Here is a 918,388-nt window from a genome sequence, read left to right as displayed (position 1 = left end):
AAGCGCCTGGCCGTGCGCGACGGCGCCCTGGTGGCCGAGCCCGACGAGGACACCCGCGACAGCGCCGCCCAGTGGATCATGTCGTCGACCGGGGACGGCACCTGGACCCTCGTCAACGCCGCCACCGGCCGCCTCGCGGACGTCTCCGGCCAGTCCACGAGCGACGGCGCCTCCGTCGGCGTATGGCTCGCGAACTCAGGCGCCAACCAGCGCTGGACGGTGACCGACGTGACGGGTGACGACGCCACGCGAACCGAGTAGCGCGTCAGCCCCCGGCTCCTTCCCGCATACAGCGGGGAGGGGCCGGGGGCTTCTTCACAGGCTCTTACTGGTCCGAATAGCCGATGTCCCCGATGGTCCAGGCGCTCACGTCCTCCAGCGCGACGCGGTACATGCCACCCGTGTCGGGGATGCCGAAGCTGCCCTGGAGAATCCGGGCGACGTGGAAGTGCAGGTGGGTGGGCCGGCTGTCGTGCTCCGGCGGGCGGTCGCCGCCTGCCTGGTGCGAGGTGAACGCGGCGGCGAACTGCCCCAGGTGCGCTGAGTCCCGCAGGACTTCGGCCACCCGCTCCTTCCACAGAGCTTCCGGGGCCAGCCGTCCCGTGATGACGGCTCCCGGGATCACCACGGTCAGGGACATCTGGCTGCTGTGCCGCGACTCCACCATCGCGGCGATCGAGACGAGCAGGTCGTCAGGGTGCGTCATGTCTCAGGAGCCTAGCCCGACCACGGGTCCCGCGGCGGGTCGGGACCCCAGACGTCACCAGCCGAGCGCACCTTCGTCAGCCTGCGCGGCCTGGGCCGGCCTGGCGGGAGCCGCGTCGTGGCAGGTGAAGCCGAGGCGGGTCAGTGCGCGGCGCATCTCACCCGTGGTGAAGTCGCGGCGGTTCTGCCTGGTGATCACTTCGCCGACCTGCATCACGGGGTAGACGCGCTGCTCGATGGTCACGGCCACGCCGGTGACGGGTTCGGGCGTCACGCCGCTCATCGAGTGCTCGACCTCGCTCTTGGTCAGGTCGAAGGGGAAACGGGCGATGACACAACGCATGGTTGCCTCCACAGAGTTGGGCGAGAAACGCCGTAGGGGTCGACCGCGCGAAGGCGGTCAGCAGATCCGAGCGAGGACGCCCAGGGCGTAGCCGTGCTCGTCGATCACGGGTGACACATCCAGGGTCCGCACCCGCATGGCGGCGTCCGCCTCGCTGAGTACGGCCACGGACGAGGTGAACGGTCCGCGGTCGAGCGGGATGTCCCGCAGCCGCGTCCGGTCGCTGTACCACGAGCCACCACCGCGGTGCGCGGCGAGCTGGGCCCGGGTGACCAGGCCCGTGCACCGCCCGTCCTCGTCCTGGAGGAGCAGGTGCGGGACGCGGGCGCTGATCAGCATGGACAGGGCCACGTCGACGGTCATGTGGTCGTCTACGTGGGGTCCGGGCGCGTGCATGGCGTCACTGGCGGTCAGGCCGGTGCCGTCGGCGGTGCGGGCCCGCCGTGTGTGCGCAGCGGTCGGCGTCAAGGGCTTCTCCTCTTCGTCGGGGCGGGCAGGACGGGCGAGGGCTCGCCCCGACCGCCGGGAGTTGAGTCCCGGTGCCTTGGCTATGGGTTGTTCCTCGGCGCGGAGCGACGGGGCCGGCCGGCGCCCCGCCCGCTACCGCCACGGCCGGCGCCCCGCCCGCCTTCACCGCGGCCGGCGCCCCGCCCGCCTTCACCGCGGCCGGCGGCCTGTCCCCTGCGCCCGCGGCCGGCGGACTTCGGGCGCTCGCTCTGCTCCGGGACCGGTGCGGGGAGGGTGACGGGCACACCGGAGGGGGTACGGGCGCCGGTGATGCGCTGCAGTTCGGCCTCGCCGGGGCGGACCCGGGCGGAACGCGGCGTGATGCCGGCGTCGGCCATCAGACGGTCCATCGCGCGCCGCTGGTGCGGCAGGACGAGGGTGACGACGGTGCCGGACTCGCCGGCACGTGCGGTACGGCCGCCGCGGTGCAGGTAGTCCTTGTGGTCGCCGGGAGGGTCGACGTTCACGACGAGGTCGAGGTCGTCGACGTGGATCCCGCGGGCGGCGACGTTGGTGGCCACCAGGACCGTGACGTGGCCGTCCTTGAACCGGGCGAGCGTCCGGTTGCGCTGCGGCTGGGACTTGCCGCCGTGCAGGGCCGAGGCGCGCACGCCGACGGACAGCAGGTGCTTGGCCAGCCGGTCGGCCGCGTGCTTGGTGTCCAGGAACATGATCACCCGTCCGTCACGGGCGGCGATCTCGGTCGCGGTGGCGTGCTTGTCGTCGTCGTGCACGTGCAGCAGATGGTGCTCCATGGTGCTGACGGCGCCGGCGGACGGGTCGACCGAGTGGACCACGGGGTCGTGGAGGTAGCGGCGTACCAGGAGGTCGATGTTGCGGTCCAGGGTGGCCGAGAACAGCAACCGCTGGCCGTCGGGACCGACTTGGTCGAGCAGCGCGGTGACCTGCGGCATGAAGCCCATGTCGGCCATCTGGTCGGCCTCGTCCAGGACGGTGACGACAACCTGGTCCAGCCGGCAGTCGCCCCGTTCGATGAGGTCCTTGAGGCGGCCGGGCGTCGCCACGACGACCTCGGCGCCGCCGCGCAGCGCACTCGCCTGGCGGCCGATCGCCATGCCGCCCACCACGGTGGCGAGGCGCAGGCGCAGGGCGCGGGCGTAGGGGGTGAGCGCGTCGGTGACCTGCTGGGCCAGTTCCCGGGTGGGTACGAGGACGAGGGCGAGCGGCTGTCGGGGCTGGGCCCGCTGTCCCTCGAGCCGGGCCAGCACGGGCAGGCCGAAGGCGAGCGTCTTGCCCGAACCGGTGCGCCCTCGGCCGAGCACGTCCCGCCCAGCGAGCGCGTTCGGCAGCGTGGCCGCCTGGATCGGGAAGGGCACGGTCACGCCCTCGGCGCCGAGCGCGGCCAGCAGACGGTCGGGCAGCGCCAGTTCGGCGAACGTCTCGACCGCCGGGAGCGGCTCGGTGAGGGTGACCGGCAGGGTGAACTCCTGCGGCCGTGCGGCGGAGCGCGCGCGAGGGCTCTGCCGACCGGTCTCCTGCGCGCGCGAACGGCTGCCGCGAGCGCTGCCTGCCGAGCGGGTGGAGTTTCTACCGGTACGGAAGCGACCTGAGCTGCTGCCGGTACTACGGGTGCGGTTCATTGAGGAACCTTCCTCGATACGGCGTATCGAGGAAGTCCGACCGAGCGATGACGAGCCGCGCGCGGATTCACAAGAATGAGCCGAGGGAATGCGAAAGGCCGCTCGGCGCTGAAGCCGGGGCGTCAATAATCCGGGAACTCCGGGTACTCCGGGAACAACGGGTACTCCGGGAACGCGGGGATAGCAATGAGCTGGGACCCGCACCCCAAGAGCGCGGGCCCCAGCCACATTGGAACGCGTCAGCGTCAGGCGGGAACGATGTTCTCGGCCTGCGGGCCCTTCTGGCCCTGCGTGACGTCGAAGGTAACCTTCTGGCCTTCCTGAAGCTCGCGGAAGCCGGAGGTGGCGATGTTCGAGTAGTGGGCGAACACGTCAGCGCCGCCGCCGTCCTGCTCGATGAAGCCGAAGCCCTTTTCCGCGTTGAACCACTTCACGGTGCCAGATGCCATATTGAATCTCCCTTGGGGGGCAGTGCCGGATTCCGCACTTTACGGATCCGAGTCGCCGCGATGATCACCCCTCCGGAAAGATCCGGAAAGCTCTGCAAAGAAACAAGTCTCTGGCAACCAAAACTGCAACTGCTATCACGCTAACACAGGTCGGGTGCCGGGCGCCCGTACGTTTTCGGGCCCGTTCGGGAATTCTCATCCGGCCGGGGCCCCTAATTCTGTATCGGCGGGACTAGGTATTCGCGCCGTGCTCGTCCAGCTTCCGGCGCATCTCGCGGTTGCGGCGGAGGGCGTCGTCGAGCTGGTCCTCGAGCGAGACGATGCGGCAGGCGGCCTCGACGGGGGTGCCCTGGTCGACGAGCTCCCGGGCGCGGGCGGCGATCCGCAACTGGCGGCGGGAGTACCGGCGGTGGCCGCCCTCCGAACGCAGGGGGGTGATCAGCTCGGCTTCCCCGAGGGCCCGGAGGAAGGCGGGGGTGGCGCCGAGGAGGTCGGCGGCTCGTCCCATGGTGTAGGCGGGGTAGTCGTCGTCGTCGAGGTTTCCGGCGGCGGAGGCGGTCTCAGCGGGCATGGCACCTTCGTTTCGCGGACGCGGGACAACCCTATCTCCGGCAGGCGGAGAATGTGGTCCTGCCGCGACAGACTTTCTCCCGCCGTGCGGGTCGGAACGCTCGCGGGTCAGCGCACGGGGCGTCGGCGGGCGCGCCGGAATCCCACCACTGCGAAGAACGCCACATCGGCCACGAAGAGCACGACCCCGATGGCCAGCAGATAGCCCAGCCCGTCCGCCGCCGCACCGATGATGCCCAGGGCCACGGCCACCAGCAGGAGCAGCAGAAACGTCACCATCGACCGATCACCTCCTGGCGGTCAGCGGCGCGCGAGTTGACGTTCGCCATGGACACCCGGCCGGTAGGCGAGGTCGTAGTAGCGGAAGATCGTCTCCTCCTGCTCGGCGGGCAGGACGTCGTCCGTCCCGATCGAAGGCGCCTTCCGTACCGTCCCCTTGGCATGGGGCACCTCGACGTAGCCGGGCCCCAGCACCGCCTCGTCGAGCGGGACGAAGACCAGACGCTGACGGGTGGGCAGCCCCGTACGGACGGTGGCCATGGCCGGTTCGTCCGTGGCCGTGTCGACGTAGACGGCTTCGAGTGTGCCGATCTTGTGCCCCTCGGGGTCGACCACGTCTTGTTCGCGCCACTCCCGGACATCGGCCGCGTGGATCATGGCTGCCCCGTGTCCGCGCTGCCGAAGGGGGCCGAGAAGCGCTCGGCACCGGTGTCGACGAGGATCTGCCGGGCCCCTTTGAGGTTGTCGGCGCGCACCGCCTGGGCCATCGCCGCCCGCGCCGCGTCGGGCGCGCTGTCCGGCGGTACGACGAGCAGGGAGAAGAGGTCCTGGTCGCCCCGGGTGACCAGGACGGTGTCGTCGCCCACGGACGAGGCGTCGATGTGCACGACCCGGCCGTCGACGACCAGGCGCGTCGTCAGTCCGTCCCAGGCGGCGGAGTCCAGGCCGATCCGGGCGATCGGCCCGAGGTGTTCGGTCAGCGCGCCGACCAGACCGGGCAGTTCGACCGCGATGTCACGGGAGCGCGGCCACCACGCGCCGTCGAGGACGCCCTGGCGGTCGCGTGTCGTCTCCAACCGGAGAAGTGCCGTCCCGGGACGTATGGACTCGTGGACGCCGTCCGCGAGCAGTCCCGTGGCGGGTGGGGGATCGGTACCGGGCACTGTGCTCACCTTGTCCTGGTCTTCCCGTCCCACGCTACTCCTGCGCCCGGCCCCCGGCCCGGCTCGCGGATGCGCCTGCGCGGACGCTCCTGGCCGGACCTGGGCGGGAGTACGGTGAAAGTGCCGAGGGCTCTTCGCGCGCCCGCTGCCACGCGGTGCCGTTCTCGGCGAGCCACGACGCCGGGCCGGCCCTGTCCGGGCCCGGGGCAGGATCCGCCTCATGGCCGTGAACACGCCCGACCACAGGGGCCGGCAAGCGCCGTCGCCCCTGGAAGGGGAACGAATCCGCCCGCTGTCCCGAGGGCAGATCGAGGACCGGCACAAGGAACTCGGCGACCTGTACGCGCAGACCTCCGGGGGCGATCCGCAGGCGTGGAACCTGGAGCGCGAGCTGTTCCTGCGGCGGCTCACCGTCGAGGTGCAGCGGCCGGGTTTCGCCCTGCTGGTGGCGGAGCGGGAAGGCGTCGTACTGACGGGGTGCGCCTACGGCTTTCCGGTGACCGCGCACGGGCCCTGGTGGCGAGGCCTGGACGGGTATCTCCCCCGGGATCTGCTCGGGATCGCCGCCTCGGGGCGGCTCTTCGCGGTCTCCGGGCTCCTGGTCGACTCCCTGGTGCGCACCCAGAACCCGGGCCGCGACTGGAACCTCGCCCGGCGCCTGCAGCGGCGGTTGCTCACCGACCGCGCCGCCGGTCTCGCCGGCCATCCCGCCGTGTTCGGCGTCACGCTGGTCGACCGTGGCGATACCGCGACCCTCGGGGCCCTGCGGTCCTGGGGCTGGCGCTCGGTGTGGGCCGATGCCCGGGACGCGCCTCTGACGGCGCCGTGCCGGGCCCTGGTCGTCGGTCCGTGACGGCGTTCGCGGCGTCGGTGTCACCAGACAGCCCGAGGAGGGCCTCGGGCGCCGCAGGGCGAACTCGGCGATCAGCAGGCGGTGATGGCGGGTGCCGGCATCGCGTCATCGGCGGCCGCGACCCGTACCGCGTTCAGCAGTTCCGGAAAGGCGGCGGCACCGGCTCCCCGGCGGCCGCCCGCTGCCCGGTCACCTCCTGGCCCGTCATGTCCCGGGCGGCTTCGTCCTCGCGGTCGTGGCGCTCGTGGTGAGCGCGGTCGCGGTGGCCGTGTCGCTCGTCGCTGGTTCCGTCTCGCCCCGCCCGGCTCCGCGAACGCCGTGTGCGCGGCCCGAGGCACCTCAGGCGGTGGCGTGGATGAGGAGCAGGGCGATGTCGTCGCTGCGGTGCGCGTACTCCCGGGCGGTGTGGACGAGGGTGTCGGCGAGGGCTTCCATCTCCCTGGCGTCGGCCCCTGCCAGCCGGGTGGCGAGCGCGTCGGTGACCTCGTCGAGGTCGACGCCGGGGACCTCGACCAGGCCGTCGGTGTAGAGCAGGAGGACGGCGCCCGGCCCCGGCAGTACGGGGCGGCCGCTGTCGGCGGCGGCCCGCAGCAGCAGGCCCAGACGGTGGCAGACGTCGCCGATCGCGTCACGTTCCTCCGGGCGCAGCTCCGGGGGGGGGTGCCCCTATGGGTTTCGTCAAGCTGATGGGGCGGGTTGGGGGTCGTAGAAGGTGCCGTCGCGGAGCATCGCGAAGAGCACGTCGGCTCGTCGTCTCGCGAGGCAGAGGAGGGCTTGGGTGTGGTGTTTTCCCTGGCTGATCTTCTTGTCGTAGTAGGTCCGGGAGGCCGGGTCGGCCAGAGCCGCGAACGCGGACAGGAAGAAGGCCCGTTTGAGCTGCTTGTTTCCGCGGCGGGATGGTTGTTCGCCGCGGATCGAGGAGCCAGAACTGCGGGTTGTGGGGGCGAGGCCGGCGTAGGCGGCGAGGTGGGCGGCGGTCGGGAACGAACGGCCGTCGCCGACGTCGATGAGGATGCGGGCTCCGGTCCTGACGCCGATCCCCGGCATGGACGTCAGGACCTTGGAAAGAGGGTGGTTCTCCAGCAGTTCCTCGATCCGGGTGGCCAAGAGTTTCCGCTGGTCAAGCACCGCTCGGAGCGAGTTGGCGAGGCTGGGGACGATCAGAGCGGCCGCGTCGGTGCCCGGGACGACGACGGTCTGTTCGTCCAGTGCGGTGAAGATGTCCTCGACGAGCCGCTCGGCCATCCGCGGTGCCTTCGGGCGTATCAACGCAATGAGCCGTCGGCGTCCGGCTTTGCGGATCTGGGCCGGGGAGCCGAACTGGTCGAGGAGCTTGAGCACGGCCGGGTGTTGGACGCGTGGGCCCAGGATCCGTTCCAGCGACGGGTGGATCTGGGTGAGCAGGCCCCGCAGGCGGTTGCTGATGCGGGTTGCTTCGCCGGCCAGGTCGTCGTCGAAGCCGACGATCATCTCCAGCTCGGCGATGGTCTCGTCCTGGAGGTCGACCGAGCGGAGCGTGTGAGGCATGACGCGGGCCGCGTCTGCGATGACGAACGCGTCGCGGGCATCTGTCTTGGCCTCGCCGGGATAGAGGTCGGCGATCCGCCGCATCGTCAGGCCGGGCAGATAGGCGACCGGGCAGCCCATGTCCCGGGCCACCGCCAGCGGCAGAGCCCCGATCGAGGCCGGCTGGTCGACCACCACGAGCACGGTCCCGTGCTTGGCCTGCAGTTTGCCGAACACTTCGCGGAGCTTCGGCTCGCTGTTGGGCAGCCGCTTGTCGAAGGCCTTCTTCCCGGCCGGGGTGACGGCGGTGGCGTGGTGTTCGCCCTTGCCGACGTCCAGGCCGAGGAAAGCGCCGATGTCACTGACGTCGATCACGTGCGTCCTTCGGTCGTCCTCGCCCGGCCGTCCCACGGCACCGATCGCCACATCCACATTACGAAGAGCCTCCCGACCTGCGAAGAAGCCGGTGGTCATGCCCCTAATCAGCGGTCTGTCGATGCCTCCGGAGCCGGTGACACCACCCCCCAAGACATGCGATCGACAGGGGGAGAAAGTCATGCCAACTCCGAAGGCCGGGCGCCCCATTGCGGGGCTACCAAAAAGGTAATGGGGGGGCGAGCCGGGCCACTGGAGCACGAGTCCGCCCCACTGTGTGCCGCCGGTGGTGATCGCGGCGGCGGCCAGCGTGAAGGGGTACGGCAGTACGAGGGCCATCTGCGGGTAGCGGCGGGCCAGCTCCTCCTGACCGCCGAGCCACACCGGGCGACGCTCCCGCAGGGCGTCCGTCACCGGCGTCGGAACTCCCAGGCCGGCCCTCGCCCACGGCGCGGCGATCTCCCACGGGACTCCGCTCAGCAGGGCCGGCGTCAGCACCCGCTCGTCCGGCCGCAGCAGATACACCGCGCCCACACAGGCACCCGTGTCCCGCATGGCCTCCACCAGGACGGGCGCCAGCACCTGCGGCCCGGAGCCCGGGTCGGCCAGGGCGCGGGCGGCGCCCCCCATGCCCTCGCCCCTGGCCGTCGGCGACATCCGGGGAGCCATAAGCGGACAATACGCCCGCATGAGTGAGGTGACATCCCACCCACCGCCGGGTCCGTTCGGCCCCGGGCCAAGGCCTGCCGCCGCCGGACCGGCCTTCGCCCGCTCAACAAGGTCGGTTACTGTGCAGGGCGAAGTGGCATGAAGGGGGCAGAGCAAGGCGGAGGACAGGGCTGTGGCGGACGAGGGGCGGCTGGTCGCCGGGCGTTACCGGCTCGTCGAGCCCGTCGGCAGTGGCGGTATGGGCACCGTCTGGCTGGCCGAGGACGAGGTGCTCGCACGCAGGGTCGCGCTCAAGCGACTGCACACGCAGCCGCATCTGTCCGACGCCGAGGTCGACACGCTGTACGAGCGCACCCGCCGCGAGGCACGCAGTGCCGCCCGGGTGGTCCACCCCAACGTGGTCGTCGTGCACGACGTCGTCGAGGACGACGGCCGGCCCTGCATCGTCATGGAGTACGTCCCCGCGCCCACCCTCGGCGACGTCCTCAAGGGCGGACACACCCTGCCGCCCGAGGAGGCCGCCCGCATCGGCCTCGGCATGATCGCCGCCGTGCGGGCCGCGCACGCCGCCGGCGTCCTGCACCGCGACATCAAGCCCGGCAACGTCCTGCTCGGCGCCGGCGGCCGGGTCGTCCTGACCGACTTCGGCATCGCGCAGACCGTCGGCACCTCGACGCTCACGCAGACCGGGGAGATGGTCGGCTCCATCGACTTCATGGCCCCGGAGCGGATCCGCGGCCACAAGCCCGGCCCCTCCTCCGACCTGTGGTCGCTGGGCGCGACGCTGTACCAGGCGGTCGAGGGGAGGCCGCCGTACCGCCGGGACACCGCCATGGAGACGGCGTACGCCATCGCCGTGGACCCGCTGCAGCCGATGCGGCAGGCCGGCCCGCTGGAACCGCTCATCGAGGTCCTGCTGTCGAAGGAGCCCGAGGACCGGCCCACGGCGGAGCAGACGGAACGGGCCCTGCGGGCCACCTGGTCCGGCGGCGCGACGACCACGCTGTCGACCGGGGCCGCCCACGACGCCCACGACGACGGCGCCGCGGACGCGGCATCGATGTCCTCGACGCGGACCTCTCCGCCGCAGCCGACCCCGCCCGTGCCGCCGCGGAAGGCCGGCCGGGGCGGCCGGAAGCGAGGACGGCGCACCCTCGGGGTCGTCGCCGTCGCCCTGGCCGCGCTCGCCGCCGCCGGCACGCTCTACGTGTCCTCGCAGGGCGGCGACGGTGACGCGGCCGACACGCGCAGGACCAGCAGCGCCCCCACCCCGTCGACCTCCCTCTCGCCCGTCCCCGACGGCTACCACCTGGTCCGCGACAAGCAGCTCGGCGTCTCCTTCCCCGTGCCGGACGGCTGGAAGCGGAAGAAGGGCGCGGCCGACGAGGTCACCTACACCGATCCGACCGGCCTGGCCGGCATCACCATCGGCATGGTGGACCCGGCCGGCTCGCACCCCATCGAGCACTTCAAGGACATCGAGGCGAACACCAAGGTCAACTACCCCACGACCTACCGCAGGCTGCGGATGCAGAAGACCACCTTCAAGGACAAGCCGGCCGCGGTGTGGGAGTTCACCTTCCACGGCCGGGCCCGCGTCTTCCGCGCCATCGACCTCGGATACGGCGAGGCGGGCGGCCGGGAGTACGACATCTACCTGTCGGCCCCGGACGCCGAATGGGACACCTACCGCCCCGTCTTCGACAACGTGCGCGACGGGTTCGCCGACTAGGCCTACGACAGGGCCCGGCTCTGGAGAACAGCAGGCGCCAGGTCAGCGGTCCGGGGCTGCCGTCGGCGTCGCCGCGCGGTTCCTTGCGGGATTTCTGGAAGTCGCGCACGTTGAGGCGGTCCGCCTCGCCCCAGCTCCTGCTCGGGCCGACCTTGCAGTGGTCACCGAAGCGCGCGCGACCAGCTGCTTGCCCGGCTGCTGATCGAGGACGTCCGCCCCCGCCGAGCGGGCCCGCGCTGTCGCCGCCCGGCCGCAGCCGGCGCCCGGATGGTTTCCGCCGCTTCAGGGGGTGCTCTTCGCGGGATTCACGATCGGGATCTTCGGTTTCTCGGGGCCGGATGACCCGGCCGGCGGCCTGTGGGGGAGCGTCGGTGGCTGCGTAGCCACCGACGCCTACCTCCTCCTGCACCTGCTCGTGGTGCGGCGCTCCGGCGTCGTGCTGCGGCCGGAGCAGGACCGCGGGGCCCTGCTCGCCGTCTTCGCCGCCGGATGGCCGGCCGCCCTCCCCGCCGGCCGGACCGTGGGCGCTGTGGTCTCCGGGCTGCTGGGCGGAGCCGCGCCGGCCGTGATGACGGCGCGGTACGGTCGTGGAGAAGGTGCGTCCGGTGAGTGACAGAGGACTGCCGGCGCTCGACGAGGTGATCCACCACCCCACCCGGCTGGCGCTGATGGCGTTTCCGTCGGGGTGCGCCGAGGCCGAGTTCGGGGCCGTACGCGACTACTGCCAGGTCTCCGACGCCAGCGTCAGCCGGATCACCTCCGCACTGGAGGCGGCTGGATATGTATCGGTGCGCAAAGGCGACGTCGGCAAACGTCCACGGACCTGGCTCGCTCTCACGCCAGGCCGGAATGCGCAACTCCGCGCCCCGGACAGGGACTGAGCCGGCACGGACCGTGATGTGCGCGTACGGGAATCGCGCTCGGCGTGCGCTCGGTCATCGGCGTCGGCGTGGTGCAGTCGGCGGTGACCGCGCTGGGGTCCGTGCTCCGGTCCGGCAGGGTCTCGGTCTCAGTAGAGGATCGAGGGCAGATACGCCCCGGTGGGCTCGTTGTAGAGCCCGACCGTCATCAAGCTCAGCAGTTGCACCACCCTGAGGCCGTTGGCGAGGCACCATCCCAGCAGCAGGCTGTTGCGCGCGGGGACGAGGATGCCGGGGCCGCCGAAGGCGGAAGCCGAGCCGATCAGGGCCTGGAGGTCGCTGTTGGTCTCGCCCACCGCGTGCGCGAAGAACGCCAGATCCGTGGCATAACCCGTGACGCGCCCCTGGTGCTCGACGACCCGGGCCGTACCTTGCTTGAGCGCGTCGACGACCTCGCCGCCCCGGTCGACGCCGTGGACCATCCGGCACAGTTCGTTGCACGCTCCGAGGTCCGAGTCCGTGGCCTCGCGGACGGTGTGTCCGGGCACCGCACGCGAAAACGCGGGCCCCTGCATGCACGCCACCGTCTCCCGGAGCGCGAACCCCAGGCTCGCGTACAGCGAGAACGATCTGTTGTGGTACCCGCTCTGCAACAGCCGGATCCCCGGCACTCTGCGCTCGGCGGCCCGGCCCATCACGTCCAGCATCAGCCGGCGGCCCACACCCCGGTTCTGCACGGCGGGATCGATGGTGACGGGCCCGACCCCGACGACGGCCGAGCGCTCGTCGAGGAAGTTGCTCCCCACGATCCGCCCGTCGAGTTCGGCGACGACGCTGTAGAACCCCGGGTGGCTCAGGCCCGCCTCGATCAGGGCGACACCTACCTCGAGGTTGGGAACATCGGGCGGAAAAGCATGCTCACGGGCGATGTCGGCGAAAGCCTCGAAGCAGATCCTGCCGCACTCGGCGGCGTCGTCCGTGGTGCCTGGGCGCAGTACGAGATCCACGACCGCCATCCCCTTCCTCGCATCACCCCGACCGGCATTCCTCAGCTTTCTCCCATTTTCCTCCCTAGGGTGCGGCCCTGCGCGTTGCCGTCGGGGAGGCCACGGTGGCCTCAGAAGGCGACTTCCTTCGCCGTGAGGATGCGGGCGCCCATGTTGCGCTCCATCATCTCCAGGGCGGCGGACGCCAGATGGGGATGGATGGAGGCGACGGCGTCCTTGGGCACCGTGACCTCCAGATGGCGGATGTGCGCGTCCAGCGCGGAGTACAGGACGCACTGCTCGGTGACCTGACCGGTCAGCACCACTTGCCCGACGCCCAGTCGCCACAGGAGGTAGCCCAGGGGCGTCTCGTAGAAGACGGAATGGCGGGCCTTCACCACGAACAGCGACTCGTCGTCGGGCCGTATCGGCTCGATCAGGTCGGCGTGCGGCCGGGCCAGCGCGGTCCGAACGAGTTCCCCGTGGTGGGAGCGCCACGAGCCGAAGTTGTCGTTCGCGTAGATCACCGGTACGTCCGCCTCGCGGGCCCGGTCGATCAGCTCCGCCAGGACGGGAACGACCCGCCGGACGGACGGCACGAGCAGCTCGGCGTCCTCGTGGTCGTAGGTGTTGATCATGTCGACCACGATGAGAGCGAGCCCCGTCGGGTCCGTCCGCCGCTCCACGACCTGAGCCGTCCGTCCCGTGCCGTCAGCCACGCAGCCGCGGGAGGATCTTCGTGCGGTAGAAGTCGAAGAAGCCGCGCTGCTCCTTGCCGATCTGGCTGACGTACACCGTGTCGAAGCCCGCGTCGATGAACGCGGTCAGGGCCTCGATGTGCGTATCCGGATCGTCACCGCACGGTACGGCCGACGCCACCTGCTCCTCCGTGACCAGCTCGGACGCCTGCTCGAAGTGGCGCGGGGTGGGGAGGAGCTGGGCGAGTTCACCGGGGAGCTGCTCGTTCGCCCACAGGCGGTGCGCGGTGCGCAGCGCCTCCTGCCGGTCCGTGCCCCAGCACACCTTGAGACCGCCGTACACCGGCCTGGTGCCGCCGCCGGCGCGGCGGAAGCGCTCGATCAGGGCGGTGTCGGGGGTGGTCGTGATCAGCCCGCCGCCGATGCGTGCCGCCGTCTCCGCGGCCAGGGGGCCGAAGGCGGAGACGTCGATGGGTACCGGCTCGTCGGGGAGGGTGTAGAGGCGGGCGTTCTCCACGGTGTAGTGCTTGCCGTAGTGGCTCGTCTCCTCGCCGGTGAACAACTGCCGCATGATCTGCACCGCCTCGGCCAGCATCTCCAGGCGTACCGCTGCCTCGGGCCAGTGGGTGCCCAGGATGTGCTCGTTGAGGGCCTCGCCGGTGCCGACTCCCAGCCGGAAACGGCCGCCCAGCTGGACGGCGCAGGTGGCGGCCGCCTGGGCGATCACCGCGGGGTGGGTGCGCACCATGGGGCAGGTCACGGCCGTCTCCACGGGCAGCGAGACGGCCTGGGACAGCGCGCCGATCACCGTCCACACGAACGGACTCTGGCCCTGGTTGTCGTTCCACGGGTGGTAGTGGTCCGAGATCCACAGGGAGTCGAAGCCCGCCTGCTCGGCCATCCGCGCCTGATCGACGAGCTCTGCCGGACTGTGTTCCTCGCACGACAGGAAGTATCCGAAGTCAGGCATCGCCTCTCCCGGGTGGAACGTGTGGTGCGGTACTGCGAGCGCGCTGGCGAGTACCCGGCGGCCCGACGGGCGTAACAAACGGTGGGCGGGTGTTCCGGTCGTGCGGGAGGGGACTGGGAGGCGGGCTCGACGGGTCGAAGATCCGGACCGTTCACAGGAGGTGTCATGGGAGCGGCGCAATGACCGAGGCCGGCGTACCGGTCGTCATCGGGTTGCTCGCCCGCGTCAATCCCCTGGTGCTCACCACGATGGGCGCGTCCGCCGTGGCGCACGGTGCCACCGCGCTGTACGACGTGTCGCTGGCCACCGGCCGACGCGAGATCCACCCCGTCGAGCAGGACATCCGCCAGGCCCATGGCACGGACAAGGGCGACAAGGGCGACAAGGGCGGCGGCGGAGGCGGGGAAGTCCCCCCGGATCAGCGGTCCGAGCACCCGGGATGAGGAGTTGACCGCCGGTCGCTTCGGGGTTTCGTGGTGAGGTCCGCCGACGCGGCAGCTCACCACTGTCCGTGCCGACGGCACCTCACCACTGTCCGTTCAGGGCGCACAGTCCGTTCAGGGCGCCGCCCCAGGTCGTCGTGCCGCACCACGTCGGCCCACCACCCAGTCGGCCCCGTTCTCCAGATGGCGCAGAAGGACCCCCTCACGCAGGGCCCACGGGCAGATCATCACGATCTTCACGTCGCTGAGTTTCATCGCGGCGTGCCCGGCGACCGCTCCCGCCAGGCTCTGCCCGGCCCGCGGAGTGCAGCTGCCGGGCAGCCCCGCCCGCTCGGCGGCGGACAGCGCGGACAGCCGGTCGACCGGCCGGCGCAGGTCACGTCGGCACAGGACCCGCTCGACGAACGGGCCGCGACGTCCCGGAGCGGCGCCGCACAACCGGGCCGGTCGCTGGAACGTGCGAGAGGTCGCGACGGCCGTCTGTGGATGCTCCCAGCGGATGCGGGCGGAGACGTCACGCCACTGATGGCGCACCTTGCGGCGCAGGGCGACCACGTCGGACGGCGGGCGAGGGTCCGCCGAGCCGAGGAACTCGCGGGTCGGACGGTTGGCGCCGAGCGGCAGCAAGGCCGCGAAGTCCGGTGCCCTGCCCCGGCCGAAGGCCACCTCAAGGGAACAGCCGCCGATGTCGAAGACAGCCAGCGGGCCCGAGCGCCTTGCCCGTCCAGCGCCGGGCCCCCAGGAACGTCAGCCGGGCCTCCGCCTCACCCGGCAGTACGCGCAGCCGCAGGCCGGTCCGGCTGTGCACGGCCCGCAGCACGTCCGCCCGGTCGGGCGCGTCGCGCACCACGGCGGTCGCGAACGCCAGGGGCTCCGGCGCGTCCCACTGCCGGGCCGGCGCGGAGGCTGCGCTCAACGCCTTCACCAGTGTGGGAGCCGACGTCCAGCGCGCTGACTCTCATGGCCCCGGGGTAACCCCGGCGGGGCACGTGAAGCGTCGGGTTTCCCGGGTACCCGGCGCTTCGCACACGCACAGCGAGGTCGGCCCGCCCGCCGCAGGTCGGCCTCGGTGAAGAGCGGACAAGGAGGCATCAATGAGCACGGTCAAGGAAACAGTCGACGTGGACGTCTCGCTCCGCAGGGCATACGACCAGTGGACGCAGTTCGAGGACTTCCCGAACTTCATGGAGGGGGTCGACGAGGTCAGGCAGCTCGACGACCGGCACAACCACTGGACCACCAGCATCGGTGGCATCCGGCGCGAGTTCGACACGGAGATCGTCGACCAGATGGCGGACGACCGGATCACCTGGCGGTCTATCGGCGGTGACACCGAGCAGCGCGGCTCGGTCCGCTTCGAGCGCCTCGACGACACGCACACCCGGGTGGAGCTCACGATGGACGTCGAGCCCACCGGCGTCGCCGAGAAGGGCGCGGACGCCCTGGGCATGATCGACCGGCGGGTGAAGGGCGACCTACGTCGGTTCAAGGACTACGTCGAGAGCGGCGGCGGCCCGAGCGGCGGCTGGCGCGGACGCATCCGCCCGGGGGACCCGGGCACCACCCTCTGACCCAGCCGGCCGGTCCCGCGCTCCAGCGGGGCCGGCCGGGAAGCGTGCCCGGCGAGGGCAGGCGTACACGGTCCGGCCGGTGCGGCCGGTGGGTGAACTCCCTGGACTGGGAGATGCTCGCTCAGGCGGCGCGGGCCACCGGCGACGACGGCCTGCTCGACCTCGCCACGGCTGCCACCCCCCCCAGACCCTGCGCCAGAGCATCCCCCCGTCACTCGATGAGCCCGGCCCTCTCGCAAGCGGACGCGAACCTCGGGGTGCAGATCTGGTCGGTCGTGTACACGCCGTCCTTGACCACGGTGTCCTCGATGTCGTCGACGGTCACGGGGATGGGGTCGAGCAGGACGGCGGGGATGTCCTTGGTGGTGGCCGTGTCGACCGTGGTCTCGGCGATGTCGTCGAGGTTCTCGCCGCGGCCCAGGGCGACGGCCATCTCGGCGGCCGCGTCGGCCTCGGCCTTGAAGGGCTTGTAGACGCTCATGTACTGCTCGCCGCTGATGATGTGCCGCACGGCCGGGAGGTCGGCGTCCTGGCCGGTGACAGGGGGCAGCGGCTCGATATCGGAGGCCTTGAGGGCGGAGATGACGCCGGAGGCGAGACCGTCGTTGGCGGCGTAGACGCCGTCGATGCCGTCGGCGCCCAGGGCGGCGACGGCGCGGACCATGTTGGCGTGGGCGCTCTCCTGCTTCCAGCCCTGGATGTCGTACGTCTTGCCGATCTCGACCTTGCCCTGGAGGGCGGACAGCGCGCCCTTCTTGAAGGCGATGTTGGTCGGGCTGGTCTGGGGACCGTTCATCATGACGATCCGGCCGCCGTCCGCGCGGTCGCCCATGGCCTTGAGGAGCGCCTCGCCCTGGAGCTTGCCGACCCGTTCGTTGTCGAAGGAGACGTAGCCCGAGATCGGGCCCTCGACGAGGCCGTCGTAGGCGACGACCGGGATGCCCGCGTCGTGTGCCCGCTCGACCGCGGAACGCAGGGACCTGAAGTTCACGGCGCTGAGGATCAGGACCTCGACGTCCTTGTTGATCAGGGTGTCCACCAGCTGCTGCTGGGTGGCCACGTCGCCCTCGGCGTTGCCGTACTCCACCCTGCAGTCCTCGCACAGCTCCTTGAGCTTCCGCTCGATCAGGGGCTTGTCGAACTTCTCCCAGCGGGTCTGGACGATCTGGCTGAACAACAGTCCGACCGTGAAGCCGCCCTCGCCGGAGTCAGCCCCGCCCGACCCGGCGGACTCCCCGGCCGTACCGCAGGCCGTCAGGGACACGGCCAGTGACAGTGCGGCCGCGGCGATGGCCGTACGACCCCGATACACACTCACACGGGGACCTCCTGGCGCGTCCGAGAACCCCCTGACCGTCCGCGTCGGCCACTCACTGCCAGGATAGGCCGGGCGGTACGTCCATGTGTGGCGGGACGGGGCGGCGCCCGGGTAGGCCGCATCCCCGACGCGCTGACGCCCTCCCCGCCGCATACGGCGGCCGGAGGGCGAAGGCCCGCTGTCGTTATGGCAGGCGGAGCGTGGTCGTCGCCGCGTCGGTCCTTGGGATGTACTGCGGCTTCCAGGTCCACGCGGCGCTGCCGCGCTGGTAGTGGAGCTCCACGGAGGAGCGACTTCGCTTCCCCGCCCTGCGCGACGTGACCGCTCCCGTCGCCGGTGAAGGCGAGCACCTGACCGGCCGCCGTCGGGCCCTGCTCCCGCGTGGGCAGCCGCCACAGCCGCGAGCCGTCGGTTCCGGTCAGGGCGACGGTCCGGCCGTCCGGGCTCACCGCGGCGGCGGGGTTGTCCGGGAGCCGTCCGGAGCCGGTACGGCGGTGGGTGGCGACGTCCCAGGACGACCATGCGCCGCCGCCCACACTGAGGAGGGTGCGCCCGGAGCCGGTGAGGAAGTCCGGGGTGTCGTAGCGCTGTTCGAGGTTGGTGAAGACGTCCCGCTCGGGTCCGGCCTGGGCGTCGAGCAGGGCCTGGCGGCTCTCCGGCAGCGGGGCGAGCCGCCGGGCGGCGACGCTGAGCAGCATCCCGGCGCGGGGGTCGGTGGCCTGGTCCCGGTCGGCGAGGGCGGCGGCCTGGCGGGCGGCGGCCGGCACGCGCTCCTGGTCCGCCGCCCAGCGCGGCGATCAGCGTCCGCCGCGCCTCATATGTGCTCCTGTGCCACAGAAGACAGTTTCCGGGGTTCACGGCGTCGCTTTCGCAAGGAGCAACGAACCCGATGGCGAAACACGGGCCACGCGCACGAGCCGGGCCACGCGCGCGGGTGAGTATGTCATGACAGCTTGAGAGTAAAAGGCAGACCGGCGGTAAGGTGACGAACGACTCCACCGCCACGGCGCGGACGTCCAAGCGCCTCTACGGCCCGGATCTTCACTGGAGCGAACACTCCACCGGCCCGCTGCTACACACAGGCCCACTGCGTCGCGACCCGTCTCACGCCCGCGTGGTCAGCCCGAACCGGTACCGGAACGGTCGGACCCCGCGTTCGCGGCACGGCGGTACTCGGCGTTGATGCGCTGAGCTTCCTCGAGCTGGTCCTCGAGGATGACGATGCGGCAAGCAGCCTCGATCGGGGTTCCCCTGTCGACGAGCTCGCGGGCGCGAGCGGCGACCCGCAGTTGGTAGCGGGAGTACCGGCGATGTCCGCCCTCCGAGCGCAGCGGAGTGATCAGACGAGCCTCACCGATGGCTCGGAGGAAGGCGGGGGTGGTGCCGAGCATTTCGGCGGCCCGGCCCATGGTGTACGCGGGGTAGTCGTCGTCGTCCAGACGATCGCTGAGCGGATTATCTGCTGCCATGTCACCTCGTTGTGCAACGCGTCGAGGGGCCCCGATGCCGTACGGCACCAGGGCCCCGAAGGGAATTCAACACCATCGGTCGGCCCTCATGCTGTGCCGACCTTCTGTTTCCGCTACCCGGCCCGACAAGGGGAGGGGTGCGGGGATCGCGGCTGCGTGACCGGGGACCACCATCCATTCCGGGGTCTTGCGGTACCCGGACCGAGCGCTTGCCTGGGCCGGGCGATCCTGATGGCGTCTGCTCCTCCGTTTCTTCCTCTGAACCAACCACTTTGGTGAAGGGGTACTGCTCGGTACTGCTTTGGCAGCCCCTCGATCTGCGGGCTGCCCAGTGCGGCTCCCAGCCCCGTCACCGTGCTGCGAAAACCGTGGCTTCGGGACTCCGGAGCCGCACTGACCTGCGAACTTCAGGTACTGCTACCCGCCAGTTCGTCTCTGCCGGGTCTCACTTGACCGTGTCAACGAGAAAAAGCGTAACCACGTCAGGGGCCAATGTCTACTCTGGCAAGAGTAGATTTTGGCGTTCAGGTGACACAGGCATCCTGGGCCTGTGACGGCGGTTGGAAGAAGCCCTCGTGGGCGGGAGGCGGCTGCCGGCTGATCCGCATGTGGGGGTGCGTGTGCCCGCGCTCCTGAAGGACCGCGTCCGTCTCGGCCACTGCGGGCGGTGAGGACGCTGCTTCGCCCTTCTCCGCTGGGTCAGGAGACTTCGCCCGGACAGCGAGGTGGCGAGGGCGGCGATACGGCTGGGCGGCGAGGGCGGCGACACAGTTAGGCGGCCATACGACGGTGAGGGCCTTGCCGACGCGCGTCGGCAAGGCCCTCACCGGGTCTCTGGTGGCGGTTCTCCGCCGGTCCTTCACCTCTCCGCAGAGGCGGTGCCTCCGAGCAGCGCCGACGCGGTCAGGAACGGAGTGGGGGCGCTCACCGGCGCGGTCCCGGGCTGCTCGTGGCAGGTGAAGCCGAGGCGGATCATGGCCCGGACGACCTCGCCGCTGGTGAAGTCGCGGCGGTCCTGTCGGGTGATGATCTGGCCCACCTGCTTGACCGGGTAGCGGCGGCGGCCGACGGTCACGGACTCACCCGTGACGAGCTCGGGCGTGACGCCCTTCATCGAGGCCAGCACCCCGTTCTTGGTCAGCTCGAACGGGTACCGGGCGATGACACAGCGCATGATGCCTCACAGGGGAGAGGGAGGACGGGCTGATCGGCGAGGGGGTCAGCGGGCCAGGGCGATCAGTGCCAGGGGGATCAGTGAGCGAGGGTGAGGGCGCCCGGGGTCCGGAGACGCTCGCCGACGGCGCCGGACCGGGCGCCGGGCGAGGTGAACGGAGCGTCGAGGACGTCCCGTAGCCGGAGCCGGTCCGTGTAGGTGGGGCTGCCGCGGAGGACGGCGAGCCCGGCCAGGGTGATCAGGCCCGTGCTCTGCTCGTCCTCGTCGCACAGGACGAGGTGATCGACACGGGCACCGGCCATGAGGGACAGAGCCACCTCGACCGTCATGTCGTCACAGACCCGAGGTCCGGAGACGTCCCTGTCGTCGGCCACGAACTGGGAGGAGGAATCCACTCGGTGGTGCTGCATCTGAGCCGGCGTCATAGGTGCCTCCTACTGGAAAGCGATGGGCCTGTGCTGGGCCTGTGATGGGCAGGGAGGGGCGGGCTGGTGAACGCCGGCTCTAGGCAGCCGAGCCGAAGCCGGTCCGCCGCGGTGCCCTGCGGCGCGCCGCTTCCCCGACGGGCCGGCCCTGCCCGGCCTGGCCCCGGCGCCCCCGACGGCCCCGGGAGGGGGACGAGGAAGACGCGCCGCGGGGACGTTCCACGGCCGGCGCGGTGATGACGACCGGGACACCGGAAGGGGCCTGGGCCCCTGTGATGCGGCTCAACTCCGCCTCGCCCGACCGCACCTGGGCGATCTGGGGGGTGATGCCCGCCGAAGCCATCAGCCGGCTCACCTCGCGACGCTGGTCACGGGTCACCAGGGTGACGACGCTGCCGGACTCACCGGCGCGGGCCGTACGTCCGCCACGGTGCAGGTAGTCCTTGTGGTCAGTGGGCGGATCGACATTGACGACCAGGTCGAGATTGTCGACGTGGATCCCGCGCGCCGCGACGTTGGTCGCCACCAGCACCGTCACATGCCCGCTCTTGAACTGGGCCAGGGTCCGCGTGCGCTGCGGCTGGGACTTGCCACCGTGCAGGGCCGCGGCGCGGACACCGCTGCTCAGCAGGTGCTTGGTCAGCCGGTCCACGGCGTGCTTGGTGTCGAGGAACATGATCACTCGGCCGTCTCGTGCCGCGATCTCGGTCGTCGTCCGGTGCTTGTCCGTGTCGTGCACATGGAGCACGTGGTGCTCCATCGTGGTGACCGCGCCGGCGGAGGGGTCGACCGAGTGGACGACGGGGTCGTGCAGGTAGTTCCGGACCAGCCGGTCGACGTTGCGGTCCAGGGTGGCCGAGAAGAGCATCCGCTGGCCGTCGGGACGCACCTGGTCGAGCAGGGCGGTGACCTGGGGCATGAAGCCCATGTCGGCCATCTGGTCGGCCTCGTCGAGGACCGTGATGCCGACATCGTCCAGTCGGCAGTCGCCCCGGTCGATGAGGTCCTTGAGCCGCCCGGGCGTCGCGACGACCACCTCGGCCCCGGCGCGCAGCGCACCGGCCTGCCTGCCGATGGACATCCCCCCGACGACGGTGGCCAGTCGCAGGCTCACGGAGCGGGCGTACGGAGTGAGCGCGTCGGTGACCTGCTGGGCGAGCTCGCGGGTGGGGACGAGGACGAGGACGAGCGGCTGCCGCGGCTCGGCACGCCGCCCCGCCGTACGGGCCAGTGCGGCGAGTCCGAAAGCGAGGGTCTTGCCCGAGCCGGTGCGGCCACGGCCGAGTACGTCACGGCCGGCCAGGGAGTTCGGCAGGGTCGCCGCCTGGATCGGGAAGGGCACGGTCACGCCTTCGTGGCCGAGCGTGGCCAACAGCCGTGCGGGCATGGCGAGTTCGGCGAACGACTCGACGGCGGGCAGCGCGGGCGTGATGGTCTTCGGCGGTGCGAACTCGCCCTGTACGGCCGGTCGATTTCCGTAGCTCTTGGAACGGCGCGGAACGCCGGAGCGGTTGGCGGCAGATCCTCCGCCGGAGCGGCCACGGGCGGTGCCGGTGGTACGGGTGGTGCTGGTTGTGCGCGTGCGATTCATGCGGAACCTTCCTTGATGTGGCGCGTATCAAGGAATTCCCGCAGCAGATGAGCGGCGCAGAGAATTGCGAGAACGAGCCAGATGTGATGTGTGATGCGCCCTGAAATGCAGCGAGCTGGGGCCCGCACCCCAAGGTGCGGGCCCCAGCTGTGAAGTATGCGCGTCGGCGTCAGTGCCGACGTCAGCGTCAGGCGGGAACGATGTTCTCGGCCGTCGGGCCCTTCTGGCCCTGCGCGATGTCGAACGACACCTTCTGGCCTTCCAGCAGCTCGCGGAAGCCCTGGGCGGCGATGTTCGAGTAGTGGGCGAAGACGTCGGGGCCGCCGCCGTCCTGCTCGATGAAGCCGAAGCCCTTTTCCGCGTTGAACCACTTCACGGTGCCAGTAGCCATGTCATTTCTCCTTCGGAGGCGGATTCAGGAATTCACCCTGTGCGAATTCCGTGTCGCCGTGCTGATTAACCCGTCGGAAATGAACCTTCTGGCAACCACACCTGCAACTGAGATCGACAGTAGCACGGTGCGATCGGCCCTGCACGGCCGATAATTCCGATCCGGTCGACGGCCGAGGAATACTTGCCGTGCCCCGCATCAATTTCTCATTCCGCGGGAACAGATATTGCTCTCCGCGGGCGCGGCCTTCCCGCCGCGCGCTTCCGTCCACAGCCCTGTGACCTCCGTCTATGGGAGATGGGCCGCTGCCACAGTCGTCGGCGGATGACACAGCGGCGACGCCCTGAAACCGCACTACCGCGATGAAGGTCACATCCTTCGCGAAGGGCGCGCCGGGGCTCAGCGCACCGGGAAGCCGAAGGAGTAGCCCTGCTCCTTCAGCCGGGGGAGGACCCGGCGCAGGGCCTCGACGGTCTGGGAGCGGTCGCCTCCCGCATCGTGGAAGAGGAGCGTCGGCCCGTTGGGCAGTTCCCGCTCGACGGTGGCGACGATGGCGTCCGTGCCCGGCTGCTCGAAGTCCTTGGTGTCCACGTTCCAGCCCAGCGGGCGCATGCCCCGGGAGGCGGCGAGCTTGCGGCTGTAGGGGGTGAAGGCTCCGCCGGGCGCCCGGTAGTACATCGGCCGTACGCCCCCGGACGCCTCGGTGATCATGCGTTCGGCGTCGAGTATCTGCTGCGACTGGTAGGCCTGGGACTTCTTGTCCATGGTGGTGTCGTGCGACACGGAGTGGTCGCACAGCCGGTGCCCGGCCGCGACCACCTTCTTCACGAGGTCCGGGTGGGCCTGGGCCTGCGTCCCCACGATGCAGAACGTGGCCTTCACCCCGTACTCCCGCAGCACGTCGAGGACTTGAGGGGTCCACACGGGGTCGGGACCGTCATCGATGGTGATGTTGACGCCGCGCGCCCCCTTGTCCGAGGCGTGCACGATGGTCACCGCGACCGGCTTGACGTCACTGCCCGGCTTGGCCGACGCGGTCGCCTTCGGTGCCGAGCCGCCCACGGCACCGGCCTGCGCGGTCCACACCGCGGCACCGGCGGCCAGCACCGTCACCCCGAGCGCCGCCCCGACCACCTTGCCGTACCAGCCCCGCCCACCGCCGTGCCGTGCCATGTCCGCCCCGCTCTCCCGCAGTTCCTCGCCGAATCCCCGGTCACCTCGCGACCACCTGGCAGGACGAGGGGCGGCGGCCACGGGATGCGTCCGTTACCGATCACGGACAATTCCGGGGGAGTTCACGGACAACAAGGCGATCAGCGTCCGGAACCGGGCCGGTCCCTCAGCTGAGCGGAGTGCCATTCACGTCGATGAGACCGGCGAGGCGAGCCGGAGCGCGCTCGCGCCGGGGCCGTCCCGGACGGTTCCTGGACGGTTCCTGGACGGTTCCTACGGCGTTGGCCGCTCGGGCGCCGGTTACGCCCTCCTCGGCTTGGGAAGCGACGCTGCCTACGCGGCTGCGCGGGAGCTGACCTGCGTCTCGGCCGGTGACCGGGCCGGTGACCGGGCCTTGGCCGAACCGCCGATCTCGATCGTCGTCGTCCCTGCCCGAGCGCTCCTCCCCGCAGCCGGTGGGCCCGCGCCGCCCGCCACCCGGGGACCCTGCTCGGCGCCCCCGTGCCCGGGACCCGCCTCCTCGCCCCGTCCTTCACCACCGACCACCGCGTCGACCCCGTCCGCGCCTCGACCCCGTCCGCGCCTCAACGGCGTCGCACTCGTCTACTTCGCCGCATACTTCGCCATCGTCGACGCCGTCCTCGCGTACTGGCGCCACCTCGGCCGCACCGACGCGGCTTTCCTACGACGTCGCGTAACCGACCAACGGCTCCGCCGCTTCGGCAACGTCGACACCAGCCCGCCCTCCCGCCCGCGGGCCACCACCGCCCTGCGGCATCAGCCGGACGGTTCCGGCCTGGGTTGCCACAGGTGAAGTGAGCCACCCGCGGCTCGTTCGGGCGGGACGCGACATGCTACGAGCGAAGAGAGACGTAACCCTTGATGCCGGCCTGTCTCGCCTTCGCGATGCGGTCCGCCGGGGCGTTTGCTCGCTGTTCGGACGTCAGTGGCCAGTCGTGAGGCTGCATGAACAGCAGTTCGCCGGTGATCGGGACGAGGGCGGCGCCTCCGAAGAGATCGTCGCCGGCGAACCAGACGCCTGCGGAGCCGCTCGCCGGCCACCCCTTGCCCGACAGGTTTGTGCCCGCCATCGTGGGAGAGCCCGAGCCTTCCCTTCCGATCCTGACGGTGAAGCAGTTGTTCCTCTCCACGCTTGTCTGCTGGACCGGGCCGCGGAAAACAACCGGGTAGGTACGGAAGAGTCGGGAGCACCTCCGGGTCCAGGAAAGGGAACTCGCGAGGCGGATCATCGAGATGAGGAGGCCGAGGAACCCCACTATCGCGATGGGGAGCAGATAGTCGGTGCGTGTCACGAAGATCTGCAACCACATGGGCCCGAGGATTGCCGCCCGTTTCGCGAAACGCTTCAGTGCCATGGTGCGGTGATGCTTCAAAGCGCCCTGGAAGTCGGTTCCGTCGGTCGCGTAGGGTGCGCGAGTCTCCTCCTGCACGGCGATCCTTCCCGCCTTTTCCGTGATCACCCGAAGTCGGACTGCATGGCTTGCGCCGCGGAACCGGGAACCACCGGCCCGGGCCCTTGCTCCGCTTCCGCCGTCGGATTCGTGAACGTCAGCGTCCGGGCAGTGCCGAGCAGCACCGAGCGGTAGTCGTCGGCGAGTTCGACCGCCGAGGTCACCAGTTGCACGGTGATGATCGACGACGTACGGGGCTCCGGCACCGCCACTGTTCCCTGCCAGACCGAACCCTCCAAGGGCCCCTCCTGACCTTCGGGAGGGACGCCGGGCGCCACCGTCTTACGCACCTGCTCCATCAGGAACCCGATACCCACGGGCAGTTCGATGGGCTGCATGCCGTTGTTCGTGTTCCCACCCGCATTGCCGCCCACCATGCCGGCGAGGACGCGCATGGGGCTCGCACCACCGGACGGGAAGGCTGAAATAGTCAGGACCGACAGCGAAGCCTCTCCGTCGCCGTCGGGGTGCATGCCGAGCGCGCAGACAGCCACCGGCTGCTTCTGCAGGAGCATCGCGGTCATGGCGTACAGGCGGAATGCCTGGTCGGCCCGGTCGCGGGCTTCCTCGGGAAGTCCGTTGATCTGTCGGGCCAGTTCCGCGACTCCCTCCTCCGTCGGGTTGAAATCCAATTCCAGATACCCGTGGGGGAGCCCGTACCAGAAATTCGGCTTCGGCGTGGTGTCCGTTGCCGCCGTGACGCCGAGTTGATTGTTCACAGCCGGATACTCCCCGCCAGTTCAACGATGTCCGTGCCGAAGGTCCCGAGCGTGCCCGCCGCGCCGGACAGGGCCACGCCCGCCTTGGTGGCCTCAGTGGAGTCATGACCGATGCCGTCTTCCGGCAGCAGTCCGGCTGTCTCCGCCGAGGAGACCACGTTCGCGGTCGCGTTGACACCGTTGAGGGCCCAGTCGCGCAGCTTGCTGGGGGCGGTGGCGACATCCACGGCCCTGTCCCAGTTGACGGCCTTCACTTCGCTGGCGAAGGAAGTGACCTTCGAACCCAGCGACATGGCTTCACCGCCCTCCCTGGCAACCGCTGCCGCCAGGCCCACCTCGCTTCCCGCCCGGGCCAGGATGCCGACTCCAGGTACGACGCCCAAGGTGTCGCCGACGACGGAACCCCATGCGGTCAGACCCGCTTTCCATCCGTGCTCACCCATGAGCGAGTCCCTGAAGTCCTCGCTCGCGAGATTCTTGCTCAGCGCAGCCGCGCTGGCCACGATGGCGATGGCGGCGAAGGCGGGAGCGAGGGGGGTCGGGAAGAGCGCGAGGAGGCCGGCGATGGCGCCGATGGTTCCGGCGTGGTCCAGCAGGAACTGTCCCACCGCCTTGAGGCCCTCCCCGATGGCCTCAAGGGTCTTGCCGAACCACCCCGGCTCCTTGGGCGCCAGCTTGTCGTCCGCCTCGTCGAGCTTCTTGGCGACGGCTTCGGCCTTTTCCTTGTTCTCGCCTTCCAAGGTGCGGGCCTTGGTGAGGACGTCCTCGTACGCCTGGTTGGCGTTGTTGAGCTGGGTGGTCGCCTCGTTCAGCGAGCGCTCGGCCGCGCGCAGGCGCGCTGTCGCGGCGTCGGCCTCCTGCTGACTGGGGTATTCCCTCCCGGCCAGTTGGAGGTCGGGGTGCTTGGCGGCCTCGTCATGGTGCTGCTTCGCCTTCTCGGCGGCGGACTTCTTCTCGCCGGCTTCCTCGTCGTACTTCTTCGCGAGGTCGCGGTGAGAGGAGAGGTCGCCGTTCCAGCCGTCCAGCGACGCCGCTGCCTTGTCGAGCGAACGCGCCGCGTTCTTCATGTACTTCGGCAGTTCGCCGTCGAGCGCGTCCCGGAAGGCGTCCGCCGCGTCACCCTCCCAGTGCGCGCTTTCCCCGAGCAGCCTCTCGATCTGGCGGTGGGAGCTGTCCAGCGCGTTCGCCGCGGCCTTCACCTTCTGCTGCAGCGCGGCAACCTCAGCGGGGATGCCGGGGACGGGATTCCAGCCGAGATTCGGATACGGGTTCGTAGCCATCAGTTCTTCCCCCCGCCACCCGAAGTAGCCGAATCCGCCATCTGCTTCAGGGTTTTTTCGAGATTCTCCTCGAACTCCTCATAGCTCAGCTTGTTGGCCTTCACGCCCTTGCTGATGGCACCGATCATCTCGCTCAACTGCTCGGACCCGTACTTCCATCGCTCCTGGAACGTGTCACAGGCCTCGTCCAGTCGCGCAGTGCCAATCTCGGCGCTGCGGACATGTGAAAGCGCCTTACGAGCCTCGTCGAGGTCCTTTGTCGCCTGCTGAAGCGACTTGACGAATCGGTCCAACTGGTCGATGTCGACTTTGAAGTGGTCCCCCACCTAGCACCCCCATAGTGGCGGAAGAAGGGAATTTGGGACAATACGGGCAGACGGGCTTCCCTTGTGCTGCCCGGCTGGATGGCAGCTTATATATCAGTAGAGTGGTGCGTCGATCGCGATCTCGTGAGCTTTCGAATCCACATACGAGGAGAACTTGTGAAAGAGAGCGGTGCGGGTCTTCCCTTCGACAAGCCCGGCACGCAGGCCGATCGGGGCCAAGCCGATGCGCACGCCCCTCTGCATAAATGTGCTTTCGACCACCCTGAAACTCGGGCGGCATGGGAGAAGGCTCGAAGTAAAGCGAAGAGAGGGCGCTGGATCTGGCACTCCTTGTATGCCCTCTCCTGGGTGGCGTACTTCGTGCTCTTTGGGAATCTCTCCAGCGAAAACGCCAAGGAGCGGGCTGCTGGAGGCATTGTCCTGGTGTCATTTGGCTATCTGACTCTTCTCTACCTGCGCCGCGATGTAATGGGGTCCCTGAAGCGCATCCGGCGTGTGCTCGAGCAGCATCCGTGGCAGCCCATCCCCGCGGCGCACAGGCCCGACGGTGTCAAGGACGTCATGGGTGTGCCCGTCCAACTGCGGTACCGCGAAGGCGAAGAGCTGACCGGTCTCGATGTCCGCCCGGAATCCGCTTCGCCGGCGTCACTGGCCCGAGGAACTAGAGCACGGTGCCTGGTACGCCGGTGAGGTCTGGCAGGCAGGAGGCGCCAGGACGCGTGGATTCGGTGTCCTCGCCGTCCCCGGGGGTGGCGGCGAGCTCATGGAGGTGTCGCGAGAGACGGCGGTGCGGCGGTAAGCGGTAAGCGGTACTGAGGAGCGCGGCACCGCCGGTGACCATGGGCGTCCGCTCCTACGGTGACGACGCTCGGCTCACTTGCCTGGCCTCGGGCCTGCCCGTACCGCCCCCGAAGTTCCGGTCGCGGTGAGGCCGTGCCGGAGATCACGGAGGACCACGTGGGCGCAGCCCAGTCCTTCGCGTCCGCTACGACGACACGGACGCGATTGGCATCGTCGGCGGCAACCCCGCCCGTCTCATCCGCTGCCGCTACAGCGACCGCCTCCTGGCCATGGCCTGGTGGGCCTGGCCGCTCCAGCACATCACCGAACACCTCCGCACGATCATGTCCGGCAGCATCGACGACCTGGAGAACGCGGCGCCCGACCCCTCGTAGAGGCACCTCAGGAGCCGGCCACCGCCTGGCAGCGCAACGGGCCGTTGAACGAACCCGGCACAGGGACGACGGGCCGGCGGGGGCCGATCTGCGCCAAGCGACAATCCTCGCGGCTCACCGGCTCTCCCCCCAACCGCTCCACCGCTCCACTTCCTTCGGGAGACGCCGCGCGCAGTGCACGCAAGGCTGTTCTCGGGGGCGTGCGGTGCTGCACGGTCAGCTGCCCGGAGGGACCATGTTCTGAGGGACGTCGCGGCCGACTCGCCGAGCGGGTGGATCGGCGGGTGAGAGAGGACGTACCGATGCCTGAGCTGCCGGACGTCGAGGGATTCCGGAAGGTGCTCAAGTCCTGCGCGAAGGGCAGGATCATCCAACGCGTCGACGTACGCGACACCGGCGTACTGCACGGCGTGAGCACGAGACAGCTGCGTGACGCGGTGGAGGGCCGGCGTTTCACCGAGCCGGAGCGGCACGGGAAGTGGCTGCTCGCCCGCACCGGCGGCCCCACCCTCATGCTGCACTTCGGCATGACCGGCGAACTGCTCTGCGGTCACCCCGACGACACGGTCGAGGCGCACGACCGCGTCCTGTTCACCGTGGCCCGTGACCGTCAGCTCCGCTACCGCGACCAGCGCAAGCTGCAGGGCCTCTGGCTGGCCTACGACGAGTCGGAGGTCGCACGGCGCCTGGAGCGCCAGGGGCCCGACGCGATGGCGGTGAGCCGCAAGGAGTTCGAGGACGCGCTCGCTGCACGTCGCGGCAGCGTCAAAACGGCCCTCACCGACCAGTCCGTCCTCGCCGGACTCGGCAACCTACTGGCCGACGAGATCCTGTGGCGGGCGAGACTGCGCCCCACGAGCCGGGCGAACGACCTCACCGAGGCCGACTGCCGTCGCCTGTACACGCACATGCGCCGTACCCTGCGCTCCGCGGTCACCGCCGGCTGGCGTCCCGCCGCGCGACTCCTGGCTCACCGGCCACCGCGACGACCCCGCTCCGGCCTGCCCCCGCTGTGGCAACTCCCTACGCCGGTCCCGTATGGCAGGCCGCGGCACGGTGTGGTGTCCGCAATGCCAGTAGCCCGGACCCACGCAGCTCCGGGCAGCACCCGCATCGCCGCCTACCCGCCGGGGCCGTCGGCGCCGCATTGGACCAGTGCCCTTCGACGTGGCCACCCGGCACACCCAGCACAGCCGCGACGCCCAGACGACTGCCCGGCGCGAGGGTCTGATCGACGTCGGACCCGACCGCGCATGGATCCGTTCCGTGAGTTGTTCATCGGACACAACCCGGCAACTGATCAAAGGTTGGTCGATTTGACCTTCCCCTTCGAGACGAAGAAGGCTCTGTCGTCGCCGGCATGACGGCAGTGCACACGGCATGGATGCCTTCGGCGGTACCGACCGCTTGGCCGGCTCCGACGGCCTGGCCAGGCTTCGACGAGAGCTCCCGGGTAGCCGGCAGTAGCTGCCCACTGAGCCAGGGTCATAGGGAATGCCGGGGACGGGCCGAGCCTGCGTCCGCGATCGGCGGCGTGGCGCGTGGGCGTCTGAACCGTGTCCCCGTTCCTCATGGGCGTCTCACTTGGGTGGCAGGCTCGCGGCGAATGCGCGTCCCTCGTCGAGCCATGCGCCGAGTGTGTCGTCCTCCGCGACCGCCGCGCCGTCGACGACGACCCAGCCGCGCATCGGCCGGCCGGTCATGTCGAAGACGCGCGTCCCCGGCCGGGCGAGCGCCGCGTCGGCCGCCTCCGGACCGACCCTGACCATGAGGTCGTCGCCGGTGACGCCGACGGCCGTGTTGCCCCGGTACAGGAACGCCACCCCGCCGAACATGTGCTTCTCGCCGACCTCCGGGTCAGCCGCCCAGCGCTCCCGGATCCGGTGCGCGAGCCCTTCGTCGTACGCCATCGCGGTCTCACCCCTGTTCCAGGAGTCTCGCCTCGAGGTCGCGCAGGTCCTTGGCGAGGTCGGCGCGGACCTGGCGGGCCAGCAGCGGTGCCGCCAGCCGGTAGAACCCTCCCTCACCGCCCCGGACGCGGATGCGGGCGAGGGTGCCGTCCTGGTGGGGCTCGAAGGTGTACGTGACGTGCATCGGCATCGGGCCCGCCACGGAGACCATGTCCAGCAGCCTGGGCGGGTCGTACGCGGCCACCCGCAGGACGTAGTCGATGCGCCGGCCCAGGAAATACGCCGTACGGGTCACCTCAGCCCCGGTTCCGAAGCCGCCCCCGTCGGCCTCCGAGGTGAGTTCCGCCGTGCGGATGCCCTGGGTCCAGTCGGCGTCGTGACGCCAGTCCATGGCATACCCGGCCACGCGTTCGGTCGGCAGCGGGATGACGCGCTCGGCCGTCACGTCGATCGTCACATCCCCAAGCATCCGCCTCCCCGGGAGCGGTCACCACCCGATGAGAAGCAGACGGGCATCAGCAGCAGCGCGGACACCGCCTGGGCGGCGAGCCAGGTGCGGGGGCGCGTGCGGAGAGCGCAGGCGGGGAGGAGTCCCGGCGCGAACGGCAGCCGGACGCGTTCCGTCTCCGCCTTGCTCATGCCGGACAGCTCGGCGACCAGCAGGGCGAGAAGGGCGCCGCTGTCGCCAGGCCCCTGACGATCGCCGCGGGCCAGGCCGGTCCACACCCGGTAGCCGTAGGGACGGATGCCGCCCACGCCTGTGCGTCATGACTCCGTAAGGCACCCGTGGGTGCGTCGGACCGGGACAAACCGGGATCCGCGCGAGACGCTGCCCCCATGGCAGCCCCACCTTCCACCGATGCCCGATACCGCTTCGACGACCTTACGGCCCTCTACATCAACTGCACCCTCAAGCCGTCCCCGCAGCTCAGCCACACCCAGGGCCTGATCGACAAGAGCGCGGAGATCATGATGTCGCGCGGGGTCACCACATCCGAGGTCCGCGCCGTCGACCACGACATCGCGCCCGGCGTCTACCCGGACATGACCGAGCACGGCTTCGCGACAGACGAGTGGCCCGACCTGTACGAGCAGGTGATGGCCGCGGACATCCTGGTCATTGCCGGGCCGATCTGGCTCGGCGACAACGGCTCGGTGACGAAGAAGGTGATCGAGCGCCTCTACGCCTGCTCCTCGCTGCTCAACTCCCAGGGCCAGTACGCCTACTACGGCCGCGTCGGCGGCTGTCTGATCACCGGCAACGAGGACGGGGTGAAGCACTGCGCGATGAACGTCCTCTACAGCCTCCAGCACCTCGGCTACACGATCCCGCCCCAAGCGGACGCGGGCTGGATCGGCGCGGCCGGCCCCGGGCCGTCGTACCTGGACCAGGGTTCGGGTGGCCCGGAGAACGACTTCACCAACCGCAACACCTCCTTCATGACCTGGAACCTGATGCACCTCGCCGCCCTGCTGAAGCGGGCCGGCGGCGTCCCCGCATACGGCAACCAGCGCTCGGAGTGGGACGCCGGCTGCCGCCCGGGTGCGGACAACCCCGAGCACCGTTGACCCGGTCCGCGGCGGGACGTAAGGATTTCGTCATCCGCCGGGCAGCCCAGAACGGCCGTTCAGTCCGTTGAATGGGAGCGAGAACGGGTGACTCCCAGGAGGTGGGCGCTATGGGGCGGGGACGACGCGCGATGGTCAGGCCGTGGATGGTCGGCGTGCTGGTGGTGGTGCTCGCCGGGGTCGGCTTCGGGCTGTACTGGTTCCAGCCGTGGAAGCTGTGGCAGGACGAGACGGTCCAGGAGGCGCTGCCCGTGACCGTGGACGTCTCGAAGACGCCCGCCGAGGCGCCGCCGTCCGGGGAAACCTCCGCGGCGCCTGCCCCGGCCGGACCGGTGACGCTGGCGAGCGGCGAGCTGATCAGTCACGAGCACACGACGTCCGGCACGGTGAGGCTCGTACGGCTGGCCGACGGCTCCCACGTCGTCCGGCTGGAGAACCTCGACACCAGCAACGGCCCCGACCTGCGCGTCTGGCTGACCGACGCACCGGTCAAGGAAGGCCGGGCCGGCTGGGGCGTGTTCGACGACGGCGCCTACGTCAGCCTCGGCAAGCTCAAGGGCAACAAAGGCAGCCAGAACTACACCGTGCCCGAGGACATCGACCCGGCCCGGTACAGCAGCGTCAGCATCTGGTGCGACCGCTTCGACGTCTCCTTCGGCGCGGCGGAACTCGCCCGCGGCTGACGCGGAGGCGTGAGTCCCTGTGCGGGCCGTCAGGACAGTACGTCGGGACGCACTACGAGAACCCCACGAGGACAGACGGTCGCCGTCGACTTCCGGCTGCTGGACGGCATCTGGATCCCAAGTACGGCACGGTCTGCCGAGTCAACGGCGAAGGCGTGCTCGGCGGCGTCAAGAGGTCGCCGGTTCCGTAGCGGCCGATCTCCGGCGCTGACCTGCGAGGATGCCCGCTTCTTACGGAGGCCGTGTGTCGGTGGATCTCCTCCCTGGCACACACCCCTCTACGACGCGCTCAGCAGCTGGTTCGTCGTGATGCCCTCGGTGTACCTGGCCGAGCACGCTCACCGGGCCGGCGCCCGCGTGCGGCAGTACACCTTCGACTACGCAGGAGCCGGTCCCAACGGGGCCTGACACGGTACCGACGTCCCGTTCACCTTCGGCAACTTCGGCCCTGGGAAGCTGCCCGGCCGCGGTCGGCTCAGCTCGTCTTCCGCTCCTGCGGCCCCTCCGTGCCGTACACCTTTGCCGAGGCGTCCACATGGGCCAGCCTCCGCAGCGCGTTGAACACCGCCTCACCCAGTACGGTCCCGACCACCACGGCCTCCACCATGTCCTCGACCGCCACCCGCCGGTCCACGTAACGGAGGTCGGCGCGGGCGACCTGCTCGGCTGCGTCGGCGTAGTCGTCGAGCACTTCGACGAACGCCCCGTGGCCCAACCGGCCCATGGCGGCAAGGACCTTGGACAGGTCGGTGGCGGCGGGGTTCGACTCGTGCGTCCGCCAGCCGCGCCGGGAGATGAGGTCGGCGACGACGGCCCGGGCGGCCGTCGACTCGGCGTCGTCATGCTCGATGTCCCCGCTGCCGAGGCGGTCCGCGGCAGCGCCGAGCACTTTGTGCAGAGGACGCTCCGGGTCGTCGAGGGCCGCCAGTACGTCCGCGATCTCGGCGACCTTCATGCCGCCCACATCGAGCAGGGCTCGGATCAGCTGCAGCCGGCGCTCGTGCGCCTCGCCGTAGGTCGCCTGGTTCGGGCTGGTCAGCTCGCCCGGAGGCAGCAGGCCCTCACGGACGTAGTACTTGATCGTCGGCACCGGCACCCCGGTCTTGCGGCTCAACTCCCCAATACGCACTGCCGGTTCACTCCTTGACCTTCGCCCTGAGGCTCGGCCGGCCCTTGCCGACCCGTCTCCCATCATAGATAGTTGGGATATCGGATAGCGGATAGTGCCGCTATCCGCTTCTAGGGGGTAGCCATGTCTTCTTCACGTCCGCCTTCCCGGCCTGCGCCGTTGTGGTCGCCGTCGGCGCCATGGCGGTCATGGCATCGGCCGCTGGTGCTGTTCGCGGCGGCGATGGCGCTGATGGCGGTCATGTCCGCGGTGGGACTCGCCGTCGACGACCGCGTCCTGGCGGGTGCGCCGATCTGGTTCAAGCCGTTCAAGTTCTCGGTCTCGTTCGTGGCGTACTGCCTCTCCCTGGCCTGGATGCTGTCGCTCCTCCCCAGCGGACGACGCGCGGGCTGGTGGGCGGGGACGGTCGTCGCGCTGGCGAGCCTCGTCGAGATGGTGATCATCGCCGGGCAGGCGGCGCGCGGGAAGCGCAGCCACTTCAACCACGAAACACCCTTCGACGAGGCGCTGTTCAATGCGATGGCCGTCACGGTCGTGATCCTGTGGCTCGGCACACTCGCCGTCGCCGTGCTGCTGCTCCGCGCCCGAATCGCCGACCGTGCGTCCGCCTGGGCGATGCGCTCCGGCATCGTCCTGGCGCTGGCGGGGGCCGGTGTCGGCTTCCTGATGACCCAACCCGCGCCGGGGCAGCGGCGTGGTGTCTCCAAGGTGGTCGGTGCGCACAGCGTGGGCGTGCCGGACGGCGGTCCGTCGATGGCGCTGACCGGCTGGTCGACGACCGGAGGCGATCTGCGGATCCCGCACTTCGTCGGCATGCACGCGCTGCAACTCCTGCCACTGCTGGTCATGGTGCTGACCGCCCTCGGGCCACGCTTCGCTCGACTTACCGACGACCGGGTACGGCTGCGCCTGGTGCTGCTCGCCTCGGGAACGTACGCCGCCGCCTTCGCGCTGGTTCTCTGGCAGGCGTTGCGGGGCCAGCCGCTGATCCACCCGGACGGCGCGACGCTGGGGGTGGCCGGACTGATCCTGGCGGCCGGTGCTCTCGGGACGTACGCATCCCTGAGGGCTCCGACTCCCTCTCCACTCAAGGCAAATGGCGCGGAAGACGCCCCCACCCCGAAGGATCTCGTGGCATGACCGGATTCCTCTTCGAGCTCTCCTTCTGGCTCGCCGCACCCGTATGGCTGCTCATGATCTTCGCGCCGGGGTGGGGGCCGACCGCCCGCATCGCCGTGTCACCGTGGACCGTGGTGCCCGTACTGCTCGTCTATCTCGCCCTGGCGGTCCCGGTATTCCCCGAGCTCTGGGCCGCGGTCCGCAGCCCGGATCTGGACACCTTCCGCGATCTGACGGCCCTCGCGGACGGAGCGGGGGCCATCTGGGCACAGGTCATCGCCTGGGATCTGCTGATCGGCCAGTGGATGTACCGGGAGGCCAGGCGACTGGGGATCTCCGCCCTGCTGATGGGGCCGCTGCTGGTCCTCACGATCTTGCTGTCACCGTTCGGCCTACTGGTGTTCCTGGGGCTGCGCGCGGCAAGGTCATGGCGTGCGCCCCGCGAAGACCTCGCGGCTACCGTGACCGACGGCGCCACGTAATCGGCGCTCGGGATCCGTGGGTGCCAATCGGCGCTCGGGAGGCGTGGGTTCCGACCGCAACAAGTCGCAGCGTTGTGGTGCGGATCTGGAGCGCGCGCCACCTGCCGGTCTGGACGGCGACTTTCCCCATCCAAGGTGACCTGATGGCGATCGGCACGGAGGGCGAGGCCACCCTGTGGGACCTCTCCCGGGCCGGTCGCCCCCGGCAGCTGAGCGTCGTCAAGACGAAGGGGGAGAGCACCCCAGACGTCCTGTTCGCGCATTCGCCCCCGACGGCAGGACTCTCCTGGCGACGGACTACGGCGAGGAGGGAGGTCTCCTCTTCGATGTGTCCGACCCCGGACGGCCCCGCTTCCCGAGCCGGCTCCCGAACGGCAGTGACTCGGGGCCCTACTCGTTCAGCGAGGACGGCAGACTGCCGACCGGCAGCGGCTCCGGCACCCAGGTGCTCGTCTGGGACGTGTGGGATCCGCTGCTCCGCACCTCGTCACGCCGCTCACACTGGACGCAGCGGCGTCGGCGCTCGGGGTTTCCTCCGACGGCGCCAACCTGACCACGTACAACTACCCGGGCGCCGTCATCCGCTGGAACATCGCGCGACTCAGTGCGACGCTCCGCGATCCCGTCGCCCGTGCATGCCGTCTCGCCGCGGCGAACCCCACCGCCGCGGAATGGGCGGAGATCGCCCCGGGCGTGCCCTTCCAGCGTGTCTGCCCCGACCTCGCCGCCGCGCCCTCCCCGCCCCCGCCGGACGGGTTCCCCAGCTCCCCCTCTTCTCGACGCCGGTCCCTGCCGGAAACTGATCCAAAGGCTTGCAGTGAGCCTCGGCCGGCGCATGTGGCCGGCCTCCCCAGACAAGGACCGCGAGCGCGCGATGACGTTGCCGACGCAACGGCACCGCTGAGGCGCGGGTACGCCATGGCATGGCGGAGGGCTGCCGTCACAGCCACCGGAACGTCCGCGCGGCCCGTGTCACGACCGCCGCGTAACCGACGCCGACCGCGAGGGAGGCGAACAGGGCGGTGAGCGGGAAGTCCTCCTGGAGGTACGGATAGACCTGGTAGTGCGTCAGGTATATGTACAGGGAACCGCTCGCCAGGACGCCCGCGAGCGCGCTGATCGGGCCGATGCTGGGCAGGGTCGGCACCCAGATCAGCAGGCCCAACCCGGCGATGACGAGGGCCGTGCGCAGGGGCTGGTCCTGGAACAGGCCGGGCACGGTGAGCAGCAGCACGGCCGTGAGCAGGGCCCGTTGCCGCACGGTGCCCGCCCGCGCGGCGGCCCACCCCAGCGCGAACAGCCAGAACACCACTGAGGGGCTCAGCTGGGGACGTTCGGATGCCAGACCCGGCAGGGCGTAGCGGCCGACCAGGCCGACGGCCATGAGCGCCAGCGGCACCCCGAACACATACCGCCGCTCCAGCCGGTCCAGCAGCGGTACGGCCATGAGGGCGGCGAGGACGACGAGGTAGTAGACCAGGGCCTCCACGAACCAGTAGGCCCAGTCGAAGCGGTCGTTGCCCTGGGAGAGCAGGCTGTTGAGCAGCAGGGCGTTGGCGGGGTCGTAGAAGTCGGTCAGGACCACTGCTCCGGTGATCCACACCATGCTCGGTATCGCGATGCGGGCGATGCTGCGCCACAGGCGCCGTACGCGCTCGCGGCGTGCGGCGTCGGTCAGTTGGAAGCGGGCGAAGTTGTAGCCCGCGACGCCGATGAGGATGTGGGCGAAGCCCTTGATGCTGAAGATCTGGACGTGTGAGCCGACGATGAGGACGATCCCGACCGCGCGCAGGGCGATGCCGGTCTCCAGAGTGCGGCGGGTCCTCCAGGACTGTGGAGTCGTCCAGGAGCGCAGCGCTGTGCGCACTCCCGGTGTCGGCCGGGCCCGCCGCGGCTGCGGCCCGCCCTGCCCGTGCGGCCCTTCCGCCACGGGTGCGGCCGGCGTGCGCAGTTCGCGGATCGTCCTCGTGTGCCAGTCGGTGGGCAGGTGGCCCAGCGCCTCCTCCAGGCGCAGGGACATCTCGACGTAGCAGAGGGAGTCGCCGCCCAGGCTGACGAAGCTGCTGTCCTCGGTGACGTCGGTGTGGCCGAGGATCTCCGTGTAGAGGAGGAGGAGATCCTCACCGGTGCCGGGCGCCTCCTCCTGTTCCGGGCGCGTCAGCCGTCGTACGGCCTCGTAGTCGGGCTTTCCCGAGGTCAGGCGGGGGAGTTCGGCGAGCACCCGGACCCGTATCGCGCGGGCCGGGAGCCCGCACTGCTCCGCGACCAGCCGCCGGATCCGCGCCTCGTCATCGGCGCCTTCGGGGCCGGCGCCTTCGGGGCCGGCGCCTTCGAGTGCGGCCACCGCCAGCGCCTCGCCGTCCCCCGCGCAGTACGCGGTGACCCCATGAGCAGCCAGCAAGCTCTCCACCTGCTGTGGATCGATCCGCAGTCCGAGGATCTTCGCGAAGCGGCTGCGGCGGCCCACGATCTCGTACAGCCCGTCGGACGCGCGCCGGGCGAGGTCGCCGGTGTGCAGTTCCTCCACCGTCCGGCCCAGGGTGAGGTCGGTCGGGCTCTCGGCGTAACCGAGCATCACGTTCGGGCCCGAGTAGACCAGTTCGCCCACGTCCGGGCCATGGCCGTCGACCGGTTTCAGCCGGAAGGAGCCGCCGGGTATCGGCACACCGACGGCCTCGGGCCGCTCGGCGGCGAGGTGCGGAGGGAGGTAGGCCATGCGGGCCGTGGCCTCGGTCTGGCCGTACATCACGAAGAACTGCCACCCGGAGCGGCGCCCCAACTCGGCGTAGCGCGCCGCCCGTTCCGGTGCCAGCCGACCCCCGGCCTGGGTGACGCGGCGCAGGTGCGGCAGCTCCATCCGCTCGAAGCCGATCCGGTCGAGCAGGTCGAACGTGTACGGCACCCCGGCGAGCGAGGTGCCGCGCGTGGCGCGGAACTCCTCCCAGAAGGCGGCGTCGGACACCGACCGCTCGGTGAGGATCAGGCCGGCGCCGCGCAGCAGGTGGCTGTGGATGACGGAGAGGCCGTAGCAGTAGTGCATGGGCAGCGTGGTGGCCGCGCGGTCGGTGTCGTCGATGCCGAGATACAGGGCGATGGACTCGGCGTTCGCCTGAAGGTTCTCGTGGGAGAGCCGCACCAGCTTGGGCGAGCCGGTCGAGCCGGATGTGCTCAGCAGCAGGGCGAGGTCCGGGTGGAGGGTGTGGGCGCTGCCGGGGTGACGTTCGTCGAGGCTCCAGGTTCCGTCGGTGTGCGGGCGGGCCACGACGTCGGGGGCGTACGCCTCGGTCAGTGAGCGGATGGTGTTCTCGCTGTCGCCGGGGACGAGCAGGACGGGGTGCCCGGCGGAGAGGGCGGCCAGGTGCGTGACGAGCGCGTCGGCGCGGTTGGCGCCGGCCAGCAGCACCAGCCGCCGTGTCGGCCCGAGGCGCGCGGCGGTGGCGGTCACCCGTTCGGCCAGTTCGCGATACGACAGGTCTCCGTCCGGCGTGATGAGCGCGACGCGGTCCCCGTACGCCGCGAGTCCGCGCGTGAACGGCACGGTTTTCGGCCACGGCCTCGGGGGCGAGTTCGGGACGGCGGGTGCCGGGACGGATCCGGAGAGGTGGATCACGGGGCGCGCCCTTTCCGCGGCAACGTCCGCTGCTAGCACAGAACCCTTGACGGTTAGGTGAGCTTTACCTTATTCATAGCATGGTCATAATCAAGCCACAGGAAAGTCACAGATCGCATCGCCCCTCGCTCCGCACCGACATGCCCGGCTGCGTGAAGGCGAGCCCCGTAGGAAGGCACACACCATGCGACGCCCCTCGGTTCGCCGGATCACTGCGCTGGTTGCGGCCGGCCTGTTGCTCCCCGCCCTCGCGGCGTGCGGCTCCGACGACAAGGACAGCGGGGGCGAGGGCGGCGACTCCGCCCTCGTCATCTACTCCGGCCGCAACGAGAAGCTGGTCAAGCCGCTGCTGGACAAGCTGGAGCAGGCCGTGGGCGCCAAGGTCGAGGTGCGCTACGGCGACAGTGCGGAACTGGCCGCGCAGATCCTGGAGGAGGGCGACCGCACGAAGGCTGGGCTGTTCTTCTCGCAGGACGCGGGCGCGCTGGGTGCCCTGTCCAAGGAAGGCATGCTGCAGAAGCTGCCTTCGGCCACCCTCGACGAGGTCGACGAGGCGTACCGCGGCTCCGGCGGCGACTGGGTCGGTCTCTCGGGGCGCGTCCGCGTGATCGCCTACAACCCGGACAAGGTCGCCGAGGGCAAGGTCCCGGACAGCGTCTTCGACGTCGTCGAGCCGGAGTGGAAGGGCAAGGTCGGCTTCGCGCCCACCAACGCCTCCTTCCAGGCGTTCGTCACCGGCATGCGCGTGCTGAAGGGCGACGACGTCACCCGCAAGTGGCTTCAGGACCTGAAGGCGAACGGCGCCAAGACCTACGCCCACAACCTCGCCACCCTGGACGCCGTCGAGGCCGGGGAGGTCTCCCTCGGCCTGGTCAACCACTACTACTGGTACGAGCGCGTCGCCGAGAAGGGCGAGGACAAGATCGACTCCGAGCTGCACTTCCTGCCCGGCAAGGACCCCGGCGCGCTGATCAACGTCGCCGGCGCCGGCATCCTCAAGGACAGCGGGCAGAGCGCGACCGCCCAGAAGGCCGTGGACTATCTGCTGTCGAAGGAGGCACAGACCTACTTCGCGGACACCACGAAGGAGTACCCGCTGGCCGCGGGCGTCACCAGCACCGTCGAGGGCCTGCCGGCGTTCGACTCGCTCGAATCGCCCGACATCGACCTCGGCGAGCTGGAGTCCCTCCGGGAGACGCTGGCCATGCTCCAGGACGTCGGACTGGTCTGACCCGTCGTGCCCACATCGCCGTCCGCCTCGCGCCCGACCGGAGCCCCGGCACCGGCCGGGGACGAGCACGTGCGCGAGGCAACCGGGGGCCGTACGTCTCGCTCGTTCCGTACGCCGGTCAGGGCACCGCGTACGCCGGTCAAGGCCCGCACGCCCGACCGCAGACCGCCCCTGATCCTGCTGATTCCCGCCTGCGTCGCCGCCCTGTTCGCCCTGCTGCCCCTCGGCTACCTCGCCGTCCGCGCCCTGGAACGCGGCCCGGCCTTCGCCTGGGACGTCGTCGCCGACGAGCGGACGCTCGACCTCCTCGGCCGCAGCCTCGGCCTGACCGCGGTGGTCGTGGCGGCGTGCCTGGTCCTGGGAGTCTCCCTGGCCTGGCTGACCGTGCGCACCGCGCTGCCCGGCGCCCGCGCCTGGTCGGTGCTGGCCACGCTGCCGCTCGCGGTGCCGAGTTACGTGGCCGCGTTCGCCTGGCTGTCGGCCGAGCCGGGGCTGGCCGGCTTCGGCGGGGCCGCCCTCGCCCTGACGCTGGTCAGCTTCCCGTACGTCCATCTGCCGGTCGCCGCCGCGCTGCGGGGCATCGACCCGGCGCAGGAGGAGGCCGCGCGTTCCCTCGGCCACGGCCCGCTGGGGACGTTCGTCCGCGTCACGCTCCCGCAGCTGCGACCGGCGGCCGCGGGCGGGGCACTGCTCGTCGCGCTGTACGTGCTCTCCGACTTCGGCGCGGTCTCGCTGATGCGCTACGACACCTTCACCCGGGCCATCCACACCTCCTACCGCGCCTCCTTCGACCGCACCCCGGCTGCCGCGCTCAGCGTCGTCCTGGTGGTCATGACGGTCGCCCTGGTCGCCGCCGAGGCCCGCACCCGGGGCCGCGCCGGGCACGCCAGAACCGGAACGGGGACCGCCCGCCCGGCGGTTCCGATCGGCCTCGGCCGGTGGCGGCCACTCGCCCTGCTGTGGTGCGCCGCGGTCACGGCCGTCGCCGTGGCCTTCCCGCTGGGCACCCTCGGCTACTGGCTCGCCGTCGGCACCTCGGCCACCTGGGACCTGGGCGGGCTCGCGGAGACCGCTTGGGGCACCTTCGGGGTCGCGGCGGCGGGCGCGGGCCTCACCACGGTCCTCGCCCTGCCGGTCGGGGTGATCGCCGCCCGGCACCGGGGCCGTGGCGCCCGCCTGCTGGAGCAGGCGGCGTACGCGGGGCACGCGCTGCCCGGCATCACGGTCGCCCTCGCGCTGGTGTTCTTCGCCGTGCGCTACGCCTACCCGCTCTACCAGCAACTCCCGCTGCTGGTCTGCGCGTACGCGGTCCTCTTCCTGCCGGTCGCGGTGGCCGCCACCCGTGCGGCCGTGCTCCAGGCACCGCCCGTCCTGGAGGACGTGGCCCGCTCGCTCGGGCGACGGCCCTGGCAGGTATTGCGCGAGGTGACCGTCCCGCTGGCCGCACCCGGAGTGGCCGCCGGGGCCGCGCTCACCTTCGTGGTCTGCATGAAGGAACTCCCCGCGACCCTGCTGCTGCGCCCCACCGGCATGGACACCCTCGCCACCCGGCTGTGGACCGAGACCGGCGCCGGATCCTTCGCGGCGGCCGCCCCCTACGCCGCCGCGCTGATCCTGCTGGCCGCCGTCCCCTCGTACCTCCTAGGCAGGCACCGGACATGAACGAACTGCACGTGGAAGGACTCACCAAGTCCTACGGAGCCGGAGCGGGGGCCGGAGAGCCGGTCCTGCGGGAACTGCAACTCACCGTCCCGGCAGGCGCGTTGGCCGCCGTACTCGGCCCCTCCGGCTGCGGCAAGACCACCATGCTGCGGATCGTCGCCGGGTTCCTGCGCGCCGACGCGGGCACGGTCCGGCTCGGCGACCGGGTGCTTGCCGGGCCGGGCGTCCATCTGCCGCCGGAGCGCCGCCGTATCGGCATCGTGCCCCAGGAGGGCGCCCTCTTCCCGCATCTGAGCGTGGCCCGCAACGTCGCCTTCGGGCTGAAGGGCCTCGACCGGGCCGAACGGCGGCGCCGCACAGAGGAGTTGCTGGAACTGGTCGGCCTCGCCGGATACGGCGACCGCATGCCGCACGAACTGTCCGGCGGTCAGCAACAGCGCGTCGCGCTGGCCCGCGCGCTCGCCCCGCGCCCCCGACTCGTGCTTCTGGACGAGCCGTTCAACGCCCTCGACAGCGCGCTGCGGACGGGAGTGCGGTCCGACGTACGGGCCGCGCTGCGGACGACCGGCGCCACGGCGGTCCTCGTCACCCACGACCAGCAGGAGGCCCTGTCCACCGCTGACCTCGTCGCCGTCGTACGGGACGGCCGGGTCGCCCAGTGCGCCACCCCACAGGACCTCTACCGCCGCCCCGCCGACCCCTGGATCGCCGACTTCGTCGGCGACGCCGTCCTGCTCCCCGGCACCATCGACAACGACAGCGACGGCACGGCCCGGACCGTCCTGGGCCCCGTGCCCCTCGCCACCCCGCCGGGCGGCGTGCGCGCCGGCACGGTCCTGCTCCGTCCGGAACAGCTCCGGCTGACCGACGTGGACAGCGAGGGCGCGGTCAGGGGCACGGTGACCGACGTCTGCTACTACGGCCACGACGCCATGGTCACCGTGGCGGTCGAGGGCCACGGCATCCCGGTCGCCATCCGCGTCGCGGGCCCGCTCGCGGTCCGTCCCGGGGAGGAGACGGGCATCCGTGTGGTGGGAGAGGCGGGCCTTCACGCATAGCGGCGTTCTCTGACGTCCTTGCTCTACGGCATCGGAGAATTGCGGATCTCGGACACCTTCGAGCCGAACGGTGTCGCCCCGGGAGGCTTCGCGGGCACACGCCCGAATTGCAGAGATACCGCCGTGATGGCGGGTCGCAAGGCTTGGCTGTACCGCTGTTGACCGTAGTTGTCCGCTCTTATGGGCACGCGGAGGGCACGGCGCAGCGGGGAGTGGCAAGGCGGAGTGCACGCCGCCCACATTGAGTTCGGACTGCGTCGACTCGAAGGTCTGCTCAGGTGCGCAATCGCGGATGCGCACGCGGGGGCAGTGCGTGCCACCTCGGCCTGTCGGCCCGCTTGGCCGGTCTCGTCGGCAGCCATGAACTTGTCGAATATCGATATGCTCCGCTAGCCTTGAGCATATCGAAAATCGATGGGGTGGATGAGATGGACACGCGACTCACGAGGGCCCTGGCCTCGGTGACCTCTGCGCTGGCGGTGCTCTGCGGACTCGCCTTCATAGGCACGGGGGCCACGCACATGCTCGACGACGGGGCGGTCTGCGTGCAGACGGACTTCTGGCGCAACGCCTCGCTGGCGGACTCACTGCCGGTGGGCGCGGGCGTGGAGGTGTCCAGCAGCGCCACGCGCCTGTGCCAGGACAGTCCCTCTGTGGGGCAGCGCGCCGCCGATCTCGGGGGCGAACTGCCCTGGCTGCTGTTCGGTGCGCTCGCGCTGCTGCTCTTCTCCCGACTGCTGAAGGCCGTCCTGCTGCAGGGGCCGTTCACCGAGGCGGTGGCGCAACGGCTCTCCGTTCTCGGCTGGTTCGTCGCCGTGGGTACGCCGCTGGCCGGCCTCACCGCCGGCTGGTCGCGATCCTGGCTCGTCGGGAGCATGGCGCCGATCGTCGGTTCTGGCCCTGCGGTCTCCGGGCCGCTGGTGCTCGTCCTCGCCGGCCTCGCCGCGGTGATCATGGGGAAGATCATGCGCGAGGGCGTGCGCATGCGAGAGGACCTCGAAGGGACCATCTGATGTCCGAAGAGGAACCTCACGCGATCCGGATCCACCTCGACCGCCTTCTCGCCGAGCGCGGCATGACCCTTACCGAGCTGGCCGCGCAAGTGGGTATCACCGTCGTCAACCTGTCCGTACTGAAAAACGGACGGGCCAAGGCCATCCGCTTCTCGACCCTGTCGAGGATCTGCGATGTCCTCCGGTGCCAGCCGGGAGACCTGATCACCCACGACCCCGCCGAGCCGGGGCCATAGCCGACCTCTCTCACAGCCGATCTCCTCCGCAGACTCCTGCCCACGACCAGCGTGAGCACTCAAGTGGGCGGAGGCTCATCGCTGATCTCGCTGCCGCTATCCGCCGCTTCCGCTCGCCGACAACGCGCTTCGGGCCGAGGTGGCCGACGGCGGCAACCACAGCGCCACAGGTCTCGGGTAGTTCGAGCGCGTCGAGGACTCCGTACTCGGAGAGGCAGCCGACGAGCGACGCGTGACGGGCCAGGCCGCCGTTGTCCACAGCGTCGACCGCTGCGAACGGCCTTGGAGTGACCTGCTGTTGTACTTCCGTCGCACTTCCCGCCACGCGCGCTTTCGTCGAGCACCTCGGTGGCGCGCCGCGCACCGTCGCCGAGTGGGAGAGCCGTCGAAGGCCCCTTCGGCCGCCTCTTCGAGGTCACGCCGGACGGCGACGTCGTCTGGGAGTACGTCGTGCCCCACTTCGGTGCCTTCGGCGCGGGGTCGGCATGGAGCCCGCCCGCGACGCCCGGAACTCGGTCTTCCGCCTGCCGCTATGGGCCGGAGCACGTGTCCTGGCTCCGGCGTGAACGGGACTGACGAGCTCGGCCGCGGAGGCGTCACCGGTCGAGGTCCTCGTACTCCGTCTCGGGTACGCCGACGTCCGAGAAGATGTCCCGTGCCTGCCGCTTCATCAGTTCGGCGGCAGCGGGGTCGGTCTTCCGGTGGGCGCGGGCGAGGGCCATGAGGGTGCGGGCTTCGCCGAGGCGGTGTCCGGTTTCGCGGTGTACGGCCAGGGCCTCTCGACCGAGGGCGACGGCTGCGGCGTCCGCGGACCCGGCCTCCGCCGTGCGACACAGGACGGTCAGGGCCTGGCCCTCCACCACACCGAACCCGTACTCACGGGCCAGGCACAGTGCTTGCTCGGCATGACTGCGGGCCTCTTCGTGGTGGCCCAGCTGCTGGTGGGTGAGGGACAGCCCCAGGACGCTGTCCGCCTCGGCTCGTTTGAATCTTGCCTTCTGGGCCAGCGCGAGGGCTTGCGTGTCGGCATCGAGGGAGCGGTCGAAGTGGGCCAGACGTCGGTGGGCAGCGGCGACCGTGTTGAGGATGCCGGCCTGAATCCAGGGCCGTCCCAGGTCCCTCACCATGGCGAGGGCGCGGTCGGTCTGTGCCAACGCCTTGTCGTGGTGCCCGAGTTCGACGTTGATCTTTGCGACGGCATCGAGCATCATCGCGCGGCCGTTGCGGTATCCGCCCCGGTCGTCAGTGGCCACCTTGGGGCCGAGGACGCGCAGCCCGTCACTGAGACGGCCGAGTTCCCAGTAGACCCAGCCCAGAATCTGCAACGCCAGGCTGTCGTCCCACCAGCTGATTCCCGCATTGCGGCGGACGACCAGTTCGAGGTGGTCCGCGGCCTCCCGCAGTCGGCCCAGGTCCCGGGAGACCATACCGAGGCCGTTCAGCCCGAACGCTTCGAGGTAACGGTTCCCGGTTTCACGGGTGATCAGCAGACCGGCGGTGAGACCCTCGTGCGCTCTGTCGAGACGCGCCATGCTCCATTCCAAGAAGCCTCCGACGCCCAGAGCACCGGCCTTTCCTGTCCGCCAGTCGAGCTCCCGGCTGATCGCCAGTTCGCGCGTGTTGTGATCCGCCGCCTCCCTGACATGACCCCAGTCCCACTGGATCACCGCGAGGCTGTGGTGCATGGCTGCCTGGCCGAACAGGTCGCCCTCGGCCACGGCCGCGTCCAGCGCAGTCCGTGCAAGGGCCTGCCACGTCGCCCGCGGCAGATGAAGCCAGAAGTAGCCGAACAGTGCGGAGACCAGGTGCCAGGCGACGGGGCGGGGACCGTAGTGGGCGGCATGGTTGATGACGGCGAGCAGATTCGCCCGCTCGGCCTCCAGCCACCGTCCGGCTTCGGTAGCCGACAACGAGCCCGCTTGATCACCGGATGCGAGGTCGTCGGGCAGTTCCGGGAAGTGCCAGGTGCCGGCGACGGCACGAGTGGTGTGCAGGTACCGGAGCAGGACGCGTTTCAACGCGGCTTCGCGATCCGCCACCGCCTCTTCCACCTGCGCACGCTCCTGCGCGTACTCACGAAGCAGATCATGGAACCGGTACCGGCCCGCCGTCGGGGCTTCGATCAGATGCGCCGCGGCCAGCGCACCGAGCAGCCGCCGGGCCCGCGACAGCGATACGTCAAGAAGAGCCGCCGCGGCCTCGACCGTGAACTCCGCCCCCGGGAACAGGCCGAGCAGCCGGAACAGTCGGCGCGCACCGGGTGACAGGACGCGATACGACACCGAAAAGGCCGTACGCAAAGGAGAGCCGGCGTCACCGTCCGGCTCCAGTGCCTCCAGCCTGTTGCCCTCGGTCATCTCGGCGACGAGGTCAGCCGTCCGCAGGGCCGGATCGCCCGCGAGCCTGGCAGCGGCCACGCGCAGGGCCAGCGGAAGACTGCCGCACAACCGGATCAGCTCGTCTACGGCCATGTCGTCGGCGTCGACCCGGTCCGCACCGAGGGCCCGGCTCAGCAGTGCGCGGGCCTCGTCCGGCTGAAGAAGGTCCAGACGCAGGGCGTGGGCCCCGTCGCGGGCGATGAGGTCGCCGAGGCGGTTGCGGCTGGTGACGACGACGCAGCAGGTCGCGCTGCCCGGGAGCAGCGGACGTACCTGCTCGGCGGAGGCCGCGTTGTCCAGCAGGACGAACATGCGCCGGCCTGCCAGCAGGGTCCGGAACACACGGCCCTGGGCCTCGTGGTTCGCGGGGATCTCCGACGCCGCGAGCCCCAGGCTGCGCAGCAGCAGTTCAAGGGCCTCGCCGGGTTCGAGGGGGCTGCGGTCGTAGTCGAAGCCGTGCAGGTTGATGTAGAGCTGGCCGTCAGGGAAACGGTCGCGTACCTGATGTGCCCAGTGCACGGCCAGCGCGGTCTTGCCGATGCCGGCGGCGCCGCCGATGGCGGAGATGACCACGGTGCCCGCCCGTCCCGGCTCCCGCTCGGATGGAAGCAGCCGGTGGAGTCTGACGAGTTCGTCGGTTCGGCCGGCGAACCCCGCCGCGTCATGGGGCAGTTCGGCGGGTGCGCTCGAAGTGCTCTCGCGTGGCTTGGGGGGAGGAGGCGGGGGAGGGAGGAGGTAGGTGTCGTCCTGGCGCAGCACCGCTTCGTGCACCCGGCGAAGTTCCTCACGGGGACTGGTTCCGAGTTCGTCGCGCAGTCGTCGGCGCATGCCCTCATAGGCCTTGAGCGCTTCCGCCTGACGTCCGACGCCGTACAGGGCCCGCATGCGCAGGGCCACCAGGGACTCGTCGTAGAGGTCGGACGCGGACAGGCCGTCGAAGTCGTCGAGGGCGTCGCCGAACCGCCGTAGCAGAAGAAGGCACTTGAGCCGCTCCTGTCGGAGCACCCGCCGACGCTCCAGCAACCGCCGCCGCTCGCCCTGCGCGAAGGGTCCCGGCAGGTTGGCCAGGGGCTCTCCCCGGAACAGCTCGACGGCAGCGGCGAACTGGTCGGTCGCGGTGGCCAGGTCGCCGGACGCCAGGGTGTGCAGCGCCTCGTCGGCCCGCTCGGCCAGGTCCGCCGTGTCGAGCCGGACGCCCTCGGCCACGAAGCGGTACCAGCCCTTGCCGCTGCGGATCACCGACTCCGTGGGCCGGGTGCCTTCCGGATCGAGCGCCCTGCGCAGCGAGTTGACGTGAGTCGGCAACACCTTGCGACCACCCGCGGGCGGCTCCGAACCCCACACCGAGTCGAGCAGTTGGTCATGGCCGACCACGGCCCCTTGGCGGAGCAGCAGCGCGGCCAGCACGGTCTGGCGCTTGACGGGTCCCAGATCCACTGGAGTTCCGCCCCGCCATGCCCGTAACGGTCCGAGCACCTCGAACCGCAGCAGCTCTGGAGATCCGCCGTCCACCTGAAGCCTCCGCCTCCGCACACCATCGGAAATTCATCGTCATTGCAGCACCCCCGGCCATGGTGAGGGCCATGACATCGCACAACCCGCACAACTGAAGGGGGTCCCGTGACCGAAGTGGAGTTGGTGGCCGTCGCGCTGGCCACAGGGGCGGCGCCCGGACTCACGGATTCCGTACGCGGAGCCGTCCACGACCTGTACACCACGCTCAGGGTGGCGGTCCGCCGACGGCTGGGCGGGACCGGCGGCGGCAACGGTGTGGGTGGCTACGCCGTACGCGTACTGGACGCGTACGAGGCGGATCCCGATGTGTGGCACACCCGGCTGATCCACGTCCTGACGGGCTCCGGCGTGGAAACGGACGAGGAAATTCTCGCGGCGGCCCGCGCCGTACTCCGCGCCGAGCGCCGGAGGGGGCAGGTCGTCATCGCCGGCCGATGAACCACGAACTGTTTCTGAAGTCACGGGCCCGGTGTTGCCGTCAGTTGAAGCGACTCGTCGAATCGGTAGGGCGTCACCATGGTCGGAAGCGCCCTGGAGCGGGCGTAGTTGAGGGTGAACGGTCGCACCCGAAACCTCCGGGATTCATCACCTCCGCCGCGTCCGGGGAAGGACGTCACATCTCCGCCATCTCTCATGCTTCCTGTGCATGACCGACAGATCGAAATGGACGCCGCAAGCGTCACAGGAACATGCTTCGTACCGGCTCACGTGAGGTACGCGGGCACCACGACGGGCGAACGAGACCGTCACGCCGCGAACGGCGAGCGGTCCGGCCGATGGGCGCGGGCGCTACTCGCCCTTCCTGCCGCTTGCTTGGCCGTTGCGGGCCGTATTGCCGGCGCTCCCGGGGCCGTTGCCGGGATTCCCGTTGCCCGACGTGCCGGCGTTCGCCGCCGTGCCGGTGCCGGCGTCTGTAGTCCCTTGCCGGGGTTGCCCGTGTCTCCGGACCTGCTGGGCACCGCTGTCGCCCGCGCGAGCTGCTCGGAGCAGTACGCGGTGACCATGGTCACCGCGGGCGCGGAAGGACGCGCCGCACGCCAGGTGGCGTATGCCACCGCAAGGTTCAGCGCTGCGATTCTGGCCCAGCGCGAGCTCGATGATCCCTCGCGCCTGGTTCGCCACGGCTCTGGAGACTGAGCGCCTCCACCTCCCGCCGGAACTCCGCCGGTGTCGTCCTGCTCGTCAGAACCGATGGTGATGCGGACCAAGCCTCCCCCCCACTTTGTGCGCGCCGAGTGCAATGACGCGCACCACGTCCGGACGGACGCTACAGAGAACGCACAAGTCGCTGATCGAATACGCCACCCCCGAGGCGCTACCCCGAGTACGCGCCGGTCCTGCGGTACGACTTCGTCGACAGCGCAGGGAGCTCGTCCGCCGGCTGGTGAAGGGCGACGAGCAGGTGATCCGCCCTACCTCCGCCCCTGATCAGAAAGGTGTGCTCCTCGGCCCCGTCAACCGGCGATCGCCGAGTTCGCGCGCACGGGCTACCACGGCACCTCCACCGCGGCGATCGCCAAGCGGGTGGGCGTCACGCAGCCGTATCTCTTCCGGCTCTTCCCGGACTAGAAGGCGATCTTCGTCGCCGCTCTGGTGCGGAGCATGGACGACACCCGCCTGGCTTTCGAGAGGGCGGCCGCCGAGGCGCAGGGCGATGACCTGATCGGTGAGGTCGTCCGGGCCGGCTGGATGAGGATCTGGGAAACCGTGCACCTGTCGCTGGGCGCCGATGCCGACGAGACCGCAAGCTTCTTCGCTTGCGGCATGCTCGGCAACACGCTTACGGCCATCGGGCTTCCCTCGGGTGCCGGGAGGTGAGGGAGTTTTCTGGACGGGCGATGCGTCAGCGCACGCCTGCCGCGTCGAGCAGGGTGGTTACCGTGGGTGCGATGAGCCCGGTCAGGTTGTCGGCCTGGATTCCCGCGCGGGCGCTGGCGCCGTCGAAGACCAGGCTGAGCTGCCGGGCCAGCAGATCGGGATCGCCCGCCCCGCCCTGCTCGGCCTCGGCGCGGAAGAAGGCGGTCAGGTTCGCCTTGACCTGATGGGCGACCCGGCTCGCGGGGTGACTCTGGTCCTTGAGTTCGATCTGCACGGCCAGGTACCGGCAGCCGCGGAACTCGGGGGCGCCGGCCTGTGATTCCACCTGCTCGAAGACGTGCAGGATCCGCTCGCGGGGTGACCGGCCGCCGTCGTCCGCCGCGGGCAGGAGAGTCGCCACGTAGGCGGAGGCGCGCTCCTTCAGGCTTGCTGCCAGGAGTTCGTCCTTGCTCTCGAACAGCTGGTACATGGAGCGCTTCGACACCCCCGCCGCCTTGCACAGCGCCTCGACGCCGATGCTGACGCCGTCTCGGTAGGTGAGCGTGGCCGCCGCTTCCAGCAACCGCTCCCTGGGGCTCAGCTTCACTTCGGTGGTCATGCGGCGAGGTTAACCCGAAGGGGACGAAATGAAAACCGATCGGTTTTCAGGGGCTCCGGGCAGAGGCTTGGCGACGGCCTGGGGGAAAGACCGTCGCCAAGCCATGATGGTGTGCGCGTCTGTCGTCCTCGGCAGGCGACACACACCGGGGCCACTCCGAGTAATGGCCCCGTTCTGGGTGGCTGCGTTCCGCTACGCGGGGACGGTGGCCTTCTCGGGTGTCGTCTCCACTGGAATGCGGTGCAGCCCCTTGCGGTCGTACCACCCGAGTACGCCGAAGCCGAACAGCGCGGCCAGCGCGAGGGCGGCGGTCATCATGACCCAGCCGCGGGTGAGACCCGCGTCGCCCTGGGCGTCGTAGTAGAGGATCGAGCGGATGCCGCCGGTGATCTGCCGCAGCGGCTCGAACTCCGAGAGGAAGCGGTAGAAGCCGGGCAGCGCCTCGATGGGGGTGGTGGCCCCGGCCGTGGGTACCGCCATCCCGATGAAGACCAGCGTGACCACCAGCATGCCGGGCGTGCCGAAGACGGCGAGGAGAGTGAGCGCGCCGATCCCGGTGACGGCGATGGCGCACACCGAGTACAGCCACAGCAGGGGCAGGTGGGCGGCGTCCATGCCCATGATGCCGACCGCGCCGACCATGACCAGGGTGCCCGTCAGCAGGGACAGGCCGGTCATGAGGGTGCTGCTGATGGCGAAGGTCTGGACCCGGGTCGCCCGTATCAGCGGGCGGTGCAGGCGCAGCGGGCCCATGTCGTTGTGGGTGTAGCCGAGGGCGTGGTCGACCTGGCCGCTGATGACGTTGGCGGAGAGCATGCCGACGACCACGAGGGTGAGTGCGTAGTAGAACGCCGTCAGGCCCAGGCCGCTGCGTGAGTCGAGGGGGTGGCCGTCCTCGACCGTGACGGCGGCCGGGTCGGCGAGCAGGACGCGTGCCGCTGCGGGCAGCTTCGCCTGCGCAGTCCCGATCTGGGCGGTCAGCTCCTTGCCCACCTGGAGCGAGGCGTTCTCGGCCGCCTGGGTCGTCGCCGTCCGGGCCAGGCCGGAGCCCAGGCTGCCGGCGGACTGGTTGGTCAGCACCGTCAGTGTCGGGCGGGCCGGGGTCCCGGCGGGCGCGGTGCCGGTCAGTGCGGTGGCGGAGGAGGTGAAGTCGGCGGGGACGACGAGCGCGCCGAACAGCTTGCCCTTGCCGAGCTGCTCCTTCATCTCCCCGCGCGTACTTCGGCGGCGAGTCGGCGGTCTACGACGACACCCTGGACGCACTGGGCGAGACCCTGCCGTGGATGCTGCTCTACATCGCGGTGATGACGTACCTCCTGCTGTTCCTCGCGTTCGGCTCGGTGCTGCTGCCGCTGAAGGCCATCGCGATGAACATGCTGTCGCTGACCGCGACCTTCGGCGTCCTGGTCTGGATCTTCCAGGACGGCCATCCGCACAACCCGCTCGGCTTCGATCCGACGGGCAACATCGAGCCCAACCTGCCGATCATGCTGTTCGCGCTGATCTTCGGACTCTCCCTGGACTACGAGGTGTTCCTGGTGTCCCGGATGCGGGAGCAGTACGACAAGCAGGGCGACAGCACGGAAGCCGTGGCGACCGGGCTGCAGGTCATCGGCCGCCTGGTCGTGAGCGCGGCGCTGCTGATGTGCGTGCCGCTCGCGGCGATCGGGATGAGCGATGTGCTGACCATCAAGCTCTTCGGTGTCGGCATGGTGTTCGCGGTCCTGGTGGATGTGCTGGTGGTGCGCATCCTGCTGGGAACGGCCGTCATGAGGCTGCTGGGCAGAGCGGCCTGGTGGGCTCCGGGCCCACTCGCTCGCTTCTGCGACCGGTTCGGCATCAAGGAGGCCGACCTGCCGGCCGACGACACCGCCGACAAGCCGGTACCCGTCGCCGTGCGCTGAACCCTGCGAGCGGGGTGCCGGTGACACGTCGGCACCCCGCAGGGGACTCACTCCGCCGGCTGCTCCCCCGCCCGCACGCACGCCCGCACGCCCGGCGACCGTGGCGACGATGGTTCGCGTCCTCCTGGGCCAGGCGCCGCAGCAGCCTGACGACCGGTGCGAACAGCACTCCGCGGCGACACCGGGCAGCAGAGTCCGGCACCCGACACGAGTCCCTCGCTGAGCCTGGCCGCTCCGACGCCGACGCCGACGACCGCGGAACCATCCGACGCGCCACCGGCCGCACCTCACACGTCACCCACCCCCGGCCGTCGGCCCACGGCGCCGTCGTCCCAACCGGCGCCCACCACAGGGGCCGCCCGCACCTGTGACATCAGCGATCTCAAGGCTCCCGAGGACACGAGCGCCGGTCGATTCGCCGCCGAGTCCTGGAACATGAAGGGAAGCCGCCTCGAACTGCGCGACCTCGTCTTCGGTGGAGTGGTGACCGGGGACACGGCCGGCGGGCCCAAGGGGTCCTCAAGTGTTCCGCAGCGGCCGTCACGATCCGCGACCTGAAGACGGCCGTACCCGTCGGCCCGCAGATCCAGCACATCGACGGAGCGCCCGGCTCGACGTCCACGCTGCGAGGCGACCACATCACCATGTACGTCGAGAGCCTGACGGGCACCCTCTCCGGCGTCGAAGGCCTCCCCCTGCCCCCAGCCCTCCGCCTCCACCTCACGCCCGACACCGTCCCGGACTGGCTCTGCGACACGGTCGGGAAACCAGGCCGGACAGACAGGTGGAGAGCTCGTCACCCCGGGGATCCACGAGGTGACGGAACGCCCCGGTGAAGCCGGGGACCCTGTTGGGCTTGCGCCTGGAAACCGATCGGTTTATCTTAGTGGAAACCGATCGGTTTCTCATTTTGTGGAGGCAGTCATGACCGCACTCAAGGGCGCCAACGTCTTCGTCACCGGCGGCAGCCGAGGCATAGGCAAGGCGCTGGTGGAGGAGCTGTACGCGCGCGGTGCCGGCAAGGTCTACGCCACGGCCCGCGACCCGCGCACGGTGACGCACCCCGACGCGGTCCCGGTGGCGCTGGAGGTCACCGACCCGGCCTCCGTGGCGGCCGCCGCCGCGCAGGCGCAAGACGTGACCGTGCTGATCAACAACGCCGGTGCCTCGGTCGGCGCGTCCTTCCTCGACTCCCCGGTCGACGACGTCCGCCGGGAGTTCGAGACCAACTTCTACGGCCCGCTGCTTCTCACCCGCGCCTTCGTGCCCCTCATCGAGCGCAACGGCGGCGGCCACCTCCTCAACGTGCACTCCGTGCTCTCCTGGCTGGCCCTCGGCGGCTCCTACAGCGCCTCCAAGGCCGCCCTGTGGTCGCAGACCAACTCCCTGCGCCTGGAGCTGCAGCCGCGCGGCATCGCCGTCACCGGACTTCACGTCGGCTACGTCGACACGGACCTCGCGGCGGGCGTCGACGCACCCAAGTCCGACCCCCGTGACGTCGCCGCACTCGCCCTCGACGGCGTCGAGACGGGCGCGTACGAGGTGCTCGCCGACGACATCTCGCGGCAGGTCAAGGCCGGCCTGGCCGGCGACCTGGGCGGCCTGTACGCCCAGCTGGCGAAGTAACCCCCTTCACACACGAGGAGTCGGCGAGATGCCCGACCACGAGTCACGTCCCACGATCCACATTCCGGGGACCACCAGCCACACCCTCGCCCCGCGCGTGGGACTCGACGGCCGCGAGGGAACCCTGCGTTACCTCAAGGCGGGCACCGGCGCCCCCCTGGTCCTGCTGCACACCGTGCGCACGCAGGCCGAGCACTTCCGCCACCTCATCCCGCTGATCGCGGACCACTACACCGTGTACGCCCTCGACCTGCCGGGGATGGGCTACTCCGAGATCGTGCCCGGGGCGTCGTACGACGAGCCGGCCATGCGCGCGGGCGTCGAGCGGCTCCTGACCGAACTCGACCTCCACGACGTGACGTTGGTCGGGGAGTCCATGGGGGCGGTGCTCGCCCTGACCACAGCGGCCGATCTCCCGGAGCGGGTCCGGCGCGTCGTGGCGGTCAACACCTACGACTTCCGCGGCGGAATCGCCCGGTCCAGCCTCCTCGCCCGTGTGGTGATCAGCGGTGTTCTCGCCCCGGGGGTGGGCCCGGTGATTGCCGGGGTGGAGCCCAGGCCCGCCCTCCGCAAGATCCTGCAGGGCGGCCTCGGCGACGAGAGCGCGCTGCGGGAGGACTACGTGGACGAGCTCCTCCAGGTGGGCAGCCGCCCCGGCTACCCGACCGTCGCCCGGGCCGTGTACCAAAACCTGCCCAGCCTCATCGCCGCCCGCTCGCGCTATCCCGAGGTCAAGGCCCCCATCCACCTCGTCTACGGCGAGAAGGACTGGTCCCGTCCCTCGGACCGGCAAGCCAACAAGGAGTTGCTGCCGGCCGCCGACTTCACGCAGGTCCCCAAGGCCGGCCACTTCATCGCCCTGGAACGGCCCGACGTGCTGGCCGACCTGTTGAACGCCGTGGCCTGACCCCCGGGACCACTGACCTGAGGAGCAGTGCGCGGCGGGGATCCAGATCGAGGTCGACGTTCCGGCGCAGATGCGTGATGGCACGGTGCTGCGCGCGGATGTGTACCGTCCCGGCGGCACGGGCCGTGGCCGGTGCTGCTGAGTCGGCTGCCGTACGGCAAGCAGACCCCCATGATGACCGTCATGCTCGATCCGCCGGCGGCTGCCCGGCGCGGGTTCATGGTGGTCGTCCAGGACACCCGCGGCCGGTTCGCCTCCGAGGGGGAGTGGGAGCCGTTCACGTACGAGGAGAGCGACGGCTACGACACCGTACGGTGGGCCGCCGCCCTCCCCGGCTCCAACGGTTCGGTCGGCATGGTCGGGGGGCAGCTACTTCGGCAACACCCAGTGGATGGCGGCGCTGTCGAAGCCGCCGGAGCTGAAGGCCATCGCGCCGGTGATCACGTGGTCCGACCCGGACGACGGGCTGTGGACGCGCGGCGGCGCGATCGAACTCGGCCTCACCGTCCCCTGGTCCCTCCTGCAGGGCGCCGACACCCTGATGCGCCGTCCCAGCACCGACCTCGACGGGCTCGTGAGCGGCATCACCGGGCTCGTGCAGGATTTTGACGGCCTGGCGAACGGCGGTTACGGGGAGCTGCCCATCGGGCGGTTTCCCGCGTTCGCCCGGCACGACCTGCCCGAGCTCGGCTACGAACGCTCCCGCCGCGAGCCCGAGTGGGCGGCGTCCTGCCGCGTCGCGGGTCGGCACGACGAGGTCGATCTGCCCACCTTCCAGTTCCAGGTCGGTGGCTGGTTCGACATCTTCAGTCAGGGCACGCTCGACAACTTCACCGCCATGCGGCGGGCCGGCCGGTCCGCCACGCTGATCACGGGCCCCTGGACCCACACCAACTGGCGGCACGTGGTCGGGGACGTCAACTTCGGGTTCGGCGCGGACTCCGATTTCATGGCCATGCGCGGGCGCCTGGCGGACATGCAGTTCGACTGGTTCCGGCGCACGATCGGCGACGGCGAGGCTGAGGCGCCGGACGCGGGCAAGGTGCTGCTGTTCGTCATGGGCGTCAACCAGTGGCGCGAGGAGACGGAATGGCCCCTGTCGCGGGCCGTGGACACGGACTTCCACCTGCGCGCGGACGGACGCCTGACCCCTGAACCGCCGTCCACCGCCGAGCAGGCCGAGGAGTTCTCCTACGACCCCATGGACCCGGTACCCACCACCGGCGGCGCGCTCCGACGCGGCGGTCCGGGACAGCATGGCAGAGCGCTTCGCCGCCCTCGGTGCCGAGCCCACCCTGGAGGACGTCGTCGAGCTGAACCGCGCCGCCCACAGGTGACCACGCTGCCGCCGCCCCGCGGCGCACACCCCGTACGAGAAGTCCCCGACAACTCCTCTCGTGCGGAGCGCCGCGGCCGGGCTCTCCACGGCACCCCTGCTCTCCACTGATGCGCATGGGCCCTCTCCTAAGCGCCCTGGCATACGCCATGCACCATTCCGCCTCGTTGGAGGAGCGACCATGACAAGCCAACAGATGCTCCTGTGCATGCAGTTCACCAGCGGCTACGGAGCCGAACCCGGTGCATGGCGCCTGCCGGGCGCGAACCTGTCCACTACACGGACATGGACCAGTTCGTGCGCTACGCGCAGGCGGCCGAGCGCGGCAAGATCCAGCTGCTGTTCTTCGCGGACACCCGGTCCTGGACGTGGACCTCGAAGCTCAGGCCCCGCACTTCCCGATCGACCCGCTGCTGGTCATGACGGCCATCGCACGCGAGACCGAACGGATCGGCCTTGTCGCCACCGCCTCCACCACCTTCAACGAGCCCTACACCCGTGCCCGGCAGTTCAAGGCGCTCGACGTGATCAGCCACGGCCGGGCCGGCTGGAACGCGGTCACCACCTCGGACCCTGCCGCCGCGGCGAACTTCGGCCGTCCCATACATCGACGGCTCCTTCCCGCTGCGGGCGCAGTGGGAAGGAGCCGTCGGTCGGCCGCCGGGACCGCTCGCGTCAGCGGGTGCCGAGCAGGGCGCGCCAGGTCTCCGGGCCGATGACGCCGTCGGCCTGCAAGTGGTGGTTCTTCTGGAAGGCGACCGTCGCAGACTTCGTCTTCGAGCCGAACCTGCCGTCGGTCGCGAGGCCGTAGCCGTAGACGTTCAGCTGCGTCTGTGCTGCCGTCACCGCTTGGCCGGACGAGCCGTACTGCACCGCCGTGATCAGCTTTGACCAGGTGTCCGGGCCGATGACGCCGTCAGCGGCCAGGGAGCGGGACTTCTGGAACTGGATCACCGCGGAGCGGGTATTCGGGCCGAAGAGGCCGTCGGCCTCGACCGTGTAGCCCCGCGCGGTCAGCAGCTGCTGGGCGGACCGCACGTCCGCGCCCTTGGAACCGCTCTGGAGGATCGGCCAGGAGACACCCGGGGAGGGGAGCTGTCCGCCGCCACCGCCGTCACCCAGGTTGACCGGGCGGAAGGGGTCGTAGTTGTCACTGCCGATCCCGTACTTGAGCTGCCGGTGGGTCGTGCCGTACGTACCGCGCTGTTCGTACGCCCAGTAGGCGCTGTGCGACGTGTCGGCCCACTTCTCGAAGATCACTACGTGACGGAAATCGCCGTCAGTGGTGCTGTAGTCGATCAGCAGGTCACCCTTCTTGAGCTGACTCATGCTGCTGAGCCGTGTGGTGACGCCGTTTCGCGAGTCGGCCAGCCCGACGGTGTTCAGGCCGGGCTTCCCCAGCCCGAGCGCCATGGAGACATAGCCGGAGCAGTCCTGGCGGTAGCCGTCCTTCCAAGTGCGCTCCATGCTGTAGGGGACCGGGGCTCCATTGTTGGCCGTGAGCCAGGTACGGGCCCGGTTGATCATCGTGTCGCGCGAGAGCGTGGCCGTGGCCATGGTCGACAGCTCGCCGGCCTGGGTGACGAGCTTGCTGTCGGCCTCGGGCTCGGGCCCGTAGTCGGTCTCCTTCTGGGCGGCGACCGTCGCCGGCTCCGAGGAGTCGCTGTCGGCGAACGACGGTACGACGGCGATTGCGGCCGCGACACCTCCGGCGGCGACGCCTATGAGAGTGACCTGCGCGCGGCGCGTGAGTCGGCTGCGAAGAGACATGATTCCCCGTATTTCCCTTTGTTGTGGCACGCCGAGCCGAGTGGGCCGACCAGGACTTGGAGTGCTTGTCATTCATCGAGTGCCGCCTGCGGCCCTTGACGGGCCCGGCGTTGTTGCGAAGGACGGGACTGGACAGGCGGTTTCGTCCGGATCACTGGGTGGACCGGAGGGGACGCACGCGGCCTGTCTCCTCCTGCCCGAGGGAACGGGCCGCGTGTGTCAGGGGCGCCGGCCAGCCGTCCTTGATGCGGCCCTGCTGTGCCTTCCAGGTGCCGCTGCGCTTGCCGGCATCGGGGTCGCGCCAGATCTTGATGGCGTCGGCGTCGTTCGCCCAGCTGCCGACCGACGGTCCCCGGTAGGACGTGTGGTCAGCTGCAGCTGCGGTAGTTGTAGCCCGCGAGACGCCAGACACCCTCCTGGTAGAACCTGTACTGGTTGCTGTCGGAGCGCGTCATGGTGAAGTCGTGGGAAATGCCGTCGTACGTGAGGGTGAGCGTCCCGGAGGACGTGCTGCCCGAGCTGTACCGCAGCTTGTTGTCCGCTGCGCTGAGCGTCTGGGGGCCGACCAGTCCGTCGTCGTCCAGGCCCCAGCGCGTCTGAAGCCGCTTGGTGGCGTAGGTGGTGTTGGAGCCGAAGATGCCGTCGATGTCCGCGGAGTCGTAGGCGGTGCCGTTGCTCTCCGTCGCGCCCTCGGCCCAGAGGATCTTCTGCCACAGGCAGGTGGCGTTGGACCTGGCGTAGCTGCTGGACGACAGTGTTCCCTCGTTGCTCCAGTCGTCCGTCCATGTGGTGCCGTAACCGGTGAAGTACCCCTGGGAGGAGGTGGCCGAGGCGGGCGAGGCGCTCACGGCCAGCGCGCCCGTCGCGACGGCGGCTGCGACGGCAGCTGCGAGGCGGGTCCGAGTCGTACCGAAGTTCATTGTGTTCCTTCCCCAATTGGCGTGCGTTTGCCGGAGCCGACCGCACCGGCCGGCTCCGCGACGAGACTGCGGGTTCGGCGTGATGTTCGGCCACAGCTGGCGCGGAAGTGACCTCATCCCGAGACGTCCCGCGCGCTGACCTGCGGAGACGCCGCCCGCCGAGTCCCTGCGGCGGGACTGCGACGAGGGGATGGCTGACTCCGCGCCAGGGCGGGGTCGCACCGGGGCGGGGTGGCCGCTCTGTGATCCCCGTGACAGCTGATGCAGAATGAGACGGGGACACGGGGGGCGGGCCTGCGGTCCCGAACGCGAGTGGGGGAAGCGTGTCGCGCTGGAAGGCACTGCCTGTAGAACTGCATCCACACGCCCATCAGTTGATCGTGCGACTGCGCAGGCTGAAGGACCACAGCGAACTGAGCACGCGGCAACTGGCCGCCAGGACCGGGTACAGCGCGAAGTCGTGGCAGCGATATCTGAACGGCAGGTCTCTGCCGCCCCGGGAGGCCGTCGAGGCGATGGCCCGCGTCGGCGGTGACGATCCGCACCGGCTGCTGGCGATGCACGAGATCGCCGCCCAACGCTGGGCGGAGGGACGGGCGGTCACCACCGACACCCCCGAGGACTTCTCCGCGACACCGGAACGCACCCCCACGGAGCAGCAGCCGTACGGGCGACACCTGCGCGTCGCGCTCACGGCGGGAGCCGTGGTCACGGCGCTGTCCGTCTCCGCCGCGCTCCTGCTGGCCGTGCGGCTCACCGAGGCCCGTGCCCAGCTCGCGCACGACCGCGGCGATGCTGTCGCGACGGCCCCGGCCACCGTGTCGGAGTCCCTGGTGCCGGTCATCTACACCTGCCGGCTGGAGCAGCGTGACGGCCGCTGGTACGCGGGCCTGAGCCGGACCACGGACATCCTCCTGTCCAACACCCACGTGGGGCTCGAAGTGGCCGAGGCGCAGTGCCTGCTGCACCGGGCGGGCACCGCGCCAGGGGACATCGACGGCGTCTTCGGCCCCAAGACGCGGCGAGCGGTCGAGCGCATGCAGAAGCAGAACGGGCTGATCGTGAACGGAGTCATCGACCCGCCCACCTGGCAGGCCCTGCGGGAGGCGGATCCGAAGTGACCGCGGAACACACCCGGCTGGCCGCGGCGCTGCGGGAGCTGCGGGCCGGTGCGGGGCTGAGCCTGGCGGCGCTGGCTGAGCGGACGGCGTACAGCAAGTCCTCGTGGGAGCGTTACCTCAACGGCAAGAGCCTGCCTCCTCGCCAGGCCGTACGGGAACTGTGCCGGCTCGCGAACGAACCGGACGGGCGGCTGCTGGCCCTGTGGGAGATCGCCGAGTCACACTGGAGCGGACGCGCGGTGGCCCCCGCACCCGCCCCTCCCACGGACGAGTCGCCGCGGCCACAACCTCAGGAGGCGCCACCACCCGCCGGGACCGGGCGGCGGCGACGTGGCGGGAGCAGGCTCCTGGTGGTGCTGGCGTCGGCGTACACAGTGATCGTCGGTGGTGCTGCGGCCCTGCTGTTCCTCCTGCTGCCGGACTCGGAGGCTCAGGAGGACGAACCACTACAGGCCTCCGTCCCGTTCTCCCTCGCTCCCCAATGCCACGGAGCCGCCTGCGAGGGCCGGGACCCGATGCGCCTGATCTGCGGCATCGGCCCCGACACCCTCGCCTCGTACCCCACTGCCACCGGCGCCCACGTCGAGCTGCGCCACAGCAAGAAGTGCGGTGCGAGCTGGGCCCGGACCTGGGGGACCGAGATCGGCGACCGGGTGGACGTCACGGCAGGCGGCCCGACCCACAGCGTGCGCATCAGGAACAAGGACGACGCGGCAACCTTCATCTATACGGAGATGACCGAAGTCCGTCCCGGCAGCACCGTCCGGGCCTGCTTCCGGCCCGCGTCGGCCGACGGCGAACGGGAGTGCTTCGAGGCCCGCGTGGGCGGGGCCGCCACCACGACCCGGCTGCCCTCACCTCCAGTGGCGTCAGGCTCTCGCGAGTAGCGTCCGGCCCTCGGACGTGTCGATGCCGAAGTCGGGAATTCCTAGTGGGGGGGTAGGCGGGTGGGGAGGCCGTCGGTGGTGGTCGGAAGAGCTCGGCGTCGGGGCCCGGGGGTTGCGCGTGAGTCGCTGACTTCTTGTGGTTCGAGGGAGTCGATGCGAGGGAGCCAAGTGGCACGGCGCAGCGTGACCAGAGAGGCATGCGACCACCAGCTGAACCGCGCGGCGGCCAGGGTGCGGACGAGCACGAGTTCGACGCCTTTTACGCCGCGGGCGTCGGCCGACTCATCGGTCGGCTGTATGCGATGACAGGCGACCTCGCCGAGGCGCAGGATGTGGTCCAGGAGGGTTTCGTCCGGACCTGGGAACGCCGGGCCGAACGGGACTTGAACGGCGCCGGAGGCTGTCGCCCTGTACGTCCGGAGGAACGGTTCCAGCCTGGCCGGCCCTCCGACCGGCGGTCTGGAGATGTGCTGGACGCCTGCGGAGCAGGCCGGGGACGCGACCCCGTACGGCCTGCAGCACCTGCTGTCGAGGGCCAGGTGGGATGCCGACGCGGTACGTGACGACATCCGCGGCTTTGTCGTCGAGCGTCTGCGCCACGAGGACGGCCGGACGCACACCTTTGCCTTCGGCCGTCAGCTCGACGTCCGCACGATCCGCTCGGCCGGCTTCGAGGGCGGCCAGGAGCTCACTGAGCGGGCGGTGGCCGCGTACATCGCGAAGTACGCCACCAAGGGCGCCGAGACAGCGACCGGCACCCTGGACCGGCCGATCAAGTTCCTCGCCGAGCCGGCCGGGGCCCGGATCACCGACCATGCCCATCGCATGATCCGCACCGCCTGGGACCTCGGCGCACGCCCCGAGCCGGCAGACCTCCGGCTCCGCGCCTGGGCCCACATGCTCGGATTCCGCGGCCACTTCTCCACCAAGTCCCGCCGCTACTCCACCACCCTCGGCGCCCTCCGCGACGCCCGCGCCGACTGGCGCCGCGCCCAAGTCGCCCCGGCCGTCCCGCAGGACGACGAAACCACGCTCGTCCTCGCCCACCGGGTCTTCGCCGGAACTGGTCTCAGCAGTGGTGAGCAGTGGCTGGGCCGCATCCCTCGAACCCGCCGCCGGAACGGAAGGAGAGCCGACCACATGAACGACCGCTACCTGTCCGTCGACCAGGTTGCCGAGCTGCTCGGTACGACCACCCGCTTCCCCCGGCGGCTCATCAAGGAGCGGCGCATCCGGTACGTGAAGGTCGGTCGGCACGTCCGCATCCCCGAGAGCGCGGTCGCGGAGTTCATCTCGTCTCGCACCGTCGAGCCGCTCAGGCGACCCCGTGCGCGTTACAGGAGGGTTCCCTGATGGCCAACAGCAAAGGCAGGCGGCGCCGTTTCGGGGCGATCAGACGGCTTCCGTCCGGCCGGTACCAGGCGCGCCATCCGGGGCCTGACGGCGTGATGCGCCCGGCGCCCGTCACCTTCGAGACGACGGCTGACGCGGACGACTGGCTTGCTGAAAAGCGGACAGAGGTCCGCCGTGGCGAGTGGCGTGCCCCGGATGCCGGGGCTGTGAGCTTCCGTGCCTACGCCGACAAGTGGGTGGAGGAACGAGAGCTCGCTGCACTGACCCAGGACCTGTACCGCTACCTCCTCGACAAACACCTGTTCGCCTTCGCCGAGTTGGACTTGGACGAGATCACCGCCCCGCGCGTCCGCGAGTGGCGGGCCGAACGCCTGCGCATCACAGGGGCCAAGACGATCACGGCCAAGGCGTACCGGCTCCTCAAGGCAATCATGGAGACGGCCGTGGATGACGAACTGATCCAGCGCAACCCGTGCCGGATCAACGTTGAACTCTCCTTGGGCCAAGGCCCCCTCAGCACTCAGCCGCAGCCGGCCGGATTCCGCTCCATGTGTGCTGTTGCCAGGAGGGCGAAGCGGCTGGTGTCCGACCCGTCGGCCCGTGCCAAGTTGTTTGCCCTGGTGAAAGGGGGTGCCAAACAACACTCGGGTGGCCAGTCTTGGTGATGGCATCGGGCTGACGCCCCGCGACCGCGGGATGTCGATCACCGTCGCGGCGCCTATGGAGACGACCGCACAGCGCGCCCGGATTCCGGTAACCGAGCGACTGAACGACCGCTTCATGCCCGCTGCCGGCAAGGCGGCTCGGTTGCGGCAGTGGCGCGCACCGCTGCGCGCACTGTTCCCTCAGACCCGCTGGTCCGGGGTGGAACGGCCGCGACAAAAACCACCTGATCAACGGTCATCAAAGAAAGCTGTCCATGAAGAGCAACAGAAAACTGCAGGGCACTCTGTCCCTGATCGCCGCGGGCCTGCTCGTCGGCGCGTCGGCCGCCACCGCGAACGCGGCACCAGCGCGGAGCGGTGCTCCGGCACAGGCCGCGGCAGCGCATGCCAAGGTGTCCTTCCCGAAGCAGGATCCGGCGCAGTGCACGGCTTTCGGCAAGAAGGCGGACGCGCGGAAGGCGCTCGCCGCCGGCCAGGAGGTGATCGGCCTGTGGACCGATATCTTCGACATGCCCGAAGCCCAGAAGCTGTACGACACCTATCTCACTCCTGGCCCGGTGACGCACCAGCGGACCAAGGTCGGCGGCAAGCAGGTCAGCGCCGACTTCCGTAACGCCGCCGAGACGAAGAAGGCCGTCAGCGGGATCGTCGACAGCCTCAAGGACAAGCTCCCCACCGCCTCCCCCGCGTTCGGGAAGAACTACAGCCTCAAGAAGGCGGGCCTGGGAACGGACCTGCGCATCGCCTGGAGCGACCTGGGAACCACCCCGGGATTCGTCGCGGGCGGTCTCAGCGGCGTGGAACTCGCCGACGGGACCTTCGTACCGGACCAGCGGAAGATCACCGGGAGGTACTCACTGGCCCGGACGACCTCGAACGGCAAGACGAAGGTCACCCTCAACGTGCGCGGACTGACCCTCGACGTGCGCGACGCGGTCGACTTCTGCCCCGGCAACCTCGGCAGCGGCATGATCCGCGACGTGGCGCTGGGTATGAGCCGCCTCGAACGGACTCCGTACCAGGATGGGAAGGAGTGCGACGCCAAGGCGGAGTGCTTCTACGCGCGGCCGGTGCTCTTCAACGTCACCGTGCCGTTGAACGACGTCTCCGTCGACGTGACGGACGTGTTTTCCCGAAAGGCCGGTACCACCCGGTGACCTGGTCCCCATGAAGTACGGGGCCCGGACGGCGGTGGTCGCTTTCGCGAGTTCTGGTGCGTGACCCTGGACAAGCGAAAGGTGAGTACACCGCTGGAGGAGCACTGAGGGCCGGAGATCCGGAAAGGCCCTTCCCCGCTCACAGCGCCGGCCGAGAAGCCGGGGTTGCACACGGTGGCGGGGCCGGGATCCGGTGCTGTCCACCGGACGGCGCCTGCCGCGATGAGCAGCCTGCGGTGTCTTTCGTCGTCCGGGCCCTCGGCCGCTGGATTTCCGGTGCCCTCAGTCCGAGCAGAGCTTGCGGTACGGCACGTCCGGGATGTGAGTGCGCCACTGGTCCCTGGTGAGGTCCGCGCCGCCTGCGCGCTCACAGACCCGTGTGACGGCGCGCTCGGCGTCCACGGTGTACCGCTGGAGCGGGATGTGGGCGCTGCCGGCATAGAGGGTGCCGCTGTCACTGCTGAACGCGAGGGTGTCGATGCTGTCGCCGGCTGTGGTCAGCGGTCCGCCGAGGGGCTGCTGGGTGGCGGTGTCCCAGAGCTGGAGGCTGCCCCCTGCGCCGCCCACGGCCAGGGTGTGGCCGTCGGGGCTGAACGCGAGGGCGCTGACCGATTCCGGCAAGTCGCCGAGCGGGGCGGGGAAGACGTTCCGCAGGATGCCCGCGCGGTGGCGGAGCGTGCCGTCCCACAGCGCCACACGGCCCGTCAGATCGCCGGCCGCCAGACGGGAGCCGTCGGCGGCGAAGGCGAGGGCGCCGATCAGGTCGCCCTGGACCAGGTCGTGGGCGACGGCCTTGCCCGCACGCACGATTCGGTCGTCGGTGACGAGGAGGCGGCCGTCGGGGTGCACGGCCAGGTGGGAGCCGGCCCGGCCGGGGAGGACCGCGGTTCTGCGGTGACGGGCCATGTCCCACGTCTCGTTGCGCAGTTCGCCGATGCCCGGTGCGCGGGCGGTGTAGAGGGTGCGGCCGTCGGAGCCCAGGGCGAGTGCGACCGTGCCCGCGGCGGATGCCGGGGTCGCCAGGTCCAGGGTGGTGCGGGCGCGGTCGTGCGGCACGTCCCAGACCGTGAAGCGTTGCGATACCGCCTCCACGACGGGAGTGGAGACGCCGTAGACGAGCGTGGTGCTGTCGGGGCTGAACGCCATCAGGGCCTCTTTGTCCTGCGCGACGAGCGGCCGCGTACGGTCGCGGGGGACCGGTGGCGGCGGGGTCGGCAGCGTCCGCAGGACGCGGCCGTCGCGGCCGTCGCGGAGCTGGAAGCGGTAGTGGCCGCCGGAGAGTTCGGCGGTGGCGAGCGTACGGCCGTCCGGGCTGAGCACCTCTGCGGCGAGGGGGTGGGCGCGCCAGGCGGAGGTGACGGCCGCGGTGAGGTCGAGGGAGTGGACGGTGCCGCCTTCGAGGTAGCGCAGGACGGGGCGGGTGGGGTCCCAAGCGAGGCCGTACAGCAGCAGTTGGTTGTTCAGGGCGTGCCGGAACACCGGGGCGTCGGGTGCCGACAGGCGCCACACCTTGATTTCCTGGCCGTCGACGGTGGCGAGGAAGTCGCTGCCCTTGCTGAAGACGGCGAACTGCACGCCCGGGACGTCGAGATCGGCGACCCGGCGTCCGGAAGCGGTGTCCCAGACGCGCACCCCCTTCGCGGACACGGCCGCGAGCCGGGCGCTGTCGAACACGATGGAGTCGTGGGTGTCGTCACAGGCGCCGCGGGCTTCTTCCCAGGCACCGGGCAGGGGGCGGTGCCTGCCGGTGTCCCAGACCTGCGGGGTCTTCCCGGTGGGGCAGACGGCCACCAGCCGGGCGTCGGCACCGGGGACCACTCTTCCCTGAGAGGCCCCCCGGGTCTCGAAGAGCACCCTGCCGTCCGCGACGGAGAGCAGCTGTACGCGGTCGTCATCGATGCCGATCGTCACGTAGCCGCGGCCGCTGGCCCCGAGGTCCACGATGGCGGACGTCACCTTCGGGGCGCCGGTCCAGCGGCCGGCGGCCGTGTCCCAGAGGCGTACGCCGTCGCCCGTGTCGATGGCGAGCAGGCGGGCGTCCGGACCGGCCCCCAGCACGCTGCTGCCCTCCGGCAGCCGGCCCGAGGCGGCAAGGCGGCCGGTGGTGACGTCCCATCTGCGCCAGGTACGGCCGTCGACGCCGAGCAGCGTGCGGCCGGAGTCGGCGAGAAAACGCGTGGAGCCCTCGCTCGGTGAGGGGTCGGTGAAAATGCCCAGTTCGGGCTGGGCGAGGGAGCCGAGCAGGGCACGGCGGGACTCGGGCAGCGGGGATATGCGCCAGGCGGCGACGCCGAGGAGCATCGCGGTCCGTGGGTCGGTGGTCCGCAGGGCGTCGGCGACGGCGGCGACGCGGCGTGCCGCGGTGTCGGTGCGCTGCCGCTCGTTGTCACGATGCTGCTGCCAGGCGGCCAGGCCGGCGAGGAGCGCCACCGCCAGCACGGCGGACAGCGTGGTGAGCAGCAGCCGGGAGCGCCGAGCGGTGCGGACGGCGGCCCGTCGCTCCGCCTCGCGGGCCTCCAGCGCAGCCAGCAGGAACGACCGCTCGGAGACGGTCAGCGAGTCGTCGTCCGCGAAGAGCTCCTGCGCGCGGGCCAGGCGCGTGCCTTGGTACAGGGTGCCGGGGTCGCGGTCCTGCTCCAGCCAGGTGCGGGCGGCTTCGGTCAGGTGCCGGTGCTGCCGCAGCCGTTCCCGGTCCTCGTCGAGCCAGCCCTGCAACCGGGGCCAGCTGGTGATCAGCGCCTCGTGAGCGAGCTGGACGCCGTCCTCGTCCACGGTCAGCAGCCGGGCACCGGCCAGCCGCTCCACCACCGGCGGCACCTCGGGATCCGCCCACTCGTCCAGCTCGGCCCGGGGCAGCGGGCGCCGGGTGTCCGGGGTGCCCCGGCCGGGCTCGATCAGCCGCAGCAGCAGCTGCCGGGCGGTGCGTCTGCGGCCGGGGGACAGCTGGGCGTACGCCTCCTCGGCGGTGGCCGCGATCGCGCCGCGCATCCCGCCGGCCGCCTCGTACGCGGCGAGGCTGAGCAGTCGGCCTCTGCGGCGCCGCCAGGTCTCCAGCAGGGCGTGCGAGAGCATCGGCAGGGCGCCGGGCTGGTCGAGGACGTCCTCGACGATCCGCGCGGTCAGTTCCCGTTCCACCTGGAGCCCGACCGCCTGCGCCGGTCTGACGACCGCCTCGCGCAGTTCGTCCGCGGTCATCGGTCCGACCGGAAGTCCGGCACCGCGCAGGGAGTCCGCCAGGCCCCGGTGCTCGGTGCACCGGGGGTAGAAGTCGGCGCGTACGGCGATGAGCACCCGCAGCCGGGTGTCCGGGTCACGGGAGGCGAGCAGCAGGTCGAGGAACCGGGCCCGCTCGGCACGGTCCCGGCACAGGGTGAAGACCTCTTCGAACTGGTCCACCACCACCCAGCTCTCCGGCTCGCCCTCCGCCGGTGCCAGCAGGTGCCCGTACGTCGCAGCGGGCCTGGCCCCGGGAGTGAGGACCCGCAGCACCGCCGGGCGGTCGCGGCGCGCGATCTCCTCCCGGATACGGGGGATCAACCCTGCGCGCAGCAGCGACGACTTCCCGCTGCCGGATGCCCCGAACAACACCGCGAACCGGTGCCCGGACACCAGCTCGCACAGCTCGTCGACCAGCCGGTCCCGGCCGAAGAACAGCTCACGGTCGGCCGGCTCGAACCGTGCCAGCCCCCGGTACGGCGGCGACGCGTCCCCCTCGCCGCGCACCGGCACCTGTGCCGCCTCGGCCTCCGCCGCCTTCCAGCGCAGTTCCCACTCCGCCGGATCGCCACCGCACGCCCGCACATACCCCTGGAGGACGGCCGGCGACGGCAGCCGCTCCCCACCCGCCGCCTGGGACAGGGTCGTCACCGAAAAGCCCGCCACCCGGGCCATGCTCCGGTACGGCGGGCTGCCGGCGGCCCGGCGCAACTCGCGCAGCTCATGGGCGAGCCGCTGCACAGGACCGCCATCGGGATCCACCGGTCTTTCGGGACGCCCCACAGATCAGCCCATTCCCCGCAGAGGACAACGCTCGGCAGCCAGCGTACGACCCGGCGGCCGGCATGGAGTTGTCCGGGCTGTCGTCTTCTCCGCCGGCCCCTACGACACGGCCCGCCTACTCGCCCTGTGCTCCGGCTCGATCGACGGCGGCCCGGTCACCGACCGCAAGAACGCCGCCCAGTGGAAGGCCGTACCCGGCGCGACGGTCCACGCCTCTGTGTCCCTGGCCCATGACCTCCTGGCCGATGCGGGTGGCGATCAGCACGCCGGGGCGCGGGTCTGCGCACGGGCCGGCGGAGCGGATCTCACCAGGGACCAGTGGCGTACGTACGTCCCGGACGCGCCGTACCGCAAGGTCTGCGGGGGCTGAGGGACCGGCGGAGAGCGACGCGTTTACGTCGGGGTGACGCCAGGCAGACGAAGCGCGGGGACATGACACACTCTTGTGGAGTGTCATGTCCCCGCAGGGCAGAGCCAGTGTTCAGGCGACGACCGATGGCGCACCGGCCGTGCCTCGCCCGCTAGTTGGGCATGTGCGCCAGATCCTTCGCCCAGGTGGACACCTTGGTGTAGACGCCGGGGCCGTCCGCCCGAGCGCATCCGTCGGCCCAGGAGACGATGCCCGCCAGGCGCTCTTCCTTCCCGTCCGAGATGAGCAGCGGCCCGCCCCTGTCGTGCTTGCACGCGTCGACGCCGCCGTCCGGCTTTCCGGCGCAGACCATCTTCCCGGACTTGTAGTCGTCCTTGTAGACGCTCTGGCAGTCGGAGTTGGGCAGGACCTCGATGTTCGCTTCCCGCAGCTCGCCCGTTGTCTCCTCCTGCTCTTCGGACGTGGTGCCCCAGCCGAGGATACGGGCCGGGGTACCGGCCTTGTACTTGAAGCCGGACGGGACCCAGTCGACCGTCTTGTAGTCGCTGGGCAGGGGCTCGGAGAGGTGGATAGCGGCGATGTCGTTGGTGGGCACGTCGCTGAACTTGCCCTTGTTGTCGCTCCAGCTGTAGTCGCTGTACTTCGCGGGGAGCCACCAACCGTCGGGCGTCCGCTTTATGCCCTGCTTCTCGTCAAGTGCGTTGTCGCGGCCGGCGATCACCGTAATGTTCGACAACTCTTCCGAACCAAGGAGGCACGCGCCACTGGTGACGATCACCGTGTGCGATATGGCCGAACCGGTGCAGAAGTAGCCGTCGCTGTACTGGATCATCACCAGGGCCGAATTCTTCTCGACCTCGGTGGTCTCGCCACCGACGATGGCCTGCGAGGACGTTGCGGCGACGACCGCGGCGACCGCGACTCCGGTCGCCGCAAGACCGAATATCGTCGCCTTCTTCTTACCGGACGCTCTGCGCTTGTGCTTGAACACGGACTGAAACTCCTCGGGGAGTTGTGGAGGGATTTGGATGTGCGGACCCACAGAAGTTCAGAGAACTTCAACGAGGGGGGAATTTGGTTAACGTGACGGACCGTCAACTGCTCCGGGCAACATAGCAACTTTCAATATCGCCGCGCATTACGCGAATTCAGCGACGAAGTAAAGGTGAATCCTTTTCGGGAGCATGAAAAGGTACCCGGCGCCTATGGTCGGCGGCGCGGGGTGCGGGAGTGACCGCGGAGCGGCGTACGCCTCGCCGGGACGGTCGTTCCGGGCGGGCCAGTGCCCATCTGGGCTACGGGACCAGCGTCAGCATCGTGCGGCCCCGCGGTCGTGGAGCCGTCGCCGTACGCCACGGCTCCCAGGCACCGCTCACAGGACGTACCGGAGCCAGGTCGTAACCGCCCGGCCGTGTACGGGTGTCCGGCACGATGGCCGCGAGCGGCGATGAGGACGGCGTCGGGGCGCGGCTTCGGCGGCGGCGCGGACATCGGGTGGTGCGGGTCGAAGCCGCTGTCGGGCAGCGGGGCGGTCGGGGATGCCTTGCCCGTGGCGGCGGAGCCCTGTCGTCGCGGTGCTCGCGCCCCGACGGCAGCCCCAGGCGGTTGCACCGAAGCCGCCGGCCGGGCATCGGAGGGTACAGCGCCGGTCCCGGCGCTTGCGGCCCAGTACAGCCTCTTGATCCCTGGAACGGGACCGAGCACCGCGTCCCGGCGCGGTTCCAGGTACTGCGGATACGACTTGGCCGTGGCGGTCGGAGCCAAAGCGCGTGAGACGAAAGGCCCGGAGGAGTCCGAGGCTCCGGGCGCTTCCTCGATGATGTATCAACAAGGCCTCATGTGATGGTCGATGGTGTCAGGCCGTCCCCCGGCAGCTCATCTCACCCGCTACCGTGCGGTAAGAGAATCTCGAAGCCTCGAGTTCCATCCGGTTTCACGGGACTTCTACACTGGGCACGCCGGGCCTGGGCGTTGTGCGCTTTGGGTGGCGACCGCCGGGTCGACCACTGAGATCCCTTCACTGTTCGAACACCTCGGAGTGCCGCCTCCCTGTCGCATACGGGTTCTCCTCGCCCTCCGCCAGAATGCCGACGAACGGCTCACCCTCCCCCGCGGACGTGTACGCCCCCCACGGACGCGCTCGATGAGACCCCGGGTCCAAGGGCGCTCGGCGCCGGTGTCGGCCGCCGTCGATGACGACCTCATCAGTCGCAACCGGTGCCGGATCAAGGGTGCGGGCAAGGAGTCCGCTGCTGAGCGCCGGATCGCCACCGTCGTCCAGGTCGACGCCATCGCCGAAGCGATCGGTATCCGCTGGCGCCTCATGGTCTACCTCGGGGCGTACGGGCCGATGCGACCCGAAGAACTGGCCGGCCTCCGGCGCCGAGACGTCGACCTCGGCAACCTTGTGATCCGTGTCCGCGTCGCCGAGGAGTCGAGCGGACGAACGGGAAACGCGCTCCCGGAGCCACCAAGTCCGATGCGGGCGCCCGTCTCGTCGTCCTGCCGGCCTTCCTGGACAAGGACCGTGAAGTGCCACCTCGCCTGGTACGCGGAGAAGGGGCCCGATGGACTTCTCTTCGTCGGGGAGAAGGGCGCTGCCTTCCGCCGCACACCCTTCGGCCGGAAGTGGCGTCGTGCCCGTGCCGCCGCGGGGCTGCCGGACGGCTTCCGCTTCTACGACCTACGCCACACCGGGCACACGCTGTCCACGCGCTCCGGTGCCACGCTCAAAGACACCATGGTTCGGGCGGGACAGTCCTCAGAGAAGGCCGCGCTGATCTAACCAGCACTCCGACGACGAGCGGCAGCGCGACTTGGCGGCGGGCCTTGACGAGATGGTGCGCGCCGAGCGTGCGAAGAACCACACGGGCGACTCGGCGCACCACAAGGAGGAGGCCACCGGTACCTAGCCGAGTCCTTATGGTGCGGTTGTGGTGCGCCACCCGCGCACCGATCTAGACAACAAAGAACCCCCGGGCTGCTGGCCTGGGGGTTTTACGTGGAGCGGGTGACGAGAATCGAACTCGCGCTCTCAGCTTGGGAAGCTGATGTTCTACCATTAAACTACACCCGCGTAAGACGCCTGCCCCGAGATTATCCGGAGGCGGTGTCCGATCGCCTGGTCACTGTACCTCATCACCGGCCCCCGGCGCTGACGCCGTGGGGCCTGAGTGCGTTTCAGGGGGCGGGATGTGGCTGCGGGGTACCGGAGTTGGGGCGTACGGTGGAGGGGTCGGAGAGGGTCCGGGCGGGGGCGGAGTGCCGCCTGGAGGGCCGTCCCTTTGATCCCGTAATGTGGCCTCTCGTCGTCAGGCAGGTAGCAGCCGACGCGGCTCTTGGGGAAGGGACTCTAGGACTTGATGGAGCGCACCGTCGTCCGTTGTGCCGATGGGCACGTGTTCAGCACCGCTTCGTTCCCGATGCAGCAGGCCGAGCGACTCGGCCCAGGCCGGCTCCTTCGGTGTCCCCGGTGTGCCCGGCTCCGCAGTGTGGTGCCGGTGGCGTTGGAGAAGCGGTAGCCGTAAGGGATAGCGGTAAGGGGTAGCGGGAGCAGGTGCCGCAGTAGCAGTACCAGCAGGTGCAGTGCCGGGCGCGCGGGTGGTCGCGATTGTGGCCGTTCCGCGCGCCTTGCGTATCCTCGGGGCGTGCTTCTCTCAGACAAGGACATCCGGGCCGAGATCGACGCCGGGCGGGTACGGATCGATCCCTATGACCAGACCATGGTGCAGCCGTCCAGCATCGACGTGCGGCTGGACCGTTACTTCCGGGTGTTCGAGAACCACCGGTACCCGCACATCGACCCCTCCATCGAGCAGGCGGACCTGACCCGGCTCGTGGAGCCCGAGGGCGACGAGCCGTTCATCCTGCACCCCGGGGAGTTCGTGCTGGCCTCTACGTACGAGGTCATCACGCTGCCCGATGATCTCGCCTCCCGGCTTGAGGGCAAGTCCTCGCTCGGGCGGCTCGGGCTGGTCACCCACTCCACCGCCGGGTTCATCGACCCGGGCTTCAGCGGGCACGTCACCCTTGAGCTGTCCAACCTCGCCACGCTCCCGATCAAACTCTGGCCCGGCATGAAGATCGGGCAGCTGTGCATGTTCCGGCTCAGCTCGCCCGCCGAGTTCCCGTACGGGAGCGAGCGGTACGGGTCCCGGTACCAGGGGCAGCGCGGGCCCACCGCCTCCCGGTCCTTCCAGAACTTCCATCGGACCCAGGTGTGAGCAGCGGCATGAGTGACACAGCGGCAGCGGGCGTGCGGGAAAACCTGACCTACGAGCGGTTCGGTGTCGCCGTTCGTGAGCTCGCGCAGACCATCGCCGACGACGGGTACGAGCCGGACATCGTGCTCAGCATCGCCCGCGGTGGCGTGTTCGTCGCCGGGGGGCTCGCCTACGCGCTCGACTGCAAGAACCTCCACCTCGTGAATATCGAGTTCTATACCGGTGTGGGGACCACCCTCGACATGCCCGTCATGCTCGCTCCCGTCCCCAACGCGATCGACTTCACCGACAAGAAGGTCCTGATCGCCGACGACGTCGCCGACACCGGCAAGACGCTGAAGCTCGTGCACGACTTCTGCCTCGACCATGTCGCCGAGGTGCGGTCCGCCGTGATCTATGAGAAGTCCCACTCCCTGGTGAAGTGCGAGTACGTGTGGAAGCGCACCGATGACTCGATCTGGATTAATTTCCCGTGGAGCGTTGAGCCCCCAGTGGTCCAGCACCACACCACCGTCTTGGACGCGTGAGACCAGGTCACAGCCCCTGGCCTCCATCCTCGGGGAACCTAGGGGCCCGTCACGCGACGCCGCCTAGCACCGCCCGCCCCTCGGGCACGTCCGCGTACTCGGCGAGTCGTGCCAGCACCCCGAGCGGGGGCCTGGCTCGTCTCAACGGCCCCCTGACCCCCTCACGGAGCCCCCGGTACTCGCTGGGGCTCCACCGTTACCCATGACCTCGACGCCCACCGCACGGGCCTGGTGGGCTAGCGGTACCTCGGCGTACCCGACAACGCAAATATTGGCGGTGCCGCATAGACGACCACGTACAACCCTCGTACCGTCTCGTTCAAGGGCCCCAACAGGGGCCAGACGCAAAGGGGTTCGGCATGGCGCGCGAGGAACTGACCCGCCTTACCGGCAACGGGAACGGGGAGTGCGGACAGGGGGACTGCCCGAACGTGTACCGCACCGGAAAGGGAACGTTCGTCGTGCAGGGCGACGTGTCCGACGCCTTCCAGCCGCCCACGGGTGAAGGGCTGGTTGAGATCCCGGAAAGCGTGCTGAGGGAGGCATTCAATGCTCTTGGCTGGTGAAGCCTGGCAAGCCAAGTTCCGGGACTTCCAGAGCGAGGCGTGGCGACTGGAAACCCTGCCCGCTTACCGCGTACAGCAAGAGGCCGAAGAGTTCTCGCGCTTCCTGGCAGGCGAACGGTTCCCGGGACCGTACGAGGATTCATGGACGGCCATGATTTGGAACCGTAAGGAATCCGGGGGAAGTGTCGGGAGAGTGCATATCCTGACTCGGCCTCTCTCCGACTATCTACGCTTCGAGTTCGAGCGGTACTACCGCCATCAGGCCCCCATCGGGGAAGACATCCGCATCATGGACGTGACCGACAGGGACAACCCCCTGGCGGGCGTTCAAGACTTCTGGATGTTCGGAAAAACAGAAGTCGTCCTCATGAACTATGAGGCGGACGGAACACAGATCAACCGCGAACTGTACGAGGGCGATGTGAAGCCGTTCCTCGAATATCAGCGCATTGCGCTGGCTGAGTCTGTGCCCTTCGAGGAGTACGTGAAGGGCATTGACCTTTGAGCCGGAAGAGCTAGGCCAGTCGAGAGCGGACCTAGCTGAGACCCTGAAGACGCTCCGCAAGCGGGCCGGGATCACACAAACCCGGCTCGCTCAGCGGTGCGCCATGAGCCAAACAAAGATCAGCAACATTGAAGGGGCCAAGCTAACTCCGACCCTTGTTGACGTTGAGCTGATTCTCAGAGCATTGGATGCGCCCCCGGACCTCGTTTCCCGAGTGGCGGCCCTTGCGCGTAACGCTAACAGCGAGTGGCAAGACGCTTGGTCGCAACGCCGTACCGGGTTGGAGAAGAAACAGAATGAGCTAGCGGGGTTCGAGAAGTCATCCACAGAGTTCCGGTATTTCCTGTTGTCCATGATTACCGGGCTACTCGCGACGCCCGAATACGTGAGAGCGAGCCTTGCTCAAATTCCCGGCGACCACAGTAAGGCCATTGCGAAGAAGCTAGAACGACAGTCGGTCCTCTACGACACATCGAAACGCTTTACGTTCATCCTCACCGAGCAGGCCGTTCGATGGCCATTCTTGCCCCCGGCAGCCATGGCCATGCAGATCGACCGACTGATTTCGATTAGCCTGCTGCCGAATATCCAGCTCGGAGTCATCCCCTTGGATGGTCATATGGCGACCGCGCCCCTGAACACCTTCACCATCTATGACACGCGGATAGCCACAGTGGAGACACAGACGGGAGTAATGGTCTTCCGGGATCACCGGGACGTGTCGGCTTACCTCAATGAGTTCGGAACCTACGAAGGTTACGCCCTGTTCGGAGAAGAAGGCAGGGAACGTCTGTCCGATTGGGCCACCCGCTTCCGATCATGATCTTCTACCCGATCACGCAAATAAACGGCCTAATCGCGAACCCCCCTTGGCATCATGACGTGACAGACATGGAGCCGAGGGGCGATCGATGCTGGAGCATAAGCCGCACGCTGAATCCCGTTCCGGACCCGTAGCGAGGAACATTCCTGGACTTGAACCGGTCGGGGTCGAGGGGTGCATGACGTGCGCCGCGCTTTCTCACTCCCGCGAAGACGCCCGTGAAGCGGGCGTAACTGAAGCCGTGGCGAGTGCCAATCGGGAAATCAGCAACCATCCGCATAGCGCCGTGGGCAAAGGCCGAAGGCTCCCCGCCGTGACCGTGTGGGGGGTGGCCGTGTGAGTCCGCAGAGGGTTCCCCTCGGGGCGCTGGATGACTGGCTGTACGAAGCCAAGCCGAAGGCTGATTGCCCTCGGTGCGCCTCGGAGAAAGTAAAGCTCGACGATGCCGCGAAGTCCGGCGATGCGAACGCGCGGTTCGACGCGGCCCGCAACATTCGGCAGTGCAAGCACGGGGCCAGGGCGTGACCGTCGCCCCAGAGCGGCCCCCGAGGCGCGGAGGCCTGCCGAGGATTCGACCTCGGAAAGCCTTCGCTGTTGGAGTTCCTGAACGAGATCTCAACCATTTGCGGGATGTGCTTCGGGCACCGGGAATTTTGGTGCCCCCTCTGCGGGGGCCTGGATGGCTGCGAGACGTGCAATGAACGGCTGAAGGTTCCTTGCCCCGAGTGCGCGGGCGGGAACTGGTCCTACTGGCTCTGACGGCTTCCCTATCCTGCGAATGGGCTTCAAGTGCTGCAACCGACTTACAACCCGACAGACCCGCAGAGCGGCCCCACCGTGGTCACACATGACTTGGATAAGCTCGGGATCGGCCAGCATTGGGCGCGAGTAGGCGGGCAGGCGGGATTGCCAATCTTTAGCCGCCAAATTCCACCCGGGCACGGCTGGTGTCGCGCTCTCTACGTAGCCGAGGCTCATTGGCCGGACGGTGCGGAACTCTGCGTCGAAGTGGAATGGCACCCCGACCAGAAGATCAGAGAAGGGTCCAAGGCTGAAAACGAAGACCACTGGCGCACTCGGCTGAGTGCCGTAGCTGAAGCATTGGAGTCTGTCGGCTACGTCGTCCAGATGCCTGGCCCTCGGCTCTCTCCCGTGCGCGATACGCGGGCTTCCCTTCTCGTCTACCGTATTCGGGATGGGGTGCAGCCGGCCGCATGCCCAAAAGACGGTTGGGACCATTTGGAAGAACGATATCCGGAGCGCCCCCACTGGCCAGATAGAAGCCCCGAAGCTGAGCTTCGGCACCTACTTCGGGAAGCCGGTCTTACGAACTGGTCGGAACGAAGTGGATACTTCGTCGGGAACATTGACCGGTTTTTCTGGCCTCCTTACTCCTCCGTCTGCTGCTTTGTGGGATGGCATCCACCCAAGCACGCTACCGGCGAAGATCAGGGAAAGGCTCTGTCGGATCTAAAGCGGTTCCTTGCGGGGGCCGGTTACAGCCTCAAGAGGCGTACCGGGTTTTGGCGCTCGACCGATTGGCCAGGCGTCTATGCCTATCTGCCCATGACCTCAGAGAATCCCGTAGCTCGGTAAGCCACTAAGCCTTGGCACCCGATCCCTGAAACCTCTAGACCTGAAACGCGGAAATCCCCCCGCACCCGGAATGGGTGCGAGGGGATGAGGCACAGCTAATCTCAGCTAGCGGCAGCCTTGACGATCTGAGCCGAGGAAGCCTCGGCCAGAGAGACACCAGCAAGACGCATAGTCAGCTTGAAGCCCACCTGATCCTTGTCGAAGCGGGCATCTTCGCTCACGCGCACCGTGGCGTTTCGACGAACGCCAACAACGATCCGTGAAGCGTCGGCGACCACAATCGTCTTGCTGGGCAGGAACGCGCTAGCGAGAATCGGAAGTTCCCAGGCCGTAGAAGCCGGGGAATCCGTGGGGGAGCCAGCCTGATAGGTGCCCGACCCGGCGGCCTTCTCCTTACGGAGAGCCGCAGCCATATCGACGGAAGCCCACACGACCGACGGAGTGCCGTTCATGGCCTCAATGCGGGCTACAGCGTCGGCCAGGTCGTCATAGGTGACGGTGACCTTTCCAGTGCCGAGAGTCGTAGAGACACCCTGGGAGACAATACCCTTGATCGGGTTGGCACCGGAGCCGACAAAGGCGTCGGCATCGAACTTCAGGGAAGCGTCACGCAGAAGGTTATTCGCAATCGAGTTACGCAGATCGATAGCGGAGTCTTCCAAAATCTCAGTGCTTGCCCACTGAATCCGGCCGATCTTCTTCGGCTCGAACTTGACCTCACCCCAGACCATGTCTCCCTCGGGGAGAGACTGGCCTTCCTCGACGTAATCCATGCCGTCCGAGGACACAAGCTGCGGGACAGAGAAAGTCGCCGAGGTGAAGGGAACGATGCTCTCGGCCGGAAGGCCGCGCAGGAACGTCGACTTGGCCTTGAGAGCGTCGATGTACTTCGTAGCCGTCTGCTGGGAGACGGTGTAACCGCCGTCGCCCGGAACGCCCTCGGCCACCAGGGCGCGGTACTCGCTGAGCGACGGCATCAGAGCCCGCCAGGAGCCCTCGTCACTGGCCGGGGGAGCCGCAGGCGTGAGCACGCCCAGCCCGCCCGCCAGAGAGCGAACCTCGGCTTCCCGCTCACCGCGCTCGACAGCGTCTCGGGCCTCGGCCTCCAGACGCATGATGTCCCGGTCGAGCCGCTCGACGCGCGTTCGCTTCGCAGCGTCACTCAGGGACGAGTCACCCTCGACGGAGCGAAGCTCGGTTACCAGCTTCTTCCGATCTTCAAGGGCGCTCATTGCCTGGCGCTTGAATATGTCGACGCAGTCAGTCATTGGTATTCCTTCATTGTTCGGGGCCGGAAGCGGCCAGGAATGCAAAAACCGCCCAACACCCGGAAATGGGTGGGGCGGCTTGAGGGCGGCTGTAATACGCTAGTTAGCGGAGTTGTTCTCTATGCTCGACGTCTCAGCGCGTGTCGCGCGCTGTTGCTTAATGCGTTCCACGTAGCGGACTCGGCGCGCAATGGCGCGGGCTAGGTTCTTACAGGGAGGGCCGCAATACCGGGGCGGCCTACCAGGACCGTACTGAATATTGAATGGCTTCTCACAAGCCCAGCACTTCAGCTCGACTGTGTTGTTCATGTCCCATGTCTCTTCGAGATCGTTCGAGGGGAGCGCAGCGTTCGGCGACCGAACGGAAGACAGCCCGACCCCACGGCCACATTTGGAAACATGCCGTGAAGCCGGGCCGTCGTCTTCGCACCGCCCCGTGCGCTTCCTCCCCCGACCCCCGAAGGGTCGAAGTCGCTGTTGCATGAGTAGAAGACCTGTTAAAGCGCGCGAAACCCCACGCGTCACCCCGCGCGATACATGGTGCGATTCGAAGCCCTGGCCGGATAGCGGGCCGGGTTCCGGTCCCACGACTTCTAGCTAACCCCCGCGCGTTCAAAGAGAGGGAAGGCTGCGGGTGTGGGGAAGGATTCGCTAGAAGTTTTGGACCTCCCCTCCCTCTGCGTCTCGATCGCCTGGGCCCTTGAAGGGGCCTGAGTGGCCGTGAGGGCTACGTAGAAAGCCCGCGAGTCACCTCGGCCGTGGTGGGCCGAGTTGGTTCGGCCTAGGCCGTTCTGTTGCCTCGACTGAAGTTGCACGGCCCGCAGGCCGGGCGAAGGTTCTCTATGCCATTCGTTCCGCCTCGACTGAGCGGAATAATGTGATCGGCCGTCTCAGCCGGCCGGGAATAGCAGATAGAGCAGACTGGATTATCCGCGAGGATCGCGGCTCTGGCTTTCCGATATTGAGTGTTGTATCCACGCGCCCAGGCCGAAGGGCGCGTGTGCTTTCTCTTCTGTTCCCGTCGCTTCGCTCCGGCCGAGGTGCACGGCTCACAGCGGGAGCCGAGCGGATAGAGCCACTTACAGCGGCTGCACATAGACATAGGCATAGCTACTCCAAGAGAGCGCCCCTATAGGGGGCGCTTCTAGATAGAAAGAGTTAGGGCACCCTCGGCGGGGTGCCCGTAGTGAGGTTGTCTTGCCTGGCCTCCGTTACTCGGCCAGGGCGAGAAGCGAGCGGCAGTGAGCTTCTATAGAGCAGCGCCCTTCGAGGGGCGCTGCCTCTCTAAGGCCATAACTTCTCCTGGCCTTGATCGGCCAGGGCATAGCTGCGTAGCGGAGCGCAGCAGCTAACGGCGGCCCCCGAGGGGGCCTTACTAAGGCCATAAGTCGCCGAGGGCCGTTCAGGCTGCCTCGGCGAACCACTCCGCATCATCGATCCATCCCAGGCATTCCGAGGAACGCTCACCGGGAAGGAGTCGGAACGTCGTCTTCGCTCCACGCTTGCTCCCGACCGTTTCAACTTCCAGCCATCCGGCATCGGTTAGAGCTTTTGCCCCGCGTTCGGTGTAGCGGCGCAGGTTCCCGGCCCGGTCGCGCACGCCAACGGCATCGGCGAGCGAACGCCACGGAATGGTGACCTCGGATTCGTCGCCGCACAGTCGGGCTATCTGCCTGGCCACGGCCTGACCGCTGCGCGGGACGCACTGAACCGCGTCGGCGTACCACAGGGCGGCTTGCCCGGTCGGTAGTGCCGTCTCAGCCGCGAGGGCAACTCCGCGCTTCCGTAGCTTCACTCTGCTGATCTCGATAGCGTCCGCGTACCGTTCGAGAAACGTCATTCACGTAGCTCCCTTTCAGGTGGGGCATAAGGAAGTCCCCCGACTTAAGTGCTGGGCTGTGATCTGGTTGTACGTCAGGGAGGGTGGCGGAATCAAAGGTGGTTGCGACATAACATCAAAAGACCGGCGGTTTCAAGGCAGGGCGTTTAAACGGGCAGGGGCCGAGTGCGGACATGGAAAAGCCCCGGTCGAAGACCGGGGCCAATGTAGGGGGCAGCGTTCCCCCCTCTGCCTATTCCTTGTCGGTCGCTACCAGTTTGCCGAGGTGCACTATCGTTTTGATCGCGTGCTGGTGAATGCTTTGGTTGTATTCCTTTGAGGTGTATTCGGCTTTCTCGTCACCGGCGTCCTCGGGGGCCATCAGCATGAAGATCGGTTCGTGGCCACCGCCATCCATGGGAATCATTCGGAAACCGGACCGGTGCAAGAACGGGCCGCGTTCCTCCCAGGTTTCCATAGCTTGCCACTTCTGTCGGTAGGTCGTTCCGGTGCCGTGGTATTCCCAGTGGCCAGGCTTGTATGGCTCGGCCTCCAGCTTCGTCAGGAGCGATGCATTCTCTTCCTGTGATTCAACGAGGGAAGTTACGACTATGGGATTCTTGGCCGCCTTGATGGCCGTAAGTAGATTGTGATTGGCTGCCTTAAGTTCTTCGATCTGCTTCCGGTGATCAATGCCCGGAATCCATGCGCGAGTTGTTACTTCCTTATCCCCGATCCGATGCAGGAACCCTGATTCGAGTTCTGAGAGGAGCAGTTCCCGAGGCCATGACGCCCGATATTCGCAAGCTTTGCCGTTAAGGATTCGAGAGCCGCACCGATAGTAGTGGCTTATCCGGGTGCCGACCGCAACCCCCTTACGGGTCTGCTTGTTTACCCTCTTGTCTGGGTACAGCTTGATTCCGCAGGGGCAGAGAAACAGGCCGGAAGTCGGATCGGAGTTCCGCCTAGTCCCATTCTTGGCTTCCTTATATTCGTCCAGGATCTTTTGGAGGCTTGCGTATTCCTCGTCTGTGAGAATCGGCTCAGCCCACTGGACGGGCCTCCCCTTCTTTAGCAGAGGCTCGCCTTTGTGCATTGCGAGTCCCTTGAGGGCCGGCTTTCGGAGGATGGCACCCAGAGCCGAGGATGCCCAGACACTTCCCTTGAGTTTGGTTTGAGCGCCCGCCTTCTGCTCGGTGGCGTTTACGGACCGCTGATAGTCCTTCGAGGTGAGTACGCCCCGGTCATTCCAGTCGCGGCAGATCTTGCCCATAGAATCGCCTTGAACGACGATCCGGTCGTATGCCTCTCGAACCAGCTTGGAAGTAACCGGGTCAAGGAAGAGCTTGTATCTGATCTTCCCGTCTTCCATCGGCACTGGGAATGGCCGGTACCCGAAGGGCCAAATTCCCCCGCCCCAGAGTTCAGCCTGCCGGAAAGACTCGGCCTGTCCCTTTCGTTTCCGGGAAACTGCCTGCCTGTACTCGGCGGCCTGGGATGCCTTGACGTAGGCAATCAGGCGTCCGGTAGTCGTGTGGATGTCCAAGGCTGGGTCATCAAGGCAGATGATCTCTTTGCCGCCCTGGTGGCACTTCTCCGCGAACTGTTCCCAGTGCCACTGTTCCCGAGTGATTCGGTCCAGTGCCGTCACGACAATGGCGTCCCACTCATGCCAGAGGGGTTCTCTCATCCACTGACCCAGCTTCGGCCGTGCATCGAGGTTCACGGCCCCGGAGACGGTGGTGTCGACCACATCGGCCACGGTCACGGTCCCAGTCCCGGCGAGTGCTTCGTCTATCTCGGTTCCCTGTCTATCGAGGGCCGAGCTTGTCTCTGTGTCGCGGCTGATCCGTCGAGCCTTGAGAACCCTCATGCCAGTCTGTAGACGCGGGTACATCCTTGCCATGCCTGACCCCCCTGCGGCGTCCGCTCCCTGGTGGTGCGGACTGGTCGAGGGGTCATGGTAAGTCATTCAGACCGACGAGTGGATCAACTTCCCGTGGAGTGTGCTGCCTCCCGTGCAGAAGCCGGGAGAGGCGCCCAGGGAGAACAAGGAAGCCCTCTGACCTGCGTACGGGCCGTCGTCAGTGGGGGCGCCGGGCGTTGAGCCGGGCGGCCTGGCGGGTCAGGTGTTCGCGTTCGGCGAGGTTGGGTGCCTTGTGGGCCGCCTCGGCGTACAGGCGTGCCGCCGTCGGAAGGTCGCCGTCGCGCTCGTGGAGGTACGCCGCCACCGCGGCATAGCGGGGCAGTGAGGCGTCCAGCGTCGACAGTGCCGCCAGGCCGGCACGGGGGCCGTCTGCCTCGCCGACGGCCACCGCGCGGTTGAGCCGGACGACAGGGCTGTCCGTCAGGCGCGTGAGCTCGTCGTACCACTCGACGATCTGCACCCAGTCGGTCTCCTCGGCGGTGGGCGCGTCGGCGTGGAGGGCCGCGATGGCGGCCTGCGCCTGGAACTCGCCCAGCCGGTCGCGGGCGAGGGCGGACTGGAGGATCTCGATGCCCTCGGCGATCGACTCCGTGTCCCAGCGGCTCCGGTCCTGCTCGGCGAGCGGCACCAGGCTGCCGTCGGGCGCGGTCCGGGCGGCGCGCCGGGCGTGGTGGAGCAGCATGAGGGCGAGCAGCCCCGCCACCTCGGGGTGGTCGATCGCGGCCGCGAGCTGCCGGGTGAGCCGGATGGCCTCGGCGGCGAGGTCGACGTCCCCGGAGTAGCCCTCGTTGAAGACCAGGTAGAGGACGCGCAGCACGGTGGCGACGTCGCCGGGCTGGTCGAACCGCACGCCGGAGACGGTGCGCTTGGCCCTGCTGATGCGTTGCGCCATGGTCGCCTCCGGCACCAGGTAGGCCTGGGCGATCTGGCGGGTGGTGAGCCCGCCGACCGCGCGCAGCGTGAGCGCGACGGCGGACGACGGGGTCAGCGACGGGTGGGCGCACAGGAAGTAGAGCTGGAGGGTGTCGTCGACGTCGGGGGCGGGTCCGGGCGCCGGTTCCTCGTCGACGAGGTCCTCACGTCGGCGGCGGGCCTTCTCCGCCCGGGCCTGGTCGAGGAACTTGTGCCAGGCGACCGTGACCAGCCAGCCCTTCGGGTCGCGTGGCGGGTCGGCGGGCCAGACACGGACCGCCTCGACCAGCGCGTCCTGTACGGCGTCCTCGGCCGCCGCGAAGTCGGCTCCGCGGCGGACGAGGACGGCGAGCACGCTCGGCGTGAGGCTCCTCAGCAGGGCCTCGTTCATCAATGGCACTCGGTGATGTTGGGCGTCGCGGTCAGGAACGGGCGCAGCTCCAGCCACTCGTGGATCGGCTTCCCGCCCGCTCCTGGGGCCGCCGACAGCTCCCCGGCCAGCTCGACGGCGCGCTCGTAGCTGTCGACGTCGATGACCATCCAGCCGGCGATGAGGTCCTTGGTCTCGGCGAACGGGCCGTCGGTGACCGGCGGGCGCCCCTCACCGTCGTACCGGACCCACGCTCCCTCGGGGGCGAGCGCCTGACCGTCGACGAACTCGCCGGTCTTCTCCAGCCGGGCCGCGAAGTCGTTCATGTACTGCACGTGCGCCGAGATCTCCTGCGGCGTCCACTGGTCCATCGGCACGTCGTTGACCGCCGCCGGAGCGCCACGGTAGTGCTTGAGCAGCAAGTACTTGGCCATCGTGTTTCTCCTCGGTACTGGTGCGACCCATCTTGGCCGCGTTCACCCCGGGGACGGAGCCAGGCACGGGTTCTCGACATCGCCGCCCGAGATTTTTTGAGGAATCCGGGATTTTTTGAGAAAAGGGCCCCCGGCGTCCGCGCCGGGGGCCCTTACGTACCTCGGTGGGCCCTAGAACGTGCCCAGCTTCACGATCGACAGCAGCGCGACCAGCTGGATCGCGCTCGCGCCCAGGGCCTTCGGCCAGGGCAGGTCGTGGGACTTGGAGACCATCACGGTCAGCAGCGCGCCCGCCGCCACCCAGGTCACCCAGCCCAGGATCTGGACGAACGTCGCGTCGCCGCCGGCGAACATCGCGAAGACCAGGCGGGGCGCGTCGGTCAGGGACATGACCAGCATGGAGAGGCCGACCGTGGGCTGCCAGGCGCCGTCGCCGCCCAGCTGGCGGGCCAGGGTGTGGGTGACCACGCCCAGGACGAAGGACGACAGGACCATCGCCACGGCCGTCGTCAGGACGATCGGGACCGCGTTCGACAGGGTCGCGTTGATCGCGTCGTTGCGTGCGCCGTCGAAGCCGAAGACCGCCAGCAGGCCGTACAGGAAGGTCACGACGAGGGCGGGGCCCCACATCGTGTAGTCCCGCATCTGGAGGAACGTCTGGGCGGGGGACAGGACGATCCCGCGCAGCAGCTGCTTCCAGTGCAGGCGCGGGCCGATCGGGGCGGCCGGGGCCGCGCCCGCCTGGTAGGTCTCGCCCTGGCTGTAGGGGTCGTCGCCGACCGAGAACGCCTGGGTGTGGCCCGGGTTGTTCGCCGCGTACGGGTCCGGGGCGCCGCCCGGGCCGTGCGGGTAGCCGCCGTCGCCGAAGTACTCCGGCTCGTCGGGGCCTCCCTGACCACCCTGACCACCCTGACCACCCTGACCGCCGTGGCCACCGGGGCCGTAACCGCCATGGCCTCCGCCGCCGTTCGCCTGCGGCCAGCCGCCTGCGCCGCCGCCCGAGCCGCCGTACGGCTGCTGCGGCGGCGGGGGATAGCCGTACGACGGTCCCTGGGGCGCCTGCTGCCCGTACGGAGGTTGTTGGGGGCGCGTTTGCGGGGTGCCGTCGTTCCGGCTGCCCCGTCCGATCCTGAATCCAGCCACGTCTTCGAACGTACCTGGTCCCGGAGAGTCGCGTGCCGGACCCTGCGGTTCGGGCCCGGCTTTGCGGCCGAGCTGTGACATCCCCTAAGGGGCCAATCAGGGATGGCCAAGGGTCGGTTCAGGGAGCCGGTCAGGGTGCAGGTCAGGGAGCCCGGTCAGGGATGCCGTCAGGGAGCCGCTAGCGCAGCATCACCTGGCCCAGCCTCAGGTAGCCGGACGTCGGCAGGCCCGTCGAGCCCGGGCCGAAGCTGATCGCCTTGTTGGTGGTCACGCCCGAGGCCGAGCCGCGCAGGCTGTAGAGGGAGCCCGCGGGGTGGTTCTCGCCGTCGGCGCCGACGGACAGGTCCGCCTTGCGGTCGCCGTTGAGGTCGGACAGCCGTACCGACGCGCCGAAGCGGTCGGCGGACTCGGCGGTGCCGGGGACGCCGGCCGTGTTCTGGGTGAAGGACTGGGCGCCGGTGGTGGTCAGGCCGGTGGCCGAGCCGCGCAGGACGGTGACGCTGCCGGCGATCTTGGCGGCGCCGATGGTCTCGTGGATCGTGCCGACGGCCAGGTCTCCGTAGCCGTCGCCGTTGATGTCGGCGATGGACAGGGCGTTGCCGAACCAGTCGCCTTCCTCGTCCGAGCCGGGGACGCCGGGGGTGTTCTGGGTGATCGTAGTCTGCGGTCGGGTGCGGACGCCGTCCGCGCTGCCGAGGTAGGCGTTGACGGAGCCGCCGACGCTGGTCACGCCGTCGTCGCCGAACGTCGACGTGACCACGTCGGCGTAGCCGTCGCCGTTCAGGTCGCCGACGGCCGCCAGCTCGTAGGCGCCGTTCTTGAGGAACGTCTGGCGGGTGAGGCCGGCGGTGGAGCCCAGGTAGACGAAGGCGCCGTCGTCGTACGTCTCCGCCTGGGTGCCGCTGACGACCAGATCGGCGATGCCGTCGCCGTTCACGTCACCGGCGGCGAGGCTCTGGGCGCCGTAGATGATGCCGGAGTACAGGTCGGTGGCGAGCTCGTAGCGGGACGCGGCGCCGGAGGCCTTGGTGAAGCCGCCCCTGTGGATCCAGACGTCGCTGCCGGTGCTGCCGACGGCGAGGTCGGCCCGGCCGTCCCCGCTGAAGTCGCCGACGGCCAGGGACATGCCGTACTCGTCGTGGGCCGAGGGGGCGGGGTCGGGGACGACCTGGCCGCCGGAGAGGCCGCTCCGGCCGCCCCAGACGATCACCACGGCGCCGGCCTCGGCGTTCTCGCCGTTGCTGCCGATCACGAGGTCGGCGTACCCGTCCCGGTTCAGGTCGCCGGACGTGAGGGAGGTGCCGAACTCGTCGCCCTGCTCGGCGGCGCCCGGGATGCCGGCCGTGTTCTGGGTGAGCACGGTGCGGCGCGAGGCGCTGATGCCGTTCGCCGAGCCGTAGTTGACGACGACGGCGCCCGCGTCGGTCTTGCCGCCGACCGGGGTGTAGGGCGCGGCGGTGGCGAGGTCGCGGTAGCCGTCGCCGTTGAAGTCGTCGGCGTACTTGGCGGGGGCCGCGGCGGCCGGTACGGCGGTGAGCAGCGGGCCCGCCGTCAGCGCGGCGGCGACGGTGGCCGTGGCGAGGGCGAGGGCGGGGAGGCGTTCGCGGCGGTGGTGCCGGAGCATGTGGGGTTCTCCTGCGGTCGGGTCAGGTGGTCCAGGGCGTGGGCCGGGGGTGGAGGCGGTCAGCCCGCCAGTACGTCGCCGAAGTAGGCGTCGCCCGTCGGGCCGCCCACCGTGGTGGCGCCGAAGGACCTGGCGCCGGTGGCGGTGATGCCGGAGGTGGTGGACTTGAAGAGCCAGACGGCGCCGTCGCCGGTGTTCTCGTGCGCGGCGCTCACGACGAGTTCCGCGCGGCCGTTGCCGTCGACGTCCGTGAGGTGGACCGCGCCGCCGAAGTTGTCCAGCCGCTCGGCGGTGCCGGGCACACCCGAGCTGTCCTGGCTGAAGACCTTGGCGCCGCTGCCCGTCAGGCCGGACGCCGAGCCGCGCAGGACCGCGAACGAGCCCGCCTTGTACACCGAGCCGACGGCCTCGTTCTCGATGCCGACCGCGATGTCCGGGTAGCCGTCGCCGTTGGTGTCGCCCGCCGCGAGGCTCCAGCCGAAGCCGTCGCCCTTCTCGGCGGTCCCGGGCACGCCCGTGGTGTCCTGGGTGATGCGGACCGGGGTGCGCGAGCTCAGGCCGGTGGACGCGCCGTAGGTCACCGTCACCGCGCCGCCGAGGCCACCGGTGGGCTCTGTGGTCGACTTCTCCATGAAGTTGCCGGTGACGATGTCGCCGTAGCCGTCCTTGTCGACGTCGGCGATGACCGCGTCGTAGCCGCCCGCGACCTTGCTGCCGGCCGTCAGGCCGGAGGCCGTGCCCTTGTAGAGGACGCTGCGGGTGCGGTAGCCGCCTTCGGGGATCGCCTCCCCGCCCATGACCAGCAGGTCGGTCTTTCCGTCGCCCGTGACGTCGCCGGCGATGAGCTTGTCGGCGTTGATGCCGGTCTGCTCCTGCGTGTCGATGCCGACGAGCTCCGTGGCCGCGCCGGCGCGGGTGAACGGGCCCTTGAAGATGTTCAGTTCGGGGAAGGCGATGTTCGCCGCCGCGAGGTCGGTGTCGCCGTCGCCGTCGAAGTCGCCGGTGGCGACGGACCAGCCGAGCTCGTTGCGGTTCTCGGGGAGGGGCGAGGAGATGTCGGTGGCGGTCTTCAGGCCGGTCGAGCCGCCCCAGATCACCGTCAGCACGCCGGAGTCGCCGGTCGAGCCGATCTGCTCGCCGTGCACGCCCACGATCAGGTCCGTGTAGCCGTCGGCGTCCAGGTCGCCGGTGGTCAGGCGGTCGCCGAAGTAGTCGTACGACTCCGGGACGCCCGGGATGCCGTCGGTGGCCTGGCTGATGATCTGCCGCTTGCCGGTGTCGAGGCCGCTCGCGGTGCCGTAGACGACGGCGACGTATCCGGCGCCCGTCCTGCCGCCGGCCTGGCCGATGGGCGCGGCGATGGCGACGTCGCGGTAGCCGTCGCCGTTGAAGTCGCCGGACAGGCCCGAGGGGGCGGCGGAGGCGCCGGTGGCGGGCAGGGCGCACAGCAGGCCCGTGGTGAGGGTGGCCGCCAGCAGCAGGGTGCGCTTGCGCATCGTGAAGTCCCTTTCGAAGCTCAGGAGTTGAGAGCCGTGCCGTAGCCCGGGCCGCCGGCCGTGGACACGCCTGTCGTCGCCGGGCCGAAGCTCGCCGCCCCGCTGGTCGTCACGCCGCCCGTCGCGCCGCGCAGGGACCAGATCGCGCCGTCGCCGTTCTCGCCGGTCGCGGAGACGGTGAGCTCGGCGCGGCCGTCACCGGAGTGGTCGGCGAGCAGGACACGGGCGCCGAAGCGGTCGTTCGACTCGGAGGTGCCGGGCACCCCGGCGGTGTTCTGCGTGAAGGACTGGACGCCGGTCGTCCTCAGGCCGGAGGCCGAGCCGTACAGGACGGTCACCGCGCCGGCCCCGGAGTTCTCGCCGGACGCGCCGACGGCCAGGTCGGCGTAGCCGTCGCCGTTGATGTCGCCCAGGGAGACATGGCTGCCGAAACGGTCGCCGGACTCGGCGGCGCCGGGGACACCGGCGGTGTCCTGGGTGAGGACGAGCGGGGCGCGGTCGGAGTCCAGGCCCGCCGGGCCGCCGTAGCGGACCGTGACCTTGCCGCCCTTGGCGCCGGCCGGGTCGGCGGAGGTCTCGCGTTCGTTGCCGATCGCGATGTCCCCGTGCCCGTCCTTGTCGATGTCGCCGATCGCGGAGACGTAGCCGGCGGGCAGATCCTGCATCCAGTCACCGAAGTTGCCGACGTACGGCTCGGTCACCAGGTGGGTGATCGCGTCGTCGGTGCCCGCCCTGCGGCCGTGCAGGACCAGGTTGGTCTCCGAGGCGGCCGTGACGTGCCCGACGGTCACGGACGTGATGCCGTACGAGGCGGAGTACTGGCCGGCGAAGCTCTGGCCGGAGCCGCCCTGGAAGGAACTGGTCCTGGTGAACGGTCCGTTGATGAAGGCCAGCTTCACCGGGCCGTTGGAGCCGATCACGAGGTCCGGGTCGCCGTCGGCCTCGACGTCGCCCGCCGCGAGGGACTGCCCGTAGCGGTCCACGTCCGTGGCGAAGGGGTTGGGCACCGCACGGGCCCCGGACAGCCCGGACGCGGAGCCCCAGATGACGACGACCGTGCCGTCGTTGGTGTCCCCGTTGACGTCCTCGCCGGGCGCCCCGATGAGGAGGTCGGCATGGCCGTCGGTGTCGAGGTCGGCGGAGGCGACGGCGGACCCGAAGGCGTCCTCGGCCTCGGCGGCGCCGGGGACGCCGGCCGTGTTCTGGGTGATCAGCGTCCGCGTCGAGGTCTTCAGCCCGCCGGAGCTGCCGTAGACCACGGACACGGCGCCCGCCTCGGCCTTGCCTCCGACCGTGGCGCCGGGTGCGCCGATCGCGAGGTCGACGCGGCCGTCGCCGTTGAAGTCGTACGGCTTGGCGGCCGTGGCGGCGTGGGCGGCCGGGGCGGCGTGGGCGGCCGGGGCGCTGAGGCTGAGCGCGAGCGGGGTCAGGGCCGCCGCGAGGACGGTGGCGGTGATACGGGTGCGCACGGAGGCTCCGCCCCTGAGCTGACGATGTGTCACTGAGCGATCACCGAGCCGAAGTTGGCGGCGTACTTGAGGGAGACGTCGGCGGCGGTCAGTCCCTTGGCGCCCGTGGTGGTCGGGCCGGTGGAGGTGCCGCGCAGGGTCCAGACGCCGCCGACGGAGTTCTCGCCGTCGACGCCGATGACGAGTTCGGCCTTGCCGTCCTTGGTCAGGTCGGTCAGGTCGACGGCGGAGCCGAAGCGGTCCCAGGCCTCGGCGGTGCCGGGCACGCCGGAGGTGTTCTGGGTGTACGACTTGGCGCCGCTGGTCCTCAGGCCGGAGGCCGAGCCGAACAGCACGGTCACCGAGCCCGCCTCGTTCGCCGAGCCGAGGTCCTCGCCGGGGGCGCCGACCGCGACGTCGGCGTATCCGTCGCCGTTGATGTCGCCGGTGCCGACGGTCGCGCCGAAGGCGTCGTCGGCCTCGCCCGAGCCGGGCACACCGGTGGTGTCCTGGTGGACGACGGTCGGCGTCTGCGCGGGGTCGGGGCCGTTCGGGCCGCCGTACCAGACGGTGATCCGGCCGCCCTTGTGGCCGCCGGGCTTGTAGCTGGAGGGGTCCGTGTAGTCGCCGAGGACGAGGTCGCCGTATCCGTCGCCGTCGATGTCGGCGATCGAGCCGGGGAAGCCGTCGGCGTTCGGCAGCTCGGTCAGGGTGGAGTTGCCCGTGCCGCTCGTGCGGTAGTAGAGGATCTGGCCGCCGGTGTCGCCGTCCACGGCGTGCGGGTAGACGCGTTCGGCCGCGCCGTCGCCGTTCATGTCGCCCGCGATCGCCTCGTAGCTGGTGCCGAGTTCGCCGACGCGGTAGTGGCTCAGCGGGCCGCCGGTGCGGGTGAAGGGGCCCAGGTACAGGCGGGTGTGGCTCTGGCCGGTGAGCGTGACGTCCGTGTCGCCGTCGCCGTCGAAGTCGCCGGCCGCGATGCCCCGGGAGAAGCCGCCCCACTCGGCGAGCGTGGACGGCTGCGGCAGCCCCTTCCCACCGGACAGACCGGACGGGCCGCCCCACAGGACGGTGCCGGAGCCGACGCCGTCCCGGTCGCCGATGCTCTCGCCCGTGGCGCCGACCACGAGATCGGAGTAGCCGTCGCGGTCCAGGTCGGCCGCGGCGAGGGCGGCGCCGAACACGTCTCCCGACTCGGCGGTGCCCGGCACCCCGGCGGAGTTCTGGGTGATCACGGCCTTGCGGGTGGCCGAGACACCGGACGACGAGCCGTAGAGCACGACGACGGCGCCGGCGCAGGACGCGGAGCCGACATTGGTGCAGGGGGCGCCGACCGCGACGTCACGGTAGCCGTCGCCGTTGAAGTCGCCGGCCAGCCTGGAGGGGGCGGCGGAGGCGGTGGCCGCCGGGAGGGCGGTGAGCAGGCCGGTGGTGAGGGCGGCGGCGAGGAGGAGGGGGCGCTTGCGCAAGGTGGGTGCTCCTGGGAAAGGGTGCCGGGCCCGTGGGGATGAACGGGCCCGGCATGTCGAGTGCTACGGCTGCTCAGTCCGCGAAGTTGGCGCCGAAGTACGGCGTGCCCGTCGTCGAGACGCCCGAGGTGCTCGGGGCGATGGAACGGGAGCCGGTGGTGATGATCTTCGAGCCGCTGGAGGGCAGGTAGGTGACCCCGCCGTTGCCGGCGTTCTCCATGGAGCCCACGACCAGGTCGGCCTTGCCGTCGCCGGTGACGTCGTCGAGCTTGACGTCCAGGCCGAAGGAGTCGTCGTCCTCGTCGTCGCCGGGGACGCCCGCGGTGCTCTGGGCGAAGCCCTGGGTGCCGGAGGTGGTGTTCAGGCCGTCGGCGGTGCCGTAGAGGATCGTGACCGCGCCGGTGTTGGCGGCGCTGCCGATGTTCTCGCCGGCGACGCCGATCGCGAGGTCGAGGAAGCCGTCGCCGTTGATGTCGCCGAGGTCGAGCTCGTGGCCGAAGTTGTCGTTGGTCTCGGCGGCGCCGGGGACGTTGCCGGTGTCCTGGGTGATGCCGGTGGCGTACGAGGTGAGGGGGCCGTCGTCCGAGCCGTAGGTGACCCAGACCTTGCCGCCCTTGCCGGAGTCCGGGATCGAGGTGCCGTCGCTGGTGGTGGTGTTCCAGTAGGCACCGCTGACGACGTCGCCGTATGCGTCGCCGTCGATGTCGCCGATCGCGGTGATCACGCCGGGCTTGAGGGTCTTGGCGCCCGCGGTGCTCAGGCCGGTGGGGCCGCCGGGGATGAAGTAGTTGCGGTTCCAGCCGTTGTCGGTCTCGGTCTCGTAGCCGTCGACGACCAGGTCGGTCTCGCCGCCGTTGATGTCGCCGGCGGTCAGGTTGACCGGGCCGCCGGCGTCACTGCCCACGATCGAGGGCTTGATGGTGTAGCGGCCGCCCGCTACGCCGGAGAGGTTGAAGCCTCCCTTGAAGACGTGGATGGTGGCGGTGCTGTTGCCGACGGCCAGGTCGGCCTTGCCGTCCCCGTCGAAGTCGCCGGCGGCGAGGTTCTTGCCCCACCAGTCGTGCGAGGACGGTGCCGGGTCGGCGACCGTCACGCCCTTGCCGGTGATGCCGGAGGCCGAGCCCCACAGGATGGCCAGCCCGCCGCCGTCGACGTCGCTGCCGACGTCCTCACCCCAGGCGCTGACGGCGATGTCGTCGTAGCCGTCGCCGTTGAAGTCGGCGTACGCGGTCTCCGCGCCGAAGTTGTCCCCGGCCTCGGCGGTGCCCGGGCTGCCCGTGGTGTTCTGGCTGATCGTGTGGCGCTTGGCGGACGAGACGCCGCTCGCGGTGCCGTAGAGGACGACGAGCTGGCCGGCCGCCTTCTTGCCGCTCACGTAGGCGCCCTGGGCGGAGAAGGCGACGTCACCGATGCCGTCGCCGTTGAAGTCGGCGTGCGGGACGTCGGTGGAGTCGGCGGCGGTCGCCGTGGACGCCGCGAAGGTGAGCAGACCGCCGGTCAGCGCGGCCGCGGTGGCCGTCGCGAGGGCGACTCTTGCCGTGCGGCGCGGGTGGTGCTTGTGCATGCGGGTTCTCCTGCTGCATGCGGGGATGCCTGGCGGACATCCGCAGCCAATGGGGTGCGACTGTGCGCGTTTGCCCGGAGTTGTCCTCGGGTTCATGGCACGGTCAGCGATCAGGAGACCGGCGAGGAGGCGTAAGGGTTGTACGTGAGTTCGGTAATTGTTTGAGGCGGTTGTGGTCGGGGGGACCGGTGGTGGTCGGCCGGACCCGGATTCCTGAGGTCCGTCCACCCCTGCGCGCTGTGGGCGCCGATGCCCCGCCCGAAACTGCCAACGGCTACCGGCTACCGGCTACCGGCTACCGGCTACCGGCTACCGGCTACCGGCTCCCGGCCCGGGCTCATCAACGCCGTGGTCTGGTACGCCTGGTGATGCGGACGCGCGTCGCCGCCGCTGCCGGACAGGGCGCCACGGCGGGCGTGCCGGCCGCGGCGCCGGAGGGGCAGGCCCTGTACGAGACTCGGGCGAGGCCCTCAGGCGAGGCCCTCAAGGAACACCGAGAGCGCGGTGTGCAAGGTTTCCGGCTGTTCCAGGTGCAGGTAGTGGCCGGTGCCGGGGATGCTCAGTGACACGGTCTCGGGTCGCTGCCGGAGCATCTCGTCGGCTTCCCGCGCAGGGATGAAGCCGGACTGGGCCAGGACGGCGAGGGTGGGGCACACGACCTGTTCCCACTCGTGCCAGAAGGAACGCCGGGCGTTCTCCGCCAGCGAGCGGACCATCACGTCCCGGTCGAAGCGAGGCCACCACCCGCCCTCGCCGCCCTTACCGCCCGCGCGTTCCTCCAGCCCGGCCGCCCAGCCCGCGCCGACCCGTCCGCCGCCGAGGAACGCGGCTGCCGCTTCGCGCGAGGGAAACGGCGTCGGCCACGAGTCGAGCCATCCGCCGATGTCCACCGGCCCGTCGGGGTTCGGTCCGCCGGGGCCGGCCTCGATGAGCACGAGCGCGCGGACCAGTCCGGGATGCGCGGCGGCGGTGAGCATCGCCGTGTGCCCGCCCAACGACTGGCCGACCAGGGCAGGTCGCCGCAGCGCCGGTTGCTCGACCACCGCGACGACGTCGGCGACGCAGGCGGCGCGCGAGACGTCCCGCGGGTGCCGCTCACTGGCGCCGTGCCCGCGCTGGTCGACCGCGACGACCCGGTAGCGGGAACTCAAACGCCGTGCCGGCCCGTCCCATTCACCCGCGTGACCGGCGAGGCCGTGCGGCAACACGAGGGGCTGCCCCGGCCCGCCCCAGTCCCGGCAGACACGCCGGACACCGTCTCGCACCACCACGCGTTCGGACCATGCCACGTCGGGCCTCCGGGAGACGCTGATACGAAGGTTCAGTCGAGGCCGGTCTCCACGGGGTGGGCCATCGGCCCTGAGCCACATGGCGAACGTGGCCGCCGGACCAGCTGTGCGGTCCATGACGGCCACGCCCTCGTGCGTCAGGCCCCAGCTCTGCGCTGCGCCTCTGTGGCGCGGCGTCACGTCCTACTCCTCCGGCTCCCAGGCCTGGAGCAGGTCGAAGAGATGCCGGTCGCCGTCGAGCTTCAGGGAGTCCACCGGAATACGGCCGTACAGGGCGAGGACCAGGTCACTGGCCGCGCCCCGGGCGGAGGCGGCGGCCGTGTCCGGGTCCTCGCCGGCAGCGGTGGCGGGCATGGTGCCGGACGTGGGGAGACGGGTGGCCCGTGCGCCGTCGGCGGAGAGCGAGAGGCGCCAGGAGTGGCCCTCGGTGGCGTGGAAGTCGACGGCGGCGGGCTTGTGCGGCCAGGCACTCGTCGTCGCGCAGCAGGTGGACAGGAACTCGTCGACACCGTCCAGTGCCACCTCGTCCGGCACCTGCGGCGGCTGCGGGGCGCCCACGGTGACCTGGGCGTCGTAGGTGTGCAGCGCGATCTCCTGGAGCTGGTGCCGGGCAACGGCACCGCAGGTCTGCGGCGACTGCGACGTACCCCACCACGTCCAGCAACCGCGATCCGGGCCGGCCTCGCGCAGTGCGTCCGGTAGCTGCTGCGTCGATGCCGCGAACCAGGCCGGCAGGGCCTCGCGCTCCCGAGGCGCTGCCGGGCCCTCCGACGCGGACTTGGCCGCGGCGGCAGGCCCTGCGGCGATGGTGGCGGCCCAGGAGCGGCGCCCGTCGCCCAGGTGCTGCGCCAGATCGAACAACGTCCACTCGGGGCAGGTCGGCACCCGCACATCGAGGCAGCGGGCCCGATTGTCGTGCGCGGAGGCGAGCCATAGTGAAACTTTGTGTGCTGATGTGTTGACCTCTGTTCGGATCGTCTTCTAGTTTGCGGGAGCTATCCAACCGCCGCCCACGTCTGCGGCTTTTCCCGAACGCAACCGCTCAGAAGGAGACGCCGTGACACGAAAGAACCATCGCCGGACAGCCTGCCTCGGTGCATTGCTGGCCTGCGCCACGGCGTTCGGGGGAGCACTCGCCTCCCCCGCATCCGCCTCCCCCGAATCCGGCTCCTCCCCATCCGGCAAGGCGGCTGTGATCCCCGTCAGCGACTTCCGTGGGGTCAACTGGGCCGACCCGCGGGACAACTACGCCGACGACGCGGTCGTGCCTTCGGGGCTGTCGACCTCCGACAGTTACGCCACCACCTACGCCAAGTCCCAGGCGATAGTCGGCGGGTTCGCCAAGCTGGGGGCCAACACCGTACGGCTGCCGGTAAATCCGACCTCCGTCACCGGCCCGTTCTGGAAGTCGTACAAGGGAGCGATCGACGCCGCCACCGCCAAGGGGTTCAAGGTCATCCTGGGCTACTGGGAGGCCGACAACGCCAAGGACGGCAAGATCGACAACCAGGCCGCCTACGACCAGATGTGGGCGCGGATCACCTCCGCCTACGTGGGCAACTCCCGGGTGTACTTCGAGCCGATGAACGAGCCGTTCGGCTACACCTCCCAGGAGTGGCGCGACATCGCCGCCCGCTGGGTGACGACCCACCGCTCCGTGCCCCGCGACCGGGTCCTCATCGGAGGGGTCAAGTACAGCGAGGACGTCAAGCCCGTGTGCGCCGACAGCCGGCTGGACGGCACCCGGCTGGCCCTGCACAACTACGGCTTCTGGCACACCGACTGGACCAGCGCCGACCAGTGGAAGCAGGACTTCAAGGCGCGCATCGGCGACTGCGCCTCGCGCACCGTCCTGGACGAGTTCGGCGCCACCATGACCTCCGGACTGAACTACAACGGGCCGATCAACGGCTCCAACGAGATCGCCTACATCCAGGCGGCGACCGACACCATCCGTGAACTGGGCCTCGGCTCGGTCTACTGGCCCGGCCTGCGCAACGGAGACACCTACTCCCTCACCACCCTCCAGGGCACGGGCACCGACCTCAGCCTGCGGGTGAACAACCAGAGCGGGCTCGACCGCCTGCACTGGGCCTGGCGCCAGTAACCGGCGGACCCGCAGGAGCGCCCTCGTGTTTGAGCCATGAGGGCGCTCCGGCGCGTGTGCGACGGACGGACAAGCCCTAGGCGTCGTCGGCTTCCGGCTCGTGGAGGGTGATCGTCCCGGAGGGGCAGACCCCGGCGGCCATCCGTGCGGCCGCGCGATGGGCGGTGGGCGGCTCGGCGTGCAGCAGGAGCACGCGGCCGTCGTCGGGATCCTGGTCGAAGACCTCGGGGGCGGTCAGGGCGCACATCCCGGCGCCGATGCAGCGCTCACGGTCGATGTGCAGGCGGGTCGGTGTCATGACCCTTCCTTGTCCCAGGTGACCGGGAGGCTTCGCACCCCGTAGATGTCCGCGGCCTCCGGGCGCAGACCGACCTCCTCGGCCGGTACGGCCAGACGCAGCGTGGGGAAGCGGTCGAGCAGCGCGCGGAACGCGACCCGCATCTCGATACGGGCCAGTTGCTGGCCCAGGCACTGGTGGATGCCGTGGCTGAAGGCCAGGTGCCCGTCGTACGGCCTGCGCACGTCGAGCACATGAGGGTCGGTGAAGCGCTCCGGGTCGCGGTTGGCGGTGTTGTACGACAGGACGACCGTGGTGCCGGCCTCGATGGTCTGGCCGCCCACCTCCACGTCCTCAAGGGCCGTCCGCATGAACGTCTTGGCGACGCTCAGATACCGCAGCAGCTCCTCCACGGCCCCGTCGGTCAGCGCGGGGTCGGCGCGCAGCGCGGCCAGTTGCTCCGGGTGCTGCAGCAACGCGAAGGTGCCGAGGGACAGCATGTTCGCGGTGGTGTCGAACCCGGCCGCCAGCAGGATCAGGCTGATCCCCCGCAGCTCCTCGTCGGTCAGATCGCTGTCGGTGAGTTCGCTGAGCACGTCGTCGGTGGGGTTCGCACGCTTGGCGGCCACCAGCTTCGCGAGGTACTCCTGGGTCGCGGTGTAGGCCGCTATCAGCGCCTCTTCGTCCGTCTCCCCGCCCATGAAGGTGTCGATCTGCTCCTGGAAGGAGCCCCGGTCCTCGTACGGCACCCCCAGCAGCTCGCAGATGACGACGGTGGGGATGGGCTTGGCGAACGCCGTCACCAGGTCCGTCGGCGGCCCGGCCTTCTCCATGGCGTCCAGGCGGTCGGCGGTGATCTGCTCGATGCGCTCGGTGAGCAGTCGCATGCGCCGTACGGTGAACTTGCCCACCAGCGGCTTCCGGTAGCGCCCGTGCTGCGGCTCGTCCATGAGGAGGAACTCGCCGGGCGGCGCCGGAGGAAGCTCGAAGTCGACGACGTTCATGAGCTCCTTGCGCGAGCTGAACCGCGCGTCGGCGAGGACCGACCTGACCAGGTCGTACCCGGTGATCAGCCAGCCGGGTTTGCCGCCGGGGTGCGTTAAACGGCTGATGGGACCGTGCCGAAGGGCGTATGACCACGTCCAGGCCCGGAAATTGATGCAATGACGCTGAAGGTGAAGGCAATATCGCGTTGCAATGAATGACAGCGAAGGCGCAACGGCATGCGGTGCCTGCGGCGCCCACGACGGCTACCGCGTCAGAAACCCCGAGCTGGAGAACTCGACCGACGGCTCCGCCGCGACCAGTCCCTGCTTCCTCCCCGGATACACGGCCACCGTGTCCTTCGTCTCGCCGGCGGACGTCCGCACCACCAGGTCCGCTCGCCCGTCCTCGTCGAAGTCGCCGACCGTCACGACGCGCGTGGTGCCCTGCGCGGGCGGCTCCACGGTCACCATGCCCGCCGCCGCGATTCCTGTCGTACGGCCGCGGAAGACGCGCAACTGCGAGCCGCTGGAGACGAGTTCGCTCCGCCCGTCGCCGTCGAAGTCGGCGGCGTCGAGCACGGAGCCGGGGACGTCGAGGGTTCCGCGTACGGTCGCGGCCGGGAGGTCGTAGCGCAGGAAGGTTCCGTCCATCGTGCCGACCGCCGCGTCCAGGTCGGCCTTGTCCTTGCCGAAGGCGCCGAGAGCCACGTCGATGCCGGCGGGCAGGACGACTCCGGTGCGGGTGGGTCCGCTCGGGCCGCCGAGGACCACCGCTGATGTGCCCGCGCCCTGTGCCGTACGGACCACCAGGTCGTCGTATCCGTCGTGGTCGACGTCGGCTGCGGGGCCCGTGGGGGCGTTGCCGGGGGCCGGGATGGGGGCGGCCGCGGCCTTGGGCTTGCCCTTGCGGCTGAACGGGCCCCGGAGAAAGGTCAGTTGGACGTCCGAGGCGTGGACGACCAGGTCCTGCGCGCCGTCGCCGTCGAAGTCGCCGCACACCGGCTGGTCGGGCCAGTCGTTGCCGGCGCGGGCGGAGGCGGGGATGGTGAGTGTGACCGCCTTGCCGGTGAGGCCGTTCGGGGAGCCGAAGAGGAGTTGGAGGGGGACCGGGGGCCGGCCCTGGCCGTCGTAGGGCGGGTCGGTGGAGACGACCAGGTCGGTGAAGCCGTCGCCGTTCAGGTCGCAGGTCTCCTCCGCGTCGAAGACCGCGGGGAGTTGGCCCTTCGTCGGGGCCGCCTGGCGTTGCGGGCTGAGCAACTGCCGTGCGCCCGCGGCGAGTCCGCGGTCACCGCCGTAGACGATGCCGATGCCCGGGTCGTCGGCGTGGGCCTGGGACTTGACCAGGTCGTTGAGGACGAGGTCGCGGTGGCCGTCGCCGTTGAAGTCGTCGGAGGTCTTGCTGCCCTTGCCGTGCGGGACGGGAAGTCGGGCGGGGGCGTCGGCTATCTGGACGGGGGTGTGCGGGGCCGGTCCGGCGTTGTCGCTGTGCCGGTCGGGACCGCAGGCGGCCAGGGCGAGGACGCCGAGGACGCCGAGGGTGCCGGTCCTGGCCGCCGTACACTTCCCGCTTCTTCGCGCGCGCACCGCTCACCTCGTCAGCACCAGGGGCAACAACTGGGTAATCATGCACGCGTTCGAGGGGGGGGCGACAGTCCCTTTGCCGGGATGGGTGCGGTCGCGGCGCGGCGTCGAACGGCCCCTCGAAATCGATCTCCGCTGTCGTCACGCGCGTGACCTGCCGATCTTTACGAGCGCGACCGTTTTCATCTCCAACCCACGAGGTGTCCGCCAGGTGCGCCCGCCGGACGACTGCCGGTCCGTTTCGGGGAAAGCCTCCGCCTGTCCGGAGCTAGCGGAACTGGTCCCACTTCGGGCTGAGTGCGATTTCCCGCAGCTGCTCGATCGTCAGAGCCGGGGTCGAGCGGATCCCCTCGACGCCCTTGTCGTCCGGTTCCTGGCGGGTGGCGACCTTGGTTCCGTCGGGCAGGGTCTCGGCGTCGGCGCCGTACAGCTCGTCGGCGGCGTCGGACATGTCGCGCTGGACGTCGATCCGGACCGTGCTGTCGAACTGGGCCACATCGTCGTTCTTGGCGTCGCGGACGTCGACGTACGGGTAGTCGTGGCCCTGGTTGGACACCGCGAGGTTCTTGGGGAGGAGCGGAACGAGGGTGCCCAGGACAGCGGCAACGGTCGGCCCCTCGCCCTCGCTCGGCGTGGGTGTCTGCGCCCACCGCTTCCCCTGGTCCTCGACGACGGCGTCGACGACCCGCCGCCACACCCCGGCCGTGACCAGCCTTTTCAACTGGGCACCGGACAGCGGGGGTTCGGCCCTGCTGATCGGAGCGCCGTGCCGGGCGGAGGAGTTCCATTCCCACGCGGAGATGTAATGCCGCTCGGGGTGAGCAGGGCGGCTGACCAGACCTTGGTGTCCGTGCGGCGGTCGTCGGGATACACGTACGTCTTGAGCAGCGTCAGGCGCGACCGGTCGGGCAGTCGAGTGGTGACGCAGTTGTTGAACTCCGACTGGGCCATGGTCGGACAGCCGATGGTCAGCTCGGACTGGGCGCCCGGCTCGAAGTGCTGAAGCCGATGCCGATGGCCGCCGGGCCCTTGCCGTCGTCGTAGACGACCTCCGCCTCGAAGGGACTGGCCGCGGCGTCCAGTCCGTTCGGTTCGGTGACCCTGCCCTTGGGCAGCAGACCTTTGAGCGTGGAGACGAGGTCGGCCCTGGAGGTGGGGTCGGGAGCCGACGTCGCGGAGGAGTGCTGCGGGTCGTCGCCCCAGGGCCCGAGCAGCGCCCCGCCCACCCCGACGAGCGCGATGCCGACAGCGCCGGCCACTACTGCGGCCTGCCGCCGCAGCCGCCGCCCGCGCGCCGTCCCCGCGGTGACGAGCGCGGTCCGGTCGTTGTCGGAACCGGCGCCGACGTCCTGCGGGGCAGGACTGAGCCGCCCTTCGAACTGGTTCTTGTCGTGCTCTTCGGACATGGAGGAACCACCGTTTCTCGAAGCGCAGGCATGTACGTCGCGGCCGTCCACACCAGTCCGACCCACGGCACATGGCACAGGTGGCGTGCTCCTGGCGAGACGCCGGGTCACATCCGTGTGCCGGGACGGGTGGTGGCGTACGGGTGTGATGACCGGGAACATTCCGGCAGACCGCCTCGTTGACCTCAGGTCCGCAGCCACCGCCACCGCCACCGCCACCGCCACCGCGAACCGCGAACCGAGGAGTCCTGTGCCCGACAGTGCGTCCAACGCCACCGTGACCTCGCTCCCGCCGCTCACCACCCAGGCGGAACACCTGATCGAGCTCGGGGTGCACGAGCTCGCGGGGATATCCGCCGACGAGATCCGCACCTTCGCGCGGGACGCCGGCAGCGCAGGCAGCGACGCGCTGCTCGCCGTCCACCCGGACCGCGCCCCCGCGTCCGCCCTCGCCCCGCTGCTCCGGCACGACGGCAAGCCCGGCTTCGTGGTCGTCGACATGCCCGACGTCGACCGTTTCGCGCCCGACGCCGTCGAACTGCCCGACGCCCCCCTCTACGTCGTCACCGGCATCGACCGCGGCGACCGCATGGCCAACTGGAGCCCGGAAGAGGCGCTGCCGGCCCTCACGAAGGAGGACCGCACCCCGCTGCTGCTCACCGAAGGCATCCACTGGGTGCTCCAGCAGCCGCCGATCCTCGAGCGCAACCGCTGCTTCATGACCATCGGCTCCCGGCTGCGCAAGCCGAACGGCGACCTGGACGCCCGTACCCCGGCGATCTGGATCAGCAACGGCACGGGCCGCGACGGCCGCGAGCGGCGCAACGCCCCCAAGGTCGGCTGGTGCTGGTGGGGCAACCGCCACACATGGCTGGGCTTCGCCTCCGCTACGGGTCGCAGGGGCTAGCCAGTAGCTACAGGCGCCGGCGAAACGGCCGCGCTCTCAGCCCTGCGACGGCCGCGCTCTCAGCCCTGCGACGACGTGGTCAGCCACGCGCCGACGCGGGTCAGCGCGGCGGGGCCGGACGTGGCGCCGACGTCCTGGACGAGATCGGCGATCGAGACGGCCCGTAGCGCTTCTCGCCAGGCCGTGTCCGCCCCGGCCATCGCGCGGGCGATCGGGCAGGGTGTGGTGCACGCCTCGGCCGGGGTGGCCAGGGGGCCCCGCTGCCGGATCTCCGTGCAGGTGAAAGCCGGGCCGGGGCCGTCGACCGCTTCGACCACGTCGAGCACCGTGATCGAGGCGGCGTCCCGGGTGAGTACGTAGCCGCCCGCCTTGCCCTGGACCGAGCGCACGAGCCCGGCCCGGGAGAGAGCCTGCAGCTGTTTGGCCAGGTAGCTCGGCGACACGTCGTGCAGCTCCGCCAGCTTGGTCGCCGGGACGGGCTCGTCGACCGACGTGAGCACGACGCAGCAGTGCAGGGCCCACTCGACACCGCCGGACATCTTCACTCGACCACTCTAATCAGGCGCACTCTTCAGGCTTTCCCGGTCCCGCCGCTTGACTCGGACAGGAGGTGTCCGAGTATTGTCTCGGACATAAAGTATCCGAGTTTGGTGGATGTCACGTCCACGCGGTGGTTCATATGCCACATTGCGGATATCCCACCGACGAAAGGCATGTCATGAAGTTCGCGGTCATCGGCGGCACCGGACTCATCGGGTCGCAGGTCGTCAGGGACCTGAACGCCGCCGGGCACGAGGCGGTCCCGCACTCGCAGTCCACCGGAGTCGACGTCATCACCGGCCAAGGGCTGGACGAGGCCGTGGCGGGAGCGGACGTCGTCGTCAACCTGACGAACTCCCCGACGTTCGACGGAACTTCCCCGGCCTTCTTCCAGACCTCGATGGACAACCTCCTGGCCGCGGCCCACAAGGGCGGCGTCGGCCACTTCGTCATCCTTTCGATCGTCGGCGTGGACCAGGTGCCGGAGCTGGACTACTACCGCGCCAAGACGCTCCAGGAGACCGTCCTCGCGGCCGGGCCGATCCCTTACTCCATCGTCCGGGCGACGCAGTTCATGGAGTTCATGGACGCCGTCCTGTCCTGGACCGCCGACGGCGACACCGTCCGCCTGCCCGCCACCCCGATCCAGCCGATCGCCGCCAAGGACGTGGCCCGGGCCGTGACGGAGGCCGCCGTCGGCGCCCCGCTGAACGGCATCCGCGACATCGGCGGCCCCGAGATCTTCCCCCTGGACGAGCTGGGCCGGATCACCCTGTCCCACAAGGGGGACAGCCGTACGGTCGTCACCGACCCCACCGCCGGCATGTTCGCCGCCGTCAAGGGCGACGTCCTCACCGACAAGAACGCTCACCTCGCCCCCACGCGCTACACCGACTGGCTCTCCTGACATGGGCTCAGGGATGGCCGCGCCGGATCCCGACAGCGCGTTCGACGGCGGCTGGATCGTCGATGTCAATCTGCGGCCGTTGTGTGAATCGGTCGCCAGGTTCGCGGGATACGAGTTCGACGACTCGGACTGGCAGGCCATCGAAACCGCCCTGCCGGGGACGGATGTCGAGCGGTCCGACTGGTACGACTACCCGCTGCTGGGCCGGGTGCCGTTGACCCTGTTCGTCGCGGCCGATCCCGGGTCCGGCGTGGTCTTCGTCAGGTTCGCGGGGGAGGTCGACGACCGTACGAAGGCACAGATCGAGGCGGCGCTGTACATCTTCGTGATGTGGGAGGTGGCCTGACGGCGCCGCAGCCGGTCCCCGCTGACCGCCGTCAGCACAGCTCGCGCACCATGAACACGTCCACCGCGTCCTCGGTCTCGACGGTGAACCCGTGCCGCTCGTACAGCCGTTGCGCCGCACTGCCCCGCAGGACGTTCAACCGGACGAGGACACCGCGGCGGTCGCACCGCTCCAGCAGCTCGCGCAGCACTCCCGAGCCGATACCGCTGCCCTGAAGGTGCGGGGCCAGATAGAAGTGCTCCAGCCAGTGGGCGTCCTCGGCCGGCCGCAGCGCCACACAGCCGGCGAACGCCGCGCCCACCTCGATCACCCAGGTGTGGGCCGGATCGAAGCCGTCCCGCAGCCGCTGCCGCACCCGCTGCTCGTCGTACCGCCCGAGCCGTTCCAGATCCGCCCGCAGCACCACGGCACGCAACTCGGCCACCGCCTCGACGTCCGACACCGAGGCCTGCCGAATCCCATAGTCCGCCATGATCACCACGCTAGCGCGCACGACGGTTCCTGCCCGGCCGTACCCCTCCCCTGGGGGATGGAACGGTTGCTACGTTCCGCTGTGTGACCAGGAACGCCGGAGGCCGTGGCGGACGGCGAGCGGCTCAAGGGCTGCCCGGGCAACCCGCCCCAGCCCATGCCGCCACCCCCGCCCCCCAGATGTGGCCCCTCTACGCCGCCGGCTTCACCACCGCCTTCGGTGCGCACGGCATCGCCGCCAACCTCGGCGGGTACTCCGACGACGCCGTGACCTCCCTGCTGGTCCTCGGCGGCCTGCTCGCGCTGTACGACGGTGCCGAGGTCGTGCTCAAGCCGCTCTTCGGCACGCTCGCCGACCGGATCGGGGCGCGTCCGGTGCTGCTCGGCGGCCTCGTCGCGTTCGCGCTGGCCTCCGCCGCGTACGTCGTCGCCGACAGCCCCGGCTGGCTCTGGGCCGCCCGGCTCGGTCAGGGCGCCGCGGCCTCGGCGTTCTCACCGTCCGCGTCCGCGCTGGTCGCCCGGCTGAACCCGGCGGCCAAGCACGGGCGGGCGTTCGGCAGTTACGGCTTCTACAAGTCCATCGGCTACACCCTGGGCCCGCTGCTCGGCGGCGTCCTGGTGTGGGCCGGCGGCCTACGACTGCTGTTCACCGTGCTCGCGGTACTCGGCGCGGCGGTCGCGCTCTGGGCCGCGCTCGCCGTCCCGCACGTCCCCCCGCTGCCCAAGCAGCGGCAGACGGTACTGGACCTGGCCCGGCGCCTGGCCGACCCGGCCTTCGTCCGTCCCACGGCCGCCCTGGCCGGTGCGACCGCCGCCCTCTCCGTCGGCGTCGGTTTCCTGCCGGTCTCCGGCGCCGCCGCCGGGCTCGGCACGGTCGCGACCGGCGCCGCGGTGTCGGTACTGGCGGCCTGCGCGGCCGTCGTACAGCCGAAGGCCGGGCGGGCCCTGGACGACGGCCGCCTCACCGCACGCACCGGCCTCACCGCCGGGCTGCTGATCACGGCGGCGGGACTGGCCTCGGCGATGCTGCCCGGCCTGGCCGGCGTCCTCCTCGCCGCCACGCTGATCGGCGTCGGCACCGGCCTGATCACCCCGCTCGGGTTCGCCGCCCTGGCCGCCTCCACGCCCGCCGAACGGCTCGGCCAGACCATGGGCTCCGCCGAGCTGGGCCGCGAACTCGGCGACGCGGGCGGCCCGCTGCTGGTCGCCGCCGTCGCCTCCCTGGCCACCCTCACCCACGGCTACGCCGCCCTCGCCCTCCTCCTCGCCACCGGCCCCGCCCTCGCCGTGATCTTCCGGAACCGGACTGCCGGATATCAATAACACCGCATCACACATATTCTTAATTTCACCGTCCGGGCCCTGCCGCGGATATTCCAGATAATCACCGTTGACGGATATTCCCCCGAATGCCAGATGTCCTGCACGGCGTGGCGCTCGTTGAGTGGGCGTGACTTGGCGGGAAACACATGCAGATGATGATCATCCGTTCCGCTTGCGGCAGGCGGTTGATCAGACCGCTGCGGAAGGCATCACGCACTGCTCCGATCTGCTCGACGACTTTCTCAGAACCATCAGCCGTATGGAGAGTGAATATCTTCGGGCCGCGATGGAGGGGGAGGGGTTCTAGAAATGCGCACCGACTACGAGGCGGTCGACGAACAGCCTCATTACACGCAACAGCTCGACATGCAGAACCTGTGGCACGTCCCTGATTCGGCGATCTCGTCGTCGGGCGGCTGGGATCTGGATGAAGAGCTCGCCCAGATGCTGAACACGACGCAGGGCCTGACGGTGCCGGGTCTGACGGGGCTGACGGGGCAGGGCCTGGATCCTGCTTCCGCCCCGGCTCCCGCTCCGCCCGCGCCGGACAGCGACAGGCCGCTGCCCCGCCCGGTCCACCGACGGCGGCCTCAGCCCAGCGCTCACGTCCTTCCCAAAAACCCGAAGATCATCACCGTCGCGGTCCTGGTCACACTCATCACCCTGTGTGCGGGCACGATGCTCACCTGGTCCATTTCGTATTCGTACGATCAGCTGCGCTCCATCGCGCTGCTCGTGGTCTCGCCGAAGCTGGCCCATTGGTGGCCCTTGACGGTGTACGGGCCGTGGCTGCTGGCAGGGCTGTCCATTCTGCGGGCAGCCGTTCAGCGCCGAACCGCCCGCCGGTCCTGGGCCGTCATGCTCGTCTCCTCCGGCACGGCGGTGGCATTGTGCATCGGCCAGTCACCGCATTCTCTGCTCGCGATGGTGGTCGTCGGAATTCCGCCGATCACCGCCCTGATCTGCTTTCGCGAGCTCGTCGGCCAGTTCTCGTCGCGGCCCGGCCCCCGGCACGCCGCTGACGCGGTGAACGGTTCCAAGCAGCCGAGGTCGTAACGGCGCAGGGGGTCAGGACTGGTACGGCTGCTGCGACTGCCCGTACTGCTGCTGACCGCCGTGCCCGCCACCGGCGGCGGCCTGCGTCTGGAGCTGCTCCGCCTGCTCCTGGGGCACCTTCTGGTCGGCGCCGCAGAAGGTGCACTGCGTCGCGTACTTCGTCGAGATCGGGAACAGCGGCACGAAGAACAGCGTGAACTTCGTGACGCGCTTCCTGAGCGTGTGCGCGGCGGGGTTCCCGCACTGGCCGCACACCAGCGTGAGTATCGCCAGCTGGTAGAGGTAGCCCTTGGTACCGAAAATGATCACGCTTGGGTCCTTTCCGATTGGTTCCTGCCGTACAGTGCCCGCGGCGGGCGAGGGGGACGCCCCTCGGGGGAGGGCACATGGGTACTGCGCTGGTGTGGATCGTACGGCTGTGCGCGTCGGCGGGGTGGATCGCGACGGCCGTCGCGTGTACGTGGCTGCTGGGGGCGACCGCCATGTCGCGGCCCTGGCACGGGCCCCTCGTCTGGGGCGCCGTCGCCGCGGGATGTGCGGTGGTGCGTGCGATCGCGCTGTGGGTGCTGCGCGACGAGCCCGACGACGACACGTTCACGGGCGACGTCTGGGTCAAGCTCCGCACGGGGGCGGTCTGGCTGCTCGTGACGTTCTCCTCCGCCGTGTTCTTCGTCGCCCTGCTCACCTCCGCCAACGCGGGGGAGAAGCTCGACGCCCTGCGCGACGCGGGTGCCGAGGTCAGCAGCGCGAGGGTCATGGAGCGGCAGTCGACCCGCGAGGAGTCCGACGGCGAAGGCGGCGTGAAGGGGTACGCGTCACGGCTGGTGGTCTCCGTGCCCGGCGGTGCCGAGCGGCTCACCGTGCGCGGTGCCTACACGTACGAGAAGCCGCGCCAGGGAACCGAGATCGACGTCCTGTGGGCCCGGTCCGCGCCGGAGCTCGGCGGTTACGCCAACGAGAGCAAGGACCTGCACGCGCTCGCCGGGAATCGCTGGAGTGCCTTCCAGGACGACGAGTTGGGCACCGGGTCGGTGATCGCCTTCGTCGTCATCGGGCTCATCGGCGCCGTCCTGGGCCTTGTGTTCACCCTCGTGCCCGACGCCGACGACCTCCAGGAACTGGCCTGGTCGGCCCCGCTCCAGACCGTGCGCGCGGTGCTGGCAGGGGCGCTGCTCTGGGGATGGCTTCCCCTGCTGCTGGGGCAGACCCCGAGCGTCCCCCAGATGCTCTGCGTCCTCGGCGCGTTCCTCCTCGTTCTGCTGGGCCACGTCTTCACCTCGGTCCGCAGCATCGGCTGACGTACGACGGCGCCCCCTGCCCGATGTGGACAGGGGGCGCCGGGGCGGCCGTAGCGGCTACTTCACCGGCTCGGGCTCCGGCTCGCTCTCCGTCTCCGCCGTGTCCTCGGGGTCCACCGGCGTCTTGACCGACTCCAGCAGCAGCTGGGCGACGTCCACGACCTGGATGGACTCCTTGGCCTTGCCGTCGTTCTTCTTGCCGTTGACCGAGTCGGTCAGCATGACGAGGCAGAACGGGCAGGCCGTCGAGACGATGTCCGGGTTGACCGAGAGAGCTTCATCGACGCGCTCGTTGTTGATGCGCTTGCCGATCCGCTCCTCCATCCACATCCGCGCACCACCGGCGCCACAGCAGAAGCCGCGCTCCTTGTGGCGGTGCATCTCCTCGTTGCGGATGCCCGGGACGCTGGCGATGATCTCGCGCGGGGGCGTGTAGATCTTGTTGTGGCGGCCCAGGTAGCAGGGGTCGTGGTAGGTGATGATGCCCTCGACCGGGGTCACCGGGACCAGCTTGCCCTCGTCCACCAGGTGCTGGAGCAGCTGGGTGTGGTGGATGACCTCGTAGTCGCCGCCGATCTGCGGGTACTCGTTGCCGATCGTGTTGAGGCAGTGCGGGCAGGTGGCGACGATCTTCTTCGCCGACTTCGGCTTCTTCGACTCGGGCGTGACGTTGCCCTCGTCGTCCATCTCCTCGCCGAACGCCATGTTCAGGGCCATGACGTTCTCCATGCCGAGCTCCTGGAACAGGGGCTCGTTGCCGAGGCGGCGGGCGGAGTCACCGGTGCACTTCTCGTCGCCGCCCATGATCGCGAACTTCACGCCCGCCATGTGCAGCAGCTCGGCGAAGGCCTTGGTGGTCTTCTTCGCCCGGTCCTCCAGGGCGCCGGCACAGCCGACCCAGTACAGGTACTCGACCTCGGTGAGGTCCTCGATGTCCTTGCCGACGACCGGCACCTCGAAGTCGACTTCCTTCAGCCACTCCAGGCGCTGCTTCTTCGCCAGGCCCCAGGGGTTGCCCTTCTTCTCCAGGTTCTTGAGCATCGTGCCCGCCTCGGACGGGAACGCGGACTCGATCATCACCTGGTAGCGGCGCATGTCGACGATGTGGTCGATGTGCTCGATGTCCACCGGGCACTGCTCGACGCAGGCGCCGCAGGTGGTGCAGGACCACAGGACGTCCGGGTCGATGACGCCGTTCTCCTCGACGGTGCCGATCAGGGGGCGCTCGGCCTCCGCGAGGGCGGCCGCGGGGACGTCCTTGAGCTGCTCCTCGGAGGCCTTCTCCTCGCCCTCCATGGTCTTGCCGCCGCCGGCCAGCAGGTACGGCGCCTTGGCGTGCGCGTGGTCGCGCAGCGACATGATCAGGAGCTTGGGGGAGAGCGGCTTGCCGGTGTTCCAGGCGGGGCACTGCGACTGGCAGCGACCGCACTCGGTGCAGGTGGAGAAGTCCAGCAGGCCCTTCCAGGAGAACTGCTCGACCTGGGAGACACCGAAGACGTCGTCCTCGCCGGGGTCGGTGAAGTCGATCGGCTTGCCGCCGGAGGTCATCGGCTGGAGGGCGCCGAGGGCGGTCTCACCCGTCGCGTTGCGCTTGAACCAGATGTTCGGGAAGCCCAGGAAGCGGTGCCAGGCCACACCCATGTTGGTGTTGAGCGAGACCACGATCATCCAGATGAACGAGGTGCTGATCTTCACCATCGCGGTGAAGTAGATCAGGGTCTGGAGGGTGGAGACGCTCAGGCCCTTGAAGGCCAGGACCAGCGGATACGAGGCGAAGTACGCGGCCTCGTAGTGCTCCACGTGGTGGATCGCACCCTCCAGGCCGCGCAGCACGTAGATCGCGAGGCCGATGGTGAGGATGACGTACTCGACGAAGTACGCCTGGCCGGCCTTGGAGCCCGCGAAGCGCGACTTGCGGCCCGCCCGGGACGGCAGGCTCAGCAGGCGGATGACCATCAGGACGGCGATGCCCAGGATGGTCATCACGCCGATGAACTCGATGTACAGCTCGAACGGCAGGAACCCGCCGATGATCGGCAGCGTCCAGTCGGCCTGGAAGAGCTGGCCGAAGGCCTGGGCCAGGGTGGGCGGCAGCGTCAGGAAGCCGACGGCCACGAACCAGTGGGCGAAGCCGACGATGCCCCACCGGTTCATCCGGGTGTGGCCGAGGAACTCCCGCACCAGGGTCACACTGCGCTGGTAGGGGTTGTCGGTCCGGGTGCCGGCGGGCACGGGCTGGCCGAGCTTGAAGTACCGGACGAACTGGCCGATGGCGCGTGCGAGCAGCGCAACGCCGACCACGGTCAGCACCAGCGACACGATGATCGCGGCGAGTTGCATTTCGGGGCTCCTCGGGCCTGCGAGGGGTGGTTCGAGGGGGTGCCTCGACATTACTGAGAGGACATTACTGAGCGGTAACTTATTCAGTCTGTCTGAGACTACCCGCATCCTCTGCCGCACTGTAGCCAGGTGCGGAGTGATGTGAGTCGCTGAGGGTTGCCTTAAGAACCGATCGTGTTATTCATCCCGAAATGGTATATACGGCACTAACCTAGCCCCGTGCTTTACGGGATCGCAGCCGCCACCACCTCGCTACTCCTCGCCGCCTTCCTCGCGGCGCTGCTCCGGCTGCCCGCCCTGCGCCTCGGCATCGTCGACCGTCGGCGCCAGCGGCCGCTGCCGTTGCTCGGCGGTGCCGGGGTCGTGCTCGTGACCTGCCTGGTCGTCGCCGCGGGCGAGTGGACGGGCTTCGCCCCGCTGGGGCCGGAGATCGAGCGGCTGCTGATGGCCGCGGGCGCCGTCGCCGTGCTCGGGCTGGTCGCCGACGTGCGGCGGGTGAAGGCGCGGTTCCTGGTCGGCGGTACGGCCGTGGCGGCGGCCTGCGTGGTGCCGTACGGCGAGACGGGCTTCCTGCTGGGGGTGCCGGCCGTCGGCTGGATCGTCCTCGTCGCCCTCGGTTTCAAGGCGCTCGACCATGCGGACGGGCTGGCCGGCACCGTCGGGGTCGTCACCGCGTTCGGCGTCGGACTGCTGGCGGCGGCCGAGGTGATGGACGAACTGGCCGTGCTGCTGAGCGTGCTGGCCGCCGCCCTGACCGGTTTCCTCATGCACAACTGGCATCCCGCGCGGGTCGGGCTCGGGGCGTGCGGATCCCTGTTCGTCGGGTTCGTGCTGGCGTCGACGGCCGTCATGACCCGTACCGGCCACGATCCGGTGTCGAGCATGGGCGTGCTCTACGCACTCACCGCGCTCGCCACCGCCGACGTCCTCCTGGTGGCGCTGTCCCGTCGGCTGGCCGGGCGGCCGCTGCCGCGGGGCGGCCCCGACCACCTCGCCCATCGCCTGCGCCGGCTCGGCCTCACGCCGCCGGCCGCGACCGTCGTCCTGGGGGTGGCGGCCTTCTCCGGGGTACTCGTCGCCGTTCTCGTGCACATGGGATGGCTTGCCGAGTCGGGGGCGTTCTGGGTGGGGGCGGGCGCCCTCATCGCCGTATTCGGACTCCTGCTCGTCAAGCCCTACGCACCCCGCCGTCACCCCTCTTTCCCCGTGGGGGGTGCCGTTCGGCCGCCCGCTCAGGCCACGTCTACGCAGGTCAGAGCCCAGTTGCGTGTAAGGAACGGATAAGAGTTGAGTGGGGTCGACTCAGCTCTGTTGACCGGGCGGGGGCCGTCATGCACACTTGAGTCCGTTCCACTCAAGTCAGCTGGAGGAATCAACCATGGCACGTGCGGTCGGCATCGACCTGGGCACGACTAACTCCGTCGTCAGCGTTCTGGAGGGCGGCGAGCCCACCGTCATCACCAACGCCGAGGGTGCCAGGACCACGCCGTCCGTCGTCGCCTTCGCGAAGAACGGCGAAGTGCTGGTCGGCGAGGTCGCCAAGCGTCAGGCGGTCACCAACGTGGACCGGACCATCAGGTCCGTGAAGCGCCACATGGGCACCGACTGGAAGACGGAGCTCGACGGGAAGCCCTTCAACCCGCAGCAGATGTCCGCCTTCATCCTGCAGAAGCTGAAGCGGGACGCCGAGTCCTACCTGGGCGAGAAGGTGACCGACGCGGTCATCACCGTCCCGGCGTACTTCAACGACTCCGAGCGCCAGGCGACGAAGGAGGCCGGCGAGATCGCCGGTCTGAACGTCCTGCGTATCGTCAACGAGCCCACCGCGGCCGCGCTCGCCTACGGCCTCGACAAGGACGACCAGACGATCCTCGTCTTCGACCTCGGTGGCGGCACCTTCGACGTGTCCCTGCTGGAGATCGGCGACGGCGTCGTCGAGGTGAAGGCCACCAACGGTGACAACCACCTCGGTGGTGACGACTGGGACCAGCGCGTCGTCGACTACCTGGTGCAGCAGTTCAAGTCCGGTCACGGCGTGGACCTCGCCAAGGACAAGATGGCCCTCCAGCGTCTGCGTGAGGCTGCCGAGAAGGCCAAGATCGAGCTGTCCTCCTCCACCGAGACCTCGATCAACCTGCCCTACATCACCGCCTCCGCCGAGGGCCCGCTGCACCTGGACGAGAAGCTCACCCGGGCTCAGTTCCAGCAGCTGACGGCCGATCTGCTGGAGCGCTGCAAGACCCCGTTCTTCAACGTTATGAAGGACGCCGGCGTCTCCATCAACGAGATCGACCACGTCGTCCTCGTCGGTGGCTCCACCCGTATGCCCGCCGTCGCCGAGCTCGTGCGCGAGCTGACCGGCGGCAAGGATGCCAACAAGGGCGTCAACCCGGACGAGGTCGTCGCCATCGGCGCCGCCCTCCAGGCCGGTGTCCTCAAGGGTGAGGTCAAGGACGTCCTGCTCCTCGACGTGACCCCGCTGTCCCTCGGTATCGAGACCAAGGGCGGCATCATGACCAAGCTCATCGAGCGCAACACCACGATCCCGACCAAGCGGTCCGAGATCTTCACCACGGCCGAGGACAACCAGCCGTCCGTGCAGATCCAGGTCTACCAGGGCGAGCGCGAGATCGCGGCGTACAACAAGAAGCTCGGGATGTTCGAGCTGACCGGTCTGCCGCCGGCCCCGCGCGGTGTCCCGCAGATCGAGGTCGCCTTCGACATCGACGCCAACGGCATCATGCACGTGACCGCCAAGGACCTGGGCACGGGCAAGGAGCAGAAGATGACCGTCACCGGCGGCTCCTCGCTGCCGAAGGACGAGGTCGACCGCATGCGCCAGGAGGCCGAGCAGTACGCGGAGGAGGACCACCGCCGCCGCGAGGCCGCCGAGACCCGCAACCAGGGCGAGCAGCTCGTCTACCAGACGGAGAAGTTCCTCAAGGACAACGAGGACAAGGTCCCCGGCGAGGTCAAGACCGAGGTCGAGGCCGCCGTCGAGGAGCTGAAGACCGCGCTCAAGGGCGAGGACACCGCCGAGATCCGCACCGCCACCGAGAAGGTCGCCGCGGTCTCGCAGAAGGTCGGCCAGGCCATGTACGCCGACGCAGGCGCGCAGGCCGCCGGCGGTCCCGAGGGCGCCACGGCGGGCGGCAAGGCCGCCGACGACGACGTCGTGGACGCCGAGATCGTGGACGACGAGCGCAAGGACGGTGCCGCGTAATGACGGAGGAGACCCCGGGCTTCGAGGAGAAGCCCGACGTCCCCTCCGGCGCGACCCCTGACGACGCCGAGTCGAAGGCCGCCCCTCAGGAGGGGGCGGCCCCGGCCGGGGACGGAGCAGCAGACGTGGGCCTGGTGGCCCAGCTGGACCAGGTGCGTACGGCGCTCGGTGAGCGCACGGCGGACCTCCAGCGGCTCCAGGCCGAGTACCAGAACTACCGCCGCCGCGTCGAGCGTGACCGGATCACGGTCAAGGAGATCGCCATCGCGAACCTCCTGACCGAGCTCCTGCCCGTGCTCGACGACATCGGGCGCGCGCGGGAGCACGGCGAACTCGTCGGCGGATTCAAGTCCGTCGGGGAGTCGCTGGAGACCGTCGCGGCGAAGCTGGGCCTGCAGCAGTTCGGCAAGGAGGGCGAGCCCTTCGACCCGACGATCCACGAGGCCCTGATGCACAGTTACGCGCCGGACGTCACCGAGACGACCTGCGTCGCGATCCTCCAGCCGGGGTATCGCATCGGCGAGCGCACCATCCGCCCCGCGCGGGTGGCCGTCGCCGAGCCCCAGCCGGGCGCGCAGACGGTCAAGGCCGACGAGGCGACCGAGGCGGGCGACGACAAGGAGAGCGGTGGCCCGGACGAGGGCTGACGTTGAATTGACGAGGGACTACGGGAAGGGGGTACGTCGAGGATGAGCACCAAGGACTTCATCGAGAAGGACTTCTACAAGGTCCTCGGCGTCCCCAAGGACGCCACCGAAGCCGAGATCAAGAAGGCGTACCGCAAGCTCGCTCGCGAGTACCACCCGGACGCCAACAAGGGCAACACCAAGGCGGAGGAGCGCTTCAAGGAGATCTCCGAGGCGAACGACATCCTCGGTGACCCCAAGAAGCGCAAGGAGTACGACGAGGCACGCGCCCTCTTCGGCAACGGCGGCTTCCGCCCGGGGCCGGGCGGCGCGGGCGGCTCCTTCAACTTCGACCTGGGCGACCTCTTCGGAGGCGGCGCCCAGGGCGGGCAAGGGGGAGCCGGCGGCTTCGGCGGCGGACTCGGTGACGTCTTCGGGGGCCTGTTCAACCGCGGTGGCACGGGTACGACCCGTACCCAGCCCCGGCGCGGCCAGGACATCGACACCGAGGTCAGCCTCAGTTTCACCGAGGCGATCGAGGGCGCGACGGTCCCGCTGCGGATGTCCTCGCAGTCTCCCTGCAAGGCCTGCGCCGGCACCGGCGACAAGAACGGCACACCGCGGGTGTGCCCGACCTGCGTCGGCACCGGCCAGGTGGCGCGGGGTTCCGGTGGCGGCTTCTCCCTCACCGACCCCTGCCCGGACTGCAAGGGGCGCGGCCTGATGGCCGAGCACCCCTGCCTGGAGTGCAAGGGCAGCGGCCGGGCGAAGTCGTCCCGGACCATGCAGGTCCGCATCCCGGCCGGGGTCTTTGACGGCCAGCGCATCCGTCTGCGCGGCAAGGGCGCACCCGGTGAGCGCGGCGGGCCGTCCGGCGACCTGTACGTCACCGTGCACGTCGCCGCGCACCCGGTGTTCGGCCGCAAGGACGACAACCTCACGGTGACCGTCCCCGTGACCTTCACGGAGGCGGCCCTCGGCGGCGAGGTCAGGGTCCCCACCCTGGGCGGACCGCCGGTCACCCTGAAACTGCCGCCCGGCACGCCCAACGGCCGCACCATGCGGGCGCGGGGCAAGGGCGCGGTCCGCAAGGACGGCACCCGTGGCGACCTCCTGGTCACCGTCGAGGTGAGTGTCCCGAAGGACCTTTCGGGGAAGGCTCGTGACGCGCTTGAGGCGTATCGCGAGGCGACCGCGGGCGAGGACCCGCGGGCGGAGCTGTTCGAGGCCGCGAAGGGAGCATGAGTTCAGATGGACGGTCGTCGACGCAACCCGTATGAACTGACCGAGGAGACCCCGGTCTACGTCATCTCGGTGGCGGCCCAGCTCTCCGGCCTGCACCCGCAGACGCTGCGCCAGTACGACCGTCTGGGACTGGTGTCTCCGGACCGCACGGCAGGACGGGGCCGGCGCTACTCGGCCCGCGACATCGAACTGCTGCGCACTGTCCAGCAGTTGTCGCAGGACGAGGGCATCAACCTGGCCGGTATCAAGCGGATCATCGAACTGGAGAACCAGGTCGCCGCGCTCCAGTCCCGGGTCGCCGAACTGCAGTCGGCCCTGGACGGCGCGGCGGCGGCGATGCAGCAGCGCGAGGCGGCGGTGCACGCGTCGTACCGCCGGGACCTGGTGCCGTACCAGGAAGTGCAGCAGACCAGCGCGTTGGTGGTGTGGCGGCCCAAGCGGCAGCAGACCTCTGACTGATGGGGACGTCAAAGGCCCTGGGCCCGCAGGTTCCTCTTGGAACCTGCGGGCCCAGGGCCTTTTGGCTCCGCCGACCTTTGACCTCAAGGTTGGTTGAGGTCCTAATGTCACTCGCATGATTCTCGTGACCGGGGCCACCGGAAACATAGGCAGCGCCCTCGTGAAGGAACTCCGGGGGATCGACGCCGGACCGCTGGGAGGGCTCACCCGGGATGCCGCGCGGGCCGTGTTCCCGGAAGGAGTCGAGGCGGTCGAGGGTGACCTCGTCCGGCCGTCCTCACTGAAGCCTGCGCTGGAGGGGGTGCGCTCCCTGTTCCTCGTGTCGCGACTCGGCCCGGACGCCGAGATCCTCGAAGCCGCCCGGGCGGCGGGCGTGGAGCATGTGGTGCTGGTCTCGTCCATCACCGTACAGACGCATCCGCACCTGGGCCCGGCCGCGGAGAACCTGGCCGTCGAGCGTCTGCTCAAGGGCAGCGGCATGGCGTGGACGATCCTGCGGCCGACGCAGTTCGCCTCGAACGCCCTGTGGTGGGCCGAGGCGATCCGTGACCACGGAGCGGTCCGTACGCCCTATGCGGACATCGGGTTGCCCACGATCCACCCCGCGGACATCGCGGCGGTGGCACGGGTGGCGCTGACCGAGTCCGGCCATCGAGGGCGGACGTACGCGCTGACCGGCCCGCAGCGGATCACCGCCCGGCAGCAGGTGGAAGCCCTCGCGGACGTGCTGGGCCGGGACGTGGCGCTCGCCGAGATCAGCCGGGAGGAGGCCCACCGTGACCTGGCCGCCCTCCTGGGCGACGAGACCGCCGACGCGATGCTCGATGTGACGGGCGGTGCCGTCAACGCCGAACTGCTCATGGTGCGCGACACCGTTTCCCGAATCGCCGGTGCCCCGGCCAGGACGTTCCGCCAATGGGTGTCGGAGCACGCCACCGCCTTCAGCTGAGCCGGTCGAGGAGATCTCTCAGGAGTACCCTCTCAGCTGTGCGGGTTTGCGTGTGATGTCGGGTCACCAGGACGTGTACCTGGAGAAGACGGCCGGTTGCCTGCCAGTCCTCGGCGAGAGCACCCTCATTGCGCATCATCGCGTGAGCGAAGGTAGCGCCAGCCGAAATAGAGCACTCCCAGTGCTCCACCGACTGCACCAGCCCCGCACAGGACGATTGCCCATGAGGCCATGTCCTGTGTGATCCACAGCAGGCTCACTACGACCAGCGCTATGGAGAATGAGAGTCGCTCTCCATAGCCCAGGCCGCGGCGACCGGTCAGTCCCCGGTGGCTGTGCATGTGTACGTCACGCCCTTCATTTTGATGTCCGTCCACCCTGCCCTCGTGTTCAGGGGGGCGACATCAGTGCCACCACCGCCACCACTGTCCTTCTTCCGGCAGTAGTAACCGAGCGCATCAAGCTTCTTGAGATCGCTCATTGCCTGATATTTCTTGTAGGACTTGATCATGGCGGCTCGTTTTTCCGCAGGCGTGGCGTTCTTCGCCTTCGTGTACAGATAGCACCCGACGCTGGCGCCGATTCCTACCCACGACGCCCCCTTGGCCAGCGCCTTGGAGAGGGCTGCCGCGCCACTGCCGATCCCCAGGACTGCGCAGATCTCGTCAGCTCCGGCGCGAACTTGCCCTGCTGTTGCGGCCTGCGCGACGGTTGCGGTCCTGGCGTCCTCCGTCGAATCCGCATACGCGGCGTCGGCGCCGATGCCGCACATTGCGCCGGTCATGGCGAAGGCGATCGCGGCAGAAATTCCCTTGCTTCGTATACTCACGAAGTCAATCCCCCATGCATTCTGCAATTGCTGGTCAGGCAATTGCTTGATCATTGTGCCGGGGACGCTACCAGCGGTAACATGCCTACGCAATGGCGAACTTTGCTCGCGGGAGGTCTCCTTAACGTTTTCTTGCCGAGGCCTCACTTTGCATACTGAACTTCCCCTCGTCATCGGCGAGTTGCTCACGCGACACCGGTCAGAGGCGGGAGTTGTCGACGGGGCCGGCCTTGAGGGTGTCCAGGAGTGCGGCGAGGCCTTCGGGGGCCGTGGCCAGGATGACGTCCGGGGTGTCGCTCTCGCGGAGGCGGATCGTTCCGTCGGGGGCGGTGGCCACGTGGAGGCACTCGCCCTGCGGGCCGCCGCTGAACGATGACTTCTGCCAGGTGAGCTGTTCAGGCATCCGGGGCTCCTCAAAGGGTGTAGAGCAGATGCTGGATGAGGGCCAGCGAGTCCTTCACGGAGTGTGCTTCCGGGGCCAACGATACGTCGACGGGGGCGAGGGCGTACTTGGTGAGACTGGCGAACACCGCCCCGTACTGGTCCAGGCTTTCGCGGTCGCCCAAGTAGTCGAAGCTGCCGAAATGTTCGAGCACGACAGTGCCCAGTTCGGCGACAGTGGGGATGACATGTACGAAGTTGCCGGAGAGGGCCGGGTGAGCCCGCGAGGTGAACGGGTAGATCTGCACAGTGACGTTGGGCATTCGGGCCAGCTCGATGAGGCGCAGCAGCTGACCGCGAAGGACCTCGGTGCCGCCGAACCGCATGTGCAGCGCCGACTCGTGGATCACGGCATGTACGGCGGGCGGGTTCTCACGGGTGAGCACCTGCTGTCGTTCCATGCGGAACTTCAGGGCGTCCTCGATCTGTTCGAAGCCCAAGCCGGGGCTGGTGAAAATCGATCGCGCGTAGTCCTCGGTCTGGAACAGGCCAGGGATCAGCAGGGACTGGTGCATCCGTAGCTGCGCGGCGCCGGCCTCCAACTCCGCCATGTTCAGAGGCCCCTGTTCCATGGGCTTCCGGTAGGCGGTCCACCAGCCCTTGCCAGTGGCCTCGGACATGGAGACCAGGGCCTCGACGTACGTCTCATCTTTGCATGCGTAGAGGCGGCAGAGCTCGCGGAGCCGTTCCGTCAGGATCGTTGTCTTCGCCGTCTCGATCTGGCTCAGTTGGGCCCTGCCCATACCGATCCGCTCGGCGGCCTCACCTGCACTCAAACCTGCCCTTTCGCGCAGTTGTTTGAGCTCGTAGCCCAGTCGGCGATGGCGTTCGGTGATGGTGGTGCGCAGTCCCACGGGTATCTCCTCCTCCGGTCGCTCAAAGTCTCCCCGGGTCGGGGTAGTTCGTCCATCGATCTGAGCAATCGGCTTGAATATTTTAAACCTCTGTCGCTACCTTGAGTGAGGCGCCGATAACGCATCGGGGTCGCTCAACTCCCCCTGCCCGCAAGCGAAAGTGCACCCGAACCGGCAGCCGGCCGGGACCGGGCGGAGCCATCGCGGGGCGCCCCCTCATCCGGACCTGACAGGAGCCACCACCTATGGACGCCTCCCGCCATGCCCCGCACCGCCCCGCCCAACACGCGTACGACTACAGCCTGTTCGCCCCGGCCGACGTCACCGCGCCGCGCCTCTGCCGCGACTTCGTACGCGCCGTCCTGTTCACCCACGACCGCGAGGACCTCGTCATGCCCGCCGCCCTGTGCACCTCGGAACTCGTCACCAACGTCCACCTGCACACCAAGGGCACCGCCATGCTCCGCATCCGACTGACCCCGGCCCGCTTCAGGGTCAGCGTGTTCGACGAGAGCCCCGACCCGCCGGTCGTCGCTCACCCGGCCCCGGCAGGCAGGGTCGTGGCCTGTTGGGGGAGGGGACTCGCGCTCGTGCAGGAGATGGCGGACCTGTGGGGTGTCGCGGACGAGCGGGCGGGGCGGTTCGCGAAGGGGGTGTGGTTCGAGCTGGGCGGCGGGAGCGGCGGATCGTTCCGGCTTCACTCGAACGGGTGAACCAGGGATATCTGTCCTGGTCAGCAGCAATGCCGTACCTACCGTGATCGCGTTGCTTGTGCCGCGAGCACGCCCAGCCCACACTTGAGGAGGAGGTGCCACCTTGACCGCTCTCGCACATGAGAGGCCCGAGACCATGTCCGAGGCTACGGCTGAATCCTTGAACGTCCCCAACCTGGACGAGGTCCTGTGGCAGGCATGGAAGGCCATGGAACTCCCCGAGGGCTACCACGCTGAGATCATCGAGGGAGCCATCGAGGTGTCGCCCACCGGTCGCTTTGCACACTCTGAGGTCGTCAATCGTCTGAGGGACGCTCTGGCGATTTATCTGAAGGACAGCGAGTACGGCGCCCGGAACGACACGAACGTGATACACCAACGCAAGGCGTGGATCCCGGACGGGCTCGTGGCTCCTCGGGACGCGGAGCTGATCGAGGATGAGGATGGCCTTGGAATCAAGGCTTCCGCAGTGTCAGTGGTGATTGAAGTCGTCTCACCCGGCAAGACCAACCAGGACCGCGACCGCATCCGCAAGCGCCGCGCGTACGCCTGCGCCGGCATCCCCCTGTACGTCCTCATCGACGACTACGACGGCCAGGGCGCCGTCACCCTCTTCACTGGGCCTCGCCCCGACAAGGCCGACTGGGAGGACATCCACCGTGTCCCCTACGGCACCGACGTCACCATCCCCGAAGGCCCCGCCAAGGGCTTCGTGATCGGCGAGGCGATCACGGGTCCGAAGCGGGGCTGACCGGGCTGACCGGCCTTCGGGATCAGAGCAGGTCCGGCCGGATCTTCCAGGGATGCGCGGCCGCCGTCTCCGTGCCGTCGGCGAGGAGTCCGACGACGCGGTAGTAGGAGACGGAGCCCAGCGGCTGGGTGACGTCGCCGTAGGACTGGTAGTAGTCGGTGGTCGGCGAGGCCGTGCCCAGCAGGTCGTAGCTCTGCGTCTCGGGGTTCCAGCGGCTGACCCGGTACTCGGTGATCTGGGCGCAGATGTCGCCGGAGCAGTGCCACTGGATCGGCTTGGCCGACTCGGAGACCGTCCAGCCACCGGCGCCGTACAGCGGGCCGCCCGCCTCGAAGTCCTGGCCGATCGGCTCGCCCGGGACGATGTTCAGCTCCGTGGCGGTGACGGTGGGGACGGACGGGTCGCTCGCGGACAGCTCGTTGCCCCAGACGTCCTCGGCGAGCACGGTGTAGACGTACGTCTCGCCGTCCGGGATGTCGATGCAGAGCATGGCCAGCGGGTCCTCGGCGTCGTCCGCGCAGTGCGCCAGTTCCCCGATCCACTTCACCGAGCCGTCGTCCTGCCGTACCCCGCGCAGGGCCCGGTAGGAGGCGATGTCGTCGTCGGCCGGGGCGTTCCAGCGCAGCTCCGTGCCGTCGGCGCGGGGCGTGGCCGTCAGGCCGGTGAGGGGGAGCGGGGCGACGCGGTCGGCCGTGGTGACGGTGACCGGGTTGGAGGGGGCGGAGCGGTTGCCCTGCCAGTCGGTGAGGGTGACCTCGTAGGTGTAGGTGGTGTCGAGCTCGAAGTCCTCGTCGGCGCACGCGAACGAGTACTCGTGCGCCTGGGTGTTGAGTGACTCGTTCACGGCGCAGTTCACGATCTCGGTATCCACGTCCGGGGTGGTGCCCGAGCGCAGCACGGTGAAGCGGGCGTCGTTGGCGAGCTCGACCGAGGTGGGGTCCTCCGGCGCGTTCCAGTACAGGTACACCGTGGACGACGTCACCTTCGCCCGCAGGTTCTGCGGCGCGTCCGGGGGCGTTCGGTCGATGCCGTCGGACGTGACGGGCACCGAGTACCCGCTCGCGTTCCCGGCCGCGTCCAGGGCCCGGACCACGTACGTGTGCTGCGTCTTGTTGTGGCCCACGTAGTGGATGAAGGACGTGTCGGTGAGCTGCTTGACCAGGGTGTGGGTGCCGGTGGCCGGGTCCTTCTCGAACAGCTCGTAGGAGACCGCGTCCGGCGCGGCGTCCCAGTCGATCATCATGCCCCACAGGTCGCCGTGTGCGCTGAGCCCCGTGGGCGCGGCCGGGCCCGTGCGGTCGACCGTGGTGACGGGCTGGTCCGCCGTGCCGGCCGACTCGTTGCCCGCGTTGTCGTAGGCGCGGACCTCGTAGTAGTACGTCTCACCGGTCGGCGGCGGAGTGTCCGTGTACGACGTCGAGGTGGTCGTCGCGAGCGGCTTGCCCGGATACGCGCTGCCCTTGAGGCGGCGGAAGACCCGATACCCCGCGAGGTCCATCTCCTTGTTCTTCGCCCAGGTGAGCTTGGCCTTGCCGGTGGCGGCGTCGTACGACAGCGAAGTCCCGGTCGGGGTGAGGGGCTTGACCGTGTCGACGGTCGCGGACGTACGGGGGGTGTAGCCGAACTTGACCTTCGCGCTTCCGGTCCAGTTGACGTAGTCGACGCGCAGGGTGTGCTTGCCGGACGGGATGGTGACGTTGACCGTCTTGGACACGGTCGTGGAGACGTTCTTCCACATGTCGATCTTGCGGACACCGTCCAGGTACACCCGGATGCCGTCCAGCCCGGAAGCGGCGAAGGAGAACGGTCCGCCGGAGCCGAAGTCCCGCGTCAGCGTCCACCGCACGCCGAAGTTGTCCTTCGGCAGACCGGTGGCGGGAGCCCCGCTCCAGCTCTGGTCGATCGCGCTGTCGCAGTCGGTCTTCTTCGGCGTACCGGAGAAGGTGGTGTTCGCGAAGAACTGCCGCTTGAAGACGGGCGAGGCGCAGGTCACGGCGGCGGACGCGGGGGTCGTCGCGAGCAGGGTGCCGCGGTGGCGAGCACGACCGTCGTCGCGGCTGCGGCGGTCGTGTGTCTGGCTGGGTTCATTCGATCCTCTGGTCGAGTGCAGGACAGCGGTCGAGGAGCTGTCCAGATCAGGACCCGTGAGGAATGGCATTGGTTGTACGGATCTTGGTCGACTCTTCGAGCGAGGTTCGATGGAGGGTGTGTAATGGGTGTTTGGGGGCGTTCCGTGTTGTCTTCACATGGGCAGCGGAGCGTGGTGTTGCGCACTCGTTAAGTAGTTCCGCTTGACGCTGGGGGCCGTCGGCGCGTTGTCTTTTCAGACATCTGGGCGCAATGGCGCGTCCGAGTCCCGAAGGCATTAGAAGTGAGCTCCTGTATGCGTCCCATGCGCCCCCTGCGCCGTACCGCCACAGCCGTGGCCGCCGCGTCGACGATGACCCTCTCGCTGGCCGCGTGCGGGGCACTGGGCGTCACCGGGAGCAGCAGTGAGGCGAGCCCGACCAAGGGCAACGACATCACGGTGGGGCTGCTGCTGCCGGAGACGGCGAACACGCGCTACGACAAGTTCGACTACCCCATCATCAGGAGCAAGGTCCAGGAGCTCACGGACAAGCAGGGCAAGGTCGTCTACCTGAACGCCGACGCGGACGCGAAGAAGCAGGCGAGCCAGCTGCAGAAGATGATCGACGACCAGGTCGACGTGATCCTGCTGGACGCCGTCGACGCACACGCCATCGCCGGCGGAGTGCGGAAGGCCAAGGACGCCGGGATCCCGGTCATCGCCTACGACCGCCTGGCCGAGGGGCCGATCGACGCCTACGTCTCCTTCGACAACGAACTGGTCGGTGAGGTGCAGGGGCGCAGCCTGCTGGAGGCCATGGGCCCGAACGTCGACTCGTCCGACAAGATCGTCATGATGAACGGCTCGCTCACGGACCCGAACGCCAAGCAGTTCAAGGCGGGCGCCCTCTCCGAGCTCAACGGCTCGGTGGACATCGCCAAGTCCTACGACACCAAGGACTGGAAGCCGGAGAACGCCCAGGCCAACATGGCTCAGGCGATCAAGTCCATCGGCGTGAACAACATCAAGGGCGTCTACTCCGCCAACGACGGCATGGCCGGCGGCGTCATCAAGGCCCTGAACGCCGCGGGCGTGACCGAACTGCCCCCGATCACCGGCCAGGACGCCGAACTGGACGGCGTCCAGCGGATCGTGAGCGGCGAGCAGTACATGAGCGTGTACAAGTCGTACCCGCAGGAGGCGGAGAGCGCCGCGGAGATGGCCGTGGCCAAGGTCCAGGGCAAGGACATCCAGTTCGACTCCCTCACCCAGGACCAGGTCGACAGCCCGACCGACAAGGCCATCCGCGCCCTGCTGGTCCCCGTGGTCGCCCTGACCCAGGACAACATCAAGGAGACCGTCATCGCCGACGGGATCTACCAGCTGTCCGACATCTGCACCGCCAAGTACAAGGCGGACTGCCTGTCCATCGGCCTGAAGTAGCGCTCGTGGCCTCCTGGTCCCGCCGGCCGGCCTGACCGGCGCCCCGGAGCCGGCTGACGTACAACCAACCCCGCTCCTCGCGAGTCGTGATCAGGACAGCCCACTGGCGGGCTGTCCTGATCACGACCTGAGGACTGAATGAACCCAGCCAGACGTACGACCGCAGCGGCCGCGACCGCCGTCGTACTCGCCACCGCGGGCGGCCTGCTCACCGCCGTCGCCACGCCCGCCTCCGCCGCCGTGACCTGCGCCTCGCCCGTCTTCAAGCGGCAGTTCTTCGCGAACACCACCTTCTCCGGTACGCCGAAGAAGACCGACTGCGACAGCGCGATCGACCAGAGCTGGAGCGGGGCTCCCGCCACCGGTCTGCCGAAGGACAACTTCGGCGTGCGGTGGACGCTGACGCGGGACTTCGGCTCCGGCGGACCGTTCTCCTTCGCCGCCTCCGGGCTGGACGGCATCCGGGTGTACCTGGACGGTGTCCGCAAGATCGACATGTGGAAGAACGTCTCCACGACCGTGTCCAAGACGGTCAACGTCACCATCCCGTCCGGCAAGCACACCCTGCGCGTCGACTACGTCAACTGGACCGGAAGCGCGAAGGTCAAGTTCGGCTACACCCCCCGTACGTCCGCGACCGTCGACACGGTCAAGCCCCTCACCCCGACCGGGACTTCGCTGTCGTACGACGCCGCCACCGGCAAGGCCAAGCTCACCTGGGCGAAGAACAAGGAGATGGACCTCGCGGGGTATCGGGTCTTCCGCCGCCTCAAGGGCGCCGCCTTCCCCGGCACACCCCTCGCGACGACCACCACCTCCACCACCACCTACACCGACGCCACCCTCCCGGTCACCGGTGACATCTACTACTACGAGGTCCGCGCCTACGACAGAGCCGGCAACGTCTCGACCGGTACCGCGGACCAGGCCGTCACCACCGTCGACCGGACCGCGCCGGACAAGGTCACGGGGCTGTCGGCACTGGGGACCACCGCCGGGAACTCGCTGACGTGGCAGGCCTCTTCGTCGAAGGACGTCGACCACTACGAGGTGTGGGGCGCGCCCGTGGGTGAGGCGGATCCGGACGGTCCGCAGCCGGTCTGGGGTACGTCGTGGACGGACACCACGGCCGACCCGGGGAAGGCGTACACCTACACGGTGCAGGCCGTCGACGCCGCCCGGAATTTCGCTCCCCTCTCCGATCCGGCGACGGTCACCCGACCCGTGGCGTCCGGCGTCCCCGCCCCGGCCTCCCTCCAGGCCACGCCCGCCGACGCGCACACCCGCCTCACCTGGACCCCGTCCGAGGGCGACGTCACCGGCTACCGCGTCTACCGGCGCATCGAGGCCATCGGCGGCTGGGCGCTCCTCGGGAGTGCCGGCGCGTCGGAGACGTCGTACGACGACACCTCCGCCCCGCAGGGCAAGGCGTATTACTACGTCGCCGCCGTCGACAGCGCGGGCGTGGAGTCGGTGCCGAGTGGCGAAGTCACCGTCGACCGGCTCACCCCGGCCACCGCGAGCGGGCCGGCGGCGCCCCGGCTGACCTTGGTCTCTTCGGGCGGCACACGGTCGCCCATCCAGGTCACGGCCAAGCCCGGGGCCGGGGACGAGGGGCGCCTGCTGAAGGGCTACTCCTGGGAGATCGACGGTGCCTGCGGGTTCAGCGGTACCCGGCTGAGCACGACGGGCAGCATCGAGTGGATCCCGCCGTACAACGGCCCGTGCATGGTCACCGTGTACGCCGTGGACGCCTACGGGCGGGTCGGTGGGCAGAGCTCCTCGCTGGAGTTCATGGTCGCCCGCTGACGCATGAACGGCCGGGAGGGAGGCCGCACCACCTCCAGTTCTCTCCCGGCGGCCACCTGCCCCTCCCGGGTCCGTTCACGCCACCCGCGTGAACTCCACGGTCACCTCCGGCGGCCCGCCGGGCACACCGCGGTAGATGCCCTTGTGCGGGGTGACGTCGTCGTAGTCGCGGCCGCGGCCGACGACGACGTGGGACTCGTCGGCCCGCGTCCGGTTGGTGGGGTCGTAGCCGCACCAGTCGCCCGCCCAGTACTCGATCCAGGCGTGGCTCTGCCCGGCGACCGGCCGGTGCAGCTCCGCCTCCCGCTCGGGGTGGAGGTAGCCGGAGACGTAGCGGGCGGGCAGGCCCACGCCCCGCAGCAGGGCGATCGTGAGATGGGTGAGGTCCTGGCAGACGCCCGCGCCCTGCTCCCAGGCCTCGGTGGCGGACGTGTTCACGCTCGTGGTGCCGGGCAGGTACGCCACCCGGTCGGCGACCAGCGTCGACACCGCGAGCGCCGTCTCGTGCGGGTCGAGCCCGGCCGCCGCTTCCCGCGCCTTGTCGAGGAGCGGGTCGGGGACGGTCGTACGGGAGGTCGGGCCCGCGAACTCCAGCAGACGGGAGGACGCCACCTCCTCGGCCAGTTCCCGCCAGGTGGGCGCCTCGGGCAGCGGGCCCGGCGGGTGGGTCTCCACCAGGCTGGACGCCGTGATGGTGAGGTCGGCGTGCGGGTCCATCAGGTCGAAGCCGGTGACCTGGGTGCCCCAGTAGTCCCAGTACGCCCAGGTGGTGGCCGTCGGACTGACGGTGACCCGGGCGTCCAGGGTGGTCTGGCCGGGCAGCGTCAGCGGGGTCATGCGGACCTCGTTGTGCGAGGACGCGGCGGGCTGGGCGTACGAGACGCGGGTGATGTGCTTGATGCGGAGACGGTGAGTGCCCTGGGCGGTGGTCATCTCACGCTCCTTCCTGGGCCCACTCGACGGGCCCCTGGTACGGGAAGAACCGGTCGGCCACCGCGTCCGCCGAGGCGATGCAGGCCTGCTGCAAGTCCTGCAGCAGCAGGGGCAGTTGGTCCTCCAGCGCGTGGGTGTCCAGGTATTCGAGGCGGGTGCGCATCCGGCCGATCGGGCGGCGCGCCGGGTCCTGGCGGGGGCGGCCCAGCGCCGTGAGGCACTCCTCCGCCGTGGTCAGCGCGTGCAGCGCCGAGCGCGGGAAGTCCCGGTCGAGGAGGAGGAATTCGGCCACCCTCGGCGTGTCGCCGAAGCCGCTGTACACGCGCGCGTACGCCTCGTCCGCGCCGGACGCGCTCAGCAGGGTCGGCCAGTCGGGCGCGTGCGCGGCGTCCAGCACCCGCACCGACAGCAGCCGTACGGTCATGTCCACCCGCTCCAGGCTGCGGCCCAGGACGACGAAACGCCAGCTGTCGTCCCGGCTCATGGTGGAGTCGGCGAGGCCGAAGAACAGCGCCGCTCGTCTGCGCACCAGCTCCAGATAGGCGTACGGGCCGGTGCGGCGGGCGGCGAGCCGCTGGTCCGCGAGCGCGTGCCACGTCGAGTTCAGGCACTCCCACATCTCCGACGACACCGCCTCACGGGCGCTGCGCGCGTTCAGCCGGGCGGCGCCCAGCGCGCCCTCGATCGAGCCCGTCGAGCGGGCGTCGAAGGCCAGCTGGTCGAGGACCTGCTGCATGTCGACGGGCCGGCCGCCGGCGTCCATGCCGAGGATCGCGTACAAGGACCGGCAGGCCACGTCCTCGTCACGCCAGGGGTCCTCCAGCATGCGGTGGAGGTAGGCGTCGAGGATGCGGCCCGTGGCGTCGGCGCGTTCGACATACCGCCCGGTCCACGTCAGGGCCTCGGCGATACGGGAGAGGATCACGTCGTTCACTGCTGCTGCGCCCCTTCCTGTACGACGGTGGGGGTGCCGTCGGGTCCGAGCTGACGCGGCGCGACGGCGAGCGGATCGCCGGCGCTGAGGGGCGCGGGCGACTCCGTGGGTCCCTCGGCCAGCACCCAGGTGTCCTTGGAGCCGCCGCCCTGGCTGGAGTTGACGATCAGGTTGCCCTCCTGGAGGGCGACCCGGGTGAGGCCACCGGGCAGCACCCAGACATCGTTGCCGTCGTTGACGGCGAAGGGCCGCAGATCGATGTGGCGCGGTGCCATGTGCTCGCCCGCGAGGGTGGGCGAGGTGGACAGGGCGACGGGTCGCTGGGCGATGAATCCGCGCGGGTCGGCGATCACGGCTTTGCGGGTGCGTTCGATCGTGTCGCGGTCGGCCTTGGGCCCGATGACGATGCCCTGGCCGCCGGCGCCGTCGACGGGCTTGATGACGAGCTGCTCGATCTGGTCGAGAACCGCTTCCAACTGTCCTGGCTCGTCGGGCCGGTAGGACTCCACATTCGGGAGGATCGGCTCCTCGCCGAGGTAGTACCGGATGAGGTCCGGGACGTACGTGTAGAGGAGCTTGTCGTCGGCGATCCCGTTCCCCACCGCGTTCGCGAGTGTGACGGTGCCCGCCATGGCGGCGCCCATGATGCCCGGACAGCCGATCACCGAGTCGGGGCGGAAGTGGAGGGGGTCGAGGAAGTCGTCGTCGAGCCGTCGGTATACGACGTGGACGGGCACCTCACCGCGTGTCGTCCGCATCCACACGCGGTTGTTGCGGCACACGAGGTCGTGCCCCTCGACGAGCTGCACACCCATCAGCCGGGCCAGCAGAGCGTGTTCGAAGTAGGCGGCGTTGTTGGGACCCGGGGTGAGGACGACGACACGCGGATCGTCGGTCCCGTCGGGCGCGGCGGCGCGCAGGGCCGCGAGGAGCCGCTGGGCGTACCCGTCGACGGGCAGCACATGCTGCTCGGCGAAGAGGGAGGGGAAGATCCGGGTCATGGCACGCCGGTTCTCGATGACGTACGAGACGCCACTGGGCACGCGCACATTGTCTTCCAGCACCCTGAAGTCCCCGGCCTCGTCCCGTACGAGGTCGATCCCGGCGACATGGATCCGCACCCCGCCCGGTGGCTCGACCCCATGGGCCGCTCTGTGGAAGTGCGGGGAGTTGAGCAGCAGCCGCCAGGGCACGACGCCGTCCTCGAAGGCGCGGGCGGGCCCGTAGGCGTCGGCGAGGTACGCCTCAAGGGCGCGCACCCTCTGCCCCACCCCGCGTTGTATGAGATCCCACTCGAGCGCGTCGAGGATCCTGGGCACGAGGTCCAGCGGCCAGGGCCGCTCCTCGCCCGCGAAGGCGTACGTCACGCCCCTGTCGGTGAACGCCCGGGCCATCTGGTCGGCCCGGAAGCGCAGTTCACTCGGCTCGATCGGCTGAAGCGCAGCCAGCACCGGCTCATAGGCGGTCCTGACCTCACCCGGCCGCTCAAACATCTCGTCCCACGCGTCGGCCAACGCGTACGCGTCAAATATGTCCGCCATGGCCTGACGTTAAGTGCGGTGTGTAACGCGGTGATCTCTGGGGGATTTCCGGGAGGTGCACGCGGAAGCGGGGCCTCCGGGGGCCTTTCCAGGTGAATCCCTGGCCGGCCAACCGGCAGGACTACGACGAGAGGGCTGCCCCCGGCAATTCCTGCGTTGGGGGCAGCCCGTGCCTTTGCTGTAGTCAGAGAGGTGTGCTGCCGACCATGAGGATTTTGATCGACACCGTGGAGCCGTCGATCTCGTACGTGGCCCGGTATACACCGACGCGTAACCGCCGAAGGCTGGTGCCGCCGAGCTTGCTGCTCGCGGCGGGCTCCGGATCGTCGGCGAGCGTGTTGATTGCTTTGAGGAGTGGCTTCACGGCGTCCCCGTCACGGGTCCTGAGCCGCTTGAGGCCGTCGGAAGCGGGCCTTTCCCAGATGATGGTGTAGCTCAAGAGGCTTCCGCTCCCGTGACGAGGGCTTCGATCTCGGCCTGGGTGCACGTGGGGTCGCCCGTGGCTCGTGCGTACAGGGCCACGGCCACGTCGGCGAAGTCGATCGCTTGCTCACGTGCGTCCTCGTCCACCGCCGAGTCGGCGAGTGCCTGGGTCCACCAGTGGTTGAGGAACGCGTCGAAGCCGCCGGAGTCGGCCAGGGCGCCCAGCTCCGTGTAGAAGCCGGCGCGATGGTCAAGACGCAGGGCAGCCCCGATGCCGTCGACGGTGCGCTGGACGACCTCGCCCGTGAAGCCGGTGGCGTCCCGAGCCTCGGCCACCGCTTCCTGCCACTCGATCGCCATGTGCGTCTCCTTTCGCCGTGCGGTCAAGGTACCGCTGCGGCACCTTCTCAGACGGCCGAGCAGACTACGCATACTCCGCTCCCTGAACGTCCAGTTCCACCCAAACCGTCTTGCCCACGGTGAGCTTCTCTACGGACCAGCGGTCGGCGAGCGTACGGACGATGAGCAGGCCCCGGCCGAACTGGTCATCGGTGGTGGAGAGGCGGGAGTACGGGAGTCGCTCGCCTCGCGGGTCGGTCACGGCGACGCGCAGGGTAGTGCCCGTGAGGGACGTCTCCACCCGGAACAGGCGGTCCCGCAGACACCCGTGCAGCAGGGCGTTCGTGCACAACTCGCTCGCCAGCAGCGCCGCGTCGCCGGCGGCGTGGGGGTGGCCCCAGTCCATGGCAAGTCGGGCGACGTGTCTGCGGGCGAGGGGGATGTTGCGGGGGAAGGGGGTGTAGCTGACGGCGTCGTAACGGTCGTACGTCTTGGGGCCTTTGGGGTTGGAGGGAGGACAGGAATCGGTCACGGGAGCGCACCTCCTTGTGCGAGGCCGGAGGGCCCGGGGCGGACGTCAGGTGGGTGGGGGGAGGTGGCTCTGCCGTACGGCCCTGGTTTGGGCAGCACGGTGCACTTCCGCCAACTGGTTCCGCTGAGTGGGCGATTGAGTACTGACGGTAGCGTCGCGATGCGTGTGGCAGCAACAAGTTCGCGGCAGAAATATCGCTGCCTAAGTTGTAGGTTGCTTGCCGAGGGCTCCAAACTGGGGCGACTCATCGGGAGGGATCGCTGTATGGGCAACAACCCTGACCGGGGGCGGACCATCACAACCGTTCTGGGGCGCAGGCTCGGCGGAGAGCTGTTGCGGATGCGCGAGGCGTGCTCGCTGCGTCAGACGCACGCTGCCGAGGCGCTGACGGCTTCCGTCACCAAGGTGGCGAAGATCGAGCGGGGGCAGGTGCCGATGCGTGATCCGGACGTCAGAGCGCTGTGTCATCTCTACGGCGAGACGGACGAGTCCGTGGTCGGCAAGCTGCTGGCACTGGCGAAAGCGGACCGTGAGCGGCGCAAGGCGCGCGGCTGGTGGAATCAGTACCCGCAACTGCAGGCCATGGCCGAGTACGTTGCGCTCGAAGACATCGCGACCAACATCCGCACATGGCAACTGGCCATTGTTCCCGGTTTGTTGCAGACGCCGGACTACGCGCGGGCGCTCGCCATCGGTAACGGTCACTGGGAGGACCCCGACGAGATCGAACCGTTCGTCGAGTCCCGCATGGCACGACAGGCGCGCCTGGACGGAGAGAACTCTCTGGAACTGTGGGCGGTCGTGCACGAGAGCGCCCTGCGCCAACTCGTCGGTGGTCAACAGGTCATGCGGGAGCAACTGGGGCATGTGCTGGACATGGCCCGGCGGTCGAACGTGAAGCTGCAAGTACTGCCGTACCTTGCTGGTGCCCATCCGGGCATGACCAGCGCCTTCACCATCGTGTCGTTCGCGGAGCCGGGCGCGCTGGACGTGGTCCACGTGGATACCACCTCGTCGAGCCTCTGGCTGGAGAGCGATACTGATGCCGCCCACCACAACGGGCTCTTCGAACGCATCACGCGGTTGAGCCTTGCGCAGCGGAACTCGGTCAGACTGATCGACGGGATCCTGAAGGAGATGTAGTCCGCGTGCCCGCATTCGAGTTCGTCAAGTCCAGTTACAGCGGCGGCAACGCGGGCCAGGAGTGCGTCGAAGTCGCCCGCAACATCCCCGGCACCGTCGCCGTCCGGGACTCCAAGGACGTCGACGGCCCGATACTCCGGCTCGCTGCGGAGACGTGGGTGGAGTTCGCCGCGTGCGTAGGAAGGCGATAGCCCGACGGCAAGCCCCAATCGCGCCATCGACACGTGATGACCGTAGGTCGAGTCTCGCGGGATGTGGGCGTGTCGTCAGGCTCACTACCCGATGCGCCCACGGCTTCGTCAATGCGCCAAGCAGCGCCCACGCACACGCTGCGTCACACGGTGAGGCTGCAGATGCCTGGATTCCGCTCAAGATCGATGAGTCTTCGGTCCAAAAGGCCTTCCGTAGGCAGGCAGCCACTGCGTCAGTCGGCCTTCACCGGCGCATCGGTGCCGTCATAGACCTGTCCGTCCACCGCATCGACCCGCCACATCTCGGCCTCCCCCTGCTCCAGCGGATCGGCTCCCGGTTTCGCTGGGCGCATCGACACGTTTACGAGCCACTCAGGCCGCCATGTTCCATCCCTCTCAACAGCCTTCAGGGTGAACGCCTCGACCTGGTACTTGGCCTGAATCTCCTGCTTACTCAGGTCGTTGCCTCCGTTGGCCCGGTACTGCGCAACCAGCCCCTCTCGCACCGCCTCCTTGGCTTGAGCGGCGTCCAGGTTCGCCTTCCGGAGCTTCGCGCGCGTCGGACCGAGGGTGACGTCCACCTGCGATATGCGTCCTGCTCTGTTGACCTGGACGTCCAGCATCCGGGGCATCAGCACGTCGTCATGAAGCCAGCGCCAACTGGTCATCCACCCCAGTTCCGCCTTCTCCCCGATCGGATATGTCTTGTGCTCGACCGAGTTTTTCGCCCAGGGGTAGTGCTCCCGCATGTACTGCTGGGCAATCTTGTAAGCCTCCTGCTCCGTGGACGGTGTCTTGGCCCTTCCCACGGGATACCCCATGACGCTGGGACGGGCGCTGTCTTCCAGCAGCACGTTCAGGTGCTTCTTGTCCGGCCAGGACAGGCTGCCATTGCTGAGCGCTTCCGAATGTCCCTTGTCCCGGCTGAGCAGGGTGAAGAGGACATTCGTGCAGGACGCTCCTACACACGGCTGCTCATACACCTGTCCCAGCTCATAGCGATCACCGAACGCCTCCGTCACCGCTCGCTCGACGGCTTGGCGCTGCGGGGAGCCTGCGGCCGACAGACCGCTGCCGTCCACGTGCGTGAAGGTCAGCATCGGGCTTGCCGCACCGGCGCTCAGGGTCAGGATGACCGCTGAAGCGATGAGCGATGCCTTGAGGCCGGCCTGCCAGTTGAGAGCCCCGCGTCGGGCCAGCACCACCGCAGCGACGCCGAGCCCAACGAGGCCGCCGAGGATGTTCATCTCGGCGTCCGCGCTGTCGCACACCCGCCCCAGGCCGTTCACCGTGGCCTGGGTGAACTCGATGGCCAAGGGCAGCGCGATGACGCCGACCAGCGCGGGCAGCGCGCGGCGCACTGCAAGGAGCGCGAAGAGCCCGAGTGGCACCGTCATGGCCAGATTCCACAGACCCTGTGTCGTATGGAAGGGCTCGGTGAGGCTGTGGTTGATGACGCACTGATCATTGGCCGGGCCGCTGCCCATGAAGGTGACACCGAGCACGCCGGTGATCGTTGCGGCCAGCCCGCCCCACCACACGCCGAACGGGTTGCCAATGCGACGGGAGAGCAGCCATGCCACGCCGCCCAGAACGAGGGCGGCCAGCACGCATGTGGCCAGGTAGCCGAAGTGGCTTTGGAAGATCGCGGTAAACACGTGGTCCTTGCCTTGGTCAGGGGCACGGTGACAGAAATGGGGCCCCGCCGTGGCAGGCGGGGCCCGAGACGCTGCTCGTCTTAGCAGTGCGCAGCCGGCGTCTGGTAGGTGCCGCCGCTGTAGCTCAGAAGGCCGACGCTGTTGTAGCACATGTAACTGCCGGACTTGGTCCAGGTTCTCCGCTTGGTCTCGCCGTCGCTGATGGAGAAGGACGAGGAGTAGGTGGTGGAACCGGACATGCTGTAGCCGAGTTTGATAGTGACGCTGGATCCACCGGTCTTGGAGTAGGTCGTCCACAGGCCGGTAGGGGAGTTGCCGTCCTTCTTGTGGTAGAGGATTCCGTTCTCCAGGCTGGTGCACCGCTCGATGGGCAGGCCCGTGGCGGTGTAGCCGGAGGAGCTACAGCTGGCTGCCGCCGAGGCGGTGGGCGCGCTGAACATGACGGAACCAGCCGCGATGGCGACGGCTATGAGTGCAGCACTGGTCTTGGTGCGCATAGAAAACCCCCTTTGGTCGGAACTGCAAAGGAAAGTGGCCTGCTCGTGGAGCTTGTATTTGCTGCCGCTTGATCAACCCTGCATGGGCATGCACACGTGTAGGTAGCCTCATGATGCTGCTCCTGCCTAAAGCGGAGGGGGATGAAAAGGTGCACAACCTTATGTTTGTGGTCTCTCTTGGCTCATGAAGCTGGCAAGACCGCGCGGAGGCGGGGCCCGGGCCGTGTTGCGGTGACAGGTCCCTCTGCGCATAGTTGCGCTGCGGAAGTCATGGGCTCTTGCCCGTTGATGCTGTGAGCATGCTGCGCGGGCGTGACCGGACGTGTGCGGCAGGACGGTAGCCGGGGGTGGAAGATGACCGAGCGCGGAGGGGGCGAGCATCCACACGGTGCCGACCGACTGTGCGAGGGCGGGGATCGCGTGTACTCCCGGGCCGTACGGCGGGGCAGAGTGCCGCGCCGGGATGCCGATGCGGTGCCCTGCCTGTTGGAACTTGCGCTGCTCCATCCGGATCCCGACGACATGGACTGGCTGGTGCCGACGTCCCCGCAGGAGGTCATGACCCGGCTGCTGCGCGGGGTGTACGACGAGGTCAGCGCGAGCCAGCGGCGGATGGGCTCGGCGGTGGCGGCGTTCGAGTGGTACACCCGGCTCGGGCTGCAGCCCAAGGCGCCCGGCGCGGAGGGCTCGGCGATTCGAGTCCTGGACGGTGACCACCGCATCCAGGCAGCGCTGGACGAGGCGACTCAGGCGTGCACGACGGAGGTGCTGACCGTCCAGCCCGGCGGCATCCGTCCCGAGCACGAGCTGACAGAGGGCCTGCACCGGTCGCTGGCGCTACGGGGCCGAGGCGTGCGGATGCGCGACCTGTACACACACGTGGCCAGACACGGTCATGGATTGCTCAACTACCTGGAGTTGATGGGTGAGTCGGTGGAGGCGCGCACGCTGGACGAGGTAATCGACCGGCTGATCGTCTTCGACCGTACGGTCGCCTTCATCCCCGCGAACACGGACCGCACGATGGCGCTGGAACTCCGCCACCCGGCCCTGGTCCAGTACTTGGTAACGGTCTTCGAACGCTTCTGGCGCCTGGCGATCCCCCTCACGGCTCCTCTGCCCGACACTGGCATCAAGGGCATCTCTCACCGTGAACAGTCCATCGCCGCGCTGCTGGCGGAAGGCCACCAGGATGCGGTGATCGCGGAACGGCTCGGCATAAGCGTCCGCACGTGCCGGGCACACATCGCGCGCCTCTCGGAGACGCTGGGCGCGGCCAGCCGTACGCAACTGGGCGTCCGTATCGCCCAGGTCGGCCTGGACGGCCCTCCCCGATCGAGAAACGCCGAGTCATCGTTACCGCCGCTCAGCCTGCCTGATCAAGAATCGCGGACTGCCCGATGAGGTAGCCGAGTTGGGCTCGGCTTTCGCTTCCGAGAGTTGCGGCGAGTTTGGCGATATGGGCGCGGGCGGTGCGGACGTTCAAGCCGAGGCGGTCGGCGATTACGGCGTCGGTGTGGCCTTCGATGAGCAGCGTGGCGATGGCACGTTGGCGGGGGGTGATGCCGTTCAAAGAAGGTTGCTGGACAGCCTCCGGGTACAGGGGAGTGGCCAGGTGCCAGAGGCGGTCGAAGGTAGTGACGAAGTAGTCGACGATGGCCGGGTGGCGGATCTCGACGGCGAGGGTGCGGTCCCTGTTCGCGGGGATGAACGCGACGGTGCGGTCGATTATGAGGAGGCGTTCGGTGACCTCGTCGAGAGTGCGGGCTTCTACGTCGCCTTCGAGGAGTTCATAGCGGGCCATCAGCTCGGGCAAATGACGGAAGGTGTGCTGGTAGAGGGTGCGAATGCAGCCGCCACGGTCGAGTAGAGCCTGGTCGCGCACCACGGAGGCGTCTCGGAGGGCGATGACCGCCTTGGGTTTATGAGGCTGGATAGCGAGGACTTCCGTAGTGGCGTCCGCCATCGACTCGCTGATGGCACGGTTGATTCGGTCGAGACCACTGTGGACGCTGATCGATGGATGACTCGCCGAAGCCGTCGGCTGGCGGTGTATGCGTCTCAGCGGCTCGAACACCGCCGCCAGCCGTTCCTCACGTCGGCGCTCGTCTGCGATGCGTTCCTCGGCAGTGCGGAGCAAACGGTGGAGAGCGTAGGCCGGGGCGACCGGTTCCAGCCAGCGCAGGTCGCTGAGGTCAGGCTGGAGTAGCCCGAGCCTGACGAGACACGATGCGTCGTCGGCGTTGCGCGCATCCACGCGCCCTTCGCGCAGCGCCTGCTCGTACAGCTTGGTGCCCGCCGGGCATAGGTCTTCCGCGTCGTGGCCCGGGTGCGATGGCGGGGTCACGTAGTCACTCCGTCCTGTCTGAGGATTCCTGATTCTGCGATGAGGTAGCCGAGTTGGGCGCGGCTTTCGCTGCCGAGGGTGGCGGCGAGTTTGGCGATGTGGACGCGGGCGGTGCGGACGTTCAAGCCGAGGCGGTCGGCGATGACGGCGTCGGTGTGGCCTTCGATGAGGAGGCCGGCGATGGCGCGTTGGCGGTGGGTGATGCCGTTGAGGGATTGCTGCCGGACGGCTTCTGGACGCATGGGGGTGGCCAGGCGCCAGAGGCGCTCGAAGGTGGTGGCGAGGAACGTGACGATGGCTGGCTGGCGGATTTCCAGGGCCAGCTTCCGGTCCTTGCTGGCGGGGAGGAAGGCGACGGTGCGGTCGATGACGAGGAGGCGTTCGGGAACCTCGTCGAGGGTGCGAGCCTCGGCTTCGCCGCGGAGTTGCTCGTAGCGGGCGATGACGGAGGGTGCGTGGCGGAGAGTGTGCTGGTAGAGGGTGCGAATGGAGCCGCCGCGGTCGAGCAGGGCCTGGTCGCGGGCTAGGGCCTCGACGTGGACCTCGGGAGCCGTATACGTGGTGTGAGTGATGTGTGGCTGGATGGCGAGGAGCTCGCCCGAACTGTCCGCCATGGCCTGGTCGATGGCCTGGCTGATGCGGTCGAGACCACTGAGAACGGTGACCGTGGTAGTGCTCTCGGCTCCCGTGCTCTGGCCGTCGATCCGCATGAGCGGTTCGAACGTCTCGGTCAGCTTCGTCTCCCGCTGCCTCTCATCGGCGATCCGCTGCTCGGACGCTTTCAGCAGGCGGTGCAGGGCGACCGCCGCGGCGACGGGCTCCAACCGGCTCAGGTCCGCGACGGCGGGATGCAGGAGGCCGAAATCGACCAGACAAGGCGCCGCTGCGGAGTCGGCAGAGCGCACGTGCCCCTCGCGCAGGGCGCGCTCGTACAGCGCCGTTCCCGTCGCACATAGGTCTTCGGGGCCGTGCTCATGGTGCGGCGGTGCGCTCATGGGGCTGCTCCTTCCTGCCTGAGGATTCCGGATTGGGCTATGAGATAGCCGAGCTGGGCACGGCTGCCGCTGCCCAGCGCCTGGGCCAGCTTGGCTATGTGGGCGCGGCAAGTACGGACGTTCATGCCCAGGCGGCGCGCGATGGCCTCGTCGACGTGGCCCTCGACGAGGAGCTTGGCGATGGAGTGCTGGATATCCGTGATGCCGTCGGGGGCGGTCTCGTACGGGGCGCCCGCGCTCAGCGGAACTGCTCGGTCCCACATGAACTCGAAGACCTTGATCAGGTAGCGGATGAGTCCCCGGTGGCGGAGTTCCAGGGCGACCTTCTGGTCGTCTCGGATGGGAATGAAGGCCACGGTCTCGTCGCAGATGATGAGTCTCTCGACCACTCCATCGATGGTCCGGTGCTCGGCCTTGCCATCGGAGAGCTGATCCACGTAGGCCAGTCGCTCGGGGCTGTACCGGGCAGTGTGCGGATAGAGAGTCCTTATCCGTACCCCGCGTTCGATCAGGGGCCTGTCGCGCTCCAGCCCTTGGATCAGGCTGCGCTCGGGCCGGTAGCCGCTCGGCTGGACCGTGAGCATCTCGGTTTGGCATTGGGCCGTGGCCAGGTTGAGCGCCGCGTTGATCCGCTCGCTTCCTTCCAGCACCGTGATCGAGTCGTTGGTCGTCGCGTGAGTACTGAGTGCCATGAACGGCGCGAAAACGTCGGACAGTTCGATCGACAGCCGCCTGCGCTCGGTGATCTCGTGCTCTATCGGGCTGAGTCGCTGGGCGAGGGCGACCGCCGGCGGCACCGGGCGCAGCCAGTTCGGGTCGTCGGGATCGGAGTGAAGGAGGGCGAGTTCCTCCAGGCAAGGGGCCGGTTCCGCATCCGCCCGGGAGATGCGTCCCGCGCGGATGGCGTTTGCGTAAAGTCGGCCACCTTCCTCACACAACTCGGTCAGCGCATGGGGATGTGTCGCTTTAGTCTGATTCGTTGCCAAATCTCCACCCCCCAGGGTCCTGAACATGCAGGAACATGATGCATCGATTGTGTGGCCATGACGTGCCTGAATGAGCCATCGTCTTACTCGACGGGGGAAGAGGAGACCTTCAAGTGAGGACGAAGCCGACTATGCGGAACAGAATGCTTCGCTCGGCGCTTGTCGCCATCTTCTCCACCGTCGTGGCCGTCGGGACTCTGAGTGGCCTCACTGGTGCGGAGGGTGATGGCCGGGCGCAGGACAGTGTCTGGCCGGCGAGTGCCAAGACCCATGTCCTCGTGGCGGACAGCGTGTGGCCGACTGTGGCCGAGTCCACCGAGTCGAAGGCAGAAGGGGCTGGGAGCTGACGTGACCACCCCACCCGACGACCGCTCCTTCCGCAGAGAAATGGCCACCGCCTACCGCTCCGGCTGGCACTTCATCGACTTGGTCACCGCGATCCCCCACCCCGGTGACTCGTTGATGGTGACCGTCTTCGGTGAGCCGGTCGTCGTCACCCGGGACGAGGACGAGGACGTACGGGCTTACCGGTGTCTGCGGCGGCCTCGGGGGGCGCCGCAGCCCGTGCGGTGTGCCATCCGGTACGGAATGATCTTCGTCAACCTTGATCAGCGCGACCACCGACTGGTGGAGCCGGAAGCCCCGGCCCATACGACCATCTCAGCCACCCCCCGCAGTGCCTGACGCGATTCCCCCGTCGTAACAGATCGCTCAGGTGCTTCCCCCCGCAGCGGCGTCACCGTGACCTGAACACGGTGACGCCGCTGCAGTTTTCGGGGACATTTCCCCCTATCCATCTTTTCCTGCGGTGGCTGAAACCGGTCGCCCGGTATCCGGCCAACCCGGCGCCCCGGTCACCCGCGCCCCATCGCCCGCCGCAGCTCGATCTCGATCACCACCCGGTCGGGATTCGGCGCCGGCGTCCGCCCGTACCGCTGCGCGTACCGCCGCTCCGCCTCCGCGACCCGCTCGTGCTCGGTCCGGACGTACGCCAGCCCCTCCAGCGTCGCCCACCGTCCCCCGTCCACCTGGCACACCGCCACCCGCGCCCCCTCCGGGCCGGCGGCGAGCACATGGCCCACCTTCGCGCTCGACTTGTTCGTGATCACCCGAGCAAGTCGCGCCTCGGGGTCGTATGTGACTCCGACGGGTACTACATGGGGGGTGCCGTCCGGGCGCAGGGTCGTCAGAGTGCACAGGTGCCTCTCCTGCCAGAAGGTGAGGTACGGCGCGTCCGGCGCGCCCGGATCCTGGGGGTATGCGGCCATGGCCCGGAAACCTAGCCGCCGCAAGCCTCCCTCGACCACCTTGAGTGGAATAGACTCAACTTTGTGTACGCTGACGCAGTCAGTACGCAGTCGGTACTCAGTCGGTACTACGAGCCGCTGACGCCAGGAGGAGAACCCCAACGTGGACGCCGAGCTGACCAACAGGAGCCGGGACGCGATCAACGCGGCCAGCAACCGGGCCCTTACCGAGGGCCACGCGGACCTCACCCCTGCCCACCTGCTCCTCGCTCTGCTCCAGGGGCAGGACAACGAGAACATCGTCGATCTTCTCGCCGCCGTCGACGCCGATCAGGCCGCCGTGCGCGCCGGTACGGAGAAGGTGCTCGCCTCGCTGCCCAGCGTGACCGGATCCACCGTCGCGCCCCCGCAGCCCAACCGTGAGCTGCTCGCCGTGATCGCGGACGCCCAGGCACGGGCCAAGGAGCTCGGGGACGAGTACCTCTCCACCGAGCACCTGCTCATCGGCATCGCCGCCAAGGGCGGCCAGGCCGGTGACGTGCTCAGCCGGCAGGGGGCCGGTGCGAAGAAGCTGCTGGACGCCTTCCAGAAGGCGCGCGGCGGGCGCCGGGTGACCAGCGCCGACCCCGAGGGGCAGTACAAGGCGCTGGAGAAGTTCGGCACCGACTTCACCGCCGCCGCCCGGGAGGGCAAGCTCGACCCCGTCATCGGGCGGGACCAGGAGATCCGGCGGGTCGTGCAGGTGCTGTCCCGCCGTACCAAGAACAACCCCGTCCTCATCGGTGAGCCCGGTGTCGGCAAGACCGCCGTCGTCGAAGGGCTCGCCCAGCGGATCGTCAAGGGGGACGTGCCCGAGTCTCTCAAGGACAAGCGGCTCGTCGCGCTCGACCTGGGCGCCATGGTGGCCGGGGCCAAGTACCGGGGTGAGTTCGAGGAGCGGCTGAAGACCGTGCTCGCGGAGATCAAGGGCTCCGACGGGCAGATCATCACCTTCATCGACGAGTTGCACACCGTCGTGGGCGCCGGTGCCGGCGGGGACACCGCCATGGACGCCGGGAACATGCTCAAGCCCATGCTCGCCCGCGGTGAGCTGCGCATGGTGGGTGCCACCACGCTGGACGAGTACCGCGAGCGGATCGAGAAGGACCCCGCGCTGGAGCGGCGCTTCCAGCAGGTGCTGGTCGCCGAGCCCACGGTGGAGGACACCATCGCCATTCTCCGCGGGCTCAAGGGGCGTTACGAGGCCCACCACAAGGTGCAGATCGCGGACAGCGCGCTGGTGGCGGCGGCGACGCTCTCCGACCGTTACATCACCTCCCGGTTCCTGCCCGACAAGGCCATCGACCTCGTCGACGAGGCGGCCTCCCGGCTGCGGATGGAGATCGACTCCTCCCCGGTCGAGATCGACGAACTCCAGCGGGCCGTCGACCGGTTGAAGATGGAGGAGCTCGCGCTGGAGAAGGAGACCGACCCGGCCTCCCGCGAGCGCCTGGAGCGGCTGCGCCGCGATCTCGCCGACAAGGAGGAGGAGCTCAGGGGGCTGACCGCCCGCTGGGAGAAGGAGAAGCAGTCCCTCAACCGCGTCGGCGAGCTGAAGGAGAGGCTCGACGAGGCGCGCGGTCAGGCCGAACGCGCCCAGCGCGACGGCGACTTCGACACCGCCAGCAAGCTGCTCTACGGCGAGATCCCCGCCCTGGAGCGGGACTTGGAGGAAGCCTCGCAAGCCGAGGAGGAAGCCGCCAAGAGCACGATGGTCAAGGAGGAGGTCGGCTCGGACGACATCGCCGACACCGTCGCCGCCTGGACCGGCATTCCGGCCGGGCGCCTCCTGGAGGGCGAGACGCAGAAACTCCTGCGCATGGAGGAGGAGTTGGGCAAGCGGCTGATCGGGCAGGGCGAGGCCGTGCAGGCCGTGTCCGACGCCGTACGGCGCACCCGCGCCGGCATCGCCGACCCCGACCGGCCGACCGGCTCCTTCCTCTTCCTGGGCCCGACCGGCGTCGGCAAGACCGAACTCGCCAAGGCCCTCGCCGACTTCCTCTTCGACGACGAGCGGGCGATGGTCCGCATCGACATGTCGGAGTACAGCGAGAAGCACAGCGTGGCCCGGCTGGTCGGCGCGCCCCCCGGATACGTCGGCTACGAGGAGGGCGGCCAGCTGACGGAGGCGGTACGCAGGCGGCCGTACAGCGTCGTGCTCCTCGACGAGGTGGAGAAGGCGCACCCGGAGGTCTTCGACATCCTGCTCCAGGTGCTGGACGACGGTCGGCTGACGGACGGTCAGGGCAGGACGGTCGACTTCCGCAACGCGATCCTGGTGCTGACGTCGAACCTGGGCAGCCAGTTCCTCGTCGACCCGATCACCAGCGAGGCGGAGAAGAAGGAGCAGGTGCTGGAGGTGGTCCGGGCCTCCTTCAAGCCGGAGTTCCTCAACCGGCTCGACGAACTGGTGGTCTTCTCCGCCCTGGCCAAGGACGAGCTGCGGCGGATCGCGCAGCTCCAGATCGGCCGGCTCGCGGGGCGGCTGGCCGAGCGGCGGCTGTCCCTGGAGGTCACCCCGGGGGCCCTGACCTGGCTCGCCGACGAGGGCAACGACCCGGCCTACGGCGCCCGCCCCCTGCGCCGCCTCATCCAGACCGCGATCGGCGACCGTCTGGCCAAGAAGATCCTCTCCGGCGAGGTCAAGGACGGCGACACGGTCCGGGTGGACTCGTTCGGTGACGGGCTGATCGTGGGTCCAGCGACGGGCAAGGCGCTGTAGTCCGCGGAGACCTTTCCGGCCGCGGCCCTGAGACACGTGTTTCAGGGCCGTGCAGTCGTCCGTCCAGCGCATCAGCCGTGATGGACGAGCACGCGAAGACGATCGCGAGGCCGGAGGCCGAGCCAGTGGTCCATGCCCGGTGGATCGAGGAGCCGACCGGTGCGGTCTACCGCAAACGGTGGTCCGCGGCTGAGAACTGGGAAGGCCGGGCAGCGATCCTCCGCAAGGCCGGCGTCCGCTTCTTCTGCGAGGGAACGCACAAGTCGGGCACCGTGCACATGTATCTCCCTCCGGCCTTGCAGCGGCAGGCGGGAGGCCGGAGCCTACGTGGAGGGTCCGGGGCTGTCGACGGGATTGACTGGCGCGAGGAGGGGGCGCGCCGGTATTTCCTGGAGCTTCGACGGGCCAAGGGGCTGGGGCCGGGATTCTGGTACTCACCCAGCTGATCCGGCACACAGCGGAAGCCCGTCAGCCAGGCAGGTTGCCGTGCATGGGCCAAGAGAGAGAGGGTGGACTATACGTCTGGTCTCAGCGATGGCCGGACGAGCCAGACGACCGCAGGAGTGCCTTGTATGTCCATCGACCCGTCCTCGATTCCGAACTTCGGGGGCAAGCCCGAGCCGCAGCCCGGCCCGCCGCCCGGCCCCGTAGTCCCGGATCAGGACCTCGTGAAGCAGCTCCTGGACCAGATGGAGCTGAAGTACGTCGTCGACGACGAGGGTGACCTCGCGGCGCCGTGGGAGCAGTTCCGTACGTACTTCATGTTCCGCGGCGAGGGCGACCAGCAGGTCTTCTCGGTGCGGACGTTCTACGACCGGCCCCACCAGATCGACGAGAAGCCGCAGCTCCTCGAGTCGATCGACGACTGGAACCGCCGGACCCTGTGGCCGAAGGTCTACAGCCACACGCACGACGACGGCACCGTCCGCCTGATCGGCGAGGCGCAGATGCTGATCGGCACCGGCGTGGCCCTGGAACACTTCGTCTCGTCGACGGTCAGCTGGGTGCGGGCCGCCATCGAGTTCGACAAGTGGCTCGTCGAGCAGCTCGGCCTGGAGCAGGAGATCAACGAGGCGGAGAAGCCCGAGGAAGAAGACGGCGAGTAAGCCGCGACAGCAGGCGTGGCCTACGGCGGCGTATCGGCCATCACGACCGGATACGCGCCGTGGGCGAGGGAGAGCCCGGCCCAGGGCACCGGCAACTACGGCCGCGTGCCGGGCCGGGCTCTCGCCGTGCGTACCAGTGCTTGCGCGAGCGGAAGGAGGAGGGGAAGGCGGGGAACAGGAAGCGGGGCTTCGGCTCGTAGAACCCGGACCCGCCGAGGGTGATCAGCAGCCGTACGCTGCTGTGGACCAGCAGTGGCAGCTGGGCGCGGTCGGCCGGTCCACAGCTTGTGGATAAGCTTCCGGAACCGTTCACGGTTCCGCCGGCCTGCGTAGGCCGGCGTCCTCGCCTACAGCCGGCGCCCGTCGAGCACGTACAGCGACCAGGCGGCGAAGGCAGGCTCGGTTACGCCATCGACAGCACGACCGAGTGGGACACGAGCCCCCACAGCAGCACCGGCGCGGTGCCGACGGCCGCTCGTGCAGCCGGGCGTCGACGGCGTAGATCCCCCACGCAGCGGCGGCCTTCAGCGCCGTAGGCTCCCAGGGGTGATTGAGACCATTGTGTTGGACGTCGGCGAGACGATCACCCGGGACGATCGTTACTGGGCATCCTGGGCCGACTGGCTCGGCGTCCCGCGCCACACCCTCTCCGCGCTCGTGGGGGCGGTTGTCGCTCAGGGGCACGACAACGCCGAGGCCCTCCGACTCGTGCGCCCCGGCATCGACGTCGTTGCCGAGTACCACGCCCGCGAGGCCGCCGGCCGCGGTGAGCACCTCGACGAGAGCGACCTCTACGACGACGTCCGCCCGGCCTTGTCCGCGCTGCTCACGCTAGGCGTCCGCGTGATCATCGCGGGCAACCAGACCCTCCGTGCGGGCGAACTGCTGCGTGCCCTGGAGCTCCCGGCGGATCTGATCGTCACCTCGGGGGAGTGGAGGGTGGCGAAACCCCACCCGGAGTTCTTCCGGCGGGTGATGGAGGTGGCGCGGGCCGCTCCGAGCGAGACCCTCTATGTCGGTGACCACCCGGCCAACGACGTCTTCCCGGCGAGGGCGGCGGGCCTGCGTACCGCGCACCTCCGCCGTGGCCCGTGGGGCTGCTTGTGGGCCGAAGACCCGCAAGTCGTCGCGGCGGCGGACTGGCGTATCGACAGCCTTACCCAGCTCACCGAGATCGTGAAGAGCTGAGGGGAACGATTGCTGCCCCGCAGTCAGAGCTGGCGGGCCGTCTCATGCACACGGAGTGTCTCGGCGCGGGTACGGTTCGGAGTCGGCGTACCGAACTGGAGTCAGTATGTCCGCACACAGCAAACGCGGAGTGGGCGCGCGAATTGCCTACTACCGCAGCGTCATGCGCCCGAAGCTGACGCAGCAGCAGCTCGCCGACGCGGCCAGGGTGTCTCTCGGAACCATCCGTAAGATCGAGCGCGGGGAGCGCGGCGTCAGCGACTCCACGCTCGAAGCCATCGCAGATGCCGTCGGCGTCGACCCCATGCGTCTGCGGACCGACCGCGGCCCGGTTCACACTCGCGTCCACGAGGCGCTCCCCGTGCTCTCCGCCGTGCTCGCCACGTACGACTCCCCCGAGGACGGCCCGATCCGTCCCCACCAGGAAATGCGCGCGGCTGTCGCTGACGCCGCCCGCTGGCGCCTGGCAGCCCAGTACACCCGGATCGTCCGGGAACTGCCGTCACGGCCCCAGTGCCGCTGCCCGCGCTGCCGGGCCGGGCACGGACCTCCATGCCGACCCGCACGCCAAGGTCTCCATCTGCAAGATCGGCCGGGATGACCAGATCGACCTCATGGCCGAGGGCATCGACGGCCTCCGACGGCTCGGGGAGATCTCCGACCGCCTCATGCTTCGCACCGGTGGCTGTACGGGTTGCTCGCTCTCCGGCTCCTGCCGGGTGTGCAGGCCGCTCGCCAAGGTCTACCAGGAGGCGAAGGCGCCACTGAATCTGTACTGCCAGCACGGAGACACCAAGGAGATGGTGAACTCATGACCGCTGTACCCGTCACGATCTCGACCGGCCGACCGCCGGTCACCCGCCCGGCACTGCCCACGAGCGTCGTCGCCACGCCCACGCTCGTCATCGAGCCCAACGCCGACACCCTGAGCGAGGGCGCCGCCTGCTCCTGCGCCGCGGGCGACGACAACCCCAACTGATCAACGCGCATCCGGTCACATCCGCTCGGGCCCCGGCGTATCTGCGTCAGGGCCCGAGCCCCACGTGAGAGATGAGTACGCTGCCCGCATGCGATTCCGTTGGGACTGGCTTCGTCCAGTGGTGACGGTGCCCTACGTACCGACCCTTGGTCCCGTACACCCGTCCGTCCTCACCGAGGACCTCTTCACCGACACCCTGATCGCCGCCCCTACCGAACGCTTCCTGCGGTACGACAAGGACATCCGCTGGCTGGATGCCAAAGACGAGTATGTGCTGGTCGAGAACGTGGTGCACAGCCCCAGCGAGACACTCATCCCCACCTTCTCGCGCCGAGGCTCCGGCACGGTCAAGGTGCACGTCTACGGCATCGGCCCCGACGTCCACTCCAGTGCCTCTTTGCTGGCCCGGAAGCTCGCCGCCGACACCAGCGCCGCAAAGGCGCGCGTCGTCCGTTTCCTGGGGCCGGAGGCGCACCCGGGGCGAGGAGTCCGTGTGCAGCTCAAGGACTTCACAACCGGCCCGTGCCCGGCCCCGGAGGGGCCTGTGCGCCCTTTCGGGGAGTGGCCCGAAGACGTACGGCACACCTTCCGCCCCTTCGCCGAGCAGATGGCCGCAGACGGCTTCGCCTTCCTCCAACAGCAGATGCAAGAGGGGACGGTTGGCCCCGTCCTGGTGGCCGTACTCAACCAAAGGGTCGCCGGCGCCATCGGGCCCATGGAAGTGCGCCCCGATGCCGTGGGGGCGGCCCAGCTCATGCCGCAATACTTCGGCGTCCTGCCCGAGCAGCGAGGGAACGGCCTCGGGCGCCTCTTGTGGCGGGCTGCGATGTACTGGGGGCAATCGCACGGTGCGGCGTACCAGCTCCTTCAGACTGAGGTAGGGGGAGCCTCTGACCGCCTCTGCCGGGCAGAGGGGCTGACCTCCCTGGGGTTCACCCACCGGCAGAACGTCTGAGCGAAGGCGGCGACAGCCCGCGACGCCGCCCCGGGCGTCAGCCCGCCAGGGCCTTGAGCCGCCGCACCGCCTCCTCCAGCACCCCCGTCTGCTTGCAGAACGCGAACCGCACGAACGGCGCCCCCGCCTCCCGGTGGTCGTAGAAGACCGCGTTGGGAATGGCGACCACCCCGGCCCGCTCCGGCAGCGCGCGGCAGAAGGCGAAGCCGTCGCTCTCGCCGAGGGGCCGGATGTCGGTGGTGATGAAGTAGGTGCCGGCGGGCTTGAAGACCTCGAACCCCGCCTCCGTCAGCCCCGTCGCCAGCAGGTTCCGCTTGGCCAGCATGTCCTCGCGGAAGGCCGCGAAGTAGCTGTCGGGCAGGGCGAGGGCCTCGGCGACCGCGTACTGGAACGGCCCCGACGAGACGTAGGTCAGGAACTGCTTCGCTGACCGCACGGCCGTGACCAGGCCGGACGCCGCGGTCACCCAGCCGACCTTCCAGCCGGTGAAGGAGAACGTCTTGCCCGCCGACCCGATGGTCACCGTCCGCTCCCGCATCCCCGGGAAGGCGGCCAGCGGCAGGTGCTCGGCGTCGTCGAAGACCAGGTGCTCGTACACCTCGTCGGTCACCACGAGCAGGTCCCGCTCGACGGCCAGCTCGGCGATCGCGGCCAGCTCCTCGCGGGTGAGGACCGTGCCGGTGGGGTTGTGCGGGGTGTTGATCAGCAGCAGCCGGGTGCGGTCGGTGACGGCGGCGCGCAGCTCGTCCAGGTCGAGCCGGAAGCTTCCCTCGCTCGGACGCAGGGTGACCGGCACCCGCGTGCCGCCCGCCATGGCGATGCAGGCCGCGTAGGAGTCGTAGTACGGCTCGAAGGCGACCACCTCGTCGCCGGGCTCCAGCAGCGCGAGCAGCGTGGCCGCGATGGCCTCGGTGGCGCCCGCGGTGACCAGGACCTCCGTGTCGGGGTCGTACGACAGCCCGTAGCGCCGCTCCTGGTGCGCGGCGATCGCGGTGCGCAGCTCGGGGACGCCCGGGCCCGGCGGGTACTGGTTGCCGCGCCCGTCCCGCAGGGCCCGTACGGCCGCCTCGCGGACCTCCTCGGGGCCGTCGGTGTCGGGGAAGCCCTGGCCCAGGTTGATGGACCCGGTGCGCAGGGCCAGTGCGGACATCTCGGCGAAGATCGTCGTCCCGAACTCGGCGAGACGGCGGTTGAGCAGGGGGCGGTAGGTGGAGGTCATGCCGGTCATCCTGCGCCCAAGCTCTGGACTTGCTCAACTCTGCTTTGGGCCGTGAGACGGCCGGGCATCTGACTTCCACGCACCGAGCGGGAGGCGCCCACGGGGGGACGCCTCGGTCCGCTTCGGGGGAACGGAAGGAGGCTGACGCCGTGATCACAGTTTTCATCGGGGCGCTGGTCGCATTGCTGTTCGTGGTGATCGTCGTGGCCATGGCACGCGCCGGCGGAGGTTCGGCGCACCGCACGCACAGCCGTCGGAGCGGCTCGCACGGCAGCGGAAGCGGCGGCTGGTGGGCCGGCGGGGGAAGCAGCGGTGGCTCGTCCTGCGGGGGCGGCTCGTCCTGCGGAGGCGGGTCGTCCTGCGGCGGAGGAGGGGGTGGGGGCGGATGTGGTGGCGGAGGCAGCTGACACGGGGCAGCTGAGCTCTCCGAGGGAACCGCATCCGGAAGGAGCGGGGCCGGTGCCTGGACCGGCCCCGCTTTGCTGTTTTTCGTACGGCTTTCGGCGGCGGACAGGTGCGCCCGGCGTACGCCGGAGTTGAACAGTTGAGCTGATAAGCCCTCTGAGGGATGGAAACCCTACGAACTTGGGTAAAAACGCTGTGACGGCGCCACCGTTCATGATTCAGTGAAATTCACCAACGCAGCCCCTCGGACGTCCCGCGGACACCCCTTCTGACCGGCCGACTGGGCTGACCCGGCCGACCTCCCGGTGTCGGCCGGGGGTGCGCCGGAGACCGATACCTCCCTTTCTTTGCGTGCTAGCGGAGCCCATCCATGCTCACGACCCTGAACACCGCCTATACCGACACGCGCGCGGCCGACCTCGCCTGGGCCCTGGGGCGGGAGCCGCTGCCCGCACTGGCCACACTCGACCTCGAACTGACCGGCGCGAAGCTTGAGTTGAGACTGCTCGGGGCGTCCCACCAGGTACTCCTGCAGGAGGAGCGGGGCATCTGCTCGGAGACCGTGGCATGCATGCCGGGCAGCAGCACGCCGCTTCCGCTCGGGGTGGCCAAGCGGGTGGGCGACTGGGAGTACGAGTTCGCGGCCCGGGTGGAAGTGCTGTCACCCGGTCAGTTCGCGGGCCGCGCACAGGAGTTGCTGGCCCTGGTGGCCGACCACCCGCACGGCCTCGCCGGCGTGTTCCCCGGCAGTCCGCACGCCTTCACGGCGATGCTGGCCCAGCGTCAGGAGGGACAGATGCACTGGCGGACATGGCACGCGTATCCGCAGGACGGGCAGTTGGTGGCCACCCGGACGCGGGTGGGGGTGCGGGTGGTGCCGGGCACTTCCCGGCGCCGGGGAGGCGATCTCAGCCCGTCCGGCGTGTGAGGCGACGCAAACGTCCCCCGCGTCAACAACACACGTGTGGGTGACCCAGCGTGCCGCAGGCGTAACGTACCGTCGGCAACGTGATCGAGCCGCACGCACCCGCCCCACCCGGCACAGCGCCGCCCCGGGGCGGCCGCGCGCGGCTCCCGGTCCGGCCGGGCACGGGCCGGTTCCTGGTCCTCGCGGGCGTCTTCGTCTGCGCCGCCTGCGGACTCGTATACGAACTGGAACTCGTCGCCCTCGCCTCGTACTTGATCGGCGACTCGGTCACCCAGGCCTCCGTCGTGCTGTCCGTCATGGTCTTCGCGATGGGCATCGGCTCCCTCGTCGCCAAACGCCTGCGCCCGCTCGCCGCGGCCGGGTTCGGGGCCGTCGAGGCCGTGCTCGCCCTCGTCGGCGGCTGCAGCGCGCTCGCCCTGTACGCCGTCTTCGCCTGGACCGGCGACTGGGGCGGCATGTGGGCCAACGGTCCCCGCTGCCTCCTCGTCGCCTTCTCCCTCACCATCGGCCTGCTGATCGGCGCCGAAGTGCCGCTGCTGATGGAGCTGATCCAGCGCATCCGGCGCCAGGACGCCGGCGGCGCGGTGGCCGACCTGTTCGCCGCGGACTACGTCGGCGCCCTCGTCGGCGGCCTCGCCTTCCCCTTCCTTCTCCTGCCCCTGCTGGGCCAGTTGACCGCGACCCTCATCACCGGCGCCGTCAACGCCGTCGCGGGCGGCGCGCTGGTACTCGGCCTGTTCCGGGAGGACCTGAGCCGCCGCGCCCGCTGGCTGCTGGTGATCGCCAACGTCACGGTGCTCGGCGTCCTCGCCTCGGCCGCTGTCCTCGTCGACGACTTCGAACGGGCGGCCCGGCACGCGGTGTACGGGCGGGACGTACGCGTCGCGCTCCAGACGGACGTCCAGGAGGTCGTCATCACCGGCGGCACCCACGGCCGCCCCCTCGACCTCTTCCTCGACGGCCGCCTGAGGGTCAGCGGCCGCGACGAACGCCGCTACCACGAGGCGCTGGTCCACCCCGCGATGAGCGGCGACCACACGCGCGTACTGATCCTCGGCGGCGGCGACGGGCTGGCGGCGCGCGAGGTGCTGCGCCACCCCGGCGTGCGGCGGGTCGACGTGGTCGAGGCCGACGCCGCGGTGGTGCGGCTGGCGCGCCGGGACCCGCCCCTGTCGAAGCTGAACAGCCATGCCTACGACGACCCCCGCGTCCACGTCATGACGGGCGACGCCTTCCGCCGGCTGCGGGCGGTGCCGCCGGCGACGTACGACGTCGTCATCTCGGACCTGCCCGACCCCGGCATCACCGCCAGCACCAAGCTGTACTCACAGGAGTTCTACGGCCTCGCCCGCCGCGCCCTGACCCCGCGCGGACGCCTCGCCGTCCACGCCGGCCCGGTCTCCTCCCGCCCCCGCAGCTTCTGGACCGTCGACACCACACTCCGCGCGGCGGGCCTGCGCACGGCCCCGTACTGCGTCCGGGGCCGCGACTCCCGTTTCGCCCCGGGCCCCGACCGCTCGGCAGGCCCTACGGGGGCACCGCACGACTGGGGGTTCATCCTCGCGGGGCGGGGAGAGCGGCCGGCGCTGCGGCTCCGGGAGGGGAAGGGGGCGCCGCGGTTGGGGACGTTGACGCAGGAGGGGCTGGTGGCGGACGCGGGGGTGGCGGAGGGGACTCGGGTCGGGGGGCTGGGGGTGTCGACGTTGGTGCATCCGCGGTACTGAGGGGGCCGGGGGGGCTGGGGCGGGGGCGGAGGATACGCCCGGCGGGTCCGTGTCCGGTGAGAATCCTCGGATGTGCGGGTGCGCTTCGCGCCATGCTGGGTAGGCTCGCTCACCATGGAGCATGAGGTGTTCGTTCCGGTTGCGGCCGAGCGGCTCAGGGAGGTGCTGGCCGATCCCGTACGGGTTGCCCGGGCGGTCCCCGGGCTCCAACAGGACGCCGGTGCCGAGCCGGTCGCCGGGCGGCTGAAAGTGCGCGTCGGCGGTCACACCATCACGTACCGGGGTGCTGTGCGGGTGTCCGAGCGCGAGGACGGTTCGTACGCCGTGGAGGGCGACGCGACCGAGGCGCGGGGCAGTGGTTCCGTGAAGCTCTCGTTGACGGTGCGGGTCCGGGAGGCCGACGGGGGCTCCGCCGTGACGTTCGAGGGGGCCGCTTCGGCGGACGGGCGGGTCGCGGAGTTCTCGGCGGAGGCGGTCGGGTCGGCCGTGGCTCGGTTGCTGAGCCGGTTCGGGGAGCAGCTCGGGGTGGTGGCGGGGGAGACGTCGTCGGCGGTGGGGGAGGACGAGGCGGGGGACGCCGGGGACACCGGGGAGAGTGGGGAGACCCTGGAGACCTTGGCTCCTGGGGAGTTCGAAACGCGGGTCACCAGTGACTTCGAGACGACGCCGGATGCGGATGACGCTGCGGCGCCTGAGCCTGCGGCGCCTGAACCGGGGGCTGAAGTGAGCGAACCCGCGGACGCCGGTGCCGGTGCCGATGCCGATGCTGGTGAGCCTGCCGTCGCTGAGGCGGCTCATGCTCGGCGGACGATGATCGGGCGTAGTGCGGAGGAAGTGGACCATGCTCCGCCGCGGGGGCGTTATGCGCCGGTTCCGGCGCCGCAGACCGTTGCGCCGAGTTCTGCGTTGCGGTGGGCGGCTCCGGCGGCGGCCGTGGTGGTGGCGTCGGCGATCGTGGTGGGGCGGATGCTGCGGCGACGGCGCTGAGGGTTTTCGCCCCCGCCGCCCCTACCCGTCCCATCCCCAGGGGCTCCGCCCCTTCGACCCCGCTGGGGCTGCCGCCCCAGACCCCGCTTCGGCCCTGAACGGGCCTCGTCCTCAAACGCCGGACGGGCTGAAATGCCTGGGCCGGCGCTGAGAGGTCAAGGCCTCTACGGGTGGGTGGGGGCTAGGGATGGCGCGGCCTCGTGCTCGAACGCCGGACGGGCTGAAATGCCTGGGCCGGCGCTGAGAGGTCAAGGCCTCTACGGGTGGGTGGGGGCTAGGGATGGCGCGGCCTCGTGCTCGAACGCCGGACGGGCTGCAATGCCTGGGCCGGCGCTGAGAGGTCAAGGCCTCTACGGGTGGGTGGGGGCTAGGGATGGCGCGGCCTCGTGCTCGAACGCCGGACGGGCTGCAATGCCTGGGCCGGCATTGAGGGGCGCAGCCCCCTACGGGTGGGTGGGGGCTGGGGGCGGAGCGGCCTCGTGCTTGAACGTTGGATGGGCTGGGTGATGCGGGCCGGCCTCAAGAGGGGAGGCCCGCTGCGGACGGGCTGAGATGCACGGTCGGCGTCGAGAGGCGGACGTGGACTCTTCATGCCGCCTTGATCACCCCAGTAGGGTCGTCCCGTGAGTAACGAACACATCACGCTGACCGCGGGTGACGCGGAGGTGGACGTGCTGCCGGGGAACGGCGGGCGGGTCGGGGGGCTGCGGGTCGGGGGGAGTGAGGTGTTGCGGCAGGGGGAGCGGTTCGGGTGTTTCCCGATGGTTCCCTGGTGCGGGCGGATCCGGGACGGGCGGTTCCTGGACGGGGCCGTGGTGCGGCAGATGCCGCTCAACGCCCCGCCGAACGCCATCCACGGCACCGTACGGGACGGCGCCTGGCGCGTCGCCCGGGTCGCCGACGGCGAGGCGGTCATCACGTACGACCTGGTCGAGCCGTGGCCGTACGCCGGCCGCGTCACGCAGGTCGTCGCGCTCACCCCGGACAGCCTCAGCCTCACCATGTCCGTCGAGACGTACGAGACGTCCTTCCCGGCGCAGATCGGCTGGCATCCCTGGTTCAACCGGAACCTCGGCGGGGAGGGGGCGCAGGATGTGCGGCTCGACTTCAGCCCGGCCTGGCAGGAGGAGCGCGGGGACGATCACCTTCCCACCGGGAACCGGATCGAGCCGAAGCCCGGGCCCTGGGACGACTGCTTCGGGATGCCGGACGGTGTCGACGTCACGCTCACCTGGCCGGGGCAGTTGGAGCTGAAGGTGAGCAGTCGGGAGGAGTGGGTCGTCGTCTACGACGAGCAGGAGGCCGCTGTGTGTGTCGAGCCGCAGACCGGGCCGCCCAACGGGCTCAACAGCATGCCTCGTCTGGTCACGCCTCTGGAGCCGCTCGAAGCCACGACCGTCTGGAGCTGGCGGCGCCTCTAAGCTGGGCGGCATGACTGACGTACGTGGCGAGCTGCTGCAGCAGATCAAGGACAAGGCCGTGGTGCACGGCAAGGTGACCCTGTCGTCGGGGCTGGAGGCTGATTACTACGTCGATCTTCGGCGTATCACCCTCGACGGGGAGGCGGCCCCGCTCGTCGGGCAGGTGCTGCTCGATCTGACCGCGGAGCTGGAGTTCGACGCGGTCGGCGGGCTCACCATGGGCGCCGACCCCGTCGCCGCCGCGATGCTGCACGCCGCCGCCGCGCGCGGGAAGCGGCTGGACGCATTCGTCGTACGGAAGGCCGCCAAGGCGCACGGGCTGCAGCGGCGGGTCGAGGGGCCCGACATCGCGGGGCGGCGGGTTCTCGTCGTCGAGGACACCTCCACCACGGGCGGTTCGCCGCTCACCGCCGTCGAGGCCGTGCGTGAGGCGGGCGCCGAGGTCGCCGGCGTCGCGACCATCGTCGACCGGGCCACCGGCGCCGCCGAGAAGATCCAGGAGGGTGCCGGGGTGCCGTACCTCTTCGCCTACTCCAAGGACGAACTCGGGCTCGACTGACCGAGGTCCGACGGGCGTCCGTGTCGGCTGATGACAGACGCTCGGACCATCCCGGTTCGTCTGGAAAGATGGGGCCGACGACGACGTCGCAACCCCCCAAGGTCTAGGTCAGGGCCGTAAGAAGAAACGCCGTACGCAGTTACGTACGCAGTACGTCAACCCGCACACTCCAAGGAGCGGACAGATGCCCATCGCAACCCCCGAGGTCTACAACGAGATGCTCGACCGGGCGAAGGCAGGCAAGTTCGCCTACCCGGCCATCAACGTGACGTCGACCCAGACCCTGCACGCGGCCCTGCGCGGCTTCGCGGAGGCGGAGAGCGACGGCATCATCCAGATCTCGACGGGTGGCGCCGAGTTCCTGGGCGGTCAGCACAACAAGGACATGGTCACCGGCGCCGTCGCCCTGGCCGAGTTCGCGCACATCGTCGCCAAGAAGTACGACATCACCGTCGCCCTGCACACGGACCACTGCCCGAAGGACAAGCTCGACGGGTACGTACGGCCGCTGCTCGCGGTGTCGGAGGAGCGGGTCGCGCGCGGTGAGAACCCGCTGTTCCAGTCGCACATGTGGGACGGCTCGGCCGAGACCCTCGCCGACAACCTGTCCATCGCGCAGGAGCTGCTGGAGCGCGCCCGCGCCGCCAAGATCATCCTTGAGGTCGAGATCACCCCGACCGGTGGCGAGGAGGACGGCGTCTCGCACGAGATCAACGACTCCCTCTACACGACGGTCGACGACGCCGTTCGTACGGTCGAGGCCCTCGGTCTCGGTGAGAAGGGGCGCTACCTGCTCGCCGCTTCCTTCGGCAACGTCCACGGCGTGTACAAGCCGGGCAACGTCGTGCTCCGCCCCGAGCTGCTCAAGGAGCTGAACGAGGGCGTCGCCGCCAAGTACGGCAAGGCGTCCCCGTTCGACTTCGTCTTCCACGGCGGCTCCGGCTCCTCCGCCGAGGAGATCGCGACCGCGCTGGACAACGGCGTCGTCAAGATGAACATCGACACCGACACGCAGTACGCCTTCACGCGTCCGGTCGCCGACCACATGTTCAAGAACTACGACGGTGTCCTCAAGGTCGACGGCGAGGTCGGTTCGAAGAAGACCTACGACCCGCGCACCTGGGGCAAGCTCGCCGAGGCGAGCATGGCCGCGCGCGTGACGGAGGCCTGCTCGAACCTGCGCTCCACGGGTACGAAGATCAAGTAGTTCTCCGGGTATCTCTCAGGGAGCTTCCGAGCCCGGCGCCTGCCCACGGCGCCGGGCTCGCTGTATACCTGGGGGCATGCCCGATGTCCGGCTGGCCTCTCCGCAGGGCAAGTGGATCCTGCTCACCACGGTCCTCGGCTCCAGCATGGCCATGCTGGACTCGACCGTCGTCAACGTCGCCCTCCCGCGCATCGGCCGCGACCTCGACGCCGACCTCGCGGCACTCCAGTGGACCGTCAACGCGTACATGCTCACGCTGGCCGGGCTGATCCTGCTCGGCGGTTCCCTGGGGGACCGGTACGGGCGCCGCAAGATCTTCGTCGTCGGGGTCGTGTGGTTCGCGGTGGCCTCGCTGCTGTGCGGGATCGCCCCGAACGCCGGGGTGCTCATCGCCGCCAGGGCGTTGCAGGGCGTCGGCGGGGCGCTCCTCACGCCGGGTTCGCTCGCGCTCATCCAGGCGTCCTTCCATCCCGACGACCGGGGGCGGGCGGTGGGCCTGTGGTCGGGGTTCGGGGGCGTCGGCGCGGCGGTCGGGCCGTTCCTGGGCGGGTGGCTGGTGGACGGGCCGGGGTGGCGGTGGGTGTTCCTGCTCAACGTTCCGCTGGCCCTGCTGTGTGTGCCGGTGGCGCTGCGGCATGTGCCCGAGTCGGGGGACGGCCGCAAGCACGGGCGCTTCGACGTGCTCGGCGCGGCGCTCGGTGCGCTGTCCCTCGCCCTGGTGACGTACGCGCTGATCGAGGCCCGTGGGGGTTCGGTCGTCGTCGCCGTGTGCGCGGTCGCCGGGGTGGCCGCCGGCATCGCCTTCGTGGTCGTCGAGAAGCGGCGCCGCGACCCGATGATGCCGCTCGACATCTTCGCGTCCCGCCAGTTCAGCGCGGTCAACCTCGTCACCCTGTGCGTGTACGCGGCCCTCGGCGGCTTCTTCTTCCTCGCCGTGATCCAGCTCCAGGTCGTCGCCGGTTACTCGGCCCTCGGCGCCGGTACGGCACTGCTGCCGACGACCGTGCTGATGCTGCTGCTCTCCGCCCGCTCCGGCGCCCTGGCCGACCGGATCGGGCCGCGCATTCCGCTCACCGTCGGGCCCCTGCTGTGTGCGGCCGGCATGCTGCTGATGCTGCGCGTCGGGCCGGACGCCTCGTACGTCGCCGACGTACTGCCGGCCGTGCTCGTCCTCGGCTTCGGCCTGGTCACGCTGGTCGCCCCGCTGACCGCCACCGTCCTCGCCTCCGTGGACGTCGCACGGGCGGGCCTGGCCAGCGGCATCAACAACGCGGCGGCCCGCGCGGCCGGTCTCGTCGCCGTGGCCGCGCTGCCTCTGCTGACCGGGATGGGCCAGGAGGCGTACCGCTCGCCCGCGGCCTTCGACGACGCCTTCGGGCGGGCGATGTCCCTGTGCGCGGGCGTGCTGGCGGCGGGAGCGGTCCTCGGCTTCGCGACCGTACGCCGTCTGCCCCCGGACTGCACCCGCCCCGAGTGCCGCACCCACGGCGGGGTTGTGGCGCCGCCGTTGGAGGGGCGGCCGGTGCGGGGGAGGGCGCCTGGGGGCGGGGATTCCTAGAGCTGGGTTTCGCCCCCGCCGCCCCTACCTGTCCCATCCTCAAGGGGCGCTGCCCCTTCGACCCCGGTCCCTGGGGGCCTGCGGCCCCCAGACCCCCGCTTCGGCCCTGAACGGGCCTCGTCCTCAAACGCCGGACGGGCTGAATGACGCGGGCCGGCCTCGAGAGGTGAAGGCCCCTGCGGGTGGGTGCGGCCTCGTCCTCGAACGCCGGACGGGCTGGGGTCGCCTGGGCCGGCGTCGAGAGGGGATGGCCGTGGTCGGCGCCCCCAATGCCTCAGACTGGAACCCATGACGATTCACGAGAACCTCCTCGGGGGACCGCCCCCGACCCACCTCCCCGATGACCCCGAGCCGCGTGAGCTGCTCGCCGGTGGCACCGCGCCCGCGGACGTCGCCGCGAAGTACCCGATGTCCTCGCTGGCCTGGGCACAGCTGGCCGACGACGCGTTCGAGCGGGGCAGCGTCGTGGAGTCGTACGCCTATGCCCGTACGGGCTACCACCGCGGCCTGGACTCCCTGCGCCGTAACGGATGGAAGGGCCACGGCCCCGTCCCCTGGGAGCACGAGCCGAACCGCGGCTTCCTGCGTGCCCTGCACGCCCTCGCCCGCGCCGCCGGATCGATCGGCGAGCAGGAGGAGCACGAGCGCTGCACGCAGTTCCTGAAGGACTCCTCGCCGACGGCGGCCCAGACCCTGGGTTAGTCGCCGGACGCCGAAGCGTTCTGTCGGGCCCGCCTGTGTGATCAGGCGGGCCTTGCCTTTTCGGCGGACCATCGAAGAAGATGCCCGGCGGGGACCGGGGCCCCCGTGTCGATAACGGCAGGGGCGGACCGCTACCCGGAGTTACCACAGGAGACAGCGATGTCCCACGAGGCTCACGAGGCTGAAGAGCCCTCGACTCCGCATCTCGACTTCGCAGGCACCACGCCGTACGAGGACTACGTACAGGCGGACGTTCTCACCCACCTCCAGCACACCCTCTCCGACGACCCCGGAGAGATGGTCTTCCTGGTCACGACCCAGGTGATGGAGCTGTGGTTCACGGTCATCGTCCACGAGTGGGAGACGGCGGCGAACGCCCTCCGCGAGGACCGCGTGCCGGTGGCGATCGACGCGCTGAAGCGTTCCGTACGGGAACTGGAGGCCCTGAACGCCTCCTGGAAGCCGCTCGGCCAGCTCACGCCGGCCCAGTTCAACGCGTACCGCAGCGCCCTCGGCGAGGGCTCCGGCTTCCAGTCGGCGATGTACCGGCGCATGGAGTTCCTGCTCGCCGAGAAGTCCGCGTCCATGCTGGTCCCGCACCGCGGCGCCCCGCGCGTCCACGCGGAACTGGAGAAGGCGCTGCACGAGCCGAGCCTGTACGACGAGGTGCTGCGCTTCCTCGCCCGGCGCGGCTGCGCGATCCCCGAGAGCGTGCTGAAGCGCGACGTGTCGCGGCGGTACGAGCCGTCGGACGCGGTGGAGGCCGTCTGGACCGAGATCTACTCCGGTGACCAGAACGCCGAACTCGCCCGCCTCGGCGAGGCGTTGACCGATGTCGCCGAACTGGTGTGGCGCTGGCGCAACGACCACCTCGTCGCCACCCGGCGCGCGATGGGCGCCAAGACCGGCACGGGCGGTTCGGCCGGGGTGGCCTGGCTGGAGAAGCGGGCGCAGAAGAACGTGTTCCCGGAGCTGTGGACGGCGAGGTCTCATGTCTGAGCTCGCGGAACTCGCCGCCAGGGCGGGGGTGCTGGACGCGGCCGACGAACTGGCCGCCGCCCGCAAGCAGTTCGTACTGGATACCGTGTCCGATCATGCGGCTGACGCCGCGGGCGTCTACCTCGACGGCAACTCCCTGGGCGCCCTCCCGGCGAACGTCCCGGGGCGGGTCGAGGACGTCGTACGGCGGCAGTGGGGCGAGCTGCGTATCCGCTCCTGGGACGAGAGCGGCTGGTGGACCGCTCCCGAGCGGATCGGCGACCGGATCGCTCCCCTGGTCGGCGCGGCGCCCGGCCAGATCGTGGTCGGCGACTCGACAAGTGTCAATGTTTTCAAGGCGGTTGTCGCCGCCGTGCGGATGGCGAACTCCGCTGTCGGCGGGGCGGGCCGGGACGAGATCCTGGTCGACGCGACGACCTTCCCCACGGACGGGTACATCGCCGAGTCGGCGGCGCGGATGACGGGGTGTGCGCTGCGGCCCGTGACGCCCGCGGAGGTGCCGGGTGCGCTGGGCGACCGTACGGCCGCCGTCCTGCTGAACCACGTCGACTACCGCACCGGCCGCCTGCACGACCTTCCCGCACTCACGGCCGCCGTGCACGCGGCGGGGGCGTACGTCGTCTGGGACCTCTGCCACAGCGCGGGCGCGCTGCCCGTGGGGCTGGACGAGCACGGGGTCGACCTGGCGGTCGGCTGCACGTACAAGTACCTGAACGGCGGGCCGGGTTCGCCGGCGTACCTGTACGTGCGCAGTGACCTGCAGGACCGCTTCGACTCCCCGCTCCCCGGCTGGAACTCGCACGCCGAGCCCTTCGGCATGCGCGTCGACTTCGCACCGGCGGCGGGCGCACTGCGCGGTCGCGTCGGCACGCCGGACATCCTCTCCATGCTGGCCCTGGAGGCCGCGCTGGAGGTTTGGGAGGGCGTGTCGATCGAGGCGGTGCGCGCCAAGTCCCTCGCGTTGACCGACTTCTTCCTGGAGTGCGTCGGGGCGTATGCGGGGGAGGGGCGCGTGGAGTCGGTGACTCCGGTGGCGCACGCGGAGCGCGGCAGCCAGGTGGCGCTGCGCTGCGAGGGCGCCGGGGAGGTCATGAAAGCGCTCATCGAACGGGGCGTGGTCGGCGACTTCCGCCACCCGGACGTGCTGCGCTTCGGTTTCACGCCGCTGTACGTCGGGTTCGCGGACGTGGAGCGGGCGGCACGGGTGCTGGGGAAGGTGCTGGCGGAGGTGCCGGGGCAGGCGCTGGGGGAAGGGTCGCCGGAGGGGGCGGCCGAGGGTCCGCCGCGCTAACCGACGTACACCCCCGCCACGGCAGCCGCATGCGCGGCCCGCGCGGCGCGCTCCGCGGCGGGGGCGTCGGGGACCACCCCGGTCGTCAGCAACTCGTAGTACAAGGGCGCCGACACCGCCCGTACGACCGCCTCGGCGTCGGTCCCGGCGGGCAACTCCCCTCTGGCGACGCCCTGTTCCACGCACGGCGCCCACTCCGCGACCCGCACCTCGTAGAACCGCCGCAGCGCCTGCGCCGTACGTTCGTCGCAGGTCGCCGCGGCGATGACGGCGCGGAACAGGGCGCCCTGCCGGGCGTCCGCCAACGTCCGCCGCACCAGCTCGGCGTTGGCCCGCAGGTCCCCGAGCACGGACCCGGTCTCCTCGCGCGGCAGCGACTGTTCGGCCATGTCGGCGAGCAGGTCGGCCACCAGGCCCGTCACCGAACCCCACCGGCGGTACACCGTCGTCTTGCCCACCTCGGCGCGCCGGGCGACGTCCGCGAGGTCGAGGCCGTCGAAACCCTGCTCCGCGAGCACCTCTCCGGCCGCCCGCAGGACGGCCGCACGGACACGCGCGGTACGCCCTCCGGGACGTACGGTGCCGGGTTCGGCGGACATATCGGCCTCCTTGGTCACGTACGGGCTGCGGTGCGAGCTGCGCCGCGGTTCGCGAGGTCAGCGTAACGAAACGACAGAACCGTTTAATCCTCACCGAGCGTGACATCCCTGTGTTGGCGCACGTCACCAGCCTGATACCGTCCCCGCCAGCGCGCCGAATTCCCACCTGGTCCGCCACCCCCTTTCGTTCAAATCCGTTCCGTCGCTGAGAGGTTGGAGCATGCCGGACGACGTCGCAGCAGCCCGGGCCGCTGCCGAAGAGGAGTCGGCCTTCTCGCACCCGCCCGTCGACCCCGACGCCATCGCCTCGTACGGCGACCACCCCGACCAGGTGATCGACTTCTACGCGCCGCGCGGCGAGGCCGGTCCGGGCGGCCTTGCCCCGCTGGTCGTCCTGCTGCACGGCGGGGCGTGGCGGGCTCCGTACGACCGGCGGCATGTCACGCCGTTCGCGGACTTCATGGCTCGGCGGGGGTTCGCCGTGGCCAATGTGGAGTACCGGCGGGGCGCGGAGGGAGCGGAGGGTTTGGAGAGCGCGGAGGGTGCGGGCGGCGCGGCGGATGCGCGTGCGGGCGGCGGGCCGGTCGCCGGGCGGTGGCCGGACACCTTCGACGACGTGGCCGCCGCGCTGGACGCGCTGCCCGCGCTCGTACGGGAGTTGCTCCCGCAGGCCGACCCGCGCCGCATGGTGCTCACCGGCCACTCGGCCGGCGGCCACCTGGCCCTCTGGGCGGCGGCCCGCCATGTTCTCCCCGCGGACGCCTCCTGGCGCACGGACCGCCCCGCTCCCCTGCGGGGGGTGGTCGCCCTGGCCCCGATCGCCGACTTCACGGTCGCCGACAAGCTGGACGTCTGCGGGGGTGCCGCGCGGCAACTCCTGGGCGGCGCGGTGGAGTTCGCCGAGCGCCGGCCCTACGCCGACCCCGCGCTCCTGCTCCCGACCGGCATCGCCACGACGCTCGTCCAGGGCCGCACGGACATCGTCGTCCCGCAGGCGGTCGCCGAGTCGTACGCGGACGCGGCGGCGAAGGCGGGGGAGGTGGTCGGTCTCACGCTGCTGGAGGACGTCGGACACTTTCCGCTGATCGATCCGGCGGCGGACGCGTGTGCGGTGGTGGTGGAGGAGATCGCGCAGTTGGCGTGGTGACTCGGCGACTCCTGTCCCGTACTGGGTGAGCCCCTTCCTACCCGTAATACCTGAGAGCTACGTCGCAGGTGAGCTCCCTGGCGGGACGCGGGCGACGAGGCCGGATCCGTAACTTCCCCTCCAGACAAGCCCGATGGCCGGGCGGACTGGAAGGGAAGACGACCATGGGGCGTATCACCGGGCGTACCGCGGGGCGTACCACGGGGGTCGGCGCAGCCGGGACGAGTGAGCCGAAGAAGAAGGCCCACCGCACCCACAGATGGCGCCGAGCTCTCCTCGCCACCCTGATCACCGGTGCCGTGGTCGTCCCGCTGTCCGGCGCCGCCCGTCCCGAGATCCCCGCCCCGGCCCCGGCCGCCCTCGCGCCGGTGACGGCGGCGACCCTGGACGAGACATACGCGGCCAACCGTGCCAACGCCGCCGAGGCGTCCCGCATGGCCGCGGCCCACGGCAACCGCGAACGGGCCGCAGCGGACCGCGCGATGGCCGACCCGTCCCGCCACTTCCTCTCCTTCGACGGCCGCGGCCCCGGCCTCGCGACGGAGGTCTTCGGCGACCTGGCCCACGCCGACCGCATCGCGGTCCTGGTGCCCGGCTCCGACACGTCCATCGACACATACGACCGCTTCCGCGACGCCGCCCGCGCCCTGCACGAGCGGCTCACCCGGGAGGCTCCGCACGGCACCCGCACCGCCGTCATGGCCTGGCTCGGCTACGAAACCCCGGCCACGGTCAGCACCACGGTCACGACGGCGGGCCGAGCCGAGGAGGCGGCCCCGAAGCTGCGGGAGTTCATACGGCACCTGCCCGCCCTCACGGCCGACAGGAAGCCGCGCATATCCCTCCTCTGCCACTCCTACGGCTCGGTGGTCTGCGGCCGTGCGGCCTCCCACCTGGACGTGGACGACATCGCCCTGGTCGGCAGCCCCGGCACCGGCGCGGACACCGCGGCGGCCCTGCGCACCCCGGCCCGCGTCTGGGCGGCCCGCGGCAGCGACGACTGGGTGGCGGAGGTGCCGCACGTCAGGCTCGACCTGTTCGGCACGGTCGTCGGCTTCGGCACCGACCCGATGTCCCCGTCCTTCGGCGCCCGTGTCTTCGCGGCGGGCGACGGCGGCCACAGCGACTACTTCCGGCCGGGCTCGACGTCCCTGGTGAACCTGGCCCGCGTCGTCCTGGGCGAGACCTCGGAGGTGAGGCATGGCTGAGTCCTCGGCCGAGTCCTTCGTCGAGCCCTTGGCCGAGCCCATGGCCGGCCCCCGCGCCGAAGGGCGTCTGCGGGGCGTGTGGCAGGGCATGCGCCGGGGCGCCGCCCGCGTCGACGCCGTCACCCCCGCCGACCGGGACCGGGCCGTCGACGCCCTGCGGGCCTTCGCCATCCTCGGTGTCGTCCTCGGCCACTGGCTGGTGACGGCCCTGGTGGCGGACGGCGGGACCGGTCTGCGCACCGCGAGCCCGCTCCACTACATGCCCTGGCTGGCCCCGATCTCCTGGGCCTTCCAGACCCTCGCCGTGTTCTTCCTGGTCGGCGGCCATGCGGCAACCCGCGGCTACATCGCGGCCCGAGCGCGCGGCGCGACATACGGACAGTGGCTGACGTCCCGGCTGTCCCGCCTGTTCAAACCGGTGGCGGCGGTCCTCACCCTGTGGACGGTGGCGGCGGTCCTGCTGCTCGTCTCCGGCACGGACCCCGACACCATCCACACCCTGGTCAAACTGGCCCTGTCCCCCCTGTGGTTCCTCCTGGTCTTCGCCGCGCTGACGGCGGCGACGCCCCTGCTCCTCCGGCTCAGCCCGCTCTGGCCCCTCGCGGTCGTCCTCCATGTGGACCTCCTCCGCTTCGGCCTGGGCGGCCCGGCCTGGCTCGGCTGGGCGAACGTGGCGGCCGGCTGGCTGGTGCCGTACACCCTGGGCGCGGCCTGGCCCCGGGGCGAGCTGGAGCGCCGGCGTGCGGGCTGGATCCTGCTGGCGGGCGGCGCGACGGCGACGGCCGCACTGGTCGCCTGGGCGGGCTACCCGGCGTCCATGGTCGGCGTCCCCGGCGCCGGGATCTCCAACCTCAACCCGCCCACGCTGGCCGTCGTCACGTTCGGCCTGGCCCAGTGCGGCCTGGCCCTGCTCCTGCGCGGGCCGTTGCGCCGCGCGATGCGCCGCCCCCTGGCCTGGGCGGCGGTGGCCCTGCTCAACCTCTCGGCGATGACGATCTTCCTCTGGCACCAGACGGCCCTGATGGCGACCACGGCCACGGGCCTGACGGCGGGCCACCTCCCCGGCCTGCACACCGTTCCCGACCACCTGGGCTGGGTGGCGGCCCGTCTGGCTTGGCTCCCGCTGTTCACCCTGGTCCTGGCGCTGTGCTGGACGACGTTCCGCGCCTACGAACAGGGCCCGCGGCGTCCGACCGGCCGCCCGTCCCGCGTGGTCCGATCCCAGCCGGCCGCTCAGGGCACCGAAGCGGAGGCACAGCACCATGCCTAGGGTTGACCCTGTGACGGAGGCGGGGAGCCGGCGGGGCTCGACGAGTCGAGTCCGGCGCTGGCTGGGAATACTGCGCGACGACCTGTGGACCGCCCAGCCGGATCCGCTGCCACCCTCCACGTGGCTGCGCTGGCTGCCGCACGGCCTGCTGTGCCTCGTCGCGTTCGGCGTGACCATCGGCGCGGTGGCACAACTGACGGACAACGGCGGGGTGGGCCGCCAGGTCGCCTTCCTGATCGGGCTCGCGCAGGGCGGTGCGGTGGTCCTCGCGTTGTGGCGGCCCATTCCCGGGTGGTGGCTGTCGATGGCGGCGACCGTGGTCGGTGCCGTGGTGGTGCACGGGGGTTACGACGACGAGCACACGTTCCCCTGGCCGTGGACAGCGGCCGGAATCATCGCCCATCTGTTCGTGATGCTCCTGCTCTCGCTGCGGGTGCCCACTCGGGTATCCGCCGAAGCACTGGTCGTGACCGGGCTGGTCACCTACGTCCTGGAGGGGCTGTGGGGCGCGGCGAACTACTCGCCGACGGGGGTGGTCGCCGTCTGCCTGTCCGCGGTTGTCGTGCTCCTCGGCACCGCCGTGCGCGGCCGTCGCGAGGCGCGCGCGGAGCTGATGCAGCAGACCACGATCACCGCCGAGGAGCGGGCCCGGCGCACCGTGCTGGAGGAGCGCAGCCGTATCGCACGCGAGCTGCACGACGTGGTCGCCCACCACATGTCGGTGATCTCCATCCAGGCCCAGGTCGCCCCCCACCTCGTCGAGAACCCGCCCGACGAGCTGAAGGAGAACCTCGCCGGCATCCGGCAGAACGCCCTGGACGCGCTCACCGAACTGCGCCGCGTGCTGGGCGTCCTGCGCTCCGAGAACCCCGAGGACGGGGAAGACCCCTACGGTCTCGGCGAATCCGGCGGCGGAGCCGCCCCCGACGCCCCCCAGCCCATGCTCGACCGGCTCGACGCCCTGATAGACAACACCCGCGCCGCCGGACTGGACGTCGTCACCGACATCAGGGGCGAGGCCCTCTCGTATCCCACGGGCGTGGAGCTGTCCGCGTACCGGATCATCCAGGAGGCGCTCAGCAACGCCCTGCGGCACGCACCGGGTTCGGAAGTGCGTGTCGAGATCTCGCACGACTTCCAGGGCCTGCATCTGGGGGTCGTCAACTCCCGTCCGCAGCGGCCCGTTCCGCGCTCCCCGGGTGCGGGGCACGGCCTGCTCGGCATGCGTGAGCGTGCGGCTATGCTCGGCGGCCATCTCACCGCGGCCCCCACCCAGCACGGCGGTTTCGCGGTCTCGGCCTTCCTCCCGCGGGGCGACACCCCGCCGACCGCCCACCCCTGACAGGAGAACCATGACGAGCAGCCCCATCCGTGTAGTCATCGCCGACGACCAGCAGATGGTCCGGCAGGGATTCACCGTGCTGCTCAACACCAAGCCCGACATCGACGTGATCGGCCAGGCGGTCGACGGGCTGGACGCGGTCGCGAAGGTCGCCGAACTCGCCCCCGACGTCGTCCTGATGGACATCCGCATGCCCGAACTCGGCGGCATCGAGGCCACCCGCCGCATCACCGCCGAGTCACCGCACATCAAGGTGCTGGTGCTGACCACCTTCGACCTCGACGAGTACGTGTACGAGGCGCTGCGTGCGGGAGCCTCGGGCTTCCTCCTCAAGGACGCCTCCGCCGACCAGCTGGCCGAGGCGGTACGTGTCGTGGCGGCCGGCGACGCGCTGCTCGCGCCCGGCATCACCCGCCGGCTGATCACCGAGTTCTCCCGCCTGGACAACCGGCCCCGCGCCCCGCTCAAGGAACGCGTCGGCGACCTGACCGAGCGCGAGACGGAGGTCCTCGCGCTGATCGCCCAGGGCCTGTCGAACGCGGAGATCGCCGAACGCCTCGTCGTGGCCGAGCAGACCGTGAAGACCCACGTGGGCCGGATCCTGGTGAAGCTGGGGCTGCGGGACCGGACGCAGGCGGCGGTGTTCGCCTACGAGTCGGGACTGGTGCGGCCCTCCGGGTATTGAGCGGGGCTCCTGGTGGGGTCCGCACCGGGCGCGACCAGCGGGGATACCCGTAGTACCTGAGATGGACCCGCCGGAACCCCTCTCCATGGGGACGACCGCGACAGGGCCCTGCGCCTACCGTTCTGTACGTGACCGAGACGACTCGCCCGCAGACCCAGCCGCCGGGGGACGGGGCCAAGCCGCGCAGTCCGGAGTTCCGGATGGCCGCCGAGGCCCTGCGCGGGCTGCGCCAGGACCTGATCCACGACGCCTTCGCCTACCGCCCGATGCCCCGCATGCGGGTCGACGGCCCGCTGACCAGGCGGCTGCCGACGCGTATGCGGGAGTACGCCTCCTGGACGCCGCACGCGCTGATCGGGGTGGCCGCCCTGTTCACGCTGATGCTCGCCACGGTCGACACCAGTGCCTCGGCCCTGCTGCTCGGTCCGCTCTGCGTGATCCCCGTGCTGCTGACCATGGTGCGGCCCGTCGGAGCGTTCTGGCTGTCCATGGCCGCCACCCCGTTCACCGGCGTGCTCGGCCACAGCGCGGGCGACTGGCCGTGGGTGCCCGGCGCCTTCGCCTGCCATCTGACAGTGCTGACGGTCGTGGCCGTACGCACCCGGCCGCGTACGGCCCTGTGGATGTGGCTGGTGACGGGGGCGTACGGCCTGGCCGCGGGCGCCGGCATCGGTCCGGGCTACTACGGCGCGAACACCGGACCCATGATGGTCGTCTCCGCGATGGTCCTGCTCTGCGTCGCCCTCTGGCACATACGCCGGGAAGCGAGACAGGAGGTCACCGCCCAGCAGACCGTGACCGCGCAGGAGCGTTCCAAGCGGACCCTGCTGGAGGAGCGCACGACGATCGCGCGCGAACTGCACGACGTGGTCGCCCACCACATGTCGGTCGTCGCCATCCAGGCGGAGGCCGCCCCCTACCGGGTGGAGAACCCGCCGCCGGAGCTGGAGCGGGCCTTCGCCACCATCCGGGAGAACGCGGTGGCGGCGCTCACCGAACTCCGCCGCATCCTGGGCGTCGTCCGCGCCGAGGACTACGAGGCCCCGGACGCCCCGCAACCCACCCTTGCCGACCTGGACGCGCTGCTGGCCAATGTGCGGGACGCGGGCCTGGACGTCGAGAAGACGGTGACCGGAGCGGTGCGCGCACTCCCGCAGGGCGTCGAGCTGTCGGCGTACCGCATCGTGCAGGAGGCACTCAGCAACAGCCTGCGCCACGCGCCCGGCGCGAGCGCCCGCGTCGAGATCGGTTACGTCCTCGGCGGTCTGGGCCTGCGCATAGTCAACGGCCCGCCGCCCGCGTCCGCCCTGCTGAAGCCCTCGCCGGGCGCGGGGCACGGCATCACCGGGATGCGGGAGCGGGTCAGCATGCTGGGCGGCGAGATGACGGCGGGCCGGACGGAGGACGGCGGCTATGAGGTGGCCGTGTTCCTGCCGGTCACCACGACGGCAGAGGACGGCTCATGACCATCCGCGTACTGATCGCGGACGATCAGATGATGGTGCGCGAGGGCTTCTCGGTCCTGCTGAACGCGATGCCGGACATCGAGGTCGTCGGCGAGGCGGTCAACGGACGCGAGGCGGTGGACCGGGTCCGTGAACTCTCCCCCGACGTCGTGCTGATGGACATCCGCATGCCGGAGCTGAACGGCATCGAGGCCACCCGGGAGATCGTCGCGGCGAACGGCGCGGCCAAGGTGCTGGTGCTGACCACCTTCGACCTCGACGAGTACGTGTACCAGGCGCTGCGCGCGGGAGCCTCGGGCTTCCTGCTGAAGGACGCCTCGGCACGCCAACTCGCCGACGGCGTCAGGGTGGTGGCGGCCGGCGAGGCTCTCCTCGCCCCCTCCGTCACCCGGCGGCTGATCACCGAGTTCTCCAAGCTGTCCGACTCCCCGCGCCTGATGTCCTCCGCACACGCGGCGTACGGGGACCTGACCGAGCGGGAGACGGAGGTGCTGGTCCTGATCGCGCAGGGCCTGTCGAACGCGGAGATCGCCGAGCGGCTGGTGGTCGCCGAGTCGACGATCAAGACCCACGTCAGCCGGATCCTGGTGAAGCTGGGCCTGCGGGACCGTACACAGGCGGCGGTGTTCGCGTACGAGGCGCGGCTGGTCACGCCGGGCTGAGGCGCCGGGGCTACGGTGAGGGGATGGAACAGCGCATCACTCTGATCACGCTGGGAGTCTCCGACCTGGCCCGGTCCAAGGCCTTCTACGAGGCCCTGGGCTGGCGCGGGCAGGAGGTCGAGGAGACCGTCTTCTTCCAGGCGGGCGGCCTGGGGCTGGTGCTGTGGGGCCGGGACAAGCTGGCCCGGGACTGCGGTCTGGAGCCCGGGCAGGCGGGTCGTTTCGGCGGAATCGTCCTCGCACACAACGTCCGGTCCGAGGCCGAGGTCGACGCGCTCCTCGCGGCGGTGCAACGGGCCGGCGGGACGGTCACCAAGCCCGCCGCCGTCAACGCGATCGGCTTCTACTCCAGCGCCTTCGTCGACCCCGACGGCCACGCCTGGGAGGTCGCCCACAACCCCGGCTTCCCGCTCGCCGAGGACGGCTCGATCACGCTTCCCGACTTCGGCGCGGTTCAGGACAGGCCCTAGCCCCCTGGTCAGGGAGGGGGACGGCGTTCTAACGTCCGTGCATGGCAGCTCCTTCCGACCTCGCTTTCGACCCCTGGGACCCGGCGTTCCTGGCCGACCCGTACCCCGCCTACGCCGAACTGCGTGCCCGGGGCCGGGTGCACTGGTTCGAGCCCACGAACCAGTGGCTGGTCCCGCACCACGCGGACGTCTCGGCGCTGCTGCGGGACCGCAGGCTGGGCCGGACGTACCAGCACCGGTTCAGCCACGAGGACTTCGGACGCGACGCGCCGCCCGCCGAACACGAGCCGTTCCACACCCTCAACGACCACGGCATGCTCGACCTGGAGCCGCCGGACCACACCCGGATCCGCCGGCTGGTGTCGAAGGCGTTCACGCCGCGCACGGTGGAGCGGTTGAAGCCGTACGTGGCGAACCTCGCCGGGGAGCTGGTGGAACGGCTCGTCGAGGCGGGCGGCGGTGATCTGCTGGCGGATGTCGCCGAGCCGCTCCCCGTGGCCGTCATCGCGGAAATGCTGGGTATCCCCGAGTCCGACCGGGCCCCGCTGCGGCCCTGGTCGGCGGACATCTGCGGGATGTACGAGCTGAGCCCGTCCGAGGAGACGGCGGCGAAGGCGGTGCGGGCGTCGGTGGAGTTCACCGAGTACCTGCGGGAGCTGATCGCCGAGCGCCGCAAGGAGCCCGGCGACGACCTGATCTCCGGCCTGATCGCGGCCCACGACGAGGGCGACCGCCTCACCGAGCAGGAGATGATCTCGACCTGCGTCCTGCTCCTCAACGCGGGCCACGAGGCCACGGTCAACGCCACCGTCAACGGCTGGTACGCCCTGTTCCGCAACCCCGACCAGCTCGCCGCCCTGCGGGCCGACCACTGCCTGGTCCCGTCCGCCGTAGAGGAGCTCATGCGCTACGACACCCCGCTCCAGCTCTTCGAGCGGTGGGTGCTGGACGACATCGAGATCGACGGTACGACGATTCCGCGCGGGTCGGAGATCGCGATGCTGTTCGGCTCCGCGAACCATGACCCGGCGGTGTTCGCCGACCCGGAACGGCTGGACCTCACCCGCAAGGACAACCCGCACATCTCCTTCAGCGCCGGCATCCACTACTGCATCGGGGCGCCGTTGGCCCGGATCGAGCTGGCGGCGTCGATGACGGCGTTGCTGGAGCGGACACCGACGCTGCGCCTGACGGCAGAGCCGGAGAGGAAGCCGAACTTTGTGATCCGGGGGTTGGAGGGGCTTCAGGTGGAGGTGGCCTGAGAGGGGTCCTGGGGGAAGCCCGGCACCGTCAACTGAGCTCGCCGAAACAGGCAGTTGCGCAAACGTCAGGCCCTGGACGTCACCCCTTGGAAGGAACGACGGCGGTGACTGGGTTGTCGCATCTGCAGGTCGGGCAGCCTGCGGGCGCACACGGAACCCGGAGGGAAGCCCATGTCCTTCAAGAACATCTTCGAAAGCGGCGAAAGTGAAGCCAAGTCCGCCGAAGAGTCCGCTCAGGAGGTCCATGAAAAAATTCCTGGCGCTTGGCACGAACGAAAAGGGGTCGATCCGGAGCTCTACGAGGACATCACTGAACCTGAGCGTGACCCGAAAATCATGCGCGAGACGTCGCCTGAGGCGCTCAGCATCATGAACAACTTCATCGCCCCCCTGTTCAAGAACACCCAGACAGCGGCCGCCAAGCAGCGGGAGGCCAGCGAAAACCCCGAATCTACATCCGGTATGGCGTCTTCGACCAAGGATGAGGCATTCAAGAAGGTGGAGGTGGAGATCAGGGACGAAGACCGGCCAAAGATCAGCGATGAAGAGCGAGAAGGATTGGCAAAGGATAACGCCGAATCGGCCAAAAATGCGAAAAGAAGGGCTGACGATGGGGCGGTTAAAGGCAAGTGATCGCTGACAAATCGTTGAGTTCTGCTACGCAAGGAGGCTGAAGGTCATGGGCGGCGCCACCAAAAACAACGTGAGTACGGCTCATCTTGGCGAGCGATTTGTGCGTCATCCACTGACAGGGCGAAACCTGGAGGAGCTCAGAATCAAGCAAAGGGCCGCTGTCATCCTGGAGCGGGACAAGGAAAAACTGAAGAGGAAGGCCGAGAGGAAAACGCCGGATGGTAAGGACCGGTACGTCGCCCCTACCGGGTTCTCTCTGAACAAGGGGCGATTCGGCGACTTTCCCGGTGGGAAGGACGGGAAGGATGGGGAGAGCACGGCGCACCAGCGCGGGTGGCGCGCCTACATGACGGTGGGTGTACCGCTTATTGAAGAGCGAGGTGACATTGCACAGCCGCCTCCTGACGTGATCGCCAAGCAAACGTACGTCAATCGAACCGACCCCGTCCCCACCAAATGGTCTCACAGTGTCGAATTCTCGATTTCGAACACAATCAGCTGGTCGCTCCAAGGGCAGGTGCAGCTCACTTTCGGGGCAAAAGTCATCGCATCGCTGCAGCAACAACTGCAGCAGAGCATGGCGGCGAACCAATCCGAGAAGACCACCCTGAAGAACAGCAAAGACAATCAGGGCGCTGACGCGGAGTCCCAGTCGCAATCCACAAGTACGGCCACAGCCACGGGTACCGCCACGGGCACCGGGGAACTGTCGGCGCAGCTGATGCTTGGGATCACTGCTTCGGTCAGTGGTTCCTTGACCACTGCCTTCAAGACATCGTCCACGCTGAGCGGGGAAGTCGCCAGCCGAGTGGACGTCCTGGCCACGCAGCGACGTCAGGTGAGGAGGTTCGACTACGAATTCCCTATCTCCTTCGGTGGATGGGTCGCTTTGTATTACCCCGAGCCGGTAGAGGTCAAGGAGACCCGCCCGGACGGCCCACAGGCCAAGGAGCCCAAATACGCCAAGGTCATTGCATGGAAGCTCGGCGAGACCGGGGCGGCTGCGGAAACCTTCGACTTGACCGATGAAGGCAAGCCGTTCATGCAAAAAGGGGAAGCCGAGGTCGTTTCCACCCTCGCCGGGGTGCACGAGATCTTCGAGCTTGAAACACTCAATTTCGACAAGAGGTATCACCCTCTCTACAAGGGTGGCGGCGAAGAACAAAAGGAGTCGAAAGAGCCTCCCGTCGAGCGCGCCACCGGGTTGGGGAAGGCCGAGGGCCTCGCGCTGGACCTGGAGAAGAAAAAGGCGTACGTCACCGACCGCAACGGCGGCAAGCTGTACAAGGTGGATCTCGAAAGCGGCAACACGGACTGGGTCCTGGAGAAGCTGGGCGACGTCAACGATGTGGCGCTGGACCTGCGGGGCGACAAGGCCTACGTCACCGACTACAACGGCCGGCGCCTGTTCACGGTGAACCTGTCCGACCGCTCCGTCTCCCCGGTCGCCCAGGGCATGTACGCGTACGGCGTCGCGCTGGACCTGCCGAGCCACAAGGCCTATGTCACCGACTTCGCCAACGGGAAGCTGATCGAGTTCAACCTGAACAGCGAACCGGCGGAGCAGCTACGCACCTGGGACGTGCCGCGAGCCGCCGGCGTAGCGCTGGAAGGCGGCAAGGCGTACGTCGGCCAGTATGACGCCGGCGGGCTGTACGAGGTCGACCTGGCGGCGGATGGAGGCGCCCCGCAGGCCGTGGCCACCAATCTCGGGAGCAGCGTTCGCGTAGCGCTGGATGGCGCAGTCAACGCATACGTCTCCCATCCGGGCGGCGGCACGCTGCATGAGGTCGTCATGGCTGCCGGCGAGGCCAAGGGCCGTCAGCGTGTGGTGGCCGACGGTCTCGGCGAGGTCTGCGGCGTCGGACTGGACCGCGCCAACGGCTGGATCTACGTCAGCACGCGGGGCGGCAAGCTGTCGCGGATCTCCGGCGTGCTGCCCGGTTCCTCGGCAAAGTCGTAGCGCAGGGCGTCTTTTCGCGGGTGGGCGGGTGTGGATGACGTGATCGCGTGGGTTGTTGAGGCTCACGCGGTCGAAGAGTCGTCCACACCCGCCTGTGCCATATCGCCGCAGGGGTCGTCTCCTTCACGCGTGCTCGCAGGTGAGGGCGGGGCGAGCCAGTCACGGCAGGTGGCCGTGACCGGGGCGTCCGGCTGAGGGCCGCAGGTGGGGAAGTCCGCGGCCCTCCGGCATGGCTCGCATCACCGTCAGGTCGTGACGTCCCGCCGCCGCAGCCCCACCAGGCCGACAGCCGTGAGCACTACGGCCACCCCCAGCAGGACCCCGACCGGCCCCCACTCCATCCCCCCACCCGGCAACTTCGGCAGATGCCCGAACGGGGACAGATCCAGCACCGCCCGCGGAACATCCAGCGCGGGCCCCACCCAGCCGAGCAGCAGCACGGCCCCGGCAACACCCCACGCCGCCATCGCCGCCCGCGGCAGCACTCCGTACAGCAGCACCGCCAGCCCGCCGACGACCCACACCGCGGGGAGCTGCGCCAGGCAGGCGCCCAGGATCGGGCCGACATCCTTGCCGTAGCCGACGGCGAAGCCCAGACCCGCGAGCAGCATGATCAGCGCGGAGCCGGTGAAGGCGACCATGAGGTGACCGGCGGCCCAGCGGAGGCGTCCCACGGCGTTCGCCAGGATCGGTTCCGCCCGCATCGAGGTCTCCTCGCCGTGCAGCCGCAGCACCGACCCCACGACGTACAGCGCGGCGATCAGGCCGAGCATGCCGATCATCGCGGCCAGGAAGGCGTCGGTGATGCCGGACTGCCCGCCCATCCGCTGGAAGATCTCGCGGGCGTTGTCGTTGTCGCCGACCAGGTCGGCCACCCCGTCGGTCAGCCCGCCGTAGATGACCCCGGCCAGGAAGAAGCCGATCGACCAGCCGAGCACGCTGCCGCGCTGCAGCCGCCACGCCAGTGCGCCCGCCGTGCCGAGGCGGCCGTCGGCAGGGCCCGGCCGGGCGGGCAGGAAGCTCATGCCCACGTCACGGCGCCCGGCGAGTCCGTACGCCACCACGCCCTGCACCGCAGCCGCCGCCGCGAACAGCAGCAGCACCCACCACCGTTCGCCCGCGAAGGCCCGCAGGTTCTCCAGCCAGCCCAGCGGCGACACCCATGTCAGCACCGACGAACCGTCGTCCGCAGCAGAGTCGCCCGCCGCGCGCAGCACGAACGCGGCGCCCACCAGCCCGGCCGTCAGCCCCCGTGCCAGCCGGGCGCTCTCCGTGAACTGGGCGACGATCGCCGCCAGTGTGGCGAAGACCATGCCGACCCCCGCGAGACCGAGCCCGAGGGCCAGTGCCCCCGAGGCGCCCTGGGCGGACAGCCCGACCGTGACCAGGAGGGCCAGTACGGCGTTGGCGACCGCCGCCGTCAGCAGGGCCGCCGTCAGGGAGGCCCGGCGCCCCACCATTCCGGACGCCACCAGCTCCTGGCGGCCGCTCTCCTCCTCGTCCCGGGTGTGCCGTACGACGAGGAGCAGGCTCAGTACGGCCGCGAGCGCGCCCGCGTAGACGCCGACGCGCCAGGCCGTCAGGGCGCCGATCGAGTCGTCGAAGACCGGGCCGATCAGCGCGCGGAAGGAGGCGTTGGTGGCGGTGTTCTGTACGAGGTCGGCGCGTTCGGCGGGGGTGGCGTACAGGTTCTCCAGCGTGTTCGGCATGGAGAGGATCATCAGCGCGTTCACCGCCACCCAGACCGGGATCATCAGCCGGTCGCGGCGCAGGGCGAAGCGCAACAGCGTTCCGGTGCCTGCCAGTTGGCGTGAGGCTGACGGCCGTACCCCGAGAGCCGTGGCGGTCATCGGGGCACCTCGCTCACGTCGGCCTGGTCAGGCTGGTCGGCCTGGTAGTGCCGCAGGAACAGTTCCTCCAGTGTCGGCGGCGTCGACGTCAGCGACCGCACGCCCGACTCGCTGAGCGAGCGCAGTACGGCGTCGAGTTTGTCGGTGTCGACCTGGAGCCGGACACGGCGGCCCTGACCCCTCTCGATCGACTGAATGGCGAGGTCGTGGACGCCCGGCAGACGGGACAACCCGTTGGGCGGACCGGCGAGTTCGGCCGTGACGCTCGTGCGCGTCAGATGGCGCAGGTCGGCGAGCGAACCGCTCTCGACCGTACGGCCCTTGCGGATGATGCTGACCCGGTCGCAGAGCTCCTCGACCTCGCTGAGGATGTGGGAGGAAAGGAGGATCGTGCGGCCCCGGTCGCGCTCCTCCTCGACACAGCGCCGGAAGACCTCCTCCATCAGCGGGTCCAGGCCCGAGGTCGGCTCGTCGAGGATCAGCAGGTCCACGTCCGAGGCGAACGCGGCGACGAGGGCGACCTTCTGCCGGTTGCCCTTGGAGTACGTGCGGCCCTTCTTCGTCGGGTCCAGCTCGAACCGCTCGATCAGTTCGGCCCGGCGTCGGGTGTCGAGGTTGCCGCGGAGACGGCCGTAGAGGTCGATGACCTCGCCGCCGGACAGATTCCGCCACAGGGCCACGTCGCCCGGCACGTAGGCGATGCGGCGGTGCACCTCCACCGCGTCCGCCCAGGGGTCGCGGCCCAGCACCCGCGCGGCGCCCGCGTCGGCGCGCAGCAGGCCGAGCAGGACGCGGATGGCGGTGGACTTGCCGGCGCCGTTGGGGCCGAGGAAGCCGTGGACCTCGCCGGTCTCGACGTCCAGGTCGAGGCCGGCGAGCGCGTGCGTCTTGCCGAACGACTTGTGCAGTCCGGATACCTCAAGGGCGAGGTTGGCCTTCGTCATGGTTCAGAACGTACGCTTCGTTCAGAAATTTGTGAAGTTAAGGAAGCGTATAAAGTCCCGATAGGATGGCCGCATGACGGAATCAGTCGGGGCCGGCCGCGACGCGGAGTCCGTGTCGCAGTTCGTGGAGTCCTTCGCGGCGCAGCTCGTCGAGGCCGGGATGCAGCGCATGGCCGCCCGGGTCTTCGCCGCGCTCCTCGCCTCCGACAAGGGCGTGCTGACCTCCGCCGAACTGAGCGAACAGTTGCGGATCAGCCCCGCGGCGGTCTCCGGCGCGGTGCGCTACCTGGCCCAGACGCACATGGTGTCGCGCGAGCGGGAGCCCGGTTCGCGCCGGGAGCGCTACCGGGTCCACGGCGACCAGTGGTACGAGGCCCTGACCAACCGCGAGGCCGTCCTCAAGCGGTGGGAGAGCGCCCTGCGCGAGGGCGTCAGCAGCCTCGGCGCCGACACCCCGGCAGGCCGCCGGCTGGCCGAGACGCTCGCCTTCTTCGAGTTCATCGAGGGCGAGCTCGCGGCCATGATGGAGCGCTGGCGGGTGCACCGCGAGAAGACTTTCGGCCAGTAGCGTCCGTCCCTGATTCCGCCGAGTTCGGCCGCCGGGCCGTACGCGAGTCGCTACTCTGAGTTGCGGCTGGTCCGGATCAAGGGGAGGGCGCATCATGACACTCATGGCAGAGCGACCGGTGATAAGCGGCAGCGACTTCGAGGAGCTTCTGGACCTCCTTGATGAGCTGCACGTGCCCGACGGCTACGAGGCCGAGATCATCAGGGGGAGAATCGTCGTGTCGCCGTGGTCCAAGGCCTATTACGCGGATGTGATGGACCTGGTCTGCGATCAGCTGCGCCCTCATCTCCCCGAGGAGCACCGCATCACTTGGGGCCCCCTGCTGTACGTGTTCCCGGGCTTTGAAAGCGCCTGCGGCCCTGACATCCACGCTGCTCACCGACGTGCCCGCCGCACCACCAGCAACCGCCTCGATGGGCAAGCCCTCTCGTTCGTCGCTGAGCTGACCTCTCCTTCCACCCGAAACGACGACCTGACTGACAAGGTCGACGTCTACGGCAAGGCAGGCGTCCCCATCTACCTCCTTCTCGACATGCAGGAAGACCAGGCCACCGTCTACTGGTCGCCGTCGCCGCAGGGATACCGGGGACACCTCACCAAACCGTTCGGCGAGAAGCTCTACATCCCGGAGCCATTCGAGTGCACGCTCGACACCGAGGGCTTCCAGGCCCCGGAGGAGGACGAAGAAGAACCCGAAGCCCAGCAAGAGGCCTGACGGCTTACGCCGACGCCGGCAGCACCAGCCGCAGCCCGCCCTCCCCCACGGTCCACGTCTTCCTGAGCACCGGCCCCGACACCACCGCGTCCGCCCGGTACCGGAAGTGCGCTCCCGACACGGTCACCGTCCGCCCCTCGGCCCGCAGCGGCGAGGCCTCCGCCCCCACCGAGGCCGGCCGCACCTCCACCTCGGCCACACCGGCGAACCCCGGGGCCACCGACACCGCCTCCACCGGCTGGTCGAGGTCCACCAGCGTCGTTCCGTCGACCTCGACCCGCAGCCGCGACGGCCCGGACGGGACCTCGGGTGCGCCCCGCGCCGGCACCAGCGTCCGGACGAGCGACTGACACGTCCGCAACCAGGGCCGCGCCGCGACCGGCCCCACCGCGGTCGCCCCGTTCGGCCCGTTCACCTCGTTCATCCCGGTCGGCTCGGCAGGGTCCCGTATCGGCGGGATCCGCAGGGCGCCCAGCACCACTCCGTCACTGTCGTCGACGAGCAGATCCAGCCGCCGCTCCATCCCGTCCAGCACCGCCCGGGCCGCCGCCACCGCCCCCGTCGGCACCCCCAGGGATCCGGCCAGCGACAGCGCGGCCCCGACCGGCACCACCGCCAGCAGGCATTCGGCCAGCTGGCGCTGCCGGTGCAGCAGCGACACGGCCCGCGTCAGCGCCCGGTCGTCGCCGATGACCACGGGCCGCCGCGACCCGCGCCGAGCCAGTGCCCGGGCGAATTCCTCCGGCCCCTCCGGCAAGCACACTTTCGTCGCCGCACCCGCGCTGAGCACGTCTTTCGCGATCCTGACGGACTCCCCGTCCGTCCGCCGGGCAGCCGCATCGATCACCACCAGCAGCTGATCGGACATCGCGAAAGTCGCCACCTCGGCCATGCCTCGCTTCCTCGGGTAGCATCTTTGTGCAAGAGCCCCTTGCGCTATTGCGCCAGGGGCTTCGTCTATTCCGGGGCCATCCGGTCCGACGGTTCACGGCCAACGACGGCCGCGACCTGTCGTGGTCTACACGGCGGAGACCCTCCGTGTACACCCCTGACCTTGGACATGCCCCGCCCGGAAGGGGTGTACGCGCGTGCCCGCACTTGTGCTGCTCGGTGCTCAGTGGGGTGACGAAGGCAAGGGAAAGGCGACGGACCTGCTAGGCGGCTCCGTCGACTATGTGGTGCGCTACCAAGGCGGCAACAACGCCGGCCACACGGTAGTCGTGGGTGATCAGAAGTACGCCCTCCACCTGCTCCCTTCCGGAATCCTCTCCCCGGGGTGTACCCCGGTCATCGGCAACGGCGTCGTCGTCGACCCGTCGGTCCTGCTCTCCGAGCTGAGCGGTCTGAACGAGCGCGGCGTCGACACGTCGAAGCTCCTCATCAGCGGAAACGCGCACATCATCACGCCGTACAACGTGACGGTCGACAAGGTGACGGAACGCTTCCTCGGCAAGCGGAAGATCGGCACGACCGGTCGCGGCATCGGCCCGACCTACGCCGACAAGATCAACCGCGTCGGTATCCGTGTGCAGGACCTGTACGACGAGTCGATTCTGACCCAGAAGGTCGAGGCGGCCCTCGACGCCAAGAACCAGATCCTCACCAAGCTCTACAACCGGCGCGCGATCGCCGCCGAGCAGGTCGTCGAGGAGCTGCTGGGCTACGCCGAGAAGATCAAGCCGTACGTCGCCGACACGGTCCTGGTCCTCAACCAGGCGCTGGAGGACGACAAGGTGGTCCTCTTCGAGGGCGGCCAGGGCACCCTCCTCGACATCGACCACGGCACGTACCCCTTCGTCACCTCGTCGAACCCGACCGCGGGCGGCGCCTGCACGGGCGCGGGCGTGGGCCCGACGAAGATCAGCCGCGTGATCGGCATCCTCAAGGCGTACACGACCCGCGTCGGCGCCGGCCCGTTCCCGACGGAGCTCTTCGACGAGGACGGCGAGGCGCTGCGCCGCATCGGCGGCGAGCGGGGTGTCACCACCGGCCGTGACCGGCGCTGCGGCTGGTTCGACGCGGTGATCGCCCGGTACGCGACCCGCGTGAACGGCCTGACCGACTTCTTCCTCACCAAGCTGGACGTCCTGACCGGCTGGGAGGAGATCCCGGTCTGCGTGGCGTACGAGATCGACGGCAAGCGCGTCGAGGAACTCCCCTACTCCCAGAGCGACTTCCACCACGCGAAGCCGGTCTACGAGATGCTCCCGGGCTGGAGCGAGGACATCAGCAAGGCCAAGTCCTTCTCCGACCTGCCGAAGAACGCCCAGGCGTACGTCAAGGCGCTGGAGGAGATGTCGGGCGCGCCGATCTCCGCGATCGGGGTGGGTCCGGGCCGGGACGAGACGATCGAGATCAACTCGTTCCTTTAGGACAGGACTCGTTCCTTCTGGAGCAGGACTCGTTCCCGTGGAGCAGGGAGCGCGATCGCCCGGCCGGTTCTCCGGCCGGGCGTTTCTGTGCGCATCCATCGGACGTTTATGGGCGTGACCTCATGCGTACTCAGTCATTCAGGGGGAGACCGGCGGGCGCCGCCGGGGCGACGGAGTCAGCGCACCCGGCCATCCGCGAGGACGGGACGGTCCGGGGCGTCACGGCATGGGCGGAGGCGCTGAGCGGGCTGTACGGGCCGGTCAACGCCTCCGCCGACCAGGGGTTCCGCGCGACCGTGCGATCGCGGGAGCTGGGCCTCGTACGGGTGTCCGCGGTGGACTGTCCGGCCGCGGAGGTACGGGGGACGGCCGGGCCCTGCGGGACACGCGCGGCCCGGTATCACCTCGTCCTTGTGACGGGCGGCGAGGCAGTGCTCGAACAGGCAGGGCGGACCGTGCGGGTCGGGGCCTGCGGCCCGGTACTGCTCGACACGGACCGGCCGTTCCGCCTGCACCTGACCCGACCGCGGAACACGGTGGTCACCGCGCACCTGCCGTGGACGGAGCGGGACGGCCTGGGGGGATCGGTCGCGCGGGAGTTACCGGGACGTGAGCAACTCGCGGTACTGGTAGCGGAGTTCCTGGCCGGCCTCGCGCGGGACGCGACGCCGTACGGGCCGGTCGGCGAGCTGCGCATGGGCGCGGTGGTGACCGAGCTGGTGCGGGCCCTGCTCGACCACCGGCCCGGCGACGGGGAGGGCCCGGCGACCCCGGTACTGCTGCGCCGTATCCAGCTGTACATCCTGGACCACCTCGACGACCGGCGGCTGACGCCGGACCAGGTCGCCGCCGCGCACCACATCTCCACCCGCTATCTGCACCGGCTCTTCCAGGGGCAGGAGCTGACCGTCGCCGCCTGGATCAAGGCCCAGCGGCTGGAGCGGTGCCGACGCGACCTGGCCGACCCGGCGCTGCGCCATCTGCCCGTCCACACCATCGGGGCGCGTTGGGGTTTCGCCCAGCCGGCCGACTTCAGCCGGGCGTTCCGCGCCGCGTACGGCGTCACGCCGACGGGTCTGCGCGCGGGTGCGCTCCCTGCACACAAACAGTGCGCGCCACGCCAACGACAGCTGTCCGCCGTCCCAGCAGACTCAACTTCCTGAGGGAAAGCGGCAGTTGCCGTGGCCCTCGCATCTTTCGGCAGGACTCATGGGGGAACAACATGACCGAACCCGAAAAGCAGGTGACAGCGACCGCGGCGGCGGCCGCACCGAGGGCCGTGGAGCCGCGTGGCGGCGCCGGGATCTTCGATGTCGACCCGGACCAGAGCAAGGTGAGCCAGGACCCGAAGGTAGTCGTCAAGGGCGACATCGCCGCCTTCCCCGAGAACGGGCAGGTGTGACATGGGGTCCGTGGAGGGGATGCTCGCGCAGATGCGCAAGCTGATCGGCACCGGTGAGAACCCGCCCGGGTCGAACAACAACTTCATCACCGACTGGTACGGCTTCGACGACGCGTGGTGCAACATGACCGTCAGCTACGCCGCCGCCAAGTCGGACAACCTCGACGCGATCTTCGGCAAGCACGCGTGGACGGTCGGACACGCCCGGAGGTTCCAGTCCAAGGGGCGCTGGCACTACGGGGTCGGCGGCATCCGCGCGGGCGACGTCGTGTTCTTCGACTGGAGCGGCACCCGGTCCATCGACAACATCGACCACGTCGGCGTGGTCGAGGCCGTCCACTCCAGCGGCAAGATCACCACCATCGAGGGGAACACCAGCGACAAGGTCCTGCGCCGGGACCGCTACTCCTCCGAGATCGTGGGTTACGGCCGCCCCGCCTACGGCAACGCCGCGCCGCTCCCGCCCACCGACGGCATCCTGCGCCGGGGCTCCAAGGGCGCGGCGGTGAAGACCCTCCAGGGCAACCTGAACAAGGTCATGGGCTCGAAGCTGGTCGTCGACGGGGACTTCGGCCCCGCCACCGAGTCGGCGGTGAAGGCCTTCCAGAAGAAGTACGGCCTCACGGTCGACGGTGAGTACGGGCCCGCCTCGGACAAGATGATGAAGTCCGCCCTCAAGGGCGGCACCAAGCCGCAGAAGCCGACTCCGCGCCCGCCGGGTGCCGGGAAGCTCGTCGTCGACGGCCAGTTCGGCCCCGCGACCTGCGCCGCGCTCCAGCGTTCGCTGAACTCGCACGGCGCCAAGCTGTCCGTCGACGGTTCCTTCGGGCCGCTCACGAAGAAGGCCCTCCAGACCTACCTGAAGGTGACCGCGGACGGCGCCATCGGCCCGAACACGGTCAAGGCCCTGCAGAAGAAGGTGGGCGCGGGCGTCGACGGCCAGTGGGGCCCCGACACCACCCGCCATCTCCAGCAGGACCTCAACGCGAACACGTTCTGACCCTGCAGGAACGCCTCCATCCGTAGTCCGTAATTCCGGTTAGTTCGAAGAACTGCGCCGCGTCCGATTTCCGGACGCGGCGCAGTTCTGTGTGTACGGACAGGAAGCCGACAGCAAGCTGAAAGGTTTCAAAAAGATCGCCTTTCGAAGCAACCTGGCATGAACGCGCGCCCTCATTCAGGTCGAGAAGAAAAACGGGGAGGACCGCAGCGAATTGCGGTCCCGGCTCATGGGGGAAGTCTTGTTGCAGAACAGACTTGTTCGTGCCCTGGTCGCCACGGCGACCGCGGGAGTCATGATGGGAATGGCGGCGGGGGAGGCCAGCGCGGCTCCGTCCCGTACCGCGGGTGTGAAGAACGCCGTGTATTTCATTCACGGCCTCGACGGGAAGCATCTCGAAGTCGCCAACGCCAAGCAGGACTGCAAGGCGGTCTGGGGCAAGGCCATGTCCGACCTTCGCACGAAGGGCTGGAAGGGCAAGTTCGTCACCTGGGGGTACTACAAGAAAAACACCAACTGCACCCGCAAGGTGAACGGAAACCTGGACACCCGAATCCAGGAACTCGGCCGTCTCCTCGCCTGGGACATCTACAAGAATTACTCCCGGCACGGCAAGAAGGTCGACGTGGTCGGCCATTCCATGGGCGGCCAGGTAATTCGCGCCGCCATCACCGGCGTGAACAAGTACGGCTCATCGAGCAAGTGGCCGAACTACCTCTACGTCGAGGACGTGGTCACCCTCGGCAGTCCGTTCAAGGGCGCCGGCATGGCGCGGTCATGCGCCGCCCAGGGGCACAAGCAGTGCAGTGACCTGAAGCCGCGTAGCAACTTCCTCTCGTGGGCCGGGCAGAACCCGCAGTCCAGGATGAAGACGGACTGGACCCTCATCGGCTCCAGCGACGACGACGCCGTTCACAGCGGCTCCGCCATCGGCATGAAGGCCGCGCACAAAGTCGTCTACTACGTCAACCAGGGGCTTGAGCACAGCAGCATCAAGAGCGCCGGCGGCAACAAGAAGTACAAGTTCAAGTGGTCCGACGACAACGGCGCACACTGGGGGGAGAGGAACGAGCGGCGCGCCCCGCTCCGCTACACGTACGAGGCGCTGAGGCATCCCGCGGTCTGGTAGGCCGGTGACGAGATGAACGCGGCCCAGGCCTTGCCGGAGACGGTGAGGTTTGGGCCGTCGGGGTTTTTGGAGTCGCGGATGTGGATGGCGGTGGAAACGGCTTGGGGGCAGGGGGCGACTTCGACGCAGGCCCCGCCGCCGCTGTCGCTGTACGACGACTTGCGCCAGGCGTAGGCGACTTCGAGGCATTCGCCGCCGCTGGCGCTGCTGTAGCTGGACTTGAACCACCGCAGGGTGCCAGTCACTGGAGTTCTCCTGCCAACTGCTTGATGAGGCCCAGCGATTCCCGTGGGCCCATGGCCTGTGAACGGATCTTCGCATAGCGATGCGCGTATGTCGTCACCTTGGTCGGGGTGCTCACGAGGAGGCTTTCATCCTGCGCTTCCAGGTAGACGAGGTGCTCGTGCTCCGGGGTTTCCACCAAGGTCATCTCGCCGTGGGCGCCGAAGTGCTCACCACCCAGCCCGCAGTCTAGGGGTAGCACCTGGAAGGTGACGTTGCGGCGCTGCGCGCACTCGGCGAGGTACAGCAGTTGTTCGCGCATAACCTCCCGGCCGCCGATCGTGCGCCGCAGCGCGGACTCCTCTACGACCAGCTCGATCAGTGCCGTCGGATCCCGATCGAAGAGCGCCCGTCGTGCCAACCGTGCCTCGACCAGCTCCTCCACACGCTCGTCCTTGAGAGGTGGATAGCCGCCGCCGATCAGTGCACGGGCGTACTCCTCTGTCTGGAAGAGGCCGTGCACCACGAAGGTGACGTACGTGGAGAGTGTCAACGCCCGCTGCTCCAGGAGTACGTAGTTCTTGAACTGCGCCGGGTACTTGTCCAGCCGCATCAACTCACGCGCCTTCTCGAAGACACCCAGCCCGCCCCCGATCTCCTGCTCCAACCCCACCAGCATCTGATCGCTCGCGGGCTGCGCACACGTCTCCATCGCGCTGATCGCCGCTGCCGTGTACCCGAGCCTGTCGCCCAACTGTGGCTGCGTAAGCCCGTGTTGCTCCCGCAACGCCTTCGCCAGGGCGGCGACCAAATGGGCCGTACCGCCTGCCTCCGTCTTGTTCTCCGCCCGCGCCATTGCGGTCACCTCCGAACTCAACCGAACTCAACCGGTCACAACTCGCGGACGCCGGTCCTCAACCGTGTTCAACCGGCAACGCAGAGTCATGGATCACGCTAGCCCCGCACCCGCAAACTGGCCCCGTGAATACGCAAAGTGACCTGACCTGGATCCCGGCAACCGGCGTTCAACTCCACAAGGCCGGCGTCCAGTTCGACGCGATCCGAGTCGACGGCGAGGAGGGCCGGGACGTCGCCGACTGGCTCGCGCGGATGACCGGAGGTGATCCGGGGCCGATCGTCGAGACGGCGACGGGTCGGCGCGGGGTCTACTTCCTCGTGCCGGTGGGCAGTACGTCCCACCGCGCGTGGCCCGACGGCGTCACCCGCTTCACCGCCGCTCCGGGCCATGTCTCGTACGTCCCGGTGCCCGCGCTCGACGGCCTGACCTGGCCCTTGAGTTGGCGCTACCGCCCGACGACCCCCGACCGCCTCGTGCATACGCGGCTGCTGTGCACCGCCCTTCACTCCCAGGAGTGAAGAACGCGAACTTCCGCCAGGGAAAAGGCGGTTTCGACTTGCAATCGTCGCTCTGCGTGGCCTTAGAGTCACGCCAACAGAAATGCCCCCGCGGTGCGCCAACACCCGGGGGCTCGACACCAGGAGCGTTCCCTCCGGATGCGTACGTATCGTACGACGCCTGCGCGCGTCTTTTCAGGCTTCTCTGCCGCCCTTCTCCGCGACCGGAGTATCTCCTGGCGCGCGGTGAGCGTACTGACGTACCTGCTGGCCCTCCCGCACCACACCCGCGTCACCCTCCGCGCGCTTGCCTCGCCGAGCGCCGAGGGGCGGGCGGGGGTCGTCGCCGCCCTGCGTGAGCTGGAGGAACGGCGGTATCTGCGGCGGGTTGTGCGCGAGGCGGGCGAGGGTGCGGCGGCGGGACAAGTCTCCGTCGCGTACGAGGTGTTCGACGCCCCGTACGAAGCCGCGCCACGAACGGGTGAAACCAAAAAAGTCCCGGGTCGGCGGGCGTCTCCGGGCGCACGTACCGCCGAAGCCGTGCGTCTGCTGCTCCTGCTCGGGGAGTACGACCGGCGCCTCACGCTCGACGCCGCCGAGGCGCGGCGGCTCGCGCCGCTCGTGGACGAGTGGTGGCGGCGGGGTGCCAGTAACGCCCAGGTGCGGGCGGCGGTGACGGGTGGGTGGCCCCGGTCGGTGGGGTCGGCGTACGGCCATGTCGAGGCCCGGCTGCGGGGTGGGATGCGCCGCACCGTGGCACCAACAGCCCTGCGTGTCACGGCTGTTGAGGTTGATTTCCGAAAGCCGGGCGGATTCGCCCGGCGGTTCCTTCAAGAGAAATGGAGCGTTTTCGATGGCCGTCGTACTAGAGCGGCCTGAGGTGGTATACCGTGGGTATACTGCCCTCATGGCTGACACCACCGTCAAGGTCGACCCTGCTGTCCGTGACCGCCTCATGGTCCTCGCCCGCGAGCGAGGGATGACCATGCGTGACCTGATCGCCGAGCTGGCGGGGGCCACGCCGACCCAGGAGGAGCTGCGGAAGCGGTACGAGGCGACCAAGGCGTACTGCGAGACGCACTTCGGTGTGACGCTCACGGACGAGGACCACGACAGGGTGGAGCAGGTCTGGGAGGACCTTGAGGCCGGCCGGCCCGTGGACAGCCTGTGAGCGCGACGAGGGCCGGGTCGACCGGCGTCGTCTTCGACGAGTCCGCCCTGCTGGCGCTCGGTTCGGGGAACTCGCTGGCCTCTCAGTTCGTCGCGAACGCCGAGCACGGGCCCACGCGACACGTCTATGTACCCGCGCTCTGCCTGGCTGCCGCCGACGGTATGCGCAAGGGGCTCGCGGAGCACGTCGGTGCCTTGCCTGCCGTCGACATCGTCGAGCTGGACTTCGCGGGTGCGTCCACAGTGGGTGCGCTGCTGCGTGATGGGGTCGAGTGGCGGCTCGGCCACGCGGTCCATCTGTCCCGGCCCACGGTCGACTGGCCGGACGGGAGGCACGTATTGACCGTCGATCCCGACCTGTATGCGGACATGCCTCTCGTACGCACCATCAGGCTGCCGCACCAGCGCTGAGCCCGACGGGGGGCGCTCGCTCGTCGGGCGCCCCTCCCTCTGCTCCCCGAGGAGTTGCCAGGGGGAAACCTGGCGAATAGGGGCATATCCTGAAGAGGAGGTGATGGAGATGCGCGTGCTACTCAAGGCCCACTTCGACACGGAGAAGGGGAACCAGCTCATCAGCAGCGGAAAGATGGGCGGACTGATCCAGGACATCGTTGACCGGGTCCACCCTGAAGCCGCCTACTTCCTGCCGGACGAAGGTGAGCGCACGGCCTTCCTGGTCTTCGACCTGGAGGACACGTCGCAGATACCGGTGATCACCGAGCCCCTCTTCCGGGAAGGGAACGCCACCGTGTCCTACACGCCGGTGATGAACCTCGACGACGTGCAGAAGGGGCTGTCCCAGTTGAAGTAGGTCAGCTGAAGACGATCATCGAACCCTGCGCCAGGCTCCGTGTCGCCGCCGCGTGCAGCCCCAGCCACACATGCCGTTCGCGGGCGAAGGGGCTCGGGTCGTACGGGGCGGGGACCGCCGGTTCCTCCAGGGCCGTGGGCGCGAGCGGGGGTTGGGGCGCCGCCGGAGGGTTGGCCGGGTCGATGCCGATCACCGGGGCCACGAACTCCAGCTCGCGCAGCAGGGCCTGGGAGGAGCCGAGCGGGCCGCCGCCAGCCAGGAGCTCCTCGTTGGAGAGCGGGCTGGGGAAGTCGACGGGGACGTAGGCGCCCGCATGGTCGTAGTGCCAGACCAGGTGCGACTGCTGGGCCGTGGTCTCGAACATCTCCAGGAGCTGTTCGTAGTCGCCGCCCAGTTCGTCGACCGGGGTCACCGGCAGGCCGCACACCTGGAGCAGGTACGCGCGGCGCAGGAAGTGCAGCGCGTCGTAGTCGAACCCGGCGACCGGGGCGACGTCGCCGGACAGACCCGGCATGTACTGGTACACCGGCACCGGCGGCAGCCCGGCCTCGGCGAGCACCTTGTTGTATTGCGCGAGTTCCTCGGCGAAGGGGTTGTCGGGGGTGTGGCACAACACGTCGACAAGCGGTACCAGCCACAGGTCACAGGCCAAAAGAGGGCTCCTCGCATAGCGCGTCGGTCAGGGAAGGGTAATCGGTGCGGCTCCGGGGCGGAGCCCCTCATACGGGACTTCATGCGGGTCTTCAGGGGACTCCTCAGGCAAGTCCCCGCTCGTGCAGGTCCCATACCCACACTCCGTCCGCCCACTTACCCGGACCGCCCACCAGCTTCCCGGCAACCAAGGGCCGTGCGGTAACCCGGGGGACTCCCGCAGCTCCCGCTCGTGGGTCATCCGGACGCCAGTCGCTCGATCAGCGCGAGGGAGTCCGCGTCGTGGGCGGCGATGATCGAGCGGGCCGTCGGCAGGTCGCGGCGCATCAGGGCGTCGACGAGGTCGGTGTGCCGGGACCACAGACGGCCGCGCAGATCGTCGACGCGGCGCAGATGCTGGACCGCGCAGACCCAGGACTGCACGCGCAGCCGGTGCAGGAAGTCGGCGAGGTAGGGGTTGCCGAAGAGGGCGCCGAGCTCGCGCCAGAAGCGCAGGTCGTAGCCGATGAGCACGGTGAGGTCGCCGGCGGTGGCGGCGCGCTGCGCCTCCTCGGCGCGGCGGCGTACCCCGACCACTGCGGCGTGGACGCGGGGGTCGTCGGGGTCCCGGTGGCGGGCGGTGTCGGTGGCCAGGACCTGGAACATGCCGGTGATGACCAGGCCGCGGGCCTCGATGATGCCGCGGTAGTCCTCGACGGAGTACTCGTGGACGCGGAAGCCGCGGTGCTGGTCGGCCTCGAGGAGACCCTGCGCGGAGAGGTCGACGAGTGCCTCGCGTACCGGGGTCGCGGACACTCCGTACTGCTCGGCGATCTCCTTGACGGTGAACTCCCGCCCCGCCTGCAAACGCCCGGCCAGCACTTCGTCCCGCAGCGCGTCCGCGATCTGCTGCCGCAGGGTGCTCCGGGTCACGGAGCCGTTGCTGCCGTTGCCGGGCATGGTCAGGGCGTCTCCCGTCGTCGCGATGAGGTGGCGGGCACGTACATGTCTACGAGCACGCCACCCTACGCGTTCGGGTGCCGGGGGATGTTCCCGCGGGGACGGGCGGTTTTCTCGCCCCGCCGCCCCTACCCGTCCCATCCCTGGGGGCTGCGCCCCCAGACCCCCGCTTCGGCCCTGAACGGGCCTCGTCCTCGAACGCCGGACGGGCTGAATGGCGCGGGCCGGCGCTGAGAAGCCCGGCCCCGAAGCGTCACCCCGTGTACTCGTCCGCCACAGCCAGCGCAGCGTCCAGGGCTGCCAGTCCCTCCTTCAGCTCGGCCTCGCTCGCGTTGCACGGCGGTACGACATGGGTGCGGTTCATGTTCACGAACGGCCAGAGGCCCCCGGCCTTCGCGGCGGAGCCGAACGCCGCCATCGGGGCGTTCGCCTCGCCGGCCGCGTTGTACGGCACCAGCGGCTCACGGGTCTCCCGGTTCCGCACCAGCTCGACCGCCCAGAACATGCCGACACCGCGCACCTCGCCGACGCAGGGGTGCCGCTCGGCCAGCTCGCGCAGCGCCGGCCCGACCAGCTCGGCGCCCAGCCGGGCGGCGTTCTCGACGACGCCCTCCTCGGCCATGACGTTGATCGTCGCGACGGCTGCCGCGCAGGCCAGCGGGTGACCGGAGTACGTGAGACCGCCGGGGTAGGGCCGCTTCGCGAAGGTCTCGGCGACGGCCCCGGAGATGGCCACCCCGCCCAGCGGCACGTAACCGGAGTTCACGCCCTTCGCGAAGGTCATCAGGTCGGGGATGACGTCGTACAGATCCGCCGCGAACCACTCACCGGTCCGCCCGAACCCCGCCATGACCTCGTCCAGGATGAAGACGATCCCGTACTTGTCGCAGATCTCGCGGACCCCGGCCAGGTAGCCGGCCGGTGGCAGCATGATTCCCGCCGTGCCCGGAATCGTCTCCAGGATGATCGCGGCGACGGTCGACGGTCCCTCGAAGGCGATCGTCGTCTCCAGGTGCTCCAGCGCCCGCGCGCACTCCTGCTCCTCGGTCTCCGCGTAGAAGCGGGAGCGGTAGAGGAAGGGCGCCCAGAAGTGCACGACACCGGCGGCGGCGGTGTCGGAGGCCCAGCGGCGCGGGTCGCCGGTGATGTTCACGGCCTGCTGTGTGCCCCCGTGGTACGACCGGTACGCCGACAGCACCTTCGGCCGCCCGGTGTGCAGCCGCGCCATCCGTACGGCGTGCTCCACGGCGTCCGCGCCGCCGTTGGTGAAGAAGATCTTGTCCAGGTCGCCGGGAGTCCGCTCGGCGATCAGCCGCGCCGCCTCGGACCGGGCCTCGACGGCGAAGGCGGGCGCGAAGGTCGTCATCCTCGCGGCCTGCTCCTGTATCGCGGCGACGACCTTCGGGTGCTGGTAGCCGATGTTCGTGTAGACGAGACCGCTGGTGAAGTCGAGGTAGCGCCTGCCGTCGTAGTCCCAGAAGTACGACCCCTCCGCGCCGGCGACGGCGAGCGGGTCGAGGAGCTCCTGCGCGGACCAGGAGTGGAACACATGCGCACGGTCCGCGGCCTTCACTGCGGCGCCGACCTTGGGATCTGGCTGAGGGGTCATGCGGGCGAGCGTAGGAGTGCGCGGTGTGGGCGAGGTATCGGCGTCATGTCTGTGGTCGGGGGGTTTCCGCGACAAGTTGTCGACAGGAGGGGCGTGCCGGGGGGGGGTGTCACCGGGCGGGCGCCGGGGGCGGCTGCGGGGGGCGGTGGCCCGTCCATTGAAACAGTCATTGACAGCAAGCTGTCTAGCTGACAGCATATTGTCATATTCGAGGCCCCAGGAGGAGCCATGAGCGGCAGCACCGGCACCACCCGCAAGCCCGTGTACCTCGCCGTCTACGACACCCTGGCCGACTGGGAGCCGGGCCACGCCACCGCGCAGCTCGCTCGCGCCGGATACGAGATCCGCACCGTCGGCCCCACCCGCGAGCCCGTCACCACCGTCGGCGGCCTCCGCATCCAGCCCGACCTGGCCCTGGACGACGTACGGCCGTCCGACGCGGCCCTGCTGATCCTCCCGGGCGCCGACCTCTGGGACACAAGCGACGACCTCGCTCCCTTCGCCCGCAAGGCGCGGGAGTTCCTCGACGCCGGTGTGCCCGTCGCCGCGATCTGCGGTGCCACCGCCGGGCTGGCCCGCGAAGGCCTGCTCGACGACCGGGACCACACCAGCGCCGTCTCCTTCTACCTGGCCGCGACCGGTTACGGCGGCGGCGAGCGGTACGTCGAGGCCGACGCCGTCACCGACAGGGGGCTCGTCACCGCCGGCCCCACCGAACCCGTCGCCTTCGCCCGGGAGATCCTGCGCCTGCTGAAGGTGTACGACGACGAGGCCGTCGACGCCTGGTACCGCCTGTTCCACGACTCCGACGCGACGGCGTACGCCGTACTCGAGAAGGCCGGGGTCCTGTGAGCCGGGAACGTCAGGACCTGCTCAGCCGCAGCGCGCTCGGTGTCTTCCGGCTCAACGGCCAGTTCCTCGCGGTCGCCGAGGAGCTGGCCCGGCCGGCCGGGCTGACGGCGGCCTGGTGGCAGGTGCTGGGCGCGGTGCTCGGCGAACCCCTCCCCGTCGCCGGTATCGCCCGCGCCATGGGCATCACCCGGCAGAGCGTGCAGCGCATCGCCGACCTGCTGGTGGATAAGGGCCTCGCCGAGTACCGGCCCAACCCCGCCCACCGCCGCGCCAAGCTCCTCGCGCCGACGGACGAGGGGCGGGCGGCGATCTCCCGGATCAACCCCGGGCACGCGGCCCTCGCGGACCGGCTGGCGGAGGCCTTCGGGGAGGCGGAACTCGCTGATGCCGTACGGGTTCTGGAACGGTTGTCGAAGGTGCTCGACCAGATCGCCGTTCCTGTTACGGAACCGTAGACGCGGCCCCCCCTCACCTCCTCATATGCCGCACTATCGTGGGGCCGTCGCGTAGGCGGGGGCTTGCGTGGGCGGGGGTGGGGGCGTGTGATGGAGAAGCTCGGGCCGGGCGATCCGCGGCAGATCGGGGCGTATCGGCTGCTGGCGCGGCTGGGGGCGGGCGGCATGGGGGACGTCTATCTCGCCCGCTCCGATCGTGGCCGTACCGTCGCCGTGAAACTCGTACGGCGGGAGCTCGCCGCGCAGGAGGAGTTCCGGGCCCGGTTCCGGCAGGAGGTGCAGGCCGCGCGGCAGGTCGGCGGGTTCTGGACCGCGCCGGTGCTCGACGCGGACACGGAGGCCGAGGTGCCGTGGGTCGCCACCGGGTATGTGGCCGGGCCCAGCCTCCAGCAGGTCGTGGGGCGCGACCACGGGGCGTTGGCCGAGCGTTCGGTACGGATCCTGGCGGCTGGCCTCGCGCATGCGCTCAAGGACATCCATGCCGCGGGGATAGTGCACCGGGATCTGAAACCGTCCAACATCCTGGTCACCATCGACGGACCGCGCGTCATCGACTTCGGGATCGCCCGCGCGCTGGAGACGGTGGGCGAGAGCGGGCTCACCCGCACCGGCGCGCTCATAGGGTCGCCGGGGTTCATGGCGCCCGAGCAGGTCCGCGGCGACCGGATCACCCCTGCCTGCGACGTGTTCTGCCTGGGCTCGGTGCTCGCGTACGCCGCGACCGGCACGCTGCCCTTCGGCTCCGTCGACAGCGGCGCGCACGCCGTGATGTTCCGGATCGCCCAGGAGGAACCCGACCTGGAGGGGGTGCCCGAGGGGATCGCCGAGCTGGTGCGCGACTGCTTGCGCAAGGACCCCGGCACCCGGCCGACGCTGGACCGGATCCTGGAGCGTACGGGGGCCGAGGACACCGTCTCCGGCGGCCGGTCCCGGGATCCGTGGTTGCCGGGTGCGCTGGTGGCGCAACTGGGGCGGCATGCCGTGCGGTTGCTGGACGCGGAGGATCCGGTGGGGCCGGACGGGGTGCGTTCGCCGGAGGCGGGCACCGGGGCGCTGCCGGGCTCCGTGGAGCCGACTCCCGCGGCCTCACCCGAGCACGCCCCGGCCGCCGCGGCGACACCGCCGGACCAACTCCCCACCGTGTCCGCGACGCGAGGCGGTCCGCACCCCCAGCCCTCGCCGCAACCGGGGTACGTCTACCCGCCGCACGGCCCGACCCCGCCGTACGCCCCACCCCTGCCCTACCTCCCCGCCACCCCACCCGAAGAACCCCGCCGAAGCGGCCGTTCCACGGCGGCGCTCATCGCCGTCGCGCTGGTCGTGGCGCTCGCCGCCGGCGGCTCGGTGTACGCCCTCATGAACGGCGGCACCGAAGACAGGACCGGAGGCAACCCGACCACCCCTTCCGCTTCCCCGCCCCCTACCCCCTCCCCCTCCTCCTCGTCCCCGACGGACGGCGTCATCCCGGCGGACTACCTGGGCACCTGGACGGCCTCGATCGACAACGGCGACGGCGAGAACACCCGTCGGCTGACCATCCGGCAGGGCGAAGTGGGCGACACGGTCCTGACCCTGGTCGCCGACGGCCCCGCCGGCACCGGCACCTACCACTGCGAGTTCGAGGCGCGACTGTCCGAAGCGCCCGGCGAGACGGGCCCGTTGGAGATGGGCCCGTCCAAGGTGACAGCCGGCGAGCCGCCCACCGCCTGCTCACCGGGCGACGCCACCGAGGTCACGGTGCTGTCGGACGGCAGGCTGGAGCGGGTGAACGCGAACAGCGGGGAAAAGCTGACGTACACCAGGCGGTGACAACGCGGTGGCTTCGCCCGCAGAGGGCTTGACCTCTCGGCGCCGGTCCAGGCATTCCAGCCCGTCCGGCGTTTGAGGACGAGGCCCGTTCAGGGCCTCGGCTCCGCCGCGGGCCCCTACCGAGGCTCAGGCGGCCGCTGCCGAGGCATGTTCGGCCGAGCCCCATTCCCCGGCGGCACAGAAAGCCGCCCCTGCCCCACCCCCACATCCTGCCGAGCCCCACCGGCCACAGCCGACTGAATCCCCAAAGGCGCCGACCCCGTCCGGAACTCCACCATCCAGTCCGCAGTCTCCGCCCGCACCAGCTCGCTCACGTCCTCCGAGAACCGCCGCAGCACCCCCAGACACCGCTCCGCCGCCTCGCTCGCCGTCCCCTCGGCCGGCCCCAGAACCTCCCGCACACTCTCCGTCGCCCAGTCGAACTGCAACACCTGAAGCCGCCGCTGCACCGCCTGAGCCGTGGCGACGTCCCTTATCCACCCGGACGTCACCCCGAAGAACCGATCGACCGCCACACACGCCACCGCCAGCAGCAACGCCAGATACCCCCACGGCGCCACCCCGCTCGCGACCCCCGTCAGATCCAGCAGAGGCAGCGCGGCCCCCACGACCGCCCCCGACGCCGCCCCACCCCGCAACGCCCAGGCCCCCCGCCGCTTCCACACCCGATCCGCTAGATACCACGCGGCCGTGTCCAGCGCCCCCCGCTCCACCCACCGGTACAACTCGTGCAACCGCACGGCCGGCTCACCCCAGTCCCCGAGCGGAAACGCCCGCCCCCTCAGATCGCCCGGCCGGATCCCGGCCGCCCCATCGCCGCCCCCGACGCTCCGCCCGTGCTGAGACGACCTCTCGGGCTGCATCTCCGGCTGACCCACTCGGCACTCCCTACTGTCACGGTGCGTGACATCACGTACGGCCTGCGACGTGGAAAGGACCCCCCGCAGTGCACGGAACGTCACGCAGCACCTGAGGCTGACGCGCCGAATCCTTCCTAGCGCCCCATGAGTGTCGAAGAGATGCCTTTCGCCTCTTTTCCGCCCGGAAGAGGGTCTTGATCAGGTATCGGACTCCAGTTCCTCTCACTCGAAAGAGTGCTGGGGCGACGGCTGCGCCGACCACGTAGGCTCGTGCTGAACGCGAAAGCCGAGCGGGGAACCCCGTACGGGGAACCCCGTACAGAGCCCCGTAGAGACGCAAGGAGCTGATCGTGATCCCCGGTGGTGGCCAGCCCAACATGCAGCAGCTGCTCCAGCAGGCCCAGAAGATGCAGCAGGACCTGGCGAGGGCGCAGGAGGAACTGGCGCAGACGGAGGTCGAGGGTCAGGCGGGCGGCGGCCTGGTGAAGGCCACCGTGACGGGCTCCGGCGAACTCAGGGCGCTCAGGATCGACCCGAAGGCGGTGGACCCGGAAGACACCGAGACCCTCGCCGACCTGGTCGTAGCGGCCGTACAGGCGGCCAACGAGAACGCGCAGAACCTCCAGCAGCAGAAGCTGGGCCCGCTGGCCCAGGGCCTGGGCGGCGGCAGCGGTATCCCCGGCCTGCCCTTCTGACGTTGCCGTCGTTCTACGGCTTGCCTTTCTAAGACGGGCCGCGGCCAACTACGGTACGTACCGTAAGGAACCCCAGGAAGGACGGCAGTCCGTTGTACGAAGGCGTGGTCCAGGACCTCATCGACGAGTTGGGGCGGTTGCCCGGCGTCGGTCCCAAGAGCGCGCAGCGGATCGCCTTCCACATCCTGCAGGCGGAGCCGACGGACGTACGGCGCCTGGCCCAGGCCCTGCTGGAGGTCAAGGCGAAGGTCCGCTTCTGCGCGACATGCGGGAACGTCGCGCAGGAGGAGCTGTGCAACATCTGCCGGGACACGCGCCGTGACCCGGCGGTGATCTGCGTGGTCGAGGAGCCGAAGGACGTCGTGGCGATCGAGCGGACCCGAGAGTTCCGCGGCCGCTACCACGTCCTCGGCGGCGCGATCAGCCCGATCGAGGGTGTCGGACCGGACGACCTGCGTATACGGGAACTTCTCGCGAGGTTGGCCGACGGGACGGTCACGGAACTGATCCTGGCCACGGATCCGAATCTCGAGGGCGAGGCCACGGCCACGTACCTCGCGCGCATGATCAAGCCCATGGGCCTGAAGGTCACCCGCCTGGCCAGCGGCCTCCCGGTGGGTGGCGACCTGGAATACGCGGACGAGGTCACCCTCGGCCGCGCCTTCGAGGGGAGACGACTCCTAGATGTCTGACGCCACGCTGCACGCGACCGAGCACGACCCGGACGACTTCGCGGTCCAGATCTCGGACCAGATCGAGAGCTTCCTCGTCGCCGTCACGGAGGTCGCGAAGGGCGACGAGCCGGGTTCGACCGTGCCCTTCCTCCTCCTGGAGGTCTCCCAACTCCTCCTGGCCGGCGGCCGTTTGGGCGCCCACGAGGACATCGTCCCCGAGGAGCGCTACGAGCCCGACCTGGGCCCCGAGCCGGACGTCGACGAACTCCGCGAGAACCTCGCCCGCCTGCTGGACCCGATCGACGTCTACTCGGAGGTCTTCGACCCCTACGAGCCCCGCAAGGCCCCGGTCCCGGCCCGCATCTCCGACGACCTGGCCGACGTCATCACCGACCTGCGCCACGGCATGGCCCACTACCGCGCGGGCCGCACCGCGGAGGCCCTGTGGTGGTGGCAGTTCTCCTACTTCTCCAACTGGGGCACGACGGCGTCGGCGACCCTGCGCGCCCTGCACTCGGTCCTGGCCCACGTCCGCCTGAACCAGCCCCTGGAGGAGCTGGACGGCCTGGACACGGACCAGGGCATGATGGGCGACGAGACGCTGGAGTTCGAGGCCGGCAGGGTCATGGAGCAGGAGATCGGCGAGCCGCTGGGGCTGCGGCCCGCACAGTAGCGGCCGAGGGCTGGTGTGACGCACGTTACGAAAAAGGGCTTCTGAAGCGGCGTAATGCATGGGGCCCTCGGGCGGTCTCTCAGGCACAACGGTCACCCCCGGCCGGTTGCCCCGCCTGAATCGGAGCCCCACCATGCACGTCACCCTTGAGCAGCCGACCGGCGCCCGTCTGATCACGGCCGCGGACCAGGAGATCGCGATACCCGCGACCCTCCGCTACACCTCCGCCGACCCGCTGGCGGTGCACATCGACTTCCCGCCGCATGTCACGCTCGACGGCGAGGTCACGACGTGGACGTTCGCCCGCGTACTGCTGAGCGAGGGCCTGCGCGCCCGGGCTGGGGTCGGCCGCGTCCGTGTCCGGCCGTGCGGGTCGTCCCACACGTATGTGGAGTTCCACGTGCCGGAGGGCACGGCGGTGCTCCGCTTCGGCTCGGCGGACCTGTTTCGCTTCCTGGCCCGCACCTTCACCGTGATCGCGCCGGGCGAGGAGACCGTGGGGGCCGAGCTGGACCAGGGTCTGGTGGCGCTGTTCCGGGGGCGGGTGTGATACGCGGTTTCCGGGGCGCCCTGTCCGCCCCGCAGGCGTACGCGCTGGGGCGCCGGCTGCGGGAGGTCCGTGAGGAACAGGGCCTCACACGGGGGCAGGCGGCCGACGCCGCGGCCCTCTTCCCGACGTGGATATCGCAGATGGAGGGAGGCGAGATCCACGACCTGGAGACCATGCGCGCATACGCGCGTGCGCTCGGAACCCGCCTCCCGGGGCCGCGTGCCGCACGCGTACGGCGTCGGTGACCCGGTTCCCGGCCCCGGTCACCGGACTCCTCCATGACGAACGTATGGCGAGTCGGTCAAAGGCATTGGCGTGGACGGGAGTCGGGCTCTGCGTGGCGGGTGCCCTGGGGTTGGCCGTCGACGCCGCGGATGCCTGGGCGGGCGCGGCCGGGGGAGCGGCGGGGCTGACGGCGGTGACGCTCCACGCCCTCCTCGGGCCGGTGCCGACGCCCACGGCCGCCGTGACCGCGAGCGGTACGCGTTCGGTTGCCGGGGGCGGCAGCATCGGTGCGGTTTCACGGGAGTCGGGCTCTGCGTGGCGGGTGCCCTGGGGTTGGCCGTCGACGCCGCGGATGCCTGGGCGGGCGCGGCCGGGGGAGCGGCGGGGCTGACGGCGGTGACGCTCCACGGCCTCCTCGGGCCGGTGCCGACGTCCACGGCCGCCGTGACCGCGAGCGGTACGCGTTCGGTTGCCGGGGGCGGCAGCATCGGTGCGGTTTCACGGGAGTCGGGCTCTGCGTGGCGGGTGCCCTGGGGTTGGCCGTCGACGCCGCGGATGCCTGGGCGGGCGCGGCCGGGGGAGCGGCGGGGCTGACGGCGGTGACGCTCCACGGCCTCCTCGGGCCGGTGCCGACGTCCACGGCCGCCGTGACCGCGAGCGGTACGCGTTCGGTTGCCGGGGGCGGCAGCATCGGTGCGGTTTCGACGGGGGACGGGGTGTCGACCGCGCCGCCGCCCACGCTGCCCGCCGCCCCCACGCGGCCGGCGAACGGGCCCGTCACCGCCTCCGGGGACCGTTCGATCGCCGCCGTAGGCTCCGCCGCCGAGCATGGTCAACCTGCCTGAGAGGACAGGTCTGTTCATCGGCCGGCAACTACGAACTCGTGCGTGCCGACGGCGTGCTCGCACCGGCTCAGCACTTCGTCGGGCACGACGGTTGGACTGATCACAGCCCCCACAGCCCCCACAGCCCCTTCCCCACGGCCGTCACCCCACCCGTCAGGGCGAGCAACAGCACGAGCGGCCGGGCTCGCTTCTCAGGTGTCCGGGAGGCGAGCCGCCTGCCGATCAGCCCGCCCGCCCCCCATCGCCAGGACCATGAGAACCCACTGCGTCCCGGCTCAGCCCCGGCCCCCCCGTTCGACGCCACGGAGAACGCGTTCACGACCATCGCCGCCGAGTTCATGAAGCCGCCCGCCGCCCCGGCCGCGATCGCTCCCCGGGTGCCGTGCAGGGCCGATATCCGAACGCCCCGCATGACCAGCAGCACGGCTGCCGTGACCAGGCCGCCCATGGCCAACAGCAGCCAGGGCTCGGGGAGTTGACGAGCCACCAGGTGCCGCGGGCACCGTGCACGCCGCCACCACGCGCAGCGGGACCATCGCGGCCGGGCGTACGCGTCGCCAACCGCCCGCCATCCCCACCAGACAGATCGCCCCGGCGGCGCAGTTGGCGACGCGTACGCCCTCGGCCGGTGCCGGTGAGCCACTGCACGGACGAACCGAGCAGTACGATCCCCGCCAGCAGTACGTCGCCCGTCCATCCGCCCGTCACGGGCCGGTATCCTCCTCTGGCCGACGGCACGTGATCAATGGCCGAGTCCCGCTGTGCACGGGTGATCGCGCCGATACGGGAAGTGAATTGGAAACGCCTTGTCCCGGGGCTGTACGTCCGCTGCACGGCCCCTAACCGGCGGCAAGCGAGTCTGGAGTCACTTCCACCGCAGAGAACGCGGAGGGAAACACCCCCCTGACTCGCCTTGGAGTTGAGATGACCCGTAAGGCTCGCATACGCGCCGCCCTTGTCACCGCCACCGCCCTCGTCGCCGCAGGCACCTTCGCCGCCGGCGTCGCAGTAGCCGGGCCGAAGGCGGACGCCAAGCCCGCCAAGGCGCAGGTCGTCTCGCTGTTCGACGACTGGAACGCCGCGCTGCAGACCGGCGACTCGGAGAAGGTCGCGGACCTCTACGCGAGCGACGCGGTGCTGCTGCCCACCGTGTCCAACAACGTCCGCACCGACCGCGCCGAGATCGTCGACTACTTCGACAAGTTCCTGCAGAGCAAGCCGGTTGGCAAGAAGGTCAAGACGGTCGTCAACGTCCTCGACAGCAACTCCGCGATCGACACCGGCGTCTACGAGTTCACGCTCACCGACAAGGCCACGGGCGAGAAGAGCGTCGTCGAGGCGCGCTACACGTACACGTACGAGAAGATCGGCGGCAAGTGGCTGATCGTCAACCACCACTCCTCGGCGATGCCCGAGAAGTGACCGTCAGCCGCCGGTGCGCTGTGCGGCCGCCCGTAGGCGGATCTCCACGCACAGCCCGCCGCCGGGGGCGTCCCGCAGGGCCACGGTCCCGCCGTCGTCCGTCACCAGCTGCTTGACGACGGCGAGGCCGAGGCCGGAACCGGCCTTCCCGGTCAGGCCCTTGCCGCGCCAGAACCGGTCGAAGGCCCGGGACTTGTCGGTGTCCGACATGCCGGGGCCCTCGTCGAGAACCGAAAGCACCACCTCGTCGCCCCTCGACTCCACCCGGACCGTGATCGTGCCGCCGTCCGGTGACACCTCCAGGGCGTTCGAGAGCACGTTGTCCAGCACCTGGTCCAGATGACCGGGGCTGGTCAGCACAAGCAGCCGGCCGTCGGCACTCCCCCCGAGCGTGATGGTGACTCCGCGCTCGTCGGCGGCCGGCCTCCACACGTCCAGCCTCTCCCGCACGATGTCCCCCAGGTCCAGCGGCTCGGCCGCCGACACCTTCGCCTCGGCCCGGGCCAGCACCAGCAGGCCGTTCACCAGCCGGCTCATCCGGACGACCTCGGCCGTGGCCTGCTCCACGTCCTCCCTGACGAAGTCGTCGTCCACGCCGTCCGCGATGTTGTCCAGCGACAGCCGCAACGCGGTGAGAGGGGTGCGGAGTTGATGCGAGGCGTCGGCCACGAAGATGCGCTGGGCGGCGACCAGCGTGTCCAGGCGTTCCGCGCCCTGGTTGAGGGTGCGCGCCAGTGTCTGGGTCTCCGGGGGGCCCGTCACGGGGGAGCGGGCGGTCAGATCGCCGTCGCTGAACTTGCTCGCCATGTCGTTGAGCTGGCGCAGCGGCCGGGTGATACGCCGGGCTGCCGCGGCGCCGATCACGGCGGCGACGGCCAGGACGGCAACCGCGAGGCCCGCGCGGAAGCCCCAGATGGTCCAGAGGCGCTCGGTGAGCCCGCCGGTGTCGTACACGATCCGTACGGCACCGACGACCGGGCCCCTGTTGCGGCCGTCGAGGTCCTCCTTGCTCTCGCGAGCGGCAACGGTGATCTTCAGCTCCGGCCCCCAGATGAAGGAGGAGCCCCAGTCGGTCGTCGGGTTGCCCGTCTCCAGGGCCTTGGCCAGGGCCGCGTCCTGGTCCGGGAGCGGCAGGACGGTGTCGCAGCGGGCGGTCGCCTCGACCTTGCCGGGTGTCTGCCGGGTGTAGGCCGTGGCCATCTCCTCCAAGGCCGCGCACGACGGGGGGTTCCCGTTGCCGAGCAGCAGGGCCATGGTGTCGGCCTCACGCTTGACGGAGTCCGCGGTGTCGTCCCGCAGCTGGTCCGTGAGGGTGAAGGCGACCGGCACGGTGAACAGCGCGATCGCGACGGCGACGAGCCCGACGTAACTGCGGATGAGCTGACGGATCATGACGCGCCGCTACCGCCGTCGCTCTTGTCGCTCTTGTCGATCTCCAGCCGGAACCCGACCCCCCGCACCGCCTCGATCGTGATTGCCCCGGCGAGCTTGCGCCGCAGCGCCGCCACATGGACGTCCAGGGTCTTCGTCGGGCCGAACCAGTTCGCGTCCCAGACCGCCTCCATGATCTGCTCGCGCGACATGAGCGCCCCGGGCTCCTCGGTGAGGAAGGCCAGCAGGTCGTACTCCTTGGGCGCGAGGGCGACCTCCTCGCCGTCCAGGCGGACCCGGGCCGCCTTGCGGTCGATGGTCAGGCGGGGGCCGTAACGGTCCGGGCCGGCCTCGGCGGCAGCGGCGGGGGTGCGCGGCTGCATCCGGCGCATGACCGCTCGTATCCGCGCGATGACCTCGCGGACCCCGAACGGCTTGGACACATAGTCGTCCGCGCCGAGCTCCAGCCCGACCACCCGGTCCGTCTCGTCGCTGCGCGCGCTGATCACGATGATCGGCACGTCACCGCGCTCGCGCAGCACCTTGCAGACGTCGAGACCGTCGGTGTCGGGCAGGCCGAGATCGAGGAGTACGACGTCGTAGGGCTCGGCGTGGCCGAGCGCCGCGGCACCCGTGGTGACCCAGGCCACGTCGAAGCCGTAACGCAGCAGTCCTCGCCGGAGCGACTCGGCGACCGGCTCGTCGTCTTCCACCAGCAGTACGCGCACAGGCGAACCATAGTGGTTGAACTTTAAAGACGGCCGGTCGCCGAGCCTGTGGGCAGGCGATAAGCAGGTAAATCGGCTGCTGTCAGGCTGCTACCACAGGACCGGCAGTCGCTCCGGGATCCGTTTCATGAACCCGGTCCGCCACACCAGCTGCTCGATCGGCACCGCGAGCCGCAGCCCGGGCATTCGCTCCAGCAGGGTCTCCAGGGCGATCTCCGCGTGTTTGCGGCCGAGGGCGGTCGCGGGGCAGTAGTGGCGGCCGCCGCCGAAGGAGAGGTGGGCGGTGCTGTTCTCGCGGGTGAGGTCGACGGTGTACGGGTCGGGGAAGGCGGCCGCGTCGAAGTTCGCGCCCTCGACCAGGACGAGGACCAGCTCGCCCGCCTTGACCTGTACATCTCCCAGGAGTACGTCCTCGGTCGCCAGCCTCGGCAGCCCGTCGCCGATGGACAGGTTGATGCGCAGCAGCTCGTCGACGGCGGCCGGGACCAGGGTGCGGTCGGCGAGGAGGCGGGCGTGCAGCTCGGGGTGCTGGATCAGCGACACCAGCGCCATGGTCAGGAAGCCGGCGGTGGAGATGACACCGGCGCCGAACATCGTCACCCCCACCGTGGCGAGCATCTCGTCGGTGAGGTGCCGGTAGTCGGGGTCGGCGCGCAGGGCGGCCAGCTCGGCCATCAGGGCGGTGGTCGCCGGCTCGTCGAGCCGCTCCGTCATGTACGCGATGTCCCGGTCCCAGTTCAGCCGCGCCCCGGCGACCGGGCAGGCCGAGTTCATGAACGCGATGTCCAGGCTCCGCATCAGCCTGGGCGCGTCCGCCTGCGGGATGCCGAGGATGCGGCAGTGCATGCCCGCCGAGTACGGGTCGGCGAAGCCGCCGCGCAGGTCCGCCGGGGCGCCCTCGCGGATCAGCGCGTCGACGAGTTCGGCGGCGTAGGAGCCCATCCACTCCGCGAGACCCGGGCTCTTCGGGTTCAGCGCCTTCAACACCGCCTTCCGCAGTCCCGCGCCGGTGATGTTCCCCATGTTGTTGACGACCTCGGGCGGGATCGTCAGCGCGTACTGGCGGGGCACGCCCGGGGCCGAGGTGTCCTTCAGGCTGAAGCGCGGGTCTTCGAGAACCTGCTTGCACAGGTCGTACGACGACACGAGCCAGGCCTCGTCACCGGCGATGGTGCGGACGCGACGCACGGGAGTGGCGGCGCGCAACTCCGCCACCTCGGCGGGTATCTGGTCGCCGCGCCAGGAGAAGGGGAAGTCGAGGGGGGCTTCAGTGAGCATCGGTGGTCCTGTCTGCCGGCGTCACGATGGCGTGCCCCTGGTTGCGCGAGGCACGCAGGCCCGCGCCCCGGGAGTAGAGGAGCTCGGCCATCGGCAGGAGCTGGTGGTAGCAGTTGAGGGAGGAGGGGACGCCGAGGATGGCGGGCGTGTCCAGGAAGAGGGGCGCCTCGGCACAGACGTAGGCCAGGCAGACCTCGCGCTGCGCCTCGGTCACTTGCCCGGCCTTGCCGGCCAGGAAGGTGTCGACGAGCTTCTCGCAGGTCGTGCGGAACTCGTCGTCGGTGGCCAGGCGGGCCTGCAGGCGATCGTGGATCTCGCGGTACGCCGAGTTGCCGCGGAAGTCCGACATGGCGTGGGCGTGCAGGCGCGTGCCGCCGGGGTCGACGGCTTCGACGGCGCCGAGAACCTTGGCGCGCACGCCGCGCAGGTTCTTCACCGTCTTGCGGCGCGCGTCGTCGGGCGGATAGCCGGACGCCGCGTACATCTCCGCCACGTACAGGTCCGTGTAGACGAAGTCCACGCGCTCGAAGAGGGCGAGTCCCCAGCGGGCGAGGTCGTGGACGCGGCGGGCGGAGAAGTAGCTGTTGCCCGGGGAGACGCCGATGACGGCGTGGTCGCCCGCGACGCGGATGACCTCGCAGTGCGGCGTGAAGGGCTGGATCTTGAAGAGGCCGGCCGGGGAATCCGTATCGGCTCGGGTGACGTGCTGGATCTCTGGATCGGTCACAGTCGTCAAAGGAAGAGATTCCTTCGCGTCGCGAGTCCCGATGGAGCCTTGTGCTCCTGGTGTGGCGACGACGACGCGAAGTTAGCGTTCGACTACGGAGAGCGTCAATGGCAAAGATCGCGACCGGCGGTCCTCGCGTCGGCGTCGGGCAGGTGGGTGTCCGCGGCGACCCGAGTGACCTGCACCACTAACCCGGTTGCCCCACCCCCGACGGGGCAGAGACCATCCCGGAGCGCCGAATCTCACCATCTGGGAACCCCAAGGTCGTTTTCGGACGCTCGTTAAACTGAGCCGACACACACGGACTGAGCGAGGAGCGCACGTGGGCCTTGTCGTGCAGAAGTACGGAGGCTCCTCCGTAGCCGATGCCGAGGGCATCAAGCGCGTCGCCAAGCGGATCGTGGAAGCCAAGAAGAACGGCCACCAGGTGGTCGCCGTGGTTTCCGCGATGGGCGACACGACGGACGAGCTGATCGATCTCGCCGAGCAGGTATCCCCGATGCCTGCCGGGCGCGAGCTCGACATGCTGCTGACCGCCGGAGAGCGGATCTCCATGGCATTGCTGGCCATGGCGATCAAAAACCTGGGCCACAGCGCCCAGTCGTTCACTGGCAGCCAGGCAGGTGTCATCACCGACTCGGTCCACAACAAAGCGCGGATCATCGATGTCACGCCTGGCCGGATCCGCACCTCGGTGGACGAGGGCAACATCGCCATCGTGGCCGGGTTCCAGGGCGTCAGCCAGGACTCGAAGGACATCACCACCCTGGGGCGCGGCGGGTCGGACACGACCGCCGTGGCGCTGGCCGCCGCCCTCGACGCCGAGGTGTGCGAGATCTACACCGACGTCGACGGCGTGTTCACCGCCGACCCGCGTGTGGTGAAGAAGGCGAAGAAGATCGACTGGATCTCCTTCGAGGACATGCTGGAGCTGGCCGCGTCCGGCTCGAAGGTGCTGCTCCACCGCTGTGTGGAGTACGCCCGCCGGTACAACATCCCGATCCACGTCCGGTCCAGCTTCAGCGGACTGCAGGGCACGTGGGTCAGCAGCGAGCCGATCGATCAAGGGGACAAGCAGGTGGAGCAGGCCATCATCTCCGGTGTCGCGCACGACACCTCCGAGGCCAAGGTCACCGTCGTCGGTGTGCCGGACAAGCCGGGCGAGGCGGCCGCGATCTTCCGGACGATCTCCAACGCCGAGATCAACATCGACATGATCGTGCAGAACGTGTCCGCGGCCTCCACGGGCCTGACGGACATCTCCTTCACGCTCCCCAAGGCCGAGGGCCGCAAGGCCATCGACGCCCTGGAGAAGAACAAGAGCGGCATCGGCTTCGACTCGCTGCGCTACGACGACCAGATCGGCAAGATCTCCCTGGTCGGCGCGGGCATGAAGACGAACCCCGGTGTCACCGCCGACTTCTTCACCGCCCTGTCCGACGCCGGCGTGAACATCGAGCTGATCTCGACCTCCGAGATCCGCATCTCGGTCGTCACCCGCGCCGACGACGTCAACGAGGCCGTCCGCGCCGTGCACAGCGCCTTCGGCCTCGACTCCGACAGCGACGAGGCTGTCGTGTACGGAGGCACCGGACGCTGATGGCGGGAATGGAGTCCCGCCGCCCGACGCTCGCGGTCGTGGGAGCGACCGGAGCCGTCGGCACGGTCATGCTCCAGATCCTCTCCCAGCGCGCCGACGTCTGGGGTGAGATCCGTCTCGTCGCCTCGCCGCGCTCGGCCGGCCGCAAGCTGGCCGTGCGCGGCGAGGAGGTCGAGGTGGTGGCGCTCACCGAGGAGGCCTTCGACGGGGTGGACGTCGCGATGTTCGACGTACCCGACGAGGTGGCCGCCCGATGGGCGCCGATCGCCGCCGCCAAGGGCACGGTGGTGGTGGACAATTCGGGCGCCTTCCGGATGGACCCGGATGTGCCCCTGGCCGTTCCCGAGGTCAACCCGCATGCCGTACGGATGCGGCCGCGCGGCATCGTCGCCAACCCCAACTGCACCACCCTCTCCATGATCGTGGCGCTGGGCGCGCTGCACGCGGAGTTCGGGCTGCGCTCCCTGGTGGTCTCCTCGTACCAGGCGGTGAGCGGGGCCGGGCGCGCCGGCGTCGAGACCCTGCGCCAGCAGCTGTCCCTGGTCGCCGGTACGGATCTGGGCACCAGCCCCGGTGACGTACGGAGGGCCATCGGCGAGAACACCGGGCCGTTCCCGGAGCCGGTCGCGCTGAACGTCGTGCCGTGGGCCGGGTCGCTGCGCGAGGACGGCTGGTCGTCGGAGGAGATGAAGGTGCGGGACGAGTCCCGCAAGATCCTCGGGCTGCCGAAGCTGCCGGTCGCGGTGACCTGTGTGCGGGTGCCGGTGCTGACCGGGCACTCGCTGACCGTGCACGCCCGCTTCGAGGGCGAGGTCACCGTCGCCAAGGCGCGCGAGATACTGGCCACCGCGCCGGGGGTCGTGCTCTACGACGACCCGGAGGCCGGGGAGTTCCCGACGCCCGCCGACGTGGTGGGCACCGATCCGACCTGGGTCGGCCGGGTGCGGCGCGCGCTCGACGATCCGACGGCGCTCGAACTCTTCGTCTGCGGCGACAATCTGCGCAAGGGCGCGGCCCTCAACACCGCGCAGATCGCCGAGCTCGTGGCGGCGGAGTTTTCGTGAGACCTCCCGTGGACCTCCCGTAGTGCCGGAAAACTCCTGGGCCTTGGTTGAATCGTTTGTAGGATCTATATGAAAAGTGTGAGCCGATCGATGGTCCGGACCACTTGAACCGGACCCCGGCGGCAGCCGAAGATTTTCCTCCCCGCTCTGCAACCGCTTGCAGAGCGGGGAGCGTCTTTGCGGTCGCCCTTATGGGGCGTGAATGACGCGTTTTTCTGGCGTGGGGACGCCATGAGCCGGGCGTGGGGACGTCCGCTCATTTTTGACATAAGGGAAGAGCGGGTAGGCATGTGGGCGTTTGACGCACGGTCAGCTGTGCTGCCTGGCGCAAGAGGGTCGGCTGCGGGGATTGACGCAAAATTGACGTCCGGCACGTACAACCCTCACGGGGGGACGCGTGTCCAACAGGCGTGGCAGAGGTACTCGACTTCAGTGCGGCGACCCGCGGTACGGCCCTACGGCCGCCCCGCCGGCCCGTCCGATCCCGCATGCCCGGTGCGCCCGGCGGCATGCCGGTGATCGCGCCCATGCCCGCAGCGCGGCCCGCCCGCATTCCCAGTCAGCGCGACGGCTCCGAACACGCCGAGAACACCGCGGCGGCCGGTACGACCGTCGACCACCTCACCGAGACCTACCGGGCGCACTACCGCTCGCTGCTGGGTCTCGCCGCCCTTCTCCTCGACGACACGGCCTCCTGCGAGGACGTCGTCCAGGAGGCGTTCATCCGCGTCCACTCCGCGCGCAAGCGCGTGCGTGACCCGGAGAAGACACTGGCCTATCTGCGCCAGACCGTCGTCAACCTGTCCCGCTCCGCCCTGCGCCGCCGGATACTGGGCCTGAAGCTGCTGTCCAAGCCGATGCCCGACATGGCGAGCGCGGAGGAGGGGGCGTACGACCAGCTTGAGCGCGACTCCCTCATCAAGGCGATGAAGGGCCTGCAGCGCCGGCAGCGCGAGGTGCTGGTCCTGCGTTACTTCGCGGACATGACCGAGGCGCAGGTCGCCGAGACGCTCGGCATCTCGCTGGGCTCGGTGAAGGCGTACGGCTCGCGCGGCATCGCGGCGCTGCGGGTGGCCATGGAGGCGCCGGCATGAGCGAGGACCATGACGGGCGGCGTCATCTGCACGTGCCCCACGAGCCGTCCGGGGATCCCCCCACGCCCTTCGGGCAGTGGGGGAGGCGTGAGCCGACCGGGCGGCCGGACAGGCAACAGCCGAAGCAATCGCACGCTGGGAACGGAACTGTGAACCACGGCCCCGACGACCAGAGCCCCGAGGGGCTCGACTCGGACGAGCTGGCACTGCGCCGCATGCTGCACGACGCGGTCGAGGAGATCGAACCGCGCGACGGCACGCTGGACCATCTGCGGCGGGCGGTGCCCGCGCGACGGGCGCGCAAGCGGCAGGCCCTCGTCGGCGTGGCGGCCGCGGCCCTCTTCGTCGGCACCGCCGTCCCGGCCCTGGTGCACGTCTCCAACTCCACCGGCTCCGACGTCAACCCGTCCGTGGCCGGGCACGGCCAGGACGCGCAGGGCGGGGTCGGCGAGGGCAAGGAGACGGACGGCGGCGCGAGCATGTCCGGCGGCTCCTCGGGCAAGACCGAGGACAAGGGCAAGGGGAGCGAGAAGGACGAGGACAAGGGCACCGGCACCGGTGCGGGTACCGGCTCCGGGAGCCCCACCGACCCCCTGGCGACCAGCCCGGCCGGCATAGCCGCGTGCACCGCCGACCAGCTCGGCACGTCCGGCGGGACCACGGACGCCCCCGACCCGTCCGGCACGGTCTACGGCACCTTCACCTTCAGCAACATCTCCACCGTCGACTGCACGGTGAGCAGCCCGGGCACAGTGAGCCTGGCCGCGGGGGGAGCGGCGGACGGCTCGAAGATCACCGATGCCCGGCATGTCGCCGGTGACGCGGCGGCCGGCCTGCCCGATCCAGCCCAGGAGCTGACCTCTCTCGTCCTCAAGCCGGGCGGCTCGTACCAGGTGAAGTTCGCCTGGGTCGCCTCGGAGACCTGCCCCACCACGAGTGACCCCACCACCGGCGGCACGGGCGGCAACGACCCCTCACCCACGCCCACCCCGACCGAGAACAACACCGGCACGACCGACGGCACCTCCACCGGCGGCGACACCGGCACCTCCACCCAGCTGGTGACGGAGGACACCACGGTCGACGGGAGCGTCACGATCACCAACACACCGGAGGCGGGAGCACCGGCGGCCACGGTGACGGTGTCCAACGCGTGCGCGGGGATCGTGTACTGGACGGGCGTGCTGGCAGGGGCGTAGCTCGCGGTCGGCACCCGCGGACGAGCGGGCGCTCGCCGCCGCCCCGGGCGGGGTTCCCCTCGGGTTTCCCCCTAGGCCTTCGCCTTCTCGTGCGTCGTCGGGTGCCCGCTCGACTCCTCGGCCCGGCCCCCCTCATTCCCGCCGGGCCCGTCTGCGGCCTCGCCGTCCGGCACCAACCCCAGTTCCGCGTCCCGCACGAACTCCACCTCGCGGCGGAGCAGGCGGAACCACATGAAGACCACGAAGCCCGCGAAGACGAACCACTCGCCGGTGTAGCCGAGGTTCTGGAACGCCTTCAGGTCGAGGCCGGTGTCGTTGGCGGCGGCCACCGGCACGGGCTTCATGCCGGAGTCGGCCTTGTCGAGGGTGACCCAGGCGTCGTAGACGTCGTACGGCACCAGGTTCACCAGGGACGCCGCGCTGATCGCCGCCGTCTGGCCGGACGGCAGGCCACCCTGCGCGGCCACGCCGTTCTCGCCCGGCACCTCGGACGCCTGGAGCGCGCCGGTGACCGTGACCTCGCCGGTGGGTGCGGCGGGGGCCTCGGCCCGGTCGGCGTCGCCGGGCCGCCAGCCCCGCACGACCGGCAGGGCCTTGCCCCCGTCGGTGTGCAGCAGCGTCAGCACGTAGTACCCCTGCTTGCCGTCCAGGTCCCGGTCGGGGACGAGCAACTGCTTGCCGTACCGCCCGCTCGCGGTGACCTGCTTGCCCACGGTCGCCTTGTTCACGGGCAGCAGCTCGGTGAGCGGACGGGGCGCCTCCCGCTTGTTCTCCGCGGCCTGCTCACCGGCGCTGCGATGGTCCGCCACACGCGCCTCGAACCGGCTCAGCTGCCACGACCCCATGAACACGCAGAAGGGGATGGCGAGCAGCACGAAGACGTTGATTCCCCACCAACGGGGCGTCAGCAGAAACCGGTACACGCCCTCAACGGTACGGGGCTCCTGCGGAGGGCCTGGCCGGGGGGTCGGTACGGCTCCGTGAGGTGGTCGCGGTCGGCGGCGAGCGAGCGGGGGTGTGGAGGCCCAGGTGGCACTGCTGGTGCGGCAGCGACCGGCACGTGGATGACGGAGTGCATGACGGAGTACATGACGGAGTACATGACGGAGCGCATGACGAAGTGCATGACGAAGTGCATGGCGGAGTGCGTGGCCGCGAAGTTATCCACAGGCTGGGGACCTCGTCAACGAATTGTCGGCGGGGCCAGGCACTATGGGGCAATGACTGAGAGCCACGGGTCCGATTCGCGGGATCACCACAAGCACGACAAGGCCATGCCGGACTGGGAGAAGCGCTTCCGGGCGCCTCGGGTGTCGCTGCCCGACTGGGCGGAGGACGCCCCGGACCGTTCCTTGTTCGTGTCGAACGCCACAGGGACGTACGAGCTGTACGCCTGGGACCGGTCGACGGGCGAGCAGCGCCAGGTGACCGACCGGCCGAACGGCACGACGGACGGCGTGCTCACCCCGGACGGCGCGTGGATCTGGTGGTTCGACGACAAGGACGGCGACGAGTTCGGCGTCTGGCGCCGCCAGCGGTTCGGCGGCGGTGAGGACGAGCTCGCGGCGCCGGGCCTGGACCCGTCGTACCCGGCGGGCCTCGCCCTGGGCCGCGACGGCCGTACGGCGATCGTGGGCCGCTCGACGGACGAGGACGGCACGACGATCCATCTGGCCCGCACCGGCAAGCCCCCGCTGGAGATCTACCGCCACCGCGAGTCCGCGGGCGTCGGCGACCTCTCGCACGACGGCACGCTGATCGCCATCGAGCACACCGAGCACGGCGACGCGATGCACTCGGCGCTGCGCGTCCTGCGCCCCGACGGCACGGCGGTCGCCGAACTCGACGACACCAAGGGCGGCTCGAAGGAGCTGGGCCTGGAGGTCCTGGGCTTCGCCCCGGTGGAGGGCGACGCGCGCCTGCTCATCGGCCACCAGAGGCGCGGCCGCTGGGAGCCGCTGGTGTGGGACGTGGCGACGGGGGAGGAGACGGACCTGGCCCTGGAGCTGCCCGGTGACGTGAGCGCCGAGTGGTATCCCGACGGCACCGGTCTGCTGGTCGTGCACAGCTTCGAGGCCCGCAGCGAGCTGTTCCGCTACGACCTGGCCCGGCGCGAGCTGGTGCGGATCCCGACCCCGGCGGGCTCGGTGTCGGGGGCGACGGCCCGTCCGGACGGCAGCGTGGAGTACCTGTGGTCGTCCGCGGCGCAGCCGTCGGCGGTGCGGTCGACGACGGGGCACGTGGTCCTCGACCCGCCCGGCATGAAGTCCCCCGGCTCGGTCCCGGTGCGGGACGTGTGGGTGGAGGGCCCCGGCGGCCGCATCCACGCCCTCGTGCAGCGCCCCGAGGGCGCCGAGGGCCCACTCCCGACGGTCTTCGACATCCACGGCGGGCCGACCTGGCACGACAGCGACGCGTTCGCGGCAGGTCCCGCGGCCTGGGTGGACCACGGTTACGCGGTGGTCCGGGTCAACTACCGCGGCTCCACCGGCTACGGGCGCGCCTGGACGGACGCGCTCAAGCACCGGGTCGGGCTGATCGAGCTGGAGGACATCGCGGCGGTCCGGGAATGGGCGGTGACGTCCGGCCTCGCCGACCCGGCCCGCCTGATCCTGACCGGCGGTTCGTGGGGCGGCTACCTCACCCTCCTCGGCCTCGGCACCCAGCCGGACGCGTGGACCCTGGGCATCGCGGCGGTCCCGGTCGCCGACTACGTCACGGCGTACCACGACGAGATGGAGTCGCTGAAGGCCCTGGACCGCACGCTGCTGGGCGGCACACCGGAGGAGGTGCCGGAGCGCTTCGAGGCGTCGTCACCGCTGACGTACGTCGACCAGGTGAAGGCCCCGGTCTACATCTCGGCAGGCGTGAACGACCCGCGCTGCCCGATCCGGCAGATCGACAACTATGTGAAGCGCCTGGAGGCCCGCGAGGCGGTGCACGAGGTGTACCGCTACGACGCGGGCCACGGTTCGCTGGTGGTGGACGAGCGGATCAAGCAGGTGAGACTGGAACTGGACTTCGCGGAACGCCACTTGGGGGCTCCGCAGCAGCTGTAGCCCTCACCGGCCTGGAGGGAGCCGGCGTTCGTCCCGCCGAGGTGAAGGGGCGCCGCCCCTTCGCCCCCGCCAGGGGGCTCCGCCCCCTGGACCCCGGGCCTTTGCCCACCCCACTGCCCGACTCGGTCGACCAAGAGGCCGAACTCGAAAAGCTTCCAGGCTCCGCTTCTCAAACACCGGCCGCGTCATTCAGCTCCGTCCGGCGTTCGAGGACGAGGCTGCTCCGTCCCTGGCCCCCACCCGCCCGCTGGGGGCTTGGCCTTGCGGCGCCGGCTGTCGTTTCTCAGTGCCGACGGCATCATCCAGCCCGTCCGGCGTTCGAGGACGAGGCCCGTTCAGGGCCGAAGCGGGGGTCTGGGGGCCGCAGGCCCCCAGGGGGCGGGGTCGAAGGGGCGGCAGCCCCTGGGGATGGGACGGGTAGGGGCGGCGGGGGCGAAAACCCCCGGCCTAAGCCCCCGCCCGCTCCCGAGACCGCCTCCCCAACAGTTCCGCCAACCCCCGCCGCGTGGCGGCCAGTACCACCCGGTCCTCCTTCTGGAGGACGTAATCGTCGGGCAACTCCCACACCCACCCCGAAGCAGACGCACCCCCCGCCCGACCGTCCTCGTCCGCCTCCTCCACCGCCGGCTCGTCGCGCCGCTCGTCCCGCCCGGTCCGATCCAGCGCCAGCACCCGCCAGGCACCCGCCCGAAAGGCCTGCCCGACGGTCTTGTCCTCCAGCTGCGGATGACCGGCCACGTCCATCGCCGCGAACAGCAGCACCCGCCGCTCGACCGGAATGGCACCCAGGATCTGACGCCCCATCATCGCCCCGGCGAACGCGGGCGCGGCCAGATGCGTCACGCTCCGGCTGCGGGTGGACGCGTAGGGGTGAGCGGCACGCAGGGTGCGGTAGACGGCGGTGGCGAAGTCGTCGTCGTACAGACGCAGGACCACACGGAGGTCGGGGCGCACGGAGCGCGCGTACAGGGCGGCTTCGAGGTTGGTGGTATCCGCACTGGTCACGGCCAGCAGCGCATGCGCCCGGTGGATCTTCGCCGCCTCCAGGACCCCCTCCTGAGTGACGTCCCCGAGCACCACAGGCACCCGCAGCCGCCGCGCCGTCGCCAGCCCGCGCGCCTCGGGATCGGCCTCGACGCACACCACGGGGATGTGCAGTTCCCGCAGCCGCGTCAGCACCCGGGTGCCGATCTTGCCCAGCCCGAGCAGCACCACGTGCCCGCCCAGCCCGCGCGGCGGTTTGCGCAGTGCGGACGCGGAACGGAACGTGCCGAGGGCCTCCAGCACAGCCGCCAGCAGCACCGGAAGCAGCAGCAGACCCATCAGCCCGGACAGGAGCTGGAGGATCTGGCGGGCCAGACCCTGGTGGAGCGCGGGTTCGTTGATGGCGAAGAGGTCGAGGAGGGTCATGTAAGTGGCGTACAGCGGGTGTTCCCCGGTCACCACCGTCAGCGCAATGGCGAGCGCCGCCACACACCCCACCAGTCCGGCCAGCGACCACCGCAACCGCCGCGAGAACAGCGACGCGAACGCCGGTACGACGCCCCGCCCTCCACGGCTCGACGGCAGGGACGGGCCGGCGTACGACACCTGCTCCAGGACGACCGTCCCACGCCCCCTGGCCCCCTGCACCGCCGCAGCGTCCGGCAGCAGCAGCGGCCCCTGCTCACCATTGCCGTCCGAACCGCCCGAACCGTCCGAACCGCTCGCTCCGGCCGAGCCGTTGCCGGTCGTGGACAGCAGGGCCAGCGTGGCCAGCCCGGAAGGGGGCGCCTGACCGGGCCGCAGCGGCGGGCGTTCCACCGCACGCAGCAGCAGGCCGTCCGTCTGCACGACCTTGGTGGTGCCGGCCACGGCGGAGGCGGCCAGCGCGGGGGCGGCCGTATCGGCGTCGGACAGGACGGTCGTGGAGGCGTCCAGGGCGGCGTCGCCCGTACCCGTCGCCAAGGTGGCCGCCTGGTCGAGGAGTTCCTCGATGTGCTGGCCCAACCGCCGGTTGTACAGGCGCAGGACGAGGCGGAGGCGGGGGTTGAGGCGGCGGGCGGTGAGGGCGGCGCGGATGTTGGTCTCGTCGTCGTCGTAGACGAGGGCGAGCGCGGCGGCCCGTTCCACGCCCGCGTCGGTGAACGCCTCCTCGGTGGCCTCCGGGGTCTCCAGCACCCGTACGCTCCCGGCCGGTTCGCTGCCGCCGCCGGGCCCGCCGCCCGTTCCGCCACCGGCCCCGCCGGCCGCCCGGTTGACGGCCGCGTTCACCACCCGGTCGAGCAGTGCCGCCGACACCGCCCGGGCCCGGCCCACGACGGGCGGCCGTACCGTGCGTTCGGAGGGCGGCACGACGAGCGTGACCTGTTCGCCGTACACCCCGCGCAACTCGTCGGCCAGCCGGTGCGCGAGCCCGTCGTCGCCGCACACCACCATGTGCGGGGCCGTGTCACTCCCTAAGCCCTGATTCGGAACGCTCGCCACGAGAGGAAAGACTGCCTCACTGGGACGGGTGGTTCCACAGACGCCCCCTCGGAACCTGAACGCCCGCGCCCGGCCGACCGTATGAGAGGGGAGGGAAACCAGCGCCCTTCCGCACCACCGGAGGTACCTCGCCCGTGGCGATCACCAAGACCGTCCCGCAGCGGACCGACGACCGCAGGGACCCGGAGCGGGTCGAGGACCCGGAACAGCCCGGGGACCCGAAGCGGCCGCCGGACCCGAAGCCGACGGATGAGGGCCGCCACCTCAACTCCCCCCTCCTCCTCACCATGCTCATGCTCGTGCTGGTGCTCCTCCAGAGCCCGATCCGCCGCGCCCTCGCCGCACCGGTGATGCAGAGCTGGACGACGGTGTTCGTGGCGGTGATGGTCCAGGCGCTGCCGTTCCTGGTGCTGGGTGTGCTGCTCTCGGCGGCGATCGCGGTGTTCGTGCCGCCGTCCTTCTTCGCCCGCGCCCTGCCCCGCCGCCCCGCACTCGCCGTCCCGGTCGCCGGAGCGGCGGGCGCGGTGCTGCCCGGCTGCGAGTGCGCGTCCGTGCCGGTGGCCGGAGCGCTGGTCCGGCGCGGAGTGACCCCGGCCGCGGCGCTGGCGTTCCTGCTGTCCGCCCCCGCGATCAACCCGATCGTGCTGACCGCGACCGCCGTCGCCTTCCCCGGCAACCCGGAGATGGTCCTCGCCCGCCTGGTCGCGAGCCTGCTGGTGGCCTGCGCGATGGGCTGGCTGTGGCTGCGCCTCGGCCGTACGGACTGGCTGCGGCTGCCGTCCCGTACGTCCCACGACGGCCAGAGCAAGGGCGAGGCCTTCTGGGGCTCCGTCCGGCACGACGTGATGCACGCGGGCGGCTTCCTGGTGGTCGGCGCGATGGCGGCGGCGACCCTCAAGGCGGTGGCCCCGGAGAGCTGGCTGCGCGCGGCGGCCGACAACCCGGTGCTGGCGGTCCTCGCCCTCGCGGTCCTCGCCGTGGTGCTGTCGATCTGCTCGGAGGCGGACGCGTTCGTGGCGGCGTCGCTGTCGCAGTTCTCGCTCACGGCCCGCCTCACCTTCCTGGTCGTGGGCCCGATGATCGACCTGAAGCTGTTCGCGATGCAGGCGGGCACCTTCGGCCGTGCCTTCGCCCTGCGCTTCGCACCGGCCACCTTCGCGCTGGCCGTGGTCGTGTCGGTGCTGACCGGATGGGTGCTCCTGTGAACCGTCAGGCCCAGGCCGCAGTCCTGTTCCTGCTGGGCGCATCCCTCCTGCACGCGGCCACGACCGACCTCTATCTGCGGTACGTCAAACAGGGACTGCGCCCGCTGGTGCTGGTGTCCGGCGCGGTGCTGATCGCGGCGGCGGTGGCGACGGTCTGGTACGAGCACAAGCGCGCCCGGCAGAAGCGGCGCGAAGCCGATCAGGACACGGGCAAGGACCCCCACACCCACCGCGAACCCCGAGTCTCCTGGCTCCTCGTCCTCCCCCTCTTCGCCCTGATCCTGGTGGCCCCGCCCGCCCTCGGCTCCTACAGCGCGACCCGCACCGGCACCGCCCTCCAGGAACCCCTCGCCTATCCGTCCCTCCCCGCCGCCGACCCCCTGCGCCTCAGCGTGGTCGACTACGCGGGCCGCGCCGTCTACGACCACGGCCGCACCCTCCACGACCGCCGCGTCCAGCTCACCGGCTTCCTGGCCCTGGACCGCGACGGCACCCCCTACCTCGTCCGCATGGCCCTCAACTGCTGTGCCGCCGACGCCCAGCCGGTCAAGGTCGCCCTCGCCGGCCGGATCCCCCCGGTGCTCCAGCCGGACACCTGGCTCCAGATCACCGGCACCTACACCCCGCGCCGCGTCCAGGACCCGGTCAACGGCGGCCCGATCCCGTTCATCGAGGTCACGGAGGCGAAACCGGTGACGGAGCCGACGGACCCGTACGACGAGAGCTGGAACAACTGACTCCGTCGGGGCCAACGATGTCCGCTCCGCGTACCCCTGACACCCGAGGGGTAAGGGGCCGCTGTGGGGGAACGGGCGCAGGGACTGCAAGCGGCGCGGGTCGCCGAGATACTGGTGCGGCGGCCGGGCGGACTGGCCGGTCGCCGCGGTTCCGGATACCGGGTGGGCGAGGCGTGCGTGTTGACGGCCGCTCATGTCGTCGCCGGGCCGGTGGCCTCGGTCCGGGTGCGCTTCGACGCGGACCGGCCGGGGGAGTGGAGCGCCGAGGCCCGTATCGTGCTGCCGGCCGAGTCCGCGGACCTCGCGCTGCTGGAGCTCACCGGCCTCCCGCCCGGCCTGCCACCGGTCGGCCCGCCCCGCTACGCGGCGGTACCGGACGCCGATGTGACCCTGCCCTTCAGCGCGATGGGCTTCCCCCGCTTCAAGCTCCGCGAGGACACCGCGCACCGCCTCGACGACGGATCCCCCAGCCAGTACCGGGACTCGTGCCATGTCGCGGGAACCGTCTCCGTTCTGTCCAACCGGCGTGCGGGCACGCTGGAGCTGGCCGTCGTCACCCCGCCCGCCGAGGTCGAACCGGAGCGTTCGCCCTGGGAGGGGATGTCGGGTGCCGTGGTGTGGTGCGGCGACAGCGTGATCGGCCTGGTGAGCGCCCATCACCGCTCGGACGGCCTGGGCAGACTCGCGGCCGGCCGGGTGGAACGCTGGTACGACGCCCTGGCCCCCGCCGAGCTGGAGCTGCTCCAGCGGTACACCGGCCTGCCCCCACGGGGCGCGCTCGCCCTCGCCGACGGCGCTCCCGACGCCCGCCCCGTCCCCGCCCTGGCCGGTCTGCCCGCGGATCTGCCGCTGCGGGAACTGGCGGAGCTCGTCGACGCCCTGACGGCGCTTCCGATGCTGCGCGGCGGGAGCGGGACGGAGCTCCTCCTGGAGAGCATCGACGGCCGGATCGCGGCCCACACTCCCCGCGACCCCAGACTGCGGATGGCGATCTACGGCATCGTGCGCACCTGCCTGCGCTACCCGGGCACGCTCGACCAGCTCCTGGAAGCCGTGCGTCTGCTGGAGGGGCCGTCCCCGGAAGTGGAACGCGTGGACCGTGCTGCGGCCGGACTCGCGCGGCGCAACGGGTGACGCCGGCGTGCTCGCGGCAGATACCCGAGGGGCCCGACAGTGTGGGCCATTGGCTGACTTGATGTAGTGGCGCGGCCGGGATACGGGGTTTCGACATGTGCCCTGCTGGGTCATCATGGTTGAGGCACCGACAGCGCTGACTGGTAGGTACGGGAGGGGACTTGGCAGCCGTGGAGGAAACGATGCCTGCCGTCGAGTCCGGTCTCGTCGATCTCTCGGGGGTCCCTCTTGAAGCGCTGCGCTCCATGGACGGCACGGTCTTCACGGAGTCGCTGGAACAGCTGCTGCACCACATCGACGGCCCACAGTCCATCACGGTGTCGTTCAACCCGTCCCGCTTCGACTGACGTTGCCGAGGCGACCGGTGTGACGTGGGGGACCCGTGGCCGTTGACGCCACGACGACGGGGGACCGGCTGCCGTTCCACCGGCTCTCGACAGAGGGCCTTGGCGCGCTCGCCCGCGGCGACGGTGACGACGCGGTGGTGGAGGAACTGCTGGGCGCCGAGCGCAGCCGCCGTCTTCTGCTGCTGCGGGCGCTGGACGGCGGACTGCCGCCGCACGAGGAACTCCCGGTGGCCTATACGGAGGCATGGGCCCTGCTGGCGCGTGTCCAGCGGCACGCGCCCGACGCCTTCGAACACGTCCTGATGTCCCCGGGCACCGGCATGTGGGTGTCCCTGGCGGTGCGCCGGCTCCGGGGCCAGGTCTACGAGGACGCGCCGTTGCGGGTGATCGTGGGGCACCTGGCGGCGCTCGCCGCCGCTGCCGGAGCGCGGGCCGGACTGGACTTCTCGATCACCGTTCCGGTGCGCAGCGGGCTGGTGCCGCTGCCGACCCTGGGGTGTGCCGTGCTGCCGGAGACGGAGCAGCCGGAGAAGGAGCAGTGGAGCACGGCCCGGGTCGCGGGACACGGGGGCCGGCTGCGGATCACGGCCGGCCACGGTGAGGTCGAGGTCGCGCCCGGCTGGGACCGGCGCGGGCCGGGCTGGTTACCGGTCCGCCGGGTGGAACTCGGCTGCGGGGACCATGCGAAGTCCCTCGTACTGGAGGAACTGGACCCCTATCGGACGTTCCCCCGCCCGAGCGACCCCCGTCCGCTGTCCCCGGCGGAGGCGGAGCGCTGGGAGTCGCTGCTCGCCCGAGCGTGGGAGGTGCTGAGGCGTGACGAGCCGGAGAGCGCCCGGGGGATGCGTCGGGGGCTGATGTCGGTTGCTCCCACCCCGGCAAGAGAAAGGTTTCGGCCGCACAGCAGCACGGCCGGAGACGCGTTCGGCGCGGTCACGGCGTCCCGTCCGGACGACGTCGCGCAGCTCGCCGCCACGTTGGTGCACGAGTTCCAGCACACCAAGCTGGGCGGCCTGATGCACCTGGGCCCCCTGCTCGTGCCGTCGTCCGAGGATCAGCCGGAAGAGCTGTTCTACGCCCCGTGGCGCGACGACCCCCGTCCGCTGGGCGGCTTGCTGCAGGGCATCTACGCCTTCTTCGGAGTCACCCGGTTCTGGCGCACCCACCGGCACACCGCCGACGCGGCATACGCCCCGCTGGCCCATTTCGAGTTCGCCCTGTGGCGCACCCAGGTGTGGTCCACGCTGAACGAGGTCGGCGGGCACCAGCGGCTGACACCTGTGGGGCGCCGTGTCCTGGAGTGCCTGAGCGAGCGGTGCGCGTCGTGGATGACCGACGAGGTGCCCGCGGCCGAGCTGCGGCTCGCCGAGGACGTCGCCCAGGACCACCTGGCCCGCTGGCGGGCCCACCACCTGCGACCGCCCGCCGCGGCCGTCGAGGACGCCGTACAGGCCTGGCAGCGCGGCGACGCACGGCCGCCGGCCACCCTCGCCGCAGAGCCCGAACTGGCCCCCGACACGGAGGTCCGGTTCCTGGACAGCGCGGCCGTCCTCGCCCGGCACCGGCTCAGCGAGCCCGGGGGACCCTGGCGGCACACCGCCGCCCGGTACGGCGCGGACGCCGGGGGCGTCGATGGCGCCGAGGCGGCCGACGTCCTGCTGGCCTGCGGTGACCTCGCCGGAGCGCGGGCCGCCTGCGCCGCCCGGCTGACCGGCAAGGGGGCGCCGGTGGCCGCCTGGGTCGGCCTCGGGCGGGCCCTGTCCGGCGACCCGGCGCAAGCGGCCGCGTCCCGCCTGCTGCTCGGCTTCCCGGAGCGGGCCCGAGCCGTGCAGGACGCCTTGGAGACGGCGACCGGACGGGGCGCGGACCCTGTCGGCCTGGCGAGCTGGCTGGCGCGCCACCCGACCTGACCGGGCCGTTCTCGCGTCGCCCACTGGCTCACATCCGCGCGCTGTTCACAGCGGCAGCGGGTCGATGTCGCAGTTGGCCCGCTCGCGGTCCCTGAACTGAACCGTGGCCGGGTGCGGGCTCCCCTGCTCCGCGCGCAGCCGGGGTGCGTCGAGGACGCGCTCGATGCGCTCCATGGTGTCCTCACGCAGGGCGTTGCCCTGGGCCTCCGCGCCGACGGCGACGAGGTCCATCGCCAGGTTGCCCGCGCACGCCAGCGTCGTCGGGTGGTCGTCCCCGAAGGTGACCCGGCACAGGGCCAGGGAGTCCTCGCCCCGGCGCCGCGCTTCCTCCTGGAGGCCGAGCGCGGCCAGGTCGCTGGCCAGGTTGATGGCGCAGATGAGGGCGAGCGGGTGATCCGCGCCGAGCCGGTCGGTGAGCGAGGCGAGTGCCGTCTCGTCCAGGCGGCGTGCCTCCTCGGGCCTGCCGAGCAGGCGCAGGGTGACGGCCAGGTCGACGTCGGCGGAGAGCACGTGCGGGTGGTGCGGGTCGTAGATCTGCCGGTACCCCTCGCTGGCCTTGACGCCCCGGGTCCTGGCCGCCTGCAGGTCGCCGTTCTGGCGCAGCGCCACCGACAGGGTCAGTGCGGAGGCCAGCGAATCGGGGTGGGTCTCGCCGTAGCGGCGGATGAACATCGCGTGCGCCTCGGTGGCCAGCTCCAGCGAGCGCGCATGGTCGCCTTCCTTGCGGCAGGACTCGCTCAGCTGGCGCATCGCCTCGATCGTGGCGGGGTTCTCCTGGCCGAACACGTCCCGGTAGGCCCCCAGCACGGTCTCGTGCAGGGCGCGCGCACCGACGTAGTCGCCCGTCTCGCGTACGTCGGTGGCGACGTTGCGCTCGGTGAGCAGGGTCCGGCGGTCGTCCCGGCCGTACAGCCGCAGTTTGAGGTCGAGGGTGCGCCGGTCGAGTTCGAGCGCCTGGCGGAAGTCACCGATCAGCCGCAGACTCACGCTGAGGTTGTGCGCGATGTTGAGCGTGGTCGGATCGTCCTCGCCGAAGGCCCTGCGGGCTCGTTCGTACGCGATCCTGTCCAGCTCGGCGCCGGTGGTGAACCTGCCCTCGACCCGGCGTACGGCGGCTTCGAGCTGGAGGGCGTCGAGTGCGTCCTCGCGGGTGTCCTCGCCCTCCGCGGGGGCGGTGCGCTCGTAGACCTCCCGGAGGTGGGTGACCAGCCGGCCGGCGTCGTCGAACCGGCCCACCACCCAGTACGTGAAGCACAGCCACTGCCCCATCAGCAGCGTCTGCTGGTCCTCCTCGCCGAAGATGGTGAGCCAGGACTCCCACGCCTGCTCGGAGAAGTCGAGCGACACCTCGTGGTCGCCCCAGTAGTAGAGGTACTCGGCGATGTTCCTGACCAGCTGGCGCACCCACGGCTGGTCGGACTTGATCGCCTCCGCGGCGATGACATGGCTGTAGAGCTCCGCGTAGCGGGGCCAACTCGCCGGGTCGTTCGGGGACTTCGGGTCGGCGGCGGCCATCAGGGTGTGGGCGCCATGGCGCATGCGGGACTGCTCCTCGGAGGTCATGCGGTTGTTCAGGACGAGCTGCACCAGGCGGTGCATTTCGATGGAGTTCGTACGGTGGTCGATGCGGGCGAGGGAGTAGCGGTTCACCTCCCTTATCGCGCGCGCGAGTTTCATCGGGTCGTTCAGGGCGGCGTCCAGCTCCGGGAAGATGCTGCTGTTGCCGAGGCCCGAGAAGATGGAACGGGAGATCGGGTCGGGAGCGAAGTAGGAGCACAGCTGCAACAGGCGCAGCGCGGCCGGGCTGCGGGTCTCCAGGTGGTCCAGGGAGACGTTCCAGGCCGCGGCGACCGGCAGTTGGTAGTCCGGCGGCGGGGCCACTTCCAGCAGTTCCATGCGCTTGTTCTCGAACAGCCGCAGATACTCGGAGGCGGGCATGCCCGTCTCGGCGCGCCAGGCGGCGGCCTGTTCCAGGGCCAGCGGCAGATCGCCCAGCGCCTCGGCCAGCGCGTCGGCCTCGTCGTCGTGGAGGGGCGGCCCGGAGCGGCGCAGCAGCTCCGTGCTCTCCTCCCGGGTGAACACGTCCACTTCCAGGGACCCGCCCACCTGCCCCCACCGCCGGTTGCGGGAGGTGACGAGGATGGTGCCGTTGCCGCCCTGCGGGAAGTAGTGGCGGACCTGCTCGGGGTTGTCGGCGTTGTCGAAGATGAGCAGCCAGCGGGAGTACGGCCGGCCCTCGCGCAGCGCCTCCCGGACCGCGGGACCGGCGATGTTGGCCTCGGTCGTGGTCACCAGACCCAGCCGCTGGGCCAGTTCCACCAGCGCCTGGCCGATCTGCCCCGGCCGCTCCGCGGGGATCCACCACACGATGTCGTACTCCGACTGGTGTCGGTAGGCGTACTCGATCGCGAGCTGTGTCTTGCCGACGCCGCCCATGCCGTGGATCGCTTCCGGCAGCACCGTGGTCGTGCCTTCCCGCAGGCGCTGGTCGAGCAGCTCCAGCAGGGTGGCGCGACCCGTGAAGTTCGGGTTCCGTGGCGGCAGGTTCCCCCAGACACGCGGCCGTGTCGCCCGGTCCTCCTCCACGGTGCGCTGGGGTGTTGTCGACATCTGAGAGGCTCCTTCAGAAGCGGGCCGGGACTGAGGACGCTGTTCGACCGCCGCCGGGGCCGAACCGGGGGGTGCGGTTCCCGGTGACGTACGGGGGGGTTTTTCCAGGCTGACGGCGTATCGCCGATCGTGCCAGCTCAGCACCCTCGTCAACATGGCGGCACGCTGGCCATAACGCCCGGACAAAGCACGCAAAGCGGTCAGCTCCACCCGGAGGAGCGCGATGTTGCGGCGGTTGACGCGCGGCATCGCCAGGGTGTCGAGCGGCTCGGTGGGGTCGGGCAGCAGGGAGCGGGTCGCGGGGTCCGCGGCCAATAACGCGCGTACGTCGTGCAGGACCCGGGCGGTCGCGCTGCGGCGGCCCAGCGCCAGCAGTTCCTCGCGGGTGTTGGGGGCGAAGGTGAACGCCGCGTCCGCCGGGCCCTCGTTCTCCGTCCGGGTGGGCCGGACCAGGCCGCTCAGCAGCAGTTCGGAGACATGCACCGGGCCCGCGTTCGGGGCGCTCTCCATGACGGTGCGGATGGCGGGCAGGCTCAGGGACGCTGCGGCCAGCCGGGTCGCGAGCATGAACGCGGTGGGGCTGGCCGCGGCTCTGAAGTCGGAGACCCGTTCCGCGGCGGGCACGGTGCTGTGCGGGTCGGGCACGTCCTCCGCCCAGGGCAGGCCACGGGCCGCGTCGGGCCTGCGCTTCCACTCCCGTGCCTGGATGGCGGACAGATCCCGCCATTCGGGCGCCGGCCCGGCCACCAGCCGGACCAGGGACTCCGCCGAACGGTGGGTCAGGGCGAGAACGGGTACGACCACGGCGTCGCCCTCGGATCCGGACTCCTCGGCGTCCGGTAATCCGGCCGGGACCTCGCGCCCCTCCCAGTCCCATTCCCGGTTGGCCGCCCAGGCGTGCGGCGCGCGGATGCGTACCCGGTGCACGTCCAGCCCGGTACGGAACCACAGCCGCTGCGGAAGCAGCTGCACCACGGCGACGGGGCACCTGCGCCCCGCCTCGCGCAGCAGCGGCTGTACGGCGCCCAGCCGCCAGCCGACCGCCAGGGCGTCGGTCAGGACCAGCACCACTTGGCGCAGGTCCGCGGAGGCGGGGGCGAGTGGCTCCTCGGTGCTCACCCGCGCCGCGTCCGTCTCGTCGGTCCCGAGCAGGCGCACCACCCGCACCCGGGTGAACCGCCCCGACTGCCGCAGCTCGTCGACCAGTTCGTCGACCGAACGGTCCCACACCCGCATCGTCGGGTGCGTGTCGATGAGGAGTACCGCCTCCGTGAGCCGCGGCCCGTCCGGCCGCCCGAGCCGTCCGAGGGCCCTCGCGGCCTCACGACGTGCCCGCGCAGCCCGTGCCGGTCGCTGACCATCGTCGTCACGCATAGGTGCTCTCAAGGCGTCGAAGTGACGGTGAGAGTGCTGGGGAGCCGCGCAGACCCCGGGCATGCGTGACATCCACGGTCAAAGCCTTGCAGTGCGTGCACTGCTGAAGCAAGTGCGTACGGGGGCTCGCGCCGGGTGTGCGCATGGGCACGTCAGGGGCAGGGAAGCCGGTGCGAAACAGACGCGGACCAGCGGATGCACGCTGCTGCATATCGGGGCAGCCCCTCTCGCCGCGTGTGGATGGACCCTGGGTCCGTGCGGTCCGTGCGGTCCGTGCCACCTGTGCCACCCGTGCTCCGCCTCCGCCCCCGGTCACGGCTTCACCGGCCGGTGTTCGGGCCCGGGAGGGCCGGGTCTGCGTTCCGGATCGTCGAGCAGGATCGCAAGATGGCGTCCCACGTGGTTGTCCCAGCCCTCCGGCCCCATGGCCAGAGCCTCCTTGCGCCATTTTCCGGTCCGCTCCAGCAGACCGGCCAGCCCCCGGTCCTGCACGATGTCGGCCACCGCCTCCTTGAAGGAGGGGTCGGAACAGTCGCCGCGGTGCCAGAGCATGGCCGGTATGCCCGACCGCAGTCCGGCGAGGTACTCCTGACGGCCGGTCAGGGAGTCGGTGCCCGGCGGTTCGCTGAGTACCAGACAGACCGCCTGCTCGTCCTCCTTCAGCTCCCGCTCCAGATGGAAGTGGGAGCGGCCCGGACGGTTCCAGTGCGAGTGGGTGTCGGCCGGCCGCTCCTTGAACTGGCGCCACTTGTTGTGCCAGGGCCGGTGCCAGGCGGCCTTGCGCAGGCGCTCGAACGAACGCACGAGCACCGCGTAGTCCATCACCAGCGGTGTCGGCGAGGCCGAGTCCGACTCCTTGTGCCACCACTCGACCGGCTCGCCGAGCAGTTCCCAAGGAAGGATGAACTCGAGCACGACCGGCTGACGCAGGTCCGACCAGCGTTCCTCGGTCTGCTCGATGAGGAGCTCGACCTCCGAGGGAAGCTGGTCGCGGTGCAGGTGCAGCGTCTCGCCGGGCACCGGATGCCAGCCCTCCGCATCCGACTGCCGCCAGTGGGAGAGGTAGTACCGCTCGGGATCCACACCGTCGGGTTCGAACTGGATCATCAGATACGCCGGTACCAGTGAAGGGGGCGGCTGGGCGACGCCGCTGCGCTGCCACTCCGCCAGCTTGTCCTCCAGCTCCCAGGCGCGGGCCTGCCGGCGGAGCCAGCGGCGCAGCTCCTCGGCCGCCGTCGCCTGTCCGTCCTCCATCAGGTGGTCGGCGGCCAGGGACAGGAACGCCATGCTCACCGGCAGGTCCTTCGCCCCGGAGTTGTCGCCGGCCAGCCGCAGGAACACCGTCCAGCCCGTGTCGCACCACGGGGGAAGCTCCTGGGTGCGTGAGCGGCTCGCCCGCCGCGCCAGGGTCGCGAGGGTGGACGACGACCGCATCTCCCGGAGTATGTGCCGCAGGGGAAGCAGATCGGCGCCGTCGAAGAAGTCCACGGCCTCCCACTCGTCCACCAGGGGCCGCAGCGTCGTCACGGCGACGGACTGCTGCTCGACATAGCCCAGGCAGCGCACCAGACACGGCAGCCCGTCCGGTATCTGGGTGCACTGCTCGACGAGGTGCAGCAGCCACGGCCGCAGCGACTCGTTGCGCAGGGGGTCCACGGGCGAGCCCAGTTCCTGGCTCAGCATGGTCACCAGCAGGTCGGCGCTGGTCGGCTGCCGCATGGTGGTCGATTCCTGGAGTACGTCGACGACCTCGGCCATCAACTCGTTGCGAACCCGTGCAGGGCTGCGCCCTTCCACCCCCGTGACCTCCCGATCGCCACCAGTCGTCATCGAGTTCCTACCGACAGTCGTCGACCCAGCGTACGGCCACAACTCCAGCCACGTCAGGGGCGCGAAGCGGCGCGGATCAGCGTTCCGCGTCGGCCTCGTCCCCGGCGATCAGCACAGTGCGCCGCGTTCCGTCCGGCGCGACCAGTTTGGGCTCCAGGGTGAGGCTGATCCGGTGCGTCCGAGACGCCTCCGACTGTGCGTCACCGCCCGCCTCGACGACCCAGAACCGCACCTTCCCGGCCGCTCCGCCTCTGCGTCCCACCATGACGGTCGCCTCGATCTCCACCGGCCCGAGCTCGAAGCGCACCGGTGCGGCCGACCCGTCCGCCAGCGCCGCGTTCAGCTCGTGACGCAACTCCCGGATCATTTCTGCGAGTTCGATCACTTGGGGATCGTAGCGGCGCACACGGGACCCGGCAGCCCCCCGCGTCGGACGTTCGCGAACTCGCCTCGTCTCACCGCTGACCGGATGGCCCCTTGCCGTCTCCGGGGCGGCCCCCTACTGTGAACCACAAATCTGATGGACCGTCAGATTCGGATCGGGATTCGGCTTGGGATTCGGATTCCGGCGGTCCGCCGGCAGGCACGAGGCAGGCACTAGGGGGCCAGACGTGGCGACCGCCAACCGCAGTACCACCGACAGCAGCACCAAGGATCTGCCCAAGGTCATCAGCGTGGACGATCACGTGATCGAGCCCGCGCACCTCTTCGAGACCTGGCTCCCGGCCAAGTACCGGGACCGGGGCCCGAAGCCCCTCACCGCCGGGATCGGCGACCTTGAGTACATCGGCGGGAAGTACCGGTTCACCACGGACCCGGACGGCCAGATCACCGACTGGTGGGAGTACGAGGGCGACCTCTTCCCGTACAAGCGCATCATCGCGGCCGTCGGCTTCTCCCGGGACGAGATGACGTTGGACGGCATCACCCGCGAACAGATGCGGCGCGGCTGCTGGGACCCCAGGGCGCGGCTGGCGGACATGGACATCAACCACGTCGAGGCCTCGCTCTGCTTCCCCACCTTCCCCCGCTTCTGCGGCCAGACCTTCGCCGAGGCCAAGGACAAGGAGGTCGGGCTGGCCTGCGTGCGCGCCTACAACGACTGGATGGTCGAGGAGTGGTGCGGCGACAGCGGCGGCCGGCTGATCCCGCTGTGCCTCATCCCGCTGTGGGACATCGACCTCGCGGTCGCGGAGATCCACCGCAACGCGGCGCGCGGGGTGCGCGCGGTGACGTTCAGCGAGATCCCGACCTACCTGGGCCTGCCCTCCATCCACTCCGGCTACTGGGACCCGTTCTTCGCGGCCTGCGAGGAGACCGGCACGGTCGTCAACATGCACATCGGCTCCTCCTCCCAGATGCCGGCCGCGTCCCCCGACGCCCCGCCCGCCGTCCAGGCGTCCCTGTCCTTCAACAACGCCATGGCGTCGATGATGGACTTCCTCTTCTCCGGGGTCCTGGTGAAGTTCCCCCGGCTGAAACTCGCCTACAGCGAGGGCCAGATGGGCTGGATCCCGTACGCCCTCGAACGCGCCGACGACGTTTGGGAGGAGCACCGGGCCTGGGGCGGCGTGAAGGACCTGATCCCGGAGCCCCCGTCGACGTACTACTACCGCCAGATCTTCTGCTGCTTCTTCCGCGACAAGCACGGCATCGAAGCCATCGAGACGGTCGGCGTCGACAACGCGACCTTCGAGACGGACTACCCACACGTCGACTCGACCTGGCCGGACACGAAGCGGGTGGCCGCGGAGCACGTGGGCGGACTCTCCGACGAGGTGGCCTACAAACTGCTGCGGGGCAACGCGATCCGGATGCTCGACCTGTCCTTCGACCAGTGACGAAGAGGGTTCGGTAGGCGGACAGCCCAGTCGCGCAACCCCGACCACGGTCCACGAGGGGAGCGCGGATGAACATCTGGATCGCCGCCGGCCTCTGCCGCGGCTCCGCCGAGTGGACCGGGCCGGGAGGACAGCGCCGACCACCGGCAGGCACGGGAGGCCGCCGAGAAGTGCCCGTCCCAGGCCATCGCCGTCACCGGGCAGCGGCGGTCCTCTCCGTCACCGGGCGGCGGCGGTCACCGGCCCGGCGGATACCCCCAGCCGAAGGAGCCCAGCGCCCGTGCCCTGGCCTCCGCCACTGCCATGCGTGCCGCTCGTTCCGCGGGGTCCAGGTGGGCCGACGGGCTGGTCGCCTGGCCCTTCCGTTTGCGGTGGAAGAGTCCGGCCTCCGCGTCCCAGCCCTTGCTGCGGGTCCGCCGAGCGCGTGCGCAGGGTTCCGTCGGTTTTCGGTCCGCTCCGTCACCGGGTGGCGGTGGTCACCGGCCCGGCGGATACCCCCAGCCGAAGGAGCCCAGCGCCCGTGCCCTGGCCTCCGCCACTGCCATGCGTGCCGCTCGTTCCGCGGGGTCCGGGTGGGCCGGCGGGCTGGTCGCCTGGTCCTTCCGTTTGCGGTGGGAGAGTCCGGCCTCCGCGTCCCAGTCCTTGCTGCGGGTCCGCCGAGCGCGTGCGCAGGGTTCCGTCGGTTTTCGGTCCGCTCCGTCACCGGGTGGCGGTGGTCACCGGCCCGGCGGATACCCCCAGCCGAAGGAGCCCAGCGCCCGTGCCCTGGCCTCCGCCACTGCCATGCGTGCCGCTCGTTCCGCGGGGTCCAGGTGGGCCGACGGGCTGGTCGCCTGGCCCTTCCGTTTGCGGTGGGAGAGTCCGGCCTCCGCGTCCCAGTCCTTGCTGCGGGTCCGCCGAGCGCGTGCGCAGGGTTCCGTCGGTTTTCGGTCCGCTCCGTCACCGGGTGGCGGTGGTCACCGGCCCGGCGGATACCCCCAGCCGAAGGAGCCCAGCGCCCGTGCCCTGGCCTCCGCCACTGCCATGCGTGCCGCTCGTTCCGCGGGGTCCGGGTGGGCCGGCGGGCTGGTCGCCTGGTCCTTCCGTTTGCGGTGGGAGAGTCCGGCCTCCGCGTCCCAGTCCTTGCTGCGGGTCCGCCGAGCGCGTGCGCAGGGTTCCGTCGGTTTTCGGTCCGCTCCGTCACCGGGTGGCGGTGGTCACCGGCCCGGCGGATACCCCCAGCCGAAGGAGCCCAGCGCCCGTGCCCTGGCCTCCGCCACTGCCATGCGTGCCGCTCGTTCCGCGGGGTCCGGGTGGGCCGGCGGGCTGGTCGCCTGGTCCTTCCGTTTGCGGTGGGAGAGTCCGGCCTCCGCGTCCCAGTCCTTGCTGCGGGTCCGCCGAGCGCGTGCGCAGGGTTCCGTCGGTTTTCGGTCCGCTCCGTCACCGGGTGGCGGTGGTCACCGGCCCGGCGGATACCCCCAGCCGAAGGAGCCCAGCGCCCGTGCCCTGGCCTCCGCCACTGCCATGCGTGCCGCTCGTTCCGCGGGGTCCAGGTGGGCCGACTGGCCGGTGGCCTGGCCCTCCCACTTGCGGTAGAGGAGGCCCACCTCCGCCGAGAACCAGCCCCGGCTCACGGAGTTGAGGGCGAGCAGCAGGCCCGTGTCCTCGGAGGCGGGGAGTGCCATCCAGCCGCCGAGGGCGAGCAGGAGGTCCCGGCGTACGCAGAGGGTCGCGGGGTGGACCGGGGCGCGGAAGTCGTGCGCCTTCCAGAAGTCGAGTACGGTGCCTCGCTCGACGGGCCCGTCGTCGGGGTCGCCGGGGAAGCCGGCCGTCGTGCCGTCCGGCAGGAGGTCCAGGACCCGGGAGGTCGTCCAGCCGATGGTGCGGTCGGCTTCGAGGACCGCCAGGTCACGGGCGAGGGCACCCGGCGTGAGCTGGTCGTCGGCGTCCAGGATCTTCACGTACTCGCCCTCGGCGTGCGCGAGCGCGATGGTGCGTGCCACGCCGGGCCCCCCGGGCCGGCCCTGGCGGAACGTCACGCGCGCGTCATCGGGGACGTACGGGCGGACCTGGTCCGTCTTCCCGTCCTCCTGGATCACCCACCGCCATTCCCACCCCGCCGGCAACTCCTGTGCGCGCAGCGACTTGTGGGCGTCCGGCAGGAACGCCGCAGAGGGACCATGGACAGCCGTGACGATGATGACGCGCCGACCCACCGCGGCACTCACCACCTTTCCAGGGAAGTGGTGAAAAGCAATTCCGCGCGGTCCCCGGGCAGCGTGACCTCGGAGATCTCCACGACGCGGTCGGTGATGTCGTACGACGTCTTGCGCAGCAGGATCACCGGCGCCCCCGGCGGCAGGCCCAGCTCCCAAGCCTGCCGAGGCGTCGGCGGCCGCGCGCTGACCCGCTCCTCGACCCGGCCCACCTCGATGCCGACCGTGTGGAGCTGGTTCTGGGTGCCGCCCGGCCAGGGCTCGTGGGAGTCGTCCAGAAGAGCGGGGTTCGCGGCGATCATGGCGCGGACGAGGTAGGAGGTCACGAGGCTGAACGGGGCGCTCTCGGCCGAGCACCGCGTCCGGTAGACGCGCTCCAGGAGCGGAGTCCCCTCCGGCACGCCGAACGCGTCCGCCAGTTCCGGGGGTGCGGCGACCTCCCGGTACCGCGCGTGGAAGACGAGGTCCCGCATCTGAAGCCCGGTGTCGCGCTCCGTGGCCCCGGTCCCGGCCCGCGTGGCGAGCGGGCGGCGCGCCCGGTCCTTCTCCCACTGGTGCCGGTGGTTGTCGCGGAGCATCGGGGTGCGGGGGCGTCGCAGGTCGTCCACGATCACTTCGTACGCCTTTGGCACAGGATCAGCGTACGACTCCGCGAAAGCTCCCGCCGGGCCGGGCAGGCCCCGGGCCGTCGGAACCACGACATGAGAAGGCCCGACCGCTGGCGACGGGGGATGCACCAGCGATCGGGCTGAGCCCACAGTAACAAGGCTGTCTGCCTCGCGGGAGCCGCCCGATCGGCTGCGGCCCGGGGTTGTGATCGGGATCACGGAAACCGCTGTCGGTCGAACCCCCGTCATGCCACTTGCGTTTCCGCCCCGTCACTGAGCGCATGGAGCAGGCCGTACACGTCCTTACCGGGGGGTTACGGCCTGCTCGGGTTTACGGCCTGCTCGGGTCTACCGCATGCTCGGGTCTACCGCGTGCACGGCGGCTCGTACGACAGCCGGGGCAGATACTCGTTCCACTTCTCCCGCGTCAGCACTCCTTGCGTGGTCGAGCAGACGCGGCGGATCGCCTGGTCGACGTCCAGGTTCCACAGCCGGATGGTGTCGGTGCCGCTGGAGACGCCGAGCATGTGGCTCGTCGGGCTGAACGACAGGAAGTTGCCCGTCTTGGCGTTGGGGCTCATCGCCTGGCCCATGGCGGACGCGTCGGACGGGGAGGTGACGTTCCACAGCCGGACCGTGTTGTCGTTGCCCCCGGTGGCCAGATAGCGCCCGCCCTCGCTGAACGTCAGTGAGACGACCGCTTCGGTGTGGCCGGTGAGGGGGTCGCCGTGCGGAGTCGCCTCGCCCGGGTCGGTGACGTCCCAGAGCCGCACGGTGTCGTCGTCGCTGCCGCTGGCCAGCGTATGGCTGTCGGGGCTGTAGGCGAGCGCGTTGACCGGCCCGGTGTGACCGGTGAGCGGGGCGCCGAGCAGGGTCGGACGGCGGGGGTCGGTCACCTTCCACAGCCGGATGGTGGCGTCCGCGCTGCCGCTGGCGAGGGTGCGGCCGTCCGGGCTGAAGGCGAGGGAGTTGATGTAGCCGGTGTGCCCGGTGATGGGCGGGCCGAGCGGCACGACATGGGCGGGGTCGCTGACGTTCCACAGCCGCAGGGTGCGGTCGTCGTAGGCGGTGGCCAGCGTGCGCCCGTCCGGGCTGTAGGCCAGCGCGTCGGGGCCCATGAACCGGGTGCGCAGCATGATGGGGGAGTCGTAGGCGACCGGTCGTGCCGGGTCGCTGACATTCCACAGCCGCACACTCTGCTCGCCCGTCGTCACCGCGAGCGTGCGGCCGTCGGGTGAGAACACCTGGGAGCGCTGGCCGGTGTCCCCGGGCAGGAACGGCTTGCTCAGCGCCACCGGCCGGGCGGGATCCCGTACGTCCCACAGCCGGATCCGTCCGTCCCGCGCGGCCGTGGCGAGCACCTTGCCGTCCGGGCGGAACGCCCCGTTGCCGCCGATCATGTCCGCCGTCGGAATCGACCACAGCCGGACCTTGCTGTCGCCGCTGCCGGTGGCGAGCGTACGGCCGTCGGGACTGAACCCGAGCGCGTACATCTCCCCGCTGGCGCCCGCGAGGGGTTCGCCGACCTGCGAGGGATACTCCCGGTCACTGACGTTCCACAGGCTCGCGGTGCTGTCCGCGCTGGCGGCGGCGAGCATGGTGCCGGCGGGGTTGAAGGCCACCGACCAGACGGGGCCGGTGTGCCCGGTGAGCGGGGAGCCGAGCTGGCTGCCGTGACGGGGATCGGAGACGTCCCACAGCCGGATCGTGTCGTCCGAGCTGCCGCTGGCGAGGGTGCGGCCGTCCGGGCTGAAAGCGACGGAGTGCACCAGGGCGGTGTGCCCGGTCAGCGTGGAAAGCGCCTTCGGCCGGTCCGGTTCGGACACGTCCCACAGCCGGATCGTCTTGTCGTCGCCCCCGGCCGCCAGTGTGTCGCCGTCCGGGCTGAACGCCACGGACCGCACGGCGGCGCCGGCCCCGGTCAGCGTGGCCAGGGCCTCGGGCCGCTCCGGATCCGCCACGTTCCACAACCGCACGGTCCGGTCCTCGCTGACCGAGGCGAGCGTACGGCCGTCCGGGCTGAAGGCGATCAGGTAGATCGTGCCCTTGTGGCCGGTCAGGGGCGCGCCCAGCGGACGTGGCCGGTTCGGATCCCGTACGTCCCACAGCCGGACCGTGCCGTCGTCGCCGGCGCTGGCGAGGGTGTGGCCGTCCGGGCTGAAGACCGCGCTGCTCACCCAGCTCTTGTGGCCGGTCAGGGGCTTGCCCAGCGGTTTGGGCCGCTCCCGGTCGGCCACGTCCCACAGCCGTACCGTCCGGTCGTAGCTGGCGGTGGCCAGGAGCTTTCCGTTCGGGCTGAACGTGGTGAGGTAGACGGCGCCGGTGTGGCCGAGCAGGGGCGTGGCCAGCGGGGCGTTCACGATCGAGATCAGCCGGCTGGTGGTGTCCTCGTCGTCCGGGCGCAGCCGGTGGGCGACCAGGTCGAGCTGGGCGGACAGCGACGGGTCCGAGTACTGGAAGCGGTCGGCCTCGGCGAGCACCTGCGCGAACAGGGCGTCGTCCCGCTGCTGCCAGGCGACCACCGCCGAGCCGACGGCCACCATCGCGAGCGCGACCAGCGCCGCCACCGCACCCCGGCTGATCCAGACCGTGCGCCGGCGCAGCCGGACCGCGGCGGCCAGGAACTCCATCGCGCTCCGGGTCAGAAAGGTGTCACCGGCCGACCGCGCCCAGCTGTGGGCCTGCCCCAGCCGGGAGCCCCGGTAGAGCAGCGACGAGTCACGCCCGGACTCCTCCCAGGCCCGGCCGTCCTCCTCCAGCCGCTGGCGCAGCAGATTGCCCTGCCGGTCCTCGTCGATCCAGTCCCGCAGCCGGGGCCAGGCATGGAGCAGCGCCTCGTGCGTGATCTCCACGGTCTCCGCGTCCAGCGTCACGAGCCGGGCCCGCACCAGCGCCTCGAGCGACTCCTCCGTCTTGCCCGGATCCGTCGACTCCGCCGCCAACTGCCGCCGCGTCCCGCGCCGCCGCGTCGCCTGTGTGTCCTCGCCCAGCCGCACCAGCCTGAGCAGCAGCAGCCGCGCGGCCGTGCGCGCCGCCGGATCGAGCCCGGACCAGGCACGCTCGGCGGTGGCGGCGACGGCTCCCTGGATCCCACCGGCCGCCCGATACCCGGCCAGCGTCAGCCGCCCCGCCTTGCGCCGCTGCCAGGTCGCGAGCAGCGCGTGCGACAGCAACGGCAACACCCCCGCGTGATGTGTCCCCCGCGGCCCGTCCGCACTCACCTCCCGCACGATCAGCTCCGCCAGCCCCGGCTCCAACTCCAGCCCCACGGCCTTGGCCGGTCCGGTCACCGCCTCCCGCAACTCCGCGGTGGTGAGCGGCCCGAGCACCATGTGCCGGTGCTGCAACGCGTCGGCGAGCTCCGGGTGCCCGAGGCACTGCTCGTAGAAGTCGGCGCGTATACCGAGGACGACGAGCGCGGGAGCCGGACCACCGGGTTCGACGGGCGTGCAGGCGGCGTGGAGGAGCTGGATGAAGGTACGGCGGTCCGCTTCGTCGGGGCAGAGGGTGAAGGTCTCTTCGAACTGGTCGACGATGAGGACGGGAGGGGTGGGGGTGCCGGAAGGGCCGGGGACGGCAGTGGGGCTTGCGCGCCGGGCCCAGGTGAGGACGGCGTCACGTGTGGCCTGTACGAAGTCCGTGTAAGACGCTTGGCCGCCGGGTCCCCCGGCCTCCGCCAACTCGCTGTTTCCTTCTTCGGCCCCGGCCACGGACCTGTCTGCCAACCCGTCTTCGTCCCCTAAGGACCCGTCTTCGTCCCCTGAGGACCGGCCTTCATCCCCCGCGGAAGTGACAACGTCCGCGAGTTCCGGAATACGACGGGTCAGCTCGGCGAGCGGATCGGCGCCCGGTACGAGCTGGGCCACCACGCTCGACCGGCTACTCTCACCGCTCAGCGCCCCGCTCTGCAGGGCCGGCACCAGGCCGGCGTTCAGCAGCGAGGACTTACCGGCGCCCGAGGCACCGACGAGCATGACGAGGCCGCCGTTCTTCCCCGCCGCGCGGAGCTGGGCGACCAGGGAAGCCGTACTCCGCTCCCGGCCGAAGAACCAGCCGGCGTCCTGCTGCCGGTACGAGGCCAGCCCCCGATACGGACACACCCCGCCGGCAACCGCGCGGACCTCGACCGGAGCCTGCTCCTCCTCTTCCCCTGCGGTCGCACGCTCCCACAGCCGCTGCCACTGACCCAGGTCGTACAGCCCGGCGGACACGGGCACAGGACGCGCGCGCCGGGCCTGGGGGATGAGGACATGCAGTACGGCTTGGAGGGCGGCGAACTGGGCAGGCACGTTCTTGGCCCGGCGCCAGTCACTGATCCGCTGGGCGGAGACCCGTACGGGCCGCCCGCGCTCATCGACCCGCTGAAGCCGGACGACCGCCTCGGCCACGCTCTTCAGCGGAGGATTGCCGGCCTCCTTGTAGAGCAGCGCGAGCCGTTCCGCGAAGGTTGTGCGTGCCCCCGCATCGGGACTCAAGGCCTCCACTCCCTTACCTCCGCCGCACTGGACATCCGGACCGGAAAACTCACTTTATACGGCTGACCTGCGGCAAAGGCGGGTTCCGGAGACCGGACGCTCCTCCCCGGCACCCTCGACTGGCAGGATCACGACGCAAGTGCGCACCCCCCGCGCGTCGCTCAGGCAGGCCACCAGCCCAGAGCTCGGAGAGACCACTCATGGCGCCGCAAGTTCTCGGTCACCCTCGGCAGGATCCGCTTCCGCCGGATCCCCTCCCGCAGGACCCGCGAACACTTCGCGCCTCCCCCCTCCTGCTCGATCCACACTGACCCGCCCCACACCTACACGGCAGGTCCTGCGGATCGACACCACCCCGTCGTCCGGCACCGGTCCCCACGAGGGGAGGGACCGGTGCCGGACGACGGGTATGTCACCGCGCTTCGTCACACCGTCGAGTCTGCGCCGCTCCCCGCGGGGATTGTCATCTGGCACTGGGGAGCTTCGGCCATGCCTCACCCTTGGCCGCGGCATCGAGGACATCACCGAGCCGCAGCCGGCCGGTCGGCCCCGCGTAGGAGACAGGGCTCGCGGCGAAGCGGGACCATGCCTCGTCGTCACTGCCGAGTGTGGTCAGCACCACGGAGGCGACCGCTTCGTGGGCGGTGCCGTAAGAGGTGCCCCCGACGGTGAGCGCGGTCCACGCCGGCAGGGCACGGGTGAGCTCCGGTGTGCGGCCCGGCAGGGCGAGCACTCGCCGAGTCCAGGCCTCCCTAAGGTGGGGCCGCCGCACAGACGCTTTCGCAGATCCCGGGTGACCCGAAGCAGCGCGGCCTGCGGGGAGGAGTGGCGCGCCAGGACATCCGTGAAGGAGACCGGGGAGCGGTGCGAGGCGGAGGCGAAGGACGGCAGCAGCTTCTCCATGGGGTCGTCCCTGCCGGATGACGGTCCAGCGGGGCCGTTCGGACCGCCCGCCGTGGCGGGTATCGCCCAGGATGCGCACGACGGCGGTTGCGGTGCGGATCTCTTCCAGCCGACGGTCGTCCTGCTGGGTCGAGTGACCGACGCGCTCTCAGGAACCGCGGGAGCGCGACGGCGGCGGAGCTGCTGGACAGAACAGCGTCGGAGGACCTCCGCGCGCAGCGTGTCCGGACACGAGGGGTGGGCGAGCGCGATCGTGGCCAGACGCATGGAGGAGCCCATGGAGGAGCCCAGGGAGGAGCCCATGGAGGAGCCCATGGAGGGCTGGTCGTCCCTCCGCAGGTCGCTGTCCGTCGCGGGAGTTGCTTCCGGGGGTAGCGCCCGCGCCTTGTCCACAGCCATGCGGACCGGCGGAGAGTCCGAAACGGTACGGAGAAACTCGATGGGCAGGCCGGAGCGCGGCTCGTCAGCGGTCAATGCAATCCCCTCACGAATTGGTCATCATGCGTAACCCATAGTGACCCATGCCTCTGACAACGCAGGTGGAAAGGCTGAACAGTGGTCGAACAGGCATCCGCGAACGGACCCATTCCCCCGCGCGGAACGGCTCCCTCCTGCCAAGCTCGGGTACGTGACGTACGTAGTGACCGTGGACACCTGCATCCCGGAGGGCACTCCGGAGATGGACCCACTTCAACGAGCGGGCGCCGTGGCGCTCATCGAGGACGGATTCGTCTCCGTCAAGTCCGTTGAAGGGCCTGACGGAGTCGAAGTCGATCTCCTCGACAGCATCGTGGCCGTCTACCCGGGCGGCGCTCTGCTCAAGGTCATCGTGGACGCTCCGGCACTGGAATTCGCCGAGGACGCGGTGCAGGCGCTGGTCGACGAGTTGCTGGAGCGCTCCGAGCTGCTGGCGGACTGGAAGATCGAACGGTGCGAGGTCGAACTCCACCCGGGCCTGGCCAAAGAGAGCCTCGACGCAGCCGACGGCCCCGATGCCCCACCCGATGACCCGGCCGCTCGCAAGGCCCGGCACACCGAGAGCGCGCGCACCGAGAGCGCTGACGACAGCGACGACACCGAGACGAAAGCCACGGCCGTGCGAGGCCGGATGCTGGGGTTGGCGGACGAACTGCGTGCGTTTTCCCCGGCAATGTTCGGTGTGCTCGATACCGAGGGCGAGGGCGAGGGCGAGGGTGAGGGCGAGGACGACGAAGACGGGAACGGGAACGGGAACGGAAACGGGAACGGGAACGGGAACGGGAACGGGAACGGGAACAGGGACAAGGAGTTCGCCGTCCCGCCGGAGAGCGCCCGACTCGCCGCCGGCGCCTTGGTCTACGCGACCGGCATCCTGGTGGACGAGCTGTTCGAAGACGTACAGGTCCTGACGCAGGAGGACACCAACGTCGCGGAATGCGAGGGCCCCTTGTGGCACTTGGAGCGACTGCCCGACCGGTACGCCCTCCGATACGACGCCCGGTTCGCCCGCCGCTTCCTGACGACCGTGATCGCCATGACCACCCGCTTCACCGACGGCAGCTTCCAGCAACTCAGCTGCGTGGCCGAGGAACTCGCCCTGAGGTTTCTGCTGAGCGGGGCGACGACGACTCTGGAACTGCACGGGCTTCTCGACGACAACGTATCGTCCGCTCTCGAAGCGTTCGCCGACAATGTGTACGAGGACATGGATCACGAGTGGCTCTACGACGACTCGTCGGACGGGGTCGACGAAGGAGCTACTGGTACGGCTCTCGGGATCGTGCCCATGGCGTTCGGCTCGTGGTTCACCCCGTTCGATGAGAGCAGGTACGTTCACCCATCAGCAACGGACGAACCCGACGGGGCGCCACAATGAGGAACTCTTCGTCCTCGCCCCGCAGTCGGCTGATCGCGGCCGTCACGCATATGGCCCACTTCGGCATGCCGAAGTGGTCGTCGTGCGTTCCGATCTGAGGAGCGGCGAAGAGCAGCAGGAAGTCGTACGGGGGCAGGAGTTTCTCGAAGTGCCTCAGTGTGCCGATGCGCTGCTTGACGTGTTTCTTGATCTCCCCGAGGAACCCCCAGCCGAAGTCCGTCAGCGAGCCGTCGCACCCCGGCCAGACCGCCTAGCGGTCCAGGACCACGTCGTCGAGGCGTTAGAGATGGGGCCGTTGCGCCACACGAACAGGACAAGCCCGTGGGCGGTTGCCCAACGGAGCCCTTCAGGCAGTTCGAGAACGCCCATCCCGGGGGCCTGCTCACGTGCCCAGGCAAGCCGCTCCTGCAACTCTTCGTCCGTCACGGCCTCATGCCCTTCGCCCCACAGCAACCAGCTCGATCGTCGCTGCCTTCCCAGCCCGACCGTACTTCGTGTGCCACACCCGTAAGAGCGTTTTCCAGGGCCTTCCCCAGCGCATCGAAGACAAGGCCGAGGGACGCCGCGTCGCCAAGCACGTACAGCTCCGGCCCGCTGTGCTTTCCACCACGCACCTGCGGCCCCACCTCGGCGTCCTGGACGGCGGGATCAACTCCGCACGTCCGCGACGGCGATCGCACGGCGTCGGTTGCGGGCCGGCCGGACAGCAGCGCGAGTCCACACGTCCACCAGAAGGCGGCGCCCTGCGCCCGCGCTCGCCGGTCGCTGTACTCGATCGGCTGCTACGCGCTCGTGCCACGACGGCCGTGCGAGCGGAAGAGCCGCGGATTGACCGACGCTCATGAGGGCGCGTTCTCAGAGGTGGACCGGCGACACGTCGTCGCCGAGCCGGGGGTGGACCCGCGTCAGCAGCCGCTCCTCCAGAACGGTCGCGTAGATGGCGGCTTGCGTGGTGGCGGGGTGGCTCGGAGGCCAGATGCCCCGGCGGAAGACGTAGCGACGGCCCCGGAAGAGCACCACCGCGGTGGCAGCGACGCCCACGTTGTCCGCCGCGTCGGACACTGCTTCGCCGGTGAGTGACTCGAACTCGCCGCCCCGTCGGTCACAAAGATCCAGGACGGCCTGGTGGGCGGACCGCAGGAACACGTCCGTGTATTCCTGCGGCTCGCCCCAACCGGCGTGGTCGTCAGTCACCGCAGTTGTGCATCGCGCTGTCGGTCGAGGCCAGCACGACCTCACCGCCTCCGGCAGGAAGGGCGAGGTGGACCCCGTTTACCTCGAGGCCGGCATCGTCGCCGGTCGAGGGCAACTGTCCGTTCACGATGGGCCGACCACCTCCGACGAGCGGGATCTCCGTATCCGGATCGCCGACACCGTAACCGGAACTCCCGCGATCTTCAGGGGGTGAGCGCGTCCTTGGGAGAACCTGACCAAGATCCCTCCCCGGTTTCTCTCAAACGATCTCCAGAAACCTGCCAGGGCCCTGATCCACTAATTGGATCAGGGCCCTGAACTGCTACTTCACTGTCGGGGTGGCGGGATTTGAACCCACGACCTCTTCGTCCCGAAGAGGTTCCGCGAAGATCGACACCGGGTGGTTTGGTGTTTTGCCTGGTCGGGGCGTTGGGGTGGGGCGGTCTCGGGTGGTGTGGAAGGGGCTTGGGGAGCGGGTCGGCTCCCAGGTGGCTCCCAGAACCCGACACGGAGGCGTCGGCGTCCCTACGCCCGGCGTGACAGGTCGTCCACCAGGAGGTCGAGGGTCGCCTCCTCATGGAGCGCGACGCCGAGGGCGGTCATGGCGGGGGCGAGATCCGGGTCCCAGTCCGCGTCGACCGGCTGGCCGTCGAGGGCCAGTTGAGGGATGCCCTCGGCCTGACTGCGAGCGGCCAGGTGCTCGTAATCCGCGGCGCCCATGCGCCACGGCCGGGCTTCGTAGCGGCGGATGACCCGGTTGGCCAGAGCGATCCCCGGCCAGTCGAAGTCGCCGTGGTACGCGAAGCGGCAACCCGTGGCGGCGAGGGCGTCGAGAAGAGTGAAGACCACGGTGGCCGCGCTGCCGGAGGTGCACACCAGGGGCTGGACGCAGGCCGCGTCCGCCGCGGCTTCCACCACGCGCGGATTCTCACAGATGTGGATGAGCGTTCCGGCGGGGAGCTGCAGCCGGAGGCCATGCAGGTCGCGTGGTGTGACGTGTACTTCGGCGTGATGGTTGGCTCGCTCCCGCAGAGCACGCTCCCGCCAGCCCTCGCCGTCGGGTCGCAGTCCGTACGTCAGCACCGTGCTGGAGACCTCGTCCGGAGTGACGGACACCAGCCGCCACAGAGCGCGTCGACCGGCCGCGTTGTCGGGGAACTCGGTGCCGTGGGCGAGGGCGAGGCCGCGTTGGACGAGGCGGGCGAGCCAGGTGCCGTCGTCCAGGCCGTGCGCGGAGCCGGTCGTCATGGCGGCGAGTTCTCCTCGACCGCGTGTGCCGTTGCGTTCAGGTCCGTCGGGTCCGAGGAGAGCGGTGAGGACTTGGACCGCCTGCTGGAGTGTCCATATCGCCGCTTCGGGCGTCACTCCTCTCGGAACACCGGAACGGCGCAGCAGGTCGTACCACTGCCGGGGCCATTCCTGGTCGGCGAGTGGGGAGGCGTCCAGTGACGAAGTAAGAGACGACCACACCTGTTCCCGCCGTGCCGCCACGTCCGCGCGGGCGGCACGGCGGTCGGTGAGTGGCGGGCCGAGTTCCTCCAGGGTCTGTCTGAGGCCGAGTCCGGCGGCCGAAGCGCGTAGCCGTGCGTCGAGCATGTCGAGCCGTACGGTCACGGCTGCACCTGTGAGGGGCTTGCCCAGCAGGAGAGACAGGTCGTTGCGTTCCTGGGCGTTCATCGCGGTCAGCCGGAGCGAACCCGTGGCCTGTACGCCGTTGCTTTCCAGGCGTTTACGTGCCCCCTGCCAGAGCCGGGTGAGTCCAGGTCCCGTCAGCCAGTCGCGCGTTGCGGCGGGCAGCTCGCTCATACGGACACCAGACGCCGGTGCCGACCGTTCCAGGTGTAGTGCAGGGTGGCCACCCCGCGCGCATGGGGATCACGGAGGCACTCGTAGATGTGCAGGGACGGAACCTCGGGCCAGTTGCCCATGAGCCGCTCGCTGGTGAGGACGAAGTCGAGATCGAGGTCGACGAGGATACGGCCCAGCCGGCCATGGGTGGGTTCGTCGACCTTCGCGAAGGCGTCGTCCAGGAGGATCAGCCGCGGCGCGTGCGGTGCCGACTCGGCGAGGCTGGTGAAATGGGCGGCAGCCGCGGCGAAGAGCACGAGGTAGGAGAGCACGCGTTGTTCGCCCTGGCTGAGACCGGTCCGGCCGGTCAGTTTCCTACGGCGGCTCGGAGCCGCGTCCTCGACCACGAAGGTGTGGAAACGGAACCAGTCGCGGTAGTCCAGCGCGGTCCGCAGATGGGCGGCGTATCCGGCTGAAGGATCGGCGCGTCGGGCGTCCTCGATCCGGCGTTGCAGCACCTCGCGCAGTTGCTCGGTCTGGTCGCGAGTCCTGAGGCTCGACGGACTGCGCAGCAGCTCGACGGCCGCGCGCACATCCGCGTCCACGTCCTCGTCGAGCTTCCACAGCAGCTCGACACCGAGGCCGTGGGAGGTGCGCACCGTCCGCAGGGTGTCGTTGAGAGCCGCGACCAGGTTCGCCGCCGCGATGACCTGTGCCGAGAGGTGGTCGCCGAGCTCACCGGTCAGGAACCGCTGGAAGACCTCACGTTCGCGCTCGGTGAGCCGCCCCCGGGCCTCCGCGGCCTGAACCGCGATCCGCTCGCCCACGGCCGCAACGTCATGGGACCCGTGGTCGTCGACCAGGCGGCACACCTTGATCCCGTCGCGCTCCTCCAGCTGCGCATCGAACCCGCCGGCCAGTTGGTCGCGCAGATCGGTGTGACGGTTGAGCAGGGTGCTGTCCGACACCTCGCCCTTCGGGCGGCCGAGGGCCTGCTCCACGGCTTCGGCGAGGGCCCGCAGCGCGCGCAGACGGCTGCGGACGTCCGCGCCGGGATCATCCGATACGTACTCGGGCAGCGAGGACCGGTCAAGGCCGGCGCCGAGCACCACCTCCGGTCGGCCGAGAGCACCGCGAAGAGCGCTGCCGGTGTCGATGACCACCGTCTCCTGGTCCGCCAGGCCCCCGCGCAGGCGCTTCTCGTCCTCTTCCGCGCGCACGCGCTGGTCGTGGAAATCGTCGCGAGCTCGTTGTGCCGCGGGGAGCGCTTGGACGGCGTTCGCGATGCGCTGCTTGGACTCCTGCTTGCGGGAGAGGATTTCCTCCTCGGACGACCCGATGGCCTCCTCGCGGGTGCGCAGGTCCTGCTCAGCGGTGCGCAGCCCGGCGAGGTGGAGCCGGTAGCTCTCGTCCGCGGCCAGGCGATCCTCTCGGGCGCGTCCGTACCGGTCGGCATCGGCCTGGTTCGTACCGAGCCGCTCGCCCGTGCCGCTGACGGCCCTGCGCAAATGTCCGATACCGCTGAGCAGACCAGCCAGTGCGGTGCGCACACGGTCCAGGGAGGCGGGGTCGCCGGGCAGGTCGTGGGCGGTCGCAGTGGAATCCGCCTCGGTCCGCGCCGATACCGCGAGAGCGCGTGTCTCCTCGGCCAGCCGCGCCGCCCGGGTCGCCTTGGCGGTCAGTTCGCGCAGGGTCCGCTCTGCTGATTCGGTCCTGCTCCATGCGTCCGCGAGATTCCGTGCCCTGGGGAAATCCCGTTCTGCGAGCGTGAGAGCCCGACGCGTGGCATCGGCTACGGTGAGCTCTTCGCGGACATCGGCCAGCCGCTGTTCCGTCTGCGCGATCCGCTCCTCCAACTCTGCGAGGATGCGTCGCCGAGTCTCGGCGCGTACGGCGGCCCCCACGTACTCGGTGTCGCCCTTGTCGTGACGACCGTTGAGTACGCCCAAACGCCAACTGCCGTCGTAAAACACCGCATTGTGCGCGGAGGTCTCCTGTGCCGATGCGAGTGCAATGGTGGCCAGCAGCCCCTCCACCTGCTCGGCCGTGACGCCGCAACCCGGTGCAGGGGCTGGGCGCAAGGCCAAGGCGAGAGTCGGCCCGTCGGACAGCGCGGGACCCGGCTGGAGAAGGGTGTCCCGGGTGCGCGGGTCGAGAAGGACGCCGCCCGCGCTCACCCACGCGTCCAGGATTCCACTCGCCTCCAGCGCCCCTTCCAGACCAGCTCGGTCGGCCGGAGCCAGGTCTTCCGCGAAGTCCACGAGCCGGTAGAAAGGTGCTCCACTGCCCGGCGTCCTTGCGGCGGCGCGATGGTGCGGGGCGGGCGGCTCGGGGTCGGTACGTTGCTCCCAGTCCCGCTTCTGCTTCGCCAGGTGGTCGAGTTCCTCGCCGAGCCGGTTAACGCTGAGTGCCAGGGCGTCCCGGCGTCCGGTGAGTTCCTCGCCGTACGGCTCCAACGCGGCCTGAGCTGTCCGCCACGCCTGGTTGTCGATGTCGGGCGGCAGTGTGCGGTCCGCGAACGGCGCGTCGGTGGAGGTCTCGTGGCCGACGGTGGCGTGGACGGCGTCGAGTGACGGGCAGTCGATACCCAGCGCGGTCCGCGTGCGCGCCGCCCAGTCGGCGACTTGGCGGGCGTAGGCGCCGCTCTCCTCGGCGACCTTCTGACGGCTGCCCTCCAGATGACCGGCGGCCTCTTCCGCCTCGCCCTCCAGCCGTTCCCGCTCGGCATCGGACTGAGCCGCCGCGGCGCGGGCCTCGTCCGCCCGTGAGATGAGGCGGGTCACCTCCTGAACCATCCGGGCCCGGTTTCTCGCGACCGCCTCGGCGTCCTCCAACTGGTTCTGCCAGGACCGCAGCCCTTCCTGCGCCGTGACCGTGTCCACACGGGCCACCGACCGGCGCCGTACGGTACGCGTCTCCCCGTCCGGAGTCGTCAGTTCGGTCTCGGTGGCCTGGGCGAGAACCGTGCGCGGCAGAGCCACCGCCTCGCCGAGATGGCCGGTAGGAAGCCCGGCCTTTTCCGCCTGTGTCAGCAACTCCCGATGTTCGGTTCCCAGCTCGGCCAGTCGGCTTCCGAGGTGTTCGACACCTTCGGCCAGCCGCTCCGCCGAGCCCTCCTCCGCGTCATGGGCGTTGCGCAAGGTGGTGAACGCGGCCACGGCGGCGGTGTGCAGCGCCTCCACCGTGCCGCGGCGCTCCGACAGTTCGCGCAGGCTGCGGTAGGCGTGACTGGCGTGTAGGGCGGCCAGGTCGGTCCGGGCGTTCTGTTCCTCGTCGCGCAGGGTCTCCAGTCGGCCCTCCGACTCCTCCTCCTGCGTCCTCAGGTCGCTCGTCCGCTGTGCGGCGTCTCCGGCCGCCCGGCGCCGCTGAGCGAGGACGCCCAGTTCGTGGCTCACTCTCTGGGCGGAGGCGCGCAGGACCCCGGCCAGGTAGCCGCGGTAACTGGTGAGGAACGTGCGCAAGGCCGCGTCGGTGCGTTCCAGGCGGCCGAGTTCGTCGCGTACGGCGTCGAGGTCGTGGAGGTTGCGGGCCACCTTCTCGACCACGTCCTCGTCGAGCCCCGGCAGGGTCTCGCTCAGCAGGGAGACCAAGCCCCCGTGTTCGATACGGTCACCGACCGTCGGGCGCCGCAGCCGGTGAAGGAGCTGGGTGAGGTTGCGATAGCGCGTCGCGTCGGTGATGCCGAACAGTTCCCGGGCCACACGCGCACGGTGCTGGACCGCACGGTCGGTCGTGTTGTCGGAGCCGACGATCTCCTTGAGCCGGTCGACCGGTAGCGGCTTTCCGCCCTCGACCAGGTGCAGATCCTCGCCGATCCGCAGCGGGGTGACGAAGAACGTCGGCAGCGCCTTCTGCGTCGACTTCGAGGCGCGGATGGCGGCACCGAGCGTCAGGTGGCGGTGACCGCCGTCGTCGGCCGTGCCCCGGAACTCCACCCACAGATACCCGAGACGGTTGGTCTGCTCGAATCCGTCCAGCATCAGCCAGGCAAGCGTGGTGCGGCCGGTGCCTGTCGAGTCCAGTGCCCGGGAGTCGCCGTCCAGAAGATACGGGAGCAGCATCTCCAGGGCCTTGGACTTGCCCGCGCCGTTCTTGCCGCGCAGCAGCAGCCGTCCGTCGCCGAAGGAGAACTCCTGCTCGTCGTACTGCCAGACGTTCTGGATGCCCGCCCGGTGCAGCCGGAAGCGGGTGCCGGCGGTCGTCGCAGGGCCGGCGGGTGTCGCAGCGCCGGAACGCGGCAGCGGAACGAGGCCACGCGCGTCGGTGGTCATAGCGGCAACTCCTCTTGAACGTCAGTGCCTTTGCCTGCTGCGGTGGCCGGGCGCACCGTGACGTGGGTGGCGTAGCGGGCCGCTGCGGCCAGCAGCACCCAGCCGTCGCCGCCGGGCCGTGCGCCATGGACATCGGTCACCGTGCGTCCTTCCGGCGCCTCTTCGACGTACCCCTCCGGCAGTCCTTCGCCCTCGGCGCGCAGCCGGCCCGCGCGGGCCATCAGCCGCATGCGGACCAGGAGGTCCAATACGGCCTCTCGCAGGGAGGGAAGGTCCTCCAGGTAGCCGCGCTGCCAGTTGCTGCGCTGCCCGTACTCAGCGATCAGCCCGGCCAGCACCTCATCCACCAGGCCGTCCGGGACGGCCACCCCGATGACGAGCGTCCCGCCGGTCGCCGGATGCCCCGGCTCCTGCGGCCGAAGCCGCTCCACGAGCCGTTCCGCCAGCAGCAGCGCGGCCTGTGCGACGGTCCCGGTGCCCGGCAGGTGCAGATCCGTCAGCTCCTCCTCGGGATCCACCAGCGCCACGCCCTCGGCACGGATCTCCATCTCCAGACCCAGGAGTTCGGAGAAAGCCTGGGCCTCCCGGCGCTGCCGGGTGCGCAGCCAGTCACGCTCGGCGTCCGTCAGCTCGTCGAGGTGAACGACGGGCGTCTCGACGAGCGTCCGGCGCACGTAGGTGCGCGGCCCGCCGAAGCCCGGGTCCGCTGCCCGCCGGACCAGGTCGGCGCCGTCCCGTGCCTGGGAGAGCGGGCCGGCGACGACCACGCGTGCCAACTCCCGATCTATCGTGATCAGGGCTTCTCCGCCCGCCTCCTGCGCAAGCGCGGCCACATGGCCCTCGGTCTCGATGAGCACGCCCCAGTCGACGAGCTGGCGCAGAGCCGCGACCAGGGTCCGCTTCCCGGCCGCTCGGCCCATTTCCTCCAGCTCGATCCCGGCGTCGGCCGCTGCAGCCCTGATATCGGCGACCAGGTGTGACAGCAGCATCTGCTCGGGCGCGGTCACCAGCACGGACAGGGCCAGCGCGAGGCAGGCGTACGTGTGTGGGGTGAACGGGGTGCCGGTGGAGCGCTCCAGCCGATGACCCGAACCCGCCCCCAGCCCCGCCTTGAACAGCCTGGCATAGGAGCTGTCGACCAGCAGGCGGTAGCCGAGCACCTGCTGGAACCGTTTGCCCAGCCAGTCGGCGTGCCTGCGGATCAGCGGGAAGAGGTCGGCGTGCGGGCCGTCCGACGCGATCAGCGGGTGGGCGAGCAGCAGCCGGGCGGCGGTGCGGCGCTCGGCTGCCAGGGCTACGTCGTGAGTCGAGGGGAGGGTCATGACACGCTCGCCTCCGCTTCGCCGTCGACCGCGGCGGAGGTGCGACCGATGTCCAGCTCCAGGTCGTCCAGCAGCAGGTCGCCGTCGGCCGAGTACAGCACCGTTCGCGTGCCCGCCGTCCGGCGCACGGTGAGGCGGATACGCAGTTCGGCGTCTTCACTGCTGGCCGAGTCGAGGTCGAACCCCGCCGTCCTCTCCCCGTCCGTGCTGACGGGCCTGCTGAGCTGTGCGTTCCCGAGCGCTGTGGCCAGCAGCTCCAGGAGCAGGCCGAGCGCCGCTGACGTGAGGTGTACCTCGGCGAACCGGCCGGACGCGCTGCGCAGTTCGTCGGCTGCCGCTGCTCTGGCCGCTGCCCGCTGACGGGCTGCCTCCCTCAGCAGCTGCTTCTGCGCGGAGTGGTCCTCCACCGCGGAGGCCCGGCCCCGCTGGGCGCGGCTGCCTCTCTCCCGCAGGGCCACCGGTACCTCGACCACCGGGCCGGTCCACCAGCTCGTGTAGGCGGGCACCACCTCGTCGGTGGCCGGAGGTATGCCCAGATGGCGGGCGCCGTACAGCCCGAATGCGGCGACGGCGATGTCGTGTGCGTCCCGCGGCGCCGCTTCGTCGAACCAGCGGGCCAGCCGCAGCAGATCCTTGCGCCGGGACATCTCCCCGGTGGCTGACCGCAGCATCCGCTTGGCGTTGGCGAGCAGCGACTGCAACGCGCGCAGGGTGGCATCGCGTAGCTGGTCGACCTGGCTGCCTTGGCCGTCGGTGTTGCTGAACCAGCCGCGCAGGCCCTCCCAGTCCGCGAATTCGCGGCCGCGGCTGCGCTGGATCCGGACGTCTGGGCGGCTTTCGCCCTGCGCCTGCGCCGAGAGCCCGGTGAGCCCCTGGGCATGAGAGTCCAGCCGGTCCAGCAGAGCCGGGATGTGCGTCCACAGGGTGTCCAACGCCGCCGAGATCCGGGGCGCGCGGAACGCCACGTCCTCCGTGATTGCCTCGACGTAGTCCAGGAGCAGCTCCTTGAAGCCCTGGTACTCGGCGCTGTCCAGGTCGTAGCGGGACAGCACCTGGCCGAGATAGGCATAGAAGTCGCGTATGGAGTCCGCGAACTCGGTGAACTGCACGAACAGCGTGCTGATCCGCTCCAGTCCGTCCTGCGGCTCGACGCCGCCCGGCGCGGTCACGAGGTCGGCCAGCTCCCGTAGTCCGCGCTCGACCAGTGCCAGCAGTTCGTTGCTCACCTCGCGGGCGGCGTCGGCCTCGGCCAGGACTCCGTCGGCGTCCCGCTGGATACGTTCGCCCAGTTTCGACAGCTGGTAGCGCGAGCGGGATCGCTGGTACTCACTGATGCTGGACGCGTTCACCGTGTGGCTGCTGCGGAGCAGGTTTCCCCACTGGACCAGCTGTTCCAGTCGGACCGTGAGGGTGTCGGCGTCGAGTCCTGCGGCGGAAGCGCCGGTCTGGCGCAATTTCGCCATGATGTCCGGGACGGCGAGATCCGCCAGCAGCGTTCCGCAGAAGACCCGCATGATCGCGACGTGCTCCAGCCGTTCGGGCGCGCTGAGGTACGTGTACGCGTTCAGCCGCCGCCGCGCCTCCTCGTCGGCGTCCTGACCTGCACCGGATGCTGATGCCCCCATGCCTGTGAGGTTACGCGGCGCATACGGGCGCCGCCGGTGGGTGGCCGAAAATGCCACGGACGTGTGCCGGCCTGTGGCGAATCCCGCGGGAGCGGCATGTGCGGCATGTAGGCGTCCGGCGTCCCGGCTCACCCTGAATGGGCCCTTCGGTTTCTGTGCTGAGTGGCCTCCAGGAGAATGGGGTACGTTCAGGCCGATATCGATGGGGGCGGAAGACGGAAGGAGGCACGCGGTGTCGTACGAACCCAAACTCGCCGCGGCTCTTTCCGGCGCGACGCTGCGCCAGCTGTCCCACTGGCGCCGAGCCTCTGGGCCCAAGGGCGCCGTGCTCGTGCCCGAGATCTCCAGCGAGAGGCCGATCCTCTACTCGTTCCGCGACGTTGTCGCACTCCGCATCTGTGTGCAGCTGCGCGAAGAGGCTTCGTTGCAGAAGATCCGCCGTGCGCTGAACACGCTCCGGGAGGACCTCGGCGAGTGGGAGCACCTCTCCTCGTACAAACTCGTCGCGGGCCCGGACACGATCTATCTGGCTGAACCCGACCATGCCGTAGACCTGATCAAGGGAGGCAACGTGGTCATCCACCAGATGGTGGATGTTCTCGCGCCCTTCTATAAGGACGGCCGCAGCATTCCCGCTCTGCTCACCCCCCGTGAGCACGTCGCGGTCGACGAGTCGGTCCGAGGTGGCGAACCGGTCATCCAAGGCACCAGGATCCCGGCGTCAGATGTCGCCGCCCTCGTAAGAGACGGCATCCCGCCGGATCAGATCGGTGAGTTCTACCCAGGCGTGACGGCCGAGGCCGCCCGGGACGCCGCCGACTTCAGTGAGTACGTCGACAGCTATGGCAGCAGCGAGCCCCGGCAGGTCGTCGCTTGAAACTGCTGCTTGACGAGAACGTGCCCCGTCCCATGGCCGAGATCGTGCGCATCTTGCTGAAGGCGCATGAAGTCGTCCACGTCCACGAGCTCAAGGGCTGGACGGGCACGAAGGACATCGAGCTGTACGCCAAGGCCAAGACCGACGGCTTCGAGGTCGTCATCACCAACGACACCAAGCAGCTCAGCCGGCCACTCGAAGTGGCGGCCATCGCACAGTCGGGCCTGCATCGCATCGAGTACCGCCAGAACAACAAGCACGGTGGCCTGGTGGGCCTGGGCACGGCGATCGCCACTGTCTGCGCGGCCCTTCCTCACGCCCTGTCCGAACTCGAAGCAGCTGACGGCCAGCGTCTCGTCTCTCTGACGTCGATCGACCCGACCCGGCAGAAGCGCCTCCAGATCACGGACCCGGCCGTCGCCCCGCCGAAGCACTGGCCGGGGCGCGATTCGACCGCTGAGTCCTGACACCTCGATACACGAGGGCTCCCGGCCAGTAACCCATCGGAATCGATGCGGGGAATGACCTGGCATCGCTGCCTGCGCTTCGTCTCATCAAGACTCACTGCCGAGCTCTTCCTGGAGCTCGGCGATGCGTTGTTGGGTTGCCGCCGCGTTCTTCTGCTGACGGGTCAGCTTCGCCTCGACGGCTGCCAGTTCCCGGGCGAGCCGCTCCCGATCAGCTGCCGCCCGCTCACGGATGGTCCCGTCATCGCGGTACGCGGGCCCTACTCGCTCACTGCTCACTACGCCGCGACGCTCTCCGCACTCTGGACAGTCGACGACGCGGGCGGAGACGCGGGTGTTCTCGCGATGCTGAATGTAAGGCACCACGTGGTCGCAACGAAGAGTGAGATCCCAACTATCGAGGTCCTTCTTGCGTTCCTCCCGTGAGGGCCAGGAAGCGAACAGCTTGGCGAGCTTATCCACCTGCTTCGGTCCCATCGGCGGTGGCGGGCAGCAGAAACAGCAGTGGGTTACCCGAGAACCGCTGACGGTCCACCGGGCGTCCCGGCAGTCGACGTGCCGCTCCCGGAACTTCTGGTTGGCTTCCTCGTATTCGAGCTTCTCCGCCTCGGACAACTTCAGGAGGGGTGGCCAGCTCCCCAGCTCATCCGTCATGGGCAGTCCGCAACCGCGGCAGGGCTCACCAGCCACGTACTCCGCCCAGCTGAGGCGTGTACCTTCTCGCTCCCACTGCTCATCCCGCTCGTGGCGTCGCCGGTCATCCGCTTCGGCTTCGAGGGCCGAGCGCAGAGCACGCTTGGCGGCTCGTTGCCGCTTCTGCTCCTCCGTGAGCTTGGCCATGGCTTCACCCTTCGCTGCACCGTGTTCTCGTGCACGACTGTGGAATCCATGCTGGCGTGGCCGCCCCGTGTGCCGGCTGCCCGTGTGCCGGATGACGACTTGTGACCGGACCTGGACCGCAAGCGGCCTTCAGACGACTGGTGTCGTCTGGAGCGGACAGCCGGAGGTTCCCGATTTGATACGTGGTCAGGAGCCGCACGGTAGAGAGCACGGACAACAGGGCACACGACGCAAGGGCCAATCTCGCCAGCCCGCGACCTGCCCCGAACCCGTACATGCGGCGCGTCTGTGAAAGTCCCCAGCACTCTGTCCCGTCCCCTTGAGGCGTAGCACCGTGAGTCGTACACCGCTCCTGAGTGCAGGGAACTCTCGTGGAGCGGGGCGCCGGTGAAGGATTTCGGTAGCTTCGAGACCCTCGGTTTACCCGTCCGCTCCCCGGTCCTCTCGTGCTGACCTAGGATCGTTAGCGACCATGCACCCACCGTGATGGTTCGAGGCGGACCGGGTGCGTACACACCTTGGGGAGGCCCCGTATGGCTCGGCCTCTCCGCGACCACCGGCAACCCGGGGCGACAAAAGGGCGCGGGGAAGACGATGAGGGACCAGCACCTGACGAGGGGCGAACTGATCGACGGCCGCTACGAGCTGGCGGAGCTGCTCGGCAGAGGTGGCATGGGCGAGGTGTGGGCGGCGTACGATCAGCGGCTGGACCGGTCTGTGGCGGTGAAACTGCTGACGCCACGGACGGCTGTCTCCAGGATGCCGCGCAGGCTCGATCCGCAGGACCCCGCCGTCGTCCGCTTCACCAGAGAAGCACGACTGATGGCCAAGCTGGAGCATCCGTACGTACCGGTCATCCATGATGCAGGCACCCATCGAGCGAGTCGGCTCTATCTGGTCATGCAGCGCGTGTACGGACACACGCTGGACCGGTTGGTGGCCCAGCGCGGACCCTTTCCCGTGGAGTGGGCCGCCGCGGTGGGCGCCCAGGTGTGCTCCGTGCTGGTCCAGGCTCACGGACGCGGCTTCGTCCACCGGGATCTGACGCCCCGCAACGTGATGCTCACGACAGACGGCACGGTACGCGTCCTCGACTTCGGTATCGCCACCGCCCTGCAACCACCGGACAGGCCACGGTTGACCGACGCGGGCATGGTGGCCGGAACTCCGGGCTTCATCTCTCCAGAGCAAGGCAAGGGGCAGGCGGCCACTCCCCTCAGTGATCTGTACGCACTGGGGTGCGTGCTGTACGAGATACTGGGCGGACGACCGCCGTTCACGGCCGACGAGCCGCTGGCCCTGGTGGTCCAGCACATCGCCGATACTCCAGTACCACTGGAACGGCTGCGTGACGACGCACCAGCCGAACTGTGCGACCTGGTCTCCCGCTTACTTGCGAAGCGCCCGGAGGACCGGCCGGCGGACGCAGCCGAAGTCCGGGAGGCCCTCGCGCCCTGGGCCGAGCAGGCGGTGCCGAAGGCCGCCCGCGCCGGAACGCCGAGGCCCGGCAAGGCCACCGCGCGCCCGCCGCACGATGGCAGCGACCTTCCGAACGATCCTCCTTCGGACAAAGCGCACGCATCCGTTCCGGAGCACGCCCCGGCCCCGCTCGCAACTGCACAACCTTCCGTTCGGCCAGCGCAACCGCCGTCCACCTCCGGGGCCGGGTCACCCGCGGAATCGGCGGACCTACGCGAGCGCGCGCAACGCCTTGCGGCAGAGGGACGGTTGTCACAGGCACTGGAGCTGCTGGGCAGGGATCTCAACGAGGTGCTGCCCCGTTTCGACTCCTCCCATCCGGAGGTCGTCTCCCGCCGACTGGCCATCCTCCGGTTGCAGTTCGAAGGGCAGGAACTGCAAGCGGCACGCGAGGGCTGCCTGGAGCTCGCGGAAACCCTCGTGTCGACCCGTTCCGCGCCGGACGCGGACCTCGCGGCTTGCCGGGTGATGGCGGCCCGCTGCCTTGGCCGGCTCGGGCACAACTCCGCCGCCCTCCTGGAGCTTCGCGAGGCACTCGATCTCCAGAAGGAGGTGCTTCCCCCGCTGGATCCGGAGGTGTTGGAGACCCGCCGGGACATCGCCACCCTCCTGGCGGGCTCAGGCTCGGCTGGTGAAGCCCTGGAGGCTCTGCGCCACCTCGCCGACGACCAACGGACCGCGCTGCCTCCCGACCATCAGGCCCACGCCGAGGTGGAGCGTCTGGTCAGCCGCCTGGGCAGACTGACCCGCGCGCTCCGCCTCCCGCAGTGACCCGCCGACGCCCCGTCCACAACCAGGAGAGAAAGTATGTGATCTAGGTCAACGAACGAATCGCTCGTCAATATGAGGCACTCCGGTAGGCACCGCCGTCTCGCCGGTAGTGATAGTGGAGGATGTCCGCATGCCCGGAACCACCCGTACTTCCGAAGCCTCCGCAATCGTCGCGCCGCCGAAGGAGAATGCTCTCGTCCAGGTACGCGGCCAGAACTGGGTGGTGTCCGGAGTCGAAGCCGCCCCGGCCGGCGATGCCACCGTGGTGCATCTACAGTCCGTTGCCGATGGCCGCTACGGCGACACCCTCTCCGTGATATGGGAGGTCGAGCCGGGACGCCGCGTCCTCCCCGCCGGCTCCCTTCCGGACGCCTCCACCGGAGCGTTCGACCCGCCGGAGCAGCTCGCGGCCTTCCTCGACGCCGTCCGCTGGTCCGCCGTCGCTTCCGCTGACGTGAAGACGCTCCAGGCCCCCTTCCGGTCAGGGGTGGCCATCGAGCCGTACCAGCTGGAACCGGTCGCTCGCGCCGTCGGCGCCCCCCGCGTCAATCTGCTGCTCGCCGACGATGTCGGTCTCGGCAAGACCGTGGAGGCCGGACTGGTCGCCGAGGAGCTGCGGCTGCGCGGCCGGGCCCATCGCGTCATGGTTGTCTGCCCAGCGGGGCTCACCCTCAAGTGGCGCGACGAGATGGCCGACAAGTTCGGCCTCGACTTCACCGTGGTCGACTCTGCCTGCTGCGCCGAACTGCGCCGCACGCACAGCAGCGCCGCCAACCCGTTCCGAGTGTTCCCCTTGACCATCGTCAGCCTCCCCTGGTTGCGCACGCCCAAGGCGCAGCGGCTTGTCGACGAGGTGCTACCCCCGGGAGGGGCGACGGAGCTGCCGGGCCGCCCCGGGCGCCGTACCTTCGATCTGCTGATCCTGGACGAGGCACACCATGTCGCCCCGAGCGCGCCCAAGCAGATCTACGCCGTCGACTCCCAGCAGACCAAGCTGATCCGGCGTCTCGCCCCCCACTTCGAGCACCGGCTCTTCCTCTCCGCCACCCCGCACAACGGCTACCAGGAGTCGTACACCGCCCTGCTGGAACTCATCGACAACCAGCGCTTCTTCCGCGGCGGCGAGCCGGACAAGGCCGCCCTCGACGACACCGTCGTACGACGTCTGAAGACCTCCGTGACCGACGAGGAGGGCAACCCCCGCTTCCACGTCCGCGAGTCGAAGGCGCTGCCTGTCGAGTACCCCGACACCGAGCGCGAGATCCACGCCCTCCTCACCCGCTACGCAGAACTGCGCAGGAAGCGGGTCACGCCCGACCGGCGCGGCGGCCGGAAGGCCGTCGACCTGGTCACCCTGCTGCTGAAGAAGCGGCTGTTCTCCTCTCCCGCCGCCTTCGCGCACACCGTCGGCGTCCACCTCGAATCGGTACGCGCCAAGGCGAAGTCAGGCGGAAAAAAGGAGGTTCCGGCCCCGGTCGAGACCCCGCTGTGGATCACGCAGTACGAGGACTACGCCGCCGAGCTCGACGACGAGGAGCTGGCCGAGGCCGAGCACGACGCGATCACCCGCGCAGCCACGGTCACCCCGGGATCTTCCGAGGAAGAGGCCGAGCTGCTGGAGCGGATGGCCCGCTGGGGCCAGGCCCACCAGGCGTCCCCTGACGCCAAGGCCAAGGAGCTCGTCAAGACCCTCAAGGCCATCTGCCTCACCGGCGGGACCTGGGGAAACGAGCGGGTCGTCGTGTTCACCGAGTACCGCGACACCCAGGACTGGCTGCTAAACCTGCTCCAGCAGGAGGGGCTGGCCCAGGAGGGCCGCGTCCTCACCCTCCACGGCGGGAAGAATGCCGAAGAGCGCGAGCAGATCCGGCTCGCCTTCCAGGAACAGCCCACCAGCCCCGAGGGCACGGTCCGCATCCTCATCGCGACTGACGCCGCCAGCGAAGGAATTGACCTCCAAGATCATTGCCGACACCTGATCAACTACGACATCCCGTTCAACCCCAACAAGCTCGAACAGCGCATCGGCCGCATCGACCGCTACGGCCAGCGCCACAACCCGCAGATCATGCACTTCGTCGGCGCCGCCTGGGACAAAGCCAGGACGGACGTGTACGAGGCCGACCTGGAGTTCCTCGCCCGTATCGCGAGGAAAGTCGCGCAGATGGAGGAGGACCTCGGCGAGGTCAACGCCGTACTCGCGGAGAAGGTCCAGCTGCGGATGACGGGCCAGCTCAGCGACTTCGACATCGAGCACGCCCGCGCGAAGAAGATCAAGGGGCGCCCCACGGGCGGCAAGGTGGACGCCGAACAGAACGTCACCGACCAGGTGCGGCGGCTCAGCGCCCAGCTGAAGCAGACGACCGTGGAGCTCGGCATCACCCCGGACCGGGTCGCCCGCGTGGTGAACACCGCGCTGAACCTGGCCCGCCAGCAGCCGCTCGTACCGTGCCTCGACGAGAACGCGCCGTCCGAGGACGACTTCCGGCAGGGCCTGTACACCGTGCCCCCGCTGACCGGCTCGTGGGAGCGCGCCACCCGCGGCCTGCCCGACAAGCTTCGCCCCGACGTCCTTCGCCCGGTCACCTTCGATGCGCGGGCAGCTTCGGGGCGCCCCGACATCGTGCTGGCCCATCTGAACCATCCGCTGGTAGCCATGTCGACGCGGCTGCTGCGCGCGGCCGTCTGGAACGCGGACAACGTCGACCTGCGCCGGATCACGGCCGTCGTCAGCGACGACCCCGCCCTGGAGACCACGTTCGTCGGCGCGTACGCCCGCTTCGTGCTGGTCGGCACGGACGGGCAGCGCCTCCATGAGGAGATCCTGCACGCGGGTGGCTGGCTCGGCGACAACGGCTGGCAGCGTCGGCTGCGCGGAGTAGAGGCGGTCGCCTCGATCCTGGACCGAGCGCTCACCGAGGGCCGTCCCGCCAAGGAGCGCCTGCTCCACCGGCTCCAGCAGAGCTGGCCGAAGACGTACGAGGGCCTCACCCAGTCTGTCGACGCGCGCGGCAAGGAACGCAAGGTGTCCCTGATGGACCGGCTGGCCGAGCGCCAGGCCGATGAGGAGCAGCGCATCAACGCCACCCTCAACCGTCTCCAGCGCACTCTGCGGAACCGGCTCGGGGAGACCTCCTCCGCCACGGCGGCCTCCCCGACGGGCGGGATGGACACGCTCTTCGGCCTGGACGAGCTGAAGGATCCCGACGAACGCCGCCAGCTCGCCGACGACCGCAAACGTTGGCGGGCCCGGCTCGACGGTGTGGAGGACGAACGCCAGCGCGAACTCGCCGCGATCGCCGCCCGCTACCGCGAGCCGCAGGACCATCTCTTCCCTGTCGCCGTCGTCTTCGTCATCCCCGCCAAGGAGGCATACTGATGAGCTCCGCGCCGCGCTCCGGAAGCCGCCGTCCCTCCGCCGCCGCAATCCGTGCCGCGAAGGCGTCCGACGGCAAGCAGCAGCATCTGGACTGGCTGAACCTCGTCGAGGTGTCCGGCCCGTTCCTCACCTTGCCGGTCCTGCTGCGCAGCTGGCCACAGCTGGAAGGCGTGCCCAGCGGGCGCCGCGCCGACATCCGCCTCCACCACGGCATCTGGCAGGACGACCGCAAGGGCGCCGGCCGCCTCGGCTGGATCGGCTTCCAGCTGCGCACCCTGCTGGAATGGGACGACGCCCTGCATCTGCGGGAGGGCGCCGGACAGTTCGGCGACAACGGCGAAAGCCTGGCCGAGGACGACACGCTGCTGGACCGGTTCGCCGTCAGCCCGCCCGGGTCCGACACCACCGTCCGCCCCGACTTCGCCCTCGTCCGTCCCGGAACCGACCCCACCGCCGAACCGGATACTGCTGGCACCGCCCAGCACGTACCGATCCTCGGCCTGGTCCTCCCGCCCGACACCGTGCCGACCCGCCGTATCAGGGACGACTCCTGGGCGGCGAGCGGAGTCGACCGGCTCGCCCACGTCCTGCGCCACCATGGCGTCGAGCTGGGCCTGGTCACCGACGGCCGTTGGTGGTCCCTGGTCTGGGCACCGCCCGGCGGCGTCACGACGAGCGCCACCTTCGACACCATCGCCTGGAACGAGGCGGCCGACCTGGTGGCGGTCCGCGCCTGGGTGTCCCTCCTCCGCCGCGGCCGGTTCTTCGGACGCCCGGTGGACGAACTGCTCCCTGCGCTGCTGCGCGAGAGCCTGGACGGTCAGGAAGACGTCACCGAGGCGCTCGGCATCCAGGTCCGTCAAGCCGTCGAACTCCTGGTGGACTCTATCGGCCGCGCCGAGGCCCGGATGGTCAAACGCGGCGGCAAGGGATTGTCAGGCGTACCGGCGAGCGAGGTCTACCGGGGCGCCGTTGCGGTCATGATGCGCGTCGTCTTCCTCCTCTTCGCCGAGGAACGGGGCCTGCTGCCCGCTGACAACGAGCTTTACGCGGAGGCGTACTCGGCCGGCCGGCTGTACGAGACGCTGGACAAACGCCGCCGCGCGGACGGCGAGGACTCCCTGGACCACACCACCGCCGCCTGGCACCGGCTGATCGCCCTCTTCCACGCCGTCCACGGCGGAGTGGACCACCCGCTGCTCACATTGCCCGCGTATGACGGCTCGATCTTCGACCCGAAGCGCTTCCCCTGGTTGGAGGCAGTCCCGGAGGGCGCGGACGCCACGGGCGACGACGCCACGCGGGCTGCTGACGGCCACACCTCCCTCCTCCCGATCGACGACCGCACCGTCTTGCACGTCCTCGACTCGGTGCAGTTCGTCGTCGTCAACAGGGAGCGGCGCCGGCTGACCTTCCGCGCCCTCGACGTCGAGCAGATCGGCTACGTCTACGAGGGCCTCCTCTCGTACGACGGCAAGCGCGCCCAGGACACCGTGCTCGGGCTCATCGGCAAGCCCGGCCTGGAACACGAGGTGAGCCTGACCGAACTGGAGGAACTGGCCGCCCCGTTCGGAGTGGGCGCACGCGCCGTCTCCGGTCAGAAGCCCAACCTCCCTGGCCTGTCGAAGAAGCTGTACGAGCACTTGAAGGACCCCAGGCCGCCGGCCGCGGCGTCGAAGATGGAGAAGCTGCTCGCCCCTGGCGACGATCAGGCGCGGGGCAAGGCCGTCCACCGCCTGCTCGCGGTCACCGAGAACGACCGCGACCTGGCCGAGCGCATCCTCCCTTTCCACGGCCTCCTCCGCGACGACCTTCGCGGTCTGCCGGTGGTGATCCCGGAGGATGGCTTGTACGTCACGGAGTCCCGCCTCCGCAAGAACACCGGCACCCACTACACGCCGCGTGTCCTGGCCCAGCAGGTCGCCGTGGGAGCACTGGAGCCACTCGTCTACCGTCCGGGCCCGCTCCAGACGGGGGACGACAAGCAGTGGAAGCTCATCGGCGCGGACGACATCCTGAAGCTCAAGGTCGCCGACATCGCGATGGGTTCGGCCGCCTTCCTAGTCGCCGCCTGCCGCTACCTCGCGGACCGTCTGGTCGACGCCTGGGTCGAGGCAGAGGACGAGGAGGCCCTTGCGTTCCGCGGCAGCCACCGCGACCAAGCGGGCGCGATGACGGCGGCGGACGCGGAGAGCGACCCGGTGATGGTCCGCGCCCGGCGCCTGATCATCGAGCACTGCCTGTACGGGGTGGACATCAATCCCATGGCGGTGGAGATGGCCAAGCTGTCGCTGTGGCTGATCTCCATGGACCCGGAACGGCCGTTCACGTTCCTGGATGACCGCTTGGTGGCGGGGGACTCGCTGCTGGGTATCGCTAATCTGGAGCAGATCGAGAGTGTGCATCTGGATCCGAAGGCGGGCCGCAAACTCCACCGAGGAGCCTTCGACGAGGGGTGGACCGCGCGAGCGCGCGCTCGCGTCCAAGGCGCCGCAGACACCCGGCAGGCCATCGCCGGAATCCACAGCGACACGATCGCCGACCTCAATGAGAAGCGACGTCTGCTCGCGGCCACCAACGAACACCTGCAACGCCTGAGGCTGATCGGCGACCTCACGACCGGGGCTGGCCTGGCTTCTGCCAGCGGCGGGGACTCGCTGCAAAACGCTACCTACATCCAGGCTGCGGAACTGGCCGGAATGGTTGCCTCGGAGTCGGTCCGCGACTCCGATCCCGTGATTCACGATGCGCGAAGGCGCGCCCTGGACTGGCTGAGCAAGGATCTCCCCGCAGACGGCTTCGTTCGCCTCCCCGTGCACTGGCCTCTCGTCTTCCCCGAGGTCTTCGAGCCGGAGCAGAGCGGCTTCGATGCGATCATCGGCAATCCTCCTTTCCTCGGCGGCCAGAAGCTGACGGGGGCGCTGGGGCAGGCGTACCGCGAGTACCTCGTGCTGGGGCTGGGGCGGGGGCAGCGGGGTAGCGCGGACCTCGTCGCGTACTTCGAGCTCCGGGCCCACCAGTTGCTCAGCGAGCGCGGCCAGACGGGCCTGATCGCTACCAACACCCTTGCCCAGGGCGACACTCGGGAGGTCGGGCTGGACCAGCTACTCGACGACGGCATCGAGGTACGCCGAGCAGTAAAGAGCGCTCGCTGGCCTTCGCGGTCTGCGGCGCTGGAGTACTGCGCTGTGTGGACCACCAAGCCGGGTTTGGGTGCGGAAGCCACTCGGGTACTGGACGATGTCGCGGTCCGGGGTATCACTTCGTCGCTTGATCCGCGGTCTCGGGTTTCCGGGCGGCCATACCGTCTGGTAGCGAACAAGGGCAAGTCGTTCCAGGGATCCAATGTGCTGGGGAAGGGCTTCATCCTCGCCCCCGAACAGGCCCACGACCTCATCCAGCGCGACCCCCGCAACAAGGACGTCCTCTTCCCCTACCTCAACGGCGAGGACCTCAACTCCCGCCCAGACTGCTCAGCCAGCCGCTGGGTGATCAACTTCCATGACTGGAGCGAGGAACGGGCCCGGGGATACCCCGAAGTATTCGCCATCGTCGAAAGAGACGTGAAGCCCGAACGACTCAAGAACGCCAACCGTCAACGTCGCGAGATCTGGTGGCGCTTCACCCGTCCTGCAATGGATCTTTACCGTGCCATCTCCAACTTGGACCGTGTTCTGGTGGTAGCGCTTGTCAGCCGAACGGTCATGCCAGCTCGTGTGCCTAGCCGCCAAGTCCTCTCTCACAAGTTGGGAGTCTTCGCTACGGCCGAGGATAACGACCTCGCCCTGCTTTCGAGTTCATTCCACTCGATTTGGGCATGGCGCAATTCATCAACGATGAAGGCGGATCTTAATTACTCCCCGTCTGATGTTTACGAAACATTCCCTCGACCTGTCACCACTGCCGAAGTCCGAAGGAATGGAGAAACTCTCGACAGGCTGAGGTTTGATGTAATGATTGACAGAAGCGTAGGGCTCACAAAGCTATATAACATGACCCATGACCCTACAGTGAAGGATAGCGACATCGAGTCTCTGCGTGAAAATCACCGGAAGATCGACCAGTCTGTACTTGAGTCCTACAATTGGCAAGACGTCGACCTCGCTCACGATTTCTATCCAAATCGACAGGGTACGCGATTCGCGGTCGCGCCCTCGGCTCAGATTGAAATCCTAGACAGACTCCTTGAGCTTAACCATGCTCAGCATAGAAATAACTCACCAAAAAACTCCCCCCAAGTAATGGATCGGCATACCATTGCTACCGGATCGGCAGTTCATGATCAGGAACATCTCACTCCGGAATGCGGCGGGGATACCCTGTTCTGAGGGGTATCTCAGAACAGGGTATCCCCACGGGGTGCGGCGACTCCTTCATTGTCGCGCACGGGTGATCGCTCCAGTCCTTCATGGCTTGCCGCGTCTGCTACTCGATTGAATCGTGCGTGATTGAGCTCAAGAAGCCTGTCCAGGATCTCATTTTGTGTAACTGGAGGGACAGTGAAGCGGACCCCATTTCGGGTTTCATGGAATCCGTGACTGAGGTCAAGGTCGCCCCATTCGTAAGCTTCAGCCACCTTCTCATCGAGAACTTTATGGCATTCACGGAGCTTGCTTATATCACTATCAGAAACCTGTGGATTATTGACTAGATTGTAAAGTTTCGTAAGACCGCATTCTCGGCTCCGCATGGCTGCGGTGCGGGTTTCACTCAGGCTCTTCCCGGGGGTCTCCAAGAGGGGGAGGTGTTGCGGCATGGGAAATGTTTCAAAGCAATCGGATGGAGTGTACTGCAGGTCAGATTTCAGTGTCGCCGAATATTTCCATGCCCATAGCACGTGAATGCTTGAGTTCAGCAGGGCCATTACATCAACACCGTCACAGGCAAAGAGAACGATCTTTTCGTTCAGTACCTGACTTGTGGGCACGATGGTCGCCATGGCCGTCCGGCTTACCCTTGCTACCACCAAGACGCGATCAAGCCCCTTGATGGCGTTAATCATTGCTGGCCGCTTTTCTGCGTATTGCCACCAATAGTCCCGATATACTTTGCGGTTGTTCTTGAGTCGTTCGGGCTTCACGTCTCTTTCGACGATGGCGAATACTTCGGGGTATCCCCGGGCCCGTTCCTCGCTCCAGTCATGGAAGTTGATCACCCAGCGGCTGGCTGAGCAGTCTGGGCGGGAGTTGAGGTCCTCGCCGTTGAGGTAGGGGAAGAGGACGTCCTTGTTGCGGGGGTCGCGCTGGATGAGGTCGTGGGCCTGTTCGGGGGCGAGGATGAAGCCCTTCCCCAGCACGTAAGACCCGATGAACGCCGGTGGCCTCGCAACTGCCTTGTCATCAGGCACGTCAGACCCCCACACCGCTACCAGACGATTGCCGATTGCCAAGAGTGCAGGTCAGGACGATTTAGGGGCGGATCCCGCCAAACTCATCGCGCCACGGTAAGGGCTCCACGGCCAGGCACATGACGTTCCTCATGACACTCGACAAGTTCACTGAGGCTCAGCGAGCGGACGGCTACTCGACCAACACCATCGGAGCCCGAGTACGTTGCATCAAGGCCATAGCCCGCTCTGCCGGCGTAACCGCAGGCCAGCTCAAGGTCGATCATGTCATCGCGTACTTCGCCGCACGCCCCTTACGCCCATGGTCACGCAGAACCTACCTAAACCATCTCCAGGCGTTTGGAAAGTGGCTGGGAGTGGACCTCATAGAGGGCATACGCAAGCCCGCAGCACCCCGGTCAACACCTCATCCGCTCCCAGAAGATGAACTCAAGCGGCTTACCGCAGTCACACGTGGAGCGCACAAGACCTGGGTCCTGCTAGGGGCCTTCTGTGGCCTCCGCGCGCACGAAACGGCCAAACTTGCCAGGGAAGACCTATCAACTCTCGATGACGGCACAGCGATACTCCGCGTGACAGGCAAGGGTGGACGCACGGACACCATCCCGGTGCCACCGGTCGTCATGAAGACACTCGACCTGACGGGAAGCGGCAGATTCTGGGAAGGAACGCGTGCCGAATCCGTCTCCCGAACTGTCGCCGGGATCGCTGCAAAGATCGGCATCCGCATGCGCTACCACCAGCTGAGACACCGATACGGAACGATGGTCTACCGCTCTTCCGGCAGAGACCTGCTCATGACGCAACGCCTGATGCGCCACGCGTCTCCAGCGACCACAGCTGGGTACGCAGCCGTCGCGGACGACCGTGTTCACGTGGTCGTGCTTGATCTTCCAGGAGCTGACCCGGGCGCATCACGGCCAAAGGGGCGGAGAACAAGCTCGCACCAATGCCTGTCGTGCCGCCATGAAGCCCGAGTCTGAAGTGGTGTCCCACCGCGGGGCTTGCGGTAGCTCGGCGAGTCCACGAAACCAGCTGGGCCCTCGAGGCGGCTTTGAGTCGTTGCCGAACCGGCACGGCCCTGTGCGGCTCACCGGGACCCCACCAATGTCAGTGGGTCCCCCTATCGTTGTTCGCGGGTGCTGGTTCGCGCCCAGGGAGGGATACGCGCATGCCGTCGTCACCACAGAACGCCCCCGTTCCGGAGCCGGGCGTTCCCCACCCCGTGGACGAGGTCCCGCAGACCTTTCGGTCCGGGACGTCGTACGACGTCAGGGAGGAGCTCGGCGATCTGATCTCACGGGATCTGCTGGGGCCGTGGGCGGACGAGACCGAGGCGCTGGCGCCGCACAGTGCGGGGCCCCGTGACCGCTACCTCGTTGGGCTACTTGGGCCCCGGCCCGCACCGACCGACGCGCCCGTGAACGTCGCGGCGGGCCAGGCGGAGACCGAGGTCAGCGCTGAGGGGGACGGGCGGGACCCTGAGCTCGCAGAGCGACTCACCCCACAGGCCGCCGGACGGCTGTGGGCGTCGTCCATGGGGCTGAGCTTCCTGGTGCCGGCCGATGTGGGCATTCTCAGCGTTGTCGCGTCCTGGGGCCGGTACCGGCAGAGCGACAATAAGACCGACGACGGCCGGGCTGTGCGGGCGTGGTCGCGCGAGCCCGTCCGGTACGCGGTGGACATTCACGTCGACTCGCCGGGCACCGTCCGCAAGGTTCTGGAGGGCGTCGACGACACCGACCCGGACCTCCCCTGCATCCGGCTCGACGTGCACGTGCGGGAGCGCCCCGGCACGGTCGACGGCGCGAACAACCTGCGCTTCGTCGACGTGTCGCTGATCAACGCGCTGGAGGAGTCCCGTGAACTGCGGGACGGGCAGTGGCTGTTCCAGACGAAGTTGGAAGTCACCTCCTTCGACGGGCAGTCCAGCGTCTTCCTGCCGATCGACGACCCGTTGTCCGACGACGAGCCCGGCCACATCCTGGAGAACCCCGAGGAACAGCATCTGCGGCTGCTGTACCGGCAGGAGTTGAAGCACGCGCATGGACGGAACGTCGCCGTGCACGCGAGTGTCCTGCCGAAGGGGCGGCGCGCGGTCAGGTTGGAGACGACCTGGCTGCCGGTGAAGGACGTACCGGCCACGGTCGCTCCGAACACGGCTCGGCAGCCGCTGCTCGCCGGTCTTGAGGTGAGCATGGACAAGCTCGCCGAACTGGCTGTCTGGGAGCGGCGCGACGAGCTACTGAAGGCCCTGCAGCCGCTGGCCGACGGCTACGACGGCTGGTTGCAACAGCAGGCCGCCAAGGCGGAGTCGCTGTCGGGCGAACTGCGGACCACCGCGCTACGGGCGGTCGACGAGGCCCGCGACGCGTGCGGCCGGATCGCCCTCGGTATCGAGCTGCTGCACACCGACCGTGACGCGCTGCGGGCGTTCCGGTTCGCCAACCGGGCCATGGCCATGCAGCGCCGGGCCACGGCGACTGCCGCTCTGCGGGCCGAGGGCGGTGAGAAGCCGCCCACGTACGCGGCGGCCTACGCCGAGGTCGATGCACGCGGTCCCTTGGCCGCGAGCTGGTACCCCTTCCAGCTGGCGTTCGTGCTGCTCAACCTGTGCTCCCTCAGCGACCCCGCACACAAGGAGCGCAGGGCGGACAGCACCGCCACGGTTGACCTCCTGTTCTTCCCGACTGGTGGCGGTAAGACAGAGGCGTATCTCGGTCTCACGGCCTACACGTTCGCCATCCGGCGGCTGCAGAAGGTTGTCGGGGAGGGCGAGGACGCCCGCGAGGGGCGGGACGGCGTCGCCGTACTGATGCGGTACACGCTGCGGCTGCTGACGGCCCAGCAGTTCCAGCGAGCCTCCGCCCTGGTGTGCGCGACGGAGGTGCTGCGCAGGGAGGACGAGGCGGTCTGGGGCAGCAGGCCGTTCCGTATCGGGCTGTGGGTCGGTGCCGGTGTCTCGCCGAACTGGTACGGGGACGCGGCGCAGCAGATCGCCGAGGCCAACGAGTCCGCCTCCGGGCGTCATGCGAACGTCCTACAGGTGCTGTCCTGCCCGTGGTGCGGCGAGGAACTGCGCGCGTGGCGTGACGTGGCACCGGACGACGTACGGCGGAGCGTCGTCGTGTACTGCCCGCGTGGGGAGGACGCGGAGCCCTGTCCGTTCTCCCGGATGCAGGCGCGGGGTGAGGGGCTGCCGATCCTCACAGTCGACGAGGAGATCTACCGGCTGGTGCCGAGCCTGCTGATCGCGACCGTGGACAAGCTCGCCCAGTTGCCGTGGCGCGGCTATGCGGGAATGTTGTTCGGGCGCGTGAGTGCCTACTGCGATCGGCATGGCTACCGCCACGACGACCTCGACGAGGAGATCGGCTGCGGGTCCCGACACAACGCCAAGGACCGGCACAAGGCCGTGACCAGCCGGCCGATGCCACGGCGGCTGCGGCCTCCGGACCTCATCATCCAAGACGAGCTACACCTGATCTCCGGGGCGCTGGGCACCACAGTGGGGCTGTTCGAGTCGGCCGTCGACCAGCTGTGCACCTGGCGGGCGAAGGACTCCCACGGGCAGCTCCGGGACACCGGGCCGAAGATCGTCGCGTCGACGGCCACCACCCGCAACGCCCGTGCGCAGGTGCTTGGCGTGTTCGCCCGGGACCTGGCGATCTTCCCGCCACAGGTGGTCGACGTCAGCGACACCTTCTTCTCCCAGCAGGTCGACGTCACCCGGGACAACCCTGGGCGGCGCTACTACGGCGTCTGCGCGCACGGGGTGCGCATGAAGGCCGCCGAGATCCGTGTCGCGGAGATCCTGTTGCTCGCCGGGCAGCACATGTTCGACCTCTACGGTGCTCCCGCCGATCCGTACATGACGGTGGTCGGGTACTTCAACGCGACCAAGGAACTCGCCGGTATGCGGCGCGTCCTGGACGACGACGTGCCTAGCCGACTCCGGGCCAACGGACGCCGCCGGGGAATCGCCAACCGGCTGCTGCGCGACACCGACATGCTCAACCTCCAGGAGCTGACCTCCCGTATCTCGTCGGCGGAGATCAGCGCCACCCTCAAGCGGCTGGAGATCGGGTTCAACCCGGAGCACGACACATCGGAGCGCAAGAAGGCGATCGTCGACGAGCTCCGGGACGCCGGAAGGGCCCGTCAGCCCCGGGTCCTGCCCGCCCCACTGCACCGCAGGCCGGTCGACCACGTACTGGCCACGTCGATGCTCCAGGTGGGCGTGGACGTCTCCCGCTTCGGCCTGATGGTCGTCACCGGGCAGCCGAAGAACACCGCCGAATACATTCAGGCATCCTCCCGTGTCGGACGTCAGGCCAAGCGGCCCGGCATCGTGATCACGCTCTACAACTGGGCGCGGCCCCGGGACCTTGCCCATTTCGAGGACTTCGAGCACTACCACGCGACGTTCTACCGGCAAGTCGAGGCGCTGTCGGTGACTCCGTTCACGCGGCGGGCGCTCGACCGGGGCACCACCGCCACATATGTCTCCGCCGTGCGGCAGGCGTGCGACGAGTTCTCCGACAACGTGGACGCGGAGGGGGTGGACCTCGACGACCCTCGGGTGCAGGACGTCGAGCGACGGCTGCTGGCGCGCGCGGAGGCCGTGGACGGGGACCGGGCGCGCGGCTACCTTGCCGAGCGCATCGACGCCCTGCGTGACGCCTGGACGGCCAAGAAGGGTGAACAGGGCAGGCTCGGCTACCGGGGCCAGACCCGGCAGAAGCAGACGGTGCTGGGCCTGCTGCGCAACGCGGACGGCAGCGGATGGGACGTGCTCACCGTCCCGCAGTCGATGCGCGAGACGGAGAACGAGATCAACATGCTGTTGTCCGCCGACACCGTGCTGTCGGCCCCGGCTGGCAACGCCTGGGAGTTCGGACCACCCGCCGAGAACGGCGACGGCCTGGATACGACGAGCGGCGACGAACTCGGCGAGGTGCGGGACCCGGACGGGAACGGCGACGACAACGGCACGGCCAGGGGGCAGCGGTCATGAGCGGCGGCGGATACTTCAGGCGGGTGGGGGCGGTACGGCCGAGCCACCTCATGTTCACCGGCGGCGTCGGCGCCCTCGTCGACCTGCCCAACTTCTCCGTCATGGTCAAGGGCCTCGACCACTGGAGTTACGCCGGTGTGCCCGATCCGGTAATCGAGGAGCCCCGCCTCCGTGGGGCCGTCAACCGGGCCCTGCGGCGCTACGGCCCGAACCAGGTGGGCGAACTGCGCGCCGCCCCATGGATCCCCGGTACCGACACCGACCCGAAGGGGAACGCGGCACGGATCGGCGTGCCCGTGACCCCTTTCCCGCAGTGGCTGCGCTGCACAGCGTGCAATGAGCTGGCCTCCCTGGGCTCGGGCAAGTGGGGGTTCGAGAACAACAACGCTCGCCGCCCTGACGAGGCGCGGTTCTACCACGAGAACTGCTACCGGAAGAAGAAGGGCCGCAAGCCCCTCGCCGTGGCCGCCCGCTTCGCGCTCGCCTGCACCAAGGGTCACCTCGACGAGTTCCCGTACACGGAGTTCGTGCACGAGGGCCGCTCCTGCCCCGACACGACGTACCCGACGCTGCGGATGCGCGACAACGGGGGCAACCTTGCGGCCAACGTCTCCCTCGAATGCCTGGTGTGCAAGAAGGCGAAGCGCAACATCCGGGACGCGATGGGCGACAAGGGCCGCGAGAACCTGCCCCGTTGCCGTGGCCGACACCCGCAGTTCGACGGCGTCTACGACACCTGCGACGAGACGCCGTATCTGCTGGTCGTGGGCGCGTCCAACCAGTGGTTCCCCGTGACGCTCAGCGCACTGGCACTGCCCGACACCGGGACCGACTCGCTGCGTAAGCTCGTCGAGGAACGCTGGCCGGACCTGGAGGACTTCGAGGACGAGGCGGAGATCGCCATGTTCGCCAAGAAGTCGAAGCACCACCGCTACCTGCGCGACTACGAACCCGGACAGGTCTGGCAGGCCATATCCGCCTACCGCGCGGCCCTGTCGGGCGATGCGGGCGAGACCGAGCAGCCTCCAGGCCCTCCGGACCTACTGACCCCCGAATGGCAGGTGCTGTCCGCGGCAAAGACCGCCGACCCGACTGAGGACTTCGCGCTGGTGGACGCTTCGCTCAGCGGGCCCTTGTCCACTGTCTTCTCCCAGGTGCGGCAGGCGGAACGACTGCGCGAGGTGCGGGCCCTCATCGGCTTCACCCGGCTCGACGCCCCCGATCCGGAGGACCCCGGCCTGGTCACCCGCGTGGACCTGGGGCGGCGCGAGCGCGGCTGGGTGCCGGCCAGCGAGGTGCGCGGCGAGGGGCTGTTCCTGCGGGTGGACGATCACCTGATCGAGCAGTGGGAGCAGCGAGTCGCGTCGAGCGACGCCCTCGCCGCACACGCCGCGGCTTTCGGCCGGTTCCGTGAGCACCGCAGGTCGGAACGGATCCAGGACGGTTCCGACCTGATGCAAGGCTGGCCGGGCAGTCGCTACATCGCCCTTCACACGCTCTCCCATCTACTCATCCGCACCATCGCGATGGAGTGCGGCTACAACTCGGCGAGTCTGGCCGAGCGGATCTATAGCGGCGACGCCGAGGAACGGCGGACCGGCATCCTCATCTACACGGCCGTCCCGGACTCGGAGGGCACGCTTGGCGGGCTGGTCTCCCTCGCCGATCAGGATCCGAGCACTGGGGAGAACCGGCTGGCCAGGATCGTACGGACGGCGCTGTACAAGGCAGGGCGGTGCTCCTCGGACCCGCTGTGCGGCGAGCGTCTTCCCAAGGCGCCGGAGGACTTCCTGCACGGTGCCGCCTGCCACTCCTGTCTGTTCGTGTCCGAGACGACGTGCGAGCGCGGCAACCGGTTCCTGGACCGGCGGTTCATCACCCACCTGGCAGGCGACCCGAAAACGCTGGCCCTCATCCCGGACTTCGGGTGAGCGGATCGACCCGGTGAGCCGCAGACGATTCGAGGCGGCGGCAGCGACGGCCGCCGCCTCGCTCGGGCCCACACGGACCAAGGCGCTGGCCACGCTCCTCTCCCAGGGCCGCTCGCCCGCGTACATCCTCGGTAGGCTCCAGACGCCGGCCGCGCTGGAAGCCGTATCGGCGTTGCTGGCGTCGATGACGGAGGACGGCGTTCCCTCGGCGGAGGCGGCGGCGTATCTGCGGGGTTACGCGGCGGCCTGGACCCGGCGGCGCGAGGACACCGAGGCCCGTGCGGTGTGGAGCGGCCCTTCCACGCCTGGGACACCCGGCCGCGCCACCGCCCAGGTGCTGACGGAGGTGGTCGGCGCCGCGGAACACCGGCTCGTCGCCGTGACCTACTCGGCCCGCTCGTACGCACCGCTGACCGCAGCGCTGTCCGAGGCCGTGGCCCGAGGCGTCACGGTGGATATCGTCGTGGAGACGCTGAAAGGCGCGGGCGGGCTGCTCTCCGGGAGCGAACCGGCCGACGCTTTCTCCCGTATACCGGGCTTGCGGCTCTGGCACTGGCCGACGGGCCAACGCCCCACTCCCGGCAGCCGGTTGCACGCGAAACTGGCGGTGGCCGACGACCGGATCCTCTTCCTCTCCAGCGCCAACCTCACGGCGGCCGGCGCCGAGCGCAACATCGAGGCGGGCGTCCTGCTGAATGGCGGTCCCATGCCGGGGCGAATGGCGGACCACATACGGGAGTTGCAGCGTCGGGGGGTTCTCGCGCGGTGGCCAGGAGCTTCATGAGGTACCGCCACCGTCGAATGATCGCCATTCACATGACCGATTGACAGCCACTGTGCCCGGACAGCCGGAAACTGACCAACAATTGAGCCTCCAAGTTTCGCGAAATGCAGGAGGTCGCTGATGGTCGCCGTCGCTCTAGTACACAGCACCGCGCTGATGACGGAGCGGCTCCCTGAGAAACCTCCGGCATGGCTGACCCGGGGTGAGCGGACCTTCGCGTACCCGTACAAGGACTGGAGGAAGCCGCGTGTGTGGTGTCTCGCCTTCTTCACGGACCGTCACGCCCGCTATGAGCAGCGCAGGGTCATCGGGGTGGGCGGCGTCTTCCCGGGCAGGCGGTCGGGTACATACGAACGTGCTCTGCTCGCCCGTGACTTCACCGCACTCCAGGTTCCGCTGCCGCTCGTCGACCTTGAGGGCGCTATGGGGGCCAGCCGCCGGTTCCTCAAGGACGACGGTCGTTTGTCTCCCGCGGCCGGCGACAACCTGCTCGCCGCCATCCGGCATCTGCGGCCGGAACTGAACGAGACGCTGGATGGCCTGGAGAACAGCCTGGGGGCCAATCCTCCGACAGGTCGGGAGGGAGAACAGCGGAGCTTTGAGAAGGACGCGGTGGGCACCGTCATGGAGACATTCGGCGCGGACCGCGATCAGCTCGAAGCGTGGCAGCAGCCGCTCGGCGGCGACGATCCCCGCTCCCGGTCCGTCCCCTTCATCGAAGGGATGCCCGCCCTCCGGCAGATCGAGGACCAGCAGATCGTCCACGACTACCTGCGCTTCCCTGGCATGGAGGGCGAGGACGCCGTGCAGGTCGGCTGGCGGATCTACCGTCGTAACTCTGAATCCCGCCATCGGTTGTTCGTGTACAACGCCAACCGCACGAACGCCGAGACCGTCATGGGCGTCGACATGATCTACGTAAACGAGCACGCCCGAAGCGTGGCCATGCTCCAGTACAAGCGGATGCGTCAGAGCGGGCCCGGCTGGGTGTACTGGCACGATGCCACCGGCGAGCGGGAGCTGAAGCGGATGGAGACCGTCGACGACCAGTGCAAGGCCGAGAACGAGTGGACTCGGACCAGCCAGGAGAGGCCGACGACGCTGGGGGATCCACGTCTGGTCCCCACGCCCAGCATGGTCAAACTGTGCCGAACCACTCCCTTCATGATGAACTCCGCCGCCCTCATCCCCGGCATGTACCTGACGCGGGAGCACTTTCAGGAACTGCTCCAACGCCCCGAGGCCGACGGGCCGTCCGGCGGGACACGCATCGTCGAGGAGTCGGTTCCCCGGTACCTCAACAACACCACCTTCACCACGCTGCTTAGGGACGGATGGATCGGCACGCGCGGCACAGGCTGGGACTACGTCATCGACCTGATACGCGAGAGCCTGTCCGCCAGCGGGCCGGGCTCCGTCGTCGTGGGGATGCACCGGAGCGAGGTTCCGCCCGGCAACCGCCGAGTCGACTGACCCGCGCCGCAGGCGGAGGCGATCGAGGCGATCCGGCTGCCCTGGCATGTACGGACCGGTCTCGCGAATCGGAGCCGGTCAGTAAGGTGATCGTAGTCTTCTGGAGGGGCGCGGATGGCGACGCTGGGGATGCACCGGGACTTCCTGCTGGAGTTCGCGGCGTTGGAGAAACCAGTGCAGAAGCGGGTCTTCGAGGTGTTCGAGAAGTTCGCGGCAGCCACGCACACTGGGCTGCACCTGGAGAAGCTGACTCACCAGAAAGATCCGCGGCTGCGGACCATCCGCATCACCGGCTTCTGGCGCGGCGTCGTCCTCAAGGGCGAGTCGGGCGACAGCTACCTGCTGCTCAAGGTGCTCCCCCATGACAAGGCCAACGACTGGGCCGCCAAGCACCGCGCGTCGGTGAACGAGGCGACGCAAGGCATCGAGATACGCAACGACGTGGCCCTGGAACGGGCCACGGCGGGGCTGCGTGCGCTGGCCGCCGAGGAACCGACCCGCCTGTTCCCCGCCTCCGACTACCCGGACAAGGTGCTGCGCAGCCTCGGTGTGGACGAGGAGATCCTTCCGATCATCCGGCTGATCCCGGACGAGGATCATCTGGAGGCACTGCACAAGGTGCTGCCGGAGCATCAGTACGACGTACTGCTGGGGCTCGCGACCGGCATGAAGCCCGAGGCGATCGACCGGGAACTGGTGCAGGCGTACGCCCGGACCGCCGCGCGGACCCCCGCGGCCGACGACGGTGACGAGCTGGGCACCGCGATGGCCCGCTCCCGCGGCCGGGTCGCGCTCGTGTCGGGCCCCGTCGAACTGCAGGGAATCCTGGAGCGGCCGTTCGACGCCTGGCGGGTCTTCCTGCACCCGAGCCAGTACCGGGTGGCATACCACGAGGGCTACGCCGGGCCGGCCCGCGTCACAGGCGGGCCCGGCACGGGGAAGACGGTGGTCGCCCTGCACCGGGCGTACCACCTGGCGCGGCAACTGCCCGAGGGCGCCCCCGACGGGTGCGTCCTGCTCACCACTTTCACCAGGGATCTCGCGGCCGAACTGGAGCGCTGCCTGACGCTGCTGGTCGAGGAAGAGGAGGTCCGGGCGAGGATCCGGGTGGTCAACGTCGACGCCCTGGCCAACGAGATCGTACGGGCGGAGCGCGGCGGCGCCCCGCTGAAACTGGTCGTCGACCAGAAGGAGATCACCGCCCGCTGGACGCGCATCGCGCGGCGGCTGGGGATCGACTTCACGGACGTCTTCCTCGACCAGGAGTGGCGTCAGATCGTCCTCGCGCAGGCCCTGACCGAACCGGAGGAGTACTTGAAGGCGCCGCGCACCGGCCGCGGCACCGCGCTCCCACCGCTGAAACGCCTTCAGGTATGGCGGGCCGTCTCCGCTTTCCAGGAACAGTTGCGCCAGGCCGGCGAGTGGACGTTCCTTCAGGTGTGTGCTGAGGCGGCACGTGTCCTGGACGGCCGGGAGCAGCGGCCGTACCACCATGTCGTGATCGACGAGGCACAAGACCTGCACCCTGCGCAGTGGCGGTTCCTGCGAGCCCTGGTCGCTCCCGGTCAGGACGATCTGTTCCTCGCCGGGGACACCTACCAGCGGATCTACGGGAACCGGGTGTCGCTGCGCTCGCTCGGCGTCCAGGTCGTCGGCCGCTCGCACCGACTGCGGATCAACTACCGCACCACACAGGAGATCCTGGCCTGGTCGGCCTCGCTGCTGACCGGTGAGGAGCCGGACGACATGGACGGCGGGAACGAGACGCTGGCTGGATACCGCTCCACCATGCACGGAGAGAGGCCGGAGACAGCCGGGTATGCCACCAAACCAGAGGAGATCGAGGCACTGGTGGCCCAGGTGCGGGACTGGACCGGCGCAGGGGTGCGGGCGGAGGACATCGGGGTGGCGGTGCGCTTCGTCCAACTGGGGCGGGACATCGCCCAGGCCCTGGAGCAGGCTGGCCTTGCCGCGTGCGTGCTCGGCGTCGGGCACGGCGGCCCCGGTGTCCGGATCGGCACCATGCACCGGATGAAGGGGCTGGAGTTCCGCTGCGTCGCCGTGGCCGGAGTGAACGACGGCACCGTACCGATGAAGTCGGCCGTCACCGCGGTCGACGTCGACGCCCAGCAGCACCAGGAGGACTTGAACGGCGAGCTGAACCTGCTCTTCGTGGCCTGCACGCGGGCGCGCGAGGCGCTGCGGGTGTCCTGGCACGGAGCGCCGAGTCCATTCCTGGCGCCGGTCGTCAACCCGCGCCCGTGATGTCCATGGGCTCCGCACGCCGTTGCTACAGGCCCCATGCGTGACGTGGCGTGGGGCCGCAGGATGCCGTCGCCCCACGCTCCACCGGAGGGGTCAGGGAGTGCCGGGGTCCTTGTCCACCATACGGCGGGCCTCCGCGAGAGCCACCGTATGCGCGAACCACTCCAACACCGCGCAGATCTCCTCGCTGTGCGCGGCGAAGACCTCCACCGCGAAGGACGGGCGCAGGTCCAGTTTTGCCTCGGCCAGGTCGACGCCCTCGATCTTGTTCAGGCGGTTCATCAGCTCGCGCCGCAGAGGCTCGTCGTCGAACGGTGGGCGCCGTTTCAGATACTGGAAGACGACCTCGACGGTGCCGGAGACCGGGTAGAGGGCCAGGGGCCACAGCTCTCGGGAGGCGGGGGCGTTGCCGAAACGCACTGTGGGGAAGCAACTGGTCTCGCTCGCTCGGCCGTAGGCGAGATGACCGCCCTGCTGCTCCCAGAAGCGCAGGGCTTCCAGGACGCCGTCGACGGTCTCCTCGGTCTGGTTGTCGCGTAGCTGCGTTTCGAACCGGCTGGCCGCCGACTGCTGGTCATCGCCGTCGGCCCGCGGTGACGGCTCGGTCTCATCGGCGACATCCTTGCCCAGCAGGGCCGCCAGGTCGGAGGTGGTCAGCCGGTGGGATCGGCGGGCCCGGCCCGCGTCATCGAAGGAAACTCCCTCGGCCTCCAGACGGGTTCGCACATCACCGAGGTCCTGGCCGTCCGGCCACCTGAAGCCCGCCGAGACGCGGCCGTCCGCCGTCAGCACCCGGTAGGCGCCGTGCAGGCCCACCTTGGACGCCAGATGCTGGCCGACGGGAACGGCGTGGGTGCCGATGAGCGCGGCGACATCGCCGTACGTCGTCCACGTCCCGGCTGGCATGGCGAGAAGCGCGGCCCGCAGCTCCTTCCATCCGGACCACTCGTCGTCCACCGGGACCGTGCCCGCGACGGGTCCGGGCCACAGCCGTACCACCCGGTCGGCGAGGGCGGCGCCGCGGTCGAGGATCTCCGCCTTCCCCCAACGTTCCCGCCCTGCGATCTCCTGGTTCATCCGCAGGGAGCTGAAGTCCAGGATCTCCTGCTTGCGGCGGAACGGATGGTTCGAGAGCTTCGCGTTGTCAGCCGAAAGAGTCAGATTGCCAAGCGTGTGGACGAGTAGGGCGTGGAGTTCCTCGGCGCCCTGTCCGTCCTCGGTCTCCTCGGCCAGCAGGTCCAGCCACTGGTGCGCGGGGCTCTGCGGCAGCACGTGCTCAACGGTCAGGCGTGCCTTAGCGTAGTCGACCGGTTCGCTCGCTCCGTAGCTCTCCTCCAGCCTCCGCAGCACCTGGAACCGCTGGTTGCTGCGGCCCGCCTTGTAGAACGGCCGGGTGCGGATCGCCTCGCGGACGGCGTCGTCGTCGGGCCAGACACGGGCACCCGTCTTGCTCTTCGACAGGAAGCGGCTTACGGCCTCGGCCGGGTCGTCGTCCTTCTCCATCTCCATGAACACTCGGTTGCTGCCCGTGGTGGAGTGTCCGGTGAACAGGCGCCGCACCATGTAACTCTCGGCGTACGCCAGTGCCCGGGCGGCCTGGTGGGGTGTGGCCTGCCCGTCGTCCACGCGGTCGAGCAGATGAAGTGCCAGCGGGTAGTGGGTCTGACCGCCCCACCGGGAGAGCCTCTCCAGCACTTCGCGCAGCTCCGAGTCGGCCTCCCTCTCGGGTTCCAGGATCCGCATCAGACGTTCCGCCCGGCGGGCGAGGGAGGCGATCTCGGCCTCCAGGGCCGCTTCGTCGGAGCTCAGAGGCTCCAGGCGTTTCTTCTGGTCCCGGTAGATCTCGCTCTGCTTCGCCCGGCTGTTGCCGGCCACCACCAGGTCGAGCCAGACGAGGAGTTCGAGGTTGGCGGGGCCCAGCCGTTCCTGCATGGGCAGCCAGAGACTCTGGTAGACGGACTCACCTCGGGTCGGCAGGCACATGAAGAGGTAGTTGCGCAGCAGGTCGCTCTGGCTGAGTCCGACCCCAGTGTTGTTGATCGACTCGAAGATCCGGTAGACGTTGTCACCCTCCGACGCGGTGATCTCCACGATCGACAGCAGACCGCTCAGCACGGTCTCCACCGCGTCCGTCCACGTCTCACCAGCATTTTCCTCGCCCTCTGCGAGGGCGCCCAGGAAGAACCGGTAGGCGGCGCCCACGTTGCCGGGGCCGCCAGCCCTTGGCGAACTCTCAACACAGGCGGTGAAGGCGTCGCGGTCCGCCTGCGTGGGCAGAAGCCGGTAGTGGTCGTCGCCGCTTCGGTACTTGTTGACGAGCACAAGGTCGTGGATGCGCTCGGCCTTCTGCTCCGCGCCGCGTTCCCGGTGGCGGTCGCGCAAAGCCGTGAAGGCGAGCATGAGAGTGGTGAGCCGCTGCTGGCCGTCGACAACGAGCCAGCGCTGCATGCCGCCGGCGGTGATCCGGCCCGGGGCCAGCACCACGGAGCCGAGGAAGTGCGCCGCGGGGGGCCGCCCTTCCAACTGCTCCTCGACCAACTCTTGAACATCGTCCCAGAGTTGCCGCAGTTCATCCCGCTGCCAGCTATAGGTGCGCTGATAGAGCGGCACTTGGTACTGCTTCTCGCCCTGGACGAGCTCGTTGAACGTGGTCTCCTGAGCGTGCACGCGCGTCTTTCCCCCCGCCGAGTCCCGGACGACCTATATTCCACCATCGGGGTGGGGGTGTCCTCGTCCTCGACTGGATCAGTAGCGGTGACGCGTCTTTCGGGAGCCGGGCCTCCCGGCTGCACGAGGGCGCACAAGGGCGCGCTGCCACACATTTTCGGTTCCAGCATCGTGACGGTGCTCCAGAAGGACACCGGCGGTGAGTTGCCGACGCCCCACTTTCGGTAGCCCGAGGCGAAGGTACGGGCCATCGCGTGGTCACTGATGGCGCAGAGGCCGGTACTCAGTCCGAGGGTCCGGAAGTCGCCGATCGCCTTTGAGTCGTCGGAGAGATGGGCCCCGCTGCCGGTAGGGCGGCACTCGAAACTGCCGGCGTGTATCTGCTCTCACTCGCGGACCATCCCGATCAGGACGGCCTCCGTCTTACGGCCGTCCTTGAGCCGTCTCTGCTCAGCGGGCGCCTTGGGCAAGGATGCGGCTGATCGTGTCTTCGGCCTTCTCGGTGTTCTGCGAACCGGAGCCTGCCCTCGGGTGCGATGAAACCAAGCAACACACCTCTCACAACGGCGCACGCAATGCCGGGCAACCGAGGTCATTGTCTCGCCCCTCGCTGCCGGGAAACCACGCGCCGACGCAGAAGGCTCATTTCAAGTCCATGTGGAAACAGGGGAATTCGCGTGGTTACGGGCCGAGGAGCATCTGGTCAAGCCCGTGTTTCTGGTGACACCCCATGTTCCAGATAGGCGGTCAGGCCGTCTGCGCGCGCCTGGATGCCAGCGGTGATTCGTCGTACGAGGCGGGGGATCGTGAGCTCTGGCAGTCGCTCGGCGTGATGGAAGTCGTAGGTGCGGAGCTCGTCGGCTTGCAGCGCGATCTGCTGGCGCTGGTCCGCGCTGAGACGGCCGCCATCGAAAAGGTAGAGGACCTTGTCTCCCTCTCCCGGATTCGGTGCCCAGTCCACGACGAGCAGGCGGCCGATGTCCGGCTTGATGCCCAGTTCCTCCTGGACTTCGCGCACACACGCTTGTCGGGGAGACTCCCCGTGCTCGACGTATCCGCCAGGGATGTCGCGGTAGTCCTTGTACGAGGGTTCGACGAGCAGGACCCGGTCGGCGTCGTCGAAGAAGAGCGCGCCGGCTGCCATGCGCGGGTGGGCCATCTTCGCTTCGTGCTCGTTCTCGCTCACGGGACGGACTCTAACCGCCGACGACGCCGAGCCTGCGTGCCAGGTCTGCCACTGGCTGGGACGGCCGGCCGCGAGTACCGCGGATCCAGCCGATGACCAGTTCCCGGCTCAGGTAGTGGTGGCGCACCTGCTCGGGGGCAGCCTGCTCGGCGTCCAGCAGGGTGGCCAGGGCTTCGTCGGTCCGGTTCCAGGCGCTGAGTGCTCGGGCGACTTCCAGGCTGTGCCTCACACGTCGTTCCACAGGCAGGTCGCTGGTGTCGATGCGTTGCCCGAGGTCCGCGGCTATCTGGATGTCTCCGAGCTCTCCGGCGGTGGCTACGCAGTGGATGGCCACGTTGGTCGGGCCGAAGGCCGTCCACAGGTGATTGGCGTCGGCGCCCAGTCGCTGCGCGGCTGCGTCGGCTTCCCGGAGGAAGGTCTGAGTCGTCGCCCGGTCCTCCGCTCTGGCAGACGCCATGGCGCCAGCGAGGAAGAGCGTGCCGTAGACCGAGAGGTACTCGTCGTTCGCGGTGCCCAGGCCGGGCTCCATGACGGCCGCCGCATCGTTCACCAGCTGAATCGCCGCAGTGAAGCGGCCGGTGGCCAGCAGGCAGTGTGTGACCGCCCGGAAGAGCGAGCCTGTCACCGCGCTCTGGCCGCTGTGCTGCGCGGCCGCCAGGCCGCGGTCGGCGGCGATCCATGCCAGCTCCGGCTCCCCGACCTTGCCCAGCACCATGGCCGCGCCTTGGTAGGTCAGGGCGAGCAGGGCATGAGCATCCTCCCTCTCACGCCCCGAGTACGCGCGGGATGCGGCGAGGGCATCGGCCAGTACGAGAGGAAGGCGTCGCGTGGCGAAGCCGTAGCGGGACGCCTGATAGGCGTCGAGGATCTCCTTAACGTTGGCCCGAAGGTCCTTCGGGGCGGGCGGTTCGTCATCGGGCGGAGGTCCCAGCAGCGGCGTGAGCTGCTTGTAATCCATGAGGGCTTCGCGCAGGGCGGGGACCGTGCGGCGGCCGCTGTCGTTGGACCACTCCATGAGGGTCGGTTCGGCGAGCAGGTCTCCGAGGGAGACATCGAGGGCCTCGGCGAGTGAGGTGATCACCGAGAGCCGGTCGAGCTCGATCCGATTGTTCTCCGCTTTGCTCAGCCAGTCCGTGGTCCGCCCGACAAGGCCGGCCAGGACTTCTTGGGAGAGGCCGCGTCGGCGCCGGTACCAGGCGACGCGCTCGCCGATGGTCAGGTTCTCTGTCATCCCTCGCATGTCCTGAGCATCACCTCGTGGCCGGAATAGACCCCGGAAGGATTTTCCGGGGTGTTGCGGGGTGCCGTACCTACTGTCGCAGCAGATCGAAAAAGCCGCGGGGCAAGTGGTCAACTCCCTTGGCCTCGACTGGCTTTGGCGATCGGTCCTGCTTCTCGGATAGGAGCAGGGCACGGCTCGCTGATACGGACCGGAGGTGTGGAGGGTGCGCAGCACGAAGACGGCGGAGTCGTGGATCGAGCAGGGTCTCGGCCCGTTCGGCCCGGCGGTCCTCAAGCCGTACTCCAGAACGCGGTTCGCCACAGACGGCAGTTCCTTGCTGAAGATCTACGTGGGCATCGATCCCGAGGGTCGGCGCCTGCGTGAGGTCGAGACGGTCGAGCGCGCTGCCCTGTGGGGTATCTCGGTCCCGGCCGTCCTAGCCACGGGAAACGATGAGACCGAGTCTTGGACGGCATTCCGGACGGTGGATGGGTCGCCGTGCTCGGTAAGCACGCACTCAGCGATTGAGGAGTACATCGGTCACGTCGTGGCTGTGAGCGGCAGGCTGCACCGGCCTATCGCTGGCGCCACTCCCGGCTCCGGCTGGGAAGCACGGCAAGCAAGTGTCGCTTCCGCGCACCAGTTCCTGCTCGATCAGTTCTCTCCTCGCTGCCGGTCGCTGCCCTGGTGGGCGGTGCTGAGTGAGGCCCTCCAACCGATCGATTCCCATCCGGTGGTTCGCCTGCATGGTGATCTCAAGCCCGAGCACCTCCTCGTCGACGGCGAGTGCCTGCACGTCGTCGACTGGGAGGCGAGCGCCTGCGGACCGGCCGTCCTCGACTACACCGATGTGGTCTTCCACCTCGTACGCGACCTGCTGTACGGGGGCGTGCCGCCCGGACGCATCCCGGTCGATCTCCTGACCCGGTTGCCGTTCAGTGGCCCGGTCCTGGCCTGGCGCCTGCTCCTCTGGCTCGATCGCCGTCGGACGCAAGACATCGACCTCATCACCGCCCACGACGTCTATCGACTCGCTGCCGAGGAACAGGCTGCCTCCGCGTACCGGTCGCTTGCTCAGTCGGTCGCGCTCCTACGCGCTGCCGACGTCCCTCGCTGAATCCTCCGCTCCACCGCTCGTCCAGGCGTGCTGACGCCTGCGCTCATCCCCTTCTACCCACCCCTGAACGGGAGTTCGTGATGCCTCGTACGAGCACGACCATCGACAACAGCCACATCGTCATAGACACCGGCATGGCCCAGCCGGACGCGACAACCATCGTGGAACGCAAGGGCCTCGGCCATCCGGACACCCTGGCCGACCATCTCGCCGAGCGGTTGTCCCGCGCCTACAGCCGGTACACCGTTCAGCACTTCGGCGCCGTACTGCACCACAACTTCGACAAGCTCGCCCTCCTCGGTGGAGCCAGCGAGGTGCGGTACGGCGCCGGTCAGATGACGTCGCCGGTGCGGGTCCTGGTCAATGGAAGGGCCGCGCCGTTGTGCGGCGGCGAGCGGATCCCAGTCGAGGAGATAGTGGAGGCAGAGGTCCGGGCGTTCTTCGACGAGCGACTGCCCGAGGTCTCGGCCCACCTCGACATCGTCTTCAACATCACCAGCAATTCGAGCCCGGGTGCTGTCCTCACCGGCGACGGGGTGCCCGACCGCACCCGTTGGTTCAACCCGCGCTCCGTCGGGGATCTCCGCGAGCGGCGGGTACGGCTCTCCAACGACACGTCTCTCGGCACCGGCTGGGCGCCGGAGAACCCCTTCGAGTCGTTCGTCCGGGAACTGGTGGACCACTTCTCCGGGAAGAGCGAGTTCACGCTCGCCCACGCCTGGTGCGGCTCGGACGTCAAACTCATGGGCTACTGGGACGGAGCCCAGGCCGACATCGTGTTGTGCGTCCCCCAGAAGTCGCGTCACGTCGCCAGCCGGGCGGAGTACGTCCGCAACGCGGAGATGGTCCTCGCCGAGTGCCACCGCCTCGCCGCCCTCCGGCTGCCCGGAGCGGAGGCCCGCTTCCGACTGAACGCCCGCGACGTCCCGGAGAAGGACGAGCTGTACCTGACGTACACCGGCAGCTCGATCGAGTCGGGTGACGAAGGCGTCGTGGGGCGAGGCAACAGGGTCAACGGGCTGATCACACCGCTGCGGCCGATGAATCTTGAAGGCGCCAACGGCAAGAACCCGGTCTACCACGTCGGCAAGCTGTACAACGTCGCCGCGCAGCGCCTCGCCAACCGGCTCCACGAGGCGACCGAGGGGCACGCCGAGGTTCACCTGGTGAGCACGACCGGGCAGCGGCTCGATCAGCCCTGGCGCATCCTCGTCCGCCTGTCCTCTCCCGACGCGGAGGTGGACAAGGTGCAGGCCCTGGTCGCCGAGGCGCTCGGCGAGTTCCCGGCCCTGACGGACGAGCTGGTTTCCGACGGGATCGTGCTGAGCTGATGGTGACGCGGATGCTCGGAGAGGTTCCCGCAGGGTGCCGACAGCGGCTACTCGCGCACTACGGGCCGGAAGCCCAGGCGTGGCTGGACGCAGCACCGACCCTGCTGGAACAGGCCGCCGAACGCTGGCAGTTGTCCCTCGGCGACTACCACGACGCCGGACACGCCTCGGTGATCGCGACAGCGACCGCCCTCGACGGGCGTCCGCTACTCCTCAAAGCATGGACCGACCCCACCCGGTATCGCCACGAAGTGAGTGCACTGCGGCTGTGGGCCGGCGGACCGACGGCGGACGTCATCGAGTTCGCTGACGACCTGACGGTGGCCGCCCTGGAGCTGGTGGGAGGGCGCCCTGGTGGCGCCCAGCGGCCAGAGCGCGAGGTTCAGATGGTGGCGGCTGCCCTTCAGGGGCTGCACATACTCGGCCAGCGCCGAAGGCGACCGAACAGCTTCCCGCTGCTCACCGACTACCTCGGCACGGAGATGCTGCCGCGGATCCGGCGACGGATGGAGACGCTCGAGCTCGACGCATGGCGTCTGCTCGTCGACACCGCGCTCCCTGCGCTCGCCGGACTGAGGGAAGACGCAGGCAGGACGACTGTCCTGCACGCGGACTTGTATCGGGAGAACGTGCCGTTCGACTGGCTGGGGCACCCTCGCCTGCTCGATCCGCTGCCCATGCTGGGCGACGCGGCATTCGACTGGGCCTTCTGGTCCGTCTACTACGACCTTGGGCACGGGACCGACGGGCGGCTGGCTGCTGCCGCCCGGATCTCGCGGATCCCCGTTCCCGTACTCGCGCTGTGGTGCAGAGCGCTGGCCCTCGACGGACTCCTCTACTACCTGGAGGCCGGGGACCCGAGAGCACCGCAGATGGCGGAAGTGCTCGTCGGCCTTTCCGCGTCGACCCCGAGGAGGGGCTCGTGACCACCTACGTCCTCCGCCACGGCCAGACGAACTACAGCAAGCGGTACCTCGTCAACGGCGACCCGTCCCAACCCATCCACCTGACCGAGGAGGGTCGGCAATCGCTGAGCCTGGGCTGGTCCACCCTCCCCCTCCACACCGTGAGGACGTGGCTGACCAGCGAGTTCCCGCGTGCCCAGCAGACGGCTTCTCTGCTGATGGGAGTGCCGGCGGCGAAGCTGGTCATCGATCCTCGCCTGAATGAACTCGACTACGGAGAGTTCGAGGGCCGCCCGTTCCTGGAGTACGCGGTCTGGCTTGACGGCCAGGGTCCGAACGAGCGGCCTGCGGGTGGCACCGAGTCCCAGCGCGCCGGCATCCGGAGGATGCTCACCGGATTGCTCGCCACCCTGGAGCGACCCGGACCCCGCGTTCTCGTAGGCCACGGCCTTTTGGCCTCCGTGCTCCTCTGGCATCAGAACCGATCTCCGAAGGAGGCCATGCCGCTCTTCTTCCCCGAGGCGCCGTACGTCGAGCCGATCGCCATACCCGACGACGAGCTGCCGGACTGGATCACGGCGCTGATGAGTGATCTCGACAGGGACGTTCCCGGAGGTCGCGCCGACCGCGGTGGCGCGGACATATTCCGGGTCGGTGAGGGCTCGGCGGTTGCTACCGTCGATTCCGTATCCCACCAGCCGGATCAAAAGGATCTTCCTCATGCATGATGCCCGCGCCCTAATCGAAATGGGTGCCGAAGCAGTTCGTCGGCTCGCTCGTCGCGGTTACTCTCTGGACCTGTCCGAGCTGGAGTCCCTCCAGTCTCGGCGTAACCAGAACATCCGCTCGGCCGACGAGCTGCGGGCTGAGTCCAAGCGGGTGGCGAGTGAGGTCCAGCAGACGGCCAAGCAGGGCGGCGACATCTCCAAGCTGAAGGAGCGCGCCCGCGAGCTCAAGGACCAGATCCGGGACATCGAGGCCGGGCAGGTGCAGGTCGAGGAACAGCTCCGCGACCTCCTCCTGAGCATCCCGAACCTGCCGGACGACGCGGCCCCGGACGGCGACTCCGAAGACTTCGCGGTCGAGATCCGGCGGGTCGGCACTCCGCCGGCCTTCCCGTTCGAGCCGAAGGACCACGTCGATCTCGGTGAGGCCATCGGCATCCTCGACTTCGCTCGGGCGACGAAGCTGTCCGGACCGCGCTTTGCGGTCTCGCGCGGCGCCGGAGCGGCGCTGGAGCGTGCCCTGGCCACGCTCTTCCTCGACCTGCACACCCGTCGGCACGGATACGTCGAGCACGCGGTCCCGTACCTGGTCACCCGCAAGACGATGACCGGCACGGGGCAGCTGCCGAAGTTCGAGGAGGACCTGTTCAAGACCGGCGTCGCCGACCGCGAGCTGTTCCTGATCCCGACGGCCGAGGTGCCGCTGACCAACCTCTACGCGGACGAGATCATCCCTCCGGCCGAGCTGCCGCTGGCGCTCACCGCGCACACGCCGTGCTTCCGGTCCGAAGCGGGCTCGTACGGTCGCGACACCAGGGGGCTGATCCGTCAGCATCAGTTCGCCAAGGTCGAGATCGTCCAGATGGTTGACCCGGCGGACGCGGACGCAACGCTGGAGACGATGGTCGGCCACGCCGAGGCATGCCTGAAGGAACTCGGCCTCGCCTACCGCGTCGTCAAGCTGGCCGCCGGTGACACGGGCTTCTCCGCCCAGCTCACCTACGACATCGAGGTCTGGATCCCGAGCCAGAACACGTACCGCGAGATCTCCTCGGTCTCCAACTTCGGCACCTTCCAGGCCCGCCGGGCCAACATCCGGACCCGCGGCGAGGGCGGCAAGCCCAAGCTCGTCGCCACGCTCAACGGCTCCGGCCTTCCCGTCGGCCGCACCCTGGCCGCTCTTCTTGAGCAGTGCCAGCAGCAGGACGGTTCCATCCTCCTGCCCGAATCGCTCGTCCCGTACCTTGGCTTCCGCCGGATCTCGGCGGACGGAACACCGGAGGCATAACGTGCTCGTCGGCGTCTGCGACTTCCCTGGTAGCTACGCCTTCCCACCCGCCGGCTACGGCGGGATCGAACGATGGCTGTGGGCGGTCGCCGTAGGCGCCCGAGCCGCAGGCGCCGACGTACACCTTCTTGGGCCGGGCTGGCTCACGGACCTGGAGAACGACTGGGTTCGTCGGCCGGTCCGCCTGGAGGACCTCACCACGGGATCCCTCGCCGAGCGCGATCTCCGCAGCACCGGATACGACCTCCTGGTCGTCGGGCACGAGTACCCGTCGTTGCCAGCCTGGACGCGTACCTGGAACGAGCTGGACTGCGACGTCGCCACGTTCCAGCACTCGCCCGTCTTCCAGCACGCCGACACAGCCTTCGACGGCAAACAGTCACGGCTCTACTGCTATTCGCCCGAGATGATCGAGCGGTACGCAGACCATCAGCCGATTCCTGAACTCGCTGTACACCTTGGCCTGGACGAGGAGGAGCCGCCTGCCGCCGCGGGGCACGACCTCGTGTGGCTCGGCCGCATAGACGAGGAAAAGGCGCCCCACATCGCCGTCCGAGCCGCCCAGATCCTCGGCCGCCGGATACAGATCGTCGGCCCCGTCTTCGACGAGGCATACGTGCGAAGCCAAGAACGCCTCTTCAGCGCAGGTCACGTGAAGTGGGTCGGTGAACTCGGCGGCCCCGCCAAGACCGCCGCTATCCGCGACGCCTCCGTCTTCGTCTACACCTACGCCCGTACGTACGTGGAGGCCGGCGCCGCCGTCTTCGGTGAGTCCCTCCGCGCCGGCACCCCCTTGGCCGCGCTCACCTGGCGTGGGGGAACCTGCGCCGAGGCGGCCCTGTGCGATCAGACGGGCGTGATCACGGTGGCCGACCCCGACGAGGACGACGAGACAGCAGCGGAGCTTCTCGCCCTTGCGATCGAGCAGGCCGAGGGCCTCAAGCACACGGAGGTCCAAGAGGTCGGGATGCATCGCTTCGATCCGGCCCGCCACTTCACCGCGATGTCGACTCGGTCATGCTGACGAGCGGTACCAGAGAGCTCGTACTCGGGCCGTCGGCCCGTTCGGAGGTCCGCTTGCCTGCGGTCCTCCGTCAAGTCCTCGGAGCGCAATGGGAGTTCACCGTCTCCGACGGACGGATCGCGATTGAGCATGCGCACAGAGGATCGTCGTACTGTCCCCCTCGTCAGGCCCCGTCGTGGGAAGAGCTACTGGCAGGGCTCAAGGCGGGCTTCGCGGCCGAGGGCGTCTCGCAGGACGCCTGCCTGCCAATTCGGTGGGGCCGCGAGACCGAGCTGACGATCTCGGCCGTCCAAGCCCTTGACCCCTTCCTCAAGGACGGGCGTCCGGTGACCTACCGCAGTGGCTTCCTGCCCCAGCCTGTTGTCCGTTTCACCGGGCAACGTGACGCAACGGGCGATCTCCGGGAAGGGTTTCTGACCTCGTTCGTCAACGTCTCCCGCGTCCAGCCGATTCAGTGCATCGACGAGTACGGGAGGATCCTGGACGGCTGGCTCAGCGTGCTGTCGCGACTGGGTTTCCACGCGCGCCACATCAGCATCAACGGCAAGCTGGCAGCATGGCGGCGCCGCCAAGTCGAAGGCATCACTCTTCGCTTCAACCACCTCGATCTGCCTCTCGGCGACATCGTCCTTCTTTGGAATGCCGACAACCCCGCACGCATGGCCGTAGACCTCGGCACCGGGCTGGAACGGCTGGCCTGGGCGAGGACGAGGCTGAGGTGGAGGGAGCTCGTCTTCGGCCAGTTCGCGTCCCTGGCGCCCCCGCCGACCCTGGACGCCGTCCGCACGGCCACTCTCCTCCTTGCACACGGTGTCCGTCCCGCAGCGCGCGGAGCCGGCGGGATCACCCGCCGGGTGATCGGAACGATCGACCCGGGTGCGGCGAGGCTGGGCGTCAGCTCCCTGGTTCGCGCGTCGTACCGCTATTGGCGACTGTTCGGTGAACCGAAGGTCCCATGGCCAGCCGTGACCATGGCGATCGAGGAAGAGCTGGGCATCTGAAGGAAGACCTCCAGTGAGTCGAGTCCGCTTACCGGGGCAAATCTGTCCTTCGCCAGTTGTTCCAATCGAACCGAGTCGTGCCGCATCCGGCGTGCCCAGAACCACGAAATGAACGAGGGCCGACGGCAAGCCGTCGGTCCTCTGGTCAGCTATCCCACAGCACAGCACGCCCTGCAGCTCATCAGCCGCCGAGAGTCCCCATGCACGTCATGCACCGGCTCGTCGCCCGCAGCTGCGCGTTCCCCTCAGTGGCGATGGCTGGGCTGCTCTCGCTGATACGGCCCCAATCTCCGGGGGACGGATCGAGAATCCAACCCCACTTCGGAGGCCGCACCTCGTCTTCTGTCATGTGATCGCAGGCGCCTGCAACGTGCGCCTTACCATTCTGTTTGATCAAGATGGCGTTGCCGGGGAACCGCCGCCACTCCTGTCGAACACACCTTTCCTCCGGGTGCGCCTTGGGCACGCTGCCATCAGGAGGGCAGGCGCACCCCATGCCGATGATGTTGTCGCATCGCTCGCAGCGCACCTCTTTCATGTGACCAAGTGTCCCATCCGAGAGCGTGCAGCTCACGCGTAACGGCATGGCGGCGGTGTCCAGTGCGGCGACACCGAGAGATCACCGTGAGTCGACTGGGTTGGATGACAAAGCGGCTGGCTCCGTTGACAACAGACACCAGTTCGCCGGGGGCAGACAGGAAAGATCCTGAAAGGACTGGTGCGCTGCGGCACGGCATGTCAACGTACAACGCCTGCCGGAAGAACTGACGTCCGAGCCCAAGGAGGCGCCCCTGCACCCGCACCACCCCGGTGACCCTACTCGTTCCGACTTGCCAGACCCGATGTACTGGGTCACTCCGCGCCACCTGGCCGGTGACGACGGCGCGCTCGCCGAGCGGATCGGCGACACCCTGACCGGCCTCGGCTGGCGCATGTGGCCCACCTCCCGCCACACCCTGCTGTATGTGAGCCCGGACGGGCTGCGCGGCGCCGAGTGGATCCTCGCGGCCTACCCGTTCGAGCTGGGCGGACTGCCCGTTGCTTGGCAACTGAGTGCCCGCCCGCATGCTGCCTCCGCGATGACGGAGTGGAACGCGTACTTCACTGCCGGCGTCCCGTACGAGGCGCTCGCTGATCTCATTGTCGCGCTCGAAGCCCGTGAGGTGCCGGACGCTGGCTTCGAAGGGCCCGAGACGGTCCTCAACGCAGTCGGTGCCCAAGGCTGGATCCGTGACGTGGACTGCCCCCACACCACCGCCATGGACCCCGGGTTCTCCGCCACCGTCTCCCTGGGACTGCAGCCGCCGCTTGTCCAGGACGCGGATCCGCACCCTGACTTGATGGGGTGGCAGGCGTGGGCGGAACCCGTTCTCGGCGCTCCATATCTGTGGTGCGCCAGCTTCAGTGCCAGCGTCCCCCATGACCTGGTCGCGGCATTCGCCTTCTCGCTCTCCTCACCGGTCCCGGTGCCCCGCCGCACCGTGCCCAAGAGCGCAGAGGGCCGGCTCAACGTCGTCCGCCGCAGCTGACGATCCGCGCCCTGCAGCGCTTGTTGTGGTGTTCGTCGCCAATTGCCTTGAGCTGCAGGTTCGTTCCCCTGTGCCCGTCAGATGACAGAGATGGAGACCGTATGTTCCGACGACGTGCTCGCGCAGACCGCGAGTTCCGTGAGACCCAACGTGAGGCGTTCGCGCTGCTGAAGATACACGCACAAGAGCTTCTGCCGTTCGACTCTGTCCGGGCCGACGCGTCAACGCCGACCAGATCGGCCTCGGAGACCATCGGGCCGGACTTCCCGCCAGCCGATCTGCGGGCACTGTCCCGGCAGGACGTCGAGGGAATGATGATGCGCTGGCTGCATCCGCTCGTCATCGACGACGCGGTCCCCCCGCAAGGCGAAGGCGTCCTTCACCTATACGGGCGGCAGCGACTCGGAGGTGGCCGAGGAGCTGTACGGTGACACCGCCGCGAAGCTCTCCAGGGGCGTGAGCCGGATCTTCGACGCGATGATCTCCTGCCCCACGTACCAGATCCTCGTCGGCAGCGCCTCCGTCGACATGGGCACGGAGCGGATGGCCGCGCCGCCTCTCGGCGACGAGCAGTGGAGCCAGCTGCTCACCTACTCCGTCGGCCCGCAGCGCAGCGTTGTCCAGCAGACGGCGATCCGCATCGCCAACGTGCTGGTGATCGTTTCCGGCTCGCCGGGCCTTGTTGACGCGCACCTGGCGCAGGCCGTTGACAAAGTACAGCGCACACGGTGACTCCGGGAGACGCGAAGGGGGCCGCCGTTTGTCAGAAGGTGTACGGGGTGAACGGACGGACGGGTTCGGCCGCCGCGTTGACCAGCCGCTGGAGCTTCAACCGCTCGTTCTCGTTCATGATGTCGATGGCGTTGCCAAAGGACTTCTCGTCGAGCTGGTCCAGGAAGGAGGTGAGGAAGCGGTCCAGGACCTCGGGGGCTTCGAGCCAGGTCTGCAGGTACTCGTGGTACCGGCCTATCTGCTCCTTCGCCTCTTTGACCTCGTCGATGGTGGGCGCGAGGGCGGCGGCCTGTTCCGCCTTGGTGAAGGGGCCTCCATCGTGGTGGGACCAGGTCTTGGTGCCGAAGTAGTACTTGAAGTACGCGCCGCACAGCTGGGCGACGACGTGTCGGCGGGGTTCGATGAGGGGGATGCGGGTGCTCCTTGTTGAGGGGTGGGGCGGTTGGGCAACACATAGGGTCCGGAGAATCCCCGGTTTCGGTAACCGGGGATGGACAGCGACGATCCGTCGCTGCGTATCGGTCCGTGGCTGCGCGTGGTGTCGTGCCTCGTCGCCTCCGCTCCAGGGGGTCCTGCTCAGCGGGACTGTCCGGGGCGGGATGTGGGCGGCGTGTAGGCGCCCGGGAGACCAGAATCGGTCTGAGTGCGAAGGCGGCGGGCCTGCGCGGTTCGTGCGCCGGGGCCGGGTGCGCGCCGGTCGCCGAGGCGTTGGATGCGCCACACGAGGACTTCGGATGCTGACTTGGCGTCGTCCAAGGGGCGGTGCTGGGCTGCCTGCTGGAGGACGGTGGCCGGGTTGTGGCCAGCGGCTTCGGCGGCGGCGAGGGTGGCGGTGAGGGCGGGCCAAGCGTTTTCGGTGAGGATCTGTTCGGCGTGGCGGGGCAGGACCTCGTGCAGGGTGCGGACGTACCGGTGCACCGTGTTGTCGGAGGGACTGTGCCTGGCGAGTGCGGCGAGGCTGGCGGGGGCTATCTGGTCGTAGGCGGCTTGCAGGTGCGTGAGCGTCTGACGGGCGGCGGCCACCTGCCGGTCGTGGTGGTGCAGTGCGCTGTGGCGCTGGACTGCGAGGACGACGAGGATCGCGGCGTCCAAGAGCATGGCCAGCCCGGTGTGGTCCGCGGGCTGGTAGCGCATGGCCTTCAGCGCGCCCCGCAGTGCGCGGGCGTGCTGGTGGTCGGCGCGGGCGCGGGTGTGGGCGGCGTGTTCGAAGGCGGCAGCCGCACGGTGGAGTTCGGCCTGGAGCCGGACAGGAGCATGGGCGGGCAGCGCGTAGAGGACTTCGCCGAAGACGGTCAGGTGGGCTTGGACGGCGCCGTCGTCGGCGCGGGCGAGGTGGTGGGGGATACGTTCGGCGGCAGCGGTGGCCACGTGCCACGGGCTGGGGCGGTGAGGGCGAGCTGATGAGGCTGCGGTGGGCTGTGCCTCGGAGGCGGCAAGGCGCTGTCGGACCTGGGGGAGGGACAGGTCGGTGGCGAGGCTGGAGCCGGAGAACCAGATGGGCGTGCCGGCGTCGGGCAGGGCGACCTTGTAGCCCTGAAGGTCACCTGAGGGCAGGGTGCGGGTCTCGACCTGAAGGCCGGCATCGGCGAGCAGGTTGAAGAACTCATCCAGATCCTTCGCGTGGGACAGCGCGGTACGCACGGCGTGCCGCAGCCGCTCACGCGCGGTCTTGTCGTGGCCCTGCCGCTTGGCTTTCTCCTCCTCGGCCCGGGTGGAGCGCTTTGCCGCCGAGGTGCCAGCAGCAGCTTCGGGACCACGTGCAACCCGGGTGAGGCCGAAGTCTTCCTCGACGGCTCTGAGTTCGTTCATGGCGCGGTGGTAGTCGTTCCAGTTCCGCGGCGGGCGCAGATCACCGCGCACCTTGGTGGCGACGATGTGGATGTGGTCCTCCGCGTGACGCACAGCAACCCACCGGCAGCCGTCCGGATCGCCATCGGGTGCGATGCCGGTCGCGTGCAGCACGCGCCGGGCGATGGTGGCCCACTCGGCGTCGGTGAGGGTGCGGTCCTCGGGCGCGGCGCGGATCGAGCAGTGCCACACGTGTCCCTCAGGTGCCTTGTCGCCGGCTTGCTTGACCCGTAGATCTAGGGCCTGGGTGAGCTGGCCGAGCCGTTGTTTGTGGCCAGGGCTATCCCAGGGTCCGGGGTCGGGGACGAAGTCGTCCCAGGAGGCGACGATGTGCTGGTCGGTGTGTTCGTTGGCGCGGCCTTTGTCGAAGAGGTAGGCCAGCACGCCGTACGTGTTGTTGCCCGGCTTGACGATGTTCGCGATCACCTCAGACCGCCCACTTCTGCCCGGCTGCCCGGAAGGCGGCGTCGTCGATCGCCCGGACTGTGTCGTGGGCGGTGGTGAGCAGACGATCCGCCCGGTGAAGGATCGCGGCGTCCACAGGGTGTGGATCGCCGTCCGCATTGAGGCGGCGGGCGATCTGGTTGACGTTGTTGCCGATCCGGGCGATCTGCGTCCGCATAGCGGCGAGCTCGTCGACCGCATCGTCGTAGACCGTGCGCTCGGCAGCGACGGTGATCTCACCGCGGACGCGGGCCATGGTGGCGTCGGCAATATAGCGGGCCATGGTCACGTGAACAGTCTTCGCCGACGACTGGATGTCGTGCTTCTCGTGCGGTGCGAAGCGCGCGGTGACGTGCTCGGAACGCTGCGCATCGAGGTTCGCGCGGCGGTACGGCGCACGCTGCGTGGCCCCAACGGAGGGATCGCGCGGCTGCTCGCCGGCACCCACCCGCTCCTGCTCCGGCACGCCCTCGTGCCGGAGCTGCTCCTCCGCCACCCCCGGGGCGGAGGAGTCCGCGATGGACCGGCCTATGGACGGTCCATCGCCATTGCTTGCTGCGCTGTCGAGGCCGGTGATCATCTCCTCCTGGGGAGTGGGGAGTTCGTTGTGCGAGTCGTGCATTGAGTGGTTTCCCTTGGGCGTTGGGGGTGGTCTCAGTGCGGGTGGCCGACGGGCGCCGTCGGCAGCTCGGCCTTGACGGTGCGGACCACCTCGCCGGCGGTGTCGCTGGCCACGCTGTAGCCGTCCTTGCGCACGGCTTCCTCCAGCAGGTCACGGGAGAGACGGCCGTGCTCGCGGTAGAGGTCACGGGCGTACTTGTTGAGGAGGTCCTGTGTCGCGCGGGGTTTGGAGGCTGGGCGCTTCGACTCCGCCCGCCAGGCTGGGCTTTGGTCGCTGCCCGGCAGTTCATCGCCCGGTTCTCGTTCCGGGCCGACGGTGGTGTGGACGGGCTGTCGCGGGCGGTTTTCGGGCTGGGGACGGGCTGCCCGGTCGGCGACGTCATCGCCCGCGACCTTGGAGGGCGGGCGGCCCGAAATTTCTGTCCGCTCTCTTGCCGTGGCCCGCGGGCGGGCCGTCGCGGAGCCGCCCCTCGTACGCGCGGCGGGTTCGGGCCACCGCGCGGGCAATGGCTTGGAGGCCAGGGCAGAGACCTGTTGGCGGGTGGCGAGCTTGCGCAGCAGCAGCTCGTCCTGGCGTTCATCGCGGTCGACATCGGCCTGCTCCAGCGCCTGGTGCAGGCGACGAGTGAGGCGCCGGCCTCGCCACTTGGTGCGCTTGTCGGGCGGCATGATCTCTGCCCGGAGGATCAGGGTGACGGCCCGGTCGAGGGCGCGGTCGCGGATAATCCGGGCGGCATCCGCGTCCCGGTCGGTAATCCCCAGACGAGCCAGCAGCCGTTCGCGTGCCTGTCGGGTGAGGACGGCGGTCAGGCTGTGGGAGTCGGCGTGCGGGCTGCGGTGGCGCAGTTCGATGCCCATGGCGAGGTGCCAGAGCACGGCCGCCAGGACCGGGCCGACGACGGCCCGCACAGTCCCGCCGACCAGGCCGGACTCGGCGTAGGCAGGCACGATCTGCACGCCGGTGATTACCCAGGTGAGGGTGCCGGGCGCGCCGGGCGCCTGCTTCGGGCCGTTGAGGTTCTGCCGGGCCATGAGCGCGGTGGCGAACAGAGCGAGTTCGGCGGCGGCGAACATCGCGGCGCGCTCGATGGTGCTGCCCATGTCGAGGTAGTCGGCGGCGAAGCGCCAGCTTGTGTCCGCGCTGTAGGCGGTGCAGCCGATCGCGGCGATGGCGGCGACCGGGATCGCGGCGGTGCTACGGCGCTGTTCAGCGCTCCGCTTCCGTAGGTACCGCTGCAGGGACCATGCGGCGGACAGCGCGACGACGAACAGGGCGGCCATGGCTGCAGGCGCTGGGAGCCAGTGCGGCAAGGCGGGCATGCCGAGGCCGTTGGCGTTGATGAGTGTGGTGGTGCCAGGTGTCATGCAGAGGTTCTCCAAGGGGTCCGCGTGTTCGAGGGCATGCGGAAGCGCGGACGGGCTGGGCGGTGAGGAGGAAGCGCGCGCCGTTCAGGCAGTGGGCGCGGTGCGGCGTCGGTCGGGGCCGGTGAGGATGACGCGTTCGGTCATTTCGGCGAGGCGGGAGGCGACGCGGTCGCCGAGGGCGGTGCGGAGCTCGGCGGTGGGGAGGTTGGTGGTGATGAGGGTGGGGAGCATGTGCTCGTACCGGTGGTTGATGAGCCGATAGGTGAGCTCCTCGGTCCATTCGCTGGTCTTGGCCGCGCCGAGGTCGTCCAGGAGCAGCAGTGGGCAGCGGGCCAGCGTCTGCAGCTCCCGTTCGCCGTCGTGGCCGACGCGGGGGCGGAGGCGCGCGTGGAGGTCGGCGGAGGTGGTGGCTTCCCAGCGCAGGCGGACGCCTCGGGTGAGGAGGGCGCGGACGGCGCCGTATGCCTGGTGGGTCTTGCCGGTGCCGGTGGGGCCGGCGATCAGCAGCGATGGGCCTTCGGCGATGCCGGGTCCGGTCGGGCCGGGGCGTCCGGCGCGGGCGATCTGGTCGGCCCAGGCGGTGATCTGGGGGTGGTCGGCCAGGGCGCGGCGGTAGCGGGCGGGGATGCGGGCGTCGGCGAGTTCCAGGGCGGTGATCGTCTCGGGCGCCGGCTCGTGTGCAGCAGCGGTGGTGAGGTCGATGCCGCGGTTGGCGAGGATCGTGTTGAGCCGGTCGGTGATCGCGCCGACGGGCTGGGGTGCGCGGGTGAGGGCGGCGGTCAGAGCTCATCTCCGTAGGCGGCGACGACGTCGGTGGGGTTCGTCCACGCCCGGTGGGCGGCGGGCGGGGCAGAGGATGCGGCGTTCATGACCTCGTGGACCAGGCTGGGCAGGACGCCCGGGGACAGGCCCTTGACCCGGTGGCGTTCGAGGGCGGCCCGGAGGTGGGCGGGAGCGATGCCCTCGTCGAGCAGCTTGCGCACCTGACCGCCGAGATGGTTCAGGAAGGCACCCGGCGGGCGGTGATTGCAAGCGGCGACGTACTCGCCAAGGAGCTGCTTGGCTGAGACGGTGTCGGGCGCGTGGGCGCTTGCGCCCCCCGAAGGGATATCTCCTAGATCCACGGTCCTAGGTCCTAGATCCGGACGGTGAGACGTCACTGCTGCTTCATAGAGCGCTCCCTGATCCGTCATGGAGGACTCCGTGACGCGCTCCTCACCTGCGGTTTCGCTATCACGCCTCGGATTCAGTGCGGACTCACGGGCCTCGCCGGAGCCCTCACCGAAGACTTCGTGAGACGGCAGTGAGGACTCCGCGACACCGGCGCTCATGGCGGGAGCGGTAGCGACCGAAGCGTCGTGAATCGGGCAGCCAGGGAGGCGGCTCTTGCTGGGCCGGTTGATCTTCTGATGCTGGTGCCAGGTCACGAGGTGCAGGTACCGCTTGTGATCCGGCCCCTTGTAGCGGCAGAGCAGTCCGGCGTCGGCGAGCTGGGCGAGGTCCGTCTCGACATCGGACGGGGCGTGCTCGGGGCGCAGCACCCACAACTGCCCGGCGATGATCGCGGCGTGGTCGCGGTGGCGGCCCTGGTCGTCGGCCTGTGTGAGTAGGCCGAGGAAGGTGCGCTCGGCAGTCAGGGAGACCGCGGCCAGGGACTCGGAGACGAAGGCTTCGGGCTTGATGGTGCGGATTCGTGCCAAGTGCGGGGCGGTCCTCACTCGGTGGCCTGTGCGTGGACATCACGGCTCACCGTCGGTCGGGGCGGGATTCGAGGGGGTGTTGGCGCGGACGCGCGCCGGGAAGCGATTGCGTTTCCGGGGGTGTCGTCAACATAGCCACACCCCAGTCGCGCAAGTCCAGCCCTATCCGGCGCAATCTCTCACGGCAGAAAGGCCGCGAGAAATGGGGCTCGGTGGCGGGCGGGAGCAAAACCGTAAGGCACGATCCGCTGTTGACCAAATAGTTGCCCGGACTGCAGAGCCAGAAGCATCACATCGGCAGGCCGTTGACGAGCCGCAGGCGAGGAAGCTACAACACAACACCCCACGTCAAAGCCATGATCGGCACACTGTTCCGCGCCCCTTCCCGATCCTCCGGGAACCGCATCTCGGCGAACGACGCGAGCGCAACATAGACCACGATCGCCGGTTACCCAAACCGGCGAATGCACCTTTCAATTGGAGCCATGCCCCCACGCTCACTGGAAGTCGGGCCCGCAGGAATTCAGGCGGCCCGCACCATCGAAATCCTCCGAACCGAACGCGGCCTGTCACAAAGCCAGTTGGCTCGCCACGTGACCGCCCTCGGCCACCCGATGTCCAACACCATGCTGTCCCGCATCGAACGCGCCCAACGACGATGTGATGCCGACGACCTCGTCGCGATCTCCGAAGCCCTCCTCGTCTCGCCTCTCGTGCTGCTGCATGGGCCGACCGCCACGTGACGAGGGACGCTCAGTACCGCTGACCGAGCGTGCCCCCACCCAGTAAGGACCCGCCCTTCTTGCACCACTCCGACATACCCCCTGCCCCCGTGCGACGCCTTCCTGGCGGCGAGGGCGGAGCCCCCTTGCCCCGCCTCTATCGTCCTGAAGAAATCGCCGAAGCCCTCGGCTGTTCCGCCTGGTGGGTCAAGGACCGGGCCCGACGCGGACTCATCCCGCACACCCGCGTCGGCCGCGCCTACCGCTTCACCGCCGCGCACCTCGCGGAGATCGTTCGCCTCCACGAGGAGCGCCCGCAGCGATCCGTCACTGGCACATCGCCGAGTCGGGCAGTGACAAGTCCTCCCGCTGCACGAACTCGTGCCACCCGGTCTCCTGGGCCGACTACGGCCTCGACGCCAGGGCGTCTGCGGGCTCGACCGCCCCGCCGTACCCAGTACGAGACCGTCGCGTAGCTCGCCCGCGCGCAGTCACAAGCCAAGAGCAGGGGAGGAAAAGGGAAGTTGGGTTTCGCGGAGAAGCGCGGAAACTACTGGCGCGGCCGGTACAAGACCGAGCCCGGCAAGCACCTCACGGTGGTCGATGGCAACGGCAAGGCGATCCGGTTCGCCACCAAGGGAGAGGCCCAGCGCGCCGCGAGCGAGGCAGAGAACAAGTACCGGCGCGGCGACTGGCGCGACCCAGCACTCGGCCAGGAGACCTTCGGCGAGTACGCGAACCGCTGGTACGAAACCCAGGATCTGGCCGCCTCGACCATGCAGAACTACAAGCGCCACATCGAGGAGCACCTGCTCCCCGACTTCGAGGACAAGGCGCTAGCCGGCATCCTGCGCACGGACGTCGACCTGTGGGAGAAGAAGGAGAAGGCCGTTTATGCGGCCTCCAGCGTCAAGACCTGGCGCTCGACGCTCCACCTGATCTTCGAGGACGCGATCGACGAGGGCCTGATCACCTCGAACCCGGCCGCCAGGCGGCGCGGACGCGGCAAGCGCGCCGGACGCTCCCGTGACCGTGGCCCGGAGAAGGTCGTCACCGACCCGCTCGGCATCCTGCTGACCGCGGAGCGCGCCGCGCTGCTCTCCGGCCGTGACGACGAGTTCGTTGCCGTCGTCCTCAAGGGTTACACCGGCATGCGCTGGGGTGAAATCGTCGGCTTGGAGACAGAGTTCGCCCGCCCCGGGGTTGTCCGCGTCGAATGGCAGCTGTACGAACTCGACACCGGCGAGCTCGTGCGCTGCCCGCCCAAGGACGACAGCTACCGCACCATCGACACGATGGACTGGCTGTCGGCCCTGGTCGCCAACCACGTCACCCGCACGAAGCCGAAACCCTGCCCGTGCCACGGCAAGACCTACGTCTTCCGTGGTCAGGGCGCGGCCCGCACAGGCGGCCACCAAGGCGCGAAGCTCGTCGACGTCGCACGCCGTGCCGAAGTCTCCACGGGCACGGTGTCCAACGTCCTCAACCACCCCGACCGTGTCACCGAAGCCAAGCGGATGAGGGTGGAGCAGGCCATCGTGGACCTTGGGTTCGTGCGGGGCGGCGCGGTGGCTCAGAACGCAGCCCATTGGCGCCGAAACGGCTTCGCGACCTGGCTGTTCACCCCGGCGGTCTCCGGCTGGTACCCGAAGAAGGCACCCCAGGAAACCCGCCCCGTACCATTGCTTGGCGAACCATGGCCCGGAGTCCCGGCCCGAGGACGCGGAGCCAGCGACCGGGCCGACGCCTGTTGGCTCCCGATCGCCAAGGGCCTCACACCCCACGGCCTCCGCCACACCCACCGAACCGTGATGGAGGATCTCGGCACCGAGAAGGTCCTCATGGACGACCGCATGGGCCACATCGACGGCTCCGTCTCGGCGCGCTACGCCCATGTCACCCCCGGCATGCGCCAGCGCCTCATGCTCGGATTGACAGAGCAGTGGGAGACGGCACTCGACACCCGCCTGGTGATGAGCCCTACGTCACCAGTGCGCGTACTCGGCGATCTCCTACGTGCGCGCAGGGAATCACGTAAGCCTGTGGAGTCCTTGCGGTGAATGCTGCTGTGCCATCTTGCGGGGGCAGCGTCAACCTCGTGGAGGTCACCTCGCTCCGGAGGTTATGGCAAACGCCCGGTGAAAGGACCAACAGACCTGGCTCAATAGGCACATGGAGATTGGCGAGCACTGGGCGTACCGCGCGAGGCCGAAGGATCTGGGTAGCGAGGTCCGCCAGGTGGAGGTCGTACGCGTGGGCAGCTCCGGCAGGTCTGGCTGGGTCCACGTGCGGTTCCTCGAAGGCGATGCTGCTGGCCTGCAGGAGTGGGTCAGTTCCGGCTCTCTCGTAGCACCGTGGGCGGATGTTGATACGTTCCGCGCGGATGACGCGGCGGAGCTGGCGCTGGCCGAGTCCTCCCGTCACGTCCGGGGCAGCACGGATTTCGAGGCCGCCCGCATGATCCTGGGCTTCGTCCGTCCGAAGAACAGGCTCCGCCTGCGCCGAACGGTGGCCGACGCCGGGGCCCTGGAGCTGAGCCGCCTCGACGAGACGGCACCGCTCATCGGCATGGATGCAGCAGAGCTCCGCAGCGAAGCCATGGTGTACGAGAACCGCCACGGCATGTGCCTGGCCGGGTGGCCGGTCACTGAGCGCGTCACCCGCCAGGTCGCCAGCCGCCTCGCCGACGAGATCCTTCCGGAGGTGGACCGCAAGCAGCAGGGCATCGAGCAGGAGCGTGCCCAGTCCTCCTGGTACTCCTACAGCCGGAGGGACGACCGGAAGCTGGACGCGGAGGCAGCTGTCCTGCGAACCGTCCGGGCCTGGTGCGGCGAAGACAAAGCCGACCGCTACGACGAGTTGGTCGCACTGCGCGCCGAGGTCATCAGGCTGGGGGAACTCGTCGAGAAGGCGGTCAAGGCCCTACGCGACCGAGGTCATGGCGTCATCGCCTCCACCATTGAGCGCGACCTGGGCGTCCATATCGCCACCCTTGATCCTGATGTGCGTCGATGACGCCGCGCCATGGGTCCGGCTCCGGCTTGGGAGGCGCTGGCTGAGCCTGGGGCTTCTCCTTCTCCGGCCGGTCCGGGTGCCACCCGTCGAGGAAGGGCCGCAGTTGCTTCTTCGTCGGCTTCGCGCGGAAGTCACGGGCGGCCAGGCCCTGGCCGTTCGTCGTGGGGTCGAGCTGATCGGCCTCTGCGTTCCCCCAGGCTGACCACTCACGCAGCCTCTCAGCTTCGAGGGCGTCCTCTGATGTCGCGGCGACCTCATCCAGCGCGGCACAGAACGCCCGGATCTCACCCGCGGCCCGCCACTGTTCCAGGGCCGTGCCGAAGCGCTCGGTCCGTACCGCATGAACCGCCTTGCCCGAAGCCGCATTTACCGCGGCTTCCCACTCCCGCCGCGCGCGCTCCTCCCGCTCCGCCTCCAGCCGCCGGCGCTCGTCCTCCTTACCCTCCCGCTCCTCTCGCAGGCGCCGCTGCTCTGCCTCCCGTTCCAGCCGGACCCGCTCCTGCTCCTCCGCGCGTGCCTTCAACGCCCGGAAGATTGAGGTGATCTGCTCCTCCAACGGCTTTTTGGTCGTGTCGGCCCATTCCTTCTTCCAGCCGTAGTTGTAGCTGTAGCCCGAGTTCTCGCTGACCAGTAGCTCCAGTTCGCCGGACGGTTCGAACTTGTGGGCTGGGGCGACCCGTTGCCAGTCGTACGTGCGCCGGCCCGGCTGCTTGGGGACGTACTTGACCTGCTTCTGCCGCTCTCGGAAGCTGATCTCGTACGTCCTGCCGTGGACGGTGAGCAGCGGCCTCGGTTGCTTGCGCTTCTTGGACACCGCGATCTCGCCGTACCGCGCGAGAGCCTGCTCGGCGAGCAGCCGGAGCAGCGCGAGGACTCTCGGCAGGATCTCCTCGGAGATCTCGAAGGCGCTGTGGTCCTTGGTGACCGCAGCGAGCACGTCCTCGACGTCGGTGATCACGCGGCTCCGCGCCAGGCGGATGCGGTTCCACTCGGTGTCGTCCTCACCAGTCACCCGGAGCAGGCCGAGGAAGAAGTCGCCCTTCGCCCGCCCGCTGTACTTCAGGTGATACCCCTCCGGAGCGCACTGCCGCGCCGCGTCGAAAGCCCTGCGATACCGAGCCCGTTCCGCGTCGCTGGGATCCGGGATCCGAAGGAATCGTCCGGCTTCCTGCACCTGGGTGATGAGTGCCGGTCCGACCGTCACTGGTGACGGGCGCGGAGGTTTCACAGCACGCTTCGGGGAGGGCTTCGTCTCGGTCGGGGGATCGGCATCCTGCTGAGGGCGAGAGGCAACCGGCACCTCGGCTTCAGATACCGCCGCGCGAGGCTTGCGTGGAGCCAGCTCCGGACGGTCGGGATGATGACCGTGCTCCAGGTAGAAGCGTCCAGCGTCAGTGATCTCCGCCTGCCACCTCCCCTTCTTCCTGGGCATGGTCACCAAGCCCCGGTCCCTGAGCGCGCGAGCCGTGACGGCGAGCTCGGGACTGTCAGAAGCGACGGGGTCGGTTCCGCCCCCGATGCGGGTGAGGAGTGCGAGCTGCCGGTCATTTAATGGAGACCAAGGGTGCATGGCGATCGTCGTACCGTCTGTGGTCTCCCCGGCACAAGCCCACGACTCGCTGGAACCGGTGCACACCGAAGCGGTGTGCTGGTGGTCTGGAGCTACGCGGCGTTCTCCTCCTGAACCACGTCAGCGATCTGCTGCGCGATCTCCTCGATGGAGTAGTCGCTGGTGCTCATCGCCACTTTGTCTGCGAGGGAGGGGCTGTAGCGCCGGACGTCTTCTGCACTCAGGTTGTGCCAGATTGGCAGGAGTGATTGCTCCCCGGCCACGTTACGGGTGACGAGTCCGTCGAGTTCGTGGTTGGTCCAACCCTTGGCGAAGAAGGGGGCCGAGAGTACGACGATGCCGAAGCGGCTCGCCCTGATCCCTTCATCGATCTTGCGGCGGAGGCTGTGGCCGATCCGCATCTGGGCTTCGTCGAGCCAGACAGTCACACCAAGCTTGGTAAGCGCGTTTCGAAGGGGGCGCGCAACAGCTCCTTTGTCCTCGGACGCGTGGGAGATGAAGACGTCCCAGGTCTGGCCACCAAGTACGTCGCCAGTAGGCTCCTCCGGTTCATGGACCGCGACGGAGCGGGCCGGACTGCCCTGCGGGTCGCGGGCCGGGGGCAGGAAGCCCCGCGCAGGTGGCTGGACTTGGACAGACGCAGAGATGCGACCGGAATAGCCGCCAAGGTCGATGGCCACGACCCACTGTCCGTTACTGGGGATGGTGATCTGGTGAGGCGAGCGAGTGACGCGACCGCCCAGGTACCTGTATCTCTTCCCCGACTTGTATTTGCTGTACTCGCTGCGCGTCATCACCTGGACGTTGGCTTGGTTGCGCAGGGTGACGATGACCGTGGAACCTCTCTTGAGGTTGCCGAGGTCTTTGTAGAAGTAGTCCACGGGTGCTCCTGGAGATGTGCGGCCGAGCACGTCTCAGAGTAAGGACTGCCACTGACAATCGGAGGCGACGATGTCTGAAGCGGGGTGGAAGCCCACGTCGGCTGGACGCTCGTCTCTCCCCTGGCGCTAGGACTCGGGGGAGCCATTTGGGAGCCGCTCACTGAGGTCGGCTCCCAAATGGCTCCCAAACTGGGCCCGCAAAGCAAATCAGGCCCGGTGCTGATCTCTCAGCACCGGGCCTGACCTGGTGTTTCAGCTGTCGGGGTGGCGGGATTTGAACCCACGACCTCTTCGTCCCGAACGAAGCGCGCTGCCAAGCTGCGCTACACCCCGATGTCACTGCTTGTCGCGGCGACGACGTTTACTCTAGCCCACCGGTGGCTGGAGACGAAATCCGGTTTTCGCGCGGTGACGGAGGCGGTGGCGGAGGGGGTTGGGGCGGGTGTGGTCGAGGGCCACTAGGAGGATGGCCAGGGCGTAGATGGCGAGGCCGATGAGGAGGGCGTTGGCCAGGACGCTCCGGTAGCCGTGCCGTCCCACGTCGAGGAACGGGTAGAGGTAACCGGCCGGCGTGCCGGGGACGAGGAGCTCGCCTCGGATGAGGGTGAACGCCAGGTAGGTGAGGGGGTAGACCAGCCAGGTCGTTGCCTGGCGCAGGTGCAGGTTGCCGGGGGCCGTCAGAAGCAGCCAGTCCAGCAGGGCCGCGAGGGGCGTCACCGTGTGCAGGACCTGGGTCGTGAACGCGTGCCAGCCCGTCGGGTCGGTGGCCTCGCCCGTCAGGACGCCGGGCAGCGTGAAAGAGCTCGACGGGTTCGCCAGGAGCAGGTGGTAGACCAGGCCCGTGACCAGGGCGTAGAGCAGCGTGGCGCCCGTCAGTGCGGACGGGAGCGGGCGGCGGGCACTCCAGGCGCGGCGGGCCGCCAGGGCGAAGACCAGGGCCAGCAGGACGTTGGCCTGGATCGCGAAGTGGCTCAGGGTGCGCAGGGGGCTGCCGAGGGTAAGTTCCACGGTGACCGCCGCGGCCGCGGCCAGGGCGATCAGCAGGCGGTACGCGGCGGCCACGGGGCGGCGTACGGGGGGCATCACCGCCGTGGCGGGGACGTGGGAGGGCAGCAGCGCGGGCATGCCCGGTATCGCGGGGAGGTCCGGCATGTCCCTGGGTATCGGGGCGGTCATGCCCTCACGCTAAGCAGGGCGGACAAAAGGGGCGATGCGGGTGGGCTGTGCGGGTTACGCCGAGCCGTCCCTACTTCGGCCGCTCCCCGATTCCCGCCCCCCAGCTACGCGCCCTGTCGGCTACTCCCGCCCCCAGCTACGCGCCCTGCCGGCTACTCCCGCCCCACCAACGTCAACAACGTCGCCTCCGGCGGACAAGCGAAGCGGAACGGCGTATAGCGGTTCGCACCGCACCCCGCCGAGACGTGCAGATACGCCGTACGACCCTCCGCCGTATGCGTCGACAGCCCCTTCACGCGGTCCGTGTCCAGGTCGCAGTTGGTGACCAGGGCGCCGTAGAAGGGGATGCAGACCTGGCCGCCGTGGGTGTGGCCGGCCAGGATCAGGGGGTAGTCGTCGGCCGTGTACGCGTCCAGCACCCGCAGGTACGGCGCGTGCACCACGCCCATCGCGAAGTCGGCCGCGCCCGACGGGCCACCGGCCACCTGCTCGTAGCGGTCCCTCTTGATGTGCGGGTCGTCCAGGCCGGTGAGCTCCACGGACACGCCCTCGACCTTGAGCGTCCCCCGCGTGTTCGTCAGGTTGAGCCAGCCCGCGGCGTCGAAGCCGTCGCGCAGGTCCTCCCACGGGTTGTGGATCGCGCCGACGACGGGCGGGTTGCCGTTCAGGCCGTGGCGGCCCTGGACCTTCTCCAGCAGATAGCGGGCGGGGTTGCGCGGCTTCGGGCCGTAGTAGTCGTTCGAGCCGAAGATGTACGCGCCCGGGAACTCCATCAGCGGGCCCAGCGCGTCCAGGACCTCCGGCACGCCCTCCGGGTCGGAGAGGTTGTCGCCCGTGTTGATCACGAAGTCGGGGCGCAGGCCTGCCAGCGAGCGCAGCCAGCGCTGCTTCTTGCGCTGGCCGCCGACCATGTGGATGTCGGAGACCTGGAGCACCCGCAGTGGACGCATGCCGGCGGGCAGGACGGGGATCGTCACCCGTCGCAGGCGGAAGGAACGGGCCTCGAAACCCGCCGAGTACAGCAGACCGGCGGCGCCAACCGCCGTGATTCCCAGGGGTACTCCGTATCGCGCGCGCATACGACCATCGTGTCAGACCGCGGGAGCGCCCCGTGCCCGGCCGTCCTCCGCCGTTTCCGGTACGACCCTCCGCGCAGGCCCCTTGAAATCAACGGGCGTTCCGCACCCCACACCTGCGACAATCAACGTCATGACCACGCTCAAGTCGAAGCTGCAGGAAGACCTCAACGCCGCGATCAAGGAGCGCGACGAGCTCCGCTCCTCGACGCTCCGGCTGACGCTCGCCGCGATCACCAAGGAGGAGGTCGCGGGCAAGGAGAAGCGCGAGCTCTCCGACGACGAGGTGCAGAAGGTGATCACCCGCGAGGCGAAGAAGCGTCGCGAGGCGGCCGACGCCTTCGCGCAGGGTGGTCGTGCCGAGTCCGCCGAGCGGGAGAAGGCGGAGGGAGAGGTCCTCGCCGCGTACCTGCCGAAGCAGCTCAGCGACGACGAGCTGAACCAGATCGTCACCCAGGCCGTGGAAGAGGCCAAGGCGGCCGGGGCCGAGGGCCCGCGCGCCATGGGCGCCGTCATGAAGATCGTGAACCCGAAGGTCGCGGGCCAGGCGGAGGGCGGCCGCGTGGCGGCGGCGGTCAAGAAGCTGCTGGCCGGCTGACGCCCACAGGCACGCGGCCCGGACCGCAGGCCCCGGCCTCGGCCCCGGCCCCAGGGCCCGTACGACTTACGGCCCCTGTCCCTCCGTACGACATGAACACCTCGTACGGAGGGACAGGGGCCGTCTCTGTCTCAAGGACCTCGGTGTCTCAAGGGCCCCGGCGTCTCAAGGACCCCGGCGTCTCAAGGACCCTCGTTCGGTCCGGCCGGCCGCGTCAGTCGCGGCCCCCGTTGCCGTTGCCGTTGCTCTGGCCCTGCCACCAGCCCTCCGGGATCGAGAAGGTCGGTGTCGGGAAGGCGCCGCCGTCCGTGCCGCCGGTGTTGCCGCCGTTGACCAGGCCGCCGATGACGTTGTCGCCGTTGTCCCCGTCGTTGTCGCCGTTCCCGTTCCCGTTGCCGTCCTCGTCGCCGTCTCCGTCACCGCGGTCCCGGGGGTCACCCCGCGGGATGTCGACGATGTTGAAGCTGTCCACGGGCTTGCCCTCCAGGGCGCCGGCCATGGCGTCCCGCCAGATCGGGCCGGGGACCCGGCCACCGAAGACCAGGTCGTGGTACTGGCCGCCGATGTAGATGTTGCGCATCTTGACCTTCTGGGTGGCGCTGCCGACCCAGACGGCGCCGGAGAGGTTCGGCGTGTAGCCGACGAACCAGGCGTTGCGGCGCTCGTCCGTCGTACCCGTCTTACCGGCGCTCTGGCGGTCGGTGAGACCGGCCTCCTGGCCCGTACCGGAGTCGACGACACCGCGCAGCAGGGTGTTGATGGTGTCCGCGGTCTTCTCGGACATCGCGCGCGAGCAGGTCGACTTGGGCACCTCCAGGGACTTCTGCTGGCCGCCGACCTTCTGCGTGATCGACTCGATGGCGATCGGGGTGCAGTACATACCGCGGGAGGCGAAGGCCGCGTACGCGCTCGCCATGGTGAGCGGCGAGATACCGGTCGAGCCGAGCGTCATCGACGACGGCACCTCGGGGATCTTGTCGCCGTTGCCCTGCCGGACGTGCAGCTTGTCGGTGATGTTGACCACCGGGCACATGCCGATGTCCTCGATCATCTGCACGAAGTACGTGTTGACCGACTTGGCCATGGCGTCCTCGAGCCGGTAGGGGCCGACCTCGGACTCGTTCTCGTTCTCCAGCTTGTAGCCGCCGTCGTTGACCCAGGGCTTCTCGCAGCCCCGCACCGTCTTCGGGTACGGCATCTCGTACGGGGCGGGGTACTCCTGCGTCGGGGGCCGCCCCTCCTCCAGCGCGGCCGCCGCCACGAACGGCTTGAACGTCGAACCGGTCGGGAAGCCGAAGTTGGAGCCGCCGTACGCCGAGTCGACCGAGTAGTTGAGCTCGGTCTCGTTCTTGCCGTAGCCGAACGGCTTCGACTGGCCCATGCCGAGGATCTTGCCGGTGCCGGGCTCGACCAGGGTGGCCGCGGCCGCGACCTTGTCCGTCTGGTTGACGTGGTCCTTGAGCGAGGCCTGGACCGACTCCTGGGCCTGGGGGTCGAGGGTGGTCGTGATGGTCAGGCCGCCCTGGTTCCAGACCTTGGCGCGGGCCTCGCGGTTCTTGCCGAAGACCGGGTCGCTGAGGAAGACCTTCTCGACGTACCTGCAGAAGAAGCTGGCGCCCTTGACCGCGGTGATGCAGCCGTTCTTGGGCTTGCTGACCTTCAGGCCGAGCGGGGTCTCCTTGGCCTTGTCGGCCTCCGCCTGGGAGACGTCGCCGAGCTCGGCCATGCGCTGCAGCACGGTGTTGCGCCGCTTGGTGGCCTCGGCCTCGTCGTTGACCGGGTCGTAGCGGCTGGGCGACTGGACGATGCCGGCGAGCAGCGCCGCTTCCTGGAGCTTGAGGTCCTTGGCGGACTTGGAGAAGTAGCGCTGGGCGGCGGCCTCGACGCCGTACGCCTGCTGGCCGAAGAACGTGATGTTCAGGTAGTTCTCGAGGATCTTCTTCTTGCCGAGCTCCTCCTCGACCTGGATCGCGTACTTCAGCTCCTTGATCTTGCGGCCGATGGTCTGCTGGGTGGCCTGCGCGACCTTCGTCGCGTCGTCGCCGGCCTCCTCGACGAAGACGTTCTTCACGTACTGCTGGGTGAGGGTGGACGCGCCCTCGCTGACGCCGCCGCTCTGGGCGTTGCGGTTGAGGGCACGCAGGACGCCCTTCAGGTCGACCGCGCCGTGCTGGTAGAAGCGGGCGTCCTCGATGGCGACGATCGCCTTCTGCATGTACGGCGAGATGTCCTTGAGGTCGACCACCGTACGGTCGCGCGAGTAGACCGTGGCGATCGTGCCGCCCTTGGCGTCCAGGATCGTGGTGCGCTGACTCAGCGGCGGCGTCTTGAGGTTGGCCGGGAGTTCGTCGAAACTCTCGACCGATCCCTTGGCGGCAAGCCCCAGCGCGCCGACGGCGGGCAGTGCGATGCCGGCCAGCACGGCTCCCGCGAGCACACTGACACCGAGGAACTTGGCCGCCTGCTGCGTGGGCGACAGACCACCGCCTGAGCGCTTCTTTGGCATGGGGGCAGCCTAAACCGTAGAGATGAGCGAACCAAGGGCCGACGGCCCCTGAACGGGGCACGGTGAGGTGATGTTGGCCATGGCCTTGTGAAGGGGGCGTGCGCTGACGCAGGCCATGGCACGGCAAAGTCGGCCGTCCACCTTCGCATTTCCCGGACAGGCGTGCAGGCCTTGGCCTAAGCTGCTCTCAACTGTCACAGCAGTGCGGCCACGTATCAATACGTCCGGCGACCCCGAATCGTTGCGGAGGTTCCCCACTTTTTTGGTGGGCGCGTGTCCGAATCCGCCTTGTGTGTCATCCGGCGTCCGTTGTGACTCAACTGAACTGTCCCGGTTTGCCAGGAAAGTCACGCATGTCGCCAGCTCACTCCCCCGGGTGATCTGCCGCTTACGCATAGTCCGTTCGGGCCATTCAAGATTGGGCCCGAAGGGGGTGTTGCGCTGTGCCCACCTTCCGTAACGTCCTCAACTGGCGGCGGTGAATATGCCGCTGCCGCCGTGGGGGAGCCTCGATTCGGGAGAGGACGGCGCCGGTATGGGCTGGGTAGTCGACTGGAGTGCGCAGGCGGCCTGCCGCACTACCGATCCGGATGAACTGTTCGTTCAGGGAGCAGCGCAGAACAGGGCCAAGGCGGTGTGCACCGGATGCCCGGTGCGCACGGAGTGCCTGGCGGACGCGCTGGACAATCGCGTCGAGTTCGGCGTGTGGGGAGGCATGACGGAGCGGGAGCGCCGCGCACTGCTGCGCAGGCGACCAACGGTGACCTCCTGGCGCCGACTGCTGGAGACGGCGCGCACGGAGTACGAGCGAGGGGCAGGCATCCTGCCGCTCGACGACGACGAGGTGTACGAGAACTACGCGGCGGTGAGCTGAGGGGCCCACGAGGTCTCCTCGCACACTGCGGACCTCCTCGCACACTGCGGACAGGGTCTGCCCTCGGGCGGGCCCAACAGGTCTCCCTCAGGCGCCGACCGCGGGATCAGGCAGCTCCGGCCGATTGGCCGCGAGCCGGTGTCCGATGTCCCGCAGGCCGGCGAGGTCATGCACATCGCCGGGCAGCGCGGCCACTTCGGCCACCGCCACCTCGGGGTGGAGCGCGGTGAAGCGGTCACGCGTGCGCTGCTCGCGTGAGAGCAGTTGCATCCGCTCGGCGTGCAGCCTCAACAGGCCTGCCGTGAGCTGGTCGACGGACCGCTCCAGATGCGGGGTGGCGGCCTGTGGCTCGTCCGTGGCCGCGGTTCGCTCCATGTCCGTGACGGCGGGGGAGCCTTCGTCAGGAGCCGGTGCCTCGGAAGCGGCCGATTCTGAACTGTCGTACGTGTCGGGGGAGTTACGAAGTCCAGCTTTCCCGCCCTCCTGATCCACAATGCGGGGCTCTTCAAGATTTTCCGCGGCGGCGAGCGCCCGCTCGGCGGACAGCCGGTCGGCGCCGCTGCCGTGGACCCGGTTGAGCACCAGACCGGCGAGCGGCATGTCCTCGGCGGCCAGCCGCTCCACGAAGTACGCGGCCTCACGCAGCGCGTCCCGCTCCGGGGCCGCCACGACGAGGAACGCCGTCCCGGGTGCCTGAAGCAGCTTGTACGTCGCGTCCGCGCGCGTACGAAAGCCCCCGAACATCGAGTCCATCGCGGCCACGAACGTCTGGACGTCCTTCAGCAGCTGCCCGCCCAGCAGCTTGCCCAGCGCCCCCGTCATCATCGACATGCCGACGTTCAGGAACTTCATCCCCGCGCGCCCGCCGACCTTCGCCGGGGCCAGCAGCACGCGGATCAGCTTGCCGTCCAGGAACGAGCCGAGCCGCTTGGGCGCGTCCAGGAAGTCCAGCGCCGAGCGGGACGGCGGCGTGTCGACGACGATGAGGTCCCACTCGTCCCTGGCCCGCAGCTGGCCCAGCTTCTCCATCGCCATGTACTCCTGCGTGCCCGCGAAGCCCGCCGAGAGCGACTGGTAGAAGGGGTTGCCCAGGATCGCGGACGCCCGCTCCGGGTCCGCGTGCGCCTCGACGATCTCGTCGAAGGTGCGCTTCATGTCGAGCATCATCGCGTGCAGCTCGCCGTCGCCCTCGACGCCCTTCACCCGGCGCGGGGTGTTGTCCAGCGAGTCGATGCCCATGGACTGGGCGAGCCGGCGGGCCGGGTCGATGGTCAGCACGACCACTTTCCGCCCCCGCTCGGCGGCCCGCAGCCCCAGCGCCGCCGCGGTCGTGGTCTTGCCGACGCCGCCCGAGCCGCAGCACACCACGATGCGGGTCTTCGGGTCGTCGAGCAGCGGGTCGAGGTCGAGCACGCGCGCGGGGGAGAGGTGAGCGGGGTGGTGCGGCCGGCGGGCGGCGTCGTGCGCGTGGGCGGGTTCCGGACTCATGACATCCCCTGCTTCCGACGTACCGCGTACGGCTCCCGATAGGTGAACGAACTCATGACAGGCCCTGTTCCCGAAGCTCACCCGCGAGTTCGTACAGGCCCGCCAGATCCATGCCCTCGGCCAGCAGGGGCAGTTCGTGCACCGGCAGCCCCAACTCCTCCAGGACCGCCCGCTGCTCGTGCTCCAGCGCGTGCCGCTCGGCGTACTCGCCGGCCTGCGCCAGCAGCGGGTCCACCAGTCGCTCGGCGTTCCCGCCGCGCCGCGCCCCGCCCAGCCCGGCCGAGGACAGCGACTTGGCCATGGCGGCGCGCGGCACACTGCGTACGAGTTCCAGGTCGGTCGCGTCCAACACCTCGGGCCGCACCATGTTCACGATGATCCGCCCCACCGGCAGCCGCGCCGCCCGCAGCTCGGCGATCCCGTCCGCGGTCTCCTGGACGGGCATCTCCTCCAGCAACGTCACCAGGTGCACGGCCGTCTCCGCCGACTTCAGCACCCGCATCACGGCCTGCGCCTGATTGTGTATCGGCCCGATCTTCGCGAGCCCGGCGACCTCGTCATTGACGTTGAGGAAGCGAGTGATGCGCCCGGTGGGGGGCGCGTCCATGACCACGTAGTCGTAGACGAACCGCCCGCTCTTCTCCTTGCGCCGCACCGCCTCACACGCCTTGCCGGTCAGAAGGACGTCCCTCAGCCCCGGCGCGATGGTGGTGGCGAAGTCGATGGCGCCGAGCTTCTTCAGGGCCCGGCCGGCGCCGCCCATCTTGTAGAACATCTGGAGGTAGTCCAGAAGGGCCAGTTCGGGGTCGATGGCGAGGGCGTACACCTCCCCGCCCCCTGGAGCGACGGCGATCTTCCGCTCCTCATATGGCAGCGCCTCTGTCTCGAAGAGCTGCGCGATGCCCTGCCTGCCCTCCACCTCGACGAGAAGCGTCCGCTTCCCCTCGGTGGCGAGGGCGAGCGCGAGCGCGGCGGCGACCGTGGTCTTTCCGGTCCCGCCCTTGCCGCTGACGACCTGGAGCCTGCTCACGCCTTCGAGCCTAACCAGTCGCCGCGCGAGTCACGCGGCAGCCTGTGGACAACCTGACAGCGGTCGGCCGCGTGGACCCCTGCGGGCAACGGATAAAGTCGGCCACATGACCAAGTGGGAATACGCAAACCTTACGTCACAAACGATGGCATGACCAGCGCGCTACCTGACCAGCGGAAGCGAGCAGCACAAAGCCCCCGCCCATGCGCCACGGGGGAGGGCACACAGACGGGGGCAGCCGACGCGCTGAGTCCGGGGTCAGAGAGTTACGTTGCGGCTGTCGCGCGGGTGCCCTTGCCGCATGTGCACGTACATAGCGCGGATGACGTGGGATGCCTGACTGGGACGGTGGGCGTCAAGCGCACATGCAAGACGACCCTTGAGCGTGGCGCATGTGGGGCAGGTTTCCGGGTCTACGGGACCGGCACGGGGCGTCCGTAGGTCCGGGATCATCAAATCCTCTACGGGCGGCTCAGGCAGCATCACGCCTTACCTTCTCTCGCACGGCGCGACCGGTCGCAGAGACGGCAGGGAAACGGACTCGGCGGCCGGTTCGAACCGGGCGGGAAATAGACGACCCCTGAACGCGTGTCCAGCGCTCCGCCGTGTTCCGTCCACCAGCCTTCCGGTGAATCCGCGTACGGCGACTCATCTATGAGGCTCACTAGCTCCGGGTCCGGTAAGGCGCTCACTCGGACGTAGCGGCGTTTTGCGGGAGCGGTCATGCCGGGCACTCGCGGTGTTCGTACCGGTCGGCATTCGACCCACCGTTGGCCACGCGGCGGCACGTCTCCAGCGTCTTGAACGGCTTAAGGCACTTCCGGCACTTCTCGCCGGGCGGGCTGTACGTCGTGTACTCATGCCGTCGCGCGTCCGTATCCGCCGTGGTTTGGCTCGCCATGGTCGCTGTCCCCTCGTCGGCTCCCGTCATACGTCCATGCTTCGACCTGCAAGCGCTACGCGGGAGTTGACCAGGGTTGACTACCATGGGAGTAACACCAGTCAACCCGCCGAGGTTCACGATGCGTGACAACTTTGCTGATCTTGCCCGCCGGGCGCTACGGGACAGCGGATATTCGATGAAGGCTGCCGCTCGCGCCATGAATTACGACGTGGCCTACCTATCCCGAGTGTTCAACGGAAAACAGAAGCCGTCGGCAAAATTGGCATCCTCGCTGGATTCCCTTGTAGGGGCAGACGGCGCGCTTGCTGCAACAGTGCTTGATGACGACGACAGCGAGCGCGTGAAGCGAAGTGCCGCGAATCCGTCGCGTTTGGACGCCGGGACCGTTGACGCGCTGGCTGGTGTGCTCGCCGCCTACCGCCGACTCGATGACACGGCGCAGCCTCGCAGCGTTATTCCAGCGACGACAGCGCAAATGAACGAAGTACTCCGGCTACTGAAAGGCGCCAGGGGACCGCAGCGTGACAGGCTCGCGGAAGTTGCATCGGAATACGTTCAGTTCGGCGGATGGCTGTTGGCGCAGGATCGGCAAGACACCGAAGCCGTGCGACTGCTGAACGAAGCTGTGGAGTTGGCCGACGAAATCGGGAATGGCACGCTGGCAGCGCAAGCACTGAACTTCCGGGGATACCTCGCGCGACAGCAGGCAAGGCCGGACGGAGTAGCACGCTGGTACGCGGCAGCAGCATTCACGCCAGGGGCTCATCCCGCGCAACGACTCGGCGACATGTTGCAGGCTGCCGCAGGCATGGCCGAACTGGGGGCGCATGACGATGCGCTGCGCATGGTTGAAAACGCGGAGCGACTGACCGACAAAGCGGCGGCGATTCCTCCCCCGGAAACGGCGTACTGGCTTACGCCTGAGTTCAACCGGCTGAATATGGGTCTCGCGAACCTTGGACTCGGACGGCATGCGGATGCCGCCGACCACATCACGGCGGGACTTGCCGGGCTTCCTGCGGAGCTACGTGACGCTCCTTGGACATGGGAACACCGTGACGCGCTGAAACGGGCACAGGCGGCACGTTGAATACGAAAGCCCCCGACTCCGCGTCTCCCTGAGTGATCCAGGGTCGGCGAAGCCAGGGGCCATGTGCTAGGCGCTCTCGTCGCTGTCGTACTCCTCAGCGTGCTGGCGGAGCGCATCGCGCATTACGTCATTGAAGGTCCGGCCGGATTCCTCGGCGAGGCGGGCAAGGGTCTCGAACTCGGATTCCCAGAGTCGGACTCGGATACGGCGGATGGTCACGGGTTCTCCTTAGTGGGTTGGTCAACCGGCCAGCGTCAAATAGCGGCGGCCAGTACGCGGACTCACGCCGTAGTGGTCGGCCAGCATCTGACCGGTTGCACGGCCATGCGTGGACTTCAACTCAGCGATGACCGCCCGGACTTCATCAGGCTTCGGCGGGGTGGCCGTCTCGCTGACCGCTTCAAAGTCCGCCCACAGGTCATCGTCCGGCCAGCTGTCCGGCAGGCTCTCGGCGGGCACAGGAAGCGCTAGCGCGGGCTCGGGCAAGGGAATGGCCAGCGGCTCGCCTTCAGGGGCCTCAGCGGGCGTACGCGGCTTCGCTGGTCGGTGCATTCGCCAGACGGTCAGTGGGAATACGGCGTGCAGCGCTGCGGACACCCAAGTGCCTACGGCGTGCAGGCTTTCGCTGGAAAGGACACCAGCCACGTTCGCGGACACGGCTACGGACACGGCCAGCGCAATGTCACGGCGTGACCGGACAGCCCAGACTAGGAACAGGTCGATGGCCACGGGCACGGCGTATGACGGCCACTCAGGCACTCCGTGCGAAACGGCTAGCTGCTGCTGCGTGCTGAAGCTGATGAACATGGCAGCGAGCAAGGCGGCATAGCGGGCGAGGTTGGCAACGGTCATCTGACGCTCTTTCAGGTACGAGAAAGCCCCCGACTCCAGCGAGAGAATCGAGGGCGACTTGGTATGTGGTCGCGCTACACGCTCAGCCGACAGCGCAGGCAGGAAGTACCGGGCTGTATGCCGAAGTTGCGGCGCTCGCAAATGGTCCACCCGGAACTATCGCGGTCGTTCCAGGGGCCTGCGGCAGGGCGATTATCCGCGCTAGGCGGCTCGGCGTTTCGCGCTGCGATTGCTCGGCGACGCGCGCTCATGTCGGCCACCCTGGCAGCGCATAGCCAGCGGCAGACAGTGAGCCGGGAGTGAGTAGGAGCGTTTCGGATATCCGGCGCACTTCGGTGAGTTGCGCTGCATTCACGTTCGTCCCGAGTGCCTCAAGCTCGACCAGCAGGGCGACCATTCCGCGCGCTGATTCGTCCCATAGATTGGCGCTCGGGCCATGCCACAACTCGACCCATCGGGCTATCTGGTCATCGGACCAGGACTCAGCGCGGGCAGGTGGAACCGGGGTTGGCAGGTCGCATTCGGCGGGCAGTACCGTACGCTGAAGACCAGGGCGGGAACGACCCCGGCGCAGATTCTCGTTATTCACGGTGAGTTACCTCTGATTGGTTACGGATTGATTGCGAACGGCGGTTTTTGAACACGCTCCGTATTTCCGCCCGAGCCGACCTGACAGCGCGCTCCCCCGCGCTCAACGTCCCCAGGGGGTCAAGGGGTCATCCCCCAGGGGGTGGGGTAGGGATGGTCACTCAGCGCGTGCATTCGCGTAATGCAGAGCGAGAGTCTCAGTCGTAGTCATGAGTTGCTCACCCTGACCACTCTCCCTCCGCAGAGGGCCCCTAGCGCAGCAGCCAGGGGCCCCCACATGCGACTTTCCGTAGGTGATCAGCGCTGAAGAACGTGCCGAGTGTAGGAATCGGCAGCAATTCGAGCCTTACGCAGCTCTATCAGCGCCAGATTCGTGCGAGCAGCAGCAGAACGCCTCGGATCGCCGCTCTTCGCAGCAGCCTGAACTACCTCAGCGCTCACCATCGTCAGAATCGCCGCACGCATCTGCGGGTCAATCCCATGCGCGTCGATGAAATCCGCAAGGAAACCCTGATCGGCAACCAGCGCGCCGACCCCGTCATTCCGCTGGGCAAGCCGCTTCATGGTGTTGACCAGGGCTCCGGTGTCGTTGGCGTTGCGCTGCGTCAGCATGACCAAATCAGCGCGAGCGGGCATGGCATCGTCCGGCGCAATTCGCGGGCGAGCAGCCTCATAGCTCAGTGCCGTGGCGACCTCAATTTGAGTATCAGCCTGCTCGAACGACTGCGTGACCTTATCGGCAGCCGTCTTGATGGCTTCCCCCGCGAGCATTTCGCGCCCCTGGGGGTACAGCGTGAGGTCATTTCGGAAGCTGTGCGCCTTGCGCTGTGCCTCCATGGCGGTGTTCAGCGTGCCAGTGATCGCCATAGACGCATCCCGCACGATGTCCCGTAGGTCAGCGGGAAGGTTGCTGCTCATGTCGGCTGTGTCGCTGAATGCAGCCGCGTGAGCCCTGGCGGTACGGGCCAGACCAGCGACAGCGACGTCAACCTGATCGGGGGCGGGCTGGCGAGTAGAAACCGTAATCGGATCGGTCTCGGAACCAGTGCCGGTGTACTGAATGGGGTCCTCAGACATGAGTTTGATCCTTTTCGTTGTTTTTGTTACTTAGCGGAGCGGCGGCGCAGGTTGCGCAGCTTCTTTTCGAGGTCGCGGACAGTCACGCCAGAGGCCAGCGCAACGTCACGGGCGCAGTGCTCGGGCCCGTAATTGGCCACAAGCACGCCAGCGCCCCGAAGGACGTTCTTGATGTCCTTGTAGGAAGCGCCGTTGCGCACACCCAGGTGGGCAAGCACAGCGCTATGGACGGCGGGGATTTGCAGCCACTTTCCGGGCGCCGGTACGAGTACAGCGCTCAGTGCACGGGCTATGTCGTCAGCGGGAATGGTGCTGGGAACAGGGTCGGTCATCGTGATTTCCCTTCGAAAATGGCCACCCTCAGCCGGCTCGGGGATAGCCGCAGGTCAGCGGCATGGGTGATGGCAGGCGAGTGATTCGCGGCAGCACAGCGAGGCAGGGCCCGCAATCGGATGGGTGACAAGATTTTGTGCACCTGAGTACTCCTCTCATACGCGTATAAGAGGTCTCTACAGATGCCAACTTTTTGAACACCCATCCGCTTACGCGACCCTGTCCGCTGTGGAATCAGGCGGAATCTGCGCGGTCGAAGATGCCCGGGGCGGAACCCTGGGGGTCACTCATCAGGCGAATCCCCCGGTACTTCCAGCCCTCGGTTTTGTTCCGGTACTCCTCGACCTTCCCGCTGTCGATTAGATGCCGCTTCACGCTACTCGGGCTGTACTTCGCCGACTTGTCGCCGTTCGTCTCGCGCCATTCCTTCAACTCACGGTTGAACGTGGAGCGCTGGACAGAGCCGTTCTCGTCATAGTCGAAGAGTTCGCCCACAAGGTCCTTCAGCGGGTCTACAGAGTCCTTGTGGTGTTCGGTCGCAGCAATGACGCTCAGCGGGTCGTGTAGCCCTTCGGCGTAGTACCGGACGGCGCCAGCCACGATCCACGCTGCCACGCCCTCAGCCTCCGGCCCCTGAATGGTGGGTTCTAGCTCCGGGTCGCGCCGATCAGCGAAGCTCTGTCCGAACAGAATTGCCTTCGTACGGGCCCACAGCGCTGCTCCGCCGGACGAGAACTCAGGCAGATGGTTAGTGGCCAGCACGATGGTGAATGTCGGCTCATACGAGAACGTACGGCCCATCAGATGGCGCGTGCTGACTCGGTCTCCTCCGCTGAGGTTCTTGAGTAGCGCCGTGTTCATCGGGGTGCCCTGGTTACCTTCCTGCGCGACAACCATTCGGGCGCCTCTCATTCCGGCGATGTGCTCAGTGTGAGGTGCCTGCCCGCGCACATTCTCGAAGATGCTGAACTCGACTTCCCGCACGATGTCATGGCCGAATACGGCTTGCATGGTGCGCACCGTGGTGCCCTTGCCATTGCGCCCATGTGCGCCGTACCAAACCCCTAGGGCGTGCTCGCGCACTTCGCCGGTAATCGCGTAGCCGAGGAACGTTTGGTAGTACCGCTGTAGTTCGCTGTCGCCCGGGAAGACTTCGTCAACGAATTGCAGCCAGCGAGGTGCGGAAGCCTCCGGGCGATACGCCACTCGGGCGCACTGGGTCAGCATGTCCGCTGGATTGTGCTCGCGCATTTCGCCCGTGCGCAGGTCTACCGTGCCGTTGCGGAAGCTCAGCAGATGGCGGGCTGCGTCGATTTCATCCACGTTCACACGGAACTCGCGCAGCACGCTCATTTCAGCGACGATCGCGCGCCGTTGGAAGTTGACTAGCATCTTGGACATGGCAGCGGAGGCCCACGAAGTGTCGCCCGGAGCATCGACTATGCGCTGAGCCAGTACAGCAACCGCGTCTGTAATGGCCTGCATTGCGGCGCCATCGTTGCCGGTCGCTTCCCAGACAACACCATTCCAGCGGTACCAGCCGACGTTTTCCACGTGCTTCAGTCGGTCGGCGCAATGGTCGGCAACGAACTTGGCGAAGTGCACGTGCCTTACTTCGTCGCTGACGTCCAGTCGGGCACGCTGCTTGGTCCAGTAGTCGTCATCGAAAGTCATCGGGGTCCCTTAGTCGAGGAAAGCAGCGGCGGCAGCAGCGTCACGGGCAGTCTTGGATTCGGCCCGCGTTACTGCCGGAAGCTCCTCGCCGTTGGACCGGTAAAGCTCCCTCTTGAATGCCGTTGCGTCAGCCTGAGCGGCAGCGAGAGCCAGCGTGGCGTGCGCCTGGGCGAGCGTTGCCGTAGCCATTGGGTCGAATGCGCTCATTGCCCCGCTGGCGAGTTCTTCAGCGCGCTTGTAGTGGTCAATTCCGTTCATGGGCTATGCCCTTCCTTCCTTGGCGGGTGCGCTCAGCGAGCGGTGTAGGTACGAATGGTCGGGATAGCGAGGCCTGTTGCGGTGCGAATCTCTTCCTGTGTCATGCGTGCCGTTGCGCTGGGCATCAGTTTGCGCAGTTCGGCGTCAGCGCTTGTCAGTTCGTCGCGCAGCCTCTTTCGCCGGGCGCCGATTTCCTTTACGCGCTGTATGACGTCGTCCATGGGGTGTACCTCCTACCGGGACGTGGTTCAGGCGAGAGGCCATAGCAAACGCCCCAGTCGCGATGACTGAGGCGTTTACTGACCACCCGCCAAGGATGGAAGCTGTGTGAGGCGCTGTGCGCTGCTGCCTACATATAGGTTCTGTCGTGCGAAGTGCCTGCGCTGTGCGCTGCCCCACATAAGGGTTCTGCCGAGTCGATTACCTGTGCAGCACAGCGCGCTGTGCGTTGCCCTCTGATGTGTATCTGTCGAGTCGGTTAGCTGGGGCGCCACGCAGCCGTCAGAGCACACAGCAGAACCCCGCCCGACCACAGGGGCCAGACGGGGCTCAGAGGTTCTTAGCGGGGCGCGTAGCGGCGTCTATGCGGCCAGCGCCGACGGGTTACCCAGCAGCGCCTGTTGGAGGCACTCAAGTCTCGTTATGCGGCTCGCCAGATATGCCGATCTGTCCCCAGCGCGCTGAGCGGCATACAGCTTGTCGAGCTTCCGGGCTATGGTCCGCCACTGAAGCGTGAGTTCAAGCTCGGCATCGCCCATGTGCCGAACAGCGCCGCCGGACCAGGTGCCGCCCGTGGCGTCGATGTGGTCGCCCTGGTGACCGGCCGCCAGCGTGCAGGGGGTATGCGTCGGGCCGATCGGTGGGCGCCGGGAAAAGACCAGCTGACGTGCGCCGCAGACGTTCTCAGACATACAATTACCTCTCTCCTCAGGAGAGCGCAGGCCCTGTCTATCCACCAAGATCCGGCAGGGCCTGTGCTATCGGTCCCTACGGGTGAGTCCCGTAGTGGTCTAGGTGGGCGCTCAGACCCATTCGATGGTCACTCGGCCGTCAAGGACTGCACGCGCCTTGTTGCCCCGACTCTTCTCGCTGGGAAGCGCCTTGCGCACAGTGATCCGCTTGCAGAACAGTGCGACGAACTCTCGGCGTTCAGCGAGGGATGCCGACTCCCACCAGGACCCAGGGCCGAGCGGATCACCGTTATCGGACTCGGTCCATGCGAAGATCGGGAGTTCCAGCGAACCAGCCTGGCCGAGTTCCTCAAGCCGGGCGTTGGCACCACGCAAACGGTCCTGCTGAGTTCTCAGGTCGTCGCCCCAGCGTGCATGGCTGATCGGGTCACCTGCGTACAGCTCTTTGTCGTCGTGCAGTTGGTTAATGGCGCGCATGGCATCGGCGCGGTCATGCAGCACGGTTTGCCGCTCTTGCGCTGTCTCGGGTGTCTCGTTCACCTCAGCGTAGTGCGCTGCTACTCGCGCGAGGATCTCCCGCGATTCCTCATCCCATTCCGCAGCAGCGATCAGCGCGAAAATGCTTCGCACCACGTGGTCGTCCAGCGCCGTGCGGGAGACGTAACTGCGCCCCTCATGGTCGCCGGGCTTGTTCGGGTCAACTGGCTTGCCCGCTGGACGATTGCAGAAGTAGCTAGGGCGCTCCGCGTTGTTCGCGCTCTTGGAACAGCCGCAAGCGCAGACCAGAATCCCCTGAGACGACAGCAGCGCCGTAGTGCGGTGTTCGTTCATGCGGACCGGTCGGGCGTCTAGCCATTCCTGAACGGCGAACCAGTCAGCTTCGCCGAGGATCGGTTCCCATACACGCGCTGGCTTGCCTTCAGCGTCACGGCGGATACGGTGGCCGGTGACTCGTCCGTTGGCGTTGTAGACCGGCTCAGAGTCGAATCCAGAGAGGTGCGGGTGTCGCAGCATGCTGATGAGCGTCTTGGGGTGCCATGAGCTACCCGCTGTCTTCTTGCCACGCGATGCGCCCAGGGTCGGCACCCCTTCTGTGTTCAGCGTCGCGCACATCGAGTGAACAGAGTCCGTGCCGTCGAGCAGAGCCTTAACAATGCGCTGGATAACTTCCGCTTCATCGGGCTGAGTTACGAGCGTCTGAATGGCAACCGGCTTGCCGTTCGGCGCTGTCCTGGTCTCCGGCTTCAGGCGACGGCCGTAGGGGGCTTTACCGCCCACATACCCACCCAGCGAACGGGCCAGAGCGGCAGTGTCGCGGACGGCAGTGCTCTTGTTCTTGGACTCCTGGTATGCGGCGTCGAGCCGGAAAAACAGATGGATCAAGTCCATCATTTCACCGGGTCTGAACACGCCTTCGGCCACGCTGACGATGGTTACGCCCAGCTTCATAAGCTCTTGGACGATGGGCAGCGCATCGAGCGGCTCAAGGCGAGAAAACCGCGCAACGTTGTAGACGATGACGACATTGATCCGGCCCATGCGGCAGTCACGCAACAGGCGCTCAAAGTCGGGTCGCTCGGTCCCGCTGTAGGCACTGATGCCGACGTCCTCGTAGTGACCACACCAGACAGCCTCGCGACCCTGGCGCGCAGCCTCAGCGGCGAACGTGTTGAACCTTGCCTGGTTGGCGTCTCGCTGGGTCGTTGGGCTGGCCTCACTGCCGTTGACCCGCCCGTACGACTGCCTCCCGTACCCTGCGCAGTGAAGTTTCATACCGCTGACCACCTGGGGTGATTGCATGTCCGATTCTCGCCATCGTTCTTGGGAATACGCAACCGTGCCACTGCTCGTCCACGCCACGAAGCAGATTCTGGACACCTGGGGCGAGGACGGCTGGGAGCTCGTCCAGGTCGTGCCCGGGCCGAACAACCCCGAGCAGCTCGTGGCCTACCTGAAGCGGGAGAAGCAGGCGTGAGCGCGGTCGAGGCAAAGCTCGCCGAGCTGGGCCTGACGCTTCCGGAGGTGGTGCCTCCGCTGGCCGCGTACCAGCCGGCCGTGCAGTCGGGCGTGTACGTCTACACCGCCGGCCAGCTCCCCATGGTGGAGGGCAAGCTTCCGGTCACCGGCAAGGTGGGCGCGGAGGTGACGCCGGAGGAGGCCAAGGAACTGGCGCGTACGTGCGCGCTGAACGCTCTGGCCGCCGTCAAGTCCGTCGCGGGCGACCTGGACCGCATCGCGCGCGTGGTGAAGGTGGTCGGCTTCGTGGCCTCGGCCTCGGACTTCACCGGCCAGCCGGGCGTCATCAACGGCGCGAGCGAACTTTTGGCCGAGGTCCTCGGCGACAAGGGCGTCCACGCGCGCAGCGCGGTGGGTGTGGCCGTGCTTCCGTTGGACGCGCCGGTGGAGGTCGAGGTCCAGGTGGAGCTGACGCAGGCGTAGGACTTCGGTGGTGGGGGCGGCGTATCCCAGCCGGGAAAAATGGGCCGCCCCCCGAGCTCCCGGCAGGGCACAGTGGCCCCATGGCCGAAATCGCTCTCCGCAGAGGGCTCGACGCTCAGGGGTACATCGCGCGCGAAGGCTCCCTCGCGCGCGTTCCCCACGCCTTCCGGCCGGTCGTCGCCACCGCGCGCGACCGCCTGCTGGAGGTGTTCGGGGCGCGGATGCACAGCGCCTACCTCTACGGGTCGATTCCGCGCGGCACCGCGCGCGTGGGGCGCAGCGACCTGGATCTGCTGGTCGCCCTGCACACGGAGCCGACCGAGGCGGACCGGGCGGACGCGCGCGTGCTCGACGAGGCGCTGGACAACGAGTTCACTCAGATCGACGGGGCCGGGACGCTGCTGGACAGCCGCGGGCGGCTGCTGAGCGACCTGGAGACGTACGACCTCGGATGGTTCGTCGCCTGCCTCTGTACGCCCCTGCTCGGGGAGGATCTCGCCGAGTATCTGCCGCGCTACCGGCCCGACTCGCTGCTCGCGCGCGAGACCAACGGCGATCTCGGCCTCCTGCTGCCCCGCTGGCGCGAGCGGATCGCCGACGCCGACGACAGCGAGGACGCACGCAGGCCGCTCGTGCGGTTCATGTCGCGGCGTCTGGTGCGGACCGGGTTCACCCTCGTCATGCCCCGCTGGGGCGGGTGGACCAGCGATCTGCGGGAGATGGCGGAGGCCTTCGCGTCGTACTACCCCGCACAGGCCGAGCGGATGCGGGTGGCGGCCGTGCTCGGGTACGAGCCGACGGGCGACGCGGGCATCCTCCGGTCGTACGTCGAGGACCTCGGGCCGTGGCTCGTGGACGAGTACGCGCGTGTGCACGGGGTCAAAGCGCCGCGGCCCCAGGAGGCTTAGTCAAGGGGCTAGATGAGCCCGTGCTCCTCCAGGTAGTCCAGCTGCGCCCGCACCGACAGTTCGGCCGCCGGCCACAAGGAGCGGTCCACGTCCGCGTACACGTGGGCGACGACCTCGGCCGGTGTGCCGTAGCCGTCCTCGACGGCCGTCTCGACCTGGGCGAGGCGGTGGGCGCGGTGGGCGAGGTAGAACTCGACGGCGCCCTGGGCGTCCTCCAGGACAGGCCCGTGGCCGGGGAGGACGGTGTGCACGCCGTCGTCGACCGTGAGGGACCTGAGCCGCCGCAGCGAGTCCAGGTAGTCGCCCAGGCGGCCGTCGGGATGCGCCACCACCGTCGTACCGCGACCCAGGATCGTGTCGCCGGTCACCACGGCGCGGTCGGCCGGGAGGTGGAAGGAGAGGGAGTCGGCGGTGTGGCCCGGCGTCGGAACGACGCGCAGCTCCAGTCCGCCCACGCGGACCACGTCCCCGGCTCCCAGCCCCTCGTCGCCGAGCCGCAGCGCCGGGTCGAGGGCACGCACGCGCGTGCCGGTCAGCTCGGCGAAGCGGACGGCGCCCTCGGCGTGGTCCGGGTGGCCGTGGGTGAGCAGGGTCAGGGCGATGCGTTTGCCGGCCTTCTCGGCCGTGGCGACGACGTTGCGCAGGTGTCCCTCGTCCAGCGGGCCCGGGTCGACGACGACGGCCAGGTCGGAGTCCGGCTCGGAGAGGATCCAGGTGTTGGTGCCGTCCAGGGTCATCGCGGAGGGGTTGGGCGCGAGGACGTTGACGGCGCGGGGGGTGGCGGGGCCGGAGAAGACCCCGCCTCGCGGCCGGCCGGGGAGGGCTGCTGCGTCCGTCATGCGAGGGGGCCTTCCAGAGCTGTGGGCAGTGCGGGTGCTGCCGGCGCTGCGGGCACGGTCATGCGGGAGCTCCGCCGGTCGGGATGTGCTTGGTGAACTCGTCGTGGCCCGGCCAGGAGAGCACGATCTCGCCGTCATCGAGGCGGGCCTGTGCCAGTACGGCGGTCAGATCCCGGTCGGGGGCGGCGGCGAGGGCGTCGGCGGCGCTGTCGTACGGGGTCAGCTGGCGCAGTGTCGCGATGGTGGGCGGCATCATCAGCAGCTGGCCCTTGTCGTACGAGGCGGCGGCGTCCGCGGGGCGGATCCACACCGTACGGTCGGCCTCCGTGGAGGCGTTGCGGGTGCGCTGGCCTTGAGGGAGGGCGGCGACGAAGAACCAGGTGTCGTAGCGGCGGGGCTCGAACTCCGGGGTGATCCAGCGGGTCCAGGCGCCCAGGAGGTCCGAGCGCAGGGCCAGTCCACGGCGGTCCAGGAACTCGGCGAACGACAGGTCCCGGGCGACCAGTGCGGCACGGTCGGCCTCCCAGCCCTCGCCGGTGGTGTCGCCGACGACGGAATCGTCGGTGGGCCCGGCGAGCAGGACACCCGCCTCCTCGTACGTCTCCCGTACGGCCGCGCAGACGATCGCCTGGGCCGCCGCCTCATCGACGCCGAGCCTTCGCGCCCACCGCGCGCGCGTGGGGCCCGCCCAGCGGATCCGATGCTCGTCGCGGGGATCGACACCGCCGCCCGGGTAGGCGTACGCCCCGCCGGCGAAGGCCATGGAGGCGCGGCGGCGCAGCATGTGCACGACCGGCCCGGCGTCGGTGTCCCTGAGCAGCATGACGGTGGCCGCGCGCTTCGGAACGACAGGGGTCAGGCTTCCTTCCGCGAGCGCACGGATGCGGTCCGGCCACTCCGGTGGGTACCACTGCCCGTTTGCCATGGGCGGAGGCTATCTCCTGGTGCGCGGATGTTCGAGGGGTGGCCGAACGCAGCGAGGTCCCGCCTCGCGGTGAGACGGGACCTCGATGTCGTAGGACCTGGACGCTGACTCAACGCCTGGCGGGAGGGCCTAGCGCGACCGCTTGGCCAGCCGCTCCACGTCGAGCAGGATCACCGCACGCGCCTCCAGGCGGAGCCACCCACGCTGCGCGAAGTCGGCCAGCGCCTTGTTGACCGTCTCGCGGGAGGCGCCGACCAGCTGGGCCAGCTCTTCCTGGGTGAGGTCGTGGACGACGTGGATGCCCTCTTCGGACTGCACGCCGAAGCGGCGGGAGAGGTCGAGGAGCGCGCGGGCCACACGACCGGGGACGTCCGAGAAGACCAGGTCGGACATCGCGTCGTTGGTGCGGCGCAGACGGCGCGCGACGGCGCGCAGGAGCGCGGTGGCCACCTCGGGGCGGGCGTTCAGCCAGGGCTGGAGGTCGCCGTGGCCCAGACCCAGCAGCTTGACCTCGGTCAGCGCGGTCGCCGTAGCCGTACGCGGACCCGGGTCGAAGAGGGACAGCTCACCGATGAGCTCGCCAGGACCGACGACGGCCAGCATGTTCTCGCGGCCGTCGGGTGAGGTGCGGTGGAGCTTCACCTTGCCCTCGGTGACGACGTAGAGCCGGTCACCGGGGTCGCCCTCGTGAAACAGGGAGTCACCGCGTGCGAGGGTCACCTCACTCATGGAGGCGCGGAGCTCCGCGGACTGCTCGTCATCGAGCGCCGCGAAGAGCGGGTTGCGCCGCAGAACGTCGTCCACGAGTTCTCTCCTTGTCGACCTGCTCAGGGGATCTTGCTCCCCCGCGTACCAGGGGACCGTGGTGCCCATTTTGCCGGACAGTCCAAACAGTGTGATCTGTCACAAGGATGCCGCACAGGTGTCCCGGGGTACGCGGCAGGGGTCCAATTGGGGGCCGATCTTCAGGGTCCGGGGCGGATGTCGGTGCCGGGCTTTAGGCTGGCCGGGTGTCCAAATCGCCGGTGAGAGCACAGGCCAAGGGGGCTGGGCGGGTGGTTGTACGTCGTGATTCCGCTGTGGGCGAACAGGACCCCGGTGGCGGAAGGGAAACGGCAAAAGCGGCGAAAGGGGCGCCGGGTGCGGCGTCGGCGGGTGGCGAGAAAACGACTGTGAAGAAGACGGCGACCGCGAAGAAGGCCGCGCCTGCGAAGAGGACGGCGGCCGTCAAGAAAACGGCGACCGCCAAGAAGGCGACGGCGATTGCGAGAAAGGTTGCCGCGAAGAAGGTGACCGCGAAGAAGGTGACCACGAAGAAAGCGATCACCAAGAAGCCCACCATCGCCCCCATAAAGGCCACCGCCGCGGTAAAGGGCGCCTCCCCCGTCAGAACCGTCACCCCGAAGCCCCCCACGGCCGAGTCCCGCACCGCGCTCGTGCGCCGAGCCCGCCGTATCAACCGCGAGCTCGCCGAGGTCTTCCCGTACGCCCATCCCGAGCTGGACTTCGACAACCCCTTCCAGCTCCTGGTCGCCACGGTTCTGTCCGCCCAGACCACCGACCTGCGCGTCAACCAGACGACTCCCGCGCTCTTCACCAAGTACCCCACCCCCGAGGACCTGGCCGCCGCCAACCCCGAGGAGGTCGAGGAGATCCTCCGTCCGTGCGGTTTCTTCCGGGCCAAGACCAAGTCGGTGATGGGCCTGTCGAAGTCGCTGGTGGAGAACCACGGCGGTGAGGTCCCGGGCCGGCTCGAGGACCTGGTCAAGCTGCCCGGCGTCGGCCGCAAGACGGCCTTCGTGGTCCTCGGCAACGCCTTCGGCCACCCCGGCATCACCGTGGACACGCACTTCCAGCGGCTGGTGCGGCGCTGGCAGTGGACCGAGCAGACCGACCCGGACAAGATCGAGGCCGAGATCGGCGCGCTGTTCCCCAAGAGCGACTGGACGGACCTCTCGCACCACGTGATCTGGCACGGCCGCCGTATCTGCCACGCCCGCAAGCCCGCGTGCGGCGCCTGCCCCATCGCGCCGCTCTGCCCGGCGTACGGCGAGGGCGAGACGGACCCGGAGAAGGCGAAGAAGCTCCTCAAGTACGAGAAGGGCGGCTTCCCCGGCCAACGTCTCAAGCCCCCGCAGTCCTACCTGGACGCGGGCGGCAGGCCCGCCCCGCCGCTGGGGGCCGGATGACTGTGGGGACCGAAGCGGTCGGGGCGCCGCGACGCGGGCGTCCGGCCGGGGCGGAACGGTCCGGGTGCCGGCGAGCGTGTGGTCGTACGGCCCGGGCGGAACGATCTCGGTGCCCTCGGGCGTTGGAATCGGCAGGACGACGGGGGTGGCGATGACGCGCGCGAGCGGTACGCAGGACGGGCCGGTGGTGCTGAGCAAGGACGGGCTGCCGGCCTGGCTGGATCCGGTGGTGCGGGTCGTGGAGACGGTCGAGCCGTTGCAGCTGAGCCGGTTCCTGCCACCGAAGAGCGGCGCGGGACGCCAGTCCGCCGTACTGATCCTCTTCGGCGAGGGCGAGCACGGGCCCGAGCTGCTGCTCATGGAGCGGGCCAGCTCGCTGCGTTCGCACGCCGGCCAGCCCTCCTTCCCGGGCGGCGCCCTCGACCCCGAGGACGGTGACCCGAAGGCCGACGGGCCGCTGCGCGCCGCTCTGCGCGAGGCCGAGGAGGAGACCGGGCTCGATCCCGGCGGCGTCCAGCTCTTCGGCGTGCTGCCCAAGCTGTACATCCCGGTCAGCGGCTTCGTCGTCACGCCCGTGCTGGGCTGGTGGCGCGAGCCGAGCCCGGTCGACGTCGTCGATCCGAACGAGACGGCACGCGTCTTCACCGTTCCCGTGGCGGATCTCACGAATCCGGACAACCGCGCCACGACCGTCCATCCCAGCGGCCACCGAGGTCCGGCATTTCTGGTCGAATCGGCCCTGGTCTGGGGTTTCACGGCCGGAATCATCGACCGTCTGCTCCATTTCTCGGGCTGGGAGCGACCCTGGGACCGGGAGAAGCAGGTCCCGCTCGATTGGCGGTCATGACAGGGTGTCTGCCGTGCTGTGTTGCCCGGGGCGCCCCTGCCCTCGGTCCCCCGGCCGTCCTGTGGTGATCGGAAAGTGACGAGGCGAGGCCTGAAGCAGTGAACGTGGTGGACATCCTGTTGCTGGTCGCCGCCGTGTGGTTCGCGATCGTGGGCTATCGCCAGGGTTTCGTCGTCGGCATCCTCTCGGTGATCGGTTTCCTCGGCGGCGGCCTCGTGGCCGTGTACCTCCTTCCGGTCATCTGGAACACGCTGACCGACAACGCGGAGGTGAGCACGACCGCCGCCGTCGTCGCGGTCGTCGTCATCATCATCTGCGCCTCCGTCGGCCAGGCCCTGACCACCCACCTGGGCAACAAGCTGCGCCGGTACATCACCTGGTCCCCGGCCCGCGCCCTGGACGCCACCGGCGGCGCCCTCGTCAACGTCGTCGCCATGCTCCTGGTGGCCTGGCTGATCGGCTCCGCCCTCGGGCAGACCACACTGCCGGGGATGGGCAAGGAGGTCCGCAGCTCCAAGGTGCTGCTGGGCGTCGCCGAGGCGCTGCCCGACCAGGCCGACACCTGGTTCAAGGACTACACCTCGGTCCTCGCGCAGAACGGCTTCCCGCAGGTCTTCAGCCCGTTCGCCAACGAGCCGATCAAGGAGGTCGCACCGCCCGACCCGGCTCTGGCGGGCAGCCCGGTGGCCACCCGCGCCCAGCGCTCCATCGTCAAGGTGATGGGCACGGCGACGAGTTGCGGCAAGGTCCTGGAGGGCACCGGCTTCGTCTTCGCGGACCGCCGCGTCATGACCAACGCGCATGTGGTCGGCGGCGTCGACGAACCCACCGTCCAGATAGGCGGTGAGGGCAAGCGGTACGACGCGACGGTCGTCCTCTACGACTGGGAGCGCGACATCGCCGTACTCGACGTGCCGGACATGAAGGCGCCCGCTCTGCAGTTCACGGCCACCGACGCCGAGAGCGGCGACAGCGCGATCATCGCGGGCTTCCCGGAGAACGGGGCGTACGACGTGCGTTCCGCGCGCGTGCGCGGGCGCCTGCCGGCCAACGGTCCGGACATCTATCACCGCGGCACCGTGCACCGTGATGTCTACTCGCTGTACGCGACCGTCCGCCAGGGCAACTCCGGCGGCCCGCTGCTCACGCCCGAGGGCAAGGTGTACGGCGTGGTCTTCGCCAAGTCCCTCGACGACGCCGAGACCGGCTACGCGCTCACGGCGGACGAGATCCAGGAGGACATCGTCAAGGGCCGTACCGCCAACCAGCAGGTGTACAGCGACAGCTGCGCGCTCTGACGGTCGGTCGAGGTCAGCCGCGCGGTTGGCGCAGGCGCACCGAGACCCAGCGGGCCCGGCGGCGCAGAATGCGCGGAATGCCCACCCGGGGGTCTGCGCCCGGCATCTGCTGGGCGCTCCCTCGCTGGTGGGGGCTCAGCCCATTGGCCGAGCGGCGATTGCGTGCTGCGTCACTGTAGTCGTGCGTCCAGCCCATACCCCGACGTCTGCCCCTGCCCCAAGGTCCATAACCGCCTCCAGGGCCCCCAATTGGCCTATGCGCCGGGCAATTGGCTGTTCGTAGGACACGTGTTCAGTTCCGGATACCGGGCGCATCGGCGCGGTCACCGATCGGGTTCGGGGTCTTTCAGCCAATTGATCAGTTCGGTCGAGAATGCGACCGGGTCTTCCTCGTGAGGGAAGTGCCCCAGCCCGTCGAACAGCCGCCAGCGGTACGGCGCTTCGACGTACTCGCCCGAACCGGCCGCGCTGCGCGTGCGCATGACGGGGTCGAGGGAGCCGTGCAGATGCAGCGTCGGCACGCGCACCGGTCGCTTCATGCGCCGGTTGAACTGGATGCCGTCGGGGCGGGCCAGCGAGCGCACCATCCAGCGGTACGGCTCGATGGAGCAGTGCGCCGTCGACGGGATGCAGATCGCGCGGCGGTACGTCTCCACCGCCTCGTCGTCCGGCAGGCGCGGGCCCGACCAGTCCCGGATCAGCCGGGCGACGAGCGCCCCGTCGTCGGCCGTCAGCTGCCGCTCGGGAATCCAGGGCCGCTGAAACCCCCAGATGTAGGAACTCGCACTTGTCTGCTTGACGTCCGAGAGCATCGCCGAGCGCCAGCGCCGGGGGTGCGGCATGGACGCGACCGCGAGCCGCCGCACGAGCTTGGGGCGCATCACGGCCGCCGTCCACGCCAGGTATCCGCCCAGGTCGTGCCCGACCAGCGCGGCGTCGGGCTCGCCGAGCGAGCGGATCACGCCGGTGATGTCGAGGGCGAGGTTGGCCGGGTCGTAACCGCGCGGCGTACGGTCGCTGCCGCCGACGCCCCTGAGGTCCATGGCGACGGCCCGGAAGCCGGCGTCGGCGAGGTCGACGAGCTGGTGCCGCCAGGTCCACCAGAACTGCGGGAAGCCGTGCAGCAGCAGCACCAGCGGGCCGTCGCCCATCTCGGCGATGTGGAAGCGCGCACCGTTGGCGGCTACGTCCCGGTGTGTCACCTCTTTCCCGCCGGGGAGGTCCAGTCGTACGACTGAGGCAGGTTGCGCCGAAGGGGTGGCGGGATCGGTCATGACGACGAGCGTGCCACAGCCTCGATGGCCGCGGGCGCCCGGTCCTCCAGCTCCGGCGTCGTCGCCGGGCCCGGACGCGGGTGCGGCTTGGCCTTCTGCAGGACGCCCGCCGTCTCCTTCATCGAGGCGGCGACCTTCTGCGGCCCCTTGCTCTTCTTGGCCTTCTTCGCGAAGACGACGCCGATCAGCGCGAGGACCGCGGCGACCAGGACGTTCGCGGCGAAGGACAGCAGGAAGCAGATCGCGAGGTTCCAGTCGCTCCAGGTCCGAATGCCGTACGCCAGGGCGAAGTTCAGCATCGGCAGGGAGAACACCAGCACCGCACCGGCCAGCGTGAACGCGCCGCCGCTCGTCGCGCCGCGCTTGACGTCCTGCTTGAGCTGCGCTTTCGCCAGTGCGATCTCGTCGTGCACCAGCGCCGACATCTCGGTCGTCGCCGAGGCGAACAGCTGGCCGATGCTGCGTTCGGCGCCGACCGGGCTGCCGTCGGGTGCGCTCATCGCGGTCTCCCTCGTAGTTACGGTTCCGTCTTCTGCCTGACTGCGTACGGTTCCGTCTTTTGTACCGTCCCGTCAGATCATGCCCGACGGTGCTCCTCCTCGCTTGCCCCGCCCGCCACTTCGGCAAGCGCGTGGCGTGCGGCGGCCTGTTCCTCGGCGATACGGCGGTGCTCGGCGGCCTTACGGTCGTGGATGGCGGCCATCCGCAGGTGGTACTCCGGCGTGTCCTGCTCGTAGATGTCCGGAATGCCGTCCGCGTCCTCGTCGCGCTCCTCGGCCTCGACCATCCTGCGGTACTTGGCGTTCCGTATCTTCAGCAGCACCGTCGCCAGGAGCGCCGCGGTGAGGGACCCGAGCAGTACGGCGACCTTGATCTCGTCGGTCATCGCGGCGTCGCCCTCGAAGGCGAGTTCGCCGATGAGCAGCGAGACGGTGAAGCCGATGCCGGCGAGGGCCGCGACGGCGAACACGTCCGCCCACTCCAGGTCGTCGCTGAGCGAGGCCCTGGTGAAACGTGCCGTCAGCCACGTACCGCCGAAGATGCCGAGCGTCTTGCCGACGACCAGCCCGAGGACGACCCCGAGCGTCTCCGGCTGGGTGAACACATCGCCGAGCGCGCCGCCGGAGATGGTCACACCGGCGCTGAACAGCGCGAACAGCGGCACGGCCAAGCCCGCCGACAGGGGGCGTACGAGGTGCTCGATGTGCTCACCGGGGGAGTGCGGCTCGTCCTCGTGCCGGGTGCAGCGCAGCATCAGACCCATCGCCACGCCGGCGATGGTGGCGTGGACGCCGCTGTTGTACATCAGCCCCCAGATCACGAGGGCGAGCGGGACGTACACGTACCACCCGCGTACGCCCTTGCGCAGCAGCAGCCAGAAGACGGCCAGGCCGACGACGGCGCCGCCGAGCGCGGCGAAGTTGATCCGGTCGGTGAAGAAGACCGCGATGATCAGGATCGCGAACAGGTCGTCGACGACGGCGAGCGTGAGCAGGAAGGCGCGCAGCGCGCTGGGGAGGGAGGTGCCGATGACGGCCAGGACGGCGAGCGCGAACGCGATGTCGGTGGCGGTCGGGACGGCCCAGCCCGCCGACGAGCCGCCCCCGGCGACATTGGTCAGCATGTAGACGAGCGCGGGCACCGCCATCCCGCACAGCGCGGCCACGACCGGCAGTACGGCCGCCCTGGGGTCCTTGAGATCGCCGGCGACCAGCTCACGCTTGAGCTCGATCCCCGCGACGAAGAAGAAGATCGCGAGGAGCCCGTCGGCGGCCCAGTGCTCGATGGACAGGTTCAGGCCGAGGGCCTCGGGTCCGAGGTGGAAGTGGCCGACGCTCTCGTAGCTGTCGTGCAGTACCGGGATGTTCGCCCAGAGCAGCGCGGTGATCGCGGCGACGAGCAGCAGCACACCACCGACGGTCTCGGTACGCAGCGCCTCCGCGACGAAGTTCCGCTCGGGGAGGGACAGCCGTCCGAAGACCTTGCGGACGGGGGCGGGGGCGGGGGTGCGGGGCGCGGGCACGGGGGAGACCTCCGGTCGGTGGGCATGACGGATCACATGCCGACCAGACTTCCCGGCGCACCTGAGGTTGAGATTGTTTTGCTTAGCTTACCTAAGGGTGCGCCGGAGTGCATCCGTCGAGCTCCACCGTACGTAGACGAAGGCACCCGGCGCGCTTGTCGCCGAGTGCCCTCGATGGCCGAACTCAGTCTTGGCCGTGGTGAGTGTCGGCCGGGTGGTCAGTGTCGGCCGGGCTCAGTCCTCGCTGGGTGCGGCGGGGAGCTTGGCCTGGATGAGGTCCATGACCGTCGAGTCGGTCAGCGTCGTCACATCACCGAGCTGGCGATTCTCGGCGACGTCCCGCAGCAGACGGCGCATGATCTTGCCGGAGCGGGTCTTGGGCAGCTCGGCCACCGGCAGGATCCGCTTGGGCTTGGCGATCGGGCCGAGGGTGGCGCCGACGTGGTCGCGCAGTGCGTTGACGAGGCCCTCGTCCTCGGCGTTCGCCGTGCCGCGCAGGATGACGAAGGCGACGATGGCCTGCCCGGTGGTCTCGTCGGCGGCGCCGACGACGGCCGCCTCCGCGACGGACGGGTGGGAGACCAGGGCGGACTCGACCTCCGTGGTGGAGATGTTGTGCCCCGACACGAGCATGACGTCGTCGACGCGGCCCAGCAGCCAGATGTCGCCGTCGTCGTCCTTCTTCGCCCCGTCACCGGCGAAGTACTTGCCCTCGAAGCGCGACCAGTACGTGTCGAGGAACCGCTGGTCGTCGCCCCAGATGGTGCGCAGCATCGACGGCCACGGCTCGGTCAGCACCAGATAGCCACCACCGCCGTTGGGCACCTCGTTCGCCTCGTCGTCGACGACGGTCGCGGCGATGCCGGGCAGCGGTGTCTGCGCGGAACCCGGCTTGGTGGCGGTGACGCCCGGCAGCGGGGAGATCATCATCGCGCCGGTCTCGGTCTGCCACCAGGTGTCCACGATCGGCGTCCGGTCGGCGCCGATGTGCTTGCGGTACCAGATCCACGCCTCGGGGTTGATCGGCTCACCCACGGAACCCAGCACGCGCAGGCTGCTGAGGTCGAACTTCGCGGGGATGTCGTCGCCCCACTTCATGAACGTACGGATGGCGGTCGGCGCCGTGTACAGGATCGTCACCCCGTACTTCTGCACGATCTCCCAGAACCGGCCCTGGTGCGGGGTGTCCGGCGTGCCCTCGTACATGACCTGCGTCGCGCCGTTCGCCAGCGGCCCGTACACGATGTACGAGTGCCCGGTGACCCAGCCGACGTCGGCGGTGCACCAGTACACGTCCGTCTCCGGCTTGAGGTCGAAGACGGCGTGGTGGGTGTAGGCCGCCTGGGTGAGGTAACCGCCGGAGGTGTGCAGGATGCCCTTCGGCTTACCCGTCGTACCGGACGTGTAGAGGATGAACAGCGGCTGCTCGGCGTTGAAGGCCTCGGGGGTGTGCTCGGCGGACTGCCGCTCGACGATCTCGTGCCACCAGACGTCACGGCTGTCGTCCCAGGCGACGTCCTGGCCGGTGCGCCGTACGACGAGCACGTGCTCGACGTTGTCCACCTTGCCGATCGCCTCGTCCACGGCCGGCTTGAGCGCGGACGGCTTGCCGCGCCGGTAGCCGCCGTCGGACGTGATGACGACCTTGGCGTCCGCGTCCTGGATACGGGTGGCGAGCGCGTCCGCCGAGAACCCGCCGAAGACGACGGAGTGCGCGGCCCCGATGCGGGCGCACGCCAGCATCGCGACCGCCGTCTCGGGAATCATCGGCATGTAGACGGCGACCCGGTCGCCCTTCTGAACGCCCAACTCCAGCAGGGCGTTGGCGGCCTTGGAGACCTCGTCCTTGAGCTCGGCGTAGGTGAGGGCGCGGCTGTCGCCGGGCTCGCCCTCGAAGTGGATGGCGACCCGGTCGCCGAGCCCGGCCTCCACATGCCGGTCCACGCAGTTGTACGCGACGTTCAGCTCGCCGTCCTTGAACCACTTCGCGAACGGCGGGTTCGACCAGTCCAGCGTCTCCGTCGGCTCCTTGGCCCAGGTCAGCCGACGGGCCTGCTCGGCCCAGAAGCCGAGCCTGTCAGCCTTGGCCTGTTCATACGCCTCCGCGGTGACATTGGCGTTCGCTGCCAGGTCGGCGGGGGGTGCGAACCTGCGCTCTTCCTTGAGCAGGTTGGAGAGGGAAGGATTCTCGGTCACTGTCCCATCTCCTCCCTCAGCAGGTTGGCCAGGCTTTCGTTGCTCACGACATCTCCCTTTCCCAGGGTGTCCGTTGTGTCCCAGGCCACAGCTCATCAGACCCGGGGGTCCGATGACAAGGGTCGACGGAAAAATTGGTTTAGACCTATCGGCAAGGTGGGCCAGGGCGGCCCGGAGGTTCTTTCGGCGCCGGGGGTCATCCGTTCCCACGGACGCCGCACGGACGCGGTTCAGCTCTGTAATCCCTTTCACATTCCGGATCACACTCCGGGGCCGTCGGCCCCTTCACATGAAGCGCGGCCCCGCGTCGAGCGGGGCCGCGCGCACCTCTCCGCCTCAAGCCGACAGATCCGCCACGCCCACGTCGTCGAACACCTCGTCCTCGTTCCCCTCGGCGAGCAGATACGCCTGCGCCTCGCCCACGTGGAAGTACATCCCGTGCAGCTCCAGCACCCCCGCCCGCAGGGCTTGGGCCACCGACTCGTGGGCGCGCAGGTGCTCCAACTGCTGGACCACGTTGGTCAGGCAGAGCTGCTCGACCGCGTCGGCCGGTGCCCGCCCGGCGAGTCTGGGCCACGGCCGGCTCTCGTCGGACATCCGCTCCAGGCTCGGCAGCCCGTGCCGCAGCCACCGCCGCAGCGGGGTCTGCGGACCACCGGGCTCGGAGTTGAGCAGCGCCTGCATGGCCCCGCACCCCGAGTGCCCGCACACCGTGATGGACCGCACCTGCAGCACGTCCACGGCGTACTCGATCGCCGCCGCCACCGAGTCGTCCCCGCTCTCCTGGCCGGGCTGGGGGCACCTCTCGGCGTTGGCTGGGGGAGGAACGAGGTTGCCGACGTTGCGCACCACGAACAGGTCGCCTGGACCACTGGAGGTGATCATCGACGTGACCAGCCGTGAGTCCGCGCAGGTCAGGAACAGCTGGGAGGGCTGCTGCCCCTCACGCGCCAGCCGCGCCAGCTCGCTCCGCACCAGGGGTGCGGTGTTGCGCTGGAACGCGCTGATGCCGCGTGCCAGTTGACGTGCGCTCGGTCGACTCCCTTCGGCTCCGCCGGACCCGTCGGCTCTGCTCTCACCGGGTCGGCCGGGCCGGGCGGGCCCGTCGGCACCGCCGGCCTCGCCGACCGCGTCGAGCTCGCCCGCGGTACTGGGGGCGTCGCTGTCGCAGGGCACGTCGCCGGCCCTGTCGCTCTCGCCATCGCCGGTCCCGGTCGCCCGCGCCTCCCCGGGGTGTCCGTCCTGGGACGTGACGGACTCCGGGATCTCGCACTGGTGGTTGCGCCAGGCCGTCCAGGGGTGACACCGGCAGTCGGCCGACTCGGCGGCGTTCCTCCCGGCGTCGAGATGGAGGCCGACCGGTCCCGTCGGCTCGCCGATCCGGACCCCGGCCCTGCGGCCGATCAGCTCGACGGAGCCGCCGTGCGCGGTGTGCGTGTTCTGCCAGTCCTGCAGTGACTCGTACGCCGCGTGGTCCATGAACGAACCGTCCAACTCCACGACGACGTCAGCGCCTTGGGGTACGAGATGCAGGGCCCGGCTGAGCCGTGGCACCGCGAGGAACGTCAGCTGCCCTCGTACATGTACGTGATGGACTCCTTCCTTCTCGTCATGCGTGATCCGGGTGCGGGTGAGGCGGTGCAGGGCGACGGCGACGGCCATGGCGATGCCTACCGCCACGCCCTCCAGGACGCCGAAGAACACCACGCCGAGGGTGGTGACGGCGTACACCAGCACCTCTCGGTGGCGGGTCACCGTGCGGATGTGGTGCAGGGACACCATCTGGATGCCGACGGCCATCACCAGGGCGGCGAGCGAGGCGAGCGGGATGAGCTCCAGGATCGGGACCATCAGCAGCGCGGCGACTACTACGAAAACGCCGTGCAGCATCGTGGAGTTCCGGCTCACGGCACCGGCTTGCACATTCGCCGAACTTCGCACCGCCACCCCGGCCACGGGCAGGCCGCCGAGGGTGCCGGAGACGATGTTCGCGGCGCCCTGTCCGAGCAGTTCGCAGTCCAGATTGGAGCGGCCGACGCGAGCGGACTGGCCGGGGCGGGCGGCGACCAGATCGGGACGGGAGGCGACCAGCTTGTCCACCGCGACCGCCCCGAGCAGCGACTGCACGCTGCACACCAACGTGATGGTGAGCACGGCGGCGGCGAGCCCGAGCACCGAGCCCTCGGGGAGCCCGGCCAAGGCGTGGCTGCTCCAGGACGGCAGGTCGACCTTGGGCAGGGTGAGCCCGGCGAGCGAGGCGGTGGCGGTGGCACCGGTGACGGCGACGAGCGGGGCGGGGACCTTGCGCAGGAGGCGTCCGACGCGCCCGGGGATGCGAGGCCAGAGCAGCAGCAGGGCCAGTGTCAGCGCGCTCACCGACACGGCGGCCGGGTGCACGTTCGCCAACTGGGCGGGCAGCGCCCGGAGGTTGTCGAGGACGGCGCTCTGCGGGGTGCTGCCCAGGACGATGTGCAGCTGCGCCACGGCGATGGTGACACCGATGCCGGCGAGCATGCCGTGCACGATGGCGGGGCTGACGGCGAGGGCGCTGCGGGCCACGCGCAGGCAGCCCAGGCCCAGTTGGGCGAGGCCGGCCAGCACGGTGATGGCGCAGGTCGTCCGCCAGCCGTAGCGCTGGATGAGGTCGGCGGTGACGACGGTGAGCCCGGCGGCGGGACCGCTGACCTGGAGGGGCGAGCCGCCGAGCCATCCGACGACGATGCCTCCGACGGCGGCGGCGACGAGGCCGGCCTGGAGGGGCGCGCCGGTGGCCAGGGCGATGCCGAGGGACAGGGGCAGTGCGATCAGGAAGACCGCGATCGAGGCCGACACATCGGCGCCCGCGATGCGGAAGCGGCGGGGCCGGGTCGGGGGCGGACTGTGGGGCTCGTGGATGCGCTTCTCTCGACGTGGGTCGTCGGCGCGGGTGGGGACGCAGGCAGACATGTTTCCCGTCTCCTCCGGGGCAGCGCGGTCGCGGATCTGGTGGTCCCTCGCTCCTGGGCGAGGGGTCGGGTCGCGGCCGTGTGGTCACGGCATGCAGCGGCGGGATGCATCAACACTCGGTAAACGGATCGTAATGCAGAGTAAAGGCCCGGAATAGATTTTCCGAGCAAATGGACTAATAAATCCTCCTAAGGAGTGAAGTGGCTCATTAGTCGGCTTGTCGTACTAATTCCTTCTCGGTCCCGTGCGACCTTGGCGGCGCTGCCGGCACCCGAGAGAAGGAAGAAGGTGGACGGAACATGGCCGCCACCCGCAGGTTCGCCGCCCCCCGCAGGATTTCCGCGACGCACGGGGTCGTCGTGACGCACAGGATCGCCGCGGGTACCGCGATCGCCGCGGTCTGCGCCGTATCACTCGCCGGTTGCTCGACCGGCACCGAGCCGATCCGGCAGGGGGCGCCCGGACCGCAGAAGCCGCAGCCGGCGGCGCCCGCGCCCCACAGCGCGGTCCGCCTGATCGGCGACGGGTCCACCGCGTACACCGGAGCGCAGCCACACCTGCCCAGACCCGAACGCCTGAGGTCAGGTCAGAAGCCCCCGCAGTTCGTGGTGTTCTCCTGGGACGGCGCCGGCGAGGACGGCCAGAGGCTGTTCTCCCACTTCCGCGGGGTCGCCAAGGCGAACAACGCGACGATGACGTACTTTCTCAGCGGCGTGTACATGCTGCCGGACCACAAGCGTGACCTGTACCGCCCGCCGCAGCACTCCCCGGGTCGCTCGGACATCGGCTTCAACGACGCGGAGGGCATCGCCGACACCGTGAAGCAGCTGCGTCTGGCATGGCTCGAGGGCAACGAGATCGGCACCCACTTCAACGGCCACTTCTGCGGCAGCGGCGGCGGAGTCGGCGAATGGTCGGTCGAGGAGTGGAAGGACGAGATCACCCAGGCGAAGAGGTTCGTGAAGTCCTGGAAGACCAACACCGGCATGGCGAACGCGGCCCCCCTGCCCTTCGACTACGACAAGGAACTCATCGGCGCCCGCACGCCCTGTCTGGAAGGCCGGAAGAACTTCGTCAAGGCCGCCCGCGAGATGGGCTTCCGCTATGACTCGAGCGGCGTCAACAATCAGGTCTGGCCCGCGAAGAAGGGGGGCCTGTGGGACCTGTCGATGCAGCTCGTGCCCTTCCCCGGGCACTCCTACGAGCAGCTCACCATGGACTACAACTTCATGGTCAACCAGTCGGGCACCACGAGCCAGGGCGACCCCGCCAAGTACGCCTTCTGGGGCGACCAGATGCGGGACGGCCTGCTCATGGGCTTCGGCCGGGCCTACGACGGCAACCGAGCGCCCCTGATCATCGGCAACCACTTCGAGTCCTGGAACGGCGGCACCTACATGCGCGCCGTCGAGGACGTCGTCGAGGCCGTCTGCAACAAGCCCGACGTGCGCTGCGTCTCCTTCCGGCAGCTCGCCGACTGGCTGGACGCCCAGGACCCGACGGTCCTGAAGAAGCTGCGCACGCTCGGGGTCGGCGAGGCCCCGAAGCAGGGCTGGGCGTCCTTCCTCTCGGGGCGCCCCGCCCCGGCCCCGAAGGGGGCGCCCGGGGCGCCGGCGGTCAAGCAGTAGCAGTCAGAGCGGTCAAGCAGGAGCAGCCGGAGCGGTCAAGCAGGAGCAGTCAGAGGCGAGTTGCCCTTACGCAGGCCGGTCATGCTCTCACCGCGTGCCTCACCGAGCACGAACCCGGGGTCGATCTGCGCCGTCAGGTCGGCCCCGGCGCGCTCGTTTCCCCAGGACTGGGCGTTCTTCAGATGGAAGTGCACCATCTGGCGCGTATAGCGCTCCCAGTCCCGCAGCTCGTACGTCGCGTCCACGGTCGTGCGCAGCCGGCGCAGGGCGAGGTGGTTGGCGTCCTCCAGGAGCTCGAACCGGGGCGGGCGGCCCTTCTCCATGGCGCGCACCCAGTCCGAGTGCCCGACGGTCACCAGCAGGTCGTCCCCGACCTCGGCGCGGAGGAAGTCGAGGTCGTCCTGCCCCTGCACCTTGTTGCCGACGACCTTCAGGACGACACCGAAGTCGCGGGCGTAGTCCTTGTACTGGCGATAGACGCATACCCCCTTCCGGGTCGGCTCGGCGACGAGGAACGTGATGTCGAAACGGGTGAACATGCCGGAGGCGAAGGAGTCCGAGCCCGCCGTCATGTCGACCACGACGTACTCGTCGGGGCCGTCCACGAGGTGGTTCAGGAACAGCTCCACCGCACCCGTCTTGGAGTGGTAGCAGGCGACCCCCAGGTCGGAGTCCGTGAAGGGGCCGGTGACCATCAAACGGACGGCGCCGCCGTCGAGTTCCACCGGCCGGGCGCAGGCGTCGTACACCGGATTGTTCTCGCACACCCGCAGCAGCCGCGATCCCTCGCCGGGCGGCGTCGTCTTGATCATCGTCTGGGCGGAGGCGATCCGCGGATTGGAGCCGCGCAGGTAGTCCTTGATCAGCGGCAGCCGCTCGCCCATCGCGGGCAGCGCGGCGGCCTCCCTCTCGTCGAGGCCGAGCGCGGCTCCCAGGTGCTGGTTGATATCGGCGTCAACGGCGACGACCGGCGCGCCTGTGGCGGCGAGGTGGCGGACGAACAGGGAGGACAGGGTGGTCTTGCCGCTGCCGCCCTTCCCGACGAAAGCAATTTTCATGTTCACGAAGGGTAGTGGGACGATAGCTGTATGTGGCAGGCGTGCGTGAAGAAGGCCACTCGATCGTGGGGTGCGGGCCCGGGGTGCGTAATGTCGTACTCATGAGTACGACAGGTGCGACCGCCGATCCGCTCGCGGCCCTCGGTTCACTGCCCGGTGTGCCCGAGTCCGTGGAGTCCGTGCGCAAGGCCGTGGACCGGGTCTACGGGCACCGGATCATGCGGCGTCGCAGCAACGAGATCACCTCCGAGGCGGCCCTGCGTGGCGCCCGTGGTTCCGGGGCGCTGTCGGGTGCCGACTGGGCGCTCGAAGAGGTGCGTCGGCGTACCGACTTCAGCGGTGACGACGAGGCGCGCGTCATGGGTGCGGCCCTGCGGCTCACGGCCGAGGCGGGCCAACTGCTGTCCATCTGGCGGCAGTCACCGCTTCGGGTGCTGGCGCGGCTGCACCTGGTGGCGGCGGCGAGCAAGGACGACAAGGTCGGGCGACCGCGCCAGGAGGGCGAGTCGGTCGAAGAGCCGCTGGTCGAGCTGCCGCTGCCGAGCGCGGCGGAGGTGCACGGCCGCCTGGAAGGCCTGTCCGAGCTGATCATCGCCGGTGGATCGGCGCCCGCCCTGGTGACGGCCGCTGTCGTGCACGGCGAGATCCTCGCGCTGCGCCCCTTCACTTCCCGCAACGGCCTCGTCGCGCGCGCGGCCGAGCGCATCGTCCTGGTCGGCAGCGGCCTCGACCCGAAGTCCGTCTGCCCGGCGGAGGCCGGCCACGCCGAACTGGGCCGCGCGGCCTATCTGGCGGCGCTGGACGGCTATGTCTCCGGCACCCCCGAGGGCATGGCCGCCTGGATCGCCCACTGCGGCAAGGCCATCCAGCTCGGCGCACGCGAGTCGACGGCGGTGTGCGAGGCGCTGCAGCGCGGGGCGGCGTAACGCGCGTGAGCGAGTGTGGGTCGTGGTGACGCACGCGCGTGTGGGGCGACGTGACGCAAGAGGTGTGGGTCCGTCGTAGCGCACGCGCGCGTGAGGCGTCGTACGGCGGTCCGAGAGTCGTAGGGCACGATAAAAGCCCCCGTACGGGGGCTTTTATAAGTTGCGGCGGTACGAGGATTCGTACCGCCGCTGGCATGTCCACCGGGTTACCAAGCGTCCTCGATATGTTGCCCATCAGGTGGGGAACTTTGCCCGTCACCTGGTGTGGCTGGCCCGTAATCGACGGGTCGACGTCGCGTGGGTGCCCGGTGTTCATGCTCGGTCCGTGGGGCCAAATGCGTATTAAAGGTGATCCTCGCGGATGTCCTTGGTCTCGCGGGCCGTTGAGTCCTTTGTACTCCAGGACCCAACCAAGCGGAAGGCCTGGTTGCCGTTCTTTACTTTTGCTCTCAAAACTGCGTCAAACGGGCGCCGATACCTCGAACTGGGCACACGGAAACCGGGAGACGCAGGTCAGGTGAGAGCCGTACGGCGTCGACTCGCGTACCAGACCAGCCCTGCGGTGGCCGCGGCGGCTCCTACGGCTGCCGCCGCGACAAGAGCGGGTCGCGGCGGCACGGAGAAGGAGGGAATCCGCTGCTTGAGCCGGACCGGGCGGTGGAAGTCGAGAATCGGCCACCCGCGCGTGAGTGCCTCGCGGCGCAGCGCGCGGTCGGGGTTCACGGCGTGCGGGTTGCCCACGGACTGAAGCATCGGCAGGTCGGTGGCTGAATCGCTGTAGGCGTAGCAGCGGGAGAGGTCGTAGCCCTCGGACTCGGCCAGCTCCTTGATCGCCTCGGCCTTCGTCGGGCCGTAGGCGTAGTACTCCACCTCGCCGGTGAAGCAGCCGTCGTCGCCCACGACCATGCGCGTGGCCACCACGCGGTCGGCGCCGAGCAACTCGCCGATCGGCTCGACCACCTCGGCACCCGACGTGGAAACGATCACGACGTCGCGGCCGGCGGTGTGGTGCTCCTCGATGAGGGAGGCGGCCTCGTCGTAGATGATCGGGTCGATCAGGTCGTGCAGCGTCTCGGCGACGATCTCCTTGACCTGCTGGACGTTCCAGCCGCGGACGAGCGCGGAGAGGTACTCGCGCGTGCGCTCCATCTGGCCATGGTCCATACCGCCCAGGCGGAAGACGAACTGGGCATATGCGGTCCGCAAGGCGGCCCTGCGGTTGATCAGACCGCCTTGGTAGAAGGACTTGCTGAACGTGAGCGTGCTCGACTTCGCAATGACCGTCTTGTCCAGGTCAAAGAAGGCCGCTGTGCGGGGCAAGGAGTGGTTTTCCACAACCGAGAGCATAGGGGCAGCCCATTCGGCGTAAGGTGGGCGCGTGGGTTTGCCTGAGAGGGCTCTCGGGTACACCATGGAAGTCACGGATCGTTCGCGACCGTGCTAACCCGGTCCGACTCCTCCCCCCGAGTCGGCCGTGGAGACGACCCCCGCTCTCCCCGGCGGGGGTCGTCGCATGTCCGGGTGGGTTTTCCTCTTCTGAACGCGGCCGCGAGGCCGAGGCGAGGCGGCTGCGGCCGCCTCTTCGGCATGCCCATGATCCGTGACTGTGTGTAGCTGTCGCGCTGCTCTGCGGAAGTCGCACAGGGGTCGGTGCAGGGGTCACCGGTATGGGTGACGGCCATATTCACAACCGCCGAGTTGTCCACAGTTATCGACCAAGATCCACACGATTTTCGGGATCGCTGCACCGTGATTCCAGCGCGTCCCGCTCAGGCCGACTTCATGGCCGGTTCTGGTTAGTCGGGCGAGTTTGGCCGGTTCGTATCGGCCGTTCATATGGAGGCCGGTTGCCGGTTCTTCACACGTTTGGGAATCGCGGGGCCGCAGGGCCACGCGAGTGATGCAGCGAAGGGGGATGGAAACCGTGACCGCAGCCGTCACACACGATCAGCCGCCCGCCGCCTCCGGGCAGCCGGGCAAACCGTTGATCGTCACGGAGGACGCCGACCTGCTCGACGACCTGCTGCGCCTGTGCGCGGCGGCCGGCGCCACACCGGAGGTCCACCACGGGGTGCCCGAGCCCCGAGGCAGTTGGGAGGCCGCGCCGCTCGTCCTGGTCGGTGACGACGCCGCACGCCGCGTGCGCGGAGCCGGCCGCAGACGGGGAGTGGTGCTGGTCGGCCGGGACCAGGACGACTCGGGCGTCTGGCGCAGGGCCGTCGAGATCGGCGCCGACCACGTCCTGATGCTGCCCGACGGCGAACAGTGGCTCGTCGACCGCATCGCCGATGTCGCGGAGGGCGTCGGCCGGCCCGCCCTCACCGTCGGGGTCATCGGCGGCCGCGGCGGGGCCGGAGCATCCACGCTCGCCTGTGCCCTCGCCGTCACCGCCGCGCGTGAAGGGCTACGCACGCTGCTTGTGGACGCCGATCCCCTGGGCGGTGGACTCGACGTCCTCCTCGGCGGCGAGGCCGTCGACGGCCTGCGCTGGCCCGCCTTCGCCGGCTCGCGCGGGCGGCTCGGCAGCGGCGCCCTGGAGGAGTCCCTGCCGAAGCTGCACTCCCTACGGGTCCTGAGCTGGGATCGCGGCGACTGCCTCGCCGTCCCGCCGCAGGCGATGCGAGCGGTACTCGCCGCGGCCCGGCGCCGGGGAGGCGCCGTCGTCGTCGACCTGCCCCGCCGTATCGACGACGGCGTCGCGGAGGCCCTCGCCCAGCTCGACATGGGGATCCTCGTGGTCCCCGCCGAACTGCGCGCCCTCACCGCCGCCCGGCAGGTGGCCTCCGCGGTCCGGATGGTCCTGCGGGATCTGCGGGTGGCGGTACGCGGGCCGTACGCGCCCGGGCTGGACGACCGCGAGGTGGCCCGGTTGCTGGAGCTGCCGCTGGTGGGGGAGGTGCCGGTCGAGGCGGGACTGCTGCGACCGCATGAGACCAAGGCTCCGCCGGGGACGGTGGGGCGGGGGCCGCTGGCGCGGTTCTGCGGGGAGTTCTGGGAGCGCGCGTTGCTTGAGGCGAGGGCGGCATGAGGGGCGGCGTGAGCAGCGGCACGAGTGACGGCGTGAGTACGGCTGCGGGGCTCGGGCTCGAGTGGGTGAGCGGTGGCGCGGGTGGTTCGGTGCGGGCGTCCCCCGAGCGGTGGCGGTCGTGCGGGACGGCGGCCGGGAGGGTGCGTAGGGCCACGCCGCGATGGGCGTTGGACGGTTCCGCGAGTGACGCTGTCGCGCGGGCTCGGGTGTCGGACGGTTCGGTGAGTGACGCTGTCGCGCGGGCTCGGGTGTCGGACGGTTCGGTGAGTGCTGGTGTGGTGCGGGCCCGGGTGTCGGACGGTTCGGTGAGTGCTGGTGTGGTGCGGGCCCGGGTGTCGGACGGTTCGGTGAGTGCTGGTGTGGTGCGGGCCCGGGTGTCGGACGGTTCGGTGAGTGCTGGTGTGGTGCGGGCCCGGGTGCCGGACGGCTCGACGAGCGCCGCTGTGGTGTCGCGCGTGGCGGAGGGCGCTGCGAGTACGTCCACTGGGCGGTGGGAGCCGGTCGACCGGGCCGGTCCGTCGGCTGGGCGGTGGGCGTCGGCCGGGGCCGCGGCCGGGGTGGGCATGCCGACGGGGCTGCTCGACGGGGTGCGGCAGTGGCTGGTCGAGAGCGGGGCCGAGCCCACGCCCGCGCGCGTGGCGCAGGCCCTGCGGGAGCAGGGCAGGGTGCTGGGGGATGCCGAAGTCCTCGGGGCGGCCGAGCAGCTGCGGTCCGAGCTGGTCGGGAGCGGCCCGCTGGAGCCACTGCTCGCCGATCCGTCGGTGACGGATGTGCTGGTGTCGGCGCCGGAGCGGGTCTGGGTGGACCGGGGCGGGGGCCTGGAGCTGACCTCCGTGTCCTTCCCGGACGCGGCGGCCGTACGACGCCTTGCCCAGCGCCTGGCCGCGGTGGCCGGGCGGCGGCTGGACGACGCGCGCCCCTGGGTGGACGCCCGGCTGCCCGACGGGACCCGGTTGCACGCGGTGCTGCCACCGGTCGCCGTCGGCTGTACCTGTCTGTCGCTGCGGGTCGTACGGCCGCGGGCGTTCACGCTCGACGAACTGGTCGCGGCGGGCACGGTGCCGCCGGGCGGCGACCGGGTGCTGCGGGCTCTGGTCGACGCGCGGCTGTCCTTCCTCATCAGCGGCGGGACCGGCAGTGGCAAGACGACGTTGCTGAGCGCGTTGCTCGGGCTGGCCGGGTCAGGCGAGCGGATCGTGCTCGCGGAGGACTCGGCGGAGCTCAGGCCGGACCATCCACATGTCGTACGGCTGGAGAGCCGACCCGCCAACCAGGAGGGCGCCGGGCTCGTCAGCCTCGAGGACCTGGTGCGGCAGGCGCTGCGGATGCGGCCGGACCGGCTGGTCGTGGGCGAGGTGCGCGGACCGGAAGTGGTCCATCTGCTGGCCGCCCTGAACACCGGTCACGAAGGAGGCTGCGGGACCGTCCACGCGAACGCGGCGGCCGACGTGCCGGCCCGGCTGGAGGCGCTCGGTACGGCGGCCGGGCTCGACCGGGCCGCGCTGCACAGCCAGTTGGCGGCCGCGCTGTCGGTCGTACTCCATCTCGTGCGCGACCGGGCCGGGCGGCGGCGGATCTCGGAGGTGCATGTGCTGGAGCGGGACCCGTCGGGGTTGGTGCGGACGGTGCCGGCGCTGCGCTGGGGCACGGAGGCGTTCGCGTACGAGCGGGGGTGGGAGCGGCTGCGGGGTCTTCTTCGGGGCGCAAGTGATGAGGCGTGTGTGCCGTGATCGTGATCGCGAGGGTGCGGGGCCGCGGAGATGGGGCGTGGTGACCGTGAGGGGTTCCGAAGCGGTGAGGAGTCGGTGGCGTGAGGGGGTCGGTGGTCTGAATGGGTGAGATGTCGTTGGGCGCGGCAGCGGCGTGTCTCGGGGCGGCGGTCTGGTTGCTGGGCGGGCGGAACTCCGGGACGCGGCGGGCCGAGTTGCTGCTTGCGGGCGGTGGGGTGGTGGGAGCCGGGCCGCCCGACTGGCGGCGGATGGCCGGGGAGCTGCGGCGGCTGCGGGGGCGGTTGCGGGCCGAATGGTGGGCGCCGGCCGTCGGGCTGGTGCTGGGTGTGCTGGGGGCGTCGTTGCTGCCGGTCGTCGCGGGGGCGGCCGGGGTGCCGTTGCTGCGGAGGGTGCGGTTGGCCCGGGAGGCGCGCCGGACGCGGGAGCGTTGCGGGGACGCGGTGATCTCGCTGTGCGGGGCGCTTGCCGGGGAGGTACGGGCCGGGCGGCAGCCGGGTGAGGCGTTGCTGCGGGTGGCACGGGACTGCGGTGGGCTCGGTGAAGCGCAGGCCGCGGTGCTGGCGGCGGCGCGGTTCGGCGGGGACGTGCCGGGCGCGCTCACCTCCGCGGCACGGCAGCCGGGCGCCGAGGGCCTGTCGGGCTTGGCGGCGTGCTGGCGGGTGGCCGTCGACCAGGGCGCGGGGCTTGCGGCCGGACTCGACCGGCTGGAAGGGGCGCTGCGGGCGGAGCGGGACCAACGTGCCGATCTGCGCGCCCAGTTGGCGGGGGCTCGGTCGACCGTGGCGATGCTCGCCGGGTTGCCGGTCCTGGGGCTGCTGCTGGGTGCCGTGATGGGCGCCGACCCGCTGCATGTGCTGCTGCATACCGGGGCGGGGCTCGGGTGCGTGGTGGTCGGCGGAGTGCTGGAGGGGCTGGGGATGTGGTGGGCGATGTGGATCGTGAGGGGAGCGGAGGCGGCGTGAGGACTGGGGTGAGTCGGGGCGTGCGAAGGAGACGGCGGCATGAGGACGTGGGCGGGCCGGGGCGTGCGAGGGAGGCGGCGGCGTGAGTGCGGAGGTTGTCCACAGGCTGGGGGCAGCCCTGGGGGCGGCGTTGGTCGTCGGGTGGCTGTTGCGGTGGCCCGTGGCGGCGCGGCGCGAACGGAGGGTGCGACGACGCCTGGCCGAGTTGATGACGACTGCCGACGTGACGTCGATACGTCGACGGTTCGACGTCCGGCAGGGGATGAGGCGAGGGCTGCCCATGGCGGCGGTCGTGGGCGCAGGCTGGGCGCTGGTCGGCGGCGTCGCGGGCCTGGCAGTGGGACTGATCGTCGCGGGCGGGCTGTGGACGTGGCGGCGTCGGCAGGGGGCCGGTGGCGTCGAGGAGGAGCCCGACGCCGGTGAGGTGGCTCGCCAGCTGCCGCTCGCCGCCGATCTGTTGGCGGCCTGTATCGCGGCGGGAGCCGGTCCGGTGATCGCGGCGCAGGCCGTGGGCGAGGCCTTGGGCGGTCCCGTCGGGGACGGGCTGGCGCGAGGGGCGGCGGAGGTGCGGCTCGGCGGTGAACCGGGCGAGGCGTGGCGACGGCTGGCCTCGATGCCGGGGGCCGGCGCGCTGGCGCGGTTGCTCGAAAGAGCCGGTGTGTCGGGGCTTCCGGCGGCCGGACCGGTCGCTCGGCTCGCCGCGGAGGCCCGCGCCGACTGGGCGCGCTCCGCGACCGAGCGGGCCCGGCGGGCGGCCGTCATGGTCACCGCGCCGGTGGGGCTGTGCTTCCTGCCCGCGTTCATCGCGGTGGGCGTGGCGCCGGTGGTGATCGGGCTTGCGGGCGGGGTGCTGGGAGGGGGTGGTGGATGAGGAGGTGAGGGGCGGCGACGGCCGTCGGTCAGTAGACGGGTTCGGAGTTCGGCAGTAGGCGAGTTCGGGCTTCGGCAGCAGACGTTCAACAGCTGGTTTCAACAGGACTGAGCCTTACGGGGGTTGAGATGTACAAGGTGGTACGGGCACGGATGCGTGCGCTGGTGTGCAGGATGCGGGCGGCGCGGCGGGACACGGGGATGGTCACCTCCGAGTACGCGATGGGGATCGTGGCGGCGGTGGCGTTCGCCGTGGTGCTCTACAAGGTCGTGACGAGCGGGCAGGTCAGCGCGGAGTTGCAGGCCATCGTGAAGCAGGCACTCGATGCGCGGATGTGAGCGGGACATTGCGCGGGGAACGGACCGGGGTGCCGGTCGGGGGCCCGGTCGGGGATCGGATCAGGGGTTCGTGACGGCGGAGTCGGCTGTCGTGCTGCCCGTGCTGGTGATGTTCGCGATGGCGCTCGTGTGGGGGCTGCTCGTGGTGGCCGCGCAGATCCAGTGCGTGGACGCCGCCCGTACGGGCGCCCGCGCGGCGGCCCGGCAGGACCCGGCCGACGCGGTCATCGAGGTGACCCGTGAGGCGGCACCGCGCGGCGCGACGGTCACGGTCGGCCGGGAGGGGGACGAAGTCCGCGTGGTCGTCGTGGCAAAGCCGCCGGTGCTGCGTGGGCTCCCCTTCGAGGTACGGGAGGAAGCCGTGGCGTCCGCGGAGGAGTTGGTGGGGGCGGGGACATGAGAGGGGGGTTCACAGTGGGGATCGGGCCTGTCGCCGGACGACGATCTGCGCGCGGGACGTCGGGCGGTCGTTCTTCGGCCCGCGCCTCTGTCGTCGGCTGGGGCTGTAGCTCCCTCAGGGGCTGGAGCACTGGCCGTAGGCCGATCGCCGGTCGGGGAGCTGATCCCCAGCCCGTCGCCGGCCGGGGAGCTGCCGCCGAACCCGTCGCCGACCGGCGATCTGCCGCCGAACCCGTCGCCGACCGGCGATCTGCCGCCGAACCCGTCGTCGACCGGGGACCCGGCCGCAGGCCCGCCACTGGCCGAGAACCTGAACGCACGCCCCTGACCGGTCCGAGCTCCGGGCACAGCGCCGGGATCGAGCGGCATGCGGCCCGCAGGACCCTCGCCGCCCGGCATGTTGCCCAGCGACTTGCTGTCGGCACCCGCTCCGATCTCGGTTCCGCCACCGTCTGGAGCCTGGGCGCCATCGCCGTGCTGTGTGTCGTCTTCGGGGTCGTACTCGCCCTGGGCCAAGCTGTCGTGACCCGGCACCGTGCGGCCGGCGGTGCGGATCTGGCGGCGCTCGCGGCGGCCGATCACTGGGCGGAGGGCGGTACGGCCGCCTGCGCCCGTGCGGAGCGGGTGGCCCGGGCGCAGGGCGTGCGGCTCGTGCGGTGCGTGGTGGTGGGCGAGGTCTCGGACGTTACGGCGGCGTCTGGCCGGGGGCCGTTCGCGGCGGAGGTCAGGGCACGGGCGGGGCCTGCGGGTCCGGAGGGCGCGACCCTGCCGACGGGGCCTCCGCCGGGCAGCGCTGCGGGGACGGGCCGGCCGACGTCGGCTCCTTGACCGGTTGCGTGGCCGACGTCGGCTCCATGACCCGTTGCACGGCCGACGTCGGCTCCTCTTCGCCTTTCCCAGCCGGGGCAGCTTCGCCTTTCCCAGCCAGGGCACGCTTCCCGTTCCTGCTGGCAGCACCCTGCCCGCAGGCGGCACCCGGCGCCCCCCATTACCTTTTTGGTAGCCCCGCAATGGGGCGCCCGGCCTTCGGAGTTGGCATGACTTTCTCCCCCTGTCGATCGCATGTCTTGGGGGGTGGTGTCACCGGCTCCGGAGGCATCGACAGACCGCTGATTAGGGGCATGACCACCGGCTTCTTCGCAGGTCGGGAGGCTCTTCGTAATGTGGATGTGGCGATCGGTGCCGTGGGACGGCCGGGCGAGGACGACCGAAGGACGCACGTGATCGACGTCAGTGACATCGGCGCTTTCCTCGGCCTGGACGTCGGCAAGGGCGAACACCACGCCACCGCCGTCACCCCGGCCGGGAAGAAGGCCTTCGACAAGCGGCTGCCCAACAGCGAGCCGAAGCTCCGCGAAGTGTTCGGCAAACTGCAGGCCAAGCACGGGACCGTGCTCGTGGTGGTCGACCAGCCGGCCTCGATCGGGGCTCTGCCGCTGGCGGTGGCCCGGGACATGGGCTGCCCGGTCGCCTATCTGCCCGGCCTGACGATGCGGCGGATCGCCGACCTCTATCCCGGCGAGGCCAAGACAGATGCCCGCGACGCGTTCGTCATCGCAGACGCGGCCCGCGTCATGCCTCACACGCTCCGCTCGGTCGACCTCGAGGACGAGACCATCGCCGAGCTGGAGATGATCGTCGGCTTCGACGACGACCTGGCCGGCGAAGCAACCCGCATCAGCAACCGCCTGCGGGGCCTGCTCACCCAGATCCACCCGTCGCTGGAACGGATCCTGGGCCCACGCGTCCAACACCCGGCCGTGCTCAAGCTCCTCGACCAGTTCGGCTCCCCGGCCCAGATCCGCAAAGCCGGACGCCGACGGCTCATTGCGTTGATACGCCCGAAGGCACCGCGGATGGCCGAGCGGCTCGTCGAGGACATCTTCACCGCACTGGACGAACAGACCGTCGTCGTCCCGGGCACCGACGCGGCCGCTCTGATCGTCCCCAGCCTCGCCAACTCGCTCCGAGCGGTGCTTGACCAGCGGAAACTCTTGGCCACCCGGATCGAGGAACTGCTGGAGAACCACCCTCTTTCCAAGGTCCTGACGTCCATGCCGGGGATCGGCGTCAGGACCGGAGCCCGCATCCTCATCGACGTCGGCGACGGCCGTTCGTTCCCGACCGCCGCCCACCTCGCCGCCTACGCCGGCCTCGCCCCCACAACCCGCAGTTCTGGCTCCTCGATCCGCGGCGAACAACCATCCCGCCGCGGAAACAAGCAGCTCAAACGGGCCTTCTTCCTGTCCGCGTTCGCGGCTCTGGCCGACCCGGCCTCCCGGACCTACTACGACAAGAAGATCAGCCAGGGAAAACACCACACCCAAGCCCTCCTCTGCCTCGCGAGACGACGAGCCGACGTGCTCTTCGCGATGCTCCGCGACGGCACCTTCTACGACCCCCAACCCGCCCCATCAGCTTGACGAAACCCATAGGGGCACCCCCCCCGCGGGAGGCACCCTGCCCGCAGGCGGCACTGGGCACGCTCCCCGCTGGAGGCACCCTCTCCCTCCCCAGCCAGGGCATGCTCCCCCTCCGCGCCCGGAAAGCCGTCCGTCCCGGTCGGGGCAGCTTCCCCTCCCCAGCCAGGGCAGCAGGCCATCCGCCCCCCGTCCCGCCACGCGAGCCGTCCCCAGCCGCTTCAGGACCCGCCGTCGTTCGCCGGGGTGCCGTCCCCAGCTGGGCCAGACCCCCCACCCCTCGCCGGGACAGGCTCCCCCTCCCCAGCCGTGGCAAGCTCCCCCTCCCCGCTCACGGCAGCCTCTCCCTCCGCCGCCCCCCGCAACAGCACCGTCAGCAACCGCACAGCCCCCCTCTTGTGCAGCGGATCGTTCCCGTTGCCGCACTTGGGGGACTGGATGCAGGACGGGCAGCCGGCGTCGCACTCGCAGGACGCGATGGCCTGGCGCGTGGCGGTGAGCCAGGCGCGGGCGGTGTGGAAGGCGCGCTCCGCGAAGCCCGCGCCGCCGGGGTGGCCGTCGTAGACGAAGACCGTCGGGAGCAGCGTGTCGGGGTGCAGCGGGATCGAGACGCCGCCGATGTCCCAGCGGTCGCAGGTCGCGAAAAGGGGCAGCAGGCCGATAGAGGCGTGCTCGGCGGCGTGCAGGGCGCCGCCGAGGATCTCGGGGTTGATGCGGGCCTCGTCCAGCTGGTCCTCGGTGACCGTCCACCACACCGCGCGCGTGCGCAGCGTACGGGGAGGGAGGTCGAGTTTCGTCTCGCCCAGTACCTCACCCGTGATGAGCCGACGACGCAGGAAGGAGACGACCTGGTTGGTGACCTCGACGGAGCCGTAGCACAGGCGGCCGTCACCCCACGGGACCTCGATGTCCGTCTCCAGGACGGAGATGGCCGTCGTGTCCCGGGCGACCGTCGAATACGGCGGTGCGGCCTCCTCGACCAGGGCGACCGAGTCCTCCAGGTCGAGGGAGCGGACGAGGTAAGTGCGGCCCTGGTGCAGGTGGACCGCGCCCTCGTGCACCGTGCCGTGCGCGGCGCCCGCGTCGACCGTGCCGAGCAGCCGTCCCGTCCCGGCCTCGACGATCTGGACCGGGCGGCCGCCCCCGCCGCGGATGTCGGTGAGGTCGGCGGCCCGTTCGCGGCGCGTCCAGTGCCAGGCCTTCGTGCGGCGGCGCAGCAGCTTCGCGGCCTCCAGTTGCGGCAACAGGTCCTCGGCCTCGGGACCGAAAAGCGCCAAGTCCTCGTCCGTCAGCGGGATTTCCGCGGCCGCCGCGCACAGGTGCGGAGCCAGGACGTACGGGTTGTCGGGGTCGAGGACCGTCGACTCCACCGGCCGGTCGAAGAGGGCCTCCGGGTGGTGGACGAGGTACGTGTCCAGTGGGTCGTCCCGGGCGACCAGGACCGCCAGGGCGCCCTGTCCCGCGCGGCCCGCCCGGCCCGCCTGCTGCCACAGGGACGCGCGCGTGCCCGGGTAGCCGGCGATCAGTACGGCGTCCAGGCCGGAGACGTCGATGCCGAGTTCCAGGGCGGTGGTGGCGGCGAGGCCGAGGAGTTCGCCGGAGTGGAGGGCCTGTTCCAGGGCGCGGCGCTCCTCGGGGAGGTAGCCGCCTCGGTAGGCCGCGACACGCCGGGCGAGGGAGCGGTCCACCTCGGCAAGCCGTTCCTGGGCGATGACCGAGATCAGCTCGGCGCCGCGCCGGGAGCGTACGAAGGCGACCGACCGCACCCCCTGCACGGCCAGATCCGTCAGAAGGTCCGCCGTCTCGGCGGTTGCCGTACGGCGGACGGGGGCGCCCTTCTCGCCCTGGAGCTCGGTGAGCGGCGGCTCCCAGAGGGCGAAGACCAGCTCGCCGCGTGGGGAGGCGTCGTCGGCGACCTCGACCACCGGCAGGCCCGTGAGGCGGCCGGCGGCCACCGCGGGCTCGGCGGAGGTCGCGGAGGCCAGCAGGAAGACGGGAGAGGCGCCGTAGCGGGCGCACAGGCGGCGCAGGCGGCGCAGGACCTGGGCGACGTGGGAGCCGAAGACGCCGCGGTAGGTGTGGCACTCGTCGATGACGACGTACTTCAGCGCCTTCAGGAAGGAGGACCAGCGGGGGTGGGACGGGAGTATGCCCCGGTGCAGCATGTCGGGGTTGGTGAGGACGTAGTTGGCGTACTGGCGGATCCACTCGCGTTCCTCGAACGGAGTATCGCCGTCGTACACAGCCGGCCTCACGGAATTGCCCAGCGGATGTGAAAGTTCCTTCACCGAACGGCACTGATCCGCCGCAAGGGCCTTGGTGGGGGCCAGGTAGAGGGCGGTGGCGCCACGGCCGTTCGGGGCCTCGGAGCCGTCCAGGAGCGTCGACAGGACCGGCACGAGGTAGGCCAGGGACTTGCCGGACGCCGTACCCGTGGCAACGACCACGGAGTCGCCGTCCAGGGCGTGCTCGGCGGCGCGTGCCTGGTGGGCCCAGGGATGTTCGATTCCCGCCGTTTGGACGGCGGAGATGACCTCTGCGCGGATCCGGTCAGGCCAGACGGCATGGCGACCCTCACGCGGGGGCACATGCTCCGTATGAGTGATGCGCGAAGCCCGGCTCGGCCCGGAGGCGAGCCGGCCCAGCACCGTACCCGGGTCCACCCGGGAAACGGGGCCCGTCGGGGATCGATCGGATCGGTGATTCTTGGCCATCGGCACCGAGTGTGTCACTGGCGTGACGGACAATGGGACCAAGGCGTCGTGCACGCCTGCCGGTAAGTGATTGAATGCCATCGCGGCTGGCGAACCGTCCTGGGGGCTGTAAGCCGAGGTGTCCCGAGGGACGACCGCTCGATAGCAAGGTGCTGGAGGATCCGTGGACCTGTCCCTGTCGACACGTACCGTCGGCGATCGTACGGTCGTCGAGGTCGGTGGCGAAATCGACGTATATACCGCGCCCAAGTTGCGCGAGCAGCTGGTCGAGCTGGTGAACGACGGGAGTTTCCACCTCGTCGTCGACATGGAGGGCGTGGACTTCCTCGACTCCACCGGGCTCGGCGTGCTGGTCGGCGGCCTGAAGCGTGTGCGTGCCCATGAGGGCTCACTGCGCCTGGTCTGCAACCAGGAGCGCATTCTGAAGATCTTCCGCATCACCGGTCTCACCAAGGTGTTCCCGATCCACACCTCGGTCGAGGAAGCGGTTGCGGCGACCGACTGATCACCGGACCCGGGCCCGCCGCTGAGCGTGCCCGGGGCGGCGGAAGTTGAAAGAGAAAGGGGACCGGGCGTTCGGCAGCCCGGCCCTCCGGACAGCACGCCCGTAGTTCCGAGGGGGATGCATGGCCACCGTTGAACTCCGCTTCAGCGCGCTGCCCGAGCACGTCAGGACCGCCCGGTTGGTGGCGGCAGCGGTGGCGCGCAGGGCCGGAGTGGACGAGGCCGTACTCGACGAGGTGCGACTCGCCGTCGGCGAAGCATGCAGCCGTGCCGTCGGACTGCACCAGAGCGTCGGCATCACGGCGCCGGTGAAGGTCGCGCTGATCGAGGAGGAGAAACAGTTCTCCATCGAGGTCGGCGACGAGGCTCCGCACGCCGTCCCCGGCGAGCGGGGACCTGGCGCCGCGGGCGACGACGGCGAGATCGAGGCCGAAGAGGACGAAATGGGCCTCGCGGTCATCAGCGGTCTCGTCGACGACGTGGAGGTCTCCGCAGGGGAGCACGGTGGACTGATCCGTATGACCTGGCCGACCACGCCGCCGGCCGTGGTGCTTCCCTGAACGACCCCCGGCAAGCCGAACCTCAACGCGAAAGGGCCCTGCTCAGCAGGGCCCTTTCGCGTTTCCTGCGTCAGTACCGGGCAATTCGTGAAGGAATTCACGATCAATCTCCCGATAATTCGATCAAGAGCCAATGCTCACGTCAATGGTTTTGAGGCATTAGCGCTTTCGGGTTAGGTGGGGTGACGTCGATCATTTGCTGAACGGCACGTGAAGGCCAATTCCGTTTACCGCGCTCTGTTTTGATCAGGTTCCGGTACCTAGAATCCGTCCACATCTTGAGCTCAGCCCAAGCGTCAAGGAGGACGAATGGCGGGGCTTTCTACCCCTCATCAGCTGGACCATCCCACAACCCTCGCAGCCGCAGTGCTGACCGACGAGAACCGGATCATCATCACGGTCATCGGCGTCGTGGCACTGGCAGCGCTCGTGGTCGCCGGCGTCCTGGTGCGCCAGGTGCTCGCGGCGGGCGAGGGCACCGACAGCATGAAGAAGATCGCGGCAGCCGTCCAGGAAGGCGCGAACGCCTATCTCTCCCGGCAACTGCGCACGCTCGGCGTATTCGCTGTCGTCGTGTTCTTCCTGCTCATGCTGCTGCCCGCGGACGACTGGAATCAGCGCATCGGCCGATCGGTGTTCTTCTTGATCGGCGCCGCGTTCTCGGCGGCCACCGGTTATATCGGCATGTGGCTGGCCGTACGCAGCAATGTGCGCGTCGCCGCGGCCGCACGGGAAGCGACCCCGGCGCCGGGAGAGCCGGAAAAGGATCTCACCGCCGTCTCGCACAAAGCCATGAAGATCGCTTTCCGCACGGGCGGCGTCGTCGGCATGTTCACGGTGGGGCTCGGTCTGCTGGGCGCCTCCTGTGTGGTGCTGGTGTACGCGGCCGACGCGCCGAAGGTGCTCGAAGGATTCGGTCTCGGTGCCGCACTGATCGCGATGTTCATGCGTGTCGGCGGCGGCATCTTCACCAAGGCCGCCGACGTCGGCGCCGACCTGGTCGGCAAGGTCGAGCAGGGCATTCCGGAGGACGACCCGCGCAATGCCGCGACCATCGCCGACAACGTGGGCGACAACGTCGGCGACTGCGCGGGCATGGCGGCCGACCTGTTCGAGTCGTACGCCGTGACTCTGGTCGCCGCGCTGATCCTCGGGACGGCGGCGTTCGGCGACTCCGGGCTCGCCTTCCCGCTGATCGTGCCCGCGATCGGCGTGATCACGGCCATGATCGGTATCTTCGCGGTGGCCCCGCGCCGCTCCGACCGCAGCGGCATGACGGCCATCAACCGCGGGTTCTTCATCTCCGCGGTGATCTCGATCGTGCTGGTCGCGGCCGCCGTGTTCATCTACCTGCCGTCGTCCTACGCCGACCTCGACGGCGTCACCGACGCCGCGATCGCGGGCAAGGACGGCGACCCGCGGGTCCTCGCGCTCGTCGCGGTGGCGATCGGCATCGTGATGGCCGCTGTCATCCAGCAGCTGACCGGCTACTTCACCGAGACCAACCGCCGCCCGGTCATGGACATCGGCAAGACCTCGCTGACCGGCCCGGCCACCGTCGTCCTCGCCGGTATCTCGGTCGGTCTCGAATCGGCCGTCTACACGGCCCTGTTGATCGGCCTCGGTGTCTACGGGGCGTTCCTGCTCGGCGGCACGTCGATCATGCTGGCGCTGTTCGCGGTGGCGCTGGCCGGCACCGGCCTGCTCACCACGGTCGGCGTGATCGTCGCCATGGACACCTTCGGGCCCGTCTCCGACAACGCGCAGGGCATCGCCGAGATGTCCGGTGACGTCGAGGGCGCGGGCGCCCAGGTGCTCACCAACCTGGACGCGGTCGGCAACACCACCAAGGCCATCACCAAGGGCATCGCCATCGCCACCGCCGTCCTGGCGGCAGCGGCGCTCTTCGGGTCGTACCGCGACGCCATCACCACCGGCGCCCGGGACGTCGGCGAGAAACTCAGCGGCGAAGGCGCGCCGATGAACCTGATGATGGACATCTCGCAGCCCAACAACCTCGTCGGCCTCATCGCGGGCGCGGCGGTCGTCTTCCTCTTCTCGGGGCTTGCGATCAACGCCGTGTCGCGGTCGGCGGGTGCCGTGGTCTACGAGGTGCGGCGGCAGTTCCGCGAGCACCCCGGGATCATGGACTACAGCGAGAAGCCGGAGTACGGCAGGGTCGTCGACATCTGCACCAAGGACGCGCTCCGGGAGCTCGCGACGCCCGGTCTGCTCGCCGTGCTGGCGCCGATCTTCATCGGGTTCACGCTCGGCGTCGGCGCCCTCGGCGCGTTCCTCGCGGGCGCGATCGGCTCCGGCACGCTGATGGCGGTGTTCCTCGCCAACTCCGGCGGCGCCTGGGACAACGCCAAGAAGCTCGTCGAGGACGGCCACCACGGCGGCAAGGGCAGCGAGGCCCACGCCGCCACGGTGATCGGCGACACGGTCGGCGACCCCTTCAAGGACACCGCCGGTCCCGCGATCAACCCGCTGCTGAAGGTGATGAACCTGGTGGCGCTGCTCATCGCGCCCGCGGTCATCCAGTTCAGCTACGGCGAGGACAAGAACGTCGGCGTGCGGGTCACGATCGCCGTACTGTCGCTCCTCGTGATCGTCGCCGCGGTGTACGTCTCCAAGCGGCGCGGCATCGCCATGGGTGACGAAGACAACGCCGAAAGGGTGGCCAAGCCGGTCGATCCCGCGGTGGTTTCGTAGGCGGTCTTACGACGGCCCAGTTCAAGGGGCGGGCGGGCGGCGCGTATTGACGTGCCGTCCGCCCGCCTCGTGCTTGTTCACGCCCTTGCCGTGACCCTTCTCTCACATGGTGTAAATCGTAATAAGAGCCGCAGATGCGCCATTGGGGGCAGGGCCGTCCACCGCCCGACGTGTAAGGTCCGTTGGCCGAGAGCCACGGAAGGGACCGAACCGGTGAACAAGAAGCTCGCGGCCGCACTGTCCGGCGGTGCGGTACTGGTACTGGCGCTGACGGGATGCACGAGCGACGAGGGCAACCCGGAGCTGGACGCCTGGGCCAAGCAGGTGTGCGACGCCGTGCCCGCGCAGAACGCGAAGATCTCGGCGGCCTACGTCGCGATCACGAAGGCGGCCAAGGACACCACCAGCACGCCCAAGGAGCTCCAGCAGGCCGACGCCAAGGCCTTCCAGGACCTGGCCGAGGGCTACAAGGCGCGCGCGGACCTCATCAGCAACGCCGGGGCGCCTCCGGGGGTCGAGAACGGCGCGAAGATCCAGCAGGACGTCGTCAAGAAGCTCACCGCCCTCTCCGCGGCATACGCCGACCTGAAGAAGCAGGTCGACGGGCTGAACACCAAGGACCAGGCGAAGTTCGCGTCCGGCCTGAAGGACGTGTCGGCCGAGATGAAGCAGGTGGAGACCCAGCGCAAGAGCGCGATCCAGGCGCTGAAGAAGCTGGAGTCGGGCGACATCAAGAAGGCGCTGACATCGCAGGAGGGCTGCAAGGCGGCAGCTTCGGCGTCCGCGTCGGCCGCGGCGACCGACAGCTGAGCCACCCTCAGGGGCGGGCGCGGGTCACAATGAGGGCGTGAGTGACTCCAGCCTGTCTGCCCTGCCTGCCTCCGACCGCCCCGATGTCGCCGCCCGGCTGAGGGACGCCCTGCTCGGGGCCTCCTTCACCGCCGACGGGCTGCTAGAGCTGCTCGGCGTGCCCGCGTACACGGCGCTCGCGCGGAGCGAGACCGTGCCCGCGCTCCGGGCGACCCGGGGCGACACGCCGCTCGAGGCGCTCGTACGGCTGTTCCTGTTGCAGCAACCCGTGCCGCACGCGCGCGTGGCGGGCGTTCTGCCCGTCGACGCGTGCTTGGAGAGCGGGTGGCTGGTCCGAGTCGGTGACGACCTCGCGGCGACCGTGGACGTACGGCCGTACGGCGGGCCCGAGGGCGAGGACTGGTTCATCGTGTCCGACCTGGGGTGCGCGGTCGGCGGGGCCGGGGGCATCGGCAGCAAGGAAGAGGGCGTCGTCCTCGGCGTCGGCGGCGCCTCCACGACCCTCGCCGGCATCACCGTCCGCACGCCCGTCGCCTCCGCCCTCGACCTCGGCACCGGTTCCGGCATCCAGGCGCTGCACGCCGCGCAGCACGCCACGCGCGTGACGGCGACCGACGTCAACCCGCGCGCGCTGCACATCACCGCCTTGACGCTCGCGCTGTCCGGCGCGCCCGCCGTGGACCTGCGGGAGGGCTCGCTGTTCGAACCGCTCAAGAACGGCGAGACGTACGACCTGATCGTGTCGAACCCGCCCTTCGTGATCTCGCCGGGCGCGCGGCTGACGTACCGCGACGGTGGGATGGGCGGGGACGATCTGTGCCGGTCGATCGTTCAGGGGGCGGGGGAGCGGCTGAACGAGGGCGGGTTCGCGCAGTTCCTCGCCAACTGGCAGCACGTGGAAGGGGAGGACTGGCAGGACCGGCTGCGCTCGTGGGTGCCGCGCGGGTGCGACGCGTGGATTGTGCAGCGCGAGGTCCAGGACGTCACGCAGTACGCCGAGCTGTGGCTCAGGGACGCCGGGGACCACCGGGGCGATACGGCCGAGTACCAGGCGCGCTACGACGCGTGGCTGGACGAGTTCGAGGCGCGCAAGGTGAAGGCCGTCGGGTTCGGTTGGATCACCCTGCGCAAGGCGTCGGCCGCCGTGCCCTCGATCACGGTGGAGGAGTGGCCGCATCCGGTCGAGCAGCCGCTCGGCCACACGGTACGGGCGCACTTCGGCCGGCTCGACTACCTGCGTGCCCGCGACGACGCGGCCCTGCTGGAGGACCACTTCAAGCTCGTCGGCGAGGTCGTGCAGGAGCAGGTCGGGCTGCCCGGCGCCGAGGACCCGGAGCACGTGGTGCTGCGCCAGCACCGCGGAATGCGCCGGGCCACTCAGGTGGACACGGTCGGCGCGGGCTTCGCGGGCGTGTGCGACGGTTCGCTGAGCGCGGGCCGCATTCTGGACGCGATCGCCCAACTGATGGGCGAGGACCCGGTGTTGCTGCGCGACCGTTCGCCCGCGCAGATCAGGCTGCTGGTGGAGCAGGGGTTCCTCGAACCGGGGCGGTGAACCCGCTGGGGCCCACTGTTCAGGCGCCCGGTGAAATGAGCCACAAGAAGGACCAGGAAGGGCTTCGACAACCACACCAAGCTGTGGGCGACAAAATTCGAGTGGATCCGTGCGCCGGGACCGGAGCGGACCCGGCGATGGTGGGTGCGGCTGGTTCGCGGACAAACAGGACCGGGAACTGGACTTCAACGAGGTCGTCCGCATGATCAGCAGGACCGACGACAGAAGGCGACCGGAAAGAAGACGGCCGGAAAGATACCCGTCCCCGGCGAGACTGAGGTCGCTGAGGCAAGCGAGGCCTGCGAGGGCGACGGGCTCGATGGGGCGGACGTGGTGGTCGGGTCGTACGGTCCGGGGAGTCCACAGCCGCCGCGTCGGCCCCGCGTTCGCCTGAGGTTCGCCTGTGCGCCGTCCGCGCGTGTCAGCCTCGCCGGGCTGGGCACTCACGGACAGGAGAAAAGGGGCAAGCGGAACCATGGAAAGGGGACCGGCGATCTTCGCCGGAGCGGTGTTCGCCCTGTTCGGAGGTGGGCTGCTGGTGTGGACCGCGGTCCGGGTTCGGCAGCGCCGACCCGTCGCCCACAGTGTGAGCCCGGTCGCATCTGCGACGCTTGCGGGCCTTGTCTCAGTGATCGCGTTGATCACCGGAACATGGTGCTTCTCCCGCCTCTGAGAACGGCCCACGAGCTGCGCGGCCGATAATTGGGAGGGCCTCTTCCGGAAAGGCTCGAAAAGGCCGGTGGGCACTCCGGGCGGCAGGAATGGCGGAAGTCGGGTTACCGTTCGAGTGGCCGTTGCGGGCTTTTCCCGTTTGACAACGGGGCGGGATGTACCGTCACACTCCGCAGCGTCACCACCACCCGACCCCGGGCGCAATCGACCCTGGGGAGGCCCCAGCGTCGACCGGAGAGAAGAGCGAAGTTGTCCCCGACAAGCGAGACCGCACAGGGCGGCCGCCGACTCGTCATCGTCGAGTCGCCTGCCAAGGCGAAGACGATCAAGGGCTACCTGGGCCCCGGCTACGTAGTCGAAGCGAGCGTCGGGCACATCCGCGACCTCCCCAACGGTGCCGCGGAGGTGCCGGAGAAGTACACCGGCGAGGTCCGCCGGCTCGGCGTGGACGTCGAGCACGACTTCGAGCCGATCTATGTCGTCAATGCCGACAAGAAGGCCCAGGTCAAGAAGCTCAAGGACCTGCTGAAGGACTCCGACGAGCTCTACCTCGCCACCGATGAGGACCGCGAGGGCGAGGCCATCGCCTGGCACCTCCAGGAGGTGCTCAAGCCCAAGGTCCCGGTCAAGCGGATGGTCTTCCACGAGATCACCAAGGCCGCGATCCAGGCCGCCGTGGCCAACCCGCGCCAGCTCAACCAGAAGCTGGTCGACGCCCAGGAGACCCGCCGCATCCTCGACCGCCTCTACGGCTACGAGGTCTCGCCGGTCCTGTGGAAGAAGGTCATGCCGCGCCTGTCGGCCGGCCGTGTCCAGTCGGTCGCCACCCGGCTCGTCGTGGAGCGGGAACGCGAGCGCATCGCGTTTCGTTCTGCTGAGTACTGGGACCTGACGGGCACCTTCGCGACCGGCCGCGCGGGGGACTCGTCGGACCCGTCGTCGCTGGTCGCCCGCCTGCAGACCGTCGACGGCAGGCGGGTCGCGCAGGGCCGCGACTTCGACTCCCTGGGACAACTCAAGAGCGCGAACACCCTCCACCTCGACGAGGCGAACGCCCGCGCCCTGGCCGCCGCCCTGGAGCAGACGCAGTTCGCCGTCCGGTCCGTCGAGTCCAAGCCGTACCGCCGCTCGCCGTACGCCCCGTTCCGTACGACGACGCTGCAGCAGGAGGCGAGCCGCAAGCTCGGCTTCGGCGCGAAGGCCACCATGCAGGTCGCGCAGAAGCTGTACGAGAACGGCTACATCACCTACATGCGTACGGACTCCACGACGCTGAGCGACACCGCCGTGGCCGCCGCCCGCGCCCAGGTCACGCAGCTGTACGGCGCCGACTACCTGCCCTCGTCCCCGCGGACGTACGCCGGCAAGGTCAAGAACGCGCAGGAGGCGCACGAGGCGATCCGCCCCTCCGGCGACCGCTTCCGCACGCCTGCCGAGACCGGGCTGACCGGCGACCAGTTCAAGCTCTACGAGCTGATCTGGAAGCGGACCGTCGCCTCCCAGATGAAGGACGCGACCGGTAACTCGGTCACGGTCAAGATCGGCGGCACGGCGGCCGACGGGCGCGATGTCGAGTTCAGCGCGTCCGGCAAGACGATCACCTTCCACGGCTTCCTGAAGGCCTACGTCGAGGGCGCCGACGACCCGAACGCCGAGCTCGACGACCGCGAGCGCCGGCTGCCGCAGGTCACCGAGGGCGATGCCCTGAGCGCCGAGGAGATCACGGTCGACGGGCACGCCACCAAGCCCCCGGCCCGCTACACCGAGGCGTCGCTGGTCAAGGAGCTGGAAGAGCGCGAGATCGGCCGCCCGTCGACGTACGCGTCGATCATCGGCACGATCCTCGACCGCGGCTATGTGTTCAAGAAGGGCACGGCCCTCGTCCCGTCCTTCCTGTCCTTCGCCGTGGTCAACCTCCTGGAGAAGCACTTCGGGCGGCTCGTCGACTACGACTTCACCGCCAAGATGGAGGACGACCTCGACCGCATCGCCCGCGGCGAGGCCCAGTCCGTGCCGTGGCTGAAGCGCTTCTACTTCGGCGAGGGCACGCACAACGGCGGCGCGGCCGAGGCGGGCAACGGCGACGGGGACCACCTCGGTGGCCTCAAGGAGCTGGTGACCGACCTGGGCGCGATCGACGCGCGCGAGGTGTCGTCCTTCCCCGTCGGCAACGACATCGTGCTGCGGGTCGGGCGCTACGGCCCGTACATCGAGCGCGGCGAGAAGGACTCCGAGCAGCACCAGCGGGCGGACGTGCCCGAGGAACTGGCCCCGGACGAGCTGTCCGTCGAGCTCGCGGAGGAACTGCTCGCCAAGCCGAGCGGCGACTTCGAGCTCGGCGCCGACCCGCAGACCGGCCACCAGATCATCGCCCGCGACGGCCGCTACGGCCCGTATGTCACCGAGGTGCTCCCCGAGGGCACCCCGAAGACCGGCAAGAACGCCGTCAAGCCGCGTACGGCCTCGCTGTTCAAGTCGATGTCGCTGGACACGGTGACGCTCGAGGACGCGCTCAAGCTGATGTCGCTGCCGCGCGTCGTCGGCACCGACGCGGACGGCGTTGAGATCACCGCGCAGAACGGCCGCTACGGCCCGTACCTGAAGAAGGGCACGGACTCGCGCTCGCTGCAGTCCGAGGAGCAGCTCTTCACGATCACGCTGGAGGAGGCCCAGGCGATCTACGCCCAGCCCAAGCAGCGTGGGCGCGCGGCCGCCAAGCCGCCGCTGAAGGAGCTGGGCGAGGACCCGGTGAGCGGCAAGCCGGTCGTGGTGAAGGACGGTCGCTTCGGGCCGTATGTCACCGACGGGGAGACCAACGCGACCCTGCGCTCCGGCGACAGCGTCGAGACGATCACCCCGGAGCGCGGCTTCGAGCTGCTCGCCGAGAAGCGTGCGAAGGGGCCCGCCAAGAAGACGGCGAAGAAGGCCCCCGCGAAGAAGACGACCGCCAAGAAGGCCGCCCCGGCCAAGAAGACGGCCGCCAAGAAGACCGCGGCGAAGAAGACGACGGCCGCGAAGAAGACGACGGCCGCGAAGAAGACGACGGCGAAGAAGACGGTCGCGAAGAAGGCGACGGCTTCGAAGTCGGCGAGCGAGGACTGAGCCGGGAGGACCGGACTCGCAACAGGGCTCTCCCTGCGCCCCGTTGAGGGTCCGGTTCTTCACTTCCGGTTCGCAAAACGAACGCCTCGGCATCAGTTTGGTGTCGGGGCGCGCGTACGTCCGGGCGCGCGCGCCGGTCTGTCAGTGGGTCCCGATAGGCTGAAAGCATGACGCGAGCCGAGCAGCCAACGGCCCCCCACCCCGCCTCCGACGACGCCCTTGCCGCGGACTCCCGCGAGCGTGCCGTGCGCGCCCTGCTGCGCCGACCGCAGCTCAAGCGCTTGTGGAGCGCGCAGTTGGTGGGCGGTGTCGGCGACATGCTCGCCCTCCTTGTGCTGGTCCTGCTGGCCCTTCAGGCGGCGATCGCGGAGGGGTCGTTCGGCGGGGGGTACCGGGGCGTGGCGTTCGCAGTGGCGACCGTCTTCGGCGTGCGCATCCTGGCGACGCTGCTCTTCGGCGCCGTACTCCTGGGCCCCTTGTCGTCGCTGACCTCCCAGGAGGGCCCGCTCGACCGGCGCTGGACCATGGTCGGCGCGGACGGCCTGCGGGTCGCCCTGCTGATCGTCGCGCCCCTGTGGATCGACTGGACGCCGGACAACGCGCTGGCCGTCCTGCTGGTCACCGCCTTCGTCACCGGCATCGCCGAGCGTTTCTGGACGGTGTGCCGGGAGAGCGCGGCGCCCGCGCTGCTGCCGCCCCCGCCGCCGGAGGGCGCGACGGTACGACCGCTGCCGGACCACATGGACGCCCTGCGCCGCCTGTCGCTGCGTACGGGCTTCGTGGCGATCCCCCTGGCCGCCGCCGCGCTTGTCGTCGCCGCTCTGCTCAACAACCTGCTCGGCGCCGGACTCGACTGGTTCGACCAGCACCAGGCGGCCCTCGCGTCGTATGTCGCGGCCGGTCTGTTCGCCGCGTCCCTGTCCGTGCTGACCTTCCTGGAGCTGCCCGGCACGCGCACCCCGCGCGCGCGGTCGCCGCTGGAGGGCCTGCGCCGCCCCAAGGCGGGCTCGGGCGTCGACAAGGGCCGTACCGGCGCCATCCCGCTGCTGGTGACGGCCTGCGCGGCGGTCGCCGGGGCGGTGTCCGCCGCGGTCGCCGTGGCCGTGCTGCACGCCAAGGACCTGGGCGGCGGACCGGTGACGTACGGCCTGCTGGTGCTCGCGCTGAGCGGCGGTGCGGTCGTCGGCATCCGTACGGCGCCCTCCGTGGTGCCCGCCCTGTCGCGGCGCCGGCTGCTGGCGCTGGCCATCGCCTTCACCGGTATCGCGCTGCTGGCCGCGGGACTCGTCCCGGACGTCACCACCGTGCTGCTGATCGTCGCGCTGGCCGGGATCGGCGCGGGCGTGGCCGCAAACACCGGGCACACCCTGCTCGACCAGGAGGCCGAGGAATTCCGGCGCCCGCGCACGACGGAGCACCTCCACGCGGTGGTACGCGTGTGCGTGGCGCTCGGGGCGGTGATCGCGCCGCTGGTGGCCGCGCTCATCGGGCCGCACCGGCTGGAGAGCGGCAAGTTCACCTTCGCGCACGGCGGCGCGGCGTTCACGCTGATGCTGGTCGGCGCGCTGCTGCTGCCGGTGGCCGTGCTGGTGCTGGCCAAGGTCGACGACCGTTCCGGTGTGCCGCTGCGACAGGACCTGCGGGACGCGCTGCTCGGCGGGGACGACCCGGAGCAGGTGCCCGCGACGTCCGGCTTCTTCATCGCCCTGGAGGGCGGCGACGGCGCCGGGAAGTCCACCCAGGCCGAAGCGCTCGCCGAGTGGATCCGGGGCAAGGGCCACGAGGTCGTCGTCACGCGCGAGCCGGGGGCGACGCCGGTCGGCAAGCGGCTGCGGTCGATCCTGCTGGACGTGTCGAGCGCGGGGCTGTCGCACCGGGCGGAGGCGCTGCTGTACGCGGCGGACCGCGCCGAGCACGTCGACACCGTGGTCCGGCCCGCCCTGGAGCGCGGCGCGGTCGTGATCTCGGACCGGTACGTCGACTCCTCGGTCGCCTACCAGGGGGCGGGCCGAGACCTGTCCCCGACGGAGATCGCCCGCATCAACCGCTGGGCGACGAACGGCCTCGCGCCGCATCTGACCGTGCTGCTGGACGTCTCGCCGGAGATCGCCCGCGAGCGGTTCACGGAGGCGCCGGACCGGCTGGAGTCGGAGCCGGCGGAGTTCCACGCGCGCGTGCGCTCCGGGTTCCTGACGCTGGCCGCGGCCGACCCCGGGCGCTACCTGGTGGTGGACGCCGGCCAGGAGCCGGAAGCCGTGACGACCGTCGTCCGGCACCGGCTCGACCAGATGCTGCCGCTGTCCGAGGCCGAGATCCAGGCCCAGGAGGAGGCTCGGCGCAAGGCCGAGGAGGAGGCCCGCCGCAAGGCCGAGGAAGAGGCTGCCCGCAAGGCCGAGGAGGAGCGCCTGGAGCGCGAGCGCCAGGAGCAGCTCGCCCGGCTGCGTGCCGAGGAGGAGGAGCGCAAGCGGCGCGAGCTGGAGGAGGCGCAGCGGCGCGAGGCCGAACGGCAGGCGGAGGAGGCCCGGCAGCGGGCTGAGGAAGCGCGTCGGCGTGCCGAGGAGGAGCGGCAGCGGCTCCTCGCGGAGGAGAAGGCACGCGCCGAGGAGGAAGCGCGCCGCAAGGCCGACGAGGAACGGCGCCGCAAGCAGGCGGAGGAAGAGGCCCGGCTGCGCGCGGAGGCGGAGGCGCTCCGCCTGGAGAAGCAGCGCAAGGCGGAGGAGGCTCTGCTGCGGGCCGAGGAGGCACGGCGACTGGCGGAGCAGGCGGCGGCCGCGGCTGAGGCGGGTCCGAGGCCGGCGGGGCCCGGGGCCGGGGCTGCCTTCAGGGACGCGACGACGGTTCCTACGCCGGTGGTGACGCCGGGGAAGGCGCCGGGCGGGGCGTCGGACGAGACGACTGTGTTGCGGCCGGTGCGGGGTGAGGAGCGGGGCGGTGATCGTCCTTCGGATGACCGTCCTGGCGGTGGCCGTCCTTCCGGTGACCGTCCTGGCGGTGGCCGTGCTTCCGGTGAGTCCGACTCCGAGGTGACGGCGAAGCTGCCGCAGCCGCCGGTGCCTTCGGGGGCCGCGGACGAGACGGCTGTTCTTCCGCCGGTGACGCCTGGTGCGGCGGACGAGACCGCTGTGCTCCCGCCGGTGACGCCTGGTGCGGCCGATGAGACGGCTGTGCTTCCGCCGGTGGTGCCGGGGGCCGCGGACGAGACGGCTGTGCTGCCTCCCGTGTCGGGGGCGGGGGCGGAGTCTGCGGATCGGGTCCCGCCGGGGTACTTCCGGGACGACGAACGTACGCGCGAGATGCCTCAGGTCGACGAGTCGGGGGCGCCTCGGCGCAGGGCGCGGTCCGACTGGGCCGAGGAGACGCCGCTGGATGATCTGCCCACGCTGGCGGATGAGCTGTTGGGACCGCGTGAGGACGAGTACGACGAGGACGGGGGCCGCGGGCGGCGACGCTGACGTCGTCGGCGGTGAGGCTGGGCGGCACCGAGGTCGGTTGGTCCGCCGGGCCGGGTCGCTGCTCGGCGTGGGGCTGGGGCGCTCGTCGGCGTCGGCCGGGTGCCGGTTCTGCCCGCCCCGGCACCCGTTGTCAGTGCCGGCCCGCACAATGGATCCCGCACCGCGAAATGTGAGCGAAGGGCGGCGGGACCCATGAGCGTGTGGGACGACCTGGTGGGGCAGGAGAGGGTGAGTGAGCAGCTGGGTGCTGCCGCTCGGGACGCCGATGCCCTCGTCACCGCCGCCGCTGCCGACGCGCCACCCCCCGAGGCCTCCAAGATGACGCATGCCTGGTTGTTCACGGGGCCGCCCGGGGCGGGGCGGAATCAGGCGGCGCGGGCGTTCGCCGCCGCTCTGCAGTGCGTCAGTCCTGATCGGGCGCTCGGCGGCGCTCCCGGATGCGGGTTCTGCGACGGGTGTCATACGGCGCTCGTGGGCACGCACGCCGACGTCAGCACCGTCGCCGCCGTCGGCACCCAGATCCTCGCCGACGACATGCGGGACACCGTCCGCAAGTCGTTCACCTCACCGGCGAACGGCCGCTGGCAGGTCATCCTCGTCGAGGACGCCGAGCGGCTGAACGAGAAGTCGGCCAATGCCGTCCTGAAGGCCGTTGAGGAGCCGGCCCCCCGTACGGTCTGGCTGCTCTGCGCCCCCTCCATCGAGGACGTCCTGCCCACCATCCGCTCCCGCTGCCGCCACCTGAACCTGAGCACGCCCTCGGTCGACGCCGTCGCCGACATGCTCGTACGGCGGGAGGGCATCGAACCCGAGGTCGCCGCCGCCGCGGCCCGCGCCACGCAGGGGCACGTCGACCGGGCCCGCCGCCTGGCCACCGACCCGGCCGCCCGTGAGCGCCGGGCCGCCGTGCTCAAGCTGCCCCTCCGGCTCGGCGATGTCGGCGGTTGCCTCAAGGCCGCCCAGGAGCTCGTCGACGCCGCCGCCGAGGACGCCAAGCAACTCGCCGAGGAGATGGACGGCAAGGAGACCGAGGAGCTGAAGGCGGCGCTGGGCGCGGTCCAGGGCGGCAGGATGCCGCGCGGCACGGCGGGCGTGATGAAGGAGTTGGAGGACAAGCAGAAGCGGCGCCGGACGCGGACGCAGCGCGACAGCCTCGACCTGGCGCTGACCGACCTCACCGCCTTCTACCGCGATGTCCTCGCCCTCCAGCTCGGCTCCCGCGTGGCCCTCGCCAACACCGATGCCGAGGACGCTCTGGAGCGCCTCGCCCGCGACAGCGCCCCGGAGTCCACGCTGCGCCGGATCGAGGCGATCGCCGCCTGCCGCGACGCCCTCGACCGCAATGTGGCACCGCTGCTCGCGGTGGAGGCGATGACCATGGCACTCAGAGCGGGCTGAAGCAGCCGCCGCCCGCGTCCACTCGTCCCGCCCCTCTCACCCGCGAGTGATCAACAGGAGGCCGACCATGTAACCCGTACGAGCCGTGGTGTGCACGCACGGCATTCGAGCCGCTGCACAGAGTTACGCTCGCCTGATGCACATCAGGCGCACTCCAGTCAGCACAGACCCGAGCCCGACCGGCCCCGGCCACGGCCCACGCACCCGCCGCCAGAACCCCCGGCGAGCCCACGCGGCCGGCACCCTCGTCGCCGTTGCCGCGCTGCTCGTCTCCGCCTGCTCCTCCGGGGGGTCGACACACTCGGGGAACCCGGCGGCCTCCGGGAAACCGGCGGCCGAGGCGGCGCTGGCCGCACTGCCGCGGTCGACGCCGGCCGCGCTCACGCCGTACTACCGGCAGAAGCTGACCTGGCGCAGCTGCGGGACGCCCGGCTTCCAGTGCGCCACGATGAAAGCGCCGCTGGACTACGCGGAGCCGGGCGCCGGCAACATCAAGCTCGCCGTGGCCCGCAAGAAGGCGACGGGGCCGGGCGGGCGGCTCGGGTCGCTGCTCGTGAACCCGGGCGGCCCGGGCGGCTCGGCGGTCGCCTACCTCCAGCAGTACGCGGGGATCGGCTACCCGGCCGACGTGCGCGCCCGGTACGACATGGTCGCGGTCGACCCGCGCGGAGTCGCCCGCAGCGAGCCCGTCGAATGCCTGGACGGCCGCCAGATGGACAGGTACACGCAGACGGACTTCACGCCCGACGACGCGAAGGAGGCCGACGAACTCGTCGCCACCTACAAGAGGTTCGCGGAAGGATGCGGAGCCGACGCGCCCGGCCTCCTGCGCCACGTTTCCACCGCCGAGGCGGCCCGGGACATGGACCTCCTGCGGGCGACGCTGGGCGACGAGAGGCTGACGTACGTGGGGGCGTCGTACGGCACCTTCCTCGGGGCGACGTACGCCGGGCTCTTCCCGGACCGGGTGGGCAGGCTGGTCCTGGACGGGGCGATGGACCCCTCTCTGCCGGCCCGCCGGCTGAACCTCGACCAGACGGCGGGGTTCGAGACGGCGTTCCAGGCGTTCGCGCGGGACTGCGTGCGGCATCGGGACTGCCCGCTGGGCAGGAAGGCCGGTGACGTCGGCAAGAACCTCAAGGCCTTCTTCAGGAAGCTCGACGCGCGGCCCATCCCGACCGGCGATCCGGACGGCCGCGTACTCGGCGAGTCCCTCGCCACCACCGGCGTGATCGCGGCGATGTACGACGAGGGGGCCTGGGCGCAACTGCGGGACGCGCTGTCCTCGGCGATGCGGGAGAAGGACGGCGCGGGTCTCCTCGCCCTGTCCGACAGCTACTACGAGCGCGACGCCGACGGCCGCTACACGAACCTGATGTTCGCCAACGCGGCCGTGAACTGTCTGGACCTCCCGGCGGCCTTCGCCACCCCCGACGACGTCCGCGAATCCCTCCCCGCCTTCGAAAAGGCATCCCCCGTCTTCGGTGAGGGTCTCGCCTGGGCCACCCTGAACTGCGCGTACTGGCCGGTGGCGCCCACCGGTGAGCCGCGCCGCATCGAGGCGAGGGGCGCGGCCCCCATCGTCGTGGTCGGCACCACGCGCGACCCGGCGACCCCGTACCGCTGGGCCCGCGCCCTCTCCGGCCAGCTCTCCTCGGCCCGGCTGCTCACCTATGACGGCGACGGTCACACGGCGTACGGGCGGGGCAGCAAGTGCATCGACAAGGCGATCAACGCGTATCTCCTCCGGGGGACGCCGCCCACCCGCGACAAGCGCTGCTCGTAGGCTCTCAGCCGGCCCTGTTCCGGCCTTGTTCCGGCCCGCTTCCGGCCTTGTTCCGGCCCGCTTCCTGCCCTGGTCCGGCGCGCTTCCGGCCCTGTTCCGGCGCCGGAAGCCCTCGCTCCGGGGACGGGAGGGGCCTGGGACAGGGCCGGAGCAGGGGCTGGACGGGGGTGGTACGGAGCACCCTCGGAAACTGTGTAGACTTACCGACGTTGCTGATCGCACCATAGTGCGGACGGCGCGCCGCCTTAGCTCAGATGGCCAGAGCAACGCACTCGTAATGCGTAGGTCTCGGGTTCGAATCCCGAAGGCGGCTCTTGTGAAAGTCCGGGTCAGACGCCGCTGACCTGGGCTTTCTCTTGTTCTGGGGCACTGCGTCGGCCTCAGATGTTCCGTCGGTCCGTGCCGCGAAATCCAAGGGGTGCGCGAGGGGAGCGCATCAGTGCAGAGCGTGTGCACGGGGGTGCGCGAGGGGAGGGGCGGCTGCGCCGTCGGAGGGTCCGACGAGGTTTCCTGGCGAGCAAGCCGGTTTTGTGGAAACGCTCCAACTCGCGCTTCTAGGCTGGGACCGTGGCTGATCCATTGGGCATTCTCCCGTTCAAGACTCTGGTGGCACAGGCGGGCGCAGTGCTGCTGACTTATGGCGTCGAGGTCGAGGCGACATCGGTACGGGGTGTTGCGGCGCACCTCGTCGAGGTCATGGCTCAGCGGATCGGCATGGACCAGGAAGAAGCCGTGCATCTGGTGACCCCAGAAGCAGTCGCGGAGATCATCATGAAGGCGGCGAGGGAAGAGGACCAGGGCGTCTCCAGCCCGCACGCCAAGCGGCCGGTCCGCATCGACGACCGCCCCGTCAGCGCTCCCGTCGAGTTGCTTGGTCACTTGGTCATGGCCGCCGCGCAAGCCGGCAAGTACGCCGGCCTCAACGACGACGGAGCAGCTGAGGCTCACCTCCTGGATCTTGCTACCGAGCTCGGTGCGGCCCTCGTGCAGAACCACGCCGATGGCGCGGCGGAGATCTCCGTGGGCGTGCTGGACGAACTGGCCGAGCTGGTGGACACCGTGGCTGACCAAGTCGAGACGGGTGGATGGAGCATCTGCCCGTGTGACGAGGACCATGGTCAGCACGTGGTGGATGTCGGCACGGTCCCGGTTATGCGCCGCCATGCCGCAATGGCCCGGGGGCTCCGCGAGCAGGCTGCTGGATAGCCGCCCCATCGGTGGGCTACGCGACAGGAATTGCTTTCAGCAGGATTGCCGCCTCGTTGAGGACCAGCAGTCCGGTGGATGTGTCGTACGGCTCGTAGACAGCGCCTGGAATCCGGGCGGGTGATCGCGTCAGCATGGCCGCCACGTGACAGGCATCGCTTCGCTCTCTTTCGGCCTTCCATGCAAGGTGCGGCAATGTCCGGTTCTGGCCGACGGTCGATTCGGCCCAGGCCGGCCTGATGCCGAGCTTGTACCAGAGCAGCATTGCGCGGGTCATCAGCGCACTGCGTAGGGGAGTGCACGGTTGGCCTCGCCAGTGCTCGGCGAGGGCTGCTTCTTCGAGGACGAGATCGGAGCGTCTCCAAAGAGCCGCTGTCACCTCTGGGTCGCTATGCCACCGCGTTTCGATCGTGAGCCATCGCCGGAAGTCGCGGCGCGTATCCCCCCTGGAAGCACGGGAGTCGATGAGGTCGAGACGGCCGCCCGTGGGGATGTGCACCAAGCGCAGTCGGCGCTTGTTCAGGCCTTCCAGCCGGAGCCCCGGAATCCCGGCGACCTTCCCACCGTGGAGCAGCGGCATCAATCGTGAAGCGACGCGGCACGCAGTGCTCGTGTGGATGTCCAGCTGGGCGGGACGCGAGATGATCGCATTCGCGTAGAGGGATACGTCCGACAGGAGGACCCTGCGAGGGACTCGATGGGATGTCGCGCCTCATGGGTGCTCATCAGACACGTGGCCAGCATGGCTTGGAAGACCTGCTGCGCCGGCCCGGCGCTGTCCAAGACGGGACGGCCGGCGGCATCCCGTTCGATTGCCCGCTGGTGCACGTAGAGGTGGTCCCGAAGGGCCTGACGTAGGGCACGGTCGTTTTTGTGCGGTGACACGGGAACCCCGTTCCGCGGCCGATTACCCGGGATGAACTCGACCGCTGGGCACAGGGCTGTGCAGGACACGGCGACTGAAGCGCATAAGCGCGGGACTGGGCATCACACCCTGGAGGCCTACCTGCAAGTCTGCCCGGGCAGACCGCCAGCCTATGGGCTGTCCCAGCCCTCGGAGAGGACTCTAACCGGGCTCAGGCCACAGAGGGGGTCTGCCGCGCGCAAGACGACCCTTTCGGGCTACGGCTCATCGGTCGTCGTCAGCGGGGCGGTGTCCATGCTCAGCTGACGATTCGCCTTCGGTGGTGGTGCTGTGGCATCACCCGGCGCAGCCATGCCGGATTGGCACCCGCACGCTTCAGGTCCCGGTAGGTGTCGTAGGCGTTGCACCACGTGCCCATCGCTCGGAAACGTACCTGGAGCACACCGGGCCGGCTTGTGGGGCTGCTGAGCTCGACCGTGCACTGTCGGTCGTAGTGAGGGTCCGCCCACTGCACATCGCACTGGCAGTGCAGTTTGTCAACGGCTAGGTTCATGCCCCATTTCGGGTCCGTCAAGTGATTGATGAACGCGTTGTGGGGAGGCTTGACTCCCGGATCGTGCTTGAGCTCGATCCGCCACTGGTCCCACGTCACCCAGTAGCGCGTGCAGTACGCGGCGCTCACCTCGTGGAGCAGTGCGCTCCGGCGTAGCAGCCCGCTCGGTAGCCAGGATGCTTCCTCAACGGCCCGGGCCATCTCCGCGTGGTCCTGGTGGAACGCCCTTTCCGCCGGAGTCATCTTCGGTTCGCTCCAACACGGCCGATACCGCGCTGCTTCCAGCTGTGCTCGGTGATCGGCAAGCAGGTCAGCCCAGTTGGTGCTGGCGTCGCATGTGAGGAACACGCTTGCCTTGGTCCCGGCGAGCGAGACTCGTAGCCCCTTTCGGCTGGCTCGTGTGATCCGGATTCCGGGTACGCCGATGACTCGGACGTCGTCCTCGCTCTGCTCCGACTTGGGAAGTTCGGCTGGCAGCAACCCGTCCAGCGCGTGTGCCACCAGCGGGTAACCGCGCCGGGTTGAAGACGCGTCGAGCGAGACGACCAGGCTGTCGTGTTGCGGAAAGACGGACCTGATCCCGATGGGGTGCGCGAAGTAGTCGACATCGCCACGCAGGTGTTCGAAGATCAGGGCTTCGAGGAGGCGTTGAGGTCCAGTGGCCGCTGGGATGCGAGGGACTTTGCCTGCCCGATCCTTCAGTAGCTGCTTGGCCTGGGCGTGCGTGAGTCCTGTGTAGCGGCGTAGACGCTTGGCGTTGCGGTCGCTGTATCCATGCGGCACATCTGTCCCTCTCGCGCGCTGCCGACCCAGCACGGCAGGTACGAGAGCGGACTGCTTCGACTTGGTGCTGTGGGTACTGCGACGGGTGGAGCAGACCTCGACTTCTTTCTCCTGGGACGACACCGCGGTCGGGCGGTGTCAGGAAGGGGCCTCCCGTAAGGCCGTCTCCTATGGTGCCGTCACGGTCAGTCAATGTCATGCGATACGCCGGTGCACTCACCCGTGCGCAGTAGTGTCTGTCGACTTCGATCATGGAAGGAGCCCCCTGTTCCCGGAACGGGAGGCGACCATGGAGTACGCGGCGGGCTGGGGTGTCCAAGCGTCCAAGATCTCTCTACGGTTGGTGTCCGACTGCCTTGAGGGACTGGATAGGCGAAGGGGGCTGTGTGGAAGCCGAGTTGGCGGCTCTTGCTGCGTCGGGGGCGACGGCGTTGGCCGGGTTGATGGTTTCGGATGCGTATGAGCGGGCGAAGAGCGGGCTGACCCGGCTGTTTGGGCGACGTGCTTCGGACGAGGTCGCCGAGGAGGAACTGCAAGCCGTGCACGAGGAGTTGGGGCGGGCCGGGACAGTGGGTGACGCAGAGGCGCAGGCGGTTGTCCAAGCGCGCCTGCGGCAGCGGCTGGAATGCCTGTTCCAGGAGGATCCGGGCGCAGCTGAGGAACTGGCGCGGCTGTTGTCCGAGCTGGCGCCGGACGAGTCGCGCACTTTCGTCAATTTGGTCAGCGGCGGGGTGTACCACGGCCCGGTCTTCCAGGGCTCACCCATCCACGGCGGCATCCACTACCACGTCCCCCCGGCGCCCTCGGCTGCAGTGGGCGGGTACACCAGGCCGGATCAAGTGCCGGTCGCGCGCGAACCGTTCAGTAATCGGACGGCCGAACTCGGGAATCTGGAGGCGAGGCTCGGCGCGCTGGCGGGCGGCTCCGGATCCGTGGGCGTCGATGTGCTGTTCGGACCTCCGGGGGTCGGTAAGTCGGCCATGGCGTGGCGGTGCGCGGAGAGGGTCAAGGGGCGTTTCCCGGACGGGCAGTTGTACGTGGATTTTGCGGCCCTGCGTAATGAGGCCACGGCGCTGACCGGTCCTGGCGGGGATGTCTCCGAAGCCTTGGCCATGTGCCTGAGGTCGCTGCCGGGAGCCGAGCTCGGCATTCCGGACTCGCTCCCCGACCGGACCAATCTGTTCCGGTCGCGCACGGCCGAGCTGCGCATCCTTCTCGTCCTCGACGACGTGAACCAGCCTGCACAGGTTCGCGCGTTGATTCCCAAGGGGGCGGGTAGCGCCGTACTCGCCACAAGTCACACCAGGATCAGTGAACTGGCGGTCCAGGGCGGCCGTGCCCGGTTCGTCCGCGTCAAGCCGCTGGATATACATGGCGGGCTGGAACTGCTGAAGGACCACTGCGGGCCTGAGGCGGTCGAGGCCGAGCCGGAGGCCGCGCGGCGGCTAGTGGAGCTGTGTGACGGGCTGCCCGTGGCCTTGCTGGTGGTGGCGGCGCGGCTGGACGAGGAGAGTCTCAGCATGGCGGAACTGGCCGCCGAACTCGACGACGAGGCCGGCCGACTGGCTGGGCTCGCGCTGGACGGGGAGGAGTCCTCGGTGTCCGCAGTTCTGGGTCCCTCCTACCGGCTGCTGCCGCCCGACGCAGCCCGGTTCTACCGGCTGCTCGGATGGCTGCCGTTCGGTCTCTTCGACGCCGGCGTGGCCGCGGTCACTGTCGGTGTCGACCCGGGGAGCGCGAAGCGTCTGCTGGGCGTGCTGGCGAAGGCCAGCCTGGTGGAGAAGATGCGCGACGACCGGTACCGCATGCACGATCTGGTTCGTCTGCATGCCCGCGAGTGCGCGGCCGAGGAGGAGCCGCAGACCGAGCAGGTGGCACTGACAGAGCGCGTAGGCACGCACTATCTCGTGCTGAGCGCGTTCGCCGACCGGGCGCTGAGGAAGGAGCGGCTGCGGATCGCCGAGCTCGACGACCTGCTGGGGAACGCCCGCGACCCCTTCGCCGCAGTCGGCGGTCCAGCGCCGCTGGAGTGGCTGAACACCGAGCGCTCCTCCATTCTCGCGGTACTGCGTGAGGCTGTCGGACACGGGCTGTACACCCTGGCCTGGCGGCTGGCCGAGACGTTCTCGGTGCTGTTCCTCTACCACCGCTACCTCAGGGCATGGACGGAAACACTGGACCTGGGCATCGAGGCGGCCGAGGCAGCGATCGCCGCGGCAGACATGGCAGGGGAGACCGACGAGGAGGCCACGGCGGGCTGTGCCCGGCTGCGCAGCCTACTGTCACGTCCACTGCTGGACCTCGGGGAGAACGACCGCGCGGGAGAGCAACTGGAGCGGGCCGTCGACCTGGCGGCGGCGACCGATCGCCTCGCCTTGCAGGCCTCCGTCCAGGAATTCCTCGGCCGGTACCTGGACGTCGTCGCACCGACCGAAGCGGCCGGGGCGTACCGGCGCTCCCTCCGACTCAACGAACAGGCCGGGGAAACCCGCGGTGTCGCCCTCGCCACCTTCTTCCTCGGATGCGCGCTGGATGCCCAGGGAGATCACGCGGAGGCCATGGACCTGCTGCGCCGGGCACAGCGGGAACTGGAGAACCGTAGGGAGCCCGACCGGCGGATGGCGGCACGAGTGAAGGCCGCCATTGGCGTCGCACACGGTCGTCTCGGCGACACCGGGCAGGCGATCCACGACCTACGGGAGGCGATCGGGGAACTGGCCGAGGTGGCGGACGGGATGCAGTACGAGGCCCAGGCCTGGGTACAGCTCGCCGACGTGGCCAAGGGGGCTGGTGGTCACGAGGAGTTGGTGCGCGAGTGCATGGGCCGGGCCGCCGACATCTACGAGGCGCTAGGCAACCAGCGCGAGGTGGAGGAGCTGCGGCGACGGCTGGACGATCTCGACCGCTGAGTCCGGTTCCCGGTGAGGTGAGCAGGGGCTATCCGCTCGGCGGCGCGGGACGAAGGCGCAGTACGACGTCCTCGTCCCGCAGGTCACCGATCCGCAGTGCCACTTGGGCACCGTCCAACGGAAGTCCCGCGCGCAGGCAGGCGTAGACGATCGCGGCCAGCAGGCCCGGATCCGGCGCCGGACCGGTCACCGCCGCCTCCACGACCGGGCCGTCCCGAAGGCCGACCAGGCAGGTGCCCCCGCGCACCGCCGACGCCGCGAGCAGGCTTCCGGGCAACTGGGCGAGGGCGTCCTCGATCCAGCACAGTGCTCCGACCGACGTGGGCGTGGGCTGGCGTCGGACGAGAACCGAGGCGCTCTCGGTTAGCCGACGGTCGCGTTCGTCGTCTACGCAGGCCAGGTGCGTGAACAGGGCGGCGGACTCCGGGCTGGTCTTGCCGTACGAGGTGACGGTTGCCGGAAAGCGGTGCACGGTGACGCTCGGCGCCACGCTGTTCCCGGTGACGGTGGTGGTTACCTGCCACGAGGTGACCGGCGAGGCGGGCGGATCCGGAACCGGCAGAATCAGGGGACCGGGCGGGCGGGAGGACGGCTCAGGGAGCTTGAGTAGGCGGTAGAGGGCGGTGCGGAGCCTGGCCAGGGCATGCCCGGGTTCGGCGAAGGCCTGCGCGGCGACGGCGGCGTACCGCTCGGGCATGTGCCCGCGTATGACGTCCTCCACCTGCTGGCGCAGGTTTCCGCGCGGTTCGAGCCGGGGCGCGATGGCCGCCAGTTCGTGGACGGCGGTCCCGGGCACCGCGTCGCTGCCGTATGCCGCGAGCAGCAGAGGGGTGCCGGCCGCCGCGCCGTACAGCGTCACGGAGCCGTGATCGCCCACGACGAGGTCGGCGGCGACGAGCGCGGGCCGCCAGGCGTGGACGGTCGGCATCAGCAGCAGACCCGCGTCCAGGGCCGCGGCCTGCAGGGTGCGGATCTGCCAGGCCCCGTGGGCCGACCACACATTGGGGTGGACGATCGCGCCGACCCGGTACTCGTCACAGGGCAGTTGGGCGATCAGACGCGGGAGAAGATCCGGGAGACTCCCCAGGAGTGAGGTGCGGCCCCAGGTCGAACTGACCACAACCAGACGCTGATGCTCCGCGACGCCCAACGCCTCTCGGTACGCCCCCCTGCGCGACCGGCTGCCCACCAACTCGTCGAAACATGGATCACCGACCAGCAGCGTGCGACCGGCCGCCTTGGGATGGGTGGCGAGCAACTGCTCCTCCTGCGCCGGATGCGAGACCGCAAGCCAGGCACGTCCCGACTCCAGCAGGGAATCCGGCACAACTCCGGAAAGCCGCTCGTGGTGACTCCGGGAATCCGGCACGAACTTCTGGAAGCCGACGCCGTGCGGCAGCACCAGCACCGGGCAGTCGCCCTCCGGCACGTCGATGTTCTCGCTGGCGGACAGGATTAGGTCGGGGGCGATCTGCCCCAGCTGCTCCCAGGGAGCGACCCGACAGCCGGCGGAGTGGAGGAGGCCGAGGACGCCGTCGTTGAAAGCGGAAGTGGGGTCGTAGGCGAAGACGACGGTCACGCGGGCGTCGTCGCGCAGGAGCGACGGCAGTGTTTCGAGGGCGCGTACGGTCGAGGTGACCGTGCGGGCGGCGACGACAAGAGTGCGTTCACCGTGGAAGGTGCTCCACCGATGGGCGTCTTGTCCCACGGGAACGCGAAGCGGCTGGCTACCGAACAAGCCGACCGCCTCTAACAAACCCACGCCTCCAGTCGGTCAGCGGCTCGCGGCTCGCGGCTCGCGGCTCGCGGCTCGCGGCTCGCGGCTCGCGGCTCGCGGCTCGCGGCTCGCGGCTCGCGGCTCGCGGCTCGCGGCTCGCGGCTCGCGGCTCGCGGCTCGCGGCTCGCGGCTCGCGGCTCGCGGCTATGGTGCCTTTATCGCATTTCAAGCCGGTTAGCAATCCTTTGGGTGACCTTGTGGTCAGTGGGGCAGTGTCTGAACTCGTACACGGTAACGAACCATGCCGACTGCAATGTAAGCCTCGGTCGCGTGATCGGCGGTTGGCGCTGAGGCACGAAACGCGGGTTCGTAGACGGGGCATGGACGATAGGTCCGCTGGAATGTCGACCACCTCGGCAGCATGGCGGAGGTGAGAGCGAAAGACCCCGGGCACAGGAACCGACGGTCCTGCGCCCGGGGCCAACGACAGGCGAACTGACTATGCCGTGAGTGCTTCACCTTGAGTAGCACCGCACGTGCACTTGCACGTACAGCGGGGCGACGCACCGACGGAGAGGGCGGGTCGGGTCGCTCGCTGTTCGATCACCGAGCGGATCGCTTGCGGCGCGCGTGGTACGAGCTTTACGACGGCCTCTGCCGCCGCTCGCGCGAGGTCATCGAGTACCGACTGATAGATGTCGCGCGTGATGCGGCTGTCGCTGTGACCCAGCGTGTCCGAGACGACCTTGATGTCGACGCCAGCGGCGAGCATGAGAGTCGCGGCGCCGTGACGCAGGTCGTGCAGGCGGATGGGCGGGAGTCCAGCTTCGGCGACGAGTCGCTCGAAGAGGTCGGAGATCTTGCCCGGGTGGAGGAGGGAGCCGTCCTCCTCGGTGAAGATGCGACCCGTGTCTTTCCAGGCGTCGCCCCACTTGCGCTTCTCCTCCTGTTGGAGAAGCTTGCGTCGCTCCAGTGCGTCCACCGTCTCCTCGTCGAGGGCGACGGACCGGATGCCGCTGTTGGTCTTCGGGAGGCCTTCGAGGACCTCCCAGCCGTCCTGGACGAGCTGGGTGGAGATTTCCAGGGAGCGCGTCCTCTTGGAGAAGTCCATCCAGCGAGGGCTGCATCCTTCGCCTCGACGCAGGCCGCGGAAGGCGATCAGACGCCACATGGCATCCAGACGGTCACCCTCGACGTGGTCCAGGAACTGGCCGGTCTGCTCCGGAGTCCAGACCATCACCGGACTGGGCTTCTCGCCGGTAGCCAGCCAGTGGGCCACCCGCTCCTCGGTCCAGACGAGAGCCTTGGGCTTGGTCCCGGGCTTCATCTCGACGTGCTCGGCCGCGTTGTAGTTCGGGATGATCCGCTGCGCGATGGCGGTGTTGAGTGCGGCGCGGAGCGTGGCCCTGATGTGGTGCTGGGTGTTGACGCTGGTCACCCGACGGAAGGGCGGCATCTGATCGATGGCGGCCTTGAGCCACTTACGGCGGGCGCGGTTCTCGGCGCCCTTCCAGGGGATGGCCTTGAGCTCGTCGAGAGCCGCCCGCCTCTGGGCGTTCTGTTCCTGGATCTCGATGTTCGCCTCGTTGATGGCGTCGAACATACGGTCCAGGTGCGGGACGTTGAGCTTGTCGAGCCGTACTTCCCCGACATGGGGCTTCAGGTGGACCCGGATGTCGCTCTCGTACCGCTTGTGGCCGCCCACGCGGAGGCGCTTCTTGCCGCCCAACCAGAGGTCGAGCCATTCAGACACCGACATCCTGGGGTTGAGGGCCTGCCCGGCGGCGAGCCGCCGACGCGTCTCGTCGTAGTCCGGCAGCGGCTCCTTGCTCTTGGAGCAGGTTTCCAGCATGTCGCTGATCGCGAGATGACCAGCCGGATCGTCCTCTTCGGGTATGGCGAGCAGCGCACGGACCTTGTTCAGTTCCTTGGTCGCGTCAGCCGAGGATTCGAAACCGCTGCGACGGAACTCCCGGCGGGTGCCATCGGACCGGTTGGTCAACTCGTGGCGTATCGCCCAGGTGCCGTGACGTCGGTTGGCGAGTTTGGGGCACGACTTGCCGTAGTTCTTGCCGGTTTCCGGGTTGCGGCACGAACAGCGGCGGGTGGTTGCGCCTCCGGAGGAGGTGGTGCTGGTCACGCTAGTCCTGGGGGTCGGGTTCGTCGACGAACGAGAGATCGGCGGGGAGGGCGGGCGGAACCAGCCCGCGTCCCCGCATCGCCTGGCGGAACTCCCGTAGCTCTCTGCAGTCGTCAAAGGCGAGCTGCTCGTACGAGGCAGCGGCTTCCAGGAGAGTCTCGCGCCGACCGGAGTCGAGCGTGATGCTGGCCTTCCGCCGCCGATCCTTCGCAAGGCGGGTGGATGCGGCAGCCGTGGCCACGGCGTCGCTGTGGGCGCGGAATGTGTCCAGCACTTCCCGGGCGGAGCCTTGCGGTGCGGGCTCGGTCAACGGTGTCTCGCCGGTGAACCAGGCGACGGCCTCCCAGGTCGGGACCTCTCGGTCGGGAAGCACGGCGACGGAGGTGTCCGTCTCCAAGGGGAACAGCAGGCTGATCGGCGGCACCTTGTAGACCTCGGCGAGCACGAGGAATTCCGCCAGATCGATCGAGTTGCGGCGCCCGGTCTCAAGATTCGTGATCGTCGTCTTGGGGACCGCCAGGCCCAGCTCGGCACACGCCTGTGCGGCCTCCGCCACGGTGAGGCCGGCGGTCTTGCGGGCCTGGCGCATCTGCTCGGCTACGCGGGCGGTGAAGCTCGGCGACCAATCTCGATTCATCATAGCTACAACTTACGTCGCAAAAATGAGTGGCTGCAACATCAGTGGTACACGTTCTGCTGTCACTGCACGCATCGACGATCGGAATGCATCATGGCGACATCGAAGCCTGCCCGGGGGATGACCCGCGACGAACTGCTCGCTCTGCCTGTTGCCGTCGACCTCGATACGGCCAACAAGGCGCTGACCATCGGCCGCAGCACGGGATACGCCTTGGCGAAGAGGGGCGAGTACCCGGTCTCCGTCCTCAAGCTGGGCAACGCGTATCGCGTGGTCACGGCGGAGCTGCATCGGATTCTCGGCGTAGGTCAGGAGCAGGAGGCCGAGCGCGGGCAGCTGTGCGCCTAGCTGAGCGCGCTCTAACGGGGAGTCGACGGACGGGGCGGCAGCGGAGCCGGATGCCGTCGCTGGCCCCACTGCCGTATGGAACGTCAACTGGGTGAAGTCACGGGAGCACCCGGGGCTTTGGGCGGCTCGCCGGCAAGAGGGGAGTCAGGCCACAGGCGGCGGGTGAGAGCGTTCGCCGCAGCGATCATCTGGGCGTGCGTGGGCTGATCGGTCTGTGGGTCCAGGACGGTGGGCGGGTGCGGGCTAAGCCCGGGGCCGTGAGCGATTGGCTGGTTGGCGGGGAAGCGCCCGAGAACAGGTGTCCCGTAGCGGGCGAGCTCGTTCTCGACGGCCACGTCGAAGTCGTCGGGCTGTACGTCGTGGGAGGCGGAGTTGACGAGCAGCATCCCGGTCAGGGGGCGTTTCGAGGTCCAGCGGCCCAGTTCCTGCTGTCGCCACTGCATCGCCGATTCTGCGGGTGTCAGCATCACGGCGTCGGTGTCCTGTCCGGATTCGGCGGGGAGCGGGATACGCCGTTCGTAGGGCTCTGCCCGGTGCACGAGGATGCGTACGTCGGTGAGCCGACTAAGAGAGTGTTCTTCCCAGGGCCAGTCGTCGTTCCTTTTGATCAGGAAGACGCGGTCGAAGCGACGTCGGGCTTCCGCAAGCGCACCGACGACTGCTTCGTCATCGTCGGAGACTTTCAGCGCCCAGAGTTCTCCAGGTGGCGGGGCGATACGAAGTCGCCGCCACCCCTCGGCTGTACCCGGGACCGGGGCCGTGGCCCATGTCGGCTGCCCACGGTCACGGAAGCCGATCCAGCCGTCCCGGTCCCGGGCCAGGATGATGGCGGTGACCAGGCCCTGCGTCGTCCATACGGCCGCGATCTGCTCCGCCACCCAGGACAGATCGTCCCGGTGCATGCCGCCGGTGTGTGGCACCCCTGTGAGCTGGATGGTGACACCGTCGTGGTCCTGGACGCCGCGATCTGGACCGTCGAGGCCGGTGACTGGACGGCTAACGCTTAGCCGATCACCGATCGCGGTCAGGGGCCGCGGACCGGGCACCTGAACGTGTGGCAGGGACGTGGCCTTATGGCTGCGCACGGTGAGCACACCCCTCCAGTCCCACGTCCCGGGCCGCGGGGCCAGTCGTACCGTGCACTCTTCGGTGCCGCAGGCGTGGTCCAGGAGTCGTAGGCCGCAGCCCACGATGCGGTCGGTCAGCACTTCGATGAGTCGAGCGTCGTCGAACTGTGGTCCGGCCACATGGCGTTCCAGGATCCAGTCGAGTCCGTAGTCGGTCATCTGGGTGGCCATCCGCACCCCGGCGTAGCCGGCCAAGCTGTCCCACAGGCGTGGACGCCGCAGAAGGGCACTGCCCATCGCGGAGGAGGCGCTGAGCTGGCGCACCAGACTGCGCGCTGCCGGTTCTCTCCGCCGAGGCCCAGGTTCCGGACGCTGAGGATCCCACTGTGTGCTGTGCCCAGCCGTCCGGATCCGCTCTTCGTGGGCGGCCATCAGCGCGGGCAGGTCCACCCCATGTGGTCCGGTCACCCACACCGTTGGCTCGGCAGCCCGCCACGACCGCTCGTACACCCAGGTACGAAATCCGAACCGCAGTCGCTTGGCGTCGGTCTGGACGACCAGTCCGCGCACCCCGCGCCACGGCCCCCTCTTCGGCTGGTATGGCAGCAGCTCGAACAGGGCTTGCACATCCTCGGGTCGTTCCACGCGGAGCACCAGCCCCTCGTTCACGGGCTTGGCCTCCCGCACACCGAACGGCCGGCTCTGCCCAGTCACGGAGCCCAGTGCGGAGACGAGCACGGACTCCAACAGGGCCTGTCCCGCCCAAGCGACAGGGATCAACTTGTCGAAACGTTGAAGTGCGTCGAGGCGCTGCCGCGCGCCTTCCAGAGATTCACCGGTGAGCTGGGCGGCGGCGTTACTGATTTGGTCGAGGTTGTACATGACGCGCTCCCTCCGCAGAAGCCGCCCCCCGACCTGGGCAGCGAAGGCGCGTGTCAACACAGCGACAGCAGACAGAAAGCGAGATGAGGGGCAAACGACGTAGGTTCTCCGGGCAATGCCCTCTGAGGTCGGGGCAGGCATCCAGAACTGGCCGCGTCCGAGGCCAGGCGAGAGCAAACTAGCCCATCCGCCCGTCGGGCTCCAGCTGCATGACGCGCTGATCACTCGATTGGCGGACGGGGTTTGGGTGCTGTCGGTCTCCAACACCTGCCGGACCGCGTCGTACAGGCATCGAAGGCCCGTCAGGGAAACTGAGTGAAGGCCATCAGCACGTCGCTCGGCATGGCGGCCCTGATCTCGGAGAACCACCGACTGTTCACCACGCACGAAATTCAACGTGCTCGAAGATCCCAGCGCTGGCAGGGTGCACACCGCGTGCTTCTACCGTGAGAAGGGCCCCCTCCGTGCACTGTCGGCGGACGGAGGGCGACGCTGAAATTGCAGTCGTGATTCGAGAGGATGGCGCCTGATGCAAGGGCTCGCAGGGTATGGGTACCGTGAAGGACTCGCGAGTACCGGTACTGCACTGGCCTGTGGGTAGCGGCTCAGCCGCTGATTCGTGCAGCAACTAACCAATACGTCAAGTACCTTGCCGGGCTTTGCCTACGGACAGACTGTCCTCACACGGCACTTGTCGGATGGAAGGCTTCCGTTCACTGAGGTCGCTACCAAGGTGAGGTGTCGTCATGGAGCGTTGCGATCCCGAACATCCGATGCACGAATTCACGGTCGCGGCTGCTGTCGAGGCCGTCCCGTCCGCACGTCGCCAAGTCGCCGTACTGGTCGGGAAATTGGGCTTTTCCGTCTCGGACGAGATGCTGGAGACGGTTGAGTTGTTGGCGAGCGAGGTGATCGCCAACGCCGTCCTGTACTCAGATGCTCCGTGCGACATCGCTGTGACGCGGATCGACGAACGGCTCCGTGTCGAAGTCACGGACGTAGACCCGTCGCTGCCGAGCGCTGGTGAGGCTGGGCCGAACGACGAGTGCGGCCGGGGCCTACTGCTCGTTGACGCTTTGGCGGACGCCTGGGGAGTGCGGCCGGACTTCCCGGGCAAGACGACGTGGTTCGAGATCGCGCCAGAGCCTTCGACCGAGAGCCTGGGTTACGACTCCACGCGTGCTCAGTCCTCGGGCGCGGCTGTCGCGCGGCGGACTGATCGAGAGGACGGTATAGAACCGCAGGCCAAGTCGCGGGCACCGTCCATCCCTGCAGGTGCTGGGGCACGGCAGCTAGCTGCCTGAGGCTGTGAGCCCCAACGACCGACCCCGCTACGGCTTGGAAGCAGCGTCGGCAAACGCGCCACCGCGAGCGGGGTGGCAGACCGTGGGTAGGACACGGACGTGGGCGCACATCTGATCGCGGCGAGGACGGCGCGCCGTACATTGCTTTCCACGGTGATGTTGTTGCGGCCCGAGGTCGGCCTGCCCGGCTCAGGTGCTGAGAGTGGAGAGGTCTGCGTGTCGTCACGTGCTTCGGAAACGCCTTCCAACGATCCAGTACGAGAGCACCGTGGCGGCCGAAGGGTGCTCACGGCGGAACTGGTGCGTGACGCCCGGCGGCAGGTGGGAAACGGGGCCTCGATAGATCACCTTGCACGTGTGATCGGCGTGAGCAGCAGGGCTCTCTCCAAGGCGGTCTACGGGGCCACCTGGCGTCGGGTGGACGATCCACCACCGATCAGTCGGCCCCAGCCAGCTGATCCGGATCAGCCCAGCCCCACCGTTCTGAACGAAGAGCATGTGTGCAGGCTGAGGCGTGAGCACGCCGGTGGTGCTTCCGTGCGCTATCTCGCGACGAGGAACGGCCTCCCCTACAACACCGTTCATGATGCCGTTCGTGGAGTTACCTGGGTGCATGTCGATGATCAGACGCCCGAGGAGTGTTCCAGGGAGCTTCGTCGGCCAGGCGTGCTCCTGGCCGCCGCGACCGTCGGAGAGATGCGGCGTGCGCATGCCCACGGTGCTTCCTTGCGATCACTCGCCGACAAGTTCCATCTGGAGTACGCGACGGTTCGGGCCGCCGTACAGGGGGCGACCTGGCGTCATCTCACCGATCCAGCTCCTGTGCCGGCCACCGGACGAGGCGGACGGAATGCGCTCACCAACGAACAGGAAGACGATCTTGTGCGGATGCGGGAGCAGAGTGGAGCCACGTACGCCCGACTCGGTGCCGAGTTCGGGGTCAGCGAGGCCACGGCCTGGCACGTCTGCAATCGTCGCCGCTCAGCCCGGGCTGACGAGCACCGCTCTGGAGAGATCTTGTGACGCGATGGATCCCAGAGCCCGAGCGGCGGGACGCTCCGGCAGGTGCGGTCGAGCAGCCCTCCGCAATCGGTAGGCTTGCGCGCATGTCTACAGCCTCCACACGCGTGCGTTTCGCCCCGTCCCCGACTGGAATGTTCCATGTCGGCGGGGCCCGGTCGGCTCTTTACAACTGGGCCGTCGCACGACAGTCGGGGGGCAAGTTCGTCCTGCGTATCGAGGACACCGACGCGGCCCGCAACAAGCCGGAGTGGATCGACGGGATCATCAGCGCGCTCGCGTCGATCGGGATCTCCAAGGACGATCCCGCCTTCGAGGGGCCGTACTTCCAGTCGCAGAACGCCGACCGTCACACCGAGGCAGCACAGCAGCTCTACGCGCAGGGCCGCGCGTACTACTGCGACTGCACCCGTGAGCAGCTCCAGGAGCGGACCGGCTCGCAGCACCTCGGCTACGACGGCTTCTGCCGGGACCGTGGGCTGGAGTACGTCGAGGGCCGCGCGCTGCGGTTCCGTACGCCCACCGAGGGCGAGACGGTCGTCGTGGACCTCATTCGGGGTGAGCCGGCCTTCCCGAACTCGGCGATCGAGGACTTCGTCATCGCCCGGGGTGACGGCTCCCCGGTCTTCCTGATCGCCAACGTGGTCGACGACCTCGACGAGGGCATCACTCTGGTCATCCGTGGCGACGAGCACCTGTCGAACACGCCCAAGCAGCAGCTGCTGTGGGAGGCGCTCGGCGCGAAGGCCCCGGTGTGGGCGCACCTGCCGGTGATCGTGAACGAGAAGCGGCAGAAGCTGTCCAAGCGTCGGGACAAAGTTGCTCTTGAGGACTACCTCGCCGAGGGCTTCCTCCCAGAGGCGATGACCAACTACCTGATGCTGCTCGGTTGGGGCCCCGGGGACGATGTCGAGCTTCGCCCGTACGAGGAACTGGAGGAGAAGTTCCGCGTCGAGGACGTGAACACCTCGCCGGCCTTCTTCGACATCAAGAAGCTGACCGCGTTCAACGGCGAGTACATCCGCGCCCTGCCGCTGGAGAAGTTCATCGAGGCCTGCGAGCCGTGGCTGCGCGCCCCGTACGCCAACTGGGCGCCGGAGGACTTCGACCGGGCCGCCTGGGAAGCGATCGCGCCGCATGCCCAGACCCGCCTGGCCGTCCTGTCGGACATCACGGCCAACGTCGACTTCCTGTTCCTGAAGGAGCCGGTGGAGGACGAGGCCTCCTGGACCAAGGCGATGAAGGGTGACCCGTCGGCCCTCCTGACCACGGCTCGCGCCAAGCTGGAGGCGGCCGACTGGGCCAGCCCCGAGTCTCTCAAGGAGGCGGTCCTGGCCGCCGGCGAGGAGCACAGCCTGAAGCTGGGCAAGGCCCAGGCCCCGGTGCGCGTCGCCGTCACGGGGCGTACGGTCGGCCTGCCCCTCTTCGAGTCCCTGGAGGTCCTCGGCAAGGACCGTACGCTGGCCCGGATCGACGCGGCTCTGGCGAAGCTCGCCGGCTGACCACTTCGTGATCAAGGTCCCGTCGCCTGCAGGAGGAGGCGGGACCAGGCGTCGCGGAAGTACGTCGTGTCGAAGCGGGCCAGCGTCTCATACACGGTCTTCGACTCAGCGGGCGCGGCGCCTGCCCGCTCCCGTATCTGCTGGGCCAGCCGACGCGGATCCGGGGGTGGTTGCTCGGTCATACGCGCGAGGTCACCCAGTCCGGCGACCGGCTGGATGAGGCAGGGCATGCCCAGGAGCAGCGCCTCCGCGGCGCAGCGGCTCCATCCTTCCCGCATGCGTGGAGTGAAGACTCCGACGTCGCAGGCCCGCAGTAGTTCGAGGTACCGGGAACGGGGCAGGTCGAAGTGGTGCCCCGGGGAGCCGATGGTGTTGCTTCCAGTGGTCACGAGACGAAGCCCGGGTTCACCCTTGACGGCCGTGGCGACCGTCTCGACGCCTTTCCAGTGCACTGCTTTGCCCGCGTACACGGTGATCTCGTCCTGGGGGAGACCGAGGCGGGCCTTGCATTCGGCCGGGTCCATGCCGCGGACTCTGTCGATCTCTGCGAGGTCGAAGGCGTTGTAGATCACCTGGACGTTGTCCACCCCGCGCTCTCGCAGGAACGCCGCCCAGTACGGGGCGACGCACACGACCGCCTGGCACTGGGGCAGAACCGTGAAGAGCCTGCGCCACAGCGGCGGTTCGAGGGGCCAGGAGTCGAATTGCAGCGGCTCGTAGTGGTGGAAGACGAAGACCGTCCGGGCCCGCATCTCCGGGGTGAAGAACAGGATGCTGAGGTCGTCCCAGAGGAACGAGCCCGGCTCGTCTCTGAGTTCGCGGATGCGGGGCACGAGGCGGGCGAGGTGGCGCACCTTCCGTCCTCGGCGGACGGTGTAGGCCCGTTTGTAGTCCGGTACCGTGCGCCATTCGATCGAGTCGGCTGTGACCTCGTGGATCATGCGGAGGTAGACGCGACCTCCGGTGCGGCCCTGCGGCGACATGGAGTGGAGGACCGGGGTCACCCGCCCGCCTCCGCCTGCTGCCGGTACTCGGTGTGGAGTACCTCGTACGCGGCTCGTAGTGGTGCGCTCACGTCGCGGGACTCTTCGGCGAGCGGCAGGTAGGTGCTGGTCAGGCTGTCGAGGAAGCGGGTGCGGCGGTCTGGGGCCGGCGAGTGGCGCAGGTCGCGCAGGTTGTCGATGCGGTCGGCGAGACGGATGAGCAGTTCCTCCGGGCCGAGGCACCTGATCTTGTTGTGCCAGATGTCCGAGTCCCACGGCTGCTTGGGGCGCTGCTCCAGCCGGTGGTCGGGGGTCATGGAGCGCAGCCGCCGCGTGAGGACTGGGCCCAGGTGGGACGCTATGAGGCGTTCGGCCGACGGCGCCACCTCCAGCGCGTCGTGCAGCAGGCCGAGGATGAGTAGTTCGGGATCGGTGACGCCGAGTTCGTCCTTCAGGACGGTCACGACGCGCACTGGGTGGTTGATGTAGGGCGTGCCTTGGTCACGGACGTGACCGGCGTAGATCGTCGTGGCGAGGGTCGCGGCGAGTCGGCCTCGCGCTCGTTCCGGCTCCGGCCAGTCCTTGAAGCCGAGTTCGTTCGTCGTGGCGGAGGTGCTGGTCATGTGCGGTCCGTTCCGTCGAGGGCCGTCAGGGCCGTGTCGAGCCGCACGTGGGGGGCGAGGACCAACGTGTCCTCGACGGCCAGGGCGTCGAGACCGAGCTCGACCGCGGCGGTGACGGACTGTTCGGCGGTGCGGAGGATGGGCGTTCCTTTGAAGTTCAGGGAGGTGTTCAGGAGGACGGGCACACCGGTGAGCCGGTGGAACTCCTCCAGGAGCGGGCGGACGCCGGAGTGCCCTCGACTCACGGTCTGTAGACGGGCGGTTCCGTCGTGGTGGACAACCGCGGGCATCCGGTCGGACTTGCAGTGCCGGGCGTGTACGACGCGATTCATGAACGGGTCGCCGTCGCCGAGGAACCACGCGGCGGCTTCCTCGGCGAGTGCCAGGGGCGCCAACGGGCGGAAGTCGGCCCGCTGTTTGAGGGCGTTCAGGCGGGCCTTGGTGGCCGCCTTGCCGGGGTGGGCGAGGATCGAGCGGTGACCGAGGGCCCTCGGTCCGAACTCCATGCCGCCCCGTACCCAGCCGACGACGTGGTGGTCCGCGAGGAGCGCGGCGACGGTGGGGATCAGCCGCTCACCGAGGCCGGAGACGCTGCGGTAGCCGCCCGCGAGGGCCCTGTCGGGCAGGGGGCCGGGTAGCGGGCCCCAGTCGGCGTCCTCGGGTGTCGGAAGGAGGGGTTGCCCGAGGACGTAGTTCCAGGCGTAGAGGGCGGCGCCGACGGCGGTGCCGGCGTCGTGCGGCGCCGGGGCGACGAAGAGTTTCTCGAAGCCGGACTCTTCGGCGAGTGTGCCGTTGAGATGGGAGTTCAGGGCGCAGCCGCCGGAGAAGACCAGTGTGCGGGCGGCCGTGAGACGGCGCAGGTGACGGGCCACGTGGATGACGGACTCGGCGAAGACCCGCTGTGCCGCCGCGGCCAGGTCGGCGCGGGCGTCAAGCGGCTTCGAGTCGGCGGACCGCGCGGTCCAGACGGCGTCTTCGATCCCGAGCGGGGTGTCGGCGTCGTACGAGCCCCATGGCGCCGCGATGTGCACGTGTCCGTTCTCGCCGAGATGGACGAGGTCGCGGAGTTCCTTGTAGTAGCGGTCCGGGTCACCGAACGCGGCGAGGGCCATCATGCTGCCCTCCACTTCGTTGCCCGGCGGAATCACTCGCAGCGCGAGGTTGCGGTAGAAGTGGCCGAGGGACGGGTGGGTGCGCACGGGTCCGGATGGGCCGGGGGCGATGGCCGGTGTGATCTGGTGGACGCGGTCGATGCTTTCCGGCCTCAGGTCGTAGCCGGTGATCCGTTCGCGTCCCGACGCGATGTCCGTGCCGAGGACGGACCCGCCCGCGTCGATGACCAGTCCGGCGGCGTGTTCCTCGCCGGAGAGCAGATAGCCGGCCAGGACGTGCGCGGTGTGGTGGGAGATGAGCTTCAGCCGCTGCCCGAGCGCGTCGGGGAGCAGGGCGGCGAGTTCGGCCTGTTCCGTGGACGCCCACGATCCGTGCCGGGGGGCGGGTCGCATGGAGGGGGTCCACACGTGGTCGATTTCGTCGACGGTGATGCCGGCGGACCGCAGGCACCAGTCGAGGGCATCGGTGGGGACGGTGAGGATGCCCTTGCGTGTGGTGCGGTTGTGTTTGATGCCGCTCCATCGCTCCTCCTCGGCCGCGTAGATGCGGCCGTCGACGACGAGGCAGGCGGAGGTGTCGTGGTGGAAGTTCAGGCCAAGCACTGCGGGCATGGGGACCTCCGGGCAGAGGGTGGTCAGACGGATGCCGTGCGGCGGGCGAGGGCGGGGACGACCTGAAGACCCGAGTCCCTGTACTCGTGGCACTTCAGGCAGAAGTCGTAGTGCTTACGGCGCGGCGCGAAGACCTTGGCGGCGAAGTCGTCGTCCCAGACCGTGAACTCGCTGTCGTTCTTGGCCATGGCGTTGAAGCATCGGTAGCAGTCGCCGTCGACCTCGATCATGAGGTGCTGGTCGACGTTACGGTCGCAGAGTCCCCCGAGATCGTTGGCCGGCTGACCGACGTCGATGTGATGGACGTGGTTGGTGACGTGGATGGCTCCATGCTCGTCGCACAAGGCGGCCAGTTGCCCGAGGCGGTCCGGGGCGATGGCCTCCAGCACGCTGTTGATGACGACGGTCTTTCCGGCTTCCCGGAGTACGGGGATGACGGCGCGGACCTCGTCGTAGTTGTCGTGCTCCTCGTCGCAGCCGATGAGGACCTGGTCGTAGTGCGTGAGAGTCGCCTCAAGGAGGCGCTCGTTGCGGGCTAGGGTGATCGCGTTGGAGCCGAGCACCATGACCTGGTCCGGGAAACGGCCACGAGCCAGGCCGCTGAGCTCGCCGAAGTCGCGGTGGACGGTGGGTTCTCCGCCGTTGATGTGCAACTGGCGGAACGGGATCTGTCCAAGGCGGTCGAGGACCTGCTTGAACGTGTCCAGCGGCATGTTCTCGCCCTGGCCGCCTTCGGCGAAGATGCAGAAGTCGCAGTGGCGGTTGCACTTGGTCGTGATCTTGATCTTCGCGGTCTTGAGGGTCCTTCGGGTACCAGAAAGCACGAAGGAGGAGGTCATGAGGGGCCCCTTTGGTCACGCGGGGTGGGCGGAGAGGAAGTCTTCGACGACGGAGCGGTGACGACCCCATAGGGCGAGGAGGTCGCGAAGGGTCCTTGCCGTGGTCGGGCCTCGTCGCAGCAGTGCCGTCATGGCCTTCACGAGCAGCGCGTCATCACCGGAGGTTCGGTCGGCGAGGCGGGTCAAGGTGTTCCGGGCGGAACGGAGTTCCTTCTCCTCGCGAGCGATCAAGTAATCGGTCGCGGTCCCCGGCGGCGGGTTCAGGTAGTAGATCCAGCGTGCGACGCGCACGCGGAGCATGCCGGCGGCCGTGATCCAGGCCGCCAATGCCGCCTCCGACCCCTCCGGCAGCGGCCTGGGGGGCGGTGTGTGGCGCAGTACCGCGTCCACGGTGATGTGGGCCGTGCGCAGTACCTGCGTGGGAGAAGGGCCCGGATCCGAGGTGGTGGCGGACAGGTGAAGGAACTCCTCGGCATGGGATTCGAGCTCGCCCGGGTGCCACTGGTTGAGTGCCGCGGTCTTCCCGGGGTAGCGGGTGCGCATGGCGAGGGCCGCCGACGCGAACCAGCACGGCGCCACGTAGTGCCAGATGATGCAGTGCTTTCTGTAGCCGTCGAGGTCGTGGTGGACGTTGTCGGTGCTGTCCCTGTCGAGTTGGTAGCGGCCCTCAACCCGTGCGTCGAGGATCCCGCGGTAGAACCTCTCGTCCGCGCGGCTCCACGGCATCATCTGCGCCCGGGACTTCCACCGCCGGAGAGTGGCCGCGTTGCCCGTTATCAGGCTCCAGGTGGAGATCTCGGCCGGGGACACGTGGTTCCGGTCGAGGTCGCCGACGGTGAACGCGAACCCGGGCGGGTGTTCGAGTAGTCGGCTGTGCGCCGGGTCCAGGAGTACCGCCCGGTGATGGGCGGTGGCCAGCCGCTCGTTCCACCCCCACCACGAGTCAGGGGTCTGGTCGAGGATGACGCGGATGTCCATGTCCGAGTGCGGTTCGATGAGGTCGTTGGCCTGCCACTTGTGCGTGAGCATGCTTGCTGCGACACCCTCGGCGGCCAACTGCTCGGCGTAGGTGACGCCGAGCTGCGCGTACGACGAGACGGGACGGGCCGTGGTCACTCGGCCTCCTCTGCGGGTCGGCGAAGCGAGCAGCCCCCGCCCGTACTACCGGCCACAGGCAACAGGGGAAGCACGGGCACGCCCTGCGGCCGCTCCAGGCGGTCCCAGCGCAGGTCATAGTCGACGTAGTGGAAGCCCTGCCACGCATCGTTGCTGTCGCGCTCGAGTATGGCGCGGAAGAGGTGGGCGTAGGCGTCGGTCATGGTGCCGTCCGCAAGATGCGGCTTCAGGGGGATGTCCCGGTTGTGGAGGATGCAGGGCCTCGCGATGCCGGTCGGTGTGATCTTGATGCGGTTGGCATCGGAGCAGGTGGCGCAGGAGGAGTTGGAGATGAATCCGATGGAGCCGGCCCAACCGGGCGGCTGGAGATAGCGGCCAGGACTTCGCACGCCCAACTCGGTGCGGGAGACCTCGCCGGCCTTCTCGAACCACGCGTGGAGGCGTTCGCGGACTTCCGCTTCAGGCACGAACTCGGTGGGAAACAGCGCCTCCGCCGGCCCGATGCGCTGCAACTCGATCAGCCGTACGGCGACGGGAAGTTGCTTGGCGAGTTCCGCGACACCGAAGGCGTCATCCAGATACGACCGCTGAAGTACACAGTTGATCTTGACCTTGAGGCCGAGTTCGAGCGCTCGGTCGATCGTGGCACGGGTAATTCGTGAATCGCCGCCACCCATGATCTCGGAGGACCGCGAGGGATCGAGGCTGTGGAGGCTGACGTTCAGGTACGTGAGCCCGGCATCGTGCAGCGCGTCCACGGTCAGGCCGCGGCGCAGGTTGCCGTGGCTGGTCATACCGACGGTCGCCTGGTCGCCGAGACCGGTGGAGAGCGCCCCGATGATGTCGAGGATGTCGGCACGCAGCGTCGGCTCCCCTCCCGAGCAGTGTGCTTTGCGGATGCCCCAGAGGCCGGCCTCGTTCGCGATGTCCGCGTAGTCGGAGACGGTGAGCGTCTCGTCCTTGTGCCCGTAGTCGGGCATGCACCGCGGCTTGCAGAAGACGCAGTCGCGATTGCAGAGCGAGTTCAGCGTGAGTGCCATGTACGGGTGGTTCCGACCAGTCATGGCGAACAGTCGCAACAGGTCGATCCTGGACAACGTCTGATCAGTGGAAGTCATACGGCCCTCCGTGAGTTGGGGTAACAGCGCCGTTGAGGGGCTGGCCGGTGAGGAAACGCCGAAGGTTGTCGCGGAAGAAGGCGACTGCCCGGTCCATGTAGGCGTGGCTGAAGACCGCGCTCTTGGGTGTGAGCACGATCCGCGGATGGTGGCGGAGCGGGTCGTCGAGCGCTGGCGGCTTGCTCGGCTGCACGTCGAGGGCGGCGCCGGCCAGCGGGCCGGTGTCCAGTGCGTCGAGGAGCGCGTCGTGGTCGACGGTGCTGGCCCGCCCGAGGTTTATGAAAACGGTCCCGGGGCGGCACGCCTTGAAGGTGCTCTCGTCGAAGAAACCGTGAGTCTCGCAGGTCGCGGGAAGCAGGTTGACGACGGCGCGCGAGCGCGGGAGTGCTTCACGAACACGGTGTGTCGGCACCCATTCGATCCCGCCGGGTTCGGAGCGAGGAGGGCTGCGCCGTACGCCTATGACATGCATCCCGAGGGCCTGCGCCACCTCGGCGAGGCGGATGCCGACGGAGCCGCAGCCGACGATCGTGAGTGTCTCGCCGTGCAGGTCGAAGAAGCTGGCGGCGAGGTCGTCCTTCCACCAGACGGACCGGGTCTGAAGCCGTGCACTCGTGAACAGGCCCCGCGAGAAGCCGAGAAGCAGGCCGATCGCGTGCTCGGCCATCGGCCTCCCGTGGTAGCCGTACCCGCGGGTGAGCGTGACGCCCGCGGCATCGAGCGCGGCGACCGGCCAGTGATCGACGCCTGCGGACGGGGTGGCCGTCCAGCGGAGCCGTGGGGAGGCATCGAGCCACTCCCGGTCGAAGGACCAGCCGAAATAGACGTCAGCGGTACGGATCTCGACAGGGACGCCGTGTTCGTGGGCGACCAGGAAGCGGACGTCAGGAAAGGCGGACCGTAACTGCTCGGCGTGCCGATCGGATAACTGCCAGAAGGAATAAGGGGAGTTGAGGGCGACCAGTGCGGTGGTTGTCACGCTCCACTCCTCGAGGAGGCGCTGAGCGCCATTGCCCAAGGGGCGTACTGGCGGAGGTAGGAGCGGACCGCGGCCTCGTAGTCGTGCCGGGCCGTGAGCAGCGCCCTGCCGCGCGCACGCATCTGCTCACGCTCTCGGGCGCTGATATGGAGCGCCCGCCTGATCGCATGGGCGAGGCCCATGGGGTCACGAGCTTCCGCCGTGAACCCGGTCACCCTGTCGACGACGGTCTCCGTGAGCCCGCCCGCCCGAGTTGCGATCACCGGCGCGGCTCCCGAGGCGAACGCTTCGAGGGGGATCCGCCCGAACGGTTCGGCTCGCGAAGGCACCACCACTCCCTGGAGGGCAGGGCTCCGCAGCCACGAGCGGTACCGAGGGGAGAACCGCGGGAGAAACGTCGCGTCGATTGCGTAGTCGCGGACCATCGCCTGGAGTCGCCGTTGGTAGCGGGTCAGGGTCTCCGCGTGCGTTGTGGGCGCGAGCAGGAGGTGCGGCACACTTTCGCCCTCCGTACCGAGGATGCGGACAGCTTCCAGCAAATCCTCGAAGCCCTTGCTCTCCACCGCCCGGCCCATGGCCAGCAGGAACCCCGCTTCGGCTTGCGGCGGCAGCGGAGCCGGGGCCACGTTCTCGTGGTCGCTCAGGAGCAGGCCGTTGGGGAGATCGACCACCGCGTGTCGCGGGATGCCGTAGACCTGCTCAAGATGGCCGCGCATGTGGTGCGAGATGGCGGCGACGCGTGCACCGCCACGGACCGCCGCCGTCAGCCCGTTGTGCTCCCAGCGGATGCGTCGCCGGTCTTCCGGTGAGGCGAGTTCGCTCGTCGACCGGGGCAGGAGAAGGAGGCTGAACGGATCGTCGGCGCGTTGGTGAGGTCCGAGCCCGAGGAAGGGGATGTCCAGGCCGATCAGTTGGGCCATGGACGCATCGGCAAGGCGCGCCCGGGCGGTTTCCGTGACCCGCTCGCACAGTGCTTCGCAGCCTGCGAGGGCGGCTGTCGCCGCTCGGCCACCCGGAACAGGAACGACCTCGGCCTCGGCCTGCCGCAGCATTGCCTCCGTCTTGGCCACCCACGTGGGGTCGTAACTGGGGTCGGAGCGTGAGATGTGAACGGGCATGACCAGGAGGCGTCCTCGGGGCACTGTCCGCGTGAGCACCTCAAGGAAGGCCCTGTTGCTGAAGCCTGTGCCCGATGTGCACCCGTAGTAGCCGTCGTGCAGTGCGACGGCGATCTTCAGCGAGACCGTGGCTGTGGCTGGCCCGACGGACCCCTTGGCGCCGCTCTGACGCTGAGGGGGGATCGCTTCGCTGGTCGGAACGGGGGCCACGCCCTGGGAACTGCGTGTACGGGCTGCCATGGGAACACTCCTCCAGTGCGGGATAGGCGGGGGAGAACGGGGGCTCGGGCAGAGAGGCACCTGGGTCGCGCATGGGTGGTGCGGTCCGTCGGAGATTCGTGCAACGGAGCGTGAAGAGACGATTCCACTACGCGAGCGCGGCGAGCGGACAAAGTGTCCGCAGGAATTCGCTGACAACCCCTTGACGGCAACAGGCTTTATTTGCAGGAGCGTTGAGGGATCCCGAGTGTCGACGGCGGCTGATTCACACGTCGCCGACAGGGAACCGCCAGCAAACCTGTTCTGTTGATCTCCGCACCCTTCGTGTGACCTTGTTCGGTCTCTTCGCGTGATCTTCTCTGGTGTGTCGAGTTGGCCTTCGAGTGTCGTGGAGAGCCTGGATGAGCCATGAGTTCGCGCGGGAGGAGGACGTAGATGCCCACGCTCCGCATCGCCGGGGAGGGGAGGCGCAACGGGCGGCGGCCGAGGCCGATGACAAGGGCGGGCGCGGCGACGGGCGCGACCCGGCGCTCGGCCAGGGGACCTTCGGCGAGTACGCGAACCGCTGGTACGAGGCCCAGGACCTGGCCGCCTCGACCATGCAGAACTACAAGCGCCACATCGAGGAGCACCTGCTTCCCGAGTTTGAGGACAAGGCGCTCGCCGACATCCGGCGCACAGACGTCGGCCTCTGGGAGAAGAAGGAGAGGGCCGTGTACGCGGCCTCCAGCGTCAAGACCTGGCGCTCGACGCTCCACGTGATCTTCGAGGACGCGATCGACGAGGGCCTCATCACGACCAACCCGGCCGCCAGACGGCGCGGACGCGGAAAACGAGCCGGCCACTCCCGCTACCGCGGTCCGGAGAAGGTCGTCACCGACGCGCTCGGCATCCTGCTGACCGCAGAGCGGGCCGCCCTGCTCTCCGGTCGTGACGACGAGTTCGTCGCTGTCGTCCTCAAGGGGTACACCGGCATGCGCTGGGGCGAAATCGTCGGCTTGGAAACCGAGTTCGCGCGCCCCGGCTCCGTTCGCGTCGAGTGGCAACTGTACGAACTCGACACCGGCGAGCTGGTGCGCTGCCCACCCAAGGACGACAGCTACCGCAGCATCGACGCGATGGACTGGCTGTCGGCCCTGGTCGCCAACCACGTCGCCCGCACGAAGCCGAAACCCTGCCCGTGTCACGGCAAGACCTACGTCTTCCGCGGGCAGGGCACGACTCGCATCGACGGCCACCGGGGCGCCAAGCTCGTCGACGTCGCACTGCGTGCCGAAGTCTCCACGGGCACGGTGTCCAACGTCCTCAACCACCCCGACCGCGTCACCGAAGCCAAGCGGGTGAGGGTGGAGCAGGCCATCGCGGACCTGGGGTTCGTGCGGGGCGGAGCGGTCTCGGATCACTCAGCCCACTGGCGCCGAAACGGCTTCGCGACGTGGCTGTTCACCCCGGCGGTCTCCGGCTGGTACCCGAAGAAGGCGCCGCAGGAAGCCCGCCCCGTACCGCTGCTCGGCGAGCCGTGGCCCGGGGTGCCGACCCGTGGACGCGGCGCCGGCGACCGGGCCGAAGCCTGCTGGCTCCCGATCGCCAAGGGCCTCACGCCCCACGGCCTCCGCCACACCCACCGGACCGTGATGGAGGACATGGGCACCGAGAAGGTCCTCATGGACCAACGCATGGGCCACATCGACGGCTCGGTCTCGGCGCGCTACGCCCACGTCACCCCCGGGATGCGCAAACGCCTCATGCTCGGACTGACCGAGCAGTGGGAGACGGCGCTCGACGCCCGGCTGGCCCTGTGCCCGACGTCTCCGGTGCGGGTGCTCAACGATCTCCTGCGCGAACGCGCGTCCATGGCGCGATCTCCTCGCCATCGATCCGTATCCTGCGGGCGATCGCGATGGCGGGGTTCGGCCCGCAGGTGTTGCTGGGGATCCCAGTGAGGTGTTGACCGGACAACCGAAGGACACGCTGAGTCGGAGCACACCCCAAACCGGCCTAGGTGATCAATTCCAAGGGGTGCCTGCGGAGGGTGTGGGGGGTGGGCGGTCAGGCCTCGGGGTCGACTTCGGGGTGCGTGAACCGCACGGGCTTGCCCAGCGACCGGGCGTAGGCGATTTCGGCTCGGGTGCTGTCTCCGATGTAGTCGCCGACTACGAGCACCTCGTCAGCGAGCCGGATCTTCGCCCGGTGCAGATCGTCGAGTCGAACCTTCAGCGCCTCGGCCTCGACAGGATCGGACCAAAGTTCGTGCGGCGACTTCATGTCGCAACCCGGCTTGACGACAATCTTTCCGGCCTTGGTCTCCCGCAGATCGGCCTCGGTCATCTCGGTCATGAAACGGGTGGAGCCGCAGATCACGACGATACGCGGGAGGCTCAGCTGCTTCTTCGCGTCGGCGAGCCTTTCCTCGGGGGTGAGCGGTTGCGGGTATGACAGTCGGGTAGCCGGGGCGCATTGCTGCGCCCCGGCCCCCTCAGAACCGTGCGTGCGACTCATCACCGCACACGGCTCAAGCGGGCCTACGGCCGCTCGGACTTGGTGTTCTTCTTGCGGTCCACTGCGTGGAGTTGTTGATGACATAGCGTGTGTACGACCTCCAGGTTGCTGAGGCGGTGTGAGCCGCCCGCGCTGCGGTAAGTCAGGTGGTGCACGTGGATGCCCCGATATCGGGCTGTGAACCACCTTGCCCAATCGTTAACATCGTCGGGGTCGTACCCCGCGCCTTCGATCAGGTCCTGTCCACATCTGGTACACAGTCCCTTCTGGCGGGCCGCCAGAGTTAGAATCCGCTTCGATTCAATCTCGGGTAGCCGCTTCCGGGATCGACTTCTCCAGTAGCTCTCCAGCTCCGGATCATCTCGGGAGGCGTCTCCCTTGACGATGACGTGCCGGACAATTTTGGTCCAGGCGAACTTTGGCAGACGCTTAGCCCGAGAGCCAAACACCCACCTGTCACCTCGACCTTCCTCGAACTGACCCCAGTATCTTTCCCGAATCCATCGGCTGGTCTTATTGGGATGGCAATAGTGCGCCCATCGCCGCAAAGCCTTATACATGAAGTCGTCAAGCCGTTTGAAGATCTTTGTCGAGACAACATGTCGGTAGTAAGTCGACCAACCTCGCACCAAAGGAGCGAGGGCACCAACCAGCCGTTCCGCTGGTAATCCGCGATAGGCGCGGATGGTGTCCTTGATCTTCTCCTTGACACGTCGAACTGCGTCCTCACTCGGCTTAATGAGCATCTTGCCCTTGTATCGACGAATATTGAATCCGAGAAAGTCGAAACCTTCTTCGAGGTGGACGGCGCGCGTCTTCTCGATATTGAAGGCGAGTCCTCTCGGTTCCAGCCAATCCGTCAATTTGGTCTTAAGATCCCATGCCTCCTCTTCCGTGGCGCAGAGCGCCACGAAATCGTCAGCGTACCGAATGAGAGCCGGGGAATGCTTCTTCTTCATGCCGCCCTGTGGCAGGTTGGCACCAATAGCATTTCCCATCCCATGCAGGGCAATGTTCAGCAACAGCGGACTCACGACACCACCTTGGGGCGTGCCTTCAGTCGTATGTGCATAGACACCCTGCTCCATGACCCCAGCCCGGAGCCAACCCTGGATCTGCCGCCGGCCTGGGAACAGGCCGATCGAGTCCATGAGGTGGTCGTGACTGATGCGGTCGAAGGCTGCCGACAGATCTGCGTCGAGGACCCAGAGCCGCTTGGAGCGCTTCTTGGCAGCCACCGTGAAGATCGCCTGAATCGCGTCTTGGCAACCGCGGCCGGGACGGAATCCGTAGCTCCGCCCTTCGAAACGCGCTTCCCACTCCGGCTCCAGGGCATTCTTCACCCTTGCCTGGTTGACGCGATCCTGAATGACGGGGATTCCGAGCGGCCGGGTCTTTCCGGTGGCCTTCGGGATGTACACGCGCTTAACGGGCTTCGCGGCGGAAGTTGGCGAGGTGAGAGTTCTCCTTGCCATTTGCCCGCGCTTCTCCGGGGTCAGTGCCACAATCCCATCGATGCCCGCTGCCTTCTTGCCAGTACTCTGCTGAGTCACCCGACGAACGCTTGTCAAGGCATTCGCCCTGGATCGCAGCATGAGCTTTTGCAGATTGCGGACTTGCTTCAGATTACCCTTCCTCGCAGCCCTGTAGATCCGCTGGCGCAGTCGCTTTACAGACTCTTCCTCTGATCGCCAGTCGATGCTGGCCCAGAATTCAGCGTCGCCCGAAGGTCCGTTCATCGAGAGGACTGGCGTCGTACGGGACAACTTCCTCCTCCTCTCTCTGTCCAACTTGCCCTTCGGTGCAAGTCTCTGCCCCTTGGTACCTACATGGCCTACCTGGTCCACGTGGGCCCCCTTTCGGGTCCAGTCACCAGACTGGTATCCGCCGAGTTATAGCCAGAAGGAGAGAGCTCCTTAATTCTGGCCTTTCCTCCGAGCTTTCGCTCTGACGGCCTTCGCTTCTTGGACCATCCTGTTCCCGCACGGGATTTCTGTCTTCGTTGCCTCCGACTTACCGGTTGACTTCCGGACCCATACGGGGTTTCCACGTTCCACTGAAACTAGATACTTCCGGATTGGGTGCCCTCTTTAAGCCGACTCCCACGGTGACCTACGCACGGAGACCAGATCCCCACGTCCCTTGCTCAAGGGACTACGCCGTGTGACGCCTTGCAGCGCCGGGAGCTGTCACCGCCGATTTCCGACCATTGACGCGGTGTCAGGATCACGACCCGTAAATACAAGGGTTTACTCTCGTTCGCCCGCCCGGAATTCCCCTTCGCTTGTGGCTCGGTGATGGCCCACCGGACCCTTGAGCTTGACCACCTCGGCTCAGCACCTCCGCGTTACCGCAGACGCACCCGAGGCTGGGGACCGACCATTGGTCACGGGCCGGGGGAGGCGCGTACTCTCATTGCAACTCCCTCTAGTTTTCAGCGACTTCGTGTCGCACCTGGTTCCTCCTGGCGGTGTGGTCCAAGGGGTTCCTGCGGAGACGAGAACGCGATGGCGAAGCACGACCTGACTGGGCGCGGGTGCTCGCCCGCAAGTGGGGACCCGCAAAGGCTGCATCGCGGACCCACCGGCCATCACCTACGTGGCGTCGGTCTGAGGGTCGTCGTCCGGGTCGGTCGCCAGTGCGGCCGGCAGCGGCAGCCCGTACTTGTCACACAGGAATCGAGTCTGGCAGTACCGCTGGGCGTCGGCAGCCACCCTGCCGAGGACGGCGGAATTCATGCCGGCACCGATGAGGACGCCCACGAACGGCACGACTTTTGCGACGTTTTGAACTGGCACTCTGGAGCCGGCCGGGCCCAGCTGCTGCATCAACTTCTCAAGGGCGGCCAGGAGGCGGTGGTCCTGGCGGAGCTTCTGTGACCACCGTATGCGTCCCTTGACCGCGTCGGCCGCCCGTGCGGCATCACGCAAAGGCTTGGCTTTGGCCGCCTGTGCCATGAAGGACCGCTGTACCAGGCGTTGGATGAAGTCCTGCTCCTTGGGGTCTTTGGCGTCGTAGCCGTAGGAGTACGCGATGCGCGCTGCTATCGACGCGCTCAGGACTTGGACGACGAGGATGTCCGCTGTCATCGCGACGGGTATGCCGGCAACGGGGACCATGGCCAGCAGGCCCATGGCGCCGCCTTCGAGGGCGCCGGTGGTCCGCCACTTGAGGGTGTTGCGGGTCAGCAGCCGGTCGCAGACCTTGAGGTCCTGCTGCTGTAGTTCGGTGAAACTGTCGATTTCGAAGCCTCGCTTGCGGGCGAGCTTCTCGACGTTCTTCGGGTCGTTGAGTTCCATGGCCCAGTCGTTGACCAGTTCGAGCAACGCTGCCGCGCCTGCGAGCGCCGGTTGCATGGCCTTGTCGGCGACCGCGTCTCCTGCGCGACGGATCGGTTCCTTGACCGCTTCTGGAACAGCGTCCGTGACCCGTCTCGCGGCGTTTCCCGCAACCTCACCGGTGCGACCGAGCGCGGCGCTCGCCCAGTTCGGCAGGCCACGGCGGTTGTTGCGGCGCTGCCAGTGCTCGTTGAGCGTGTCCCATACCTGCCCCTCGTATGCGCTCATCGAGGTTGGACCGTCGACGAGTGGGCCGGCGTAAGTGCTCACCGAGGTTCTCCGTTTCGCTGTGATCGCTGGGGACGCGATGCCCTACCAGCTGACACGTGGGTGAAGCCGCTGCGCAGGTGTCGATGTCCAAAGTCGACTGCACCGGCCACCTGCGGGGTTAGTAACTCACCTCTGCCGCAAAGTAGCAGTCAGGTTTCGTGATTCTGGTCTTGTTCCTCTTTTTTGGTGGGGGCAGGCCCTTGGCCTCGTTGAGGCGTCCGTACACCGTCGGCTAGGTCGGATGGAGGGCTCTTGTCGACGAGCCCTCACTCTTGATCATTTCCATAGTCTGGAAGAGTGGCTCCCCCGGCGCTTCCCGTACCGGTCACCTTGCGGCTCATTTCGATACCCCGTAGCGGCGCACCTGGAGATGCGGAAGGCGCGCACTGCGCATGTCGACTTACCATGCCCCGATGCGGCCAGAACCTGGACAGGTACTGCACTTCTCCGAGGACCCCACCATCACCCGCTTCGTCCCGCGCGTCTCCCCGACGTCGAAGGACCAGGGGGCCTTCGTCTGGGCCGTCGATGCGGTCCGTGCCCCCGACTACTGGTTCCCCAAGCAGTGCCCTCGGGCAATGGCTTGGGTGACGCCCAACACGTCCCCGTCGGACCGCGAGCGGATCATCGGCCCGGGCGGGGGCGATCGAGTGCACGCGATCGAGTACGACTGGTTGGAGGAGATCCGCAATGTTCGCCTCTATGCCTACCGGTTCGACTCCAAGCCCTTCCGCCCCATCGGAGAGCCCGTCCCGCGCGCCCACGTCGCGGAGGAACCCATCGAGCCGCTGGGGCCACCCGAGCCCGTTGGTGACCTCCTCGCCCTGCACGCCGAGTCCGGCATCCAGTTGAGGGTTCTGGACATCCTGTGGCCGTACTGGGAGACCGTCATCTCCAGTACCTGCGGGTTCAACGGCATCCGGCTGCGTAACTCCCTCGGGCATCCCGCACACCGGCCCGAGGCCCGACCGCGAATGCTTCTCGGCCAAGCGCGTTCCGGCGGAGGTGCTGTGGAAAGGCGGCGAGAGGAGAGCGCAGCACAACGCGGGGAGTTGTAGTCCTCATTGATCGGCTGTCACCTCTTGGGGGAAGTACGCAGCACTGTCGTGATCTCCTCCAAGAGCTGCGGAACGTCCTCAAGACCGTCGAGTACGGCGTCGGCTCCCGCTGAGGCCAGTTCGCGGGCGGTGGTCTTGCCGGACGCGATGCCGATCACCGAAGCGCCGCCTTCGACTCCGGTGCGGACATCTTCGAGTGAGTCTCCGATGATGACGGTGTTGGAGCGGGCGAAGACTGCCCCGAGCTTGGCCTGAGCTCGCCTTTGCGCGATGGCAACGAGGGCCGGACGGTGCTCGTCGTCGGAGGAGTACCCGCCGATTTCGGTGTCCAGGAAGGCGTCGAGGCCAAACGCTTCGAGCTTCAACAGCGCGTTGGGCTTGAGGTTCCCCGTGACGACGGCCGGCACGAAGTGCGTCTGCTCGAGCACCGCCTTCAGGGCTGACACGGCGCCGGGCATGAGGACGCCCTGCTCGCGCAGGTCTTCCTGATGCGCGGCGAGACGCTCCGGCAGGAGTTTGACCATGCACGGCAGCAGTCGGGGGACATCCGATTCCGGCACGCCGTTGTCCAGGAGCAGGGACCGGATCGCGAGGGGCATGGTGACGCCGGTTCCCCGGGCCGGAAGTCGCTCCGCGGGGCGCCCGACGATCTCGGCGAAGGTCTCGCGGTAGACCTGCCGATCGATCTCTCCGACGTACAGCAGCGTGCGGTCGATGTCCCATAACACGAGGGACCGTTCGGCTTCAGCCACTCCCGACTCCTTGCCTTCGACCGGGCGGGACCACCCTGTGGCTGCGAGCGTACGCGGGTTCACACGTCCATCATGTCGACGTGAGCGCCTGGCTACTGTCCGCAGCCGGATAGCGAAGGCAGGTTTCCGGCATGCGCGGGAATCGCGCGGACAATCTGTCCGTAGGTAATTCGACGCCCACCTCTTGACTGAAGGGTGAAAAGCTTACTCATCCCGCGCCTGCTTCATTGCGATATGCCCAGTTTCGGGACATGCAGTCGGAGGCCCAGGAGGGAACGGCGAACTGCTTCGGGCCCGTGCCGCGGGTCCACGTCGTGGGCGCGGGGCCATCGGCTCTGTTAACAGTTGGCGACCAAGGGCGCAGGCTTGGACATTATCCGTACTCTGATCGAAGTGCTTCATCGCGAAGGGACAGGTCCACCGATGAGTGAAAACCTAACGCTGGGAGACCGTCTCCGTATCGCTCGTAGGACACGGAAACTGTCTGCCGCCCAACTGGCACAGAAGGTCGCGGTCTCCCCGAGCTACGTGCAGAAGTTGGAGTCGGGCGCGCGTAAGGCTTCCCCGTCGCTGGTGCTGGCCCTCGCCAAGGCGCTGCGCTTCGGCCCCGAGGTCCTGACCGGTCAGCCGTACTACGGTGAGCCGGAGGCGGAGGACGGCGTCCACGCCGTCATACCCGAACTCCGCCGTCTCCTGCTCTGCTACGACAGCCCCGACGACTTGGAGATCTCTCCGCGGGCGCTTCCCGTGCTCGCCTCGGAAGTGGACCAGGTGGCGGCCCTACGCCGCGACGCCCGTTACGCCCCGATGGGCCCCCTGCTGCCGCCGATCATCACCGAGCTGACGCACGTGGCCCTCGGCGGCGACAACGGCGACCGCGCCAAGGCGTTCTGGCACCTGGCACGCGCCTACCGCGCCGTGAACTCCCTGGCCCACAAGATGGGCCACCACGACCTGTCGAACACGGCGCTGGAACGCGTCCGTTGGGCGGCCGACCGCTCCGGCGACCCGCTGATGCAGTTCACGGCTGGCTACCTCGTCGCGGGAGCGATGCTGCGCCAGGGAGCGTACTCGCCGGCACGCCGCAAGCTCCTCGGGCTGCGGACCGAGTTGGAGCGGTTCCAGCCGGAACGCTCCTTCACGGAGGACGCGCTTGCCGTCGACGGCGCGCTGTTGCTGAAGCTGGCCGTTCTCGAAGCCCGCGAGAACAACGCCGAACGCGCCGACGACTACCTGAGGGAGGCGGAGCAGGTCGCGGCCATGGCCGGCAATCGCGACTCCCTGGCGTACGAGATGTCGTTCGGCCCGACGAACATTCGCATTCATGAGGTGCACGCGATGATCGACACGGGCGACACTGAGCAGGCCCTCGCTCGCCTCGTCGAATGGTCTCCGGTCTCCGGCAGTGAGTGGGCGCCGCCCAGTACGACCGTCGGTGAGCGATCGAGCCACCACTTCATCGACGTGGCCTCTGCCAAGCTCGCGGAGAATGACCGGGATGGTGCCTTCGCGGACCTCAAGCGCGCACGGAAGGTTGCGCCCAACCACACGCGCTTCCACCCGTCCGTTCGCGAGACCACTGCCGCGCTGCTCAGGATGGACTCCCACCCCTCCAACGAGCTTTCCACATTCGGTAGTTGGACGGGCATTAGCACAACTTGAGCTTCTGTCAAGGGCTTTGGTGAGCGGAGCCCACGGACAGACTGTCCGCGCAGGACAGCTTGCTGAATGGAATGGTCTCTTCACACGCAGTGGTGAGGAGGCCTTTTCCATGTCCGAGTCCGACGACAATCCCGCAGCTCGCGCGAACCCGCCGCGCTGGATGCCCATCGGCGAGGAGCCCGAGTTGTGCTCGGCGGGGGAGTGGTGGGACGCCGTACGTGCCGTGGAGGCCGTGGGCCGACGCGCGATCGAGATCCTCGGCGAGGGCGACGAACCGGTCGGCCCGGTGATCCTTGACCACGGGGGTCCGGAGCCCCGGCTGTACTTCCTCGTTCCCGTGGGTACCGCAGCCCGCTGGGAGGAGCCGGGGACCGTTGCGCTGGGGCAGAAGTGCCACGTCGTCGTGCCGTCCGCGGAGAGCACGACACCTCCGGGGATGCACTGGCACGTCTTTCCCCGAGGCCCGCGATCGCTGACGCGACCCGATGCTCTCCGCCGCGCGCTGAGCCAGGCTCGCCGGGAGCGGCGAGGGCCCGCAGAGGAAGCAGCCTCCTGATGGCTCTGAGCATCTCCTTTGTGCTGGTCCTCGGCATCGTCGTGGTGCTTCTGATCCGGAGCAAATCCGTGAAGCCCGGACCAGCGATCGTCTGCGTGCTTTTCGGGTTCTTCCTGGCGAGCACTTCCATCGCCCCGAACATCAACCGGCTCGTGACCGGCGTCGCCGACATGATCGGACAGATTCGCTTCTAGGGAGCGCGACGCGGCTTCCGAATCCCCTTTCGCTGCCAGGCCGGCGGTCCGCCCCGATCACTTCGCGGCCCCGTCCCCCCCCAACTTGCCTAAGGCCCCCGATGACATTCACGTTCAGCTCGGAGAGCGCGTCCCCCCGCACGATGGGCGTGCGTCGGACGAACGGCCCCCATCCCGCTCGCCAGCGGCGCCTGGCCCACGCCGAGGGACTCTGATGCGTCTCGTCTACCACCCGGCCGGCCATGACGACGACCTACGCACGGCCCTGGTCGAACTGGAGGCTGGGCGTTGGAAGCCGGCGCGGGAGCTGCTGTACAAGACGGGCACGCACTGGCCATTGCGCACGTCGCGCACTCAGTTGCTGGCCGTGGCAGCCGCCCGATCGGACGTGGTCGACGTCTGGCTCGCCGAGGAGCCGGACAGCTACGACGCGCAGTTGATGGCTGTCCGTGTCGTCGTCGAGAGGGCGCTGCGCGCACACCGTCAACAGCACCCTCGGACCTTGGAGTTCGAGACGAGGGCGCGACGTGTGGCTCTCCTGGCATCTCGTCGTGCGCCGCATGACCCCGTGCCGTGGGTGTGCCTCGCGGCGCTGGCCCAGATCGACACGCGGCAACTGCGTCAGGAACACCGAATGAGGCCCAACGAGCCGATGCTGCCCAGCGGTCCGTGGGGGTTGTTGTACGAGGTCAACCAGCGTGATCCGTACAACCGCGAGGCCTACCATCGCGTGCTGCAGTTCATGCTCGCCCTTGAGGGGCCGCGTGGCGCTTCCTTGGCCGCGGTCTTCGACTTCGGCCGATCCGTCGCCTCGCAGCGTCCCGTCGGATCGCCGCTGCTGCTTCTGCCGGCGTACGCACAGATCGAGCAGCGTCGGCAATCGCGCGCCGATCCGCTGTGGCGGCGGCAGTGGGCGCAGGAGTCGACACTCGACTACACACTGGCCGCCTTTCACGACTGGTTCCACAAGGTGCCCGTCGGGCAGCACTCGGTGGCCGATCTGAACCTCCTGGCCTACGCGTTGTGGGCGGGACACCAGTACGTGGAGGCCGCCGAGGTGTTCGAGGCGATGGGCCCGTATGCCGCCCGCGAGCCGTGGGCGTCGGTGCACGACGGTGCGGCGGGGCCGGACCCTGGCGAGGCGCTGCTCCTTCGAGCGCGCGCCGAGTCCCTCTCGTACGCCCGCAACCATAGGCCGCGCGCCGGGCCGCACCCGTGATCGGCATCCGCTGCCAGCCAAGCCTCTATTGGCATGAACCTGCCTAGAGATCCCCGAGTTTGGAGACTGACCTGTGTCTCGCTTGAGTTCGAACCACCGTGCGACGTCCCGAAAGCCCGATGACGCATACCTGCGGGAGCTGGGCTACGAGCCCGTGCTGACCCGGCGCATGGGGCCGTTCGGGAACTTCGCGATCTCCTTCAGCGTCATCAGCGTCTTGTCCGGCTGCATGACCTTGTACGGCTTCGGCCTGAACACCGGCGGCCCGTCGGTGATGCTGTGGGGCTGGCTGATCGTCGGCGCCATGGTGATGTTCATCGGCGCCGCACTCGCCGAGGTGACCTCCGCCTATCCGACCTCCGGGGCCCTGTACTACCAGGCAGAGCAACTGGGCGGACGGAAATGGGGCTGGTACACAGGCTGGTTGAACCTGCTGGGCCTGCTCGGCGCCATCGCCGGCATCGACTACGGGGCCGCGCTGTTCACGGGCGCCCTGTTAAACCTGCAGTGGGGTTTCGAGCCTACGCCCGGCGCGATCATGGTGATCTTCCTGTGCATCCTTGCTCTGCACCTCGCCCTGAACCTGTTCGGGGTCCGGCTGGTCAGCATCCTCAACAGCATCAGCGTCTGGTGGCACCTCGCCGGCGTCACGGTGATCGTTGGAGCACTGGCGATCGTGCCCTCCCACCACCAGTCCGCCGACTTCGTCTTCGGCGAGTTCGTCAACAACACCGGCTGGTCCAGCCCTCTGTACGTGGCAGTGCTCGGTCTGCTGCTGGCCCAGTACACGTTCTGCGGTTACGACGCCTCCGCGCACCTGTCGGAGGAGACCACCGACGCCCAGGTGTCCGCATCCCGCGGGATCATCCACGCGATCGGGTGGTCGTGGCTAGCCGGGTTCGTCCTGCTGGCCGGGCTCACGTTCGCGATCCAGGACTACGCGGGCACCGTGGGCACGGCGACGGGGGTGCCGCCGGCGCAGATCTTCCTGGACGCGCTGGGCGTGGCGGGGGCGAAGGCGCTGCTCCTGGTGGTGATCATCGCGCAGTTGTGCTGTGGCAATGCCGAGACCGCCGCGGCCAGCCGGATGGTGTTCGCGTTCTCGCGCGACGGGGCGCTGCCGGGCTCGCACCTGTGGCGGCAGGTCGACCGCCGCACTGGAACCCCACGCATGGCCGTGCTGCTGGCGGTCGTGTGCGCCGCCGTGCTGGCCCTGCCGAGCCTGTACAGCCCGGTCGCGTACGCGGCGATCACCAGTATCAACGTGGTCGGGATCACCCCGGCGTACGCGATCCCGATCTACTTGCGCATCAAGAACCGCGATCGCTTCCGGCCCGGCCCTTGGAACCTCGGCAACTGGGGTGTGGCCGTCGGCACGATCGCCGTTGTCTGGGTGGTGTTCGTGACGGTGCTGTTCTGTCTGCCGCAGACGCGCCCCGCAGACGGCGGCCTGGTCTCCGTAGAGACCTTCAACTACGCGCCTATCGCTTTGTTCGTCGTCCTGGCCCTCGCCTGGGGGTGGTGGCGGAAGCAGGGCAACTCCTATGAAGTGCCGGCCCAGAACTTCGACCGCTCGGCGACTACCTACGAAGACGAGGTCGTCTGATGACGAGAAACACGAGCGGCAACGGCACCGTGGCCCGACTGGCCCCCGCACCTGTCCCCGAGCAGGGCGGGCGCTCCGGGAAGGGCCTCTCCCTGTCCGACCTGCGGAACCTCGTCAAGGCGGGTGCGATCGACACGGTGTTGCTCGCCGTCCCTGATCTGCAGGGGAGGCTGAAGGGGAAGCGTTACGACGCGAACCACTTCCTGAAGCGCGTCGCGCATGACGGCGCTGAGGTGTGCGCCTACGTCCTGGCCACCGACGTCTACATGAACCCGGCGGACGGCTTCGCCCTGACCTCGTGGGAGACCGGCTACCAGGACCTGTCCGTGCAACCGGCTCTGTCGACCCTCTGCGCGGTGCCGTGGCTGCCTCGCACCGTTGCCGTGCTCGGCGATGCGGTGCACCACGACGGGACGCTGATCGACATCGCGCCCCGCCAGATCCTCCACCAACAGTTGACCCGACTGTCGCGGCACGGGCTGCATCCCAAGGTGGGGATCGAGACCGAGTTCGTCCTCTACAAGGGCACGTACGGGGACGCGGAACAGGCTGGCTATCAGGGGCTACAGCCGTTGACGACGGAGAACCTGGACTACGCCCTCGACCACGACCCTGTATCCGACCGGTACTTGCGCCGTCTCCAGCGGGCGCTCGCCGGGGCGGGGATGCCCGTGGAAGCGATCAAGACCGAAGCAGGCCCCGGCCAGGTCGAGGTGACCTTCCCGTACGGCGGCGCGCTCACCGCCTGCGACCGGCACCCGCTCTTCAAGCACGCCGTGCGCACTCTGGGCTCGCGCGCCGGCCTGGCACCCACGTTCATGGCAGCCCCGGAAACCGGCCGAGCCAACGGCCTGCACCTGCACGTGTCGCTGTGGTCCAAGGCCATCAGCCAACTCCACGAGCCCGGCACCGAGCACGAACTGTCCCAGATCGGTCAGCACGCCATCGCGGGTCTGCTCGCCGGCCTGCCCGAGCTGGGCCCGTTCTACGCACCCAGCGTCAACTCCTACAAGCGGTTCACGCCCGGCTCTTTCGCGCCGACCACGTTCACCTGGGGCCGCGACAACCGCACCTGCGCGGTCCGCGTCGTCGGCCGCGGCGAAGGGCTGCACCTGGAGATCCGTGTGCCGGGTGCGGACGCCAATCCGTATCTGGCGCTGTCGGCGGTGCTGGCCGCCATGGACCACGGTCTGGAACGGAAGCTCGCCCTTGGTCCCGAAGCGACCGGCAACGCCTACCGCGCGAGTGGAACAGAAGCCCCAGTGCCATCCACCCTCGGCTTGGCCCTGACCGCATTCCAGGACAGCGCGCTCGCGCGGCAGGCCTTCGGCACCGAGGTGGTCGAGCACTACGCCCGCCTCGCCGGGCTCGAACTCGCCCACGACGAGCGCCTCGTCACCGATGCCGAGCGTCAGCGGTGGCTGGCCCGTGCCTGACCAGCCCGCTTCCCAGGAGGGACATACAGCCGTGAGCGTCCGCAGATGACCAGCTCAGGCCGCATTGTCAGTGGCCCTTGGCAAGCTACCCACCCACGACAGGACACTGAGCGCGTCCCATCCGTCACCCATCGTGGCGCGGTCGGGCGGCCAAGCGAGCGGAAGGGCGCACCGTGATCGACATGCCCAGCGCGCTCCACCAACTGGTGGAGTCGGTGACCGACACGTACACGGTGGTCGCCGAACATCCCAGGCCCGGCGACATCAGACCTTCCGTCTGGGAGGTCAAAGCACCTGGTGGAGACCGGTGGTTCGGCAAGCTCCACGCGGGCCCGAAACTCCACCGTCGCGAAGTGACCGCGTACCAGAAGTGGACCGTCGCCCTGGGTGCCGACCGTGCACCCGAGCTCGTCGCCGCGGACACGCAGACGTGCACCATCCTGATCACCGCCGTGCCTGGACGCAGCCTCGACACACTGCGCCTGCCGGCCGAGCAGGAGCGTGCGGCCTACGAGCAGGCCGGCGAACTGCTCGCCCGGCACCACACCGCGGCAGCCGACGAGCCCACGCTGGAAGAGACAGAGGAGATGTGGGACGAGACAGTCGCCCAGCTCCTGGAGCGCACGGCGACGAACGTGCCGGAACACGACCTCGCGATGGTGCGCATGCTCGCTGGGGAAGCTCCGCCGAGCCTGCCTCGCGTATCCCAGCACGGCGACTACATGCCCAAGAACTGGATGTGGGACGAGGCCGAGCAGCGGCTCCGGGTCATCGACTACGAACGGGCCGAGCTTCGGCCCGCCGCTTACCGGGACCTGAGCCGACTGCGCTACCGGATCCTGCGCCACCGCCCCGACATCCACGCCGCGTTCCACAGCGGATACGGCCGCCCCCTCACCGCGGAGGAACAGATCGCGTGCCAGGCGTACGGGGCACTGGATGCCTTGGACTCTCTGGACTGGGGGATCAAGCACCGTGACATCGGCCTGGTTGACGAGGCGCACACCATGCTGGAGAACCTGCGCCTGGAGACCGGCAAGCGGGTGTGGGGCGGGTGGCGCGCGTGAACGCCTTCACCGTCCTCACGGCCCGCCGTCCGTCCGTACACGGAGACCGGTGATCCGTATGGGCGAAGCAGGCTGGGGCGAGACGCTGACCGCCGAGGTACTGGAAGGCCGGTACGGGCTGGTTGCCGACGTTGTGGAACCGGTGCACATGGGCACGGAGACCATCAACCGGCGAGTCCTGACAGCCGACGGGCTGAGGCTGTTCGTCAAGCAGTACCGCTCGATGGCCGGCCTGGGCCCGGCACGCAGCGCGTGGGACATGTCGGAGTACTGCCGGGCCGCGAGGCTTCCCGTTCCACGGGTGTGGCCCGACGCTGACGACAACCTGGTCACCATCGCCGGAGGCAGCGCATGGGCCGTGGTCGACGAGGCTCCCGGCCGGGTGACGACATCCGCGATGACGGTCCCCCTCGCAGAGCACATCGGCGTCGTCATGGGGCGCATGCACCGTGCGCTCGCCGCGTACCCGCTCCCCAAGCGCGTGCAGCACACCCGCTGGCGGACCGAGCCCGTCGAGGACGCCGTGGCGAAGTGCGACACCGTGATGGCCAGGGCCACGCGCCAAGGCCACGACCGGCTGGATCAACTGCGAGTCGACCTCGACCAGCGGCGTTCGGACCTGCGGGCCCACACCCTCCAGTTGCGGGAGCATGTCCCCGAGACCTTGGTGGAACAGGCGCTGCACGCGGACCTCACCCGCACCAACCTGATCACCCTCGCTGACGCCGTCACCGGTGTCATCGACTTCCGCTGCGCCAGCGCGACGCCGGCCTGGGAGCTGGGGCGCGCGGCGTTCGACCCTCGCACCGTCGCCACCAGCACCGAGTGGGCCACTTGCGCCCTGGCCATGGTCAGGGCCTACCGCTCGGAGCACCCCAGCTTCCCGATGCGGGAAGTGCGGGCCTGCGCGCGGATTGCGCTGCTGTACATGCTGTTCAGCTTCTACGGCGCCACCACCCCGAGTACGACCTGCCGCGGGAGGCGGAGGCGGATCTACAGCAGCACTGGGGCGAGCGCCAGATCGCCATCCGACGCTTGCTCGATGACCTGGAGGGCCTCGAGGACGAGCTCTCCGCCCTCGGAGCGAGCGGAGGTACGGCGTGACCATCCAGCGGCTTTCGACCCCACTGAACGAACCGACTGACGAACGACAGCCTCAACCACACACGGCATACAGGGGGACGTCTTGGCGTATCAAACCGTGATCGGTCCGCACGCGGTACTCATCCGCGCGCAGCGCGCGCTGTCGGGGTTTCACGCGGCCTCCCTGGCAGAGCACCGGGTGCCGCCGGAGGGCTGGAGTCGATGACAACCATCCCGAAGCCCACCGAGTCGACCGAGCCGACCGACGAATCGGAGGTCTCGGACGAGGAACTGAAGTTCGTCATCCCTGGCGATCGCCGCATCGAGGCCGCCAACGCGATCACGACCCGCTCGATGGCCAAGCGTCTGCCCCAACTGATCCGCCGCTCCCTCGCGTTGGGCTGGCAGGTCGACCGCGCTGCAGTCTTCGCGCTGCTCGGCGTCCAGCTCCTCTCGGGAGTCCTGGAGGCGTTCGGACTGATGGCCACCACCGGGGTGATCAAGCCGTTGATCGCCTCGCAGCACATCACCGGTGACCAGCTCCGCTCCGCCGTACCTTCCCTTGTCGTCCTGTCCGGCGCCATCGGTCTCCGTGCCCTGCTGGGTATCGCCTCCACCGCGCTGTCGGCCCGGTTGGCCCCGCGTATCGCCCGGGAGGCCGAACTCAAGCTCCTCGACGCGGCGACCAAGGCGGAACTGGCCGCGTACGACAACCCCGGATACAACGACCGCTGGGACGCGGCCGACCGTGGAGTGGAGGTCTCCAGGGACCTTCTCACCCAAGCCCAGTACATCCTCGCCGCGTCGGCATCGCTGATCGCCTCGGCGTGCGTCCTGACCGCCGTGCACCCGATCCTTCTGCCTCTGCTTGTCCTGGCGGCTCTGCCGAAGGGCCTGGCCAGCGTCCGCGCAGCGCGCATCAGCTACATCGCCTCGCTCGCCACGTCGAAGGACCGGCGACTACTGGGCATGCTGCGCTGGTACATGGTCGACAAGCAGACCGCCGACCAGGTCCGCTCCGGCACCATGGCACCGTTCCTCCTCGACAAGTACCGCACGGCCGGGGCGCGGATCGACAGAACCACCGACCAGGCCACCTGGCGCTCCGCCAGGATCTCCCTGGTGGGCGGGGCTGCGGGAGGCCTTGCCCACGCGGTGGTGTGGGTGGCCCTCGCGCTGCTGGTGTCTGCCGGGCAGATCTCCGTCGCCGCCCTCGGCACCGCGTTCCTCGCGCTGGGGCGCGTCAGCGCGGGACTGGACGGGATCGTCGGCTACGGAGCCCAACTCTTCCGTACCGGCATGTTCTTGGACGACTGGGCGGACTTCATCGACGAGGCCGGCGGACACCGCATCGACCGGGGCTCCCAGGCGCCGGCCGCCCCCGCCGTCGTACGCGCGGAGAACATCACCTTCCAGTACCCGAGCGCCGACCGTCCCGCCCTTAACGACGTCTCCTTGGAGGTCCGGCGCGGCGAAGTCGTCGCACTCGTGGGCGAGAACGGTTCCGGCAAGACCACTCTCAGCAAGATCCTCTCGGCCCTGTACCTACCCGACCAAGGAGCCGTCTCCTGGGACGGCACCGACACCAGGCAACTGGACGCGCACGCCACTTGGGCGCGTGTCGCTGTCGTGCCGCAGTCCTACGCGGCCTGGCCTCTTTCAGCGCGGGAGAACATCACCCTCGGACAGGCCACCGAGGAGGGAGACGCTGCCGTGCTCGCCGCGGCGCAGGCCGCGGGTGCCGACGAGGTCGTCGACGGGCTGCGCAGCGGGCTGAACACCCTGCTGGCCAAGGAATGGTGGGGCGGCCAGGAACTGTCCGGGGGACAGTGGCAGAGGATCGCGCTCGCCCGAGCGTTCCACCGGCCGGCCGGACTGCTCGTCCTGGACGAACCGACCGCCGCCCTGGACCCGAGGGCCGAGCACCGCATCTTCACCGGACTACGCCGCCTCGCCGCCGACCGCGCAGTCGTCCTGGTCACCCATCGGCTCACGAATGTGACCGTCGCAGACCGCATCGTTGTTCTGGACAAGGGGCGCGTCATCCAGCACGGCACCCCCGAGGAACTGCTGGCCCAACGGGACGGCTTGTTCCGCGAACTGTGGGATCTGCAGAACGAGCGCACGGGGTGTGTACCGCTCAACTAGGATCCGCGGCTTCGTGGTCGTGCCGGGAGGCCTCCAGGAAGGCGGCCTTGGCCTCCACGCAGGCGTCGTGCGCGGCCCTGGTGACCGTGTGGCGGCACGGACTGCTGTGGGAACGAGAGGTTCCATCTTGCCGTTCTACAGCCCCTGTTGTACCGCGGCCCGATCCGCTGGTCTTGCTCCCCGCTGGCCGGACCGAAGATCGCAGATCGTCTGCCCGGGTCAGCGGGCGGCCGGTAGCGTCGTGTTACCGAGGGCGAGTTCCTTACACCACCTCGGTAGGAGTAGAGGGAGCAACGATGGCCGAGCGGATCTGGCTGGATGTTCCGTATGCGGAGAAAGACCAGGCGAAGACGGCCGGGGCCCGGTGGGATCCAGTTGCCAAGCGCTGGTACGCACCCCGTAGGGGCATGACGGCCTTGGAGCCGTGGGCTGCGGCCCCGGACGTGCCAGACCTGCTTCCCGGCGAGGACCGGACCCTGGGCGAGGGACTGTTCGTCGACTTGGTGCCCTCCAGTTGCTGGTTCACCAACGTACGCTCCTGCGTGACGCCGCGGGACTGGGAACGGCTTCGCCGGATGATCACCCGACGGGCCGGGATGCGGTGCGAGGCTTGCGGTGCCGCGGAGAACCGTGATGCCAAGCGGTGGCTGGAGGCCCACGAGCGGTGGGTGTACGACGACGCCGCCTGCACCCAGCGCCTGAAGCGGCTGATCTGCTTGTGCACGGACTGCCACACCGTCACTCACTACGGATACGCCCAGCTCCGAGGCCTGGAGTCGAAGGCGTTCGCGCATCTGGTCAAGGTCACGGGGATGAGCCGTGTCGAGGCCCGCAGCCACATCCGCTACGCGTTCAACATGTGGGAGGCGCGGTCGGCGACGGCCTGGACGCTGGATCTGAGCATCCTCACCGATGCCGGGGTCACCGTCCAGCGCCCGCCTCGCGCGGGCGAGCGACGAGGGGTCGCGGCAGCGACGCTCGCCGCTGAACGCGGAATCCCGCGGCCTGCCCCCGCTGCGGCCGATGCAGGGGAGATCGTGGCGCGGATCGCCGTCGAACGCGGCATTGCCCTGCCCTCCTCCCACCGCACTCCGGAAGCTCAGTCCCGGCCCGGGGATCGCGCGGTGCCTGGGCCGCGCGGGGAGAAGGCGCCTTCGGTGTTGCGGCGGCTCTTCCGCCGTGGCTGACCTCTTGGAGGCGCCTACTGCCCGGGGACCACAGGGATACCCGGGCAGGCCGTGTCACCACGCCGGTCGGCATGGACCGGGTCGATGTTTAGGGCCTTGACTTCGGCCTCGTCCCCGACGAGACGAACCGGCTGGGCGGTGCCGATGAGTCGCCACCGCAGTCCGGACCGAACAGGCACAGTCCAGCCAGCGCTGGGGCTTCCGACCGCCCTCGCTGTGCTCTTCGACAACAGCACAGCGAGGGAGTGTGGTCGAAGCGGCCGTCTACCGCGTGGTGAAGACGAGTTGCGGACAGTACATGCGGCCGCTGACGAGGTAGGCGGGGGAGACGATGAAGCTGACGGGCGCACGGGCGTCGCAGGCGGCCCAGACGTCCTGGCGTGTGGGGTCGGCAGGGGTACCGCTGGAGGCGGTGAAGTCCCAGGCATGGTCCAGGCCAGCGTGGCGGATGCGGGTGGCGAGATCGGCGCAGTGTTCGCGCAGAGCGGTGATGGCGGCCTCGATGTGCCCGTCGTGTTCCGGCAGATGTAGAAGGCGGATGGTGTCCTGGACCGTGGGGAGGGGCTGGGCCTCGGTGAAGAGCTGTCGGCTGAGCAGGCTGATCAGCCGGGCGGTCTGTTCCGTGGCGGGCCGGTCCAGGACACGGTCGCACCGGCTGGCGTAGCGGCGGGCGAAGGTGAGGAAGTTCTGTTCGATGAGGGTGCGGAAGCGGCGGGCGAGGACTTGGTGGTCGCCATGCGGCGCTGCGGCCAGGTCGTCTCGCCCTTCCAGCCGGGCGGCTAGGAGGATTCCCACCTGGCGTTCCAGGCGCTCGATGGACCGACGCATCTGGGCGTGCTGCTGTTCTCCGGCTTTGACGGTCTGTTCCAGCTGGCCGATCCGCCTGAGGGCCTGCTTCAGCGGGTCCTCAGGCAAGGCGTCGTAGGTGGCGGGTCGGGCTGAGGGAGGCGCTGGGCGGCTCCGCTCCTGCGTGTGGTGGCTGAAGATGCCGATGATGTCCATGGATCCTCTGTTAGTCAGTAGTTGGAGTGGAAGCGGACCTCGGTGGCCACGCTCTGCCCGCCGTGGACGAGCTCGGCCCGGACCTTGATCTCGGTCTCGCCGAACTTCATGAAGACCCGCACCGACCGTTCCCGGCGCGGGAACCGCATGACGGAAGCGAGATCCACCCGTACCGTGCCGATGAGGTCGCAGCCCGGGTCGGTGACGTAGCGAGGGTCGGTGTCGTTGGTGGCGAAGATGTCGAACTCCATGGCGTCGACGTCGTCCTCCAACGGGACGTAGCCGTGCATCACCTCGGCATCGGTGGCGATGGACTCTCCGGCGCGGGCGAACACGGAGAACCGCTCACGGCAGGTGACCAGGCCGTAGGTGGTCACGTACCGCTTGTCCTCGGGGTCGACTCCTTCCTTGAACGGCTTGTTCACCTCGGTGCCGTAGGTGAACCGGCTGCGTCGGGCGCGTGTCTGTGGGTCGTAGCAGAAGTGGGTGGCGCCGAACAGCACGGCGATATCGGGGTTGGGGGGCACCATCACGAGGGCGCGGTCGCCGAAGCGTTCCTTGACGGCTTGCTGAAGGTAGGGGGAACTGCTGAAGCCGCCGACGAGGAGGATGACGTCGGGCCTGGTGTTGTCGCCGCGCGTGGCGGCCATCGCCTGCAGCTGGGTGTCGATCAGGTCCAGGGTGCCGGGCACGACGGTGTCGAACAGGGCGTGGATGTCTGCGGGGGTCAGCACGATGGAGTCGTTGACCTTGTTCTGGCGCCGGGCCAGGCGCTTGCGTACGGCCGCGCCGATGCGGCGGTCGATGGCGGAGGGGATCAGCAGGTTGATGCTGTCCTCCTGGTCGAGGGTGACGTGCAGCTTGGCGCGCTCCCACTGGTCGATGAGGTTGAGCAGGGCTTCGGGGCAGCTGTCCCTGATCTCGTCCAGGATGTCCGTGTCGCCGAGGCACTCGGCCAAGTGGCTGTTCTCGAAGGCCCGGTTGAGGAAGTCGGAGCCGAACCGGTCTCCGATCGAGCGGCCGATCTCGACCATCTTTCCGTCCGCGTCGTTCTCGTAGGCGGTGATGTCGACGGTGCCGCCGCCGCAGTCCACCACCATGAAGCGAGCCCCGGGCGCCATTAGGTCCTCGCCCGCCTCGTCGTCCTCGCCGATGACGCGCACGCCGCTGACGCGGGCATAGTGCGCCGCCGATTCCGGCTCCAGGGACAGCAGCACCCGGCCGTCCTCGCCGGGGAGGCCGGCGTTCTTGGCGACGTCCCGCATCACCGCCTTCTGGTAGTCGCTCCAACAGGCAGGGACGGTCAGACACCAGCGCAGATCGTCCTCGTCGTAGCCGGCGGCAGTGATCTGCCCAAGCGTCGTCGTCACCACCTGACGCAGCAACGTCGACAGCAGGTCTGGCGTCACCTCGTCGACGCTCAAGCCGGCGGAACCCGCCGCTGGCTGGGCACTCTCCTCCTCGGCCGGGTCGTTCCCGGCCAGGATCGCGTTCTCCGGATCTGACACCGGATGCGTGCCGAGATCCATTTTGAAGCCCTGGTGATAGCGAGCGCCCTTCTCACGGAGTTCGGCTCCCTGAGTCAGCCATAGGCGACGGGCTTCGTACCCCCAGGCGATCAGATTTCCGTCGGCGTCCAGCAGGAGGGCGGACAGGTTCTTGGCGGTCGGTGCAGGCTGGGACTCCCATTGATTGGAGAAGTGGATTTTCCGGCTGACCGGGTCGGCGTTGGAGTCTGAAATGACGCACCAGGACGAACCGATGGCGTGCGTGCCGACGTCAATGGCCACGACAAGGCGAGCTGAGAACACGAGGCTCATTTCGATGAGAGATGGGACAGGCGGGCCTCCGCTGACGATCAGACAACTCGGGGTGCGCTGTGCAGAACTGCACAGGAAGCCCGGTTGAGAGCGCAGCGGCAGTCCCAGATCTGGCAGAAACACTCGCTTCGCTCAAGGACGTGTGCCCACGGTGGGCACACGGCCACCCGAACGGCGCAACAGTCGTGTGCAAGCCTGAACACGGGTGCGCAGAACTGCGCATTCGCAGGCTGTTACGGGTTAGCGTGCCCGCATGCACAGCGACAGCACGAGACGCTCGCACCTGATCGGCATCTACGAAACCAGCGGTCCCGGTGCACACCGGCCGCAGGGTGAGGATGCCTCAGAAGATGACCTGCGTGAGCGACTCGCTGAATACGGTCGTATTCGCGCCTCGCGGGATCCCCTGGTAACTGGCGCGAAGAAAGCAGGGCTGAGTGAAGTGGAAATCGCGCAGCTCACCGGGCACTCGCGGAATACCGTTCGCAGCATTCTCAAGCGGAACGGAGCGGATTGAAGACATGCGATCGCTGGGGTCGGAGTAACTGGCTCTAACAAAAGCGGGTTGATCATGTGACTGTCCGCTTGATCGCTCGTTGATGTGGGCATGGGGAAGCGTCAGTCGCGGCCGTGGATGGTGTCGGATGAACTGTGGTCGCTCATCGAGCCGTTGCTGCCCGAGCCGCCACCGAAGCAGGTCGAGGGACGGCCGCGAGTGCCCGACCGTCAGGCCTTGTGCGGGATCTTGTTCGTCCTGCACACCGGCATCCAGTGGGAGTACCTGCCCCAGGAGCTCGGCTTCGGCTCGGGCATGACCTGCTGGCGGCGCCTGGCGGCCTGGAACGAGGCCGGCGTCTGGGACCAGCTGCACCAACTGCTGCTGAACAAGCTGCGCTCGAAGAACCAGCTGGACTGGTCGCGGGCGGTGATCGACTCCTCCCACGTCCGGGCCGCACGCAGGGGCCCAAAAGCGGGCCCAGCCCGGTCGACCGCGCACGCCCGGGCAGCAAACACCACATCATCACCGACGGCCAGGGCATCCCGCTCGCGGTGTCGCTGACCGGCGGCAACCGCAACGACGTCACCCAACTGCTGCCGCTGCTGGACAAGATCCCGGCGGTCGCCGGTGTCGTCGGCCGCCCACGACGCCGTCCCGACATGCTCTTCGCCGACCGCGGCTACGATCACGACAAGTACCGCCAGCTCCTGCGGAGACGCGGGATCCGGCCCGCGATCGCCCAACGGGGGCAGCCGCACGGCACCGGCCTGGGCACCTTCCGCTGGGTCGTCGAGCGGACGATCTCCTGGCTGCACGGCTTCCGCCGCCTGCGGATCCGCTGGGAACGACGCGACGACATCCATGAGGCCTTCCTCGGACTCGCGGTCTGCCTGATTACCCACCGCCACGTCCAGAGGCTTTGTTAGGGCCAGTAAGTGAGGGCGTCGGAGGCGCGGTTGCTACTTGCGAGGCGCACACGTGCATCGTGTGTCCGCCTGAGTATGCGAGGAGTTCAGGACTGGTCTTGATCAGCCGCGCGTGGTGGCACGACTCCGGGCACTCCAAGATCCGGCAACGCCGACCCGGTCCGTGGTGGGCTGTCGAGCGCCGTCTCATACCGGGCGTCAATGATCTGGTTGAAGTGCTTCATCCGCCGCGTGGACGCGGTCAAGATACGTGCTTCACGGGTCCGTGCCCAGAACGAGCGGCCGATCTCGCCGGCGAAAATCTCGTCGCACATGGACGCCAGCCACTGCTCCGTGAGGTCCCCGAGCTCGAACCACATCTCCCAGTGCGACACCACCAGGTTGACGTACATGTGCTGCCGCCGGAGCAGAACCGTCCGGGAGGCGTCGGGTCCACCCCAGCAGTCGAGGTACTCCGGGTTCTCCATGGCCTGCTTGGTGAACTCCATATGCATCAAGCGGGTGTTCTGCACTCGGGCAGCCTTCGCTTCCCGTGCTTGGAGGACCAGCGAGGCCGCCACGCCGACGACGGCCAGACCGGACAGGAGCGCGGACACGGCACCGTAGGCCTGGGCGATGTCGCCGATCCGCTCCCAGTCCTCTCCGTTGCCGTCCAGCGCGGGAAGCGCGAGGGGAGAAATGACGACGAGACCCATCGCGCACACAACGGCGAGCACGGACAACGCCAGCGTCGCCGCACGCGACCGGTACCAGGGGCGTCCGTGCAGGCCGCGTGCCGCGCGGGTGGCAGTCCCGGGAACGGGTTCCGGAAGCGGTGTCATGCCGACGCCTCCGTGCAACGGGCGTGCAGCAGAGGGCCGGTGATCCGGTCGTGGAACGACGAGAAGTCCTCACCCGTGTCGTAGAGCTGCTCGAAGTCGGTGCGGCAGGCCTCGATCAACTGGGCGTCGTCGTACTGGTACGCGCCGGCCAGCACGCCGTCCGGTCCGTACCTCAGCTCATAGAGGCGGATGGACCCGAGAATGACAAGTTCGGAAAACCATCGGGGGGGGGGTGCCTGGAAGCCGGGTTGGCCCTGGCCGGCTACGACCCGGATGTGCTCGCCCCGGCTGACCCGCTCGCGGAGCACGGCCATCTCCCAGACAAGGTAGTCCGACGGAGGGAGCTCGATGTAGCGGGCCCGGCGCAGTACCAGACCGCGGGACTCAGCGTCCTCGAACTGCCGCTTGATCGCGGGCTGCACCTCCTTGATCAGGTCGACGGACTCGCGCCAAGCCCCTCGGTTGAACGCCTCCCACGACGAGAAACCCGGTTCCTGGAAGTGCTGCCCGCACTCCAACTTGTCGAAGGCCGTCACCTCGGGACGGGCGTAGTCCTCCCGAAACGCCTGAAGGTATTCCCTGACGGGCAGGAAAGGACCTCGGGCTTCGGGCGGCGACGCGACAAGCGCGCTGATGCTCGGCGCGTCGACGCCCGGTGGCTCGGCCGCGCTCACATCAGGCATCGGGCATGTCCGGCTTCGCAGCAGCGAGGAGGCTCCTCGGAACGATCACAAGGCGCTCGTCGGGCCCGACGGAGACTCCCTCGGGCAGACGCTCGGCCACGAGAGCGGTCACGTCACGACCGATCACCGCGACGTCGCCGTTGTCCATCTCCCAGATGTCCGGGCAACTCTCCGAGCCGCTCGTCAATCCCAACTCCTGTGGTGAACGGCCCAGACGACGCACGAATCCAGCGTCGGCATCCGCTTCCCACGGGCGACCTATCGCCATCTCCCCAACCTCAAGCCGTAGTTGAAGGCCTACACCACGTGAAGATCGATCTGAGGCTAACAACCGGGCAGGGCACCCGCAATGACACCGTTGGCGTCACCACTGAACTCACCGGCGACATCGGCGTAGATGTCAGGTTCTGCCCTTCCCGGGGCTCTCGCGCGGTCAGGTCGCAGCGCTCGCCGTCTTCGGTCGGGCGGCGTTCAGCTGGCCCATGGCCCGGTCGATCGTGATCTCGATGACCACACGCTCCGGGTCCGGAGCCGGAGTCCGGCCGTACCGGTCCGCGTAGCGGGCCACGGCGTCGTCGACCGCCGCCGCGTCGGTCAGCACTTCGGCCGTGCCCTCCAGGGTGGCCCAGCGGCCTCCGTCGACCTGGCAGACAACCGCGCGAGCTTCGCCGGGGCGGGATGCCTGAATATTGGCGACCTTCTTGCTTGGTTTGCGTGTGATAACTCGGGCGACTCCTGTGTCGACGTCTAGCGTCACGCCGACAGGCACTACGTGGGGAGTGCCGTCGGCGCGAAGCGTGGTCAGTGTGCACAGGTGGTATTCGCCCCAGAACGCTGAGTGCTCAGGTGTCTGGCTGAATATGTCGCTAGGCATGCTCGGGAGCGTAACGCGGATGACTGCACAGATTGGCGCAGAAGTGACCCCTTACACACATCTTTCCGTGCCCCTGGAACAGCAGGGTCACTCCTTTAGTAACTAAATGCACGGCTTATGATCCCGTTAAATGTCTCAAAGAGATAACGGATGTACCCGTCGGTGATGCGGTAGTGGTCAATATGAACGCAAGTGAATCAGCAGTTCAGGGCCATGATCGAAATCGGGATTGGTTGGTTTGTCAGGTTTTGCCGCGACAGGTGATCTCTGGTCGTTGGATCTTCAGGGGTGACTTTCCGGCCTTGATCTCATGTGGGCCTCGCGTAAGGTCCGAAGCTGTTCCCGTAGAGGCTTCAACGGGTCGCTTAGCTGTTCGCGTTAGCGATCTAACAGGCTTGGAGGGGCTCTCTCACGCCTCGTGGCTCGATCGCTGAGGTAGGCATGCGCCCTTTGGTCGGTGCTGGTCTCGGCGCCCGTGACCGCCTCCGTGCGCTGGCCGGGGACCCGAACATCGTTGACCCGCGGTGGCTGGTGCCCGGCTCCGAGCAAGAGCCCGATCGGCCGGTACGAAGGGATAGCTCAAATGTCTCTGGGAGAGAGTCGTCGCGACGCTTCGCAACCTCCGGTGCCTGCGCGGGGGAGGGGGAGCCGCTGGAGGCTGGGGCGCTGGCGGACTGCTGAGCGGACCGTGGAACGCGATCTTCACCGCCGACTGCGGCAGGAGCTGCGCGAGCTCGGCATCCACCCGCCTCTGGACGTGGACGAGCTGGTCAAGGCGCTCAGTGAGAGGCGCGGACGTCCGATCGTCCTGCGGCCCTTCCCGCTGGAGAAGCCCGGGCCCTCAGGGCTGTGGGTCGATACGCCGCAGATGGACGTGATCCTCTACCAGCAGGAGACGACCCGGCTGCACCAGCGGCAGATCATCCTCCACGAGATCCTTCACATCCTCGTTGCCGAATGGGAAGAGGACCAGACCGATGATTCGCCGGAGGAATCCCCGGACGACTTCGTCGAGGGTTGGGCGACCCTCATTCCCGTACTCGATCCCAAGCTGATCCGGCGGGTCGCCCGCCGCTGCTCGTACGAGGACAAGGAGGAGTGCTCGGTCGAGCTCGCGGCCACGATCATCCTGGAGTGGTCCTCGGTGCTCGACGAACTCCCCCCTCTGTCGGAGGACCCGGAGGTACGTCGGGTCCAGTCGGCCCTGGGCGACCGGCGAGGGTGGCTGTAACCAGTGAGCGGGATACTCCTGCTGATCATCGCGGCTGCCGTCGTGTGGAGGCTTTACCTGTGGTCCAGAGCCCCGCATGACGCTCCCACGAGGTCGGTCGCCCTCTGCCTGCTGAGTGCGGGCCTGTCGTACCCCGTGGCCATGCCGGGCGGCACCACCGGTATCGACACCGTGGCCGGGCACGGCACGGCGAAGCTGATCCAGAACGTCCTGTTGCTGCTGACGGTCTACTTCCTGATGTGCTTCTACCTGTACTCGGCCGACGGGCGGGCGGCGCGACGTCGCGCGCGGTGGGAAGCCGTCGTCGTGTCCGTGGTCACTGTGGCGATCATCCTGGCGGCAGCGACCGTGCCGCACGAGGACTTCGCCGGCTCGTTCAGCACAGCAGACATGACGATCCCGCAGATCGCCTTCTTCTACGCCGGCGCGGGCCTGTACCTGATGTACGCGCTCGGTGCCGCCGGACGGTGGACCGCACGCTATGCCCGCATGTCGAGCCGACCGCATGCCACAGGGCTGTGGATGACGGCGATCGGCCTCGGCGCCATGGCGGTGGCCTGCGCCGTCCGCGCGGTCTTTGTCGTCGTCCGCTGGAGCGGCGGAACCATTCCGAACCGGCTCACGGCCGGCGTGGCGTTCTGGCTTGTCGTGTCGATCCTGCTCTTCGTCGCGGGCATCACCTATTCGGCGAGTCGCTCCAGGATCACGGCCATCCGGCTGTGGCTGCGGCGGCGCCGCGATCACCGTCGGCTGAGCCCCTTGTGGCAGCTGCTGACCGACGTCTACCCGGAGAACGAACTTCGCCCTGCCTCCCGCCGCCTGTGGGATCGGTGGCGGGCGCGTGGCGTGCACCGTCGCTACCACCGGCGGATAGTGGAATGCCGGGACGGCCTGGTCGACATCAGCCCCTACCTGGTCGACGAGGACTGTGACGCCGACCTGCTCAGCCTGGATCCTGCGGAACTCGCGAGCCGACTACGGCGTGCCGCCGACACGATCCGACAGGGGGCTCCGGCACCGGGACAGGCGGTGCCGCTCGCGGTGCCGAAGGAGGACGACCGGGACGCGGACGTCCGTCAGTTGATCGCGGTGTCGGAAGCGCTCCGGCTGACCGCGTGACCGTGGAAGTGAGAGGGAGACCTAACGAAATGCTGATCACCGCCAGCCGGGTCCTGACCGGCTCCGGGAAGTACCTGGAGGACGGCGCCGTCCTCGTTGAGGGTGACTCGATCGCCGCGGTCGGACCGCGCACCCAGCTAGCCGACCGGGTCGGCGCGGACGGGAAGCACCTGGCGTTCCCCGACGCGACGCTGCTGCCCGGACTGATCGACGCCCACGTACACCTCGCGTTCGACGGCGGCGGCGACCCAGTGGCCACCCTCGCCGAGTCGAGTGACGAGAAGCTGCTGGAGGACATGCGTCGGCGTGCGGAACAGCTCCTGTCCAGCGGGGTTACGACGGTCCGGGACCTGGGAGACCGCAACGGCCTGGCACTCCGCCTGGACGAGGAGATCAGCCGAGGCAGCACGCCTGGCCCGCGAATCGTGTCCGCGGGCACACCGGCCACCCCTCCTGGCGGGCACTGCCACTTCCTGGGCGGCGAGGTCTCCGGCGTGGACCAGGTCCGCGATCTCGTACGGCGCAACCTCGCGGCGGGCGCGGGCGTGATCAAGGCCATGGTGACCGGAGGCGGCCTGACCAAGGATGGGCCAAAGAGCTGGCAGAGCCAGTTCACCCCGGAGGAGTTGCAGGCCCTGGTGGACGAGGCGCACAAGGCCGGCGTGCCGGTAGCTGCCCACGCACACGGCGCGGACGGCATCGCCGCCGCTGTGGAAGCGGGCGTGGACACGATCGAGCACTGCACCTGGATGACAGCTGACGGCTTCGACCTCCGGCAGGACGTCCTGAAGCGGATCGTCGAAGAAGGCATCGCCGTCTGCCCGGCCGTGAGCCCCCACTGGCAGATGCTCCCGCGCTTCTTCGGCGAGGAACGGGCCGCAGCCATGTTCGACCTCGTCCGTCAGATGGCGGAGGCCGGCGCAAAGCTCGTCGCCGGAACCGACGCGGGAGTCCAGCGCGCGGGGTTCGACGGACTGGTGCCTGCCCTGTCGTTCTATGCGCACCTGGGCCTGCCAAACAGCAAGATCCTCGACATGGCCACGGCCGACGCGGCCGACGCGCTTGGACTGGGCAAGACGACGGGCCGGATCGCTCCGGGATTCCGCGCAGACCTGCTGGTGATCGAGGGGGACCCCCTCGAAGACCTCGACGCGCTGCACGCGATCCGGGCCGTGATCGCCGCTGGCCGACACCACGACCGGTAGAGAGCGGCCCGAGAGCAGGAGCGGCCCCGCATGCTGTCCGAAGCCTCCGGTCGGGCTTCGGGCAGGTGCTACTCCCTGTCGTCCGGCTCTCTCTCTTCCAACTCCGTGACCAGGTCGTTGACGAACTCCATGACGTTCGTCGGCAGGCCCTGCGAGCCCATCCCTCGCCCCTTGACCCGTCCCACGGCCCCCTTCCGTGAGGCCGATAGGAGTTGGAGACCCTCGTAGACCTGGCGGGCCACGGCGTCATCCGGCTGGAAGTACATCGGTGAGACACCGAGGAACGCCGCCAGGCCCTCAAGGACGACAGGCGATGCCGTATCCACGGCGCCGGTACGCAGATCCAGAACGCCTGCTTTGGAGATGACCCGCGCCCCGGCATGCGAGTTGATCGCGTCAGCGATCTCCTCGTCCGTTGGCGGACCCTGCTCGCCGGGATACGAACGCTCCAGGATCAGGGTGATTCTCTCCGCCAACGTGCCGGGCGGTCCCCCGGTCGTGGGTGCGGTCCCGGTGGCCTCCGATTCGGCTTCACCACCCTGCGCCTTGGCGATGGATCGGTCCTCCGCGCGCCGCAACTCCTCCTCGCTCACCCCGTAGGCCGCTGCCAAGGCGGGGACGTACTTGTCCTTGAGCCGCCGCTCACCACGTTCAGCTCCCGCCACGGGACCCGCGCTCTTCGTCCCGATCAGCCTCGCCGTCTCGTACTGGTAGTAGCCGGCGTCGCAACGCAGATCGGTCAGGTCCGGGAGACCTGTGCGAGGGAAGAGATCGTCCAGTTCCCGCCGGAGTGCCTTCGCCAGGGCGGGCAGCTTCTCCGGATCGGGCGTTGCCAACCCTGTCTCCCAGCCAGCGACCGTCGAGTCCGCTACGCCGACGGCCGTCGCCACGTCGGTCTGGGCGACCTCGGCGGCGCGTCGCACAGCGCGTACTCGGCCTCTGTCGAAGTGGCGGGCGGGCATCGAACCTCGTTTTTCTGCAAACCGAAGTAACTTCGGCGCGTTGATTTTTTGTGGGAGTGGATGTAGCTTCAGCTTAGCGAAAAACGGGGAGCGTCGCACGCTCGCTCGATCTTCGCTGTCGATCTTCAGCGGTGCAGTGGCCGAGGAGATCGATCCGGGAGAGCTCTGTGCGGTCCCGCGTGTGGAGCGCTCTCAAGGTGTAATCGGCGAAGGGGTCTTATTCCTCGATCGTCGGGCGTGCTCCTGCCTTTCGGTAGGGCGCCGAGATCACATCACGGCTGCTTCGCGTTCGCGCGCGGTACTTACAAGGTGGCCGATACGCAAGGAGTTTCGCATGTCTCTGCTTCAAACGGCGACTGGCTGTATGGCTGTTCGGGCAGGGCTCGCGATCAATGGAGAAGCTCCGGTCCGTATCGCCGTGCTGTTAGTCGCATCGGATCGCGCGTTCCTGAGTCGCACGTCTACCGCGAATTAACTCATCCATGCTGGGGGGCTCGGGAGCAGTCGGAAGCGTAGTTCGGTAACGCGGCCGGTACGGCAGCTGCCAGGAGTGTGCGCCCCAAGGCCCCGCAGCGGCTTCGCGGCCTGCAGGTAGAACGCTCCCTGGGAGCGGGCAGAGACGCATCACCTCAGCAATATATGTCGAGTTGGCGTCGGATCAGCCCACAGACCGCAATCCACTGGAGTGTTGGAAGCGGTGTGCATATGTTGCTGGTCCCTCGGCGAAATCGCCGAATCAGGATGTCCTCAAGGGAGGAAACGAGAGCCACACCAGGCGCCAAGTACGCGGATTTCAGCGGGAGATGAGACCGGCGCCCAGAAGTTAGCAGCTTCCGGGCGCCAGGCCCGCCACCCCTGAGGGCGCGGATTCATAACCGGGGCGAGTCGGCTGACCTTTTCGACGAGAACGGCCGTCCCACCCCACCTACGAGTAAGGAATTGTCGCATGCCCGAGTCCTGGACCGGAAGGGCGCTCGCCGCCCAGCCCGCCAAGACCGACGACCCCACCGCCAGCACCCGCCAGCACCGCCTGGCCGTTCTCCTCGCGGACATGGTGCCCGGTGCCCGTACCGTCCGCGTCTCGCGGCATCAGCCCAGCCAGACCTGGCCGAGCCCCTACACCCGCGCGTACGACGAGCGGGGGCAGCCCATACCTCTCAACCGGACCCAGCGCGTGGCCGCCGCCCGCTGGGTGATCCGAGCCTTCCCCGAGGTGAATTGGGACGAGGCGCACGACCTCGATCTCGCCACTGGGACCCTGCGTCCCACGGCCGGGGCCCGTGCCCATTCGGACGGGGGCTGCTGACCGTGGCCCGGATCCGAACGATCAAGCCCGAGGCCTTCGCGTCCGAGTCGCTCGCCGCGGTCTCCCTCGCCGCGGAGCGGACCTTCTTCGGCCTCCTCACCCAGGCCGACGACCACGGTCGCTTCCGCGACCAGCCCGCCGTGATCACCGGACTGCTGTGGTCGCTGCGCCCGGAGCACGGCCCCGTGGACGTCGAGGACGACCTGACCCAGCTCGCCGCCGCCCACCTGATCTGCCGCTACGCAGGCGATGACGGCAAGAGGTACCTGCACATCGTCACCTGGCGCCAGCATCAGAAGGTCAACCGGCCCAGCGGCGTCCGCTTCCCCGCCTGCCCGCACCACGACGTCGAGCAGCCCGCATCGGACGCACCGCGAACTCACGGAGACGGCACTGAGTCCTCCGTGAAGACGCACGGAGGACTCAGTGAGGGCTCACGCACCCAGCACGAGCTCCCCGACCCTTACAAAACCGCAGCCCAGAACGCATCCCAGGACCCCTCACGGAGCACTCATGGAGGACTCAGTGAGCCCTCGATGAGCCCTCACGGTCCGGATCTAGGATCTAGGAACTTGGATCTAGGAACTACTTCTCCTTCGGGGAGCGCAGGCGCCCCCGCACCGGAGACCGTCTCGACCCAGCAGCTCATGGCCGAGTACGCGGCTGCATGTGCCCACCGCCCGCCCAGCGGCGTGCTCGGTCACCTCGGACGGGAGACCGCCAAGCTCCTCGCGGAGGGCATCGATCCGGACCACATCCGAGCCGGGCTGGCCCGTCACCGGGCGAAGGGGCTGCACCCGAGCACCCTGCCGAGCCTGGTCCACGAGGCCATGAACGCCACCCCCGCCGGTTTGGTGCGGACGGAATCCCGGCCTAACGTGCCCGGTCACCGGGCCTGGGCCAACCCCAGCGACCCTGCCGCCGCCTACGCCGAGGAGCTGTGATGCGCGACCGTGACGCCCAGCCCATCGGCGGCATCGCCCGCCGCTTGGCGGGCATCCTCACCGCCCGGGGCATCGACCCAGCCGTCCAACTCACCGACCCCGTCGAGCCGATCCCCGCCCTCCAGGCGGCCCAGGCCCGCATCCCGGCCCGCTACCAGGCCGCCGTCGCCGACCACCCGGCGGTCGCCGCCTGGGTCCGCGCGATCGCCGAGGCCGGCCGTCCTGGACCCGAGGGAGCGCCGGGCATCGCGCAGGGCCGCTCGCTGCTGATCGTCGGCACCACCGGCACCGGCAAGACCTACCAGGCGTACGGCGCGATCCGCTCGCTGCTCATCGCCGGAGTCCGGCTGCGCTGGAAGGCGACCACCGCAGCCGACCTGTACGCCGAGCTGCGACCCCGCCCCGGCCACGACGGCGAGCGGGAGCTGATGGACCTCGCCCGCTGCCCGCTGCTGATCATCGACGACCTCGGGGCGGCCAAGAACAGCGAGTGGACCGAGGAGATCACGATGCGGCTGATCAACCGCCGCTACAACGAGATGCTCCCGACGCTCATCACCACCAACCTCGGCATGGCCGACCTGCGTCAGCACATCGGCGACCGGGTCGCCTCACGGCTGACCGAGATGAGCGACAAGGTCATCCTCGACGGCCCCGACCGCAGACGAGCCCTCGCAGCCGAGCGGCGCCGCATCGCCGCCGCCTGATCCCCGCCGCGACCGGCTGCCGCCGCCTCCGCCTCCTTCACGCACCAACCCCTGGGACGCGCCTGCCCAAAAACGCGCCCGGGGCGACCGGAGACACCCACATGCACAGCACCGAGAACCAGACCCCGCGCACCCTCGGCAACCTCACCTGGCACGACAGCGCCGCCTGCCGCTCGACAACCCACCACCAGGTCGATCCGGAGATCTTCTTCCCCGAGCCGGACGAGATGGACCGCATCCGCGCCGCCAAGGCCCTGTGCGCGCAGTGCCCCGTCCGCGCAACCTGCCTCGACGCGGCCCTCGAAAACGGCGACCGCGACGGCATCCGGGGCGGCATGACCGAAGAGGAACGCGCCCCCCTGCACCGCAAGCTCCATCGCCGCTTCGACTACGCCCGCGTGAACGAGGTGTTGGCCGGCCGCGACATCCACCTCACCCAGGCCGAGCGTGACGCCGTCGTCATAGCCGCCTACCACGCCAACGTGCCGGCCGAGCGGCTCGCCTGGCTGCTCAAGATCACCGAGGAGCACGCCGAGAAGCTCTACCGCAACATCCGCCGGGAGATCCGCAACCGCGCCGTCGACCAGAAGAAGAAGGCGAACAAGGGGAAGAAGAAGCCCAAGAGCCCCACCAAGGAGCTCAAGACACCCGCAGCCGAGACCCCCGAACGCGACGACCTCGGGACGGCCGCGTGAGCCACAGCGCGCCGACACCGGCTCACATCACCGGCTGGGACCGAGCCGCGATCGTCGCCCTCGGCGGCGCAGGGTGCGCGCTCTCGTACGACGCCCTGCAGCAGATGGCCACCGCCATCCACGTCCGCGGACCCCTCACGTTCCTCTTCCCCCTGGTGATTGACGGCTTCATCGCCTACGGGGTACGCGCCCTCCTGGTCCTGCGCACCGCCTCGTTCGCGGCCCGCCTGTACGTGTGGACACTCTTCGGCACCGCGACGGCCGCCAGCATCTGGGCCAATGCCCTGCACGCCGTACGCCTCAACCAGCAGCACCCCGGAGGTGGCGGACTGCGGCTCGGCGACGTCACCGTCGGCGCCCTGTCCACCCTCGCCCCGCTCGCCCTGGCCGGAGCCGTCCACCTGTACATCCTCATCGCCCGCCGGGTCACCGAGGCCGGTCACCACGGACACTCGGACACCTTCACCGTCCGCACTGACCGGATCGCCGCTGACCGGCCGGAGACCCCGCTCGCGACGGACGGACACCGGCCGGTCCCGGCCACCTCCGGACACTCGGCCACGCTCACCCGGCCGGAGAGCGGCCGTCCGGCGGTCACCCCCGGCCCGAGCGTGCCGCGAACGGCTGACCGGGAGGAGCCGTCCGGACACCCGGCGAGCGCTCCGGAGACGGAGCTGGCGCACAGCGGTGACGCCGCTGACCTGGGCGGACAGCCGGTCAGTAGACCTGCCCCGGTCACCCGCCTGCGGCTGGCCGCCCCGTCGGTCACCGAGCCGGAGACCCGTCCGGACAACGCCTCGGAGACCTCGGACAACGGCCGTCCGGACACCGCCCCGTCGGCGGACACCCTCCTGCCGATCGCCCGCCAGGCGGTCGCCGACGCGGGCAAGGTCACCCGCGCGGTCGTCGCCGACGCCATCCGCGGGCAGGGCAAAACGCTGGCCAGTGACCGGCTGACCACCCTGATGCAGCAACTGCGCGCCGAGACCGGCCAAAAGTCGGCCACCAAGACCGGCTGACCGACCGGCCCGGATAAGCGGGCGGCCAACGGCCACGGCCGGGCCGCCCGCACCCCACCGACTCCCCTCCATGCACCGGAGACACCACGATGCGCACCACCCCGGCAACTCCCGCCGAAGCCGACGCCTGGATCACCGTGCTTCTGCGATACGGCCACCTGCACCGAGCCGAACACGGCCCGGACGGCACCTGGACCGTCCAGCGAACCTCGGCCAGCACACCCCGCACCCTGCACCACCCGGTCCTCGCGCTCGACTTCGTCGCCGAGGTCCTCCGCGACATGCGCCGTACGAAGGCCCAGACGCCCCGATGACACGCCCCGAGACGCCCGAAACAACCTCTGACCTGCAGCGAGACGACTGCCCGGCACGAAGCCGAGCAAGCTGTACCTTCCGAAACTCCTCCGCAGCCACGGGCTGCGGAGGAGTTTCGGAAGGGCTTACCCCCGCCCCGGGAGCGACGGGGGAGGCCCGGCACCAGGGGGTGCCGGGCTCGGAGGCTGCGACCGAGGGCGGATCGCAGCCAGGAGGGGAACCGAAGCTGCCCGCCGCACCGCGTACGCGACCTCGCCTGCGCCAGCGTGTGCACCGTGACCAAGTCCGCAGCGTCCGGCTGACCTCCGACGAACTCGCGTTGGTGAAGCGTGCGGCGGAAGCCGTCGGTCTGAAGACCGCCGGGTTTCTTGCCGACGCGGCGGTCGCGGTCGCCCAGGCTCAAGGAGGTCCCCAGCCTTGGCTGTTGGACCAGCGTGGCCGGGTCGAAGAACTGATGGCCGCCAGCGCACAGCTCGCCCGTGTCGGCGGCAACCTCAATCAGGTGGCCCGCATCCTGAACTCCGGCGGTCAGGTGGAGTACGTGGACGCCGCGATCGCCCGTGTCCTGCGGGTTGCGGACCGGGTCGAGGCCGCCGCGATCGAGATTGCGCGGCGCTGACGGTGGTCCCCGACATCTCCACCGGCAGCCGGACGTACGGGCTCCTCAACTACCTCTACGGCCCCGGCCGCCGTGAAGAACACGCCGATCCGCATCTCGTTGCAGCCTGGATGCCCGAACTCGCCCCCGACCCCGGACGCGACCCGTCCGCCACGCTCAAGCAACTCACCGACCGACTCGACCTTCCCGTCCTCGCCCTTCCGAAGGGCCAGCGACCGGCCCGGCACGTGTGGCACTGCCCCGTCCGCACCGCCCCCGGCGACCGCCACCTCACCGACGCCGAGTGGGCCGAGGTTGCCCGTCGCATCGTCCACGCCACCGGCATCGCCGAATACGGCGACGACAAGGCCTGCCGGTGGATCGCCGTACGCCACGCCGACGACCACATCCATCTCGTCGCCACCCTCAAGCGCGAAGACGGGCGCAGCCCCCGCCGCCACGAAGACGGCATCCGCGCCCAGGCCGAATGCCGCAAGATCGAGAAGGAGTTCGGCCTGCAGATCCTCAACGGCGGCGACCGCACCGCCGCCCAGCGCCCCACCAGCGCCGAACGCTCCAAGGCCGAACGAACCGGACGGACCGAGACACCCCGCGAGACCCTGCGGGAGAGCGTCCGCCACGCCCTGGCCGGAGCAGCCAGCGAGGAAGAGTTCTTCCACCGCCTCGCCGAGGCCGGCCTTCGGGTCGAACAGCGCATCGCCCCGTCCGGCGACGCCCTCGGATACAAGGTCGCCCTCCCCGGCGACCGGAACCGCGACGGCGAACCCATCTGGTTCTCCGGCTCCAAACTCGCCCCGGACCTCTCCCTCCCCAAAATCCGCCAGCGCCTTCATGCCGGACGCCCCGACGGCAAACCCGTCACCGACCATGGTGATGAACGAGTACTTCCCCCGGCCCGCGCCCGGCGCCAGGCAGTCCCGGCCGCCGAACGAGCGGCATCGATCCTCCACGAGGACGACGACGAAGACTCTGCCGCCCAACTCGTCGGCGCTGGCGAACTCCTCGACGCCATCGCCCAGACTGCCCCGGCCTCCACCCGTAAGGAACTCGTCGAGGCCGCCCGCGCCTTCGAACGCGCCACCCGTTCCCACGTCCGCGCCGAGCGCGCCGACAACCGCGCTGTTCGCGCCGCCGCTCGCGGCATCATCCGCGCTGGCAACGCCCTCGGCAAAGGCGAAGACGGCGGCGCCACCGCGATGGTCCTGTCCACGATGGTCCTCGTCACCATCGCCGCCGTGCGCTGGCACTCCGCCCGCGGCCACGCCCAGCAGGCAGCCGCCGCCCAGCGAGCCGCACAACACCTGCGCAGCGCCTACCGATCAGCCGCCACTGCCCCGATGAACACTATGCGCGAACACGGCCGACGCCTCCCCGAACCCGTACGAGAGCGGTACGCCGGCACTCTCGAAACCGCCCTGCCCGACCAGGCTGACGTGATACGCCACGAACCCGGCTGGGACGCCCTCGCCGCCACCCTGGACCAGGCCGAGCGCGCAGGACACGACCCCGATGCTCTGCTCCAGCAGGCTGTCGAATGGCGCGAACTGGAAACCGCCGACAGCGTCACCGACGTCCTCGTCTGGCGACTACGACGCATCGCCAACTTGCCCGCCACCATGGCACCACCGCGCGCACGCACGGACACTCGGGCGGCGCAATCGCGCTCTCATCCATCTCCGCTACCGGTACCCGAGGCGCCGGCCGTGACCCACCGTGTGGACCCTCATCCCCGAGGACCAAGGCGCTGAGCAGCGCAAAGAGCTGGACATCGACGGCCGGCGCCTGTTAGGGCTGGTTGATATGGAGAAGGAGACAATGCAGATACTCGACGAAGGCCTCCACCCTCAGAGAACCGTTCTGCCGGAGACGGCCCTCGGCGACGACCCCCTGCGGCGCCTCCAGGAGGAGATGCAACTCGGCGACGGCAGCATCGGCCTCCGCGCCACCACCCACCCCGAGGAAATCGTCATCACCGGGATCCCGGTGATGTGCCCGCGGTGCGGCGCCCGGCGCGACTGGATGGTCATCTGCGACCGCAACGAGATCAGCATCCGCTGCCGCTGCGCACACCAGTGGGTCGAGCGCGAACTGACCCGAGCGGACTACGAGGCGATAATCGACGTCGGCGGCCAGGACTACCCGAGCTTGGAGGCCGCGGCCCAGGCCACGGGCTACGACGGCACGCTCGCCGGCATCTATCTGACCGAGTCCAGGCCCGAATAGGTCCCGTGGGCAGCACCAGGGCTCATGAGGCTCCCTGTGAACGACCAGATCTCGCTCCGGGGGCGCACTTCAAGTGCGCCTGGGCGTAGGGAGAATGGGTCGGTGGACGCTGGACTCGCCGCTCTGCTCGGTGCCGCCGTAGGCTCACTCGCCACCCTTGGCTCCGCGATGGTCACCGGGCGCGCGGCGGCGCGCTCGCAGTTCGTCCAGTGGCGTCGGCAGCACCGCCGGGACGCCTACGCGAACTACCTGGGCGCGGTGTACGACCGTGATGTCGCCCTGGACGCAGTGCGTGACGCGCTGCGGGCGGACCGGCCGGACTTGAGGGACGTCGACGAGAAGATGGAGCGCTTCATCGCCCAGGCCCGGGGCGTCCACCGGGCTGCCGAGCTTGTCCTCCTGGAGGGGCCGCCTTCCGTGGTGGAGGCGCTTTACGGGGTGGTCCGCGCGGCTGCCGACCTCGCCGAGGTCGTGCGGCGGATGGTGCGTGACGCTCACGCGGAAGACACCTCCCGCAAGGCCGAGGACACCGCGCTCGCCGCCGAGCGGGAGCACTTGCTCTACCAGGCCGTGAAGGCACTTCGCGCGGCAGCCGCCGACGTCCTCGGCGACAGCGGGATACGTCTCTAATAGCCGCGCTCGTGGGCACACCAGCGGTCTGCAGTAAGAAGGCACTCAGCCGTCCGAGACAGCACAGCGATGTCCCAACGCCACGAGGGCTGCCCCCAATCTTTGGGGCAGCCCTCGGAAGTTCGCGGCGAACGGGTCGTCAGCGGGTGGCCAGGTGGTTGGCGAGGTGCAGCGCGTCGGTGGCGACGGACAGAGCGGTGTGAAGCCCAATGACCTCGTGAAGGGTGGGGTGCACGACCGTGGTCCAGTCGCCGTGGAGGTCCGGCCATCTGGCGAGGAGGACCTCCGCTGAGGCCAGACGGAGGCGAGCGGTCACATCCATTCCGCCTCCGAGCCCGGGCTCCCAGCTGAGCAGGATGGAGCCGGGATGGAGACGCTCGGGCTTCACGTTGCTTATCCACACCGTGTGGATCGGCTGGGCGCAATGAGGCGGCACGCAGCGGAGGAGAGCGCCGCGCACCGACCGTGGCATGGGGTGATGGACCAGGTCACTGAGGAGCAGGTGGTGCGAGGAGTCGGAGGATTTGATCGGCGGCGCAGTGGGACGTGTCCGCGGGTGGCACGTCATACGTCGGCCCAGTCCAGCTGATTGCGGACGGCGGGCGGCAGCACGCCCTCCTGGCCGTTTTCAGCGATGTAGACGGCTCCGGTCGCCCCAGTGATCTCCATGGTGCGGCCGATGCGGTGGGCGTAGGGCCAGTCGGGATTGATGGCGAGGTACACGGGCAGGCCGGGGTCGAAGGTCTGGAGCTGGTGAACCAGTTGGCCAACGGTGATCTCGGAGGGCAAGACGGTCTCCTGGGCGATGAGAGTGCGGAGCAGGTGTCACACGCAGGTGCAGTAGCGGGTGGGGAAGTTGATCAGAGCGGCGAGGAACCCGGCCACGGCCTGTGCCGGGGTATCCGGTCCGAAGGTCTGGCGCCAGGCCTTGATGCCGCTGTTGTCCGTGACGTGGATGTGCCACAGCTCGCCGCGTGCTGCCTCCTGGGTCTCGGGGAGAAAGCCCACGTACACGCGTCGGTCGGGGCTGGCGCAGTGGACGTTGCAGTCCAGGTCGGCGACGACGTCCCATCCCTGGGCCTTGAGAAGGTCGGTCACGGGTCGGGCGCAGTGGCATTCGAGGAGCCACTCACGCTCGCCGAGGGCGGGCGGAGGAAGCTCTGCGAGAGGCCGGAACATGGTTGTGGTGGTGAGCGTCACGAACAGAGAACCCTTCGTTGACCTGGGGTTTTTCCGGGCTCCCGTACGTTGACATGGTCTTGGGCGGTGTCTCCAGTCGTTGCCCGCGGTGTGCGTCTGCCGTGGGCGAACTGGGCACGGATGCGGCGCCTGATGTCCGTCCAACGCGGAATGAAACGGTCGTCTGCTCAGCTGGTGCGGGAGCGGCCGCTTGCGTGGCCGGATGGAGAGAAGGGGAGGAGCGGGCTTGAGCAGCGAGGAGAGTCGCGAGCACGATGAGGCTGTCGACGACGTCGAGGCGGCGTCGTTGGGCCGGTCCCGGATGGCTGATGGGCGGCGGATCGAGCTGAGCGTAGGGGAGCTGGCGCGGCTGGTGACGCCGGGGCTGACGGGTCCCTATGAGTGAGTCGGTGTCAGCGTGCCTCTCTCAGCGGAAAACCACGGGCGCACGCCGACAGCGCGCGGGATCATGAGGCATGAGTCCGGATGGCTGGCACTTCGCCGAAGACGTCGACGACTTTCTCGCTCGTGCCGGAGACTTCCTGCGCTCGCGTCCCGTCCTTCACACCGTCCCGCTGACGGTGACCGAGGCACTGAGTACGCGCGGGGCGGACGCGTACGGCGACGACGCCCCCATCTTCGGCCTGCTGGAGCGGGCGGGCGAGGTCCGCGCGACCTTCTTCCGTACCCCGCCCCGCCGGCTGACCCTCACCCCGCTCACCCCCGAAGAGGCCGACAGCCTCGCCGCCCACCTAGCTGACCTCGGCCATCCCCTCCCCGGCGTCAACGCGGACCACGACACCGCCACCTCCTTCGCCGAGGCTTGGCAGCGGCACACGGGGGCGATACCCGCGCTGCACGAGCGGGAGCGTCTGTACCGCCTGGGCACGCTCACGCCACCGGAGCCGTTCCCTGAGGGCCGCGGGCGAATCGCGGGTGAGGAAGACCGTGAGCGACTCATGCTCTGGCACCGAGAGTTCGTCACCGACATCGGGGGAACTCCCGCTGCAGACAACGGCTCATGGGCGGACACGCGCATCGCCGACGAACGCGTCACGCTGTGGGAAACCTCGGACGGCACCCCCGTCTCCATGGCGGGCAGGACGCCCATGGTCGCGGGCCAGATCCGGGTGGCCCCCGTCTATACCCCAGCCCACCTGCGAGGTCGCGGTTACGCGGGCGCCGCGACAGTCGAGGCGAGCCGGGCCGCACTCGCCGCGGGCGCAGCGGAGGTGCTGCTGTTCGCGGACCTGGCCAACCCCACCAGTAACGGCTTGTATCAGAGGATTGGGTACCGCCCCGTCGCCGACTTCGCGGTGTACGACTTCTAGCACGTCGCTCCGGAGAGCTGGCGAAGTGTGGGGTACGTCGGTTATCGACGGCGGAAGGCGCGGGCCGGAAGAACGGCGCTGGGACCGGATGCGGTCGCCATCGTGGGGGCACGGACGACGGCCCGGGGAATGGTGGTGCGAGCGCGGGCGGCAGCGGCTCGGCGGACATCGAGTGGAGTCGGTACCGGCGGTGTGACTGGAGTGATGTGGGCCGCTCCGCGGTTTCGGGAGGGAACCTCGGGCGCGTACCGGAGCACGGGTGTGGGGTCGGCAAGGCGTGCGGTGGTCGCCGCGATCAGGTGGATGGGCGTGCGGGAGGTGAAAGTGGCGTACCAGCGTGAGTGGTAACCGTCCTTGCCGCCCCACAGCAGCCATCGGTGCGTGTCGGAGTGCAGCTCGGCCTGCGCGTCGGGGAGTCGGCGCGAGTAGGTGAGGCCGGCCAGTTGGTCGGGGGCGGTGCATGTGGTCGCAGCCCACGTGTCCGTGCGCTGCCACCCTGCTCGTGTCAGGGGCCGCAAGGCCTCGTCGATCCGATGGTCCACACCGGACAGGAAGGCGTCCGGCCCCTTCGTGTAACTGCTGGCGAGGGTGGTGGTGAAGGCGGTCACCAGCTCGGTGGGGGTGGGCGTGTCGAAGGTGGCCATCCAGTGCGGAGGGCCGAAGGGATCAGCGTGGACGGCGACTTTCCACAGCGTGTTGTCCTCCCCCTCGGGCAGATAGCCCAGGCGTATGTGCCGTTGCGGGGAGGAGACGTACACGTTCGCCAGCTCGTCGTCGTGGAGGGCGAAGCCGTGATCGAGGAGGGGTGCGAGGGCGGGGTCGCCGGTGACGGTGCAGCCGGCGAGGTAGAGCGGGGAGACGTACACGTCCCCGTCGGGGGCGATGATCGGCACGGTGGGACTCCGGGGCTGAGAGTGAGGGTCAGCGCTGCCGTCGGGAGCCGACGTGCGTGGCGAGGGCGGTCGGCGCGGCCTGAGGCGGAGGTACGTGCGTCGCCTGGGCTTGGGTGCTGCGGGCGAGCGCCGCTGCGGCCCGCGGGCCGGGCCCGGCCGCGTCCGCGCGGGCGACCGAGACCAGTGAGCGGTGCCGGTCGGGGATCTGGTCCAGGGCGCGCGGCACGGGGGTGGGGTCCGTGAACACGGCGGTCGAGGCCGTGATGAGGTGCTGCGGGGTGTACCGGCTGAAGAAGGCCTGCCAGCTCGGTGTGTACACGGGGTCGGGGCCGGCGGACATGCGCCACGTCGACTTCTCGGGCGTGAGCAGCTCGTCGTACTCGTGCAGCCAGCCGACGCTCATCTGATTGGTAGCGTGGCCGTCGGGGGAGACCGTACGGAACGGTCGGGTGCCGTGTACCGGCTCCCACCGGTGGTGCGCGGTGAGGGAGGCGGGGCTGGTGCCCGTGTAGTGCTGGCCACCGCTTAGGTAGTCGGCGAAGTTGTTGTGCACTCCCTCGACGAGGGTCTCGGTGAAGGCGGCCACGATCTCGTGGGGTGTGTTCCGGTCGAACGTGGTGATCCAGTCGGGGACGCCGAGCGGGTCCTCGGCGTAGGAGATGGTCCATCCGCCGTAGAAGCTCTCCAGGGCGTTGGCGACACGTACGCGCTGGCACGGGCTCGTGTAGTACGTGTCGGTGCCGAAGGCGACGGCCTTGATCCAACCGGGAGCGAGATCAAGGGAGTTGAAGATGCTGTGGTTGTCGCCAGGACCGGCGAGGTAGCCGGGGCTGACCAGGACATCCGCGTTGAGGTCGAGGGCGAGGGGATCCAGGCTGGGCATGAGAGGGCCTTCGGGCGGTGGGGCACGGGTGGCTGAGTGGCTCGTGCGGGGGCACGTGGACGCGGTCGCGCGGCGGCATCTGGCTGTCGGCACTGGAGTCACCTGGTCCGGGACGGGTGCGAGAGTGCGGTGACGTACGCCGGGACGCGCGGCTGCGAGTCGGGGACGTGCGAGAACAGCTCGGAAGAGGCCACCGGACTGCGGTGCACTGCCGCGCTCGCGCGTATGGCGTGCTGCGCTGTCGCACCGTTCTGGTCCGGGCGAGCCGCTGCTGGGAGTGCCTTGCGGCCGAACTCGGCGAGTTCGGCGTACACGGGCGTGAGCCCGCGGGCCACGGACGTCAAGGTGTACTCGGAGCCTCGGCCGGAGAAGGGGCCGTACTGCGCGAGGGCATGGAGGAGGGGGATCGTGCCTTTCCCACGGAGTCGGCCGAGTGCGTCTTCTACGCGTTCCGCCTCCGCGAGCGACGCCGCGTCGTCAGCGAGGTGGGTACGGTGCCAGGCCGAGAGCGCATGGTGGACGCTCCGTGCGTCGCGGCCGAGCGGTGTGAGGTCGTACACCCCGAACTGAGGCCGGTCCAGGAGACCGCTCGTCTGCATGCGGCGCACGATCTGGGCCATGGCATGGACACCTATCCACGGAAGCGCGGAGTTGATGTCGGCAAGGCGCATGGGGCCGTGGTGCTGGATGGTCTGCAGGGTCCAGGTGGTCCAACGGGGTGAGAGGCGGGCGACGGCCTGGTCGACGAGTTCGGTGTGACGGGTGGGTGAGTGAGAGGGGCTGGGCACGGTGGGGTTCTCCGAAGGGTGGTTGAGCGCCGTCAGCGGGACCGCGCGGCGCGTTCCGACGTGGGGCGGTTCGCGGCGCTGCTCCTTGCTGCAGGCTGCTGGGTACCGGTGATCGGTCGCCCGCTGCGGTGGCGAGGAGAGCGGGCCGTAGCGGCTTGGGCGCGCCGGTCGTGCGGGGACGCGGTGGTGGCCGCCCGCTCGCGCTCCAGCCGAAGGGCTGCGGCGCGGTAGGCGGCGTGGTCCTGGCGCTCACCGACCGCGAGCAGGTAGATCTCCCGTTTGTGCTGGGAGGAGGCGGGAGCGTCCCGGTACTGGATGACCAGGCGCCAGCGGGTTTCCGGGTCGACGTAGACCTTGTGGCAGCCGGCCAGTTCCCGCTGGAGGGCGGCGCCGCGTTCGTTGCCGTGGACCAGGTGCTGCAGTTCGAGCAGGGCCAGGTCGCGGATGTTTTCTGGTACGGCGCGCAGGTCGGCCAGTGCCTCGGGGTGGGCGGCGAAGGCGTACCGTGCCCGGCTCATCGCGTGCTCCTACGGGAGCGCGTCGGAGCAGGTTCCGCTGATCGTGGTGGGGAGACGGGCGCGGGAGCCACGGCGAGGCCGTTGCCGCCGATCGTGGAGCGAGCGCGGGCGGCTGCCGCCCGGCGGTCGAAGGCGCCCGGTGAGGCGGGTGCCAGGGGGAGCGGCGAGTCCCGCTCCACAACCCACGTGTCCGCTTCCTCGGCGCTGGCGAAGACACCCTCCCGCACGGTGTAGGTGTGCATGTCTTTGGTCGTCTCTTCGAGGAAGAGCCGATACGGCGCATCCGCCGAGTCGGGGTGGCTGTCGTAGACGAGGGTGCGGACCTCGACGCCGACGTCGAAGGAGCACGGGTTGTCGGTGTAGTGGTCGAGGACCTCGTACCGGTTGCCGGGGTTGGTCCGGAGCAGGTCCTCAAGCCGGGCCGTGACTGCGTCGGCCGGGCGGGGCCCGTGGTGGTGGGATCCCTCGGCGGCTTCCTGCGGGCAGCCCCGGCCGATCAGCCAGTGCTGCGCCAGCGGAACGACGGGATGGCGCTCGGACGCGAAGTCGAATGTGCGCTGCTCGATGTCGCGGGTGATGTGCAGCGTGACGTACTCCGCCGTCCCGGGGATGTCCCAGATCGCGGACCGGTCGTACAGCAGCAGGTAGCTGTCGCGGCCGTCGGCGCTGTGGTGTTCGGAGAAGGGGACGAACAGGTCGTCCGAGAGCGTGACGGAGGAGAAGTCGTCCTCGATCTGTGTGGTTGCGGCTTGGAAGCCGTCGAGCCGGTAGTCCGGCGTAGGGGGTTCGTACGCGGGGGTCATCTCAGACTCCGGCGGGCTCGGGCGAGGCCAGCAGTCGGTGGTGGGGGCGGGCCGCACTGGTGGTACAGGCGCCGAACGGGCCGTCTGGGGTGCGCAGTTGGAGCAGGGCCGGGTCGAGGTGGTCGCGGTGCCAGGTGGAGGGACCGGTGAGGCCGGCCTGGACGTCGGTGAGTTGCTGCCAGGCGAGCCAGAGGGCGTGCAGCCGGGCCACGGCCTCGGGGTGCTCCTGCCACTGCCGGCACCACGGGCGGCCGGTGGTGATCTCCCGTCCGTAGACGGGCAGGAGCAGGTTGTGCACCCAGTTGGTCAGCGCGGCCAGTTCTTCGGCGTACGCCTTGGCGCCGAGCGCCAGGATGAAGACGGAGGCAGGGCCGTCGTTGGCATTGCCTTTGGCCGGTGCGGAGGCCGATGCCGGGCTTTCAGGGTGCGCGGGATCGGCCGGTTCGCTGTCGTCCTGGGACGGCTGGTCGTCGGTGAGTCGGGCGAGCGTCTCGCCCTGCTTGCGGCTCTCGGCGACGAGCCGGGTGACCGTGGCGACGAGGTCGTCCAGGTCGTGGTCCGGTATGCGCACCGGCTCGGTCTCGTGGGCGGGTTCGGACATGGCTACCCCTGGTGCAGGTTCTGGTGGGTGGGGTGTCGAGGTTCCGGAAAAACGGGGGTTTGGCCCGGCCGGGAAACGGGTGTAGAAGGCGCAGGTCAGCGCGGCGCCCTATGGCGGCATACGGTCCTGGGTGGAGCCAGGATCTGCAGGGCGCGGGCAGCCTGCTGGGGGACGACTCCGTTGCCCAGAGCGGTCAGTTGGGCGGGGCGCCCCAGTCCGGGTGTGCTGGTCACCCAGCCGGGAGGGAGGCCTTGCATCCACTCCACGAACCGCGCACTGAGACGGCCGGCGTCGTCGGTTGGCCGCGGTGCGGGACGGGTGGCGCGTTCCCAGCGGGTGATCGCGGCGGCGTACGGCCCCCAGATCTCGGCCCGTCCTGCTGGTGCGCTGGCTCCCCGAACAGCGGCGTTGCGTGCGTGCGCGGGATCCTGCTCGCGGCGCCCTTCCGTTGCCCTGTCGTTCGTGTGGGCGTGGCATCCGGGGTGGGACGCAGGCGTGCTGCCGCCGAGGGCAGGGTCAAGTCCCCGTTGCCGTGGCGCTGGTTGGGCGACCCCTTGGTGCCATCCGAGGCTTTCGGGGTGGGCAGGAGCCACTCGATCTCGTCCGCCAGGTTCGGGCCGTGGCCGCCCTGCTTGCGTTTCGCCGGGTGCTGGCTGCCCCCGTTGGCCCCCAGGTTGCTGGTCGGGGTCTTGAGCAGCGGTGATCCGTCCGGATGGCCAGGCGGCGAGGAAGATCCGCTCTCGGCGGTGCGGGGCTCCGACGTCGGAGGCGCGAAGCACACACCAGCGCGCATCGAACCTGATGTCGGCCAGGGAGCCGAGTACGGCACCGAGTGCGCGCACAGGAGGCCGGCCTGTGGTGTCTCCCAGACACCACGGGCAGAGTTCCACGTCGCCAGGGGAACCGGCGGGCGAGGTGAGGAGCCCTCGGACATTCTCGATCACCACCAGGCAGGGGTTGAGGGCTTCGATGGCACGGACGACGTGGTGCCACAGACCGGACCGGGTGCCATCAGCCAGTCCGGCGCGGCGGCCGGCGACGGAGACGTCTTTGGCAGGGGAAGCCGGCCGTCACGACGCACACCTCCGGGACACCGGCCCAGTTCACGGCGGTGATGTCGCCGAGATTGGGCACGGTGGGCCAGTGGCGGGCCAGGATCCGGGCGGCACCCGGATCGATCTCGGCGTGCCAGGCGAGCGTGCCTCCGAGGGCGGCCTGGACGCCGAGGTCCAGGCCGCCGTAGCCGGAGCACAGGCTCCCGATCAGTGGCGGCACAGCCACTGAGGCCAGGTCAGCGGCCATGGTGGGGCGCCGGAGTGTAGGCGAGCCGGACGGGACCAGGGGCGGGCGGCTCCGTGGGCAGGCGGTAGATCGAGTTCGTCGGCCGTGCCGATCGGCTCAGCGCTGCAAGCACGCGCGGTGGCGTGCCGTCCAGCCGGTCCGCCGCGCCCCGCAAGGTGTCGCTCACCTCTTGGAGATCGTCGTGTACGAGCTCCATGCGCTCCTGGACGACACGGAACGCTGCCGCACGCGCGTCGTGCAGATCCGCCGAGTCGGGGGCCTCGGCGAAGCGGCGCAGGAAGCCGAACTGGGCATAGGCCTGGGTGTAGTTCTCCATCGCGCGTCCCGCGGGCACCGCCGCCGAGGTGTACGCGTCGATGACCGGCCCGAAGTCGAGCCCGTGGTCCTCGTCGACGGCCCGGAACAGGACCTCGTCCGTCAGGTCCTTGATCAGCCCTGTCAGCGTGGTCAGTTGCCGGGACGCGGTGGCGAGATCGAGGAGATCGCTCGAGGTGTGGGGGATGGTGATCTGAACGCGCAGCTGGTCGAACTCCCGGGCAATGGCGTACAGCTCGTCCTTCTCCATGCCGGCGCGGCCAGTGTGGTCTGTCATGACTGGCTCCGGCGGGTGGCACGGTCGGGAGCAGGGGTATGCGGGGCCGCGGTGGCCGTCGGAGCCGAGGCGGCGGTGGCGCGGGGGCGGCTACGGGAACGGGCCGCGTCGATGCGGGCCTCAGGCGGCGCAACGGCCGGCACACTGCCCGCGCGCGGTGGTGCGGGCTCGGTGGCGGACGCGGCCCGGAGGCGGCGCCGGACCTCGTCGAGCGGGCCCAGGGCGTGCAGGGCGTACCCGATCAGCCGTCCGGGAGCCAGGGACTCGTCGTCGGCCAGCGCCCGCACCTGCCGGGCGGAGGCCGCGGCCGTGCGGACGAGCGAGGCCTGGACGACCTGCTCGCCGAAGTACTCGGCCACCCCGGAGAGGGACAGCGGATCGCAGATCCGCAGAACGCGTTCGGCGTCGAGCGTTCCGTCGGACAGAGCCCCCCGCCGCTGTGTTTCCCACAGCACGGTCAGCTGATCGATGGGCTCGCCGCGGTGATGCAGGGCGCCCAGAGCGCGGTAGATCTGCTGGTGGCCGATGCCCACGAAGTCGCCGGGATGCAACCAGCCGACAACGTCGAGTAGTTGCTCGGGCCGGGCGCTGATACAGCCGAGAAGAAGCTCCTCATCGGCGAGAACCTGTTCGTCGACGGGCTGTGCCTGCGGGGAGGGTGACGTGTTCGGCGACGGGGGCTGCACCGGCCGTGGCTCGGTGCCCCACCGGTGGGCGAGATCGGCGAGAACGTCGGCCAGGACCTGGGCGTGGTGGACCGTCTCCTCGACTCCGCCGCGGACGGCGTCGGCACGCGCGGCCTGGTGGAGGCGGATGGCGTGCTGGGTGACGCTGCGATGGATGGCGCCCTCCAGGACCATCCGCCCGTAGACAGGGGCATGGGTGGCGCGCGGGCATGCAGAGATCAGGGAATGGGCGTACGACGCGGTGAGTCCACGGGTGCGGGTGCTGGCCTCCTGCACGGTGTCCGTCACCCAGGACAGCGGGATCGGGTCTCCGCTCTTCCCCGTTGCGGCCGGGTGACCGTCGGCTCGGAGCTTGACCATCGCGGCGTAGAGGGCGGCGTGCACCGGACGGTAGAAGTGTTCGGGCCGCAGCCAGGACGAGAGATGGTCGAGCTGGCCGGGGTCGAGGAAGACCGAGCCCAGGACGGCCTGCTCGGCTTGGATGAGCGGCGTCACCGCTGGTCCTCACCTGCGGCCGTGCGCTCGGTGCGCAGGTTCGCGACGGCGCGGTCGGCGGCGGCCATGTCGACGGCGAAGCGGTCCAGTTCGCCGGTGAAGGCCGGGTCCGAGGCGGGCATGGTGCCCGTCGGCGTGACCAGCCACCAGTGGCCGTCGTGGTGTACGGCGGGAGTGCCGGCAAGCCGCTCGGTCGGGCGGATGGAAGCCCAGGTTGGTACGGGGTGGGACACAGGAGCACCTCAAGAAGAACAAGGGGAGGGCGAGCCGCGGCTCAGGGACGCGATGGGCCGTATGTCCGCGTCTCGTGCGCGCGTCGCGTCGGGCCGGGGCGGTCATGCCGCCGGGCCGAAGTCGTCGCGGTGCGGCTGCTTGGCCAGCGCGCGCTCGGTGATGGCCGCGGTCGCCTGGGCGGAGGCGGCGCCGAGCCGGTCGGCGTCTGGCTCGCGGTACCAGGGTTTGAGGTCGAGGAGGGCGGGGCGGACCCCGGTGGCCAGCAGTAGTGCGGAGCCTTTGGGCAGGGCCCGGATCGCGTCGGCCGGCAGCACGCGCTCCTGGCGCATCGACACCGACGTGGACTTGCCCGACTCGCTGGTGGACACGGAGACGGTGCGTACGTCGTGGTCGCCGACGAGGCGGGAGAGTTTGTCCGCGAAGTCGGCGTCGTCGATGCCGGAGCCGACCAGCTTGATCGTCGCGGCGGACCACAGGGCATCCATACCGGCCTCGCCCCAGACCCGTACGCCCTGGCGGTAGGACTGCAGGATCGTGATCGGGATGACGCCACGGGACCCGAGGTGGGAGTAGAGGTCCGGGAGGTCGGAGATCTTGCAGACGTTGGCGGCCTCGTCGAGGATCGCGAGCAGCGGGGCGTCGAGGCGTCCACCGTCGCGTTCGGCCTGGATGACGGCCGCGCGCATCACCGCGTCGGCGGCTGCGGCGATGATCGCCGAGGCGGATCCGCCGCCGTCCTTGGACAGCAGGAACAGGGTGTCCTTGCTGGTCGCGAAAGCCTCCGGCTTGAACTCCCGTACCTTCTCCAGGCCGTTGGGTGGGGTGACCCAGGCGGCGATGCCCGGGTCGAGGAGGCAGCTGGCGTACTGCCGGGCGGTCTCGAAGATGCCGTCGCGGGTCTCGACGGCTCCGGCCACGGTGCCCTGGAGCTGGGCGGCGACGGCGTCGAGGCCGGCGTCCTGCAGGAGGTCGATGGGGGTGCGGTCGGCGGGGGAGGCGAGCCAGGCCAGCACGTCGGTGATGGGCCGGCGGTCGCGGGCCGCGGCGAGGAACAGGGCGGTGAGGGTGTTGGCGGCGGCGGTGGACCAGAAGTCGCCCGCGCTGGACTCGTCCACCGAGGCGGTCACGAAGTGCCCGGCCAGCCGCCGGGCCCCAGCGAGATCGTGGGCGTCGGCGAGGATGTCCCACCACATGGTCTGCGGGGCGTGGGCGATCTGCTGCGGGTCCAGCGTCCACACCGTGCCCACCCGGGCGCGCTCGTCGAGCGTCGCCGTGAAGGCATCGCGGGCCGCCTTGTTCGAGGTCAACAACACCGGGCCGGGGGCGCGCAGGATCGCGGGGATCGCCAGACCCGAGGTCTTCCCGGAGCGGGGCGCCATGATCGCGAGGAGCACGTCCTCCCAGGAGGAACGGACCTCGGTGGCACCCGGCTTCAGCGTGCCTAGCAGTACGCCGCGGTCATCCGGGGCGACGGCCTGGGGCTTGGTGCCCTTCAGGCTGGGCCGCAGGTCGATGGCCTTCGCGGCGGTCTTCTTGGGCAGCAGGTCGGCCAGGTCCCGCTGATCGGCCAGCCCGTTGGGGTTCCGGCGGAAGCGCAGCCACAGCCGGCCGCCGAGGACAGCTGCCGTGATGAGCGTGGCGGCGGGCAGCAGGTAGCAGCCGGTGAGGACGGCGGGCTGTGTGAGATGCGGCCATACGCGTTCGGGGTGCAGGAGCGCGTCGGTCGGTCGGAAGGCGGCCCACGGATCGGAGCCGACCGTGGCGTTGGCGAGATTGCCGAACAGCCAGGCCAGCGAGCCTCCCGCCATGCCGAGACCGGCGATGCCGATCAGGAGGTAGAGGAGGAAGTCGGTGCCGGTGGTGGTCGAGGGCGTGGTGGTACGCGGAGATGGCAAGGCGGGATCCAGAGGGGTGCGGACCTACGGGTGGCGGCGGGGCGGCGAGTTGCTCTGGCGATCACGAGCGGGCTCCTGGCGGTTGTGGCGGTGAGCAGGGGAGTTGGACGGAACGGCGGGGAGCGGTCAGCGGCCCCGGCCCGGCCGGGGCGTGGTGGGTGGCGGGGCGGAGGGCTCTTCGGCGGCGGGTGTGGCTCCGGTGTGTGGGCTGGGGGCCGTCGCGTAGTAGCTGGCGACGCCTTCCTGCCAGCTCCTCTTCCGGGGCGGTTCGAGCCTCTGCATCTGGTGGCCGGCGTCGCGCACGTCCTCGGCGAGGGAGGTGAGCGTGGCAGCGGCGTCCTCGCAGAGGTGGGACAGGACCCAGGCGTCATCGGTGTCGGCGACGTTGGCGTGCACGGCCGCGGCCTCGAAGAACTGACCGAGGCGGACGAGGATGCCGTCGTCCGGGTCTACGACGTGTTCGATGAGGTCGGCCGCTCCCGCGTAGGTCTCGGTTCCGTTGAGCTGGTCGGTCAGGGACAGGATCTGCTGTCCGTAGACGCGCGTGCCGAGGGGATCGGTGGGCGTGGTGATCCGGGTGACGTCCAGGACGGGATCGAGTTCGACCTCGTAGCCGACCGCAGTGAGCATCCGGGCGGCATGGCTGGCCATCTGGTTTTCGCGCTCCTCGCCCATGTCCCAGGGCAGGCGGTACCAGAAGGAGCGTGGCGTGGTCTCGATGACGAAGCCGGCACGCTTGAGAAGGGTGACGGCCAGCTCGTCCCCGCCTTCAGCGATGACGTTGCCGGTCGGCTCACGGGTGATGACGACCTTGGGTGTGGTGGACATGGAGGCCTCCGCGTGCGGGTCAGAAGTGAGGGTTCTCGGTGGGCCGGTCGCCCGCGGTGGCGGCTGCCAGCAGCTCGGGCAGGTCGGCGGGGTCGGCGTCGCGCTGGTCCAGCCACCACCCGGCACGCGTCAGGGGCCGGGCGGCGTCCTCGATGGCGGCCCACTCCTCCTCGCTGGTGGTGCCTTCGGCGACGAGGGCGGTGTACGCGGCGGCCATGAGCTGGTGGCGGCAGCGGGTGCCCCAGGCGATGGCGCGATCGGTGCCCTCCAGTGGGGGCATCCGGTACCGCGTCGACCATTCCTCGGCCTCGGCCTGCTCGGAGGCTCGCTTCTTCGCCAGCCAGTCGGCCTTGGACTCGGTGTCCTCGCCTTGGGTGGCGCGCCAGCAGTCGGTGCAGTCGCGCTCGGCGAGCCAGCGGGCGTAGCCGGCACGCCGGTCGGCCGGACGGTCGGAGAGATCGACCTGAGTGGTGTCTCCGCAGGCGTGGTTGATGGTCCAGATCTTCTTGACGGCCATGAGCCGGACTCCTTCGTGGGATCGAGAGGAAGGTCAGCGCGTACGACGGGGGCTCGACGGGGCAGTCGGCGTGCGGGCTGCTTCGTCAGGCGAAGTGGACTGTGCGGTCGGGCGGTTCGGGGAGGACGCGATAGCGGCGCGGGCGCGGGCGGTGTGCGTGACCGACGGGAGCTCGTACCGGGGCAGCAGCGGTACGTCGGCCAGGGCCGGGGCGCCTTCCGGGGTCACGTCCGGCATGACGGCCAGGTCGAGCTGGGCGGTGACGAGCTGATCACCGAGGAACGCGACGTGGTGGGCGATGGTGCGCAGGTGCTGGCCCAGCTCGCGGCCGTTGGCGGTGCCCAGCCGGTCGCACCAGGCGGCGGCCGTGTCGATGAACTCCTCCAAGTCCCCGACAGCGCCGTGGTGTTCGTCGAGGATCTGTTCCAGGACATCGGCGACATCGGCCGAGCGGCGCAGCTCGTGCAGTTCCCCGGTCAGGGCGGTCAGCGACTGCCCTGGCAGCGCCTGACGTGCGGGCACCCCGTCCGAAGTCGGGATCGGCGGCGGCAGCATGATGCGCGGATCGGCGGCGACCGAGAGGCCGACGTCCTGGAACTCGCGGCTGGCACGAGCCACGGCCCGCACCGCCGTGTTGTGCGGGGTGTCGTCGGCCAGCGTGTAGAGATCGAGGGTGCTGTTGTGGCGGAAGTGGTGCTTGCGCAGTACCTCGTCGAGGAACGGGTGATCGTCCGATACCGCGGCGACCACACCGAACTCCGGGTGGACACCGAAGGCGACGTCGGGCTCGAGTTGTAGTTTCATGCTGAAGGATTCCTAAGGGTTCGGATGACCTAGTGGGCGCGGGCTGGCTGCCGGGGAGCCTGGGCCGGGCGGGAGGCGACCGTGACGTCGGGCCGCTGCGGCACCGAAGTGTTCGCGCGGGCCGGGGAGATGGCGGTGGCGGCCTGGATCCGGCGCTGCGAGGTCGCGGGAGTCGGATCGGGACGTCCGTTGCCGCGGACGTAGGAGAACGCGTCGAACGCGAGGGCTGTGCTGTCCAGCAGCGTCTCGACGTACCGGAGATCACCCTCGCCGTGCAGGAGTACGCCTTCGCCGGTGCGGATGTCGGTGGCGACCGCGCGCAACGTGCCGTCGGGATCGCGGACCTGGTCGTGCACGACGATCCGGGCGGCCCGGATGTCGGCGTCGAGTGCGCGGGCGGAGGCGGAGACTGCCTCCCCAGTGCCGAGGGACTCCGGGACGGGGGTGTTCGCCTGGCCGTCGAAGAGACCTCGGCCAGGGTTGGGACGGGTGACGGGCTTGAGGTCGTACACGGCGTCGGAGGTGACGCTGTACTGCGCGGCACGCAATGACTGAACGGCCTGCTGTCCGCGCCGCGTCAGATCACGGTCCGGCTCGGTCAGGGCGTACAGGCGGCTGCCGGGCAGTCGCTCGAAGCCGACTCGCCGCAGCATGTGATCGGCGACGTGGTTGTCGTGCGACAGCGCGGCCACGACGCCGTACTGGGCGTGGTGGGCGACGGTGATGTGAGGGCGTATTTCCGCCACGAGAGGTGCACCTCGCAGAGGTCGGGGCCATGCGGAGGTCGAGGATGTGGCCCGAAGACGGATTTGGCGGGGCCGGGGAATGTGCGCTAGCGCGATCGGCGCACCTGGTCGTGCGCGAGGAGGCCGGGCGGCGCCGCAGTGACGGACACCGCTGTCGTCGCGAGGCTCTGGTGGGCCGTACGAGGCGACCGGGCGCGGGCGGCCTGGACCTGTGCGGACTGCTGCGACCTGACCGGTCGGCCGCGCTCGGCTTGGGCCATCTCGACGAGCACGTCGCCGCTCTCCATCCAGGTCAGGGAGTAATGCCAGCCTTCGGCATTGCGCTGGACGACAGCCTTCGCGAACGCGGCCCCGGCGCGAGTGCGATCTGAAAGGAGCGCACCGGTGACGAACTCGAAGTCGGCCTGAACACGCGCGCCGCCCTCCAAGGCCTCGCGCAGCACCCGAAGCCGGTATGGCCACCGCCCCTCCGCACGATCCTGCGGATCCAGGAACGGGAGCATCTCCTCGGCGTGGGCGACCAGAGCAGGGCCGTGGTCGAGGAAGGGAGCGAACAGAGCCCACATTTCCGCGTCCCGTTGCTGCTGGCGCAGGTCGTAGCGCTCGTCGAGGGGCCAGTGGTCGGCGTCGCACAGGCTGTCGGAGATCGCGTCCCACTCGGCAAGAACTCGCTCGCCGGCGGATACCGCGACGGCGACCTGTTCAACGCGTGCCGCACGTACGGCCTGCTCGTAGCGGGGAAGCAGTCGGTTGGCCACCGCCGATGCGGCGCGCGCCGGGTCTGCGTCGACGACGATGCCGTCGGGTGCCTTGACCCGGTCCGCGACGTCGCTGCCGCTTGGTTGCAAGGCGGCGACCAGGAACTCCCGTGTGCGCCGCGGACGGTCGACGACGACCAGCTCGCAATCGGGGACGCTGGTCAGCACGGCGTGGCGGGACAGCACGAACTGCTCGAGAGCCCACTGCACATGACCGTCGTCCCAGAGCCGATCCGCGAGCGGGGACTGATCGGCGTACGCGGCATGCTCCTGGGCGACGACGGTCCAGGAACCGGGCAGTCGGGCGGCGAGATCCTGGGCGAACGTCGCAAGGTCCGCACGCTCGTTGGCCTTGCGGGCAGCGAGGGAGGCCGGGTGGTCTGCGGAGGGAGATGCAGGAGAGCCGGCGGCGGGCGTCGGTATTCGTTCAGACATGACGGAAGCCCGATTCCTGCCGGGCGCCGAGCCGCCGGGATTCATCGAAGGCGCCGAACGGGCCCGTGGCCAGGGGGATGTAGCCGTGAGAAGCGTCGGTCGCGGTGGCGCAGAGGTAGCGCTGGACGAGCCGGTGCACCACACGGCAGATCTTGTACTGCTGAGACATGAAGGGGGGACTTCCTAGGAACGCTCGGGGCGGGAAGACACGGGCGCCGGGACGTGGGGCCGGCCCCCGAAGGGTGGGATTGATCAAGGACGAGTGATCGCGCCCATTCGTGCATCCGTGTCGAACAACTCGCGTTCCCGTGGATGCAGAAGATGTTGAGTGATGAACGATCGGCCCGCCACTTTCCACAGGCCGCGCCCCTTGGTGAGTGCGGAGACGGCCTGGGTCACGACGCCGGTGAGTCCCAACAAGGAGGCGGCAGAGGTGAGTTGGTCGGCTTCTTGGCGGTAGATGATCCGGGTGGAGCAGTCGGTGAGCAGGCCCTCGGCCAGGGCCCGGCCGCGGGAGCCGGCGTCGCCCGCGGCCAGCAGGTCGCTGAGGCGGTGGATGACCATCAGGTTCGCGATGCCCAGGCCGCGGGAGAGCTTCCATTGGCTTTGCATCCGCTCCAGCAGCGCGACGTGCCGCATGACGCGCCAGGCCTCGTCGTAGATCACCCAGCGCCGTCCTCCGGCGGGGTCGGCGAGTGCGGACTCCATCCAGGCGGAGGCGCAGGTCATCGCCAGGACGAGCGCGGTGTCGTCACCCGCGCCGCCCAGGCGCGACAGGTCGATGGACAGCATCGGCGCACTCGGATCGAAGGCCACGGTGCTCGGCGCGTCGAACATCCCGGCCAGATCGCCGTGCACGAGCCGGCGCAAGGCGTGGGCGAGGTCCTCGGCGGCATGACCGAGACGGCCGGACAACTCGCCGAGCGCGGCATCGAGCCGCTCGGGGGAGCCGAGGACATAGGCGACCTCACCCAGCAGTGGCGTGGTGCCGTTGGCCTCGGCGTAGGCGACAACCTGGTCGAGCGCGACGTCAAGGGCGGTGTGCTCCATGGGGTGCAGCTCGCGTCCTAGGACGGTCTTCGCGAGCGAGCCGAGCAGCAGGAGGCGCCGCTTGCGGACCTCGCTCGTCCAGTCCTCCTCGGCGACGCCGTACGGCCGGGCGGGCGCGTCCAGGGGGTTCAGGCGCCCTGGCAGGCCAGGGCCGAGCGCGATGGTCTGCCCGCCCAACTCCTGTGCAACTACGTTCCACTCGCCCTTCGGGTCGCACGGCACGTAGATGCGGTAGCCGAAGGCCACGGCCCGCACGGCGAGGGACTTGGCCAGGGCGGACTTGCCCATGCCGATGATCCCGGCCAGCAGGATGTTGGGATTGGTGAAGCCATCGAGGCGCCCGTACAGGGCGAACGGGTCGTACGTGAAGGCCGCTTCCGCGTGCACGTCGCGGCCGATGTAGATGCCCTGCGCGCCGAGGCCGCCCTCCGCAAGAAACGGGTAGGCCCCGGAGGCGGTGGCCGTGGTCATCCGGTGGGCGGGCAACTTGAGACGGCCGCCACGGGCGGATGCCGGACCGGGTCGGCCGGCGGCCGGGTAGGTGGCCCGCAAGCCGGGGTCGAGACCGGGTGCCGTCGGGCGGGCTTCGGGACGGGTGGCGTGCCGGGCCTGGTCGCGGGCGGCGGCGAACTGGTGACGGGCGGCGCGCGCCGTGCGGCGGTCGCTCTTGCGGGGGACGAACAGCGGGCTGGCACTGGCACGGGTACGAGAAGGCATGGGGGTGGTGCTCCTGGCGGTCAGTGGCGGGTGAGGCCGGTGAAGGGGTCGCGCAGATCGGCCGGGGTGTGGTCACGGCGGACCCGGGCGGCGGTGGCCAGGTGGCGCTGGCACACGGTGAGATCGGGCGCTCCCTCGGGCAGCCGGGCCCGGCACGCCTCCCGGGTGGGGAGGCGGCCGGAGCCGGTGTGCGGGGCGGCGTGGAAGGCTGCGTGGAGGTGCTCGGCTGCCTGCCACAGCCGGATCCGGCACGCCCGCAGATGGTCGCCCTCCGCCCTGGCCACCGGGGTGGTGCGGGCGGTGTGGGCGTCGAGCAGCCCGTACAACGCGACGACGTGGGCGTGCAGGGAGTCGAGTTCGGCACGGCCGGCGGCGACCGGGGCGACCGGCATGTTGATCGCCTGGTGGAAGTCGAGCGCCGCGGTGGCGAACGGAACGAAGTCCGGAGCCAGTTCGGGCAGGGGCTCGGTCGGCATGGGGGTGCCCTTCGGTAGAGCGCGAGATGGTGGTGCGGGTGCGTGCGCTACGGGCGGGCGAGGGGCAGGGCGGCGTTGGTGAAGGCCTCGGCCTGCTGCCAGGTCAGAAGGCGCAGGTCGACGAGCGCGGCGACGGCGGCCGTCTCGATCGCGGCGCAGGCGGCGTTGAGCTGCTCGTCGGTGTCCGCGCTCACGGTGAGCAGGCCGGTGAGGGCGACGTCGGCGTGCCCGGCGATCAGCTGCCGCTCGCGCTGCTTGATGTCGGCGTACTCGACCGAGTCCTCCTCGGAGTCGACCTGGCCCTTGCGCTGCCGCTCGGTGGCGTCGGCGATCACGGTGGCCTTGCGGCGCTGTACGTCCTTGAGCGCGGAGTCCAGCCCCTTGGGCTCGTAGGTCAGCGAGAGCGTGCGGCGCACACCGGAGGTGAACAGGAGCTGGTGCAGGAAGCCGGGTGAGGTCTCGATGCGGGGCCAGTTCTCGATCCAGAACGTGGCGTGGTGGGCCGAGTCGGTCTGGATCCGGTCGGCCTTCTCGACCAGGACGACGGGGCCGGCGGCAGCGGGCTCGGCCTGCGGGCGGCCCGAGGCCGACCACTGGTCCAAGGCGGCCGACGCCTTCGGGTCATACGCGGTACGAGTCACGGCGGCGATCTCGGACGCGTCCAACCATCCACTGGGCGAGAGACCGGAGTTGCGGGCGGCCTGGTCGAAGGTGGCCGTGAGCTGCGCCAGGACGGCGAAGCCGCCGGTGAGCCCGCCTCCGGCCTGATTGATCAGGCGGCGGGCGGCCTTGAGGTCGAGGGCGAGCGCGACGTACGCCTCATGCGGGGCCGCGGCGGGGCCGGCGGCGGCCAGCAGATCGCTGTAGATGGGACCGGCGAGGTGAGTCGCCTCGTTGCCGTGCTCGAGCCAGTAGCGGTTGAGCGCGTCGCCGGAGTCGGGCACCGTGCGCTCCAGGACCTGGACCCGCGCGATGTGTCCGGTGCGCGCCAGAGCCGCCAGCGTGCGTCCCCAGCCTGCGACGTTGCTGGCCTGGGTGGCGGGGTCAAGTAGGGCGAAGGCACGGGAGGAGACCTTCACGACGGCGGTGAGGGTGCCGTGATGCGGATCGTGCACGGCGCCGAAGCTGCCGCGAGGGGCGGAGACCACACGCAGTGAAGCCGCGGTGCCGGGCAGGTGGAGCAGGCCCTCGCGCCGTGGCCGGGTGGACGGCCGGGCGAGCCAGATGAGCTGGCCCCGGAAGCGGCGCAGGGTGAACCGCGCGGCGATGGGCGCCCAGTCGGCGAGGGACCGTCCGCGATGGCGAACGAATACCGCCGCCAGGATCACCGCCCACAGGGGTATGAGCTTGAGCGCCCCGGCGACGCCGGAGGTGAGCAACACCGCGAGCAGCAGCAGGCCGGTGACGGTGACGACGATCAGCTGAGGGGCCGACAGGCCAAGCAGGACACCGCGCCGCGAGCGATGCGGGAACTTCACGGTGGCCGGGCCGTCAGGCTGAGAGGTGTCGGAAAGCATGGCGAAGCCGTCCTTGGAACGTGGCGAGCAAGAAAGAAGAGAGGGGAGACGGGCGGGCGGCGCCGGAGGCGACCGTTGCCGCCCGCCCCGTCAGGCGAGGGCTACGAGCCCGATCCAGCTGGCGGCTCGGGATAGACCCACCGCTGCGGTGTGGCACCGCCCTGCGCAGACGGCCCGCCCACCGGCCCGGGACGCTGGGGTGCCGGCGGATCCAGGTGCGTGACCCGCGGCTGGGCCACCGCCGCGCCCTGGGGCGTCGGCCCGGAGGAGACCGGTGCCGCGTCGGCCGCCGTGCCTTGGCCGGGACGCTGGATCAGCGGCTGCCCGCGGTCACCGTCGGTGGGAGGCCGACGGATCAGTGCCCGGCCCTTGTCGCCGGTGGCGTTCGGGTCCTCGCCGAAGCGGAAGTGGGTCTGCTTCGGCTTGTCGCCGTCGGCGGATCCGCCGGTCGGGTCGATGCCGGAGGCGACACCGCCCCAGCCCTGGCCGGGAACCTTCGACGGGCCCTGCGGAGCACGCATGCTGGTGCCGGCCTGCATCGCGAGCTGGCCCGCGGTCTTGGCCGCACCGGCTGCCACCGCCACCCCCGCGACGCCCGTACGGTGCAGGTCGTCATGGCCAGAGCCGTCGGCCGCCCAGTGCACGAACTTGTACGTCGCGTACGGGCACAGCATCACCAGAACCATGACGACGACGCCCGCCAGAACGTCCGACAGTGCGCTGATCCCGTCCGAGGCGTCACTCTTGCCCATGGCCGAGACGCCCAGCAGGAACACGATCGTCATCAGCAGTTTCGAGACGATCAGAGTCGCGGTGGCCTCGATCCAGCCGCGCCGCCAGCGCCGGGCCACTTCCCAGCCGCCCCCGGCCCCGGCGAACACGGCGAGCGTGACCAGGACCAGGATGCCGACCTTCCGGGCGACCATCACGGCCCAGTACAAGAAGGCACCCACCGCGCTGCCGAGCGCGGCGATGGCTGGGAGAGTCCAGCCCAGGGCGTACATGGGCCCCAGGTTGTTGACGGCGATGATGCGGCGAACGGCGTCGTCGATGGAGGTGTTGGCCGCCTTGAACAGGCCGGCGCTGAGGGCGTCGACGACGGTGATCGCCACGGTGGTGCAGGCGATGGCAGCGAACGCGAACAGGACACCGGCCACCGTGCCGCTGACCGCTTGGGCCAGGGCACGTTCGTCCCGGCGCCAGGCGGCGCGGGCGAGCTGCAGGCAGAACGTGCCGACGGTCAGAATGAGGCCGATCGGCAGCAGCAACTCGTAGTTGCTCCTGAACCACTCGGCATTCAGGTCGATAGCCGTCGTCCTGTCGACCGCCTTCGACGCCAACTCGGCGGCGGCCTGGGCCATCTCGCCCATCGACTTGGCGATCCAGGCGCCGATGCCATCGGTGACGGCCTCGCCCGTCGAACCGACGACGCCGCCGATGGTGTTACACATCGTCTGCATCAGAGGCAGGTCACAAGCCCCCATGAGGGCACCTCCTTTCGGGAGCGGCGGCGATCACGGCGCGACGCTCGGCAGCACTCCGACGAGGGCGCAGTCGTGGTGGGGACGGCACTGGACGGCGAGCGTCGTGGAGCGCGACTCGGCTCCGGCGCCCGAGCCCTTCCAGGCGATGGCCTGCTTGCCGGTGACCGTGACGGCGTAGACGTACGCCTCGGTGATCGCGCCGGGGTCCTGGGCCAGGGCGGTCTTGAACGCCTGTGGGTAGTGGCCCTCGCCGATCGTGGCGCTGGCGTGCTGGCGGTTGTCGTGCATCCGAGACCACAGCACCGGGCTGGGGATCTGGTTGGTGACGGACGCCCAGTCGGCGTACTTCTTCTCGTCGGTCATCCACCGCTTGAGCCCGGCCACATGCTCGGCCCGGGAGATGGAGCGGGTGTCGTACGACCAAAGCACCTTGGTGGCCGCCTTGGCGAAGACGATCGGATCGCTCGTCCGGGGCGGCGCCGCGACGGCCTCACGCTTGCCGTTGGCCGTCTCCGGCGAGGCCGACTCCGGGGCGGACGTCCTCGCCGGAGTGGGGGCCGCGGAGGCTGCGGGCTCCGGGCGAGTCACGTACGCGAGCAGTCCGGAGATCGCCAGCAGCACCGCGAGCACGATGCTGCCGAGAGCGATACGCTGAAGGACCGAGGAGGGCGCCCCGTAGGTGCGCTCCTGAGCAGTGCGGGAACGTTTCCTCGACATCAGTGGACCTGCGTTCCCATCGCCGAGAAGAACGCGACGATGCCGTTGGCCGCCCCGAGCAGCAGGGCGCAGCCGGCGGCGACGACGGTGCCCTTCTTGCCGTTCGCCTCCGCCTGGTGGCCGCCGCTGTGGTGGCCCCAGGCCCAGACGAGGGCGGATATGGCCAGCGCGCCGACCACCGCGATGATGCTGTAGAGGTTGATCGAGGAGACGACGTTCTTCAGCACGCTGAGGCCGGGAAGCCCGCCCTCCTTCGGTGTGATGCCGGGGTTGTACGCCAGATACTGGGCGTGCTGCATGAGCTTCACTTGGAACTCCAGTGCGATTTTGGGCGCGCGAGGGCCCGAGGGGAGATGGAGCGAGGGGAGGGGGAGAAGAAGCCGGTCAGACGACCCGGCGGGCGGCGACGATGTCCGCACGCCATTCGGCGAGGGTCGAGATCTTGACCACGTCGCCGGTCTTTGGGGCCTGCAGGATCAAGCCCTGACCAATGAACATCCCGACGTGTTCGGGCGCTGCGGTCGTGCCGCGGGTGAACAGGAGGTCACCCGGCTTGAGGGCATCGACGCTGACCGCCTTGCCCTCGTTGACCTGCGTGTACGTGGTCCGGGAGATCGAGACACCGCCGGCCTTGTACGAAGCCTGCATCAGGGACGAACAGTCGCACCGGCCCATCGGGTCCTGACCGTGCGGAGCGGAACACGAACCGCCCCACTGGTACGGCGTACCGAGTTGGCCAAGGCCCCAACGGATCGCCGTACGCACCGACTTGGGCGCGCTGGCCGGGATCTCGTAGCCCTCGGGTATCGACCCCTCGGGAATCGGGCCGAAGGAGGACCCGTCCTCGCTGCTGCCGCATCCGGCAGTCGTTGAGGTGGCCGTCTGCTCGGCCTCACTGCCGGTGTCGCTGTCCTTGCTGAAACTTCCGCTCTGGCTCAGCGACTTAGTGATGGCCTTCTGCAGGGCCGTGGCCAGCGGCTCCCACTTCGCGTACGCGTCGGGATAGCCGCTCTTCTGGACCGCCTGCGCGGCTTGGGCGATGGTCATCGACTGCCAGCCCGAGACCTTGAGCAGGCCCTCGTAGAACTTGGTCGAGGCGTGCACCGGATCGCGAACCTCGGCAGCCGTACCCCAACCCTGGCTGGGGCGTTGCTGGAAGAGACCGAGCGAATCTCGATCCCCGTAATCCAGGTTCCGTAGCCCCGACTCCTGCAGCGCCGTAGCCAGGGCAACGATCTGCCCCCGGGCCGGCACCTTCATCGCGATGCCGGTGGCCTGGATCGTCTCGGCGTTCGGGATCTGCTCCTCGGGGTCATCCAGGCCCGAAACGGATACGGATCCCTTACTGCCGTCCTTGAGGATCGACTTCACCAGCTTCGCGACAGCCGCGCTGTCCACAGCCTGTGCACCGCCTGCGGAACAGGCGGCCTGAGCACTGCTGGAACCAGCGAGAGCGACAGCGACCGGCGCTATCAACAACGTGGGGCCGAGCGCCACGGCCCCTGCTATGGCGATGGCCTTCTTCATGAAGGCGTGCCGAACACCGAGCGGCAGGACAGGGAATCTGGCACTGGGGAGGGGCGCGCCTGGGCATGCTGCATCGGCAGCTCCTAACTCGTAGGCGGCGCGGCGCAGGCGTTCTCGTCGAAAAGGCCACCGGCACCACGCCGGTTATAAATTCGCAATCCCTGAGAGAGTCAGGGAAACCAGGGCCGGGAGCTGCTAACTCCCGGCCGCTGGCCCATTACTGGAAAGCGGCAGCCAGCCGCGCTCGTAATCTCACTCGCCACATGGGGAGTCCCCTTCGCCGATTAGGAAGCCATTCGGTGGGGTGCCAGGCACGCTGTCCTTCGGACGGAACGGCACGCATCGGCACAGCTCAGCAGGGGCGGAACCAGGTCCCGTCCTGTGAACACGGCGAGACTGTAGGGACGAAATCCGGCCGCACCAAACGGCCCGTGCCTCGGGGGGTTTCGGGGCGCTCGGCCGAGATTCGACCTCATTGGGTGCGGCCGGAATTCGGGGTTAACCTCCAGCGCATTGATCGCCACGGCGACTGCTCTCGCAGTTCCACGGAGCGACCCATGCCGACGTGCGCATCCCTCCGCGAGCGGAGAAATACGCGCACGACCGCCTCCCCGAAAGAGAGAACCGCGCAATGCCGTACACCCTCCATCGAGGCGACGCGCTGACCGCCCTCGCAGGCATCCCCGACAACAGCGTCGATGCCGTCATCACCGACCCGCCCTACAACAGCGGCGGCCGAACGAGCAGCGAGCGCACCGGCCGCTCCGCGCGCGCGAAGTACACCTCGGCGGACGCCGAGCACGACCTCGCCAACTTCCCCGGCGAGAACCGAGACCAGCGCTCGTACGGCTTCTGGCTCACCCTCCTGCTCACCGAGTCCTATCGCGCGACCGTCGAGTCCGGCACCGCGCTCGTCTTCACCGACTGGCGGCAGCTGCCGACGACGACGGACGCGCTCCAGGCCGCCGGGTGGACCTGGCGGGGAATCGCCTCGTGGCACAAGCCGGTCTCACGACCGCAGAAGGGCCGACTCAAGCAGTCGTGCGAGTACATCGTGTGGGGAACCAAGGGGCCGGTCGATGCCAACCGGAATCCCGTCTACCTCCCGGGTCTCTACACCGCGAGTCAGCCCCGGAAGGACCGCGTACACATCACGCAGAAGCCTGTGGAAGTGATGCAGGAATTGGTGAAGATCTGCCCTCCCGGCGGAACGGTCCTCGACCCCTTCACTGGCTCCGGCACGACCGGCGTTGCTGCCTTGCGTGAAGGCCGCCAGTTCATAGGCGTCGAACTCTCCGATCACTACGCCGACATCGCAGAAGCTCGGCTGTTGCAGACACTGCAACAGACCGCACAGCGCGAGGACTTCGTCTTGGCGGGACCAGAGGAATGAGAGTAGGAACGCAGCACTGCTGTCCCGGAGATACAGAGCAGACGGCTGGTGGCATGTGAAGAGCTCGTAACAGGATCTTGCTGAGGTGCCCTGGTCGGGTGGGACTGGTGTGAGGAAGCCTCCGATCTCGGAGGAGCCGACCTGATCCGGTCCGCGCGTCGGCCACTTCGTTTGGTCAACCCCCGGGTGCCTCCTGCAAGAGCCACACTGAGTGGATGAGTTCCGGAATAGCATCTGACTTGGTCGTCGGCCTTGTGCCCCTCCTCGGCGTGAGTGTTGGTGCAGCAGCGACATTGCTCGTGCAGCGCAGCGCGGCCCGGGAGTCTCGAGCACGAATCGCCGAGGAGGGGCGCGCCGCACACCGTGCCGAAGTCAAGGCTGCGATCTCCAGCTATCTGGAGGCAGCACACAAACTGCAAGGTGAGCTGGATGCCCGGGAGCGCGGGGAAGCCGCACCAGCTATCAAGGGCCTTGTTGAACGACTTTGGCTGGCCGAGAAGCAGGTCGAGATCATTAGTTCGGACGATCTTCAGCGACCCCTCATCGCACACAACAAGGCACTGCATGATGTGTCCCGCGACCCGACGCAGTACCCAGACTGGTGGGTACACCTGGAACCGCTCCAGGCGGACCTGCTCCGTGCGGTAAAGAGGGAACTGCGCTAAGAGCTCGTGACACGATCATGATCCGGCCTTCTTGAGGCGCCGCCAGCAGATGAGGCTGCAGCCCAATGAGACGAAAGCATCGTGGAGTTCAAGGCGTCGTTCCCAGCGCACAGCCAGGCGTGAGCTGGTGGAGCAGGGCGAAGGTCTGCTCGACGACGAAGCGGAGCTTGCTGCAGGCACAGCCGGTCGTCCACCGGTTTTGGCCCCAGTGCCCGCTCGGGCCAGGGCGGGAGCAGCGGTTCGATCCGTGCCCACAAGCCGTCGTCCACGATCGAAGGCCGAGTCGTCACACGACGCGAACGATCGAATCATCACATCGGTAACACCCGACCCGGGCACCTCAACAAGAACCTGTTACGAGCTCGAAGCACGAGTCACCAGCCGTCCATGCTCGGTGGAGGACTGCCAGGAACCCGGCGCACTGGGGGGCGCGCCACCGTGCTGTGCGGTTGTCGGTGCGGCTCCGTAAGCTGCCGACATGAACACCGTGCGCGCCAGGGTCTGGCAGTTCGAGATCGTTCCGGGGGCGGGTGGCGATCCCAGCGTTCACGCGAAGAAGCTTGGAGGGATGGACCTACCCGTCCATCTCGCTCGTCTGGTTCACATCAACGCGTTGGCCTGCGACTTCCGGCGAGTCGTGGACTACCGCATCCGTCTGCACGAGGCCCGGCTGCTGACCAGCTACCTCGCCGCCCCAAGCGGCTTGGCCCTTCAGGTCGACTACTCGTCTCTGCTGGCTACATCACTGCACGTCCGACGGTTCATCAGTGAGTGCGCAGGGCTCGGGGTGATGACAGCCGGGAGCGAGTCGTTGTTCTCCTGGAAGCCTGGGCGTAACACTCTGCATAGCTTCGATGTCCTCCCGCCCGGCCCGTTGCAGACCAAGTACGGGACGTTCGGCGTTAGGCCGGACCTTCTGTTCCACCTGCCGAACGGGCCCGTCGCCGGAGAGGCGCGTGGACGTCATCGCGAGGCGAAAACGCTGTTCCCGAAGAACCCGGATTCGAACCAGAAGAAGCGGCTTCTTCAACTCGCCTCCTGGTCAGCCGACTTGCAGGATCACCCGTACTTCATGAGCTGGGTATGGATCGGCGCGACCGGCGTGGGAGTTGACATCTTCATCCCTAAAGCCGGTTGGTGGGGTGGTGACGGCGTGCAGCTCGGGGCGATCCAGGAGGAGTACGAGCCAGATTGGTGGATTGAGCCGCCGCGCCGGGTGCGGGGATCCGAGCTGGACGACGGTATGGACGGGCGACCCTCGGTCCTACGGCGCGGAAGGAGGCGTACCAACGTGGTAGCCATCCGCGACCGCACGGACGAGAGAGTGGGGGACGTCCTCGACACGCTCTACCGGACAGCCGGTCCGACAGTCGGAAGCTTCGCAGGCGTACCTGTACGAGGTTCTTGGGCATCAGCCGACGAACTGGGCACTGCCCGTCATGACGTCCTGATCGGCGTCCTGGCCGAGTACCCATCAGGGCAGCGCCGAGCCCGCCGACACCCCGAGGGCATCGAATTGGCGGGGAAACGGGCGGACGTCCACTTGGAAGGGCGGCTCCTCACCGTCGTCCGCGAGACCGGTGGCACCTGGCCGAGTTGGGCGCAGCTTGAGGACGAGCTCCTTGAGGTGTGAAATACCGATGTCCCGCTCCAACGGCCATCACGGTTCCCGCCTCGAAAGTCAGGCTGCCTCGAACGCCCGCCGGATCAGCGGGCCTGCCTTCTCAAGGCATGCAGCCGAGGAGATCCGGACCTCCAGGTCGCCTGTTCCGAGATGGCCAATGCCACGCATGTCGCGCGAGAAGCCCTCCTCCAACACCACGGTGTCCGGGTCAACCCTCAGGTAGACCAGGATTGCCTCGTGTTTGCGTCGGAAGATGACGGAGGCGATGTTCACCATCCGTCTGTAGGCGATGTAGTGCTGCTTTGTGTCGACCTCCACTTCGCCCGAGGCGGTTAGCACCTCGTCCAGCTCGGCGTAAAGCGCACGCAAGTCATCGGAAACCGCGTCGAGAGTCGCCTGAACAGACTTGGTGCCATCGTCGACATCAACCGTCACTTCCCGTCCCGGAGAACGTCGCCGAGCCGACGCTGGGCTGGTGGTCCCGGGGGCCGACTCGACCAGCATCAGGCTCAGCAGCCCGCCGTCGAAGACGCGGTAGCGCACGAGGTCAATCCGCTTGTTCAGGTCGTGCACGGCAACCCGGTCGTGATGCGAGAAGCCGGCGGCGATGCAGACCATCCGCGGATTGCGCCAGTCGATCGCCTCTGCTGCCTCTGTGCCCAGCTTCTCCTTGACCAGCGCCTCGAACTCGTGACGCGCGGAGCGTAGCCACGACAGGTACGAGACCGCCTGCGACACGACTCCGCTATCGGAGCCCTTCTTGTACTCGATCACCACGGGGTTATTGCTTTCGTCCAGCCCGAGCGAGTCGATCCGGCCCCGGTGCCACGGGCCCGTCGGATACTCCGAAGCCAGGAAACGGATGCCGAGCATCTGCCCCATGCCGGCCTCGACCCGACGCTGAAGCTCGACCTCCAGCGCCACCGTCGAGCCCCGTAGTTCGACGTCCCGGCCATTGGAATCCAGCCGGAACAGCTTCAGGTCGGTCACCAGCGTCCCCCTCTGCGCGATCTCTACAGGAGAGGCAATGGAAACCGGGCCCGTGACTATTCCGATCGGGCTTTGAGCCGGCTTCGTCTGCAGGACCTACTTCCCGCGCTGACACGCGCAGGTCTGTTGGTCCTGCTGCGGAATATGAACGGAGCGGGGCGACGATCCCTGCATCCATAGCCAGCTTCCGGCCACGAGCCCGGTACCTGGTCTCGGTCTGATGTGATCACTTCCTCCTATGCGATGCCGATCAGTAGGCTGTAGCGGTGATTCGTCGGTGTCCATGCCCCTCGTGCCTTGCTTCTTCTACGGCGGAGCAGGGGCATGCGCCGAGCGAGGGTGCGCTTTCGCAGCGGGAGTCAGGGGGTGTGCGGTGAGTGGCGCGTCTATGCCGTCGCGTATCGGGCCGTACCTCGTCGAGCGGCGGCTCGGCGCGGGCGGGATGGGGGAGGTATACCTCGCCTACTCGGTCGCGGGTGAACCGGTCGCCGTGAAGGTGATCCGGCCCGACCGCACGGATCCGCACACGCGCGCCCGATTCGAACGCGAGGCGACGATGGCGCGCACGATCTCTGGTACGGGTCGTGTGGCCCGTTTCATTGAGGCAGATCCGTTCGCCGAGCAGCCCTGGCTGGCCATGGACTACGTTCCCGGCCGCCCGCTCTCCGATGTCGTGAAGGACCAAGGTCTGCTGTCCGCGCCACTAGTGGCGAGTCTTGGCGCGCTGCTGGCCGAGGGGCTTGCCGCCGTACACGCCGCGGGCCTGGTACACCGCGACCTGAAGGCGCAGAACGTCATTCTCGGAGATTTCGGTCCGGTGATCATCGACTTCGGCCTCGGTGCCTTCGTCGGTGCGTCCAAGGGATCGCTTACGCAGGCCGGCGTGGTCATCGGCACAGTTCGCTGCATGCCGCCTGAGCAGGCCCTGGGTGAGCTGGAGGTGACGCAGGCCGCTGATGTGTACGGCCTGGGCACCGTGCTCTTGTACGCGGCGACTGGGCACTATCCGTACGACGGTGCCCGGTGGGAGGCGGTGGCCGCGCAGGTGGTCAACGCCGAGATCGGCCCCGACCTGTCCGGGCTGCCCGCCGAACTGACCCCCGTCGTATCGGCCATGCTGGCGCACAAGGCGGAGGACCGCCCCTCCCTGGAGGAGGTGACCCGGCAGTGTGCCGACTTGATGCGTCTGTTGGGTACGAGTCCGGCCCGGGCACGGCGCGCTCTGATCCAGGAGACGACGCCGAAGGACCATCCCACGATGGTGCTGCCTCAGCCTGACACGCCCATGCTGGATCGGCTCGACTCACTGGAGAGGCAGCTGCGCGAGGAGTCGGCGTCCCCGGCGGAGAACGTCCCCGCCTCGCCGTCCGACGGTGAATCCAGCCCGGACGCTCCGGCTGAGAGCGATGTCCAGAGCGACGTCGAAAGCTCGCTCGTGTCCGTGCAGGAGCGCCCCAGCGGACGCCCGGCCGAACCCGCGCCGAAGAAGGGCCGTCCCCCCGCTTCCCGGCGGGTCGCCGACGAGCTGCGCAAGCGCTACGCGATGGGGCCGGCGCTCGCCTGGTCGAAGCGCTGAACCGCTCTTCCTCACCTTTCGCCGACGGGGCCGGTCCAGGGCGATACAAAGGATGGGCGGCAGCACACCGCACATCACGAGCACACAGTCCACAGAGGAGCACCACGTGACCACGGCGATGCAGCCCGAGGTTCCTGAGGCGCGCGACGCCGAGGAGGCGCGGTCGGCGTACCCGGCTGGTACGAAGCCGACCTTCGCGCCCGGCGCCCAGGTGCGCATCCGCCACGAGCAGTGGCTCGTGAAATCCGTCGACGAGTCCCGCGACGGAATGATGGTCGAGGTCAGCGGGGTGTCCTCGTTCGTCCGGGGCACGGACGCGGTGTTCTACTCCGGCCTTGACCAGATCGACGTACTCGATCCGCGCAAGACTCGGCTCGTGCCCGACGACACCTCCAGGCACGCCAAGGCCCGCCTGTACCTGGAGGCGGTGATCCGCAAGACCGCGCTGCCGCAGACCGAGCACGGCATCGCGCTCGCCGACTCCTTCCTCATGGATCGGCAAGAGCACCAGCTGCGCCCCGCCGAGCTTGCGCTGTCCATGCGCAACCCGCAGCCCCGGCTGCTGATCGCCGACGTCGTCGGGCTGGGCAAGACGCTGGAGATCGGCATCACACTCGCGGAGCTGATCCGGCGCGGGCGCGGCGAGCGCATCCTCGTGGTCACGCCCGCCCATGTGCTGGAGCAGTTCCAGCGTGAGCTGTGGACCCGCTTCGCCCTGCCGCTAGTGCGCCTGGACTCCACCGGCATCCAGCGCATCCAGCAGGAGATCCCGGCGGGCCGGAACCCGTTCGCCCACTTCAAGCGCGTCATCGTCTCTGTCGACACCCTCAAGTCGGCGACATACGCCCACCACCTGGAGAACATCACCTGGGACGCGGTGGTCATCGACGAGTCGCACAACCTCGTGAACAAGGGCACCCGCAACAACCGCCTCGCACGCCGTCTCGCCGAGCAGACCGACGCGCTGATCCTGGCCTCCGCCACCCCGCACAACGGCGACGCCGAATCCTTCGCCGAACTGATCAGGATGCTTGACCCGGCGGCGATCGCCGACCCCAAGAACTACAAGGTCGCCGACCTCGACCACCTTTACATCAGGCGCACCAAGACCGACCGTGAGGTGCGCGACGGCCTCAAGAACAAGCCCTGGGCCGAACGCGGCGACTCCCTGCCGGAGCCGGCTCCGGCGACACGGAAGGAGGTCGCCGTTCTGGAGAAGCTCGCGAGCGAATGGACGCCGGGCGACCCGAACCGTTCGTCGGCCTGCGCCGATCCCCTGGTCGGCTACAACTTCCTGAAGGCGTTCCTCTCCTCCCACGTTGCCCTGCGTGAATCGCTGGCCAAGCGCCGTGCCTACCTGGACAACCCGAAGAGCGTCACGGCGAAGGGCAAGGCCAAGACCGCTCCGGACACCCCCGAGCGTCGCGCCGCTCGCGCCGCCGAGAGCAAGGCCCTGGCGGAGCTGGAGGCGCTGGTCGCGGACTTCACCGACCAGGACTCCGCCAAGCTCGACGCACTCGTACGCATCCTCAAAGACCTCAAGGTTGGCCCTGGAGCCGAGCGGCGCGTCGTGATCTTCTCCGAGCGCGTCGACACCCTGGACTGGCTGGCCGATGAGGTCCCGGCCCGGCTCGGCTTCAAAAAGAAGAACCTGGCCAAGCCCGACAAGACGCGTCCGTGGAAGGCGTACGACGGCGCCGTCGAGGTCATGCACGGCGACACCACCAACGAGCAGCAACAGCGGGAGATCGTCGACCGCTTCGGGCGGCGCGAGGAGCCGGTGCGGCTGCTGTTCACCGGTGACATCGCCTCCGAGGGCGTCAACCTGCACCACCAGTGCCACGACCTCATTCACTACGACCTGCCCTGGTCCCTCATCCGCATTGAGCAGCGCAACGGACGTATTGACCGTTACGGACAGGCGGTCAGCCCCGAGTTCCGTGCGCTCATCCTCACCGCCGACGTGCCCTGGCGGCGCGACGAGGAGAGCGGCGAGATGCTCACGCTCGACGACCGACTCGTCGGCGCTCGTCTACTGCGCCGCGAGGAGCAGGCGCACGAGATCGAGACCGGCGAGGGTAGCGCCGAGGCTGTCACCGGTCTCTACGACCACAAGAAGGAAGAGGACCGCCTCACCCGAGACCTCGTCAAGGGCGGCACCGTCGAGCGCTCTATCAAGCAGTCCCAGCAGGAGTCCGGCGGGGTCCTCGCTGGGCTCCTCGCCGGTGCCAACGCCCGGCTCGCCGACCCGACGGCTGCTCCGGCCACCCTCGGCACATCCGCGGTGCCCGAGGCCGACGTACCCCACGTCTTCGCCGACACTAAGGCGTACTTCCACACCGCCGTGGACCTCATCTACCCGCAGGCCGAGCGCGAAGCCCTCGACTGGAAGCCCGAGACGGCGGGCGGCCGTATCGAGTTCACGCCGCCCGACGACCTGCAGTACCGCTTCCGGGAGCTGCCGAAGTCGTACCTGGATCAGGAGAAGATCCTCACGACGTCCAAGTACGACGGCACGCTGCGTCTCACCTTCGACAAGCAGTACGCCGCCGACCGGCTGGAGGCCGCCCGCAACGCCAAGCAGGGCAAGACGGACGAGCCCACGTCCCAGTGGCCCAATGTCTCCTACGTTTCCGACATCCACCCGGTGCTCGACTGGGTGACGGACAAGGTCCTCGCCAAGCTCAAGTACGACGAGGCGTTCGTCCTCGCCTACCAGCCGGACGTCGGCAAGGCCAAACGGATCGACGCGGCGCTGCCGGCGGCCCTCACCGGCCCGGTCTACCTCCTCCAGGGCGTCTACTCCAACGCGGCGGGCAAGCCGACGGTCGTGGAGTGGATGGCCGTCACCGGCCTCGCCGAGTCCAGGCCTCGCGTATGGCGCATGGACTCGGCGTTCCTCGCCGCCTGCGGCGTAGGCCCCGACATGCCCGGTCGTGCCCAGCCCGTCGACCCCGACCTCCTCAAGGAACTCGTTCCCGCGGCCGTCGACGCGGCCGAGACCCACCTGCGTGAGCGTCGCGCCGACTATGACAAGCAGGTCGACTCCTACCTGGCCCCGTATGAGGACCGGGTGCAGGTCTGGGAACAGGGCGCCCTGATCGCCGTCGGCAACCAGGAGCGTCGCCGCAAGCAGGTGTACGACACGGCAGCCCGCCGGCGCGCCCTCGTACGCCGTCTGCGGACCGACGGCGACCCGATGCTGCGGGTCCTCGGCGTCCTCGAACCCCTCCACCCCATCACCGTCTCCGCCGCACACGCCGAGGAGTCCGCACGATGAGCTACACCTACGACTCCTTCGCCAACCGCGGCGAATACTTCTCCGCCCACTACTTCAGCGAGGAGCTGGAGAACACCCTCAAGAAGAGCAAGGCGGGCGACGAGGGCCTGTTCACCCTGTGGACCAGCCGCGAGACCGACCCCCACGACCCGCAGCCCACTCCGCGCGAACTCCTCCCCCGGCTCCGCGGTGAGTATCTGGCCACCGTGCGCCCCTTCCTGGCCTCCCGCGCCCAGCAGGAAGAACCCGGCAGCACCTACGACGACCCCACGGGCGAGTGGGCAGAACGCCTCGCCACCTGGCACACAGCCGTCCTCAAGGCCCTCGGTTACGGCGGCGACCGGCCTGAGCCGATCACCGTGCACAACGCGGGCAAGGAGTACGAACTCCAGGTCGCCTGGCACGGAGACGGCATTCTCGCCGTCGACTGCGGCTGGACCGCCAAACTGGACGACGCCCTCGACCCCGAGAAGGCCGGGCAGCTCCTCCACTCCCTCAAGACCGCCGACGGCCTCCTCGAAGTCGGCGAGAAGCTGGCGGGCTGGCTCTTCCAGAGCGAACTGCACGAGCCCGGCGGCGACGGACCTCGCTTCATCCTGCTGCTTTGCGGCGGCGTACTCGTCCTCGCCGACCGCAACTCTTGGGCCGAAGGCCGCTATCTCGCCGCCAACCTGGACGCGGCCCTTGCCCGCAACGACACGGCGAAGGCCGGCGAACTCTCCCTCCTCGCCGCCCTCTTCTCCCATGACATGCTCGCGCCCCGCCTCGACGGCAAGGGCCGCCGCATCGACGATCTGCTGAAGGCGTCCCGTGACAACGCCGTCGGCGTTAACTCCGAGCTGCGTAAGGGACTCCAGCACTCGGTCGAGATCATCGCGAACGAGGTACTTGCCCGCCTGCGCGATGCAGAGGTCGAGCCGCGGGAGATCGAGGACCTCAAGAAGGGCCCGTTCGCCAAGCAGCTCACCCGCGAATCGCTGCGCTACCTCTACCGCATCCTCTTCCTCCTCTACGCGGAGGCCCGCCCCGAGCTGGGCATCCTGCCCGCCGACGACTCGACGTACCAGACCGGGTACTCGATCGGCCGCCTGCGCGAACTTGTGGCGCGCGAGCGAAAGCTGGTCGAGGAAGACAGCCGCAGAGGTTTCCACCTCTACGCCTCCCTCGATGTCCTCTTCAACAAGGTCAACTACGGCCATCGCCCGTACGGTACCGAGACTGACGACGACAAGCCCGCTGAGGAACGCAGCGAACTACGCGGCCTGCGCTTCGAGCCGCTCCGCAGCGAACTGTTCGACCCCAAGGCGATCACCCTCATCGGCCGCCGCATCCTCCACCCCCACTGGGACGAGGATGGCGACGAGCAGCCGCGATGGCTGGACCTGCGGCTGCGCAACGCTGCGTTGCATCAGGTACTGCGCCTGCTGACCATGAAGGAGGCCGGCCAGAAGGGCAGACAGGGCGGCTTCATCTCCTACCGCAACCTCGGCATCAACCAGCTCGGCGCCGTCTACGAGGGCCTGATGTCCTACACCGGCATCATCGCCAAGGACGAGCTGGCCGAGGTCGCCAAGCCCGGCGCGAAGAAGGGCGACAAGCAGTACGGCGATCCCGAAAAGGGGTCCTGGCTCATCCCCGCTGACCAGCTGACCAAGTACAGGGAGAACACGTACGTTGTGTACTCCGCCCAGGACGCCGAACAGTACGGTCTGCGTGGCCCCAAGAAGTACGACAAGGGCACCTTCGTCTACCGACTGGCCGGCCGTGACCGCGAGACGTCCGCCTCGTACTACACCCCCGAGTCTCTAACGAAGGTCACCGTCGAGCTGGCACTCAAGCACCGCCTCGACCAGGAGAAGGACGCCGACGGCAACACGGTCAAGACCCGCGCGAGCGAGCTCTTGCGCTACACGATCTGCGAACCGGCTCTGGGGTCCGGCGCGTTCCTCAACGAGGCGATCAACCAGGTCGCCAAGGAGTATCTGAAGCGCCGTCAGGATGAGTTGGGTGTCAGCCTGGACACGTCGAAGACGCTCGATGCCGAGCAGAAGGTGAAGGCGTACATCGCCCTTCACAACGCGTACGGGATCGACCTGAACTCGACGGGTGTGGAGCTGGCGGAGGTGTCGCTATGGCTCAACACCATGCACCCCGGCATGCGTGCACCCTGGTTCGGACTGCATCTGCGGCGAGGCAACTCGCTTATCGGAGCTCGGCGTTGGGTGTACGAGGCCGAGCGCATCAAGAAGGAGCGGACGATCGGTGCACACACGCCGATCAAGCTGCCGTTCCGGGCGGCTGGGGATGGCTCCGAGCAGTTGCTGCCGGATGGGGCTGTGCATCAGTTCCTTCTGCCGACGCCTGGGTGGGGTGCGGTCGCGGGGGCGAGCGGGGAGGCGAAGAAGCTGGTGGAGCAGCTCGCCGGGCCGCAGTTGGAGCAGCTGAAGGCGTGGAAGAACAGCATCAAGGCGAAGCCCAAGACAACGGGCGGCAAGGGCAGCCAGCTCGCCCGGTTGCAGGCTGCGGCCCTTCGCGTCGAGTTCCTCTGGAAGCTGGTCGCCAAGCGCATGGAGCTGAGCGAGCAGGAGATCGCCCGCACCATCGATATGTGGGGGACGGATCGCGAGGAGGATGCGGAGGAGTACGCCTTCCTCCGCCGCGACAAGCAGAACCCGGACCAGAGCCTGCCACTGACCAAGGAGCAGGTCTTCAAAGACCTCTTCGCGGCGGAGGGCTCCCCGTACTGGCGGCTCAAGCAGGTCATGGACGCGTGGTGCGCGCTGTGGTTCTGGCCGCTGGAGAAGGTAGGGCTGCTGGACGGGGCGGACGCCGAGTACGCGACGGCTCCGGTAGTGACGGCGCAGGCCGGGGCCGACCTGGATGCGTTGCTGTCGTCGGTGGCCGGTCCGACGGCGGAGGCCGAGGAGCGCGCGCCCGAGCCAACACCTGTGCCTCAATTCCTTGAGCCCGGCCTGCTGTTCACCATGAACGGCGACCAGATTTCCCTGGGCGAGGCTGAGAGCGACGACGAGGCCGGGAAGAAGAAGGAGGCCAAGAAGAAGCGCGGCTCCTCCGCTCCCAAGAAGCCCAGTGGACCGGCACGCCGCCGCGACGTCATTCCGCTGGCGGACATGGACGACTGGATCGCCTTCCTGGAGTCCATGCTCGGCACGGGATCGGTGCCGGAGGACACCCTTGCCACGACGGTCGACTCCCTGAAGGAGTTGAAGAGGCTCGAAGACCTGATCCAGGCCGAGATGGGCATGGACGACGCCCGTAAGGCGGTTGAGACGCGGTACCCGTGGATGCGGGTCGTTCGCGATATCGCTGAGGAACAGGGTTTTCTGCACTGGGAGTTGGACTTCACAGGTGTCTTCGCCGGTGAGGCGGGGGGCTTCGACCTTCAGGTGGGTAACCCGCCGTGGGTGCGGCCGGAGTGGAAAGAGGATCCGGTCCTAGCGGAGTACGAGCCTTGGTTCATGCTCACGGAGAAGCCGAAGGCGGAGGACAAGAACCGGCGGCGGGATGTCGAACTTGCACGCGAGGAGGTGCAGGAGTACCTACTCGGCGAGGTGACTAACACGGTGACCATGGCGAGCTACCTCTCGTCGGCGCCCGTGTACCCGCTGATTTCGGGAAGCCAGCCGGATCTGTATCGGGCGTTCATGTGTGAGGTGTGGGATCACGCGGGGAGCGGCGGGGCCGCTGGGATGGTGCACCCGGACACTCACTTCGCGGGGGACAAGGAGGCCGCGCTGCGGGCGGCGGCGTACCGGCGGCTGCGGGTGCACGGTGACTTCGTCAATGCGGGCAACCGGTTCTTCCCGCCGCCGGTGGGGCGGTCGAGCCACTTCGGTGTGCACATCTATGGGGCCGAAGGTGAAATCTCCTTCGACTCGTTGTCGTGGCTCTTTACTGTCGACTCACTTCGCTTGTCCGCCTCCGCTGAGAACACGGGCACCGATCCCGGCGTCAAGTACGACGGCGACTGGGACGAACGTCCGCACCCGAAGCGGGTCGTCCGCGTGACGCCGGACACCCTCAAGCGGTGGCGTCGGCTGGCGGGTGATGAAGGGCCTTTGGAGCACACGCGTCTGGTCACGCCGGTGAGTACGGCGGAGGACCCGGCGATCGACGCGCTGGGGACCTATGCCTTGCGCCTCGGCGCGCTGCGTCCGGACATTTCACCTGGGTACCACGAAAGTGGCGCCAAGAAGACGAAGTTCGGTCCGAAGAAGGACCAGCGGCTCATCGACTACAACACTGGTATCGACGGCCAGGACGACTACCACGCGAAGGCGTGGAGCGACGTCATCCTCAAGGGACCGCAGATCGGCGTTGCCAACCCGATGTTCAAGCAGCCCAGCCAGGGCGGCGGTGAGGTACGTGGCCTTGACCCGAAGGGGCTCGCGGACGACGCGGTGCCGGAGTCGGAGTACCGGTGCGTGGCTCCCCACGAAGTGTTCCTGGGCGAGCAGGATAGGTGGCCCGACTGGGAGAGGTACGAGGCGCTGCTTGCGTCCGACGAAGAGAGTGCGCAGGCCCGGCTCCAGATTGCGGAGCAGCGCAACGTTCAGCCGGAGGAAGTCGCGGACGAGCAAGTCGAGAAGTTCCTGCTTGCCAAAGCGAGTTATCCGTACAGCGAAGACTTTCGGGTTGCGTGGCGGGAGAGGGTCGCGCCTGATACGGAGCGCGCCCTCTATGGAGCGTTGCTTCCGCCAGGGACAACGCACGTCCACGCAGTGCGTTCCGCGCGACTGGCGACAAGGAGCCTCACTGCTCTCACCGCAGGCTTCCTGGCCGCGTTGCCTATCGACTACCTGCTTCGGACCGCTGGAGTCGGACACCTCGACGTTGCTCAGGCCAAGCGGCTTCCGGCACCACAGAGCGAACACCCCCTCGCCTCCGCCCTCCTCCTCCGTACCCTCCGCCTCAACGCCCTGACTGCCGCCTACGCCGATCTCTGGGCAGAGCTCTACGACCCCAAGTGGCTCGGCTACGAGCCCTGGGCGATCAACTGGCCCAATCTCAAGACCGAGCTGCACAACGTGACCCCCACCTGGCAGCGGGACACCCCCCTCCGCACTGAGTACGCCCGCCGTGCCGCCCTCGTCGAGATCGACGCGCTCGTCGCTGTCTGGCTCGGGATCGACGCGGACACACTCATCGTCATGTACCGGGCCCGTTATCCGATTACGCAGGACTTCGACCCGGTGACCTGGTTCGATGCCAACGAGAGGAAGATCGCTGGGGACCGGTACACATACGGCTTCGACCAGACCAAGGACCACTGGACCCGGTTCGAGGAATATCGCGAGGCCTACGAGAAGGATCCGAACACCGACACCCCCGTCCCCGACGGCTACACCGCCCCCTTCTACAAGGCGAACCGCGAGCGCGAAATGCGTGAAGCCCACGCCTACTTCAAGAAGCGCCTCGACGAAGCCGTAGCCAAGGGTCTGTGGGACCCGGAGAAGATGGAGGTCCCGACCCCGTGAGGCCGACCCTCGAAGCACAGGGACTCAAGGAGAGCCTGCTCCAGTACCTGTCCACGACGTACGGCCTCGCGGACGAGGGCGCCCGTAAGGCGCTGAACGCCTTCCTCGGGGACGAGACGACGGGCATGTTCCGCGGACCGTACCTCCGCCTGCGTACCCCCTTCACCCCGGCCGACGACGGCTGGCAGCAGCACCTGGACTGGGTCCGTACCGACGACTGGACGCCGTACGCGCACCAGGCCCGCGCCTTTGCCCGGCTCACCTCCAAGGACGGCCACACACCTCAGCCCACGCTCGTCACGACAGGCACAGGTTCCGGCAAGACCGAGTCGTTCCTGTACCCGGTTCTCGATCACTGTGCCCGCGAGCGCGCGGCCGGGAACAACGGGGTCAAGGCGGTCTTCCTGTACCCGATGAACGCCCTGGCTACGGACCAGGCGGCCCGTATCAACGATCTGCTCACCGATTACGACGAGTTGAGCGGTGTCCGCGCCGGCCTGTACATCGGGGAGAAGGCAGCGACGCACTACGACCGGGTCTACACCCGCCGCCAGGACATGCAGCTGTCCCCGCCGGACATCCTGATCACCAACTACAAGATGCTCGACCTGCTCCTGCAGCGCGCGGCCGACGCCCCGCTGTGGGACGGCAGCGACATCCGCTACGTCGTCGTCGACGAGTTCCACACCTACGACGGCGCGCAGGGCACCGACGTCGCCATGCTGCTCCGCCGTCTCGCTATCGCCGTCGATGCCAACCGCCCTGGCATGCCGCTGGGCTCGATCACCCCCATCGCCACCTCCGCGACCCTCGCCTCCGGTACCGATGAGGACGGGGTACAGCAACTCCTCTCCGTGGCCACCAACGTCTTCGGCACGGAGTTCACCGAGGACGCGATTGTCGGCGAGGACCGGCTGACGGTCGACGAGTTCATCCTGGGCGAGGACGAGTCGATCCCGGACGCGAGATTCCTCCCTGGTCAGGCCACGCCCCCCGAGACCCTCACCGCCCTTCCGGATCCGGCATCCGGCCCCGAAGAGCTCGCGGACCTCGCCGAGGCCGTCACGGGAAGCCGGATCACTGACCCGGTCGCCCTCGGTACCGCGCTCAAGCGCAACCGGCTCACGTACGCCGTCCTGAACGCCTTCGACGGCACGGTGCGCACCTACGACGAGGTGCTCGACGTGATGCGCCGCAGTGGGGCGAAGAGCTGGGACGAGGCGATCACGACACGACCACAGATCGCCGCGCTGGCACTTGCCCGCTTCGTCGCGCTGCTGTCCGTGGCGCGTGACCCTGACGCGCCGGCCGCGATCAGCCGCCCCTTTGTCCAGGTCGAGGTGCACCAGTGGGCGCGGTCCGTCACCCGCATGCTGCGGGGCGTACTGCCATGGCCGAAGGCCGAGTTCGCGTGGGACACGGCCGGGGCGCAGAGTCAGTCGCGTACGACGCCGGACACCACCACCTCCCGCGACACCAAGGTCTTCCTGCCCGCGGTGTACTGCCGCGAGTGCGGGCGTTCTGGATGGTCGGTCCTCGCCCCCGAGTCGGACTTCGAGGAGCTGAACTTCGAGGCCCACAAGATCCGCCGGGCCACCGTCACCGCCGAGAAGGCCAAGGTGCGCACCCTGGTGGCGGCCACCGACAACGAGGCCCGCGAGGGCAATGGCCGTACCGCCATGGACCCGGCGGCGCAGAGGTCGCTGACCACCGGCGGCGCGGGCGTGCTCATGGTGCTCGATGGTCTGTCCCAGCGTCTGCGTCTTCCCGATCCCCAGGGCGACTATGACGACGAGGGCAATCCGGCTCCCGCCGGCCCCGACTCTGCCTTCGTCCTCGTCCAGCTCGGCGACACGGCGGAGCGCGCTGCCAAGGACGACTGGTGCCCGGCCTGCGGCACGCACAACGCGATCCGCTTCGTCGGTACGGGTGCTGCTGCCCTCGCCGCCGCGTCCGTCACCCAGTTGTTCACCGGCGGGGAGATGGACAAGGAGCAGCGTGAGACGAAGACGCTGATGTTCAACGACTCGGTGCAGGACGCCGCGCACCGGGCGGGTTTCGTCGCCTCCCGCTCGTACACCTTCTCCTTGCGGGCCCTGTTCACCAAGCACCTGAGCGAGCAGCGGCCCAGCGCGCTCAACGACCTTGTCGCCGATGTCGTCGCGGCCACCACTGACCGTGAGACACTCGCCGCCGTCGTCCCGCCGGACCTCCACGACGACACGGGCGTGGCGCGTCTGCTGTCAGGTAAGGGGCGCGGCGGGGACAATAAGACCTGGGACCTAATTGGTGAACGGTTCGCGTTCGAGGCCGTGATGGAGTTTGGCCACCGCTCCCGCAATGGCCGTACCCTCGAACTGACCCGTACCGCAGCCGCCTGGGTGGACATTCCCGACGAGCAGGCGGCCGTGGCGCTTGTACGCGCCGCTCATGAGGAGGCCGCGCACCGCGGGTTGACGCTCACCGAACACGACGCCGCCCGCTATCTGGCCTTCCTGCGCGGCCTGTTGGAGCGGCTGCGTACGCGTGGAGCGGTTGGGCACCGGTGGCTGGAGAAGTTCCTCGACGAGGCGGGCACCAGCCGTTACTTCATCTGGGGCGGTCGCCCGAGGGGCATGAAGGCCTTCCCCAAGGGGGTTTCCGCGCCGAGCTTCCTGCTCGCGCGGCCCAAGCCGAGCAGCGAGTTCGACTTCGCCGCCGGACGTCTGTCCTGGTACCAGACCTGGGCCCAGCGCTGCCTCGACATGACCCGCGAGCAGGCCGACGAGTTCTGGGTGCGGCTTCTGCCCCGGCTCACCGACGCCGGGCTGCTCGCTGCGCGCACCCCGAGCGACACGGCTGCCCGTCTGTACGGCCTTCAACCGGGCGCCATCCGGCTGCAGTTGCTGACCGACGCCCAGGTCAACGAGGCGTATGTGCGCTGCCCGAAGTGCTTCTGGGAGCAGACCGTCCATCCCTCGCTGCTGGCGCAGTACCACGGGCAGCCCTGTCAGGCGTATCGCTGCACGACCGGGCGGCTGGTCGCGGGGGATCGGTGGCTGGAGACCGTGGACCGGCACGACCGGGACCGCGACTACCGCGACGACTACTACCGCAGCCTGTACCGGCGAGCGGGTACTTACCAGGTCATTACCGCCGAGCACACCGGTTTGCTTTCCCGCGGCAAGCGCGAACGCGTCGAGGACGCCTTCCGCAACGGCGAAGGATTCAACGACCCCAACGTGCTGTCCTGCACGCCCACCCTGGAGATGGGCATCGACATCGGCGATCTGTCCGCCGTCGTCCTGGGCGCCCTACCGCGCCGTCCGGCCAACTATGCCCAGCAGGCGGGTCGGGCCGGACGCCGTACCGGAAATGCCTTCCTGCTGACCATTCCCGACCGCAAGCGCCGCGACCTGTACTTCCTCGACCGGCCACGGGACATGATCGACGGACGGATCGTGCCGCCGGGCTCGTATCTGTCGGCCATCGAGATCCTGCGCCGTCAGTACACCGCCCACCTCCTCGATCTCGCGGCGCGGGGACGGCTGCTGCGCGAGGACGGTAGGCCGCTGGCCGCGCTGTCACGCCGGGGCGACGAGCTCTTTGGCCCCTCCGGCTACCTCGCCGACTTCACCGACGCCGCCCTCGCCCATGGAGAGGAACTCGTCGCCGACTTCCTCGCCCTGTTCCCGACCGGCGTGAGCGACACCGCCAAGGCGGAGCTGGAGAAGTACGCGGTCCGCGGCATCCGCAGCGCGATCGAGAAGGCCGAGCGGGAGTGGGAGCGCGAGAACCAGAAGCTGCGCACCCGCATCCGTACGATCCGTTCCGCGATCGACGAGCTCAAGGACGGCGACGACGAACAGGCGGATACGAAGGCGGAGTTGGAGGCCGAACTCGGAGCCATCTCCAAGCAGGGCGCCACGCGCCAGCGTCAGCCGGCCCAGACCGTGTTGTGCGACCTCGGCTTGCTGCCCAACTACGCCCTCATCGACGCCACGACCACCCTCGACGCCACCGTCTTCTGGCCCGAGGGCACCACACCGGAAGGCCGGCCCCGCTACAAGTCGAAGTCGTTCTCATACGGGCGACCGCGCGGCTTCGCTCTGTCCGAACTCGCCCCTGGCAACACCTTCTACGCCGAGGGCTACAAGCACCGGATCACCGGTATCGACATCGTCACCGGCCGGGACCAGGACTGGCGTCACTGGCGCTTCTGCCCCTCGTGCGGCTACGTCCGCACCGAGAACGCCGAGAACGACATCACGCCCTGCCCGCGCTGCGGGGAGACGGGCATCGCCGACTCCGGCAGCCTGTGGCAGATCGTCCAGCCCAGCGTCGTGACGGCCCGCGACAAGCGGGAGGACGCCAGGATCGGCGACGAGAGCGACGACCGCGACCGCCGCTTCTACACCGTCGTCGACATGGTCGACATCCACCCCGACCACTTCGCCAAGGGCAAGTCCTGGCGGCACACCAAAGAGATCTTCGGCGTCGACTACACCCGCCGTGCCGTCATCCGCCGTATCAACACCGGACCGCTCAGCATCGGCGCCCAGGAGAACGACCAGCTCGCCGGGAAGCCGGTGCGCATCGCGCCCTTCCACGTGTGCACCGCCTGCGGAGCCGCGAGCGCCGACGGCCGGCCGGTGTTCGACGACGACCGGGATGCCGTCGACAACTCCGCCAACCGCCAGCGCGAACTCAAGCACCACACTCCCTGGTGCCCGTTGCGGCGCGGCAAGAAGGGCGTTCCCCAGGAACCGGTCTTGCTCGCCCACGAGCTGGAGACCGAAGCGCTGCGCATCCTGCTGCCGGCCGCAACCGTCCTCGTCGAGGAGAAGGTCCACTCCTTCCAGGCGGCCCTGCGCCTGGGCGTGGACGGCGCCTTCGGCGGTGACCCGCAGCACCTCGCCACCACCCTCGCGACCATGCCGGACCGTGACACCGCGGAGAAACGGCACTTCCTCGTCCTGTACGACCGTCTCCCGCACGGCACCGGCTACCTGGACCGGCTCACCGACCCCGCCGCCTTCCGGCAGGTGCTGGAGGGCGCGCGCCGGCTGCTCGTGGAGTGCCCCTGCAACGAGGAGGGCGGGCCGGCCTGCCACCGTTGTCTGTACCTCTACGCCGACGAGCAGTACATCGAGCGCGTCTCCCGCCAGGCCGCCCTGGAGATCCTCGACGAACTCTTGGGCACCGACACCGACGCCTGGGACACCAAGAAGGTCGGCAACACCGATCAGATCGGTCTCGACGGACAGGTCGAGTCCGATCTGGAGGCACGCTTCCTCAAGGCCCTGCGCGGGTGGGCAGGACAGCGCGGCGACGCCGTGTTGGAGGAGAGCGGCGACAACAGCGCCTATCTGCGTCTGGACGAGGTCGGCACCGTGCACGGCTGGCGTCTGACAGCGCAACGCAACGAGGGTTACACCCGTACCGACTTCACCTTCGAACGCGTCGACGGCCCCAAGCAGAAGATCACTGTCTACCTCGACGGGCACCGCTTCCACGCCTCTCGCCGACACAACCGGCTCGCTGGCGACGCCGACAAACGCAACCGGCTCCGGGCCGAGGGGAGAATCGTCTTCCAGCTCACCTGGGACGACCTCGACGCCTTCGAGCGGCAGACGAACACGGCGGAGTCCGGCGCGGGGCGCGAGGCGGCCGAGCCGGTATGGCCGCCGTACCCGCGCAGTGCCCAGGACCTCGCCAAGCAGCTCCACGCCGACCGTGGCGGCGACGACCTCGCGACCACCGCCTTCACCGACCCGATGACCATGCTCCTCGCCTACCTGCGCAGCTCGGACGACGCGGCCTGGGGCAAGCGGGCATCAGCCATGGTCGGCGGGCTCCTCGGAACCGGCCAGGAGATCCTCGTCGGCAACGGCACGCCCGACCAGACGCGTCAGACGCTCAGCGGGCTCCTCGACGCCTGGGGCCGAACCGACGGCATCGACCCGGCGCCCATCCAGGGCACCGGCACGCTCAACCTGTTCCAGACCTGCGACCAGTCCGGTCTCCCCGTCGCCTTCCTCGTGGATGCGGCCACCGGCCACTGGTCCGCCCTGGCCTGCCTCGACGACACCGCGCTCGACCAGCTCGGCACGCCCGAACACAAGGCGCGCTGGCGCGCCTGGCTCCAGTGGTCCAACATCCTGCAGTTCCTCGCCCACGACGGCGGCGATGGTATTCAACTCACCACAGCCACCGCGGCGCGCTTCGACATCTCGGTCCTCAAGGCCTTCGGCGGCCTTGGTGAGCTCGAGTCCCTCGTCGTGCGGTACGGCACCGGCACACCCGCGCCGCAGCCCGTACCCGCAGAGGCCTCCAACGAGACTCCTCTCGAAGCAGCGGTGCGGGATCTGCTGTGGGACCAGGAGATCCTCGAATACCTCGACGAGGACGAACCCGACGCCCCCCTCACCCGCCTCGCCCACGTCTTGGCCGACGGCGGCAAGAAGGCCCCCGCTTACGGGTACGAGCTCGGCGAACGCGGCTGGCTCGCCGACTTCGTCTGGGACCACGGCACCCCGCAGATCGCCGTCATGGCCGAGCCGTACGACCAGGAGGACGAGGAAAGCGACAAGACCTGGAGCGCTTATCGCGACGCCGGGTTCACCATCCGCTCGGCCGACGACTGGCTCGCCGATCTCGATGCTCTGTTGAGCGTGCTCCCCGACGCCACCGCCCGTCCCGACTCCGAAGAACAGAGTGCCGCCCGATGACCGCACGCCTGAGCCTCTACCAGAAGGCCGAGAATGAGCTCTACAAGATGGACTCGTCGGTCAAGACGAAGTTCTACGACTTCTGCCACCAGTTCCGTCTTGACCCCGATCACCCCAGCCTCGACCTCAAGCCCCTCAAGGGCGACGGCCGGATCTTCCGCGCCAAGATCGACCGTTCGTACCGGGCGCTGCTGGCCCGGGCGGGGGTCGGCGCCGACGGTGTCCAGCAGTGGCTGATCGTCGCCGTCCGCCACCGCAAGGACGTCTACGAAGAACTCACCGTCGCCATCAACCGGATCACGGGCGAGATCGAGTTCGTCGACCTCGGCGTCGTCGGTCAGAGCGTCCTCCAGCGCGCAGGACTCCAACTCACGCCGGCCCAGGACGAGCACACCGCACCGGCCGAGCCCACGCCCGCCCCCGTCGTGACGCCACAACCGGCCGCCCCCGCCGAACCGCTCCTCGTCGGCTGCACCCCCGAGGACCTGCGCCGGCTTGGTGTCGCCGACGCCCTCATCGGCCCGGCCCTCGCCGTCACGACCGACGAGGAATTCGACCAGCTCATCGCCGGCGCCCCCCGCCTGACCGCTGAGGTCCTCACGGGCCTCGGCTCCGGCATGTCCGTCGACGAGGTCGAGCGTGAGATCACCGAGCCTGCCTCCGCCGAGCTCGAACCGGGCTTCGAGAACGACATGGCGGCGGCCCTCACCCGCACCGCGGTCACCACGGTCGACGACGACATCCGCAACGTGCTGGCCGAGGGCGACTTCCGAGCCTGGAAGGTCTACCTCCACCCCACCCAACGCAAGATCGTCGAACGGAACTACAGCGGCCCCGGCCGGGTCAGCGGCGGCCCCGGCACCGGCAAGACCATCGTCGCCCTGCACCGGGTCGCCCGCCTCGCCGCGGCTCTGCCGCCCGGCCACGGCAAGCCGATCCTGCTGACCACGTACACCAAGAACCTCACCGCCGATCTGCGCTCCCGACTCACCTCGCTCATGGACCCGGCGCTGCTCGGCCGCGTCGACATCAAGCACATCGACCAGCTCGCCCAGAGTGTCCTCAACGAGAACACCGCGCCCGGCGCACAGCGCAGCCTGATCACCGACGACCGGGCGCTGGACGTGCTGCGCGAGGTCCTCTTCGAGCACGACGAGCAGCGCTGGGACGCCGAGTTCCTCTTCGACGAATGGGAGCAGATCGTCCTCGGCCAGTCCCTCGGTACCCGTCAGGACTACTTCAAGGCCCGTCGCGCCGGTATGGGCCGCGCCCTCAACCGCCCCGAACGCGCCGTCGTCTGGAAACTGCTCGACCAGTTCGCCCTGCGCCTCAACGGCATGGGCCGGGAGACCTGGGCCCAGGCCGCCGAGCGCGCGGCGCGGTACGAGATGGAACGCGCCCGCAAGATCCAGACGCGGGCCGAGCGCAAGGCCGACATCGGCGGCGGCGACCTGGCCCACCTCGACGACAACAGCTCCGCGATGCGCTACCTGCGTCACCGCTACCGTCACATCGTCGTCGACGAGGCCCAGGACCTCAGCCCCGCCCACTGGAAGATGCTGCGCGCCATGGTCGCCTCCGGCCCTGACGACCTGTTCATCGCCAGCGACACCCACCAGCGGATCTACGACCGGCAAGTCACCCTTTCCACCGTCGGCATCAACATCCGCGGTGGCCGCTCTTCGAAACTGACGCTGAGCTACCGCACCACCCAGGAGATCCTCGACCAGGCTGCCAAGGTCGTCCGCGGGGGCATCTATGACGACCTCGACGACGGTACCGACACCCTCGACGGCTACCACTCCCTGCTGCACGGGCCGGCCCCCGAGTACGTCGCCTGCACCGACTGGACCGACGAGATCACACAGCTTGCCGAGGCCCTCAAGCAGTGGCGCGCGGATATCACCCAGCCCGGCGAGGACGGCACCGTACGCGACCCGAGCGGCACGATGGCCGTCTGCGTCGCCGACGGTGACATGGCCGGCCGGGTCGCCGCCGACTTGGAGACGAAGCACGGCATCACCACGGCGACCCTCACCAAGGACGGCCCGCAGGGGGGCGGCGAGGTCCACATCGGAACGATGCACCGTTTCAAGGGACTTGAGTACCAGAAGCTCGCGGTCATCGGCGCAAGCGACGGCATCCTGCCGCGCACTGCTGTCGTCGAGAAGTACGAGACGACCGACCCCAAGCGGTACGAACGCGAACTCAAGAAGGGCCGCAACCAGCTGTTCGTCGCCACTACCCGAGCCCGCGACGCGTTGCGCATCTCGTGGCACGGCAGGCCGAGTCCGTTCCTGCCGCTGTAGGCCTCTGTTTGGACTCTGTGCCGCTGCGACCACCGCCATGGGTTGTGGCACTCTCGATTTCAGCGGGACCTGTCGCTCTCCCCGTGGTGGTAGCCCAGCCCTCAGATGGCGCGCAATACCTGCTGGACTGTGGACGTTGTACCCGCGTCGAGATCGAGAGTGTGCCTGTGTTTGGCCCTAGTTCCGGCAGTCGCACCTGAGGGGACGACGAGGATTGTCGCGTGCCTGATCCCCCTGCGGGCCCCGATCTGCGGTTATGACGCTGCGGGGTCAGATTCTGGATGTCAGTGGCGCTGTGTAGTCTCCCGCGGTGATGATTGACCGTACCGCCGCCGTCGCCCCACTCCGCTACGCCGACAAGACGTTGCGCAAGGAGATGGGCGACCTGATAGGCAAGGCCGACCGCGATGACATGCTCGCGATTCTCCTGTGGGCCGGAGAGTGCCGGATCGCCGACCACGTGGCGACTGGCTGGAAGAAGCACGTCTCCAGGCTGGAGCGTGAAGCCGACGAAGCAGAGGAGCGGAAACGCCGTACGGACCGCTGGGCTATGTACATCGACTACGGTCGGCGTGACCAGGTAGTGATCGGCTGCCATGACGCGGCGGCCGAACTGCATGTCCAGCTGGAAGCAGAGCTTGGCGAAGCGCGCGAGGCCCTGGCGGAATGCGAGCGGGGACGGTTCGAGATCAGCTGCCACATGGGGCGATCTCTTCGTCGGCGCGACGCCAGGCAGAAGGCTCAGGGATTCGACCTCGACGCTTTGGCGCCACTCCGCTACCAGCTTCAGGATGCACGCGAGCGGCTGACTGAACTGATTGATCAGGATCGCGCGGTTCTCCATGAACTTGCCCTGGCAGAGGCCAGCCGACTTCAGAGCGCCAAAACGGGCGGAGGCACCGGCCTCGGTGCCATAGACGAGATGGATCTCGGAGCTTTCACCCAGCTCATCAGGGAACTGCTGACGCGCGATGGCTGGACCTTCCCTGAGGGAGCGATCAGTAGCCCCAATGCTTTCCTGACCTGCACACCTGCGGGTCGTACCGCGGTCATTAGCTGCCTGCACCTGGGCAAGGCGGGCTTTCGCGGAGAACCGGACGGTGCCGCTCCCACCTCCCAGCTGCAGCGGGCGCACCATGCTGCCTCTCAGGCCGGTGCTGATACGGCAGTCGTGGTAGCCAACGGCCGCTTCTCGCACCCCGCTCAGCGCTACGCCCGTGCCCACCAAGTCATGCTGGTGGACCGGAACCATCTGAAACGCTGGTCGGAGTGGCAGCAACCGATGGATCTCGATGGAGACTTTGCACGAGGCAGTGCGGCCTGATGCACATCAATTGGAACAGTCGGGTCAGCGTGCCGAAGTTCGAACATGACGGGCTTAACCGAGCCCTACGCAAGCTGATCAACGAGGCGACCGACGACCATCTCCTATCCGCCTTCCTCCACTTCGCGGAAGGGCGTGTGGCGGAAGGGATCTACGGCGAGCTGCATGACCATCACGCCGTTGTAGAAGCCGAGTTGGAACATGCGAACAAGCTTCGTGGTGGCCTTGACACTCCCACGTCGGATGAATGCGCGCTGGCGCACCATCGGCTGCGCGAGGTACTCAGGGCGGAACTCGCGGACGCCAAGGCCGCGATGGACGAAGCCGCCGGCATCTGGCACACGCTCCGCCAATCGTCTGGGACCGACTTGCGAGCGCGCTTCGGGCGCGGTGCTGACACCACGGAGTCCGGACTTGAGCGGGCCGGATGGTTGAGACAGCAACTCGCTGCAGCGGGTCAGCGGGTTGAGAACGCCTTGGATGAGCACTGTGAAGAGCTACATCGGCTCGCCTTGCTTGAAGCCGAGTATCGCGCTTTTACGGAGACGCCAGACAGCATCAGTGCCGATGACTTCGACGCGATGACACCCGTTGAGTTCGAAGAGGCCACCGCGGCCCTGGTGCACCGAGACGGTCTCACACTCGTACGACGCAATGGCGGCGCTCGGGATCTAGGGGCTGACGTCATCGCAGTCGCACCGGATGGTCGGAAGATCGTGATTCAGTGCAAGTACCGCAGCCCCGGCGGACGCCCCATCGGGTCGCCGGTGATCCAGACGCTCAATGGCACCGCCCGCCCCGTCCATGCGGCCGACATTGTCATTGCACTCACGAATCGATCGTTCACTGAACCCGCTCGCGAGCTTGCTGCCGCTCAGAACATCCACCTCCTGTTCGGCCGTAGGCTCCGTCGATGGGCCACCTGGGGCGTGCCGCTCTTGGAAGTGTTGGGTGAGGATCGCCAGGACAGCGACAACCGCGCTGCTGCTTAGCTTTGCAGGTCAGCGACTGGAACGCGGGTTCGTTTCGGCAGCGTACTTCCCGCCGTGGCGAGCAAGACGGTTGAGGACAGCATCTCCGTCGCCGAGCACGCTCCGCACCGCGCCCACCGATAGGGTTGGCGGCGTCGGAGCGAGGAGGACGACCATGGCGCTGACCACGTCGCTGGCTGGCCGGGTCCGGAACACGAGTCTGCCGAAGAGCCATGCCCTCTTGCCGCTTCTTGAGGCCGTCGTTAACGGCATTCAGGCGATCGACGCTCGATTCGGCGACGACGTCGGGCGTGGCCGTCTGAGCGTCAGGATCCAGCGTAGCCCGCAGGAGGAACTCGACCTTGGTCCCGCTGGCCCTGGGCGCGTGGCGCTGAAGCCCATCGTCGGCTTCAGCGTCGAGGACAACGGGGTGGGCTTCACCCCGGAGAACATGACCTCGTTCGAGACGCTGGACAGCGACCACAAGGCCGCCATCGGCTGCCGTGGCGTGGGACGCCTGCTCTGGCTGAAGGCGTTCGACAGAGTCTCGATCCGCAGCTCCTATGAGGACGAGTCTGGAGGCCTCCACGGACGGCAGTTCCGGTTCTCCGTCGAGGGGGAGGTCGAGCCGGACCGGGAAGCGAACGGCCTCGGCACGGTCGGAACGATCGTGAGCCTCGACGGGTTCAAGAAGCCCTTCCAGCAGAGCGCGGCGAAGTCCGTCGACGCCATCGCTCGCGAGACGTTCGAGCACTGCATCTGGTACTTCCTCCGCCCAGGCGGCGCGCCTGACATTACGGTGACCGACGACGACGAGACCGTCTCGCTCAACGACCTCATGGACGACTTTGTGTTCTCCGAGATGCCGACGACCTCGATCGACGTCAAGGGCGAGAAGTTCGAGATGGTCAACCTCTGCCTCAAGTCCTCGACGCGCAATCTGGCGCCGCGGCTGTACTGGTGCGCGGCGAGCCGCGTGGTCATGGAGGAGAACCTCACGAGCAAGGTGCCAGGGCTCTACGGGAGACTCAAGGACGCAGCGTCCTCCCCGTTCACGTATGTCTGCTACCTGTCTTCCGGCTTCCTGGACAACCACGTCCGCGCGGACCGCACGGCCTTCGACATCGCCGAGCGCGTGCCGGGTGCGGCGCTGATCGATGACGTGTCGTTGGACGACATCCGCGAGGGCGTGCTGAAGGAAGTCGAGAGGATCCTCGCCGGCCCGCTCAGCGCAGCGCGCGAGGAGGGCAAGGCTCGGGTCAACGAGTTCGTGAGCAACCGTGCGCCGAGGTACCGGCCCGTTCTGTCGCGGCTCGAGTCGCTCGGCGTGAGCGTGGATCCGTCCATCAAGGACCACGACCTTGAGTTGTTGCTGCACGGCAACCTCCAGAAGCTCGAAGCCACCGCGATCGCCGAGGGCCAGGCCGTCTTCACCGAAGTCGGCTCCGCTCGGCCGGAGGACTACGACGAACGGCTGGCTCGGTATGTGGACATGGTGACGGACATCAACCAGTCCGACCTGGCCGCGTACGTCTCACGCCGGCGAGTGATGCTCGACGTACTCGCCAGACGGATCAGGTCCGACGACCAGGGCAGGTACAGCAAGGAGGACGCCATCCACTCGCTGCTCTTCCCGATGCGGACCGACTCGAACGAGATCGGCACCGACGCCTCGAACCTGTGGATCATCGACGAGCGGCTTGCGTTCCACGACTACCTCGCCTCCGACAAGACGCTCAAGAGCATGCCGATAACAGGATCCGAATCGACGAGGGAGCCCGACGTGCTCGCGACTCGGCTCGTCGGCTCCCCGGTGCTGGCCGCGGAGGGCGAGACGCTCCCGTTGCCGTCCATCGTCGTGATCGAGATCAAACGGCCGATGCGTAACGACGCCTCGGAGGATAAAGATCCGATCCAGCAGTGCCTGGAGTATGTGAAGCGGGTGCGTGCGGGTGGCGTGAAGACCGCATCGGGGCGGCAGATCCCTGAGACGCACGAGGCGCCCGCCTTCTGCTACGTCGTCGCCGATCTCACGCCGACGATGGTGGATAGGTGCAAATATGCGAGCCTGCGTCCCACCCACGACGGAATGGGTTACTTCGGTTTCAACGAGCCGTACAAGGCATACATCGAAGTGGTGAGCTTCGACCGTCTCGTCAACGCGGCCACCGAGCGGAACCGAGCGTTCTTCGACAAATTGGGACTTCCGTCCAGTTGATCAAGATCGATGATGGGCTGCAAGGGGCTCATCGCTGCTGCCTGAGGTGTCGGGTGAGGTGCTGGAAGGTGGTCCAGGCCTCCGGGTCCGTTCCGTCACCGAGGGTGTAGTGGAGGGCGCGGCCGAGCCGCATTGGCATGGGGCCCTGCGGAGGGTGTCCGGCATGGGTGCGGCCGATGGACGCAGCCTTGTCGCTGCCGAGTGTGAACGCGACAGGAATGGGCGGGTATTCGAGGTGTGCGGGAGTGGTGAGATCGCGGCGGGCAGTGCGGAGGGCCGTGAGTAGGGTGGCCAGGCTGTCTTGCGCCTCGAGTTCGGTTGCAAGTTCTTCGATAGCGTCCAGGGGTGGTGTCTCGCCCTTGCCGTAGCCAAGCGCGAAGGTGATGTCCTCCTCGACGCCCGCTGGTGTGCGGAGCACGCGGATGGTGGCGAGGGCGGGGCGATCGGGGTGGCCGATGGCGATCAGCCAGGTGGGGCGGGGTGCGCGGGAGCGGGCTAGGTCGGTCAGCTGGCGTGTGGACCAGGGGAGGTTGACCGGTTCGGCGGTGCTCCATCCTGCCGGCGGGGCGCCGGTCAGGTGCTGGAAGGTGGTTTCCAGGGCGCGGCCGAGGACGAGGTCCGCATCGGCGGGGTGGCGGGTGCGGAGGGTGAGGATCAGCTGGCGGTCGCCTGGGTCGTCGGTAGCGGTGAAGGCCTCGGCGATCCGTGCGGTGCCACTCTCGTCGTGTACGGGGGTGAAGGTGCCGTTCTTCCAATGGAGTACGGCGCCGGACAGGCCGTCGTAGTAGCCGTGCTCGGGATCCTGGACCACCCAGCGGTTGGGCAGGCCGTGCAGGGCGGTGCGGGTGGGCAGGGTGAGGCGTGCCGTCGGCGGCGTGACGATCTGGAGGGCGCGGTCGGTGGCGGTCGTGGTGCGCAGGGCGTCGGAGAGCCAGCTGGTCATGGCGACCAGGGGGCGGTCCTGGATGACCACGGCTGTCGAGTCGGTGAGGACGTCCACGGCGGGGGTGGAGGTGGCCGGCACCGGGATCGCCGAGACATGGGTGGTGACGGGGACGACGTCCGTGGTGGCGGCTTCCGAGGGCCAGACCGTGCCGCCGAGGACGGTGGCCAGGCGCCCGGCGAAGGAGCCGGCGAGGCGTCCGGCCTCGGCGACAGCGGTGGAGGCGCGGGCCTCGGTCCACCACACCGGGCCTTCCCCGACGGGGTGCCCCAGCAGGCGGGTGGCCTCGCCGGGGACCTGGACGAGGATGGGGGCTTCTACGGAGACGAGGGGGCGGCCGTCGGGGGCGCAGAGCTGGACGACGGCGCCGTCGGCCGTCGTGTTCACGCCGAGGTCGGGGCCGCCGGCGTAGAGGCCTGCGAGCAGGGTGGGCAGGTCCGGCATTTTCGGGGTGAGGGCGATGACGTCCTTCGTCACTCTTCGTTGGCCTCTTCAGCGGTCAGGGCGGTCTGGATCAGCTGGTGGGGGCGCCCGCGGCGGACGAGCGTGCCGCGTCCCGGCGGCTGCGCTGAGGCGTACAGGCCGGGGAAGAGCTGGCCCTCGGTGCGGTCGCCAGTCATGACGAGTGCGGTGGTGCCGGTTTCGCGCAGGGCGGTCAGCAGGGGTTCGTACAGGGCGCGGGAGGCGCCGGCGGTGCGGCGGGCGAGGACGAAGTGCAGGCCGATGTCCTGCGCGGAGGACAGGTACGGCAGGAAGGGGGCCAGGGGTTGCTGTCCGGCGGCGGTGAGGATGTCGTAGTCGTCGATGAGGATGACGATCCGCGGTCCGGTGAAGGTGGGTTCGGCGGTGATCGGCGCATCGGGGTCGGCTGTCTCGGGCAGGCGTTTTTCCAGTTCGGTGGCGATGCCGGTGGACAGGGCGGCGGCGAGTTTGGCGTTGTGGGCGTAGCCGCCGCGGTAGGGCTCGGGGATCGTGCCGCGCAGGCCGCGGCGCGGGTCGAAGATGCCGAAGACGAGTTCCTTGTCCCCGTACCGCTCGACGAGCTGGGTGGCGATCAGCTTCAGCAGGTTGGTCTTGCCGCACTCGTTGTCGCCGAGGATCAGTAGGTGCTGGTCGGTGGCGAATAGGTCGAGGAGGGCCGGTGCGAGGGTGTCCTGGTCGACGCCGAGGGGAATCTTCACCGGTTCGGTGGCCGGGGTGGGCAGTTTGGCGGCGGGCAGGCGAGTGGGCAGCACCCGGACAGGTGGGGCGAGGTCGCCGTGCCAGGAGGCGCGGATGGTGCGGGCGGTGCCCTCCAGGGACGGGCCCAGGTCGCCGGTGGCGGGCCGGTTGTCGATACGGGGCAGGGCTACCTGCGCGAACAGCTTGCCGTCGGTCAGCGCGCGGCCGGGGTTGTCGGGGGACAGGGTCTCGGAGAGCTTGCGGTCGATGGTGGAGTCGGCCGGGTCGTTCAGGCGCAGCTCGATGCGGGTGCCGAACATGGACTGGGTGGCGATGCGGACGTCGTTCCAGCGCAGCATGCCGGCGACGACGTGGATGCCGTATCCGCTGCCGCGTTTGAGCAGGTCGGCCACGGCGTCGTCGAGGTCGGCGAACTCCTCCCGCAGTGCGCCGAACCCATCGATGAGCAGCACGACGTCGGTGGCGCCGAGTTCCGGCAGCCGTCCCTCGGCGCGCAGATGGCGCAACTGGTCGATGGAGTCGATACCGCGCTCGCGGAACACTTCCTCGCGCTGGGCGAGCATGGTGCGCACCTCGGCGACGGTGCGGGCGGCGCGTTCGTGGTCGGCGCGGGAGGCGAGGCCGCCGACGTGGGGCAGGTCGGCCAGGGCGGACAGGCCGCCGCCGACAAGGTCGAGGCCGTAGATGGCGACGTCGTACGGGGTGTGGGTGAGGGCCAGTGACAGGGCGAGGGTGCGCAGCAGGGTGGTCTTGCCGGACTGCGGGCCGCCGATGACCGCCCCATGGCCGCCGGCGAGGGTCAGGTCCAGCAGCCAGGGCCGCTGCCACTGGCGGGCCGGGTCGTCGAGGATGCCGAGCGGGATGCGGAGTGGTCCGTCGCCGTGGGCGAGGCGCAGACCGTCCGGGCCGGCGTGGAGGGGTCCTGCGGCGGCGTCCAGGGCGGTGGCGTCGGGCAGCGGGGGTAGCCAGATGCGCCGTACCGGTGGGGCGGCGGTGGCGAGTTGGCCGACCATCACGGACAGGACGGTCGGTCCGGTCTCGCGCTTGGTGGCGACGGGCCCCTCCGTGGCCACGGCCTCTTGCGGTGTGTTGTACGTCGGGTAGGGCCGGGCGAGCGGCTCGTCGTCGCGTTCCTTGTGCAGGGCCGGGCCGTTGTAGGCACCCGAAACGTACCCGGCTTTGAAGCGTTCGTAGGTGGAGGTGTCGACCTTGAGGTAGCCGAAGCCGGGCAGTGGGGGCAGGTGGAAGGCGTCGGTGGTGTCCAGGACGGTGCGCGACTCGTCGGCGGAGAAAGTGCGCAGGCCGAGCCGGTACGACAGGTAGGTGTCCAGGCCCTTGAGCTTGCCGCCCTCGATGCGCTGGCTGGACAGCAGCAGATGGACGCCGATGGAGCGGCCGATGCGGCCGATGGACAGGAACAGGTCGATGAAGTCCGGCTTGGCGGTGATGAGTTCGCCGAACTCGTCGATGACGACGAACAGATGCGGGAGGGGCTCCAGGTCAGGGCGGGTCGTGGCACGCAGAGTGGCGTAGTGGCCGATGTCGGCGACGTTCCCGGCGTCCTTCAGCACCTGCTGGCGGCGTTTGACCTCGCCGGCCAGGCTGGCGTGGACGCGTTCGACGAGGCCGGCCTGGTTCTCCAGGTTGGTGATCACCCCGGCGACGTGCGGGAGTTCGGCGAACGGGGCGAAGGTGGCGCCGCCCTTGTAGTCGACCAGGACCAGCGCCAGGTTCTCCGGGGAGTGGGTGACCGCGAGCGCGAGGACCAGGGTGCGCAGCAGCTCGCTCTTGCCGGAGCCGGTGGCACCCACGCACAGCCCGTGCGGACCCATGCCCAGCTGGGAGGACTCCTTCAGATCCAGCAGTACCGGCTCGTGGCGGTCGGTCAGGCCGATGGGAACCCGCAGGAAGTCCCGCTCACCGCGCGGCGCCCACAGCGTCTCGAGGTCCAGCGCGGCCGGGTCGTCGATGCCCAGCAGAGCCGGGAAGTCCACCGGCCCGGAGACCGGCGTGCCCTCGTCCACCGATTCGGCCGACAGACGCAGCGGCGCCAGCATGCGGGCGATGCCCTCGGCACCGGGGGTGGTCACCGCGTCGGACGTGCCGTGGGCGGCAGGGGTGTCGGGCGTACGCAGGTCCTCCACAGCGACCCGGTCACCGTCGACGGTGATACGCACACTGACCTGGTCGGGCTCGTGCACCTGCCGCTCCAGCAGATGCAGCACGGTGACGCCCATGTCGGGCAGGCCGATCGCCGAATCCGGGCGGGGAAGCTCGGCGGCCGTGTCGCCGTAGGTGTCGGCGACCACGAGCATGCGCGAGGTCAGTCGCAGCGCCTCCCTGCCGGACAGGCCACGGCGCACCTCGGCCGCGTACGCGGCACGCCGCCGCAGATCGGGCGCACACAGCCGGGCCAGCTCGGCCAGGTCGGGGGCGATCCGACGGGCGGCGACAGGACCGTCGTAGACCTGCGTGTCGAGGACGTGCGGCAGCCACTTGGCCCACGCCCACTCGGACTCGTCGGCCGTGGCTAGGGCGAGCGCCACGTCGTCGGGCGCATGCGTGACCGCCGTCTGGAGCACCAAGGCGCGGGCGACCCTGAGCACACCTTCCCGGTCGCCGACGATGCTGACGTTGCCGGCTCGGTCCAGCGGCACGGTGAGCGGGAAGTCCGTGATCGTGCCGAAGCGGTTCTGCAATGCGCGGGCCTCGTTCAGCATGAACGGGTCGGGCGGGGTGAGCACCCCGCCGGCGCTGTTCTGCCCGATCGCAAGTTCCTGAGCGGGTACGTCACCCGTGCCCGCCCGCACCCGCAGGAAGTCGGCGTCCTGGCGGCGGCGCTCCCACAGCCGCGCCGGGGCGCGTACGAGGTCGTACAGCGCCTCGGGCGGCGGATTGAGCTCGCGTGCGGTATGTCGCCGCTCCCGCTCGGCTCTGCCCAATTCCTCGCGCAGCACCTCCAGATACTCCAGATATCGCTCACGCTGGGTGCGCCGGGTGCGCTGTCCCTTGCCCCGCTGGGACAGGAACAGGGCCACCGCCCCAAGCAGGGCCACGACCAGCACGATCGCACCGATCGCGGCGAACTGGCTGTTGCGGACGACGGTCATCAGCACGACGGAGCTGAGGACACCGGCCATGGGCAGCAGCGCCGTTGCCGCGTTGCCGATCTTGCCCTCGGGCAGGTTTGGAGGCGCCTCGATGGTGCGTGGCTCGGCAGGGGCGAGCGGGCGGGTGGACCGCGCGGGCCGGTGGACGATCTGCTGGGTCACCGGACGCGCACCGCCCGCTGCATCACCTCGGCCGCCAGGCGGACGGCCGCGTCGCGGGTGGCTTGGCCCAGCATGGCGGTGTGGATGGGGCCTCCTTGGGCGAGATGCCGGTCGTAGGGCAGCGGGATCACCGGGACACCAGGCTCGCGCAGGTGCGCGGCGGCCGATTTCACGTCGAGCGTGGTGTCGGGGGAGGCGGCGCTGAGGGCGACGACGGTGGTGTCCAGGGCGGAGTGCGGCAACTGGCCGAGCCAGTCCAGGACCTGTCGGGTGCCGTGCACGCCCTCGGCGGTCATCGGCGCGACGACCACCCGGGCGTGGGCGGTGTCCATCGCGGCGCGCGCCACCTCACCGGGCAGGGTCTCGCAGTCGACCACGGTCACCGCGAAGTAGCGGCGCAGGGCCATCGTCACCGTCATGTAGGTGCGCAGGTCCAGCGGGGCGCCAACCCGGCCCTGGCCCGCAGGCAGCAGCCAGCCGCCGTCGGCCACTGGCACCAGGTAGCCGGTGACGTCGGTCAGGCGCATGGAGGGAGTGAGAATCCGGGCCAGGTCCGCACAGCACCAGCGCACCGTGTCCGCGCCCAGCCGCACCGGGAGCGTGCCGAGCGCCGCGTCGGCCTCCAAGGCGAGCACTGGGTCGTGCCGGTAGTGGTTGAAGGTGCGGCCCAGCAGCGCGGACACCGTCGACTTGCCGACGCCACCACGGATCGAGGTCACCGCGATGACCCGGCCGGTCGTCACCGGCTGCTGCAACTCGCGGGCGAACCGGGTCTGTTCGGCGACCTCCTGCCCGGCGGAGGCGGTGAGTTGCCGCAGGGAGCGCCCGGCGCGACGTGCGACCGAGTCGCCGTGCTGAGGGCGGCCGAGGGCGATGGCGAGACGGGGATCGACGGTGGGGAGGGATTGCGGAGTTGGGGCAGGGGCCTGCGGGTCGTGGGTCTGGCGAGGGACGGGAGGAGCAGCGGGGGAGGGCTCGGAAACCGCTACCGGCGCCGTCTCCGGCTGCGCGGGGGAGCCCGGGACCGCGTCGGGTTCGGCGGGAGAGGTCTGGATGGTTGCCTCCTCAGAGGTACCGCCGGCCAGCTTCCGCAGCAGATCGTGCTGCCAGTCTCCTCCCCCGGTCATGCCCATCTCCGTGTCCTCACGCGAAGGTGCCGAGCAGCCGCCCGTACACCCCGAACACGCCGATGACCAGCGGAAGCGTGGCGATCACGGCGACCGACTCCAGGGCGTCGCCGATGCGCCGCAGCCGCACGCGCACATGCTCGGCGGGCTCCACGCTCAGCACCAGGAGGGGCATTACCGCGAGCAGGACCAGTACGGCGACCGGCCCGCCTGCGCCGGTGTGCTCCAGCCACAGCACAACGAGCCGCACCGCGACAACGCTCGCAGCCACCAGCAGCACTACGACCTCGGCGGTAAGCGGAAACGCACGCGCCCGTAGCCCGAGCGCCACCATGACCATGACACCAAGCAGCACCGTCCACACCGACACCGTGCGCAGCACCATGACGCCGGCCACGGCAGCCGAGGCGGCCAGCACGACGGTCGCGATCACCAGCCCGCGATGAGTGGCCGCCAGCGCGGTGGCCACCTGGTACCGGCTCACCGACGCCCCACCCGTACGCCGGTCATCCAGCCCGGTCAGACCCGATGCCATCAGCGCCAGCCGCGGCAGCACACCCAGGACAACGATAGAGAAAGCCGCCAGCAACGCGCCGGCCCGGGCCTGCCCGGCCGCCGACCCCGCCCCGTCCTGAAGCCCGATGGCCACTTCCCACAGCACGAGACACCCGCCGACCGCCCCGGCCCCGAACAGCGCCCCGCGCCCCAACGGCGTGAACCATCCGGCGAGCAACAGCGCAGTCGCCACGGACACAGCGAGACCCGCGAGCCGCTGCGGACCAGACCAGCCATACGCGTCAGCACAGGTCCAGACGCTGAGAAGGCCAAGGGCGCCAGCAGTGACGATCAAAGTCGTGGCGAGGCCCTGTCGCCGCACACGCCCGCACAGCACCCCGGCGAGCGCAGCCACACCTGCGACGGCGAGCAACCCAGCGCCGACCGCCGCCAGATCGAGCTCTCTGCGGGCCAGCACGCCTGCGGCCACCGCCCAGAACACGGTTGCGGCTCCGGCGACAACCCTGCGCACCGCAGGACGCCACCGCCACGCCCGTACGTCGAGATCGTCGGCGACTTCGTCGTTCACGTCGTGCACGACAGGAGCCGACGGCGCGTCCTGCATGCGGACCAGCCGCAACACGGCCCCGTCCGGCACACCGGCCGACGCCAACGAAGAGTCGGGCTCCAGTGCGGAGCCGTCAGCAGTGACCAGATGCCGCGATTCGGGCCGTGCGCCCACGCGGTCGTCCAGCAACCGCATGATCTCCGGCAGGAGAACCCCGATCGGCTCCAGCGAGGGCAGCACGAGGTCGACCCGGCGCCGCTCGCCGACCAGGGTGACCCGGCTGAGCGCCGCACGCTGGCCGGCCGCTGAACGGCTCAATGTCCCCGTGGATATCACGCGTTCGAACCTATCACCGGGTAGATGAGGCCATTGAGGGCGAAGGCGGTGGTGGGGTGGAGGGCTGGGACGGTACTGACGTCCCGTACGGGCTCTTCCCGATGACTCGGTGCGACACGAACGACCAGCCCACGCACCCCGCGCACACCACGGCCGCGATTACCACCCCGGCGAAGACCTTTCCGACCCGCTCGTCCAGCGATCGCCGCTGCCGCTGCGCACCAAACAGCAGGGCGTCGCGAAGACGACGCCGGCGGACGGACACCGACTCAAGGAGCTGGTTGTCGTAGTCATGGGCAGTCACGGTCGCACGTCACCTCTCCGCGGTCACATAGTTCAGGTGGGGCCTCGCCCCGTCTCCCCATGACCTGATCGATGTTCCGGAGCCGACGCCAGCGTAGCGACGGTTGATCTCAGGTCTCGAACTCCCCTACCCAGGAACGGTGCAGCAAGGCGCGGGGGAGGTAGTCGGACTCGACGTCAATGGGGAACCCTGAGTCATAGGCGAGGCAGGCAATGGCCAACGGTCCGAGGGCAACGAACCCTTCGGGGCTGTCAGCCCGTTGCGCGTTGGCGGTCCAGTACTGCCGGTGGTGTTCAAGAGCTTCCACGAGGGCTTCGTTGAACCCATCGTGATCCTGGCGAAGGAAGCGGTGGAACAGGTTGATCGGCTGATAGAGGACCTTCTCCAGGAGTTCCCGGTCCGTGTTCCTGGCGACATCGGGGTAGGAGGAGTCGATGGTGGCGACCAGCTTGTCGACGAGCCCCGGAGCCTCTTGCCAGTAGGTCTGCAGGGAGTCAACCCAGTGGTAGACGTACTCGTCGTACTCGGCCCCCGAGGCTCGCAGGAGGCTGATGGGGACCCGACTCAGCTGGTCCATGCGGCTGGACTCACGGCAGACCGCGGCCAGCCAGAACGCGTTGATCCAGTTGCCCGCGTCCGCGTAGTACTGCGGGCCCACAGCGGGGATTACGCGCATCTTGTCGGCGATGCGGCAATCGACTGTCCCCTCGCTGATGACCGCAGCACTGAAGAGAGCACTTCCGACCTGCATGGCGGAGACGAAAGCCTCCCAGGACTGAAGCTGACTCGCAGTTGCGTCCGTGGCGCACAAGGATCGTGCGAACGTCAGGGACGAGTTGAAAGTCCGATTGAAGCCATTCGGTGAGTTTTCAAGCTTGTCGATGGAGCGAATGAGGCTGTTGTGAAGGATTTCCAGCGCTTCCGGCGATGAGGCGGTGGGAATTTCATGGCGCGGCAGTTGTGTCGGCACCAGTCGCCCCCTTCGGTAGGCTGATATTGAACTTCTTCATGACGTAGCCGGCGTAAGTGTGGCCGTCCGGCCTGCCCTTGACGAGTACGTATTCTACCTTCCCCTCGTCCAGAGCGTCGGCTAGGTCAGAATACACCTGCGCTTCCTGCGGGTTGGTACGGCCCCGCTCTTCCATTTTCTTGAGGATGTCCTCGAAGTACTCTCTGGTTCCTTGGCTTACTTTTTTGCCGGTTTCGAGCGTGCGATGCCCGAGCCTGGTAGTGATATTGCTCTTGGCTTCGACTACTACGAATCTCCCGTCGTTGAGGCGCCACACCTGATCGAATCGGTCGGCGTGGGTGGGTGTATCGGCGAGATCCACCCAATGGGCCCCTTGGTAATTATCCGGAATCGCCTGCAGTTCGGCGACGCGCTCGCCGAATGCTTCGCTTTCCTTGCCCATGCTTTCGTGAAGGGGTGCATGGTCCGCCATGACCTGGCGGAGGAGCTCCTTGTTCTCAGGTGTTGGATCCTTTGCGTATGCCTTCTCGGCGGCCTCGACCTTGGGGTGGAACGCTTGGTCAGCATCAATCGCCGTGCGCCTGCTGTGAGCGTGTTTATCGAGCGATTCGAGGTTCTCGGGCGTGGCGTCTGCCCTGCGTCTCTCGACGGTCTCACCCAAGTGATACTTCGGAGGCTCGGCCTGCTTCTCTATCTTCGGGAGCCACTTCCCAGGATGGTCAGGATCCGGCTTGAGTTTCGTGAGGCGATCGCCGTATTCGTCGACGCCGTCTTCGCGGAGGCGTCGGCCATCGGATCCGTAGTGCGCGTTGAGCCACTTCTTGTCAGGCTGGTTCGCCTTCTCGACTTGGCGTCGCACGTGCTCGGGCCAATCCGCCGTGTCGCCGTGGGGACTGGCGCCGCCATTTCCACTGGAGCCAGTGTTGCTGTGTTCACCGCCGCCTGCCGATCGTGAGCCCCCGCCGCCACCAGTGCCCGCGCGGCCTGTGCTGCTGGACGCGCCTTCTGTCCGGCCGTCGGAGCCGTTCACGTCTCTGTGGCTGGCCGATGCCTCATGGCTGCCGCGGGGCGAGAGGTCGTCCCCTGCGTGGGCGGTGACGTGCGGGGTGCGTGAGGTGGCACCGGCCCCGGCGAGCTCCCGCTCCCGCGACGGTACGGTCCCATCGGTAAGGGAGCGTTCCTGCTTCGGTGCCTCGCCGACGAGGTCGCCGTGTTTGTCGTAGGCGATGAACTTGCCGTCCTCGATGACGAGTTTGGAACCGTCGGAGAGTTCCAGGACGCTGTGCGGGGCGGAAAGGTCGGGGATGTCGTCCACGCCCCGCAGGCTCGCCGCGACCTCGGCGATTTTCGGCACGGCATGGCCCGTCACCTTCACCGCCGCGTTGATCGGGTCGATCGCGTCGCCGACCTTGGCGACCGTCGTGGCGACTTTCGCGGCGGTGCCGGCTTTGCCCGCGGCGGCGACCTTGAGAGGGCCGGCGCCCAGGGTGAGGGCGTTGAAGACGACGGTGGCCGCGGCGCGGGCCGGGTTTTCCTTCCACTTGTCCCAGGCGACGAAGGACTTGCCGAACTCCTTGGCGTACTTCTTGCTGTCCTGGGCGAAGTCGGTCGCGAAGACACCGGTCGGTTTCTGGCCGCCGGACTCCATGAGATAGGTCTCAGCCCCGACGATCGCCCGCACCACGCCTTCCCATGCCTGGCCCGCTTTGTCTGAGCCGTGGACGCCGACCAGGGTCGCGAGGCCGTCGACGGCGCCCCAGATGTTGTCGACGATGAGCCCGTCCCAGAAGAAGCTCTTGGCGTAGTAGCCGAGGTCGTCCGGGTCCCACCAATCGTGCGACTGGGTCACCGGTGTGCCCCAGGGGAGCTCCTTGGCCTGATCGAGTACCTCGGCGCTGTAGCCGTAGAGTTCCGCGCCGAGCGGCATGAACTGCTTGTCGCCAGTATTCATCACGTACTGGGTGCCGCCCACCAGCGCCGTGATCTTGTTGTTGCAGGCGATCTCCGCTGCCGTGAACGCCGCCTGCGCGACGTTCACGTCGTGCATCAGCGCTTGGTGCTGCTCGACCTTGTCCGCGTCATCGGTCCAGTTCTCGTCGAACTCCCCGCTGGGCGTCTTGAGTCCCGCCACGAACGCGGTCGCCTTGCTCTGCAGGCGCTCCAACCGCTTGATGATCGGCGCGACTTCGGCCGCGTACGTCGACAGGGCGTCGGCCACCGTGGCGACCTTGTCCGCGAAGGCGTCCGCGCGATCACGTGCCGGCGCGGTGGACGCGAACAGATGCTCCGCCTCCGGCGCCTCGTAGAAGGCCGACAGCCCCTGGAACTGGCGGTGGGCCTCCGCGCCGGCCTGACGGATGCCGTCCGCGTCGACCCGCAGGGCGTCGGTGTGCTGCTCCAACTGGCCGAGATTGCCGGTGAACAGCGGAATGGACTCCGGCTCGATCACAGACGGCCTGCCTTCCAACCGGCCGGCATGTCAGGCATGACCAGCCCGGACGCCCGCCGCTGCACCTCGGCGGCCATCTCCAGGTCGCCGTCCCGGTACGCCACGGTGGCCTCCACCGCGCCGTTGACCGACTTCCCTACGCGCACGCCGATGAACTGCAGCTCTTCCGCCGTGCCCTCGATGAACTCCGCAATGGCGGCGGCCACCAGCCCAGTCTGCCCCTTGTGCTCCCCGCTCGCCCCGCCCGGTGCGAGCGTCCCGGCCGCGGTGGCCGCGCCCTCCAAGTCCTTCGCGTACGCCTGGACGATGTCGTCCAGGACCTTCATGGCCTCTCCGACATTCGAGACCACACTTCCGACCCCGGACGGAGATACGTCCCACCTCGGCATGCGTCAGCCCCCGCTTCTCTCTCCCTGTTCCCGCACCGCTGCGCGCAAGGTGTCAGCCGATGTTGTCGACGGCCGCCTTCGCCTTGGCCAGGGTCGACTGCGCGGTCCCGTCGTTCTGCTCCATCGTCGTGCGCACGAGCCGGATGATCTCGCGGACCTCGCCGGCGGCGCGGTGCCAGCGCATCTCCTTGCCGTGGTACTCGTCGGCGACGCCGTCCGCGGTGAAGTCGGCCATCGCGGCCTTCACCGCACGCTCACGGTCGGTCAGTACGCGCTCCAACTGGCCGATGATGCCCTGCAGGCTGATCTGCACTTCGCTGGAGGCACCGGTGTCGTACGAACGGCGGTCCTGGTTCTGAGGCATCGTCAAGTTCCCCCTTGAAGTCGGTGACGGTGAAGGTGATGTCGGCGGACGAGTGCGTGCGCGCTTGCGTGGTTACCGTGCGCCGAAGCGAGCCGCGTCGAAGTTGGCGGCACCCATGTTCTGATGAGCGTTGTCCCCCAACTCGACGTCACCGGTACCGAACGCGGTGTCCATGCCGGACTGCCCACCCAGGATCGCGCTTAGCGAGCTGTTGAGCGCATCCGTGATCTCGTCGGCATGAATCTTGAAGGTGTCGAAGGCCGCCTTGCCGGCCCCGTTGAACTTCCCCTCCAACGGCTCCGCCGCCTGGATCAACTGCTGGATCAGCGTGCCCAGGTCCTCACTGGAACCGACGGTGCTCTTCCCGAGATCCGACAGGGTCGTCGACCCCATGTCGAACTTCATCAACCCACCCCCGTAAGCGTGTTACATATCGGCGCTGCGTGATCACCTGCAGCGTACTCATGCGTCATGAATGACTTACAGCCCGTCGAACATCCTCTCGCACCTCACGTTGCAGACGCAATGTGAAACAGGCCGAACTGGCCTGATCCAGGGGGTGAGCAGCGGCACCGCTCCAGGCCAGGCGGGCTCGCCCAACAACCCGCTCCGCGTGCGCTGATGGAGGTCAAGCGGGCCTGTGTTGGCCGTCCGAGCATGTCGCGGGGAGGCTGCGCGGCCAGTTCCCCGGTGGTACGTGTCTCGCGCGAGGTGGTCTTGGCTCACCCGCCGTTGATCCCGGTTCCACATCTGCACGGGTCCCGGCATCCAACAGCAGGCGTTCGCTGAGGCGTCACGCTTTCGCGGGTGCCGTTGACCGTCTGCGGACTGGGCTGGAAATGGCCTGCTGGTCTCTTCGCCTGGCGAGGCTGCTGGGTGTCATCCGCCAAGAACGCGAAGGTTGTGGAGCACGCGGCGGTCCTCCTCTGCCTGCTCCGAGGTTCGGACACCGGGATGCTCGGCATCGAACCGTGTCACTGCCTGCACGGCCTCCTGCATCTCCCTGGTGGCAGCTGCCATCTCATCAGTGCCGCACTTGCCCTCATCAAGGTAGAAGCGCGTGTTGTCCCACTTCTGAATGGCACTGTCCCGCTCCCGGACGAGCGCTCTGCGCAGCCCCTCCGGGGTCGCCCGGTCCGCGGCGCGCTCGGCAGCCTCGATCGCGGCGAGTCGTACCGCCTCGTCGGCGGTCAGGCCGACCGTACGACCGCCGCCGCCAATCACGTGCGTCGAGCCGTCTGGCTGTTCCCGCGGGGTGAGGAGCCCGATCGTGTAGTGCGTCCCGTCCACCTCGACGAGCCAGCACCGGCCGTTCCAGGTAATGACGGCCTCGCGACCGTCGTTGAGGATCTTGGTCAGGGCGAGTTCAGGAGAGGGCATGGAAGGAGACTGCCACCGTCGTCGCTTGCTGCAAACGTCCCTTGCTCCGTCGTGACTGGCACCAGCGCTCAACTGCCGTGTGGCGGAGGGGACCTGCGACACAGGGGCAGTGGGAGCGTGGACCCACCCGGCTCCACGCTCCGGAACACAGACCCGTAGCACGTCGCGTCCGCCGCCCCCGGGACGGCCGAGCGTGCGACTGTAGGCCTCTTTTTCGCAGGCGCGTTGTCAGACCCGTGTGCTTTGATCCCTGTCGACCCGGCGTGAACACGCCAACGCAAGGGCTGTGTTCGTGCTGTTTGACCGACAACAGGGGGCACAACTTGAGATCGAGGAAGCTGCTTTCTGCAAGCGTCGTCACACTCGGGCTGCTTGTCAGCTGCCTGGGCACGGCGCAGGCAGCCGAGGGGCCCGCATCGAGGCCGAACATTGTCGCTGAGGTGCCGGAGAGTCCTGCGCCCATCTCGGATGATGAGGCATCGTCCGTGGAGGATGCCGCGCAGAGCGTGGACGAGGAGATATCCGAGTCACCGTCGGAGGAGGGGGACCCCGCGCCGGCGTCCGAGCCGCTGGAGGAAGATCCCGGACTGGACGAACTAGACGCCGCGGCGGCGCCAGACGCCGTGCTGCCGTACGCCAAGCCCCAGCAGTCGGCCCAGTCCTCCCGAGTGGAAACATGCTCGGAGCCCGACGAGGAGGGCCGGGCGGCCTGCGTGCAGCAGGTTTCGGCCGACTCGATTCCCCAGAGCGCGACGGCTATGACGGCGGACACGGCCCGGGCGGGGGTGGCTCCTCCGCAGTGGTGTGAGGACAGCAAGGGCAAGGTCGTCGGAATCCGCAAGGCCGTCTGCCTGGTCGGCGGCATTGATTACACCACCAAGCAGAGAGTCAACGGTGTGTGGCGTGAGACCGGCCGGGCGAAGCTGCTGTACATCAGCTACAGCTACGGCGACTCGGGGCTGGGGACCATCGGCCACCAGATCGAGGTCGCGGCATATGACGGCTGGGGCGATGCTCTCAACAGGGGCTCGGTGAAGGGCTCGGCCTCGAAGGGCGGCGCCTGCAAGGTCAGCGAATCCAAGTTCCCGAAGAAGCCGCTGATGCCCAAGAACTCCTGGCGGCTTGGCGAATCGTTTTTCGACACAACCATCCACACCGCCGGCACGAAGGGCAAGTGCAAGAGCACCTGGACACTGACCTTCCAGGCTCCTGGCTACAGCGACGCGCTCCTGCCGGTCAGCTTCAACGAGTTCCGCTGCGACAACGCCACAGCGGGCCGGCCTGAGGTCGGCTGCGTGGTTCCCTGGTACCCGTCGATCCTGTGGTACAGCCAGTCCAGCTACCCGGACCTGGCCTCGCACGTCAAGCGCGCACAGGCCTCCGGGCTGCCGGGCGGCTCCTTCAAGCGTCCTCTGACGCGCACCACCGATGCTCAGATCATCCGGGACAACCGCCAAAAGGCGTGCGGAGACGCCCCCAGCATCCAGGGCAAATCCTGCGACGAATACCCCATCGCTACCTCCAAGCAGGGACTGAGCGCCGGGGGAACTCGTCGCACCTTCTCCGGCTGCGACCTGCCGAACATCCCCACAGGCAGCGGCCCCAAGGGAGCCAGCGCGTGCATGATCAACGCGTCTGACAACAATGCCCAGGGCGGCCTGAACACCCAGTTCTTCCGCAGCGAGCGCATGCTGGAAGGCGACCCCTTCCAAATCCGCATCTCCTAAACCGCTCACCGCGGCCGGCCGACGGCACCGTATCCCAGGCGATGCCCGTCGGCCGGCCGCTCACCGCAGTACCATCGGCCCCGGGCAGCCCCGGCCTGTCACAGCGATCCCAGTAAGGAAAGGCTCACAGATGAGCTCCGCCCAACTGTTCGTCGCCGAGGGAACCTTCGGAGTCCTGGACGGCGGGGACATCCCGGTAGACACAGCCGACTGGTCCAACGGGCTGGCCGCACCCATGTCGCACGGCGCCGTCATCATCACCGGCATCCGCACCGGCGACGTCGAGGTCACCGCCGACGCAAGGGATACGCCGCCCCCCGCGGACGACGACACCACCTGGGAGGAGATCGTCGAGGTCAGCCTCCAGTGCCAATCCGGTCAGCTGCTCGTCGAATCCCTCGACCTCGGTCCCGCTGAAGAGCTGCCCAACCTGGCCATCACAGGCCCCGGCTGGTATCGCATCCGCGTCCACGCACAAGGCCGCGGTACCAATCCCGACGGCACCGACTCCGACCCCATCGAGCGTTACCTGCTGACCATCTGGCCTTCAGCCGAAGCGAAAACGGCAATCTTGAAGAGCAGCGATCGCATCGCAGCAGAACTCGCCCGTCACACCGGCCAACCGGAGCGCGCCGCTGCGCCAGCTCCCCCTGCTGAACCTCCCATGATCAGACCCGAGTGAACCAACCGCAACCCTGCCTGTGGACGCTTCAGGGCGCCTAGCGTCGTCGCTGGGATGCGCCGTCCAGAAGGGCAGTAACCAGGTCAAACTGCTGGTTGGCGTGTAGCAGAGCCACTGTCTCCGAAACCGTCCTGTCCGGACGTGCCCTGCCGACCCACCGGAGAAAGGCTGTTGCCTCATCTGCTCCGTGCGGCGAAGGGTTCTTCGCCAAGGTGGCCGCCAACTCAACGATGGCCTCTGGCGGCAACTGCTCGGCCGCCTCGCTCATCACCACGGCATTCGTGGAGGACTCCTCTTCCTCCATCGCGATCAGGAGATGGGCGAGCCTCTCGGCCGGCCAAGTGAAGACCACATGCTCCAGGAGCGGGTCCAGCGCGTTGTAGCGCGTGAACTCCTCCAGCTTCCTGATCGCTGCGGGGACGTCCGAAGGATCCAACGTGGTGTTCGACGCGTCTCGACCCCGGGCCTGTTCGGCCGCCTCGTACAGGTCGAGCAGGGTTGCGTTGAGCCCCTGGGAAAGGATGAGGTAGCCGATCATCTCGATCCCGGGCATCGCCTGGCCGTAGAAAGTTCGAGCCCATCCCACCATTGAGCTCCCGGCCTCCTCCTTGAGCTGAGACAAGGACCATCCATACTCAACTCTCAGGCGGTTCAGCTCCGTGAAGAAGGCCAGTTCTTCGGGCAGCAGACCTTCCGGATACTCGAACTCATCCACCAGCCGCGGGCCGTCGTCCCGGGACCTGCTCGCGCGGTCCTCCCGCGTATTGAGGTCTGGCGCCCCAGGGCCCGCCGCGGTGGCAGCAGAGGGCAGGATCCCCCGCTCGGGCGGGACTGCCGTTGCCGAGGAGGATGTGCTGCGCCCCAAGGCCGGTTCTTCTGGTGCGGCCCTCGCGGTGAGCACCCCTGCCTGCAACTGCCTCTGCAGGTCGGCGATCTGACGCCTCAGCTCGGCGTAGTCGTCGGAAACGACGGGCGTCGGCGCCTCCGCGGCCTTCTTCAGCTTCTCCTCGATCACGTCATAGCGGCTCTGAAGCAATTCCTGATCACCGTCCGGAGTGCAGATCCGGGCGATGGCCTCGCACAGGTCCCGGGACAACCTGCGGCCCCGCAGTTGGGCGAGGAAGGCTTCCCTGCCCGGCACAACACCATTCGCGAAGTCCTCGGGGACGAGGAGCTTCTGCTCCCAGATTCCCCTAGCGGTTACACCCGAGCCGTCGATCCACTCCCGGAGCAGTTCGACCAACTCGTTGATCTCCTCGCAATTGCCCCGAGGGGCCGACCAACGCGCGCCTGGTCGTCGTCGTGGGCTGACTGACATGGGCGTCTCCACTCCCCCTGATTGTCCCGGGACAACTCTTGCAGATACCGGGACATCCTCCGCCTAGCCGCAGGCAGGCGCTGTTGTCCTGGGAAACCCCTGGGTTGTCCCAGGGGGCACAGCCGAGCGCTTCTACAAGCGTCTCCAGGCGTGCAGGGTCATATCGCTGCCCGAGAAGCGGCAGCCTAGCGGGCCCGCCAGCAGGCCGCGAAACCGTCGGGCGGGCCCCTGACCCTTTAGGAGGATCAGTGTTCAACCGTAAGCGCAAGAAGGAGCGAGAAGGCTCCAAGAAGGGGTGGCTCGTCGTGGTGGGGGCCGGTGTCGGCGGCATCGTCAGGGCCGTGACGGCATGGGTGCTCAGTCAGATCACTGACTCTGCCTGACCCGCTGCCACGGGGTGTGCCACATCGGAGGGTGGCACACCCCTCGTCGTCGAGACTGCCCGTCGGCGCCGCTACCGCAGCGTGTCCCGGCCGCGCCGAGAAGGCGCTCAACGTCGGCGAGACCGTCCATCTGCAGACCACCAGCAAGCGGGCGCCTGACCGCTACTTTGCACCGTGGGTCACCTGGGAAAGTCACACCCGCTTGCGCGAACTCGCGCAGAGCGGCGACTACGCCTGCTACGTCGAAATCGTGCACTTCATCGCCGGCCTTCCGCTCCCTGAGCACATCGCGCGAGCACGGTGGATCGACGGAGAACAACAGACCCGCGAACGACGGCGAAACCTGGTTGAGACGCGTCGCAACCGCCTCGGCGCGGCTCGTTAGGCTGCAACGGGCAGCATCCGGGCGCAGCAAGAGGGCGCCGAGACCCCCGGCTCGCATTGTCCAATGCCGACAATTCGGCCCCAGGGCAGCGGGTTAGGGTCGCTGTCCGGGACTGGAGCGTCACCGGCGGCGACCAGGGGAGCGCAAGGGGAGCGCGGACGCCTTTGGACGGTGCAACACGGGGTACGAACAACGGGACCGCGACATGTGCTCTGATCTGGGAAAACGGGATCTGGTACGACCCCGCAGCACGGTCCGGCACGATCCCTATCGGTCTCGTAATGCGTAGGTCTCGGGTTCGAATCCCGAAGGCGGCTCCATGGGAAACCGCAAGTCAGGCCTCTGACCTGCGGTTTCTTCATTTTCTTGACCTTGGAATGTGTGCCTGTAGCGCTTCGGGCGCCTGTGCATGGAATGCGTAGGTCAAAGGTTTCACTCTTCGGAATCGGTGATGCGCCTGTGTGGCCGGACAAGGTGGCTGACCTGGTGTTTCTTGAGATCCTGCTGACGCTCCGGTCAGTATCTGCAGGGGTGGTGGTGGCCAAGTGGTGGCCATTCGTGCAGCGTTAGTGTCCGGAACGAGCCTGAGGCGCCGTGCGTGAGGTCCGGTGAGGGCGCTGATTTTTGTAGCCAGTGGACAACGTGACGCTCGCGCACGGCTTGCGGTGCGCGGCGGGCTTCTGGTGCTTCATGCTGCAGCTATGGGCGGCGGGCGTGTAGAGGCGAAGCCGTGTGATCGCGGGGATCGTTGAGGGCGGGTTCCCGTCGCCGCTTTGGGACACAGAGGTTCGACGCTCCTGGGCTCCACACGCAAATGCCCCCTGGAGGCGGGGGAGGCCTTGATCCTCAAGGGGTTTGCTGGATCTTGCCTCCCCCGTGGACCCCCTGGGGCCTGCGGAGCGAGGGAGTGTCGGAGGGGACTTCGGCGAACGGCCTGCTTGCATGTAGACGTGCCGTATGCATGCTTCATGTCCGATGCCATGATCCGAGTGCCGGCTGAGGTGCGGGACCGTCTGGCGGTCATCGCGGAGTCGCGGGGTACGTCGATCCGCTCGCTGGTGCAGGAGTTCGCGGAGACGACGCTCACGGATGAGGAGCGGCGTGAGCGTGCCGAGCGGACGCGTGCCTACCTGGCGGAGCATTTCGGTGTCGAGGTGAGTGACGGGGAGAGCGCGGCGATGGGCCGCAAGCTGCGCGATGCCTTTGCGGGGCAGCAGGGTGCCGCCGTGTGATCCAGCACCACCTTGTCCTGGATGCACCCACGCTGCTTGCGCTGTCGGGGAACCGGCAGGTGTCCGCGCTGGTGCACCGGGCTCACTTCGAGCCGGAGATGCGGCTGTGGGCTCCGGTGCTGTCGATTCTCGAGGCGGACGCGGAGCATCTGGGCATCGCGGAGCGTGTTGGTCAGCTTGATGTCATCCACACGGTCGACCTTGACTATCCGGGCATGCTCACCGTCGCGCAGCTGCGCAGGGACGGCGTTCCGTTCGGGATCGCGGCTGCCGTTCACGCTGTGCGCCATCTTCCCGAGTGGGGTGCGGACGCGCTGGTCGCCACGGTGGTGCCGAAGGCGTATGAGGGGCGGGGTGTGCCCTTCCTCGACCTCAACCGCTGACGTCCGACGGTCTCGTCACAGCGGCCTGTCGGACACCCCAACCACCTTGGCTGCACCGCGTTCTTCGGCGGAACCGAGGGAAGCCCGTCGCGAACTCCTGCGACCCATGGGCCCGCTGGAAGACATGCCCGTCCAGCGGGCTCGGGCAACCTTTGCCCTCGGCTCGTGGGGCCGAACTGCCGCCAGCCCCGTCGTGCGCCGATGCAGGTACTGCCGCGAGCCGCTGGAGGCGATCGCCTGCCGTGACGCCACGTTCTGCTCGCAAGCGTGCCCCGCCCTGCGGCCCAGCCCGGCGCGGACGGTCTTGATCAGGAGGCGGCCGGTCGACGGCCCGAGCCGGTACGTTCCGCTCTTGAGGGTCACACCGCCGGGCGTGTGGGGCGGATGCGGGCCGGGGCATCGAGGCAGCCCGGTCGGCATGCTCCCTGTCCGCCCACCGGGATGGCGGGTGACGAGCCGCGCGCGGGCCTGCCGTCCCACAGGGACCAGGCCATTGTGGCCAGTCGGGAGTGCGCCTGCGCCACCCGCTACAGGGCCCGTTGGCATCCTCTCCTCAAGGATTAGGACAAAACCCGTAAAGCGCGTAGCGCCGCATCACGGTTCCGCTGCCGACGCCCGCCGCATTTCGTCTCCGCACACATCACAAGATCTCCTCTGCTCGATGGCAGGAGAGCCGGGCCTGTGCCGGGTCAGGCTGTCGCGCGGGCTTTGGAGGAATGTGCGTCGGCGAGTGCGCGCAAGTGGCGGCGTGCGACCGAGGTGGGGCCGAGGAGAAGGGCGGGGGGTGTGAAGTGGGGTGCGGACAGGTGGCGTTCGAGTGCTGGCAGGTAGTTCCACCGTACGGCGGGGTGGGCGGAGTGGGCGTAGTGGTGGAGGTCGCCGTAGGGGAGCCAGGTCGTCGCGGCGAGTGCGGCCAGGGCGCGGTTTCGGGGGTACAGGCGCAGGCAGCGGCCGGCCTCGACCCATGCTCGGGTGCCGGTACGGGGGTCGGGGTCGAACCAGGTGTGTTCCACGAACAGGCTGAGCCAGGCGAGCTGCGGGTACAGCAGCAGGCGTGGGAGCAGGACGCCGCAAAGCACGGCGGACCATCCGCCGGCGAGGTATGCGGCGGCGAGTACGGCGGCGACGGCTGCCGCACGGAGCCAGGAACCGGGGGCGGGGCGCAGGTTCGCTGTGATGCCGACGGCGGTGGCCCGTAGGCCGCGTGTGGTGAGCGGATGCATCAGGGCGACGATGAACTGGCGGCGCGTGGTGCCGGGTTGCAGCCCGGCCTGGCGGAGTTCGTCGAGGTTGGGGTCGACGTCGGCCTGAGTGGCGTTGGGGTGGTGGTCACGTACGTGTCGTTGATGTCGTACCGGTGCGGGCACAAGCGCGAGGGGATGGTGCGCGAAGGCTTCGGCGAGCACGAGGTTGGCGCGGTGGGTCCGGGCCAGAACGCCGTGGATGGCGAAGTGGGAGATCTCCTGCAGATGGCGGAAGTGCACGGCGACGCCGACCGCGGCCGCAATGGCGCTCAGTGGGCCGAGACCGGCGAGCATCCACCAGCCGGTGATCTGGATCCACTGTCCGGTCAGCAGCAGCGTGGGTGTCCAGTTGTTGGCCCGGGCGCGCTGAAGGCTTGTCAACTGGGAGGCGCCAGCGGTGGCAGGGCGTCTGCGGGCGAAGTGCAGCCGGTCGATCTGCCGCATGGCGGCGCCGACGGCCATGACGGCTATGCAGAGCAGCATGGACAGTCCCCGGGCAGACGGAAGACGGGCGACCACCCACCCGCGCATGACTGTCACACACCGTATATCTAGTGAACTAGCTTTTCCCTCTTTTTATCAACTGGGACGATCATCCTTGGCTTTCGCGGCCTGTTGGCCCTACAGGTTGTCGACGCCTTGTAGGGCGCGGTCGCTGTCCCAGGTGCTGCCGTCCAGCATCGGGCGGGCGAAGCGTTCGTACGCCTGGAGTACCAGCGGGGCGGAGTCGGAGCCGTGCCCCCATACCGATTCGAAGCGGCCGATCCAGCGCTCGACGCCCTTGAAGTAGACGCTGCTGCGTCCCCTTTTGTAGTCGGCGTCGCCTTGTTCCTCTTCGACCAGTGCGGCGGCGGCCGAGATGATCACGACGTCCACGGCTTGGTCGGCCCGCAGGCGGTCGCGTACCGCCAGGCCGCAGGTAACACCCAATTGGCGGTGGTGGTCGATGAGTTCGAGCAGTGGGCGGGCGTAGTCCGCACGGCTCAGGTCGTCCCGGAAGCAGATGAACAGCCGGTCGATGGTGCCGCCGACTTCGATCAGGCGGCGGTTCGCGGTCAGATACTCGCGACGCTGGGTGAGAAGCGACGGGTTGGTGGTCAGGTCGGCGGCGAGGATCCGCTTGGGCTGCGACGGGGAGTCGATGAGCGTCTTGACCAGGAGTACGGACAGTCGTGCGACCTCGCTGGCGTAGACGCGAAGGTGTCCGTCGGCGATCTCGCCGTAGTCCGAGATGAGTTCCTGCTCCAGCTGGGCGCGGACTCGGTCGTAGTACTGCGCGTCGTCCATCGCGCGGAGGTTGGTGGCACGCCGGAGGGTGATGAAGGCCTTGCGGAGCCACAGGTGGTTCGCCGTCAGGATGACGACGAGGACCGTCTCCGCGACGAGGAGCCCGTTCGTGAGGCTGGTGCGATCGCTGGCCCAGGCGATGACCGGAATCACGATGCCGGCAAGGCCGATGAGTCCGTTCAGTACGGGTGACGCCAGTATGTCGGCGGCTCGGCTCATCGGATCGCGGCGCTGTGCCGGCATGGTGTTCCTCCCCCTCGTGCCGCCGAGCGGCATGTGGTCTTGTCTTCTGCTGTGCGTCGCTCGCCCGCCGGTACGGCTACGGGGCGAGTCGGATGTCGTAGGCGATGTCCCACAGGCTCGCGGGGACCAGGAAGTCCGCCGTTTCCACGGGGCGCCCGGCGTCGTCGTAGTGAGTGCGTTCGATCAGGGTCGCCCGGGATCCGCTGGCGACGCCCAGCATCTGCGCATCCTCGCGGCCCATCAGGACGGGGTGCGGGAGCTCCACCACGCGGTCGACGGTGATGCCGAGATGCGCCATGCGCGCGACGACCCCCTGTCCCGCCAGCGGGCCTCCCTCGGGCAGGACCACCAGGGTGCCTCCGGTGACCGCCATCGGTTCCCAACTGGTGGACAGCAGGACGGGGCGGTGGTCGGTCAGAAATTCGTAGACGGTTCGCACGCAGAGACTGCCCGCTTCAATGGAGAGGCGGGCGGCGATGGCCGACGGGGCGGGCACCTTGGCGGTGCTGTCGGCCTCCCAGGTGCCCTCGAAGCCGGCCGGGGCGATTCCGGAACCGCCCCGCTGTCCGTCCGAGGGGATACGCGGCAGGGGGCGGCGCTTTTGCGGAGAGCGGATGTACGTGCCAGAACCCGCACGGCCTTCCAACTGGCCCTGGGAGATCAGGAGTTCTTGGGCCCGGCGGATCACGTTCTCGCCGACACCGAACTCTCGGCCGAGGTCGGTCCGCGACGGCATGCGATCGCCCGGAGCCCATGTGCCGTCGGCGATACGGGCACGCATCATGGCGGCCACGCGCAGGTACGGGGCCGTTTTCCCCGAGGTGCCGTCGGCCATGCTCCTCCTCGCCAACGCACGGCTGTACAGATTGACAAAGTTAGTCCACTAGCTAGAAGCTAGTTGACTGGAATTACCGTGAGTGATATTGGCTGAATGGGCGGGGGGAAATGGGGCACGACCGCCGGATCACCTCCATCCAGTCAGCCGTCGCACGGCTCACCGCCCTTGCCGGAGCCGAGCCTCGTGTCACCGAGGAGACCGGCGAGGTCCGTATCGAGATCGACGTGACCCTCAATGCCACCGAGCAGTGGGGGAGCATCCTCGAAGTCCTTCGGCAGGGCACCGCCTTCGGCCTGACGGCCACAGCCACCGGGCAGGTCGCCTGGTTGCGCCTGGAGTCGGAGGAGCACACCGACTCATGAACGCCCCTCAGGCCCATCTCGTCGGCGTGGTCTTTGCCAAGGGACACGGTGCCGAGAACGACTTCATCGTCCTGCCCGACCCCGCAGGCCACCTGCTTCTGTCCCGGGAGGACGTCATCCGGCTGTGCGACCGGCGGACCGGCATCGGGGCCGACGGACTGCTGCGTGCGGTGCCTTGTGCCGCCGACCCCGAGGCCGCAGCCATGGCGGACGAGGCCGAGTGGTTCATGGACTACCGCAACGCAGACGGCTCCCGGGGAGCGATGTGCGGCAACGGAATCCGGGTGATGGCTCGTTGCCTTGTCGACGCCGGCCTGTGTACACCCGGGACCTTCGCCGTCGCGACACGGGCGGGAGTCCGCCAGGTCCACGTGCCTTTCGGACGAGGCCCGGCCGACGCGGTGAGCGTCCAGATGGGCCGCCCCCGGCTCCCCGGGTCCCAGGGCATCGAGGTGTCCGTGGAGCGGCGTCGCTGGCCCGCTCTGCACGTCGACATGGGCAACCCGCACGCCGTCGTCCTCATCGACGACCTCGCTCACGTGGGCGACCTCCGCGAAGCTCCCGCCGTGACCCCGCCGACGGAATACCCCGCAGGCGTGACCGTCGAGTTCGTCACCGTCCGCGGCCCTCGCCATCTCGCCCTGCGCGTCCACGAGCGCGGCGTCGGCGAGACACGCGCCTGCGGCACCGGAGCCTGCGCCGCGGTCGCCGCCCTGCGACACCGCCGACGACAGACCGGAGCCGCCGTCTACACCATCGACGTCCCCGGCGGCCGGCTGCACGTAGCGGTACGGGCGGACGGGAGCATGGAACTCAACGGCCCGGCTGTGATCGTGGCAAGGGGAACCGTCGACCTCGTCCACGCGGTCCGGTAGCGCACAGAAGCAGTCGGCAAACGCGCCGTCCCCGACCTGCCCGTGCCTTCCTTCCCATCTCAAGGGGCACTGCACCCTGGCCGTGGCGTTGCCCTCGTCGCGGGGATACCTGCCGGTCTGAGGCTTCGAGAAGACAGGGTCTTGTTCGGGCTGCACAGTCGCGCACCGCAGCATCTGAGCGAAGAGGCGCTACGGGATGTCCGCCGTCGGCTCGGACGGGTGCAGCGGAAGGCCGCGTTCGAGAACGTGGCGGGCCCGCTGCCGCAGCCCCGTGCGAGTTGGTCTTCCCGTCAGTTTGCCGATTGCATGAGTCATGTGGCCGCCCTGCGGAAGTCGGGACCGAAGTCCGCGATCGCCGGGACACGCATGATCTCCCTGTGTCACGGTGATGTCGCCCTCTGGAGCCGAACCCACCCTTTGGGGAGCACGATGCCCGCACCAACCCCTGAGCAGAGCACGGCCGTCGATGCTTTCCGGCGCGGGGACCATGTGGTGCTCCAGGCCGGCGCCGGAACCGGCAAGACCACGACGTTGACCATGCTCGCTGCGAGTACTGGCAGTCGCGGACGGTACATAGCCTTCAACAAGTCCATCGCTACCGACGCGGCCCACAAGTTCCCCGGCAACGTGCTGTGCAAGACCGCGCACTCGCTGGCCTTCGGCGCCGTGGGCCACAGGTACGCATCCCGCATGAATGCTCCCCGGGTCCCCGGCTGGAAACCGGCGCTTCTCTCGGTATCGCCGTCAACATGCGCATCCGCATCGGCGAACGGAACGTCACCAACAAGGCCCTCTCCTACACCGTGCTGCGGACGGTCACCCGCTTCTGCCAGTCCGCGGACAGCACCATCAAGCGCCACCACGTCCCACGGATGCGCGGTATCGAGGCGGAGGACCTGCACGCCCAACTCGTCGACGTCGTTCTGCCGTACGCGACCAAGGCATGGGGTGACCTGCAGAACCCCCAGGAAGGTGTCGTCCGCTTCGACCACGACCACTATCTGAAGATCTGGGCACTGACCGAACCCACGATCCGAGCGGATTTTCTGCTGCTCGACGAGGCCCAGGACACCAACCCCGTCGTCGAGAAGGTCTTCAACGCCCAGCGGCGTCATACCCAGCTGGTGATGGTCGGCGACTCGGCCCAGGCCATCTACGGCTGGCGCGGCGCCCGGGACGTCATGACCGACTTCGACGGCACGCAACTGGCCCTGTCCCAGTCCTTCCGCTTCGGCTCCGCGCTGGCGCAGGAGGCCAACCGGTGGCTCCATATCGTCGACTCCCCGATCCGGCTCACCGGCACCCCTGCAATCAGCACGCGCCTCGAACGCGTCGAGGAACCGGACGCCATCCTGTGCCGGTCCAACGTCGGGGCCATGCTCGAAGTCATGCGTCTGCTGGAGGCAGGTCGCCGCGTCGCGCTGGTCGGTGGCGGAGAATCCCTGCGTGCGCTGGCCCGGGCCGCACGCGACCTCAAGGCCGGCAAGCGCTGTACCCACCCGGAGCTGATCCTCTTCGACTCCTGGGGTGAACTGCAGGAGTACGCCGAATACGACCCCTCCGGCCGTGACCTCCTGCCGCTTGTCGACCTCGTCGACGAACACGGTGTCGACGTCATCCTCGCCGCGGTGGACAAACTCTCCGTCGAGCAGGGCGCTGAGATCGTGGTCTCCACCGCCCACAAGGCCAAGGGCCGAGAATGGGCCTCTGTCCGCATCGGTGAGGACTTCACCGAGCCGATGGACCAGGAAGAGACGGACGAGAACGGTGACCCGCTGCCCGGCGACATCGACGACGCCGAAGCCCGCCTCGCCTACGTCGCCGTCACCCGCGCCCGCCACCAACTCGACATCGGCGGCCTGGGCTGGATCAATCAGCACCCCCAGGGCAACCCGGGCGGCCCGCGTCCACGTAAGGACCCCGAACCTCCCTCCCCATGGGACAACCTGGGTCCGTCTCCCCACTGAACCGTCCCACCCGCCTCCATCGCCCACCGTCCGTAACTCCCGTCGATGCCGAAGGCCCCGGCCCGGCGGGCGGCGGGGCCACCCGCCCGAAGGTGTCAGCCCGGGCCCTTAGAGTGAGTGACGTGAGCGATCTTCCCAACGCGCAGTCGGCTCTCGATGACCTCTCCAAGCTCATACCCGAGGTGGTCCCGGACGGCGAAGCAGACCCGGAACTCGTCACCATCGGCGAGCGTTACTGGGCCCTGGCCGGCTTCGCCCCGGAGCTCGGCACACCGGTTTGGTGCGAGAAAGCCAAAGACATCGACACCGCCGGCTGGGGCCACCAGATCTACGCCGTCGCGGCAGCCGGTGTGCGGGCCGTCGTTCCTGGACGTTCGTGCTCCCAATGCGCGGGGCCGCTCAGTCTGACGTCCCGGACAGCGTTCCAACAGCTCTGCGACGGGCAGGACCCCGCCTGCGTGGAGTGCACCGAGTCACTGATGTCTGCGGTGCGCATCATCGTTGACCCGGCACGCAAGGCCAAGCGCGAGGCCGCCAAGGCCAAGGCGCAGGAGCGGCAGGCATTGGACGGGACACACGCCACATGGCGGCAAGCCCAACAGGAGACCGTCGCACAGCATTACGCAACTGTCTTCCCCTCCGACCGCAGCGAACTGCCCGTCGCCCCGGTCCGGGACATGATCGGCGCCCTGGCCGTACTTCGGTATGCCCCCTCCACCTCACCCATCGCCGAGATCGGTGGCTGGCCCGACCCGCTGTATCCGGACAGCGGCAAGACCAGCACGCTTCTTGGGTCGCTGGTGCGAGCGAGCCTGTTGAAGATCCACCCCACCAGCCCCGTCGATGCCTTCGTCTGGGCTCCCGAGAGCTTTGAAGACGCTCTGCGTGACGCCGAGGGCGATCTGGACGCTGTCGCCGTACCCCAGCTCACCGGCAGCTTCTACCCGATGATGGCCCGGTACTACGCCCCCTTCGGTACGAGCCCGGGCAAGGCGGCCGAACAGCTCGACGCCCACCTCTCCACCGTCTTGGCTCCCGCCGGTATGACCGCGGGACAGCACGATGACCTGTTGACAGTCGCGCAGGAACTCATCGCAGAAGAAGCACTGCGCTACTTCACCAACCGACTGGACGAGCTCTATCTGCCCGCTGTTCCGGACAACCACAGCGCCCGTCTGTCCGAGGCTGCCTACAAGGTTGCCGAGCACAGGCCGCTCGGCGAGATCTACAACCTCGTCTGGCGCGCGACACGGGCTGCGGCGGAAGCCGCCCAGAAGAATCCGCGTGCCCCTCGCGCACACATGAGTACCCATGCCATCAACCGGTTCGAGACCGATGCTCAGCGAGCGGTAGCCGATCCGCACTGGGAGCTCAAGCCGTTCACCGCGATCCAGGGGCAAGGACCGGCGGCTATGACGCGGGCACTGTTCTACAACGTCCTGGACACCAATCCGATCGATGCGAGCGTTCCCCGGGTCAAGAACGCATTGCCGGAACCCGTTGCGGAGTCCCGTGCGGAAGATCCCGCCCCCATCGAGCACGGCGACGGGCTGGCGGTCACCATCACCTGGCTCCACACCCACCCGGAAGCCTGGGACCCACACCTGCTCCCCGCTGCCCTCAGCGTCCTTGAGGAGCGGCGAGAGGACACCCCTGAGTGGCACTTCGAGGGCAAGATCCTCGCGCGTGACGCGGGAAAGCTGCACCGTCTTTTTGAACGGCTCACCCCGGCATTGGGCGTGAGAGAGGCGGCTCTGGCCGTACTGGGCGCCACTGGCATGCTCGTGCACCCGGTGACGAGAGACCAGGCATCGGTCACCAGTGGCGAATGGATCCTCGACGAACTCAGCATCCTCCTTTTCGGCGCCCTGGATGAACACGCCGAGGACGAGAGCGACGGCGGCGGAGAAGGGTGAGGATGCCGTTGCCGTCGCCCCTGGCTGCCTGGGCGGGCAACAGTGCTTGCCCGATCACCCGCCCGAGTCCCGCTTTCATTTATGAAAGTATCCTTGAGGAAAGTTTCTGAGGGCCGGTGAGTGTGGAGATGATGCGTCGTGAACGGGTTCATCGGGCGCCGTCGTGAGCTGAGCCTTCTGGAGGATCTGCTCGCCCCAGTGAGGACCGGCGGGCGTCCGGGACGTGCGGTGCTGATCCGGGGGCGTCGGCGCGTCGGCAAGTCCCGACTGGTGGAGGAGTTCGTGGAGCGTACCGGGCTTCCGCATGTCTTCTTCACCGCCATCGGAGGTTCCCGGGAGGAGGATCTGGCGGGATTCGCCGCCGAGGTGGCGTCTTCGAGTCTTCCCGACTCGGGCCGTTTCGCGGACTTCGCGTCCCCGCGGACCTGGGACGCGGCGCTGAGCCTGCTCGCGTCGGCACTGCCCACCGATACGCCCAGCATCGTCATCCTTGACGAGATGCCCTACCTCGTACGCGAGGACCCCACCTTCGAAGGCGCTCTGCAGAAGGCATTCGACCGGACCCTGTCCAAGCTGCCCGTTCTCCTCGTCCTCATCGGCTCCGACATCGCCATGATGGAACAGCTCAACACCTACGGACGGCCCTTCTACCAGCGCGGCACCGAGATGGTCGTCCCCCCGCTCACCCCGGCCGATGTCGCAGCCATGCTCGACCTGGCACCGGCCGACGCCTTCGATGCCTACCTCGTCTCGGGCGGACTACCCCTGATCCTGGAGGAATGGCCGCACGGCGCCGGCGTCTGGGACTACCTCGGGCAGGCCCTGAGCAGACCGACCTCGGCCCTGCTGGTCAGCGGCGAGCGGACCCTGGCCGCCGAATTCCCCACGGAGGCGCAGGCCCGCACCGTGCTGGGTGCCATCGGGCACGGCGAGCGCACGTTCACCCTGATCGGCCGGGCCGCCGGCGGCCTTAACCCCGGCTCTGTGACCCGTTCCCTGGAGGTCCTCACCAGTCGCCGTATGGTGGCCGCAGACCTGCCGCTGTCCGTCAAGCCCAGCCGCGAGACCCGCTACCGCATCGCCGATCCCTACCTGCGCTTCTGGCTCTCTTTCATCAGCTCGGGCATCCCGGCCGTCGAACGAGGCCGTGGCGACCGCGTCCTCGCCTCCATCCGTACCAGCTGGACGTCCTGGCGCGGCCGGGCCATCGAACCCGTGATCCGTGATGCCCTCTGGCGCATGAGCGCCGACGATGAACCACTCCCCGCGGGTACCGATGTCGTCGGCGGCTACTGGACCCGCACCAACGACCCAGAAATCGACATCGTCGGAGCCGACCGCTCTCCCATCGCCAAGAAGATCACACTCGTCGGATCGGTCAAGTGGCTGGAGAACAAGCCCTTCGACCACCGCGACCTCGCCCGCCTCATCACCCATCGCTGTCAACTCCCCGGAGCCGACGGGGACACCCCTCTGCTCGCCGTCGCACGCAGCGGCTGCACGGCCGAAGGCGTCCTCCACCTCACGCCCGAAGACCTCCTCACGGCCTGGGCCCCAAGCTGATGAACCGTGATGTCCTGGCCCGCGGAGCGATGCGCTCACGCGTGACTGAACACGATGTGCCGTGGGCCCTTGTGCCTTTGTGCGCCCTGTCGTAACGGCTCGGGTCGATCGGCCAGGTCCAGCGGTCGGACGGGGACGAGGCCACGGGAACTGACTCGATCACCGCGCAACCTCCCCCGCCGCACTGTCGCCGGCGAGGGCCTGGATGCGCCAGGCAGGAGGCTCTGTGGGGAGTCCACAACCTGGGTGACTTTGCCTCTTGGCGCCAGCGGTGTCCCTGCTGGTGGCCAGCCGGTGGCCGGACGCCTTTGGACGGCGTAATACGAGGTGGCACAGATCAGCCAGCCGCATGTGGTCTGATCACGAAGAACGTCACTCAGCAGCATGACCAGGCACCGCGCGGCACGAACGCTCACGGTCTCGTAATGCGTAGGTCTCGGGTTCGAATCCCGAAGGCGGCTCCATGGTCAACCCCAGGTCAGGCCTCTGACCTGGGGCTTGTTGTCTTCGTTGACCTTGGAATTCGGGCCAATCGGGCACGTGCGGTCTGTGCATCGCAATGCGTAGGTCTGAGGTTTGCAGTCAGTGGCGGTTCTGCTCTGCAGGGCTTTGAGCTGGTCTTTTGTATCTTGTGGTCGCTCTTCTTCGGGCTGTTCGGATGGGCGTGGTGGCCGTGTGGTGGCCGGGCGTGCAGACCGGCTCCCGGTCAACCGCGAAATTGGTGGTTCATAGGGGAACGATAGTTGTGGTATCCCGACAATGGCTGCGTGCTCTTTGGACACTCCCAGGGGATGAGCCCTGATCCGCAGCAGCCCGGGCCGCCTCGGCGATCCTGGCCGGGCCGATCGCTGAGAGCGCGTGGCAGCAGGGCGTACTGCTCACGCCTGTCCGTGCGCTCCAACGCGTCAACGAGATCGAGCAGTATGTCGGACAGTGTCACCCGCATCAGGCACCCGGTGTTGGAACTGTCCGATCAGGCCGCTGGCGGCGCTCTCGGCATGTAGCGCGTCCGGCAAGTCCACGAAGATCCCGCCGCCTTGTTCCGCCATCGCGGCCAGCGTGGCAGCCAGGGCCGGTAAGCGTGGCACGGACCGCGTACGGAGGCTCTGCGTGGAACTCACCCGGACAGCGTGTGTGCCCTGGCCCGGACGCGACGCCATGGCGGCCTGGGCCACCGCGACCACCGCTCGCCACCAGGAGTTCGCACTCGACCCAGATCCCCTTGCCTGGAGCACCGATCGGCTGGATCCAGCACGGATCCAGCAATCGTCACAATCCTGGTCAGAGGTCAGAGGTCAGAGGTCAGAGGTCAGAGGTCAGAGGTCAGAGGTCAGAGGTCAGAGGTCAGAGGTCAGAGGTCAGAGGTCAGAGGTCAGAGGTCAGAGGTCAGAGGTCAGAGGTCAGGGGAAGGAGCCCACTGATGAGCGGTCACCTGCAGGGCGTCGGCGCTGTGGTCGCAGTCCCTCGCATGAGTGGTGCACGAGCAGCAGGCCGGAGCCGAGGGTGGTCGACTTGGATCGGATGGATGGGCTATTCCGCAGGGCGCCGATAGGTGGTCTGCCGTCCTCTGCCTCCGAGTTGCTCCACCAGGCCCCGGCTGCGCAGGCTGCGGAGAACCTTGCGGACGTTGGGGGCGGACAGCTCCAGTGACTTCTGCAGCTCGGTCGCGTTCTGGGGTCCTGCCGCGAGCGCGTCGTAGACGCGCAGTGCGGTTTCGTTCAGCTCGGGTTGTGTCGCGGCTGCCGCTGCGCGCTGCAGGACGACGGTGAACCGGATGCCCGCGTCCACGTAGTGGGCGGGAGGGATCCCGGCTTCGGTGAGGGAGGCTGTGACGATCGGGATTCCCGTGGCCAGGGCTTCGATGACCCGTGCTCCCGTTTCGGGGGAGCGGGCGTGCTGGCAGATCGCGACGAGCCTGGCGTTGCGTGCCGAGGTCACGGCATCCCGGCCGAGACGTTCCACGGTGATCCCGTACAGTCCGCCGGGGTTGGAGACCACCAGCCGGTCGCGGCGGAGCCTGACCTCGATTGCCAGGCCGGCGGACCAGTGGTCGAGGTCGCGGTGCACCAGGGCGTTGGCGATCAGCTCCCTGAAGGCGATGTAGGGGTAGGTGGGTCGGTCGTGGACGGTTCCGTCGGGTTCGGACACGATCGTGGTGTCGAAGGTGCGCCGGGCCCAGGCCAGGGCCTCGTCGAGCATCCGTGGAATCGGCCCCGTGATCGTCGTCTGGTTGCGCGCGCGGGAGCCCACGGGATCTTCCGGCAGTGGCTCTGCTGATGCCTGGATCACGAATCGGGGGAACCACTGCTGAGGGTGGGCGCCGAGGGCCAGCAGGCCGGCGACGGTGGGGGTCCCGTCGGCGGCGGTGACGCCGGCGCGGCGCAGCAGTTCGGCATCATCGGTGAAGCGCCCCAGGCCGCGGGGGTCCCGTTCCCGGACCGACCGGAGGAACTCGGTGAGGAGCTCGTCGTCGAAATCCGCCCGGGTGGCGTCGGCGACTGGTGCCCGGTCGAAGAGCGGGGGGTGGCGTGCGGCGAGGAATGCCTGTTCCTCAAGGGCCGACAGTTCGAAGTCGCCGTCGTATCCACGCGAGTAGGAAGTGCCCGAGGCGGTGACCCTGCACGGCTTCGCCGAACGGTCGCACTCATGGACCGTGGCCACCACGACGGGGCAGCCGTCGACCGTTCCGTCGCTGATGGTGAGGCGAATCGGGGGCGTGAACGAACGGGCCTTCAGCGCGAGGCCCTGCTTCAGCCCCTGCGGGTCCGCCAGGGGAACTGGCCGGAATCCGGTCCGCTCGTCGAGCCCTAGGATGATGGTGCCGCCACCCGGCAGGTTCGCCAGCGCGCTGAGCGTCGAGGTCAGCGACTGGGGGAGCCCCCCGGCGGCCGACTTCACCTCGATGTCGGCACAGTCGCCTCCCGCCGAGCGCAGCTCGGCGATCATTTCACTCAGGTCCGTGGCCATAGGGTAAATGTAACTCAAGTGTGGTTACATTTTACGGGATTCTGGTTACATTTTGGGGGCTCCAGCGGCCGAGCGTCGGCGTACGGAGGTCTCGTGCCAGGACCCGCGCTCCGCGTGTTGGGTAGGCTGGCCCGCGAAGGTGACGGAGCGTGCCTGCTGCTATTCGTTCCGCTGCTCTCGAGCCCGTGCGCAGCACCTCGGCCATCAGACACTGGTCCTGGCGGACCTGCTCGGCGACCTGGGTGTCGGAGCCGTCGCAAGTGTCGGCCACTGGGCTGAAGTCGGTGGCCCGGTCCCCAGCCACCGCGTACCTGTCTCCACGTGTGCCGCTGCCTGGCATCTCAGCCAGGGCGAGCCGTCCGCCGGCGATGGAAGCGAGTAGGCAATAGCGGCCCTGCCGGAGGCTCGTCGCAGCCACGATCTGCTCTGCGGAGATCCTGCGTCAGAGTCGGTGCCACGCCGCCGGTCTGCCGGTTGCGTTTGCGCCCCGGTGTCGAGCGCTCCGTCGTCGCCCGCACCCGCCGCACTGTACGCGACGGCCGAGCCACCGGCACCCACCGCGTACGCCACTGCACCCGCCCGCAGGTCGCCCGGATCGCCTGCCTCGTCCGCACCGTCACGGCGGTGCAGGCAGCGCAGCGCCTCTGGGAGAGCTACCGCCCACGACGCTCAAGATCTTCGAAAGTGCGCATTTTACGCGTGACCTACCAGACGGTAACCGATCTTGGGGCGGCGCCCACCTGAACGGAGAGGGGGCACCCCCACCCGATCCGCCAAGGCCACTAAGACAAGAGGCAAGCGGCCTCGGATCCGATGTTCACGGGGATTGGGTCCGAGGCCTGACGAGAACCTGAACCAACCAGGAGTGATCGTGAACCACACCGCACAGTCCGCTGCCGCCCTCGCCACCCCGTCACAGTTCAACACCGACGCCCGCCCCACCGAGCCCACCGTCCACGACTGCGCCGCCCTCACCCTCGTCCCGTTCGAGCCAGTGTGCGTCGTCTGGTCGTGGTGCACCGTCACCGGCAACCACGAGATGCACACCTCCCACGGCGTCACCATCGACCAGCCCGGCGGCAGGACCGTCCTGGACGCCCGTGTCATGGCCGAGGACGGCCGTGACGGCGACCCCGGCCTCGCCCCGTTCATCGGGTATTGCGAGACCGACCTCACCGCCGATGGGCTGCGCACCGAGGTCGCCAACATCCTCGCCACCCTGCCCCGCCTGGAGGCGCTGGCGGACATAGTCGACGGCGCCCAGCCAAAGCTGTCGGCCGCCCAGGTTCTCGACAACCCGGACCGATTCCTCACCACCCACGGCGAGCCGAAGGCCACCGCCTTCGTCGACTACGTCAAGGAACAGGTCGGCGAGTCCGACGACCCCGCCGCAACGGTGGAGGACATCGCCTTCGCCACCGCCCACCACCGGGCCGGCGAAGCCGCCGAGGCCCGCCAAGCCCTCACCGAGTTCCTCGCCGAGCACGACATCACCCAGATTCCGGCCGACGGCCCGAACGGTGACTTGCTGACCGAGCCCCTCTACTTCCGCGAGCGCGACGGCCGCCGCTTCCTGGTGACGCCGGTCGGCGCGGCCCCGGCCGAAACGCTGGAGTACCTGCGCGGCGCGTTCACGGCCCAGGAGTCGGCCGCGCCAAAGGCACGCACCTGGTCCATCAGCACCGAGAGCGGGACGACCGTGAGCGGCCACCTCCCGGCGTGGGCCGAGGACGACCCGAGCAAGACCGATCTGCCCGACGGCAAGCTGCACTTCCACCTCTCCGATGTGACGCACTACCAGGCCTTCCTTGGCCAGCCGATGGTGATCAACACTCCGTTCGGCATCGATGGGGGGCGCGAAATCTACGAAGAGAACGTGTTCTGCGCGACGATCACGTGCTCCCCGCATTCCTCCGTCCCCGACCACCGTGTCCCGACCGCGACCATCACGGTCGTCGAGGACTGCGTCATGGAGGACTTGGACCCCCAGGGCGTCACGGACGTCGGGGCCAAGCTGCGGGCGCAGGCCGACCGCCTCGACCAGGTTGCCGCCGACCTAGCCGACGCTCGCGCCGACTGGGCCGAGAACGCCCAGGTGACGGCGTGACGACCATCACCCGCGCCCACCTCAACGGCGTCACCGTCCGGATCCGCCGCGGCACCACCGCGCAGGACAGTCCCATGATGCTCGCCCGCAATGGCGACCACTTCACCGTCGCCTACGACCCCGACGTGGCGCCCCTCGACGCCACCTCCATGCTCACCCGCGTGCGCCTGCGCAGGGAGGGCTGCACCGTGACCGAGATCATCCTCGACTCGTACGGCGAGGTCCCCACCCCAGTCGATCGCTCCGACGCCCGCCGCCGCGACCCAGAGCGGCCCGCAGCTCCCGATGACCGGCTCCACCAGCGCACTACGGCCGACACCAAGGCCACCAGTTGGTATCTCGCCCAGAAGTCACGCACCTACGACGGTTTCGGCCAGACCGGTGTCAACGGCAGCACATGCACCCGCTTCACCATCCCCGAAGAGCTTCAAAAGGCTCCACTCCGCAAGGACTGGCACAGCTTCACCGCGACCCAGATCACCGTGCCCCGTCGGACAGCCACCAAGCACAGGACCTGGCTGCGCTAGCCGCCGCACTCTGCCACCAGTCCCTTGCCTGGGACGCCCGTACCCGCCATCCGGTCCCCCTCCGCGTCGCGGGCGCGGTCGACCGCAACCATCCGGAGTACCGAGGCGTCCGCTTCGAGACCGAGACAACAGAGGAGAGCGACGAGGACGCATCCTGACCGGTACGACGCCGAGGCCGTCAGCCGGCTGCGGTTGCAGAGGAGCCCAAGCCCGGAGGCTGCCGCGTCGTCTGGGGGCTGGATGACACGGTCCGTACCAATAGGTGGGTTGTACGAGCAAGGCCGCCTCGCGCAGAGGGGCGGCCCTCGCTGAGACGGGGTCCTGTTCTGTGTCCCGCCGCTCTGCGGGACCTACCCGTGTCGGCGGAAGGAGAGGCCCGCACGGGCTTCCGTGATCCGTCCGGCAGCATCCAGCTCCAGCGCCCACTCACATTTTGTTCCCCGGCCCAACTCGCCTCGTAGGACACGGCCTTAATCGAGGCGATGCGCGCGCCATGCATGGTCCCCCGGTTACGGTTGGTTTCCAGGCCGGGGCGTGTGGTCGCCCGGTGGGCGGCGCGTGGGAACGGGGAAGCGCAGGATGCTGGAACTCATATCGCTGGCGACGGTTACGGCAATGCTGGGGACCGTGGGTGCGGGGATGGGCAACGAGGCGGGTAAGAACGCGTACCTGATGATCGGCGGGTTGGCACGTCGGATCGCGGGGCGGGAGGTTCCGGCCCCCGAGCGGCCCGCCGAATGGGAGGGACTGGCCCGGCTGTTGTACGAGGGAGCGTTGCGCAGTCCGGAGCACGCACGGGGGCTGGCCGAGGTGGAAGCGGTGGTCAGCAGGGCGTTGGCCCAGGTGCGCATCCGCACTTCTCCGCAACTGCCCGACGGCCTCCGGGGCTTCGTTGATCGCGACAAGCAGATGCGGCGGCTTACGCGCGAGGCGTCCCGCAAATTCGACGGACGTGCTCGAAGGGTTCATCTGTACGGGCCTGAGGGGATGGGCGGCACATCCCTCGCTCTGCGATGGGGATGGCGCGAGCTGCAGCGGTATCCGGACGGGCAACTGTACGTAGACCTGGCCCGGGTGCCGGACCCTGCCATGGCTCTCCGACAAGCCCTGCGCAGCCTCGGACTGGACTCGGAGGACATCCCGCCGGGTCTGGAGGAGCGGATGGATCTCTTCCGTCGGCTTGTCGCGGACCGGCGGCTGCTCATTGTTCTCGACCACGTCCAGACAGCCGCGCAGGTGACGCCTCTGCTCACCTCGGCGCCAGAAGTCTTCACCATCATCGTCGCCCACCGCCGTCTTCCTCAGGCGGACGCCGAACCGATCGAGGTGGTGCCACTGCCCGAGAGGTACGCCGTCGAGTTGCTCACCGAAGTCGCGGGCAAGCGGACCGTTCAGGAAGCCCGCGCCCGCGCCATACTGCCGCAGGTGCTCGACCAATGCGGCGGATCTCCGTACGCGTTGAGGACGTTCGCGTCGCTGCTCGAAGCGCGACTGGGAGAGGAAGGCATCCCCACCATGCCCGGGAACGAGCCCGCCTACGCCGCCGCGCAGGAGCAGTACCGCACGCTCGGGCCGACCGCCGCCCGGCTGTACCGGCTTTCGGCACTGTGGCCGTGGCCGGCGCTCAGCCCGACCGTGGCAGGGACCATGGCCGAGGTCGAGGAAGCCGAGGCCGCCCGTCTGCTCACTGAATTCGCAGAAAAGGGGCTGGTTGAGGAGACCGGCACCGGCCGCTACCGCTTCCGTCCCGCAGTACGTCGGCACGCCGAGCAGGCCGCCGTACGCGAGGACGGCATCCCCGCCTGCTCCAGGGCCGTGGCGCGCGCGGTCGAGTCGCTGTTGCCGTTCGCTGTGCAGGCCGACCGCGCCGCCCTGCCGGAACGCTGGCACGTGGGCCCCCTGTTCACAGTGCTGCCTCCTGGCCCTTACGCGTCCAAGGGCGATGCTATCGCCGCCCTCGGCAACGAGCTGGGCAATCTCGTTCAGGCGGTGTTCGCTGCTGAGGAGTACCGTCTCGGCGACACCGCGTGTCAGCTGTGCGAGGCCCTGTGGGCCTTGCAGCTCAAGGACGGCCGCCACGAAGAGATCCTTCCGGCGCTTCGGGTGGGCACGAAGGTCGCTGACGACATCTGTCCCGGCACCCGGATGGCGGGACGCATGCACACCCTGCAGGCAATGGCCCTGATCGAGTCGCGACAGTTCGACGAGGCCAAGATCCAGGCGGAGGCGGCTGCGGCGGCCGAGCGGCAGGCGGGGCACCAGCGCGGTCTGGCCACCGCCATCGAGACGCTGGGCCTTGTACGGCTGGGGCAGTGGGGATTCCCGGATGCCCACGACCTGTTCGTCGAGGCGGACGGCATCTGGCAACGTGTCGGTCCCGAAGACGACGGCTACAGTGACAAGCCCCGTGCCCGTGCCCTTCTGAAGCGTCACCGAGGGCGCGCGCTGAACGGTCTCCATCTCCTGGACGAGGCCGAGGAGTTGCTGGTGGAGGCTCTCGGGTTCTTCCGCGAGAAGGAGCCCTACAACACCGCCCGTACGCTCACCGATCTGGCGGACACGTACAGGCGCGCCGGGCGGCAGTCAGAGGCGCTGCCGCTGATCGACGAGGCGATCGACGCGCTCGCGGGCGAGAACGCCCACTACCACGTCAATCACCTTCGGGCCTTGCGTGATCGCTGTGTGTCAGCGGGCCGGGGCCTGCCTGAGTGACCGACACCTGATGTGCGGTCTGCCCGGTCCACACCGTCAGACCGCCTGCCAGGTCTGCGGGGTCCTTGCCGAGGGCCAGCCAGGCATGCAACGCCGAGGCGTATGAGGCCGGGTCGGCCGCCTGCGGGTCGGCGTCGAGACGCAAAAGCGCTCCGTCCCTGGTCCGCACCACGCAACCGCCGGCCGTCACGTACGCGGCGAGTGCGCAGCCCGGGTGGCGTTCCAGCACCTCGGCGGTCCAGTACTCGGGCGGGCCGAGCCTCGGGTCGTCGGGTGAGCCGTACCTGAAGATCACATCGGCGATGGCAAGGAGACCGGGGTCCAGGGTGTCCTCGTGCACCGCCGTGTGAGCTTCGCCCGGGCCCTGCGGTTCATAGCGCGGATCGGCGTAGCGGGTGACCGACACCTCGGTCGCACCCACGACACTCGTCAGCACCCGCAGCGGAGAAGTGCGCACCGGCGGGTCGTACGAGGGCAGCGGCAGTGGGTCGAGCAGCGCCGGCGCCGTGGGCTCGGGTATCCCCATGACGTCGTAGAAGATGCGGCGCAGACGGGCGGCTGCCTCACCCGGGGCGGAGGTCGTGAACTCGGCAGGGCCGCTCATGGGTTGGTGCGTGGCCAGCAGAGCATCCAACTGTGGTCCCAACGGCGCGTACGGGTCCAGTCGTGGTGCCTTCCGCACGAAGTCGGCTACCGGCGAATCGGCGGCCAGACCTGCGAGCGCTGCGGCTCCGAGCATGACGGGGATGCCGAGGGCGGCGGCATAGTACGAGACTGATCCAAAGTCCCCCAAAACGGCGTCCGCTGCCAGCAATGCCTGCTGCCACCCTTCCAGCGGATCCACCAGCGTAAGGCCGCCGCGTTGCGCTCTGTCCATCCATGATCTGATTTGTCCGGGTCCATGGCCATGCCAAATATTGGGATGCAGTACGGCTGCGATCCGGTGCTCGTCCGCAGCGAGTTCGGCGGTCAGCTTCGGCAGCAGAAGCGGCAGTACGTCCTCGTCGCCGCTGTCCCCGAACAGTGACTCGGGGTTCCATGTCGAATTCAGCAACACGAGCCGTTGCCCGCGTTTCACGCCCAACGCTCTACGGAAGCGCTCCCGATACGGGCGCGCTGCCAGCATCCGGTCGAAGCAGGGATCTCCCGCGAGTACCGCTGTCGGGGCCGCTTCCGGGCAGGCGTTGCGCAACCGATCGACCTGTTCGGGGTGCGACAGCACTAGCACGTCCGCGACCGGGGTGCCATCCGCCAACAGCCACTCCGAGGAAAGCCCGAAGACGGGTCCGGTCTCCGGTCTCCGGTCTCCGGTCTCCGGTCTCCGGTCTCCGGTCTCCGGTCTCCGGTCTCCGGTCTCCGGTCTCCGGTCTCCGGTCTCCGGAGTATCTTATTATAGCCCACCCCGTGGGAAATTATGATCAATTCACCTTGAATGTCATGGATTTCGCCGCCGAAACTGGCTGCCAGAGCCAGATCCACCGGAGTGCACAATGCCTGATCCCAGGGCAGCACTGGCACACCCACGCGCGTAAGCAACTCGCTTACTCCTGCCTGGAACGGCGAGGAGCCAGTGCAGGTCGCGAGGAGTTGCACCCGCAGGTCATCACGGAACAACGGCAGCACATCCAGCAAGCGGGTGGCCGAGGTGACGTTGTGGACGATCAACAGCACCTTCCGCCAGTGCCCGCGTGTTGCCCAGCCAACTGATCGACGTCCGACCGGCACGCGGAGCCATCCTGTCCGTCCCTCGGTCACTCTGCCCCCTTGTACTCCGCATGGCGGCGCCACCAGCCGTGTGAGCAGCCTAACCAAGCCGGTGAAACCGCACGTAGGGCACCGTGATTGGTTGACGATCCTGGTCCTCCGGACGAGCAGCCGATAACCCCGGTAGGCGATGTAGTGCATCAGTGGAGCCACATCGACCTCGCCCCACGCGGTCAGGGCCTCGTCCAGTTCGGCGTACAGGCCCCGCAGGCAACCGGGGGCGCGCCAGGCATTGCCAGGATCGACGGCTCCCGCTCCCGATTCTGCCTCCGAGCCGGAGCCTGGCTCGCAGAGCCGGGGGTTTCCCCAGTCGTCTGGGCGTTGTTGATCCGCTGACACAGATGCGGGAGGCAACCCGTTGCCCTGTCTGCAACTGGCAGAATGTCGAAGGGATTTGATGGGCAGCGTGATGAACGGGGGTTCGCGTGGGATCGGTGGACAACACGTTCAGCGGGGGGAACGCGCATGTTGTCGTGCAGGCGCAGAACGTGAGCATGTCGCAGCCGGTGCTATCGCCGCCTGCGCCCGCCATGCTCCTGACTGCGCCGGACGACTTCGTCGACCGAGACGAAGGGCGTGCGTGGTTCGATGCGATCACCGCTGATCTCCCCAGCCGCAGATCGCCGCTCTATATCGCTGTGACGGGGGTGGCGGGAGTCGGTAAGACCGCGCTGGTGCTCCACTCACTGGCCGGAAGGCTGGGCGAGTTCCCCGGCGGGCACTTGTTTGCCGACATGAGTCGGCGCGGCCTCGGGGACGCGCGTGATGTGTCGGACGTGCTGGCGGACTTCCTGTCGGAACTCCGTATCCCCCGCGATGAGATGCCGTCCAGTCTCGAAGCGCGTGCGGCGCGTTTCCGATCACTCACGAGCGCTGAACCATGTGTGGTATTGCTGGAGAACGTGGTCAATCCGGGGCAGGTTTTGCCGCTGATCCCGGGGCACCCGGCCAGCCTGGTAGTGGTGACCAGCCGGTTCGGCCTGAGCGGGTTGCGCGCCGGGCCCCACAAGGTGAATTTCCTGCGGCTCGATGTTCTTGACGACGCCGCTTGCGCCGACCTGTTCCAGCAGGTCGCCGAAGAGGCAGGAGAGTTCGACGACGAACTGCTCCGCGCGGTGATCGGTGCTTGTGCGGGCCTGCCCGGAGCGGTACGCATCGCAGGTGCACGTGCGGCCGATCCGCTGGACGGTGGCATCCGCTCTCTCGCCCGTCGGCTGGCGGCCGGCCGGTCCGCTCTGGAGGTACTGACGATGTCCGACGGCGACATCTCCATGCGCCTGGTCTTCGAAGACTCCTACCGGAGCCTGGACGCGGCTACGGCTCGCGGGCTGCGGGCGCTCGGCCTGCAGCCGACCGAGGACTTCTCGGACGAGCTGGTGGCGACCCTCGGCGGGACCGGTGAAACCGGTGACCAGGTGCGGCGTCGGCTGCTTGAGGCGAACCTGCTGGAGCGTGCCGCAGTGGGGCGTTGCCGAATGATCAGTCTGGTGCACCAGTACGCGAAGGAGCGGGCGTACGCGGAAGATTCCCCTGCCGAGCATGCGGCCGTCCTGAGCGCGACGGCCGATTGGTACCTGTGGAGGGCTGGTGCTGTCGCGTACCAGGTTTCCAAGCGCTGGCGGTGGGGGGCGCTGTTCGCTGACCCCGCACGGTTGCGGGGGGTTTTCGACGACGAACAGCAGGCACTCGACGCCTTCGCGGCCGACGAGGCCGGAGCCGCTTCGGTCGTTGAGCTCGCTTTCAAGGCGGGATGGTTCGAGAAGGTCTGTCAGTTGGTGGAGGCGCTGCGCGATTTCCACTTCCGTCGCAAGCACCACGTGAAGTGGATCGCCCTGTGTGAAATGGCGGTCGAAGCCGCCAAGCTCCTGGGAGATGACCTGGTCCTGGCGCGGATGCACTATGAGTTGGCGTTCGCCTTCCTCGACCGCGGCACGGAGGCTGATCTCGATGCCGCTCGCCGCCATTACGAGCTGGCCCGGGAGGCGGCGAAGCACGCGGGTCACGCGCGGACCCATTCTTCCGCACTGGAAGGGCTGGGCCAGGTCGCACTGGAGCAGGGGGCGGCGACCACGGCCATCAGCCTCTTCAAGCAGGCCCTCGCCGCGATCAAGAACATCGACCACCCGCGAGGGCGAGCACTGCTCACCTATCACCTCGGACAGGCCTACAGTACCGCCGGCCTTCACCAGGAGGCGGCGGAGGCACTGCTGCGGGCCCGAGAGCTGTTCGCCACGCTCCCCGACGCCGAGTCGCCCGGCCGGATTGCCCCGGACAGCTATAACGAAGCACGCTCCCTGACCCGCTACGGCCAGGCACGTATCGCGGCGGACCGGGCTGACGAAGCCGTGGAGCAACTGGAGTCGATTCTCGACCTGTTCGAGAAGTGCGATGCCCCGAAGGAGGAAGCCGACGCGCTGCTCGTTCGTGGCGACGCCTTGGCAGCGTGCGGACAGGACGACCGGGCACGCCAAGACTGGCAGGCCGCACTGGCGATGTACGTACGGATCAGGAGCGACCGGGCAGCGGAGGCCCGGAAGCGACTCGCCGACGCGGACGGGTCAGCAACGACGGAGGGACAGTAGTGCGGTCGGCAGGTCCTCACCGGCCTCCACCTGGACCTCGCCTTCCCAACCGGGTCCGAAGTGCGACAGACAGGCGTACAACGCGGTGGCGGCGAGGGCCGGACTGGACCACCAGACGGATGACGTCCAGCGCGCGGTGTACGTGCCGCCGCTGCGATGGTGCAGGCGGCATACGCTGGGAGGATCTGCCTGGGCCACTACAGTGCAACCGGGGTGGCGGGCGAGGAGCTGCTGCGGGGTCGACATGCGTGCTACCAGAATGTCGGCGATATGGGCCCACCGGACATCCGGCTCCTGTTCCTCAGCCACGACGTGGACGTCAGGCAGGTGAGCGTTGAGGCTGCCCTGCAGGCCGGCAGGGTACCGGCGTACCGACACGGCGGGCTGTACCTCGGCAGTGCGGCCTTCGAGTACCTGAGCATGGACGGAGAGTGCGGGCTCTCCGGGGACGGACTGCGCCGCTGATACCGCCCGGGGGATGCCCACAGGCTGTGCGACAGCGGGATAAGGGGGCTCCTCCAGCCCGAGGAAGCTGTAACACAGGCGGCGCAGTCTCGCCAAGGCTTCCATGGGCCGGGAAGTCACCATTCCGCGCACCTTGGCCAGCCGAGTATCTCCTTGCTGTTCACGCGCGGCGCGTCCGAGCTGCTCGGAGAGAGGGAGGAAAGCTGATACACGAGGCAGCAGTTGACCGAGGAGGTCCATGGGCGAGCCGGCCGCCACGGATTCCTCGTCAAAAGAGGCCAGAAGTCCAGGAATTCCCTGAGCCGATGCATATATGGAAACCGACCCGTGGTCTCCGAGGAAAAGATCTGCCGCGCAGAGTGCGGCCTTCCAGGTATGGGTTTCGGGTGCGGGAACCATCAACCCGGATCTGATGAACGGGGCGAGCCATGATTTTATCTGCCAGCCGCCATGCCCATGATAGGCATTGGGGTGAATTGCGGCGACGATCCGGTATTCATCTCTCGGCAGCTCGGCCAGCGCCCGGCGAACCACATCGGGTGCGCCACCCATAAGAGAGTTCCTGCCCCAAGTCGATGTCAGCAGTAGAAGTTTCTGTCCAGGTCTTATGCCGAAAGCGACCCGATATTCTTCCCGGAACGCGGTCGAGACACACAGCTGATCCATGCACGGATCGCCTATGACCTGAGCTATGGGAAGGGCTTCCGGACAGCCCTGACGCAGCCGCTCACGCTGCTCGTCATGAGACAGGACAAGAGCGGAGGGAATCAACTCGCCTTCATGCAACAACCATTCGGCAGTCAGGCCGAAGGCTCCCGGCTCCCGGCTCCCGGCTCCCGGCTCCCGGCTCCCGGCTCCCGGCTCCCGGCTCCCGGCTCCCGGCTCCCGGCTCCCGGCTCCCGGCTCCCGGCTCAGTTTCTTATTGTATCCGGCTCCGTGTGGTGTGCCAATGAGTGGCGCGGAGATATCTTGCAGCTCCCCGCCGCGGCTCGTGCTGACTGCTAGGTCGAATTCGAGTCTCCGAGCTTCGTCCCAGGAAATGAAGGGAAGCTCGCGCGTGGTGATGAATTCCTCAATTCCTGCTGCAAAGGGTGAGGAACCGGTACAGGTGAAGACGGTCTGGATGCGTGTGTCGCCGTCGAATACCGTCAGCAGGTCCAGCAGCCGGGTCGCTGACGTGACGTTGTGGATGATGCCCAGGACGGTGCGGGATGGTGCGATCGTGCACCAGCGCCCGGAGCCGCCCGGTGCGGCGAGATGCGTCTGGCCGGACATCACTCTGCTACCCCTCCTGGTCCTGGGCGGAGACGATACCCGGCGTGATGGCCACCTCTGCCTGCTGGGACAGTAGCCTTTGCGGCAGGTCTCGGTGTACGGATCGGAGCGGAACGCTGAGGGGGCGGCAGCGGTAACCCGTGATCGCGGGCCGGTGCGTGGGGTGGATCTGTTCAGCTGCCTGAGCGGTCGGTTGTCCCTTGCCGTTGCCGATGCGCGCTGGGAATGAACGATGCGCAGCCCCTTGTCGGCCACGCCCGGGCGCTGACTACCCAAGTCTCCGTGATCTCTCTACGGTGGCATCAGCGACTTCACGAAGGCACGCGAGACGTAGGGGGCTCTGTGGAAGCTGAGTTGGCGACAGCGGTTTCGACATTGGTCGGACTCATGGTTTCGGACGCTTGGATCCAGGCGAAGGGGCGGGTGGCACGATTCTTCGCGCGCGGTGGCGATGCGACGTCCGTGGATGAGGAACTCCAGCTCTCCCAGGAGGAACTGGTGGCGGCCCGTGCCACTGAGAACGAGGGCGCTGCGGCTGACATCGTGGCCGGGCTGCGGGCGCGCCTGCGCCGGGTACTGCAAGCGGACCCCGGTGCCGGTGAGGAGCTGCGACTTCTGTTCGAGGAACTGGGCGTTGGCGGGGCGAACGCACCGGTTGTCACTGTGCAGAACACCGTCAGCGGCGGTGCGCAGCACATGGTCTTCCAGGGGCAGAACTTCACCGGGCTGACCTTTCACGGCTCTGATGGATCGTCGCCCGTCCCTCACGATCCCGTGCGGGACGCCTCACAGGCGTGAAAGTGGGCCAAGTGGCCGCCTGTCGACATCGCTCCCTCGTTGGGGCAGTGGGCCTCGAACAGAGTCTGGCGCCGGAGCCGGCCGGAGGGGCCGTGTGAGGCGGGGATATGGATGCAGGAGTCCGAGGCGGTCGAGCAGACAGCGGAACCAGTGGAGCGAGTCGTCGCGATCGACGTGAGCAAGGCATCCGGGATGCTGTGTACGTTTGCCGCACGAAAGGATCGAGGGACGTCGCCGACATCGGCGAGGTCTGTGTCGATTACGGCGGAATCGTTGCCTCGAGGGTGACTTCGGAAATGGGATCTGCTGTAGAACGTGCTGTAGGAGTCCCATAATCCGGGTAGCCTCGCCTCTTGTCATCAGCGGTGCCCTCTCCGGTGGCCAGCCGGTGGCCGGACGCCTTTGGACGACGTAATAAGAGGGAGCACAGGTCAAGCAGCCGCACATGCTCTGATCAGGCAGAACATCATTGGGCAGCACGACCAGGCACCACGTAACACGAACGCTCACGGTCTCGTAATGCGTAGGTCTCGGGTTCGAATCCCGAAGGCGGCTCCATCAAACCCCGGGTCAGGTAATCGCTGACCTGGGGTTTTCTGTTGCTCGGCGTATGGCGGGGCACGCGGCCGGGTGTTGCGTGAGCGGAGAGGCTCCGGGCCCTACTCGGCGGGCTTCTTCCGCTTGGCCGTGGTCTACGATTTCGGCTTGGTTCACTACACAGCGTCGCCTGCCGTTGCTGTGAAACCTCATTTACGACAAGAAGAATTGAGACTGGCGTGTCGGGCCGCCAGCACTGAAATAATTCGTGTATGCCCAGTTCGCAATGGACCGGAGCCGCATGGCGGGATAGTAGTGGCCCCGCAGGCGGCAGCGACGCTGCCCTCAACCGGTTGAAGGCCGTTCTGCGTGACTGGCGTAGCTCCCTGCTCGACCTCGGCGGGCGTAACCGTCTGCTGAACTTCCGGCATACGAGGACCGCCACTCTTGAGATCACCGCGCCCGATACCTCCACTGTGCTGGCCGGGCTCCCCCGTGGTTGGTTCTTCGCTCCCATCGCAGATGGTGAACCCGTCGGAAGAAGCGTGGGCGGAGAGGGGGAGGCTCCGGGCGACGGCCGGACGCTCTACGAGTACGACGCTGCCTCCGCGGATGGCGGCCCCGGCCGTGCTTCCGGCCTGGTCACACAGAAGAACACGCAGGCGGGACTGGACGCGTCGCTCTACCAACTGCGCCAGAAGTCAGGCCAGATGTACAACGACTACGGCCTGTGGGTGCTCTGGCTCGGCGTCGGCATGCTGGACTGGCGGGAGGAGGGCGCCGAGGAGACGAGCTCCGCTCCGCTGCTACTCGTACCTGTAGAGCTTCGCCAGGACGGCCGACGCCAGATGCGTCTGCACATGGCGGAGGACCAGGACCGGATCCTCAACCCCGCGCTCGCGGTCAAGCTGGATCGGTTGGGCGTCGACTGGAGGTCGGTCGCCGGCTGTGACGTGGCTGATCCGGGTGCGGTTTTTACTGCCGCTCGGGAGGTCGCGGGAGCACAGGATGGCTGGTCGGTTGACGAGCGCGTGGTGCTTGGCCTCTTCGCCTCGCACAAGGAGGCCATGTACCAGGACCTCCAGCAGAACGAGGAGCGCATCCTCGCTCATCCGCTGGTCCGGGCCGTCGGCCTCGGACCCGACGCGGGGCTGCCAGACGATCTGATCGCTTTCGAGCCGCCTGAGCTCGACCGGATCGACGAGATCCAGCTGCCCGAGCGGACCCCGCTCGTGCTGGACGCGGACTCCTCGCAGCGGCAGTGCATCGCGGCCGCGCTGGAGGGCCGTTCCTTCGTGATGAGCGGTCCGCCCGGTACGGGCAAGAGCCAGACGATCACCAACATGATTGCCGCACTCATGCACGCCGGCCGTTCCATCCTCTTCGTCAGTGAGAAGGCCGCGGCGCTCGATGTGGTCCGCAACAGGCTGCGAGGCGTCGGCCTGGCGGAGTTCGTGATGGCCCTGCACAGCGGAGACACCAGCAAGAAGGCCGTGGCGACGGAGCTCGAACGCGTACTGACCACCGAGGTGCGGATTACCGGTGCGGCTGAGCACGAACTCGATCGGGCCCGTCGGCTGCGCGAGGAACTGTCCGCCTACGCGGCGGCTATGAACCAGACCCGTGACCCGCTCGGCTGTTCCCTCCACGACGTTCTGGGCCGCCTGGTCCTCCTGGAGCAGGCGGACACTCCGCCGCTCACTCTCGGCGCCAGGAGCACGGCCACGGTCCGGCGGCTTAGCGCCGGGGAGTTCCAGGCGCTCATGGAAGCCGCTGGCGCCGTCAGCCGGGCCTGGCGCCCGGCAGCGGAGGGCGAGGCGTTCGTCTGGCGCGGGCTGAAGGGGACCTCCGCCCCTACCACGGCCCTCTCCGAGGCCGCCGACGCGCTTGCGGACCTGCTCACGGCTGCCGAGCGCCGCCCGTTTGCGGCCACGACTTCAGAACCGCGTACCGTGCACGACATACGGCAGACCGTACGGATGCTGGAAGCGGGCTTGCCCGGCCGGGACCATGCCACGGTTGGCTCGGTTGGCGACCTGCCCGGAAGCCTCGCCCAGTTGGCCGAGCTGTTCGGACTACCCAAGCCGGACACATCTCAAGCCGCGTTCGGCCTGCTGGAACTCGCCGATCTGGCCTCCGCAGCGAAGCGGCCGCCTGCGCGATGGTTCGACGAGGAAGGGCTGCGTGAGGCACACCGAGCGGCTCAGGAGCTACGGGACGCGCTTGCCGCCCGCGCCGCCGCCCGTGCGGCAGCGGGGGATGTCTTCGGTGAACAGGTACTGGAGGCCGAGCAGTTGCCCGCGCTGGCAGGGAGGTTCACCGAACAGCATCGAGGCGTGTTCGCGCGTCTGTCCGGCCAGTACCGGGAGGATCGCGCGGCGGTGGCCGCGCTCACGCGCGACGGCGCCTGGGACAAGACGCTGCCCCAGCGCCTCAACGACGCACTGGCCTGGCAGAACACTGCGGCCGAGGTGGCTGGGCTGGTGGCACACCACGAGGCGGCGCTGGGCGGCTACGTCCCCCGCGACGAGGATGAATTGCCCGCCCTGAATGCGGTGCTGGCTGCGGCGGACCGCATCGCTGAACTCACCCACGGGATGGCTCGCCGGGACCTTCTGACCGTCCGCCTGGCCGACGGCACCGAGCCTGACCAGCTTCCGGGGCTGCTGGCCCGTGGCATTCGCGGCGCGCTGGCCGGCTGGTGCGATGAGGCGACGCGACGCGCCGCTCGCTGGTCGGAGTCTTCGACCGCGCTGCACGACCTCTTCGAGGGGTCCCGCCAGGTCCAATTGTCCTTCGCTCTGTTCGGTACCTTCGATCAGGCCCAGCAGGCCGTCGACGAACTCCGGGCCGACCCGCGCGGCCCGGAGGAATGGCAGGCGTATCGCTCCGGACTGGACGTCCTGGCCCATCAGGGTGTCGACGAACTCGTCCCGCGTGCCGTTGAACGAGGCGTCCTGCCCGAGCGGCTGCCTGCGGTCGTAGAGCAGGCGGTGCTGAGGTGCTGGGCCGACGACCTCTTGGCCACGGACACCAGACTCGCCACCACCCGCTCCACGGACCTGGACGCCCGGGTGGCAGACTTCCAGGAGGCCGACCGCCGGCTTGTCGCTGCCGCGAGCGGAGCCGTGATCGAGGCGTGCAACAAGCGCCGACCGCGCCGGTTCAGCGGCGGGGCGGCCGCGGTGATCAAGCGGCAGGCGGAGCTGAAGCGACGCCACATGCCGGTGCGGGAATTGCTCGGCCGGACCCGTGAAGTTGTCCGACTGATCAAGCCGTGCTTCATGATGAGCCCGCTGACGGTGAGCCAGTTCCTGCCCGCGGATTACCATTTCGACGTCGTCATCTTCGACGAGGCATCACAGGTCCGCCCAGCCGACGCCATCAACTGCGTATACCGGGCAGACTCTCTGATCGTGGCCGGCGACGAGAAGCAGCTGCCGCCCACTTCCTTTTTCGACGCGGCGGTCGAGGATGACTCCGACGAGTACGACGAGGACGTCCCCGACACCTTCGAGTCGCTGCTGCATGCCTGCAAGGCGGGCGCTCTGCGAGAACTTCCCCTGCGTTGGCACTACCGCAGCCGTCACGAGGACCTGATCACGTTCAGTAACAGGTCCTTCTACGGCAACTCGATGGTGACGTTCCCGGGAGCAATGGACCACGGCAACGACATCGGCGTCGAGTTCTTCCCCGCACAGGGCGTATATGACCGGGGCGGTCGACGCGACAACCGTGTGGAGGCGGAGTTCATCGCCCGGCGGGTCATCCATCACTTCGACACCCGCCCCGGCCGTACCCTGGGCGTCGTCGCGCTCTCTCAGGCTCAGGCAGCGGCCATCGACCAGGCTGTCCAGCAGGCCCGGCTGCTTCGCCCCGACCTGGACCATTGCTTCACCGAGGACCGGCTCGACGGGTTCTTCGTCAAGAACCTCGAATCCGTCCAGGGCGACGAGCGCGACGTCATGATCATGTCGATCGGATACGGTCCCGATGAGCACGGCAAGTTCGGCACGAACTTCGGGCCGATCAACAAGGGGGGCGGCTGGCGGCGCCTCAACGTCGCTGTCACCCGGGCGCGCTTCCGCATGGAGGTCGTCGCGTCCTTCTGGGGCAGTGGCCTGGCAGACAGTTCGAACGAGAGCGTTCAGCACCTCAAGCGGTATCTCGAGTACGCCGAGAACGGCCACGCCGTTCTCGCGCGGGACGTGACACAGACCGACGCCGAGCCGGACAGCCCCTTCGAGGAGTCGGTCCTGCAGGTGCTGCGCGAGTGGGGCTACCGGGTACAGCCGCAGGTCGGTGTCGCCGGATACCGCATCGATATCGGCGTGCGCCATCCGGAGTTCCCCGGCGCCTACGCGCTCGGCATCGAGTGCGACGGCGCGATGTACCACTCGTCCAGGACGGCTCGGGACCGCGACCGGCTGCGGGAGGAGGTGCTCGCCGGGCTGGGCTGGCGGCTGCACCGTATCTGGGGCACCGACTGGTATCGCGGACGGAATGCCGCCGAGCTGAGACTGCGTGAGGCTGTCGAGTTGGCGGTCGAGCGGGGACCGATGTCGGATCCCGCGTCGGCGGATCCGAGGACAGGCCCGGTCGTGGCCGTCGAGGACGACGAGGCGGAGGACACCTCGGGTACCAGGGCGGTTGCCTTGTCCTCCGAAGTGTCGGCCTCGCCAGGTGCACCGGGACCGGGAAACGGGACCCCGCCGACGGCCCTGGCCCCCGTGGACCATGAACGCGTTACGGTCGACACCGAGCACGACCGGCCGTGGAGCTCCCCGTACGAGACGTGTGAGATGACGGTGTCCTCACCGTACGAACTGCACACCCCGGAGGCCCGGCCCGCGCTGCGCAAGCTCCTGACCAAGCTCATCGGGATCGAGGGCCCCATCCACGAGGAGTTGTTGGTGCAGCGCGCCCGGGAGGCGTGGGGCGTGGCCCGGGCCGGCAACAGGATCCGCGACAACATAAGGGAAGTCGTGCGCGGGCTCATCCGTGCCGGGCAGGTCACGGCCGACGGCCACTTCCTGGACGTGGCAGGCCGGGGGAGCTGGATGCCCGCGCTCCGTTGGAGGGCGACACCCCTCGCAAGGCCGCTCACATCGCTCCGGCCGAGCGGCAGCTGGCGTTGTACGAACTTGCCGCAGAGTGCCCGGGCATGTCGCGGGACGAACTGGTCCGGCACGCAGGCGAGTTCTTCGGCTGGCGCCGCATGGGCCGGGACATTCGCAGCTTCCTGGACTCCGACATCGACGAACTGCACCGGCGGGGCAGGCTGAGGGAGGTGAACGGGCACATTACGGCGGCCGGGTGACAGAAACCGAAGCGACCGCCCGGGCCACGTTGCGGCCCGGGCGGCAGTTGAAGGACCAGCCGACGCGCTCGTAAGACGATGTTCGATAGCACCGCTCAGCACCATCTGGAATGATCTTGCAGGCCCTCGTATGCGCAGGTCTCTGGTTCGAATCCCAAAGGCACAGTCGCTGACCTGGGATTTTCTGTTGCTCCGGGCATGACGCATTCACCCGGTCGGGGCGCTGTGGGATTGCTTGCGTGAGAAGAGGGGGCCTCGGCCCTACTTTCTTAGGCTTCTTCCGCTTGGCCTTCTTCTTGCCCTCGGCCTGGGCCTTCTTGGCGCGCTGGGCCTTCTTCCGGGCCTTCTCCGCCTTGCGTGCGGCCTCTTCAGCTTTCGCCCTGCGCTGGAGCGGGACCAGCTTGGCCGTGGCCTCGGCGGCGCTCTTTCCGACGTGGGGGAGGACGCTCTGATAGATGTCCCGGGTGATCCGGGTGTCGCTGTGCCCGAGGGTGTCCGACACGATCTTGATGTCGATGTCGGCGGCCAGCATGAGGGTGGCAGCACCGTGGCGCAGGTCGTGGAGCCGGATCGGCGGGAGGCCGGAGGCGGCGACGAGGCGCTCGAAGAGGTCGGTGACCTTGCCGGGGTGCAGCCAGGAGCCGTCCTCCTGGGTGAAGACGTGCCCGGTGTCCACCCAAGCCGATCCCCACTCCTTGCGGTCCGCGTCCTGTCGTTCGCGGTGTCGCTTCAGGACGTTGACGGTGTCGTCGTCGAGCGCGACGACGCGGTATCCGCTGTCGGTCTTGGGGTCGGATGCCTCGATCTCCCAGCCGTCCTGTACGAGCTGGGAGGAGACGGTAAGGGAGTGGGTGTCGAGGTGCGTCTCGGACCATGGCTGCCCGCACGCCTCACCACGGCGCAGGCCACGGAAGGCGATCAGGTGCCACATCGTGTACAGCCGGTCGTCGGCGACGAAGTCGAGGAAGGCGCCGGTCTGTTGGGGCGTCCAGACCATCACGGGCGACGGCTTCTCGCCCGGCTGCTCCCACTTGGCGACCCGCTCGTCCGTCCACACCAGCGCCTTCGGCTTGCGTACGGGATCGATCTCGACGTGAGCGGCTGGGTTGAAGGTGATGATCTGCTGCCCGATCGCGTCGTTCAGGGCCGCGCGGAGCGTGGCTTTGACGTGCAGGCGCGTGGCGGGGCCGGTAACGCGAGGGAAGGGCGGCATCTCGTCGATCGCGGCCTTCATCGCCTTGCGCCGGGCTCGGTTCTCCGCGCCCTTCCACGGCACGGTCGCCAGTTCGTCGATCGCGGCTCGCCGTTGAGCGTTCTGCTCCAGGATCTGGGCGTTGGCGTCGCGGATCTCCGTGAACATCTCGCTGAGGTGGCTGACGCGCAGCCGGTCGAGGCGCCGGTGCCCGATGTGCGGCTTGAGGTGTACGCGGATATCGGTCTCGTAGCGGCTCAGGCCGGACTTGCGTATGCGCTTGCCCGCCAGCCACCGGTCGAGCCACTCGCTCACGGTCAGGCTGCCGATGAGGTCCTGGCCGGCGTTGAGGCGCCGCCGGGTCTCCTCGACGTCGGGCAGGGGAGTCTTCTCGCTGCTGACTTCCGTCAGCATGGCGGCGATCAGTTCCGTGCCCTCGGGATCGTCCGACTCGGCCAGGCCGAGGAGGGCGCGGACGTGGTCGAGGTCGGCCTGGGCGGCCTTGCGGCTGTCGTAGCCGCCACGAGCGAAGGACCGCCTGGTGCCGTCTTCGCGGGGCGGCAGCTCCTGGCGTATGGAGTAGGTGCAGTGGTTCCTGCTGTTGCGCTTGGGGCAGGCCGTGCCGAGTTCCTTGCCGGTCTTGGGGTCGCGGCAGGAACAGCGGCGGTAGGTGGAGCCCTTCAAAGATCGTTCTCCTCGGTGGTGTCCGTATCAGGCGGGTCGACGTCGGCGAGCGGTGAAGGCAGGTGGGGTGGGATGCCGCCGCCTTCGCGGATGGCGTCGCGGTGATGGAGCAGCTCGCTCTTGGCTTTGACTGCCTGGTCGGCGTATCGGGCCAAGGCGCGCTCGGCAGCTTCCCGTTGGACGCGATTGGCGGCGGTCTTGACCTTCCAGCGTTCGTAGTCCTCGCTCTCCACGGCGGCCAGGGCCGAGCGGAGTTCGAGGTCGTGGGCCAGGAAGTGGTCGAGCATGTAGTCGGTGGCGCCCTCGGCGGGTGAGTTGCCGGTGAACCACTGCAAGGCGTCCCAGGTCGGTCGCGGGTCCTCGTAGGGGAGTTGGCGGACCTCGGCGACGTAACCGACGGGGTAATCAGCCCCCTGGTGCGCTGTCGCTCCTGGGCCAAGGGTTCCCCGACACCGCGCGCCGGGCGGAGATCATTGGCCTGTGGGGAGCGGTGACCGCGCTCGCCGTCGTCGCAGGCCCCCTGCTGGGCGGCGCCCTCACCGACGGCTTCGGCTGGCCCGCGATCTTCCTGATCAATCTGCCCCTGGGTGTCATCGCGCTGGTCACCGGGCTCCAAGGGGATCCAGGAGTCGGCCGACCCGGAGTGCGCGGCGGCCGACCCGTACGGACAGGTGCTCGGTGTTTGTCTGGCTGAGTGCCTACCTGCGCCGTCATCGAGGCCGGTCGCCGTGGTTGAACGGAGCCCCAGGTACTGGTCCTGTTCGCGGTCGCGGCTGTCGAGTTCCCCGCTTTCGTACTGGTCGAAGGTGATCCGAGCGCACCATGCTGCCCGTCTCGCTGTTCAAGGACCGGCGGTTCACCATCGTCAACACCGCCTCCCTCATCCTGGGATTCGGCGCCCGTACGGCACCTTCTACCTGCTGTGCCTCTACCTGCAGCAGGTCCAGGGGACGTCGGCGGTTGTGACCGGCGTGAAATTTCTGCCCGACTCCAGCGCCATCGGTCTGGCGTCCACTCAGGCCGGCCAGCTGACGGCGCGCTTCGGCTCGTGCGGCTCCTGCTCGCCGGTACGGCCTCATCAGTATCGGCCTGCTCGCGCCGCTCGGCCTGTCACCCGACACCGGGTACGGCCGGATCGCCGCCGTCTTCGCGGTCCTGGGAGCGGGCATCGGCCCTGCTATCACGCTCACGAACGCCGCAGCGCTCTCGACAGTGCCGCGCCAGCCGTCCGGGGCGGCCGCCGCCATGGTCAACGCGACGCGACAAGCCGGAACAGCCATCGGTAGCGCCGTCCTCGGATCCCTGCTGACCACCCACGCCACGAACTCGCTCGCCGACGATCTGGCGGGCACAGCACAAGGCGGCGACGCGCTCGACGCGGCGGCCACCGTGATGGCCCGGCACTGCACGGCCCGAGGGGCTCTCCGTCTCAGCCAATCGCGTGCACGGACTGTTCGCCGACGCGTTCGCGGGCGGACCGCATCTCAGCCTCCTGGTCGCGAGCATCGCGACCCTGCTGGCCACCGCCGCGGTGGCGCTCTTCCTGCCACGACAGCAATCACAGCCCAGGCCCACTGCGCCGTAGCATCCGTCCGGGCAGCGCTCCACCACGTGAGCCGGAGCCCCCAAGCTGCCCCGGTCAGGATTCCCCCGCTTGGCCGGAGTCTGTTCTTGCCCGCAGGGGCCATCCTGCCTCGCACCGTGTCAGATCTTGATGACGTGGACCCCCGGGCCGCACAACATGTGGAGATCCTCGGGGTCGGACGTCACGACGGTCACGGGGGCGGGTGAGGCGAGTGCGGTGGCCGCGACGATCGCGTCGATGGCGTACTTGTGGCCGTGCAGGCCGGCTGCGGCGAGGAGTTTGCTGGCGTGGCGGGCGATGGCTTCGGTGGGCGGGATGATGTTGACGCGGGAGACGGCGTAGTCGAAGCGGGCTTGGTTGGTTTTGGGGTCGCGGGCTTCGACGAGGGTGACGGAGCTGGTGATGACGCGGATGTCCTCGGCCTCGGCGGCAGCCAGCCATTCGGTGAGCTCGGGGGTGCGTCGTACGAGTTTGGACAGGCCTTCGTAGTCCAGGACGAGGGTGCCGCTCATGCCGCGTCAGCCGAGCCGGCTGCGTCGCTGCGCAGGAGCGCCCGCTTGGCCTCGACCGCTGCCTGATCCACCGGCCCGTGCTCGGTCTCCGCGTCTTCGATGAGTTCGCGCAGCCGGTCGCGTTCGAGTTGGCGCTGGATGAGGGCTTCGACGTAGGCGGACATGCCGCGTTTGCCGGTGCGTGCCTTGAGTGCCGTGATGGTGCCTTCGTGGAGGGAGACGGAGACCGGGCGGACGGGGCCTTCGCCGGGAGCGGGGTCGGGGGTGGTGGCCATGGAGCCATATTAACAAAACTCTTGTTATTGGGTGGGGTGTTCTGCGGCGTTGACGGCTTGACCGGAGGCAGGTGGCGGATTGCCTCGCGGGGTACAGATCCTCCGTGATCACCAAGCGCGACGATGCGACCCGTGGGCTGACGCGCGAGGAACTGCTCGCGCCGCCCGCGGCCGTGGACCTGGAGACGGCGAACCGCGCGCTGTCCCCCAGCCGTACCACGGGATACGACCTTGCCAAGCGCGGCTGGTACCCGTGCACGGTCCTGCGTCTGGGCAACGCCTACCGGGTCGTCACCGCCGACTTGCTCAAGCTGCTCCACATCGACGTACCCGAGCGCGCAGGCATCGGAGAGGAGGCGGCTGCGACACTCGGGGCGGAAGTGGGCGGCTTCTCGTTGAGCTGCTGTTGTTGCTGTGTGCGCCGCTGTGATCGTCGGCGTGAGAGGTGTGAGCGAGGAGCCTGCGAGTGATGGCCATCGTCTCGTATGTGTGATCTCGACAAGCCGTGCCACCATGGTGTCGCCAAGGAGCTGTGCGGGCCGGTTCATCGGATTGCCAGGGGGCGGGGGCGCAAGGGGAGCGCGGACGCCTGTGGACGGTGCGACACGGCATACGAGCAGCGGGACCGTGATCGGCACGCTGATCTGCAAAAACACGATCTGATGCGACCACGAGGAACACTCCATCACGATCTCTGTCGCCCCCGTAATGCGTAGGTCTCGGGTTCGAATCCCGAAGGCGGCTCCACTGAGGTAAGGGACGCGACTGCACCGATCACCGTCAGCCCTGGACCCGTCGCCTCGTGCGGAGGCCCGGGGCTTTCGGGTCTTCGGCTGCACCGGACGTCGGGCGGTGAAAGTCTCTAGAGTGCATGATCGTCAGGCAGTGCATGGAGTGCGCTGTGGATGGTCGAAGGGGCTGTTGTGAGGGTTGAACTTCCGCCGGAGCCGGTGTACTTCGTCAACCGTGACGAGGAGCTGGAGCGTGCCCTGCGTGCGGTGGCGGAATGGCGGAGCCGTTCGCGTCCGCTGGTTCTCGCGCTGAGTGGACCGGGCGGTCTGGGGAAGACGGAGCTGGCCGGCCTGATCGCCCGCTCTCTGCTCGACCGCTACCCCTTTACCGATGGTGTGCTGTCCGTCGACCTCGACGACTTCCGGGACGGCGACGTGCTGGACCCCGGTGATGTGCTCACCCAGTTGCTGAGCTCGCTCGACGTGGAGCCGGACCAGGTGCAGGCCTCGTACGCGGCCCGGTGCAGGCAGTACTGGAACAGGACCGCCGAGGCGAAGATGGTCCTTCTGCTGGACAACGCGCGTTACGCCTCGGAGGTCGTGCCCCTGCTTCCGGCGTCGGGGGGCAGCGTGGTGATCGTCACGAGCCACGGTCCGCTCCGCGAATTCGAGGCGGGTGCCGCGGTGGAGTTGGCGCTGCCGCCACTGGAGGAGCGGGCCGCGACGGAACTGCTGGAGCTGATCGTCCGTGACCATCGGCTGGCCGCGGACCCGGAGGCGGCGCGGGCGGTGATCCGGTTGTGCGAGGGCCTTCCCGCGGCGCTGCACGTGGCGGGCCGGTGGGTGCGCACGCACCGCCTGCGTCCGCTCTCTCGTCTCATCGCCGATCTCCGGGCCCAGTTGGACGAGAAGGGCGTGGCCGGCGTGGAGTACATGTGGGACACGGCGTACGCCGATCTGTCCCGCCCGGCGGCCCTGCTCTACCGGTTGCTGCCGCACCATCCCGGCGAGACGTTCACGCACCACTCCGCCACCGCTCTGTCGGGGCTGGGGCCGGAGGCATGCCAGGACGCCCTGGAGGAGCTGGACCGGGCCGGATTACTGGACCTGCGTCTGTTGTCGCTGACGGAGGCCGGTCAGATGAGGCTGCCGGGGCCGCTGCGGGCGCACGCGCTGCGGCGGTCCCGCCGGGAGACGGCCGACGGGGAGGTGGCCGAGGCGCAGGTGCGGCTGGTGCGCTGGTTCGTCCGGCAGGCTCAGCTGGCCGACCGGTTCGCCGCCGGCCGTCGGCTGACCGTCGTGGATCTTCTCGATCCTGTTCCTGGGGTGCCGGATGTTTCGCTGGAGGATCCGCAAGCGGCCGCGAGCCGCGAAGTCCGGGCTCAGCGTGCCGAACGCGCCGCCCGCTGGCTGGACGAGGAACGCCATGTGCTGTTCGCGTGCGCGCGCCTGGCCCACGGCCGTGCGATGGACACCGAGGTCGTGGCCCTGTCCGAGCCGGTGTGGACGCATGCCCTGGACCATCCCCACCAGTCCGAGGTCATCGAGGTCTTCCGGCTCGCCGTCGACTCGGCGGTCCGGCACGGGGGAAACGCCGGGTGGTTGATGCGCACGCGCTGCCAGTTGGCCCGGCCGCTGTGGGAGGCGGGAGAGTTCGGCGAGGCCGAGGCTCAGCTCGACAGCGCGATGTCCGCTCGTGAACTGCTGGGAGACTCCGAACGGGACCGCAAGCTCGCCGCGTCGGCCGTGGAGCACTGCGGCATGCTCAAGGGCGCACGGGGCGAGTGGAGCGCGGCTCTGGCCGATTTCGCCGACTCCCGCGATATGCACCGGGCGATCCCCAACCCTTACGGCGTCCTTCTCCAGACGTATCGGATGGGAGAGGCGAGTGCCAAGGTGGGAGACCTTGAGGCAGCGCAGCGTCTGTTGTCCGAGGCGCACAGCGGGTTCGTGGCACAGCAGCGCGAGAGGCTGATCGGACGCTCGGCGCTCGGCCTCGCCGGTGTCCTGCACCAGCTCGGTCGCACGGTCGAGGCCAGGGAGCTGTACGAGCAGGCGCTGGCGCGGGCCGACCGGCGCCGGGCCGGCATCGACCGCGCGCGCGTCCACGAGGCTCTCGCCGAACTGGACACGGCCGAAGGGAACTTGGCGGAGGCCGAGGAACACCGCACGGCGGCTCTGGCCCTTCGGCGGCGCAACGGACTGGTTTAGTCAGATCACCTGGCTTGCTTCGGTGTCCGTGGCCGGTCGGAGAGTGATGCGGAAACTCCGGTCTGCGATCAGGCAGTTCAGCTCGGTGCGGGGGCCGGGGGCGGGCTGAGGGGAGACCAGCCGGGCGTACACGGCCGACAGCGCGATGGCCGGGTCGATCCGTGCGACGCGGCCGGTCTCGGACCGAGGGTCGATCTGGACGGCGTACGGCTGCTCATGGCCGCGGATTCTGATCAGGCATCCGCCGGACGGCAGCAGCGCTGCGGCCGAACGGCAGCCGGGGTAGGCGGAGAGCGCGTGCCTTGTCCATCCGTCGGAGGTCCAAGCGAGGTCCACGGGGGCAAGGGGGGTCATGGGGGCTGTGTGGCTTACGGGGGCATTGGGCGGCGGCAGCGGGCGGCGGTACAACAGGCCCGCGGAACGGGTGAGTCGTTCGTCCGCGGCGCCGTGCTCCACCGCCAAGTGGTGGCCGGGCAGGCCCGTGCCGGCCGGGTGCCGGGTGATTCGGACACCGGCCCCAGTGGTCTCGACATGGACGTCGAACGCCGCGGGCACACGCTTGGCGGGCGCAGGCTCGGGCAGCAGCCGGGGGGTGAGGCCGTGAGTGGGTGGTGCGAGAGCGAGCAGGGCGTAGGCCTCGGTTCGCAGGCGGTCAACGGCATCACCGGGGGTCGAGAACGCGGCCTGAGCGGCGGTGTGCGCGGGACCCGGGCGGTACGCCCGCAGCGCGTCGATGATGTCCGCTCCGCGTTCCAACTGCGGTACGTCGGTGAGGAGTACGTCCATGGGGCTGCCGGGGATCAGCTCGCCGCCACCCGGGTGGACGCTCACGATGGGGCGGTCCTGGGCGGCGCAGTAGTACAGGGCGGCTGATCCGTGGTCGGTGACCAGGGCGTCGGCGGCGATCAGGACGGAGGCCCACTCCTCGTGCGGATCCGGGAGGACCATTCCCGCGTCGAGGGCGGGCGCCAGGCGTTCGGTGAGCTCGTACGTGCCGAGCAGGCTGCGTTCGTTGGGGTGGACCACCAGCGCCAACTGGTATTCGTCGTAGGGCAGTTGGGCCGCCAGTCGGGCGGGCAGGCCGGGGCGTTGCCGGATGAGGGAGTCGGGTCCCCATGTGGAGACCAGGACCAGCAGCTTGCGGGCTCCGGTGCCCAACGCCGACCGGTAGCGGTCGCGGAGGGGCGCCGAGGCGAGGACGCGTTCGAGAGTGAGGTCGCCGATCACCTTCGCGTTGCGGGCGGCCTGTGGATTCGTGGCGGCAAGTCTGGCGACCTGATCGGGGTGGGCCAAGGCGTGCAGTGCTATCGGGGCGTCGTGGTCGGTTCGTCGCAGATAGGCCGGGTCCAGCCCGGAGGCCGAGTCGGCCGAACCTTCGTCGGGGAGCGACTTGTTGAAGCCCGCGCCGTGCGGCAGGAGGACGTGAGGGCCGCGCAACAGCCTCAGGTCGCCCTTGGGGCTCGCGGCGACGACCAGGTCGTGGGTGCGCTCGCAGGCTTCGCTCCACGGCACCGTACGGCCTCCGACGGCGTCGATCGCGGTGAGCGCGTCGGCTCCGAAGTCCGAGCCGGGGACGAGGGTGAACAGGCGGGTGATCCGGTCGTCACCGGAGAATATGGGGAGGACATCCAGCAGGCGATAGAGGGCTACCGCCGATCGAGCCGCGAACAGGACCGTTCGCCCGTCGCCCGTCGCCCGTCGCCCGTCGCCCGTCGCCCGTCGCCCGTCGCCCGTCGCCCGTCGCCCGTAAGTGTCCAGCCTACCGGTAGTCGGCGGGCGGAAACGGCTGTTTTCGCAGGTTGGGGCGGGTTTGTTCGCGTCGTCGGGCGACATGATCCGATCCTATCGCGCGCCGTTCGGAGGTCGCCGAGAGTGATCCACGCCGCACATCGGGCAAGGGTGGTGTGGCATGTCGTGGCTGGTCGCGAGGATGGCGGCATGAGTGACTGGGGAATCGCGCTGATCGCCGCGGGATCGGCGATCGCGGGCAGTGTTGTGACCGGCTGGTACACCCGCAGTGCCGGCATCCGGCAGGCCGCTGCGGCACGCCACGCGGGCGACCGTCAGGCGGACGCGCTGCTCGAGTCGGTTCGCATGACGCTCCGCGCCGAGGCCGGCCACCGCGAGTTCGCCCTCCGCCGCCAGACCTACGCGGAGTTCCTCGGGGCCGCAGAGGCCAGGATCCTCGCCGAACGCAACGGGCGGGGGCGGGGCGACGACGACGTCCTGCTGCAACGTGCCTTGGGCGGGGTGCTCCTGGAAGGCCCGTCCGACGCTGCCGCGGCGGCACAGCACCTCGTCGACTGTCTGCGACGCCATGAGAGGCCGGACGAACTGAAACAGGCGAAGCTGGCCTTCGTCTCGGTGGCCCAGGAGTGCTGCCGGTCCCGGTGACTCTTTCTGGCGGCACGTGCGGGGAACGGCGGGGGGATGTGGCAGGGGTGACCCGTGGGGGGGAAAACGGGCGGGGTGGGCGAGTAAGAGAAGAGGACGACACCTCACAGGCGCCCCTAATGGTCCAGGTGCCTGCGTCGGCCTTGTTGCCCGTCGTCGGTGTGTGGCGCTGTGCGGCGCTGGTCGCCAGCCTTCGGAGCGGGTGTCCTGTCGGTGGGCGGATGCTGTAACGCAGTCCTCGAGGGTCGCGGTCGGGCCGTGGGCCGAGGGTGGTGGGATGTTCGTTCTGTGATGCGTCCGGAGGTCGCCGTGGCGGTCTTGCCGAGGTGGGCGCGCTCCTCTCGTGTGGAGCCGGTGGCCGACCGCGTCAGGACAGCCCCTAGTCCCGTGGCGGATCCGCACACGGCCGCGAGCGCGCCGACGGAGCTGTACGTTCCGTCCCCGTGCGGCTGATCGAGCAGCGTGAGGCCGACGTGATCGCCACCGTGGCTCGTCGGCTCGGAATCCCAGGGGCCCGTCAACTCGCCGCCCCCGGACAGCCCGTTAGGCTGCCATGCGCACACGGGAAACCAACCTCGAGGCGGGCAGTGGCAGTGACGGGGGAGAGTCGTGCGAAGGGTGACGGCAGGCTGATCGCCGGCCGGTACCGGACAGTGGAGCGGCTGGGACGCGGTGGCATGGGCACCGTATGGCGGGCCGTCGACGAGACCCTCGGCCGGCAGGTCGCGGTGAAGGAGCTCCGCGACTTCGCCGACGAGCACGACGGGCACGACGCGGACAGGCTGGCCGGGCTGCGGCTGCGCATGCAGCGCGAGGCCCGTGCGGCGGCCCGGATACAACATCCCGGCGTGGTGGCCGTGCACGACGTCACCGATCACGAGGGCCACCCCGTCATCGTCATGGAGCTGATCGAGGGCGCTTCGCTGGACGACGTGATGCGTCGGCAGGGCGCCCTCGATCCCCGGCACGCGGCCGAGATCGGCGCCAAGGTCCTCGACGCCCTGGCCGCCGCCCACCGGGCCGGCGTACTCCACCGCGATGTGAAGCCCGCCAACATCCTGCTCGAACATGGCGGACGGGTGGTGCTGACCGACTTCGGCATCGCGGCCATCGACGATCCCGGCGACGACGCCGACACCCACCTCACGCGCAGCGGTGAACTCGTCGGCTCCCTCGACTACCTCGCGCCCGAGCGGGCCCGCGGGGAGCAGCCGGGCCCGCCTTCGGACGTCTGGTCACTGGGCGCCACCCTGTACGCCGCCGTCGAGGGCGGTACCCCCTTCCGCCGCACCTCCACCTGGTCGACCATCACCGCGATCGTCACCGAACCGCTGCCCGAGCCGCGCCGGGCCGGCCCGCTCACCCCCGTCCTGCACGGGCTGCTGGCCAAGGACCCCGCGTCCCGCCCGGACGCGGCGCAGGCGGCACAGCTCCTCAGCGCGATTGCCACGGGCCGGCCCCTGCCGCCCGCGTCCCCCGACGCACCCGGCACCGGCGCCGCGCAGCCCGACCCAGCAGTCACGATGCGCCTCGGCCGCTCCGTCCCGTCGGCGCAAACGCCCGAGACGCCCGAGAAACCCCAGACGCCCGAGGCACCATCAGCGGGACCGTTCGGCCCGTTCGGCCCGCCGCCCGTCCTGAGCCGCGATGCCGGTCCGTTCCGGACGCAGCCCCACACAGCGGACGCCGACGAAGGAGCCCCCGCCGGTCCTCGGTCGCGCCGCGGCCGTTCACTGACGATCGCCGCGGCCGCGCTCGCGGTGCTCCTCATCGGCGGCGGCGTCACCTACCTGGCCGTCGGCGCCGGCTCCGACGACAACGACGGCAAGGACGCGGCCGCCGCCTCCGCGGCCGAACGCGCATCGGCCGAGGGGGATGACAACACCCCGTCGCAGCAGCCCGGCAGCGCTCGTGCGAGCAAGTCCGGTGGCAAGGACGGCAGGGACGGCAAGGGTGACAAGGAGGGGAACGAGGCGGGAGATCAAGGCAAGGCCGTGGCAGATCCCGCGCAGAGCCCGGCGCCTTCGGCCAACTCCCCTGATTCCTCCGCCTCCTCCGACGAGACGGAGGCGGCCCCGAGCGCCTCGGCCTCCGAAGCGACGGGGAGTGGGCCGACGTACCGGCTCGTCAACGCGAAGAGCGGGAAGTGTCTGTCCCTCGACAACGGCGGCAGCGCGGCAAACGGCACCAGCGCCATCCAGTGGGCCTGCAACGGGGGCGACGAGCAGCGGTGGTACTGGGCCGGCCCCTCGTCCAACATGCTCAAGAACGTCAAGACCGGTAAGTGCCTGTCCATCGCGGACCACGGCAGCACCGCCAACGGCGCCCGTGACCTTCCCCTCGTAGCGTAGAGATCGTGACTGCAGGGGAAGTTGGGAGTCATGGCGGAGAAGAGGCGGAAGTTCGACGCAGAGTTCCGTGAGGGGGCTGTACGGATCGTGACCGAGACCGGGAAGTCGGTCGCGCAGGTTGCGAGGGACCTGGGGATCAACGAGACGACGCTGGCGAGCTGGGTGTCGCGGGCTCGGAGGTCCGCCGGGGCCGGGGCGGTGGGCGAGAGCGAGGAGCTCGCGCGGCTGCGGCGGGAGAACGCCCAGTTGAAGAAGGACGTCAAGGAGCTGGGGATGGAGCGCGATGTCCTCAAACGCTGCATGGTCTTGTGGGTGAAGTAGCTGAGGCGGACCCGGCGGTGCTCGTCGGGGTGATCAGTGACCAGAAGACCGTGCACAACATTTCGCACCGCATCTCCTGCCGGGCACTGGGTGTGTCGGAGGCGTGGTTCTACAAGTGGCGCCGTCGGCCCGATGAGCCGACGAAACGCGAGATCAGACGGGGTGAACTGGCCGAGCGGGTCCGCTACTTCTTCGACCGCTCGGGCAAGACGTACGGTTCGCCGCGGATCACGCTGGATCTGTGGGAGGAGGGCTGGCAAGTATCGCAGAACACCGTCGCCGAGATCATGGCCGAACTCGGTCTGCAGGGCCGCAAACCGCCACGCCGACGCCGTTCGCTGACCCGTCCCGGCAAGCGGAAAACCGCTGGTGACCTGGTACGGCGCAAGTTCGACGCGATCGCGCCCGACGTTTTGTGGTGGGGCGACATGACGGAGATCGACACCGGTGAGGGCAAGCTCTACCTCGCCTCTGTCCACGACGCCTTCTCCCGCCGGGCCCTGGGCTACGCGATGGGTCGGCGGCATGATGCCGCGCTGGTCAGCGCAGCCCTGCAGATGGCGATCGCAACGAGAGGCGGCCAGGTCGACGGCGTCATTTTTCACACGGACCGCGGCAGCGAGTACACGTCCGAGGCGTTCCAGCAGTTGTGCGGCCGGTGGGGCGTGGTGCAGTCGATGGGACGCGTCGGGTCGGCCCTGGACAACGCCGCCGCGGAGTCGTTCCACTCGGTCCTCAAGGTCGAGTACGTCCACCGGCACACCTTCGCCACCCGAACCGAGGCGAGGCTGAAGACCGCCACCTGGATCGCGGACTTCTACAACACGAAACGGCGACACAGCGCGGCCGGCGGGAAACCGCCCGTCGAGTTCGAACGGATCATCCAGCAAGCGCGGACCCGGACCGATCAGGAGAGCCGGACCGCATAACCAACGTCTCTACGAAACCCGGGGATTGACACCCGGGCCGTCCAGTCGACCTGCATCACCGACTGGGACGCTCCCGAGCAGCGATGGGCCCGGGCCACGGGCGGCCAGCTCAAGAACGGCAAGAGCGCCAGGTGCCTGTCGATCGAAGGCGGCGGCAGCACCGACAACGGCGCGCAGGCCATCCAGTCGACCTGCATCACCGAGTGGAACGCCCCCGAGCAGCAGTGGAGGCTGACCAGTTGAGGACGGCGCCGGCGTCGGGCGGCCCCGGCCACGGCTGACGACGCCAACCGTTCCGCACCGCAAGGCCGTTGACCCGCCCCACCCGCACCAGCAGAATGACCCCGCACTCAATGAGAGCGCTCTCAAGGCCCGGCAAGGGAGACCCATGGACGGCATGGACGGCGTGGTCGGCAGGTACGGCATGAACGGCATGAACGGCATGAACGGCGTGAACGCCATGACCGGCAGTCGAGGCCCGGCGTTCAGCCGTCGCGCCCTCATCGGGGCCGCCCTCGGTGCCGCAGTGCTCACCTCGGCCGGGGCGGGCACCGCCCACGCCGACGCGCCCTCCGCCCAGCGCCGCGCCCACGCCTTCCTCGCCGCCGCCATGGACGCCTACCCCGACCACGGCAGCACCCGGCTCGCCCAGAGCTACACCGACCAGGCGGGGTTGTTCAGTACCGCTTTCACCTACGACAACGCCCTCGCGATCCTCGCCCTCCTCGCCACCCGCTCCACCGACGGACGTGCCCGGGCCGTCGTACTCGGGGACGCGCTGCTGTACGCCCAGGAGCATGACCCGGTCCATGACGACGGTCGGCTGCGGCAGGCCTACAACGTGGGGCCGTACACCTTCTACGACGGCTCCCGGCAGCCGGACGGGTTCGTACGGGCGGACGGGACCGTCAACGTCGGGACGCAGTTCGGGTTCACGGGGACGGCCGTGGGTGACATGGCCTGGGCCGGGATCGCGCTCAGCGCGCTCGCGCGGCGGACCGGGGAGCGGCGGTTCCTCGACGGGGCCGTGCGGATCGGGGAGTGGATCGAGCGGAACGGGCGTACCGAGGAACCGCTCGGGGGGTACAAGTTCGGGGTCAACGGGGCCAACGAGAAGCTTCCGTTCACCTCCACCGAGCACAACACCGACCTCGTCTGCCTCTTCGGGCGGCTCGCCCGGCTCACGGGGGACCGGGTGTGGAGGGCGCGGCGGGCGCGTGCCGAGGCCTTTGTCATGAAGATGTGGGAGCCCTCAGGCGGGTTCTTCTACACCGGGACCAATGACGGGACGACGATCAACACCTCGCCCGTCCCCGAGGACACCCAGACCTGGACCCACCTGGCCCTCGACTCCCGTGTCCACGCCCGGTCGTTGGACTGGGCCGCGCGTGAGCTGGCCGTTCTCGACCATGCCGAGCGGCGCAACAGCACGGTGCCGGCGGGGCAGTCGTACGAAGGTGTCACCTTCAGCTCGGCCAGTCTCCTCGCGAACGAGGACGCGCCGATCGCCGACACCCAGCCCAAGCCCGACCGCAACGGCGTGTGGTTCGAGGGGACCGCTCATCTCGCGCTCGCCCTGCGGGAGCGGAGCGGGCGGGGTGACGAGGCCCGGGCCCGGCGGCTGATCGACTCCATCGAGCGGGCTCAGGATCTGCTCGGGGGCGGGCAGACCGTCGGAGGGCGGGCGCTTCCCGGGCGCTGCGGGATCGTCGCGGCGAGCAGCCCGCTCGACACCGGCTTCGGGTTCGGCTACTACCCGTACCGGCATACGGGGGCGACCGCCTGGTATCTGATGGCGGCGACGCGCTCCAATCCGCTCGGGGTCTGACCTCTCGTTTCTCCGAGCGGCTCACCCGGCTCACCCTCGGACGCTGCCTGCGGTCAGTCCGCCGACGATGAAGCGCTGGAACAGGGCGAACACGCAGACCACCGGCACGCTGATGAGGGTGGCCGTCGCCATCAGGGGGCCCCACGCCGTGCCGTGCTGGCCGACGAAGGCGTTCAGCAGGACGGTGACGGGCTGGACGTCCGGGCCCTCGGCCAGCGTGAGGCCGAACAGGAACTCCCCCCAGCCGATCAGGAAGCACAGCCCCGCCGTGGCGACCAGGCTCGGCGCCATGAGCGGCAGGACGACCCGCAGCAGTACGCCGGGCAGTCCGCAGCCGTCGACCAGCGCGGCCTCCTCCAGCTCCGGCGGGAAGGACCGCAGCACCGGGCGCAGCACGATCACCGCGAAGGGAAGGGTGAGGGTCGTGTCGGCGGCGATCAGACCGAGGTAGGTGTCGTCGAGACCGGCCCGGCGTTCGAGGATGAACAGCGGTGCCGCCAGCACGATGGCGGGCGGGAGTTGGGCGACCAGCAGGGCGAGCACCATCGTGCCCGAGCCGCGCATCCGGACGCGGGCGAGCGCGTAGGCGAGCGGGACGCCGAGCAGGAGCGTGAGGGCCACGACTCCGCTGGAGATCACCACGCTGTTGAGGAGGGCCCGGGGCAGGCCTTCGTAGTCCAGGGCCGTCCGGTAGTTCTCGCCGGTGAGCGGGGCGGGCAGCCACTGCGGGGTCGGGGCCAGGATCCGGTCCGGGCGGGTGAGGCTGGTCTTGGCCATCCAGTACACCGGCAGCAGGAAGGCCGCGGTGATCAGCGTGGCGAACGCCGTGAGCAGCCAAGGGCGTTGGGGATGTTTCACGTGGAACCTCCCACCGCGTCCTCGCGCCGCAGCCGTCGTACGTAGAACACGCCTGTGAGCAGCGGTACGACGAGCAGCAGCAGGCCGGCGGCGGCGCCCTCGCCGAACCGGAAGAACCGGAAGAAGACCTCGTAGACATAGAGCGAGAGCACCCGGGTGGCGTCGACCGGGCCGCCGCCCGTCATGACGAAGACCAGGTCGAAGACCTTGAAGGTGTAGATGAGGCCGAGCAGGAGGACGGTCACGGAGACCGGGAGCATGAGCGGCAGGGTGATACGGCGAAAGCGCTGCCAGGCGCCGGCTCCGTCGATGGCGGCGGCCTCGTGCAGTTCGGGGTCGATGGTGTGCAGTCCGACCAGGAGCAGCAGCATGTTGAAGGGCACGCCGACCCAGATGTTGGCGAGGACCACCCCGGCCAGGGAGGTGGAGGGGTCGGTGAGCCAGTCGTGGGAGAGGGCATCCAGGCCGACCGCCCGCAGCAGGGCGTTGTAGGCGCCGGACTCCGCGTCCAGCAGCCAGCGGAAGAGGGTGCCGCTGACCACGGGAGGCAGCAGCCAGGCCACCAGGAGCAAGGAGCGCAGGAGGCCGTTCAGCGGGAACGGGCGGGCGAAGAGCAGGGCCAGGGCGAAGCCAAGCGTGAACTGGCACGCCAGGGAGGCCAGCGTGAACAGCAGCGACAGGCGTACGGAGTGCCAGAACGCCGGGTCGTCGAGCACCGCCCGGTAGTTGGCGAGGCCGTGGAAACGTTGGCCCCCGCCGAGCAGGCCGCTCAGCCGCACGTCGTGGACGGAGGTCCAGACGTTGTAGAAGAGCGGGTAGGCCAGGAAGAGGGCGAGGAAGGCCAGCCCGGGGAGGCAGAAGAGGTAGCCGGCGCGGCGGCGGCGCGCGGAGGGGGAGAGGCGGGTCGGCGGGCGGCGGTCCCTTCTTCGGTGGACCTCCCGTTGCCGTCGGCTCTCCAGTCTCCGGTGGACCTCCCGTTGCCGTCGGCTCTCCAGTCTCCGGTGGAGCTCCTGCGCGAGGCCCTGGCGCCCTCGCATCACCCGCCCAGCGCCTTGTCGATCTTGCCGGCCGCTGTCCTCGCCGCCGCCGAGGGGGACGCGGAGCCGGTCAGTACGGCCTGTTCCGCCTCCGCGACGGCCTGGGAGGCGTCGGCGTAGTGCGCGCCGTACTGGCGTGGACGGGCCAGGGGCAGCTGGTTCAGGAAGAGCCGCAGGGCCGGGTCGGAGGCCCAGGTGCCCCGGTCGGCCAGGTCCTTGCGGGCGGGCAGGTTGCCGAAGGCGACGAGGTACGGCGTCAGCACTGACGGACGCTGGGTGTACTCCAGCACCTCCCACGCCTGGTCCAGATGGTCGCTGCTCGCCATCAGCACCCAGTTCTCCCCGCCCAGACAGGTGGCCGCCTCCTTGTCGCGGGGCAGGGCGACGACGGCCCAGTCGAAGTCGGCCTCCTTCAGCGTGGGGATCTGCCAGGGGCCGTTGATCTGCATGGCCGCGCGCTGGTTGAGGAACCGGGTGTTGACGTCCTGCTGCGTCCAGCCCACGCACTGCTCGGACAGGGAGCCCTTGGCGATCAGGTCGTCCAGGAACGACAGGGCGGTGGCGCCGTCGGTGGCGAAGGTGTCCAGGTCGCCGCCCGCCTGCCACAGGAACGGCAGGAACTGGAAGACGCCCTCCTCGGTCCTGATCGCGCTCAGCGCCAGGCCGTACCGGTCGCCGCTGGTCAGCCGCTCGGCGGCGGAGGCCAGCTCGTCCCAGGTGGTGGGGGGCCGCACACCGGCGTCCTGAAGCATCCGGGTGTTGTAGTAGAGGGCCAGGCAGTTGCTCTGGTTGGGGAGGCCGAGCGTCTTGCCGTCGACCTGGCAGCCGTCCCAGGGGCCCTTGTAGTACTGGTCGGCCTGGCCCCACTTCTCGACCCGGTCGGTGAGGTCGGCGAGCAGATCGCTGCCGCCGAGCGTGTTCATGGAGACGTTGTCGACGATCGCGATGTCGGGCAGGTCGCCGGAGATCGCGCCCAGGGTGATCTGCCGTTCGAGCTCCGCGAACGGGAACGTCCGCCGCTCGATCCGCACATCCGGCACCCCGGCCTCGATGTCCTTGATGAGACGGGTCATCCCGGGCTGGAAGTTGTCCAGCGTGAAGTAGTCCCACCAGGTGAGGGTGGTCGTGCTCGGCTCGTCGGAGCCACAGGAGGCCAGGGCCCCGCCGAGGCCGAGCGCAGCGGCTCCCGTGCCGGCGGTACGCAGAAAGCCGCGGCGGTCGAGCGGGTACGGCATGCTCCCCTCCCGGGGGTTGTGATCAGCGGGCGTGGGTTCGGAGGGCGTGGAATCAGCGGGCGTGGATCAGAGGGCGTGGATCACCGGACGTGACGGAAACCGGCGTATCAGAAATTCACGTCGAAATCAGGGAATTCCGGCTCGGGTTCCGAACCGGGCACCGGATGGCACCGTCCCGTGCTGGAGCGCAGGGTGATCAGGGGTTTCAGCAGGACGTGCCGGGGTGTCGAGCCGGGTGAGCGCAGACGTTCCACCATCAGCTCGACGGCGACCCGGCTCATCTCCTTGGCGGGGATCTCGGCCGCGGTGAGCTGCGGCGTCACCTGCTCGGCCCACGGGCTCGCCGCCACGCCGACGACCGAGAAGTCGCGTGGCACGCTGCGGCCGTGCCGGGTCAGCCCGCGGTAGACGCCCTCCAGGGCCGCCTCGTTCATGGTGACCAGCGAGGTGGTGGCCGGCTCGTCCGCCAGGATCCGGCCCACGACCTCCTCGCCCGAGGCGAGGTCGTCGCCGCACAGGTAGGCGTGCGGCTCGTGGCCCAGGTCGGTCATCGTGGTGACGTATCCCTCCTGGCCGAGCCGGGCGAACCCGTAACCGCTGTTGTAGAGCTGCTCCGACCGGTTGACGAAGGCGATCCTGCGATGCCCCAGGTCGGCGAGGTGCCGTACGCAGCCGATCGCCAGCCCGGCGAAGTCCAGATCGACCCAGCCCACCTCGTCGGCGCGGTGGTTGCGGCCGATGGCGACGAACGGGAAGCCCGCCTCGGCCAGATACTCCACCCGGTCGTCCTCGCGGCGGATCTCCATCACGATCACGCCGTCCACCCGCGGCCGGACGCCCCCAAGCCCCTCGCCCTCCGCACGCCGCCGGCCGTCCCCGTGCCACTCACCGCCCGCCCTGTGCCCCGCCCCACCCCCGCCCCTGCCTCCACCCCCGCCCTCGTTCACCGGCCGCTGCCCGAGCATCCGCCGGAACGAGGCGTCGGCGTTCGTGCCGGCGGGGGAGAGCAGCACGTCGTAGCCGTACTGCGTCGCGGCCTCGGCGACGCCGCCGATGAACGCGAGCTGCATGGTGGTGTACTCCCGGTCCCGGCCGGCCGGGGGGTAGAGCAGCCCGATCGTGTGCGTGGCGTCCCCGTCCCCGGCCCGCGGTGCCGTCGCCTCGCCCGTGCGCGCGGTCATGGTCAGCCGACGGGGAGGGGCTGTTCGGCCCAGATCGTCTTGCCGGTGGGGGTCTGGCGGGTGCCCCAGCCCTGGGTGAGCTGGGCGACCATGTGCAGCCCGCGGCCACCCTCGTCGAAGGTCCGGGCCCGGCGCAGATGGGGGGCCGTGCTGCTCGCGTCGGACACCTCGCAGATCAGGGTGCGGTCGCGGATCAGGCGCAGCCCGATCGGTACGTCGCCGTAGCGGATGGCGTTCGTGACCAGCTCGCTCACCACCAGCTCGGTGACGAACGCCGCCTCCTGAAGGCCCCAGGCGGCGAGCTGCCGGGAGGCCTGCGCGCGGGCGTCGGCCACGATCGCGGGGTCGGACGGCAGAGCCCATGCGGCGACCTGGTCGGCGTGCAGGGCGCGGGTGCGGGCGAGCAGGAGGGCCACGTCGTCGGCGGGACTCTCGGGGAGCAGCGCCTTGAGGATGGCGTCGCAGGTCACCTCCAGCGACGGCACCGGGGAGGCCAGGGCCGAGCAGAGCCGTTCCAGGCCGACGCCGACGTCGCGCTCCCGGGCGAGCAGGCCGTCGGTGTAGAAGGCGAGCAGGCTGCCCTCGGGCAGCTCCAGCTCGGTCGCCTCGAAGGGCAGCCCGCCGACGCCGAGCAGCGGACCGGGCGTGAGGTGGACGACGCTGACCGACCCGTCGGGCAGCAGCACGGCGGGCGGGACGTGGCCGGCGCTGGCGAGGGTGCAGATCCGGGAGACCGGGTCGTACACGGCGTACAGGCAGGTCGCCCCGACCCCACCGGTGTACGGCAGCTCCCGCAGGGTGCTGTCGTCGTCCGAGGTGAGGTGGGTGACCAGGTCGTCGAGGTGGGTGAGCAGCTCGTCCGGGGGGAGGTCCACGTCGGCGAGGGTGCGCACGGCGGTACGCAGCCGCCCCATGGTGGCGGAGGCGTGGATGCCGTGCCCGACGACATCGCCGACCACCAGGGCGACCCGGGTGCCCGACAGCGGTACGACGTCGAACCAGTCGCCGCCCACCCCGGCACCCGTGCCGGCGGGCAGATAGCGGTACGCCACCTCGACGGCCGCCTGCTTCGGCAGTTCGCTGGGCAGCAGGCTGCGCTGGAGGGTGAGCGCGTTGGTGCGCTCGCGGGTGTAGCGGCGGGCGTTGTCCACGCCGACGGCCGCCCGGCCCGCGAGTTCCTCGGCGAGGATCAGGTCGTCCTGCTCGAAGGGCGGGGAGTTCTTGCTGCGGACGAAGACCGCGACTCCGAGGGTGATGCCCCGGGCCCGCAGCGGGGTGGCCATGACCGAGTGGAACCCGTGCTCCCGGACGATGGCGGCCCGTCCCTCGTGCTCGTCGACCCACCGCTGGAAGTCGGGGTCCTCCTTGCCGCTGAGGACCGGCCGGCCGCTGGTCAGGGAGCGGGCGGGCGGCGAGAACGGGGATAGGTGTCGATCCCGCCGAGCTCGACCGCGGCCTCCGGCACCCCTCCGCCCTCGGCGGCCGACTGGTGGGCGATCCGGCGCAGCATCACGGCCGCGTCGACCGGCCCCGGCACCGGCTCCTCCCCGCGGATCACCGAGTCGAGCAGGTCCACGCTGGCGAAGTCGGCGAGCCTCGGCACGGCCAGATCGGCGAGCTCCTGGGCGGTGCGGCCGACGTTCAGCGTGGTGCCGATGCGGGTGCCCGCCTCGTTCAGCAGGGCCAGCCGCTGCCGGGCGGCGTACTGCTCGCTGCTGTCGAAGGCGGCGGTGCCGACCCCGGCCACCTCGCCGGACTCGGGGTCCCGCACGGGCCACAGCTCGACGATCCAGGAGCGCTGCCGGGCAGCCGCGGCCGGGGCCGGGGCGAACCCCTCGTACCGCATCGGCATGGCCTCCTCGGCGACCCGCCGGACACACCTGAGGAACCCCGCGTCGGAGCGGGCCTGACCGAGCGGGTCGGCCTCCGCGCCCGCGTTCAGCCGCCACGATCCCGACGCGGCGCTGTAAGTGGACAGGGCGATCGAGGACTGGGCGAAGGCCCACTCCACCATCCACCGGTCGCGCTTGGAGGCGGGGGTTCCGGTGGTGGCGGTGACGACGAACGCCTGGGTCGCGCCGTCGCCGTCCAGGGAGGGCTGGGCGTGCAGGGTCAGTTCGACGCGGTGGCCGTCGCGGTGCCGCAGCGCCGCCGTGCCGCTCCACTCCTGGGAGTCGACGGGCGAGAAGCCGGTCGCCTCCCGATCCACCAGGAGGTCGGCCGCGGCCCGCCCCACGACCTCGGAGGCGCGGTACCCCAGCAGCCGACGGGCACCCTCGCTCCACCCCGTGACGATGCCCTCCAGGCTGATGGTGGCTGTCGCGGCATCCGGTGACCACCCGTAGTGACCGAGGCTCTGATCAAAAGTGGTCATTATGGCTCACTTCGCGGTGGTGATGTTACTCACGGTTCCAGCGTGCGCGTTGCGCGAGAATCGGACAAGTCGGATGCCCGTGCATGAATTCCCGTGCCCGAGGGCGGTGCGGAGACGGCGGGAAGGCGGCGCGGAGAGGGGTGGAAGACGGCGCGGAGAGGGGAGGAGAAGGGGGTGGAGGGGTTCGCCATGGGTTACTCCGGTACGCCGCTCGCCAGGAAGATCGGCATCAAGCCGGGCCACCGGGTCCGCCTTCGTCACGCGCCCCCACGCTGGGACATTCCCGGGCTGCCGGAGGGCTGCGAGGTGGCCGAGGGAGGCCCGCGGGGCGCGGACGTCGCCGTCGCGTTCTATCGGTCGTACGGCGATGTCGTCGCCGAAGGCCCGGGGCTGGTCGACGACATCGCCGACGACGCCATGCTCTGGATCGCCTGGCCCCGCCGGGCGGCCGGCCACGTCAGCGACATCACCGAGAACGCGCTGCGGGACCTCTTCCTCCCGCTCGGCGTGGTCGACGTGAAGGTCGCGGCGCTGGGGGAGGGCTGGTCGGGCCTGAAGTTCGTACGGCGCAGGGAGAACCGCGGCGCATGACCTGCCGAGGGGGAGCGGGGGGGGGTGAGGAGCGCGAGGAGGGAAGGGACGCGGGCCCCGGTCGCTCACCTCCGGCGACCGGGACCCGCCTGCGCCCCCGGATCCGGCCGCGGCGGCGACACTCCCCCGAGTTGCGCGTCGTACGCGCGCGCCGTCGGGCCAGATCCGATGAAGTGATCACATCAGGTCGCGCCAACGGATCGCTAACATATGGCCAACGGCGTTCCGTTTCGAGGCCGTTCGGTTGGCGTGAAGTCGACGGACGGTAACGGGAAAGGCCCGGAGGGGGGAACGGTTTTCCCGCCGAGGGCGTCGAAAAGGGTGGCAGGAAACCGTCGTACGGGGGCGGATCTCCGCCAAGCTCGGCATTTTCGTCGTGCTGTGTGGATGTTCGTCGTGGAGCGTGAGCGCGGGTGCGAGTGCGGGCCCGCCGCAGGGGAAGGCAGTGGGCGGCGTGAAGCGGTGCGGGCTGCGGTTCGGACTGCTGGGGCCGCCGGTGCTGTACGAGGTGGACAGCGGCTCCGGCGATGGCCGGGATGCTGACGGCCGGGGCTTCGGCGGTCGGGATCCTGACGGTCGGGACCGCGGTGGTCGGGGCCCGCACGGCCTGGGCTTCGGCGGTCGCGACGCTGACGGCCCGGACATCGGTGGTCGGGCCCCTGGGGGCCAGAACCTCGACGGTCAGGATGCGGACGACGTCCAGGGCCGCGACGGTGACTCGCCGGCCGTGACCGATCGCGCTGTCCGGACCATCCGCAGCCCCAAGGTGCGTGCCCTGCTCGCCGCGCTGCTGCTCGAAGGCGGCCGGGTCGTCTCCGTGGAATCGCTGACGGACGTGCTGTGGGGCGGGGCGCCGCCCGCGTCCGCGCGTGCCTCGCTGCACAACCATGTGGCCCGCCTGCGGCGGCTGCTCGACGACCCCGAACGGCTGCGGGCGGTGCCGCCCGGCTATGTGCTGCGCGTCGACGAGGGCGAGCTGGACGTCGACGTCTTCGTGAGCCGCGTCGCCGTGGCCCGCGCCGCGCATGCCGCGCGGGACTGGGAGCGGACGGTGCGCGAGTGCACGGCAGCGCTCGCGCTGTGGCGGGGCACGCCCCTGTCCGGCCTGCCCGCCGAGGTGGGCGGCTACGCGCTCGTACAGCGCCTGAGGGAGGCGCGGCTCCTGCTCCTGGAGTGGCGCTACGACGCCGAGCTGACCGTCGCCGGCCCACGACTCGACGGCCTCGTGCCCGAACTGGCGGCCCTCGCCGCCGAACACCCCCTACGGGAGTCCTTCCACCGCCACCTGATGCTCGCCCTGCACCGCACGGGCCGGCGCGCCGAGGCCCTGGCCGTCCACCGCGATCTGCGCGCGCGCCTGATCGAGGAGCTCGGCGTGGAACCGGGGGCGGGGGTGCGAGAGGCGCATATGGAAGTGCTGCGGGGGACCGGGGACGTCGGTGGCGCGGGGCGTGCGGTGGAGCCGGGCGCGGAGGGCAGCGGCACCGGTCGTGGGGTGCGTGGCGTGGCCGCGGGGGCCGGTGGGCGCGAGGTGAGAAGGGCTGCGGAGGGTGCGGTCGATCGCGGGCCGCGACGGGCTGCGGGCAGCTCGGTCGGGCCTGAGCTGCCAGAGTCCGCAGGGGGTTCAGTTGGCCGTGGGCGGCCAGGGTCCGCGGTGGGCTCAGCCGGCCGTGACGATGACGCCGTTCGTGGCGCCGCCGACGTCGCCACCTCCCAAGCCGGCGACGCGCCCCACGGCGCCGCGCTCGCTGAAGCTACGCGCGATGACGACGCCGTCCGGCACCCCACGCCCGCCGCCGGTTTCCACGAGACGGCAGCGCCGGCCGCTCCGGCCCGTCGCGAGGCGGAGGCCTTGGCTGCCCAGCCGGTCCCGGAAACGGACATACCCGCGAGCTCGGCTTTCGGTGAGACGGGGGCCCTGGCTGCCCGGCCGCTCTGGGGTCCGGACATGCCCGCGAACTCGGCCTACCGAGAGACGGACCACCCGGCTGTCCGGCCCCTCCAGGATGCGAACCCGTCCGCCGCCTCGACCGTCCGCACGAGGGATGCATCGGCCGCCCCGGCCCCCCGGGAATCCGACGCGCCCGCCACCCCAGCCCCTCCCCAGCCGGAGAACACACCCCCCACCCCACCCCAGCAACAAGGCCCCCCTCCGCCACCCCGCCCCGCCCAACTCCCCCCACCCCCCGCCTACTTCACCGGCCGTACCGCCGTACTCGGCGACCTGCGCCGCACCCTCGCCTCCGCCCTCACGCGTCAGCCCACCGTCGCGGTAGCCGTGATCAGCGGTATGGCCGGCGTCGGCAAGAGCGCGCTCGCGCTGCAGGCCGCGCACGGGCTGGCGAACCGTTTCCCCGACGGTCAGCTCTATGTCAACCTGCACGGCGCCACCCCCGGCATGCCCCCGCTCACCCCCGGCCAGGCGCTCACCGCACTGCTCCGCGACCTCGGCGCCGACCCCCGCTCCATCCCCGAACACCCGGACGCGGCCGCCGCCTTGCTGCGCTCGCTGCTCGCCCCGACCCGCACGCTCATGGTCCTGGACGACGCCGCGAGCGCCGCGCAGGTACGCCCGCTGCTCCCGGCCGGCCCCGGCTGCGCCGTGATCGTCACCAGCCGCTCCCCGCTGACGGCCCTGGACGGCGTCCGCCGCTTCCCGCTCACGCCCCTGACGGCGGAGGACAGCGCGGCCCTGCTGAGGGCTGCGTCGGGGCGCGACGCGCAAGCTGGGCGGAACGAACGCGACCGGCACGCCGGACCAGGCGCCCCCACCGATCACCAAGCCCCCACCGATCACCAAGCCCCCGCCGATCACCAAGCCCCCGCCGATCACCAAGCCCCCGCCGATCACCAAGCCCCCGCCGATCACCAAGCCCCCGCCGATCACCAAGCGCCCACCGATCACCAAGCGCCCACCGATCACCAAGCGCCCACCGATCACCAAGCGCCCACCGATCACCAAGCGCCCACCGATCACCACGCCCCCGCCCATCACCACGCCCTCGACGCCACCCATCCCCTCATCGAGCTCACCGGCCGCCTCCCCCTCGCCCTGCGCGTCGTCGCGGCCCGCCTCGCCGCCCGCCGTGCCCTCACGCTCGACGTGCTCGCCGATCAACTGGCCGCCGCCGAGAGCCGGTTGCACCACCTGGAGTACGACGACCTCAGTGTCCGCCGCTCCCTCGCCGTCGCCCACGACGCCCTCGCCGCCTCCGACCACGAGGCCGACCGGGACGCGGCCCTCGCCCTGCGTCGCATCGGCGCCGTCGACCTGCCCGCGTACGGCGCACCCCTGCTGGCCCGCCTGACCGGCACCGACGAGCGCCGTGCCGAGGCCGCCCTCGACCGCCTCGTCGACGTGGCCCTCCTGGAGGAGATCGCGTACGGCCGCTACGCCCCGCACGACCTGGTGCGCGACTTCGCCCGTGAGCTCGCGGGAGCGGGAGCGGAAGCGGACGGCGAGACGGACACCGCGGAAACCGCCCTGCGCTGGTACGCCGCCGTCGCCGAACGCACCCTCACCGCCATCGTCGAACCCGGCCTCGACCAGGACGACCGCTGCAGGCCGACGTCCGCACAGCCGCCGGAGCACACGGACCATGTACTCACGACCGCTCCCTTCAACAGTCCCGAAGAGGCCTTCGCCTGGGGTGACCTGGAGCTGGAGAACATCGTCGTGCTGGTCGAGCGGTATGCGCATGCCGACGACGCCGGCGACGGCACCGCCGCCCACATCTCCACCCTCATCCGCCTCCTCTTCCCGTGCGTCCAGCGCGCCGGCCGCGTCGCCGAGATGGAGGTGCTCGGCCGGGCCGCCCTGCGGGTGGCGCGACGGCTCGGAGACGAGGCCGCCGAGGCGTACGCGCTGGGCGACCTCGCCGGCCTGCACTTCCTGACCGGCCGCAACAACGAGGCCCTCGCCCTCAACGACCAGTCCCTGGCGATCTGGCGGAGTCTCGACGTGGCCTCCCGGATCTGGCGCTGTCTCAACAACCGGGGACTGCTGCTGGAGAATCTCGGCCGGTACGCCGAGTCCGGGCAGGCGCTGCACCAGAGCCTGGAGTACTCACGGCAGTTGGACGACCCCTACGGCGAGGCCGTGACCTACCAGCACCTCGGCAACCTCTACGAGCACACCGCCCCCCGGGCCGCCATCGAGCAGCACCGGCGCTCCCTCGCGATCGGTGACCGCATCGGCAACGTCGTCGTGCGGCACTCCGCCCACTGCAACATCGGCTACGCCTACGTCACCCTCGGCGAACCGGCCGCCGCCGTACCCCACTTCGACGAGAGCCTGCGCATCCTCGGCGGCCACAGCGACTGGCACGGCGAGTCGCAGACCCGCCTCGGTCTGGTCCGCGCCCTGCGCCTCCTCGGCCGCGGCGAACGGGCCGACCGCGAGTGCGCCGAGTTGCTCCACCGCGCCGACGCCCGCGCCGACCGCTACACGGCCGGCCTCGCCCGTCACCAGCACGGCCTCCTGCTGCGCGGACGCGGACGTATCCAGGAGGCGTACGACGCCTGGCGCACGGCCCTGGAGGCCCTGGACGGCACGGACGAGAAGACGGTCCTCGCGGAACTCAGGGAGCTGCTCGCCGACGAGGGACCCGCCGAAACCAAGTCCGCCGACACCGAACACCACTGATCACTTGGCGTCCGCATAGCACTCCACCACCGCCGCGGTGAACGGAAACCGCACCGGCGTCTCCCCGAACGTCAGCCGCCCCGCCAGCTCCGCCGCCTCGCGTATCGCCGTCACGACCGCCTCGGCCTCCTCCTCGGGACAGTGCACGATCACCTCGTCGTGCTGGAAGAAGACCAGTTCCGCCGCCATGCCCGCGCAGGCCTGCCGCAGTGCGGCGAGCAGCAGCAGGGCCCAGTCGGCGGCGCTGCCCTGCACGACGAAGTTGCGGGCGAAGCGGCCCCGGGCGCGGGCGTCGGAGGAGGCATGGCCCGGCACCCACTCCTGCGGACCGCCACCCCCGGCCGACTCGTCCTCCGTGTCCGCGGTCGGGATGCCCGCCTCCTCGGCCGCGTCGTCCGCCGCCCCGACCGCCGGCGGACACGTCCGCCCCAGCCACGTCCGCACGAGCCGCCCCTCCTCCCCGGCGCGGGCGGCATCGTCGACGTATGCCACCGCCTTGGGAAAGCGGCGTCTGAGTGCGGCGAGGTTCTTCAAGCCGTCGCCGGAGGTCTGGCCGTAGACGGCACCCAGCACGGCGAGCTTGGCCTGCGCACGGTCGCCGGAGAAGGCGCGGTCGGAGACGGACTGGTAGAGGTCGCTCTCCCGCCCGGCCACCTCCATCAGCCCGGGGTCACGGGAGATCGCGGCGAGCACTCGCGGCTCCATCTGGTCGGCGTCGGCCACCACGAGCCGCCAGCCGGGGTCGGCGACCACGGCACGCCGGATCACCTTCGGGATCTGCAGCCCGCCCCCGCCGTTGGTCACCCACCGCCCCGTGACCGTCCCGCCCGCGAGGAACTCCGGCCGGAACCGCCCGTCCCGCACCCAGTCCTGCAGCCAGGACCAGCCGTGGGCCACCCAGATCCGGTACAGCTTCTTGTACTCGACGAGCGGCTTCACGGCCGGATGGTCGAGGGACTCGATCTCCCAGCGGCGGGTCGACCTGATCTTGATCCCGGCCTGCGCGAAGGCCTTGATCACATCGGCCGGCAGATCGGGCCGCACCCGGCGCCCGAACGCGGCCGACACCTCGTCCGCCAGCTCGGCCAGCCGCCGTGGCTCACCGCCCCCGGCATACCGCTCGCCCAGCAGTTCGTGCAGCACCCGGCGGTGCACCTCGGCGCTCCACGGCAGCCCGGCCCGGTTCATCTCGGCGGCCACGAGCATGCCCGCCGACTCGGCCGCCGTCAGCAGCCGCATCCGCTCCGGGTGCGCGGCCCGGTCGTGCCGGCGCTGCTGGTCGGCGTACACCTCGACGAGGTCGGCCAGCGGCACATGGACCGCCTGCGGCTCGAAGAGCGAGGACTGCGAGCCCGGTTCGGCCGCCCGCTGGGGCGGATCGGGCGGTACGGGACCGCCCCGGAGCCGGGCGAGGGCGGCGGCGGCCGACCTCGGTTCGCCGTACCGCCCGGCATGGCCGAGCAGGAGGGTCTCGGCGTCCTCGATGTCGTAGCACCGCTCCACTCGCACCCCCGTGGCGAGCAGCCGCGGATAGACCTCGGCGGTGGACCGCCACACCCACCGCGCCACATCGGGCCGCCCCCGCACGGCCTCACCCAGATCCGCCTCCCACCGCACCGGCCCCGCGGGCAGCCCGTCCGGACCGAGGGGGGCGATCTCCACGCCACCGTCCTCGGCCGGAGCGAGCGCCCACCGGTCGGTCATGCAGCGAGTGTGGCACCCGGGTCTGACAATGCCCCAAGGGCCTGTCTGACAGTTCCCGCCTGCCCCGCGACGCCTGGCACGCACTCCCCCACTCTCGACTTCGCTCGCGCGGGGGGACCCCCATGACGCCGCGGGGCCCGACCTCCGGGCGGACGACGGGAATTGTCAGACAGGCCCTAGCTCTGCGCCTCACCCTCCTCGCCGGCCTCCTTGACCGTCTGCACACCGCTGTTCAGGAACTGGGAGAGCATCTCGACGAGGTACTCCTCCACCGCCTGCTTGGTGAGCTCGAGTCCGTACAGGACACCGGAGCCGTTCTCGAACTCCAGCAGGGCCAGCAGGATGTGCTCGGTGCCGATGTAGTTGTGGCCGAGGCGCAGGGCCTCGCGGAAGGTCAGCTCCAGCACCTTCTTGGCGTCGGAGCCGTAGGGGACGAGGTCGGGGACCGCGTCGGCGGCGGGCGGCAGTGCGGCGGTGGCGGCCTGGCGCACGGAGTCCAGCAGGACGCCCTGCGCCGTGATCGCCTTCGCGGCCAGGCCGTCCGGCTCGGCCAGCAGGCCGAGGACCAGGTGCTCGGGTCGGCCCTCGGCGTTGCGGGCCGCGATGGCCTCGTTGTGGGCGGCCATCACCGTGTTGCGGGCACGCGGCGTGTAGCGGCCGAAGCCCTGCTGGGGGTCGAGGTCGGCCGACTCCTTCGGCACGAACCGCTTCTGCGCGGCCTGCCGGGTGACGCCCATGCTCTTGCCGATGTCGGTCCAGGAGGCGCCCGATCGCCGGGCCTGGTCCACGAAGTGGCCGATCAGGTGGTCGGCCACTTCACCGAGGTGATCGGCTGCGATCACCGCGTCCTGGAGCTGGTCGAGGGGCTCTTCGTGGACCTTCTTGATGGCCGCGATGAGTTCGTCGAGACGTACGGATGACGTGATGGTCGGGTTCGTCGACATGTGTCAACCGTAGGTTGACACCCTCGGGGTGTCAACCCGTGGTTGACATCGGGCTTCGGGGGCGCGGTCAGAGCGGCTTGGCGAAGCAGCGGCTGTCGGAATAGCCCCTGTAGGGACCGAAGTTGGCCGTCGGGGCGTATCCGCAGGCGACGTACAGCCCCATGGCCTCGTGCAGCGGCGTCCCCGTCTCCAGCACCATGCGGCCGCGTCCGGCGTCCCGGGCGCTGCCCTCCAGTGCGCCGAGAATGCCGCGGGCGAGCCCCCGCCCCCGGGCCTCGGGCACCACGAACATCCGCTTGATCTCGGCGTCCCCGTCCGCGTACCCCTCGTCGCCCGCCTCCTGGGCACGCCAGCCGCCGCAGGCCACGGGCTTGTCGTCGCGGTACGCGATGAGGAAGAGGCCGTCCGGCGGGTCGAAGTGGTCCGGGTGCAGCGGGGTCATGTCGTCGTAGCCGTAGCGCCGCAGGTACTCGGCCTGCGCGAGGTCGGAGAGCTTCACGGCGTCGGGGTGGTCGAAACGTACGGGGTGAATCTCATCCATGGCCCGGAAGCTAGGCGTGGCCCACCCCGCGCCTCAACGGGATTTCGCCGGCCGCCCAGCCGGGCCGCGCCCGCCCCGTGGCACCATCGCCGGGTGAGCAGCACGAACAGTTCGAGCGGTACGCCCGGCCCCGTCGACCGGGCCTTCGAGCACGCCCTCTACGCCGACACCGACACGGCCCTCGACACCGGCGCCTCCCTCCTCGCCGCGGACCCCGCCGCGGACGCCGAACTCACCCGGCGCGGCGTCGAGTTCGTCGCGGCGGCCTGGCGGCGCGGCTGGCAGCCCGCCGACGTCGTACGGCTGGTACGCCGCGACCTGGACGACGTACACGTACGACTGCTCTCGGCGCTGATCCGCTCCCAGACGCCGTACGACCGTCCCCGCGGCCCTCGCTGGACGGCGCAGCTCGACGACCTGCCCACCGAAGCCCCGCCCCGAACCGACCGCTTCTCGCACGCGACCGCCGTCCTGGAGCTGTACCGCCTCCTGCTGCGCCTGCCCGCGCTGGAACCGCTGGACGAGCAGGCCGAGCAGCCCACCAGGCACCCAAGGCATCCCAGGCCCGAGTCCCGCATGCTCACCCGCATCCGCGCCCTGCTGGCGAAGGCGGAGGCGACCGGCTTCCCGCAGGAGGCGGAGGCGCTCAGCGCCAAGGCGCAGGAGCTGATGGCCCGGCACAGCATCGACGAGGCACTGCTGGACGCGCAGGCACCCTCCCATGACGCGCCCGGAGCCTGCCGGATCGGCGTGGAACCGCCGTACGAGCAGGCGAAGGCCGTACTGCTGGACGCGGTGGCGACCGTCAACCACTGCCGTGCCGTGTGGAACGAACTGTTCGGCTTCTCCACGGTCGTCGGTTTCGAGGCCGACCTGGAGGTGGTCGAACTCCTCTACACCTCACTCCTCGTGCAGGCCCAGGCGGCGATGGCGAAGGCGGAGGCCGCCCAGCGCGCGGGCGGCCGCAAGCGGACCAAGACCTTCCGGCAGTCGTTCCTGGCGGCCTACGCCCACCGCGTCGGCACCCGACTGCGGGCCGCCGCCGAGACACCGGTGAGCGACGACCTGCTCCCGGTCCTCGCCTCCCGCGAGGTGGCGGTCACCGACCGCCTGGACCGCATGTTCCCGGAGACGACCACGACCCGCCTGCGCGGCGTCAGCGACGAGGCGGGCTGGGTGGAGGGCGCGGAGGCGGCCGACCGGGCGCAGATGGCCCACCGCCGGCCGCTCGGCTGAACCCGCGCGCCGAACCCCGTCAGTCGCCGGAGCGCTGGAAGCCGCTCACCGAGGCGTCCGGCGCCTGCCCGTCGCTCTTCAGCGCGACATCGCCGTACGACCACTTGAAGCTGTGCGTCTCGGCGGACCCGGGCAGATGGATCTTCACCTGCCGCACGGCGAGGCTGGTGCTGCCGCCCTTCTCGCCCCGGACGTAGGTGAGGGTGAAGGAGGTGACCGCCTCTTTCGCGAGGACCGTCTTCTTCGTCCCGGCGGCCTTGTCGGTCGGGACGTCGGTCACGGTGTTGCCCGCGGAGAGCTCGACGGCGGGCAGCCCGTCCAGGGTGCACGCGGCGCCGCTGCGGTTGGTGATCGTGACGGGCACGTTGCCGGTGTCACCGGCGGCGGGGGCGGCGTTGGCGGGCCCGAACTGCACGGCCACCTCGTCGGCGCAGGCGGAACCGGCCGCACTGTCCTTGCTGTCGTCCCCGCCCCCGCCGTCGTCGCAGGCGGTCAGGAGGAGAGCCGCGGCGAGGGCGGCGACGGTGAGGGGAGTGGCGCGCATGGGTCCTTCTTGGAGTTACGCCGGTGATCGGATGGCGATCACCGAACTGATCGGGCTTCACTGATCGGACATCACGATCCCAGACCGGCCGTGGGCAGGCTCGTGGGCAGCTTCCCGCCCTGCGCCTTCTGGTAGGACTCCGCGCCGAGACCGCCCTCGCCCTGCCAGGTCACCTTCAGCCGCGTCTTGCCGACGGAGTCGACCATCCCGACCGCCCGGTCCTTGCTGCCGTCGGGGCACTTGAGGCGGATCATCCGCATCCCGTCCTGCTCACCGGCGGTCCCGCTGCACACGGTCCCGCCGGTCGCGAAGAGCGCGACCTCCGTGCCGTTGACGACCAGCACGACCGCCTTGCCGTCGGTCGTGGCCAGCCAGCTGCCCTCCAGACCACCGGATGCCGACGCCGAGGCTCCCGTGCCGCCGCCGGTGTCGGCACTGGCGGACGCGGAAGCGCTGGGACCGGAGTCGTCCTTGGCGTCGGAGCCGCCGTCACCGCCGCACGCGGTCAGCGCGACCGCACCCGCCAGGGACGCGACCACGGCCGCGGCCCGCATCCGCCGGCCCGACATCGTGCGCGCACGCGAGAAATTCGCCGAGGTCACTGGAGACTCCCAAGCTGTAGCGGTCGGCATACGGCCGAGCCGGCCCGCCGGGCCGAAACGACCGCAGCAAGTTACCAGGGAGTCGTAGGCGGATCTTCAGGACCTACCAGACCTACCAGGAGGCCTTGCGCACCCCCGGCAGATACCCCGCGTGCGCCTGCTCCCGCATCGACACCCGGGACAGCCCGAACGCACGGAAGTACCCGCGCGGCCGCCCGTCCACCTGGTCCCGGTTGCGCACCCGCGTCGCGCTGGCGTCCCGCGGCTGCCTGCTCAGCTCCCGCCGCGCGGCCAGCCGTTCGGCATCGGTGGACGACGGCCGACGGATGATCTCCTTGAGCTCGGCCCGCCGCTCGGCGTACCGCGCGACGACCTCCTGCCGCTGCTCGTTCTTCGCGATCTTGCTCTTCTTCGCCATCAGACCTTCACTCCCCGGGCGCGGATACGGGCGACGGCCGCCTCGACGCCGATGACGTCGACCGTCTTGATCCCCTTGGTGCTCAGCCGCAGCCGTACATGCCGGCCCTCGCTCGGCAGCCAGTAGCGCTTGGTCTGGATGTTGGGGTCGAAGCGGCGGGAGGTCCGCCGGTGGGAGTGGGAAATGGTGTTGCCGAAACCGGGCTGGGCGCCGGTCAGCATGCAGTGGGCGGACACGGTGACGAACCTCTCCTCAGACGCAGCTGTTAATGGAATTCATTTTCAGTAAGATAGCAGCATGGCACGCAACGAACTCCGCCCGGTCATCAAGCTCCGGTCCACCGCCGGCACCGGCTACACCTACGTGACCCGCAAGAACCGCCGCAACGACCCGGACCGCATGACCCTGCGCAAGTACGACCCGGTCGCCGGCCGCCACGTCGACTTCCGAGAGGAGCGCTGACCCCCATGCGCAAGGGAATCCACCCCTCCTACGGCCCCGTCGTCTTCCGCGACCGCGCCGCGAACCACGCCTTCCTGACCCGCTCCACCCTCGCCGGTGTGCCCACCGGCAAGACGATCGAGTGGGAGGACGGCAACACCTACCCGGTCGTCGACGTCGAGATCTCCAACGTCAGCCACCCCTTCTACACCGGCACGGCCCGCGTCCTGGACACCGCTGGCCGCGTGGAGCGCTTCGAGCGCCGGTACGGGAAGCAGGGCTGACGACGTGGCTGTGATGCCCGGGCTCTCCGTCGTGATCGTCGGCGGGCTGCACACCGACGCCCGCAAGGCGGCCGTGGCGCACCTGCTCGCCGACGTCCCCGACAGCGTCGTACTCCACCACGACCTGGCGACGGCCACCGTCGGCACGGTCGTGCGCACGATCCGCGACGCCACCGGAATCGTGACCGCCGGCGAGACACCCCTCGTCAACGACTGCGCCTGCTGCGCCCTGCGCGAGGACCTGGTCCCGGAGCTGATCCGGCTCCGGGACGCCGGCACCACCCGTATGGCGATCGTCGAACTGTGGGACTCGGTCGAACCCAAGGCCATGGCCGAGGTGGTCACGGCCGGCGGGCTGACGCTCACCGGCGTGATCACCGCGGTCGACCCGGCGCTGGTCCTGCCCTACCTGGGCAACGGCGACGACCTGGCCGACCGGGGCCTGGCGGCCGCGCCGACCGACCAGCGCACGGTCGCCGACACCTTCGCACGCCAGCTGGAGTACGCCCCCGTCCTCGCCGTCACCGATTCCCCGGAGGCCGACGAGGAGGACCGCGAACTGCTCGCCCAACTCCACCCGACGGCCCGCCAGGTCCCGATCGGCGCCGGCGACGACCTGACGGTGCCGCCTCCACGCCGCCGCTCCCCTCTCTCCCAAGCGGCTCTGGCCGGCTTCGACGTCGAGTCGGCCGCGGCCGCCCAGCACCCGGCGTGCGCCCTGCTCCCCGCGGAGGCCGACGCGCACGGCGTCTCCACCCTCGTCTGGCACCGCCGCCGCCCCTTCCACCCGGAGCGGCTGTACGAGGCCCTGGAGGACATCACCTGCGCGGCAGCCCGCAGCAGGGGCCGCTTCTGGCTCGCCGACCGGCCCGACGTCCTGCTCCACTGGGACGCGGCGGGCGGCGCCCTGTGCGTGGAGAGCGCGGGCCCCTGGCTCGCCTCGCTCCCCGACGCGGCCTGGGAGATGGTCCCGCCGGTCCGCCGGGCCGCCGCCGCGCTGGACTGGCACCCCGAGCACGGCGACTGCTGCCAGCACCTGGTCTTCACGTCCCCCGCCCTGGACCGGGACGGCTTGGAGCAACTCCTCGAGTCCTGCCTCCTGACCGACGCCGAGTACGCCGCCGGCCGCGACGCCTGGAAACAGCTCCCGCCCGCCTTCGACACCCTCCTGGAGGTCTGACCCCCCATGCCCCGCAAGCCCGAGCGCAAGCCCGCCAAGAACCGCCCCAACCCCCTGGACCAGGCCAAAATCACCTACATCGACTACAAGGACACCGACCTCCTGCGGAAGTTCATCTCCGACCGAGGCAAGATCCGCAGCCGCCGGGTCACCCGAGTCACGGCCCAGCAGCAGAAGCAGCTGGCCAAGGCCATCAAGAACGCGAGGGAAATGGCCCTCCTGCCATACGTGAGCCGCTGACCCTGAAGGGGTCTCATCCTCAAACGCCGGACGGGCTGAATGCCCGGACCGGCGTTGAGAGTTTTCGGGGCATGACGCGCACCCCACCCCTCAGCAACGGGCCGCCGCAGGCATGGAACAGAAAGGCCGCGAAACGCGTCTGTTCCTAGTACGCGAGGGATTTCGACCCGCACGCCCCACTCAGCTGACGCTGGAACGAATACAGGGCCGCGTACGTCACAGGAGTAACCGCAGCAACACCCCGCGTGCACGTGCATCTGCTCACGCAGCTGCACGTGAACAGAGCTATGATCCGGGAGCAGTTGACAACTGCACCACCACTGCAATCACTGCACCACCTCTCGCATCAATGGCATCAGCCACCGCACCACCGGGGAGCGACCTGTGGACCACGACGTGTACAACGGCATGGCAGCCACGGATCTGAACGGGGTGGCCTGGCAGAAGAGCAGGCACAGCAACTCGCAGGGCTCCTGCGTGGAGTTCGCCCGCCTGCCCGGCGGAGACGTGGCCGTACGCAACTCGCGCTTCCCGGACGGCCCGGCCCTCGTCTACACCCGCGCCGAGATCGAGGCGATGCTCCTAGGCGTCAAGGGCGGCGAATTCGACCACCTGGTCGCGGGCTGACGCAGACCCGACCGACATGCGCCGGCCGAAACCGGCGGCACAACTCAGGGCATTCGGCACCAAGCGCCCCAGTAACGCGCGTAGAACCGCGGCAATCGAGCACCGCGGTTCATCAGTGCCCGGACCCCGACCCCGATCCGGACCCCGCTCCCGCTCCCGGCCCGGCCGCACCCGCGATCTGCCCCGCCTGCAGCCGGAACAGCGCCCAGACCACCTTCCCGCTCAACGCCCCCGCGAGCGGATGCCACCCCCAGCTGTCACTGAAGGAGTCGACAAGGAACAACCCGCGCCCCGACTCCGCCGAGAAGTCGTCGGAATCGCGCGCGACCGGACTGTCGTGGCTGGGATCGCGCACCGCGCACACCAGCCGCTCGGTCCACCGCATCAGATGCAGCCGCACGGGCGGTGTCTGCTCGGGTATTCGCTGCGCACCCGCCGGCAGTGCGTGCCGCAGCGCGTTGGTCACCAGCTCGGAGACCACGAGGCACACGTCGTCGAAGCGATGGCCCAGTTCCCACTGGTCAAGGGTGCGGCGCGTGAACTGCCGTGCCGCGCGCACCGCTTCGTAGCGGGCGGGCAGAGCGCAGGAGGCGGCGTTGGAGACGGCTGCGGGATCCAGCGGCGGAAGGCCCTGCCGTAACGGCTCGAGCATGGTCGATCCATTCGTCCCCATGCGAGGCACTCCCGGGAGTTCGCGGTCGATGCGATGCAGCGGTTGCGCGGGACCATGGTTTCCGATGCGCAGAGCAGATGCAAGGGCAGATGCACGTGCACGTGACCGAATTGGACGCTCCCGTACCGCTTGTTGGCCATTTTTTCCGCCAACTTCACTCCCTCTCCTTGCCTTCCGCTCACTGTTTCCTGACAGGAATCATTGGCTTCTTTCCATCTCTGTAATCGGACGAGTACTGCTCGAAGTGATTTAGTGGCAGACTGCGGGCCCTGAAGACGGTTGGGGAGGCTGGCGAACGTGAGCGCGGGAGAGCCCGGATCGGTGGTGCGGCGCATGCTGCTCGGCTCGCAACTGAGGCGACTGCGGGAAGCGCGCGGGATCACGCGCGAGGCGGCGGGTTACTCGATCCGCGCTTCCGAGTCGAAGATCAGCCGGATGGAGCTGGGCCGGGTGAGCTTCAAGACGCGAGACGTCGAAGACCTGTTGACGCTGTACGGCATCACGGACGAGCAGGAGCGCGCCTCGCTCCTCTCCCTGGCCCGCGAGGCCAACGTCGCGGGCTGGTGGCACAGTTACTCGGACGTCCTGCCCAGCTGGTTCCCCACCTACGTCGGCCTGGAGGGCGCGGCCAGCCTCATCCGTGCGTACGAAGTGCAGTTCGTGCACGGCCTGTTGCAGACCGAGGCGTACGCCCGCGCGGTCGTGCGGCGCGGTATGCAGGGCGCGAGCCAGGCCGACGTCGAGAAGCGGGTCGCGCTGCGCCTGGAGCGGCAGAAGTACCTCGTCGCCGAGAGCGCTCCCGAGTTCCACATCGTCCTGGACGAGGCCGCCCTGCGCCGCCCCTACGGCGACCGCGAGGTGATGCGCGGCCAGCTCCAGCACCTGATCGAGGTGTCCGAGCACCCGAAGGTGCGCCTGCAGATCATGCCGTTCAGCTTCGGCGGTCACTCCGGCGAGTCCGGCGCCTTCACCATCCTCAGCTTCCCCGAGTCCGACCTCTCGGACGTCGTCTACCTGGAACAGCTCACCAGCGCGCTCTACCTCGACAAGCACGAGGACGTCGCCCAGTACGAGAAGGCGCTGAAGGAGCTTCAGCAGGACAGTCCGGGTCCGGACGAGAGCCGGGATCTTCTCCGGGGACTCCTTCAACTCTCTTGAAACGCAAGTACGATGACGTGTGATCAGACCGTGAAGACGATCAAAGCCGATCAAGCCCGATCAAGGCGATCCAGGCGTCCGTGATCAGTCGATCGGGTGTCCGCTAGGGATTGAGGGATCACATGTCGTCCTACTTCACCGACCTGGCTCAGCAGTACATCGACGGTGAGTGGCGCCCGGGCACAGGCTCCTGGGACATCATCGACTTCAACCCGTACGACGGCGAGAAGCTGGCGTCGATCACCATAGCCACGGTCGACGAGGTGGATCAGGCCTACCAGGCGGCCGCCCGCGCCCAGAGGCAGTGGGCCGCGACCAACCCCTACGCCCGTCGCGCCGTCTTCGAGAAGGCGCTGCGCCTGATAGAGGACCGCGAGCAGGAGATCACCGAGGTGATCATCGCCGAGCTCGGCGGCACCCGCCTGAAGGCGGCCTTCGAACTCCACCTCGCCAAGGAGTTCCTGCGCGAGGCGATCCACCTGGCGCTGCGCCCCGAGGGCAAGATCATCCCGTCGCCCACGGACGGCAAGGAGAACCGCGTCTACCGCGTTCCGGTCGGCGTCGTGGGCGTCATCAGCCCCTTCAACTTCCCGTTCCTCCTCTCCATCAAGTCGGTCGCCCCGGCCCTCGCGCTCGGCAACGGCGTGGTCCTCAAGCCGCACCAGAACACCCCGATCTGCGGCGGCTCCCTGATCGCGAAGATCTTCGAGGACGCGGGCCTGCCCGCCGGTCTCCTCAACGTCGTCATCACGGACATCGCGGAGATCGGCGACGCCTTCATCGAGCACCCGATCCCGAGGGTCATCTCCTTCACCGGCTCCGACAAGGTCGGCCGCCACGTCGCCACCGTCTGCGCCTCGCTCTTCAAGCGCTCGGTCCTCGAACTCGGCGGCAACAGCGCGCTGGTGGTCCTCGACGACGCCGACGTCGACTACGCGGTCGACGCGGCGGTCTTCAGCCGGTACGTCCACCAGGGCCAGGTCTGCATGGCCGCCAACCGGGTCCTCGTGGACCGCTCGGTCGCGGACGAGTTCACCGAGAAGTTCGTGGCCAAGGTGAAGACCCTCAAGGCCGGCGATCCGCGCGACCCCGAGACGGTCATCGGCCCGGTCATCAACTCCTCCCAGGCGGAGTCGATTTCCGCCACCGTCGAGCAGGCGATCGCCGAGGGCGCGACGGCCCTGGTGCACGGCACGACGACGGACAACCTGGTCGAGCCCTCGGTGCTCACCGGCGTCCCCGCCGACTCGGCCCTGCTCCAGCAGGAGGTCTTCGGCCCGGTCGCCTTCCTCGTCCCGTTCGACGGCGAGGAGGAGGCCGTACGCCTCGTCAACGACACCCCGTACGGCCTGAGCGGCGCCGTCCACACCGGGAACATCGAGCGGGGCGTCGCCTTCGCCAAGCGGATCGACACCGGCATGTTCCACGTGAACGACGGCACCGTCCACGACGAGCCGATCGTCCCCTTCGGCGGCGAGAAGCACTCCGGCCTCGGCCGCCTGAACGGCGAGACGATGCTGGACGCGTTCACGACGATCAAGTGGATCTCGGTGCAGCACGGGCGGAGCGGGTTCCCGTTCTGAGTCGGTCGACTTCCATACGCCCGGCAGGCGTGCATCCAGGTGTTCACCGGGTGCCCGCCTGCCACGGCGAGTGACCTGACCCCCGCCCCGACCCGCCCCCCGCCCTAATCTGGACCGCATGTCAGCGATCCGTCTCCTCGTGCTCGGCGCGGTCCGCCAGCACGGGCGGGCTCACGGCTACCAGGTGCGCAACGACCTGGAGTACTGGGGCGCGCACGAGTGGTCCAACGCCAAGCCCGGCTCGATCTACCACGCCCTGAAGCAGATGGCGAAGCAGGGACTGCTGCACGCCCACGAGATCGCCCCGTCCACGGCCGGCGGGCCACCGCGCACGGAGTACGAGGTCACCGAGAAGGGCACCGAGGAATACCTCGGGCTGGTGCGCCAGTACCTCACGGCCTACGACCAGAGACCGGACGTCCTGACCGCCGCGCTCGGCTGCATGGTCGACCTGGACCGTGAGGAGGTCCTCGCCCTCCTCGAGGAGCGGGTGCGCAGCATCGAGGAGTGGCGCAAGTCCGTCACCGAGTACTACACGCCCGAGGACGGCCCCGGTCAGCTCGGCCATATCGGCGAGATCATGAACTTCTGGGTCCACTCCGCCGACACCGGCGCCGAGTGGACCCGCGGCCTCATCGAACGCATCCGGGGCGGCGCCTACACCTTCGCGGGGGAGGGCGAACCGTTCGTCGGGATCCTCGCCGAGGACCAGGAGAACCCGTACGCGGTGTGAAGGAGACCGTGTGACCGCGGGGCAGAACGGGCGCGCCCCTCTGAGGGGAAAACGGGCTTGCACCTCACGTCGCGTGAGGACTCACCGTGGAGTGCGTACCGAGAAGGGAGCGGAAGTGAGCTACTCCGTGGGACAGGTCGCCGGCTTCGCCGGAGTGACGGTGCGCACCCTGCACCACTACGACGACATCGGCCTGCTCGTACCCGGCGAGCGCAGCCACGCGGGCCACCGGCGCTACAACGGCGCCGACCTCGACCGGCTGCAGCAGATCCTGTTCTACCGCGAGCTCGGCTTCCCGCTCGAGGAGGTCGCCGCCCTGCTCGACGACCCGGACGCGGACCCGCGCGCACACCTGCGCCGGCAGCACGAGCTGCTGACCGCCCGGATCGAGAAGCTGCGGAAGATGGCGGCGGCCGTGGAGCACGCCATGGAGGCACGCAAGATGGGAATCAATCTCACGCCGGAGGAGCGGTTCGAGGTCTTCGGGGACAAGGACCCCGAGCAGTACGCCGAGGAGACGGAGCAGCGCTGGGGCGGCACGGAGGCGTATGCCGAGTCACAGCGCCGCGCCGCGACCTACACCAAGGAGGACTGGAAGCGCATCCAGGCCGAGGTCGACGACTGGCAGGAACGGTACGCCGCCCTGGTGGCCGCCGGCGAGCAGCCGTCCGGCGAGGCGGCCATGGACCTGGCCGAGGAACACCGGCAGCACGTCAGCAGGTCGTACTTCGAGGTGTCGTACGAGATGCACCGGTGCTTCGCGGAGATGTACGTCTCCGACGAGCGCTTCAAGGCGTACTACGACTCCATGCGGCCGGGCCTCGCCGAGCACCTCAGGGCGGCGATCCTCGCCAACGCCGCCCGGCACTCCTCGTGACCCCTGGCCCGGGACCCCGTACGGGTCACTCCCGGGCCAGGACCACCGCCGTCCCGTAGGCACACACCTCGGTGCCCACGTCGGCCGCCTCGGTGACGTCGAACCGGAACGCGAGCACGGCATTCGCGCCACGCGCGCGTGCCTGCTCGACGAGCCGCTCCATGGCCTGGTTGCGGGTCTCCACCAGCGTCTTGGTGAGCCCCCTGAGCTCACCGCCGACCAGCGACTTCAGCCCGGCGCCGATCTGGCTGCCGAGGTGCCGCGACCGCACCGTCAACCCGAAGACCTCGCCGAGAACCTCTGTGACCCGGTGGCCGGGAATGTCGTTCGTGGTCACCACCAGAACGTCGGGTCGGGGCCCCTGACCGCCGCCGTACTCTTCGATGCCCATGAATCACAGCTTTGACCCAGCAGAGGCACAGTGCATCCTGAGGGGGTCCATGGAACCTGGGCGGCCAGTGCAGCGTTGATAATTTGAGCAGCCAGCCTCAGCCCGCCCGCCCCCCATCCAGCAGGAGCCACAATCCCGTGACCACGCTTGCGCTCGGCCCCGAGTGGCTCAGCCCGGACTATCTGATCGAGACCTTCAGCCTCCCCGGCATCCTGCTGATCGTCTTCGCCGAATCCGGCCTCTTCGCGTTCCTGCCCGGTGACTCGCTGCTGTTCACGGCGGGCCTCTTCGTGGCCCAAGGGCAGTACATCAGCCAGCCCCTGTGGCTGGTCTGCACCCTCATCGTCCTGGCCGCCGTCATCGGTGACCAAGTCGGGTACATGATCGGCAAGTTCTTCGGCCCGAAGCTCTTCAACCGCCCCAACTCCAAGCTCTTCAAACAGGAGAACCTGGAGAAGGCGCACGAGTTCATGGAGAAGTACGGCCCCAAGGCGATCGTCCTCGCCCGCTTCGTCCCGATCGTGCGCACCTTCGCCCCCATCGTGGCGGGCGCCGGCCGTATGCGGTACCGCACGTTCCTCACGTACAACATCATCGGCGGCATCGCCTGGGGCACCGGCGTCACCCTCGCGGGCTACTGGCTCGGCCAGATCGACTTCATCAACAAGAACGTCGAGGCGATCCTCGTCCTGATCGTCTTCGTCTCCGTGGTCCCGATCATCATCGAGTACCTGCGAGAGCGCGCCAAGAACAAGCGCGCGGCGACGGAGGCCCCGGCCCCCGCCCAGCAGCAGCACATGATGATGGACGACGCCACGACCCAACTCCGCCGCATCCCGTCCGACGACCAGCCCCAGCCCCAGCAGCAGTACGGCAACCAGGGCCACCAGCAGTACGGCTACGACCAGCAGTACTACGACCAGCAGCCCCAGCAGCAGCCGTACGCCCAGCAGTACCCCCAGGGCTACGGCCGGCAGAACCAGCAGTACCCGCCCGACCAGGGGTACTGACACGCCCTCAAGGGGCGCGGGGCCGTATCAATATGCGGCTCCGCCGCGTGGGCGCGACAAGCCACGAACAACCCGCAGCCGCCGTCGGACAGAACCACCAGAGCCATACGCGTCCGGCGCTCAGAATCCCCGCGTCCGCTTGGCAGCCCGCCGCTTCTCAGGCGAGCCGATCCGCAGGAACAACCGGGAGATCTCCGACCCGAGATTGACCCCAATCGCAATGGCCATGGCCAAAGAAGCCGCCGTGGCCAGCGAAACAAGCCCCGCATCCACCTTGTTCTGCGCGATCGACAACAGCCCGAAATACGTGGCCGACCCCGGCAACAGGGGCCCGATCGCCGCCGTCGTGTACGGCAACGCCGACGCGAACCGATACCGCGCCATCAGCTGCCCGAACAACCCCACCAACCCGGCCGCGACAGCCGTAGAGGCAACCGGCGACAGCTCACCGGCGTAGTGCAGCGCGCCGTAGACCACCCACGCGACGCCCCCGTTGAGGGTCACGGCGAGCACAGTGGACCGTTCCTGCTGGAGCAGCACCGCGAAGGTCAGCGACAGCAGCATCGACGCGCCGATCTGCCAGTACGGCCGCTCGGAGATGTTCAGCAGCGCGTCGGGGTCGGGGCCGGCGCCCAGGTTCACGCCGAGGTACAGGATCACCAGCACACCGACGACGATGCCGACGAAGAAGTACATGACCTCCAGCAGACGCGCGGCCGCGGTGATGTAGAAGCCGGTCAGCCCGTCCTGCACGCCCGCCACCAGCGCCCGCCCGGGCAGCAGCGCGAACAGTCCACCGGTGATCACCGCGGACCCCTTCACGTCGACGTGCGCCAGCGTCAGCGCGACCCCGATCGCGGCCGGCGGCATCGCGGCCACCGTGAACTGGTAGAACTCCGGCAGCCCGCGCCCCGCGCACAGCCACGCCAGCCGGTCGCCGAGCATCGCCCCCAGCATGGCCGCGATGAAGACGATCACGTCACCGCCGACCAGCACGGAGGCCGCGCCCGCGAGCAGCCCGCTCGCCCCGGTCAGCACCCAGGTCGGGTACGGGTGCCGGTTGCGGCGGATCTCCGCGAGCCGCCCGTAGGACTCCTCCAGGGAGATATGGCTCTCCGGGTCGCTGAGGTCGTCGACGAGCTGGTACACGGCGGCCAGACGCGTGTAGTCGGTGCCGCGCCGCCGTACCGTGCGCGACGCCGTCACCGGATCGTCCACCAGCGACGGCTGGTACGAGATCGACAGCAGGGTGAAGGTGACGTTCGGCTCGCAGCGGTCCAGGCCGTAGGACCGGCAGACCGCGAACATCGCCGCCTCGACGTCCTCCGCGCCCTCACCGCCCGCCAACAGCAGCTCGCCGATACGCAGGGTCAGGTCGAGCACGCGCGGGACGGCCGGACCCTCCTCCTCCACCTTCGGCATCCGCTCCGGAGCGGGCCGCTCGGCCACCGGCATGCGCAGCATCGTCCGCATCCGGTCCTGCCAGGGCAGATCCTTGGTCAGGCTGATCTTCGGTATGCCGGTCGCGGGGGTGAAGGCGGGTGAGGCGTCCTCGACGCTGTAGCCGCTCGGCGCGCGGAACGCCGAGCCCTCGGGTTCCTGGACCGGCGGCTGCGGTACACCCAGCCCCTTGGGGAGGGCGAACTCGGACGTGGTCTCCGACTCGTTGTCCCCGACCTCGACGCCTACGGGAGGCGTGAAGGCCATCCTTGCCTCGTCCGACTGCGGCTTGCGGTCCTCCGCGTCCGTCACGTGCGTAGCACTCCCTATACGACACCTCCTGCCGCACTCAGTATGCGCACACACACGCGAACGGGCTGCACGCGCACGCGTGCAGCCCGTTCACATGGCTGAGAGCAGCCGGTGCCTCAGCCCGATGGCTCAGTGGCCGCCCTGGTCCTTGAAGCGCTTGTAGGACCGCTCGATCTCGGCCTCGGCCTCGGTGCGGCCCACCCAGTCGGCGCCCTCGACGGACTTGCCGGGCTCCAGGTCCTTGTAGACCTCGAAGAAGTGCTGGATCTCCAGGCGGTCGAACTCCGAGACGTGGTGGATGTCACGCAGGTGCTCCACCCGCGGGTCCGTCGCCGGCACGCACAGCAGCTTGTCGTCGCCGCCGGCCTCGTCCGTCATCCGGAACATGCCGATCGCGCGGCACTTGATGAGGCAGCCCGGGAAGGTCGGCTCGTCCAGGATGACCAGCGCGTCCAGCGGGTCGCCGTCCTCGCCGAGGGTGTTCTCGACGAAGCCGTAGTCGGTCGGGTAGGCGGTCGAGGTGAAGAGTCGACGGTCCAGGCGGATCCGACCGGTCTCGTGGTCCACCTCGTACTTGTTCCGCGAACCCTTCGGAATCTCGATCGTGACGTCGAACTCCACCGGTGGCTCCTCCATGATCAGCACATAGTTCTGGTGGTTAAGTGTCCCTCACGCAGGTGTGTGATCGCGAAAGGGGCTGGTGGTCGTGCCAGAGCTGAGGCCTTGGCGAGCCGCGAGACCGCATGTGACGCGGGTCGCGAGCGCCGTACGACCGCGTCTGGCACGGGCCGCGGACGCCGTGGGCCCCCGTCTCGCACGCGCCGCGACGGCCGCGAAACCACGGGTCGTACGGCTCGCGCGAGCCGTCTCCCCGCAGGCCGTGCGGACACGCAAGCCGAAGACCTGGCAGTTCACCGCGGGCGCCGCCACCGCCGGACTGGCACTGGCCGCCGGAGTGGTGTCCGCCGCCGGCCCCTGGGACTCCACCGGTCAGCGTACGGCCGAGCGGGACTGGGCGGCCGCCCAGGAGCGCACGGGTGGCACAGATCACGGCCGTAATGCCGATACGTCCGATTCCGCGGATACGGCGGCCGAAGGACCCCGCCCCGCCCCCAGCGCGGCCTCCGTCCTCACCGGCCTCGGCGGCGGCATCAGCACCGTGAAGTCGGCCCCGAACGGCAAGGCTCTCGCCGGCCTCCTGGGCCCGCTCCTGGACGTCCCGGAACTCGGCACCCGCAGCACCGCGGCGATCGTGGACGTGGCCACCGGCAAGCGCCTCTACGGCGACGGAGCCTCCGAGCCCCTCATCCCCGCCTCCACGACGAAACTCGCCACCGCCACGGCCGCCCTCGCCGCGCTGGGCCCCGACCACCGCCTCACCACCCGCACCGCCCTCGAACCCGACACGAAGGAACTGGTCCTGGTCGGCGGCGGCGACCCCACGCTGACGGCACGCAAGGAGGCCGACGGCTGGGCGAGCCTGCGCGAGCTGGCCGACGAGACGGCAGCTGCGCTGAAGAAGCGAAACGTGCGCCAGGTCACCCTCTCGTACGACAAGACCCTTTACGCCGGCCCCGAACTGCACCCCATCGGGGTCAACGACAACCTTGCCCCGGTCAGCGCCCTCATGGCCGACGAGGCCCGCACGGACGATTCCACCAGCGGCCCGGCACCCCGGGTGGCGGACCCGGCGAAGGACGCGGCGGCCGAGTTCGCGTCCTTCCTCGCGGACCACGGCATCAAGACGACCTCCCCCGGCCCGTCCAAGGCGACGAACCGGGCCGAGCCCCTCGCCGAGGTCTCCTCGCCCCCGCTCTCCTCGCTGGTCGAGCGCATGCTCACCAACAGCGACAACGACATCGCCGAGGCCCTGGCCCGCCAGACGGCCGTGGCGAGCGGACAGCGCCCGGACTTCGACGGTGCCGGCGACGCGATCGGGGCGCAGCTGAAGAAGCTCGGACTCCCGGTCTCCGGCGCCGCCTTCAAGGACGGCAGCGGCCTCAACCGCGACGACAGACTGACGGCGGACCTGCTCACGTCCCTCCTCGCCAAGGCAGCCGACCCGACCCACCCGCAACTGCGCGCGACCCTGACCGGTCTCCCGGTGGCAGGCTTCACCGGCACCCTGACCAGCCGCTACACGGACGGCGCGGCAGGCGTCGTCCGAGCCAAGACAGGCACCCTGACCGGCGTGAACGCCCTGGCCGGCACGGTGGTCGACCAGGACGGCCGCCTACTGGCCTTCGCCTTCCTGGCCACGAACACGACGGACCCGGCGGCAGCCCAGTCGGCCCTGGACAGAACGGCAACGGCCCTGTCAGCGTGCGGCTGCGGCTGACCCCGCCCCCGCCGTGGGCAGTCGTTCCGCTGGGGCGGAACGGGTGGGCACGGCCCGCAACGCCGGGCGCCGCCCGAACACGCGCCGCCCCTGCCGACCCAAGTACGCCACCACCACGCCGAGCAACCCCCAAAGGCACCGCGGCCCCGCCAGCCCCCACGGCCTGCCCCAAGTGGGAACGCTCACGTACGGTTGACACATGACGAGCATCGGTGGTGCCGAGATGGTCGACTGGAATCTCGCGGTGGCGACCGCGACCCGGCTCGTACGGCCGGGCCCCGAGGTGAGCCGCGACGAGGCCCGGGCCGTCGTCGCCGAGCTGCGCCGACATGCCAAGGCCTCGGAGGAACACGTCCGGGGCTTCACTCGTATGGGCACGGAGGACACCCACGACACCCCCGTCCTCGTCGTGGACCGCCCCGGCTGGGTGCGGGCGAACGTCGCAGGGTTCCGCGAGATCCTCAAGCCCCTGCTCGAAAAGATGCAGGAGCGCCGCAGCGGCAGCACCGGCGGCGCGGTCCTCGGCGCGGTCGGCGGCAAGGTCACCGGCGTCGAACTCGGGATGCTGCTGTCCTTCCTGGCCTCCCGCGTCCTCGGCCAGTACGAGACCTTCGCCCCGGCCACCCGCGAACTCCCGGCGGGCCAGAACGGCGGCGGCCGACTCCTGCTCGTCGCCCCGAACATCGTGCACGTGGAGCGCGAACTCGACGTACAGCCCCACGACTTCCGCCTGTGGGTGACCCTGCACGAGGAGACGCACCGCACGCAGTTCACCGCCGTGCCCTGGCTGCGGGACCACCTGGAGGGCGAAATCCAGTCGTTCTTGGGGGAGACGGACGTCGACCCCATGACCGTCCTGGAGCGCATCCGCGAGGCCGCGCAGTCGCTCGCGGGCGGCCGCCCCGAGGCCGAGGAGGACGACGGCGGACGGTCCTTCGTCGAACTGGTGCAGACCCCGGCCCAGCGGGAGATCCTCGGCCGGCTCACCGCCGTGATGTCGCTCCTGGAGGGCCACGCCGACTTCGTGATGGACGGGGTCGGCCCCCAGGTCGTCCCGACCGTCGCCGAGATCCGCGAGAAGTTCCAGCAGCGACGCGCCAAGGGTGCGTCGAGGCTCGACATGGCCCTGCGCAAGCTGCTGGGTCTGGATGCCAAACTCAGGCAGTACCGCGACGGCGAACGCTTCGTACGGGCGGTCGTGGACCAGGTCGGCATGGACGGCTTCAACCGCGTGTGGACCTCCCCGAACACCCTCCCGACCAAGACGGAGATCGCCAAACCGGCGGATTGGATCGCGCGGGTGCACCGCAAGGCGGAGTCGTGAATCACGCGCCGAGTCGTGCATCTCATACGAACGTCGTGAACCGAATCCGGCCGACGGCAGGCGAACGCCCCTTCAATCACCCGTCCGAGGGACCGTGAGCGATGGGTAGGCGTGCAATGCTCGGGGAACGGCCCGGTTCTGTCACCATCTACACACTCTGAGTGACCGAACTCGGGCTCACCCCCCGACAATTTCATGAAGGGAACCGGACAATGGGTCCCCATCCTGCGGTCGCGGCGATACGCCTGGCGGTCCGCCGCGTCCTCCACGACATCCTCAACGAACACAGCCACCCCACCGACGCCCCCGCGCCCGCCACCGCGCGCGCGACCTCGTACGAGATCCCGCACATGGCGCTGCCCATGGCGCCGTCCGTGACATCGACCGGCGTCATGTCCGCCGTGTACGACACGGCGCGCGAGCCGTCGTACGAACTCCCCGGCCAGGCCCCGCAGGAGCCCCCGAGCACCGCCCCGCACGAGCGACCCCCCTCCCCGCTCGTGCTCGTGGCATGCTCCGGCGGCGCCGACTCCATGGCCCTCGCCTCCGCGCTCGCCTTCGAAGCCCCCAAACTCGGCATCCGTGCCGGCGCCGTCACCGTCGACCACGGTCTGCAGCCCGGCTCCGACCTGCGCGCCGAGGAAGTCGTCCTGCGCATGCGCGAACTCGGCCTCGACCCGGTCGAGTCCATCGCCGTGACCGTCGGCCGCCAAGGCGGACCCGAGGCCGCCGCCCGTGACGCCCGCTACGCCGCCCTCGACACCGCGGCCGTCCGCCACGGCGCCGTCGCCGTCCTGCTCGGCCACACCCGCGACGACCAGGCCGAAACCGTCCTGCTCGGCCTCGCCCGCGGCTCCGGCATCCGCTCCCTGTCCGGAATGGCCGCGGTCTCGGGGGCCGGCGGCCGTTACCGGCGCCCCTTCCTCCAGCTCGACCGGCAGACCGCCCGCAAGGCCTGCATGGTCCAGTCCCTCCCGGTCTGGGACGACCCCCACAACTCCGATCCCGCCTACACCAGGTCGCGGCTGCGCCAGGAAGGCCTGCCCGCCCTGGAGAAGGCGCTGGGCAAGGGCGTCGTGGAGGCCCTCGCCCGCACCGCCCAGCTCTCCCGCGACGACGCCGACGCCCTCGACGCCTGGGCCGGCCAGGCCGAGGCCGCCGTACGCGACTCGGCCGGCCTCCTGGAGTGCGCCAAGCTGTACGCCCTGCCGCCCGCCGTACGCCGTCGGATCCTGCGCCGCGCCGCCATCGAGGCCGGGGCGCCCGCCGGTGCGCTGTTCGCCCGCCACATCGAGGAAGTCGACCGGCTGATCACCGGCTGGCGCGGTCAGGGAGCCATCAATCTCCCCGGCAAAGTCGTCGCGCAGCGCCAGGGTGGCAGACTGGTGATTCGGCAAGGCTGAAACCGGACCCTCCCACCGGCCCTCGAGCGGGTCGTGAGAGCGGCAGGGACCAGCCGGTGGGACGACCGAAAGTGATGCGGGTGGACGCGAAAGACATGGGTGCCGAGCTCCAGCAGGTGCTCATCACCAAAGAAGAGATCGACGCGAAGCTGGCCGAGCTGGCCGCGAAGATCGACGCGGAGTACGCGGGCAAGGACCTGCTCATCGTCGGCGTCCTCAAGGGCGCGGTGATGGTCATGGCCGACCTCGCCCGGGCGCTGTCCACCCCCGTCACCATGGACTGGATGGCCGTGTCGTCGTACGGCGCCGGCACCCAGTCCTCCGGTGTCGTGCGGATCCTCAAGGACCTCGACACCGACATCAAGGGCAAGCACGTCCTGATCGTCGAGGACATCATCGACTCCGGCCTGACCCTGTCCTGGCTGATCTCCAACCTCGGCTCGCGCGAGCCCGCCTCCCTCAAGGTGTGCACCCTGCTGCGCAAGCCCGAGGCCGCGAAGGTCGCCATCGACGTGGAGTGGGTCGGCTTCGACATCCCCAACGAGTTCGTCGTCGGCTACGGCCTCGACTACGCCGAGAAGTACCGCAACCTCCCGTTCGTCGGTACGCTCGCGCCCCACGTCTACGGCGGCTGAGTCCGACGGTCCGGGGTACCGGACCCGAAGGGCCCAAGCGCTGTACGAAGATCGGGAACCCCGGCGGGCCTCGCGCCGTTGGAGCATGCAGACGGGCTTGCCAGCCGTCCCGTGCGGCTACGGTCGTCAAAGCTGGGGTACCGTCAGAAGAACTGTCTTATCAAACTCACTATGGCAGGAGGGACGGGGCGGCACCGCTCCGTATGGATGGACGTGAAGCGATACTTCCGTGGGCCGGTCATGTGGATCGTGCTGGCCGTCCTTGCCGTGGTCGTGTTGATGCAGGTCGTCGGCTCGTCCGGCGGCTACAAGACGGTGGACACCGGCCAGGTCGTCCAGGCGATCAATGACAACAAGGTCGAGTCGGCCAAACTGACCACCGGCGACGAGCAGATCATCAAGGTCCAGCTCAAGGACGGCGAAAAGGTCGAGGGCGCCACCAAGATCCAGGCGAGCTACATCGGCGATCAGGGCGTGACCATCGCCAGCACGCTGCAGAACAAGTACCAGGACAAGCAGATCCCGGACGGCTACACGGTTTCGCCGTCCAAGCAGAACCCGTTCGTCGGCATCCTGCTCTCCCTGCTTCCCTTCGTCCTCATCGTGGTCGTCTTCCTGTTCCTGATGAATCAGATGCAGGGCGGCGGCTCCCGGGTCATGAACTTCGGCAAGTCCAAGGCGAAGCTCATCACCAAGGACACCCCGAAGACGACGTTCTCGGACGTCGCCGGCTCGGACGAGGCCGTCGAGGAGCTCCAGGAGATCAAGGAGTTCCTCCAGGAACCGGCGAAGTTCCAGGCCGTGGGCGCCAAGATCCCCAAGGGCGTGCTGCTCTACGGGCCTCCCGGTACCGGTAAGACGCTCCTCGCGCGCGCCGTCGCCGGCGAGGCGGGCGTCCCCTTCTACTCGATCTCCGGTTCCGACTTCGTCGAGATGTTCGTCGGTGTCGGTGCCTCCCGAGTCCGTGACCTGTTCGAGCAGGCCAAGGCGAACGCCCCGGCGATCGTCTTCGTCGACGAGATCGACGCGGTCGGCCGTCACCGCGGCGCCGGCCTCGGCGGCGGTCACGACGAGCGCGAGCAGACCCTGAACCAGCTGCTCGTCGAGATGGACGGCTTCGACGTCAAGGGCGGCGTGATCCTCATCGCCGCGACGAACCGGCCCGACATCCTCGACCCGGCCCTTCTGCGCCCCGGCCGCTTCGACCGCCAGATCGCGGTCGACCGCCCGGACATGCAGGGCCGTCTGGAGATCCTCAAGGTTCACCAGAAGGGCAAGCCGGTCGCCCCGGACGTCGACCTGTCGGCGGTCGCCCGCCGCACGCCCGGCTTCACGGGCGCGGACCTGAGCAACGTCCTCAACGAGGCAGCGCTGCTCACGGCCCGCAGCGACAAGAAGCTGATCGACAACCACATGCTGGACGAGGCCATCGACCGCGTTGTGGCGGGCCCGCAGAAGCGGACCCGGATCATGTCGGACAAGGAAAAGAAGATCACCGCGTACCACGAGGGCGGCCACGCCCTGGTCGCGGCGGCTTCCCCCAACTCCGACCCGGTCCACAAGATCACGATCCTGTCGCGAGGCCGTGCGCTGGGCTACACGATGGTGCTCCCGGACGAGGACAAGTACTCGACCACGCGCAACGAAATGCTGGACCAGCTGGCCTACATGCTGGGCGGCCGCGCGGCCGAGGAACTGGTCTTCCACGACCCGACGACGGGTGCCGCGAACGACATCGAGAAGGCCACGGCCACCGCCCGCGCGATGGTCACGCAGTACGGCATGACCGAGCGTCTCGGCGCGATCAAGTTCGGCGGCGACAACACCGAGCCGTTCCTCGGACGTGAGATGGCTCACCAGCGCGACTACTCGGAAGAGGTCGCCGCGCTGGTGGACGAGGAAGTCAAGAAGCTCATCGAGAACGCGCACAACGAGGCCTGGGAGATCCTGGTCGAGAACCGCGACGTCCTCGACAACCTCGTCCTGCAGCTGCTGGAGAAGGAGACGCTGGGCAAGGAGGAGATCGCCGAGATCTTCGCCCCCATCGTCAAGCGTCCGCCCCGGCCCGCCTGGACCGGCTCCTCGCGGCGTACGCCGTCCACCCGTCCGCCGGTGCTCTCCCCGAAGGAGCTCGCACTGACGAACGGCGCCAACGGCGCGACTCCGGCGATCAGCACCGCCAAGTCGACGGTGACGGAGCCCGCCCCGGCGGCCGAGCCGGCTCCGGAGGATCGTCCCGAGAGCTGACGCCCCGGCTCCGGTGACCCCACCGGTCCGGAATGGATGCCGCGCCCCCCTGGTTCTAGCCTGGGGGGCGCGGCATTTTTGTATGCACGCAGTTCAGACGCGCACGTGGCCCACACGCGCGCGACCCGCAGAGGAACGAGGCACCACATGACCGACCCCGTGACGCTGGATGGCGAGGGCTTCATCGGCGAGTTCGACGAGAAGCGCGCCGAGAACGCCGTGCGTGAGCTGCTGATCGCGGTCGGCGAGGATCCGGACCGTGAAGGGCTGAAGGAGACGCCGGCGCGGGTGGCGCGGGCTTATCGGGAGCTTTTGGCGGGGCTGTGGCAGGAGCCTGAGGAAGTTCTGACGACGACTTTCGATATCGGACATGACGAGATGGTCTTGGTCAAAGATATAGAAATCGTTTCAAACTGTGAACATCATCTCCTCCCATTCCATGGCGTAGCCCACATTGGGTACATTCCTGCTGAAAGCGGCAAGATCACCGGCCTCTCGAAGCTTGCACGGCTGGTTGACGTGTTTGCCCGTCGTCTGCAGGTGCAGGAACGGCTCACCACCCAGATCGCCGACTCCCTCATGAAGATCCTTGAGGCCCGGGGGGTGATCGTCGTCATTGAGGCTGAACACATGTGCATGTCGATGCGCGGCATCCGCAAGCCCGGCGCCAAGACCACGACGTCGGCGGTGCGTGGGCAGCTTCGGGACGCTACGACCCGCGCCGAGGCAATGAGCCTGATACTGGCGCGCTGACCTGATTGTCAGTGGCGCCCGATATCGTCCTTGATCAGTGGAGTCGCTGATCAAGGGGGGTTGCGGTGGGGTATGGGCTGCCCAGCAAGCAGACAGTGAATGGGGTTGGGCGGGCGCTTGCAGGCGCGGATCAGATGCTGGGAACGCCTGATGGTGGGTCCACGCGAGAGACACGGAAGGAACCGTTCTCGCCTGGACGTACGCGCGGAAGTTGTGTCGCGAGCGGTTGACCATCAAACCGGGCTACGAGGGTTTCGCCTCACGCTTAGCGGCGTGCCTAACCGCAGCAACCGGGTTGCCCGCTCGCCTGGAAGCAGTCACGCGTCCCTCCGGCTACCTTCAGCGGGACGCGCCTGGCTTCCGCGTGCGTGTCGTCTCGTCGTACTTGGCTGACCTGATGAGGCAGTACGTGGGTGGGGACGCGCATCATGTGCGGCAACGGTTTCCTCGCGTTGTTCTCCGGGACAGCGAGACGTTCGAAGGCTTTCTCGACGGCTACACGGACGGGGACGAATTCCGTCCGAAGACCTGGGCCGCTCGCTTGCTCGTCAGCTCCAATGCAGCGTTTCTGTCCGAGTTGGCACAGGTGGTTGGCGCAAAGTTCACGCCCCGGGGCAACGGGCCGGCCTCGCACCTGGTCGTAGCCGACAGTTGGCCGTCACGAGGAACGTTCAAACCCGAGCAGCATCCGCTGGGACTCGCCGAGTCGACGTGGGTCGAGGTGCGGGATGTACGGCTACGCAGGGCCGAAAGCCCGAAACCGTTCACCCTCTACAGCTACCGTCTGGATCCCTACCCGGGTTTCCTGGTCAATGGCCACCTAGCACGCCAGCCTGGTAAACCCAGCAGCGTCACACCGTCGGCGCCGCGCCTGCCCCGTTGTGCTCGTCGTCCTCCGGGAGCTTGCACACGCGTTCCAGGAAGATGGCTGCCGCTATGACGCCGACGCCCGCCACCAACGAGAAGCCGGCGTAGACGGCCTGGTCGCGGCGGGCGGGGATGTCGAGGAGTTCCAGGAGGAAGGCGCCCGTGCCGCCGTACATGCCGGCGACGAGGGCGGCCACCAGGGCGCTGGCCTGGCCGAAGACGACCGCGCGGGCGGCCATCAGGGGGTCGACGCCCTTGGCCTCGGGGTCGCGTTCGCGCTGGGCCTTCAGGCGGGCGCGGATCGAGAGCGCCGTGGCGAGCAGGACCACGGCGATCACGGCGAGGACGATGGGGGCGGCCAGGGGGACGCTCGGCAGGGTCCCGATCGAGTTCCAGAGGCGGGCGCCCGCCCAGGACAGGATTCCGGCGACGAGGAAGATGCCGGCCAGCATCCTGATGCGCAGCTCTCTCACGGTGTCCCTTCAGCTCCCCCGGATCCCCACGGACTGTGGTCGATCGTCTTGACCTTAACGACTACTCGGGCAGCTGGAGTTCCAGGTCTCTGCGCGGTTCGACGCCGTGGCGCGTGATGCCGGCCAGCAGGTCGGCCACCGGGCCGCGGCCCGGCAGCTGTGCCTGCGGCTCAACGTCGTGCCAGGGGGCGAGGACGAAGGCGCGTTCGTGGGCGCGCGGATGGGGGAGGGTGAGGGTCGGGTCGTCGGAGACGACGTCGGCGTACGCGACGATGTCGACGTCGAGGGTGCGTGCGCCCCAGCGTTCGTCCCGTACCCGGTGGAAGGCCTCCTCGACCGCGTGGGCGCGCTCCAGGAGGGAGGACGGGGGGAGCGTGGTCTTGAGGACCACGACCGCGTTGAAGTAGGAGGGCTGGCTTCCCGGCTCCACGCCCCACGGCTCCGTCTCGTACACCGGGGAGACCGCCTTGATGCGGACGCCGGGGGTGTCCTCCAGCGCGTCGATGGCGCCCTGGAGGGTCTCCAGGCGGTTGCCGAGGTTGGAGCCGAGGGAGATCACGGCCCGTTTCGGGTTGTGGAGGGTGGTGTCGGCGGCGTCGACCTTCTCGACGACGGAGGCGGGTACCGGCTGTACGGTCGGGTCGCTGTGCCCCTCGGTGAAGAACGCGGTCATACTCGGCTCCGGGTGATGGTGACGGTCACGTCGTCGAAGGGGACCGTGATCGGCGCGTCCGGTTTGTGGACGGTGACCTCGACCTCCTGGACCCCTTCGTGCTTCAGGCAGGCCTGGGCGATGCGTGCGGCGAGCGTCTCGATGAGGTTGACCGGCTCGCCCTCGACGACGGCCACGACCTCCTCCGCCACGATGCCGTAGTGCACGGTCTTCGCCAGGTCGTCGTCGGCGGCGGCCGGCCGGGTGTCCAGGCCCAGCACGAGGTCCACGACGAAGGTCTGGCCCTCCCTGCGCTCCTCGGGGAACACACCGTGGTACCCGCGGGCCTTGAGGCCGCGCAGCGCGACACGATCCACGCGAATCACTCCTGCAATCGTCGGTGACGGCCGGTCCGTGTCGCGTGCGGGCTCCACACCGGCCTCGAACGAATCTACCTGCGGGCACTGACAGGGCCGGGCCACGGGGGCGTGGGCCCGGTCCGGGGCCAGGAGGATTCATCGAGTGTTTCCCCCGGGGAACCCGGCGGCTCATGGCTTGGTAGCCGCGCCTACCCGCAGGTGCGTGATTCCAACCACTTCTTGGTCCCGGCGGGCTAGGCAGGCCCCCTCGCGGGTGGCTCCCGCGCGTCGGCCCTGGGGTGTCCCGGTAGCGGCCCCTGGGGGCGCCTACCCACTCAGGCGGGGGTCTCGTCGCTGTCTTCCTCGTCGTTTTCGGCCAGAACGGGCGACGCGTGGTGCGACCAGATCTTCCAGCCGTCGGGTGTGCGGCGGAACACGTTGGTGGCGACCACCAGCTGGCCCACGAGCGGGCCGAGCTCCTCCCCGCCCTCGGGGGCGGGGCCGCCGCTGAGGATGTTCTCGGTGCAGGTCACCAGGGCGGTGTCGCCGGTGACGGAGATGTGCACGTCGGTGAGGAAGAACTGGATGTAGTCGGTGTTCGCCATGATCAGCGCGTACGACCTGAGGACCTCGCCGCGTCCGGTGAGCACCGGCCAGCCGGGGTGCACGCAGGAGACCACGCCGGCGTCGGCCGGGTCGTGGTACGTCTCGTCGACTCCCAGGTCGGACGGGGTGAGCCAGAGCGAGGACAGCTTTTCGAAGTCGCCGCTCTCCAACGCCTCGTAGAAGGCGGTGTTGGTGGCCTCCACCTGCTCGACATCGGTGTGGGGGGCGCTCACCGGGCTCCTTCAGAGCTGTGTGTGCCGCTGTGCTCGGTGTTCGCGCCGGGCGCGTTCTGGGCGTCGCGCGCCTCTTCGATCGCGCGCGCGACGCGCACCGCGTCCGCCGTGGCGCGCACCTCGTGCACGCGTACCGCCCACGCGCCGGCCTGCGCCGCGAGCGCCGAGACGGCGGCCGTGGCGGCGTCGCGCTCCCGGGCGGGCGGCGGCGCGCCCTGCGGTCCGGCCAGGACGCGGCCGAGGAACCGCTTGCGGGAGGCGGCGACGAGGAGGGGGTGGCCGAGGGCGAGGAGGCGGTCGAGGTGGGCGAGGAGGACGAGGTCGTGCTCGGCGTCCTTGGAGAAGCCGAGACCGGGGTCGACGACTATGCGGTCGGGGGCGATGCCGCCGGCCCGGACGGCCTCCACGCGCGCGTGGAGCTCGTCGACGACCTCGGCGACGACGTCGTCGTACACGCCCTTGACGTTCCCGCCCTGCAGGAAGCCGCGCCAGTGCATGACGACGAAGGGGGCGCCCGCGTCCGCCACCACCGGGATCATCGCGGGGTCCGCGAGGCCGCCGCTGACGTCGTTGACGAGGGCGGCGCCGGCGGCGAGGGCCTGTTCGGCGACCGAGGCGCGCATGGTGTCGACGGAGATCGTGACGCCCTCGGAGGCGAGGTCGCGGACCACGGGGACGACGCGGCGCAGTTCCTCGGCCTCGTCCACCCGGGTGGCGCCGGGGCGGGTGGACTCGCCGCCGACGTCGACCAGGTCGGCGCCCTCCTCGACCAGGGCCAGGCCGTGCTTGACGGCGGACGTGGTGTCGAACCAGCGGCCGCCGTCGGAGAAGGAGTCGGGGGTCACGTTGACGACTCCCATGACCGCGCACCGGTCCCACTGCGGAAGGCCCGTGACGCGCCCGCGTCCGCTCTGCTTGCTCATATGTTCAGCGTAGGCCCAAGGGAGGTCCGGGACGTGCGGTGGCCCGAGCGGGAGCCCTGGTGTGGGGGGTGGGGGTGGGCTGCCGCTCGGGCCGGTCCTGGAGGACCGCGTCATGCCGCCCCGGGATGGTCGCGTCAAGCCGCGCGGACGTCCCGTTCCGCCACCGAGTGGGGGCACGGGCGCGGGGCGGTCGTACGACGGCGCAGGAAGCGCGGCAGCGGCAGGGCCAGGTTCACGAAGCCCTCCGCCTGCATGGCGGCGAAGCCGAGGCGGGGCAGGTCGGCGGAGGCGCGGTAGACGACGAAGCGGGGCTCCCAGCGGGGCTGGAACTTGGCGTTGAACTTGTACAGGGACTCGATCTGGAACCAGCGGGACAGGAACACCAGCAGGCCGCGCCAGGCGCGCAGCACGGGACCCGCGCCGATCTTCTCGCCGCGCGCCAGGGCCGAGCGGAACATGGCGAAGTTGAGGGACACGCGCGCGATGCCGAACTTCGGGGCGGCCTGGAGCGCGGCCACGATCAGCAGTTCGTTCATGCCGGGGTCGGCCGAGCGGTCGCGGCGCATCAGGTCCAGCGAGACGCCGTCCGTGCCCCACGGCACGAAGTGGAGGATCGCCTTGAGGTCGCCGTACGGACCCGGCTCCTCGTCCGCCTTGTGCGCGGTGGCGATGAGACAGTCACCGTCGGCCGTGTCGCCGATGCGGCCCAGCGCCATGGAGAAGCCGCGCTCGGTGTCGGTGCCGCGCCAGTCCTCGGCGGCGCGGCGGATGCGGTCCAGCTCGGCCTCGCCGAGGTCACGGACGCGCCGTACCCGGGTCTCGTAACCGGCGCGCTCGATGCGCTTGACCATCTGACGTACGTTGCGCATCGCGCGGCCGGCGAGCGAGAAATCCGGGACGTCCACCACCGCCTCGTCGCCCAGTTCGAGGGCGTCGAGCCCGGTCTCGCGGGTCCACACCTCGGCGCCGGTCTCGGAGCAGCCCATGACGGCCGGGGTCCAGGAGTGGGCCTTGGCCTCGTCCATGAAGCGCTCGATGGCGCCGGGCCAGGCCTCGACGTCGCCGATCGGGTCGCCGCTGGCGAGCATCACGCCCGAGACCACGCGGTACGTCACCGCCGCCTTGCCGCTGGGGGAGAAGACGACGGCCTTGTCGCGGCGCAGCGCGAAGTGGCCGAGGGAGTCGCGGCCGCCGTGCTTGACCAGCAGGGCACGCAGGCGTGCCTCGTCGTCCTCGGTGAGGTGGGCGGCGGGGTGTTCGGGGCGGAAGGCGAGGTAGATCGTGGTGACCGCCGTGATCCAGCCGAGGGCGCCCAGGGAGAAGGCGACCGTCCACGAGGTGTTGCCCTCGTAGGCGACCGGGCCCTCGAAGCCGAACAGGCCGTAGATGACGTGCGCGATGCGGTCGGCCAGGCTCGGGTCGCCGACCAGGGTCTCCGGATGGGCGCTGACGATGACCAGCCCGAGGGCGAGGGAACCGGCGCTCATGAGGACGAAGTTGGCCAGCGCGCGCCACCTGCTGCGCGGGTCGGGCAGCGCCGCGAACTGGTCGCGATGGCGCAACAGGGCTGCGAGCAGCACGACAGAGATCAGGACGCCCACCAGGGAGTGGCGGTACGTGAACTGTGCGACCGCTCCGGCCGGCAGCAGCACGACCGCGGCGCGCCACGCCCGCCGCTTGCCGCGCTTGAGACCGTGGGCGAGCAGGAGCAGCAGCACGCCCGCGCTGAGCGACAGCGCGGCCGCGAACGGGCCCGTCGAGCCCGGCAGCACCTCGGCGATGGCGTGCATACGGCTGTGCCGGAAGCGCGGGAAGACGCCCGCGGCGATGTCCAGCAGGCCCACCAGGGCGCAGGCCCTGCCGACGAGAACGGGAACGGCCTCCGGGCGCGGGCCGCGGAGCAGATGCCGTACTCGGCCCGGCAGGTGCCGTACCTGGCTCGATCGTTGAGGAACCCCGCCCGACATTTCCACATCTGTCCTGACAGACATCGCATCCCATTAGTTCTGCGAGAGACCTTGGATCCGGTGCCGATTCGGGCATCCGGCGACATTGCGCCCTCTAGGACGGTGTCTTGAGGGGAGAGGTTCACTCGACTCCTCAAAACCGTTTCAAAGGCCAAGGAAAGTCCGGGGCAAGCCCTTGCGAAGGAGCGGGGGAGGCGGCGCGGAGGAAGCGCGAACCGGGCGGAAAGTGCGGACAGGTAACCATCGATGGGTCTCACGAGCGACAAGGTGCTGGCGCTGGCGGTTCTGGCCGCCGTAGGGCTGTTCGTCGGCACGGTGTGGCTGTGGCCACGGCTGGCGCGGCGCGGCTGGCGGAACGTGGGCGGGCGCGTCGGTCTGCTGCTCTCCACACAGGTGATGCTCTTCGCGGCGGTCGGTCTCGTCGCCAACCAGGCGTTCGGGTTCTACGCCAGTTGGGCCGACCTGTTCGGGCAGGAGACCGGCCAGGGCGTCGTCGTGGACCACACGCCGGCCGGCGGGCCGCTGGAGGTCGTCGACACGCGGCGGGTGCCCGGGGCGGCCAGTGCCCGGCCGCACAGGGGCGGGCAGATCCAGAAGATCGACATCGTGGGCCGTACGACCCACATCGCGACGCCCGCGTACGTCTATCTGCCGCCGGAGTATTTTCAGCCGCAGTACCGCACGCGCACGTTCCCTGCGGCCGTCGTCCTCACCGGTTATCCGGGGACGGCCCAGGCGCTGGTGGACAAGCTCGACTATCCGCGCACGGCCGCGAGGCTTGCCGAGGACGGTCGTATGCAGCCGATGATCCTGGTGATGATGCGGCCGACCGTGGCCCCGCCGCGGGACACGGAATGCGTGGACATCCCGGGCGGCCCGCAGACCGAGACGTTCTTCGCCAAAGATCTGGTCGATGCCGTGAGCGGCCACTACAGGGTGGGCGGGAAACCGGGCAGCTGGGGCATCATCGGGGACTCCACGGGCGGCTACTGCGCGTTGAAGCTCGCCATGCACCATCCCCGGGTGTACGCCGCCGGGGCGGGGCTTTCCGCGTACTACAAGGCGCCGATCGACGCGACTACGGGCGATCTCTTCCACGGCGACGAGGAACTGCGCAATCGCGCGAACCTGTGGTGGTACCTCAAGCACATGCCCGCTCCGGACACTTCACTGCTCGTCAGCAGCAGCAAAGTTGGAGAATCCAACTACAAGGACACGTTGAAGTTCATTGAGCGTGTGAAGGCCACGAAGCTGACGCGGATCTCGTCGATCATCCTGGAAAGCGGGGGGCACAACTTCAACACCTGGCGGCGGGAGATTCCGGGGACGCTGGAGTGGATGAGCGGGCGGCTGAGCGGCAGGTGACTCGGCAGGTGACGTGACCGGTGAAGTGGCAGGTGACGTGACCGGTGAAGCGGCGGGTGAAGTGGCGGGTGAAGTGGCGGGTGACATGGCCGTCGGGGCTTTGTGATCTTGGTTGTCGATCAATTCGGTGGCGGATCTGATTCCTGATGCTGTGTGAACGACTCGGGATGGCTGTGTTTTTACGGGGCGGGGCAACAAGATTCGCCTACGCGCGGTAAGTTTCTGGCCATGCCACGTGGACGTCACCGTCATTCCCCGCCCTTGCACAGGCTGCTGCCCCCGTCGGCGATCGCAGGCGTCTCCCTCGTCTGGGCCCTCGCCCCCTGGGTGTTCACCGAGCCCGTGGTGCTGCGCGGCCTTGCCGCGGCCGCCGCGGCGACGGCGGTCGTGGGCGCGGTCGTCCTGCGTCGCTGGGACACGCAGGCGGGCAAGCGGGTCGCCGACCTCACGCGCGCGCGTGCGAGCGACGAGTGGCGGTACGAGGAGCGGGTCGCCGAACTGGAGACCGATCTCGAGGAGTCGCGCGAGCTGCGCGTCAAGCTGGAGCAGCGGCTGCGGGCCAAGCGGGCGGAGCTCGCGGGGCTGCGCAACGAGCACGCGGCGCTGCTGCGCCGGTACGCCACGGCGGAGACCGAGCGGGCGAGCGTCCTGGAGGAACGCCGGGTTCTGGAGATAGAGGCGGCCACGCCCGCGCGCGCGTTGCCGCCGGCGCCGGTCGCCGGTGCGGCTTCCGCCGGTGCGGCTTCCGCCGTTGCGGAGGGGGCTGTGGCTGCCCCTGCCGAGACGGAGGGCGCGGACACCGAGGGCGTCGAGGAGACGGCGGAGACTCCGGCCGTCTTCTCGCCGGAGGGGTCCCGGTTGTTCCTGCGGGCCAATGCCGCGCTGGCGCGGTTCGCCGGCGAGGAGGCTCCGGGGGCGTCGGAGGAGGCTCCGGAGGCGCCGGAGGGGGACGGTCCGGGCAAGAGCGGGGACGGCTCGGCGAAGGACAGCGAGCCCTCCAAGAGCGAGCCAAGGAACGATTCCCCGAAGAACGACCCACTGAAGAACGACCCACTGAAGAACGACCCACTGAAGAACGACCCACTGAAGAACGACCCACTGAAAAACGACCCCCCGAAGAACGACCCCCCGAAGGGCGACGGCCCCTCCGACGACGAGTCGGCGGAAGCCGGCCCGGATGCCGTCGAGGCGGCGGTCACCGGCGGGTTCGAGACGGAACCCGCGCTGGAGGACGAGGCGCAGGGGAAGCCCGAGGCGGTCGACGGGCACGAGCGCGCGGCCGCCATCCCCACGGCAGACGCGGTCGCCGAGGCCCAGCCGGCCCTGCCTGCGGCCCGGCAGCCCTCGGGGCACTTCATCGCGCCGACCGCGGTGGCCGTCGTACCGGCGACGCCCGTACGGCGTCCGGCGGTCGCAGGCGGCTTCGACTTCTTCGGTACGAAGCAGGGGGCGGCGCCCTCCGCGCTGGAGTCCGTCCAGAACGAGGACCTCGCCGACGTCGTCGGCCAGGAGGCCCTCGCCCTTCACAAGGCCGAGTCCGAGGCCGAGTTCAAGCGGGCCGACGAGGAGTCCCGGGGCATCGGCCAGGTCATCAACCTGACGGCTCATGACGAGACGGAACAGATCGATGTGCAGAGGCTGCGGAGCGCGGTTTCCTGACGCTCACTCGGGCACGCACGCCGTGACGGACGCTCAGGCCATCCACCGATCCGGCCGGGCGTCCCTCCGCCCCGTGCGCGACCGCGCCGCCTGCCCCCGCAGCAGCTCCGCCGCCTCCCCGGCGTCCCGCAGCCGGGCGGTCACCGTCTTGTTGGCCCCGGTGTCCACGCGTACGTCGGCCACGCCCCACAGCCGCTCCCACGGCCCCTGAGCCAGCCGTACGCTCTGGACCTTCGCGTGCGGCACGAGCGCCAGGCTCCGCCGGAAGAGGCCGGTCCGGGCGGCGAACACCGCGTCCGTGACGGCCAGGCCGTACCCGCGCCACCACACCGGCACGCACCGGCCCGCCCGCCGCGGCGGACGGGACAGCGACGCGCGCGGCGGGACGGTCACCCCGGGCAGCACGCGCGCGACGACCGACTCGGCGACCTCGCGCGGGGCGACCGGCAGCAGGACCGAGTTGGACGAGCCCGCCACGTCCAGTTCCACCCGCACCCAGCCGCGCCGCCGCCACAGCAGCGGTTCGACGATCCGTACGGTCTGGACGCGGCCGGGCGGCACCGTCTCGTGCGCCCGGTCGAGCAGGCCGTGGTCGAGACGCAGCCCGTCCGGCGACTCGCCCACCGTCCAGTCGTACTCGGTGACGAACCGCCCCACGCTGCTCGCGCCCGCCGCGCCGAACAGCGGAACCGCGGTCGCGAGGACGGTCCACGCGCTCTCCGTGGCCAGCCAGAGAACGGCCGGTACGACGACCGCGGCGGCCAGCGTCGCCCAGGTCGCGCCGGTCAGCACGAGCGAGACGGCCAGGACACCCGGTGGCACGCGCAGCAGCTCCCGGGACGGCGCCTCGCCGACCTCGTGCGCCGTCTCGGGCGCGAAACCGGCGGCGCGCGCGAGGAGTTCCGCGCGGAGCGCACGCGCCTCCTCCGCGCCCAGGAAGGCGAGTTCGTCCTTCTTGTCCGTGCCTATGACGTCGAGCTTGAGCTTCGCGACGCCCGCCACGCGCGCGAGGAGCGGCTGGGTGATGTCGACGGCCTGGAGGCGTTCCAGCCGGATGTGCGCGGTGCGCCGGAACACCAGGCCGGTGCGGATGCGCAGTTCGGTGTCGGTCACCGCGAAGTGCGTGAACCACCAGGTGAGGAAGCCGTACAGGGCGGCGGCGGGGACGAGCACGGCGAGCGCGAGCACAAGCGTGGTGGTCGTCAGCCTGGTCAGCTGGCGCTGCGCCTGGTCGGGGTCGTGCACCGCCCACCCGATGAGCACGGCGACCGGCGCCCACGCGCGCCTGAGCGGTGTCACGGGGTGCAGCCGCCGTTCGGTCACGGGTCGCTTCTCGCGTACGGCGTCGTCGACGCCGGGCGTCGTCACAGCCCGGCCGATCGGGCCTCGCCCAGCTCGGTGAGCCGGTCGCGCAACCGTTCCGCCTCGGCCGGGTCGAGGCCGGGGATGGTGGCGTCGGTGGCCGCGGCGGCCGTGTGCAGCTGCACGCTGGCCAGGCCGAAGTGCCGCTCCACGGGGCCGGAGGTGACCTCGACCAGCTGCATCCGGCCGTAGGGCACGACCGTCTCCTCGCGCCACAGCACGCCCCGGCTGATCAGCAGGTCGTCCGCGCGCTCGGCGTAGCGCCACGAACGCCAGTTACGGCCGAGCATCACCCACCCCCAGGCCATCAGGACCAGCGGCACCAGCGCGAAGGCGGCCCAGCCGGCCCCGACGAGCAGCCCGAGCAGCAGCGCCAGCCCGATCGTCAGCAGCCCCAGCCACACCACCAGCAACAGCCGCCGCATCCTCAGCAGCCTCGGCGGCAGCCCGGTCCACCCCGGCTCGGCCCCCGCCTGCTCGTCCCCCGCCTGCTCGGCCTCCACCCGTTCGTCCCCCGCCCGCTCGTCTCCCGCTGCCCCGGTGTGCTCCGGGCTCCCCGTCTCCATGAGGTCAGCGTACGTAGGAGAGACTGTGTCCATGACTCCTACGACGGAGACCATGGTCGGCATCGGCGGCGCCGCGGAGAGCACCGACATGGTGCTCAACATCGGCCCCCAGCACCCGTCCACGCACGGCGTGCTGCGCCTCAAGCTCGTCCTGGACGGCGAGCGCATCACGCGCGCGGAGCCGGTGATCGGCTATATGCACCGCGGTGCGGAGAAGCTGTTCGAGGCCCGCGACTACCGCCAGATCATCATGCTCGCCAACCGCCACGACTGGCTGTCGGCCTTCTCCAACGAGCTGGGCGTCGTCCTCGCCGTGGAGCGCATGCTCGGCATGGAGGTGCCCGAGCGGGCGGTATGGACGCGCACGCTCCTCGCGGAGCTGAACCGGGTGCTCAACCACCTGATGTTCCTGGGGTCGTACCCGCTGGAGCTGGGCGGGATCACGCCGATCTTCTACGCCTTCACCGAGCGCGAGGAACTCCAGCACGTCATGGAGGAGGTCTCCGGCGGGCGGATGCACTACATGTTCAACCGGGTGGGGGGCCTGAAGGAGGACCTGCCCGCCGGCTGGACCACGCGCGCGCGTACCGCCGTCGCCGACGTGCGCTCGCGCATGGACCGGTTCGACGACCTGGTCCTCGGCAACGAGATCTTCCGCGGGCGCACGCGGGGCGTGGGCGTCCTCGCGCCGGAGACCGTGCACGCGTACGGCGCGAGCGGGCCGATCGCGCGCGCCTCGGGCGTCGACTTCGACCTGCGCCGCGACGAGCCCTATCTCGCCTACGGCGAGCTGCAGGACGTCCTGAAGGTGGTGACTCGCGAGGAGGGCGACTGCCTCGCCCGGTTCGAGTGCCTGCTGGAGCAGACCCACAACGCCCTCGACCTCGCCGACGCCTGCCTCGACCGGCTCGCCGAGCTGCCGCCGGGGCCGATCAACCAGCGGCTCCCCAAGGTGCTGAAGGCGCCCGAGGGCCACACATACGCGTGGACCGAGAACCCACTCGGCATCAACGGCTACTACCTCGTCAGCAAGGGCGAGAAGACGCCGTACCGGCTCAAGCTGCGCTCGGCGTCGTACAACAACATCCAGGTGCTGGTCGAGCTGCTGCCGGGGACGCTGGTCGCGGACATGGTGGCGATTTTGGGGTCGATGTTCTTCGTGGTGGGGGACATCGACAAGTAGGGCTCGTCGTAGGGGTGCGTCGTAGGGGCTAGTCGTAAGGGTGCGTCGTAGGGGTTCGTTCGGAATTCCGACTGACTCGGACGCTCAGTCCACCAGTACGTCCGGAATTCCAACGGGCTGCACCAGCCAGCCGAAGTCCCCGAGCCCGCCCGTGGCCGTGAGCTCGGCGGCTTCGCCGGCGCTCGCGAGGGCGCGTACGTATGCGGCCGGGTGTGTGGAGGCCAGGCCGAGTGCGGGGCGTGCGCCTGTGATGCCGAGGGCGCGCAGCGCCTCGCGTTGGGACAGCAGGCGTGCGCCGGGCAGCGCGCACGCGTCCAGCGCCACGTGGGCCGTGATGTCGCACGAACCGTCCGGTACGGGCGCCGTCTCCCGCCCCTCGCGGAAGCCGGTGAGCGTCCCGAAGGGCGGCCGGGCGGGCGCTGTGTGCGCGTAGTCCACGGCGACCGCGAGGCCCTGGTTCAGTGTCGCGACGGCGGCGGCCCAGGCCTCGTCCCGCGGCAGCCCGATCTCGGCCCGCAGCCCTTGCCCGGCCGGCTCGCCCTCGGTGGCGCGCGCCCCCTCCGCGCCCCCCAGCGGCCACCACCGCGCCAGCCACTCCGCCTCCGCCCCGGTGACCGGCCCCCCGAGGCGTTCGGCCCCGTCCCGTCGTACGAGAACCAGGCGCGGTACGCCCGTGGCGTCCACCTCCGCGACCTCCACGGGGACGTTGTCCAGCCACTCGTTGGCGAACAGCAGGCCCGAGATCCGCTGAGGCGGCCGGGACAGCCACTCGATCCGGTGATCCAGGGTTTCCGGGCGGTCGGCGACCTCGACGGCGTACGCACGCGTGCGTGCCGCCACTTCGGCGGGGAGCGCGGCCAGTACGCGGGTGACCAGCTCGCCCCGCCCCGCGCCCATGTCGACGAAGCCGAGCGAGGCGGGCCGGCCCAGCGCCTCGTCGACCCGGCACAGCAGCCGGGCCACGGCACCGGCGAAGAGCGGCGAGGCGTGGACGGACGTACGGAAGTGGCCCGCCGGTCCCTCGGGGCGGCGATAGAAGCCCTCCGGGCCGTAGAGGGCGGCTTCCGCTGCCGTGCGCCACCCGAGCCACTCGTCCGTCGTCTCTGCTGTCACCGGCCCAGGCTAAGCGCACAGGAGAACGCAGCCTCCACCTTGCGGAGTACGCGCGCGTGATGCGGATCGGCCCTCCGGTTGACCCCTGCACGCATCTCGCTTCCCTACGCTGGGTTACGTGCAACGCCTCTATGACTTTCTCCGCAGGCACCCGACATGGGTCGACAGCTTCTGGGCCGTCCTCCTCCTCGGGATCTCCGGGATGGTCGAAGCCGCCCGTGTGGAGACCGAGGACGTTCCGGGCACCGACTCCCCGGTGGCCATCGTCCCGGTCGTCATCCTGCTGTGCCTGGTGATCGCGTTGCGCCGGCGCATGCCGGAGAAGATGCTGCTGCTGGCCATCGGCGTGGGGCTGGCGCAGCTGGCGCTGGACGTGGCGACGACGCCCGCCAACTTCGCCTTCCTGGTGATCACCTACACCGTGGCCGCGACCGGCGCCCGCTGGGCCTCCCGGCTCGCGCTGGCCGTGTCCCTGTTCGCGGCGCCCCTGGCACAGGTGCGCTGGCCGGAGAAGGACTCGAGCGGCCTGGGCACCCTGGCCCTGATGATCTTCATGACGGTGCCGTTCGCGCTCGCCTGGGTGCTCGGCGACTCGATCCGCACCCGCCGCGCCTACTACGAGCAGCTCGAGGAGCGCGCGACCCGGCTCGAAAAGGAGCGCGAGGCGCAGGCCAAGGTCGCGGTCGCCGCCGAACGCGCCCGGATCGCGCGCGAGCTGCACGACGTCGTCGCGCACAACGTCTCGGTGATGGTGGTGCAGGCCGACGGCGCCGCCTACGTCCTCGACGCCGCCCCGGACCAGGCCAAGAAAGCCCTGGAGACCATCTCCTCCACCGGCCGCCAGGCCCTCGCCGAAATGCGCCGCCTGCTCGGTGTGCTGCGCACCGGCGAGCACCAGGAGGGCGGCGAGTACGTCCCGCAGCCCGACGTCGAGCAGATCGACGACCTCATCCAGCAGTGCCGCACCTCCGGCCTGCCGGTCGACTTCAAGGTCGAGGGCACCCCGCGCCCGCTGCCCAGCGGCGTCGAGCTCACGGCGTACCGCATCGTGCAGGAGGCGCTCACCAACACCCGCAAGCACGGCGGGCCGAACGCGGGCGCGAGCGTGCGCCTGGTCTACTTCGACGACGGTCTCGGCCTGCTCGTCGAGGACGACGGCAAGGGCGCCCCGCACGAGCTGTACGAGGAGGGCGGCGCCGACGGGCAGGGGCACGGCCTGATCGGTATGCGCGAGCGGGTCGGCATGGTCGGCGGCACCCTGGACGCGGGGCCGCGCCCGGGCGGAGGATTCCGGATCAGTGCGCTGCTGCCGCTCAAACCAGCGCACTGACGCCTGAGCATGTCCTTTGTTGACACCTGTAACGCCCCTGTAGAACGCCTTGTAGACGTAGAACGCCCTGTAGACGGATACGGAAGACACGGAAGAGGACCCCGATGACGATCCGCGTGATGCTCGTCGACGACCAGGTGCTGCTGCGCACCGGGTTCCGGATGGTGCTCGCCGCCCAGCCGGACATGGAGGTCGTCGCGGAGGCGGGCGACGGCGTCGAGGCCCTCCAGGTGCTGCGCTCGACCCCCGTCGACGTCGTGCTGATGGACGTGCGCATGCCGAAGCTGGACGGGGTGGAGACCACCCGCCGTATCTGCTCGGAGCCCGACCCGCCCAAGGTGCTGATCCTGACCACCTTCGACCTCGACGAGTACGCCTTCTCCGGGCTGAAGGCGGGCGCCTCCGGCTTCATGCTCAAGGACGTGCCGCCCGGCGAACTCCTCGGCGCCATCCGGTCCGTGCACAGCGGCGACGCGGTGGTGGCCCCCTCGACGACCCGGCGCCTGCTGGACCGGTTCGCCCCCATGCTGCCCTCCGCCGGCAAGGAGCCCCAGCACAAGGAGCTGGAGCGGCTCACCGACCGCGAGCGCGAGGTCATGGTGCTGGTCGCGCAGGGCCTGTCCAACGGCGAGATCGCCGCCCGGCTGGTGCTGTCCGAGGCGACGGTGAAGACCCACGTCGGCCGCATCCTGACCAAGCTGGGGCTGCGCGACCGCGTGCAGGTGGTGGTCCTGGCCTACGAGACGGGGCTGGTCCGGGCGGGCGGGCACGGCTGAGTCCCGGGGACGTCACGCGCGCGTGACCGGCGCCCACTAGGGTCTTCGCATGCTCCTGTGGATCAACGGCCCCTTCGGGGGTGGCAAGACACAGACCGCACACGAGATCCAGCGCCGCCTGCCCGGCAGTGTCATCTGCGACCCGGAGCACCCCGGGTTCGGCCTGCGCCGCATGCTTCCGCCGGAACTGCGCGGGAACTTCCAGGACCTGGCCTCCTGGCGGCAGGGTGTCGTCGAGGTCCTCGACCTCGCCCTCACCAAGCACGACGGCGTGGTGATCGCCCCGATGACGGTCACCGACCCGGACTACTTCACCGAGACGGTCGGCCGACTACGCGAACTCGGCCACGACGTACGGCACTTCACGCTGCTCGCCGAGCGCGAGACCGTCCTGAGGCGGCTGCGCGAGCGTGGCTTCGGGCACCTCCTTCAGTACGTCGCCGGGAAGAACGCCGGGAAGAACGTCGGGCTGGGCCGGGAGAGTTGGGCCGTCCAGCAGCTCGACCACTGTCTGGAGCGGCTGCGCGAGCCGGAGTTCGCCGAGCACCTGTGGACGGACCACTCGACCGTGCCGAAGACGGCGGACCGCATCGCCGTCCTGGCGGGGCTGCGGCTCCGGCCGAACAACGAGGGTGCGCTGCGCACTCGCCTGCGGCAGGCGGGGGTCGGCATCAGGCACATCCGGTTCGACTGACGCGGTCTCGCACCGGTGACTTGGAACGGGACTCTCACCGGCGGAACACGTGTGCGTAACTCGAATGGACTTGCCTCGTTGTGTTTGTCATGAAGGCGGACATGGGGCGCAAGTACCGGGCATGCCCCACCGAGGTGCAGGAGCAGGTCCTGACCAGGTGGGGACACGCCGTACGCGCGCTATGGAACATGGCGCTGGAGCAGCGGATCTACGCTTTCCGGCAGCGTGGGTACACGCTGCGCGCTGTCGAGCCGGCAAGCCCGTGTGCGGGGTGGACTTTGGGGTGGCCGCGTCGGCGTACGTCTCCACCGAGACCGCGCCGCGCCGGATGCCGCCGACCCTCACCGCAGCCGAGCAGGCGCGGCTGCTTCACCTGGAGCACTGAACAGGCCGGGTACGAACGTCCGCGCCAAGGCCGGACTCAACCGCTCGCGGTCTCCGCGCTCCACACCTCGCAGACCTGTGCCGCCTGCCGCGGGCACGAAGACGACGCCGACCGCAACGCCTCGCTCGAGATCGAGGCCCGAGCCCGCCGGACCGGTGGCTCGGTCAAGAACAGCACGCGCAGCACCCGCACGGTGCGCGTCCCCGCTCAGCGCGGGAGGCGGCGGACAAAGGCCGCGACCGCCGCCTTCACATCCTCGGCCGTCCATTCCAGGCCGGGGGCCCGTACATGGACCTCGGTGAAGGACAGGCCTGGGCCTTTCTGGTCCCAGCCGTAGGCGAAGAGCATGCTCTCCGTCTCCTCGGCCGTCCGGACCGCCGCTTCCATGGCGACCTCGGCGTCGTACGGCAGCCAGACCTGGAAGTCGTGGGTGTGCGGCACCTCGGGGTACACGCGCGCCCACGGCACGCCGGCCGTCGCGAAGCCCTCGCGCAGCGCAGTAGCCACCATGCGCGCGTGGGCCACGTACTCCGGCAGCCGGGGCAGCTCCCTCTCCAGGCCAACCAGCGCTGACAGCGCTGTGGGGAACTGCTGGAACACCTGGCCGCCGTACCTGTGCCGCCAGACCTTCGCCTCCTCGACGAGGGTCTTCGGTCCGACCAGCGCCGCGCCCCCGAACCCGTCGAGTGATTTGTAAAACGACACGTACACGCTGTCCGCCAGGCCTGCGATCTCCGTCAGCGGGCGGTCGAAGTGGACGGTGGACTCCCACAGGCGCGCGCCGTCGAAGTGCACCACCGCGTCACGCTCCCGCGCGGCCTCCACGACCTCGGTGAGCTCCTGCCAGGTGGGCAGCACGAAACCGGCGTCTCGGAGGGGGAGTTCGAGCATCAGCGCCCCGCAGGGCTCCTCGAAGTCGCGCACCTCGGCGGCGGTCGGCAGCCGGGGCTCGCTGGTCACCCGCACCGGGCGCAGGCCGCTGACCTGGCTGAACGCGTTCCGCTCGTGCACCTCGGGATGGCTCAGCGCGTGCAGGGCGACGGTCGCGTTGCCGGTGCGGGCCGCCCAGCAGCGCAGGGCCACCTGTTGGGCCATCGTGCCCGTCGGGAAGAAAGCGGCGGCCTCCAGGCCGAGCAGTGCGGCGACCTTCTCCTCCAAAACCTCGACGACGCCGTTGCCGTAGATGTCCGACGGCTCGTCCAGGTCGTACAAGTCCTTTGCCGCGTCCAGCAGAGCCAGGCGCTCCTGGAGGGTCTTCTGGAAACCGTGGCGCGCGAACACGCGCTGGGTGCTCCGCTGGGCGGCGATGTGCCGCTCGCGGAGCTGCTTGCGCCGTTCCTCGTCGGATATCTGATCCTGGAGGTGTTCGCTCTGCCGCGTCGTATCACTCACTCCCGGATCATGCCCCGCGTCGGTTCGCGCGGGCACCCGCATTTCCGTACGGCGTTCCGTTCGTGCGAGGCGTGCGATAACCCACAGCCTGTGGACAACCGGACGCCCGTGGAACCGATCGCGTTAACATGACGAGAAATCGTCCGGTACCCAGAGCGGACTGGAACGGGAAGGCCTCCGTCGCGTGAGTACAAGCCAACAGCCAGATCCCAGGGACCGCCCCGCGCGGCTCACCGTCGGTGTCGTCGGCGCCGGCCGCGTGGGCCCCGCGCTCGCCGCGTCCCTCCAGCTCGCCGGACACCGTCCGGTGGCCGTCTCCGGGGTCTCCGACGCCTCCCGGCGACGGGCCGCGCAACTGCTCCCCGACGTGCCGCTCGTGCCGCCCGCCGAAGTCCTCGCCCGTGCCGAACTGGTGCTGCTGACCGTCCCGGACGACGCGCTGCCCGGGCTGGTCGAGGGCCTCGCCGAGACGGGAGCCGTACGGCCGGGCCAGCTGCTGGTGCACACCTCCGGGCGGTACGGCGCGAAGGTCCTGGACCCCGCCCTGCGCGCGGGCGCGCTGCCGCTGGCCCTGCACCCGGCGATGACCTTCACCGGCACCCCCGTGGACGTCCAGCGCCTGGCCGGCTGCTCCTTCGGCGTCACCGCGCCCGAGGAACTGCGGCTGGCCGCCGAGGCCCTCGTCATCGAGATGGGCGGCGAGCCCGAGTGGATCGCCGAGGAGATGCGCCCGCTCTACCACGCGGCGCTCGCGCTGGGCGCCAACCACCTGGTGACCCTCGTCGCCCAGTCCATGGAGCTGCTGCGCGAGGCGGGCGTCGCGGCCCCCGACCGGATGCTCGGCCCGCTGCTCGGCGCCGCCCTGGACAACGCACTGCGCTCCGGCGACGCGGCCCTGACCGGCCCCGTCGCGCGCGGGGACGCGGGCACCGTCGCCGCGCACATCACGGAACTGCGAAGGCACGCCCCGCAGACCGTCGCCGGCTATCTCGCGATGGCGCGCGCGACCGCCGACCGGGCGCTCGCCCACGGACTGCTCAAGCCGGAGCTCGCCGAGGACCTCCTCGGGGTACTCGCCACCGGGACCAACGGCGCCGAGGGAGAAGCCCGATGACCACCGCCTTGCTGCGCACCGCCGGCGAACTGCACGCGCGTGTGCGCAGCGGCCGCCGCGCCGTCGTGATGACCATGGGCGCCCTGCACGAGGGCCACGCCACCCTGATCCGCACCGCGCGCGGCGTCGCGGGGCCGGACGGCGAGGTCGTCGTCACCGTCTTCGTGAACCCCTTGCAGTTCGGCAAGGGCGAGGACCTCGACCGCTATCCGCGCACCCTGGAGGCCGACCTCAAGATCGCCGAACAGGCGGGCGCGGACGCCGTGTTCGCCCCCTCGGTCGACGAGGTCTACCCGGGCGGCGAGCCCCAGGTCCGCATCAGCGCCGGACCCATGGGGGAGAGCCTGGAGGGCGCCTCACGCCCCGGCCACTTCGACGGCATGCTCACCGTCGTCGCCAAGCTGCTCCACCTCACCCGCCCCGACATCGCCCTGTACGGCCAGAAGGACGCCCAGCAGCTCGCCCTGATCCGCCGCATGGTGCGCGACCTGAACTTCGGCGTCGAGATCGTGGGCGTCCCGACGGTGCGCGAGGAGGACGGCCTCGCGCTCTCCAGCCGCAACCGCTACCTCTCGCCCAAGGAACGGCACACGGCACTCGCGCTGTCCCAGGCGCTGTTCGCCGGCCGAGACCGGCACGCCGCCCAGGAAGCGCTGCGTGCGCGTGCGCGTGAAGTGCCCGCCACGCACGCGCGTGCGGAAGCGCTCAGCGCCATAGGAGAGTCCCGCGCGGCGGCCGACGCGCACGCCGTCGCCAAAGCCGTCCCCGGCGCCCCCGCGGCCGTCCGCGCCGCCGCCCGCCTGGTCCTCGACGAGGCCGCCCGGCTCGACCCGCCGCTCGAACTGGACTACCTCGCGCTCGTCGACCCGTCCGACTTCACGGAGATCGAGGACGACTTCACCGGCGAGGCCGTCCTCGCCGTCGCCGCCCGGGTCGGGACGACCCGGCTGATCGACAACATCCCCCTCACCTTCGGAGCCGCCTCGTGACCAGCACAGGCATACGACTGCACGCGCCCGCGCCCGGGTGGTCCATCCCCGCGGACGTCGTGGTCGTCGGCTCCGGCGTCGCCGGCCTCACCGCCGCCCTGCGCTGCGAGGCCGCCGGCCTGACGACCGTCGTCGTCACCAAGGCCCGCCTCGACGACGGCTCCACCCGCTGGGCCCAGGGCGGCATCGCCGCGGCCCTCGGCGAGGGCGACACCCCCGAACAGCACCTCGACGACACCCTGGTCGCGGGCGCGGGCCTGTGCGACGAGGACGCGGTCCGCCTCCTCGTCACCGAGGGCCCCGACGCCGTACGCCGCCTCATCGAGACCGGCGCCCACTTCGACGAGTCCGAGGAAGGCGGCCTGGAACTCACCCGCGAGGGCGGCCACCACCGCCGCCGTATCGCCCACGCCGGCGGCGACGCGACCGGCGCGGAGATCTCCCGCGCCCTCGTCGAGGCGGTACGCGCGCGTGGCATGCGCGCGATCGAGAACGCGCTCGTCCTGGACCTCCTCACGGACGCCGAGGGCCGCACAGCGGGCGTCACCCTGCACGTCATGGGCGAGGGCCAGCACGACGGTGTAGGCGCGGTCCACGCCCCCGCGGTGGTCCTGGCGACCGGCGGCATGGGCCAGGTCTTCTCGGCCACCACGAACCCGTCGGTGTCGACGGGCGACGGAGTCGCCCTCGCCCTGCGCGCGGGCGCCGAGGTGAGCGACCTGGAATTCGTCCAGTTCCACCCCACCGTGCTCTTCCTCGGCCCGGACGCGGAGGGCCAGCAGCCCCTGGTCTCCGAGGCGGTACGCGGCGAAGGCGCCCACCTGGTCGACGCCGACGGCGTCCGCTTCATGCTGGGACAGCACGAACTCGCCGAACTCGCCCCCCGGGACATCGTCGCCAAGGGCATCATGAGGCGCATGCAGGAGCAGGACGCCGAGCACATGTTCCTCGACGCCCGCCACTTCGGCGCCGACATGTGGGAACACCGCTTCCCGACGATCCTCGCCGCCTGCCGCGCCCACGGCATCGACCCGGTGCAGGACCCCATCCCGATCGCCCCGGCCGCCCACTACGCCTCCGGAGGCGTCCGCACCGACTCCCGGGGCCGCACGACCGTCCCCGGCCTGTACGCGTGCGGCGAGGTGGCCTGTACGGGCGTGCACGGCGCCAACCGACTGGCCTCCAACTCGCTCCTCGAAGGCCTGGTGTACGCCGAGCGCATCGCGGCGGACATCGCGGCGGCCCGGGCGGCCAACGGCCTCCACGCGCGCGTGCCGCACCCCGTGCCGTACCCCGAGACCCCCGAGCACCCCCTGCTCGAAGCCGAGGCCCGCTTCGCGATCCAGCGGATCATGACGGACGGCGCAGGCGTCCTGCGCTCCGCCGAGTCCCTCGGCAAGGCCGCCGAGCAGATCCAGCAGCTGCACACCGACGCCCGGGACGCCCTCGCGGAGAACGGCAAGACCGCCGAGCCCGGCGTCGACACCTGGGAGGCCACCAACCTCATGTGCGTGGCCCGAGTCCTGGTCGCCGCCGCACGCCTGCGCGAGGAGACGCGAGGCTGCCACTGGCGTGAGGACGAGCCCGACCGCGACGACACGACCTGGCGCCGCCACATCGTCGTACGGCTGAACCCGGACCGCACACTGGCCGTGCACACCACCGAAACCGCAGACTTCCCCCGACCCGGCAGCCACAGCAGGAGCAGTGACAGAAGTGACCACCCCCGACCTTCCCCTCGCCTCGACCGGCGGCTGCGGCGACGACTGCGCCTGCGGTGCCGACGAGGAGTACCTGGAGTGCGGCCTCGACCCCGCGCTCGCACAGCTCCTGGCCGACGCAGGCCTCGACCCGGTCGAGGTCGAGGACATCGCCAACGTCGCCATCCAGGAGGACCTGGCACACGGCGTGGACGTGACGACGGTCGCCACCATCCCCGAAGAGGCGGTCGCCACCGCCGACTTCGTCGCACGCGAGGCAGGCGTCGTGTCGGGCCTCAGGGTCGCCGAAGCGGTCGTCTCGCTCGTCTGCGAGGACGAGTTCGAGGTGGAGCGCCACGTGGAGGACGGCGACAAGGTGGAGGCAGGCCAGAAACTCCTCTCCATCACCACCCGCACCCGCGACCTCCTGACCGCCGAACGCAGCGCACTGAACATCCTCTGCCGACTGTCGGGCATCGCGACGGCCACGCGCGCGTGGGCGGACGTACTGGAAGGCACGCGGGCGAAGGTCCGGGACACCCGCAAGACGACGCCGGGCCTGCGCGCCCTGGAGAAGTACGCGGTGCGCTGCGGAGGCGGGGTCAACCACCGCATGTCCCTGTCGGACGCGGCCCTGGTGAAGGACAACCACGTCGTGGCCGCAGGCGGCGTGGCCCAGGCCTTCAAGGCGGTCCGCGAAGCCTTCCCCGACCTCCCCATCGAGGTCGAGGTGGACACCCTCCACCAGCTTCGCGAGGTGGTGGACGCGGGCGCGGACCTGATCCTCCTGGACAACTTCACGCCGGGCGAGTGCGAGGAGGCCGTGGCGATCGTGCACGGCCGGGCAGCACTCGAAGCCTCGGGCCGCCTGATCCTCGCCAACGCCAAGGTGTACGCGGACACGGGCGTCGACTACCTGGCCGTCGGGGCCCTCACCCACTCCTCGCCGATCCTGGACATCGGCCTGGACCTGCGAGCGGCGGAGTAGGAACGGCCATGCTCCTCACCATCGACGTAGGCAACACCCACACCGTCCTCGGCCTCTTCGACGGCGAGGACATCGTCGAACACTGGCGCATCTCGACGGACGCCCGCCGCACCGCCGACGAACTGGCGGTCCTCCTCCAGGGCCTGATGGGCATGCACCCGCTCCTCGGCGACGAACTGGGCGACGGCATCGACGGAATCGCCATCTGCGCCACCGTCCCCTCAGTCCTCCACGAACTGCGCGAAGTGACCCGCCGCTACTACGGCGACGTCCCCGCCGTCCTGGTCGAACCGGGTGTCAAGACGGGCGTACCGATCCTGACGGACAACCCGAAGGAAGTCGGCGCGGACCGCATCATCAACGCGGTAGCGGCCGTGGAGCTCTACGGCGGCCCCGCGATCGTCGTCGACTTCGGTACGGCGACGACGTTCGACGCGGTGAGCGCGCGCGGCGAGTACGTGGGCGGTGTCATCGCCCCCGGCATCGAGATCTCGGTCGAGGCACTCGGCGTCAAGGGCGCCCAGCTCCGCAAGATCGAGGTGGCCCGCCCCCGCAGCGTGATCGGCAAGAACACGGTCGAGGCGATGCAGGCCGGCATCATCTACGGCTTCGCCGGCCAGGTGGACGGTGTGGTCAGCCGCATGGCCCGCGAACTGGCGGACGACCCCGACGACGTCACGGTCATCGCCACGGGTGGCCTCGCGCCGATGGTCCTGGGCGAGTCCTCGGTCATCGACGAACACGAGCCGTGGCTGACCCTGATCGGCCTACGCCTGGTGTACGAACGCAACGTCTCCCGCATGTGACTCCGCCGGTCGGGCCGAGCAAGGGGTACGGCCTGCTTGCCGGGTCACCCGGCGTCGTGGCTGGGCGGGGGTGGATCGCGCGGTCCGGCGCTGACGGGGTGCCGCCCCTGTGTGGGTCGGGAACCGCCCCAGCGGCACGACTGCCCGCGGATTGGGCAGGACGGCCGCGGCTGGGGCGTGGGACGGGCCGCCGGCTAGGGCGGGACGGCCTGCGGCTGCGGCGTGGGACTGCCCGCGGCTAAGGCGCGCGACGGCCCCCCGGCCGGGGCGGGGCGGCTCCCGGCTGCGGCGCGGGACGTCCCCCCGGCTTGGGCGGGACGGCCCGCAGTCGCGTACGGCGGGAAGGGGACGTGCCGGGGGGTGTCCGCCCGCAGAGTCGGGCGTCAAGACACGGCACCTCTAGCGCAACGCCCACCGCCCGACCGAGGACGGACACCCCCCGGCACGGCCCCGACCCACAACCCACCCGCAGGCGCTACCCGCACCCCCACCAAGGCCGCACAGGCCGCCGCAGGCACCAACGCGCACCCCCCACCACCCGAGTGGCTCCCCACGCCACACCCGCCCCCCTTATGCCGCGTTTGTCTGATTAGCGCGTATCGTCGGCCCATGCCCACGCCATACGGATCCCGCGGCGGCATGGCGTTCGGCGTGGAGGAGCTGCGTGTGCTCCGCCGCGCTCTCGCCCTCGCCCTTCACCCCAGCCCCGCCACGGCCGAGGACGTCCAGGACTGTCTCCGCCTCGCCGAGGCACTCGACGAGGCCATGCGCGAGGGCGCCCGGATGCGCGCCTTCCTGGTGGCCGACCTCGCCCGCTGCCGCGCCGCCCTCCCCGGCTCCGCAGCCGGCTACCTCACCCTCCTCGAGGAGGCCCTGGGCGCCGGGTACCACCCGACCTCAGACGACCTCACCGCCCTGCGGGCCATGCGCGGCAACCCCACCGCGGCCACCCTCCTCGGCCGCTGCCGGGCCCTCGCCGAGCAGGATGTACGAGCCCGCCTCGCGCGCGGTACCGCCGGCCCGGCCCCCCGCGTCACACCGACCGTCCCCGGCTCCCGTACGCACTTCCTGGCCCTCCCTGGAGGCCTCTCCGACGGTTCGCCCACCCCCGCGGTCCGCCTCCCCGCCCAGGACGCCGGCCAGGAACCCGGCAGGCAGCCCCGGAAGAAGCCCGCCGAAAAGCCGGCAGCCCCCAGGCCCGGCCGAGGCCCCGGCCCAGGTCCCGGCCCCGCCCCCACCCCCGCCGCCCCGAAGCCGACGCGCCCCATCCCCACCCCCGGCGAGGTCTTCCCGCGCCGCAAACCGACCCCACCCCCCACGACCCCGCCCCAGCAGCTCGCCGCAGGCTGACGGCGCCCCCAACCCCCACCCCGACCGAGCCCCGCCCCCTGGCTACCCTGGACGCATGGACTACGTCTCCGCACTCCTCCCCCCGACGGTCATGGCCGTGTTCTTCATCGGTCTGATCAGGGTGATCGTGAAGACCCAGGGCGGGGCCAACAAGGCCAAGGAGGACGCGGCCGTGGACGCCGCCCTCGCGCGCGTGGAGGCCACCCGCCAGTCCCCCGCGAACCCGGACGCCTGAACCCGGCGCCTGAATCCGGACGCCTGTATCCGGGCGCCGGCGCCGCCAACGGCGTACGACTCCAAGTCTCAGCGCTTTCCGAGTCGTACGCCCTTTTTGTTCCCGTTTGCTAGGTGGAGCGCTCGTTCGGCACGCAAACATCGAGATCTCCCACTATTGTCCTGAGGTGTGCCTCGCCCCTTGGGAGAACTCGAAGACGCGGTCATGACGCGGGTGTGGAAGTGGAACCGCCCGGTGACCGTTCGAGAAGTCCTGGAAGATCTTCAGCAGGAACGGTCCATCGCGTACACCACGGTGATGACCGTTTTGGACAATCTCCATCAGAAGGGCTGGGTACGCCGCGAAGCGGAAGGCCGGGCCTATCGATATGAGGCCGTCTCCACACGAGCCGCCTACGCCGCCGCTCTGATGAACGACGCCTGGTCGCAGAGCGACAACCCCGCAGCCGCACTGGTCGCCTTCTTCGGCATGATGAGCGAGGAACAGCGTCACGCCCTGCGGGACGCCGTACGCATCGTCCAGGGCCCGGAAACACCCGAACCCGCGCAGCCGCCCGATACACGCCGCGTTACGAGCGCCGATACCGAGACCACCGATACGAGCGGCACCGATACCCCCGGCACCGATACCCGCGGTACCGATACCGGCACCGATACAGCCCCCCATACCAGCGGCGATACCAGTCCGGATACCCGTGGCGATACCGGCGGTGAGAACCCCGGCGCGGCGCAGGAGCCCGACGGGCGATAGCGTCCGCTCATGTCAGCAGAGAGCCACTCGGCCGAGAGCTCCTCGGCGGAGAGCCCAGAAGTCACCGCAAAAGCCATCACCGTCCGGCGGGCCCGCACCGGCGATGTCGAGGCGGTGCGTCGTCTCCTTGACGAGTACGTCCAGCGTCGCATCCTGCTCGACAAAGCCACGGTGACGCTTTACGAGGACATCCAGGAGTTCTGGGTCGCCGAACGTGACGACAACGGCGAGGTCGTCGGCTGCGGTGCCCTGCACGTGATGTGGGAAGACCTGGCGGAAGTCCGCACTCTGGCGGTGAAGCCCGGCCTGAAGGGCGCCGGCGTCGGCCATCAGTTGCTGGAGAAGTTGCTGCACACCGCGCGCTGGCTCGGCGTTCGCCGGGTTTTCTGCCTGACCTTCGAAGTGGACTTCTTCGGCAAGCACGGCTTCGTCGAGATCGGCGAGACGCCGGTGGACACCGATGTCTACGCGGAGCTGCTGCGTTCCTATGACGAGGGCGTGGCGGAGTTCCTCGGTCTCGAACGAGTGAAACCGAACACCTTGGGCAACAGCCGGATGCTTCTGCATCTGTGATCGCCGCCCGTTATTCCAGCGGGTGACCCTGCCCAGGTGCCCTATGTCCGAAACGCGCATGTTTCCGGACCGCGGTCGGCCTGTGGGTCTCTCCCGGGGGTTTGTGTTTTTCCAGCAAAAGCGGTTTGCTTTCCGACGTACTGCAGTACTGCATATAACAGGGGACGGCGAAACGGCGGACGCCGCAGACCCCCGGCCCTCAAGTTATCGATGAAAGGAAATCCGGTGGCACAGAAGGTTCAGGTCCTTCTTGTCGACGACCTCGACGGCGGCGAGGCGGACGAGACCGTGACGTTCGCGCTGGACGGCAAGACGTACGAGATCGATCTCACGACTGCCAATGCGGACAAGCTCCGTGGCCTTCTCGACCCTTACGTGAAGGGCGGTCGTCGTACCGGAGGCCGTGCTTCGGGCGGGCGTGGAAAGGCGCGTGCCGCTTCCGGTGGCAGCCAGGACACCGCGCAGATCCGCGCGTGGGCGAAGGAGAACGGTTACGAGGTCAACGACCGCGGCCGCGTCCCGGCGTCCATTCGCGAGGCCTACGAGAAGGCGAACGCCTGATCTGAGGTCAATGCCTGATCCGAGGCAACGCCTTATCCACGGACGACGGCGAAAGGCTGGGCGCACCCGCGTCGCAGTCGCAGGCGGTGGCATTGCGTTGCCACCGTGGCCAGAACCCGCACCAGATCGGGGGCGCCCCCACCGCCCCCCATGGCCGACAGCGTCGGCAGCGAGGCCTCGACCTCGCCCCCAGGCTCGGGGGGTCGCAGCCAGACGGCGGCCCCCTGCACGGCGTCGGAGCGGCCCAGGGGAAGCGGCCGCACCTCACCGGGCTCCGGCACGCCAGGACGTCGTACGGCCTCCGTCGATCGCGTATCGAGAGGCCGTACGGTCATGACCGGCCCCTGCTCCGGTGGCAGGGGTGCCTCCATGAGGTCGCCCTCGCCGAGCGCCGCCAGGTCCAGGGGCAGCGTCCCCCAGTCCAGCCAGTCCAGGACCCCCGGCACCTCCTGGGCGCCGCCCGGGGACATCAGCAGCAGCATCCGCTCGCCCCGGACGGCCACCGGGGAGCAAGGCGTCAGGTGGCGCAGTGCCGCGCGGCCCGCCTCAGCGGGGACGTCCAGGACGTCGAAGCGCGGACCCACGCGAAGGCTCAGGGGGAATCCCGGCGGCCCGGGCACCACCGGCCAGCCCAGTTCGTTCTCGTACCACCGGCGGACCTGATCGCTCGGATCGAGCGGCCGACGGGGGAAGGGGATGGTGGCGGAGTCCGTGGAGATCGCGAGGCGGGTGCCGAACATGCCAAGTGCAACCGCCGAATGGACGTGCGGGTTACGCTCGGTGTCCTGACGTATGCGCAGAGTGCTGAAAGAGGGGGCGTGCGGGGGTGTGGGGTGGCGCAAGGTTGTTCGCCCGTAGCGGAGGGAACCAGGGGGCGCGGCATGGAGTGTCAGTCCCAGCGGGTAAGACATCCCTAGTGGGAGGGGGCGACACGCAGGACAGTGGGTCTCACGTTCGCCATCGGCGTACTGATGGTGAGGGTAACCACCTGGCCTGCGGGAACATCGTCTCGCACCATCGGGTTGGAGCATATGTCGGCGTTAGCGGGGTCAGGAGGCCATCGACGGTGTCGGCAGTTGGAATGAGCGGTCCCCGCTTGCGGGACTAAGCTGCGGAAGGACAGGGAGGGGAAGTTCCCCCCACTGCCTGACCGCTCTGAGGAGCGATTAACGATGTTCGAGAGGTTCACCGACCGCGCGCGGCGGGTTGTCGTCCTGGCTCAGGAAGAAGCCCGGATGCTCAACCACAACTACATCGGCACCGAGCACATCCTCCTGGGCCTGATCCACGAGGGTGAGGGTGTCGCCGCCAAGGCCCTTGAGAGCCTCGGGATTTCGCTCGAGGCGGTCCGCCAGCAGGTGGAGGAGATCATCGGGCAGGGGCAGCAGGCCCCGTCCGGGCACATCCCCTTCACCCCCCGTGCCAAGAAGGTCCTGGAGCTGTCGCTCCGCGAGGCCCTTCAGCTGGGCCACAACTACATCGGCACGGAGCACATCCTGCTCGGCCTGATCCGTGAGGGCGAGGGCGTCGCCGCCCAGGTCCTGGTCAAGCTGGGCGCAGATCTCAACCGGGTGCGGCAGCAGGTCATCCAGCTGCTCTCCGGCTACCAGGGCAAGGAGACCGCCACCGCCGGCGGGCCTGCCGAGGGCACGCCCTCGACGTCCCTGGTCCTCGACCAGTTCGGCCGGAACCTCACCCAGGCCGCTCGTGAGTCCAAGCTCGACCCGGTCATCGGGCGCGAGAAGGAGATCGAGCGGGTCATGCAGGTGCTGTCCCGCCGTACCAAGAACAACCCGGTCCTGATCGGTGAGCCCGGCGTCGGCAAGACCGCCGTCGTCGAGGGCCTCGCCCAGGCCATCGTCAAGGGCGAGGTGCCCGAGACCCTCAAGGACAAGCACCTCTACACCCTGGACCTCGGCGCGCTGGTCGCCGGCTCCCGCTACCGCGGTGACTTCGAGGAGCGCCTGAAGAAGGTCCTCAAGGAGATCCGCACCCGCGGCGACATCATCCTGTTCATCGACGAGCTCCACACGCTGGTCGGTGCGGGTGCCGCCGAGGGCGCCATCGACGCGGCCTCGATCCTGAAGCCGATGCTGGCCCGCGGTGAGCTGCAGACCATCGGTGCGACGACGCTGGACGAGTACCGCAAGCACCTGGAGAAGGACGCGGCCCTGGAGCGCCGCTTCCAGCCCATCCAGGTCGCCGAGCCGTCCCTGCCGCACACGATCGAGATCCTCAAGGGTCTGCGTGACCGGTACGAGGCACACCACCGGGTCTCCATCACGGACGAGGCGCTGGTCCAGGCCGCCACCCTGGCCGACCGGTACATCTCGGACCGCTTCCTGCCGGACAAGGCGATCGACCTGATCGACGAGGCCGGTTCCCGGATGCGTATCCGCCGGATGACCGCGCCGCCGGACCTGCGCGAGTTCGACGAGAAGATCGCCGGTGTCCGCCGGGACAAGGAGTCCGCGATCGACTCGCAGGACTTCGAGAAGGCCGCCTCCCTCCGCGACAAGGAGAAGCAGCTCCTGGCCGCCAAGGCCAAGCGGGAGAAGGAGTGGAAGGCCGGCGACATGGACGTCGTCGCCGAGGTCGACGGCGAGCTGATCGCCGAGGTCCTCGCGACCGCGACCGGCATCCCGGTCTTCAAGCTGACCGAGGAGGAGTCCTCGCGTCTGCTGCGCATGGAGGACGAGCTCCACAAGCGGGTCATCGGCCAGGTCGACGCCGTCAAGGCGCTGTCGAAGGCGATCCGCCGTACGCGTGCCGGTCTGAAGGACCCGAAGCGTCCGGGTGGTTCGTTCATCTTCGCCGGCCCGTCCGGTGTCGGTAAGACCGAGCTGTCCAAGGCGCTCGCCGAGTTCCTCTTCGGTGACGAGGACGCGCTGATCTCCCTCGACATGTCGGAGTTCAGCGAGAAGCACACGGTGTCGCGTCTCTTCGGTTCGCCCCCCGGTTACGTGGGCTACGAAGAGGGCGGCCAGCTGACCGAGAAGGTCCGCCGCAAGCCGTTCTCCGTCGTCCTCTTCGACGAGGTGGAGAAGGCCCACCCGGACATCTTCAACTCGCTGCTGCAGATCCTGGAGGACGGTCGTCTGACCGACTCCCAGGGCCGGGTCGTGGACTTCAAGAACACGGTCATCATCATGACGACCAACCTCGGCACCCGGGACATCTCCAAGGGCTTCAACCTGGGCTTCGCGGCCTCGGGTGACACGAAGACCAACTACGAGCGCATGAAGAACAAGGTGTCGGACGAGCTCAAGCAGCACTTCCGTCCCGAGTTCCTCAACCGCGTCGACGACGTGGTCGTCTTCCCGCAGCTGACCCAGGACGACATCCTGCGGATCGTCGACCTGATGATCGGCAAGGTGGACGAGCGCCTGAAGGACCGGGACATGGGCATCGAGCTCTCCCAGTCCGCCAAGGAGCTGCTGTCCAAGAAGGGTTACGACCCCGTGCTGGGCGCCCGGCCGCTGCGCCGGACCATCCAGCGCGAGATCGAGGACTCGCTGTCCGAGAAGATCCTCTTCGGCGAGCTGCGTCCCGGTCACATCGTGGTCGTGGACACCGAGGGCGAGGGCGACGCCAAGACCTTCACCTTCCGCGGTGAGGAGAAGTCGGCGCTGCCGGACGTCCCGCCGATCGAGCAGGCGGCCGGTGGAACCGGGCCGAACCTGAGCAAGGACGCCTGACCCTCAGAGGGTTGAGCCGAAGAAAGGGGCCGGTGCTTATCAGCACCGGCCCCTTTCGCATGCCCAGGACGGGGTGGCTTACGACAACTGCCCGTCGTAGTCCGGCAGCTTGTAGGTCTGCTCGGCGTGGCCGCCCGACAGGTCGGTGGCGCTGTTGCCGATGTTCGCGATGATCGTGTAGCCCTTCGACTCGATGTCGACGCGCTGGGCCGTCTTGTACGCGGCGACGTCCTTGAAGAGGTCGCTGAAGCCGCGTACGTAGAGGCCGGAGACCTGGTAACCGACGTGCTTGAGGTTGTAGTCGGTCACCGAGTAGATGATGCCCGGGCGGGCGGTCACGAAGAACAGGGAGACGCCGTGCTCCTGGGCGTACTTGGCGACCTCCAGGACCGGCCCGTTGGCCGGCTGCGGGTAGCTGAAGCCGAAGTCCGTCTCCAGGGTGGTGTTGTCGATGTCGAAGACGATCGCCTGCTTCTCACCCGGCCTGGTGTTCGCGATCCGCTGCTTCAGGTACGGCAGCGCCTGGTCCATCACCGCCTGGCAGTCCTTCTGCCAGGTGTCGTAGTCGACATCGTCGGCCGCTGCCGTGCTGGTGGCGGTGGTGGAGGTGCTCGTCGCGGTCGTCGCGGCTTCGGCGGGGACCGCGAGTGCCACGAGGGCTGCCGCGGAGACGGTGCTGACCGCGATTCGGCGAGCCCAGGGGCGAAGCGTCATGTGGGGGGTCCTCTCACGTCATGTGCGCTGGGTTGTCGCGTGCATGTTCGTGGGTGCGGGTGGCTGGTGGGGAACCAGCGGGTTACCGGACGGTAGCTCAACTTGAGGCGTCGCTCACATAGTTGGGCTCGGATTTGTTGCGGAAAAGCGGAGGGGGAGGCGTAGCGCCCGTCACATTCCGAGGTCTCGCGATTGCGCTCGGCGGTGACATGCCGCACAGGCGATTTGTCCGTTACTAGCGGGAATAGTGGAAACGGGCTACCGGACAAAAAGGGCGTTCGCTTCAAAACCTGGCGGAGAATTCCGGCGCCAGTACGGCTTCGTCCGTATTGGGTGCTCTGTCAAGATCCGGGGAATTTTGTGGCGGAGTACTAGCGTCCGTCGTAGATCAGGGGTTTTGGGGCTCGAGGGGAGCCGGGTTACCAAGGGATGGCCATTCGGCGAGGACTTGTCCGCCGGGTGGTCTTCTCTGTCGTCGTCCCCCCATGAGGTTTCGAATGTCCCCGCGCTTCTCGTTCCGTTCGTCCCGTGCGTCCTCGATCCGCAACCGTGCCGCTGTGCTGGCCGCCGGCCTGGGGGCCTCGGTCGTGCTGGGCGCCGGAGGCGCGGTCGCCGCTGAGATGACCACCGCCACCGGTGTCTCCGCCGCCGTACAGGCACAGGCCGCCGCGAAGAAGGCCCCCGCCAAGAAGGCCGTCTCCTGGGTCAGCCCGGTGAAGAAGTACACGAAGTCCGCCAGCTTCGCCCAGGCGGGCGGCATGTGGCAGTCCACCCACAGCGGGCAGGACTTCGCCGTCGCCAGCGGTACCCAGGTCGTGGCCGCGCACGGCGGCACCGTCGTCAAGGCCGGCGGCAACGGCGCCGGTGACGGTCCCGCGTACGGCAACGCCGTCGTCATCAAGCACGGCAACGGGAGCTACTCCCAGTACGCCCACCTGTCGCGCATCGACGTGAAGGTCGGCCAGGTCGTCAAGACCGGGCAGCACATAGCCAAGTCCGGCAACACCGGTAACTCCAGCGGGCCGCACCTGCACTTCGAGATCCGCACGACCGCCAACTACGGCACCGCGGTCGACCCCGTCGCCTTCCTCCGGGCCAAGGGCCTGAAGATCTGAGTGACCGAGCCGTTCAGGTGCCCTTGTGCGCCTGAGTGATCAGATCCGTGGCGACCTCGAGGATGGCCTTGCGCTTTTCCTCGGGGTCGCCTTCGAGGTCCTTCAGGACGAACATCCCGGCGTGCATCGTGAAGAGGGCGCTGATGCAGCGGACCTGGTCGACGAGGTCGGCGTCCGGGTCTATGACGATGTCGCGCATGCCGAGCATGCGGTTCTTGAACATCTCGCCGATGCTCAGCTCACGGACGGTGGCCTGGTTCTCCTGCATGAAGCGGAAGAGCGGGGCCGCGCCGGCCAGGACCTCGCTGTAGCGGCGTACGATCTCCTGCTTCGTCTTGAGTGTGTGCGGCTGCCGCTTGCCCCACTCGATCAGGTCCTCGATCGGCTGCGTCAGATCCTCGAAGAGGCTGACGATGATCTCTTCCTTGGTCTTGAAGTGGTAGTACAGGGCCGCCTTCGTGACCTCCAGGCGCTCGGCGATCTCGCGCAGGGAGGTCTTCTCGTAGCCCTGTTCGGCGAAGAGTTCGAGGGCCACGTCCTGGATGCGCTGGCGGGTGTTCCCGCGGCGCCGCTGCTTGGTGCCGTCCATGGTGCCGCCCATCCTCGTACCTCTCGGCTTTCCACAAAACTTACTTGACGCCCGGCTAGTTAGGTGCCTACCTTCCCCTGAGTGTAGATAACTAGCCGGGCGGCAAGTAAGTGCAAGCAAGTGGCCGGGGGAGTGGGAATCATGGCGGACACGAAGACAGTCGAGCCGGAGGCGGCGGAGCCGGGCGGGAAGCAGCCGAAGAGCGTACGGGTTGTGCTGCTCGCGCTGATGATCACGATGATGCTCGCGATGCTCGACAACATGATCGTGGGCACGGCGATGCCGACGATCGTGGGTGATCTGGGCGGTCTGGAGCATCTGTCGTGGGTCGTGACGGCGTACACGCTGGCGACCGCGGCCTCCACTCCGCTGTGGGGCAAGCTCGGCGACATGTACGGGCGCAAGGGCGTCTTCATGTCGTCGATCGTGCTGTTCCTGATCGGCTCCGCGCTGAGCGGCATGGCCCAGGACATGGGGCAGCTGATCACGTTCCGGGCGGTGCAGGGGCTCGGCGCCGGTGGTCTGATGGTCGGCGTCATGGCGATCATCGGTGATCTGATTCCGCCGCGGGAGCGGGGCAAGTACCAGGGCATGATGGCCGGCGTGATGGCGCTGGCGATGATCGGCGGGCCGCTGGTCGGTGGCACCATCACCGACCACTGGGGCTGGCGCTGGGCCTTCTACATCAACCTGCCGCTCGGTGTCGTCGCGCTCGCCGCGATCAGTGCCGTCCTGCATCTGCCGAAGAAGCGGACGCAGGCGCGGATCGACTATCTCGGGGCGGCGCTGCTGACCGTGGGGATCACCGCGATCGTGCTGGTCACCACGTGGGGCGGTACGGAGTACGCCTGGACGTCCGCGGTGATCATGGAGCTCGTCGGGATCGGGGTCGCGGCGCTCGTCGGGTTCGTGTTCTGGCAGACCAGGGCGGCGGAGCCGGTCGTGCCGCTGCACATCTTCCGCAGCCGGAACTTCACGCTGATGTCGGTGATCGGGTTCATCACCGGGTTCGTGATGTTCGGTGCGACGTTGTTCCTGCCGCTGTACCAGCAGTCGGTGCAGGGCGCTTCCGCCACCAATTCCGGGCTGCTGTTGCTGCCGATGCTCGGGGCGATGCTGGTCACCTCGATGGTCGCCGGGCGGGTGACCACGAACACCGGGCGGTACAAGGTGTTCCCGGTCGTCGGCAGTGTGCTGATGGTCGTCGGGCTGTATCTGCTGTCGTTGATGGACACCGGGACCAGTCGGTTCACGTCCGGTGTGTACATGGCCGTGGTCGGGCTCGGGATGGGCTGTCTGATGCAGATCACGATGCTGGTCGCGCAGAACAGTGTCGAGATGAAGGACATGGGTGTGGCGTCCTCGTCCACCACGCTCTTCCGTACGCTCGGGTCCTCGTTCGGTGTCGCGATCATGGGGGCGCTGTTCAACAGCCGGGTGCAGGACGTCATGGCCGAGCGGGGCGGGGCGCTGGGCGCGAAGGTGACCGAGCAGTCGGCGCAGCTGGATGCGAAGAGTCTGGCGAAGCTGCCGGATGCTGTCAGTGAGGCGTACAAGCACGCGGTGTCGGCCGGTACGCACTCGGCGTTCCTCCTTGGGGCCGTGGTCGCCGTGGTCGCGTTGGTGGCGTCTGTGTTCGTGAAGGAGGTGCCGCTCAGGGGGGCGGGGCCGAAGGGGGATGCTGGGGCTGCGGACGGTTCGGCGGCCAAGGTCGCGGTGGTGGAGGCCGTCTGAGTGGACGGTGCGTGGGGGCCCTCGGGGATGTTCTGCCCGGGGGCCCTCTTCGTTTCGCCCCCGCCGCCCCTACCCGTCCCATCCTCCAGGGGCGCTGCCCCTTCGACCCCGGTCCTGGGGGCCTGCGGCCCCCAGACCCCCGCTTCGGCCCTGAACGGGCCTCGTCCTCAAACGCCGGACGGGCTGGGATTGCCTGGACCGGCGTTGAGAGGTGACCCCCCCGGCGGGTGGGGGGCTGGGGACGGGGTGGACTCGTCCTCAAACGTCGGACGGGCTGAAATGCCTGGACCGGCGCCGAGAGGTGACGCCCCGTACCGGGTGGGTGGGGGCCAGGGACGGCGTGGTCTCGTCCTCGAACGCCGGGCGGGCGGGAGCTCGACTTCTCCGATTCTCCAAGTCGTTCGGATGAGCCGTCCGTAGGTCCCCTACGGCAGCATCGGGTAGCTCCCCGTGTTCGTCGGCGCGTGCTCCGGGAGCCAGAGGACGGCTACCGCGCCCTCCGCCGGTACATGGTCGGGGGCGCCCGGCGGGCGGATGTTGCGGAAGGTCAGCCGGGCGCCGAGGACCCGGGCCTGACCTGCCGCGATCGTCAGGCCGAGGCCGTGGCCGTGGCCCGAGCGGTCGCTGCTGCCGGTGCGGAAGCGGCTGGGGCCGTCGGCGAGCAGGTCCTCGGGGAAACCGGGGCCGTGGTCGCGGACCCGGATGACCCGGCCCTCGACGCTGACCTCGATCGGTGGCCTGCCGTGCTTCGCCGCGTTCGCCAGCAGGTTGAACAGCACCCGCTCCAGACGCCGCGGGTCGGTCGTGACCTCCGACTCGTGGATGACCCGCACCTCGATGGCGGGATCCTTCGCAGCCACCCGCCGGCTGACGAACTCGCCCAGCATGACGCCCTGCAACTCGGCCCGCTCCGAGGCGCTGTCCAGGCGGGCCACCTCCAGCACGTCCTCGACGAGCGTGCGCATGGCCTTCGCCCGGTCCAGGACCAGTTCCGTGGGCCGGCCGGGGGGCAGGAGTTCGGCTGCCGTCAGGAGTCCCGTCACCGGCGTGCGCAGCTCGTGCGCGATGTCCGCGGTGACCCGGCGCTCCGCCTCCAGCCGCTGCTGCAACGTGTCCGCCATGGCGTCCACCGCGCTCGCGAGGTCGTCGGTCTCGTCCCGTACGACACCCCCGATGGCGTCCCGCACCCGCACGTCCGGCTCCCCGCTCGCGACCTGGTTCGCCGCGGCCGCCGCCTTGCGCAGCCGGCGCGACAGCTGTCCGCCGATGAGCACGCCGAGCGCGCTGCCGCCGAGCACGACCGAGACGGACCCGATGATCATGGCCTGGTCGAGGCGGTTCAGGATGTGCTCACTGCGGTCGGTCCAGCCGGTGCGCAGCGACAGCACATGCCCGTTGTTGAGCGGTACGGCCGCCCAGATGTCCGGCGCGCCGCTCGGTGTGTCGGTCACATACGTCGCCCGCCGGCCCTCCTCGACCTTCTCCCGCAGTGCCACCGGCAGCTCCGGGTCGTCGATCGTGGCGTTGGGGAAGTTCAGCCGCTTGGACTGCTCATAGCTGCGCTGGGCGATCTGGACGCGCTCGTCCGCGAGGTCGCGCGCGCTGTCCAGCATCGAGACCCGGGCCTGGTTGTGCACGACCAGGCTCAGCACGATCGCCACGAGCGCGCCGACCAGCGCGATCGCCGCGCTCAGCTTCCACCTCAGGCCCGTACGAAGGGCGACCCGGCTGCCCGTACGTCTGCTCGCGTGCGCGCCCGGACGGCCGATCACGGCCTGGCCCACGATGTCCGCCGAGTCCGTGAGGCCCGCGTGCCCCGCGCCGGACGCGGCCGGGTGTCGAAAGGTCCCCCTCATGCCCGCCCCGCTCAGGCCTTCAACTTGTAGCCGAAGCCGCGGACCGTCTCGATGCGGTCCTGGCCGATCTTCTGCCGCAGCCGCTGCACATGGACGTCCACCACTCGCGTGTCCCCGCCCCAGCCGTAGTCCCACACGCGCTCCAGCAGCTTGTCCCGCGACAGCACCGTGCCCGGCGCGGAGGAGAACTCCAGCAGCAGCCGCATCTCGGTCGGCGTGAGCGCCACCGGCTGCCCGCCCCTGCGCACCTCCATGCCCTCGGTGTCGATCTCCAGATCGCCGAAGGCCAGCACCCCGCCGGTGGCGGCCGATCCGGCGTCGTCCGCCCGGTCGTCGCGGCCGGCATGCCCGAAGCGGCGCAGCACGGCGCGGATCCGCGCGACCAGCACGGCACCGTCGAACGGCTTGGTCACGTAGTCGTCCGCGCCCGCCTCCAGGCCCAGCACCACGTCGATCGAGTCCGCGCGCGCCGACAGCATGATCACTGGCACGGTCGACTCGTCGCGGATACGGCGGCACAGGCTGACGCCGTCCAGGCCCGGGACCATGACATCCAGCAACGCGATGTCCGGCCGGTCCGCCCGGAACGCCTCCAGTCCCGACAGCCCGTCGGGCATGGCGGTGACCGCGAAGCCGTCCCGCTCCAGGGCGAGCTGGGTGGCCTCGCGGATGACGTCGTCGTCCTCGACGAACAGAACGTGGGTCTGGTCTGCCATCCCGGTGCTCTCAGTCCTCGTATGCCGTGTGCCGCATGTTCTCAGGTATGTGTGGGTGCGTCGTGCGTGTCCACTTGGGGGACGCGTGGACCGGCCGATGCGTTCACCGCTGCCGCGGGCGGCCCTCAGCTGCCGGGCGCCGCCGGCTCGTCACCACCGCCGAGAGTGCTGTAGTCGGTGCGCGAGCGGTACTTCTGGACGAAGCGGTCGGAGGTCCACAGGTATTGGATCACGTACTCGCTGGACGGGTTCGACAGCGCGTCGTCCTTGGCGTACACCTGCTCGGTCACCACCAGCAGGCCGCGGTCGATCTCCGCGTAGACCGGCGGGTCCTCCGCCTTGAACACATTGTGGTAGGCGCCACGCTGCTCGCGGTAGACGTACGAGGCGACGCCGACCTGATCGCCGCAGGACAGGACGTTGACCACGATGTCGTCCGCCGGTCCGCCGGTCAGATCGCCGTAGGACACGTCGACGGGATAGTCGTCGGACACACACGGCTTCAGCTCGCGCTTGACCTCCGCCGAGACCGTGGGGTCCGCCTTGACCAGCCGGACGGCCTCCGCCGAGTCCGGGACGGCCGAGGTCGAGGGCGGGACGGCCGAGGCCGAGGGCGACGCCGCGAGCGACGCCGAGACGGTCGAGCCGCCCGCCGCGTCGTGCGCCGGTCCCTCGTCGCGGGCGCCGGTGCCGCCGGTGGCGCACGCGGAGGCGAAAAGGGCGAGGGCGACGACCACGGCCACCGCCGTGAACGCCGCCTGCAAGGTTCCCCGGGCGGTTGCGGGCCCGGGGCGGTCGGGGCCGACGTCCTCGGAATCCCCGTCCGTGTCCCTTTCACCCTTGTCCGTGTGCCCGGTCCTGTCCGTGTGCCCGGTCCTGCCCGCTGTCGTGCCTAGGCCGCGCAACGCTCCCGCTCCTCACGCTCCAGCGCGCGTGCGTCCAGATCGCGGCTCTCCAGCTCCTCGCGGAGCCGGGCGAGCGCCCGGTGCAGCGTGCTCTTGACCGTTCCGGCCGACATGCCGAGGGCGGCGGCCGTCTCCTCCGTGGACATCTGCTCCCAGTGTCGCAGCACCACGACACTGCGCTGCTTCGGTGCCAGCACCTTCATGATGTCCATCAGCAGGGCGCGGTCCGCGTGCTGCTCGGTGGAGTCGTCGACCGAGGCGTCCGGGAGCTGCTCGGTCGGCACCTCCTCCAGCTTGCGGGCCCGCCACCACTCGGTGCGCGTGTTGATCATGACGCGACGCAGGTAGGCGTCCGCGAGCCGCTTGTCCGCTATGCCGTCCCAGCGGTGGTACGTCCGCACCAGCGCCGTCTGCAGCAGGTCCTGGGCGTCCACCGGGTCCGGGACCAGTCGGCGGGCGCTGCGCAGCAGCGCGTCCTGCCGGGTGCGGACGTACTCCTCGAACTCGAGCACCTCTCCCTGCGCCATGTTGACCGCCTCCGATTCCCCGTGTCCGGCCGGCCGTTCGCCGTCGGTCTCACTGCCTGTGGTTCGTAGTCGTCCCCGCCTGTCGGGTACGGAAATGAAGCTACGGAGGCGTTGTCACGGGGCTGTCCGAAGCAGCCTGCGGCTAGCGCTCGGCTGTCCGTCGGTTGTGTAACGGAATCAGGAAAGGGGTAAAACGGTCGATCGGTTGGGGTTGGTATGGGGTGATTTGGTGGGGTCATGGCCGTGCGGCGGCCGTGCGACCGCTGTGTGTGGTGTGTCGCGGAGACCTTACGGCTGTGATGTGACTGTGCGTCAGTCCGCCTTCCTTGCCGCCCTTGCCGGCCAGGGCGGGCATCAGGTCAGCGGCAGTCGGTACATCCCGCCCGGCAACGGCTCCACCAGACCGTCCGCGACCAGCCCGTCCAGAGCGCGGGCGCGCTGCACCGGCTCGTGCCACACCCGGTCGAGGGCCGCCTGCGGGACGGGCGTGTGGGCCTCGCGGAGTACGGCGAGCAGCTTGCCGCGCACCTGGCGGTCGGTACCGGCGTACGTCTGGCCCCGGCGCGGCGGGCCGTCGTGCTCCGGCTTGCCCGCGAGCCGCCAGGCGCACTGCGTGGCGATCGGGCAGCGGTGACACGACTCGTTCTTGGCGGTGCACACCAGCGCGCCGAGTTCCATGGAGGCGGCGGCCCAGCGCGCGGCGGTGCGCTCGTCGTCGGGGAGCAGGGCGCGGGCGAGCTTGCGCTCGGCGGCGGTGGTCGCGTTCGGCGGGTACTGCACGCCGGTGACGGCGCGGGCGAGAACCCGGCGGACGTTGGTGTCCAGTACGGGGTGCCGCTGACCGTACGCGAAGGAGGCCACCGCGGCCGCCGTGTACTCGCCGATGCCGGGCAGCGCGAGGAGCTGGGCGTGGTCGGTCGGTACGTCCCCGCCGTGCCGTTCCGCTATGGCGACGGCCGCGCCGTGCAGCCGCAGCGCGCGGCGCGGGTAGCCGAGCCGGCCCCAGGCGCGCACGGCCTCGCCGGGGGCCTCCTTGGCCAGGTCGGCGGGGCGGGGCCAGCGGGCGAGCCACTGTTCGTAGACGGGAAGGACGCGGTTCACGGGCGTCTGCTGCAGCATGAACTCACTGACCATCACCCCCCAGGGGCCGGCCTCGGGGCGCCGCCAGGGGAGGTCGCGGGCGTTTTCGTCGAACCAGTCGATGACGGTTTCTTGCAGAGGCTGAGCGAGTTCTTGCAGAGGCTGAGTGAGAGGGGCGTCCGAGCCGGCGTCGGCGGGGTGGCTGTGCGGGGGTTTCGTGGGCGCAGTCATGGCCTTCCGATCCTGCCATGCCGGTGGCGGTCGGGTGGGTAGGTGCGGGTGCCGGTGCGTTGTGGCTGGTGGCTGGTGGTTGGGGTGGGTCGCGGTTGGCGGGGCCTGCGGCTCCCAGACCTCGCTGACCTGTCTCTGCCTCTGCCTCTGTCTTTGCCTGGTGGCCCTCGGGCTGACGGCCGCACTGAGTCTGGCCGTCGCCCCGCCCTGTTCACCGTCTCCTACGGCCCGGCGCTCGGCGTCTTCGCGCGGCCCGCCGTCACGCCGCGCTCGCGGGCGCGGGCGGCGCGGGCGTCGTGCTCGTCGGCGGGACGGCTGGTCGCCAAGGACGTGATCCCCAGGGTCGGCTCGTCCCAACGCCCTTCTGAAGATGAGCAGTTCGCACGGGGATCCGCCTACGAGGCGATGGTGCGGGCCGGGGTGCGCGCCACCCTGGGCGAGCCGGCCCGGGCGCAACCGCTCGCGGGCGTACGGGCGATGGGGGTCCGGGGACGGAGCTTGTCGGAGTCTTGGGGGAGGGTGACTCGGCCCTCCGCCAGCGCGCCGAGGGCGAGGCCCTCCGCGACGTCGTGCGGGTAGTGGTCAGGGCCAGGGTGACGGCGGCGGCGCCGGCGATGGTGGCGCGGTGGCTGCAGAGGTACGCCTTAACCGTGGCCAGAGGTGCAAGGGACGCGATTGCGAACGCTCGGGCGGTGTCGCGCCTGGCTCGCCACCAGGTGGTGACGAACAGCGCGGCGAACAGCGGCAGTCCGGCCTCCGTCCATATCTCGGCGGTGTGTTGTACCCACCTTGGGGTGTCGCGGGCGAAGCCGGTGATGTCCCGGCACAGCTCGGCGTCCTCGAAGCCCATGGTCACGGACCGTAGGCGGCGGGCCGATACCGTCACACCCTGCGATCGACAGGTGCCGCATCTGACGGAAGACAAGGGTGGGGTGGCCGTCGCGGAGCAGGTGACGGGTGGCTTCCGGGATGATGATCCGGAAAAGTTGCGGACTTCGGCGGCGGGTGGAGCAAGCTGACGCACCGATCTCTCGTACAGTTTGCGCCGTGGGATCTCTGCGCAATCCTGTCGGGCCGCTTCCCTCCTCCATCTACTGGCGCCGGAGGGTCGTCATGCTGTCCGTGGTCGCCGTGTTGGCGCTGCTGACCACCTGGGTGCTCACCTCGGGCGGCGGAGGCGGCAAGAACGACGCGGGCGGGTCCGACGGCAAGAATCCCGAGCCCTCGACGATCACGCCGGGTCCGTCCACTTCGGGGCCGGCGATCAGTCAGGCGCCGGGCGGGCGGGACGAGTCGCCCGGCGGCGGGGACTCCGGCGGGTCGGGTTCCGGTGACGGCTCAGGGTCCGGCACGGGGGCCGGGGGTGACGGCTCCGCGGGGTCGGACGGCTCGGGCAGTGGCTCCGCGGGCGGAGGCTCGGGTACCGGTGTCGGCGTGGACGACACGGTGGCCGCGGGCTCCACGCTGAGCGACTGCATCGCGGGCGCGGTGAAGGTGACGGTGAGCAGCCTGCACAACGCGTATGAGCCCGGCCAGACGCCCGCCCTGCTGCTGACCGCGACGAACACCTCCAGCTACGACTGCAAGATCGATCTCGGCCCGAAGAACTCGGTGGTGACGATCACTCAGGCGGGAGCCGAGGACGACTTCTGGTCCTCCGCCGACTGCCCCAAGGTCTCCGGCAGCCTGGTGTTCCGGGTGCCCGCCGGTTCGGCCATCACGTACACGGTGAAGTGGGACCGCCAGGCGAGCGCTCCGCAGTGTGCGACGCCTGCCGCGGGATCGGCCGAGCCGGGGACGTATCTGGTGGAGGCCAAGACGCCCGGGTTCGGGACGGCGCAGACGTCGTTCGTGCTGGAGAACGACTAGGCGCTCCGCTGAAGGGGCCGCGATGGGGCGTCGGTTGTCCGCGTCTGCGGCGCCGTCGTGGCTGGTCGCGCCCACGCGGCGGTGGCCGCATGTCGATGACAGCCCCGCGCCCCTTCAGACCTACTGGACCTGGACAGGCCTGCTAGACGTACCGCTCCAGGATCGAGCTCTCTGCCAGCCGCGACAGCCCCTCCCGCACGCTCCGCGCCCGGGCCTCGCCCACGCCGTCCACGGTCTGGAGGTCGTCCACGCTGGCGGCGAGCAGCTTCTGCAGGCCGCCGAAGTGCTCCACCAGGCGGTCGATGATGGCGCCGGGCAGCCTCGGCACCTTGGCCAGGAGGCGGAAGCCGCGCGGGGAGACCGCCGAGTCCAGTGCCTCCGGGGATCCCGTGTAGCCCAACGCCTTTGCGACGGTGGCCAGTTCCAGGAGTTCGGCGTGGGTGAGGGCGTCCAGCTCGTACAGCGCCTCGTCGACCGTGCGGGAGCGTTTGGCCGTCGGCTCGGGGACGTAGTCGCGCACCACGAGCTCACGCTCGGGCTCCACGCCCGCGATCAACTCGTCCAGCTGGAGCGCCAGAAGGCGGCCGTCGGTGCCCAGCTCCACCACGTATTCGGCGATCTCGGTCGCGATACGGCGCACCATCTCCAGGCGCTGGGCGACCGCGGAGACGTCGCGGACCGTCACCAGGTCCTCGATCTCCAGCGCTGACAACGTTCCCGCGACCTCGTCCAGGCGGAGCTTGTAGCGCTCCAGGGTCGCCAGAGCCTGGTTGGCGCGGGACAGGATCGCCGCCGAGTCCTCCAGGACGCGGCGCTGGCCGTCGACGTACAGCGCGATGAGCCGCATCGACTGGGAGACCGACACGACCGGGAAGCCGACCTGCTTGCTGACCCGGTCCGCCGTGCGGTGCCGGGTGCCCGTCTCCTCCGTCGGGATCGTCGCGTCGGGCACGAACTGCACGCCCGCCCGCAGGATCTTCGACAGGTCGGACGACAGCACGATGCCGCCGTCGAGCTTGCAGAGCTCCCGCAGACGCGTCGCCGCGAACTCGACATCCAGGACGAATCCGCCCGTACACATCGTCTCGACCGTCTTGTCGAAGCCGAGCACGATGAGCCCGCCGGTGTTGCCGCGGAGCACTCGCTCCAGTCCGTCCCGCAGGGCCGTGCCGGGTGCGACCGCGCTCAGCGAGGCGCGCATCAGGCCATCGGAACCGGCACTCCCACCGGACTTTCCGGGAGCTGCTACCCGGTCGTTGGCTGCCACTGCACTCCTCCGGTCGCAGGTTCTGGGGCGCTCCCGTTTCGCACACTCGGTTCGTACGGACGGGCGAGACCAGGGCAAAGTCTACCGGCGCTCCTCCTCGTCCCGTGGGGCCTCTCGACGACGCGAGCGCGGAAGGACCCGGAGGGCGTCCCCTATGTCGGCTACTTCCAGCACCTTCATGCCCGCGGGGACCTTGCCCGGGTCGCCCGGCACGAGCGCGTGCGTGAAGCCGAGCCGGTGTGCTTCGGCGAGCCTGCGCTGCACGCCCGTGACCCGTCTGACCTCGCCCGCGAGGCCCACCTCGCCGATCGCGACGAGGTTCTTGGGCAGGGGGGTGTCGCTGGCGGCGGAGGCGAGCGCGAGGGCGACGGCGAGGTCCGCCGCGGGTTCCGACAGCTTCACTCCGCCGACCGTCGCGGAGTAGATGTCCCGCTTGCCGAGCGCGCTGATCCGCCCGCGCTGCTCCAGCACGGCCAGCATCATCGAGACGCGGGACGTCTCCAGACCGGACGTCGTACGGCGGGGCGAGGGGATCTGGGAGTCGACTGTGAGCGCCTGGACCTCGGCCACCAGGGGGCGGCGGCCCTCCAGGGTGACGGTCAGGCAGGTGCCGGGGACCGGTTCGGCGCGACGGGTCAGGAAAAGTCCGCTTGGGTCGGTGAGGCCCGTGATGCCCTCGTCGTGCAGTTCGAAGCAGCCGACCTCGTCCGTCGCGCCGTAGCGGTTCTTGACGCCCCGCACGAGACGCAGGCGCGCGTGCCGGTCGCCCTCGAAGCTGAGCACTACGTCCACGAGGTGTTCGAGGAGGCGGGGTCCGGCGATGGCGCCGTCCTTGGTGACGTGGCCCACAAGGAGCGTGGACATCCCGCGCTCCTTGGAGGCCCGGATCAGGGCGCCGGCCACCTCGCGGACCTGTGCCATGCCGCCGGGCGCACCGTCGATCTCCGGGGAGGCCACGGTCTGTACGGAGTCCAGGATGAGCAGCGACGGCTTCACCGCGTCCAAGTGGCCCAGGACGGCGGCCAGATCGGTCTCCGCGGCGAGATACAGATGGTCGTCGATGGCGCCGATGCGGTCCGCGCGCAGCCGGACCTGGCTCGCCGACTCCTCGCCGGTGACATAGAGCGTGCGGTGCTCGTCGCTCGCCGACTTGGCCGCCACGTCCAGCAGCAGCGTGGACTTGCCGACGCCGGGCTCGCCCGCGAGCAGGACCACCGCGCCGGGCACCAGTCCGCCGCCGAGGACGCGGTCCAGCTCCGGCACGCCGGTGGACCGCGCGGTCGCCTGCCGGCCGTCGACCTGCCCGATGGGCACCGCGGACGTCGTCACCCGCCCCGGCGTCGTCGTACGGACCGCGGGCGCGCCGTACTCCTCGACCGTCCCCCATGCCTGGCACTCGGGGCAGCGGCCGAGCCACTTGGCCGTCTGCCAGCCGCACTCCGTGCAGCGGTAGGAAGGGCGGTCCTTCGTGGTCTTGGTACGGGCAGCCATGCGATGAACCGTAACCGAGCCCACTGACAACGCCGTGCGGCGGAAGCGCCTCGTCCTGGCCGTCTCGCCATGGACAAGTCACGGAATCCCGTGCTCCTGTCCCCGTTTGAGGGATCGTTTCACCCGTACGGAGTAAAAGAGCTCAAGCAGGGAGAAGGCGCCACTCGCAGCCCCCTACGGTCCACCAATGATGAGCAGCAGTCCGGAAACCTCGACCCGCACCGCCGGCGCCCATCGAGCGCACCGCGAGGCGCGTGATCGGGCGGCGGCGCGAACGCTGGCGCAGCGGCCGCCCGCGCGCTACGAGCCGTATCTGGACGGGCTGTTCACCTACTGCCTGTCCGTCCTGTGCGACCACGACACCGCGACCGCGGCTCTCGGCGACGCCCTCGCGCTCGCCGAGCGGCGCGGGCAGCGGGTGCCGGAAGCCGCCGCGGACCGGCGGCCCTGGCTGTACGCGCTGGCCCGCTGGGCGTGTCTGCGCAAGCTGGCCGAGGCCAAGCAGAAACGTCCGGGCAGCCATACGGCGACCCGGCCCGGCGCCCATCGGCAGACGGGCACGCAGGCGGGAGCGCCGGCTTCCCGCCCGCCCGGCTCCGAGGAGGTCCAGCAGCAGCGGCGCCGCGAACTCGCCCTGCTCGCCTGGCCGGAGGCCGCCGGCACCACCCCGGAGCAGCGCGAGGCACTCGAACTCGCCGTACGCCACCACCTCGCCGCCCACGAGGTCGCCGCCGTCCTCGGCATGGACGTGGCCGCCGCCCGCGAACTGCTCGCCTCCGCCGCCTGCGAGGTCGAACGCACGCGCGCGGCCCTCGCCGTCGTCGAGACCGGCGCCTGTCCGAGCGTCGCCCGGCTCACCGGCGACAACCAGCTCGTGCTCGGCACGGCCCTGCGCCGCGAGCTCATCCGGCACGTCGACGACTGCCCGCGCTGCCGCCGTACCGCCGAGCGCGCCATCCCCGGCCGGTGGCCCGGCGCGGCCGTCACCCCCGCCGAACTGCCGGTCCTGGAGGCGCCCCGCGCGGCCCTGCACATGGCCCTCGCGCACCACCCACGCGCGCGTGGCGCCGCCGTACCGCGCTTCGACCGGCGTGGCTTCCCGATGGACCCGAAGGACCGCGCCGCCCGCAGGGACCGGCTACGCGCGCGTGCCGTCACCACGACCGTCGTCGCCACCGTCGTCGCCGCCCCGGTCCTCGCCCTGTGGGCGGCCTACCGGGCCACCCCGACCGGCGAGGGCGTCGACGGCCACTCGGCCAGCGCGAGCGAGGCGCACGGCCCGGGCACCCTCGACGGGGACGCCGCGGACGGCGGCTACGAGAACGCCGGCAGCGCGAGCGCCAAGCGCGGTGACCGTTTCGGCGATCGCGACCAACCTGACGTCTCCGTGGAGGTCATCAGCGTCGGCGGCGCGCGCGGGGCGGGCGCCGGGCGCCTGGAGGTGTCCGCCGGCCACAGCGGCGACACCACGCTCGTCACCCTCACGGCGACGGGGCGCACGCCGGTGCGCTGGTCCGCGACCACCGGTGCGCACTGGCTCTATCTGAGCCAGTCGGCGGGAACGCTGGCGCCCGGCGAGTCGTTGACGATCAAGGTGTACGTCGACCATCTGCGCGAGCCGTCCGGGCACTGGAGCGCGCGCGTGGCGATCTCACCCGCCGGCGCCCTCGTCTCCATCGAGGGCTACGGCACCGCCCCCGGCCCGTCCGGCCCAGGTCACAGCCCGGGACCAGGCCCCGACCCGTATCCCACCGACCCCACCCATCCCGGCGATCCGACCGATCCCGGGACGCCCGGCAGCCCACCGCCCTCGTCCTCCGGGCCTGATCCGACGCCGACGACCTCGGCTCCGCCCGACCCCATGCCCAGCGAGCCGCCGCCCTCGTCGCCCGATCCGTCGCCCACGGCCGGCGAGCCGTCGCCGTCGGGTTCCGGCCCGTCCGGCCCGTCCGGCCCGTCCGATCCGGGGGGCTCGACGCCGCCGCCGAGCGGCAGCGGCGATCCGAGCCTGGGTACGTCGTAGTACGCCGGTGGCCGGTCGCTCTCCCGTCCGACCTCCTAGTCGACGGGATCCGCCGGATGCGGTGCCAGCAACGGCAGCTGCGACGCCAGGCGTGCCTCGCACAGCTCGACCAGGCGGTCGTAGCCCGCCTTGCCCATCAGCTCCGTCAGCTCCGGCCCGTAGGACACGTACACCGGGTCGCCCGCGCCGTGTGCCGAGGTCGCCGAGGTGCACCACCAGTGCAGGTCGTGGCCGCCCGGACCCCAGCCGCGGCGGTCGTACTCACCGATCGACACCTGCAGCACGCGCGTGTCGTCGGGCCGGTCGATCCAGTCGTACGTCCGCCGCACCGGCAGCTGCCAGCAGACGTCCGGCTTGGTCTCCAGCGGCTCGCGGCCCTCCTTCAGGGCGAGGATGTGCAGCGAGCAGCCCGCGCCGCCCGCGAAACCGGGGCGGTTCTGGAAGATGCACGAGCCGTTGTAGGGGCGCGTCTGGCGGTCGCCGTCCTCGTCCTCCGAGATCCAGCCGTGCTCCATGCCCTCGTCGTGGTGCTGCCAGATCTCCGGCGTGAGCCTCGCCACATGTTCGGCGACCCGCTTCTCGTCGTCCTCGTCCGAGAAATGCGCGCCCAGCGTGCAGCAGCCGTCGTCCGCGCGGCCGGCCTGGATGCCCTGGCAGCCGCTGCCGAAGATGCAGTTCCAACGGGAGGTCAGCCATGTCAGATCGCAGCGGAAGACCTGCTCGTCGTCCGCCGGATCAGGGAACTCCACCCATGCGCGCGCGAAGTCGAGCCCCTTCTCGTCCGGTTCGGGGGAGCCGTTCTTCGGCTTCTTGGGCTTGGTTGCCGCCTTCGCCTGCGAAGAACCCGTGGACGAACCCTTCGAGGAGCCCTTGGGGGATTTGTCCATCTTTTCGTTCTTCGCCTTTTTCGTCTTTGGCACGGGACCAGGGTACGGCGTTCGTGGCCGCGGCTTCGAGGACGGAGGATCGCCCAGGTGGCAGTAGCGTTCCGTACATGAGACTCGGTGTCCTCGACGTGGGATCTAACACCGTGCATCTGCTGGTGGTGGATGCACACCCTGGCGCGCGCCCGTTGCCCGCGCACTCACACAAGGCGGAGCTGCGCCTTGCCCAACTCCTCGACGACAGCGGGGCCATCGGTCCCGAGGGGGTCGACAAACTGGTCGGCGTCGTCCATGAGGCGTTGCAGGCCGCCGAGGACAAGGGTGCCGAGGAAGTGCTGCCGTTCGCGACGTCGGCGGTGCGGGAGGCCACCAACGCCGATGACGTTCTCGCGCGCGTGAAGGCTGAGACCGGGGTTGAGCTGCAGGTTCTCAGCGGTGCGGAGGAGGCTCGGCTGACGTTTCTCGCCGCCCGGCGGTGGTTCGGGTGGTCGGCTGGGAAGCTGCTGGTGCTGGACATCGGGGGCGGCAGCCTGGAGATCGCGTACGGCATCGACGAGGAGCCGGATGCGGCGGTGTCGTTGCCGCTGGGGGCGGGGCGGCTCACGGCCGGCTGGCTTCCGGGGGATCCGCCCGATCCCGAGGACATACGGGCGCTGCGGCGGCATGTGCGGGCACAGATCGCCCGTACGGTCGGTGAATTCAGCCGCTTCGGGGCTCCTGATCACGTGGTCGCCACGTCGAAGACGTTCAAGCAGCTCGCCCGCCTCGCCGGCGCGGCCCGCTCCGCGGAGGGCGTGTACGTCCAGCGCGAGCTGAAGCGGGAGTCCTTGGAGGGCTGGGTACCGCGGCTGGCCGGCATGACGGTCGCCGAGCGCGCGGAACTGCCGGGCGTCTCGGAGGGGCGCGCGGGGCAGTTGCTCGCGGGGGCGTTGGTGGCTGAGGGGGCGATGGATCTGTTCGGGGTGGAGACGTTGGAGATCTGTCCTTGGGCGCTGCGGGAGGGCGTGATTTTGCGGAGGTTGGATCACTTGTCGGTGGGGTGACGGTTGCCTCCGGCGGTTGGGCGGGGGGTGCCTGCGGCGGCCTGTTGCTGTGGGGTGGGGGTTCGCGTAGCGCGTGCGGGTGGGTTGTGGGTCGGGGCCGTGCCGGGGGGTGTCCGTCCTCGGTCCGGTGGTGGGCGTTGCGCTAGAGGTGCCGTTTCTTGACACCGGACTCTGCGGGCGGACACCCCCGGCACGTCCCCTTGCCGCCGTACGCGGGTGCGGGTCCGTGGGGGTACTCCTTCGATGCCGGCGGGTCACTTTCCGGCGCCGGTCCGTGCATCTCAGCCCGTCCGGTGTTCGAGGACGGGGCCGCGCCGTCCCTAGCCCCCACTCGCCCGTAGGGGCTTGGTCTCTCGGTGCCGGTCCAGGTATCCCAGCCCGTCCGGCGTTCGACCCACCCACCCGTAGGGGCTTGACCTCTCGGCGCTGGCCCAGGCATCCCAGCCCGTCCGGCGTTCGACCCACCCACCCGTAGGGGCTTGACCTCTCGGCGCTGGTCCAGGCATCCCAGCCCGTCCGGCGTTCGAGGACGAGGCCGTGCCATCCCCAGCCCCCACCCACCCGTAGGGGCTTGACCTCTCGGCGCTGGTCCAGGCATCCCAGCCCGTCCGGCGTTCGAGGACGAGGCCCGTTCAGGGCCGAAGCGGGGTCTGGGGCGGCAGCCCCAGCGGGGTGAAAGGGGCGGAGCCCCTGGGGATGGGACGGGTAGGGGCGGCGGGGGCGAGGAAGCCGACGGCAGCCACCCGCGCAGCCGCGTGAACCCCGCCACACCCCCGCCCGCGCCCCCTCGCTTCAGCCCCCCGGCATATGCCCAGTTCGCACCCCTGGCCGATTGCGGACCCTCGTGGCGGGCGCGTAGCCATCGGTTCCCCGGCGTTCGTGGCGGCCCCGTACTCTGTCCCCGTGGCAGAACCAGTGGTGCGCATCCCGGATGCGAAGGTCGCCCTGTCGACGGCCTCCGTCTACCCGGAGTCGACGGCGACGGCCTTCGAGATCGCCGCGCGCCTCGGGTACGACGGCGTCGAGGTCATGGTGTGGACCGACCCGGTCAGCCAGGACATGGAGGCGTTGCGCCGGCTCAGCGACTACCACCAGATCCCGATCCTCGCCGTACACGCCCCCTGTCTGCTGATCACCCAGCGCGTGTGGTCGACCGACCCCTGGACCAAGCTCCAGCGCGCCCAGGCGGCCGCCGAGAAGCTGGGGGCGTCCACGGTCGTCGTGCACCCGCCGTTCCGCTGGCAGCGCCAGTACGCCCGGGACTTCGTCGACGGCATCTGGCGGATGGCGAACGAGACGGATGTGCGGTTCGCCGTCGAGAACATGTACCCCTGGCGCTACCGCGACCGCGAGATGCTCGCGTACGCCCCCGACTGGGATGTGACGAAGGACGACTACCGGCACTTCACGATCGATCTCAGCCACACCGCCACGGCCCGTAGCGACGCCCTGAAGATGGTCGATCGCATGGGGGACCGGCTGGGGCACGTGCATCTCGCGGACGGCAGGGGGTCGGCCAAGGACGAGCACCTCGTCCCGGGCCGCGGCAACCAGCCCTGCGCCGAGGTGCTGGAACGTCTCGCCCTGACCGGCTTCGACGGCCACGTCGTCATCGAGGTCAACACCCGCCGCGCGATGTCCAGCGCCGAACGCGAGGCCGATCTCGCCGAGGCCCTCGCCTTCACGCGGCTGCATCTGGCCTCGGCGGTGAAGGTGCCCCGGCGGTGACCGACACCACCTCGGGGCAGGGCGGGGTGAGCTCGCGACGCCGGGGCCGGCCTCCTCGTACGGAATCCGCCGACACCCGCGACCGCATCCTGAACGCGGCCCGCGAGGAGTTCTCCGAGCGGGGGTACGAGAAGACGTCCGTACGCGGTATCGCCAAGGCGGCCGGCGTGGACTCGGCCCTGGTGCATCACTACTTCGGCACCAAGGAGCAGGTCTTCGAGGCGGCCGTGGAGGTCGCCTTCGCGCCCGCCCTCAAGGTGCGGGACGTGGTGCTGGAGGGGCCGCTCGATGGCGTGGGCGAGCGCATGACGCGCACCATCTTCGGGCTCTGGGAGAACCCGGTGACCCGCAAGCCGCTGCTCGCGATCGTTCGGTCGGCGGTCAACAACGAGGCCGCCGCTTCCGTTTTTCGGCGGCTCGTCTCCGCTCAGCTGCTGCGCCGCATCGCCGGGGAGATCGACGCCCCGGACGCGGAACTGCGAGCCGAGCTGGCGGCCGCGCAGCTGGTGGGCATCGCGATGATGCGGTACGTCATCAAGATCGAGCCGATCGCGTCGGCGGACCCGGAGCAGCTCATCGCGCGCGTGGCGCCGGTGGTGCAGGGGCACCTCACCGGGCAGTACGCCGCCGACGAGTGAGTCACCTGCCTACTTCTGCCTACTTCGCGAGACATCCATCCCGCATTCCGGACACCTCGTCCCGACCCCTGGATGACCGGCGTACGCTCGTTAGCAGTCAGAAGTCTCTGATCGCAGTCCCTGCAGCCCCTGAAGGAGCGAGCGACGATGCCCGAGCTGAGGTCCCGCACAGTCACCCACGGTCGCAACATGGCGGGCGCCCGCGCCCTTATGCGCGCCTCCGGTGTACCCGGTGCGGACATCGGCCGGAAGCCGATCATCGCGGTGGCGAACTCCTTCACCGAGTTCGTGCCCGGCCACACCCACCTCCAGCCCGTCGGCCGGATCGTCAGCGAGGCGATCACGGCGGCCGGCGGCATCCCGCGCGAGTTCAACACCATCGCCGTCGACGACGGCATCGCGATGGGGCACGGCGGGATGCTCTACTCCCTGCCGTCCCGTGATCTGATCGCGGACAGCGTGGAGTACATGGTCGAGGCCCACTGCGCCGACGCCCTGATCTGCATCTCCAACTGCGACAAGATCACCCCGGGCATGCTGAACGCCGCCCTGCGGCTCAACATCCCCACGGTCTTCGTCTCCGGCGGCCCGATGGAGTCCGGCCGCGCCACGCTGGTCGACGGCACGGTCCGTACGCTCGACCTGGTCGACGCGATCTCCGACGCCGTGAACGACAAGATCTCGGACGAGGACATCCTCCGTATCGAGGAGAACGCCTGTCCGACCTGCGGCTCCTGTTCCGGCATGTTCACCGCCAACTCGATGAACTGCCTGACCGAGGCCATCGGCCTCTCCCTGCCCGGCAACGGCTCGGTGCTGGCCACGCACACGGCTCGTAAACAGCTGTATGTCGCGGCCGCGCAGACGGTCATGGACATCACCCGCCGCTACTACGAGCAGGACGACGAGACGGTCCTGCCGCGCTCCGTCGCCACCTTCGCGGCCTTCGAGAACGCCATGGCCCTCGACATCGCGATGGGCGGCTCCACCAACACGATCCTGCACCTGCTGGCCGCCGCCCAGGAGGCGGAGGTTCCGTTCGGACTGGAGCAGATCGACGCGGTCAGCCGCCGGGTCCCGTGCCTGGCGAAGGTCGCGCCGAACGTCGCCAAGGACCGCACGTACTACATGGAGGACGTGCACCGCGCCGGCGGCATCCCGGCCCTGTTGGGCGAGCTGCACCGCGCCGGCCTGCTGAACGAGGACGTGCACGCCGTCCACAGCCCCTCCCTCGCGGACTGGCTGAAGACCTGGGACGTGCGGGGCGGGTCGCCCTCTCCCGAGGCTGTCGAGCTGTGGCACGCCGCGCCCGGATGCGTCCGGTCGGCCGAGGCCTTCTCGCAGTCCGAGCGCTGGGAGGCGCTCGACGAGGACGCCGAGGGCGGCTGCATCCGCAGCGCCGAGCACGCGTACTCCAAGGACGGCGGCCTCGCGGTCCTCAGGGGCAACCTCGCCGTGGACGGGTGTGTCGTGAAGACGGCCGGTGTCGACGAGTCCATCTGGACCTTCGAGGGGCCCGCGGTCGTCTGCGAGTCGCAGGAAGAGGCCGTCGAGAAGATCCTCAACAAGCAGGTGACCGACGGGGACGTCGTCGTCATCCGCTACGAGGGCCCCAAGGGCGGCCCCGGCATGCAGGAGATGCTCTACCCGACCTCCTTCCTCAAGGGCCGCGGCCTCGGCAAGACCTGCGCCCTGATCACCGACGGCCGTTTCTCCGGCGGTACGTCCGGCCTGTCGATCGGGCACGCCTCCCCGGAGGCCGCGTCCGGCGGCACGATCGCCCTCGTCGAGGACGGCGACCGTATCCGCATCGACATCCCGAATCGCTCGATCGAGTTGCTCGTCGACGATGCGGAACTCGCCCGCCGTGAGCAGGCGTTGAACGGGGCGTACGCCCCGAAGAACCGCGACCGCAAGGTGTCGGCGGCGCTGCGGGCCTACGCCGCGATGGCGACCAGCGCGGACAGGGGCGCGGTGCGCGACGTGAGCAAGCTGGGCTGAGGCTTCGTATCGCGGGGCCGCCTCCTGCTGGTGCGGGGGGCGGCCCTTTCGCGTCGCCTTGTCGCGTCGGGCTTTCGCGTCGCCCTTTCACATGTACGGCCTCACCAGGCAGCGGGGTCGCGCCCGTCGACGGCGAAGACGGTGCCGTCGGGGGCGCTCGCGTAGACGCGGCCGTCGGTGAGCACCGGCTCGGGCAGGTCGGCCGCCACCCGGTCCGAGTTCGGGCCGAGCCGGGGCGGCGTCTGCCCCAGGATCCGGCCGTCGCCGGCATCCACGGCGAGCAGCCGCCCGTCGGGAGCCGTGAGGTACACATGCCGGCCGTCGGCGACGGGCGACGACGTGCGCAGCAGGGACGTCTCCAGGCTCCACAGCTGCCTGCGCGCCGCCATGTCGACGGCGACCAGCGAACCGTCGCCGCCCACGAGGTAGACGACGTCCCCGTGTACGGTGCCGTGCGCCTGCAGGAGCGGCAGGGGCAGAGCCACGCGCCGCGAGGTCCTGTCGGCGGGGGAGTAGCGGACCACGGTTTTCGTGTCGCTGTAGATCCCCTCGACGGAGACGAAGAAGGCCGACCCGCCCGACGTACCGACGAGCTGCAGCGCCCCCTTCAGCCGGGCGTCCCAGCGCACGTCCCCCGTGGCCGGATCCACCGCGGTGACCCGCGTACTCGAATCGTCGTCGGCGGTGGTCGTCGTGTACGCCAGCGAATCTCCGGCGAAGGAGACGAAGTACGGCGCCGGGTGGCCCGGTAGGGCCCGGCTCCACTTCGTGTCGCCCGAGGCGCCGTCCACGCCGGTGACCGTGCCGTCGGCGCCGGTGAGCAGCAGCATGCCGCCGACGGTCGCAGGTCCGCTGTGCGCGGGCATGTTCTGCTGCCAACGCGCCTCGCCCGTAGCGGGATCGAGTGCCTCCAGCCGACGGCCCTGCCCGGGCGACGGATGCACGAGGCCGCCCGCCACGGCCGGCGGTCCGTCCACGTGCGACGTGTCGACGGGGTGCCGCCACAGCAGCCGGCCGTCCAACGGGTCGAGCGCGAAGACGAGCCCGGTCTGGGCGCACAGCACCTTCCCGGCACCGTACGAACACTGGGGCGTGTCCTTCTTGGGTGCCGGTGTCGCCGCCCACGCGCCGAAAGAGGCCGACGTGGTCCGCACGCTCTCACGCTCCGGCGTCGGGTCGTCGCCGCCGAGAAGCTGCACGGAGGCCAGCGCGACAACCGAGGCAAGAGCTACGGCCCCGGCCCCGAGAGCCGGCAGCCTGCCCCGGCGCCTTCCGGGCGGCCGCCCGGCCTGCTTCTCCCCGCCACGCGGTTGCCCTCGCTCCGCCTCCAGCAGCGGATCGAGCTCCGCATCCAGCTGCGAGTCCAGTTCCGCATCGAGCCTCGGATGGAGCCCCGGATCGAGCTCTGCATCGAGCACTGGATCGCGCTCCGGCTTGGACGGCGTCTCGCTGGTCCGCTGCGCCGGAATGAACGCCTGCGTGTCGTACGACGCCGCCACCGACCGCAGTTCCCGCATCAACTCGTCGGGCGTGGGCCGGTCCTCGGGCTCCTTTGCCAGACAGCGCACCACGAGCGGAGCGAGATTCCCCGGTACGCCGGTCAGGTCCGGCTCGTCATGGACGACCTGGTAGGCGACGACGTACGGACTGTCGGAGTCGAACGGCCCCCGCCCCGTCGCCGCGTGCACCAACACGGACCCGAGCGCGAAGATGTCGGCGGCCGGCCCGACCTCCCGCGGCCGCCGGAACTGCTCGGGCGCCATGAACGGCGGCGTACCGATCAACTTCCCCGTCTCGGTCCGCAGTTCGCTGTCCTTTGGCCGAGAGATGCCGAAGTCGATGACCTTCGGCCCGTCATCGGCGAGCAGCACGTTGCTCGGCTTCAGGTCCCGGTGCACGACGCCGACCCGGTGAATGTCGCGCAGCGCCTCCGCCAGCCCGGCCATCAGCCGCCGCAACTGTCCGGGGTCCATCGGCCCGTTCCGCTTCACCTGGTCGGCGAGCGTCGGGCCGGGGATGAACAGCGTGGCCATCCAGGGCCGTTCGGCCTCCGGATCGGCGTCGACCACGGGCGCGGTGAAGGCACCGCTCACCCTGCGCGCCGCGCCCACCTCCTGCCGGAACCGCCCCCTGAACTCGGGATCCCGCGCGAACTCCGCATGCACGATCTTCACCGCGAGCTGCATGCCCGAAGTGCTCCGCGCCAGATGTACGACGCCCATGCCCCCGGACCCCAAGCGCGACTCCAGGCGGTAGTGACCGGCGTACTCCGGAAGTTCCGCTTCCGCGCCCGCTCCGGCGTCCTGCTGTGGCGCCATGGGACCACCCCCGTGCTGTTCGTCCGCGCGCGCGACGCTCGGAGCCTAGTCGATGACTCGTACGAGACAGAGGCGGCTTGCTAGCCTCCGTGTTCCAAACACGCACATGTGTGCTTGGCGTGATTTAGGGGAATCAACGGGGCCCCATGGCTGTCATGGGGTTCAACGGGGGAGGTTTTCGCATGTCTGCAGGCCGCGCTGAAGACGTCAGAAGAGCCGGAGAGATCGACGGCGGGGTGGAAGAGGCCGTCACAACGATGGCCGCCATGCCCACGCTGACTACGGCTACGCCGGCTACAACCACGGCGGACACGACCACGCCGGACACGACCATGGCGGCTACGGCCACGGCTGTTACGACCACGGCGGTGCGCTACTACTCGGTCGCACCTGGCGTCCGCCTGAACGTCCGCCGGGGCCCTGGCACCAACTACGCCCTCGTTCGCGTGCTCCCCGAGGGCGCCAAGATCCCGATCTACTGCCAGACGCCGGGCACCACGGTGACGGGCCCCTACGGCACGTCGAACATCTGGGACAACATCGACGACGGCGAGTACGTCTCGGACGCCTACGTGAACACCGGCAGCGACGGCTACGTCCGCCTGCGCTGCTCCTTCTGAGCCGACCTCTGATCCGACTCGGGACCCGACCCGTGACCCGACCTGTGATCGGATCTCCGATCCGCTCGCCGGTCCGGTTCACCGGAACCCGTACGGAGCCCGCGCACGCCGGAGCCATAATCGACGCGTGAGCGAGAAGAACGGCACCCCGACCACCCCCGCGGGCTCCACGGGCCCCCGCCCCGAGCCCCTGCGCTTCTTCGGCACGACCTGGGTCGACCACGACAACGGCTACACCGCCCGCCGCATCGCGGTAACCGTCGGCTCCCTCGCCACCGCGGCCGCCTCCTGCCTGGTCCTGCGCTTCGCCTACCAGGGGCTCCAGATCGCCGACGTCGGCAGCTTCGTCGCTGTCGTGGTGGCCGTGATGTTCGCGGTGTGCAGCGCCCTCGCCTTCCGCCACACCTGGGACGCCTTCACCAAGCGCCCCGACCCCGACCGCCAGGCCTCCCTCCGCGGCCTGCTGGCCATCGGCTTCGTCGGCTCACTCCTCGCCTACTTCTTCCGCTCCCTCACCGAGGCCCCCGGCGAGAAACTCCACCGCCGGGAATACGAGACGGCACGCCACCAACACGAGACCCGCACGACCCGCCGCACAGGCAACCCAGCAAAGAAGCGCCGCCGCGCATAGCCAGAGACGCGCCGACGGCGGCGCCCCACGCCTTCACCGCAAGCTCGGCAAGGCACGCAGCCCCAACCCTCCGCCAAGCCCGAAGCCCGCGACCTGGCGGCCGGGGCTGAAAGCCGCCACCCACCCACTCACGCGAAGCAGGCGGCCCGGACCGCTTACGCGCCTGCATCCGCTCCCCACCTTTCTGCCCCGCCTCGCCGCAGAGCCGCCGCTCGCCCCGCCGCGGGCCGCCCGACGCACACCGCCCCTCCCCACCCCGCCGCCTCCACTCTCCCTCCCCCGGCAAACCCACCTCTCCGCAAACTCGGCGCACACCGCACCATCCCCCGCCACCATGGCCGTATGACGGCCCCTTCCCACACCGACCGAGCCCGTTCCTTCGACGCCGCCGCAGCCCAGTACGCCGCGAACCGCCCCTCCTACCCACCCGCCCTCTTCGACGCGATGGAGGAACTCGCCGGCCACCCCCTCACCGGCGCGCGCGTCGTCGACGTGGGCGCCGGCACCGGCATCGCCACCGCCCTCCTCCGCGCGCGCGGCGCCGACGTCCTCGCCGTGGAACCCGGCGACGGCATGGCAGCCCAGTTCCGCCGCGCCAACCCCGACATACCGATCGTCCGCGGCAACGGCAACGCACTCCCCGTCGCCACCGCCTCCGCCGACTTCATCACCTACGCCCAGGCCTGGCACTGGACCGACCCTGCCCACTCGGTCCCGGAGGCCCTCCGCGTGCTACGCCCGGGCGGCGCGTTGGCGCTGTGGTGGAACACCACGCCTCTCGACATCCCGTGGCACGTGGCGCAGGCGGACCGCATCGAGCGGCGCTTCGGCTCCCACCCCGTCGTCGAGCAGAACGGCAGCGGCGCCCGAGCCGCCCTGACCGACCCCACCGGCAGCCTCGCCTTCACCGCCCGCAAGGTCCGCTGGAGCCGCCGCGTCCCGATCGACACACACCTGGCGAACATCGGCAGCCACTCGATCTTCCTGGTCCACGGCACGGAGGCGAGCACCGCCTTCCTCGCCGAGGAGAAGCGACTCCTCCTCACCGCCTTCCCGGACGGAATCATCGAAGAGACCTACGACGTGGACCTCCTCGTAGCCACCACCTCCTGACACCCCCCGCCTTTCCACGACGGCCCCCGCCGTCGCCTCTCCTCACGCCCCCCTCCCCATACGGCTCGAACACCCAGCACAGCGCCGAGCCGAAGAGGGCGGGCGAACGGCCGACCAGGGCCAAGGCCGCACCACGTGCCGAACCACGCGCCCAACTTCGCGTCCTGCGCGCACACCCTCACAGCGCGGGACGCAATCCCACCCCGAAGGTGCAGTGGGCCCCGGCACCTGGGGCACCCGACTCCCGGCCCAGCCCACCGCCCGCGGCGGCACCGCTCCTCGCGTCGACCGCTCCTCGCGCCCGCCCTCCTCGACGCCTTGACGCCGCAGCCTCACCGGAGGATTATTCATCACATGATGAATTACCCTTCCGTTCGCTCCGAGCCCCCCGACGACCCCGCCATCCGAGCCGAGACCCTGAACGTCGTCCGCGGCACCCGCCAAGTACTCCGCGACCTCGACTTCACCGTCCCGCGCGGCCAGATCACCGGTCTGCTCGGCCCGTCCGGCTGCGGCAAGAGCACCCTGATGCGGGCCATCGTCGGCACCCAGGCCAAGGTCACCGGCACCCTCGACGTCCTCGGCCGCCCCGCCGGCCACCCCACTCTGCGCACGCGCATCGGCTACGTCACCCAAGCTCCCTCCGTCTACGACGACCTGACGATCCGCCAGAACCTCGCCTACTTCGCCGCGATCCTCGACCCCGGCCACGCGGCCGCCGACCGGCGCCACGAGAACGTCACCCACGCCATCGCCGACGTCGACCTCACCAGCCACGCCGACGCCCTGGCCGGCAACCTCTCCGGCGGCCAGCGCAGCCGCGTCTCCCTGGCGGTCGCCCTGCTCGGCACCCCCGAACTCCTCGTCCTGGACGAACCGACGGTCGGCCTCGACCCGGTCCTGCGCCGCGACCTCTGGAACCTCTTCCACGACATCGCCGCCTCCCGCCGCGCCACCCTCCTCATCTCCTCCCACGTCATGGACGAGGCCGAGCGCTGCCACCGCCTCCTGCTCATGCGCGAGGGCCGGCTCCTCGCCGACGACACCCCGGACGCCCTCCGCACCCGTACGCACTCCGAGACAGTCGAGGCGGCCTTCCTGCACCTGGTCGACGAGGCGACCGCGGCCGCCCACGCGAAGGAGGCCACGCGATGACCACGACGACGAGCCCGACCACGACGCTCCGGCCCGCCCCCACCGGCGCCCTGAACCTCTCCCGCACGACCGCCACCGCCGCCCGCGTCCTGCGCCAGCTCCGCCACGACTCGCGCACCATCGCGCTGATGCTCCTCGTCCCCTGCGTGATGCTGTTCCTGCTGCGCTACGTCTTCGACGGCAGCCCGCGCACCTTCGACAACATCGGCGCCTCCCTCCTCGGGATCTTCCCGCTGATCACGATGTTCCTGGTCACCTCCATCGCCACCCTGCGCGAACGCACCTCGGGCACCCTCGAACGCCTCCTCGCCATGCCCCTCGGCAAGGGCGACCTGATCGCCGGCTACGCCCTCGCCTTCGGCACCCTCGCGATCATCCAGTCCGCCCTGGCGACCGGACTCGCCCTCTGGCTCCTCGGCCTGGACGTCACCGGCAGCCCCTGGCTGCTCCTGCTCGTGGCCCTGCTCGACGCACTGCTCGGCACCGCGCTCGGTCTCTTCGTCTCGGCCTTCGCGGCCTCCGAATTCCAGGCCGTCCAGTTCATGCCGGCCGTGATCTTCCCCCAGCTCCTCCTCTGCGGCCTCTTCACTCCCCGCGACAACATGCACCCCGCCCTCGAGGCCATCTCCAACGTCCTCCCCATGTCCTACGCGGTCGACGGCATGAACGAGGTCCTCAAGCACACCGACATGACCGCCAACTTCGTACGCGACGCCCTGATCGTGGCGGGCTGCGCCCTACTGGTACTGGGCCTGGGCGCGGCGACGCTACGCCGCAGGACGGCATGACCGCCGTGGGGTGGGGCCAGCCCGCATCCCGTCAGCCCAGCCCGTCCGCCCACCGGACACGCCACGTCCACAGCCGCCCTTGGTGCGAGGATGAACCCGGACGACGCAACCCCCGGAGGGCACCCCAGCCATGACCCAGAAAGTCGCAGTCCTCGGCACCGGCAAGATCGGCGAAGCCCTGCTCAGCGGAATGATCCGTGGCGGCTGGGCCCCGGCCGACCTCCTGGTGACGGCCCGCCGCGCGGAACGAGCCGAAGAACTCCGCACCCGCTACGGAGTCACCCCGGTCACCAACGCGGAAGCCGCCAAGACCGCCGACACCCTGATCCTCACGGTCAAGCCGCAGGACATGGGCACCCTCCTGGACGAACTCGCCCCGCACGTCCCCGCCGACCGCCTGGTCATCAGCGGAGCCGCCGGCATCCCCACCTCCTTCTTCGAGTCCCGTCTCGCCGCCGGCACCCCGGTCGTCCGCGTCATGACGAACACCCCCGCCCTCGTAGACGAGGCCATGTCCGTCATCTCCGCCGGCACCCACGCCACCGAGGCCGACCTCGCCCACGCCGAGGAGATCTTCGGCGCCGTCGGCAAGACGCTTCGCGTCCCCGAGGCTCAGCAAGACGCCTGCACGGCCCTCTCCGGCTCTGGCCCGGCGTACTTCTTCTACCTGGTCGAAGCCATGACCGACGCCGGCATCCTCCTCGGCCTGCCCCGCGACAAGGCCCACGACCTGATCGTCCAGTCCGCGATCGGCGCCGCGACGATGCTCCGCGACAGCGGCGAACACCCCGTCAAGCTCCGCGAGAACGTGACGTCCCCCGCCGGCACCACCATCAACGCCATCCGCGAACTCGAGAACCACGGCGTCCGAGCCGCCCTCATCGCCGCCCTCGAAGCAGCCCGCGACCGCAGCCGCCAACTGGCCTCCGGCAACAACAGCTGACGCCCGGGCCGCCCCTGCGTAGGGGGCGGCCCAGCACACCCCCTACGCAGTCACCCCGATATCCGCAGCGGCAACCGCAGCCGCCGGCAGCAACCCGATGGCCCGATACGCGGCATCCACGGTCGGCCGGGCCATCGCCCGAGCTCGCTCCGCACCATCCCGCAGCACCCCCTCCACATAGCCAGGATCCGCGCACAGCTCCCTGTGCCTCTCCTGAACGGGCCTGAGAACCTCCACCACAGCCTCCGCGGTGGCCGCCTTCAAAGATCCGTACGACTCATGAACGCCGCTCAGCTCCGACGGGTTCCCACCCGTGCACGCCGCCAGAATCTCCAGCAGATTCGCCACCCCCGGCCGTGCGTCCCGGTCGTACACGACCTCCCGCCCACTGTCGGTCACGGCCCGCATGACCTTCCTGCGCACCACATCCGGCTCATCGAGCAGATAGACGATCCCCGGCCCGGCGTCGTCGCTCTTGCCCATCTTCGACGTCGGGTCCTGCAGATTCATCACCCGAGCCGCGACCTGCGGATGCGTGGCCCGAGGCACCACGAAGGTATGTCCGTACCGCTGGTTGAACCGCACGGCGAGATCCCGCGTGAGCTCCACATGCTGCGTCTGATCGTCCCCGACCGGCACCTCGTCGGTCCCGTACGCCAAGATGTCCGCCGCCATCAGCACCGGATACGTCAGAAGGGACAGCCGCACACTCCCACCCCGCGCCCGCTCCCTCGCGGCCTTCTCCTTGTACTGGACCATCCGCCGCATCTCACCGTCGGTGGCCACGCACTCCAGCACATACGACAGCCGCGCGTGCTCATCCACATGGCTCTGTACGAACACGGTGCACAGCTCCGGATCCAGCCCCACCGCCAGCAGCAACGTCGCCGCCTGCCGACTCAGCCTGCGCACCCGCGCCGGATCGTGGTCCACGGTCAGCGCATGCAGATCGACGATGCAGAACAGCGCTTCAGCCTCGTGCTGATCGACGGCAGCCCACCGCCGCATGGCTCCCAGGTAGTTCCCCAGCGTCAGATGCCCCGTCGGCTTGACCCCACTGAAGACCCGAGTCATCTCTTCTCCATCTCCTGGTCGAGGCCGCCGTCCCGGCAGCCGACCCTCTGGAGTTCCGGAGGGAGATACGAGAACGGCCGCCGAGGCGGCGGCCGTTGAGTGCATACGTGAGTACGGCCGCCGTCAGGCGGCCCACCACAGTTGGGTGCACGTACGCGTCGTCATGCGTCCCAGACTACGCCCGCGGGGTGTCGCTTGGAGCGAAGTTGACACGCCCCGAGCAGATCCGTACTGTTCTCCGAGTTGTCCGACGTGAGCGCCGACCCGGTCGGTCCCCGGACAGTCACTCCGCAAGTACCAACCATCACTCGACGACAGTCGATCTGTCTGCCGTCGTTTCTTTGGCATGCGTATTTACGGAATGAGGAATCCGCGTTCGGAAGAACGCAGCCCCGATTAGCTCGGGAGCCAGGAATCCGCTAAAGTCTCACCCGTCGGAACGGCCCAACAGCCGCGAAGACAAACCCCGCTGACCGGGAATCAGGCCCGAAAGGATCTGATAGAGTCAGAACCGCCGGAAAGGGAAACGCGAGAGCGGGAACCTGGAAAGCACCGAGGAAATCGGATCGGAAAAGGATCTGATAGAGTCGGAAACGCAAGACCGAAGGGAAGCGCCCGGAGGAAAGCCCGAGAGGGTGAGTACAAAGGAAGCGTCCGTTCCTTGAGAACTCAACAGCGTGCCAAAAATCAACGCCAGATATGTTGATACCCCGTCTCCGGCCATCACGGTCGGGGCGAGGTTCCTTTGAAAAAACACAGCGAGGACGCTGTGAACGGTCGGGCTTATTCCGCCTGACTGTTCCGCTCTCGTGGTGTCGTCCCGATTACGGGAAAACATTCACGGAGAGTTTGATCCTGGCTCAGGACGAACGCTGGCGGCGTGCTTAACACATGCAAGTCGAACGATGAACCACTTCGGTGGGGATTAGTGGCGAACGGGTGAGTAACACGTGGGCAATCTGCCCTGCACTCTGGGACAAGCCCTGGAAACGGGGTCTAATACCGGATATGACCGTCTTGGGCATCCTTGATGGTGTAAAGCTCCGGCGGTGCAGGATGAGCCCGCGGCCTATCAGCTTGTTGGTGAGGTAATGGCTCACCAAGGCGACGACGGGTAGCCGGCCTGAGAGGGCGACCGGCCACACTGGGACTGAGACACGGCCCAGACTCCTACGGGAGGCAGCAGTGGGGAATATTGCACAATGGGCGAAAGCCTGATGCAGCGACGCCGCGTGAGGGATGACGGCCTTCGGGTTGTAAACCTCTTTCAGCAGGGAAGAAGCGAAAGTGACGGTACCTGCAGAAGAAGCGCCGGCTAACTACGTGCCAGCAGCCGCGGTAATACGTAGGGCGCAAGCGTTGTCCGGAATTATTGGGCGTAAAGAGCTCGTAGGCGGCTTGTCACGTCGGGTGTGAAAGCCCGGGGCTTAACCCCGGGTCTGCATTCGATACGGGCTAGCTAGAGTGTGGTAGGGGAGATCGGAATTCCTGGTGTAGCGGTGAAATGCGCAGATATCAGGAGGAACACCGGTGGCGAAGGCGGATCTCTGGGCCATTACTGACGCTGAGGAGCGAAAGCGTGGGGAGCGAACAGGATTAGATACCCTGGTAGTCCACGCCGTAAACGGTGGGAACTAGGTGTTGGCGACATTCCACGTCGTCGGTGCCGCAGCTAACGCATTAAGTTCCCCGCCTGGGGAGTACGGCCGCAAGGCTAAAACTCAAAGGAATTGACGGGGGCCCGCACAAGCAGCGGAGCATGTGGCTTAATTCGACGCAACGCGAAGAACCTTACCAAGGCTTGACATACACCGGAAACGGCCAGAGATGGTCGCCCCCTTGTGGTCGGTGTACAGGTGGTGCATGGCTGTCGTCAGCTCGTGTCGTGAGATGTTGGGTTAAGTCCCGCAACGAGCGCAACCCTTGTCCTGTGTTGCCAGCATGCCCTTCGGGGTGATGGGGACTCACAGGAGACCGCCGGGGTCAACTCGGAGGAAGGTGGGGACGACGTCAAGTCATCATGCCCCTTATGTCTTGGGCTGCACACGTGCTACAATGGCAGGTACAATGAGCTGCGATACCGTGAGGTGGAGCGAATCTCAAAAAGCCTGTCTCAGTTCGGATTGGGGTCTGCAACTCGACCCCATGAAGTCGGAGTTGCTAGTAATCGCAGATCAGCATTGCTGCGGTGAATACGTTCCCGGGCCTTGTACACACCGCCCGTCACGTCACGAAAGTCGGTAACACCCGAAGCCGGTGGCCCAACCCCCTTGTGGGGAGGGAGCTGTCGAAGGTGGGACTGGCGATTGGGACGAAGTCGTAACAAGGTAGCCGTACCGGAAGGTGCGGCTGGATCACCTCCTTTCTAAGGAGCATCTAGATCTCGTAAGAGATCCAGAGCCACTACGTCGGCAAATGTTCGACGGTGGTCAGCTCATGGGTGGAACGTTGATTATTCGGCCGGGTTCACGGGTCGGAGGCTGCTAGTACTGCTCGCAAGAGTGTGGAACGCATGATCTTCGGACGGGAGCCGGCCGGGCACGCTGTTGGGTATCTGAGGGAATGATTTCCCTCGTGATGCCGGCCCCAGTGCACTCCAGCCTTTGGTTGGGGGTGATGGGTGGCTGGTCGTTGTTTGAGAACTGCACAGTGGACGCGAGCATCTGTGGCCAAGTTTTTAAGGGCGCACGGTGGATGCCTTGGCACCAGGAACCGATGAAGGACGTGGGAGGCCACGATAGTCCCCGGGGAGTCGTCAACCAGGCTTTGATCCGGGGGTTTCCGAATGGGGAAACCCGGCAGTCGTCATGGGCTGTCACCCATACCTGAACACATAGGGTATGTGGAGGGAACGCGGGGAAGTGAAACATCTCAGTACCCGCAGGAAGAGAAAACAACCGTGATTCCGGGAGTAGTGGCGAGCGAAACTGGATGAGGCTAAACCGTATACGTGTGAGACCCGGCAGGGGTTGCGTATGCGGGGTTGTGGGATCTCTCTTCTGTTGTCTGCCGGCAACAGGACGAGTCAGAAACCGTTGATGTAGGCGAAGGACATGCGAAAGGTCCGGCGTAGAGGGTAAGACCCCCGTAGTCGAAACGTCAGCGGCTCGTTTGAGAGACACCCAAGTAGCACGGGGCCCGAGAAATCCCGTGTGAATCTGGCGGGACCACCCGCTAAGCCTAAATATTCCCTGGTGACCGATAGCGGATAGTACCGTGAGGGAATGGTGAAAAGTACCCCGGGAGGGGAGTGAAATAGTACCTGAAACCGTGTGCCTACAAGCCGTGGGAGCGTCGGAAGCAAGCTTGCTTGTTTCTCGTGACTGCGTGCCTTTTGAAGAATGAGCCTGCGAGTTTGCGGTGTGTTGCGAGGTTAACCCGTGTGGGGAAGCCGTAGCGAAAGCGAGTCCGAATAGGGCGTTTTAGTAGCGCGCTCAAGACCCGAAGCGGAGTGATCTAGCCATGGGCAGGTTGAAGCGGAGGTAAGACTTCGTGGAGGACCGAACCCACCAGGGTTGAAAACCTGGGGGATGACCTGTGGTTAGGGGTGAAAGGCCAATCAAACTCCGTGATAGCTGGTTCTCCCCGAAATGCATTTAGGTGCAGCGTCGTGTGTTTCTTGCCGGAGGTAGAGCACTGGATAGGCGATGGGCCCTACCGGGTTACTGACCTTAGCCAAACTCCGAATGCCGGTAAGTGAGAGCGCGGCAGTGAGACTGTGGGGGATAAGCTCCATGGTCGAGAGGGAAACAGCCCAGAGCATCGACTAAGGCCCCTAAGCGTACGCTAAGTGGGAAAGGATGTGGAGTCGCAGAGACAACCAGGAGGTTGGCTTAGAAGCAGCCACCCTTGAAAGAGTGCGTAATAGCTCACTGGTCTAGTGATTCCGCGCCGACAATGTAGCGGGGCTCAAGCGTACCGCCGAAGTCGTGTCATTCACACAATAGGGCCAACGCCTGTGTGGATGGGTAGGGGAGCGTCGTCTGCCGGGTGAAGCAGCACCGGAAGGTAGTTGTGGACGGTTGACGAGTGAGAATGCAGGCATGAGTAGCGATACACACGTGAGAAACGTGTGCGCCGATTGACTAAGGGTTCCTGGGTCAAGCTGATCTGCCCAGGGTAAGTCGGGACCTAAGGCGAGGCCGACAGGCGTAGTCGATGGATAACCGGTTGATATTCCGGTACCCGCTGTGAAGCGTCAAACATTGAATCCAGTGATGCTAAGTCCGTGAAGCCGCCCTGGAGCCTTCGGGCAAAGGGGAGTGGTGGAGCCGACGAACCTATCTGGTAGTAGGTGAGTGATGGGGTGACGCAGGAAGGTAGTCCATCCCGGGCGGTGGTTGTCCCGGGGTAAGGGTGTAGGACGTCAGGTAGGTAAATCCGCCTGGCAATAGTCTGAGACCTGATGCCGAGCCGATTGTGGTGAAGTGGATGATCCTATGCTGTCGAGAAAAGCCTCTAGCGAGTTTCATGGCGGCCCGTACCCTAAACCGACTCAGGTGGTCAGGTAGAGAATACCGAGGCGTTCGGGTGAACTATGGTTAAGGAACTCGGCAAAATGCCCCCGTAACTTCGGGAGAAGGGGGGCCACGCTTGGTGATGAGTCTTGCACTCTGAGCTGGGGGTGGCCGCAGAGACCAGCGAGAAGCGACTGTTTACTAAAAACACAGGTCCGTGCGAAGCCGTAAGGCGATGTATACGGACTGACGCCTGCCCGGTGCTGGAACGTTAAGGGGACCGGTTAGTCACTCTTCGGGGTGGCGAAGCTGAGAACTTAAGCGCCAGTAAACGGCGGTGGTAACTATAACCATCCTAAGGTAGCGAAATTCCTTGTCGGGTAAGTTCCGACCTGCACGAATGGCGTAACGACTTCTCGACTGTCTCAACCATAGGCCCGGTGAAATTGCACTACGAGTAAAGATGCTCGTTTCGCGCAGCAGGACGGAAAGACCCCGGGACCTTTACTACAGTTTGATATTGGTGTTCGGTTCGGCTTGTGTAGGATAGGTGGGAGACTTTGAAGCGGGCACGCCAGTGTTCGTGGAGTCGTCGTTGAAATACCACTCTGGTCGTGCTGGATGTCTAACCTGGGTCCGTGATCCGGATCAGGGACAGTGTCTGATGGGTAGTTTAACTGGGGCGGTTGCCTCCTAAAGAGTAACGGAGGCGCCCAAAGGTTCCCTCAGCCTGGTTGGCAATCAGGTGTTGAGTGTAAGTGCACAAGGGAGCTTGACTGTGAGACCGACGGGTCGAGCAGGGACGAAAGTCGGGACTAGTGATCCGGCGGTGGCTTGTGGAAGCGCCGTCGCTCAACGGATAAAAGGTACCCCGGGGATAACAGGCTGATCTTCCCCAAGAGTCCATATCGACGGGATGGTTTGGCACCTCGATGTCGGCTCGTCGCATCCTGGGGCTGGAGTCGGTCCCAAGGGTTGGGCTGTTCGCCCATTAAAGCGGTACGCGAGCTGGGTTTAGAACGTCGTGAGACAGTTCGGTCCCTATCCGCTGTGCGCGTAGGAGTCTTGAGAAGGGCTGTCCCTAGTACGAGAGGACCGGGACGGACGAACCTCTGGTGTGCCAGTTGTTCTGCCAAGGGCATGGCTGGTTGGCTACGTTCGGGAGGGATAACCGCTGAAAGCATCTAAGCGGGAAGCCTGCTTCGAGATGAGGACTCCCACCCACTTGATGGGGTAAGGCTCCCAGTAGACGACTGGGTTGATAGGCCGGATCTGGAAGCACCGTGAGGTGTGGAGGTGACCGGTACTAATAGGCCGAGGGCTTGTCCTCAGTTGTTCGCGTCCACTGTGTTAGTTCTGAGGCAACGACCGTTGCCGGTTTTTTGAGTAGAACAGACAACAGAAGAGTGTGCTTGTTCGCTCGAAACCATTAGGGTTTCGGTGGTTATAGCGTGAGGGAAACGCCCGGTTACATTCCGAACCCGGAAGCTAAGCCTTACAGCGCCGATGGTACTGCAGGGGGGACCCTGTGGGAGAGTAGGACGCCGCCGAACAAATTTTGAGAAAGCCCCCGGCCGGGGATACCGGCACGGGGGCTTTCTGCATTTCGGGGTCCATTAGGGTCTGGGTATGCGCTATGACCTCGTTATCTTCGACAATGACGGTGTCCTCGTCGACAGCGAGCCCATCTCCAACAGGCTCCTCGCCGGCTATCTCACCGAGCTCGGGCATCCGACCTCGTACGAGGAGTCCCTGCGCGACTACATGGGCTCCGCCATGCACCGCGTCCACGATCTGGTGGAGGAGCGAACCGGGCGGCGGTTGCCGGAGGAGTTCGACGACGTCTTTCATGGGCGGGTCTTCGCGGCTTCGAGCGGGAGTTGGAGCAGGTGGCCGGGGCCGTCGGGGTGCTGGAGAAGTTGGCTGCGGACGGGGTGCCGTACTGTGTCGCCTCCTCTGGGAGTCATGAGCGGATTCGGGTGGGGCATCGGAAGACCGGGCTGGACCGGTGGTTCGATGACGGGCGGATCTTCAGTTCGCAGGATGTGGGGCGGGGGAAACCGGCGCCGGATCTGTTTTTGTATGCCGCCGAGCGGATGGGCGTCGTACCGGCTCGGTGTGTGGTGATCGAGGACAGTCCGTTGGGGGTGCAGGCGGCTGTCGCGGCTGGGATGGATGTGTACGGGTTCACCGCGATGACGCCGGCCGAGAGGTTGGTGGGGGCCACTCAACTCTTCTCTGACATGGGGAAGTTGGTTGACCTGCTGGTCTGACATTTGTCATGCCGAGGTCCGGACGATCGTTTCTACTGGCGTTTGGGGGCTGCCGCGAAGTTCGGAATGAGCACGCTCGCCGCGTTGGGGTCGGGCTGCCGCTCAGTTTCGCCGCAGGGGATCCGCGGCTGTTGGTGAAGGGCGACGAGACACGGGAGGCCGCCTGGGGGCGGCTGCCGAGCGGGTCCGAGGACTTCCGGCGCTCATGATCGTTGCCGTGGTTCTCGGGTTCCTTGTCAGCGGGGCCCTGACGGCCGGGCCGATGGCGGCCATGCCGGCCAGGGAGGTGCGCGGCGCGGACAGGGGACCGCTCGGCCGTCGGCCCTGTCCCTGTGGCTGTGGGGGCCGTTGGCGAGTGAGAGAAGTAAAGCTGAGGAGAATTCATCTTTGGCTGGATCTACCCACCAGTACGCCGGGGCCCTACGCTCGCCGCCATGACTGATGTGCTGCGGCGCGGTAGGGCTTCGTTGGCGTTCAGCTTCTTTGCTCAGGGCGTTGCCTTCGCGCTGCTCGTGACCCGGATTCCGGCCATCCAGGACCGGTACGGGGTCTCCGACGCGCTGCTGCCCGCCTTCCTCGCCGCAGTCCCGATCCTGGCCGGCGTCGGGAGTGTGACGACCGAGCGGCTGGTGAAGCGGATACCGCCCAGTCGGCTGCTGCGGTGGTCCCAGCCTGTCGTGCTCCTGGCGCTGCTCGGGGTCGGGGCGGGGCAGCGGATGGTGGAACTGGGGCTCGCGCTCGCGGCGTTCGGGCTGGCCGTGGGTGTGCTCGACGCCTCGATGAACATGCTCGGGGTGAGCCTGCAGCGGTCGTACGGGCGCAGCATCATGCTCAGTTTTCATGCGGTGTACAGCTTGGGCGGGATCGTGGGGGCCTCGCTGGCCTGGGTGGGGGCGCACTGGGATCTGGCGCTGGTCGTGTCGTATCTGCCGGTCGTCGTGGTGTTGTTGCCGGCCGCGTTGGTGGGGAGTCGGTGGTACGTCGACGGGGGGTCCGTGTCCGTACGCGTGGAGGGCGAGGCCGCTGGGCGGGCCGTCGCCTTCAAGGCGCTGTTGCCGCTGTGTCTGGTGATGACCTTCGCATATATCGGGGATTCGACCGTCTCCAACTGGAGTGCGAAGTATCTGCAGGACGTGCTGGGGAGTTCGGAGCAGCTGGCGACGGTGCCGTACAACGTCTACATGGTGACCACACTGCTGGGGCGGGCCATCGGGGACTTCGGGGTGCGGAAGTTCGGGGCTGTCGCCGTAGTGCGGGTGGGGGCGCTGGTGGCGGCCGTGGGGTTCGCGGTGGTGGCCGGGGCGCCCGGGGCGTGGGTCGGGATGCTGGGATTCACGCTGCTCGGGCTCGGGCTGTGTGTGCTGGTGCCGCAGACGTTCGCGGCGGCCGGGCGGCACGCTGCTGAGGCGGGCGGGCCGGGGGCTTCGGACGCGGCCATTGCGCGGCTCAATGTGTTCAATTATGTGGGGTTTTTGATCGGTTCACCCTTGGTGGGTGCGCTGGGCGATGCCTGGAGCTATCGCGGGGCCATGCTTGTGCCGATGGTGTTGGTGCTGGTGACGCTTGTGTACGCCCGGTCGTTCGCCGCTCAACCGGACCGATACGGTGACGGGCATGAGCGGCCGCGCACAGCTGATGTGGGACGAGGCAGTAACGGGCTATGACTTCGGTCGGGACCATCCGATGGACCCGGTCCGGCTTGCCCTGACCAGGAGGCTCGTCGATGCCTTCGGGCTGGACAAGGACGTGGACGTCGTCGCCGCGCAGCCGGCCGGGGAATCGACGTTGCGGCTGGTCCATCGGCAGGACTACATCGAGGCCGTGAAGGCGGCCTCGGTGGATCCGGGGGCGGCTGATCAGTCGTACGGGATCGGGACGCTGGATGATCCTGCGTTCGTGGGGATGCACGAGGTGTCTGCGCTCATCGCGGGGCAGTCGGTGGGGGCTGCGGAGGCCGTGTGGCGGGGGGAGGCGCTGCATGCGGTGAACTTCGCGGGTGGGTTGCATCATGCGATGCCGGGGGGCGCGTCGGGGTTCTGTATCTACAACGACGCCTCGCTGGCCATTGCTCGGCTGTTGGAGCTGGGGGCCGAGCGGGTCGCCTATATCGATGTGGATGTGCATCACGGGGATGGGGTGCAGGCCTCGTTCTGGGATGATCCGCGGGTGCTGACGATCTCGTTGCACGAGCATCCTCGTACGTTGTTCCCGCAGACCGGGTGGCCGGAGGAGACCGGGGGTGAGTCCGCGGAGGGTACGGCCGTGAATGTGGCGTTGCCGGCCGGGACCGGGGACGCGGGGTGGCTGCGGGCGTTCCATGCGGTGGTGCCGGAGGTGATCGCTGACTTTCGGCCGCAGGTGTTGGTGACGCAGCATGGGGCCGATACGCACTTCGAGGATCCGCTTGCGCACCTTGCCGTTTCGTTGGACGCGCAGCGGGCCGTGCAGGTGGCTTGTCATGATCTGGCGCACGAGTACGCCGACGGGAAGTGGGTCGCGCTGGGTGGGGGCGGGTATGCCGTGGTGGAGGTTGTGCCGCGGTCGTGGACGCATCTGGTGGGGATCGCGGCGGGGCGGGCTGTCGAGCCCGAGGCGATGATTCCGGAGGGGTGGCGGCAGGAGGTTTTTGCGCGGACTCGGCAGTTGGGGCCGGCGCGGATGACCGATGGGCGGTGGCCTGTGTCTTGGGCTGGTTGGGAGGCGGGGTATGACCCTGCGGATCGGCTGGATCAGGCGGTGTTGGCGACTCGTCGGGCTGTGTTTCCGTTGCGGGGGATGTTGGCGTAGGTGGGGTGCGGGCTGGGAGGGGTTTCGCCCCCGCCGCCCCTACCCGTCCCATCCTCAAGGGGCGCTGCCCCTTCGACCCCGGTCCCTGGGGGCCTGCGGCCCCCAGACCCCCGCTTCGGCCCTGAACGGGCCTCGTCCTCAAACGCCGGACGGGCTGGAATGCCTGGGCCGGCGCCGATAGCCCCGTACCGGGTGGGTGGGGGCTAGGGACGGCGTGGCCTCGTCCTCAAGCGCCGGGCGGGCTGGGATTGCCTGGGTCGGTGTTGAGAGGTGAAGCCCCCTGCGGGTGGGTGGGGCTGGGTGATGCGGGCCGGCGCCAGGAAGTGGAAGGTGCGGCCTCGTTCTCGGACCGCGGGCGGGCTGAAGTGCCTGGACCGGGGCCGGGAAGTGAAGGTGCGGGCTCGTCCTCGGGGCGTGGGCGGGCTGAGAAGCGCAGACGGCGCTGGGAAGTGACCGTTTGTGGCGGAGCCTCAGGCGGTGGGTGGGCCAAGAGTCTGCGGGAGGCTCTCCCCGGGGGCATTAGCCCAACTGTGCGGTGTTTTCCCGTTCCCACGCCCCCGTGCCCTCCCGTGCGTCACCATCGCTCTCGTGCTGAGTACCGGAGCCCTTCGCGCCCATCTCCTGGCCGCTCGGCTTGCCGGGACCGTGGCTACTTCTCGGGAGGAGAGCCTCAGGAGTTATCGGCTTTTTGCTGCTCGCGATCCCCGTGTGCTCATCGGGCTCGATCCGGAAGGGGCTTGGCGGCAGCGGGATTTGATCGAGTTGATGGCGGAAAAGTGCGGAGTTTCGGCCGATCCGGAGTGTGTCTCCGGCCGTGATGTGATCGACCCGGAGCGGACTTTGACCGCTCTGGATACCTTCGCCGATCGGGTCGCCGCTGCCGCCCAGCGCAGCGAGCCCGTGCTGCTGGGTACCGGGCATCCGCATCGGCTGCTCGGTTTCTACGCCGCCTTGGCGGACGCGTTGTCGGCGGCGGGATGTGCCGTCCTCAGTCCCGCGCATGGTCGCTGTGTCGACATAACGACCCGGTTCGGCCTACGCACGTACAACCTTGACTACGTACGAGGAGTCGCGTTGGTGCGGGAAGCCGGCGCTCCGAGCACCGGGCGTGAGCCCGGCGCACACACGCATTCGCCCCTCCCGGTTCGTGCCGCGCTCGCCGCCGCCGCGGAGGCCGGCGGGCCGTTGCCGGCGCTGGTGATCGGGGACCACGGTTGGGTCTGCGGGGCAGGTCAGCTGGGGTTTGAGGCCATTGGTCTCGCCGATACGAATGACCCCGCGCTCTTTGTGGGGGAGGCGGAGGGGGTTGTGTCCGTCGTGGTTCCGGTTGATGACGGTGTGCGGTCTGATTACTACCGGCCGCTTACCCGCTACGTACTCAATCGGGCGTGTCTGTCACAGTAGGCCGCCGATGGGTGCACCTCTTCCCCACTCGCATCACCCGCCCCTACATTGGGGAGTGAGCACGCAGCGACGAAGAGTCACCGGAAGGGGAAGCCGGTGGCCGTCGAGTGCGGAAGGTTCAGGTGTGTCATGGCTGCAGCTGGCGAGAGGCCTCTGAACGAGGTTCAGTTCCTTACCGTGGCGGAAGTCGCCTCGGTGATGCGAGTGTCGAAGATGACCGTGTACCGGCTGGTGCACAGCGGTCATCTGCCCGCGATCCGGGTGGGGCGGTCGTTCCGCGTCCCCGAGCAAGCGGTTCACGAATACCTCCGCGAGAGTTATGTGGGGGTGGAAACCGCCTGACGGCAGTGGGCGAGGGGGATCCTCAGGGCTGTTCAGGATTCCCCCTCGTCCCCCTCGATTACGACCTCAGCGCTCGGGCGGGTAGGCTAGCCCCTCGTAGGTCGTGTGGGCCCATGGCGCCCAAACACCGAGTGATGAGAAGTGAGCGAGGGTAGTCGTGGGCTCTGTTATCAAGAAGCGGCGCAAGCGGATGGCCAAGAAGAAGCACCGCAAGCTGCTCAAGCGCACGCGCGTTCAGCGTCGCAACAAGAAGTAAGCGCGGCGCGCCGCGAAAGTGGCGTGCTTTGTGGCCCCCCACCAGATCCGAGATCCGGTGGGGGGCCACATGTGTATCGCGGTCGCGTGGATCGGCGGTTGTCGCGCTTGCGCGTCGCGCGTTGAGTGTTGAGCGTTGCGTGTCGCCTGTTGCGTCGATCTCTCGCGGGTGCGTGTGTCGTGGTTATTGTGCGAAGGGTCGAACGGTGTGCATATGACTGGACAGAGGAGTGAGCCGTCTGGTCGTACGCATGGAATTCTCGTCACTTCATGCATTGGGCGGTCATCACAGCGCAACACCGAACCGCTAAGTTGGCCGCACACGGGGAACTCGGCAGGGGTACGAGTGCTGGAAGGAAGGCGCTGATCTTGGGCAAGGTCGTGCTCGTGACCGGAGTGGCCCGTCAACTGGGGGGCCGGTTCGTACGACGGATCCAGCGTGACCCACAGGTGGACCGGGTGGTCGCCGTGGACGCGGTTCCGCCCGAGCATCATCTGGGCGGTGCCGACTTCATCCAGGCCGACATCCGGCAGCCCACCATCGCGCGGGTGCTGGCCGAGAGCGGCGCCGACACCGTCGTACACATGGACGTGACCGGGACCGCGCTCGGCAGTGGCAGCCGGACCACGGTCAAGGAGACCAACGTCATCGGGACGATGCAGCTGCTCGGCGCCTGCCAGAAGTCCCCCAGCGTCAAGCGGCTGGTCGTGAAGTCCAGTACGAACGTGTACGGGTCCGCGCCCCGCGATCCGGCCGTCTTCACCGAGACCACCCCGCCCAAGTCCCTGCCCAGCGGCGGCTTCGCCAAGGACGCGGTCGAGGTGGAGGGCTATGTGCGCGGGTTCGCGCGGCGCAGGCCCGATGTCGCCGTGTGCGTGCTGCGGTTCGCCAACATCCTCGGCCCGAGCGCGGACACGCCGCTCGCCTCGTACTTCTCGCTGCCGGTGCTGCCGACCGTGTTCGGCTACGACCCGCGGCTGCAGTTCGTGCACGAGGACGACGTGATCGAGGTGCTGCGCATCGGCTCGCACGAGCCGGAGCGGGGCACGCTCAACAGCGGCACCTTCAACATCGCCGGCGACGGCGTCCTGCTGCTCTCGCAGTGCTCCCGGCGGCTGGGCCGCCCGACCGTGCCGCTCCTGCTCCCCGCGGTCACCTGGGCGGGCTCCCTGGTGCGTACGCTGGGCATGTCGGACTTCTCGCCCGAGCAGATCCGGCTGCTCACGCACGGCCGGGTGGTGTCGACGGTCCAGATGCGAGAGACGCTCGGATACAAGCCGAAGTACACGACGGCGGAGACGTTCGCGGACTTCGCGAAGAGCCGCGGTCCCGGACTGCTGCCGCCGGAGGCCCTTGCGGGGGCCGTCGACCGGATCGCCGCGCTGCCCGTCCTGGGCGGCGGCGGCAACCTTCCGACGCAGAGCGCCAACTGAGGAGCGCATCAACGATGGCGGACGCCAAGGTCATTCCGTTCGACGACGACCGGTCCCGAGGGAGCGCCGTGCAGCGGCCGCAGCGGCGCCGGAGTGCCGGGAGCCGGCGCAAGAACGGTGAATCCGCGCTGGTAGGTGAGGTCCAGCCCCTCCCCGGACGGTCCTTCGCGCAGGATGATGTTCCTGTGACACGTGAGGAACAGCCGCCCCCCAAGCCCCAGGACGACGGCGGCCTGGAGCGGCGTATCGCGAGCGGCCTGGCCTTCCTGCGCCGCCGCCTCACCGGGGACTACGAGGTCGACGACTTCGGGTACGACGAGGAGCTCACCGACCAGGTCCTGATGTCCCTGCTGCGCCCGGTGTACGAGAACTACTTCCGGGTCGAGGTGAAGGGCGTCGAGAACATCCCCTCCGAGGGTGGCGCGCTGATCGTCGCCAACCACTCCGGGACGCTGCCGCTGGACGGCCTGATGATGCAGGTCGCCGTGCATGACCACCACCCGGCGGGCCGGCACCTGCGCCTCCTCGCGGCCGACCTGGTGTTCATGCTGCCGGTCGTCAACGAACTCGCCCGCAAGCTCGGCCACACCCTCGCCTGCGCCGAGGACGCCGAGCGGCTGCTGGGCCAGGGCGAGCTGGTCGGCGTGATGCCGGAGGGCTTCAAGGGCATCGGCAAGCCCTTCAGCGAGCGCTACAAGCTGCAGCGCTTCGGCCGGGGCGGCTTCGTCTCCACGGCACTGCGGCAGGGCGCCCCGATCATCCCGTGCTCGATCGTCGGGGCGGAGGAGATCTACCCGATGATCGGCAATGCGAAGACCCTGGCCCGTCTGCTGGGTTTCCCGTACTTCCCGCTGACGCCGACCTTCCCGTGGCTGGGTCCGCTGGGTGCGATTCCTCTGCCGACCAAGTGGACGATCCAGTTCGGCGAGCCGATCCCTACGGACGGCTATCCGCCGGAGGCCGCGGAGGATCCGATGCTGATGTTCAACCTGACCGACCAGGTGAGGGAGCAGATCCAGCACACGCTGTACAAGCTGTTGGTGCAGCGGCGGTCGGTGTTCTTCTGACGGAGAAGCGTTTGACGGAGAAGCGTTGGTACGACAGCGGGGGCGCCTCTCGGGTGAGGGGCGCCCCCGCTGTCGTACGACTCGCTGCTCTGCGGGCGCTAGTTCGCGTCCTCGCCTTCGATGCCCAGGCCGGGGAGCAGGCCGGGGAGCAGTGGGGGCAGGGTGACGGCGGGCTCGGTGCTCGGGGTTGAGGTCGACGGTGAGGCGCCGGTGCTGCCGGTGTCCTTCGGTGGGTCGAGCAGGCCGCCGGTGTTTCCGCCGAGCAGGCCCTCGCTCTCGCTGCCGGAGCTCTCGGCCGAATTGCTGGGGCGGCTGGACCGGTTGCCGTCGGAGGAGCCGCTGCCGCCGGCGCTGGGGTGGGCCGATCGGTCGGAGCCGGAGGTACCGGTGGACGCCGAGCCGGAACCACCCCGTCGCTTGCCGTCGCCGTCCTGTGCCGGAGTCGGCGGGAGGAGGGACTCCAGCGGGGCGACCTCTTCGTCTATGGCGTCGAACACCGACGAGACCTGGTCACTGACGTCCCCGAGCTGGAGGGGAAGCCGCTGGCGGAGGTGGCCCCAGACCTCGCGGTGGGAGCGCGAGAAGGCGGAGAGGGCCTGGATGGGGCCGAGGGAGTCCGGGTCGCGCTCGTAGGCCTCACGGAGCAGGCGATGCCCCTCCGAGGCGTCGTGGCGCATGCCGGACAGGGCACGGCGGATCTCGCCGAGCGACTCGTGGTCGAGTCGGCCGCCGCGATCACGCTCCATCAACCTACGGGCCTCGCTCAGCCGGATGGAGGCCTGGTCGAGATATGTTCGCCCGCGCTCGTCGTCGCCGTCGGCCATGACATTGAGCTTGAAGTCCTCGATGCCGCGCTTGAGGGGATAGAGAGAGTCACCGGGCAGGGCATCGGAACTCGCCGCGGCCACTCCACCGAAGGCTCCCGCCGCGACACCGACGCTGAGCCCGCCCGCGGCCAGGCCTTTGGTCAGCCGCGAACGCGGCCGCAACTTCCCCAGCGGGGATGCCCGGTGGGCGCCCGGTGCCCGATTCGAGCGCTGCCCCGGTACGGCCGGATCCGCCTCGCCTCCCGCCGTGCCCTCCTGCAGCATGGCCTCCATCGCGGCGACGAGCTGGGCCCGCTGAACGACCTTGACCTCGGGGTCGAGTACGGGCTTGGGCAGCTCGTCCAGACTCGCGGTGACGGCCAACAGACGTCCCTGCTCGGTCTGTTCCGCAGCAGCCGATGCTGGTGCCGATCCATCTGGCTGCTCGGCCTGCTCGGCCGCCGAGCCCCGGTCGGTCAGCTCCTCCAGGGCCTGGGCGAAGGCGTTCGCCCGCCGGTGCGCCGATACGTTCGCGATCACTGGCGGCACCTCCTCTCGTGATGACGGTCGACTCCCCAGGGGGTCCTGAGGGTTGCACGCCCTGACCAAATCCACACGATCGAGTGATCGAAGTCGGCCAGGGAGTGACCACAGGGAGCCTGCATCCCGCACAACGAGCGGCGCGGCACTTGGGTTACGGACGGCGGATGAACGGACCGCGAAGTCAACAGACTTTCACCGACGGTGAGTTGAGGGTTGCGGAGAGTACTGCTCCGGTGGGGGTGACGCCGTCAGCGCGCGTCGTCCGGGAGCAGCCGGGCGAGGGTGCGGACGGCCCGGTACTGGAGGGTCTTGATGGCGCCCTCGTTCTTGCCCATGACGCGGGCCGTCTCGGCGACGGAGAGGCCCTGGAGGAAACGGAGAGTGACGCACTCCTGCTGCTGTGGGTTGAGGCGTCGTACGGCGTCGAGCAGTGCGGCGTTGGAGAGTGACTCGAGGACGGAGTCCTCGGGGGATCGCTCGACCTCGTTGGCGTCGAGCATCTCCCCGGTGGTCACCTCCAGGCGGAACCGGCTGGACTTGAAGTGGTCGGCGACGAGGTTGCGGGCGATGGTGACAAGCCATGCTCCGAAGTCCCGCCCCTGCCAGGTGAAGGTGCCGATCCGGCGGAGTGCCCGCAGAAAGGTCTCGCTCGTGAGGTCCTCGGCTGTGGCCTTCCCTCCGACTCGGTAGTAGATGTAGCGATAGACGGTGTCGCTGTATTGGTCGTAGAGCCGTCCGAACGCGTCGGCCTCGCCGGCCTGTGCGCGTTCCACGAGATCCATCATTCGAGCGCTGTCGCTGTCCGCGGCAGGCCGACGAGCGGTCGTCGCCGTACCGGTCGAGCGACCCCGTCTGCCGACGGCGGCGCTGCCGTCGGCGAGCGCGTAGCACGGGCCTACGGGCGCGGTGGTTACGGCGAGGGCGGGGACGGCGTACGCGGTGGGGACGAAGCCGCGCAACAGGTCTTTGACCGTTGCGCGCAGCGTAGCCAGGCCCGAGGCGTCAACCCCGACGTGTGGGTACACGGGACTCCCAGAGGCAGAGCTTCCATCACGTGCAGTGCGGGACCGTTCACCCGTCGTAGCGACGGAGGGGTACCGGTTTGCGTCTGAGGAGAATAACGCTTCGTGCAGGCACTGCTACGCCCAGTTGCTCAAATCACCGATTGCGTCTCTTCTGTAACCGATTGGCGACCGATCAAGTGCCGGAGAGTGACCGGTTGTTGATCGAATTCGTCCGTGTTCGGGCTGACTCCGGGGCGTGTTGTGGCCGTGTGCAGCCAAGGGGACTGGACAGGGGGTTGTGGGGGTATGGGGTGCGGATTGGCTGTTCGGCCCGGGCGTGGCCCAAAACCGGTCCTCGCCCCCGCCGCCCCTACCCGTCCCATCCTCCAGGGGCGCTGCCCCTTCGACCCCGGTCCCTGGGGGCCTGCGGCCCCCAGACCCCCGCTTCGGCCCTGAACGGGCCTTGTCCTCAAGCGCCGGACGGGGCTGGAGGGCGCGGGCCGGCGTCGAGAGGGCAAGCCCCTGCGGGTGGGTGGGGGTTCGGGATGGTGTGGCCTCGGTCTCGACGCTGGGCGGGCTGAAATGCCTGGAGCGTTGGCGCCCTGAGGTGAAGCCTCCCGCCGAGCGGGTGGGGGCTTATGGATGGCCTGGCCTCGTCCTCAAACGTCGGGCGGGCTGAGATGCCTGGGTCGGTGATGGAAAGTGATCGGGCTGCGTCGAGCCCCCAGCCCCGCCGGCCCGCAGTCGCGTACGGCGGGGAGGGGACGTGTCGGGGGTGTCCGCCCGCAGTGGCCGGCGTCAACGCGCGGGGCCTTCTGCCCGACCCCGACCGCCGGGCCGAGGACGGACACCCCCCGGCGCGGCCCCGACCCACAACTCACCCGCAGGCGCTACGGGAACCCCCACCCCACCCGCGCAGGCCGCCGCCGGCCCGCCCGCCGACCCGCAATCCACCCACAGGCGCTACGGGAACCCCCATCCCACCCGCGCAGGCCGCCGCCGGCCCGCCCGTCGGCGAACTACCGCCGACGCTTGTGCAACGCGATCGCCGCAGCCGTACCGCCGGCCACCGCCCCCACCCCCGCGGCCGCCGGAATGCCGACCTTCGCTGCCTTTCGGCCCGTGCGGTAGTCGCGTAGGCGCCAGTCCAGCTTGCGGGCGTGTTTGCGGAGCTTGGTGTCGGGGTTGATGGCGTAGGGGTGGCCGACCAGGGAGAGCATCGGGATGTCGTTGTGCGAGTCGCTGTATGCCGCGCAGCGGGAGAGGTCCAGACCCTCCGCGGCGGCCAGGGCGCGGACTGCCTCCGCCTTTGCCGGGCCGTGGAGCGGTTCGCCGACCAGCTTGCCGGTGTAGACGCCGTCCACCGATTCCGCGACCGTGCCCAGGGCGCCCGTCAGGCCGAGGCGGCGGGCGATCACCTGGGCGATCTCCACGGGGGCCGCCGTCACCAGCCATACCTTCTGGCCCGCGTCCAGGTGTGCCTGGGCGAGGGCGCGCGTGCCGGGCCAGATGCGCTCGGCCATGTACTCGTCGTAGATCTCCTCGCCGATCGACTGGAGCTCGGCGACGCGGTGGCCCTGCACGATCGACAGTGCCGAGTCGCGGGCCTCCTGCATGTGCTCCGGGTCCTCGACCCCGGCCAGCCTGAACCACGCCTGCTGCCAGGCGAACTTGGCGAGGTCGCGCGTCTCGAAGAACTTCCGCTTGTACAGGCCCCGCCCGAAGTGGAAGAGGGCGGCACCTTGCATCACGGTGTTGTCCAGGTCGAAGAACGCGGCGGCCTTCTCGTCGCCGAGTACCGGGAACTCCGGTTCGGCGTCGGAGACCTCCGTCGCTTCCTGCGACGACTTGCGCGCTGCCTCCGCCGAAGCCTCGCCAGCCAACACGCTCCGCGCCGTGGCGGAGCGCCTACGGGGAGTGAGCCATCCAAGAGCGGCCATGACCGTGAGCATAGCCAGTTTGTTCGGTGCTTCCGGAGTCGAGAGGTTTGAAGGTTGTGAACTCTCCGCGACCGCGCAGTTAAACAGCGTGGTGGCGACGCGGGGGTGCATCCGTTCGGTCCTGGGGTGTCGGCGCGCGAGAATGGCTGACATGAGTCCCCTTTTTCGTCGTGCCGCGGCCAAGTCCCCCCGGGACCACCTCGTCACCCTCATCGGAAAGCCCGAGTGCCATCTGTGTGATGACGCACAGATCGTCGTCGAGAAGGTCTGCGCCGAGCTGGGGGTTCCGTGGGAGCTGAAGGACATCAACCAGGACCCTCAACTCCACGACCAGTACTGGGAACAGATCCCTGTCGTCCTCGTCGACGGCGCCCAGCACACCTTCTGGCGCGTGGACGAGAATCGCCTCCGCAAAGCACTGACTGAGTAGTCCAACTCGTTCGGGAAGTCGCTTAGGATCGAGCGACTTGGTCTCGGGGGCGGGGATCGTTGAGGAGAGTGTGCGGTTTTGCCCCCAAGAGCAGAGGAACGGTGGTGCGAATGCGCCGGTTCCATACCCGTGCGCCGGGCGTGCGTGAGCCCGGTCACGTTGGGCGGGCAAATCGGACACCATCTTTGTGCACGCGTTCACAAAGACATAGCCTGCTGTCGACGGGGCGGTCTGGGTACGTGTGACCGCCTACAGCCCCGCTCTACCCGCAGGAGCACCGTGGCAACTGGCCGAACTCACCGACCGGCGACCCGCAGCCGAGGGATTCCCGAGGCCACCGTCGCCCGGCTTCCGCTGTACCTCCGAGCCCTGACGGCGCTGTCGGAGCGCTCGGTACCCACGGTCTCGTCCGAGGAGCTCGCGGCCGCGGCGGGGGTCAATTCCGCGAAGTTGCGCAAGGACTTCTCGTACCTCGGGTCGTACGGGACCAGGGGTGTCGGTTACGACGTCGAGTATCTCGTCTACCAGATCTCCCGTGAGCTGGGGCTGACCCAGGACTGGCCGGTTGTGATCGTCGGTATCGGTAACCTCGGCGCCGCGCTCGCCAACTACGGCGGCTTCGCCTCCCGGGGGTTCCGGGTCGCCGCGCTCATCGACGCCGACCCCGCGATGGCCGGAAAGCCCGTCGCCGGGATCCCGGTCCAGCACTCCGACGACCTCGAGAAGATCATCCAGGACAACGGCGTGTCCATCGGCGTCATCGCCACCCCCGCCGGTGCCGCCCAGGCGGTCTGCGACCGGCTCGTGGCCGCCGGGGTCACCTCCATCCTGAACTTCGCGCCGACCGTGCTGACCGTCCCGGACGGCGTCGACGTACGCAAGGTGGATCTCTCGATCGAGCTGCAGATCCTCGCCTTCCACGAGCAGCGCAAGGCCGGCGAGGAAGCCGCCTCCGACGGCGCCGGCCCGGCCGCCGTCACCCGCGAGGAGTCCGACGCATCCGCCGACCAGGGGCCCGACGGGGACGTACCCGCCGTGATGCCGGCATGAGTCTCCTCGTCGTGGGGCTGAGCCACCGCAGCGCCCCGGTCAGCGTCCTGGAGCGCGCGGCGCTGAGCGCGGACGCCCAGATCAAGCTGCTGCAGGACACCGTCGCCGCCGAGCCCGCTACCGAGGCCGCGGTGCTCGCCACCTGCAACCGCATCGAGCTGTACGCCGACGTGGACAAGTTCCACGCCGGAGTCGCCGAGCTGTCCACGCTGCTCGCCCAGCACAGCGGGGTGGGGCTGGACGAGCTCACGCCCTACCTGTACGTGCACTACGAGGACCGGGCCGTACATCATCTGTTCTCGGTGGCCTGTGGGCTCGACTCCATGGTCGTCGGGGAAGGGCAGATCCTCGGGCAGATCAAGGACTCCCTCGCCAAGGCGCAGGAGCTGCACAGCGCCGGACGGCTGCTGAACGACCTGTTCCAGCAGGCCCTGCGCGTCGGCAAGCGCGCGCACTCCGAGACCGGCATCGACCGCGCCGGACAGTCCCTGGTCACCTTCGGCCTGGAGCAGCTGTCCTCCGGTACGCCCGTCGAGGACTGGGCCCGCGGCAAGAAGGCCCTGGTCATCGGCGCCGGCTCGATGTCCTCCCTGGCGGCGGCCACGCTCGCGCGTGTCGGGATCGCCGAGATCGTCGTCGCCAACCGCACCTTCGACCGCGCCGAGCGGCTCGCGCAGATCCTCGCCGAGGCCGACGACGTGGACGTGCTGGCCCGCGCGGTACCGATGGAGTCGGTGCCGGTCGAGCTGACACGTGCCGACGTCGCCGTCTCCTGCACCGGCGCCACCGGGCTCGTCCTCACGGCCGAGCAGGTCGCGGCGGCGGTCGACGGCCGTCCCGGACGGGCGGTCGCCTTCGAGACGGCCGACGGCAGCGGTCGTACGACGGCCAAGGCGCCCGCCGCCAGGACCGGCGCCGACGCCGGCGACGTACGGCAGACTCCGCTGCCGCCCACCAGCGTCGGCAGCGACGAGGGCTGTCCGCTGGACCTGACCGCCGTGCAGGGAGGCTTCTCCGTGATGGGGGAGGCCGCCGTCGCCGGTATGGACGCGGCCACGCTGGAGCAGCACGCGGCCTGGGCCGCGGGCAGCGCCGTCGACCGGCGTGAGGCCGCCCGGCGCAGCCCCGAGGCCGACGCCGAGCTGATCACCGCGCTCGCCGCGACGGTGGCGACCGTCGGCCGGATCCCCGAGCGCCGCAAGCCCGAGCCCGTCGTCGAGGCGCCCCGTCCCGCGCCGGTCCTCGCCCTTCTCGACCTCGCCATGCCGCGCGACATCGACGCCGCCGTGCACCGGCTGGCCGGGGTGCGGCTGGTCGACATCGAGTCGCTGGCGGAAGCTTCCGCCGACGCGCCGATGGCGGCCGACGTCGACCAGGTCCGCCGTATCGTTTCCGACGAGGTCGCGGCCTTCGGGGCGGCGCAGCGGGCCGCGCACATCACGCCCACCGTCGTCGCGCTGCGCACCATGGCCGCCGATGTGGTGGCGAACGAGATCGCCCGTCTGGAGGGCCGCCTCCCGGGCCTCGACGACAAGCACCGCAGCGAGATCACGCAGACCGTGCGGCGGGTGGTCGACAAGCTGCTGCACGCCCCGACCGTCCGGGTCAAGCAGCTCGCGGCCGAGCCCGGCGGCGCCGGATACGCGGACGCGCTGCGGACCCTGTTCGACCTCGACCAGGAGACGGTGGCCTCCGTCTCGCGGGCCGAGGACAGCACCGACAAGAACCGAGGCCCACGATGACTCAGCAGCCACTACGGCTCGGCACCAGGCGCAGCAAGCTCGCCATGGCCCAGTCCGGGCAGGTCGCGGACGCCGTGAGCCAGGTGACCGGACGGCCCGTCGAACTCGTCGAGATCACCACGTACGGCGACGTCTCGCGCGAGGCCCTCGCGCAGATCGGCGGCACCGGCGTGTTCGTCACCGCCCTGCGCGACGCGCTCCTCAAGGGCGAGGTCGACTTCGCGGTGCACTCCCTGAAGGACCTGCCGACCGCACAGCCCGAGGAACTGGTCCTGGCGGCCGTTCCGGAGCGGGAGGATCCGCGCGATGTGATCGTCGCGCGGGACGCCCTGAAGCTCACCGACCTGCCGCGCGGGGCGCGCATCGGTACGGGTTCGCCGCGCCGGATGGCGCAGCTGAACGCGTACGCGCGCAGCCACGGGCTGGACATGGAGACCGTGCCGATCCGCGGCAACGTGGATACGCGCATCGGGTACGTGCGCGATGGTGAGCTGGATGCGGTGGTGCTGGCTGCGGCCGGGCTGCAGCGCATCGGCCGCATCGACGAAGTGACCGACTTCCTGTCGGTCGACACCGTTTTGCCCGCCCCCGGCCAGGGGGCCCTGGCGATCGAATGCACCGCGGACCACGCGGACCTGATCGCCGCGCTCGGCGAACTCGACGACCCGTTCACACGGGTCGCCGTGACCGCCGAGCGATCACTGCTCGCCGCCCTGGAGGCCGGCTGCTCCGCCCCTGTGGGCGCGCTGGCCGACCTCCTGGCCGACGGGCAGATTGTCAAGGAAATGCGCCTGCGCGGCGTCGTCGGCACGACCGACGGCACCCGCATGGTGCAGCTGTCCACCACCGGTCCCGTGCCCGAGACGCATGACCAAGCGCTGGCGCTCGGTCGCGAACTCGCTATCGAGATGCTTGCCCAGGGCGCGGCCGGTCTGATGGGGGAGCGAGCACAGTGAGCCCCACCACCCTTCCCGCCGGCCTTGAACACGGGCACGTCACCTTCCTCGGTGCCGGACCCGGGGATCCGGGACTGCTGACTCTGCGCGCCGTCGAGGCGCTGGCGAACGCGGACGTACTCGTCGCCGAGCACGAGGTGCTCGACGTCGTACGCCGGCACGCCAGATCCGGTGTCGCCGAAGTGCACACGGATACGGGTCCTGATGCGGACCCCGTTCCGGGCACAGGCACGCCTCAACTAGCGGTTGTTGACGGCGCGTCAACAGCCGTTGCGCTACCCGCGGTGCGGGATGCCGCACATCTTGTCATGGAGGCCGCGCGCAGCGGCAGGCGGGTCGTGCGTGCGGTGTCCGGGGATCCCGGGCTCGACGCGTACGCCGCCGAGGAGATGCTCGCGTGCGCCGCGGCGGGCGTGCCGTTCGAGGTCGTGCCCGGTGTGGCCGCGGCCGTGGGCGTGCCGGCGTATGCCGGGGTGCCGTTGCGGGACGCGCAGGGCGCGGACGTGCGGTTCGTGGACGCGCGGACGGCTTCGGATCGGTGCTGGACCGAGGTCGGGGCGTCGGACGGGACTGTCGTCGTCTCGACGACGCTGGATGCTGTCGGTGCGGCTGCGGGTGAGCTGGTGTCGGCGGGGCGTAAGCCCGATACGCCGTTGACGGTCACTGTCGCGGGTACGACGACGCGTCAGCGGACCTGGACCGCGACGCTCGGGACGATTGCGCAGACGCTGAAGCAGGCCAAGGTGCTGCTCTCGCCTGAGGGCGGGCGGCCGGTGATAGCCGTGGTCGGTGAGCGTTCTGCCGCTGCTCAGCGTGAGCAGTTGTCGTGGTTCGAGTCCAAGCCGCTCTTCGGGTGGCGGGTGCTCGTTCCGCGCACGAAGGAGCAGTCTGCTTCGCTCTCCGACCAGTTGCGGTCGTACGGGGCCGTGCCGCACGAGGTGCCGACGATCGCCGTCGAGCCGCCGCGGACGCCTCAGCAGATGGAGCGGGCGGTCAAGGGGCTGGTGACCGGGCGGTACGAGTGGATCGCTTTTACGTCTGTCAACGCGGTCAAGGCCGTGCGGGAGAAGTTCGAGGAGTACGGGCTTGATGCTCGGGCGTTCGCCGGGATCAAGGTCGCCGCGGTGGGGGAGCAGACCGCGAAGGCGTTGATCGCCTTTGGTGTGAAGCCGGATCTTGTGCCCAGTGGGGAGCAGTCGGCTGCGGGGCTGCTTGAGGACTGGCCGCCGTACGACCCCGTTTTCGATCCGATCGACCGGGTGTTCCTGCCTCGGGCGGACATCGCCACCGAGACGTTGGTGGCTGGGCTCATCGAGCTGGGCTGGGAGGTCGATGACGTCACTGCCTATCGGACCGTGCGGGCTTCGCCGCCGCCGGCCGAGACGCGGGAGGCGATCAAGGGGGGTGGCTTTGATGCCGTTCTCTTCACGTCGTCGTCCACTGTGCGGAATCTGGTGGGGATTGCCGGGAAGCCGCACAACGTGACGGTGATCGCGTGTATTGGGCCTGCTACGGCCAAGACTGCTGAGGAGCATGGGCTTCGGGTGGATGTGATGGCTCCGGAGCCGTCTGTGCACAAGTTGGCTGAGTCGTTGGCCGACTTCGGGATGCAGCGGCGGGCTGCTGCGGTGGAGGCCGGGGATCCGGTTACTCGGCCCAGTGAGCGGCGGCCGGGGGCTCGGCGGAGGCGGTCCACCACGTAGGTGTGGGGTGGTGGGGTTCGCCCCCGCCGCCCCTACCCGTCCCGTCCCAGGGGCTGCCGCCCCTTCGACCCCGCGCTCCTGGGGGCCTGCGGCCCCCGGACCCCCGCTTCGGCCCTGAACGGGCCTCGTCCTCAAACTCCCCCAGAGGGGGCACCCCCAGACGGGCTGAAATGCCTGACTCGGCGTTATGCCGTGACCGTGTGGCCGAAGCGGAGCAGGTTGGACGGGTCGTAGGTTGATTTGTCCTGGCGTAGGCGGTTGTAGACCTCTGGGGTCCAGGCTCGGGCTCGGTCGGATTCGTCGCCGGGGGTGCCGTGGATGTTGACCATCGTGTAGCCCGTGCCGTACGGGGCCATTGCTGTGTGCAGGGCCCTCGTGGACTGTTCGATGGCCTCTGCTGCCGGGGGTGCGGCCAGGACGCCGACCGTTTCCAGGAGGTAGTTCGCGTCTCGGGCGCAGATGGCGTCCTCCAGGCGGGCGGGGCGGGAGAGGGCGCCGCCCATGTGGCGGATCTCCACCAGGAGGAGGGGGCAGTCGGGGACCTCGGGGCCCACCTGGGTCAGGAAGGTGTCGATGGCGTCCGGAGTGAGGTCGCGCATCAGGGCGCACGACTCGCGGGCGGGGAGCGGGTCCTGCGGCTCCATGTGGATGCGGTCCAGGGCCGCGTACGGCATCACCTCGACCGTGTCGACCGCTACCGGGGCCGCCGCGCGGATCGGGGCCAGCAGGCGTTCGCCCTCGGCCGGGTCTCCGGGCCAGGCGATCGCGACTCGGGCCCAGAAGCCGCCGCGCAGTGGTTCGGGGATCTCCGGGATGGGGGGCAGGCGCAGGAGGGTGAAGGCGCTGCACATCTCGTCGGGCAGGGTTCGGGTCCAGTCGGTCCAGGTGCGCAGCAGGGCCTCGGTGTGCTCGCCGGGGCAGTAGACGCCGCCGCCGAGGAGTGTGGGGACGGGCAGCAGCTCGCAGACCATGGAGGCCACCACGCCCACGTTGCCCTTGCCGCCGCGCAGCGCCCAGAACAGTTCCGGCTCGTGGTCGGGGTCGCTCTCGCGGAGCGTGCCGTCGGGTGTGACGACCTGGAAGGAGCGGACCAGGTCGGCCGCGTAGCCGTAGGCCCGGCCCATGACCGGGAGTCCGCCGCCCAGCGTGTAGCCGACCGCGCCCGCGTCCGTGGACGTGCCGCAGAGTGCGGCGAGGCCGTGCGGTGCGGCCGCCTCCAGGACGTGCCGCCACTTCGCTCCGGCCGCGATGGTCGCGAGGCGCTCCGCCGGGTTGATCCGTACGTCGGTCATGCGGGCCGTGTTGATCAGCAGGCCGTGGTCGATGGGGAAGTTCGCGCCGTGGCCGGTCGACTGGACGGCGACAGGGGTGCCCGTGGCCGACGCCCAGCGCAGCGCCGTCACGATGTCGTCGACGCCTGTCGCGCCCACCACCACGTCGGGGGTGTGCAGCGCGGCCAGGTTGAAGCCGGTGACCTCGTCGGCGTAGCCGTCGTCGCCGGGGCGCAGGACCGGGCCGTGGATCTCGGAGAGGGCGAAGAGGTCGGGGGTGTTGAGGTGGTGGGCGGCAGTCATCGCGTCCTCCGCGGTGCGTACGTACGGTACGGAGGGACGGCGGCGGCGAGGCGGGGTGGGGCGGGGCCGTCGGGGTCCTTGCGTTCGGGGGCCGGCTCAGGAGGGCCTGGGCCTTCGGGGCCCTTTCTTCAGGATGGACCCGTGGGGTGGGAGCCGCATGCGGGGCCGACACGGCCGTATAGGCCCGTCCCGGCGGTCCCGGCGGTCCCGGCGGTCCCGGCGGTCCCGGCGGTCCCGCGGTCCCTGCCGTCCCTGCCGTCCCTGCCGTCCCGACGTCCCGTCGGCAAAGGCGCTGTCGGGGCGGGCGTAGCGTAGGTGGCATGACGACGTACGGATCCTTCCCCGGCACGCGGCCGCGGCGTCTGCGGACCAGCCCCGTCATGCGGCGCATGGTCGCCGAGACCAGGCTGCACCCCGCCGACTTCATCCTCCCGGCCTTCGTGCGCGAGGGCGTCAGTGAGCCGGTGCCGATCGCCGCCATGCCGGGCGTGGTCCAGCACACGCGGGACAGCCTGAAGAAGGCCGCGGCGGAGGCGGTGGCGGCCGGCATCTCCGGGATCATGCTCTTCGGGGTGCCCGAGGAGGAGAACAAGGACGCCCTGGGGACGCCCGGTACCGACCCGGACGGGATTCTGCAGGTCGCCATCCGGGATGTGCGGGCCGAGGTGGGGGACGAGCTGCTCGTCATGTCCGACCTGTGCCTCGACGAGACCACCGATCACGGGCATTGCGGGGTGCTGGACGCCGAAGGGCGCGTCGACAACGACGCCACCCTGGAGCGGTACGCCGAGATGGCGCAGGTGCAGGCCGACGCGGGTGCGCATGTCGTCGGGCCCAGCGGGATGATGGACGGGCAGATCGGGGTCGTTCGGGACGCCCTTGATCAGATCGGGCGGGAGGATGTCGCCATCCTCGCCTACACCGCCAAGTACGCCTCCGCCTTCTACGGGCCCTTCCGGGAGGCCGTCGCCTCGTCGCTGCAGGGTGACCGCAAGACGTACCAGCAGGATCCGGCGAATGTGCGGGAGTCCCTGCGCGAGCTCGCCCTCGACCTGGAGGAGGGCGCCGACATGGTGATGGTCAAGCCGGCCGGGCCCTACCTCGACATCCTGGCGCGGGTCGCCGACGCGGTGGACGTGCCCGTGGCCGCCTATCAGATCTCCGGGGAGTACTCGATGATCGAGGCCGCCGCGGAGAAGGGCTGGATCGACCGGGACCGGGCCATCCTCGAGGCGCTGACCGGAATCAAGCGGGCGGGGGCGCGGAACATTCTGACGTACTGGGCGGTCGAGGCCGCGCGCCTGCTGGGCTGACGCCGTTCTCGCGGGCGGCTGCCGGGCTACGGTTCCGGCTCGTTCCGGCATCGGATCGATCAAGGGCTGACATCGGAACGTGCTCGGTTCGGCAACGGCCGGAACTCGGTTTGAGGAACGGTCGGTGGGCGCCTCGGGAGGCCGTGGGGATCGCGCGGCGATCTTCGGTTGTTCTGTCCTGAAATCGACGGTCGGTGGCGGGGGCGGTTCGGGGAATGGACGCTGTCCGGCTCGATGAGCTGCATGAACAAGGGAATTGACGAGTTCTCGTCATCCTCCTTACGTTCTGCGCATGGCCTGATCCGTTCCGGAGGGTCTTTGTTCGATCCCTGGGGGGATGCAATGAGCTGGTTCATCGAGGCGCTCAAGAAGTACGCGGTCTTCAGCGGGCGGGCGCGTCGCAAGGAATACTGGATGTACATGCTGTTCAACAGCATCCTCTACATCGTGTTCGCCGGCGTCGGCTTCGCTATCGACTTCCCGGCCCTCGCGGGCATCTTCGCGGTCGCGACCCTGCTGCCCAGCCTGGGCGTCACCATTCGCCGACTGCACGACACGGGCCGCACCGGCTGGTGGATCCTCATCTCGGTGATCCCGCTCGTCGGCTTCATCGTCATGCTGGTCTTCACGTGCTCGGACGGCCAGGCGGGCGAGAACCAGTACGGCCCGAACCCGAAGGAGGTCCCGGCGTTCGCGTAATGCCGCACGCCGCGTGACCTGTGCTTCATGGCCTGGAGGCCGTCCGGATGTCGTCCGGGCGGCCTTTCGCCTTTCCGAGGTCATGGTGGGCGGCCGACTTCTGGTGGGTGGACGGGCCCTCGTCGCGCAGGCCCTCGCCGTCCTCGCACGCGGTGAGCGTGAGCGAGGCGATCGCCACCAGCGTGGCGGCCAACAGCCGGGCGCGGGGGTGACGGGCGGGCGGTGCTGACGCGGACATGGTGTGGCCCTCTCCGTGGGTGGGGTTGGGGGTGGGGTTGGGGGTTGGGGGTTGGGGTTGGGGTCGGGCCTCAGCCTGCGTGATCACTCGTCCCGGCCGCCACCTTCGGCCGGGAATTCGGGACGCCCGAGTGGTGGGACCGCTGCTGACCTGCGGGGATGGCGTGTCCCGCGGCGTCGGAGTGGGACGCCTGAGGCCGGAGAGTTCGGCGGCGTTCGGCGGCGTTCGGCGGCGGGCGTCGCCAGCGGCGGCGTGAGGTCCGTATCCCGGAAACCTGCTTGTAGGTGGCATGTAGTTCTCTAGGCTGCCCGGCACGAGCCGTCACCCTCGTCGTCGTAGCCGAAGGAGCCGTGTCATGACCGTCACCGAACCCGCGCCCCACCACGCCCGAGCCGCCGTGCCGTCGCTTGCCGCGCGGGCCCGGTCGGCCGGGGGCTCGCCCGTGCGGGACATCCTCGCCGTCACCGCGCGCCCCGAGGCCATCAACTTCGCGGGCGGGCTGCCGGCGCCGGAACTGTTCGACCGGGAGGGCATCGCGGCCGCCTTCCGTGACGTACTCGCCGAGACGCCGGCGCAGGCACTTCAGTACGCCACGACCGAGGGCGAGCCCAGCCTGCGCACCGGGCTCGCCGCCCGCATCTCGGCACGCGGCCTCGCGACCGACGCCGACGACCTGCTCATCACCACCGGCTCCCAGCAGGGCCTGTCCCTCCTGGCCACCGCGCTGCTGGACCCCGGCGACACGGTCCTCGTCGAAGACCCCTGCTATCTGGCGGCACTTCAGGCCTTCCGCCTCGCCGGAGCGCGGATCGTCGCCGTGCCGGGGGACGCGCACGGCGTGGATCCGCGGGCGCTGGAGGAGTTGGTCGCGCGGGAGCGGCCGAAGCTCTTCTACACCGTGCCCACCTTCCAGAACCCGACCGGCAGAACCCTGCCCGCCGAGTGCAGGGCGGCCGTCGCGGAGGTCGCCGCGCGCTGCGGGCTGTGGATCGTCGAGGACGACCCGTACGGCGAACTCCGCTACGAGGGCGAGCGCGTGCCCTGGATCGCCTCGTACCCGGGCGCGGAGGACCGTACCGTGCTGCTCGGCTCCTTCTCCAAGGTGATGGCGCCGGGCATACGGCTGGGCTGGCTGCGCGCGCCCGCTGCCCTGCGGCGGGCGTGCGTGGTCGCCAAACAGGCCGCCGACCTGCACACCCCGACCGTCAACCAACTCGCCGCCGCCCGCTACCTCACCGGCCTCGACGCCCACGTGGCCCGCGTCAGGGACGCCTACCGCGAACGCCGTGACGCCATGCTGGCCGGCCTGCCCGGGGCCCTCCCGGAGGGCTCCACCTGGAACCGTTCCGAGGGCGGCATGTTCCTCTGGGCACGCCTGCCGGAGTCGTACGACACGACGGCCCTGTTGCCGACAGTGGTGCGGCAGGACGTGGCGTACGTCCCCGGCGCGCCCTTCTACGCCGGTGAGCCCGACCGGTCGACGCTGCGGCTGTGCTTCGTGACGCAGACGCCGGAGGAGATCGAGGAGGGGCTGAGGCGGCTGGGCAAGGGGCTGCGGCCCTAGGGCCAAGGGCCCAGGACCGGTCGGGCTGCGGACCGCAGACGGGTCGGGGCGCGTGTTCCTAAGGTGACACCATGTCCGACACCATGCGGTTCGATTTAGACGCGTATCTCCGGCGGATCGGTTGGGAGGGGGAGCGGCGGGCCGACGTGGCGACGCTGCGGGGAGTGCACCTGGCGCACATGCGGGCCATTCCCTTCGAGAACCTCGACGCCCTGCGGCGTACGGCCCCGTCCCTCGACCCGGCCGATCTGATGGCCAAGCTGGTGCACAGCCGGCGCGGCGGCTACTGCTACGAGCACAACACGCTGTTCGCGTGCGCGCTGGAGGCGCTGGGCTTCAAGGTGACGCGACTGGCCGCGCGCGTCGTCGTGGGCGCGGACCGCGTCGAGAGCCGCCCACGCACCCACATGGCGCTGCTCGTCGAGGTCCCCGGCGACCCGCGGCCGTATCTCACGGACGTCGGCTTCGGCGCGATCGGCGCACTGCTGGAGCCGGTGCCGCTGACCGCCGGTGTCGAGTTCCGGGACGCGGAGCGCCGGCACCGGCTCGCCCATGCGCCGCACGACGGGCCGCTTCAGCTGTGGCTGCTCCAGGCCCACGACCGGGCGAAGGACGACTGGACGGACCAGTACGCGTTCACGCTGGAGCCCTTCGAGAAGCCCGACTTCGAGGTCATCAACTGGCACATCGGGACCAATCCGCGCTCGCCCTTCACCCAGCACGTCTACGTCCAGAGCGTCACCGCCGAACGGCACCTCCTCCTCCACGGCCGGCTCCTGACGGAGACGCGCGTGGACGGGGCGGTCGTCGAGCGCGAGGTGATCGAGGAGGCGGAGGCGCGGCGGCTGCTGGACGAGGAGTTCGGGATCGACGTGCCGGAAGGGATGCGGCTGCTGCCGCAGTGACGGGCCCGGTCAGTCCCACCAGAAGTACCAGGCAGGCTGGTTGAGGAGCTGGCGTTCGGCGTACGCGGTGAGTGTCTGGTCGCCGCCCTGCCAGATGTTGTCCGGGCAGAACGCGAAGTGCTCGGCGGCCAGCGCCTCCGCCTCGGCGAGGGTGGTGGGCGGGGCGGCGACGGACACCAGCAGGGTGTCGAAGCCGAGGGCCACCACCCGTATGCCGAACCGGTCCTCCCAGGAGCGGAGCACCGCGGACAGCCGGCCGGTGTCGTTCTCGTGGTTCGCCGGACCCATCCAGCCGATCGCCGTGGGGAGGTCGGCGCTGCGGCGGGCCGGGACGAGGGCCAGGCGGGGCTCCTTGAGGGGGCCACGGCCGTCGAGGAGGGAGTCCACGACGTCGGAGGCGACGGAGTCGGGGTCGGTGGCGGCGTCTTCGGGGTCCGTGCCGGCGCCGGCGCGCCCGGTGTCGGCCAGACCGGGCCAGGCCGCGTCCTCCTCGGCGTACTCGTCCCAGAACTCCTCCAGCACCTCCTCGGCGTCATGGTCCCCCGGGTACGACATCTCCGCGGGCATCAACTCCCACAGCTCCGGCCCGCCATGACCGGCGCCGACGTCGAGGACGACCGGGAGGAGACCCACCGTCGGCGCCGACCGCCGCAGCGCGGCCCAGTCGCCGGGAGCCGCCCGGTCGTCCGCCAGCCACAGCAGCGGCTCGTGCCACGGCCCGTCGGCGGTCGCGTCGACCAGCCCGCCGGGCGGGAGTTGCAGACCGAGGGACGCGAGCCTCGGCAGAGGGTTCGGAAGTGTCGCCATGTCGGTGAACTGTAGGTGGTGCCACTGACAATGAGCCGCGTCCCTCAGTCGGCCACACGGGCGTCGAAGCAGTCCCCCTCGCCGCCCGCCGCCGGCCGGAAGCAGGCCCGGACGACGGTGCCGGGGTGAGCCGCGGTCATGGTGGTGTAGACGTAGGCGTCCGCGTCGATCTTGTTCTGGACCTCGGTGCTGTGGACGTCACCGTCACCTTCGGCACCGATGTCGTCGCCGTCACGACCGGACGCCGACATCTCCAGCCTGTCGCCGACGCGCGTCCCCCACATCCGGGCCCAACTCGTCCCGCACTCCTCGCTGTAGCGCAGCTCCATCCAGGCTCCGGAAGCGGTGCGGAGCGAGGCCAGGGTCGCCGGCGCGGTGTCGCACTTCATGTGCATCGGGCTCTTGCCCTCACAGACCGCTCCCCGGCAGCCGGGACCGGTCGCCGAGGGGGGCTGGGACAGCGACGAACGAGGTTCGCCGCCCGGGTGCGGCAACAGCAGAGCCACCGCCGCCGCGCCCCCGACGACCACGGCACACACCGAGACGAGCACCGCCACGGCCGCCGCACTCCGGTGAACGGCACTGTCGGCGGCGGTGCTGCCGGAGTGCGTGGCCTCCCGCGGTGACGGAGGTGGAGGGGGAAGAGGGGGCGGGGCCGGGGCCGGAATCGGGGCCGGGGCCGGGGAGCGCGGACCTTCCTTCGCCCGCCCGCTCCACTGCGACTCCACGATCTCCCACAGGGCCAGACAGCGCCCCTCCGGTTCTCCGACGAGACGGCACAGCTCCTGCACCGCGTCGCGCGGAGGGAGCGTCCGGCCGTTGAGGTAGCGGTCCCAGGACGACTTGCTGAACGAGGTCTTCGCCGCGAGGCCGGCCAGGCTCAGACCGGTGCGTTCCTTCAACTCCCGTAACGCGGCCGCCAGTCGGGCCCGTTCCGGCGGCGGCGCCGTCATCACCGTAGGGCCTTCCAGGTGTGCGGTCCGATGACGCCGTCCACGACCAGCCCCGCCCGCTTCTGCGCCTCCTTGACCGCGCGCTCCGTCATCGGACCGAAGATCCCGTCGATACCGCCCGGCGAGATGCCCGCTCGGCGCAGCAGACACTGCGCCTCGGCGACCTCCGGACCCGCGTGGCCGTTCCCCAGGACAGCGTCCTGGGTGCGGCTGTGGCCCGCGTACCAGCGGCCGTCGATCCGCTCGACACGGCAGGTGTACGCGGGTGCCGACCGCGTGGCCGACGCGGACGCCGACGTGGCGGACACGGCGACGGGGGGCTCCGACCGTTCGGCCTCGCCGCCGCCCAGCCGTACGGCGAGGAGGACCGCCGTGGCGACGGCCAGCACCAGCGCCATGGCCCCCGCGACCAATGCGACACGCAGCGAACGCCAGGGCGGCCGTATCGCGGTGGCCTCGGCGGACAGGGTCTGCGGCTCCGCTGTCGTCACTTCCGCTGCGGGCGCCTCCGCTTCGGCCGCGTCCACCCGTCCGTTCCCCCACGCCTCCGCGGCCACCTCGTGCAGCGCCAGCAACCGAGTCGGATCCTCACCCCCGATCCGGGCCAGTGCCTCGACGGCTTCCCTGGGCGGCAGCGACCGGCCGCCCAGATACCGTTCCCACGACTTCGGGCTGTACCCCGTCCTCGCGGCAAGCTGCCGCAGGCTCAGCCCGCTGTGATCCTTCAGACGGCGCAGTCGCACCACCAACTGCCGCACGCGCGGATCCAGTTCCGCGGGCAGCACTGCCCAACGCGACATGTTCCCCCCACTCGCGTTCACGGTCCGGGCCGGCGGTCCGTGGTCGGCGGTCCGCGCGCCCCGTCGCATTCTGCATCAGCATCCACGGACTCAAGCGGGACCCGGTTCCCGCACCGGTACGGAATCGGCCAACGCCCGCCCCAGGCGTCCCGCCGTGACGTCCCGGTCGACGGTGTTCCTACAGGTCAGTGGGCGGAACGTCCCGCGACGACGTCACTTACGCGGCAACTGTGGCAACCCTCGCAGCCCGCCCCGCACTCTCGTGTCGTCAGTCGGCGGCACGTCAGGTGCCGCCCCACGACCCCGAGGGGGAAGCATGCGATCGAACGCGTTGACGAGGACAGTCGTCAGCCTCACCGCCGTCGTCGGGCTCGCCGCCGGAACGGTGGCGGCCGCGGGCACCAGCTTCGCGGCGCCCCAGCGGGCCGCCAAGCCCGCGGTGAGCACCCAGGACGTCTCCGTCCTTGCCGTCAACAACCTCGGCCTGAACAAGGAGCGGGCCGAGAACTGGCAGTGCTGGCTGCACGTGCGGGGTTACAACCCCGGCACGATCGACGGGCAGCTGGGCACCAACAGCTGGCGGGCCGCGCAGAAGATGTTCAACGACGAGGGCTACAACGCCGGCCAGGAGGACGGAAAGGTCGGCCCCAAGACGATCGGGGCGCTGCAGCGCTACCTGAACGCCTGGGGTTACAACGCCGGTGACGACGACGGGATCGCCGGACCGCAGACCAAGCGCGCGTTCTGGGACTTCAACAAGAACTGCTGACCGAGCCTGACGACCGCACACACGCCGCGGCCCGTCCTCCCTGCGGGGGAGAGGATGGGCCGCGGTGCTCGTTCTTCGGGGCGGGTCAGAGCCGCTCGGGCGTCCGGATGCCCAGCAGGGCCATGCCCTGGTGGAGGGTGCGGGCCGTCAGGTCGCACAGGAACAGACGGTTCTCCGCAACGTCCTTCGGCGGCGCCGGCTTGATCACCGGGCACTTGTCGTAGAACGACGTGAACAGCGACGCCAACTGGTACAGGTACGCGGCCAGTTTGTGCGGGGCGTACTCCGCGGCCGCCTCGAAGACCGTGTCGCCGAACGCGTCCAGGTGCAGACCCAGCGCCCGCTCCGCCGGGGCGAGTTCGAGCTCCGGGTGCGCGCCCGGCTTCGTCTCGCCCGCCTTGCGCAGGATCGACTGGATCCGGGCGTACGCGTACTGCAGGTACACGGACGTGTCGCCGTTCAGGGACACCATCTGGTCCAGGTCGAACTTGTAGTCCCGGTTCGGCGACGTCGACAGGTCCGCGTACTTCACGGCACCGATGCCGACCTGCGCGGCCCGCTCCTGGATCTCGTCCTCCGTGAGGTCCTGCGCCTTCTCCCGTACGACCTCGGCGGCCCGCTGCACCGCCTCGTCCAGCAGGTCCTCAAGCCGTACGGTCTCGCCCTCACGCGTCTTGAACGGCTTGCCGTCCGCGCCCAGCACCGTGCCGTAGCCCATGTTGTGCGCGGTGACGTGCTCGGTCAGCCAGCCGGCCCGGCGGGCCGTCTCGAAGACCATCTTGAAGTGCAGCGACTGGCGTACGTCCACGACGTACAGCAGCGTCGTCGCGTGCAGGTCGAAGACGCGGTCGCGGATCGCGGTCAGGTCGGAGGCCGCGTAGCCGAAGCCGCCGTCGGCCTTCTGCACGATCAGCGGGACCGGCTGGTCGTCCTTGCCGCGGATCTCGTCGAAGAACACCACGAGCGCGCCCTCGGACCGCACCGCGACGCCCATCTCCTCCAGGAGGCGGGCGGTCTCGGGCATGCCCTCGTTGTACGCGGACTCGCCGACGATCTCCTCGTCGCGGATCTCCATGTCCAGCTTCTCGAAGACCGAGTAGAAGTAGACCTTCGACTCGTCCACGAACTGCTGCCACAGTTCGAGGGTCTCCTTGTCGCCGGACTGCAGGGCGACGACCCGCTTGCGGGCCCGCTCCTTGAACTCCTCGTCCGAGTCGAAGACGGCACGCGACGCCTTGTACACCCGGTTGAGGTTCGACATGGCCTGCTCGCCGTCGACGTCCTCCGGCGGGGCCAGCTCGCCGGGGTGCTCGAACAGGTACTGGATGAGCATGCCGAACTGGGTGCCCCAGTCGCCGATGTGGTGCCGGCCGATCGTCTTCTCGCCGGTGAAGTCGAGCATGCCGCGCAGGGCGTCGCCGATGACCGCCGAGCGGAGGTGGCCGACGTGCATCTCCTTCGCCACGTTGGGCTGGGCGTAGTCGACGATGGTGATGCCGGGGTTGTCCTTGAGGGGGACGCCGAGACGGTCGCCGTCCGCCGCGCGCGCCGCGAGCGTCTCGGTGATCGCCTTGTCGGTGACGGTGATGTTGAGGAAGCCGGGGCCGGAGACTTCGACGTCCTTGAACAGGTCGGGGGCGGTGATCTTCTCGACGACCTGGGTGGCCAGCTCCCGGGGGTTGGCCTTGGCCTTCTTGGCGAGGGCGAGGATGCCGTTCGCCTGGTAGTCGGCCCTGTCGCTACGTCGCAGCAGAGGGTCGCCGACGGTCTCCGGAAGGGCTTCCGTGAGGGCGTCGGAGAGGTGCTGGGCGACGTTGGCGGTGATGGACGTGACCGGGGCCATGGGTATGGGTGCCGTTCTGGTCGGGGCTGGTGTGAGAGTCCCGGTCAGTATCCCACGGGGCAGCAAAGGGGTTTTCTGGCTCATGGCCGACTGCGCGGCTCTGAAGAGGCGTTTTCGTCGTTGCCGCCCGAGCTGGGAGAATGTAGGCGCCAGCCGTTGACCGTACGGCTGCCCTGGAGAAAGAAGGACGTGCCGATCGTGGCTCAGAGCACCGAGACCACCGACTGGGTCTCCCGTTTCGCGGATGAGGTCATCGAGGAGTCGGAGCGTCGGGCCCCGGGCAAACCGGTCGTCGTCGCGTCCGGACTCTCCCCCTCAGGCCCCATCCACCTCGGCAACCTGCGCGAGGTCATGACCCCCCACCTCGTCGCCGACGAGATCCGGCGGCGCGGACACCAGGTCCGGCACCTGATCTCCTGGGACGACTACGACCGCTACCGCAAGGTGCCGGCCGGGATCGCCGGGGTCGACGAGTCGTGGGCCCAGCACATCGGCAAGCCGCTGACCTCCGTCCCGGCGCCGAAGGGTTCGGCGTACCCGAACTGGGCCGAGCACTTCAAGGCGGCGATGATCGAGGCGCTCGCCGAGCTGGGCGTGGAGTTCGACGGGATCAGCCAGACCGCGCAGTACACCTCCGGCGTGTACCGCGAGCAGATCCTGCACGCCATGAAGCACCGCGGCGACATCGACGCCGTCCTCGCCCAGTACCGCACCAAGCCCAAGGGCGGCGCCAAGAAGTCGCAGAAGCCCGTCGACGAGGCCGAGCTGGAGGCCGCCGAGGGGTCGGGGGCGGCCGGCGAGGACGACGGCAGCTCCGGCTCCGCCGGGTACTTCCCGTACAAGCCCTACTGCGGCAACTGCGAGAAGGACCTCACCACCGTCACCTCATACATCGACGACACCACCGAGCTGTCGTACACCTGCAACGAGTGCGGCTTCTCCGAGACGGTCCGGCTGGGCGAGTTCAACCGCGGCAAGCTGGTCTGGAAGGTCGACTGGCCCATGCGGTGGGCGTACGAGGGCGTGATCTTCGAGCCCAGCGGCGTCGACCACTCGTCGCCGGGGTCGAGCTTCCAGGTCGGCGGCCAGATCGTCGGGATCTTCGGCGGCAAGCAGCCCATCGGGCCCATGTACGCCTTCGTCGGGATCTCCGGGATGGCGAAGATGTCGTCCTCGCGGGGTGGGGTGCCCACTCCCGCCGACGCGCTGAAGATCATGGAGCCGCAGCTCCTGCGCTGGCTCTACGCCCGGCGCCGGCCCAACCAGTCCTTCAAGATCGCCTTCGACCAGGAGATCCAGCGGCTCTACGACGAGTGGGACAAGCTGGACGCGAAGGTCGCCGACGGGTCGGCTCTGCCGGCTGACGTCGCCGCCCACTCGCGTGCGGTGCGTACGGCGGGCGGTGAGCTGCCGCGCACGGCGCGTCCGCTGCCGTACCGGACGCTCGCCTCCGTCGCCGACATCACCGCCGGACACCAGGACCAGGCGCTGCGCATCCTCTCCGAGCTCGACCCGGAGAACCCGCTGGGCGCACTGGACGAGGCCCGCCCCCGGTACGACAAGGCCGAGGCGTGGATCAACACGCAGGTGCCCGCCGACCAGCGGACCATCGTGCGCGACGAGCCCGACGCCGAGCTGCTGAAGTCCCTCGACGAGGCGTCCCAGCAGTCGCTGCGGCTGCTCCTCGACGGCCTGGAGTCGCACTGGTCGCTGGACGGCCTGACCCACCTCGTGTACGGCGTGCCCAAGGTCCAGGCCGGATTCTCCGCGGACGCCACGCCCAAGGAGCTGCCGCCGGAGATCAAGACCGCCCAGCGGGCGTTCTTCGCCCTGCTCTACCACCTGCTGGTCGGGCGGGACACGGGGCCGCGGCTGCCCACGCTGCTGCTCGCGGTCGGGCAGGAGCGGGTACGGCGCCTGCTCGGCGAGTAAGCGAGCAAGCGGGTGAACGCGTAAGCGGTACGGGAAAGGGGCCCTCCGGCGAGGGCCCCTTTCTGCTGCGCATCAGGCGATGTGGTTCTCTTCCAGCTCCGCGTTGTAGAGGTTCGTGAACCGGGTGACCATGCGCTTGGCCTCGTCCGGCAGAAGCGCGGTGCCGAACTCCGCCTCGACGTTCTCGCTGAACTCGCGCGGGGTCGGGTAACCGGTGCCGCCTATCGACTTCTTGAAGACCTGGTAGTAGTCCTCCTCGGTCGGATCCGCCGGTTCCGGCGTGCCGCCGCCCTCACCGAGCTGGCGGGTGCGGCCCCGGCTCACCGGGATCGGGAAGGTGCCGGTGTCCTCCGGAGAGGGCTCCGGGACGGGAGGCTCCTCCTGGAACTGCTCCTGGTACTGCTCGGCCTGGAGCTGCTCCTCGTACCACTGCTCGTACTGTTCCTGAGGGTTGTACGCCGGGTCGTAGCCGCCCTGGTACTCCACGTTGCGGGGCGTGTTGAACCAGTCCTGCACGTACTCCGGCTGCTCCGGGCCGGGCGTGGCGACCAGCTCCGGGCGCTCCTCGCCGGGAGGTGCCGCCTGCTGCGGCACGGGCGCCGCCACAGCGGCACGACCGCCCGCAGCCGGGACCGTCTCCGGCGCCGGCGCCACGTCCGGCACAGGCGCCGCGTCCAGCGCCTGCTTCGGCGCCGGCGGCAGCAATGCCGGCTCGATGCCCGCCGCCGCCAGCCCCGCCGGAGCCGTCTCCGCCAGCGGGACCCCGTACCGCGCCAGGCGCAGCGGCATCAGCGACTCCACCGGCGCCTTCCGCCGCCATGCCCGGCCGAAGCGGGAACGCAGGCGCGCCTGGTAGACCAGCCGCTCCTGCTCCAGCTTGATGACCTGCTCGTACGAGCGGAGCTCCCACAGCTTCATACGGCGCCACAGCAGGAACGTCGGCACCGGGGAGAGCAGCCAGCGGGTGAGGCGTACGCCCTCCATGTGCTTGTCGGCCGTGATGTCCGCTATACGGCCGATCGCGTGCCGGGCCGCCTCCACCGACACCACGAACAGGATCGGGATCACGCCGTGCATGCCGACGCCCAGCGGGTCCGGCCAGGCCGCCGCACCGTTGAAGGCGATCGTCGCCGCCGTCAGCAGCCAGGCCGTCTGACGCAGCAGCGGGAACGGGATACGGATCCACGTCAGGAGAAGGTCGAGGGCGAGCAGCACACAGATGCCCGCGTCGATGCCGATCGGGAAGACATAGCTGAAGTTCCCGAAGCCCTTCTGGATGGCCAGCTCGCGGACGGCCGCGTAGGAACCGGCGAAGCCGATGCCGGCGATGATCACGGCGCCGAACACGACCACACCGATGAGAACGCGGTGCATTCGAGTCAGCTGCAGTGGCGCGGCCACTCGTACTCCCCTCCCCTTGCGTGTTGTTGCGCGCAACAGAGTGACACATCCGTGCGGCGTACGGATTCACGTACGACAGGAGCCCGGCCCCTGGAGGGGGGCCGGGCTCGTGCAACAGGCGGGGCTGAGCTGCGCGTTGTGACGCAGTGATGGGGCAGGTGTGACGGTCAGCTCTTCTTCGACGCTGACTTCGACGGGGAGCTGGACGCCGCCTTCGAGGCACTGGCAGACGGGGATTTCGAGGGAGACTTCGAAGCCGACTTCGAAGGGGTGCTGCTCGGCGTGCCCGCGCTGCCGCCGCCGTTCGCCTTCGTCACCGCGGCGACGGCCTCCTTGATCGCCTTCTGCGCCAGCTTGTTCAGGGCGTCCGCGCTCGGGGTCTTGTCACCGGCGTAGCCGGCGCCGTTGTAGTCGAGCGTGACGACCACGTTCTCCACCCGGGCGACGACCGTCTCCTGCTTGAAGGCGCCCTCCTTCTTCTTCAGGTCGTAGCGCACCGCCGTCGCCTCGTCGCCCACCCCGGCGACCGGCTCCGACTTCACGTTCTTCGCACCGGACACCGAACGGGCGTCCTGCACCTGAGTCTCGTAGTGCTCCCGCGCCAGCTTCTCGCCCGACCCGCGCGTGACGTCCGAGTCGAAGCGCAGCAGCGAGACGTTGAGCCAGCGGAACTGCGAGCCCTTCACACCGTTGTTGTCGAGGCTGCTCCAGGAGCAGGAGCCACGCGTCGACGTGTCGTCCGACTTGCCCGCCTTGCCGGACTTGGCCTCCGGAACCAGGTCCTCCAGCGTCTTCTTCGACAGCACCTTGCACGACTGCGGAAGCGACTTGTACACGGCCGCCTGCACCGTCGGCGACGGACTCGCGGACGCGGACGCCGCCGACGAGGTCTGCGCGCCGTCGCCGGATCCGGCTCCGTCGTCCGAACCGGAGTCCGAGGAGCAGCCCGTGGCGATCAGCATCACGGGCACGGCCGCCGCGCAGACAAGGAATCGGTGAAGGCCCTTCACCCGCTTCTCACGCTCGTCACGGCGGAAACGCTGGTCTCGCTCTGCTGCTCGCTGCATGGTTCCTTCACTCATGACTGACACTCGTGGTTCCTGCGGTCGGATCGGGTCCGAGGGGCCACGGTACGCGGTGAAGAAGGTGTGTGGTCTCGTTTCGGTTACGTCGCGCGCGGGCGTACGGGGGTGACCCAGGGGCTTCACTCCGCCAGCGCGTCCGCCAGCTGCGCCGCCAGTTTCTGGGCCCTGTCCTGCATTTCCTCGCTGTCCGGGACCGTGCCGACGGTCGTCGGCTGCTCCTCGTACTCGATCCGCACGATCACGTTGGACGTGCGGAACACCACAGTCACCGTGCGCTGCTGGGCCGTCGAACCGGAGCTGCTGAGCTCGTCGTCGAGGAAGGCCTCGTCGCCGAGGTCCTCCAGGACACGGGGCTGGAGTTCGGCGGGAGTCGTCCCGTCGGCGGAACCGGAACCGGAACCGGAACCGGAGGGGGAGGCGGAGGCGGAGGGCGAGGCGGACGCGGGCCCGGACCCGGACGCCGAGGTCGAGGTCGAGGGCGACGAGGAGGGCGAGTCGCTCGCGCCGGTGGTGGACGTGGACGCGTCCACGCCACTGACGGTCTCGGAACTCGTCGGCTCGGGAAGGTCGGCCGCCTCCTGCTGGGTCGCGAAGAGCTCCTGCGCCTCGCTGTCGTCGCTGACCGCGCCGTCGTACGCCACCACACGCTCGAAGTCGACGAAGAGGTGGTCGGTGGCGTCGGTCGACTCCACCTTCCAACGGCAGCCCACCTTGCGGTCGGTGTCGAACGTCAGCGTCGGCGTGCCCTCGTACGCCTCCTCGCGCTGCTCCTCGTCCGGGAGTTCCCTGACGCCGGGCAGGAGCGAGTCGAGGGTCTCCTCGCCGACCGTGTCGCAGGGGTCGGGCAGGGTGCGGTACCGGCCGGGCTCGGCCGCCGCGGTCGCCGTACCCGAGTCGCCGGGGTTGGAGTCGTCGGTCGTGCCGCCGCTGTCGGAGCTGCCGGTGCAGCCGGACAGCAGCGCCGCGAGGAGCGCGGCGACGCCGGATACGTACGCCTTCCGCTGCACGGTCAGGCTCCTCTCAACGGTGGCTGTGTGGTCGGTCCGTTGCCGGTGTTGTCGGTGTCCCCGCTGGTTATTCGCTTGCAGCGCGGGGGCGACCCCTGGAGACAATGTGTATCGCACGCACTGCCGTGGACGCCGGTCCGTTGTCCCATTTCGCCGATCCTGGCACCGGTTTTGCGATTTCAGACTTGTATTTTGTTTCCGGGGGATTGAGGGCGATATGTCGTACGTGGAGATGCCGGGCGCGAAGGTTCCCATCCGCATGTGGACCGATCCGGCGACGGTCGAGGACGGGGCGCTGCAGCAGCTGCGGAACGTCGCGACGCTGCCGTGGATCAAGGGGCTGGCGGTCATGCCGGACGTCCACTACGGCAAGGGCGCGACGGTCGGCTCCGTCATCGCCATGCGGGGGGCTGTGTGTCCTGCGGCGGTGGGGGTGGACATCGGGTGCGGGATGTCGGCGGTGAGGACGTCGTTGACGGCGATTGATCTGCCGGGGGATCTGTCGCGGTTGCGGTCGAAGGTCGAGCAGGCGATTCCGGTGGGGCGGGGGATGCATGACGATCCCGTGGATCCGGGGCGGCTGCATGGGTTCGCCACGGCCGGGTGGGACGACTTCTGGGGGCGGTTCGACGGGGTCGCGGAAGCGGTCAAATTCCGTCAGGAACGTGCCGGAAAGCAGATGGGAACGCTCGGAAGCGGCAACCACTTTGTCGAAGTGTGCACGGATGAAACAGGTTCTGTCTGGTTGATGCTGCACTCCGGTTCCCGGAACATCGGCAAGGAACTGGCCGAGCACCACATCGGCGTGGCCCAGAAGCTCCCGCACAACCAGGGCCTGGTCGACCGTGACCTCGCCGTCTTCGTGGCGGACACCCCGCAGATGGTGGCGTACCGGAACGATCTGTTCTGGGCACAGGAGTACGCGAAGTACAACCGCACGATCATGATGGCGCTCCTCAAGGACGTCATCCGCAAGGAGTTCAAGAAGGCGAAGCCGACCTTCGATCCGGAGATCTCCTGCCACCACAACTACGTGGCAGAGGAGCGCTACGAGGGCATGGACCTGCTCGTGACCCGTAAGGGCGCGATCCGCGCGGGCTCCGGCGATTACGGGATCATCCCGGGCTCGATGGGTACGGGTTCGTACATCGTGAAGGGTCTCGGGAACGAGAAGTCCTTCAACTCGGCCTCGCACGGCGCGGGTCGGCGCATGAGCCGCAACGCGGCGAAGCGGCGCTTCTCGACGAAGGACCTGGAGGAGCAGACGCGGGGCGTGGAGTGCCGTAAGGACTCCGGTGTCGTGGACGAGATTCCGGGCGCGTACAAGCCGATCGAGCAGGTCATCGATCAGCAGCGGGACCTCGTCCAGGTCGTGGCGAAGCTGAAGCAGGTTGTCTGTGTGAAGGGCTGACGCAGGAGGCCCCCGGTGGAAACCGGGGGCCTCGCTCATGCGCTGTGCTTCTACTCCGGCGCGTGGGTCACCGCGTAGATCATCACGAACGCCACGATGTGGATGCCGAAGAGGAAGTAGCCGAGCCACCACCACATCTGGCGTTCGTTGTGCGGGTCCTTGCCCTTGCCCTTGCCCTCGCGCTTGGCCTTGTCGCCGTCCGGCACTACAGCTCCCTGTGGACCTTCGTGTTGGACGCCTGGGCGCGTGGGCGGACGACCAGGAGGTCGATGTTGACGTGGCTGGGGCGGGTGACTGCCCAGGTGATGGTGTCGGCGACGTCGTCGGCCGTGAGGGGGTCGGCCACGCCCTGGTAGACGTTCGCGGCCTTCTCCTCGTCGCCGGCGAAGCGGGTCAGGGCGAACTCGTCCGTCTTGACCATGCCGGGCGCGATCTCGATGACACGGACCGGGCGGCCGACGATCTCCAGGCGGAGGGTCTCGGCGAGGACGTGGGCGCCGTGCTTGGCGGCGACGTAGCCCGCGCCGCCCTCGTACGTGCCGTGGCCGGCCGTGGAGGAGACGACGACGATCGTGCCGTCGCCGCTCGCGTCCAGCTTCGGGAGCAGGGCCTGGGTGAGGTTCAGGGTGCCGATGACGTTCGTCTCGTACATCGTGCGCCAGTCGGCCGGGTCGCCGGTGGCCACGGGGTCGGCGCCGAGTGCGCCGCCCGCGTTGTTGACGAGGACGCCGATCGTCTGGAAGGCCGTCGCGAACTCGTCGACCGCCGCGCGGTCGGTGACGTCCAGCTGGTACGCCGCCGCCGATCCGCCGGCCGTCGTGATCTCTTCCGCCAGCGCCTCGATACGGTCCTTGCGGCGGGCGGTCAGGACGACCCGGTAGCCGGCCGCGGCGAGCTGCCGTGCCGTGGCGGCGCCGATTCCGCTGCTCGCACCGGTGACGACGGCGATGCGGGAGGCGGCGGACGGTGCGGCGGTGGCCATGAGCTGCTCCTCTTGCGTGGTCCGGACGGCGTGATCGCACGCCTGTCCGGCCAGGATAGGTGGGCGGGGCGGTGGGGGGTTCGTGGTCTCGCGTTCCGGTCGGCGTCCACGGCGTCCGCGTGGGACCATGAGAGGGGTGATTCTCCAGGTCAGGAGGCGAATCATGGGACAGGCACGTGAGGTCATGGACCGGCTCACCGCGGCGGTCACCACGCATGCGGACCCCAGGACCATCGGCGAGCTCTACGCGCCGGACGCGGTCGCGTACACCCCCGACGAAGGGGAGATCCGCGGGCGCGACAACATCGCCGAGTACTGGCGGCAGATGACGGACGCGATTCCCGAGGGGTCGTACGAGACGGTGCACTCGTACGAGATCGGGAACACGGCCATCGACGAGGGGTACTTCAGCGGCCGGAACACGGGGCCGATCCAGCTCCCCTCCGGGGACACGCTGCCCCCGACGCAGAAGGAGGTCCGGATCCGCGGGGTGGACCTCGCCACCATCGACGACAGCGGACGGATCGTCGACTACCGGCTCTACTTCGACGAGATGGAGTTCCTGGGCCAGCTGGGGCTGCTGCCCGAAGAGCCCTTGTGAGCGTGCTCCGTCAGCCGCCGTTCCTCGGCGCCCACATGATCACGGCCATGCCGGCGAGGCAGATCAGCGCTCCGGTGACATCCCAGCGGTCGGGGCGGTAGCCGTCGGCGACCATGCCCCAGGCCAGCGAGCCGGCGACGAAGACACCGCCGTACGCGGCGAGGATTCGGCCGAAGTGGGCGTCGGGCTGGAGGGTGGCGACGAAGCCGTACGCGCCGAGGGCCATGACGCCCGCGCCGATCCACAGCCCGCCGCGGTGCTCGCGTACGCCCTGCCAGACCAGCCAGGCGCCGCCGATCTCGAAGAGGGCGGCGGCGACGAAGAGCGCGGCGGAGCGGAGGATGAGCATGCGGGCAGCTTGTCATGGGGCTTCGTGACGGCCCGCGTCACCTGTTGGACGGCGCTTCGTGACGGCTCGCGTCACCTGTTGGACGGCGCCTGCCGGCCGCCCCACGTGGGATACATCCGTCGACCACGGTGGAGTGAGGAGCGACGGTATGCGGCGGATGCGGGTTGCTGGGGTGTGCGGTGCGGCCGTCGTGGCCGCGGTCGGTGGGGTGGCGCCGTATGCCGTGGCTGTGGATGCCGGGGCGGGGGGCCGTCCTGAGGCCGGGCTCGCCTATCACGGTTCCGCCGTCCTGTCCGGCGGCCGGGTCGACGTACGGTTCACGCCGCACAATCACGGGCCGAGCGCCCTGCCGGCCTCGGCGGTACGGCTGCGCTGGTCGGAGCCGTTGGCGGAGCGGCAGGCGTTGCCGGAGGGGTGTGGGCGGGCGGGGGAGCGGATGGTGATGTGCCGGGTCGGGGCGCTGGACGCCGCCCGGGCGGGGAAGCAGATCGGTCTGCGGGTGGCGCTGCGGGGCGCGCCGTCGGAGGTGCTGCTGGAGTTCGGCACGGTGCGGCGGGGTGGGGCGGCGGACGGCCACCGCGGGACGGACCAGCAGCGGGTGCTGGTGCTGGACACGGGGGACGCCTACTACTTCTGACGCCCCCTAACCCCCGGCCCTCGCCTCCCCGGCCCTCGCCTCCCCGGCCCCCGCCTCCGCGGCGTACGCCGTCGGCGGCACCCCCACTGTCGCCGTGAAGTCCCGTACCAGATGGGCCTGGTCGGCGTAGCCGAGTTCGGTGGCGAGGGTGGCCCAGTCGACGTCGGTGCGGGTGCCGGCGTGTTCCAGGGCCTCGTGGATGCGGTAGCGCAGGATCACCCACTTGGGACTCACGCCGACGTACATGGCGAAGAGCCGTTGCAGCGCCCGCACCGACAGGCCCTGCGCCCGGGCGAAGTCGCCGACGCGGCGGACCGTGCGGTCGGCGCGGATGTGCCGGACGAGGGCCGTGGCGAGGTCGGCCTGCGGGTCCGGGGTGCAGGGGAGGGCGTGGAGGAAGGCGTCGAGGGCGGCGACCCGGGCGTGGTCGTCGGCGGGGGTGACGATCGCGTGGGCGGCGTCGCCCGTCGCCTGCGGGAACACCTCCTGGGCGGGCAGCGCGCGGCCCGTCCACCGGGACACCGATGCCTCGGGGGTGTACGGCCGGAATCCGCCGGGCCGGAACTTCACCCCGCAGACCCGGCCCTGTCCGGTCAGCTTCCGGGTGTACAGACCGAGCGCGACCCCCGTGACCTCGCCGCACGGCGGGCCCTCATCCTCGTCCCACTGGAAGGTGAGGTTGACGGCCGGGTGCGGAACGATGTGGGAGGCGTAGGGCGTGGGCAGGTCCCAGTCGATCAGCCAGTACCACTCGACGTACCGGCGCAACGGCTCGGCGGGCTCGTGGCGGCGGAACCGTACGCGGGTCAGCAGGCCGGACGGGTCGACGATCCCGCGGGTGTCGTGGCGGGGTGCCTCCATGGCCGGATCGTACGTCGGGTTTCGGCGGGCGTCGCGTTTCTTCAAGAAGGGCGAGGGGCGGTTTTCCTACGGTCGAGGCATGGACACGAACGAGGCGAAGACATACGGCATCGGTGAGCTGCTGGCCATGGCGCGCGAGCGGGCGGTTCCGGTGGTCCGGGGGGTCCCGGACCCGGCCCTCGGCGCTCCCACGCCCTGCACGGAGTACGACGTGAAGGGACTGGTCAATCACCTGTTCCAGGTGATCGTGCAGTTCCAGCGGCTGGCCGCGAAGGAGGCGTCGCAGTTCGGGGAGAGCACGCCCGACCGGGTGGCCGAGGGGCCGGACTGGCGGGAGCGGCTCGTGGCCGAGGCGGACCGGCTGGTGGCGGCCTGGTCGGTGCCCGGCGCCGAGGAGGGCACCACCGGGGCGATGGACATGCCCGCGCGGCTGGTCGGCTCGATGGCGCTGCTCGATCTGACCGTGCATGTGTGGGACCTGGCGCGGGCGACGGGCCAGGACTACCCGGGTGCCGATGAAGCGGTCGTGGCGGAGCTGGCCGGCGCGGTGGACGAGCTGGCGCCTACGGCCAGGAAGATGGGGGTGTTCGGGGAGCCGGTGCCGGAGGCGGAGGGTGCCTCGGCGTTCGAGCGGCTGCTGGCGCGGACCGGGCGGGATCCGCGCTGGGAATAGGCCTCGGCGGGTCGTCGTTCTCCGGGCACGCGGTTATGGTTGAACCGTAAACAACCTGGAGGGTGAGCGACCATGCAGTTCGGGATCTCCAGCGTCGGCAACGTCACGCCGGACCCCACCACGGGCCGTACACCGACCGAGCGCGACCGCATCAAGGCCATGGTCGCCATCGCGCTGAAGGCCGAGGAGGTGGGGCTCGACGTCTTCGCGACCGGCGAGCACCACAACCCGCCGTTCGTGCCGTCGTCGCCGACGACGATGCTCGGCTACCTCGCGGCGCGGACCGAGCGGCTGATCCTCTCCACCGCCACCACCCTCATCACCACCAACGACCCGGTGAAGATCGCCGAGGACTTCGCGATGCTCCAGCACCTGGCCGACGGCCGGGTCGACCTGATGATGGGGCGCGGCAACACCGGCCCGGTCTACCCGTGGTTCGGCCAGGACATCCGGCAGGGCATCAACCTCGCCATCGAGAACTATGCATTGCGATGATCTGGTGACGTGGAGTTGTGATGGTGTGCCTTTGCTCCGCTCGGAGCGTCGCGGCAGGGCCTGCCGGAGGGGTGACACCGCGTCAGCGGTCGAGCGCTCGTGAACCTCAGCCCTCGGGCTGGAATCCTCTCGCTCCGGCGAGAGGAGGAGGTCAAAACAACATCTTCTGGCCCCCGCAGAAGGGGGAAGGCGCCCAAGGGTCGAGCTGTACCGGACCCTTCAGCGCACATCAGGACGGGCACGTCCCGGCAGACAGTAGTCGGCCGGGACGTGCCCGTTTTCATGCGCCGCAACTCCCAGGACGCGGTGCGCGAGTTCCGGCCGTACTTCGACGTCGCGCCGGTGTACGGGCACGGGCCGTCGTTGGAGGACTTCACCGCCCAGACGCGGCTGACCGTCGGGACGCCGGAGCAGGTCATCGAGAAGACCCTGACCTTCCGCGAGTACGCGGGCGACTACCAGCGCCAGCTGTTCCTCGTCGACCACGCCGGGCTGCCGCTGAAGACCGTCCTGGAGCAGATCGACATGCTCGGGGAGGAGGTCGCACCGGTGCTGCGTAAGGAGTTCGCGTCCGGGCGGCCGGCGGAGGTGCCGGAGGCGCCCACGCACGCGGCGCTTTCCAGCCCGTCCGGCGATTGAGGACGAGGCCGTTCAGGCCGAACGGGGGTCTGGGGGCGGAGCCCCCAGGGGCGGCCGTGTGAGGGTGAGAGCCCAGTAAGAAGGGTGATCATAAGTGCCCCATCACGGCTCAACCGCCGGAGGCCTTGGCACACTGAACCCGTGCCCCACACTGTTCTCCTCGCCGAAGACGACCGCGCCATCCGCAACGCCCTGGAGCGCGCGCTGACCCTGGAGGGTTACCAGGTCACCGCGGTCGCCGACGGAGTCGAGGCGCTGGCGCAGGCCCATCGCACGCCGCCGGACGTGCTCGTGCTGGACGTGATGATGCCCGGCATAGACGGGCTGCAGGTGTGCCGGGTGCTGCGCGCCGAGGGCGACCGCACCCCGATTCTGATGCTGACCGCGCTCGTGGAGACCCAGGACCGCATCGCCGGCCTGGACGCGGGCGCCGACGACTACGTCGTGAAGCCCTTCGACGTCGAGGAGGTCTTCGCCCGGCTGCGCGCCCTGCTGCGCCGCACCAGCGAGGCGAACGGCGCCCCCGTCGACGTACCGAAGCAGACCCCCGAGACAACGTCCGGCCGGCTGATCGAGGCGGCCGGGCTGCGGATGGACCCGCAGGCGCGGCGGGCGTGGCGGGGCGCGCGGGAGCTGGAGCTGACGCGGACCGAGTTCGAGCTGCTGGAGCTGCTGGTCCGCAACGCCGGCATCGTCCTGGACCACTCCACCATCTACGACCGTATCTGGGGCTACGACTTCGGCCCCGGCTCCAAGAACCTCGCCGTCTACGTCGGCTACCTGCGCCGCAAGCTCGACGATCCGGGTATGCCGCAGCTGATCCACACGGTGCGCGGGGTGGGTTACGTGCTGCGGGAGGACTGAGTGGGCCGGGCCCGCCGTCGGCTCGGGCGGCTGCTGACGGGGCGGCGCAGAAGCGGGCTCGGCACGACCTTCGCCGTGTCCTTCGCGGCCGTGACCGCCGTCGTCACCGTCCTGGTCGGGCTGCTTTCGTACACCGCCGCCGCCCGGCTGGTGCGGGTGGACCAGGAGTCGGTGTTCGACGAGGTCGTGCAGGATCTTCGGGGCGAGGTGCGGGAGCGGCCGATGACTCCGGAGGACTTCTCGTCCTCCGCGCCCGGCCACGATCTCGTACGGCCCGCCCGGACCGATGTGCAGGTGCTGGGCTCGGACGGCGCGGTCGTCGACCCGGGCCGGCCGGGGCTGCCGGTGACGGCCGCCGACCGGCGGATCGCGGCGGACGCGACGGCCGGGCGGATGGTCCAGTACAAGGACACACGCGTCGGCAGCGACGTCTACCGCGTCGCGACCGTCGCGCTGGGCGGCGGGCGGGGCGCGGTGCAGGTGGCCCAGGAGTTCAGTGACACGGAGGATCTGCTGCGGGCGCTGCAGCAGCGGACGTTGCTGCTGATGGCGGCGGTGGTCACGCTCGCGGGACTCTTCGGCTGGTGGCTGGCCCGGCGCATCACGCGCCGCCTGGTCGTCCTCACCGCTGCCGCCGAGGACGTCGCCCGCACCCGGCGGCTCGGCATCCAGGTGCCGGTCACGGGATACGACGAGGTGGGCCGCCTGGGCCGCGCCTTCGACCGCATGCTGGGCCGGCTGGCCCAGTCGGAGGAGGACCAGCGGCGACTGGTGCAGGACGCGGGCCACGAGCTGCGTACGCCGCTCACCTCCCTGCGGACGAACATCTCCCTGCTGCGCCGCATCGACGAGCTGCCGCCCGCCACCCGTGACGAGCTGGTGGCCGACCTGGGCCAGGAGGCGCGCGAACTCACCGACCTGGTCAACGAGTTGGTCGACCTGGCGGCCGGGCAGTCCGACACCGAGCCGGTCCAGCGGGTGGACCTCGCCGACATCGCCGAAGAGGTCGCGGGGCTCGCCCGGCGGCGTACGGGGCGGCGGATCGTGGTCCGCGCGAGCGGCGAGACGACGACGGACGGGCGGCCGGGGCTGCTCCAGCGGGCGGTGACCAACCTCGTCGAGAACGCGGCGAAGTTCGACCGCGACGGCTTCGCGCCGATCGAGATCAACGTCGCCGGGCCCGCCCGTCCCGGGACCGTGCGCGTCGAGGTCCTCGACCGGGGGCCGGGTATCGCCGAGGACGACCTGATCCGGGTCTTCGACCGCTTCTACCGTGCCGCCGACGCGCGGTCGCTGCCCGGTTCGGGGCTGGGGCTGTCGATCGTGCGGGAGGTGGCGCTGTCGCACGGGGGAGCGCCGTTCGCCTTCCGGCGGGACGGGGGCGGGGCGGTGATCGGGTTCACGGTGGGGGGTTCGGCCTGAGCGGCTGCGCCGGCTGAGCGGCTGAGCGGCTTCCCTCTCGATTCCCGCCGGGGATGGGCCAGTATCTCTTCGGGGCGGCCGTGAGCCGTGCCCGGTGGGCGAGGGGAGGAACGTCATCGTGCTGAACGACGTGGAGAGCGCCGTCCTGGCGGAGATCGACGAGGCCGGGATCGGGCGGACACTGCCGGAGTTGATCGCGGTGCCGAGCGTGACCGGGAGCGCGGCCGAGTCGGAGCTTCAGCATCTGCTGGCGGGGCGGCTGGAGCGGCTCGGGCTGGATGTCGACCTGTGGTCCATGGACCTGGACGCGTTGCGCGCGCATCCCGACTTCCCGGGGGCGGAGGCGGAGCGGGAGGAGGCGTGGGGGCTGGTCGGGGTGACGGAGGCTGGGGGAGACGGGCCCACATTTGTCATGCAGGGGCATGTTGATGTCGTCCCGCCCGGGGATCTGGCGGCGTGGGCCGGGGATCCGTTCGTGCCGAGGGTGGTCGGGGACGTCGTACACGGCCGCGGGGCCTGTGACATGAAGGCCGGACTGGTGGCCCACCTCGCCGCGCTCGGGGCGATACGGGCCGCCGGGGTGCGGTTGCGTGGGCGGGTGGGTGTGCACTTCGTGGTGGGGGAGGAGGACGGTGGGCTCGGTGCGTTCGGCACGCTGCGGCGCGGCCACCGGGGGGACGTCTGCGTCATCACCGAGCCGACGGGTGGCGCGCTCGTCACCGCGAACGCCGGGGCGTTGACCTTCCGTCTCGCTGTGCCCGGTAAGGCGGCGCACGGCAGTTCGCGGGATCAGGGGGTGAGCGCGATCGATGCGTATGTGCCGTTGCACCGGGCGCTGGCTCGGCTGGAGGCCGAGCGGAACCGGGACGTGCATCCCCTGATGGCCGAGCATCCGATCCCGTACGCCCTGTCGGTGGGCACCGTGCGCGCCGGGGACTGGGCGAGCAGCGTGCCCGATCTGCTGGTCGCCGAGGGGCGGTTGGGGGTGCGGTTGGGGGAGGAACCGGCGGAGGCGCGGGGTGCTTTTGAGCGGTGCGTGGCGGAGGCGTGCGCTGGTGATCCCTGGTTGCGTGAGCATCCGGCGGTCGTGAGCTGGCCGGGCGGGCAGTTCGCGAGCGGGCGGCTGCCGGAGGGGCATCCGTTGCCGGAGGTGATACGGGGTGCCCGGGCCGATGTCGTGGGCGGTGGGGGCGGGTTGCGGGAGTGCGGGGCGCCGTACGGGAGTGATCTGCGGTTGTATGCCGGGGCGGGGATACCGACGTTGCAGTTCGGGCCGGGGGACATTCGGGTGGCGCACAGTGAGCGGGAGCTGGTGTCGATCGCCGAAGTGGTCGAGGTGGCGCGGACGTTGGCGGTGACGGTGTTGCGGACGGTGGGGACGAAGTAGGCGAAGGGGATTGCTGGTCGGCCACTACACGCTGCGTGCCGCGTGCAGGTTCGCACGCACCGTTTTCGTCATGGGGTGCTCCTGTCCGAGAACGCGTTCGCAATCGGCGAGGGCCTGCTCGTACAGCGGGATGGCTCGTGCCAGGTCTCCCGCCGAGCTGTACGCGTATGCCAGGTTGTTCCGGGAGATCAGCGTGCTGGGGTGGTCCTCACCGAGCAGTCGGAGCCGGTCGGCGAGGTTCTGCTCGTACAGTGGGATGGCTCGGGCGAGATCCCCCGCCGACTGGTACGCGCCCGCCAGGTTGTTCCGGCAGGCCAGCGTGTGGGGGTGGTTTTTACCGAGTACCCGGACGATGTCGCCGAGGTTCTGCTCGTACAGCGGGAATGATCGGGCCAGATCCCCCGCCGATTCGTACGCGTATGCCAGGTTGTTCCGGGAGGTCAGAGTGTCGGGGTGGTCCTCACCGAGCAGTCGGAGCCGGTCGGCGAGGTTCTGCTCGTACAGTGGGATGGCTCGCGTCAGATCGTCCGCTGCAGCGTACGCGCCCGCCAGGTTGTTTTGGGACAGCAGTGTTTTGGGGTGGTCCTCACCGAGCAGCCGGAGCCGGTCGGCGACGTTCTGCTCGTACAGTGCGATGGCTCGGGCGAGATCCCCCGCGGACTCGTACGCGCCCGCCAGGTTGTTCCGGGAGATCAGCGTATTGGGGTGGTCCTCACCAAGTACACGCTGGTCGATGGCATGAGCCCGGAGGAAGTACGCGAGGGCGAACTGTAGTGCGCCTTGGTCCCTTCGGAACGTGGCGGCCGCGTCCAGCAGATGCGACATGTCGAGCGTGTCCTGCTCGGGCGTGATGTGCTTGGCCAGGGCATCGACGTGCGGAAGTAGCTGCTGGCACTGGGGCCAGTGCTGCGGCAATTCCGCATCGGCGGGGAACGCGTTACGGAGACGGCTGGTGGCCTCGTGGCGGCCATGGGCGATGTCGGCATCCTGCCGGTGGGGATCGTCGTCCTGCGGAGTGCGGGCAAGGGCCTGCACGAGCCGGTGGACTGAGAGGGTGCCGTCGGCGTTCTCCGCGATCATGCTGTACGCGGCCAGCCGCCCAACCGCCGCGGCGAGGACGGGTGGTGGGGCAAGGCCGTCGAGCAGGGCGCGCGGGATGTGGTCGGGGGCGTACCAGGCCAGGATCCGCAGCACCTGCCCTGCGAGGGGCATGTCCGCAAGGCGGTCCAGGGTGATGCGCCAGATCCGTGCCACCGTCCGCCCGGCGTCCGTACCCGAGGGACCGAGCGCGTACGTGTCGGCCGGCCATTGGCGCAGCATGTCCAGGTAGGCGCGCGGCGTCGTGCCACTCTCGTGACAGAACGCGGCGGCCTGCTCCACGGCGAGTGCCAAGTGCCCGAGCTCGTCGCACACTTCACGTGCGCCACTGGTCTCCCGCGGCCCGTCGTGGGTGAGAATGCGGGTGAACAGCTCGACCGACTCGTCCGGATCGAACACGTCCAGGCGGAGCGTGGTCGTCAACCGGTGCCAACCCGTCGCCCGGCGCGTCGTGACCAGGATGCGCCCTCGATCGGGGACCCGGTCCAGCAGCGGGCCGATGTGGTCGGGATGGTCGACGTTGTCCAGCACCAGCAGCCAGTCCCCGTGACCGGCCAGCCACGCCAACGCCCGCTCCTTCTGCAACTCCACCGGCAACCCGGCCAGCCCCGGCTGCAGCGCGCACGCCAGTTCAGCCAGCCCGGCGTCCACGGCGGCCGGGCTGTCGGCGGTGATCCACCACCGCAACCGAGCCGTCGCCCGGTGCGCGGCCCAGCGGGCGGCCAGTGTTGACTTGCCCACCCCGCCCAGGCCGCTCACCGCCCGCAGCACCACCCCGCCCGGAGCGGCGAGTGTGGCGTCCAGCTGATCAAGCGCCGAGTCCCGGCCGACGAACAGCTCGGTCAGGGGGATGTTCGACACCCCATCGGCCACGGCGTCTTCCGGGATCGGACCGTACGCCTCCGCGGGCAGCGCCTGCTCGGCATGCACCGCAACGGAGTTCACGACATCGCGCCCGGCCGCGTTGGAGCCCGAGGAGGCCGACACCCCTGCGGCCATGGCCGGTTCGCTCGACACGTCTCTGCCGGGCTGCTGCTTGCGTTTCCTCATCACTGACCGTGCTGCGCCGTCGACCCGTCGATGTCCCCACCAGCCGCGTTCGATCCGCCGGTCGCCCGGATCCCCGGTCCGCCGGTCGGCGATGTGCCCGCGCCCGGCGTCGTATCCCGCGCCTGAGCGTTGCGAATGGTGCCGCGGGCCGCGTTCGAGCCGGCCTCAGCCTGCACCGGCTCCACAGGAGAGGGCGCGCTCGCCGCCCCGACCCTGAGCTGCCACAGCCCGACCCCCAACGCCGCGATCCCGGCCACCGAGCCGATCACGCCCGCGGCCTGACTCGACCGTTCCAGATCCGCCGTCGCCACCCACACCAGCAGCACGACCGCCGCGACGGCGCCCACCGCGGTCAATGTCCACCAAAGAGCCTTCTGCCAGCCGGTCATGAGGACATGTTGGCCTACCGGCAAGATCAAACCGACGTTTTCCTCAATCTGCCTTCAGGGTGCTGAGCAGGGCGTGGAGGGCGGTGGGAGTGGGGGTGAGGATTGCGGTGGGCTCGTCGCTTTCGCGGAGGTGGAGGGTGGTGGGGGTGGCGGCTATCTCCAGGCAGTCCGTGTCCTCGGGCCCTGCCGAGAACGACGACTTCTGCCAATGGAGGGCTTCAGACACGGGTGGCCTTTCACAGTTCCTGGGCGATTCTTCGGATGAGGTCAAGTGAAGCATCCTGCGGGAGAGCGGTGCTGTCCACGCGTTCGAGGAGAGCTCGGTAGCGGTTCAGTTGAGCGGTGGCATCGATGAACTCGGCCCCGTGCGGTGTGTCGATCTGCACGGTGTCGAGTTGTGGGACGGCTCCGCCGAGGTACTGCATGGCGAAGCCCGCCCCTGCGAAACCGTCGGCCGCGAACGGGATCACGCGAATCGTGACGTTCGTCCGCTCGGACGCTCGAAGGAGATGTTCGAGTTGAGCCCGGGCGACCTTGGGGCCGCCGACACGCATGCGCAGAGCGGCTTCGTGAATGATCGCGTCATACGGCATTCCCGACTCGAGTACTTCCTGGCGTCGCATCCGGAACGAGACGCGTGCCTCATGCTCGCTCTCCGGACGGTTCGGCTCGACGAACATCGAGGCCGCGTGGACGTACTCCTCGGCCTGAAGAACCCCCGGGATGTGCACGACCTGGAACGTGCGGATGCAGGACGCGTGGTGCTCCAACTCGGCGAGGTCGAGGGCCCGGGGGCGGATGACCCCGCGGTACTCCTCCCACCATCCCTTGTCAGGGGACCACTTGGCCATCTCGACAAGCGCGTCGACGAGTTTTGCATCGTCGCAGGCGTAGAACCCGGCCATGCTGCGCAGCCGCTCTTCGCTGATCCCGAACCGCCCCGCCTCGATGTGACTGATCTGCGTCGGGCTGGTGTTCAGGAACTCGGCAGCCTGGCGGTTCGATACGCCCCCGGCCTCACGTAACTTGCGCATCTCCGCTCCCAACCGCACCTGACGGGCCGTGGGGTTGGGTTTCGCTGGCATTCAGTCCTCCTGGTGACGATTTCCGGGAAACGTTGAGGCGCCTCAACGATTGCCGCTACTGTCGCAACGTACCTCACGGAGCGTGCCTGCCTGGTCACGCATCCGCAAATCACGTACGCCCGCAGCTCGTTGGAAGTGCCACCCCGGCCCGTCGACACCCGGGGCGCCGGACAGCAACGCGGCCGGGTTCGGCAACCAACCCTCACTTCACCGGAGTTGATCCTCCATGCCCTCGTACACCCTCGTCTGCCCACCCCTCGAAACCTCCCCCCCCGCATCGCCCGCGACTTCGTCGCCACCGTCCTCCGCGAACTGCGACTCGACGCCGAAGTCGTCGACGACGCCACCCTCTGCACCTCCGAACTCGTCACGAACGCCTGTGTGCGCGCCAAGGGCGGTGACGGGGCCGCGCTGTGGCTCGGGGTGGAGGGCGGACGGGTGCGGGTTGTCGTGTACGACCGGGACGAAAGTCCGCCGGTGGCCAAGGAACTGGCCCCCGACGCGTGGGAGACGGGTGGGCGCGGGCTGTATCTCGTGGACGCACTCACCCATGGCCAATGGGGGCACGGCCCCGCCATGCCGTACGGGAAAGCCGTATGGTTCGACCTCGCTGTGAAGGCGCCCGCACCCGTGTACTGAAAGGGTTCTGAGCCTGCGCCCGCCCGTATGAAGTCCCATGAGGACGACCGCTGCCGGCCCAGCCGCTCCGCGTCCGGCGCCTTCAGCAGACCATCAGTCGGCCGCCGACCGCGTCCGCCGGGCGTACGCCCGAGCCGCCCTGGCCCGGTCCCCGCAGCGCGTGCAGCACCAGTGGCGGCGGCCGTGCCGGAGCAGATAGCGGTTGCAGGGCGGGGATCCGCAGGCCGTGAGACGTTCCGCGTCGGGGGAGGTGAGCAGGTCGGCGGCGTCGGCGGCGAGGGTCGCCAGGGCGTGGTCGACGATCTCGGTGGTGGGGTGCGGGGCCGCGCGGTAGGGGCCGTTCTTCTCGTCCCACTGGAGGAGCGGGGCCGTCGGAACCCTGGTCAGCGCGTCGTTCACGGCGGCGAGGGCGGCGGGGAGGGCGGGCAGCGCCTCGACCCGCGAGGCGAACAGCGCCCGGATCTGCTCCCGCAGCGAGCGCAGCTGTGCGGCGCACATGTCCCGCATCCCGGCGTCGACCGGAGCGAGGCCACGCTCGGTGAGCCACCGGTTCGCCGCGGCCGGGGTGCCGATGAGGTCGACGAACTGCCCGCCCGGCACCGCGATGACGCTGTTGACGAGGGCGAGCGACGGGTACTGCTCCGCCCCCGGCGCGGGCGGCAGCGGGGGCTCGACGGTCTCGGGCTCCGTGGTCGCGGTCTCCTCGGCGGCGGGCTCCCTGGTCGCGGTCTCCTTCACGGCTCTCACGATACGGCCCGCCGGAGGGGACGTATCGCGCGGATGACCGGCCGCCCAGGCAGGGCACCCCGTCGATCAGCCGGTCCGACGACCCTCCCGATCAGCCCCGTGACCCTCCCGGTCAATCCTTGATCGTGGTGAGGATGATTGCCTGCAACTGCTCGGCGGTCCGGTCGAGGGGCTGGGTGCTGCGCTGGGCGCGGCACATGGCCACGGTCCCCTCGACGGCCGCGACGATGAGCGTCGCGAGCTGTCCGGCCTGCTCGGGCTCGGCGCCGTGCTCACGCAGCGAGGCGGCCAGCAGCTCTTCCCACTCGTCGAAGACCTCGGCGGCGGCCGTCCTGATGGCGGCCGTCAGGACGGGGGCGTCCCGTCGGCGGGCGTCTCATCGGCCGGGGCCCGGTCGGCCGGTGTCTCGTCGGGGGGCTCCTCGATGGAGACGGCGAGGACCGGGCAGCCGGCCCGGAAGTCGGCCTCAGGCGGGATACGCGTGTGTCTGGGCCGCCTTGACCGTCGCCCAGACCGTGGCGCCGGGGCGGAGGTCGAGTTCGGCGGCGGCGACCGTGGTGAGGTCGGCGGCCAGGGGGAGTTCGCCGGTGAGGGCGGCGCGGAGCTGGTCGCCGTGGGTTTCCAGGCCGGCCACCTCGCAGCGCCAGAGGTTGCGGGCGCTGGAGCCGGTGGGGCGGTCGCGGTGGAGGGTGACCGCGCTGGGCGGGAAGGCCACGAAGGCAGGGCCGGCGAGAGCCTCCGTGGTCGTGATCGTGACCGCGGGGGCGCCGTCCACGCGGACCATGTGTCCCTCGGCCTGACCCCGGTAGAGGTTGAGGCCGACCAGGTGGGCGATGTAGTCGGTGCGCGGGTGGCGGGCGATGTCGGCAGGGGTGCCCTCCTGGACGATACGGCCGTCCTCGATGACGACGAGGTGGTCGGCCAGGACCATGGCGTCCAGCGGATCGTGCGTGACGAGTACGGCGACCGCCTCGAAGTCGGCCAGGTGGTGGCGGAGTTGGGCGCGTACGTCGAGGCGGGTACGGGCGTCGAGGGCGGCGAGGGGTTCGTCGAGGAGGAGCAGACGGGGGTGGGTGGCCAGGGCGCGGGCGAGGGCAACGCGCTGGGCCTGGCCGCCGGAGAGGCGGCGGGGCTTGGCACCGGCGTGGTCGGCGAGACCCATGCGCTCCAGCCACTCGGCGGCCTGGGCACGAGCCTCCGCCTTGCCGGCGCCGTGGCAGCGCGGCCCGAAGGCCACGTTGTCCAGTGCGGTGAGGTGCGGGAAGAGCAGGTAGTCCTGGAAGACGACCCCGACCGGGCGGGACTCCGGCGGCGTACGGTCCAACTCCGCGCCGTCCAGCCGCAGATGGCCGTCGGTGAGCGGGACGAGACCGGCGAGTGCGCGCAGGGCGGTGGTCTTGCCGGCGCCGTTGGGCCCGAGGAGCGCGACCACGTCACCGGGGGCCGCGGCCAGCGCCACGTCCAGGCGGAAGGAGCCGCGCTCGACCACCAGCCGGGCGTCGAGTCCCTCACGGCGGGCGTCAGTGCCCTCATGTGCGGGGACGGGGGCGCCGCCAGTGCTCTGCGTGGCCTTCGTGCTCTGCCTGCTCTTCGTGCTCTTCTCGATGTCGGTCATGAGGCGGTCATCCAGCGATCACGCAGTCCCGCCAGGACAGCGATGGACACGGCCAGCAGGACGAGGCTGAGGGCGATCGCGGCCTCCGGGTCGCTCTGCAACGCCAGATACACGGCGAGCGGCATGGTCTGCGTACGCCCGGGGAAGTTGCCGGCGAAGGTGATGGTCGCGCCGAACTCGCCGAGCGCCCGGGCCCAGGCCAGTACGGCGCCGGCCGCGATGCCGGGCGCGATCAGCGGCAGCGTGACCCGGCGGAACGCGGTGAAGCGGGAGGCGCCCAGGGTGGTGGCGGCCTCCTCGTAGCGGGGGTCGGCGGCCCGCAGGGTGCCCTCGACGCTGATCACGAGGAAGGGCATGGCGACGAACGCCTCCGCGACCACGACCCCGGCGGTGGTGAAGGGCAGGGTGATCCCGAACCACGCGTCCAGCCACTTTCCGATGACGCCGTTGCGGCCGAGCGCCATCAGCAGGGCCACACCCCCGACCACCGGGGGCAACACCAGGGGCAGGGTGACGAGGGCCCGTACGATCCCCCGCCCGGGAAACTCGACCCGGGCCAGCAGCCAGGCCAGCGGCACCCCGATCACCAGGCTCACCGCGGTCGCCGCCGTCGCGCAGACCAGCGACAACTGCAGGGCCTGCCACACCTCCGTGCTGGTCAGCAGGTCCGGCATGCTCCGCCACGGGGCCCGGATCAGCAGCGCGACGAGCGGGAGGACCAGGAACGCCAGGCCGATCAGCGCGGGCAGGAGGAGCGGCAGCGGGGCGCTCCCGCGGATGCGGCGGCGCCGCGGGCCACCGGTCAGGGTGTCCGCGGCGTCGGCCTTGTCCGGGGAGGGCGGGGAGGACGGGGAGGACGGGGAGGACGGAGCGGGGGAGGACGGGGATGTCACGGCTTGAGGAACCCGGCCGCGTTCAGGACCTTCTGGCCCTCGGCGGACCGCACCAGCGCGATGAACGCCTGGGCGGCCCCGGCGTTCGGCGCGTCCTTGAGCAGGGTGATCGGGTAGTCGTTGACGGCGTCGGCCGACTCGGGGAAGTCCACGCCCTCCACCCTGTCACCCGCGGCCTTCACATCGGTCTTGTAGACGACCGCGGCGTCGGCCTCCTTCAGCACCACCTTGTTCAGGGCGGCCTTGACGTCCTCCTCGTAGGAGACCGGGGTGAGCTTCAGCTTGCTCGCGTCCAGGGCCTTCTGGACGGCGGCGCCGCACGGCACCGCCTTGTCACACAGCACGACCTTCAGGTCGGAGTTGGTGAGGTCCTTCAGTGAGGCGACCTTGTCGGGGTTGCCCGGCAGGGTGGCGATCTCCAGCTGGTTGCGCACGAAGGTGGCGGGCGCGCCGGAGGCGGCACCGGCGTCGGTGACGATCTTCATCGTCTGGGGGCTTGCCGAGGCGAACACGTCCGCCGGGGCGCCGCCCGTGATGCTCGCGGCGAGCGCGTCACTGCCGCCGAAGCTGAAGGTCACCTTGGTGCCCGGGTGGGCCTTCTCGAACTCCTTGCCCAGCGTCGTGAAGCTCTCCTTCAGCGAGGCGGCGGCGAAGACGGTCACCGTGCCGGACAGCTTGCCCGAGGCGGACGCCGACGAGGTGGAGTCCGACTTGGCCGACGAGGAGTCGCCCGAGGAGTTGCCCGAGGAGGAGCAGGCGCTCAGGGCCAGCAGGGCGGCGGCGCCCGCGCCGGCCACCTGCAGCGTCCGACGGGTCCGGCGCACGGAACGGGTCATCACGGGTCCACTCCCTCTCTGGTCCTGAACGGACGCCTCACGGCGTGCACGACGCAGATGATAATGCCGCAAGTGCGAGGGGAAAGTCGCCTGTCGCATCGCATGAGCCGGACTCGGTGTCGACTGGCCTGGCATGTGCGTTTGTACGGGACCGGCCTCCGGGTAACTCGTCCCCACCCGGCGACCTCACCCACCCGGCTCGCCGCCCACGCTCGGCAGCTCAGCCGCCGGCCCACTCGGAAGCACTCAGCCGCTCCCCGCTCGCCGGCTCGGAAGCACTCAGCCGCTCCCCGCTCGCCGGCTCGGAAGCACTTCCCCGCGCGCCCGCCCAGCCGCGCGCCCGCCCAGCCGCGCGCCCGCCCAGCCGCGCGCCCGCCCAGCCGCGCGCCCGCCCAGCCGCGCGCCCGCCCAGCCGCGCGCCCGCCCAGCCGCGCGCCCGCGTCGACAGCGGCGCCCTCGCCGGAACGGCCGCCACCACCCGGCCCGTTCAGACGCGGTCGATATGCACGTTCGTCGACTTCACCCGGGCGGTGGCCTCCATCCCGACCTCCAGCCCCAGCTCCTCCACAGCCTCCCGGGTGAGCAGCGAGACGAGCCGGTGCGGTCCGGCCTGGATGTCCACCTGCGCCGCCACGTCACCGAGCTTGATCGCGGTGACGATGCCGGGGAACGCGTTGCGGACCGAGGTGTAGGAGGACTCCTCCTCACCGCTCCCGCCCTGGGCGAGTTCCACGGAGAAGGCGGCCAGGTCCTTCCCGTCGATGAGCCGCTTCCCACCCTCGTCGCGATGGGTGGCCACCCGGCCCGCGTCCGCCCATCGCCGCGCGGTGTCCGGACTCACGCCGAGCAGCCGAGCCGCCTGGCCGATCGTGTATGACTGCATGGGCGACAAGATAGGTCAGGGGTGGGCAGGGGGGCGTACGAGCCAGGCCGCGTCGGTGGTGCGGGACCGCGCACGGCCGCACCAGGCGGTAGTACGGCCGGTCCGGAAAGGCTCCGCGTCGATCGACAAGGCGAAGAAGCCATCCAGGGCCCTGACCCACGGTGCAAAGTCTTGTGCACTACGCCGACCGACACCTTGACCGCGGCGGCGATCTCGCGGATCGACTGGCTTCGACGGGGCGGGCGAGGAACATTCATCACTATCGGCGTCCACCACAGGGGGCGGCCGTCGATGCGGCCGCGGGCCCGGCCGTAATTCGCTTGCCCTGGCCCCGGGGCAACGCTGCACTGTGGCCAGACATCACGAGTCGTGGTGCCGGTATCCCGAGGAGGCAGCGGCAGCAATGGAGATCCGTCCCACGACCGACAACGATCTCGACGTCTTCGTCGACACAGTCCATGCCGCGTTCGGGCGCTTCCCGGAAACCCCGATAGAGGGCGGCGGGCTCTGGTGGTCGGCGCTCGAAATGGACCGCTGCCTGCTCGCCCTGACGGCGGACGGGCGGCCCGTCGGCACCGCCGCCACGCACTCCTTCGAGCTCACCCTGCCCGGTGAGACCCTCGTCCCGGCCCCCGGGGTGACCGCCGTCGGCGTCCTGCCCTCGCACCGCCGCCAGGGCGTGCTCAGCGCGATGATGCGGCATCAGCTCACCGAGCTGCGGGCCCACGGGGAGTTCCTTTCCGTGCTGCTGTCCTCTGAGGCCTCGATCTACGGCAGGTTCGGCTACGGACCGGCGACCTACACGGCGCGGCTGACAGTGCCGCGCCACAGGGCCGCCCTCGCCACTCCCCGGGCGCGCGGCGTGGCCGACGCACCAGCGACCGGCTCGGACGACGGCTCGGTCGAGGTGCTGCGCCGGGCCGAGTGCGGCGAGATTCTGGAGGAGGTCTACGACCGGTATCGCCGCGCCCAGCCCGGCGCGCTGTCCCGGCCGCACCGCTGGTGGGCCTTGCGCGCGGGGCAGCCCCCGATCTCGCCGGCGCCGCGCTACGTCGCCGTCCACCGGGACGCCGACGGCGTCCCGGACGGGTACGCCAGCTACTCGACCGAGTCCGGCACCCTGACGGTCGACGAGACCATCGCCACCGACGACGCCGTCTTCACGGCCCTGGCCCGGTTCGTACTCGGACACGACCTGGTCTCTCAGGTCGTGTTCCAGCACGTCCCGCCCGGGCACCCGCTGCGCTGGCAGTTCGCGGACTTCCGCGCCGGCGAGGCGAGCGGCGACATGGACTGGCTCTGGGTGCGGCTGCTGGACGTCCCGCGTGCGCTGACCGCGCGCGGCTGGTTCATGGACGGCGAGCTCGTCCTCGACGTCGACGACCCGTTCCTCGGCGAACACGGCCGCTACCTGCTGACCGTGCGGGACAGCAAGGCCGACTGCGTCCCGACGGACCGGAAGCCCGACCTGTCCCTGGACATCAGAGACCTGGGCTCCATCTACCTCGGCGGCACCGCCCCGAGCACGCTCGTGCGTGCCGGACACATCCGGGCCCACCGCCCAGGCGCAGCCGCCCTCGCTGACGCACTCTTCCGCGCCGACCGCCCCCCGCACTGCCTGCACTGGTTCTGACCGCGCTCGCAGACCCTGCACAAGTCTCGTTCGCCGACTGCCCGTTCGGCCGAACCAACAGGCCGGAGACGAAGCAACGGGAGTACGCCGAGGGTCAACGGCTGAGCGGTTCGGGGTGTCCGTAGCCGTCCTTGTGGATCTCGACGCCATCGCAGAGGGATTTAACAAGTTGGGCGCTAGCGCGGCTTCACTTGAGAAGCAGCGCCGCCTCATGCAGTTGGTTGGGGAGGATATTTCCACCAGTGGCGCAGAGTCTGATGAAATTTCCAACAACCAAGCCCGTAGATTGCGTGATTCTCCTGCTATGAAAGAGCTCTGGAGAGACGCGAAGCAGTTTGGTGATCTTTTCATGGACGGGAAGTGCGAGTGGCCCGAACTGCAGAGGAAGGTGGAAGATTTCTTTACTCGTGCTCTAACTCGTGACTTGCGAACGATTCTCGTTAAGTACCCACCCTCTGGCGATATTTCCGATGCAAAGCGTGCGCTTATCTCGTCTTTGCGCAACGAGAAAATCTATGTGCTTGAGCGGGGTGCGATCGAAGACTACTATCCCGAATCGATTTCAGGGGACAAGCTGACGGCAGCGCAAAGCTTTTGCGATGAGTATCGAACGGATAGCGCAATCAGATCCGCTATCGCGCAAGATTCTCCTGCTGACGAGTGTGAGTTTGACTTGATCTTCCGGAGCTTCTTTGAGGAGTAAAAACTGGACTGTCACTGTCCGACCCGATCGGTCGGATGCGCCCAACAGCAGCTCTGGCCGAGGGCGTTCCGTGGTTCCCATAGTTATCTATGCGCCCCGACCTGGCTCCTGCGGCTTCGGTCTGTAAATGCGTCCAAGCGAGCCTCATGCGAATGCGGTTACTTCGAAGTTGCTTCGATGGCTTCGAAGATGTCGGCGTCCGTTTCCTTCTGCCAGTCGGGCAGGTCGGGCCAGTCGGCGACGTATCCGGGCTTGGGGTCCTCGAAGTGCTTGTACATCTGGGCGGTCCAGCAGGTGGCGACGAAGCGGCTCTTCTGTTCGCGGGTGAGGCGGGAGGCGTGGCGGTCGCTGAGGTCGAGGAACTGTCGCACCTGGTCGTACACGGCTCCCGCGGCCTGGCGCTCCCACTCGGGGGTCTCTTCCCAGGGGGTGATGTAGCCGGGCTTGGGTTCGCCGGGGAAGTGCTTTCGAACGCCGGTGATCCACGCCTCGCGGAACACGCGTGCGCCCTCGATCTGCGACATGCCTTCCCCTCTCGTCACGTCGTGCACAGTGCGTCGATCTCGGCACCCAGTTCGACCACACGGGCGTCGCGGGCGAGGGGGCCGAGGTCGGTTCGTAGCCCCTGGAGTTTACGGGCGACGTAGCCGGAGGACGTCGCTCGGGCGAGCTGCAGGGCCTCGCGGCCGTAGGTGAGGACCTGGTCCGGGTCGTGCCGCTTGGCGCCGATGGAGGCGAGGTCGGTGAGGACGGCGCCGCGGCGCCGGAAGGATTGCCCGGAGGCGAGTATGTCCTGGCTCAAAGCAGCGGTGAGGGCCTTCTCGGCGAGGTCGAGGCGGCCGAGTTGGAGGTAGCGGGCGCCGCGTTCCTCGGCGAGGCGGGAGCCGTCGAAGCGGAGCCAGCCGCCGTTGTGGAATGGGCCGCCCAGGTCCGTGACCTTTTCCGCCTCGTCCAGGGCGCGCTCGCAGGCGGACAGGTTCCCGAGTCCGGCATACGCCTCGGCCTGGACGGAGGCGACCCAGTGGCGGGTGGACAGGGAGCTGTCTCCTCGCCGCGCCACCCTCTCAGCCGCCGAGAGTGCGGTGGCGGCCTCGGCGTAACGCCGTTCGTACAGGTCGACGTAGGCGTGCCGGACCAGGGCGCATGCCCAGAGGTCGTAGGACTTGGCTTCCTTGCTGGCGGAGGCGGCGAGTGTGTAGGAGGCTGCTGCGTCGGTGTAGCGGTTGCCGTCGAAGGCCAGTTCACCGGCGAGCTGGAAGAGGTCGCCGGCCGCGCCGCACAGGGCCTGGGATTCGGCTGCCGGCTGGCCGTCGAGGGTGTCGTTGAGCGTGGTGAGCTGGTCGCGGACGATCGGGTACACGGAGCCTTTGGCGCGAGCGAGTTGATACACCTGCCACAGGTGGCCGTTCATGCGCAGGAAGTCCTCCGACGTCCCACGGTGGGCTCCGTCGGTGAGGGCGGCGCTGTCGTCGGCGGGCAGGGCCACGAGGGCGCTGGTGACGGCTATGGCGCGCAGGAACTGGCGTCGGATCATGTCGTCGAGGTCCCCTGAGCCGTGGTGGTCGCGAGGCGGCGACCCTGCCGACTCCGGACGGGCTGCTTGTGGCTGTCCCACCAGGGCGTCGAGTTCGTCAAGGTCGAGGTGCAGCAGCTCGGCCAGCTGTGGCCGTAATGGCGGCTGGGGTGTGGTGGTCCGGGTCTCCCAGCGGCCGATCGTGCGCCGGTCGACGCCGAGGGCGTGCGCGAGCTCTTCCTGACTGTAACCCAGCGCCCTGCGCCGCTCCGCAAGCCCCATGCCGCCCCCTTTCCACGTTCCCGTTCGTGTCTACCCTGGCGGCGCTGATCTGTCCCATGAGTGTCCCAGGACTGCCTCATGGATGCCGTGGTCCGCGCCAACCCGCTCCGGTTTTCTGGACGTTGTCAGCCACGACAACTGTGGACACCGGAGAAGGGGTGCGGGCATGGGAACGCAGAGCGCCATGTCGTCCGAGGCGGCGCAGCTCCCGATCGTCCTGGAGGCGGTCGACGAGAGCGTGGCTACGGCGCTTGCCGTCGGGCTGGCGATGCCTGATCGCCCTGTGATCGACGCGACGACCCGGGATCTGGTTGGTCACCTCAGAGCGCTGATGGCCGAGGACCTCGGTTTCGACGGGGACCCGGCCGTACAGGCGCTGTTCCGGGAGGGTTACCGGGTCCTAGACCTGACGCGCCGGCCGACCGCGGAGTCCACCCAATTCGGTGCCTACCAGTACATGCGTGAAGTCGGCCTGCTGACCCGGCGCTTCGCTGACGTCTACCGCGAGACGCAGGAACAGGACGAAGCCGATGCCTGACGAAGCCCCCACCGATCTGCCCATGCGCCCGCCCGGAGCGACCTGGCCTGAACAGGAACGGGCACGACGCCTCTTCATCAGTCCACCCGGCCTCCCGCCCTTCGTCCGGCAACCCGAGAAGGGGCACCGCGAACAATGAAGAACAGCTGGCGCAACAACTTGCGCCGTGGCCCCTATGGCTGGCGCCAGTGGCTGCTGTCACCTCTGTTCATCGCCTCCACCGCACCGGTCGGCTGCGCCTTCTGGTACTTCGACCGGTCCTAGCCCTCGACGGGCACTCACTGACTCCCGCTCTGGCCGCGCGAGCCCTCAGGAAGACCCGGTTCGCCACCGGGGCGGGCTCAACAACTCCCCAGCGGCCAGAGCGGGATCGCAGCAGGCGGTGTCACCGGCGGCACCCTGCCGCCGTGGCAGTCCCCTCGATGAGCTCCCGTCCCGGTCGCCGGTCTGCCCGCGGCCGGGGCGGGTCCAGGGCTCCGCACTTCGCGGGGCTTGTCCATTCACTCCGTAGGAGAGGAAAGGCCATGAACATAGACGAACTGTTCACCGGCGACCTGATCACCGGCGTCCCCAGCATGGACGCGGTGCTGCTCGACAAGATGCCCGGCGGTGGCGACAACAACGGCGACCACTGCAGCTGACCAGCCCGTGAACGCGGTGGAGCAGGGCCGAGCCCTGCTCCACCGCCCCATGACCGAGGGGGAAGCAGGTGCTTTCGTTTCGTGTGCGGCTGGCCGACACCCGGAGCACAGCCTGGCGCTGGGACACAGACCGGTGGGTCAGCGGGCAGAGCTGGATCAGACCCGCTCACGCGGCTGCCTTGGAAGCCGAGCTTGTGCCGGGCGATGGATCCGGCGTCTGTGCTCTGGTGAGGGAGGACAAGGGCGGGGAGGTCGACTTCGCGTCCCTGCTCCTACGCCCGGACGAGGTTCAGGTCTCAGCGGGCGTGTTCGGCACCGCGCCGCTGTATCTGGTGGCGGTCGGGGAAGACCTGTACGGCTCATGGGACTTGGCCGACCTACGGCCTCACCTGGGACTTGACCAACTCAATCCCCGGGCCATGGCGCGCACCTTGACCCGCCGGCACCGCTACAGCGCCGACACTCTCTTTGACGGGGTGTACCGGCTCACGGAACGGGCCACGGCCGTCTTCACGACCGAGGGACTCACGATCCTCTACCCCGAGCCCGCCCAGCACGTACTGGAACCCCGAAGGCTGCGCCCGGGTGTTGACCCGGTGGACGCGTTCGATGCGCTGCTGACCGAGGTTGCGGCCGGGTGGCTTTCTACGGCGAGCTGCGTCGGCGTCGAGGTGTCCGGCGGGGCCGACTCGGGCAACGTGACTCTCTCCACCGCCGCAGCCGGCTTCGGCTCCGTCCGCACATTCGGCCTGCTCATGGGCGGCCGGATCGGCCGGCTCCAGCAAGACCGACGTCGCATGCTGGTGGATCACCTGGGACTGAGGGACACCGCCGTCCCGGCCATGCAGCACCCGCCGTTCGTGCCCGGTGGGGTACGGGAGCGCGGATTGCCGCACAACCCGGCAGGAGCCTTCTACCAGGAGGCGTTCGACGTCTTGCGCGGGCACGTGGCCGCCCACGGTTGCGAGGTGGTCTTCACGGGCGGTGGCGGGGATGAGGTCAATGCCTGCCACTCCCGTACGGGTGCCGAACTCCCCGCGGCAGAGCCCATCCCTTGGCTCGGGGACAAGGCCATCGAGGCCCTGGCCCAGGTGGACGAGAACCTCGCCCCCATCCCCGTGCTCCCGGTGCCCGCGCTCATGGCCTTCGGCCTGCACAACCCGGCCTACCTGAGACTCGGAATCTGGCCGGTGGCTCCGCTCGTCCACCCCCGAATCGTCCGCTTCATGGAGCAACTGCCACACGAGCACAAGCAGGGCAAGACGATGTTCCGCGACCGCCTGCGGCATGCCGGACTGCCCGAGTCCGTCGCGGCCCCGACCGAACCGGAGAACTTCCTCGCGGTCATGGAGTCGGGCCTGCGCAGCTACGGCCTCCCCCTCCTGGACGACATGCTCCGCGAGTCATTGCTGGTCGACCTCGGCTACGTTGATCCCGTCGCCCTGGCCCAGGCCCGGGAGCACGCGGAGCGAGCCCCCGTGGTGCCTGACCTGCTGTGCGACACACTCGCCCTGGAAGTCGGACTCCGGAGCCTTGCATGAGCAGCCTGGACATCGTGGAGGCGGAACGCCTCGAAGCGTCGAACCTCTTCTACCGGGACCCCACGCTGTATGACAGCGTGCAGGCCGACAGCGACAGCGCGAGAATCTGCCGGGAACTCGTCGACCGGCACTGCCCACAAGCCCGCACACTGCTGGACTTCGGCTGCGGCACCGGCAGGGACCTGGACCTGCTGGCCCGGCGCTTCGACTGCATCGGCGTCGATCTCCAGCCCGGCCTGGTCGACTACGCACGCCGCACGCGCCCCGAACTCGACTTCCGGGTCGGGGACATGCGCACCGTCCGACTCGGCCACACCGCCGACGTACTGGTGTGTCTGGGCAACTCTCTCGCCTACCTGCACGACAACGCTGACGTCCGGGCAGCGTTCCAGACCTTCGCCGCACACGCGCACCCGGGCACCCTGCTCGTCCTGTGCTCCCCGGTAGCCCCGATCGAGTCTCCGAGCCCTCAACATGCCCGCGTAGAGACCCGCCTCGGGGCCGCCACAGTGACCATCAGCTACCAGTGGGACCTGCGGACACAGATCAACACCATGCGTCGGCACTGGGTGTTCGACTCGGGCGAAGAGTGCCACGATGCCATCCGGCGGCGTGTTCTCGGCCCTCGCGAACTGGAGCTGCACGCGCTCCTCGCCGGTTTCGAGGTCCTTGAGATTGTCAACGAAACCGGCGCACTGCCTGTCCTGGGTCCAGGCGCCTACACGGTGGCTCGCTATCAGGGGTGAGGCTCCGGCCAATGCCGCAGAGGCATGGCGGGAAGGAAACGGGGTCGCCCTCCAGCACGTGCTGAACCCCCAACCGCACAGCATCGAGGGCATCCGAAAGGACCAGCAGGTATGAGCCAGGGAGTGCCGGTGCCGCACAACGAACAGCGCCAGATCACCGATGAGCAATTCCACGACGCGGTGCTGATCTGGGACTACCACCGGATGGGCCATGAGCGGCGGCCCTGCTCCGCGGCGATCGGCCTGGGCAGCCACGACCTGGGCGTGGCCACCACTGCCGTCGCTCTCTACCGCGCCGGTTTCTTTCCGGTCGTGGTCTTCAGCGGCGGAAACAGCCCCACCACCCGTGCCCGCTTTCCCCGCGGCGAGGCCGTCCACTACCGCGAGCACGCCCTGAGCCTGGGCGTGCCGAACGAGGCAATCCTGGTCGAGCCGAAGGCCGCCAACACCGGCCAGAACATCACCTTCTCCCGCGAGCTGCTGACCGAGGCCGGGGTGGAGGTGCAGTCGCTGCTGCTGATCTCCAAGCCGTACATGGAGCGCCGCTCGTACGCGACCTGCCGTCAGCTGTGGCCCGAGGCCGATGTCGTATGCGCCTCCGAGCCAATGGAGTTGGACGACTACATCAAGTCGATCGGCGACGAAAAGCTCGTCGTCGACATGCTCGTCGGTGACCTGCAAAGGGTGATCGAATACCCGAAGCTCGGTTTCGCCGTTGAGCAGGTCGTCCCAGGGGATGTCCATGACGCTTACGAGCGCCTCCTGGGCGCCGGCTTCGACAGCCGCCTCATCAGCACCTGAGCCGCAGCCCGCCTCGGGCCGCCGGGCGGGGCGCGGCATTGCCAGCTTTGTGGCCGCCTTGCGTCCCTCGACGATCGAAAGTGAATCGTCTGGCCGCCTAAGGGATGCTCACCGCCTTGGAGTTCACGCGTGACCGAGCAGATTCTTTCGGGCAAGAAGCCCTTCCTCTACGTTGTCGTCTGTGCGGCCGGAGTTGCCGGCGACGTCGGCAGGCTGATCACCGCCGCGCAGGAGCGGCACTGGGACGTAGGCGTCATTGCCACTCCGCAAGGGTTGGGCTTCCTCGACACCGAGGCGATCGAGGCCCAGACCGGCTACCCGATCCGCTCGGCCTGGCGCACGCCCGGTGAGCCACGACCTCTGCCGCCCGCGGATGCGATCGCGGTCGCGCCGGCCACCTTCAACACGGTCAACAAGTGGGCCGCCGGCATATCCGACACGCTCGCCCTGGGCATCCTGTGCGAGGCGTACGGCATGGGCATCCCGACCGCTGTCCTGCCCTACCTGAACTCGGCCCAGGCCGCCCACCCCGCCTACCGCCGGAGCCTGGACCAGCTGCGCGAGATGGGCGTCCTGATCGGCTCGTACGAGCCCCACAAGCCCAAGGCCGGCGGAGGTGCCGACCGATACCGGTGGGAGGAGGCATTGGAACTCCTCGGCCCTGTGGTGTCCGTAGCGACGTGATCAGCGCTGGTGTCCCTTGGCCTCTGGAAAGGGCGGGGTGTGGTCGGGCGCTGCGCGGTGTGGCGGGCGTTGGCGGCCTGTGCCTGTGGGCCGGGTGCGTGGCGCTGGCCGAGGCGATGGATGCGCCAGGTCAGGGCGCGGGCAGGGCTGCGGGCGTCGTCCAACGTGCGTTGGCGGACAGCCTGGTCGAGGAGGGCGGAGGCATTGTGGCCTGCCGCCTCCGCTTCAGCGAGCACAGTGGCCAGGGCATCCCAGGCACGGTCGTTGAGGATGCGCTCGGCGTACTCGGGAACCGCCTCCTGGACGTGGCGGGCGTAGCGGCGCTTGCTCTGCAGATCGGGTGAGCGGTGGGCCAGCCCCACCAAGACGGGTTCCGCGACCTGCGCGTACGCCTCTTGCAGATGGACCAGGGCCTGTTCTGCTGCCGCTTCCTGCTGGGCGTGCTGGCGGGTGCGGTGCCAGTGCACGGCGTAGGCGACGGCGGTGAGCGCGGCGTCGATCAGCATCGCCAGTCCCGCGGCGTCGCCGTGGCGTGCGGGGGCGTTCCAGATCGCCTGGACGCTGCGGCGCAGGGCACGGGCGCTGGCGTGGTCGGCGGCGATGCGGGAGCGAGTGGCGCGCTCGAAGGTCACGGCGGCTCGTTCCAGCTCGGCCCGCGCCGCGGCCGGGGCGGTGAGGGAGAGCAGGTCGAGTGCTCCGCCGAGCGCGGCAAGTTGTCCCTGGGCCATGCCGTCGTCGCTGTGGGTGAGGTGGTGGGGGATGCGTTCGGTGGCGGCGGTGGCCTGGTGCCACGGGTTGCCCGGTCGGACGGAGACCGGCTCAGGAGCGGTCGTGGCGAGGCGCTTGCGGACCTGGGGCAGGGAGAGGTCGCCGGAGAGGGTGGAGCCGGCGTACCAGATGGGTTCGCCCTGTTTGTTGACGTCGCCGGGCAGGCTGACGCTGTAGCCGGTCACGTCTCCGGACGGCTCTGTCTTCGGGCGCACCACCAGGCCGGACGCTTCCAGTAGGACGAAGAACTCGGTCTCCGTAGAGGCGGCGGCCATGGCGCGGCGGACGCGCCGGCGCAGGATCTCGCGGGCGGTGGCGTCCTGGCCCAGGCGTTTGGCCTTGAAGTGTTCCTTGCTGGTGGGGCGCTTGGCGGCGGTGCCGTCGCCCGGCTTCAACCGCCTCAGCCTGTAGTCGACTTCGATCTGGCGGCCTTCGCGCTGGACGGCTCGGATGTCGTAGTCCCGGCGGGGGCGGCGGCCGTCCTGGCGGACGAGGGTGGCGGCGATGTGGATGTGGTCGTCGGCGTGCCGTACGGCCACCCAGCGGCAGGCTTCGGTGTCCCCGGCGGAAGCGATGCCGACGGCGGCGACGATCCGGCGGGCGATCTCCGCCCACTGGGCGTCGGACAGGATGGGGTCCTCGGGGGCGGCGCGGACCGGGCAGTGCCAGACCGTGGTCTTCGGGGCCTGGCGGCCGAGCATGGCCACCGGCTGGTCGAGCTGCGTGTAAAGCCGCTTTTCCACCTCCTTCGGGTCGCGGTGGGGACTACGGCCAGGGTCGGGGGCGAAGTCGTTCCAGGACGCGACCAGGTGGGGGTCGACGTGCTCGTTGGCGTCGCCCTTGCCGAAGAGGTAGGCGATCAGGCGGCGGGTGCTGCCCTTGCCGGTGATGATCTTCGGTATCACCGGTCCTGCCTTCCCTCGGTGACCTGGGCGACGGCGGTGTCCACGTCGGCGATCGACGCTTCGATGCGGGCCAGGAGCTGGTGGACGGCGTCCGGCTCGGGCCAGGCGCCGTCCTTGTTGAGGTGCCAGGTGAGCTGGTTGAGGTTGTTGCCGATCATGCCAAGCTGGCGGTTGGCGGCCATCAGCGCCTTTGCCCTCAATGTGCCCTGGCCGCCTGACGGCCCCCCTCCGCCACCAAAAAGGGCGAGGCCCGAAGACCCCGCCCAACCCGCAAGAAACCCCAGCTCAGAGGCGATCAGGGCCACACCAGGCAATAAGGCTGATGCCCCGCCTCATGCAACCGATGGCTGAAGTCCTGCCACTCATGCAGCAGCTGATACACATTGAACGCATCCCGAGGCCCACCCCGGTCCGGCACCGTCGACCAGATGAAAGCGGCCGCGCCCACCGCTTCCTCTCCTATACCCCGCAGCGGATCCACCACCGTCATCGGAAGCTTGACCACGGCGTAGTCGGGGTGCAGGACGACCAGTTCCAGCGGCGGCACCTTGTGGAGCGGGACGCCTTCGATGCCCGTCAGGACCATCGCGGCCATCGTCTCCGGCTTGATCTTGGTGAACATGCCGTTCATGCCGAGTTCGTCGCCGCCGAGTTCTTCGGGGCGCATCGAGATCGGGACGCGGGCCGCGGTCGCGCCGTCGGGCGCGCCGAAGTACTTGTACGTCACCCCCACCCGACCACCATTCCTGCTCGCCCTCAGCCGATCGCGATCGATGCTGCGTCGGTCGGCCCGCTCTGACTCGTTCGGTACACCCGGCATATCCGGTACTACGTGTCCCTGACGTGCTTCGTTCGAATCCTCCGCGTCGCGCCGGTGCCTTCCCCGCCGGGCACGTCGAGGACCCAGGTCATCAGTCCCCTCGCCCAGTCCGCCACCGCGATGCATATCTCCACCCGACTGCTTTTCTAGGACGCGTGGCGCCCGCCGCGCAACCCGATCATCGTGTCAGTGACCTCCCCCACGGCCGCCCGCCGAAACGTGCGTTGAAACACCTGTCCGCAGGATCTTTTCAGTCCCCGACCATCACGCCCCGCATGAGCTGTGTGTATCACGTCCAGTCTCGCAGATCGCGGGGTGGGGACGGGGGGTGCTCGGGGGCGGTGGGGCGTGACGGGGGGAGTGGAGGGGGCGGGGAAGGGGGACGGGGAGGCTGGTCGCCGGGTCAGTGGCGGCTCGCTGTCCCGGCCGCCGGTTCACCAGCGCCCCGCGGCCCCAGCCACCGGTTCGCCGGCGCCCCGCGGCCCCGGCCGCCCCCTGGCCTACCCTGAGGAGGTCACTGGCAACCGGAGTCCGAGATCATCGGAGTAGGTCAGAGAAGGTCGGAGTAGTCGCAGGTCATGAGCGAAGCGCCCTCTTCAGGAACGCCCTATCCATACGATGCGCCTGCCTCGCAGGCTCTGTTCGACCGTGCGGCCGCCGTCACGCCGGGCGGCGTGAACTCCCCGGTGCGCGCCTTCCGGGCCGTGGGCGGTACGCCCCGGTTCATGGTGTCCGGCACGGGTCCGTATCTGACCGACGCCGACGGGCGCGAGTACGTCGACCTCGTCTGCTCCTGGGGGCCCATGATCCTCGGGCACTCCCACCCGGCCGTCATCGCCGCCGTCCAGGACGCCGTCTCCCGCGGGACCTCCTTCGGCACGCCCGGTGAGGGCGAGGTGGCGCTCGCCGAGGAGATGGTCGACCGGATCGAACCGCTCGAGCAGGTGCGGCTCGTCTCCAGCGGGACCGAGGCCACCATGTCCGCCATCCGGCTCGCGCGCGGGTTCACCCGGCGCACGAAGGTGATCAAGTTCGCCGGGTGCTATCACGGGCACGTCGACTCGCTGCTCGCCGCCGCCGGGTCGGGGGTCGCCACCTTCGCCCTGCCCGACACCCCCGGCGTCACCGGCGCCCAGGCCGGCGACACCATCGTCCTTCCCTACAACGACCTCGAGGCCGTGCAGGAGGCCTTCCACCGGCACCCCGGCGAGATCGCCTGTGTGATCACCGAGGCCTCGCCCGGCAACATGGGCGTCGTCCCGCCGCTCCCCGGCTTCAACCAGGGGCTGAAGGACGCCTGCCGGCGCAACGGCGCCCTCTATATCTCCGACGAGGTCATGACCGGGTTCAGGACCAGCCGCGCCGGGTGGTACGGCATCGACGGGGTCAAGCCCGACCTCATGACCTTCGGCAAGGTGATGGGGGGCGGTTTCCCGGCCGCCGCCTTCGGTGGCCGCGCCGACGTGATGGCGCACCTCGCTCCCGCCGGGCCCGTCTACCAGGCCGGCACCCTCTCCGGGAACCCGGTCGCCACCGCCGCCGGCCTCGCCCAGCTGCGGCTCCTCGACGAGGCCGCGTACGACACCGTCAACGCCGTATCCGCGCAGATCCAGTCGCTCGTCACCGAGGCCCTCGCCAAGGAAGGCGTCGCGCACCGCCTGCAGACCGCCTCCAACATGTTCTCCGTCTTCTTCACGGACCGGGAGGTGCGCAACTACGAGGACGCCAAGCGGCAGGAGTCCTTCCGCTTCACCGCCTTCTTCCACTCGATGCTGGCGCAGGGCGTCTATCTGCCGCCCTCGTCGTTCGAGTCCTGGTTCGTCTCCACGGCACACGACGAGCAGGCCGTCCAGCGGATCGCCGACGCCCTCCCGGCGGCGGCCCGAGCGGCGGCGGAGGCCACGGCGGCATGAGCGGCGACATCGACAAGAGCGGCAGCGACATCACCGTCGTACACCTCATGCGGCACGGTGAAGTGGCCAACCCGGACGGGATCCTCTACGGCCGTCTCGCCGGGTATCACCTGTCCGAGCTCGGGCGGCAGATGGCCGACCGGGTCGCCGAGCACCTGGCCTCGCGTGACATCACGTACGTCTGCTCCTCCCCGCTGGAGCGGGCGCAGGAGACCGCGACGCCGATCGCCAAGGCGCACGGGCTCGACCTCGCGACCGACGCGCGTCTCATCGAGGCCGACAACGTCTTCCAGGGCAAGACCTTCGGCGTGGGGGACGGGGCCCTGAAGAGGCCGGAGAACTGGAAGCATCTCGTCAACCCCTTCAGGCCGTCCTGGGGTGAGCCGTACGTCGAGCAGGTCATCCGCATGATGGGCGCGCTCGACGCCGCCAAGGACGCCGCGCGCGGGCACGAGGCCGTGCTGGTCAGCCATCAGCTGCCGATCTGGATCGTGCGGAGCTATGTCGAGAAGCGGCGGCTGTGGCACGACCCGCGCAAGCGGCAGTGCACGCTCGCGTCGGTGACGAGCTTCACGTACCAGGGCGACAAGATCGTGTCCGTCGGCTACTCCGAGCCCGCCATCGACCTCGTCCCCGCCCATCTCCGCGCCGGCGCCAAGCCGGTGAAGGGGAAGGACAAGGCCTTCGGCGCCTAAGACACGGTGCGCCTGAGACACGGTGCACCTAAGACGCATCTGTGACATTTGTTGCGAATCCTCCGTGATCCGGAGGAACCTCCCCGTTCGTCGTGCCCTCTGACTGGGTGACCACCAGCAAAGCACGACGGATGGGGCAGGAATGCGCAACTTCAGCCGAAGGGGAGTTATCGGACTCGGTGCCGGGGCGGCCGCCGGCCTCGGGCTCGCGGGGTGCGGCACGCTCACGTCGTCAGACGGGGCGAACGACGCCGGAGGTTCCACGGGCGGCGCAGACAACAAGCCCGGCACCCAGACCCACCGCGCCCGCCCCATCGGCGACGGCTCCACCTCCTACACCGGCAAGCAGCCGAACCAGCCGGGCAAGCCCGAGCCGCTGGAGCCGGGCCAGAAGCCGCCGCAGTTCGTCGTCTTCTCCTGGGACGGTGCCGGCGAGGTGGGCAACGGCCTCTTCCCGCGCTTCCTCGACCTCGCCAAGGAACACGGCGCGCACATGACCTTCTTCCTCTCGGGGCTGTATCTGCTCCCCGAGTCGAAGAAGCGGCTCTACGAGCCCCCGAACAACCCGCGCGGCGCCTCCGACATCGGCTACCTCACCGACGAGCACATCAAGGCGACGCTGAAGAACGTCCGCCGCGCCTGGCTCGACGGCCATGAGATAGGCACCCACTTCAACGGTCACTTCTGCGCCGGCACCGGCACCGTCGGCAACTGGACCGCGCAGCAGTGGCGCAGCGAGATCGAGCAGGCGAAGGCCTTCGTGAAGGAGTGGCGGACCAACTCCGGCTGGACCGATCTGCCCTCCCTGCCCTTCGACTACGACAAGGAACTCGTCGGCGGCCGCACGCCCTGCCTCCTCGGCCAGGACAACCTGCTGCCCACCGCCCGCGAGCTGGGCTGGCGCTACGACGCCTCCTCGCCGGGCGGCCGCCAGGTGTGGCCGCAGAAGAAGCAGGGGCTGTGGGATCTGCCGTTGCAGCAGATACCTTTCCCCGGACGTTCGTTCGAGGTCCTTTCCATGGACTACAACATGCTCGCCAATCAGTCGGTCAACTCCACGAACGCGCCCAGCTACAACTACCCGGGCTGGCGCAAGCAGTCGGCGCAGGCATACATCCAGGGCTTCAAGCGGGCATACGAGACAAACCGCGCCCCCTTCTTCGTCGGCAACCACTTCGAGCAGTGGAACGGCGGCATCTACATGGACGCCGTCGAGGAAGCCCTGAAGCACATCGCGCGGGAGAAGGAGAAGGGCGAGGACATACAGCTGGTCTCCTTCCGGCAGTTCGTGGACTGGATGGACGTACAGAAGCCGGAGGTGCTCGACCGGCTGCGGACGCTCGACGTCGGGCAGGAGCCCGTCGGTGGCTGGAACACGTTCCTGAAGGGCGCTTCCACGCCCTCGACGAGCTCCACGGGTTCCTCGGAGAGCTCCTCGAACGCCGCCTGAAATGCGGGTTTACGTCCGAGAGGGGGGTGCGCAAGATCCCCAGAACGGGCATGCGAAACTTTTCACATGAGTGCCGCCAGCCGTGCCCCCCTGCGCTCGAACCGCAGCCGTGCCGTCCTGCTCACCGCGACAGCCGCGGCCGCCGCGCTGACCCTGTCCGCGTGCAGTTCCGGCGGCACGTCGGGCGGCGGCGGTGACACCAACTTCGTCACCGGCAACAACGGCATCGACACGGTCCCCGAGAGCTCGCGAACGGCGGCGCCCGTGCTGTCCGGCGAGACCATCGACGGCAAGCAGCTCACCACCGCCGACTACAAGGGCAAGATCCTCGTCATCAACGTCTGGGGATCGTGGTGCCCGCCCTGCCGGGCCGAGGCGAAGAACTTCCAGACCGTCTACAAGGACCTCAAGGGCCAGGGCGTCGAGTTCGTCGGCATCAACACGCGGGACACCAGCACCACCCCGGCGGTCGCCTTCGAGAAGGAGTTCGGGGTCACCTACCCGAGCCTGTACGACCCCACGGGCAAGCAGATGCTCCGCTTCAAGAAGGGCACGCTCAACCCGCAGCTGATCCCGTCCACCCTCGTCCTCGACCGCCAGGGCAGGATCGCGGTGCGCGCGCTGCAGCCGCTCAGCGAGGACACGCTGCGCAGCATGATCAAGCCCGTCCTCGCGGAGAAGTGACGTGAGCGCAGTCACCACGCTCGCCGCCTACAACGGCACCGTGATGAACGGTGCCCTGGTGCTCGCGCTTCCCATCGCCGTGCTCGGCGGACTCGTCTCCTTCTTCTCGCCCTGCGTCCTGCCGCTCGTCCCCGGTTACCTCTCCTACGTCACGGGCGTCAGCGGCACCGACCTGGCCGAGGCCCGGCGTGGGCGGATGGTCGCCGGTGCCTCCCTCTTCGTGCTCGGTTTCACCGCCGTGTTCGTCTCGGGCGGGGCGTTGTTCGGCTACTGGGGCTCGACCCTGCAGGAGAACAAGGACGTCCTGACGAAGGCCCTGGGCGTGCTCATGGTCCTGATGGGCGTCTTCTTCATGGGGCTGATGCCCTGGCTCACCCAGCGAGAGTTCCGCTTCCACAAGCGGCCTGCCGCCGGACTCGTCGGCGCCCCGCTCCTCGGCGCCCTCTTCGGGATCGGCTGGACCCCGTGCATCGGCCCGACGCTCGCCTCCGTGCAGACGCTCGCCATGCAACAGGCCAGCGCCGGCCGCGGTGCCATACTGACGGTCGCCTACTGCCTCGGCCTCGGTATCCCCTTCGTGCTCGCCGCTGTCGCCTTCCGCAAGGCGCTCGGCGCCTTCACCTGGGTCAAGCGCCACTATGCCTGGGTGATGCGCATCGGCGGCACCATGATGATCGTGACCGGTGTGCTGCTGCTGACCGGCGTGTGGGACCGCATCGTGCAGGAGATGCAGGTCTGGTCCAACGGCTTCACTGTGGGGATCTGATCGATGAGCAACACCAAGACCAGCGCGCCCGACCACACCCCGGGACCGGCCGAGGACCAGGACCTGGACGCCGCCGGCTCCCAGCTCTCCACCGCCCCCACCGAGGAGATCGCGGGCCTCCCCTCCCTCGGCGTCATCGGCTGGACCCGCTGGTTCTGGCGGCAGCTCACCTCGATGCGGGTCGCGCTGCTGCTGCTCCTGCTGCTGTCGCTCGGCGCCATCCCCGGCTCGCTCATCCCGCAGACCGGCATCGACGAGACGAAGGTCGCCGAGTTCCGCAAGGCGCACGAGACGCTCGCGCCGATCTACGACAAGCTCGGCCTCTTCCACGTCTACAGCTCGGTGTGGTTCTCCGCGATCTACATCCTGCTGTTCGTCTCCCTCATCGGCTGCATCGTCCCGCGCACCTGGCAGTTCGTCGGCCAGCTGCGCGGCCGTCCGCCGGGCGCCCCCAGGCGCCTGACCCGGCTGCCCGCCTACACCACCTGGCGCACCGAGGCCGAGCCCGAGCAGGTCCGCGAGACCGCGCTCGCCCTGCTGAAGAAGCGCCGCTTCCGCGCCCACCTGGCCGGTGACGCCGTCGCCGCCGAGAAGGGCTATCTGCGCGAGGTCGGCAACCTCGCCTTCCACATCGCCCTGATCGTGATGCTGATCGCCTTCGCCTGGGGCCAGCTGTTCAAGTCCGAGGGCAACAAACTGATCGTCGAGGGCGACGGCTTCTCCAACACCCTCACCCAGTACGACGACTTCAAGTCCGGCAGCCTCTTCAGCCAGGACGACCTGGATCCGTTCAGCTTCACCCTGAAGAACTTCAAGGGCACGTACGAGACGACCGGGCCCAACCGCGGCACCCCGCGCACCTACGAGGCCGACCTCACCTACAGCGTCGGCGCGTACGGCAAGGACAGGAAGACCACCGTCAAGGTCAACGAGCCGCTGGAGATCGGCGACTCGAAGGTCTACCTCGTCAGCCACGGCTACGCCCCCGTCATCACGGTCCGCGACGGCAAGGGCAACGTCGTCTACCGCGACGCCGTGCCCCTCCTTCCGCTCGACGGCAACGTCACCTCCACGGGCGCGATCAAGGTCATGGACGGCTACCGCGACGCCCAGGGCAAGTGGGACCAGCTCGGCTTCCAGGCCTTCTTCCTGCCGTCGTACGGCGGCTCGGGCAGCGCGGTGGTCTCGCAGTTCCCGGCGCTGCTCAACCCGGTGCTGAACCTGGAGGCCTACCACGGCGACCTCGGTGTCAACTCGGGCCTCCCGCAGAGCGTGTACCAGCTGAACAAGAAGAACCTGAAGGGGTTCAAGGACGCCAAGGGCGCGCAGCTCAGGGAGAACCTGAAGCCCGGCGAGACCATGAAGCTCCCGGGCGGCGCCGGCTCGGTCACCTTCGAGAAGGAGATCAAGGAGTGGGCCGGCTTCCAGGTCGCCCGCCAGCCCGGCAGCGGCTGGGCGCTCGCCGGTGCCATCGCCGCGATCTTCGGCCTCGCCGCCTCCCTGTTCATCCAGCGCCGCCGCGTGTGGGTGCGGGCGGTGCGGGGCGCCGATGGGGTGACGGTCGTCGAGATGGCCGGCCTGGGCCGCAGCGAGTCGGCGAAGGTACCGGAGGAACTGGGCGACCTGGCCGGGGTTCTCTACGACCAAGCTCCCGGGGCACCCGGTGGCACGGAGGCGGAGCCGGACAGTGTGTCCGACCCCGACACCGCAACTGCCGAAGGGGCTGAGACCAATTGAATCCTCTCCCTCGCGGATCCAGGGAGATTCCTGGCTCACGCCGCCCGGGGGACCAGCGGCCCTCCAGGTCTTCCACGATCAACGCCAGCCGGGTTGAAACCAGCCCGGTAACACAGCTGCGAGCCTCTCGCAGACCTCACCGCCCGACCGCAAGTCGCCGGGATACTCACCCGAAGGAGTGCTGAGGTGACTCTCGCCGCCGCAACCGAGCTGGCCGCCGCCACCAACGAAAACCTCGCGAGCACCAGCAACACGCTGATCTACTCGTCGATGGCCGTCTACACCCTGGCCTTCTTCGCGTACATCGCCGAATGGCTCCTCGGCAGCCGCAGCAAGGTCGGCCGCACGGCCGCCGCGCTCACCCCGGCGAAGGCCGAGAAGGCCGACGCGCCCGCCGTCACCGTGAAGAAGGGCGGCTCCACCGCCGTACTGGAGCGGCCGAAGGTCGTCGTGCGGGCCACGGCCGGCCAGCGGGACGTGCCGGACGGGCCCGGGGCGCACGGCGGGGACGCGCAGGGCGACCTCTACGGGCGTATCGCCATCTCCCTCACCGTCCTCGCCTTCCTGATCGAGTTCGGCGGTGTGCTCACGCGGGCTCTGTCGGTGCAGCGGGCGCCGTGGGGCAACATGTACGAGTTCAACATCACCTTCTCCACGGTCGCCGTCGCCGTGTACCTCGCGCTGCTCGCGCTGAAGAAGAACGTGCGCTGGCTCGGGCTGTTCCTGATCACCACGGTCCTCCTCGATCTCGGCCTCGCCGTCACTGTCCTGTACACCGCCAGCGACCAGTTGGTGCCCGCCCTTCACTCGTACTGGCTGTACATCCACGTCTCCACGGCGATCTTCTGCGGCGCGGTGTTCTACGTCGGCGCGGTCTCCACGCTGCTCTATCTGTTCAAGGACAGTTACGAGAACAAGCTGGCGAACGGCGGCACCCCCGGCCGCTTCGCGAACTCCGTCCTCGACCGGCTGCCCGCCTCGGCGTCCCTGGACAAGTTCTCCTACCGGGTCAACGCCGCCGTCTTCCCGCTGTGGACGTTCACGATCATCGCGGGCGCCATCTGGGCGGGCGACGCCTGGGGCCGCTACTGGGGCTGGGACCCCAAGGAGACCTGGTCCTTCATCACCTGGGTCGCCTACGCCTGCTACCTGCACGCCCGCGCCACGGCCGGCTGGAAGGGCCGCAAGGCCGCCTACCTGGCCCTCATCGCCTTCGGCTGCTGGCTGTTCAACTACTACGGCGTCAACATCTTCGTCTCCGGCAAGCACTCGTACGCCGGGGTCTGACACCCTCGTACGAACCAGGGCCGGTTCCTGTGACCTGAGTCACGGGAACCGGCCTTCGTCGTACGGACAGACAGAGAGACGTGGATACGAATCTGCAGAAACGCATCCGCGCGGGGGACCACAACGCTTTCGGTGAGCTCTTCGACGCGTACGCACGCTCCGTCTACAACCATGCCTTCCGGCTCACGGGGGAGTGGTCGACGGCCGAGGACGTCGTCTCGCTGACCTTCCTGGAGGCCTGGCGGCTGCGCGAGAGGCTCGACGAGGAGGGCGGCTCACCGCGCCCCTGGCTGCTGGGCATCGCCACCAACGTCACACTCCCCCACTCTCGACTTCGCTCGAGCGGGGGCACCCCCATCACCCGCCGTGCCGCCCGAAGACACGCCGCCGCACTGGCCCGGCTGCCGCGTGAGGAGACGGTGCGCGACTTCGCCGACGAGGTCGCCGAGCGCCTCGACGACTCGGCGCGACTGGCCGTCGTACGCACCGCCCTGGGCAGGCTGCGGCGGGCCGAGCGCGAGGTGCTGGCGCTGTGCGTGTGGTCCGGGCTGGACTACGGGGCGGCGGCGCAGGCGCTGGGGGTGCCGGTGGGGACCGTACGGTCGCGGCTGTCGCGGGCGCGGACAAAACTCGCGAAACATATGGAACTCCCCCAACGGCACGGACAGATGAGAGGAGACCGCACCACCGCGGTCGGGCCCCTGAGGGAGGGAAACCGATGAACCAGCTCCCGGAGCTTCCGGACAGAGACCTTCCGCCGGGCCGTCACCGACTCCTCAAGGAGCATCTGATGACCGAGATCCGGCAGGAACCGTCCGAAGCACCCGTGCGCCGGCGCTTTGTGCGCACCGCCCTGGTCGTGGGCGCCGTAGCGGCCGTCACCGCGGTCGCCGTCACGTTCACCGTCCCGTCCGGGCAGGCGGAGCGGGCCGCGACACCGGGCAAGCCGGCGGCGACGAAGGGGGCCGTGAAGCCGGGCGCCGGGAACGAGGCCGCCCAGCTGCTGGAGGGCATCGCGCTCGCCGCCGAGCACGCGGAAGTGCCGGCCGGCATCCGGGACGACCAGTTCGTGTACATCAAGAGCAAGGTCGCCTGGACCACGCAGACGAACGACGAGCCCGCCAAGCTCCAGCCGATCCACGAGCGCGAGGTGTGGAAGTCGGTGGACGGCAGCCGGAAGGGCCTGCTGAACGAGCCCTACCAGGGCTTCGACAACGAGCCTCTGGACGCGGAGACCCCCGGCATCCCCTCCAACACCAACTACCGCCACCTTCAGACCCTGCCGACCGACCCCGACAAGATGTACAAGTGGCTGAACAGCGTCAGCGAGGGCAGCAACAGCAAGGACGAGGCCAACTTCGTCCTCGTCGGCGACCTCGCCCGCGAGTCCCTGATGCCGCCCGCGCAGGCCGCGGCCCTGTACCGTGCGGCCGCCAGGATCTCGGGGGTCTTCGTGATCGACGACACCGTGGACGCGGCCGGCCGGCACGGCGTGGCGGTCGCCAGGGTGGACCGCGGACAGCGCTTCGAGCTGATCTTCGACAAGGAGACCAAGGAGTTCCTCGGCGAGCGGGCGGTGGCCATCGAGGACCTGCCGTGGGGCTTCAAGAAGGGCGACGTCGTCGCCCGCACCGCCATCCTGGACCGCACGGTCGTCGACAAGGCAGGTCAGCGGCCGTAAGGGTCGCGCATCGTGCCCGGCGGAGTCAGGCTGGTGTCATGACCGGTTCCATCGAACAGGGCACCAGCCAGACGCACGGGAACACGCACATCCTGCACTTCCTGGTGCGGCTGCCCGGGCCCATGGAGACGGCCTGGTCGGCGTTCAGCACCCCGGAGGGGCTCGCGGCCTGGTTCACCTCCGCCGACGTCCTGGAACCCCACCTCGGCGGCGCGGTCACCCTGCGTGACCTGGGCAGCGGGCGGGTCACCGCCTGGGACGTGGACCGGGTCGCCGAGTACACGGTCGAGGGCGGCGGCCGGATCCGCTTCCACCTGGAACGCGACGGCGACGCGGGCGCCGCCCTCCGCTTCACCCATGAGTTCCAGGGCGAGAGGGAGTCGGAGCAGCGTTGGCGGGCCCGGTTCGAGGCGCTGATCGACGTACTGGAATCGGGCCCGTGACCGTCACGACGCCGGCGGCAGGCACTCCTTCGCCGGCGGCTTCCCCTCCGGCCAGGCGAGGGTGTCGAAGCGGGCGCGGCCCTCGGCGGTGACCTCCACGATCGGTACGGCCTTGTCGTACGGGTTGCCGTGCTTGTCCAGGCAGATCCAGCCGCTCGCGCCGTTCACCCGCTGCGAGCCCGTCATCAGCTCCCACTGGTCGTGGACGTCGGCGAGCGTCGGGGCGTCCTTGCCGTCCGGCTTGGCCTCGCGGATGCCCTGGTAGGTCAGCGTCATCGCGTCGTAGGCGATGATCAGCTGGCCGTCCTCCAGGGTGACCGGCCCGATCGGCCCGACCCGCTGCTCACCCCGCGCCCGAGAACCCTCCGTCTGCGGCTCCTGCGCCGCGCGCACCAGGTCCGCCAGGACCTTCGCGTCCTCGGCGGAGCCGCCGGTCGCGGGCGGGTTCTTCGTCAGCCAGGCGTCCGGATGCGCGAGGGCCGTGTAGCGCACGGAGAGCTTGTGCTTCAGGGCGTCGCGGTCGAGGTCCTTGTCGCCGGTGAGATACGAGCCCTCGTCCCCGGTGAGCAGGGTGAACGCCCGGTCCTGGCAGCCGCGTTCGCCGAGCGCGTTGATGAACTGGCGCAGTTGGGTGTGGCGGCCGGCGAAGAGGATCGTGTCGGTGTTCTCGGCCGTGTCGCAGACGAGGTGGGTGATCTGCCGGAAGTCGTTGGCGGTGGAGCCCTCCTGGCTGCGGTCGGCGGGCGGGGTGAACGCCCACGGCTGGTACGGCGACCCCTTCAGCAGCTTCTCGAACGACTCCTGCAGCGTCGTCGTGTACGGATCGCCCGGCTTGTCGTACACCAGCACCGCCTCGCCCGCCTTCACCTTGGCGAACGAGGTGAGGGCCCTGGCCTCGTCGGTGTTGGTGGGGGCGACGCGGGCCAGCCCGGGGTAAGGGTCCTTGCCGTTCTGCCCGTTGGCGAGGTTGTCGGCGGTGATGGAGGTGCCGACCACCGGAATCCCGCGCCGGGTCAGCTCTTCGACGGCCAGCTTGTTGTTGGCGGTGGACAGCCCGATCCCCGTGACCGCCCGCAGCCGCTCCGGCCCCTCGGCCAGCCGCCTCAACTGCTCGACCGTGTGCGCCCAGTGTTGCCCGGTCGCGCCCGGGTTGGCCAGCACCAGCCGGATCGCCGGGGACTCGCCGTTGGAGTGGTGGTTGGCCTGGTACTGCGCGAGATAGGCGCCCTGAAGCTCGTGCAGGGTGTCGTTGAGGTTGTCGGCGTCGGTCGCGGTGAAGGGCTCGAACAGGGCCACGGTGACGTAGTCGCCCCTGATGGAACGGTTCTCCCGGTCGATGGCCCGTACGGTGTCCCGCAGCCGGTCCCGGTCGAAGTAGTAGTCGCTCGTCGAGACGCCCACGCACTCGTCGCTGCCCTCGGGCATCACCACCCCGGGCGCGCACGAGCGGTCGTCGTGCAGGAGCACCCGGATGCCGAGGACGGCCCCGGCCACCACCCCCGCGCCGACGAGCAGGGCGACGTACCGGCGCAGCGGGATCTCCCACACGTGCTCCCGCAGCCACCCCCCGACACCTCTGACCGCCATCACGCCTCCCCGTCCTCGTCGTCGTCCGCGACCCCGAGGGGCCGCCCGCCCGGCGCGACCGCGGCCCGCCGGCCGTCCCGTCCGGTGAAGCCGTGGCCCTGTACGAGGGGGATCCACCCGCGCGGGCTTGTTCGGGCGTGGAAGGTGTCGCGCGGATACGTGGCCACACCTCCGGCCGCCATCACCCTTCCCCGTCCTCGTCGTCGTCCAGAACCCTGAGCGGCCGCCCGGCGAGCGCGTCCTCGGGCCAGTCGCGCGAGGCCCGCCACAGCAGCGCGTTGCCGGCGGGCCGCAGGTTGGACAGTTGCTCCAGCTCGAACCGGAGCCGGTCGCACACCTTCGCGTCGGGCAGCGCCAGGGGATCGGTCAGCTGCCATACGGCGTGCAGCAGTCGCCGTATGCGAAGGTGCAGCGCGGCGTCGACGCCCTGCGGCGGCTCGTGGCCGGCGTCGGTGCGGCCGAGCGCGATCGTGGCCCGCCGGTCGTCCGGGCCGGCGAAGTCGTGGCCCTCGGCGTCATGGGCGTGGAAGTAGGGCGCGGAGGCGATGAAGCGCAGGGAGCTCAGCCACGCGCGCGTGTCCACGGTGTGGAAGGTGTCCCGCAGATGCGCGACCGCCGAGTCGCTGACCCCCAGGGCGAGTTCGTGATGCAGCCGGTACCGGACGCGGCCGGCCGCGGCATCGGTGTCATCTGCGGCGTCGGTGTAGTACGCGATCAGCGCCTCGTGTGCCGTGCGCCACTGTCCGTGGTCCGTGTCGCCGTGGTGCAGCCGGAGCAGCAGCAGGGTCCGCACGAAGGGATCCCCGACGAACTGCCCCGGCACCTCGGGCAGCCCCTCCTCCACGAGCCGGGTCTGCAGGGCCCGTACGTCCGCCGGGCCGAAGTCGTCCGGCAGGAGCGCGTCGGCCAGGGCGCAGGCCGAGTCGTGGTCGTGGGCGGCGGCCAGGACGGTCAGCTCGTCGAGGCGGTCGGTGGGGACGAGGCGGTCGAGCAGCGCGAGATACGTGGGCTCCCCGTCATGGTCCTCGTGCAGCCGTACGTGTGCGGTGAGCAGCTCGCCCAGGGAGGCCGCGGCGGGCAGGCGTTGGGCGGCGGACTCGGCGAGCAGGGCGATGCCGAGCGGGTTGCCGCCGGTCAACCGGTGTGCGGCGTGCGGGAGTTGGGGCGGTACCGGGACCTCGGCGCAGACGGAGCCGATGATGTGCAGGGTGTCGTCGGGGCTGAGTGGCGGCAGCGAGACGAGCAGCGCGCGTGAGGACGGGGCGGCCGGGTCGGGCGTCCAGCCGCTGTGCCGGGCGACCTCGGGCAGGGCGCGGCGGACGGCGTTGCGCAGGGCGGGGCGGCCCTCGCCGCGCAGGCCCGCGATGAAGACCACCTGGTCGGGAAGGCCCTCGGAGCGGTCCCGCAGCACGGCGTCGACGAGCCTCGGACCGGGCGCGGACTGCGCGTTGTCCAGCAGGACGAGGGGCCGGCCGATGCGCTGCATCCGGGGCAGCACGCCCGCGTACGCCTCGCCCAGGTCGGCGAGCAGGGCCCGGACGAGATACCGCTCGGCATGCTCGCGGGAGGTGCCGCCGGCCCGGAAGTGGTCGGACAGCAGCATCAGCCCGCGCCGGGCGTTGCGGCCCGCGTTGGGGTAGTCGCGGTACCAGGTCGACGCCCGCTGCCGGCGTCGGTGCACCACGCTGTCGGAGATGGACTCCAGGGTGGCCTCGACCGCCGACGACAGCAGGGGCCCGCCACCGGTCGCCGCCGCGGCCACCTTGGCGGCGACCCGCCCGGCCCACCGCCCGGCGAACCCGGCGATCCACGACCCGCTCTCGTTCAGCAGCAGGATCCGCTCCACCTCGCGCCGGATGCGCTCGGAGTCGGCGTCCCGCCAGCCGCCGGCGGCCACCGCGACCAGCCCCGACATCAGCCGTGGGAACTGGAGCCGCCCGGCCCCGGTCACCGGCTCGGCGAGCTGCTCGGCGATCACCAGCAGGGCCTGCGACACCGGCGACCAGGCCTCGGCGGGCCGCCCCTCGGCCGGGGCCGCGAACTCGCCGTGCTCGCAGTCGATCAGTGCGACCGGGGTGTGCCCCTTGTAGGCGTCCCGCAGCTCCCGCAGCACCGCCGACTTGCCGAGGCCACGCGCACCGGTGAGGACGACGAGGGGAAGCTCCTGCGGATGCTCGGACTTCGCGGTCCGGTGCTGGTGCGGACGCAGGCCCACGAGCCGTGGGGCGAGACCGGCGGGGTCCGTGTCGAAGAGGGCTCCACGCCCGTGTAACCGTCCGGCCACCCGCACCTCCCCCCAAAGGCTCTCAACTCAAGGGTAGAGAGGGAGAGTTGGTTCGGACTAGATCGCGTGATGTCCGTTGGGTTACGAAACTGTCGGGGCGACTGTCGGCGCGAGCGTCGGGGCGCTTACGAAACCGTCGACATGATGATGTCCCGCAGCCGCTCCACATACAGCCGCATGTTCTTGTACGCGATGTCGGTGTCCGGGTAGCGGCACGTGAACCACAGGCCCTCGTGCAGCCGGTTGAACCACACGTACACCTTGTCGCCGTACGTCACCCGGCCCAGCCCGTACGCCTTCAGATCGGTCCACCGCGCGGAGCCGGCGACGCCCCGGGCATCGAGGAACGAGACGACCGAGTACAGGTCGGGCGACGTCGGGCGGAAGTCCGAGCCGAGCAGGTTCAGGACCCGGGCGAGCGGGATGCGGGCCAGCGGCCGGTTGGTCCGCAACTCGGCGCGCACCGCTTTCAGGGCGCTGTCGAAGTCGGGCGCGGCCGCCACGGGAACCTCGATCGGCGCGGCGCCGACGAACCAGCCCACGGAGCCCGACCACTCGGCCCTGTCCCGGGTGTGGAACGGCACGACCGTGCGGTAGACGGGCTCGCCGCCGAGGTCGTGCACGACAAGGCTGGTGGCGGCCAGAACGCCGACCAGGCTTCCGCCGTAGGGACGGCAGTACGCCTCGAACGCCGCGGCGGCGTCGGCGTCCACGATCATCTCGCGCATGAGCTTCTGCGGGTGCAGGCCGGTGGGGTCGATGCCGAGCTCGACGGGGAAGTTCGGCAGCTGTCCGTCGCAGCGGCCGATGAACTCCCGCCAGCGGGCGACGATCACATGGTCGTCGGCGATCCGGTCCGCCTTCTCCCTTTCGATCTCGCAGAAGTCGACGTAACTGCCGACCGGCGGCTCCTGCACGGGGCGGCCCTCGACGGCCGCCGCGTAGAGGTCGTGGATCTCGGCGGGGACGCGCATGAGGGAGTAGCCGTCGACGTTGCTGTGGTCGAAAGCCATGTACACGCTGGTGCAGTCGTCCCGGACGACCGCCGCGTAGATGAAGTTCGGCCAGCGAAGCGCGTACGCCGCGGCGTCGAAGCGGTCCTGGAGGTGCTGGACCAGTTCCCGCGCGTCGGGGAAGTCGCCGACCACTTCGCGCCGGAGCGACACGGCCTCGGCGTCGACCGTGAACCGGTGCATCTCGCCGTCGGTCCAGCGGAAGCCGCTGCGCAGCGTCTCGTGCCGGAGCGTCCAGCTGTGCAGCGCGTCCTGCAGTGCGTCGAGATCGACCTGGCCCGGGACGTCGAACGCCGTACCGAGCCAGGTCGGCAGGAACAGGCCGTCCTCACACACGGAGTGGACCGTTTTGAGGTGCGACTCCTGGACGTACGCCGGCGGCCGGGAGTCCTCCGGCAGGCCCCTCGCCGTCGCCACCGTCGCCGGACTGAGCGTCCATTCGACGAGCCGTCCGGGCCGGACCTCGCAGCGCTGGATGTCAGTCATTCGCACGGGCGGCTCCATTCGCGGCGGGGGACACACCCAAACGGGTGGTATCCCGCCCAACGAGGCAACCCTTACTCAGAAACGGTTCGCAGCGGTCAGCCGACGGTGATCGAGTCCAGCTTCTCCCGCAGATACACATGCGAGTCGACGGGCTCGTACGCCACCCGCCCCACCGGTTCCGGCACGGACTCCACGAGGGTGCCCGGCGTGCACTCCCCGAAGTAGACGAGGGACATCAGCTCCTCGGCGGGAGCGTCCGCGGGCGGCGGCAGGACGCGATGCCGCCCCGACCGCCACCGGTCACCGGTCCAACGGGCCATCAGGTCCCCGATGTTGATGGTGAACGCCTCCGGGTCGTACGGCGCGTCCTCCCATCCGCCCTCGTCCGTGTAGACCTGCAGCCCGCCCTTCCCGGCCTGCCGGTCGAGGATCGTCACCGTCCCGAAGTCGGTATGCGGCCCGATCCGGAACTGGCCCGGCGCCGGCTCCCCGATGACCTCCGTCCCCGGATACCAGTTGATGTTGAAGCCGTACGTCGGATGGTCCATGTGCCGTGAGAAGAAGTCGGGTTCGAGGCCGAGGGCCTCGCCGAGCAGGGAGAGGAGCTGCTTCTCCAGCTCGCCCATGCGCTCCAGGTACTCCTCGCACAGCGACCGGAGTTCGGGCACTTCCGCAGGCCACACGTTGGGCGCGTACCACTCGGCGTTGACGACGGGGTCCTCGAAGGGCTCGTGCGTCGCGAAGGTCAGCGATTCCTTGAGGTCCGGCGGGGTCTCGGTGCCCTCCGCGTACCCGTTGGCCTCGGCGCCTGGGCCGAGCCAGCCGCGGCCGCCGACCTTCGCCTCGTACGGCTGCTTCACCTCGACGGGGAGTACGAAGAAGGCTCGGGCCGCCGCCCGGATCCGCGCGCGCAGCGCCGGGTCGACGCCGTGGCCGGTGACCAGGAGGAAACCGGCGGTCTGGAGGGTCTCGTCGACGGTACGGGCGATCGTCCTGCGGGTCTCGGGGTCACCTCCGAGCCAGGGGCCGAGGTCGATCGTGGGGATGCGGGGCGCGCGTGGCTTGCGGGGCATGCGTGACATGTGTGGCCTACTCACCGATGTCCTCGTTCCAAAGTGCCGGATGGTCCTTGATGAAGTCGCGCATGATCCCGACGCACTCGGGATCGTCGAGGAGCACGATCTCGACCCCGTGCTCGGCCAGCCAGTCGTGCCCGCCGTGAAAGGTGACCGCCTCGCCGATCACCACCCGGGAGATACCGAACTGCCGGACCAGGCCGGAGCAGTACCAGCACGGCGAGAGCGTGGTCACCATGGTCGTTCCGCGGTACGACCGCTGCCGGCCCGCCGCCCGGAAGGCGGCCGTCTCCGCGTGCATGGACGGGTCGCCGTCCTGGACACGCCGGTTGTGCCCGCGCCCGAGCGGCGTCCCGTCGGCCCCGTACAGCGCGGCCCCGATCGGGATGCCGCCTTCGCCGAGCCCGGCACGGGCCTCGGCGACGGCGGTGGCGAGCCAGGTACGGGCGGTCGCCTGGTCCAAGAGCTCCATGCCTTCCACTCTCCTGTGGGCGAAACACGAGGGCAACGTGCGGAAAGTACTCTCCCGGCAGCCCGCCCGCGGACGAACTGTCAGCGCCCTGGAGGTATCCGTGCCCGCACTCACCCTCCGCGAAGTCCTGACCCTCGACCCCGTCCGCGCCACCGGGCCCGAGCTGCTCGCCGGGGAGCAGGCCCTGGACCGCCCGGTGCGCTGGGTCCACTCCAGCGAGGTCTACGAGGGAGCCAACTTCCTCGACGGGGGCGAACTGCTGCTGACCAACGGCTTCGGGCTGACGGACGCCGACGAGGAGGTCCGGCGCCGCTACGTCCGCGAGCTGGCCGCCCGCGATGCCGCCGGACTCGCGGTGGAGGTCGGCCGCTCCCTGCCGCACATGCCGGCGGAGGTGATCGACGAGGCCCGCCGAGTGGGGCTGCCGCTGCTGGCCCTGCGCCGGGTGGTGCCCTTCGTACGGATCACCGAGGCGGCGAACCGGGCGATCGTGGCCCGGGGGCTGTCGGGGCGTTCCGTCGTACGGCCCTGGGGCGACGACCATACGGCGGCACTGCTGGCGGATCTGGCCGACCGGGAGGCGCTGAACCAGCCGGAGGTGGAGGCGCGGGCGGCCCTGGCGGGCTTCCACCCCGGGCCGGGCGCCCGGCTGATCGGGGTGTCCGTGCACGGCATGCGGGAGGTGGGCGTCGTCGACCGTGCCGTACGGCTGCTGGGCGGGGCGGGGGCGCTGCGGGCCGCCTTCCCGGGGGACGCCCTGCGCAGCGTGCGGGGGCTGGACCCGCAGACGCGCGAGGACGTCTTCTACACCTACGGGCGCGGCACGATGGCCCTCGACCTCGGCCACCGCGCCGCCGGGGGGGGGGCGTGAAGTGCGGCGTCTGCGGGAGCTGCGCGAGTTGTACGCCGCGTAGTCCCCCTGCTCGCCGCCCGGGTCAGGACCCTGAAGTGACCGCTCGCCCCCGCAGCACCGCGTACAGTCCCGCGCTCACCGCGAACCCCACCAGACACGTCACGTCCCCGAACTCCGGCCACCGCTCCGGCACCCACCCGACGTACTTCTCCTGGTTGGAGAAGAGTGGGACGGACACCGCGATGCCGGCCAACAGCGCGGTCAGTCCGGGCCAGTTGGTGTACGACCGGTCCCCGAGCCGTGCCGCCAGTTCCTCGTGCGGTGTACGGGACCGGAGCCGGCGCTCGACCAGGACCACGCCCAGCCACGGCCCCACCCAGTAGGCGATCACCAGCAGGAACGCCTCGTACGCATGCCCGGCGTCCGCCAGCGACGCCCACGCCGCCGCCGTACCGGCGATCCCGCACAGTACGACGATCGCGCTGCGGCCCAGCCACGCCGGCAGCTTCAGGCCCAGGGCGGTGATCGACATGGCGGAGGAGTAGACGTTCAGGGCGTTCGCCGAGATCGCGCCCAGGATGATCGCCAGCAGGACCAAGTCACTGAGCCGGCCCGGGAGGTGGCCCGTGAAGGCCGCCGTGGGGGACGCGCCCTCCGGGGCCGCGATCGTCGCCGACGCCGCGCCGATGACCGCGACCACCGCGATGGACACGAACAGGCCGACGGCGGGGTACAACACGGTTTTCACGCGATGCGCCGTACGCGGGAGGTAACGCGAGTAGTCCGACGCGCCCGGGTTCCAGCCCGCCGCGTACCCCCATGCCGCGCTGAACGCCAGCAGGAAGCCGCCGATGCCACCGCCCGTGCCGCCGGCCGCCAGGTCGGCCTCCTTGAAGGTCCAGGCGCCGGCCGGCAGGAAGACCACCGCGAGCGCCGGGAACGCGTACTTCTCGAAGGCGTGCACGAAGTTGTGGCCGATGAAGCCGATCACGATCTCGGCGACGACCACCAGCAACAGGGAAGGGAGCGGTCGTAGGCCCGTCAGCGTGTTGAGCGCGAAAGCGGCGCTCACACTGTTCACGGCGAACCAGCCGACACCGGCGACAAGCGCGTTCACACCCGACGGCAGCAGATTGCCCCGGTAGCCGAAGCCGAAGCGGCCGATCGCCATCTGCGGGACGCCGAACCGCGGCCCGTCCAGCGACAGGATCCCGTGCGTCACCGCGCCCAGCGCCGTGCCCGACAGCAGTGCCGCCGTCGCCTGCCAGAAGCTCAGGCCGAAGAAGAGGACCGATATCACGCCGATGTAGACGGTCGCGAACTCGATGTTCGGGGAGGCCCATGTCCACAGCAACTGGAGCGGGCTGCCGTGGCGTTCGGCGTCGGGGATGGGTTCCGAGCCCGCCGTCTCGACGGCGATGACCTTGTCGCCGTACTCGGGAGCGATCGTGCCGGCCGGCCCGGCGGGAGCAGTCGTCATGCGAGCCAAGTGTCCGGCCCGGACCCGCCCCGGCCCACGGGCGCATTGTCCGCATCTGAAGGCTCAGCGGCGTACAGCCTGTCGGCACCGACCGCCGTCCACGCACCCGGCGCCCGTCCGACCGTCCCTGGGGGCTGCGCCCCGAGACCCCCGCTTCGGCCCTGAAGGGGCATCGTCCTCAATCGCCGGACGGGCTGGTTTCAGCTGCCCGGCGCTCCCCGTCAGGGCTCGTCGCGCTTCGGCCCGTCGTCCTTGTTCTTGTCCCTCTTGTCGTCGTCCTCGTCCAGGGACTTCAGGAACTCGGGGTTGTCGTCGGGGGCGACCCACTGCTGCCGCCGACGCTGGTCCCGTACGCCGGACCAGCCCTCGGCCGCCGGGCTGCGCTTCTTGCCCGCGATCAGCCAGGAGATCGAGCCGACGAGCGGGAACAGCAGGACGAGGATCGCCCACAGCGGCTTGGGCATGTGGCGGATGTCGTCCTCCTTCGTGCTGATGCAGTCGATGAACGCGTACACGCTCAGCGCCAGTGGCACGAGGAACATCAGCACCCGAAGCATGGGTCCTCTCCAGCGAAACGGTCGTCGGGACCGGGGGCACGGCCCCCGGGTTCAGGGCCAGGGTAGCGGCTCGGGGATACTTGACCCCATGGCTTACGACGATCTTCGTTCCCTGCTCAGGGCACTGGAGCGCGAAGGAGACCTCAAGCGCGTCAAGGCTGAGGTCGATCCGTATCTGGAGGTCGGGGAGATCGTCGACCGCGTGCAGAAGTCCGGCGGTCCCGCGCTGCTCTTCGAGAACGTGAAGGGGTCGTCGATGCCCCTCGCGATGAACGTCTTCGGGACCGACCGCCGGCTGCTCAAGGCCCTGGGCCTGAAGTCGTACGGCGACATCTCCGACAAGATCGGCGGACTGCTCAAGCCCGAGCTGCCGCACGGGTTCGTCGGGGTCCGCGAGGCCTTCGGGAAGCTCGGCGCCATGGCGCACGTCCCGCCGAAGAAGGTGAAGTCCGGCAACGCGCCGGTGCAGGAGGTCGTGCTGCACGGGGACGAGGTCGACCTCGACCGGCTGCCGGCTCTCTTCACCTGGCCCAAGGACGGCGGCTCCTTCTTCAACCTGGGGCTCACCCACACCAAGGACCCGGAGTCCGGCGTACGGAATCTGGGGCTGTACCGCCTGCAGCGCCACGACAAGCGCACCATCGGCATGCACTGGCAGATCCACAAGGACAGCCGGAACCACTACCAGGTGGCGGCGAGGAGGGGAGAGCGGCTGCCGGTCGCCATCGCCTTCGGGTGCCCGCCCGCCGTGACCTACGCCTCCACCGCCCCGCTCCCCGGTGACATCGACGAGTACCTGTTCGCGGGGTTCGTCGCGGGCAAGCGGATCGAGATGGTGGACTGCAAGACGGTGCCGTTGCAGGTGCCGGCGCAGGCGGAGGTCGTGCTGGAGGGGTGGCTGGAACCCGGCGAGATGCTGCCGGAAGGTCCCTTCGGTGACCACACCGGCTTCTACACGCCGCAGGAGCCCTTCCCCGCGCTGAAGATCGACTGCGTGACGATGCGGCGCCGGCCGCTGCTCCAGTCGATCGTCGTGGGCCGGCCCCCGACGGAGGACGGTCCCTTGGGGCGGGCGACGGAGCGTTTCTTCCTGCCGCTGCTCAAGATCATCGTTCCGGACATCGTGGACTACCACCTGCCGGAAGCCGGTGGTTTCCACAACTGCGCGATCGTCTCGATCGACAAGAAGTACCCCAAGCACGCGCAGAAGACGATGCACGCGATCTGGGGCGCCCACATGATGTCCCTGACCAAGCTGATCGTGGTCGTCGACTCCGACTGCGACGTCCACGACCTGCACGAGGTCGCCTGGCGGGCCCTCGGCAACACCGACTACGCCCGTGACCTCACGGTCGTCGAAGGCCCCGTCGACCACCTTGATCACGCCTCCTACCAGCAGTTCTGGGGCGGCAAGGCGGGGATCGACGCGACGAAGAAGTGGCCCGAGGAGGGCTACACGCGCGACGGCGGCTGGCCCGACATGGTGGAGTCCGACCCGGAGACGGCGGCGAAGGTCGACCGCCGCTGGAAGGAGTACGGACTGTGAGCAGCGCCTCCGCCGCGATTCCGCAGCCAGGACGCACGAAGGCGTTCCTCCGCCTCGTCATGATCGAGCACTCGGTGTTCGCGCTGCCCTTCGCGTACATCGCCGCGCTGACGGCGATGTTCCAGCTGGACAGGAACATCCACTGGGGGCGGCTGCTCCTGGTCACCATCTGCATGGTGGGCCTGCGGACCTTCGCCATGGCGGTGAACCGCATCATCGACCGCGAGATCGACGCGCGGAACCCCCGGACCGCCCACCGCGAGCTGGTGACCGGCGCGATGTCGGTCCGGCACGCCTGGACGGGCGCCCTCATCGCCCTGGTGATCTTCCTGGGCTCGGCGGCCCTGCTGAACCCCCTGTGCCTGGCCCTGGCCCCCATCGCGGTGATCCCGATGGTGGTCTACCCCTACGGCAAACGGTTCACGAACTTCCCCCAGGCCATCCTGGGCCTCGCCCAGGCGATGGGCCCGGTCGGCGGCTGGCTGGCCGTCACCGGCTCCTGGTCCTGGGACGCCGTGATCCTCGGCCTGGCGGTGGGCATCTGGATCGGCGGCTTCGACCTGATCTACGCCTGCCAGGACGTCGACACCGACCGCGAGATCGGCGTCATGTCGGTCCCGGCCCGCTTCGGCATCCCGGCGGCGATCTGGGGAGCGCGGGTCTGCCACGCGATCACGACGGCCCTGTTCGTCTGGTACGCGCTCGCCACGGACGCGGGCGCGTTCTTCTGGCTGGGCCTGCTGATCGTGGCCGGCGCGTTCGTGTACGAGCACTCGATCGTGCGGCCGCATGACCTGTCCCGCCTGAACAGGGCGTTCTTCAGCGTCAACGGGTTCATCGGGATTGCCCTGTTCGTGTGTGCGCTGCTGGATCTCTTGGTTCGAGGTCTGACCGTGTGACTACGGTGCGGCCTACCAACGAGTGCAGAGAGAGGGAGGCCGACGTGACCATCTCGGACAGCGACCGCCTGCACTCGCAGCTCGCCCGGTATGAGGACATGTTCCGCGGGTACCGGATGGAGGTTGTCGAGGGCAACATCGTGATGAGTCCGCTCAGGCCGTTCCACAACGAGACCATCGTGCGGCTTTGGACGCAGCTAGAAGCTCAGCTGGGCCAGGAGTGGGGCTTCATCAGCGATGTGGCCATCCCGTTCAGCGACGACTTCGAGTTCTGTCCCGATCTCGCGCTCATCCCAGCGGCCGAGAAGAACCGGAATCTGACCTCCTATGCGCCTGACCTCATCGAGGTCGCCATCGAAGTCGTCTCCCCGAGCAGCGTCCGCAACCACTACGAGGTCAAGAACAAGCAGTACGCAGCTCGGGGCATCCCGAACTACCTGATCTTCGATCCGCAGAAGGGGCATGTCGTCACGCTCTGGAACCCCGGCTCCGACGGCTACCGCGGGCGGGACACGCTTCCTTACGACGGCAAGGTCACCGTGGAAACCAAGATCGGACGCCTCACGGTCGATACGAGCCGCCTTCCTGTGGACCCTGAGTCGCCCGGCGCGACCTGAGCGCCGCCCCGCCCGCCCGGCGCCGCAGCACGAACGCCGCGGCCACCCCCGCCACCAGCCCCACCAGATGCCCCTGCCAGCTCACGCCGGACTGGGTCGGGGCGAGGCCCGCCAGTATGGAGCCGCCCCAGACCGCGGCCACCAGCAGGCCGGCCAGGACGCCGAGCGGGCGGCGCTCCACGAAGCCGGTGACCAGGAGGAAGCCGAAGAGGCCGAAGACCAGGCCGGAGGCGCCCGCGGTGTTGGTGCCGGACGGGGATATCAGCCACACGCCGAGACCGTCGGCGACGACGATCAGGGCACAGACGGCGGCGAACCGGCGTATCCCGCCGAGGGCGGCCAGGAACCCGAGGACCAGCAGCGGCACGCTGTTCGCGGCGACATGGGCGAAGCCGAAGTGGATGAAGGACGCCGGGACGACGTCCACCAGCTCGGACGAGGTGCGCGGGACGATGCCGAAGCCGTCCAGCGCGTGACCGCTGATCACGTCGGCCACTTCCAGCAGCCACAGCAGCGCGACCCAGCCCAGCATCAGCTTGGCCGCGGTCCTCGCGCGGTCACCCCGCGACCACTCGCGCTCCGCGCCCCACATATCCGCCGCACCCGACGTACCCGCCATGGCAACCCCACCGCCCAAGTCGTCCCCCCTGGGGAACGCCTGGCCCCCCTTGGTCGGTTCCCACCCCGTACGGCCGGATAGGCTCGGTGTCGTGAACCCAGTCAAGCCAGGAGAGACGCCGCGTGCGCCTTGGATCGTAGGGGTGTCCGGCGCTTCCGGCACCCCATACGCCGCCGCCGTGCTGCGCGCGCTCCTCGCCGCGGGGGAGAGCGTCGACCTGGTCGTCAGCCGGGCGTCGCGGCTCACGCTGCTCGACGAGACGGGTATTTCGTTCCGGGACGGGCACTGGCAGGACGACCTGCGGGAATGGCTGTCCCGTGGGGCCGACGGCAAGCCCGGGACCTTCGACGTGGACATCGACGCCGTACGGCACTGGAGCGCGGGCGACCTCGCCGCCGGGCCGTCGTCGGGGTCGTACCCCGTGAAGGGCATGCTGATCGTGCCGGCCTCCACAGCCTGCGTGGCGGGCGTCGCGCTCGGGCTGTCGAAGGACCTGTTGCAGCGCGCGGCGAGCGTGACCCTCAAGGAGGGGCGCAAGCTGGTCGTGGCGGTGCGGGAGACCCCGCTGAACGGTCAGACCCTGCGCCACCTGGTCACGTTGGACGACGCGGGCGCCACCGTGGTGCCCGCCTCGCCGGCCTTCTACGCGGGGGCGACGCACATCCAGGACCTGGTGGACTTCGTCGCCGGACGGGTCCTCGACGCGGCGGGCGTCGAGCACCGCCTCTACCGCCGCTGGAAGGGCGAACTCGGCGGCGGAACCCGCACGACATGAACGCCATCTGAGCAAGTCGCAGTACCTCGCATCACTTCGGGAACCATTCAAGACCTCTTCAGCGGAAGGCTTCGAATCGCATGGACGCGGTGGACAGGCAGCTCATCCAGGCCCTGAGGGAGAACGGCCGGGCCTCCTACGCGGAGCTGGGACGCCTCGTCGGCCTGTCGGGACCCAGCGTCACCGACCGCATCAACCGGCTGGAGGCGGCCGGCGTCATCACCGGCTACCGCGCCACCGTCGACGCCGCCTCGCTCGGCCTCGGCGTCACCGCCCTGATCGGCATCTCGCTCTCCGACGCCACCGACCACGAGGACGTGGCGGACCGTCTGCGGGACCTGGGCGAGATCGAGGACTGCTGGTTCATCGCGGGCGACGACTCGTACATGCTCAAGGTGCGCGCGGCCGACGTGGACGGCCTCGAGAAGATCATCCGGCGGCTGAGCGGCACCACGGGCGTGTCCCGGACCCGTACGACGATCGTGCTCTCCACCAAGTGGGAGAACCGGGTCGGAGAGCTGCCCGAGGAGGCGTAGGCCCGGAGGGCCGTATGGGGGCACCTCCCGCCCGAAGGGTGGGGGCGTACGGTTGAGGAAGTCTGTCTAGGAGAGGTGTACGCATGGACGTCGGGCTCAAGCGCGAGCTGGAGGAGAAGGTCCGCTCCGGTGAGCGGCTGACTCGCGAGGACGGCATCGCGCTGTACGAGTCGGACGACCTGGCGTGGCTCGGCGGCCTCGCGCACGAGGTGCGCACGCGCAAGAACGGCGACGTCGTCCACTTCAACGTCAACCGTCACCTCAACATGACCAACGTCTGTACGGCCTCCTGCGCGTACTGCTCCTTCCAGCGCAAGCCGGGCGAGAAGGACGCGTACACGATGCGCATCGAGGAGGCCGTCAAGCTCGCCAAGGCGATGGAGTCGGACAGCCTCACCGAGCTGCACATCGTCAACGGGCTCCATCCCAACCTGCCGTGGCGCTACTACCCGCGCTCGCTGCGGGAGCTGAAGGCCGCCCTCCCGGACGTGTCGTTGAAGGCCTTCACGGCGACGGAGATCCACCACTTCGAGACGATCAGCGGTCTGTCGGCCTCCGAGATCCTCGACGAGCTCATCGACGCCGGGCTGGAATCCCTCACCGGTGGCGGCGCGGAGATCTTCGACTGGGAGGTCCGGCAGCACATCGTGGACCACCGGACCCACTGGGAGGACTGGTCCCGCATCCACCGCCTGGCGCACGAGAAGGGTCTGAAGACCCCGTGCACCATGCTGTACGGCCACATCGAGGAGCCCCGCCACCGCGTCGACCACGTCCTGCGCCTGCGCGAGCTGCAGGACGAGACGAACGGCTTCCAGGTCTTCATCCCGCTGCGCTACCAGCACGACTTCGTCGACGTGAAGGACGGCAAGGTACGCAACCGCCTCCAGGCCAGGACCCAGATGGCGACCGGCGCCGAGGCCCTGAAGACGTTCGCGGTGTCGCGGCTGTTGTTCGACAACGTCCCGCACGTCAAGGTCTTCTGGGTCATGCACGGCGTCCAGACCGCCCAACTGGCCCTCCAGCACGGCGCCGACGACATGGACGGCTCGGTCGTCGAGTACAAGATCACGCATGACGCCGACAACTACGGCACCCCGAACAAGCTGACCCGCGAGGACCTGCTGGACCTGATCCGGGACGCGGGCTTCAGGCCGGTGGAGCGGAACACGCGGTACGAGGTCATTCGGGAGTACGACGGCCCGGACCCGCTGCGCCGGGAGTCCCCCCAGCCGATGCGGGTGTGATTCCAGGGGGCCGGGTCGTGGTACTCGTCCGCCATGGTGAGCACGAAGGCACCCGAGGACGCCTACACCGCTGAACCTTTCGTTCCCGACCGTGGCGGCCTCCCCGCCCTTCGCCGTGCGGCCGCCGACTGCCGTGGCTGTCCCCTGCACCGGGACGCCACGCAGACCGTGTTCGGCGCCGGGACGGCACACGCGCGCGTCATGCTCGTCGGCGAACAACCCGGCGACCAGGAGGACCGCCAGGGCAAGCCGTTCGTCGGCCCCGCCGGCCGCCTCCTGGACCGCGCGTTGGAAGAGGCCGGTATCGACCCCGCCGAGGCTTACGTCACCAACGCCGTCAAGCACTTCAAGTTCACGCAGGCCGAACCCCGCAAGCGCCGTATCCACAAGGCGCCGACGCTGCGCGAGATGACCGCGTGCGGGCCTTGGCTGGCCGCCGAACTGGCCGTCGTGGAGCCCGAGCTGATCGTGCTCCTGGGCGCGAGCGCGGGCAAGGCGCTGCTCGGGTCGTCGTTCCGGGTCGGCGAGGTGCGCGGGGCGCTGCTGGAGCGGGAGATCCACGGCCGGCCGGAGAAGCTGGTGGCGACGGTGCATCCGTCGTCGGTACTGCGGGCCCAGGACGACGCGGACCGGAAGGCGGCGTACGAGGGGCTGGTCTCGGACCTGAAAGTGGCGGCGCGGGCGCTGTCGTAATGGTTACGATGACGCGGTGTCCCTTACCTTCACTCTCGATCCCGCCGTTACTCCCGACCTGCGCGACGGCATCCTCGACCTGTGGACCGACGTCTCCGACGCGGGCGGAGCCGTCGGCTTCGTGCCGCCCGTGACGCGGGAGGCGATCCGGCCTGAGGTGGTGCGGTACTTCGTCCAGATGGCGGAGGGGCGCACCCGGCTGCTGGTCGGGCACGACGACGCGGGCCAGGTGGCCGCGACGGCCTTCTTCACCTTCAACACGCACCGCCTGATGACGCACTGGGCATGGCTGTACACGGTGATGGTGCACCCCCGGCACCAGGGCAAGGGCTACGGCCGCGACCTGCTGACGGCCGCCGAGCAGGCCGCCCGCACCATCGACGGCATCGAGGCGATCCGGCTCACCTGCCGCGGCGGCCTCGGCCTGGAACGCTTCTACGGCTCCTGCGGCTACAAGGAGGTCGGCCGCATACCGAACGCCATCCGCGTCGCGCCGGGCGACGACCGCGACGACGTGATCATGCTGCTGCCGCTCACCTGACCCACTGCGGCCCCACTGCTGCCCCTGCTGACCCCCCTGCAAGATCGGCGGTCCAGCGTGCTTCACTGGACAGTGGCCCTTTTTGGAATCGGAAGAGTGGATTGAGATGCTCCGCTACACACTGATGCGCCTCGGAATCTTCGTGGGCTGCCTCGTGGTCGTCTGGGGTCTCGTCCACTCCGGCCTCGCCCCGCGCGGCCTCGGCGACTCCAACGGCATGTGGATCATCCTGCTCGCCCTGGTGATCTCGGCCCCCATCAGCTTCGTCGTCCTGCGCAAGGAGCGCGACCGCGCCTCCGTGCGGATCGTCCAGAAGGTCGACCGTGTGAAGGCCAACCTGGAGGCCAACCGCAGCCAGGAGGACGACGTGGTCGACGAGGCGGCTCGGGCGCAGGGCCAGGCCTCCTAGGAGACTCTGCGGTTCCTTGCCGCGTCCCGGCAGTGATACCACTCGGTAACTGCGTGGGCCCTCCCCTTACCCTTGTCCGGATCCATGGTGTGAGATGGCCGGATCCACGTCGGTGGCACGGCTGTTCGCACCGGCATTCGTGAACGTAAGGGGGAACCGTGGCACGAGCGCGCGCCAAGCAGGGCGCACGACGCGTGGCCGAGGCCGTCGCATCCGGCACCGATCCGCGGACGGCCGCGCAGGAGGAACTGCAGCGGCAGATCGGCGGACGCGGGACACGGGCCGACGGCGGCGAGGGGTACGACGCGCAGGGCCAGGGCATCGACCCGGCCGACTTCCCGGCCGCCCGGGAACAGGGCGGCTCCACCGCCACCGTCATGCGGCAGAAGACCGTGCCGCTGGACGAGGCCGGGGAGGCGCTCGGCCGTAGCGAGCAGGTGCGCGAGGGCACCGAGACGGTGCACGCCATCTGCCCCATGGTGATCCCCAAGGGCCGCTCGATCTTCTCCATGCTGCCGGTGCTGACGCTGCTCGTGCTGGGCGCGGTGGGTGCGGGAATCGTGGGGGCGGCCGGTGCCGACGTCCTGACCAACCCGCTGTTCGGCGTGCACTACTGGGTCATCTCGCTGCTCGCCGTCGCCTTCGTGTGGTGGCGGCAGGGCATGGTCATGGTGCCGGACGGCTGCCAGGCGCTGATCACCCGCTTCGGCAAGCTGGAGAAGGTCGTCGGCCCGGGCCGGATCGTGCTGCTGAGCCCGTGGAAGCGGGTGTCGTACATCGTCAACACCACGATCGAGTACCCGTTCAACGCGCCGGTGCGCGAGGCACCGACCAAGGGCGGCGTGAAGGCGTCGATCGACCTGTTCATCCAGTTCCGGATCAGCGACCCGACCGAGTTCGTCTACACGCTGGGCGCGGTGCGCGGCTTCGAGGAGAAGCTGAGCAACGCGGTGAGCGAGACGATCCGTACCCTCGTCTACGAACAGGAAGCCGCCGGGATCTACGACATGGTCGGCGAGGACACCGGCCGGCTGCTGGACCTGCTCAACCAGCAGTTCCGCCCGGCCGTCGAGCTGACCAACGCCAACATCACCCACGCCGAGCCCTCCGACCAGCGCTACCGCATGGACCTGGCGGCGCCCGAGATGGTGCGGGTGGCCAAGGAGGCGTACACGCACGAGTACGCGCTCCAGCTCCGCAAGGAGCAGGACGAGGGCGACCTCACCCGGGAACTCGCCTCCAGCCTGGAGACGCTCTCCGCGATCCAGGCCGACATCGCCCAGTACCAGGCACAGATGGACACCGCCGTCGAGCGCGAGACCAACCGTGCCGAGGCGCTCGCCCGGCAGCGCTACGTCCAGGCCGAGTCGGAGGCGAAGGCGAACGCGGCCCTCCTGGAGGCGCAGGCCCTCGACATCCGCGCGGTGACCGCCGCGGAGGCGCCGGAGATCCTGGAGTACCGCTACCAGCAGCAGGTGCTGGACACCCTGGAGCAGGTCGCCGACCACCTGCCGCGGCTGGTGCGCATCGGCGGCACGGCGGACGCCGGGATCGACTTCCTGGAGCTGGCCCGCGAGTTGATCGGCGAGCGCGGCACGGAACTGTTCACCGAGGAGGACACGGCCGCCGTACGGGCGCGTCTCGCCGAGGTGTCCGAGCGGATCGCCGCGCGCGAGGCGGAGATCGGCGCGCTGCTGGCCGCCGACCGGCCGACGGTGCCGCAGGTACCCGACCAGCCCGACCAGCGCGAGCCCGAATCGGCCGACAGCTCCGACCGCTCCGACGTCTCCGAGGAGGCCGCCCAGTGAGCACCGTCCGTTCCAACCGCCGGTCGGTCATCTCCGAGAAGGTCGCCCCCTGGAGCGACATCGCGCGGCTCCTGCGCGGCGGCGAGGCCGACACCCTGATCCCGGTCATCATCCCCCGCCACCGGCGCCGCCTGTGGTGGATGCTGCCGCTGTGGCTCGGCGTCTACGCCCTGCTCATGGGCGTGATGCTGACGCTGGGGGAGGCGGAATCCGAGTCGGCCGCCGGGGACCTCGCCTACGGCACCCTCGCCACCCTCTCCTACGTCGGCGGCGTCGTGCTGCTGCTGATCGGCGTGCTGTGGTGGTGGCGCTCCTCGATCGTCGAGATCGAGCAGGGCACCAACGGCGTGCTGACCCGCTACGGTGCCGTCGTCCGCACCCTGGACGCCGGCCGCCACTACCTGTGGCACCCGTGGTCGCGGGTGGACTTCGTCGTCGACGTGGCCACCGAGATCCCGTACTCCGCGCCGGTGATGGCCTGCCCGACGCAGGAGAACGTGCCGCTGCGCTCCATCGAGTTCTTCCTGAAGTTCCGCATCACCGACGCCGTGCTGTTCGTCCGCACCATCGGCGCGGGCAACTTCGACCTGGTGCTCTCCAGCGCCGTACAGGACGCGATCCGGCAGCGGGCGCGCAAGATGCGCACCGAGCGGGCCTACGACCTGCGCGGCTCGGACGTGGCCGACATGCAGGAGCTGCTCAACCGCCAGCTGTCCGGCTACGGCGTGCGCATCACCGGCTCCAACATCCCGGACGTCCAGCTGCCGACGCAGTACCAGCAGCACCTCGCCACCCGGGAGCGGGTCGCCAAGGAGCGCACCGCTTACGAGCAGGAGTGGGGCCTGATCCGCAAGCGCCGGATCGACCAGCTGGGCATGGACATCGAGCGCGCCAAGAAGGTGCGGGACGCCCGGATCGTCGAGGTCAGGGCCGCGTTGAACCGGGCTCGCGAAGAGGTCGCCCAGCTGCTGGAGCAGCAGGAGACCAACGCCCAGCGCGTGCGGTTCGAGATCGAGACGCGGGGCCGCAGCGGCCTGATCGCCGCCGAGAACGAGGCCCGCGCCCAGCGCGCCCTCGCCACGGCCTACCGCGACAACCGCGCCGTCCTGCAGTACGAACTCGCCCGGCGCCGTCTGGAGGTGGGCGCGAAGCTCGCCGGCAAGGCCCCGCAGCCGGTGGTGGTACGCACCGACGGCACGAGCGTCGACACCTCGGCCCTGTCCACCCTCCTCGCCGCGCAGCTGCTGCCCCGGCTGACGGCTCAGCCGTCGGTCGACGGGCGGCAGTGGGCCCGTCAGTTGGCGCGCTTCGAGGACGACGGGAGTGGTGAGGAGTAGGCCGGCGTGGTCGCGGGCCGGGTGGGATCTCCCTTCCGGCCCGTAGGCTGACGGGCATGGGTGCCGTGAAGACCAAGCGGATGCCGCGTGCCGTCCGTGAGCAGCAGATGCTGGACGCCGCTGTGCGGACCTTCGGCCAGCGGGGGTACATGGCCGCGTCGATGGACGAGATCGCCGAACTCGCGGGCGTCTCCAAGCCGTTGGTGTACCTGTACCTCAACTCGAAGGAAGACCTCTTCACCGCCTGCATACGCCGGGAGGCGGCCGCGCTCACCGAGGCCGTCCGTGCGGGCGTCCAGCGCGACGCGCCCGCCGACCGCCAACTCTGGGAAGGTCTGGGCGCGTTCTTCACGCACACCGCGCAGAACCCGGACGGCTGGTCCGTCCTGCACCTGCAGGCCCGCACCCATGGCGAGCCCTTCGCCGCCGAGGTCGCCGCGATGCGGGCGGAGATCGTCGCGTTTGTCACGCAGCTGATCCTCGCGGCGGCCCGGGAGGCCCATCGCGACCCCGACCTCCCCGAGAGCGAGGTCGCCGGCCTCGCCGAAGCCCTGGTCGGTGCCGCCGAGTCGCTCGCGGCCTGGGCCAACGCCACGCCGGGCGTGACGGCGAGACAGGCGGCGGCCACCTTGATGAACTTCGCGTGGGCGGGCCTCGGCAACCTCATGGACGGCCGGCCCTGGTCACCGCCGGACGCCCCTCACGAGGCGAGCGGATAGACCTCCCCGGCCAGGTGGACGCGATCCCCACCGCCGCCGCCCCGCAGCTCGAACCGCCCGCCCTCCGCCGCGTACGTCACCGTCCCCGGCAGCAGCACCGGCGCCTTGAACTCCGCCCGTACCAGCACCGCCTGCGGTGTGCCGTGCGCGGCGAGGCAGCGGGCCACCGTCCACATGCCGTGCGCGATGGCCCGGGGGAAGCCGAACAGGCGGGCGGTGAGCGGGTGGAGGTGGATGGGGTTCCGGTCGCCGGAGGCGGCACCGTAGCGGCGTCCGACGTCGGCGGCGAGCCGCCATCCGGCGACGGCGGGCAGGGGCTTGTGCTCCTCCTGTACGTCCTTCACCGGCGGTGCCGTCTGACGGCCGTCAGTGCGGTGCCGGGCCAGATAGGTGCTCCTGGACTCCCACACGACCTGCTCGCCCGACCGCACCGAGGTGACCACGCCCGCCTCCGTGCCCCGCCGGTGGGGCGCCAACTCATCGACATACACGGCGAGTTCGTACTCTCCGGTGGCCGTCAGCGTCGTGTGCCGGGTGATCTCGATCGACGTATGGACGAGTCCGAGCAGCGGCAGCGGAAAGTCCCGGCCGCTCATCAGCCGCATGGCGAGCGGGAACCCCAGCACATGGGGATACGTCACCGGCAGCGAGTCGTCGCCGGTCGGGAAGCCGCACACCCGCTCGTACGCGGCGAGCCGCGTCAGGTCGACGCGTACACCGGGCAGTTCGAGCCGGGTGCGCGGGTAGTCGGCGTCCGGGCGGGGCCGCTTGAAGGGGGACAGGAGGGCGCCCCGCGCGAGAAGGGGGCCGAGGGACGGGGAACCGGTCAGCGTGGTCTGCATCAGGCCCCCAGCAGGCTCTGGCCGCACACCCGGACGACCTGCCCGTTGACCGCGCCCGACGCCGGATCGGCCAGCCAGGCGGTCGTCTCGGCGACATCGACCGGCAGCCCTCCCTGCGCAAGGGCGTTCATGCGCCGGCCCGCCTCACGGATGAACAGGGGAACCGCGGCGGTCATCTTCGTCTCGATGAAGCCGGGCGCCACCGCGTTGACCGTCACCCCGTGCTCGGCGAGCGCGCGCGGCGCGAGGGAGCGGACCAGACCGACGATGCCCGCCTTGCTCGCCCCGTAGTTGGTCTGTCCGGCGTTCCCCGCCAGCCCCGCGATCGACGCCGTCGCCACGATCCGCCCGCCCCGCTTGAGCGCCCCGCTCGCCAGCAGCGCGTCCGTCGTGCGCAGCACGCTCGCGAGATTGACGTCCAGCACCGAACTCCAGCGCCCGGCGGGCATGTTGACCAGCCGACGGTCGCGTGTGATGCCGGCGTTGTGGACCAGGACGTCCAGCCCGTCGGGCAGCGCGGCGGCGATGCGCTCGCCCGCGTCGGGGGCGGTGATGTCGAGCGCGAGGGCGGTGCCGCCGAGCCGTTCGGCCACCCGCCGCGCGTCCTGTTCGGCCTGCGGTACGTCGAGTACGACGACCCGGGCGCCGTCCCTGGCCAGCGTCTCGGCGACCGCCTCGCCGATACCGCGCGCGCCGCCGGTGACGAGGGCGGTGCGGCCGGCGAGGGGGCGGTCGGGGTCGGCGGGCGCCGCGCTCGCGTCGTGGGCACCCACCTCGATCACCTGGCCGCTGACGTACGCCGACTTGGGGGAGAGGAGGAAACGCAGGGTCGACTCGGCGGCACGCGCGTCCGTCAGCCGTACGAGATTCACCGTCCGGCCCCGTCCGATCTCCTTGCCGAGGGAGCGCGCGAAGCCCTCCAGGGCCTGCTGGGCGGCCGCCTGGTGATGGTCGGCGGGGTCCAGGGGCGCGCCGAGGACCACGACCCGGCCGCTCTCGCCGACCGACCGCACCACGGGGTGCAGGGCCGCGTGCACCTCGGCGAGCGTCTCGACGTCCCGCACCCCTGTGGCGTCCAGGACGACGGCGGTCGGCCTCTCGGCGGAGGTCGCCAGGCCGAGGCCCGCACCGGCGAGGTCGAGGTCCGACTTGCCCGCCGTGAGGAGGAGCCGGTCGCCCTCCAGCGCGGGCCGCTCCGGTGACCAGCGTTTCAGCGCGGCCGGCTGCGGCAACCCGAGTCGGCGGGTGAGGAAGCGACCGGGTGCGGTGCCGGTGAAGCTCAGATAGCGGTCGGCCATGTCAGTCCCACTCCCCGTGCGCTCCGTACTGACTCCGGAGTAAGGTTACCCGAGGTAAGGCATGGCGGGCGTGAGGAGTGGGTGGAGATGAGCCCCGTGAAACCACCGGCGGTCCGGCGCGTCGCGATCATCGGCGGCACCCGCATCCCGTTCGCCCGCTCCGACGGCCCGTACGCCACCGCCTCCAACCAGGACATGCTCACGGCCGTGGTCGACGGCCTGGTCGAGCGGTACGGCATCGGCGATCCGGGCGCGGTCGGCGAGCTCGTCGCCGGGGCCGTCCTCAAGCACAGCCGGGACTTCAACCCAAGCGGGTCCGGGGAGGTGAGGGCACGCCCCCACGCCGCCCGGCACGCTCCCCCACTGCCTTAAGGGCGTGGGAGGTGCCCCCACTCGCCGCACCGGCCAAAGGCCCAAGTAGCTCCGCTACGAGGACCTTCGCCCGGCACGCCGAGAGCACGCACCGAACGACGCGGGAACGCACCCTCACCTCCCCGGACCCGCTTGCCCGCGAGACCGTCCTCGGCTCGAAGCTGGACCCGCGCACACCCGCGTACGACATCCTGCAGGCCTGCGGCACCGGCCTGCAGGCCGTGATCGCCGCCGCCAACAAGATCGCGCTCGGCCAGACCGAGTCGGCGATCGCGGGCGGCGCGGACACGGCCAGCGACGCGCCCCTCGGCGTCAACGACGAGCTGCGCCGCATCCTGCTGGCGGCACGGCGGGCCAAGTCGCCGGGCGGGCGACTCAAGGCGCTGGCCGGCGTACGGCCGTCCCACCTGATCCCCGACATCCCGCGCAACGCCGAGCCCCGCACCCGTCTCTCCATGGGCGAGCACGCCGCCGTCACCGCCCGGGGTATCTCCCGCGAGGCCCAGGACGAGCTGGCGGCCACGAGTCACCAGCGGCTGGCGGCGGCGTACGAACGCGGCTTCTTCCAGGACCTGGTCGTGCCCTTCCGGGGGCTGGACCGTGACCAGAACCTGCGGCCCGGTTCGACGCCGGAGAAGCTCGCCGCGCTGAAGCCGGTGTTCGGCCTCGACCGGCCCGATCCGACCATGACGGCGGGCAATTCGACGCCGCTCACGGACGGGGCGGCGGTGGTGCTGCTGGCGAGTGAGGAGTGGGCGCAGGCGCGGGGGCTGGAACCCCTGGCGTATCTCACCGCGTACGAGACGGCGGCCGTGGACTTCGTACGGGGCGATGTCGCGGGCGGCGAGGACGGACTGCTGATGGCGCCGGCGTACGCGGTCCCCCGCATGCTGGAGCGGGCCGAACTCGCCCTTGCCGACTTCGACTTCGTAGAGATCCACGAGGCCTTCGCCTCCCAGGTGCTGGCCACGCCGGCGGCGTGGGAGAAGCGCGGGCTCGCCCCCGTGGACCGGGCCCGGCTGAACGTGGCGGGCTCGTCCCTGGCCACCGGGCACCCCTTCGCCGCGACCGGTGCGCGGATCGTGGCGACGCTGGCCAAGTTGCCGGCCGAGAGGGGCGGTTCGGGTCGCGGGCTGATCTCGGTCTGCGCGGCGGGCGGGCAGGGCGTGACGGCTGTCCTGGAGCGAAGGTAAGGGGAAGGTGAGACTAAGCTGAGGGGCCCTCACATAACCCTCGACGTTACACATTCCCGGCCCGGGACCACCCCCGAACCCGCACAACCCCCACACGCGGGCCCCGTACGATCGCCTGCCTAACCAGCGGTAACCCTTTCCGCAGGCCTCGGCAGGTGAACGCCACGGTGCGCGAGGCACGTACGTCATGCAGCCAGCACTTTCGTCGCTGCACGCCCGCCGCAGGAGCCGCCCGTGTCCACCCCGCTTCCCTCCTTCGCCCCCTCGGCCGCCTTCGACGACGCTCCCGGACCCACCCTGGTGCATCCCGAGACGCGGCGGCTGGACGGCGTCGTACGGGAGGCGTACGTACCGCCGTTCGCGCCGCCGGTGACCCATGGATCGCTCGCGGACCTGCCCTTCGACAACGCGGCCGCGGCCCCGGACGCGGTGGTGTTCAGCCGCAAGGGCGAGGACGGGCAGTGGACGGACGTGACGGCGGCCGAGTTCGCCGATCAGGTGCAGGCGGTGGCCAAGGGGCTCGTCGCCGAGGGGCTGATGCCCGGGGACCGGATCGCCGTCATGGCGCGGACGCGGTACGAGTGGACGCTCCTCGACTTCGGCGCGTGGGCGGCCGGCCTCGTCACGGTCCCCGTCTACCCCACGTCGTCCGCCTTCCAGACCCGCTGGATCCTCCAGGACTCCGGTGCGGTGGCCCTGGTGGCCGAGACCGCCGCACAGGCGGCCGCCCTCGGCCCCGAACTGGACCGCGTACCCGATCTGCGCCACATGTGGGTGATGGAGAAGGGGCACGTGGAGCGGCTGGCGGAACTGGGCCGGCAGCAGCCGGACGGCGAAGTGGGCGTACGGCGCGGCATGCTGGTGCCGGACACGCTGGCGACTCTGGTCTACACGTCGGGCACGACGGGCCGCCCCAAGGGCTGCGCGCTGACCCACGGCAACTTCTTCGCCGAGGTGGACAACGGGATCGAACTCCTCTACCCGATCTTCAAGTCGAGGACGAGCGAGGAGGCGTCGGTGCTGCTGTTCCTGCCGATGTCGCACGTCTTCGGCCGCATGGTGGCGGTGGCCTGCGTCCGGGCCAGGGTCCGCCTCGGCCACGCCCCGAGCCTGAAGGCGGAGCACCTGCTGCCGGACCTGGCGGCCTTCCGCCCGACCTGTCTGCTGACGATCCCGTACATGCTGGAGAAGGTCTTCAACAGCGCCCGCGCCAAGGCCGAGACGGGCGGCCGCGCCTCGTCCTTCGACCGCGCGGCGTCGGTGGCCGAGCGCTACGGCGAGGCGATGGAGGCCCGGCACGCGGGGACGGGCGGCGGCCCGAGCGCGACGCTCAAGACGGCCCGCGCCTTCTACGACCCCCTGGTCTACCGCCGTATCCGCAACGCCATGGGCGGCCGGGTGAGGTACGCGATCTGCGGCGGCTCACCGCTCGGCCGCCGACTGGCCGCCTTCTTCGCCGGCGCGGGCATCGAGATCTACGAGGGCTACGGGCTGACGGAGACCACGGGCGCCTCGACGGTGACCCCGCCCCTCAAGCCCCGCCTGGGCACGGTGGGCTGGCCCCTGCCCGGCACCCGGATCCGCATCGCCGCGGACGGCGAGATCCTCGTCGCCGGCGACCAGGTGCTGCGCGGCTACTGGGACCCGGCGGCGGGCGGCGTGGTCCCGGCCGCGGCGGACGGCTGGCTGGCCACGGGGGACATCGGCGCCCTGGACGACGAGGGCTACCTCACGATCACCGGCCGCAAGAAGGAACTGCTGATCACGGCCGGCGGCAAGAGCGTGGCGCCCGCGCCCCTGGAGAACTGGCTCCGCTCGCACCCTCTCATCTCCCAGTGCATCGTCCTGGGCGACCGCCGCCCTTACGTCTCCGCGCTGATCACCCTGGACATGGACGGCGTCACCCACTGGCGCCGGATGCACGGCAAGCACCCGGTCCCCGCCGAACTCCTCGTCAATGACGACGAGTTGCGGGCGATCCTGCAACGCGCCGTGAACGAGGCCAACAAACTGGTCTCCCGCCCGGAGTCCATCCGCCGCTTCGCGATCCTGCCGACCGACTTCACGGAGATGGACGGCCATCTGACGCCGTCGATGAAGCTGCGGCGGGAGGCGGTCATGCGGGACTTCGCGGCGGAGGTGGAGGCGTTGTACGCCAAGTAGCGTGTGAGTCACGTCACTCTGCGGGGTGGAACTCGACGGCGGGTGTCGGCGAACAGCAGGAGACCATGACACCCGGTCTTCGAGGGATACCGCATGAACCACAGAGGTAGGACGTGACGCTCGCGCCGAGCTCGGGCGCCGCCTTCGCCGCGGCAACGGCGGCGAACGGCGGCTCCGACGGCTCGGTCATCGAACGGTCCTGGGAAACGCCCGACACGTTCGCCGTGATCTTCGACCGCTACGCCGACGACATCCACCGCTACATCGCACGACGTCTGGGCTCCGACACCGCCGACGACCTGATGGCGGAGACGTTCGTGATCGCCTTTCAACGGCGTCGCCGCTACGACCTGTCGCACGCCCACGCCCGGCCCTGGCTGTACGGCATAGCCACCAACCTGATCGGCCGGCACCGCAGGGACGAGGCCCGCCGGCTGCGGGCACTGTCACGCATGGCGGCACTGCCTCCGGGGCAGCAGGACAGCGGCCCCGAGCACGCGGTCACCGAGAAGCTGGGCGCCGGGGGGACACACGGCGCGTTGGCCGGCGCGCTCGCCGAACTGCCCGCCCGGTACCGGGACGTGCTGTTCGTCATCGCCTGGGGAGACCTCGACTACGAGGAGGCCGCGCAGGCCCTGGACGTACCCGTCGGCACGGTGCGCTCCCGCCTGCACAGAGCCCGCACCAGGCTGCGACGGGCCCTGGGCGGACCGGATCGCACCCCCTCGACCGCACCTCAGAAGGAGACCGACCATGGATGAACTGACGAGGGTGCGCGAATGGGGCACAGGCACCGCCCCGGACGGGCTCTCCGACCCGGCCCGCGCCGCCGCCCGAGCCCGCCTCCGGACCGCCATCGACGAGGAGTCCCGCAGCGTCGCGTTCCGTGGCCGTGCACTGAGCCGACGCCTCATGTTCCGTGCCTCGCTCGCCGGGCTGAGCGCGGCGGCGGTGGGCGTCGCCGTCGTCGTGGCACGCGGCGACGGCGAGGACGACAGCACGCCTCGTCTGCGCACGGTCAGCGCGACGGAGGTGCTGCGCAGGGCCGCCGAGCGGACCCGCGCCCAGGGCGGCGACCTGCCCGTGCCGCGTGATGACCAGTACTTCTACACCAAGACCTACATCACGCGGACGCCGGTGAAGGGCGGCAGGACCAGAACGTGGACCGACGAGAGCTGGATGTCGGTGGACGGCTCCAAGCCCTCCCTGCGGGAGGAGCACGGAAAGGTCCACAACGATCCTCCGCTCGGCGAGCACGAGGTGCGTTGGCCTCCCACCGCCTACTCCAAGCTCCAGAGGCTGCCGACGGACCCCGACAAGCTCCTGGACCGGTTCAGGTTCGGCCAGAAGGTCTCTCCCGAGACCGACAGGCATGCGTTCATGGAGGGCTGCATGCTGATGATGGGGCCGCGTGTGATGCCCCCCGGCCTGCAGGCCGCCGCCTTCGAAGCGCTGTCGAAGCTGCCCCGGATCCGCCTGGACTACGACGACGTGGACGTCGACGGCCGGAACGCGGTCGGCGTCTCGTACCCCGAGCTGGACTGGACCTTCCTCTTCGACCGCCGGACCTACGACTACTTGGGCCTGCGCACCAAGGGGAGCGTGCCGAAGAAGGTGGGCAAGGACGACTGGGTGCAGACCGGCTGGTACTGGGAGACCAGGACCCTGCAGAACATCCAGGTGGTCGACCGCATCGGACAGCAGGGCTGAGCCACGGCTCAGGCGGAACCGTTCGCGGTCTTCAGCGCCCGCTCCAGCAACCGGTCGGCCAGATCGGTGAAGGCCGTGCTCAGGGCTTTGTCCGTCGTCTGCCGGGCGTAGGACTGGAAGACCAGGGCGGCCGTGGCCTGCACGGCGGGGGAGACATGCTTCGCATCGATGTGGAGCTCCCGTTGCAGCTGCAGAGGTACGGGCCACCTCCTCGGCCAGGGCACCTTCGGCGGCTCGGGGCAGATGTCGTCTCCGACCTCCCTGAGCACCTCGGCGGGCCTGCGTCCCGCCAGACTCGCGGCGATCGTCGCCTCCGCCACCGAGACGGACATGTCCCGGACGGCGTTCCACAGGCCGTCCTGCTGCTCCGGCGGCAGTGGCTGCGGGTTGAGCGGCACCCCGCCGACAATGGGATGGGGAGGCACGTACGGCGGGCGCGACTCGACGAGCGGCCACAACCGCGGGTTCAAATGGGCCAGCAGCCTCAGGACGTCAATGGTCGTCGCCGCGCGCTTGACGGTTGCCACAGTGGTTTCCTTCCCTGGATCTCGGTGACAGCGTGAGACCGTAGGGCGTCCTGGTACGGCTGTTCGGGCATTGGCCCTTTCGAGGGCGCGGCCGTCAAAAGCGCGGCCGCGCCCGGCGACACCGCGCTACGGCAGGATCTCCAGCCGCACCGCGCTTTCGGTGCCCCGCAGGCCGGAGGCCAGGCAGTCCGTGGGCAGTTGCCGGGGCAACGAGGTCACGGTCCGGCGTACGGCGTGGCCTTCGCCGCGTCCCTCCACGACCCGGCCGGACTGCAGGACGACCAGTACGCCGGCGACGCGGACGGTGGTGGCGCCGTCGATGACGACCAGCGACCGGCCGCCGTCGGCATAGCGGACGGTTTCGGTGCCGTGCGCGCCGGTCAGCGAGAGGCAGGACGCCGACGGCGCGACGGCGTGGAAGGAGCCGGTGGCCGCCAAGGTGTGGCCGGAGACGGTGGTGCAGGTGTAGCTCACGTCCGCGTGGTTGTGGGTCGTACGGGGCTGGAGGGTCAGCGGCGGGTCGTAGCGGCTGCCGGCGTTGCCCGCGCAGATGACGGACTCGTGCCCGCCCGTACTGGCCTGACTGGCCGGCGCCCCCAACAGCGACGAGACAAGGAGCACCAGGGACCCCAGCGTGACCGCCCTACCGCGCCTGCTCAACATATGCCCTCCCGCAAGTCGTGTAGCACTACCGGTGCTTCAACCGCCTGGGGGAATCCGCTGTTTCGGGCGCCTGGAAGCGCACCGACGGCGTACACCCGCCGCCTGCGCCGCCACGCACGCGTCTGCTCCAGACGGGTCGCAGTGGGTTGCTTGGAGCCCGGCACAAGGCGGGTAGGGAGCGCCGGACGTCCTCGTTGAGGCGCATGAACCCGAGCAGGAGGAGATCCGAGTGAGCCGTACGACCGCCGACGCCGCGACGACCGCGCGCGTGCGCGTGTTCGCCATGATGGACGCCGACGGGGACCTGGTCGTCACGCGGCACGACTACCTCTCCCGGATCGACCGCACCGTCGCGGCCACCGGGCGTACGGAGGACGATCCGCTCGTCGTCGCCGCCCGAGCGGAGGGCGTCAAGGCATGGAGTGAGATGGATGCCGACGGCGACGGGAAGCTGACCTTCGACGAGTACAACGCGTGGGTGGGCGCCGACAAGTTCGACAACGTCTGCCGGTTCGCGCTGGGCGCGCTCTTCGACCTCGCCGACGCGGACGGCGCCGGGGCCCTGGACAAAGCGCAGTTCACGACGCTGCGCACCGCACTGAACAATCCCCCCGGCAACGCCGCCGCCGCGTTCGACGCGCTGGACGCCGACGGCGACGGCCGGGTCGGCCGCGACGCGTACCTGGCGTCGATCCGCGCGTACATCGTGGGCGACAGCTCACCGATGGGCGAAGTCCTGTACTGAGGCGTGTCTCACCCGGGCCCCACACGGGTGAACGTCAGATGCGTGACTCCGCTGGGCGAGGAGGCGGCCTGGACCTCGTAGTCCTTCTCGACGTCCGCCAGTCCGTCCCAGAGGCGTACGCCCCGCCCCAGCAGGATCGGGACCACCGCGACGTGCATCTGGTCGATGAGCCCGGCGGCGAGGAAGTCGCGGATCACGGTGGGTCCCCCGCCGATGCGCACGTCCTGGCCGTCCGCGGCCTCGCGGGCCGTCTCCAGCGCCTTGGCGGGCGAAGCGTCGAGGAAGTGGAACGTCGTGCCGCCCTCCATCTCGATCGACGGGCGCGGCTGATGGGTGAGGACGAAGGTCGGTGTGTGGAACGGCGGGTTGGGCCCCCACCACCCCTTCCACTCCGGGTCCTCGTGCCATCCGGGCGGCCCGAACTTCCCGGCGCCCATGATCTCGGCACCGATCCCGGGCGCGAACTGCCGTGCGAACGCGTCGTCGAGGCCGCCGCTCCCGCCGGGCCGGCCGGTCATCCCGTGCCACCACCGCGTGGCGAACATCCACTCGTGCAGCCGTTCCCCGGCGTGACCGAATGGCGCGTCAAGGCTCAGGCCCTCACCGGTGCCGAAGCCGTCGAGCGAGATGGAGAAGTTGTGGACGCGGGCGAGTGACATGACCGGCGACCCCTTTCCTTCTGCTGGCTCTTCTTTCTGCTGGTCACGACTCATGAAACAGCCCCCGGCGGGGGGAGGTCGAGGAAGGCGGGGCCCGGCAACTCCGATGTGTCGCGGAGTCGGAGGGGGAACGCGGTCAAGGGTTGATCCTGGTTCAACTTCTCGCTCTGACCTGGTGTGTTTCCGAGCGCGACGTCGGGAAGACGGTCTGGGCGGAACTCATGTTCAAGGGAGGGGAATCATGATCATGGAAAACGGTTGCCGTCTCGTTACGACAACTGCTTGACGTGACATGCCGCAGCCGCGTTGGCTACCGCCACCCGGGTAGCAACGCCGCACCTCCGCTCGGAAGGCACCTGTAGTGAACGCTCGTACCCCCCACACGCCCGTTGTACGCCGTATCGCCATGGCCCTGGCCGCGTCCGCCTCGGCGCTCTCGCTCACCGCGTGCGGTGTCATCGACGGGATCGGGGGCGGTGACAGCTCCGCGTCTCCTGAGAAGGGCGACGACATCACGGTGGGTCTCCTCCTGCCGGACAAGGACACGGCCCGCTTCGAGAAGTTCGACTACCCCCTCATCAAGAAGGAGGTCGGCGACCTCACCGACGGCAAGGGCAAGGTCGCCTACGCCAACGCCGAGGCGAGCGCGGACCAGCAGAGCCGGCAGTTTCAGCAGATGATCGACGACCAGGTGGACGTGATCCTGGTGGACGCGCTGGACGCCAAGGCCATCGCGTCGGACGTGCAGAAGGCCAAGGACGCGGGCATTCCCGTCATCGCCTACGACCGGCTCGCCGAGGGACCGATCGACGCGTACGTCTCGCACGACAACGAGCTCGTCGGCGAGGTGCAGGGCCGCTCGCTCGTCCAGGAACTCGGCTCGAAGGCCGCCTCCGGCAAGGTCGTCATGATGAACGGCGACCCCGCCGACCCGAACACCGCGCGTTTCAAGAAGGGCGCGCTCGACGAGCTCGAGGGCGAAGTCGACATCGTCAAGCAGTACGACACCGACAAGTGGTCGCCCGAGGTCGCCAAGGCGAACATGGAGAAGGCGATCAAGGCCGTCGGGCTGGCCGACATCGCCGCCGTCTACTCGGCGAACGACGGCATGGCCGGCGCCGTCATAGACGCGCTGAAGGAGGCGGGCGCCACCAAGATTCCGCCGGTGACGGGGCAGGACGCGAATCTGGACGCGGTGCAGCGGATCGTCGCGGGCGAGCAGTTCATGACCGTGTACAAGTCGTTCCTGCTGGAGGCGACCAACGCCGCGAAGATGGCCGTGTACAAGGTCCAGGGACACGACATCGAGTTCGACGCGCTGACCGCGGACTCGGTCGACAGCCCGACACAGAAGAACATCCCGGCCCAGCTGGTGCCGGTGGTCGCCCTCACGAAGGACAACATCGAGGACACGGTGATCCGGGACGGGGTCTACACCGTCAAGCAGATCTGCACCACTGAGTACGCGGCGGACTGCGCGGCGATCGGCCTGAATTAGCCATTGCCCCGGCGGCAGCCCTCCACCAGGTCCGCGAACGCCCGGGCCGGCGGGCTGAGCGCGTCCCAGCGGCGTACGGCCCAGCCGACGGGCAGGGGTCGCAGGTCGGGCAGGGGGATGAGGCGCAGATCGCGGCTGCCGTCGCCGTCGCCGTCGCCGGGCACGGGCAGCCCGGGCAGTGCGGGGACCACCGCCCGCCCGACCCCCAGCTCGGTCGGCAGCAGTGCCGTGTCCCAGTCGGCGACGCTCGTGTCGTGCGTGAACCGGACCCCCAACTCGGCACAGGCGGCGTCCAGATGAGCCGCCGAGGCGGAGTTCGGCGGCAGCCGGATCAGCCGTACGTCCCGAAGGTCGGCGCCGACATCGACGTGACGCCGCTCGGCCAGCGGATCGTCGGCCCGTACCGCCAGCACCCACGGCAGCTCCACCACCGGCCGCTGCTCGATGCCGCGCACCGGCGGGCCCAGGGTGATCCAGGCCAGGTCGAGCGTGCCGTCGGCCAGCGCGTCGAAGCTGCCGCGGCCCGAACTCACCGTGCGGAACTCCAGGTTGACCTTGGGATGCCGCCGCCGGTACGCGACGACCGCCTCCGACATGAAGTGCCGTACGGTCGTCGCCCCCGTCGCCACGCGCACGTACCCGCTCTCCCCGTCGACGAGATCCCGCAGTTGCCGTACCGCCAGATCCAGCCCGGAGATCCCCTCGGCGGCGGCCGCCTCCAGCACCTGCCCCGCCTGCGTCGGCACGCCCCCCCCGAGGCTGCCGCTCCAGCAGCGCGACCCCGGTCTCCCGCTCCAGCCGCTTCACCTGATTTCTAGCCAGGAAGCCTGGTCCTTCAGGGTCAGGAGAAATGGCTTCCTCTGGTCGGAGCCGCGCAGCGGCGGAGTTCTCTTCGGTGTGTCTGAACGGCAAGTTGATCTCCCGTGATCGGCTGCACTAGGGAGTTCTGCGTGAAGATCGTCGCGCAGGTGAAACTGTTGCCCGCGTCCGCGCATGATGCGGATGCGCTGGCAGCGACCCTGCGTGCCTGCAACCGGGCCGCGAATGCCGCGTCCGAGGCGGCGTTCGCCAAGGGCCTGAAGCGCCGGAATGCGTTGCAGGATGCCGTCTACCACCGGATCAGGGCCGATTTCGATCTCGGCGCGCAGGCGGCCGTCCGCACCATCAAGAAGGTGTGTGACGCCTACGCCACGCTGAAGGCGAACAGCAAGGCCGGGAATCTCGGCCCAGAGGGCTCGAAACGGCGTACACGGACAGAGTCGAAGCCGATAGCTTTTCGCGAGGGTGCGGCCCAGCCGTACGACGACCGCATCCTGACCTGGAACCTGGACCAGCAGACGGTCAGTATCTGGACGGTGGCCGGGCGCATCAAGGGCATCCCGTTCGTGTGCTCACCCGAAGCGCTGAAGCTGCTGGCCTCCCGCAAGGGCGAAAGTGACCTGGTCATGCGGGACGGCATGTTCTTCCTGATCGCCACGATCGACCTGCCCGAACCCGCGCCCCGTGAGCCGGACGGTTTCCTCGGCGTGGACCTCGGCATCGTCAACATCGCCACCACCAGCGACGGTCAGATCATGTCCGGCCGTCAGGTCAACCGCTACCGCAAGCACCATCGTGACCTGCGCAAGAAGTTGCAGAAGAAGCGCACCAAGTCCGCGATGCGCCGTCTGAAGAGCATCCGGCGCCGCGAATCGCGGTACGCGACCCAGCGCAACCACATCATCGCCAAGAAGCTCGTGCACACCGCTGAACGCACCTCGCGGGGTATCGGACTGGAAGACCTGTCCGGCATCCGGCAGAGGGTTACGGCCAAGAAGGACCAGCGGGCACGGCTGCACTCCTGGGCATTCGCCCAGCTCGGCGCGTTCGTCGAGTACAAAGCCAAGCGGGCAGGTGTCCCGGTGGTCCACGTGGACCCCCGTAATACCTCTCGTCAGTGCTCCGAGTGCTGGCACACCCACCGCTCGAACAGGGTGGATCAAGCACGGTTCGTGTGCCGGTCCTGCGGGATCGTCCTGCACGCGGACCACAACGGCTCCCGCAATATCGCCCACCGGGCCGATGCTGTGTGGCAGCGGGGCGCAGTCAACCGCCCCAGAACGGCCTAGAGCGTGTCTCTTTGATGGGTTGGTCAGTTGATCGGATGTGTCTGTCGATTAGTGATCACTACGGTCCAGCCGATGTCGTCGACGGCATCCGCTGCGGCGAGGACGGCGGCGAAGATCTTCTCCCACGTGCCGTCGACGGCCCACCTGATCAGCCGCTTGTGGGCCGTCTGGAACGAGCCGAGCTCCTCGGGGAGGTCCCGCCAGGGCGAGTTGGTGCGGTACTTCCACGCGATGGCCTCGAGCGTGCCGCGGTGATCGGCCCAGCGCTGTCCCCGGACCGGATCGGCCGGCATGAGCGGATCGATCCGGGGTTTTCCCCATTTTTCAGGCGTAGGCGGTGGTGTTCGGGGATCCTGTCGAGGTACCTCTGAAAACCACTGTAAGGAGACCCCCAGTGCGCCGCCCGACCCGGAAAGCCTTCGCCGCCCTCGTCGCCGCAGCCGACCTCGCCCTCCCCCTCCTCACCCCCACACCCGCCTCGGCTGCCACCGCCACCAGCCGCTTCGCGAACTACCGCTACGGTGACTGCCTGCGCGAGACCTCCGAAACCGGCCTCAAGGGCGACCGCTGCACCACCGGACGCGGCAGCCTCCTGTGGCAGTGGAACGGCCGCCTCAACACCAGCACCACTCTTAAGAACAACTTCTGGGGCCGCTGCCTCGACAGCAATGACCGGGGCGACGTCTACCCCCTGCGCTGTAACGGCGGCTCATACCAGAAGTGGCGCACTGTCCAGCCCGCCGCCCGCAGCGCCATCATGCTCCAAAGCGTCGGCACGGGCCGCTGCCTCTACCAGCAGGACAACGGCTACTACCGCACGGGCCGCTGTGACCGAGGCGCCCAGAACCAGCGCTTCACCATCGGCTGAACGGATCTCTCGACCGCTTCAAGATGACGCCGGGCGAGCAGCCGGCCTTCGCCTGACCGATGCTGGGGGCGCGATCAGGTACCGAAGGGCGGGACCTGATGCACGGTCAGGTCGTCGCGTAGCCTCAGGAAGCGCACGGGGTGACGGTAGACGCCTTCGTCGACGGCGGTGTCGGCGAGGAACTCCGCCACCAGATCGGGGCGCACGGGGTGGTACGCCAACTCGCCGCGAGTGTGCCAGCCGGCACTGAAGCGGCGCCCGTGCCAGGGGTGACCCGGGTCGGCCGGGTACAGACGCTGCGCCAGCTCGCTCCGTACGACGGTGGACAACGGGGTCGTACGGGCGATCAGCCGCAGGTGGCCCACTGCGTCGTACCGAGCAAGCAGCAGCGTGGATGGAGCCGTCAGCGTCCCGGTGACCCCGCCGATCAACCCCTCAGAGGTGGTGCGGGAGCACTGGTGAAGTGTCGGTATTCGAGAGTTGCAGTACTCGCCGGCAGGGCGAGCAGGCCAGGATCCACCCCTGTACATCGACGATCGGCCTTGATCACCAGGCCATCGACGTCCTGTGCGGGCAGCACCTCGTATCAGACCCGCGTGAGATCGACGTCGGTCGTAGTCGGGACCGCCTGGATCGGCGGGGCGATGCCGTACCCCACCGGCAGATGCTCCAACGGCGCTCTGCGGCGCACATACGGACAGCCCCGGGTGTCGCCCTGCTCGGGGTGGTGCAGCATGCCGAAAACGGAAGCGCGCGGGTCCAGGTTCAGGGGAACTCGGAGCCTTCTCTGGGGCAAGAGGTGCGGTGCGAGAAGGAGTTCATCGACTCAGTGCAGCTCAGCGCCGGTGTAGATGACGGTATCCGGTTCAACAGGTGTGGCGCCATCGCTGAATCGAGCGATGGCCCCAGCTGTAGAGCGGCTTACTGCGGATCGCGCCTCCAGGGGCATGCAGAGCGGGCGAGGCTGGCTGGAGGTCACGATGTGGACCGGGAAGAAGAAGGCTTTAGGCTCGCGGCGCGGGGACGGGGGCCGACATGAGCGCTGCTGACGCGCTGCGGGCGGCGTCGGCAGCGATGGGGGATTCCGCGTCCCGTCGCGACGTTGCGACTTAGCCGCGTGGCCCCGCGCCGTGCAGGAGGGTGTCGATGACGAGCGTGGCCAGTGCGTCCGGGTCCTGCTCCGCGCCGGGCCTGTTGATGGCTTCGCTGAGGAGGGCGTAGTACACCTGCCGCGTCCACTCCAGGTCTGCGTCCGGGGCGAGTAGCCCCTCGCGCTGCGCCCGGTTCATGAGATCGACGGTGTGGGTGTTGATCTCGTCCCAGAGGGCGGCTGCGGCGGGTGTGTGAGCGGTGGCGTGGCTGAGGGTGAAGCGCCAGGTGTTCTTGACCCGTAGGACGTTCGCCGTCACTCGGTGCAGCGCCACGAGTGCGGGAGCGGCGCCCGGCCGGGCTTCCTCAATGGCGTCGATGAGCTGCTGCTTGGCGGAGACGGCGAGCGCCTCCAGGAGGGCCTGCCGGTTCGCGAAGCGGCGGTGAACGGTGATCCTGGTCAGTCCCGCCGCCTCGGCGACCTGTTCCATGGAGGCGCCGGCGTCCTGGGCGAAGACCTGCTCGGCCGCCTCCAGAATCGCGCGCACACTGCGCTCGGCATCTGCCCGCAGTGCTCGGCCCATGTCTGTCTCCTGTCTGGTTCGCTACCCGGTCCCTTGTAGAGGATACGGGAACGCTACGGGTATCCCATTAATTGATTCTCTGATGTTGCAACTCTGGCGATAGTTGATACCTTAGTGACACTGTTAAGGAATCGCGCCGCACCGACGGAGCGGGCATCTGCACGACCGTCGCTCACGACCGGTATCCCGTCTCCCCTGCCGGAGGAGACATCCGAGCCCGACTCAAGGAATTGGCATGCCCACAACGAAGCTACGCACCCGTGTCTCCCGACGCACCGCAGTGGCGCTGGCCACCATGTCGGTCGTCGCCGCCGTCGCCGGCGCCGCGCCGAGTGTGGCGAGCGCAGTGAGCGACAGCTCCAGCGTCACCCGTCACGCGGTCGTACAGACGCAGAGCCCCCAGAGCGCCGCCACCGCCCCCAACCTGCGGGTCAAGGCCGCCAACGGCGTCACCTACCAGTACCGGCGCTTCGGCAACCCCAGCGCCGGCGGCGTGCCCCTGATCTTCCTCCAGCACTACCGCGGCACCCTCGACAACTGGGACCCCAAGCTCATCGACACCATCGCCGCCAAGCGCGAGGTCATCCTCGTGGACAACGTCGGCGTCGGCGGCTCAACCGGCACCACACCCAGCACCATCCAGCAGATGAGCCTGGACGCCATCGACTTCATCGACGCCCTCAAGCTGCCCCGCTACGACGTGTTCGGCTTCTCCCTCGGCGGCCAGGTGGCTCAGGAGGTCGCCCTGCGGCGCCCCTGGCAGGTCCGTCGCGTCGTCCTGGCCGGCACCGGCCCGCAGGGAGGGGTCGACCAGAGGGCGTCCGACCCCAAGGTGCTGGCGAGCGCGTTGGCGGACAACCCCGGCCCTGCCGACTTCCTCTTCCTGTTCTTCAAGAACACCGCATCCAGCCAGGCCGCCGGAACTGAGTTCCTGCAGCGCCTCGGCCAGCGCACCACTGACCACGACGCGCCCGCGAGCCTCCAGACCCGCGACGCGCAGCTCACCGCGATGTCGGAGTGGGGCATCCCGGACAAGTCCAAGCTGGTGCGGCTCAACGCCCTCTTCCAGCCCACGCTGGTCGCAGACGGGGACAGCGACATCCTGATGCCCCCCAAGAACTCCCACCTGTTGGCCAAGTACCTCCCCAACGCCCAGCTCAGCATCTACCCGAACGCCGGCCACGGGTTCCTCTTCCAGTACGCCGCCAAGTTCGGCGCCGAGGTGAACACCTTCCTCGACCACTGACAACCCATCAATCCATCACCGCGAGACGGTCACCGACACCGCACACGGTGACGGCCGATCAACACACCTGCCCCGCCGGAGCCCCGTCCGGCGGGGCAGAGCCACGCAGAGAGTCCCCCCGGCGCCCTCGCAGCCCTCCGCGTCACGACTGCGCACCCCAGACCATTCGCTCACATCTGCGCCGCCATCGAAGCCATGGGCCCAATGGGCGACTGAGGCGCCCCCGCGGCCGGCGGCGCGTGCTGGCCGCGAAAGGGTCGGTGCGTCGTCCTGGCCGTCACGGCGACGGCCTGCGTGTCCGCCCGGCCCAACACGTCGTTGCAGCTCAGCCCGCCGTCCGCGGGTCTGCTTCATGGAGCCGGCGGCACCTTGGAACGACCCCTGCCCGGCAGCGTCAGCCCATCCGTTGACCCTCAGTAGAGGATACGTTGACGCTACGGATAACCGATTAATTGATTCTCTACTGTTGCGGCTACAGGTAAACCTGATACATTGGTGAAACCGATTGAGGGGACACCGGAAGCGATCCCCTACACGGCAAGACACACGCGATCCCCTGAGTCAGGAGTCCGAAATGGCAACGACGACACGACCGGTAGCCCTCATCACGGGCGCGTCCTCCGGCATCGGAAAGGCAGCCGCGCTCGCGCTGGCCGCGGCGGGCTACGACGTGGTCGGCACCAGCCGCAACACCGTGCACGTCACCCCTGTGAAGGGCATGACCTTTCTCGACCTGGACGTGACCAGCGACGATTCGGTGACCACTGCGGTCGGCGAGGTGATCGACCGGTTCGGCCGGATCGACGTCCTGGTCAACAACGCGGGTATCGGCTCGGCGGGCGCCGCCGAGGAAAGCTCCGCCGCGCAGGCGCAGGGCCTCTTCGACATCAACGTCTTCGGCGTCATCCGCATGACGAACGCCGTCCTGCCGCACATGCGCGCCCAGCGCAGCGGACGGATCATCAACATCTCGTCCATCGTCGGGTTCATCCCGCAGCCCTACATGGCGGTCTACGCCGCCTCCAAGCACGCCGTCGAGGGCTACTCGGAGTCCGTCGACCACGAGGTACGCGAGTACGGCGTACGGTCCTTGCTCGTCGAACCCGCCTGGACCAACACCGCGATCGAGGCGGCCAGCGTGCGGCCCGACCAGCCCCTGGACGTCTACGCCAAGCGGCGGCTCGCCTTCGAGGAGTACATGGCCGGCGCGGTCAAGGGCGGCGACGACCCCGCCGTCGTCGCCAAGGAGATCGTCGCGGCGGCCACCGACGCCAAGCCCAAGCTGCGCTACACCGCCGGCGCCATGACCGGACGCGTCCGCACCATGCGCCGCATGGTCCCCTCCCGCATGTTCGACCAGCAGCTGCGCAAGCTCAACCACCTGCCCGCCTGACGACTCCCAGAAGACCTCCACGACACATCGACAGGAAAGCGAACCCCGCCATGAGCACATACATTGCAGACGCGGCCGAGGACCTCACCGTGGAAGGACCCTCCGCGACGTTCACCTACCGGCGCATCGGCCCGCGGGGCGGTGTCCCGCTGGTCCTGCTGAACCGGGTCCGGGGGACCCTCGATTGGTGGGACCCGGAGTTCCTGGACCACCTCGCCGCCAGCCATGACGTGATCGTGTTCGACAACGTCGGCACCGGCTACACCACCGGCACCCCGCGCGACTCGGTCGAGGGGATGGCCGACGGCACCGTCGAGTTCATCGAGGCTCTCCGTCTGCCCCAGGTGGACCTGCTCGGCTGGACGCTGGGCGGCACCGTCGCCCAGCACATCGCCCGCCTTCGGCCCGACCTGGTGCGCAAGCTGGTCGTGGCGGCCGCCAACCCGGGCGGGCAGGTGCCCGGCGCGCCCGACCCGAACCCGAAGGTGCGGGCCACCATGACCAAGCCCGAGACCACCGGGGACGACCTGGTGTTCCTGTTCTTCCCCGAGACGGACACCGGCCGCGCCGCCGGGTACGAACACCTCGCCAGGGTGGCCACCCGGCTGGCCGCCGGACGCCCCGACGTGTCCGAGGCCGCGGCCATGGGCCAGATCGCCGCGATCCAGAAGGACGCGTCGATCCCCTTCGAGCAGGTGCGCGCGGACCTGGCAACCATCCGGCAGCCCGTTCTGTACGCCACCGGCATCAAGGACGCGATGATCCCCGCCCTGGCGTCCTACACCGCCGTCCAGTACGTCCCCGACGCCACCCTCGTCGCCTACAGCGACGCCGGGCACGCCTTCCTCTTCCAACACGCCGAGGACTTCGCCGGCCAGGTGAGCGCCTTCCTCGCCGACTGACCGTTCACACGGACACCGGCCCCCCAGGAGGCACGACAAAGTCGGGACGCCTCCCGCACCGAGGAGAGTCATCGTGCAGTTGACCAGCGACCCGGCGCGCCGGGAGGTCACGCCGCTGGAGTGACGTGGTGCCGGACGAACGGGGAGAGCCGGGCCCGGTCACGTCAGCGATGACAAGTATTCGGACCAGTTCTCGCCGACGAGCGTGGCCCAGCGTTCTGCTGTCTTGGGGTGGATGCCGAGCAGGTCAGCGATGACCATGGGCGGCAGGTCGGCCAAGGCGTCCGCCATGGCGGTGTTCCGAGCTGCCCGGGCAAGAGGTACCTACGCCCGGCCGTCGTGCTGTGCCGGGGCGTGAAGTGGCGGAGCTGATCGTCGATGAGACGGGCGAGCTTCGGCGGGAGCACGAAGGGGTGCTGGTTGACCGCCAGGTAGGTGTGCTCTTGGTCGCGGCTGATGTGGTCCTCGGTGAGCTCGACGATGCGGGTCAGGGGGAGGGCGTAGAGACGGACGAGAGCAGCCGCGACCCGGACGTCCAAGGGCAACGCCGTGTCGTTCAAACAGCGCAACAGCTCGTTTCGGGCCTCGTCCTCGGCTTGGAAGTGGCCGGGAAGTTGCGAGGCTGGGTGCTCGATGCTCAGACCGGGCGGGCAGAAGTGTCGTGCGGTGCTCCAGCGGAGGAAGGGGATGGAACGAGAGCGCAGGGTTGGCCTGCCGGTCGCCCAGACGTCCAGATGCGGTTGCTGAAGTCGACGGAGGCTCAGGTGCTGGGAGTCGAGCCAGTTCAGGAAGTCGATGGCGGCCAGCACGTTGCCGCAGTCGCCTTTATGCGCGGCGTAGGTGTAACGCCCGCGGGCTGAGCGCCGGCGGGCGTCGCGGATGATGTGCCACTCGGCGAACGGACGAATGAGATTGGCTTGCCGCGCAGGGAGTTCGGCCACGGTCCGCGCGACCCAGTTGGTGAGCAGAGCGAGATTCTCATCACGTGGCGGCAGGATGCCGGCGGTGACGAGCAACCCGCGCACGTAGGCGGTGGCAGCCCGTTGGGGCAGCGTGTCGAGAGATTCATGGTTCAGCGATCCAGGATCGAGGGCCTGGCGCTCCAAGAGACGGGCGGCAGGGCTTCGGCGCAGCCACTGCAGGACGCGGTAGGGGTTTTCCGCGCCGGTCAGAACGACGGCGAGGGGTTGGAGTAGCTGGGACATGCTTGTGCCGTCTACGGAAAGCAGATCGGTCACCCGGGCGGTCAGGGTGCAGCGGGGACAGTGGGGGCCGGAGTAGAGGTCCGCCGGTTCACCGCAGGCCGAACAGCGCTCGACCGGTTCGTCAGGGAACGAGCACGCCTTGCACAGGAGGGTTCCCTCGGCCGTCTGACCGATCAGGATGCGAGGACGACTGCACGATGCGCACGGTGCAGGGCTCGACAGAGCTGCTCGGTAGCAGGAGTTGCACACTGGCCCTCGCGGCCAGAAGACCTTGACCTTCGTGATCTTGCCGCAGTCCTTGCTGGAGGCTCTCGGCGCGGGGAGGCGGGGCTCGGCCTCCTCACGGACGCCCGCGCCCGCGTCCTGCGGGAGGACGGCACGGTGATCAGCGGCCTGTACGCCGCCGGCAACGCGAGCGCGGCGGTCATGGGCCACAGTTACGCGGGCGCGGGCTCGACGATCGGTCCGGCGATGACGTTCGGGTACATCGCGGCGAGGGACATCGCCGGCAACCTCTAGGCCAGGGTCGGGCGGGGGTCACGCGGCTTGCGGGCGATCAGGAACGCCTGCGGGGACACCTCGTCGAGCGCCGGGTCCGGTTCGCGCACCGTCCGGGACACGAGGGCGAAGCCGGCCGCCGTCAGCAGGTCGGCGACGTGTTCCGGGCGGCGGCGCCGGAAGGTGAGCGAGACGGGGTGACCGAAGGGCCGGTCGTGGTGCCGGTGTTCGTCGCCGGCCTGGAAGGCCACGAGCAGGGGCGCACCGGGCGCCAGCACGCGGTGGAACTCGGCGAAGAGGTCCGGGAGTTGGTCCAGGGGGGTGTGGATGGAGGAGTAGAAGGACAGGGCACCGGCCAGCGCGCCGTCCGGGACGTCCAGCTCCAGCATCGAACCCTGCTCGAAGCGCAGCCCCGGGTTCTCGCGCCGGGCGATGGCGAGCATCGACTCCGACAGGTCCAGCCCGAACACGTTCAGGCCCAGGGAAGCGAGGCGGGCGGTCGTCCGACCGGGACCACACCCCAGGTCGGCCACCGGGCCGTCCCCCTCGACGAGTTCGGCGAACACGCCCAGCACGGCCCGTTCCAGGGGCCTGTTCGCGAGTTCATCCCGGAAGAGGTCCGCGTAGTCCTCGGCGATGGCGTCGTAGAAGGTGCGGGTGGTGGTCAGGAAGTCGGAGTCGGTCATGGCCGGGGACCCTATCGAAGGCGGCCGGCTACTCGGCTCCGTCCTGCTCCTTGCCCGTCTGTATCCGGCCGACAGCGAATGCGAGGCCGACGGCCGTACCCAACCCCATGCCCAGGGCCAGCCCTACCCCGATGTTGTCGAAGACGGTCATCCCGAACACGATGCCGATGCTCGTGCCGAGGGCGAGCCCGAGCGACATGCCCATGGCCATTTTGTTGTCGGCTTTGTTGTCGGCGGAAGTGCCGCCGTCTTCCCCGTGGTCGTTCTCCGCACTACTGGTCACCCGGCCATGCTCCCATCGGGGGCTCCTCAGGCCACCCCCACCGCCCGCAGCACCGCCGTGACCCCGGCCGCCCCCACCACCACCGCCGGGAACGGCGCCCGCCGCCACGCCAGTACGCCACCCACCAGCACCCCGGCCGGCCGCGCCCACCCCGCGAAGCCGCCGTCCTCGGTCAGCGCGCCCGTGGCCAGCAGGGCCACCAGCAGGACGATCGCGCCCGCCGACAGCAACTCCTGCACCCGCGGCGAGAGCTCGACGCGCCCGTGGAGCACCGGCCCGGCCAGCCGGAAGGCGTACGTCCCGACCGCCAGCGTCAGGATCATGGCCACCGTCGCGCTCATGCCGTACGCCTCCCGCCGCCGCGTCCGTGGACGGCGAGCCCCGCCAGCGCCACCAGCACGGGCACCCCCGCCGGGACGGCCGGCGTCACCGCCAGCGCCAGCCCCGCACCGAGCAGCGCGGACCGCCGGACGGCGGGACCCTCGCGCAGGGCGGGCAGCACCAGGGCGACGAGGACGGCGGGGAAGGCCGCGTCCAGGCCGTAGGTGCCGGTGTCGCCCAACGCGCCGCCGGCCAGGCCTCCGGCCAGGACGCCGAGGTTCCACACGGCGAACAGGCCGAGCCCGGAGATCCAGAAGGCGGCCCGTCGCCGTGCCGGATCCGGCTGGGCGAGGGCGAAGGCCACCGTCTCGTCGGTCACCAGATGGGCGCCCAGCAGGCGGGCGAGGCGGCCCCGGCCGATGACGTCCGCCACAGCCAGGCTGAAGGCCGCCGTGCGCGTGTTGAGCAGCAGACCGGTGGCCGCCGCAGCGAACGGCCCGCCCCCGGCCAGCAGCACACCGACCGCACTGAACTGCGCCGATCCCGCGTACACCACCAGCGACATCAGCACCGGCACCCATACCGGCAGCCCACCGGCCACCGAGATCGCGCCGAAGGAGACGCCGACGACCCCGCTCGCCAGCCAGACGAGTGCGCTGTCGCGCACCAGAGGCGCCATCAGGGGTGTCTGCAGACGTGTCATGAGAGGTGCCATCATGGGTGTTCGGAGTAGCGAACGCATGTTTTTCAGAATGAACAAGCGGCCGCTGTTCGTCAAGGCGAACGAACATACCGACAGAGCGAACGACGGGAAGTGAGCCGCATGAGCGAGCCCCTCACCTGGATCGCCGCCTCGCTGCGGCGTGAGCGCACCCGGGTCGGGCTGTCCCTGTCCGAGCTGGCCAAACGGGCCGGCATCGCGAAGTCCACGCTGTCCCAGCTGGAGGCGGGCAGCGGGAACCCCAGCGTGGAGACGCTGTGGGCGCTGGGAGTGGCGCTGGGCGTGCCCTTCAGCGCACTGGTGGAGCCGCCGACTCCGGCGGTCCAGGTGATCCGGGCGGGCGAGGGGCCCACGGTCGCGTCCGAACGGGCGGACTACGTGGCCACGCTGCTCTCCGCCAGCCCGCCCGGGGCCCGGCGGGACATCTACCACCTGCGCGCCGAGCCGGGCCCGGCCCGGGAGTCGGAGCCGCACATTCCGGGGTCCGTGGAGCATCTGATCGTCAGCACGGGGCGGGTGAAGGCAGGTCCGCGGGGCGACGAGGTCGATCTGGGGCCAGGCGACTACATGTCGTATCGCGGGGATGTGCCGCACTCGTACGAGGCGCTGGCGCCCGGGACGACGTTCGTCCTGGTCATGCAGCACGTGTGAGGCGGCGCGTGTGAGGCGGCGCGTATAAGGCAGGAGCCCCTGCGCCGGATGGCGAGGGGCTCCTTGGGTACTGCTCTCAGACGTCTTCAGAGGGGCATCCCTCGGATCAGACGGGGGTGACGTTCTCCGCCTGCGGACCCTTCGGGCCCTGCGTCACGTCGAAGGAGACCTGCTGGTTCTCCTCCAGCGAACGGAAGCCGCTCGCGTTGATGGCGGAGTAGTGAACGAAGACGTCGGGGCCGCCGCCTTCCTGGGCGATGAAGCCAAAGCCCTTTTCGGCGTTGAACCACTTCACGGTTCCGGTAGCCATAAGCCCTCCTTGGGCCCAAAGGGTTGCCCTGCTCCAGAACCCTGCAAGTGTGAAAACAAGATGCCGCACAACTGCATACGTCTGAAAACGACGAGAGCCCGCGGTCACATGCTCCGCAGGCTCTGTACTGCAAGGGAAACCAAACTGCAACTTGCGGCGAGCGTAGCACGCGGGCAGCCGAAAGCAATAGAGGTCAAGATCACGTCACTCGGACGTTTGAGGGGCGCGTGTCGGGGTTGACGAGAAGGGTTTGTCACCTGGACGCGACCCTGAAGCCTGCACGGTACCTCATAGGGTCTAGCCTCGCGATGTGGACAATTCTCGCACCCGGCCACGCGTAGGCCACATCCAGTTCCTCAACTGCCTGCCCCTGTACTGGGGGCTCGCGAGAACGGGCACACTCCTCGACTTCGAGCTGACCAAGGACACCCCGGAGAAGCTCAGCGAGCAGCTGGTGCGGGGCGACCTCGACATCGGGCCGATCACCCTCGTCGAGTTCCTGCGCAACGCCGACGACCTGGTCGCCTTCCCCGACATCGCCGTCGGCTGCGACGGCCCGGTGATGTCCTGTGTGATCGTCTCGCAGGTCCCGCTGGACGAGCTGGACGGCGCCCGTGTCGCCCTCGGCTCCACCTCGCGCACCTCGGTCCGCCTGGCCCAGCTCCTGCTCGCCGAGCGCTACGGCGTACGGCCCGACTACTACACGTGCCCGCCCGACCTCAGCCTGATGATGCAGGAGGCGGAGGCGGCCGTACTCATCGGGGACGCGGCGCTGCGGGCCAACCTCCTCGACGGCCCGCGCTACGGCCTGGAGGTGCACGACCTCGGCGCGCTCTGGAAGGAGTGGACCGGCCTGCCCTTCGTCTTCGCGGTCTGGGCGGCCCGCCGGGACTACCTGGAGCGCGAGCCGGTCATCACCCGCAAGGTCCACGAGGCCTTCCTGGCCTCCCGCAACCTCTCCCTGGACGAGGTCGGCAAGGTCGCCGAGCAGGCGGCCCGCTGGGAGGCCTTCGACGAGCGGATCCTGGAGCGGTACTTCACGACCCTCGACTTCCGGTTCGGCGGCCCGCAGCTGGCGGCGGTCGCGGAGTTCGCGCGGCGGGTGGGGCCGACGACGGGATTCCCGGCGGATGTGAAGGTGGATCTGCTTCAGCCGTAGCGGGTCTTCGGCCGTAGCGGGTGGGGTACGCCGGTTCCGCACTAACCTGCTGGGGAGTCCTACGGGGGAGGGGTGGACGCCATGCAGCCGCTCGGAGTCGACGAGCCGACCGTCGTCGGGCCGTACCGGCTGCTCGGCCGGCTCGGCTCCGGCGGGATGGGGCGGGTGTACCTGGGCCGCAGCGCAGGCGGTCGTACGGTCGCCGTGAAGATCGTTCACCCGCACTTCGCCCTCGACGAGGAGTTCCGGGCGCGCTTTCGCCGGGAGGTGGCGGCGGCGCGCCGGGTGGGCGGTGCCTGGACGGCGCCCGTGCTGGACGCGGATCCCGAGGCCCCGGTGCCGTGGGTGGCGACGGCGTACGCGGCGGGCCCGTCGCTGGCGACGGCGGTGGCGGAGTCGGGTGGTCCGATGCCGGCGCACACCGTACGCGCGCTGGGCGCCGGGCTGGCCGAGGCGCTGGCCGCGGTGCACGAGCTGGGGCTGGTGCACCGGGACGTGAAGCCGTCGAACGTGCTGCTGACGCTGGACGGCCCCCTGCTGATCGACTTCGGCATCGCGCGGGCCACGGACGGCACGGCGTCCCTGACATCGACCGGCGTCTCCGTCGGCTCGCCCGGCTACATGTCGCCCGAGCAGATCCTGGGCAAGGGGATCACGGGGGCCGCGGACGTCTTCTCGCTGGGCGCGGTACTGGCGTACGCGGCGACCGGGGAGCCGCCGTTTCGCGGGGACTCGTCGGCGGCGCTGCTGTACAAGGTCGTGCACGAGGAGCCCGAACTCGACTCGCTGGACGGTGAGTTGCGGGAACTGGTGGAGGCCTGCCTGGCCAAGGAGCCGGGTGCGCGGCCCACGCCGGGCGAGGTGGCCCGGCGACTGGCTCCGGACGGGGCGGCCCGGCTGGTGTCGGGCGGGTGGCTGCCGGGGGCGCTGGTCGAGCAGGTCAGTCGTAGTGCCGTGCGGCTGCTGAACCTGGAGACGGGACAGGACGTCCCGTCGGGGCCGGTCGGATTCGGCAGGCAGCCGGCAGGCGGGGAGTTCGGGCCGCCGCCGGTGATGCCGGGGGCGGCCGCGTCGGGGGCGGTGGCCGTGCCGGTGGCCGCGGCTCCGGCTGACGCACCCGTCAGCGTCCCCGAACCGCGCGACGCCCCGCCTTCCCACGACACCGCCCCGCCGTCCGACCACCGTCCCGGCAAGTACTCCCTCTCCGTCGCGGCGGACTCGACGCCGGGGGAGGGCGGCCGTGGGCGGCGAGTGAGCTGCACCGTGGCGCTCGCGGTGGCGGGGGCGCTGGCCGCGGTGACCGTGGGGTCGGTGTTCGTGTTCGAGCTGTTGCCGGGCGGGGACCAGGACACCAACGCGGGTTCCGACGCCGTCTCGTCCCAGTCGCCGGGTGCGGGCGCCGACACCTCGTTCGAGGGTTCCGTGCCCGCCCGCTACCTCGGCACCTGGGAGGGCCGGGCCACCGCCCTGGGCGGCGCGCTCCCGGCGGGTACGTACCGGCTCACCGTGCACAAGTCCGACGTGGGCGAGGAGTTGGGCACACTCCGGCAGACGGATGTGCTCGGCCTCGCCTGCGAGGACGTACTGACCCTGAAGAAGGCGACGGCGAAGGAGCTCGTCGTGACGGCCGTGGGCAGGAAGACCAACCACGGCGGCTGCAACCAGGCACCGCACACCGTCCGGATCGCGCCGGCCGACGACGACCTGGTGTACCGCTCGGAGAGCGACGCGGAGGGCAAGCCCGAGGCTCGGTTGTCGAAGGTCGAGTAGCGGTGCGGGGCACCGCCTCCGGCACGTGCCGGGCCTACGCCGAGATCGGCTCCGGATTCCGGCGCCGCAGCACCCTGCGGACGATCCCCAGCAGACCGGCCGCCAGCCCGAAGGCCAGACCGGCCGCCGGCACGCCCAGCAGCAGGCCCGGCCAGAAGTCGGTGCCGAAGAGCGGCGGCAGTTCGTCCTCGGTGACGGGATCCGTCATCGGGTACGGGTCGCCGGGGGAGTTGGGTTCGTCCGTGCGCGGGGTCTTGTCGAGGATCGTCATCAGGGCGTTGAGGCGTTCGCCCAGGAAGTGGTCCTCGGCCTCGTCCGCCTTGTCGTCGCCGTACGTGATGGATTCCGGCAGGTCGTAGAGGAGGCTGTAACCATCCAGCCGCAGGCCGCGGTTGAAGGCGTTGATGTACCCGCTCGCCGGGTCGGCCACGACGTACACCCCGTCCTCGCCCAGCTTGTCGTGGACCGCCGCGGCGAACGCCTCCTCGTCGCCGCCCGACTCGTCCTCCGTCAGCTGCGGGACGAGCGCGACGAAGACCGGGCCGCCGTCCTGTGACCGTGCGAACGCACGGATGCGCTCGTGGAGGCGGGCCGACTGGGCGGAGTCCAGCACCCGCGGGGTCTCCGGGTCCGCGTACACCGGGTCCTGTGCCAGGCCCTCCGCCACCCGGTCGAGGCGGGCGTTGAGGTCGATCGCCCTGGGCCTGGGAGACCAGCTCGACCTGGTCTCGTCGAAGACGAGGGGGGCGGTCACGGCGATCGCGACGGCGGAGCCGAGGGCCAGGACCGGGAGGGTCCAGCGCAGGACGCGGCTCGCCTTGACCTCCTTCCGCCAGGCGGCCCCCTTGGTCCCGGCGGCCTTCGAGAGGCGGTGCCACCAGCGTCGTACGTACGGAACGAGCAGCAGAATCAGCAGCGGTACGCCGGTGAGCAGGACCCCGGTGAGGGACGACTGGTCGCCGCGGTCGGACGGGCCGATGTACAGGGCCGCGGGCTCTTCGCCGGCGTCGTACTTCGCCCGCGCCGCCTCCGCCCGCGCCGCGGCGGCCTTCTCATCGCCCCGCGCGATGACCTCGGCGAAGCGCTCGAAGCGGCGCAACGGGCCCGCGTCGTAGGGGACTTCGTAGAGGGCGACCGTCCAGGCGTCGTCCGCCGGGACGTCGACGCCGTGCGCCACGGCATCCGCCACCTGCGACTCGTCGATGAGCACGTACAGCCCGTCCCGGCCGAGTCGCTCGTGGACCGCGTCGAGCAGGCCCGGGTCCGCGGCGCTCATTCCGGGGAGGACGATGACGTACGTCGGTACGCCGGTGCGCTCGGCCACCTCGGCGAAGGCGGGGGCCGTGGACCGGGGGACCTCGCGGGGGAGTTGGTCGGTGACGTAGACCGGGTTCGTGCGCAGGCGGTCTGCGAGATGGGCGGCCTGGGCGGTGCTGTCGGTCGCCGCCCGGGCCGGGGTGGTGGCGGTTGCGAAGAGGGCGGCCAGGGCGCAGAGGAGGAGAAGGACGCCTCGGGTTCCGCGTATGCCGTATGCCCTGCCTGTACGCACTGCTGCCGTCCCCCGTGTCGCGCCCAACTGCTGTACCCCGGCACTCTACTGAGCGTGGCTTCGCTGGTGCGAAACGGAACAAGGGAGGGGTCCGGTATGCCGTGAAGGCCTGTGAGGAGGCCTGTATGGGGCTGATACGGTGCCACGTTCATGAGCACAGCGAGTCGTGGTACGGCCGGATGAGCACCGCCCTGCTGGTCCTCATCGCCGCGCTCTGGGGTGCGGCGGCGGGGGCGTTGCTGCCGAAGGCCGCCTATCGGTTCTCCGTTCCGGAGGAGCAGGGGTGGCGGGAGGCGTGTCCGGGTGGGCACGCGATCGGCGGACGGTTCGGGGGGTGGCTCGGGCGGGCCCGGTGCGGGCAGTGCGCGCCTCGCAGCTCGTACGGCCCCGGCGCCCCGATGCTCGCCACCGTCACCGCCCTCGTCTGCGCCGCCCTCGCCGCCGCCACGGACACCCGGCCCGAGCTGGGCGTCTGGCTGCTGCTGGCGCCCGTCGGCGTACTGCTCACGGTCGTCGACTTCCGGGTACGGCGGCTGCCCAACCCGCTGACCCTCACGCTGGCGGGCGCCGCGCTCGCCCTGCTCGGCCTGGTCGCCCTCGTCCCCGAGCACGCCGGCGACTGGCCCACCGCCCTGTGGGCCACGCTCGCGCTCGGCGCCGGCTACTACGTGCTGTACCGGATCAACCCCGGCGGCATGGGCTTCGGCGATGTGAAGCTGGCGCTCGGGGCGGGAGCGGTGCTGGGCTGGTACGGCTGGTCGACGGTCATGCTCGGCACCTTCGCCGGGTTCCTGTCCGGGGCGCTGTACGGCTGGGCGCTCGTGCTCCTGCGCAGGGCCGGGCGCAGGACGGCGATCCCGTTCGGGCCGTTCCTGATCGGCGGGGCGTTCGTGGGGCTGCTGATCGGGGCGTACGCGGCGTGACCAAGGGCGTGGGCGTGCTTTGGCCGGTGGCGCGGGGCGCGGCCTGAGGTCGGCCGCCCAAAACGCCTGGCGTAGGCTGGTTCGGTCCGTCCAACCCCTTGACGAAAGGGACACCCCCGGTGACCGAGAAGGCCGACCTTCAGTCCGTCCTCGACCGTGCCGCGGCGGGCGGACGCATCACCCCCGAGGAAGCGCTCGACCTCTACCGCGACGCCCCGCTGCACGCGCTGGGCGCCGCCGCAGACGCCGTACGCCGCCGCAGGTACGCGGGCACCGAGCACATCGCGACGTACATCATCGAGCGCAACATCAACTACACGAACGTGTGCGTCACGGCGTGCAAGTTCTGCGCCTTCTACGCCGCCCCCAAGGACAAGGCCAAGGGCTGGACCCGCGACCTGGACGACATCCTGCGGCGCTGCGCCGAGACGGTGGAGCTGGGCGGCACCCAGATCATGTTCCAGGGCGGTCACCACCCGGACTACGGCGTCGAGTACTACGAGAAGCACTTCCGCGCCATCAAGGAGGCCTTCCCGCAGCTCGTCATCCACAGCCTGGGGGCGAGCGAGGTCGAGCACATGGCCCGGATCTCCGGGGTGTCGGTCGAGGAGGCCATCACCCGGATCCACGAGGCCGGCCTCGACTCCTTCGCGGGCGCCGGCGCCGAGCTGCTGCCCGCGCGGCCGCGCAAGGCCATCGCCCCGCTGAAGGAGAGCGGTGAGCGCTGGCTGGAGATCATGGAGATCGCGCACGGCCTCGGCGTCGAGTCGACGTCGACCATGCTGATGGGCACCGGCGAGACCAACGCCGAGCGCATCGAGCACCTGCGGATGATCCGTGACGTCCAGGACCGCACGGGCGGCTTCCGGGCCTTCATCCCGTACACCTACCAGCCCGAGAACAACCACCTGAAGGGCCGTACGCAGGCCACGCTCTTCGAGTACCTGCGGATGATCGCCATCGCGCGGCTGTTCATGGACAACATCCAGCACATCCAGGGCTCCTGGCTGACCACCGGCAAGGAGATCGGCCAGCTGTCGCTGCACTACGGCGCCGACGACCTCGGCTCGATCATGCTGGAGGAGAACGTCGTCTCCTCGGCCGGCGCCAAGCACCGCTCCAACCGGCTGGAGATCATCGACCTGATCCGCAAGGCGGGGCGGGTGCCGGCGCAGCGGACCACGACGTACGAGCACATCGTGGTGCACGACGACCCGGCGAACGACCCCGTCGACGAGCGGGTCGCGTCCCACATCTCGTCCACGGCGATCGAGGGTGGCACGGCCCACCCCGAGCTGAAGCTCCTGGCCTCCAACTGACGCACCCGTGCTGACGATTCACGCCGACTCCAGGGGCCACGCGCTCGTCGTCCAGGGCGATTGGATCGCCGACGCCGGGCCGCTGGAGGAGCTCGTCGCCGCCCATCCGCGGGCGCGGGTGCGGCAGTGGCCCGGCATTCTGACGCCCGGGCTGATCAACATCCACGGCAATGAGCTGCTGGAGGAGGCGTACCACCCCGATCCGCGCGAGGCCGACGAGCTGGGCACCGAGCCGCTGACCGGGGACGCGTTGGCGGCGCTCACCATGGACGACGCCCGCTGGGGCGCGAGCGCCCGGCGCGGGGTGCAGCGGATGCTGGCGTACGGCACGGTCCGCGCGGCCTGTGAGGAACTGCGCAACCGCGCGGTGCGGGACGCCGTGCGGCGCACCGGCCTGGCGGTCATGGGCCGCATCGGCCGCCCCGACGGCGTCCCCTCCCTCGACCCCTACGCCTCCGGCTGGCCGGTGCAGTTCCCGCCCCCACGCGAGCGCGGCTCGGCCGCCCGGTTCGCGGTGTTCGACGTGAGGGACGAGGCGGAACTCGCGGAGCGGGGGGCGGGGACGTGCGTGGCGACGGTGGTGGACGGCCGGTTGGTGTATCGCCGACGGTGAGGGCGCGCCCTTCAGGGGCGCGGGGAACTGCGCGATCAACCGCCGACGGCCCGCACTCCGGGTACAACAGAAGCCCCCGAGCTCACCCCGAAAACGCCTCCGCAAACGCCCCGTCCTCCTGATCCACCCCACTGCAATCGGTCAACGCGTCATCCGCAGACGAATCGTCCTCACACTGCTGATCCCGAAACGTCGCCCACATAGACACCCACCCGATCCCCTTCTCCTCGGCGAACTCCCGTACCTGCGCCGCGTCATCAAGCATGAACGTCTCGTTGTCCACATCGTTCACGCCGAGCATCGACGTCAACGCCATCCCGTTCCAAGCGGCAGCGTCCGACGTGCCGAAGATCTCCTTGAGCTGCGTGTGCGCGGCCTTGGCGGCGGTGAGGGCGTAGTCACCCATGTCGCCGGACTGCTCCTGCTCGCTCTGACCAGCGTCATGCTGCTCGACGGCTATCTGCGCGCCGAGGTCGGCGGCGACCAGCGGGTGCGCACCGGGGCCAGCTCCAGCCAGGTTCCCGACAAGATCCTCGACGGCGGGCCGATCCTCACCTTCCGGGGCGGCCAGGCCACCACCGTCTCCGTCCCGGACAAGACGATCGCCCTCACCTTCGACGACGGACCGAACCCGACCTGGACGCCACAAGTCCTCGAGATCCTGAAGAAGTACGACGTACCCGCCACGTTCTTCGTGGTCGGCTCGATGGTCTCGCGCTACCCGGAGATCGTCGACGACATGGTCGCGCAGGGCAACGAGGTGGGCATCCACACCTTCACCCACGTCGACCTCTCCTACCAGAGCGACGCCCGCGTCAACCGTGAGATGCAGCAGACTCAGCTCGCGCTGGCGGGCGCGGCCGGCCTCACGACCACGCTGTTCCGGGCGCCGTATTCCTCGGAGACGGACGCCATCGACAACTACAGCTGGCCCGTCTACAAGGAGCTCGGCGAGAGCGGCTACACCAGCGTCTTCGTCGACACCGACAGCGACGACCGGAAGCGGCCGGGCGTCGCGAAGGTCATCAACTGGGCCACGCCGGAGGACGGCGAGGGCGCGTCCGTGCTCTTCCACGACGCGGGTGGCGAGCGGTCGCAGACGATCAAGGCGCTGCCGACGTACATCGAGAAGATGAAGGCGAAGGGCTACACCTTCACCACGATCAGCGGCGCCATACAGAAGGACGAGTCGGCGAACGGTCAGCAGGCGGGGACCGGTCAGCAGGCGGCGGCCGGCGCGGCGGGCTCCAGCCAGCAGCCGGGCGGTGCGGCGACCGGCGGTACCCAGACTGGTGGCGCGCAGGCGGATGGCACCCAGGCGGAGGGGCAGCAGCCCGGCGGACAGACGCAGCAGGGCCCGAACGGGCAGGCGGGCGTGGGGACCTCGAACCTCCAGGCCGCCCACCGCGAGGCCACCGGCGCGACCCTCTACGAGGGCAAGGCCCTGATCGGGGCCGTGGCCGTCGCCGAGTGGACGGTGCCGGTGCTGTCGGTCGGCCTCATGGTCGTCGGCGTCGCCGTCATGGGCCGCTTCGGCATGATGCTGCTCCTCGCCCGCCGCCACTACCGGCAGCGCAACAAACGCCGGTTCAGCTGGGGACCGCCGGTCCACCAACCGGTGAGCGTGATCGTCCCGGCGTACAACGAGAAGGAGTGCATCGCCAACACCCTCGCGTCGCTGGCGAAGAGCACGCATCCGATCGAGATCATCGTCGTGGACGACGGTTCGTCGGACGGCACGTCCGAGATCGCGCGCAACGCCGCCCACGAACTCGGCATGACGAACGTCCGCGTCATCCGGCAGGAGAACGCGGGCAAGCCGGCGGCGCTGAACAACGGTGTGCGCGGCGCCAGTTACGACATCATCGTGATGATGGACGGCGACACGGTCTTCGAGCCGGACACCGTACGCCGGCTGGTGCAGCCCTTCGCCGACCCCGAGGTCGGCGCGGTGGCCGGCAACGCCAAGGTCGGCAACCGCACACCGTCATCGGCGCCTGGCAGCACATCGAGTACGTGATGGGCTTCAACCTCGACCGCCGCATGTACGACCTGCTGCGCCGCATGCCGACCATCCCGGGCGCGATCGGCGCCTTCCGCCGCGAGGCGGTGCTGGAGGTGGGCGGCATGAGCGAGGACACGCTCGCCGAGGACACCGACATCACCACCGCCATGCACCGCGCGGGCTGGCGGGTCGTCTACCAGGAGCACGCGCGCGTGGACGGAGGCGCCGGGTTCGCTGAAGCAGCTGTGGTCGCAGCGCTACCGCTGGTCGTACGGCACCATGCAGGCGCTGTGGAAGCACCGCAAGTCCCTGACGGGCAAGGGTCCTTCGGGCCGCTTCGGCCGGGTCGGCATGCCGCTGGTCGTCATCTTCCAGATCGTCACGCCGGTCTTCGCTCCGCTGATCGACGTCTTCACCGTCTACTCGATGATCTTCGTCGACTTCACGGCGGCGCTGCTGGCGTGGCTGGCGGTGCTCGGGGTGCAGCTGCTGCGTGCGGCGTACGCCTTCCGCCTGGACCGCGAGAAGTACCGCTACCTGCTCATGATGCCGCTCCAGCAACTGGCCTACCGCCAGATGATGTACCTCGTCCTCATCCACTCCTGCATCACCGCCCTGACCGGCGGCCGCCTGCGCTGGCAGAAGCTGAAGCGCACGGGCGAGGTCGGGACGCCGGCGGGGGCGAGCTGATGGGAGCGCACAGCAAGGGAGCCGTACGACCGCCTGCGGTGGGCCCTGCGAACCCTGGGGGCCCTGCGAACCCTGGGGGCCCTGCGAACCCTGGGGGCCCTGCGAACCCTGGGGGCCCTGCGAACCCTGGGGGCCCTGCGAACCCTGGGGATCCCGTGAACTCTGGGGGTCCCGCGGAGGCGGCCTACCCCGCGGACGCCGCCCACGCCACTGACACGGCACCGCTGCCGCGGGTGCAACGCCCGGGACGCGACCGGTACTTCGACACCCTCCGCGCGGTCGCCCTCATCCGCGTCGTCACCTACCACACCTTCGGCTGGGCCTGGGCGGGCATGGTCTTCCCCTCGATGGGGGTCATGTTCGCCCTGGCCGGCACCCTCATGGCGAAGTCCCTGGAACGCCCTGCGCTCAAGGTGGTCCGCGGCCGGATGCGCCGGCTCCTGCCACCCTTCTGGTTCTGGGGCTTCTTCGTCGTGGTGGCGATGCTGATCCACGACTGGATGCCGGGCTGGCAGATCGTCTACTGGATCGTGCCGCTGGGCGACCCGCCGGGCAACGCCTGGGGCCAGCAGGCCTGGGAGATCCTGTGGTACGTGCGGACGTACCTCTGGTTCGTCCTGCTCTCCCCCTCCTGCCGCGAGTGTTCCGCCTGGCCCCGCTGGCGGTGCTGCTGCTCTCGCTGGGCCCGATCCTCGTCCTCCACTTCACGTGGGAGCCCCCGGACAACCGCTTCGGCAGCGCGCTCACCGACCTGGCCACGTTCCTCTTCTGCTGGATCCTCGGCTTCGCGCACCGCGACGGCGTCCTGCGCAGGCTCAAGCCGTTCGCGGTCGCCGCCCTCTCCCTCGCGGCGATCGCGTACGGCGGCTGGTACGCCTTCACCCACCAGGCCGAAACCGGCTCCTACGACCTGGACGACATCCCCCTCGCCCAGGCCTTCTGGTCGGCGGGCTATGTGACGCTGCTGATGTACGCGAAGGAGTTCTTCCGCATCGACTTCGCCTGGCTGACCCGCTTCCGCCGCGCCGACCGCCTCGTCACGGTCTTCAACGCGCGCGCGGTCACGATCTACCTCTGGCACGAGATCGCCCTGATCCTCGCCGTGCCGCTGATCGACCAGTTCTGGAACGTGCCCGCGTTCGAGAAGTACCTGCCGCTGGAGAGCCAGTGGTTCATGTTCGGCATCGGCTGGATCCTGATCGCGGTGTTCGTCCTGTTGTGCGGCTGGGTGGAGGACGTGGCCGGGAAGAAGAAGCCCAAGCTCGTTCCGTGAGGGCCGCTTCCGTGAGGGCCTCGGCCGCTTCTGTGCGGGCGGCTGCAAGAATGGACACGTGACCCGCGCTTCCCTGAACAAGCAGCCGCACGAAGTCGCCTCGATGTTCGACGACGTGGCGGAACGGTACGACCTGACGAACGACGTGCTGTCGCTCGGCCAGGACCGTGTGTGGCGCAGGGAGGTGGCGAAGGCGGTCGACGCCCGCCCCGCGCAGAAGGTCCTCGACCTGGCGGCCGGTACGGCCACCTCGTCCCTGCCGTTCGCGCAGACGGGCGCGTACGTCGTCCCCTGCGACTTCTCCCTCGGCATGCTCCAGGTCGGCAAGAGGAAGCATCCGTGGCTGCCGCTCACGGCGGGCGACGCGACGCGGCTGCCGTTCAAGGACGACACCTTCGACGCGGTCACCATCTCCTTCGGGCTGCGCAACGTCCAGGACTTCGACGCCGCCCTGCGTGAGATGTACCGGGTGACGCGGCCCGGCGGCCGGGTCGTGATCTGCGAGTTCTCGCACCCGACCTGGGCGCCCTTCCGCACGGTCTACACCGAGTACCTGATGCGCGCCCTGCCCCCGGTCGCCCGCGCGGTGTCCTCGAACCCCGAGGCGTACGTCTACCTCGCCGAGTCCATCCGCGCCTGGCCCGACCAGCCGGCCCTCGCCGAACGCCTGCGCAAGGCCGGCTGGTCGAAGGTGGCCTGGCGGAACCTGACGGGCGGAGTGGTGGCCCTGCACCGGGGCTTCAAGCAGAGCTGAGCGGCAGACTTCAAGCGGAGCTGAGCGGCAGGCGTCACGCAGAGCTGACGACGGGGTACGGATCTCCGGGCTCGTCGAGTTCGCGCTCCAGCCCGCCCTGCGGCGGCCACGGGAGGCGTGGCTCGCGTACGCCTCCGCCGCCCTCACCCTCGCCGAAGTCGAACCAGACGTAGACCATCGAGTGCCGCGGCACCTCGGAGCCGGGTTGGGGATGCTGGCGTACGACGTAGTCGACGACGGTGAGGTGGAAGTCCGGCCGGTCCGGCGCGTTGAGGAGCAGGCCGTGCGACTTCGCTGCCTCGCGCGCGTCCATGGCCATCAGTCCGACGAACTTCGGTACGCGCACCTCGGGCTTTTTGGGTGTTATGCGCACAGATGTCACCCCCAGCGGTACTGGCAGGGTAACCGTGCGGGGATGCCGCCCGGAAGCGTCAAGTACCTTTCTGTAGCAGTTGAATTACTCAGAGTCACTAAGGGCTGTGGACCCGGCGTCAAGATCGAGCCGGTAGCAGTGCCCCTGATGCCGCGCATCCGGTGTCGTGAACACTTCGGCGAGGCGCATCTCCAGCCGCCGCGTCACCGCGATCGACCGCTCGTTGCGGGCGTCGACCATCGCCACCACGCTCGGCACCCCGGCCGCCCGCACCCGCGCCAGCGTCAACCGCGCGGCCGCCGTGACGTACCCCTTGCCCCAGTGCTCCCGCCCGAGCCGCCAGCCGATCTCGATCTCCCCCGTGGGGCCCCAGGGCCGTTCCCACGGCTGGGCTCCGGTGAAGCCGACGACCTGCTCGTTCTCGTCGAGCATGGTCCACAGGCAGAACCCGCGCTCGGCGTCGTGCCGGCGCTGACGGGCGGTGAGCTCTTCGTAGACGGACAGCTCCGCGGCCCGGCCGCCGTGGAACTCCATGACATCGGGGTGGGCGAAGACCCGGTGCCAGGCGACGGCGTCCTCGTCGATGGGGACACGGAGCCGTACGACAGGGAGAGCTCGGTTCACGGAGGCAGCCCTTCAGCCGAGTGATCAATGCTGCTGAATAGACTGCCCATGTCCAGTGCCGGTCGGCACACAGATTTCGAACTTGGGGAGATCCCGCCGTGACCGACGTGACCGAGCCACTCTCCTCACCTGTCTCCTCGCCCCTCTCCGAGAACACCGCCGATGTGATCGTCGTGGGCGCGGGGCCGGCCGGCTCCACGACGGCGTACCACCTGGCCAAGTCCGGCCTCGACGTCCTCCTGCTGGAGAAGACCGAGTTCCCGAGGGAGAAGGTCTGCGGTGACGGTCTGACCCCACGCGCCGTCAAACAGCTGGTGGCGATGGGCATCGACATCTCCGAGGAAGCCGGCTGGCTGCGCAACAAGGGCCTGAGGATCATCGGCGGCGGCGTACGCCTCCAGCTGGACTGGCCCGACCTCGCCTCCTTCCCCGACTACGGCCTCGTCCGCAAGCGCGACGACTTCGACGAGCAACTCGCCCGCCAGGCCCAGAAGGCAGGCGCCCGCCTCTACGAGCGCTGCAACGTCGGCGCCCCGATCATCGACGACCGCACCGGCCGCATCACCGGCGTCCACGCCAAGCTCGGCGAGGAGAAGCGCGAGGTCACCTTCCACGCGCCCCTGGTGGTCGCCGCCGACGGCAACTCCACGCGCCTGTCCCTCGCTATGGGCCTGCACCGCCGCGAGGACCGCCCGATGGGCGTGGCCGTACGGACGTACTTCGAAAGCCCCCGCCACGAGGACGACTACCTGGAGTCCTGGCTGGAACTGTGGGACCGCCGCGGCCCAGGCGAGGACCGCCTCCTCCCCGGCTACGGCTGGATCTTCGGCATGGGCGACGGCACGTCGAACGTCGGCCTCGGCGTCCTGAACACCTCCGACTCCTTCAAGGAGCTGGACTGGCGCGAGGTCCTGAAGGCCTGGTGCGCCTCCATGCCCGAGGACTGGGGCTACACCCCGGACAACATGACCGGCCCGATCCGCGGCGCCGCCCTCCCCATGGCCTTCAACCGCCAACCGCACTACACCAAGGGCCTGCTGCTGGTCGGCGACGCCGGCGGCCTGGTGAACCCCTTCAACGGCGAGGGCATCGCCTACGCCATGGAGTCCGGCCAGATCGCCGCCGACGTCATCGTCCAGGCCCACGCCCGCTCGACCCCGGCCGGGCGTGAACTCGCCCTTCAGCGCTACCCGCGCGTCCTGAAGGACACCTACGGCGGCTACTACACGCTGGGCCGCGCCTTCGTGAAGCTCATCGGCAACCCGAAGGTCATGAAGATCGCGGCCCAGCGCGGCCTGACCCACCCGGTCCTGATGAAGTTCACCCTGAAGCTCCTGGCCAACCTCACCGACCCGACGGGCGGCGACGCGATGGACCGGATCATCAACGGGCTGAGCAAGGTGGCACCGAAGGCCTGACCCGGCGGCGACTAGCCGTTGAGGGCCTCGATGTTGGCGGCCCGGCGTGCGAAGACCTCCTCCCGCCGGTCCGCCACCTGCCGCAGCGCGTCCTTGCGTTCGCGCTTGGAGATCCGGTCCAGGTAGACATGGCCGCTCACGTGGTCGGTCTCATGGGCGAGGCAGCGGGCGAAGTACCCCGTGCCCTCGATCACCAGCGGCTCGCCGTCCTTGTCGTACCCACGCACCACGGCCCGGTCCGGACGCGGTACCTCCATCACCGCGCCCGGCACGGAGAGGCAGCCCTCGCTGTCGTCGAGCAGCCTGCGCCCGGCCGGGTCGAGGGGCTCCAGCACCGGGTTCACGATGTGCCCGACATGCCGGACCCCGTCGTCGTCCGGGCAGTCGTACACGAACAGCCGCAGATCGACGCCGACCTGGTTCGCCGCCAGTCCCGCCCCGTCGGCGATGTACATCGTCAGGAACATGTCGTCGATGAGCGCGGCGAGATCGGGCCCGAACTCGGTGACATCCCGGCACGGCTTGTGCAGCACCTCTTCACCCACCTCGGTGATCCTGCGCACCGACCCGCGCCGGGCCTCGGGCGCGAGCGGCGGATACGACTCGACGGGCCTGCCTTGCACGAAAACGCTGGGCATCGCTGTCTCTCCTTGTTGTCCTTGTGCTGTTGCGCGTTGTGAGGATGCTGTGGCCGGCGAGGAAACGGGCTTCCGACCTCCGCGGACCCTCCCTACCCTCACGGACTCATGACAACAGAACACACGCAGGAGCCCCAGGAGAAGACAGGTCACGCGCGATCCGGCCACACCCGCAGACGCTTTCTGGCCGGTGCCGGGGGAGTGGCCGGCGCCCTCGCCTTATGGCCGGCGGGAAGCGCGAAGGCAGCTTCGGGTAAAAGCGTCGCCGTCCTCGGCGGTGGAGTCTCCGGCCTGAGCGCCGCCCACGAACTCGCCGAACGCGGCTACGCCGTCACCGTCTACGAGTACTACGACACCCTCGGCGGCAAGGCCCGCTCGATGCCGGTCCCGGGGACGGCGACCGGTGGCCGCGCGGACCTCCCCGCCGAACACGGCTTCCGCTTCTTCCCCGGCTTCTACCGGAACCTGCCGGACACCATGCGCCGCATCCCCGTCCCCGGCAACGCGAACGGCGTCCACGACAACCTCCGCAGCGGCACCGAGGCCCTGTTCGCCCGCGCCGACGGCCGCCCCGACCTGCACTTCCCGCTCCGCCGTGCCACCACCCCGCCCCGCCCCGGCGACCTCACCCTCAGCTGGATCCGCGACCAGCTCCTCTCGGTGCTGGACCTCGGCCTTCGCCTCCCCGCCCACGAGGCCGCCTACTTCGCCGACCGCCTCCTCGTCCACCTCACCAGCTGCGACGCCCGCCGCGAGGAGGAGTGGGAGAAGGTCGCGTGGTGGGACTTCATACGCGCCGAGGAGATGAGCGAGGAGTACCGGACCGTCCTCGGTATCGGCCAGACCCGCAACCTCGTCGCCACCCGCGCGGAGGTGGCGTCCACCCGAACCGTCGGACGCGTCATCATCGAGGCCCTGCTCCTGTGGGGCCTGCTCGGCCGCGGCATGGACGGCGACGCCGACATCGACCGCATCCTGAACGCCCCTACCAGCGAGGCCTGGATCGACCCCTGGGAGGCCCACCTGCGCTCCCTCGGCGTCCGGTTCGCCCTCGGCACCCAGGCCCACGAGGTCCTCTACGACGGCGGCCGGGTGACCGGCGTCCGCGTCTCGGCCCGCGACGGCGCCGACGAACGGACGGTCACCGCCGACCACTACATCTCCGCACTGCCCGTCGAGCACGCACGCGTGACGTGGGGCCCGGCCCTGCGTGCGGCCGATCCGCAGCTCGCGAAGTGCGACGCGCTGCAGACGGACTGGATGACCGGCGTGATGTTCTACCTGCGCACCCCGACACCGGTCGTGCACGGCCACATCAACTGCCTCGACTCACCCTGGTCGGTGACCGCCATCGGCCAGGCCCAGTTCTGGGACGGACGGGACTTCGCGCGCGACTACGGCGACGGCCGGGCCCATGAGTGCCTCTCCGCGATCATCTCGGAATGGGACAAGCCCGGCATCCTGTACGGCAAGACAGCCAAGGAGTGCACCAAGGAGGAGGTCGTCGCCGAACTCTGGGCCCAGCTGAAGGACGGCCTGAACGACGCCGGCAAGACCACGCTCCGGGACGAGGACCGCCTCGGCTGGTTCATGGACCCGGCGGTGACGGGCCTGGGCGGCCCCGACCCGCAGAACCGCGAGCAGCTCCTCATCCACCCCACGGGCACCCTCTACAACCGCCCCACGGCCCACACGAAGGTCCCGAACTTCTTCCTCGCGGGCGACTACGTCCGCACGGACGTCGACCTGGCGACGATGGAGGGCGCCAACGAATCCGCCCGCCTGGCCGTCAACGCCCTCCTGGAAGCGGACGATTCGGACGCCGAACGCTGCCGGATCTGGGAGCTGTACCGGCCCCCGGAGCTGGAGCCGCTGAAGCGCGTCGACGAGGTGCGCTACAAGCTGGGCCTGCCCAACACCTTCGACCTGGGCTGAGCCGAAAGGGTTCCCGGCCGAGACATAAGGGCCGCTGCCCCCGAGCGGCTGCGGCCCTCACGGTGATCCCTGCGACTCAGAGGACGCGCACCGCGCCCGACGCCGGGTACCCGGACAGGTCCTGGATGACGACGCCCTTGGAGGGGTTGGCCGCGTCCAGGTACTGGCCGTTACCGATGTAGACGCCCACGTGGTACGCCGAGCCCTTGCCGCCCCAGTGCAGGATGTCGCCGACCTGGATCTGCGAAAGCGGGATGTCGGTGCCGGCCATCGACTGGTCCTGCGAGACCCGCGGCAGGTCGACGCCGACCTGCTTGAACGCGGCCTGGACCAGGCTGGAGCAGTCCCACGCGTTGGGGCCGGTGGCACCCAGGACGTACGCGTCGCCGACCTGTGCCTGGAGGAAGGAGATGACGGTCGCGACGCTGCCGCTGGCGGGAGCGGCCACGTCCGTGCTCGTGCTCGCGGAGGCGGACAGGGTGGCCCGCTCGGCGCTGCGCGAGGCGGCGGCCTCTGCGGCGGCCCGGCGGGCCTCCTCGGCCTTCTTCTTCGCCTCGGCCTTCTTCTTGGCCTCGGCGAGGTCCTTCTTGGCTTCCTTGGCCGCCGCGGCGGCGGCCGCGTCACGCTCGGCGTCGAGCTCGTAGTTCGCCGCCGCCAGCTGAGTGGCGTCCGCGGACTGGGCGAGCTGGTCCGCCAGGTCACCCGTGAGGGTGGGCAGTTCGATGGTCTGCGTAACCGGCTCGGCGGCGTTCGCCGTGGCCGCAGCACCAGCCGCTGCCATGCTGAGGACGCCACCGGCAACTCCGGCACGCATCGCGATGGTCGTCGATGCGCCGCGGCGGGGCTTCCGGTGGCTACGTATGTGAGCGGTGTGGGACATGAGAACAACCGGTATCAGGGGCTCCTCCATACCTTCAAGAAACGTGGGCTGCGCCACAATTACTCAACCGCCGCCCCAATTTCCCAAGGCTGCGCCCTTTATTGACGCCGTAACGGACATTGCGGACCCTCTCGATCCCGCCCGTGATCACGGGCTTTCATCATTAAGTCCGAATTGCCCATCGCTTAGCACTTGTTGGGACCGGTGGCCAAGCCCGGTTCTCGGGATCTTGTATCGGTGTGGCAGAGGTCACGCAACGGTTACGGCGATGTGCGCGTCCCGTGCCCGGATCCCGCCTCCCACCGCTCGTGAACGCGTGCACGCGTCCACATCCCGCTCCGAGGCTCCCTCTCATGTGTGAATGCGCCACTATCAAGGCCTCCTGTCCAGCGCCAATTTGCATGCAAGGGAACTCTCTTGATATTGAGACGACCCTTCCGAGCTGCATCAACGAGCGGAAATGTCACCTCTGGTGATCACCTGGACGCTTCTCGTGTGAAGATCACTGCTCATCCGGCTTCATGATCCTTCGTCAGGTGGTGGAGATCACAAAGCTTGTGCAATACCCCGTGTCGCAGATCACAGAGCGGCGGGCATAAGATGCGAGGCAGTTGGGCTTGTGACCTGCTTCACATGTTCTCGATCTTCGCCGGAACCAGCGGGGCTCGTGGGACTGGTGAGGCAGCTGTGAGCCCAGTGCAACCGCCAGCAGTCAGTGCCGACTGAGAGGAGCGAGGAGCGGTGAACGCGTATGCGCCCATCCTCGTACTGGGAGCCCTCGGGCAGGCTTTGCGATCTTCTCCGTGGTCATGGCCACGCTGATCGGTCCGAAGCGATACAACCGGGCCAAGCTCGAGGCCTACGAGTGCGGTATCGAGCCGACCCCCACGCCGGCCGGCGGCGGGCGCTTCCCCATCAAGTACTACCTGACGGCGATGCTCTTCATCATTTTCGATATCGAGATCGTCTTCCTCTACCCCTGGGCCGTCACCTTCGACGCCCTGGGTGTTTTCGGGCTCGTGGAGATGCTGCTCTTCGTGCTCACCGTCTTCGTCGCGTACGCGTACGTATGGCGGCGCGGCGGCCTGGAATGGGACTGAGGGGCCTTAAGACATGGGACTCGAAGAAAAGCTGCCGAGCGGATTCCTGCTGACTACCGTCGAGCAGGCCGCGGGCTGGGTGCGCAAGGCGTCCGTCTTCCCGGCCACCTTCGGCCTCGCCTGCTGCGCCATCGAGATGATGACCACCGGCGCCGGCCGCTACGACCTGGCGCGCTTCGGCATGGAGGTCTTCCGCGGCTCGCCGCGCCAGGCCGACCTGATGATCGTCGCCGGCCGGGTCAGCCAGAAGATGGCGCCGGTGCTCAGGCAGGTCTACGACCAGATGCCGAACCCCAAGTGGGTGATCTCCATGGGGGTCTGCGCCTCCTCGGGCGGCATGTTCAACAACTACGCGATCGTCCAGGGCGTCGACCACATCGTCCCGGTCGACATCTATCTCCCCGGCTGCCCGCCACGGCCGGAGATGCTGCTGGACGCCATCCTCAAGCTGCACCAGAAGATCCAGACCTCCAAGCTCGGCGTGAACGCCGAGGAGGCTGCCCGGGAAGCGGAGGAAGCGGCGCTCAAGGCCCTGCCCACGATCGAGATGAAGGGGCTGCTGCGGTGAGCGACGCCAACGGCACCAACGGGGCGAACGGGTCGAACGGGGTCAACCCCGAGAAGGACCTCAGCGCCTCCAACCTCCCGGGCCAGCGCGGCCAGGGAGGCGAGGAGATCCGCGTCCAGCGCGGCATGTTCGGCGCCGACAACGGCGGCGACACCTCCGGCTACGGGGGCCTGGTCCGCTCGGTCCGGCTCCCGGGACCGGCGAGCCGTCCCTACGGAGGCTGGTTCGACGAGGTCGCCGACGAACTCGAGGGCGCGCTGGAGGAACAGGGACTCCTCCCCGGCAACGCCATCGAGAAGACGGTCGTCGACCGCGGCGAACTCACCTTCCACATCGAACGCGAGCACCTGGTCCGCGTCGCCCGCACCCTGCGCGACGACCCGGCCCTGCGCTTCGAACTGTGCACCGGCGTCAGCGGCGTCCACTACCTCAGCGACAAGGGCCGCGAGCTGCACGCCGTCTACCACCTGCGCTCGATCACCCACAACCGGCTGATCCGCCTCGAAGTCAGCGCCCCGGACAGCGACCCGCACATCCCGTCGCTCGTCTCCGTGTACCCGACGAACGACTGGCACGAGCGCGAGACGTACGACTTCTTCGGCATCGTCTTCGACGGTCACCCGGCCCTGACGCGGATCATGATGCCGGACGACTGGCAGGGCCACCCGCAGCGCAAGGACTACCCCCTCGGCGGCATCCCCGTCGAGTACAAGGGCGCCCAGATCCCGGCTCCGGACCAGCGGAGGTCGTACTCGTGAGCACGCAGTCAGCATCCCCCCGCGAAACCACCGAGGGCACCGTATATACGGTCACCGGTGGCGACTGGGACGAGGTCGTCCAGGCCGCGGCCCGCGCCGACGACGAGCGCATCGTCCTCAACATGGGTCCGCAGCACCCCTCCACCCACGGAGTGCTCCGCCTGATCCTGGAGATCGACGGCGAGACGGTCACCGAGGCCCGCTGCGGCATCGGCTACCTCCACACCGGCATCGAGAAGAACCTCGAGTACCGGACCTGGACGCAGGGCACCACGTTCGTGACGCGCATGGATTACCTGACGTCCTTCTTCAACGAGACCGCCTACTGTCTCGCCGTCGAGAAACTCCTCGGCATCGAGGACCAGATCACCGAGCGCGCCAAGATCATCCGAGTGCTCCTGATGGAGCTGAACCGGCTCTCCTCCCACCTGGTGTGCATCGCCACCGGCGGCATGGAACTCGGCGCCACCACGATCATGATCTACGGATTCCGTGATCGTGAAATGATTCTCGACATCTACGAGCTCATCACGGGCCTGCGGATGAACCACGCGTACATCCGGCCCGGCGGACTCGCCCAGGATCTGCCGCCCGGCGCGGTGGACCAGATCCGCGAATTCGTGAAGAAGATGAAGAAGAACCTCCCGGAGTACGACAAGCTCGCCACCGGGAACCCCATCTTCAAGGCCCGCATGCAGGACATCGGCTACCTCGACCTGGCCGGCTGCATGGCCCTCGGCGCCACCGGCCCGATCCTGCGCTCCACCGGCCTGCCGCACGACCTGCGCAAGGCACAGCCGTACTGCGACTACGAGACGTACGACTTCGAAATCCCGACCGCCGACACCTGCGACTCCTACGGGCGCTTCCTGATCCGCCTGGAAGAGATGCGGCAGTCGCTCGGGATCGTCGAGCAGTGCCTGGACCGGCTGCAGCCCGGCCCGGTCATGGTCGCCGACAAGAAGATCGCCTGGCCCGCGCAGCTCGCCCTGGGACCGGACGGGCTCGGCAACTCCCTCGACCACATCAAGAAGATCATGGGCACCTCCATGGAGGCCCTGATCCACCACTTCAAGCTGGTCACCGAGGGCTTCCGCGTCCCGCCGGGACAGGCGTACGCGGCCGTCGAGTCACCCAAGGGCGAGCTCGGGGTGCATGCCGTCTCCGACGGCGGCACCCGCCCCTTCCGGGTCCACTTCCGCGACCCGTCCTTCACCAACCTGCAAGCCATGGCGGCGATGTGCGAGGGCGGCCAGGTCGCCGACGTCATCGTCGCCGTCGCGTCCATCGACCCCGTGATGGGAGGCGTCGACCGGTGACCACCTCTTCTTCGGAGCGGGGCGTCAGCCTGGGCATGCCCGAACTGCCCGCGCCCGGCTACCCGGACGACGTTCGAGCGCGGCTGGAGGCCGACGCGCGCGAGATCATCGCCCGCTACCCGGACTCCCGGTCCGCCCTCCTGCCGTTGCTGCACCTCGTGCAGTCGGAGGAGGGCCATGTCACGCGCACCGGGATGCAGTTCTGCGCGGACATGCTGCACCTGACCACGGCCGAGGTCACCGCGGTCGCCACCTTCTACACCATGTACCGGCGCAAGCCGAGCGGTGACTATCAGGTGGGCGTCTGCACCAACACCTTGTGCGCGGTGATGGGCGGTGACGCGATCTTCGAGGAGCTCCAGGAGCACCTGGGCGTCGGCAACGGCGAGACCACCGACGACGGCAAGGTCACCCTGGAGCACATCGAGTGCAACGCGGCCTGCGACTTCGCGCCGGTCGTGATGGTCAACTGGGAGTTCTTCGACAACCAGACCCCGTCGAGCGCCAAGCGCCTCGTCGACGACCTGCGCGCGGGGCGGACCGTCGAGCCGACGCGCGGAGCGCGGCTGTGCACCTTCAAGGAGACCGCGCGGATCCTGGCCGGCTTCCCCGACGAGCGGCCCGGGGCCGTCGAGGCAAGCGGCAGTGCGGGACCGGCCTCGCTGGTGGGCCTCCGCCTGGCCAAGGGAGAGACCGCACCCGCGCGCGTGGTCCATCCGCGGGACGGCGGCCCGCATGACGAGCCGCAGGACAGCGCGGTGCACGAGCCGTCTCCGACCGAGCACCTCAGTGCGCATGACGCGCCGCAGGACACATCGGCATCCGACCCCGCCCACCCGGCAGGGCCTACCGCCGAGGAGGGGGAGTGATGACCTTGGCACCCGAGCTGAAAGACACCAGCCCCGAGAAGCTGCTCGCACCCGTGCTGTCGGCCTTCTGGGACGAGGACAGGTCCTGGACGCTGGACGTCTACCGAAGGCACGAAGGATACGAGGGGCTTCGCAAGGCGCTCGCCATGTCGCCGGACGACCTGATCGCGTACGTCAAGGACTCCGGTCTGCGCGGGCGCGGCGGCGCGGGATTCCCGACGGGAATGAAATGGCAGTTCATTCCCCAGGGTGATGGAAAACCGCACTATCTAGTTGTCAACGCCGACGAATCGGAGCCCGGAACCTGCAAGGACATTCCGCTCCTCTTCGCGAACCCGCATAGCCTCATCGAGGGCATTGTCATCGCGTGTTATGCCATCAGGTCTTCGCATGCCTTCATCTATCTGCGTGGTGAAGTCGTCCCCGTTCTGCGGCGGTTGCACGAGGCCGTGCGCGAGGCCTACGCGGCGGGTTACCTCGGCGAGAACATCCTGGGCAGCGGACTCGACCTCGAACTCACCGTGCACGCCGGCGCCGGCGCGTACATCTGCGGTGAGGAGACCGCACTGCTCGACTCGCTCGAAGGCCGCCGTGGTCAACCGCGGCTTCGTCCCCCCTTCCCTGCGGTGGCAGGTCTCTACGCCTGCCCGACTGTTGTGAACAACGTCGAGTCGATCGCGTCGGTTCCCGCGATTCTGCATCGGGGCAAAGACTGGTTCCGGTCGATGGGCAGCGAGAAGTCCCCGGGCTTCACGCTCTACTCGCTCAGCGGCCATGTCGCGAGCCCCGGCCAGTACGAGGCCCCACTCGGCATCACACTCCGCCAGCTCCTCGAAATGAGCGGCGGGATGCGCCCCGGCCATCGCCTCAAGTTCTGGACACCGGGCGGCTCCTCGACGCCGATGTTCACCGACGAGCACCTCGATGTCCCTCTTGACTACGAAGGAGTGGGTGCCGCGGGTTCCATGCTCGGCACGAAAGCGCTCCAGTGCTTCGACGAGACGACCTGCGTCGTCCGCGCCGTCACCCGCTGGACCGAGTTCTACGCCCACGAGTCCTGCGGCAAGTGCACGCCCTGCCGCGAAGGCACGTACTGGCTCGTGCAGTTGCTGCGCGACATCGAGGCCGGCAAGGGCGTGATGAGTGACCTCGACAAGCTGAACGACATCGCCGACAACATCAACGGCAAGTCCTTCTGCGCTCTCGGCGACGGTGCCGCCTCGCCGATCTTCTCCTCGCTGAAGTACTTCCGCGAGGAGTACGAGCAGCACATCACGGGCCGCGGCTGCCCCTTCGACCCGGCCAAGTCGACGGCCTGGGCCGACCACCGCACGGAGGTGAACGCATGACTGTACAGCAGTCGATTGGCGGCTCCGCCGCGGGCCAGCGCCCCTCCGGAGGGGGAGAGGCGGCGGTCCCGCCGGAGGACCTCGTCTCGCTGACCATCGACGGCGTCGAGATCAGCGTGCCCAAGGGCACCCTGGTCATCCGGGCCGCCGAGCAGCTCGGCATCGAGATCCCCCGCTTCTGCGACCACCCGCTCCTCGACCCGGCCGGCGCCTGCCGCCAGTGCATCGTCGAGGTCGAGGGCCAGCGCAAGCCGATGGCGTCCTGCACGATCACGTGCACCGACGGCATGGTCGTGAAGACGCACCTCACCTCACCGGTCGCCGAGAAGGCCCAGAAGGGTGTGATGGAGCTCCTGCTCATCAACCACCCGCTGGACTGCCCCGTCTGCGACAAGGGCGGCGAGTGCCCGCTGCAGAACCAGGCCATGTCACACGGGCACGCCGAGTCCCGCTTCGAGGGAAGGAAGCGGACGTACGAGAAGCCCGTCCCGATCTCCACGCAGGTGCTGCTCGACCGTGAGCGGTGCGTGCTGTGCGCCCGGTGCACCCGGTTCTCCAACCAGGTCGCGGGCGACCCGATGATCGAACTGGTCGAGCGGGGTGCGCTCCAGCAGGTCGGCACCGGCGAGGGAGACCCCTTCGAGTCGTACTTCTCCGGGAACACCATCCAGATCTGCCCGGTCGGCGCGCTGACCTCGGCGGCGTACCGGTTCCGCTCCCGCCCCTTCGACCTCGTCTCCTCGCCGTCGGTGTGCGAGCACTGCTCCGGCGGCTGCGCGACGCGCACGGATCACCGGCGCGGCAAGGTCATGCGGCGGCTCGCGGCCAACGACCCCGAGGTCAACGAGGAGTGGATCTGCGACAAGGGCCGGTTCGCGTTCCGGTACGCCCAGCAGCGCGACCGGCTTCAGACGCCGCTCGTGCGCAACGCCGAGGGCGACCTCGAACCGGCCTCCTGGCCGGAGGCGCTGCAGATCGCGGCCCAGGGGCTGCTCGCCTCACGCGGCCGGACCGGGGTCCTGACCGGCGGCCGACTCACCATCGAGGACGCCTACGCGTACAGCAAGTTCGCGCGCGTGGCGCTCGACACCAACGACATCGACTTCCGCGCGCGCGTGCACAGCGGCGAGGAAGCCGACTTCCTCGCCGCGCGGATCGCCGGTCACGGCCGTGACCTGGACGGTACGGGCGTCACGTACACCTTCCTGGAGAAGGCACCGGCCGTCCTGCTGGCCGGGTTCGAGGCCGAGGAGGAGGCGCCCGGCATCTTCCTGCGCCTGCGCAAGGCCTGGCGCAAGCACGGCCAGAAGGTCTTCTCACTCGCCACGTACTCCACGCGCGGTCTGGAGAAGGCCGGCGGCACGCTGCTGCCCGCCGCTCCCGGCACCGAGACCGAGTGGCTGGACGCGCTCGCGAGTGGTGTCGGCCTGGAGGGGGACGGGGCGAAGGCGGCCGAGGCGCTGCGCACCGAGGGCGCGGTGATCGTCGTCGGTGAGCGACTGGCCGGTGTGGCCGGTGGGCTCACCGCCGCCGGACGGGCCGCGGCCGCGACCGGCGCCCAGCTGGTGTGGATCCCGCGCCGGGCGGGGGAGCGCGGTGCCGTCGAGGCCGGTGCGCTGCCGACGCTGCTGCCGGGTGGACGTCCCGCGACCGACCCACGCGCGCGTGAGGAGGTCGCGGCCGTCTGGGGCCTGGCCGAACTCCCGCACCGTTACGGCCGGGACACCGGCCAGATCGTCGAGGCCGCCGCAACGGGCGAACTCCAGGCCCTGCTGGTCGCGGGCGTCGAGGTCGCCGACCTGCCTGATCCGGCACGCGCGCGTGAGGCGCTCGCCGAGGTCGGCTTCGTGGTGTCGCTGGAGCTGCGGCCCGGTGAGGTGACCGAACTCGCCGATGTCGTGCTGCCCGTCGCCGCGGTCGCCGAGAAGGCGGGAACCTTCCTCAACTGGGAGGGCCGGGTGCGGTTCTTCGAGGTCGCGCTCAAACCCGACCAGATGACCCGCCGCCTGGCCCCGACCGACGCGCGCGTGCTGCAGATGCTGGCCGACGCCATGGACGTACACCTGGGTCTGCCGGATCTGCGCACCACGCGCGCGGAGATCGACCGGCTCGGCGCCTGGGACGGACCACGGGCCACCGCCCCCCTGGAGATCGCCGCCCAGTTGCCGCGACCGGCCGCCGGTGAGGCCGTACTGGCCGGGCACCGGCTGCTGCTCGACCAGGGCCTCCTCCAGGCGGGTGACGAAGCGCTCGCCGGCACCCGGCACGCCGCGCACGCGCGCCTGTCGGCCGCCACGGCTGCCGAGGCCGGCGTCAAGGAAGGCGACATGCTTGCCGTGACCGGCACCGCCGGAGTCGTCGAACTCCCGCTGCAGATCACGGAGATGCCCGACCGGGTGGTGTGGCTCCCGCTGAACTCCATGGGCAGTGGCGTCGCCTCCGACACCGGGGCGTTGCCCGGCTCACTCGTCCGCATCGGCCCGGCGATCCTCGCGTCCGAGGCCCCTCAGGAGGTGGAGGCATGAGCCCTTTCCTCGCTGCTGAAGACCTCTCGATGTTCGGCCGCGACCCCTGGTGGCTGGTCGTCATCAAGGCGGTGTTCTGCTTCGCCTTCCTGATGGTGACCGTGCTGTTCTCCATCGTCTGGGAGCGCAAGGTCGTCGCCTGGATGCAGCTGCGCATCGGCCCCAACCGGCACGGCCCCTGGGGCATGCTCCAGTCGCTCGCCGACGGCATCAAGCTGATGCTCAAGGAAGACGTCATCGTCAAACGCGCGGACAAGGTGGTCTACGTCCTCGCGCCGATCGTCGCGGCCATCCCGGCCTTCATGGCGATCGCGGTGATCCCCTTCGGCCCGGCCGGCAACGAGATCTCGATCCTCGGCCACCGCACCACCATGCAGCTCACCGACCTGCCGATCGCGATGCTCTACATCCTCGCCGTCGCCTCGGTCGGCATCTACGGCATCGTGCTGGCGGGTTGGAGTTCCGGATCGACGTATCCGCTGCTCGGTGGCCTGCGGTCCTGCGCCCAGATGATCTCGTACGAGATCGCCATGGGCGCCGCCTTCGCCTCGGTGTTCCTCTACTCCGGGTCGATGTCGACCTCGACGATCGTCGAGGCGCAGCAGGATCGCTGGTACATCGTCCTGCTGCCGGTCTCCTTCCTGATCTACATCGTGACGATGGTCGGCGAGACCAACCGCGCCCCGTTCGACATGCCGGAGTCCGAGGGCGACCTGGTCGGCGGCTTCAACACCGAGTACTCGTCGATCAAGTTCGCGATGTTCATGCTCGCCGAGTACGTGAACATGGTGACGGTCTCGGCCGTGTCCGTGACGCTCTTCCTGGGCGGCTGGCGGGCGCCGTACCCGGTCAGCGCCTTCTGGGAGGGCGCGAACCACGGCTGGTGGCCGTTGCTCTGGTTCGTGATCAAGGTCCAGCTGCTGCTCTTCTTCTTCATCTGGCTGCGCGGCACGCTGCCTCGCGTCCGCTACGACCAGCTGATGAAGCTCGGCTGGAAGGTCCTCATCCCGGTCTCCGTCGTCTGGCTGATGCTCGTCGCGACCGTGCGGACCCTCCGGAACGAGAACTACGACTTCGCCGACATCGCCCTCTACGTCGGTGGCGGCGTCCTCGCGCTGCTGCTCCTCTCCTTCGTCGCGGACATGTTCCGCGAGCGGACGAAGGCGGGCGCGCAACCCGTCGAGGAACCCGCCGGCTTCGACGCGATGGCGGGCGGATTCCCCGTACCGCCACTGCCCGGACAGGAGCTTCCACCGGTGCCTCGGCGCCGCTCGCGCCGCGAGCGGGAGCTGATTGTCAGTGGTGGGCCCGATACTCAGAGTGATGGATCTCTGGATGGAAAGGAGGCGTCCGATGGCTGAGGAGCCCAAGGAGACCAAGCCCGGTTTCATGAACCCCGTCGCAGGCTTCGGCGTGACCTTCAAGGCCATGTTCAAGAAGCGGCTGACCGAGCAGTACCCGGAGCAGCAGAAGACCACCGCTCCCCGCTTCCACGGACGGCACCAGCTCAACCGCCATCCGGACGGCCTGGAGAAGTGCGTCGGCTGCGAGCTGTGCGCCTGGGCCTGCCCCGCCGACGCCATCTATGTGGAGGGCGCCGACAACACCGACGAGGAGCGCTACTCGCCGGGTGAGAGGTACGGCCGCGTCTACCAGATCAACTACGCCCGCTGCATTCTGTGCGGCCTGTGCATCGAGGCGTGCCCCACGCGCGCATTGACGATGACCAACGAGTTCGAGCTCGCCGACTCCAGCCGCGCCAACCTCATCTACACCAAGGAGCAACTGCTCGCCGGTCTCGAGGACGGCATGGTCGACACGCCCCACGCCATCTACCCCGGAACCGATGAGCAGGACTACTACCGGGGTCTGGTGACGGAGGCCGCGCCCGGTACCGAGCGCCAAGTGGCCCTCTCCAAGGGCGAGGTTCCGCAGGAGGCCGCCACGACCTTCGGTGAGGACGAACCGGCGTCCGAGAAGGTGATCGGCCGATGACCGAGCAACTCGCCGCCTACTCCACCTCCACCGGAGAGGCCTTCCAGTTCTGGGTCCTCGGCACCGTCGCCGTCATCGGCGCCCTGTGCACCGTCTTCATGAAGAAGGCCGTGCACAGCGCGCTCTGTCTCGCCGGGACCATGATCATCCTGGCGGTCTTCTACCTCGCCAACGGCGCCTACTTCCTGGGCATCGTGCAGATCGTCGTCTACACCGGCGCGATCATGATGCTGTTCCTGTTCGTGGTGATGCTGGTCGGCGTCACGGCCGCGGACTCCCTGAAGGAGACCATCAAGGGCCAGCGCTGGCTGGCCCTTCTCTGCGGGCTGGGCTTCGGCATCCTGCTGGTCGGAGGCATCGGCAACGCCTCGATCACGGAGTTCAACGGCCTCGCCCAGGCGAACGCGAACGGCAATGTGGAAGGCCTCGCGGCCCTCCTCTTCACCAAGTACGTGTTCGCCTTCGAGATCACCGGTGCCCTCCTGATCACGGCCGTCATCGGCGCCATGGTGCTCACCCACCGCGAGCGCACCGAGCGCGCCAAGACGCAGCGCGAGCTGTCCGAACAGCGCGTCCGCGAAGGCAAGCACGTCCCGCCGCTGCCGGCGCCCGGCGTGTACGCCCGGCACAACGCCGTCGACATCGCGGGCCTGCTGCCCGACGGCACCCCCTCCGACCTCACGGTCAGCAAGACGCTGCGCGAGCGCGGCCAGATCCGTGACGTGTCCACCGAGGCGCTCAACGACCTCAGGGCTCTGGAACAGCGCGCGGAGGAGCGGCTGGAGCGGACCGCGATCGAGCCGTCGACCTTCAAGCGGCCCGAGGAGGCGTCCAAGTGAACCCCGTCAACTACCTCTACCTGGCCGCCCTGCTGTTCACGATCGGCGCGACCGGCGTGCTGATCAGGCGCAACGCGATCGTCGTCTTCATGTGCATCGAGCTCATGCTCAACGCCTGCAACCTCACGCTCGTCGCCTTCTCCCGGATGCACGGCAATCTCGACGGCCAGATCATCGCCTTCTTCACGATGGTCGTCGCCGCCGCCGAGGTCGTGGTCGGGCTCGCGATCATCGTGTCGCTGTTCCGTTCCCGCCACTCGGCCTCGGTCGACGACGCCAGCCTGATGAAGCTCTAAGGGGTCGGAAGAATCGTGGAGAACCTGATTGCGCTGCTGGTCGCGGCGCCATTGCTCGGAGCGGCCGTACTGCTGTGCGGCGGCCGGCGTCTCGACGCCGTCGGCCAGTGGGTCGGCACGCTCCTGTCGTTCGTCTCCTTCGTCTTCGGCGTGATCCTCTTCGCCGACCTGCTGGGCAAGGACGCCGAACACCGCACCCTCACCCAGCACCTCTTCAGCTGGGTGCCGGTCGAGGGCTTCCAGGCGGACATCGCCTTCCGCCTCGACCAGCTGTCAATGACGTTCGTGCTGCTGATCACCGGCGTCGGCTCGCTGATCCACCTGTACTCGGTCGGGTACATGGAGCACGACGAGCGGCGCCGCCGCTTCTTCGGCTATCTGAACCTGTTCCTCGCGGCGATGCTGTTGCTCGTCCTCGCCGACAACTACCTTCTGCTGTACGTCGGTTGGGAGGGCGTCGGTCTCGCCTCCTACCTGCTGATCGGTTTCTGGCAGCACAAGCCCAGCGCCGCCACGGCCGCGAAGAAGGCCTTCCTGGTCAACCGCGTCGGCGACATGGGCCTGTCGATCGCGATCATGATGATGTTCCTGTGGTTCGGCTCCTTCGCCTTCGGGCCGGTGCTCGGCAGCCATGAGGAGGCCGGACTTGTCGCCGACACGAGCGAGGGCAGGCTCACCGCCATCGGCCTGATGCTGCTCCTCGCCGCCTGCGGCAAGTCCGCCCAGGTGCCGCTGCAGTCCTGGCTCGGGGACGCGATGGAGGGCCCGACCCCGGTCTCGGCCCTCATCCACGCCGCGACGATGGTGACCGCGGGCGTCTACCTGATCGTCCGCTCCGGCGCCATCTTCAACGCCGCGCCGGACGCGCAGCTGGTGGTCACCATCGTCGGTGCCGTCACGCTCCTGTTCGGTGCGATCGTCGGTTGCGCGAAGGACGACATCAAGAAGGCGCTGGCCGGCTCGACCATGTCGCAGATCGGCTACATGGTCCTCGCCGCGGGCCTCGGCCCCATCGGCTACGTCTTCGCGATCATGCACCTGGTGACGCACGGCTTCTTCAAGGCCGGGCTGTTCCTCGGTGCCGGTTCGGTCATGCACGGCATGAACGACGAGGTCGACATGCGCAAGTACGGCGGCCTGCGCAAGTACATGCCGGTCACCTTCGTCACCTTCGGCCTCGGCTACCTCGCCATCATCGGCTTCCCGGGTCTGTCCGGCTTCTTCTCCAAGGACAAGATCATCGAGGCGGCGTTCGCCAAGGGCGGCACCGAGGGCTGGATCCTGGGCGGCTGCGCGCTGCTGGGCGCCGCCATCACGGCGTACTACATGACGCGCGTGATGCTGATGACGTTCTTCGGAGAAGAACGCTGGCGCAAGACCCCAACCCCGTCCCCGGCCGAGCCCAGCGTGGAGCCGTCCGCCGAGACGCGCGGCGAGCACGCGGAGCCGCATCCGCACGAATCGCCCAAGGTCATGACGATCCCGATGATCGTGCTGGCCGTCGGGTCGGTGGCCGGCGGCGCGTTCTTCAGCATCGGCGACCGCTTCATGCACTGGCTGGAGCCCATCACCGGGCACGCACACGGCCACCCCCCGATCAGCGCGGGAGTGGTCACCGGCGCGACGGTGGCATGCATGGTCATCGGCGTCGCCCTCGCCTACGCCCAGTACGGCCGCCGTCCGGTCCCGGCCGTCGCCCCGCACGGCTCGCTGCTCACCCGGGCCGCCCGGCGCGACCTGCTCCAGGACGACTTCAACCACGTCGTCCTCGTGCGAGGCGGCGAGCACCTCACACGCTCCCTGGTGTACGTCGACCACACCCTGGTCGACGGCGTCGTCAACGGCACGGCGGCTTCGATGGGCGGCCTGTCCGGACGGATGCGCAGGCTGCAGAACGGCTTCGCGCGGTCGTACGCGGTCTCGATGTTCGGCGGTGCGGCGATCCTCATCGCCGCGACCCTGCTGATGAGGGCGGTCTGATACCGATGTCCTTTCCTCTGCTGACAGCGACGGCGGCGCTCCCGGCGATCGGGGCGATCGCCACGGCCGCCGTACCGGCCGCCCAGCGCACCGCCGCCAAGTGGCTGGCGCTGCTCTTCTCGCTCGCCACGCTCGCCCTCGCGATCACCATCCTGGTCCGCTTCGACCCGGACGGCGACCGCTACCAGCTCACCGAATCCCACTCCTGGATCGCGGACTTCGGGGTCCGCTACGAACTCGGCGTCGACGGCATCGCGGTCGCGCTGATCGCGCTGACGGCGCTGCTGATCCCGTTCATCGTCCTCGCGGGCTGGCACGACGCCGACCCGCTGGAGACCGGCAGCAGCCGCTGGCGGCCGACGCAGGGCTTCTTCGCCCTGATCCTGGCCGTCGAGGCGATGGTGATCCTCTCCTTCGAGGCCACCGACGTCTTCCTCTTCTACATCTTCTTCGAAGCCATGCTCATCCCGATGTACTTCCTCATCGGCGGCTTCGGGGACCGCGCCCACGAGCACGGCGAGAAGGTGGCGTCGACACAACGCTCGTACGCGGCCGTGAAGTTCCTGCTCTACAACCTGGTCGGCGGTCTGATCATGCTGGCCGCGGTGATCGGCCTCTATGTCGTCGCCGGGAACTTCAGCCTCCAGGAGATCGCCGAGGCCCGCGCCAACGGCACACTCGACATGGCGACGAACACCGAACGCTGGCTGTTCCTCGGCTTCTTCTTCGCCTTCGCGGTGAAGGCGCCACTGTGGCCGCTGCACACCTGGCTGCCCAACGCCATGCAGGAGGCCACCACACCGGTCGCCGTCCTCATCACCGCGGTCGTCGACAAGGTGGGCACCTTCGCGATGCTCCGCTTCTGCCTCCAGCTGTTCCCGGAGGCGAGCAAGTGGGCGACGCCCGCGATCCTTGTACTGGCGCTGATCAGCATCGTCTACGGGGCGCTGCTCGCGGTCGGCCAGCGCGACATGAAGCGCCTGATCGCGTACGCGTCGATCTCGCACTTCGGGTTCATCATCATGGGCATCTTCGCGATGACCAGCCAGGGCCAGTCCGGCGCGACGCTCTACATGGTCAACCACGGCATCTCCACGGCCGCGTTGATGCTGGTGGCCGGCTTCCTGATCTCGCGGCGCGGCTCGCGGCTCATCGCCGACTACGGCGGTGTGCAGAAGGTCGCCCCGGTGCTCGCCGGCACCTTCCTGATCGGTGGTCTGGCGACGCTGTCACTGCCGGGACTGGCACCTTTCGTGAGTGAATTCCTGGTCCTGGTCGGCACGTTCACCCGCTACCCGGTGATCGGCATCATCGCCACCTTCGGCATCGTGCTCGCCGCGCTCTACACCCTCGTCCTCTACCAGAGGACGATGACGGGCCCGGTGAAGCCCGAGGTCGCGGCTATGCCCGACCTCAGGGTGCGTGAACTCGTGGTCGTCGCTCCGCTGGTCGTACTGCTGATCTTCCTGGGCGTCTACCCGAAGCCCCTCACGGACATCGTCAACCCGGCGGTCAAGCACACCATGTCCGACGTACAGAAGAAGGACCCCCAGCCCGAGGTGGAGGCGGCCAAGTGAGCGCATCAGCCGTCCACAGCCTGTGGACAACCGCGGCCGACCCGATCTCGAAGATCGACGCGCCGAAGATCGAATACGGACAATTGTCGCCCACCCTGATCGTCGTCGGCGCGGCGATCGTCGGGGTGCTGATCGAGGCGGTCGTCCCGCGCAAGGCGCGTTACTACGCGCAGGTGTTCGTCTGCGTCGTGGCGCTCGTCGCGGCCTTCGCCGCGGTCGTGGCGCTGGCGGCCGGCGGGTACGCCACGACCAAGGCGGGCATCGCCGCGATGGGCGCGATCGCCGTCGACGGACCGGCCCTCTTCCTACAGGGCACGATTCTGCTGGCGGGCCTGGTCGGCCTGTTCACCTTCGCCGAGCGGCGGCTCGACCCGGCGGCACACGGCAACCGCGTCGACTCCTTCGCCGCGCAGGCCGCGTCCGTGCCGGGCAGCGACAGCGAAAAGGCCGCCGTGAAGGCCGGGTTCACCACCACCGAGGTGTTCCCGCTGCTGATGTTCGCCGTCGCGGGCATGCTGATCTTCCCGGCGGCCAACGACCTGCTGACCCTCTTCATCGCCCTGGAAGTGTTCTCGCTCCCGCTGTACCTGATGTGCGCGCTGGCCCGCCGCAAGCGGCTCATGTCGCAGGAGGCCGCGGTCAAGTACTTCCTGCTGGGTGCCTTCGCGTCCGCGTTCACGCTGTTCGGCATCGCGCTGTTGTACGGCTACTCGGGCTCGGTGTCGTACGCGGCGATCGCGCAGGTCGTCGACGGTACGGTCCCGGACGTCACCCCGGCGCTCGCGGACACGATGGGCAACGACGCGCTGCTGCTCGTCGGCGCCGCGATGATCGTCATGGGCCTGCTGTTCAAGGTGGGCGCGGTGCCGTTCCACATGTGGACGCCGGATGTGTACCAGGGTGCGCCGACGCCGGTGACCGGGTTCATGGCGGCGGCGACGAAGGTGGCGGCGTTCGGTGCGCTGCTGCGGCTGCTGTACGTCGTCCTGCCCGGCCTGCGCTGGGACTGGCGGCCGGTCATGTGGGGCGTGGCGATCGTCACCATGCTGGGCGGTGCGATCGTCGCGATCACGCAGACCGACATCAAGCGGCTGCTGGCGTACTCGTCGATCGCCCACGCGGGCTTCATCCTCGCGGGTGTCATCGCGACCACGCCGTCCGGGGTGTCGTCCGTCCTCTTCTACCTGGGCGCGTACTCGTTCGTGACGATCGGCGCGTTCGCGGTAGTGACGCTGGTGCGCGACGCCGGCGGCGAGGCGACGCACCTGTCCAAGTGGGCCGGTCTGGGGCGCCGTTCCCCGCTGGTCGCGGCCGTGTTCGCGGTGTTCCTGCTGGCCTTCGCGGGCATTCCGCTGACCTCCGGCTTCGCCGGGAAGTTCGCCGTGTTCAAGGCGGCGGCGGAGGGCGGGGCCGGCCCGCTGGTCGTGGTGGGTGTGATCTCGTCCGCGATCGCCGCGTTCTTCTACATCCGCGTCATCGTGCTGATGTTCTTCAGCGAGCCGAAGCCGGAGGGGCCGACGGTCGCGGTCCCGTCGCCGCTGACGATGACGGCGATCGGGGTCGGTGTGGCGGTCACGCTGGTGCTCGGTGTGGCACCGCAGTACTTCCTGGATCTGGCGAACCAGGCGGGGGTGTTCGTGCGCTGACGCGGCGCTCGCTCGTACGGCCCGCCTGTACGGCAGCGGCCCGGCTCCCTCGGGGGATGCCGGGCCGCTGTGATGTGGAGGGCCTACCGCTCGCCGGTCACTCAAGGCTGTCAGCCGATCACGAACAGGCGGGCGTGAGCCTGTGGATAACTCCGGTGCTGTCGGTGGCGACCCCTATCGTGGAGGCAGTGGTCGAGGGACGACGTACGGGGGGCACGACGATGGGTGCGACGGGCGGGATCAGTGAGATGCCAAGGGTGACCGAGGCGGCACAGGCGGGCGACAGCGAGGCGCTGGCTGCGCTGCACCGGGTCTTCGGGTACGAGGCCTTCCGCGGCGAGCAGGGCGCCGTCATCGAGCATGTGGTGGCCGGCGGCGACGCCGTCGTGCTCATGCCGACCGGCGGCGGGAAGTCGCTCTGCTACCAGATCCCCTCCCTGGTCAGACCCGGTACGGGCGTGGTCGTCTCCCCGCTCATCGCGCTGATGCAGGACCAGGTGGACGCGCTGCGGGCGCTCGGTGTGCGGGCCGGGTTCATGAACTCCACGCAGGACTTCGACGAGCGGCGGGTGGTGGAGGCGGAGTTCCTGACGGGCGAGCTGGACCTGCTCTACCTCGCACCGGAGCGGCTGCGGCTCGACTCGACGCTGGACCTGCTCTCCCGCGGCAAGATCGCGGTGTTCGCGATCGACGAGGCGCACTGCGTGTCCCAGTGGGGCCACGACTTCCGCCCCGACTACCTGGCCCTCTCCCTGCTCGGCGAGCGCTGGCCGGACGTGCCGCGGATCGCTCTCACGGCGACGGCCACGCATGCGACGCACCAGGAGATCACCCAGCGGCTGAACATGCCGACGGCCCGGCACTTCGTGGCGAGCTTCGACCGGCCCAACATCCAGTACCGGATCGTGCCGAAGGCGGACCCCAAGAAGCAGCTGCTGGGCTTCCTGCGCGAGGAGCACGCGGGCGACGCGGGCATCGTGTACTGCCTGTCGCGCAAATCCGTGGAGGCGACGGCCGAGTTCCTGTGCCGCAACGGCATTGAGGCGGTGCCCTACCACGCCGGCCTGGACGCGGGCACGCGCTCGGCGCACCAGTCCCGCTTCCTGCGGGAGGAGGGCCTGGTCGTGGTGGCGACCATCGCCTTCGGGATGGGCATCGACAAGCCGGACGTGCGGTTCGTCGCCCACCTCGACCTGCCCAAGTCGGTCGAGGGCTACTACCAGGAGACGGGCCGCGCCGGCCGCGACGGGCTCCCCTCCACGGCCTGGATGGCCTACGGCCTCAACGACGTCATACAGCAGCGCAAGCTGATCCAGTCGGGCGAGGGCGACGAGGCGTTCCGGCGCAGGGCCGCCTCGCATCTGGACGCGATGCTGGCGCTGTGCGAGACGGCTCAGTGCCGGCGCGGTCAGCTGCTCGCCTACTTCGGCCAGGACCCGGATCCGGTGGGCTGCGGCAACTGCGACACCTGCCTGACACCGCCGGAGACCTGGGACGGCACCGTGGCGGCGCAGAAGGTGCTGTCGACGGTGGTGCGGCTGCAGCGGGAGCGGGGGCAGAAGTTCGGGGCGCTGCAGATCGTCGACATCCTGCTGGGGCGGCGCACCGGCAAGGTCATCCAGTTCGATCACGACCAGCTGTCCGTGTTCGGCATCGGCGAGGAGCTGGGCGAGGGCGAATGGCGGGGCATCATCCGGCAATTGCTGGCTCAGGGGCTGCTCGCGGTCGAGGGGGAGTACGGGACGCTCGTGCTGACGGAGGCCAGTGGGTCGGTGCTGCGGCGGGAGCGGGAGGTGCCGCTGCGGAAGGAGCCGAAGAAGCCGGTGACCTCGCGGTCGGCGTCGGGGTCGGGTTCCGCGGGCTCCGGGCGTGGCGAGCGCAAGGCGAAGGCCGCGGTGGCCGAGCTGCCGGAGGAACTGGTGCCGGCCTTCGAGGCGCTGCGGGCGTGGCGTGCCGAGCAGGCTCGGGAGCAGGGCGTCCCGGCGTATGTGATCTTCCACGACGCGACGTTGCGGGAGATCGTGACCGTGTGGCCCGCATCGGTGCGGGAGCTTGGTGGCGTCAGCGGTGTGGGGGAGAAGAAGCTGGCGACCTATGGGGAGGGGGTGCTCGAGGTGTTGGGCTCGGTGCGTGGGGAGGCTGGTGCGAGGGCGTCGGCCGAGGAGGATCCAGGGGCTCCGGGGGCAGATCGCGGGGCGGGTCTTGGGGCAGACGACTGGCCTGAGATGGATGCGGAGCCGGAGGAATGGGCCTAGAGGTCGGCAGCGCGGCTCGGCGTTTGGCGCGGGCGGTGGCGCGGCGCTGAGGCTGGGCGCGGGGTGCCGCGCAGCCACGCCAGTCCCAGCGCGACGGTCAGGCCAGCGCCGTCAGCCCTGGAGCGAAGGTGATCAGCAGCGGGAGCAGCGGCACCAGCGCTGCCAGCGTCGTCGTGAGGGCCCGGTGGCGGCGGCCCAGGCGCGGCGGGGGCTGGAGGAGGCGGTTGACGCGTTCGCCCAGGAGACGGTGGGTGGACGCGCAGGAGAGAACGCCCCGGTGTTGGTTGAGTTCGATCAGGGCCAGCGCCGTCGTCAGGTGACCGCAGCGGCGGGACGCCGTGTCGTCGGCGGCCAGTTCGACCAGGCGGTGGGTCTGGTCACAGAAGTGGGCGAACAACGGGATTCGGGGGAAACCGGTGGCAAGCGCGGTGGAGAGGTGCAGCAGCCAGTCGTGGCGGGCTTGGGCGTGGCCACGCTCATGGGTGAGGACGGCGTCGAGCTGGTGGTCGGTCAGGCGGCGCAGGGCGCCCGTGGTGACGATCAGCTGGGGCGGGCTGCCGGGCATCCACCAGGCGTCGGGGTACTCGTCCTCCAGCACCAGGAGCGGGCCGCGCGCCGAGCCGAGGCCGGCGGGCAGGTCCGGGGCGCGTTCGCGCAGGTGGGCCCTGGCCTGGCCGCGTCGCCGGCGCGCCTCGACGAGCTCGCGTGCCAGCATCGCGGTCGTCCAGGCGGCCCCGCAGGCCAGCAGCACGCTGAGGGTGGCCGCCCAGGCGGGCGCGGCCGAGAGGTCGTACGCCTCGGTCACCGACGGCGGCGCCGGAGCGAAGAGCTGGGCGCGCACCGTGCCGAAGAATGCGGCGGTGCCCAGGGCCAGGGCCGTCAGGCAGCACAGCAGGACAGTGGCGACCAGGCACTGCCACACCCAGAGCGCGACCACGGGTTCCTGTTCGGGCCAGGTGGCCCGCGTCAGTGCTCGGGGCACGGGTACGGCGGCCGTCAGGGCGACGATGCTCAACAGGAGCAGGCAGACGGTCATGCCAAGGGCTCCAGATCCTGGTCAGGGAAGGTGCGGGGGCGGCTGTGCGGGGCGGTGGGCGAGGAACACACCCTCCGCCGCCAGCCAGTATGACGGTGACGGCCGCCGGAGTCAGCGGGTAAGAGCCGCCGAACTCGCCTGCGGGCACCACGCGGACGCCGACATGGACGCCATCCGGCCGCCTGACGTCGCCGTGCGTCACGGCCTAGGTGCGCAGCGCCTCCCGGACCGCCTCCACCACCTCTGTGTCGTCCGCTCCCAGCGCACGCGCCTGATCGGCGAACTGCCGTGCCAAAGCGGCCAGTTCGGCCCGATCCGGGCGGTGGACGCCTGCGGGGAGCGGGGCGACGCGAGTGCCCGCGCCTCGCCGGGTGCGGATCAGGGACGCTGCCTCCAGTTCGCGGTACGCCCGTGCCACGGTGCCCGTGGCCAGCCCCAGGTCGGCGGCCAACTGCCGCACCGTCGGCAGGCGTTCGCCCTCCGAAAGGCGGCCGGTGGAGATCAGGGCGGCGAGCTGGGCGCGGATCTGTTCGTACGGCGGGACCGGGCTGGTCGTGTCGACGCGCAGGCCTGCCCCGCTCATCGGCGGTCGGTTCCGCCGGCGCCGGCCCGACGGCTCCGCCATGCCCTGGCCCGCGGCGAGATGATCGTGAACAGGCACCACGGCGCCGTGAGCAGGGTCAGCAGGCCCAGCGGCCACAGCACCACGTTCGCGGCGGTCCCCACGGCGCCGTCGCAGGTCGTGCTCATCAGCGCGCCCGATGCCGTCGACGCCGCGCCCAGCAGGGACGACGAGACCACCAGGCCCCAGGCGGCGACGATCGCCAACGTCCGGTCGCGGCGGGACTGTTCGTCGCCGGGGCGGGTCGCGATGCGTCGCAGGGACCAGCCGCAGGCGGCCGTGGACAGAGCGAGGGAGGCCAGGATGGGAAGGCCGTAGTAGAGGCCGGGCCAAGGGGAGTGCGACTGGGTCACGCCCCGGCACGTCACCGTGAGCGCGCGCCCCGCACGGCCCAGGTCGTCCGGCGACGCCACCGCGGCCGCGGCCGCCAGCAGGACGACCAGTGCGGCCGCGAGGCCGAGGAGCAGGGGGGTCATCCGGGGCGGTACGTAGTTGCGGACCCGGCGTGGAGTGAGGCCCGCCGTGCGAACGGCGCCCCGGCGCGGCGCGGTCAGGGCGTCGCCCAGCAGCACTCCGGCCACCGCGCACAGGCCGAAGGCGAGGATGGCGTAGAGGGTGCCCTCCCCGTTGTTCAGGGGCAGTAGCCAGCGGGAGGCCAGCAGCCCTATGGCCAGGCCTGTCCAGCGGGCGTAGCGGTCGACGGGTGCGCGGGACGCGGGCGGCGACGCGGAAGGGCGCGAACCGAGTTCGAGCATGACAGACACAGCCCCCCGTGGAGACGACATGTGCGCAGACATGTACGCCGACTTGCGCGTCGGCATGTACGCGGACTCGCACGCAGACTTGTACTCACCGCTTGTATCAAGCGGTGAGTACAAGATGCGGTCTCCCGGAGCTTTGTGTCAACTGCTTGCTACAACTTGCCCGGTGACCTCTCCCAGCCCCACCCGGACCCCACCAGGCCCCGGCGCCCAGGCGGACAGTGTCACCACGTCGCCGTCCTCCAGGAACGTCCGCTTGCCGTCCGGGAGTTCGAGGGCGTCGCGCCCGTTCCACGTCAGCTCCAGCAGGGACCCGCGCTCGCGTTCCGTCGGGCCGCTCACCGTGCCCGAGCCGTACAGGTCACCGGTGCGCAGCGAGGCGCCGTTCACGGTCATGTGGGCGAGTTGCTGGGCGGCCGTCCAGTACATGGTGGAGAAGGGGGGTTCGGAGACCACGTGGCCGTTGATCGAAACGGAGATCCGCAGGTCGTAGCCGCCGGGTTCCGTTTCGGAGCCGGAGTCGTCCAGGTACGGCAGCAGCGGGTGCGTCCGCTCCGGAGGTGCCACACGTGCCTCGTCGAGCGCGTCCAGCGGGGTGATCCACGCCGACACCGAGGTGGCGAAGGACTTGCCGAGGAACGGGCCGAGGGGGACGTACTCCCAAGCCTGGAGGTCGCGTGCCGACCAGTCGTTCAACAGGCAGAGGCCGAAGACGTGTTCCCGGAAGTCGGCCAGCGCCACCGGCTTGCCCATCTGCGACGGCACGCCGACCACGAAGCCGACCTCGGCCTCGATGTCCAGACGGACCGACGGGCCGAAGACCGGGGCCGGATCGGCGGGGGCCTTGCGCTGGCCGGACGGTCGTACGACATCCGTGCCGGACGCCACCACCGTGCCCGAGCGGCCGTGGTAACCGATCGGCAGGTGCTTCCAGTTGGGGGTCAGGGAGTCCGCCGCGTCGGGGCGGAAGATCTGGCCGACGTTCCGGGCGTGGTTCTCGGAGGCGTAGAAGTCGACGTAGTCCGCGACCTCGAAGGGGAGGTGCAGGGTCACTGAGGACAGCGGGTGGAGGAGGTCCGTGATGGCTTCCTGGTGCGCCGGGACCGTCACCCACGCCGTCAGCGCGCGCCGGACGTCCGACCAGGTGGTGCGGCCCGCGGCGAGCAGCGGGTTCAGGGAGTCCTGGGCGAGTAGCGGGGCGTACGGCGAGCCGAGCGCGTACGCCGCCTTGCCCGCGTCGAGGACGTGGTCGCCGAGCCGGACGCCGACCCGGCGTGCGGAGTCCGAGCCAGGGAGGGAGAAGACGCCGTACGGAAGGTTGTGCGTGCCGAAGGGGTCGCCCTCGGGGAGATCGAAGGGGGGCATGGGGTGCTGCCTCACTCTCATACGCTCCGTATGCCATTGCCATGTGGTCGGGCACACGTTACGGGTGAGTCGCCTGTCTTGGGCAGTGCGGAGCTCGCGTCGCCGAGGTCGACGAATCTCCTGGTCGGCGCGGTCGGGCGACGTTTGTTCAACCGCATCGACATCACCGTCAAGGAGCTTGCGAGCACCACGTGGGGGTGAAATCGCAACCGGCGGTGGGCAGTTGCGGCGCGGAAGAGAACGCGGAAACAGCAGCGGAACCGGAACTGATGTCAACACATGTGAACACAGCAGCCGTCCGGTTCGCATCGAGTCGATGGGGCTTCCTGTCCGTATTCTCTGATCATGGCCCCACCCATCGCATATTCACTCATCGCCACTGACCTGGACGGGACGCTGCTGCGCGGCGACGACACGCTCTCGGACCGGTCCCTCGACGCGCTCGCGCTGGTGGCGGCGTCCGGTGCCCAGCACCTCGTCGTGACGGGGAGGCCGGCGCCCAGAGTGCGGCCGCTCCTCGACATCCTGGGCAGCACGGGGCTCGCGGTGTGCGGACAGGGCGCGCAGTTGTACGACGCCGGCGCGGACCGTCTGCTCTGGTCCATCACCCTGGACCGGGAGTTGGCGGAGACCGCGCTCGGCAAGATCGAGGCCGAGGTGGGGCAGGTGTACGCGGCCGTCGACCAGGACGGCGTCGACGGGCTCACGCTCATCGAGCCCGGGTATCTGATGCCCCACCCCACCCTGCCCGCCGTACGCGTCCGGCACCGCGACGACCTGTGGTGCGAGCCGATCAGCAAGGTGCTGCTACGGCATCCCACCCTGTCCGACGACGAGTTGGCGGCGACGGCGCGCGCCGTGGTCGGTTCCCTCGCCACGGTCACCATGTCGGGGCCCGGCACCGTCGAACTCCAGCCATGCGGCGTCACCAAGGCGACCGGTCTGGCGCTCGCCGCCGAGCATCTCGGCCTCGGCGCGCACCAGACCATCGCCTTCGGTGACATGCCCAACGACATCCCGATGTTCGACTGGGCCGCCCGCGGCGTCGCGATGGCCAACGCGCACCCCGAACTCAAGGCGGTCGCCGACGAGATCACCCTCTCGAACGAGGACGACGGCATTGCCGTCGTCCTCGAGAGGCTGTTCACGGGGATCCTGACCGACATCGCCCAGTGAGGGCCTTTAGTGAGAGCTCTTAGTAAGGGCCGTTCACGTTGTCGATCGAGCCGTACCGCGCGGCCGCGTAGTTGCACGCGGCCGTGATGTTCGCGACCGGGTCGAAGGGGTCGTAGACCGTCCCCGGGACGTGGTAGGCCGCGAAGGTGGGGTCGATGACCTGCAGGAGGCCCTTGGACGGGGTGCCCGCCGCGGCGTTGGAGTCCCAGTTGTTGATGGCGGCCGGGTTGCCCGACGACTCACGCATGACGTTGCGGTAAATGCCGTCATATGAACCGGGGATTCCGTTTTGCGCCATGATGTCCAGCGCGTTGCGGATCCAGCCGTCGAGGTTGTCCGGGTACGACTTCACGGAGGCCGTGGTCGCGTGGGCGACGGCGGACTTCTTGGCCGGTGCGGACGCCTGGTCGGCCCTCTTGCTCGCCGCGGCGGCCTTCGTCGCCCGGACCTTCAGGTCGACGCCCGGGTGGATCAGCCGGGGGTTGTCGCCGATGGCCTTGCGGTTGTCCTTGTAGAGCTGCCGCCAGCCGCCCTGCGCGTCGTACCGGTCCGCGATGCCGTAGAGGGTGTCGCCCTTCTTCGTGGTGTACGTGACCGACTTGGCCTTTGCCGCGGACGGCGCGGACTGCGGTGCCGCCTGTGCGACGGCGGGGGCCTGGGCCGGCTGGGCGGCGCTCGCGGTGGTCGCGCTCAGGAGCGGGAGAGCGAGGGCTGCGGTACCGGTTCCGGCTGCGACGACGTGGCGGGTGAGCGGGTTGGTTCTGGGGCGGCGGTGCTTGCCTCGGGCCATGGCGCTGTTCCTCTCCGACGCCTGCGAGGTGAGCTGTCGGGTTCGGGCGGGAGATGCCCGGTCGCGCCGCCTTGCGGCAGCGCGAACTTCACCCCGAGCCGGTCCGGTGCGCCATCAAGGCGGCCGGTCCGGCGACTTACCTGGGTCCCCCGCTCCTGCCGTGCGTGAGTGAGTGCGTGGGTGGGTGGGTGACTCGGGCGGCGGCAGGATTCGGCGTCCGCCCGACTGAGCGGGAACGTATGCGAGAGCACATGCCCGGAACAAGTGTCATGGTCACCTGTCATGCCGGTTGACCATGGTCTGGTACCTATGGGCTACTTGATCCTTTGCGGTTGCCAAGCCTCAACTTGCGCTCGACGCAAGGGAGGAACGGGTGCGTCCGGTCGGGTGTGCGGCTGGGTGCGCGTGACCCAATTCACTGGCATCCACAAGAGCGGCAAATCGGGCAATGGCTCCAACTCGTCGTCAATCGGCCGTCCGTTGAGTCCGTTTCTCCCGTGTCCGGTGGAAAAACGTCTGTTCGTCCTCCCGGCAGATCACCTCGCTGGAGGTGACGAAGTACTCCCTTTTGTGGCTTATCTCCGAGCGCGTCCGCGCTGTTACGTCCCACGCCAGGTACGTCTCCAGCGCGCCCTCGGTGAACTCCAGGCCGTCGGGGTACACGCGCGTGCCGCCGTACCGGGGGGCGACCTCCAGGCGTCACTCGCCCTTGGCGACGTCCCGCACGACGAGCCGCTCGGGGCGCGCTCGTCCAGCGTGATTGGGCGAGTTCACGCCGAGCGGCTGCACCTGCTCCGGTTCCTCGAAGGTGATCACTGTGTCTCCTGCTGATTCGTCCAACGCATGTGCGCGTAGCGGAAGTTCCAGCAGGCGGAGGAGACGGCAGGGCGGATGCGGTGACCGGGCGGGAAGGCGTGGCCGATGCCGTTCAGCTCGAAGGTCACGTCCTCGGTGGCACCGGCTCCCACGGCACCGTACGGTCGCGGCCGTGGCGCGCCGACAGGTTCAGTACGCCACGCGTGACCAGGGTCGAGGCGCCGTGGGGTGCCACGTCGCAGAGCCGGGCGACGACCTGCCCGCGCGGCACGTCCTAGGGTCAGCCAGCCGCACCTTCGGCCACCCCAACACCCAGGTGTCTCGAAGAAACGGCCGGCGTCGATGCCGGTGTGCATGGGGGAGCGCACGAGGACGGGGGCGCCCTGGCAGGCGTACGTCACGCCGCGCACGGGGGGGTGCCCCTATGGGTTTCGTCAAGCTGATGGGGCGGGTTGGGGGTCGTAGAAGGTGCCGTCGCGGAGCATCGCGAAGAGCACGTCGGCTCGTCGTCTCGCGAGGCAGAGGAGGGCTTGGGTGTGGTGTTTTCCCTGGCTGATCTTCTTGTCGTAGTAGGTCCGGGAGGCCGGGTCGGCCAGAGCCGCGAACGCGGACAGGAAGAAGGCCCGTTTGAGCTGCTTGTTTCCGCGGCGGGATGGTTGTTCGCCGCGGATCGAGGAGCCAGAACTGCGGGTTGTGGGGGCGAGGCCGGCGTAGGCGGCGAGGTGGGCGGCGGTCGGGAACGAACGGCCGTCGCCGACGTCGATGAGGATGCGGGCTCCGGTCCTGACGCCGATCCCCGGCATGGACGTCAGGACCTTGGAAAGAGGGTGGTTCTCCAGCAGTTCCTCGATCCGGGTGGCCAAGAGTTTCCGCTGGTCAAGCACCGCTCGGAGCGAGTTGGCGAGGCTGGGGACGATCAGAGCGGCCGCGTCGGTGCCCGGGACGACGACGGTCTGTTCGTCCAGTGCGGTGAAGATGTCCTCGACGAGCCGCTCGGCCATCCGCGGTGCCTTCGGGCGTATCAACGCAATGAGCCGTCGGCGTCCGGCTTTGCGGATCTGGGCCGGGGAGCCGAACTGGTCGAGGAGCTTGAGCACGGCCGGGTGTTGGACGCGTGGGCCCAGGATCCGTTCCAGCGACGGGTGGATCTGGGTGAGCAGGCCCCGCAGGCGGTTGCTGATGCGGGTTGCTTCGCCGGCCAGGTCGTCGTCGAAGCCGACGATCATCTCCAGCTCGGCGATGGTCTCGTCCTCGAGGTCGACCGAGCGGAGCGTGTGAGGCATGACGCGGGCCGCGTCTGCGATGACGAACGCGTCGCGGGCATCTGTCTTGGCCTCGCCGGGATAGAGGTCGGCGATCCGCCGCATCGTCAGGCCGGGCAGATAGGCGACCGGGCAGCCCATGTCCCGGGCCACCGCCAGCGGCAGAGCCCCGATCGAGGCCGGCTGGTCGACCACCACGAGCACGGTCCCGTGCTTGGCCTGCAGTTTGCCGAACACTTCGCGGAGCTTCGGCTCGCTGTTGGGCAGCCGCTTGTCGAAGGCCTTCTTCCCGGCCGGGGTGACGGCGGTGGCGTGGTGTTCGCCCTTGCCGACGTCCAGGCCGAGGAAAGCGCCGATGTCACTGACGTCGATCACGTGCGTCCTTCGGTCGTCCTCGCCCGGCCGTCCCACGGCACCGATCGCCACATCCACATTACGAAGAGCCTCCCGACCTGCGAAGAAGCCGGTGGTCATGCCCCTAATCAGCGGTCTGTCGATGCCTCCGGAGCCGGTGACACCACCCCCCAAGACATGCGATCGACAGGGGGAGAAAGTCATGCCAACTCCGAAGGCCGGGCGCCCCATTGCGGGGCTACCAAAAAGGTAATGGGGGCAGGCCGGTTCGCCGACCCAGCGGCCCGGCAGCGTGGGGTGCACCGTGGCCGGGCGGTGGGAATCGCTGACGTACGCGCGCAGCAGGGGTTCGGACATGACGCCGGTGTCCTCGTCCTTGAGTCAGTTGTCCCACCAGCGCAGCGTCTCCTGGAGGAAGCCAATCGCCGGGCCCGGGGGCAGGCCGCGGTCCGGGTACTGGTGCGACCAGGGGCCGATCAGGCTGCGGACGCGGTTGGCGGGCAGGTGCTCGACGAGGCGCAGGACCGTGTCGCGGTACGGGTCGTGCCCATCGCGAGCACGGCGGCGTCGATCGCGCCGTAGTCCTCGCAGACGCTGCCGTGGCGCCAGTAGTCGTCGCGGGTCTGATGGCCGAGCCAGGTTGCAGGAACGGTTCGACGGCCTTCAGCCGCCCCCAGCCACATGTCCCGCCAGGCGTAGCCGACATACAGCGGGTCCGGCGGGCGGGCGACGAAGCGAGCATGGTCGACGCCTACGCGTGCATGGTCGACGCCTACGCGTGCATGTCGACGGCGAGGACGGAACCTCCGATGCAGTGCACGTCGTTGTCATAGCGATCGTCCGTCGAGCAGACCGTGACGATCGCCTTGAGCGGCTCGGGCGCGAGGGCCGCGGTGTGGAGGGAGTTGGTGCCGCCCCAGGAGATGCCGAGCATGCCGACCCTGCCGTTGCACCAGGGCTGGGCCGCCAGCCAGTTGACCACCTCGACCCCCTCGGCGAGTTCCGTCGCCGAGTAACTCGTCCGTCAGCGGGCGCCACACGCTCGCGTACAGCAGAGTCCCGTCCTGGAGCGGGATCCAGATGTCCACGTGAGTCGTCTCGTGGGGGGAGGACGTACGGATGTGCATGAGCGGGGTCCCCGTCGGGTCAGTGCACCGGGTGCGACGTGTCTGGTCGGTGCACGGGGTGCGTTGTGTCCGGTCGGTGCACTGGGTGCATCGTGCGGCGCAGCCAGCGTGCCGCGGCCGTCACAGCCAGCCCTGCGGCCACCGCGATCGCGCCGTCGACGCCGGAGTAGGCGGCCGGAGCGAGCTTGCTCGTGGCCGATGTGCCGGAGGTCTCCAGGAGGATGTCGCCGAGGCCGAGCAGCAGGTACGAACCCACGATCCACCAGACGGACATGAGGTCGCCGTCGGAGGAGTGACCAGGCGGCCCCGAGGTCGGCAGCGCCATCGGCAGGAAGGACATGCCGACGAGTACGACCCCGATCGCGATCTTGCTGGAGGCGTGCGGCCGTCTGTGCCCCATCCGGACCCACAGCGTGGCGACGACGGGCGCGAGGGCGACCTCGAAGGCGCCGAGGGCGGAGGCGTACCAGCGGGCGGGGAAGCCGAAGCCGAGGATCGACGTCTCGGCGTTCGTCGAGGCCGGCAGCATCATCGTCGAGTGCGCCTGGAAGAGGATGAAGTTGATGACCGTCGAGGCGAGGAAGAGGACGATGCACGGGCGGAGGCGACCGCGTTCCTCGGGGGGCACATGCGGGCTGGCGGACACCACCGTGAAGTAGACGACCGGGGTGATCACCGAGACGAGGGTGAGCAGGTCGACGAAGCGGTCCGTGGTGAGCCGGCCGGCGGCGGCGAGGAGGACGGTGGCCGTGGCGGTGGCGACGAGGCCCGTGGCGATCAGACGGATCGACCGGCGGATGGCCTGCGGGGACAGCGCGAACTCGGCGGTGTGCTTGTGTCCGGCCAGGTGGCGGCGGCCGGCGACGTACTGGATCAGGCCGAACGTCATGCCGATCGCGGCCGCCGGGAACCCCCAGTGCCAGTCCCTGTGGCCGCCGAGCCAGCCGGTGATCAGCGGGTCCGCGAAGGCGCCGATGTTGATCGCCATGTAGTAGAGCGCGAACCCGGCGTCCCGACGGTCGTCGTCCGTGCGGTACAGCTTGCCGACCATGGTGGCGACGTTGGGCTTGAGGAGCCCCGTGCTCGCGCTGATCAGGCCGAGGCCCGCCCAGGTCATGCGGGCGGCCGGCACCGCCATGGCGTAGTGGCCGCAGGCGATCAGGACGCGCCTCACAGCACCGCGCGGTACGAGCCGAGGATCCGGTCGGTGAGCCGGCCGCCGGCGACGGAGACCAGATCGACGAGGGTGCCGGAGGCGGCGGAGACGGAGGCGGCGGAGACGGAGGCGGCGGCGGAGACGGCGGCGGCCGAGACGGAGGTGGCGGTTCTCGCCGACATGCCCAGACCGCCGTGGGCGACCGTGTCGGCGAAACACAGCACGAGGATGGCCTGCATGCCGAGGAACGAGAAGCGCTCCCAGACCTCGGGGCCGGAGAGCGTGAGCAGGCCTCTGGGCCGGCCGAAGAAGGCGTGGTCGGCGCGGGGCGGGGGGCCGCTCTCGGGCTCGATATCGACTTCGGTTCGGGACGTGGGCCGCTACTTCCCTATAAGTCGATGGATATCCGTCCTTATCACGTGATCAAAAACATACCGGTCGTGATCCAATACCGCCCATGGTGGACGGGTGGGCGGCATCAGTGATCGAAACGTGACCGGATACGCTGACTTGAGTGATGGCAGCGACCTATCGACAAACCGTGTAACCGCCAGAAGACACCAGCAGACAGGAGACCCCTCGTGACCGTCGTCGGGCCGTTCGGGCTGAGCGTGCGGGACCAGGCTCTGGAAGCCGATGTCCAGGCCGGATTGGCGGCTGTCGAGGAGGGATTGCTCGAAGCCACCAAGAGTGAGGTCCCCTTCATCACCGAGGCCGCCCAGCATCTGGTGCGGGCGGGCGGAAAGCGGTTCCGGCCGCTGCTTGTGATGCTCGCTGCCCAGTTCGGGGACCCGTATGCGCCGGGGGTCGTGCCCTCGGCGGTGGTGGTGGAGCTGACCCATCTGGCGACGCTGTACCACGACGACGTGATGGACGAGGCGGCGGTACGGCGGGGCGTCGAGAGCGCGAACACCCGCTGGGGGAACTCCGTCGCCGTGCTGACCGGGGACTTCCTGTTCGCGCGCGCCTCGCACATCCTCGCCGACCTCGGGCCCGAGGCGGTGCGGGTGCAGGCCGAGGCGTTCGAGCGGCTGGTCACCGGGCAGATCCTGGAGACTGCGGGGCCGCAGGACGGGCGGGATCCCGTGGAGCACTACCTCGATGTGCTGGGCGGGAAGACCGGGTCGCTGGTGGCGGTCTCGTGCCGGTTCGGGGCGATGATGTCGGGCGCCGACGAGACGGTGGTCGATGTGCTGACCCAGTACGGGGAGCGGCTGGGGGTTGCCTTCCAGCTGGCTGATGACGTCCTGGACATCGCCAGTGACTCCCATGAGTCCGGGAAGACGCCGGGGACGGATCTCCGGGAGGGGATTCCTACGCTGCCGGTGCTGCGGTTGCGGGAGCGGGCCGAGCGGTTGGGGCTGGCGGAGGACATCGCGTTGTGCGAGTTGCTGGACTCCGATCTGAGCGACGACGGGCGGCTTGCGGAGGCTTTGGCCGCGCTTCGGGCGCATCCGGCGTTGGAGCAGGCTCGGCGGGACACGGTGCGGTATGCGGAGGATGCGCGGGCTGCGTTGGCGCCGCTGGCGGATATTGATGCCAAGGCTGCGTTGATGGAGTTGTGCGACGCGGTGGTGCATCGGGCCGGGTAGGTTTTTCGCCCCCGCCGCCCCTACCCGTCCCATCCTCCGGGGGCGCTGCCCCTTCGACCCCGGTTCCTGGGGGCCTGCGGCCCCCAGACCCCGCTCCGGCCCTGAACGGGCCTCGTCCTCAAACGCCGGACGGGCTGAAATGCCTGAACCGGCGTCGGAAAGTCCTGTGAGGCAGCTCGCAGAGCTGGACTGGGTCCGAAGTGAGATCGCCTCCGCTCTGAAAGAGCCTGATCGTCACCGCTGTCGGGGCACAGCCTCACCGGCACCGGCACCGTGAAGGGCCACGCCCTCCTCAACGCCCTGAAGGCCGAGCCGAATTCGTTCTACGCCTTCGCCCAGCGGGACCTCAGCGCCGTACTCGGCGGCCGTGTCGCGCGCTCCTTCGTCGCCCCCAACTCCGGTACGCACAACGGCGTCTTCCTCGGGCAACCCCTACGGGTCGGGGGAGGCGCCGTCCCCCTGCGTCATACCGCAGGTGTACCCGGAGTTGGCTCCGAAGGTTGACGAATCTCCCTGGCCGATTTGGTCAGATGGACACCACGGAAATCACCACTCCTCACCGATTCGGGTGAGAATGGCGGCTCAGGGGTGGACGAGTGCGGGGTCGAGAGACTCGCGGGCGAGGAAACGGGACGGGCAGCCGCCGCCGACGACGGAGGTAAGGCACACATGGCACCGTACGCATCGGACGACAGTACGACCGCCGGGGAGGTCGACGACCTGCGCGCCGGACGGCGCAAGGCCGCGCGGTACGTCGTCCCGGTCGTGGTCGTGGGAGTCGCGGCGGCGACCATCGGGCTCGTCCCGGCGATCGCCGACTCCGGCGACCCGGACCTGCCGGAGATCACCGCGCAGCAACTCATCGAGAGGATCGCCCAGTCGGACGTACAGCAGCTGTCCGGCACCTTCAAGATCACCACCGATCTGGGCCTGCCCGACCTCGGCGGCCTGGAGTCGAGCCTCGCGTCCGGCGCCATGGGCTCGGGCTCGGGCGACGGATCGTCCGCCGACCCGTCCGCCAAGCTCACCGAGCTGGCGTCCGGCACGCACACGCTGCGCGTCGCCCTCGACGGCGAGGACAAGCAGAAGCTCTCCCTGCTGGAGAACGCCTCCGAGTACAGCCTCATCCACAACGGCAAGGACATCTGGGGCTACGACAGCAAGTCGAACGAGGTCTTCCACGGCACCGCCGATGAGCCGCAGGCCGGGAAGGGCCAGGGGAAGGACAAGGGGAAGGGCGAGCAGGGCACGCCCGACGAGGTGCCCGCCACTCCCAAGGACCTCACCGAGGAAGCCCTCAAGGCGGTGGACGACACCACGTCCGTCACCGTCGACGGCACCGCGCAGGTCGCCGGCCGGGACGCGTACCGGCTGCTCATCAAGCCGAAGCAGTCCGGGACCACCGTCGGCGCCATCACCGTGGCCGTGGATGCCAAGACCGGCATGCCGCTGAAGTTCACGCTGACCCCGTCCAGCGGCGGCGCGGCAGTGATCGACGCGGGCTTCACCCAGGTCAGCTTCGCCAAGCCGGCGGCCTCCACGTTCGACTTCACCCCGCCCAAGGGCGCGAAGGTCACCGAGCAGGGCGAGCTGGAAAAGGCCGCTCCGGAGCACGGCGGCACCAAGTCCGAGGACGAGTTCCGCAAGGAGCTCGAGAAGGAGTTCGGTGGCTCGAAGTCCGAGGGCAAGTCGGGCAGGTCGGGTAAGTCGAGCAAGTCGGCCGAGGGTGGTCCCGAGGTCATAGGCGAGGGCTGGAACTCCGTGGCCGTCTTCGACACCGGCGGCGAGGGCATCCCCTCCGGCGCCGAGGTCGGCGGCGACATGGGCGGCTTCCTCGACTCCCTGGGCGACAAGGTCACCGGGAAGTTCGGCTCGGGGACGGTCTTCAAGACCCGCCTGATCAACGCCCTGATCACGGACGACGGCAAGATCTACGTGGGCGCGGTCGACAAGGACGCGCTCGTGAAGGCGGCCGACTCGGCGAAGTAAGACGTAAGCAACTGCCGTATGGGCACGTACGCGCACGTACGCACGACCCACGTACGCACATATCCGTGCCCGTATGCGCACCACGAGTCGAGGAGCCTGAGGAGCCCATGGAGGAACTGCCCGCCGCGGAAGCCGACGGGGTGGATCAGGCAGGCCGGGTCAACCGGCCCAACCGGCCCAACCGGCCCAACCGGCCCAACCGGGTCGAGCAGGCCGACCTGGGCGATCGGGCTGAGCCGGTCGCTCGGGCCGACCAGGGCGATCGGGTCGAGCAGGCCGCTCCGGCTGACCAAGTGGACCAGGGTGACCAGGTCGACGACGTCGGTACGGTGATCGCCACCCGTGCGCTCACCAAGCGCTACCGCGGTGGGCAACTCGCCGTGGACGGTCTCGATCTGACCGTCCCGGCGGGCAGCGTCTTCGGGTTCCTCGGCCCGAACGGCTCCGGCAAGACCACCACCATCCGCATGCTGATGGGGCTCATCGAGCCCACCTCCGGTACCGCGCGCGTGCTCGGGCAGCCCATGCCCCGGTCCGCGCGCGCCGTACTGCCGCACGTCGGCGCGCTCATCGAGGGGCCCGCCCTGTACGGCTTCCTCTCCGGCCGCGACAACCTCCTCCGCTACGACGCCGCCGACCCGACCGCCGATCCGCGCACCCGGCGCGCCCGCGTCGCCGCCGCGCTGGACCGGGTGGGCCTGACGGCCGCCGCGGGCAAGAAGGCCAAGGCGTACTCGCTCGGCATGAAGCAGCGGCTGGGGCTCGCGGCCGCGCTGCTCCAGCCGCGCAGGCTGCTCGTCCTGGACGAGCCGACCAACGGTCTCGACCCCCAGGGGATGCGTGAAATACGTTCCCTGATAAGGGAGTTGGCGTCCGACGGCACGACCGTCTTCCTCTCCTCCCACCTCCTCGACGAGATCGAGCAGGTCTGTACGCACGCGGCGGTGATGGCGCAGGGCCGGCTGATCACCCAGGGCGCGGTGGCGGAGCTGGCGGCCGGGATGCGCGGCGGCCGGCTCGTCGTGACCACGCCCGACACCGGGGACGCGGCCCGGGTCCTGAAGGAGCAGGGGGCCGGAGACGTCGTCATCACCGACGACCGGGTGACCGCCGAACCTCCGGACCGTGATCTCGCCGACGTCAACGCGGCGTTGGTGACCGCCGGAGTGCGGGTGCGTGGCTTCGGTGTCGAACGGGCCTCCCTGGAGGACGCGTTCGTGGCACTCACGGGGGAGGGGTTCGATGTCGCAGGCTGAAGTCGTCCGGCAGGGCGGCGCGATCGCAGGCGCCCGAAAAGTCAGTCCGCTGTGGACCTTCGGCCTCCTGCGCAGCGAACTGCTCACCACGTTCCGGCGCTGGCGCACCCTCGCGCTGCTCGCCGTACTGGCCGCCGTGCCGATCCTGGTCGGGATCGCCGTGAAGATCGAGACGAGCGACGGCGGGCCCGGCGGCCCCGGCGGGGGTGGCGGCGGTCCGGCGTTCATCTCGCAGATCACCAACAACGGCCTGTTCCTGGTCTTCACCGCACTGGCCGCGACGCTCCCGTTCTTCCTGCCGATGGCGATCGGCGTCATCGCGGGCGACGCGATAGCGGGCGAGGCCAACGCCGGCACCCTGCGCTATCTCCTCGTCGCCCCCGCCGGACGCTCGCGCCTGCTCCTCACCAAGTACGCGACCACGATGGCCTTCTGCCTGGTGGCCACCCTCGTGGTCGCGGTCTCGGCACTCGCGGTCGGGGCGCTGCTCTTCCCGCTCGGCGACCTGACGACCATCTCCGGCACCCGGATCAGCTTCGCCGAGGGCCTGGGCCGCGCCCTGCTGATCGCCCTGGTCGTCGCCGCGTCACTCATAGGCGTGGCGGCCCTCGGCCTGTTCGTCTCGACGCTGACCAGCAGCGGCATCGCGGCGATGGCGACGACCGTCGGCCTGCTGATCACCGTCCAGATCCTCGACCAGATACCCCAACTGCACGCGATCCAGCCGTACTTCTTCTCCCACTACTGGCTGTCCTTCGCCGACCTCATGCGCGACCCCGTCTACTGGGACGACCTGGTCAAGAACCTCGGCATCCAGGCCCTGTACGCCGGGGTGTTCGGCTCGGCGGCGTGGGCGCGGTTCACGGCGAAGGACATCACGGCCTGAGCGACGCCGGCGACGCTCAGTCGGCCTCGTACGGGAAGCGGGCGAGCGGCGCCTCCTGTGCGAAGAACGTCTTGGCGCGTGCCAGTGCCTCCGTGTCGTTCAGTACGTCGCCACGCCTGCTGCCGTTGCCGAACAGGACCCCGCCGAAGCGCATCCCCAGGTACGCGGCCGAGTTGTTGAGCGTGCCGACGAGTGGGTCGGCCACCTCGGTCTCCGGGTGTGCGAGCGCGGTGACGCCCCACAGGGCGCGCCCGGCCAGCGTCGCCTTGAAGTCGATGCCGGGGGTGCGCAGCCAGCCCGACCAGTAGTCCAGGTAGCGCTTGGTGAAACCGGACACCGAGTACCAGTACAACGGCGAGGCGATCACGATGTCGGTGGCGGCGAGCGTGGCGTCGAGCAGCAGTGCGGGAGTGCTCCCTGCGGCAGGGCGCACATGGTCGCTGTCGCGCCGAAGGTCCACGAAGTCCGGCAGCGGGTGCTCGGCGAGACTGATCCACTGCTGCTCGACGTTCTCCGGCAACTGCTCGGCGGCCGCGCGGGCCAGGAGCTCGGTGTTGCCCTCGCTGCGGCTGCTGCCCAGGACGAACAGGAAACGGCGGGTCATGAGATCCCCCAGATGGTCGGCGTGCGGCAATTACTCGCACGTGCATTATATGCGCACGCAGGTATATGTCCAGGGGCCGCTGTCCCCTGTCCAGGGGTCGCTGTCCCCTGTCCAGGGGTCGCTGCCTCCTGTCCAGGGGGCGCTGCATCCTGCCCAGGGCCCGCCGTCTCCTCTCCAGGGCCCGCCGACTCAGTCGCACGTCTCCGCCGCCCGCGCCACATCCAGCAGTGCCCCCTCCTGCCCATGCGTGGCCACCACCTGCAGCCCGACCGGACACCCGTCGGGCCCGAACCCCGCCGGGATGCTGATCGCCGGATGCCCGCTCACGTTGAACGCCCAGGTGAGCGCGGTGGAGTACCGCTCGCCGGGGCCTTCGTGGCCGTGCGGCGGGGTCGGGGCGGTCGGCGTCAACAGCAGCCGCACGCCGGAGAAGAGGGCGGCCAGGCGTCTGTCGTTCGCGGCCCGGATACGGTGGGCCGGTGCCAGGTCGGCGCCCGGGGTTCGCAGGGTGAGCCATGCGGGGGCAGGGTCGTCGAGGCGGAGCCGAGTCGGTGGGCGCACGAGTCGTATCGCACCGGCCTCGGCGAGCCGTACGGCCGCGGAGTGGGCGACGGCGACGACGTCCGGGTCGGGGGAGTCGAAGCCGAGGTCGGGGGACCATACGGCGGTCGGGGCGTCGTACTCGCCGGGCACCCCGTCCGTGTCCGTCCCGTCCCCCGGCGCCGCTGCCCGGTCTGCCCCCGACACGACTGCCCAGTACGCCGCCGCATCCTCCGCGGACCGCGCCAGCACCCCCGGCGCCATGAGCCCCGTACGGTCGGTCGACGGCAACCGCCCGTTGCCTGCCTTCAGCCCGACGACCCCGCACCACGCCGCCGGAATCCGCACCGACCCGGCCCCGTCGCTCCCGGTCGCAAGCGGAACCAGCCCTGCCGCCACCGCCGCCGCGGAACCGGCGGAGGAGCCGCCCGGCGTGCGGTCGTACCGCCAAGGGTTGACCGTACGGCCGTACCGGCCAAGTCCCCAGGTCTGCCAGGGAGTTCCCGGCCCCGGCACGGATGTCGCCCCCACCGCCACGCACCCCGCCGCGAGCAGCGGACCCGCCGCACGCAGCCCATGCCGCCCCTTGACCCCGATCGGCACGCCGGCCAACGGCAGCCGCTCACCCGCGCCGACTCGTGTGTCCACCTCGCAGGCCCGCTGAAGCGCCTCTTCGCCCCACACCTCGATGAAGGCGCACAGGACGGGATCGGCCCGCTCGATCCGTTCGAGCGCCGACGTGACGACATCGACGGCACGCAGGGTCCGCGAGCGGACGGCTGAGGCGATATCCACGGCGGACGGAGGGAGAGTCCCGGGCCCGGAATCAGGGACGGAGCCGGAATCAGGGACGGAGCCGGGATCAGGGACGGAGCCGGTGGCGGGTGTCATGGGGTGATTGTCAGTCAGGCCGCACTCGGCGGAAGCGCCCGGTCGGCGCGCGGTCAGTGCCTGGTCAGCGCCCGTTCAGCCGTGCCAACGCCGCGGTCTCCCGAGGCGGCTCTCCGCTCAGGTGGCCGAGCCGCCACGCGGGCACCCATGGCACCCGGTACACGTCGATGACCGATTCGATCACCTTGACGCGCTCGGTGAGCGGCCGCGGAAGCCGCCCCGGCGCGTCCGCGACGAGAACGACGGCATCGAGATCGATCCCGTGCGGAGCCTCACCGCGCCGGAAGACCCCAAGGGCGTTCAGGGCGGCGGCCAGCCCGGCCGCATGTGTACGGGCGACCAGCAGCACCGACGGCGGATCTGCGGGCCCGGGCCAGGCACGCCCGCAGTCGTGACCGCCGTACACCGCGGCGAGCGTGGAGACACCCGCCCCGCCGTGCGTGCCGATCCAGGAAAAGCGGCGGGGCGCGGTGGCGGAAGGGGAGGGCGGCGGCGATTCTTCCGGCAGGGCCACGGGCCCGCGGATCCAGATCTCCGGCCCCGGTTCCGGCCGCCCCTGCTGCACGTGCATGTCAGTCCGCATGCCCGCACTCCTCCCTCGTCACGCCACTGATCTTCGCGTCCGGCATGAGAACGCTGTGACGTGGCACAAGCTCCTGGAACGAGTCTGTGACGCCACGGTGACGTCCGCGCCGCGCGCGGCCGGAGAGACTCGACAGTACGTGCACGACGTGCACGACGTGCACGACGTGTATGACGTGTACGACATGCAGGACGTGTCCGAAGTACGTGTCCGGCCGGACGGCCGGACCTCGACGTCAGGGAAGCGATGTCTCTACTGAGCCGCGCGAAGAAGCGGGAACAGAAACGCGCCGCGGCCTCGGCGGCCCCAGCGGCAGCGCCGATCGACGTGCGCGTCCCCGCCGTCGGTCCGGGCGCCGGCGGCGCGTCGATCGGCGGCACCCCCGTCACCGCGGCCCCGGGCCAGGAGATCCAGCAGGCCGTCCTCACCCACCTCCAGCGCATCGCCCTCGCTGCCGGACACGCCGTGCACGCCACGGTCCACGACGAGCGCATCGGTTACGTCGTCCCGCTGCGGGTGGACGCGGACGGATCCAGCCACTTCACCGCCGAGCCCGTACGGACGGCTCCGCCCGGGGTTCAGGGAGCGCCAGGAGCGCCTGGAGCGCCTGGGGAGCCTACGGCGCCGGGAGATGCCGTACGGCTGCCTGCGGAGCCGCCCGCGCCCTCCGCGCCCTCCGTCTCGTCCGCGCCACCCGCCCCGGGCGCGACACCGTACCGGGACAAACCCACGCATGTCCTACGCCCCCTGCCAAGCGCTGTGCAGGACGCCTCGCCCACGTTCCGGTTGCGCGCGCTGCCCGAGCCGGTGCGGGACGCCGTGCCCGGCGCGGTCGTGCCGCCGCTGGGGGAGTTCGGCCCACCGCCCCTGATGGACGCGAGGCCGCTGCCGACCGCCGTACCGCAGACCGACCCGCCGCGAACCGCCGTACCGCAGACCGACCCGCCGCGAACCGCCGTACCGCAGACCGACCCGCCGCGAACCGCAGTACCGCAGACCGACCCGCCGCGAACCGCAGTACCGCAGACCGACCCGCCGCGAACCGCAGTACCGCAGACCGACCCGCCGCGAACCGCAGTACCGCAGACCGACCCGCCGCGAACCGCCGTACCACCCACCGTCGTACCGCAAGCCGACGAACCCGAGCCCATCTTCGTCTCCCACCCCGACCCCGACCCCAAGCCCACCCCACCCCGCGGCTTCGACGCCGTCGCCGAAGCCGTCCTTGGTGACGGGGCGCCCACCACCGCCGACGACTCGCCCTTCGCGGAACCGTTGGCGCGGATCAACGAGGCCGTGGCGGCGGGGCGGACGGCGGAGGCTGCGGAGCTTGCGGAGCGGACCGTGGCGGAGGCGTCCGCGGTGCTGGGATCGGCGCATGCCGAGGTGCTCCGGATGCGCGAACTCGCCGCGTACGCCGCCTACCTGGCCGGCGACCCGGTGCACGCGTTCGGCCTCTCCCTGGCCGTGGCCCGGGCCCACCACCACACCCGCGACGCGGAGGCGGCGTACAGCAGTCTCCAGGGCGCGGCCACGGCCTGGCGGGCCGTGCGGGATCCCGCGCAGGGGCTCGGCCTGGGCCGGGATCTGCTCGGCCTGTGGACCGAGCTCACAGCCGAGGGCGGTCCGGCCGCCGAGGACATCGAGGAGCTGGAGTCGGCCCGCGCCCGCATGGACCGCCTCACCGCCCGAGCCGCCAAGTCGGCCGAGCCGCCCGCCAGTTGACGATGTCGTGTGCTACTCGGACAGCTCCCACACCGCGTGCGCGACGGCGTCGCTGTTCCGGTCGAGGGCGGTGTCGTTGATGTTGGACGTGGTGTCGCAGGACGAGTGGTAGCAGCGGTCGAAGGCCTGCCCCGACGTACCGCCCCACTTGGCCGCCTGCGCCGCGGTCTTCGTACGGCTCGCCCCCGTGAACAGCCCGCCCACCGGCACGCCCGCGCTCTTGAACGGCGCGTGGTCGGAGCGGCCGTCGCCCTCGGTCTCGATCTCGGTCGGGACACCGAGGCCGGCGTAGTAGTCCTTGAAGGTCTTCTCGATCGCGGGGTCGTCGTCGTAGACGAAGTAGCCGGGGTTCGGCGAGCCGATCATGTCGAAGTTCAGATAGCCGCTGATCTTCGCGCGGTTGGCGGCGGAGAGGTTGTTGACGTAGTAGCGGGAGCCGACGAGCCCCAGCTCCTCCGCTCCCCACCAGGCGAACCGCAGATGCTTGGTGGGCTGGTGGCCGGCCCGTGACACGGCGAGCGCGGTCTCCAGGACGGCCGCCGAGCCGGATCCGTTGTCGTTGATGCCGGGGCCGGAGGAGACGCTGTCGAGGTGCGAGCCGGCCATGACGACCTGGTTGGTGTCGCCGCCGGGCCAGTCGGCGATCAGGTTGTAGCCGGTACGGCCGGACGACGTGAACTGCTGGATGGCCGTGGTGTATCCGGCGGCGTCCAGCTTGGCCTTCACATAGTCGAGGGAGGCCTTGTAGCCGGGGCGGCCGTGGGCGCGGTTGCCGCCATTGGCGGTGGCGATGGACTGGAACTGGGTGAGGTGGGCCTTGACGTTCGCGACGGGTATGTCGGGTGCGGCGGCGGCCTCGACGTCGGCCTCGGTCGCTGCGTCGGCTATGGATCCGCTGGTCAGGAGCGTGGCGGTCGCGACTGCGGCGGCCGCCGACGCGCGCCAGGAGACGGGGAGCTTCATGTGGGGGGCTCCGAATTCCAGGGGGACCCCCGTGGGGTGGCCACAGGGGATCCACAGTGAATGGGGTGCCTGGATGGTGGGGGTGAGCCTGACTCTCCGTCAAGAGTTCTATTCGGACGCGGAGTTCGCATAGGGAAAACCCTGCGTGCCTGTCACTGCACGCATTCACTGCCCCCCAGTCCCTGCCCCCAGTCGCTGTCCCCAGTCACTGCACGCAGAACTCGTTCCCCTCCGGATCCGCCATCACCACCCACTCCCCGCCCGGCTCCTTCACCTGCCGCAGCACGCTAGCTCCCAGCGCCTCCAGCCGTTCGACCTCCCGCTCCCGCTCCCCGGCCGGCGCGTGCAGATCGAGATGGAGCCGGTTCTTGACGGTCTTCGCCTCCGGCACGCGCTGGAACAGCAGCCGCCGCCCCCGCCCGGTTCCGCTGTCCGGGTCGTAGGGGTCGTCCGGATGCCGTACGGCCACCAGATCCCGGAAGGCCAGGCGGGCGTGGAACTCGACGACGGCCTCCCGCGGCACCGCGCCGAGCTCCAGCAGCCGCTCGATGAGGGCGTTGTTGTCCTCGACCTCGTAGTGCAGCGCTGCGGCCCAGAAGTCGGCCTGCGACTGGGGGTTGGCGGAGTCGATGACGAGCTTCCAGTGGAGGGGGGGTGGTGTGGTGCCGGGTGCCTGAGTCATGGGACCACTCATATGGGGTGGGGGAGGGGGCCGCAACGGGGAAACGCCGGTTGGTACATATCAGCCCGTCCGGCGTTTGAGGACGAGGCCCGTTCAGGGCCGAAGCGGGGGTCTGGGGGCGGCAGCCCCCAGATCAAGCGTCCACCGCAGCGGACGTCGGCTTCTCAACCCGCGGCACTTTGACCTCGGCGGCCCGCAAGCGCCGCGCCGCGCGCCACGCGTCCGCCGTGAGCAACGTCAACGCCAGCCACACCAGCGCGAACCCGGCCCACCGCTCGGCCGGCATCGCCTCGTGGAAGTACAGGATGCCGAGCAGGAACTGGAAGACCGGCGCCAGGTACTGCAGCAGCCCCAGCGTCGACAACGGCACCCGTATCGCGGCCGCGCCGAAGCAGACGAGCGGCAGCGCGGTGACGATGCCGGTGGCCGCGAGCAGCGCCACATGCCCGGGCCCCTGCGACGTGAACGTCGACTCCCCGCGCACCGTCAGCCACGCCAGATACGCCACGGCGGGCAGGAACTGGATCGCGGTCTCCGCGGCCAGCGACTCGACCCCGCCGAGATTGACCTTCTTCTTCACCAGCCCGTACGTGGCGAAGGAGAAGGCGAGGACGAGAGAGATCCACGGGGGCCGCCCGTACCCGACGGTCAGCACGACCACGGCCGCGAAGCCGACCCCGACCGCCGCCCACTGCACCGGCCGCAGCCGCTCCTTCAGCAGCAGCACGCCGATCGCGATGGTGACGAGCGGATTGATGAAGTACCCGAGGGAGGCCTCGACGACATGGCCCGTGTTCACGGACCAGATGTAGAGGCCCCAGTTGACGGTGATCACGCCTGCGGCCACGGCGACGAGCGCCAGTCGCCGCGGTTGCCGTATCAGCTCACCCGCCCAGGCCCAGCGCCGCACGAAGACCAGCGCGATCGCCACGAAGACGAGGGACCAGGCCATCCGGTGGGCGAGGATCTCGACCGCTCCGGCGGGCTTCAGCAGGGGCCAGAAGAGGGGAACGAGCCCCCACATCCCGTACGCCGCGAAGCCGTTCAGCACTCCTATGTGCCGCTCACCGCCCGACTTCCCCGTCACGGCCCCTCCTTCATGCCCTCACCCGGCCGTGCTCTTACGACGGCTCGCACGAAGGTAACGCCGAACGCCCCCGCGTGTCATGCCCGTATCGCTATACGGTCATGACAGGCGGGGGTGGAGTGCGCGAGGTGCGCGGGGCGGAGCGCGCAGGGTGCTCCCGGTGGAGCTCAGCCCTTGACCGCGGCCGCGATCGCGTCGGCGATGGGCGTGGTCGGACGGCCGGCCAGGCGGGACAGGTCCCCGCTGTCGACGACCAGCTCGCCCTTCTCGATGCTGGTGTCCACACCGGCCAGGATCGCGGGGAGCGGCTCGGGCAGCCCGGCGCCGGTCAGGATGCCGACGAGGTCCTCGGCGGAGACGGCGTTGTTGGCGATCTCCTGGCCGCTCTGCCGGCTCAGCTCGGCGGCGTACTCGGCGAAGCTCCAAGCGACGTCGCCGCCCAGCTCGTACGTCTTGTTCTCGTGCCCCTCGCCGGTCAGTACGGCCACGGCGGCGGCCGCGTAGTCGGCTCGGGAGGCGGAGGAGACGCGACCCTCGCCGGCGGCGTGGGTGACGGCGTTGTACTGAAGGACCGGGGCGAGGTTCTCGGTGTAGTTCTCGTGGTACCAGCCGTTGCGCAGCAGCACGTACGGCAGGCCGGACGCCAGGAGCGCCTTCTCGGTGCCGCGGTGGTCGTCGGCGAGCGCGGCCGTGAGGCTGCCGGGGGCGCTGGTGTAGGCGAGGAGTGCGACGCCGGCGGTCTTGGCGGCGTTGATGACGACCTGGTGCTGGCCGACGCGGTCGTTGCCGACCTCGCTGCCGGATATGAGCAGGACCTTGTCGCCGGCCGCGAACAGCGTGCCGAAGGTGTCGGGGGTGTTGTAGTCGGCGACCGCGATCTTCACGCCGCGCTCGGCCAGGTCGGCGGCCTTCTCGGGGCTGCGGACGACGGCGGTGACCTGGTCGGCCGGAACCTTCTCCAGTAGCTGCTCCACGACGTGGCGGCCCAGGTTCCCGGTGGCTCCGGTGACGACGATGCTCATGAAGAACTCCTTGTGGGGTGCGTTGGCACTAACCCTACGGGAGGCGCTAACTTAGCGAAAGTACCCACTTTGAAGTAAGGTACTGGCATGGCAGTAAGTAACGGTGTGAGCAACGGTGAGGAGATGTGCCCCTACCGCCTGGTCCTGGAGCACGTCACCAGCCGCTGGGGCGTCCTCGTCCTGATCGAACTCCTGGAACGCCCCTACCGCTTCGGCGAACTGCGCCGCGCGATCGGCCGGGTCAGCGAGAAGATGCTCACCCAGACCCTCCAGACCCTGGAACGCGACGGCCTGGTCCACCGCGACGCGAAGCCGGTGATCCCTCCGAGGGTCGACTACTCCCTGACCGACCTGGGCCGCGAGGCGGCGCAGCAGGTACGGGGGCTGGCGCTGTGGACCAGTGAGCGGATGGGGGAGGTGCAGAAGGCGCGCGAGGCGTACGACATGCGCAAGGCCGAATCCCGTACCTGAAGGTGAGGGCCCGGTGCCGTACGGCACCGGGCCCTCAACCGCGTTCCGAACGCGCCGGTCAGCCCACCACTGTCCAGGTGTCCCCACCCGCCAGCAGCGCCGCCAGATCCCCCTTGCCGTTCTGCTCGATCGCCGTGTCCAGCTGGTCGGACATCTGGGTGTCGTACACCGGGCGCTCCACCGAGCGGAACACGCCGATCGGTGTGTGGTGCAGGGTGTCCGGGTCGGCCAGGCGGGAGAGGGCGAAGGCCGTGGTCGGGGACGTGGAGTGGGCGTCGTGGATCAGGATCTGCGACTCGTTCTCCGGCGTCACGGTGACGACCTTCAGGTCACCGGTCTGCGCATCCCGTACGACGCCGCGCGCCCCGTCCGTGCCGAAGCGGATCGGCTGCCCGTGCTCCAGCCGGATTACCGCCTCCTCCGCCTGCTGCCCCGTCTTTGAATTGGATGCAGTCTTGAGGGCCTCGAAGGCGCCGTCGTTGAAGATGTTGCAGTTCTGGTAGATCTCGATCAGCGCCGTCCCCTGGTGGGCGGACGCCTCGCGCAGGACCTGGGTCAGGTGCTTGCGGTCGGAGTCCACCGTGCGCGCCGCGAAGGACGCCTCCGCGCCGATCGCCAGCGACACCGGGTTGAAGGGCGCGTCCAGGGAGCCCATCGGCGTCGACTTGGTGATCTTGCCGACCTCGGAGGTGGGCGAGTACTGGCCCTTCGTCAGGCCGTAGATCCGGTTGTTGAACAGCAGGATCTTGAGGTTGACGTTGCGCCGCAGCGCGTGGATCAGGTGGTTGCCCCCGATCGACAGCGCGTCGCCGTCACCGGTCACCACCCACACGCTCAGGTCGCGCCGCGACGTCGCCAAGCCCGTCGCGATCGCGGGGGCGCGGCCGTGGATGGAGTGCATGCCGTACGTGTTCATGTAGTACGGGAAGCGGGACGAACAGCCGATGCCCGAGACGAAGACGATGTTCTCCTTGGCCAGGCCCAGCTCCGGCATGAAGCCCTGGACCGCGGCGAGGATCGCGTAGTCACCGCAACCGGGGCACCAGCGCACTTCCTGATCGGACTTGAAGTCCTTCATGGACTGGCGTGCCTCGGCCTTGGGGACGAGCGAGAGCGCCTCGATCGTGCCCGTGCCTTCCGTGGACGTCTCAGCCATCGATGGCCTCCTTGAGCGCCTTGGCGAGCTGTTCCGCCTTGAACGGCATGCCGTTGACCTGGTTGTACGAGTGGGCGTCCACCAGGTACTTCGCCCGGACCAGGGTGGCGAGCTGGCCGAGGTTCATCTCGGGGATCACCACCTTCTCGTAGCGTCCGAGTACCACGCCCAGGTTGCGCGGGAACGGGTTCAGGTGGCGCAGATGCGCCTGCGCGATCGACTCGCCCGCGGTGCGCAGGCGGCGGACCGCCGCGGTGATCGGGCCGTACGTCGACCCCCACCCCAGCACCAGCGTCTTCGCCTCGTGCGGGTCGTCCACCTCAAGGTCCGGGACGTCGATGCCGTCGATCTTGGCCTGGCGGGTGCGGACCATGAAGTCGTGGTTGGCCGGGGCGTAGGAGATGTTGCCCGTGCCGTCCTCCTTCTCGATGCCGCCGATCCGGTGCTCCAGACCCGGCGTGCCCGGGATCGCCCACGGCCGGGCGAGGGTCTGCGGGTCGCGCTTGTACGGCCAGAAGACCTCGCTGCCGTCCTCCAGGGTGTGGTTCGGCCCCTGCGCGAACTGCACGGTCAGATCCGGCAGCTCGTCCAGCTCCGGGATCCGCCAGGGCTCCGAGCCGTTGGCCAGATAGCCGTCCGACAGCAGCATCACCGGAGTGCGGTACGTCAGCGCGATCCGCGCCGCCTCCAGGGCCGCGTCGAAGCAGTCGGCCGGCGTGCACGGGGCGACGATCGGCACCGGCGCCTCGCCGTTGCGGCCGAACATCGCCTGGAGCAGGTCCGCCTGCTCGGTCTTGGTCGGCAGGCCGGTCGAGGGCCCGCCGCGCTGGATGTCGATCACCAGCAGCGGCAGCTCCAGCGAGACGGCCAGCCCGATGGTCTCGGACTTCAGGGCCACACCGGGTCCGGAGGTGGTGGTCACCGCCAGCGAGCCGCCGAAGGCCGCCCCCAGTGCCGCGCCGATGCCGGCGATCTCGTCCTCGGCCTGGAAGGTCCGTACACCGAAGTTCTTGTGCCGGCTCAGCTCATGCAGGATGTCCGAGGCCGGGGTGATCGGGTACGAGCCCAGGAACAGCGGCAGGTCCGCCTGGCGGGACGCGGCGACCAGTCCGTAGGACAGGGCGAGGTTCCCGGAGATGTTCCGGTAGGTGCCGACCGGGAAGGCGGTCGTCGCCGGGGCGATCTCGTAGGAGACGGCGAAGTCCTCGGTCGTCTCGCCGAAGTTCCAGCCCGCGCGGAAGGCGGCGATGTTGGCGGCCGCGATGTCGGGTTTCTTGGCGAACTTCGACTTCAGGAACTTCTCGGTGCCCTCGGTGGGCCGGTGGTACATCCACGACAGCAGGCCCAGCGCGAACATGTTCTTGCTGCGCTCGGCCTCCTTGCGGGTGAGGGCGAACTCCTTCAGCGCCTCCACCGTCAGCGTCGTCAGCGGCACCGGATGGAGGCTGTAGCCGTCCAGCGACCCGTCCTCCAGAGGCGAGGCGTCGTAGCCCACCTTCTGCATCGCCCGTCTGGTGAACTCGTCCGTGTTGACGATGATCTCCGCGCCGCGCGGCAGATCGCCGATGTTGGCCTTCAGGGCCGCCGGGTTCATCGCGACCAGCACGTTCGGTGCGTCGCCCGGGGTGAGGATGTCGTGGTCGGCGAAGTGCAGCTGGAAGGAGGACACGCCCGGCAGGGTGCCGGCGGGGGCGCGGATCTCCGCCGGGAAGTTCGGCAGTGTCGACAGGTCGTTGCCGAAGGACGCCGTTTCCGAGGTGAAGCGGTCGCCGGTGAGCTGCATACCGTCGCCCGAGTCCCCCGCGAAACGAATGATCACCCGGTCCAGCCGGCGGACATCCTTCGTCCCTGCCGGTTTGCGCTGCTCTCCCACGACGGCTTCGTCGGCCTGCTCCGCTGGGCTACTGACCTGGCTGGTCACTGAACTTGACCTCCCTTGATGCGGGTGTCCGGGCATGGCCTTCCCGCAAGCCTTCCCAGGATCAACCCTACGTCCGCAAAGGTCGCCCTCCCCGGGCCATTCGCATGACGGACATCGATTTGAGACGGTTCGCCACCCTGACTTGTCATGATTTACACGCCCCCCCCCGACGCTTCCTCTGAAGACGCTCCCTGTACTTTGTTCGGTTGCCGCGTTCGGTTGCCACGTACGCGGCTGCTCTGCTGAGGCCGCGGGAGTGATCGCCCGCGACGGTCGTCGACAGTGGGCACCCATGGTGGTCACCCGCAGTAGTCATCCCCAGGGGTCACCGCCGAAGGCCACCGACGACGGTCACCCGAGCGGTCCCCCACTTGACTGACACGGTGTCAGGCCGTCAGGAGTTCAGATAGGTGAGAACCGCGAGAACGCGCCGGTGATCCCCGTCGCTCGGGGACAGCCCGAGCTTGAGGAAGATGTTGCTGACGTGCTTCTCGACGGCGCCGTCGCTCACCACCAGCTGCCGGGCGATCGCGGAGTTGGTCCGCCCCTCGGCCATCAGCCCCAGGACCTCCCGCTCCCGCGGGGTGAGCCCCGCGAGCACGTCCTGCTTACGGCTGCGGCCCAGCAACTGGGCGACGACCTCCGGATCGAGGGCCGTACCCCCTTGGGCCACCCGTACGACCGCGTCCACGAACTCCCGAACCTCCGCCACCCGGTCCTTGAGCAGATAGCCGACTCCACGGCTGGAACCGGCCAGCAGCTCCGTGGCGTACCGCTCCTCCACGTACTGCGACAGCACGAGTACCCCAAGTCCGGGGTGTGCCTTCCGCAGCTGCACGGCCGCCCGCACCCCTTCGTCGGTGTGCGTCGGCGGCATCCGCACGTCGGCGACCACCACGTCCGGCAGCTCGCCCTGTCCGTCCAGCTCCGTGATGGTCTTGATCAGCGCCTCGCCGTCGCCCACCCCCGCCACGACCTCGTGCCCACGGTCGGTCAACAGCCGGGTCAGCCCCTCCCTGAGCAGCACCGAGTCCTCGGCGATGACCACCCGCACCCTGTCCTCCACGATCCCCGGCCCCCCGAGCCTTGGCATTCGGCCGAGCGTGCCCCGGCCCTGTCGTCCCTCGCGACCTCAGTATCCCGCGATCGACTCTTCGCCACCGGGCCTGTGGAAAACCCGCTCGACCGCGTTCGAATCGCGCGGGCACGAAGGAGGCGCTTCGAGGCGCATGCTCGGGAGCGCTTGGCATTCCGGAGGGGCCGGGCGCCCTGGCCCAGGGAGTGTGGGCCCAGGAGGTGTGGGGCCGTGTGGGCCCAGAGGTGCGGAAGGGGGACCGCAGCGCAGTCGCCCCTGATCCACCCGTACAAGGCAGATCAGGGGCGAGCCGCTGAGACGCTTCCGCGGCCGGGCTACACCGTCCGCCAAGGCAGCTCCGCCGTGACCCGGGTGGGCCCGCCCACCGGTGAGTCGACCACCAGGATCCCGTCCACCGCGTCCAGCCGCTCGGTCAGCCCCGCCAACCCCGAGCCGCTGGAGGCGCTCGCGCCGCCGACGCCGTTGTCCACGACCTGCAACATCAGCCGGTTCTCCACCCGCCACACATCCACCGCCGCCCACGTGGCCCGCGCATGCTTGCTGATGTTCTGCAGCAGCTCCGACACCGTGAAGTACGCGATCCCCTCGATCGCCGGCACCGGTCGCTCCTCGAGGTCGACCTGGACCTCCACCGGCACCGTGCAGCGCGAGGCCACCGCCGACAGGGCCGCGTCCAGCCCTCGGTCGGTCAGGACGGCCGGATGGATCCCGCGTGCCAGATCGCGCAGCTCCTGAAGCGCCGTCTTCACCTCGCCGTGCGCCTCGTCCACCATCCGTGCCGCCGCCTGCGGGTCCTCCGTCAGCTTCTCCTTCGCCAGGCCCAGATCCATGGCCAGGGCCACCAGGCGAGCCTGGGCCCCGTCGTGCAGGTCGCGCTCGATGCGCCGCAGGTCGGCAGCGGCCGTATCGACCACGACACCTCGGTCCGACTCCAGTTCCACCACGCGCGTGGCCAGCCGCGACGGCCCGAGCAGGCCGTGCACCAGCAGCCGGTCCACCATGGTCAGCGCCCGCACGATCCACGGAGTCGCGAGCGTGAACAGCAGCCCCACCAGTGCGGTGACCGTGATCTCGAAGGGGTTGTCGAGGTAGAGGTGGTGGGTCTCGTCGCCGTACAGCTGAAGGCCGTCCTGACCGGCCCACACCGGGAAGACCCAGAACCACAGCGGATACGTCAGCAGCCCCCAGCCGTACGCCCACACGTTCAGGGCGACGACGAAGGAGAACACCGCCCACGGGAAGTGCAGCAGCGCGTACAGCACGCTCCGCCACGACGTCCCGCTCTTCAGTACGGCGCCCATCCAGGCCATGAAGCCGCTCCGGCGCATCCGCAGCGGCTCCGGGTCGGCCACGTCCAGGTCCAGCAGCGCACGCGCGCGTGCCCGCTCCAGCGCGCCGAAGCCACGGCAGCCGGCCAGGCCCGCCGCCAGCACCGGGATGCCGAGGAACGTCACCAGCAGGCCCGCGCCCAGCGACACCATCGTGATGGCGTACACGAACAGCACGATGCTGATCGGCAGGCTCAGCAGCACGTACCCGAACTCGCGCCAGCTGCGTGCCTCGAACGGTGCCCGCAGTCCGGCCGGCAGCCGGTGCCGTCGCTCGCCGCCGTGCTCGGGAAGGCCGCTCTCGGCGTAACCGAGCCCGTGCCCGTAGCCCTGTCCGTACTCCGTGGCCATCGGCGTCGTCCGTTCTCCTCGTCCCGTCAGCCCCGCCGCCGGGGCTGTGCCGTCGTATCTCCACCCTGCTCGACCGCAGGTCGGCGGACCATGGAGGCCGTCGGCGTCTCGAACGGGGGGTTTTCCCTACCCCGGCCCGGCGCTCAGCCCTACCCGGGGACGCGGTCCCGCCAGGGCAGTTCCGCCGTCACCGTCGTGGGGCCGCCCGGCGGTGAGTCGATGACGAACAGACCGTCCACCGCGTTCATCCGGTCGGCGAGCCCGCGCATGCCCGTACCTCCGTCGAGGCGCGCGCCCCCGCGGCCGTCGTCCCAGACCTGGATCAGCAGCCGGTCCTCCGACCGCCACACGTCCACCGACGCCGACTTCGCCCCGCTGTGCTTGCTGATGTTCTGCAGCAGCTCGGAGACGGTGAAGTAGGCGATGCCCTCGATGGCCGCGGCCGGTCTGGACAGCAGGTCGACGGTCACCTTCACCGGCACCGTGCAGCGCGAGGCCACGGCCGACAGGGCGGCGTCCAGGCCGCGGTCCGTCAGTACGGCCGGATGGATGCCGCGCGCCAGATCGCGCAGTTCCTGCAGCGCTAGCTTCACCTCGCCGTGCGCCTCCGCGACCATCGCCGCCGCCGAGTCGGGATCCTCCAGCAGCTTCTCCTTGGCCAGGCCCAGGCCCATGGCCAGGTTGACCAGGCGGGCCTGCGCGCCGTCGTGCAGGTCGCGCTCGATGCGGCGCAGATCGGCGGCGGCGTGGTCGACGACGACGCCCCTATCCGACTCCAGTTCGGCGATACGGCGCTCCAGCTCGTCGGAGGGCGACAGCAGGCCGCGCACCATCGCCCGGTCCGCGTTCGCCAGACCCCGCGCGATGAACGGCAGCACCGGCCACAGCACGAACAGCGAGGTCAGGGTGGTGGTGAAGGTGAGGATGCCCCAGGGCAGGCGGATGAAGTCGTACAGGATCGTGCGCCAGCCCACCGGGTCCTTCAGCGCCAGCCACAGCTGCGGGAAGAAGCCGTTCTTGCCGCCGCGCAACGGCAGCGGACTCGGCTCGTCCACCCGCACCCCGAGCAAAGCACGCGCGCGTGCCCGCTCCAGCTTGCCCAACTGCCGCGCGCCGATCAGCCCGGCAGCGAGGACGGGGAACCCGATCACCGTCACGGTCAGCAAGGCACCGGTGAACAGCACCGTCACGACGTAGGTGAAGCCGAGCAGCGACATCGGAAGGTTCGCCAGGAGGTGCGCGATCTCCTTCCAGGTGTGCCGGTCGTAGGCGAAACGGGCGGGCGGCAGCGGCGGCTGCTCGCTGTCGGACCACCCGGAGGCGTCCCGCGAAGGGCTGGGGCGTTCGGTCATATGGGCTAGCGTGCCGCGCCGCGCGCCCCGGCGCCATGAGGCGGACCGCCCCCGCCCAGGGGGGAAATCCCCACCCCGCGACCCGGCGGGGCATCGGGCCGCGTGACCGGCCGGCGCCGGGCCGTCGCATCTCAAGGGGATCTCAAGGCGTGACGGGCTGCTTACGGTGTCTTTAGCAGGGCCTAGACTCCCGTGCGTACAGATCGTCGAACAGCGGTGTTCACGAGATCACAAGCAGCGGGACACTGGTTCCAGGGACTGGTTCGGGTTCTGGTTCCGGGACCGGTCCTGGATACCGGTCACGAGGTCACGAGGTCAGGGAGCGAGGGGCGGACGTGTCGGAACAGACCGTCGTCGTCGCGGCGGATGCGCATTACGTCGTCGTCTCGGCGGACTACTTCCAGTCCTACTCGGTCGTCGGACTGCTGGCGGCCGTCGGCGTGCTGTTCGTCGCCGTCGCCTTCGGGGCGGGCCGCCTGCTGCGCCCCGTGGTCCCGACGCCCGAGAAGCTCCTGACGTACGAGTGCGGCGTCGACCCCGTCGGCGAGGGCTGGGCCCACACCCAGGTCCGCTACTACGTCTACGCCTTCCTCTACGTGATCTTCGCCATCGACTCGATCTTCCTGTTCCCCTGGGCCACGGTCTTCGCCGACCCGGGCTACGGCGCGACCACGCTCGTCGAGATGTTCATCTTCCTCGGCTTCCTGGCCGTGGGCCTGCTCTACGCATACAAGAAGGGCGTCCTGGCATGGACGTGACGCCAGACACCGAGGGGCAGCCGGTCCTGCTGCCGGAGCCGAAGCGGCTGGGCGCGCTCGCCCGCCTCGCCCCGGAGCCGATGAAGGTGATCCTGAACTGGGGACGCCGCTACTCGCTCTGGGTCTTCAACTTCGGTCTCGCCTGCTGCGCGATCGAGTTCATCGCCGCGTCGATGGCCCGCCACGACTTCATCCGCCTCGGCGTGATCCCGTTCGCGCCCGGCCCGCGCCAGGCCGACCTGATGGTCGTCTCCGGCACGGTCACGGACAAGATGGCCCCGGCCGTGAAGCGCCTGTACGAACAGATGCCCGAGCCGAAGTACGTCATCTCCTTCGGGGCCTGCTCCAACTGCGGTGGCCCGTACTGGGACTCCTACTCCGTCACCAAGGGCGTCGACCAGATCATCCCGGTGGACGTGTACGTCCCCGGGTGCCCGCCGCGCCCGGAGGCGCTGCTCCAGGGGATCCTGAAGCTCCAGGAGAAGATCGCGCGGGAGTCGCTGGGGGAGCGGTACGGCGGTGGGACGGCGGGGCCGTCCACCGCGGCGCTGCAGAGCGGGCTGGTCAGGGCGCCGGGTGCGCCGGGAGCGGGTGGTGGCGGTACCGGCGGTAGCGGTACTGGTGGTGGCGCGGGGGAGGCCCACCGATGACGACGATCGGCTGGCTGCCCGCCCCCGTCGAGGACCTGTTCGGCCCCGAGGCCACGGCCGAGGAGTCGTACGAGGTCCTGACGGTCGACGTGCCCCCCGCCTCCTGGATCGCCGCGCTGGAGGCGGCCCGCGACGAACTGGGCTGCACCTACTTCGACTGGCTGAGCGCGGTCGACGAACCGGGCACGGGCTTCCGCGTCGCGGCCCACGTCGCCGCCCTGTCTCCGGTACGACGCCTGCTGGTCCGTACGACGGTCCCGCACGAGGCACCGACACTGTCCTCGGCGGTCGGCGTGTACGCGGGCGCGGCCTGGCACGAACGCGAGACGCACGAAATGTTCGGCGTGGCGTTCACCGACCACCCTGCCCTGGACCACCTCCTCCTCCCGGACAACTTCGAGGGCCACCCCCTCCGCAAGGACTTCGTCCTGGCGGCCCGCGTCGCCAAGGCCTGGCCCGGCGCCAAGGAGCCCGGGGAGCCTGCGGCGGGTGCGGCACACGGCGGCCCGAAGCGCCGCCAGATGCTGCCCCCCGGCGTCCCCGACCCGAACGAATGGGGGCCCCTGAAGGGCCAGCTCCCCCTGCCCCGGCCCGCCCGGCCAGGGGCGCGGCGGGACGCGCGGCGGGGGAACGCCCGGCACGGGCGGCCGGAGAGCGTCCGGCGCGGCGTGCTCGTACGGCGGCGGAGGGTTCGGCCGGCCAGGCGGAGACGTCGGCGGCTGGGGCAACGGCTGGAGGAGCAACGGCGGCTGCAGCTCCGTCGGCTGGAGCTCCAACTGGTGAAGCTCCGGCGGCGGGTGCGGCGCGGCGTGCTCGTACGGCGGCGGAGGGTTCGGCCGGCCAGGCGGCCGCTGCTGGAGCCGAGCCCGCGGAGGAGACGGGCACGTCTTCGGCGGCCGATGACACGCCCCCGACCACGTCAGGTACTCCGGCCGCACCGCGGCGTGCGCGCAGCGCGAGCGAAGGCTCGGCATCGCAGCGCCCGGGAACGGGCACCACCCCCGCCGGCCCCCGCCGATCGCGCAGCTCCTTCCAGGGCTCCGCCAGCCAGCGGGCGGCGTCCGAACCGACGGCGTCCGAACCGACGGCGTCCGAAGCGACGGCGGCCGATGTGACGGCGTCCGACACCGCGGCGTCCGACGCGCCGTCGACGAATGCCGCCGACGAAGCCGTTACGCCCTCGACCCCACCGGCCCCCGCGAAGCCCCCCGCGGCCCCCCGCAGCCCCGACGCCCCGTGGCACCACGCCCGCCCGGCCTTCCACGAGCCGGAACCCAGTCGACGAGCCGAGCCTGAGCCGCAGACCGAGGCCGAGTCGGCGCCGGAGACCGCGGCGAAGCCAAAGCTCGCCACTTCGGGTGACGGCGATGCATCAGAGGCACCGAAGCCGCAGCCCGCTGCGCCCAGGGAACAGCCCGAGCCCGGCGAAGCCGCCACCGCAGAGCACGCGCCGAAAGCCGATCGGGCCGTCACTCCCGATCGGGCCGTCACTCCTCGCCAGGCCCCGGCCCCGGAGTCCGGCCAAGAGGCCACCGAAGGTCAGCAAACCACCGGTGCCGCTCCCGCCTCGAAGCCCGGCGTCTCCGACTCCGCAGCCACCCCCAAAGCGCCCGAAGCCTCTGAAGCTCCCGAAGCCTCCGAGGCTCCCGAACGCTCCGACGACTCCGAAGCCCCCACCGACGACCGCACAGACCCCGCAGGAGGCCCGCAGTGAACGACGCGCTCGACGTCACCCTGCGACTCCTGATCGTCTTCGTCGTCTTCCTCACCTTCCCCCTGATCATCGGCCAGACCGAGCACAAGGTGATGGCCCACATGCAGGGCCGCCTCGGCCCGATGTACGCCGGCGGCTTCCACGGCTGGGCCCAGCTCGTCGCCGACGGCGTGAAGTTCGCGCAGAAGGAAGACGTCGTCCCGGCGGGCGCGGACCGCCGTGTCTTCCAGCTCGCCCCCGCAGTGGCCCTCCTCCCCTACCTGCTCGTCCTCCTCGCCATCCCCATCGGCCCGGGCGAGGGCGCGGTCGGCGAGGTCATCGACGCGGGCATCTTCTTCGTCCTGGCGGTCATGGGCGTGGGCGTCCTCGGCTCGCTCATGGCCGGCTGGGCCTCCGCCAACAAGTTCTCCCTCCTGGGCGGCCTGCGCACCGCCGCCCAGCTCCTCGCCTACGAACTCCCGATGCTGCTGACCGCCGCCTCCGTCGCGATGGCGGCCGGTACGGTCTCCCTCCCCGGCATCCTCGACGCCTTCGAGTGGTGGTGGCTGCCCTGGCAGATCGTCGGCGCGATCGTCTTCTTCGTCGCCGGACTGGCCGAGCTGCAGCGCCCGCCGTTCGACATGCCCGTCGCCGACTCGGAGATCATCTTCGGCGCCTACACCGAGTACACCGGCCTGCGCTTCGCCCTCTTCCTCCTCGCCGAGTACGCCGGAATCGTCGTCCTGTGCGGCCTGACCACCGTCCTCTTCCTGGGCGGCTGGCACGGCCCCTGGGGCGCCGACGGCCTCGGCTGGGTCTGGACACTGCTCAAGACGGCCGTCCTCGCCTTCATCGTTATCTGGCTCCGCGTCACCTATCCCCGCCTGCGCGAGGACCAGCTCCAGAAGCTCTCCTGGACCCTCCTCGTCCCTCTCTCCCTCGCCCAGATCGCCCTCACCGGCATCGTCAAGGTGGTGATCAACTAACCATGGCCCCCATCCCCGGCTCCGGCCTCGCCAAGGGCCTGGCCGTCACCCTCCGCACGATGACGAAGAAGTCCGTCACCGCGCAGTACCCGGACACCCAGCCCGACCTCGCGCCCCGCACCCGCGGCGTGATCGGCCTGTTCGAGGAGAACTGCACGGTCTGCATGCTGTGCGCCCGCGAGTGCCCCGACTGGTGCATCTACATCGACTCCCACAAGGAGACGGTCCCAGCGGCGACCCCCGGCGGCCGCGAACGCAGCCGCAACGTCCTCGACCGCTTCGCCATCGACTTCTCCCTGTGCATGTACTGCGGTATCTGCATCGAGGTCTGTCCTTTCGACGCCCTGTTCTGGTCCCCGGAGTTCGAGTACGCCGAGACCGACATCCGTGACCTCACCCACGAGCGCGACAAGCTCCGCGAGTGGATGTGGACCGTCCCGGCCCCGCCCGCCCTCGACCCCGGCGCGGAGGAACCCAAGGAGATCGCCGCCGCCCGCAAGACCGCCGAGAAGCTGGCGGCCGCGCAGGCCGAGCAGGCCGAGCCGAAAGAGCCGAACGAGCCGCGGGAGGGCGAGTCGTGAGCCCCACCTACGCCACGCTGACCACGGCCGCCGACACGCAGGGCTTCCTCTCCCCGACCGGCGTCGAGATCGCCTTCCTCCTCGTCGGCCTGGCCACCTTCGGCGCCGCGCTGATCACCGTCACCACCCGGCAGCTGGTGCACGCCGCCCTGTGGCTGGTGGTCACGCTCGGCGGCCTGGCCGTGGAGTACCTCCTCCTCACCGCCGAGTTCATCGCCTGGGTGCAGGTCCTCATCTACGTCGGTTCCGTCGTCGTCCTCCTCCTGTTCGGTCTGATGCTCACCAAGGCCCCCATCGGCCGCTCCCCGGACGCCGATTCCGGCAACCGCTGGGCCGCCCTCACCGTGGCCCTCGCCGCCGCGGCCACCCTGATCTGGGTCGTCGTCGACGCCTTCCGCACGACCTGGATCGACCTCGACGGTCCCGCCGCCGGCTCCACCAGGGCCACCGGCGAAAGCCTCTTCCAGAACTGGGTCCTCCCCTTCGAAGGCCTCTCCGTCCTCCTCCTCGCCGCCCTGGTCGGCGCGATCGTCCTGTCCCGCCAGGCGAAGGCGGAGCCGAGCTCTCCCCCTGTGAACTCCCGGGCCAAGACCGCGAGTTCCCCATCCGCCCCGGATTCCCGCAATCACCCGATCCGGCGAACTGGGTCGTCGGAGGGAACTGAGCCGACCGAGCAGGAAGGCGCCCGCTGATGCACCTCGCCTACCCCGCCGTACTCTCCGCCCTCCTCTTCTGCACCGGCCTGTACGGCGTCCTCGCCCGCCGCAACGCGATCCTGGTCCTGATGTCCGTCGAGCTGATGCTCAACGCCGTCAACCTCAACCTGGTCGCCTTCGACGTCTGGCTCAGCAAGGCCGCCGAGGAGACCCTGCACTCCGGCCAGGCCCTGACCCTGTTCACCATCACCATCGCCGCCGCAGAGATCGGCATCGGCCTGGCGATCGTCCTCGCCGTCTACCGCAACCGCGGCACCTCGGACATCGACAAGCTCCGCGACAGCGCCGAGAGCCACGACACCGACGGCCCCGACCGCGACGCCTCCACGACCCCGCAGGCCGAGAAGGCTGAGGCCACCGCGTGACCACGACCACCCTCGCCGTCCTCGTCCCCCTCCTTCCGTTCCTCGGCGCCGGACTCGGCCTGCTTTTGGGCCGCACGGCACCCGGCTTCGTCCGCCCGCTCGCCGTCCTGCCGACGCTCGCGTCCCTGGTGCTCGCCGCGGTGGTCGCCGTGCGCCAGGGAGGCGACCAGGCGATCAACGCCGCCACCGAGCTCACGCCCACCGGCTCGGTCCCGATCGAACTCGCCCTGCACATCGACGGCTTCGCCGCCCTCGTCGCCGTACTCGTGGGCGTCGTCGCCACGTGCGTGCAGATCTACTCCACGGGCTACCTGCGCGAGGACCCGCGCTACCCCTCGTACGCCGCGCTCGTCTCCCTGTTCACCTCCGCGATGCTGCTCGTCGTCTACTCCGGCGACCTGATGGTGCTGCTGGTCGGCTGGGAGATCATGGGCATCTGCTCCTACTTCCTGGTCGGCCACTACTGGGAGACCCCGGAGGCCCGCGCCGCCTCCATCAAGGCCTTCCTGGTGACCAAGCTCGGTGACGTCCCCTTCCTCATCGGCCTGTTCGCGCTGGCCACCGACGCCGGCTCCTTCCGCATCACGAAGATCCTCGGCACCGTCGCGAGCGGCGGACTCGACCACCCGACCCTGATCGCCCTGCTGCTCCTCGCGGGCGTGGCCGGCAAGTCGGCGCAGTTCCCGCTGCACACCTGGCTCCCCGACGCCATGGCGGGCCCGACACCCGTCTCCGCGCTGATCCACGCCGCGACGATGGTCGCCGCCGGTGTCTACTTCATCGCCCGTCTCCTCCCGGTCTTCGAGGCCTCCCAGGCCGCGATGATCGTCCTCGCCGTGATGGCCGCCGTCACGATGATCGGCTCTGGCCTCGCCGCGCTCGCCCAGGACGACATCAAGCGCGTCCTCGCCTACTCGACGATCGGCCAGCTCGGCTACATGACCGGCGCCCTCGCCGTCGCCGACCGCGGTGCCGCCGTCTTCCACCTCCTCTCGCACGGCGCCTTCAAGGCGCTGCTGTTCCTCGCGGCCGGCGTGATCATCCACGCCGCCGGCACCAACTCGCTGGCGGCCATGTCCCGCATGAAGAATCTGCGCGCCCGCGTCCCCGACGCCTACTGGACGATGACCGTGGCGCTCCTCGCGCTCGCCGCGATCCCGCCGTTCAGCGGCTTCTTCTCCAAGGAGTCCGTCCTCGGTGCTGCCGAGCACGTCGCCACCGGTCACGCCGAGCGCGTCCCCGGCGCCTCCGGCTGGATCGTCCTCGTTGCCGGCCTGCTCACGGCCCTGCTCACCGCCGCCTACGCGATGCGGCTGTGGCTGCTGGCCTTCCGCGGCCGGGGCGCCGAGGCCCCCGACCACGGCAGGCAGCCGCTGACGATGACCGTGGTGCTGTGGGTGCTCGCCGCCCCGTCCCTCGCCGTCGGCGCGCTCGCCTTCCGCGTGCTCCCCGACTGGTTCGACGGTCGCGACCTCGCCCCGACCCTCACCACCTCCGTCCTCGGCACCGGCGTGGCCCTCGTCGGCGGCATCGTCACCTACGCCGCCTGGCGCCACACCACGGCCGTGGCGGCCCGCGTCCCGCTGGGCGCGGTCGCGGCTCACCCCGAGGGCGACGCCGCCCAGGTCGAGGCCGAGGCCATCGCCAGCCACGCACCCGCGTACGGGGGAGTGGCCTACGCCCCCGACCCGGCGGACCCCGGCCGGCTGCTGCTCGGCCCGCTGCACCGCCACGCGGCCGTCGGCTTCCACCTCGATGCCGTGTACCGGGCGTTGTTCGTCCGCCCGGTCCAGGCCGGCGCGAGTCTCGTCCGGTTCCTCGACCGCGAGGTCGTCGACACCTACGTCCGTGGGGCGGGTGCTCTACCCCGCTGGCTCGGCATCGCCGTACGGCGTGCCCAGACCGGCAATGTGCAGACCTATGTGAGCGCGCTGCTCGCCGGCACCGTCGTCCTGGCGGTCGCCGCCGTCCTCGTCGCCACGGGAGCGTGAGCAGGCGTGATCGATATCAACGAGTCCGTGATGCAGTTCCTTCTGGCGTTCATCGTCGTCGGCCCGCTTCTCGGCGCGGCCGCCGCTCTCCTGCCCGCCCCGCCCGGACTGAAGGGGAAGTCGCCCGAGCAAGCCGTGCTGAGGCACGGCGTGACCGTGACCGGCGCCGTCCTCATCGCCGCGATCGTCCTCGCGCTCGGCTTCGACCACGACCAGCCGTCGAAGATGCAGGCCAGCACGGACATCAGCTGGATCCCCGCACTTGATGTGCGCATCCACCTCGGCATCGACGGCATCTCCCTCCCCCTTCTGGTCCTGACCGCGCTGCTGACCTTCCTCTGCGCGCTCTACTCGTACTTCAAGATGCCCGCGGGCCCGACCCCGAAGGCCTTCGTCGCACTGCTGCTCGTCCTGGAGTCCGGCACCCTCGCCACCTTCGCCGTCCTCGATCTGCTGCTCTTCTTCCTCGCCTTCGAGATGGTCCTGATCCCGATGTACTTCCTCATCGCCCGCTGGGGCGGCGAGGGCCGGGCCGAGGCCGCCTGGAAGTTCATCCTCTTCACGCTGCTCGGCTCCGTGGTCATGCTGCTCGGCCTGCTCCTGATCGGAATCAAGGCGGGCACATTCGACATGGTGGCACTCGCCACTGACAACGGCCGGACGCTGACCACATCCGTGCAGGTCATCGCCGTTTTGGCGATCGGGATCGGGCTCGCGGTCAAGACGCCGATGTGGCCGCTGCACAGCTGGCTGCCCGACGCCCACACCGCCGCGCCGACGGTCGGCTCGGTCCTGCTGGCCGGCGTACTGCTGAAGATGGGTACGTACGGGTTCGTCCGAATCCTCCTGCCGATCACCCCTGACGGCTTCGCCGACTTCGCGCCGTACCTCGCCGCCTTCGCCGTCGTCGGGATCATCTACGGATCCCTGGCCTGCCTGGCCCTCGCCAAGCAGGGCGCGAAGGGCGACCTCAAGCGCCTCATCGCCTACTCCTCCGTCGGCCACATGGGCTTTGTCCTGCTCGGCATCGCCACGATGACCCCGACCGGCGTGAACGGTGCCCTGTTCGCCAACATCGCCCACGGCCTCATCACCGGCCTGCTGTTCTTCCTGGTCGGCGCGCTGAAGGACCGTACGGGCACCACCGACCTCGACGCCCTTGCCGAGCAGACCGGCGCCGCGCTGTACGGCAAGGCCCCGCGCCTCGGCGGCCTGCTCGCGTTCGCCGCGGTCGCCTCCCTGGGCTTGCCGGGCCTCGCCGGGTTCTGGGGCGAGATGCTCGCGCTGTTCGGCGCGTTCGAGCCGGCCGCCGAGCTCAGCCGCCCGGCTTTCCTCACCTTCATGGCGATCGGCGCGTTCGGCACCCTGCTCACAGCCGCGTACCTGCTGGTCGTGGTCCGCCGCGTCTGCATGGGCGCCGCACCGCACCCGAAGCTCGCCGACGTCCAGACGTACGAGTTCGCGGCCTGGACCCCGCTCGTCGCCCTCACCGTCGTCGCCGGCCTGTGGCCGAAGACTCTCCTCGGCCTGACCGACCCGGCCGTGCAGCAGCTCCTCGCAGGAGGCACCCGATGAGCTCCCTGGCCCAGCCCCTGGCCGAGTCGGTGGTCCAGTCCGTCGACTGGCTCGCCATCGCGCCGCCCACCGTCGCGGCGGTCGTCGGACTCGTGGTCCTCGTCGCCGACCTGTTCGTCGCGGAGCACAAGAAGGCCCTGCTCGGCTGGACGTCCGTGGCCGGCCTCGCGGTCTCCGCGCTCCTGCTGCTGCCCCTCCTCGACGGCGACCGCTCCACCTTCTGCCTGACCGGCGACGCAGACGTCTGCAGCTACACTGCCGACCGCTTCACGCTCGTCATCCAGTTCCTGGTCCTCGGCGGCGCCCTCCTCGCGGCCCTCCTGTCGGTCACCGCCCTCAAGGACGCCGACAAGGGCCTCCCTGAAGGGGAGTTCTGGTTTCTGCTGCTCTCCTCCGCTGCCGGAGCCGCCCTGCTCCCTGCGTCCCGAGACCTGGCGACCCTCATCGTCGCTCTAGAGGTCGCCTCTCTCCCCGCTTTCGCATTGGTCGGCCTCCGCCACGGCGACCGCAAGTCCTCCGAAGCGGCCCTGAAGTTCTTCCTGTCCTCGGTCATCGCGACCGCGGTCAGCCTCATGGGCATCAGCTTCGTGTACGCCTCCACCGGCACGCTCTACCTCACCCAGATCGCCGACCGCATCCAGAACGTCGACGGACAGCTCCAGACCCTCACCCAGACCGGAGTCGTCCTCACCCTGGTCGGCTTCGCCTTCAAGACGGCCGCCGTGCCCTTCCACTTCTGGGTGCCGGACACCTACGTGGGAGCGCCCCTGCCGGTCGCCGCCTACCTGTCGGTCGTGGGCAAGGCGGTCGGCTTCACCGGCCTGATCCTCGTCACGGTCGTCGCCCTCCCGTCGTACGCCGATGTCTGGGGCCCGGCCCTCGCGGCGCTCGCCGCCCTCACCATGACCGTCGGCAACGTCGGTGCCCTGCGCCAGCAGGCCACGCGCGCGTACAGCGCGGTTCGCCTGCTCGCCTGGTCCTCCGTCGGCCAGGCCGGCTACCTCCTGGTGCCGATCGCGGCCGCCGCGTACTCCGGCGACGGCGAGCGGTCCATCGGCTCCACCGTCGCCTACGCCCTCATGTACGCCGCCGTGAACCTCGGCGCCTTCGCGGTGGCCGCACTCGTCGGCCGTACGAAGACCCTCAACCGCCTCAGCGACTACCGCGGCCTGTACGCGCGCAACCCCCTGTCCGCCCTGATCCTGGCCTTCTTCCTGCTCTGCCTCGCCGGACTCCCGCCGGGCATCATCGGCCTCTTCGCCAAGGTCACCGTCTTCTCCGCCGCCGTCGACGCGGGCCTCGGCTGGCTGGCCGTCGTGATGGCCGTCAACGTCGTGATCGCGCTGTTCTATTACCTCCAGTGGACGGCCCTATTGTTCCGCGCCCCCGAGGGCGAGCCCGTCAAGCACCTCGTCCCCGCGCCCGTGACGGCCACGTTGGCCCTCACCGGAGTCGTAGGCATCGCGCTGTCCGGAGCCCCCCAGCTGATCCTGCGCTTCGCCGACACCGGGCTCTTCTGAGCCTCTGGCGTATTCCGTACGCGCGCGTGGGGCACTCGCCTTCCACGCGCGCGTGGCGTGTGCCGGCGCCTTCACCCGGACGGCCCACGCCCGCCGCCCGACGGACCAGGGAACCCGTGGCCCTCGCCTGGCGTTGACCAGTACGGAAGGGTCCACTGGACGTGACACCACGGCACCAGTGGCATCGGAGATCGACCAGCAAAGGGTTCCCCTGCCGCACCACTTGGAGGGCGTACCGTGCACCGCCGGCACAACGGGCTCAGGACCGCAGTACTCCTCGGGGGACTGTCCGCACTCATCATCGTCATCGGCAGTTTCTTCGGCCGCATGGGGCTCGTCGTCGCGCTCCTGATCGCCCTGGGCACGAACGCGTACGCGTACTGGAACAGCGACAAGCTGGCGCTACGCGCGATGCGTGCCCGCCCCGTCAGCGAGTTCGAGGCCCCGGGGCTGTACCGCATGGTCCGCGACCTCTCCACCCAGGCCCGCCAGCCCATGCCCCGCCTCTACATCTCCCCGACGGAGGCGCCGAACGCGTTCGCGACGGGCCGCAACCCGCGCAACGCCGCCGTGTGCTGCACCGAAGGCATCCTGCGCATCCTCGACGAGCGCGAACTGCGCGGCGTCATCGGCCACGAGCTCAGTCACGTCTACAACCGCGACATCCTGATCTCGTCGGTCGCCGGCGCGCTCGCCTCGGTGATCATGTTCCTGGTCAACTTCGCCTGGCTGATCCCGATCGGCCGTTCCGATGACGACGACGGCCCAGGTCTCCTCGGCATGCTGTTGATCATGATCCTGGGGCCGCTCGCCGCCTCGCTCATCCAACTGGCCATCAGCCGCTCAAGGGAGTACGAGGCCGACGCGTCCGGCGCCCAACTCACCGGCGACCCACTCGCCCTCGCCAGCGCCCTGCGCAAGCTCGAGCACGGCACGAAACAGCTTCCGCTGCCCCCCGAGCCCCGCATCGAGACCGCCAGCCACATGATGATCGCGAACCCCTTCCGTCCAGGTCAGGGGTTCTCCAAGATGTTCTCCACCCACCCGCCGATGGCGGACCGTATCGCCCGGCTCGAAAAGATGGCAGGCCCCCCACAGTGAAGACCATCCTCAACGTCATCTGGCTCGTCCTGAGCGGCTTCTGGCTGTTCCTCGGCTACATGCTCGCGGGCCTCCTGCTCTGCATCACCATCATCGGCATCCCGTTCGGCATCGCGGCCTTCCGTATCGGCATCTACGCCCTGTGGCCCTTCGGGTACACCACGGTCGAGCGCCGCGACGCGGGAGCCTCCTCCTGCATAGGCAACGTCCTGTGGCTGATCCTCGCGGGCTGGTGGCTGGCCATCGGCCACATCGTCACCGGCATCGCCCTGTGCGTCACGATCATCGGTATCCCGTTCGGCATCGCCAACTTCAAGCTGATCCCGGTGTCGCTGTTCCCGCTGGGCCGCGAAATCGTGTCGACGGACCAGCCGTTCGCCTCACGCTGGTAGAGCAGTGGGTGGGTGCGGTGACCGCCGGTTTATCCACAACCCGGCGGTTGTCCACAGGCCCGACCGATTGTCAGTGGCGGCTTGCATCATGAACGCATGACCGAGATCGAGCAGTTGCTGACGAGGGTCGCGGACAAGGCCCGCAACACCCGCCCGTGGGGCTGGCCTTCACTCCCCGACCCCGTGGACTCGACGACCCTGGCCCGAGCCGAGGCTGCCCTCGGCTTCCGCCTTCCCCCGCTGCTCGCCGACCTCTACCTGGGCATAGGAGACGGCGGTTTCGGCCCCGAGTACGGCCTGTTGCCCCTGCTCGACAACCCTCCGGCCGACGAGCCCGCCGCCGTCACGCAGTACCTCGCCAACCGCGAGAGCGCCCGCAAGGACCCCGACTGGCCCTGGCCCGAAGGCGTCCTGCCGATATCCCACTGGGGCTGCGCGATGTACGCGTGCGTGGACTGCCGCAGCCCTCAGGCCACCGTCCTGCTCTTCGAACCGAACGCCGACGACGCCGACCAGGCGTGGTACGTGGATGCCCCGAGCCTCACGGACTGGCTGCGCGCCTGGATCGACGGCACGGGCTGGTACGTGGAGATGAACGAGGGGCTGGAAATGGCCCCTTGGGGCGACTTCCGCATACGGACAACGACGGCACAGGCGTCCTGAGGGCGCACGGACCGGTGGTCGCCGAGTGGACAGGCGCCCGGTCGATTTAGATGGACAGTCGTGAGTGAGCTGAGGGACCGAGTGCGTCGAGTGGGCTGAGGGATCGAGTGCGCCGACTGGCCTGATCGGCGCCAAGTGGACCGACGGCTTCTCGTGGTCCGCGACGGCCCCTGAGCGGACCGATCATGCCGCGCGGTTCGGCAGCCGCCCACCGGTCCGGCAAGCCCGACAGCACCAGCTGGACCGACCTGCCCCTCACCCAGCAACGGATACGCGTACGTCGGCACACGCCTACGTCGGCCTACTTTCCCCGGGCACCCGACCGCTGCCCCGCCATCCACCGCCGTACGCCGTACGCAACCACCCCCACCGCCAGCACACCCGCACCGACAACAACCGAAACCCCGGGTAGCGAGAAGGCCAGTACCGCGCACCCGAGAAGCCCCACCACCGGCACGATGCGTGCAGTCGGCGCCGAGTCGAGAGTCCAGGCCGAGGCGTTGGCCACCGCGTAGTACGCCAGCACACCGAAGGAGGAGAACCCGATCGCGCCACGTACATCCACCGTGGCGGCCAGGACCGCGACCGCCGCCCCCACGGCCAATTCGGCCCGGTGCGGCACCTGGAAGCGCGGATGCACGGCTGCCAGGGCGCCGGGCAGATGCCGGTCGCGGGCCATGGCCAGCGTCGTCCGCGAGACGCCCAGAATCAGGGCGAGCAGCGAGCCCAACGCGGCGACGGCGGCGCCCACCCGTACCACGGGCACGAGCCCTGGTACCCCGGCTGCCCGCACCGCGTCGGCCAGCGGTGCGCCCGCCCGCCCCAGACCATCCGACCCCAGTACGGAAAGGACAGCCACCGCCACACACGCGTACACCGCCAGAGCGATGCCCAGGGCCAGCGGAATCGCCCGGGGGATGGTGCGCGCCGGGTCCCGCACCTCTTCACCGAGGGTTGCGATCCGTGCGTACCCGGCGAACGCGAAGAACAACAGCCCCGCCGCCTGCAGCACCCCGCCCACGCCGCCCGAAGCCCCGACGTCTAGGCGCCCGGCATCGGACACCCCGGACCCCAGACACACGACGACCACACAACCGAGGACAGCCAGCACCACCGCCACGATCGCCCGGGTCAGCCAGGCGGACTTCTGGACGCCGCCGTAGTTCACCGCGGTCAGCGCCACCACGGCCGCGACCGCCACCGCGTGCGCCTGCCCAGGCCAGACGTACGTGCCCACAGTGAGCGCCATCGCCGCACAGGAGGCCGTCTTACCGACCACGAACGACCAGCCCGCGAGATATCCCCAGAACTCCCCGAGCCGCTCCCGCCCGTAGACATATGTGCCGCCCGAGGCCGGATACAGGGCGGCCAGTCGTGCCGAGGACGTGGCATTGCAGTAGGCCACCACGGCCGCGATCGCGAGTCCGAGCAGCAGCCCGGATCCGGCCGCGCCCGCCGCAGGCCCGAGCGCGGCAAAAATGCCGGCCCCCACCATGGAGCCGAGCCCGATGACCACGGCGTCCCCGACCCCCAGGGTGCGCCGCAGCTCGGAGGAGGAGTCGGAGCTGGACCGGGTCATGGCCGGAACCCTACTGATCACTGCAACCGAGAGATGCAACCGTGACGTCTTCTCCACCAACAACGCAAGAACAAGCGCGCCCGAAATCACAGTGCCGGGAAAGTGCAGGCACAGCGCGGAAGGGCAGGTTCACGGCATGACGATCATCAGCTGGATCATTCTGGGGCTGTTGGCCGGGGCCATCGCCAAGTTCCTGCTGCCGGGCCGCGACCCCGGCGGCTTCATCGGCACCACCCTCATCGGCGTCGCGGGCGCGTTCATCGGTGGCTGGATATCGGCCCGCTGGCTGGACCACCCGATCACCAAGGACTTCTACGACGGCACGACCTGGGCCGCCGCGATCGGCGGCTCCCTCGTGCTCCTGGTCGCCTACCGCATCCTGTTCGGACATTCGCGCAACTGAGCGAGGCGAGCACATCCCCGGACCGCAGCCGGCAGGCGAGAAGGGTGGGCACCCGCGGTGCCCACCCTTCTCGTGAGACATCGCAGCCGGGGCCATAGCCGGTGCCGTAGCCGGCTCGGATCAGCAGCTCACCGGTAGTTCACGAACTGCAGCGCGAAGTCGAAGTCCTTGCCCTTCAGAAGGGCGATCACGGCCTGCAGGTCGTCACGGCTCTTGGAGCTGACGCGCAGCTCGTCACCCTGCACCTGGGCCTTGACTCCCTTCGGGCCCTCATCGCGAATGATCTTCGCCACCTTCTTCGCGTTCTCCTGGGAGATGCCCTCCTCGATCGACGCGAAGATCTTGTACTCCTTGCCCGAGAGCTGGGGCTCGCCCGCGTCCAGGGCCTTCAGCGAGATCCCGCGCTTGATCAGCTTGGACTGGAAGACGTCGAGGACAGCCTTGACCCGGTCCTCGGAGTTCGCCTCCATCAGGATCTTTTCACCGGACCACGAGATCGAGGCACCCACGCCCTTGAAGTCGTAGCGCTGCGAGATCTCCTTGGCGGCCTGGTTGAGGGCGTTGTCGACCTCCTGCCGCTCGACCTTCGAGACGATGTCGAAACTGGAGTCGGCCATGTCCTGTGGCTCCTTGTATCGGGGTGCGTATGGGATGCGTCTCGGCGGGCGTGGGGGTGCCGCCGAGCCCGAGGCAGGCCCCGGACCGCATCCGGACAAGCCTAGCCACCCCTCGTCCCCCGGGCGGCGATCAATCGGGTGGCGAAGCACCCCTCCCCATCGGGTATTGTTTACGTCGTTGCCAGGGAGCACCGCCGAGAAGCGGTTCGAACGGCAGCAAACCCGGCGGTGTGCCCGAGCGGCCAAAGGGAGCAGACTGTAAATCTGCCGGCTCAGCCTTCCCAGGTTCGAATCCTGGCGCCGCCACGCTGAGAAACCCCTCCGATCTGCGGAAACGTAGAGCGGAGGGGTTTTCGCGTTCCAGAACACGCTCGGGGCACACTGACTGCATGGCCATGCGTCGCAGAAGCTGCCCCGAGTGCCGTCGTGAGATCGCCGTCGTCGCCGGTCGGTTCGCACGGCACGATCCGCCCGGCGCACGGGAGAGCGGGGAACTCGTGTCGTGTCCCGGCTCGCGTCGGCAGGCGCAACTCGGGGCCGCCCAGCCCGCCTTGGACGGGTACGTCGTACCTGAGTTCCCCGGGCAGCTGCCGCTGTTCTGAGAGCATCCTCCGGCCCCCAGCCCCCCTCCCGGCCTCCGGCCCCCACCGAGCCACGCTGAGCCTCACTCCGAGCTTCATCCCGAGGCCCGCCCCCACCCCCTAAGCGCCCTCCCGCACATCCATCCGCGCCACCAGCCCGTCCGCGTCGAACCGGTACACGTGCTCGACCGTCTCCTGCGCCCACCGATCGCCCGACGCGTCGCGCATCCCGGGCCGTACGGTCGCCACCACCGCCGCGCCGTCCTCGTCCGCGTGCGGGCCCTCCAGCCGTACGAGGGGATGCGCGGCGGCGAACTGCCGGGCCCAGTACGCGCGTACCGCCTCGCGGCCGTGCAGCCGGACTCCGTCCAGGATGTTCGGCCAGTCCACGTCGGGCGCGAGGCAACGTTGCATGAAGGCCTCTCGCTCGTCTGTCGAGAAGACCTCGTACATGCGCCGCAAGAGCGCTTCCCGCGCGGCCGGAATCCCCTCCGAGCCCAACTTCAGTTCCCCGCCACCGACTTCACCGCAACCGAGACAGGAGCCGACCCGCTGATCAGTTCCAGCGTCAGGCCGGCTGTCGCCGGTGTGTCGAGCAACTCCGCGAGTGCGGCGGCCACGTCGTCGCGCGGGATCGGGCCTCGGCCGGTGTGTGCCTCCAGGCGTACCAGGCCGGTTCCGGCGTCGTTCGTCAGCATGCCGGGGCGCAGGATCGTCCAGTCCAGGCCGTCCAGGCCGCGGACGTATTCGTCGGCCTCGCCCTTGGCGCGCAGGTAGACGTCGAAGACCTCGTCACCCTCGTGCTTCGGGTCGGCGCCCATCGAGGACACGACCACGAAGCGCCGTACGCCTGCCAGGACCGCCGCGTCCGCGAACAGGACCGCCGCGCCCTTGTCCACCGTGTCCTTGCGGGCCGCCCCGCTGCCCGAGCCCGCGCCGGCCGCGAAGACCGCCGAGTCCGCGCCTCGCAGATGTTCCGCGACCTCCTCGACCGAGGCCGACTCCAGGTCCAGCAGGATGGGTTCGGCGCCGGCCTCCCGCAGGTCGTCGCTCTGTTCGGCCTTGCGGATGATCCCCGCGACCTCGTCCCCACGCGCGGCGAGCAGCTGCTCCAGCCGCAGCGCGATCTGACCATGACCACCAGCGATGACAATGCGCATGTTTCCGACCGTACGCCCGGACGGCCGCATTCGCCGCACGACTTCAGCCATGCCTCACGTCCCCACAGGCGCACACCTCACGCCCAAACGCCGGGCGCACGAGTCGCCGACGCACCCCCTGTGCGCTCCGACCCGCTCCCCGCCCCACCGCTCGAGCACACGCCCCCACGTGCCCTCAAGACACCTCCCCCCGCCCCTGCCGCGGCAGCCCCAACTCCGCCGCCACGGCCGAGTTGCAGTACTCCCGTACCGCGCTCGTGCGCGCCACCACGCGCCCCCGGTGCACCACGATGCGGCTGTACGCCAGCGACAGTGCTCCCGCCAGCCGGTCCCCGCGCACCGCCAGCAACTCGGCCGGGAAGCCCGCCTCCACCCGCACCTCGGGCAGGCCCAGCACCGCACGCGCCGACGCGCTCACGGCGTCGTACGCGTCCTCGGGGCGCAGTCCGTGGCGCGAGGACAGCAGGTAGGCGGCCTCCAGCGGGTCGCCGCGGCCCACGGGGTTCGACACGTCGCGCAGGGCGCCGCTTCCGGCGGCGAGGCGTACGCCGGCCGCGCGCAGCAGTCGTACGGGCGCCGTGGCCCGCCGTTCGACGCCCCCGCAGCCGCCCTGCGGCAGGCACACCACCGTCACCCCGGCCGCCGCGAGCTGGTCGGCGGTGCGGGATGCCACCTGGGCCGGCAGGCGCCCCAGGCCGCCGCACGGGCCGAGCGTCACGCCGGGGCGCAGTCCGCCGGCCATCGCGGCGAGGCGGGCCAGGCGTGCCGGGTCGGTGGCGTCGGTGTGCAGGTCGACGGGGCAGCCGTGCTCGGAGGCGACCTCCAGGACCGCCTCCACGTAGCCCGTCGGATCCGGGTCCAGGTCGGGGCAGCCGCCGACCACGGAGGCGCCCATCTTCAGCGCGTCCCGCAGCATCGCGAGCCCCTCCGCCCCGGCCGCCCCGGTCAGCAGCCGCGGCATCGCCACCGTCGTCAACTCGGTGAGCCCGCGCAGCGAACGCCGTGCCTGCAGTACGGCCTCCAGGGCCCCCAGCCCCTGAACGTCGCCCACGCGCACGTGTGCCCGCAGCGCGGTCGCCCCGTGTCCGAGCTGGAGCAGAGCGGCCTCGGTGGCGCGGCGCTGGACGTCCTGGGGGTCGTAGGAGACCGGTCCGCCCTCGTCGGCGGAGAGCGCGGTGTCGCCGTGGGCGTGCGGTTCGGCCGGGGCCGGCATGAGCAGATAGCCGCCGAGGTCCACACGAGCGCCGCACGCGCGCGTGTCGCCCGCCGCCAGGCTCCCGGCCGTGCCGACCGCCTCGATGCGCCCGCCGCCCAGCCGTACGTCCACGGTCCGGCCGTCGGTGAGCCGCGCCCCGCACAGCAGCAGAGCACCCGGGTCGGTCGGGCCGGACGAACCCGACGAGGACGACGAGTGGGGCGGCTGGGGCTGACTGTCGGGCATCGCGTTCCAGAGGCTCGGGGCTGCGCATCGGGGCTGCGGGAACGGTGCTGGGGAACTGCGCCGGGCACGCAAGATCACGCAGAGTGAGTCGAGCCTAGGGTGGCGATCCGGCCATGGCGTGCAGGAGCGCAATAGTCGTACCGGTGTGGTCCGCCGAACGGAGCCGCGTCCGCGGTACCGCAGTGGCCTGCGAGGCGTCTGTGCGCACCGCCGATCGGCCGCGGACAGGGGCCGGGAAACGGATTTGGGTGAACGGCAGCCGAGCGTGTAATGTCTTCATCGCTCGCCCCAATAGCTCAGTCGGCAGAGCGTCTCCATGGTAAGGAGAAGGTCAACGGTTCGATTCCGTTTTGGGGCTCTGGTGTGAGAGGTTCCCGCCGCAAGGCGGGGTCCGATCTCATCAAAGCGGTGTAGCTCAGTCGGTAGAGCAAGCGGCTCATAATCGCTGTGTCACCGGTTCAAGTCCGGTCACCGCTACTGACAGTAGCCGATTGCGGGGTCGGTCCTTCGATCGGCTACTCTTTCTTGCGTTGAATTAGTCCATCCGTTCGTCTTAGGAGCACTCACGTGGCTGCCACCGACGTCCGCCCGAAGATCACGCTGGCCTGCGTGGAGTGCAAGGAGCGGAACTACATCACCAAGAAGAACCGGCGTAACAACCCGGATCGTCTTGAGATGAAGAAGCACTGCCCGCGTTGCAATGCGCACACCGCGCACCGCGAAACGCGATAAAACAGGCTCGTACGTGAGGCCGCCCCCGCAGTCGGGGGGCGGCCTCACGTCGTTTCCGCCCCGGTTACCGGTCGGTTCCGGCTGATCCGGGCGAATCGGCCAGGCGAACCAGCAGGTCAACCGCAGCAGACAGCAGGAGGTGCCGAGCCATGGCGCTCGACCAGTCCTTCGTGGGGCGGAGCTACCCGCCCACCGAGCCCTATGAGGTGGGACGGGAGAAGATCCGTGAGTTCGCGGAGGCGGTGGGGGACACCAACCCGGTGTACCTGGACCCGGAAGCCGCCAAGGCGCTCGGCCACTCCGATGTGATCGCCCCGCCGACCTTCGTCTTCGCGATCAGCTTCAAGGCCGCGGGACAGGTCATCGCCGACCCCCAGCTGGGTCTGGACTACAGCCGGGTGGTGCACGGCGACCAGAAGTTCGCCTACACCCGGCCGGTGCGCGCCGGCGACCGGCTGACCGTCACCTCGACCATCGAGGCCGTCAAGTCCATGGCGGGCAACGAGATCGTGGACATCCGCGGTGAGGTCCACGACGAGGCGGGGGAGCACGTCGTGACCGCCTGGACGAAGCTCGTCGCCCGTGGGGCGGACGCCGAAGAAGGGGAGAGCTGAGTCGGATGACGGCGAAGATTGCGTACGGCGACGTCGAGGTCGGCACCGAACTGCCCGCCCAGACCTTCCCCGTGACCCGCGCCACGCTCGTCCAGTACGCGGGCGCCTCAGGTGACTTCAACCCGATCCACTGGAACGAGAAGTTCGCCAAGGAGGTCGGGCTGCCCGACGTCATCGCGCACGGCATGTTCACCATGGCCGAGGCGATCCGCGTGGTCACCGACTGGACCGGGGATCCGGCCGCGGTCGTCGAGTACGGCGTCCGCTTCACCAAGCCCGTCGTCGTGCCGAACGACGACCAGGGCGCCACGATCGAGGTCAGCGGCAAGGTCGCGGCCAAGCTCGACGACAACAAGGTCCGCGTGGACCTGACCGTGCGGAGCGCCGGGCAGAAGGTGCTCGGGATGTCGCGGGCAGTCGTGCGGCTGGCGTGAAAACGTCGATGTGAACGGCACGCGCGTGCCGTGAGGTAAGGGGCGCTCTCCATGGCGGGGCGCCCCTTACTTGTTGCGTCGGCTACCTGTTGTGTCAGCCTCGACCCCTTGACCTGGTTAGTGATTGAGCACTAACTTACTTCTCATGGTCAGGATGAGCGCAGAGGAGAGGCGCGAGAGCGTCATCCGCGCGGCGACGACCGAGTTCGCCCGCGGCGGCTACTACGGCACGTCGACCGAGGCGATCGCCAAGCGGGTCGGCGTCTCGCAGCCGTATCTCTTCCGGCTCTTCCCGGGCAAGAAGGCGATCTTCCTGGCGGCGGCCGAGCGCTGTGTGGAGGACACCATCCGGATGTTCGCGGAAGCCTCCGAGGGGCTGGAGGGTGAAGAGGCCCTGCATGCCATGGGTGACGTGTACCGGAAGGTCGTCTCGGAACAGCCCGAGCGGCTGATGATGCAGATGCAGATGTACCTCGCCGTGGCGGCCGCCGAGCAGGAGGGTGACCACGAGTTCGGCGAGGTCGTGCGCACCGGCTGGATACGGCTGTGGGACACCATCCATCTGCCGCTGGGGGCGGACGTCAATGAGACGACGACCTTCATGGCGTACGGCATGCTCATCAACTGCCTGGTGGCCATGGGCTTCCCTCCCGAGCATCGCGTCTGGGCGGGGATGACTCCGCCGGAGCGGGCTGAGGAGCCGTCCTAGAGGGAGGGGTGACGGGAGTCACCCAGTCTCTTCATGGGCTCGAAAGTTAGTGATCGATAACTATCTCAAGCGCTGGGGGAGCGATGTCACAGCAGACCGAACAGAACGCCGGGACAGCACGCCGGGGCGGAGCCGCCTGGGCCCTTGTCATCACGAGCGTCGCCGGGTTCATGGCGGCACTCGACAATCTCGTCGTCACCACCGCACTGCCCTCCATCCGCGAGGACCTGGGCGGAGCCCTGCCCGACCTGGAGTGGACGGTGAGTGCCTACACGCTCACCTTCGCCGTACTGCTGATGTTCGGCGCGGCGCTCGGCGACCGCTTCGGCAGGCGCCGGCTCTTCCTCGTGGGCATCACGATCTTCACCGGCGCGTCCGCCGCCGCGGCCCTCGCGTCCGGCGTCGACTCCCTGATCGCCGCCCGCGCGGTCCAGGGCGCCGGCGCGGCGATCATGATGCCGCTGACACTGACCCTGCTGACGGCGGCCGTGCCCGCGGCCAAGCGCGGGATGGCGTACGGCATCTGGGGGGCCGTCAACGGGCTCGCGGTCGCGTCCGGGCCCCTCGTCGGCGGCAGTCTCACCGAGCACATCTCCTGGCAGTGGATCTTCTGGCTGAACGTTCCGCTCGGCCTCGCCCTGCTGCCGCTCGCCCGCCTGCGCCTCGCCGAGTCGTACGGCACCGGCGCCGCGCTCGACCTCCCCGGCACGCTGCTCGCCAGCGGCGGCCTGTTCGGGATCGTGTACGGCCTGGTCCGCGGCCCCGCCGACGGCTGGACCGGCCCCCTGGTTCTGACCGGCCTGTTCGCCGGAGGTGTGCTGCTCGTCGGATTCGTCCTCTACAGCACCCGCGCCAAGAACCCGATGCTGCCGATGCGGCTGTTCCGCTCCCGGGCCTTCTCCGGGATCAACGCCGCGAGCATGCTGATGTTCCTCGGCATGTTCGGGTCGATCTTCCTGCTCAGCCAGTACATGCAGGGCGTGCTCGGCTACTCGCCCACCGAGGCGGGGCTGCGGATGCTGCCGTGGACCGGTATGCCGATGCTCGTCGCACCGATCGCCGGCATCCTGTCCGACCGCATCGGCGGCCGCCCCGTCGTCGCCACCGGCCTGTTCTTCCAGGCCGTCGGCCTCGCTTATATGGCCTCCGTGGTCACTGTGGACGCCTCCTATGCCGCGCAACTGCCCGGCCTGATCATCAGCGGCATCGGCATGGCCCTGTTCTTCGCCCCGGCCGCCAACCTGGTCATGTCCAGCGTCCGCGCCTCGGAACAGGGCATCGCCTCCGGCGCCAACAACGCGCTGCGCGAGGTCGGCGGTGCGCTCGGCATCGCCGTCATGGCGTCGATCTTCTCCGCGCAGGGCGGCTACGAGACCGGCCAGACCTTCGTCGACGGCCTGCGGCCCGCCCTGGTCACCGGTGCCGCGGTGGTGGCCCTCGCCGGGGTCGCGGCCCTGCTGATACCGGCCCGGCGGCGCGATGGCCGGGACCGGACCGGGAAGCCGACCGAGCGGGCGCCGCAGCCGGTGCTGGAGACGGCCCCCCACTGACCCCGACACCCCGGACCCTGAGGAGCAGTCATGCCCACCCTTCCCTGGACCGTGCCGAACCCCGCCCCGCGCCACACCGAGGTGCACGTCTTCGCCTCCCGCTTCGAGACCCGCACCCTCTGGGGAGCGCTCCGCTTCCTCGCCCGTACGCCGGGCGTGTGGCGGCAGGTGAGCCGGGCGCCCGGAGCGTACGGGGCCTCCCTCAAGGCGGAGCCGTTCAAGCGGACCTTCTGGACGCTGTCCGCCTGGGAGTCGCCCGCGGCGCTCAAGGCCTTCGCCCGCTCGGGCGCCCATGCCCCGACGTCGCGGGGGCTGTCCACACAGATGCGGGACGCGAAGTTCGCCACCTGGCAGGCGTCGAGCGACGAACTCCCGCTCGGCTGGACGGAGGCGTTCCGGCGGCTGACCTGAACGGCACGCGCGCATGGCGTGTGCCTGCGCCCCGGCACCCCGCATGGGTGCCGGGGCTGTCAGTGCCGTCTCGTAGTCTTGGGCCCGTGCAGGAACTCCACGACGCCCCCCTCGCCCCCCTCACCACCTTCCGGCTGGGCGGCCCCGCCACCCGCCTGGTCACCGCCACGACCGACGCCGAGGTGATCGACGTCGTGCGCGAAGCCGACGCCAGTGGCACCCCGCTGCTGCTCATCGGCGGCGGATCGAACCTGGTCATCGGGGACAAGGGCTTCGCCGGCACCGCCCTGGTCATCGCCACCAAGGGCGTCGAGCTGGACGGCACCACGCTCGAACTGGCCGCCGGCGAGGTGTGGACCGACGCCGTCGCCCGCACCGTCGAGGCCGGGCTCGCCGGGATCGAGTGCCTCGCCGGAATCCCCGGCTCCGCGGGCGCCACGCCGATCCAGAACGTCGGCGCGTACGGCCAGGAGGTCTCCTCCACGATCACCGAGGTGATCGCGTACGACCGCCGCGCGGGCGAGACCGTCGTCATCCCGAACGCCGAGTGCGCCTTCTCCTACCGCCACAGCCGCTTCAAGGCCGACCCCGAGCGCTACGTCGTCCTGCGCGTCCGCTTCCGGCTGGAGGACGCCGACGGGCTCTCCGCCCCCATCAAGTACGCCGAGACGGCCCGCGCCCTCGGCGTCGAAGCCGGCGACCGCGTGCCGCTGGCCGCCGCGCGCGAGACGGTGCTGAAGCTGCGTACCGGCAAGGGCATGGTTCTGGACCCCGAGGACCACGACACCTGGTCGGCCGGATCCTTCTTCACCAACCCGATCCTCACCGACGAGCAGTTCGCCGCGTTCCACGCGCGCGTGCGCGAACGCCTGGGCGACGGCGTGGAGCCGCCCGCGTACCCGGCGGGGGAGGGGCACGCCAAGACCTCCGCGGCCTGGCTCATCGACAAGGCGGGGTTCACCAAGGGGTACGGCACCGGCCCGGCCCGCATCTCCACCAAGCACACCCTCGCCCTGACCAACCGGGGCGGAGCGACCACGGAGGACCTCCTGGCACTCGCCCGCGAGGTCGTGGCCGGCGTCCGCGAGGCCTTCGGCATCACGCTGGTCAACGAGCCGGTGACGGTGGGCGTGAGCTTGTAGCCCACCTCCCGGCGGGGCGTGACGGCCGTACGACCGTCCGGTCCTGGCTAGGCGAGCCAGTCGTCCACCCCCGCCAACAGCTTCCCCTTCACCCCCTCCGGCGCCGCGGACGCCCGTACCGACTGCCGGGCCAGTTCCGCCAGTTCCTCGTCCGTGAAGGCGTGGTGGTGGCGGGCGATGTCGTACTGGGCGGCGAGGCGGGAACCGAAGAGCAGGGGGTCGTCGGCGCCGAGGGCCATCGGGACGCCGGCCTCGTACAGCGTCCGCAGTGGGACGTCCTCCGGCTTCTCGTAGACGCCCAGGGCGACGTTCGACGCGGGACACACCTCGCAGGTCACGCCCCGGTCGGCGAGGCGCTTCAGCAGCCGCGGGTCCTCGGCCGACCGCACCCCGTGGCCGATCCGGTTCGCGCCCAGGTCGTCCAGGCAGTCACGGACCGAGGACGGGCCCGTCAGCTCGCCGCCGTGCGGGGCCGAGAGCAGGCCGCCCTCGCGGGCGATGTGGAAGGCGCGGTCGAAGTCCCGCGCCATACCCCGGCGCTCGTCGTTCGACAGCCCGAATCCGACCACCCCCTGGTCGGCGTACCGCACCGCGAGCCGCGCCAGCGTGCGGGCGTCCAGGGGGTGCTTCATACGGTTCGCGGCGACCAGGACGCGCATCCCGACACCCGTGTCCCGCGACGCCGTCTCCACCGCGTCCAGGATGATCTCCAGCGCCGAGATCAGACCGCCCAGCCGGGGCGCGTACGACGTGGGGTCCACCTGGATCTCCAGCCAGCCGGAGCCGTCCTTCAGATCCTCCTGCGCGGCCTCCCTGACCAGGCGCTGGATGTCCTCCGGCTGCCGCAGGCACGAGCGCGCCGCGTCGTACAGGCGCTGGAAGCGGAACCAGCCCCGCTCGTCCGTCGCCCGCAGCTTCGGCGACTCCCCGCGGGTCAGCGCGTCGGTCAGCGCCTCGGGCAGGTGCACACCGTACTTGTCGGCCAGTTCCAGCAGGGTCGCCGGCCGCATCGAGCCGGTGAAGTGCAGGTGCAGATGGGCTTTCGGCAGCTCAGAGACATCACGTACACGCTCCATCCCAGGATCCTGCCGCACGTGTCCGCCGTCCCGGTAGCGCTTTCCCCGAACGTGGTCTTGCTCGCACGCACAGACGACAAAGCGGGCCGCTCCCCGAGGGGAACGGCCCGCCACCACCTCCTCATGTGAGGAGGTGGTCAGTCCCTGGCCTCCGCCAGCAGCTTCTGGATCCGGCTCACGCCCTCGACGAGGTCCTCGTCCCCGAGCGCGTACGACAGCCGCAGATAACCCGGCGTGCCGAAGGCCTCGCCCGGCACCACCGCGACCTCGGCCTCCTCCAGGATGAGCGCGGCCAGCTCGACCGAGTCCTGCGGGCGCTTGCCGCGGATCTCCTTGCCGATGAGGGCCTTCACCGACGGGTACGCGTAGAAGGCGCCCTCGGGCTCCGGGCAGACCACGCCGTCGATCTCGTTGAGCATCCGCACGATCGTCTTGCGGCGGCGGTCGAAGGCCTCGCGCATCTTCGCGACCGCGTCCAGGTCGCCCGAGACGGCGGCGAGAGCGGCCACCTGGGCCACGTTCGAGACGTTCGACGTGGCGTGGGACTGGAGGTTGGTCGCGGCCTTCACCACGTCCTTCGGGCCGATGATCCAGCCGACCCGCCAGCCCGTCATGGCGTACGTCTTGGCGACGCCGTTGACCACGATGCACTTGTCGCGCAGCTCCGGCAGGACCGCGGGCAGGGACACGGACACCGCGTCGCTGTAGACCAGGTGCTCGTAGATCTCGTCCGTCATCACCCACAGGCCGTGCTCGACGGCCCAGCGGCCGATCGCCTCGGTCTCGGCCTCGCTGTAGACGGCGCCGGTCGGGTTCGACGGGGAGACGAAGAGGACGACCTTCGTCTTCTCCGTACGGGCCGCCTCCAGCTGCTCGACCGAGACGCGGTAGCCGGTCGTCTCGTCGGCGACGACCTCGACCGGGACACCGCCCGCGAGGCGGATGGACTCCGGGTAGGTCGTCCAGTACGGGGCCGGCACGATGACCTCGTCGCCCGGGTCGAGGATCGCGGCGAAGGCCTCGTAGATGGCCTGCTTGCCGCCGTTGGTGACCAGGATCTGGGAGACGTCGGGCTCGTAGCCGGAGTCGCGCAGCGTCTTCGCGGCGATCGCGGCCTTCAGCTCGGGCAGACCGCCGGCCGGGGTGTAGCGGTGGTACTTCGGGTTCTTGCACGCCTCGATGGCGGCCTCGACGATGTAGTCCGGGGTCGGGAAGTCGGGCTCACCGGCGCCGAAGCCGATCACCGGACGCCCGGCGGCCTTGAGGGCCTTGGCCTTGGCGTCCACGGCGAGGGTGGCGGACTCGGAGATCGCGCCGACTCGGGCGGAGACCCGGCGCTCGGTGGGAGGGGTTGCAGCGCTCATGGGGCCCATCGTTTCAGACAGGAAACGTGCCCGGCACGGGGGTTTCACGGACTGAACATCAGCTGAACAACCGTCCGGATCCTGCGCGCGGCCAGGGCGATCTTGCGCTGCCACACGGCCGGCCCGCGGGCGATCTTCCGCCGCCCAAGCCCCCATCGGCCACTTTCTGTTCGACGAGGCGCCCGGGACCACGTACACTCTCACCTCGTTGGCCTTCAGCGGCCCGCGGTCGCAAGGTGCACACCGAGCACCCGGTCGGATGCGGTACGTTGGGGGACACCACAAAGGGTCGTAGCTCAATTGGTAGAGCACCGGTCTCCAAAACCGGCGGTTGGGGGTTCAAGTCCCTCCGGCCCTGCTACACACTCCTTCGCCAGGATGTGTGCGCATGTACGTACAGCAATGCACCGCCGTGCGGCTCAGACCGGGCGCGGCACGGCCACGACCCGGAATCAGGTGAGGACGAGTGACGGACGCCGTGGGCTCCATCGACATGCCTGATGCCCAGGACGAGGCGCCGGAGTCCAAGAAGAAGACCCGAAAGGGTGGCAAGCGCGCCAAGAAGGGCCCGCTGAAGCGACTGGCGCTCTTCTACCGCCAGATCGTCGCGGAACTCCGCAAGGTCGTCTGGCCGACGCGCAATCAGCTGACGACGTACACCACTGTGGTGATCCTCTTCGTCGTCATCATGATCGGTCTGGTGACCGTGATTGACTATGGGCTCGACCACGCCGCCAAGTACGTCTTCGGCTGAGCCAAGAGCGAAGGGCGCCGCGGTTACCGGCGCCCCTTTCGCATGTTCCACCCCTATGTATCCAGGAAGAAGCAGCCACCGTGTCTGACCAGAACCTGAACGACGCCATCGAGCCGCACGGGCAGGACGTCGAGTCCGTGGAAGGCGAGCTCGACATCGTCGAGGGCGCTGACGAGGACCTGGACGAGGTCGAGGCTGCCGACGCCGAGGCGGGCGAGCCCGCCGAGGAAGCCGCGCTGCGCGTCGAGGACGAGTCCGGCGGTGACGTCGAGACCGTCGAGGACGAGGAAGAGGGCGCCGAGGAGGAGCCCGCCGAGCCCGTCGACCCCGTCGCCGCCCTGCGCGAGGAACTCCGCACCCTGCCCGGCGAGTGGTACGTCATCCACACCTACGCCGGTTACGAGAACCGCGTGAAGACCAACCTGGAGCAGCGCGCCGTCTCGCTGAACGTCGAGGACTACATCTTCCAGGCCGAGGTGCCGCAGGAAGAGGTCGTCCAGATCAAGAACGGCGACCGCAAGACGATCAAGCAGAACAAGCTGCCGGGTTACGTCCTGGTCCGCATGGACCTGACCAACGAGTCCTGGGGCGTCGTCCGCAACACCCCGGGCGTCACCGGCTTCGTGGGCAACGCCTACGACCCGTACCCGCTGACCCTGGACGAGATCGTCAAGATGCTCGCCCCGGAGGCCGAGGAGAAGGCCGCCCGCGAGGCCGCCGAGGCCGAGGGCAAGCCGGCTCCGCAGCGCAAGGTCGAGGTCCAGGTGCTGGACTTCGAGGTCGGCGACTCGGTCACCGTCACCGACGGTCCGTTCGCCACACTGCAGGCCACGATCAACGAGATCAACGCCGACTCGAAGAAGGTCAAGGGCCTGGTGGAGATCTTCGGCCGCGAGACGCCGGTCGAGCTGTCCTTCGACCAGATCCAGAAGAACTAGCAGTACAGCAGCCTTCTCGAAGGGCCTCCGACCAGCGGTTTTCTCGCTGTCGGAGGCCCTTTCGTCGTACGTGTCGGCCTCCGCGCGGACGGCGTCCCCAAACAAATGTGTGCTGCGCCACAACCATCCGGTGAGCCCGCCGGTTTGACCTGATGACCGAAACGCGCGGACAGTGTTCTTCATGGCGATCTATAGCTCTTGGTGGCGGTTTGCCCAAGGCTGGTCGCTGCCCGCGTCGGCATTCGGCACCTGTCGAGTCAGTCACCATGAAGTAGGGGGAACTTTTTCATGCGTGCTCGAACCATCCTGGTCGTGGCGGCGGCGTCCGCCTGCGTCCTTCTGCCGGCGACCTCCGCGGTCGCCGGCACGGGCCCGGCCCCGTCGCCGAACAAGCAGAACCTGACCGCGCGCTCGACCGCCCCGTCCGAGGCGGGCAACCCGCTGAGCGCCAAGGCGCAGGCGGCCGGCGTCTGCTCGGACGCCTACCAGATCGGCGCCACCGCCTACATCAACCGGGGCGGCGCGCACGTAGCCTCGGTGAAGCAGTTCTACTCGCCCAACTGCCGCGCGAACTACGGCTATGTCTGGGTCTGGCAGAGCTTCCGCGACAAGGTCAAGGACTATGACGTCAGCACCGGCGTCTACAGCTACGCCCGTGACGAGGTCGTGGGCCAGGACTGGTGGAACGCCACCAACAGCCAGGAGTTCTGGTCCCTGCCCGCCGACACGGTGAACGAGTGCACCGCGGCCATCGGCACGCTGCGCGCTCCCGGTGACCCGGTGCCGGGTCAGGCGACCACGGCCAAGCGCTGCTGACCACCCCTCCCGTACCCCGGCCGACGCGCGGCGCCCGGGGTCGACCCCTGGTTGGGGCGGTGCACGGCCGGGCGCCTGAGCTGCCGGTTTTGGCCCTGACGCGTTACCCGTTATCGTTGTGCGGTATGCCTCCATCCGGATGATCCACGACGTTCACCGTTCCAGGTGGCCAGCGGGTACGGATGGCGGCGGAAAACTCTCACTAAGGACCCGGAGAGAGCATGCCTCCCAAGAAGAAGAAGGTCACGGGGCTCATCAAGCTCCAGATCCAGGCCGGCGCCGCCAACCCGGCTCCGCCGGTCGGCCCCGCGCTGGGCCAGCACGGCGTCAACATCATGGAGTTCTGCAAGGCCTACAACGCCGCGACCGAGTCGCAGCGCGGTTGGGTCATCCCGGTGGAGATCACGGTCTACGAGGACCGTTCCTTCACCTTCATCACCAAGACTCCGCCGGCCGCCAAGATGATCCTCAAGGCCGCGGGCGTGGAGAAGGGCTCCGGCGAGCCGCACAAGACCAAGGTCGCCAAGATCACCGAGGCGCAGGTCCGCGAGATCGCCACCACCAAGATGCCCGACCTCAACGCCAACGACCTGGACGCCGCCGCGAAGATTATCGCCGGCACCGCCCGTTCCATGGGCATCACGGTCGAGGGCTGACCCAACCCCAAGCAGAAGTGGCAGGGCCTGCTCGGCCCGGACCACAACTCCTAAGAAGCAACAGGAGCAGTAGTGAGCAAGCGCAGCAAGACTCTCCGCGCTGCGGACGCCAAGATCGACCGGGAGAAGCTGTACGCCCCGCTCGAGGCCGTCCGTCTCGCCAAGGAGACGTCCACGACCAAGTTCGACGGCACCGTCGAGGTCGCCTTCCGTCTGGGTGTCGACCCGCGTAAGGCCGACCAGATGGTCCGTGGCACCGTGAACCTTCCGCACGGCACCGGTAAGACCGCCCGGGTCCTGGTCTTCGCGACCGGCGACCGTGCTGCGGCCGCGGAGGCTGCGGGCGCCGACATCGTCGGCTCCGACGAACTGATCGACGAGGTCTCGAAGGGCCGCCTGGACTTCGACGCCGTCGTCGCCACCCCGGACCTCATGGGCAAGGTCGGCCGCCTCGGCCGGGTGCTCGGTCCGCGTGGTCTGATGCCGAACCCGAAGACCGGCACCGTCACCCCTGACGTCGCCAAGGCCGTCACCGACATCAAGGGCGGCAAGATCGAGTTCCGCGTCGACAAGCACTCGAACCTGCACTTCATCATCGGCAAGGCGTCCTTCGACGACACCAAGCTGGTGGAGAACTACGGCGCCGCGCTGGAGGAGATCCTCCGTCTGAAGCCGTCCGCCGCCAAGGGTCGCTACATCAAGAAGGCCGCGATCAGCACCACGATCGGCCCCGGCATCCCCGTCGACCCGAACCGCACCCGCAACCTCCTCGTCGAGGAGGACCCGGCCGCGGTCTGAGCCAACGGCTCACCAGGCTCACACGGGCCCCGCCCCCTTCCCGGGTGCGGGGCCCGTCCCCGTTCTCCGGCCCGTTTGTCAGTGCCCTGGGTTAACGTGCATTCACGGGATGGGCACAGGGGGGACGAATGACGAGCACGAGGGCGGGCCGGTCGGTCTTCTGGATCGCGCTGCTGACCGCGCTGACGGCCCTGGCCGCCTGCACGTCCTCCGACCGTCCCGAGGCGAAGGACCGCGCCACCCCTGATCGGGCCGTGACGGCCGCCCTGCGCACCGTCGAACGGTCCACCGACGCCGCCGAGTCCGCCCGCGTCGACTCCACGACCACCATGGGCTCGACGCTGTCCATCAGGGCCGCCGGCACCCTCGCCTGGGGCGACGGCCTCACCGGCGCCCTGACGATCACGTACACCGGCGGCACGACGGCCGAGACCATGCGCCGACTGGGCACCACGTCGATGGAGGCCCGCTATCTCCCGGACGCCTACTACGCGCGCATGGGCGACACGTTCGCCGAGAAGACCGACGGCAAGCACTGGATCAAGTACGGCTACGACGACCTGAAGCGCTTCGCCGGCAGTTCCGGAGCGGATCTCGCGGACCAGATGCGCGGCACCGCGCCGCATACGTCGGTGAAACTGCTGCTGTCCTCCACGGACGTGCGGAAAGTCGGCGAGGAGAAGGTGAGAGGCGAGCGCACCACGCACTACTCCGGCACGGTGCGGGGCGAGGGCGCCACCACGCAGACCTTCGACATATGGGTCGACCACCGGAACCTGCTGGTCAAGAAGGTTGAGAAGGGCCGTACGGCCACGGGACGGCTGACCCAGACCGCCTACTACAGCGATTACGGCGTGAAGGCAGCGGTCGAGAAGCCTCCCGCGGGGGACACCGCGGACTTCAAGGAGTTGCTGAAGGATCCTGAGCGCCGCTGAAAGGCGCGGAATTCGCAAGACCGTTCAGGGCTCCTGGGTTACGCTCCCGATCTTGCTGTGCGCCGACCACGCACCAGCCGTGCGTTCCTTGGGGGGAATCAATGAGCCTTGCCGTACGTGCCTTCGTGCCGCCTCGGGTGGTGGGCGCGGGCCTCGCGGCGCTGCTGCTCGCCGGCTGTGGGACAGGGGTCGACGCGGAGCAGTCCGCGGCCCCACCGGCCGCCGATGCCGTCGCGCGGGCCGTGGAGAAGTCCGAGGACGTCACTTCCCTGCACTACCGGGTGACCGGCCGATTTCCGCAGCGGGGGCGGATAGCGGATGAGGCGAGTGTCGGTACGAAACCGGTGGCGGCGCGGCTCAGGACGGCCAACCTGAGCGGCGCCGAGGAGGGCGAGTCCGAGCTGCTTCTCGTCGGCGGGGTGCTGTACGGCAGCGCGAGCGACGACATGGTCGAGGAGATGGGCGGCCGTCACTGGATCAGCTACGGCCCGAAGGCCGAGTTCACCACGCACGGCGGCCTGCGCATGGACGTCGGTGGCCTGCGCGACCAGGTGATCCGCAACCCGGCGCGGGAAGCGGCCTTCCTGGCCACCGCCGAGGACGTGAAGCGGATCGGCTCCGAGAAGGCCGACGGCGCCGACACCACCCACTACGCGGGCACGGTCGCCGTCGACGAGCTTCGCGCCTCCCTCGGGAAGGTCGACGACAAGGCCACCCGGCAGAGCCGCGAGAACAGCCTTGACCAGTACCAGAAGCTGGGCGTGGACGAGCTTGCCCTGGACGTGTGGGTCGACGCCACCGACCGCGTCAGGCGTCTGCGCACCCAGGGCTTCGGCCGCCACGGTGAGCTCGACCTGACCTATACGTTCCTCGACTACGGCAAGCCGGTGACGGTCCGGGCACCCCGTGCCGACGACACGGCGGACCTGCGCAAGCCGCTGAAGAAGAACGGCAGCTGAGAGCCGTAGGGGCCGATTTGCTTGACGGCGACCCAGTCCCGTACTCTCCTACAGAAGCCCAAGACCGCTGGTCGTTGCCGTGCGCTCGCAAGAGAGTGCGGTGGCCGAAGGATCCGCTGAACTGCGGACGACCCGCGCAGGTGACAGTGGAAGAACTCCCGGAGTGCGTACGTTCCCGTTCGTGCGACCGGTCGAGTCCGCCCCGTGCGCCTGCGCCGGGGCGTTTCGTTTTCCCCAGTCCTCCTTCGGGTCCGCGCGGTCAGAATCACCCGGAAGGAGGCCGAGGCTCATGGCGAGGCCCGACAAGGCTGCCGCAGTGGCCGAGTTGACGGAGCAGTTCCGCAACTCGAACGCTGCCGTGCTGACCGAGTACCGCGGTCTCACCGTGGCGCAGCTCAAGACGCTGCGTCGTTCGCTCGGTGAGAACGCTCACTACGCCGTGGTGAAGAACACGCTGACCAAGATTGCGGCCAACGAGGCCGGGATCAACACGCTGGACGACCTGTTCAACGGTCCGACGGCTGTCGCCTTCGTCACCGGTGACCCGGTGGAGTCGGCGAAGGGTCTCCGTGACTTCGCCAAGGACAACCCGAATCTCGTCATCAAGGGCGGTGTCCTTGAGGGTAAGGCGCTCAGCGCCGACGAGATCAAGAAGCTTGCGGACCTCGAGTCCCGCGAGGTTCTGCTCAGCAAGCTGGCCGGTGCCTTCAAGGCGAAGCAGTCCCAGGCTGCCTCCGTCTTCCAGGCGCTGCCGTCGAAGCTCGTCCGCACGGTGGACGCGCTCCGCGCCAAGCAGGCCGAGCAGGGCGGTGCCGAGTAATTCGGCTCGCACACTGGCCCCCGCAGCCTGACCGCGGAGGCCACAGCGGGCCGACGTACGCCCGCCACACCCAGTACACCCGGCACCTGCCGATTTAGTGGAAGGACCGCCATCATGGCGAAGCTCAGCCAGGAAGACCTGCTCGCGCAGTTCGAGGAGATGACCCTCATCGAGCTCTCCGAGTTCGTGAAGGCCTTCGAGGAGAAGTTCGACGTCACCGCCGCCGCTGCCGCGCCGGTCGTCGTCGCCGGTGGTGCCGCTGGTGGCGCCGCCGCCGAGGCCGTCGAGGAGAAGGACGAGTTCGACGTCATCCTCACCGGCGCCGGCGACAAGAAGATCCAGGTCATCAAGGTCGTGCGTGAGCTGACCTCCCTGGGTCTGAAGGAGGCCAAGGACCTCGTGGACGGCGCTCCGAAGCCCGTCCTCGAGAAGGTCGCCAAGGACGCCGCCGAGAAGGCCGCCGAGTCCCTCAAGGGCGCCGGCGCCTCCGTCGAGGTCAAGTAAGACCTTCCCGGTCTTGCAGGTCGAGTACGGCCTTCGCGCTTGCTGAAAGCAGCCTCCTGAGGCTGTAACGCAGTCGCACCGAAGAGCGATCATCCATTCGGGTGGTCGCTCTTCGGCGTTCCTGGGGGCGCGGCCACGGTTACCTTGCGCCCGCTTCGGTGGGGGGTATGGTGATCTTCGTCGTGTCTCCGGGAGCCCCTGGGTTCGGGCACGGGGGCCTTGACGAACCGCACGCAGCGCGCAATTCTCAGGACGCGTCGTCACAAGGATCCGAATCCGAGGCATGGATCGGCGACGAAGAGGGCAGTATCAACGTGCATTGAGGGCAAGCATGCCGAGGGCGTTGAGGACAACGAGGGTCGCGAAATACCCGCACTGGACATCAGTGTGCCAAGTGGCTACACTGACCCTTTGCGCTGCCTGTTAGCTGTCCCCTGCCCGTCACCAGGGGCATGCCCTCGCTTGGGCACCGATGACCGGACCGTCCCTGACCTGGCCATTCTTTGGTCGGAGATGGAAACGCCTGTCTCTGTGCCCCGGTGAGGGGCCGGTACGCGCGTAGTGAGTCCGAGCCCTCGGAAGGACCCCCTCTTGGCCGCCTCGCGCACTGCCTCGACCGCGAATACGAACAATGGCGCCAGCACCGCCCCGCTGCGCATCTCTTTTGCAAAGATCAAGGAGCCCCTCGAGGTTCCGAACCTGCTCGCGCTGCAGACCGAGAGCTTCGACTGGCTGCTCGGCAACACCGCCTGGCAGAGTCGGGTCGAGGCGGCTCTGGAGTCCGGTCAGGATGTCCCCACCAAGTCCGGCCTCGAGGAGATCTTCGAGGAGATCTCCCCGATCGAGGACTTCTCCGGGTCGATGTCGCTGACGTTCCGCGACCACCGCTTCGAGCCCCCGAAGAACAGCATCGACGAGTGCAAGGAGCGCGACTTCACGTACGCCGCTCCGCTCTTCGTCACGGCCGAGTTCACGAACAACGAGACCGGCGAGATCAAGTCCCAGACGGTCTTCATGGGCGACTTCCCGCTCATGACGAACAAGGGCACGTTCGTCATCAACGGCACCGAGCGTGTCGTGGTGTCGCAGCTGGTCCGTTCGCCCGGTGTCTACTTCGACTCCTCCATCGACAAGACGTCCGACAAGGACATCTTCTCCGCCAAGATCATCCCGTCCCGGGGTGCCTGGCTGGAGATGGAGATCGACAAGCGCGACATGGTCGGTGTCCGCATCGACCGCAAGCGCAAGCAGTCCGTCACCGTTCTGCTCAAGGCGCTCGGCTGGACGACCGAGCAGATCCTCGAGGAGTTCGGCGAGTACGAGTCGATGCGCGCCACCCTGGAGAAGGACCACACCCAGGGCCAGGACGACGCGCTGCTCGACATCTACCGCAAGCTGCGTCCGGGCGAGCCCCCCACGCGTGAGGCCGCGCAGACGCTGCTTGAGAACCTCTACTTCAACCCGAAGCGCTACGACCTCGCCAAGGTCGGCCGCTACAAGGTCAACAAGAAGCTGGGTGCGGACGCTCCGCTGGACGCGGGCATCCTGACCGTCGAGGACATCATCTCGACGATCAAGTACCTGGTGAAGCTGCACGCGGGCGAGACCGAGACGGTCGGCGACAGCGGCCAGGGCATCGTCGTCGAGACCGACGACATCGACCACTTCGGCAACCGTCGTCTGCGCAGCGTCGGCGAGCTCATCCAGAACCAGGTCCGCACCGGTCTGGCTCGTATGGAGCGCGTCGTCCGTGAGCGCATGACGACCCAGGACGTCGAGGCGATCACGCCGCAGACCCTGATCAACATCCGGCCGGTCGTCGCCTCCATCAAGGAGTTCTTCGGCACCAGCCAGCTGTCGCAGTTCATGGACCAGAACAACCCGCTGTCGGGTCTCACCCACAAGCGCCGTCTGTCGGCTCTTGGCCCGGGTGGTCTGTCCCGTGAGCGGGCCGGCTTCGAGGTCCGTGACGTGCACCCGTCTCACTACGGCCGTATGTGCCCGATCGAGACGCCTGAAGGCCCGAACATCGGTCTGATCGGTTCGCTCGCCTCCTACGGCCGCGTCAACGCGTTCGGTTTCGTGGAGACGCCGTACCGCAAGGTCACCGGCGGTGTCGTCACCGACGAGGTCGACTACCTGACGGCCGACGAAGAGGACCGGTTCGTCATCGCGCAGGCCAACGCCACGCTCAACGACGACATGCGCTTCGCCGAGAACCGCGTCCTGGTTCGCCGGCGTGGCGGCGAGGTCGACTACGTCGCCGGTGACGACGTGGACTACATGGACGTCTCGCCGCGCCAGATGGTGTCGGTCGCGACCGCCATGATCCCGTTCCTCGAGCACGACGACGCCAACCGTGCCCTCATGGGCGCGAACATGATGCGTCAGGCCGTGCCGCTGATTAAGTCCGAGGCCCCGCTCGTCGGCACCGGCATGGAGTACCGCTCCGCTGTCGACGCCGGTGACGTGGTCAAGGCCGAGAAGGCGGGTGTGGTCCAGGAGGTCTCCGCGGACTACATCACCACCGCCAACGACGACGGCACGTACATCACGTACCGCCTGGCCAAGTTCGCCCGTTCCAACCAGGGCACCTCGGTCAACCAGAAGGTCATCGTCCACGAGGGCGACCGCATCATCGAGGGCCAGGTCCTCGCCGACGGTCCGGCCACCCAGCAGGGCGAGATGGCGCTGGGCAAGAACCTGCTCGTGGCGTTCATGCCGTGGGAGGGTCACAACTACGAGGACGCGATCATCCTGTCGCAGCGCCTCGTGCAGGACGACGTCCTCTCCTCGATCCACATCGAGGAGCACGAGGTCGACGCCCGTGACACCAAGCTCGGCCCCGAGGAGATCACCCGGGATATCCCGAACGTCTCCGAGGAGGTCCTCGCCGACCTCGACGAGCGCGGCATCATCCGTATCGGTGCCGAGGTCATCGCCGGCGACATCCTCGTCGGCAAGGTGACCCCGAAGGGTGAGACCGAGCTGACGCCGGAGGAGCGCCTGCTGCGCGCGATCTTCGGTGAGAAGGCCCGTGAGGTCCGTGACACCTCGCTGAAGGTGCCGCACGGCGAGACCGGCAAGGTCATCGGCGTCCGCGTCTTCGACCGCGAGGAGGGCGACGAGCTTCCCCCGGTGTGAACCAGCTGGTGCGCGTGTACGTCGCGCAGAAGCGCAAGATCACCGACGGTGACAAGCTCGCCGGCCGTCACGGCAACAAGGGTGTCATCTCCAAGATCCTGCCGATCGAGGACATGCCGTTCCTGGAGGACGGCACCCCGGTCGACATCATCCTCAACCCGCTGGGTGTGCCGTCCCGAATGAACCCGGGACAGGTCCTGGAGATCCACCTCGGCTGGCTCGCCAGCCGCGGCTGGGACGTCTCCGGCCTCGCGGACGAGTGGGCGCAGCGCCTCCAGGCGATCGGCGCCGACCAGGTCGACCCGGGCACGAACGTCGCGACCCCCGTCTTCGACGGTGCGCGCGAGGACGAGCTCGCGGGTCTGCTGCAGCACACCATCCCGAACCGCGACGGCGAGCGCATGGTGCTCCCGACCGGTAAGGCGCGGCTGTTCGACGGCCGTAGCGGTGAGCCGTTCCCGGACCCGATCTCGGTCGGCTACATGTACATCCTGAAGCTGCACCACCTGGTCGACGACAAGCTGCACGCCCGCTCGACCGGCCCGTACAGCATGATCACCCAGCAGCCGCTGGGTGGTAAGGCCCAGTTCGGTGGCCAGCGCTTCGGTGAGATGGAGGTGTGGGCGCTGGAGGCTTACGGCGCCGCGTACGCCCTCCAGGAGCTGCTGACCATCAAGTCCGACGACGTCACCGGCCGCGTGAAGGTCTACGAGGCCATCGTCAAGGGCGAGAACATCCCCGAGCCCGGCATCCCCGAGTCCTTCAAGGTGCTCATCAAGGAGATGCAGTCGCTCTGCCTGAACGTGGAGGTGCTGTCCAGCGACGGTATGTCCATCGAGATGCGTGACACCGACGAGGACGTCTTCCGCGCTGCGGAGGAGCTCGGCATCGACCTGTCCCGGCGCGAGCCGAGCAGCGTCGAAGAGGTCTGACGGGAGTCCGGCGGGGCCCTCACCCACAGGGCCCCGCCGACCCCCAGGCCCCCGTTTCAGACCACAGACTTACAACCCTGAGAGGGATTGACGCATAGTGCTCGACGTCAACTTCTTCGATGAGCTCCGGATCGGTCTGGCCACCGCTGACGACATCCGTCAGTGGAGCCACGGCGAGGTCAAGAAGCCCGAGACCATCAACTACCGCACGCTCAAGCCCGAAAAGGACGGACTCTTCTGCGAGAAGATCTTCGGTCCGACCCGGGACTGGGAGTGCTACTGCGGCAAGTACAAGCGCGTCCGCTTCAAGGGCATCATCTGCGAGCGCTGTGGCGTCGAGGTCACGCGTGCCAAGGTGCGCCGTGAGCGGATGGGCCACATCGAACTGGCCGCGCCCGTCACGCACATCTGGTACTTCAAGGGTGTCCCGAGCCGGCTGGGCTACCTGCTCGACCTGGCTCCCAAGGACCTCGAGAAGGTCATCTACTTCGCGGCGTACATGATCACGTACGTCGACGAGGAGCGCCGTACGCGTGACCTGCCCTCCCTGGAGGCGCACGTCTCCGTCGAGCGGCAGCAGATCGAGAACCGCCGGGACGCCGACCTGGAGGCCCGCGCCAAGAAGCTCGAGACCGACCTGGCCGAGCTCGAGGCCGAGGGTGCCAAGGCCGACGTGCGCCGCAAGGTGCGCGAGGGTGCCGAGCGTGAGATGAAGCAGCTGCGTGACCGTGCGCAGCGCGAGATCGACCGGCTCGACGAGGTGTGGACCCGGTTCAAGAACCTCAAGGTCCAGGACCTGGAGGGTGATGAGCTCCTCTACCGCGAGCTGCGTGACCGCTTCGGCACGTACTTCGACGGCTCGATGGGTGCCGCGGCGCTGCAGAAGCGCCTGGAGTCCTTCGACCTGGACGAGGAGGCCGAGCGCCTCCGTGAGATCATCCGTACCGGCAAGGGCCAGAAGAAGACCCGTGCGCTCAAGCGCCTGAAGGTCGTCTCCGCGTTCCTGCAGACCAGCAACAGCCCCAAGGGCATGGTGCTCGACTGCGTGCCGGTCATCCCGCCGGACCTTCGCCCGATGGTGCAGCTGGACGGTGGCCGTTTCGCGACCTCCGACCTGAACGACCTGTACCGCCGTGTGATCAACCGCAACAACCGACTGAAGCGCCTTCTCGACCTCGGTGCGCCCGAGATCATCGTGAACAACGAGAAGCGCATGCTCCAGGAGGCCGTCGACGCGCTGTTCGACAACGGTCGTCGTGGTCGCCCGGTCACCGGTCCGGGTAACCGCCCGCTGAAGTCCCTCAGCGACATGCTGAAGGGTAAGCAGGGTCGATTCCGTCAGAACCTGCTCGGTAAGCGTGTGGACTACTCCGCGCGTTCCGTGATCGTCGTCGGTCCGCAGCTGAAGCTGCACCAGTGCGGTCTGCCCAAGGCGATGGCGCTGGAGCTCTTCAAGCCGTTCGTGATGAAGCGGCTCGTGGACCTCAACCACGCGCAGAACATCAAGAGCGCCAAGCGCATGGTGGAGCGCGGCCGCACGGTCGTGTACGACGTCCTCGAAGAGGTCATCGCCGAGCACCCGGTTCTGCTGAACCGTGCGCCCACCCTGCACCGCCTCGGCATCCAGGCCTTCGAGCCGCAGCTGGTCGAGGGCAAGGCCATCCAGATCCACCCGCTCGTCTGCACCGCGTTCAACGCGGACTTCGACGGTGACCAGATGGCCGTGCACCTGCCGCTGTCCGCGGAGGCGCAGGCCGAGGCCCGCATCCTGATGCTGTCCTCGAACAACATCCTCAAGCCCGCCGACGGCCGTCCGGTGACGATGCCGACCCAGGACATGGTCCTCGGTCTGTTCTTCCTCACCACCGACAGCGAGATGCGGGACGTGAAGGGCACGGACCGTTCCTTCTCGTCGGTCGCCGAGGCGATCATGGCGTTCGACGCGGGTGAGCTCTCGCTCCAGTCGAAGATCGACATCCGCTTCCCGGTCGGCACCATCCCGCCGCGTGGCTGGACCCCGCCGGCGCAGGAGGAGGGCGAGCCGGAGTGGCAGCAGGGTGACAGCTTCCGTCTGAAGACCACGCTCGGCCGTGCGCTCTTCAACGAGCTGCTGCCCGAGGACTACCCGTTCGTCGACTACGAAGTCGGCAAGAAGCAGCTCTCCGAGATCGTCAACGACCTCGCCGAGCGCTACCCGAAGGTCATCGTGGCGGCGACGCTCGACAACCTGAAGGCGTCCGGCTTCTACTGGGCCACCCGTTCCGGCGTCACCGTCGCCATCTCCGACGTCGTCGTTCCCGAGGCGAAGAAGGAGATCGTCAAGGGCTATGAGGCGCAGGACGAGAAGGTCCAGAAGCAGTACGAGCGCGGTCTGATCACCAAGGACGAGCGCACGCAGGAGCTCATCGCGATCTGGACCAAGGCGACCAACGAGGTCGCCGAGGCGATGAACGACAACTTCCCGAAGACCAACCCGATCTTCATGATGGTGAACTCGGGTGCACGAGGCAACATGATGCAGATGCGTCAGATCGCCGGTATGCGTGGTCTGGTGTCGAACGCGAAGAACGAGACGATCCCGCGTCCGATCAAGGCGTCGTTCCGTGAGGGTCTGTCCGTGCTGGAGTACTTCATCTCCACGCACGGTGCCCGTAAGGGTCTGGCGGACACCGCCCTGCGTACCGCCGACTCGGGTTACCTCACCCGTCGTCTGGTCGACGTCTCCCAGGACGTCATCATTCGCGAGGAGGACTGCGGCACCGAGCGCGGCCTCAAGCTGGCCATCGCCGAGCGCGGCGCCGACGGCGTCCTGCGCAAGGCGGACAACGCCGAGACCAGCGTGTACGCGCGCTGCCTCGCCGAGGACATCGTCGTCGACGGCAAGGTGCTCGCCCCGGCGGGCGTCGACCTCGGTGACGTCCTCATCGACCAGCTGGTCAAGGCCGGCGTCGAGGAGGTCAAGACCCGCTCGGTCCTGACCTGCGAGTCCGCCGTCGGCACCTGCGCCATGTGCTACGGCCGTTCGCTGGCCACCGGCAAGCTGGTCGACATCGGTGAGGCGGTCGGCATCATCGCCGCCCAGTCCATCGGTGAGCCCGGTACCCAGCTGACGATGCGTACCTTCCACACCGGTGGTGTGGCCGGTGACGACATCACCCAGGGTCTGCCGCGTGTCGTCGAGCTCTTCGAGGCCCGTACCCCGAAGGGTGTCGCCCCGATCTCCGAGGCCTCCGGCCGTATCCGGATCGAGGAGACCGAGAAGACCAAGAAGATCGTCGTCACCCCGGACGACGGCAGCGACGAGACGGCGTACCCGATCTCGAAGCGTGCCCGACTCCTGGTCAGCGAGGGCGAGCACGTCGAGGTGGGCCAGAAGCTCACCGTGGGTGCCACCAACCCGCACGACGTGCTGCGCATCCTGGGTCAGCGTGCCGTCCAGGTCCACCTGGTCGGCGAGGTCCAGAAGGTCTACAACTCGCAGGGTGTGTCGATCCACGACAAGCACATCGAGATCATCATCCGGCAGATGCTGCGCCGCGTGACGATCATCGAGTCCGGCGACGCCGAGCTGCTGCCCGGCGAGCTGGTCGAGCGCTCGAAGTTCGAGACCGAGAACCGTCGTGTGGTCCAGGAGGGCGGTCACCCGGCCTCCGGTCGTCCGCAGCTGATGGGTATCACCAAGGCCTCGCTGGCGACGGAATCCTGGCTGTCGGCCGCCTCCTTCCAGGAGACGACCCGAGTCCTGACGGACGCGGCGATCAACGCCAAGTCCGACAGCCTCATCGGCCTCAAGGAGAACGTCATCATCGGTAAGCTCATCCCGGCCGGTACGGGTCTGTCCCGCTACCGCAACATCCGGGTCGAGCCGACCGAGGAGGCCAAGGCCGCGATGTACTCGGCCGTCGGCTACGACGACATCGACTACTCGCCGTTCGGCACCGGCTCCGGCCAGGCCGTTCCGCTGGAGGACTACGACTACGGTCCGTACAACCAGTAAGGCGTACGTCCACTGAAGGGCGGTCACCCCTCGGGGTGGCCGCCCTTCGGCGTCCTCCGGGGCCCGGGATCGTCTCCGGGTTTTCTCCGGGGCCACCCCGATGCCTGGGATGCTGGACGGGCGCATCATTGAGAGAGTCCGACCATTGCGGGGGAGGTGCTCCATGACACATCCGTCGTGGCAGCCGTGGCAGGGGAGCGGTGTTCCACAGCCGTGGCAGGGGACCGGGGTTCCTCAGCCATGGGCCGGCGCCGGTGCCCCCGCGATGCTCGCCTCGCACGCCGACCGTGAGCGTGCCGTGGACGTGCTCAAGGCCGGGTACGGGGAGGGGCGCCTGGAGCACCCCGAGTTCGAGAGGCGGGTCGCGCGGGCCTACGCGGCCCGTACGGTGGGCGAGCTGGCCCTGCTGGTCGCCGACCTGCCCCAGGGCCCCATGGCGCAGCCGGCGGCCGTCATGCCCGTACCGGGGGCCTTCCTGCCGGTGCCCCGGCCGCAGACGAACGGCAAGGCGGTCGGTTCCGCCGTGTGCGGCGCGCTGTGTCTGGTGTCCTTCGGGCTCACCGGGGTACCGGCGGTGGTGCTGGGACACGCGGCACGCGCCGAGATGCGCCGCACCGGGGAGAGCGGCGACGGACTCGCCCTGACCGGGCTCGTGCTCGGTTGGCTGTCGACCGGGTGTTGGGCGCTGTTGCTGACGCTGATGGTCGTGGCCGCCGCCGTGTCCGGATGAGGTCCGGGAGGGGCGGGCTGACGTGGCCGTATCGGAGATTCGAAGATCGGACACGCCGTGTGGTCTTGACATCGGCCGTATGGCGATGCGGGCGAGGCCCGTTTGTTTTGACCGCAGCGAATGAGGTAGGTACGCTCAGACCTTGTGCCTGGGGTGTGCCCTGGCTCTCGTGCGTGCCTTCAACCGCATAGCGAGCTGTGAGCGGCCACCGTAATCTGTGCTCTTTTCGCCTCGCGGCGGGAATCCGCCGGATTCGACACACCCGACCGCGTGGGTCGGCGACGTTCCAGGTTAGCTTCACCATTCGGCACACAGAAACCGGAGAAGTAGTGCCTACGATCCAGCAGCTGGTCCGTAAGGGCCGGCAGGACAAGGTCGAGAAGAACAAGACGCCCGCGCTCGAGGGTTCCCCTCAGCGTCGTGGCGTCTGCACGCGTGTGTTCACGACCACCCCGAAGAAGCCGAACTCGGCCCTGCGTAAGGTCGCGCGTGTGCGTCTGACCAGCGGGATCGAGGTCACCGCTTACATTCCGGGTGAGGGACACAACCTGCAGGAGCACTCCATCGTGCTCGTGCGCGGCGGCCGTGTGAAGGACCTGCCGGGTGTTCGCTACAAGATCATCCGTGGCTCCCTCGACACCCAGGGTGTCAAGAACCGCAAGCAGGCCCGTTCCCGCTACGGCGCCAAGAAGGAGAAGTAAGAATGCCTCGTAAGGGCCCCGCCCCGAAGCGCCCGGTCATCATCGACCCGGTCTACGGTTCTCCTCTGGTCACGTCGCTCATCAACAAGGTGCTGCTGAACGGCAAGCGCTCCACCGCCGAGCGCATCGTCTACGGCGCCATGGAGGGCCTGCGCGAGAAGACCGGCAACGACCCGGTCATCACGCTGAAGCGCGCTCTCGAGAACATCAAGCCGACCCTTGAGGTCAAGTCCCGCCGTGTCGGTGGCGCCACCTACCAGGTCCCGGTCGAGGTCAAGCCCGGCCGTGCCAACACCCTGGCGCTGCGCTGGCTCGTGGGCTACTCCCGCGCCCGTCGCGAGAAGACCATGACCGAGCGTCTGCTCAACGAGCTCCTCGACGCCAGCAACGGCCTCGGTGCCGCTGTGAAGAAGCGCGAGGACACGCACAAGATGGCCGAGTCCAACAAGGCCTTCGCGCACTACCGCTGGTAGTCGCTACCCACATCGAGACCGAGAGAAGACTGAAGCCTTATGGCTACCACTTCACTTGACCTGGCCAAGGTCCGCAATATCGGGATCATGGCCCACATCGACGCGGGCAAGACGACCACCACCGAGCGGATCCTGTTCTACACCGGTGTGTCTTACAAGATCGGTGAGGTCCACGACGGCGCTGCCACCATGGACTGGATGGAGCAGGAGCAGGAGCGTGGCATCACGATCACGTCTGCTGCGACCACGTGTCACTGGCCGCTCGAGGACAACGACTACACCATCAACATCATCGACACCCCGGGGCACGTCGACTTCACCGTTGAGGTGGAGCGCTCCCTGCGTGTGCTCGACGGTGCCGTGACGGTGTTCGACGGTGTCGCCGGTGTCGAGCCGCAGTCCGAGACGGTGTGGCGTCAGGCCGACCGTTACGGCGTGCCGCGTATCTGCTTCGTCAACAAGCTCGACCGGACCGGCGCGGAGTTCCACCGCTGCGTCGACATGATCTCGGACCGCCTTGGTGCGCAGCCGCTGGTCATGCAGCTTCCGATCGGTGCCGAGGCCGACTTCAAGGGCGTCGTGGACCTGGTCCGCATGAAGGCGCTCGTGTGGTCCGCCGAGGCCGCCAAGGGCGAGATGTACGACGTCGTCGACATCCCGGCCACGCACATCGAGGCTGCCGAGGAGTACCGCGGCAAGCTGGTCGAGGGCGTCGCCGAGAACGACGAAGAGATCATGGAGCTGTACCTGGAGGGCCAGGAGCCCACCGAGGAGCAGCTGTACGCCGCGATCCGTCGCATCACCATCGCGTCCGGCAAGTCCAGCGACACCACGGTCACCCCGGTGTTCTGTGGCACCGCGTTCAAGAACAAGGGCGTCCAGCCCCTGCTCGACGCGGTCGTGCGCTACCTGCCGACCCCGCTCGACGTCGAGGCCATCGAGGGCCACGACGTGAAGGACCCCGAGCTGGTCGTCAAGCGCAAGCCGTCCGACGACGAGCCGCTGTCGGCGCTGGCGTTCAAGATCATGAGCGACCCGCACCTCGGCAAGCTCACCTTCGTCCGGATCTACTCCGGTCGCCTGGAGTCCGGCACCGCCGTGCTGAACTCCGTCAAGGGCAAGAAGGAGCGCATCGGCAAGATCTACCGCATGCACGCGAACAAGCGTGAGGAGATCGAGTCGGTGGGCGCCGGCGACATCGTCGCCGTCATGGGCCTCAAGCAGACCACCACCGGTGAGACGCTGAGCGACGACAAGGCCCCGGTGATCCTGGAGTCCATGGACTTCCCGGCGCCGGTCATCCAGGTCGCCATCGAGCCCAAGTCCAAGGGTGACCAGGAGAAGCTGGGTGTCGCCATCCAGCGTCTCGCGGAGGAGGACCCCTCCTTCCAGGTCCACTCGGACGAGGAGACCGGCCAGACCATCATCGGTGGTATGGGCGAGCTGCACCTCGAGGTGCTGGTCGACCGTATGCGCCGTGAGTTCAAGGTCGAGGCCAACGTCGGCAAGCCGCAGGTCGCCTACCGCGAGACGATCCGCAAGGCCGTCGAGCGCGTCGACTACACGCACAAGAAGCAGACTGGTGGTACCGGCCAGTTCGCCAAGGTGCAGATCGCGATCGAGCCGATCGAGGGCGGCGACGCCTCGTACGAGTTTGTGAACAAGGTGACCGGTGGCCGTATCCCGAAGGAGTACATCCCTTCGGTCGACGCCGGTGCGCAGGAGGCCATGCAGTTCGGCATCCTGGCGGGCTACGAGATGACGGGCGTCCGCGTCACGCTCATCGACGGTGGCTACCACGAGGTCGACTCCTCCGAGCTCGCGTTCAAGATCGCCGGTTCGCAGGCCTTCAAGGAGGCCGCGCGCAAGGCCAGCCCCGTTCTTCTTGAGCCGATGATGGCCGTCGAGGTCACCACGCCCGAGGACTACATGGGTGAGGTCATCGGCGACATCAACTCCCGCCGTGGCCAGATCCAGGCCATGGAGGAGCGGGCGGGTGCCCGCGTCGTGAAGGGCCTCGTGCCTCTCTCGGAGATGTTCGGTTACGTCGGCGACCTGCGCAGCAAGACGTCCGGCCGTGCCAGCTACTCCATGCAGTTCGACTCCTACGCCGAGGTTCCGCGGAACGTCGCCGAGGAGATCATCGCGAAGGCCAAGGGCGAGTAACGCACCGCGTTCACACGCTTTAGGCTTGACTCCGGAGCCTCAGGGGGCATTCCGCCGCAATAGCGGTCGGAATGCCCCGGGGCCCGGGCTTTCCAGCAAAGATCACCTGGCGCCGATGAAGCAAGGCGTTCAGAACCACTCCACAGGAGGACCCCGTGGCGAAGGCGAAGTTCGAGCGGACTAAGCCCCACGTCAACATCGGCACCATCGGTCACATCGACCACGGTAAGACGACCCTCACGGCCGCCATTACCAAGGTGCTGCACGACGCGTACCCGGACCTGAACGAGGCCTCGGCCTTCGACCAGATCGACAAGGCTCCCGAGGAGCGCCAGCGCGGTATCACCATCTCCATCGCGCACGTCGAGTACCAGACCGAGACGCGTCACTACGCCCACGTCGACTGCCCCGGTCACGCGGACTACATCAAGAACATGATCACCGGTGCTGCCCAGATGGACGGCGCCATCCTCGTGGTCGCCGCCACCGACGGCCCGATGCCGCAGACCAAGGAGCACGTGCTCCTGGCCCGCCAGGTCGGCGTTCCGTACATCGTCGTCGCCCTGAACAAGGCCGACATGGTGGACGACGAGGAGATCCTGGAGCTCGTCGAGCTCGAGGTTCGTGAGCTGCTCTCCGAGTACGAGTTCCCGGGCGACGACCTGCCGGTCGTCAAGGTCTCGGCGCTCAAGGCCCTTGAGGGCGACAAGGAGTGGGGCCAGACCGTCCTCGACCTGATGAAGGCCGTCGACGAGAACATCCCGCAGCCCGAGCGTGACGTCGACAAGCCGTTCCTGATGCCGATCGAGGACGTCTTCACGATCACCGGTCGCGGTACGGTCGTCACCGGCCGTATCGAGCGTGGTGTCCTGAAGGTCAACGAGACCGTTGACATCGTGGGCATCAAGCAGGAGAAGACCACCACCACGGTCACCGGCATCGAGATGTTCCGCAAGCTGCTCGACGAGGGCCAGGCCGGTGAGAACGTCGGTCTGCTGCTCCGTGGCATCAAGCGCGAGGACGTCGAGCGCGGCCAGGTCATCATCAAGCCGGGCTCGGTCACCCCGCACACCGAGTTCGAGGCGCAGGCCTACATCCTGTCCAAGGACGAGGGTGGCCGCCACACGCCGTTCTTCAACAACTACCGTCCGCAGTTCTACTTCCGTACGACGGACGTGACCGGCGTGGTGACCCTCCCCGAGGGCACCGAGATGGTCATGCCGGGTGACAACACCGAGATGAAGGTGGAGCTCATCCAGCCCGTCGCCATGGAAGAGGGCCTGAAGTTCGCCATCCGTGAGGGTGGCCGGACCGTGGGCGCCGGCCAGGTCACCAAGATCAACAAGTGACCTTGTTGATGTGACCTGGTAGCTCCGACGCGAGCTCCTGAAGGGGCCCGTACGACTTCGGTCGTACGGGCCCTTTTGCTTTCCGGCAGGGGACGCGTCAGGTGTTGGAGCCGTCCGGGACGATGCAGAAGGCGACGTGGCTGATGTCGGTGAGGGCATTACCGGTGGGGTTGAGCTGGGCGTGGAGCGTTTCGTCGGCCTCGACCTGGCCGGCCGGCGTATCCGTGTAGTCGTAGAGGTTGGCTCCGCCCTCGTTCGCCGGACCGCCCTTGACGATGACTGCCGTAGCGGCGAAGGGGCCCTCGATGCTGAAACTCAGCAGCTGCCCGTCTGGCTCCTCCGTCCTTTCCGTGATGCCGATGGTGATCGTTCCCTGCCCGTTGATGTTGATCACCTGCCCGTCCGTCGGGGCCGTGTTCGTGTCGAATTCTGTGGAGCCGCTCTGCCCCGGGATGTCGGCGCAGTCGGGGTTATCGGCGACTTCTTCGGGCGCCACCTCGGCCTCGAGCTGAGGCCCCGGGGCGGCCGCCGCGGGGCCCGCCGCGAAGGTGACCGCCAGTGCTGTGGCCAGACCGAGGCCGACGCAGCGCGCCCCCCATCTCGCTCGTGTGGACCGGGTGGTTGCTCGAGTGGTTGCTCGCACGACGAGTGCTCCTTTGTTCTGGGTGGACCGGATCCCGCCCGGGCGGACACTCGCACCCTTTCCTTCGGCTGCCTTCGGCGATTCGGGTGCTGATCCGCATCCGCTGGGGGGCATCTGATCATTTGCACAATCCGATGAACGCCACTCCCGGGGATTCCTCTGCGTAGGCCGTCCGAGTTGCAGAGCACCGGAAAGGCCGAGTGTCGAAGTGTCGTCGCGGGCGTTCGACGAGGCCGTCGCGCCCCTGTGCGGGGCCGGTTTCCGCCGCCTGTGAGCACGTTGTCCGGCGGCAAGAAACGCCCGGCGCCAAGTCAGGCAAGTAGGACATACATTCAAAAAATGTTGATATAACCCTCACATAGGGCGTGAGCTGCTCCTCCGATGCAGCCGCGCCCCACGTGTTCGCCGAGGGCCGGGGTCATAGGGAGAACCATGCGGCAGTCCACCAGCGCGGTGTCGAGGCAGGCGATTTCCCTCACACCGCACCGGTCCACCACGCCCAAACGCCCTGCCAACCGGTGGTACGTGCCGGTCGCGGTCTGCGCCGACTCCTTGGGGATGGCGCTGCCGACAGTGGTGATCCTCTCCCTGATCGGTGCGGCCCACCCCGTGCACCAGGCGGTGGCGATCACGGTCGTCTGGGTGCTCGTGGGCCTCGCCGCCAAGCGCTACGCACCCTGGACATGGGACGAAGGCGCCCCGGTCGGACCGGTGGTGCGGGACTGGCTGGTGCTGCTCGGCGCCCTGGCCGTACTGCGGACGGTATTCGGGCTCGGCGAGCCCCCGGCGGCGGCTCTTGCCGCCCTGTGCCCGTCCCTGGCGGTCACCGTGGTCTGCCGCAAGGCGATCCACCGCCACGTCCTGGCCGTACGCCGACGCGCCCGAGGGCTTCGACGCGTCCTCGTCGTCGGTGAGGCCGGGGCGGTGGACTCCGTGGTCGGACAGCTCGCCGAGCGCACGGACCACGGGTACGTGGTGGTCGGGGCCTGTGTGCTGGGCGAGGGAGACCTGCTGTCCGGTGTGCCCGTGTCCGCCCGGCTGCGGGTCGGCGCGCCGGCAGCTCCGGACGAGGATGCCGTGCCCGTGGCGGAAGCGGCTGAGGCGCTCGGCGCCGACCTGGTCTTCGTCACCACCGGCAGGCACATGTGCGGGGACCGGCTTCGCCGGCTGTCCTGGGCCTTGCACGACCGGGGCCGCCGGCTGATGGTGCTGCCCGGCATCGTCGAAGTGGCCCGGCGCCGGGTCCGTATCGCCTCGGCGGCCGGGCTCACCCTGCTGGACGTCTCGCCGCCGACGCGCCGTGGCCTGCCGACGCTGCTGAAGGCCGCCACGGACCGGGCAGGCTCGCTCGTCCTGCTCATGGTGCTGGCTCCCCTGTTCGCGCTGCTGGCGCTCGCCGTGCGCATCAGTTCGCCGGGGCCCGTCATCTACCGTCAGGTCCGCGTCGGCCGGGACGGGGTGCCTTTCCCCATGTGGAAGTTCCGGACCATGGTCGTGGACGCGGACCGGATGAAGGGTGACCTGGCGGCGGCGAACGAACACGACGGCCATATGTTCAAGCTGCGCCGGGATCCCCGGGTCACGTCTGCCGGACGCTTTCTGCGCCGCTACTCGCTGGACGAGCTGCCCCAGTTGGCCAATGTCCTGCTCGGCCACATGTCGCTGGTGGGGCCCCGCCCGCCGCTGCCCGAGGAAGTCGCCCGCTACGACGAGGTGGAGATGCGCCGACTGAGCGTCAAACCCGGCCTCACGGGGCTGTGGCAGGTCAGCGGCAGATCCGACCTGTCCTGGCACGAGACCGTCTCGCTCGATCTGCGGTACGTCGACAACTGGTCGTGGACCTGGGACATGACGGTCATGGCCCGCACGGTTCGCGCTGTGCTGGACGGGCGCGGCGCCTACTGAGAACGTCTGGTCCGGTGTGCCGGACCGAACCGGTCAGGAAAGCCGGCATACCGAATCGAGATTCAGGGAGCGCACATACCGCTCATCGGCATCGGCACCGCGGTAGCGAAGCGGGCGCGCATTCTCAGGGGTGATCGGTGTGCACCGTGATTCGAGCTGCAGGCGGAGATCGTTTCGCAGGTACATCCACATGCCGTGGACGACAATGGGCGTGTAGTTGTGCCGGAAGTAGGCGATGTCGTACAGCTTGGAGACCTCCGACCACATGCCGTGCGTCTCCACCAGTTCGGGTTTGTTGGCCGCCAGGTAGGAGGGCATCGCCGCGTATCCGTCGCGAGCGAGCGCGGTGTTGGCAAGCAGGGCCAGGTCAAGGATCTTCAAGTTGGCGCAGCACAGACTCGAGCCGCCGACATCCGGGGTCAATACGGTCAGTTCCGGCTGTCCCAGCTTCACCCGCACCTCGTCCATCGCCTCGCCGGTCATACGGTATGCCGCTGGGGTGACAGCCACCTCGCTCTCGGGGTGGAGCCGTGCGGCGATAAACTGCTTTTCGATGCCGCAGGCCGTGAGCAGAAGCATCGCGGCGATCACGGCGAAGAGGCGTGGCGTGGATTTCAGGAATCGCATGACACCGGGCTTGGACAGGGCGAGCGCCACTACGCCCAGGGCGATCGCGGACTGCTCCATCCGCCCGATGTAGCCCCAATTCCGACCGATCGCCACGTTGAAGACCGCGACAGCACCGATGTACCCGAGGCCGAAACTCGCGACGGGGTGGACGCTCCGTGAGCGAATTCGCCCGACCGCCTCCGCGCCCGCCGACCGCAACCCGCTGCGCATCCCTGCCCACGCCGTGACGGCGATGACCGCTGCCGGCAGCAGGACGTAGAGAACCTCCACCGCGGCCACGGACACCTGCAGGACGTGCCTGATCGTCGAGTCCGCGCTGTACGGGCTGGACTGCTTCGCGATCATCGTGTTCGGCAGCGGCGAGCCGAAAATCGCCAGGCGAACCGCTGTGAGGACCGCGAAGGAGAGAACGGCCCCCGCGACCAGGGCCCACGCCCGGCGATACTCCCTCGAACACAGCACCAACACCACAGCGCCGGCGATGACGTACCCGACGGCTTCCGCCCGGATCCACGGGGCTGTGGCCGCCAGCAGCATCAGCCCGATCCACGCATGCCGGTGGCCGCTCCGAAACAGCCACACGATCGCGAGCGCGGCCGTGGACAGCGACGTCATCTCCATTCCGTTGATGGTTTCGTTGAGGAACGGCCCGTACCCGAAGAGCACCAGGCTGACCACCCAAGCCTGGACGCGGCCGTACTGTCGCACCATGGTGTGCAGCAGTACGGCACCGATGGCCGCGAAGAGTGCGGACCACAGCTGGCCGGCCAGGATCATGCCGCCGAAGTCCAAGGGCAACACCCGGTAGGTGCCTGCCATCAGCAAGAACCAAAAGGGACTTGAAAACCCCTCGACCGTCTCTGACGGCGGTGTCAGCGCGATCTGACCGGACTCGACAAAGGTGCGCGCGAACGCCAGCGTGATGGATCCGTCGTCCCAGCCGTTCGCCCCGATGAACAGAGCGAGGGCCGAGTGGAGGAAAAGGACCGCACCGAACAGTCCGTAGGAAAGGAACCGGTCTGCCTTTTCGGCTGCCCGTCGAGGCGCTGAGGTGGGGTCGTCCGTCGTGCGGATGACGCCGAGATCGCCTGCCGTCTGCCCAACGTACATGCCGTCCGCCCTTGTGTCGGAATGCCGATCTTTCTACTACAGGAATTCATTTCGACTTGGGTGACGGTCGCGGGCACGCTCACACCCGGGGCCAATCGGGTGGATCTCACGATAAGTCCGCTTGTCCCATCGGGTGTGGCGGGCCCGAGCACTTACGTTCGTGACATGGCGATCATGGCGAGACAGTCATCCGTGGGCGAGTCGCGACGTTTCCGTACCTCATCACATCCGCGGTGATCGTCGCGCCTGCTCAGGCATGAGGTTGAGAGAGTGGACTTCCCCAGCGCACTGAGGCAGCTCTCGAAGGCGCAGAAGCCCGCCCGCGGTGTCCCCGGTTACTCACGATTCGTCAATCGGCCGGCCGGAAGACTGCTCGCGGCCGCGGCCCACCGCATCGGGCTCTCGCCCAACCAAGTGACCGCCGCAAGTGGCCTGGTCACCTTTCCGGGCATTGTCGCGATCGCCCTTTACCCCCCTTCACACGCGCTCGCACGATGGGTGACGCTCGCCCTGCTCGTCGGCTTCGCGCTGGATTCCGCGGACGGTCAACTGGCCCGGCTGCACGGGTCGGCCAGCCCTGCCGGGGCGTGGATGGACCATGTGGTGGACTGCGCCAAAATCCTGAGCGTCCATGCGGCGGTTCTGATTTCATTCTACCGGTTCTTCGAACTGCCGCGCCCGGTCCTGCTGCTCACCCCGATCACTTTCCAGTTCGCTGCTGTCCTGCTGTTCTTCGGGGGAATCCTGACGGAACAGCTGAGACGGCGGGGGGCCGACCCGCACGTCGACCCGATGCGACCGCCCTCCGCTGTCCGTGTCATGGCGCTGTTGCCCGTGGATTACGGCCTGCTGTGCCTGATCTTCTTGTTCCTGGGAAATCAGAAGCTTTTCTTCGCGCTGTATGTCGCCCTGCTCGTGGCCCACCTGATGCTCGTGCCCGCATTCTTCGCCAAGTGGTTCCGAGAACTGTCCTGACTCGATTCATTCCCCGCACAAAGAAGGGTCCACCCCGTGGAACGCTCCCTGCGAGGCTTCACCGGAGCCGGTTACGACAAGGGGCGCCCCCTGCTCGTTCAGGCGGCCTGGTTCGCTGTTCTCAACCTCGTCTTCGTCAAGTGGTGGTTCCCGGCCCGCTGGCGGCCCGCTCTGCTGCGGGCCTTCGGCGCGCGGGTCGGGCAGCGGGTGCTGATCCGTCAGCGGGTGCGTGTGCACTGGCCGTGGCGGCTGGACGTCGGCGACGACGTATGGATCGGCGAGGACGCCTGGTTGCTGAACCTCGAGCGGATCAGCATCGGCAGCAACGCCTGTGTCTCCCAGGGGGCGTTGCTGTGCACCGGAAGCCATCAACGCCACAGTCCCACCTTCGAGTTCGACAACGGGCCCATCCGCCTGGAGCCCGGAGCCTGGGTGGCGGCGCGGGCCGTCGTGTTGCGAGGGGTCACCGTCGGCCGTGGCGCCGTGGTGGGCGCCGCGGCGATCGCCCACCGGGACGTCGCGCCGGCCGAGGTCGTCATGGCGAGGGGTGTGGGATGAGGCTCGTTCATGTGGTGACGCTCGTCAGCGAGGACGGAGCGTACGGCGGTCCCACGAGCGTGGCGACGGGACAATTGGAGGAGTGCGCCGCGCGCGGCCATGAGGTCACGCTGCTGTCCTTGTGGCGAGGCGAATCCCGGGCACCCGCACGCATCGGCTCGGTTCCGCTGCGTACGCGCCCCGCGCGCGCCCTGCTTCCGGGCCGCTTCACCGGGCTCATGAACCCGCTGCTCGTCCGGGACATGTGGCGTTCCATGGGCAGGGCCGATGTGGTGCACATCCACGCTGGGCGCGACCTCGTTTCCCTCACCGCGCTGGCCGTGGCGACGTTGCGGGGAAAGAGGTTCTTCACGCAGACGCACGGAATGGTGGAGCCACGCCACAGGCTGGTCGCCAAGCTCTTCGACCGTCTGTACGTGCCTCTGCTGCGCCGGGCGCGCGGTTGTCTGGTGCTCACCGAGAGGGAGCGACGGGCTGTGTCCGAGGTCATCGGACCGGAGGGGCCGCCGCTGCTGACGTTGCCCAACGGGGTGCGGCCGGAGCGCAACGCGGTGGTGGAGCCTCGGCGGCACGCCCCGGAGGTGCTCTTCATGGCGAGGCTGCACCCGCGTAAGCGCCCGGAGGCGTTCGTCGAGATGGCCGCCCTGGTGCACCGGAAGCTGCCCGAGGTGCGGTTCACCCTGCACGGGACCGACGAGGGGTCGCTGCCGACGGTACGTCAGCTCATCGCCGGCCACCGGCTCCGGGATGTCGTCGCCTACGGCGGGGCGTTGTCGTACGCCGAGGCCGTGCGCGCCTATGCGAAGGCAGCCGTATACGTGCTGCCGAGCGTGGACGAGCCGTTCCCCATGACCGTGATCGAAGCCCTGTCCGCCGGAACGCCGGTGGTGTGCACCGACACCTGCGGCATGGCGGACGAGCTGGCGCGCCGGGGAGCGGCGATCGTCACGGACGGCAGCCCGCAGGCCATGGCCGAGGCGGTCTGCGAGCTGCTCACCGACGAGGACAGGCGCCGTGGGCTGGTGGAAGCGGGCAAGCGCGCGGTGGAGGAAGCCTTCTCCATCCATGCGGTGGCGGACCGACTGGAGGAGCTCTACCGAAACCTCTGACAGCTCGTCAAACGCCGCGCGTGGCCGGATACGACAGGCCCAGACGGAGGCATCAGGGCACTCGGGTCACGGAAGCGCGTGGCATATCGGTCTAATTCGGATAATTAGTGCATAACCTACCTGGCAGGTCTCAGTGACCACCGATCCCGGGTTTCTGGAGGAGCTGCCATGACCAAGCAGGTGGACGTCGTTGTTGCCGGAGGCGGGGGATTCATCGGCGGGCACCTCGCTGCCGACCTCCTGGCGCAAGGGCTTTCGGTCCGCTGTGTCGACATCAAGCCGCAGCACGACTGGCACCAGCTGCACCGCGACGCCGAGAACGTCGTCGCCGATCTGTCGCTCCTGGAGAACGCCCGCGACGCCGTCCGGGGCGCCGGTCAGGTGTACATGCTGGCCGCCGACATGGGCGGCATGGGCTTCATCGAGAACCACAAGGCCGCCTGCATGATGTCGGTGCTGATCAGCACCCACATGCTCAAGGCCGCGCACGAGGCCGACGTGGAGCGCTACTTCTACTCCTCGTCGGCCTGCGTGTACGCCGCCGCCAAGCAGACCGCCTCGAACGTCACCGCGCTGAAGGAGGAGGACGCGTATCCGGCGCAGCCCGAGGACGGCTACGGCTGGGAGAAGCTCTTCTCCGAGCGCATGTGCCGCCACTTCGAGGAGGACTACGGGTTCACCTGTCGCGTCGCGCGCTACCACAACGTGTACGGCCCCGCGGGCACCTGGACCGGTGGCCGTGAGAAGGCCCCGGCGGCCGTGTGCCGCAAGATCGCCGAGGCGGCCATCTCCGGCTCGCACCGGATCGACATCTGGGGCGACGGCCGGCAGACCCGTTCCTTCATGTACATCGACGACTGCGTCCACGGCACGCAGATGCTCATGAACGGGGCCAGCAGCATCCCCGTCAACATCGGCTCCTCCGAGCTGGTCACCATCAACCAACTGGTCGACATCGTCGAGGAGATCGCGGGCATCCGCTGCGAGCGCAAGTACCAGCTGGACGCGCCGCAGGGCGTACGCGGCCGCAACTCCGACAACACCCTGATCCGCGAACTCCACGGCTGGGAGCCCTCGATCTCCCTCGCCGAGGGCCTTGAGAAGACCTATGCCTGGGTCTACGGCCAGGTCAAGCTCGCGCGCTCCTGATCGCTCGGATCGGCAGGGAGAGCAGCCGATGAGGATCCTCGTCCACGACTACAGCGGGCACCCCTTCCAGGCGCAGCTCAGCCGTGAGCTGGCGCACCGCGGCCATGACGTCGTGCACTCGACCTGCCCGGCCTACGTCTCCGGAAAGGGCAACCTCGCCGAGGACACGGTCGCCGGCCTGCGGTTCGTCACCATCGGCGACCACGTCGTGCTGGACAAGGGCGCCTACGTCCGACGCCTCTTCCAGGAGACCCGGCTCGGCCTGGAACTGGCCCGACAGGTACGGCGCGAGCAGCCGGACGTGGCGATGCTGGGGAATCTGCCGATCCCGACCCTGGTGATGGCCGCGGCGGCGCTGAGGACGCTGCGCATCCCCTGGGTGCTGTGGCACCAGGACATCACCGCCATCGCCCTTCGCAGCTTCGCCGCCGCCGGTGTGTCGAGGCTGATGGGCGTCGCCGCCAGGGTGTTCGAGCAGGGTGAGAGGTGGTCGGCGCGACGTGCCTCGGCGATCGTGGTGATCGCCGACTCCTTCGTGCGGGTGCACCGGGAGTGGGGCACCGCCGACAAGGTCAGCGTCATTCCCAACTGGGCGCCGCTGGACGAGATCCTCCCCGTGGCCCGTGCCAACGCGTGGTCGCGGGAGCACGGCCTCACCGGCGTCAGGACCGTGCTGTACTCGGGCACGATCGGCCTCAAGCACAACCCCGCCCTGCTGGTGCGGCTGGTCGAGACGCTGCGCGAGCAGGGTGAGCGGGTCCGCCTCGTCGTCGTCAACGACGGCCCGGCCGTCCCGGTCATCAAGGAGGCCGCGGCCGCCCGAGGCGTCGATCTGACCCTGTTGCCCTTCCAGCCCTACGAGCGGCTGCCCGAGGTGCTGGGCACCGGCGATGTGCTGGTCGTGCTGCTCGCGGCGGACGCCGGGGAGTTCTCGGTCCCCTCCAAGACGCTGTCCTATCTGTGCGCCGGACGCCCGGTGCTGGGCCTGATGCCGGCGGACAATCTGGCGGCGCAGCTGCTCCGCAAGGCCGGCTCGGCGGTCTTCGCGCCGGAGGAGTCCTCGCTGGCCGGCGCGGCCACGTGGGTCCGCGAGGTCCTGAACGACCCGGCGCGCGCGGAGGCACTGGGCAAGGAGAGCCGGGCGCTGGCCGAGCGGGAGTTCGCCCTGGAGCGCTGTGCCTCGCGATTCGAAGAAATCCTCAGGCTGGCCTCGTCGACTCGGGACCCATTGCACAAGTCCAACGTCAGGAGCTCTCGATGCGCGAAATCTCGTACGAGGAACAAACGGTAAAATCCGGTAACCCACTGGCTCGTTTTGCGCATCGCACCCGTACGACGATGGCGGTCGATCTCGTCGCCGGAGTGTGCGCGAAGTACGGCACCGTCATCGATTTCGGTGCAGGACCCGGACTTTTTCTGCACGCGCTTGGCGAGGTCCGACCCGACGTCACGCTCGTCGGATACGACCCGTACATGGAACCGACGTATCCCGAAGTGAAGTACGTGGAATCGATGGAAAGCGTCGCGGCGCAGAGCGTGGATGTGCTGACCGCGTTCGAGGTCTGCGAGCATCTCTACGCCAACGAACTCGATGCTCTGCTCGAAGACGCATTGCGCATTCTCAAGCCGAGCGGCGCGCTCGTGATCTCCGTGCCGATCATGTGCGGCCTGGCCATCGTGCCGAAGGTGACGAACTGGATGATCCGCAGCCGCTCGCTCCGATCGGAGTACACGCCCGCGGAAGTGATGAAAGCGATGGTCGGAATGCGGGTGAGCCGACCGCGGAATCCGCGCACGACCCACAAGGGCTTTGATTTCCGGGAACTGCGGGAGGTCGTGCGAGAGCGGTTCTCCATCGAAGCCGTACATATGAGCCCGGTGCCGAAGGCGCCGTGGTGGCTGAGCTCGCAGTACTTCATGGTTTGTCGGTCAATCAGATAATGCGATCCGACGGCCGTGAACCCTCAAGCGAAAAGCTCCTGAATTCACCCGATATGTATCGCATGTGAGGTACAAATAGGTTGACGCGTATTTCAACCTATTTGCTCGCCTTCCATGAGAGGGGTGCAGGTGCAGGGCAGTCGAGAACGTTGCATGGCCGCAGTATGCGCCTGGGCCGCCGTACTCATCGGCCTGCTGCCGGGACTGGTCCTGCAGACCTCCGCCGGGCACGTCGGCGCCGCGCTCATCGTGCAGTGCGTCGTCGTGGCGCACACCGGAGGTGCGCTCACCTGGGTACTCACCGATACATCGGTACGGCTCGTCGCGTTCGGTTTCTGGCTCTTCGCCTACGTATGGCTCGGGTTGGCGCCGCTCGCCATGCTCACCACCGACACCTACCCCCTCGGATACCGGACCGACGAGGCCACCGCCTTCACGGCCACCGTCCTGATCGAAGTCGGGCTCCTCGCCTACAGCGCCGGAGCGGTGCTGGCAGCCAGGCGCGCCCCGCATCGCTCGATCGTTCTCGGACCGCTGCTCTCCCGCAGACTCGCCCCGTTGCCCGTGCTCGTCCTGAGCTGCCTGTCGCTCGTTCTCGCGGTCGTCCTCATTCCCCAACTGGGCGGCTGGGGCGCCTTCTTCACCAGCAGGCAGGCCCTGTGGCAGTCGCAGGCCGCGACGGACTCGGAGCGGACGCTGCGCACCTGGACCCTCGCCGTCCCCGCCTTCTGGGCCTTGGTGGGCCTGATCCACCTGCCTCGCCGCACGACGGGCGACCGGTGGTTGCGCCGCGTCCGCTGGACGCTGCTCCCGCTGCTGCTCGGACTCAACGTGGTCGTCAACAACCCGATCAGCAGGCCGCGCTTCTGGGCCGGCACCGTCCTGCTGGTCCTGCTGTTCACATGGAGCCGGTTCAACCGCCCACGGGCCTTTCGCAGCACCGCCGCGGCGCTCACCGCGGTGGTGCTGCTCGTCTTCCCGTACAGCGACTACTTCCGTTACAGCGAACGTGAAGCCGTCCAGGTGGTGAGCCTGACGGAGCAGCTCACCTCGAACATGGACTACGACTCCTTCCAGCAGATGCAGACCGGGGTCGACCATGTGGAGGAGAACGGCTTCTCGCCGTCGGACGCGCTCGGGCCCCTCGTGTTCATGGTGCCCCGCTCCGTATGGCCGGAAAAACCGCAGGCCGTCGGTATCACGCTCGCCCAGCATGCGGGCTACGACTTCTGGAACCTCTCGGCACCGCTGTGGATCGAGAGCTACATGTGGGCCGGTTTCCCCTCCGTGGTGGCCGTCTTCTGTCTGCTGGGTGCGGCCGGACGCCGTATGGACGACATCCGGGAACGGCTACGGGACAGGCAGGCCACGCTGGCGTTTGTGCTGGTCCCGGCCTTCGCCTTCTACCAGATGATCTTCCTGCGCGGCAGCCTCCTGGCCATCGTCGGGCCGATGCTGCTGCTCCTGACCGTCCCGCTGTTCATCACCCGCCGCGCCGCCCGGCCACTCCGGCTCCCTTCACCGGCGCTGCCGCCCGAGACCGTCAGCCACGCATCCATCCCCGGAACAGGAGGCATCCGTGACCAGCTCCGCCAGCTTCGATGACGGGTACAGCGAACCGGACCAGCTGCGCGACCAGCTGCGCCAGCTGCTGAAGTACCGCGTGACCATCGCGCTGGGTATCGTCCTCGGGCTGCTCGGGGGACTGCTGCTGGTGCTGCTGCGCGCAGGCAGCTACACCTCCACCGGTGAGGTTCTCGTCCGTTCGACGGTGGACCCGTTCAGCACCTTCGGCGTGTCCGTCGACAACCAGGTGAGCATGGGCACCGAGCAGCAGATCGCGCAAAGCGCCGCCGTCGCGGCCCGTGCGGCACAAGCGTTGCGCCAGCCGTCCCGGGCCGACGCGCTGCTGGAGGAGCTGCGGGTCAGCAATCGGCCGCACACCCAGATTCTGCGGTTCGAGTACACGGCCGGCACTCCGAAGCGGGCGGCCCGGGTCACCAACGCGTTCCTCGACGCCTACCTCGCCGACCGCAAGGAGCGGACCGACGCCACGGTGCGGCGGATGGCGGACGCGCTGAAACGGCAGCTCGCCCCGCTGGTCAGAAAGAACAACGCGGAAGCCGGCAAGCCCGCGAGCGCGGCTCTGCGGGAGCAGATCAACGCGCTGCAGAAGCGGATCTCCGACTTCGAGTCCCGCGACACCACCGGAGGTGACGTCGTACGCAGGGCCGAGCCGCCGGAGCACCCCGCGGGGCCGGGGCCGGTGGCGCTCATCGGCCTCGGCCTGATGGGCGGACTCGTACTGGCCGTCCTGCTCGCCTGGCTGCGGTCCGCCTTCGAACCACGGGTCCGCTCGGTCGACGAGGTCCAAGGCGCGCTGGGCGCCCCGGTGCTGGCCATCCTCCCGGACGCCGCGACGGACAGCGAACTGCTGGAGGTCGGCCGGGTCGCCAGCAGTCGCGCGGAGGCGTACCGCACTCTCGCCTTCCACCTCCGGCACGGCGACGCCCGTACGGCCGGCGGCACGCTGCTGGTCGTGGCGCCGAAGCGGGACCGCGAGGCCGAGGCGGCCGCCATCAACCTCGCCGCCGTGTTCGCCGAGTCCGGTGAGGACGTTCTGCTGGTGGACGCCACCGCGAGCACACCGGGCCTCGCGGCACGGCTGCCCCTGCTGACCGAGGACGCGGATGACGACGCCGAATCGCCGCGTCCCCTGGACGGCCGGGTCGTCGTCGACGCGGGCGCGGCCGGACGCATCACGCTCTGCCCCGACCGACGGGGCGCCTCCACCGGCGACATCCCGATGTCCCCCATGGTGGCGCGTGCCCTGTCGTGTGCCGGTTCCGGAAGATCCTCGGTGGTCGTCACACGGCCGCTGCTCGAACACGCCGACGGTCTCGCGGTCGCCCAGCGTGCGGACGGTGTCCTCATCGTGGGCGGACCGCAGCACACCACCCGCGACGACCTCAGGCAGGTTCGCGAGCTGATCAGTTGCTCGGGCGGACACATCGTGGGCGCGGTGCTCTGCCCCGGCACTCGGCGGAGCCTGCTCCGCGCTGCCCTGAGCGGCAGCCGCCGTCCGGGAGAGCTCGGCCCGTCGGCGATGCCGGCCGCCCGTGCCGAGAAGACCGAGGGCCTGTCCGCGGCCGCGCACCACGTCGGCCGCGACACCCAGGAAGAGCTGGTCTCCCAGCCGCAGCAGAGCCCGTCCGCCCAGGACGACACGCTCACCGCCTCCAAAGGATGAGCGCCTCCGGAACGGCCCTTCCCGCCGCCGGCGGGAAGGCCACCCGGAGCGCGGTCGCCGCCACCGCGCGGGGCGGATGGTGGGGCTTCCTGGGCTCAGCGGTCAGCGCTGTATCCGGCTACATCCTCGTCACCCTGGTCACTCGCGCCCTCGGGGCGCACGGGTCGGGAGCGGTGTTCACCGGCATCGCCGTCTTCACCATCCTCTGCAACACCTGCAAGCTCGGCGCCGACACCGGGCTGGTGCGCTTCGTCTCCCGTGACGTGGCCACCGGCGGCGGCCGGCAGGTGGGCGCGCTTCTGCGCACCGCGGTCGTACCGGGAGCCGCGGTGAGCACAGGGGCCGCCGCGCTGCTGTTCCTGTCTCCCTCGACGGCCACCTCACTGCTGCCGAACCTGCCTCCCCAGGACGCGGTCACCCTGGTCCGGCTCTTCGCACTGTTTCTCCCCCTGGCCACGGTCACCCTGATCCTGCTTGGCGCGACCCAGGGCTACGGCACCGTGATTCCGTTGGTCGGGGTCGAGCAGATCGGCAAACCCGTCCTGCGCGTCCTAATCGCCGTACCGGTCGCCCTGCTGGCCCCCGGTGTGCTGAGTCTGGCCGCCGCCTGGCTCGTCCCCTCCCTGGCCGGCGTCCTCGTCGCCTGGCACGCGCTGCGCCGGTGCCGCCGTACCGGCCTCAGAGCTCCTTGCGGACCCGACGCCGCCGCCACCCGGCACGGATTCTGGGCGTTCGCCGTACCTCGGGCGATCTCCTCCGTCTTCGACATCAGCGCGGTCTGGGTGGGCGTCGTGCTGCTGTCCTGCCTGGCGACGAGCGAAGAGGCCGGCATCTACACCGCCGTCGGCCGTGTCGTCATCGCGGCGACGCTGCTCCAGCTCGCCATCCGGCTGGCCGTCGCTCCGGAGATCAGCCGCCTCCTCGCCGTGGGCGACATCCCGCAGGCCCGCCATCTGTACCGGGTCTCGACACGCTGGATCGTGCTGTTCTCCTGGCCCCTGCTCGTCCTGCTCACCAGCTTCCCCGGCACCATCCTGTCCTTGTTCGGGCCGGAGTTCGAGCAGGGGGCGGCCGCGCTGGTCGTGCTCTGTGTCGCCTCGGCGGTCAACGTGGGGGTGGGAAACGCCCAGACGGTGCTGCTCATGGCCGGCAAGAGCTCCTGGCATCTGGCGGTCACCGGCGTCGCGTTCACGGTGCAGCTGACGGTCGGCCTGCTCGCCGTACCCCGGCTGGGCGTCCTCGGAGCCGCCCTGTCCTGGGCGGCGGCGACCATCGTCGAGAACCTGGTCTCGGCCGCGCTGGTGCGGCGGCATCCGGGCTTCACGGTCATCGACAACGGATATCTCCTGGCGACCGCCGCCGGGCTGTGTCTCACGGTGCCGCTGGTCGTTCCCACCCGGCTGCTGGCAGGTGACACGGCCATCGGACTTGCCGTCGCAATCACCATGGGATTTTTCGTATTCGGTATAAGTTTGTGGAGATTTAGCGCACCTCTGGGCGTGCGTGAACTCGTCGGTGTGCTGCGCGAACGCGCCACTTGAGGCCGTCTCGGAACCGAGACCGCCGCTCCTCCTTCCGTTCTCCCACCCGTACTTGCTGCAACCAGGGATGTTCCATGCGCCTGAGAAAAAGCACGAAGAGAGGGCTCACCACGGCTTCGGCTGTGGCCCTCCTCGCGGCTGCCTCGCTCATCACCGCGTCGAGCTCAGCAGCCGACGGCGACGAAAAGACCCTGACCGCCGACCGTTTGGCGACCTGGCAGACCGACGGCATCGTGTGGTCGATCGAGTACGCGGACGGTGTCGTGTACGTCGGCGGGACCTTCGACAAGGTCCGTCCTCCGGGCGCGAAGCGCGGTCAGAGGGAGGTCGTACGCAAGAACTTCGCCGCGTTCGACGCCGCCACCGGCAAACTGCTGCCGTGCGCCCAGCCCTTCTCCGGCGCCGGTGACACCGTACGGGCGCTGAAGGCTTCCCCCGACGGCGAGGTGCTGTACGTCGGCGGCTCGTTCGGCAAGGTCGGCAAGGCCGCTGCCTCCAGTGCGGTCGCGCTCAACACGGCCGACTGCTCGCTGCGCAAGGACTTCCGGCCGCACATGTCGTCGTTCGTGCGGGCGATCGAGGTCACGGACTCCGCGGTCTATCTGGGCGGCGACTTCACGGTCGTCAACGGTCAGAAGCGGCAGCGCATCGCGGCGCTCGCGCCCGATGGTTCGCTGCTGCCGTTCAAGGCGCGGATCGACGCTCCCGTACGGGCCCTCCTCGCCGCACCCGAATTCGGCAAGCTCATCGTCGGCGGCGACTTCCTCGAGGTCAACGACGAGTTCGAGTTCAAGCTCGTCGCCCTGCGCCCCGCCACAGGCACGACGGTGACCTCGTACCCGAGCTGGCTGCCGGCGAGATCCAAGGTGAAGGCGCTGGTACGCGACGCGACCAACTTCTATGTGGCAGCCGAGGGCAGGGGAACCGGCATCTTCGACGGCCGCATCGCCGGCCGCCTCGGCAACGGCGACATGGTCTGGAAGGACACCTGCCTGGGCGCCACCCAGGCCCTCGCCGTGCACAACGGTGTGCTCTACAGCGGGTCCCACGCCCACAACTGCAGGGACACACCGGGCGGTTTCCCCGAGTTCAACCAGCGCCAGCACTTCCTGGCCCAATCGGTCCGTGACCGGCACATCCTGCACTGGTTCCCCGACACGGACGGCGGGACCGGCGAGGGCAACGGCCCCCGCGCGCTGAAGATGGCCGGTGAAGTCCTCTGGGCGGGCGGCGAGTTCACCGAGGTCAACGGCAGACGGCAGCAGAGCCTGGTCCGCTTCTCGCCCGGGCGCGACCGCGGAGCCCCGGAGGAGCCGCCCCAGCTCGAGGCCTCGACGTCGACCGCCGGGAAGGTCACGCTCAGCTGGCGTGCCGCATGGGACCGGGACGACGCGGAGCTGAAGTACCTGATCTACCGGGACGGCAAGCTCGTGGCCTCGCCCACGCAGCGGTCCACGGAGTGGAACCGCCCCACGATGCAGCACACCGACTCCGTCACCCCCGGCTCTCGCCATCGCTACCGGATCGCCGTCAGCGACGGCGACAACACCTCGCCCAGGTCGAAAGCGCTCGTAGTCACCGCGGTCGCCGACGGGCGTCCGAAGGAACAGCGTTGACAGGCGAACGTCTCGGCTACGCGCCAGGGGTCTTCGACCTCTTCCATGTGGGCCATCTGAACATCCTGCGCCGGGCGCGCGGGCACTGCGACCGGCTCATCGCCGGCGTCTGCTCGGACGACCTGGTGGTGCGCCTGAAAGGCAGGCCGCCGGTCGTCCCGCTCGCCGAGCGGCTGCAGATCGTTCGGAGTGTGCGCTATGTGGACGAGACGTTCGTCGCGACCGTGGACGACAAGATCGCGATCTGGAAGGAAGTCGGATTCGACGTCATCTTCAAAGGTGACGACTGGCTGGGCACGGACGTCTGGACGGCTCTCGAAACCGAGTTCGCGAGGGTGGGGGTGAAGGTCGTCTACTTCCCCTACACCGTGCACACCTCGAGCACGCTGCTACGGGAGGCGCTCCGCCTCCTCGGCGAGCAGAACCCCTCCGGGCCGGCCTCGGGACAGCTCGCGGGACCACGTCCGAGCGGGACAGTCGGCTGACACAGGCCTGTCGCCCGTGTACCAGAGGCCGACGGGTCCGCTGAGGCGGACCCGTCGGCCCGAGAACCTCACCCCATGGTCCCCGGACCACGGGGTGATCCGGTCGCTGGTGGACGACGGCGCGGACGCGACCGCTCCGGTCAGGCGGCGGGCACCCGGTCGATCCGAGGGCGCGGCCGCCCGGGTTTGACCTACATCACCCTCGGGGTATTCTCTCCGGCTCGATTGGCCAGCCCCCTGCCCCATATGGCAGACTGTCCGAGTTGCTCGGTCGAGTGTTGATGCTGCGCGCCTCCCGCCGGGAGGACCGGAAGCGAGTCCCACAGTACTCGTCGCCCTAACTGCCGTAAGGCAGCGCTGGGGCGGACGTACGGGAATCTTTCGGGAAGTGTCAGTGCGGCGCCGGCCAGGCACCCGGTGGGCCTCCTCGCCCCCGGCTTGCGGTTCCGGAAGGGCCGTGCTCCCCGGCAAGGGATGTTCGAACAAGGGGCATCTGTGTCAGCGAGAGCGCGACACGCCCGACCGCGTGGGTCGGAGAAGAGGGACAGGAACACCAGGTTCCAGAGCGTTAGAGAGACAGGACTACTGAGTAGCCATGGCGGGACAGAAGATCCGCATCCGGCTCAAGGCCTACGACCACGAGGTCATCGACTCCTCGGCGAAGAAGATCGTCGAGACGGTGACGCGCACTGGTGCGTCGGTCGCGGGCCCGGTGCCGCTGCCCACTGAGAAGAACGTGTACTGCGTCATCAAGTCGCCGCACAAGTACAAGGACTCGCGCGAGCACTTCGAGATGCGCACGCACAAGCGCCTGATCGACATCCTCGACCCGACCCCCAAGACCGTTGACTCTCTGATGCGACTCGACCTCCCGGCCGGTGTCGACATCGAGATCAAGCTCTGAGGCCGGTGATCTGAGAGATGGCTAAGCAGATCAAGGGCATCCTGGGCGAGAAGCTCGGCATGACGCAGGTGTGGGACGAGAACAACCGTGTTGTTCCGGTCACCGTCGTCAAGGCCGGCCCCAACGTCGTGACCCAGGTGCGTACGAACGACGTCGACGGCTACGAGTCGGTCCAGATCGCCTTCGGCGAGATCGACCCGCGCAAGGTGAACAAGCCCCTCAAGGGTCACTTCGCCAAGGCCGACGTCACCCCCCGTCGTCACCTCGTCGAGATCCGCACCGCTGACGCCTCCGAGTACACGCTCGGCCAGGAAGTCACGGCCGAGGTCTTCGAGGCCGGCGTGAAGGTCGACGTCACCGGCAAGAGCAAGGGCAAGGGCTTCGCCGGTGTCATGAAGCGTCACAACTTCAAGGGCCTCGGCGCCGGACACGGCACCCAGCGCAAGCACCGCTCTCCCGGTTCCATCGGTGGCTGCGCCACCCCGGGCCGTGTGTTCAAGGGCCTCCGCATGGCGGGTCGCATGGGCAACGAGCGGGTCACCACCCAGAACCTGACCGTCCACGCCGTTGACGCGGAGAAGGGTCTGCTGCTCATCAAGGGCGCGGTTCCTGGTCCGAACGGCGGCCTCGTCCTGGTCCGCACCGCGGCCAAGGGGGCCTGAGGTAACCGATGAGCACTGTTGACATCCTTTCGCCGGCGGGCGACAAGGCCGGTACCGTCGAGCTCCCCGCGGAGATCTTCGACGTAGAGAAGATCAGCGTTCCGCTGCTTCACCAGGTCGTCGTCGCGCAGCTGGCCGCTGCCCGCCAGGGCACGCACAAGACCAAGACCCGTGGCGAGGTCCGTGGTGGTGGCAAGAAGCCTTACCGCCAGAAGGGCACCGGTCGCGCCCGTCAGGGTTCGACCCGCGCGCCGCAGTTCGCCGGTGGTGGCGTCGTGCACGGTCCCGTGCCGCGTGACTACTCGCAGCGGACCCCGAAGAAGATGAAGGCCGCGGCCCTGCGCCACGCCCTCACCGACCGGGCCCGCAACAACCGCATCCACGTCGTCTCCGGCGTGATCGAGGGCGAGGCACCCTCCACGAAGGCCGCCAAGAGCCTGTTCGGCAAGATCAGCGAGCGCAAGAACCTGCTCCTGGTCGTCGAGCGCGCCGACGAGGCCGCGTGGCTGTCCGCCCGCAACCTGCCCCAGGTCCACATCCTGGAGCCGGGCCAGCTGAACACGTACGACGTTCTCGTCTCGGACGACGTGGTCTTCACCCAGGCCGCGTTCGAGTCCTTCGTGTCGGGCCCGAAGGCCAATGACACCGAAGGGAGCGAGGCCTGATGGCTATCCGTCACCCCGCCATTGCCTCGAAGGCCGCGAAGAAGGCCAAGGCCGCTCGCGTCGCCAAGGCGCGTCGCCACGCCGCCGAGGGCAAGAACACCGTCGTCACGCCGGCGAGCAAGTCGTTCACGGACCTCCGTGACATCTTGATCAAGCCGGTCGTGTCCGAGAAGAGCTACGCGCTCCTCGACGAGAACAAGTACACGTTCGTCGTCGCCCCGGGCAGCAACAAGACCCAGATCAAGCAGGCCGTCGAGACGGTCTTCGAGGTCAAGGTCACCGGGGTCAACACGATCAACCGCCAGGGCAAGCGCAAGCGGACCCGCACGGGCTTCGGCCAGCGCGCGTCCACCAAGCGCGCGATCGTGACCCTCGCTGAGGGCGACCGTATCGACATCTTCGGCGGTCCGACCGCCTGAGGGCGGTCCGGATCGTCCGATATCGGACGAGGACTGAGAAATGGGAATCCGCAAGTACAAGCCGACTACGCCGGGCCGTCGTGGCTCCAGCGTCGCCGACTTCGTCGAGGTCACGCGGTCCACGCCGGAGAAGTCGTTGGTCCGCCCCCTGCACAGCAAGGGTGGCCGTAACAACTCCGGTCGTGTGACCGTCCGCCACCAGGGCGGTGGCCACAAGCGCGCCTACCGCGTGATCGACTTCCGTCGTCACGACAAGGACGGCGTGCCGGCGAAGGTCGCGCACATCGAGTACGACCCCAACCGCACCGCGCGCATCGCGCTGCTGCACTACGCCGACGGCGAGAAGCGCTACATCCTCGCCCCGCGCAACCTGCAGCAGGGTGACCGCGTCGAGAACGGTCCCGGGGCCGACATCAAGCCGGGCAACAACCTGGCGCTGCGCAACATCCCGGTCGGTACCACGATCCACGCGATCGAGCTCCGTCCCGGTGGCGGCGCCAAGTTCGCCCGCTCCGCCGGTGCCTCCGTGCAGCTGCTCGCGAAGGAGGGCCAGATGGCCCACCTGCGCATGCCCTCCGGTGAGATCCGCCTGGTCGACGTGCGCTGCCGCGCCACCGTCGGCGAGGTCGGCAACGCCGAGCAGAGCAACATCAACTGGGGCAAGGCCGGCCGCAAGCGCTGGCTGGGCGTTCGCCCGACCGTTCGCGGTGTGGCGATGAACCCGGTTGACCACCCGCACGGTGGTGGTGAGGGCAAGACCTCCGGTGGTCGCCACCCGGTCTCCCCGTGGGGTCAGAAGGAAGGTCGTACTCGTGCTCCCAAGAAGGCGAGCAACAAGTACATCGTCCGCCGCCGCAAGACGAACAAGAAGCGCTAGGAGCGGGTTTAGATGCCGCGCAGTCTCAAGAAGGGGCCCTTCGTCGACGACCACCTGATCAAGAAGGTGGAAGCCCAGAACGAAGCCGGTTCCAAGAACGTCATCAAGACCTGGTCCCGTCGCTCCATGATCGTGCCGGCCATGCTCGGCCACACGCTCGCGGTGCACAACGGCAAGACCCACATCCCGGTGTTCGTCACCGAGTCGATGGTCGGCCACAAGCTCGGCGAGTTCTCGCCGACGCGCACCTTCCGGGGCCACGTCAAGGACGACCGGAAGTCGAAGCGCCGCTAGTAGCGGATCGCATTCAGACACGTAAGTAACTGAAGGGACAACCATGGAAGCCAGGGCCCAGGCGCGGTACATCCGCGTCACGCCCATGAAGGCCCGCCGCGTGGTGGACCTCATCCGTGGCATGGACGCCACGGAGGCCCAGGCTGTTCTGCGATTCGCTCCGCAGGCAGCCTCCGTGCCGGTCGGCAAGGTGCTCGACAGCGCCATTGCCAACGCCGCGCACAACTACGACCACCCGGACGCCACCTCGCTGTTCATCAGCGAGGCGTACGTCGACGAGGGCCCGACCCTGAAGCGGTTCCGTCCGCGCGCTCAGGGCCGTGCCTACCGGATCCGCAAGCGGACCAGCCACATCACCGTGGTCGTCGCCAGCAAGGAAGGAACCCGGTAATGGGCCAGAAGGTTAACCCGCATGGGTTCCGGCTCGGTGTCACCACGGACTTCAAGTCCCGGTGGTACGCCGACAAGCTGTACAAGGACTACGTCAAGGAAGACGTCGCCATCCGTCGGATGATGACGTCCGGCATGGAGCGCGCCGGTATCTCGAAGGTTGAGATCGAGCGCACCCGTGACCGTGTGCGGGTGGACATCCACACCGCGCGTCCGGGCATCGTCATCGGCCGCCGTGGCGCCGAGGCCGACCGCATCCGCGGTGACCTCGAGAAGCTCACGGGCAAGCAGGTCCAGCTGAACATCCTCGAGGTCAAGAACCCCGAGACCGACGCTCAGCTGGTTGCCCAGGCCGTTGCCGAGCAGCTCTCCTCCCGCGTCTCCTTCCGCCGCGCCATGCGTAAGAGCATGCAGTCGGCGATGAAGGCCGGCGCCAAGGGCATCAAGATCCAGTGCGGTGGCCGCCTCGGCGGCGCCGAGATGTCCCGCTCGGAGTTCTACCGCGAGGGCCGCGTGCCCCTGCACACGCTCCGCGCGAACGTGGACTACGGCTTCTTCGAGGCCAAGACGACCTTCGGCCGCATCGGTGTGAAGGTCTGGATCTACAAGGGCGACGTCAAGAACATCGCCGAGGTCCGCGCCGAGAACGCTGCGGCCCGTGCGGGTAACCGCCCGGCCCGTGGCGGTGCCGACCGCCCGGCCCGTGGTGGCCGTGGTGGCGAGCGGCGCGGTTGCAAGCCGCAGCAGGCTGCCGGCGCCGAGGCCCCCAAGGCCGAGGCTCCCGCCGCCGCTCCGGCTGAGAGCACCGGAACGGAGGCCTGACCGTCATGCTGATCCCCCGTAGGGTCAAGCACCGCAAGCAGCACCACCCCAAGCGCTCCGGCGCTGCCAAGGGTGGCACGACGGTTGCGTTCGGCGAGTACGGCATCCAGGCGCTCACCCCGGCGTACGTGACGAACCGTCAGATCGAGGCCGCTCGTATCGCCATGACGCGTCACATCAAGCGTGGTGGCAAGGTCTGGATCAACATCTACCCGGACCGTCCGCTCACCAAGAAGCCCGCCGAGACCCGCATGGGTTCCGGTAAGGGTTCTCCGGAGTGGTGGATCGCCAACGTCAAGCCCGGACGCGTGATGTTCGAGCTGTCGTACCCCAACGAGAAGATCGCCCGTGAGGCGCTGACTCGTGCGGCCCACAAGCTGCCGATGAAGTGCCGGATCGTCAAGCGCGAGGCAGGTGAAGCGTGATGTCGGCCGGTACCAAGGCGTCCGAGCTGCGCGAGCTGGGCAACGAGGAGCTTCTTGCGAAGCTCCGCGAGGCCAAGGAAGAGCTGTTCAACCTCCGCTTCCAGGCGGCGACCGGTCAGCTCGAGAACCACGGTCGGCTCAAGGCCGTCCGTAAGGACATCGCGCGGATCTACACCCTGATGCGTGAGCGCGAGCTGGGCATCGAGACGGTGGAGAGCGCCTGATGAGTGAGAGCAACGTGACTGAGCAGACTGCAGAGGCCCGCGGCTTCCGCAAGACCCGTGAGGGTCTCGTCGTCAGCGACAAGATGGACAAGACCGTCGTCGTCGCCGTCGAGGACCGCGTCAAGCACGCGCTGTACGGCAAGGTCATCCGCCGTACCAACAAGCTCAAGGCGCACGACGAGCAGAACGCCGCGGGCGTCGGCGACCGCGTCCTCCTCATGGAGACCCGGCCGCTGTCCGCGACGAAGCGCTGGCGCGTCGTCGAGATCCTCGAGAAGGCGAAGTAATCAAGCGGGGGTTCGCCCCCCGCTGCCCCTCGCTGGGGGCCGGCTCCACCTCACGGTGTGTGGCCCCCGGCGCGGGTTTCCGCCTGAAGAGGCGCAAGTAATTCCTGCGGGGCAATCCTTGCAGGACGGTTCCGCCAGGCTCTCCGGTTCAACCCCCGGAGGGAACCGGCAGACAAACAGGAGATAGACGTGATCCAGCAGGAGTCGCGACTGCGTGTCGCCGACAACACTGGTGCGAAGGAAATCCTTTGCATCCGTGTGCTCGGTGGCTCCGGTCGCCGCTACGCGGGCATCGGTGACGTCATCGTCGCCACCGTCAAGGACGCGATCCCCGGTGGCAACGTGAAGAAGGGTGACGTCGTCAAGGCGGTCATCGTTCGCACCGTCAAGGAGCGCCGCCGTCCGGACGGCTCGTACATCCGCTTCGACGAGAACGCCGCCGTCATTCTGAAGAACGACGGCGACCCTCGCGGCACCCGCATCTTCGGCCCGGTCGGGCGTGAGCTGCGCGAGAAGAAGTTCATGAAGATCATCTCGCTGGCTCCGGAGGTGCTGTAAGCATGAAGATCAAGAAGGGCGACCTGGTCCAGGTCATCACCGGCAAGGACAAGGGCAAGCAGGGCAAGGTCATTGCCGCTTACCCGCGCGACGAGCGTGTCCTGGTCGAGGGTGTCAACCGGGTCAAGAAGCACACCAAGGCCGGTCCGACCGCCAAGGGCTCGCAGGCCGGCGGCATCGTCACGACCGAGGCGCCGATCCACGTCTCCAACGTCCAGCTGGTCGTTGAGAAGGACGGCAACAAGGTCGTCACGCGTGTCGGCTACCGCTTCGACGAAGAGGGCAACAAGATCCGCGTTGCCAAGCGGACGGGTGAGGACATCTGATGACGACCACCACCACTCCGCGTCTGAAGCAGAAGTACCGCGAGGAGATCGCGGGCAAGCTGCGTGACGAGTTCAAGTACGAGAACGTCATGCAGGTTCCCGGCCTCGTCAAGATCGTGGTCAACATGGGTGTGGGCGACGCCGCCCGCGACTCCAAGCTGATCGAGGGCGCCATCCGCGACCTCACCACGATCACCGGTCAGAAGCCGGCCGTCACCAAGGCCCGCAAGTCCATCGCGCAGTTCAAGCTGCGTGAGGGCCAGCCGATCGGTGCCCACGTCACGCTCCGTGGCGACCGCATGTGGGAGTTCCTGGACCGCACCCTGTCGCTCGCGCTGCCGCGCATCCGCGACTTCCGTGGTCTGTCCCCCAAGCAGTTCGACGGCCGTGGCAACTACACCTTCGGTCTCACGGAGCAGGTCATGTTCCACGAGATCGACCAGGACAAGATCGACCGCGTCCGGGGTATGGACATCACCGTGGTGACCACGGCGACCAACGACGCTGAGGGCCGTGCGCTCCTTCGTCACCTCGGCTTCCCCTTCAAGGAGGCGTGAGCGAGATGGCGAAGAAGGCTCTGATCGCGAAGGCTGCTCGCAAGCCCAAGTTCGGCGTGCGTGGCTACACGCGCTGCCAGCGCTGCGGCCGTCCCCACTCCGTGTACCGCAAGTTCGGCCTGTGCCGCGTGTGCCTTCGTGAGATGGCTCACCGTGGCGAGCTGCCGGGCGTGACCAAGAGCTCCTGGTAATCCCCCATTTAGGGATTCCAAGGGCTCTCGGTAAGCACTGGGCGTGTCAGGCGCCCTCCCTTCCATGGCTTAGGCTTGGAGGGTTGGGCGCCTGACAGTCGCCCGTACGACTTACTACGCCGTAGGTCCACCGCGCCGCACCCGTCCCGTCTCGGATCGGGGAGAGGGATGGCGCACCAGGAAACCCCGGCGAGAGAGGCCGAAGGCCAATTCATGACCATGACTGATCCGATCGCAGACATGCTTACGCGTCTGCGGAACGCGAACTCGGCGTACCACGACACCGTGGCGATGCCGCACTCGAAGATCAAGTCGCACATCGCGGAGATCCTCCAGCAGGAGGGCTTCATCACGGGCTGGAAGGTCGAGGACGCCGAGGTCGGCAAGAACCTCGTCCTCGAGCTGAAGTTCGGCCCGAACCGTGAGCGCTCCATCGCGGGCATCAAGCGGATCTCCAAGCCCGGTCTCCGGGTGTACGCGAAGTCCACCAACCTGCCGAAGGTGCTCGGCGGCCTCGGCGTGGCGATCATCTCCACGTCGCACGGGCTCCTCACCGACAAGCAGGCCGGCAAGAAGGGCGTAGGCGGAGAAGTTCTCGCCTACGTCTGGTAGCAGAAGGGAACGGAGGAAACAGCTATGTCGCGCATCGGCAAGCTCCCCATCGCGGTTCCCGCCGGCGTGGACGTCACCATCGACGGCCGTACGGTCAAGGTCAAGGGCCCCAAGGGCGAGCTGACCCACACCGTCTCGGCGCCGATCGAGGTCGTCAAGGGCGAGGATGGCACCCTGCAGGTGACCCGCCCGAACGACGAGCGTCAGAACAAGGCCCTCCACGGCCTGTCCCGCACGCTGGTGGCGAACATGATCACCGGCGTGACCCAGGGTTACGTGAAGAAGCTCGAGATCAGCGGTGTCGGTTACCGCGTGCAGGCCAAGGGATCGAACCTCGAGTTCGCTCTCGGCTACAGCCACCCGATCACCGTCGAGGCTCCCGAGGGCATCACCTTCAAGGTGGAGGCCCCCACCCGGTTCTCGGTCGAGGGCATCGACAAGCAGAAGGTCGGCGAGGTTGCGGCCAACATCCGCAAGCTGCGCAAGCCCGACCCGTACAAGGCCAAGGGCGTCAAGTACGAGGGCGAAGTCATCCGCCGCAAGGTCGGAAAGGCGGGTAAGTAAGCCATGGCATACGGACAGAAGATCCTCAAGGGCGACGCCTACAAGCGCGCCGCGATCAAGCGCCGCCACATCCGGATCCGTAAGCACATCAACGGTACGGCGGAGCGTCCGCGCCTGGTCGTCACCCGCTCGAACCGCCACATCGTGGCCCAGGTGATCGACGACATCAAGGGTCACACCCTTGCGTCGGCGTCCACCCTGGACACCTCGATCCGCGGTGGCGAGGGCGACAAGTCCGCGCAGGCCAAGCAGGTCGGCGCCCTGGTCGCCGAGCGTGCCAAGGCCGCCGGCGTCGAGGCCGTCGTATTCGACCGTGGTGGTAACCAGTACGCCGGGCGCATCGCCGCTCTGGCGGACGCCGCCCGCGAAGCCGGACTCAAGTTCTGAGTCGGTTCCGTAGCTAGCGGAGACAGAGAGAGGTAATTCCAATGGCTGGACCCCAGCGCCGCGGTGGCGGTGCCGGTGGCGGCGAGCGGCGGGACCGGAAGGGCCGTGACGGCGGCGCAGCTGCCGCCGAGAAGACCGCGTACGTTGAGCGCGTTGTCGCGATCAACCGCGTCGCCAAGGTTGTGAAGGGTGGTCGTCGCTTCAGCTTCACTGCGCTCGTCGTAGTGGGCGATGGTGACGGCACCGTGGGTGTCGGTTACGGCAAGGCCAAGGAGGTGCCGGCCGCCATCGCCAAGGGTGTTGAGGAGGCCAAGAAGCACTTCTTCAAGGTCCCCCGTATCCAGGGCACCATCCCGCACCCCATCCAGGGTGAGAAGGCTGCCGGCGTCGTCCTGCTCAAGCCCGCGTCCCCCGGTACCGGTGTTATCGCCGGTGGCCCGGTGCGTGCCGTGCTCGAGTGCGCCGGTATCCACGACGTGCTGTCGAAGTCGCTCGGCTCCGACAACGCCATCAACATCGTGCACGCGACCGTGGAGGCCCTGAAGGGCCTGCAGCGTCCCGAGGAGATCGCGGCTCGCCGTGGTCTGCCGCTCGAGGACGTCGCCCCCGCGGCTCTTCTCCGTGCGCGTGCCGGGGCGGGTGCGTAGGTCATGGCGCAGCTCAAGATTACGCAGGTCAAGTCCTACATCG

Annotated in this window: 801 protein-coding genes, 7 tRNA genes, 3 rRNA genes, 46 pseudogenes and 1 riboswitch (2 of these 858 running past the window's edge); of the genes and pseudogenes, 492 read left to right on the top strand and 365 right to left on the bottom strand. The window is 69.4% G+C overall.

Annotation, left to right across the window (positions count from 1 at the left end):
• Positions 1 to 261, top strand: the end of a protein-coding gene (locus tag QQM39_RS21260) for a glycoside hydrolase (protein WP_301998818.1). Its footprint begins 1,863 nt before the window's first position; 261 of the gene's 2,124 nt are visible here — the last part of the coding sequence; its start codon lies beyond the left edge, outside the window; it ends in the stop codon at positions 259 to 261.
• 64 nt (positions 262 to 325) lie between these two features.
• On the opposite strand, the gene QQM39_RS21255 is transcribed toward QQM39_RS21260, so the two are convergent.
• The 9 genes from QQM39_RS21255 to QQM39_RS21215 all read right to left on the bottom strand — a co-directional run bounded on the left by QQM39_RS21255 (position 326) and on the right by QQM39_RS21215 (position 5,338).
• Positions 326 to 706, bottom strand: a complete 381-nt coding sequence (locus QQM39_RS21255; protein ID WP_301998816.1) for a hypothetical protein — start codon at positions 704 to 706, stop codon at positions 326 to 328.
• A gap of 54 nt (positions 707 to 760) precedes the next feature.
• Positions 761 to 1,048: an SCO5918 family protein gene (locus tag QQM39_RS21250; RefSeq protein WP_301998815.1), complete on the bottom strand. Its 288-nt coding sequence runs from the start codon at positions 1,046 to 1,048 to the stop codon at positions 761 to 763.
• Between the two features lie 57 nt (positions 1,049 to 1,105).
• The gene (locus QQM39_RS21245; protein ID WP_302003670.1) at positions 1,106 to 1,444 is read right to left on the bottom strand and encodes a CBS domain-containing protein; all 339 of its coding nucleotides are present in this window, start codon (positions 1,442 to 1,444) and stop codon (positions 1,106 to 1,108) included.
• 152 nt (positions 1,445 to 1,596) lie between these two features.
• Positions 1,597 to 3,156 (bottom strand): DEAD/DEAH box helicase, encoded by a 1,560-nt coding sequence (locus tag QQM39_RS21240; RefSeq protein ID WP_301998814.1) that lies wholly within the window; start codon positions 3,154 to 3,156, stop codon positions 1,597 to 1,599.
• 245 nt (positions 3,157 to 3,401) lie between these two features.
• The gene (locus tag QQM39_RS21235; protein WP_007383480.1) at positions 3,402 to 3,605 is read right to left on the bottom strand and encodes a cold-shock protein; all 204 of its coding nucleotides are present in this window, start codon (positions 3,603 to 3,605) and stop codon (positions 3,402 to 3,404) included.
• 232 nt (positions 3,606 to 3,837) lie between these two features.
• On the bottom strand, positions 3,838 to 4,176 hold the full coding sequence (locus tag QQM39_RS21230) for a MerR family transcriptional regulator (RefSeq protein ID WP_301998812.1): 339 nt from the start codon (positions 4,174 to 4,176) through the stop codon (positions 3,838 to 3,840).
• Positions 4,177 to 4,283: 107 nt separating this feature from the next.
• Entirely contained in the window at positions 4,284 to 4,454 is a 171-nt protein-coding gene (locus QQM39_RS21225; RefSeq protein WP_301998810.1) for a hypothetical protein, read from the bottom strand.
• A 21-nt stretch (positions 4,455 to 4,475) separates the two neighbouring features.
• Positions 4,476 to 4,832, bottom strand: a complete 357-nt coding sequence (locus tag QQM39_RS21220) for a PRC-barrel domain-containing protein (RefSeq protein WP_301998809.1) — start codon at positions 4,830 to 4,832, stop codon at positions 4,476 to 4,478.
• Entirely contained in the window at positions 4,829 to 5,338 is a 510-nt protein-coding gene (locus tag QQM39_RS21215) for a DUF5994 family protein (protein WP_302003669.1), read from the bottom strand. Before QQM39_RS21215 ends, QQM39_RS21220 begins: the two co-directional genes overlap by 4 nt.
• 220 nt (positions 5,339 to 5,558) lie before the next feature.
• On the opposite strand from QQM39_RS21215, the gene QQM39_RS21210 reads away from it, so the two are divergent.
• Positions 5,559 to 6,191: a hypothetical protein gene (locus tag QQM39_RS21210; protein ID WP_301998807.1), complete on the top strand. Its 633-nt coding sequence runs from the start codon at positions 5,559 to 5,561 to the stop codon at positions 6,189 to 6,191.
• A gap of 339 nt (positions 6,192 to 6,530) precedes the next feature.
• Here the strand turns inward: QQM39_RS21210 and QQM39_RS21205 are convergent.
• Both QQM39_RS21205 and QQM39_RS21200 read right to left on the bottom strand, forming a co-directional pair.
• Positions 6,531 to 6,845 (bottom strand): annotated as a pseudogene (locus QQM39_RS21205) (SpoIIE family protein phosphatase); the annotation flags it as partial.
• Positions 6,846 to 6,869: 24 nt separating this feature from the next.
• The gene (locus QQM39_RS21200; RefSeq protein ID WP_302003442.1) at positions 6,870 to 8,072 is read right to left on the bottom strand and encodes an IS110 family transposase; all 1,203 of its coding nucleotides are present in this window, start codon (positions 8,070 to 8,072) and stop codon (positions 6,870 to 6,872) included.
• 841 nt (positions 8,073 to 8,913) lie between these two features.
• Between QQM39_RS21200 and QQM39_RS21195 the strand changes: the two genes are divergently transcribed.
• The 3 genes from QQM39_RS21195 (at position 8,914) to QQM39_RS21185 (ending at position 11,354) form a co-directional block, all read left to right on the top strand.
• Positions 8,914 to 10,473 (top strand): serine/threonine-protein kinase, encoded by a 1,560-nt coding sequence (locus tag QQM39_RS21195; protein WP_301998805.1) that lies wholly within the window; start codon positions 8,914 to 8,916, stop codon positions 10,471 to 10,473.
• Positions 10,474 to 10,762: 289 nt separating this feature from the next.
• Complete coding sequence (locus QQM39_RS21190) at positions 10,763 to 11,086, top strand: hypothetical protein (RefSeq protein WP_301998803.1); 324 nt, start codon at positions 10,763 to 10,765, stop codon at positions 11,084 to 11,086.
• Positions 11,079 to 11,354: a transcriptional regulator gene (locus QQM39_RS21185; RefSeq protein WP_301998801.1), complete on the top strand. Its 276-nt coding sequence runs from the start codon at positions 11,079 to 11,081 to the stop codon at positions 11,352 to 11,354. The genes QQM39_RS21190 and QQM39_RS21185 overlap by 8 nt, the downstream gene beginning before the upstream one ends.
• 128 nt (positions 11,355 to 11,482) lie before the next feature.
• Here QQM39_RS21185 and QQM39_RS21180 read toward each other — a convergent pair whose 3' ends face one another.
• The 3 genes from QQM39_RS21180 to QQM39_RS21170 all read right to left on the bottom strand — a co-directional run bounded on the left by QQM39_RS21180 (position 11,483) and on the right by QQM39_RS21170 (position 13,987).
• The gene (locus QQM39_RS21180) at positions 11,483 to 12,349 is read right to left on the bottom strand and encodes a GNAT family N-acetyltransferase (RefSeq protein WP_301998799.1); all 867 of its coding nucleotides are present in this window, start codon (positions 12,347 to 12,349) and stop codon (positions 11,483 to 11,485) included.
• Between the two features lie 101 nt (positions 12,350 to 12,450).
• The gene (locus QQM39_RS21175) at positions 12,451 to 13,005 is read right to left on the bottom strand and encodes a cysteine hydrolase family protein (RefSeq protein WP_302003666.1); all 555 of its coding nucleotides are present in this window, start codon (positions 13,003 to 13,005) and stop codon (positions 12,451 to 12,453) included.
• Positions 13,006 to 13,030: 25 nt separating this feature from the next.
• On the bottom strand, positions 13,031 to 13,987 hold the full coding sequence (locus QQM39_RS21170; RefSeq protein ID WP_301998797.1) for an LLM class F420-dependent oxidoreductase: 957 nt from the start codon (positions 13,985 to 13,987) through the stop codon (positions 13,031 to 13,033).
• 179 nt (positions 13,988 to 14,166) lie between these two features.
• On the opposite strand from QQM39_RS21170, the gene QQM39_RS21165 reads away from it, so the two are divergent.
• Complete coding sequence (locus QQM39_RS21165) at positions 14,167 to 14,430, top strand: hypothetical protein (protein ID WP_301998796.1); 264 nt, start codon at positions 14,167 to 14,169, stop codon at positions 14,428 to 14,430.
• 56 nt (positions 14,431 to 14,486) lie between these two features.
• On the opposite strand, the pseudogene QQM39_RS21160 reads toward QQM39_RS21165, so the two are convergent.
• Positions 14,487 to 15,358 (bottom strand): annotated as a pseudogene (locus QQM39_RS21160) (Ppx/GppA family phosphatase); the annotation flags it as partial.
• A gap of 166 nt (positions 15,359 to 15,524) precedes the next feature.
• Here QQM39_RS21160 and QQM39_RS21155 point away from each other — a divergent pair.
• Positions 15,525 to 16,001: an SRPBCC family protein gene (locus QQM39_RS21155; RefSeq protein ID WP_301998794.1), complete on the top strand. Its 477-nt coding sequence runs from the start codon at positions 15,525 to 15,527 to the stop codon at positions 15,999 to 16,001.
• Positions 16,002 to 16,212: 211 nt separating this feature from the next.
• On the opposite strand, the gene QQM39_RS21150 is transcribed toward QQM39_RS21155, so the two are convergent.
• The 8 genes from QQM39_RS21150 to QQM39_RS21115 form a co-directional block, all read right to left on the bottom strand.
• Entirely contained in the window at positions 16,213 to 17,319 is a 1,107-nt protein-coding gene (locus QQM39_RS21150; protein ID WP_301998793.1) for a sugar ABC transporter substrate-binding protein, read from the bottom strand.
• Positions 17,316 to 18,086 (bottom strand): hypothetical protein, encoded by a 771-nt coding sequence (locus tag QQM39_RS21145; protein ID WP_301998791.1) that lies wholly within the window; start codon positions 18,084 to 18,086, stop codon positions 17,316 to 17,318. The genes QQM39_RS21150 and QQM39_RS21145 overlap by 4 nt, the downstream gene beginning before the upstream one ends.
• A 351-nt stretch (positions 18,087 to 18,437) precedes the next feature.
• A complete protein-coding gene (locus QQM39_RS21140; protein WP_301998790.1) occupies positions 18,438 to 18,788 on the bottom strand; it encodes a helix-turn-helix domain-containing protein in 351 nt (116 codons plus the stop codon).
• Between the two features lie 859 nt (positions 18,789 to 19,647).
• Positions 19,648 to 19,962 (bottom strand): SCO5918 family protein, encoded by a 315-nt coding sequence (locus QQM39_RS21135; RefSeq protein WP_301998789.1) that lies wholly within the window; start codon positions 19,960 to 19,962, stop codon positions 19,648 to 19,650.
• A 77-nt stretch (positions 19,963 to 20,039) separates the two neighbouring features.
• A complete protein-coding gene (locus QQM39_RS21130) occupies positions 20,040 to 20,387 on the bottom strand; it encodes a CBS domain-containing protein (protein WP_301998787.1) in 348 nt (115 codons plus the stop codon).
• A gap of 79 nt (positions 20,388 to 20,466) precedes the next feature.
• Positions 20,467 to 21,978 carry a DEAD/DEAH box helicase gene (locus QQM39_RS21125; RefSeq protein ID WP_301998786.1) on the bottom strand — a complete coding sequence of 504 codons (1,512 nt, stop codon included), beginning with the start codon at positions 21,976 to 21,978 and terminating at the stop codon, positions 20,467 to 20,469.
• Positions 21,979 to 22,165: 187 nt separating this feature from the next.
• On the bottom strand, positions 22,166 to 22,369 hold the full coding sequence (locus QQM39_RS21120) for a cold-shock protein (RefSeq protein WP_030342329.1): 204 nt from the start codon (positions 22,367 to 22,369) through the stop codon (positions 22,166 to 22,168).
• A 399-nt stretch (positions 22,370 to 22,768) separates the two neighbouring features.
• Positions 22,769 to 23,542, bottom strand: coding sequence for a polysaccharide deacetylase family protein (locus tag QQM39_RS21115; RefSeq protein ID WP_302003665.1), 774 nt, complete (start codon positions 23,540 to 23,542; stop codon positions 22,769 to 22,771).
• Positions 23,543 to 23,858: 316 nt separating this feature from the next.
• On the opposite strand from QQM39_RS21115, the gene QQM39_RS21110 reads away from it, so the two are divergent.
• Positions 23,859 to 24,356 (top strand): hypothetical protein, encoded by a 498-nt coding sequence (locus QQM39_RS21110; protein WP_301998782.1) that lies wholly within the window; start codon positions 23,859 to 23,861, stop codon positions 24,354 to 24,356.
• 40 nt (positions 24,357 to 24,396) lie between these two features.
• Here the strand turns inward: QQM39_RS21110 and QQM39_RS21105 are convergent, their stop codons facing one another.
• Genes QQM39_RS21105 through QQM39_RS21090 form a run of 4 tightly spaced genes read right to left on the bottom strand, consistent with a single transcriptional unit; the run spans position 24,397 to position 27,339 of the window.
• The gene (locus QQM39_RS21105) at positions 24,397 to 25,023 is read right to left on the bottom strand and encodes a hypothetical protein (RefSeq protein ID WP_301998780.1); all 627 of its coding nucleotides are present in this window, start codon (positions 25,021 to 25,023) and stop codon (positions 24,397 to 24,399) included.
• A complete protein-coding gene (locus QQM39_RS21100; protein ID WP_301998778.1) occupies positions 25,020 to 25,733 on the bottom strand; it encodes a hypothetical protein in 714 nt (237 codons plus the stop codon). The genes QQM39_RS21105 and QQM39_RS21100 overlap by 4 nt, the downstream gene beginning before the upstream one ends.
• Complete coding sequence (locus QQM39_RS21095; protein ID WP_301998776.1) at positions 25,730 to 27,013, bottom strand: putative T7SS-secreted protein; 1,284 nt, start codon at positions 27,011 to 27,013, stop codon at positions 25,730 to 25,732. Before QQM39_RS21095 ends, QQM39_RS21100 begins: the two co-directional genes overlap by 4 nt.
• Positions 27,013 to 27,339, bottom strand: a complete 327-nt coding sequence (locus tag QQM39_RS21090; protein ID WP_301998774.1) for a hypothetical protein — start codon at positions 27,337 to 27,339, stop codon at positions 27,013 to 27,015. The genes QQM39_RS21095 and QQM39_RS21090 overlap by 1 nt, the downstream gene beginning before the upstream one ends.
• Before the next feature lie 156 nt (positions 27,340 to 27,495).
• Here QQM39_RS21090 and QQM39_RS21085 point away from each other — a divergent pair, with 156 nt between their 5' ends.
• The 3 genes and pseudogenes from QQM39_RS21085 to QQM39_RS21075 all read left to right on the top strand — a co-directional run bounded on the left by QQM39_RS21085 (position 27,496) and on the right by QQM39_RS21075 (position 29,594).
• Positions 27,496 to 28,029: a hypothetical protein gene (locus tag QQM39_RS21085; RefSeq protein ID WP_301998772.1), complete on the top strand. Its 534-nt coding sequence runs from the start codon at positions 27,496 to 27,498 to the stop codon at positions 28,027 to 28,029.
• 317 nt (positions 28,030 to 28,346) lie between these two features.
• A pseudogene (locus QQM39_RS21080) lies at positions 28,347 to 28,514 on the top strand (antibiotic acetyltransferase); the annotation flags it as partial.
• 302 nt (positions 28,515 to 28,816) lie between these two features.
• Positions 28,817 to 29,594: pseudogene (locus tag QQM39_RS21075) on the top strand (Fpg/Nei family DNA glycosylase).
• 500 nt (positions 29,595 to 30,094) lie between these two features.
• Here the strand turns inward: QQM39_RS21075 and QQM39_RS21065 are convergent.
• The 3 genes and pseudogenes from QQM39_RS21065 to QQM39_RS21055 all read right to left on the bottom strand — a co-directional run.
• Positions 30,095 to 30,424, bottom strand: a complete 330-nt coding sequence (locus tag QQM39_RS21065) for a TfoX/Sxy family protein (RefSeq protein WP_301998770.1) — start codon at positions 30,422 to 30,424, stop codon at positions 30,095 to 30,097.
• Positions 30,425 to 30,431: 7 nt separating this feature from the next.
• Positions 30,432 to 30,881 (bottom strand): SRPBCC family protein, encoded by a 450-nt coding sequence (locus tag QQM39_RS21060; RefSeq protein ID WP_301998768.1) that lies wholly within the window; start codon positions 30,879 to 30,881, stop codon positions 30,432 to 30,434.
• 30 nt (positions 30,882 to 30,911) lie between these two features.
• A pseudogene (locus QQM39_RS21055) lies at positions 30,912 to 31,102 on the bottom strand (hypothetical protein); the annotation flags it as partial.
• Positions 31,103 to 31,261: 159 nt separating this feature from the next.
• On the opposite strand from QQM39_RS21055, the gene QQM39_RS21050 reads away from it, so the two are divergent.
• A complete protein-coding gene (locus tag QQM39_RS21050) occupies positions 31,262 to 31,993 on the top strand; it encodes a flavodoxin family protein (RefSeq protein WP_301998766.1) in 732 nt (243 codons plus the stop codon).
• Positions 31,994 to 32,103: 110 nt separating this feature from the next.
• Positions 32,104 to 32,676, top strand: a complete 573-nt coding sequence (locus QQM39_RS21045) for a DM13 domain-containing protein (protein ID WP_301998764.1) — start codon at positions 32,104 to 32,106, stop codon at positions 32,674 to 32,676.
• A gap of 475 nt (positions 32,677 to 33,151) precedes the next feature.
• Here QQM39_RS21045 and QQM39_RS21040 read toward each other — a convergent pair whose 3' ends face one another.
• Positions 33,152 to 33,805, bottom strand: a complete 654-nt coding sequence (locus tag QQM39_RS21040) for a MerR family transcriptional regulator (protein ID WP_301998762.1) — start codon at positions 33,803 to 33,805, stop codon at positions 33,152 to 33,154.
• A gap of 222 nt (positions 33,806 to 34,027) precedes the next feature.
• On the opposite strand from QQM39_RS21040, the gene QQM39_RS21035 reads away from it, so the two are divergent.
• The gene (locus QQM39_RS21035) at positions 34,028 to 34,945 is read left to right on the top strand and encodes a hypothetical protein (protein WP_302003661.1); all 918 of its coding nucleotides are present in this window, start codon (positions 34,028 to 34,030) and stop codon (positions 34,943 to 34,945) included.
• Positions 34,942 to 35,406 (top strand): ABA4-like family protein, encoded by a 465-nt coding sequence (locus QQM39_RS21030; RefSeq protein ID WP_301998760.1) that lies wholly within the window; start codon positions 34,942 to 34,944, stop codon positions 35,404 to 35,406. The genes QQM39_RS21035 and QQM39_RS21030 overlap by 4 nt, the downstream gene beginning before the upstream one ends.
• A 940-nt stretch (positions 35,407 to 36,346) precedes the next feature.
• Here the strand turns inward: QQM39_RS21030 and QQM39_RS21025 are convergent.
• Complete coding sequence (locus QQM39_RS21025) at positions 36,347 to 38,944, bottom strand: AMP-binding protein (RefSeq protein ID WP_301998758.1); 2,598 nt, start codon at positions 38,942 to 38,944, stop codon at positions 36,347 to 36,349.
• A gap of 256 nt (positions 38,945 to 39,200) precedes the next feature.
• On the opposite strand from QQM39_RS21025, the gene QQM39_RS21020 reads away from it, so the two are divergent.
• From QQM39_RS21020 to QQM39_RS21000, 5 genes are all read left to right on the top strand, one after another.
• Positions 39,201 to 40,247 carry an iron ABC transporter substrate-binding protein gene (locus tag QQM39_RS21020; protein WP_301998757.1) on the top strand — a complete coding sequence of 349 codons (1,047 nt, stop codon included), beginning with the start codon at positions 39,201 to 39,203 and terminating at the stop codon, positions 40,245 to 40,247.
• Between the two features lie 171 nt (positions 40,248 to 40,418).
• On the top strand, positions 40,419 to 41,909 hold the full coding sequence (locus QQM39_RS21015; protein ID WP_302003660.1) for an iron ABC transporter permease: 1,491 nt from the start codon (positions 40,419 to 40,421) through the stop codon (positions 41,907 to 41,909).
• Entirely contained in the window at positions 41,906 to 42,967 is a 1,062-nt protein-coding gene (locus tag QQM39_RS21010) for an ABC transporter ATP-binding protein (protein ID WP_301998755.1), read from the top strand. The genes QQM39_RS21015 and QQM39_RS21010 overlap by 4 nt, the downstream gene beginning before the upstream one ends.
• Before the next feature lie 428 nt (positions 42,968 to 43,395).
• Positions 43,396 to 43,980, top strand: coding sequence for a DUF2975 domain-containing protein (locus QQM39_RS21005; RefSeq protein WP_301998753.1), 585 nt, complete (start codon positions 43,396 to 43,398; stop codon positions 43,978 to 43,980).
• The gene (locus tag QQM39_RS21000; RefSeq protein ID WP_301998751.1) at positions 43,980 to 44,216 is read left to right on the top strand and encodes a helix-turn-helix transcriptional regulator; all 237 of its coding nucleotides are present in this window, start codon (positions 43,980 to 43,982) and stop codon (positions 44,214 to 44,216) included. The genes QQM39_RS21005 and QQM39_RS21000 overlap by 1 nt, the downstream gene beginning before the upstream one ends.
• 596 nt (positions 44,217 to 44,812) lie before the next feature.
• On the opposite strand, the gene QQM39_RS20995 is transcribed toward QQM39_RS21000, so the two are convergent.
• Positions 44,813 to 48,031 (bottom strand): BTAD domain-containing putative transcriptional regulator, encoded by a 3,219-nt coding sequence (locus tag QQM39_RS20995; protein ID WP_301998750.1) that lies wholly within the window; start codon positions 48,029 to 48,031, stop codon positions 44,813 to 44,815.
• Between the two features lie 183 nt (positions 48,032 to 48,214).
• Here QQM39_RS20995 and QQM39_RS20990 point away from each other — a divergent pair, with 183 nt between their 5' ends.
• The gene (locus QQM39_RS20990) at positions 48,215 to 48,547 is read left to right on the top strand and encodes a hypothetical protein (protein WP_301998748.1); all 333 of its coding nucleotides are present in this window, start codon (positions 48,215 to 48,217) and stop codon (positions 48,545 to 48,547) included.
• Positions 48,548 to 48,567: 20 nt separating this feature from the next.
• Here the strand turns inward: QQM39_RS20990 and QQM39_RS46235 are convergent, their stop codons facing one another.
• Positions 48,568 to 48,744 (bottom strand): hypothetical protein, encoded by a 177-nt coding sequence (locus QQM39_RS46235; RefSeq protein ID WP_367668957.1) that lies wholly within the window; start codon positions 48,742 to 48,744, stop codon positions 48,568 to 48,570.
• A gap of 829 nt (positions 48,745 to 49,573) precedes the next feature.
• Between QQM39_RS46235 and QQM39_RS20985 the strand changes: the two are divergent.
• A pseudogene (locus QQM39_RS20985) lies at positions 49,574 to 49,927 on the top strand (TetR/AcrR family transcriptional regulator).
• 25 nt (positions 49,928 to 49,952) lie between these two features.
• Here the strand turns inward: QQM39_RS20985 and QQM39_RS20980 are convergent.
• Positions 49,953 to 50,525, bottom strand: coding sequence for a TetR/AcrR family transcriptional regulator (locus QQM39_RS20980; RefSeq protein WP_301998746.1), 573 nt, complete (start codon positions 50,523 to 50,525; stop codon positions 49,953 to 49,955).
• A gap of 192 nt (positions 50,526 to 50,717) precedes the next feature.
• Positions 50,718 to 51,731 carry a DUF3533 domain-containing protein gene (locus tag QQM39_RS20975; RefSeq protein WP_301998745.1) on the bottom strand — a complete coding sequence of 338 codons (1,014 nt, stop codon included), beginning with the start codon at positions 51,729 to 51,731 and terminating at the stop codon, positions 50,718 to 50,720.
• Between the two features lie 47 nt (positions 51,732 to 51,778).
• Between QQM39_RS20975 and QQM39_RS20970 the strand changes: the two genes are divergently transcribed.
• From QQM39_RS20970 to QQM39_RS46230, 8 genes and pseudogenes are all read left to right on the top strand, one after another.
• Positions 51,779 to 52,429: an MMPL family transporter gene (locus tag QQM39_RS20970; protein WP_302003659.1), complete on the top strand. Its 651-nt coding sequence runs from the start codon at positions 51,779 to 51,781 to the stop codon at positions 52,427 to 52,429.
• 156 nt (positions 52,430 to 52,585) lie between these two features.
• Complete coding sequence (locus QQM39_RS20965) at positions 52,586 to 52,987, top strand: hypothetical protein (RefSeq protein WP_301998743.1); 402 nt, start codon at positions 52,586 to 52,588, stop codon at positions 52,985 to 52,987.
• Positions 52,988 to 53,353: 366 nt separating this feature from the next.
• Positions 53,354 to 54,055: an SDR family oxidoreductase gene (locus tag QQM39_RS20960; RefSeq protein ID WP_301998742.1), complete on the top strand. Its 702-nt coding sequence runs from the start codon at positions 53,354 to 53,356 to the stop codon at positions 54,053 to 54,055.
• 28 nt (positions 54,056 to 54,083) lie between these two features.
• Positions 54,084 to 54,962 carry an alpha/beta fold hydrolase gene (locus tag QQM39_RS20955; protein ID WP_301998740.1) on the top strand — a complete coding sequence of 293 codons (879 nt, stop codon included), beginning with the start codon at positions 54,084 to 54,086 and terminating at the stop codon, positions 54,960 to 54,962.
• 132 nt (positions 54,963 to 55,094) lie between these two features.
• Positions 55,095 to 55,265, top strand: a pseudogene (locus QQM39_RS20950) (CocE/NonD family hydrolase); the annotation flags it as partial.
• A gap of 88 nt (positions 55,266 to 55,353) precedes the next feature.
• Positions 55,354 to 56,409 carry a CocE/NonD family hydrolase gene (locus QQM39_RS20945; protein ID WP_301998738.1) on the top strand — a complete coding sequence of 352 codons (1,056 nt, stop codon included), beginning with the start codon at positions 55,354 to 55,356 and terminating at the stop codon, positions 56,407 to 56,409.
• A 135-nt stretch (positions 56,410 to 56,544) separates the two neighbouring features.
• Positions 56,545 to 56,721: a hypothetical protein gene (locus QQM39_RS20940; protein ID WP_301998737.1), complete on the top strand. Its 177-nt coding sequence runs from the start codon at positions 56,545 to 56,547 to the stop codon at positions 56,719 to 56,721.
• Positions 56,718 to 57,017, top strand: coding sequence for an LLM class flavin-dependent oxidoreductase (locus tag QQM39_RS46230; protein ID WP_367669698.1), 300 nt, complete (start codon positions 56,718 to 56,720; stop codon positions 57,015 to 57,017). The genes QQM39_RS20940 and QQM39_RS46230 overlap by 4 nt, the downstream gene beginning before the upstream one ends.
• On the opposite strand, the gene QQM39_RS20935 is transcribed toward QQM39_RS46230, so the two are convergent.
• Positions 56,974 to 58,068, bottom strand: a complete 1,095-nt coding sequence (locus tag QQM39_RS20935; protein WP_301998735.1) for a peptidoglycan-binding protein — start codon at positions 58,066 to 58,068, stop codon at positions 56,974 to 56,976. The genes QQM39_RS46230 and QQM39_RS20935 overlap by 44 nt on opposite strands.
• Before the next feature lie 368 nt (positions 58,069 to 58,436).
• The gene (locus QQM39_RS20930; protein ID WP_301998733.1) at positions 58,437 to 58,988 is read right to left on the bottom strand and encodes a peptidoglycan-binding protein; all 552 of its coding nucleotides are present in this window, start codon (positions 58,986 to 58,988) and stop codon (positions 58,437 to 58,439) included.
• 323 nt (positions 58,989 to 59,311) lie between these two features.
• Here QQM39_RS20930 and QQM39_RS20925 point away from each other — a divergent pair, with 323 nt between their 5' ends.
• The 7 genes and pseudogenes from QQM39_RS20925 to QQM39_RS20890 all read left to right on the top strand — a co-directional run bounded on the left by QQM39_RS20925 (position 59,312) and on the right by QQM39_RS20890 (position 64,171).
• The gene (locus QQM39_RS20925; protein WP_301998732.1) at positions 59,312 to 60,109 is read left to right on the top strand and encodes a peptidoglycan-binding protein; all 798 of its coding nucleotides are present in this window, start codon (positions 59,312 to 59,314) and stop codon (positions 60,107 to 60,109) included.
• Positions 60,106 to 60,996 (top strand): XRE family transcriptional regulator, encoded by an 891-nt coding sequence (locus QQM39_RS20920; protein WP_301998730.1) that lies wholly within the window; start codon positions 60,106 to 60,108, stop codon positions 60,994 to 60,996. Before QQM39_RS20925 ends, QQM39_RS20920 begins: the two co-directional genes overlap by 4 nt.
• 197 nt (positions 60,997 to 61,193) lie before the next feature.
• A pseudogene (locus QQM39_RS20915) lies at positions 61,194 to 61,391 on the top strand (sigma factor); the annotation flags it as partial.
• A 76-nt stretch (positions 61,392 to 61,467) separates the two neighbouring features.
• Positions 61,468 to 62,028 (top strand): annotated as a pseudogene (locus QQM39_RS20905) (replication initiator); the annotation flags it as partial.
• Positions 62,029 to 62,136: 108 nt separating this feature from the next.
• Entirely contained in the window at positions 62,137 to 62,349 is a 213-nt protein-coding gene (locus tag QQM39_RS20900; protein WP_301998728.1) for a helix-turn-helix domain-containing protein, read from the top strand.
• Positions 62,349 to 62,831, top strand: a pseudogene (locus tag QQM39_RS20895) (site-specific integrase); the annotation flags it as partial. The gene QQM39_RS20900 and the pseudogene QQM39_RS20895, both read left to right, overlap by 1 nt.
• Before the next feature lie 437 nt (positions 62,832 to 63,268).
• Positions 63,269 to 64,171: a hypothetical protein gene (locus QQM39_RS20890; RefSeq protein WP_301998726.1), complete on the top strand. Its 903-nt coding sequence runs from the start codon at positions 63,269 to 63,271 to the stop codon at positions 64,169 to 64,171.
• Positions 64,172 to 64,453: 282 nt separating this feature from the next.
• Here QQM39_RS20890 and QQM39_RS20885 read toward each other — a convergent pair whose 3' ends face one another.
• A complete protein-coding gene (locus QQM39_RS20885) occupies positions 64,454 to 68,170 on the bottom strand; it encodes a hypothetical protein (RefSeq protein ID WP_301998725.1) in 3,717 nt (1,238 codons plus the stop codon).
• A 217-nt stretch (positions 68,171 to 68,387) separates the two neighbouring features.
• Here QQM39_RS20885 and QQM39_RS20880 point away from each other — a divergent pair, with 217 nt between their 5' ends.
• Positions 68,388 to 68,540, top strand: a complete 153-nt coding sequence (locus QQM39_RS20880; protein ID WP_301998724.1) for a hypothetical protein — start codon at positions 68,388 to 68,390, stop codon at positions 68,538 to 68,540.
• 151 nt (positions 68,541 to 68,691) lie between these two features.
• On the opposite strand, the gene QQM39_RS20875 is transcribed toward QQM39_RS20880, so the two are convergent.
• A complete protein-coding gene (locus QQM39_RS20875) occupies positions 68,692 to 69,531 on the bottom strand; it encodes a trypsin-like serine protease (RefSeq protein WP_301998722.1) in 840 nt (279 codons plus the stop codon).
• Between the two features lie 1,152 nt (positions 69,532 to 70,683).
• On the opposite strand from QQM39_RS20875, the gene QQM39_RS20870 reads away from it, so the two are divergent.
• Positions 70,684 to 71,325, top strand: coding sequence for a tyrosine-type recombinase/integrase (locus QQM39_RS20870; RefSeq protein WP_367668954.1), 642 nt, complete (start codon positions 70,684 to 70,686; stop codon positions 71,323 to 71,325).
• A 217-nt stretch (positions 71,326 to 71,542) separates the two neighbouring features.
• Here QQM39_RS20870 and QQM39_RS20865 read toward each other — a convergent pair.
• Positions 71,543 to 71,616, bottom strand: a tRNA-Gly gene (locus QQM39_RS20865).
• Positions 71,617 to 72,187: 571 nt separating this feature from the next.
• On the opposite strand from QQM39_RS20865, the gene dcd reads away from it, so the two are divergent.
• From dcd to QQM39_RS20840, 5 genes are all read left to right on the top strand, one after another.
• A complete protein-coding gene (gene dcd, locus QQM39_RS20860; RefSeq protein WP_301998720.1) occupies positions 72,188 to 72,763 on the top strand; it encodes a dCTP deaminase in 576 nt (191 codons plus the stop codon).
• 8 nt (positions 72,764 to 72,771) lie between these two features.
• A complete protein-coding gene (locus QQM39_RS20855) occupies positions 72,772 to 73,290 on the top strand; it encodes a phosphoribosyltransferase (protein ID WP_301998719.1) in 519 nt (172 codons plus the stop codon).
• A 359-nt stretch (positions 73,291 to 73,649) separates the two neighbouring features.
• Positions 73,650 to 73,856: a hypothetical protein gene (locus QQM39_RS20850; RefSeq protein WP_301998718.1), complete on the top strand. Its 207-nt coding sequence runs from the start codon at positions 73,650 to 73,652 to the stop codon at positions 73,854 to 73,856.
• On the top strand, positions 73,840 to 74,361 hold the full coding sequence (locus QQM39_RS20845; protein ID WP_301998717.1) for a DUF6879 family protein: 522 nt from the start codon (positions 73,840 to 73,842) through the stop codon (positions 74,359 to 74,361). The genes QQM39_RS20850 and QQM39_RS20845 overlap by 17 nt, the downstream gene beginning before the upstream one ends.
• Positions 74,351 to 75,184, top strand: a complete 834-nt coding sequence (locus QQM39_RS20840; protein ID WP_301998716.1) for a helix-turn-helix transcriptional regulator — start codon at positions 74,351 to 74,353, stop codon at positions 75,182 to 75,184. Before QQM39_RS20845 ends, QQM39_RS20840 begins: the two co-directional genes overlap by 11 nt.
• A gap of 1,697 nt (positions 75,185 to 76,881) precedes the next feature.
• Here the strand turns inward: QQM39_RS20840 and QQM39_RS20835 are convergent.
• The 4 genes from QQM39_RS20835 to QQM39_RS20825 form a co-directional block, all read right to left on the bottom strand.
• Entirely contained in the window at positions 76,882 to 78,048 is a 1,167-nt protein-coding gene (locus tag QQM39_RS20835) for a phage major capsid protein (protein WP_301998715.1), read from the bottom strand.
• A gap of 781 nt (positions 78,049 to 78,829) precedes the next feature.
• On the bottom strand, positions 78,830 to 79,144 hold the full coding sequence (locus QQM39_RS46225; protein ID WP_367669697.1) for an HNH endonuclease: 315 nt from the start codon (positions 79,142 to 79,144) through the stop codon (positions 78,830 to 78,832).
• A 306-nt stretch (positions 79,145 to 79,450) separates the two neighbouring features.
• Positions 79,451 to 79,888: a hypothetical protein gene (locus QQM39_RS20830; protein WP_301998713.1), complete on the bottom strand. Its 438-nt coding sequence runs from the start codon at positions 79,886 to 79,888 to the stop codon at positions 79,451 to 79,453.
• A gap of 232 nt (positions 79,889 to 80,120) precedes the next feature.
• Positions 80,121 to 81,773, bottom strand: a complete 1,653-nt coding sequence (locus QQM39_RS20825) for a recombinase family protein (RefSeq protein ID WP_301998711.1) — start codon at positions 81,771 to 81,773, stop codon at positions 80,121 to 80,123.
• A gap of 67 nt (positions 81,774 to 81,840) precedes the next feature.
• Here QQM39_RS20825 and QQM39_RS20820 point away from each other — a divergent pair.
• Positions 81,841 to 81,933: pseudogene (locus QQM39_RS20820) on the top strand (phosphoribosyltransferase); the annotation flags it as partial.
• A gap of 18 nt (positions 81,934 to 81,951) precedes the next feature.
• Here QQM39_RS20820 and QQM39_RS20815 read toward each other — a convergent pair.
• The 10 genes from QQM39_RS20815 to QQM39_RS20770 all read right to left on the bottom strand — a co-directional run bounded on the left by QQM39_RS20815 (position 81,952) and on the right by QQM39_RS20770 (position 94,515).
• Positions 81,952 to 83,097 (bottom strand): RNA polymerase sigma factor, encoded by a 1,146-nt coding sequence (locus QQM39_RS20815; RefSeq protein WP_302003657.1) that lies wholly within the window; start codon positions 83,095 to 83,097, stop codon positions 81,952 to 81,954.
• The gene (locus QQM39_RS20810; protein WP_301998710.1) at positions 83,097 to 83,510 is read right to left on the bottom strand and encodes a YciI family protein; all 414 of its coding nucleotides are present in this window, start codon (positions 83,508 to 83,510) and stop codon (positions 83,097 to 83,099) included. The genes QQM39_RS20815 and QQM39_RS20810 overlap by 1 nt, the downstream gene beginning before the upstream one ends.
• A 171-nt stretch (positions 83,511 to 83,681) precedes the next feature.
• Positions 83,682 to 84,734, bottom strand: coding sequence for a Yip1 family protein (locus QQM39_RS20805; protein WP_301998709.1), 1,053 nt, complete (start codon positions 84,732 to 84,734; stop codon positions 83,682 to 83,684).
• Between the two features lie 97 nt (positions 84,735 to 84,831).
• A complete protein-coding gene (locus tag QQM39_RS20800) occupies positions 84,832 to 86,277 on the bottom strand; it encodes a VCBS repeat-containing protein (RefSeq protein ID WP_301998707.1) in 1,446 nt (481 codons plus the stop codon).
• Between the two features lie 59 nt (positions 86,278 to 86,336).
• Entirely contained in the window at positions 86,337 to 87,773 is a 1,437-nt protein-coding gene (locus tag QQM39_RS20795) for an FG-GAP-like repeat-containing protein (RefSeq protein ID WP_301998705.1), read from the bottom strand.
• Positions 87,774 to 87,793: 20 nt separating this feature from the next.
• On the bottom strand, positions 87,794 to 89,242 hold the full coding sequence (locus tag QQM39_RS20790; protein ID WP_301998703.1) for an FG-GAP-like repeat-containing protein: 1,449 nt from the start codon (positions 89,240 to 89,242) through the stop codon (positions 87,794 to 87,796).
• A 29-nt stretch (positions 89,243 to 89,271) separates the two neighbouring features.
• The gene (locus QQM39_RS20785; RefSeq protein WP_301998702.1) at positions 89,272 to 90,687 is read right to left on the bottom strand and encodes an FG-GAP-like repeat-containing protein; all 1,416 of its coding nucleotides are present in this window, start codon (positions 90,685 to 90,687) and stop codon (positions 89,272 to 89,274) included.
• A 73-nt stretch (positions 90,688 to 90,760) separates the two neighbouring features.
• On the bottom strand, positions 90,761 to 92,251 hold the full coding sequence (locus QQM39_RS20780; protein WP_301998700.1) for a VCBS repeat-containing protein: 1,491 nt from the start codon (positions 92,249 to 92,251) through the stop codon (positions 90,761 to 90,763).
• 470 nt (positions 92,252 to 92,721) lie between these two features.
• Positions 92,722 to 93,540, bottom strand: a complete 819-nt coding sequence (locus QQM39_RS20775; protein ID WP_301998698.1) for an alpha/beta fold hydrolase — start codon at positions 93,538 to 93,540, stop codon at positions 92,722 to 92,724.
• A 183-nt stretch (positions 93,541 to 93,723) separates the two neighbouring features.
• Positions 93,724 to 94,515, bottom strand: a complete 792-nt coding sequence (locus QQM39_RS20770; protein ID WP_302003656.1) for a maleylpyruvate isomerase N-terminal domain-containing protein — start codon at positions 94,513 to 94,515, stop codon at positions 93,724 to 93,726.
• A gap of 82 nt (positions 94,516 to 94,597) precedes the next feature.
• Between QQM39_RS20770 and QQM39_RS20765 the strand changes: the two genes are divergently transcribed.
• Positions 94,598 to 95,647 (top strand): glycoside hydrolase family 5 protein, encoded by a 1,050-nt coding sequence (locus QQM39_RS20765; protein WP_301998697.1) that lies wholly within the window; start codon positions 94,598 to 94,600, stop codon positions 95,645 to 95,647.
• A gap of 76 nt (positions 95,648 to 95,723) precedes the next feature.
• On the opposite strand, the gene QQM39_RS20760 is transcribed toward QQM39_RS20765, so the two are convergent.
• The 5 genes and pseudogenes from QQM39_RS20760 to QQM39_RS20740 form a co-directional block, all read right to left on the bottom strand.
• Positions 95,724 to 95,945, bottom strand: coding sequence for a ferredoxin (locus QQM39_RS20760; protein WP_301998695.1), 222 nt, complete (start codon positions 95,943 to 95,945; stop codon positions 95,724 to 95,726).
• Positions 95,942 to 97,048, bottom strand: a pseudogene (locus QQM39_RS20755) (cytochrome P450); the annotation flags it as partial. The pseudogene QQM39_RS20755 and the gene QQM39_RS20760, both read right to left, overlap by 4 nt.
• Before the next feature lie 126 nt (positions 97,049 to 97,174).
• Positions 97,175 to 98,494 (bottom strand): VCBS repeat-containing protein, encoded by a 1,320-nt coding sequence (locus QQM39_RS20750; RefSeq protein WP_301998694.1) that lies wholly within the window; start codon positions 98,492 to 98,494, stop codon positions 97,175 to 97,177.
• Positions 98,495 to 98,759: 265 nt separating this feature from the next.
• Complete coding sequence (locus QQM39_RS20745; protein ID WP_301998692.1) at positions 98,760 to 99,212, bottom strand: hypothetical protein; 453 nt, start codon at positions 99,210 to 99,212, stop codon at positions 98,760 to 98,762.
• Positions 99,213 to 99,459: 247 nt separating this feature from the next.
• Positions 99,460 to 99,897, bottom strand: a complete 438-nt coding sequence (locus QQM39_RS20740; RefSeq protein ID WP_301998690.1) for a hypothetical protein — start codon at positions 99,895 to 99,897, stop codon at positions 99,460 to 99,462.
• A gap of 250 nt (positions 99,898 to 100,147) precedes the next feature.
• Between QQM39_RS20740 and QQM39_RS20735 the strand changes: the two genes are divergently transcribed.
• Positions 100,148 to 100,804 (top strand): DUF5701 family protein, encoded by a 657-nt coding sequence (locus QQM39_RS20735; RefSeq protein ID WP_301998688.1) that lies wholly within the window; start codon positions 100,148 to 100,150, stop codon positions 100,802 to 100,804.
• 59 nt (positions 100,805 to 100,863) lie between these two features.
• Here QQM39_RS20735 and QQM39_RS20730 read toward each other — a convergent pair whose 3' ends face one another.
• A complete protein-coding gene (locus QQM39_RS20730; protein ID WP_302003655.1) occupies positions 100,864 to 101,343 on the bottom strand; it encodes an Rrf2 family transcriptional regulator in 480 nt (159 codons plus the stop codon).
• A 179-nt stretch (positions 101,344 to 101,522) separates the two neighbouring features.
• Here QQM39_RS20730 and QQM39_RS20725 point away from each other — a divergent pair, with 179 nt between their 5' ends.
• Both QQM39_RS20725 and QQM39_RS20720 read left to right on the top strand, forming a co-directional pair.
• Positions 101,523 to 102,251: an SDR family oxidoreductase gene (locus QQM39_RS20725; protein ID WP_301998686.1), complete on the top strand. Its 729-nt coding sequence runs from the start codon at positions 101,523 to 101,525 to the stop codon at positions 102,249 to 102,251.
• A 13-nt stretch (positions 102,252 to 102,264) separates the two neighbouring features.
• A complete protein-coding gene (locus QQM39_RS20720) occupies positions 102,265 to 102,597 on the top strand; it encodes a hypothetical protein (RefSeq protein WP_301998684.1) in 333 nt (110 codons plus the stop codon).
• Positions 102,598 to 102,628: 31 nt separating this feature from the next.
• Here QQM39_RS20720 and QQM39_RS20715 read toward each other — a convergent pair whose 3' ends face one another.
• Entirely contained in the window at positions 102,629 to 103,069 is a 441-nt protein-coding gene (locus tag QQM39_RS20715; RefSeq protein ID WP_301998683.1) for a GNAT family N-acetyltransferase, read from the bottom strand.
• Between the two features lie 179 nt (positions 103,070 to 103,248).
• On the opposite strand from QQM39_RS20715, the gene QQM39_RS20710 reads away from it, so the two are divergent.
• Together QQM39_RS20710 and QQM39_RS20705 are read left to right on the top strand one after the other, a co-directional pair.
• Positions 103,249 to 104,391, top strand: coding sequence for an MFS transporter (locus tag QQM39_RS20710; RefSeq protein WP_302003654.1), 1,143 nt, complete (start codon positions 103,249 to 103,251; stop codon positions 104,389 to 104,391).
• A gap of 309 nt (positions 104,392 to 104,700) precedes the next feature.
• On the top strand, positions 104,701 to 105,447 hold the full coding sequence (locus QQM39_RS20705) for a DUF2637 domain-containing protein (protein WP_301998682.1): 747 nt from the start codon (positions 104,701 to 104,703) through the stop codon (positions 105,445 to 105,447).
• Positions 105,448 to 105,459: 12 nt separating this feature from the next.
• Here the strand turns inward: QQM39_RS20705 and QQM39_RS20700 are convergent, their stop codons facing one another.
• Positions 105,460 to 105,756: a zinc-ribbon domain-containing protein gene (locus QQM39_RS20700; protein WP_301998681.1), complete on the bottom strand. Its 297-nt coding sequence runs from the start codon at positions 105,754 to 105,756 to the stop codon at positions 105,460 to 105,462.
• Positions 105,757 to 105,833: 77 nt separating this feature from the next.
• Between QQM39_RS20700 and QQM39_RS20695 the strand changes: the two genes are divergently transcribed.
• Positions 105,834 to 106,745, top strand: a complete 912-nt coding sequence (locus QQM39_RS20695) for a hypothetical protein (RefSeq protein ID WP_301998679.1) — start codon at positions 105,834 to 105,836, stop codon at positions 106,743 to 106,745.
• Between the two features lie 57 nt (positions 106,746 to 106,802).
• On the opposite strand, the gene QQM39_RS20690 is transcribed toward QQM39_RS20695, so the two are convergent.
• Entirely contained in the window at positions 106,803 to 109,085 is a 2,283-nt protein-coding gene (locus QQM39_RS20690) for a heterodisulfide reductase-related iron-sulfur binding cluster (protein ID WP_301998678.1), read from the bottom strand.
• A 219-nt stretch (positions 109,086 to 109,304) separates the two neighbouring features.
• Between QQM39_RS20690 and QQM39_RS20685 the strand changes: the two genes are divergently transcribed.
• The 6 genes from QQM39_RS20685 (at position 109,305) to QQM39_RS20660 (ending at position 115,587) form a co-directional block, all read left to right on the top strand.
• Complete coding sequence (locus QQM39_RS20685) at positions 109,305 to 110,369, top strand: MraY family glycosyltransferase (protein WP_301998676.1); 1,065 nt, start codon at positions 109,305 to 109,307, stop codon at positions 110,367 to 110,369.
• A gap of 94 nt (positions 110,370 to 110,463) precedes the next feature.
• Positions 110,464 to 112,308, top strand: a complete 1,845-nt coding sequence (gene dnaK / locus QQM39_RS20680; protein ID WP_301998674.1) for a molecular chaperone DnaK — start codon at positions 110,464 to 110,466, stop codon at positions 112,306 to 112,308.
• The gene (gene grpE / locus QQM39_RS20675) at positions 112,308 to 112,955 is read left to right on the top strand and encodes a nucleotide exchange factor GrpE (protein ID WP_301998672.1); all 648 of its coding nucleotides are present in this window, start codon (positions 112,308 to 112,310) and stop codon (positions 112,953 to 112,955) included. The genes dnaK and grpE overlap by 1 nt, the downstream gene beginning before the upstream one ends.
• 42 nt (positions 112,956 to 112,997) lie before the next feature.
• The gene (dnaJ, locus tag QQM39_RS20670; protein ID WP_301998671.1) at positions 112,998 to 114,179 is read left to right on the top strand and encodes a molecular chaperone DnaJ; all 1,182 of its coding nucleotides are present in this window, start codon (positions 112,998 to 113,000) and stop codon (positions 114,177 to 114,179) included.
• Between the two features lie 6 nt (positions 114,180 to 114,185).
• Positions 114,186 to 114,638 (top strand): helix-turn-helix domain-containing protein, encoded by a 453-nt coding sequence (locus QQM39_RS20665; RefSeq protein ID WP_301998669.1) that lies wholly within the window; start codon positions 114,186 to 114,188, stop codon positions 114,636 to 114,638.
• Between the two features lie 115 nt (positions 114,639 to 114,753).
• Complete coding sequence (locus QQM39_RS20660) at positions 114,754 to 115,587, top strand: NAD(P)H-binding protein (RefSeq protein ID WP_301998667.1); 834 nt, start codon at positions 114,754 to 114,756, stop codon at positions 115,585 to 115,587.
• Positions 115,588 to 115,906: 319 nt separating this feature from the next.
• Here QQM39_RS20660 and QQM39_RS20655 read toward each other — a convergent pair whose 3' ends face one another.
• The 3 genes from QQM39_RS20655 to QQM39_RS20645 form a co-directional block, all read right to left on the bottom strand.
• Positions 115,907 to 116,470, bottom strand: coding sequence for a hypothetical protein (locus QQM39_RS20655; protein WP_301998665.1), 564 nt, complete (start codon positions 116,468 to 116,470; stop codon positions 115,907 to 115,909).
• Between the two features lie 145 nt (positions 116,471 to 116,615).
• Positions 116,616 to 116,819 carry a DUF397 domain-containing protein gene (locus tag QQM39_RS20650; RefSeq protein ID WP_301998663.1) on the bottom strand — a complete coding sequence of 68 codons (204 nt, stop codon included), beginning with the start codon at positions 116,817 to 116,819 and terminating at the stop codon, positions 116,616 to 116,618.
• Between the two features lie 10 nt (positions 116,820 to 116,829).
• Positions 116,830 to 117,711 carry a helix-turn-helix transcriptional regulator gene (locus QQM39_RS20645; protein WP_301998661.1) on the bottom strand — a complete coding sequence of 294 codons (882 nt, stop codon included), beginning with the start codon at positions 117,709 to 117,711 and terminating at the stop codon, positions 116,830 to 116,832.
• Between the two features lie 245 nt (positions 117,712 to 117,956).
• Between QQM39_RS20645 and QQM39_RS20640 the strand changes: the two genes are divergently transcribed.
• Both QQM39_RS20640 and QQM39_RS20635 read left to right on the top strand, forming a co-directional pair.
• Positions 117,957 to 118,424, top strand: coding sequence for an ATP-binding protein (locus QQM39_RS20640; RefSeq protein ID WP_301998659.1), 468 nt, complete (start codon positions 117,957 to 117,959; stop codon positions 118,422 to 118,424).
• A gap of 160 nt (positions 118,425 to 118,584) precedes the next feature.
• Positions 118,585 to 119,175: a Uma2 family endonuclease gene (locus QQM39_RS20635; RefSeq protein WP_301998658.1), complete on the top strand. Its 591-nt coding sequence runs from the start codon at positions 118,585 to 118,587 to the stop codon at positions 119,173 to 119,175.
• Positions 119,176 to 119,197: 22 nt separating this feature from the next.
• On the opposite strand, the gene QQM39_RS20630 is transcribed toward QQM39_RS20635, so the two are convergent.
• On the bottom strand, positions 119,198 to 121,333 hold the full coding sequence (locus tag QQM39_RS20630; protein WP_301998657.1) for a PA14 domain-containing protein: 2,136 nt from the start codon (positions 121,331 to 121,333) through the stop codon (positions 119,198 to 119,200).
• A gap of 225 nt (positions 121,334 to 121,558) precedes the next feature.
• Here QQM39_RS20630 and QQM39_RS20625 point away from each other — a divergent pair, with 225 nt between their 5' ends.
• A complete protein-coding gene (locus QQM39_RS20625; protein ID WP_301998656.1) occupies positions 121,559 to 122,686 on the top strand; it encodes a sugar ABC transporter substrate-binding protein in 1,128 nt (375 codons plus the stop codon).
• 138 nt (positions 122,687 to 122,824) lie between these two features.
• A complete protein-coding gene (locus tag QQM39_RS20620) occupies positions 122,825 to 124,495 on the top strand; it encodes a fibronectin type III domain-containing protein (RefSeq protein ID WP_301998654.1) in 1,671 nt (556 codons plus the stop codon).
• Positions 124,496 to 124,570: 75 nt separating this feature from the next.
• Here the strand turns inward: QQM39_RS20620 and QQM39_RS20615 are convergent, their stop codons facing one another.
• The 6 genes from QQM39_RS20615 to QQM39_RS20590 form a co-directional block, all read right to left on the bottom strand.
• Entirely contained in the window at positions 124,571 to 125,428 is an 858-nt protein-coding gene (locus tag QQM39_RS20615; RefSeq protein WP_301998653.1) for a transglutaminase family protein, read from the bottom strand.
• A gap of 1 nt (position 125,429) precedes the next feature.
• Positions 125,430 to 126,362, bottom strand: a complete 933-nt coding sequence (locus tag QQM39_RS20610; protein WP_301998651.1) for an alpha-E domain-containing protein — start codon at positions 126,360 to 126,362, stop codon at positions 125,430 to 125,432.
• A complete protein-coding gene (locus QQM39_RS20605; protein WP_301998650.1) occupies positions 126,359 to 127,903 on the bottom strand; it encodes a circularly permuted type 2 ATP-grasp protein in 1,545 nt (514 codons plus the stop codon). The genes QQM39_RS20610 and QQM39_RS20605 overlap by 4 nt, the downstream gene beginning before the upstream one ends.
• A 184-nt stretch (positions 127,904 to 128,087) precedes the next feature.
• A complete protein-coding gene (locus tag QQM39_RS20600; RefSeq protein ID WP_301998649.1) occupies positions 128,088 to 128,342 on the bottom strand; it encodes a type II toxin-antitoxin system RelE/ParE family toxin in 255 nt (84 codons plus the stop codon).
• Positions 128,339 to 128,686, bottom strand: coding sequence for a hypothetical protein (locus tag QQM39_RS20595; RefSeq protein ID WP_301998647.1), 348 nt, complete (start codon positions 128,684 to 128,686; stop codon positions 128,339 to 128,341). The genes QQM39_RS20600 and QQM39_RS20595 overlap by 4 nt, the downstream gene beginning before the upstream one ends.
• A 64-nt stretch (positions 128,687 to 128,750) precedes the next feature.
• Positions 128,751 to 129,197 (bottom strand): ATP-binding protein, encoded by a 447-nt coding sequence (locus QQM39_RS20590; protein ID WP_301998646.1) that lies wholly within the window; start codon positions 129,195 to 129,197, stop codon positions 128,751 to 128,753.
• Between the two features lie 264 nt (positions 129,198 to 129,461).
• Between QQM39_RS20590 and QQM39_RS20585 the strand changes: the two genes are divergently transcribed.
• On the top strand, positions 129,462 to 130,340 hold the full coding sequence (locus tag QQM39_RS20585) for a helix-turn-helix transcriptional regulator (protein WP_301998644.1): 879 nt from the start codon (positions 129,462 to 129,464) through the stop codon (positions 130,338 to 130,340).
• A 5-nt stretch (positions 130,341 to 130,345) separates the two neighbouring features.
• Complete coding sequence (locus QQM39_RS20580) at positions 130,346 to 130,531, top strand: DUF397 domain-containing protein (RefSeq protein WP_301998643.1); 186 nt, start codon at positions 130,346 to 130,348, stop codon at positions 130,529 to 130,531.
• A gap of 233 nt (positions 130,532 to 130,764) precedes the next feature.
• Here QQM39_RS20580 and QQM39_RS20575 read toward each other — a convergent pair whose 3' ends face one another.
• Positions 130,765 to 132,189 carry a VanZ family protein gene (locus tag QQM39_RS20575; RefSeq protein WP_301998642.1) on the bottom strand — a complete coding sequence of 475 codons (1,425 nt, stop codon included), beginning with the start codon at positions 132,187 to 132,189 and terminating at the stop codon, positions 130,765 to 130,767.
• 80 nt (positions 132,190 to 132,269) lie between these two features.
• The gene (locus QQM39_RS20570) at positions 132,270 to 132,686 is read right to left on the bottom strand and encodes a hypothetical protein (RefSeq protein WP_301998640.1); all 417 of its coding nucleotides are present in this window, start codon (positions 132,684 to 132,686) and stop codon (positions 132,270 to 132,272) included.
• 354 nt (positions 132,687 to 133,040) lie between these two features.
• Here QQM39_RS20570 and QQM39_RS20565 point away from each other — a divergent pair, with 354 nt between their 5' ends.
• Complete coding sequence (locus QQM39_RS20565; RefSeq protein WP_301998639.1) at positions 133,041 to 134,090, top strand: LuxR C-terminal-related transcriptional regulator; 1,050 nt, start codon at positions 133,041 to 133,043, stop codon at positions 134,088 to 134,090.
• On the opposite strand, the gene QQM39_RS20560 is transcribed toward QQM39_RS20565, so the two are convergent.
• The 3 genes from QQM39_RS20560 to QQM39_RS20550 are packed head-to-tail and all read right to left on the bottom strand — an operon-like array spanning position 134,053 to position 137,041.
• Positions 134,053 to 135,033, bottom strand: a complete 981-nt coding sequence (locus QQM39_RS20560; RefSeq protein ID WP_301998637.1) for a LuxR C-terminal-related transcriptional regulator — start codon at positions 135,031 to 135,033, stop codon at positions 134,053 to 134,055. The genes QQM39_RS20565 and QQM39_RS20560 overlap by 38 nt on opposite strands.
• Positions 135,030 to 136,028: a helix-turn-helix transcriptional regulator gene (locus QQM39_RS20555; protein WP_301998636.1), complete on the bottom strand. Its 999-nt coding sequence runs from the start codon at positions 136,026 to 136,028 to the stop codon at positions 135,030 to 135,032. The genes QQM39_RS20560 and QQM39_RS20555 overlap by 4 nt, the downstream gene beginning before the upstream one ends.
• Complete coding sequence (locus QQM39_RS20550) at positions 136,025 to 137,041, bottom strand: helix-turn-helix transcriptional regulator (RefSeq protein ID WP_301998635.1); 1,017 nt, start codon at positions 137,039 to 137,041, stop codon at positions 136,025 to 136,027. Before QQM39_RS20550 ends, QQM39_RS20555 begins: the two co-directional genes overlap by 4 nt.
• Positions 137,042 to 137,362: 321 nt before the next feature.
• Between QQM39_RS20550 and QQM39_RS20545 the strand changes: the two genes are divergently transcribed.
• Complete coding sequence (locus QQM39_RS20545) at positions 137,363 to 137,698, top strand: hypothetical protein (protein ID WP_301998634.1); 336 nt, start codon at positions 137,363 to 137,365, stop codon at positions 137,696 to 137,698.
• 170 nt (positions 137,699 to 137,868) lie between these two features.
• Here the strand turns inward: QQM39_RS20545 and QQM39_RS20540 are convergent, their stop codons facing one another.
• Positions 137,869 to 138,282 (bottom strand): pyridoxamine 5'-phosphate oxidase family protein, encoded by a 414-nt coding sequence (locus QQM39_RS20540; RefSeq protein WP_301998632.1) that lies wholly within the window; start codon positions 138,280 to 138,282, stop codon positions 137,869 to 137,871.
• A gap of 142 nt (positions 138,283 to 138,424) precedes the next feature.
• Here QQM39_RS20540 and clpB point away from each other — a divergent pair, with 142 nt between their 5' ends.
• The 8 genes and pseudogenes from clpB to QQM39_RS20500 all read left to right on the top strand — a co-directional run bounded on the left by clpB (position 138,425) and on the right by QQM39_RS20500 (position 145,250).
• A complete protein-coding gene (clpB, locus tag QQM39_RS20535; RefSeq protein WP_301998630.1) occupies positions 138,425 to 141,022 on the top strand; it encodes an ATP-dependent chaperone ClpB in 2,598 nt (865 codons plus the stop codon).
• A gap of 77 nt (positions 141,023 to 141,099) precedes the next feature.
• Positions 141,100 to 141,468 (top strand): hypothetical protein, encoded by a 369-nt coding sequence (locus tag QQM39_RS20530; RefSeq protein WP_301998629.1) that lies wholly within the window; start codon positions 141,100 to 141,102, stop codon positions 141,466 to 141,468.
• A 126-nt stretch (positions 141,469 to 141,594) separates the two neighbouring features.
• On the top strand, positions 141,595 to 142,128 hold the full coding sequence (locus QQM39_RS20525; protein WP_301998628.1) for a YbjN domain-containing protein: 534 nt from the start codon (positions 141,595 to 141,597) through the stop codon (positions 142,126 to 142,128).
• Between the two features lie 546 nt (positions 142,129 to 142,674).
• Positions 142,675 to 143,316 (top strand): HAD family hydrolase, encoded by a 642-nt coding sequence (locus QQM39_RS20520; RefSeq protein ID WP_301998627.1) that lies wholly within the window; start codon positions 142,675 to 142,677, stop codon positions 143,314 to 143,316.
• Positions 143,317 to 143,422: 106 nt separating this feature from the next.
• Positions 143,423 to 143,917 carry a helix-turn-helix domain-containing protein gene (locus QQM39_RS20515; protein WP_367668947.1) on the top strand — a complete coding sequence of 165 codons (495 nt, stop codon included), beginning with the start codon at positions 143,423 to 143,425 and terminating at the stop codon, positions 143,915 to 143,917.
• Positions 143,868 to 144,131, top strand: a pseudogene (locus QQM39_RS20510) (radical SAM protein); the annotation flags it as partial. The gene QQM39_RS20515 and the pseudogene QQM39_RS20510, both read left to right, overlap by 50 nt.
• Entirely contained in the window at positions 144,128 to 144,295 is a 168-nt protein-coding gene (locus tag QQM39_RS20505; protein WP_301998626.1) for a hypothetical protein, read from the top strand. The pseudogene QQM39_RS20510 and the gene QQM39_RS20505, both read left to right, overlap by 4 nt.
• 88 nt (positions 144,296 to 144,383) lie before the next feature.
• Positions 144,384 to 145,250: a GNAT family N-acetyltransferase gene (locus QQM39_RS20500; RefSeq protein WP_301998624.1), complete on the top strand. Its 867-nt coding sequence runs from the start codon at positions 144,384 to 144,386 to the stop codon at positions 145,248 to 145,250.
• Between the two features lie 37 nt (positions 145,251 to 145,287).
• On the opposite strand, the gene QQM39_RS20495 is transcribed toward QQM39_RS20500, so the two are convergent.
• Entirely contained in the window at positions 145,288 to 146,478 is a 1,191-nt protein-coding gene (locus QQM39_RS20495) for a pyridoxal phosphate-dependent aminotransferase (RefSeq protein WP_301998623.1), read from the bottom strand.
• 766 nt (positions 146,479 to 147,244) lie between these two features.
• On the opposite strand from QQM39_RS20495, the gene QQM39_RS20490 reads away from it, so the two are divergent.
• The 10 genes from QQM39_RS20490 to kynU all read left to right on the top strand — a co-directional run bounded on the left by QQM39_RS20490 (position 147,245) and on the right by kynU (position 158,250).
• Positions 147,245 to 147,802 (top strand): DUF2617 family protein, encoded by a 558-nt coding sequence (locus QQM39_RS20490; RefSeq protein WP_301998622.1) that lies wholly within the window; start codon positions 147,245 to 147,247, stop codon positions 147,800 to 147,802.
• A gap of 80 nt (positions 147,803 to 147,882) precedes the next feature.
• Positions 147,883 to 149,526 (top strand): polyamine aminopropyltransferase, encoded by a 1,644-nt coding sequence (locus QQM39_RS20485; RefSeq protein WP_301998621.1) that lies wholly within the window; start codon positions 147,883 to 147,885, stop codon positions 149,524 to 149,526.
• Between the two features lie 114 nt (positions 149,527 to 149,640).
• Complete coding sequence (locus tag QQM39_RS20480; RefSeq protein WP_301998619.1) at positions 149,641 to 150,513, top strand: SRPBCC domain-containing protein; 873 nt, start codon at positions 149,641 to 149,643, stop codon at positions 150,511 to 150,513.
• A gap of 623 nt (positions 150,514 to 151,136) precedes the next feature.
• Entirely contained in the window at positions 151,137 to 151,934 is a 798-nt protein-coding gene (locus QQM39_RS20475; RefSeq protein WP_301998617.1) for an aldose 1-epimerase, read from the top strand.
• 10 nt (positions 151,935 to 151,944) lie between these two features.
• Entirely contained in the window at positions 151,945 to 152,493 is a 549-nt protein-coding gene (pyrE, locus tag QQM39_RS20470) for an orotate phosphoribosyltransferase (protein WP_301998615.1), read from the top strand.
• 184 nt (positions 152,494 to 152,677) lie between these two features.
• A complete protein-coding gene (gene fbaA, locus QQM39_RS20465) occupies positions 152,678 to 153,700 on the top strand; it encodes a class II fructose-bisphosphate aldolase (RefSeq protein WP_301998614.1) in 1,023 nt (340 codons plus the stop codon).
• Positions 153,701 to 153,776: 76 nt separating this feature from the next.
• Positions 153,777 to 155,258, top strand: coding sequence for an MFS transporter (locus QQM39_RS20460; RefSeq protein ID WP_301998613.1), 1,482 nt, complete (start codon positions 153,777 to 153,779; stop codon positions 155,256 to 155,258).
• Between the two features lie 288 nt (positions 155,259 to 155,546).
• Positions 155,547 to 155,960, top strand: a complete 414-nt coding sequence (locus QQM39_RS20455) for a DUF3151 domain-containing protein (protein ID WP_301998612.1) — start codon at positions 155,547 to 155,549, stop codon at positions 155,958 to 155,960.
• 159 nt (positions 155,961 to 156,119) lie between these two features.
• The gene (locus tag QQM39_RS20450) at positions 156,120 to 156,959 is read left to right on the top strand and encodes a tryptophan 2,3-dioxygenase family protein (protein WP_301998611.1); all 840 of its coding nucleotides are present in this window, start codon (positions 156,120 to 156,122) and stop codon (positions 156,957 to 156,959) included.
• Complete coding sequence (kynU, locus tag QQM39_RS20445) at positions 156,952 to 158,250, top strand: kynureninase (RefSeq protein WP_301998610.1); 1,299 nt, start codon at positions 156,952 to 156,954, stop codon at positions 158,248 to 158,250. The genes QQM39_RS20450 and kynU overlap by 8 nt, the downstream gene beginning before the upstream one ends.
• On the opposite strand, the gene QQM39_RS20440 is transcribed toward kynU, so the two are convergent.
• Positions 158,247 to 158,849 carry a TetR/AcrR family transcriptional regulator gene (locus QQM39_RS20440; protein WP_301998609.1) on the bottom strand — a complete coding sequence of 201 codons (603 nt, stop codon included), beginning with the start codon at positions 158,847 to 158,849 and terminating at the stop codon, positions 158,247 to 158,249. The two genes, kynU and QQM39_RS20440, sit on opposite strands and share 4 nt — an antisense overlap.
• A 220-nt stretch (positions 158,850 to 159,069) precedes the next feature.
• Here QQM39_RS20440 and QQM39_RS20435 point away from each other — a divergent pair, with 220 nt between their 5' ends.
• The 11 genes from QQM39_RS20435 (at position 159,070) to QQM39_RS20385 (ending at position 170,957) form a co-directional block, all read left to right on the top strand.
• On the top strand, positions 159,070 to 159,996 hold the full coding sequence (locus tag QQM39_RS20435) for an alpha/beta hydrolase (protein WP_301998608.1): 927 nt from the start codon (positions 159,070 to 159,072) through the stop codon (positions 159,994 to 159,996).
• A 164-nt stretch (positions 159,997 to 160,160) separates the two neighbouring features.
• Complete coding sequence (locus QQM39_RS20430; RefSeq protein WP_301998607.1) at positions 160,161 to 161,204, top strand: alpha/beta hydrolase; 1,044 nt, start codon at positions 160,161 to 160,163, stop codon at positions 161,202 to 161,204.
• Positions 161,205 to 161,292: 88 nt separating this feature from the next.
• The gene (locus QQM39_RS20425; RefSeq protein ID WP_302003652.1) at positions 161,293 to 162,474 is read left to right on the top strand and encodes an acyltransferase; all 1,182 of its coding nucleotides are present in this window, start codon (positions 161,293 to 161,295) and stop codon (positions 162,472 to 162,474) included.
• On the top strand, positions 162,467 to 163,816 hold the full coding sequence (locus QQM39_RS20420) for a sensor histidine kinase (RefSeq protein WP_301998606.1): 1,350 nt from the start codon (positions 162,467 to 162,469) through the stop codon (positions 163,814 to 163,816). The genes QQM39_RS20425 and QQM39_RS20420 overlap by 8 nt, the downstream gene beginning before the upstream one ends.
• Before the next feature lie 10 nt (positions 163,817 to 163,826).
• Positions 163,827 to 164,501: a response regulator transcription factor gene (locus tag QQM39_RS20415; protein WP_301998605.1), complete on the top strand. Its 675-nt coding sequence runs from the start codon at positions 163,827 to 163,829 to the stop codon at positions 164,499 to 164,501.
• 128 nt (positions 164,502 to 164,629) lie between these two features.
• Positions 164,630 to 165,967 (top strand): sensor histidine kinase, encoded by a 1,338-nt coding sequence (locus tag QQM39_RS20410; protein ID WP_301998604.1) that lies wholly within the window; start codon positions 164,630 to 164,632, stop codon positions 165,965 to 165,967.
• Positions 165,964 to 166,629: a response regulator transcription factor gene (locus QQM39_RS20405; protein ID WP_301998603.1), complete on the top strand. Its 666-nt coding sequence runs from the start codon at positions 165,964 to 165,966 to the stop codon at positions 166,627 to 166,629. The genes QQM39_RS20410 and QQM39_RS20405 overlap by 4 nt, the downstream gene beginning before the upstream one ends.
• Positions 166,630 to 166,652: 23 nt before the next feature.
• Positions 166,653 to 167,099, top strand: a complete 447-nt coding sequence (locus QQM39_RS20400) for a VOC family protein (RefSeq protein ID WP_301998602.1) — start codon at positions 166,653 to 166,655, stop codon at positions 167,097 to 167,099.
• 41 nt (positions 167,100 to 167,140) lie between these two features.
• The gene (locus QQM39_RS20395; protein WP_301998601.1) at positions 167,141 to 168,361 is read left to right on the top strand and encodes a cytochrome P450; all 1,221 of its coding nucleotides are present in this window, start codon (positions 167,141 to 167,143) and stop codon (positions 168,359 to 168,361) included.
• A 171-nt stretch (positions 168,362 to 168,532) separates the two neighbouring features.
• Positions 168,533 to 168,994 carry a hypothetical protein gene (locus tag QQM39_RS20390; RefSeq protein ID WP_301998600.1) on the top strand — a complete coding sequence of 154 codons (462 nt, stop codon included), beginning with the start codon at positions 168,533 to 168,535 and terminating at the stop codon, positions 168,992 to 168,994.
• Between the two features lie 46 nt (positions 168,995 to 169,040).
• The gene (locus QQM39_RS20385) at positions 169,041 to 170,957 is read left to right on the top strand and encodes a hypothetical protein (RefSeq protein WP_301998599.1); all 1,917 of its coding nucleotides are present in this window, start codon (positions 169,041 to 169,043) and stop codon (positions 170,955 to 170,957) included.
• A 245-nt stretch (positions 170,958 to 171,202) separates the two neighbouring features.
• Here the strand turns inward: QQM39_RS20385 and QQM39_RS20380 are convergent, their stop codons facing one another.
• Together QQM39_RS20380 and QQM39_RS20375 are read right to left on the bottom strand one after the other, a co-directional pair.
• A complete protein-coding gene (locus tag QQM39_RS20380; RefSeq protein ID WP_301998598.1) occupies positions 171,203 to 172,807 on the bottom strand; it encodes an ABC transporter permease in 1,605 nt (534 codons plus the stop codon).
• Entirely contained in the window at positions 172,804 to 173,751 is a 948-nt protein-coding gene (locus QQM39_RS20375; RefSeq protein WP_301998597.1) for an ABC transporter ATP-binding protein, read from the bottom strand. The genes QQM39_RS20380 and QQM39_RS20375 overlap by 4 nt, the downstream gene beginning before the upstream one ends.
• A gap of 73 nt (positions 173,752 to 173,824) precedes the next feature.
• Here QQM39_RS20375 and QQM39_RS20370 point away from each other — a divergent pair, with 73 nt between their 5' ends.
• Positions 173,825 to 174,319, top strand: a complete 495-nt coding sequence (locus QQM39_RS20370; protein WP_301998596.1) for a GbsR/MarR family transcriptional regulator — start codon at positions 173,825 to 173,827, stop codon at positions 174,317 to 174,319.
• A gap of 94 nt (positions 174,320 to 174,413) precedes the next feature.
• Entirely contained in the window at positions 174,414 to 175,034 is a 621-nt protein-coding gene (locus QQM39_RS20365) for a Uma2 family endonuclease (RefSeq protein WP_301998595.1), read from the top strand.
• 4 nt (positions 175,035 to 175,038) lie between these two features.
• Here the strand turns inward: QQM39_RS20365 and QQM39_RS20360 are convergent, their stop codons facing one another.
• Positions 175,039 to 175,926: a diacylglycerol kinase family protein gene (locus tag QQM39_RS20360; protein ID WP_301998594.1), complete on the bottom strand. Its 888-nt coding sequence runs from the start codon at positions 175,924 to 175,926 to the stop codon at positions 175,039 to 175,041.
• A gap of 196 nt (positions 175,927 to 176,122) precedes the next feature.
• Between QQM39_RS20360 and QQM39_RS20355 the strand changes: the two genes are divergently transcribed.
• The 5 genes from QQM39_RS20355 to QQM39_RS20335 all read left to right on the top strand — a co-directional run bounded on the left by QQM39_RS20355 (position 176,123) and on the right by QQM39_RS20335 (position 180,937).
• Positions 176,123 to 177,406: an adenylosuccinate synthase gene (locus tag QQM39_RS20355; protein WP_301998593.1), complete on the top strand. Its 1,284-nt coding sequence runs from the start codon at positions 176,123 to 176,125 to the stop codon at positions 177,404 to 177,406.
• Between the two features lie 122 nt (positions 177,407 to 177,528).
• Complete coding sequence (locus QQM39_RS20350) at positions 177,529 to 178,569, top strand: helix-turn-helix domain-containing protein (RefSeq protein ID WP_301998592.1); 1,041 nt, start codon at positions 177,529 to 177,531, stop codon at positions 178,567 to 178,569.
• A 59-nt stretch (positions 178,570 to 178,628) separates the two neighbouring features.
• Positions 178,629 to 178,808 carry a hypothetical protein gene (locus QQM39_RS20345; protein ID WP_301998591.1) on the top strand — a complete coding sequence of 60 codons (180 nt, stop codon included), beginning with the start codon at positions 178,629 to 178,631 and terminating at the stop codon, positions 178,806 to 178,808.
• Between the two features lies 1 nt (position 178,809).
• A complete protein-coding gene (locus QQM39_RS20340; protein ID WP_301998590.1) occupies positions 178,810 to 179,808 on the top strand; it encodes a peptidoglycan-binding protein in 999 nt (332 codons plus the stop codon).
• Between the two features lie 244 nt (positions 179,809 to 180,052).
• Positions 180,053 to 180,937 (top strand): triacylglycerol lipase, encoded by an 885-nt coding sequence (locus QQM39_RS20335; RefSeq protein ID WP_301998589.1) that lies wholly within the window; start codon positions 180,053 to 180,055, stop codon positions 180,935 to 180,937.
• Here the strand turns inward: QQM39_RS20335 and QQM39_RS20330 are convergent.
• On the bottom strand, positions 180,898 to 181,182 hold the full coding sequence (locus QQM39_RS20330; RefSeq protein ID WP_301998587.1) for a DUF397 domain-containing protein: 285 nt from the start codon (positions 181,180 to 181,182) through the stop codon (positions 180,898 to 180,900). The two genes, QQM39_RS20335 and QQM39_RS20330, sit on opposite strands and share 40 nt — an antisense overlap.
• Entirely contained in the window at positions 181,179 to 182,015 is an 837-nt protein-coding gene (locus QQM39_RS20325; RefSeq protein ID WP_302003651.1) for a helix-turn-helix transcriptional regulator, read from the bottom strand. The genes QQM39_RS20330 and QQM39_RS20325 overlap by 4 nt, the downstream gene beginning before the upstream one ends.
• Before the next feature lie 125 nt (positions 182,016 to 182,140).
• Here QQM39_RS20325 and QQM39_RS20320 point away from each other — a divergent pair, with 125 nt between their 5' ends.
• From QQM39_RS20320 to QQM39_RS20300, 5 genes are all read left to right on the top strand, one after another.
• Positions 182,141 to 182,536, top strand: a complete 396-nt coding sequence (locus QQM39_RS20320) for a hypothetical protein (protein ID WP_301998586.1) — start codon at positions 182,141 to 182,143, stop codon at positions 182,534 to 182,536.
• A 225-nt stretch (positions 182,537 to 182,761) separates the two neighbouring features.
• Positions 182,762 to 183,394, top strand: coding sequence for a hypothetical protein (locus QQM39_RS20315; protein WP_301998584.1), 633 nt, complete (start codon positions 182,762 to 182,764; stop codon positions 183,392 to 183,394).
• A 28-nt stretch (positions 183,395 to 183,422) separates the two neighbouring features.
• A complete protein-coding gene (locus QQM39_RS20310; protein ID WP_301998582.1) occupies positions 183,423 to 183,686 on the top strand; it encodes a hypothetical protein in 264 nt (87 codons plus the stop codon).
• Complete coding sequence (locus QQM39_RS20305; protein ID WP_301998580.1) at positions 183,683 to 184,096, top strand: hypothetical protein; 414 nt, start codon at positions 183,683 to 183,685, stop codon at positions 184,094 to 184,096. Before QQM39_RS20310 ends, QQM39_RS20305 begins: the two co-directional genes overlap by 4 nt.
• 109 nt (positions 184,097 to 184,205) lie before the next feature.
• A complete protein-coding gene (locus QQM39_RS20300) occupies positions 184,206 to 184,496 on the top strand; it encodes a hypothetical protein (RefSeq protein ID WP_301998578.1) in 291 nt (96 codons plus the stop codon).
• 1 nt (position 184,497) lies between these two features.
• On the opposite strand, the gene QQM39_RS20295 is transcribed toward QQM39_RS20300, so the two are convergent.
• From QQM39_RS20295 to QQM39_RS20285, 3 genes are all read right to left on the bottom strand, one after another.
• Complete coding sequence (locus tag QQM39_RS20295) at positions 184,498 to 185,148, bottom strand: hypothetical protein (RefSeq protein WP_301998576.1); 651 nt, start codon at positions 185,146 to 185,148, stop codon at positions 184,498 to 184,500.
• Positions 185,149 to 185,384: 236 nt separating this feature from the next.
• Entirely contained in the window at positions 185,385 to 186,086 is a 702-nt protein-coding gene (locus tag QQM39_RS20290) for a GntR family transcriptional regulator (RefSeq protein ID WP_301998574.1), read from the bottom strand.
• A 253-nt stretch (positions 186,087 to 186,339) separates the two neighbouring features.
• A complete protein-coding gene (locus QQM39_RS20285; RefSeq protein WP_301998572.1) occupies positions 186,340 to 187,695 on the bottom strand; it encodes an aspartate aminotransferase family protein in 1,356 nt (451 codons plus the stop codon).
• 228 nt (positions 187,696 to 187,923) lie between these two features.
• Here QQM39_RS20285 and QQM39_RS20280 point away from each other — a divergent pair, with 228 nt between their 5' ends.
• The 3 genes from QQM39_RS20280 to QQM39_RS20270 all read left to right on the top strand — a co-directional run bounded on the left by QQM39_RS20280 (position 187,924) and on the right by QQM39_RS20270 (position 190,811).
• Entirely contained in the window at positions 187,924 to 188,547 is a 624-nt protein-coding gene (locus QQM39_RS20280; protein WP_301998571.1) for a type 1 glutamine amidotransferase family protein, read from the top strand.
• Positions 188,544 to 189,002, top strand: coding sequence for a MarR family winged helix-turn-helix transcriptional regulator (locus QQM39_RS20275; RefSeq protein WP_301998570.1), 459 nt, complete (start codon positions 188,544 to 188,546; stop codon positions 189,000 to 189,002). The genes QQM39_RS20280 and QQM39_RS20275 overlap by 4 nt, the downstream gene beginning before the upstream one ends.
• Before the next feature lie 90 nt (positions 189,003 to 189,092).
• Positions 189,093 to 190,811: a serine/threonine-protein kinase gene (locus QQM39_RS20270; RefSeq protein ID WP_302003650.1), complete on the top strand. Its 1,719-nt coding sequence runs from the start codon at positions 189,093 to 189,095 to the stop codon at positions 190,809 to 190,811.
• Between the two features lie 116 nt (positions 190,812 to 190,927).
• Here the strand turns inward: QQM39_RS20270 and QQM39_RS20265 are convergent, their stop codons facing one another.
• Positions 190,928 to 191,689, bottom strand: a complete 762-nt coding sequence (locus QQM39_RS20265) for an SLATT domain-containing protein (RefSeq protein ID WP_301998568.1) — start codon at positions 191,687 to 191,689, stop codon at positions 190,928 to 190,930.
• 332 nt (positions 191,690 to 192,021) lie between these two features.
• Between QQM39_RS20265 and QQM39_RS20260 the strand changes: the two genes are divergently transcribed.
• The 6 genes from QQM39_RS20260 (at position 192,022) to QQM39_RS20235 (ending at position 195,333) form a co-directional block, all read left to right on the top strand.
• Positions 192,022 to 192,366 (top strand): YbaB/EbfC family nucleoid-associated protein, encoded by a 345-nt coding sequence (locus tag QQM39_RS20260; protein ID WP_062697765.1) that lies wholly within the window; start codon positions 192,022 to 192,024, stop codon positions 192,364 to 192,366.
• Positions 192,367 to 192,458: 92 nt separating this feature from the next.
• The gene (gene recR, locus QQM39_RS20255; protein ID WP_128433740.1) at positions 192,459 to 193,058 is read left to right on the top strand and encodes a recombination mediator RecR; all 600 of its coding nucleotides are present in this window, start codon (positions 192,459 to 192,461) and stop codon (positions 193,056 to 193,058) included.
• Positions 193,051 to 193,713 (top strand): DUF5063 domain-containing protein, encoded by a 663-nt coding sequence (locus QQM39_RS20250; protein WP_301998566.1) that lies wholly within the window; start codon positions 193,051 to 193,053, stop codon positions 193,711 to 193,713. The genes recR and QQM39_RS20250 overlap by 8 nt, the downstream gene beginning before the upstream one ends.
• A gap of 133 nt (positions 193,714 to 193,846) precedes the next feature.
• A complete protein-coding gene (locus QQM39_RS20245; protein WP_301998564.1) occupies positions 193,847 to 194,263 on the top strand; it encodes an SsgA family sporulation/cell division regulator in 417 nt (138 codons plus the stop codon).
• Positions 194,260 to 194,508, top strand: coding sequence for a helix-turn-helix domain-containing protein (locus QQM39_RS20240; RefSeq protein WP_301998562.1), 249 nt, complete (start codon positions 194,260 to 194,262; stop codon positions 194,506 to 194,508). Before QQM39_RS20245 ends, QQM39_RS20240 begins: the two co-directional genes overlap by 4 nt.
• A 498-nt stretch (positions 194,509 to 195,006) precedes the next feature.
• Complete coding sequence (locus QQM39_RS20235; protein WP_301998560.1) at positions 195,007 to 195,333, top strand: hypothetical protein; 327 nt, start codon at positions 195,007 to 195,009, stop codon at positions 195,331 to 195,333.
• A gap of 100 nt (positions 195,334 to 195,433) precedes the next feature.
• Here the strand turns inward: QQM39_RS20235 and QQM39_RS20230 are convergent.
• Positions 195,434 to 196,041, bottom strand: a pseudogene (locus QQM39_RS20230) (sulfite exporter TauE/SafE family protein).
• A gap of 216 nt (positions 196,042 to 196,257) precedes the next feature.
• On the opposite strand from QQM39_RS20230, the gene QQM39_RS20225 reads away from it, so the two are divergent.
• A complete protein-coding gene (locus QQM39_RS20225; protein ID WP_301998552.1) occupies positions 196,258 to 196,755 on the top strand; it encodes an SgcJ/EcaC family oxidoreductase in 498 nt (165 codons plus the stop codon).
• A gap of 3 nt (positions 196,756 to 196,758) precedes the next feature.
• Here QQM39_RS20225 and QQM39_RS20220 read toward each other — a convergent pair whose 3' ends face one another.
• From QQM39_RS20220 to QQM39_RS20205, 4 genes are all read right to left on the bottom strand, one after another.
• Complete coding sequence (locus QQM39_RS20220; RefSeq protein WP_301998550.1) at positions 196,759 to 198,147, bottom strand: HAMP domain-containing sensor histidine kinase; 1,389 nt, start codon at positions 198,145 to 198,147, stop codon at positions 196,759 to 196,761.
• On the bottom strand, positions 198,144 to 198,854 hold the full coding sequence (locus QQM39_RS20215; RefSeq protein WP_301998548.1) for a response regulator transcription factor: 711 nt from the start codon (positions 198,852 to 198,854) through the stop codon (positions 198,144 to 198,146). The genes QQM39_RS20220 and QQM39_RS20215 overlap by 4 nt, the downstream gene beginning before the upstream one ends.
• Positions 198,855 to 198,944: 90 nt before the next feature.
• Positions 198,945 to 200,132 carry a cytochrome P450 gene (locus tag QQM39_RS20210; RefSeq protein WP_301998546.1) on the bottom strand — a complete coding sequence of 396 codons (1,188 nt, stop codon included), beginning with the start codon at positions 200,130 to 200,132 and terminating at the stop codon, positions 198,945 to 198,947.
• On the bottom strand, positions 200,122 to 200,859 hold the full coding sequence (locus QQM39_RS20205; protein ID WP_302003649.1) for a tRNA-dependent cyclodipeptide synthase: 738 nt from the start codon (positions 200,857 to 200,859) through the stop codon (positions 200,122 to 200,124). The genes QQM39_RS20210 and QQM39_RS20205 overlap by 11 nt, the downstream gene beginning before the upstream one ends.
• Positions 200,860 to 201,181: 322 nt before the next feature.
• On the opposite strand from QQM39_RS20205, the gene QQM39_RS20200 reads away from it, so the two are divergent.
• The 4 genes from QQM39_RS20200 to QQM39_RS20185 all read left to right on the top strand — a co-directional run bounded on the left by QQM39_RS20200 (position 201,182) and on the right by QQM39_RS20185 (position 205,816).
• Positions 201,182 to 202,459, top strand: coding sequence for an aspartate kinase (locus QQM39_RS20200; RefSeq protein ID WP_128433729.1), 1,278 nt, complete (start codon positions 201,182 to 201,184; stop codon positions 202,457 to 202,459).
• Positions 202,459 to 203,523 carry an aspartate-semialdehyde dehydrogenase gene (locus QQM39_RS20195; protein ID WP_301998543.1) on the top strand — a complete coding sequence of 355 codons (1,065 nt, stop codon included), beginning with the start codon at positions 202,459 to 202,461 and terminating at the stop codon, positions 203,521 to 203,523. The genes QQM39_RS20200 and QQM39_RS20195 overlap by 1 nt, the downstream gene beginning before the upstream one ends.
• Positions 203,524 to 203,933: 410 nt before the next feature.
• The gene (locus QQM39_RS20190) at positions 203,934 to 204,617 is read left to right on the top strand and encodes a SigE family RNA polymerase sigma factor (RefSeq protein ID WP_301998541.1); all 684 of its coding nucleotides are present in this window, start codon (positions 203,934 to 203,936) and stop codon (positions 204,615 to 204,617) included.
• Between the two features lie 149 nt (positions 204,618 to 204,766).
• Positions 204,767 to 205,816, top strand: a complete 1,050-nt coding sequence (locus tag QQM39_RS20185; RefSeq protein ID WP_367668939.1) for a hypothetical protein — start codon at positions 204,767 to 204,769, stop codon at positions 205,814 to 205,816.
• A 71-nt stretch (positions 205,817 to 205,887) separates the two neighbouring features.
• Here the strand turns inward: QQM39_RS20185 and QQM39_RS20180 are convergent, their stop codons facing one another.
• Positions 205,888 to 206,739 carry an SURF1 family protein gene (locus tag QQM39_RS20180; RefSeq protein ID WP_301998536.1) on the bottom strand — a complete coding sequence of 284 codons (852 nt, stop codon included), beginning with the start codon at positions 206,737 to 206,739 and terminating at the stop codon, positions 205,888 to 205,890.
• Between the two features lie 297 nt (positions 206,740 to 207,036).
• Here QQM39_RS20180 and QQM39_RS20175 point away from each other — a divergent pair, with 297 nt between their 5' ends.
• Positions 207,037 to 208,875 carry a prolyl oligopeptidase family serine peptidase gene (locus tag QQM39_RS20175; protein ID WP_301998534.1) on the top strand — a complete coding sequence of 613 codons (1,839 nt, stop codon included), beginning with the start codon at positions 207,037 to 207,039 and terminating at the stop codon, positions 208,873 to 208,875.
• Positions 208,876 to 209,322: 447 nt separating this feature from the next.
• Here the strand turns inward: QQM39_RS20175 and QQM39_RS20170 are convergent, their stop codons facing one another.
• Positions 209,323 to 211,293 carry an NAD-binding protein gene (locus QQM39_RS20170; RefSeq protein WP_301998532.1) on the bottom strand — a complete coding sequence of 657 codons (1,971 nt, stop codon included), beginning with the start codon at positions 211,291 to 211,293 and terminating at the stop codon, positions 209,323 to 209,325.
• Between the two features lie 182 nt (positions 211,294 to 211,475).
• Between QQM39_RS20170 and QQM39_RS20165 the strand changes: the two genes are divergently transcribed.
• The 5 genes from QQM39_RS20165 (at position 211,476) to QQM39_RS20145 (ending at position 216,674) form a co-directional block, all read left to right on the top strand.
• Positions 211,476 to 212,546, top strand: a complete 1,071-nt coding sequence (locus QQM39_RS20165) for a permease (protein ID WP_301998530.1) — start codon at positions 211,476 to 211,478, stop codon at positions 212,544 to 212,546.
• Complete coding sequence (locus tag QQM39_RS20160; RefSeq protein ID WP_301998528.1) at positions 212,543 to 213,283, top strand: TIGR03943 family protein; 741 nt, start codon at positions 212,543 to 212,545, stop codon at positions 213,281 to 213,283. The genes QQM39_RS20165 and QQM39_RS20160 overlap by 4 nt, the downstream gene beginning before the upstream one ends.
• A 63-nt stretch (positions 213,284 to 213,346) precedes the next feature.
• Positions 213,347 to 214,417, top strand: coding sequence for a trypsin-like peptidase domain-containing protein (locus tag QQM39_RS20155; protein WP_301998527.1), 1,071 nt, complete (start codon positions 213,347 to 213,349; stop codon positions 214,415 to 214,417).
• A 182-nt stretch (positions 214,418 to 214,599) separates the two neighbouring features.
• Complete coding sequence (locus QQM39_RS20150; RefSeq protein ID WP_301998525.1) at positions 214,600 to 214,764, top strand: hypothetical protein; 165 nt, start codon at positions 214,600 to 214,602, stop codon at positions 214,762 to 214,764.
• A 35-nt stretch (positions 214,765 to 214,799) separates the two neighbouring features.
• Complete coding sequence (locus tag QQM39_RS20145) at positions 214,800 to 216,674, top strand: HEXXH motif domain-containing protein (protein WP_301998523.1); 1,875 nt, start codon at positions 214,800 to 214,802, stop codon at positions 216,672 to 216,674.
• Between the two features lie 45 nt (positions 216,675 to 216,719).
• Here the strand turns inward: QQM39_RS20145 and fxsT are convergent, their stop codons facing one another.
• The 3 genes from fxsT to QQM39_RS20130 all read right to left on the bottom strand — a co-directional run bounded on the left by fxsT (position 216,720) and on the right by QQM39_RS20130 (position 222,873).
• Positions 216,720 to 220,658, bottom strand: a complete 3,939-nt coding sequence (gene fxsT / locus QQM39_RS20140; protein WP_301998521.1) for an FxSxx-COOH system tetratricopeptide repeat protein — start codon at positions 220,656 to 220,658, stop codon at positions 216,720 to 216,722.
• A 312-nt stretch (positions 220,659 to 220,970) separates the two neighbouring features.
• Positions 220,971 to 222,488: a hypothetical protein gene (locus QQM39_RS20135; protein WP_301998519.1), complete on the bottom strand. Its 1,518-nt coding sequence runs from the start codon at positions 222,486 to 222,488 to the stop codon at positions 220,971 to 220,973.
• 76 nt (positions 222,489 to 222,564) lie between these two features.
• Positions 222,565 to 222,873 (bottom strand): trypco2 family protein, encoded by a 309-nt coding sequence (locus tag QQM39_RS20130; RefSeq protein WP_301998516.1) that lies wholly within the window; start codon positions 222,871 to 222,873, stop codon positions 222,565 to 222,567.
• Positions 222,874 to 223,099: 226 nt separating this feature from the next.
• Between QQM39_RS20130 and QQM39_RS20125 the strand changes: the two genes are divergently transcribed.
• Positions 223,100 to 224,329, top strand: a complete 1,230-nt coding sequence (locus tag QQM39_RS20125) for an amidohydrolase family protein (RefSeq protein ID WP_301998515.1) — start codon at positions 223,100 to 223,102, stop codon at positions 224,327 to 224,329.
• Between the two features lie 236 nt (positions 224,330 to 224,565).
• Here QQM39_RS20125 and QQM39_RS20120 read toward each other — a convergent pair.
• The 9 genes and pseudogenes from QQM39_RS20120 to QQM39_RS20080 all read right to left on the bottom strand — a co-directional run.
• Positions 224,566 to 224,736, bottom strand: a pseudogene (locus QQM39_RS20120) (glycosyltransferase family 2 protein); the annotation flags it as partial.
• Positions 224,737 to 224,805: 69 nt separating this feature from the next.
• Positions 224,806 to 224,976: pseudogene (locus QQM39_RS20115) on the bottom strand (glycosyltransferase family 2 protein); the annotation flags it as partial.
• Between the two features lie 69 nt (positions 224,977 to 225,045).
• Positions 225,046 to 225,216 (bottom strand): annotated as a pseudogene (locus tag QQM39_RS20110) (glycosyltransferase family 2 protein); the annotation flags it as partial.
• Positions 225,217 to 225,285: 69 nt separating this feature from the next.
• Positions 225,286 to 225,456 (bottom strand): annotated as a pseudogene (locus tag QQM39_RS20105) (glycosyltransferase family 2 protein); the annotation flags it as partial.
• A 69-nt stretch (positions 225,457 to 225,525) separates the two neighbouring features.
• A pseudogene (locus tag QQM39_RS20100) lies at positions 225,526 to 225,696 on the bottom strand (glycosyltransferase family 2 protein); the annotation flags it as partial.
• Positions 225,697 to 225,765: 69 nt separating this feature from the next.
• Positions 225,766 to 226,536, bottom strand: coding sequence for a glycosyltransferase (locus QQM39_RS20095; RefSeq protein WP_301998513.1), 771 nt, complete (start codon positions 226,534 to 226,536; stop codon positions 225,766 to 225,768).
• Entirely contained in the window at positions 226,533 to 227,102 is a 570-nt protein-coding gene (locus QQM39_RS20090; RefSeq protein WP_302003648.1) for a UTRA domain-containing protein, read from the bottom strand. Before QQM39_RS20090 ends, QQM39_RS20095 begins: the two co-directional genes overlap by 4 nt.
• Before the next feature lie 395 nt (positions 227,103 to 227,497).
• Positions 227,498 to 231,616 (bottom strand): WD40 repeat domain-containing protein, encoded by a 4,119-nt coding sequence (locus tag QQM39_RS20085; RefSeq protein ID WP_301998511.1) that lies wholly within the window; start codon positions 231,614 to 231,616, stop codon positions 227,498 to 227,500.
• A 454-nt stretch (positions 231,617 to 232,070) separates the two neighbouring features.
• Positions 232,071 to 232,340, bottom strand: coding sequence for a hypothetical protein (locus QQM39_RS20080; protein ID WP_301998509.1), 270 nt, complete (start codon positions 232,338 to 232,340; stop codon positions 232,071 to 232,073).
• Between the two features lie 798 nt (positions 232,341 to 233,138).
• Here QQM39_RS20080 and QQM39_RS20075 point away from each other — a divergent pair.
• Positions 233,139 to 234,365: a hypothetical protein gene (locus tag QQM39_RS20075; protein ID WP_301998507.1), complete on the top strand. Its 1,227-nt coding sequence runs from the start codon at positions 233,139 to 233,141 to the stop codon at positions 234,363 to 234,365.
• Positions 234,366 to 235,220: 855 nt separating this feature from the next.
• On the opposite strand, the gene QQM39_RS20070 is transcribed toward QQM39_RS20075, so the two are convergent.
• The 6 genes and pseudogenes from QQM39_RS20070 to QQM39_RS20045 all read right to left on the bottom strand — a co-directional run bounded on the left by QQM39_RS20070 (position 235,221) and on the right by QQM39_RS20045 (position 244,565).
• Positions 235,221 to 235,559, bottom strand: coding sequence for a hypothetical protein (locus QQM39_RS20070; RefSeq protein WP_301998505.1), 339 nt, complete (start codon positions 235,557 to 235,559; stop codon positions 235,221 to 235,223).
• Positions 235,552 to 235,722, bottom strand: a pseudogene (locus QQM39_RS20065) (hypothetical protein); the annotation flags it as partial. The gene QQM39_RS20070 and the pseudogene QQM39_RS20065, both read right to left, overlap by 8 nt.
• A gap of 362 nt (positions 235,723 to 236,084) precedes the next feature.
• The gene (locus QQM39_RS20060) at positions 236,085 to 237,365 is read right to left on the bottom strand and encodes a TIGR02679 family protein (RefSeq protein WP_301998504.1); all 1,281 of its coding nucleotides are present in this window, start codon (positions 237,363 to 237,365) and stop codon (positions 236,085 to 236,087) included.
• Positions 237,362 to 241,618: a TIGR02680 family protein gene (locus QQM39_RS20055; protein WP_301998503.1), complete on the bottom strand. Its 4,257-nt coding sequence runs from the start codon at positions 241,616 to 241,618 to the stop codon at positions 237,362 to 237,364. The genes QQM39_RS20060 and QQM39_RS20055 overlap by 4 nt, the downstream gene beginning before the upstream one ends.
• A complete protein-coding gene (locus tag QQM39_RS20050) occupies positions 241,615 to 242,940 on the bottom strand; it encodes a TIGR02678 family protein (RefSeq protein WP_301998501.1) in 1,326 nt (441 codons plus the stop codon). Before QQM39_RS20050 ends, QQM39_RS20055 begins: the two co-directional genes overlap by 4 nt.
• Positions 242,937 to 244,565: a TIGR02677 family protein gene (locus QQM39_RS20045; RefSeq protein WP_301998499.1), complete on the bottom strand. Its 1,629-nt coding sequence runs from the start codon at positions 244,563 to 244,565 to the stop codon at positions 242,937 to 242,939. Before QQM39_RS20045 ends, QQM39_RS20050 begins: the two co-directional genes overlap by 4 nt.
• Positions 244,566 to 244,797: 232 nt before the next feature.
• Between QQM39_RS20045 and QQM39_RS20040 the strand changes: the two genes are divergently transcribed.
• Together QQM39_RS20040 and QQM39_RS20035 are read left to right on the top strand one after the other, a co-directional pair.
• Positions 244,798 to 245,442: a DUF433 domain-containing protein gene (locus QQM39_RS20040; RefSeq protein ID WP_097251353.1), complete on the top strand. Its 645-nt coding sequence runs from the start codon at positions 244,798 to 244,800 to the stop codon at positions 245,440 to 245,442.
• Positions 245,439 to 245,909 carry a DUF5615 family PIN-like protein gene (locus QQM39_RS20035; protein WP_301998495.1) on the top strand — a complete coding sequence of 157 codons (471 nt, stop codon included), beginning with the start codon at positions 245,439 to 245,441 and terminating at the stop codon, positions 245,907 to 245,909. Before QQM39_RS20040 ends, QQM39_RS20035 begins: the two co-directional genes overlap by 4 nt.
• An 87-nt stretch (positions 245,910 to 245,996) precedes the next feature.
• Here QQM39_RS20035 and QQM39_RS20030 read toward each other — a convergent pair whose 3' ends face one another.
• Complete coding sequence (locus QQM39_RS20030; protein ID WP_301998493.1) at positions 245,997 to 246,749, bottom strand: hypothetical protein; 753 nt, start codon at positions 246,747 to 246,749, stop codon at positions 245,997 to 245,999.
• 594 nt (positions 246,750 to 247,343) lie between these two features.
• On the opposite strand from QQM39_RS20030, the gene QQM39_RS20025 reads away from it, so the two are divergent.
• The 3 genes from QQM39_RS20025 to QQM39_RS20015 all read left to right on the top strand — a co-directional run bounded on the left by QQM39_RS20025 (position 247,344) and on the right by QQM39_RS20015 (position 256,706).
• Positions 247,344 to 248,999 (top strand): serine/threonine-protein kinase, encoded by a 1,656-nt coding sequence (locus tag QQM39_RS20025; RefSeq protein WP_301998492.1) that lies wholly within the window; start codon positions 247,344 to 247,346, stop codon positions 248,997 to 248,999.
• 130 nt (positions 249,000 to 249,129) lie between these two features.
• Positions 249,130 to 252,378, top strand: coding sequence for a DISARM system SNF2-like helicase DrmD (gene drmD / locus QQM39_RS20020; protein WP_301998491.1), 3,249 nt, complete (start codon positions 249,130 to 249,132; stop codon positions 252,376 to 252,378).
• A complete protein-coding gene (locus QQM39_RS20015) occupies positions 252,378 to 256,706 on the top strand; it encodes a DNA methyltransferase (protein ID WP_301998489.1) in 4,329 nt (1,442 codons plus the stop codon). Before drmD ends, QQM39_RS20015 begins: the two co-directional genes overlap by 1 nt.
• An 8-nt stretch (positions 256,707 to 256,714) precedes the next feature.
• Here QQM39_RS20015 and QQM39_RS20010 read toward each other — a convergent pair whose 3' ends face one another.
• Entirely contained in the window at positions 256,715 to 257,725 is a 1,011-nt protein-coding gene (locus tag QQM39_RS20010; protein ID WP_301998488.1) for a type IIL restriction-modification enzyme MmeI, read from the bottom strand.
• A 119-nt stretch (positions 257,726 to 257,844) separates the two neighbouring features.
• Between QQM39_RS20010 and QQM39_RS46220 the strand changes: the two genes are divergently transcribed.
• The 6 genes from QQM39_RS46220 (at position 257,845) to QQM39_RS19985 (ending at position 269,195) form a co-directional block, all read left to right on the top strand.
• Positions 257,845 to 258,708: a tyrosine-type recombinase/integrase gene (locus QQM39_RS46220; protein WP_367668931.1), complete on the top strand. Its 864-nt coding sequence runs from the start codon at positions 257,845 to 257,847 to the stop codon at positions 258,706 to 258,708.
• A 188-nt stretch (positions 258,709 to 258,896) separates the two neighbouring features.
• Positions 258,897 to 262,742, top strand: coding sequence for a DISARM system helicase DrmA (drmA, locus tag QQM39_RS20005; protein ID WP_301998486.1), 3,846 nt, complete (start codon positions 258,897 to 258,899; stop codon positions 262,740 to 262,742).
• Positions 262,739 to 264,673, top strand: coding sequence for a DUF1998 domain-containing protein (drmB, locus tag QQM39_RS20000; RefSeq protein ID WP_301998484.1), 1,935 nt, complete (start codon positions 262,739 to 262,741; stop codon positions 264,671 to 264,673). The genes drmA and drmB overlap by 4 nt, the downstream gene beginning before the upstream one ends.
• Before the next feature lie 13 nt (positions 264,674 to 264,686).
• The gene (drmC, locus tag QQM39_RS19995) at positions 264,687 to 265,457 is read left to right on the top strand and encodes a DISARM system phospholipase D-like protein DrmC (protein WP_301998482.1); all 771 of its coding nucleotides are present in this window, start codon (positions 264,687 to 264,689) and stop codon (positions 265,455 to 265,457) included.
• Positions 265,458 to 265,577: 120 nt separating this feature from the next.
• Positions 265,578 to 266,930 carry a hypothetical protein gene (locus tag QQM39_RS19990; RefSeq protein WP_301998480.1) on the top strand — a complete coding sequence of 451 codons (1,353 nt, stop codon included), beginning with the start codon at positions 265,578 to 265,580 and terminating at the stop codon, positions 266,928 to 266,930.
• A 114-nt stretch (positions 266,931 to 267,044) separates the two neighbouring features.
• On the top strand, positions 267,045 to 269,195 hold the full coding sequence (locus QQM39_RS19985; RefSeq protein WP_301998477.1) for a UvrD-helicase domain-containing protein: 2,151 nt from the start codon (positions 267,045 to 267,047) through the stop codon (positions 269,193 to 269,195).
• A gap of 93 nt (positions 269,196 to 269,288) precedes the next feature.
• Here the strand turns inward: QQM39_RS19985 and QQM39_RS19980 are convergent, their stop codons facing one another.
• The 3 genes from QQM39_RS19980 to QQM39_RS19970 form a co-directional block, all read right to left on the bottom strand.
• A complete protein-coding gene (locus QQM39_RS19980) occupies positions 269,289 to 271,862 on the bottom strand; it encodes a DUF262 domain-containing protein (RefSeq protein ID WP_301998475.1) in 2,574 nt (857 codons plus the stop codon).
• Positions 271,863 to 272,565: 703 nt separating this feature from the next.
• Positions 272,566 to 273,048, bottom strand: coding sequence for an NUDIX hydrolase (locus tag QQM39_RS19975; RefSeq protein ID WP_301998474.1), 483 nt, complete (start codon positions 273,046 to 273,048; stop codon positions 272,566 to 272,568).
• A gap of 10 nt (positions 273,049 to 273,058) precedes the next feature.
• Complete coding sequence (locus QQM39_RS19970; RefSeq protein ID WP_301998471.1) at positions 273,059 to 274,279, bottom strand: helix-turn-helix domain-containing protein; 1,221 nt, start codon at positions 274,277 to 274,279, stop codon at positions 273,059 to 273,061.
• Positions 274,280 to 274,493: 214 nt separating this feature from the next.
• On the opposite strand from QQM39_RS19970, the gene QQM39_RS19965 reads away from it, so the two are divergent.
• From QQM39_RS19965 to QQM39_RS19920, 10 genes are all read left to right on the top strand, one after another.
• Positions 274,494 to 275,387 (top strand): aminoglycoside phosphotransferase family protein, encoded by an 894-nt coding sequence (locus tag QQM39_RS19965; protein WP_301998469.1) that lies wholly within the window; start codon positions 274,494 to 274,496, stop codon positions 275,385 to 275,387.
• 80 nt (positions 275,388 to 275,467) lie between these two features.
• Positions 275,468 to 276,718 carry a methionine adenosyltransferase gene (locus QQM39_RS19960; protein ID WP_301998466.1) on the top strand — a complete coding sequence of 417 codons (1,251 nt, stop codon included), beginning with the start codon at positions 275,468 to 275,470 and terminating at the stop codon, positions 276,716 to 276,718.
• Positions 276,719 to 276,729: 11 nt separating this feature from the next.
• The gene (locus tag QQM39_RS19955; protein ID WP_301998463.1) at positions 276,730 to 277,644 is read left to right on the top strand and encodes an aminoglycoside phosphotransferase family protein; all 915 of its coding nucleotides are present in this window, start codon (positions 276,730 to 276,732) and stop codon (positions 277,642 to 277,644) included.
• Positions 277,641 to 278,351: a histidine phosphatase family protein gene (locus QQM39_RS19950; protein WP_301998460.1), complete on the top strand. Its 711-nt coding sequence runs from the start codon at positions 277,641 to 277,643 to the stop codon at positions 278,349 to 278,351. The genes QQM39_RS19955 and QQM39_RS19950 overlap by 4 nt, the downstream gene beginning before the upstream one ends.
• Complete coding sequence (gene serS, locus QQM39_RS19945) at positions 278,344 to 279,636, top strand: serine--tRNA ligase (protein ID WP_301998458.1); 1,293 nt, start codon at positions 278,344 to 278,346, stop codon at positions 279,634 to 279,636. The genes QQM39_RS19950 and serS overlap by 8 nt, the downstream gene beginning before the upstream one ends.
• Before the next feature lies 1 nt (position 279,637).
• Complete coding sequence (locus QQM39_RS19940) at positions 279,638 to 280,660, top strand: glycosyltransferase (RefSeq protein WP_301998457.1); 1,023 nt, start codon at positions 279,638 to 279,640, stop codon at positions 280,658 to 280,660.
• A gap of 53 nt (positions 280,661 to 280,713) precedes the next feature.
• Entirely contained in the window at positions 280,714 to 281,661 is a 948-nt protein-coding gene (locus tag QQM39_RS19935) for a hypothetical protein (protein WP_301998456.1), read from the top strand.
• A gap of 842 nt (positions 281,662 to 282,503) precedes the next feature.
• Positions 282,504 to 283,190: a DUF317 domain-containing protein gene (locus QQM39_RS19930; protein ID WP_302003647.1), complete on the top strand. Its 687-nt coding sequence runs from the start codon at positions 282,504 to 282,506 to the stop codon at positions 283,188 to 283,190.
• 408 nt (positions 283,191 to 283,598) lie between these two features.
• Positions 283,599 to 283,922 carry a hypothetical protein gene (locus QQM39_RS19925; protein ID WP_301998455.1) on the top strand — a complete coding sequence of 108 codons (324 nt, stop codon included), beginning with the start codon at positions 283,599 to 283,601 and terminating at the stop codon, positions 283,920 to 283,922.
• A gap of 28 nt (positions 283,923 to 283,950) precedes the next feature.
• Positions 283,951 to 284,352 carry a hypothetical protein gene (locus QQM39_RS19920; RefSeq protein WP_301998454.1) on the top strand — a complete coding sequence of 134 codons (402 nt, stop codon included), beginning with the start codon at positions 283,951 to 283,953 and terminating at the stop codon, positions 284,350 to 284,352.
• Positions 284,353 to 284,498: 146 nt separating this feature from the next.
• On the opposite strand, the gene QQM39_RS19915 is transcribed toward QQM39_RS19920, so the two are convergent.
• From QQM39_RS19915 to QQM39_RS19895, 5 genes are all read right to left on the bottom strand, one after another.
• Positions 284,499 to 286,196, bottom strand: coding sequence for a relaxase/mobilization nuclease domain-containing protein (locus tag QQM39_RS19915; RefSeq protein WP_301998453.1), 1,698 nt, complete (start codon positions 286,194 to 286,196; stop codon positions 284,499 to 284,501).
• 1 nt (position 286,197) lies between these two features.
• Entirely contained in the window at positions 286,198 to 286,836 is a 639-nt protein-coding gene (locus QQM39_RS19910) for a MobC family plasmid mobilization relaxosome protein (RefSeq protein WP_301998451.1), read from the bottom strand.
• Positions 286,837 to 286,868: 32 nt separating this feature from the next.
• Positions 286,869 to 288,200, bottom strand: a complete 1,332-nt coding sequence (locus QQM39_RS19905; protein WP_301998450.1) for a hypothetical protein — start codon at positions 288,198 to 288,200, stop codon at positions 286,869 to 286,871.
• An 84-nt stretch (positions 288,201 to 288,284) separates the two neighbouring features.
• A complete protein-coding gene (locus QQM39_RS19900) occupies positions 288,285 to 288,983 on the bottom strand; it encodes an ATP-binding protein (protein WP_302003646.1) in 699 nt (232 codons plus the stop codon).
• Entirely contained in the window at positions 288,980 to 289,900 is a 921-nt protein-coding gene (locus QQM39_RS19895; protein ID WP_301998447.1) for a hypothetical protein, read from the bottom strand. The genes QQM39_RS19900 and QQM39_RS19895 overlap by 4 nt, the downstream gene beginning before the upstream one ends.
• Before the next feature lie 485 nt (positions 289,901 to 290,385).
• Between QQM39_RS19895 and QQM39_RS19890 the strand changes: the two genes are divergently transcribed.
• From QQM39_RS19890 to QQM39_RS19875, 4 genes are all read left to right on the top strand, one after another.
• On the top strand, positions 290,386 to 290,643 hold the full coding sequence (locus QQM39_RS19890; protein WP_301998446.1) for a helix-turn-helix domain-containing protein: 258 nt from the start codon (positions 290,386 to 290,388) through the stop codon (positions 290,641 to 290,643).
• 89 nt (positions 290,644 to 290,732) lie between these two features.
• Positions 290,733 to 291,098 (top strand): helix-turn-helix domain-containing protein, encoded by a 366-nt coding sequence (locus QQM39_RS19885; protein ID WP_301998445.1) that lies wholly within the window; start codon positions 290,733 to 290,735, stop codon positions 291,096 to 291,098.
• A 48-nt stretch (positions 291,099 to 291,146) separates the two neighbouring features.
• A complete protein-coding gene (locus QQM39_RS19880) occupies positions 291,147 to 292,682 on the top strand; it encodes a LacI family DNA-binding transcriptional regulator (RefSeq protein ID WP_301998444.1) in 1,536 nt (511 codons plus the stop codon).
• Between the two features lie 112 nt (positions 292,683 to 292,794).
• Positions 292,795 to 293,637 carry a PE-PGRS family protein gene (locus QQM39_RS19875; RefSeq protein ID WP_301998443.1) on the top strand — a complete coding sequence of 281 codons (843 nt, stop codon included), beginning with the start codon at positions 292,795 to 292,797 and terminating at the stop codon, positions 293,635 to 293,637.
• Here QQM39_RS19875 and QQM39_RS19870 read toward each other — a convergent pair.
• From QQM39_RS19870 to QQM39_RS19850, 5 genes are all read right to left on the bottom strand, one after another.
• Complete coding sequence (locus tag QQM39_RS19870; protein WP_301998442.1) at positions 293,567 to 294,811, bottom strand: hypothetical protein; 1,245 nt, start codon at positions 294,809 to 294,811, stop codon at positions 293,567 to 293,569. The two genes, QQM39_RS19875 and QQM39_RS19870, sit on opposite strands and share 71 nt — an antisense overlap.
• Positions 294,812 to 295,299: 488 nt before the next feature.
• Complete coding sequence (locus tag QQM39_RS19865) at positions 295,300 to 296,088, bottom strand: DUF1883 domain-containing protein (protein ID WP_301998441.1); 789 nt, start codon at positions 296,086 to 296,088, stop codon at positions 295,300 to 295,302.
• A 259-nt stretch (positions 296,089 to 296,347) separates the two neighbouring features.
• Positions 296,348 to 296,421: transfer RNA gene (locus QQM39_RS19860), tRNA-Pro, on the bottom strand.
• A gap of 33 nt (positions 296,422 to 296,454) precedes the next feature.
• A complete protein-coding gene (locus QQM39_RS19855) occupies positions 296,455 to 297,264 on the bottom strand; it encodes a Pr6Pr family membrane protein (protein ID WP_301998440.1) in 810 nt (269 codons plus the stop codon).
• A gap of 152 nt (positions 297,265 to 297,416) precedes the next feature.
• Positions 297,417 to 298,343, bottom strand: a complete 927-nt coding sequence (locus QQM39_RS19850; RefSeq protein ID WP_301998439.1) for a metallophosphoesterase — start codon at positions 298,341 to 298,343, stop codon at positions 297,417 to 297,419.
• 130 nt (positions 298,344 to 298,473) lie between these two features.
• Here QQM39_RS19850 and QQM39_RS19845 point away from each other — a divergent pair, with 130 nt between their 5' ends.
• Positions 298,474 to 298,938 carry a GatB/YqeY domain-containing protein gene (locus QQM39_RS19845; protein ID WP_301998437.1) on the top strand — a complete coding sequence of 155 codons (465 nt, stop codon included), beginning with the start codon at positions 298,474 to 298,476 and terminating at the stop codon, positions 298,936 to 298,938.
• A 214-nt stretch (positions 298,939 to 299,152) separates the two neighbouring features.
• Here the strand turns inward: QQM39_RS19845 and QQM39_RS19840 are convergent, their stop codons facing one another.
• Positions 299,153 to 301,444 carry a transglycosylase domain-containing protein gene (locus tag QQM39_RS19840; protein ID WP_301998435.1) on the bottom strand — a complete coding sequence of 764 codons (2,292 nt, stop codon included), beginning with the start codon at positions 301,442 to 301,444 and terminating at the stop codon, positions 299,153 to 299,155.
• Positions 301,445 to 301,979: 535 nt separating this feature from the next.
• Here QQM39_RS19840 and wblA point away from each other — a divergent pair.
• Entirely contained in the window at positions 301,980 to 302,318 is a 339-nt protein-coding gene (gene wblA, locus QQM39_RS19835) for a transcriptional regulator WblA (protein WP_062697668.1), read from the top strand.
• Positions 302,319 to 302,405: 87 nt separating this feature from the next.
• On the opposite strand, the gene QQM39_RS19830 is transcribed toward wblA, so the two are convergent.
• Both QQM39_RS19830 and QQM39_RS19825 read right to left on the bottom strand, forming a co-directional pair.
• On the bottom strand, positions 302,406 to 303,806 hold the full coding sequence (locus QQM39_RS19830; protein WP_301998433.1) for an ArsA family ATPase: 1,401 nt from the start codon (positions 303,804 to 303,806) through the stop codon (positions 302,406 to 302,408).
• Positions 303,807 to 303,858: 52 nt separating this feature from the next.
• Positions 303,859 to 304,836 carry an ArsA-related P-loop ATPase gene (locus QQM39_RS19825; RefSeq protein WP_301998431.1) on the bottom strand — a complete coding sequence of 326 codons (978 nt, stop codon included), beginning with the start codon at positions 304,834 to 304,836 and terminating at the stop codon, positions 303,859 to 303,861.
• 1,022 nt (positions 304,837 to 305,858) lie between these two features.
• On the opposite strand from QQM39_RS19825, the gene QQM39_RS19820 reads away from it, so the two are divergent.
• Entirely contained in the window at positions 305,859 to 306,830 is a 972-nt protein-coding gene (locus QQM39_RS19820; RefSeq protein ID WP_301998429.1) for a helix-turn-helix transcriptional regulator, read from the top strand.
• Positions 306,831 to 306,896: 66 nt separating this feature from the next.
• Here QQM39_RS19820 and QQM39_RS19815 read toward each other — a convergent pair whose 3' ends face one another.
• The 9 genes from QQM39_RS19815 to QQM39_RS19775 form a co-directional block, all read right to left on the bottom strand.
• Positions 306,897 to 307,049 carry a ribbon-helix-helix protein, CopG family gene (locus QQM39_RS19815; RefSeq protein WP_301998427.1) on the bottom strand — a complete coding sequence of 51 codons (153 nt, stop codon included), beginning with the start codon at positions 307,047 to 307,049 and terminating at the stop codon, positions 306,897 to 306,899.
• Between the two features lie 21 nt (positions 307,050 to 307,070).
• Positions 307,071 to 307,682, bottom strand: coding sequence for a transfer protein spdA (locus QQM39_RS19810; protein ID WP_301998425.1), 612 nt, complete (start codon positions 307,680 to 307,682; stop codon positions 307,071 to 307,073).
• Positions 307,683 to 308,567: 885 nt separating this feature from the next.
• The gene (locus QQM39_RS19805) at positions 308,568 to 309,347 is read right to left on the bottom strand and encodes a hypothetical protein (RefSeq protein ID WP_301998423.1); all 780 of its coding nucleotides are present in this window, start codon (positions 309,345 to 309,347) and stop codon (positions 308,568 to 308,570) included.
• 26 nt (positions 309,348 to 309,373) lie between these two features.
• Positions 309,374 to 309,679 carry a hypothetical protein gene (locus QQM39_RS19800; RefSeq protein ID WP_301998421.1) on the bottom strand — a complete coding sequence of 102 codons (306 nt, stop codon included), beginning with the start codon at positions 309,677 to 309,679 and terminating at the stop codon, positions 309,374 to 309,376.
• Between the two features lie 235 nt (positions 309,680 to 309,914).
• Positions 309,915 to 311,354 (bottom strand): phage/plasmid primase, P4 family, encoded by a 1,440-nt coding sequence (locus QQM39_RS19795; RefSeq protein WP_301998419.1) that lies wholly within the window; start codon positions 311,352 to 311,354, stop codon positions 309,915 to 309,917.
• Positions 311,355 to 311,363: 9 nt separating this feature from the next.
• On the bottom strand, positions 311,364 to 311,612 hold the full coding sequence (locus QQM39_RS19790) for a hypothetical protein (RefSeq protein ID WP_301998417.1): 249 nt from the start codon (positions 311,610 to 311,612) through the stop codon (positions 311,364 to 311,366).
• A 32-nt stretch (positions 311,613 to 311,644) separates the two neighbouring features.
• On the bottom strand, positions 311,645 to 311,833 hold the full coding sequence (locus QQM39_RS19785; protein WP_301998415.1) for a hypothetical protein: 189 nt from the start codon (positions 311,831 to 311,833) through the stop codon (positions 311,645 to 311,647).
• 360 nt (positions 311,834 to 312,193) lie between these two features.
• Positions 312,194 to 312,523, bottom strand: a complete 330-nt coding sequence (locus QQM39_RS19780; RefSeq protein ID WP_301998413.1) for a hypothetical protein — start codon at positions 312,521 to 312,523, stop codon at positions 312,194 to 312,196.
• Positions 312,524 to 312,634: 111 nt separating this feature from the next.
• Positions 312,635 to 314,323, bottom strand: a complete 1,689-nt coding sequence (locus tag QQM39_RS19775) for a recombinase family protein (RefSeq protein WP_301998411.1) — start codon at positions 314,321 to 314,323, stop codon at positions 312,635 to 312,637.
• On the opposite strand from QQM39_RS19775, the gene QQM39_RS19770 reads away from it, so the two are divergent.
• From QQM39_RS19770 to QQM39_RS19760, 3 genes are all read left to right on the top strand, one after another.
• Positions 314,322 to 314,498 carry a DUF4177 domain-containing protein gene (locus QQM39_RS19770; RefSeq protein ID WP_301998409.1) on the top strand — a complete coding sequence of 59 codons (177 nt, stop codon included), beginning with the start codon at positions 314,322 to 314,324 and terminating at the stop codon, positions 314,496 to 314,498. The genes QQM39_RS19775 and QQM39_RS19770 overlap by 2 nt on opposite strands.
• Positions 314,495 to 314,962, top strand: a complete 468-nt coding sequence (locus tag QQM39_RS19765) for a RidA family protein (RefSeq protein ID WP_301998407.1) — start codon at positions 314,495 to 314,497, stop codon at positions 314,960 to 314,962. The genes QQM39_RS19770 and QQM39_RS19765 overlap by 4 nt, the downstream gene beginning before the upstream one ends.
• An 80-nt stretch (positions 314,963 to 315,042) precedes the next feature.
• The gene (locus QQM39_RS19760; RefSeq protein ID WP_301998405.1) at positions 315,043 to 315,870 is read left to right on the top strand and encodes a nucleotidyltransferase domain-containing protein; all 828 of its coding nucleotides are present in this window, start codon (positions 315,043 to 315,045) and stop codon (positions 315,868 to 315,870) included.
• Positions 315,871 to 315,878: 8 nt separating this feature from the next.
• Here the strand turns inward: QQM39_RS19760 and QQM39_RS19755 are convergent, their stop codons facing one another.
• The 3 genes from QQM39_RS19755 to QQM39_RS19745 all read right to left on the bottom strand — a co-directional run bounded on the left by QQM39_RS19755 (position 315,879) and on the right by QQM39_RS19745 (position 318,438).
• Positions 315,879 to 316,709, bottom strand: coding sequence for an MBL fold metallo-hydrolase (locus QQM39_RS19755; protein WP_301998403.1), 831 nt, complete (start codon positions 316,707 to 316,709; stop codon positions 315,879 to 315,881).
• A gap of 58 nt (positions 316,710 to 316,767) precedes the next feature.
• Positions 316,768 to 317,634: an NUDIX hydrolase gene (locus QQM39_RS19750; RefSeq protein ID WP_301998401.1), complete on the bottom strand. Its 867-nt coding sequence runs from the start codon at positions 317,632 to 317,634 to the stop codon at positions 316,768 to 316,770.
• A 129-nt stretch (positions 317,635 to 317,763) separates the two neighbouring features.
• A complete protein-coding gene (locus QQM39_RS19745) occupies positions 317,764 to 318,438 on the bottom strand; it encodes a Crp/Fnr family transcriptional regulator (protein WP_015658871.1) in 675 nt (224 codons plus the stop codon).
• Between the two features lie 368 nt (positions 318,439 to 318,806).
• Between QQM39_RS19745 and nth the strand changes: the two genes are divergently transcribed.
• The 3 genes from nth to QQM39_RS19730 all read left to right on the top strand — a co-directional run bounded on the left by nth (position 318,807) and on the right by QQM39_RS19730 (position 321,968).
• Positions 318,807 to 319,823 (top strand): endonuclease III, encoded by a 1,017-nt coding sequence (nth, locus tag QQM39_RS19740; RefSeq protein WP_301998397.1) that lies wholly within the window; start codon positions 318,807 to 318,809, stop codon positions 319,821 to 319,823.
• 151 nt (positions 319,824 to 319,974) lie between these two features.
• The gene (locus QQM39_RS19735) at positions 319,975 to 320,670 is read left to right on the top strand and encodes a CoA pyrophosphatase (RefSeq protein ID WP_301998396.1); all 696 of its coding nucleotides are present in this window, start codon (positions 319,975 to 319,977) and stop codon (positions 320,668 to 320,670) included.
• 98 nt (positions 320,671 to 320,768) lie between these two features.
• Entirely contained in the window at positions 320,769 to 321,968 is a 1,200-nt protein-coding gene (locus QQM39_RS19730; protein ID WP_301998394.1) for a MarP family serine protease, read from the top strand.
• Positions 321,969 to 321,981: 13 nt separating this feature from the next.
• Here QQM39_RS19730 and QQM39_RS19725 read toward each other — a convergent pair whose 3' ends face one another.
• The 6 genes from QQM39_RS19725 to QQM39_RS19700 all read right to left on the bottom strand — a co-directional run bounded on the left by QQM39_RS19725 (position 321,982) and on the right by QQM39_RS19700 (position 330,407).
• Positions 321,982 to 322,164: a hypothetical protein gene (locus tag QQM39_RS19725; RefSeq protein WP_301998393.1), complete on the bottom strand. Its 183-nt coding sequence runs from the start codon at positions 322,162 to 322,164 to the stop codon at positions 321,982 to 321,984.
• Positions 322,165 to 322,291: 127 nt separating this feature from the next.
• Positions 322,292 to 323,242 carry an alpha/beta fold hydrolase gene (locus QQM39_RS19720; protein WP_301998391.1) on the bottom strand — a complete coding sequence of 317 codons (951 nt, stop codon included), beginning with the start codon at positions 323,240 to 323,242 and terminating at the stop codon, positions 322,292 to 322,294.
• Entirely contained in the window at positions 323,239 to 323,742 is a 504-nt protein-coding gene (locus tag QQM39_RS19715; protein ID WP_301998389.1) for a phage holin family protein, read from the bottom strand. Before QQM39_RS19715 ends, QQM39_RS19720 begins: the two co-directional genes overlap by 4 nt.
• 77 nt (positions 323,743 to 323,819) lie before the next feature.
• Positions 323,820 to 325,265 carry a Na+/H+ antiporter NhaA gene (nhaA, locus tag QQM39_RS19710; protein WP_301998387.1) on the bottom strand — a complete coding sequence of 482 codons (1,446 nt, stop codon included), beginning with the start codon at positions 325,263 to 325,265 and terminating at the stop codon, positions 323,820 to 323,822.
• Between the two features lie 234 nt (positions 325,266 to 325,499).
• Positions 325,500 to 327,461, bottom strand: coding sequence for an acetate--CoA ligase (acs, locus tag QQM39_RS19705; protein ID WP_301998384.1), 1,962 nt, complete (start codon positions 327,459 to 327,461; stop codon positions 325,500 to 325,502).
• 336 nt (positions 327,462 to 327,797) lie between these two features.
• Positions 327,798 to 330,407 carry a bifunctional SulP family inorganic anion transporter/carbonic anhydrase gene (locus tag QQM39_RS19700; protein ID WP_301998383.1) on the bottom strand — a complete coding sequence of 870 codons (2,610 nt, stop codon included), beginning with the start codon at positions 330,405 to 330,407 and terminating at the stop codon, positions 327,798 to 327,800.
• Between the two features lie 299 nt (positions 330,408 to 330,706).
• On the opposite strand from QQM39_RS19700, the gene QQM39_RS19695 reads away from it, so the two are divergent.
• The gene (locus QQM39_RS19695) at positions 330,707 to 332,035 is read left to right on the top strand and encodes a hypothetical protein (RefSeq protein ID WP_301998381.1); all 1,329 of its coding nucleotides are present in this window, start codon (positions 330,707 to 330,709) and stop codon (positions 332,033 to 332,035) included.
• Positions 332,036 to 332,070: 35 nt separating this feature from the next.
• On the opposite strand, the gene QQM39_RS19690 is transcribed toward QQM39_RS19695, so the two are convergent.
• Complete coding sequence (locus QQM39_RS19690; protein WP_301998378.1) at positions 332,071 to 333,093, bottom strand: ATP-binding protein; 1,023 nt, start codon at positions 333,091 to 333,093, stop codon at positions 332,071 to 332,073.
• Between the two features lie 101 nt (positions 333,094 to 333,194).
• Between QQM39_RS19690 and QQM39_RS19685 the strand changes: the two genes are divergently transcribed.
• Positions 333,195 to 334,019: an oxidoreductase gene (locus QQM39_RS19685; protein ID WP_301998375.1), complete on the top strand. Its 825-nt coding sequence runs from the start codon at positions 333,195 to 333,197 to the stop codon at positions 334,017 to 334,019.
• 513 nt (positions 334,020 to 334,532) lie between these two features.
• On the opposite strand, the gene QQM39_RS19680 is transcribed toward QQM39_RS19685, so the two are convergent.
• Positions 334,533 to 335,366 (bottom strand): HAD family phosphatase, encoded by an 834-nt coding sequence (locus QQM39_RS19680; RefSeq protein WP_301998373.1) that lies wholly within the window; start codon positions 335,364 to 335,366, stop codon positions 334,533 to 334,535.
• Between the two features lie 568 nt (positions 335,367 to 335,934).
• Between QQM39_RS19680 and ssd the strand changes: the two genes are divergently transcribed.
• The 8 genes from ssd (at position 335,935) to QQM39_RS19640 (ending at position 343,770) form a co-directional block, all read left to right on the top strand.
• The gene (gene ssd, locus QQM39_RS19675; protein ID WP_301998371.1) at positions 335,935 to 337,047 is read left to right on the top strand and encodes a septum site-determining protein Ssd; all 1,113 of its coding nucleotides are present in this window, start codon (positions 335,935 to 335,937) and stop codon (positions 337,045 to 337,047) included.
• 563 nt (positions 337,048 to 337,610) lie between these two features.
• The gene (locus tag QQM39_RS19670; RefSeq protein ID WP_302003645.1) at positions 337,611 to 338,777 is read left to right on the top strand and encodes a TadA family conjugal transfer-associated ATPase; all 1,167 of its coding nucleotides are present in this window, start codon (positions 337,611 to 337,613) and stop codon (positions 338,775 to 338,777) included.
• A gap of 101 nt (positions 338,778 to 338,878) precedes the next feature.
• Positions 338,879 to 339,739, top strand: coding sequence for a type II secretion system F family protein (locus QQM39_RS19665; RefSeq protein WP_301998369.1), 861 nt, complete (start codon positions 338,879 to 338,881; stop codon positions 339,737 to 339,739).
• A gap of 82 nt (positions 339,740 to 339,821) precedes the next feature.
• Complete coding sequence (locus QQM39_RS19660) at positions 339,822 to 340,610, top strand: type II secretion system F family protein (RefSeq protein ID WP_301998367.1); 789 nt, start codon at positions 339,822 to 339,824, stop codon at positions 340,608 to 340,610.
• 128 nt (positions 340,611 to 340,738) lie between these two features.
• On the top strand, positions 340,739 to 340,948 hold the full coding sequence (locus QQM39_RS19655) for a DUF4244 domain-containing protein (RefSeq protein WP_301998365.1): 210 nt from the start codon (positions 340,739 to 340,741) through the stop codon (positions 340,946 to 340,948).
• Complete coding sequence (locus tag QQM39_RS19650) at positions 340,935 to 341,348, top strand: TadE family type IV pilus minor pilin (protein ID WP_301998362.1); 414 nt, start codon at positions 340,935 to 340,937, stop codon at positions 341,346 to 341,348. The genes QQM39_RS19655 and QQM39_RS19650 overlap by 14 nt, the downstream gene beginning before the upstream one ends.
• 323 nt (positions 341,349 to 341,671) lie before the next feature.
• A complete protein-coding gene (locus tag QQM39_RS19645; protein ID WP_367669696.1) occupies positions 341,672 to 342,175 on the top strand; it encodes an Rv3654c family TadE-like protein in 504 nt (167 codons plus the stop codon).
• A gap of 392 nt (positions 342,176 to 342,567) precedes the next feature.
• On the top strand, positions 342,568 to 343,770 hold the full coding sequence (locus QQM39_RS19640) for an IS110 family transposase (protein ID WP_302003481.1): 1,203 nt from the start codon (positions 342,568 to 342,570) through the stop codon (positions 343,768 to 343,770).
• 218 nt (positions 343,771 to 343,988) lie between these two features.
• Here the strand turns inward: QQM39_RS19640 and QQM39_RS19635 are convergent, their stop codons facing one another.
• Entirely contained in the window at positions 343,989 to 346,562 is a 2,574-nt protein-coding gene (locus QQM39_RS19635) for a DEAD/DEAH box helicase (RefSeq protein WP_301998360.1), read from the bottom strand.
• An 82-nt stretch (positions 346,563 to 346,644) separates the two neighbouring features.
• Here QQM39_RS19635 and bldG point away from each other — a divergent pair, with 82 nt between their 5' ends.
• The 12 genes from bldG to QQM39_RS19575 all read left to right on the top strand — a co-directional run bounded on the left by bldG (position 346,645) and on the right by QQM39_RS19575 (position 364,241).
• Complete coding sequence (gene bldG, locus QQM39_RS19630; RefSeq protein WP_003975386.1) at positions 346,645 to 346,986, top strand: anti-sigma factor antagonist BldG; 342 nt, start codon at positions 346,645 to 346,647, stop codon at positions 346,984 to 346,986.
• 121 nt (positions 346,987 to 347,107) lie between these two features.
• On the top strand, positions 347,108 to 347,545 hold the full coding sequence (locus tag QQM39_RS19625) for an ATP-binding protein (RefSeq protein WP_301998343.1): 438 nt from the start codon (positions 347,108 to 347,110) through the stop codon (positions 347,543 to 347,545).
• 309 nt (positions 347,546 to 347,854) lie between these two features.
• Positions 347,855 to 350,260: a sodium-translocating pyrophosphatase gene (locus QQM39_RS19620; RefSeq protein ID WP_301998341.1), complete on the top strand. Its 2,406-nt coding sequence runs from the start codon at positions 347,855 to 347,857 to the stop codon at positions 350,258 to 350,260.
• A gap of 213 nt (positions 350,261 to 350,473) precedes the next feature.
• The gene (locus tag QQM39_RS19615; RefSeq protein WP_301998340.1) at positions 350,474 to 351,070 is read left to right on the top strand and encodes a small secreted protein; all 597 of its coding nucleotides are present in this window, start codon (positions 350,474 to 350,476) and stop codon (positions 351,068 to 351,070) included.
• A 37-nt stretch (positions 351,071 to 351,107) separates the two neighbouring features.
• A complete protein-coding gene (locus QQM39_RS19610; protein ID WP_301998339.1) occupies positions 351,108 to 352,625 on the top strand; it encodes a class I SAM-dependent methyltransferase in 1,518 nt (505 codons plus the stop codon).
• A 475-nt stretch (positions 352,626 to 353,100) separates the two neighbouring features.
• Positions 353,101 to 353,298, top strand: coding sequence for a hypothetical protein (locus tag QQM39_RS19605; protein ID WP_301998337.1), 198 nt, complete (start codon positions 353,101 to 353,103; stop codon positions 353,296 to 353,298).
• A gap of 248 nt (positions 353,299 to 353,546) precedes the next feature.
• On the top strand, positions 353,547 to 356,399 hold the full coding sequence (topA, locus tag QQM39_RS19600; RefSeq protein WP_301998335.1) for a type I DNA topoisomerase: 2,853 nt from the start codon (positions 353,547 to 353,549) through the stop codon (positions 356,397 to 356,399).
• A 167-nt stretch (positions 356,400 to 356,566) separates the two neighbouring features.
• Complete coding sequence (gene tmk / locus QQM39_RS19595; protein WP_301998333.1) at positions 356,567 to 359,851, top strand: dTMP kinase; 3,285 nt, start codon at positions 356,567 to 356,569, stop codon at positions 359,849 to 359,851.
• A gap of 192 nt (positions 359,852 to 360,043) precedes the next feature.
• The gene (locus QQM39_RS19590; protein ID WP_301998331.1) at positions 360,044 to 361,249 is read left to right on the top strand and encodes a DNA polymerase III subunit delta'; all 1,206 of its coding nucleotides are present in this window, start codon (positions 360,044 to 360,046) and stop codon (positions 361,247 to 361,249) included.
• A 136-nt stretch (positions 361,250 to 361,385) separates the two neighbouring features.
• Positions 361,386 to 363,035, top strand: coding sequence for an alpha/beta hydrolase (locus tag QQM39_RS19585; protein WP_301998329.1), 1,650 nt, complete (start codon positions 361,386 to 361,388; stop codon positions 363,033 to 363,035).
• A 239-nt stretch (positions 363,036 to 363,274) separates the two neighbouring features.
• Positions 363,275 to 363,348 (top strand) — tRNA-Thr (locus tag QQM39_RS19580).
• Between the two features lie 254 nt (positions 363,349 to 363,602).
• Positions 363,603 to 364,241: a hypothetical protein gene (locus QQM39_RS19575; protein WP_301998327.1), complete on the top strand. Its 639-nt coding sequence runs from the start codon at positions 363,603 to 363,605 to the stop codon at positions 364,239 to 364,241.
• 16 nt (positions 364,242 to 364,257) lie between these two features.
• Here QQM39_RS19575 and QQM39_RS19570 read toward each other — a convergent pair whose 3' ends face one another.
• A complete protein-coding gene (locus QQM39_RS19570) occupies positions 364,258 to 364,821 on the bottom strand; it encodes a hypothetical protein (protein ID WP_301998325.1) in 564 nt (187 codons plus the stop codon).
• Between the two features lie 583 nt (positions 364,822 to 365,404).
• A complete protein-coding gene (locus QQM39_RS19565) occupies positions 365,405 to 366,442 on the bottom strand; it encodes a hypothetical protein (RefSeq protein WP_301998323.1) in 1,038 nt (345 codons plus the stop codon).
• 386 nt (positions 366,443 to 366,828) lie between these two features.
• Here QQM39_RS19565 and QQM39_RS19560 point away from each other — a divergent pair, with 386 nt between their 5' ends.
• On the top strand, positions 366,829 to 369,351 hold the full coding sequence (locus tag QQM39_RS19560; RefSeq protein ID WP_301998320.1) for a tetratricopeptide repeat protein: 2,523 nt from the start codon (positions 366,829 to 366,831) through the stop codon (positions 369,349 to 369,351).
• Positions 369,352 to 369,379: 28 nt separating this feature from the next.
• Here the strand turns inward: QQM39_RS19560 and QQM39_RS19555 are convergent, their stop codons facing one another.
• The 3 genes from QQM39_RS19555 to QQM39_RS19545 form a co-directional block, all read right to left on the bottom strand.
• Entirely contained in the window at positions 369,380 to 371,059 is a 1,680-nt protein-coding gene (locus QQM39_RS19555; protein ID WP_301998319.1) for a hypothetical protein, read from the bottom strand.
• A 508-nt stretch (positions 371,060 to 371,567) separates the two neighbouring features.
• A complete protein-coding gene (locus QQM39_RS19550) occupies positions 371,568 to 373,208 on the bottom strand; it encodes a site-specific integrase (protein ID WP_301998317.1) in 1,641 nt (546 codons plus the stop codon).
• Between the two features lies 1 nt (position 373,209).
• Positions 373,210 to 373,848: a helix-turn-helix domain-containing protein gene (locus QQM39_RS19545; RefSeq protein ID WP_301998316.1), complete on the bottom strand. Its 639-nt coding sequence runs from the start codon at positions 373,846 to 373,848 to the stop codon at positions 373,210 to 373,212.
• Positions 373,849 to 373,938: 90 nt separating this feature from the next.
• Here QQM39_RS19545 and QQM39_RS19540 point away from each other — a divergent pair, with 90 nt between their 5' ends.
• Entirely contained in the window at positions 373,939 to 374,193 is a 255-nt protein-coding gene (locus QQM39_RS19540) for an integrase (protein WP_301998315.1), read from the top strand.
• An 83-nt stretch (positions 374,194 to 374,276) separates the two neighbouring features.
• On the opposite strand, the gene QQM39_RS19535 is transcribed toward QQM39_RS19540, so the two are convergent.
• Positions 374,277 to 376,142, bottom strand: coding sequence for a hypothetical protein (locus QQM39_RS19535; RefSeq protein WP_301998314.1), 1,866 nt, complete (start codon positions 376,140 to 376,142; stop codon positions 374,277 to 374,279).
• A gap of 746 nt (positions 376,143 to 376,888) precedes the next feature.
• Here QQM39_RS19535 and QQM39_RS19530 point away from each other — a divergent pair.
• Positions 376,889 to 377,446: an ATP-binding protein gene (locus tag QQM39_RS19530; protein ID WP_301998313.1), complete on the top strand. Its 558-nt coding sequence runs from the start codon at positions 376,889 to 376,891 to the stop codon at positions 377,444 to 377,446.
• Between the two features lie 222 nt (positions 377,447 to 377,668).
• Here the strand turns inward: QQM39_RS19530 and QQM39_RS19525 are convergent, their stop codons facing one another.
• Complete coding sequence (locus QQM39_RS19525) at positions 377,669 to 378,163, bottom strand: hypothetical protein (RefSeq protein WP_301998311.1); 495 nt, start codon at positions 378,161 to 378,163, stop codon at positions 377,669 to 377,671.
• Positions 378,164 to 378,178: 15 nt separating this feature from the next.
• A complete protein-coding gene (locus QQM39_RS19520) occupies positions 378,179 to 378,409 on the bottom strand; it encodes a hypothetical protein (protein WP_301998309.1) in 231 nt (76 codons plus the stop codon).
• Between the two features lie 191 nt (positions 378,410 to 378,600).
• Between QQM39_RS19520 and gltX the strand changes: the two genes are divergently transcribed.
• Positions 378,601 to 379,968, top strand: coding sequence for a glutamate--tRNA ligase (gene gltX / locus QQM39_RS19515; RefSeq protein ID WP_302003643.1), 1,368 nt, complete (start codon positions 378,601 to 378,603; stop codon positions 379,966 to 379,968).
• 11 nt (positions 379,969 to 379,979) lie between these two features.
• On the opposite strand, the gene QQM39_RS19510 is transcribed toward gltX, so the two are convergent.
• Genes QQM39_RS19510 through QQM39_RS19475 form a run of 8 tightly spaced genes read right to left on the bottom strand, consistent with a single transcriptional unit; the run spans position 379,980 to position 388,708 of the window.
• Entirely contained in the window at positions 379,980 to 380,972 is a 993-nt protein-coding gene (locus QQM39_RS19510) for a glycosyltransferase (protein ID WP_301998308.1), read from the bottom strand.
• Complete coding sequence (locus QQM39_RS19505) at positions 380,969 to 381,574, bottom strand: HD domain-containing protein (protein WP_301998305.1); 606 nt, start codon at positions 381,572 to 381,574, stop codon at positions 380,969 to 380,971. Before QQM39_RS19505 ends, QQM39_RS19510 begins: the two co-directional genes overlap by 4 nt.
• The gene (locus QQM39_RS19500; RefSeq protein WP_301998304.1) at positions 381,571 to 383,298 is read right to left on the bottom strand and encodes a carbamoyltransferase C-terminal domain-containing protein; all 1,728 of its coding nucleotides are present in this window, start codon (positions 383,296 to 383,298) and stop codon (positions 381,571 to 381,573) included. Before QQM39_RS19500 ends, QQM39_RS19505 begins: the two co-directional genes overlap by 4 nt.
• Positions 383,299 to 383,321: 23 nt before the next feature.
• Positions 383,322 to 384,137, bottom strand: a complete 816-nt coding sequence (locus tag QQM39_RS19495; protein ID WP_301998302.1) for a radical SAM protein — start codon at positions 384,135 to 384,137, stop codon at positions 383,322 to 383,324.
• A gap of 15 nt (positions 384,138 to 384,152) precedes the next feature.
• A complete protein-coding gene (locus tag QQM39_RS19490) occupies positions 384,153 to 385,253 on the bottom strand; it encodes a hypothetical protein (protein WP_301998301.1) in 1,101 nt (366 codons plus the stop codon).
• On the bottom strand, positions 385,250 to 386,371 hold the full coding sequence (locus QQM39_RS19485) for a radical SAM protein (protein WP_301998299.1): 1,122 nt from the start codon (positions 386,369 to 386,371) through the stop codon (positions 385,250 to 385,252). Before QQM39_RS19485 ends, QQM39_RS19490 begins: the two co-directional genes overlap by 4 nt.
• A complete protein-coding gene (locus tag QQM39_RS19480; protein WP_301998298.1) occupies positions 386,358 to 387,350 on the bottom strand; it encodes a D-2-hydroxyacid dehydrogenase in 993 nt (330 codons plus the stop codon). The genes QQM39_RS19485 and QQM39_RS19480 overlap by 14 nt, the downstream gene beginning before the upstream one ends.
• Positions 387,347 to 388,708, bottom strand: coding sequence for a glycosyltransferase family 4 protein (locus tag QQM39_RS19475; RefSeq protein WP_301998296.1), 1,362 nt, complete (start codon positions 388,706 to 388,708; stop codon positions 387,347 to 387,349). Before QQM39_RS19475 ends, QQM39_RS19480 begins: the two co-directional genes overlap by 4 nt.
• 380 nt (positions 388,709 to 389,088) lie before the next feature.
• On the opposite strand from QQM39_RS19475, the gene QQM39_RS19470 reads away from it, so the two are divergent.
• Complete coding sequence (locus tag QQM39_RS19470) at positions 389,089 to 390,630, top strand: LacI family DNA-binding transcriptional regulator (RefSeq protein ID WP_301998295.1); 1,542 nt, start codon at positions 389,089 to 389,091, stop codon at positions 390,628 to 390,630.
• 106 nt (positions 390,631 to 390,736) lie between these two features.
• Here the strand turns inward: QQM39_RS19470 and QQM39_RS19465 are convergent, their stop codons facing one another.
• From QQM39_RS19465 to QQM39_RS19455, 3 genes are all read right to left on the bottom strand, one after another.
• A complete protein-coding gene (locus tag QQM39_RS19465) occupies positions 390,737 to 391,126 on the bottom strand; it encodes a hypothetical protein (protein WP_302003642.1) in 390 nt (129 codons plus the stop codon).
• A gap of 83 nt (positions 391,127 to 391,209) precedes the next feature.
• Positions 391,210 to 392,952, bottom strand: a complete 1,743-nt coding sequence (gene ltrA, locus QQM39_RS19460) for a group II intron reverse transcriptase/maturase (protein WP_367668928.1) — start codon at positions 392,950 to 392,952, stop codon at positions 391,210 to 391,212.
• A gap of 828 nt (positions 392,953 to 393,780) precedes the next feature.
• On the bottom strand, positions 393,781 to 394,752 hold the full coding sequence (locus tag QQM39_RS19455; protein WP_301998293.1) for an EcsC family protein: 972 nt from the start codon (positions 394,750 to 394,752) through the stop codon (positions 393,781 to 393,783).
• 455 nt (positions 394,753 to 395,207) lie between these two features.
• Between QQM39_RS19455 and QQM39_RS19450 the strand changes: the two genes are divergently transcribed.
• Positions 395,208 to 395,852 (top strand): DUF6886 family protein, encoded by a 645-nt coding sequence (locus QQM39_RS19450; protein ID WP_301998292.1) that lies wholly within the window; start codon positions 395,208 to 395,210, stop codon positions 395,850 to 395,852.
• A 17-nt stretch (positions 395,853 to 395,869) separates the two neighbouring features.
• Here QQM39_RS19450 and QQM39_RS19445 read toward each other — a convergent pair whose 3' ends face one another.
• A complete protein-coding gene (locus QQM39_RS19445; RefSeq protein WP_301998290.1) occupies positions 395,870 to 396,604 on the bottom strand; it encodes an HAD family hydrolase in 735 nt (244 codons plus the stop codon).
• A gap of 423 nt (positions 396,605 to 397,027) precedes the next feature.
• On the opposite strand from QQM39_RS19445, the gene QQM39_RS19440 reads away from it, so the two are divergent.
• The 10 genes from QQM39_RS19440 (at position 397,028) to QQM39_RS19395 (ending at position 408,762) form a co-directional block, all read left to right on the top strand.
• Positions 397,028 to 398,266: a helix-turn-helix domain-containing protein gene (locus QQM39_RS19440; protein ID WP_301998289.1), complete on the top strand. Its 1,239-nt coding sequence runs from the start codon at positions 397,028 to 397,030 to the stop codon at positions 398,264 to 398,266.
• Between the two features lie 109 nt (positions 398,267 to 398,375).
• The gene (locus QQM39_RS19435) at positions 398,376 to 398,822 is read left to right on the top strand and encodes a hypothetical protein (RefSeq protein WP_301998288.1); all 447 of its coding nucleotides are present in this window, start codon (positions 398,376 to 398,378) and stop codon (positions 398,820 to 398,822) included.
• The gene (locus tag QQM39_RS19430; protein ID WP_301998287.1) at positions 398,822 to 399,016 is read left to right on the top strand and encodes a hypothetical protein; all 195 of its coding nucleotides are present in this window, start codon (positions 398,822 to 398,824) and stop codon (positions 399,014 to 399,016) included. The genes QQM39_RS19435 and QQM39_RS19430 overlap by 1 nt, the downstream gene beginning before the upstream one ends.
• 214 nt (positions 399,017 to 399,230) lie before the next feature.
• Positions 399,231 to 400,235, top strand: coding sequence for a hypothetical protein (locus QQM39_RS19425; RefSeq protein WP_301998284.1), 1,005 nt, complete (start codon positions 399,231 to 399,233; stop codon positions 400,233 to 400,235).
• 73 nt (positions 400,236 to 400,308) lie between these two features.
• Positions 400,309 to 401,841: an amino acid permease gene (locus QQM39_RS19420; protein WP_301998283.1), complete on the top strand. Its 1,533-nt coding sequence runs from the start codon at positions 400,309 to 400,311 to the stop codon at positions 401,839 to 401,841.
• Positions 401,841 to 403,277: a glutamine synthetase family protein gene (locus tag QQM39_RS19415; protein WP_301998281.1), complete on the top strand. Its 1,437-nt coding sequence runs from the start codon at positions 401,841 to 401,843 to the stop codon at positions 403,275 to 403,277. The genes QQM39_RS19420 and QQM39_RS19415 overlap by 1 nt, the downstream gene beginning before the upstream one ends.
• Before the next feature lie 182 nt (positions 403,278 to 403,459).
• On the top strand, positions 403,460 to 404,344 hold the full coding sequence (locus tag QQM39_RS19410) for an aminoglycoside phosphotransferase family protein (protein ID WP_301998280.1): 885 nt from the start codon (positions 403,460 to 403,462) through the stop codon (positions 404,342 to 404,344).
• A 58-nt stretch (positions 404,345 to 404,402) separates the two neighbouring features.
• Positions 404,403 to 405,488 carry a phosphotransferase enzyme family protein gene (locus QQM39_RS19405; RefSeq protein WP_301998279.1) on the top strand — a complete coding sequence of 362 codons (1,086 nt, stop codon included), beginning with the start codon at positions 404,403 to 404,405 and terminating at the stop codon, positions 405,486 to 405,488.
• 161 nt (positions 405,489 to 405,649) lie between these two features.
• A complete protein-coding gene (locus tag QQM39_RS19400) occupies positions 405,650 to 407,575 on the top strand; it encodes an ABC transporter ATP-binding protein (protein ID WP_301998277.1) in 1,926 nt (641 codons plus the stop codon).
• 296 nt (positions 407,576 to 407,871) lie between these two features.
• On the top strand, positions 407,872 to 408,762 hold the full coding sequence (locus QQM39_RS19395) for a DUF5710 domain-containing protein (RefSeq protein ID WP_301998275.1): 891 nt from the start codon (positions 407,872 to 407,874) through the stop codon (positions 408,760 to 408,762).
• 264 nt (positions 408,763 to 409,026) lie between these two features.
• Here QQM39_RS19395 and QQM39_RS19390 read toward each other — a convergent pair whose 3' ends face one another.
• Together QQM39_RS19390 and QQM39_RS19385 are read right to left on the bottom strand one after the other, a co-directional pair.
• The gene (locus QQM39_RS19390) at positions 409,027 to 409,764 is read right to left on the bottom strand and encodes a hypothetical protein (protein ID WP_301998274.1); all 738 of its coding nucleotides are present in this window, start codon (positions 409,762 to 409,764) and stop codon (positions 409,027 to 409,029) included.
• 14 nt (positions 409,765 to 409,778) lie between these two features.
• A complete protein-coding gene (locus QQM39_RS19385; protein ID WP_301998273.1) occupies positions 409,779 to 411,554 on the bottom strand; it encodes an Hsp70 family protein in 1,776 nt (591 codons plus the stop codon).
• 283 nt (positions 411,555 to 411,837) lie between these two features.
• On the opposite strand from QQM39_RS19385, the gene QQM39_RS19380 reads away from it, so the two are divergent.
• Together QQM39_RS19380 and QQM39_RS19375 are read left to right on the top strand one after the other, a co-directional pair.
• Positions 411,838 to 412,101, top strand: a complete 264-nt coding sequence (locus QQM39_RS19380) for a hypothetical protein (RefSeq protein ID WP_301998272.1) — start codon at positions 411,838 to 411,840, stop codon at positions 412,099 to 412,101.
• 90 nt (positions 412,102 to 412,191) lie between these two features.
• Positions 412,192 to 413,009: pseudogene (locus QQM39_RS19375) on the top strand (IS5 family transposase).
• A gap of 86 nt (positions 413,010 to 413,095) precedes the next feature.
• On the opposite strand, the gene QQM39_RS19370 reads toward QQM39_RS19375, so the two are convergent.
• From QQM39_RS19370 to QQM39_RS19355, 4 genes are all read right to left on the bottom strand, one after another.
• Positions 413,096 to 413,830: a DUF6082 family protein gene (locus QQM39_RS19370; RefSeq protein WP_301998270.1), complete on the bottom strand. Its 735-nt coding sequence runs from the start codon at positions 413,828 to 413,830 to the stop codon at positions 413,096 to 413,098.
• Positions 413,827 to 414,513: a DUF6879 family protein gene (locus tag QQM39_RS19365; RefSeq protein WP_301998269.1), complete on the bottom strand. Its 687-nt coding sequence runs from the start codon at positions 414,511 to 414,513 to the stop codon at positions 413,827 to 413,829. The genes QQM39_RS19370 and QQM39_RS19365 overlap by 4 nt, the downstream gene beginning before the upstream one ends.
• Positions 414,506 to 414,700 (bottom strand): hypothetical protein, encoded by a 195-nt coding sequence (locus QQM39_RS19360; protein WP_367668927.1) that lies wholly within the window; start codon positions 414,698 to 414,700, stop codon positions 414,506 to 414,508. Before QQM39_RS19360 ends, QQM39_RS19365 begins: the two co-directional genes overlap by 8 nt.
• Positions 414,701 to 414,946: 246 nt before the next feature.
• Positions 414,947 to 415,387, bottom strand: coding sequence for a pyridoxamine 5'-phosphate oxidase family protein (locus QQM39_RS19355; RefSeq protein ID WP_301998268.1), 441 nt, complete (start codon positions 415,385 to 415,387; stop codon positions 414,947 to 414,949).
• Between the two features lie 688 nt (positions 415,388 to 416,075).
• Between QQM39_RS19355 and QQM39_RS19350 the strand changes: the two genes are divergently transcribed.
• Genes QQM39_RS19350 through QQM39_RS19340 form a run of 3 tightly spaced genes read left to right on the top strand, consistent with a single transcriptional unit; the run spans position 416,076 to position 418,942 of the window.
• Positions 416,076 to 416,618, top strand: a complete 543-nt coding sequence (locus QQM39_RS19350) for a hypothetical protein (RefSeq protein ID WP_301998267.1) — start codon at positions 416,076 to 416,078, stop codon at positions 416,616 to 416,618.
• A gap of 3 nt (positions 416,619 to 416,621) precedes the next feature.
• Positions 416,622 to 417,737, top strand: coding sequence for an MAB_1171c family putative transporter (locus QQM39_RS19345; RefSeq protein WP_301998266.1), 1,116 nt, complete (start codon positions 416,622 to 416,624; stop codon positions 417,735 to 417,737).
• Positions 417,738 to 417,766: 29 nt separating this feature from the next.
• Positions 417,767 to 418,942 (top strand): amidohydrolase family protein, encoded by a 1,176-nt coding sequence (locus tag QQM39_RS19340; protein ID WP_301998264.1) that lies wholly within the window; start codon positions 417,767 to 417,769, stop codon positions 418,940 to 418,942.
• Positions 418,943 to 419,010: 68 nt separating this feature from the next.
• Here QQM39_RS19340 and QQM39_RS19335 read toward each other — a convergent pair whose 3' ends face one another.
• Positions 419,011 to 419,865: a helix-turn-helix transcriptional regulator gene (locus tag QQM39_RS19335; protein WP_301998263.1), complete on the bottom strand. Its 855-nt coding sequence runs from the start codon at positions 419,863 to 419,865 to the stop codon at positions 419,011 to 419,013.
• A gap of 985 nt (positions 419,866 to 420,850) precedes the next feature.
• Here QQM39_RS19335 and QQM39_RS19330 point away from each other — a divergent pair.
• The 10 genes from QQM39_RS19330 to QQM39_RS19285 all read left to right on the top strand — a co-directional run bounded on the left by QQM39_RS19330 (position 420,851) and on the right by QQM39_RS19285 (position 428,362).
• Positions 420,851 to 421,210 carry a hypothetical protein gene (locus tag QQM39_RS19330; RefSeq protein WP_301998262.1) on the top strand — a complete coding sequence of 120 codons (360 nt, stop codon included), beginning with the start codon at positions 420,851 to 420,853 and terminating at the stop codon, positions 421,208 to 421,210.
• A gap of 2 nt (positions 421,211 to 421,212) precedes the next feature.
• Positions 421,213 to 422,154, top strand: coding sequence for a hypothetical protein (locus tag QQM39_RS19325; protein ID WP_301998261.1), 942 nt, complete (start codon positions 421,213 to 421,215; stop codon positions 422,152 to 422,154).
• Entirely contained in the window at positions 422,154 to 422,861 is a 708-nt protein-coding gene (locus QQM39_RS19320; RefSeq protein WP_301998259.1) for an ATP-binding protein, read from the top strand. Before QQM39_RS19325 ends, QQM39_RS19320 begins: the two co-directional genes overlap by 1 nt.
• A gap of 101 nt (positions 422,862 to 422,962) precedes the next feature.
• Positions 422,963 to 423,556: a WhiB family transcriptional regulator gene (locus QQM39_RS19315; RefSeq protein ID WP_301998257.1), complete on the top strand. Its 594-nt coding sequence runs from the start codon at positions 422,963 to 422,965 to the stop codon at positions 423,554 to 423,556.
• Complete coding sequence (locus QQM39_RS19310) at positions 423,553 to 424,575, top strand: DUF2637 domain-containing protein (RefSeq protein ID WP_301998255.1); 1,023 nt, start codon at positions 423,553 to 423,555, stop codon at positions 424,573 to 424,575. The genes QQM39_RS19315 and QQM39_RS19310 overlap by 4 nt, the downstream gene beginning before the upstream one ends.
• A gap of 89 nt (positions 424,576 to 424,664) precedes the next feature.
• Positions 424,665 to 424,889 carry a hypothetical protein gene (locus QQM39_RS19305; protein WP_301998253.1) on the top strand — a complete coding sequence of 75 codons (225 nt, stop codon included), beginning with the start codon at positions 424,665 to 424,667 and terminating at the stop codon, positions 424,887 to 424,889.
• Between the two features lie 323 nt (positions 424,890 to 425,212).
• Complete coding sequence (gene mobC / locus QQM39_RS19300; protein WP_302003639.1) at positions 425,213 to 425,509, top strand: plasmid mobilization relaxosome protein MobC; 297 nt, start codon at positions 425,213 to 425,215, stop codon at positions 425,507 to 425,509.
• 2 nt (positions 425,510 to 425,511) lie between these two features.
• The gene (locus QQM39_RS19295) at positions 425,512 to 427,257 is read left to right on the top strand and encodes a relaxase/mobilization nuclease domain-containing protein (RefSeq protein WP_301998252.1); all 1,746 of its coding nucleotides are present in this window, start codon (positions 425,512 to 425,514) and stop codon (positions 427,255 to 427,257) included.
• A gap of 67 nt (positions 427,258 to 427,324) precedes the next feature.
• Positions 427,325 to 427,732: a hypothetical protein gene (locus tag QQM39_RS19290; RefSeq protein ID WP_301998251.1), complete on the top strand. Its 408-nt coding sequence runs from the start codon at positions 427,325 to 427,327 to the stop codon at positions 427,730 to 427,732.
• Between the two features lie 102 nt (positions 427,733 to 427,834).
• Complete coding sequence (locus tag QQM39_RS19285; protein ID WP_301998249.1) at positions 427,835 to 428,362, top strand: proline dehydrogenase; 528 nt, start codon at positions 427,835 to 427,837, stop codon at positions 428,360 to 428,362.
• A 139-nt stretch (positions 428,363 to 428,501) separates the two neighbouring features.
• Here the strand turns inward: QQM39_RS19285 and QQM39_RS19280 are convergent, their stop codons facing one another.
• The 3 genes from QQM39_RS19280 to QQM39_RS19270 all read right to left on the bottom strand — a co-directional run bounded on the left by QQM39_RS19280 (position 428,502) and on the right by QQM39_RS19270 (position 429,460).
• The gene (locus tag QQM39_RS19280; RefSeq protein ID WP_301998247.1) at positions 428,502 to 428,750 is read right to left on the bottom strand and encodes an esterase; all 249 of its coding nucleotides are present in this window, start codon (positions 428,748 to 428,750) and stop codon (positions 428,502 to 428,504) included.
• Between the two features lie 176 nt (positions 428,751 to 428,926).
• Positions 428,927 to 429,151 (bottom strand): hypothetical protein, encoded by a 225-nt coding sequence (locus QQM39_RS19275; protein ID WP_301998245.1) that lies wholly within the window; start codon positions 429,149 to 429,151, stop codon positions 428,927 to 428,929.
• Positions 429,152 to 429,187: 36 nt separating this feature from the next.
• Positions 429,188 to 429,460 (bottom strand): DUF317 domain-containing protein, encoded by a 273-nt coding sequence (locus tag QQM39_RS19270; protein ID WP_301998243.1) that lies wholly within the window; start codon positions 429,458 to 429,460, stop codon positions 429,188 to 429,190.
• 328 nt (positions 429,461 to 429,788) lie between these two features.
• Between QQM39_RS19270 and QQM39_RS19265 the strand changes: the two genes are divergently transcribed.
• Positions 429,789 to 429,947 (top strand): hypothetical protein, encoded by a 159-nt coding sequence (locus tag QQM39_RS19265; protein WP_301998242.1) that lies wholly within the window; start codon positions 429,789 to 429,791, stop codon positions 429,945 to 429,947.
• 70 nt (positions 429,948 to 430,017) lie between these two features.
• Positions 430,018 to 430,872 (top strand): GNAT family N-acetyltransferase, encoded by an 855-nt coding sequence (locus QQM39_RS19260; RefSeq protein ID WP_301998239.1) that lies wholly within the window; start codon positions 430,018 to 430,020, stop codon positions 430,870 to 430,872.
• Between the two features lie 41 nt (positions 430,873 to 430,913).
• Here the strand turns inward: QQM39_RS19260 and QQM39_RS19255 are convergent, their stop codons facing one another.
• The 25 genes from QQM39_RS19255 to QQM39_RS19135 form a co-directional block, all read right to left on the bottom strand.
• On the bottom strand, positions 430,914 to 431,765 hold the full coding sequence (locus QQM39_RS19255; protein WP_301998237.1) for a DUF317 domain-containing protein: 852 nt from the start codon (positions 431,763 to 431,765) through the stop codon (positions 430,914 to 430,916).
• 28 nt (positions 431,766 to 431,793) lie between these two features.
• The gene (locus QQM39_RS19250; RefSeq protein WP_301998235.1) at positions 431,794 to 432,648 is read right to left on the bottom strand and encodes a DUF317 domain-containing protein; all 855 of its coding nucleotides are present in this window, start codon (positions 432,646 to 432,648) and stop codon (positions 431,794 to 431,796) included.
• 98 nt (positions 432,649 to 432,746) lie between these two features.
• Positions 432,747 to 433,436, bottom strand: coding sequence for a winged helix-turn-helix transcriptional regulator (locus tag QQM39_RS19245; RefSeq protein WP_301998234.1), 690 nt, complete (start codon positions 433,434 to 433,436; stop codon positions 432,747 to 432,749).
• 32 nt (positions 433,437 to 433,468) lie between these two features.
• On the bottom strand, positions 433,469 to 433,954 hold the full coding sequence (locus QQM39_RS19240) for a hypothetical protein (RefSeq protein WP_301998233.1): 486 nt from the start codon (positions 433,952 to 433,954) through the stop codon (positions 433,469 to 433,471).
• On the bottom strand, positions 433,951 to 434,757 hold the full coding sequence (locus QQM39_RS19235) for a hypothetical protein (RefSeq protein ID WP_301998231.1): 807 nt from the start codon (positions 434,755 to 434,757) through the stop codon (positions 433,951 to 433,953). The genes QQM39_RS19240 and QQM39_RS19235 overlap by 4 nt, the downstream gene beginning before the upstream one ends.
• Position 434,758: 1 nt before the next feature.
• On the bottom strand, positions 434,759 to 435,358 hold the full coding sequence (locus QQM39_RS19230) for a DUF4913 domain-containing protein (RefSeq protein ID WP_301998230.1): 600 nt from the start codon (positions 435,356 to 435,358) through the stop codon (positions 434,759 to 434,761).
• Positions 435,359 to 435,453: 95 nt separating this feature from the next.
• Positions 435,454 to 436,377, bottom strand: a complete 924-nt coding sequence (locus QQM39_RS19225) for a DNA cytosine methyltransferase (protein WP_302003638.1) — start codon at positions 436,375 to 436,377, stop codon at positions 435,454 to 435,456.
• On the bottom strand, positions 436,370 to 436,660 hold the full coding sequence (locus QQM39_RS19220; protein ID WP_301998229.1) for a DNA cytosine methyltransferase: 291 nt from the start codon (positions 436,658 to 436,660) through the stop codon (positions 436,370 to 436,372). Before QQM39_RS19220 ends, QQM39_RS19225 begins: the two co-directional genes overlap by 8 nt.
• Positions 436,650 to 437,252 (bottom strand): hypothetical protein, encoded by a 603-nt coding sequence (locus QQM39_RS19215; RefSeq protein ID WP_301998228.1) that lies wholly within the window; start codon positions 437,250 to 437,252, stop codon positions 436,650 to 436,652. Before QQM39_RS19215 ends, QQM39_RS19220 begins: the two co-directional genes overlap by 11 nt.
• The gene (locus QQM39_RS19210) at positions 437,249 to 438,433 is read right to left on the bottom strand and encodes a DnaB-like helicase N-terminal domain-containing protein (RefSeq protein ID WP_301998226.1); all 1,185 of its coding nucleotides are present in this window, start codon (positions 438,431 to 438,433) and stop codon (positions 437,249 to 437,251) included. The genes QQM39_RS19215 and QQM39_RS19210 overlap by 4 nt, the downstream gene beginning before the upstream one ends.
• Positions 438,430 to 438,666: a hypothetical protein gene (locus tag QQM39_RS19205; protein WP_301998224.1), complete on the bottom strand. Its 237-nt coding sequence runs from the start codon at positions 438,664 to 438,666 to the stop codon at positions 438,430 to 438,432. The genes QQM39_RS19210 and QQM39_RS19205 overlap by 4 nt, the downstream gene beginning before the upstream one ends.
• A gap of 102 nt (positions 438,667 to 438,768) precedes the next feature.
• Entirely contained in the window at positions 438,769 to 440,562 is a 1,794-nt protein-coding gene (locus QQM39_RS19200) for a type IV secretory system conjugative DNA transfer family protein (protein WP_301998223.1), read from the bottom strand.
• A gap of 126 nt (positions 440,563 to 440,688) precedes the next feature.
• The gene (locus QQM39_RS19195) at positions 440,689 to 441,390 is read right to left on the bottom strand and encodes a hypothetical protein (protein ID WP_301998222.1); all 702 of its coding nucleotides are present in this window, start codon (positions 441,388 to 441,390) and stop codon (positions 440,689 to 440,691) included.
• Between the two features lie 19 nt (positions 441,391 to 441,409).
• A complete protein-coding gene (locus tag QQM39_RS19190; protein WP_301998220.1) occupies positions 441,410 to 441,907 on the bottom strand; it encodes a hypothetical protein in 498 nt (165 codons plus the stop codon).
• A 33-nt stretch (positions 441,908 to 441,940) separates the two neighbouring features.
• A complete protein-coding gene (locus QQM39_RS19185; protein ID WP_301998218.1) occupies positions 441,941 to 442,711 on the bottom strand; it encodes a hypothetical protein in 771 nt (256 codons plus the stop codon).
• A 29-nt stretch (positions 442,712 to 442,740) separates the two neighbouring features.
• Positions 442,741 to 443,457, bottom strand: a complete 717-nt coding sequence (locus tag QQM39_RS19180) for a hypothetical protein (RefSeq protein WP_301998216.1) — start codon at positions 443,455 to 443,457, stop codon at positions 442,741 to 442,743.
• An 86-nt stretch (positions 443,458 to 443,543) separates the two neighbouring features.
• Complete coding sequence (locus QQM39_RS19175; RefSeq protein WP_301998215.1) at positions 443,544 to 444,650, bottom strand: hypothetical protein; 1,107 nt, start codon at positions 444,648 to 444,650, stop codon at positions 443,544 to 443,546.
• Complete coding sequence (locus QQM39_RS19170) at positions 444,643 to 444,819, bottom strand: hypothetical protein (protein ID WP_301998214.1); 177 nt, start codon at positions 444,817 to 444,819, stop codon at positions 444,643 to 444,645. The genes QQM39_RS19175 and QQM39_RS19170 overlap by 8 nt, the downstream gene beginning before the upstream one ends.
• Positions 444,820 to 444,902: 83 nt before the next feature.
• Complete coding sequence (locus QQM39_RS19165; RefSeq protein WP_301998212.1) at positions 444,903 to 446,417, bottom strand: ATP-binding protein; 1,515 nt, start codon at positions 446,415 to 446,417, stop codon at positions 444,903 to 444,905.
• A 20-nt stretch (positions 446,418 to 446,437) separates the two neighbouring features.
• Positions 446,438 to 446,893, bottom strand: coding sequence for a DUF6238 family protein (locus tag QQM39_RS19160; protein ID WP_301998211.1), 456 nt, complete (start codon positions 446,891 to 446,893; stop codon positions 446,438 to 446,440).
• Positions 446,894 to 446,940: 47 nt separating this feature from the next.
• Positions 446,941 to 448,410 carry an SCO6880 family protein gene (locus tag QQM39_RS19155; protein WP_301998210.1) on the bottom strand — a complete coding sequence of 490 codons (1,470 nt, stop codon included), beginning with the start codon at positions 448,408 to 448,410 and terminating at the stop codon, positions 446,941 to 446,943.
• A 101-nt stretch (positions 448,411 to 448,511) separates the two neighbouring features.
• Positions 448,512 to 449,870 (bottom strand): ATP-binding protein, encoded by a 1,359-nt coding sequence (locus QQM39_RS19150; RefSeq protein WP_301998208.1) that lies wholly within the window; start codon positions 449,868 to 449,870, stop codon positions 448,512 to 448,514.
• A 54-nt stretch (positions 449,871 to 449,924) separates the two neighbouring features.
• Complete coding sequence (locus QQM39_RS19145; RefSeq protein ID WP_301998207.1) at positions 449,925 to 450,611, bottom strand: hypothetical protein; 687 nt, start codon at positions 450,609 to 450,611, stop codon at positions 449,925 to 449,927.
• A complete protein-coding gene (locus QQM39_RS19140; protein ID WP_053215032.1) occupies positions 450,611 to 450,910 on the bottom strand; it encodes a DUF6112 family protein in 300 nt (99 codons plus the stop codon). Before QQM39_RS19140 ends, QQM39_RS19145 begins: the two co-directional genes overlap by 1 nt.
• A gap of 85 nt (positions 450,911 to 450,995) precedes the next feature.
• A complete protein-coding gene (locus tag QQM39_RS19135) occupies positions 450,996 to 452,138 on the bottom strand; it encodes a C40 family peptidase (RefSeq protein WP_301998205.1) in 1,143 nt (380 codons plus the stop codon).
• Between the two features lie 631 nt (positions 452,139 to 452,769).
• Here QQM39_RS19135 and QQM39_RS19130 point away from each other — a divergent pair.
• The 3 genes from QQM39_RS19130 to QQM39_RS19120 all read left to right on the top strand — a co-directional run bounded on the left by QQM39_RS19130 (position 452,770) and on the right by QQM39_RS19120 (position 455,829).
• A complete protein-coding gene (locus QQM39_RS19130; RefSeq protein ID WP_301998204.1) occupies positions 452,770 to 453,531 on the top strand; it encodes a site-specific DNA-methyltransferase in 762 nt (253 codons plus the stop codon).
• 215 nt (positions 453,532 to 453,746) lie between these two features.
• Positions 453,747 to 454,196: a hypothetical protein gene (locus QQM39_RS19125; RefSeq protein WP_301998202.1), complete on the top strand. Its 450-nt coding sequence runs from the start codon at positions 453,747 to 453,749 to the stop codon at positions 454,194 to 454,196.
• Positions 454,197 to 454,674: 478 nt separating this feature from the next.
• Entirely contained in the window at positions 454,675 to 455,829 is a 1,155-nt protein-coding gene (locus QQM39_RS19120; protein ID WP_301998200.1) for a hypothetical protein, read from the top strand.
• 48 nt (positions 455,830 to 455,877) lie between these two features.
• On the opposite strand, the gene QQM39_RS19115 is transcribed toward QQM39_RS19120, so the two are convergent.
• The gene (locus QQM39_RS19115; RefSeq protein ID WP_301998198.1) at positions 455,878 to 456,810 is read right to left on the bottom strand and encodes a DUF5655 domain-containing protein; all 933 of its coding nucleotides are present in this window, start codon (positions 456,808 to 456,810) and stop codon (positions 455,878 to 455,880) included.
• 388 nt (positions 456,811 to 457,198) lie between these two features.
• On the opposite strand from QQM39_RS19115, the gene QQM39_RS19110 reads away from it, so the two are divergent.
• The 8 genes from QQM39_RS19110 (at position 457,199) to QQM39_RS19075 (ending at position 480,696) form a co-directional block, all read left to right on the top strand.
• Positions 457,199 to 458,386: a serine/threonine-protein kinase gene (locus tag QQM39_RS19110; RefSeq protein ID WP_301998196.1), complete on the top strand. Its 1,188-nt coding sequence runs from the start codon at positions 457,199 to 457,201 to the stop codon at positions 458,384 to 458,386.
• 106 nt (positions 458,387 to 458,492) lie between these two features.
• Complete coding sequence (locus QQM39_RS19105; protein ID WP_301998194.1) at positions 458,493 to 461,666, top strand: DEAD/DEAH box helicase; 3,174 nt, start codon at positions 458,493 to 458,495, stop codon at positions 461,664 to 461,666.
• On the top strand, positions 461,663 to 467,164 hold the full coding sequence (locus tag QQM39_RS19100) for a hypothetical protein (protein ID WP_301998192.1): 5,502 nt from the start codon (positions 461,663 to 461,665) through the stop codon (positions 467,162 to 467,164). The genes QQM39_RS19105 and QQM39_RS19100 overlap by 4 nt, the downstream gene beginning before the upstream one ends.
• A complete protein-coding gene (locus QQM39_RS19095) occupies positions 467,161 to 473,874 on the top strand; it encodes a DEAD/DEAH box helicase (protein WP_301998190.1) in 6,714 nt (2,237 codons plus the stop codon). The genes QQM39_RS19100 and QQM39_RS19095 overlap by 4 nt, the downstream gene beginning before the upstream one ends.
• A complete protein-coding gene (locus QQM39_RS19090; RefSeq protein WP_301998188.1) occupies positions 473,871 to 476,183 on the top strand; it encodes a UvrD-helicase domain-containing protein in 2,313 nt (770 codons plus the stop codon). The genes QQM39_RS19095 and QQM39_RS19090 overlap by 4 nt, the downstream gene beginning before the upstream one ends.
• A gap of 313 nt (positions 476,184 to 476,496) precedes the next feature.
• Complete coding sequence (locus QQM39_RS19085; RefSeq protein ID WP_302003637.1) at positions 476,497 to 477,507, top strand: restriction endonuclease; 1,011 nt, start codon at positions 476,497 to 476,499, stop codon at positions 477,505 to 477,507.
• 29 nt (positions 477,508 to 477,536) lie between these two features.
• On the top strand, positions 477,537 to 478,499 hold the full coding sequence (locus tag QQM39_RS19080; RefSeq protein WP_301998186.1) for a restriction endonuclease: 963 nt from the start codon (positions 477,537 to 477,539) through the stop codon (positions 478,497 to 478,499).
• Complete coding sequence (locus QQM39_RS19075; protein ID WP_301998184.1) at positions 478,459 to 480,696, top strand: ATP-binding protein; 2,238 nt, start codon at positions 478,459 to 478,461, stop codon at positions 480,694 to 480,696. Before QQM39_RS19080 ends, QQM39_RS19075 begins: the two co-directional genes overlap by 41 nt.
• 28 nt (positions 480,697 to 480,724) lie before the next feature.
• Here the strand turns inward: QQM39_RS19075 and QQM39_RS19070 are convergent, their stop codons facing one another.
• The 11 genes from QQM39_RS19070 to QQM39_RS19020 all read right to left on the bottom strand — a co-directional run bounded on the left by QQM39_RS19070 (position 480,725) and on the right by QQM39_RS19020 (position 494,475).
• Positions 480,725 to 482,116 carry a DUF6177 family protein gene (locus QQM39_RS19070; protein ID WP_301998182.1) on the bottom strand — a complete coding sequence of 464 codons (1,392 nt, stop codon included), beginning with the start codon at positions 482,114 to 482,116 and terminating at the stop codon, positions 480,725 to 480,727.
• Complete coding sequence (gene eccCa, locus QQM39_RS19065; protein ID WP_301998180.1) at positions 482,113 to 486,093, bottom strand: type VII secretion protein EccCa; 3,981 nt, start codon at positions 486,091 to 486,093, stop codon at positions 482,113 to 482,115. Before eccCa ends, QQM39_RS19070 begins: the two co-directional genes overlap by 4 nt.
• Positions 486,090 to 487,226 carry a hypothetical protein gene (locus QQM39_RS19060; protein ID WP_301998178.1) on the bottom strand — a complete coding sequence of 379 codons (1,137 nt, stop codon included), beginning with the start codon at positions 487,224 to 487,226 and terminating at the stop codon, positions 486,090 to 486,092. The genes eccCa and QQM39_RS19060 overlap by 4 nt, the downstream gene beginning before the upstream one ends.
• A 10-nt stretch (positions 487,227 to 487,236) precedes the next feature.
• Positions 487,237 to 488,601 (bottom strand): type VII secretion integral membrane protein EccD, encoded by a 1,365-nt coding sequence (gene eccD, locus QQM39_RS19055; RefSeq protein WP_301998176.1) that lies wholly within the window; start codon positions 488,599 to 488,601, stop codon positions 487,237 to 487,239.
• A 31-nt stretch (positions 488,602 to 488,632) separates the two neighbouring features.
• Entirely contained in the window at positions 488,633 to 488,923 is a 291-nt protein-coding gene (locus tag QQM39_RS19050) for a hypothetical protein (RefSeq protein ID WP_301998174.1), read from the bottom strand.
• Positions 488,924 to 489,032: 109 nt separating this feature from the next.
• A complete protein-coding gene (locus QQM39_RS19045) occupies positions 489,033 to 489,893 on the bottom strand; it encodes an immunity 49 family protein (RefSeq protein WP_301998172.1) in 861 nt (286 codons plus the stop codon).
• Positions 489,868 to 492,342, bottom strand: coding sequence for a hypothetical protein (locus QQM39_RS19040; protein WP_301998170.1), 2,475 nt, complete (start codon positions 492,340 to 492,342; stop codon positions 489,868 to 489,870). The genes QQM39_RS19045 and QQM39_RS19040 overlap by 26 nt, the downstream gene beginning before the upstream one ends.
• A complete protein-coding gene (locus QQM39_RS19035) occupies positions 492,339 to 492,731 on the bottom strand; it encodes a DUF6507 family protein (RefSeq protein ID WP_301998169.1) in 393 nt (130 codons plus the stop codon). The genes QQM39_RS19040 and QQM39_RS19035 overlap by 4 nt, the downstream gene beginning before the upstream one ends.
• A 52-nt stretch (positions 492,732 to 492,783) precedes the next feature.
• Entirely contained in the window at positions 492,784 to 493,095 is a 312-nt protein-coding gene (locus QQM39_RS19030; protein ID WP_301998168.1) for a pore-forming ESAT-6 family protein, read from the bottom strand.
• A 72-nt stretch (positions 493,096 to 493,167) separates the two neighbouring features.
• The gene (locus QQM39_RS19025; RefSeq protein ID WP_301998167.1) at positions 493,168 to 493,500 is read right to left on the bottom strand and encodes a hypothetical protein; all 333 of its coding nucleotides are present in this window, start codon (positions 493,498 to 493,500) and stop codon (positions 493,168 to 493,170) included.
• Between the two features lie 474 nt (positions 493,501 to 493,974).
• Positions 493,975 to 494,475 carry a hypothetical protein gene (locus QQM39_RS19020; protein WP_301998166.1) on the bottom strand — a complete coding sequence of 167 codons (501 nt, stop codon included), beginning with the start codon at positions 494,473 to 494,475 and terminating at the stop codon, positions 493,975 to 493,977.
• A gap of 485 nt (positions 494,476 to 494,960) precedes the next feature.
• Between QQM39_RS19020 and QQM39_RS19015 the strand changes: the two genes are divergently transcribed.
• Positions 494,961 to 496,202 (top strand): hypothetical protein, encoded by a 1,242-nt coding sequence (locus QQM39_RS19015; protein WP_301998164.1) that lies wholly within the window; start codon positions 494,961 to 494,963, stop codon positions 496,200 to 496,202.
• Between the two features lie 130 nt (positions 496,203 to 496,332).
• Positions 496,333 to 496,884 carry a hypothetical protein gene (locus QQM39_RS19010; protein WP_301998162.1) on the top strand — a complete coding sequence of 184 codons (552 nt, stop codon included), beginning with the start codon at positions 496,333 to 496,335 and terminating at the stop codon, positions 496,882 to 496,884.
• Positions 496,885 to 496,921: 37 nt separating this feature from the next.
• Here the strand turns inward: QQM39_RS19010 and QQM39_RS19005 are convergent, their stop codons facing one another.
• Positions 496,922 to 498,127, bottom strand: coding sequence for a hypothetical protein (locus QQM39_RS19005; protein WP_301998160.1), 1,206 nt, complete (start codon positions 498,125 to 498,127; stop codon positions 496,922 to 496,924).
• A 323-nt stretch (positions 498,128 to 498,450) separates the two neighbouring features.
• Here QQM39_RS19005 and QQM39_RS19000 point away from each other — a divergent pair, with 323 nt between their 5' ends.
• From QQM39_RS19000 to QQM39_RS18985, 4 genes are all read left to right on the top strand, one after another.
• On the top strand, positions 498,451 to 498,585 hold the full coding sequence (locus QQM39_RS19000; protein ID WP_301998159.1) for a hypothetical protein: 135 nt from the start codon (positions 498,451 to 498,453) through the stop codon (positions 498,583 to 498,585).
• A 31-nt stretch (positions 498,586 to 498,616) separates the two neighbouring features.
• Complete coding sequence (locus QQM39_RS18995; protein ID WP_301998157.1) at positions 498,617 to 498,970, top strand: hypothetical protein; 354 nt, start codon at positions 498,617 to 498,619, stop codon at positions 498,968 to 498,970.
• A gap of 968 nt (positions 498,971 to 499,938) precedes the next feature.
• A complete protein-coding gene (locus QQM39_RS18990; protein ID WP_301998155.1) occupies positions 499,939 to 500,202 on the top strand; it encodes a hypothetical protein in 264 nt (87 codons plus the stop codon).
• Positions 500,199 to 500,585, top strand: coding sequence for a hypothetical protein (locus QQM39_RS18985; protein ID WP_301998154.1), 387 nt, complete (start codon positions 500,199 to 500,201; stop codon positions 500,583 to 500,585). Before QQM39_RS18990 ends, QQM39_RS18985 begins: the two co-directional genes overlap by 4 nt.
• 689 nt (positions 500,586 to 501,274) lie before the next feature.
• On the opposite strand, the gene QQM39_RS18980 is transcribed toward QQM39_RS18985, so the two are convergent.
• From QQM39_RS18980 to QQM39_RS18970, 3 genes are all read right to left on the bottom strand, one after another.
• Positions 501,275 to 502,312 carry a fatty acid desaturase gene (locus QQM39_RS18980; protein WP_301998152.1) on the bottom strand — a complete coding sequence of 346 codons (1,038 nt, stop codon included), beginning with the start codon at positions 502,310 to 502,312 and terminating at the stop codon, positions 501,275 to 501,277.
• Positions 502,313 to 502,450: 138 nt separating this feature from the next.
• On the bottom strand, positions 502,451 to 503,359 hold the full coding sequence (locus tag QQM39_RS18975) for a hypothetical protein (RefSeq protein ID WP_301998150.1): 909 nt from the start codon (positions 503,357 to 503,359) through the stop codon (positions 502,451 to 502,453).
• A gap of 76 nt (positions 503,360 to 503,435) precedes the next feature.
• Positions 503,436 to 504,194 (bottom strand): GntR family transcriptional regulator, encoded by a 759-nt coding sequence (locus tag QQM39_RS18970; protein ID WP_301998149.1) that lies wholly within the window; start codon positions 504,192 to 504,194, stop codon positions 503,436 to 503,438.
• Positions 504,195 to 504,304: 110 nt separating this feature from the next.
• Here QQM39_RS18970 and QQM39_RS18965 point away from each other — a divergent pair, with 110 nt between their 5' ends.
• From QQM39_RS18965 to QQM39_RS18945, 5 genes and pseudogenes are all read left to right on the top strand, one after another.
• A complete protein-coding gene (locus QQM39_RS18965; RefSeq protein ID WP_301998147.1) occupies positions 504,305 to 504,559 on the top strand; it encodes a hypothetical protein in 255 nt (84 codons plus the stop codon).
• The gene (dapF, locus tag QQM39_RS18960; RefSeq protein ID WP_301998145.1) at positions 504,556 to 505,434 is read left to right on the top strand and encodes a diaminopimelate epimerase; all 879 of its coding nucleotides are present in this window, start codon (positions 504,556 to 504,558) and stop codon (positions 505,432 to 505,434) included. The genes QQM39_RS18965 and dapF overlap by 4 nt, the downstream gene beginning before the upstream one ends.
• A 429-nt stretch (positions 505,435 to 505,863) precedes the next feature.
• Positions 505,864 to 507,401 (top strand): annotated as a pseudogene (locus QQM39_RS18955) (UvrD-helicase domain-containing protein).
• Positions 507,402 to 507,523: 122 nt separating this feature from the next.
• The gene (locus QQM39_RS18950) at positions 507,524 to 509,317 is read left to right on the top strand and encodes a hypothetical protein (RefSeq protein WP_301998143.1); all 1,794 of its coding nucleotides are present in this window, start codon (positions 507,524 to 507,526) and stop codon (positions 509,315 to 509,317) included.
• A gap of 138 nt (positions 509,318 to 509,455) precedes the next feature.
• Positions 509,456 to 510,880: an ATP-binding protein gene (locus tag QQM39_RS18945; RefSeq protein ID WP_301998141.1), complete on the top strand. Its 1,425-nt coding sequence runs from the start codon at positions 509,456 to 509,458 to the stop codon at positions 510,878 to 510,880.
• A 1,530-nt stretch (positions 510,881 to 512,410) separates the two neighbouring features.
• Here the strand turns inward: QQM39_RS18945 and QQM39_RS18940 are convergent.
• The gene (locus tag QQM39_RS18940; protein WP_301998140.1) at positions 512,411 to 513,847 is read right to left on the bottom strand and encodes an ATP-binding protein; all 1,437 of its coding nucleotides are present in this window, start codon (positions 513,845 to 513,847) and stop codon (positions 512,411 to 512,413) included.
• 871 nt (positions 513,848 to 514,718) lie between these two features.
• On the opposite strand from QQM39_RS18940, the gene QQM39_RS18935 reads away from it, so the two are divergent.
• The 4 genes from QQM39_RS18935 (at position 514,719) to QQM39_RS18925 (ending at position 519,193) form a co-directional block, all read left to right on the top strand.
• On the top strand, positions 514,719 to 515,954 hold the full coding sequence (locus tag QQM39_RS18935; protein WP_301998139.1) for a hypothetical protein: 1,236 nt from the start codon (positions 514,719 to 514,721) through the stop codon (positions 515,952 to 515,954).
• Positions 515,951 to 516,481 carry an RNaseH domain-containing protein gene (locus QQM39_RS18930; protein ID WP_301998138.1) on the top strand — a complete coding sequence of 177 codons (531 nt, stop codon included), beginning with the start codon at positions 515,951 to 515,953 and terminating at the stop codon, positions 516,479 to 516,481. Before QQM39_RS18935 ends, QQM39_RS18930 begins: the two co-directional genes overlap by 4 nt.
• On the top strand, positions 516,406 to 516,639 hold the full coding sequence (locus QQM39_RS46215) for an RNaseH domain-containing protein (protein WP_367669695.1): 234 nt from the start codon (positions 516,406 to 516,408) through the stop codon (positions 516,637 to 516,639). The genes QQM39_RS18930 and QQM39_RS46215 overlap by 76 nt, the downstream gene beginning before the upstream one ends.
• Positions 516,640 to 517,096: 457 nt before the next feature.
• Positions 517,097 to 519,193 carry a tetratricopeptide repeat protein gene (locus QQM39_RS18925; protein WP_301998136.1) on the top strand — a complete coding sequence of 699 codons (2,097 nt, stop codon included), beginning with the start codon at positions 517,097 to 517,099 and terminating at the stop codon, positions 519,191 to 519,193.
• Here the strand turns inward: QQM39_RS18925 and QQM39_RS18920 are convergent.
• Positions 519,132 to 519,797 (bottom strand): hypothetical protein, encoded by a 666-nt coding sequence (locus QQM39_RS18920; protein WP_301998134.1) that lies wholly within the window; start codon positions 519,795 to 519,797, stop codon positions 519,132 to 519,134. The genes QQM39_RS18925 and QQM39_RS18920 overlap by 62 nt on opposite strands.
• Before the next feature lie 1,594 nt (positions 519,798 to 521,391).
• Between QQM39_RS18920 and QQM39_RS18915 the strand changes: the two genes are divergently transcribed.
• Positions 521,392 to 523,539: a hypothetical protein gene (locus QQM39_RS18915; protein WP_301998132.1), complete on the top strand. Its 2,148-nt coding sequence runs from the start codon at positions 521,392 to 521,394 to the stop codon at positions 523,537 to 523,539.
• Here QQM39_RS18915 and QQM39_RS18910 read toward each other — a convergent pair.
• Positions 523,516 to 525,279, bottom strand: a complete 1,764-nt coding sequence (locus tag QQM39_RS18910; RefSeq protein WP_301998130.1) for a hypothetical protein — start codon at positions 525,277 to 525,279, stop codon at positions 523,516 to 523,518. The two genes, QQM39_RS18915 and QQM39_RS18910, sit on opposite strands and share 24 nt — an antisense overlap.
• Before the next feature lie 342 nt (positions 525,280 to 525,621).
• Between QQM39_RS18910 and QQM39_RS18905 the strand changes: the two genes are divergently transcribed.
• Positions 525,622 to 526,077, top strand: coding sequence for a hypothetical protein (locus QQM39_RS18905; RefSeq protein ID WP_301998128.1), 456 nt, complete (start codon positions 525,622 to 525,624; stop codon positions 526,075 to 526,077).
• A gap of 809 nt (positions 526,078 to 526,886) precedes the next feature.
• A complete protein-coding gene (locus tag QQM39_RS18900) occupies positions 526,887 to 531,899 on the top strand; it encodes a DUF3320 domain-containing protein (RefSeq protein WP_301998126.1) in 5,013 nt (1,670 codons plus the stop codon).
• A 300-nt stretch (positions 531,900 to 532,199) separates the two neighbouring features.
• Here the strand turns inward: QQM39_RS18900 and QQM39_RS18895 are convergent.
• Both QQM39_RS18895 and QQM39_RS18890 read right to left on the bottom strand, forming a co-directional pair.
• A pseudogene (locus QQM39_RS18895) lies at positions 532,200 to 533,810 on the bottom strand (tyrosine-type recombinase/integrase); the annotation flags it as partial.
• Entirely contained in the window at positions 533,807 to 534,145 is a 339-nt protein-coding gene (locus QQM39_RS18890; protein WP_301998124.1) for a hypothetical protein, read from the bottom strand. The pseudogene QQM39_RS18895 and the gene QQM39_RS18890, both read right to left, overlap by 4 nt.
• 86 nt (positions 534,146 to 534,231) lie before the next feature.
• Between QQM39_RS18890 and QQM39_RS18885 the strand changes: the two genes are divergently transcribed.
• On the top strand, positions 534,232 to 534,504 hold the full coding sequence (locus QQM39_RS18885) for an MFS transporter (RefSeq protein WP_302003636.1): 273 nt from the start codon (positions 534,232 to 534,234) through the stop codon (positions 534,502 to 534,504).
• A gap of 1,010 nt (positions 534,505 to 535,514) precedes the next feature.
• Here QQM39_RS18885 and QQM39_RS18880 read toward each other — a convergent pair.
• A complete protein-coding gene (locus QQM39_RS18880; protein ID WP_301998123.1) occupies positions 535,515 to 535,907 on the bottom strand; it encodes a type II toxin-antitoxin system VapC family toxin in 393 nt (130 codons plus the stop codon).
• Positions 535,904 to 536,182, bottom strand: a complete 279-nt coding sequence (locus tag QQM39_RS18875; RefSeq protein ID WP_301998122.1) for a hypothetical protein — start codon at positions 536,180 to 536,182, stop codon at positions 535,904 to 535,906. Before QQM39_RS18875 ends, QQM39_RS18880 begins: the two co-directional genes overlap by 4 nt.
• A 107-nt stretch (positions 536,183 to 536,289) precedes the next feature.
• On the opposite strand from QQM39_RS18875, the pseudogene QQM39_RS18870 reads away from it, so the two are divergent.
• Together QQM39_RS18870 and QQM39_RS18865 are read left to right on the top strand one after the other, a co-directional pair.
• A pseudogene (locus QQM39_RS18870) lies at positions 536,290 to 536,505 on the top strand (hypothetical protein); the annotation flags it as partial.
• A 600-nt stretch (positions 536,506 to 537,105) separates the two neighbouring features.
• Positions 537,106 to 539,124 carry an NB-ARC domain-containing protein gene (locus QQM39_RS18865; RefSeq protein WP_301998121.1) on the top strand — a complete coding sequence of 673 codons (2,019 nt, stop codon included), beginning with the start codon at positions 537,106 to 537,108 and terminating at the stop codon, positions 539,122 to 539,124.
• Here the strand turns inward: QQM39_RS18865 and QQM39_RS18860 are convergent, their stop codons facing one another.
• Entirely contained in the window at positions 539,125 to 540,957 is a 1,833-nt protein-coding gene (locus QQM39_RS18860; protein ID WP_301998119.1) for a translation initiation factor 2, read from the bottom strand.
• 105 nt (positions 540,958 to 541,062) lie between these two features.
• Here QQM39_RS18860 and QQM39_RS18855 point away from each other — a divergent pair, with 105 nt between their 5' ends.
• The 5 genes from QQM39_RS18855 to QQM39_RS18835 all read left to right on the top strand — a co-directional run bounded on the left by QQM39_RS18855 (position 541,063) and on the right by QQM39_RS18835 (position 546,947).
• Positions 541,063 to 541,518, top strand: coding sequence for a hypothetical protein (locus tag QQM39_RS18855; protein ID WP_301998117.1), 456 nt, complete (start codon positions 541,063 to 541,065; stop codon positions 541,516 to 541,518).
• A gap of 593 nt (positions 541,519 to 542,111) precedes the next feature.
• Complete coding sequence (locus QQM39_RS18850) at positions 542,112 to 543,869, top strand: serine/threonine protein kinase (protein WP_301998115.1); 1,758 nt, start codon at positions 542,112 to 542,114, stop codon at positions 543,867 to 543,869.
• 30 nt (positions 543,870 to 543,899) lie between these two features.
• Positions 543,900 to 544,190 (top strand): transposase, encoded by a 291-nt coding sequence (locus tag QQM39_RS18845; RefSeq protein ID WP_301994515.1) that lies wholly within the window; start codon positions 543,900 to 543,902, stop codon positions 544,188 to 544,190.
• A complete protein-coding gene (locus tag QQM39_RS18840) occupies positions 544,178 to 545,119 on the top strand; it encodes an IS3 family transposase (protein WP_301996157.1) in 942 nt (313 codons plus the stop codon). Before QQM39_RS18845 ends, QQM39_RS18840 begins: the two co-directional genes overlap by 13 nt.
• A gap of 460 nt (positions 545,120 to 545,579) precedes the next feature.
• The gene (locus tag QQM39_RS18835; RefSeq protein WP_302003635.1) at positions 545,580 to 546,947 is read left to right on the top strand and encodes a Tat pathway signal sequence domain protein; all 1,368 of its coding nucleotides are present in this window, start codon (positions 545,580 to 545,582) and stop codon (positions 546,945 to 546,947) included.
• 30 nt (positions 546,948 to 546,977) lie between these two features.
• Here the strand turns inward: QQM39_RS18835 and QQM39_RS18830 are convergent, their stop codons facing one another.
• The 5 genes and pseudogenes from QQM39_RS18830 to QQM39_RS18810 form a co-directional block, all read right to left on the bottom strand.
• Positions 546,978 to 547,805 (bottom strand): carbohydrate ABC transporter permease, encoded by an 828-nt coding sequence (locus QQM39_RS18830; RefSeq protein WP_301998114.1) that lies wholly within the window; start codon positions 547,803 to 547,805, stop codon positions 546,978 to 546,980.
• A complete protein-coding gene (locus tag QQM39_RS18825) occupies positions 547,802 to 548,842 on the bottom strand; it encodes a carbohydrate ABC transporter permease (protein ID WP_301998112.1) in 1,041 nt (346 codons plus the stop codon). Before QQM39_RS18825 ends, QQM39_RS18830 begins: the two co-directional genes overlap by 4 nt.
• Positions 548,842 to 550,077 (bottom strand): sugar ABC transporter substrate-binding protein, encoded by a 1,236-nt coding sequence (locus tag QQM39_RS18820; protein ID WP_301998110.1) that lies wholly within the window; start codon positions 550,075 to 550,077, stop codon positions 548,842 to 548,844. The genes QQM39_RS18825 and QQM39_RS18820 overlap by 1 nt, the downstream gene beginning before the upstream one ends.
• A 107-nt stretch (positions 550,078 to 550,184) precedes the next feature.
• Positions 550,185 to 551,258 (bottom strand): LacI family DNA-binding transcriptional regulator, encoded by a 1,074-nt coding sequence (locus QQM39_RS18815; protein ID WP_301998109.1) that lies wholly within the window; start codon positions 551,256 to 551,258, stop codon positions 550,185 to 550,187.
• A gap of 2 nt (positions 551,259 to 551,260) precedes the next feature.
• A pseudogene (locus QQM39_RS18810) lies at positions 551,261 to 553,632 on the bottom strand (SpoIIE family protein phosphatase).
• 174 nt (positions 553,633 to 553,806) lie between these two features.
• On the opposite strand from QQM39_RS18810, the gene QQM39_RS18805 reads away from it, so the two are divergent.
• Positions 553,807 to 554,223 (top strand): DUF3052 domain-containing protein, encoded by a 417-nt coding sequence (locus QQM39_RS18805; RefSeq protein ID WP_301998108.1) that lies wholly within the window; start codon positions 553,807 to 553,809, stop codon positions 554,221 to 554,223.
• Between the two features lie 727 nt (positions 554,224 to 554,950).
• Positions 554,951 to 558,868: a BTAD domain-containing putative transcriptional regulator gene (locus QQM39_RS18800; RefSeq protein WP_302003634.1), complete on the top strand. Its 3,918-nt coding sequence runs from the start codon at positions 554,951 to 554,953 to the stop codon at positions 558,866 to 558,868.
• Here the strand turns inward: QQM39_RS18800 and QQM39_RS18795 are convergent, their stop codons facing one another.
• The 3 genes from QQM39_RS18795 to QQM39_RS18785 all read right to left on the bottom strand — a co-directional run bounded on the left by QQM39_RS18795 (position 558,869) and on the right by QQM39_RS18785 (position 562,057).
• Positions 558,869 to 560,572 (bottom strand): bifunctional 3'-5' exonuclease/DNA polymerase, encoded by a 1,704-nt coding sequence (locus tag QQM39_RS18795; protein WP_301998107.1) that lies wholly within the window; start codon positions 560,570 to 560,572, stop codon positions 558,869 to 558,871.
• Positions 560,573 to 560,748: 176 nt separating this feature from the next.
• Positions 560,749 to 561,516 (bottom strand): Clp protease N-terminal domain-containing protein, encoded by a 768-nt coding sequence (locus QQM39_RS18790; RefSeq protein WP_301998105.1) that lies wholly within the window; start codon positions 561,514 to 561,516, stop codon positions 560,749 to 560,751.
• A 67-nt stretch (positions 561,517 to 561,583) separates the two neighbouring features.
• Entirely contained in the window at positions 561,584 to 562,057 is a 474-nt protein-coding gene (locus QQM39_RS18785; RefSeq protein ID WP_301998103.1) for a GNAT family N-acetyltransferase, read from the bottom strand.
• Positions 562,058 to 562,150: 93 nt separating this feature from the next.
• Between QQM39_RS18785 and QQM39_RS18780 the strand changes: the two genes are divergently transcribed.
• Positions 562,151 to 563,293 (top strand): DUF2786 domain-containing protein, encoded by a 1,143-nt coding sequence (locus QQM39_RS18780; RefSeq protein ID WP_301998102.1) that lies wholly within the window; start codon positions 562,151 to 562,153, stop codon positions 563,291 to 563,293.
• A 19-nt stretch (positions 563,294 to 563,312) separates the two neighbouring features.
• Here QQM39_RS18780 and QQM39_RS18775 read toward each other — a convergent pair whose 3' ends face one another.
• From QQM39_RS18775 to rpmB, 4 genes are all read right to left on the bottom strand, one after another.
• A complete protein-coding gene (locus tag QQM39_RS18775; protein WP_301998101.1) occupies positions 563,313 to 563,837 on the bottom strand; it encodes a DUF4232 domain-containing protein in 525 nt (174 codons plus the stop codon).
• A gap of 71 nt (positions 563,838 to 563,908) precedes the next feature.
• Complete coding sequence (locus QQM39_RS18770) at positions 563,909 to 564,391, bottom strand: hypothetical protein (protein WP_302003633.1); 483 nt, start codon at positions 564,389 to 564,391, stop codon at positions 563,909 to 563,911.
• A 160-nt stretch (positions 564,392 to 564,551) separates the two neighbouring features.
• Positions 564,552 to 564,857 carry a 30S ribosomal protein S14 gene (gene rpsN / locus QQM39_RS18765; protein ID WP_301998100.1) on the bottom strand — a complete coding sequence of 102 codons (306 nt, stop codon included), beginning with the start codon at positions 564,855 to 564,857 and terminating at the stop codon, positions 564,552 to 564,554.
• The gene (rpmB, locus tag QQM39_RS18760) at positions 564,857 to 565,093 is read right to left on the bottom strand and encodes a 50S ribosomal protein L28 (RefSeq protein WP_093908577.1); all 237 of its coding nucleotides are present in this window, start codon (positions 565,091 to 565,093) and stop codon (positions 564,857 to 564,859) included. Before rpmB ends, rpsN begins: the two co-directional genes overlap by 1 nt.
• 61 nt (positions 565,094 to 565,154) lie before the next feature.
• Here rpmB and rpmG (QQM39_RS18755) point away from each other — a divergent pair, with 61 nt between their 5' ends.
• The 5 genes from rpmG (QQM39_RS18755) (at position 565,155) to QQM39_RS18735 (ending at position 567,629) form a co-directional block, all read left to right on the top strand.
• On the top strand, positions 565,155 to 565,319 hold the full coding sequence (gene rpmG / locus QQM39_RS18755) for a 50S ribosomal protein L33 (RefSeq protein ID WP_030573688.1): 165 nt from the start codon (positions 565,155 to 565,157) through the stop codon (positions 565,317 to 565,319).
• A 5-nt stretch (positions 565,320 to 565,324) separates the two neighbouring features.
• Positions 565,325 to 565,582, top strand: coding sequence for a type B 50S ribosomal protein L31 (locus tag QQM39_RS18750; protein ID WP_301998094.1), 258 nt, complete (start codon positions 565,325 to 565,327; stop codon positions 565,580 to 565,582).
• Positions 565,583 to 565,595: 13 nt separating this feature from the next.
• Positions 565,596 to 566,762 carry a GTP-binding protein gene (locus QQM39_RS18745; RefSeq protein WP_302003632.1) on the top strand — a complete coding sequence of 389 codons (1,167 nt, stop codon included), beginning with the start codon at positions 565,596 to 565,598 and terminating at the stop codon, positions 566,760 to 566,762.
• Positions 566,763 to 566,768: 6 nt separating this feature from the next.
• Positions 566,769 to 567,002, top strand: coding sequence for a 30S ribosomal protein S18 (rpsR, locus tag QQM39_RS18740; protein ID WP_301998092.1), 234 nt, complete (start codon positions 566,769 to 566,771; stop codon positions 567,000 to 567,002).
• Between the two features lie 408 nt (positions 567,003 to 567,410).
• Entirely contained in the window at positions 567,411 to 567,629 is a 219-nt protein-coding gene (locus tag QQM39_RS18735; protein ID WP_302003631.1) for a DUF397 domain-containing protein, read from the top strand.
• A 112-nt stretch (positions 567,630 to 567,741) separates the two neighbouring features.
• Here QQM39_RS18735 and QQM39_RS18730 read toward each other — a convergent pair whose 3' ends face one another.
• The gene (locus QQM39_RS18730; RefSeq protein ID WP_301998091.1) at positions 567,742 to 568,302 is read right to left on the bottom strand and encodes an ATP-binding protein; all 561 of its coding nucleotides are present in this window, start codon (positions 568,300 to 568,302) and stop codon (positions 567,742 to 567,744) included.
• Between the two features lie 333 nt (positions 568,303 to 568,635).
• On the opposite strand from QQM39_RS18730, the gene QQM39_RS18725 reads away from it, so the two are divergent.
• The 4 genes from QQM39_RS18725 (at position 568,636) to QQM39_RS18710 (ending at position 572,653) form a co-directional block, all read left to right on the top strand.
• Positions 568,636 to 569,460 (top strand): helix-turn-helix transcriptional regulator, encoded by an 825-nt coding sequence (locus QQM39_RS18725; RefSeq protein WP_302003630.1) that lies wholly within the window; start codon positions 568,636 to 568,638, stop codon positions 569,458 to 569,460.
• Positions 569,461 to 569,582: 122 nt separating this feature from the next.
• Positions 569,583 to 571,043, top strand: a complete 1,461-nt coding sequence (locus QQM39_RS18720; protein ID WP_301998089.1) for an aldehyde dehydrogenase family protein — start codon at positions 569,583 to 569,585, stop codon at positions 571,041 to 571,043.
• Between the two features lie 118 nt (positions 571,044 to 571,161).
• Positions 571,162 to 571,776 carry a PadR family transcriptional regulator gene (locus QQM39_RS18715; protein WP_301998087.1) on the top strand — a complete coding sequence of 205 codons (615 nt, stop codon included), beginning with the start codon at positions 571,162 to 571,164 and terminating at the stop codon, positions 571,774 to 571,776.
• Positions 571,777 to 571,891: 115 nt separating this feature from the next.
• The gene (locus QQM39_RS18710) at positions 571,892 to 572,653 is read left to right on the top strand and encodes a MerR family transcriptional regulator (RefSeq protein WP_301998085.1); all 762 of its coding nucleotides are present in this window, start codon (positions 571,892 to 571,894) and stop codon (positions 572,651 to 572,653) included.
• 25 nt (positions 572,654 to 572,678) lie between these two features.
• On the opposite strand, the gene QQM39_RS18705 is transcribed toward QQM39_RS18710, so the two are convergent.
• Complete coding sequence (locus QQM39_RS18705; protein WP_301998083.1) at positions 572,679 to 573,044, bottom strand: YbjQ family protein; 366 nt, start codon at positions 573,042 to 573,044, stop codon at positions 572,679 to 572,681.
• A gap of 137 nt (positions 573,045 to 573,181) precedes the next feature.
• Between QQM39_RS18705 and QQM39_RS18700 the strand changes: the two genes are divergently transcribed.
• On the top strand, positions 573,182 to 574,054 hold the full coding sequence (locus QQM39_RS18700) for a DedA family protein (protein WP_301998080.1): 873 nt from the start codon (positions 573,182 to 573,184) through the stop codon (positions 574,052 to 574,054).
• A 120-nt stretch (positions 574,055 to 574,174) separates the two neighbouring features.
• Here the strand turns inward: QQM39_RS18700 and QQM39_RS18695 are convergent, their stop codons facing one another.
• The gene (locus QQM39_RS18695) at positions 574,175 to 575,806 is read right to left on the bottom strand and encodes a threonine/serine exporter ThrE family protein (RefSeq protein WP_301998078.1); all 1,632 of its coding nucleotides are present in this window, start codon (positions 575,804 to 575,806) and stop codon (positions 574,175 to 574,177) included.
• A 129-nt stretch (positions 575,807 to 575,935) separates the two neighbouring features.
• Positions 575,936 to 576,427, bottom strand: coding sequence for an inorganic diphosphatase (locus QQM39_RS18690; RefSeq protein WP_031487466.1), 492 nt, complete (start codon positions 576,425 to 576,427; stop codon positions 575,936 to 575,938).
• Between the two features lie 79 nt (positions 576,428 to 576,506).
• Between QQM39_RS18690 and dacB the strand changes: the two genes are divergently transcribed.
• From dacB to folE, 6 genes are all read left to right on the top strand, one after another.
• Positions 576,507 to 578,144, top strand: coding sequence for a D-alanyl-D-alanine carboxypeptidase/D-alanyl-D-alanine-endopeptidase (dacB, locus tag QQM39_RS18685; RefSeq protein WP_301998076.1), 1,638 nt, complete (start codon positions 576,507 to 576,509; stop codon positions 578,142 to 578,144).
• A gap of 199 nt (positions 578,145 to 578,343) precedes the next feature.
• The gene (locus QQM39_RS18680) at positions 578,344 to 579,468 is read left to right on the top strand and encodes a zinc-dependent metalloprotease (protein WP_301998075.1); all 1,125 of its coding nucleotides are present in this window, start codon (positions 578,344 to 578,346) and stop codon (positions 579,466 to 579,468) included.
• A gap of 212 nt (positions 579,469 to 579,680) precedes the next feature.
• Positions 579,681 to 580,871: a tRNA lysidine(34) synthetase TilS gene (gene tilS / locus QQM39_RS18675; protein WP_301998074.1), complete on the top strand. Its 1,191-nt coding sequence runs from the start codon at positions 579,681 to 579,683 to the stop codon at positions 580,869 to 580,871.
• A 74-nt stretch (positions 580,872 to 580,945) separates the two neighbouring features.
• On the top strand, positions 580,946 to 581,506 hold the full coding sequence (gene hpt / locus QQM39_RS18670) for a hypoxanthine phosphoribosyltransferase (protein WP_274249614.1): 561 nt from the start codon (positions 580,946 to 580,948) through the stop codon (positions 581,504 to 581,506).
• 207 nt (positions 581,507 to 581,713) lie between these two features.
• Positions 581,714 to 583,753 (top strand): ATP-dependent zinc metalloprotease FtsH, encoded by a 2,040-nt coding sequence (gene ftsH / locus QQM39_RS18665; protein ID WP_302003629.1) that lies wholly within the window; start codon positions 581,714 to 581,716, stop codon positions 583,751 to 583,753.
• A 147-nt stretch (positions 583,754 to 583,900) separates the two neighbouring features.
• Positions 583,901 to 584,506: a GTP cyclohydrolase I FolE gene (gene folE / locus QQM39_RS18660; RefSeq protein WP_301998073.1), complete on the top strand. Its 606-nt coding sequence runs from the start codon at positions 583,901 to 583,903 to the stop codon at positions 584,504 to 584,506.
• A gap of 851 nt (positions 584,507 to 585,357) precedes the next feature.
• Here folE and QQM39_RS18655 read toward each other — a convergent pair.
• From QQM39_RS18655 to QQM39_RS18630, 6 genes are all read right to left on the bottom strand, one after another.
• On the bottom strand, positions 585,358 to 585,846 hold the full coding sequence (locus QQM39_RS18655; protein WP_301998072.1) for a DUF3180 domain-containing protein: 489 nt from the start codon (positions 585,844 to 585,846) through the stop codon (positions 585,358 to 585,360).
• 61 nt (positions 585,847 to 585,907) lie between these two features.
• Complete coding sequence (gene folK, locus QQM39_RS18650; RefSeq protein WP_301998071.1) at positions 585,908 to 586,519, bottom strand: 2-amino-4-hydroxy-6-hydroxymethyldihydropteridine diphosphokinase; 612 nt, start codon at positions 586,517 to 586,519, stop codon at positions 585,908 to 585,910.
• Positions 586,516 to 586,875, bottom strand: coding sequence for a dihydroneopterin aldolase (folB, locus tag QQM39_RS18645; RefSeq protein ID WP_274241749.1), 360 nt, complete (start codon positions 586,873 to 586,875; stop codon positions 586,516 to 586,518). The genes folK and folB overlap by 4 nt, the downstream gene beginning before the upstream one ends.
• A 317-nt stretch (positions 586,876 to 587,192) precedes the next feature.
• Positions 587,193 to 587,696 (bottom strand): nuclear transport factor 2 family protein, encoded by a 504-nt coding sequence (locus QQM39_RS18640; protein WP_301998070.1) that lies wholly within the window; start codon positions 587,694 to 587,696, stop codon positions 587,193 to 587,195.
• Positions 587,693 to 588,619: a dihydropteroate synthase gene (gene folP / locus QQM39_RS18635; RefSeq protein WP_301998068.1), complete on the bottom strand. Its 927-nt coding sequence runs from the start codon at positions 588,617 to 588,619 to the stop codon at positions 587,693 to 587,695. Before folP ends, QQM39_RS18640 begins: the two co-directional genes overlap by 4 nt.
• 134 nt (positions 588,620 to 588,753) lie before the next feature.
• Positions 588,754 to 590,586, bottom strand: a complete 1,833-nt coding sequence (locus QQM39_RS18630; RefSeq protein ID WP_302003628.1) for a phosphatidylglycerol lysyltransferase domain-containing protein — start codon at positions 590,584 to 590,586, stop codon at positions 588,754 to 588,756.
• 246 nt (positions 590,587 to 590,832) lie between these two features.
• Here QQM39_RS18630 and QQM39_RS18625 point away from each other — a divergent pair, with 246 nt between their 5' ends.
• Together QQM39_RS18625 and QQM39_RS18620 are read left to right on the top strand one after the other, a co-directional pair.
• The gene (locus QQM39_RS18625) at positions 590,833 to 591,951 is read left to right on the top strand and encodes an esterase family protein (RefSeq protein ID WP_301998066.1); all 1,119 of its coding nucleotides are present in this window, start codon (positions 590,833 to 590,835) and stop codon (positions 591,949 to 591,951) included.
• Positions 591,952 to 592,179: 228 nt separating this feature from the next.
• The gene (locus QQM39_RS18620; RefSeq protein ID WP_301998064.1) at positions 592,180 to 593,610 is read left to right on the top strand and encodes a hypothetical protein; all 1,431 of its coding nucleotides are present in this window, start codon (positions 592,180 to 592,182) and stop codon (positions 593,608 to 593,610) included.
• A 33-nt stretch (positions 593,611 to 593,643) separates the two neighbouring features.
• On the opposite strand, the gene QQM39_RS18615 is transcribed toward QQM39_RS18620, so the two are convergent.
• Together QQM39_RS18615 and QQM39_RS18610 are read right to left on the bottom strand one after the other, a co-directional pair.
• Positions 593,644 to 594,978, bottom strand: coding sequence for a PH domain-containing protein (locus tag QQM39_RS18615; protein ID WP_301998062.1), 1,335 nt, complete (start codon positions 594,976 to 594,978; stop codon positions 593,644 to 593,646).
• Positions 594,975 to 595,538 carry a PH domain-containing protein gene (locus tag QQM39_RS18610; protein ID WP_301998061.1) on the bottom strand — a complete coding sequence of 188 codons (564 nt, stop codon included), beginning with the start codon at positions 595,536 to 595,538 and terminating at the stop codon, positions 594,975 to 594,977. Before QQM39_RS18610 ends, QQM39_RS18615 begins: the two co-directional genes overlap by 4 nt.
• Positions 595,539 to 595,569: 31 nt before the next feature.
• Between QQM39_RS18610 and QQM39_RS18605 the strand changes: the two genes are divergently transcribed.
• Positions 595,570 to 596,721: an NADH-quinone oxidoreductase subunit D gene (locus tag QQM39_RS18605; protein WP_301998059.1), complete on the top strand. Its 1,152-nt coding sequence runs from the start codon at positions 595,570 to 595,572 to the stop codon at positions 596,719 to 596,721.
• Between the two features lie 84 nt (positions 596,722 to 596,805).
• Here the strand turns inward: QQM39_RS18605 and QQM39_RS18600 are convergent, their stop codons facing one another.
• Positions 596,806 to 597,834 (bottom strand): SAM-dependent methyltransferase, encoded by a 1,029-nt coding sequence (locus tag QQM39_RS18600; RefSeq protein WP_301998057.1) that lies wholly within the window; start codon positions 597,832 to 597,834, stop codon positions 596,806 to 596,808.
• A 118-nt stretch (positions 597,835 to 597,952) separates the two neighbouring features.
• On the opposite strand from QQM39_RS18600, the gene QQM39_RS18595 reads away from it, so the two are divergent.
• The 4 genes and pseudogenes from QQM39_RS18595 to QQM39_RS18580 form a co-directional block, all read left to right on the top strand.
• Positions 597,953 to 599,164, top strand: coding sequence for a sensor histidine kinase (locus QQM39_RS18595; protein WP_301998056.1), 1,212 nt, complete (start codon positions 597,953 to 597,955; stop codon positions 599,162 to 599,164).
• Between the two features lie 104 nt (positions 599,165 to 599,268).
• On the top strand, positions 599,269 to 599,940 hold the full coding sequence (locus QQM39_RS18590; protein ID WP_301998055.1) for a response regulator transcription factor: 672 nt from the start codon (positions 599,269 to 599,271) through the stop codon (positions 599,938 to 599,940).
• A gap of 49 nt (positions 599,941 to 599,989) precedes the next feature.
• Positions 599,990 to 600,634, top strand: a complete 645-nt coding sequence (locus tag QQM39_RS18585) for an AAA family ATPase (protein WP_301998053.1) — start codon at positions 599,990 to 599,992, stop codon at positions 600,632 to 600,634.
• A gap of 89 nt (positions 600,635 to 600,723) precedes the next feature.
• Positions 600,724 to 600,804, top strand: a pseudogene (locus tag QQM39_RS18580) (RNA-guided endonuclease TnpB family protein); the annotation flags it as partial.
• Positions 600,805 to 601,226: 422 nt separating this feature from the next.
• On the opposite strand, the gene QQM39_RS18575 reads toward QQM39_RS18580, so the two are convergent.
• The gene (locus tag QQM39_RS18575; RefSeq protein ID WP_301998051.1) at positions 601,227 to 602,411 is read right to left on the bottom strand and encodes a low specificity L-threonine aldolase; all 1,185 of its coding nucleotides are present in this window, start codon (positions 602,409 to 602,411) and stop codon (positions 601,227 to 601,229) included.
• Positions 602,412 to 602,595: 184 nt separating this feature from the next.
• On the opposite strand from QQM39_RS18575, the gene QQM39_RS18570 reads away from it, so the two are divergent.
• The 10 genes and pseudogenes from QQM39_RS18570 (at position 602,596) to QQM39_RS18525 (ending at position 611,477) form a co-directional block, all read left to right on the top strand.
• A complete protein-coding gene (locus QQM39_RS18570; RefSeq protein ID WP_301998048.1) occupies positions 602,596 to 603,525 on the top strand; it encodes a Rossmann-like and DUF2520 domain-containing protein in 930 nt (309 codons plus the stop codon).
• Positions 603,522 to 604,514 carry a pantoate--beta-alanine ligase gene (gene panC, locus QQM39_RS18565; protein ID WP_301998047.1) on the top strand — a complete coding sequence of 331 codons (993 nt, stop codon included), beginning with the start codon at positions 603,522 to 603,524 and terminating at the stop codon, positions 604,512 to 604,514. Before QQM39_RS18570 ends, panC begins: the two co-directional genes overlap by 4 nt.
• Positions 604,511 to 606,196 (top strand): annotated as a pseudogene (locus QQM39_RS18560) (L-aspartate oxidase); the annotation flags it as partial. The gene panC and the pseudogene QQM39_RS18560, both read left to right, overlap by 4 nt.
• 34 nt (positions 606,197 to 606,230) lie before the next feature.
• A complete protein-coding gene (gene nadC / locus QQM39_RS18555) occupies positions 606,231 to 607,202 on the top strand; it encodes a carboxylating nicotinate-nucleotide diphosphorylase (protein WP_301998044.1) in 972 nt (323 codons plus the stop codon).
• A gap of 8 nt (positions 607,203 to 607,210) precedes the next feature.
• Positions 607,211 to 608,008: a type III pantothenate kinase gene (locus QQM39_RS18550; RefSeq protein WP_302003627.1), complete on the top strand. Its 798-nt coding sequence runs from the start codon at positions 607,211 to 607,213 to the stop codon at positions 608,006 to 608,008.
• Positions 608,009 to 608,647: 639 nt separating this feature from the next.
• On the top strand, positions 608,648 to 609,358 hold the full coding sequence (locus QQM39_RS18545; protein WP_302003626.1) for a hypothetical protein: 711 nt from the start codon (positions 608,648 to 608,650) through the stop codon (positions 609,356 to 609,358).
• 55 nt (positions 609,359 to 609,413) lie between these two features.
• The gene (locus QQM39_RS18540) at positions 609,414 to 609,593 is read left to right on the top strand and encodes a hypothetical protein (RefSeq protein WP_301998042.1); all 180 of its coding nucleotides are present in this window, start codon (positions 609,414 to 609,416) and stop codon (positions 609,591 to 609,593) included.
• A gap of 180 nt (positions 609,594 to 609,773) precedes the next feature.
• Positions 609,774 to 610,343 carry a BlaI/MecI/CopY family transcriptional regulator gene (locus tag QQM39_RS18535; RefSeq protein ID WP_301998041.1) on the top strand — a complete coding sequence of 190 codons (570 nt, stop codon included), beginning with the start codon at positions 609,774 to 609,776 and terminating at the stop codon, positions 610,341 to 610,343.
• 9 nt (positions 610,344 to 610,352) lie between these two features.
• A complete protein-coding gene (locus QQM39_RS18530) occupies positions 610,353 to 610,916 on the top strand; it encodes an amino-acid N-acetyltransferase (protein ID WP_301998039.1) in 564 nt (187 codons plus the stop codon).
• A 225-nt stretch (positions 610,917 to 611,141) separates the two neighbouring features.
• Positions 611,142 to 611,477 carry an Lsr2 family protein gene (locus QQM39_RS18525; protein WP_030959275.1) on the top strand — a complete coding sequence of 112 codons (336 nt, stop codon included), beginning with the start codon at positions 611,142 to 611,144 and terminating at the stop codon, positions 611,475 to 611,477.
• A gap of 32 nt (positions 611,478 to 611,509) precedes the next feature.
• Here the strand turns inward: QQM39_RS18525 and QQM39_RS18520 are convergent, their stop codons facing one another.
• A complete protein-coding gene (locus QQM39_RS18520) occupies positions 611,510 to 612,217 on the bottom strand; it encodes an SCO3374 family protein (protein WP_301998033.1) in 708 nt (235 codons plus the stop codon).
• Between the two features lie 432 nt (positions 612,218 to 612,649).
• On the opposite strand from QQM39_RS18520, the gene QQM39_RS18515 reads away from it, so the two are divergent.
• Positions 612,650 to 615,175 (top strand): ATP-dependent Clp protease ATP-binding subunit, encoded by a 2,526-nt coding sequence (locus QQM39_RS18515; protein ID WP_301998031.1) that lies wholly within the window; start codon positions 612,650 to 612,652, stop codon positions 615,173 to 615,175.
• A 78-nt stretch (positions 615,176 to 615,253) separates the two neighbouring features.
• Here the strand turns inward: QQM39_RS18515 and QQM39_RS18510 are convergent, their stop codons facing one another.
• The gene (locus tag QQM39_RS18510) at positions 615,254 to 615,889 is read right to left on the bottom strand and encodes an HAD family acid phosphatase (protein ID WP_301998029.1); all 636 of its coding nucleotides are present in this window, start codon (positions 615,887 to 615,889) and stop codon (positions 615,254 to 615,256) included.
• Between the two features lie 497 nt (positions 615,890 to 616,386).
• Here QQM39_RS18510 and QQM39_RS18505 point away from each other — a divergent pair, with 497 nt between their 5' ends.
• Positions 616,387 to 617,004, top strand: a complete 618-nt coding sequence (locus tag QQM39_RS18505; RefSeq protein ID WP_301998027.1) for a M23 family metallopeptidase — start codon at positions 616,387 to 616,389, stop codon at positions 617,002 to 617,004.
• A 13-nt stretch (positions 617,005 to 617,017) separates the two neighbouring features.
• Here the strand turns inward: QQM39_RS18505 and QQM39_RS18500 are convergent, their stop codons facing one another.
• Positions 617,018 to 617,605 (bottom strand): TetR/AcrR family transcriptional regulator, encoded by a 588-nt coding sequence (locus QQM39_RS18500; protein ID WP_301998025.1) that lies wholly within the window; start codon positions 617,603 to 617,605, stop codon positions 617,018 to 617,020.
• Positions 617,606 to 617,734: 129 nt separating this feature from the next.
• Here QQM39_RS18500 and QQM39_RS18495 point away from each other — a divergent pair, with 129 nt between their 5' ends.
• Positions 617,735 to 619,327 (top strand): MDR family MFS transporter, encoded by a 1,593-nt coding sequence (locus QQM39_RS18495; protein ID WP_301998024.1) that lies wholly within the window; start codon positions 617,735 to 617,737, stop codon positions 619,325 to 619,327.
• Between the two features lie 425 nt (positions 619,328 to 619,752).
• Here QQM39_RS18495 and cseC read toward each other — a convergent pair whose 3' ends face one another.
• The 6 genes and pseudogenes from cseC to QQM39_RS18465 form a co-directional block, all read right to left on the bottom strand.
• Positions 619,753 to 621,306, bottom strand: a complete 1,554-nt coding sequence (cseC, locus tag QQM39_RS18490; RefSeq protein WP_302003625.1) for a two-component system sensor histidine kinase CseC — start codon at positions 621,304 to 621,306, stop codon at positions 619,753 to 619,755.
• Positions 621,195 to 621,899 (bottom strand): two-component system response regulator CseB, encoded by a 705-nt coding sequence (gene cseB / locus QQM39_RS18485; protein WP_301998022.1) that lies wholly within the window; start codon positions 621,897 to 621,899, stop codon positions 621,195 to 621,197. Before cseB ends, cseC begins: the two co-directional genes overlap by 112 nt.
• A gap of 125 nt (positions 621,900 to 622,024) precedes the next feature.
• Complete coding sequence (locus QQM39_RS18480; RefSeq protein ID WP_301998020.1) at positions 622,025 to 622,663, bottom strand: hypothetical protein; 639 nt, start codon at positions 622,661 to 622,663, stop codon at positions 622,025 to 622,027.
• A gap of 128 nt (positions 622,664 to 622,791) precedes the next feature.
• A complete protein-coding gene (locus QQM39_RS18475; protein ID WP_003999062.1) occupies positions 622,792 to 623,331 on the bottom strand; it encodes a SigE family RNA polymerase sigma factor in 540 nt (179 codons plus the stop codon).
• 354 nt (positions 623,332 to 623,685) lie between these two features.
• Complete coding sequence (locus QQM39_RS18470) at positions 623,686 to 624,642, bottom strand: A/G-specific adenine glycosylase (protein ID WP_301998017.1); 957 nt, start codon at positions 624,640 to 624,642, stop codon at positions 623,686 to 623,688.
• 536 nt (positions 624,643 to 625,178) lie between these two features.
• Positions 625,179 to 625,492: pseudogene (locus tag QQM39_RS18465) on the bottom strand (hypothetical protein); the annotation flags it as partial.
• 197 nt (positions 625,493 to 625,689) lie between these two features.
• Between QQM39_RS18465 and QQM39_RS18460 the strand changes: the two are divergent.
• The gene (locus tag QQM39_RS18460; RefSeq protein WP_301998015.1) at positions 625,690 to 626,511 is read left to right on the top strand and encodes a hypothetical protein; all 822 of its coding nucleotides are present in this window, start codon (positions 625,690 to 625,692) and stop codon (positions 626,509 to 626,511) included.
• Positions 626,512 to 626,653: 142 nt separating this feature from the next.
• Here QQM39_RS18460 and disA read toward each other — a convergent pair whose 3' ends face one another.
• A complete protein-coding gene (gene disA, locus QQM39_RS18455; RefSeq protein ID WP_062703690.1) occupies positions 626,654 to 627,778 on the bottom strand; it encodes a DNA integrity scanning diadenylate cyclase DisA in 1,125 nt (374 codons plus the stop codon).
• A gap of 81 nt (positions 627,779 to 627,859) precedes the next feature.
• Complete coding sequence (gene radA, locus QQM39_RS18450; RefSeq protein ID WP_301998011.1) at positions 627,860 to 629,269, bottom strand: DNA repair protein RadA; 1,410 nt, start codon at positions 629,267 to 629,269, stop codon at positions 627,860 to 627,862.
• A 187-nt stretch (positions 629,270 to 629,456) separates the two neighbouring features.
• On the opposite strand from radA, the gene QQM39_RS18445 reads away from it, so the two are divergent.
• Positions 629,457 to 631,292 (top strand): hypothetical protein, encoded by a 1,836-nt coding sequence (locus QQM39_RS18445; protein ID WP_301998010.1) that lies wholly within the window; start codon positions 629,457 to 629,459, stop codon positions 631,290 to 631,292.
• A gap of 35 nt (positions 631,293 to 631,327) precedes the next feature.
• Here the strand turns inward: QQM39_RS18445 and QQM39_RS18440 are convergent, their stop codons facing one another.
• On the bottom strand, positions 631,328 to 632,212 hold the full coding sequence (locus QQM39_RS18440) for a hypothetical protein (protein WP_301998008.1): 885 nt from the start codon (positions 632,210 to 632,212) through the stop codon (positions 631,328 to 631,330).
• 74 nt (positions 632,213 to 632,286) lie between these two features.
• On the opposite strand from QQM39_RS18440, the gene QQM39_RS18435 reads away from it, so the two are divergent.
• The 4 genes from QQM39_RS18435 to ilvD all read left to right on the top strand — a co-directional run bounded on the left by QQM39_RS18435 (position 632,287) and on the right by ilvD (position 637,586).
• Positions 632,287 to 633,219, top strand: a complete 933-nt coding sequence (locus QQM39_RS18435; protein WP_301998006.1) for a Ppx/GppA phosphatase family protein — start codon at positions 632,287 to 632,289, stop codon at positions 633,217 to 633,219.
• A 903-nt stretch (positions 633,220 to 634,122) separates the two neighbouring features.
• Complete coding sequence (locus tag QQM39_RS18430; RefSeq protein WP_301998004.1) at positions 634,123 to 634,947, top strand: sugar phosphate isomerase/epimerase; 825 nt, start codon at positions 634,123 to 634,125, stop codon at positions 634,945 to 634,947.
• Complete coding sequence (locus QQM39_RS18425; protein WP_301998003.1) at positions 634,944 to 635,585, top strand: TetR/AcrR family transcriptional regulator; 642 nt, start codon at positions 634,944 to 634,946, stop codon at positions 635,583 to 635,585. Before QQM39_RS18430 ends, QQM39_RS18425 begins: the two co-directional genes overlap by 4 nt.
• Positions 635,586 to 635,732: 147 nt before the next feature.
• Positions 635,733 to 637,586, top strand: a complete 1,854-nt coding sequence (gene ilvD / locus QQM39_RS18420; RefSeq protein ID WP_301998001.1) for a dihydroxy-acid dehydratase — start codon at positions 635,733 to 635,735, stop codon at positions 637,584 to 637,586.
• A gap of 101 nt (positions 637,587 to 637,687) precedes the next feature.
• Here ilvD and QQM39_RS18415 read toward each other — a convergent pair whose 3' ends face one another.
• Positions 637,688 to 639,904: a serine/threonine-protein kinase gene (locus QQM39_RS18415; protein WP_301998000.1), complete on the bottom strand. Its 2,217-nt coding sequence runs from the start codon at positions 639,902 to 639,904 to the stop codon at positions 637,688 to 637,690.
• A gap of 332 nt (positions 639,905 to 640,236) precedes the next feature.
• Here QQM39_RS18415 and QQM39_RS18410 point away from each other — a divergent pair, with 332 nt between their 5' ends.
• The 6 genes from QQM39_RS18410 (at position 640,237) to proC (ending at position 645,154) form a co-directional block, all read left to right on the top strand.
• The gene (locus QQM39_RS18410) at positions 640,237 to 640,524 is read left to right on the top strand and encodes a peptidase (RefSeq protein ID WP_302003624.1); all 288 of its coding nucleotides are present in this window, start codon (positions 640,237 to 640,239) and stop codon (positions 640,522 to 640,524) included.
• Positions 640,525 to 640,651: 127 nt separating this feature from the next.
• Positions 640,652 to 641,155 (top strand): EamA/RhaT family transporter, encoded by a 504-nt coding sequence (locus QQM39_RS18405; RefSeq protein ID WP_301997997.1) that lies wholly within the window; start codon positions 640,652 to 640,654, stop codon positions 641,153 to 641,155.
• Between the two features lie 342 nt (positions 641,156 to 641,497).
• Positions 641,498 to 642,268 carry a class I SAM-dependent methyltransferase gene (locus QQM39_RS18400; RefSeq protein WP_301997995.1) on the top strand — a complete coding sequence of 257 codons (771 nt, stop codon included), beginning with the start codon at positions 641,498 to 641,500 and terminating at the stop codon, positions 642,266 to 642,268.
• Between the two features lie 354 nt (positions 642,269 to 642,622).
• On the top strand, positions 642,623 to 643,423 hold the full coding sequence (locus tag QQM39_RS18395) for an ABC transporter ATP-binding protein (RefSeq protein ID WP_301997993.1): 801 nt from the start codon (positions 642,623 to 642,625) through the stop codon (positions 643,421 to 643,423).
• The gene (locus tag QQM39_RS18390; protein WP_301997991.1) at positions 643,420 to 644,211 is read left to right on the top strand and encodes an ABC transporter permease; all 792 of its coding nucleotides are present in this window, start codon (positions 643,420 to 643,422) and stop codon (positions 644,209 to 644,211) included. Before QQM39_RS18395 ends, QQM39_RS18390 begins: the two co-directional genes overlap by 4 nt.
• A 130-nt stretch (positions 644,212 to 644,341) precedes the next feature.
• Positions 644,342 to 645,154, top strand: a complete 813-nt coding sequence (proC, locus tag QQM39_RS18385; RefSeq protein ID WP_301997989.1) for a pyrroline-5-carboxylate reductase — start codon at positions 644,342 to 644,344, stop codon at positions 645,152 to 645,154.
• A 42-nt stretch (positions 645,155 to 645,196) separates the two neighbouring features.
• On the opposite strand, the gene trpS is transcribed toward proC, so the two are convergent.
• Positions 645,197 to 646,228: a tryptophan--tRNA ligase gene (trpS, locus tag QQM39_RS18380; protein WP_301997987.1), complete on the bottom strand. Its 1,032-nt coding sequence runs from the start codon at positions 646,226 to 646,228 to the stop codon at positions 645,197 to 645,199.
• Positions 646,229 to 647,065: 837 nt separating this feature from the next.
• On the opposite strand from trpS, the gene QQM39_RS18375 reads away from it, so the two are divergent.
• From QQM39_RS18375 to QQM39_RS18325, 11 genes and pseudogenes are all read left to right on the top strand, one after another.
• Positions 647,066 to 648,593 (top strand): 16S ribosomal RNA (locus tag QQM39_RS18375).
• A 302-nt stretch (positions 648,594 to 648,895) separates the two neighbouring features.
• Positions 648,896 to 652,015 (top strand): 23S ribosomal RNA (locus QQM39_RS18370).
• A 106-nt stretch (positions 652,016 to 652,121) separates the two neighbouring features.
• Positions 652,122 to 652,238 (top strand): 5S ribosomal RNA (gene rrf, locus QQM39_RS18365).
• The 16S, 23S and 5S rRNA genes sit together here, the layout of an rRNA operon.
• Positions 652,239 to 652,314: 76 nt before the next feature.
• A pseudogene (locus QQM39_RS18360) lies at positions 652,315 to 652,958 on the top strand (HAD family hydrolase).
• A 434-nt stretch (positions 652,959 to 653,392) separates the two neighbouring features.
• Positions 653,393 to 654,622: an MFS transporter gene (locus tag QQM39_RS18355; protein ID WP_301997985.1), complete on the top strand. Its 1,230-nt coding sequence runs from the start codon at positions 653,393 to 653,395 to the stop codon at positions 654,620 to 654,622.
• Complete coding sequence (locus tag QQM39_RS18350) at positions 654,573 to 655,745, top strand: acetoin utilization protein AcuC (RefSeq protein WP_301997983.1); 1,173 nt, start codon at positions 654,573 to 654,575, stop codon at positions 655,743 to 655,745. Before QQM39_RS18355 ends, QQM39_RS18350 begins: the two co-directional genes overlap by 50 nt.
• Before the next feature lie 588 nt (positions 655,746 to 656,333).
• Positions 656,334 to 657,149, top strand: coding sequence for a phosphatase (locus QQM39_RS18345; protein ID WP_301997980.1), 816 nt, complete (start codon positions 656,334 to 656,336; stop codon positions 657,147 to 657,149).
• A 129-nt stretch (positions 657,150 to 657,278) separates the two neighbouring features.
• Positions 657,279 to 657,491: a helix-turn-helix domain-containing protein gene (locus tag QQM39_RS18340; protein WP_004984898.1), complete on the top strand. Its 213-nt coding sequence runs from the start codon at positions 657,279 to 657,281 to the stop codon at positions 657,489 to 657,491.
• A gap of 157 nt (positions 657,492 to 657,648) precedes the next feature.
• On the top strand, positions 657,649 to 657,747 hold the full coding sequence (locus QQM39_RS18335; protein ID WP_003948845.1) for an AURKAIP1/COX24 domain-containing protein: 99 nt from the start codon (positions 657,649 to 657,651) through the stop codon (positions 657,745 to 657,747).
• A gap of 368 nt (positions 657,748 to 658,115) precedes the next feature.
• On the top strand, positions 658,116 to 659,180 hold the full coding sequence (locus tag QQM39_RS18330; RefSeq protein ID WP_301997978.1) for an NAD-dependent epimerase/dehydratase family protein: 1,065 nt from the start codon (positions 658,116 to 658,118) through the stop codon (positions 659,178 to 659,180).
• A 14-nt stretch (positions 659,181 to 659,194) separates the two neighbouring features.
• Positions 659,195 to 660,247 (top strand): lysophospholipid acyltransferase family protein, encoded by a 1,053-nt coding sequence (locus tag QQM39_RS18325; RefSeq protein WP_301997977.1) that lies wholly within the window; start codon positions 659,195 to 659,197, stop codon positions 660,245 to 660,247.
• A 98-nt stretch (positions 660,248 to 660,345) separates the two neighbouring features.
• Here QQM39_RS18325 and QQM39_RS18320 read toward each other — a convergent pair whose 3' ends face one another.
• The 3 genes from QQM39_RS18320 to QQM39_RS18310 form a co-directional block, all read right to left on the bottom strand.
• Positions 660,346 to 661,593 carry a DUF5667 domain-containing protein gene (locus QQM39_RS18320; protein ID WP_301997976.1) on the bottom strand — a complete coding sequence of 416 codons (1,248 nt, stop codon included), beginning with the start codon at positions 661,591 to 661,593 and terminating at the stop codon, positions 660,346 to 660,348.
• Between the two features lie 251 nt (positions 661,594 to 661,844).
• The gene (locus QQM39_RS18315; RefSeq protein WP_301997974.1) at positions 661,845 to 662,621 is read right to left on the bottom strand and encodes an ECF subfamily RNA polymerase sigma factor, BldN family; all 777 of its coding nucleotides are present in this window, start codon (positions 662,619 to 662,621) and stop codon (positions 661,845 to 661,847) included.
• 998 nt (positions 662,622 to 663,619) lie between these two features.
• Entirely contained in the window at positions 663,620 to 664,540 is a 921-nt protein-coding gene (locus QQM39_RS18310; RefSeq protein ID WP_301997973.1) for an HAD family phosphatase, read from the bottom strand.
• Positions 664,541 to 664,682: 142 nt separating this feature from the next.
• On the opposite strand from QQM39_RS18310, the gene QQM39_RS18305 reads away from it, so the two are divergent.
• The 5 genes from QQM39_RS18305 to QQM39_RS18285 all read left to right on the top strand — a co-directional run bounded on the left by QQM39_RS18305 (position 664,683) and on the right by QQM39_RS18285 (position 670,421).
• Entirely contained in the window at positions 664,683 to 664,970 is a 288-nt protein-coding gene (locus tag QQM39_RS18305; RefSeq protein ID WP_301997971.1) for a glutaredoxin family protein, read from the top strand.
• 279 nt (positions 664,971 to 665,249) lie between these two features.
• Positions 665,250 to 666,020 carry a redox-sensing transcriptional repressor Rex gene (locus QQM39_RS18300; RefSeq protein WP_301997968.1) on the top strand — a complete coding sequence of 257 codons (771 nt, stop codon included), beginning with the start codon at positions 665,250 to 665,252 and terminating at the stop codon, positions 666,018 to 666,020.
• Complete coding sequence (locus QQM39_RS18295) at positions 666,017 to 667,762, top strand: glutamyl-tRNA reductase (RefSeq protein ID WP_301997967.1); 1,746 nt, start codon at positions 666,017 to 666,019, stop codon at positions 667,760 to 667,762. Before QQM39_RS18300 ends, QQM39_RS18295 begins: the two co-directional genes overlap by 4 nt.
• On the top strand, positions 667,759 to 668,718 hold the full coding sequence (gene hemC / locus QQM39_RS18290; protein WP_301997966.1) for a hydroxymethylbilane synthase: 960 nt from the start codon (positions 667,759 to 667,761) through the stop codon (positions 668,716 to 668,718). The genes QQM39_RS18295 and hemC overlap by 4 nt, the downstream gene beginning before the upstream one ends.
• Positions 668,715 to 670,421 (top strand): bifunctional uroporphyrinogen-III C-methyltransferase/uroporphyrinogen-III synthase, encoded by a 1,707-nt coding sequence (locus QQM39_RS18285; protein WP_301997964.1) that lies wholly within the window; start codon positions 668,715 to 668,717, stop codon positions 670,419 to 670,421. Before hemC ends, QQM39_RS18285 begins: the two co-directional genes overlap by 4 nt.
• Before the next feature lie 185 nt (positions 670,422 to 670,606).
• On the opposite strand, the gene QQM39_RS18280 is transcribed toward QQM39_RS18285, so the two are convergent.
• On the bottom strand, positions 670,607 to 671,995 hold the full coding sequence (locus tag QQM39_RS18280) for an FAD-binding oxidoreductase (protein WP_301997963.1): 1,389 nt from the start codon (positions 671,993 to 671,995) through the stop codon (positions 670,607 to 670,609).
• Between the two features lie 320 nt (positions 671,996 to 672,315).
• Between QQM39_RS18280 and hemB the strand changes: the two genes are divergently transcribed.
• Together hemB and QQM39_RS18270 are read left to right on the top strand one after the other, a co-directional pair.
• Entirely contained in the window at positions 672,316 to 673,308 is a 993-nt protein-coding gene (hemB, locus tag QQM39_RS18275) for a porphobilinogen synthase (protein ID WP_301997962.1), read from the top strand.
• A gap of 342 nt (positions 673,309 to 673,650) precedes the next feature.
• Entirely contained in the window at positions 673,651 to 674,007 is a 357-nt protein-coding gene (locus QQM39_RS18270; RefSeq protein WP_301997960.1) for a DUF805 domain-containing protein, read from the top strand.
• A 25-nt stretch (positions 674,008 to 674,032) separates the two neighbouring features.
• On the opposite strand, the gene QQM39_RS18265 is transcribed toward QQM39_RS18270, so the two are convergent.
• Complete coding sequence (locus QQM39_RS18265) at positions 674,033 to 674,245, bottom strand: hypothetical protein (RefSeq protein WP_301997958.1); 213 nt, start codon at positions 674,243 to 674,245, stop codon at positions 674,033 to 674,035.
• 355 nt (positions 674,246 to 674,600) lie between these two features.
• On the opposite strand from QQM39_RS18265, the gene QQM39_RS18260 reads away from it, so the two are divergent.
• Together QQM39_RS18260 and QQM39_RS18255 are read left to right on the top strand one after the other, a co-directional pair.
• Positions 674,601 to 675,809 (top strand): PLP-dependent aminotransferase family protein, encoded by a 1,209-nt coding sequence (locus QQM39_RS18260; protein WP_301997957.1) that lies wholly within the window; start codon positions 674,601 to 674,603, stop codon positions 675,807 to 675,809.
• 71 nt (positions 675,810 to 675,880) lie between these two features.
• Positions 675,881 to 676,714, top strand: a complete 834-nt coding sequence (locus QQM39_RS18255; protein ID WP_301997956.1) for an arylamine N-acetyltransferase — start codon at positions 675,881 to 675,883, stop codon at positions 676,712 to 676,714.
• A 9-nt stretch (positions 676,715 to 676,723) separates the two neighbouring features.
• On the opposite strand, the gene QQM39_RS18250 is transcribed toward QQM39_RS18255, so the two are convergent.
• The 3 genes from QQM39_RS18250 to QQM39_RS18240 are packed head-to-tail and all read right to left on the bottom strand — an operon-like array spanning position 676,724 to position 679,274.
• The gene (locus QQM39_RS18250; protein WP_301997955.1) at positions 676,724 to 677,521 is read right to left on the bottom strand and encodes a DUF4253 domain-containing protein; all 798 of its coding nucleotides are present in this window, start codon (positions 677,519 to 677,521) and stop codon (positions 676,724 to 676,726) included.
• 44 nt (positions 677,522 to 677,565) lie between these two features.
• Positions 677,566 to 678,474, bottom strand: a complete 909-nt coding sequence (locus QQM39_RS18245) for an XRE family transcriptional regulator (RefSeq protein WP_301997954.1) — start codon at positions 678,472 to 678,474, stop codon at positions 677,566 to 677,568.
• A complete protein-coding gene (locus tag QQM39_RS18240; RefSeq protein ID WP_301997952.1) occupies positions 678,474 to 679,274 on the bottom strand; it encodes a peptidoglycan-binding protein in 801 nt (266 codons plus the stop codon). The genes QQM39_RS18245 and QQM39_RS18240 overlap by 1 nt, the downstream gene beginning before the upstream one ends.
• Before the next feature lie 316 nt (positions 679,275 to 679,590).
• Here QQM39_RS18240 and QQM39_RS18235 point away from each other — a divergent pair, with 316 nt between their 5' ends.
• Positions 679,591 to 680,043, top strand: a complete 453-nt coding sequence (locus QQM39_RS18235; protein ID WP_301997951.1) for a peptidoglycan-binding protein — start codon at positions 679,591 to 679,593, stop codon at positions 680,041 to 680,043.
• 85 nt (positions 680,044 to 680,128) lie between these two features.
• Here QQM39_RS18235 and argS read toward each other — a convergent pair whose 3' ends face one another.
• On the bottom strand, positions 680,129 to 681,886 hold the full coding sequence (gene argS, locus QQM39_RS18230; protein WP_301997949.1) for an arginine--tRNA ligase: 1,758 nt from the start codon (positions 681,884 to 681,886) through the stop codon (positions 680,129 to 680,131).
• A 189-nt stretch (positions 681,887 to 682,075) separates the two neighbouring features.
• Here argS and lysS point away from each other — a divergent pair, with 189 nt between their 5' ends.
• Entirely contained in the window at positions 682,076 to 683,818 is a 1,743-nt protein-coding gene (lysS, locus tag QQM39_RS18225) for a lysine--tRNA ligase (protein ID WP_301997947.1), read from the top strand.
• Between the two features lie 72 nt (positions 683,819 to 683,890).
• Here the strand turns inward: lysS and QQM39_RS18220 are convergent, their stop codons facing one another.
• From QQM39_RS18220 to QQM39_RS18210, 3 genes are all read right to left on the bottom strand, one after another.
• Positions 683,891 to 685,192, bottom strand: coding sequence for a DUF2637 domain-containing protein (locus tag QQM39_RS18220; RefSeq protein WP_301997945.1), 1,302 nt, complete (start codon positions 685,190 to 685,192; stop codon positions 683,891 to 683,893).
• A gap of 194 nt (positions 685,193 to 685,386) precedes the next feature.
• Positions 685,387 to 686,286, bottom strand: a complete 900-nt coding sequence (locus tag QQM39_RS18215) for a DUF3558 family protein (RefSeq protein ID WP_301997944.1) — start codon at positions 686,284 to 686,286, stop codon at positions 685,387 to 685,389.
• A 137-nt stretch (positions 686,287 to 686,423) separates the two neighbouring features.
• A complete protein-coding gene (locus tag QQM39_RS18210; RefSeq protein WP_301997943.1) occupies positions 686,424 to 687,311 on the bottom strand; it encodes a DUF3558 domain-containing protein in 888 nt (295 codons plus the stop codon).
• Positions 687,312 to 687,528: 217 nt separating this feature from the next.
• On the opposite strand from QQM39_RS18210, the gene QQM39_RS18205 reads away from it, so the two are divergent.
• Positions 687,529 to 688,722, top strand: a complete 1,194-nt coding sequence (locus QQM39_RS18205) for an RtcB family protein (RefSeq protein ID WP_301997942.1) — start codon at positions 687,529 to 687,531, stop codon at positions 688,720 to 688,722.
• Positions 688,723 to 688,772: 50 nt separating this feature from the next.
• Here QQM39_RS18205 and QQM39_RS18200 read toward each other — a convergent pair whose 3' ends face one another.
• A complete protein-coding gene (locus QQM39_RS18200; RefSeq protein WP_301997941.1) occupies positions 688,773 to 688,928 on the bottom strand; it encodes a hypothetical protein in 156 nt (51 codons plus the stop codon).
• Positions 688,928 to 689,704: an SDR family NAD(P)-dependent oxidoreductase gene (locus tag QQM39_RS18195; protein ID WP_301997940.1), complete on the bottom strand. Its 777-nt coding sequence runs from the start codon at positions 689,702 to 689,704 to the stop codon at positions 688,928 to 688,930. Before QQM39_RS18195 ends, QQM39_RS18200 begins: the two co-directional genes overlap by 1 nt.
• A 163-nt stretch (positions 689,705 to 689,867) precedes the next feature.
• Here QQM39_RS18195 and QQM39_RS18190 point away from each other — a divergent pair, with 163 nt between their 5' ends.
• Positions 689,868 to 690,305, top strand: a complete 438-nt coding sequence (locus tag QQM39_RS18190; protein ID WP_301997938.1) for an ester cyclase — start codon at positions 689,868 to 689,870, stop codon at positions 690,303 to 690,305.
• 10 nt (positions 690,306 to 690,315) lie between these two features.
• Here the strand turns inward: QQM39_RS18190 and QQM39_RS18185 are convergent, their stop codons facing one another.
• Positions 690,316 to 690,654: a YnfA family protein gene (locus tag QQM39_RS18185; protein WP_301997936.1), complete on the bottom strand. Its 339-nt coding sequence runs from the start codon at positions 690,652 to 690,654 to the stop codon at positions 690,316 to 690,318.
• 148 nt (positions 690,655 to 690,802) lie between these two features.
• Between QQM39_RS18185 and QQM39_RS18180 the strand changes: the two genes are divergently transcribed.
• Positions 690,803 to 691,291 (top strand): hypothetical protein, encoded by a 489-nt coding sequence (locus QQM39_RS18180; protein WP_301997934.1) that lies wholly within the window; start codon positions 690,803 to 690,805, stop codon positions 691,289 to 691,291.
• Positions 691,292 to 691,297: 6 nt separating this feature from the next.
• Here QQM39_RS18180 and QQM39_RS18175 read toward each other — a convergent pair whose 3' ends face one another.
• Entirely contained in the window at positions 691,298 to 692,152 is an 855-nt protein-coding gene (locus QQM39_RS18175; protein ID WP_301997932.1) for a helix-turn-helix domain-containing protein, read from the bottom strand.
• Positions 692,153 to 692,231: 79 nt separating this feature from the next.
• On the opposite strand from QQM39_RS18175, the gene QQM39_RS18170 reads away from it, so the two are divergent.
• The 6 genes and pseudogenes from QQM39_RS18170 to QQM39_RS18145 all read left to right on the top strand — a co-directional run bounded on the left by QQM39_RS18170 (position 692,232) and on the right by QQM39_RS18145 (position 697,632).
• On the top strand, positions 692,232 to 692,825 hold the full coding sequence (locus QQM39_RS18170; protein WP_301997930.1) for a TIGR03086 family metal-binding protein: 594 nt from the start codon (positions 692,232 to 692,234) through the stop codon (positions 692,823 to 692,825).
• Positions 692,826 to 692,897: 72 nt separating this feature from the next.
• Positions 692,898 to 693,314, top strand: a pseudogene (locus QQM39_RS18165) (LLM class flavin-dependent oxidoreductase); the annotation flags it as partial.
• A gap of 161 nt (positions 693,315 to 693,475) precedes the next feature.
• A pseudogene (locus QQM39_RS18160) lies at positions 693,476 to 693,959 on the top strand (5,10-methylene tetrahydromethanopterin reductase); the annotation flags it as partial.
• A 141-nt stretch (positions 693,960 to 694,100) separates the two neighbouring features.
• The gene (locus QQM39_RS18155) at positions 694,101 to 694,823 is read left to right on the top strand and encodes a response regulator transcription factor (protein WP_301997928.1); all 723 of its coding nucleotides are present in this window, start codon (positions 694,101 to 694,103) and stop codon (positions 694,821 to 694,823) included.
• Positions 694,824 to 694,853: 30 nt separating this feature from the next.
• Entirely contained in the window at positions 694,854 to 696,245 is a 1,392-nt protein-coding gene (locus tag QQM39_RS18150) for a HAMP domain-containing sensor histidine kinase (RefSeq protein WP_302003623.1), read from the top strand.
• Between the two features lie 118 nt (positions 696,246 to 696,363).
• Positions 696,364 to 697,632 carry an ArgE/DapE family deacylase gene (locus tag QQM39_RS18145; RefSeq protein ID WP_301997927.1) on the top strand — a complete coding sequence of 423 codons (1,269 nt, stop codon included), beginning with the start codon at positions 696,364 to 696,366 and terminating at the stop codon, positions 697,630 to 697,632.
• A gap of 24 nt (positions 697,633 to 697,656) precedes the next feature.
• On the opposite strand, the gene QQM39_RS18140 is transcribed toward QQM39_RS18145, so the two are convergent.
• Genes QQM39_RS18140 through QQM39_RS18125 form a run of 4 tightly spaced genes read right to left on the bottom strand, consistent with a single transcriptional unit; the run spans position 697,657 to position 701,254 of the window.
• Positions 697,657 to 699,729, bottom strand: a complete 2,073-nt coding sequence (locus tag QQM39_RS18140; protein ID WP_301997925.1) for a tetratricopeptide repeat protein — start codon at positions 699,727 to 699,729, stop codon at positions 697,657 to 697,659.
• Positions 699,730 to 699,779: 50 nt separating this feature from the next.
• Positions 699,780 to 700,169, bottom strand: a complete 390-nt coding sequence (locus tag QQM39_RS18135) for a hypothetical protein (protein WP_301997923.1) — start codon at positions 700,167 to 700,169, stop codon at positions 699,780 to 699,782.
• 43 nt (positions 700,170 to 700,212) lie between these two features.
• Entirely contained in the window at positions 700,213 to 700,395 is a 183-nt protein-coding gene (locus QQM39_RS18130; protein ID WP_301997922.1) for a DUF397 domain-containing protein, read from the bottom strand.
• Between the two features lie 10 nt (positions 700,396 to 700,405).
• On the bottom strand, positions 700,406 to 701,254 hold the full coding sequence (locus tag QQM39_RS18125; protein WP_301997920.1) for a helix-turn-helix transcriptional regulator: 849 nt from the start codon (positions 701,252 to 701,254) through the stop codon (positions 700,406 to 700,408).
• A gap of 216 nt (positions 701,255 to 701,470) precedes the next feature.
• On the opposite strand from QQM39_RS18125, the gene QQM39_RS18120 reads away from it, so the two are divergent.
• Positions 701,471 to 701,893, top strand: a complete 423-nt coding sequence (locus QQM39_RS18120; protein WP_301997919.1) for an ATP-binding protein — start codon at positions 701,471 to 701,473, stop codon at positions 701,891 to 701,893.
• Between the two features lie 93 nt (positions 701,894 to 701,986).
• Here the strand turns inward: QQM39_RS18120 and QQM39_RS18115 are convergent, their stop codons facing one another.
• The 5 genes from QQM39_RS18115 to QQM39_RS18095 all read right to left on the bottom strand — a co-directional run bounded on the left by QQM39_RS18115 (position 701,987) and on the right by QQM39_RS18095 (position 706,867).
• Complete coding sequence (locus QQM39_RS18115) at positions 701,987 to 702,556, bottom strand: ABATE domain-containing protein (RefSeq protein ID WP_302003622.1); 570 nt, start codon at positions 702,554 to 702,556, stop codon at positions 701,987 to 701,989.
• A gap of 550 nt (positions 702,557 to 703,106) precedes the next feature.
• Positions 703,107 to 704,255: an ABC transporter ATP-binding protein gene (locus QQM39_RS18110; RefSeq protein ID WP_301997918.1), complete on the bottom strand. Its 1,149-nt coding sequence runs from the start codon at positions 704,253 to 704,255 to the stop codon at positions 703,107 to 703,109.
• Positions 704,252 to 705,061 carry a molybdate ABC transporter permease subunit gene (gene modB / locus QQM39_RS18105; protein ID WP_302003621.1) on the bottom strand — a complete coding sequence of 270 codons (810 nt, stop codon included), beginning with the start codon at positions 705,059 to 705,061 and terminating at the stop codon, positions 704,252 to 704,254. Before modB ends, QQM39_RS18110 begins: the two co-directional genes overlap by 4 nt.
• A gap of 83 nt (positions 705,062 to 705,144) precedes the next feature.
• Positions 705,145 to 705,984, bottom strand: coding sequence for a molybdate ABC transporter substrate-binding protein (gene modA, locus QQM39_RS18100; RefSeq protein ID WP_301997917.1), 840 nt, complete (start codon positions 705,982 to 705,984; stop codon positions 705,145 to 705,147).
• A 487-nt stretch (positions 705,985 to 706,471) separates the two neighbouring features.
• The gene (locus QQM39_RS18095; RefSeq protein WP_301997916.1) at positions 706,472 to 706,867 is read right to left on the bottom strand and encodes a molybdopterin-binding protein; all 396 of its coding nucleotides are present in this window, start codon (positions 706,865 to 706,867) and stop codon (positions 706,472 to 706,474) included.
• A 403-nt stretch (positions 706,868 to 707,270) separates the two neighbouring features.
• On the opposite strand from QQM39_RS18095, the gene QQM39_RS18090 reads away from it, so the two are divergent.
• Both QQM39_RS18090 and QQM39_RS18085 read left to right on the top strand, forming a co-directional pair.
• Positions 707,271 to 708,500 (top strand): GNAT family N-acetyltransferase, encoded by a 1,230-nt coding sequence (locus QQM39_RS18090; RefSeq protein WP_301997914.1) that lies wholly within the window; start codon positions 707,271 to 707,273, stop codon positions 708,498 to 708,500.
• A gap of 133 nt (positions 708,501 to 708,633) precedes the next feature.
• Positions 708,634 to 709,203, top strand: a complete 570-nt coding sequence (locus QQM39_RS18085) for a hypothetical protein (protein WP_301997913.1) — start codon at positions 708,634 to 708,636, stop codon at positions 709,201 to 709,203.
• Between the two features lie 158 nt (positions 709,204 to 709,361).
• Here the strand turns inward: QQM39_RS18085 and QQM39_RS18080 are convergent, their stop codons facing one another.
• On the bottom strand, positions 709,362 to 709,727 hold the full coding sequence (locus QQM39_RS18080) for a hypothetical protein (RefSeq protein ID WP_301997911.1): 366 nt from the start codon (positions 709,725 to 709,727) through the stop codon (positions 709,362 to 709,364).
• Positions 709,728 to 709,741: 14 nt separating this feature from the next.
• Positions 709,742 to 710,998 carry a helix-turn-helix transcriptional regulator gene (locus QQM39_RS18075; protein WP_301997910.1) on the bottom strand — a complete coding sequence of 419 codons (1,257 nt, stop codon included), beginning with the start codon at positions 710,996 to 710,998 and terminating at the stop codon, positions 709,742 to 709,744.
• 166 nt (positions 710,999 to 711,164) lie between these two features.
• On the opposite strand from QQM39_RS18075, the gene QQM39_RS18070 reads away from it, so the two are divergent.
• From QQM39_RS18070 to QQM39_RS18045, 6 genes are all read left to right on the top strand, one after another.
• Entirely contained in the window at positions 711,165 to 711,536 is a 372-nt protein-coding gene (locus QQM39_RS18070) for a hypothetical protein (protein ID WP_301997909.1), read from the top strand.
• A 135-nt stretch (positions 711,537 to 711,671) separates the two neighbouring features.
• Complete coding sequence (locus tag QQM39_RS18065; protein WP_301997908.1) at positions 711,672 to 711,800, top strand: hypothetical protein; 129 nt, start codon at positions 711,672 to 711,674, stop codon at positions 711,798 to 711,800.
• Positions 711,801 to 712,404: 604 nt separating this feature from the next.
• Entirely contained in the window at positions 712,405 to 713,718 is a 1,314-nt protein-coding gene (locus QQM39_RS18060; RefSeq protein ID WP_301997907.1) for an asparagine synthase, read from the top strand.
• Complete coding sequence (locus QQM39_RS18055) at positions 713,715 to 714,464, top strand: trans-aconitate 2-methyltransferase (protein WP_301997905.1); 750 nt, start codon at positions 713,715 to 713,717, stop codon at positions 714,462 to 714,464. Before QQM39_RS18060 ends, QQM39_RS18055 begins: the two co-directional genes overlap by 4 nt.
• A 111-nt stretch (positions 714,465 to 714,575) precedes the next feature.
• Positions 714,576 to 715,265, top strand: a complete 690-nt coding sequence (locus QQM39_RS18050; RefSeq protein ID WP_301997903.1) for a YdcF family protein — start codon at positions 714,576 to 714,578, stop codon at positions 715,263 to 715,265.
• A gap of 129 nt (positions 715,266 to 715,394) precedes the next feature.
• Complete coding sequence (locus tag QQM39_RS18045) at positions 715,395 to 715,949, top strand: flavoprotein (protein WP_301997901.1); 555 nt, start codon at positions 715,395 to 715,397, stop codon at positions 715,947 to 715,949.
• Between the two features lie 35 nt (positions 715,950 to 715,984).
• On the opposite strand, the pseudogene QQM39_RS18040 reads toward QQM39_RS18045, so the two are convergent.
• From QQM39_RS18040 to QQM39_RS18030, 3 genes and pseudogenes are all read right to left on the bottom strand, one after another.
• Positions 715,985 to 717,622 (bottom strand): annotated as a pseudogene (locus QQM39_RS18040) (mobilization protein); the annotation flags it as partial.
• Positions 717,619 to 717,804, bottom strand: a complete 186-nt coding sequence (mobC, locus tag QQM39_RS18035; RefSeq protein ID WP_367668926.1) for a plasmid mobilization relaxosome protein MobC — start codon at positions 717,802 to 717,804, stop codon at positions 717,619 to 717,621. The gene mobC (QQM39_RS18035) and the pseudogene QQM39_RS18040, both read right to left, overlap by 4 nt.
• 113 nt (positions 717,805 to 717,917) lie before the next feature.
• Complete coding sequence (locus QQM39_RS18030; RefSeq protein ID WP_003974483.1) at positions 717,918 to 718,355, bottom strand: hypothetical protein; 438 nt, start codon at positions 718,353 to 718,355, stop codon at positions 717,918 to 717,920.
• Positions 718,356 to 719,020: 665 nt separating this feature from the next.
• Here QQM39_RS18030 and hemL point away from each other — a divergent pair.
• The 10 genes from hemL to QQM39_RS17980 all read left to right on the top strand — a co-directional run bounded on the left by hemL (position 719,021) and on the right by QQM39_RS17980 (position 729,098).
• Positions 719,021 to 720,355: a glutamate-1-semialdehyde 2,1-aminomutase gene (hemL, locus tag QQM39_RS18025; RefSeq protein ID WP_301997894.1), complete on the top strand. Its 1,335-nt coding sequence runs from the start codon at positions 719,021 to 719,023 to the stop codon at positions 720,353 to 720,355.
• Positions 720,352 to 721,050 carry a histidine phosphatase family protein gene (locus tag QQM39_RS18020; RefSeq protein WP_301997893.1) on the top strand — a complete coding sequence of 233 codons (699 nt, stop codon included), beginning with the start codon at positions 720,352 to 720,354 and terminating at the stop codon, positions 721,048 to 721,050. Before hemL ends, QQM39_RS18020 begins: the two co-directional genes overlap by 4 nt.
• A gap of 142 nt (positions 721,051 to 721,192) precedes the next feature.
• Positions 721,193 to 722,500 carry a hypothetical protein gene (locus QQM39_RS18015; protein WP_301997892.1) on the top strand — a complete coding sequence of 436 codons (1,308 nt, stop codon included), beginning with the start codon at positions 721,193 to 721,195 and terminating at the stop codon, positions 722,498 to 722,500.
• A gap of 66 nt (positions 722,501 to 722,566) precedes the next feature.
• Positions 722,567 to 723,184 carry a TlpA disulfide reductase family protein gene (locus tag QQM39_RS18010; protein WP_301997891.1) on the top strand — a complete coding sequence of 206 codons (618 nt, stop codon included), beginning with the start codon at positions 722,567 to 722,569 and terminating at the stop codon, positions 723,182 to 723,184.
• A gap of 1 nt (position 723,185) precedes the next feature.
• On the top strand, positions 723,186 to 723,950 hold the full coding sequence (locus QQM39_RS18005; protein ID WP_301997889.1) for a cytochrome c biogenesis CcdA family protein: 765 nt from the start codon (positions 723,186 to 723,188) through the stop codon (positions 723,948 to 723,950).
• Positions 723,951 to 723,953: 3 nt separating this feature from the next.
• Positions 723,954 to 725,687: a cytochrome c biogenesis protein ResB gene (locus tag QQM39_RS18000; protein ID WP_301997887.1), complete on the top strand. Its 1,734-nt coding sequence runs from the start codon at positions 723,954 to 723,956 to the stop codon at positions 725,685 to 725,687.
• Between the two features lie 186 nt (positions 725,688 to 725,873).
• Positions 725,874 to 726,974 carry a c-type cytochrome biogenesis protein CcsB gene (gene ccsB, locus QQM39_RS17995; protein ID WP_301997886.1) on the top strand — a complete coding sequence of 367 codons (1,101 nt, stop codon included), beginning with the start codon at positions 725,874 to 725,876 and terminating at the stop codon, positions 726,972 to 726,974.
• Positions 726,975 to 727,054: 80 nt separating this feature from the next.
• Entirely contained in the window at positions 727,055 to 727,696 is a 642-nt protein-coding gene (locus QQM39_RS17990; RefSeq protein WP_301997885.1) for an RNA polymerase sigma factor, read from the top strand.
• On the top strand, positions 727,693 to 728,655 hold the full coding sequence (locus QQM39_RS17985) for a CU044_5270 family protein (RefSeq protein ID WP_301997883.1): 963 nt from the start codon (positions 727,693 to 727,695) through the stop codon (positions 728,653 to 728,655). The genes QQM39_RS17990 and QQM39_RS17985 overlap by 4 nt, the downstream gene beginning before the upstream one ends.
• Before the next feature lie 38 nt (positions 728,656 to 728,693).
• Positions 728,694 to 729,098 (top strand): SRPBCC domain-containing protein, encoded by a 405-nt coding sequence (locus QQM39_RS17980; protein WP_301997881.1) that lies wholly within the window; start codon positions 728,694 to 728,696, stop codon positions 729,096 to 729,098.
• Positions 729,099 to 729,101: 3 nt separating this feature from the next.
• Here QQM39_RS17980 and QQM39_RS17975 read toward each other — a convergent pair whose 3' ends face one another.
• From QQM39_RS17975 to QQM39_RS17950, 6 genes are all read right to left on the bottom strand, one after another.
• Positions 729,102 to 730,685, bottom strand: a complete 1,584-nt coding sequence (locus QQM39_RS17975; RefSeq protein WP_301997880.1) for a hypothetical protein — start codon at positions 730,683 to 730,685, stop codon at positions 729,102 to 729,104.
• The gene (locus QQM39_RS17970; protein ID WP_301997879.1) at positions 730,685 to 730,867 is read right to left on the bottom strand and encodes a hypothetical protein; all 183 of its coding nucleotides are present in this window, start codon (positions 730,865 to 730,867) and stop codon (positions 730,685 to 730,687) included. The genes QQM39_RS17975 and QQM39_RS17970 overlap by 1 nt, the downstream gene beginning before the upstream one ends.
• A complete protein-coding gene (locus tag QQM39_RS17965) occupies positions 730,867 to 732,975 on the bottom strand; it encodes a hypothetical protein (protein ID WP_301997877.1) in 2,109 nt (702 codons plus the stop codon). The genes QQM39_RS17970 and QQM39_RS17965 overlap by 1 nt, the downstream gene beginning before the upstream one ends.
• A 119-nt stretch (positions 732,976 to 733,094) precedes the next feature.
• The gene (locus QQM39_RS17960; protein WP_301997876.1) at positions 733,095 to 734,474 is read right to left on the bottom strand and encodes a condensation domain-containing protein; all 1,380 of its coding nucleotides are present in this window, start codon (positions 734,472 to 734,474) and stop codon (positions 733,095 to 733,097) included.
• 89 nt (positions 734,475 to 734,563) lie between these two features.
• Positions 734,564 to 735,541, bottom strand: coding sequence for an isopenicillin N synthase family oxygenase (locus tag QQM39_RS17955; RefSeq protein WP_301997875.1), 978 nt, complete (start codon positions 735,539 to 735,541; stop codon positions 734,564 to 734,566).
• A 16-nt stretch (positions 735,542 to 735,557) separates the two neighbouring features.
• Positions 735,558 to 736,016 carry a nucleoside deaminase gene (locus tag QQM39_RS17950; RefSeq protein ID WP_301997874.1) on the bottom strand — a complete coding sequence of 153 codons (459 nt, stop codon included), beginning with the start codon at positions 736,014 to 736,016 and terminating at the stop codon, positions 735,558 to 735,560.
• 100 nt (positions 736,017 to 736,116) lie between these two features.
• Between QQM39_RS17950 and QQM39_RS17945 the strand changes: the two genes are divergently transcribed.
• Positions 736,117 to 736,887, top strand: a complete 771-nt coding sequence (locus QQM39_RS17945) for a PucR family transcriptional regulator ligand-binding domain-containing protein (protein WP_301997872.1) — start codon at positions 736,117 to 736,119, stop codon at positions 736,885 to 736,887.
• A gap of 64 nt (positions 736,888 to 736,951) precedes the next feature.
• On the opposite strand, the gene QQM39_RS17940 is transcribed toward QQM39_RS17945, so the two are convergent.
• Together QQM39_RS17940 and QQM39_RS17935 are read right to left on the bottom strand one after the other, a co-directional pair.
• The gene (locus tag QQM39_RS17940; protein ID WP_301997871.1) at positions 736,952 to 738,349 is read right to left on the bottom strand and encodes a cytosine permease; all 1,398 of its coding nucleotides are present in this window, start codon (positions 738,347 to 738,349) and stop codon (positions 736,952 to 736,954) included.
• A 221-nt stretch (positions 738,350 to 738,570) separates the two neighbouring features.
• A complete protein-coding gene (locus QQM39_RS17935; RefSeq protein ID WP_301997869.1) occupies positions 738,571 to 738,906 on the bottom strand; it encodes a PLD nuclease N-terminal domain-containing protein in 336 nt (111 codons plus the stop codon).
• 88 nt (positions 738,907 to 738,994) lie between these two features.
• Between QQM39_RS17935 and QQM39_RS17930 the strand changes: the two genes are divergently transcribed.
• Genes QQM39_RS17930 through QQM39_RS17920 form a run of 3 tightly spaced genes read left to right on the top strand, consistent with a single transcriptional unit; the run spans position 738,995 to position 741,968 of the window.
• Entirely contained in the window at positions 738,995 to 740,452 is a 1,458-nt protein-coding gene (locus QQM39_RS17930; RefSeq protein WP_301997867.1) for a menaquinone biosynthesis decarboxylase, read from the top strand.
• Positions 740,449 to 741,351: a menaquinone biosynthesis prenyltransferase MqnP gene (mqnP, locus tag QQM39_RS17925; RefSeq protein ID WP_301997865.1), complete on the top strand. Its 903-nt coding sequence runs from the start codon at positions 740,449 to 740,451 to the stop codon at positions 741,349 to 741,351. Before QQM39_RS17930 ends, mqnP begins: the two co-directional genes overlap by 4 nt.
• A gap of 44 nt (positions 741,352 to 741,395) precedes the next feature.
• Complete coding sequence (locus QQM39_RS17920; RefSeq protein ID WP_301997864.1) at positions 741,396 to 741,968, top strand: Uma2 family endonuclease; 573 nt, start codon at positions 741,396 to 741,398, stop codon at positions 741,966 to 741,968.
• On the opposite strand, the gene QQM39_RS17915 is transcribed toward QQM39_RS17920, so the two are convergent.
• Positions 741,913 to 742,560 (bottom strand): rhomboid family intramembrane serine protease, encoded by a 648-nt coding sequence (locus QQM39_RS17915; RefSeq protein ID WP_302003620.1) that lies wholly within the window; start codon positions 742,558 to 742,560, stop codon positions 741,913 to 741,915. The genes QQM39_RS17920 and QQM39_RS17915 overlap by 56 nt on opposite strands.
• A gap of 118 nt (positions 742,561 to 742,678) precedes the next feature.
• On the opposite strand from QQM39_RS17915, the gene QQM39_RS17910 reads away from it, so the two are divergent.
• The 9 genes from QQM39_RS17910 (at position 742,679) to QQM39_RS17870 (ending at position 750,652) form a co-directional block, all read left to right on the top strand.
• The gene (locus QQM39_RS17910; RefSeq protein WP_301997863.1) at positions 742,679 to 743,362 is read left to right on the top strand and encodes a UbiX family flavin prenyltransferase; all 684 of its coding nucleotides are present in this window, start codon (positions 742,679 to 742,681) and stop codon (positions 743,360 to 743,362) included.
• An 80-nt stretch (positions 743,363 to 743,442) separates the two neighbouring features.
• A complete protein-coding gene (locus tag QQM39_RS17905; protein WP_093905400.1) occupies positions 743,443 to 743,898 on the top strand; it encodes an Lrp/AsnC family transcriptional regulator in 456 nt (151 codons plus the stop codon).
• Between the two features lie 83 nt (positions 743,899 to 743,981).
• Entirely contained in the window at positions 743,982 to 745,145 is a 1,164-nt protein-coding gene (gene mqnE, locus QQM39_RS17900) for an aminofutalosine synthase MqnE (RefSeq protein WP_301997859.1), read from the top strand.
• 33 nt (positions 745,146 to 745,178) lie between these two features.
• A complete protein-coding gene (locus QQM39_RS17895) occupies positions 745,179 to 745,838 on the top strand; it encodes a UdgX family uracil-DNA binding protein (protein ID WP_301997858.1) in 660 nt (219 codons plus the stop codon).
• Between the two features lie 16 nt (positions 745,839 to 745,854).
• Positions 745,855 to 746,379 (top strand): GNAT family N-acetyltransferase, encoded by a 525-nt coding sequence (locus QQM39_RS17890; protein ID WP_301997856.1) that lies wholly within the window; start codon positions 745,855 to 745,857, stop codon positions 746,377 to 746,379.
• A gap of 106 nt (positions 746,380 to 746,485) precedes the next feature.
• On the top strand, positions 746,486 to 746,788 hold the full coding sequence (locus QQM39_RS17885) for a DUF4229 domain-containing protein (RefSeq protein ID WP_301997855.1): 303 nt from the start codon (positions 746,486 to 746,488) through the stop codon (positions 746,786 to 746,788).
• A gap of 158 nt (positions 746,789 to 746,946) precedes the next feature.
• A complete protein-coding gene (locus QQM39_RS17880; RefSeq protein WP_301997853.1) occupies positions 746,947 to 748,596 on the top strand; it encodes an SPFH domain-containing protein in 1,650 nt (549 codons plus the stop codon).
• Positions 748,593 to 749,933 (top strand): SPFH domain-containing protein, encoded by a 1,341-nt coding sequence (locus tag QQM39_RS17875; protein ID WP_301997851.1) that lies wholly within the window; start codon positions 748,593 to 748,595, stop codon positions 749,931 to 749,933. Before QQM39_RS17880 ends, QQM39_RS17875 begins: the two co-directional genes overlap by 4 nt.
• 56 nt (positions 749,934 to 749,989) lie before the next feature.
• Positions 749,990 to 750,652, top strand: a complete 663-nt coding sequence (locus QQM39_RS17870) for a TetR/AcrR family transcriptional regulator (RefSeq protein ID WP_301997849.1) — start codon at positions 749,990 to 749,992, stop codon at positions 750,650 to 750,652.
• Here the strand turns inward: QQM39_RS17870 and QQM39_RS17865 are convergent.
• Positions 750,634 to 751,494, bottom strand: coding sequence for a MaoC/PaaZ C-terminal domain-containing protein (locus QQM39_RS17865; RefSeq protein ID WP_301997848.1), 861 nt, complete (start codon positions 751,492 to 751,494; stop codon positions 750,634 to 750,636). The two genes, QQM39_RS17870 and QQM39_RS17865, sit on opposite strands and share 19 nt — an antisense overlap.
• Complete coding sequence (locus QQM39_RS17860) at positions 751,494 to 752,792, bottom strand: 3-oxoacyl-ACP reductase (RefSeq protein WP_301997846.1); 1,299 nt, start codon at positions 752,790 to 752,792, stop codon at positions 751,494 to 751,496. Before QQM39_RS17860 ends, QQM39_RS17865 begins: the two co-directional genes overlap by 1 nt.
• Before the next feature lie 87 nt (positions 752,793 to 752,879).
• Between QQM39_RS17860 and QQM39_RS17855 the strand changes: the two are divergent.
• The 5 genes and pseudogenes from QQM39_RS17855 to QQM39_RS17835 form a co-directional block, all read left to right on the top strand.
• Positions 752,880 to 753,098 (top strand): annotated as a pseudogene (locus tag QQM39_RS17855) (acetyl-CoA C-acyltransferase); the annotation flags it as partial.
• A 197-nt stretch (positions 753,099 to 753,295) separates the two neighbouring features.
• Positions 753,296 to 754,357, top strand: a pseudogene (locus QQM39_RS17850) (acetyl-CoA C-acetyltransferase); the annotation flags it as partial.
• A 234-nt stretch (positions 754,358 to 754,591) separates the two neighbouring features.
• Positions 754,592 to 756,520 carry a long-chain fatty acid--CoA ligase gene (locus QQM39_RS17845; protein WP_301997844.1) on the top strand — a complete coding sequence of 643 codons (1,929 nt, stop codon included), beginning with the start codon at positions 754,592 to 754,594 and terminating at the stop codon, positions 756,518 to 756,520.
• Positions 756,521 to 756,633: 113 nt separating this feature from the next.
• Positions 756,634 to 757,281 (top strand): RNA polymerase sigma factor, encoded by a 648-nt coding sequence (locus QQM39_RS17840; protein ID WP_301997843.1) that lies wholly within the window; start codon positions 756,634 to 756,636, stop codon positions 757,279 to 757,281.
• Positions 757,274 to 758,230, top strand: a complete 957-nt coding sequence (locus tag QQM39_RS17835; protein WP_301997841.1) for a CU044_5270 family protein — start codon at positions 757,274 to 757,276, stop codon at positions 758,228 to 758,230. Before QQM39_RS17840 ends, QQM39_RS17835 begins: the two co-directional genes overlap by 8 nt.
• Positions 758,231 to 758,238: 8 nt before the next feature.
• Here the strand turns inward: QQM39_RS17835 and QQM39_RS17830 are convergent, their stop codons facing one another.
• On the bottom strand, positions 758,239 to 758,757 hold the full coding sequence (locus tag QQM39_RS17830; RefSeq protein WP_301997840.1) for a hypothetical protein: 519 nt from the start codon (positions 758,755 to 758,757) through the stop codon (positions 758,239 to 758,241).
• A gap of 126 nt (positions 758,758 to 758,883) precedes the next feature.
• Positions 758,884 to 759,378, bottom strand: coding sequence for a hypothetical protein (locus QQM39_RS17825; RefSeq protein WP_301997838.1), 495 nt, complete (start codon positions 759,376 to 759,378; stop codon positions 758,884 to 758,886).
• Positions 759,379 to 759,649: 271 nt separating this feature from the next.
• Between QQM39_RS17825 and QQM39_RS17820 the strand changes: the two genes are divergently transcribed.
• Complete coding sequence (locus QQM39_RS17820) at positions 759,650 to 760,165, top strand: EF-hand domain-containing protein (protein WP_301997836.1); 516 nt, start codon at positions 759,650 to 759,652, stop codon at positions 760,163 to 760,165.
• Positions 760,166 to 760,173: 8 nt separating this feature from the next.
• Here the strand turns inward: QQM39_RS17820 and QQM39_RS17815 are convergent, their stop codons facing one another.
• On the bottom strand, positions 760,174 to 760,824 hold the full coding sequence (locus QQM39_RS17815) for a dihydrofolate reductase family protein (RefSeq protein ID WP_301997835.1): 651 nt from the start codon (positions 760,822 to 760,824) through the stop codon (positions 760,174 to 760,176).
• A 406-nt stretch (positions 760,825 to 761,230) separates the two neighbouring features.
• On the opposite strand from QQM39_RS17815, the gene QQM39_RS17810 reads away from it, so the two are divergent.
• Positions 761,231 to 762,322, top strand: coding sequence for a sugar ABC transporter substrate-binding protein (locus QQM39_RS17810; RefSeq protein ID WP_302003619.1), 1,092 nt, complete (start codon positions 761,231 to 761,233; stop codon positions 762,320 to 762,322).
• Here QQM39_RS17810 and QQM39_RS17805 read toward each other — a convergent pair.
• A pseudogene (locus QQM39_RS17805) lies at positions 762,319 to 763,129 on the bottom strand (LysR family transcriptional regulator). The gene QQM39_RS17810 and the pseudogene QQM39_RS17805 overlap by 4 nt on opposite strands.
• Before the next feature lie 143 nt (positions 763,130 to 763,272).
• Here QQM39_RS17805 and QQM39_RS17800 point away from each other — a divergent pair.
• The gene (locus tag QQM39_RS17800; protein ID WP_301997834.1) at positions 763,273 to 764,430 is read left to right on the top strand and encodes a transposase; all 1,158 of its coding nucleotides are present in this window, start codon (positions 763,273 to 763,275) and stop codon (positions 764,428 to 764,430) included.
• On the opposite strand, the pseudogene QQM39_RS17795 reads toward QQM39_RS17800, so the two are convergent.
• A pseudogene (locus tag QQM39_RS17795) lies at positions 764,407 to 764,723 on the bottom strand (transposase); the annotation flags it as partial. The gene QQM39_RS17800 and the pseudogene QQM39_RS17795 sit on opposite strands and share 24 nt — an antisense overlap.
• A gap of 101 nt (positions 764,724 to 764,824) precedes the next feature.
• On the opposite strand from QQM39_RS17795, the gene QQM39_RS17790 reads away from it, so the two are divergent.
• A complete protein-coding gene (locus QQM39_RS17790; protein WP_301997832.1) occupies positions 764,825 to 765,298 on the top strand; it encodes a hypothetical protein in 474 nt (157 codons plus the stop codon).
• Positions 765,299 to 765,372: 74 nt separating this feature from the next.
• On the opposite strand, the gene QQM39_RS17785 is transcribed toward QQM39_RS17790, so the two are convergent.
• The 3 genes from QQM39_RS17785 to QQM39_RS17775 all read right to left on the bottom strand — a co-directional run bounded on the left by QQM39_RS17785 (position 765,373) and on the right by QQM39_RS17775 (position 766,971).
• A complete protein-coding gene (locus QQM39_RS17785; RefSeq protein ID WP_301997831.1) occupies positions 765,373 to 765,729 on the bottom strand; it encodes a hypothetical protein in 357 nt (118 codons plus the stop codon).
• Between the two features lie 155 nt (positions 765,730 to 765,884).
• Positions 765,885 to 766,034, bottom strand: coding sequence for a hypothetical protein (locus QQM39_RS17780; RefSeq protein WP_301997829.1), 150 nt, complete (start codon positions 766,032 to 766,034; stop codon positions 765,885 to 765,887).
• Between the two features lie 373 nt (positions 766,035 to 766,407).
• Entirely contained in the window at positions 766,408 to 766,971 is a 564-nt protein-coding gene (locus QQM39_RS17775; RefSeq protein WP_301997828.1) for a TetR/AcrR family transcriptional regulator, read from the bottom strand.
• A gap of 235 nt (positions 766,972 to 767,206) precedes the next feature.
• Between QQM39_RS17775 and QQM39_RS17770 the strand changes: the two genes are divergently transcribed.
• The 3 genes from QQM39_RS17770 to QQM39_RS17760 all read left to right on the top strand — a co-directional run bounded on the left by QQM39_RS17770 (position 767,207) and on the right by QQM39_RS17760 (position 770,512).
• Positions 767,207 to 768,217 carry an alpha/beta fold hydrolase gene (locus QQM39_RS17770; RefSeq protein ID WP_301997827.1) on the top strand — a complete coding sequence of 337 codons (1,011 nt, stop codon included), beginning with the start codon at positions 767,207 to 767,209 and terminating at the stop codon, positions 768,215 to 768,217.
• 574 nt (positions 768,218 to 768,791) lie between these two features.
• Complete coding sequence (locus QQM39_RS17765; protein WP_301997826.1) at positions 768,792 to 769,610, top strand: oxidoreductase; 819 nt, start codon at positions 768,792 to 768,794, stop codon at positions 769,608 to 769,610.
• Between the two features lie 50 nt (positions 769,611 to 769,660).
• Positions 769,661 to 770,512, top strand: a complete 852-nt coding sequence (locus tag QQM39_RS17760; protein WP_301997824.1) for an alpha/beta fold hydrolase — start codon at positions 769,661 to 769,663, stop codon at positions 770,510 to 770,512.
• A 164-nt stretch (positions 770,513 to 770,676) separates the two neighbouring features.
• Here QQM39_RS17760 and QQM39_RS17755 read toward each other — a convergent pair whose 3' ends face one another.
• Positions 770,677 to 771,750 carry a hypothetical protein gene (locus tag QQM39_RS17755; protein WP_301997823.1) on the bottom strand — a complete coding sequence of 358 codons (1,074 nt, stop codon included), beginning with the start codon at positions 771,748 to 771,750 and terminating at the stop codon, positions 770,677 to 770,679.
• A 300-nt stretch (positions 771,751 to 772,050) separates the two neighbouring features.
• Between QQM39_RS17755 and QQM39_RS17750 the strand changes: the two are divergent.
• A pseudogene (locus QQM39_RS17750) lies at positions 772,051 to 772,236 on the top strand (FAD-binding protein); the annotation flags it as partial.
• Here the strand turns inward: QQM39_RS17750 and QQM39_RS17745 are convergent.
• Genes QQM39_RS17745 through QQM39_RS17730 form a run of 4 tightly spaced genes read right to left on the bottom strand, consistent with a single transcriptional unit; the run spans position 772,233 to position 774,208 of the window.
• The gene (locus tag QQM39_RS17745) at positions 772,233 to 772,901 is read right to left on the bottom strand and encodes a class I SAM-dependent methyltransferase (protein ID WP_301997821.1); all 669 of its coding nucleotides are present in this window, start codon (positions 772,899 to 772,901) and stop codon (positions 772,233 to 772,235) included. The pseudogene QQM39_RS17750 and the gene QQM39_RS17745 overlap by 4 nt on opposite strands.
• Before the next feature lie 28 nt (positions 772,902 to 772,929).
• Positions 772,930 to 773,184 (bottom strand): hypothetical protein, encoded by a 255-nt coding sequence (locus tag QQM39_RS17740; RefSeq protein WP_301997820.1) that lies wholly within the window; start codon positions 773,182 to 773,184, stop codon positions 772,930 to 772,932.
• Between the two features lie 26 nt (positions 773,185 to 773,210).
• The gene (locus QQM39_RS17735) at positions 773,211 to 773,525 is read right to left on the bottom strand and encodes an AzlD domain-containing protein (protein WP_301997819.1); all 315 of its coding nucleotides are present in this window, start codon (positions 773,523 to 773,525) and stop codon (positions 773,211 to 773,213) included.
• The gene (locus QQM39_RS17730; RefSeq protein WP_301997818.1) at positions 773,522 to 774,208 is read right to left on the bottom strand and encodes an AzlC family ABC transporter permease; all 687 of its coding nucleotides are present in this window, start codon (positions 774,206 to 774,208) and stop codon (positions 773,522 to 773,524) included. The genes QQM39_RS17735 and QQM39_RS17730 overlap by 4 nt, the downstream gene beginning before the upstream one ends.
• A gap of 120 nt (positions 774,209 to 774,328) precedes the next feature.
• On the opposite strand from QQM39_RS17730, the gene QQM39_RS17725 reads away from it, so the two are divergent.
• Positions 774,329 to 774,877 carry a helix-turn-helix domain-containing protein gene (locus QQM39_RS17725; RefSeq protein ID WP_301997817.1) on the top strand — a complete coding sequence of 183 codons (549 nt, stop codon included), beginning with the start codon at positions 774,329 to 774,331 and terminating at the stop codon, positions 774,875 to 774,877.
• A gap of 106 nt (positions 774,878 to 774,983) precedes the next feature.
• Here QQM39_RS17725 and QQM39_RS17720 read toward each other — a convergent pair whose 3' ends face one another.
• Positions 774,984 to 775,187: a cold-shock protein gene (locus QQM39_RS17720; RefSeq protein ID WP_003992177.1), complete on the bottom strand. Its 204-nt coding sequence runs from the start codon at positions 775,185 to 775,187 to the stop codon at positions 774,984 to 774,986.
• A 310-nt stretch (positions 775,188 to 775,497) separates the two neighbouring features.
• Here QQM39_RS17720 and QQM39_RS17715 point away from each other — a divergent pair, with 310 nt between their 5' ends.
• On the top strand, positions 775,498 to 776,346 hold the full coding sequence (locus QQM39_RS17715) for a menaquinone biosynthetic enzyme MqnA/MqnD family protein (RefSeq protein ID WP_301997816.1): 849 nt from the start codon (positions 775,498 to 775,500) through the stop codon (positions 776,344 to 776,346).
• Between the two features lie 81 nt (positions 776,347 to 776,427).
• Positions 776,428 to 778,116, top strand: a complete 1,689-nt coding sequence (locus QQM39_RS17710) for a serine/threonine-protein kinase (RefSeq protein WP_301997814.1) — start codon at positions 776,428 to 776,430, stop codon at positions 778,114 to 778,116.
• A 34-nt stretch (positions 778,117 to 778,150) separates the two neighbouring features.
• On the opposite strand, the gene QQM39_RS17705 is transcribed toward QQM39_RS17710, so the two are convergent.
• Positions 778,151 to 779,665: a hypothetical protein gene (locus QQM39_RS17705; protein ID WP_301997813.1), complete on the bottom strand. Its 1,515-nt coding sequence runs from the start codon at positions 779,663 to 779,665 to the stop codon at positions 778,151 to 778,153.
• Between the two features lie 179 nt (positions 779,666 to 779,844).
• Between QQM39_RS17705 and QQM39_RS17700 the strand changes: the two genes are divergently transcribed.
• The 3 genes from QQM39_RS17700 to QQM39_RS17690 all read left to right on the top strand — a co-directional run bounded on the left by QQM39_RS17700 (position 779,845) and on the right by QQM39_RS17690 (position 782,520).
• Positions 779,845 to 780,588, top strand: a complete 744-nt coding sequence (locus QQM39_RS17700) for an A24 family peptidase (RefSeq protein ID WP_302003618.1) — start codon at positions 779,845 to 779,847, stop codon at positions 780,586 to 780,588.
• Between the two features lie 119 nt (positions 780,589 to 780,707).
• Positions 780,708 to 781,907: a cyclic dehypoxanthinyl futalosine synthase gene (gene mqnC / locus QQM39_RS17695; RefSeq protein WP_301997812.1), complete on the top strand. Its 1,200-nt coding sequence runs from the start codon at positions 780,708 to 780,710 to the stop codon at positions 781,905 to 781,907.
• Positions 781,908 to 781,914: 7 nt separating this feature from the next.
• Positions 781,915 to 782,520, top strand: a complete 606-nt coding sequence (locus QQM39_RS17690) for a hypothetical protein (RefSeq protein WP_301997811.1) — start codon at positions 781,915 to 781,917, stop codon at positions 782,518 to 782,520.
• An 82-nt stretch (positions 782,521 to 782,602) separates the two neighbouring features.
• On the opposite strand, the pseudogene QQM39_RS17685 reads toward QQM39_RS17690, so the two are convergent.
• A pseudogene (locus tag QQM39_RS17685) lies at positions 782,603 to 782,935 on the bottom strand (hydrolase); the annotation flags it as partial.
• A 27-nt stretch (positions 782,936 to 782,962) separates the two neighbouring features.
• On the opposite strand from QQM39_RS17685, the gene QQM39_RS17680 reads away from it, so the two are divergent.
• The 5 genes and pseudogenes from QQM39_RS17680 (at position 782,963) to QQM39_RS17670 (ending at position 787,242) form a co-directional block, all read left to right on the top strand.
• Positions 782,963 to 784,540, top strand: coding sequence for a polysaccharide deacetylase family protein (locus tag QQM39_RS17680; protein WP_367668925.1), 1,578 nt, complete (start codon positions 782,963 to 782,965; stop codon positions 784,538 to 784,540).
• Positions 784,540 to 784,677: pseudogene (locus tag QQM39_RS46210) on the top strand (hypothetical protein); the annotation flags it as partial. The gene QQM39_RS17680 and the pseudogene QQM39_RS46210, both read left to right, overlap by 1 nt.
• A gap of 127 nt (positions 784,678 to 784,804) precedes the next feature.
• Positions 784,805 to 785,215, top strand: a complete 411-nt coding sequence (locus tag QQM39_RS46205) for a hypothetical protein (protein WP_367669715.1) — start codon at positions 784,805 to 784,807, stop codon at positions 785,213 to 785,215.
• A 224-nt stretch (positions 785,216 to 785,439) separates the two neighbouring features.
• Positions 785,440 to 786,488, top strand: a pseudogene (locus QQM39_RS17675) (acyltransferase).
• Between the two features lie 58 nt (positions 786,489 to 786,546).
• A complete protein-coding gene (locus QQM39_RS17670; RefSeq protein ID WP_301997810.1) occupies positions 786,547 to 787,242 on the top strand; it encodes a demethylmenaquinone methyltransferase in 696 nt (231 codons plus the stop codon).
• A 34-nt stretch (positions 787,243 to 787,276) separates the two neighbouring features.
• On the opposite strand, the gene QQM39_RS17665 is transcribed toward QQM39_RS17670, so the two are convergent.
• Together QQM39_RS17665 and QQM39_RS17660 are read right to left on the bottom strand one after the other, a co-directional pair.
• Positions 787,277 to 787,615: a PASTA domain-containing protein gene (locus QQM39_RS17665; RefSeq protein WP_301997808.1), complete on the bottom strand. Its 339-nt coding sequence runs from the start codon at positions 787,613 to 787,615 to the stop codon at positions 787,277 to 787,279.
• Between the two features lie 84 nt (positions 787,616 to 787,699).
• Positions 787,700 to 788,239, bottom strand: a complete 540-nt coding sequence (locus QQM39_RS17660) for a GNAT family N-acetyltransferase (RefSeq protein WP_301997806.1) — start codon at positions 788,237 to 788,239, stop codon at positions 787,700 to 787,702.
• 98 nt (positions 788,240 to 788,337) lie between these two features.
• Here QQM39_RS17660 and QQM39_RS17655 point away from each other — a divergent pair, with 98 nt between their 5' ends.
• Complete coding sequence (locus tag QQM39_RS17655; RefSeq protein WP_301997805.1) at positions 788,338 to 789,657, top strand: geranylgeranyl reductase family protein; 1,320 nt, start codon at positions 788,338 to 788,340, stop codon at positions 789,655 to 789,657.
• Positions 789,658 to 789,668: 11 nt separating this feature from the next.
• Here QQM39_RS17655 and def read toward each other — a convergent pair whose 3' ends face one another.
• On the bottom strand, positions 789,669 to 790,295 hold the full coding sequence (gene def, locus QQM39_RS17650; protein WP_301997804.1) for a peptide deformylase: 627 nt from the start codon (positions 790,293 to 790,295) through the stop codon (positions 789,669 to 789,671).
• Between the two features lie 108 nt (positions 790,296 to 790,403).
• Here def and QQM39_RS17645 point away from each other — a divergent pair, with 108 nt between their 5' ends.
• Positions 790,404 to 792,230 carry an FAD-dependent oxidoreductase gene (locus tag QQM39_RS17645; RefSeq protein WP_301997803.1) on the top strand — a complete coding sequence of 609 codons (1,827 nt, stop codon included), beginning with the start codon at positions 790,404 to 790,406 and terminating at the stop codon, positions 792,228 to 792,230.
• A 76-nt stretch (positions 792,231 to 792,306) separates the two neighbouring features.
• Here QQM39_RS17645 and QQM39_RS17640 read toward each other — a convergent pair whose 3' ends face one another.
• The gene (locus tag QQM39_RS17640) at positions 792,307 to 793,140 is read right to left on the bottom strand and encodes a C40 family peptidase (RefSeq protein ID WP_301997800.1); all 834 of its coding nucleotides are present in this window, start codon (positions 793,138 to 793,140) and stop codon (positions 792,307 to 792,309) included.
• 711 nt (positions 793,141 to 793,851) lie between these two features.
• Between QQM39_RS17640 and QQM39_RS17635 the strand changes: the two are divergent.
• From QQM39_RS17635 to recQ, 15 genes and pseudogenes are all read left to right on the top strand, one after another.
• Positions 793,852 to 794,210 (top strand): annotated as a pseudogene (locus tag QQM39_RS17635) (NADH-quinone oxidoreductase subunit A).
• 13 nt (positions 794,211 to 794,223) lie between these two features.
• On the top strand, positions 794,224 to 794,778 hold the full coding sequence (locus tag QQM39_RS17630; RefSeq protein ID WP_056552623.1) for an NADH-quinone oxidoreductase subunit B family protein: 555 nt from the start codon (positions 794,224 to 794,226) through the stop codon (positions 794,776 to 794,778).
• Positions 794,775 to 795,536, top strand: a complete 762-nt coding sequence (locus QQM39_RS17625) for an NADH-quinone oxidoreductase subunit C (RefSeq protein WP_301997795.1) — start codon at positions 794,775 to 794,777, stop codon at positions 795,534 to 795,536. Before QQM39_RS17630 ends, QQM39_RS17625 begins: the two co-directional genes overlap by 4 nt.
• Complete coding sequence (locus tag QQM39_RS17620) at positions 795,533 to 796,855, top strand: NADH-quinone oxidoreductase subunit D (protein ID WP_301997794.1); 1,323 nt, start codon at positions 795,533 to 795,535, stop codon at positions 796,853 to 796,855. Before QQM39_RS17625 ends, QQM39_RS17620 begins: the two co-directional genes overlap by 4 nt.
• Complete coding sequence (nuoE, locus tag QQM39_RS17615; protein WP_301997792.1) at positions 796,852 to 797,724, top strand: NADH-quinone oxidoreductase subunit NuoE; 873 nt, start codon at positions 796,852 to 796,854, stop codon at positions 797,722 to 797,724. The genes QQM39_RS17620 and nuoE overlap by 4 nt, the downstream gene beginning before the upstream one ends.
• Positions 797,721 to 799,073 (top strand): NADH-quinone oxidoreductase subunit NuoF, encoded by a 1,353-nt coding sequence (gene nuoF, locus QQM39_RS17610; protein ID WP_301997791.1) that lies wholly within the window; start codon positions 797,721 to 797,723, stop codon positions 799,071 to 799,073. Before nuoE ends, nuoF begins: the two co-directional genes overlap by 4 nt.
• A complete protein-coding gene (locus QQM39_RS17605; protein WP_301997790.1) occupies positions 799,070 to 801,598 on the top strand; it encodes an NADH-quinone oxidoreductase subunit G in 2,529 nt (842 codons plus the stop codon). Before nuoF ends, QQM39_RS17605 begins: the two co-directional genes overlap by 4 nt.
• Positions 801,595 to 802,959 (top strand): NADH-quinone oxidoreductase subunit NuoH, encoded by a 1,365-nt coding sequence (gene nuoH / locus QQM39_RS17600; protein WP_301997789.1) that lies wholly within the window; start codon positions 801,595 to 801,597, stop codon positions 802,957 to 802,959. The genes QQM39_RS17605 and nuoH overlap by 4 nt, the downstream gene beginning before the upstream one ends.
• A complete protein-coding gene (gene nuoI / locus QQM39_RS17595; RefSeq protein WP_128432956.1) occupies positions 802,952 to 803,593 on the top strand; it encodes an NADH-quinone oxidoreductase subunit NuoI in 642 nt (213 codons plus the stop codon). The genes nuoH and nuoI overlap by 8 nt, the downstream gene beginning before the upstream one ends.
• Entirely contained in the window at positions 803,590 to 804,432 is an 843-nt protein-coding gene (locus tag QQM39_RS17590) for an NADH-quinone oxidoreductase subunit J (protein ID WP_301997787.1), read from the top strand. Before nuoI ends, QQM39_RS17590 begins: the two co-directional genes overlap by 4 nt.
• Complete coding sequence (nuoK, locus tag QQM39_RS17585; RefSeq protein WP_003998919.1) at positions 804,429 to 804,728, top strand: NADH-quinone oxidoreductase subunit NuoK; 300 nt, start codon at positions 804,429 to 804,431, stop codon at positions 804,726 to 804,728. Before QQM39_RS17590 ends, nuoK (QQM39_RS17585) begins: the two co-directional genes overlap by 4 nt.
• A 15-nt stretch (positions 804,729 to 804,743) precedes the next feature.
• Positions 804,744 to 806,708 (top strand): NADH-quinone oxidoreductase subunit L, encoded by a 1,965-nt coding sequence (nuoL, locus tag QQM39_RS17580; RefSeq protein WP_301997785.1) that lies wholly within the window; start codon positions 804,744 to 804,746, stop codon positions 806,706 to 806,708.
• A 5-nt stretch (positions 806,709 to 806,713) separates the two neighbouring features.
• Positions 806,714 to 808,285 (top strand): NADH-quinone oxidoreductase subunit M, encoded by a 1,572-nt coding sequence (locus tag QQM39_RS17575; protein ID WP_301997784.1) that lies wholly within the window; start codon positions 806,714 to 806,716, stop codon positions 808,283 to 808,285.
• Positions 808,282 to 809,931 carry an NADH-quinone oxidoreductase subunit NuoN gene (gene nuoN, locus QQM39_RS17570; protein ID WP_301997783.1) on the top strand — a complete coding sequence of 550 codons (1,650 nt, stop codon included), beginning with the start codon at positions 808,282 to 808,284 and terminating at the stop codon, positions 809,929 to 809,931. Before QQM39_RS17575 ends, nuoN begins: the two co-directional genes overlap by 4 nt.
• A 221-nt stretch (positions 809,932 to 810,152) precedes the next feature.
• Positions 810,153 to 812,186, top strand: coding sequence for a DNA helicase RecQ (gene recQ, locus QQM39_RS17565; protein WP_302003617.1), 2,034 nt, complete (start codon positions 810,153 to 810,155; stop codon positions 812,184 to 812,186).
• A gap of 97 nt (positions 812,187 to 812,283) precedes the next feature.
• Here the strand turns inward: recQ and QQM39_RS17560 are convergent, their stop codons facing one another.
• The 4 genes from QQM39_RS17560 to fahA all read right to left on the bottom strand — a co-directional run bounded on the left by QQM39_RS17560 (position 812,284) and on the right by fahA (position 815,970).
• Positions 812,284 to 813,222 carry a M56 family metallopeptidase gene (locus QQM39_RS17560; RefSeq protein WP_301997782.1) on the bottom strand — a complete coding sequence of 313 codons (939 nt, stop codon included), beginning with the start codon at positions 813,220 to 813,222 and terminating at the stop codon, positions 812,284 to 812,286.
• Positions 813,223 to 813,427: 205 nt separating this feature from the next.
• A complete protein-coding gene (locus tag QQM39_RS17555; RefSeq protein ID WP_301997781.1) occupies positions 813,428 to 813,805 on the bottom strand; it encodes a GntR family transcriptional regulator in 378 nt (125 codons plus the stop codon).
• The gene (locus QQM39_RS17550; RefSeq protein WP_301997780.1) at positions 813,802 to 814,599 is read right to left on the bottom strand and encodes a hypothetical protein; all 798 of its coding nucleotides are present in this window, start codon (positions 814,597 to 814,599) and stop codon (positions 813,802 to 813,804) included. Before QQM39_RS17550 ends, QQM39_RS17555 begins: the two co-directional genes overlap by 4 nt.
• A 147-nt stretch (positions 814,600 to 814,746) precedes the next feature.
• Positions 814,747 to 815,970 carry a fumarylacetoacetase gene (gene fahA, locus QQM39_RS17545; RefSeq protein WP_301997778.1) on the bottom strand — a complete coding sequence of 408 codons (1,224 nt, stop codon included), beginning with the start codon at positions 815,968 to 815,970 and terminating at the stop codon, positions 814,747 to 814,749.
• Positions 815,971 to 816,315: 345 nt separating this feature from the next.
• Between fahA and QQM39_RS17540 the strand changes: the two genes are divergently transcribed.
• Positions 816,316 to 817,146 carry an HAD family hydrolase gene (locus tag QQM39_RS17540; RefSeq protein WP_301997777.1) on the top strand — a complete coding sequence of 277 codons (831 nt, stop codon included), beginning with the start codon at positions 816,316 to 816,318 and terminating at the stop codon, positions 817,144 to 817,146.
• 19 nt (positions 817,147 to 817,165) lie between these two features.
• Here the strand turns inward: QQM39_RS17540 and QQM39_RS17535 are convergent, their stop codons facing one another.
• The 5 genes and pseudogenes from QQM39_RS17535 to QQM39_RS17515 form a co-directional block, all read right to left on the bottom strand.
• Positions 817,166 to 817,936 carry a LysM peptidoglycan-binding domain-containing protein gene (locus QQM39_RS17535; protein WP_301997776.1) on the bottom strand — a complete coding sequence of 257 codons (771 nt, stop codon included), beginning with the start codon at positions 817,934 to 817,936 and terminating at the stop codon, positions 817,166 to 817,168.
• Positions 817,937 to 817,941: 5 nt separating this feature from the next.
• Positions 817,942 to 818,117: riboswitch (cyclic di-AMP (ydaO/yuaA leader) on the bottom strand.
• Between the two features lie 284 nt (positions 818,118 to 818,401).
• Positions 818,402 to 819,123: pseudogene (locus QQM39_RS17530) on the bottom strand (CocE/NonD family hydrolase C-terminal non-catalytic domain-containing protein); the annotation flags it as partial.
• Positions 819,124 to 819,186: 63 nt separating this feature from the next.
• Positions 819,187 to 820,389, bottom strand: coding sequence for an IS110 family transposase (locus QQM39_RS17525; RefSeq protein ID WP_302003481.1), 1,203 nt, complete (start codon positions 820,387 to 820,389; stop codon positions 819,187 to 819,189).
• A 234-nt stretch (positions 820,390 to 820,623) separates the two neighbouring features.
• Positions 820,624 to 821,495, bottom strand: a pseudogene (locus QQM39_RS17520) (CocE/NonD family hydrolase); the annotation flags it as partial.
• A 19-nt stretch (positions 821,496 to 821,514) separates the two neighbouring features.
• Positions 821,515 to 823,004, bottom strand: a pseudogene (locus tag QQM39_RS17515) (peptide MFS transporter).
• 228 nt (positions 823,005 to 823,232) lie between these two features.
• On the opposite strand from QQM39_RS17515, the gene QQM39_RS17510 reads away from it, so the two are divergent.
• The 5 genes from QQM39_RS17510 (at position 823,233) to QQM39_RS17490 (ending at position 828,374) form a co-directional block, all read left to right on the top strand.
• Positions 823,233 to 824,243 carry a polyprenyl synthetase family protein gene (locus QQM39_RS17510; RefSeq protein WP_301997775.1) on the top strand — a complete coding sequence of 337 codons (1,011 nt, stop codon included), beginning with the start codon at positions 823,233 to 823,235 and terminating at the stop codon, positions 824,241 to 824,243.
• A 273-nt stretch (positions 824,244 to 824,516) separates the two neighbouring features.
• Positions 824,517 to 824,747, top strand: a complete 231-nt coding sequence (locus QQM39_RS17505; protein WP_301997774.1) for a hypothetical protein — start codon at positions 824,517 to 824,519, stop codon at positions 824,745 to 824,747.
• Between the two features lie 165 nt (positions 824,748 to 824,912).
• Positions 824,913 to 826,232, top strand: coding sequence for a DUF2092 domain-containing protein (locus QQM39_RS17500; RefSeq protein WP_301997773.1), 1,320 nt, complete (start codon positions 824,913 to 824,915; stop codon positions 826,230 to 826,232).
• Between the two features lie 107 nt (positions 826,233 to 826,339).
• Complete coding sequence (locus QQM39_RS17495) at positions 826,340 to 827,488, top strand: ABC transporter ATP-binding protein (protein ID WP_301997772.1); 1,149 nt, start codon at positions 826,340 to 826,342, stop codon at positions 827,486 to 827,488.
• Complete coding sequence (locus tag QQM39_RS17490; RefSeq protein WP_301997771.1) at positions 827,475 to 828,374, top strand: ABC transporter permease; 900 nt, start codon at positions 827,475 to 827,477, stop codon at positions 828,372 to 828,374. Before QQM39_RS17495 ends, QQM39_RS17490 begins: the two co-directional genes overlap by 14 nt.
• Before the next feature lie 16 nt (positions 828,375 to 828,390).
• Here the strand turns inward: QQM39_RS17490 and QQM39_RS17485 are convergent, their stop codons facing one another.
• The 3 genes from QQM39_RS17485 to QQM39_RS17475 all read right to left on the bottom strand — a co-directional run bounded on the left by QQM39_RS17485 (position 828,391) and on the right by QQM39_RS17475 (position 830,992).
• Complete coding sequence (locus tag QQM39_RS17485; RefSeq protein ID WP_301997770.1) at positions 828,391 to 828,978, bottom strand: flavodoxin family protein; 588 nt, start codon at positions 828,976 to 828,978, stop codon at positions 828,391 to 828,393.
• A gap of 189 nt (positions 828,979 to 829,167) precedes the next feature.
• A complete protein-coding gene (locus QQM39_RS17480) occupies positions 829,168 to 830,313 on the bottom strand; it encodes an amidase (protein WP_301997769.1) in 1,146 nt (381 codons plus the stop codon).
• A 160-nt stretch (positions 830,314 to 830,473) separates the two neighbouring features.
• The gene (locus QQM39_RS17475) at positions 830,474 to 830,992 is read right to left on the bottom strand and encodes a DUF6668 family protein (protein ID WP_301997768.1); all 519 of its coding nucleotides are present in this window, start codon (positions 830,990 to 830,992) and stop codon (positions 830,474 to 830,476) included.
• Between the two features lie 246 nt (positions 830,993 to 831,238).
• On the opposite strand from QQM39_RS17475, the gene QQM39_RS17470 reads away from it, so the two are divergent.
• The gene (locus QQM39_RS17470; protein WP_301997767.1) at positions 831,239 to 832,717 is read left to right on the top strand and encodes a tetratricopeptide repeat protein; all 1,479 of its coding nucleotides are present in this window, start codon (positions 831,239 to 831,241) and stop codon (positions 832,715 to 832,717) included.
• Between the two features lie 12 nt (positions 832,718 to 832,729).
• Here the strand turns inward: QQM39_RS17470 and QQM39_RS17465 are convergent, their stop codons facing one another.
• From QQM39_RS17465 to QQM39_RS17450, 4 genes are all read right to left on the bottom strand, one after another.
• Positions 832,730 to 833,680: a M28 family metallopeptidase gene (locus QQM39_RS17465; protein ID WP_301997766.1), complete on the bottom strand. Its 951-nt coding sequence runs from the start codon at positions 833,678 to 833,680 to the stop codon at positions 832,730 to 832,732.
• Between the two features lie 205 nt (positions 833,681 to 833,885).
• A complete protein-coding gene (locus tag QQM39_RS17460; protein ID WP_301997765.1) occupies positions 833,886 to 834,362 on the bottom strand; it encodes a VOC family protein in 477 nt (158 codons plus the stop codon).
• A 133-nt stretch (positions 834,363 to 834,495) separates the two neighbouring features.
• Positions 834,496 to 835,449 carry an EamA family transporter RarD gene (gene rarD, locus QQM39_RS17455; protein ID WP_301997764.1) on the bottom strand — a complete coding sequence of 318 codons (954 nt, stop codon included), beginning with the start codon at positions 835,447 to 835,449 and terminating at the stop codon, positions 834,496 to 834,498.
• A gap of 167 nt (positions 835,450 to 835,616) precedes the next feature.
• Positions 835,617 to 836,471: an SDR family oxidoreductase gene (locus QQM39_RS17450; protein ID WP_301997763.1), complete on the bottom strand. Its 855-nt coding sequence runs from the start codon at positions 836,469 to 836,471 to the stop codon at positions 835,617 to 835,619.
• A gap of 87 nt (positions 836,472 to 836,558) precedes the next feature.
• Between QQM39_RS17450 and QQM39_RS17445 the strand changes: the two genes are divergently transcribed.
• On the top strand, positions 836,559 to 836,942 hold the full coding sequence (locus tag QQM39_RS17445; protein WP_301997762.1) for a helix-turn-helix domain-containing protein: 384 nt from the start codon (positions 836,559 to 836,561) through the stop codon (positions 836,940 to 836,942).
• A gap of 58 nt (positions 836,943 to 837,000) precedes the next feature.
• Here the strand turns inward: QQM39_RS17445 and QQM39_RS17440 are convergent, their stop codons facing one another.
• From QQM39_RS17440 to QQM39_RS17420, 5 genes are all read right to left on the bottom strand, one after another.
• Entirely contained in the window at positions 837,001 to 838,098 is a 1,098-nt protein-coding gene (locus tag QQM39_RS17440) for a 2-oxoacid:ferredoxin oxidoreductase subunit beta (RefSeq protein WP_301997761.1), read from the bottom strand.
• Positions 838,091 to 840,019 (bottom strand): 2-oxoacid:acceptor oxidoreductase subunit alpha, encoded by a 1,929-nt coding sequence (locus QQM39_RS17435; protein WP_301997760.1) that lies wholly within the window; start codon positions 840,017 to 840,019, stop codon positions 838,091 to 838,093. The genes QQM39_RS17440 and QQM39_RS17435 overlap by 8 nt, the downstream gene beginning before the upstream one ends.
• 394 nt (positions 840,020 to 840,413) lie before the next feature.
• On the bottom strand, positions 840,414 to 841,112 hold the full coding sequence (locus QQM39_RS17430; protein ID WP_301997759.1) for a response regulator transcription factor: 699 nt from the start codon (positions 841,110 to 841,112) through the stop codon (positions 840,414 to 840,416).
• Between the two features lie 317 nt (positions 841,113 to 841,429).
• The gene (locus QQM39_RS17425) at positions 841,430 to 842,794 is read right to left on the bottom strand and encodes a sensor histidine kinase (RefSeq protein ID WP_301997758.1); all 1,365 of its coding nucleotides are present in this window, start codon (positions 842,792 to 842,794) and stop codon (positions 841,430 to 841,432) included.
• 149 nt (positions 842,795 to 842,943) lie between these two features.
• Positions 842,944 to 844,146 (bottom strand): sensor histidine kinase, encoded by a 1,203-nt coding sequence (locus QQM39_RS17420; RefSeq protein ID WP_301997757.1) that lies wholly within the window; start codon positions 844,144 to 844,146, stop codon positions 842,944 to 842,946.
• A 335-nt stretch (positions 844,147 to 844,481) separates the two neighbouring features.
• Between QQM39_RS17420 and QQM39_RS17415 the strand changes: the two genes are divergently transcribed.
• From QQM39_RS17415 to QQM39_RS17355, 13 genes and pseudogenes are all read left to right on the top strand, one after another.
• Positions 844,482 to 844,904, top strand: coding sequence for an NADH-quinone oxidoreductase subunit A (locus QQM39_RS17415; protein WP_301997756.1), 423 nt, complete (start codon positions 844,482 to 844,484; stop codon positions 844,902 to 844,904).
• A complete protein-coding gene (locus tag QQM39_RS17410; RefSeq protein ID WP_301997754.1) occupies positions 844,895 to 845,554 on the top strand; it encodes an NADH-quinone oxidoreductase subunit B in 660 nt (219 codons plus the stop codon). Before QQM39_RS17415 ends, QQM39_RS17410 begins: the two co-directional genes overlap by 10 nt.
• Positions 845,551 to 847,268 (top strand): annotated as a pseudogene (locus QQM39_RS17405) (NADH-quinone oxidoreductase subunit C). The gene QQM39_RS17410 and the pseudogene QQM39_RS17405 overlap by 4 nt, the downstream one beginning before the upstream one ends.
• Positions 847,265 to 848,233, top strand: a complete 969-nt coding sequence (locus QQM39_RS17400) for a complex I subunit 1 family protein (protein ID WP_301997752.1) — start codon at positions 847,265 to 847,267, stop codon at positions 848,231 to 848,233. Before QQM39_RS17405 ends, QQM39_RS17400 begins: the two are co-directional and overlap by 4 nt.
• Before the next feature lie 2 nt (positions 848,234 to 848,235).
• On the top strand, positions 848,236 to 848,814 hold the full coding sequence (locus QQM39_RS17395) for an NADH-quinone oxidoreductase subunit I (protein WP_301997750.1): 579 nt from the start codon (positions 848,236 to 848,238) through the stop codon (positions 848,812 to 848,814).
• Between the two features lie 17 nt (positions 848,815 to 848,831).
• A complete protein-coding gene (locus tag QQM39_RS17390; RefSeq protein ID WP_302003616.1) occupies positions 848,832 to 849,506 on the top strand; it encodes an NADH-quinone oxidoreductase subunit J in 675 nt (224 codons plus the stop codon).
• On the top strand, positions 849,506 to 849,895 hold the full coding sequence (nuoK, locus tag QQM39_RS17385; protein WP_301997748.1) for an NADH-quinone oxidoreductase subunit NuoK: 390 nt from the start codon (positions 849,506 to 849,508) through the stop codon (positions 849,893 to 849,895). The genes QQM39_RS17390 and nuoK (QQM39_RS17385) overlap by 1 nt, the downstream gene beginning before the upstream one ends.
• Positions 849,892 to 851,886 carry an NADH-quinone oxidoreductase subunit L gene (locus tag QQM39_RS17380; protein ID WP_301997745.1) on the top strand — a complete coding sequence of 665 codons (1,995 nt, stop codon included), beginning with the start codon at positions 849,892 to 849,894 and terminating at the stop codon, positions 851,884 to 851,886. The genes nuoK (QQM39_RS17385) and QQM39_RS17380 overlap by 4 nt, the downstream gene beginning before the upstream one ends.
• A 6-nt stretch (positions 851,887 to 851,892) precedes the next feature.
• On the top strand, positions 851,893 to 853,461 hold the full coding sequence (locus QQM39_RS17375) for an NADH-quinone oxidoreductase subunit M (protein WP_301997743.1): 1,569 nt from the start codon (positions 851,893 to 851,895) through the stop codon (positions 853,459 to 853,461).
• The gene (locus QQM39_RS17370; protein WP_301997741.1) at positions 853,458 to 854,981 is read left to right on the top strand and encodes an NADH-quinone oxidoreductase subunit N; all 1,524 of its coding nucleotides are present in this window, start codon (positions 853,458 to 853,460) and stop codon (positions 854,979 to 854,981) included. The genes QQM39_RS17375 and QQM39_RS17370 overlap by 4 nt, the downstream gene beginning before the upstream one ends.
• A gap of 237 nt (positions 854,982 to 855,218) precedes the next feature.
• Positions 855,219 to 856,082: a zinc metalloprotease HtpX gene (gene htpX, locus QQM39_RS17365; RefSeq protein ID WP_301997740.1), complete on the top strand. Its 864-nt coding sequence runs from the start codon at positions 855,219 to 855,221 to the stop codon at positions 856,080 to 856,082.
• Positions 856,079 to 856,474 (top strand): YccF domain-containing protein, encoded by a 396-nt coding sequence (locus QQM39_RS17360; RefSeq protein WP_301997738.1) that lies wholly within the window; start codon positions 856,079 to 856,081, stop codon positions 856,472 to 856,474. Before htpX ends, QQM39_RS17360 begins: the two co-directional genes overlap by 4 nt.
• 96 nt (positions 856,475 to 856,570) lie before the next feature.
• Positions 856,571 to 857,137, top strand: coding sequence for an SMI1/KNR4 family protein (locus QQM39_RS17355; RefSeq protein WP_301997737.1), 567 nt, complete (start codon positions 856,571 to 856,573; stop codon positions 857,135 to 857,137).
• A 301-nt stretch (positions 857,138 to 857,438) separates the two neighbouring features.
• Here QQM39_RS17355 and QQM39_RS17350 read toward each other — a convergent pair whose 3' ends face one another.
• Positions 857,439 to 858,716: an APC family permease gene (locus tag QQM39_RS17350; RefSeq protein ID WP_301997735.1), complete on the bottom strand. Its 1,278-nt coding sequence runs from the start codon at positions 858,714 to 858,716 to the stop codon at positions 857,439 to 857,441.
• A 136-nt stretch (positions 858,717 to 858,852) separates the two neighbouring features.
• On the opposite strand from QQM39_RS17350, the gene QQM39_RS17345 reads away from it, so the two are divergent.
• Complete coding sequence (locus tag QQM39_RS17345; protein WP_301997733.1) at positions 858,853 to 859,119, top strand: GlsB/YeaQ/YmgE family stress response membrane protein; 267 nt, start codon at positions 858,853 to 858,855, stop codon at positions 859,117 to 859,119.
• A gap of 128 nt (positions 859,120 to 859,247) precedes the next feature.
• Here QQM39_RS17345 and QQM39_RS17340 read toward each other — a convergent pair whose 3' ends face one another.
• A complete protein-coding gene (locus QQM39_RS17340) occupies positions 859,248 to 859,736 on the bottom strand; it encodes a YajQ family cyclic di-GMP-binding protein (RefSeq protein WP_030174428.1) in 489 nt (162 codons plus the stop codon).
• 224 nt (positions 859,737 to 859,960) lie between these two features.
• On the opposite strand from QQM39_RS17340, the gene QQM39_RS17335 reads away from it, so the two are divergent.
• Both QQM39_RS17335 and QQM39_RS17330 read left to right on the top strand, forming a co-directional pair.
• A tRNA-Tyr gene (locus QQM39_RS17335) sits at positions 859,961 to 860,042 on the top strand.
• A gap of 83 nt (positions 860,043 to 860,125) precedes the next feature.
• Complete coding sequence (locus QQM39_RS17330; RefSeq protein WP_079052337.1) at positions 860,126 to 860,338, top strand: hypothetical protein; 213 nt, start codon at positions 860,126 to 860,128, stop codon at positions 860,336 to 860,338.
• Between the two features lie 99 nt (positions 860,339 to 860,437).
• Here QQM39_RS17330 and QQM39_RS17325 read toward each other — a convergent pair whose 3' ends face one another.
• The 3 genes from QQM39_RS17325 to QQM39_RS17315 all read right to left on the bottom strand — a co-directional run bounded on the left by QQM39_RS17325 (position 860,438) and on the right by QQM39_RS17315 (position 862,918).
• Positions 860,438 to 860,770, bottom strand: coding sequence for a nuclear transport factor 2 family protein (locus QQM39_RS17325; RefSeq protein ID WP_302003615.1), 333 nt, complete (start codon positions 860,768 to 860,770; stop codon positions 860,438 to 860,440).
• A gap of 50 nt (positions 860,771 to 860,820) precedes the next feature.
• Positions 860,821 to 861,477, bottom strand: a complete 657-nt coding sequence (locus tag QQM39_RS17320) for an SDR family oxidoreductase (RefSeq protein ID WP_301997731.1) — start codon at positions 861,475 to 861,477, stop codon at positions 860,821 to 860,823.
• A 175-nt stretch (positions 861,478 to 861,652) separates the two neighbouring features.
• Positions 861,653 to 862,918 carry an amidohydrolase family protein gene (locus QQM39_RS17315; RefSeq protein WP_301997730.1) on the bottom strand — a complete coding sequence of 422 codons (1,266 nt, stop codon included), beginning with the start codon at positions 862,916 to 862,918 and terminating at the stop codon, positions 861,653 to 861,655.
• Positions 862,919 to 863,203: 285 nt separating this feature from the next.
• Between QQM39_RS17315 and QQM39_RS17310 the strand changes: the two genes are divergently transcribed.
• From QQM39_RS17310 to QQM39_RS17270, 9 genes are all read left to right on the top strand, one after another.
• Positions 863,204 to 863,276: transfer RNA gene (locus tag QQM39_RS17310), tRNA-Thr, on the top strand.
• A gap of 46 nt (positions 863,277 to 863,322) precedes the next feature.
• Positions 863,323 to 863,395, top strand: a tRNA-Met gene (locus QQM39_RS17305).
• Between the two features lie 90 nt (positions 863,396 to 863,485).
• Positions 863,486 to 863,650: a 50S ribosomal protein L33 gene (gene rpmG, locus QQM39_RS17300; protein WP_003948671.1), complete on the top strand. Its 165-nt coding sequence runs from the start codon at positions 863,486 to 863,488 to the stop codon at positions 863,648 to 863,650.
• 149 nt (positions 863,651 to 863,799) lie between these two features.
• Complete coding sequence (locus QQM39_RS17295) at positions 863,800 to 864,264, top strand: MaoC family dehydratase N-terminal domain-containing protein (RefSeq protein ID WP_301997729.1); 465 nt, start codon at positions 863,800 to 863,802, stop codon at positions 864,262 to 864,264.
• A 5-nt stretch (positions 864,265 to 864,269) separates the two neighbouring features.
• Entirely contained in the window at positions 864,270 to 864,698 is a 429-nt protein-coding gene (locus tag QQM39_RS17290) for a MaoC family dehydratase (RefSeq protein ID WP_301997728.1), read from the top strand.
• Positions 864,699 to 864,843: 145 nt separating this feature from the next.
• A complete protein-coding gene (locus QQM39_RS17285; protein WP_301997727.1) occupies positions 864,844 to 865,407 on the top strand; it encodes a TetR/AcrR family transcriptional regulator in 564 nt (187 codons plus the stop codon).
• An 83-nt stretch (positions 865,408 to 865,490) separates the two neighbouring features.
• Positions 865,491 to 866,957, top strand: a complete 1,467-nt coding sequence (locus tag QQM39_RS17280; RefSeq protein WP_301997726.1) for an MFS transporter — start codon at positions 865,491 to 865,493, stop codon at positions 866,955 to 866,957.
• Between the two features lie 30 nt (positions 866,958 to 866,987).
• The gene (locus QQM39_RS17275) at positions 866,988 to 867,368 is read left to right on the top strand and encodes a DUF3291 domain-containing protein (protein WP_301997725.1); all 381 of its coding nucleotides are present in this window, start codon (positions 866,988 to 866,990) and stop codon (positions 867,366 to 867,368) included.
• Between the two features lie 86 nt (positions 867,369 to 867,454).
• Positions 867,455 to 868,510, top strand: coding sequence for a UDP-N-acetylmuramate dehydrogenase (locus QQM39_RS17270; RefSeq protein ID WP_301997723.1), 1,056 nt, complete (start codon positions 867,455 to 867,457; stop codon positions 868,508 to 868,510).
• Positions 868,511 to 868,557: 47 nt separating this feature from the next.
• Here the strand turns inward: QQM39_RS17270 and QQM39_RS17265 are convergent, their stop codons facing one another.
• Both QQM39_RS17265 and QQM39_RS17260 read right to left on the bottom strand, forming a co-directional pair.
• A complete protein-coding gene (locus QQM39_RS17265; protein WP_301997722.1) occupies positions 868,558 to 869,586 on the bottom strand; it encodes an adenosine deaminase in 1,029 nt (342 codons plus the stop codon).
• Between the two features lie 137 nt (positions 869,587 to 869,723).
• Complete coding sequence (locus QQM39_RS17260; protein WP_301997720.1) at positions 869,724 to 870,950, bottom strand: pyridoxal phosphate-dependent aminotransferase; 1,227 nt, start codon at positions 870,948 to 870,950, stop codon at positions 869,724 to 869,726.
• Between the two features lie 285 nt (positions 870,951 to 871,235).
• Between QQM39_RS17260 and QQM39_RS17255 the strand changes: the two genes are divergently transcribed.
• The 17 genes and pseudogenes from QQM39_RS17255 to tuf all read left to right on the top strand — a co-directional run bounded on the left by QQM39_RS17255 (position 871,236) and on the right by tuf (position 891,622).
• Positions 871,236 to 871,308, top strand: a tRNA-Trp gene (locus QQM39_RS17255).
• A 108-nt stretch (positions 871,309 to 871,416) separates the two neighbouring features.
• On the top strand, positions 871,417 to 871,704 hold the full coding sequence (gene secE / locus QQM39_RS17250) for a preprotein translocase subunit SecE (protein WP_128433103.1): 288 nt from the start codon (positions 871,417 to 871,419) through the stop codon (positions 871,702 to 871,704).
• Between the two features lie 80 nt (positions 871,705 to 871,784).
• Entirely contained in the window at positions 871,785 to 872,642 is an 858-nt protein-coding gene (gene nusG, locus QQM39_RS17245) for a transcription termination/antitermination protein NusG (RefSeq protein ID WP_301997719.1), read from the top strand.
• Positions 872,643 to 872,930: 288 nt separating this feature from the next.
• Positions 872,931 to 873,458 (top strand): hypothetical protein, encoded by a 528-nt coding sequence (locus tag QQM39_RS17240; protein ID WP_301997718.1) that lies wholly within the window; start codon positions 872,931 to 872,933, stop codon positions 873,456 to 873,458.
• 221 nt (positions 873,459 to 873,679) lie between these two features.
• Positions 873,680 to 874,114, top strand: coding sequence for a 50S ribosomal protein L11 (rplK, locus tag QQM39_RS17235; protein ID WP_028805116.1), 435 nt, complete (start codon positions 873,680 to 873,682; stop codon positions 874,112 to 874,114).
• Positions 874,115 to 874,186: 72 nt separating this feature from the next.
• A complete protein-coding gene (gene rplA, locus QQM39_RS17230; RefSeq protein ID WP_301997715.1) occupies positions 874,187 to 874,912 on the top strand; it encodes a 50S ribosomal protein L1 in 726 nt (241 codons plus the stop codon).
• 128 nt (positions 874,913 to 875,040) lie between these two features.
• Positions 875,041 to 875,847, top strand: a complete 807-nt coding sequence (locus tag QQM39_RS17225; RefSeq protein WP_301997714.1) for a hypothetical protein — start codon at positions 875,041 to 875,043, stop codon at positions 875,845 to 875,847.
• 101 nt (positions 875,848 to 875,948) lie between these two features.
• Entirely contained in the window at positions 875,949 to 876,806 is an 858-nt protein-coding gene (locus QQM39_RS17220) for a hypothetical protein (protein WP_301997712.1), read from the top strand.
• 289 nt (positions 876,807 to 877,095) lie between these two features.
• The gene (gene rplJ, locus QQM39_RS17215) at positions 877,096 to 877,626 is read left to right on the top strand and encodes a 50S ribosomal protein L10 (protein WP_217205691.1); all 531 of its coding nucleotides are present in this window, start codon (positions 877,096 to 877,098) and stop codon (positions 877,624 to 877,626) included.
• Positions 877,627 to 877,740: 114 nt separating this feature from the next.
• Positions 877,741 to 878,130: a 50S ribosomal protein L7/L12 gene (gene rplL / locus QQM39_RS17210; protein ID WP_062706819.1), complete on the top strand. Its 390-nt coding sequence runs from the start codon at positions 877,741 to 877,743 to the stop codon at positions 878,128 to 878,130.
• 591 nt (positions 878,131 to 878,721) lie between these two features.
• A pseudogene (gene rpoB / locus QQM39_RS17205) lies at positions 878,722 to 882,206 on the top strand (DNA-directed RNA polymerase subunit beta).
• 97 nt (positions 882,207 to 882,303) lie between these two features.
• A complete protein-coding gene (locus tag QQM39_RS17200) occupies positions 882,304 to 886,203 on the top strand; it encodes a DNA-directed RNA polymerase subunit beta' (protein WP_301997710.1) in 3,900 nt (1,299 codons plus the stop codon).
• A gap of 163 nt (positions 886,204 to 886,366) precedes the next feature.
• Entirely contained in the window at positions 886,367 to 886,933 is a 567-nt protein-coding gene (locus QQM39_RS17195) for a DUF1707 and DUF4190 domain-containing protein (protein ID WP_301997709.1), read from the top strand.
• A gap of 329 nt (positions 886,934 to 887,262) precedes the next feature.
• On the top strand, positions 887,263 to 887,634 hold the full coding sequence (gene rpsL / locus QQM39_RS17190; protein WP_003948652.1) for a 30S ribosomal protein S12: 372 nt from the start codon (positions 887,263 to 887,265) through the stop codon (positions 887,632 to 887,634).
• A gap of 2 nt (positions 887,635 to 887,636) precedes the next feature.
• Positions 887,637 to 888,107: a 30S ribosomal protein S7 gene (rpsG, locus tag QQM39_RS17185; protein ID WP_003998848.1), complete on the top strand. Its 471-nt coding sequence runs from the start codon at positions 887,637 to 887,639 to the stop codon at positions 888,105 to 888,107.
• Positions 888,108 to 888,146: 39 nt separating this feature from the next.
• Positions 888,147 to 890,273 carry an elongation factor G gene (gene fusA / locus QQM39_RS17180; RefSeq protein ID WP_301997707.1) on the top strand — a complete coding sequence of 709 codons (2,127 nt, stop codon included), beginning with the start codon at positions 888,147 to 888,149 and terminating at the stop codon, positions 890,271 to 890,273.
• Positions 890,274 to 890,428: 155 nt separating this feature from the next.
• Positions 890,429 to 891,622 (top strand): elongation factor Tu, encoded by a 1,194-nt coding sequence (gene tuf / locus QQM39_RS17175; protein ID WP_062706810.1) that lies wholly within the window; start codon positions 890,429 to 890,431, stop codon positions 891,620 to 891,622.
• A gap of 97 nt (positions 891,623 to 891,719) precedes the next feature.
• On the opposite strand, the gene QQM39_RS17170 is transcribed toward tuf, so the two are convergent.
• The gene (locus QQM39_RS17170; protein WP_301997703.1) at positions 891,720 to 892,265 is read right to left on the bottom strand and encodes a hypothetical protein; all 546 of its coding nucleotides are present in this window, start codon (positions 892,263 to 892,265) and stop codon (positions 891,720 to 891,722) included.
• Between the two features lie 525 nt (positions 892,266 to 892,790).
• On the opposite strand from QQM39_RS17170, the gene QQM39_RS17165 reads away from it, so the two are divergent.
• The gene (locus QQM39_RS17165; RefSeq protein ID WP_302003614.1) at positions 892,791 to 894,170 is read left to right on the top strand and encodes an exopolysaccharide biosynthesis polyprenyl glycosylphosphotransferase; all 1,380 of its coding nucleotides are present in this window, start codon (positions 892,791 to 892,793) and stop codon (positions 894,168 to 894,170) included.
• A gap of 33 nt (positions 894,171 to 894,203) precedes the next feature.
• On the opposite strand, the gene QQM39_RS17160 is transcribed toward QQM39_RS17165, so the two are convergent.
• Positions 894,204 to 895,910 carry a hypothetical protein gene (locus tag QQM39_RS17160; RefSeq protein ID WP_301997702.1) on the bottom strand — a complete coding sequence of 569 codons (1,707 nt, stop codon included), beginning with the start codon at positions 895,908 to 895,910 and terminating at the stop codon, positions 894,204 to 894,206.
• A gap of 270 nt (positions 895,911 to 896,180) precedes the next feature.
• Here QQM39_RS17160 and QQM39_RS17155 point away from each other — a divergent pair, with 270 nt between their 5' ends.
• From QQM39_RS17155 to rpmD, 31 genes are all read left to right on the top strand, one after another.
• Complete coding sequence (locus QQM39_RS17155) at positions 896,181 to 896,885, top strand: CDP-alcohol phosphatidyltransferase family protein (RefSeq protein ID WP_301997701.1); 705 nt, start codon at positions 896,181 to 896,183, stop codon at positions 896,883 to 896,885.
• Between the two features lie 36 nt (positions 896,886 to 896,921).
• Positions 896,922 to 897,443, top strand: a complete 522-nt coding sequence (locus QQM39_RS17150) for a putative colanic acid biosynthesis acetyltransferase (protein WP_301997699.1) — start codon at positions 896,922 to 896,924, stop codon at positions 897,441 to 897,443.
• Entirely contained in the window at positions 897,440 to 898,552 is a 1,113-nt protein-coding gene (locus QQM39_RS17145; protein WP_301997698.1) for a glycosyltransferase, read from the top strand. Before QQM39_RS17150 ends, QQM39_RS17145 begins: the two co-directional genes overlap by 4 nt.
• A gap of 168 nt (positions 898,553 to 898,720) precedes the next feature.
• Entirely contained in the window at positions 898,721 to 899,701 is a 981-nt protein-coding gene (locus tag QQM39_RS17140) for an NAD-dependent epimerase/dehydratase family protein (RefSeq protein WP_301997697.1), read from the top strand.
• A gap of 28 nt (positions 899,702 to 899,729) precedes the next feature.
• Positions 899,730 to 900,992: a glycosyltransferase family 4 protein gene (locus QQM39_RS17135; protein WP_301997696.1), complete on the top strand. Its 1,263-nt coding sequence runs from the start codon at positions 899,730 to 899,732 to the stop codon at positions 900,990 to 900,992.
• Positions 900,959 to 901,642 carry a class I SAM-dependent methyltransferase gene (locus tag QQM39_RS17130; protein ID WP_301997695.1) on the top strand — a complete coding sequence of 228 codons (684 nt, stop codon included), beginning with the start codon at positions 900,959 to 900,961 and terminating at the stop codon, positions 901,640 to 901,642. The genes QQM39_RS17135 and QQM39_RS17130 overlap by 34 nt, the downstream gene beginning before the upstream one ends.
• A gap of 153 nt (positions 901,643 to 901,795) precedes the next feature.
• Entirely contained in the window at positions 901,796 to 903,247 is a 1,452-nt protein-coding gene (locus tag QQM39_RS17125; RefSeq protein WP_301997694.1) for a hypothetical protein, read from the top strand.
• Positions 903,222 to 904,892 carry a hypothetical protein gene (locus QQM39_RS17120; protein WP_301997693.1) on the top strand — a complete coding sequence of 557 codons (1,671 nt, stop codon included), beginning with the start codon at positions 903,222 to 903,224 and terminating at the stop codon, positions 904,890 to 904,892. Before QQM39_RS17125 ends, QQM39_RS17120 begins: the two co-directional genes overlap by 26 nt.
• Positions 904,889 to 906,433: an oligosaccharide flippase family protein gene (locus QQM39_RS17115; RefSeq protein ID WP_301997692.1), complete on the top strand. Its 1,545-nt coding sequence runs from the start codon at positions 904,889 to 904,891 to the stop codon at positions 906,431 to 906,433. Before QQM39_RS17120 ends, QQM39_RS17115 begins: the two co-directional genes overlap by 4 nt.
• A gap of 74 nt (positions 906,434 to 906,507) precedes the next feature.
• Complete coding sequence (locus QQM39_RS17110) at positions 906,508 to 908,049, top strand: fibronectin type III domain-containing protein (RefSeq protein WP_301997690.1); 1,542 nt, start codon at positions 906,508 to 906,510, stop codon at positions 908,047 to 908,049.
• Positions 908,046 to 908,534 (top strand): adenylyltransferase/cytidyltransferase family protein, encoded by a 489-nt coding sequence (locus QQM39_RS17105; RefSeq protein WP_301997688.1) that lies wholly within the window; start codon positions 908,046 to 908,048, stop codon positions 908,532 to 908,534. Before QQM39_RS17110 ends, QQM39_RS17105 begins: the two co-directional genes overlap by 4 nt.
• Positions 908,535 to 909,129: 595 nt before the next feature.
• Entirely contained in the window at positions 909,130 to 909,438 is a 309-nt protein-coding gene (gene rpsJ / locus QQM39_RS17100) for a 30S ribosomal protein S10 (protein ID WP_003948644.1), read from the top strand.
• A gap of 17 nt (positions 909,439 to 909,455) precedes the next feature.
• Positions 909,456 to 910,100 carry a 50S ribosomal protein L3 gene (rplC, locus tag QQM39_RS17095; protein ID WP_062706771.1) on the top strand — a complete coding sequence of 215 codons (645 nt, stop codon included), beginning with the start codon at positions 909,456 to 909,458 and terminating at the stop codon, positions 910,098 to 910,100.
• Between the two features lie 8 nt (positions 910,101 to 910,108).
• On the top strand, positions 910,109 to 910,765 hold the full coding sequence (gene rplD / locus QQM39_RS17090; RefSeq protein ID WP_301997686.1) for a 50S ribosomal protein L4: 657 nt from the start codon (positions 910,109 to 910,111) through the stop codon (positions 910,763 to 910,765).
• Positions 910,765 to 911,184, top strand: coding sequence for a 50S ribosomal protein L23 (rplW, locus tag QQM39_RS17085; RefSeq protein WP_062706769.1), 420 nt, complete (start codon positions 910,765 to 910,767; stop codon positions 911,182 to 911,184). The genes rplD and rplW overlap by 1 nt, the downstream gene beginning before the upstream one ends.
• 40 nt (positions 911,185 to 911,224) lie before the next feature.
• Positions 911,225 to 912,061, top strand: a complete 837-nt coding sequence (gene rplB, locus QQM39_RS17080) for a 50S ribosomal protein L2 (protein ID WP_037887002.1) — start codon at positions 911,225 to 911,227, stop codon at positions 912,059 to 912,061.
• 12 nt (positions 912,062 to 912,073) lie between these two features.
• On the top strand, positions 912,074 to 912,355 hold the full coding sequence (rpsS, locus tag QQM39_RS17075; protein ID WP_301997685.1) for a 30S ribosomal protein S19: 282 nt from the start codon (positions 912,074 to 912,076) through the stop codon (positions 912,353 to 912,355).
• Positions 912,356 to 912,398: 43 nt separating this feature from the next.
• Positions 912,399 to 912,746, top strand: coding sequence for a 50S ribosomal protein L22 (gene rplV / locus QQM39_RS17070; RefSeq protein WP_062706767.1), 348 nt, complete (start codon positions 912,399 to 912,401; stop codon positions 912,744 to 912,746).
• Positions 912,746 to 913,567, top strand: a complete 822-nt coding sequence (gene rpsC / locus QQM39_RS17065; RefSeq protein WP_301997684.1) for a 30S ribosomal protein S3 — start codon at positions 912,746 to 912,748, stop codon at positions 913,565 to 913,567. Before rplV ends, rpsC begins: the two co-directional genes overlap by 1 nt.
• A 5-nt stretch (positions 913,568 to 913,572) precedes the next feature.
• Positions 913,573 to 913,992 (top strand): 50S ribosomal protein L16, encoded by a 420-nt coding sequence (gene rplP, locus QQM39_RS17060; RefSeq protein ID WP_030967307.1) that lies wholly within the window; start codon positions 913,573 to 913,575, stop codon positions 913,990 to 913,992.
• Positions 913,992 to 914,216: a 50S ribosomal protein L29 gene (gene rpmC / locus QQM39_RS17055; protein WP_003974259.1), complete on the top strand. Its 225-nt coding sequence runs from the start codon at positions 913,992 to 913,994 to the stop codon at positions 914,214 to 914,216. Before rplP ends, rpmC begins: the two co-directional genes overlap by 1 nt.
• Entirely contained in the window at positions 914,216 to 914,503 is a 288-nt protein-coding gene (gene rpsQ, locus QQM39_RS17050) for a 30S ribosomal protein S17 (protein ID WP_003992363.1), read from the top strand. Before rpmC ends, rpsQ begins: the two co-directional genes overlap by 1 nt.
• Before the next feature lie 189 nt (positions 914,504 to 914,692).
• Positions 914,693 to 915,061, top strand: coding sequence for a 50S ribosomal protein L14 (gene rplN / locus QQM39_RS17045; RefSeq protein ID WP_003998823.1), 369 nt, complete (start codon positions 914,693 to 914,695; stop codon positions 915,059 to 915,061).
• Between the two features lie 2 nt (positions 915,062 to 915,063).
• Positions 915,064 to 915,387 carry a 50S ribosomal protein L24 gene (gene rplX / locus QQM39_RS17040; RefSeq protein WP_062151337.1) on the top strand — a complete coding sequence of 108 codons (324 nt, stop codon included), beginning with the start codon at positions 915,064 to 915,066 and terminating at the stop codon, positions 915,385 to 915,387.
• On the top strand, positions 915,387 to 915,944 hold the full coding sequence (rplE, locus tag QQM39_RS17035; RefSeq protein WP_301997680.1) for a 50S ribosomal protein L5: 558 nt from the start codon (positions 915,387 to 915,389) through the stop codon (positions 915,942 to 915,944). Before rplX ends, rplE begins: the two co-directional genes overlap by 1 nt.
• 5 nt (positions 915,945 to 915,949) lie before the next feature.
• On the top strand, positions 915,950 to 916,135 hold the full coding sequence (locus QQM39_RS17030) for a type Z 30S ribosomal protein S14 (protein ID WP_003948630.1): 186 nt from the start codon (positions 915,950 to 915,952) through the stop codon (positions 916,133 to 916,135).
• A gap of 213 nt (positions 916,136 to 916,348) precedes the next feature.
• Entirely contained in the window at positions 916,349 to 916,747 is a 399-nt protein-coding gene (rpsH, locus tag QQM39_RS17025) for a 30S ribosomal protein S8 (protein ID WP_015658459.1), read from the top strand.
• Between the two features lie 24 nt (positions 916,748 to 916,771).
• Positions 916,772 to 917,311: a 50S ribosomal protein L6 gene (gene rplF / locus QQM39_RS17020; protein ID WP_301997678.1), complete on the top strand. Its 540-nt coding sequence runs from the start codon at positions 916,772 to 916,774 to the stop codon at positions 917,309 to 917,311.
• Positions 917,312 to 917,314: 3 nt separating this feature from the next.
• Entirely contained in the window at positions 917,315 to 917,698 is a 384-nt protein-coding gene (gene rplR, locus QQM39_RS17015) for a 50S ribosomal protein L18 (protein WP_007494754.1), read from the top strand.
• Positions 917,699 to 917,739: 41 nt separating this feature from the next.
• A complete protein-coding gene (rpsE, locus tag QQM39_RS17010) occupies positions 917,740 to 918,345 on the top strand; it encodes a 30S ribosomal protein S5 (RefSeq protein ID WP_009190144.1) in 606 nt (201 codons plus the stop codon).
• A 3-nt stretch (positions 918,346 to 918,348) separates the two neighbouring features.
• Positions 918,349 to 918,388, top strand: partial view of a 50S ribosomal protein L30 gene (rpmD, locus tag QQM39_RS17005; RefSeq protein ID WP_003974250.1) — the start only. 143 nt of this gene lie beyond the right edge of the window; only the first 40 of its 183 coding nucleotides appear in the window; the start codon lies at positions 918,349 to 918,351; its stop codon lies off the right edge, out of view.

It is taken from the genome of Streptomyces sp. DT2A-34 (assembly GCF_030499515.1).
Taxonomy (GTDB): Bacteria; Actinomycetota; Actinomycetes; order Streptomycetales; family Streptomycetaceae; genus Streptomyces.
This window is presented reverse-complemented; position numbering and strand designations above follow the sequence as displayed.

Bases quoted from the DNA above. Each gene is read 5' to 3' on its own strand.
- QQM39_RS19855 (WP_301998440.1), bottom strand. From the start codon at position 297,264: ATGACCGCCCCGATACCCAGGGACATGCCGGACCTCCCCGCGATACCG.
- QQM39_RS20505 (WP_301998626.1), top strand. From the start codon at position 144,128: ATGACCGCTGTACCCGTCACGATCTCGACCGGCCGACCGCCGGTCACC.
- QQM39_RS18245 (WP_301997954.1), bottom strand. From the start codon at position 678,474: ATGACGGCGCCGCCGCCGGAACGGGCCCGACTGGCGGCCGCGTTACGG.
- QQM39_RS17555 (WP_301997781.1), bottom strand. From the start codon at position 813,805: ATGAGCGGGGCAGGCCTGCGCGTCGACACGACCAGCCCGGTCCCGCCG.
- QQM39_RS20595 (WP_301998647.1), bottom strand. From the start codon at position 128,686: ATGGCGATCGAGTGGCAGGAAGCGGTGGCCGAGGCTCGGGACGCCACC.
- QQM39_RS18775 (WP_301998101.1), bottom strand. From the start codon at position 563,837: ATGCGCGCCACTCCCCTCACCGTCGCCGCCCTCGCCGCGGCTCTCCTC.
- QQM39_RS20655 (WP_301998665.1), bottom strand. From the start codon at position 116,470: ATGATCAAGCAATTGCCTGACCAGCAATTGCAGAATGCATGGGGGATT.
- drmA (WP_301998486.1), top strand. From the start codon at position 258,897: ATGCCGTCGTCACCACAGAACGCCCCCGTTCCGGAGCCGGGCGTTCCC.
- QQM39_RS18900 (WP_301998126.1), top strand. From the start codon at position 526,887: ATGCCCAGTTCGCAATGGACCGGAGCCGCATGGCGGGATAGTAGTGGC.
- QQM39_RS18545 (WP_302003626.1), top strand. From the start codon at position 608,648: ATGGCGTTCGGCGTGGAGGAGCTGCGTGTGCTCCGCCGCGCTCTCGCC.
- QQM39_RS20310 (WP_301998582.1), top strand. From the start codon at position 183,423: ATGGCTGACACCACCGTCAAGGTCGACCCTGCTGTCCGTGACCGCCTC.
- QQM39_RS17325 (WP_302003615.1), bottom strand. From the start codon at position 860,770: ATGTACGAGGTCTTCTCGACAGACGAGCGAGAGGCCTTCATGCAACGT.
- QQM39_RS17265 (WP_301997722.1), bottom strand. From the start codon at position 869,586: ATGGAGCGTGTACGTGATGTCTCTGAGCTGCCGAAAGCCCATCTGCAC.
- tilS (WP_301998074.1), top strand. From the start codon at position 579,681: ATGGGTCCCCATCCTGCGGTCGCGGCGATACGCCTGGCGGTCCGCCGC.
- QQM39_RS20170 (WP_301998532.1), bottom strand. From the start codon at position 211,293: ATGGTGGTGTGCGGCGACGACGGGCTCGCGCACCGGCTGGCCGACGAG.
- QQM39_RS18925 (WP_301998136.1), top strand. From the start codon at position 517,097: ATGCTGGGGACCGTGGGTGCGGGGATGGGCAACGAGGCGGGTAAGAAC.
- QQM39_RS19430 (WP_301998287.1), top strand. From the start codon at position 398,822: ATGGCTCTGAGCATCTCCTTTGTGCTGGTCCTCGGCATCGTCGTGGTG.
- QQM39_RS18255 (WP_301997956.1), top strand. From the start codon at position 675,881: ATGTCCGACACCATGCGGTTCGATTTAGACGCGTATCTCCGGCGGATC.
- radA (WP_301998011.1), bottom strand. From the start codon at position 629,269: ATGGCTGCCCGTACCAAGACCACGAAGGACCGCCCTTCCTACCGCTGC.
- QQM39_RS20855 (WP_301998719.1), top strand. From the start codon at position 72,772: ATGAGTGACACAGCGGCAGCGGGCGTGCGGGAAAACCTGACCTACGAG.
- QQM39_RS20425 (WP_302003652.1), top strand. From the start codon at position 161,293: ATGCGCCGGGGCGCCGCCCGCGTCGACGCCGTCACCCCCGCCGACCGG.
- QQM39_RS21135 (WP_301998789.1), bottom strand. From the start codon at position 19,962: ATGCGCTGTGTCATCGCCCGGTACCCGTTCGAGCTGACCAAGAACGGG.
- drmD (WP_301998491.1), top strand. From the start codon at position 249,130: ATGCCCGGAACCACCCGTACTTCCGAAGCCTCCGCAATCGTCGCGCCG.
- QQM39_RS19355 (WP_301998268.1), bottom strand. From the start codon at position 415,387: ATGCCTAGCGACATATTCAGCCAGACACCTGAGCACTCAGCGTTCTGG.
- QQM39_RS19875 (WP_301998443.1), top strand. From the start codon at position 292,795: ATGGAGATTGGCGAGCACTGGGCGTACCGCGCGAGGCCGAAGGATCTG.
- QQM39_RS21170 (WP_301998797.1), bottom strand. From the start codon at position 13,987: ATGCCTGACTTCGGATACTTCCTGTCGTGCGAGGAACACAGTCCGGCA.
- QQM39_RS19230 (WP_301998230.1), bottom strand. From the start codon at position 435,358: ATGTCCGAACCCGCCCACGAGACCGAGCCGGTGCGCATACCGGACCAC.
- QQM39_RS17970 (WP_301997879.1), bottom strand. From the start codon at position 730,867: ATGGCGGCCGGAGGTGTGGCCACGTATCCGCGCGACACCTTCCACGCC.
- QQM39_RS19370 (WP_301998270.1), bottom strand. From the start codon at position 413,830: ATGACACCGCTTCCGGAACCCGTTCCCGGGACTGCCACCCGCGCGGCA.
- QQM39_RS19085 (WP_302003637.1), top strand. From the start codon at position 476,497: ATGATTGACCGTACCGCCGCCGTCGCCCCACTCCGCTACGCCGACAAG.
- QQM39_RS19305 (WP_301998253.1), top strand. From the start codon at position 424,665: ATGCGCACCACCCCGGCAACTCCCGCCGAAGCCGACGCCTGGATCACC.
- QQM39_RS21095 (WP_301998776.1), bottom strand. From the start codon at position 27,013: ATGGCTACGAACCCGTATCCGAATCTCGGCTGGAATCCCGTCCCCGGC.
- QQM39_RS19120 (WP_301998200.1), top strand. From the start codon at position 454,675: ATGAACACCGTGCGCGCCAGGGTCTGGCAGTTCGAGATCGTTCCGGGG.
- QQM39_RS19840 (WP_301998435.1), bottom strand. From the start codon at position 301,444: ATGCCAAAGAAGCGCTCAGGCGGTGGTCTGTCGCCCACGCAGCAGGCG.
- QQM39_RS20090 (WP_302003648.1), bottom strand. From the start codon at position 227,102: ATGCTCCGCGACAACCACCGGCACCAGTGGGAGAAGGACCGGGCGCGC.
- QQM39_RS18080 (WP_301997911.1), bottom strand. From the start codon at position 709,727: ATGTCGCAGATCGAGGGCGCACGCGTGTTCCGCGAGGCGTGGATCACC.
- QQM39_RS19570 (WP_301998325.1), bottom strand. From the start codon at position 364,821: ATGCCGCTGCTCCACGGTGGGAAGGTCGCCGGGATTCCGGGGCTCCGG.
- QQM39_RS17550 (WP_301997780.1), bottom strand. From the start codon at position 814,599: ATGCTCGAACTCGGTTCGCGCCCTTCCGCGTCGCCGCCCGCGTCCCGC.
- nuoH (WP_301997789.1), top strand. From the start codon at position 801,595: ATGAGCCCTTTCCTCGCTGCTGAAGACCTCTCGATGTTCGGCCGCGAC.
- QQM39_RS18835 (WP_302003635.1), top strand. From the start codon at position 545,580: ATGACCGGCAGTCGAGGCCCGGCGTTCAGCCGTCGCGCCCTCATCGGG.
- QQM39_RS19735 (WP_301998396.1), top strand. From the start codon at position 319,975: ATGACGCGCGCGAGCGGTACGCAGGACGGGCCGGTGGTGCTGAGCAAG.
- QQM39_RS20810 (WP_301998710.1), bottom strand. From the start codon at position 83,510: ATGGCCAAGTACTTGCTGCTCAAGCACTACCGTGGCGCTCCGGCGGCG.
- QQM39_RS19910 (WP_301998451.1), bottom strand. From the start codon at position 286,836: ATGCACGACTCGCACAACGAACTCCCCACTCCCCAGGAGGAGATGATC.
- QQM39_RS21115 (WP_302003665.1), bottom strand. From the start codon at position 23,542: ATGGCACGGCACGGCGGTGGGCGGGGCTGGTACGGCAAGGTGGTCGGG.
- QQM39_RS20440 (WP_301998609.1), bottom strand. From the start codon at position 158,849: ATGTCCGCCGAACCCGGCACCGTACGTCCCGGAGGGCGTACCGCGCGT.
- QQM39_RS17430 (WP_301997759.1), bottom strand. From the start codon at position 841,112: ATGCCAAGGCTCGGGGGGCCGGGGATCGTGGAGGACAGGGTGCGGGTG.
- QQM39_RS20015 (WP_301998489.1), top strand. From the start codon at position 252,378: ATGAGCTCCGCGCCGCGCTCCGGAAGCCGCCGTCCCTCCGCCGCCGCA.
- QQM39_RS18395 (WP_301997993.1), top strand. From the start codon at position 642,623: ATGATGAATTACCCTTCCGTTCGCTCCGAGCCCCCCGACGACCCCGCC.
- QQM39_RS20360 (WP_301998594.1), bottom strand. From the start codon at position 175,926: ATGGCCGAGGTGGCGACTTTCGCGATGTCCGATCAGCTGCTGGTGGTG.
- QQM39_RS19890 (WP_301998446.1), top strand. From the start codon at position 290,386: ATGCCCCCACGCTCACTGGAAGTCGGGCCCGCAGGAATTCAGGCGGCC.
- QQM39_RS17730 (WP_301997818.1), bottom strand. From the start codon at position 774,208: ATGACACGTCTGCAGACACCCCTGATGGCGCCTCTGGTGCGCGACAGC.
- QQM39_RS21035 (WP_302003661.1), top strand. From the start codon at position 34,028: ATGGCGCTGATGGCGGTCATGTCCGCGGTGGGACTCGCCGTCGACGAC.
- QQM39_RS20630 (WP_301998657.1), bottom strand. From the start codon at position 121,333: ATGCCATTCCTCACGGGTCCTGATCTGGACAGCTCCTCGACCGCTGTC.
- QQM39_RS17320 (WP_301997731.1), bottom strand. From the start codon at position 861,477: ATGCGCATTGTCATCGCTGGTGGTCATGGTCAGATCGCGCTGCGGCTG.
- QQM39_RS17905 (WP_093905400.1), top strand. From the start codon at position 743,443: ATGGACGCGGTGGACAGGCAGCTCATCCAGGCCCTGAGGGAGAACGGC.
- QQM39_RS18530 (WP_301998039.1), top strand. From the start codon at position 610,353: ATGTCAGCAGAGAGCCACTCGGCCGAGAGCTCCTCGGCGGAGAGCCCA.
- QQM39_RS18075 (WP_301997910.1), bottom strand. From the start codon at position 710,998: ATGGGGCTTGCGGAGCGGCGCAGGGCGCTGGGTTACAGTCAGGAAGAG.
- pyrE (WP_301998615.1), top strand. From the start codon at position 151,945: ATGACTGACGTACGTGGCGAGCTGCTGCAGCAGATCAAGGACAAGGCC.
- hpt (WP_274249614.1), top strand. From the start codon at position 580,946: ATGCGGGTGGACGCGAAAGACATGGGTGCCGAGCTCCAGCAGGTGCTC.
- QQM39_RS17240 (WP_301997718.1), top strand. From the start codon at position 872,931: ATGCGTGCTCGAACCATCCTGGTCGTGGCGGCGGCGTCCGCCTGCGTC.
- QQM39_RS18190 (WP_301997938.1), top strand. From the start codon at position 689,868: ATGGGACAGGCACGTGAGGTCATGGACCGGCTCACCGCGGCGGTCACC.
- QQM39_RS18735 (WP_302003631.1), top strand. From the start codon at position 567,411: ATGGCAGCCACGGATCTGAACGGGGTGGCCTGGCAGAAGAGCAGGCAC.
- QQM39_RS20550 (WP_301998635.1), bottom strand. From the start codon at position 137,041: ATGTTCAGGACCCTGGGGGGTGGAGATTTGGCAACGAATCAGACTAAA.
- QQM39_RS20660 (WP_301998667.1), top strand. From the start codon at position 114,754: ATGATTCTCGTGACCGGGGCCACCGGAAACATAGGCAGCGCCCTCGTG.
- QQM39_RS18355 (WP_301997985.1), top strand. From the start codon at position 653,393: ATGACTGATGTGCTGCGGCGCGGTAGGGCTTCGTTGGCGTTCAGCTTC.
- QQM39_RS20955 (WP_301998740.1), top strand. From the start codon at position 54,084: ATGCCCGACCACGAGTCACGTCCCACGATCCACATTCCGGGGACCACC.
- folP (WP_301998068.1), bottom strand. From the start codon at position 588,619: ATGAGCAAGCAGAGCGGACGCGGGCGCGTCACGGGCCTTCCGCAGTGG.
- QQM39_RS18680 (WP_301998075.1), top strand. From the start codon at position 578,344: ATGACGAGCATCGGTGGTGCCGAGATGGTCGACTGGAATCTCGCGGTG.
- QQM39_RS18445 (WP_301998010.1), top strand. From the start codon at position 629,457: ATGATGAGCAGCAGTCCGGAAACCTCGACCCGCACCGCCGGCGCCCAT.
- QQM39_RS19425 (WP_301998284.1), top strand. From the start codon at position 399,231: ATGCGTCTCGTCTACCACCCGGCCGGCCATGACGACGACCTACGCACG.
- QQM39_RS19290 (WP_301998251.1), top strand. From the start codon at position 427,325: ATGCAGATACTCGACGAAGGCCTCCACCCTCAGAGAACCGTTCTGCCG.
- QQM39_RS20385 (WP_301998599.1), top strand. From the start codon at position 169,041: ATGGGCGGCGCCACCAAAAACAACGTGAGTACGGCTCATCTTGGCGAG.
- panC (WP_301998047.1), top strand. From the start codon at position 603,522: ATGACCACCGCCTTGCTGCGCACCGCCGGCGAACTGCACGCGCGTGTG.
- QQM39_RS18990 (WP_301998155.1), top strand. From the start codon at position 499,939: ATGTCCGATGCCATGATCCGAGTGCCGGCTGAGGTGCGGGACCGTCTG.
- QQM39_RS17870 (WP_301997849.1), top strand. From the start codon at position 749,990: ATGGGTGCCGTGAAGACCAAGCGGATGCCGCGTGCCGTCCGTGAGCAG.
- cseB (WP_301998022.1), bottom strand. From the start codon at position 621,899: ATGGCAGACCAGACCCACGTTCTGTTCGTCGAGGACGACGACGTCATC.
- QQM39_RS19155 (WP_301998210.1), bottom strand. From the start codon at position 448,410: ATGCTTTCCGACACCTCTCAGCCTGACGGCCCGGCCACCGTGAAGTTC.
- QQM39_RS17865 (WP_301997848.1), bottom strand. From the start codon at position 751,494: ATGCAGACCACGCTGACCGGTTCCCCGTCCCTCGGCCCCCTTCTCGCG.
- QQM39_RS19535 (WP_301998314.1), bottom strand. From the start codon at position 376,142: ATGTACAACCTCGACCAAATCAGTAACGCCGCCGCCCAGCTCACCGGT.
- QQM39_RS20455 (WP_301998612.1), top strand. From the start codon at position 155,547: ATGACGATTCACGAGAACCTCCTCGGGGGACCGCCCCCGACCCACCTC.
- QQM39_RS19690 (WP_301998378.1), bottom strand. From the start codon at position 333,093: ATGAAAATTGCTTTCGTCGGGAAGGGCGGCAGCGGCAAGACCACCCTG.
- QQM39_RS18310 (WP_301997973.1), bottom strand. From the start codon at position 664,540: ATGGCCGCTCTTGGATGGCTCACTCCCCGTAGGCGCTCCGCCACGGCG.
- QQM39_RS18065 (WP_301997908.1), top strand. From the start codon at position 711,672: ATGAAGAACAGCTGGCGCAACAACTTGCGCCGTGGCCCCTATGGCTGG.
- QQM39_RS19830 (WP_301998433.1), bottom strand. From the start codon at position 303,806: ATGAGTCCGGAACCCGCCCACGCGCACGACGCCGCCCGCCGGCCGCAC.
- QQM39_RS17835 (WP_301997841.1), top strand. From the start codon at position 757,274: ATGGATGAACTGACGAGGGTGCGCGAATGGGGCACAGGCACCGCCCCG.
- rpmC (WP_003974259.1), top strand. From the start codon at position 913,992: ATGTCGGCCGGTACCAAGGCGTCCGAGCTGCGCGAGCTGGGCAACGAG.
- QQM39_RS18500 (WP_301998025.1), bottom strand. From the start codon at position 617,605: ATGGGCGGCACCATGGACGGCACCAAGCAGCGGCGCCGCGGGAACACC.
- QQM39_RS19810 (WP_301998425.1), bottom strand. From the start codon at position 307,682: ATGACCGTTGCCAACCTCGCCCGCTATGCCGCCTTGCTCGCTGCCATG.
- QQM39_RS19530 (WP_301998313.1), top strand. From the start codon at position 376,889: ATGGAGCGTTGCGATCCCGAACATCCGATGCACGAATTCACGGTCGCG.
- QQM39_RS19720 (WP_301998391.1), bottom strand. From the start codon at position 323,242: ATGACCGATCCCGCCACCCCTTCGGCGCAACCTGCCTCAGTCGTACGA.
- rplD (WP_301997686.1), top strand. From the start codon at position 910,109: ATGAGCACTGTTGACATCCTTTCGCCGGCGGGCGACAAGGCCGGTACC.
- QQM39_RS19470 (WP_301998295.1), top strand. From the start codon at position 389,089: ATGAGCCATGAGTTCGCGCGGGAGGAGGACGTAGATGCCCACGCTCCG.
- QQM39_RS20565 (WP_301998639.1), top strand. From the start codon at position 133,041: ATGACCGAGCGCGGAGGGGGCGAGCATCCACACGGTGCCGACCGACTG.
- QQM39_RS17720 (WP_003992177.1), bottom strand. From the start codon at position 775,187: ATGGCTACCGGAACCGTGAAGTGGTTCAACGCCGAAAAGGGCTTTGGC.
- QQM39_RS20555 (WP_301998636.1), bottom strand. From the start codon at position 136,028: ATGAGCGCACCGCCGCACCATGAGCACGGCCCCGAAGACCTATGTGCG.
- gltX (WP_302003643.1), top strand. From the start codon at position 378,601: ATGTTCCATGTCGGCGGGGCCCGGTCGGCTCTTTACAACTGGGCCGTC.
- QQM39_RS18235 (WP_301997951.1), top strand. From the start codon at position 679,591: ATGCGATCGAACGCGTTGACGAGGACAGTCGTCAGCCTCACCGCCGTC.
- QQM39_RS19060 (WP_301998178.1), bottom strand. From the start codon at position 487,226: ATGGGCATGACCGGGGGAGGAGACTGGCAGCACGATCTGCTGCGGAAG.
- rpsR (WP_301998092.1), top strand. From the start codon at position 566,769: ATGCCCCGCAAGCCCGAGCGCAAGCCCGCCAAGAACCGCCCCAACCCC.
- QQM39_RS18125 (WP_301997920.1), bottom strand. From the start codon at position 701,254: ATGCCAGCGAAACCCAACCCCACGGCCCGTCAGGTGCGGTTGGGAGCG.
- mqnE (WP_301997859.1), top strand. From the start codon at position 743,982: ATGGACGTCGGGCTCAAGCGCGAGCTGGAGGAGAAGGTCCGCTCCGGT.
- QQM39_RS18815 (WP_301998109.1), bottom strand. From the start codon at position 551,258: ATGACCGCGCGCACGGGCGAGGCGACGGCACCGCGGGCCGGGGACGGG.
- QQM39_RS17985 (WP_301997883.1), top strand. From the start codon at position 727,693: ATGAACCAGCTCCCGGAGCTTCCGGACAGAGACCTTCCGCCGGGCCGT.
- QQM39_RS18910 (WP_301998130.1), bottom strand. From the start codon at position 525,279: ATGTCCGGCCAGACGCATCTCGCCGCACCGGGCGGCTCCGGGCGCTGG.
- QQM39_RS18730 (WP_301998091.1), bottom strand. From the start codon at position 568,302: ATGGGGACGAATGGATCGACCATGCTCGAGCCGTTACGGCAGGGCCTT.
- rplF (WP_301997678.1), top strand. From the start codon at position 916,772: ATGTCGCGCATCGGCAAGCTCCCCATCGCGGTTCCCGCCGGCGTGGAC.
- QQM39_RS20300 (WP_301998578.1), top strand. From the start codon at position 184,206: ATGCGCGTGCTACTCAAGGCCCACTTCGACACGGAGAAGGGGAACCAG.
- QQM39_RS21250 (WP_301998815.1), bottom strand. From the start codon at position 1,048: ATGCGTTGTGTCATCGCCCGTTTCCCCTTCGACCTGACCAAGAGCGAG.
- QQM39_RS17540 (WP_301997777.1), top strand. From the start codon at position 816,316: ATGGCCCCACCCATCGCATATTCACTCATCGCCACTGACCTGGACGGG.
- rpsC (WP_301997684.1), top strand. From the start codon at position 912,746: ATGGGCCAGAAGGTTAACCCGCATGGGTTCCGGCTCGGTGTCACCACG.
- QQM39_RS20935 (WP_301998735.1), bottom strand. From the start codon at position 58,068: ATGTCTCTTCGCAGCCGACTCACGCGCCGCGCGCAGGTCACTCTCATA.
- QQM39_RS20220 (WP_301998550.1), bottom strand. From the start codon at position 198,147: ATGATCCGTCAGCTCATCCGCAGTTACGTCGGGCTCGTCGCCGTCGCG.
- QQM39_RS20175 (WP_301998534.1), top strand. From the start codon at position 207,037: ATGACTGAGAGCCACGGGTCCGATTCGCGGGATCACCACAAGCACGAC.
- QQM39_RS19505 (WP_301998305.1), bottom strand. From the start codon at position 381,574: ATGACCAGCACCTCCGCCACGACGAACGAACTCGGCTTCAAGGACTGG.
- QQM39_RS17575 (WP_301997784.1), top strand. From the start codon at position 806,714: ATGTCCTTTCCTCTGCTGACAGCGACGGCGGCGCTCCCGGCGATCGGG.
- QQM39_RS18325 (WP_301997977.1), top strand. From the start codon at position 659,195: ATGGCGGACGCCAAGGTCATTCCGTTCGACGACGACCGGTCCCGAGGG.
- QQM39_RS19190 (WP_301998220.1), bottom strand. From the start codon at position 441,907: ATGGCCGTCAAGAAGATCTGGACCATCAACCACGCCTGCGGAGACACC.
- rpsG (WP_003998848.1), top strand. From the start codon at position 887,637: ATGCCTCGTAAGGGCCCCGCCCCGAAGCGCCCGGTCATCATCGACCCG.
- dapF (WP_301998145.1), top strand. From the start codon at position 504,556: ATGAACGCCCCTCAGGCCCATCTCGTCGGCGTGGTCTTTGCCAAGGGA.
- QQM39_RS19320 (WP_301998259.1), top strand. From the start codon at position 422,154: ATGCGCGACCGTGACGCCCAGCCCATCGGCGGCATCGCCCGCCGCTTG.
- QQM39_RS19725 (WP_301998393.1), bottom strand. From the start codon at position 322,164: ATGGGCTGGACGCACGACTACAGTGACGCAGCACGCAATCGCCGCTCG.
- QQM39_RS20395 (WP_301998601.1), top strand. From the start codon at position 167,141: ATGGCAGCTCCTTCCGACCTCGCTTTCGACCCCTGGGACCCGGCGTTC.
- QQM39_RS20270 (WP_302003650.1), top strand. From the start codon at position 189,093: ATGGAGAAGCTCGGGCCGGGCGATCCGCGGCAGATCGGGGCGTATCGG.
- QQM39_RS20225 (WP_301998552.1), top strand. From the start codon at position 196,258: ATGACCCGTAAGGCTCGCATACGCGCCGCCCTTGTCACCGCCACCGCC.
- QQM39_RS18090 (WP_301997914.1), top strand. From the start codon at position 707,271: ATGGAGATCCGTCCCACGACCGACAACGATCTCGACGTCTTCGTCGAC.
- QQM39_RS19240 (WP_301998233.1), bottom strand. From the start codon at position 433,954: ATGAGCCGGGCACGGTACGCCTTCGCCGCCCACCCCGAGGCACTGGCC.
- QQM39_RS18825 (WP_301998112.1), bottom strand. From the start codon at position 548,842: ATGCGAGGGCGCCAGGGCCTCGCGCAGGAGCTCCACCGGAGACTGGAG.
- QQM39_RS18020 (WP_301997893.1), top strand. From the start codon at position 720,352: ATGAGCGGCGACATCGACAAGAGCGGCAGCGACATCACCGTCGTACAC.
- QQM39_RS17395 (WP_301997750.1), top strand. From the start codon at position 848,236: ATGGCCCCCATCCCCGGCTCCGGCCTCGCCAAGGGCCTGGCCGTCACC.
- QQM39_RS21030 (WP_301998760.1), top strand. From the start codon at position 34,942: ATGACCGGATTCCTCTTCGAGCTCTCCTTCTGGCTCGCCGCACCCGTA.
- QQM39_RS19670 (WP_302003645.1), top strand. From the start codon at position 337,611: ATGCCGACGGGGCTGCTCGACGGGGTGCGGCAGTGGCTGGTCGAGAGC.
- rplP (WP_030967307.1), top strand. From the start codon at position 913,573: ATGCTGATCCCCCGTAGGGTCAAGCACCGCAAGCAGCACCACCCCAAG.
- QQM39_RS17560 (WP_301997782.1), bottom strand. From the start codon at position 813,222: ATGACCGTCTGCCTGCTCCTGTTGAGCATCGTCGCCCTGACGGCCGCC.
- QQM39_RS19135 (WP_301998205.1), bottom strand. From the start codon at position 452,138: ATGAAGAAGGCCATCGCCATAGCAGGGGCCGTGGCGCTCGGCCCCACG.
- QQM39_RS21125 (WP_301998786.1), bottom strand. From the start codon at position 21,978: ATGAATCGCACGCGCACAACCAGCACCACCCGTACCACCGGCACCGCC.
- QQM39_RS19605 (WP_301998337.1), top strand. From the start codon at position 353,101: ATGGAAAGGGGACCGGCGATCTTCGCCGGAGCGGTGTTCGCCCTGTTC.
- QQM39_RS19250 (WP_301998235.1), bottom strand. From the start codon at position 432,648: ATGCCCAGCCTGGATCCCCTCGCCCTCGACCTCAACGCGGATGTCCTG.
- QQM39_RS18015 (WP_301997892.1), top strand. From the start codon at position 721,193: ATGCGCAACTTCAGCCGAAGGGGAGTTATCGGACTCGGTGCCGGGGCG.
- QQM39_RS17735 (WP_301997819.1), bottom strand. From the start codon at position 773,525: ATGAGCGCGACGGTGGCCATGATCCTGACGCTGGCGGTCGGGACGTAC.
- QQM39_RS46205 (WP_367669715.1), top strand. From the start codon at position 784,805: ATGCAGGCGCTGTGGAAGCACCGCAAGTCCCTGACGGGCAAGGGTCCT.
- QQM39_RS46220 (WP_367668931.1), top strand. From the start codon at position 257,845: ATGACGTTCCTCATGACACTCGACAAGTTCACTGAGGCTCAGCGAGCG.
- def (WP_301997804.1), bottom strand. From the start codon at position 790,295: ATGCCCAGCGTTTTCGTGCAAGGCAGGCCCGTCGAGTCGTATCCGCCG.
- QQM39_RS21180 (WP_301998799.1), bottom strand. From the start codon at position 12,349: ATGGCGGTCGTGGATCTCGTACTGCGCCCAGGCACCACGGACGACGCC.
- rplE (WP_301997680.1), top strand. From the start codon at position 915,387: ATGACGACCACCACCACTCCGCGTCTGAAGCAGAAGTACCGCGAGGAG.
- QQM39_RS17450 (WP_301997763.1), bottom strand. From the start codon at position 836,471: ATGAGCATCGTCGTCACCGGAGCCACCGGGAACCTGGGCCGCCACGTC.
- QQM39_RS17355 (WP_301997737.1), top strand. From the start codon at position 856,571: ATGACCGAGATCGAGCAGTTGCTGACGAGGGTCGCGGACAAGGCCCGC.
- QQM39_RS19395 (WP_301998275.1), top strand. From the start codon at position 407,872: ATGGCCGAGCGGATCTGGCTGGATGTTCCGTATGCGGAGAAAGACCAG.
- kynU (WP_301998610.1), top strand. From the start codon at position 156,952: ATGTCTGAGCTCGCGGAACTCGCCGCCAGGGCGGGGGTGCTGGACGCG.
- rpmG (WP_030573688.1), top strand. From the start codon at position 565,155: ATGGCACGCAACGAACTCCGCCCGGTCATCAAGCTCCGGTCCACCGCC.
- QQM39_RS20285 (WP_301998572.1), bottom strand. From the start codon at position 187,695: ATGACCCCTCAGCCAGATCCCAAGGTCGGCGCCGCAGTGAAGGCCGCG.
- QQM39_RS18220 (WP_301997945.1), bottom strand. From the start codon at position 685,192: ATGCACCGCGTTCTCATCGGTGTGGTCGTGTTCGGCGCCGTGATCATC.
- QQM39_RS18435 (WP_301998006.1), top strand. From the start codon at position 632,287: ATGAGACTCGGTGTCCTCGACGTGGGATCTAACACCGTGCATCTGCTG.
- QQM39_RS20375 (WP_301998597.1), bottom strand. From the start codon at position 173,751: ATGACGAAGGCCAACCTCGCCCTTGAGGTATCCGGACTGCACAAGTCG.
- QQM39_RS20325 (WP_302003651.1), bottom strand. From the start codon at position 182,015: ATGGCGCGGGCGGAGAACAAGACGGAGGCAGGCGGTACGGCCCATTTG.
- QQM39_RS18475 (WP_003999062.1), bottom strand. From the start codon at position 623,331: ATGGCGCAGGGAGAGGTGCTCGAGTTCGAGGAGTACGTCCGCACCCGG.
- QQM39_RS19220 (WP_301998229.1), bottom strand. From the start codon at position 436,660: ATGGCCGCTGACCTGGCCTCAGTGGCTGTGCCGCCACTGATCGGGAGC.
- QQM39_RS21000 (WP_301998751.1), top strand. From the start codon at position 43,980: ATGTCCGAAGAGGAACCTCACGCGATCCGGATCCACCTCGACCGCCTT.
- QQM39_RS19150 (WP_301998208.1), bottom strand. From the start codon at position 449,870: ATGCAGACGATGTGTAACACCATCGGCGGCGTCGTCGGTTCGACGGGC.
- QQM39_RS18845 (WP_301994515.1), top strand. From the start codon at position 543,900: ATGGCGGAGAAGAGGCGGAAGTTCGACGCAGAGTTCCGTGAGGGGGCT.
- QQM39_RS18240 (WP_301997952.1), bottom strand. From the start codon at position 679,274: ATGTCGCGTTGGGCAGTGCTGCCCGCGGAACTGGATCCGCGCGTGCGG.
- QQM39_RS17260 (WP_301997720.1), bottom strand. From the start codon at position 870,950: ATGAGCGCTGCAACCCCTCCCACCGAGCGCCGGGTCTCCGCCCGAGTC.
- QQM39_RS18180 (WP_301997934.1), top strand. From the start codon at position 690,803: ATGCGGCGGATGCGGGTTGCTGGGGTGTGCGGTGCGGCCGTCGTGGCC.
- QQM39_RS18250 (WP_301997955.1), bottom strand. From the start codon at position 677,521: ATGGCGACACTTCCGAACCCTCTGCCGAGGCTCGCGTCCCTCGGTCTG.
- QQM39_RS17350 (WP_301997735.1), bottom strand. From the start codon at position 858,716: ATGACCCGGTCCAGCTCCGACTCCTCCTCCGAGCTGCGGCGCACCCTG.
- QQM39_RS20195 (WP_301998543.1), top strand. From the start codon at position 202,459: ATGGCGGGAATGGAGTCCCGCCGCCCGACGCTCGCGGTCGTGGGAGCG.
- dnaK (WP_301998674.1), top strand. From the start codon at position 110,464: ATGGCACGTGCGGTCGGCATCGACCTGGGCACGACTAACTCCGTCGTC.
- QQM39_RS20420 (WP_301998606.1), top strand. From the start codon at position 162,467: ATGCCTAGGGTTGACCCTGTGACGGAGGCGGGGAGCCGGCGGGGCTCG.
- rplV (WP_062706767.1), top strand. From the start codon at position 912,399: ATGGAAGCCAGGGCCCAGGCGCGGTACATCCGCGTCACGCCCATGAAG.
- QQM39_RS18270 (WP_301997960.1), top strand. From the start codon at position 673,651: ATGAGCTGGTTCATCGAGGCGCTCAAGAAGTACGCGGTCTTCAGCGGG.
- QQM39_RS20250 (WP_301998566.1), top strand. From the start codon at position 193,051: ATGTCTGACGCCACGCTGCACGCGACCGAGCACGACCCGGACGACTTC.
- QQM39_RS19110 (WP_301998196.1), top strand. From the start codon at position 457,199: ATGCCGTCGCGTATCGGGCCGTACCTCGTCGAGCGGCGGCTCGGCGCG.
- QQM39_RS17290 (WP_301997728.1), top strand. From the start codon at position 864,270: ATGACGGCGAAGATTGCGTACGGCGACGTCGAGGTCGGCACCGAACTG.
- QQM39_RS18140 (WP_301997925.1), bottom strand. From the start codon at position 699,729: ATGGCCGCAGGGGTGTCGGCCTCCTCGGGCTCCAACGCGGCCGGGCGC.
- QQM39_RS17370 (WP_301997741.1), top strand. From the start codon at position 853,458: ATGAGCTCCCTGGCCCAGCCCCTGGCCGAGTCGGTGGTCCAGTCCGTC.
- QQM39_RS19955 (WP_301998463.1), top strand. From the start codon at position 276,730: ATGCTCGGAGAGGTTCCCGCAGGGTGCCGACAGCGGCTACTCGCGCAC.
- QQM39_RS18280 (WP_301997963.1), bottom strand. From the start codon at position 671,995: ATGACTGCCGCCCACCACCTCAACACCCCCGACCTCTTCGCCCTCTCC.
- modA (WP_301997917.1), bottom strand. From the start codon at position 705,984: ATGACCCGTTCCGTGCGCCGGACCCGTCGGACGCTGCAGGTGGCCGGC.
- QQM39_RS19330 (WP_301998262.1), top strand. From the start codon at position 420,851: ATGCCCGAGTCCTGGACCGGAAGGGCGCTCGCCGCCCAGCCCGCCAAG.
- QQM39_RS20390 (WP_301998600.1), top strand. From the start codon at position 168,533: ATGTCCTTCAAGAACATCTTCGAAAGCGGCGAAAGTGAAGCCAAGTCC.
- fusA (WP_301997707.1), top strand. From the start codon at position 888,147: ATGGCTACCACTTCACTTGACCTGGCCAAGGTCCGCAATATCGGGATC.
- QQM39_RS21225 (WP_301998810.1), bottom strand. From the start codon at position 4,454: ATGGTGACGTTTCTGCTGCTCCTGCTGGTGGCCGTGGCCCTGGGCATC.
- QQM39_RS17345 (WP_301997733.1), top strand. From the start codon at position 858,853: ATGACGATCATCAGCTGGATCATTCTGGGGCTGTTGGCCGGGGCCATC.
- QQM39_RS18785 (WP_301998103.1), bottom strand. From the start codon at position 562,057: ATGGATGAGATTCACCCCGTACGTTTCGACCACCCCGACGCCGTGAAG.
- QQM39_RS18520 (WP_301998033.1), bottom strand. From the start codon at position 612,217: ATGTTCGGCACCCGCCTCGCGATCTCCACGGACTCCGCCACCATCCCC.
- QQM39_RS17710 (WP_301997814.1), top strand. From the start codon at position 776,428: ATGCAGCCGCTCGGAGTCGACGAGCCGACCGTCGTCGGGCCGTACCGG.
- QQM39_RS20945 (WP_301998738.1), top strand. From the start codon at position 55,354: ATGGCGGCGCTGTCGAAGCCGCCGGAGCTGAAGGCCATCGCGCCGGTG.
- QQM39_RS21065 (WP_301998770.1), bottom strand. From the start codon at position 30,424: ATGGCGTACGACGAAGGGCTCGCGCACCGGATCCGGGAGCGCTGGGCG.
- QQM39_RS20690 (WP_301998678.1), bottom strand. From the start codon at position 109,085: ATGCAACTCGCCGCGATCATCGTGTCGCTGGTGCTGACCGTGGTCGGC.
- QQM39_RS17295 (WP_301997729.1), top strand. From the start codon at position 863,800: ATGGCGCTCGACCAGTCCTTCGTGGGGCGGAGCTACCCGCCCACCGAG.
- QQM39_RS20405 (WP_301998603.1), top strand. From the start codon at position 165,964: ATGACCATCCGCGTACTGATCGCGGACGATCAGATGATGGTGCGCGAG.
- QQM39_RS17500 (WP_301997773.1), top strand. From the start codon at position 824,913: ATGGCACCGTACGCATCGGACGACAGTACGACCGCCGGGGAGGTCGAC.
- folE (WP_301998073.1), top strand. From the start codon at position 583,901: ATGACCGACCCCGTGACGCTGGATGGCGAGGGCTTCATCGGCGAGTTC.
- QQM39_RS18970 (WP_301998149.1), bottom strand. From the start codon at position 504,194: ATGGCCGACGGCACCTCGGGGAAAACGGCCCCGTACCTGCGCGTGGCC.
- grpE (WP_301998672.1), top strand. From the start codon at position 112,308: ATGACGGAGGAGACCCCGGGCTTCGAGGAGAAGCCCGACGTCCCCTCC.
- QQM39_RS17885 (WP_301997855.1), top strand. From the start codon at position 746,486: ATGCTCCGCTACACACTGATGCGCCTCGGAATCTTCGTGGGCTGCCTC.
- ftsH (WP_302003629.1), top strand. From the start codon at position 581,714: ATGGACGTGAAGCGATACTTCCGTGGGCCGGTCATGTGGATCGTGCTG.
- QQM39_RS19990 (WP_301998480.1), top strand. From the start codon at position 265,578: ATGGTCGCCGTCGCTCTAGTACACAGCACCGCGCTGATGACGGAGCGG.
- QQM39_RS20135 (WP_301998519.1), bottom strand. From the start codon at position 222,488: ATGACGACTGGTGGCGATCGGGAGGTCACGGGGGTGGAAGGGCGCAGC.
- QQM39_RS18175 (WP_301997932.1), bottom strand. From the start codon at position 692,152: ATGGAGGCACCCCGCCACGACACCCGCGGGATCGTCGACCCGTCCGGC.
- drmB (WP_301998484.1), top strand. From the start codon at position 262,739: ATGAGCGGCGGCGGATACTTCAGGCGGGTGGGGGCGGTACGGCCGAGC.
- QQM39_RS19655 (WP_301998365.1), top strand. From the start codon at position 340,739: ATGTACAAGGTGGTACGGGCACGGATGCGTGCGCTGGTGTGCAGGATG.
- QQM39_RS19620 (WP_301998341.1), top strand. From the start codon at position 347,855: ATGGCGGGGCTTTCTACCCCTCATCAGCTGGACCATCCCACAACCCTC.
- QQM39_RS18790 (WP_301998105.1), bottom strand. From the start codon at position 561,516: ATGTCGACGAACCCGACCATCACGTCATCCGTACGTCTCGACGAACTC.
- QQM39_RS17895 (WP_301997858.1), top strand. From the start codon at position 745,179: ATGGTGAGCACGAAGGCACCCGAGGACGCCTACACCGCTGAACCTTTC.
- QQM39_RS21005 (WP_301998753.1), top strand. From the start codon at position 43,396: ATGGACACGCGACTCACGAGGGCCCTGGCCTCGGTGACCTCTGCGCTG.
- QQM39_RS19635 (WP_301998360.1), bottom strand. From the start codon at position 346,562: ATGGCATTCAATCACTTACCGGCAGGCGTGCACGACGCCTTGGTCCCA.
- QQM39_RS17950 (WP_301997874.1), bottom strand. From the start codon at position 736,016: ATGGAGCTCTTGGACCAGGCGACCGCCCGTACCTGGCTCGCCACCGCC.
- QQM39_RS17275 (WP_301997725.1), top strand. From the start codon at position 866,988: ATGCCCACCCTTCCCTGGACCGTGCCGAACCCCGCCCCGCGCCACACC.
- QQM39_RS18620 (WP_301998064.1), top strand. From the start codon at position 592,180: ATGCCACGTGGACGTCACCGTCATTCCCCGCCCTTGCACAGGCTGCTG.
- QQM39_RS19485 (WP_301998299.1), bottom strand. From the start codon at position 386,371: ATGACTTCCACTGATCAGACGTTGTCCAGGATCGACCTGTTGCGACTG.
- QQM39_RS18750 (WP_301998094.1), top strand. From the start codon at position 565,325: ATGCGCAAGGGAATCCACCCCTCCTACGGCCCCGTCGTCTTCCGCGAC.
- serS (WP_301998458.1), top strand. From the start codon at position 278,344: ATGCATGATGCCCGCGCCCTAATCGAAATGGGTGCCGAAGCAGTTCGT.
- QQM39_RS19035 (WP_301998169.1), bottom strand. From the start codon at position 492,731: ATGCCGAGGTGGGACGTATCTCCGTCCGGGGTCGGAAGTGTGGTCTCG.
- QQM39_RS18050 (WP_301997903.1), top strand. From the start codon at position 714,576: ATGAGCCAGGGAGTGCCGGTGCCGCACAACGAACAGCGCCAGATCACC.
- nuoK (WP_301997748.1), top strand. From the start codon at position 849,506: ATGCACCTCGCCTACCCCGCCGTACTCTCCGCCCTCCTCTTCTGCACC.
- QQM39_RS21235 (WP_007383480.1), bottom strand. From the start codon at position 3,605: ATGGCATCTGGCACCGTGAAGTGGTTCAACGCGGAAAAGGGCTTCGGC.
- QQM39_RS20045 (WP_301998499.1), bottom strand. From the start codon at position 244,565: ATGGGGGCATCAGCATCCGGTGCAGGTCAGGACGCCGACGAGGAGGCG.
- rplK (WP_028805116.1), top strand. From the start codon at position 873,680: ATGCCTCCCAAGAAGAAGAAGGTCACGGGGCTCATCAAGCTCCAGATC.
- rplJ (WP_217205691.1), top strand. From the start codon at position 877,096: ATGGCGAGGCCCGACAAGGCTGCCGCAGTGGCCGAGTTGACGGAGCAG.
- QQM39_RS20870 (WP_367668954.1), top strand. From the start codon at position 70,684: ATGAGACCCCGGGTCCAAGGGCGCTCGGCGCCGGTGTCGGCCGCCGTC.
- rpsN (WP_301998100.1), bottom strand. From the start codon at position 564,857: ATGGCGAAGAAGAGCAAGATCGCGAAGAACGAGCAGCGGCAGGAGGTC.
- QQM39_RS21155 (WP_301998794.1), top strand. From the start codon at position 15,525: ATGAGCACGGTCAAGGAAACAGTCGACGTGGACGTCTCGCTCCGCAGG.
- rpsH (WP_015658459.1), top strand. From the start codon at position 916,349: ATGACCATGACTGATCCGATCGCAGACATGCTTACGCGTCTGCGGAAC.
- QQM39_RS17810 (WP_302003619.1), top strand. From the start codon at position 761,231: ATGGCCCTGGCCGCGTCCGCCTCGGCGCTCTCGCTCACCGCGTGCGGT.
- QQM39_RS19970 (WP_301998471.1), bottom strand. From the start codon at position 274,279: ATGACAGAGAACCTGACCATCGGCGAGCGCGTCGCCTGGTACCGGCGC.
- QQM39_RS20365 (WP_301998595.1), top strand. From the start codon at position 174,414: ATGACACTCATGGCAGAGCGACCGGTGATAAGCGGCAGCGACTTCGAG.
- QQM39_RS20525 (WP_301998628.1), top strand. From the start codon at position 141,595: ATGTCCATCGACCCGTCCTCGATTCCGAACTTCGGGGGCAAGCCCGAG.
- QQM39_RS20400 (WP_301998602.1), top strand. From the start codon at position 166,653: ATGGAACAGCGCATCACTCTGATCACGCTGGGAGTCTCCGACCTGGCC.
- QQM39_RS18505 (WP_301998027.1), top strand. From the start codon at position 616,387: ATGTCCCCGCGCTTCTCGTTCCGTTCGTCCCGTGCGTCCTCGATCCGC.
- QQM39_RS17130 (WP_301997695.1), top strand. From the start codon at position 900,959: ATGCGCGAAATCTCGTACGAGGAACAAACGGTAAAATCCGGTAACCCA.
- QQM39_RS17410 (WP_301997754.1), top strand. From the start codon at position 844,895: ATGGACGTGACGCCAGACACCGAGGGGCAGCCGGTCCTGCTGCCGGAG.
- QQM39_RS18540 (WP_301998042.1), top strand. From the start codon at position 609,414: ATGGACTACGTCTCCGCACTCCTCCCCCCGACGGTCATGGCCGTGTTC.
- QQM39_RS19160 (WP_301998211.1), bottom strand. From the start codon at position 446,893: ATGCCGACCGAGCCCCTGCCCGAACTGGCTCCGGACTTCGTTCCGTTC.
- QQM39_RS17935 (WP_301997869.1), bottom strand. From the start codon at position 738,906: ATGCTTCGGGTGCTGATGTTCCTCGTGCCACTGGCGCTGAGCGTGTAC.
- QQM39_RS18975 (WP_301998150.1), bottom strand. From the start codon at position 503,359: ATGCCGGCACAGCGCCGCGATCCGATGAGCCGAGCCGCCGACATACTG.
- QQM39_RS17940 (WP_301997871.1), bottom strand. From the start codon at position 738,349: ATGACGACTGCTCCCGCCGGGCCGGCCGGCACGATCGCTCCCGAGTAC.
- fahA (WP_301997778.1), bottom strand. From the start codon at position 815,970: ATGCCCCCCTTCGATCTCCCCGAGGGCGACCCCTTCGGCACGCACAAC.
- QQM39_RS19795 (WP_301998419.1), bottom strand. From the start codon at position 311,354: ATGACTTTCGATGACGACTACTGGACCAAGCAGCGTGCCCGACTGGAC.
- QQM39_RS17425 (WP_301997758.1), bottom strand. From the start codon at position 842,794: ATGGCCACGGAGTACGGACAGGGCTACGGGCACGGGCTCGGTTACGCC.
- QQM39_RS21245 (WP_302003670.1), bottom strand. From the start codon at position 1,444: ATGCACGCGCCCGGACCCCACGTAGACGACCACATGACCGTCGACGTG.
- QQM39_RS18340 (WP_004984898.1), top strand. From the start codon at position 657,279: ATGGCTGCAGCTGGCGAGAGGCCTCTGAACGAGGTTCAGTTCCTTACC.
- QQM39_RS20815 (WP_302003657.1), bottom strand. From the start codon at position 83,097: ATGAACGAGGCCCTGCTGAGGAGCCTCACGCCGAGCGTGCTCGCCGTC.
- QQM39_RS17160 (WP_301997702.1), bottom strand. From the start codon at position 895,910: ATGTACGTTGGGCAGACGGCAGGCGATCTCGGCGTCATCCGCACGACG.
- QQM39_RS17110 (WP_301997690.1), top strand. From the start codon at position 906,508: ATGCGCCTGAGAAAAAGCACGAAGAGAGGGCTCACCACGGCTTCGGCT.
- QQM39_RS19650 (WP_301998362.1), top strand. From the start codon at position 340,935: ATGCGCGGATGTGAGCGGGACATTGCGCGGGGAACGGACCGGGGTGCC.
- QQM39_RS20415 (WP_301998605.1), top strand. From the start codon at position 163,827: ATGACGAGCAGCCCCATCCGTGTAGTCATCGCCGACGACCAGCAGATG.
- QQM39_RS19775 (WP_301998411.1), bottom strand. From the start codon at position 314,323: ATGCAATCACCCCAGGTGGTCAGCGGTATGAAACTTCACTGCGCAGGG.
- QQM39_RS20665 (WP_301998669.1), top strand. From the start codon at position 114,186: ATGGACGGTCGTCGACGCAACCCGTATGAACTGACCGAGGAGACCCCG.
- QQM39_RS18860 (WP_301998119.1), bottom strand. From the start codon at position 540,957: ATGTCGCCCGACGACGCGAACAAACCCGCCCCAACCTGCGAAAACAGC.
- hemL (WP_301997894.1), top strand. From the start codon at position 719,021: ATGAGCGAAGCGCCCTCTTCAGGAACGCCCTATCCATACGATGCGCCT.
- QQM39_RS17495 (WP_301997772.1), top strand. From the start codon at position 826,340: ATGGAGGAACTGCCCGCCGCGGAAGCCGACGGGGTGGATCAGGCAGGC.
- QQM39_RS20435 (WP_301998608.1), top strand. From the start codon at position 159,070: ATGCCGGACGACGTCGCAGCAGCCCGGGCCGCTGCCGAAGAGGAGTCG.
- QQM39_RS19365 (WP_301998269.1), bottom strand. From the start codon at position 414,513: ATGCCTGATGTGAGCGCGGCCGAGCCACCGGGCGTCGACGCGCCGAGC.
- recQ (WP_302003617.1), top strand. From the start codon at position 810,153: ATGGGTGCGACGGGCGGGATCAGTGAGATGCCAAGGGTGACCGAGGCG.
- QQM39_RS19805 (WP_301998423.1), bottom strand. From the start codon at position 309,347: ATGTCTGAGGACCCCATTCAGTACACCGGCACTGGTTCCGAGACCGAT.
- QQM39_RS20760 (WP_301998695.1), bottom strand. From the start codon at position 95,945: ATGACACCGACCCGCCTGCACATCGACCGTGAGCGCTGCATCGGCGCC.
- QQM39_RS20795 (WP_301998705.1), bottom strand. From the start codon at position 87,773: ATGCGCAAGCGCACCCTGCTGCTGGCGGCCACCCTCACCACGGGCCTG.
- QQM39_RS20340 (WP_301998590.1), top strand. From the start codon at position 178,810: ATGGGGTCCGTGGAGGGGATGCTCGCGCAGATGCGCAAGCTGATCGGC.
- QQM39_RS19770 (WP_301998409.1), top strand. From the start codon at position 314,322: ATGTCCGATTCTCGCCATCGTTCTTGGGAATACGCAACCGTGCCACTG.
- QQM39_RS17700 (WP_302003618.1), top strand. From the start codon at position 779,845: ATGAGCACCGCCCTGCTGGTCCTCATCGCCGCGCTCTGGGGTGCGGCG.
- QQM39_RS19760 (WP_301998405.1), top strand. From the start codon at position 315,043: ATGGCCGAAATCGCTCTCCGCAGAGGGCTCGACGCTCAGGGGTACATC.
- QQM39_RS18305 (WP_301997971.1), top strand. From the start codon at position 664,683: ATGGCTGACATGAGTCCCCTTTTTCGTCGTGCCGCGGCCAAGTCCCCC.
- rpsS (WP_301997685.1), top strand. From the start codon at position 912,074: ATGCCGCGCAGTCTCAAGAAGGGGCCCTTCGTCGACGACCACCTGATC.
- QQM39_RS18625 (WP_301998066.1), top strand. From the start codon at position 590,833: ATGGGTCTCACGAGCGACAAGGTGCTGGCGCTGGCGGTTCTGGCCGCC.
- QQM39_RS18495 (WP_301998024.1), top strand. From the start codon at position 617,735: ATGGCGGACACGAAGACAGTCGAGCCGGAGGCGGCGGAGCCGGGCGGG.
- QQM39_RS19780 (WP_301998413.1), bottom strand. From the start codon at position 312,523: ATGTCTGAGAACGTCTGCGGCGCACGTCAGCTGGTCTTTTCCCGGCGC.
- QQM39_RS18630 (WP_302003628.1), bottom strand. From the start codon at position 590,586: ATGTCGGGCGGGGTTCCTCAACGATCGAGCCAGGTACGGCACCTGCCG.
- QQM39_RS18745 (WP_302003632.1), top strand. From the start codon at position 565,596: ATGCCCGGGCTCTCCGTCGTGATCGTCGGCGGGCTGCACACCGACGCC.
- QQM39_RS20605 (WP_301998650.1), bottom strand. From the start codon at position 127,903: ATGGCGGACATATTTGACGCGTACGCGTTGGCCGACGCGTGGGACGAG.
- QQM39_RS20850 (WP_301998718.1), top strand. From the start codon at position 73,650: ATGGCGCGCGAGGAACTGACCCGCCTTACCGGCAACGGGAACGGGGAG.
- QQM39_RS18610 (WP_301998061.1), bottom strand. From the start codon at position 595,538: ATGGAGACGGGGAGCCCGGAGCACACCGGGGCAGCGGGAGACGAGCGG.
- rplR (WP_007494754.1), top strand. From the start codon at position 917,315: ATGGCATACGGACAGAAGATCCTCAAGGGCGACGCCTACAAGCGCGCC.
- QQM39_RS19020 (WP_301998166.1), bottom strand. From the start codon at position 494,475: ATGCCCTCTCCTGAACTCGCCCTGACCAAGATCCTCAACGACGGTCGC.
- QQM39_RS20805 (WP_301998709.1), bottom strand. From the start codon at position 84,734: ATGTCACAGCTCGGCCGCAAAGCCGGGCCCGAACCGCAGGGTCCGGCA.
- QQM39_RS19235 (WP_301998231.1), bottom strand. From the start codon at position 434,757: ATGACCCCCGCGTACGAACCCCCTACGCCGGACTACCGGCTCGACGGC.
- QQM39_RS18880 (WP_301998123.1), bottom strand. From the start codon at position 535,907: ATGAGCGGCACCCTCGTCCTGGACTACGAAGGCCTGTCCAAACTCGTA.
- QQM39_RS21020 (WP_301998757.1), top strand. From the start codon at position 39,201: ATGCGACGCCCCTCGGTTCGCCGGATCACTGCGCTGGTTGCGGCCGGC.
- QQM39_RS20050 (WP_301998501.1), bottom strand. From the start codon at position 242,940: ATGACCCTCCCCTCGACTCACGACGTAGCCCTGGCAGCCGAGCGCCGC.
- QQM39_RS19495 (WP_301998302.1), bottom strand. From the start codon at position 384,137: ATGACCTCCTCCTTCGTGCTTTCTGGTACCCGAAGGACCCTCAAGACC.
- QQM39_RS19540 (WP_301998315.1), top strand. From the start codon at position 373,939: ATGGCGACATCGAAGCCTGCCCGGGGGATGACCCGCGACGAACTGCTC.
- QQM39_RS18410 (WP_302003624.1), top strand. From the start codon at position 640,237: ATGGCGGCTACGGCCACGGCTGTTACGACCACGGCGGTGCGCTACTAC.
- QQM39_RS20830 (WP_301998713.1), bottom strand. From the start codon at position 79,888: ATGACGTTTCTCGAACGGTACGCGGACGCTATCGAGATCAGCAGAGTG.
- QQM39_RS19585 (WP_301998329.1), top strand. From the start codon at position 361,386: ATGCACATCAGGCGCACTCCAGTCAGCACAGACCCGAGCCCGACCGGC.
- QQM39_RS17605 (WP_301997790.1), top strand. From the start codon at position 799,070: ATGACTGTACAGCAGTCGATTGGCGGCTCCGCCGCGGGCCAGCGCCCC.
- QQM39_RS19715 (WP_301998389.1), bottom strand. From the start codon at position 323,742: ATGAGCGCACCCGACGGCAGCCCGGTCGGCGCCGAACGCAGCATCGGC.
- QQM39_RS18215 (WP_301997944.1), bottom strand. From the start codon at position 686,286: ATGCAGCGAGCAGCAGAGCGAGACCAGCGTTTCCGCCGTGACGAGCGT.
- QQM39_RS19455 (WP_301998293.1), bottom strand. From the start codon at position 394,752: ATGAGCGCATACGAGGGGCAGGTATGGGACACGCTCAACGAGCACTGG.
- QQM39_RS17980 (WP_301997881.1), top strand. From the start codon at position 728,694: ATGACCGGTTCCATCGAACAGGGCACCAGCCAGACGCACGGGAACACG.
- QQM39_RS19755 (WP_301998403.1), bottom strand. From the start codon at position 316,709: ATGACGGACGCAGCAGCCCTCCCCGGCCGGCCGCGAGGCGGGGTCTTC.
- QQM39_RS18590 (WP_301998055.1), top strand. From the start codon at position 599,269: ATGACGATCCGCGTGATGCTCGTCGACGACCAGGTGCTGCTGCGCACC.
- QQM39_RS19590 (WP_301998331.1), top strand. From the start codon at position 360,044: ATGAGCGTGTGGGACGACCTGGTGGGGCAGGAGAGGGTGAGTGAGCAG.
- fxsT (WP_301998521.1), bottom strand. From the start codon at position 220,658: ATGCGTGACGACGATGGTCAGCGACCGGCACGGGCTGCGCGGGCACGT.
- QQM39_RS19450 (WP_301998292.1), top strand. From the start codon at position 395,208: ATGCGGCCAGAACCTGGACAGGTACTGCACTTCTCCGAGGACCCCACC.
- QQM39_RS18795 (WP_301998107.1), bottom strand. From the start codon at position 560,572: ATGACCGACCGGTGGGCGCTCGCTCCGGCCGAGGACGGTGGCGTGGAG.
- QQM39_RS19680 (WP_301998373.1), bottom strand. From the start codon at position 335,366: ATGCTCTCGGTTGTGGAAAACCACTCCTTGCCCCGCACAGCGGCCTTC.
- QQM39_RS21165 (WP_301998796.1), top strand. From the start codon at position 14,167: ATGACCGAGGCCGGCGTACCGGTCGTCATCGGGTTGCTCGCCCGCGTC.
- QQM39_RS17640 (WP_301997800.1), bottom strand. From the start codon at position 793,140: ATGGAGGAGCCCCTGATACCGGTTGTTCTCATGTCCCACACCGCTCAC.
- QQM39_RS21255 (WP_301998816.1), bottom strand. From the start codon at position 706: ATGACGCACCCTGACGACCTGCTCGTCTCGATCGCCGCGATGGTGGAG.
- QQM39_RS19845 (WP_301998437.1), top strand. From the start codon at position 298,474: ATGACCACGCTCAAGTCGAAGCTGCAGGAAGACCTCAACGCCGCGATC.
- QQM39_RS17535 (WP_301997776.1), bottom strand. From the start codon at position 817,936: ATGGCCCGAGGCAAGCACCGCCGCCCCAGAACCAACCCGCTCACCCGC.
- QQM39_RS20515 (WP_367668947.1), top strand. From the start codon at position 143,423: ATGTCCGCACACAGCAAACGCGGAGTGGGCGCGCGAATTGCCTACTAC.
- QQM39_RS20930 (WP_301998733.1), bottom strand. From the start codon at position 58,988: ATGAACTTCGGTACGACTCGGACCCGCCTCGCAGCTGCCGTCGCAGCC.
- QQM39_RS17485 (WP_301997770.1), bottom strand. From the start codon at position 828,978: ATGACCCGCCGTTTCCTGTTCGTCCTGGGCAGCAGCCGCAGCGAGGGC.
- QQM39_RS20150 (WP_301998525.1), top strand. From the start codon at position 214,600: ATGCCTGCCGTCGAGTCCGGTCTCGTCGATCTCTCGGGGGTCCCTCTT.
- QQM39_RS21120 (WP_030342329.1), bottom strand. From the start codon at position 22,369: ATGGCTACTGGCACCGTGAAGTGGTTCAACGCGGAAAAGGGCTTCGGC.
- QQM39_RS20640 (WP_301998659.1), top strand. From the start codon at position 117,957: ATGGACGCCTCCCGCCATGCCCCGCACCGCCCCGCCCAACACGCGTAC.
- QQM39_RS17330 (WP_079052337.1), top strand. From the start codon at position 860,126: ATGGCCATGCGTCGCAGAAGCTGCCCCGAGTGCCGTCGTGAGATCGCC.
- mobC (WP_367668926.1), bottom strand. From the start codon at position 717,804: ATGGCCGCCAACCGCCAGCTTGGCATGATCGGCAACAACCTCAACCAG.
- QQM39_RS17460 (WP_301997765.1), bottom strand. From the start codon at position 834,362: ATGACTCAGGCACCCGGCACCACACCACCCCCCCTCCACTGGAAGCTC.
- QQM39_RS20490 (WP_301998622.1), top strand. From the start codon at position 147,245: ATGCTCACGACCCTGAACACCGCCTATACCGACACGCGCGCGGCCGAC.
- QQM39_RS19090 (WP_301998188.1), top strand. From the start codon at position 473,871: ATGACCGCACGCCTGAGCCTCTACCAGAAGGCCGAGAATGAGCTCTAC.
- QQM39_RS19415 (WP_301998281.1), top strand. From the start codon at position 401,841: ATGACGAGAAACACGAGCGGCAACGGCACCGTGGCCCGACTGGCCCCC.
- QQM39_RS17030 (WP_003948630.1), top strand. From the start codon at position 915,950: ATGGCGAAGAAGGCTCTGATCGCGAAGGCTGCTCGCAAGCCCAAGTTC.
- QQM39_RS18715 (WP_301998087.1), top strand. From the start codon at position 571,162: ATGTCAGCGATCCGTCTCCTCGTGCTCGGCGCGGTCCGCCAGCACGGG.
- QQM39_RS20730 (WP_302003655.1), bottom strand. From the start codon at position 101,343: ATGTCCGGCGGTGTCGAGTGGGCCCTGCACTGCTGCGTCGTGCTCACG.
- QQM39_RS17125 (WP_301997694.1), top strand. From the start codon at position 901,796: ATGGCCGCAGTATGCGCCTGGGCCGCCGTACTCATCGGCCTGCTGCCG.
- QQM39_RS17860 (WP_301997846.1), bottom strand. From the start codon at position 752,792: ATGGCCGACCGCTATCTGAGCTTCACCGGCACCGCACCCGGTCGCTTC.
- QQM39_RS20825 (WP_301998711.1), bottom strand. From the start codon at position 81,773: ATGGCAAGGATGTACCCGCGTCTACAGACTGGCATGAGGGTTCTCAAG.
- QQM39_RS18185 (WP_301997936.1), bottom strand. From the start codon at position 690,654: ATGCTCATCCTCCGCTCCGCCGCGCTCTTCGTCGCCGCCGCCCTCTTC.
- nuoI (WP_128432956.1), top strand. From the start codon at position 802,952: ATGGCTGAGGAGCCCAAGGAGACCAAGCCCGGTTTCATGAACCCCGTC.
- QQM39_RS17760 (WP_301997824.1), top strand. From the start codon at position 769,661: ATGAGCACATACATTGCAGACGCGGCCGAGGACCTCACCGTGGAAGGA.
- QQM39_RS20570 (WP_301998640.1), bottom strand. From the start codon at position 132,686: ATGCGCACCAAGACCAGTGCTGCACTCATAGCCGTCGCCATCGCGGCT.
- QQM39_RS18605 (WP_301998059.1), top strand. From the start codon at position 595,570: ATGACTCCTACGACGGAGACCATGGTCGGCATCGGCGGCGCCGCGGAG.
- QQM39_RS20245 (WP_301998564.1), top strand. From the start codon at position 193,847: ATGCACGTCACCCTTGAGCAGCCGACCGGCGCCCGTCTGATCACGGCC.
- QQM39_RS20845 (WP_301998717.1), top strand. From the start codon at position 73,840: ATGCTCTTGGCTGGTGAAGCCTGGCAAGCCAAGTTCCGGGACTTCCAG.
- QQM39_RS21140 (WP_301998790.1), bottom strand. From the start codon at position 18,788: ATGGCAGCAGATAATCCGCTCAGCGATCGTCTGGACGACGACGACTAC.
- QQM39_RS19025 (WP_301998167.1), bottom strand. From the start codon at position 493,500: ATGAAGTTCGACATGGGGTCGACGACCCTGTCGGATCTCGGGAAGAGC.
- QQM39_RS20890 (WP_301998726.1), top strand. From the start codon at position 63,269: ATGAAGAGCAACAGAAAACTGCAGGGCACTCTGTCCCTGATCGCCGCG.
- QQM39_RS20960 (WP_301998742.1), top strand. From the start codon at position 53,354: ATGACCGCACTCAAGGGCGCCAACGTCTTCGTCACCGGCGGCAGCCGA.
- QQM39_RS18350 (WP_301997983.1), top strand. From the start codon at position 654,573: ATGAGCGGCCGCGCACAGCTGATGTGGGACGAGGCAGTAACGGGCTAT.
- QQM39_RS20380 (WP_301998598.1), bottom strand. From the start codon at position 172,807: ATGACCGCCACGGCTCTCGGGGTACGGCCGTCAGCCTCACGCCAACTG.
- QQM39_RS20055 (WP_301998503.1), bottom strand. From the start codon at position 241,618: ATGACCACCGACGCGCGTGGCCTCGTTCCGCTGCCGCGTTCCGGCGCT.
- QQM39_RS17745 (WP_301997821.1), bottom strand. From the start codon at position 772,901: ATGACCGACTCCGACTTCCTGACCACCACCCGCACCTTCTACGACGCC.
- QQM39_RS46230 (WP_367669698.1), top strand. From the start codon at position 56,718: ATGACGGCCATCGCACGCGAGACCGAACGGATCGGCCTTGTCGCCACC.
- QQM39_RS18055 (WP_301997905.1), top strand. From the start codon at position 713,715: ATGAGCAGCCTGGACATCGTGGAGGCGGAACGCCTCGAAGCGTCGAAC.
- QQM39_RS19440 (WP_301998289.1), top strand. From the start codon at position 397,028: ATGAGTGAAAACCTAACGCTGGGAGACCGTCTCCGTATCGCTCGTAGG.
- QQM39_RS17220 (WP_301997712.1), top strand. From the start codon at position 875,949: ATGAGCCTTGCCGTACGTGCCTTCGTGCCGCCTCGGGTGGTGGGCGCG.
- QQM39_RS19785 (WP_301998415.1), bottom strand. From the start codon at position 311,833: ATGGACGACGTCATACAGCGCGTAAAGGAAATCGGCGCCCGGCGAAAG.
- QQM39_RS17115 (WP_301997692.1), top strand. From the start codon at position 904,889: ATGAGCGCCTCCGGAACGGCCCTTCCCGCCGCCGGCGGGAAGGCCACC.
- QQM39_RS18390 (WP_301997991.1), top strand. From the start codon at position 643,420: ATGACCACGACGACGAGCCCGACCACGACGCTCCGGCCCGCCCCCACC.
- QQM39_RS20345 (WP_301998591.1), top strand. From the start codon at position 178,629: ATGACCGAACCCGAAAAGCAGGTGACAGCGACCGCGGCGGCGGCCGCA.
- QQM39_RS17765 (WP_301997826.1), top strand. From the start codon at position 768,792: ATGGCAACGACGACACGACCGGTAGCCCTCATCACGGGCGCGTCCTCC.
- QQM39_RS21010 (WP_301998755.1), top strand. From the start codon at position 41,906: ATGAACGAACTGCACGTGGAAGGACTCACCAAGTCCTACGGAGCCGGA.
- QQM39_RS19905 (WP_301998450.1), bottom strand. From the start codon at position 288,200: ATGACACCTGGCACCACCACACTCATCAACGCCAACGGCCTCGGCATG.
- QQM39_RS21050 (WP_301998766.1), top strand. From the start codon at position 31,262: ATGGCAGCCCCACCTTCCACCGATGCCCGATACCGCTTCGACGACCTT.
- QQM39_RS19170 (WP_301998214.1), bottom strand. From the start codon at position 444,819: ATGTCTCAGCAGTACAAGATCTGCCGTGTGGTGCACCGGCTCGTCCAG.
- QQM39_RS19435 (WP_301998288.1), top strand. From the start codon at position 398,376: ATGTCCGAGTCCGACGACAATCCCGCAGCTCGCGCGAACCCGCCGCGC.
- QQM39_RS20280 (WP_301998571.1), top strand. From the start codon at position 187,924: ATGAGCGGCAGCACCGGCACCACCCGCAAGCCCGTGTACCTCGCCGTC.
- QQM39_RS18725 (WP_302003630.1), top strand. From the start codon at position 568,636: ATGCTGCTCGGCTCGCAACTGAGGCGACTGCGGGAAGCGCGCGGGATC.
- QQM39_RS17420 (WP_301997757.1), bottom strand. From the start codon at position 844,146: ATGACCGAACGCCCCAGCCCTTCGCGGGACGCCTCCGGGTGGTCCGAC.
- QQM39_RS17285 (WP_301997727.1), top strand. From the start codon at position 864,844: ATGGTCAGGATGAGCGCAGAGGAGAGGCGCGAGAGCGTCATCCGCGCG.
- QQM39_RS17340 (WP_030174428.1), bottom strand. From the start codon at position 859,736: ATGGCCGACTCCAGTTTCGACATCGTCTCGAAGGTCGAGCGGCAGGAG.
- trpS (WP_301997987.1), bottom strand. From the start codon at position 646,228: ATGACTCGGGTCTTCAGTGGGGTCAAGCCGACGGGGCATCTGACGCTG.
- QQM39_RS18720 (WP_301998089.1), top strand. From the start codon at position 569,583: ATGTCGTCCTACTTCACCGACCTGGCTCAGCAGTACATCGACGGTGAG.
- QQM39_RS18770 (WP_302003633.1), bottom strand. From the start codon at position 564,391: ATGCGGGCCGCGGCCGTGGTCGCGTCCCTGGCGGGTGCGGTCGCGCTG.
- QQM39_RS21045 (WP_301998764.1), top strand. From the start codon at position 32,104: ATGGGGCGGGGACGACGCGCGATGGTCAGGCCGTGGATGGTCGGCGTG.
- QQM39_RS19625 (WP_301998343.1), top strand. From the start codon at position 347,108: ATGGCCACCGTTGAACTCCGCTTCAGCGCGCTGCCCGAGCACGTCAGG.
- QQM39_RS19790 (WP_301998417.1), bottom strand. From the start codon at position 311,612: ATGAACGGAATTGACCACTACAAGCGCGCTGAAGAACTCGCCAGCGGG.
- QQM39_RS21130 (WP_301998787.1), bottom strand. From the start codon at position 20,387: ATGACGCCGGCTCAGATGCAGCACCACCGAGTGGATTCCTCCTCCCAG.
- QQM39_RS18875 (WP_301998122.1), bottom strand. From the start codon at position 536,182: ATGGCCACCACCCCCGACCCCGCTCCCGGCGAAGGCCCCGTCCGCCCG.
- QQM39_RS20210 (WP_301998546.1), bottom strand. From the start codon at position 200,132: ATGCTCACTGAAGCCCCCCTCGACTTCCCCTTCTCCTGGCGCGGCGAC.
- QQM39_RS20720 (WP_301998684.1), top strand. From the start codon at position 102,265: ATGGCCGCGCCGGATCCCGACAGCGCGTTCGACGGCGGCTGGATCGTC.
- QQM39_RS19475 (WP_301998296.1), bottom strand. From the start codon at position 388,708: ATGGCAGCCCGTACACGCAGTTCCCAGGGCGTGGCCCCCGTTCCGACC.
- QQM39_RS20350 (WP_301998592.1), top strand. From the start codon at position 177,529: ATGCGTACTCAGTCATTCAGGGGGAGACCGGCGGGCGCCGCCGGGGCG.
- QQM39_RS20495 (WP_301998623.1), bottom strand. From the start codon at position 146,478: ATGACCGGCATGACCTCCACCTACCGCCCCCTGCTCAACCGCCGTCTC.
- QQM39_RS17490 (WP_301997771.1), top strand. From the start codon at position 827,475: ATGTCGCAGGCTGAAGTCGTCCGGCAGGGCGGCGCGATCGCAGGCGCC.
- QQM39_RS18000 (WP_301997887.1), top strand. From the start codon at position 723,954: ATGAGCAACACCAAGACCAGCGCGCCCGACCACACCCCGGGACCGGCC.
- QQM39_RS20585 (WP_301998644.1), top strand. From the start codon at position 129,462: ATGGGCAACAACCCTGACCGGGGGCGGACCATCACAACCGTTCTGGGG.
- QQM39_RS17780 (WP_301997829.1), bottom strand. From the start codon at position 766,034: ATGCTGCACCACCCCGAGCAGGGCGACACCCGGGGCTGTCCGTATGTG.
- QQM39_RS20030 (WP_301998493.1), bottom strand. From the start codon at position 246,749: ATGGCCAAGCTCACGGAGGAGCAGAAGCGGCAACGAGCCGCCAAGCGT.
- QQM39_RS20460 (WP_301998613.1), top strand. From the start codon at position 153,777: ATGCCCGATGTCCGGCTGGCCTCTCCGCAGGGCAAGTGGATCCTGCTC.
- QQM39_RS19960 (WP_301998466.1), top strand. From the start codon at position 275,468: ATGCCTCGTACGAGCACGACCATCGACAACAGCCACATCGTCATAGAC.
- QQM39_RS21230 (WP_301998812.1), bottom strand. From the start codon at position 4,176: ATGCCCGCTGAGACCGCCTCCGCCGCCGGAAACCTCGACGACGACGAC.
- QQM39_RS18400 (WP_301997995.1), top strand. From the start codon at position 641,498: ATGACGGCCCCTTCCCACACCGACCGAGCCCGTTCCTTCGACGCCGCC.
- folK (WP_301998071.1), bottom strand. From the start codon at position 586,519: ATGACCGCGTTCTTCACCGAGGGGCACAGCGACCCGACCGTACAGCCG.
- QQM39_RS18585 (WP_301998053.1), top strand. From the start codon at position 599,990: ATGCTCCTGTGGATCAACGGCCCCTTCGGGGGTGGCAAGACACAGACC.
- QQM39_RS18265 (WP_301997958.1), bottom strand. From the start codon at position 674,245: ATGTCCGCGTCAGCACCGCCCGCCCGTCACCCCCGCGCCCGGCTGTTG.
- QQM39_RS18965 (WP_301998147.1), top strand. From the start codon at position 504,305: ATGGGGCACGACCGCCGGATCACCTCCATCCAGTCAGCCGTCGCACGG.
- QQM39_RS19030 (WP_301998168.1), bottom strand. From the start codon at position 493,095: ATGCCTCAGAACCAGGACCGCCGTTCGTACGACACCGGTGCCTCCAGC.
- QQM39_RS20705 (WP_301998682.1), top strand. From the start codon at position 104,701: ATGCGCACCGACTACGAGGCGGTCGACGAACAGCCTCATTACACGCAA.
- QQM39_RS19140 (WP_053215032.1), bottom strand. From the start codon at position 450,910: ATGCAGCACGCCCAGTATCTGGCGTACAACCCCGGCATCACACCGAAG.
- rplW (WP_062706769.1), top strand. From the start codon at position 910,765: ATGGCTATCCGTCACCCCGCCATTGCCTCGAAGGCCGCGAAGAAGGCC.
- rplL (WP_062706819.1), top strand. From the start codon at position 877,741: ATGGCGAAGCTCAGCCAGGAAGACCTGCTCGCGCAGTTCGAGGAGATG.
- QQM39_RS20740 (WP_301998690.1), bottom strand. From the start codon at position 99,897: ATGTCCGAAGAGCACGACAAGAACCAGTTCGAAGGGCGGCTCAGTCCT.
- QQM39_RS17725 (WP_301997817.1), top strand. From the start codon at position 774,329: ATGAGCGAGCCCCTCACCTGGATCGCCGCCTCGCTGCGGCGTGAGCGC.
- QQM39_RS21220 (WP_301998809.1), bottom strand. From the start codon at position 4,832: ATGATCCACGCGGCCGATGTCCGGGAGTGGCGCGAACAAGACGTGGTC.
- QQM39_RS19315 (WP_301998257.1), top strand. From the start codon at position 422,963: ATGCACAGCACCGAGAACCAGACCCCGCGCACCCTCGGCAACCTCACC.
- QQM39_RS19215 (WP_301998228.1), bottom strand. From the start codon at position 437,252: ATGACAGACCACACTGGCCGCGCCGGCATGGAGAAGGACGAGCTGTAC.
- QQM39_RS18855 (WP_301998117.1), top strand. From the start codon at position 541,063: ATGAGTGACTGGGGAATCGCGCTGATCGCCGCGGGATCGGCGATCGCG.
- QQM39_RS19260 (WP_301998239.1), top strand. From the start codon at position 430,018: ATGAGTCCGGATGGCTGGCACTTCGCCGAAGACGTCGACGACTTTCTC.
- QQM39_RS19500 (WP_301998304.1), bottom strand. From the start codon at position 383,298: ATGCCCGCAGTGCTTGGCCTGAACTTCCACCACGACACCTCCGCCTGC.
- QQM39_RS18110 (WP_301997918.1), bottom strand. From the start codon at position 704,255: ATGACCGACATCGAGAAGAGCACGAAGAGCAGGCAGAGCACGAAGGCC.
- QQM39_RS19695 (WP_301998381.1), top strand. From the start codon at position 330,707: ATGGCCGCCACCCGCAGGTTCGCCGCCCCCCGCAGGATTTCCGCGACG.
- QQM39_RS18205 (WP_301997942.1), top strand. From the start codon at position 687,529: ATGTCGTACGTGGAGATGCCGGGCGCGAAGGTTCCCATCCGCATGTGG.
- QQM39_RS18295 (WP_301997967.1), top strand. From the start codon at position 666,017: ATGAGTCTCCTCGTCGTGGGGCTGAGCCACCGCAGCGCCCCGGTCAGC.
- QQM39_RS19175 (WP_301998215.1), bottom strand. From the start codon at position 444,650: ATGTCTGAACGAATACCGACGCCCGCCGCCGGCTCTCCTGCATCTCCC.
- argS (WP_301997949.1), bottom strand. From the start codon at position 681,886: ATGGCCCCGGTCACGTCCATCACCGCCAACGTCGCCCAGCACCTCTCC.
- wblA (WP_062697668.1), top strand. From the start codon at position 301,980: ATGGGCTGGGTAGTCGACTGGAGTGCGCAGGCGGCCTGCCGCACTACC.
- QQM39_RS17465 (WP_301997766.1), bottom strand. From the start codon at position 833,680: ATGAAGCTCCCCGTCTCCTGGCGCGCGTCGGCGGCCGCCGCAGTCGCG.
- QQM39_RS19400 (WP_301998277.1), top strand. From the start codon at position 405,650: ATGACAACCATCCCGAAGCCCACCGAGTCGACCGAGCCGACCGACGAA.
- QQM39_RS20060 (WP_301998504.1), bottom strand. From the start codon at position 237,365: ATGAGCGAGCTGCCCGCCGCAACGCGCGACTGGCTGACGGGACCTGGA.
- QQM39_RS19145 (WP_301998207.1), bottom strand. From the start codon at position 450,611: ATGTCGAGGAAACGTTCCCGCACTGCTCAGGAGCGCACCTACGGGGCG.
- QQM39_RS20900 (WP_301998728.1), top strand. From the start codon at position 62,137: ATGAACGACCGCTACCTGTCCGTCGACCAGGTTGCCGAGCTGCTCGGT.
- QQM39_RS18920 (WP_301998134.1), bottom strand. From the start codon at position 519,797: ATGAGCGGCCCTGCCGAGTTCACGACCTCCGCCCCGGGTGAGGCAGCC.
- rpsQ (WP_003992363.1), top strand. From the start codon at position 914,216: ATGAGTGAGAGCAACGTGACTGAGCAGACTGCAGAGGCCCGCGGCTTC.
- QQM39_RS20715 (WP_301998683.1), bottom strand. From the start codon at position 103,069: ATGGCGGACTATGGGATTCGGCAGGCCTCGGTGTCGGACGTCGAGGCG.
- QQM39_RS17280 (WP_301997726.1), top strand. From the start codon at position 865,491: ATGTCACAGCAGACCGAACAGAACGCCGGGACAGCACGCCGGGGCGGA.
- QQM39_RS18195 (WP_301997940.1), bottom strand. From the start codon at position 689,704: ATGGCCACCGCCGCACCGTCCGCCGCCTCCCGCATCGCCGTCGTCACC.
- QQM39_RS19100 (WP_301998192.1), top strand. From the start codon at position 461,663: ATGAGCTACACCTACGACTCCTTCGCCAACCGCGGCGAATACTTCTCC.
- hemB (WP_301997962.1), top strand. From the start codon at position 672,316: ATGACGACGTACGGATCCTTCCCCGGCACGCGGCCGCGGCGTCTGCGG.
- QQM39_RS19195 (WP_301998222.1), bottom strand. From the start codon at position 441,390: ATGTCCACCACACCCAAGGTCGTCATCACCCGTGAGCCGACCGGCAAC.
- QQM39_RS17315 (WP_301997730.1), bottom strand. From the start codon at position 862,918: ATGCCCGACAGTCAGCCCCAGCCGCCCCACTCGTCGTCCTCGTCGGGT.
- QQM39_RS18170 (WP_301997930.1), top strand. From the start codon at position 692,232: ATGGACACGAACGAGGCGAAGACATACGGCATCGGTGAGCTGCTGGCC.
- QQM39_RS17930 (WP_301997867.1), top strand. From the start codon at position 738,995: ATGGCTTACGACGATCTTCGTTCCCTGCTCAGGGCACTGGAGCGCGAA.
- QQM39_RS17470 (WP_301997767.1), top strand. From the start codon at position 831,239: ATGTCTCTACTGAGCCGCGCGAAGAAGCGGGAACAGAAACGCGCCGCG.
- QQM39_RS20625 (WP_301998656.1), top strand. From the start codon at position 121,559: ATGCGTCCCATGCGCCCCCTGCGCCGTACCGCCACAGCCGTGGCCGCC.
- QQM39_RS18705 (WP_301998083.1), bottom strand. From the start codon at position 573,044: ATGGGCATCGAAGAGTACGGCGGCGGTCAGGGGCCCCGACCCGACGTT.
- QQM39_RS17195 (WP_301997709.1), top strand. From the start codon at position 886,367: ATGACACATCCGTCGTGGCAGCCGTGGCAGGGGAGCGGTGTTCCACAG.
- ssd (WP_301998371.1), top strand. From the start codon at position 335,935: ATGGAAACCGTGACCGCAGCCGTCACACACGATCAGCCGCCCGCCGCC.
- QQM39_RS46225 (WP_367669697.1), bottom strand. From the start codon at position 79,144: ATGTGCAGCCGCTGTAAGTGGCTCTATCCGCTCGGCTCCCGCTGTGAG.
- QQM39_RS19750 (WP_301998401.1), bottom strand. From the start codon at position 317,634: ATGGCAAACGGGCAGTGGTACCCACCGGAGTGGCCGGACCGCATCCGT.
- tmk (WP_301998333.1), top strand. From the start codon at position 356,567: ATGACGCGAGCCGAGCAGCCAACGGCCCCCCACCCCGCCTCCGACGAC.
- rpsJ (WP_003948644.1), top strand. From the start codon at position 909,130: ATGGCGGGACAGAAGATCCGCATCCGGCTCAAGGCCTACGACCACGAG.
- QQM39_RS17955 (WP_301997875.1), bottom strand. From the start codon at position 735,541: ATGCCCCGCAAGCCACGCGCGCCCCGCATCCCCACGATCGACCTCGGC.
- QQM39_RS46235 (WP_367668957.1), bottom strand. From the start codon at position 48,744: ATGAGAGATGGCGGAGATGTGACGTCCTTCCCCGGACGCGGCGGAGGT.
- QQM39_RS20480 (WP_301998619.1), top strand. From the start codon at position 149,641: ATGGAGCATGAGGTGTTCGTTCCGGTTGCGGCCGAGCGGCTCAGGGAG.
- QQM39_RS20695 (WP_301998679.1), top strand. From the start codon at position 105,834: ATGGGTACTGCGCTGGTGTGGATCGTACGGCTGTGCGCGTCGGCGGGG.
- rplX (WP_062151337.1), top strand. From the start codon at position 915,064: ATGAAGATCAAGAAGGGCGACCTGGTCCAGGTCATCACCGGCAAGGAC.
- QQM39_RS18550 (WP_302003627.1), top strand. From the start codon at position 607,211: ATGCTCCTCACCATCGACGTAGGCAACACCCACACCGTCCTCGGCCTC.
- QQM39_RS20290 (WP_301998574.1), bottom strand. From the start codon at position 186,086: ATGCCCGGCAACGGCAGCAACGGCTCCGTGACCCGGAGCACCCTGCGG.
- QQM39_RS20615 (WP_301998653.1), bottom strand. From the start codon at position 125,428: ATGACCACCGCCCAGGGCACTCACCGTCTCCGCATCAAGCACATCACC.
- QQM39_RS20980 (WP_301998746.1), bottom strand. From the start codon at position 50,525: ATGACCACCGAAGTGAAGCTGAGCCCCAGGGAGCGGTTGCTGGAAGCG.
- QQM39_RS19410 (WP_301998280.1), top strand. From the start codon at position 403,460: ATGCCCAGCGCGCTCCACCAACTGGTGGAGTCGGTGACCGACACGTAC.
- QQM39_RS19125 (WP_301998202.1), top strand. From the start codon at position 453,747: ATGAGTTCCGGAATAGCATCTGACTTGGTCGTCGGCCTTGTGCCCCTC.
- QQM39_RS19820 (WP_301998429.1), top strand. From the start codon at position 305,859: ATGCGTGACAACTTTGCTGATCTTGCCCGCCGGGCGCTACGGGACAGC.
- QQM39_RS17680 (WP_367668925.1), top strand. From the start codon at position 782,963: ATGCTGCTCGACGGCTATCTGCGCGCCGAGGTCGGCGGCGACCAGCGG.
- QQM39_RS18010 (WP_301997891.1), top strand. From the start codon at position 722,567: ATGAGTGCCGCCAGCCGTGCCCCCCTGCGCTCGAACCGCAGCCGTGCC.
- QQM39_RS17770 (WP_301997827.1), top strand. From the start codon at position 767,207: ATGCCCACAACGAAGCTACGCACCCGTGTCTCCCGACGCACCGCAGTG.
- QQM39_RS18510 (WP_301998029.1), bottom strand. From the start codon at position 615,889: ATGACGCTTCGCCCCTGGGCTCGCCGAATCGCGGTCAGCACCGTCTCC.
- QQM39_RS21210 (WP_301998807.1), top strand. From the start codon at position 5,559: ATGGCCGTGAACACGCCCGACCACAGGGGCCGGCAAGCGCCGTCGCCC.
- QQM39_RS20025 (WP_301998492.1), top strand. From the start codon at position 247,344: ATGAGGGACCAGCACCTGACGAGGGGCGAACTGATCGACGGCCGCTAC.
- QQM39_RS19985 (WP_301998477.1), top strand. From the start codon at position 267,045: ATGGCGACGCTGGGGATGCACCGGGACTTCCTGCTGGAGTTCGCGGCG.
- QQM39_RS20450 (WP_301998611.1), top strand. From the start codon at position 156,120: ATGTCCCACGAGGCTCACGAGGCTGAAGAGCCCTCGACTCCGCATCTC.
- rplC (WP_062706771.1), top strand. From the start codon at position 909,456: ATGGCTAAGCAGATCAAGGGCATCCTGGGCGAGAAGCTCGGCATGACG.
- QQM39_RS19800 (WP_301998421.1), bottom strand. From the start codon at position 309,679: ATGACCGACCCTGTTCCCAGCACCATTCCCGCTGACGACATAGCCCGT.
- QQM39_RS18980 (WP_301998152.1), bottom strand. From the start codon at position 502,312: ATGCTGCTCTGCATAGCCGTCATGGCCGTCGGCGCCGCCATGCGGCAG.
- QQM39_RS20780 (WP_301998700.1), bottom strand. From the start codon at position 92,251: ATGCACAAGCACCACCCGCGCCGCACGGCAAGAGTCGCCCTCGCGACG.
- ilvD (WP_301998001.1), top strand. From the start codon at position 635,733: ATGCCCGAGCTGAGGTCCCGCACAGTCACCCACGGTCGCAACATGGCG.
- QQM39_RS20540 (WP_301998632.1), bottom strand. From the start codon at position 138,282: ATGGCCGCATACCCCCAGGATCCGGGCGCGCCGGACGCGCCGTACCTC.
- dnaJ (WP_301998671.1), top strand. From the start codon at position 112,998: ATGAGCACCAAGGACTTCATCGAGAAGGACTTCTACAAGGTCCTCGGC.
- QQM39_RS19390 (WP_301998274.1), bottom strand. From the start codon at position 409,764: ATGGACATCATCGGCATCTTCAGCCACCACACGCAGGAGCGGAGCCGC.
- proC (WP_301997989.1), top strand. From the start codon at position 644,342: ATGACCCAGAAAGTCGCAGTCCTCGGCACCGGCAAGATCGGCGAAGCC.
- QQM39_RS20620 (WP_301998654.1), top strand. From the start codon at position 122,825: ATGAACCCAGCCAGACGTACGACCGCAGCGGCCGCGACCGCCGTCGTA.
- QQM39_RS20430 (WP_301998607.1), top strand. From the start codon at position 160,161: ATGGGGCGTATCACCGGGCGTACCGCGGGGCGTACCACGGGGGTCGGC.
- QQM39_RS20835 (WP_301998715.1), bottom strand. From the start codon at position 78,048: ATGACTGACTGCGTCGACATATTCAAGCGCCAGGCAATGAGCGCCCTT.
- QQM39_RS19545 (WP_301998316.1), bottom strand. From the start codon at position 373,848: ATGATGAATCGAGATTGGTCGCCGAGCTTCACCGCCCGCGTAGCCGAG.
- QQM39_RS18135 (WP_301997923.1), bottom strand. From the start codon at position 700,169: ATGACCGGCTGGCAGAAGGCTCTTTGGTGGACATTGACCGCGGTGGGC.
- QQM39_RS18415 (WP_301998000.1), bottom strand. From the start codon at position 639,904: ATGGCGCCACAGCAGGACGCCGGAGCGGGCGCGGAAGCGGAACTTCCG.
- QQM39_RS19130 (WP_301998204.1), top strand. From the start codon at position 452,770: ATGCCGTACACCCTCCATCGAGGCGACGCGCTGACCGCCCTCGCAGGC.
- QQM39_RS17445 (WP_301997762.1), top strand. From the start codon at position 836,559: ATGGCAGTAAGTAACGGTGTGAGCAACGGTGAGGAGATGTGCCCCTAC.
- QQM39_RS18820 (WP_301998110.1), bottom strand. From the start codon at position 550,077: ATGCCGTACCCGCTCGACCGCCGCGGCTTTCTGCGTACCGCCGGCACG.
- QQM39_RS17140 (WP_301997697.1), top strand. From the start codon at position 898,721: ATGACCAAGCAGGTGGACGTCGTTGTTGCCGGAGGCGGGGGATTCATC.
- QQM39_RS20975 (WP_301998745.1), bottom strand. From the start codon at position 51,731: ATGAAGGAGCAGCTCGGCAAGGGCAAGCTGTTCGGCGCGCTCGTCGTC.
- QQM39_RS19665 (WP_301998369.1), top strand. From the start codon at position 338,879: ATGGGTGAGATGTCGTTGGGCGCGGCAGCGGCGTGTCTCGGGGCGGCG.
- QQM39_RS17475 (WP_301997768.1), bottom strand. From the start codon at position 830,992: ATGCGGACTGACATGCACGTGCAGCAGGGGCGGCCGGAACCGGGGCCG.
- QQM39_RS19165 (WP_301998212.1), bottom strand. From the start codon at position 446,417: ATGCCTTCTCGTACCCGTGCCAGTGCCAGCCCGCTGTTCGTCCCCCGC.
- QQM39_RS17775 (WP_301997828.1), bottom strand. From the start codon at position 766,971: ATGGGCCGAGCACTGCGGGCAGATGCCGAGCGCAGTGTGCGCGCGATT.
- QQM39_RS19930 (WP_302003647.1), top strand. From the start codon at position 282,504: ATGTACTGGGTCACTCCGCGCCACCTGGCCGGTGACGACGGCGCGCTC.
- QQM39_RS18470 (WP_301998017.1), bottom strand. From the start codon at position 624,642: ATGACTGCGCCCACGAAACCCCCGCACAGCCACCCCGCCGACGCCGGC.
- QQM39_RS19380 (WP_301998272.1), top strand. From the start codon at position 411,838: ATGCACAGCGACAGCACGAGACGCTCGCACCTGATCGGCATCTACGAA.
- QQM39_RS17975 (WP_301997880.1), bottom strand. From the start codon at position 730,685: ATGGCGGTCAGAGGTGTCGGGGGGTGGCTGCGGGAGCACGTGTGGGAG.
- QQM39_RS20725 (WP_301998686.1), top strand. From the start codon at position 101,523: ATGAAGTTCGCGGTCATCGGCGGCACCGGACTCATCGGGTCGCAGGTC.
- QQM39_RS17145 (WP_301997698.1), top strand. From the start codon at position 897,440: ATGAGGCTCGTTCATGTGGTGACGCTCGTCAGCGAGGACGGAGCGTAC.
- QQM39_RS20800 (WP_301998707.1), bottom strand. From the start codon at position 86,277: ATGCTCCGGCACCACCGCCGCGAACGCCTCCCCGCCCTCGCCCTCGCC.
- QQM39_RS19340 (WP_301998264.1), top strand. From the start codon at position 417,767: ATGCTGATCACCGCCAGCCGGGTCCTGACCGGCTCCGGGAAGTACCTG.
- QQM39_RS19850 (WP_301998439.1), bottom strand. From the start codon at position 298,343: ATGCGCGCGCGATACGGAGTACCCCTGGGAATCACGGCGGTTGGCGCC.
- QQM39_RS18260 (WP_301997957.1), top strand. From the start codon at position 674,601: ATGACCGTCACCGAACCCGCGCCCCACCACGCCCGAGCCGCCGTGCCG.
- QQM39_RS18095 (WP_301997916.1), bottom strand. From the start codon at position 706,867: ATGCAGTCATACACGATCGGCCAGGCGGCTCGGCTGCTCGGCGTGAGT.
- QQM39_RS18940 (WP_301998140.1), bottom strand. From the start codon at position 513,847: ATGGCCACGGACCTGAGTGAAATGATCGCCGAGCTGCGCTCGGCGGGA.
- hemC (WP_301997966.1), top strand. From the start codon at position 667,759: ATGACTCAGCAGCCACTACGGCTCGGCACCAGGCGCAGCAAGCTCGCC.
- QQM39_RS20940 (WP_301998737.1), top strand. From the start codon at position 56,545: ATGGCGCCTGCCGGGCGCGAACCTGTCCACTACACGGACATGGACCAG.
- QQM39_RS19010 (WP_301998162.1), top strand. From the start codon at position 496,333: ATGAGCTCCGCCCAACTGTTCGTCGCCGAGGGAACCTTCGGAGTCCTG.
- fbaA (WP_301998614.1), top strand. From the start codon at position 152,678: ATGCCCATCGCAACCCCCGAGGTCTACAACGAGATGCTCGACCGGGCG.
- QQM39_RS18070 (WP_301997909.1), top strand. From the start codon at position 711,165: ATGGGAACGCAGAGCGCCATGTCGTCCGAGGCGGCGCAGCTCCCGATC.
- QQM39_RS17440 (WP_301997761.1), bottom strand. From the start codon at position 838,098: ATGGCTGAGACGTCCACGGAAGGCACGGGCACGATCGAGGCGCTCTCG.
- QQM39_RS17915 (WP_302003620.1), bottom strand. From the start codon at position 742,560: ATGTGGGGCGCGGAGCGCGAGTGGTCGCGGGGTGACCGCGCGAGGACC.
- QQM39_RS17135 (WP_301997696.1), top strand. From the start codon at position 899,730: ATGAGGATCCTCGTCCACGACTACAGCGGGCACCCCTTCCAGGCGCAG.
- QQM39_RS19405 (WP_301998279.1), top strand. From the start codon at position 404,403: ATGGGCGAAGCAGGCTGGGGCGAGACGCTGACCGCCGAGGTACTGGAA.
- QQM39_RS17590 (WP_301997787.1), top strand. From the start codon at position 803,590: ATGACCGAGCAACTCGCCGCCTACTCCACCTCCACCGGAGAGGCCTTC.
- QQM39_RS19185 (WP_301998218.1), bottom strand. From the start codon at position 442,711: ATGAAACTACAACTCGAGCCCGACGTCGCCTTCGGTGTCCACCCGGAG.
- QQM39_RS17630 (WP_056552623.1), top strand. From the start codon at position 794,224: ATGGGACTCGAAGAAAAGCTGCCGAGCGGATTCCTGCTGACTACCGTC.
- QQM39_RS17815 (WP_301997835.1), bottom strand. From the start codon at position 760,824: ATGTCACTCGCCCGCGTCCACAACTTCTCCATCTCGCTCGACGGCTTC.
- QQM39_RS17225 (WP_301997714.1), top strand. From the start codon at position 875,041: ATGACGAGCACGAGGGCGGGCCGGTCGGTCTTCTGGATCGCGCTGCTG.
- QQM39_RS20370 (WP_301998596.1), top strand. From the start codon at position 173,825: ATGACGGAATCAGTCGGGGCCGGCCGCGACGCGGAGTCCGTGTCGCAG.
- QQM39_RS19685 (WP_301998375.1), top strand. From the start codon at position 333,195: ATGAGTACGACAGGTGCGACCGCCGATCCGCTCGCGGCCCTCGGTTCA.
- QQM39_RS20500 (WP_301998624.1), top strand. From the start codon at position 144,384: ATGCGATTCCGTTGGGACTGGCTTCGTCCAGTGGTGACGGTGCCCTAC.
- QQM39_RS20710 (WP_302003654.1), top strand. From the start codon at position 103,249: ATGTGGCCCCTCTACGCCGCCGGCTTCACCACCGCCTTCGGTGCGCAC.
- QQM39_RS19700 (WP_301998383.1), bottom strand. From the start codon at position 330,407: ATGTCTGCCTGCGTCCCCACCCGCGCCGACGACCCACGTCGAGAGAAG.
- rpsE (WP_009190144.1), top strand. From the start codon at position 917,740: ATGGCTGGACCCCAGCGCCGCGGTGGCGGTGCCGGTGGCGGCGAGCGG.
- rplB (WP_037887002.1), top strand. From the start codon at position 911,225: ATGGGAATCCGCAAGTACAAGCCGACTACGCCGGGCCGTCGTGGCTCC.
- QQM39_RS20650 (WP_301998663.1), bottom strand. From the start codon at position 116,819: ATGCCTGAACAGCTCACCTGGCAGAAGTCATCGTTCAGCGGCGGCCCG.
- QQM39_RS17645 (WP_301997803.1), top strand. From the start codon at position 790,404: ATGACAACAGAACACACGCAGGAGCCCCAGGAGAAGACAGGTCACGCG.
- QQM39_RS21240 (WP_301998814.1), bottom strand. From the start codon at position 3,156: ATGAACCGCACCCGTAGTACCGGCAGCAGCTCAGGTCGCTTCCGTACC.
- QQM39_RS18515 (WP_301998031.1), top strand. From the start codon at position 612,650: ATGTTCGAGAGGTTCACCGACCGCGCGCGGCGGGTTGTCGTCCTGGCT.